Annotated in this window: 844 protein-coding genes, 7 tRNA genes, 1 other RNA gene, 9 pseudogenes and 1 other annotated feature (2 of these 862 cut by a window edge); of the genes and pseudogenes, 424 read left to right on the top strand and 437 right to left on the bottom strand. The window is 66.6% G+C overall.

Annotated elements, in window-relative coordinates; all coding sequences use genetic code 11:
- The 5 genes in view from OCUBac02_RS07285 to OCUBac02_RS07265 are tightly spaced (at most 56 nt apart) and all read left to right on the top strand, a layout consistent with a single transcriptional unit that may run on beyond the window.
- Positions 1 to 66, top strand: partial view of an ABC transporter permease gene (locus OCUBac02_RS07285; protein ID WP_173044531.1) — the 3' end only. Its footprint begins 816 nt before the window's first position; the window shows 66 of its 882 coding nt (coding positions 817-882); its start codon lies off the left edge, out of view; the stop codon is at positions 64 to 66.
- Positions 66 to 1,850: an ABC transporter ATP-binding protein gene (locus tag OCUBac02_RS07280; protein ID WP_173044529.1), complete on the top strand. Its 1,785-nt coding sequence runs from the start codon at positions 66 to 68 to the stop codon at positions 1,848 to 1,850. Before OCUBac02_RS07285 ends, OCUBac02_RS07280 begins: the two co-directional genes overlap by 1 nt.
- Before the next feature lie 25 nt (positions 1,851 to 1,875).
- Positions 1,876 to 3,228, top strand: coding sequence for an MmgE/PrpD family protein (locus OCUBac02_RS07275; RefSeq protein ID WP_173044527.1), 1,353 nt, complete (start codon positions 1,876 to 1,878; stop codon positions 3,226 to 3,228).
- Between the two features lie 2 nt (positions 3,229 to 3,230).
- Positions 3,231 to 4,796 (top strand): ABC transporter substrate-binding protein, encoded by a 1,566-nt coding sequence (locus OCUBac02_RS07270; RefSeq protein WP_173044526.1) that lies wholly within the window; start codon positions 3,231 to 3,233, stop codon positions 4,794 to 4,796.
- 56 nt (positions 4,797 to 4,852) lie between these two features.
- Positions 4,853 to 6,148, top strand: a complete 1,296-nt coding sequence (locus OCUBac02_RS07265) for an NAD(P)/FAD-dependent oxidoreductase (protein WP_173044524.1) — start codon at positions 4,853 to 4,855, stop codon at positions 6,146 to 6,148.
- 228 nt (positions 6,149 to 6,376) lie between these two features.
- On the opposite strand, the gene OCUBac02_RS07260 is transcribed toward OCUBac02_RS07265, so the two are convergent.
- The gene (locus OCUBac02_RS07260; protein WP_244639190.1) at positions 6,377 to 6,853 is read right to left on the bottom strand and encodes an Lrp/AsnC family transcriptional regulator; all 477 of its coding nucleotides are present in this window, start codon (positions 6,851 to 6,853) and stop codon (positions 6,377 to 6,379) included.
- Positions 6,854 to 7,001: 148 nt separating this feature from the next.
- On the opposite strand from OCUBac02_RS07260, the gene putA reads away from it, so the two are divergent.
- Together putA and lhpH are read left to right on the top strand one after the other, a co-directional pair.
- Entirely contained in the window at positions 7,002 to 10,703 is a 3,702-nt protein-coding gene (gene putA / locus OCUBac02_RS07255; protein ID WP_173044522.1) for a trifunctional transcriptional regulator/proline dehydrogenase/L-glutamate gamma-semialdehyde dehydrogenase, read from the top strand.
- Between the two features lie 87 nt (positions 10,704 to 10,790).
- Positions 10,791 to 11,798, top strand: coding sequence for a trans-3-hydroxy-L-proline dehydratase (lhpH, locus tag OCUBac02_RS07250; protein ID WP_173044520.1), 1,008 nt, complete (start codon positions 10,791 to 10,793; stop codon positions 11,796 to 11,798).
- 11 nt (positions 11,799 to 11,809) lie between these two features.
- On the opposite strand, the gene OCUBac02_RS07245 is transcribed toward lhpH, so the two are convergent.
- Positions 11,810 to 12,364 carry a LuxR C-terminal-related transcriptional regulator gene (locus tag OCUBac02_RS07245; protein ID WP_173044518.1) on the bottom strand — a complete coding sequence of 185 codons (555 nt, stop codon included), beginning with the start codon at positions 12,362 to 12,364 and terminating at the stop codon, positions 11,810 to 11,812.
- Positions 12,365 to 12,484: 120 nt separating this feature from the next.
- Between OCUBac02_RS07245 and OCUBac02_RS07240 the strand changes: the two genes are divergently transcribed.
- Positions 12,485 to 13,207, top strand: a complete 723-nt coding sequence (locus tag OCUBac02_RS07240; RefSeq protein WP_173044516.1) for a haloacid dehalogenase type II — start codon at positions 12,485 to 12,487, stop codon at positions 13,205 to 13,207.
- Positions 13,208 to 13,399: 192 nt separating this feature from the next.
- Here the strand turns inward: OCUBac02_RS07240 and OCUBac02_RS07235 are convergent, their stop codons facing one another.
- Positions 13,400 to 14,095, bottom strand: coding sequence for a TetR/AcrR family transcriptional regulator (locus tag OCUBac02_RS07235; RefSeq protein WP_173044514.1), 696 nt, complete (start codon positions 14,093 to 14,095; stop codon positions 13,400 to 13,402).
- A gap of 132 nt (positions 14,096 to 14,227) precedes the next feature.
- Between OCUBac02_RS07235 and OCUBac02_RS07230 the strand changes: the two genes are divergently transcribed.
- Positions 14,228 to 14,866, top strand: coding sequence for an isochorismatase family protein (locus tag OCUBac02_RS07230; protein ID WP_173044512.1), 639 nt, complete (start codon positions 14,228 to 14,230; stop codon positions 14,864 to 14,866).
- A 37-nt stretch (positions 14,867 to 14,903) separates the two neighbouring features.
- Here the strand turns inward: OCUBac02_RS07230 and OCUBac02_RS07225 are convergent, their stop codons facing one another.
- Positions 14,904 to 15,794 (bottom strand): LysR family transcriptional regulator, encoded by an 891-nt coding sequence (locus OCUBac02_RS07225; protein ID WP_173044510.1) that lies wholly within the window; start codon positions 15,792 to 15,794, stop codon positions 14,904 to 14,906.
- Positions 15,795 to 15,921: 127 nt separating this feature from the next.
- Here OCUBac02_RS07225 and OCUBac02_RS07220 point away from each other — a divergent pair, with 127 nt between their 5' ends.
- From OCUBac02_RS07220 to OCUBac02_RS07200, 5 genes are all read left to right on the top strand, one after another.
- Positions 15,922 to 16,923 carry a hydroxyacid dehydrogenase gene (locus tag OCUBac02_RS07220; protein WP_173044508.1) on the top strand — a complete coding sequence of 334 codons (1,002 nt, stop codon included), beginning with the start codon at positions 15,922 to 15,924 and terminating at the stop codon, positions 16,921 to 16,923.
- A 48-nt stretch (positions 16,924 to 16,971) separates the two neighbouring features.
- On the top strand, positions 16,972 to 17,940 hold the full coding sequence (locus OCUBac02_RS07215; RefSeq protein WP_173044506.1) for a Bug family tripartite tricarboxylate transporter substrate binding protein: 969 nt from the start codon (positions 16,972 to 16,974) through the stop codon (positions 17,938 to 17,940).
- 128 nt (positions 17,941 to 18,068) lie between these two features.
- The gene (locus OCUBac02_RS07210; protein WP_173044504.1) at positions 18,069 to 18,524 is read left to right on the top strand and encodes a tripartite tricarboxylate transporter TctB family protein; all 456 of its coding nucleotides are present in this window, start codon (positions 18,069 to 18,071) and stop codon (positions 18,522 to 18,524) included.
- 3 nt (positions 18,525 to 18,527) lie between these two features.
- A complete protein-coding gene (locus tag OCUBac02_RS07205; RefSeq protein ID WP_173044502.1) occupies positions 18,528 to 20,045 on the top strand; it encodes a tripartite tricarboxylate transporter permease in 1,518 nt (505 codons plus the stop codon).
- Between the two features lie 89 nt (positions 20,046 to 20,134).
- The gene (locus tag OCUBac02_RS07200) at positions 20,135 to 20,809 is read left to right on the top strand and encodes an RraA family protein (RefSeq protein ID WP_173044500.1); all 675 of its coding nucleotides are present in this window, start codon (positions 20,135 to 20,137) and stop codon (positions 20,807 to 20,809) included.
- Between the two features lie 526 nt (positions 20,810 to 21,335).
- On the opposite strand, the gene pgm is transcribed toward OCUBac02_RS07200, so the two are convergent.
- The 5 genes from pgm to OCUBac02_RS07175 all read right to left on the bottom strand — a co-directional run bounded on the left by pgm (position 21,336) and on the right by OCUBac02_RS07175 (position 26,912).
- Positions 21,336 to 22,994: a phosphoglucomutase (alpha-D-glucose-1,6-bisphosphate-dependent) gene (gene pgm / locus OCUBac02_RS07195; protein ID WP_173044498.1), complete on the bottom strand. Its 1,659-nt coding sequence runs from the start codon at positions 22,992 to 22,994 to the stop codon at positions 21,336 to 21,338.
- Positions 22,995 to 23,123: 129 nt separating this feature from the next.
- Positions 23,124 to 24,395 carry an RNA polymerase sigma factor gene (locus tag OCUBac02_RS07190; RefSeq protein ID WP_173044496.1) on the bottom strand — a complete coding sequence of 424 codons (1,272 nt, stop codon included), beginning with the start codon at positions 24,393 to 24,395 and terminating at the stop codon, positions 23,124 to 23,126.
- Between the two features lie 62 nt (positions 24,396 to 24,457).
- Complete coding sequence (locus OCUBac02_RS07185) at positions 24,458 to 24,883, bottom strand: YciI family protein (RefSeq protein ID WP_047573075.1); 426 nt, start codon at positions 24,881 to 24,883, stop codon at positions 24,458 to 24,460.
- Between the two features lie 83 nt (positions 24,884 to 24,966).
- Positions 24,967 to 25,389: a YciI family protein gene (locus tag OCUBac02_RS07180; protein ID WP_047573072.1), complete on the bottom strand. Its 423-nt coding sequence runs from the start codon at positions 25,387 to 25,389 to the stop codon at positions 24,967 to 24,969.
- 182 nt (positions 25,390 to 25,571) lie between these two features.
- Positions 25,572 to 26,912: a dihydroorotase gene (locus OCUBac02_RS07175; protein WP_173044494.1), complete on the bottom strand. Its 1,341-nt coding sequence runs from the start codon at positions 26,910 to 26,912 to the stop codon at positions 25,572 to 25,574.
- Positions 26,913 to 27,062: 150 nt separating this feature from the next.
- On the opposite strand from OCUBac02_RS07175, the gene ygfZ reads away from it, so the two are divergent.
- The 3 genes from ygfZ (at position 27,063) to OCUBac02_RS07160 (ending at position 29,402) form a co-directional block, all read left to right on the top strand.
- Complete coding sequence (ygfZ, locus tag OCUBac02_RS07170) at positions 27,063 to 27,962, top strand: CAF17-like 4Fe-4S cluster assembly/insertion protein YgfZ (protein ID WP_173044492.1); 900 nt, start codon at positions 27,063 to 27,065, stop codon at positions 27,960 to 27,962.
- Positions 27,959 to 28,600 carry a DNA-3-methyladenine glycosylase I gene (locus OCUBac02_RS07165; RefSeq protein ID WP_173044490.1) on the top strand — a complete coding sequence of 214 codons (642 nt, stop codon included), beginning with the start codon at positions 27,959 to 27,961 and terminating at the stop codon, positions 28,598 to 28,600. The genes ygfZ and OCUBac02_RS07165 overlap by 4 nt, the downstream gene beginning before the upstream one ends.
- 211 nt (positions 28,601 to 28,811) lie before the next feature.
- Positions 28,812 to 29,402: a YfbR-like 5'-deoxynucleotidase gene (locus OCUBac02_RS07160; protein ID WP_173049397.1), complete on the top strand. Its 591-nt coding sequence runs from the start codon at positions 28,812 to 28,814 to the stop codon at positions 29,400 to 29,402.
- Here the strand turns inward: OCUBac02_RS07160 and OCUBac02_RS07155 are convergent.
- Entirely contained in the window at positions 29,377 to 30,651 is a 1,275-nt protein-coding gene (locus OCUBac02_RS07155; protein ID WP_173044488.1) for a TadE/TadG family type IV pilus assembly protein, read from the bottom strand. The genes OCUBac02_RS07160 and OCUBac02_RS07155 overlap by 26 nt on opposite strands.
- 300 nt (positions 30,652 to 30,951) lie before the next feature.
- On the opposite strand from OCUBac02_RS07155, the gene aceB reads away from it, so the two are divergent.
- From aceB to OCUBac02_RS07110, 9 genes are all read left to right on the top strand, one after another.
- Positions 30,952 to 32,559 (top strand): malate synthase A, encoded by a 1,608-nt coding sequence (gene aceB / locus OCUBac02_RS07150; protein WP_173044486.1) that lies wholly within the window; start codon positions 30,952 to 30,954, stop codon positions 32,557 to 32,559.
- 128 nt (positions 32,560 to 32,687) lie between these two features.
- Positions 32,688 to 33,731, top strand: coding sequence for a DUF3616 domain-containing protein (locus OCUBac02_RS07145; protein WP_173044484.1), 1,044 nt, complete (start codon positions 32,688 to 32,690; stop codon positions 33,729 to 33,731).
- A gap of 4 nt (positions 33,732 to 33,735) precedes the next feature.
- Positions 33,736 to 34,296, top strand: a complete 561-nt coding sequence (locus tag OCUBac02_RS07140; protein WP_173044482.1) for an NUDIX hydrolase — start codon at positions 33,736 to 33,738, stop codon at positions 34,294 to 34,296.
- A 159-nt stretch (positions 34,297 to 34,455) separates the two neighbouring features.
- On the top strand, positions 34,456 to 35,358 hold the full coding sequence (locus tag OCUBac02_RS07135) for a hypothetical protein (protein ID WP_173044480.1): 903 nt from the start codon (positions 34,456 to 34,458) through the stop codon (positions 35,356 to 35,358).
- A gap of 130 nt (positions 35,359 to 35,488) precedes the next feature.
- Complete coding sequence (locus tag OCUBac02_RS07130) at positions 35,489 to 35,773, top strand: metal/formaldehyde-sensitive transcriptional repressor (RefSeq protein ID WP_173044478.1); 285 nt, start codon at positions 35,489 to 35,491, stop codon at positions 35,771 to 35,773.
- 25 nt (positions 35,774 to 35,798) lie between these two features.
- On the top strand, positions 35,799 to 36,923 hold the full coding sequence (locus tag OCUBac02_RS07125; RefSeq protein WP_173044476.1) for an S-(hydroxymethyl)glutathione dehydrogenase/class III alcohol dehydrogenase: 1,125 nt from the start codon (positions 35,799 to 35,801) through the stop codon (positions 36,921 to 36,923).
- 210 nt (positions 36,924 to 37,133) lie between these two features.
- Entirely contained in the window at positions 37,134 to 37,970 is an 837-nt protein-coding gene (gene fghA, locus OCUBac02_RS07120; RefSeq protein ID WP_173044474.1) for an S-formylglutathione hydrolase, read from the top strand.
- A gap of 79 nt (positions 37,971 to 38,049) precedes the next feature.
- Entirely contained in the window at positions 38,050 to 38,472 is a 423-nt protein-coding gene (locus OCUBac02_RS07115; RefSeq protein ID WP_047573555.1) for a low affinity iron permease family protein, read from the top strand.
- Positions 38,473 to 38,657: 185 nt separating this feature from the next.
- Entirely contained in the window at positions 38,658 to 39,527 is an 870-nt protein-coding gene (locus tag OCUBac02_RS07110; protein ID WP_047573552.1) for an outer membrane protein, read from the top strand.
- Between the two features lie 62 nt (positions 39,528 to 39,589).
- On the opposite strand, the gene gpmI is transcribed toward OCUBac02_RS07110, so the two are convergent.
- Positions 39,590 to 41,104, bottom strand: coding sequence for a 2,3-bisphosphoglycerate-independent phosphoglycerate mutase (gpmI, locus tag OCUBac02_RS07105; protein ID WP_173044472.1), 1,515 nt, complete (start codon positions 41,102 to 41,104; stop codon positions 39,590 to 39,592).
- A 116-nt stretch (positions 41,105 to 41,220) separates the two neighbouring features.
- Between gpmI and OCUBac02_RS07100 the strand changes: the two genes are divergently transcribed.
- The 4 genes from OCUBac02_RS07100 (at position 41,221) to OCUBac02_RS07085 (ending at position 46,481) form a co-directional block, all read left to right on the top strand.
- Positions 41,221 to 41,970: a haloacid dehalogenase type II gene (locus OCUBac02_RS07100; protein WP_173044470.1), complete on the top strand. Its 750-nt coding sequence runs from the start codon at positions 41,221 to 41,223 to the stop codon at positions 41,968 to 41,970.
- Between the two features lie 22 nt (positions 41,971 to 41,992).
- On the top strand, positions 41,993 to 42,679 hold the full coding sequence (locus tag OCUBac02_RS07095) for a glutathione S-transferase family protein (RefSeq protein ID WP_173044468.1): 687 nt from the start codon (positions 41,993 to 41,995) through the stop codon (positions 42,677 to 42,679).
- A gap of 134 nt (positions 42,680 to 42,813) precedes the next feature.
- Positions 42,814 to 44,487, top strand: a complete 1,674-nt coding sequence (locus OCUBac02_RS07090) for a formate--tetrahydrofolate ligase (RefSeq protein WP_173044466.1) — start codon at positions 42,814 to 42,816, stop codon at positions 44,485 to 44,487.
- 233 nt (positions 44,488 to 44,720) lie between these two features.
- On the top strand, positions 44,721 to 46,481 hold the full coding sequence (locus OCUBac02_RS07085; protein WP_173044463.1) for a sensor domain-containing diguanylate cyclase: 1,761 nt from the start codon (positions 44,721 to 44,723) through the stop codon (positions 46,479 to 46,481).
- 143 nt (positions 46,482 to 46,624) lie between these two features.
- Here OCUBac02_RS07085 and OCUBac02_RS07080 read toward each other — a convergent pair whose 3' ends face one another.
- Positions 46,625 to 47,662 carry an L-idonate 5-dehydrogenase gene (locus OCUBac02_RS07080; protein ID WP_173044461.1) on the bottom strand — a complete coding sequence of 346 codons (1,038 nt, stop codon included), beginning with the start codon at positions 47,660 to 47,662 and terminating at the stop codon, positions 46,625 to 46,627.
- A gap of 262 nt (positions 47,663 to 47,924) precedes the next feature.
- On the opposite strand from OCUBac02_RS07080, the gene OCUBac02_RS07075 reads away from it, so the two are divergent.
- The gene (locus tag OCUBac02_RS07075; protein ID WP_173044459.1) at positions 47,925 to 48,692 is read left to right on the top strand and encodes an SDR family oxidoreductase; all 768 of its coding nucleotides are present in this window, start codon (positions 47,925 to 47,927) and stop codon (positions 48,690 to 48,692) included.
- Positions 48,693 to 48,843: 151 nt separating this feature from the next.
- Here OCUBac02_RS07075 and glmM read toward each other — a convergent pair whose 3' ends face one another.
- The 4 genes from glmM to ybgF all read right to left on the bottom strand — a co-directional run bounded on the left by glmM (position 48,844) and on the right by ybgF (position 54,538).
- Entirely contained in the window at positions 48,844 to 50,187 is a 1,344-nt protein-coding gene (gene glmM / locus OCUBac02_RS07070; RefSeq protein WP_047582309.1) for a phosphoglucosamine mutase, read from the bottom strand.
- Between the two features lie 321 nt (positions 50,188 to 50,508).
- The gene (ftsH, locus tag OCUBac02_RS07065; RefSeq protein ID WP_047582843.1) at positions 50,509 to 52,434 is read right to left on the bottom strand and encodes an ATP-dependent zinc metalloprotease FtsH; all 1,926 of its coding nucleotides are present in this window, start codon (positions 52,432 to 52,434) and stop codon (positions 50,509 to 50,511) included.
- Between the two features lie 110 nt (positions 52,435 to 52,544).
- Positions 52,545 to 53,600 (bottom strand): tRNA lysidine(34) synthetase TilS, encoded by a 1,056-nt coding sequence (tilS, locus tag OCUBac02_RS07060; protein ID WP_173044457.1) that lies wholly within the window; start codon positions 53,598 to 53,600, stop codon positions 52,545 to 52,547.
- Complete coding sequence (ybgF, locus tag OCUBac02_RS07055; RefSeq protein WP_173044455.1) at positions 53,597 to 54,538, bottom strand: tol-pal system protein YbgF; 942 nt, start codon at positions 54,536 to 54,538, stop codon at positions 53,597 to 53,599. Before ybgF ends, tilS begins: the two co-directional genes overlap by 4 nt.
- 335 nt (positions 54,539 to 54,873) lie before the next feature.
- Here ybgF and ssrS point away from each other — a divergent pair.
- The 3 genes from ssrS (at position 54,874) to OCUBac02_RS07040 (ending at position 56,576) form a co-directional block, all read left to right on the top strand.
- Positions 54,874 to 55,031: non-coding RNA, 6S RNA (gene ssrS / locus OCUBac02_RS07050), on the top strand.
- 12 nt (positions 55,032 to 55,043) lie between these two features.
- Positions 55,044 to 55,625, top strand: coding sequence for a 5-formyltetrahydrofolate cyclo-ligase (locus tag OCUBac02_RS07045; protein WP_173044453.1), 582 nt, complete (start codon positions 55,044 to 55,046; stop codon positions 55,623 to 55,625).
- A gap of 132 nt (positions 55,626 to 55,757) precedes the next feature.
- Positions 55,758 to 56,576 (top strand): TIGR00282 family metallophosphoesterase, encoded by an 819-nt coding sequence (locus tag OCUBac02_RS07040; protein ID WP_173044451.1) that lies wholly within the window; start codon positions 55,758 to 55,760, stop codon positions 56,574 to 56,576.
- 23 nt (positions 56,577 to 56,599) lie between these two features.
- On the opposite strand, the gene OCUBac02_RS07035 is transcribed toward OCUBac02_RS07040, so the two are convergent.
- Positions 56,600 to 57,955 carry a globin-coupled sensor protein gene (locus OCUBac02_RS07035; protein WP_173044450.1) on the bottom strand — a complete coding sequence of 452 codons (1,356 nt, stop codon included), beginning with the start codon at positions 57,953 to 57,955 and terminating at the stop codon, positions 56,600 to 56,602.
- 222 nt (positions 57,956 to 58,177) lie between these two features.
- Between OCUBac02_RS07035 and OCUBac02_RS07030 the strand changes: the two genes are divergently transcribed.
- Positions 58,178 to 58,924 carry a YebC/PmpR family DNA-binding transcriptional regulator gene (locus OCUBac02_RS07030; protein ID WP_052232134.1) on the top strand — a complete coding sequence of 249 codons (747 nt, stop codon included), beginning with the start codon at positions 58,178 to 58,180 and terminating at the stop codon, positions 58,922 to 58,924.
- A gap of 115 nt (positions 58,925 to 59,039) precedes the next feature.
- On the opposite strand, the gene OCUBac02_RS07025 is transcribed toward OCUBac02_RS07030, so the two are convergent.
- The gene (locus tag OCUBac02_RS07025) at positions 59,040 to 59,819 is read right to left on the bottom strand and encodes a sulfite exporter TauE/SafE family protein (RefSeq protein WP_173044448.1); all 780 of its coding nucleotides are present in this window, start codon (positions 59,817 to 59,819) and stop codon (positions 59,040 to 59,042) included.
- A gap of 162 nt (positions 59,820 to 59,981) precedes the next feature.
- Here OCUBac02_RS07025 and ruvC point away from each other — a divergent pair, with 162 nt between their 5' ends.
- The 5 genes from ruvC (at position 59,982) to OCUBac02_RS07000 (ending at position 63,296) form a co-directional block, all read left to right on the top strand.
- Positions 59,982 to 60,497, top strand: coding sequence for a crossover junction endodeoxyribonuclease RuvC (gene ruvC, locus OCUBac02_RS07020; RefSeq protein ID WP_173044446.1), 516 nt, complete (start codon positions 59,982 to 59,984; stop codon positions 60,495 to 60,497).
- 25 nt (positions 60,498 to 60,522) lie between these two features.
- A complete protein-coding gene (ruvA, locus tag OCUBac02_RS07015) occupies positions 60,523 to 61,140 on the top strand; it encodes a Holliday junction branch migration protein RuvA (RefSeq protein WP_173044444.1) in 618 nt (205 codons plus the stop codon).
- Entirely contained in the window at positions 61,137 to 61,628 is a 492-nt protein-coding gene (locus OCUBac02_RS07010; protein WP_052231906.1) for an N-acetyltransferase, read from the top strand. Before ruvA ends, OCUBac02_RS07010 begins: the two co-directional genes overlap by 4 nt.
- 23 nt (positions 61,629 to 61,651) lie before the next feature.
- On the top strand, positions 61,652 to 62,677 hold the full coding sequence (gene ruvB, locus OCUBac02_RS07005; protein ID WP_173049395.1) for a Holliday junction branch migration DNA helicase RuvB: 1,026 nt from the start codon (positions 61,652 to 61,654) through the stop codon (positions 62,675 to 62,677).
- A gap of 88 nt (positions 62,678 to 62,765) precedes the next feature.
- Positions 62,766 to 63,296 carry a DUF3828 domain-containing protein gene (locus OCUBac02_RS07000; protein ID WP_173044442.1) on the top strand — a complete coding sequence of 177 codons (531 nt, stop codon included), beginning with the start codon at positions 62,766 to 62,768 and terminating at the stop codon, positions 63,294 to 63,296.
- A 23-nt stretch (positions 63,297 to 63,319) separates the two neighbouring features.
- On the opposite strand, the gene OCUBac02_RS06995 is transcribed toward OCUBac02_RS07000, so the two are convergent.
- The gene (locus OCUBac02_RS06995; protein WP_173044440.1) at positions 63,320 to 63,832 is read right to left on the bottom strand and encodes a hypothetical protein; all 513 of its coding nucleotides are present in this window, start codon (positions 63,830 to 63,832) and stop codon (positions 63,320 to 63,322) included.
- 127 nt (positions 63,833 to 63,959) lie between these two features.
- Between OCUBac02_RS06995 and ybgC the strand changes: the two genes are divergently transcribed.
- The 3 genes from ybgC (at position 63,960) to OCUBac02_RS06980 (ending at position 65,763) form a co-directional block, all read left to right on the top strand.
- On the top strand, positions 63,960 to 64,364 hold the full coding sequence (ybgC, locus tag OCUBac02_RS06990; protein ID WP_280528849.1) for a tol-pal system-associated acyl-CoA thioesterase: 405 nt from the start codon (positions 63,960 to 63,962) through the stop codon (positions 64,362 to 64,364).
- Between the two features lie 187 nt (positions 64,365 to 64,551).
- Positions 64,552 to 65,208 (top strand): TetR/AcrR family transcriptional regulator, encoded by a 657-nt coding sequence (locus OCUBac02_RS06985; RefSeq protein ID WP_173044438.1) that lies wholly within the window; start codon positions 64,552 to 64,554, stop codon positions 65,206 to 65,208.
- Between the two features lie 93 nt (positions 65,209 to 65,301).
- Complete coding sequence (locus OCUBac02_RS06980; RefSeq protein ID WP_047573615.1) at positions 65,302 to 65,763, top strand: DUF2852 domain-containing protein; 462 nt, start codon at positions 65,302 to 65,304, stop codon at positions 65,761 to 65,763.
- Between the two features lie 70 nt (positions 65,764 to 65,833).
- Here the strand turns inward: OCUBac02_RS06980 and OCUBac02_RS06975 are convergent, their stop codons facing one another.
- Positions 65,834 to 66,769: a hypothetical protein gene (locus OCUBac02_RS06975; RefSeq protein WP_173044436.1), complete on the bottom strand. Its 936-nt coding sequence runs from the start codon at positions 66,767 to 66,769 to the stop codon at positions 65,834 to 65,836.
- A 421-nt stretch (positions 66,770 to 67,190) separates the two neighbouring features.
- Here OCUBac02_RS06975 and tolQ point away from each other — a divergent pair, with 421 nt between their 5' ends.
- Genes tolQ through tolB form a run of 4 tightly spaced genes read left to right on the top strand, consistent with a single transcriptional unit; the run spans position 67,191 to position 70,945 of the window.
- Entirely contained in the window at positions 67,191 to 67,901 is a 711-nt protein-coding gene (gene tolQ / locus OCUBac02_RS06970) for a protein TolQ (protein WP_173044434.1), read from the top strand.
- Between the two features lie 16 nt (positions 67,902 to 67,917).
- Complete coding sequence (locus OCUBac02_RS06965) at positions 67,918 to 68,364, top strand: ExbD/TolR family protein (RefSeq protein ID WP_465247778.1); 447 nt, start codon at positions 67,918 to 67,920, stop codon at positions 68,362 to 68,364.
- 29 nt (positions 68,365 to 68,393) lie between these two features.
- A complete protein-coding gene (gene tolA / locus OCUBac02_RS06960) occupies positions 68,394 to 69,602 on the top strand; it encodes a cell envelope integrity protein TolA (protein WP_197933320.1) in 1,209 nt (402 codons plus the stop codon).
- Between the two features lie 5 nt (positions 69,603 to 69,607).
- Positions 69,608 to 70,945, top strand: coding sequence for a Tol-Pal system beta propeller repeat protein TolB (gene tolB, locus OCUBac02_RS06955; RefSeq protein WP_173044432.1), 1,338 nt, complete (start codon positions 69,608 to 69,610; stop codon positions 70,943 to 70,945).
- A gap of 172 nt (positions 70,946 to 71,117) precedes the next feature.
- Here tolB and OCUBac02_RS06950 read toward each other — a convergent pair whose 3' ends face one another.
- A complete protein-coding gene (locus OCUBac02_RS06950) occupies positions 71,118 to 71,918 on the bottom strand; it encodes an aldolase (protein WP_173044430.1) in 801 nt (266 codons plus the stop codon).
- Between the two features lie 327 nt (positions 71,919 to 72,245).
- Between OCUBac02_RS06950 and pal the strand changes: the two genes are divergently transcribed.
- Entirely contained in the window at positions 72,246 to 72,767 is a 522-nt protein-coding gene (pal, locus tag OCUBac02_RS06945) for a peptidoglycan-associated lipoprotein Pal (RefSeq protein ID WP_047580411.1), read from the top strand.
- Positions 72,768 to 72,973: 206 nt separating this feature from the next.
- Here pal and OCUBac02_RS06940 read toward each other — a convergent pair whose 3' ends face one another.
- Both OCUBac02_RS06940 and OCUBac02_RS06935 read right to left on the bottom strand, forming a co-directional pair.
- Positions 72,974 to 73,342, bottom strand: a complete 369-nt coding sequence (locus OCUBac02_RS06940) for a cell division protein ZapA (protein WP_173044428.1) — start codon at positions 73,340 to 73,342, stop codon at positions 72,974 to 72,976.
- A gap of 19 nt (positions 73,343 to 73,361) precedes the next feature.
- Positions 73,362 to 73,673, bottom strand: a complete 312-nt coding sequence (locus tag OCUBac02_RS06935; RefSeq protein ID WP_348521648.1) for a DUF4164 domain-containing protein — start codon at positions 73,671 to 73,673, stop codon at positions 73,362 to 73,364.
- A gap of 343 nt (positions 73,674 to 74,016) precedes the next feature.
- Between OCUBac02_RS06935 and tkt the strand changes: the two genes are divergently transcribed.
- From tkt to fba, 6 genes are all read left to right on the top strand, one after another.
- On the top strand, positions 74,017 to 76,014 hold the full coding sequence (gene tkt / locus OCUBac02_RS06930) for a transketolase (protein WP_173044426.1): 1,998 nt from the start codon (positions 74,017 to 74,019) through the stop codon (positions 76,012 to 76,014).
- A 126-nt stretch (positions 76,015 to 76,140) separates the two neighbouring features.
- The gene (gene gap, locus OCUBac02_RS06925) at positions 76,141 to 77,151 is read left to right on the top strand and encodes a type I glyceraldehyde-3-phosphate dehydrogenase (RefSeq protein WP_047577146.1); all 1,011 of its coding nucleotides are present in this window, start codon (positions 76,141 to 76,143) and stop codon (positions 77,149 to 77,151) included.
- 101 nt (positions 77,152 to 77,252) lie between these two features.
- Positions 77,253 to 77,711, top strand: coding sequence for a hypothetical protein (locus OCUBac02_RS06920; RefSeq protein WP_173044424.1), 459 nt, complete (start codon positions 77,253 to 77,255; stop codon positions 77,709 to 77,711).
- Positions 77,708 to 78,280 carry a putative glycolipid-binding domain-containing protein gene (locus OCUBac02_RS06915; RefSeq protein ID WP_173044422.1) on the top strand — a complete coding sequence of 191 codons (573 nt, stop codon included), beginning with the start codon at positions 77,708 to 77,710 and terminating at the stop codon, positions 78,278 to 78,280. The genes OCUBac02_RS06920 and OCUBac02_RS06915 overlap by 4 nt, the downstream gene beginning before the upstream one ends.
- A 9-nt stretch (positions 78,281 to 78,289) precedes the next feature.
- Positions 78,290 to 79,483 carry a phosphoglycerate kinase gene (locus OCUBac02_RS06910; protein ID WP_173044420.1) on the top strand — a complete coding sequence of 398 codons (1,194 nt, stop codon included), beginning with the start codon at positions 78,290 to 78,292 and terminating at the stop codon, positions 79,481 to 79,483.
- A 143-nt stretch (positions 79,484 to 79,626) separates the two neighbouring features.
- Entirely contained in the window at positions 79,627 to 80,709 is a 1,083-nt protein-coding gene (gene fba, locus OCUBac02_RS06905) for a class II fructose-bisphosphate aldolase (RefSeq protein WP_047577136.1), read from the top strand.
- 216 nt (positions 80,710 to 80,925) lie between these two features.
- Here fba and OCUBac02_RS06900 read toward each other — a convergent pair whose 3' ends face one another.
- Positions 80,926 to 82,926 carry a PhoX family protein gene (locus tag OCUBac02_RS06900; RefSeq protein WP_173044418.1) on the bottom strand — a complete coding sequence of 667 codons (2,001 nt, stop codon included), beginning with the start codon at positions 82,924 to 82,926 and terminating at the stop codon, positions 80,926 to 80,928.
- 205 nt (positions 82,927 to 83,131) lie between these two features.
- On the opposite strand from OCUBac02_RS06900, the gene OCUBac02_RS06895 reads away from it, so the two are divergent.
- From OCUBac02_RS06895 to OCUBac02_RS06865, 7 genes are all read left to right on the top strand, one after another.
- The gene (locus tag OCUBac02_RS06895) at positions 83,132 to 84,286 is read left to right on the top strand and encodes a benzoate/H(+) symporter BenE family transporter (protein WP_047581991.1); all 1,155 of its coding nucleotides are present in this window, start codon (positions 83,132 to 83,134) and stop codon (positions 84,284 to 84,286) included.
- On the top strand, positions 84,283 to 84,936 hold the full coding sequence (locus OCUBac02_RS06890) for a thiamine phosphate synthase (protein WP_173044416.1): 654 nt from the start codon (positions 84,283 to 84,285) through the stop codon (positions 84,934 to 84,936). The genes OCUBac02_RS06895 and OCUBac02_RS06890 overlap by 4 nt, the downstream gene beginning before the upstream one ends.
- Positions 84,933 to 85,850: a tetratricopeptide repeat protein gene (locus tag OCUBac02_RS06885; RefSeq protein WP_173044415.1), complete on the top strand. Its 918-nt coding sequence runs from the start codon at positions 84,933 to 84,935 to the stop codon at positions 85,848 to 85,850. The genes OCUBac02_RS06890 and OCUBac02_RS06885 overlap by 4 nt, the downstream gene beginning before the upstream one ends.
- A gap of 92 nt (positions 85,851 to 85,942) precedes the next feature.
- On the top strand, positions 85,943 to 86,734 hold the full coding sequence (locus tag OCUBac02_RS06880; RefSeq protein WP_173044413.1) for an inositol monophosphatase family protein: 792 nt from the start codon (positions 85,943 to 85,945) through the stop codon (positions 86,732 to 86,734).
- Between the two features lie 99 nt (positions 86,735 to 86,833).
- Entirely contained in the window at positions 86,834 to 87,844 is a 1,011-nt protein-coding gene (locus OCUBac02_RS06875) for a flagellar motor protein MotA (protein ID WP_244639122.1), read from the top strand.
- Between the two features lie 29 nt (positions 87,845 to 87,873).
- Positions 87,874 to 88,893: a peptidoglycan -binding protein gene (locus OCUBac02_RS06870; protein WP_173044411.1), complete on the top strand. Its 1,020-nt coding sequence runs from the start codon at positions 87,874 to 87,876 to the stop codon at positions 88,891 to 88,893.
- Between the two features lie 4 nt (positions 88,894 to 88,897).
- Positions 88,898 to 89,209 carry a c-type cytochrome gene (locus OCUBac02_RS06865; protein ID WP_244639121.1) on the top strand — a complete coding sequence of 104 codons (312 nt, stop codon included), beginning with the start codon at positions 88,898 to 88,900 and terminating at the stop codon, positions 89,207 to 89,209.
- A 7-nt stretch (positions 89,210 to 89,216) separates the two neighbouring features.
- Here OCUBac02_RS06865 and OCUBac02_RS06860 read toward each other — a convergent pair whose 3' ends face one another.
- Positions 89,217 to 90,995, bottom strand: a complete 1,779-nt coding sequence (locus tag OCUBac02_RS06860) for an ABC transporter transmembrane domain-containing protein (RefSeq protein WP_173044409.1) — start codon at positions 90,993 to 90,995, stop codon at positions 89,217 to 89,219.
- Positions 90,996 to 91,263: 268 nt separating this feature from the next.
- Between OCUBac02_RS06860 and rpmE the strand changes: the two genes are divergently transcribed.
- Positions 91,264 to 91,500: a 50S ribosomal protein L31 gene (rpmE, locus tag OCUBac02_RS06855; protein WP_047576134.1), complete on the top strand. Its 237-nt coding sequence runs from the start codon at positions 91,264 to 91,266 to the stop codon at positions 91,498 to 91,500.
- Positions 91,501 to 91,721: 221 nt separating this feature from the next.
- Here rpmE and rcdA read toward each other — a convergent pair whose 3' ends face one another.
- Together rcdA and OCUBac02_RS06845 are read right to left on the bottom strand one after the other, a co-directional pair.
- Entirely contained in the window at positions 91,722 to 92,252 is a 531-nt protein-coding gene (gene rcdA, locus OCUBac02_RS06850; protein WP_173044407.1) for a protease adaptor protein RcdA, read from the bottom strand.
- A 358-nt stretch (positions 92,253 to 92,610) separates the two neighbouring features.
- On the bottom strand, positions 92,611 to 92,811 hold the full coding sequence (locus tag OCUBac02_RS06845; RefSeq protein ID WP_173044405.1) for a DUF1192 domain-containing protein: 201 nt from the start codon (positions 92,809 to 92,811) through the stop codon (positions 92,611 to 92,613).
- A gap of 91 nt (positions 92,812 to 92,902) precedes the next feature.
- Here OCUBac02_RS06845 and OCUBac02_RS06840 point away from each other — a divergent pair, with 91 nt between their 5' ends.
- Both OCUBac02_RS06840 and OCUBac02_RS06835 read left to right on the top strand, forming a co-directional pair.
- A complete protein-coding gene (locus tag OCUBac02_RS06840; protein WP_173044403.1) occupies positions 92,903 to 93,901 on the top strand; it encodes an NAD(P)H-quinone oxidoreductase in 999 nt (332 codons plus the stop codon).
- A 374-nt stretch (positions 93,902 to 94,275) separates the two neighbouring features.
- The gene (locus tag OCUBac02_RS06835; protein WP_173044401.1) at positions 94,276 to 95,007 is read left to right on the top strand and encodes a DUF1013 domain-containing protein; all 732 of its coding nucleotides are present in this window, start codon (positions 94,276 to 94,278) and stop codon (positions 95,005 to 95,007) included.
- A gap of 157 nt (positions 95,008 to 95,164) precedes the next feature.
- Here OCUBac02_RS06835 and OCUBac02_RS06830 read toward each other — a convergent pair whose 3' ends face one another.
- The gene (locus OCUBac02_RS06830) at positions 95,165 to 97,096 is read right to left on the bottom strand and encodes a propionyl-CoA synthetase (RefSeq protein ID WP_173044399.1); all 1,932 of its coding nucleotides are present in this window, start codon (positions 97,094 to 97,096) and stop codon (positions 95,165 to 95,167) included.
- Positions 97,097 to 97,268: 172 nt separating this feature from the next.
- Between OCUBac02_RS06830 and OCUBac02_RS06825 the strand changes: the two genes are divergently transcribed.
- The 3 genes from OCUBac02_RS06825 (at position 97,269) to OCUBac02_RS06815 (ending at position 100,466) form a co-directional block, all read left to right on the top strand.
- Positions 97,269 to 98,033, top strand: coding sequence for a sulfite exporter TauE/SafE family protein (locus OCUBac02_RS06825; RefSeq protein WP_047580729.1), 765 nt, complete (start codon positions 97,269 to 97,271; stop codon positions 98,031 to 98,033).
- A gap of 273 nt (positions 98,034 to 98,306) precedes the next feature.
- A complete protein-coding gene (locus OCUBac02_RS06820; RefSeq protein ID WP_173044397.1) occupies positions 98,307 to 99,935 on the top strand; it encodes an acyl-CoA synthetase in 1,629 nt (542 codons plus the stop codon).
- A gap of 177 nt (positions 99,936 to 100,112) precedes the next feature.
- On the top strand, positions 100,113 to 100,466 hold the full coding sequence (locus OCUBac02_RS06815) for a hypothetical protein (protein WP_173044395.1): 354 nt from the start codon (positions 100,113 to 100,115) through the stop codon (positions 100,464 to 100,466).
- 60 nt (positions 100,467 to 100,526) lie between these two features.
- On the opposite strand, the gene OCUBac02_RS06810 is transcribed toward OCUBac02_RS06815, so the two are convergent.
- From OCUBac02_RS06810 to OCUBac02_RS06800, 3 genes are all read right to left on the bottom strand, one after another.
- Positions 100,527 to 101,033, bottom strand: a complete 507-nt coding sequence (locus OCUBac02_RS06810; RefSeq protein ID WP_244639120.1) for a YidB family protein — start codon at positions 101,031 to 101,033, stop codon at positions 100,527 to 100,529.
- Between the two features lie 34 nt (positions 101,034 to 101,067).
- Complete coding sequence (locus OCUBac02_RS06805; protein WP_047580732.1) at positions 101,068 to 101,328, bottom strand: GlsB/YeaQ/YmgE family stress response membrane protein; 261 nt, start codon at positions 101,326 to 101,328, stop codon at positions 101,068 to 101,070.
- 181 nt (positions 101,329 to 101,509) lie between these two features.
- A complete protein-coding gene (locus OCUBac02_RS06800; RefSeq protein WP_047580742.1) occupies positions 101,510 to 101,698 on the bottom strand; it encodes a YdcH family protein in 189 nt (62 codons plus the stop codon).
- A 229-nt stretch (positions 101,699 to 101,927) separates the two neighbouring features.
- Here OCUBac02_RS06800 and OCUBac02_RS06795 point away from each other — a divergent pair, with 229 nt between their 5' ends.
- From OCUBac02_RS06795 to OCUBac02_RS06775, 5 genes are all read left to right on the top strand, one after another.
- A complete protein-coding gene (locus OCUBac02_RS06795) occupies positions 101,928 to 102,146 on the top strand; it encodes a YdcH family protein (protein WP_047580734.1) in 219 nt (72 codons plus the stop codon).
- A gap of 244 nt (positions 102,147 to 102,390) precedes the next feature.
- A complete protein-coding gene (gene purE, locus OCUBac02_RS06790; protein WP_173044393.1) occupies positions 102,391 to 102,891 on the top strand; it encodes a 5-(carboxyamino)imidazole ribonucleotide mutase in 501 nt (166 codons plus the stop codon).
- Positions 102,888 to 103,994: a 5-(carboxyamino)imidazole ribonucleotide synthase gene (locus tag OCUBac02_RS06785; protein ID WP_173044392.1), complete on the top strand. Its 1,107-nt coding sequence runs from the start codon at positions 102,888 to 102,890 to the stop codon at positions 103,992 to 103,994. Before purE ends, OCUBac02_RS06785 begins: the two co-directional genes overlap by 4 nt.
- A 169-nt stretch (positions 103,995 to 104,163) precedes the next feature.
- On the top strand, positions 104,164 to 104,397 hold the full coding sequence (gene rpsU / locus OCUBac02_RS06780; protein ID WP_047579559.1) for a 30S ribosomal protein S21: 234 nt from the start codon (positions 104,164 to 104,166) through the stop codon (positions 104,395 to 104,397).
- A 245-nt stretch (positions 104,398 to 104,642) separates the two neighbouring features.
- Positions 104,643 to 105,491, top strand: a complete 849-nt coding sequence (locus OCUBac02_RS06775; protein ID WP_173044390.1) for a tetratricopeptide repeat protein — start codon at positions 104,643 to 104,645, stop codon at positions 105,489 to 105,491.
- A gap of 20 nt (positions 105,492 to 105,511) precedes the next feature.
- On the opposite strand, the gene OCUBac02_RS06770 is transcribed toward OCUBac02_RS06775, so the two are convergent.
- Entirely contained in the window at positions 105,512 to 106,381 is an 870-nt protein-coding gene (locus tag OCUBac02_RS06770; protein ID WP_173044388.1) for an alpha/beta hydrolase, read from the bottom strand.
- A gap of 155 nt (positions 106,382 to 106,536) precedes the next feature.
- Between OCUBac02_RS06770 and OCUBac02_RS06765 the strand changes: the two genes are divergently transcribed.
- Positions 106,537 to 106,800 (top strand): PilZ domain-containing protein, encoded by a 264-nt coding sequence (locus OCUBac02_RS06765; protein ID WP_173044386.1) that lies wholly within the window; start codon positions 106,537 to 106,539, stop codon positions 106,798 to 106,800.
- Between the two features lie 144 nt (positions 106,801 to 106,944).
- Here the strand turns inward: OCUBac02_RS06765 and OCUBac02_RS06760 are convergent, their stop codons facing one another.
- The 6 genes from OCUBac02_RS06760 to OCUBac02_RS06735 all read right to left on the bottom strand — a co-directional run bounded on the left by OCUBac02_RS06760 (position 106,945) and on the right by OCUBac02_RS06735 (position 111,714).
- On the bottom strand, positions 106,945 to 107,229 hold the full coding sequence (locus tag OCUBac02_RS06760) for an aa3-type cytochrome c oxidase subunit IV (RefSeq protein WP_047576116.1): 285 nt from the start codon (positions 107,227 to 107,229) through the stop codon (positions 106,945 to 106,947).
- Positions 107,230 to 107,347: 118 nt separating this feature from the next.
- The gene (locus OCUBac02_RS06755) at positions 107,348 to 108,715 is read right to left on the bottom strand and encodes an ABC1 kinase family protein (RefSeq protein ID WP_173044384.1); all 1,368 of its coding nucleotides are present in this window, start codon (positions 108,713 to 108,715) and stop codon (positions 107,348 to 107,350) included.
- Between the two features lie 227 nt (positions 108,716 to 108,942).
- On the bottom strand, positions 108,943 to 110,172 hold the full coding sequence (gene pepT / locus OCUBac02_RS06750) for a peptidase T (RefSeq protein WP_173044382.1): 1,230 nt from the start codon (positions 110,170 to 110,172) through the stop codon (positions 108,943 to 108,945).
- Complete coding sequence (locus OCUBac02_RS06745; RefSeq protein WP_173044380.1) at positions 110,169 to 111,065, bottom strand: beta-keto acid cleavage family enzyme; 897 nt, start codon at positions 111,063 to 111,065, stop codon at positions 110,169 to 110,171. Before OCUBac02_RS06745 ends, pepT begins: the two co-directional genes overlap by 4 nt.
- The gene (locus OCUBac02_RS06740) at positions 111,062 to 111,457 is read right to left on the bottom strand and encodes a type II toxin-antitoxin system death-on-curing family toxin (protein WP_173044378.1); all 396 of its coding nucleotides are present in this window, start codon (positions 111,455 to 111,457) and stop codon (positions 111,062 to 111,064) included. Before OCUBac02_RS06740 ends, OCUBac02_RS06745 begins: the two co-directional genes overlap by 4 nt.
- Positions 111,454 to 111,714: an AbrB/MazE/SpoVT family DNA-binding domain-containing protein gene (locus tag OCUBac02_RS06735; protein ID WP_052232068.1), complete on the bottom strand. Its 261-nt coding sequence runs from the start codon at positions 111,712 to 111,714 to the stop codon at positions 111,454 to 111,456. Before OCUBac02_RS06735 ends, OCUBac02_RS06740 begins: the two co-directional genes overlap by 4 nt.
- Before the next feature lie 172 nt (positions 111,715 to 111,886).
- On the opposite strand from OCUBac02_RS06735, the gene OCUBac02_RS06730 reads away from it, so the two are divergent.
- On the top strand, positions 111,887 to 113,512 hold the full coding sequence (locus OCUBac02_RS06730) for an acyl-CoA synthetase (protein ID WP_173044376.1): 1,626 nt from the start codon (positions 111,887 to 111,889) through the stop codon (positions 113,510 to 113,512).
- 156 nt (positions 113,513 to 113,668) lie between these two features.
- Here OCUBac02_RS06730 and OCUBac02_RS06725 read toward each other — a convergent pair whose 3' ends face one another.
- From OCUBac02_RS06725 to OCUBac02_RS06715, 3 genes are all read right to left on the bottom strand, one after another.
- Positions 113,669 to 114,520, bottom strand: a complete 852-nt coding sequence (locus OCUBac02_RS06725) for a PCC domain-containing protein (RefSeq protein ID WP_173044374.1) — start codon at positions 114,518 to 114,520, stop codon at positions 113,669 to 113,671.
- A 156-nt stretch (positions 114,521 to 114,676) separates the two neighbouring features.
- The gene (locus tag OCUBac02_RS06720) at positions 114,677 to 116,311 is read right to left on the bottom strand and encodes an acyl-CoA synthetase (RefSeq protein ID WP_173044372.1); all 1,635 of its coding nucleotides are present in this window, start codon (positions 116,309 to 116,311) and stop codon (positions 114,677 to 114,679) included.
- On the bottom strand, positions 116,308 to 117,195 hold the full coding sequence (locus OCUBac02_RS06715) for an IclR family transcriptional regulator (protein WP_173044370.1): 888 nt from the start codon (positions 117,193 to 117,195) through the stop codon (positions 116,308 to 116,310). The genes OCUBac02_RS06720 and OCUBac02_RS06715 overlap by 4 nt, the downstream gene beginning before the upstream one ends.
- Positions 117,196 to 117,429: 234 nt before the next feature.
- Here OCUBac02_RS06715 and OCUBac02_RS06710 point away from each other — a divergent pair, with 234 nt between their 5' ends.
- The 8 genes from OCUBac02_RS06710 (at position 117,430) to iolB (ending at position 128,511) form a co-directional block, all read left to right on the top strand.
- Positions 117,430 to 119,298 (top strand): TRAP transporter large permease, encoded by a 1,869-nt coding sequence (locus tag OCUBac02_RS06710; protein WP_173044368.1) that lies wholly within the window; start codon positions 117,430 to 117,432, stop codon positions 119,296 to 119,298.
- A gap of 42 nt (positions 119,299 to 119,340) precedes the next feature.
- Complete coding sequence (locus OCUBac02_RS06705; RefSeq protein ID WP_173044366.1) at positions 119,341 to 120,360, top strand: TRAP transporter substrate-binding protein; 1,020 nt, start codon at positions 119,341 to 119,343, stop codon at positions 120,358 to 120,360.
- Positions 120,361 to 120,514: 154 nt separating this feature from the next.
- Positions 120,515 to 121,318: an SDR family NAD(P)-dependent oxidoreductase gene (locus OCUBac02_RS06700; RefSeq protein ID WP_173049382.1), complete on the top strand. Its 804-nt coding sequence runs from the start codon at positions 120,515 to 120,517 to the stop codon at positions 121,316 to 121,318.
- A gap of 269 nt (positions 121,319 to 121,587) precedes the next feature.
- On the top strand, positions 121,588 to 122,457 hold the full coding sequence (locus OCUBac02_RS06695) for a MurR/RpiR family transcriptional regulator (RefSeq protein ID WP_047576768.1): 870 nt from the start codon (positions 121,588 to 121,590) through the stop codon (positions 122,455 to 122,457).
- Between the two features lie 106 nt (positions 122,458 to 122,563).
- Positions 122,564 to 124,498 (top strand): bifunctional 5-dehydro-2-deoxygluconokinase/5-dehydro-2-deoxyphosphogluconate aldolase, encoded by a 1,935-nt coding sequence (locus OCUBac02_RS06690; RefSeq protein WP_173044364.1) that lies wholly within the window; start codon positions 122,564 to 122,566, stop codon positions 124,496 to 124,498.
- A gap of 125 nt (positions 124,499 to 124,623) precedes the next feature.
- Positions 124,624 to 126,474, top strand: a complete 1,851-nt coding sequence (gene iolD / locus OCUBac02_RS06685) for a 3D-(3,5/4)-trihydroxycyclohexane-1,2-dione acylhydrolase (decyclizing) (RefSeq protein WP_173044362.1) — start codon at positions 124,624 to 124,626, stop codon at positions 126,472 to 126,474.
- 159 nt (positions 126,475 to 126,633) lie between these two features.
- Positions 126,634 to 127,518: a myo-inosose-2 dehydratase gene (gene iolE / locus OCUBac02_RS06680; protein ID WP_173044360.1), complete on the top strand. Its 885-nt coding sequence runs from the start codon at positions 126,634 to 126,636 to the stop codon at positions 127,516 to 127,518.
- Between the two features lie 195 nt (positions 127,519 to 127,713).
- Positions 127,714 to 128,511: a 5-deoxy-glucuronate isomerase gene (gene iolB / locus OCUBac02_RS06675; RefSeq protein ID WP_173044358.1), complete on the top strand. Its 798-nt coding sequence runs from the start codon at positions 127,714 to 127,716 to the stop codon at positions 128,509 to 128,511.
- Positions 128,512 to 128,544: 33 nt separating this feature from the next.
- On the opposite strand, the gene OCUBac02_RS06670 is transcribed toward iolB, so the two are convergent.
- A complete protein-coding gene (locus OCUBac02_RS06670) occupies positions 128,545 to 128,853 on the bottom strand; it encodes a DUF4156 domain-containing protein (protein ID WP_047578820.1) in 309 nt (102 codons plus the stop codon).
- A 256-nt stretch (positions 128,854 to 129,109) separates the two neighbouring features.
- Here OCUBac02_RS06670 and OCUBac02_RS06665 point away from each other — a divergent pair, with 256 nt between their 5' ends.
- Positions 129,110 to 129,406: a hypothetical protein gene (locus OCUBac02_RS06665; protein ID WP_047578818.1), complete on the top strand. Its 297-nt coding sequence runs from the start codon at positions 129,110 to 129,112 to the stop codon at positions 129,404 to 129,406.
- Positions 129,407 to 129,511: 105 nt separating this feature from the next.
- Here the strand turns inward: OCUBac02_RS06665 and OCUBac02_RS06660 are convergent, their stop codons facing one another.
- A complete protein-coding gene (locus tag OCUBac02_RS06660) occupies positions 129,512 to 130,177 on the bottom strand; it encodes a hypothetical protein (RefSeq protein ID WP_173044356.1) in 666 nt (221 codons plus the stop codon).
- A 184-nt stretch (positions 130,178 to 130,361) separates the two neighbouring features.
- On the opposite strand from OCUBac02_RS06660, the gene OCUBac02_RS06655 reads away from it, so the two are divergent.
- The 3 genes from OCUBac02_RS06655 to ybaL all read left to right on the top strand — a co-directional run bounded on the left by OCUBac02_RS06655 (position 130,362) and on the right by ybaL (position 133,056).
- On the top strand, positions 130,362 to 130,571 hold the full coding sequence (locus tag OCUBac02_RS06655) for a hypothetical protein (RefSeq protein ID WP_047578813.1): 210 nt from the start codon (positions 130,362 to 130,364) through the stop codon (positions 130,569 to 130,571).
- A 138-nt stretch (positions 130,572 to 130,709) separates the two neighbouring features.
- Positions 130,710 to 131,030 (top strand): polyhydroxyalkanoic acid system family protein, encoded by a 321-nt coding sequence (locus OCUBac02_RS06650; RefSeq protein ID WP_047578811.1) that lies wholly within the window; start codon positions 130,710 to 130,712, stop codon positions 131,028 to 131,030.
- Positions 131,031 to 131,181: 151 nt separating this feature from the next.
- Entirely contained in the window at positions 131,182 to 133,056 is a 1,875-nt protein-coding gene (gene ybaL, locus OCUBac02_RS06645) for a YbaL family putative K(+) efflux transporter (RefSeq protein ID WP_173044354.1), read from the top strand.
- 55 nt (positions 133,057 to 133,111) lie between these two features.
- Here the strand turns inward: ybaL and OCUBac02_RS06640 are convergent, their stop codons facing one another.
- The 3 genes from OCUBac02_RS06640 to OCUBac02_RS06630 all read right to left on the bottom strand — a co-directional run bounded on the left by OCUBac02_RS06640 (position 133,112) and on the right by OCUBac02_RS06630 (position 135,607).
- Positions 133,112 to 133,528 (bottom strand): DUF3830 family protein, encoded by a 417-nt coding sequence (locus OCUBac02_RS06640; protein ID WP_047578809.1) that lies wholly within the window; start codon positions 133,526 to 133,528, stop codon positions 133,112 to 133,114.
- Positions 133,529 to 133,751: 223 nt separating this feature from the next.
- Entirely contained in the window at positions 133,752 to 134,825 is a 1,074-nt protein-coding gene (locus OCUBac02_RS06635) for a patatin-like phospholipase family protein (RefSeq protein ID WP_173044352.1), read from the bottom strand.
- Positions 134,822 to 135,607 (bottom strand): 3-hydroxybutyrate dehydrogenase, encoded by a 786-nt coding sequence (locus OCUBac02_RS06630; RefSeq protein WP_173044349.1) that lies wholly within the window; start codon positions 135,605 to 135,607, stop codon positions 134,822 to 134,824. The genes OCUBac02_RS06635 and OCUBac02_RS06630 overlap by 4 nt, the downstream gene beginning before the upstream one ends.
- Positions 135,608 to 135,719: 112 nt before the next feature.
- Between OCUBac02_RS06630 and OCUBac02_RS06625 the strand changes: the two genes are divergently transcribed.
- The 3 genes from OCUBac02_RS06625 (at position 135,720) to OCUBac02_RS06615 (ending at position 139,631) form a co-directional block, all read left to right on the top strand.
- Positions 135,720 to 136,262, top strand: a complete 543-nt coding sequence (locus OCUBac02_RS06625) for a Fur family transcriptional regulator (protein WP_244639119.1) — start codon at positions 135,720 to 135,722, stop codon at positions 136,260 to 136,262.
- A gap of 12 nt (positions 136,263 to 136,274) precedes the next feature.
- The gene (ispG, locus tag OCUBac02_RS06620) at positions 136,275 to 137,549 is read left to right on the top strand and encodes a flavodoxin-dependent (E)-4-hydroxy-3-methylbut-2-enyl-diphosphate synthase (protein WP_173044347.1); all 1,275 of its coding nucleotides are present in this window, start codon (positions 136,275 to 136,277) and stop codon (positions 137,547 to 137,549) included.
- Between the two features lie 78 nt (positions 137,550 to 137,627).
- The gene (locus OCUBac02_RS06615; protein WP_047578795.1) at positions 137,628 to 139,631 is read left to right on the top strand and encodes a potassium transporter Kup; all 2,004 of its coding nucleotides are present in this window, start codon (positions 137,628 to 137,630) and stop codon (positions 139,629 to 139,631) included.
- Positions 139,632 to 139,797: 166 nt separating this feature from the next.
- Here OCUBac02_RS06615 and OCUBac02_RS06610 read toward each other — a convergent pair whose 3' ends face one another.
- The 5 genes from OCUBac02_RS06610 to OCUBac02_RS06590 form a co-directional block, all read right to left on the bottom strand.
- On the bottom strand, positions 139,798 to 140,721 hold the full coding sequence (locus OCUBac02_RS06610; protein ID WP_244639118.1) for a DMT family transporter: 924 nt from the start codon (positions 140,719 to 140,721) through the stop codon (positions 139,798 to 139,800).
- Between the two features lie 94 nt (positions 140,722 to 140,815).
- A complete protein-coding gene (locus tag OCUBac02_RS06605) occupies positions 140,816 to 141,298 on the bottom strand; it encodes a MarR family winged helix-turn-helix transcriptional regulator (RefSeq protein WP_173044345.1) in 483 nt (160 codons plus the stop codon).
- Between the two features lie 103 nt (positions 141,299 to 141,401).
- Positions 141,402 to 141,983, bottom strand: a complete 582-nt coding sequence (locus OCUBac02_RS06600; protein WP_173044343.1) for an NAD(P)H-dependent oxidoreductase — start codon at positions 141,981 to 141,983, stop codon at positions 141,402 to 141,404.
- 170 nt (positions 141,984 to 142,153) lie between these two features.
- Positions 142,154 to 143,578, bottom strand: a complete 1,425-nt coding sequence (locus OCUBac02_RS06595; RefSeq protein WP_173044341.1) for an FAD-binding oxidoreductase — start codon at positions 143,576 to 143,578, stop codon at positions 142,154 to 142,156.
- 135 nt (positions 143,579 to 143,713) lie between these two features.
- Positions 143,714 to 145,039, bottom strand: coding sequence for a cytosine deaminase (locus tag OCUBac02_RS06590; protein ID WP_173044339.1), 1,326 nt, complete (start codon positions 145,037 to 145,039; stop codon positions 143,714 to 143,716).
- Positions 145,040 to 145,229: 190 nt separating this feature from the next.
- Here OCUBac02_RS06590 and folD point away from each other — a divergent pair, with 190 nt between their 5' ends.
- Positions 145,230 to 146,090 (top strand): bifunctional methylenetetrahydrofolate dehydrogenase/methenyltetrahydrofolate cyclohydrolase FolD, encoded by an 861-nt coding sequence (gene folD, locus OCUBac02_RS06585; protein WP_173044337.1) that lies wholly within the window; start codon positions 145,230 to 145,232, stop codon positions 146,088 to 146,090.
- A gap of 174 nt (positions 146,091 to 146,264) precedes the next feature.
- Here folD and lpdA read toward each other — a convergent pair whose 3' ends face one another.
- The 10 genes from lpdA to OCUBac02_RS06535 form a co-directional block, all read right to left on the bottom strand.
- Positions 146,265 to 147,668: a dihydrolipoyl dehydrogenase gene (lpdA, locus tag OCUBac02_RS06580; protein ID WP_173044335.1), complete on the bottom strand. Its 1,404-nt coding sequence runs from the start codon at positions 147,666 to 147,668 to the stop codon at positions 146,265 to 146,267.
- A 37-nt stretch (positions 147,669 to 147,705) separates the two neighbouring features.
- A complete protein-coding gene (locus OCUBac02_RS06575) occupies positions 147,706 to 148,449 on the bottom strand; it encodes an SDR family oxidoreductase (protein ID WP_173044333.1) in 744 nt (247 codons plus the stop codon).
- A 16-nt stretch (positions 148,450 to 148,465) separates the two neighbouring features.
- A complete protein-coding gene (odhB, locus tag OCUBac02_RS06570) occupies positions 148,466 to 149,689 on the bottom strand; it encodes a 2-oxoglutarate dehydrogenase complex dihydrolipoyllysine-residue succinyltransferase (RefSeq protein WP_173044331.1) in 1,224 nt (407 codons plus the stop codon).
- A gap of 106 nt (positions 149,690 to 149,795) precedes the next feature.
- Positions 149,796 to 152,753: a 2-oxoglutarate dehydrogenase E1 component gene (locus OCUBac02_RS06565; RefSeq protein ID WP_173044329.1), complete on the bottom strand. Its 2,958-nt coding sequence runs from the start codon at positions 152,751 to 152,753 to the stop codon at positions 149,796 to 149,798.
- A 178-nt stretch (positions 152,754 to 152,931) separates the two neighbouring features.
- A complete protein-coding gene (sucD, locus tag OCUBac02_RS06560; RefSeq protein WP_173044327.1) occupies positions 152,932 to 153,816 on the bottom strand; it encodes a succinate--CoA ligase subunit alpha in 885 nt (294 codons plus the stop codon).
- Positions 153,817 to 153,825: 9 nt separating this feature from the next.
- Positions 153,826 to 155,022: an ADP-forming succinate--CoA ligase subunit beta gene (sucC, locus tag OCUBac02_RS06555; RefSeq protein ID WP_173044325.1), complete on the bottom strand. Its 1,197-nt coding sequence runs from the start codon at positions 155,020 to 155,022 to the stop codon at positions 153,826 to 153,828.
- 78 nt (positions 155,023 to 155,100) lie between these two features.
- The gene (mdh, locus tag OCUBac02_RS06550) at positions 155,101 to 156,063 is read right to left on the bottom strand and encodes a malate dehydrogenase (protein WP_173044323.1); all 963 of its coding nucleotides are present in this window, start codon (positions 156,061 to 156,063) and stop codon (positions 155,101 to 155,103) included.
- Between the two features lie 322 nt (positions 156,064 to 156,385).
- On the bottom strand, positions 156,386 to 156,985 hold the full coding sequence (locus tag OCUBac02_RS06545) for a TetR/AcrR family transcriptional regulator (protein WP_047577026.1): 600 nt from the start codon (positions 156,983 to 156,985) through the stop codon (positions 156,386 to 156,388).
- 208 nt (positions 156,986 to 157,193) lie between these two features.
- Positions 157,194 to 158,372, bottom strand: coding sequence for a cell division protein ZapE (gene zapE, locus OCUBac02_RS06540; RefSeq protein ID WP_173044321.1), 1,179 nt, complete (start codon positions 158,370 to 158,372; stop codon positions 157,194 to 157,196).
- Between the two features lie 94 nt (positions 158,373 to 158,466).
- Positions 158,467 to 159,216, bottom strand: coding sequence for an amino acid ABC transporter ATP-binding protein (locus OCUBac02_RS06535; RefSeq protein ID WP_465247762.1), 750 nt, complete (start codon positions 159,214 to 159,216; stop codon positions 158,467 to 158,469).
- Positions 159,217 to 159,326: 110 nt separating this feature from the next.
- Between OCUBac02_RS06535 and OCUBac02_RS06530 the strand changes: the two genes are divergently transcribed.
- Positions 159,327 to 159,713 carry a SpoIIAA family protein gene (locus tag OCUBac02_RS06530; protein ID WP_173044317.1) on the top strand — a complete coding sequence of 129 codons (387 nt, stop codon included), beginning with the start codon at positions 159,327 to 159,329 and terminating at the stop codon, positions 159,711 to 159,713.
- A 3-nt stretch (positions 159,714 to 159,716) separates the two neighbouring features.
- On the opposite strand, the gene phoB is transcribed toward OCUBac02_RS06530, so the two are convergent.
- The 7 genes from phoB to OCUBac02_RS06495 form a co-directional block, all read right to left on the bottom strand.
- Positions 159,717 to 160,424, bottom strand: coding sequence for a phosphate regulon transcriptional regulator PhoB (phoB, locus tag OCUBac02_RS06525; protein ID WP_047576054.1), 708 nt, complete (start codon positions 160,422 to 160,424; stop codon positions 159,717 to 159,719).
- 149 nt (positions 160,425 to 160,573) lie between these two features.
- Positions 160,574 to 161,293, bottom strand: coding sequence for a phosphate signaling complex protein PhoU (gene phoU, locus OCUBac02_RS06520; protein WP_173044315.1), 720 nt, complete (start codon positions 161,291 to 161,293; stop codon positions 160,574 to 160,576).
- Between the two features lie 77 nt (positions 161,294 to 161,370).
- The gene (gene pstB / locus OCUBac02_RS06515) at positions 161,371 to 162,171 is read right to left on the bottom strand and encodes a phosphate ABC transporter ATP-binding protein PstB (protein ID WP_047576047.1); all 801 of its coding nucleotides are present in this window, start codon (positions 162,169 to 162,171) and stop codon (positions 161,371 to 161,373) included.
- Positions 162,172 to 162,216: 45 nt separating this feature from the next.
- Positions 162,217 to 163,101 carry a phosphate ABC transporter permease PstA gene (gene pstA / locus OCUBac02_RS06510; protein ID WP_082009620.1) on the bottom strand — a complete coding sequence of 295 codons (885 nt, stop codon included), beginning with the start codon at positions 163,099 to 163,101 and terminating at the stop codon, positions 162,217 to 162,219.
- A gap of 11 nt (positions 163,102 to 163,112) precedes the next feature.
- Positions 163,113 to 164,087: a phosphate ABC transporter permease subunit PstC gene (gene pstC, locus OCUBac02_RS06505; protein ID WP_047576044.1), complete on the bottom strand. Its 975-nt coding sequence runs from the start codon at positions 164,085 to 164,087 to the stop codon at positions 163,113 to 163,115.
- Positions 164,088 to 164,310: 223 nt separating this feature from the next.
- On the bottom strand, positions 164,311 to 165,336 hold the full coding sequence (gene pstS / locus OCUBac02_RS06500) for a phosphate ABC transporter substrate-binding protein PstS (RefSeq protein WP_173044313.1): 1,026 nt from the start codon (positions 165,334 to 165,336) through the stop codon (positions 164,311 to 164,313).
- A 314-nt stretch (positions 165,337 to 165,650) separates the two neighbouring features.
- The gene (locus OCUBac02_RS06495) at positions 165,651 to 166,709 is read right to left on the bottom strand and encodes an ATP-binding protein (RefSeq protein WP_173044311.1); all 1,059 of its coding nucleotides are present in this window, start codon (positions 166,707 to 166,709) and stop codon (positions 165,651 to 165,653) included.
- 121 nt (positions 166,710 to 166,830) lie between these two features.
- On the opposite strand from OCUBac02_RS06495, the gene ppk2 reads away from it, so the two are divergent.
- A complete protein-coding gene (ppk2, locus tag OCUBac02_RS06490; protein ID WP_173044309.1) occupies positions 166,831 to 167,784 on the top strand; it encodes a polyphosphate kinase 2 in 954 nt (317 codons plus the stop codon).
- 30 nt (positions 167,785 to 167,814) lie between these two features.
- Here the strand turns inward: ppk2 and OCUBac02_RS06485 are convergent, their stop codons facing one another.
- The 8 genes from OCUBac02_RS06485 to OCUBac02_RS06450 form a co-directional block, all read right to left on the bottom strand.
- Positions 167,815 to 169,101 carry a TRAP transporter large permease gene (locus tag OCUBac02_RS06485; protein ID WP_173044307.1) on the bottom strand — a complete coding sequence of 429 codons (1,287 nt, stop codon included), beginning with the start codon at positions 169,099 to 169,101 and terminating at the stop codon, positions 167,815 to 167,817.
- Entirely contained in the window at positions 169,098 to 169,595 is a 498-nt protein-coding gene (locus OCUBac02_RS06480) for a TRAP transporter small permease (RefSeq protein WP_173044305.1), read from the bottom strand. The genes OCUBac02_RS06485 and OCUBac02_RS06480 overlap by 4 nt, the downstream gene beginning before the upstream one ends.
- Positions 169,596 to 169,775: 180 nt before the next feature.
- The gene (locus OCUBac02_RS06475; RefSeq protein WP_047578073.1) at positions 169,776 to 170,768 is read right to left on the bottom strand and encodes a sialic acid TRAP transporter substrate-binding protein SiaP; all 993 of its coding nucleotides are present in this window, start codon (positions 170,766 to 170,768) and stop codon (positions 169,776 to 169,778) included.
- Between the two features lie 68 nt (positions 170,769 to 170,836).
- Positions 170,837 to 171,514, bottom strand: a complete 678-nt coding sequence (locus OCUBac02_RS06470) for a GntR family transcriptional regulator (RefSeq protein ID WP_173044303.1) — start codon at positions 171,512 to 171,514, stop codon at positions 170,837 to 170,839.
- A 23-nt stretch (positions 171,515 to 171,537) separates the two neighbouring features.
- Entirely contained in the window at positions 171,538 to 172,434 is an 897-nt protein-coding gene (locus tag OCUBac02_RS06465) for a dihydrodipicolinate synthase family protein (RefSeq protein ID WP_173044302.1), read from the bottom strand.
- 82 nt (positions 172,435 to 172,516) lie between these two features.
- Positions 172,517 to 173,335, bottom strand: coding sequence for a carbohydrate ABC transporter permease (locus OCUBac02_RS06460; RefSeq protein ID WP_156134694.1), 819 nt, complete (start codon positions 173,333 to 173,335; stop codon positions 172,517 to 172,519).
- Entirely contained in the window at positions 173,335 to 174,264 is a 930-nt protein-coding gene (locus tag OCUBac02_RS06455; protein WP_173044300.1) for a carbohydrate ABC transporter permease, read from the bottom strand. Before OCUBac02_RS06455 ends, OCUBac02_RS06460 begins: the two co-directional genes overlap by 1 nt.
- A 137-nt stretch (positions 174,265 to 174,401) precedes the next feature.
- Positions 174,402 to 175,739: an ABC transporter substrate-binding protein gene (locus OCUBac02_RS06450; RefSeq protein WP_173044298.1), complete on the bottom strand. Its 1,338-nt coding sequence runs from the start codon at positions 175,737 to 175,739 to the stop codon at positions 174,402 to 174,404.
- Between the two features lie 203 nt (positions 175,740 to 175,942).
- Here OCUBac02_RS06450 and OCUBac02_RS06445 point away from each other — a divergent pair, with 203 nt between their 5' ends.
- On the top strand, positions 175,943 to 176,803 hold the full coding sequence (locus OCUBac02_RS06445; protein ID WP_173044296.1) for an amidohydrolase family protein: 861 nt from the start codon (positions 175,943 to 175,945) through the stop codon (positions 176,801 to 176,803).
- Positions 176,797 to 177,252: an RbsD/FucU family protein gene (locus tag OCUBac02_RS06440; RefSeq protein ID WP_173044294.1), complete on the top strand. Its 456-nt coding sequence runs from the start codon at positions 176,797 to 176,799 to the stop codon at positions 177,250 to 177,252. Before OCUBac02_RS06445 ends, OCUBac02_RS06440 begins: the two co-directional genes overlap by 7 nt.
- 4 nt (positions 177,253 to 177,256) lie before the next feature.
- Here the strand turns inward: OCUBac02_RS06440 and OCUBac02_RS06435 are convergent, their stop codons facing one another.
- Positions 177,257 to 177,517, bottom strand: coding sequence for a hypothetical protein (locus OCUBac02_RS06435; RefSeq protein WP_047582199.1), 261 nt, complete (start codon positions 177,515 to 177,517; stop codon positions 177,257 to 177,259).
- 170 nt (positions 177,518 to 177,687) lie between these two features.
- On the opposite strand from OCUBac02_RS06435, the gene OCUBac02_RS06430 reads away from it, so the two are divergent.
- Entirely contained in the window at positions 177,688 to 177,909 is a 222-nt protein-coding gene (locus tag OCUBac02_RS06430; protein WP_173044292.1) for a hypothetical protein, read from the top strand.
- A 798-nt stretch (positions 177,910 to 178,707) separates the two neighbouring features.
- Here the strand turns inward: OCUBac02_RS06430 and OCUBac02_RS06425 are convergent.
- Positions 178,708 to 179,046, bottom strand: coding sequence for an endonuclease domain-containing protein (locus tag OCUBac02_RS06425; protein WP_173044290.1), 339 nt, complete (start codon positions 179,044 to 179,046; stop codon positions 178,708 to 178,710).
- 209 nt (positions 179,047 to 179,255) lie between these two features.
- Between OCUBac02_RS06425 and OCUBac02_RS06420 the strand changes: the two genes are divergently transcribed.
- The 6 genes from OCUBac02_RS06420 to OCUBac02_RS06395 all read left to right on the top strand — a co-directional run bounded on the left by OCUBac02_RS06420 (position 179,256) and on the right by OCUBac02_RS06395 (position 185,272).
- Entirely contained in the window at positions 179,256 to 179,852 is a 597-nt protein-coding gene (locus tag OCUBac02_RS06420; RefSeq protein ID WP_173044288.1) for a hypothetical protein, read from the top strand.
- 459 nt (positions 179,853 to 180,311) lie between these two features.
- Positions 180,312 to 181,490: a phosphoserine transaminase gene (locus tag OCUBac02_RS06415; protein ID WP_173044287.1), complete on the top strand. Its 1,179-nt coding sequence runs from the start codon at positions 180,312 to 180,314 to the stop codon at positions 181,488 to 181,490.
- Between the two features lie 167 nt (positions 181,491 to 181,657).
- Entirely contained in the window at positions 181,658 to 183,247 is a 1,590-nt protein-coding gene (serA, locus tag OCUBac02_RS06410; protein WP_173044285.1) for a phosphoglycerate dehydrogenase, read from the top strand.
- Positions 183,248 to 183,249: 2 nt separating this feature from the next.
- Positions 183,250 to 183,504 carry a DUF1902 domain-containing protein gene (locus OCUBac02_RS06405; protein ID WP_047575341.1) on the top strand — a complete coding sequence of 85 codons (255 nt, stop codon included), beginning with the start codon at positions 183,250 to 183,252 and terminating at the stop codon, positions 183,502 to 183,504.
- Between the two features lie 64 nt (positions 183,505 to 183,568).
- Complete coding sequence (gene bla / locus OCUBac02_RS06400; protein WP_173044283.1) at positions 183,569 to 184,570, top strand: class A beta-lactamase; 1,002 nt, start codon at positions 183,569 to 183,571, stop codon at positions 184,568 to 184,570.
- A 177-nt stretch (positions 184,571 to 184,747) separates the two neighbouring features.
- Positions 184,748 to 185,272, top strand: coding sequence for a PAS domain-containing protein (locus OCUBac02_RS06395; RefSeq protein ID WP_173044281.1), 525 nt, complete (start codon positions 184,748 to 184,750; stop codon positions 185,270 to 185,272).
- Here the strand turns inward: OCUBac02_RS06395 and OCUBac02_RS06390 are convergent, their stop codons facing one another.
- Positions 185,273 to 186,181, bottom strand: a complete 909-nt coding sequence (locus tag OCUBac02_RS06390; RefSeq protein WP_244639117.1) for a DMT family transporter — start codon at positions 186,179 to 186,181, stop codon at positions 185,273 to 185,275. It lies immediately after the preceding gene.
- Positions 186,182 to 186,294: 113 nt separating this feature from the next.
- Here OCUBac02_RS06390 and OCUBac02_RS06385 point away from each other — a divergent pair, with 113 nt between their 5' ends.
- The 3 genes from OCUBac02_RS06385 to OCUBac02_RS06375 all read left to right on the top strand — a co-directional run bounded on the left by OCUBac02_RS06385 (position 186,295) and on the right by OCUBac02_RS06375 (position 189,648).
- Complete coding sequence (locus OCUBac02_RS06385; RefSeq protein ID WP_047575336.1) at positions 186,295 to 187,176, top strand: type 1 glutamine amidotransferase; 882 nt, start codon at positions 186,295 to 186,297, stop codon at positions 187,174 to 187,176.
- Positions 187,177 to 187,490: 314 nt separating this feature from the next.
- Positions 187,491 to 187,808 carry a DMT family transporter gene (locus tag OCUBac02_RS06380; protein ID WP_173044277.1) on the top strand — a complete coding sequence of 106 codons (318 nt, stop codon included), beginning with the start codon at positions 187,491 to 187,493 and terminating at the stop codon, positions 187,806 to 187,808.
- A gap of 151 nt (positions 187,809 to 187,959) precedes the next feature.
- Entirely contained in the window at positions 187,960 to 189,648 is a 1,689-nt protein-coding gene (locus OCUBac02_RS06375) for a mucoidy inhibitor MuiA family protein (protein ID WP_173044276.1), read from the top strand.
- Between the two features lie 136 nt (positions 189,649 to 189,784).
- On the opposite strand, the gene OCUBac02_RS06370 is transcribed toward OCUBac02_RS06375, so the two are convergent.
- Together OCUBac02_RS06370 and OCUBac02_RS06365 are read right to left on the bottom strand one after the other, a co-directional pair.
- A complete protein-coding gene (locus OCUBac02_RS06370) occupies positions 189,785 to 190,369 on the bottom strand; it encodes a tyrosine phosphatase family protein (protein WP_047577543.1) in 585 nt (194 codons plus the stop codon).
- Between the two features lie 133 nt (positions 190,370 to 190,502).
- Positions 190,503 to 191,702, bottom strand: coding sequence for a M20 aminoacylase family protein (locus OCUBac02_RS06365; RefSeq protein ID WP_047577541.1), 1,200 nt, complete (start codon positions 191,700 to 191,702; stop codon positions 190,503 to 190,505).
- A gap of 305 nt (positions 191,703 to 192,007) precedes the next feature.
- Between OCUBac02_RS06365 and OCUBac02_RS06360 the strand changes: the two genes are divergently transcribed.
- From OCUBac02_RS06360 to catB, 3 genes and pseudogenes are all read left to right on the top strand, one after another.
- A complete protein-coding gene (locus OCUBac02_RS06360; protein ID WP_173044274.1) occupies positions 192,008 to 193,300 on the top strand; it encodes an adenylosuccinate synthase in 1,293 nt (430 codons plus the stop codon).
- A 31-nt stretch (positions 193,301 to 193,331) separates the two neighbouring features.
- A complete protein-coding gene (locus OCUBac02_RS06355) occupies positions 193,332 to 194,573 on the top strand; it encodes a chromosomal replication initiator protein DnaA (protein WP_173044272.1) in 1,242 nt (413 codons plus the stop codon).
- 143 nt (positions 194,574 to 194,716) lie between these two features.
- Positions 194,717 to 195,371 (top strand): annotated as a pseudogene (catB, locus tag OCUBac02_RS06350) (type B chloramphenicol O-acetyltransferase).
- On the opposite strand, the gene OCUBac02_RS06345 reads toward catB, so the two are convergent.
- Positions 195,368 to 196,315 (bottom strand): polyprenyl synthetase family protein, encoded by a 948-nt coding sequence (locus tag OCUBac02_RS06345; RefSeq protein ID WP_173044270.1) that lies wholly within the window; start codon positions 196,313 to 196,315, stop codon positions 195,368 to 195,370. The pseudogene catB and the gene OCUBac02_RS06345 overlap by 4 nt on opposite strands.
- Before the next feature lie 128 nt (positions 196,316 to 196,443).
- On the opposite strand from OCUBac02_RS06345, the gene mtgA reads away from it, so the two are divergent.
- Positions 196,444 to 197,112: a monofunctional biosynthetic peptidoglycan transglycosylase gene (gene mtgA, locus OCUBac02_RS06340; RefSeq protein ID WP_173044268.1), complete on the top strand. Its 669-nt coding sequence runs from the start codon at positions 196,444 to 196,446 to the stop codon at positions 197,110 to 197,112.
- A gap of 170 nt (positions 197,113 to 197,282) precedes the next feature.
- Complete coding sequence (rpmF, locus tag OCUBac02_RS06335) at positions 197,283 to 197,468, top strand: 50S ribosomal protein L32 (protein ID WP_047582212.1); 186 nt, start codon at positions 197,283 to 197,285, stop codon at positions 197,466 to 197,468.
- Between the two features lie 220 nt (positions 197,469 to 197,688).
- Here rpmF and OCUBac02_RS06330 read toward each other — a convergent pair whose 3' ends face one another.
- Positions 197,689 to 197,901, bottom strand: coding sequence for a hypothetical protein (locus tag OCUBac02_RS06330; protein ID WP_047582800.1), 213 nt, complete (start codon positions 197,899 to 197,901; stop codon positions 197,689 to 197,691).
- A gap of 172 nt (positions 197,902 to 198,073) precedes the next feature.
- On the opposite strand from OCUBac02_RS06330, the gene OCUBac02_RS06325 reads away from it, so the two are divergent.
- Complete coding sequence (locus OCUBac02_RS06325) at positions 198,074 to 199,765, top strand: EAL domain-containing protein (RefSeq protein WP_173044266.1); 1,692 nt, start codon at positions 198,074 to 198,076, stop codon at positions 199,763 to 199,765.
- Between the two features lie 347 nt (positions 199,766 to 200,112).
- Here OCUBac02_RS06325 and OCUBac02_RS06320 read toward each other — a convergent pair whose 3' ends face one another.
- The 3 genes from OCUBac02_RS06320 to phaR all read right to left on the bottom strand — a co-directional run bounded on the left by OCUBac02_RS06320 (position 200,113) and on the right by phaR (position 202,609).
- A complete protein-coding gene (locus OCUBac02_RS06320) occupies positions 200,113 to 200,511 on the bottom strand; it encodes a hypothetical protein (protein WP_173044264.1) in 399 nt (132 codons plus the stop codon).
- Between the two features lie 103 nt (positions 200,512 to 200,614).
- Entirely contained in the window at positions 200,615 to 201,676 is a 1,062-nt protein-coding gene (locus OCUBac02_RS06315; protein ID WP_173044262.1) for a helix-turn-helix transcriptional regulator, read from the bottom strand.
- Positions 201,677 to 202,006: 330 nt separating this feature from the next.
- The gene (gene phaR, locus OCUBac02_RS06310; protein WP_173044259.1) at positions 202,007 to 202,609 is read right to left on the bottom strand and encodes a polyhydroxyalkanoate synthesis repressor PhaR; all 603 of its coding nucleotides are present in this window, start codon (positions 202,607 to 202,609) and stop codon (positions 202,007 to 202,009) included.
- A gap of 308 nt (positions 202,610 to 202,917) precedes the next feature.
- Here phaR and OCUBac02_RS06305 point away from each other — a divergent pair, with 308 nt between their 5' ends.
- Genes OCUBac02_RS06305 through phbB form a run of 3 tightly spaced genes read left to right on the top strand, consistent with a single transcriptional unit; the run spans position 202,918 to position 205,097 of the window.
- A complete protein-coding gene (locus tag OCUBac02_RS06305; protein ID WP_173044257.1) occupies positions 202,918 to 204,096 on the top strand; it encodes an acetyl-CoA C-acetyltransferase in 1,179 nt (392 codons plus the stop codon).
- A 17-nt stretch (positions 204,097 to 204,113) separates the two neighbouring features.
- The gene (locus OCUBac02_RS06300) at positions 204,114 to 204,329 is read left to right on the top strand and encodes a DUF1737 domain-containing protein (protein ID WP_173044255.1); all 216 of its coding nucleotides are present in this window, start codon (positions 204,114 to 204,116) and stop codon (positions 204,327 to 204,329) included.
- 42 nt (positions 204,330 to 204,371) lie between these two features.
- On the top strand, positions 204,372 to 205,097 hold the full coding sequence (phbB, locus tag OCUBac02_RS06295) for an acetoacetyl-CoA reductase (RefSeq protein WP_173044253.1): 726 nt from the start codon (positions 204,372 to 204,374) through the stop codon (positions 205,095 to 205,097).
- 269 nt (positions 205,098 to 205,366) lie between these two features.
- Here phbB and OCUBac02_RS06290 read toward each other — a convergent pair whose 3' ends face one another.
- Entirely contained in the window at positions 205,367 to 206,569 is a 1,203-nt protein-coding gene (locus OCUBac02_RS06290; protein WP_047574377.1) for an MFS transporter, read from the bottom strand.
- Positions 206,570 to 206,834: 265 nt separating this feature from the next.
- On the opposite strand from OCUBac02_RS06290, the gene yddG reads away from it, so the two are divergent.
- Positions 206,835 to 207,695, top strand: a complete 861-nt coding sequence (gene yddG / locus OCUBac02_RS06285; RefSeq protein WP_173044251.1) for an aromatic amino acid exporter YddG — start codon at positions 206,835 to 206,837, stop codon at positions 207,693 to 207,695.
- Positions 207,696 to 207,839: 144 nt separating this feature from the next.
- Here yddG and OCUBac02_RS06280 read toward each other — a convergent pair whose 3' ends face one another.
- The 4 genes from OCUBac02_RS06280 to argH (OCUBac02_RS06265) all read right to left on the bottom strand — a co-directional run bounded on the left by OCUBac02_RS06280 (position 207,840) and on the right by argH (OCUBac02_RS06265) (position 214,163).
- Positions 207,840 to 210,563 carry a TIGR02302 family protein gene (locus OCUBac02_RS06280; RefSeq protein ID WP_173044249.1) on the bottom strand — a complete coding sequence of 908 codons (2,724 nt, stop codon included), beginning with the start codon at positions 210,561 to 210,563 and terminating at the stop codon, positions 207,840 to 207,842.
- A 353-nt stretch (positions 210,564 to 210,916) separates the two neighbouring features.
- Positions 210,917 to 212,206: a diaminopimelate decarboxylase gene (gene lysA, locus OCUBac02_RS06275; protein WP_173044247.1), complete on the bottom strand. Its 1,290-nt coding sequence runs from the start codon at positions 212,204 to 212,206 to the stop codon at positions 210,917 to 210,919.
- Positions 212,207 to 212,364: 158 nt separating this feature from the next.
- Positions 212,365 to 212,628 carry an LPS translocon maturation chaperone LptM gene (gene lptM / locus OCUBac02_RS06270; protein ID WP_047580497.1) on the bottom strand — a complete coding sequence of 88 codons (264 nt, stop codon included), beginning with the start codon at positions 212,626 to 212,628 and terminating at the stop codon, positions 212,365 to 212,367.
- A 152-nt stretch (positions 212,629 to 212,780) separates the two neighbouring features.
- Positions 212,781 to 214,163 (bottom strand): argininosuccinate lyase, encoded by a 1,383-nt coding sequence (gene argH / locus OCUBac02_RS06265; protein WP_173044245.1) that lies wholly within the window; start codon positions 214,161 to 214,163, stop codon positions 212,781 to 212,783.
- Positions 214,164 to 214,193: 30 nt separating this feature from the next.
- Here argH (OCUBac02_RS06265) and tlpA point away from each other — a divergent pair, with 30 nt between their 5' ends.
- Positions 214,194 to 214,820, top strand: coding sequence for a thiol:disulfide interchange protein TlpA (gene tlpA / locus OCUBac02_RS06260; RefSeq protein WP_173044243.1), 627 nt, complete (start codon positions 214,194 to 214,196; stop codon positions 214,818 to 214,820).
- 31 nt (positions 214,821 to 214,851) lie between these two features.
- Here the strand turns inward: tlpA and OCUBac02_RS06255 are convergent, their stop codons facing one another.
- The gene (locus OCUBac02_RS06255; protein ID WP_173044241.1) at positions 214,852 to 217,089 is read right to left on the bottom strand and encodes a mechanosensitive ion channel domain-containing protein; all 2,238 of its coding nucleotides are present in this window, start codon (positions 217,087 to 217,089) and stop codon (positions 214,852 to 214,854) included.
- 202 nt (positions 217,090 to 217,291) lie between these two features.
- Between OCUBac02_RS06255 and OCUBac02_RS06250 the strand changes: the two genes are divergently transcribed.
- The 3 genes from OCUBac02_RS06250 (at position 217,292) to OCUBac02_RS06240 (ending at position 220,038) form a co-directional block, all read left to right on the top strand.
- Positions 217,292 to 219,022 (top strand): carbamoyltransferase family protein, encoded by a 1,731-nt coding sequence (locus OCUBac02_RS06250; RefSeq protein ID WP_173044239.1) that lies wholly within the window; start codon positions 217,292 to 217,294, stop codon positions 219,020 to 219,022.
- Positions 219,023 to 219,127: 105 nt separating this feature from the next.
- Entirely contained in the window at positions 219,128 to 219,376 is a 249-nt protein-coding gene (locus OCUBac02_RS06245; RefSeq protein ID WP_173044237.1) for a DUF1272 domain-containing protein, read from the top strand.
- A 53-nt stretch (positions 219,377 to 219,429) separates the two neighbouring features.
- Positions 219,430 to 220,038, top strand: coding sequence for an ATPase (locus OCUBac02_RS06240; RefSeq protein WP_173044235.1), 609 nt, complete (start codon positions 219,430 to 219,432; stop codon positions 220,036 to 220,038).
- A 4-nt stretch (positions 220,039 to 220,042) separates the two neighbouring features.
- Here OCUBac02_RS06240 and grxD read toward each other — a convergent pair whose 3' ends face one another.
- The 6 genes from grxD to galU all read right to left on the bottom strand — a co-directional run bounded on the left by grxD (position 220,043) and on the right by galU (position 225,525).
- Complete coding sequence (gene grxD, locus OCUBac02_RS06235; RefSeq protein WP_173044233.1) at positions 220,043 to 220,378, bottom strand: Grx4 family monothiol glutaredoxin; 336 nt, start codon at positions 220,376 to 220,378, stop codon at positions 220,043 to 220,045.
- 47 nt (positions 220,379 to 220,425) lie between these two features.
- Complete coding sequence (locus OCUBac02_RS06230; RefSeq protein WP_061970071.1) at positions 220,426 to 220,662, bottom strand: BolA family protein; 237 nt, start codon at positions 220,660 to 220,662, stop codon at positions 220,426 to 220,428.
- 12 nt (positions 220,663 to 220,674) lie between these two features.
- Positions 220,675 to 222,885 (bottom strand): phosphoribosylformylglycinamidine synthase subunit PurL, encoded by a 2,211-nt coding sequence (gene purL / locus OCUBac02_RS06225; RefSeq protein ID WP_173044231.1) that lies wholly within the window; start codon positions 222,883 to 222,885, stop codon positions 220,675 to 220,677.
- Positions 222,886 to 222,980: 95 nt separating this feature from the next.
- Positions 222,981 to 223,418, bottom strand: a complete 438-nt coding sequence (locus tag OCUBac02_RS06220; protein ID WP_173044229.1) for an acyl-CoA thioesterase — start codon at positions 223,416 to 223,418, stop codon at positions 222,981 to 222,983.
- Positions 223,419 to 223,548: 130 nt separating this feature from the next.
- On the bottom strand, positions 223,549 to 224,433 hold the full coding sequence (locus OCUBac02_RS06215; protein WP_173044227.1) for a class I SAM-dependent methyltransferase: 885 nt from the start codon (positions 224,431 to 224,433) through the stop codon (positions 223,549 to 223,551).
- A 213-nt stretch (positions 224,434 to 224,646) separates the two neighbouring features.
- The gene (galU, locus tag OCUBac02_RS06210) at positions 224,647 to 225,525 is read right to left on the bottom strand and encodes a UTP--glucose-1-phosphate uridylyltransferase GalU (protein WP_173044225.1); all 879 of its coding nucleotides are present in this window, start codon (positions 225,523 to 225,525) and stop codon (positions 224,647 to 224,649) included.
- 169 nt (positions 225,526 to 225,694) lie between these two features.
- Here galU and galE point away from each other — a divergent pair, with 169 nt between their 5' ends.
- Positions 225,695 to 226,687, top strand: coding sequence for a UDP-glucose 4-epimerase GalE (gene galE, locus OCUBac02_RS06205; RefSeq protein ID WP_047580276.1), 993 nt, complete (start codon positions 225,695 to 225,697; stop codon positions 226,685 to 226,687).
- Between the two features lie 144 nt (positions 226,688 to 226,831).
- Here galE and rnk read toward each other — a convergent pair whose 3' ends face one another.
- Entirely contained in the window at positions 226,832 to 227,242 is a 411-nt protein-coding gene (gene rnk, locus OCUBac02_RS06200; RefSeq protein ID WP_173044223.1) for a nucleoside diphosphate kinase regulator, read from the bottom strand.
- Positions 227,243 to 227,706: 464 nt separating this feature from the next.
- Here rnk and OCUBac02_RS06195 point away from each other — a divergent pair, with 464 nt between their 5' ends.
- Both OCUBac02_RS06195 and OCUBac02_RS06190 read left to right on the top strand, forming a co-directional pair.
- The gene (locus tag OCUBac02_RS06195; protein ID WP_173044221.1) at positions 227,707 to 228,942 is read left to right on the top strand and encodes a lytic murein transglycosylase; all 1,236 of its coding nucleotides are present in this window, start codon (positions 227,707 to 227,709) and stop codon (positions 228,940 to 228,942) included.
- A gap of 56 nt (positions 228,943 to 228,998) precedes the next feature.
- Complete coding sequence (locus OCUBac02_RS06190) at positions 228,999 to 230,201, top strand: SGNH/GDSL hydrolase family protein (protein WP_173044219.1); 1,203 nt, start codon at positions 228,999 to 229,001, stop codon at positions 230,199 to 230,201.
- Between the two features lie 9 nt (positions 230,202 to 230,210).
- Here OCUBac02_RS06190 and OCUBac02_RS06185 read toward each other — a convergent pair whose 3' ends face one another.
- A complete protein-coding gene (locus OCUBac02_RS06185) occupies positions 230,211 to 231,725 on the bottom strand; it encodes an ABC-F family ATP-binding cassette domain-containing protein (RefSeq protein ID WP_173044217.1) in 1,515 nt (504 codons plus the stop codon).
- A 497-nt stretch (positions 231,726 to 232,222) separates the two neighbouring features.
- Here OCUBac02_RS06185 and OCUBac02_RS06180 point away from each other — a divergent pair, with 497 nt between their 5' ends.
- A complete protein-coding gene (locus OCUBac02_RS06180) occupies positions 232,223 to 232,531 on the top strand; it encodes a DUF6958 family protein (RefSeq protein ID WP_047579430.1) in 309 nt (102 codons plus the stop codon).
- A gap of 31 nt (positions 232,532 to 232,562) precedes the next feature.
- Here the strand turns inward: OCUBac02_RS06180 and OCUBac02_RS06175 are convergent, their stop codons facing one another.
- Both OCUBac02_RS06175 and gltB read right to left on the bottom strand, forming a co-directional pair.
- Complete coding sequence (locus OCUBac02_RS06175; protein WP_047579431.1) at positions 232,563 to 233,987, bottom strand: glutamate synthase subunit beta; 1,425 nt, start codon at positions 233,985 to 233,987, stop codon at positions 232,563 to 232,565.
- 99 nt (positions 233,988 to 234,086) lie between these two features.
- On the bottom strand, positions 234,087 to 238,775 hold the full coding sequence (gene gltB / locus OCUBac02_RS06170) for a glutamate synthase large subunit (protein ID WP_173044216.1): 4,689 nt from the start codon (positions 238,773 to 238,775) through the stop codon (positions 234,087 to 234,089).
- Between the two features lie 702 nt (positions 238,776 to 239,477).
- Between gltB and OCUBac02_RS06165 the strand changes: the two genes are divergently transcribed.
- Positions 239,478 to 240,533 (top strand): threonine aldolase family protein, encoded by a 1,056-nt coding sequence (locus tag OCUBac02_RS06165; protein ID WP_173044214.1) that lies wholly within the window; start codon positions 239,478 to 239,480, stop codon positions 240,531 to 240,533.
- 93 nt (positions 240,534 to 240,626) lie between these two features.
- Entirely contained in the window at positions 240,627 to 241,589 is a 963-nt protein-coding gene (locus OCUBac02_RS06160; RefSeq protein WP_173044212.1) for a hypothetical protein, read from the top strand.
- A gap of 157 nt (positions 241,590 to 241,746) precedes the next feature.
- On the opposite strand, the gene OCUBac02_RS06155 is transcribed toward OCUBac02_RS06160, so the two are convergent.
- The gene (locus tag OCUBac02_RS06155) at positions 241,747 to 242,214 is read right to left on the bottom strand and encodes an Hsp20 family protein (protein WP_047572930.1); all 468 of its coding nucleotides are present in this window, start codon (positions 242,212 to 242,214) and stop codon (positions 241,747 to 241,749) included.
- 425 nt (positions 242,215 to 242,639) lie between these two features.
- On the opposite strand from OCUBac02_RS06155, the gene OCUBac02_RS06150 reads away from it, so the two are divergent.
- Positions 242,640 to 243,695, top strand: a complete 1,056-nt coding sequence (locus OCUBac02_RS06150) for an alpha/beta hydrolase (protein WP_173044210.1) — start codon at positions 242,640 to 242,642, stop codon at positions 243,693 to 243,695.
- Here the strand turns inward: OCUBac02_RS06150 and hisN are convergent.
- Both hisN and OCUBac02_RS06140 read right to left on the bottom strand, forming a co-directional pair.
- Positions 243,600 to 244,382: a histidinol-phosphatase gene (gene hisN / locus OCUBac02_RS06145; RefSeq protein ID WP_173044208.1), complete on the bottom strand. Its 783-nt coding sequence runs from the start codon at positions 244,380 to 244,382 to the stop codon at positions 243,600 to 243,602. The two genes, OCUBac02_RS06150 and hisN, sit on opposite strands and share 96 nt — an antisense overlap.
- 306 nt (positions 244,383 to 244,688) lie before the next feature.
- Positions 244,689 to 245,609 carry an N-formylglutamate amidohydrolase gene (locus OCUBac02_RS06140; protein WP_173044206.1) on the bottom strand — a complete coding sequence of 307 codons (921 nt, stop codon included), beginning with the start codon at positions 245,607 to 245,609 and terminating at the stop codon, positions 244,689 to 244,691.
- 223 nt (positions 245,610 to 245,832) lie between these two features.
- Between OCUBac02_RS06140 and cpdR the strand changes: the two genes are divergently transcribed.
- Both cpdR and OCUBac02_RS06130 read left to right on the top strand, forming a co-directional pair.
- Complete coding sequence (cpdR, locus tag OCUBac02_RS06135; protein WP_038363805.1) at positions 245,833 to 246,192, top strand: cell cycle two-component system response regulator CpdR; 360 nt, start codon at positions 245,833 to 245,835, stop codon at positions 246,190 to 246,192.
- Between the two features lie 167 nt (positions 246,193 to 246,359).
- Positions 246,360 to 246,434 (top strand) — tRNA-Val (locus OCUBac02_RS06130).
- A gap of 68 nt (positions 246,435 to 246,502) precedes the next feature.
- Here OCUBac02_RS06130 and OCUBac02_RS06125 read toward each other — a convergent pair.
- Entirely contained in the window at positions 246,503 to 247,411 is a 909-nt protein-coding gene (locus OCUBac02_RS06125; RefSeq protein WP_047572925.1) for a LysR family transcriptional regulator, read from the bottom strand.
- Positions 247,412 to 247,631: 220 nt separating this feature from the next.
- On the opposite strand from OCUBac02_RS06125, the gene OCUBac02_RS06120 reads away from it, so the two are divergent.
- The 13 genes from OCUBac02_RS06120 (at position 247,632) to OCUBac02_RS06060 (ending at position 262,571) form a co-directional block, all read left to right on the top strand.
- Positions 247,632 to 248,606 (top strand): dihydrodipicolinate synthase family protein, encoded by a 975-nt coding sequence (locus OCUBac02_RS06120; RefSeq protein WP_173044204.1) that lies wholly within the window; start codon positions 247,632 to 247,634, stop codon positions 248,604 to 248,606.
- A gap of 33 nt (positions 248,607 to 248,639) precedes the next feature.
- Complete coding sequence (locus OCUBac02_RS06115) at positions 248,640 to 249,191, top strand: 3-hydroxyanthranilate 3,4-dioxygenase (RefSeq protein ID WP_173044202.1); 552 nt, start codon at positions 248,640 to 248,642, stop codon at positions 249,189 to 249,191.
- 182 nt (positions 249,192 to 249,373) lie between these two features.
- Positions 249,374 to 250,540, top strand: coding sequence for an ABC transporter substrate-binding protein (locus OCUBac02_RS06110; protein WP_173044200.1), 1,167 nt, complete (start codon positions 249,374 to 249,376; stop codon positions 250,538 to 250,540).
- Between the two features lie 190 nt (positions 250,541 to 250,730).
- The gene (locus OCUBac02_RS06105; protein ID WP_173044198.1) at positions 250,731 to 251,645 is read left to right on the top strand and encodes a branched-chain amino acid ABC transporter permease; all 915 of its coding nucleotides are present in this window, start codon (positions 250,731 to 250,733) and stop codon (positions 251,643 to 251,645) included.
- Positions 251,638 to 252,660, top strand: a complete 1,023-nt coding sequence (locus OCUBac02_RS06100) for a branched-chain amino acid ABC transporter permease (RefSeq protein ID WP_173044196.1) — start codon at positions 251,638 to 251,640, stop codon at positions 252,658 to 252,660. Before OCUBac02_RS06105 ends, OCUBac02_RS06100 begins: the two co-directional genes overlap by 8 nt.
- Positions 252,657 to 253,409 carry an ABC transporter ATP-binding protein gene (locus OCUBac02_RS06095; protein ID WP_173044194.1) on the top strand — a complete coding sequence of 251 codons (753 nt, stop codon included), beginning with the start codon at positions 252,657 to 252,659 and terminating at the stop codon, positions 253,407 to 253,409. The genes OCUBac02_RS06100 and OCUBac02_RS06095 overlap by 4 nt, the downstream gene beginning before the upstream one ends.
- The gene (locus OCUBac02_RS06090) at positions 253,409 to 254,110 is read left to right on the top strand and encodes an ABC transporter ATP-binding protein (RefSeq protein ID WP_173044192.1); all 702 of its coding nucleotides are present in this window, start codon (positions 253,409 to 253,411) and stop codon (positions 254,108 to 254,110) included. Before OCUBac02_RS06095 ends, OCUBac02_RS06090 begins: the two co-directional genes overlap by 1 nt.
- Positions 254,097 to 255,224, top strand: a complete 1,128-nt coding sequence (locus tag OCUBac02_RS06085; RefSeq protein WP_173044190.1) for an alpha/beta hydrolase — start codon at positions 254,097 to 254,099, stop codon at positions 255,222 to 255,224. Before OCUBac02_RS06090 ends, OCUBac02_RS06085 begins: the two co-directional genes overlap by 14 nt.
- Positions 255,221 to 256,036 (top strand): aspartate dehydrogenase, encoded by an 816-nt coding sequence (locus OCUBac02_RS06080; RefSeq protein WP_173044188.1) that lies wholly within the window; start codon positions 255,221 to 255,223, stop codon positions 256,034 to 256,036. Before OCUBac02_RS06085 ends, OCUBac02_RS06080 begins: the two co-directional genes overlap by 4 nt.
- 264 nt (positions 256,037 to 256,300) lie before the next feature.
- Positions 256,301 to 257,734, top strand: a complete 1,434-nt coding sequence (locus OCUBac02_RS06075) for an NAD-dependent succinate-semialdehyde dehydrogenase (protein WP_173044186.1) — start codon at positions 256,301 to 256,303, stop codon at positions 257,732 to 257,734.
- A gap of 223 nt (positions 257,735 to 257,957) precedes the next feature.
- Positions 257,958 to 259,406 carry an efflux transporter outer membrane subunit gene (locus OCUBac02_RS06070; RefSeq protein WP_173044184.1) on the top strand — a complete coding sequence of 483 codons (1,449 nt, stop codon included), beginning with the start codon at positions 257,958 to 257,960 and terminating at the stop codon, positions 259,404 to 259,406.
- Positions 259,403 to 260,608, top strand: coding sequence for an efflux RND transporter periplasmic adaptor subunit (locus OCUBac02_RS06065; RefSeq protein WP_173044182.1), 1,206 nt, complete (start codon positions 259,403 to 259,405; stop codon positions 260,606 to 260,608). The genes OCUBac02_RS06070 and OCUBac02_RS06065 overlap by 4 nt, the downstream gene beginning before the upstream one ends.
- A gap of 10 nt (positions 260,609 to 260,618) precedes the next feature.
- Entirely contained in the window at positions 260,619 to 262,571 is a 1,953-nt protein-coding gene (locus OCUBac02_RS06060; protein WP_173044180.1) for a MacB family efflux pump subunit, read from the top strand.
- Here the strand turns inward: OCUBac02_RS06060 and OCUBac02_RS06055 are convergent.
- Positions 262,568 to 263,470, bottom strand: a complete 903-nt coding sequence (locus OCUBac02_RS06055) for a LysR family transcriptional regulator (protein ID WP_173044178.1) — start codon at positions 263,468 to 263,470, stop codon at positions 262,568 to 262,570. The genes OCUBac02_RS06060 and OCUBac02_RS06055 overlap by 4 nt on opposite strands.
- Positions 263,471 to 263,561: 91 nt before the next feature.
- Between OCUBac02_RS06055 and OCUBac02_RS06050 the strand changes: the two genes are divergently transcribed.
- The gene (locus OCUBac02_RS06050) at positions 263,562 to 264,584 is read left to right on the top strand and encodes a bile acid:sodium symporter family protein (protein WP_173044176.1); all 1,023 of its coding nucleotides are present in this window, start codon (positions 263,562 to 263,564) and stop codon (positions 264,582 to 264,584) included.
- Between the two features lie 149 nt (positions 264,585 to 264,733).
- On the top strand, positions 264,734 to 264,943 hold the full coding sequence (locus OCUBac02_RS06045) for a DUF2934 domain-containing protein (RefSeq protein ID WP_173044174.1): 210 nt from the start codon (positions 264,734 to 264,736) through the stop codon (positions 264,941 to 264,943).
- A 43-nt stretch (positions 264,944 to 264,986) separates the two neighbouring features.
- Here the strand turns inward: OCUBac02_RS06045 and OCUBac02_RS06040 are convergent, their stop codons facing one another.
- From OCUBac02_RS06040 to OCUBac02_RS06005, 8 genes are all read right to left on the bottom strand, one after another.
- Complete coding sequence (locus OCUBac02_RS06040) at positions 264,987 to 265,268, bottom strand: hypothetical protein (RefSeq protein ID WP_173044171.1); 282 nt, start codon at positions 265,266 to 265,268, stop codon at positions 264,987 to 264,989.
- A 59-nt stretch (positions 265,269 to 265,327) separates the two neighbouring features.
- Positions 265,328 to 265,537, bottom strand: a complete 210-nt coding sequence (locus tag OCUBac02_RS06035; RefSeq protein WP_173044169.1) for a hypothetical protein — start codon at positions 265,535 to 265,537, stop codon at positions 265,328 to 265,330.
- Between the two features lie 286 nt (positions 265,538 to 265,823).
- Positions 265,824 to 266,456: a hypothetical protein gene (locus OCUBac02_RS06030; RefSeq protein WP_173044167.1), complete on the bottom strand. Its 633-nt coding sequence runs from the start codon at positions 266,454 to 266,456 to the stop codon at positions 265,824 to 265,826.
- A gap of 6 nt (positions 266,457 to 266,462) precedes the next feature.
- Positions 266,463 to 266,858 carry a hypothetical protein gene (locus tag OCUBac02_RS06025; protein ID WP_173044165.1) on the bottom strand — a complete coding sequence of 132 codons (396 nt, stop codon included), beginning with the start codon at positions 266,856 to 266,858 and terminating at the stop codon, positions 266,463 to 266,465.
- A gap of 53 nt (positions 266,859 to 266,911) precedes the next feature.
- A complete protein-coding gene (locus OCUBac02_RS06020) occupies positions 266,912 to 267,676 on the bottom strand; it encodes a hypothetical protein (RefSeq protein ID WP_173044163.1) in 765 nt (254 codons plus the stop codon).
- A gap of 224 nt (positions 267,677 to 267,900) precedes the next feature.
- Positions 267,901 to 268,629, bottom strand: coding sequence for an IS21-like element helper ATPase IstB (gene istB / locus OCUBac02_RS06015; RefSeq protein ID WP_173043572.1), 729 nt, complete (start codon positions 268,627 to 268,629; stop codon positions 267,901 to 267,903).
- Positions 268,611 to 270,137, bottom strand: a complete 1,527-nt coding sequence (istA, locus tag OCUBac02_RS06010; RefSeq protein WP_173043570.1) for an IS21 family transposase — start codon at positions 270,135 to 270,137, stop codon at positions 268,611 to 268,613. Before istA (OCUBac02_RS06010) ends, istB (OCUBac02_RS06015) begins: the two co-directional genes overlap by 19 nt.
- An 80-nt stretch (positions 270,138 to 270,217) precedes the next feature.
- Positions 270,218 to 270,886 (bottom strand): PGN_0703 family putative restriction endonuclease, encoded by a 669-nt coding sequence (locus OCUBac02_RS06005; RefSeq protein WP_173044161.1) that lies wholly within the window; start codon positions 270,884 to 270,886, stop codon positions 270,218 to 270,220.
- A gap of 399 nt (positions 270,887 to 271,285) precedes the next feature.
- Here OCUBac02_RS06005 and OCUBac02_RS06000 point away from each other — a divergent pair, with 399 nt between their 5' ends.
- Positions 271,286 to 271,603, top strand: a complete 318-nt coding sequence (locus tag OCUBac02_RS06000; protein ID WP_173044159.1) for a hypothetical protein — start codon at positions 271,286 to 271,288, stop codon at positions 271,601 to 271,603.
- A 78-nt stretch (positions 271,604 to 271,681) separates the two neighbouring features.
- The gene (locus OCUBac02_RS05995) at positions 271,682 to 272,704 is read left to right on the top strand and encodes a hypothetical protein (RefSeq protein WP_173044157.1); all 1,023 of its coding nucleotides are present in this window, start codon (positions 271,682 to 271,684) and stop codon (positions 272,702 to 272,704) included.
- A 656-nt stretch (positions 272,705 to 273,360) separates the two neighbouring features.
- On the opposite strand, the gene OCUBac02_RS05990 is transcribed toward OCUBac02_RS05995, so the two are convergent.
- The 3 genes from OCUBac02_RS05990 to OCUBac02_RS05980 all read right to left on the bottom strand — a co-directional run bounded on the left by OCUBac02_RS05990 (position 273,361) and on the right by OCUBac02_RS05980 (position 275,948).
- Complete coding sequence (locus OCUBac02_RS05990; RefSeq protein ID WP_173044155.1) at positions 273,361 to 274,080, bottom strand: hypothetical protein; 720 nt, start codon at positions 274,078 to 274,080, stop codon at positions 273,361 to 273,363.
- 188 nt (positions 274,081 to 274,268) lie between these two features.
- Positions 274,269 to 275,759 (bottom strand): site-specific integrase, encoded by a 1,491-nt coding sequence (locus OCUBac02_RS05985; protein WP_173044153.1) that lies wholly within the window; start codon positions 275,757 to 275,759, stop codon positions 274,269 to 274,271.
- A 99-nt stretch (positions 275,760 to 275,858) separates the two neighbouring features.
- Positions 275,859 to 275,948: transfer RNA gene (locus OCUBac02_RS05980), tRNA-Ser, on the bottom strand.
- 293 nt (positions 275,949 to 276,241) lie between these two features.
- Between OCUBac02_RS05980 and rplU the strand changes: the two genes are divergently transcribed.
- From rplU to OCUBac02_RS05960, 4 genes are all read left to right on the top strand, one after another.
- Positions 276,242 to 276,730 carry a 50S ribosomal protein L21 gene (rplU, locus tag OCUBac02_RS05975; protein ID WP_047573999.1) on the top strand — a complete coding sequence of 163 codons (489 nt, stop codon included), beginning with the start codon at positions 276,242 to 276,244 and terminating at the stop codon, positions 276,728 to 276,730.
- Between the two features lie 171 nt (positions 276,731 to 276,901).
- Positions 276,902 to 277,168: a 50S ribosomal protein L27 gene (gene rpmA, locus OCUBac02_RS05970; protein ID WP_038363769.1), complete on the top strand. Its 267-nt coding sequence runs from the start codon at positions 276,902 to 276,904 to the stop codon at positions 277,166 to 277,168.
- Between the two features lie 156 nt (positions 277,169 to 277,324).
- Entirely contained in the window at positions 277,325 to 278,020 is a 696-nt protein-coding gene (locus OCUBac02_RS05965; RefSeq protein ID WP_082009534.1) for a GNAT family N-acetyltransferase, read from the top strand.
- Between the two features lie 212 nt (positions 278,021 to 278,232).
- Positions 278,233 to 279,111 (top strand): GGDEF domain-containing protein, encoded by an 879-nt coding sequence (locus tag OCUBac02_RS05960; RefSeq protein WP_173044151.1) that lies wholly within the window; start codon positions 278,233 to 278,235, stop codon positions 279,109 to 279,111.
- 59 nt (positions 279,112 to 279,170) lie between these two features.
- Here OCUBac02_RS05960 and denD (OCUBac02_RS05955) read toward each other — a convergent pair whose 3' ends face one another.
- The 8 genes and pseudogenes from denD (OCUBac02_RS05955) to OCUBac02_RS05925 form a co-directional block, all read right to left on the bottom strand.
- The gene (gene denD / locus OCUBac02_RS05955) at positions 279,171 to 280,151 is read right to left on the bottom strand and encodes a D-erythronate dehydrogenase (protein ID WP_173044149.1); all 981 of its coding nucleotides are present in this window, start codon (positions 280,149 to 280,151) and stop codon (positions 279,171 to 279,173) included.
- Positions 280,152 to 280,185: 34 nt separating this feature from the next.
- Entirely contained in the window at positions 280,186 to 281,172 is a 987-nt protein-coding gene (gene denD / locus OCUBac02_RS05950) for a D-erythronate dehydrogenase (RefSeq protein ID WP_173044147.1), read from the bottom strand.
- 97 nt (positions 281,173 to 281,269) lie between these two features.
- Positions 281,270 to 282,016: an SDR family oxidoreductase gene (locus OCUBac02_RS05945; protein WP_047573970.1), complete on the bottom strand. Its 747-nt coding sequence runs from the start codon at positions 282,014 to 282,016 to the stop codon at positions 281,270 to 281,272.
- 12 nt (positions 282,017 to 282,028) lie between these two features.
- On the bottom strand, positions 282,029 to 282,400 hold the full coding sequence (locus tag OCUBac02_RS27610) for a GNAT family N-acetyltransferase (RefSeq protein ID WP_465247777.1): 372 nt from the start codon (positions 282,398 to 282,400) through the stop codon (positions 282,029 to 282,031).
- 105 nt (positions 282,401 to 282,505) lie between these two features.
- Positions 282,506 to 283,192 (bottom strand): annotated as a pseudogene (locus OCUBac02_RS27605) (GNAT family N-acetyltransferase); the annotation flags it as partial.
- A 5-nt stretch (positions 283,193 to 283,197) separates the two neighbouring features.
- The gene (locus OCUBac02_RS05935; protein WP_173044143.1) at positions 283,198 to 283,524 is read right to left on the bottom strand and encodes a hypothetical protein; all 327 of its coding nucleotides are present in this window, start codon (positions 283,522 to 283,524) and stop codon (positions 283,198 to 283,200) included.
- Complete coding sequence (locus OCUBac02_RS05930) at positions 283,521 to 284,360, bottom strand: isocitrate lyase/PEP mutase family protein (protein ID WP_173044141.1); 840 nt, start codon at positions 284,358 to 284,360, stop codon at positions 283,521 to 283,523. The genes OCUBac02_RS05935 and OCUBac02_RS05930 overlap by 4 nt, the downstream gene beginning before the upstream one ends.
- A 336-nt stretch (positions 284,361 to 284,696) precedes the next feature.
- Positions 284,697 to 286,529, bottom strand: coding sequence for an IlvD/Edd family dehydratase (locus tag OCUBac02_RS05925; protein WP_173044139.1), 1,833 nt, complete (start codon positions 286,527 to 286,529; stop codon positions 284,697 to 284,699).
- 515 nt (positions 286,530 to 287,044) lie between these two features.
- On the opposite strand from OCUBac02_RS05925, the gene OCUBac02_RS05920 reads away from it, so the two are divergent.
- A complete protein-coding gene (locus OCUBac02_RS05920; protein ID WP_173044137.1) occupies positions 287,045 to 288,229 on the top strand; it encodes a pyridoxal phosphate-dependent aminotransferase in 1,185 nt (394 codons plus the stop codon).
- A 2-nt stretch (positions 288,230 to 288,231) separates the two neighbouring features.
- Positions 288,232 to 288,564 carry an NIPSNAP family protein gene (locus OCUBac02_RS05915; protein WP_047573978.1) on the top strand — a complete coding sequence of 111 codons (333 nt, stop codon included), beginning with the start codon at positions 288,232 to 288,234 and terminating at the stop codon, positions 288,562 to 288,564.
- 9 nt (positions 288,565 to 288,573) lie between these two features.
- Here OCUBac02_RS05915 and OCUBac02_RS05910 read toward each other — a convergent pair whose 3' ends face one another.
- Positions 288,574 to 289,383: a DUF3108 domain-containing protein gene (locus tag OCUBac02_RS05910; RefSeq protein WP_173044135.1), complete on the bottom strand. Its 810-nt coding sequence runs from the start codon at positions 289,381 to 289,383 to the stop codon at positions 288,574 to 288,576.
- Positions 289,384 to 289,671: 288 nt separating this feature from the next.
- Between OCUBac02_RS05910 and rpmB the strand changes: the two genes are divergently transcribed.
- A complete protein-coding gene (gene rpmB, locus OCUBac02_RS05905) occupies positions 289,672 to 289,959 on the top strand; it encodes a 50S ribosomal protein L28 (RefSeq protein WP_047573983.1) in 288 nt (95 codons plus the stop codon).
- 168 nt (positions 289,960 to 290,127) lie between these two features.
- Here rpmB and OCUBac02_RS05900 read toward each other — a convergent pair whose 3' ends face one another.
- The 10 genes from OCUBac02_RS05900 to OCUBac02_RS05855 form a co-directional block, all read right to left on the bottom strand.
- The gene (locus OCUBac02_RS05900; RefSeq protein WP_173044133.1) at positions 290,128 to 291,126 is read right to left on the bottom strand and encodes an esterase-like activity of phytase family protein; all 999 of its coding nucleotides are present in this window, start codon (positions 291,124 to 291,126) and stop codon (positions 290,128 to 290,130) included.
- Positions 291,127 to 291,336: 210 nt separating this feature from the next.
- Positions 291,337 to 293,229, bottom strand: a complete 1,893-nt coding sequence (gene cobT, locus OCUBac02_RS05895; protein WP_173044132.1) for a cobaltochelatase subunit CobT — start codon at positions 293,227 to 293,229, stop codon at positions 291,337 to 291,339.
- 28 nt (positions 293,230 to 293,257) lie between these two features.
- Positions 293,258 to 293,608: a GFA family protein gene (locus OCUBac02_RS05890; protein WP_047579423.1), complete on the bottom strand. Its 351-nt coding sequence runs from the start codon at positions 293,606 to 293,608 to the stop codon at positions 293,258 to 293,260.
- A 16-nt stretch (positions 293,609 to 293,624) separates the two neighbouring features.
- Entirely contained in the window at positions 293,625 to 294,611 is a 987-nt protein-coding gene (cobS, locus tag OCUBac02_RS05885; RefSeq protein ID WP_047579425.1) for a cobaltochelatase subunit CobS, read from the bottom strand.
- Positions 294,612 to 294,760: 149 nt separating this feature from the next.
- Positions 294,761 to 296,044, bottom strand: coding sequence for a glycosyltransferase family protein (locus OCUBac02_RS05880; protein WP_173044128.1), 1,284 nt, complete (start codon positions 296,042 to 296,044; stop codon positions 294,761 to 294,763).
- Entirely contained in the window at positions 296,041 to 297,291 is a 1,251-nt protein-coding gene (locus tag OCUBac02_RS05875) for a glycosyltransferase (protein ID WP_173044126.1), read from the bottom strand. Before OCUBac02_RS05875 ends, OCUBac02_RS05880 begins: the two co-directional genes overlap by 4 nt.
- A complete protein-coding gene (locus tag OCUBac02_RS05870; RefSeq protein WP_173044124.1) occupies positions 297,288 to 297,950 on the bottom strand; it encodes a class I SAM-dependent methyltransferase in 663 nt (220 codons plus the stop codon). Before OCUBac02_RS05870 ends, OCUBac02_RS05875 begins: the two co-directional genes overlap by 4 nt.
- Before the next feature lie 179 nt (positions 297,951 to 298,129).
- Entirely contained in the window at positions 298,130 to 299,941 is a 1,812-nt protein-coding gene (locus OCUBac02_RS05865) for an adenylate/guanylate cyclase domain-containing protein (protein WP_173044122.1), read from the bottom strand.
- 16 nt (positions 299,942 to 299,957) lie between these two features.
- Positions 299,958 to 300,407 (bottom strand): Crp/Fnr family transcriptional regulator, encoded by a 450-nt coding sequence (locus OCUBac02_RS05860; RefSeq protein ID WP_173044120.1) that lies wholly within the window; start codon positions 300,405 to 300,407, stop codon positions 299,958 to 299,960.
- A complete protein-coding gene (locus tag OCUBac02_RS05855; RefSeq protein WP_173044118.1) occupies positions 300,404 to 303,145 on the bottom strand; it encodes an ABC transporter ATP-binding protein/permease in 2,742 nt (913 codons plus the stop codon). Before OCUBac02_RS05855 ends, OCUBac02_RS05860 begins: the two co-directional genes overlap by 4 nt.
- 183 nt (positions 303,146 to 303,328) lie before the next feature.
- Between OCUBac02_RS05855 and OCUBac02_RS05850 the strand changes: the two genes are divergently transcribed.
- The 16 genes from OCUBac02_RS05850 (at position 303,329) to OCUBac02_RS05775 (ending at position 319,763) form a co-directional block, all read left to right on the top strand.
- Entirely contained in the window at positions 303,329 to 304,357 is a 1,029-nt protein-coding gene (locus tag OCUBac02_RS05850) for a heparin lyase I family protein (protein ID WP_244639116.1), read from the top strand.
- A gap of 27 nt (positions 304,358 to 304,384) precedes the next feature.
- Positions 304,385 to 306,262: an ABC transporter ATP-binding protein gene (locus tag OCUBac02_RS05845; protein ID WP_465247761.1), complete on the top strand. Its 1,878-nt coding sequence runs from the start codon at positions 304,385 to 304,387 to the stop codon at positions 306,260 to 306,262.
- The gene (locus tag OCUBac02_RS05840) at positions 306,259 to 308,214 is read left to right on the top strand and encodes an ABC transporter substrate-binding protein (RefSeq protein ID WP_173044116.1); all 1,956 of its coding nucleotides are present in this window, start codon (positions 306,259 to 306,261) and stop codon (positions 308,212 to 308,214) included. The genes OCUBac02_RS05845 and OCUBac02_RS05840 overlap by 4 nt, the downstream gene beginning before the upstream one ends.
- A gap of 6 nt (positions 308,215 to 308,220) precedes the next feature.
- Positions 308,221 to 309,219, top strand: coding sequence for an ABC transporter permease (locus OCUBac02_RS05835; RefSeq protein WP_173049372.1), 999 nt, complete (start codon positions 308,221 to 308,223; stop codon positions 309,217 to 309,219).
- Positions 309,216 to 310,403 (top strand): ABC transporter permease, encoded by a 1,188-nt coding sequence (locus OCUBac02_RS05830; protein WP_244639115.1) that lies wholly within the window; start codon positions 309,216 to 309,218, stop codon positions 310,401 to 310,403. Before OCUBac02_RS05835 ends, OCUBac02_RS05830 begins: the two co-directional genes overlap by 4 nt.
- Positions 310,404 to 310,440: 37 nt before the next feature.
- Positions 310,441 to 311,580: a glycosyltransferase family 4 protein gene (locus OCUBac02_RS05825; RefSeq protein ID WP_244639114.1), complete on the top strand. Its 1,140-nt coding sequence runs from the start codon at positions 310,441 to 310,443 to the stop codon at positions 311,578 to 311,580.
- On the top strand, positions 311,577 to 312,374 hold the full coding sequence (locus OCUBac02_RS05820; protein ID WP_173044114.1) for a polysaccharide deacetylase family protein: 798 nt from the start codon (positions 311,577 to 311,579) through the stop codon (positions 312,372 to 312,374). The genes OCUBac02_RS05825 and OCUBac02_RS05820 overlap by 4 nt, the downstream gene beginning before the upstream one ends.
- A gap of 148 nt (positions 312,375 to 312,522) precedes the next feature.
- Positions 312,523 to 313,803, top strand: a complete 1,281-nt coding sequence (locus tag OCUBac02_RS05815; RefSeq protein ID WP_173044112.1) for a glycosyltransferase family protein — start codon at positions 312,523 to 312,525, stop codon at positions 313,801 to 313,803.
- A gap of 72 nt (positions 313,804 to 313,875) precedes the next feature.
- Entirely contained in the window at positions 313,876 to 314,064 is a 189-nt protein-coding gene (locus tag OCUBac02_RS05810) for a twin transmembrane helix small protein (protein ID WP_047578113.1), read from the top strand.
- Positions 314,065 to 314,217: 153 nt separating this feature from the next.
- Complete coding sequence (locus OCUBac02_RS05805) at positions 314,218 to 314,814, top strand: acyloxyacyl hydrolase (RefSeq protein WP_173044110.1); 597 nt, start codon at positions 314,218 to 314,220, stop codon at positions 314,812 to 314,814.
- A gap of 58 nt (positions 314,815 to 314,872) precedes the next feature.
- Positions 314,873 to 315,454 (top strand): cob(I)yrinic acid a,c-diamide adenosyltransferase, encoded by a 582-nt coding sequence (locus OCUBac02_RS05800; protein WP_173044108.1) that lies wholly within the window; start codon positions 314,873 to 314,875, stop codon positions 315,452 to 315,454.
- 9 nt (positions 315,455 to 315,463) lie between these two features.
- Positions 315,464 to 316,162, top strand: a complete 699-nt coding sequence (locus OCUBac02_RS05795) for a rhomboid family intramembrane serine protease (protein ID WP_173044106.1) — start codon at positions 315,464 to 315,466, stop codon at positions 316,160 to 316,162.
- A gap of 164 nt (positions 316,163 to 316,326) precedes the next feature.
- Positions 316,327 to 317,073: an electron transfer flavoprotein subunit beta/FixA family protein gene (locus OCUBac02_RS05790; protein WP_173044104.1), complete on the top strand. Its 747-nt coding sequence runs from the start codon at positions 316,327 to 316,329 to the stop codon at positions 317,071 to 317,073.
- Positions 317,073 to 318,017, top strand: a complete 945-nt coding sequence (locus tag OCUBac02_RS05785) for an electron transfer flavoprotein subunit alpha/FixB family protein (protein ID WP_173044102.1) — start codon at positions 317,073 to 317,075, stop codon at positions 318,015 to 318,017. The genes OCUBac02_RS05790 and OCUBac02_RS05785 overlap by 1 nt, the downstream gene beginning before the upstream one ends.
- 82 nt (positions 318,018 to 318,099) lie before the next feature.
- Entirely contained in the window at positions 318,100 to 318,984 is an 885-nt protein-coding gene (locus OCUBac02_RS05780) for a 3-hydroxybutyryl-CoA dehydrogenase (protein WP_047580462.1), read from the top strand.
- 221 nt (positions 318,985 to 319,205) lie between these two features.
- Positions 319,206 to 319,763: an HNH endonuclease gene (locus tag OCUBac02_RS05775; RefSeq protein ID WP_173044100.1), complete on the top strand. Its 558-nt coding sequence runs from the start codon at positions 319,206 to 319,208 to the stop codon at positions 319,761 to 319,763.
- Positions 319,764 to 319,766: 3 nt separating this feature from the next.
- On the opposite strand, the gene OCUBac02_RS05770 is transcribed toward OCUBac02_RS05775, so the two are convergent.
- Together OCUBac02_RS05770 and OCUBac02_RS05765 are read right to left on the bottom strand one after the other, a co-directional pair.
- A complete protein-coding gene (locus OCUBac02_RS05770) occupies positions 319,767 to 320,294 on the bottom strand; it encodes a disulfide bond formation protein B (RefSeq protein WP_173044098.1) in 528 nt (175 codons plus the stop codon).
- A gap of 7 nt (positions 320,295 to 320,301) precedes the next feature.
- The gene (locus OCUBac02_RS05765; protein WP_173044096.1) at positions 320,302 to 320,913 is read right to left on the bottom strand and encodes a YqaA family protein; all 612 of its coding nucleotides are present in this window, start codon (positions 320,911 to 320,913) and stop codon (positions 320,302 to 320,304) included.
- Between the two features lie 197 nt (positions 320,914 to 321,110).
- Here OCUBac02_RS05765 and OCUBac02_RS05760 point away from each other — a divergent pair.
- Positions 321,111 to 321,195, top strand: a tRNA-Leu gene (locus tag OCUBac02_RS05760).
- Positions 321,196 to 321,365: 170 nt separating this feature from the next.
- Here OCUBac02_RS05760 and OCUBac02_RS05755 read toward each other — a convergent pair.
- The 3 genes from OCUBac02_RS05755 to OCUBac02_RS05745 all read right to left on the bottom strand — a co-directional run bounded on the left by OCUBac02_RS05755 (position 321,366) and on the right by OCUBac02_RS05745 (position 323,613).
- A complete protein-coding gene (locus OCUBac02_RS05755) occupies positions 321,366 to 321,869 on the bottom strand; it encodes a hypothetical protein (protein WP_173044094.1) in 504 nt (167 codons plus the stop codon).
- 28 nt (positions 321,870 to 321,897) lie between these two features.
- Positions 321,898 to 322,677 (bottom strand): SDR family NAD(P)-dependent oxidoreductase, encoded by a 780-nt coding sequence (locus OCUBac02_RS05750; RefSeq protein ID WP_173044092.1) that lies wholly within the window; start codon positions 322,675 to 322,677, stop codon positions 321,898 to 321,900.
- Positions 322,678 to 322,785: 108 nt separating this feature from the next.
- Positions 322,786 to 323,613, bottom strand: a complete 828-nt coding sequence (locus OCUBac02_RS05745) for an alpha/beta fold hydrolase (RefSeq protein WP_173044090.1) — start codon at positions 323,611 to 323,613, stop codon at positions 322,786 to 322,788.
- A gap of 142 nt (positions 323,614 to 323,755) precedes the next feature.
- Here OCUBac02_RS05745 and OCUBac02_RS05740 point away from each other — a divergent pair, with 142 nt between their 5' ends.
- Complete coding sequence (locus OCUBac02_RS05740) at positions 323,756 to 324,745, top strand: GlxA family transcriptional regulator (protein WP_173044088.1); 990 nt, start codon at positions 323,756 to 323,758, stop codon at positions 324,743 to 324,745.
- Positions 324,746 to 324,971: 226 nt separating this feature from the next.
- The gene (locus OCUBac02_RS05735; RefSeq protein WP_047576907.1) at positions 324,972 to 326,384 is read left to right on the top strand and encodes a M20 family metallopeptidase; all 1,413 of its coding nucleotides are present in this window, start codon (positions 324,972 to 324,974) and stop codon (positions 326,382 to 326,384) included.
- Between the two features lie 148 nt (positions 326,385 to 326,532).
- On the opposite strand, the gene OCUBac02_RS05730 is transcribed toward OCUBac02_RS05735, so the two are convergent.
- The gene (locus OCUBac02_RS05730; RefSeq protein ID WP_244639113.1) at positions 326,533 to 327,408 is read right to left on the bottom strand and encodes an alpha/beta hydrolase; all 876 of its coding nucleotides are present in this window, start codon (positions 327,406 to 327,408) and stop codon (positions 326,533 to 326,535) included.
- 114 nt (positions 327,409 to 327,522) lie between these two features.
- Here OCUBac02_RS05730 and OCUBac02_RS05725 point away from each other — a divergent pair, with 114 nt between their 5' ends.
- Positions 327,523 to 327,936 carry a DUF2177 family protein gene (locus OCUBac02_RS05725; protein WP_047576910.1) on the top strand — a complete coding sequence of 138 codons (414 nt, stop codon included), beginning with the start codon at positions 327,523 to 327,525 and terminating at the stop codon, positions 327,934 to 327,936.
- A gap of 20 nt (positions 327,937 to 327,956) precedes the next feature.
- Here the strand turns inward: OCUBac02_RS05725 and OCUBac02_RS05720 are convergent, their stop codons facing one another.
- The 6 genes from OCUBac02_RS05720 to OCUBac02_RS05695 are packed head-to-tail and all read right to left on the bottom strand — an operon-like array spanning position 327,957 to position 332,067.
- On the bottom strand, positions 327,957 to 328,979 hold the full coding sequence (locus OCUBac02_RS05720; protein ID WP_173044087.1) for an SAM-dependent methyltransferase: 1,023 nt from the start codon (positions 328,977 to 328,979) through the stop codon (positions 327,957 to 327,959).
- Positions 328,979 to 329,731: a DUF1295 domain-containing protein gene (locus tag OCUBac02_RS05715; protein ID WP_244639112.1), complete on the bottom strand. Its 753-nt coding sequence runs from the start codon at positions 329,729 to 329,731 to the stop codon at positions 328,979 to 328,981. Before OCUBac02_RS05715 ends, OCUBac02_RS05720 begins: the two co-directional genes overlap by 1 nt.
- 44 nt (positions 329,732 to 329,775) lie before the next feature.
- Positions 329,776 to 330,402 carry a ChrR family anti-sigma-E factor gene (locus tag OCUBac02_RS05710; protein ID WP_173044085.1) on the bottom strand — a complete coding sequence of 209 codons (627 nt, stop codon included), beginning with the start codon at positions 330,400 to 330,402 and terminating at the stop codon, positions 329,776 to 329,778.
- Positions 330,399 to 331,019 (bottom strand): sigma-70 family RNA polymerase sigma factor, encoded by a 621-nt coding sequence (locus OCUBac02_RS05705; protein WP_244639111.1) that lies wholly within the window; start codon positions 331,017 to 331,019, stop codon positions 330,399 to 330,401. Before OCUBac02_RS05705 ends, OCUBac02_RS05710 begins: the two co-directional genes overlap by 4 nt.
- A 55-nt stretch (positions 331,020 to 331,074) precedes the next feature.
- Positions 331,075 to 331,443 carry a DUF2147 domain-containing protein gene (locus tag OCUBac02_RS05700; RefSeq protein WP_173044083.1) on the bottom strand — a complete coding sequence of 123 codons (369 nt, stop codon included), beginning with the start codon at positions 331,441 to 331,443 and terminating at the stop codon, positions 331,075 to 331,077.
- A 30-nt stretch (positions 331,444 to 331,473) separates the two neighbouring features.
- Positions 331,474 to 332,067, bottom strand: a complete 594-nt coding sequence (locus tag OCUBac02_RS05695) for a hypothetical protein (protein ID WP_197933319.1) — start codon at positions 332,065 to 332,067, stop codon at positions 331,474 to 331,476.
- A 158-nt stretch (positions 332,068 to 332,225) separates the two neighbouring features.
- Here OCUBac02_RS05695 and OCUBac02_RS05690 point away from each other — a divergent pair, with 158 nt between their 5' ends.
- Genes OCUBac02_RS05690 through OCUBac02_RS05680 form a run of 3 tightly spaced genes read left to right on the top strand, consistent with a single transcriptional unit; the run spans position 332,226 to position 335,595 of the window.
- The gene (locus OCUBac02_RS05690) at positions 332,226 to 333,563 is read left to right on the top strand and encodes an NAD(P)/FAD-dependent oxidoreductase (RefSeq protein WP_173044081.1); all 1,338 of its coding nucleotides are present in this window, start codon (positions 332,226 to 332,228) and stop codon (positions 333,561 to 333,563) included.
- The gene (locus tag OCUBac02_RS05685) at positions 333,560 to 334,363 is read left to right on the top strand and encodes a DUF1365 domain-containing protein (RefSeq protein WP_173044079.1); all 804 of its coding nucleotides are present in this window, start codon (positions 333,560 to 333,562) and stop codon (positions 334,361 to 334,363) included. Before OCUBac02_RS05690 ends, OCUBac02_RS05685 begins: the two co-directional genes overlap by 4 nt.
- Positions 334,360 to 335,595: an SAM-dependent methyltransferase gene (locus tag OCUBac02_RS05680; protein ID WP_173044077.1), complete on the top strand. Its 1,236-nt coding sequence runs from the start codon at positions 334,360 to 334,362 to the stop codon at positions 335,593 to 335,595. Before OCUBac02_RS05685 ends, OCUBac02_RS05680 begins: the two co-directional genes overlap by 4 nt.
- A 43-nt stretch (positions 335,596 to 335,638) precedes the next feature.
- Here the strand turns inward: OCUBac02_RS05680 and OCUBac02_RS05675 are convergent, their stop codons facing one another.
- Together OCUBac02_RS05675 and OCUBac02_RS05670 are read right to left on the bottom strand one after the other, a co-directional pair.
- On the bottom strand, positions 335,639 to 336,361 hold the full coding sequence (locus OCUBac02_RS05675; RefSeq protein ID WP_173044075.1) for an anti-sigma factor: 723 nt from the start codon (positions 336,359 to 336,361) through the stop codon (positions 335,639 to 335,641).
- Positions 336,358 to 336,918: a sigma-70 family RNA polymerase sigma factor gene (locus OCUBac02_RS05670; RefSeq protein ID WP_173044073.1), complete on the bottom strand. Its 561-nt coding sequence runs from the start codon at positions 336,916 to 336,918 to the stop codon at positions 336,358 to 336,360. The genes OCUBac02_RS05675 and OCUBac02_RS05670 overlap by 4 nt, the downstream gene beginning before the upstream one ends.
- 182 nt (positions 336,919 to 337,100) lie before the next feature.
- Between OCUBac02_RS05670 and OCUBac02_RS05665 the strand changes: the two genes are divergently transcribed.
- The 10 genes from OCUBac02_RS05665 (at position 337,101) to OCUBac02_RS05620 (ending at position 348,660) form a co-directional block, all read left to right on the top strand.
- Positions 337,101 to 337,883 carry a DUF4394 domain-containing protein gene (locus OCUBac02_RS05665; protein ID WP_173044070.1) on the top strand — a complete coding sequence of 261 codons (783 nt, stop codon included), beginning with the start codon at positions 337,101 to 337,103 and terminating at the stop codon, positions 337,881 to 337,883.
- Positions 337,884 to 338,086: 203 nt separating this feature from the next.
- Positions 338,087 to 339,730, top strand: a complete 1,644-nt coding sequence (locus OCUBac02_RS05660; RefSeq protein WP_173044068.1) for an MFS transporter — start codon at positions 338,087 to 338,089, stop codon at positions 339,728 to 339,730.
- Positions 339,731 to 340,018: 288 nt separating this feature from the next.
- The gene (locus tag OCUBac02_RS05655; protein ID WP_173044066.1) at positions 340,019 to 340,108 is read left to right on the top strand and encodes a K(+)-transporting ATPase subunit F; all 90 of its coding nucleotides are present in this window, start codon (positions 340,019 to 340,021) and stop codon (positions 340,106 to 340,108) included.
- 31 nt (positions 340,109 to 340,139) lie between these two features.
- Positions 340,140 to 341,843: a potassium-transporting ATPase subunit KdpA gene (gene kdpA, locus OCUBac02_RS05650; RefSeq protein ID WP_173044064.1), complete on the top strand. Its 1,704-nt coding sequence runs from the start codon at positions 340,140 to 340,142 to the stop codon at positions 341,841 to 341,843.
- 10 nt (positions 341,844 to 341,853) lie between these two features.
- Positions 341,854 to 342,027 (top strand): hypothetical protein, encoded by a 174-nt coding sequence (locus OCUBac02_RS05645; RefSeq protein ID WP_173044062.1) that lies wholly within the window; start codon positions 341,854 to 341,856, stop codon positions 342,025 to 342,027.
- A gap of 33 nt (positions 342,028 to 342,060) precedes the next feature.
- Complete coding sequence (kdpB, locus tag OCUBac02_RS05640) at positions 342,061 to 344,118, top strand: potassium-transporting ATPase subunit KdpB (RefSeq protein ID WP_173044060.1); 2,058 nt, start codon at positions 342,061 to 342,063, stop codon at positions 344,116 to 344,118.
- 11 nt (positions 344,119 to 344,129) lie between these two features.
- On the top strand, positions 344,130 to 344,735 hold the full coding sequence (locus OCUBac02_RS05635) for a K(+)-transporting ATPase subunit C (protein WP_173044058.1): 606 nt from the start codon (positions 344,130 to 344,132) through the stop codon (positions 344,733 to 344,735).
- Between the two features lie 52 nt (positions 344,736 to 344,787).
- Entirely contained in the window at positions 344,788 to 347,496 is a 2,709-nt protein-coding gene (locus OCUBac02_RS05630; RefSeq protein WP_173044056.1) for a sensor histidine kinase, read from the top strand.
- On the top strand, positions 347,493 to 348,185 hold the full coding sequence (locus OCUBac02_RS05625) for a response regulator transcription factor (RefSeq protein WP_173044054.1): 693 nt from the start codon (positions 347,493 to 347,495) through the stop codon (positions 348,183 to 348,185). Before OCUBac02_RS05630 ends, OCUBac02_RS05625 begins: the two co-directional genes overlap by 4 nt.
- A 28-nt stretch (positions 348,186 to 348,213) precedes the next feature.
- Positions 348,214 to 348,660 (top strand): PTS sugar transporter subunit IIA, encoded by a 447-nt coding sequence (locus tag OCUBac02_RS05620; protein WP_173044052.1) that lies wholly within the window; start codon positions 348,214 to 348,216, stop codon positions 348,658 to 348,660.
- Here OCUBac02_RS05620 and OCUBac02_RS05615 read toward each other — a convergent pair.
- Positions 348,633 to 349,634 (bottom strand): LysR family transcriptional regulator, encoded by a 1,002-nt coding sequence (locus OCUBac02_RS05615; protein ID WP_173044050.1) that lies wholly within the window; start codon positions 349,632 to 349,634, stop codon positions 348,633 to 348,635. The genes OCUBac02_RS05620 and OCUBac02_RS05615 overlap by 28 nt on opposite strands.
- A 108-nt stretch (positions 349,635 to 349,742) precedes the next feature.
- Here OCUBac02_RS05615 and OCUBac02_RS05610 point away from each other — a divergent pair, with 108 nt between their 5' ends.
- From OCUBac02_RS05610 to OCUBac02_RS05600, 3 genes are all read left to right on the top strand, one after another.
- Complete coding sequence (locus OCUBac02_RS05610; RefSeq protein ID WP_173044048.1) at positions 349,743 to 350,579, top strand: alpha/beta hydrolase fold domain-containing protein; 837 nt, start codon at positions 349,743 to 349,745, stop codon at positions 350,577 to 350,579.
- Between the two features lie 50 nt (positions 350,580 to 350,629).
- Entirely contained in the window at positions 350,630 to 351,844 is a 1,215-nt protein-coding gene (locus tag OCUBac02_RS05605; RefSeq protein WP_173044045.1) for an efflux RND transporter periplasmic adaptor subunit, read from the top strand.
- Positions 351,845 to 352,046: 202 nt separating this feature from the next.
- Positions 352,047 to 355,226: an efflux RND transporter permease subunit gene (locus OCUBac02_RS05600; protein ID WP_173044043.1), complete on the top strand. Its 3,180-nt coding sequence runs from the start codon at positions 352,047 to 352,049 to the stop codon at positions 355,224 to 355,226.
- Positions 355,227 to 355,444: 218 nt separating this feature from the next.
- Here OCUBac02_RS05600 and OCUBac02_RS05595 read toward each other — a convergent pair whose 3' ends face one another.
- The 5 genes from OCUBac02_RS05595 to OCUBac02_RS05575 form a co-directional block, all read right to left on the bottom strand.
- Entirely contained in the window at positions 355,445 to 356,317 is an 873-nt protein-coding gene (locus tag OCUBac02_RS05595; RefSeq protein WP_047574571.1) for an ABC transporter permease, read from the bottom strand.
- Between the two features lie 151 nt (positions 356,318 to 356,468).
- Positions 356,469 to 357,515 carry an ABC transporter substrate-binding protein gene (locus OCUBac02_RS05590; protein ID WP_173044041.1) on the bottom strand — a complete coding sequence of 349 codons (1,047 nt, stop codon included), beginning with the start codon at positions 357,513 to 357,515 and terminating at the stop codon, positions 356,469 to 356,471.
- 36 nt (positions 357,516 to 357,551) lie between these two features.
- On the bottom strand, positions 357,552 to 358,610 hold the full coding sequence (locus OCUBac02_RS05585) for an ABC transporter ATP-binding protein (protein WP_173044039.1): 1,059 nt from the start codon (positions 358,608 to 358,610) through the stop codon (positions 357,552 to 357,554).
- A 4-nt stretch (positions 358,611 to 358,614) separates the two neighbouring features.
- A complete protein-coding gene (locus OCUBac02_RS05580) occupies positions 358,615 to 359,430 on the bottom strand; it encodes an ABC transporter permease (protein WP_052232415.1) in 816 nt (271 codons plus the stop codon).
- A gap of 153 nt (positions 359,431 to 359,583) precedes the next feature.
- On the bottom strand, positions 359,584 to 360,819 hold the full coding sequence (locus OCUBac02_RS05575) for a metal-dependent hydrolase family protein (protein WP_173044037.1): 1,236 nt from the start codon (positions 360,817 to 360,819) through the stop codon (positions 359,584 to 359,586).
- 503 nt (positions 360,820 to 361,322) lie between these two features.
- Here OCUBac02_RS05575 and OCUBac02_RS05570 point away from each other — a divergent pair.
- From OCUBac02_RS05570 to OCUBac02_RS05560, 3 genes are all read left to right on the top strand, one after another.
- A complete protein-coding gene (locus OCUBac02_RS05570; protein ID WP_173044035.1) occupies positions 361,323 to 361,970 on the top strand; it encodes a hypothetical protein in 648 nt (215 codons plus the stop codon).
- Between the two features lie 75 nt (positions 361,971 to 362,045).
- On the top strand, positions 362,046 to 363,158 hold the full coding sequence (locus OCUBac02_RS05565; RefSeq protein ID WP_173044033.1) for a CaiB/BaiF CoA transferase family protein: 1,113 nt from the start codon (positions 362,046 to 362,048) through the stop codon (positions 363,156 to 363,158).
- A gap of 246 nt (positions 363,159 to 363,404) precedes the next feature.
- Positions 363,405 to 364,148, top strand: coding sequence for an aspartate/glutamate racemase family protein (locus tag OCUBac02_RS05560; RefSeq protein WP_047580227.1), 744 nt, complete (start codon positions 363,405 to 363,407; stop codon positions 364,146 to 364,148).
- Positions 364,149 to 364,158: 10 nt separating this feature from the next.
- Here OCUBac02_RS05560 and OCUBac02_RS05555 read toward each other — a convergent pair whose 3' ends face one another.
- On the bottom strand, positions 364,159 to 365,070 hold the full coding sequence (locus OCUBac02_RS05555; protein WP_047580228.1) for an NAD(P)-dependent oxidoreductase: 912 nt from the start codon (positions 365,068 to 365,070) through the stop codon (positions 364,159 to 364,161).
- Positions 365,071 to 365,171: 101 nt separating this feature from the next.
- On the opposite strand from OCUBac02_RS05555, the gene OCUBac02_RS05550 reads away from it, so the two are divergent.
- The gene (locus OCUBac02_RS05550; RefSeq protein ID WP_173044031.1) at positions 365,172 to 366,245 is read left to right on the top strand and encodes a LacI family DNA-binding transcriptional regulator; all 1,074 of its coding nucleotides are present in this window, start codon (positions 365,172 to 365,174) and stop codon (positions 366,243 to 366,245) included.
- Positions 366,246 to 366,406: 161 nt separating this feature from the next.
- Here OCUBac02_RS05550 and OCUBac02_RS05545 read toward each other — a convergent pair whose 3' ends face one another.
- The 5 genes from OCUBac02_RS05545 to OCUBac02_RS05525 form a co-directional block, all read right to left on the bottom strand.
- Complete coding sequence (locus OCUBac02_RS05545; protein ID WP_173044029.1) at positions 366,407 to 367,300, bottom strand: NAD(P)-dependent oxidoreductase; 894 nt, start codon at positions 367,298 to 367,300, stop codon at positions 366,407 to 366,409.
- A 183-nt stretch (positions 367,301 to 367,483) separates the two neighbouring features.
- Complete coding sequence (locus OCUBac02_RS05540) at positions 367,484 to 368,386, bottom strand: carbohydrate ABC transporter permease (protein ID WP_047578375.1); 903 nt, start codon at positions 368,384 to 368,386, stop codon at positions 367,484 to 367,486.
- Positions 368,379 to 369,335 (bottom strand): carbohydrate ABC transporter permease, encoded by a 957-nt coding sequence (locus tag OCUBac02_RS05535; RefSeq protein WP_047578377.1) that lies wholly within the window; start codon positions 369,333 to 369,335, stop codon positions 368,379 to 368,381. The genes OCUBac02_RS05540 and OCUBac02_RS05535 overlap by 8 nt, the downstream gene beginning before the upstream one ends.
- A 138-nt stretch (positions 369,336 to 369,473) precedes the next feature.
- Positions 369,474 to 370,778 (bottom strand): ABC transporter substrate-binding protein, encoded by a 1,305-nt coding sequence (locus OCUBac02_RS05530; protein WP_173044027.1) that lies wholly within the window; start codon positions 370,776 to 370,778, stop codon positions 369,474 to 369,476.
- A gap of 224 nt (positions 370,779 to 371,002) precedes the next feature.
- Entirely contained in the window at positions 371,003 to 372,055 is a 1,053-nt protein-coding gene (locus tag OCUBac02_RS05525; protein ID WP_173044025.1) for an ABC transporter ATP-binding protein, read from the bottom strand.
- Between the two features lie 239 nt (positions 372,056 to 372,294).
- Between OCUBac02_RS05525 and OCUBac02_RS05520 the strand changes: the two genes are divergently transcribed.
- From OCUBac02_RS05520 to OCUBac02_RS05510, 3 genes are all read left to right on the top strand, one after another.
- The gene (locus tag OCUBac02_RS05520; RefSeq protein ID WP_173044023.1) at positions 372,295 to 373,071 is read left to right on the top strand and encodes a FadR/GntR family transcriptional regulator; all 777 of its coding nucleotides are present in this window, start codon (positions 372,295 to 372,297) and stop codon (positions 373,069 to 373,071) included.
- A gap of 147 nt (positions 373,072 to 373,218) precedes the next feature.
- Entirely contained in the window at positions 373,219 to 374,193 is a 975-nt protein-coding gene (locus OCUBac02_RS05515; protein WP_173044021.1) for a 2-hydroxyacid dehydrogenase, read from the top strand.
- A complete protein-coding gene (locus OCUBac02_RS05510) occupies positions 374,178 to 374,972 on the top strand; it encodes an AprI/Inh family metalloprotease inhibitor (RefSeq protein ID WP_173044019.1) in 795 nt (264 codons plus the stop codon). The genes OCUBac02_RS05515 and OCUBac02_RS05510 overlap by 16 nt, the downstream gene beginning before the upstream one ends.
- A 39-nt stretch (positions 374,973 to 375,011) precedes the next feature.
- Here OCUBac02_RS05510 and hppD read toward each other — a convergent pair whose 3' ends face one another.
- Entirely contained in the window at positions 375,012 to 376,148 is a 1,137-nt protein-coding gene (gene hppD, locus OCUBac02_RS05505; protein WP_173044017.1) for a 4-hydroxyphenylpyruvate dioxygenase, read from the bottom strand.
- A gap of 133 nt (positions 376,149 to 376,281) precedes the next feature.
- On the opposite strand from hppD, the gene OCUBac02_RS05500 reads away from it, so the two are divergent.
- From OCUBac02_RS05500 to OCUBac02_RS05475, 6 genes are all read left to right on the top strand, one after another.
- Positions 376,282 to 376,752 carry an Lrp/AsnC family transcriptional regulator gene (locus OCUBac02_RS05500; RefSeq protein WP_173044015.1) on the top strand — a complete coding sequence of 157 codons (471 nt, stop codon included), beginning with the start codon at positions 376,282 to 376,284 and terminating at the stop codon, positions 376,750 to 376,752.
- 100 nt (positions 376,753 to 376,852) lie between these two features.
- The gene (locus OCUBac02_RS05495; RefSeq protein ID WP_173044013.1) at positions 376,853 to 377,737 is read left to right on the top strand and encodes a tellurite resistance TerB family protein; all 885 of its coding nucleotides are present in this window, start codon (positions 376,853 to 376,855) and stop codon (positions 377,735 to 377,737) included.
- A gap of 203 nt (positions 377,738 to 377,940) precedes the next feature.
- Positions 377,941 to 378,831, top strand: coding sequence for a UbiA family prenyltransferase (locus OCUBac02_RS05490; protein WP_052232357.1), 891 nt, complete (start codon positions 377,941 to 377,943; stop codon positions 378,829 to 378,831).
- Complete coding sequence (locus OCUBac02_RS05485; RefSeq protein ID WP_173044011.1) at positions 378,828 to 380,141, top strand: FAD-binding oxidoreductase; 1,314 nt, start codon at positions 378,828 to 378,830, stop codon at positions 380,139 to 380,141. Before OCUBac02_RS05490 ends, OCUBac02_RS05485 begins: the two co-directional genes overlap by 4 nt.
- A 238-nt stretch (positions 380,142 to 380,379) precedes the next feature.
- Positions 380,380 to 380,847, top strand: a complete 468-nt coding sequence (locus OCUBac02_RS05480) for a TlpA family protein disulfide reductase (RefSeq protein ID WP_197933318.1) — start codon at positions 380,380 to 380,382, stop codon at positions 380,845 to 380,847.
- A gap of 133 nt (positions 380,848 to 380,980) precedes the next feature.
- On the top strand, positions 380,981 to 381,271 hold the full coding sequence (locus OCUBac02_RS05475; RefSeq protein WP_047579496.1) for a hypothetical protein: 291 nt from the start codon (positions 380,981 to 380,983) through the stop codon (positions 381,269 to 381,271).
- 87 nt (positions 381,272 to 381,358) lie between these two features.
- Here OCUBac02_RS05475 and OCUBac02_RS05470 read toward each other — a convergent pair whose 3' ends face one another.
- From OCUBac02_RS05470 to OCUBac02_RS05460, 4 genes are read right to left on the bottom strand one after another with little or no spacing between them, the layout of a single operon-like run.
- A complete protein-coding gene (locus OCUBac02_RS05470) occupies positions 381,359 to 382,807 on the bottom strand; it encodes an aspartate aminotransferase family protein (RefSeq protein ID WP_173044007.1) in 1,449 nt (482 codons plus the stop codon).
- Positions 382,804 to 383,808: an NAD-dependent epimerase/dehydratase family protein gene (locus OCUBac02_RS05465; protein WP_173044005.1), complete on the bottom strand. Its 1,005-nt coding sequence runs from the start codon at positions 383,806 to 383,808 to the stop codon at positions 382,804 to 382,806. Before OCUBac02_RS05465 ends, OCUBac02_RS05470 begins: the two co-directional genes overlap by 4 nt.
- A 4-nt stretch (positions 383,809 to 383,812) precedes the next feature.
- Positions 383,813 to 383,935 carry a hypothetical protein gene (locus OCUBac02_RS27465; protein WP_257732638.1) on the bottom strand — a complete coding sequence of 41 codons (123 nt, stop codon included), beginning with the start codon at positions 383,933 to 383,935 and terminating at the stop codon, positions 383,813 to 383,815.
- An 8-nt stretch (positions 383,936 to 383,943) separates the two neighbouring features.
- Complete coding sequence (locus OCUBac02_RS05460) at positions 383,944 to 384,312, bottom strand: DMT family transporter (RefSeq protein ID WP_173044003.1); 369 nt, start codon at positions 384,310 to 384,312, stop codon at positions 383,944 to 383,946.
- Between the two features lie 203 nt (positions 384,313 to 384,515).
- Between OCUBac02_RS05460 and OCUBac02_RS05455 the strand changes: the two genes are divergently transcribed.
- From OCUBac02_RS05455 to OCUBac02_RS05440, 4 genes are all read left to right on the top strand, one after another.
- The gene (locus OCUBac02_RS05455; RefSeq protein ID WP_173044001.1) at positions 384,516 to 385,151 is read left to right on the top strand and encodes a hypothetical protein; all 636 of its coding nucleotides are present in this window, start codon (positions 384,516 to 384,518) and stop codon (positions 385,149 to 385,151) included.
- A 297-nt stretch (positions 385,152 to 385,448) separates the two neighbouring features.
- A complete protein-coding gene (locus OCUBac02_RS05450) occupies positions 385,449 to 386,387 on the top strand; it encodes an ABC transporter ATP-binding protein (protein ID WP_173043999.1) in 939 nt (312 codons plus the stop codon).
- An 8-nt stretch (positions 386,388 to 386,395) separates the two neighbouring features.
- Complete coding sequence (locus OCUBac02_RS05445; protein WP_047579519.1) at positions 386,396 to 387,157, top strand: ABC transporter permease; 762 nt, start codon at positions 386,396 to 386,398, stop codon at positions 387,155 to 387,157.
- 176 nt (positions 387,158 to 387,333) lie between these two features.
- Positions 387,334 to 388,956, top strand: coding sequence for a peptide chain release factor 3 (locus OCUBac02_RS05440; protein WP_173049360.1), 1,623 nt, complete (start codon positions 387,334 to 387,336; stop codon positions 388,954 to 388,956).
- A 139-nt stretch (positions 388,957 to 389,095) separates the two neighbouring features.
- Here OCUBac02_RS05440 and OCUBac02_RS05435 read toward each other — a convergent pair whose 3' ends face one another.
- Positions 389,096 to 389,572: an Lrp/AsnC family transcriptional regulator gene (locus OCUBac02_RS05435; RefSeq protein ID WP_047579507.1), complete on the bottom strand. Its 477-nt coding sequence runs from the start codon at positions 389,570 to 389,572 to the stop codon at positions 389,096 to 389,098.
- 178 nt (positions 389,573 to 389,750) lie between these two features.
- Here OCUBac02_RS05435 and OCUBac02_RS05430 point away from each other — a divergent pair, with 178 nt between their 5' ends.
- The 3 genes from OCUBac02_RS05430 (at position 389,751) to OCUBac02_RS05420 (ending at position 391,596) form a co-directional block, all read left to right on the top strand.
- On the top strand, positions 389,751 to 390,272 hold the full coding sequence (locus tag OCUBac02_RS05430; protein WP_173043997.1) for a cysteine dioxygenase: 522 nt from the start codon (positions 389,751 to 389,753) through the stop codon (positions 390,270 to 390,272).
- Between the two features lie 75 nt (positions 390,273 to 390,347).
- Positions 390,348 to 390,938: a glycoside hydrolase family 19 protein gene (locus OCUBac02_RS05425; protein WP_197933317.1), complete on the top strand. Its 591-nt coding sequence runs from the start codon at positions 390,348 to 390,350 to the stop codon at positions 390,936 to 390,938.
- 148 nt (positions 390,939 to 391,086) lie between these two features.
- On the top strand, positions 391,087 to 391,596 hold the full coding sequence (locus OCUBac02_RS05420; protein WP_173043995.1) for a TspO/MBR family protein: 510 nt from the start codon (positions 391,087 to 391,089) through the stop codon (positions 391,594 to 391,596).
- Here OCUBac02_RS05420 and OCUBac02_RS05415 read toward each other — a convergent pair.
- From OCUBac02_RS05415 to OCUBac02_RS05405, 3 genes are all read right to left on the bottom strand, one after another.
- The gene (locus tag OCUBac02_RS05415) at positions 391,593 to 391,967 is read right to left on the bottom strand and encodes a response regulator (protein WP_047579511.1); all 375 of its coding nucleotides are present in this window, start codon (positions 391,965 to 391,967) and stop codon (positions 391,593 to 391,595) included. The two genes, OCUBac02_RS05420 and OCUBac02_RS05415, sit on opposite strands and share 4 nt — an antisense overlap.
- Before the next feature lie 9 nt (positions 391,968 to 391,976).
- Positions 391,977 to 392,534, bottom strand: coding sequence for a hypoxanthine phosphoribosyltransferase (gene hpt / locus OCUBac02_RS05410; RefSeq protein ID WP_173043992.1), 558 nt, complete (start codon positions 392,532 to 392,534; stop codon positions 391,977 to 391,979).
- 134 nt (positions 392,535 to 392,668) lie between these two features.
- A complete protein-coding gene (locus tag OCUBac02_RS05405) occupies positions 392,669 to 393,493 on the bottom strand; it encodes a zinc-ribbon domain-containing protein (protein ID WP_173043990.1) in 825 nt (274 codons plus the stop codon).
- 256 nt (positions 393,494 to 393,749) lie between these two features.
- Here OCUBac02_RS05405 and ftsE point away from each other — a divergent pair, with 256 nt between their 5' ends.
- From ftsE to OCUBac02_RS05380, 5 genes are all read left to right on the top strand, one after another.
- A complete protein-coding gene (gene ftsE / locus OCUBac02_RS05400; protein WP_244639185.1) occupies positions 393,750 to 394,373 on the top strand; it encodes a cell division ATP-binding protein FtsE in 624 nt (207 codons plus the stop codon).
- The gene (locus OCUBac02_RS05395) at positions 394,360 to 395,322 is read left to right on the top strand and encodes a cell division protein FtsX (RefSeq protein WP_244639110.1); all 963 of its coding nucleotides are present in this window, start codon (positions 394,360 to 394,362) and stop codon (positions 395,320 to 395,322) included. Before ftsE ends, OCUBac02_RS05395 begins: the two co-directional genes overlap by 14 nt.
- A gap of 106 nt (positions 395,323 to 395,428) precedes the next feature.
- A complete protein-coding gene (locus OCUBac02_RS05390) occupies positions 395,429 to 396,235 on the top strand; it encodes a YdcF family protein (protein WP_244639109.1) in 807 nt (268 codons plus the stop codon).
- A gap of 57 nt (positions 396,236 to 396,292) precedes the next feature.
- Positions 396,293 to 397,054: a lysophospholipid acyltransferase family protein gene (locus OCUBac02_RS05385; protein WP_173043986.1), complete on the top strand. Its 762-nt coding sequence runs from the start codon at positions 396,293 to 396,295 to the stop codon at positions 397,052 to 397,054.
- Positions 397,055 to 397,159: 105 nt separating this feature from the next.
- Positions 397,160 to 397,558 carry a hypothetical protein gene (locus OCUBac02_RS05380; protein ID WP_173043984.1) on the top strand — a complete coding sequence of 133 codons (399 nt, stop codon included), beginning with the start codon at positions 397,160 to 397,162 and terminating at the stop codon, positions 397,556 to 397,558.
- Here the strand turns inward: OCUBac02_RS05380 and OCUBac02_RS05375 are convergent, their stop codons facing one another.
- On the bottom strand, positions 397,559 to 398,128 hold the full coding sequence (locus OCUBac02_RS05375) for a gamma-glutamylcyclotransferase (RefSeq protein WP_047580034.1): 570 nt from the start codon (positions 398,126 to 398,128) through the stop codon (positions 397,559 to 397,561).
- A 169-nt stretch (positions 398,129 to 398,297) separates the two neighbouring features.
- Between OCUBac02_RS05375 and OCUBac02_RS05370 the strand changes: the two genes are divergently transcribed.
- The gene (locus tag OCUBac02_RS05370) at positions 398,298 to 399,338 is read left to right on the top strand and encodes a DUF2125 domain-containing protein (protein WP_173043982.1); all 1,041 of its coding nucleotides are present in this window, start codon (positions 398,298 to 398,300) and stop codon (positions 399,336 to 399,338) included.
- Positions 399,339 to 399,611: 273 nt separating this feature from the next.
- Here OCUBac02_RS05370 and rpoH read toward each other — a convergent pair whose 3' ends face one another.
- The 4 genes from rpoH to OCUBac02_RS05350 all read right to left on the bottom strand — a co-directional run bounded on the left by rpoH (position 399,612) and on the right by OCUBac02_RS05350 (position 405,544).
- On the bottom strand, positions 399,612 to 400,508 hold the full coding sequence (rpoH, locus tag OCUBac02_RS05365; RefSeq protein WP_047580030.1) for an RNA polymerase sigma factor RpoH: 897 nt from the start codon (positions 400,506 to 400,508) through the stop codon (positions 399,612 to 399,614).
- A gap of 218 nt (positions 400,509 to 400,726) precedes the next feature.
- Entirely contained in the window at positions 400,727 to 401,755 is a 1,029-nt protein-coding gene (locus OCUBac02_RS05360; RefSeq protein ID WP_047580043.1) for an RluA family pseudouridine synthase, read from the bottom strand.
- Between the two features lie 204 nt (positions 401,756 to 401,959).
- On the bottom strand, positions 401,960 to 403,678 hold the full coding sequence (locus OCUBac02_RS05355) for a heme biosynthesis protein HemY (protein WP_173043980.1): 1,719 nt from the start codon (positions 403,676 to 403,678) through the stop codon (positions 401,960 to 401,962).
- A gap of 18 nt (positions 403,679 to 403,696) precedes the next feature.
- Complete coding sequence (locus OCUBac02_RS05350; protein WP_173043978.1) at positions 403,697 to 405,544, bottom strand: uroporphyrinogen-III synthase; 1,848 nt, start codon at positions 405,542 to 405,544, stop codon at positions 403,697 to 403,699.
- 269 nt (positions 405,545 to 405,813) lie between these two features.
- Between OCUBac02_RS05350 and tsaD the strand changes: the two genes are divergently transcribed.
- Genes tsaD through OCUBac02_RS05330 form a run of 4 tightly spaced genes read left to right on the top strand, consistent with a single transcriptional unit; the run spans position 405,814 to position 408,606 of the window.
- Positions 405,814 to 406,869: a tRNA (adenosine(37)-N6)-threonylcarbamoyltransferase complex transferase subunit TsaD gene (gene tsaD, locus OCUBac02_RS05345; RefSeq protein ID WP_173043976.1), complete on the top strand. Its 1,056-nt coding sequence runs from the start codon at positions 405,814 to 405,816 to the stop codon at positions 406,867 to 406,869.
- On the top strand, positions 406,866 to 407,861 hold the full coding sequence (locus tag OCUBac02_RS05340) for an NAD(P)H-dependent glycerol-3-phosphate dehydrogenase (protein WP_173043974.1): 996 nt from the start codon (positions 406,866 to 406,868) through the stop codon (positions 407,859 to 407,861). Before tsaD ends, OCUBac02_RS05340 begins: the two co-directional genes overlap by 4 nt.
- Positions 407,862 to 407,872: 11 nt before the next feature.
- Entirely contained in the window at positions 407,873 to 408,199 is a 327-nt protein-coding gene (locus OCUBac02_RS05335; RefSeq protein ID WP_173043972.1) for a hypothetical protein, read from the top strand.
- Positions 408,199 to 408,606 carry an EVE domain-containing protein gene (locus OCUBac02_RS05330; protein ID WP_047578752.1) on the top strand — a complete coding sequence of 136 codons (408 nt, stop codon included), beginning with the start codon at positions 408,199 to 408,201 and terminating at the stop codon, positions 408,604 to 408,606. Before OCUBac02_RS05335 ends, OCUBac02_RS05330 begins: the two co-directional genes overlap by 1 nt.
- A 127-nt stretch (positions 408,607 to 408,733) precedes the next feature.
- On the opposite strand, the gene OCUBac02_RS05325 is transcribed toward OCUBac02_RS05330, so the two are convergent.
- Positions 408,734 to 409,867, bottom strand: coding sequence for a DUF2235 domain-containing protein (locus OCUBac02_RS05325; protein WP_173043970.1), 1,134 nt, complete (start codon positions 409,865 to 409,867; stop codon positions 408,734 to 408,736).
- A 229-nt stretch (positions 409,868 to 410,096) separates the two neighbouring features.
- On the opposite strand from OCUBac02_RS05325, the gene acs reads away from it, so the two are divergent.
- Together acs and OCUBac02_RS05315 are read left to right on the top strand one after the other, a co-directional pair.
- Positions 410,097 to 412,049, top strand: a complete 1,953-nt coding sequence (gene acs / locus OCUBac02_RS05320) for an acetate--CoA ligase (protein WP_173043968.1) — start codon at positions 410,097 to 410,099, stop codon at positions 412,047 to 412,049.
- Positions 412,050 to 412,259: 210 nt separating this feature from the next.
- Positions 412,260 to 412,982: an AprI/Inh family metalloprotease inhibitor gene (locus OCUBac02_RS05315; RefSeq protein WP_465247760.1), complete on the top strand. Its 723-nt coding sequence runs from the start codon at positions 412,260 to 412,262 to the stop codon at positions 412,980 to 412,982.
- A 264-nt stretch (positions 412,983 to 413,246) separates the two neighbouring features.
- On the opposite strand, the gene OCUBac02_RS05310 is transcribed toward OCUBac02_RS05315, so the two are convergent.
- Positions 413,247 to 413,861, bottom strand: a complete 615-nt coding sequence (locus OCUBac02_RS05310) for a GNAT family N-acetyltransferase (RefSeq protein WP_052232279.1) — start codon at positions 413,859 to 413,861, stop codon at positions 413,247 to 413,249.
- A 333-nt stretch (positions 413,862 to 414,194) separates the two neighbouring features.
- Between OCUBac02_RS05310 and OCUBac02_RS27460 the strand changes: the two genes are divergently transcribed.
- A complete protein-coding gene (locus tag OCUBac02_RS27460; protein ID WP_173043966.1) occupies positions 414,195 to 414,863 on the top strand; it encodes a cold-shock protein in 669 nt (222 codons plus the stop codon).
- A 266-nt stretch (positions 414,864 to 415,129) separates the two neighbouring features.
- Here the strand turns inward: OCUBac02_RS27460 and bfr are convergent, their stop codons facing one another.
- The 5 genes from bfr to OCUBac02_RS05280 form a co-directional block, all read right to left on the bottom strand.
- Complete coding sequence (gene bfr / locus OCUBac02_RS05300; protein WP_173043964.1) at positions 415,130 to 415,624, bottom strand: bacterioferritin; 495 nt, start codon at positions 415,622 to 415,624, stop codon at positions 415,130 to 415,132.
- Between the two features lie 119 nt (positions 415,625 to 415,743).
- Entirely contained in the window at positions 415,744 to 416,031 is a 288-nt protein-coding gene (locus OCUBac02_RS05295; protein WP_173043962.1) for a (2Fe-2S)-binding protein, read from the bottom strand.
- Positions 416,028 to 416,561, bottom strand: a complete 534-nt coding sequence (irrA, locus tag OCUBac02_RS05290; protein WP_052232277.1) for an iron response transcriptional regulator IrrA — start codon at positions 416,559 to 416,561, stop codon at positions 416,028 to 416,030. Before irrA ends, OCUBac02_RS05295 begins: the two co-directional genes overlap by 4 nt.
- Positions 416,562 to 416,777: 216 nt before the next feature.
- Entirely contained in the window at positions 416,778 to 418,367 is a 1,590-nt protein-coding gene (locus OCUBac02_RS05285; RefSeq protein ID WP_173043960.1) for a DHA2 family efflux MFS transporter permease subunit, read from the bottom strand.
- A 217-nt stretch (positions 418,368 to 418,584) separates the two neighbouring features.
- A complete protein-coding gene (locus OCUBac02_RS05280) occupies positions 418,585 to 419,787 on the bottom strand; it encodes an HlyD family secretion protein (protein WP_173043958.1) in 1,203 nt (400 codons plus the stop codon).
- A 143-nt stretch (positions 419,788 to 419,930) separates the two neighbouring features.
- Here OCUBac02_RS05280 and OCUBac02_RS05275 point away from each other — a divergent pair, with 143 nt between their 5' ends.
- Positions 419,931 to 420,599, top strand: coding sequence for a TetR/AcrR family transcriptional regulator (locus OCUBac02_RS05275; protein WP_244639108.1), 669 nt, complete (start codon positions 419,931 to 419,933; stop codon positions 420,597 to 420,599).
- A 12-nt stretch (positions 420,600 to 420,611) separates the two neighbouring features.
- Here the strand turns inward: OCUBac02_RS05275 and OCUBac02_RS05270 are convergent, their stop codons facing one another.
- Both OCUBac02_RS05270 and OCUBac02_RS05265 read right to left on the bottom strand, forming a co-directional pair.
- Positions 420,612 to 421,544 carry a DMT family transporter gene (locus OCUBac02_RS05270; RefSeq protein WP_244639107.1) on the bottom strand — a complete coding sequence of 311 codons (933 nt, stop codon included), beginning with the start codon at positions 421,542 to 421,544 and terminating at the stop codon, positions 420,612 to 420,614.
- Positions 421,545 to 421,689: 145 nt separating this feature from the next.
- Complete coding sequence (locus OCUBac02_RS05265; RefSeq protein WP_173043954.1) at positions 421,690 to 422,724, bottom strand: aspartate-semialdehyde dehydrogenase; 1,035 nt, start codon at positions 422,722 to 422,724, stop codon at positions 421,690 to 421,692.
- Between the two features lie 415 nt (positions 422,725 to 423,139).
- Here OCUBac02_RS05265 and OCUBac02_RS05260 point away from each other — a divergent pair, with 415 nt between their 5' ends.
- Together OCUBac02_RS05260 and OCUBac02_RS05255 are read left to right on the top strand one after the other, a co-directional pair.
- Complete coding sequence (locus OCUBac02_RS05260) at positions 423,140 to 424,285, top strand: hypothetical protein (RefSeq protein ID WP_173043952.1); 1,146 nt, start codon at positions 423,140 to 423,142, stop codon at positions 424,283 to 424,285.
- Positions 424,286 to 424,374: 89 nt separating this feature from the next.
- Positions 424,375 to 424,680: a hypothetical protein gene (locus OCUBac02_RS05255; RefSeq protein ID WP_047582728.1), complete on the top strand. Its 306-nt coding sequence runs from the start codon at positions 424,375 to 424,377 to the stop codon at positions 424,678 to 424,680.
- Between the two features lie 195 nt (positions 424,681 to 424,875).
- On the opposite strand, the gene OCUBac02_RS05250 is transcribed toward OCUBac02_RS05255, so the two are convergent.
- Positions 424,876 to 427,275 carry a transketolase-like TK C-terminal-containing protein gene (locus tag OCUBac02_RS05250; RefSeq protein WP_173043950.1) on the bottom strand — a complete coding sequence of 800 codons (2,400 nt, stop codon included), beginning with the start codon at positions 427,273 to 427,275 and terminating at the stop codon, positions 424,876 to 424,878.
- 392 nt (positions 427,276 to 427,667) lie between these two features.
- Between OCUBac02_RS05250 and OCUBac02_RS05245 the strand changes: the two genes are divergently transcribed.
- On the top strand, positions 427,668 to 429,089 hold the full coding sequence (locus OCUBac02_RS05245; protein WP_173043948.1) for an amidohydrolase: 1,422 nt from the start codon (positions 427,668 to 427,670) through the stop codon (positions 429,087 to 429,089).
- 150 nt (positions 429,090 to 429,239) lie between these two features.
- On the opposite strand, the gene OCUBac02_RS05240 is transcribed toward OCUBac02_RS05245, so the two are convergent.
- Positions 429,240 to 429,518, bottom strand: coding sequence for a hypothetical protein (locus tag OCUBac02_RS05240; RefSeq protein WP_173043946.1), 279 nt, complete (start codon positions 429,516 to 429,518; stop codon positions 429,240 to 429,242).
- Positions 429,519 to 429,797: 279 nt separating this feature from the next.
- On the opposite strand from OCUBac02_RS05240, the gene OCUBac02_RS05235 reads away from it, so the two are divergent.
- Positions 429,798 to 430,907 (top strand): aminotransferase class I/II-fold pyridoxal phosphate-dependent enzyme, encoded by a 1,110-nt coding sequence (locus tag OCUBac02_RS05235; RefSeq protein WP_173043944.1) that lies wholly within the window; start codon positions 429,798 to 429,800, stop codon positions 430,905 to 430,907.
- 152 nt (positions 430,908 to 431,059) lie between these two features.
- Here the strand turns inward: OCUBac02_RS05235 and OCUBac02_RS05230 are convergent, their stop codons facing one another.
- The 3 genes from OCUBac02_RS05230 to OCUBac02_RS05220 are packed head-to-tail and all read right to left on the bottom strand — an operon-like array spanning position 431,060 to position 433,749.
- Positions 431,060 to 432,013, bottom strand: coding sequence for an ornithine cyclodeaminase family protein (locus OCUBac02_RS05230; protein WP_173043942.1), 954 nt, complete (start codon positions 432,011 to 432,013; stop codon positions 431,060 to 431,062).
- Positions 432,006 to 432,623: a helix-turn-helix transcriptional regulator gene (locus OCUBac02_RS05225; RefSeq protein ID WP_173043940.1), complete on the bottom strand. Its 618-nt coding sequence runs from the start codon at positions 432,621 to 432,623 to the stop codon at positions 432,006 to 432,008. The genes OCUBac02_RS05230 and OCUBac02_RS05225 overlap by 8 nt, the downstream gene beginning before the upstream one ends.
- 10 nt (positions 432,624 to 432,633) lie before the next feature.
- The gene (locus OCUBac02_RS05220; RefSeq protein ID WP_173043938.1) at positions 432,634 to 433,749 is read right to left on the bottom strand and encodes an aminotransferase class I/II-fold pyridoxal phosphate-dependent enzyme; all 1,116 of its coding nucleotides are present in this window, start codon (positions 433,747 to 433,749) and stop codon (positions 432,634 to 432,636) included.
- Between the two features lie 151 nt (positions 433,750 to 433,900).
- Here OCUBac02_RS05220 and argH (OCUBac02_RS05215) point away from each other — a divergent pair, with 151 nt between their 5' ends.
- The 3 genes from argH (OCUBac02_RS05215) (at position 433,901) to OCUBac02_RS05205 (ending at position 439,568) form a co-directional block, all read left to right on the top strand.
- A complete protein-coding gene (argH, locus tag OCUBac02_RS05215) occupies positions 433,901 to 435,319 on the top strand; it encodes an argininosuccinate lyase (RefSeq protein WP_244639106.1) in 1,419 nt (472 codons plus the stop codon).
- Between the two features lie 202 nt (positions 435,320 to 435,521).
- Positions 435,522 to 438,530: an aminotransferase class III-fold pyridoxal phosphate-dependent enzyme gene (locus OCUBac02_RS05210; RefSeq protein ID WP_173043936.1), complete on the top strand. Its 3,009-nt coding sequence runs from the start codon at positions 435,522 to 435,524 to the stop codon at positions 438,528 to 438,530.
- A gap of 87 nt (positions 438,531 to 438,617) precedes the next feature.
- Positions 438,618 to 439,568: a LysR family transcriptional regulator gene (locus tag OCUBac02_RS05205; protein ID WP_173043934.1), complete on the top strand. Its 951-nt coding sequence runs from the start codon at positions 438,618 to 438,620 to the stop codon at positions 439,566 to 439,568.
- Positions 439,569 to 439,575: 7 nt separating this feature from the next.
- On the opposite strand, the gene OCUBac02_RS05200 is transcribed toward OCUBac02_RS05205, so the two are convergent.
- The 9 genes from OCUBac02_RS05200 to pip all read right to left on the bottom strand — a co-directional run bounded on the left by OCUBac02_RS05200 (position 439,576) and on the right by pip (position 450,272).
- Entirely contained in the window at positions 439,576 to 440,604 is a 1,029-nt protein-coding gene (locus tag OCUBac02_RS05200; protein ID WP_244639105.1) for a serine hydrolase domain-containing protein, read from the bottom strand.
- 23 nt (positions 440,605 to 440,627) lie between these two features.
- Positions 440,628 to 441,422, bottom strand: coding sequence for an ABC transporter ATP-binding protein (locus tag OCUBac02_RS05195; protein WP_173043932.1), 795 nt, complete (start codon positions 441,420 to 441,422; stop codon positions 440,628 to 440,630).
- A complete protein-coding gene (locus tag OCUBac02_RS05190) occupies positions 441,419 to 442,285 on the bottom strand; it encodes an ABC transporter ATP-binding protein (protein WP_173043930.1) in 867 nt (288 codons plus the stop codon). Before OCUBac02_RS05190 ends, OCUBac02_RS05195 begins: the two co-directional genes overlap by 4 nt.
- Positions 442,278 to 443,210: an ABC transporter permease gene (locus OCUBac02_RS05185; RefSeq protein ID WP_173043928.1), complete on the bottom strand. Its 933-nt coding sequence runs from the start codon at positions 443,208 to 443,210 to the stop codon at positions 442,278 to 442,280. Before OCUBac02_RS05185 ends, OCUBac02_RS05190 begins: the two co-directional genes overlap by 8 nt.
- Positions 443,211 to 443,213: 3 nt before the next feature.
- Positions 443,214 to 444,284 (bottom strand): ABC transporter permease, encoded by a 1,071-nt coding sequence (locus tag OCUBac02_RS05180; RefSeq protein ID WP_173043926.1) that lies wholly within the window; start codon positions 444,282 to 444,284, stop codon positions 443,214 to 443,216.
- Between the two features lie 10 nt (positions 444,285 to 444,294).
- Positions 444,295 to 445,923 carry an ABC transporter substrate-binding protein gene (locus tag OCUBac02_RS05175; protein ID WP_173043924.1) on the bottom strand — a complete coding sequence of 543 codons (1,629 nt, stop codon included), beginning with the start codon at positions 445,921 to 445,923 and terminating at the stop codon, positions 444,295 to 444,297.
- A gap of 88 nt (positions 445,924 to 446,011) precedes the next feature.
- Complete coding sequence (locus tag OCUBac02_RS05170) at positions 446,012 to 447,439, bottom strand: M20 family metallopeptidase (RefSeq protein ID WP_047579472.1); 1,428 nt, start codon at positions 447,437 to 447,439, stop codon at positions 446,012 to 446,014.
- 30 nt (positions 447,440 to 447,469) lie between these two features.
- Complete coding sequence (locus OCUBac02_RS05165) at positions 447,470 to 449,284, bottom strand: S9 family peptidase (protein ID WP_173043922.1); 1,815 nt, start codon at positions 449,282 to 449,284, stop codon at positions 447,470 to 447,472.
- Positions 449,285 to 449,294: 10 nt separating this feature from the next.
- A complete protein-coding gene (pip, locus tag OCUBac02_RS05160) occupies positions 449,295 to 450,272 on the bottom strand; it encodes a prolyl aminopeptidase (RefSeq protein WP_173043920.1) in 978 nt (325 codons plus the stop codon).
- Positions 450,273 to 450,542: 270 nt separating this feature from the next.
- Here pip and OCUBac02_RS05155 point away from each other — a divergent pair, with 270 nt between their 5' ends.
- The 3 genes from OCUBac02_RS05155 (at position 450,543) to OCUBac02_RS05145 (ending at position 452,836) form a co-directional block, all read left to right on the top strand.
- A complete protein-coding gene (locus tag OCUBac02_RS05155; RefSeq protein WP_173043918.1) occupies positions 450,543 to 451,079 on the top strand; it encodes a phosphatase domain-containing protein in 537 nt (178 codons plus the stop codon).
- A gap of 177 nt (positions 451,080 to 451,256) precedes the next feature.
- Positions 451,257 to 452,435 carry an amidase gene (locus OCUBac02_RS05150; RefSeq protein ID WP_173043916.1) on the top strand — a complete coding sequence of 393 codons (1,179 nt, stop codon included), beginning with the start codon at positions 451,257 to 451,259 and terminating at the stop codon, positions 452,433 to 452,435.
- On the top strand, positions 452,432 to 452,836 hold the full coding sequence (locus OCUBac02_RS05145) for an AtzH-like domain-containing protein (protein ID WP_047579479.1): 405 nt from the start codon (positions 452,432 to 452,434) through the stop codon (positions 452,834 to 452,836). Before OCUBac02_RS05150 ends, OCUBac02_RS05145 begins: the two co-directional genes overlap by 4 nt.
- Before the next feature lie 12 nt (positions 452,837 to 452,848).
- Here the strand turns inward: OCUBac02_RS05145 and OCUBac02_RS05140 are convergent, their stop codons facing one another.
- The gene (locus OCUBac02_RS05140) at positions 452,849 to 453,148 is read right to left on the bottom strand and encodes an alkylphosphonate utilization protein (protein ID WP_173043914.1); all 300 of its coding nucleotides are present in this window, start codon (positions 453,146 to 453,148) and stop codon (positions 452,849 to 452,851) included.
- Positions 453,149 to 453,351: 203 nt separating this feature from the next.
- On the opposite strand from OCUBac02_RS05140, the gene OCUBac02_RS05135 reads away from it, so the two are divergent.
- Entirely contained in the window at positions 453,352 to 454,545 is a 1,194-nt protein-coding gene (locus OCUBac02_RS05135; RefSeq protein ID WP_244639104.1) for an amidohydrolase family protein, read from the top strand.
- Between the two features lie 141 nt (positions 454,546 to 454,686).
- Entirely contained in the window at positions 454,687 to 455,154 is a 468-nt protein-coding gene (locus OCUBac02_RS05130) for a hypothetical protein (RefSeq protein WP_173043910.1), read from the top strand.
- 118 nt (positions 455,155 to 455,272) lie between these two features.
- Here OCUBac02_RS05130 and OCUBac02_RS05125 read toward each other — a convergent pair whose 3' ends face one another.
- The 7 genes from OCUBac02_RS05125 to OCUBac02_RS05095 all read right to left on the bottom strand — a co-directional run bounded on the left by OCUBac02_RS05125 (position 455,273) and on the right by OCUBac02_RS05095 (position 463,422).
- Complete coding sequence (locus OCUBac02_RS05125; RefSeq protein WP_173043908.1) at positions 455,273 to 457,168, bottom strand: caspase family protein; 1,896 nt, start codon at positions 457,166 to 457,168, stop codon at positions 455,273 to 455,275.
- 554 nt (positions 457,169 to 457,722) lie between these two features.
- Positions 457,723 to 458,040, bottom strand: a complete 318-nt coding sequence (locus OCUBac02_RS05120; protein WP_173043906.1) for a hypothetical protein — start codon at positions 458,038 to 458,040, stop codon at positions 457,723 to 457,725.
- Positions 458,041 to 458,373: 333 nt separating this feature from the next.
- Entirely contained in the window at positions 458,374 to 459,318 is a 945-nt protein-coding gene (locus OCUBac02_RS05115) for a carbohydrate kinase family protein (RefSeq protein WP_173043904.1), read from the bottom strand.
- Positions 459,319 to 459,516: 198 nt separating this feature from the next.
- Positions 459,517 to 460,644, bottom strand: a complete 1,128-nt coding sequence (gene nagA, locus OCUBac02_RS05110; RefSeq protein WP_173043902.1) for an N-acetylglucosamine-6-phosphate deacetylase — start codon at positions 460,642 to 460,644, stop codon at positions 459,517 to 459,519.
- Complete coding sequence (locus tag OCUBac02_RS05105; RefSeq protein WP_244639103.1) at positions 460,644 to 461,675, bottom strand: SIS domain-containing protein; 1,032 nt, start codon at positions 461,673 to 461,675, stop codon at positions 460,644 to 460,646. The genes nagA and OCUBac02_RS05105 overlap by 1 nt, the downstream gene beginning before the upstream one ends.
- Positions 461,672 to 462,505 (bottom strand): GntR family transcriptional regulator, encoded by an 834-nt coding sequence (locus tag OCUBac02_RS05100; RefSeq protein WP_244639102.1) that lies wholly within the window; start codon positions 462,503 to 462,505, stop codon positions 461,672 to 461,674. The genes OCUBac02_RS05105 and OCUBac02_RS05100 overlap by 4 nt, the downstream gene beginning before the upstream one ends.
- Complete coding sequence (locus OCUBac02_RS05095) at positions 462,502 to 463,422, bottom strand: N-acetylmuramic acid 6-phosphate etherase (protein WP_052232497.1); 921 nt, start codon at positions 463,420 to 463,422, stop codon at positions 462,502 to 462,504. The genes OCUBac02_RS05100 and OCUBac02_RS05095 overlap by 4 nt, the downstream gene beginning before the upstream one ends.
- Before the next feature lie 74 nt (positions 463,423 to 463,496).
- Here OCUBac02_RS05095 and OCUBac02_RS05090 point away from each other — a divergent pair, with 74 nt between their 5' ends.
- Positions 463,497 to 464,396 carry a DMT family transporter gene (locus OCUBac02_RS05090; protein WP_173043900.1) on the top strand — a complete coding sequence of 300 codons (900 nt, stop codon included), beginning with the start codon at positions 463,497 to 463,499 and terminating at the stop codon, positions 464,394 to 464,396.
- A 269-nt stretch (positions 464,397 to 464,665) separates the two neighbouring features.
- Here OCUBac02_RS05090 and OCUBac02_RS05085 read toward each other — a convergent pair whose 3' ends face one another.
- A complete protein-coding gene (locus OCUBac02_RS05085) occupies positions 464,666 to 465,769 on the bottom strand; it encodes an anhydro-N-acetylmuramic acid kinase (RefSeq protein WP_173043898.1) in 1,104 nt (367 codons plus the stop codon).
- Positions 465,770 to 465,933: 164 nt separating this feature from the next.
- On the opposite strand from OCUBac02_RS05085, the gene OCUBac02_RS05080 reads away from it, so the two are divergent.
- The 6 genes from OCUBac02_RS05080 to OCUBac02_RS05055 are packed head-to-tail and all read left to right on the top strand — an operon-like array spanning position 465,934 to position 471,845.
- Entirely contained in the window at positions 465,934 to 467,463 is a 1,530-nt protein-coding gene (locus OCUBac02_RS05080; protein WP_173043896.1) for an ABC transporter substrate-binding protein, read from the top strand.
- A gap of 18 nt (positions 467,464 to 467,481) precedes the next feature.
- Entirely contained in the window at positions 467,482 to 468,432 is a 951-nt protein-coding gene (locus tag OCUBac02_RS05075) for an ABC transporter permease (RefSeq protein WP_173043894.1), read from the top strand.
- A complete protein-coding gene (locus OCUBac02_RS05070; protein ID WP_173043892.1) occupies positions 468,432 to 469,250 on the top strand; it encodes an ABC transporter permease in 819 nt (272 codons plus the stop codon). Before OCUBac02_RS05075 ends, OCUBac02_RS05070 begins: the two co-directional genes overlap by 1 nt.
- On the top strand, positions 469,247 to 469,717 hold the full coding sequence (locus OCUBac02_RS05065; protein WP_173043890.1) for a GNAT family N-acetyltransferase: 471 nt from the start codon (positions 469,247 to 469,249) through the stop codon (positions 469,715 to 469,717). The genes OCUBac02_RS05070 and OCUBac02_RS05065 overlap by 4 nt, the downstream gene beginning before the upstream one ends.
- Positions 469,717 to 470,976, top strand: a complete 1,260-nt coding sequence (gene murA, locus OCUBac02_RS05060; RefSeq protein ID WP_173043888.1) for a UDP-N-acetylglucosamine 1-carboxyvinyltransferase — start codon at positions 469,717 to 469,719, stop codon at positions 470,974 to 470,976. Before OCUBac02_RS05065 ends, murA begins: the two co-directional genes overlap by 1 nt.
- Positions 470,973 to 471,845: a glucosamine kinase nucleotide-binding domain-containing protein gene (locus tag OCUBac02_RS05055; RefSeq protein WP_173043886.1), complete on the top strand. Its 873-nt coding sequence runs from the start codon at positions 470,973 to 470,975 to the stop codon at positions 471,843 to 471,845. The genes murA and OCUBac02_RS05055 overlap by 4 nt, the downstream gene beginning before the upstream one ends.
- Here OCUBac02_RS05055 and OCUBac02_RS05050 read toward each other — a convergent pair.
- The 12 genes and pseudogenes from OCUBac02_RS05050 to OCUBac02_RS04995 form a co-directional block, all read right to left on the bottom strand.
- On the bottom strand, positions 471,842 to 472,441 hold the full coding sequence (locus OCUBac02_RS05050) for a histidine phosphatase family protein (RefSeq protein WP_173043884.1): 600 nt from the start codon (positions 472,439 to 472,441) through the stop codon (positions 471,842 to 471,844). The genes OCUBac02_RS05055 and OCUBac02_RS05050 overlap by 4 nt on opposite strands.
- 7 nt (positions 472,442 to 472,448) lie before the next feature.
- Complete coding sequence (locus OCUBac02_RS05045; protein WP_173043882.1) at positions 472,449 to 473,387, bottom strand: BadF/BadG/BcrA/BcrD ATPase family protein; 939 nt, start codon at positions 473,385 to 473,387, stop codon at positions 472,449 to 472,451.
- Positions 473,374 to 474,057, bottom strand: a complete 684-nt coding sequence (locus OCUBac02_RS05040) for an N-acetylmannosamine-6-phosphate 2-epimerase (RefSeq protein WP_244639101.1) — start codon at positions 474,055 to 474,057, stop codon at positions 473,374 to 473,376. Before OCUBac02_RS05040 ends, OCUBac02_RS05045 begins: the two co-directional genes overlap by 14 nt.
- A complete protein-coding gene (locus OCUBac02_RS05035; RefSeq protein ID WP_173043880.1) occupies positions 474,054 to 474,908 on the bottom strand; it encodes a carbohydrate ABC transporter permease in 855 nt (284 codons plus the stop codon). Before OCUBac02_RS05035 ends, OCUBac02_RS05040 begins: the two co-directional genes overlap by 4 nt.
- Positions 474,908 to 475,840 (bottom strand): carbohydrate ABC transporter permease, encoded by a 933-nt coding sequence (locus OCUBac02_RS05030; RefSeq protein WP_173043878.1) that lies wholly within the window; start codon positions 475,838 to 475,840, stop codon positions 474,908 to 474,910. The genes OCUBac02_RS05035 and OCUBac02_RS05030 overlap by 1 nt, the downstream gene beginning before the upstream one ends.
- 109 nt (positions 475,841 to 475,949) lie before the next feature.
- The gene (locus OCUBac02_RS05025) at positions 475,950 to 477,227 is read right to left on the bottom strand and encodes an extracellular solute-binding protein (RefSeq protein ID WP_082009779.1); all 1,278 of its coding nucleotides are present in this window, start codon (positions 477,225 to 477,227) and stop codon (positions 475,950 to 475,952) included.
- A gap of 2 nt (positions 477,228 to 477,229) precedes the next feature.
- On the bottom strand, positions 477,230 to 478,237 hold the full coding sequence (locus OCUBac02_RS05020) for a hypothetical protein (RefSeq protein ID WP_173043876.1): 1,008 nt from the start codon (positions 478,235 to 478,237) through the stop codon (positions 477,230 to 477,232).
- A 158-nt stretch (positions 478,238 to 478,395) separates the two neighbouring features.
- Entirely contained in the window at positions 478,396 to 479,835 is a 1,440-nt protein-coding gene (locus OCUBac02_RS05015; protein ID WP_173043874.1) for a lipopolysaccharide biosynthesis protein, read from the bottom strand.
- A 26-nt stretch (positions 479,836 to 479,861) separates the two neighbouring features.
- Positions 479,862 to 480,773, bottom strand: coding sequence for a hypothetical protein (locus OCUBac02_RS05010; RefSeq protein WP_173043872.1), 912 nt, complete (start codon positions 480,771 to 480,773; stop codon positions 479,862 to 479,864).
- A complete protein-coding gene (locus tag OCUBac02_RS05005) occupies positions 480,773 to 481,021 on the bottom strand; it encodes a phosphopantetheine-binding protein (protein WP_173043870.1) in 249 nt (82 codons plus the stop codon). Before OCUBac02_RS05005 ends, OCUBac02_RS05010 begins: the two co-directional genes overlap by 1 nt.
- 14 nt (positions 481,022 to 481,035) lie before the next feature.
- Positions 481,036 to 482,646: an AMP-binding protein gene (locus OCUBac02_RS05000; RefSeq protein WP_280528848.1), complete on the bottom strand. Its 1,611-nt coding sequence runs from the start codon at positions 482,644 to 482,646 to the stop codon at positions 481,036 to 481,038.
- Positions 482,647 to 483,053: 407 nt separating this feature from the next.
- Positions 483,054 to 483,501, bottom strand: a pseudogene (locus OCUBac02_RS04995) (integrase core domain-containing protein); the annotation flags it as partial.
- Between the two features lie 315 nt (positions 483,502 to 483,816).
- Here OCUBac02_RS04995 and ku (OCUBac02_RS04990) point away from each other — a divergent pair.
- Complete coding sequence (gene ku / locus OCUBac02_RS04990; RefSeq protein ID WP_173043866.1) at positions 483,817 to 484,686, top strand: non-homologous end joining protein Ku; 870 nt, start codon at positions 483,817 to 483,819, stop codon at positions 484,684 to 484,686.
- Here the strand turns inward: ku (OCUBac02_RS04990) and ku (OCUBac02_RS04985) are convergent, their stop codons facing one another.
- From ku (OCUBac02_RS04985) to OCUBac02_RS04965, 5 genes and pseudogenes are all read right to left on the bottom strand, one after another.
- On the bottom strand, positions 484,687 to 485,472 hold the full coding sequence (gene ku, locus OCUBac02_RS04985; RefSeq protein WP_173043864.1) for a non-homologous end joining protein Ku: 786 nt from the start codon (positions 485,470 to 485,472) through the stop codon (positions 484,687 to 484,689).
- A 67-nt stretch (positions 485,473 to 485,539) separates the two neighbouring features.
- A complete protein-coding gene (gene ligD, locus OCUBac02_RS04980; RefSeq protein ID WP_173043862.1) occupies positions 485,540 to 488,161 on the bottom strand; it encodes a DNA ligase D in 2,622 nt (873 codons plus the stop codon).
- Between the two features lie 28 nt (positions 488,162 to 488,189).
- Positions 488,190 to 488,408 (bottom strand): annotated as a pseudogene (locus OCUBac02_RS04975) (SDR family oxidoreductase); the annotation flags it as partial.
- A 26-nt stretch (positions 488,409 to 488,434) separates the two neighbouring features.
- Entirely contained in the window at positions 488,435 to 488,749 is a 315-nt protein-coding gene (locus OCUBac02_RS27600; RefSeq protein WP_047578576.1) for an acyl carrier protein, read from the bottom strand.
- A gap of 11 nt (positions 488,750 to 488,760) precedes the next feature.
- The gene (locus OCUBac02_RS04965) at positions 488,761 to 488,970 is read right to left on the bottom strand and encodes a hypothetical protein (RefSeq protein ID WP_173043858.1); all 210 of its coding nucleotides are present in this window, start codon (positions 488,968 to 488,970) and stop codon (positions 488,761 to 488,763) included.
- 410 nt (positions 488,971 to 489,380) lie between these two features.
- On the opposite strand from OCUBac02_RS04965, the gene OCUBac02_RS04960 reads away from it, so the two are divergent.
- Both OCUBac02_RS04960 and glgX (OCUBac02_RS04955) read left to right on the top strand, forming a co-directional pair.
- Positions 489,381 to 491,873, top strand: a complete 2,493-nt coding sequence (locus tag OCUBac02_RS04960) for a glycogen/starch/alpha-glucan phosphorylase (protein ID WP_173043856.1) — start codon at positions 489,381 to 489,383, stop codon at positions 491,871 to 491,873.
- Positions 491,874 to 491,886: 13 nt separating this feature from the next.
- Positions 491,887 to 493,842 (top strand): glycogen debranching protein GlgX, encoded by a 1,956-nt coding sequence (glgX, locus tag OCUBac02_RS04955; protein ID WP_173043854.1) that lies wholly within the window; start codon positions 491,887 to 491,889, stop codon positions 493,840 to 493,842.
- On the opposite strand, the gene glgX (OCUBac02_RS04950) is transcribed toward glgX (OCUBac02_RS04955), so the two are convergent.
- Positions 493,843 to 495,915 (bottom strand): glycogen debranching protein GlgX, encoded by a 2,073-nt coding sequence (glgX, locus tag OCUBac02_RS04950; RefSeq protein ID WP_173043852.1) that lies wholly within the window; start codon positions 495,913 to 495,915, stop codon positions 493,843 to 493,845.
- On the opposite strand from glgX (OCUBac02_RS04950), the gene glgA reads away from it, so the two are divergent.
- On the top strand, positions 495,896 to 497,668 hold the full coding sequence (gene glgA / locus OCUBac02_RS04945; protein ID WP_244639100.1) for a glycogen synthase GlgA: 1,773 nt from the start codon (positions 495,896 to 495,898) through the stop codon (positions 497,666 to 497,668). The two genes, glgX (OCUBac02_RS04950) and glgA, sit on opposite strands and share 20 nt — an antisense overlap.
- A 65-nt stretch (positions 497,669 to 497,733) precedes the next feature.
- Here glgA and OCUBac02_RS04940 read toward each other — a convergent pair whose 3' ends face one another.
- The gene (locus tag OCUBac02_RS04940) at positions 497,734 to 497,997 is read right to left on the bottom strand and encodes a DUF2934 domain-containing protein (protein WP_173043850.1); all 264 of its coding nucleotides are present in this window, start codon (positions 497,995 to 497,997) and stop codon (positions 497,734 to 497,736) included.
- Between the two features lie 187 nt (positions 497,998 to 498,184).
- Between OCUBac02_RS04940 and glgB the strand changes: the two genes are divergently transcribed.
- The 3 genes from glgB to treY all read left to right on the top strand — a co-directional run bounded on the left by glgB (position 498,185) and on the right by treY (position 505,386).
- Positions 498,185 to 500,395 carry a 1,4-alpha-glucan branching protein GlgB gene (glgB, locus tag OCUBac02_RS04935; RefSeq protein ID WP_173043848.1) on the top strand — a complete coding sequence of 737 codons (2,211 nt, stop codon included), beginning with the start codon at positions 498,185 to 498,187 and terminating at the stop codon, positions 500,393 to 500,395.
- Positions 500,392 to 502,434, top strand: coding sequence for a 4-alpha-glucanotransferase (gene malQ, locus OCUBac02_RS04930; RefSeq protein WP_173043846.1), 2,043 nt, complete (start codon positions 500,392 to 500,394; stop codon positions 502,432 to 502,434). The genes glgB and malQ overlap by 4 nt, the downstream gene beginning before the upstream one ends.
- Before the next feature lie 339 nt (positions 502,435 to 502,773).
- Entirely contained in the window at positions 502,774 to 505,386 is a 2,613-nt protein-coding gene (gene treY / locus OCUBac02_RS04925; RefSeq protein ID WP_173043843.1) for a malto-oligosyltrehalose synthase, read from the top strand.
- Between the two features lie 11 nt (positions 505,387 to 505,397).
- Here treY and treZ read toward each other — a convergent pair whose 3' ends face one another.
- Entirely contained in the window at positions 505,398 to 507,350 is a 1,953-nt protein-coding gene (gene treZ / locus OCUBac02_RS04920; protein WP_197933315.1) for a malto-oligosyltrehalose trehalohydrolase, read from the bottom strand.
- Between treZ and OCUBac02_RS04915 the strand changes: the two genes are divergently transcribed.
- The 4 genes from OCUBac02_RS04915 to OCUBac02_RS04900 all read left to right on the top strand — a co-directional run bounded on the left by OCUBac02_RS04915 (position 507,335) and on the right by OCUBac02_RS04900 (position 509,096).
- Complete coding sequence (locus tag OCUBac02_RS04915; RefSeq protein WP_173049345.1) at positions 507,335 to 507,838, top strand: YciE/YciF ferroxidase family protein; 504 nt, start codon at positions 507,335 to 507,337, stop codon at positions 507,836 to 507,838. The two genes, treZ and OCUBac02_RS04915, sit on opposite strands and share 16 nt — an antisense overlap.
- Positions 507,839 to 507,928: 90 nt before the next feature.
- Positions 507,929 to 508,216 carry a cyclic nucleotide-binding domain-containing protein gene (locus tag OCUBac02_RS04910; protein ID WP_173043841.1) on the top strand — a complete coding sequence of 96 codons (288 nt, stop codon included), beginning with the start codon at positions 507,929 to 507,931 and terminating at the stop codon, positions 508,214 to 508,216.
- Complete coding sequence (locus OCUBac02_RS04905; RefSeq protein WP_173043839.1) at positions 508,192 to 508,662, top strand: Crp/Fnr family transcriptional regulator; 471 nt, start codon at positions 508,192 to 508,194, stop codon at positions 508,660 to 508,662. The genes OCUBac02_RS04910 and OCUBac02_RS04905 overlap by 25 nt, the downstream gene beginning before the upstream one ends.
- A 5-nt stretch (positions 508,663 to 508,667) precedes the next feature.
- A complete protein-coding gene (locus OCUBac02_RS04900; protein WP_173043837.1) occupies positions 508,668 to 509,096 on the top strand; it encodes a sensor histidine kinase in 429 nt (142 codons plus the stop codon).
- Here the strand turns inward: OCUBac02_RS04900 and OCUBac02_RS27595 are convergent.
- From OCUBac02_RS27595 to OCUBac02_RS04890, 3 genes are all read right to left on the bottom strand, one after another.
- Positions 509,003 to 509,398: a DUF6894 family protein gene (locus OCUBac02_RS27595; RefSeq protein ID WP_465247759.1), complete on the bottom strand. Its 396-nt coding sequence runs from the start codon at positions 509,396 to 509,398 to the stop codon at positions 509,003 to 509,005. The two genes, OCUBac02_RS04900 and OCUBac02_RS27595, sit on opposite strands and share 94 nt — an antisense overlap.
- A 382-nt stretch (positions 509,399 to 509,780) precedes the next feature.
- Positions 509,781 to 510,056, bottom strand: a complete 276-nt coding sequence (locus OCUBac02_RS04895) for a hypothetical protein (RefSeq protein ID WP_173043835.1) — start codon at positions 510,054 to 510,056, stop codon at positions 509,781 to 509,783.
- Positions 510,057 to 510,110: 54 nt separating this feature from the next.
- Complete coding sequence (locus tag OCUBac02_RS04890) at positions 510,111 to 510,272, bottom strand: hypothetical protein (RefSeq protein WP_173043833.1); 162 nt, start codon at positions 510,270 to 510,272, stop codon at positions 510,111 to 510,113.
- A 338-nt stretch (positions 510,273 to 510,610) separates the two neighbouring features.
- Here OCUBac02_RS04890 and OCUBac02_RS04885 point away from each other — a divergent pair, with 338 nt between their 5' ends.
- The 5 genes from OCUBac02_RS04885 (at position 510,611) to OCUBac02_RS04865 (ending at position 515,035) form a co-directional block, all read left to right on the top strand.
- Positions 510,611 to 512,134, top strand: a complete 1,524-nt coding sequence (locus OCUBac02_RS04885; protein WP_244639099.1) for an OpgD/OpgG family glucan biosynthesis protein — start codon at positions 510,611 to 510,613, stop codon at positions 512,132 to 512,134.
- A gap of 28 nt (positions 512,135 to 512,162) precedes the next feature.
- Positions 512,163 to 513,443: a phospholipase D-like domain-containing protein gene (locus tag OCUBac02_RS04880; protein WP_173043831.1), complete on the top strand. Its 1,281-nt coding sequence runs from the start codon at positions 512,163 to 512,165 to the stop codon at positions 513,441 to 513,443.
- 216 nt (positions 513,444 to 513,659) lie between these two features.
- Entirely contained in the window at positions 513,660 to 514,409 is a 750-nt protein-coding gene (locus tag OCUBac02_RS04875) for a Crp/Fnr family transcriptional regulator (protein WP_173043829.1), read from the top strand.
- Between the two features lie 33 nt (positions 514,410 to 514,442).
- Positions 514,443 to 514,616, top strand: coding sequence for a DUF6894 family protein (locus tag OCUBac02_RS04870; RefSeq protein WP_173043827.1), 174 nt, complete (start codon positions 514,443 to 514,445; stop codon positions 514,614 to 514,616).
- Between the two features lie 242 nt (positions 514,617 to 514,858).
- On the top strand, positions 514,859 to 515,035 hold the full coding sequence (locus OCUBac02_RS04865; RefSeq protein ID WP_173043825.1) for a hypothetical protein: 177 nt from the start codon (positions 514,859 to 514,861) through the stop codon (positions 515,033 to 515,035).
- A 266-nt stretch (positions 515,036 to 515,301) separates the two neighbouring features.
- Here OCUBac02_RS04865 and OCUBac02_RS04860 read toward each other — a convergent pair whose 3' ends face one another.
- Positions 515,302 to 515,490: a hypothetical protein gene (locus OCUBac02_RS04860; RefSeq protein ID WP_173043823.1), complete on the bottom strand. Its 189-nt coding sequence runs from the start codon at positions 515,488 to 515,490 to the stop codon at positions 515,302 to 515,304.
- 259 nt (positions 515,491 to 515,749) lie between these two features.
- Here OCUBac02_RS04860 and OCUBac02_RS04855 point away from each other — a divergent pair, with 259 nt between their 5' ends.
- Positions 515,750 to 516,274 carry a cupin domain-containing protein gene (locus OCUBac02_RS04855; RefSeq protein WP_047578551.1) on the top strand — a complete coding sequence of 175 codons (525 nt, stop codon included), beginning with the start codon at positions 515,750 to 515,752 and terminating at the stop codon, positions 516,272 to 516,274.
- Positions 516,275 to 516,296: 22 nt separating this feature from the next.
- A complete protein-coding gene (locus tag OCUBac02_RS04850) occupies positions 516,297 to 516,776 on the top strand; it encodes a tyrosine-type recombinase/integrase (protein WP_280528846.1) in 480 nt (159 codons plus the stop codon).
- Between the two features lie 309 nt (positions 516,777 to 517,085).
- On the opposite strand, the gene OCUBac02_RS04845 is transcribed toward OCUBac02_RS04850, so the two are convergent.
- Positions 517,086 to 517,814, bottom strand: coding sequence for an SOS response-associated peptidase (locus OCUBac02_RS04845; RefSeq protein WP_173043821.1), 729 nt, complete (start codon positions 517,812 to 517,814; stop codon positions 517,086 to 517,088).
- 203 nt (positions 517,815 to 518,017) lie between these two features.
- On the opposite strand from OCUBac02_RS04845, the gene OCUBac02_RS04840 reads away from it, so the two are divergent.
- Positions 518,018 to 518,647 (top strand): DarT ssDNA thymidine ADP-ribosyltransferase family protein, encoded by a 630-nt coding sequence (locus OCUBac02_RS04840; RefSeq protein ID WP_173043819.1) that lies wholly within the window; start codon positions 518,018 to 518,020, stop codon positions 518,645 to 518,647.
- An 8-nt stretch (positions 518,648 to 518,655) separates the two neighbouring features.
- A complete protein-coding gene (locus tag OCUBac02_RS04835; protein ID WP_173043817.1) occupies positions 518,656 to 519,363 on the top strand; it encodes a DarT1-associated NADAR antitoxin family protein in 708 nt (235 codons plus the stop codon).
- An 18-nt stretch (positions 519,364 to 519,381) separates the two neighbouring features.
- Here the strand turns inward: OCUBac02_RS04835 and OCUBac02_RS04830 are convergent, their stop codons facing one another.
- Positions 519,382 to 519,777 carry a hypothetical protein gene (locus OCUBac02_RS04830; protein WP_173043815.1) on the bottom strand — a complete coding sequence of 132 codons (396 nt, stop codon included), beginning with the start codon at positions 519,775 to 519,777 and terminating at the stop codon, positions 519,382 to 519,384.
- Between the two features lie 57 nt (positions 519,778 to 519,834).
- On the opposite strand from OCUBac02_RS04830, the gene OCUBac02_RS04825 reads away from it, so the two are divergent.
- A complete protein-coding gene (locus OCUBac02_RS04825; protein WP_173043813.1) occupies positions 519,835 to 520,089 on the top strand; it encodes a hypothetical protein in 255 nt (84 codons plus the stop codon).
- 75 nt (positions 520,090 to 520,164) lie between these two features.
- Here OCUBac02_RS04825 and OCUBac02_RS04820 read toward each other — a convergent pair whose 3' ends face one another.
- From OCUBac02_RS04820 to OCUBac02_RS04780, 9 genes are all read right to left on the bottom strand, one after another.
- Positions 520,165 to 520,617, bottom strand: coding sequence for a nucleoside/nucleotide kinase family protein (locus tag OCUBac02_RS04820; RefSeq protein WP_173043811.1), 453 nt, complete (start codon positions 520,615 to 520,617; stop codon positions 520,165 to 520,167).
- A gap of 242 nt (positions 520,618 to 520,859) precedes the next feature.
- Entirely contained in the window at positions 520,860 to 522,221 is a 1,362-nt protein-coding gene (locus OCUBac02_RS04815; protein WP_173043809.1) for a metallophosphoesterase family protein, read from the bottom strand.
- Positions 522,222 to 522,223: 2 nt separating this feature from the next.
- The gene (locus OCUBac02_RS04810) at positions 522,224 to 522,538 is read right to left on the bottom strand and encodes a hypothetical protein (protein ID WP_173043807.1); all 315 of its coding nucleotides are present in this window, start codon (positions 522,536 to 522,538) and stop codon (positions 522,224 to 522,226) included.
- Positions 522,535 to 523,095: a hypothetical protein gene (locus OCUBac02_RS04805; RefSeq protein ID WP_173043805.1), complete on the bottom strand. Its 561-nt coding sequence runs from the start codon at positions 523,093 to 523,095 to the stop codon at positions 522,535 to 522,537. The genes OCUBac02_RS04810 and OCUBac02_RS04805 overlap by 4 nt, the downstream gene beginning before the upstream one ends.
- A 2-nt stretch (positions 523,096 to 523,097) precedes the next feature.
- Positions 523,098 to 523,772, bottom strand: a complete 675-nt coding sequence (locus OCUBac02_RS04800; RefSeq protein WP_173043803.1) for a lysozyme — start codon at positions 523,770 to 523,772, stop codon at positions 523,098 to 523,100.
- Positions 523,773 to 523,937: 165 nt separating this feature from the next.
- Complete coding sequence (locus OCUBac02_RS04795) at positions 523,938 to 524,399, bottom strand: hypothetical protein (RefSeq protein ID WP_173043801.1); 462 nt, start codon at positions 524,397 to 524,399, stop codon at positions 523,938 to 523,940.
- Positions 524,400 to 524,468: 69 nt separating this feature from the next.
- On the bottom strand, positions 524,469 to 525,620 hold the full coding sequence (locus OCUBac02_RS04790; RefSeq protein WP_173043799.1) for a phage late control D family protein: 1,152 nt from the start codon (positions 525,618 to 525,620) through the stop codon (positions 524,469 to 524,471).
- Positions 525,621 to 525,623: 3 nt separating this feature from the next.
- Positions 525,624 to 525,836 (bottom strand): tail protein X, encoded by a 213-nt coding sequence (locus tag OCUBac02_RS04785; RefSeq protein ID WP_173043797.1) that lies wholly within the window; start codon positions 525,834 to 525,836, stop codon positions 525,624 to 525,626.
- A 4-nt stretch (positions 525,837 to 525,840) separates the two neighbouring features.
- The gene (locus tag OCUBac02_RS04780; protein ID WP_173043795.1) at positions 525,841 to 526,287 is read right to left on the bottom strand and encodes a phage tail protein; all 447 of its coding nucleotides are present in this window, start codon (positions 526,285 to 526,287) and stop codon (positions 525,841 to 525,843) included.
- On the opposite strand from OCUBac02_RS04780, the gene OCUBac02_RS04775 reads away from it, so the two are divergent.
- The gene (locus OCUBac02_RS04775; RefSeq protein ID WP_173043793.1) at positions 526,286 to 526,729 is read left to right on the top strand and encodes a hypothetical protein; all 444 of its coding nucleotides are present in this window, start codon (positions 526,286 to 526,288) and stop codon (positions 526,727 to 526,729) included. The two genes, OCUBac02_RS04780 and OCUBac02_RS04775, sit on opposite strands and share 2 nt — an antisense overlap.
- Here OCUBac02_RS04775 and OCUBac02_RS04770 read toward each other — a convergent pair.
- The 32 genes from OCUBac02_RS04770 to OCUBac02_RS04620 form a co-directional block, all read right to left on the bottom strand.
- Complete coding sequence (locus OCUBac02_RS04770; RefSeq protein WP_173043791.1) at positions 526,726 to 528,951, bottom strand: phage tail tape measure protein; 2,226 nt, start codon at positions 528,949 to 528,951, stop codon at positions 526,726 to 526,728. The genes OCUBac02_RS04775 and OCUBac02_RS04770 overlap by 4 nt on opposite strands.
- A gap of 216 nt (positions 528,952 to 529,167) precedes the next feature.
- Positions 529,168 to 529,452, bottom strand: a complete 285-nt coding sequence (locus OCUBac02_RS04765) for a phage tail assembly protein (RefSeq protein ID WP_173043789.1) — start codon at positions 529,450 to 529,452, stop codon at positions 529,168 to 529,170.
- A 33-nt stretch (positions 529,453 to 529,485) separates the two neighbouring features.
- On the bottom strand, positions 529,486 to 529,992 hold the full coding sequence (locus OCUBac02_RS04760; protein ID WP_173043787.1) for a phage major tail tube protein: 507 nt from the start codon (positions 529,990 to 529,992) through the stop codon (positions 529,486 to 529,488).
- Between the two features lie 71 nt (positions 529,993 to 530,063).
- Complete coding sequence (locus OCUBac02_RS04755) at positions 530,064 to 531,533, bottom strand: phage tail sheath protein (protein ID WP_173043785.1); 1,470 nt, start codon at positions 531,531 to 531,533, stop codon at positions 530,064 to 530,066.
- A 103-nt stretch (positions 531,534 to 531,636) separates the two neighbouring features.
- Entirely contained in the window at positions 531,637 to 532,239 is a 603-nt protein-coding gene (locus tag OCUBac02_RS04750) for a DUF4376 domain-containing protein (protein ID WP_173043783.1), read from the bottom strand.
- A 9-nt stretch (positions 532,240 to 532,248) separates the two neighbouring features.
- Positions 532,249 to 534,066 carry a phage tail-collar fiber domain-containing protein gene (locus OCUBac02_RS04745; protein WP_173043781.1) on the bottom strand — a complete coding sequence of 606 codons (1,818 nt, stop codon included), beginning with the start codon at positions 534,064 to 534,066 and terminating at the stop codon, positions 532,249 to 532,251.
- Positions 534,063 to 534,677 carry a phage tail protein I gene (locus tag OCUBac02_RS04740; RefSeq protein ID WP_173043779.1) on the bottom strand — a complete coding sequence of 205 codons (615 nt, stop codon included), beginning with the start codon at positions 534,675 to 534,677 and terminating at the stop codon, positions 534,063 to 534,065. Before OCUBac02_RS04740 ends, OCUBac02_RS04745 begins: the two co-directional genes overlap by 4 nt.
- Positions 534,674 to 535,744 carry a baseplate assembly protein gene (locus tag OCUBac02_RS04735; protein ID WP_173043777.1) on the bottom strand — a complete coding sequence of 357 codons (1,071 nt, stop codon included), beginning with the start codon at positions 535,742 to 535,744 and terminating at the stop codon, positions 534,674 to 534,676. Before OCUBac02_RS04735 ends, OCUBac02_RS04740 begins: the two co-directional genes overlap by 4 nt.
- Positions 535,741 to 536,121, bottom strand: a complete 381-nt coding sequence (locus OCUBac02_RS04730) for a GPW/gp25 family protein (protein WP_173043775.1) — start codon at positions 536,119 to 536,121, stop codon at positions 535,741 to 535,743. The genes OCUBac02_RS04735 and OCUBac02_RS04730 overlap by 4 nt, the downstream gene beginning before the upstream one ends.
- The gene (locus OCUBac02_RS04725; protein WP_173043773.1) at positions 536,121 to 536,381 is read right to left on the bottom strand and encodes a PAAR domain-containing protein; all 261 of its coding nucleotides are present in this window, start codon (positions 536,379 to 536,381) and stop codon (positions 536,121 to 536,123) included. The genes OCUBac02_RS04730 and OCUBac02_RS04725 overlap by 1 nt, the downstream gene beginning before the upstream one ends.
- Positions 536,378 to 536,848, bottom strand: coding sequence for a phage baseplate assembly protein V (locus OCUBac02_RS04720; protein WP_173043771.1), 471 nt, complete (start codon positions 536,846 to 536,848; stop codon positions 536,378 to 536,380). The genes OCUBac02_RS04725 and OCUBac02_RS04720 overlap by 4 nt, the downstream gene beginning before the upstream one ends.
- Positions 536,848 to 537,618 carry a hypothetical protein gene (locus tag OCUBac02_RS04715; protein WP_173043769.1) on the bottom strand — a complete coding sequence of 257 codons (771 nt, stop codon included), beginning with the start codon at positions 537,616 to 537,618 and terminating at the stop codon, positions 536,848 to 536,850. The genes OCUBac02_RS04720 and OCUBac02_RS04715 overlap by 1 nt, the downstream gene beginning before the upstream one ends.
- Positions 537,615 to 538,004, bottom strand: a complete 390-nt coding sequence (locus tag OCUBac02_RS04710) for a hypothetical protein (protein ID WP_173043767.1) — start codon at positions 538,002 to 538,004, stop codon at positions 537,615 to 537,617. Before OCUBac02_RS04710 ends, OCUBac02_RS04715 begins: the two co-directional genes overlap by 4 nt.
- A 2-nt stretch (positions 538,005 to 538,006) precedes the next feature.
- Complete coding sequence (locus OCUBac02_RS04705; protein ID WP_173043765.1) at positions 538,007 to 539,014, bottom strand: major capsid protein; 1,008 nt, start codon at positions 539,012 to 539,014, stop codon at positions 538,007 to 538,009.
- 10 nt (positions 539,015 to 539,024) lie between these two features.
- Positions 539,025 to 539,408, bottom strand: coding sequence for a head decoration protein (locus tag OCUBac02_RS04700; protein WP_173043763.1), 384 nt, complete (start codon positions 539,406 to 539,408; stop codon positions 539,025 to 539,027).
- A 3-nt stretch (positions 539,409 to 539,411) separates the two neighbouring features.
- A complete protein-coding gene (locus OCUBac02_RS04695; RefSeq protein WP_173043761.1) occupies positions 539,412 to 540,452 on the bottom strand; it encodes a head maturation protease, ClpP-related in 1,041 nt (346 codons plus the stop codon).
- Positions 540,453 to 540,461: 9 nt separating this feature from the next.
- Positions 540,462 to 540,704, bottom strand: coding sequence for a hypothetical protein (locus OCUBac02_RS04690; protein WP_173043759.1), 243 nt, complete (start codon positions 540,702 to 540,704; stop codon positions 540,462 to 540,464).
- The gene (locus tag OCUBac02_RS04685; RefSeq protein WP_173043757.1) at positions 540,701 to 542,299 is read right to left on the bottom strand and encodes a phage portal protein; all 1,599 of its coding nucleotides are present in this window, start codon (positions 542,297 to 542,299) and stop codon (positions 540,701 to 540,703) included. Before OCUBac02_RS04685 ends, OCUBac02_RS04690 begins: the two co-directional genes overlap by 4 nt.
- Positions 542,296 to 544,395 carry a terminase gpA endonuclease subunit gene (locus OCUBac02_RS04680; protein WP_173043755.1) on the bottom strand — a complete coding sequence of 700 codons (2,100 nt, stop codon included), beginning with the start codon at positions 544,393 to 544,395 and terminating at the stop codon, positions 542,296 to 542,298. Before OCUBac02_RS04680 ends, OCUBac02_RS04685 begins: the two co-directional genes overlap by 4 nt.
- The gene (locus OCUBac02_RS04675) at positions 544,392 to 545,018 is read right to left on the bottom strand and encodes a hypothetical protein (protein ID WP_197933314.1); all 627 of its coding nucleotides are present in this window, start codon (positions 545,016 to 545,018) and stop codon (positions 544,392 to 544,394) included. The genes OCUBac02_RS04680 and OCUBac02_RS04675 overlap by 4 nt, the downstream gene beginning before the upstream one ends.
- Before the next feature lie 183 nt (positions 545,019 to 545,201).
- Positions 545,202 to 545,786, bottom strand: coding sequence for a hypothetical protein (locus tag OCUBac02_RS04670; protein WP_173043753.1), 585 nt, complete (start codon positions 545,784 to 545,786; stop codon positions 545,202 to 545,204).
- Positions 545,787 to 545,887: 101 nt separating this feature from the next.
- On the bottom strand, positions 545,888 to 546,685 hold the full coding sequence (locus OCUBac02_RS04665; protein ID WP_173043751.1) for a hypothetical protein: 798 nt from the start codon (positions 546,683 to 546,685) through the stop codon (positions 545,888 to 545,890).
- A gap of 328 nt (positions 546,686 to 547,013) precedes the next feature.
- The gene (locus OCUBac02_RS04660) at positions 547,014 to 548,750 is read right to left on the bottom strand and encodes a DNA primase family protein (RefSeq protein WP_173043749.1); all 1,737 of its coding nucleotides are present in this window, start codon (positions 548,748 to 548,750) and stop codon (positions 547,014 to 547,016) included.
- Positions 548,747 to 549,805: a bifunctional DNA primase/polymerase gene (locus OCUBac02_RS04655; protein WP_173043747.1), complete on the bottom strand. Its 1,059-nt coding sequence runs from the start codon at positions 549,803 to 549,805 to the stop codon at positions 548,747 to 548,749. The genes OCUBac02_RS04660 and OCUBac02_RS04655 overlap by 4 nt, the downstream gene beginning before the upstream one ends.
- Positions 549,806 to 550,021: 216 nt before the next feature.
- Positions 550,022 to 552,070, bottom strand: coding sequence for a DNA cytosine methyltransferase (locus OCUBac02_RS04650; protein WP_173043745.1), 2,049 nt, complete (start codon positions 552,068 to 552,070; stop codon positions 550,022 to 550,024).
- 5 nt (positions 552,071 to 552,075) lie between these two features.
- Positions 552,076 to 554,778, bottom strand: a complete 2,703-nt coding sequence (locus OCUBac02_RS04645) for a DNA methyltransferase (protein ID WP_173043743.1) — start codon at positions 554,776 to 554,778, stop codon at positions 552,076 to 552,078.
- The gene (locus OCUBac02_RS04640; protein WP_173043741.1) at positions 554,775 to 555,017 is read right to left on the bottom strand and encodes a hypothetical protein; all 243 of its coding nucleotides are present in this window, start codon (positions 555,015 to 555,017) and stop codon (positions 554,775 to 554,777) included. The genes OCUBac02_RS04645 and OCUBac02_RS04640 overlap by 4 nt, the downstream gene beginning before the upstream one ends.
- Positions 554,986 to 555,225 carry a hypothetical protein gene (locus OCUBac02_RS04635; RefSeq protein WP_173043739.1) on the bottom strand — a complete coding sequence of 80 codons (240 nt, stop codon included), beginning with the start codon at positions 555,223 to 555,225 and terminating at the stop codon, positions 554,986 to 554,988. The genes OCUBac02_RS04640 and OCUBac02_RS04635 overlap by 32 nt, the downstream gene beginning before the upstream one ends.
- Positions 555,225 to 555,461, bottom strand: coding sequence for a hypothetical protein (locus tag OCUBac02_RS04630; RefSeq protein WP_173043737.1), 237 nt, complete (start codon positions 555,459 to 555,461; stop codon positions 555,225 to 555,227). Before OCUBac02_RS04630 ends, OCUBac02_RS04635 begins: the two co-directional genes overlap by 1 nt.
- A gap of 3 nt (positions 555,462 to 555,464) precedes the next feature.
- A complete protein-coding gene (locus OCUBac02_RS04625) occupies positions 555,465 to 555,965 on the bottom strand; it encodes a hypothetical protein (protein ID WP_173043735.1) in 501 nt (166 codons plus the stop codon).
- Positions 555,966 to 556,031: 66 nt separating this feature from the next.
- Positions 556,032 to 556,154, bottom strand: a complete 123-nt coding sequence (locus OCUBac02_RS27455; RefSeq protein WP_280528845.1) for a hypothetical protein — start codon at positions 556,152 to 556,154, stop codon at positions 556,032 to 556,034.
- Positions 556,151 to 556,450, bottom strand: coding sequence for a hypothetical protein (locus tag OCUBac02_RS04620; RefSeq protein ID WP_173043733.1), 300 nt, complete (start codon positions 556,448 to 556,450; stop codon positions 556,151 to 556,153). The genes OCUBac02_RS27455 and OCUBac02_RS04620 overlap by 4 nt, the downstream gene beginning before the upstream one ends.
- On the opposite strand from OCUBac02_RS04620, the gene OCUBac02_RS04615 reads away from it, so the two are divergent.
- Complete coding sequence (locus OCUBac02_RS04615; RefSeq protein ID WP_173043731.1) at positions 556,434 to 557,201, top strand: LexA family transcriptional regulator; 768 nt, start codon at positions 556,434 to 556,436, stop codon at positions 557,199 to 557,201. The two genes, OCUBac02_RS04620 and OCUBac02_RS04615, sit on opposite strands and share 17 nt — an antisense overlap.
- On the opposite strand, the gene OCUBac02_RS04610 is transcribed toward OCUBac02_RS04615, so the two are convergent.
- Together OCUBac02_RS04610 and OCUBac02_RS04605 are read right to left on the bottom strand one after the other, a co-directional pair.
- Complete coding sequence (locus tag OCUBac02_RS04610; protein ID WP_173043729.1) at positions 557,198 to 557,563, bottom strand: DUF3572 domain-containing protein; 366 nt, start codon at positions 557,561 to 557,563, stop codon at positions 557,198 to 557,200. The two genes, OCUBac02_RS04615 and OCUBac02_RS04610, sit on opposite strands and share 4 nt — an antisense overlap.
- Positions 557,564 to 557,568: 5 nt before the next feature.
- Complete coding sequence (locus OCUBac02_RS04605; protein ID WP_173043727.1) at positions 557,569 to 557,787, bottom strand: hypothetical protein; 219 nt, start codon at positions 557,785 to 557,787, stop codon at positions 557,569 to 557,571.
- 185 nt (positions 557,788 to 557,972) lie between these two features.
- On the opposite strand from OCUBac02_RS04605, the gene OCUBac02_RS04600 reads away from it, so the two are divergent.
- The 17 genes from OCUBac02_RS04600 to OCUBac02_RS04530 all read left to right on the top strand — a co-directional run bounded on the left by OCUBac02_RS04600 (position 557,973) and on the right by OCUBac02_RS04530 (position 567,210).
- Positions 557,973 to 558,326, top strand: a complete 354-nt coding sequence (locus OCUBac02_RS04600; protein WP_173043725.1) for a hypothetical protein — start codon at positions 557,973 to 557,975, stop codon at positions 558,324 to 558,326.
- Between the two features lie 73 nt (positions 558,327 to 558,399).
- Positions 558,400 to 558,636: a hypothetical protein gene (locus OCUBac02_RS04595; RefSeq protein WP_173043723.1), complete on the top strand. Its 237-nt coding sequence runs from the start codon at positions 558,400 to 558,402 to the stop codon at positions 558,634 to 558,636.
- The gene (locus OCUBac02_RS27450) at positions 558,633 to 558,764 is read left to right on the top strand and encodes a hypothetical protein (protein WP_280528844.1); all 132 of its coding nucleotides are present in this window, start codon (positions 558,633 to 558,635) and stop codon (positions 558,762 to 558,764) included. Before OCUBac02_RS04595 ends, OCUBac02_RS27450 begins: the two co-directional genes overlap by 4 nt.
- Positions 558,758 to 559,018 carry a hypothetical protein gene (locus OCUBac02_RS04590; protein WP_173043721.1) on the top strand — a complete coding sequence of 87 codons (261 nt, stop codon included), beginning with the start codon at positions 558,758 to 558,760 and terminating at the stop codon, positions 559,016 to 559,018. The genes OCUBac02_RS27450 and OCUBac02_RS04590 overlap by 7 nt, the downstream gene beginning before the upstream one ends.
- Positions 559,015 to 559,719 (top strand): hypothetical protein, encoded by a 705-nt coding sequence (locus OCUBac02_RS04585; RefSeq protein WP_173043719.1) that lies wholly within the window; start codon positions 559,015 to 559,017, stop codon positions 559,717 to 559,719. Before OCUBac02_RS04590 ends, OCUBac02_RS04585 begins: the two co-directional genes overlap by 4 nt.
- Positions 559,720 to 559,724: 5 nt before the next feature.
- Positions 559,725 to 560,063 carry a hypothetical protein gene (locus tag OCUBac02_RS04580; RefSeq protein ID WP_173043717.1) on the top strand — a complete coding sequence of 113 codons (339 nt, stop codon included), beginning with the start codon at positions 559,725 to 559,727 and terminating at the stop codon, positions 560,061 to 560,063.
- 30 nt (positions 560,064 to 560,093) lie between these two features.
- Entirely contained in the window at positions 560,094 to 561,062 is a 969-nt protein-coding gene (locus tag OCUBac02_RS04575; RefSeq protein WP_173043715.1) for a DUF2303 family protein, read from the top strand.
- A gap of 61 nt (positions 561,063 to 561,123) precedes the next feature.
- Entirely contained in the window at positions 561,124 to 562,236 is a 1,113-nt protein-coding gene (gene dnaN / locus OCUBac02_RS04570; protein ID WP_173043713.1) for a DNA polymerase III subunit beta, read from the top strand.
- Positions 562,237 to 562,278: 42 nt separating this feature from the next.
- Entirely contained in the window at positions 562,279 to 563,196 is a 918-nt protein-coding gene (locus OCUBac02_RS27275; RefSeq protein ID WP_465247758.1) for a dATP/dGTP pyrophosphohydrolase domain-containing protein, read from the top strand.
- 2 nt (positions 563,197 to 563,198) lie between these two features.
- Complete coding sequence (locus OCUBac02_RS04560) at positions 563,199 to 564,284, top strand: phage Gp37/Gp68 family protein (protein WP_173043711.1); 1,086 nt, start codon at positions 563,199 to 563,201, stop codon at positions 564,282 to 564,284.
- On the top strand, positions 564,284 to 564,511 hold the full coding sequence (locus OCUBac02_RS04555) for a hypothetical protein (RefSeq protein WP_173043709.1): 228 nt from the start codon (positions 564,284 to 564,286) through the stop codon (positions 564,509 to 564,511). The genes OCUBac02_RS04560 and OCUBac02_RS04555 overlap by 1 nt, the downstream gene beginning before the upstream one ends.
- A 1-nt stretch (position 564,512) precedes the next feature.
- Positions 564,513 to 564,809 (top strand): hypothetical protein, encoded by a 297-nt coding sequence (locus OCUBac02_RS04550; RefSeq protein WP_197933313.1) that lies wholly within the window; start codon positions 564,513 to 564,515, stop codon positions 564,807 to 564,809.
- Between the two features lie 3 nt (positions 564,810 to 564,812).
- Positions 564,813 to 565,310: a single-stranded DNA-binding protein gene (ssb, locus tag OCUBac02_RS04545; protein ID WP_173043707.1), complete on the top strand. Its 498-nt coding sequence runs from the start codon at positions 564,813 to 564,815 to the stop codon at positions 565,308 to 565,310.
- Between the two features lie 9 nt (positions 565,311 to 565,319).
- Positions 565,320 to 565,541, top strand: a complete 222-nt coding sequence (locus tag OCUBac02_RS04540; protein WP_173043705.1) for a hypothetical protein — start codon at positions 565,320 to 565,322, stop codon at positions 565,539 to 565,541.
- A gap of 2 nt (positions 565,542 to 565,543) precedes the next feature.
- The gene (locus OCUBac02_RS27270; protein ID WP_244639098.1) at positions 565,544 to 565,804 is read left to right on the top strand and encodes a hypothetical protein; all 261 of its coding nucleotides are present in this window, start codon (positions 565,544 to 565,546) and stop codon (positions 565,802 to 565,804) included.
- Positions 565,805 to 565,814: 10 nt separating this feature from the next.
- Positions 565,815 to 566,897 carry a tyrosine-type recombinase/integrase gene (locus tag OCUBac02_RS04535; protein WP_173043703.1) on the top strand — a complete coding sequence of 361 codons (1,083 nt, stop codon included), beginning with the start codon at positions 565,815 to 565,817 and terminating at the stop codon, positions 566,895 to 566,897.
- Between the two features lie 82 nt (positions 566,898 to 566,979).
- Positions 566,980 to 567,210 carry a hypothetical protein gene (locus OCUBac02_RS04530; RefSeq protein ID WP_173043701.1) on the top strand — a complete coding sequence of 77 codons (231 nt, stop codon included), beginning with the start codon at positions 566,980 to 566,982 and terminating at the stop codon, positions 567,208 to 567,210.
- Between the two features lie 81 nt (positions 567,211 to 567,291).
- On the opposite strand, the gene OCUBac02_RS04525 is transcribed toward OCUBac02_RS04530, so the two are convergent.
- Positions 567,292 to 567,367 (bottom strand) — tRNA-Glu (locus OCUBac02_RS04525).
- A gap of 444 nt (positions 567,368 to 567,811) precedes the next feature.
- Here OCUBac02_RS04525 and OCUBac02_RS04520 point away from each other — a divergent pair.
- The 5 genes from OCUBac02_RS04520 to OCUBac02_RS04500 all read left to right on the top strand — a co-directional run bounded on the left by OCUBac02_RS04520 (position 567,812) and on the right by OCUBac02_RS04500 (position 572,892).
- The gene (locus OCUBac02_RS04520) at positions 567,812 to 568,609 is read left to right on the top strand and encodes a ComF family protein (RefSeq protein ID WP_173049339.1); all 798 of its coding nucleotides are present in this window, start codon (positions 567,812 to 567,814) and stop codon (positions 568,607 to 568,609) included.
- Between the two features lie 28 nt (positions 568,610 to 568,637).
- Entirely contained in the window at positions 568,638 to 568,895 is a 258-nt protein-coding gene (grxC, locus tag OCUBac02_RS04515) for a glutaredoxin 3 (protein WP_047578012.1), read from the top strand.
- A gap of 55 nt (positions 568,896 to 568,950) precedes the next feature.
- Complete coding sequence (locus OCUBac02_RS04510) at positions 568,951 to 569,427, top strand: DUF1178 family protein (protein ID WP_173043699.1); 477 nt, start codon at positions 568,951 to 568,953, stop codon at positions 569,425 to 569,427.
- Positions 569,428 to 569,740: 313 nt separating this feature from the next.
- The gene (locus tag OCUBac02_RS04505) at positions 569,741 to 570,658 is read left to right on the top strand and encodes a cell wall hydrolase (RefSeq protein WP_173043697.1); all 918 of its coding nucleotides are present in this window, start codon (positions 569,741 to 569,743) and stop codon (positions 570,656 to 570,658) included.
- 248 nt (positions 570,659 to 570,906) lie between these two features.
- A complete protein-coding gene (locus OCUBac02_RS04500) occupies positions 570,907 to 572,892 on the top strand; it encodes a protein meaA (RefSeq protein WP_173043695.1) in 1,986 nt (661 codons plus the stop codon).
- Positions 572,893 to 573,032: 140 nt separating this feature from the next.
- Here OCUBac02_RS04500 and OCUBac02_RS04495 read toward each other — a convergent pair whose 3' ends face one another.
- Complete coding sequence (locus tag OCUBac02_RS04495) at positions 573,033 to 573,650, bottom strand: J domain-containing protein (RefSeq protein ID WP_173043693.1); 618 nt, start codon at positions 573,648 to 573,650, stop codon at positions 573,033 to 573,035.
- Positions 573,651 to 573,745: 95 nt separating this feature from the next.
- Between OCUBac02_RS04495 and OCUBac02_RS04490 the strand changes: the two genes are divergently transcribed.
- Positions 573,746 to 574,018 carry a BolA family protein gene (locus OCUBac02_RS04490; protein WP_173049337.1) on the top strand — a complete coding sequence of 91 codons (273 nt, stop codon included), beginning with the start codon at positions 573,746 to 573,748 and terminating at the stop codon, positions 574,016 to 574,018.
- Position 574,019: 1 nt separating this feature from the next.
- Here OCUBac02_RS04490 and OCUBac02_RS04485 read toward each other — a convergent pair whose 3' ends face one another.
- From OCUBac02_RS04485 to OCUBac02_RS04475, 3 genes are all read right to left on the bottom strand, one after another.
- Positions 574,020 to 575,228, bottom strand: coding sequence for an MFS transporter (locus OCUBac02_RS04485; RefSeq protein ID WP_173043691.1), 1,209 nt, complete (start codon positions 575,226 to 575,228; stop codon positions 574,020 to 574,022).
- 73 nt (positions 575,229 to 575,301) lie between these two features.
- Positions 575,302 to 576,471 carry an acetyl-CoA acetyltransferase gene (locus tag OCUBac02_RS04480; RefSeq protein WP_173043689.1) on the bottom strand — a complete coding sequence of 390 codons (1,170 nt, stop codon included), beginning with the start codon at positions 576,469 to 576,471 and terminating at the stop codon, positions 575,302 to 575,304.
- A gap of 134 nt (positions 576,472 to 576,605) precedes the next feature.
- A complete protein-coding gene (locus OCUBac02_RS04475; protein WP_244639095.1) occupies positions 576,606 to 577,511 on the bottom strand; it encodes a DMT family transporter in 906 nt (301 codons plus the stop codon).
- A 209-nt stretch (positions 577,512 to 577,720) separates the two neighbouring features.
- On the opposite strand from OCUBac02_RS04475, the gene OCUBac02_RS04470 reads away from it, so the two are divergent.
- From OCUBac02_RS04470 to OCUBac02_RS04455, 4 genes are all read left to right on the top strand, one after another.
- Positions 577,721 to 579,310: a D-alanyl-D-alanine carboxypeptidase family protein gene (locus OCUBac02_RS04470; protein WP_173043685.1), complete on the top strand. Its 1,590-nt coding sequence runs from the start codon at positions 577,721 to 577,723 to the stop codon at positions 579,308 to 579,310.
- 58 nt (positions 579,311 to 579,368) lie between these two features.
- Positions 579,369 to 580,229, top strand: a complete 861-nt coding sequence (locus OCUBac02_RS04465; protein ID WP_173043684.1) for a DMT family transporter — start codon at positions 579,369 to 579,371, stop codon at positions 580,227 to 580,229.
- Positions 580,230 to 580,319: 90 nt separating this feature from the next.
- Entirely contained in the window at positions 580,320 to 581,420 is a 1,101-nt protein-coding gene (locus OCUBac02_RS04460; protein WP_173043681.1) for a CobW family GTP-binding protein, read from the top strand.
- 268 nt (positions 581,421 to 581,688) lie between these two features.
- Positions 581,689 to 582,840, top strand: a complete 1,152-nt coding sequence (locus tag OCUBac02_RS04455; protein ID WP_173043679.1) for a GNAT family N-acetyltransferase — start codon at positions 581,689 to 581,691, stop codon at positions 582,838 to 582,840.
- Here OCUBac02_RS04455 and OCUBac02_RS04450 read toward each other — a convergent pair.
- From OCUBac02_RS04450 to OCUBac02_RS04440, 3 genes are all read right to left on the bottom strand, one after another.
- Positions 582,809 to 584,425: an AMP-binding protein gene (locus OCUBac02_RS04450; protein WP_173049335.1), complete on the bottom strand. Its 1,617-nt coding sequence runs from the start codon at positions 584,423 to 584,425 to the stop codon at positions 582,809 to 582,811. The genes OCUBac02_RS04455 and OCUBac02_RS04450 overlap by 32 nt on opposite strands.
- A gap of 96 nt (positions 584,426 to 584,521) precedes the next feature.
- Positions 584,522 to 585,586 (bottom strand): ABC transporter substrate-binding protein, encoded by a 1,065-nt coding sequence (locus tag OCUBac02_RS04445; protein ID WP_173043677.1) that lies wholly within the window; start codon positions 585,584 to 585,586, stop codon positions 584,522 to 584,524.
- Between the two features lie 256 nt (positions 585,587 to 585,842).
- Entirely contained in the window at positions 585,843 to 586,943 is a 1,101-nt protein-coding gene (locus OCUBac02_RS04440) for an NADH:flavin oxidoreductase/NADH oxidase (protein ID WP_173043675.1), read from the bottom strand.
- 92 nt (positions 586,944 to 587,035) lie between these two features.
- Here OCUBac02_RS04440 and OCUBac02_RS04435 point away from each other — a divergent pair, with 92 nt between their 5' ends.
- Genes OCUBac02_RS04435 through OCUBac02_RS04425 form a run of 3 tightly spaced genes read left to right on the top strand, consistent with a single transcriptional unit; the run spans position 587,036 to position 588,283 of the window.
- Positions 587,036 to 587,341, top strand: coding sequence for an ArsR/SmtB family transcription factor (locus tag OCUBac02_RS04435; protein ID WP_047581166.1), 306 nt, complete (start codon positions 587,036 to 587,038; stop codon positions 587,339 to 587,341).
- Between the two features lie 46 nt (positions 587,342 to 587,387).
- Positions 587,388 to 587,906 (top strand): RNA pyrophosphohydrolase, encoded by a 519-nt coding sequence (locus OCUBac02_RS04430; RefSeq protein WP_173043673.1) that lies wholly within the window; start codon positions 587,388 to 587,390, stop codon positions 587,904 to 587,906.
- Positions 587,903 to 588,283, top strand: coding sequence for a VOC family protein (locus tag OCUBac02_RS04425; protein ID WP_173043671.1), 381 nt, complete (start codon positions 587,903 to 587,905; stop codon positions 588,281 to 588,283). Before OCUBac02_RS04430 ends, OCUBac02_RS04425 begins: the two co-directional genes overlap by 4 nt.
- 49 nt (positions 588,284 to 588,332) lie before the next feature.
- On the opposite strand, the gene OCUBac02_RS04420 is transcribed toward OCUBac02_RS04425, so the two are convergent.
- From OCUBac02_RS04420 to OCUBac02_RS04395, 6 genes are all read right to left on the bottom strand, one after another.
- Entirely contained in the window at positions 588,333 to 588,746 is a 414-nt protein-coding gene (locus OCUBac02_RS04420; RefSeq protein ID WP_047581169.1) for a F0F1 ATP synthase subunit epsilon, read from the bottom strand.
- Positions 588,747 to 588,858: 112 nt separating this feature from the next.
- Positions 588,859 to 590,346: a F0F1 ATP synthase subunit beta gene (gene atpD / locus OCUBac02_RS04415; protein WP_082009939.1), complete on the bottom strand. Its 1,488-nt coding sequence runs from the start codon at positions 590,344 to 590,346 to the stop codon at positions 588,859 to 588,861.
- A gap of 74 nt (positions 590,347 to 590,420) precedes the next feature.
- A complete protein-coding gene (locus OCUBac02_RS04410) occupies positions 590,421 to 591,290 on the bottom strand; it encodes a F0F1 ATP synthase subunit gamma (protein ID WP_173043670.1) in 870 nt (289 codons plus the stop codon).
- A gap of 136 nt (positions 591,291 to 591,426) precedes the next feature.
- Positions 591,427 to 592,959 carry a F0F1 ATP synthase subunit alpha gene (gene atpA, locus OCUBac02_RS04405; protein WP_047581173.1) on the bottom strand — a complete coding sequence of 511 codons (1,533 nt, stop codon included), beginning with the start codon at positions 592,957 to 592,959 and terminating at the stop codon, positions 591,427 to 591,429.
- Positions 592,959 to 593,528: a F0F1 ATP synthase subunit delta gene (locus tag OCUBac02_RS04400; RefSeq protein WP_047581174.1), complete on the bottom strand. Its 570-nt coding sequence runs from the start codon at positions 593,526 to 593,528 to the stop codon at positions 592,959 to 592,961. Before OCUBac02_RS04400 ends, atpA begins: the two co-directional genes overlap by 1 nt.
- A 209-nt stretch (positions 593,529 to 593,737) precedes the next feature.
- Positions 593,738 to 595,939 (bottom strand): primosomal protein N', encoded by a 2,202-nt coding sequence (locus tag OCUBac02_RS04395; protein WP_173043668.1) that lies wholly within the window; start codon positions 595,937 to 595,939, stop codon positions 593,738 to 593,740.
- Positions 595,940 to 596,141: 202 nt separating this feature from the next.
- On the opposite strand from OCUBac02_RS04395, the gene OCUBac02_RS04390 reads away from it, so the two are divergent.
- Positions 596,142 to 597,092, top strand: coding sequence for a tyrosine recombinase XerC (locus OCUBac02_RS04390; RefSeq protein ID WP_244639094.1), 951 nt, complete (start codon positions 596,142 to 596,144; stop codon positions 597,090 to 597,092).
- Between the two features lie 17 nt (positions 597,093 to 597,109).
- Here the strand turns inward: OCUBac02_RS04390 and OCUBac02_RS04385 are convergent, their stop codons facing one another.
- The 3 genes from OCUBac02_RS04385 to OCUBac02_RS04375 all read right to left on the bottom strand — a co-directional run bounded on the left by OCUBac02_RS04385 (position 597,110) and on the right by OCUBac02_RS04375 (position 600,556).
- Positions 597,110 to 597,970, bottom strand: coding sequence for an ABC transporter permease (locus tag OCUBac02_RS04385; protein ID WP_173043664.1), 861 nt, complete (start codon positions 597,968 to 597,970; stop codon positions 597,110 to 597,112).
- The gene (locus OCUBac02_RS04380; RefSeq protein ID WP_173043662.1) at positions 597,967 to 598,911 is read right to left on the bottom strand and encodes an ABC transporter permease; all 945 of its coding nucleotides are present in this window, start codon (positions 598,909 to 598,911) and stop codon (positions 597,967 to 597,969) included. The genes OCUBac02_RS04385 and OCUBac02_RS04380 overlap by 4 nt, the downstream gene beginning before the upstream one ends.
- A gap of 154 nt (positions 598,912 to 599,065) precedes the next feature.
- Entirely contained in the window at positions 599,066 to 600,556 is a 1,491-nt protein-coding gene (locus OCUBac02_RS04375; protein WP_173043660.1) for an ABC transporter substrate-binding protein, read from the bottom strand.
- Positions 600,557 to 600,733: 177 nt separating this feature from the next.
- On the opposite strand from OCUBac02_RS04375, the gene uxaC reads away from it, so the two are divergent.
- The 3 genes from uxaC (at position 600,734) to OCUBac02_RS04360 (ending at position 604,601) form a co-directional block, all read left to right on the top strand.
- Positions 600,734 to 602,137 carry a glucuronate isomerase gene (uxaC, locus tag OCUBac02_RS04370; protein ID WP_173043658.1) on the top strand — a complete coding sequence of 468 codons (1,404 nt, stop codon included), beginning with the start codon at positions 600,734 to 600,736 and terminating at the stop codon, positions 602,135 to 602,137.
- The gene (locus tag OCUBac02_RS04365) at positions 602,134 to 603,603 is read left to right on the top strand and encodes a mannitol dehydrogenase family protein (protein ID WP_173043656.1); all 1,470 of its coding nucleotides are present in this window, start codon (positions 602,134 to 602,136) and stop codon (positions 603,601 to 603,603) included. The genes uxaC and OCUBac02_RS04365 overlap by 4 nt, the downstream gene beginning before the upstream one ends.
- A gap of 170 nt (positions 603,604 to 603,773) precedes the next feature.
- Positions 603,774 to 604,601: a transporter substrate-binding domain-containing protein gene (locus tag OCUBac02_RS04360; protein WP_244639093.1), complete on the top strand. Its 828-nt coding sequence runs from the start codon at positions 603,774 to 603,776 to the stop codon at positions 604,599 to 604,601.
- A 19-nt stretch (positions 604,602 to 604,620) separates the two neighbouring features.
- Here the strand turns inward: OCUBac02_RS04360 and OCUBac02_RS04355 are convergent, their stop codons facing one another.
- A complete protein-coding gene (locus OCUBac02_RS04355) occupies positions 604,621 to 605,772 on the bottom strand; it encodes an amidohydrolase (RefSeq protein WP_173043654.1) in 1,152 nt (383 codons plus the stop codon).
- 333 nt (positions 605,773 to 606,105) lie between these two features.
- Here OCUBac02_RS04355 and OCUBac02_RS04350 point away from each other — a divergent pair, with 333 nt between their 5' ends.
- From OCUBac02_RS04350 to OCUBac02_RS04340, 3 genes are all read left to right on the top strand, one after another.
- A complete protein-coding gene (locus OCUBac02_RS04350) occupies positions 606,106 to 607,815 on the top strand; it encodes a lysine--tRNA ligase (RefSeq protein ID WP_173043652.1) in 1,710 nt (569 codons plus the stop codon).
- 19 nt (positions 607,816 to 607,834) lie between these two features.
- Complete coding sequence (locus tag OCUBac02_RS04345; RefSeq protein ID WP_173043650.1) at positions 607,835 to 609,220, top strand: FAD-binding oxidoreductase; 1,386 nt, start codon at positions 607,835 to 607,837, stop codon at positions 609,218 to 609,220.
- A 66-nt stretch (positions 609,221 to 609,286) separates the two neighbouring features.
- The gene (locus OCUBac02_RS04340; protein ID WP_197933312.1) at positions 609,287 to 609,979 is read left to right on the top strand and encodes a nitroreductase; all 693 of its coding nucleotides are present in this window, start codon (positions 609,287 to 609,289) and stop codon (positions 609,977 to 609,979) included.
- 100 nt (positions 609,980 to 610,079) lie between these two features.
- Here the strand turns inward: OCUBac02_RS04340 and OCUBac02_RS04335 are convergent, their stop codons facing one another.
- Together OCUBac02_RS04335 and OCUBac02_RS04330 are read right to left on the bottom strand one after the other, a co-directional pair.
- Positions 610,080 to 611,150 carry a DUF808 domain-containing protein gene (locus tag OCUBac02_RS04335; RefSeq protein ID WP_173043648.1) on the bottom strand — a complete coding sequence of 357 codons (1,071 nt, stop codon included), beginning with the start codon at positions 611,148 to 611,150 and terminating at the stop codon, positions 610,080 to 610,082.
- Between the two features lie 172 nt (positions 611,151 to 611,322).
- Positions 611,323 to 613,395, bottom strand: coding sequence for a 3-hydroxyacyl-CoA dehydrogenase NAD-binding domain-containing protein (locus OCUBac02_RS04330; RefSeq protein ID WP_173043646.1), 2,073 nt, complete (start codon positions 613,393 to 613,395; stop codon positions 611,323 to 611,325).
- A 191-nt stretch (positions 613,396 to 613,586) separates the two neighbouring features.
- On the opposite strand from OCUBac02_RS04330, the gene OCUBac02_RS04325 reads away from it, so the two are divergent.
- Positions 613,587 to 614,333, top strand: a complete 747-nt coding sequence (locus OCUBac02_RS04325; RefSeq protein WP_173043644.1) for an enoyl-CoA hydratase-related protein — start codon at positions 613,587 to 613,589, stop codon at positions 614,331 to 614,333.
- Positions 614,334 to 614,349: 16 nt separating this feature from the next.
- On the opposite strand, the gene OCUBac02_RS04320 is transcribed toward OCUBac02_RS04325, so the two are convergent.
- The 4 genes from OCUBac02_RS04320 to OCUBac02_RS04305 all read right to left on the bottom strand — a co-directional run bounded on the left by OCUBac02_RS04320 (position 614,350) and on the right by OCUBac02_RS04305 (position 619,004).
- Complete coding sequence (locus tag OCUBac02_RS04320; protein WP_047581511.1) at positions 614,350 to 615,867, bottom strand: tripartite tricarboxylate transporter permease; 1,518 nt, start codon at positions 615,865 to 615,867, stop codon at positions 614,350 to 614,352.
- A 10-nt stretch (positions 615,868 to 615,877) separates the two neighbouring features.
- Positions 615,878 to 616,348: a tripartite tricarboxylate transporter TctB family protein gene (locus OCUBac02_RS04315; protein ID WP_047581513.1), complete on the bottom strand. Its 471-nt coding sequence runs from the start codon at positions 616,346 to 616,348 to the stop codon at positions 615,878 to 615,880.
- 102 nt (positions 616,349 to 616,450) lie between these two features.
- Positions 616,451 to 617,452 (bottom strand): tripartite tricarboxylate transporter substrate binding protein, encoded by a 1,002-nt coding sequence (locus OCUBac02_RS04310; RefSeq protein WP_052232580.1) that lies wholly within the window; start codon positions 617,450 to 617,452, stop codon positions 616,451 to 616,453.
- Between the two features lie 130 nt (positions 617,453 to 617,582).
- Complete coding sequence (locus tag OCUBac02_RS04305; protein ID WP_173043642.1) at positions 617,583 to 619,004, bottom strand: serine protease family protein; 1,422 nt, start codon at positions 619,002 to 619,004, stop codon at positions 617,583 to 617,585.
- Between the two features lie 299 nt (positions 619,005 to 619,303).
- On the opposite strand from OCUBac02_RS04305, the gene OCUBac02_RS04300 reads away from it, so the two are divergent.
- Positions 619,304 to 624,562, top strand: a complete 5,259-nt coding sequence (locus OCUBac02_RS04300; RefSeq protein WP_173043640.1) for an alpha-2-macroglobulin family protein — start codon at positions 619,304 to 619,306, stop codon at positions 624,560 to 624,562.
- Positions 624,563 to 624,712: 150 nt separating this feature from the next.
- Entirely contained in the window at positions 624,713 to 626,959 is a 2,247-nt protein-coding gene (gene pbpC / locus OCUBac02_RS04295; RefSeq protein WP_465247776.1) for a penicillin-binding protein 1C, read from the top strand.
- Between the two features lie 157 nt (positions 626,960 to 627,116).
- Here pbpC and OCUBac02_RS04290 read toward each other — a convergent pair whose 3' ends face one another.
- Positions 627,117 to 630,203 carry an efflux RND transporter permease subunit gene (locus tag OCUBac02_RS04290; protein WP_173043636.1) on the bottom strand — a complete coding sequence of 1,029 codons (3,087 nt, stop codon included), beginning with the start codon at positions 630,201 to 630,203 and terminating at the stop codon, positions 627,117 to 627,119.
- A gap of 9 nt (positions 630,204 to 630,212) precedes the next feature.
- A complete protein-coding gene (locus OCUBac02_RS04285; protein WP_173043634.1) occupies positions 630,213 to 631,292 on the bottom strand; it encodes an efflux RND transporter periplasmic adaptor subunit in 1,080 nt (359 codons plus the stop codon).
- A 415-nt stretch (positions 631,293 to 631,707) separates the two neighbouring features.
- On the opposite strand from OCUBac02_RS04285, the gene phnC (OCUBac02_RS04280) reads away from it, so the two are divergent.
- From phnC (OCUBac02_RS04280) to phnE (OCUBac02_RS04265), 4 genes are all read left to right on the top strand, one after another.
- Entirely contained in the window at positions 631,708 to 632,526 is an 819-nt protein-coding gene (phnC, locus tag OCUBac02_RS04280; RefSeq protein ID WP_047575945.1) for a phosphonate ABC transporter ATP-binding protein, read from the top strand.
- Positions 632,527 to 632,610: 84 nt separating this feature from the next.
- On the top strand, positions 632,611 to 633,525 hold the full coding sequence (gene phnD, locus OCUBac02_RS04275) for a phosphonate ABC transporter substrate-binding protein (RefSeq protein ID WP_173043632.1): 915 nt from the start codon (positions 632,611 to 632,613) through the stop codon (positions 633,523 to 633,525).
- A 161-nt stretch (positions 633,526 to 633,686) separates the two neighbouring features.
- A complete protein-coding gene (phnE, locus tag OCUBac02_RS04270) occupies positions 633,687 to 634,568 on the top strand; it encodes a phosphonate ABC transporter, permease protein PhnE (protein WP_173043630.1) in 882 nt (293 codons plus the stop codon).
- Positions 634,565 to 635,419: a phosphonate ABC transporter, permease protein PhnE gene (gene phnE, locus OCUBac02_RS04265; RefSeq protein WP_173043628.1), complete on the top strand. Its 855-nt coding sequence runs from the start codon at positions 634,565 to 634,567 to the stop codon at positions 635,417 to 635,419. Before phnE (OCUBac02_RS04270) ends, phnE (OCUBac02_RS04265) begins: the two co-directional genes overlap by 4 nt.
- 151 nt (positions 635,420 to 635,570) lie before the next feature.
- Here the strand turns inward: phnE (OCUBac02_RS04265) and phnF are convergent, their stop codons facing one another.
- The gene (gene phnF / locus OCUBac02_RS04260) at positions 635,571 to 636,314 is read right to left on the bottom strand and encodes a phosphonate metabolism transcriptional regulator PhnF (protein ID WP_173043626.1); all 744 of its coding nucleotides are present in this window, start codon (positions 636,312 to 636,314) and stop codon (positions 635,571 to 635,573) included.
- 88 nt (positions 636,315 to 636,402) lie between these two features.
- Here phnF and phnG point away from each other — a divergent pair, with 88 nt between their 5' ends.
- The 8 genes from phnG to OCUBac02_RS04220 all read left to right on the top strand — a co-directional run bounded on the left by phnG (position 636,403) and on the right by OCUBac02_RS04220 (position 643,187).
- Positions 636,403 to 636,834, top strand: a complete 432-nt coding sequence (phnG, locus tag OCUBac02_RS04255) for a phosphonate C-P lyase system protein PhnG (protein WP_047578422.1) — start codon at positions 636,403 to 636,405, stop codon at positions 636,832 to 636,834.
- Complete coding sequence (phnH, locus tag OCUBac02_RS04250) at positions 636,834 to 637,436, top strand: phosphonate C-P lyase system protein PhnH (RefSeq protein ID WP_082009745.1); 603 nt, start codon at positions 636,834 to 636,836, stop codon at positions 637,434 to 637,436. The genes phnG and phnH overlap by 1 nt, the downstream gene beginning before the upstream one ends.
- Positions 637,436 to 638,623 (top strand): carbon-phosphorus lyase complex subunit, encoded by a 1,188-nt coding sequence (locus OCUBac02_RS04245; RefSeq protein WP_173043624.1) that lies wholly within the window; start codon positions 637,436 to 637,438, stop codon positions 638,621 to 638,623. The genes phnH and OCUBac02_RS04245 overlap by 1 nt, the downstream gene beginning before the upstream one ends.
- Positions 638,620 to 639,540 (top strand): alpha-D-ribose 1-methylphosphonate 5-phosphate C-P-lyase PhnJ, encoded by a 921-nt coding sequence (locus OCUBac02_RS04240; protein ID WP_244639092.1) that lies wholly within the window; start codon positions 638,620 to 638,622, stop codon positions 639,538 to 639,540. Before OCUBac02_RS04245 ends, OCUBac02_RS04240 begins: the two co-directional genes overlap by 4 nt.
- A 148-nt stretch (positions 639,541 to 639,688) precedes the next feature.
- Entirely contained in the window at positions 639,689 to 640,495 is an 807-nt protein-coding gene (phnK, locus tag OCUBac02_RS04235; RefSeq protein ID WP_173043622.1) for a phosphonate C-P lyase system protein PhnK, read from the top strand.
- Positions 640,496 to 640,657: 162 nt separating this feature from the next.
- Positions 640,658 to 641,353, top strand: coding sequence for a phosphonate C-P lyase system protein PhnL (gene phnL / locus OCUBac02_RS04230; RefSeq protein WP_173043620.1), 696 nt, complete (start codon positions 640,658 to 640,660; stop codon positions 641,351 to 641,353).
- A 2-nt stretch (positions 641,354 to 641,355) separates the two neighbouring features.
- On the top strand, positions 641,356 to 642,495 hold the full coding sequence (locus OCUBac02_RS04225; protein WP_173043618.1) for an alpha-D-ribose 1-methylphosphonate 5-triphosphate diphosphatase: 1,140 nt from the start codon (positions 641,356 to 641,358) through the stop codon (positions 642,493 to 642,495).
- Positions 642,492 to 643,187, top strand: a complete 696-nt coding sequence (locus tag OCUBac02_RS04220; protein WP_244639091.1) for a DUF1045 domain-containing protein — start codon at positions 642,492 to 642,494, stop codon at positions 643,185 to 643,187. The genes OCUBac02_RS04225 and OCUBac02_RS04220 overlap by 4 nt, the downstream gene beginning before the upstream one ends.
- 200 nt (positions 643,188 to 643,387) lie before the next feature.
- On the opposite strand, the gene phnN is transcribed toward OCUBac02_RS04220, so the two are convergent.
- A complete protein-coding gene (phnN, locus tag OCUBac02_RS04215) occupies positions 643,388 to 643,978 on the bottom strand; it encodes a phosphonate metabolism protein/1,5-bisphosphokinase (PRPP-forming) PhnN (RefSeq protein WP_173043616.1) in 591 nt (196 codons plus the stop codon).
- Between phnN and OCUBac02_RS04210 the strand changes: the two genes are divergently transcribed.
- Complete coding sequence (locus OCUBac02_RS04210; protein WP_173043614.1) at positions 643,977 to 644,600, top strand: LbetaH domain-containing protein; 624 nt, start codon at positions 643,977 to 643,979, stop codon at positions 644,598 to 644,600. The genes phnN and OCUBac02_RS04210 overlap by 2 nt on opposite strands.
- 194 nt (positions 644,601 to 644,794) lie before the next feature.
- Entirely contained in the window at positions 644,795 to 646,312 is a 1,518-nt protein-coding gene (locus tag OCUBac02_RS04205; RefSeq protein ID WP_173043612.1) for a globin-coupled sensor protein, read from the top strand.
- A 161-nt stretch (positions 646,313 to 646,473) separates the two neighbouring features.
- On the opposite strand, the gene OCUBac02_RS04200 is transcribed toward OCUBac02_RS04205, so the two are convergent.
- The 6 genes from OCUBac02_RS04200 to OCUBac02_RS04175 form a co-directional block, all read right to left on the bottom strand.
- Entirely contained in the window at positions 646,474 to 647,133 is a 660-nt protein-coding gene (locus OCUBac02_RS04200; protein ID WP_173043610.1) for a class I SAM-dependent methyltransferase, read from the bottom strand.
- Entirely contained in the window at positions 647,130 to 648,284 is a 1,155-nt protein-coding gene (locus OCUBac02_RS04195; RefSeq protein ID WP_173043608.1) for a glycosyltransferase family 4 protein, read from the bottom strand. Before OCUBac02_RS04195 ends, OCUBac02_RS04200 begins: the two co-directional genes overlap by 4 nt.
- 47 nt (positions 648,285 to 648,331) lie before the next feature.
- Positions 648,332 to 649,807 carry a S8 family serine peptidase gene (locus tag OCUBac02_RS04190; RefSeq protein WP_173043606.1) on the bottom strand — a complete coding sequence of 492 codons (1,476 nt, stop codon included), beginning with the start codon at positions 649,805 to 649,807 and terminating at the stop codon, positions 648,332 to 648,334.
- A gap of 61 nt (positions 649,808 to 649,868) precedes the next feature.
- Positions 649,869 to 650,561 carry an anti-sigma factor family protein gene (locus OCUBac02_RS04185; protein ID WP_173043604.1) on the bottom strand — a complete coding sequence of 231 codons (693 nt, stop codon included), beginning with the start codon at positions 650,559 to 650,561 and terminating at the stop codon, positions 649,869 to 649,871.
- Positions 650,562 to 650,672: 111 nt separating this feature from the next.
- On the bottom strand, positions 650,673 to 651,233 hold the full coding sequence (locus tag OCUBac02_RS04180; RefSeq protein WP_173043602.1) for a sigma-70 family RNA polymerase sigma factor: 561 nt from the start codon (positions 651,231 to 651,233) through the stop codon (positions 650,673 to 650,675).
- Positions 651,234 to 651,484: 251 nt separating this feature from the next.
- Positions 651,485 to 651,859, bottom strand: a complete 375-nt coding sequence (locus OCUBac02_RS04175; protein WP_052232206.1) for a DUF6481 family protein — start codon at positions 651,857 to 651,859, stop codon at positions 651,485 to 651,487.
- Positions 651,860 to 652,202: 343 nt separating this feature from the next.
- On the opposite strand from OCUBac02_RS04175, the gene proB reads away from it, so the two are divergent.
- The 9 genes from proB (at position 652,203) to OCUBac02_RS04130 (ending at position 661,195) form a co-directional block, all read left to right on the top strand.
- Positions 652,203 to 653,327, top strand: a complete 1,125-nt coding sequence (proB, locus tag OCUBac02_RS04170; protein WP_173043600.1) for a glutamate 5-kinase — start codon at positions 652,203 to 652,205, stop codon at positions 653,325 to 653,327.
- A 251-nt stretch (positions 653,328 to 653,578) separates the two neighbouring features.
- Complete coding sequence (locus tag OCUBac02_RS04165) at positions 653,579 to 654,820, top strand: glutamate-5-semialdehyde dehydrogenase (RefSeq protein ID WP_465247775.1); 1,242 nt, start codon at positions 653,579 to 653,581, stop codon at positions 654,818 to 654,820.
- Between the two features lie 227 nt (positions 654,821 to 655,047).
- A complete protein-coding gene (locus OCUBac02_RS04160; protein ID WP_173043597.1) occupies positions 655,048 to 655,671 on the top strand; it encodes a nicotinate-nucleotide adenylyltransferase in 624 nt (207 codons plus the stop codon).
- A 70-nt stretch (positions 655,672 to 655,741) separates the two neighbouring features.
- Positions 655,742 to 656,152, top strand: coding sequence for a ribosome silencing factor (gene rsfS / locus OCUBac02_RS04155; RefSeq protein ID WP_052232531.1), 411 nt, complete (start codon positions 655,742 to 655,744; stop codon positions 656,150 to 656,152).
- A gap of 12 nt (positions 656,153 to 656,164) precedes the next feature.
- Entirely contained in the window at positions 656,165 to 656,644 is a 480-nt protein-coding gene (gene rlmH / locus OCUBac02_RS04150; protein WP_173043595.1) for a 23S rRNA (pseudouridine(1915)-N(3))-methyltransferase RlmH, read from the top strand.
- Entirely contained in the window at positions 656,641 to 657,987 is a 1,347-nt protein-coding gene (locus OCUBac02_RS04145) for a murein hydrolase activator EnvC family protein (RefSeq protein ID WP_173043593.1), read from the top strand. Before rlmH ends, OCUBac02_RS04145 begins: the two co-directional genes overlap by 4 nt.
- Positions 657,987 to 659,339 carry a S41 family peptidase gene (locus OCUBac02_RS04140; RefSeq protein ID WP_047580962.1) on the top strand — a complete coding sequence of 451 codons (1,353 nt, stop codon included), beginning with the start codon at positions 657,987 to 657,989 and terminating at the stop codon, positions 659,337 to 659,339. Before OCUBac02_RS04145 ends, OCUBac02_RS04140 begins: the two co-directional genes overlap by 1 nt.
- Before the next feature lie 207 nt (positions 659,340 to 659,546).
- Positions 659,547 to 660,674 carry a divergent polysaccharide deacetylase family protein gene (locus tag OCUBac02_RS04135; RefSeq protein ID WP_244639090.1) on the top strand — a complete coding sequence of 376 codons (1,128 nt, stop codon included), beginning with the start codon at positions 659,547 to 659,549 and terminating at the stop codon, positions 660,672 to 660,674.
- Positions 660,671 to 661,195 carry an RNA pyrophosphohydrolase gene (locus tag OCUBac02_RS04130; RefSeq protein WP_173043591.1) on the top strand — a complete coding sequence of 175 codons (525 nt, stop codon included), beginning with the start codon at positions 660,671 to 660,673 and terminating at the stop codon, positions 661,193 to 661,195. Before OCUBac02_RS04135 ends, OCUBac02_RS04130 begins: the two co-directional genes overlap by 4 nt.
- A 17-nt stretch (positions 661,196 to 661,212) precedes the next feature.
- Here the strand turns inward: OCUBac02_RS04130 and OCUBac02_RS04125 are convergent, their stop codons facing one another.
- Positions 661,213 to 661,800: a hypothetical protein gene (locus OCUBac02_RS04125; protein WP_047579671.1), complete on the bottom strand. Its 588-nt coding sequence runs from the start codon at positions 661,798 to 661,800 to the stop codon at positions 661,213 to 661,215.
- 238 nt (positions 661,801 to 662,038) lie between these two features.
- On the opposite strand from OCUBac02_RS04125, the gene OCUBac02_RS04120 reads away from it, so the two are divergent.
- The 5 genes from OCUBac02_RS04120 to OCUBac02_RS04100 all read left to right on the top strand — a co-directional run bounded on the left by OCUBac02_RS04120 (position 662,039) and on the right by OCUBac02_RS04100 (position 665,710).
- Positions 662,039 to 663,184, top strand: coding sequence for an MFS transporter (locus OCUBac02_RS04120; protein ID WP_052232372.1), 1,146 nt, complete (start codon positions 662,039 to 662,041; stop codon positions 663,182 to 663,184).
- Between the two features lie 655 nt (positions 663,185 to 663,839).
- Complete coding sequence (locus tag OCUBac02_RS04115; protein ID WP_173043589.1) at positions 663,840 to 664,034, top strand: ribbon-helix-helix domain-containing protein; 195 nt, start codon at positions 663,840 to 663,842, stop codon at positions 664,032 to 664,034.
- A complete protein-coding gene (locus OCUBac02_RS04110) occupies positions 664,034 to 664,531 on the top strand; it encodes a hypothetical protein (protein ID WP_173043588.1) in 498 nt (165 codons plus the stop codon). Before OCUBac02_RS04115 ends, OCUBac02_RS04110 begins: the two co-directional genes overlap by 1 nt.
- A gap of 127 nt (positions 664,532 to 664,658) precedes the next feature.
- Positions 664,659 to 664,982 (top strand): hypothetical protein, encoded by a 324-nt coding sequence (locus OCUBac02_RS04105; RefSeq protein WP_173043586.1) that lies wholly within the window; start codon positions 664,659 to 664,661, stop codon positions 664,980 to 664,982.
- Positions 664,931 to 665,710, top strand: coding sequence for a helix-turn-helix domain-containing protein (locus OCUBac02_RS04100; protein WP_348521646.1), 780 nt, complete (start codon positions 664,931 to 664,933; stop codon positions 665,708 to 665,710). Before OCUBac02_RS04105 ends, OCUBac02_RS04100 begins: the two co-directional genes overlap by 52 nt.
- Before the next feature lie 112 nt (positions 665,711 to 665,822).
- Here OCUBac02_RS04100 and OCUBac02_RS04095 read toward each other — a convergent pair whose 3' ends face one another.
- Positions 665,823 to 666,437, bottom strand: a complete 615-nt coding sequence (locus tag OCUBac02_RS04095; protein ID WP_173043582.1) for a recombinase family protein — start codon at positions 666,435 to 666,437, stop codon at positions 665,823 to 665,825.
- Positions 666,438 to 666,758: 321 nt separating this feature from the next.
- Between OCUBac02_RS04095 and OCUBac02_RS04090 the strand changes: the two genes are divergently transcribed.
- Entirely contained in the window at positions 666,759 to 667,637 is an 879-nt protein-coding gene (locus OCUBac02_RS04090) for a tetratricopeptide repeat protein (RefSeq protein WP_173043580.1), read from the top strand.
- Between the two features lie 195 nt (positions 667,638 to 667,832).
- On the opposite strand, the gene OCUBac02_RS04085 is transcribed toward OCUBac02_RS04090, so the two are convergent.
- Positions 667,833 to 669,080: an McrC family protein gene (locus OCUBac02_RS04085; protein WP_244639089.1), complete on the bottom strand. Its 1,248-nt coding sequence runs from the start codon at positions 669,078 to 669,080 to the stop codon at positions 667,833 to 667,835.
- Between the two features lie 29 nt (positions 669,081 to 669,109).
- The gene (locus OCUBac02_RS04080; protein ID WP_173043576.1) at positions 669,110 to 671,281 is read right to left on the bottom strand and encodes an AAA family ATPase; all 2,172 of its coding nucleotides are present in this window, start codon (positions 671,279 to 671,281) and stop codon (positions 669,110 to 669,112) included.
- A 368-nt stretch (positions 671,282 to 671,649) separates the two neighbouring features.
- Here OCUBac02_RS04080 and OCUBac02_RS04075 point away from each other — a divergent pair, with 368 nt between their 5' ends.
- The 3 genes from OCUBac02_RS04075 to OCUBac02_RS27205 all read left to right on the top strand — a co-directional run bounded on the left by OCUBac02_RS04075 (position 671,650) and on the right by OCUBac02_RS27205 (position 676,316).
- Positions 671,650 to 674,685 carry a type I restriction endonuclease subunit R gene (locus OCUBac02_RS04075; protein ID WP_197933311.1) on the top strand — a complete coding sequence of 1,012 codons (3,036 nt, stop codon included), beginning with the start codon at positions 671,650 to 671,652 and terminating at the stop codon, positions 674,683 to 674,685.
- A 252-nt stretch (positions 674,686 to 674,937) separates the two neighbouring features.
- On the top strand, positions 674,938 to 675,942 hold the full coding sequence (locus OCUBac02_RS04070; protein WP_173043574.1) for a restriction endonuclease subunit S: 1,005 nt from the start codon (positions 674,938 to 674,940) through the stop codon (positions 675,940 to 675,942).
- Complete coding sequence (locus tag OCUBac02_RS27205) at positions 675,939 to 676,316, top strand: hypothetical protein (RefSeq protein ID WP_197933310.1); 378 nt, start codon at positions 675,939 to 675,941, stop codon at positions 676,314 to 676,316. The genes OCUBac02_RS04070 and OCUBac02_RS27205 overlap by 4 nt, the downstream gene beginning before the upstream one ends.
- Here the strand turns inward: OCUBac02_RS27205 and istB (OCUBac02_RS04060) are convergent.
- Together istB (OCUBac02_RS04060) and istA (OCUBac02_RS04055) are read right to left on the bottom strand one after the other, a co-directional pair.
- Complete coding sequence (gene istB, locus OCUBac02_RS04060; RefSeq protein ID WP_173043572.1) at positions 676,259 to 676,987, bottom strand: IS21-like element helper ATPase IstB; 729 nt, start codon at positions 676,985 to 676,987, stop codon at positions 676,259 to 676,261. The two genes, OCUBac02_RS27205 and istB (OCUBac02_RS04060), sit on opposite strands and share 58 nt — an antisense overlap.
- The gene (gene istA / locus OCUBac02_RS04055) at positions 676,969 to 678,495 is read right to left on the bottom strand and encodes an IS21 family transposase (RefSeq protein ID WP_173043570.1); all 1,527 of its coding nucleotides are present in this window, start codon (positions 678,493 to 678,495) and stop codon (positions 676,969 to 676,971) included. Before istA (OCUBac02_RS04055) ends, istB (OCUBac02_RS04060) begins: the two co-directional genes overlap by 19 nt.
- Here istA (OCUBac02_RS04055) and OCUBac02_RS04050 point away from each other — a divergent pair.
- From OCUBac02_RS04050 to OCUBac02_RS04025, 6 genes are all read left to right on the top strand, one after another.
- The gene (locus OCUBac02_RS04050) at positions 678,454 to 679,659 is read left to right on the top strand and encodes a DUF3987 domain-containing protein (RefSeq protein ID WP_173043568.1); all 1,206 of its coding nucleotides are present in this window, start codon (positions 678,454 to 678,456) and stop codon (positions 679,657 to 679,659) included. The genes istA (OCUBac02_RS04055) and OCUBac02_RS04050 overlap by 42 nt on opposite strands.
- Positions 679,660 to 680,038: 379 nt before the next feature.
- Entirely contained in the window at positions 680,039 to 680,716 is a 678-nt protein-coding gene (locus tag OCUBac02_RS04045) for a hypothetical protein (protein ID WP_173043566.1), read from the top strand.
- 9 nt (positions 680,717 to 680,725) lie between these two features.
- Positions 680,726 to 681,310 (top strand): thermonuclease family protein, encoded by a 585-nt coding sequence (locus OCUBac02_RS04040; protein ID WP_173043564.1) that lies wholly within the window; start codon positions 680,726 to 680,728, stop codon positions 681,308 to 681,310.
- Between the two features lie 59 nt (positions 681,311 to 681,369).
- Positions 681,370 to 681,648, top strand: a complete 279-nt coding sequence (locus OCUBac02_RS04035; protein ID WP_173043562.1) for a type II toxin-antitoxin system RelE/ParE family toxin — start codon at positions 681,370 to 681,372, stop codon at positions 681,646 to 681,648.
- Between the two features lie 54 nt (positions 681,649 to 681,702).
- On the top strand, positions 681,703 to 682,053 hold the full coding sequence (locus OCUBac02_RS04030) for a HigA family addiction module antitoxin (protein ID WP_173043560.1): 351 nt from the start codon (positions 681,703 to 681,705) through the stop codon (positions 682,051 to 682,053).
- A 57-nt stretch (positions 682,054 to 682,110) separates the two neighbouring features.
- Positions 682,111 to 682,575 (top strand): hypothetical protein, encoded by a 465-nt coding sequence (locus OCUBac02_RS04025; protein ID WP_173043558.1) that lies wholly within the window; start codon positions 682,111 to 682,113, stop codon positions 682,573 to 682,575.
- Positions 682,576 to 682,756: 181 nt separating this feature from the next.
- On the opposite strand, the gene OCUBac02_RS27445 is transcribed toward OCUBac02_RS04025, so the two are convergent.
- Together OCUBac02_RS27445 and OCUBac02_RS04020 are read right to left on the bottom strand one after the other, a co-directional pair.
- On the bottom strand, positions 682,757 to 682,945 hold the full coding sequence (locus tag OCUBac02_RS27445; RefSeq protein ID WP_280528843.1) for a hypothetical protein: 189 nt from the start codon (positions 682,943 to 682,945) through the stop codon (positions 682,757 to 682,759).
- On the bottom strand, positions 682,866 to 683,600 hold the full coding sequence (locus OCUBac02_RS04020; protein WP_173043556.1) for a hypothetical protein: 735 nt from the start codon (positions 683,598 to 683,600) through the stop codon (positions 682,866 to 682,868). Before OCUBac02_RS04020 ends, OCUBac02_RS27445 begins: the two co-directional genes overlap by 80 nt.
- Positions 683,601 to 683,717: 117 nt before the next feature.
- Here OCUBac02_RS04020 and OCUBac02_RS04015 point away from each other — a divergent pair, with 117 nt between their 5' ends.
- Entirely contained in the window at positions 683,718 to 683,942 is a 225-nt protein-coding gene (locus tag OCUBac02_RS04015; RefSeq protein WP_173043554.1) for a hypothetical protein, read from the top strand.
- A gap of 62 nt (positions 683,943 to 684,004) precedes the next feature.
- On the opposite strand, the gene OCUBac02_RS04010 is transcribed toward OCUBac02_RS04015, so the two are convergent.
- The 5 genes from OCUBac02_RS04010 to OCUBac02_RS03990 all read right to left on the bottom strand — a co-directional run bounded on the left by OCUBac02_RS04010 (position 684,005) and on the right by OCUBac02_RS03990 (position 689,682).
- A complete protein-coding gene (locus tag OCUBac02_RS04010; protein WP_173043553.1) occupies positions 684,005 to 685,408 on the bottom strand; it encodes a hypothetical protein in 1,404 nt (467 codons plus the stop codon).
- An 834-nt stretch (positions 685,409 to 686,242) separates the two neighbouring features.
- Positions 686,243 to 688,033 (bottom strand): hypothetical protein, encoded by a 1,791-nt coding sequence (locus tag OCUBac02_RS04005; protein WP_173043551.1) that lies wholly within the window; start codon positions 688,031 to 688,033, stop codon positions 686,243 to 686,245.
- Positions 688,030 to 688,692 (bottom strand): hypothetical protein, encoded by a 663-nt coding sequence (locus tag OCUBac02_RS04000; RefSeq protein WP_173043549.1) that lies wholly within the window; start codon positions 688,690 to 688,692, stop codon positions 688,030 to 688,032. Before OCUBac02_RS04000 ends, OCUBac02_RS04005 begins: the two co-directional genes overlap by 4 nt.
- A 35-nt stretch (positions 688,693 to 688,727) precedes the next feature.
- Positions 688,728 to 689,006, bottom strand: coding sequence for a hypothetical protein (locus OCUBac02_RS03995; protein WP_173043548.1), 279 nt, complete (start codon positions 689,004 to 689,006; stop codon positions 688,728 to 688,730).
- A gap of 373 nt (positions 689,007 to 689,379) precedes the next feature.
- A complete protein-coding gene (locus OCUBac02_RS03990; RefSeq protein ID WP_348521645.1) occupies positions 689,380 to 689,682 on the bottom strand; it encodes a helix-turn-helix domain-containing protein in 303 nt (100 codons plus the stop codon).
- Between the two features lie 43 nt (positions 689,683 to 689,725).
- Here OCUBac02_RS03990 and OCUBac02_RS03985 point away from each other — a divergent pair, with 43 nt between their 5' ends.
- The 9 genes from OCUBac02_RS03985 to OCUBac02_RS03945 all read left to right on the top strand — a co-directional run bounded on the left by OCUBac02_RS03985 (position 689,726) and on the right by OCUBac02_RS03945 (position 694,930).
- Positions 689,726 to 690,106, top strand: coding sequence for a hypothetical protein (locus OCUBac02_RS03985; protein WP_173043547.1), 381 nt, complete (start codon positions 689,726 to 689,728; stop codon positions 690,104 to 690,106).
- Between the two features lie 3 nt (positions 690,107 to 690,109).
- The gene (locus OCUBac02_RS03980) at positions 690,110 to 690,499 is read left to right on the top strand and encodes a hypothetical protein (RefSeq protein WP_173043546.1); all 390 of its coding nucleotides are present in this window, start codon (positions 690,110 to 690,112) and stop codon (positions 690,497 to 690,499) included.
- Positions 690,500 to 690,534: 35 nt separating this feature from the next.
- Positions 690,535 to 691,317, top strand: a complete 783-nt coding sequence (locus tag OCUBac02_RS03975; protein ID WP_173043545.1) for a hypothetical protein — start codon at positions 690,535 to 690,537, stop codon at positions 691,315 to 691,317.
- Between the two features lie 36 nt (positions 691,318 to 691,353).
- Positions 691,354 to 691,902 carry a hypothetical protein gene (locus tag OCUBac02_RS03970; RefSeq protein WP_173043544.1) on the top strand — a complete coding sequence of 183 codons (549 nt, stop codon included), beginning with the start codon at positions 691,354 to 691,356 and terminating at the stop codon, positions 691,900 to 691,902.
- Positions 691,899 to 692,075: a hypothetical protein gene (locus OCUBac02_RS03965; RefSeq protein ID WP_173043543.1), complete on the top strand. Its 177-nt coding sequence runs from the start codon at positions 691,899 to 691,901 to the stop codon at positions 692,073 to 692,075. The genes OCUBac02_RS03970 and OCUBac02_RS03965 overlap by 4 nt, the downstream gene beginning before the upstream one ends.
- Complete coding sequence (locus OCUBac02_RS03960; RefSeq protein ID WP_173043542.1) at positions 692,072 to 692,482, top strand: hypothetical protein; 411 nt, start codon at positions 692,072 to 692,074, stop codon at positions 692,480 to 692,482. The genes OCUBac02_RS03965 and OCUBac02_RS03960 overlap by 4 nt, the downstream gene beginning before the upstream one ends.
- A complete protein-coding gene (locus OCUBac02_RS03955; RefSeq protein ID WP_173043541.1) occupies positions 692,479 to 692,769 on the top strand; it encodes a hypothetical protein in 291 nt (96 codons plus the stop codon). Before OCUBac02_RS03960 ends, OCUBac02_RS03955 begins: the two co-directional genes overlap by 4 nt.
- Before the next feature lie 178 nt (positions 692,770 to 692,947).
- Complete coding sequence (locus OCUBac02_RS03950; protein WP_173043540.1) at positions 692,948 to 694,312, top strand: hypothetical protein; 1,365 nt, start codon at positions 692,948 to 692,950, stop codon at positions 694,310 to 694,312.
- A 267-nt stretch (positions 694,313 to 694,579) separates the two neighbouring features.
- Positions 694,580 to 694,930: a hypothetical protein gene (locus OCUBac02_RS03945; protein WP_173043539.1), complete on the top strand. Its 351-nt coding sequence runs from the start codon at positions 694,580 to 694,582 to the stop codon at positions 694,928 to 694,930.
- A gap of 1,337 nt (positions 694,931 to 696,267) precedes the next feature.
- Here the strand turns inward: OCUBac02_RS03945 and OCUBac02_RS03940 are convergent.
- The gene (locus tag OCUBac02_RS03940; protein ID WP_173043538.1) at positions 696,268 to 696,405 is read right to left on the bottom strand and encodes a hypothetical protein; all 138 of its coding nucleotides are present in this window, start codon (positions 696,403 to 696,405) and stop codon (positions 696,268 to 696,270) included.
- A 104-nt stretch (positions 696,406 to 696,509) separates the two neighbouring features.
- Between OCUBac02_RS03940 and OCUBac02_RS03935 the strand changes: the two genes are divergently transcribed.
- Together OCUBac02_RS03935 and OCUBac02_RS03930 are read left to right on the top strand one after the other, a co-directional pair.
- Positions 696,510 to 697,196 (top strand): SOS response-associated peptidase, encoded by a 687-nt coding sequence (locus OCUBac02_RS03935; protein WP_173043537.1) that lies wholly within the window; start codon positions 696,510 to 696,512, stop codon positions 697,194 to 697,196.
- Between the two features lie 42 nt (positions 697,197 to 697,238).
- Entirely contained in the window at positions 697,239 to 697,460 is a 222-nt protein-coding gene (locus tag OCUBac02_RS03930) for a hypothetical protein (protein ID WP_173043536.1), read from the top strand.
- Here OCUBac02_RS03930 and OCUBac02_RS03925 read toward each other — a convergent pair.
- From OCUBac02_RS03925 to OCUBac02_RS03910, 4 genes are read right to left on the bottom strand one after another with little or no spacing between them, the layout of a single operon-like run.
- Entirely contained in the window at positions 697,457 to 697,705 is a 249-nt protein-coding gene (locus OCUBac02_RS03925) for a DUF7696 family protein (protein ID WP_173043535.1), read from the bottom strand. The genes OCUBac02_RS03930 and OCUBac02_RS03925 overlap by 4 nt on opposite strands.
- Positions 697,706 to 697,746: 41 nt before the next feature.
- Positions 697,747 to 697,935, bottom strand: coding sequence for a hypothetical protein (locus OCUBac02_RS03920; protein WP_173043534.1), 189 nt, complete (start codon positions 697,933 to 697,935; stop codon positions 697,747 to 697,749).
- The gene (locus tag OCUBac02_RS03915) at positions 697,932 to 698,132 is read right to left on the bottom strand and encodes a DUF3606 domain-containing protein (RefSeq protein WP_173043533.1); all 201 of its coding nucleotides are present in this window, start codon (positions 698,130 to 698,132) and stop codon (positions 697,932 to 697,934) included. Before OCUBac02_RS03915 ends, OCUBac02_RS03920 begins: the two co-directional genes overlap by 4 nt.
- A 50-nt stretch (positions 698,133 to 698,182) precedes the next feature.
- Positions 698,183 to 698,494, bottom strand: coding sequence for a phosphopantetheine-binding protein (locus tag OCUBac02_RS03910; RefSeq protein WP_173043532.1), 312 nt, complete (start codon positions 698,492 to 698,494; stop codon positions 698,183 to 698,185).
- Positions 698,495 to 698,638: 144 nt separating this feature from the next.
- Here OCUBac02_RS03910 and OCUBac02_RS03905 point away from each other — a divergent pair, with 144 nt between their 5' ends.
- Positions 698,639 to 698,938, top strand: a complete 300-nt coding sequence (locus tag OCUBac02_RS03905) for a PepSY domain-containing protein (RefSeq protein ID WP_173043531.1) — start codon at positions 698,639 to 698,641, stop codon at positions 698,936 to 698,938.
- A 36-nt stretch (positions 698,939 to 698,974) separates the two neighbouring features.
- A complete protein-coding gene (locus tag OCUBac02_RS03900; RefSeq protein WP_173043530.1) occupies positions 698,975 to 699,508 on the top strand; it encodes a general stress protein in 534 nt (177 codons plus the stop codon).
- Between the two features lie 67 nt (positions 699,509 to 699,575).
- On the opposite strand, the gene OCUBac02_RS03895 is transcribed toward OCUBac02_RS03900, so the two are convergent.
- The 5 genes from OCUBac02_RS03895 to OCUBac02_RS03875 form a co-directional block, all read right to left on the bottom strand.
- Positions 699,576 to 699,728, bottom strand: coding sequence for a hypothetical protein (locus OCUBac02_RS03895; RefSeq protein ID WP_173043529.1), 153 nt, complete (start codon positions 699,726 to 699,728; stop codon positions 699,576 to 699,578).
- A gap of 25 nt (positions 699,729 to 699,753) precedes the next feature.
- On the bottom strand, positions 699,754 to 700,068 hold the full coding sequence (locus OCUBac02_RS03890; protein ID WP_173043528.1) for a hypothetical protein: 315 nt from the start codon (positions 700,066 to 700,068) through the stop codon (positions 699,754 to 699,756).
- 4 nt (positions 700,069 to 700,072) lie between these two features.
- Positions 700,073 to 700,198, bottom strand: a complete 126-nt coding sequence (locus tag OCUBac02_RS27440) for a hypothetical protein (RefSeq protein WP_280528842.1) — start codon at positions 700,196 to 700,198, stop codon at positions 700,073 to 700,075.
- A gap of 75 nt (positions 700,199 to 700,273) precedes the next feature.
- Complete coding sequence (locus OCUBac02_RS03880) at positions 700,274 to 700,519, bottom strand: hypothetical protein (protein WP_173043526.1); 246 nt, start codon at positions 700,517 to 700,519, stop codon at positions 700,274 to 700,276.
- Positions 700,520 to 700,582: 63 nt separating this feature from the next.
- The gene (locus OCUBac02_RS03875) at positions 700,583 to 700,933 is read right to left on the bottom strand and encodes a hypothetical protein (protein WP_173043525.1); all 351 of its coding nucleotides are present in this window, start codon (positions 700,931 to 700,933) and stop codon (positions 700,583 to 700,585) included.
- A 492-nt stretch (positions 700,934 to 701,425) separates the two neighbouring features.
- Here OCUBac02_RS03875 and ligD (OCUBac02_RS03870) point away from each other — a divergent pair, with 492 nt between their 5' ends.
- Positions 701,426 to 702,457 carry a non-homologous end-joining DNA ligase gene (gene ligD, locus OCUBac02_RS03870; protein ID WP_173043524.1) on the top strand — a complete coding sequence of 344 codons (1,032 nt, stop codon included), beginning with the start codon at positions 701,426 to 701,428 and terminating at the stop codon, positions 702,455 to 702,457.
- Between the two features lie 135 nt (positions 702,458 to 702,592).
- Here the strand turns inward: ligD (OCUBac02_RS03870) and OCUBac02_RS03865 are convergent.
- Positions 702,593 to 702,669, bottom strand: a tRNA-Arg gene (locus OCUBac02_RS03865).
- A gap of 34 nt (positions 702,670 to 702,703) precedes the next feature.
- Between OCUBac02_RS03865 and OCUBac02_RS03860 the strand changes: the two genes are divergently transcribed.
- The 3 genes from OCUBac02_RS03860 (at position 702,704) to OCUBac02_RS03850 (ending at position 706,079) form a co-directional block, all read left to right on the top strand.
- The gene (locus tag OCUBac02_RS03860) at positions 702,704 to 703,471 is read left to right on the top strand and encodes a hypothetical protein (RefSeq protein WP_173043523.1); all 768 of its coding nucleotides are present in this window, start codon (positions 702,704 to 702,706) and stop codon (positions 703,469 to 703,471) included.
- Positions 703,472 to 703,475: 4 nt separating this feature from the next.
- Complete coding sequence (locus OCUBac02_RS03855; RefSeq protein WP_173043522.1) at positions 703,476 to 704,960, top strand: M48 family metalloprotease; 1,485 nt, start codon at positions 703,476 to 703,478, stop codon at positions 704,958 to 704,960.
- Positions 704,961 to 705,209: 249 nt separating this feature from the next.
- Positions 705,210 to 706,079 carry a dienelactone hydrolase family protein gene (locus OCUBac02_RS03850; protein ID WP_173043521.1) on the top strand — a complete coding sequence of 290 codons (870 nt, stop codon included), beginning with the start codon at positions 705,210 to 705,212 and terminating at the stop codon, positions 706,077 to 706,079.
- Between the two features lie 158 nt (positions 706,080 to 706,237).
- On the opposite strand, the gene OCUBac02_RS03845 is transcribed toward OCUBac02_RS03850, so the two are convergent.
- The 6 genes from OCUBac02_RS03845 to OCUBac02_RS03820 form a co-directional block, all read right to left on the bottom strand.
- Positions 706,238 to 706,834, bottom strand: a complete 597-nt coding sequence (locus OCUBac02_RS03845) for a CarD family transcriptional regulator (protein ID WP_047576271.1) — start codon at positions 706,832 to 706,834, stop codon at positions 706,238 to 706,240.
- Between the two features lie 378 nt (positions 706,835 to 707,212).
- Positions 707,213 to 707,548, bottom strand: a complete 336-nt coding sequence (gene fdxA / locus OCUBac02_RS03840; RefSeq protein WP_047576269.1) for a ferredoxin FdxA — start codon at positions 707,546 to 707,548, stop codon at positions 707,213 to 707,215.
- A gap of 168 nt (positions 707,549 to 707,716) precedes the next feature.
- Complete coding sequence (locus OCUBac02_RS03835) at positions 707,717 to 708,025, bottom strand: RNA-binding S4 domain-containing protein (protein ID WP_173043520.1); 309 nt, start codon at positions 708,023 to 708,025, stop codon at positions 707,717 to 707,719.
- Between the two features lie 21 nt (positions 708,026 to 708,046).
- A complete protein-coding gene (locus tag OCUBac02_RS03830; protein WP_244639087.1) occupies positions 708,047 to 711,367 on the bottom strand; it encodes a helicase-related protein in 3,321 nt (1,106 codons plus the stop codon).
- Positions 711,368 to 711,673: 306 nt separating this feature from the next.
- Positions 711,674 to 712,093: a MerR family transcriptional regulator gene (locus OCUBac02_RS03825; protein WP_173049320.1), complete on the bottom strand. Its 420-nt coding sequence runs from the start codon at positions 712,091 to 712,093 to the stop codon at positions 711,674 to 711,676.
- 219 nt (positions 712,094 to 712,312) lie between these two features.
- Complete coding sequence (locus tag OCUBac02_RS03820; RefSeq protein ID WP_173043518.1) at positions 712,313 to 713,287, bottom strand: KpsF/GutQ family sugar-phosphate isomerase; 975 nt, start codon at positions 713,285 to 713,287, stop codon at positions 712,313 to 712,315.
- Positions 713,288 to 713,437: 150 nt separating this feature from the next.
- Here OCUBac02_RS03820 and OCUBac02_RS03815 point away from each other — a divergent pair, with 150 nt between their 5' ends.
- Positions 713,438 to 714,970, top strand: a complete 1,533-nt coding sequence (locus OCUBac02_RS03815) for an outer membrane beta-barrel protein (RefSeq protein WP_173043517.1) — start codon at positions 713,438 to 713,440, stop codon at positions 714,968 to 714,970.
- 99 nt (positions 714,971 to 715,069) lie between these two features.
- Here OCUBac02_RS03815 and OCUBac02_RS03810 read toward each other — a convergent pair whose 3' ends face one another.
- Positions 715,070 to 716,911, bottom strand: coding sequence for a M3 family oligoendopeptidase (locus OCUBac02_RS03810; protein ID WP_173043516.1), 1,842 nt, complete (start codon positions 716,909 to 716,911; stop codon positions 715,070 to 715,072).
- A gap of 203 nt (positions 716,912 to 717,114) precedes the next feature.
- On the opposite strand from OCUBac02_RS03810, the gene OCUBac02_RS03805 reads away from it, so the two are divergent.
- The 4 genes and pseudogenes from OCUBac02_RS03805 (at position 717,115) to OCUBac02_RS27200 (ending at position 723,665) form a co-directional block, all read left to right on the top strand.
- Complete coding sequence (locus OCUBac02_RS03805) at positions 717,115 to 718,611, top strand: sigma-54-dependent transcriptional regulator (protein WP_047582116.1); 1,497 nt, start codon at positions 717,115 to 717,117, stop codon at positions 718,609 to 718,611.
- Positions 718,612 to 718,716: 105 nt separating this feature from the next.
- Positions 718,717 to 720,633: a L,D-transpeptidase family protein gene (locus tag OCUBac02_RS03800; protein ID WP_173043515.1), complete on the top strand. Its 1,917-nt coding sequence runs from the start codon at positions 718,717 to 718,719 to the stop codon at positions 720,631 to 720,633.
- Positions 720,634 to 720,810: 177 nt separating this feature from the next.
- Positions 720,811 to 721,580: pseudogene (locus tag OCUBac02_RS03795) on the top strand (IS5 family transposase).
- Between the two features lie 285 nt (positions 721,581 to 721,865).
- Positions 721,866 to 723,665 carry a peptidoglycan L,D-endopeptidase MepK gene (locus OCUBac02_RS27200; protein ID WP_465247757.1) on the top strand — a complete coding sequence of 600 codons (1,800 nt, stop codon included), beginning with the start codon at positions 721,866 to 721,868 and terminating at the stop codon, positions 723,663 to 723,665.
- A 114-nt stretch (positions 723,666 to 723,779) separates the two neighbouring features.
- On the opposite strand, the gene OCUBac02_RS03785 is transcribed toward OCUBac02_RS27200, so the two are convergent.
- Positions 723,780 to 724,388 carry a glutathione S-transferase family protein gene (locus tag OCUBac02_RS03785; protein ID WP_047574433.1) on the bottom strand — a complete coding sequence of 203 codons (609 nt, stop codon included), beginning with the start codon at positions 724,386 to 724,388 and terminating at the stop codon, positions 723,780 to 723,782.
- Positions 724,389 to 724,466: 78 nt separating this feature from the next.
- Positions 724,467 to 725,459 (bottom strand): LysR family transcriptional regulator, encoded by a 993-nt coding sequence (locus tag OCUBac02_RS03780; RefSeq protein WP_173043514.1) that lies wholly within the window; start codon positions 725,457 to 725,459, stop codon positions 724,467 to 724,469.
- 111 nt (positions 725,460 to 725,570) lie between these two features.
- On the opposite strand from OCUBac02_RS03780, the gene OCUBac02_RS03775 reads away from it, so the two are divergent.
- The 3 genes from OCUBac02_RS03775 (at position 725,571) to OCUBac02_RS03765 (ending at position 729,352) form a co-directional block, all read left to right on the top strand.
- Positions 725,571 to 726,176 carry an FMN-dependent NADH-azoreductase gene (locus OCUBac02_RS03775; RefSeq protein ID WP_173043513.1) on the top strand — a complete coding sequence of 202 codons (606 nt, stop codon included), beginning with the start codon at positions 725,571 to 725,573 and terminating at the stop codon, positions 726,174 to 726,176.
- 217 nt (positions 726,177 to 726,393) lie between these two features.
- Positions 726,394 to 727,344: a TAXI family TRAP transporter solute-binding subunit gene (locus tag OCUBac02_RS03770; RefSeq protein ID WP_156134462.1), complete on the top strand. Its 951-nt coding sequence runs from the start codon at positions 726,394 to 726,396 to the stop codon at positions 727,342 to 727,344.
- A gap of 115 nt (positions 727,345 to 727,459) precedes the next feature.
- On the top strand, positions 727,460 to 729,352 hold the full coding sequence (locus OCUBac02_RS03765) for a TRAP transporter permease (protein WP_244639086.1): 1,893 nt from the start codon (positions 727,460 to 727,462) through the stop codon (positions 729,350 to 729,352).
- Between the two features lie 93 nt (positions 729,353 to 729,445).
- Here the strand turns inward: OCUBac02_RS03765 and OCUBac02_RS03760 are convergent, their stop codons facing one another.
- On the bottom strand, positions 729,446 to 729,688 hold the full coding sequence (locus OCUBac02_RS03760; RefSeq protein ID WP_047574439.1) for a DUF2312 domain-containing protein: 243 nt from the start codon (positions 729,686 to 729,688) through the stop codon (positions 729,446 to 729,448).
- A 292-nt stretch (positions 729,689 to 729,980) separates the two neighbouring features.
- On the opposite strand from OCUBac02_RS03760, the gene OCUBac02_RS03755 reads away from it, so the two are divergent.
- From OCUBac02_RS03755 to pyk, 3 genes are all read left to right on the top strand, one after another.
- On the top strand, positions 729,981 to 731,255 hold the full coding sequence (locus tag OCUBac02_RS03755) for a glycerate kinase type-2 family protein (protein WP_173049316.1): 1,275 nt from the start codon (positions 729,981 to 729,983) through the stop codon (positions 731,253 to 731,255).
- Positions 731,256 to 731,257: 2 nt separating this feature from the next.
- Positions 731,258 to 731,695 (top strand): DUF1036 domain-containing protein, encoded by a 438-nt coding sequence (locus tag OCUBac02_RS03750; RefSeq protein ID WP_047582569.1) that lies wholly within the window; start codon positions 731,258 to 731,260, stop codon positions 731,693 to 731,695.
- A 173-nt stretch (positions 731,696 to 731,868) separates the two neighbouring features.
- Positions 731,869 to 733,308: a pyruvate kinase gene (pyk, locus tag OCUBac02_RS03745; RefSeq protein ID WP_047582567.1), complete on the top strand. Its 1,440-nt coding sequence runs from the start codon at positions 731,869 to 731,871 to the stop codon at positions 733,306 to 733,308.
- Between the two features lie 134 nt (positions 733,309 to 733,442).
- On the opposite strand, the gene OCUBac02_RS03740 is transcribed toward pyk, so the two are convergent.
- Together OCUBac02_RS03740 and ykgO are read right to left on the bottom strand one after the other, a co-directional pair.
- Positions 733,443 to 734,096 carry a tetratricopeptide repeat protein gene (locus OCUBac02_RS03740; protein WP_173043512.1) on the bottom strand — a complete coding sequence of 218 codons (654 nt, stop codon included), beginning with the start codon at positions 734,094 to 734,096 and terminating at the stop codon, positions 733,443 to 733,445.
- A gap of 139 nt (positions 734,097 to 734,235) precedes the next feature.
- The gene (gene ykgO, locus OCUBac02_RS03735; RefSeq protein ID WP_038363015.1) at positions 734,236 to 734,361 is read right to left on the bottom strand and encodes a type B 50S ribosomal protein L36; all 126 of its coding nucleotides are present in this window, start codon (positions 734,359 to 734,361) and stop codon (positions 734,236 to 734,238) included.
- A gap of 243 nt (positions 734,362 to 734,604) precedes the next feature.
- On the opposite strand from ykgO, the gene OCUBac02_RS03730 reads away from it, so the two are divergent.
- Positions 734,605 to 734,814: a hypothetical protein gene (locus OCUBac02_RS03730; protein ID WP_173043511.1), complete on the top strand. Its 210-nt coding sequence runs from the start codon at positions 734,605 to 734,607 to the stop codon at positions 734,812 to 734,814.
- Positions 734,815 to 735,073: 259 nt separating this feature from the next.
- Positions 735,074 to 735,150: transfer RNA gene (locus tag OCUBac02_RS03725), tRNA-Arg, on the top strand.
- On the opposite strand, the gene OCUBac02_RS03720 is transcribed toward OCUBac02_RS03725, so the two are convergent.
- Together OCUBac02_RS03720 and OCUBac02_RS03715 are read right to left on the bottom strand one after the other, a co-directional pair.
- On the bottom strand, positions 735,121 to 735,273 hold the full coding sequence (locus OCUBac02_RS03720; RefSeq protein WP_173043510.1) for a hypothetical protein: 153 nt from the start codon (positions 735,271 to 735,273) through the stop codon (positions 735,121 to 735,123). The genes OCUBac02_RS03725 and OCUBac02_RS03720 overlap by 30 nt on opposite strands.
- Positions 735,274 to 735,276: 3 nt before the next feature.
- Positions 735,277 to 735,612: a hypothetical protein gene (locus OCUBac02_RS03715; RefSeq protein WP_173043509.1), complete on the bottom strand. Its 336-nt coding sequence runs from the start codon at positions 735,610 to 735,612 to the stop codon at positions 735,277 to 735,279.
- 158 nt (positions 735,613 to 735,770) lie between these two features.
- Here OCUBac02_RS03715 and OCUBac02_RS03710 point away from each other — a divergent pair.
- Positions 735,771 to 736,917 (top strand): annotated as a pseudogene (locus OCUBac02_RS03710) (IS3 family transposase).
- 262 nt (positions 736,918 to 737,179) lie between these two features.
- Complete coding sequence (locus OCUBac02_RS03705; protein ID WP_197933308.1) at positions 737,180 to 737,764, top strand: lipocalin family protein; 585 nt, start codon at positions 737,180 to 737,182, stop codon at positions 737,762 to 737,764.
- A 15-nt stretch (positions 737,765 to 737,779) separates the two neighbouring features.
- On the opposite strand, the gene OCUBac02_RS03700 is transcribed toward OCUBac02_RS03705, so the two are convergent.
- Complete coding sequence (locus tag OCUBac02_RS03700) at positions 737,780 to 738,025, bottom strand: hypothetical protein (RefSeq protein WP_173043508.1); 246 nt, start codon at positions 738,023 to 738,025, stop codon at positions 737,780 to 737,782.
- A gap of 609 nt (positions 738,026 to 738,634) precedes the next feature.
- On the opposite strand from OCUBac02_RS03700, the pseudogene OCUBac02_RS03695 reads away from it, so the two are divergent.
- Positions 738,635 to 739,404, top strand: a pseudogene (locus OCUBac02_RS03695) (IS5 family transposase).
- Between the two features lie 13 nt (positions 739,405 to 739,417).
- Here OCUBac02_RS03695 and OCUBac02_RS03690 read toward each other — a convergent pair.
- From OCUBac02_RS03690 to OCUBac02_RS03680, 3 genes are all read right to left on the bottom strand, one after another.
- Positions 739,418 to 741,127: a hydantoinase B/oxoprolinase family protein gene (locus OCUBac02_RS03690; protein WP_173043507.1), complete on the bottom strand. Its 1,710-nt coding sequence runs from the start codon at positions 741,125 to 741,127 to the stop codon at positions 739,418 to 739,420.
- Positions 741,120 to 743,246 carry a hydantoinase/oxoprolinase family protein gene (locus tag OCUBac02_RS03685; RefSeq protein WP_173043506.1) on the bottom strand — a complete coding sequence of 709 codons (2,127 nt, stop codon included), beginning with the start codon at positions 743,244 to 743,246 and terminating at the stop codon, positions 741,120 to 741,122. The genes OCUBac02_RS03690 and OCUBac02_RS03685 overlap by 8 nt, the downstream gene beginning before the upstream one ends.
- A gap of 94 nt (positions 743,247 to 743,340) precedes the next feature.
- Complete coding sequence (locus tag OCUBac02_RS03680) at positions 743,341 to 744,267, bottom strand: LysR family transcriptional regulator (RefSeq protein WP_173043505.1); 927 nt, start codon at positions 744,265 to 744,267, stop codon at positions 743,341 to 743,343.
- Positions 744,268 to 744,470: 203 nt separating this feature from the next.
- On the opposite strand from OCUBac02_RS03680, the gene OCUBac02_RS03675 reads away from it, so the two are divergent.
- From OCUBac02_RS03675 to OCUBac02_RS03665, 3 genes are read left to right on the top strand one after another with little or no spacing between them, the layout of a single operon-like run.
- The gene (locus tag OCUBac02_RS03675; protein ID WP_173043504.1) at positions 744,471 to 745,457 is read left to right on the top strand and encodes a TRAP transporter substrate-binding protein; all 987 of its coding nucleotides are present in this window, start codon (positions 744,471 to 744,473) and stop codon (positions 745,455 to 745,457) included.
- A gap of 47 nt (positions 745,458 to 745,504) precedes the next feature.
- The gene (locus tag OCUBac02_RS03670; RefSeq protein WP_052231990.1) at positions 745,505 to 746,026 is read left to right on the top strand and encodes a TRAP transporter small permease; all 522 of its coding nucleotides are present in this window, start codon (positions 745,505 to 745,507) and stop codon (positions 746,024 to 746,026) included.
- A gap of 9 nt (positions 746,027 to 746,035) precedes the next feature.
- Complete coding sequence (locus OCUBac02_RS03665) at positions 746,036 to 747,340, top strand: TRAP transporter large permease (protein WP_173043503.1); 1,305 nt, start codon at positions 746,036 to 746,038, stop codon at positions 747,338 to 747,340.
- A 50-nt stretch (positions 747,341 to 747,390) separates the two neighbouring features.
- On the opposite strand, the gene OCUBac02_RS03660 is transcribed toward OCUBac02_RS03665, so the two are convergent.
- The 8 genes from OCUBac02_RS03660 to OCUBac02_RS03625 form a co-directional block, all read right to left on the bottom strand.
- Positions 747,391 to 747,879: a DUF411 domain-containing protein gene (locus OCUBac02_RS03660; RefSeq protein ID WP_173043502.1), complete on the bottom strand. Its 489-nt coding sequence runs from the start codon at positions 747,877 to 747,879 to the stop codon at positions 747,391 to 747,393.
- An 85-nt stretch (positions 747,880 to 747,964) separates the two neighbouring features.
- Complete coding sequence (locus OCUBac02_RS03655; RefSeq protein ID WP_244639085.1) at positions 747,965 to 748,201, bottom strand: heavy-metal-associated domain-containing protein; 237 nt, start codon at positions 748,199 to 748,201, stop codon at positions 747,965 to 747,967.
- A gap of 102 nt (positions 748,202 to 748,303) precedes the next feature.
- Entirely contained in the window at positions 748,304 to 748,546 is a 243-nt protein-coding gene (locus OCUBac02_RS03650; protein WP_173043501.1) for a hypothetical protein, read from the bottom strand.
- Between the two features lie 50 nt (positions 748,547 to 748,596).
- Positions 748,597 to 748,875: a copper-binding protein gene (locus OCUBac02_RS03645; protein WP_173043500.1), complete on the bottom strand. Its 279-nt coding sequence runs from the start codon at positions 748,873 to 748,875 to the stop codon at positions 748,597 to 748,599.
- A gap of 25 nt (positions 748,876 to 748,900) precedes the next feature.
- Positions 748,901 to 749,383, bottom strand: a complete 483-nt coding sequence (locus OCUBac02_RS03640; protein ID WP_173043499.1) for a cupredoxin domain-containing protein — start codon at positions 749,381 to 749,383, stop codon at positions 748,901 to 748,903.
- 27 nt (positions 749,384 to 749,410) lie between these two features.
- Entirely contained in the window at positions 749,411 to 750,847 is a 1,437-nt protein-coding gene (locus OCUBac02_RS03635; RefSeq protein ID WP_173043498.1) for a multicopper oxidase family protein, read from the bottom strand.
- Between the two features lie 14 nt (positions 750,848 to 750,861).
- Positions 750,862 to 752,385, bottom strand: coding sequence for a TolC family protein (locus OCUBac02_RS03630; protein ID WP_173043497.1), 1,524 nt, complete (start codon positions 752,383 to 752,385; stop codon positions 750,862 to 750,864).
- Entirely contained in the window at positions 752,382 to 752,600 is a 219-nt protein-coding gene (locus tag OCUBac02_RS03625; RefSeq protein WP_156134448.1) for a hypothetical protein, read from the bottom strand. Before OCUBac02_RS03625 ends, OCUBac02_RS03630 begins: the two co-directional genes overlap by 4 nt.
- Before the next feature lie 109 nt (positions 752,601 to 752,709).
- Here OCUBac02_RS03625 and OCUBac02_RS03620 point away from each other — a divergent pair, with 109 nt between their 5' ends.
- The 7 genes from OCUBac02_RS03620 (at position 752,710) to ltaE (ending at position 762,256) form a co-directional block, all read left to right on the top strand.
- On the top strand, positions 752,710 to 753,546 hold the full coding sequence (locus OCUBac02_RS03620; RefSeq protein WP_244639084.1) for a response regulator: 837 nt from the start codon (positions 752,710 to 752,712) through the stop codon (positions 753,544 to 753,546).
- Positions 753,543 to 754,910, top strand: a complete 1,368-nt coding sequence (locus tag OCUBac02_RS03615; protein ID WP_173043496.1) for an ATP-binding protein — start codon at positions 753,543 to 753,545, stop codon at positions 754,908 to 754,910. The genes OCUBac02_RS03620 and OCUBac02_RS03615 overlap by 4 nt, the downstream gene beginning before the upstream one ends.
- Positions 754,911 to 755,050: 140 nt before the next feature.
- The gene (locus OCUBac02_RS03610) at positions 755,051 to 756,550 is read left to right on the top strand and encodes a M81 family metallopeptidase (RefSeq protein WP_173043495.1); all 1,500 of its coding nucleotides are present in this window, start codon (positions 755,051 to 755,053) and stop codon (positions 756,548 to 756,550) included.
- 23 nt (positions 756,551 to 756,573) lie between these two features.
- A complete protein-coding gene (locus tag OCUBac02_RS03605; RefSeq protein ID WP_173043494.1) occupies positions 756,574 to 757,734 on the top strand; it encodes a M20 aminoacylase family protein in 1,161 nt (386 codons plus the stop codon).
- 264 nt (positions 757,735 to 757,998) lie between these two features.
- Positions 757,999 to 759,603 (top strand): gamma-glutamyltransferase, encoded by a 1,605-nt coding sequence (ggt, locus tag OCUBac02_RS03600; protein ID WP_173049310.1) that lies wholly within the window; start codon positions 757,999 to 758,001, stop codon positions 759,601 to 759,603.
- Between the two features lie 144 nt (positions 759,604 to 759,747).
- Positions 759,748 to 761,130, top strand: a complete 1,383-nt coding sequence (locus tag OCUBac02_RS03595; protein WP_173043493.1) for an L-serine ammonia-lyase — start codon at positions 759,748 to 759,750, stop codon at positions 761,128 to 761,130.
- Positions 761,131 to 761,209: 79 nt separating this feature from the next.
- Positions 761,210 to 762,256 (top strand): low-specificity L-threonine aldolase, encoded by a 1,047-nt coding sequence (gene ltaE, locus OCUBac02_RS03590; protein ID WP_210256119.1) that lies wholly within the window; start codon positions 761,210 to 761,212, stop codon positions 762,254 to 762,256.
- Positions 762,257 to 762,272: 16 nt separating this feature from the next.
- On the opposite strand, the gene OCUBac02_RS03585 is transcribed toward ltaE, so the two are convergent.
- The 12 genes from OCUBac02_RS03585 to OCUBac02_RS03530 form a co-directional block, all read right to left on the bottom strand.
- Positions 762,273 to 763,106: a metal ABC transporter permease gene (locus OCUBac02_RS03585; protein ID WP_173043492.1), complete on the bottom strand. Its 834-nt coding sequence runs from the start codon at positions 763,104 to 763,106 to the stop codon at positions 762,273 to 762,275.
- Entirely contained in the window at positions 763,106 to 763,963 is an 858-nt protein-coding gene (gene sitC, locus OCUBac02_RS03580; RefSeq protein WP_173043491.1) for an iron/manganese ABC transporter permease subunit SitC, read from the bottom strand. The genes OCUBac02_RS03585 and sitC overlap by 1 nt, the downstream gene beginning before the upstream one ends.
- Positions 763,960 to 764,865, bottom strand: coding sequence for a manganese/iron ABC transporter ATP-binding protein (locus tag OCUBac02_RS03575; protein ID WP_047577454.1), 906 nt, complete (start codon positions 764,863 to 764,865; stop codon positions 763,960 to 763,962). Before OCUBac02_RS03575 ends, sitC begins: the two co-directional genes overlap by 4 nt.
- On the bottom strand, positions 764,862 to 765,770 hold the full coding sequence (locus OCUBac02_RS03570; RefSeq protein ID WP_465247756.1) for a metal ABC transporter substrate-binding protein: 909 nt from the start codon (positions 765,768 to 765,770) through the stop codon (positions 764,862 to 764,864). The genes OCUBac02_RS03575 and OCUBac02_RS03570 overlap by 4 nt, the downstream gene beginning before the upstream one ends.
- Positions 765,771 to 766,206: 436 nt before the next feature.
- Positions 766,207 to 766,749, bottom strand: coding sequence for a carboxymuconolactone decarboxylase family protein (locus tag OCUBac02_RS03565; protein WP_173043490.1), 543 nt, complete (start codon positions 766,747 to 766,749; stop codon positions 766,207 to 766,209).
- An 8-nt stretch (positions 766,750 to 766,757) separates the two neighbouring features.
- Positions 766,758 to 767,630: a carbon-nitrogen hydrolase family protein gene (locus OCUBac02_RS03560; RefSeq protein WP_173043489.1), complete on the bottom strand. Its 873-nt coding sequence runs from the start codon at positions 767,628 to 767,630 to the stop codon at positions 766,758 to 766,760.
- Entirely contained in the window at positions 767,627 to 769,294 is a 1,668-nt protein-coding gene (locus tag OCUBac02_RS03555; protein WP_173049304.1) for an ABC transporter ATP-binding protein, read from the bottom strand. The genes OCUBac02_RS03560 and OCUBac02_RS03555 overlap by 4 nt, the downstream gene beginning before the upstream one ends.
- Positions 769,294 to 770,166: an ABC transporter permease gene (locus OCUBac02_RS03550; RefSeq protein WP_173043488.1), complete on the bottom strand. Its 873-nt coding sequence runs from the start codon at positions 770,164 to 770,166 to the stop codon at positions 769,294 to 769,296. The genes OCUBac02_RS03555 and OCUBac02_RS03550 overlap by 1 nt, the downstream gene beginning before the upstream one ends.
- The gene (locus OCUBac02_RS03545; RefSeq protein ID WP_173043487.1) at positions 770,163 to 771,107 is read right to left on the bottom strand and encodes an ABC transporter permease; all 945 of its coding nucleotides are present in this window, start codon (positions 771,105 to 771,107) and stop codon (positions 770,163 to 770,165) included. Before OCUBac02_RS03545 ends, OCUBac02_RS03550 begins: the two co-directional genes overlap by 4 nt.
- Before the next feature lie 96 nt (positions 771,108 to 771,203).
- On the bottom strand, positions 771,204 to 772,784 hold the full coding sequence (locus OCUBac02_RS03540; protein ID WP_173043486.1) for an ABC transporter substrate-binding protein: 1,581 nt from the start codon (positions 772,782 to 772,784) through the stop codon (positions 771,204 to 771,206).
- A 43-nt stretch (positions 772,785 to 772,827) separates the two neighbouring features.
- Entirely contained in the window at positions 772,828 to 774,297 is a 1,470-nt protein-coding gene (locus OCUBac02_RS03535) for a M81 family metallopeptidase (RefSeq protein ID WP_173043485.1), read from the bottom strand.
- A 7-nt stretch (positions 774,298 to 774,304) separates the two neighbouring features.
- Entirely contained in the window at positions 774,305 to 775,630 is a 1,326-nt protein-coding gene (locus OCUBac02_RS03530) for an aspartate aminotransferase family protein (RefSeq protein WP_173043484.1), read from the bottom strand.
- Positions 775,631 to 775,868: 238 nt separating this feature from the next.
- Between OCUBac02_RS03530 and OCUBac02_RS03525 the strand changes: the two genes are divergently transcribed.
- Positions 775,869 to 776,759, top strand: coding sequence for a MurR/RpiR family transcriptional regulator (locus tag OCUBac02_RS03525; RefSeq protein WP_173043483.1), 891 nt, complete (start codon positions 775,869 to 775,871; stop codon positions 776,757 to 776,759).
- 182 nt (positions 776,760 to 776,941) lie between these two features.
- On the opposite strand, the pseudogene hydA reads toward OCUBac02_RS03525, so the two are convergent.
- Together hydA and OCUBac02_RS03515 are read right to left on the bottom strand one after the other, a co-directional pair.
- Positions 776,942 to 778,344, bottom strand: a pseudogene (hydA, locus tag OCUBac02_RS03520) (dihydropyrimidinase).
- Positions 778,341 to 778,634: an FCD domain-containing protein gene (locus tag OCUBac02_RS03515; protein ID WP_244639083.1), complete on the bottom strand. Its 294-nt coding sequence runs from the start codon at positions 778,632 to 778,634 to the stop codon at positions 778,341 to 778,343. Before OCUBac02_RS03515 ends, hydA begins: the two are co-directional and overlap by 4 nt.
- Here OCUBac02_RS03515 and OCUBac02_RS03510 point away from each other — a divergent pair.
- Positions 778,623 to 779,423, top strand: a complete 801-nt coding sequence (locus OCUBac02_RS03510) for an amidohydrolase family protein (RefSeq protein WP_173043482.1) — start codon at positions 778,623 to 778,625, stop codon at positions 779,421 to 779,423. The genes OCUBac02_RS03515 and OCUBac02_RS03510 overlap by 12 nt on opposite strands.
- 235 nt (positions 779,424 to 779,658) lie before the next feature.
- A pseudogene (locus OCUBac02_RS03505) lies at positions 779,659 to 780,928 on the top strand (IS3 family transposase).
- Positions 779,943 to 780,097: a sequence feature (AL1L pseudoknot), on the top strand. (Overlaps the previous pseudogene by 155 nt.)
- Before the next feature lie 203 nt (positions 780,929 to 781,131).
- Here the strand turns inward: OCUBac02_RS03505 and OCUBac02_RS03500 are convergent.
- From OCUBac02_RS03500 to OCUBac02_RS03430, 15 genes are all read right to left on the bottom strand, one after another.
- The gene (locus OCUBac02_RS03500; RefSeq protein WP_173043481.1) at positions 781,132 to 782,694 is read right to left on the bottom strand and encodes an ABC transporter substrate-binding protein; all 1,563 of its coding nucleotides are present in this window, start codon (positions 782,692 to 782,694) and stop codon (positions 781,132 to 781,134) included.
- Positions 782,694 to 784,178 (bottom strand): M81 family metallopeptidase, encoded by a 1,485-nt coding sequence (locus OCUBac02_RS03495; RefSeq protein WP_173043480.1) that lies wholly within the window; start codon positions 784,176 to 784,178, stop codon positions 782,694 to 782,696. The genes OCUBac02_RS03500 and OCUBac02_RS03495 overlap by 1 nt, the downstream gene beginning before the upstream one ends.
- Before the next feature lie 12 nt (positions 784,179 to 784,190).
- The gene (locus OCUBac02_RS03490) at positions 784,191 to 785,516 is read right to left on the bottom strand and encodes an aspartate aminotransferase family protein (protein ID WP_173043479.1); all 1,326 of its coding nucleotides are present in this window, start codon (positions 785,514 to 785,516) and stop codon (positions 784,191 to 784,193) included.
- The gene (locus OCUBac02_RS03485; protein WP_173043478.1) at positions 785,513 to 786,382 is read right to left on the bottom strand and encodes a MurR/RpiR family transcriptional regulator; all 870 of its coding nucleotides are present in this window, start codon (positions 786,380 to 786,382) and stop codon (positions 785,513 to 785,515) included. The genes OCUBac02_RS03490 and OCUBac02_RS03485 overlap by 4 nt, the downstream gene beginning before the upstream one ends.
- 259 nt (positions 786,383 to 786,641) lie before the next feature.
- The gene (locus OCUBac02_RS03480; RefSeq protein WP_173043477.1) at positions 786,642 to 787,808 is read right to left on the bottom strand and encodes a mandelate racemase/muconate lactonizing enzyme family protein; all 1,167 of its coding nucleotides are present in this window, start codon (positions 787,806 to 787,808) and stop codon (positions 786,642 to 786,644) included.
- Between the two features lie 87 nt (positions 787,809 to 787,895).
- On the bottom strand, positions 787,896 to 788,660 hold the full coding sequence (locus OCUBac02_RS03475) for an amino acid ABC transporter ATP-binding protein (protein ID WP_173043476.1): 765 nt from the start codon (positions 788,658 to 788,660) through the stop codon (positions 787,896 to 787,898).
- Entirely contained in the window at positions 788,650 to 789,312 is a 663-nt protein-coding gene (locus tag OCUBac02_RS03470) for a GntR family transcriptional regulator (RefSeq protein ID WP_173043475.1), read from the bottom strand. The genes OCUBac02_RS03475 and OCUBac02_RS03470 overlap by 11 nt, the downstream gene beginning before the upstream one ends.
- 35 nt (positions 789,313 to 789,347) lie before the next feature.
- Positions 789,348 to 790,046 (bottom strand): amino acid ABC transporter permease, encoded by a 699-nt coding sequence (locus OCUBac02_RS03465; RefSeq protein ID WP_173043474.1) that lies wholly within the window; start codon positions 790,044 to 790,046, stop codon positions 789,348 to 789,350.
- Between the two features lie 31 nt (positions 790,047 to 790,077).
- Positions 790,078 to 790,917, bottom strand: a complete 840-nt coding sequence (locus OCUBac02_RS03460) for a transporter substrate-binding domain-containing protein (protein ID WP_173043473.1) — start codon at positions 790,915 to 790,917, stop codon at positions 790,078 to 790,080.
- Between the two features lie 500 nt (positions 790,918 to 791,417).
- The gene (locus OCUBac02_RS03455) at positions 791,418 to 792,632 is read right to left on the bottom strand and encodes an IS91 family transposase (protein WP_173043472.1); all 1,215 of its coding nucleotides are present in this window, start codon (positions 792,630 to 792,632) and stop codon (positions 791,418 to 791,420) included.
- A gap of 15 nt (positions 792,633 to 792,647) precedes the next feature.
- On the bottom strand, positions 792,648 to 793,511 hold the full coding sequence (locus tag OCUBac02_RS03450) for a tyrosine-type recombinase/integrase (protein WP_173043471.1): 864 nt from the start codon (positions 793,509 to 793,511) through the stop codon (positions 792,648 to 792,650).
- Between the two features lie 155 nt (positions 793,512 to 793,666).
- On the bottom strand, positions 793,667 to 795,946 hold the full coding sequence (locus tag OCUBac02_RS03445) for a xanthine dehydrogenase family protein molybdopterin-binding subunit (RefSeq protein WP_244639180.1): 2,280 nt from the start codon (positions 795,944 to 795,946) through the stop codon (positions 793,667 to 793,669).
- A 50-nt stretch (positions 795,947 to 795,996) separates the two neighbouring features.
- Positions 795,997 to 796,983, bottom strand: a complete 987-nt coding sequence (locus OCUBac02_RS03440; protein ID WP_173043469.1) for an FAD binding domain-containing protein — start codon at positions 796,981 to 796,983, stop codon at positions 795,997 to 795,999.
- Complete coding sequence (locus OCUBac02_RS03435) at positions 796,980 to 797,486, bottom strand: 2Fe-2S iron-sulfur cluster-binding protein (RefSeq protein ID WP_173043468.1); 507 nt, start codon at positions 797,484 to 797,486, stop codon at positions 796,980 to 796,982. Before OCUBac02_RS03435 ends, OCUBac02_RS03440 begins: the two co-directional genes overlap by 4 nt.
- A 390-nt stretch (positions 797,487 to 797,876) precedes the next feature.
- Positions 797,877 to 797,953 (bottom strand) — tRNA-Arg (locus tag OCUBac02_RS03430).
- Between the two features lie 51 nt (positions 797,954 to 798,004).
- Between OCUBac02_RS03430 and OCUBac02_RS03425 the strand changes: the two genes are divergently transcribed.
- Positions 798,005 to 798,325 (top strand): hypothetical protein, encoded by a 321-nt coding sequence (locus tag OCUBac02_RS03425; protein WP_173043467.1) that lies wholly within the window; start codon positions 798,005 to 798,007, stop codon positions 798,323 to 798,325.
- Positions 798,326 to 798,396: 71 nt separating this feature from the next.
- Here the strand turns inward: OCUBac02_RS03425 and OCUBac02_RS03420 are convergent, their stop codons facing one another.
- The gene (locus OCUBac02_RS03420) at positions 798,397 to 800,967 is read right to left on the bottom strand and encodes a bifunctional acetate--CoA ligase family protein/GNAT family N-acetyltransferase (protein ID WP_173043466.1); all 2,571 of its coding nucleotides are present in this window, start codon (positions 800,965 to 800,967) and stop codon (positions 798,397 to 798,399) included.
- A gap of 150 nt (positions 800,968 to 801,117) precedes the next feature.
- On the opposite strand from OCUBac02_RS03420, the gene OCUBac02_RS03415 reads away from it, so the two are divergent.
- The 3 genes from OCUBac02_RS03415 to OCUBac02_RS03405 all read left to right on the top strand — a co-directional run bounded on the left by OCUBac02_RS03415 (position 801,118) and on the right by OCUBac02_RS03405 (position 804,160).
- Positions 801,118 to 801,714, top strand: a complete 597-nt coding sequence (locus OCUBac02_RS03415; protein ID WP_173043465.1) for an IMPACT family protein — start codon at positions 801,118 to 801,120, stop codon at positions 801,712 to 801,714.
- Positions 801,715 to 801,785: 71 nt separating this feature from the next.
- Entirely contained in the window at positions 801,786 to 802,643 is an 858-nt protein-coding gene (locus OCUBac02_RS03410; RefSeq protein ID WP_173043464.1) for a LysR family transcriptional regulator, read from the top strand.
- Positions 802,644 to 802,750: 107 nt separating this feature from the next.
- Positions 802,751 to 804,160 (top strand): amidohydrolase family protein, encoded by a 1,410-nt coding sequence (locus OCUBac02_RS03405; RefSeq protein ID WP_173043463.1) that lies wholly within the window; start codon positions 802,751 to 802,753, stop codon positions 804,158 to 804,160.
- 424 nt (positions 804,161 to 804,584) lie between these two features.
- Here OCUBac02_RS03405 and OCUBac02_RS03400 read toward each other — a convergent pair whose 3' ends face one another.
- A complete protein-coding gene (locus OCUBac02_RS03400) occupies positions 804,585 to 807,503 on the bottom strand; it encodes an FAD-binding and (Fe-S)-binding domain-containing protein (protein WP_173043462.1) in 2,919 nt (972 codons plus the stop codon).
- 234 nt (positions 807,504 to 807,737) lie between these two features.
- Between OCUBac02_RS03400 and OCUBac02_RS03395 the strand changes: the two genes are divergently transcribed.
- Positions 807,738 to 808,931 carry a pyridoxal-phosphate-dependent aminotransferase family protein gene (locus OCUBac02_RS03395; RefSeq protein WP_173043461.1) on the top strand — a complete coding sequence of 398 codons (1,194 nt, stop codon included), beginning with the start codon at positions 807,738 to 807,740 and terminating at the stop codon, positions 808,929 to 808,931.
- Between the two features lie 36 nt (positions 808,932 to 808,967).
- Here the strand turns inward: OCUBac02_RS03395 and OCUBac02_RS03390 are convergent, their stop codons facing one another.
- The 4 genes from OCUBac02_RS03390 to OCUBac02_RS03375 form a co-directional block, all read right to left on the bottom strand.
- Positions 808,968 to 809,717, bottom strand: coding sequence for an SDR family NAD(P)-dependent oxidoreductase (locus OCUBac02_RS03390; protein WP_173043460.1), 750 nt, complete (start codon positions 809,715 to 809,717; stop codon positions 808,968 to 808,970).
- A gap of 112 nt (positions 809,718 to 809,829) precedes the next feature.
- Positions 809,830 to 811,515, bottom strand: coding sequence for an SUMF1/EgtB/PvdO family nonheme iron enzyme (locus OCUBac02_RS03385; RefSeq protein ID WP_173043459.1), 1,686 nt, complete (start codon positions 811,513 to 811,515; stop codon positions 809,830 to 809,832).
- A gap of 22 nt (positions 811,516 to 811,537) precedes the next feature.
- On the bottom strand, positions 811,538 to 811,981 hold the full coding sequence (locus OCUBac02_RS03380; protein ID WP_197933307.1) for a DUF4399 domain-containing protein: 444 nt from the start codon (positions 811,979 to 811,981) through the stop codon (positions 811,538 to 811,540).
- Positions 811,978 to 813,237, bottom strand: a complete 1,260-nt coding sequence (locus tag OCUBac02_RS03375; protein WP_197933306.1) for a DUF4399 domain-containing protein — start codon at positions 813,235 to 813,237, stop codon at positions 811,978 to 811,980. Before OCUBac02_RS03375 ends, OCUBac02_RS03380 begins: the two co-directional genes overlap by 4 nt.
- A gap of 168 nt (positions 813,238 to 813,405) precedes the next feature.
- Between OCUBac02_RS03375 and OCUBac02_RS03370 the strand changes: the two genes are divergently transcribed.
- The 6 genes from OCUBac02_RS03370 to OCUBac02_RS03345 all read left to right on the top strand — a co-directional run bounded on the left by OCUBac02_RS03370 (position 813,406) and on the right by OCUBac02_RS03345 (position 820,411).
- A complete protein-coding gene (locus OCUBac02_RS03370) occupies positions 813,406 to 814,851 on the top strand; it encodes a caspase family protein (RefSeq protein WP_173043458.1) in 1,446 nt (481 codons plus the stop codon).
- Between the two features lie 47 nt (positions 814,852 to 814,898).
- The gene (locus tag OCUBac02_RS03365; RefSeq protein ID WP_244639082.1) at positions 814,899 to 816,077 is read left to right on the top strand and encodes an OmpA family protein; all 1,179 of its coding nucleotides are present in this window, start codon (positions 814,899 to 814,901) and stop codon (positions 816,075 to 816,077) included.
- Positions 816,078 to 816,205: 128 nt separating this feature from the next.
- Positions 816,206 to 816,916 (top strand): GntR family transcriptional regulator, encoded by a 711-nt coding sequence (locus OCUBac02_RS03360; protein WP_173043457.1) that lies wholly within the window; start codon positions 816,206 to 816,208, stop codon positions 816,914 to 816,916.
- Between the two features lie 160 nt (positions 816,917 to 817,076).
- Positions 817,077 to 818,036 (top strand): dihydrodipicolinate synthase family protein, encoded by a 960-nt coding sequence (locus tag OCUBac02_RS03355; protein ID WP_173043456.1) that lies wholly within the window; start codon positions 817,077 to 817,079, stop codon positions 818,034 to 818,036.
- A gap of 121 nt (positions 818,037 to 818,157) precedes the next feature.
- The gene (locus OCUBac02_RS03350) at positions 818,158 to 819,399 is read left to right on the top strand and encodes an NAD(P)/FAD-dependent oxidoreductase (protein ID WP_173043455.1); all 1,242 of its coding nucleotides are present in this window, start codon (positions 818,158 to 818,160) and stop codon (positions 819,397 to 819,399) included.
- 10 nt (positions 819,400 to 819,409) lie between these two features.
- Complete coding sequence (locus OCUBac02_RS03345) at positions 819,410 to 820,411, top strand: 4-hydroxyproline epimerase (RefSeq protein ID WP_173043454.1); 1,002 nt, start codon at positions 819,410 to 819,412, stop codon at positions 820,409 to 820,411.
- 18 nt (positions 820,412 to 820,429) lie between these two features.
- On the opposite strand, the gene OCUBac02_RS03340 is transcribed toward OCUBac02_RS03345, so the two are convergent.
- From OCUBac02_RS03340 to cyoA, 5 genes are read right to left on the bottom strand one after another with little or no spacing between them, the layout of a single operon-like run.
- Positions 820,430 to 821,176 (bottom strand): SURF1 family protein, encoded by a 747-nt coding sequence (locus OCUBac02_RS03340; protein WP_173043453.1) that lies wholly within the window; start codon positions 821,174 to 821,176, stop codon positions 820,430 to 820,432.
- An 8-nt stretch (positions 821,177 to 821,184) separates the two neighbouring features.
- Positions 821,185 to 821,553 (bottom strand): cytochrome o ubiquinol oxidase subunit IV, encoded by a 369-nt coding sequence (cyoD, locus tag OCUBac02_RS03335; protein WP_173043452.1) that lies wholly within the window; start codon positions 821,551 to 821,553, stop codon positions 821,185 to 821,187.
- Entirely contained in the window at positions 821,550 to 822,182 is a 633-nt protein-coding gene (gene cyoC / locus OCUBac02_RS03330) for a cytochrome o ubiquinol oxidase subunit III (RefSeq protein WP_047573705.1), read from the bottom strand. Before cyoC ends, cyoD begins: the two co-directional genes overlap by 4 nt.
- A gap of 9 nt (positions 822,183 to 822,191) precedes the next feature.
- Entirely contained in the window at positions 822,192 to 824,189 is a 1,998-nt protein-coding gene (gene cyoB / locus OCUBac02_RS03325) for a cytochrome o ubiquinol oxidase subunit I (protein ID WP_173043451.1), read from the bottom strand.
- Between the two features lie 12 nt (positions 824,190 to 824,201).
- Complete coding sequence (gene cyoA, locus OCUBac02_RS03320; protein ID WP_173043450.1) at positions 824,202 to 825,284, bottom strand: ubiquinol oxidase subunit II; 1,083 nt, start codon at positions 825,282 to 825,284, stop codon at positions 824,202 to 824,204.
- 197 nt (positions 825,285 to 825,481) lie between these two features.
- Between cyoA and OCUBac02_RS03315 the strand changes: the two genes are divergently transcribed.
- Complete coding sequence (locus OCUBac02_RS03315) at positions 825,482 to 826,807, top strand: MFS transporter (RefSeq protein ID WP_173043449.1); 1,326 nt, start codon at positions 825,482 to 825,484, stop codon at positions 826,805 to 826,807.
- A gap of 8 nt (positions 826,808 to 826,815) precedes the next feature.
- Here the strand turns inward: OCUBac02_RS03315 and OCUBac02_RS03310 are convergent, their stop codons facing one another.
- The 6 genes from OCUBac02_RS03310 to OCUBac02_RS03285 are packed head-to-tail and all read right to left on the bottom strand — an operon-like array spanning position 826,816 to position 833,122.
- Positions 826,816 to 827,613 (bottom strand): enoyl-CoA hydratase/isomerase family protein, encoded by a 798-nt coding sequence (locus OCUBac02_RS03310; protein WP_173043448.1) that lies wholly within the window; start codon positions 827,611 to 827,613, stop codon positions 826,816 to 826,818.
- A gap of 41 nt (positions 827,614 to 827,654) precedes the next feature.
- The gene (locus OCUBac02_RS03305) at positions 827,655 to 829,271 is read right to left on the bottom strand and encodes a class I adenylate-forming enzyme family protein (protein WP_173043447.1); all 1,617 of its coding nucleotides are present in this window, start codon (positions 829,269 to 829,271) and stop codon (positions 827,655 to 827,657) included.
- Positions 829,264 to 830,073 carry an ABC transporter permease gene (locus OCUBac02_RS03300; RefSeq protein ID WP_173043446.1) on the bottom strand — a complete coding sequence of 270 codons (810 nt, stop codon included), beginning with the start codon at positions 830,071 to 830,073 and terminating at the stop codon, positions 829,264 to 829,266. Before OCUBac02_RS03300 ends, OCUBac02_RS03305 begins: the two co-directional genes overlap by 8 nt.
- Positions 830,070 to 830,906: an ABC transporter permease gene (locus OCUBac02_RS03295; protein ID WP_173043445.1), complete on the bottom strand. Its 837-nt coding sequence runs from the start codon at positions 830,904 to 830,906 to the stop codon at positions 830,070 to 830,072. The genes OCUBac02_RS03300 and OCUBac02_RS03295 overlap by 4 nt, the downstream gene beginning before the upstream one ends.
- Positions 830,907 to 830,934: 28 nt before the next feature.
- Positions 830,935 to 831,972, bottom strand: a complete 1,038-nt coding sequence (locus OCUBac02_RS03290) for an ABC transporter substrate-binding protein (RefSeq protein WP_173043444.1) — start codon at positions 831,970 to 831,972, stop codon at positions 830,935 to 830,937.
- A gap of 49 nt (positions 831,973 to 832,021) precedes the next feature.
- Complete coding sequence (locus OCUBac02_RS03285) at positions 832,022 to 833,122, bottom strand: ABC transporter ATP-binding protein (protein ID WP_173043443.1); 1,101 nt, start codon at positions 833,120 to 833,122, stop codon at positions 832,022 to 832,024.
- Positions 833,123 to 833,235: 113 nt separating this feature from the next.
- Between OCUBac02_RS03285 and OCUBac02_RS03280 the strand changes: the two genes are divergently transcribed.
- Complete coding sequence (locus OCUBac02_RS03280) at positions 833,236 to 833,922, top strand: TetR/AcrR family transcriptional regulator (protein WP_173043442.1); 687 nt, start codon at positions 833,236 to 833,238, stop codon at positions 833,920 to 833,922.
- A gap of 7 nt (positions 833,923 to 833,929) precedes the next feature.
- Here the strand turns inward: OCUBac02_RS03280 and OCUBac02_RS03275 are convergent, their stop codons facing one another.
- From OCUBac02_RS03275 to OCUBac02_RS03210, 14 genes are all read right to left on the bottom strand, one after another.
- Entirely contained in the window at positions 833,930 to 834,277 is a 348-nt protein-coding gene (locus tag OCUBac02_RS03275; protein ID WP_173043441.1) for a hypothetical protein, read from the bottom strand.
- A 72-nt stretch (positions 834,278 to 834,349) separates the two neighbouring features.
- Positions 834,350 to 835,384, bottom strand: a complete 1,035-nt coding sequence (locus OCUBac02_RS03270; RefSeq protein WP_173043440.1) for a GSCFA domain-containing protein — start codon at positions 835,382 to 835,384, stop codon at positions 834,350 to 834,352.
- Between the two features lie 82 nt (positions 835,385 to 835,466).
- Positions 835,467 to 836,924, bottom strand: coding sequence for a polysaccharide pyruvyl transferase family protein (locus OCUBac02_RS03265; RefSeq protein WP_173043439.1), 1,458 nt, complete (start codon positions 836,922 to 836,924; stop codon positions 835,467 to 835,469).
- Complete coding sequence (locus tag OCUBac02_RS03260) at positions 836,921 to 838,093, bottom strand: hypothetical protein (protein WP_173043438.1); 1,173 nt, start codon at positions 838,091 to 838,093, stop codon at positions 836,921 to 836,923. Before OCUBac02_RS03260 ends, OCUBac02_RS03265 begins: the two co-directional genes overlap by 4 nt.
- Complete coding sequence (locus OCUBac02_RS03255) at positions 838,090 to 839,286, bottom strand: polysaccharide pyruvyl transferase family protein (RefSeq protein WP_173043437.1); 1,197 nt, start codon at positions 839,284 to 839,286, stop codon at positions 838,090 to 838,092. The genes OCUBac02_RS03260 and OCUBac02_RS03255 overlap by 4 nt, the downstream gene beginning before the upstream one ends.
- Positions 839,287 to 839,318: 32 nt before the next feature.
- A complete protein-coding gene (locus OCUBac02_RS03250; protein ID WP_173043436.1) occupies positions 839,319 to 840,623 on the bottom strand; it encodes a glycosyltransferase family 4 protein in 1,305 nt (434 codons plus the stop codon).
- A gap of 2 nt (positions 840,624 to 840,625) precedes the next feature.
- On the bottom strand, positions 840,626 to 842,827 hold the full coding sequence (locus OCUBac02_RS03245) for a glycosyltransferase family 2 protein (protein ID WP_173043435.1): 2,202 nt from the start codon (positions 842,825 to 842,827) through the stop codon (positions 840,626 to 840,628).
- 4 nt (positions 842,828 to 842,831) lie between these two features.
- Complete coding sequence (locus OCUBac02_RS03240) at positions 842,832 to 843,584, bottom strand: hypothetical protein (RefSeq protein WP_173043434.1); 753 nt, start codon at positions 843,582 to 843,584, stop codon at positions 842,832 to 842,834.
- Positions 843,581 to 844,828 carry a glycosyltransferase family 4 protein gene (locus OCUBac02_RS03235; protein ID WP_173043433.1) on the bottom strand — a complete coding sequence of 416 codons (1,248 nt, stop codon included), beginning with the start codon at positions 844,826 to 844,828 and terminating at the stop codon, positions 843,581 to 843,583. The genes OCUBac02_RS03240 and OCUBac02_RS03235 overlap by 4 nt, the downstream gene beginning before the upstream one ends.
- A complete protein-coding gene (locus OCUBac02_RS03230) occupies positions 844,825 to 845,664 on the bottom strand; it encodes a class I SAM-dependent methyltransferase (protein ID WP_173043432.1) in 840 nt (279 codons plus the stop codon). The genes OCUBac02_RS03235 and OCUBac02_RS03230 overlap by 4 nt, the downstream gene beginning before the upstream one ends.
- Positions 845,661 to 847,952, bottom strand: a complete 2,292-nt coding sequence (locus OCUBac02_RS03225) for a glycosyltransferase family 2 protein (RefSeq protein ID WP_173043431.1) — start codon at positions 847,950 to 847,952, stop codon at positions 845,661 to 845,663. The genes OCUBac02_RS03230 and OCUBac02_RS03225 overlap by 4 nt, the downstream gene beginning before the upstream one ends.
- Positions 847,953 to 848,086: 134 nt before the next feature.
- On the bottom strand, positions 848,087 to 848,881 hold the full coding sequence (locus OCUBac02_RS03220; RefSeq protein ID WP_173043429.1) for a calcium-binding protein: 795 nt from the start codon (positions 848,879 to 848,881) through the stop codon (positions 848,087 to 848,089).
- 312 nt (positions 848,882 to 849,193) lie between these two features.
- Positions 849,194 to 850,549: an HlyD family type I secretion periplasmic adaptor subunit gene (locus tag OCUBac02_RS03215; RefSeq protein WP_173043428.1), complete on the bottom strand. Its 1,356-nt coding sequence runs from the start codon at positions 850,547 to 850,549 to the stop codon at positions 849,194 to 849,196.
- The gene (locus OCUBac02_RS03210; RefSeq protein ID WP_082009723.1) at positions 850,546 to 852,300 is read right to left on the bottom strand and encodes a type I secretion system permease/ATPase; all 1,755 of its coding nucleotides are present in this window, start codon (positions 852,298 to 852,300) and stop codon (positions 850,546 to 850,548) included. Before OCUBac02_RS03210 ends, OCUBac02_RS03215 begins: the two co-directional genes overlap by 4 nt.
- Positions 852,301 to 852,625: 325 nt before the next feature.
- Here OCUBac02_RS03210 and OCUBac02_RS03205 point away from each other — a divergent pair, with 325 nt between their 5' ends.
- Together OCUBac02_RS03205 and OCUBac02_RS03200 are read left to right on the top strand one after the other, a co-directional pair.
- Complete coding sequence (locus tag OCUBac02_RS03205; RefSeq protein ID WP_244639081.1) at positions 852,626 to 853,228, top strand: MarR family transcriptional regulator; 603 nt, start codon at positions 852,626 to 852,628, stop codon at positions 853,226 to 853,228.
- Positions 853,225 to 854,370, top strand: coding sequence for a glycosyltransferase (locus OCUBac02_RS03200; RefSeq protein WP_244639080.1), 1,146 nt, complete (start codon positions 853,225 to 853,227; stop codon positions 854,368 to 854,370). The genes OCUBac02_RS03205 and OCUBac02_RS03200 overlap by 4 nt, the downstream gene beginning before the upstream one ends.
- Here the strand turns inward: OCUBac02_RS03200 and OCUBac02_RS03195 are convergent.
- Complete coding sequence (locus OCUBac02_RS03195; protein ID WP_173043423.1) at positions 854,355 to 855,308, bottom strand: LysR substrate-binding domain-containing protein; 954 nt, start codon at positions 855,306 to 855,308, stop codon at positions 854,355 to 854,357. The genes OCUBac02_RS03200 and OCUBac02_RS03195 overlap by 16 nt on opposite strands.
- 118 nt (positions 855,309 to 855,426) lie before the next feature.
- On the opposite strand from OCUBac02_RS03195, the gene OCUBac02_RS03190 reads away from it, so the two are divergent.
- From OCUBac02_RS03190 to OCUBac02_RS03145, 10 genes are all read left to right on the top strand, one after another.
- Positions 855,427 to 856,461 (top strand): ABC transporter substrate-binding protein, encoded by a 1,035-nt coding sequence (locus OCUBac02_RS03190; RefSeq protein WP_465247755.1) that lies wholly within the window; start codon positions 855,427 to 855,429, stop codon positions 856,459 to 856,461.
- 162 nt (positions 856,462 to 856,623) lie between these two features.
- Positions 856,624 to 857,667, top strand: a complete 1,044-nt coding sequence (locus OCUBac02_RS03185) for an ABC transporter ATP-binding protein (RefSeq protein ID WP_173043421.1) — start codon at positions 856,624 to 856,626, stop codon at positions 857,665 to 857,667.
- Positions 857,664 to 858,530, top strand: coding sequence for an ABC transporter permease (locus OCUBac02_RS03180; RefSeq protein WP_173043420.1), 867 nt, complete (start codon positions 857,664 to 857,666; stop codon positions 858,528 to 858,530). Before OCUBac02_RS03185 ends, OCUBac02_RS03180 begins: the two co-directional genes overlap by 4 nt.
- A gap of 172 nt (positions 858,531 to 858,702) precedes the next feature.
- Positions 858,703 to 859,503, top strand: a complete 801-nt coding sequence (locus tag OCUBac02_RS03175; protein ID WP_047581127.1) for an ABC transporter permease — start codon at positions 858,703 to 858,705, stop codon at positions 859,501 to 859,503.
- Between the two features lie 14 nt (positions 859,504 to 859,517).
- On the top strand, positions 859,518 to 860,636 hold the full coding sequence (locus OCUBac02_RS03170) for an NAD(P)/FAD-dependent oxidoreductase (protein WP_197933338.1): 1,119 nt from the start codon (positions 859,518 to 859,520) through the stop codon (positions 860,634 to 860,636).
- Positions 860,617 to 860,925: a (2Fe-2S)-binding protein gene (locus OCUBac02_RS03165; RefSeq protein WP_173043418.1), complete on the top strand. Its 309-nt coding sequence runs from the start codon at positions 860,617 to 860,619 to the stop codon at positions 860,923 to 860,925. Before OCUBac02_RS03170 ends, OCUBac02_RS03165 begins: the two co-directional genes overlap by 20 nt.
- Entirely contained in the window at positions 860,922 to 862,376 is a 1,455-nt protein-coding gene (locus tag OCUBac02_RS03160; protein WP_173043417.1) for an NAD(P)/FAD-dependent oxidoreductase, read from the top strand. Before OCUBac02_RS03165 ends, OCUBac02_RS03160 begins: the two co-directional genes overlap by 4 nt.
- 65 nt (positions 862,377 to 862,441) lie before the next feature.
- Positions 862,442 to 863,500, top strand: a complete 1,059-nt coding sequence (locus OCUBac02_RS03155; protein ID WP_197933337.1) for an NAD(P)/FAD-dependent oxidoreductase — start codon at positions 862,442 to 862,444, stop codon at positions 863,498 to 863,500.
- Between the two features lie 22 nt (positions 863,501 to 863,522).
- Complete coding sequence (locus OCUBac02_RS03150; RefSeq protein WP_047574586.1) at positions 863,523 to 863,867, top strand: RidA family protein; 345 nt, start codon at positions 863,523 to 863,525, stop codon at positions 863,865 to 863,867.
- Between the two features lie 131 nt (positions 863,868 to 863,998).
- Positions 863,999 to 865,156, top strand: a complete 1,158-nt coding sequence (locus OCUBac02_RS03145; RefSeq protein ID WP_173043415.1) for an acyl-CoA dehydrogenase family protein — start codon at positions 863,999 to 864,001, stop codon at positions 865,154 to 865,156.
- 20 nt (positions 865,157 to 865,176) lie between these two features.
- Here the strand turns inward: OCUBac02_RS03145 and hemN are convergent, their stop codons facing one another.
- Positions 865,177 to 866,520 (bottom strand): oxygen-independent coproporphyrinogen III oxidase, encoded by a 1,344-nt coding sequence (hemN, locus tag OCUBac02_RS03140; protein ID WP_173043414.1) that lies wholly within the window; start codon positions 866,518 to 866,520, stop codon positions 865,177 to 865,179.
- A 235-nt stretch (positions 866,521 to 866,755) separates the two neighbouring features.
- Between hemN and OCUBac02_RS03135 the strand changes: the two genes are divergently transcribed.
- Positions 866,756 to 867,142 carry a RidA family protein gene (locus OCUBac02_RS03135; RefSeq protein ID WP_173043413.1) on the top strand — a complete coding sequence of 129 codons (387 nt, stop codon included), beginning with the start codon at positions 866,756 to 866,758 and terminating at the stop codon, positions 867,140 to 867,142.
- Positions 867,143 to 867,254: 112 nt separating this feature from the next.
- Here OCUBac02_RS03135 and OCUBac02_RS03130 read toward each other — a convergent pair whose 3' ends face one another.
- The 7 genes from OCUBac02_RS03130 to OCUBac02_RS03100 all read right to left on the bottom strand — a co-directional run bounded on the left by OCUBac02_RS03130 (position 867,255) and on the right by OCUBac02_RS03100 (position 872,818).
- Entirely contained in the window at positions 867,255 to 868,145 is an 891-nt protein-coding gene (locus OCUBac02_RS03130; RefSeq protein WP_173043412.1) for a TIGR01459 family HAD-type hydrolase, read from the bottom strand.
- Positions 868,138 to 868,968, bottom strand: a complete 831-nt coding sequence (gene phnE, locus OCUBac02_RS03125; RefSeq protein WP_244639079.1) for a phosphonate ABC transporter, permease protein PhnE — start codon at positions 868,966 to 868,968, stop codon at positions 868,138 to 868,140. Before phnE (OCUBac02_RS03125) ends, OCUBac02_RS03130 begins: the two co-directional genes overlap by 8 nt.
- Positions 868,965 to 869,771 (bottom strand): phosphonate ABC transporter, permease protein PhnE, encoded by an 807-nt coding sequence (gene phnE / locus OCUBac02_RS03120; RefSeq protein ID WP_047574596.1) that lies wholly within the window; start codon positions 869,769 to 869,771, stop codon positions 868,965 to 868,967. Before phnE (OCUBac02_RS03120) ends, phnE (OCUBac02_RS03125) begins: the two co-directional genes overlap by 4 nt.
- A complete protein-coding gene (phnC, locus tag OCUBac02_RS03115; protein WP_173049294.1) occupies positions 869,768 to 870,583 on the bottom strand; it encodes a phosphonate ABC transporter ATP-binding protein in 816 nt (271 codons plus the stop codon). The genes phnE (OCUBac02_RS03120) and phnC (OCUBac02_RS03115) overlap by 4 nt, the downstream gene beginning before the upstream one ends.
- Before the next feature lie 38 nt (positions 870,584 to 870,621).
- The gene (phnD, locus tag OCUBac02_RS03110) at positions 870,622 to 871,611 is read right to left on the bottom strand and encodes a phosphate/phosphite/phosphonate ABC transporter substrate-binding protein (RefSeq protein ID WP_173043411.1); all 990 of its coding nucleotides are present in this window, start codon (positions 871,609 to 871,611) and stop codon (positions 870,622 to 870,624) included.
- 121 nt (positions 871,612 to 871,732) lie between these two features.
- Positions 871,733 to 872,515, bottom strand: a complete 783-nt coding sequence (locus OCUBac02_RS03105) for a DeoR/GlpR family DNA-binding transcription regulator (RefSeq protein WP_173043410.1) — start codon at positions 872,513 to 872,515, stop codon at positions 871,733 to 871,735.
- 27 nt (positions 872,516 to 872,542) lie between these two features.
- Entirely contained in the window at positions 872,543 to 872,818 is a 276-nt protein-coding gene (locus OCUBac02_RS03100) for a hypothetical protein (RefSeq protein ID WP_156134814.1), read from the bottom strand.
- Positions 872,819 to 873,180: 362 nt separating this feature from the next.
- On the opposite strand from OCUBac02_RS03100, the gene OCUBac02_RS03095 reads away from it, so the two are divergent.
- From OCUBac02_RS03095 to pcaDC, 4 genes are read left to right on the top strand one after another with little or no spacing between them, the layout of a single operon-like run.
- Complete coding sequence (locus OCUBac02_RS03095) at positions 873,181 to 873,891, top strand: CoA transferase subunit A (RefSeq protein ID WP_173043409.1); 711 nt, start codon at positions 873,181 to 873,183, stop codon at positions 873,889 to 873,891.
- Complete coding sequence (locus OCUBac02_RS03090) at positions 873,891 to 874,553, top strand: 3-oxoacid CoA-transferase subunit B (protein ID WP_173043408.1); 663 nt, start codon at positions 873,891 to 873,893, stop codon at positions 874,551 to 874,553. Before OCUBac02_RS03095 ends, OCUBac02_RS03090 begins: the two co-directional genes overlap by 1 nt.
- Positions 874,550 to 875,689, top strand: a complete 1,140-nt coding sequence (locus OCUBac02_RS03085) for a lyase family protein (RefSeq protein ID WP_173043407.1) — start codon at positions 874,550 to 874,552, stop codon at positions 875,687 to 875,689. The genes OCUBac02_RS03090 and OCUBac02_RS03085 overlap by 4 nt, the downstream gene beginning before the upstream one ends.
- A 10-nt stretch (positions 875,690 to 875,699) precedes the next feature.
- On the top strand, positions 875,700 to 876,881 hold the full coding sequence (gene pcaDC, locus OCUBac02_RS27565; RefSeq protein ID WP_173043406.1) for a bifunctional 3-oxoadipate enol-lactonase/4-carboxymuconolactone decarboxylase PcaDC: 1,182 nt from the start codon (positions 875,700 to 875,702) through the stop codon (positions 876,879 to 876,881).
- A gap of 6 nt (positions 876,882 to 876,887) precedes the next feature.
- Here the strand turns inward: pcaDC and OCUBac02_RS03075 are convergent, their stop codons facing one another.
- Positions 876,888 to 877,763 carry a helix-turn-helix domain-containing protein gene (locus OCUBac02_RS03075; RefSeq protein ID WP_173043405.1) on the bottom strand — a complete coding sequence of 292 codons (876 nt, stop codon included), beginning with the start codon at positions 877,761 to 877,763 and terminating at the stop codon, positions 876,888 to 876,890.
- A 131-nt stretch (positions 877,764 to 877,894) separates the two neighbouring features.
- On the opposite strand from OCUBac02_RS03075, the gene pobA reads away from it, so the two are divergent.
- From pobA to OCUBac02_RS03045, 6 genes are all read left to right on the top strand, one after another.
- Positions 877,895 to 879,067, top strand: a complete 1,173-nt coding sequence (gene pobA, locus OCUBac02_RS03070; protein WP_173043404.1) for a 4-hydroxybenzoate 3-monooxygenase — start codon at positions 877,895 to 877,897, stop codon at positions 879,065 to 879,067.
- 118 nt (positions 879,068 to 879,185) lie between these two features.
- Positions 879,186 to 880,379 carry an ABC transporter substrate-binding protein gene (locus OCUBac02_RS03065; protein WP_173043403.1) on the top strand — a complete coding sequence of 398 codons (1,194 nt, stop codon included), beginning with the start codon at positions 879,186 to 879,188 and terminating at the stop codon, positions 880,377 to 880,379.
- 225 nt (positions 880,380 to 880,604) lie between these two features.
- Positions 880,605 to 881,468: a branched-chain amino acid ABC transporter permease gene (locus OCUBac02_RS03060; protein ID WP_173043402.1), complete on the top strand. Its 864-nt coding sequence runs from the start codon at positions 880,605 to 880,607 to the stop codon at positions 881,466 to 881,468.
- Positions 881,469 to 882,470 carry a branched-chain amino acid ABC transporter permease gene (locus tag OCUBac02_RS03055; protein ID WP_173043401.1) on the top strand — a complete coding sequence of 334 codons (1,002 nt, stop codon included), beginning with the start codon at positions 881,469 to 881,471 and terminating at the stop codon, positions 882,468 to 882,470.
- Complete coding sequence (locus tag OCUBac02_RS03050) at positions 882,467 to 883,225, top strand: ABC transporter ATP-binding protein (protein ID WP_173043400.1); 759 nt, start codon at positions 882,467 to 882,469, stop codon at positions 883,223 to 883,225. The genes OCUBac02_RS03055 and OCUBac02_RS03050 overlap by 4 nt, the downstream gene beginning before the upstream one ends.
- Positions 883,212 to 883,928, top strand: coding sequence for an ABC transporter ATP-binding protein (locus OCUBac02_RS03045; protein WP_173043399.1), 717 nt, complete (start codon positions 883,212 to 883,214; stop codon positions 883,926 to 883,928). The genes OCUBac02_RS03050 and OCUBac02_RS03045 overlap by 14 nt, the downstream gene beginning before the upstream one ends.
- 156 nt (positions 883,929 to 884,084) lie before the next feature.
- On the opposite strand, the gene OCUBac02_RS03040 is transcribed toward OCUBac02_RS03045, so the two are convergent.
- The 5 genes in view from OCUBac02_RS03040 to OCUBac02_RS03020 are tightly spaced (at most 25 nt apart) and all read right to left on the bottom strand, a layout consistent with a single transcriptional unit that may run on beyond the window.
- Positions 884,085 to 885,050: a 2-hydroxyacid dehydrogenase gene (locus OCUBac02_RS03040; RefSeq protein WP_173043398.1), complete on the bottom strand. Its 966-nt coding sequence runs from the start codon at positions 885,048 to 885,050 to the stop codon at positions 884,085 to 884,087.
- Positions 885,051 to 885,075: 25 nt separating this feature from the next.
- The gene (locus tag OCUBac02_RS03035; RefSeq protein WP_173043397.1) at positions 885,076 to 886,752 is read right to left on the bottom strand and encodes a cephalosporin acylase I; all 1,677 of its coding nucleotides are present in this window, start codon (positions 886,750 to 886,752) and stop codon (positions 885,076 to 885,078) included.
- A gap of 11 nt (positions 886,753 to 886,763) precedes the next feature.
- On the bottom strand, positions 886,764 to 887,444 hold the full coding sequence (locus tag OCUBac02_RS03030; protein WP_173043396.1) for an RraA family protein: 681 nt from the start codon (positions 887,442 to 887,444) through the stop codon (positions 886,764 to 886,766).
- A gap of 9 nt (positions 887,445 to 887,453) precedes the next feature.
- On the bottom strand, positions 887,454 to 888,242 hold the full coding sequence (locus tag OCUBac02_RS03025) for an ABC transporter permease (RefSeq protein WP_173043395.1): 789 nt from the start codon (positions 888,240 to 888,242) through the stop codon (positions 887,454 to 887,456).
- Positions 888,239 to 888,597, bottom strand: partial view of an ABC transporter permease gene (locus tag OCUBac02_RS03020; protein ID WP_173043394.1) — the 3' portion only. The gene runs 484 nt beyond the window's last position; the window shows 359 of its 843 coding nt (coding positions 485-843); the start codon falls outside the window, past its right edge; the stop codon is at positions 888,239 to 888,241. Before OCUBac02_RS03020 ends, OCUBac02_RS03025 begins: the two co-directional genes overlap by 4 nt.

The raw sequence follows: 888,597 nt of genomic DNA, 5'->3' as shown, positions 1-888,597 counted from the left end.
GCCTTCAACCTGATCGGCGACGGCCTGCGCGACGCGATCGATCCCCGCCTGAAGGACGCCTCGTGATGGTCGGCAAGAAATCGGAAAAGCCGGTCCTGTCGGTCGGCGGCCTGACGATCGCCTTCGGCTCCACCACGGTCGTGCACGATCTGGGCTTCGAGATCGCCGCCGGCGAGACGCTCGCTGTGGTCGGCGAATCCGGTTCGGGCAAGAGCGTCACCTCGCTCGCCATCATGGGCCTGCTCCCGGAGCGCATCGGACGTGCCAGCGGATCGGTCAGGCTCGGCGACCGCGAATTGCTGACCCTCAGTGAAGCCGAGATGCGTGGCGTGCGCGGCGGCCAGGTCAGCATGATCTTCCAGGAGCCGATGACCTCGCTCAACCCGGTCCAGCGCATCGGCGACCAGATCGGCGAGGCGATCCGCATCCATCGCGGCCTCAAGGGCGCGGAATTGCGCGAGGCGGTGCTGGAGATGCTGCGCAAGGTGCGCATCCCCGATCCCGAGGAGCGCATTGACAACTACCCGCACACCTTCTCCGGCGGCATGCGCCAGCGGGTGATGATCGCGATGGCACTGGCCTGCAACCCTTCCCTCATCATCGCCGACGAGCCGACCACCGCGCTCGACGTCACCGTACAGGCGCAGACGCTGGCGCTGCTCAAGGAACTGCAACGCGAGACCGGTACCGCTATCCTGTTCATCACTCATGACATGGGCGTGGTCGCGGAGATCGCCGACCATGTCCTCGTCATGCGCCGCGGCCGCGTGATCGAGCAGGGCACGGTCCACGAGGTCTTCTCCAACCCGCGCGACGCTTATACGCGCAGCCTGATCGCGGCGGCGCCGAGCCTCGTCGGCAAGCTCGCGAACGGCACTGTTCCCGCACGCGGCGTCGAGGGCGTCCCGCTCTCCTTCCGTGGCGATGCGCCGGTGCTGGAGGTGCGCGACCTCTCGGTGCGCTTCCCCTCGCGCGGCGGCCTGTTCGGGCGGCTCAAGGGCGAGGTCCATGCGGTCGAGCAGGTCTCCTTCGCCATCGGGAAGGCCGAGACGCTCGGCCTCGTCGGCGAATCCGGTTCGGGCAAATCGACCATCGGCAAGGCGATCATCGATCTCGCGCCGCGCCATTCCGGCGAGATCACCGTCGCCGGCCGCCGGATCGACTATGCCGATCCCCGCAGCCTCGCCGCCCTGCGCCGCGACGTACAGATGATCTTCCAGGACCCGTTCGGCTCGCTCGACACCCGCCAGAGCATCGGCTCGGCGATCATCGAGCCGATGCAGGTCCATGGCATCGCCTCCGGCAAGGAGGCGCGCGCCAGGATGGAATGGCTCCTGGAGCGCGTCGGGCTCGACCCGGCCCGCGCCGCGAGCCTGCCGCACGAATTCTCCGGCGGACAGCGCCAGCGCATCTGCATCGCCCGCGCGCTGGCGATGTCGCCCAAGCTGATCATCGCCGACGAGGCCGTTTCGGCGCTCGACGTCGCGATCAAGGCGCAGATCATCGACCTGATGATCGACCTCCAGAAGGAGTTCGAGGTCTCCTATCTCTTCATCAGCCACGACATGGCGGCCGTCGAGCGCATCTGCGACCGCGTGGCCGTGATGTATTTCGGCGAGATCGTCGAGATCGGCGCGCGCGACGACGTGATCGGCCGCCCCGGCCACGGCTATACACAGCGCCTCCTCTCCGCGATCCCGATCACCCATCCCGACCAGCGCAGCGGAAGGCCGCCGCAGCGCGTTGACGCCACGCCGCCGCGCAGCCCGATGAAGCCCGTCGGCTACCGCCCGCCGCCGCCGAGCTGGGAGATGATGGCCGAGGGCCATTTCATCCGCCGGGCGAGCTAGTCACCGAGAAGCCGGAACGCGAACCATGCACGCCATCGAGGAACTCGCCGCCTTCGTCGCCGATCACCCTGAGGGCACCCTGCCGGAAGCCGCCCGGGAAAGCGCCTCGCTTCTGGTCGCGGACCTGATCGGGGCCACAGCCGCCGGGTTGGATTCGCGGCTGGCCACGGCAGCCCGCATCGCGGCCGAACAGCTCTACGGCTCAGGCCCCGCCGGCATCTGGTTGACCGGCACCAAGCTGAGCGTCGCCGGCGCCGCCATGGCGAATGCAGCGGCGGCGAGCGCGCTCGATATCGATGACGGCCATCGCGGCGCAGCCGGCCATGCCGGGGCCGGCGTCATCCCGGCCGCCTTCGCCGTGGGCCAGGCACTCGACGCCTCCGACGAGCGCATCTTCGACGCCATCGCGCTCGGCTACGACGTCGCGCTCAGGGTCGCGACGTCGCGGCCGACGCCGACTATCGAGACCTATAGCAGCGGTCGCTGGGTCAATTACGGCGTCGCCGCTGCGGCCGGACGGCTGCTCGGACTCGACGCCCCGGCGCTCGCCCATGCCATGGCGATCGCCGGCGCCGAAGGCCCGATCAGCTATCCGATGGGCACCTCGAAATACCAGGGCAGCACGGTGAAGGAGGTCATTCCGCCGGCCGTCGTCGCCGGCCTGACCGGCGCCTACCGGGCGCGGGCCGGCGCCACCGGCCCGCGCGACCTGCTCGACCGCGACGACCGCTTCACCCGCGGCGTGCTGACCGGCGGGCTCGGAGCGCGCTGGTGGCTGCAGGATTGCTACCTCAAGCCTTATGCCTGCTGCCGCTACATGCATGCGGCGGTCGATGCGATCCTGGCGCTGCGCGAGCTCGGCAGGCCGATCCTGTCGCTGCGCATCGAGACCTTCCCGCGCGGTCTCGGACTCGCCAACGAGCGCGCGCCGCAGACGCTCGAAGGCGGGCAATACAGCTATTATTTCAGTTGCGCGCTCGCGGCGATCCATGGCGCCGCCGCCTTGCAGCCGGTCGACCCCGCCCATCTCCACGACCCGCAGGTGCTCGAACTCGCAGGCCGGATCGAGCTCTCCGCCCATGACGATTTCGCTGCCGCTTTTCCGAAGAGCACGCCCTGCCGCGTCGTCATCGACCAGGGCGACGGCCCGCGCAGCCTGACGGTGCCCTACCCGCTCGGCGACGTCGCCAACCCGATGAACCGCGCACAGGTTACCGAGAAATTCCGGCGCATCGGCTCCGCGACGGTACAGCCCGACTGGCAGGATGCGATCCTGGTTGCGCTCGACGGGCTCACGACGGCCGGCTTCCGGCCTCTTTTCGCCGCGCTCGGCACCCAGCCGGCGCGGCTGCGACTGGTTTCAACAGGGGAAGGCTAACAATGAAAAGCACAGCTTCGACCAGGGCCGGACTTCTCGCCGGCATCCTCGGCTTCGGCCTCATGACATCGCTCCCGGCCTTGGCCGCGAAGACCGAGCTCACCTTGGGCGCCGCGGCCGTCGATGTCGGCACGCTCGATCCGCACTACGCCAGCAGTACCTCGGACCGCATCCTCTCCGCCTGGATCTTCGGCGGGCTCGTCCGCTTCGCCCCCGGCTCGACCGATCCGGCCACGATCGAGGCCGATCTCGCCGAAAGCTGGCAGGCGAGCGACGACCGCCTCGTCTGGACCTTCAAGCTGCGCCCCGGCGTGAAATGGCAGCACGGCTATGGCGACGTCACGGCCGACGACGTCGTCTTCAGCCTCGACAAGGCGCGCGATCCCAAGCGCTCGGCCTTCGCCAGCGACTATGCCGCCTTCCAGAAGGTCGAGGCGGTGGATCCGCAGACGGTGCGCATCACGCTGTCGAACCGCGTGCCGAGCCTGCTCGGCCTGCTCACCAACTATGCCGGCGGCTTCATCATCTCGAAGAAGGCCTTCGAGGAGCGCGGCGAGAACTTCCGGCGCAGTCCGGTCGGCTTCGGCCCGTTCGAACTGGATGTGATCACCCCCGGCCAGGCCGTGACCTTCAAGGCCAATGACGCCTATTTCCGCGGCAAGCCCAAGCTCACCAAGATCACCTATCGCTTTCTCAACAACAGCGCCGCGCGGGACCTCGCCTTCGTCGCAGGCGAGGTCGATGCCGCGACCGGCCTCGCCGACCAGCGCTGGCTGCAGCGCACCATGTCCAATCCAGGCGTGGTCGTCGACAGCTTCGACCCGGCCGAGCTGACGGTCCTCCACGTCAACGTCACCAAGCCGCCCTTCGACAACATCAAGGTCCGCCAGGCGCTCGCCCATGCGATCGACGCGGGCAAGATCGCCCAGTATCGCGGCCCGCGCTTCACCCGCGCCGGCAAATCGGCGATCCCTTCGAACAATCTCGGCTTCAACGAGAACGCCGGCGTGCTGCCGCCGGACCCGGCCATGGCCAAGAAGCTGCTGGCCGAGGCCGGCTTCCCCAACGGCCTGACCGTGACCATGCTCGCCAGCCAGTTGCCGAGCCTGGAATCGACCGCCCAGATCATCCAGGGCCAGGTCGCGGATGGCGGCATCACGCTCAATCTTCAGCCGGTCGAGCACGCCACCTGGCACCAGATGATCCGCAAGGATCTGAGCCCGCTCGTCATGTACGGCGCCGCGCGCTTTCCGATCGCGGATAATTACCTGACGCAGTTCTACCACTCGAAGAGCGCGATCGGGCAGCCCGGCCAAGTGACCAACTTCAGCCATTGCGATATCGCCGACAAGCAGATCGAGGCGGCCCGCGGCGAGACCGACGCCAAGAAGCAGATCGCTCTCTGGCAGGAAGCGCAGAAGCTGATCATCACCAATATCTGCGCGATCCCGATCACCGAGACCGGGCAGGTCTGGGCGCGCCGCGAAAAGCTCAATTGGGGCTTCGACCTCAAGGGTTCGATGTCGCTCGGCCCGCTCGTGACAGAGCAGACGCATTTCGTCGACTGACACCGCTCATCGGCCGCGCCCCCGGGGCGCGGCCTTCCTCCATACCCGACAAAGCCATGTCCAAGCTGACCTATCCGAAATACGCCAATACCTGCGGCTGGAACACGATGCTTCCCCCGCGCACGCCACGCGCCCCGCTGGGCGAAGACATCACCGTCGACTATGCCGTCGTCGGCGCCGGCTATACCGGCGTCGCGGCAGCCCGGCGCCTGCAGGAGCTCGACCCGCAGGCGCGTATCGCCCTGATCGAGGCGACGACGGTCGGCGAAGGCTCCTCCGCGCGTAATTCCGGGTTCACCACGCCCGACGTGCTGCCGCGCACCGCCTCGATGGAAATGGCGGACAAGGCCCGCAACCAGAGCCGCCTCTTCACCGAGGCCTTCGACTGGCTGCTTGGCATCATCCGCGACAACGATATCGCCTGCGACATGCAGAAGGTCGGCTCGATCCGCGCCGCCGCGACCGAGGAAGGCGAAGCCTCCTTGCGCAAGGTGGCGGAAGTGGCCCGCGCCAACAATCTGCAGCACACGATCCTCGACCGCGCCGGGATCCGCGAGCGCATCGGCGCGGACTATTACCGCTACGGCCTCCATATGCACGACACCTGGCTGCTGCAGCCGGCCGCGCTGATCCGAGGTCTCGCCGACGCACTGCCCGCGACCGTCACGCTCTACGAACAGAGCCCGGTCCGCGAGATGCGTCGGGAAAGTCCCGGCTGGCGGCTCGCCACCGAAGGCGGCAGCATCCGCTGCCGGACGGTGGTGCTGGCCAATAACGGCTTCATCCCCCGCCTCGGCTATCTGAAGTCGCGCATGGCGACGATCTTCACCTATGCCGCCGTCACCGAGGCCGTGAAGGAGAACGATATCGGGCATCTCGGCCAGTCCCCGGCCTGGGGCCTGCTGCCCTCGCACCGGCTCGGCACGACCTTGCGCCGCATCGGCCGCGACCGGCTCATGGTCCGCTCGCTCTATGCCCATGACCAGGAGATCGTGCAGGCCACCGCCGAGCGGCAGTTGCGCGACCGCTTCCATCGCCGCTGGCCGGAGCTGCGGCATGTCGATTTCGAGTTTATCTGGGGCGGAGCGACCGCCTTCACGATGAACGGCGCGCCCTGGTGGGGCAAGCTCGAGGAGGGGCTCTATGCCTCCGGCGGCTGCAACGGCAGTGGCCTCGCCAAGGGCACCATGCTCGGCCGCCGGCTCGCCGAGCTGATCCGCGGCGTCGGCGACGCCGGGGAGGTCGAGACGATCATGGGCGAGGCAAGCTGGATCGCGCCCGAACCCTTCCGCTCGATCGGCTTCCGCGTCATCTCGGCGCTGGAAAGCCGCAAGGCGGGACTGGAAGCCTAGAAGGTCTGGATAGTTGCAGGGGCTTGCGTCGTCATTCCGGGGCAGGCCTTGAGGCCTGAACCCGGAATCCAGAACCGATGCCCTTCCTCAGATAACAGGTGGCCCAACCGCGCCTTTCATAGAGACGACATGGGTTCTGGATTCCGGGCTCTTCGCTCACGCGAAGCCCCGGAATGACGGCCTGTGTCCGTGAAAGTGCCGGCATAGAAGCGACCCGCCCCCGGCGCCTCACCAGGTTTCCTTGACCGTCTCCATCGCAACATTGGTCGAGGTGTTCGCGACATGGGGCAGGTTCGAGATTTTCTCGCCCAGCACGGCCCGGTAGCGCCGGATATCCGGCGTCCTGATCTTCAGCAGGTAGTCGAAACGCCCGGCGATCATGTGGCATTCCTCGACCTCCCTGATCTTCTTGACCTCCTCGTTGAACTTCGTCAGCGCCTTTTCCGTGGTGTCGGACAGCTTCACCTCGGCAAACGCGATGTGATCGAGCTTGAGCTTCGCCGGATTGAGCGTCGCCCGGAAGCCTTCGATATAGCCGTCATCGACCAGCCGGCGGAACCGGATCTGGCAGGGCGTCTTGGACAGGCCGATCCGCGCGCCGAGCTCGGCGATCGAAATCCGGCCGTCCTCCCTGAGAACGTCGAGAATTTTACGATCCAGCGCGTCCAGATCGCCTTCGATCAGCGTTTCCTTAGGCTTCTTCACTTGCGATCTCCAAATCAGAAGTCCGAACGGACCACAGGATAGCGAAGATTGGACCGCGCGAGAATCGCGCTCGTGATAAGCTCCCGCGCAAAGAACGGGAGAGGGTTCCGCCCCCGGCCCGTCGCGTTCGAACCCGCCGGGACCCGCCATGAGCCAAGCCACCGCCGCCGCCGCCAACACCGCCACCAGCCCGGCGCCTTTCACGGGCTTCGCCCCGCCGATCCGCGAGCAGTCGGCGCTGCGCCAGGCGATCACCGCCGCCTATCGCCGGCCCGAGACGGAATGCCTTCCGCCCCTGCTGGCAGCGGCGAAGCTGGCCCCGGCGAGCAAGCAGGAAATCGCCGCGACGGGACGCAAGCTGATCGAGGCGCTGCGGGCCAAGCACAAGGGCACCGGCGTCGAGGGGCTGGTTCAGGAATATTCGCTCTCCAGCCAGGAGGGCGTGGCGCTGATGTGTCTCGCCGAGGCGCTGCTGCGCATCCCGGACACGGCGACGCGCGATGCGCTGATCCGCGACAAGATCGCCGACGGCGACTGGAAGTCCCATGTCGGCGGCGGCAAGTCGCTCTTCGTCAATGCCGCGACCTGGGGCCTCGTCGTCACCGGCAAGCTGACCTCCACCGTCAATGATCGTAGCCTCGCCGCCGCCCTGACGCGCCTCATCGCCCGTGCCGGCGAGCCGGTGATCCGCCGCGGCGTCGACATGGCGATGCGGATGATGGGCGAGCAGTTCGTCACCGGCGAGACCATCGACGAGGCGCTGAAGCGTGCCCGCCCGCTGGAGGCGCGCGGCTTCCGCTATTCCTACGACATGCTTGGCGAGGCCGCGACCACCGCCGCCGATGCCGCCCGCTACTATCGCGACTATGAGAACGCGATCCATGCGATCGGCAGGGCCGCCAACGGGCGCGGCGTCTATGAAGGCCCGGGCATCTCGATCAAGCTCTCGGCGCTGCACCCGCGCTATAGCCGCGCGCAGGCCGGCCGCGTCATGAGCGAATTGCTGCCGCTCGTGCGCGAGCTCGCGCTGATCGCCAAGTCCTACGATATCGGCCTCAACATCGATGCCGAGGAGGCCGATCGGCTGGAGCTCTCGCTCGACCTGCTGGAGGCGCTGAGCTTCGATAACGCGCTCCAGGGCTGGAACGGGCTCGGTTTCGTGGTGCAGGCTTATGGCAAGCGCTGCCCCTTCGTGCTCGACTGGATCATCGATCTCGCCCGCCGCTCCAGCCGGCGCATGATGGTGCGCCTGGTCAAGGGCGCTTATTGGGATGCCGAGATCAAGCGCGCTCAGGTCGACGGGCTCGCCGATTTCCCGGTCTATACCCGCAAAGTCCATACCGACGTCGCCTATGTCGCCTGCGCCCGCAAGCTCCTGGGCGCGCCGGACGCGATCTTTCCGCAATTCGCCACGCATAACGCCCAGACGCTGGCGACGATCCATCATCTCGCCGGCCCCGACTTCGCCGTCGGGAAGTACGAGTTCCAGTGCCTGCACGGCATGGGCGAGCCGCTCTATGACGAGGTCGTCGGCCAGGACAATCTCGACCGGCCCTGCCGCATCTACGCGCCGGTCGGCACGCATGAGACGCTGCTCGCTTATCTCGTGCGGCGCCTGCTCGAGAACGGCGCGAACTCCTCCTTCGTCAACCGCATCTCCGATCCGAAGGTGACGATCGACTCGCTCGTCGCCGACCCCGTCGATGTCGTCGAGGCGATGCCGGTCATCGGCATGCTGCACGACCAGATCGCGCTGCCGGAAAACCTCTACGGCGCCGACCGCGCCAATTCTAGGGGTATCGACCTCTCCAACGAGGCCTCCCTGGCCGAGCTCGCCGGCAATCTCGCAGCGACGGTGGGCCAGAACTGGCACGCCGTGCCGCTGCTGGCGGACAACTCCACCGCAGGCACGACGCGGCCGATCCTGAACCCGGCCGATCATTCCGACGTCGTCGGGCAGGTCACCGAGCTTGCGGTCGAGGACGCCGCCAGGATCGCTGGCCTCGCTGCCGAGGGCGGCAAGGCCTGGGCCGCCGTGCCCCCGGCCGAGCGCGCCGCCTGCCTCGACCGCGCCGCCGACATCATGCAGGCGCGCATCGAGACGCTGATGGGCATCGCCATGCGCGAGGCCGGCAAGTCGGCCGCCAATGCGATCAGCGAGGTGCGCGAGGCCATCGACTTCCTGCGCTACTATGCCGACCAGGCGCGCAAGACGCTCGGTCCGGCCCATGCGCCGCTGGGGCCGATCGTCTGCATCAGCCCATGGAACTTCCCGCTGGCGATCTTCACCGGCCAGGTCGCGGCGGCGCTCGTCGCCGGCAATGCGGTGATGGCCAAGCCCGCCGGCGTCACGCCGATCATCGCGCATGAGAGCGTCAGGATCCTGCACGAGGCCGGCGTCCCGCGCGGCGCGCTGCAGTTCACGCCCGGCAGCGGACGTTTCGGTGCGGCGATGATCGCGGCACCGGAGACGGCGGGCGTGATGTTCACCGGCTCGACCGAGGTCGCGCGCGGCATCCAGGCCCAGCTTGCCGAGCGTCTCTCGGCCGAGGGCAAGCCGATCCCGCTGATCGCCGAGACCGGCGGCCAGAATGGCATGATCGTCGATTCCTCGGCTCTGGCCGAGCAGGTCGTCGCCGACGTCATCGCCTCGGCCTTCGACAGCGCCGGCCAGCGCTGCTCAGCGCTCCGCGTGCTCTGCCTGCAGCAGGACATCGCCGACCGCACGCTGCACATGCTGCAGGGCGCGCTCAAGGAACTCACCATCGGCCGCACCGACAGGCTCAGCGTCGACATCGGCCCGGTGATCAGCGAGGGCGCTAGAGCCGAGATCGACGAGCATGTCGCACGCATGCGCAGCCTCGGCCGCAAGGTCGAGCAGCTCCCGCTGCCGGATGCCGCGGCGAAGGGCACTTTCGTGCCGCCGACCATCGTCGAGCTGAAGAGCCTCTCCGACCTGAAGCGTGAGGTCTTCGGCCCCGTGCTCCATGTCATCCGCTATCAGCGCGACGATCTCGACAAGCTGATCGACGAGGTCAATGGCTCCGGCTACGGCCTGACCTTCGGCCTGCATACGCGGCTCGACGAGACGATCGCCCATGTCACCAGCCGCATCAAGGCGGGCAATCTCTACGTGAACCGCAACATCATCGGCGCGGTGGTCGGCGTGCAGCCGTTCGGCGGGCGCGGGCTGTCGGGCACCGGGCCGAAGGCGGGCGGGCCGCTCTATATCGGCCGGCTCGTGCGCAAGGCGCCGATCCCGCCGCAGCACAGCTCGATCCATACCGATCCGGCCGTGCTCGAATATGCCGCCTGGCTCGCGGGCAAGGGGCTGAACGCCGAAGCGAGCACCGCGCGCGAGATCGGCGGCCATTCGGCGCTCGGGCTCGCCGTCGAGCTGGCCGGCCCGGTCGGCGAGCGCAATCTCTACGCGCTGCATCCGCGCGGTCGCATCCTGCTCGTGCCGCAGACCGAAGCCGGCCTCTACCGGCAGGTCGCGGCAGCGCTGGCGACGGGCAACCAGCTCGTCATCGACGCAGCTTCCGGGCTGAAGGGTGCACTGTCGGGCCTGCCGGCTGCGGTCGAAGCCCGCGTGAGCTGGACCTCGGACTGGGAGGCCGACGGCCCGTTCTCGGGTGCGCTGGTCGAGGGCGACACCCGGCGGATCGCCGAGGTCAACCGCCGCATCGCCCGGCTCTCCGGCCCGCTCGTGCTGGTCCAGGCGGCGAGCACGGAGGAGCTGACGCGCGATCCCGACGCCTATTGCCTGAACTGGCTGCTGGAGGAGGTCTCGACCTCGATCAACACCACGGCGGCCGGCGGCAATGCCAGCCTGATGACCATCGGCTAAAGCGCCGATGCCTGGTCGGGCGCTGTCTTGCGGATGGCGCCCGAACCTGCTCAAGGCTGTGCCGCAACATGGGCATCAGGGGGAACGATGCAGGCCGATCGCGTCATCCAGACCGTCGAGGTTCATACCGGCGGCGAGCCGTTCCGCATCGTGACCAGTGGTTTGCCGCGCCTGCCCGGCCGGACCATCGTTCAGCGGCGCGACTGGGTGAAGCACAATATCGACGAGATCCGGCAGGCACTGATCTTCGAGCCGCGCGGCCATGCCGACATGTACGCGGGATACCTGACCGAGCCCGTCTCGTCCGAGGCCGATTTCGGGGTCATCTTCGTCCATAACGAAGGCTACAGCGACCATTGCGGCCATGGCGTCATCGCGCTCGCAACCGCGGCCGTCGAGCTCGGCTGGGTCAGGCGCACGGAGCTTGAGACGCGCGTCGGCATCGACGCGCCCTGCGGCTTCATCGAAGCCTTCGTCACCTGGGACGGGAAGCGCGCCGCCAGCGTGCGCTTCGTCAACGTGCCGTCCTATCTCGTCCATCGCGATGTCGGCGTCGAGACGCCGAGCTTCGGCAAGGTCACCGGCGACATCGCCTTCGGCGGCGCCTTCTATTTCTACACGGATGGCCGGCCCTTCGGCCTCGCGATCCGCCGGGAGAATGCCGAGGCGCTGATCCGCTTCGGCGCCGAGGTGAAGATCGCCGCCAACCAGGCCTTCCCGGTCGTGCATCCGGAGATCCCGGAACTGAACCATATCTACGGCACGATCATCGACGGCGATCCGCTCGACCCCAAGGCGACGCAGGCCAATTGCTGCATCTTCGCCGACCGGCAGCTCGACCGCTCTCCGACCGGCTCCGGCACGGCCGGACGCACCGCCCTGCTCCACGCCAAGGGGCTGCTGAAGCCCGGCGATCTCCTGGTCAACGAATCCATCGTCGGCTCGATCATGACCGGGCGGGTGCTGCAGGAGACCAAGCTCGGGGAGATCGACGCGATCATCCCGGAAGTCTCGGGCAGCGCGCATCTCTGCGGCCAGGCGACCTGGTTCATTGACCGCGACGACCCGCTGCGGCACGGCTTCCTGCTGCGCTAGAACGTGCTGGATCAGCCGCTTAACAGCAATTCGATCAGCCGCTTCGTGCTGCTGACGTTATATTTCCTGAGCAGCCGGGCGCGGTAGATGTCGACGGTGCGCGGGCTGATGCTCAGGGCCTTGGCGACCTCCTTGCCCGTCTTGCCGTCGATCAGCAGCGCGGCCACGTCGCGCTCGCGCGCGGTCAGGGATGTCCGCAGCGACTGCCCGGCTGGCCGGGCCTGCCCGAGCTCGGAGAACACCCATAGCGCCTGGCCATGGGCATCCTCCGGCGTCTGGGTGGAACCGCTGACCCGGACCCAGAACAGGCTGCCATCGAGCCGCCGCATCACGCGGTCGTCGGCATAGCTGGGCTCGCTGGACAGGCGCGCGCCGACGCGCTTGCCGGCCTCCTCGTAATCGGCCTGTGTCGGGTAAAGCCGCTCGAAGCTCTGGCCCACCAGGTCCTCCAGCGTGCCGCCGAACATCCGCGCGAAGGCGTGGTTGCAGGCCAGGATGACGCGGTTGCGGCCGATGGCAAGACCGACCGGGGCATTCTCGAAGGCCAGCCGGAAATCGACATCCATCGCCGATCGCTCCCTCCGCCGCTTGCACGCCGGCGAACCGGCCGGACACTTAAGTGTCCGATACCTATAGGATTAGGCGTTGAGCTCACCTAGCTTTCCTTGAAAGACAGGAACGGACCGATGAAGCTGACCGATTTCAAAGCCCTGACCTTCGATTGCTACGGCACGCTGATCGATTGGGAGACCGGCATGTTCGAGGGGCTGAAGCCGCTCACCGGCCGGCTCGCCACGCCGCCCACGCGTGATCAGGTACTGGAGGCGCATGCGCGTCATGAATCGTCGCAGCAATTGCAGACGCCGGCGCGGCTCTACCGGGACCTGCTGGCGATCGTCTACAAGCGCCTCGCCGAGGAGTGGGGCCTCACCATCTCCTGGGACGAGTGCGTCGCCTATGGGCAATCGGTCAAGAACTGGCCGGCCTTCCCGGATTCCGCCGAGGCGCTCCAGTATCTCAAACAGCACTACAAGCTGGTGATCCTGTCTAACGTTGACAACGAGAGCTTCGCCGCCAGCAATGCGAAGCTCCAGGTCGCCTTCGACGCGATCTACACGGCCGAGGATATCGGCTCCTACAAACCTTCGGAGCGCAATTTCGACTACATGCTCCGCAACCTGGAGACACTCGGCATCCGCAAGGACGAGGTCCTGCACACCGCCGAGAGCATGTTCCACGACCATAGCCCGGCGAACCGACACGGCCTGGCCTCCTGCTGGATCTACCGCCGCCACGACAAGGACGGCTTCGGCGCGACCATGCATCCGGGCGACATGCCGAGATACGATTTCCGCTTCAACAGCATGGCCGATCTGGCGAGAGCCCATCGGGAAGCGCTCGGCGGCTGACCAGCCCCGTCAGCCGGCACGCAAGCTGCACAGAGCCTGTTCAACAACTCCCTGAGCCCTCATCCTGAGGAGCCATTCCCCTGGGAATGGCATCTCGAAGGATGTTTCAGGAGGCTCGGAAGCCCGCTGGAACATCCTTCGAGACGCCGCTGTCGCGGCTCCTCAGGATGAGGGCTATTTCCAAACGGGCTCTCAGCGCTCCTGCCCGGCGGCAGCATCGCCCCGCGCACGAAACCGGGGGCCGCAGAACATCGCGTCCCCGGCGCCACCCGCGACGATCTGCGGCAGCAGCGCCTTCCAGACCTCGATCATATCCGTGAAATAGCCGGGGTCCTGCCGCAGCACCGTCTGCACGCCCATGCCGCGCACCAGGCAGACCGTCAGGTTCAGGATGATGCGCGCCTCGCGGGGCGTGCGCTTCTCCGGATTGCAGAACTCCACCCAGGTCGCATCGAGCGCCTCGTGGAAGCGCTTCACGACCGGGATCATCCGATCGCGCAGTTCGGCATCGTTGCGCGCCTCGGTGATCATCTCCAGCGAGAGGTAGAAGAAGCGCCCGGAGAACAGCTCCCATAGGAAGTCGACGAAGCCTTCGAGGGAGAGTTCGCCCTTCTGTACGCGCCGGGCGACGGCGCGGATGTCGGCGGTGCCGTCGTCGAGCAGGCGCTCCATCGCCGCCAGGATGATGTCCGCCCGGGCCGGGAAATGGTAGAGCAGCGCCCCGCGCGATACCTGCGCACGCTCGGCGATCTCCTGCGTCGTCGCCGCGTGGTAGCCGACGGCGTGGATGACATCGAGCGTCGCACCGATCAGCCGCTCATAGGTCGCGACGCTGCGCGCCTGCTGCCGGCGCTCGGAGCGCGAGGCCTGCGTCGTCTCGGCCTCCATCGACCCACACCCCTTCCCCACGGCCTCATACCGGCTAAAGGCCTCAGCCAAATAAAAACAATCTTGCCTGATTTTTTCAAGAGAATACCGTGCCTGGATCGCGACGCGAACGCGCGTAAGGAGGGAAAAGCCATGGCGGATGACGACTACAAGAACAGGAGCTACGGCGAGATTCCGGTCGGCTTCGGCATGAAGCCGGGCATCGTCGTCGTCGATTTCCAGACCGGCTTCACCGACGCGCGATACCCGCTCGGCGGGGCGCCGCTCGTCATGCGCGCCGTCGAGAACACCGCGAAGCTGCTCGAAGTCGCGCGCCGCTACAACGTGCCGGTCGCGAATTGCAACACGGCCTATATGAGCGAGCGCGAGATGCCGTACTGGAAGATCACCGCCGTGCGGGACACCTTTCGCCACGACCATCCCAGCTCGGCTTTCGACCCGCGCATCTACGATCCCGACTACGACCTGACGATCTGCAAGAAGGCGCCGTCGATCTTCTTCAACACCGGCGTCAGCGACTATTTCAACAAGGAGCGCGTCGACACGGTGATCGTCACCGGCTGCAACACCTCGGGCTGCATCCGCGCCACTTCGATCGACAGCTTCAGCTATCGCTACCGCACCATCGTGCCCGAGGACTGCGTCGGCGATATCGAGGAGCAGCCGCATCGCGACAATCTCCGCGATCTCGGCCGCCGCTATGTCGACGTCTCCGATCTCAAGACCGTCCTTGCCTATCTGGAGGACTGGCACCGGCAGAACGCCGCCTGATCCCGCATCTGGGCCGCACTTGCTTCGCCCTGCGGGGCTAGAGCGGCCCGAGATCGCGCACGATCAGGTTGTAGAGCGCCTGCGCGGCCGGGGTCAGGGTTTCGCCGCGCCGCCGGATCAGCGAGACCGGCCGGTCGACGATCGGGTCGACCAGCGGGATCTGTGCGAGATCGGGCCGCAGGTTCTCGACGAGCGATTCCACCAGGATAGCGATGCCCAGCCCTTCCGAGGCCAGCCCGATCGCGCTGGAGAAATACTCGACCACGAACTTGGTCTTCACCTCGATGCCCGAGCGCGAGAGCTGCGCCTCCATCAACAGCCGGTTGCCGCTGCTGCCGCCGAGCGTGATCAGGTCATGGCCGGCGAGGTCCGCCCAGGCGATGGTCTCGCGCCCCGCCAGCGGATGGTCGTTGCGGCAATAGACGACGAAGGGATCGCGGACCAGGATCTCGTTGTGCAGGTCCTGCTGGGTCGGCGGCTGAACATGCAGGCCGAACTCGGCCTGGCGCCGGCGCACCGCCTCGATGACGAGCGTGCTGGTCCGGTCGAGGATCTCGACGCGGTTGTTCGGGTGCCGCGTCGCATAGCTGCGCAGGATGCGCGGCAGGCGCCCATACATCAGCGAGGGGACCGAGGCGATCGTGATGTCGCCGGTCGAGAAGCGCGACATCGTCTTCAGCCGCTCGAACGAGCGGTCGACGGCATCGACCATGCGCTGGGCTTCCGGCAGAAACTCGCGGCCGATGCTGGTCAGCGCGACGGTGCGGGTCGTCCGGTCGATCAGCTTGAGACCGACATGAGTTTCGAGCCGCTGGATACGCCGCGTCAGGCCGGTCTGCGTGACATGCAGCTTCTCGGCCGCCTTGTTGAAGCTGCCGAGCTCCGCGATCTGGATGAAGGCCTCGATGCCGTCGATCGGATGTTTCATGATAAAATATCATTGATATATGTCATTATTTCAGCATACGAGCATGGCTCCGCTGGTCAATAGTGTTCCCGAAAGGCGCCCAACCGCTGCGAAGCGGGATGCGAGGCGGCGATGAGGAAACGCAGAGATGACCGATACCAGTGCCCGCACCCGCGGCAGGCGCGTGCTCGTCACGCATGACCGCTTGGCCGACAACGCCATCGAGCTTCTCAACGCGCATGACGTCGACGTCTTCTTCTCGCCCGCCTATGCGCCGAGCGAGCAGGTGGCCGCGCGTGCCGCCGATCTCCAGGTCGATGCGCTGATCGTCCGCCAGGGCCGTGTCGACGAGGCGATCATCGCCGCCTCGCCCCGCCTCAAGGTCATCGCCAAGCACGGCGTCGGCGTCGACAACATCGACCTGCAGGCAGCCGCCGCGCGCGATATCCCGGTCATCCGCGCCATGGGCTCGAACTCGCGCGCCGTCGCCGAGCATACCATCGCGCTCGCCCTCACTCTGCTGAAGGACATCCCGCGCCTCGACGCCGCCGTGAAGGCCGGCACCTGGCCGAAGCCGAGCTTCATCGGGCGCGACATCGCCGGCACCGTGATCGGCCTCGTCGGCTTCGGTTCGATCGGCCAGCACGTCGCGCGGATGGCGCAGGGGCTCGGCATGACCGTCCTGCTGCACGACCCCCATGCCCGCGTGGCGATCGCGCAGTTCGGTGGGGATTGCGAACGCGATCTCGACAGCCTCGTCGCGGAAGCCGACATCGTCAGCCTGCATTGCCCATTGACCAACGCCACGCGCGATCTGCTGGACGCGCGCCGCTTCGGCCTGATGAAGCCCAATGCTCTCGTCGTGAACACGGCGCGCGGCGCCCTGATCGACGAGGCGGCCCTGGCCGCCGCGCTACTCGAAGGCCGCATCGCCGGCGCGGGCCTTGACAGCTTCGCGGTCGAGCCGCCGGCTCCGGACAGCCCGCTCTGGGCGCTGCCAAACCTGATCGCCACCCCGCATATCGCCGGCGTGACCGCGGGATCGGCCAAGACCATGGCCGAGATCGCCGCCCGGCACGTCATCGCCGTGCTCGACGGCGAGGAGCCGGATGCGGCCAGCCTCGCGAGGTTGACCGAACTCGCAGCCTAAGATCCGGACCAGATACCGGACGACCATAAGCAAACGGGAGGAAAGACCATGAAGATCGTCTACAAGGCGTTCGCCGCACTGGCTCTGTCGGCGCTCGCGACGGCCGCGTCGGCACAGCAATATCCGGAGAAGCCGATCCGCCTCGTCATTCCGTTTCCGCCGGGCGGCGGCACGGATGTCGTGGCGCGCGTCATCGCCCAGAAGCTCGGCGAGAGCACGGGCTGGACGCTGGTGGCCGACAACAAGCCGGGCAGCGGCGGCAGCGTCGGCCTGAGCCTTGCCGGCAAGGCGGCGCCGGACGGCTATACCGTGGTGCTCGCGCAGAACGCCAACCTCGTCATCAACCCGATCCTCGGCAAGGCCAATTACGACCCGATCAAGGATTTCGCGCCGATCGGCCTCGTCGCCTCCGCACCGCAGGTTCTGGTCGTCGCCAAGGACTCGCCGCTGAAGACGGTCGAGGATCTGCTCGCCGCCGCCAAGGCCAAGGACGGCAAGCTCACCTTCGCCTCGCCGGGCGTCGGGACCAGCTCGCATCTGGCCGGCGAGCTCATTCAGCAGATCGCCGGGGTCAAGTTCCGCCACGTTCCCTACAAGGGCGCCGCCCAGGCCCTGCCGGACCTGCTCGGCGGGCGCGTCGAGATCTACATCTCGTCGGTGCCCTCCGCGATGGTGCAGATCAGGGAAGGCACGCTGCGCCCGATCGCGGTGTTCGCGAAGAAGCGCGATGCCGATCTGCCGGATGTGCCGACCTTCGAGGAAAAGGGGCTGAAGAATTCCGAGGCCGTGACCTGGTGGGGCCTGGCGGCGCCGGCGGGCGTGCCCGCGCCGATCGTCGCGCGCATCAACACCGAGCTCAACAAGGTACTGCAGCAGTCCGACACCAAGGCCAAGCTGCGCTCGGCCGGCGCCGAGGCGCTCGGCGGCAGCAGCGAGGAGTTCGCTGCGCTGATCAAGTCCGACGTGCCGAAATGGACCGCGGTCATCAAGGCGGCCGACGTGAAGGTCGCCGACTGAGCCGATGACGCTGGCCGGGAGACCGCGCCTGAAGGCGGCGGACTTCCGGCACAGCGGATGCCCATCCTGAAAGCCTGTGTCCCGGCGGTGCCACGTCGCGCCGCCCGGCATCACGTCGGATATCGGCCATGAAAACCAGCATCTTCAAGAACCAGGACGCGCTTGCCGGTCTGCTGTTCATGGGGCTCGGCGCACTCGGCTTCGCGATCGCGCTCGGCTACAAGTTCGGCACCACGATCGACATGGGCCCGGGCTATTTCCCGCGCATCCTCAGCCTCGTCCTGATCGGCTTCGGCATCGTCACCTTCCTCAAGGGGTTACGCACCTGCATGCCGGTCGAAGGCGGCTGGGCCTGGCTGCCGCTCCTGCTGCTCAGCGCCTCGCTCCTGGTCTTCGGCTTCCTGCTCGAGCGTGTCGGCCTCGTGCCGGCGCTCTTCGCCCTGTTCTTCGTCGCGGCCCGTGCCGGCCATGAGTTCAAGGCGCTGGAGGTGCTCGTCCTGACCGCGGTGATGTCGCTTTTCGCCGCCGCCGTCTTCGTGTGGGGGCTGAAGCTGCCCTACCCCCTCTTCGCCTGGAACCTCTGAGCCATGGAGATCATCGATCACTTCGTGCTCGGCTTCGGCGTCGCCCTGTCGCTGCAGAATCTGGCCTATTGCTTCCTCGGCGTGCTGCTCGGCACCCTGATCGGCGTGCTGCCGGGCGTCGGCCCGCTGGTGACGATCTCGATGCTGCTGCCGATCACCTTCGGCCTGCCGCCGGTTTCCGCCGTCATCATGCTCGCCGGGATCTATTACGGCGCGCAATATGGCGGCTCGACCACGGCGATCCTGGTCAACCTGCCCGGCGAGACCTCGTCGGCCGTGACCTGCCTCGACGGCTACCAGATGGCGCGCAAGGGCCGGGCCGGTGCCGCGCTGGCCATCGCCGCCCTGTCTTCCTTCGTCGCCGGCTGCATCGGCACGCTCCTGATCGTCGCGCTCGGCGTGCCGCTCGCCTCCTGGGCGCTGCGCTTCGGTGCCGAGGATTATTTCGCCCTGATGGTGCTCGGTCTCATCGCCGCCTCGGTGCTGAGCCATGGCGACATGGTCAAGGCGCTCGCCATGGTCGTGGTCGGCCTGCTGATCGGCCTCGTCGGCACGGATGTGAACTCCGGCGTCGAGCGCTACACTTTCGGCCTGCCGGAACTGGCCGACGGCATCGGCTTCACCGTGCTCGCGGTCGGTATGTTCGCGATCTCCGAGGTCGTGCTCAACCTGGAGCAGAAGGAAGCGCGCGAGGTCTTCACGAAAAACGTCGGCGGCCTGATGCCGAGCTTGAGCGATCTCAAGGCCTCGTTCCTGCCGACCGTGCGCGGCACCGCCATCGGCGCGTTCTTCGGCATCCTGCCCGGCACCGGCCCCTCGATCTCCTCCTTCTCCTCCTACATGCTGGAGAAGAAGCTGGCGAAGGACCCGTCCCGCTTCGGCCAGGGCGCGATCGAGGGCGTCGCCGCGCCGGAAGCCGCCAACAATGCGGCCGCGCAGACCGCCTTCATCCCGACGCTCACGCTCGGCATCCCCGGCAGCGCCACCATGGCGCTGATCCTCGGCGCGCTGATCATGAACGGCGTCCAGCCCGGCCCCTCCGTGATGACGCGCAATCCCGAACTGTTCTGGGGCGTCATCGCCAGCATGTTCGTCGGCAATGCCCTGCTCGTCGCATTGAACCTGCCGCTGGTCGGTCTCTGGGTGCGTCTTCTCAGCATCCCCTATCGCTGGCTGTTCCCGGCGATCGTGATGTTCTGCGCGCTCGGCAATTACAGCCTGAACAACAGCGCGATCGACGTCTATCTCTGCGCGGCGATCGGCGTGCTCGGCTATGTGCTGGCCAAGCTGAAATGCCCGCCGGCCCCGCTGGTGCTGGGCTACGTGCTCGGCCCGATGATGGAAGAAAACATCCGCCGGGCCTTGCTCCTCTCGGAAGGCGATCTCTCGATCTTCGTCAGGAGCCCGATCAGCCTGACCTTCCTCATCCTCTCGCTGCTGCTGCTCGTCAGCATGGCCCTGCCTGCCATCCGCCGCGGCAAGGCCCGTGTCGACAAGGAGGAGGAAGCCGGCGCGACCTGAGCGCGCCGGCCCGCTTCAGCCCCTTCGCAGACCAGTCACTCCTCCAGCCGCTGCGCCGCCCGGTTTGCCGCGATAACCAAGGACGTCCCATGATCGGATTTCGCATCCTCAAGCGCCGCCGCCAGGTCGCCCCAGACCTCGTCGAGCGTTTCCGTACGGTCCCAGTCGCCAATGTCAGCGATTCGATGTCGCGCATGACCGCCGGCGGCGCGTCGTTGCGGCCGATGCATCGCGGCGGCGTCATGGCCGGCCCGGCGCTCACCGTGAAGACGCGCCCGGGCGACAACCTCATGATCCACAAGGCGCTCGACCTCGCTGCGCCCGGCGACGTCGTCGTCGTCGATGGCGGCGGCGAGCTCACCAATGCCCTGATCGGCGAATTGATGATCGCCCATGCCCGCACGCGCGGCCTCGCCGGCATCGTGCTCCACGGTGCCGTGCGCGACTCCGCCTGGATCCGCGAGAACGACCTGCCGATCTATGCCGCCGGCATCAGCCATCGCGGCCCCTACAAGGATGGTCCCGGCGAGATCAACGTCCCGATCGCGATCGAGGGCATGGTGATCGAGCCCGGCGATCTCGTCATCGGCGACGATGACGGCATTCTCTGCGTGCCCTTCGATCATGCCGAGGCGATCCATGCCGCCGCCCACAAGAAGCATGCGATGGAAGAGAAGAAGATGCAGGCGATCGAGCAGGGCAAGGACGATCGGAGCTGGATCGACGCCACGCTGACCCGCCTGGGCTGCGCCATCGAGGGCTGACGCGGCATGGGCCGGCCGCGACGGGGATTGCCGGCCGGCCTCCTTCCCGCGGGGGGCAACGCGTCGGGACAACGGGCTCGTCTCGCAAGCCGACGGCCCGTCACGACGCAGGGCGAATCAGTTCGGCACCTCGGCCCAGGGGCTGCCGGGCTCCCGCCCCCGCCCCTCAACATATTGGCATCACAAGGAAATATCCCTGCGCTTGCCGCACGAAAAAGCTCAGTTATGCTGCCGAAAAATAAGATTTCGGGAGGGACGATGCTGATCTGGTCGATGATCGTCTGGCTGGCCTGCGCCGCTATCTTTCTTGAACTTGTCGAACGCGCTCCGGCCATCGACGGCTAGAGCATTTTCGAGCGAAGTGGACCCCGGTTCGCGCGAAGACAATGCATTGAAACAAACGCCTGGAGCAATTTCGCAGTTCGGGGGAACTGCGGAATTGCTCCAGGCGTCGCTTCTGCTCGTTCGGCAAGGCGCCGGCGGACAGGCCGGCGGTATGTCTGTTCCGCACCGGCCTCGTTGACATTCAGGACGCTCCGGCCGCCGCGAAGGCCAGCCCGACGATCTTGCGCGCGTCCTCCTGGATCGCGGCGAGATGGGCATCGTCCCGGAAGCTCTCCGCGTAGATCTTGTAGACCTCCTCAGTGCCCGACGGGCGCGCCGCGAACCAGCCATCGGCTGCCGTGACCTTGACGCCGCCGATCGGCGCGCCATTCCCAGGTGCCTTGCTCAGGATCGCCGTGATCGGCTGGCCGGCAAGTTCCTTCGTCGCGATCTGCTCGGCCGACAGGTTCTTGAGCACGGCCTTCTGGCTGGCACTTGCCGGTGCGTCGACGCGCGCATAACGCGGCTCGCCCAGCTCGGCCGTGAGCTTTCCATAGAGCACGCCAGGGTCGCTGCCGGTCTTAGCGGTGATCTCGGCGGCAAGCAGGCCGAGGATGATGCCGTCCTTGTCGGTGGTCCAGGCCGTGCCGTCCATGCGCAGGAAGGAGGCTCCGGCGCTTTCCTCGCCGGCGAAGCCGAAGCCGCCCGAGATCAGCCCGTCGACGAACCATTTGAAGCCGACCGGCACCTCGACGAGCTTCCGCCCGAGCTTCGCCGCGACGCGATCGATGATCGCGCTCGACACCGCCGTCTTGCCGATCGCCGCATCCGCGCGCCAGCCCGGCCGGTTGGCGAAGAGATAGGCGCTTGCCGCCGCGAGATAATGGTTAGGGTTCATCAGCCCGCTGCTGCGCGTCACGATGCCGTGCCGGTCGGCGTCGGTATCGTTGGCGAAGGCGACGTCGAAACGGTCGCGCATGCCGATCAGGCTCGCCATGGCATAGGGCGAAGAGCAATCCATCCGGATCTTGCCGTCCCAGTCCGCGGTCATGAAGCCGAAGGCCGGATCGACCTCCTTGCTGACGATCGTCGCGCTCAGGCCATAACGGTCGATGATCGGCTGGTAATAGTCGAGCCCGGCCCCGCCGAGCGGGTCGATCCCGATCACGACGCCCGCCTGGCGGATCGCCTCCATGTCGACGACGCTGGCGAGATCCGAGACATAGCCGGTGATGTAGTCGTGCCGATGGACATGCTCGCTCTTCAGCGCCTTGTCGTAGGGCATGCGCAAGACCCCGGCGAGCTTGTCGGCGAGGAAGGCGTTGGCGCGCTTCTCGATCCAGCCGGTCGCGTCGGTATCGGCCGGCCCGCCATGCGGGGGATTGTATTTCAGGCCACCATCGGCCGGCGGGTTATGAGAGGGCGAAATGACGACGCCATCGGCGAGCCCAGCCGTCCGGCCGCGATTATGCGCGATGATGGCATGCGAGATCACCGGGGTCGGCGTGAAGCCGAGCTTCTCGTCGATGATCGTGGCGACGCCGTTGGCCGCGAAGACCTCCAGCACCGTCTCGAAGGCATTCCGCGAGAGCGCATGCGTGTCGATGCCCAGGAAGAGCGGCCCGTCGATCCCCTGCTCGCGGCGATAGAGGCAGAGCGCCTGCGCGATCGCGAGGATATGCGCCTCGTTGAACGAGCGCAGCAGCGCCGAGCCGCGATGGCCGGAGGTGCCGAAGGCGACCTGCTGCGAACGCTGCGAGGGGTCGGGCTGCTCGTAATAGGCTTTGGTGAGGGCCGCCACATCGACGAGTTGGCCGGGCTCGAGCCGCTTGCCGGCCAGGGGACTCACGGTATCGCTCATGTAGGCTCTCATTCCAGGCAAGTCGGGATGCGACGTCCCTTATAGACGCCGGCATGAACAGAGTTGCAACGGAATGCGACAGGTTCGCGGCACCGGGACCCCAAGGCGAACGGGCTGGCGGACGTCAGGTCAGGCGCAGGCAGAGCGTTCCGCGGCGGCCCTGTCCTCCATCAACCGCCTTTCCTTGACGTTCTGTGTCAACGCAACCGCAGCTTCGAATGCCTCTGCCGCCTCCCGATGGCGGCCGAGCTTGGCGAGCAGGTCGCCGCGCACGCCCGGCAGCAGGTGGTAGCGCTTGAGCGCCGGCTCGCCGGCCAGCGCCTCGACAAGGGCGAGCCCGGCTTCCGGCCCGTCCGCCATGCTGACGGCCACCGCGCGGTTGAGCGCCACGACCGGAGACGGCGTCAGGTGCCCGAGCAGTGTGTAGAGCGCGACGATCCGCTTCCAGTCGGTCTCCTCGGCGGTCCGGGCGCGCGCATGACAGGCCGCCAGGGCCGCCTGCAGCAGATAGGGACCGGGCGCCACACCGGCGAGCCTTTGCGCGTGCTCCAATGCCGCAAGCCCGCGCCCGATCAGCAGGCGATCCCAGCGGGCCCGGTTCTGGTCGAGCAGCAGGATCGGCTCGCCATCGGCGCCGACGCGCGCCCGAAGCCGCGAGGCCTGCAATTCCATCAGCGCGACGAGGCCATGGACCTCCGGCTCCTGCGGTGCCCGCGCCGCCAGGATGCGCCCGAGCCGCAGCGCCTCCTCGCAAAGCGACGGCCTGACCCAGTCCTCGCCGGCCGTGGCGGAATAGCCTTCGTTGAAGATCAGGTAGACGACCTCCAGCACCGAGGCGAGACGCGCGCCGAGCTCGGCACCGGCCGGTACCTCATAGGGCACCTTGGCCTCGCTCAGCGTCTTCTTCGCGCGCACGATGCGCTGCGCCATGGTCGGCTCCGGCACGAGGAAGGCGCGCGCGATCTCGTCGGTCGTCAGGCCGCCGAGCAGGCGCAGCGTCAGCGCGATCCGCGCCTCCTTCGGCAGGACCGGATGGCAGGCCGTGAAGATCAGGCGCAGCAGGTCATCGCCGACCTCGTCGTCGAGCGCCTCGTCGATATCCGGCATCGCCGGCCCTTCATTGTCGATATCGCGCCCGATCTCGTCCTGCTTGCGCCGGGCCATGATTTCGTGACGGGCGGTGTCGAGCGCGCGGTGCTTGGCGACCTGCATCAGCCAGGCGGCCGGATTGCGCGGAACGCCCTCCGCGGGCCACTGCTTCAGCGCCGCGACCAGCGCGTCCTGCGCCAGCTCCTCGGCCCGGCCGACATCGCGGGTCAGCCGCGCGAGCCCGGCGATCAGCCGGGGCGCCTCCATGCGCCAAACCGTCTCGATGGTGCGGTGTGCATCGCTGCCCGACATGGGAAGCGATACACACCATCAGCCCATCGGCTGGCAAGGGGCGCGGGTGAGGCGACGACCGCTCAGCCCTGGCCTTCGGACTCGGCCTTGAGCCGGTCCCACTGCGCCGCGGTCTCCGGCGTGACGATCTCGCCGAAATCCGCCAGCTCGAACAGCGGCCGGATCTCGATCTCGGACGGGCCGGGCATCGGGTTGGGGCAGCGCTTGACCCAGGCGATCGCCTCATCGAGCGAAGCGCATTCCCACAGCCAGTAGCCGGCGACCAGTTCCTTGGTCTCGGCGAAGGGCCCGTCGACGACCGAGCGCTTGGCCCCGTCGAACTGGACGCGCGCGCCCTTCGAGCTGGGCTGCAGGCCGTCACCGCCCTTCATGATCCCGGCTTTCACCAGCTCCTCGTTATAGGCCATCATCGCCTCGAGCAGCTCCTGGGTCGGCGGCGCGCCGGCTTCGCTGTCCTGGGTCGCCTTGACCATCACCATGAAACGCATCGGTCTTCTCCTTTGAGAGATTGAGAGGGACGGGCGCATCCTCTGCACCGTCCGTTGAACGGGATTTGAGGTATCGGGCCGGCTCAGCCGGGGCGCTTCTCGAATTCGGCGCGCAGGTTTTCCTTCCGCTCGCGCCGTTCCGGCGTCACCATCTCGCCGAAATCCTCCATCTCGAAGACGGGCCGCAGCTCGATCTCGGTGTTGCCGTCGAAAGGCGCGCGCTTCAGCCACTCGACCGCTTCGTCGAAGGACTTCACCTGCCAGAGCCAGAAGCCGGCGAGCAGCTCCTTGGTCTCGGCGAAGGGGCCGTCCGTGATAGCCCGCTCGCTGCCCGAGAAGCGCATGCGGATGCCCTTCGACGTTGGATGCAGGCCTTCCGCAGCGAGCAGGATGCCGGCCTTGATCAGCTCCTCGTTATAGACACCCATCTTCGCGAAAACGTCAGGATCCGGCATCACGCCGGCTTCGCTATCCTTGCTGGCCTTGACCAGAACCATCACGCGCATCGGTCTTCTCCTTGGGTTTGGGAGAACCGGGCGGCTCCGGCGCTGACCGCCGAAACCCGTTCTCTGACTGCACGTCGAACGGGCGCGGCCGGAATCGACAACGCCGGGAATCTTTTTTCGATTTTTTTGCGGAGCCGCCCGCGCGCTCATCTCAAGCCGAACGCGGGCGGCGCCGATCCGTTTCAGGCACTGCGCGACAGCGCCTCCAGGAAGCGCGCCGGCTCGCCCTGCGACGGGGTCGTCAGTTCGCCCTCCCACATCACCTTGAGGCCGCGCACGAAGGTGCCGACCGGCCAGCCGGTGACGGTGACGCCGTCATAGGGCGTCCAGCCGCATTTCGATGCGCTCCACTCCTTGGTGATCGTCTCGCGGCGCTTGAGGTCGACGATCGTGAAGTCGGCATCGTAGCCGACCGCGATCCGGCCCTTGCCCTCCAGCCCGAAGATGCGCTGCGGGCCGGCGCTGCTGAGATCGACGAAGCGCTCCAGCGAAAGCCTGCCGGCATTCACATGGTCGAGCATGATCGGCACCAGCGTCTGCACGCCCGGCATGCCGGAATGGCTCGCCGGATAGGCGTGATGCTTCTCCTCATGGGTATGCGGCGCATGGTCGGAGCCGAGCACGTCGACGATGCCCTGCTCGACACCCCACCAGATGCGCTGGCGATGGCTGTCGTCGCGGATCGGCGGGTTCATCTGGGCGTAGGTGCCGAGCCGCTCGTAGCAGTCGGGCGCGACCAGCGTCAGATGGTTCGGCAGCACCTCGACGGTCGCGACATCCTTATGGTCCTTCAGGAAAACCATCTCCTCGCCCGTAGAGATGTGCAGGATATGGACGCGCGCGCCGGTCTCGCGCGCGATCCGCACCAGCCGCTTCGTGCAGGTCAGCGCCACCTCGGGCGAGCGCCAGACCGGATGGCTCGACGGATCGCCCTCGACCCGCAGCGGCATGCGCTCGCGCAGCATCATCTCGTCTTCCGAATGGAAGGCGGCGCGCCGGCGCGTGCGCTTCAGAATCTCGGCGACGCCCCTGTCGTCCTCGACCAGCAGGTCGCCGGTCGACGAGCCCATGAATACCTTGATGCCGGCGGCACCGGGAAGCCGCTCCAGCTCCGGAACGTCGCTGGCGTTCTCATGGGTGCCGCCGACCCAGAAGGCGAAATCGCAATGCATGCGGTGCCGGCCGCGCTTGATCTTGTCGGCCAGAGCCTCCGGCGTCGTCGTCTGCGGGATCGTGTTCGGCATCTCGAAGACGCAGGTCACGCCGCCAAGCGCCGCCGAGCGCGAGCCGCTCTCCAGGTCTTCCTTGTGGTCGAGCCCCGGCTCGCGGAAATGCACCTGCGAGTCGATCACGCCCGGCAGGATATGCAGGCCGGTGCAGTCCACGACCTCGCCGGCCGAAGCCTGCGAGAGATCGCCCAGCGCCATGATCTTGCCGCCGGTGACACCGACATCGCGCGCAACGCGGCCATCCTGGTTCACCACCGTGCCGCCCTTGAGGATGACGTCGTAGGTCTGGGGCATGGCGTGTCTCCGGGAGGTTGAGCAAAGACGGGATGCAGCCTACCTATCGACCAACGCGCCGTCCCGGAAGCCTAAACAGGTTTCGGGTGGCGCCCTCATCCCCATTCGGCTGACGAGCCTCGGCCCGATACAGCACTGGAACGGCTGCCTATGTCCGTCACAAGATTGATCGATCGCGGTGTCATCCGCGTCAGCGGCGACGACGCGCGCGACTTCCTGCAGAACCTCGTGACCAACGATCTCGATCCGGTCGTGCCCGGACAGGCCGGCTACGGCGCGCTGCTGACGCCGCAAGGCAAGATGATCTGCGATTTCTTCATCCTCGCGCTGGCGCCGGAGGATGGCGGCGGCTTCCTGCTCGACGCACCCCTGCTCCAGACCGCCGACCTGATGAAACGCCTGAAGCTCTACAAGCTGCGCGCCAAGGTGGCGCTCGAAGACCTCACCGAGCGGAGCGCGGTCATCGCCTCCGCGGATGGCGCCCCGCTGCCCGCCGACGCCGCCCTCGTCTATGACGACCCGCGCCTGCCGGCGCTCGGCCAGCGCGCCATCACCGATGCCGAAGGCGTCGAGGCGCTCGTCACCGCCGAACCGGAGGCCTATCACGCCCGTCGCATCGCGCTCGGCGTGCCCGCAGGCGGCCGCGACTTCTCCTATGGCGACACCTTCCCGCATGAGGCGCTGCTCGACCAGCTCGGCGGCGTCTCCTTCAGGAAGGGCTGCTATATCGGGCAGGAGGTCGTCTCCCGCATGCAGCATCGCGGCACCGCCCGCACCCGCGTCGTCCCGATCGTCTTCGATCAGGGCATCGCGGCCGAGACCGGCGCCGAGGCGACAGCCGGCGGCAAGCCGCTCGGCATGGTCGGCTCTGGCGCGAACGGCCGGGCGCTCGCGATGCTCCGGCTCGACCGGCTGGACGATGCGCTCGCCGCGGGCACGGCGCCGCTTGGCGGCGGGCTCGCATTCCATCTCGCGGAGAAGCCCGGCTTCATCCGCTTCCCCTTCCCAGGCGAGGTTGGCTTCGGAGCCGCCGCAGGAGCTGCCCCATGAGCGATGCCGTCACCGTCAGCGAGGAACGCGTCGCGATCCAGGGCGCGGACGGCAGGTTCCGCTGCCGCTGGCCGGGCACCGAGCCGCTCTACCTCGCCTATCACGACACCGAATGGGGCGTGCCGGAATACGATTCCCGCGCGCTCTGGGAAAAGCTGATTCTCGACGGCTTCCAGGCCGGGCTTTCCTGGATCACGATTCTGCGGAAGCGCGACGCGTTCCGCGCCGGCTTCGCCGGGTTCGAGCCGGAGACGGTCGCCCGCTTCACCGAGGCCGATGTCCAGCGTCTGCTCGCCGACCCCGGCATCATCCGCCATCGCGGCAAGATCGAGGGCACGATCAGGAGCGCGCAGGCCTATCTCAGGATCAGCGAGCGCGAGCCCTTCGCCGATTTCCTCTGGAAGCATCTCGACGGCCGTGTGCTCCAGAACAGCTATCGCGCGCAGGGCGAGGTGCCGACCCAGACCAAGCTCTCCGAGACGATCTCGAAGGAGCTGAAGAAGGCCGGCTTCACCTTCTGCGGCCCGACGATCGTCTACGCCTTCATGGAGGCCTGCGGGCTGGTCAACGACCACCTGACCGGCTGCTTCCGCTGGAGCGAATGCGCGGCTCTGGCGCGCGACAGCCGCGCGGCATGATGACGGATCGTCCCCTCTCGGCCCTCATCCTGAGAAGCGGACGCAAGTCCGCGTCTCGAAGGATGCTTCAGGAGGCTCCGGAACCATCTGGAGCATCCTTCGAGACGCGCCTGACGGCGCTCCTCAGGATGAGGGCTCGCGTGGCAGTCCTGCCGGCTGCGGGGGGCTGACCGTGGCCCGCAAACCGGAACCGCCACGCGCCTGGCAACGCATGCTCTCGGGCCGCAGGCTCGACCTGCTCGATCCCTCGCCGCTCGACATCGAGATCGAGGACATCGCCCATGGCCTCGCCCGCGTCGCCCGCTGGAACGGGCAGACGCATGGCGCCCATTCCTTCTCGGTCGCGCAACACTCCCTGCTGGTCGAGGCGATCGCCTCCCATCTCAACCCGGACTGGGGTGACGGCTGGCGCCTGATGACGCTGCTGCACGACGCGCCGGAATACGTCATCGGCGACATGATCTCGCCGTTCAAGGTGGTGATGGGCGACGCCTATAAGAGCGTGGAACTGCGCCTGCTGGCGGCGGTCCATCTGCGCTTCGGCCTGCCCGCCGCGACGCCGGCTGCCTTGAAGAAGAAGATCAAGGAGGCCGATACCATCGCCGCCTTCTTCGAGGCGACGCGGCTGGCCGGCTTCGGCCGCGAGGAGGCCCTGAAATTCTTCGGCCGGCCGCAGGCGCTGCCGACCGAAGTCCTGAGCTGGCTCGATCCGCTCGACACCGAGGCGGCGCAGGGGCGCTTCCTGGCGCGCTTCAACGCCCTCGGCGGTGTCGGGCTTACTGGGTCAGGCGCACCGCGCTGATCTCGCTGGCGATGGCCTTGAAGATCGGGCTGAGCTGCGAGGCGTTCTGCACGTCGTAATACATGCTCGGGCTGCTGGCGCAGTTCTTCAGCAGAGTCGCGTCGCCGTTGATGACTCGGATCGTGTAGAGGCTGATACCGGCCGCTTTCACATTGGTGCAGGCGAGCGTCGTGCGGGCATCGATCTGGTTGCCGTTCGTGGTGAAGCGATTCTCGGTATTATCGCCGTCTGTCAGCAGGATCATGTATTTCTTCAGCATCGGCTCGGTCGAAGGCTTCGCCTGCGTGAAGGGCGCTGCAGTAGACAGCGTCGCCCAGCCCCAGACCGCGCCGATGGTCACGTTGGTGTTGCCGACAGGCGTCATCGTGTCGACGCGCTCGTTGAGCGCCGTCCAGTCGGCGGTCAACGGCAAAACCTCGGCAAGCGAGCTTTGGCTGCACCAGGTCGCTGGATATTGCTGGTTGCTCGACCCGTAGGAGCCGGCATCGGTGACATCGTAGTTTTGGTCGCGGTCGGCGATGCAGCCATGGCTTTGAGCCCAGACGTTCTTGGTCAGCGTTTCCGTTGTGCAATTGCCCCACCAGTCGCAGTTGACCTTGCGCGTCATGCCGTAGCGGATCCATTCCTCGTTCTTGAGGCCGCGATCGATCCTGACCTGCGTGTTGAACGGCACGATCGAGATCTTGATCTGCTCGGGATCGATCGAGGCGTCCTTCATGATCTGGATGAGGTCCTTGGAGGCCTGCTTCAAGGCCGTCATCTTCCCGGAGGAGGACATCGATCCGGTATTGTCGAGCACCAGCGCGAGTTCGATCTTGTTGGTGCCCCAAGTCGACTGGCTGTTCGTGCCCACGGGAAGCTGGCTCACCCCGATCACGTTGGAGATCGTCGTCGGCACGGTGGCATTGGCCGCGATCTTGATGGTCCGCGCCGTGCGATCGATTGTGATTGTGGCGCCGGTATATTCGCTTTTCACGTCGTCGGGCAGATTGTCGCGGATCCAAGCCTCGATACGGGCCCTGAGCTGTCCGTCCGACAGCTTCTGTGCATCGCGTGCCGCCATGAGCGCCGCGGAGTCGATCGCCGAATTGAGTGCCTGCCGCGCATTGCTGGCACGGGAATAGTCGATTGCGACACCCACGACGCCCATCAGGGGAATGAGGGTGAGCCCGAACAGCATCAGGAAGTTGCCGCCTTCATCCCGGCGGAAGCGCCTGATCATCGCAAGCAAGGAGCCGATCTTCATCATGTCACTCGTCCAGGGCCGGATTGCCGCATTCGGCCCTGGAAGCGTTGGCGGCCGGAACTTACGAATTGCTGAAGCCGATTTGCTGAAGTCGAGCCTATCGGCACATTTTGAATCAAAAGGCCCTATCGTTACGTCAGTATGCGTTCATCACCGACCATATGCAACTTATAGGAGATCAAATCCCGCTCTTCCCGAAAACGAATTTATTTCCTCCTTGGAACAAGTGATCGTCACTTTTTCCAGATTTTGCAGGACGCACTTTCGCGGAATGATGGCTTCAACCTGATCGGAGGACCATTCATGTTGGACACCCCCACTCTCACCCTGCCGGCCGGCGTCGTGGTCAAGGGCGCGCTGCAACCCGGCTTCGAGCAGATCCTCACCGCCGAGGCGCTCGCCTTCGTCGCCGACCTGCACCGACGCTTCAACGAGACCCGCAAGCGCCTGCTCGCACTGCGCGCCGAGCGCCAGAAGCGCTTCGACGCCGGCGAGACCCCGGACTTCCTGGCCGAGACCAAGCATATCCGCGAAGGCGACTGGACCGTCGCGCCGATCCCGGCCGATTTGCTCGACCGCCGCGTCGAGATCACCGGCCCGGTCGACCGCAAGATGATCGTCAATGCGCTGAATTCCGGCGCCAAGGTCTTCATGGCCGATTTCGAGGACGCCTCCTCGCCGGTCTGGGCCAACATGATCGAGGGCCAGATCAATCTCCGCGACCGCTGGGCAGGCAAGATCGATTTCACCGATCCGACGAACGGCAAGGACTACAAGCTCAAGGCCAAGCCGGCCGTCCTGATCATCCGCCCGCGCGGCTGGCATCTGCCGGAGCGCCATATCGAGATCGACGGCGAGGAAGCCTCGGGCTCGCTGGTCGATTTCGGCCTTTATGTCTTCCACAACGCCAAGGCCGCGCTGGCCGCCGGCTCCGGCCCGTATTTCTATCTGCCGAAGCTGGAGAGCCATCTCGAGGCCCGGCTCTGGAACGACGTCTTCGTCGCCGCCCAGTCGGCGCTCGGCCTGAAGAACGGCACGATCAAGGCCACCGTCCTGATCGAGACCCTGCCCGCCGCCTTCGAGATGGACGAGATTCTCTACGAGCTGCGCGAGCACATGGCCGGCCTGAACTGCGGCCGCTGGGACTACATCTTCTCCTTCATCAAAAAGCTCGCCCGCAACAAGGCCTATGTCCTGCCCGATCGATCGCAGGTCGTGATGTCGAAGGCCTTCCTGCGCGCCTATTCGCTGCTGCTGATCAAGACCTGCCACAGGCGCGGCGCCTTCGCGATGGGCGGCATGGCGGCGCAGATCCCGGTCAAGAACAACCCGGAGGCCAATGCCGCCGCCTTCGCCAAGGTCAAGGCCGATAAGGAACGCGAGGCCGGCGACGGCCATGACGGCACCTGGGTCGCCCATCCCGACCTCGTCCCGGTCGCGATGGAGGTCTTCGACCGGCTGATGCCGCAGGCCAACCAGCTCGACAAAAAGCGCGACGACGTCTCGATCGGCGCCAGGGACCTGCTGGAGGTCCACCAGGGCACGCGCACCGAGGAAGGCTTCCGCGAGAACATCCGCGTCGGCGTCCAGTATATCGAGGCTTGGCTGCGCGGCCGCGGCGCGGTGCCGATCTACAACATGATGGAGGATGCCGCGACCGCCGAGATCAGCCGCGCCCAGATCTGGCAGTTCTGCCAGTACGGCGTAGCTCTCGAAGGCGGGATCAAGGCCGATGCCGCGCTGTTCAAGCGCTGCCTGCCGGAAGAGATGGAGCGCGTGAAGGGCGAGCTCGGCGCGGAGAACTATGCCAAGGGCCGTTTCCCCGAGGCGATCGCGCTGTTCGAGACGCTCTCGCTGGCGCCCAACTTCGAGGACTTCCTCACCGTCCCGGCCTACGCCAAGCTGAGCTGACCTCAGCGCGGATGAACGAACGCGAGGGGCGCCGCGGCAACGCGGCGCCCTTTCGTTTGACGGCACGGCGCTTTGACATCCGCCGGCCGCGCGCGCTCAATCCGCGCCCCTTCCTTCGGATTCGCCCGATGCGCCGCCGCCTGTTCGTTTCCCTTCTCGCCGCAAGCCTTCTCGGCGCCTCGTTCGCGCAGGCTACGACGTTGACGCCGGAACAGCGCTTCAGAACACTTGGAGACTTTTCCGCCAGGAAGGCGGGCAAGCCGGCGCGCGATGTCAGCGGCCTCGCGTGCATGCCGGCCGCTAACGGCACGCAGCGCTGCCTGCTGATCAATGACGAGGGCTCCTTCGCCCAGTTCGCCCGCATCGCCGAGAACCGCATCACCCCGGACGCAACCCTGCCCATCATCGGAACCGAGGCCGCACCCGACACGCTCGGCCAGCCGCCGCAAGGCATCTGCAAGATGCCCGGCCGCTTCGCCGAGCTCGACGGCGAAGCCGTCGCCTATGCCGATGGCGCCTTCTATGTCGCGGGCTCGCATGGCTGCTCGCGCAGGAAGGGCGAGTTCCGCCTCTCCGCCTTCCATCTCGCCCGGATCAGGGTCGATGCCGAAGGCACCGCCACCGGCAAGGTCGAGTTGACCTATCGCCTGAGCGACATGCTGCGTGCCGCCGGCCCGGCCGCCGCCTTTTTCGGCCGAAGCCTGAGGTATGGCAACGGCCTGAACATCGAAGGCATCGCGGTCACCGGCGACACGCTTTGGGCGGGCCTGCGCGCGCCCTCGCTCGGCAATCGCGGCTTCCTCGTCGGCGCCTCGCTGAACGCCCTGTTCGCGCCGGGCCACGCCCCCGCAAAGGAGGCGCCACGGGTCTTCGAGCTGCCGGCAGGCAGCAACCGCGGCATCCGCGACCTCGCGCCCCTGCCAGACGGTCGCCTGCTCGCCCTGATCGGACCCGCGCAGGAACAGAGCCTGGCCTATTCGCTGATGCTGGTCGATCCCGCCAGGCCCGATGCCGCCATGACGTTCGGCGATCTGCCGGGGCGTGGCGGCGACAAGGCGGAATCCCTCACCATCCTGGCACAGGATGCGAAGGGCCTCGCCGTCCTCATCGGCTATGACGGCCCGAAGAACGGCAGTTTCGAATCCTACCGACTGCCGCTCGAACCGCGCTGACTCCATGGATTTCCGCAACGCTCTCACCCGCGCCGTCGAGCGCTACCGCGCCAAGGTCGCCGGCCCTCACGAACATCTTGCCCTGCTGCGCTGGCAGATGGCGCAGGGCCACGCCCTCGACCGGCGCGACACCTATCCCGGCCATCTCACCACCAGCGCCTTCGTGCTCTCGCCCGATCATGCGCAGGTGCTATTGATCGACCATGTCGTGATCGGCCGCTGGCTCCAGCCCGGCGGCCATTGGGAGCAAGCAGAGCATTTCCACCTCTCGGCCGCCCGCGAGGCGATCGAGGAAACCGGCGTGCAGGGCCTTCTCCTCCACCCCTGGCATCAGGGCGGCGATCTGCCCTTCACGATCGACAGCCATGACGTGCCCGGCAAGTCCTCCCGCGGCGAGCCGGCCCATATCCATCACGACCTGCAATACCTCTTCCTCGCCGATCCGGCCCTGCCGCTCGTCGCGCAGGTCGAGGAGGTCCATGCCGCCGCCTGGAAGCCGGTCGATGCGCTCGCTCGAATCGCGCCGCGCGCGCTGGAACGGCTCTCGATTCTGCCCAAGCCCTGACTGTTGCTGCGCAACAACATCGCGGCGGATTACGGGAACCACTATGGCTCTTTTATCGCGGCGGCATCAGGCTCCCGACATGGTTTGGTCGAGGATGAAATGTCTATTGCAATTGATTTGCATTAGCGTATCAATCCGAGATCTCCCCGGAGCTCATCCATGTCTTCGAAAGCCATCGCCCTTGCCCTGATCGCCGTGGCCCTCTCGGCCCCCGCCATCGCCGCCGACCTCTCGTCCCGCAAGGGAGTACCCGTCGCCCCGCCACCCGTCGTCTCCGCCTGCACGGAGAGCGAGGGCATCCCGACAGACGCCTTCGGCTTCACCACGGGCACGGATGTCGCCGATCCCGGCTCCTTCGGGCCGAGCCTGACCTATGGCAGCGGCTTCGGCACCCGCACCGGCAGCGCGAACAGTCATGGCCTGGCCCTGCAGGGCTCCTACGGCCTCTTCCCTTGCTTCGAGGTCGGTCCCTACACGCTGGGCAACATCACCAGCGGCTCGGTGGGCGGCGTCAGCGCCGATTCGCGCGCCTTCGGCGCCGGCGTCGAGATGAAGTACAAGGTGCTCGGCCGCGATAGGCACGGGCTCGGCCTCACGCTGGTCATCGATCCCAGCCTGAACCGCACCGATCCGGACGGCGCCGGCCGCTTCACGACCTACAATACCGGCATCCGCCTCTTCGCCGACAAGACGCTGATCCCGAACACGCTCTATGCCGGACTCAATATCTCGCATGACCTGACCTGGACCGGCCCCTCGCCCTACCAGCGCTCCTCCACCTTCATGCTCAGCGGCTCGCTCGCCTGGCAGGTTTCGGATGGGCTCTATCTCAGCGGCGAGGTCCGCCATATGCGCGCCCATAACGAACTCGGCTTCGGCAACGAGGCGGGCTACGCCACCTTCGTCGGCCCCGGCATGTTCTGGCAGGCGACGAAGCAGCTCGCTTTGTCCGCCGCCTATAACGTCCAGGTCTCCGGCAAGGCCAAGGGCGAGCCGGGCAATCTCGACCTGACCAATTTCAGCCAGCACCTCGTCAAGGTAAAGCTCGGGTACAGCTTCTAAACCATCGAGCAACATATCGATGAAGAGCGGCAGCGGCGACGCTGCCGCTCTTTTCGTTTCGGCTCGCCTTATGCGTTGACATACTCCCCCTCAGTACCATAGCGTCGCGGTAACCGGAGCCTCGGTGCCGATGCCTCACACGCCCGAAGAGAAGAAGCGCGCCGTCACGCGGCTGCGCCGGATCAGGGGCCAGACCGATGCCCTGATCGCCGCCGTCGAACGCGGCGAGGAATGCGGTGCCCTGCTCCAGCAGCTCGCGGCGCTCCGCGGCGCGGCGACCGGGCTGATGGCCGAGGTGCTGGAGAGCCATCTGCGCGAGACCATGGCCCGCCCGGCCGAGGCGGCGCAGGCAGAAGCCGAGGACAATGACGAGATCGCCGCGATCATGCGGGTCATCCGCCCCTATCTGAAATGAACATCCGCAAGGAAGGAAACACCCGATGAAGACCCGCGCCGCCGTCGCCTGGGAAGCCGGCAAGCCCCTCACCATCGAGACGATCGAGATCGGCGGCCCCAAGGCCGGCGAGGTTCTGGTCGAGGTCATGGCGACCGGCATCTGCCATACCGACGCTTACACGCTCTCGGGGCTGGATTCGGAGGGCAAGTTCCCGGCGATCCTCGGCCATGAAGGTGCGGGCATCGTGCGCGAGGTCGGCGCCGGCGTGACCACGCTGAAGCCCGGCGACCATGTCATCCCGCTCTACACGCCGGAATGCCGCAGCTGTAAGTCCTGCCTGTCGCGCCGCACCAATCTCTGCACCTCGATCCGTGCGACGCAGGGCCAGGGCGTCATGCCGGACGGCACCTCGCGCTTCTCCTGCGACGGCGGCCAAGGAGACGGAACGATCTTCCACTACATGGGCTGCTCGACCTTCGCGAACTTCACGGTGCTGCCCGAAATCGCGCTCGCCAAGGTCCGCGAGGACGCCCCCTTCGACAAGATCTGCTATATCGGCTGCGGCGTGACCACCGGCATCGGCGCGGTGATCTACACGGCCAAGGTCTGGCCGGGCGCCAATGTCGTGGTCTTCGGACTGGGTGGCATCGGGCTCAACGTCATCCAGGGCGCCCGCATGGTCGGTGCCGACAAGATCATCGGCGTCGACATCAACCCGGCGAAACAGGAGATGGCGAGGAAGTTCGGCATGACCGACTTCATCAACCCGAGCGAGATTGGCAACGACAAGGTCGTGCAGGCGATCGTCGACCTGACCGGCGGGGGTGCCGATTTCTCCTTCGACGCGACCGGCAACACGAACGTCATGCGCCAGGCGCTGGAATGCTGCCATCGCGGCTGGGGCGAGTCGATCATTATCGGCGTCGCCGAGGCCGGCAAGGAGATCGCGACGCGTCCGTTCCAGCTCGTCACCGGCCGCGTCTGGAAGGGCACCGCTTTCGGCGGCGCGCGCGGGCGCACTGACGTGCCGAAAATCGTCGACTGGTATATGGAGGGCAAGATCAACATCGACGACCTGATCACGCACAAGCTCAGTCTCGACGAGATCAATACCGGCTTCGACCTGATGCATGAGGGCAAGTCGATCCGCAGCGTGGTGGTCTACTGAGCGGTCGTCCCACCGCCTCATTCGGCAGGCACTGAAGCACCACCTTTATCATTCCGGGGCAGCGCAACGCGCTGAACCCGGAACCCACGACTGGGTACGACGCTTGAAGAAGCCGGCCGGGAAAGGCTCGCCTGGTCGTGGATTCCGGGTTCGGCCACCAGCCGCCCCGGAATGACAAACGTTGCGCCGAGACTTTGAAGGAATTGCCCCATGGAACTCCTCTCCGCCTCGAAGGCCTTTGGCGGCTCGCAGCGCGTCTACCGGCATGACAGCACGGCCTGCGCCTGCCCGATGACCTTCGCGATCTACCTGCCGCATCAGATCGAGGACGGACCGGTTCCGCTGCTCTGGTATCTCTCGGGCCTGACCTGCACGCACCAGAACGTCATGGATAAGGGCGAGTACCGCGCCGCAGCCGCCGCCAACGGCATCGCCATCATCTGCCCGGATACGAGCCCGCGCGGCGAAGGCGTGCCGGACGAACCGGAGAACTGGCAGTTCGGCTCCGGCGCCGGCTTCTACCTCGACGCCACGCAGGAGCCTTATGCCAAGAACTACCGCATGGAGACCTATATCCGCGACGAACTGCCGGAGCTGGTCAGCCGGCATTTTCCGGTCGACATGAACCGGCAGGGCATCTTCGGCCATTCCATGGGCGGCCATGGCGCCATTACGCTCGCCCTCAAGAACCCGGAGCGCTACCGCTCCGTATCCGCCTTCGCGCCGATCACCCAGCCCTCGACGGCCGGCTGGTCGCGCCCTGCCTTCGAGAAATATCTGGGGCCGGACGAGACCAGATGGCGCGCCTATGACTCGACCCTGCTGATCGCCGACGGCCACCGCGTCCGCGACCTCCTGGTCGACCAGGGCACGGCCGACGGCTTTCTCGAGGAGGGCCTGCGCCCGCAGCTCCTGGAGATCGCCTGCGCCGCCGCCGGCATCCCGCTCCAGCTCACGAGGCGCGACGGCTACGACCACTCCTACACCTTCATCTCGACCTTCATGGCCCAGCACGTCGCCTGGCATGCGGAGCGCCTGACGGTCTGACGTCTCTCTCGTCGGAACGGCAGCAGCCCCGGCCGCGTTGAGAGCAGCACAGCCTCAACCGGCCTCGGGGGATCGTTCCATGGCCAAGCATCGCATGCCGCAGAGCGACCGCTCGCTCTTCACCCGCCTGTCCCAGGCCGTCGCGCATTGGGCCGGGCGCCCGCAGACCTTCATCGGCGCCGCGGCCATAATCGTACTCTGGGCGCTCTCCGGCCCGTTATTCGGCTATAACGACACCTGGCAGCTGGTGGTGAACACCTCGACCACGATCGTCACCTTCCTGATGGTCTTCATCATCCAGAACAGCCAGAACCGCGACACGGCGGCGATGCAGATCAAGCTCGACGAACTGATCTGCCGGCTGGAAGGCGCGCGCGAGGAACTCCTCGATCTCGAAGAGCTCGACGAGGACAAGCTCGAGGCGATCCGCCGGGAATTCGAGGCGCTGGCGGCCAAGGCCCGCAAGCGTGCGGCCCCAGGCGGGGAACGATCGCCAGCCTGACGCGATGCCATCGCCCCGATCCGGCATCCCGCATGAGGAAAGTTCCGACGGCAGCCGCCGTTCAGTCCCCAGTAAGGTTAGCTGTTAGGGTTAAGTCTCGTTTAAGAAATCGCTGGCATGGTCCTGTCGTGGGTAACAAGCGCGGGCTGCGTTCCTTGCGCCGCGCAAATGCGAAGGACACTGCCATGGGCAGCCTGAAAACTCTCGCGCTGGCGGGCGGCCTGGCCCTCGGCGTTTCCGCCGCAGCGCAAGCCGCCGATCTCGCTTACGCTCCGCCGCCTCCGCCGCCGGAGCCGCTCGGCCTCAAGGGCACGATCTCGAGCGGCATCTATCTGCGCGGCGATATCGGCGTCGGTCTCCAGAGCGTCGGCAAATATCACCAGGACGACGTCGCGCAGTTCGGCGGCGCCTTCTTCGGCAAGAGCGACAACGCCGCCTTCTTCGGCGGTCTCGGCGTCGGCTATCGCTTCAACAACTGGCTGCGCTTCGACGTCACCGGCGAATACCGCGGCGCCGGCCAGATCGGCGTGAACGACATCGTCTTCAACCCGTTCAACAACGGCAACCAGACCAACACCTACAAGGGCAACCTGACCTCGCTGGTCACGCTGTTCAACGGCTATTTCGATCTCGGCACCTGGAACTGCCTGACGCCCTATATCGGCGCCGGTATCGGCTTCGCGCAGAACCGCATCAGCGGCCTGACCGACCAGGGCGCCCTGACCGGCAACTTCAACGGCGCGACGCTGGGCTATGCCAATTCCGGCAGCAAGACCAATGTCGCCTGGGCGCTGATGGCCGGCGTCGGCTACGAGGTGAACAAGAACCTGACCCTCGAAGCCGGCTACCGCTACCTCAATCTCGGCGATGCCCAGTCGGGCCGCCTGATCAACGCCTTCACCGGCCAGGTTCAGGCCCCGCTCAAGGCCAAGGACATCGAGAGCCACGACTTCCGCATCGGCATGCGCTGGAACTTCGGCGATCCGAACTGCTGCGGCCCGGTCGAGCGCGAGCCGGTTGCCTTCGCGCCGCCGCCGGTGGTGCGCAAGTACTGATCCGGAACACCGGACAAGAGTTGCGAAACGGCGCGGGTCCTCCCCGCGCCGTTTTGCTTTCGTCAGCGCAGCAGGGACACACCCGTCATCTCGGCCGGCTGCGCCAGCCCCATCAGCGCGAGCAGCGTTGGCGAAATATCGGCGAGGCGCCCGTCGGCAAGCCCCCTGCCCTGCCCGCCGACCAGCATCAGCGGCACCGGATTGGTGGTGTGTGCCGTATGCGGCTTGCCCGTCGCGGGATCGACCATCAGTTCGGCATTGCCGTGATCGGCCGTGACCAGCAGCGCCCCGCCCTGCCGCGCGATCGCGTCGGCAATGGCGCCCAGGCCCGCGTCGACCGTCTCGACCGCCTTGATCGCGGCTGCCAGCACACCGGTATGACCGACCATGTCGGGATTGGCGAAATTGAGCACGACGAGATCGTAGCGCCCTGAATCGATCGCCTCGACCGCCTTGGCGGTCAGTTCCGGCGCCGACATCTCGGGTTGCAGATCATAGGTCGCGACCTTGGGCGACGGCACCATGACCCGGTCTTCGCCCGGATAGGGCGTCTCCTCGCCGCCGTTGAAGAAATAGGTGACGTGCGGATATTTCTCGGTCTCGGCCATCCGCACCTGCTTGCGCCCGGCCTTGGCCACCGTCTCGCCGAGCCCATTGGCCAGCGTCTGGGCTGCGAACAGCATCGGCATGACCTTGTCGAGCTCGGCGCTGTAGGAGGTCATGCTGACCGCCTTGGCGAGGACCGGCCGGCGCGGCCGGGCGAAACCGGCGAAATCCGGCTCCAGCACGGCGGCGAGGATCTCGCGGATGCGGTCCGAGCGGAAATTGAAGCTGAGCAGACCGTCGCCGTCCTTCATCCCGGCATAGCCGCCGATCGCGGCCGGCAGGATGAACTCGTCGGTGACATCCTCGGCATAGGCCGCGGCGATCGCAGCCTGCGCATCCGGGAAGCGCTCGCCCTCCCCCAGCACCATCGCGCGCCAGGCCTTCTCGACCCGCTCCCAGCGATTGTCGCGGTCCATCGCGTAATAGCGGCCGGAGACGCTGGCGATGGAGGCGCCTGCCGGCAGCGCGGCGGCGAAGGCCCGCACATACTCGGCCGCCGATTGCGGCGGCGTATCGCGCCCATCGGTGAAGACATGGACATGCACGGCGACGCCCTGCGCGGTCAGGATGCGGGCGAGCGCGACCGCATGGTCCTGATGGGCATGAACGCCGCCCGGCGAGACGAGGCCGAGCAGGTGACAGGCGCCGCCGCTCGCCTTCAGCCCGGCCACGAGGCCGGTCGCTTCAAGCGCTGCGGCGATCGAGCCGTCGGCGATCGCCTGGTTGATGCGCGGCAGGTCCTGCATCACCACCCGGCCGGCGCCGAGATTGAGATGGCCGACCTCGGAATTGCCCATCTGGCCCGGCGGCAGGCCGACATCCAGGCCCGACGTGTGCAGGAAGGCATGCGGGTTCGCCGCCCAGAGCCGGTCGAAATGGCGTGTGCTTGCCAGCCTGACGGCGTTGTTCTCGGCCTCCTCGCGCCAGCCCCAGCCATCGAGGATCATCAGCATCACGGGGCGGGGTGGCATCGGCTTGACCTGTCGGCATTTGTGAAAACTGCTTGTGCGGATACCACGCGCCACGCCGCCGATGCGAGTGCTAAGAGAGATGGCAGGCCGCGACGCAACCGCAACGGAGGATCCCGATGTCGATCAAGGCGCTGGTTTTCGATGCCTATGGCACGCTTTTCGACGTCCAGTCGGTCGCCGCCGTCACCGATACCGCCTTCCCCGGCCATGGCGCGACAATCACCCAGATCTGGCGGCTGAAGCAGCTCGAATACACCTGGCTGCGCGCCCTGATGGATCGCTACGAGGACTTCTGGACCGTCACCCGCGATTCGCTCGACTTCACGCTGCGGACGCTCGGCCTCGCCTCCTCGCCCGAACTGGTGGCCAGGGTCGCCGCGGCCTATGACGCGCTCTCGCTCTATCCGGAAGCCCGCTCCGCGCTCGAAGGCCTGGCCTCGTATCGCCTCGCCATCTTCTCGAACGGCAGCCCTGACATGCTGAAGCGGCTCGTCGCCCATGCCGGGATTTCCGACCTGCTGGAAACCGTGATCAGCGTCGACGAGATCGGCATCTACAAGCCCGATCCACGCGGCTACGCCCATGTCGAAAAGCGGCTCGGCCTCGCCCGCGACGAAATTCTCTTCGTCTCCTCGAACGGCTTCGACATCGCCGGCGCCAAGACGCATGGCTTCCATGTCGCCCGTATCGAACGCGTGCCGGCCGGCAGGTTGCGCGACGAGCTCGCGGCAGCCGCGACGATCGATCCGGCATTGATGTTCAAGGCGCTTCGGATGCAGCCCGAGCAGCTCGGCTTCCAGGCCGACGCGACCATTGCGGCCCTGACCGATCTCGTCTCCTATGTCGCCGGACCGAGGCAGGCGTAACGCACCTTGCGAGGAGACCCTGATGATCAAGCTCTACTATCACCCCTCGCCGAACCCGGCGAAGATCGCGCTCTTCCTGGAGGAAGCCGGCCTGCCCTACGAGATGGTGCCGGTCGACACCCGCAAGGGCGATCAGTTCAAGCCGGAATTCCTGGCGATCAACCCCAATGCCAAGACGCCGGCCCTGACCGATGGCGACGTCACCGTCTTCGATTCCAATGCGATCCTGCTCTATCTCGCCGAGAAGACCGGCCAGTTCCTGCCGGAAGACACGCCGAAGGCGCGCGGCGAGATGCTGTCCTGGCTGATGTTCGTCGCGACCGGCATCGGCCCTTATTGCGGACAGGCCGTGCATTTCAGCCGCTTCGCCCCGGAGAAGCTGCCCTATGCCATCAACCGCTATGCCCGCGAGGCGGAGCGCCACTGGGGCATCATCAACGACCTGCTCGCCGACCGCCGCTATATGCTCGGCGAGCGCTACACGCTGGTCGACATGTCGGTCTGGGGCTGGGCGACGCGGCTCTCATTCGCAGTCGGCGAAAACTGGCCGGAGATGTTCCCGCATGTGAAGCGCCATCTCGACGAGATTTCGGCACGCCCTGCCGCGCAACGCGCCGTCTCGCTGAAGGACCAGTTCGCCTTCAAGACCGATGTCGACGCGGAAGCGCGAAAATTCCTGTTCCCGCAGAACGCCCATCTCGCGAGCTGATCCCGGTTTCGCGCCGCCTGTGCATCATGCCAGCCCCGCCGGCAATAGCGCTGGCGGCGGCGAGGTTTTCAGGCCAGTGTCCGCGCGGCCCCGCGCCGGGGAGGCGCGGGCGGGAATAGCCGCCGAGAGGACGAATGCCGACCGATATCGAGATCGCGCGCGTAGCCACGCTGCAGCCCATCGCCACGATCGCCGAAAAGGCGGGCATCCCCTCGGAGGCTCTCAACCCCTACGGCAAGTATATCGCCAAGATCGACACGCAGGCGATCCCCGGCTTCCAGGCGAAGCCGGACGGCAAGCTGATCCTCGTCACTGCGATCAGCCCGACGCCCGCCGGCGAGGGCAAGACCACGACGACCGTCGGCCTCGGCGACGGGCTCTCCCGCATCGGCAAGCGCGCGATGATCGCGCTGCGCGAGCCATCTCTTGGGCCGAGCTTCGGCATGAAGGGCGGCGCCGCCGGCGGCGGCTATGCCCAGGTCGTGCCGATGGAGCAGATCAACCTGCATTTCACCGGCGATTTCCACGCGATCACCAGCGCCCATAACCTGCTGGCGGCGATGATCGACAACCATGTCTACTGGGGCAACGGCCTCGGGCTCGACACCCGCCACATCGCCTGGCGCCGCGTCATGGACATGAACGACCGGGCCCTGCGTTCCATCGTCTCCTCGCTCGGCGGCCCCAGCAACGGCTTCCCGCGCGAGGATGGCTTCGACATCACCGTCGCCTCCGAGATCATGGCGATCTTCTGCCTGGCGCGCGACGCCGCCGATCTGGAGGCGCGCCTCGGCCGCATCGTCATCGGCCGCACCCGCGACAAGCGCCTCGTCACTGCCGCCGACATCAAGGCGACCGGCGCGATGAGCGTCCTGCTCAAGGACGCGCTGATGCCGAACCTCGTGCAGACGCTGGAGGGCACGCCCGCCTTCGTCCATGGCGGCCCTTTCGCCAATATCGCCCATGGCTGCAATTCGGTGATCGCGACCAGGGCCGCGCTGAAGCTCGCCGACTATGTCGTCACCGAGGCCGGTTTCGGGGCCGATCTCGGCGCCGAGAAATTCTTCGACATCAAGTGCCGCAAGGCAGGCCTGAAGCCCGCCGCCGCCGTCGTCGTCGCGACCGTCCGTGCCCTCAAGATGCATGGCGGGGTGGCCAAGGATGCGCTCGGCCGCGAGGACTTGAAGGCGCTGGAAGCGGGGCTCGCCAACCTCACCTGCCATGTCAACAATATCAGGAAATTCGGCGTGCCGCCGGTCGTCGCGATCAACCATTTCACGACCGACACCGCTGCCGAGCATGAGTTGATCCGCAACTATTGCCGCAACCATCTCGGCGTCGAGGCGGTGATCTGCCGGCATTGGGCCGATGGCGGCGCCGGTGCGGAGGAGCTCGCCCGCAAGGTCGCCGCGCTCGCCGACGAGGGCGAGGCCGATTTCGCCCCGCTCTATCCCGAGGCGATGCCGCTGCGGCAGAAGTTGGAGACGATCGCGCGCGAAATCTACGGCGCCGAGAGCGTCGGCGTCGATGCCAAGCTCAAGACCCGTTTCACGGAGCTGGAGGAGGCCGGCTTCGGCGACCTGCCGGTCTGCGTCGCCAAGACCCAGTATTCCTTCTCGGCCGATCCGACCCTGCGCGGCGCGCCGTCCGGCCATATCGTGCCTTTGCGCGAACTCCGGCTTTCGGCCGGCGCCGGCTTCGTGGTGGCGATCTGCGGGGACATCATGACCATGCCAGGCCTGCCGCGCGAGCCGGCGGCCGAGCGCATCCATATCGACGCGCAGGGGCGGATCGAAGGACTATTTTAAACGCTGTCATCCCGTGCGCGCTGCAGCGTGAAACGCTGCGGCGCAGACACGGGACCGTGCGACGAGAAGGTGCCTCTTTCTGAAAACGGTCCCGTGTCTACGTAGCGGCACTTCGCGCCGCAACGCGCACGGGATGACAGCCCGTGCAAATGCCGCTGATCCGTTAGCCGTTCTTAAAGCTTACGCAACGGATCGCTCTCTACCTTGCGCTACCCCGCAAGGAAGCCGATCCGATGAGCCAGGCCGAAACCGGTCTGCCCCGCACGCATAGCCTGAAGGCCCGGGTCATGGGCTGGACGCTCGCCATCCTGGTGGCGATCGCCATTCCGGCCGGCGCGGCCTTCCTCTGGATCGTCGACGCGACCGTGGTGAAGCTCGGCACGCTGGTCGCCGAGAAGCAGATCCTGTTCGATCGCTATCGCGGCCTGGAAGCGCTGATGCGCGAGGTGTCGCTGGCCGAGACCGTCGCCCGCGCGCCCGCGATCGTCGACTGGGCCGAGGACGAGAGCGATCCGGACAAGGCGGAACGCGGCCTCGCCGAGCTGGAGCATTACCGCCAGTCCTTCCGGGACCGCAGCTATTTCACGGTCCTCGCCGGCTCGGGCAACTACTACTTCAACGACAGGGACAACAGCTACGAGCACGCGCGCAAGCGCTACACGCTCTCGGCCAGCAATCCGCGCGACGGCTGGTACTACAAGACCGCCGCGCTCGGCTCCGGCTGCCATCTGAATGTCGACCATGACGACAATCTCCGCGTCACCAAGGTCTGGATCAACTGCATCATCCGCAAGGACAATCGGGTCCTCGGCATCATCGGCACAGGGCTCGACCTGACGCAGTTCATCCGCGAGGTCGTCGACATCCCGCAAACCGGCGTCCAGAGCATGTTCGTCGACCGCAGCGGCGCGGTGCAGGCCCATCGCGACGCGAGCCTCGTCGACTTCCACAGCCTGACCAAGGACATCTCCTCCAAGAAGACGATCTACCAGCTCGTCGACAACGACACGGACCGCTCCCTGCTCGGCCAGATGATCGCCCGCGTCGGCGCCGGCGACGACCTGGTGCAGTCGCGCTTCATGACGGTCGACGGCAAGCGCGTGCTCGTCGGTGTCGGCTATCTCGACCGCCTCGGCTGGTTCAACGTCACGGTGATGGATATCGATCGCATCATCGATCGCAGCCTGTTCCTGCCGCTCGGCCTGCTCTTCGGCGCCGTGCTGCTGGCGGCCGCCGCCCTGATGACCCTGCTGTTCAAGCGCGCCGTGCTGGATCGGCTCGCCCGCGTCGAGCATGCCGCCAGCCATGTCCGCGCCCGCGAGTTCCGCGCCGTCGCGATCGATGCCGGGCGCGACGAGATCGGCCGGCTGTCGCAGGCCTTCGGCACGATGGCGCGGAGCATCGAGGAGAACACCGCCCGGCTCGAGGAGGCCGTGCGCGAGCGGACCGAACAGCTCGAGCGCCTTGCCCATGCCGATCCGCTGACCGGGGTCTTCAACCGCCGCGGCTTCGAGCGTGCCTTCGCGAAAAGCCGCGGCCGTGCCGGGCGCACCGGACATCAGGCTGGCCTGCTTCTCGTCGATCTCGACAATCTCAAGCCGCTCAACGATCGCCACGGCCATCAGAGCGGCGACGCGGTCATCGCCGAGCTCGCACACCGCATGACGACGCTGCTGCGAGACCGCGACATCTGTGCCCGCTGGGGCGGCGACGAGTTCATCCTGCTGCTCGACCATGTCGATCGCGACGACTTGTCGGCCATCGCGGCGGGAATCGTGGCAGCCGCTGCGGAACGCCCCGTCACCCTAGACAGCGGCCTGCCCGTCTCCGTCAGCACCAGCATCGGCGCGACCCTGCTGGAACCCGAAGACACGCTCAACGAAGCCGCCAGCCGGGCCGACGAGGCGCTCTATGTCGCCAAACGCAACGGCCGCAACGGCTTCGCCGTCAGCCCCCCGGAGGAGCTGCCCCTGCGTCGGCGCAGCAGCGGCTGAAGCCTGTCATCCCGTGCGCGCTGCGGCGTAGAATGCCGCTGCGCAGACACGGGACCGTCATCAGGAAAGGCGCCTCCTTCGGAACACGGTCCCGTGTCTGCACCGCGGCACTTCGCGCCGCAGTGCGCACGGGATGACAGGCTTCAGGCGAAGTCGAGCTGGACCTTGATCGCCCTCGACTTGTCGGCGGCGAGATCGAAGGCCTCCACCGCCCGGTCGACCGGTATCGACGCCGTCAGCAGCGGCGAAAGATCGATCGAACCCGACCCGATCATCGCCACAGCCCAATCGAACTCCTCATGGAAGCGGAAGGAGCCGCGCAGGTCGAATTCCTTGGCGACGACGACGTTCATCGGCAGGGTGAACTGACCGCCGACGCCGATCTGGACGATGACGCCGCCCGGCCGCACCACGTCGAAGGCGCCGGTCAGCGCATGCTGGTTGCCGGAAGCCTCGAACATCACGTCGAAGGCGCCCTTCTCCGCGCCGTATTCGGCCTTGAGCCGCTCCGGATCGGCCGCGACATTGACCGTCGCCGTCGCGCCCATCTTGCGCGCAATCGGCAATGGCCCGTCGACCACATCGGTCGCGACGATCTCGGAGGCGCCCGCAGCCTTGGCGGCAAGGACGGTGAGCGCGCCGATCGGCCCCGCCCCCGTCACCAGCACGCGCTTGCCGAGCAGCGGCCCGGCCCGCTTGGCGGCATGAAGGCAGACCGAGAGCGGCTCGGCAAAGGCGGCCTCGGCCGCCGTGACGCGCGGCGCCACCTTCACCGCCTGCCGCTCCTCGACCACGAGCACGTCGCGGAAGCCCCCCTGCACATGCGGGAAGCGCATCGCCGAGCCGTAAAACAGCATGTCGGTGCAGTGCTGCTGCAGCCCCATCTGGCAATAGCGGCAATGGCCGCAGGCGCGGCTCGGATTGACCGCGACGCGATCCCCCGGCTTCACCCGCGAGACCTCGCCTCCGATCGCCTCGACCCGGCCGGCGATCTCATGGCCGAGGATCATCGGTTCCCGCACGCGAATCGTGCCGAACCCGCCATGCAGATAGTAATGCAGGTCCGAACCACAGATGCCCCCGGCCTCGATCCGCACGCGCACGTCGCGCGACCCGAGCTCGGGCGCGGTGGTCGGCTCGACCCGCAGATCCTTCTCGGCATGGATGACGACGGCCCGCATGGTGGTTCTCCCTGGTCGGCGCGGCCGGTTTTCCCGAGCCCTCATCCTGAGGAGCCGCGGAACGCGGCGTCTCGAAGGATGCTCCAGAGTGCACTGGAACATCCTTCGAGACGCGGGTTCAAGCCCGCTCCTCAGGATGAGGGCCGAGAACGTGAAGCGCCTTTCCGTGGTTGTCTAATCGATTGAAAACTGCTTACCGAGAGAGGCAGGCTTTGCGCAAACCAAATTTGCCCAATCACCAGCCACTCTGCGAGGATACGCCATGTCGCTGTCACTGTTCAGTCTCGAAGGCAAGATCGCGCTTGTCACCGGCTCGGGCCAGGGCATCGGCCTCGCGCTCGCGGAGGGCCTGTCCGATGCGGGCGCCCATGTCGTGCTGAACGGCCGCGACAAGGCGAAGCTGGACAGGGCGCAGCAGGCGCTCGCGGCTGCCGGCCGCAAGGCCTCCATCGCTCCTTTCGACGTCACCGACCAGAACGCGGTCGAGGCCGGTATCGCCATGATCGAGGCCGAGATCGGCCCGATCGATATCCTGATCAACAACGCCGGCATGCAGAAGCGCGCGCCGATCACGGAATTCCCGGTCGAAGGCTGGCACGAGGTGATCAACACCAACCTGCATTCGGTGTTCTACGTCACCCAGGCCGTGACGAAGCGCATGGTGCCGCGCAGGCGCGGCAAGATCATCAGCATCGGCTCGGTGATGAGCGAGCTCGGTCGCGCCACCATCATCCCCTACACGGCCTCCAAGGGCGCGGTGAAGATGATGACGCGGGGCCTCGCCGCCGAACTCGGCAAGCACAATATCCAGGCCAACGCCATCGGCCCCGGCTATTTCGCGACCGAGATCAACGCCGCGCTGATCGCCGACGAGGCTTTCTCGAGCTGGGTCTGCAGCCGTACGCCGGCCGGGCGCTGGGGCGAGACGAAGGAACTGGCGGGAGCCGCGATCTTCCTGTCCTCGGCGGCCTCGGACTACGTCAACGGCCACCTGCTGATGGTCGATGGCGGGCTCACCACGGTGGTGTGAATCCGTTTGGCCCCAATTATCATCCCGGGCGCAGCGAAGCGAAGACCCGGAATCCATTCCGGAACGGTTCAGGCATGGTTTCCGGATCGGCGCGGCTTTGCCGCTTGTCCGGGATGACCAGCGTTTTCGTTAAACCGGAAACCCGTGCCTATCAGGCCGCGGCCTTGGTCACAGCCTCGACGACATCGTCGACCGCGCGTTCGACCAGATCGCGGTCGTCGCCCTCGGCCATGACGCGGATCACCGGCTCGGTGCCGGAGGGGCGGATGACCAGGCGGCCGCCCTCGCCCAGAAGCTGCTTCGCCGCCTCGATCGCGCTGACCACCGGCTTCTCCTCCAGCGGACGCCCCTTCTTGTAGCGCACGTTCTTGAGGATCTGCGGCAGCGGCTCGAAGCAGTGGCAGACTTCGGAGACCGGCTTGTCCATCCGCTTGACCACGGCGAGCAACTGCAGCGCCGCCACGAGCCCGTCACCGGTCGTGCCGAAATCCGACAGGATGATGTGGCCGGACTGCTCGCCGCCGAGATTGAAGCCGTGATTGCGCATGTGCTCCAGCACATAGCGGTCGCCGACGGCCGTGCGCGCCAGCGAGAGACCGAGCCCGGCCAGGTAGCGTTCCAGCCCGAGATTGGACATGATCGTCGCGACGATGCCGGGCGCCGAGAGCCGGCCATCCTCAAGCCAGGAGCGCGCGATCACCGCCATCAACTGGTCGCCGTCGACGATCTGGCCCTGCTCGTCGACGATCAGCACGCGGTCGGCGTCGCCGTCGAGCGCGATTCCGACATCGGCGCGCAACTCCCTGACCTTCGCCACGAGCGTCGCCGGATGGGTCGAGCCGACATCGCGGTTGATGTTGAACCCGTCGGGCTCGTCGCCGATGGTGATGACCTCGGCGCCGAGCTCCCAGAGGGCTTCCGGCGCCACCTTGTAACCGGCGCCGTTGGCGCAATCGAGCACGATGCGCAGGCCTTCCAAGCTCATGTTGCGCGGCATGGTACGCTTGGCAAACTCGACATAGCGCGCATCGGCGCTGTCGATGCGCTTGGCCCGGCCGAGCTTCGGCGAGGCCGACAGACGCGGGGTCAGGTCGCCGTCGATCAGTCCCTCGATCTCGCGCTCGACCTCGTCGTTGAGCTTGTAGCCGTCAGGGCCGAACAGCTTGATGCCGTTATCCTCATAGGCGTTGTGCGAGGCCGAGATCATGACGCCGAGATCGGCGCGCATCGAGCGCGTCAGCATCGCCACCGCCGGCGTCGGCATCGGGCCGAGCAGCATCACGTCCATGCCGACCGAGGTGAAGCCCGCAACCATGGCATATTCGATCATGTAGCCGGAAAGGCGGGTATCCTTGCCGATCACCACCCGGTGGCGATGCTCGCCGCGGCGGAAGGCGAGTCCGGTGGCCTGGCCGACCTTCAGGGCGAGGTCCGGCGTGATGACGCCGTTCGCCCGCCCGCGAATGCCGTCCGTACCAAAATATTTGCGCGTCATCGTCTTCGGTTCCGAGGGGCGGATCGCGCCCGTTTCGGGCGTTCTATAGCCAAAAAACCTTTCCGCCTTCTCACAAATTATGACGGAGCGTGACAGGGGGTTCGGCAGCCTCCACGGTCCCGACAGAGGCGGTGTCATCCCGGGCGACCGAAAGGCGACCCGGGATCCATTCCGGAGCGTTGCCGAACGAGGTTCAGGCATGGATCCCGGATCGGCGCCGCTTCGCGGCTTGTCCGGGATGACGGCGGGAGGTGAATAGCGACAGACCAGAAAAAGGGCGGCCTCTCGACCGCCCTTCATGTCTTCCTGCCAAAGGCGACCTCAGGCCTGCGGCTGCGGCTCCATGCCGGCATCCGGCTCGCCGCGCTTGCGGCCCTTGCCGGCGCTCGGCACGGCCGAACCGCGCGGGGCATGCGGCGTGTCGTCGAGATCGCGCGAAGGACGCTTGCCGGCGATCAGGTCGCGGATTTCCTCGCCGGTCAGCGTCTCGAACTCGAGCAGCGCCTCGGCCACCTGGACGAACTCCTCGTGATGCTTCGTCAGGATTTCCTTGGCGTCGCGATAGCCTTCGTCGACGAGGCGCTTAACCTCGGCGTCGATCTTCTGCGCGGTCGCCTCGGAGAGCGACTGACTGCGACCCATCGACATGCCCAGGAACACCTCTTCCTGATTGTCGCCATAGGCGACCATGCCGAGCTCGTCCGAATAGCCCATCTGCGTGACCATGGCCTTGGCCATCTTGGTCGCCTGCTGGATGTCGCCCGTCGCGCCGGAGGTGATGTTCTCCTTGCCGAAGGTGATCTCCTCCGCCACGCGCCCGCCCATGGCGACCGCGAGCTGCGAGGTGAACTCCTTGTACTTCATCGAGTAGCGATCGCCCTCCGGCAGGAACTTGACCATGCCGAGCGCGCGACCGCGCGGGATGATGGTTGCCTTGTGGACGGGAACGCCGGCCGGCACGTAGAGGCCGACGATGGCGTGGCCGGCCTCGTGATAGGCGGTCAGCTTCTTCTCCTCCTCGGACATGGCCATCGACTTGCGCTCCGCGCCCATCATGACCTTGTCCTTGGCATCTTCGAACTCCGCATGGGTGACCATGCGCTTGCCGCGGCGGGCGGCGAGCAGCGCCGCCTCGTTGACGAGGTTCATCAGATCCGCGCCGGAGAAGCCGGGCGTGCCGCGGGCGAGCACCTTTAGGTCGACATCCGGCGCCATCGGCACCTTGCGGACATGGACGCGCAGGATCTTCTCGCGGCCGGCGACATCCGGGTTCGGCACGACGATCTGGCGGTCGAAGCGGCCCGGACGCAGCAGCGCGGGGTCAAGCACGTCGGGACGGTTGGTCGCGGCGATGATGATCACGCCCTCGTTCGGCTCGAAGCCGTCCATCTCGACGAGGAGCTGGTTCAGCGTCTGCTCGCGCTCGTCATTGCCGCCGCCGAGGCCGGCGCCGCGATGACGGCCGACCGCGTCGATCTCGTCGATGAAGATGATGCAGGGCGCGTTCTTCTTGGCCTGCTCGAACATGTCGCGCACGCGGCTGGCGCCGACGCCGACGAACATCTCGACGAAGTCGGAGCCCGAGATGGTGAAGAACGGCACGTTGGCCTCGCCCGCGACGGCGCGCGCCGTCAGGGTCTTACCCGTACCGGGAGGACCGACGAGCAGCACGCCGCGCGGGATGCGCCCGCCCAGCCGCTGGAACTTCTGGGGATCGCGCAGAAACTCGACGATCTCCTGCAGGTCCTCCTTGGCCTCGTCGATGCCGGCGACATCCTCGAAGGTGACGCGGCCATGCGCCTCGGTCAGGAGCTTGGCCTTCGACTTGCCGAAGCCCATAGCCCGGCCGGCGCCGTTCTGCATCTGGCGGGACATGAAGATCCACAGGCCGATGAAGATGACGAAGGGCAGCGAATTGACCAGCAGCGCCATGAACCAGGGCGTGCCTTCCGACGGCGCCTTGGCCGAGACCTGCACACCCTTCTGGGCCATCGTCTTCAACAGGTTCGGATCGCCATAGGGCGCATAGGTCACGAAGGCGCGACCATCCGAGAACGAGCCGGAAATCTCCTGGCCGGCAACGACGACGTTCGACACGCGTCCGGCCTCGGCCTCGTTGATCAGCTGGCTGTAGGGGATTTCGTTGGTGCTGGCACGCTGGCTCGGGCTCTGGAACAGAGTGACGAGTGCCAGAACCAGCAGGAAGATCACCACCCAGAGGGCGAAATTGCGAAAATTCGGGTTCATTCCCTATCCGATCGGGCCTGCCGGACCAACCGGATGAGGCCATAGTTTCCCGATGATCAATTTAGGTGTCGCGCAGGCCGTTGCCAAGGGAAAGCAATGACGCGGCAACACTATGACGCCGAAGAGTGAATGCCGCGTCTGCGCGGCGGCTCCGTCTGCAGCGTGAGAACGCCGTCGCGGCCGAGCGAGAGAATGCAACCCGCCAGCGTCCGCCGCAGGGTCGAGCCGGTGCGCGCCGCCGCGATCAGAACCCCGCCACAGGCCTCCAATCGTTCCAGCCGGCCATATCCCTCGCTGCCCGGCACGACCGCATCGAGCGCCTGCGACAGCACCCGCAGTACGATCTCTTCGGGCTCCGAGAGGAGTGCGGACAAACGCAGGCGCAGGCCGCTATCCACTGTCCCATGCGGCAACAGCACCTCTGCGAGCACTATGCCGGCACGATGCGCGGCGGCCTCGTTCAGGCGCGCCATTCGCTCGGCCAGATGGCCAAGCCGCTCCGCCGTCAGGCCCTGCTCCGCCAGAACCGGCATCGCCTCGCGCCAGCGCACGCGTTCGAAGCGGCGATCGCCGTTGCTGGGGTCGTGGATGAACGGCAGTCCCCGCGCTTCGGCCGTCGCGACGAGCCGCGCCTTCGAAAGGCCGAGCAGCGGCCTGACCAGCGTAATGCCGTTGACCTCGCTGCGCGCCCGCATGCCCGCAAGCCCCGACGGGCCCGAGCCATGGGCAAGCCGCATCAGGAGCGTCTCGGCCTGATCGTCGAGCGTATGGGCCGTGACCAGCGTCGCGCCGCCGAGCCGTCTCGCTTCGTTGGCCAGCAGGGCGTAGCGGGCACGCCGTGCCTCGGCTTGCACGCGGCTCGCGGGCTTCAAGCCCTCCCAGCGCAAGGTCGCATGGCCGACGCCGAGTTTCGCACAGATCGCAGCCACGGCGGCGGCCTCCTCGGCCGATTCCGGGCGCAGGCCATGATCGACGGTCGCGGCATGGAGGGACGGCCTGTTGGGCATCCGGGCCCAATCAGCCAGAAGCGCCAGCAGCGCCACGGAATCCGGCCCGCCGGAGACGGCCACGAGCAGGGCCGCCTCCCGCGACAGCCCCGCAAGCACAACGCCGGCCTCGACGGACGAGACCGGCGCGATATCGTCCTCGATCGGGGCCGCGCTCAAGCGCAGCCGGAACGGCGGCGTTCGCGCGCGACGCCCTGGCGCACGGAATTGGGGGCGGAGGGATAGTCGATGCCGACCTTGGCATAGGTCGCGCAGGCCTGTTCCTTGGCGCCGAGCCCGTTGAGCGACATGCCGAGCTTGAGCAGGCTTTCAGGCGCCTTGGACGCTTTCGGCGCCCCCTGTGAGATCTTCAGGAACTGCTCGGCCGCCTCGCGATAGCGCTGGCGCTGGAGATAGCTCTCGCCGAGCCAATACGTCGCGTCGACGGCCAGCCGGTCACGCGGATAGCTTTGCAGGAACTGGCGGAAACCCATCTCGGCCTGCTCGTATTCCTTGCGCTGAAGCGAGGCGAAGGCGAGGTCATAGGCCTCCCTGGCGCTCTGTGGACCGCTCGCCGCGGCGACGCTCGCGCCGCGCGGCCGGTCCTGTGGCAGCGCCCCTTGCGGCACCTGGCGCCCGACGCCCTGCAGGTCGAGCGGCTGGCCCGTCGCCGGGCCGCCGACATAATCATCCTCGATGATCCCGGCGATCGCGCCGCCGCCACCGAGCGGCTGCGGCGCGCCGGCCGCGCCCTGCTGCGTCGTCGGATCGAAGGCGTCGCCGCGGCGATGGCGCTGCGGCGTTCCCCCGGCAGGCGGCGCGCCCGCCGGGCCGGGCGCAGCCGTATTCGGACGCCCGCCGCCTTTCTCGTTCAGGCGGAAATCGACGTCTTCCTGGAACTTGCGAAGCTGCTCGGAGAGCCGCCGGTTCTCGAACTGGAGCTGCTCGATCTGGCCGGACATCTGGCGGAGCTGGTTTTCCAGCCGCGTCGTGCGGACCAGCAGGTCGGCCGCATCCTGCGCCGCGGCTGGCACCACGCCGCCGGCCAGCGCGGCGGAGAGTGCCAAAGCGGCAAGCCCCGGGCGGGAGAGATGGCGGGCTAGGAGTGAACGAAGCATCGTTGAAACCGGTTTCCTTGCATGTCGCGCGCGTCTTTATAACATCAGCGCACCACGGCCAAAATATGAACGTTTTCATGGCTGGCCCGATCGCCGGGCACGTCGCCGGTCAGGGGGCTCGTCTGGGGCTTTTCAGCCTTCATCCTGAGGAGCGGGCCGAAGGTCCGCGTCTCGAAGGATGCTCCAGATGTCTCTGGAACCTGCTGGAGCATCCTTCGAGACGCCATTTCTATCGAAATGGCTCCTCAGGATGAGGGCTCGAACTGCTGAGGATTTCGCGCCGTCCTTCGCAAACACCACTGGCGCTTTGCCGGCGACCTCCCTACATTGGCGAAGCGGGGCTGCCTGGTGCGTGAGAGACAGCATTCCCCGGGCCCATACGACTCCCTAGGGAGCTGTCCCTGACCGGATCCATCGGAACCGGACACACGGCGCCCACCTACTTTAGTAGGTGTCCCGGGATTCAAAACTCCACGGCCGAGGTGGCTCCGCAGCCCTTATGACGATGACGTCCGCCACGCAGGTGATACCTTCCCCGCGCAAAGCGGTGCTCCGCGCGGAGGCCCTCGCCCGTCGCGACGCTCTCGATCTCGACAACCGGCTCGAGTGGGATGCCGAGATTGCCGCGCGTGCCCTCGCCCTCCCCGCCTGGAAGGACGGCCCCGGCCCGGTCTCGGCCTATTGGCCGATGCGATCGGAGGCCGATCCCCGCCCGATCCTCGAAGGGCTGCATGAGCGCGGATTGCCGCTTTGCCTGCCCGCGATCGTCGAGAGGCGTATGATTTTCCGGCACTGGGCGCCCTATGAGCCGATCGTGCCCGGCGGCTTCGGCACGCTCGTCCCCGCCCCCGACCAGCCGGAGGTCAGGCCCGCGATCCTGCTCGTCCCGCTCGCAGCCTTCGACCGGCGCGGCTACCGCATCGGCTACGGCAAGGGCTACTACGACCGCGCCCTCTCGGAGCTCGGTCCGACGGTCAGCATCGGCATCGGCTATGCCGCGCAGGAGATCGACGCCGTCCCCCACGAGCCGCATGACAGGCGTCTCGACTGGATCGTGACCGAGCGCGAAACTCTTCGTTGCGGTTGATTCCGCTGGGCATTCGAGCAAGGGAAGACGGAAAGCTGTCTTTACACAGCCCTCATCCTGAGGAGCGGACTTAAAGTCCGCTCCTCAGGATGAGGGCTCTCGTAGCGATAGCGCTATGCGTTCGGAGTCTTCATGCGTCTTCTCTTCCTCGGTGACATCGTCGGCCGCCCCGGCCGGATTGCGGTTCAGGAGCGGCTGCCCGCCCTGCGCGAGGCCTGGAAGCTCGACTGTGTGGTCATCAACGGCGAGAACTCCGCCGGCGGCTTCGGCATCACCGAGGCGATCTGCGACGAAATCCTCGCCGCCGGCGCCGATGCCGTGACTCTCGGCAACCATTCCTGGGACCAGCGCGAGGCGCTCGTCTTCATCGCCCGGCAGGACCGGCTGATCCGCCCGGCCAATTATCCGCCCGGCACGCCCGGCCGCGGCGCCACCGTGATCGAGGCCCGCAACGGCGCCCGCGTGCTCGTCGTCAACGTCATGGGCCGGCTGTTCATGGACCCGCTCGACGATCCCTTCGCCGCGGTCGAGCGCGAGCTCTCGGCCTGCCCGCTCGGCGAGGTCGCCGACGCCGTCATCGTCGACGTCCATGCCGAGGCGACCAGCGAGAAACAGGCCATGGGATATTTCCTCGACGGCCGCGCCAGCCTCGTCGTCGGCACGCATACCCATGCGCCGACCTCGGACACGCGCATCCTGCCCGGCGGCACGGCCTACCAGTCCGATGCCGGCATGTGCGGCGATTACGATTCCGTGCTCGGCATGCAGAAGGACGAGCCGGTGCGCCGCTTCCTGCAGAAGGTGCCGGGCGCGCGCCTCGAGCCGGCGACCGGCGAGGGCACGCTCTCCGGCATCGCCGTCGATGTCGACGATGCGACGGGTTTGGCGAAGGCGGCCTGGGCCGTGCGCGTCGGCCCGCATCTCAGCGAGGCGCTGCCGGGCTGGGGCTAATCACCCGGAGCCGCCGGACATCTTCAGATGGCGCGCTGCTGGCGGACCAGGTCGTCGAATGCACTGTTCAGGCTCGCCGCTTGCCGCGACAGGGCTCCTGCGACGTCGAGCACGTCGTGCACCGCCTTGCCGGCCTGCTGGGCACTGTCGCTCAGCGCCAGGATGGTTTCGGCATTGGCCTGCGTGCCCATCGCCGCCTGATCCGCACTGCGGGCGATCTCCTGCGTGGCGGCACGCTGTTCGTCGATACTGGCCGCGACCGTGCTCGCGATGCCGTTCACCTGGCTGGCGAAGGTGACGATGCTCTCGATCGCCGCGACCGCCTCCCGCGTCGCCGCCTGCATGGCGGGAACCTGGGCCGCGATCTCATCCGTGGCTTTCGCGGTCCGGGACGATAGCTGTTTCACCTCCGTCGCGACGACCGCGAAGCCCCGCCCGGACTCGCCGGCGCGCGCCGCCTCGATCGTCGCGTTGAGCGCGAGAAGATTGGTCTGGCTGGCGATGGTCTGGATCATCTCGACGACGGAGCCGATGGTTTCCGCCGAATGCGCCAGGCTTTTGACGATCGCGTCGGTCTTCTGGGCGGCGGCATGCGCCTCATGCGCCATGGTCGAGGCCCGCACCACCTCCACCGCGACATGGTCGAGCGAGATCGACAATTCGTTCGTCGCCGTCGCGACATTGCTGACATTGTCCGAAGCATCGCCGGCCGCACCGACCGCGCGCTCGGCCTGCGCGCTGGTCTCGCCCACCACGTTCTCCACCGAGGCGGCAAGACGCTCCACCTTGCCGGCGCTGGCATTCACAGCACCGACCACTTCCCGGACCGTGACCTCGAAAGTCTCGATCTGGTGGCGCGTGCGGTCACGGCTCTCCTGCTGGACGACGGAATAGGTCTCCAGCAGCAATTCGAGATCGAGCTGCGTCGCCTTCGACAGTGCCGTGCGCGTCGCCATCCGGCGATCGAGCTCGCGCCTCCGCCAAAGCCGGGACAATCCCATCATGCTCTGACGGTCCAGGCCGAGTTCGACGATGATGGCGTTCGAGACGATCGCATGGCAGATCACCACGGCATGGACCGGTACGCCGTGCTCGTGGAACACGCTCGCCAGACTATGGGCCGATTCGGTGTAGCCTTCGCGAAGGTCGCCGGATGCGAGCCTGATCCAGTGCGACAGCCGCCGCTCATGCACATCGGGCTGCCGAAGGGCCTGCGCGATCTCCGGCCAGGGGGCGAACTGGTCGTGCAGGTTTTCCAGCAGATGCGGCAGACGGCCGCGAGCGAAGTCCGAGAGCGAACCGAGAAGAACGATGTCCTCGTCGAATATCCGGAATGCGCGGAATCGATGTTCCTGCGCGGCGATGGAATTGGATGTCACGGCTTCGCAGGCTTTGAGGAGGACGGCGTGGCGGGTGAAGCCATCATGCCGCGCCGTGGCAAAGAATGACTTAACGTCCTGTTCACTCCGATTCGGGCCGTGACCGACGACAGGCGCTTGCCTGCCGCGGAAACCGGCGCCTATAAGGCCGACCGATCGCCTGTGGTGCGCACCGCAGGCAATATTCCATGGTTCCATCTCATCAAAGGGCAGCGAGTTCCCATGGCCGGCCATTCACAGTTCAAGAACATCATGCACCGCAAGGGCAAGCAGGATGCCGTGCGCTCCAAGCTGTTCTCGAAACTGGCCCGCGAGATCACCGTCGCCGCCAAGATGGGCATGCCCGACCCGAACATGAACCCGCGCCTGCGCATGGCCGTGCTTGCCGCGCGCGCCGAGAACATGCCGAAGGACAATATCCAGCGCGCCATCAACAAGGCCGCCGGCGGCGAAGGCGACAATTATGACGAGGTCCGCTACGAGGGCTACGGCCCGGGCGGCGCCGCCGTCATCGTCGAGGCGCTGACCGACAACCGCAACCGCACCGCCTCCGCCGTGCGCTCCTATTTCACCAAGTCGGGCGGCGCGCTCGGCGAAAGCAATTCCGTGTCCTTCATGTTCAACCGCGTCGGCGAGATCAGCTATCCGCCGGAGGCGGGCGATGCCGACAAGCTGATGGAAGCCGCGATCGAGGCCGGCGCAGACGACGTGATCTCGGACGAGAACGGCCACACCATCCTATGCGCCTTCGACGCGCTGAACGAGGTTTCCAAGGCACTGGAAGCTTCGCTCGGCGCTCCCGCCTCGGCCAAGCCCGTCTGGCGCCCGACCACGACCGCCCCGCTCGATGAGGAGAAGGCCGGCTCGATGATGCGTCTGATGGAAGCCCTCGACAACGACGACGACGTCCAGAACGTCTTCGCCAATTTCGAGATTGCCGACGACATCATGGCCAAGCTCAGCGCCTGATCTTGAAACACGTCATTCTCGGGCGAAGCGAAGCGCAGACCCGGGAATCTCTCACAGGAAGAGGCGCCCTTTCGTCCTGAGATGCCCGGGTCAAGCCCGGGCATGACGATCTCCGTCACCGCCCGATCACGACATCCCACAGCGGCAGGCTGATCAACGCGCTGAGGAAGATCACCAGATAGGCCCCGCGCCGGAACGTCTCCTCCGAGGCCAGCCGGAAGCCATGCGTGCCGGCCCAGAGCCCGGCGCCGTAGACCGCGAAGAGCGGAACCGCCATCGTCAGCGCGCCGAGCGTCAGAATCCCCTTCGACCACAGGACCGCGCCGCTGATCAGCGTCGAGACGCCGAAGAAGGTCTGCAGATTGGCCCGCGTCTTGTGCCGGTCGTTGCGTTGCGCACCGAGCCAGAACACCGCGAGCGGCATGCCGCCGATCGAGGCCATGCCGTTGAACAGCCCCGACAGGGCCCCGACGCCGAGCGAGAGCGTGATCGTCGGTCGCCCGTGATAGCGCCAGCCCGACGCCATCAGCCCGACCGCGATCAGCACGAGCGAGGCCAGCACCCAGCGCATCGTCTCGCGATCGAGCCAGATCAGCAGCCAGATGCCGGCCGGCAGTGCCAAAGTCGCCGTCAGCAGCAGCGGCAGGATCTCGCGCCATTCGGCCGTCCTGGCGCTGCGCGCCGCGATCGGCAGCGCGAAAGGCAGGTCGATGAACCAGATCAGGCCGAGCGCCGCGACCGGTCCGAGCACGACCGAGGCCAGCGGCATGAACACCATGGCGAAACCGAAGCCCGTGAAGCCGCGGACCAGCCCGCCGAGCAGCGTCGCGGCCAGCAGAACGGCGATGCCGTCGGCGCTGACGCCCGGCATGAAGGAAGACAGGATCGAGGACATGGAGCCGGCCGGAGACGAAAGATGCTGCGAACCATGCCCGCAGGCCGGCGGCAAGAACAACTTTCCTTTTTGATGTCATCGATCAGGGGAATTCATCCAGCCCGAACCTGCCCGCGTCTCGACGCGGGACAAATCCGAAACATCCGCTAGTTTGCAGGCATCATGGCTCCTCCGATTCGCATCCTCGGCATCGATCCCGGCCTCCGCAAAACCGGCTGGGGCATCGTGATTTCGGAAGGCAGCAAGCTCTCCTTCGTCGCCTGCGGCTGCATCGAGAGCGACGGCACCCTCTCGCTCGGCGAGCGCCTGCGGCAATTGCACGAAGGCCTGAACAAGGTCCTCGCCGCGCATCGCCCGCATGAGGCCGCCGTGGAAGAGACCTTCATCAACCGCGACCCGCAATCGGCGCTGAAGCTTGGCCAGGCCCGCGGCATCGCGCTGGTCGTGCCGGCGCTCGCCGGGCTCGATGTCGCGGAATACGCCGCCAATCTCGTCAAGAAGACCGTGGTCGGCGTCGGCCATGCCGACAAGAAGCAGGTCCAGGCGATGATCCGCGTGCTGCTGCCCAAGGCCGAGACCTCCTCGGCCGATGCCGCGGACGCGCTCGCCGTCGCGATCTGCCATGCCCAGCATCGCGGCATGAAGGCGCTGGTCGCACAGATGCGCGTGGCGGGTTGATGAAGACGGCCGAGGGAACGAGACGATGATCGGCAAGCTCAAGGGCCTGATCGATTCCTATGGCGAGGACCACGTCATCATCGACGTCCAGGGCGTCGGCTATGTCGTGCAGTGCTCGGCGCGCACGCTCCAGCGCCTGCCCCAGCCGGGCGAGGCGGCCGCGCTCTCGATCGAGACCCATGTCCGCGAGGACGCGATCCGCCTCTACGGCTTCATGTCCGATGTCGAGCGCGACTGGTTCCGCCTGATGCAGGTCGTGCAGGGCGTCGGCGCCAAGGTCGCGCTCGCGATCCTCTCGACGCTCGATCCCGGCGCGCTCGCCACCGCCATCACCACCAACGACAAGGCCGCGATCGCCCGCGCACCCGGCGTCGGCCCGAAGCTCGCGCAGCGCCTCTGCGCCGAACTCAAGGACAAGGCCCCGGCCTTCGGCCATATCGATCCGGGCGTCGTGCAGCTCTCCGGCGCGCTAGAGGACCGGAAGCTGCCGCAGCCGATCGCCGACGCCGTGTCGGCGCTCGCCAATCTCGGCTATCCTCAGGCGCAGGCGGTCGCCGCCGTGGCTGCTGCCGCCAAGACCGCCGGCGATGGTGCCGGCACGGCCCAGTTGATCAAGCTGGGCCTGAAGGAACTGGCGAAGTGAGCGAGGAGCCAGACGAGCTTCAATTGCGCGTCGTCACCGACAAGACCGAGCTCTGCCGCATCATGCTGGCGAGCTGGGGCTCGCAGAGCATGATGATCGACCTGCACGTCTATGACGTCGCCGAGATCGACGCGCTCGGCCTCTACGAACCTTCCGGCCGCACGGCCGCGCTGGCGAGCTGGACGCTCCGGGGCGAAAATGCCTATCTCTGCGCGCTCCACTCGCTCAGGCCCGGCGAAGGCGTCGCGATCCGGATGCTCGACGCCGTCATCTTCGCGGCGCGCAAGGCCGGTGCCAGGACGCTCAAGGCGATGCTGACCAATGACAACATGCCGGGCATGACCTTCTACCAGCGCCGTGGCTTTCGCCTCTCGGGGCTTTATCTCGAAGCGATCGACGCCTATCGCTCGGTCGTGCCTGATATCATCAAGACGGGGTACAAGGACATTCCGATCCACGACGCCATCGAGCTGGAGATCGCGCTGTGAGCGAACCCAAGCGCTCCAGCCTGATGACGGCCGAACGCCGCGACGACGACAGCGAGACCTCGCTGCGTCCGTTGTCGCTCGCCGATTTCACCGGCCAGGCGGCGGCGCGCGCGAATCTGCAAGTTTTCATCAATGCTGCCAGAACCCGCGGCGACGCGCTCGACCATGTGCTCTTCGTCGGCCCGCCCGGCCTCGGCAAGACGACGCTGGCGCAGATCGTGTCGCGCGAGCTCGGCGTCAATTTCCGCTCGACCTCCGGCCCGGTCATCGCCAAGGCCGGGGACCTCGCCGCCCAGCTCACCAATCTCGAAGAGCGCGACGTGCTCTTCATCGACGAGATCCACCGCCTGAACCCGGCGGTCGAGGAAATCCTCTATCCAGCGATGGAGGACTACCAGCTCGACCTGATCATCGGCGAAGGCCCGGCGGCGCGCTCGGTCAAGATCGACCTGCCCAAGTTCACGCTCGTCGGCGCCACCACCCGCGCCGGCCTCCTGACCACGCCGCTGCGCGATCGCTTCGGCATCCCGATCCGCCTGCAATTCTACACGGTCGAGGAATTGCAGGGCATCGTCGCGCGCGGCGCCCGCGTGCTCGGCGTGCCAATGTCGGACGACGGCGCCAATGAGATCGCCAAGCGCTCCCGCGGCACGCCGCGCATCGCCGGGCGCCTGCTCCGCCGCGTGCGCGACTTCGCCATCGTCGACGGCGACCCGATCGTCACCCGCAAGGTCGCCGACAAGGCGCTCTCGCTGCTCGATGTCGACGCCATCGGCCTCGACCAGATGGACCGGCGCTATCTCACTACGGTGGCGGTCAATTTCGGCGGTGGCCCGGTCGGGATCGAGACCATCGCCGCCTCCCTCTCCGAGCCGCGCGACGCGATCGAGGAGATCATCGAGCCCTTCCTGCTGCAGCAGGGCTTCATCCAGCGCACCCCGCGCGGGCGCCTGCTCACGCCGCACGCCTTCCGCCATCTCGGCATGCCCGAGCCCTCGCGCGAGACCGCGCAGTTCGGCCTGTTCGGCAGCGACGAGGATGGCGAATAGGCCGGATCATCGTCCCGCATATGAAGGATGCAAGCCTCGCATCCTTCCCGCTTGATCGCATCGGATCGTTCGCTTTCGGAGCCCACGCATGTCAGCCTCCCGCTTCGCCGCATCGGCTTTGCTCGCGATCGGCCTGCTCGGCGCCGGCGCCGCATCCGCTGCCGATACCACGCCGGACGGACCGGTGAAGGATGCCTATGCGATCACGGTGAAGACGCTGGCCGCCTCGGGCGAACCGCCCTGGCGCCCGCCACATCGCGACAGGCTGATGAGCAGGAGCCTCGCAGCGCTCTTTGCCCGCGACGACCTCTATCAGGACGAGGCCGGCGAGATCGGCCATATCGGCGCCGATCCCTTCATCAACGGCCAGGACGGCGAGGTGAAGAACCTCAAGGTCGCCATCGTCGAGAAGCCCACAAACGGCCGTGCCCTGGTCAGTGCCGCCTTCCGCAGCTTCAAGCAGCCGGTCACGGTGCGCTTCCGCATGGTCGAGGAAGGCGGCGGCTGGCGCATCGACGACATCGTCAACCGCTTCGAGGGCAAGGATTACTCCGTCCGCGCCGAGCTGTCGAAGCCCTATGACTGCGGTTCCTTCATGGGCAAGCCCTGCAAGCGCTGAGTGCCTGCAGGGCTGGATTGCCGCTACGACTGCCGGGCGATCTTCGATCGCATCATCGCCGGCCGGGCCCCGGCATCCTTCAGCGCGCCGGATTTGCCCGCTTTCGGATTCTCGACCGGGCGCATGCCCTTGCTCGCGGTCCGACTGGCGGGCCGCTCGGCCGCAAGCTGCCGCTGCTTGAGAGCGAGCGCCTTGCGCGCGAGGCTGCGCTGGCTTGGCAGCTTTGCCTTCTCCTCGCGGCGCGTCCGCTCGGCACCGACACGCTTCAGCGCCGCCGTCAGCGCATCGGCCTTCGCCTTGGTGCCAGTGTTGTCGGTCGCCGCCTTGGCGCCCTTCGGCTCGGCCTTGCCGCGCATCTCGCGCTTCTGGCGCCGCGCTCCCTCGCGCGCCTTGTCGCGGCGCTCGCGCAGCTTGCCGGCGAGGTCGCGCAACGCATCGTCCGGGAGCGCACCGATCGCCCCGCGCTGAGTGCTGGCGACGAGATCGGCCTCGGCCTTGTCGAGCAGCCTCGCGGTCGCCTTGCTGGATTGCGCCATGACAGGTCCTCCCTTGTTGAGATCACGCCATCGGGAACGCTGTTCCGGCAGAGCAGTTCCAGCCTTTCCGAAGCCGCATCTCCTGGTTTATGGCAGCTTCAGCCGTTCGAAACCGCTCCGGAGCGCCATGAGCAAGGTCCATCGCATCGAGGTCCGCGTCTATTACGAGGACACTGATTTCTCCGGCGTTGTCTATCACGCCTCCTATCTTCGCTTCATGGAACGCGGTCGCACCGAGCTGATCCGCGCGCTCGGCGTCGAGCAGCGGGAGCTCTTCGACGGCGAGACGGCGCTCGGCTTCGCGGTGCGCAGGATGACGATCGATTTCCTGCGGCCGGCCATGATGGATGACCTGCTGACGGTCGAGACCCGCTCGATCGCGGCCCGTGGCGCCACGATGGACCTCGAACAGCGCGTGCTGCGGGGCGAGGATGTGCTGATCACGGCGCAGGTCATGGTCGCCTGCGTCGGCGGCGGACGCGCCCGGCGCATTCCCGACGGCCTGCGCAAGCGCCTGATGCTCGACGCGTGAGAAGATCGGTCACCCGAAGCCCTCATCCTGAGGAAGCCCGAAGGGCTGTCTCGAAGGATGTTCCCGGTGGCTTCGGAACCATCTGGAGCATCCTTCGAGACGCAAGCTTTGCTTGCTCCTCAGGATGAGGGCTTGTTGTTGCGCCTGACAGTCGACGCAAGCCCACCCGCATGTTAGCGCTCCTTACATGAGCTGGAAGCGCGACCGCCCCGAGACACCCCGCGGCTATCACCACGGCAACCTCAAGGAGGAGCTGGTGAAGGCCGCGCTCGGGCTGATCGGCGAGAAGGGCCCGAACGGCTTCACCTTCGCCGAGGCGGCGCGCATGGCCGGCGTCAGTCCTGCTGCGCCGTACCGCCATTTCCGCGACCGCGACGAGCTCCTGGCCGATGTCGCCGCGCGTGGCTTCCAGGCTTTCGAGGCGGCCCTGTCGCGCGCCTGGGACCAGGGCAGGCCCGATCCCGAGACCGCCTTCCACCGGCTCGGCCGCGCCTATCTGACCTTCGCCCATGACGAGCCCGCCTATTATTCGGCAATGTTCGAGGCCGGCGTGCCGCTCGATGCCAGCCCGGAACTGCGCGCCGCGGCAGACCGCGCCTTCGCCGGCCTGCGCCAGGCCTCCGAGGCGCTGATCGCACAATTGCCGCAGGGCAAGCGCCCGCCCGCCCTGATGATGGCCCTGCATGTCTGGGCGATGTCGCATGGCGTCGCCGCCCTGTTCGGCCGCGCCGATGGCGGGCGGCGCCCCCTGCCGATGTCGGCCGCCGAGCTGCTGGAAGCCGGCATGCTGATCTATCTCCAGGGCCTCGGCATCGGCCGCAACGGCCCCTCTACGCCCGGCTGATTCATTTCCGCAGACCGGCTTCTTGACAAGCGGCAGGGTCGGGAGCATCTATGTAAATGTGATTTACATTCACGTTGGTTCAGTGAGGGAGCAATGCCGATCGTCGAGAAGCTGGATGAATATGGGAGGGGTGCCTGGATCGCCTTCGCGGTTCTCGGCTTCATCCTGTTCTGGCCGTTGGGTCTTGCGACCCTGGCCTTTCTTTTCTGGAGTGGACGCATGGGTTGTGGATATGCCGGAGACCGGTACGAGCACCGGATGAACCGCCTGCAGGGCAAGATGGACCGCCTGCGCGAGCGCATGACCGGCCGCGAGGGTCGTTTCGGCGGCGGCTTCGGTGGTTGGGGTGGCCGCGGCGGCCCGACAAGCGGCAACCGCGCCTTCGACGAGTATCGCGAAGAGACGCTGCGCCGGCTCGAGGACGAGCAGCGCGAGTTTCACGACTTCCTGGGCCGCCTGCGCATGGCCCGCGACAAGGCCGAGTTCGATCAATTCATGAACGAGCGCCGCAACAACCCGCCGGCCAACAGCCCGGCCCAGCCCGACGCGGCCTGACCCGTCGGTTCGATCAGGACAGGCCCGCCCCTCACTGGGGCGGGCTTTTTCTTGGCTGGCGATCGCCTCGCTATGAAACGGCGGCAGGCTCCAGCACCGCGAGCAATTCGCGATAGGTCGGCGCCAGCGCTCTCAGGTGAGCGGCGGCGGCCGCGTCCTCCCGAGTAACCAGCGGGTATTGCAGGGCGCCGATCGATCGTGCCTGACGTCCCATGATCCCGGCAGCTTCGTCGAGCCCGATCCGGGCCAGGCAACGCGCGGCATCGGCAGCGCGCCGTGCGCCGACGCGCACCGCGAAATGGATGAAATGGCCCCTGAGCTCGTCGTCGCAGCCGGCCGTGACCCGCTCCGCCAAGGCGAGCGCCGCCGCCTCGTTGCCGAGCGTTCCCGCCGGCGGCTGCAGGTTCCGGTCCATGGCGAGCCAGCGAATACCGGCGGGAAGCGCTCGCCGGATCGCGTCCTCCTCCGCCACGGCCTCGATGCGCCGGAAGCCCGTCCGCATCGTGAAGGGCTCGCCGTAATCCACCGTCTCGCCGCGCCACGCTGCCATGAAATCGGCGAGCGGCAAGGTCGCATGCGGATAGCCTTGCGGATCGTGCATTTCGACCATGCCGTCGCACAACGCGAGCACGACGACATAATGATCGGCGCCGATTGCGCCGTGCATGCCCGGCTGATGCCGCAGATGGCCCATTTCGAGCGGACCGACCCAGACCGGCCCCTCGGCAAGAGCTTCCGTCAGCCGGGCAAGCGCCTCGTCCTCGCTGCCGCCGCGCGTCACGACAGAGGTCCAGCCCATGGCGGCGAGCGCGTCCTCGAAACCCGCTTCCGGCGTCCAGCCATAGGGATCGAAGAATGGCATCGCTCCGCCATGCAATTGCATGCCGAAAGGACTTCCCGTCGCGAATTCAATGACGGCAGGAGACAAAGACGCCTCTCCGAACATCATCGAAAATGAATTGGCGTAGCAATAGGGACCGGAGCCCACATACGGAAAATAAGTCATGATCTTTATTGGCCTTCCTGTCGCGAAGGCCCGTACAGATCTGCAAATTGAAATTTTCTGTCAAGCGCTCTGTTTTCGCGGCCTGGTTCCAGCGCGCCGCCTTCGGGCTCGCGGCGTTTCGGGGAGCAAGGCAATGACTCGCCAGCCTCCCGAAACCGCGTGCCTCCCGACCCCGACGTATACCCGACATTAACCTTGCCGGGAGCTTAACTCGGTCCGGAGCATGCGTTCCGTGGGAAACCCCGTTTCGGCCCATCTTTCGCCGGATTCACGCGCGATTGGAGGGATACGGCATTTCCCCGGATCGCGGATCGGGCGGCGGCGTGGGTCTCCCGCGACGCGAGCGGCGGGGTTTGGGCCGGGGCTGGCGCCTTGAGATGTCCAGCGTCGGCCGTACCGCCTGGGTGAGAAGGATGACAGGATGAACCCCGCCGACGTCGCGCAGGCCGCGCCGCAGATCGACATGTCGTTCTGGACGCTGTTCTGGCACGCCCATATCGTCGTCAAGCTGGTCATGATGGGCCTGATCGGCGCCTCGGTCTGGTGCTGGTCGATCATCGTCGACAAGACCCTGCTCTACCGGCGCACGCGCCGCGACATGGACGCGTTCGAGGAGGTGTTCTGGTCCGGACGCTCGCTCGAGGAGCTGTATCGCGACCTCGCCAGCAAGCCGGTCAACGACATGGCCGCCGTCTTCGTCGCGGCGATGCGCGAATGGAAGCGCTCCTTCGAGAATGGCGGCCGCTCCGTCGCCAGCCTCTCGCAGCGCATCGACAAGGTGCTCGACGTCACCATCCAGCGCGAGACGGAACGCCTCGAATCGAAGCTTCTCGTGCTCTCGACAATTGCCTCGGCCGCTCCCTTCATCGGCCTGTTCGGCACGGTTTGGGGCATCATGACCTCATTCACCGCCATCGCGGTCTCCAAGAATTCCTCGCTGGCGGTCGTCGCGCCCGGCATCGCCGAGGCGCTCTTCGCCACGGCGATCGGCCTCTTCGCCGCGATCCCCGCGCTGATGGCCTACAACAAGCTCCAGGCCGAGGTCGCCAAGGCGCAGGGGCGGCTCGAAGCCTTTGCCGACGAGTTCTCCGCGATCCTGTCGCGGCAGATCGACGAGCGCATGGCGGCGTGAGGGCCTGACGATGGGTATGTCAGCCGCTTCGGGCGCAAAGGGCGGTTCCGGCCGCCGGGGCCGGCGCGGGCGCCGCCACGGCGCCATCGCCGAGATCAACATGACGCCGTTCATCGACGTCATGCTGGTGTTGCTCATCATCTTCATGGTCGCCGCGCCGCTGATCGCGACCGGCGTCCCGCTCGACCTGCCGCAGACCGGCGCCAAGCCGATCAATGTCGATCAGAAGCCTCTGACGATCGCCATCGACAGCAAGGGCCAGATCTTCCTGCAGGACGAGCCGACGCTGGAGCCCGACCTGGTCGCCAAGCTCCAGGGCCTGGCCAGGCAGGGCTTCGACGAGCGCATCTATGTTCGCGGCGACAGGCAGGTCGATTACGGCCGCGTCGCCTCGGTGATGTCGACCATCACCGCCGCCGGCTTCAAGCGGGTCGCGCTCGTCACCGAGCCGGCGGGCCGCTGAAGGTTATTGAGAGTAAGGACGTTCAGGGCGTGAAGCTTTCGACCTCCGAACCTGGCATGCTGGTGTCGGCGCTCGGCCACGTGACGTTCCTCGTCGCAGGGCTGCTGGCGTTCTCGTCGCCCGCGCCGCTGCCGGAGCACGAGGAGGCGATCGCCGTCGAGCTGGTCGATCCCAATGCGCTGAACCAGGTGACGCGCGGCGAGCGCAGCGCCGAGAAGGTCCAGGCCCAGCCGACCCCGCGCGCCGAGCGCCAGTCCGAGATGGTCGAGCGCAAGGAAGCCGGCGAGGCCAAGGCCGATGCCCCGGCCCCGCCCTCTCGCCCGCTCGAACTGAAGACCGCCGAGAACAACGCCACGACGCCCCCGCCGCCGGCCCGCCCGGCCGAGCCGCCGAAGCCCGAGGCCAAGCCGCCCGAGCCCGCCAAGCAGCCGCCGCAGAAGAGCGAGGCCGCCGCCGCGCGCGAGGCCGAGCAGAAGCGCGAGGAACAGGCCAGGCTCGCCGAAGAGGCCGAACTCGCCTCCAAGGCGAAGAAGGCCGATGAGGAGGCGAAGGCCGCCGCCAAGGCCAAGGCGGAAGCCGACGCCCAGGCCGCCAAGCGCGCTGCCGATGCCAAGGCCAAGGCCGAGGCGCTCGCCAAGGCGGAAGCCGAGAAGGCCGCTAAGGAAAAGGCCGAGGCCGCCGCCAGGGCGAAGGCCGAGGCCGTCGAGAAGGCCAAGCTCGCCGCCGAGGCGAAGGCGAAGCAGGAGGCCGAGGCCAAGGCGAAGAAGGAGGCGGAGATCGCCAAGAACTTCAACGCCAACGACATCGCCAAGCTGCTCCAGTCGAAGGAGAAGGCGCAATCTTCGGGGTCATCGGCGCCGCAGGTCAACCGCACCGCCTCGCTCGGCACCGAACGCGGCACGTCGCAGAAGCTCAGCCCCTCGCTCAGGTCCCAGCTCATCGGGATCATCCAAGATCAGCTCCTGAAATGCTGGAACGTGCCGATCGCGCTGGCCAATGCCCATGGCAACAGCAATGTCGTGCCGTCCGTGCGGATGAAGCTCAACACCGACGGCTCGCTGATCGGCCAGCCCGGGGTGATCAACTCATCCTCCGACCCGCTTTTCCGCGTCGCCGCCGCTTCGGCGCTGACCGCCACCCGCCGCTGCGCACCGCTGCGCATCCCGGCTCAATTCGCCTCCTATTACGACGACTGGCGTGATGTCGTCGTCAATTTCGACGCCAGGGACGTTATGTGACCCCGATGATCGACCACACTCCCCTTCCCCTCCTCGCGGCCGCGCCCACGCGCCGCCGCCTTCTCGCCACCGCCGGCGCGGCGCTGCTCGTGCCGGCCGCCGCCAGGGCCGAGCTCGTCATCGACCTGCGCGGCGGTGCCTTCCAGCCGATGCCGATCGCCATCGCCGATTTCGGCGGCGAAGGCGGCGTGCTGGTCTCCGGCGTCATCACCAACAACCTGAAGCGCTGCGGCTATTTCACGCCCATCGACAAGGGCCGCTTCCCGGAAGCGAACCCGCCCTTCGATGCCGCGCCCCGCTTCGACGCCTGGAAGGCGGCGGGCGTGCAGGCCCTCGTCACCGGCCGCGTCGCGCGCGAGGCCGGCCGCATCCGCGCCGAGTTCCGGCTCTGGGACGTCGCGACCGGCACCCAGACCGACGGCCAGCAATATTTCACCGACCCGAGCAACACCCGCCGCGTCGGCCACATCATCTCGGATGCGATCTTCTCGAAGGTCACCGGCCTCGGCGGCTTCTTCGATACCCGCGTCGTCTTCGTCGACGAATCCGGCCCGAAGGAAACGCGCCGCAAGCGCCTCGCCATCATGGACCAGGACGGCGCCAATGTGCGCTACCTCACCAATGGCGACGTCTCGGTGGTGACGCCGCGCTATTCGCCGGTCTCGCAGGACGTGACCTTCATGACCCAGCGCCAGGGCGAGCAGCCCCGCGTGCAGGTCCTGAACATCGAGACCGGACAGCGCCAGATCGTCGGCAACTTCCCCGACATGAGCTCGAGCCCGCGCTTTGCGCCCAACGGCCAGCGCGTCGTGCTCTCGCTGCAGCAGGGCGGCAACGCCAATCTCTACGCCATCGATATCGGCTCCCGCACCACGATGCGCCTGACCTCGACGGCGGCGATCGACACCTCGCCTTCCTATGCTCCGGACGGCTCGCGCATCGTCTTCGAGAGCGACCGCGGCGGCCAGCAGCAGCTCTATGTGATGTCGGCCGGCGGCGGCGAGGCTCAGCGCATTTCCTTCGGGCAGGGCCGCTACTCGCAGCCATCCTGGTCACCGCGCGGCGACCTCATCGCCTTCACGCGCCAGGGCGGCGGCGGCTTCGCCATCGGCGTGATGCGGCCGGACGGCTCGGGCGAGCGCATCCTGACCGAGGGCTTCCACAACGAAGCCCCGAACTGGGCCCCGAACGGCCAGTACCTGATGTTCTTCCGCGATCCGGGCGGCCAGTCCGGCGGCAAGCTGTACATGGTGGACATCACCGGCCGCGTCGAGGTGCCCGTGCCGACCCCGGCCTTCGCCTCCGACCCGACCTGGTCGCCTTTGCTCAGCGGCCAGCGCTGAGCAAGCGAATCTTCCTCGGAACCGCTTCGTCATCCCGGGCTTGCCCCGGGATCCATCGTAAAGCGCCGAGCCTCATGAGGACTCCCGGATCTACGCTTCGCTCCGTCCGGGATGACGCGAAACGCCGTACAGCAAATCCGGGCGGCCTTTGCTTGCTGGCGACCCGACCCGCTCAATCGCGATAGACCGGTTCCTCCGCGTCGAGCTGCCGGCGGATCGAGGCGAGGTGCAGCCGCGCCGATTCCGGATCGCCCTCGCGCATCTGGCGATAGGCGGCTTCCGCGATCTCGGGCTTCACCGGCTTGACCTCGCGTCGCGTCGCGAGCGCCAGCGCCTGCACCTCGCAGGCCCGCTCCAGGTAATAGAGGTCGTCCCAGGCCTCGGCGATGTTCGGCCCGAGCACCATGACGCCATGATGCTTCATGAAGACGATATCGGCATCGCCGACCGCAGCCGCGATCCGGTCGCCCTCGCGCTCGTCCAGAGCCAGCCCGTTATAATCGCGGTCAATCGCCGTGCGGCCGTAGAACTTCAGCGCCGTCTGGCCGGCGAAGATCAGCGGATCGCCCTCGGTCATCGACAGCGCCGTCGCATAGGGCATGTGGGTATGGAACGCGACCTTGGCGCGCGGGACGTTCTTATGGATGCGGGCGTGAATGTAGAAGGCGGTCGCCTCCGGCTGCCCCTCGCCCGAGACGACATTGCCGTGGAAGTCGCAGATCAGCAGCTTCGACGCCGTCAGCTCGCGAAACGCCCAGCCATAGGGATTGACGATGAACAGGTCGTCATGCCCCGGCACGAGCGCCGAGAAATGGTTGCAGATCCCCTCCTCGAAGCCGTAGCGCGCCGCCATCCGGAAAGTCGCGGCGAGGTCCCGGCGCGCCTCCCAGACGATCTCGGATTCGAGATCGGGCTGGTTGGGACCACGAAACGGCGTCACGCTCGCAGCGCCGGACTTGAGGGAATGGGCCATCGCGGTCTCCGGTCGAATGAATGGAGGGATGCCAAGCAAGGATCGAGCCGGCACCGGCACGAAGATAGAACTGGCAGCACGAAACAGGCGCTGCAATTGCCGAAGCGAATCGCAAGCTTTTTTCACGCGCCCGGCGCCGATGTGGCAACCGCATCACAGCTCCGCCAGGAAATGCCTTTTGCCATAATTGGTTAACCATAAGCCGCAATGCCGCCACTTCGCCCTGATTTGGCAAGGTCTCGTTTAGGTTGACGCTTCATTGATGAGGCATCGCGAAGCCCTCCTCGAAGTGCGCCGCCACAAAATTCGTTTGCCCGGAGTCCAGCCATGTTGACCACTCTCGTTCCCCGCGGCCGTGCCGTCCGTTTCGCCGCCGCCATCGCCGCCACGCTCGCGCTCGGTGCCTGCGCCAAGGATCAGAATGCCGACGCGAACGGTTCGGGCTTCGGTGCCGGCGGCGCCGCCACGCCCGGCAGCGCGCAGGATTTCGTCGTGAATGTCGGCGACCGCGTCTTCTTCGAAACCGACTCGACCGACCTGACCTCGACGGCCGTCTCGACCCTCGACAAGCAGGCCCAGTGGCTGCAGCGCTATCCGCGCTACACCTTCACCGTCGAGGGGCACGCCGACGAGCGCGGCACCCGCGAGTACAACTATTCGCTCGGCGCCCGCCGCGCCCAGACCGTGCGCGACTACCTCGCCTCGCGTGGCATCCCGGCTCAGCGCATGCGCACCATCTCCTACGGCAAGGAGCGCCCGGTCGCCGTCTGCAACGACATCTCCTGCTGGTCGCAGAACCGCCGCTCCGTCACGGTGCTGGATGGTGCCGGCGGCGCGCCCGGCGTCTGATCCGATCGTAAAGAAAAAAATGAAGGCCCCGGATGGCTACATCCGGGGCCTTCTTCATTGTCCGCAGCCGTCATTCTCGGGCAGAGCGAAGCGCAGACCCGAGAATCTCATCGCGGGGTCGCACCGGAACCTTCACCGTCATTGCGATGAGCGTCTTCCGGCAAGAGATGCTCGGGTCAGGCCCGAGCATGACGCCTGTTTCTTCCTCACCCCACCGCGGTCGGGATCAAACTCCGTGCCACGCCCTCGATCCGTTCGGCCGCCGCGACCAGCGCTTCCGCCGCCCGGTCCTCGATCTCGCCAAGTCGTTGGTCGGCGGCTCCGGCATTGCCCTGCGTCGCCGCGAGATCGGCTTCCAGCTTCGCCAATCGCTGCTTCAGTTCGTGAACTTCGTCGGCCACCATCAGCGCCGCCATGACATGCAGCCGCATGTCGCCGATCTCGCCGAAGGCCTGCCGCATCTCGCCGATCTTCTCGTCATAGAACCGGGCGAGCCCTTCGAGATGGGCTTCCTCGCCCTCCCCGCAGGCCATGCGATAGGCCTTCCCGGAAATCATGACGTTGACTTGCGGCATCCGAACTCCAGTCCTCGTTCTAGCTTTGATTGGCCTCGGGTTCCGGCGGCTGCTGCCCCTCGACACGCGCGATCACCGCGCCGACGACGTTCATCGCCCGCTCCAGCCGCTGGTCGACATCGGCAGCCGCCGTCTCGACCTGGCCGAGACGCGCCATCGCGCCGTCGAGCTCGGCCGCCAGCCGCGCCCGGTCGTCCTGCATCAGGGCGAGTTCGGTTTCGAGGTTGCCACGTCCACGCTCAGCCTCGACCCGCCGCCGCGCCGCCGCCTCCAATTGCCCGAGCGCGGTATCGAGACGCGCCAAGGCATTGTCCAGCATCAGGCTCGCCACCGTCGCTCTCCTTTCAGACCGAAGCCGGCTCACACGATTCGTGCCTTAATTTACAGCACAACGCCGGAAAACAGGAATCGCTCTCGCAGCCTGTAAACATGTTCTTGCAACGGCTTGCCGGGCGGGGCTGACGCGCCATCTGCGGAAAACCGCGCGAAAGCGGTGCCTGCGACCCTGAAAGCAGGGTTTCGCGAATTGACTCGCAGGGAGGGCCGGGCCTAATCCACCCGTCCTTTCCAAGCCCGCCGAAAGCGGCTGCAACATTGCCCTCCCCTCGCCGGCCCGCTGTCGCGCAGGCCGGCCCGGTCCTTCCGCCCGTCCGACGGAGCCCTGTGAGATCATCATGACCACCATCGACCGCGCCCAGCACGACAAGCTCGCCAATGCCATCCGCGGCCTGGCGATGGATGGCGTCGAGAAAGCCAAATCCGGCCATCCCGGCCTGCCGATGGGCGCCGCCGACATCGCCGCCGTGCTGTTCACCCGCGTGATGAAGTATGACGCCGCCGATCCGCGCTGGCCGGATCGCGACCGCTTCGTGCTCTCCGCCGGCCATGGCTCGATGCTGCTCTACGCCCTGCTCTATCTCACCGGCGCGCCCGGCATGCAGCTCGACGACCTCAAGGCCTTCCGCCAGCTCGAGTCGAAGACCCCCGGCCACCCCGAGAACTTCATGACCGCCGGCGTCGAGACCACCACCGGCCCGCTCGGCCAGGGCCTGGCCACCGCCGTCGGCATGGCGATGGCCGAGCGCATGCTCGCCGCCGAGTTCGGCAGGAAGGTCGTCGATCACCACACCTATGTATTGGCGTCCGACGGCGACCTGATGGAGGGCATCAGCCAGGAGGCGATCGCGCTTGCCGGCCACCAGAAGCTCAGCAAGCTGATCGTGCTCTGGGACGATAACGGCATCTCGATCGACGGCCCGCTCTCGATCACCGACAATGTCGACCAGGTCGCGCGCTTCAAGGCTTGCGGCTGGCGCTCCGAGCGCGTCGACGGCCATGATCCCGAGGCGATCGAAGCCGCGATCAACCGGGCCCGGAAGTCGAACAAGCCGACCATGATCGCCTGCAAGACGGTGATCGGCTTCGGCGCCCCGAAGAAGGCCGGCACCTCCAAGGCCCATGGCGAGCCGCTCGGCGCCGAGGAACTCGCCGCCGCCAAGCAGAAGCTCGGCATCACCGGTGGCGCCTTCGAGGTCGCGGCCGATGTGCTCAAGGCCTGGCGCGCCGCCGGCGCCGCCGGCGCCGCCGCCCATAAGGACTGGAGCGAGCGCTTCGCCGCCCTCTCCGAGCGCAAGCGCGGCGAGTTCGACCGCCGCCTCGCCCACACCGTCCCGGCCAAGCTCGACAAGGCGATCCTCGCCCACAAGAAGGCGCTGATCGCCGCGCCGCAGGCCGTCGCCACCCGCAAAGCCTCGGAACTGGCGCTCGAAGCCATCACCCCGATCATGCCGGAACTGGTGATGGGCTCGGCCGACCTGACCCCGTCCAACAACACCCGCACCAAGGCCGCCGAGGACTTCACCCCGAAGACCCCGAAGGGCCGCTATGTCCGCTACGGCATCCGCGAGCACGGCATGGCCGCCGCGATGAACGGCATCACGCTGCATGGCGGCTTCCGCACCGGCGGCGGCACCTTCCTGGTCTTCGCCGACTATGCCCGCCCCTCGATGCGCCTGGCCGCGCTGATGAGCCTGCCGGTCGTCTACGTCATGACCCACGACTCGATCGGCCTCGGCGAGGACGGCCCGACCCACCAGCCGGTCGAGCAGGTCGCCTCGCTCCGCGCCATGCCGAACATGCGTGTCTTCCGCCCGGCCGACACGATCGAGACCGCAGAAGCCTGGCAGGCGGCGCTGGAGCGCACCGACGGCCCGACCGTCCTCGCGCTCTCGCGCCAGAACCTGCCGCAGCTCCGCACAGACGCCACCGCGAAGAACCGCTCGGCCACCGGCGCCTACGAGCTGCTGGCGGCCGAGGGCGGCAAGGCCCAGGTCTCGCTCTTCGCTTCGGGCTCCGAGGTCGAACTCGCCGTCGCCGCGCGCAAGCTCTTGGCCGAGAAGGGCGTCCCCGCCCGCGTCGTGTCCGTGCCCTCGCTCGAGCTCTTCCTCGAGCAGGACGAGGCTACGCAGGCTCAGGTCATCGGCTCCGCCCCGGTCAAGATCGCCATCGAGGCCGGCGTGCGCTTCGGCTGGGATGCCGTGATCGGCCATGACGGCACCTTCATCGGCATGAACTCCTTCGGCGCCAGCGGCCCCTACAAGGAGGTCTACAAGCATTTCGGCATCACGGCGGAGGCGATCGCCGACGCCGCGATGAAGCAGCACAACGCCTGAGGGCCTGCTTGACGCAGGCAGGGCTGATATTCCCGAAAGACATCTTGCGTTCGGCCATGCTTTGGCCGAATTGCCCGCGTGGATAGCGACGGCTTAGGCCGTTTGCTCGGCGAAGGAGAGGAAGACATGACGGTCAAGGTGGCGATCAACGGCTTCGGCCGCATCGGGCGCAACGTTCTGCGCGCGATCATCGAGTCGAAGCGCAAGGACATCGAGGTCGTGGCGATCAACGATCTCGGCCCGGTCGAGACCAACGCCCATCTCTTCCGCTTCGACTCCGTCCATGGTCGTTTCCCCGGCACGGTGACCGTCTCCGGCGACACGATCGATGTCGGCCGCGGCCCGATCAAGGTCACCGCGATCCGCGATCCCAAGGACCTGCCGCACAAGGCGCTCGGCGTCGACATCGCCTTCGAGTGCACCGGCATCTTCACCACCCGCGACAAGGCCGCCGCACATCTCGCGGCCGGCGCCAAGCGCGTGCTGGTCTCGGCCCCCTGCGACGGCGCCGACTTCACGGTCGTCTATGGCGTCAACCATCACGAGCTGACCAAGGACCACGTCGTCGTCTCGAACGCCTCCTGCACCACGAACTGCCTCGCGCCTGTCGTGCGCGTGCTGCACGACACCGTGGGCATCGACAAGGGCTTCATGACCACGATCCATGCCTATACCGGCGACCAGCCGACGCTCGACACGATGCACAAGGATCTCTACCGCGGCCGCGCCGCGGCGATGTCGATGATCCCGACCTCGACCGGCGCCGCCAAGGCGATCGGCCTCGTCATCCCGGACCTGAAGGGCCGTCTCGACGGCACCTCGATCCGCGTTCCCACCCCGAACGTCTCGGTCGTCGACTTCAAGTTCATCTCGAAGCGCAAGACCACGGTCGAGAAGGTCAACGAGGCCATCATCAAGGCGTCGAAGCGCGGCCCGCTCAAGGGCATCCTCGCCGTCACCGACCAGCCGAACGTCTCGATCGACTTCAACCACGACCCGGCCTCCTCGACCTTCGCCCTCGATCAGACCAAGGTCATGGACGACAAGCTGGTGCGCGTGATGTCCTGGTACGACAACGAGTGGGGCTTCTCGAACCGCATGAGCGACACCGCCGTCGCCATGGGCGCCCTGCTCTGATCGATCACCTTTCTGCCCTTGTCTGAGGGCATGACACATCAATGCGAGGCCGCGCTGCCAAGGCCCGACCTCGCCCGACATCTCCCAGCTACGGAGCGCCTATGGCCAAGATCGAGCCGACCGTCGTGACCCCGGCGAACAACGAGCCGCCCGTCGCGTCGCCGCCCCCCGCATCCGGCCCCACGCTCGTGGCGACCGCACCTGCCGCGGCTGAGACTGCCGCGCCCGTCGCCGAGCCGCGCAAGCTCGACCAGCTCTCCCGCATCGAGGAGAAGGCGGCGCGCATCGAGGAGAAATTCGCCCGCTACGAGGCCGTGCTGACCCGCGCCGAAGCCTCGCTGGAGCGCAGCGCCCACAAGGTCGACGCCGCAGCCGGCACCATGGATTTCGCGGCGATCCGCGGCGAGATCACCGCGCTCCGCAACCGCGTCGATGCGACGCCGCGCGCCGGCACGCTGTTCATGACCGCGATCGTCACCGCCGTGCTGACCGTGATCCTCACCATCCTCGTGCTGAAATTCGGCGTGCCCGGCCTGTTCGGAGGCCTGCTCGCCCGATGAGCTTTCGGGACGCCGCCCTTCTGGCCGTGCCGCGCAGCCTGCGCTGGCGGCCGGTCGAGGGCGTCGGACTGGAGCATCTGACGCTGGTCACGACGCAATCGGGCGTCCGCGCCGAGGCCGTGGTCATCGGCGAGCGCGGAGATTCGCCCTATGGCGTCTCCTACCGCATCGACTGCACGGCGGATTTCGCGGTCGCCGGCTTCGCCATCGCGACGACCGATGGCCGCCGCCTCGCCATGGAGCGCCGTGCCGGCCGCTGGCATGATGCCGCCGGCACAGCCCTGCCCGCCTTCGATGACTGCATCGACATCGACCTGCAGGGCTCGCCCTTCACCAACACCCTGCCGATCCGGCGGGAGCGCTGGGAGATCGGCCAGAGCCGCAGCTTCACGATGCTCTACATCCCCTTCGACGATTTCGTGCCGACCATCGACCGGCAGACCTATACCTGCCTGGCCCCGCGCCTGTTCCGCTATCAGGCGGCCGATGGCAGCTTCGAGGCCGAATTGCCCGTCGACGAGGACGGCCTCGTCGTCGATTATCCAAGCCTGTTCGAACGCATTCGATAAGAGAGCCCGATGACTGCCTTCCGCACCCTCGATGACGCCGATCTCGCGGCGAAGCGCGTGCTTGTCCGCGTCGACCTCAACGTTCCCATGGAAGACGGCAAGGTCAGCGACACCACCCGCATCGACCGCATCCTGCCGACGATCCGCGAGATCGCCGACAAGGGCGGCAAGGTCGTACTGCTCGCGCATTTCGGCCGCCCGAAGGGCCGCGACGACAAGAACAGCCTGCGCCAGGTAGTGCCGGCGCTCACCGAGGCTCTCGGCCGCCCCGTCACCTTCGTCGACGACTGCATCGGCGACGATGTCGCCAGGGCGCTGACGGCCGCGAAGAACGGCGACGTGCTGCTGCTGGAGAACACCCGCTTCCACGCCGGCGACGAGAAGAACGACCCGGAGTTCGTGAAGGCGCTGGCCGCGAATGGCGATCTCTATGTCAACGACGCCTTCTCGGCCGCCCACAGGGCGCATGCCTCGACCGAGGGCCTCGCCCATGTCCTGCCGGCCTATGCCGGGCGCACCATGCAGGCGGAGCTCGAAGCCCTCTCGGCAGGCCTCGACAATCCCGCCCGTCCGGTCATGGCGATCGTCGGCGGCGCCAAGGTCTCGACCAAGCTCGACCTGCTCGGCAACCTCGTGAAGAAGGTCGACATCCTCGCCATCGGCGGCGGCATGGCCAACACCTTCCTCGCGGCGCGCGGCGTCGATGTCGGCAAGTCGCTCTGCGAGCATGACCTCGTCGGCACCGCCCGCGAGATCGAGGAGAAGGCCAAGGCCGCCGGCTGCGAGATCCTGCTGCCGGTCGATGCGCTGGTCGCGCGCGAATTCAAGGCTCATCCCGGCCATCGCGTCGTGCCGGTCGGCGAGGTCGGCGCCGACGAGATGATCCTCGATGCCGGCCCGCTCAGCGCCGCCGATGTCGTGCTGCGCCTCGACAAGGTCAGGACGCTGGTCTGGAACGGCCCCTTCGGCGCCTTCGAACTGCCGCCCTTCGACACCGCGACGGTCGCCGTCGCCAAGGCCGCGGCCAGGCGCGTCAAGGCGGGTGAGTTGGTCGCGGTCGCCGGCGGTGGCGATACCGTCGCGGCGATGAACCATGCCGGCGTCGCCGACGACCTCTCCTATGTCTCGACCGCCGGCGGCGCCTTCCTCGAATGGATGGAGGGCAAGGCCCTGCCCGGCGTCGAGGCGCTCCGGAAGGCGTGACCGCCGGATAGGCAACCTAGCTGGCCGCTTCGGCAACGGAGCGGCGGCTCGAGCTTTAAGATTTTTGCCAGTTTCGCTTTGCGCGGCCGACGCTGACACACTAAATCCACCCTCAGACCGATGAACCAAAGGGGAGTGCCATCGTGGCCCGCATCACGCTTCGCCAGTTGCTCGATCATGCCGCCGAGAACGACTACGGTGTGCCCGCCTTCAACATCAACAACATGGAGCAGGCGCTGGCGATCATGGCGGCGGCCGACGCGACCGACGCGCCGGTGATCATCCAGGCCTCGCGCGGCGCCCGCTCCTACGCCAACGACATCATGCTCAAGCACATGATGGACGCCGTCACCGAGATTTATCCGCACATCCCGGTCTGCGTGCATCTCGACCACGGCAACGAGCCGGCGACCTGCATGACCGCGATCCAGGCCGGCTTCACCTCCGTCATGATGGACGGCTCACTCAAGGCCGACGGCAAGACGCCGGGCGACTGGGACTACAATGTCGGCGTCACCAAAACCGTCACCGACATGGCTCATCTCGGCGGCATCTCGGTCGAGGGCGAGCTCGGCGTTCTCGGCTCGCTGGAATCCGGCGAGGGCGAGAAGGAGGACGGCCACGGCTTCGAGGGCAAGCTCAGCCACGACCAGCTGCTGACCAACCCGGACGAAGCGGTGAAGTTCGTCGCCGAGACCAAGGTCGACGCGCTCGCCATCGCCATGGGCACTTCGCACGGCGCCTACAAGTTCACCCGCAAGCCCGACGGCGCGATCCTCGCGATGCATGTCATCGAGGCGATCCACAAGCTGCTGCCGAACACGCATCTCGTCATGCACGGCTCGTCCTCGGTCCCGCAGGACCTCCAGGACGTCATCAACCAGTATGGCGGCAAGATGCCCCAGACCTGGGGCGTGCCGGTCGAGGAGATCCAGCGCGGCATTAAGCACGGCGTGCGCAAGATCAACATCGACACCGACAACCGCATGGCGATGACCGGCCAGATCCGCAAGATCCTGTCGGAGAACCCCGGCGAGTTCGATCCGCGCAAGTATCTGAAGCCCGCCATGGAGGCGATGACCAAGCTCTGCAAGCAGCGCCTTGAGGAGTTCAACACCGCCGGCCAGGCCTCGAAGATCAAGCGCGTCATTACGCTGGCCGAGATGGCCAAGCGCTACGCCAAGGGCGAGCTCGACCCGACCTTCGGCGCCAAGAAGGCGGCGTAAAGCCAGTCGCAACAGCGATCCGTCATGGTCGGGCTTGTCCCGACCATCCACGTCTTCGTTCCGCAAGCATCGTGTTCAAGACGTGGATGCTCGCCACAAGGGCGAGCATGACGGCACGAACGGCTCGGCTCCCGATAAGCCAAAAGGCCCGGCAGCGATGCCGGGCCTTTCTCGTTCAAGAGATGGTCGGGTCAAGCCCGGCCATGTCGGCTTCGTTCACACCCCGATCTTCCCCCCGCCCTTTCGAGTGATCGCCACCACGGAGGGTCGCACCGGCATGTCCGGCTTGAAATCCGGCCAGCGGGTCGAGAGGTCCTCGTAATAAGAGCGGCGGCCGAATTCCGGCCAGTCCGGGCCGTCATCGCCGGGATGCTGCACGGCGACGAAGGCCGTGGTGTCGTCCGGCGTGAAGCAGGGCCCGCAAAGCTCCGCGCCATGCGGCACGCGGTAGAACAGCTTCGAGGTCCGGCGCGCCCCGCCCTCGGTATCGACGGCCCAGAGCCCGTCGGTGCGTCCGGTCACGTCGATGCCGTTACCATCGGTCGCGACCCAGAGCCGCCCGGCGGAATCGACCACGGCATTGTCGGGCATGCCGAACCAGCCGTTCTTCGTCGTCTCTGTCGAAAAGCTCGCGCCGACCGCCGCGACGGAAGGGTCGCCGCATGTCAGCAGGATCTCCCAGCGCCCCTTGGTCGCGGTGTGGTCGCCATCGGCCTCGGCGATCTCGATGATGTGGCCGAAGGCGTTCTTGGCACGCGGATTGGCGGCGTCGACTTGCTCGTCCTTGCGGCTGGTATTGTTGGTCAGCATCACATAGACGCGCCCCGTTACCGGGTTCGGCGTGATGTCCTCCGGCCGGTCCATCTTGGTCGCGCCGAGCAGGTCGCCGGCACGCCGCGCTTCGATCAGCACGTCCGCCTGGTTCTGGAAGCCGTTGGCCGCCGTCAGAGGCCCCTGCCCGAAGATCAGCGGCAGCCATTCATGCGTGCCGTCGGCCGCGAATTTCGCGACATACAACGTGCCGGCATCGAGCAGGTCGAGATTGCTGGCGCGATTAGTCGGGTCGAAACGACCGTCCGTGACGAATTTGTAGACATAGTCGAAGCGCTCGTCGTCGCCGAGATAGACGGCCACGCGCCCGTCCCTGGCGACGATCATGTCGGCGCCCTCATGCTTGAAGCGGCCGAGCGCGGTGCGCTTCTTCGGCACCGAGTTCGGATCGAACGGGTCGACCTCGACCACCCAGCCGAAGCGGTTGGCTTCGTTCGGTTCCTTGGCAAGGTCAAAGCGCTCCTCGAAGCGGCCCCAGGCATAGGGTGAGGACGGCACGGCGAGGCGCTTGTAGTTCGCCTCTTCGCGATGGCCCTCGGGCAGCTTGCCGGAGAAATAGCCGTGGAAGTTCTCCTCGCCCGAGACGAAGGTGCCCCAGGGCGTCAGCGCGCCCGAGCAGTTGTTGAGCGTGCCCAGCACCTTGCGGCCCGTGGCATCGGCCCTGGTCCGCACGCGCTCATGGCCCGCGACCGGTCCCGAGAGCTGCATCTGCGTCGCCACGGTGATGCGGCGATTATATTTGGAATCCTTGACCAGCGCCCATTGATTGCCGGTCCTGCGGATTTCCGCGACCGTCGCGCCATGCGCCATCGCCTCGATCGCGAAGCGCTCCGGCGTCGCGTTCTTCATGACGGGCTTGCCGTCCTTCATCTCGACGACGCCAGGAAACATCAGATGCGGGTTGGTGTATTCGTGATTGACGAAGAGCAAACCATGCGCGGAGGGATCGGCGACGCCCGTCATCGGCACATAGCCGACGAAGTCGTTGTTGTAGCCGAACTGCTTGCTTTGAGCGTCCGCGCTCTGCTTCGCCGGATCGAAGGCCGGCGCATCCGCCGTCAGCGGATCGCCCCAGCGCAGCAGCACCTGCGCCTCGTAGCCATCGGCGACATGGTGATCGGCATCGACACCGACCTCGACCTCCTTGAAGGAGAAGGCGGATTTCGCGCCCTGCGCCTGCGCCTCGGCAGCGCTTTCCAGCGCCAGCGTGCCGACCGTCGCCGAGATCGCAGAGACGGCGAGCGCGCCTTTGAGCAGTCCGCGCCGCGAGAAGCGCTGCGAGATCAGCTCGCCCATGGTCGGGTTGTCGGTCGGGTTTCGCGGCTCGGCATCCTCATGCTCCAGCATGCTGGCGCCGAAGGTGGATTCGTATTCGTCGTCGCGCATGGTCTGCCCCGATCGCTTCGGATTGGAATAATGCGCAGCTAGACTTAGGCTTTGACAGCCGCATGACATCACCGTCCCCGACGGGCCGTTCCGGGGCAGGCTCCGCGCATCAGGTTGGGCCGGCCCTGCACCCGCCACCCTTTTCGTGCGCCGCGATTTCTGGTTCAACGCAGGCTTGCTCCCGTCCCAGCCGGCTTCCCGCACCATGTCGATCGTCTTCTCCGCCCTGGTCGCGGTCTTCGTCGGCTTCGCCGCTTCCGTCGCCGTCATACTGCAGGCCGCGCAGGCGCTGGGCGCCACGCACGGCCAGACCATTTCCTGGATCGCCGCGCTCTGCCTCGCCACCGGCGCTTCCAGCCTCTTCCTGTCATGGCGCTACCGCATGCCGATGATCTGCGCCTGGTCGACGCCGGGCGCAGCCCTGATCGCGGCCGTTACAGGCTTCGACATGGCCTCCGCCGTCGGCGCCTTCCTCGTCGCCGCGGTGCTGATGATGCTGACCGCCGCCTTCCGCCCGCTCGGCAGGCTGATCGAGCGCATCCCGATGCCAGTTGCTGCCGCCATGCTCGCCGGCGTCATCTTCCGCTTCGTCGTCGCGGTCTTCGACGAGATGCGGCTCTCGCCCGGCCTCGTCCTGCCGCTGCTCGCCGTCTTCCTGGTGGCGCGATTGATCAACCCTTTCCTCGGGGTCATCGCGGCGCTGGTCGCCGGAATCGCGATCAGCTTTCTTGGCGGGCTTGCGCACTGGCCTGCCGGAGCCATGACGCTGAGCGGCCTCGAATTCGTCACGCCGCGCTTCGATATTCCCGCCATGCTCGGCATCGGCGTCCCGCTCTATCTCGTCACCATGGCCGCCCAGAACCTGCCGGGCTTCGCCGTGCTGCGCGCCGCCGGCTACAATCCGCCGACCGCCCCCTCGCTGTTCGTGACGGGCCTGACCTCGCTGCTCACCGCCCCGTTCGGCGCGCATATGACCAACATGGCCGCGATTTCGGCCTCGATCTGCACCGGCGGCGACACCCATCCCGATCCGGCCCAGCGCTGGAAGGCCGGCGTGCTCTATGGATTCGCCTATTTCGTCGTCGCCGCCTGCACCGGCCTGCTGATCGCGCTGCTGCTGGCTCTGCCCAAGGCCCTCATCGTCGCGGTCGCGGGCCTGGGCCTCGTCGGCTCGCTGACAGGCGCGCTCGGGCAGGCCATGGCCTCGGACAGGGAGCGCTTCGCCGCCGTCGTCACCTTCGCCGTCGCCGCCTCCAGCCTTTCGCTTTTCGGCATCGGCTCGGCCTTCTGGAGCCTCGTTGCCGGTCTTGCGGTCTTGACATTGGACTTCGCTGCGGGCCGTTTGCGCAGCCGATCATGACCACACAACCTTTCTCCACCCGCCTGATGCTCGTCACCCCTCCCGTCGCGGACGCGGAGGCCATGGCCTTTCGCCTGATGCAGGCCATGGCCGGCGGCGATGTCGCCGCCGTGCTGCTGCGCCTGACGCCCGGCGACGACCGTAGCCGGATCGAGCGCGTCAAGCGCCTCGCCGGCCCGGTCCAGGCCAACAACGTCGCGCTCGTCGTCGAGGACAACGCCCTCGTCGCCGCGCGCGGCGGCGCCGACGGCGTCCACCTGACGGGCGGCCCGGCCGCGATCGCCGAGGCCCGCTCCAGCCTGAAGAGCGAGCGCATCATCGGCATCGGCGGCCTGCGCGCCCGCCATGACGCGATGGATGCCGGCGAGGCCGGCGTCGATTACGTGATGTTCGGCGAGCCGCGCCCGGACGGCTCGCTGCCGCCGCTGGCGGCCGTGGTCGAGCGCGCGGGCTGGTGGGCCGAGATCTTCGAGACCCCTTGCGTCGCCTATGCGCCCGACGCGGAATCCATCCCGGCTCTGGTCGAGACCGGCGCGGAATTCGTCGCGCTGGGCGCCTGGGCCTTCGAGGATGGCCAGGATATTCGCGCTTTGGTCGAGCAGGCCAATGCCGCAACCGCCGCCTGCGCCGCGCGGAAGGCGGCGCGATGAAGCGCCTGGCCGGGCTCATGCTGCTCGCCGGCGCCCTGCTCGCCGGCCCGGCCGTTGCGGCGCCTGTGCCGGACATGGCCTATGGCGCCTATCAGGCCGGCCATTATCGTCGCGCCTTGGCCGAGGCCCTCAAGCGCATCGAGGCGGACAGCAGCGACGCCGCCGCCATGACGCTGGTCGGCGAGCTCTATCGCCAGGGCCTCGGCGTGCCGCCCGACCAGAAGGTCGCGACGGAATGGTACGAGCGGGCCGAGGCGCGCGGCGACATCAACGCCGCCTTCGCGCTCGCGACCCAGTTGCTCGACGACAAGAGCGGCAAGCGCGATCCGGCCCGCGGCGGCGCCTTGCTGGAAAAGGCCGCCGCCGCCGGCCACCCGGCCGCCAACTACAATCTCGCCATCGCCCTGCTCGCGGCGAACCGCGAGGAAGACGACAAGCGCGCCGTCGCCTGCCTCGAGATCGCGGCGAAGGCGCAGGTCGGCGACGCGATGTATGCGCTCGGCGTGCTCGCCAAGCAGGGACGCGGCATGCCGGCGAGCGAGGAAGTCGCAGCCCGCTGGATGAAGCAGGCATCAGTGGCGGGCAATGTGCCGGGCGAAGTCGAATACGCCATCATGCTGTTCAACGGCACCGGTGTGGAGAAGAACGAGGCCGCCGCCGCCAGCCTGTTCCGGCGCGCCGCCTGGCAGGGCAACCCGATCGCCCAGAACCGTCTGGCCAAGCTCTACCAGTTCGGGCTCGGGATCGCGCCCGATACCATCGAGGCCGCCGCCTGGCATCTCGCAGCTCGCTCGCAGGGTCTCAAGGACGCCGCGCTGGACGACCTGTTCGAGCGCCTCAAGCCCGAGCAGCAGGCCCGCGCCGCCCGCATGGCTGCCGGCCGGATCAACAGCGCCGTCTTGACGGCGCCCTAAGACCCGCGCAAGTGACGGCTCACTAAATTTCGCCGGGCGCAAGGCTTGCGCCGCTGGCTCATCGCGTCGTCCCGGCGCGCAAGAGGTTTTCGATGATCCGCTCCCCCCTGATGACCGTGATGACCGACGCCGTGATGAAGGCGTCCCGTTCGTTGAAGCGCGACTTCGGCGAGGTCGAGAACCTGCAGGTCCTCGCCAAGGGCCCCGGCGACTTCGTCTCCAAGGCCGATCACAAGGCGGAGCAGATTCTGCGGGAGGCCCTGGAGAAGGCCCGTCCCGGCTATGGCTTCGTCATGGAGGAAAGCGGCGTCGTCCACGGCACCGACGAGAGCAATCGCTGGCATATCGACCCGCTAGACGGCACCCACAACTTCCTGCGCGGCATCCCGCACTGGAACATCTCGGTCGCGCTGGAGCGCGACAATCAGTTCATCGCCGGTGTGGTCTACGACGCCGCCAAGGACGAGATGTTCATGGCCGAGAAGGGCAAGGGCGCCTATGTCAACAACCGCCGCCTGCGCGTCTCCGGCCGCAACGAGCCGGCCGACATGCTGATCGGCACCGGCATCCCGCATATCGGCAAGGGCGGCCATGGCCAGTTCCTGCGCGAGCTCGCCGCCGTGATGCCGCGCTTCGCCAATGTCCGCCGCATGGGCTCGGCCGCGCTCGACATCGCCTATGTCGCCGCCGGCCGCATGGACGCCTATTGGGAGCGCGGCCTCAACACCTGGGATTTCGCGGCCGGTGCCGTGCTGATCCGCGAGGCCGGCGGCACGTTCGGCACGCTCGACGGCAAGCCGATGACCAGCGCGAAGGACATCATCTGCGGCAACGAGGCCGGCGAGCGCGCGCTCGGCGCCGCACTGAAAACGGCAGCCGCCTGAAACCCGATAGCGACGAAACTGTTGCTCTTTCGTGCTTGATCCCGGCGGCGCGGGAGGCGACAGTCCTCCCCGCACTCCGAGGCGAACGGAAGACGACGCATGGCGATTGAGGATTTCGCGGCCGAGCCGGAAACGGCCGCAACCGCGCGGACGCAGGTCCGCTTCTCCAGGCCGCTCCGTTTCGTCATCCGCGCGGTCCTCTTCCTCGCCCTGATCGGTTTCCTCGGCTACATCCTGCAGGCCGGGCTGATCCAGGCCTTCATGACCAATCCGGGGCTGAACGGCCTCATCCTCGGCGCTCTGCTCGTCGGCTGCCTGATCGCCCTGCGCGAGCTCTGGCGCCTCCACAGCGAGGCGCGCGCCGCGACGAACCTCGCCGCCGATCCCGCCGCAGCGGAGCTCCGCCGCGGACAGGTCATCGCCCCGATGGGCTCGGTCCTGCCCGCTCTGGAGCGCGGCACGCTCGCCCCCGCCCAGGCCGTTTCCGTCCTCGAATCCATCGCCGTCAGGCTCGACGACGGGCGCGAGGTCTTGCGCTATCTCAGCGGCCTGCTCGTCTTCCTCGGCCTGCTCGGCACTTTCTGGGGCCTGCTCGACACGGTCGGCTCGGTCGGCACCGTCATCAAGTCGCTGCGCACCGGCGCGGAGGCCGGCGTGCTTTTCGACGAATTGAAGGCCGGCCTCTCCGCCCCGCTCGCCGGCATGGGTCTGTCCTTCTCGTCCTCGCTCTTCGGCATCGCCGGCTCGCTGATCCTCGGCTTCCTCGACCTCCAGGTCGGCCAGGCGCAGCGCCGCTTTCGCAACGAGGTCGAGAGCTGGCTCGGCAGCCGCACCGGCACGGCCGAGGCACCCGCCACCTTGCTTGGCCCCGGGAATCCGCTGGCCGACCGTTTCGAGCAGCTCAGCGCGGCGATGGCCGATGGCGCCTCCAACAATCGCGCCGCGACCCAGGCCCTCTCCAACCTGGCCGAGGGCATCCAGGGCCTCGTCCAGCACATGCGCTCCGAGCAGCAGATGATCCGCGACTGGGTCGAGGCGCAGGCCGCCCGCGAGAAGGACCTGAAGCGCCTGATCGACCGCCTTACCGCCGACCAGATCACCGAGCCATGATGGCGCCGGACAGAGCAGGAACCTGACCGATGGCCCTCTCCCGCGCCCATCGCCGCGAGGAACAGAATTTCTGGCCCGGCTTCGTCGACGCGCTCTCGACGATGCTGATCGGCATCGTCTTCCTGCTCACCGTCTTCGTGCTCGGCCAGTTCTTCCTCTCGCAGGAATTGACAGGCAAGGACACCGCGCTGGAGCGCCTCAACAAGCAGATTTCCGAACTGACCGACCTGCTCGCTCTCGAGCGCTCCTCCAACCGGCAGGCGCAGGAGAGCCTCCAGCTCATGCAATCGACGCTCGCGCAGGCACAGGGCGAGCGCAGCCGCCTGCAGGGCCTGATCGACATCCAGCAGGGCAGCAATGCCAATGCGCGGCTCGCCGAATCGCAGAGGGCGCTCGACGCCGAGAAGCAGCTCTCCGCCCGCGCCCAAGCGACGGTCGATCTCGTCAACCAGCAGATCCAGGCCATGCGCCGCCAGCTCGCGGCGCTGGAGGAGGCGCTCGCCGCCTCCGAGGCCAAGGACAAGGATTCGCAGGCCCGCATCGCCGAGCTCGGCTCGCGCCTCAACGTCGCGCTGGCCCAGCGCGTGCAGGAGCTGGCGCGCTATCGCTCCGACTTCTTCGGCCGCCTGCGGCAGGTGCTCGGCACGCGACCCGATATCCGCGTCGTCGGTGACCGCTTCGTTTTCCAGTCCGAGGTCTTCTTCGATGCCGGCCAGGCCGTGCTGAAGCCGGAAGGCAAGAGCGAGCTCGACAAGCTCGCGACCATCCTGCTCGATCTCGGCAACGAGATGCCGCCTGACCTGCCATGGATCCTGCGCGTCGACGGCCATACCGACAACCGCCCTATCCGGTCGGCACAGTTCCCTTCGAACTGGTATCTCTCCTCGGCCCGCGCGATCGCCGTGGTCGAATATCTGATCTCGCGCGGCCTCCCGACGGACCGCGTCGCCGCGACCGGCTTCGGCGAATACCAGCCGCTCGACGTCGCCAATACCGACGAGGCCCACCGCCGCAACCGCCGCATCGAGTTCAAGATCACGGAGCGGTGAGGCGATGCCACGGCCCGATCGGATGCGCATGCCGCTTGCGATGGCTTTTCTGGTGATGCACGCCCTGTCGCCGCAAGCCGAACCGCGGCGATCCACGGTCGAGGAATGCGCCGCCTGCCATGGCATGGACGGCATTGCACGCGATACCGAAGTGCCGCATCTGGCAGGCCAGAACGAGCGGTATCTCTACAATCAGATGATGGCTTTCCGTTCCGGCAAGCGCGTCCACAAGGAGATGCGCTACATGGCGCGCGCGATGTCGGTCGCCGAAATCGCCGCGGTTTCGGCCTATTACGCAGCGCTGCCGCCGCGCTGAAGGGACCTCACGCCGTCTCCAGCCCGAACTGCAGCGCCGCCAGCCGCGCATAGAGCCCGCCGCGCGCCTTGAGCTCGGCATGGCTGCCGTCCTCGACGATGCGCCCGTCCTCCATGACGAGGATGCGATCGGCCGAGAGGATGGTCGCCAGCCGATGCGCCACCACCAGCGTGGTCCGGCCCTGCATCAGGCGATCGAGCGCATCCTGCACCGCCCGTTCGCTTTCGGAATCGAGCGCCGAGGTCGCCTCGTCGAGCAGCAGGATCGGCGCGTCCTTCAGGATCGCCCGCGCGATGGCGAGGCGCTGGCGCTGCCCGCCCGAGAGCGTCACGCCGCGTTCGCCGACCACCGTCTCGTAGCCTTCGGGAAGAGCGCGGATGAACTCGTCGGCCGCCGCGAGCCTCGCCGCAGCCTCGACCTCACCCTGCGAGGCGCCTGGCCGGCCATAGGCGATATTGTCGCGCACCGAGACGCCGAACACCGTCGGCTCCTGCGGCACCAATGCGAAACGCTCGCGCCAGACCTCCGGATCGGCCTCGGGCCCCGCGACGCCGTCGACGACGACGCGCCCGTCCTGCGGATCGTAGAAGCGCAGCGCCAGTTGCAGCACCGTGCTCTTGCCGGCGCCCGACGGGCCGACCAGCGCGATGCGCTCGCCCGGCCGCACCGCGAAGTTCAGGTTCGACAGCGCCGGCCCGACGCGGCCGGGGTAGCTGAACGAGACGTTCTCGAAGGCCAGTTCGCCGAGCGAAGGCTTCGGCATCGGCTTGGGATGCGGCGGAGCGGCGATGGCCGGCTTCAGCGCCAGAATCTCGCCGAGCCGGCTGGAGGCGCCGGCAGCGGCGCTGATATCGCCATAGACCTCGGAAAGCTGGCCGAGCGAGCTGGCAGCCAGCACCGCATAGAGGATGAACTGCGACAGCCGCCCGCCGCTCATCCGCCCGTCGAACACCTCGGTCGCGCCGACCCAGAGCACGCAGACCACGCTGGCGCTGACCAGGAAGATCGCCACCCCCGAGAGCAGCGCGCGCGAGGCCGTCGCCTCCCGCGAGGCCCCGTAGGCATCGTCGGAGGCCGTCTCGAACCGCGCCGAGGTCTGGCGCCCGGCGCCGAAGGACTGCATCGTCCGGATGGCGCCGACCGCCTCGGCCGCGAAGGCCGAGGCGTCCGCCAGCCGGTCCTGCGCCGCCCGCGAGCGCCGCCGGACCGAGCGCCCGGACAGGACCAGCGGTATCACGATCAGCGGGATCACGCCGATGACGATCGCCGAGAGCCTCGGGCTCGTCGCCACCATCATCGCCAGTGCGCCCAGCGCCATGATGGCGTTGCGCAGCGCGATCGAGGCGGTCGAGGCGAAGGTCGACTTGATCTGCGTGGTGTCGGCGGTGAGTCGCGAGACGAGGTCGCCCGCCCGGCTCGAATCGAAGAAGGCCGGCTCCAACCGCGTCAGGTGGCGGAAGACATCGGCGCGCAGCGAGGCGACGATGCGCTCGCCCACCGTCATGACGAGATAGAATCGCGCCGAGCTCGCCAGCGCGAGCACGCCGACCACGCCGATCAACAGGATGAAATAGCTGTCGGCGAGTTGCCGCTCGCCGCCGGCGAAGCCGACATCGATGACGCGGCGGACTGCCAGCGGCAGCGCAAGTGTCGCCAGCGAGGCGACGATCAGGGCGACCAGTGCCAGAGCGATCCGCCGCTTCTGCGCCCGCGCATAGGGCCAGAAGGTCGCGAGCGAGCGGAAATCGGGTCTGGCCTTCTTGTCGTTCTTCTCAGCTTCGGCCACGCACCGGCACTCCCGCTTCCCGCGCGCGCACCGCAGGCGCGCTTTCGAACAATCTCAATCTCGCCCTCGTGAAGCCCATCGGACCCGGCTTGGCAAACGACGCAACGCCGCAGGGCGAGGCCCGGAAGGCGCGTTGTGCTTGCGCTGAGGCGCCGGCTGCGATATGTGCACGCGACTTCACGACAGGCTCATCCGAATTCTTTCGACGGGCCGGGCAGGCTCGCCTGCTTGTCGATGCGCCCGTTTTTGTAGCTCCGAGGACTTCGTCATGGCCAAGGCCGGCATCCACCCCGATTATCACACCATCAAGGTCGTCATGACCGATGGCTCCGAATATGCCACCCGCTCGACCTACGGCAAGGAAGGCGACACGCTGAACCTTGACATCGACCCCAAGACCCACCCGGCCTGGACCGGCGGCTCCCAGCAGTTGATGGACCGCGGCGGCCGCGTCTCGCGCTTCACCTCGCGCTTCAGCGGCATCGGCGCCATCGGCAAGAAGTGATGCTGCGGCGCTCCGGCGCCGCCGTCATCGATCTCGAACAAGAAAACCCGGCCTTGCGGCCGGGTTTTTCGTTTTGGGCTTCCTTGCTGGTCAGACATTCTTGCCGTCATGCCCGGGGCCTGACCCGGGCATGACGGAAACCAGCGCCTTTTCGCCATGAGATTCCCGGGTCTGCGCTGCGCCTCGCCCGAGAATGACGGCTGTCTCTTCGAGAAGACCGCTTACCGCCCGAAGCCCAGCCGGGCCTCGAGGCTGGCAAGCTGGTTCAGGACGGGATTCACGTTCGTTCGAACCGGCGCCGCGCCCGACATCTGGCCTTCGAGGTGGCGGATGCGTTCCTGCAGGCGGAAGGAATGGGCCATCAGGTCGCGCAAACGCTCCGGCAGTTGCGCCACGACATGCTCGGCCGGCGGCGCCATCGGGTCGCCGATCTTGACCTTGTTGTGCTCGGTGCGGGCCTGCTCGGCGGTGAGCTCGCCTTCCGCCACGGCGCGCTGCACCAGCAGCCAGGAGGCGATCTGCATCAGGCGCGTCGTCAGACGCATGCTCTCGGTGGCATAGCTGAGCGAGGCATCGCGCGGCAGGGCGGCAGCGTCCTTGCGCCCGTCCCCGTCGAGATAGCCGGCCGTTTCCTCGACCAGTCCCATTCCCTCGCGAAACAGCAGCATGAAGGCCTCGGAGCGCACGAAACCCCGTGCAAAGGAAATCGCGCCCTCTTCCGTCTGCGGATCGAGCAACTGGGCGTCGTTCATTGGTGTCTCCCATCGGCACAAACCCGTGCGCCTCTGGAACGCGTCACGGATATGCCCGCCGATGTCGCAAGGATAGCGCCGATCATGGTTTCCAGCGCCGGTAAGGTGCCGTTAACCTTAACGAGGCTAAACCGCTGTGGCGACAACAAGGCAGGCGGCTCCACAAGATTGAGCCGACCAGCCTACGCAAGGGAACGTGCGGACAAAAAAAGAGCCGCCAAAGGCGGCTCGAAGGTCAACAGGGAGGCGTCAAACAGAGTGGGCAGGAGCCACTCGACATCCAGACAAACTGGATGATGCGATTCATACTTTGGAATCATTAACGCCCGGTAAACGGGCGTTTCTTTTTGACGCTTTTTCAGGCGGGCTTGCGGAAGAACGCGTCCGCCGCCGAGCGCGAGGCGTCCTTGCGCGCCCGCGTCTCGATCAGCCGCTCGATCTCGGTCTTGAGCGCCGCGATGCGCTCGTCGATCTCGGCCAGCGACAGCACCGACAGGTCCTGCCCGATCTCATGCACACTCTTCGGCTTGGGGCGGTCGTCCTCCGGGAATATCGACATGGCGGCCTCGCATCTGCTCAAACTGCGCGCGGCACGCTACCCAAGTTTCGACCGCAGTCACGCTGCGACGCACCAATCGAGGACGAGACGCATGACGACCATTCCCGAGACGATGACGGCGATCGGCATGGCGGCGCCCGGCGGTCCCGAAGTCCTCAGGCCGGAAACGCGCCCGGTGCCGAAGCCCGGCCCCGGCCAGATCCTCGTCGCCATCGCTGCCGCCGGCGTCAACCGCCCCGACGTCCTGCAGCGCCAGGGTGGCTACAATCCTCCGCCCGGAGCCTCGGACATTCCCGGCCTCGAATTCGCCGGCACGGCGGTGGCCCAGGGCGAAGGCGCCAATCGCTTCGCGATCGGCTCCACGGTCTGCGCGCTCGTCGCCGGTGGCGGCTATGCCGAATATGCCGTGGTCGACGAGAGTAACGCCCTGCCCGCCCCCCAGGGCCTGACGCTCACCGAAGCCGGCGCGATCCCGGAGACCTTCTTCACGGTCTGGACCAATGTCTTCCAGCGCGGCCGCCTGCAGGCCGGCGAGAGCTTCCTCGTCCATGGCGGTTCGTCCGGCATCGGCACCACGGCGATCCAGCTCGCCAAAGCCTTCGGCGCGACCGTGATTGCGACCGCCGGCTCGGACGACAAATGCGCCGCCTGCCTTGAGCTCGGCGCCGACCACGCCATCAACTACCGCAGCGAGGATTTCGTCGCGGCCGCGAAGGCCATGACCGGCGGTCGCGGCACCGACCTGATCCTCGACATGGTCGGCGGCGACTATATCGACCGCAATTACGAGCTCGCCGCCGATCAGGGCCGCATCGTCCAGATCGCCTTCCTCAATGGGCCCAAGGCCACGGTCAATTTCAGCCGCCTGATGCTGAAGCGCCTGACCCATACCGGCTCGACGCTTCGCCCGCGCACCGTGCCCGAGAAGGCCGCCATCGCCGCCGAGCTGCATGCCAAGGTCTGGCCGCTGCTGGAGTCCGGCCGCTGCAAGCCGCTGATCCACGCGACCTTCCCGCTGGCGCAGGCGGCCGAGGCCCATCGCCTGATGGAGTCGAGCGCCCATATCGGCAAGATCGTGCTGACGGTGTGAAGGCCCCACGCCGTCATGGTCGGGCTTGTCCCGACCATCCACGTCTTCGCCGATCGAACGTCGTGTTCACGACGTGGATGCTCGCCACAAGGGCGAGCATGACGAGCTGGAACGGAGTCGCGTTCATGGGTCCCGGGTTGGGGCCTGCGGTCAGTCCCGGCATGACGAAAACGTTCGCGAGCACGCCACCGCAATCACACGCTTTTCATGGACACCTGCCCCGCCCTCGCCTATAAGGCGCGCCATCCTGCTCATCGTCGATGATTTGGATGGCCGGCCGGGGAGGCCGGTCGGCGCATGAGAGCTATTGTCCGCGACCCTGCCTTTTGGAGCCCCTGCGAGCGGCGGCGCGAAGGCGAAGAGGAGACCGTCCCGTGTCACAAACCCCGCTGATGCCCAAGGCCACCGCGGTCTGGCTGGTCGAGAACACCTCGTTGACCTTCGAGCAGATCGCCGAGTTCTGCAAGCTGCACCCGCTCGAAGTGCGCGGCATCGCGGACGGCGAAGTCGCCGCCGGCATCAAGGGCCTCGACCCGATCACCTCTGGCCAGCTCACCCGCGAGGAGCTTGAGCGCGCCGCCAAGAACCCGAACCATCACCTCAAGCTCGCCGAGCGCAAGGTGAAGGTGCCGGAGATCAAGCGCACCAAGGGCCCGCGCTACACTCCGGTCTCGAAGCGCCAGGACCGTCCGAACGCCATCCTCTGGCTGCTGCGCAACCATCCCGAGCTCAAGGACGCGCAGATCATCCGCCTGATCGGCACGACAAAGTCGACCATCGCGCAGATCCGTGACCGCACCCACTGGAACGCCCAGCAGCTCACCCCGATCGACCCGGTCAGCCTCGGCCTGTGCTCGCAGATCGATCTCGATTTCGAGGTCGGCCGCGCCGCCAAGGACCGCCCGGCCGCGCTCGCCGAGGCCGGTTCGACCCTGCTGACCGTCGAGGAAGCGACCGCGCCGGAGCCGAAGCCCAGCGAGAGCCAGCCCTTCGCCGACATGAGCCGGCCGAAGCGCGAGGAGGAGGCCGCGATCGACGTCGATTCCGTCTTCGCCAAGCTGAAGCAGCTCAAGCGCCCGGCCGAGGACGAGGACGACGAGGGCTGAGGCTCTCTAGCCTCTACCCCACAACACCGTCATCCCGGACAAGCCGCGTCAGCGGCGCCGATCCGGGATCCATGCCTGAACCGTTCCGGAATGGATCCCGGGTCTGCGCTGCGCTCCGCCCGGGATGACCTTGCGGGGTGGCGGTAGGGGGTAGAGCCTACCCGATCCCCCTGCCCTTCAGCGCCGTGTCGATCTCGCCGAGCACCGCGACGTCCTCGATCGTCGCCGGCACGGCGTAATCCTCGCCATCGGCGATCTTCTTCATCGTCGCCCTGAGAATCTTGCCCGAGCGCGTCTTCGGCAATCGCGCGACCGTCAGCGCCAGCTTGAAGGCCGCCACTGGCCCGATCCGCTCGCGCACCAGCGCGACGAGCTCCTTCTCGACCTGCTCGGGCGTCATGGTCGCGCCGGCCTTCAGCACCACGAAGCCACAGGGCTGTTCGCCCTTGAGCGCGTCGCGGATGCCGACGACCGCGCATTCCGCCACGGCCGGATGCGCCGCCAGCACCTCCTCCATGCCGCCGGTCGAGAGCCGGTGTCCGGCGACGTTGATGATGTCGTCGGTGCGGCCCATGATGAAGACATAGCCGTCCGCATCGATGAACCCGGCATCCGAGGTGTTGTAAAAGCCCGGATAGGTCGCGAGATACGCTTCCCTGAAGCGCGCATCGTCTTTCCAGAGCGTCGGGAGAGCACCCGGCGGCAGCGGCAGCTTCAGCACGATCGCGCCCATCTTGCCGGCCTCGACCGGCCGCCCGCCCTCGTCGAGGCACTGCACGTCCCAGCCCGGCAGCGGCACGGTCGGCGAGCCATGCTTCACCGGCAGCAGGCCCAACCCCAAGGGGTCGCCGACGATCGGCGAGCCGCTCTCGGTCTGCCACCAATGGTCGATCACGGGCACCTTGAGCATTTCCTCGGCCCATTTCAGCGTCTCGGGATCGGCCCGCTCGCCGGCGAGGAACAGCGCCCGGAAGCGCGAGAGGTCGTGACCGGCGAGATATTTGCCCTCCGGGTCCTCCTTGCGGATGGCGCGGAAAGCGGTCGGGGCCGTGAACAGCACCTTGGCGCCATGCTCGGCGATCACCCGCCAGAACGCGCCGGGGTCGGGCGTGCCGACCGGCTTGCCCTCGTAGAGCACGCTGGTCGCGCCCTGGATCAACGGCGCGTAGACGATATAGCCGTGGCCGACGACCCAGCCGACATCGGAGGCGCAGAAGATCACCTCGCCCGGCCCGACATCGAAGAGCTGGTCCATCGTCGCCTTGAGCACGACCATGTGCCCGCCATTGTCGCGCACCACGCCCTTGGGCTTACCCGTCGTGCCGGAGGTGTAGAGGATGTAAAGCGGGTCCGTCGCGGCGACCTCGACGCACTCCGCCTTGCGCCCGGCGGCCTTGGCGGCGGCGACCAGCGTGCGCCAGTTCCTGTCGCGGGTGACATGCATCGAGGCATCGGCCTGGGGCCGCTGCAGCACGACGCAGGTCTGCGGCTTGTGCCGGGCCATCTCGATCGCGCCGTCGAGCAGCGGCTTGTATTCGACCACGCGCGTCGGCTCGATGCCGCAGGTCGCGGTCAGGATGACCTTGGGCTCGGCATCGTCGATGCGCGTCGCCAGTTCCTTGGCCGCGAATCCGCCGAACACCACCGAATGCACCGCGCCGATCCGCGCGCAGGCGAGCATGGCGAAGGCCGCCTCCGGCACCATCGGCATGTAGATCAGGACACGGTCGCCCTTGCCGACGCCGAGATCATGCAGGACGGCGGCGAGCGTCGCGACCTCCTCCAGCATCTCAGCATAGGTGTAGCGCGTCTTCGTGCCGGTGACCGGGCTGTCATGGATCAGGGCGACCTGCTCGCCACGCCCGTCGCGGACATGCCGGTCGAGCGCGTTGAAGCAGGTGTTGCAGGTCGCATCCGGAAACCAGCGGCCATAGATGCCCGCAGTCGGATCGAAGGCCTTCTCGGGCGGCTTGATCCAGTCGATCGCCCTGGCCATGTCGAGCCAATAGGCGTCCGGATCGGCCTGCCAACGGGCATAGGTCTCGCGATAGCCTTCGGAGCGGGCGGACGCCGCATGGGAGCCATTCATCGGAAGCGTTCCTCTGCGCCGGGTTTCATCCTAAAGCCCCGTAGCGAGCCGGCGATGGCGGGGCTGGTTTTGCGCGAACCCTGCGCTCTTCCCCGCGCCCAGCGCAAGCGCGCCGCCTTAAGACTTTCGCCGATCCCGCCCTGCATTTCCCGGCCCTGCGACGCAGTACCACATGCCCTTCGACCCGCTCTTCTTCGCCGCCATGGTGCCGGCCGTCGTCCTGACCGGGCTGGCCAAGGGCGGCTTTTCCGGGATCGGCCTGCTCTCGCTGCCCCTGATGGCGCTGGTCGTCTCGCCGGTGACGGCCGCAGCGATCATGCTGCCGCTGCTGATCGCGCAGGATGTCGTCTCGGTCTGGTCGTACCGGCGCGATTTCGATCGCCGCAATCTCGCAACGCTGGCGCCGGGCGCCCTGCTCGGCATCCTCATGGGCTATCTGCTGGCGGCGAAGGTTTCGGATGCGGCCGTCGTGCTCGCCGTCGGCCTGATCTCGGTCGGCTTCGCTTTGCGCCGCATGCTGAGCGACGGCAAAAAGCCCACGGTCGCCACACAGGCGAACTGGAGCGCCGGCAGCCTCTGGGGCTTCTTCTGCGGCTTCACCAGCATGGTCGCCCATGCCGGCGGCCCCCCCTTCCAGATCTATGTCATGCCACAGAAGCTGAAGCCCGCCGTCTTCGTCGGCACCGGCGCGGTCTTCTTCGCCGCGATGAATCTGGTCAAGCTCGTGCCCTATCTCGCCCTCGGCCAGCTCAACGGCCAGAACCTGCTGGCCTCCGCCGCGCTGCTGCCCTTCGCGGTCGCCGCGACCTTCGCCGGGGTCTGGCTGGTCCGGCGCGTGCCGCCCGAGCGCTTCTACGGAATCATCTACTGGCTCCTGCTGCTGGTCGGCGCCAAGCTCGTCTATGACGGCCTGCGCGGCCTGCATCTTCTCGGCTGAAGAATCACACCGTCATTCCGGGGCGTCGCGCAGCGATGAGCCCGGAATCCAGAGCCGATGCCCTCTGAGAAAAGCTATCGGCCGATCCGCTGCTCATGAAAAGCCGCATCGGCTCTGGATTCCGGGCTCAGGCCTGCGGCCTGCCCCGGAATGACGTGGCGGTTTCGGAGAAACCCGGTGGCCCGCCCGATTGCGCCGCATCGGAAAAAGGGATGGATTACGCAGGCAGGCGCCAGCCGCTAAGGCTTTCTGCGCTTGCGAGGAAGGCTCCCGATGACCCGTTCGGCCTATGATACCGATCTCGACCGCAACCCGGCGAATTACCAGCCGCTGACGCCGCTCGCCTTCCTGGAGCGCGCGGCCTCGGTTTTCCCGGACCGCACCGCGATCATCCACGGGTCTTTGCGCCGCTCCTATGCCGAGTTCTATGCCCGCTCGCGCCGCCTCGCCTCGGCACTGGCGAAGCACGGCGTCAGCAAGAACGACACCGTCGCGGCCATGCTGCCGAACACGCCGGCCATGCTCGAATGCCATTACGGGGTGCCGATGGCCGGCGCCGTGCTCAATACGCTGAACACACGGCTCGACGCGGCGATCATCGCCTTCTCGCTCGACCATGGCGGTGCGAAGGTGCTGATCACGGATCGGGAGTTCTCGAAGACGATCAGGGAGGCACTCGCGCTCTGCAAGGCGAAACCGATCGTCATCGACTATGACGATCCCGTCTATGACGGCCCGGGCGAACGACTGGGCCAGATCGAATACGAGGAACTCGTCGCCTCCGGCGATCCCGATTTCGACTGGCTGATGCCGGGAGACGAGTGGGACGCTATCGCGCTGAACTACACCTCCGGCACCACCGGCGATCCCAAGGGCGTGGTCTACCATCATCGCGGCGCCAACCTGCTGGCGACCTCGAACGTCATCACCGGCAATATGGGCCGGCACCCGGTCTATCTCTGGACGCTGCCCATGTTCCACTGCAACGGCTGGTGCTTCCCCTGGACCATCTCGATCGTCGCCGGCACCCATGTCTGCCTGCGCCAGGTTCGCGCCAGGGCGATGTACGACGCGCTCGCCGACCATGGCGTCACCCATCTCTGCGGCGCGCCGATCGTGATGTCGACGCTGCTCAACGCGCCGCCCGAGGAGCGGCGCGACTTCCCGCAGACGGTCTCCTTCTTCACCGCCGCCGCCCCGCCGCCCGAGGCCGTGCTCGCCGGCATGAAGCAGGCCGGCTTCGAGGTGACGCATCTCTACGGGCTGACCGAGTGCTACGGCCCCTCCGTCGTCAACGACTGGAACGACGACTGGAACGCCCTCTCGCCGGCCGAGCAGGCCGCCAAGAAGGCCCGCCAGGGCGTGCGCTATCCGGCGCTCGAAGGGCTCGACGTGCTCGATCCCGAGACGATGCAGCCCGTCCCGCGCGACGGCCAGACGCTCGGCGAGGTGATGATGCGCGGCAATGTCGTGATGAAAGGCTATCTCGGCAACCGCAAGTCGACGGAAGCCGCCTTCGCCGGCGGCTGGTTCCATACCGGCGATCTCGGCGTGCGTTACCCCGACGGCTATATCCAGCTCAAGGACCGCTCGAAGGACATCATCATCTCAGGCGGCGAGAACATTTCCTCGATCGAGGTCGAGGACGCGCTTTACAAGCACCCGGCCGTGCAGGCCGCCGCCGTGGTCGCCCGCCCCGACGAGAAATGGGGCGAGACGCCCTGCGCCTTCATCGAACTGAAGCCGGGCAAGACCGCGACCGAAGCCGAGATCTTCGCCTGGTGCCGCGAGCATCTTGCCGCGTTCAAATGCCCGCGCACCATCGTCTTCGCCGAGGTGCCGAAAACCTCGACCGGCAAGATCCAGAAATTCCGCCTGCGCGAGATGGCGCGGGCACTGTGAAGCTGTCGGTGGCCGCGACAGCGGGCGCCGAACGGTTTCTTTGACATCGATCGAAGACGGGAAAAGAGTAAGGGGCAGCCGATACGCGCTGGCATCGATCGAGCGATCGATCAGCGCCGCGTGAAACGCGGCTGACAACGCATCGACCACCAGAGTCGTCTCATTGGGGAGGCCAGCATGAAAGTTCTGTTGATTGCAGCCTTGACGTCGCCTTTGCTCGCCGGCTGCGTTCAAACGGCGGCGCCGCCACCGCCACCCGCCGCTTCGGCCCCGGCGATGCCGGCCGCATCGAGCGCGCCGCTGACGCCTGGAAACATGGCTGCCTATTGCCGCGGCGAGGCGTCCGGCCAGTACGGCGTGCGCCCGCTCTACATCAAGACCGGCGCGACCAAGACCGCTGCCGACGGCAGCTTCAGCATCGACGGCACCGCTGACAAGGGCACGGAAGGCAAGAAGCCGTTCCGCTGCCGCTTTACCGCAAAGCGGGAATTCATCGATGTCATGTCGCTGGTCGACGAGGGCAAGCTCTGATCCATAGTTCGGAAATGAGCCCGCGCAGCTTAAGCGACCCGCCGGCCCGTTAGGCGCTCGTCAGGCCCCGGCGCGGTCGATCCGCCCGTTCGGCGTGAAGCGATCGACGGCTTCCGGCAGCACCTGCGACAGCCGGTCGAGCAGTTCGTCCCGCGACAGGCCGGTGCGGCGCGCGATCGTGTCGATCACCTGCGGGCCAAGCGCCTGTTCCAGATCGTCGGGCGCGACATTCTGGTTCGGCCCGTGCTGCACCCAGGAATCGACCTTGTCGCCCTGCCCGGCCTGCCTGAACCGGTCGGAGAGTTCGCCGAGCCCGCCATTGAGCACGCTGCCGATGCCACCGGCGCCGAAAAGGCCGCCGAGGCCACCGAGAAGCCCGCCCCCGTCGCCCTGCGGCGTGGCACCGGCCTGGCCCGGCTGCGGAGCGGGAATCTGACCCGGTTCCGACTGGCCGCGCCCGCCCAGCCATTCCGCGATCTTGTCGCGGTTCTGGTAGCCGGCGACGGCGAGGAGCCCGAGCAGGGCGGTCAGGGACGGAAAGCCGCTGCTGCTGTTGTCGTCACTCACGGCGGTCACTCCATATGGGAAGGGAAGGTCACCTTCAGGCCGCGCGGTTGCGGCCGCTGATCGCACCCCAGACGACCAGAACGATGATCGCGCCGACGACGGCGCCGATCAGCCCGGCACCCTCGCCCGGTGCGTACCAGCCGAGCGACTGCCCGAGCCAGGTCGCGACGAAGGCGCCGATGATGCCGAGGATCGTCGTCAGGATGAAGCCGGACGGCTCGTTCGAACCTGGTGTGATGAACTTGGCGACGACGCCGGCGATGAAACCGATGATGATGGTCCAGACGATGCCCATGGCTGCCTCCCCTCGCAATGCGCGCCCGGCCTGAACCGGTCATCGCGGCAGAAGTTCCCGCCGCTTTGTGTCAATCCGTTGACGGTCGTGCTGTTCGGCATGCCGCCAACGAAAAACCGGCCCTTTCGGGCCGGTTAATCCGCATCGGCATAGCATTCGACGGGCCGATAGGCCCGCAGGCTCAATGCAAGGTTCGCTCCGGCATGGTCATCCGGACGCGCTCGATCTCATCCTTCAGTTGCAACTTCTTCCGCTTCAGCTCGGCGAGGCTGAGGTCGCTCGAAGACGGACTGGCCACAGCCTGGGCGATGGCATCTTCGAGCTGACGGTGCTTGCGCTCGAGTTCCGCAAGACGGGTCTGCAACGACATCTGGATCCTCCTGATGAGCGGTTGACACAACCAATCTGACATAGAGCCGGCTTCACGTCTTCCCCGCGCCGTCACACGGCATTCATGAGATTCTGTGATCGTGACCGGTCCGTTTCCGGAAAGCCGTGAATAGATGGCTTCCCCATGTCGGAGCCGCCTCGCCTGCACTTGCAGGGCGCCGGGCGGCACGCGCATAGTCGCCCCCGATCAAGGCGATGATGAGATGCCCATGGGATTCGAGCTCAGCCCGGAAGAGGTCGAGACCTTCACGTCCGAACTCGCACGCCTGCGCGAGGAGCATCGCGACCTCGACAGCGCCATCGACGCGCTGGAGCGCGTCGGCTCGATCAATCAGGTCCAGGTCCAGCGCCTGAAGAAGCGCAAGCTCTACCTCAAGGACCGCATCTCCCAGATCGAGGACGCGCTGACGCCCGACATCATCGCCTGAGGCAGGTCCATTTGTCCTCCGAGCCCTCGTCCCGAGGGGCCGCACAGCGGCGTCTCGAAGGATGCCCCAGGAGGCTCGCGAGACATATGGAACATCCTTCGAGACGCCGACCTGTGGTCCGCGCCTCAGGATGAGGACTCGAAAACCGGATGCGATTACCTTGCCTGACGCCGATTCGCCCTTGCTTACCCGGCATCGACCGGTCTAGATCGCGCGCTTCCGGAGCCGAGCCCGAGCGCATTCCATGGCAGCCAGCAGCCCCCCCGTCGCCATCATCATGGGCAGCCAGTCCGACTGGGCGACGATGCGTCATGCGGCCGAGGCGCTCGAAGCGCTCGCCATCCCCTATGATGCCCGCATCGTCTCGGCCCATCGCACGCCGGAGCGGCTCTTCGACTTCGCCAGGGGCGCGAAGGCCGAGGGCTTCAAGGTCATCATCGCCGGAGCCGGCGGCGCGGCGCATCTTCCGGGCATGACGGCCTCGCTGACGCCGCTGCCGGTCTTCGGCGTCCCCGTCGAATCCAAGGCTCTATCGGGCCAGGACAGCCTGCTCTCGATCGTGCAGATGCCCGCCGGCATTCCCGTCGGCACGCTCGCCATCGGCCGGGCCGGCGCGGTCAACGCCGCACTGCTGGCCGCCGCGGTGCTCGCACTCTCCGACAGCGCGCTCGCCGAACGGCTCGACGCCTATCGCGCCCGCCAGAGCGCCGGCATCGCCGAGCGCCCCAGCCGGGACGACGCATGAACCCGCCCGTTCCGACCGGCCTCGCGCCCGGCGCCATGCTCGGCATCCTCGGCGGCGGGCAGCTCGCCCGGATGATGGCGCTCGCCGCCGCCGATCTCGGCATCCGCTGCCATATCTTCGCGCCCGAGGTCGATAGCCCGGCCTTCGACGTCGCGGCGCGTCACACCGTCGCGGAATACGAGGATCAGGAGGCGCTCGCCCGCTTCGCCGACGCCGTCGATGTCGTGACCTACGAGTTCGAGAATGTCCCGGCCGCCACCGCCGCCTTCCTCGCGGCGCGCGTGCCGCTCCATCCCGGCGCCCGTGCCCTGGCGGTGACGCAGGACCGGCTCAGCGAGAAGCGCTTCGTCTCCGAGCTCGGGCTCGCCGTCGCGCCGTTCCGCGCCGTCGATACCCTCGCCGATCTCGAATCGGCCGCCGCCGAACTCGGCCGCCCCTCGGTCCTGAAGACCCGCCGCTTCGGCTATGACGGCAAGGGCCAGGTGAAGATCGCGCCGGGCAGCGACCTCGCCGAGGCGCATGAGGCGATCGGCCGCTTTCCGGCGATCCTCGAAGGTTTCGTCTCCTTCGTGCGCGAGGTCTCGGTCGTGGCGGCACGCGGGCTCGACGGCTCCTTCGCCGCCTTCGACGTCTGCGAGAACGAGCATCGCGACCACATCCTCGCCTATACGCGCATCCCCGCGCAGCTCTCGGAAGGCGCCGCTCTGCAGGCGATCGACGCCGCCCGCCGCATCGGCGAGGCACTCGGCTATGTCGGCGTCTTCGCCGTCGAGATGTTCGTGCTGGAAGCGGAGGACGGCCTCGCCGAACGCGTCGTCGTCAACGAGATCGCCCCGCGCGTCCATAATTCCGGGCACTGGACCAGCGAAGGTGCTGAGACCTCGCAGTTCCACCAGCATGTCCGCGCCGTCTGCGGCTTCCCGCTCGGCTCGACCGCGCGGCGCGGCCGTGTCGAGATGGAGAATCTGATCGGCGCGAGCGCGCTGCGCTGGCGCGAATTGCTGGCCGAGCCCGGCGCGCATCTGCATCTCTACGGCAAGCGCGACGCCCGTCCGGGCCGCAAGATGGGCCATGTCACCCGCGTCACCGACGAGCGCGCGTGAGAGCCCGGCCCCTCCTATGTCCGAACTGCATGCGGCCCCGCATTTTCAAGGGATCGCGGCGTGGACAGGCGAAATGAATTCTGCTATCCGCACCCATCTTCGCGCGGTGGGCTCTGCCTTACCGCCGGCCCTCATTTCTGGATCAACCGCTTAAGGACGGACGTTTCACGTGCAGGTTCTCGTTCGCGACAACAATGTCGATCAGGCGCTCCGCGCCCTCAAGAAGAAGATGCAGCGCGAGGGCATCTTCCGTGAGATGAAGCTTCGTGGTCATTACGAGAAGCCTTCCGAGAAGCGCGCCCGCGAGTCGGCCGAGGCCGTCCGCCGCGCCCGCAAGCTCCAGCGCAAGAAGCTCCAGCGCGAAGGCCTCCTGCCTGCGCCGGTGAAGCCCAAGCGCCCCTGATTCCCTCTCGGGCGGCCCCGTGAAGGGCCGCCAACAGGGCCGATAGCGTTTCGCGCCTGGAGCCCGCTCCGGGCGCGTCGTCTTTTCAGCGGCGTTAACCAAGTTTTGGCGGGTTTCGGGCGTTTTCTCTCCGGCAGGCGCTGTCGGTTGGGGAGCGCGATCAGTCCGCGGCGACCGAAAGGTCCGTCATCTCCGGGCGCCGGGGGCATCGCGGCAGGCGAAGCACGGAACCGATGAGGCAGAGCATGATCCGAGGCAGTAACTGGTTGGCCGCAGCCGGCATCGCGCTGGCGCTCGCGGGTTGCGACACCGTCTCCAATCTCGGCTCCCAGCCCGCGGTCGCCGAGCTCGACACGCGTGACGCCGCCGATGCCAGCGTCAATATCAGCTCGCTGAGCGACGTCATCGCCCGCAACCCGAGCGACCCGGGCGCCTATAACACCCGCGGCGCGGCCTATGCCCGCGTCGGCCGCTTCTCGGATGCGATCGGGGATTTCACCAAAGCTGTCCAGCTCGATCCGAATCTCGCCTCCGCGTACACGAATCGCGGCCTGGCGCTGCGCCAGAGCGGCCGCGCCGATTCGGCGCTCGCCGATTTCAATCGCGCCACCACCGCCAATCCGAACTACGCGCCGGCCTATATCGCCCGCGCCAACCTGCTGCGCCAGCAGGGCAACAGCCAGCAGGCGCTGGCCGATCTCAACACCGCGATCCGGCTCAACCCCGAATCGGCGGAAGCCTTCCATGCCCGCGGCCTCGTCTACCAGAAGGAAGGCCAGCATCAGCACGCCGTCACCGATTTCGATTCGGTGATCGACCGCAATCCCTACACCGCCCCGCCCTATATCGCACGCGGCCAGAGCCTGAACGCGCTCGGCAAATACGAATCCGCGCAGGAAGATTTCACCGCGGCGCTGAATGTCGACAACCGCAATGCCGATGCCTGGGCCGGCCGCGGCTTCGCCTTCGAGAAGCTCGGCAAGAAGGCGGAAGCCTCCGAAGCCTATCAGAGGGCGCTGGCGCTCGACGGCAACAACGCCACCGCCCGTGCCGGCTCCTCGCGCCTCGGCGGCGGCGGCTTCTTCCGGAGCTGACCGGGCTTCGGGAGCCCCCATCAGGGGCGCGAAGCCGCGCCCTCCCCGATCGTCCGGCTTTCCGCCGCGACGACGCCCCCTGAAGCGATCTCCGCGAGGAAACGCCGGACCTCGCCGAGCGATCCGTGGCGCGGCAGGTCCGAATGCCGCCCGGACGGGAAGCGCAGGAAGCGCTTGGGCTCGTTCGCGAGGTCGTAGAGCTGCTGTCCCTGCGCGAAGGGGATGACCTGGTCGCGCTCGCCATGCAGGAAGAGCAGCGGCGCCCGGACCCGGCCGATCAGCGCGTCCGAACGGAACTGGTCCAGCATCACCAGACTGAGCGGCAGATAGGGATATATGCCCTGCGCCACGGAGAGCGTCGAGCGATAGGGCGCTTCCAGCACCACAGCCTGGAGCGGCACCTCGGCCGCCAGCTTCAGCACCACGCCGGTACCCAGCGACTCGCCATAGCCGATCAGCTTTCCCGCGCCGAAACGCGCCGCCGCCGCGCCATAGGCCGCCCGCGCATCCTGCAGCAGCCCTTCCTCGCTGGGCAGGCCCGTGGAGCCGCCATAGCCGCGATAGCTGATCGCGAAGAGCCCGGTGCCATCCTCGGTCAGCGCCCGGAAGCGCTCGATCCGTCCGGCCCGCCCGAGATTGCCGGCATTGCCGTGGAAATAGAGCACGACCGGCTTGCCGGCGCGCGGCGGCACCACCCAGGCGACGAGCCGTTCGCCATCGGCGGTGGTCACGCCGGCCTCCTCGGCGGCGGCCAGCCCGGCCGAGCCGATCTCGGCCCGCGCCGGATCACGCGGATACATCATCTCGCGCTGCCTGAGATAGAGCGTCGCCAGCACGCCGAGATAGGCCAGGGCGCAGCCCAGGACGAGAACCTTGAAGATGCGATACATGCCCGCCGTTTCGTCCCGAGATCACCCTGCGGCGCCAGAAAGAACCGATTTCCGGGCCTGAAACATCAGGTCCGGACAACTCTCATGCCGCCTTTAAGCCGACCGAAAGCTCTTGCGCCAATCTTGGCCGCACAATGGCAAGGGGGCATGCACTGATGATGGCAGCGACAGAGCACAAGCACGTCGACCGTCCGGCGCGCTGGGAGTGCACGGCCGACATCACCGTGGTCGACCATGCCGGGCGCGAGCTTTTCGCCCGGCTCGGCAATATCTCGGATGCGGGCTTCATGGCCGAGGCGGAGGAGACCGTCCTCGTCGGCTCGATCGTCACCGTCGAACTGCCCGAGCGCGGCGAGGTGCGCGCCGAGGTCCGCTGGTCGAACGGCTGGCGCTTCGGCTGCCTGATCCTGCCGGCCTGACCCCGGCTGGCAGACTGTAAAATCGTACGCCGACCGGCAACGGCGACCGCCGCCATGTCACCAGACGCGATTTCGCCCCGCGCCTTTCGGCCGGGGCGACAACGCGCGGGTGGGCAGGGCTTGCGGGCCGCTACCGAAAAACGGTCAGAGCAGCAGCAGCGCGAGCAGCATCAGCACGAGCGAGACGAGCGGCGCGCGCCAGCCGATCGAAGGAGCGGCGATGCCGACGCCGGTGCCGAGAACGGCGAGCAGCGTGCCGATCAGCGCCGTACCCCAGGCATGCTTGGTGCCGCCGACGGCGAGCGCCGCGACGATGGCGAGGCAGGCGACCGTTCCGACCTCGGCGAAATGAATGAAGCCGGTATAGGTCCGCTCATGCTCGGGATAGTCCATCGCGGGGGCGTCGGCATGATGGGCGTGGTCGGCCATGGTCTCGATCCTGAAAAAGACGAAGTCTCTGCAAGCCCTGTAGCGCACCCGCGACGCACGGGCAACGCGGCAGCTTGCAGCAACCGTGGAGCGGGACGCCGGAGCCTCGCCTCGCGCGTCAGCCTGCCGGCTTCAGTCCTGCCGCGACCAGCGCGGCGCCTTGCCTTTCGGCGACGCGCTCCACCGAAAATCCCTCGATCTCCGCCTCGAACAAACGGTGAAAGTTCAATTCGGCGTCGAGATGGAGGAAGACGCCGCCGAGCCCGATCGCGGCGCGGTCCATGAAGACGAACTCGCGCGGCACCGTCACCGGCCCGCGCGCCTTCAGCGCCTGATGCACCTGGAAAGCCTGCTTGCGGCCGTATTCGGCCGGGCTGACATCCTCGGCGATGCGCCTGACCCGATCCTCCAGCAAGGGCCCGTAGATGAAGCGCGCCCAGATGTTCAGGGTATCGACGAGGTCCTTGGTCAGCCCCTTGAAGCCCCAGGTCTCGTAGGCATGGACGACGCGGGCCTCCTCGCCGTCGCGCAGGCCCTTGTAGAGATCGACCACGCCGCCGACGAAGCTCTCCGGGAAGATGCGGATGCAGCCATAGTCGAGCAGGTTGATGCCCTCCGGCTCGCCGCCCTCCGAGAACACGGTGTAATTTCCGAGATGCGGATCGCCATGGATGACGCCGTGATGGCTGAACGGGCGCCACCACGCCTTGAACATCGCGGTCGAGATCCGGTCGCGCACCACCTGCCCGTCCTGCTTGTGCGAGAGGATCGGGCTGCCCTCCAGCCAGTGCATGGTCAGGAGCCGGCGCGTCGACAAAGCCGGCTCCAGCGCCGGCACGCGCACCTCCGGCGTGTCCGACAGCATAGCCTGGTAGAGCGCGGCATGCTTGGCCTCGCGCCGGTAGTCCAGCTCCTCGCGAACGCGCGCGCCGATCTCCTTGGCGATCTCGGTCGTGTCGATCACCGCGCCCATGCGCCGGTGCAGCGAGAACAGCACTTCGAGCTGCGCGATATCGGCCTCCACCGCCGATTCCATGTCAGGATATTGCAGCTTGCAGGCGAGCGCCGCGCCATCCAGCGTCGTCGCACGATGCACCTGCCCCAATGAGGCGGCCGCTGCCGGCTTCAGGTCGAAGGCGCCGAAGCGCTCGCGCCAGTTGGCGCCGAGTTCCGCCATCATCCGCCGCTTGACGAAGGCGGCGCCCATCGGCGGCGCCTGCGATTGCAGCTTCTGCAGTTCGGCGGCGTATTCCGGCGGCACGACGTCGGGGATGGTGGCGACGAGCTGCGCCACCTTCATGATCGGGCCTTTCAGCCCACCCAGCGCCTTGGCCAGCGCCTCGGCATTGGTGGCGTCGCGCCCCTCGACGCCGAAGAGCCGGGCGCCCGCGATCCGGGCCGCGACCCCGCCGACATTGGCGCCGACACGGGCATAGCGTGCAGCGCGGGCGGAGAATCGGTTGGCTTCGGCGTCGCGTTCGGACATGCGGATCGTGCTTTCGCTGTTCCTGCCCACCTCATGTAGGCGCCGGTAAGCCGCACGCCAATGCGACAAGCCGCGCTACGTGCTTCCTTGTCATTCGGGGGCTTCGCACAGCGAAGAACCCGGAAACCACGACTGGCGGGACGTTCGATGCCTCGTTGCAGGCCGCTCATCCGGTCGTGGGTTCCGGGTTCGCCCTTCGGGCGCCCCGGAATGACAGCCGTACGGCGCTAGGCGCCCTGCCCCGCCAGCAGGCAGATGCGCCGCGCCACCTCATAGGAGGTCTCGAAGGCCGGCAGCGGCAGGAACTCGAAGCGCGAGTGGAAATTATGCGCGCCGGTGAAGAAATTCGGCGTCGGCAGACCGCGTGCCGAGAGGGCCGCGCCGTCCGTGCCGCCCCGCATCGGGATCAGCTTCGGCGCGATCTGCAACTCGGCAAGCGTCGCCATCAGCAGATCGACCGAGCGCCGGTCTTCGCCAAGACTGTCGGCGATATTGCCGTAGACATCCGTCACCTCCGAGGTGACGCGCCCGGTCGGATAGCGCTTGGCGATCTCGGCCGCGACCTCGCCGATCCGACGCTTGCGCGCTTCGAAGGACGCCTTGTCGAAATCGCGGATATTGGCCCTGAGCACCGCCTCGGCCGCATTGGCGACGAGTTCGACGAACCAGGTATAGCCCTCGCGGCCGGCCGTGTTCTCCGGCGTCTGCGCTCGGTCGAAGGCGGCCATGTAGTCCTGCGCCATCAGGATCGGGTTCACCAGAACGCCCTTGGCCGACATCGGATGGGCGGTGACGCCCGTGAAGACGATTTCGGCCATGGCGGCGTTGAAATTCTCCCAGACGACCTCGCCGACCTCGCAACTGTCGATCGTATAGGCGAAATCGCAGTCGAACCGGGCGAGGTCGAGCGCCTTGGCGCCGCGCAGGCCGATCTCCTCGTCCGGCACGAAGGCGACCAGGATGTCGCCATGCTCGTCCACGGGACGCAGTTCCGCCAGCAGCGTCATCACGATCGCGACCGCCGCCTTGTTGTCGGCGCCGAGCACGCTGGTGCCGTCGCTGAAGACGATCTCGTTGCCCTTGTAGGGGGCGATCTCCGGGTGCTCGGCGACGCGCAGCCAGATGTCCTTCTCGGCATTGAGGCAAAGATCGTCGCCCGTGAAGCGCAGCACCTGCGCCTTGACCACCGGCGACAGGCCGACATCGACCGTATCGACATGGGCGATGAAGCCGATGCGCGGCGCGCCGGGCTTGGTGCCGCGCTTCAGCGCCGTCACCGTGGCATGGTCGTCGATGACGATGTTCTCCAGCCCGAGTGCGCGCAGCTCCTCCGCGAGCAGCTCCGCCAGAACCTGCTGGCCCGGTGTGCTCGGCAGGCGCGTCGCCTTCATGTCGCTCTGGCTCTCGATCGCGACATAGCGCAGGAACCGTTCGAGCAGTTTGTCACGCACGCTCACCGCGCCTCTCCCTTCCCTAGCCGCGACAGCCAGTCCCGCACCTCGGCCGCGCTGGCAGGCTTTCCGCCGGCAGCCTCGACCCGGCGGACGGTATCCGCGATCAATTCACGATTGGTCTTGTCGCAGCCGAAAGGCGCATCCTCCAGCCCGCCACGGACATGGACGCCCCGCGCCACGGCCGGGCCGATGAGATCGGAGAGATCGACGCCGAGCCCGGCTATCATCACCGGTGCCTCCGGCGCATCCTCGGCCAGCAGCCTGAGATGCGCCTCCAGCGCCCATTCGCGCGGCGGAAAGCCCCAGGCGAAAGCATCCGAGAACATCAGCCGGTAGATCGGCATCGGCATGCCCGGATAGGCCTTGGCCAGCGCCGCTCCGAGCCGCGTGAAGCCGGGCTCGTAGATCGCGTAGCTCGGATGGACCTTGTGTCGCTGCGCCACCTCCATCCCCTCGCGGATATGCTCGCCGGGATTCTGGTAGATGAAGCCGGCCTCGCCCTGCGGAATGCCGGCGAAGGTCGTCCAGTTGCAGGAACCAGGATCGAGCACGCCCCATTCGGCAAGCCCGCGCTTCGCCAGTTCCTCCAGATGGGTGTAGCGGCCCGACCCGATCATGTCGCCGGCATAGCCGGAACCGAGGATCGGGATGGTCGGATAGACGATGGCATCGACCCTGGCCCGGATGCCCTCGATCGCCTGCGCATAAAGTTCCCAGTCGTCGCGCTGCCGCCCCGTCGCCATGTCGTAGACATGCAGATGCACGATCGCCGCGCCCGCCTCCACGGCGGCGATGCCATCGGCGACGATATCCGGAATACTGATCGGAATGCCGGGCTGGCGCTCCTTGCCCCAGGGGCCGTTGATCGCGGCTTCGACCCAGATCGGCTTGGTCATGCAGGCATATCCTTCGGCCAGTTGTCGCGGATCCAGCGCGTCAGCCCGTCCTCCTCGACCTCGCCAGCAGCAAGCGCGAGGATTGCGGCGGCGGCCATCGCGGGCTCGACATCGAAATCGATGCCGTTCAAACCAAGGAAAACGAACATGCAAGCGAAGGCCGCCCGCTTGTTGCCGTCGATGAACGGTTGATTCCGGGCGACATCGAACGCATAGGCCGCAGCCAATGCCGCGAGGCTGGTTTCGCCATAGGAGAACTTGTTCGGAGCGCGAGCCAAGGCAGATTCGAGCAGGCCGCGATCGCGAACACCTTCCGGCCCTCCGAATAGAGCGAGCTGCTCCGCATGGATGTCCAGGGCAAGCTCGACGCTTACCCAAAGCGGCTCGCTCATTTGGCGAGCTCGCGATAGGTGGCAGCGTATTTCTTGAAGGACTTGCGGGCGATCGCCATGCCGCGGGCATGCAGATCGTCATGGCGCTGGAGCTTGAGGCCACCCTCCGGCTGCCGCACGATATCGAGCTTGTCGCCTTCGCTGAAGCCGAGCTGTGCCAGCAGCTCCTTCGGCAGGATCAGCCCGAGCGAATTGCCGATCTTGCGGATCTGCAGCACGGTTGCTTCGGTCTCCTCGACCTTCTTCAGTTCGCTCATCGCCTCGATCCTCCATGTTCTACAAAATGTATAACATGAGACGACGGCCGCGGCGACCCCTTCCATTGCGGCAGGATGCCCTTCTTCCCACACCAGATGCGTTTGCCCGCAGCTTGCCAGTTCCGGTCATCGCACGCCTAATCGGGCCTCTGCGAACAGGCCGAGGCCGGACATGCTCGAACGCGGCACCACCTATGACGACACGCTGCGCCGCTTCGCCTGGCGCATCCCGGAGCGCTTCAATATCGGCACGGCGTGCTCGGATGCCCATGCGGATGGCTCGGGCAAGCCGGCGCTGATCTTCGAGGAGGACGGAGGCAAGGTCGCGACGCTTTCCTTCAATGAATTGTCCCGCGCGTCGAACCGCTTCGCCAACCTGCTCGCCGCTCACGGCATCGGCCCGGGCGAGCGCGTCGGCATCCTGCTGCCGCAATCGCCGCAGACCGCGATCGCCCATCTCGGCGCCTACAAGCTGGGCGCCATCGCGCTGCCGCTCTTCATCCTGTTCGGACCGGAGGCGCTGGAGCATCGGCTCGGCCATAGCGGCGCCAGCGTGCTCGTCACCGATGCGGAGAATATCGGCAAGGTCGAGGCGATCCGCGACGCCCTGCCGAACCTGCGCAAGATCTTCGTCGTCGGCGGCGCCGGTCATCTCGATTTCGAGGCGGAGATGGCCAAGGCCTCCGACCGCTTCAACGCCGCCGATACGCGCGCCGACGACCCGGCCGTGATCATCTACACCTCCGGCACGACGGGGAAACCGAAGGGCGCGTTGCATGCCCATCGCGTCCTGCTTGGCCATCTGCCCGGCGTGCAGATGCCGCAGGAGTTCTTCCCGCAAGCCCACGACCTGTTCTGGACACCGGCCGACTGGGCCTGGATCGGCGGCCTGCTCGACGTGCTCCTGCCCAGCCTCTATTGCGGCGTGCCGGTGCTGGCTTCCCGCGCCCGCAAATTCGATCCCGATGCCGCCTTCGCACTGATGGCACGGCACAAGGTGCGCAACGCCTTCCTGCCGCCGACGGCGCTCAAGCTGATGCGGCAGGTCGGCAATCCCAGGCGCTTCGGCTATGCGATGCGCTCGATCGGCACCGGCGGCGAGACGCTCGGCGCCGACATGCTCGACTGGAGCTGCGAGACCTTCGGCTTCCCGGTCAACGAGTTCTACGGCCAGACCGAGGCGAACCTCCTCGTCGCCAACTGCGCCGGCCTCTACCCGGTGAAGCCCGGCTCGATGGGCCGCGCCGTGCCCGGCCACCGCGTCGCGGTAATCTCTCCGGAAGGCCGCGAACTGCCCGATGGCGAGCAGGGGCTGATCGCGGTCGCTCGACCCGACCCGGTGATGATGCTGGAATACTGGAACCAGCCCGAGGCCACCGCAGCCAAGTTCATCGGCGACTGGCTCGTTACCGGCGACAGCGGCACGCGCGACGAGGAGGGCTATTTCTGGTTCCAGGGCCGCGACGACGACATCATCTCGTCGGGCTCCTACCGCATCGGACCGGGCGATATCGAGGACTGCATCATTCGCCACCCGGCGGTACTGATGGTCGCGGTCGTCGGCGTGCCCGATCCCGTCCGCACCGAGATCGTCAAGGCCTTCGTCCTGCCGAAGCCGGGCGTGACGCCGACGGCGGAGCTGGCGACCGAAATCCAGGCCTTCGTGCGCGACCGGCTGGCGGCCTACCAATACCCGCGCGAGGTCGAGTTCGTGACGGAGCTGCCGCTGACGGCCACCGGCAAGATCATGCGCAAGGACCTACGCAATCGGGAGATCGCGAAGCAGCGGGGCGGTTAAACTCAACCTCCCTGTCATCCCGGGCGGAGCGAAGCGTAGACCCGGGATCCATGCCTGAACCTACTCCGGATGCGCTCCGGCATGGGTCCCGGATCTGCGCGGCTGAAGCCGCTTGTCCGGGATGACTGCGCCCCTTTGAATTGATGCGGCGCCGCGTCAGCGCGCTTCCAGCACCAACTCGAAGGTCATCAGCACGGGATTGTCGCCACGCTTCAGCCTCCCGCTCGCCAACGCGCCGCTATAGTCGACCAGCGCGACATTGATCGTCGCTTCGAAGCCGCCTGCGCCGACCAAGACCCGCCCATCCGTAATCGCAACCTCCGTCGCGAAATTCTCGACTACGCAGCCATCGACGAACCGCGCGCCGATGATCGAACCGACACCGCCGTGGATGACCGCCTCGCGGATGCCGCGCTCAGCACAGAACGCTTCCAGCGCCCCGCAGAAATCGACGTTCGGCTTCACACGTAGCGCATAGAAGCACCCCTCGCCGGCTCCACCAGATGCCCCTGCCACCGGCCCGAACAGCTTGAAATGCGTCTCACTGTCCGGCTCGGCCGTGAACACCGCACCATCGAGTCCGACCGCTTGCAGCGTGATCGTCTCGGCAACCACCGTCTCGTCCGGCAGGATATGCCCGCCGCTGCGCTTGCCATCGCCCTCGACCCACAGCGCATGGGCATGAAAGAACGGCGCCCCGTCGCGCTGGCCGAAGGTCATCGCGCCGACCTCGATGCGCGCTCCGTCTTTGGGCCGGAAGGTCTCGCTGTAGAAGGCGGCATGTTCGGGCGTCTTCGACAAGGCCGGCATCACATAGGCGAAGGGCGCGAGCGAGAGCCCGTCGAGATTCATCACGCCGGAGACGAAACCCTCGGCCGCGAAACCGCTCCTCACCGCCTCCAGCAGCGGCATGCCGGCCGGCAGCGTCAGAGAGAAGGCCCGCCCGCCGCATGCCACCCACTGGATGCGCTCGGGCGTGCCGGTGCCGGGCTGCTGGATGCGCCTCATAGATGCACTCATCATCTCAGCCCTCATCCTGAGGAGCCGCGAAGCGGCGTCTCGAAGGATGCTTCAGATATCTCCGGAGCCGGCTGGAACATCCTTCGAGACGCGGACTACGTCCGCTCCTCAGGATGAGGGCTGCGGTTCGATGAAGAAGAAATGTCACGACGCCTTCCCCTTCAGGAAGTCGAGTTCGCCGCGCTTTTCCAGCTCGTCCTTGACGAGGCGCTTGGGCACCTTGCCATAGCCCGATTTCGGCAGGGCCTCCCAGAACAGGAAACGCTTCGGCATCTTGTAGCGCGCGATCTTCGGCCCGAGGAAATCCGCGATCTCGGCTTCGGTCGCATGCTGGCCGGGCCGGTTGACGCAGACCGCGATGCCGATCTCGCCCCAGACCGGATCGGGCACGCCGAGCACCGCGACCTCCGCGATCGCGGGATGCGTCAGGATCTTCTCCTCGATCTCGCGCGGATAGATGTTCGAGCCGCCGGAGATGTACATGTCCGAGGCGCGGCCGGTGATGTAGACGAAGCCCTGCTCGTCCATATGGCCGAGATCGCCGGTGCGGAACCAGCCGTCGCGGAAGGATTTCGCATTGGCTTCCGGATTGTCGTAATAGCCGGCGAAGACGGCCGGCCCGATCACGCAGATCTCGCCCTGGACGCCGGGCGCGACCTCCTTCCCGTCATCGTCCTGGATCTGCACCTGCATGCCGGTGCGCTCGAAGCCGCAGGTGCCGATGCGGGCGTTCGGGCCATCCTCGGCCTCGTGGAGGGCCGGCGGCAGCACTGTGATGTTGCCGGTCACCTCGCCCAGCCCGAAATACTGCACGATCACCTTGCCGAGCTTTTTCAGCGCCGCCTTCTGGTCCTCGCGATACATCGGCGCGCCCGCGTAGATGATGTAGCGCAGGCTTGAATGATCATGGCTGTCTACGGCGGGATGCTCGACCAGCATCTTCAGGATCGTCGGTACGGTGAAGATGTTGCTGATCCGGTGCTTCGCGATCAGGCGATAGGCCTCGTCGATGTCGAAGCGCTCGGTCGGCAGCAGGATCGAGGTCGCGCCGCGCGCCGAGATCATCAACTGATGAACGCCCGCGCCGTGCGAGAGCGGCGCCACCACCAGCGAGGCGTCCTTCTCGGTCGAGCCGGGCACGAGGTCGCAGAGATGGTTGGTGATGACGAAGCCCATCTGGCCATGGGTCAGCACCGCCGCCTTGGAACGCCCGGTCGTGCCGGAGGTGAAGAAGAACCAGCAGGGATCGTCATGCTCGACGGCTGCGTTCTCTATCCTTTCGCCGCGATGGCGCGCGATCACCGCGCCGACCTCGTCCTCGCCGAAAGCATCCCCGCCGATCCGCCAGATGAAGTCCGGCGCCGGGTTGGCGGCAGCGACCGCCGCCGCATGTTCCGGAAAATCGCCATGGCAGAGGAAACCCTTGGCGCCGGAAGCCGTCGCGAGATAGGCGACCTCGTCCGGCAGCAGGCGGAAATTCGTCGGCACCCAGACGGCGCCGAGCCGGAAGGTCGCGAACATCGAGACGAACATCGCGTCGCAGTTCTTGGAATGGACGAGCACGCGGTCGCCCTTGCCGATGCCGCGCGCCTTCAACCCCGCCGCCAGCGCGGAGGCCTGCGCATCGATCTCGGCCCAGTCGAGCGTCTTCTCGCCCCAGATGAAGGCCGGATGAGCGGGCAGGCGCCGCGCATTCTGCGTTGCGATATGGGCGAGGTTCATCACGCGCCGCGTCATCGGCACGACGCCCCCGGTCGGAGCGGCCTTTGCAGAGCTCATCTTGCGGCTCTCCCTGTCTCGATGGGTCGCGGGCCAGCAGCCAGGATCGGCCGCGCGCTCCGCTTGGATACGAACATCTGCTTGAGCAGCGCTTCCAGCCGCTCGGCCTCGCGGGCCAGCGGCAGTTCAAGCTCCGCCTGACGAGCCGGCGCCATCCGGCTGTCGATGGCGGCGATGGAGAGGGCACCTGCGACCCGCCCGTCCGGATAGCGGAAGGCACGCCCGATCCCCCATGAACTGGCGACGAGCCGGCCGGGATTGAGCGAGAAACCGCGCGCGCGCGTCGCGGCGACATCGGCCCGCAAGGCCTCCGGCGCGAAGCCGGGATAGCGCGCCAGCAGCGCGGCCTCGTTGGCCATGATCACCCGGTCCACATCGTCGTCCGGCAGCGCCGCCAGCATGGCGAGCGAGCCGGCACCGACTCCGAGCGGATGCTGGTCCCCTGCCTGCAGGGCATGGGTGCGCACAGGATAGGTGCCCTCCTCGCGATGCAGGCAGATCGCATAATTCTCGCGCCGGACCGTCAGGAAACTCGTATCCTTCGTCTCGGCCGAGAGCCGGCGCAGACCGTCCATCGCAATCTCGAGCAGACCGTGGCGGCGCGCCGCCAGCACGCCGAGCACGAAAGCCTCCTCGCCCAGGCAATAGCGCCGCGTCAGCGGCTCCTGCTCGACGAGACCCGCGCGCATCAAGGCCAGCAGCAGTCGCCGCGTCGTCGGCTTGTTGAGGCCGCTGCCCGACACGATCTCGCCGAGCGGCAGGCCTTCGGCCGGCTCCCGCCCGATCAGCGAGAGCAGCCCCAGAGCGCGGTCGACGCTCTGCGAGCCGGACAAGCCGGTTTCCGGCGCGGAATTCTGCGGCAAGCGCTCCTCCAGATAGTCCATGATATGGACCTTATTCTTATCTCCCAACCGTAGATGGGCGCTTTGCGGATTGCAATGCCGCTTCCCTCGTGTAATCTGCGGCCCGTCCCGCTGCCCGGCTATTCACAGTGTGGACCGCAATCGACGCCGACAACTCGACAAGATCGGCGCGAAGGGAGGAACGGAACGATGGCCCTCGACCTATTCTGCGCAGCGGGCGTATTGCGCCTGGCGACCGGCATCTGAGGCCGCCGCATGGTCGATGTCGTCGATACGCTCACGCTGCCCGAGAACCTCAGCGAGAACGCGGATGCCCGTCCCGGTTCGGCGATCATGCGCCCGGTCGAGTTCGTCGCCGCCGCGCTCGTCGCCTTCATCGTCTGCGTGCTGCTGCTCGGCGTGACCTCGCGCTATGTCTTCTCGCTGCCTTTCGTCTGGGTCGACGAGGTCGCCTCGATCTCCTTCATCTGGCTCGCGATGCTCGGCGCGGCCATCGCCATCGATCGCAACGAGCACCTGCGGCTCACGCTCTTCGTCAACATGATGCCGCAATGGCTGCGCGGCTTCGTCGAGACCTTCGCCCTGCTGGCCGCCGCCGCCTTCCTCGCCGCCATGGTCTATCCGGCGATCGATTACGCGGTCGAGGAGAGCTACGTCACCTCCGCGGCGCTCAACATTCCCAATAGCTGGCGCGTCTCCGCCATCGCCACGGGCATCGTCCTGATGCTGCTGCTGGCATTGCGCTATGCGGTCAAGACCGCCCGCCCGCGCGACCTGGTGCTGGCGACCCTCCTGATTGCCGGGCTCGGCCTCCTGTTCTGGCTGGGTACGCCGACCTTCAGGACGCTCGGCTATCTCAACATCCTGATCTTCCTGATCGGCGTCGTCGTGCTCTGCCTCGTCTGCGGCGTGCCGATCACCTTCTGCTTCGGGCTGGGAACCCTCTGCTTCCTGATGTTCTCGACCAGCATGCCGACGGTCGTGATGATCGGGCGCATGGACGAGGGCATGTCGAGCCTCATCCTGCTCTCGGTGCCGATCTTCGTTCTGCTCGGCTGCATCCTCGACGCCACCGGCATGGGCAAGGCGATCGTCGATTTCCTCGCCTCGATGCTGGGCCATGTCCGCGCCGGCATGTCCTATGTCCTGCTCGGCTCGCTCTTCCTGGTCTCGGGCATCTCGGGCTCGAAGGTCTCGGACATGGCGACGGTCGCCCCCGCGCTGTTTCCCGAGATGAAGCGGCGCGGCTACAAGCCCAAGGACCTGATCGCGCTGCTCTCCACCGGCGCGGCGATGGCCGACACCGTGCCGCCCTCGATCGTGCTGATCGTGCTCGGCTCGGTTGCCGGCGTCTCGATCGCCGGCCTGTTCAATGCCGGTTTCGTCATCGCCGGCGTGCTGCTCGTCGCGCTCGCCGGCCTCGCACGCTGGAAGGCGATGGCCGAGGACATGAAGGACGTGCGCCGCGCGCCCTTCTCCGTCATCGGCAAGGCGGCCCTGATCGCCGGCCCCGCCCTCGTCCTGCCCTTCATCATCCGCGCCGCGGTCGGCGGAGGCGTCGCCACCGCGACGGAGGTCTCGACCATCGCGGTGCTCTATGCGCTGATCATCGGCATCGTGCTCTATGGCGGCATCGGCTGGGGCAAGTTCTACCAGATGCTGGTCGAGACGGCGGCGCTCTCCGGCGCCATCCTGATGATCCTCGGCACGGCGCTCGCGATGGCCTGGGCGCTGACCCAGACCGGCTTCGCCCGCGATCTCGCCACCTTCATGGCCGGGCTGCCCGGCGGCTGGCTCACCTTCATGGGGGTGACCATCGTCGTCTTCATGATTCTCGGCTGCGTTCTCGAGGGCCTGCCCGCGATCGTGCTGATGGCGCCGCTGATGTTCCCGATCGCCAAGAATCTCGGCATCAACGACATCCATTATTCGATGGTCGTCGTCACCGCGATGAATATCGGCCTGATGACGCCGCCGATCGGCATCGGCTTCTACATCGCCTGCAAGATCGGCAACGTCTCTCCGGACGAGGCGATGGGCGCGATCTGGCCCTATCTCGTCGCCCTGCTGATCGGCCTTCTCGTCATCGCCCTCGTGCCCGGTCTCTCGACCTGGGTGCTGTAAGTTCACGACAAGAAACCAAAAAATCCCTCAGGAGAAACGCCCATGACCATTTCGCGCCGCACCCTGCTCCAGGCGACAGCCGCCGCCTCCGCGATCGGCACCTTCCATATCGGCCGGGCGAATGCCCAGAGCGCCGAGTTCACCTATAAATACGCCAACAACCTGCCGGTCGCGCACCCGATGAACACCCGCGCCAGCGAGGCCATGGCGAAGATCAAGGAAGAGACCAAGGGCCGCGTCGACATCCAGATCTTCCCGAACAACCAGCTCGGCTCCGACACCGATATGCTGAGCCAGGTGCGCTCCGGCGGCGTCGAGTTCTTCACGCTCTCGCCGCTGATCCTGTCGACGCTCGTCGCCAACGCCTCGATCTCCGGCATCGGCTTCGCATTCCCGAACTACGACGCGGTCTGGAAGGCGATGGACGGCGAGCTCGGGACTTACGTCCGCGGCCAGATCGGCAAGGCCAATCTCGTCGTCATGGACAAGATCTGGGACAACGGCTTCCGCCAGATCACCTCGTCCAAGGGTCCGGTCAACACGCCCGACGACCTCAAGGGCTTCAAGATCCGCGTGCCGGTCTCGCCGCTCTGGACCTCGATGTTCACCGCCTTCCAGTCGGCCCCCGCCTCGATCAACTTCGCCGAGGTCTATACCGCGCTGCAGACCAAGATCGTCGACGGCCAGGAGAACCCGCTCGCAATCATCTCGACGGCCAAGCTCTTCGAGGTGCAGAAATACCTCTCGCTGACCAACCACATGTGGGACGGCTTCTGGTTCCTGGCCAACCGCCGCGCCTGGGAGCGTCTGCCGGAGGACCTGCGCGCCATCGTCGCCAAGAACATCAACGCCGCCGCGTTGCTGGAGCGCACCGACGTCGCCAAGCTCAATGCCGGCCTGCAGGGCGAGCTGCAATCCAAGGGCATGGTGATCAACGAGACCAAGGCCGACGCCTTCCGCGACGCGCTGCGCAAGGCCGGCTTCTACGCCGAGTGGAAGAAGAAATACGGCGACGAAGCCTGGGCGATCCTGGAGAAGGCCGTCGGCAGCTCGCTGAGCTGATCCACTCCGACCACACGCGCGGGTCATCCCGGGCGATCGGAGGGAGACCCGGGATCCATGCCGGAACGGTTCAGGCATGGATCCCGGATCGGCGCCGCTCGCGCGGCTTGTCCGGGATGACCTGCGTATATTTCTGATCGAGAGGCTGACGACCATGGCCGACCGGCTGAAGGGCAAGATCGCCATCGTCTTCGGCGCCGGCTCCTCCGGCCCCGGCTGGGGCAATGGCAAGGCCGCCGCTGTCGCCTATGCCCGCGAGGGCGCCGGCGTCGCCTGCATCGACCTCAACCGCGAGGCTGCCGAAGAGACCGCCACGATCATCGCCGGCGAAGGCGGCAAGGCTCTCGCGCTCGCAGCCGATGTCACCGATCTCGCCTCGGTCGACACCTGCGTCGCCGCGGCGGCCCGGCATTTCGGCCGGCTCGACATCCTCCACAACAATGTCGGCGTCACCCATATGGGCGGCCCGGTCGAATTGTCCGAGGAGCAGTTCAACGCCTCGCTCCAGCTCAATCTCGGCTCGGTCTATCGCTGCGCCAAGGCGGTCATCCCGGAGATGCTGAAGGGCGGCGGCGGCGCCATCGTCAACATCTCCTCGCTCGCCGCCATCCGCTGGACCGGCTATCCGTACTTCGCCTATTACGCCACCAAGGCGGCGGTGAACCAGGCGACGGTCGCGCTGGCGATGCAGTACGCGAGGCAGGGCATCCGCGCGAACTGCATCATGCCCGGCCTGATCGACACGCCGCTGATCTACAGGCAGATCTCCTCGCAATATGCCTCCGTCGAGGAGATGGTCGCCGCCCGCGACGCACAGGTGCCGATGGGCAGGATGGGCACCGCCTGGGACATTGCCAACGCCGCCGTCTTCCTGGCCTCGGACGAGGCGAAGTTCATCACGGGCGTCTGCCTGCCGGTGGATGGGGGCCAGAGCTGCACCGCCGGCCTGCCGGGATAACCGCGCCGCCCCTCGTCATTCCGGGGCATCGCGCAGCGATGAGCCCGGAATCCAGAACTGATACCGTCTCCGAACGGAATGGACCGTCTAAGCTTCCTGTTCGAACGACATCGGTTCTGGATTCCGGGCTCGGGCCTACGGCCCGCCCCGGAATGACAGAGAGGCGGTATCGCTATCATCGACCGTCCATTCCTCCTCTGGAACGCTTGCTCCATTTCCGCTTCGCTGCCAGAACAGTCGGCAACAGGGACGGCAACGGGAAACCTTCAATGAGCGAAACCGCCGTTGCGGAGCTGCCGCGCGACTTCGACGAATTGCGCGCATCGATCCTCGGCCAGCGTGACAGCCTGCCCAAGCGCATCGCCCAGATCGCGGCCTATGCCCTCGACAATCCCGACGAGATCGCCTTCGGCACCGCCGCCAGCATCGCGGTCTCGGCCGGCGTCCAGCCCTCGACGCTGATCCGCTTCGCCCAGCATCTCGGCTTCGACGGTTTCACCAGCCTGCAGGGCGTCTTCCGCGCAAGGCTGCGCGAGCGCAATTCCAGCTATGAGGAACGTCTCAACACGTTGCGCGGCGGCGATGGCACCGCGGCCGGCAACCACCGCATCCTCGACGGCTTCCTCACCGCCTCGCGCAAATCGCTGGACGTGATGAGCCGCACCCTCGACGAGGCCACGCTCGACCGTGCGATCGATGTGCTCGCCAGCGCCGAAACGATCTTCATCCTCGCCCGGCGCCGCTCCTATCCGGTCGCGAGCTATCTGGCCTATGCCTTCGGCAAGCTCGAAGTCCGCAACCAGATGATCGAATCCGCCGCCGGGCTCGACCCCGAGATGATCTCCTTCGCCACGCCAAGGGACGCCGTCCTCGTCGTCAGCTTCTCGCCCTACGCACCCGCCACCATCGAGGATGCGCGCGGCCTCGCCGAGCGCGGCGTACCGCTGGTCGCCATCACCGACAGCGCCTTTTCGCCGCTCGCGAGCTTCGCGAAGCTCTGGTTCGAGGTCGCCGAAGCGGATTTCGGCGGGTTCCGCACGCTGGCCTCGACCATGGCGCTCTCGATGGCGCTCGCCGTCGGCGTCGGCGAGGCGCGCCGGATCGGGCGCGGCAAGGGCCGGCGTGGCGGCGCCATCTAAAACTTTAGGAACAGACATTCCGCATTGACGAAATACTGGAATTATTATTTCATTCTGGAGCCCGGAGCCGTTCGGCTCCGATGATCCTCGCTGCCGGGAGCATGACATGACGGGACCGCTCGGCGGATCGGCGCAGGCGCTCGACGTCATCACCATCGGCCGCGCCTCGGTCGATCTTTACGGCCAGCAGATCGGCTCGCGGCTGGAGGATGTCGCCTCCTTCGCCAAGTCGGTCGGCGGCTGCCCGGCCAATATCGCGATCGGCACCGCCCGGCTCGGCCTGCGCTCGGCCCTGCTCACCCGCGTCGGCGACGAGCAGTTCGGCCGCTTCCTGCGCGAGCAACTTGCGCGCGAGGGCGTGAACCTCGACGGGCTCAAGACCGACCCGGAGCGGCTGACCGCGCTCGCCATCCTCTCAGTCGAAAGCGACAAGTCCTTCCCGCTGCTGTTCTACCGCGAGAACTGCGCCGACATGGCGCTGGAGGAAGGCGATATCGACCCCGCCTTCATCGCGAAGGCCCGCGCCGTCGTCGTCACCGGCACGCATTTCGCTCAGGCCAAGCCCGAGGCCGCCCAGCGCAAGGCGATGAAGCTGATGCGCGAGAACGGCGGCAAGGTCGTGCTCGACATCGACTATCGCCCGAACCTCTGGGGCCTCGCCGGCCACGATGCCGGCGACAACCGCTATATCGCCTCGCAGGCGGTCTCCGAGCGGATGAAGACGGTCCTGCCCGGCTGCGACCTGATCATCGGCACCGAGGAAGAGGTCTTGATCGCCTCGGGCGAGAACGAGTTGCTGCCGGCGCTGAAGACGATCCGTGCGCTGGCGTCGGCGACCATCGTTCTCAAGCGCGGCCCGATGGGCTGCATCGTCTATGATGGCGCGATCCCCGACGATCTCGAAGACGGTATTGTAGGCCGAGGCTTCCCGATCGAGGTCTACAACGTGCTGGGCGCCGGCGACGCCTTCATGTCAGGCTTCCTGCGCGGCTGGCTCGGCGGCGAAAGCCTCGCCACGGCTGCTACCTGGGCCAATGCCTGCGGCGCCTTCGCCGTCTCGCGCCTGCTCTGCTCGCCGGAAAGCCCGACCTTCGAGGAACTGCAATACTTCCTCAGGAACGGCAGCCCGCACCGCGCGCTGCGCAAGGACGCCGACATCAACCACATCCACTGGGCGACGACGCGCCGCCGAGACATCCCCTCGCTGATGGCGCTGGCCTGCGACCATCGCTCCCAGCTCGAAGACCTCGCCGTCAGGCTCGGCGCCGATCCGGCCCGCATCCGCGACTTCAAGGTGCTGGCAGTCAAGGCTGCCGCCCGCGTCGCCGATGGCCGCCCCGGCTACGGCATGCTGCTCGACGAGAAGCACGGCCGCGAGGCGATGTTCGAATTCGCCCGCCATCCCTTCGCCTGGCTCGGCCGTCCGGTCGAATTGCCGGGCTCGCGCCCGCTGCGCTTCGAGGTAAGCCAGGATATCGGTTCGCTGCTGCCGGAATGGCCGGTCGATCACTGCATCAAGGCGCTCTGCTTCTACCATCCGGACGATCCGGAAGAACTGAAGCGCGAGCAGCAGGAGAAGCTGCGCGGCCTGTTCGAGGCGGCGCGCAAGGTCGGACGCGAATTGCTGATCGAGATCATCGCCGGCAAGAACGGACCGCTCGGCCCCGACACGATTTCGCGGGCGCTCGAAGAGATCTACGCGCTCGGCATCAAGCCGGACTGGTGGAAGCTGGAGCCGCAATCCTCGCCTGCCGCCTGGGCCGCGATCGAGAAGACCATTGCCAAACACGACCCCTGGTGCCGCGGCGTGCTGCTGCTCGGGCTCGATGCGCCCGCCGAAGAGCTTGAAGCCGGCTTCGCTGCCACGGCCTCGGCACCCATCGTCAAGGGCTTCGCCGTCGGCCGCACCATCTTCATGAGCGCGGCTGAAGGCTGGCTTGCCGGCAAGCTCGACGACGAGGCCGCGATCGCCGACATCGCCAGGCGATTCGAGGCTCTGACCGACCTCTGGCTTGCCACGCGCGGCCGCAAGGCGGCATAGGAGTGTTCGGCCGGGCACCTCTGTCATTCCGGGGCGCGCCGCAGGCGCGAACCCGGAATGACAAGCGCCTCCCTGCGGTCGCCCGGAATGACGCCCCGTTATGTGAACGAGATACGGAAGCTGCGATGACTGCCACCGTCCGCCTTACGATGGCGCAGGCGCTGACGCGCTTCCTTAGCCGCCAGATCACCGAGATCGACGGGCAGCGCCTGCCGATCCTCAGTGGCGTCTGGGCGATTTTCGGCCATGGCAATGTCGCAGGCCTCGGCGAGGCGCTCTGGCACGAGCGCGAGCGCCTGCCGACTTTCCGCGCCCATAACGAGCAGGCCATGGCCCATGCGGCGATCGCCTATGCCAAGGCGAACATGCGCCGCCGCTTCATGGCCGCGACCACCTCGATCGGCCCCGGCGCGACCAATCTCGTCACCGCCGCTGCGCTCGCCCATGTCAACCGCCTGCCGGTGCTGCTGCTGCCCGGCGACGTCTTCGCCAACCGAATCCCTGACCCGGTCCTCCAGCAGGTCGAAGCCTTCGGCGACGGCACCGTCTCGGCCAATGACTGCTTCCGTCCGGTCTCGCGCTATTTCGACCGCATCACCCGCCCCGAACAGATCATCCCGGCGCTGACCCGCGCCATGCAGGTGCTGACCGACCCGGCCGAGTGCGGCCCGGTCACGCTCGCGCTCTGCCAGGACGTACAGGCCGAGGCCTATGACTACCCAGAGAGCTTCTTCGCCGAGCGACTCTGGACGCCGCGCCGTCCCCGCGCCGATCGCAACGAACTCAAGGCTGCCACCGAGGCGCTGAAGGCGGCGAAGAAGCCGCTGATCGTCGCCGGCGGCGGCGTGCTCTATTCCGGGGCCAGCGAAGAGCTCGCCCGCTTCTCGGCCGCGACCGGCATCCCCGTCTGCGAGACGCAGGGCGGCAAATCCGCCCTGCCTGACGACGACGCGCTCAACATGGCTGCCGTCGGCGTCACCGGCACGGAAGCCGCCAACCGCCTCGCCGCCGAAGCCGACCTCGTGCTCGCCATCGGCACCCGCCTGCAGGATTTCACCACCGGCTCCTGGGCGCTGTTCGGCGCCGAGCAGAAGACGATCATCGGCCTCAACGTCCAGCCCTTCGACGCCGGCAAGCACCGCGCCCTGCCCCTCGTCGCCGACGCCCGCGAGGGCCTGCTGGAACTCGGCGGAGCCATCGGCAAATGGAAGGCGCCGGAAAGCTGGACCGCCAGCGCCAAGGCCGGCAAGGCCGAATGGCAGAAGGAGGCGGGCAAGGCGACCGCCGCCACGAACACCGCCCTGCCCTCGGATGCGCAGGTCATCGGCGCGGTCCAGCGCACGCTGGGCTCCGAAATCATCCTGCTCCATGCGGCCGGCGGCCTGCCCGGCGAATTGCACAAGCTCTGGCAGGCGGGCGGGCCCGGCTCCTACCATGCCGAATACGGCTTCTCCTGCATGGGCTACGAGATCGCCGGCGGGCTCGGCGCCAAGATGGCCCGGCCCGACAAGGAGGTCGTCGTCATGGTCGGCGACGGCTCCTATCTCATGCTGAATTCCGAGATCGCGACCTCGGTGATGCTCGACCTCAAGCTCACCATCGTCCTGCTCGACAATCGCGGCTTCGGCTGCATCAATCGGCTCCAGAATGCGACCGGCGGCCAGAGCTTCAACAACCTGCTCAAGGACAGCAGGCACGAGACGCTGCCGGAGATCGATTTCGTCCAGCACGCCGCCAGCATGGGCGCGCTCGCCGTCAAGGCCGCCTCGATCGCCGAGCTGGAAACCGCGCTGGCGCAGGCCAGGGCCAACACCCGCACCACCGTCGTCGTCATCGACACCGACCCGCTGATCTCGACCGGAGCCGGCGGCGCCTGGTGGGATGTCGCGGTACCCGAGGTCAGCGAGCGCGCCGAGGTGCGCACGGCGCGGGTGAATTACGACGAACGCCGCAAGCAGCAGCGCGTTGGTGAGTGAACCGAGATTTGTTTTCGAGCCCTCATCCTGAAGAGCTGCCGAAGGCAGCGTCTCGAAGGATGCTCCAGTCAGCTCCGATGCCGCTGGAACATCCTTCGAGACGCGCTTCTGCGAAGCGCTCCTCAGGATGAGGCTGAGGTTGATTGAAGGAACTGACACATGATCCGCATCGGCGCGAACCCCATCGGCTGGTCGAATGACGACATGCTGGAGATCGGCGGCGACATCCCGCTCGAAACCTGCCTGACCGAAGCTCGCACCGCCGGCTTCACCGGCATGGAACTCGGCAACAAGTTTCCGCGCGAGGCGGCGAAGCTGAAGCCGATCCTCGACGCCCATGGCCACGCGCTGGTTTCCGGCTGGTATTCGACCGAGCTGCTCGTCCGCGACGTCGCTGCCGAAATGGCCGCTGTGAAGGCCCATGCGACGCTGCTGCGCGACATGGGCTGCTCGGTCCTGATCGCGGCCGAGACCTCGAACGCGATCCATTCCGACATCACCAGGCCGCTCTCGGCAAGGCCCGTCCTGCCCAAGAACCGCTGGGACGCTTTCGGCACGCGCTACACCAATTTCGCCGAAGCCGTGAAGGCCGAATACGGCCTCCAGCTCGTCTATCACCATCATATGGGCACGGTGGTGCAGACCGAGGCCGAGATCGACCGGTTCATGGGCGTGACCAGCCCGGCCGTCGGCCTCCTGCTCGATACCGGCCACGCCACCTGGGGCGGCGGCGACCCCGCCCGCATCGCCCGCCACTGGAAGGCCCGCATCCACCATGTCCATTGCAAGGATATCCGCGAGGCCGTGATGTGGCGCTCCAACCGCGAGGACTGGTCGTTCCTCGAATCCGTGCTCGCCGGCGTCTACACCGTGCCGGGCGACGGCCTGATCGACTATGTCCGCGTACTGCGCGAGCTGCAGGGCTATTCCGGCTGGATCGTGGTGGAGGCCGAGCAGGATCCGAGGAAGGCGGAGCCCGCGACCTATGCCAGGCTCGGCCATGCCAACCTGACCCGCTTCATCAGGGAAGCCGGACTGGCGTAGAACTCTCCCCGTCATTCCGGGGCGCCCGCAGGGCGGCCCCGGGATCCATAACCGCAGGTGCTGAAGACGTTTCGGAAACGGCGCCGTATTGTTCGGCATCGACAGCGGTTATGGATTCCGGGCTCTTCGCTGCGCGAAGCCCCGGAATGACGGTGTTATTCTCTGGCCAATGCATCAATCGCCAAGGAACACCCGATGTCCCATCTCAAGGTCAAGCCGCAGGGCACGAGCGGCCGCGTCATCCATGTCACACCGGAAAGCGCCGGCTGGACCTATGTCGGCTTCGACCTGCACCGCCTGAAACCGGGCGAGACCGTCTCGTCGCAGACGGGCGCCCGCGAGGCCTGTCTCGTCTTCGTCACCGGCAAGGGCCAGGTCACGGCCGGAGGCAATGCGCTGGGCGAGCTTGGTAGCCGCATGAGCCCGTTCGAAGGCAAGCCCTGGTCGGTCTATCTCCCGGAAGGATCGGACTGGTCGGTCACCGCGAGCACGGACCTCGAACTCGCCGTCTGCACGGCGCCGGGGCTTAGAGGCGGGCTGCCCGTCCGCGTCATCAGCCCGGACGATCTCGGCCAGGAGATCCGCGGCAAGGGCTCCAACACCCGCCACGTCACCAATATCCTGCCGGAGAACGAGCCGGCGGATTCACTGCTCGTGGTCGAAGTCATCACGCCGGCCGGCAACACATCGAGCTATCCCCCGCACAAGCACGACCGGGACGACCTGCCGCGCGAATCCCATCTGGAGGAGACCTACTACCACCGCCTCAACCCGCCGCAGGGTTTCGGCTTTCAGCGCGTCTATACCGACGACCGCAGCCTGGACGAAGCCATGGCGATCGAGGACGGCGACGTCGTGCTGGTGCCGAAGGGCTATCACCCCTGCGCCACCTGCCACGGCTACGATCTCTATTATCTCAACGTGATGGCCGGCCCGAAACGGACCTGGAAATTCCACAACGCCGCCGAGCACGAGTGGCTCTTGAAGGGCTGACCGGGATCAGCCGACGAAAGCCCGGCAGGCCCGTCAGGAATTGCACTTGTAGACGGTGCCGCTGGTATCCGGCCCCTTCCATTTGATATCGGCAGCGGCGGCGAAGACATGGGTTCCCCCCAGTTCCGCCCCGGCGATCTTCAGGCGCGCGATCACCGAATCGCGCGTCTTGTCGAGCGTCATGATGGCCTGGGAGCCATGCTGCCCGTCGATCTCGCCAAGCTTCGTGCAATTCTCCACAACGCTCTTCGCGTCGGTCACCACGACGATGCTGCTGCGCGCGTTATGATAGGTGCAGGCGCCGAGCAGCAAGGCCGGCAGAAGGATGAAAAAGCGGGGCATCGTCGCGTCCAGACTGGGCTGATCGGGTCTTCCGCGCATGTTCCGCCGCTTCGCTGCAAATGCAAGCCCGCGCCGGCGCGAAACCGTTCCGCCGATTGCTGCGTCCCGGGCCGTTCGGTCGAACCGTCACGATTGCAGCGGAATTGTCGCGATTTGACGCTGCGAACTTTAACGCAAAGCCCGTGTCATTCTTGACCTGCCGACGCGGCTGCTCTTAAGTCGCTTCAGGCCAATGGGAGGCTGAAAAGGATAAAATATGCGTAGCATTCTGATCGTTGGCGCGATGGCCGCTCTTCTTGCCGGTTGCCAGACCGCGCAGGAGTCGATGGCCGACGCCGAAGTGACTTGCGAGTCCCAGGGCTTCCGCCCCGGCACCCGCGCCTATCAGCAGTGCCGCTCGGCCAACTATGTCGAGAACCGCCGCGCTTCCAACGAGGCCGGCTCGGCTGTCGCGGCCGGCGTGGCCGCCGGTGTCATCGGCGGCGCCATCGCCGCTAGCGCTGATCGCCACTACTATCGTGGCTATTACGGCCCGCGCCGCTACTGGTGGTGAGAGAGCAGGGTCCTTTCCACCGGAAGGGCCTATGAAACACCAAGCCCTGCGGCGCTCGGCGCCGCAGGGCTTTTTCATGCGCCGAAAGGGAGGCGGCTGGAGCCGTCAGCGCCGCGCGGCGCGCTTGCGGGCCGGCGCGGACGCTGGCATACCGGCAGAGGCCGAGCTCAGCAGCGAGCCGATGACATAGGCCGCCAGGCCTAGCCCGACCACCACCGCCATGGGCTCACGCTCGGCGCGCTTCGCCAGCATGCGCCCGCCCCTGTCGGCATAGTCGCGGGCCAGCGCTGCATAGTCGCCGGCACGGCCGGCATAATCGTCGGCGGCGTCGCGGTGCGAGCGCAGCCAGCCGCTTCCAGACTTCACCGCCCGGTCGCCGGCATCCGCGACCTCGGATCCGTAGTCCCGCAGCCAGCCGCTCCAGCGTCCGTAATCAGGCTGATAGCGCTCCCAGCCTGAAGTGGTCTGGTTGCGAAGCAACGCCCAGGCGACGAGCCCGATTCCAGCAACGCCCAGGCCCAGCGCCGCGAGCGGATGACGCTCCACGCTCTGCACGACAGCCTGCCCGCCGCCTCGAACGGCCTCCAGCGGCTCGGCTTCGTCCCAGGCTTCCTTGGCCCGCTCGTAATGGTCCTTGACGGTCTCGCTGGCCTTGTCCGCGAATTCGGCCGCCTTGCCGCGCAGGTTGCTCACGCTGGCGCCCACGGTCTCGCGGGCCTCATCGGCGGTCTTCGGAACGTCGGGCGGGAAGCTACTGCTGCTGATCGCCATGGCGGTCTCTCCGTTTCTGAAAGGGGTCATGGCGAAGGAACGAAGCGGGCGCGGCCGGGTTCCAGCCAGCGACAAAACAGACAAAATCGCTGGGTCACGATTCTTCACCTGTTCGGCCATGACCGCGTCATGATTGGATGCGACTGATCGCGGAACAGGGGCATTCAACGAGAAGGAGACGCGCATGCATGTTCAGCACCTCCAGATCGCTCACCCGTTCGTTCTCTCCGATCCCGAATGGATCGCACTGGAGAGCATCGAGGAGGAGACCCGCCACTTCATCTTCGACGAGACGATGCTGCATTCCCTGCAGGATCGCGGTCTCGTCGAGTCGGACGGTACCGTCTGGCGGGTCACGCAGACCGGTCAGAAGCGCCTGAACGACCGCGACTGAGGCGGGCGAAAGCCGGCTGTTCCGGCGAAAGCGATGGATCATCAGGCCCGCCCGTTCGGCGGGCTTTTCCATGTGGCGCTGGCAAAGCGCCGGACCCGAGGCCATATACGGGCCTTCCTCCCTTTCCGATGAGCTGACATGGGCAAGCCCGTTTCCATTACCATCTCGCATGATCTCGGCCGGGACGCCGCGATCGCCCGGCTGCGCGGCGGCGTCGACACCATCCGCGACCGGCTCGGCATGGTCCGGATGCAACTGGTCGAAGAGCGCTGGGAGGGCGACGCCCTGCATTTCGGCGTCGGCGCGCTCGGACACACCGTCCATGGCCGCGTCGAGGTCGAGGAGCGGCTGATCCGCGTCGAGGTGACCTTGCCCTGGATGCTCGCAGTCTTCGCCGAGAAGCTCAAGATCGGCGTCGAGAAGCAGGGCCAAATTTTGCTGGAGAAGCCGAAGGCCTGACCGCATCGCCCGCCAATCCCGGCGGGCGGAATTTTCGGCAGCGAAAGCCTGCAAAGTCGTACGCCCTTCGGTTGAAATCGCCGGCTCGAAACCCCATGCTCGGAAAGTTCAAACAATCTTGATTTCTTGACCTTTCGGATTCGGGAGACCCATGCATCACGGCCCGCTGATCGCCATCATCGTCGCGGGCCTCGGCCTTGCTTTCGTCTTCGGGGCGCTGGCCCAAAAGCTTCGGATCTCTCCTCTCGTCGGCTATCTTCTCGCCGGTGTCGCGGTCGGCCCCTTCACCCCGGGCTTCGTCGCCGACCAGAATCTCGCCAACGAACTGGCCGAGATCGGCGTCATCCTGCTGATGTTCGGCGTCGGCCTGCATTTCTCCCTCAAGGACCTGCTCTCGGTGAAGGCGATCGCCGTGCCCGGCGCCGTCGTCCAGATCGGCATCGCGACGCTGCTCGGCCTCGGGCTCGGCACGCTGCTCGGCTGGAACCTGTTCTCCGGCGCCGTCTTCGGCCTCGCCCTCTCGACCGCCTCGACCGTCGTGCTGCTGCGCGCCCTGCAGGAGCGCCGTCTCGTCCAGACCGAGCGAGGACGCATCGCGGTCGGCTGGCTCATCGTCGAGGATATCGCGATGGTGCTGGCGCTGGTGCTGCTGCCCGTGTTGGCCGAGATCGTCAACGGCACGCCATCGGGCGGCAGCGGCCCGCTCGCCACCCGCTTCGATCTCGGCGTCTGGGGCGTGCTCGGCCTGACCTTCGCAAAGCTGATCGGCTTCCTCGCCTTCATGCTCGTCATCGGCCGGCGCGTCATCCCCTGGGTGCTGCACTGGGTCGCCCATACCGGCTCACGCGAGCTGTTTCGGCTGGCGGTGCTCGCCGTCGCGCTGGGCGTCGCCTATGCGGCGGCAACGCTGTTCGGCGTCTCCTTCGCGCTCGGCGCCTTCTTCGCCGGCATGATCCTGTCGGAATCGCCACTCTCGCAGCGGGCGGCCGAGGAGACGCTGCCACTGCGCGACGCTTTCGCGGTGCTGTTCTTCGTCTCGGTCGGCATGCTGTTCGACCCTGGCATCATCCTGCGCGCGCCCGGTCCCCTCCTCGCGACGCTCGCCATCATCCTGATCGGCAAATCCGTCGCGGCCTGGATGATCGTGCGGGCTTTCGGCCGCTCGCAGGCAGTCGCACTCACCATCTCGGCCTCGCTCGCCCAGATCGGCGAATTCTCCTTCATCCTCGCCGGGCTCGGCACCGCGCTCGGCATCCTGCCGGCACAAGGCCGCGACCTGATTCTCGCCGGCGCGATCCTGTCGATCCTGCTCAATCCGGTCGTCTTCGCCTTGGTCGAGCGCCTGGCACCGGAAGCACCGGCCGCGAAGCCGAAGCCCGCAGCCGCTCCCGAAGCCGGCGAGCCTGAAGTCGCCGTATCCGAGCCCCAGCCGGAAGCGCCGCCGGAGCGCGACATCACCCCGACCAACCTCACCGATCACATCGTCGTCGTCGGCTATGGCCGCGTCGGCAGCCTGCTCGGCGCCGGCCTGCTCTCGCAGGGTGCCAGGCTCCTGGTCATCGAGGACAATCCCGATGCGGTCGAAACGGCCAGGCGCGACGGCGCCGAGCTGCTCGTCGGCAATGCCGCCGATCCCGAGGTCCTCTCCGCCGCGGGCATCGGCCGGGCCATGCGTCTCTTCGTCGCCATTCCCGGCAGCTTCGAGGCGGGCCAGGTCTGCGAGCAGGCGCGCGCCGAGAACCCGGCCCTGCCGATCGTCGCCCGTGCCCATTCCGATGCCGAGGTCGCGCATCTCACCAAATGCGGGGCGACGCTGACGATCATGGGCGAGGCTGAGATCGCCCGCGCCATGCTCTCGCTCTGTCAGAATCTCGGGGATACCGCGAAACCAGCGTCGGGAACGGCGCCCGAAGCAGCAGAGCCCGATACGATAGCCGGATTGCCCGCTTCCAAACCGCCTGCTCCCAAACCGCCTGCGGCCAAGCCAGCGGAAGACCCGCCGGCCGATCCCCCGGCCGCGGCATAGGAAAGGGCGAGGCGTCGGTCGCCCCGCCCTTCTCATATCCGATCGCCGGCCGCGCTCAGTCGACGAGGTCGAAGCGCACGTCCTGCACGCCTTCGTACAGCGTCTTGCGGCCGAGCGTGTAGAGGTTCTCCAGCCCCGAGGTCAGGGTGATGAAATGGTTGCCCGAGAGCACGCCGGCCTTGCTGGCGAACTGCACGCCGCCATAGGCGAGCAGGATCTCGGTCTCGCTGACGCCGCCCGGATACAGGATGATGTGGCCGGGGGCCGGATAGGCGGTGTTGTTCTCGTAGCCGACGCCGAAATCGAGATCGCCGAGCGGCATCCAGACGCCCTCGCCGCTCCAGCGCACATGCACCATCTTGCTGATGAACGGCATCTGCTTCTTGAAGGCGGCGCAGGTCTTCGGCGCGGCTTCCAGCTCGAACTTGGCGTCGAACTTGAACGGCCCGGCGGTGACGATCAGCTTGCTCATGAAATCCCCGTCATCTTGGAAGCGTTTCGAACCCGCTGAATGACATTCTGCCCGTGGGCCACGCAAGAGCGCTCCCGGAACAACTGCGACGCCGGAACGTGAAGGATGCCGCCGCGGCTCGATCGGCTTTCGTCACGCGTTTTCCAAGGAACACGGGTCATCCCGGGCAACCAAAGGGAGACCCGGATGACCCGCTTGGTTCAACGCAGGATCAACACACCGCTCAGCCGATCGCGTCCCGCAGGTCTAGCGTACCGGTCTCGCCGATCGCCTGGTAGTTGCGCTTCAGCCAGCGCTTGCCGGCTGTGCGGCCCATGTCGCGCAGCTTCAGCAGGAAAGCCCATTCCGCGTTCATCCGCGAGGACGAGGTCAGCTCCGCCAGCGGCGGGCCGCCGTCGATCCGATGCATCAGCACGCGCTTGTACTCCTCACGCGGCAGCTTTCCGGCATCGACCAGCCGGTTGACGAAATCGATCGCCCTGAGTTCGCGCAACATCGAAGCGTTGAAGGTGATCTCGTTCAGCCGGTCCTGGATTTCGCGCGCCTTGGTCGGCAATTCGCGCCGCTGGATCGGGTTGATCTGGACGAGCAGGATATCGTCGCAATGCGCTTGGTAGAACAGGGGGAACAGGGCTGGATTGCCCATATAGCCGCCGTCCCAATAGGCCTCGCCATCGATCTCCACCGCCTGGAACACCATCGGCAGGCAGGCCGAGGCCATCAGGTGGTCGGGCGTCAGGTCCCTGCCCTCGAAGACGGCGATCTTGCCGGTGCGGACATTGGTCGCGGCGATGAACAGCTTGACCGCGTCGCAGGCCCTGACCTTCTCGAAGTCGATGAGATCGGCGACGACCCCGCGCAGCGGGTTGATGTTCAGCGGATTGACGTCATAAGGGCTCGCCACTTTCGAGAACATCTCGAAGAACAGCATGCCCGGCGGCGTGCCGTTGTTGTTGCCCCAGGCGCCCAGCATGGTGTCGATGAGCGAACGTTCCGAGCCGCCATATTTCCCGTCGACGCTGATCGCCCGCCAGAAAGCCTCGAGCTTGGCCCGCGCGCCGTCGATGCCGCCATCGATCCAGCCCTCGGCCAGCACGACGGCGTTCATCGCCCCCGCGCTGGTGCCGGTCAGCGCCTCGATGCCGAGGCGCCCGTCTTCGAGCACCGCGTCGAGCACGCCCCAAGTGAAGGCGCCATGCGCGCCTCCGCCCTGCAGCGCCAGCGAAACCGTCTTCTCCGCCTTCGGCCCGACCAGTCCCTTGACCGGTTCGGCCCTGCGGGAGGGGCGCCCGCTCACGCGGCGGTCCAGCCGCCATCCATCGGCAGCGTCGTCCCGGTGATCGACTTGGCCGAATCCGTGCACAGGAACACGGCCAGCGCCGCGACCTGCTCCACCGTGACGAATTCCTTGGTCGGCTGCGCCGCGAGCAGCACGTCGTTCATGACCTGCTCCTTGGTCATGTTGCGCGCCTTCATCGTGTCGGGGATCTGCTTCTCGACAAGCGGCGTCCAGACATAGCCGGGCGCGATCGCGTTGACGGTGATGCCCTTGGTCGCGACTTCGAGCGCCACGGTCTTGGTCAGGCCGGCGATGCCGTGCTTGGCCGCGACATAGGCTGATTTGAACGGCGAGGCGACGAAGGCATGCGCCGAGGCCGTGTTGATGATGCGGCCCCAGCCCTTCTCCTTCATCTTTGGCAGCGCGGCGCGGATGGTGTGGAAGGCCGAGGACAGGTTGATCGCGATGATCTGGTCCCATTTCTCGATCGGGAACTCGTCGATCGGCGAAACGAACTGGATGCCGGCATTGTTGATGAGGATGTCGATCGCGCCGAAGACCTTCTCGCCCTCGGCGATAAAGCCGGCGATCTCGGCCGGCTTGGTCATGTCCGCGCCCGAGAACACCGCCTTGATCCCGAATTCCTGCTCGAGATCGGTGCGCAGCTTTTCCGCATCGGCCGGCGGCATGATGCCGTTGATGACGAGATTGGCCCCCTCGGCGGCGAGCGCGCGGGCATAGGCGAGGCCGATGCCGGAGGTCGAGCCGGTGATCGCGGCGGTACGGTCTTTGAGGAACATGAGCGTCAAGGCTCCTGACAATCGGGGAGAAAATGCTTAGGTTCGGGCCGGACAGGGCAATGGAACGGCTGGATATCGCCGCACGTTGCCTGAGGACCTTTCGCAACGCAACATGACGAAAATGCAGCCAGACGCGCATATGCATGACGACCATGTGCACCACACACATGACGGGCACGATTGCCGCCACGCCGAGGATCACCGCCGCCATGCGGCCGATGCTCTCGCCCGGGCCGAGCGGCTCTGCCGCGAGCGGGGCCTGCGCCTGACGCCGATCCGGAGGCAGGCGCTGGAAGCGCTCCATGCCGACCATCGCCCGATCGGCGCCTATGACCTGGCCGATCGCATCTCGCCGGCCGGCGGGCGCCGGCTCGCGCCGATCTCGATCTATCGCGCGCTCGATTTCCTGGTCGAGCAGGGCTTCGTCCACAGGCTCTCCTCGAAGAACGCCTATATCGCCTGCCTGCACGGCCATGGCGCGAACGAGGTGGTCGCCTTCCTGATCTGCGAATCCTGCGGCGGCGTCGACGAGGATTCCTCGCCCGCGATGAAGAAAGCGGTGGCGGCGATCGCCGAAAACCGGCAATTCTCCCCCTCGCACCAGATGGTCGAGATCGTCGGGCGCTGCGAGCATTGCCGGAATGCCGGATCATGATAGAGAGCCCGCATGAATGAGCGCGCCTTTTCCTATCTGACGCCGGAACGCGCCGGCCCGCTGGGCCGCCAGCTCACCGTCCCCGTCAAGGTCGGCCATGTCACCGTCGGCGGCGGCGCGCCCATCGTCGTGCAGTCGATGACCAATACCGACACCGCCGATATCGCGGCGACGGTCGCCCAGGTCGCGGCGCTCGCCCGCCAGGGCTCGGAGCTCGTCCGCATCACCGTCGATCGCGACGAGGCGGCGGCGGCCGTCCCGAAGATCAGGGAAAGGCTCGACCGCATCGGCGTCGACGTGCCGCTGGTCGGAGACTTCCACTATATCGGCCACAAACTCCTGACCGACCATCCGGCCTGCGCCGAGGCGCTGGCGAAATACCGGATCAACCCCGGCAATGTCGGCTTCAAGGACAAGAAGGACAAGCAGTTCGGCCAGATCATCGAGCTCGCGATCAAGCACGGCAAGCCGGTGCGCATCGGCGCCAACTGGGGCTCGCTCGACCAGGAATTGCTGACGGCGCTGATGGACGAGAACGCGCGCGCCGTGCGCCCGCTCGATGCCCGCGCCATCATGCGCGAGGCCATGGTCCAGTCCGCCCTGCTCTCGGCCGAGCGCGCCGAGGAGCTCGGCCTCGCCCGCGAATACATCATCCTTTCCGCCAAGGTCTCCGGTGTGCAGGACCTGATCACGGTCTACCGCATGCTGGCAAGCCGGGCGAACTACGCCATCCATCTCGGCCTGACAGAGGCCGGCATGGGCTCCAAGGGCATCGTCGCTTCTTCGGCCGCGCTCGGCATCCTCCTGCAGGAAGGCATCGGCGACACCATCCGCTATTCGCTGACGCCCGAGCCCGGCGGCGACCGCACGCTCGAGGTCAAGACGGCGCAGGAACTGCTCCAGACCATGGGCTTCCGCGCCTTCGTGCCGCTGGTCGCCGCCTGCCCCGGCTGCGGCCGCACCACCTCGACCGTGTTCCAGGAACTGGCGCAGGACATCCAGGGCTGGATTTCCACCTCTATGCCGGAATGGAAGACGCGCTATCCCGGCGTCGAGAGCCTCAACGTCGCCGTCATGGGCTGCATCGTCAACGGCCCCGGCGAGTCCAAGCATGCCGATATCGGCATTTCGCTGCCCGGCACCGGCGAGGCGCCGACCGCCCCCGTCTTCGTCGACGGCAAGAAGGTCGCGACATTGCGCGGCGCCGGCATCGCCGCCGAATTCAAGACCATGGTCGCGACCTATGTCGAGCGGCGCTTCGGCACCGGTCTCGGCTCTGCCGGCTGATCCCGCCTTTGCGCGCCGCCCGCAACATGCTAGAGGCCCCGGCCTTTCGCTGCACCGCAGCATGCGCGGAGATCCCTGATGGGGCATGAGAACCCGAATCCTGCGACCGTCCGGCCGGAGGATTCCCGCTTCGGCCTCGATGCCGTCGACGCCAGCAATGGCAGCCATGGCAATGGCGGCCACGGCACGGCGAGCTTCGCCGCGCTGGCGCTGGGGGCGCTCGGCGTCGTCTATGGCGATATCGGCACCAGCCCGCTCTACGCGCTGCGCGAGACGATCCTGGCCGCGAGCGGTGCCGCTTCCGGCGGCCATGGCGCCGCCGTCGCGGTCGACATCACGCATGTGCCCCGCAGCCTCGTCATCGGCGTGCTTTCGCTGATCCTCTGGTCGCTCGTCTTCGTCGTGACGCTCAAATATGTCGCGCTGCTGCTGCGGGCCGACAATAACGGCGAAGGCGGCACGCTGACGCTGGTGGCCCTCGCCCAGCGGGCATTGGGCGGCGCGCGCGGCGGCATCGTCCTCATCCTCGGCATGGCCGGCGCCGCGCTGTTCTACGGCGATGCGGTCATCACGCCGGCGATCTCCGTGCTCTCGGCGGTCGAGGGCCTGAAGCTGGTGACGCCGGTCCTCGACGACTATGTCGTCTCGATCGCCTCCGCGATCCTGATCGCCCTGTTCCTGGTCCAGAGCCGCGGCACGGCCAAGGTCGCGAATTTCTTCGGGCCGGTCATGATGGTCTGGTTCCTGACCCTCGCCGGGCTCGGCCTCTACCACATCGCCGATGATCTCAGCGTCTTCACGTCGATCAATCCCTATTGGGGCATCCGCTTCTTCATCGACCATCCCGGCGTCTCGCTCGCGGTGCTCGGCTCGGTCTGCCTCGCCGTCACCGGCGCCGAGGCACTCTATGCGGATATGGGCCATTTCGGACGCGGCCCCATCCGCAGCGCGTGGCTTTTCCTGGTGTTTCCGTCGCTCTGGCTCAACTATCTCGGCCAGGCCGCGCTCATCCTCTCGGACCCCAGCGCCGTCGACAACCCGTTCTACCGGCTGGCGCCGAAGGGCTTCGTCCTGCCGCTCGTGATCATGGCGACTGTCGCCACGATCATCGCGAGCCAGGCGGTCATCACCGGCGCCTTCTCGCTGACCCGCCAGGCGATCCAGCTCGGCCTGCTGCCGCGCATGACGATCCGTCACACCTCCGAGCATACTTCGGGCCAGATCTTCATTCCCCGCATCAACATGATGCTGCTCGTGGTCGTCCTGGTGCTGGTCTGGAGCTTCCGCACCTCCTCCGACCTGTCCCACGCCTATGGCATCTCGGTCTTCGGCGCGATGGTGGTCGATTCGCTGCTCGCCTTCATCGTCATCTGGAAAGGCTGGCGCTGGAGCCTGACCGCCACCATCGCGATCCTGACGCCGTTCTTCATCATCGACATCGCCTTCTTCGGCGCCAACATGCTGAAGCTGTTCAGCGGCGGCTACGTGCCGGTCGCGATGGCTCTGGTACTGATGCTGCTGATGTGGACCTGGGTCCGCGGCACCAAGATCCTGTTCGACAAGACCCGCAAGACCGACGTGCCGCTGCTCGAGCTGGTCAGCATGCTGTCGAAGAGCCCGCCCTACCGGGTCAAGGGCATGGCCGTCTTCCTGACCAGCGACCCGGAGACCGCGCCGGCCTCGCTGCTGCACAACCTCAAGCACAACAAGGTGCTGCACGAGCGTAACGTCATCCTGACCGTGCGCTCGGCCGACACGCCGCGCGTCGCCGAGGAGGAGCGCGTGCGCCTCTCGCGCATCACCGATGATTTCTGGCGGGTCGACATGGTCTACGGCTACATGGAAAGCCCGAACGTGCCGAAGGGCCTGGCGCTGCTGCGCAAGCAGGGCTTCAAGTTCGACATCATGTCGACCTCGTTCTTCCTGTCGCGCCGCTCCATCAAGGCATCCCCGCAATCGGGCATGCCGGTCTGGCAGGACAATCTCTTCATCGGCCTGACCAAGAGCGCGACCGACGCGACGAACTTCTTCCAGATACCGACCGGCCGCGTCGTCGAGGTCGGCACCCAGGTCACGGTCTGAACACTGTCCCCCAAAAGCGCGTCATGCTCGGGCTCGACCCGAGCATCTCGTGAGGAGAGCGCACCGGACCCGCGGGTAGCCCCTCTCTTTGTAAGGAGAGGGGTCCCCGCGCTTTTCCGTCTGGAGATGCTCGGGCTCGACCCGAGCATGACGGCCTCGCGGTGCCTCAGTCCAGCCGTGCCGAAGCCGCTTCCTTCGGCACATGCCGCACCCGCTCGCGATAGAGCAGGTAGAGCCCGGACGAGATCACGATGCCGGCGCCGACGAAGGTCCAGCGGTCCGGCAACTGGTCGAAGACGAGCCAGCCGAGCAGCAGCATCCAGATGATCTGCGAATAGATGAAGGGCGCCAGCACCGTCGCCGGCGCCAATCGATGCGCCAGGATCAGGAGCCAGTGGCCGAAGCCGCCAAGCGCGCCGACCGCGATCATCAGGAGCCAGGGCAGCAGCGTCTGCGGCGTCTCCCAGACCCAGGGCAGAAGCGGGATCGTCGCCAGCGTCCCGGCCGCGCCCGAGTAGATCATCGTGGTTTCCGATGAATCATGGCCGGAGAGCATGCGGGTCGAGAGCGAATAGAAAGCGTAGCACAGGCAGCCGAGCACGATCAGCAATGCCGCCGGATGCATGCCGCCGACACCGGGCCGCGTCACCACCAGCACGCCGATGAATCCGACGCCGATCGCCGCGAGACGTCGCGGCCCCGGCCATTCCCCGAGCAGCGGCCCCGACGCCAGCGCCACGACGAGCGGCGTCGCGAACATGATCGAGATCGTCTCGGCGAGCTGGAGATAGCGCAGCGCCACGAAGTTGAGCGCCGTCGAGCCGAGCAGCAACAGGGAGCGCCCCCATTGCAGCCAGGGGCGATTGCTGCGCAGTACACCCGGCCGCGACCACGGATTGATGACCGCCAGAACCAGGATCATGCTGCCGGCATAGCGCGCGAACACCACCTGCAGCGGGTTCATCGACTGCCCCAGCCATTTGGCGCTGGTATCGAGCAGCGAGAACAGCAGGACGGCCGCACACATCAGGCCGATCGCGGCCATGCGCGCGCGGCCCGTCTCGGAAGGCGCCACTGAAGGGGAGGACACGGAGTCTCGCCATGCTCTGGAGGAATGACGAGAGCAGATTGAACCGATTTAACCGGCGTGGCCACTCCTCTGGAACATGCGCTCCATGCGGAAATCAGGCGTCGCTATCGGCTTCGTCGAGATCGGCATCCTGATCGTCATGCTCGGCGCCGGCCTTGGAGAGGCCCTTGGCCGCCTTGCGCAGCAGCTTGCGCAATTGCTTGCGCTCCTTGCCGTCGAGCTTGTCGAGCAACTCTTCCTCGACCTCGTTCCAGACCGCGTCGAGCTCGGCCGCGGTGTTCTGGCCGGCTTCGGTCAGTGCCACCTGCACGAGACGGCCGTCGCGGTTGCCGCCCTCGCGCGTAACGAGCCCCTGCAGCGAAAGCCGCCCGATCGTCTTCGACACGGTCGGCGGCTTGACGCGCAGCAGCGCCGCAAGCTCGCCCATCGTCATCGCGGCCGGTTGTAGCGCTTTCAGCGCCTGCTCCTGCCCCGGGAACAGGCCGAGCCCGTTCAGCCTCTCGCCCATCCGCGAGCGATGCAGCCGCGCGGTGACGAGCAGGGCACGGCCGACACTCTTCTCGATTGCCTTGGTCATGGGGTCGATCCTTCGGGCCGATCCTTGGACGGGTAAGCAGACGCTTCGCCGGCTGCGTACTCGCGCGCGAACATGACAGGCAGATGACAATCGGATGTCGGAGCTACGAGAGCGTGAGTTTGGTCGCGACTTTTTTCAGGAAAGCGGCCCGGCTGGCCGGAGTCGAAAGGTTCATCTCGTAATGGGCGAGATAGGTCGTGCGCGCCAGCGGGTGGCAGACGGCCCGCAGCGCCCGGCAGACCATTTTGCGCGGCGGGTCGCCCATCAGGAAGGCGCGCCAGCGCGAGCCGCCATAGCTGGTGACGGCGACCAGCCGGCGAATATTGTGCAGAGCCGGCTGCGCCTTGCCCTCGACCATCCTGAAGGACACGCCGGGCAGGAAGACGCGATCGAGGAAGCCCTTGAGGATCGCGGGATAGCCGAAATTCCAGACCGGGAAGCACAGCACCAGCGCCTCGGACCGCTTCACCCGCTCGACATAGCCGGCGACCGGCAGCGTGTTGCGGTCCGTGTCGTGATAGCCGCGCCGCTCCTCCCGGCTCAGCACAGGGTCGAAGCCCTCGGCATAGAGATCGCAATCGTCGACCTCGTGCCCCGCCGCCTTCAGGCTGGCGACGACCGTCTCATGGATGGCCGCGCCGAAACTTTCCGGCACCGGATGGGCATAGAGAACGAGGACTCGCATGGCGGGTGCCTGTACTTGAGCATTCCTTGAGCTCTCGTCCTGAGGAGCCATTCCCGAGGGAATGGCGTCTCGAAGGATAATTCAGGAGGCTCTGGAACCATCTGGAGCATCCTTCGAGACGCGCCTGGCGGCGCTCCTCAGGATGAGGGCTGGACTTGTCTATCGGACTCTTAGCCGACGCCGGCTTCGGCGAGGCTGCGGAACAGGAAGGTCTTGCCCGAGCGATAATCGTAGCTCGGGTCCTCCCAGGCGATCATCTTGCCGGGGTTGAGCAGGCCCTGCGGATCGGCTTCGCGCTTGAAGGCGAGCTGCGTCTCGTCGGTCTGCTTCATGCCGCCCTCCTCCAGCGTGTAGCGATGCGGATTGAAGATCGGCGCGCCCATCTCCTCGTGGATCGCCATGATCTCCTCCAGGCGCTCCTCCGTGGTGAAGCGCACCAGCGGCAGGCCGAAGCAGGTGATCTTGCCGTCGAAACGCACGAATTCGAGATGGCAGGTCACCTCGTCGCCGAAGCGGGCATGAATCCTGTCGACGAGATCGACCTGGTTCGGGAAGGGGTAGAGCACCTGCAGGTAGGTGATCGCCGGATCGACACGCAAAGCCCGGAGCGTCGTGTGGTTCCAGCCGAGCTCATAGGCCGGCGGCAGGCCCTTCGCGTCCTCCGGCGCGAGCCTGTCGGTGCGCAGCAGCAGCTCCGCGCCCTTGAAGCGCCGCGCATAGGCGCAGAGCGCATCGACGGCAAAATCGGCAGCCATGACGATGACGAGATGGCTGTCGCGCGGCAGGAATTTGCGGTGGCGCAGGAAGTAGTCATGCGGTGCCGGCGCGGCGACGACGCAGAGATTCTTCAGGGCGAGCCCGTCCTGCTCGCCGACGGCATTGGCGAATTCGGTCGCGGCCCGCAGGTCCTCGAAACCGATGATGACGTCGACCCAGTTATAGGCCGGGCCGAGCGGCATCTCGACCTCGGTGATGATGCCGTTGGTGCCATAGGCATGGGCGACCTTGTGCAGGTCCTCGCCGAAGAATTCGAGGATGCGCGGGCTTTTCTCCATCGTCGCGACCTTGAGCCGGATGATGTTGCCCCAGTCACGCAGGCCGCCCCACTTGATCGAACCGACGCCGCCCGAGCCGCCGGCGATGAAGCCGCCGATCGAGGCCGTCTGATAGGTCGAGGGATGCAGGCGCAGCTCCTGCCGCGAATGGGCGCGGGTCTCGTCGTCGACCCGGGCCATGATCGCGCCGGGCTCGGCGACATAACGGCCGGCGGCGATCTCCTTGACCTTGTTGAAGCCCGAGAGATCGAGCAGCACACCTCCGGAGAGCGGCATGGCCTGCCCGTAATTCCCGGTGCCTGTGCCGCGCGGCGTCACGGGAATGCCGAGTTCGTGGCAGGCGGCGAGCACCTGCACCACCTCCGCTTCGCTCGTCGGCGAAACCACGATATCGCCGACGACATGGTCGAGCTGGCGCTTCAGGATCGGCGAATACCAGAAGAAGTCGCGGCTCTTCTGCTTCACCAGCGCCGGGTTCTCCTCGGTGCGGACGCCGCCGAGGCGCGTCTTCAGCGTGGCGATGTCGTAGCGTGCACTCATGCGAAGCGTTCCTGTGGCGTCATGCTCGCCCTTGTAGCGAGCATCCACGAGTTGAACACCGCCCGCGAAGGAAGGAGACGTGGATGGCCGGCGCAAGGCCGACCATGACGGGAAAGGCCATGGTGGAAAAGGGCGTCATCCGGCGCTCGCCATCAGATGGTCGAGCTCGCGGTAGTCCGGCAAGGTCCGGTCGATCGCTTGGCCGGCAACCAGCACGGTGCGATCGGCCTGCGGCCGGGAAAAGAGTTCGGTCCAGTCGCGCGCCCGCGTCAGGACGAGATCGGCCGGCGCTCCGATCGCGATGACGCCGGCTTCGATACCCATCGCCTGCGCGGGCGTGCGCGCCACGGCATTGGCCCAGTCCGGCCCGGAATGATCGAGCTGGAGGATGCGCGTGCCCTCTCGCAGCACCTCGACGAGATCGAGATCGCCATAGGCGTAGAAGGGATCACGGGTGTTGTCGGAGGCGATCATCACCGGCACGCCCGCCGCCTTCAGTTCGTGCAGAGCCGTGACGCCACGCCAGCGCGGCGTGCGGCCGAGCTGACGGTCCTGCAGATACATGTTGCAGAGCGGCAGCGAGACCACGGCGATACCGGCCTCACGGACCTTGGCGATGATCCGCGCCTCATCCTCCGGCGCCTGCAACGCAAGCGAGCAGCAATGCCCGCAGAGGATCCTGCCCGCGAAGCGATGGCGCAAAGCCGCGTCCGCGATCTGCTCCAGCGAGCGCGCCGCCGGATCGTTGGTCTCGTCGACATGGAAATCGAGATCGAAGCCGTTCTCGATCGCCGCCCGGAACAGGGTATCGAGTGCCCGGTCGAGTTCCGGGATCATATAGGTGACGCAGCCGAGCAGCCTGTCGCCATGCGCCTTCACGGCGGCGATCACCGCTCGCATATGCGCGGGGTCCAGCGCGGCATCGGCGCCGAAGAGCGGTGTGGCCTGAAGCGCGATCCGTCCGGCCCACTCTGCCCGTAATTCCGCATAAACCGGCCAGGAAATCCCGATCTGCTTGCCCAGCGAATCGAGATGCGTCCGCATCGCCGCCGTGCCGTGCGCGAAGGCGGTCCGCAGCGAGAAATCCATCCGCGCCCGCACGTCCTGCGCCGACCAGTTCGCCTCCCGATCGGCCCCGACGGTGTTCAATGCTCCCGGAAAGGTGCCATCCGGATTGGGACTGCGCGGCCAGATATGGCCCTTGTCGAGATGGACATGTGCATCGACGAGCCGCGGCAGCGCGATACCACCGTCGAGGCTCACGACAGCCCCCGCCCCTGCGGCTGACGCCCCGGCAGGCTCGATCGCGGCCACGCGGCCATCCACAATCGCAAGATCGACATACGCCAGCCCATTGCGATCGGCAGTAATATCGGCGCCGTCGATCAGGCAGGCGGGAACACGCAGATCGGTCAGGCGGAAAGCGGGCGCATCGGGCAGGCGGGCGAAACCGGTCGTCACGTTGTCTCGCCTCTCCTGCCTCTCAAGCTCCGGTTCGGAGATACCGGCCCGATGGAACAGCCGCAAGCCGCGCCGGCCCCTCCTCCCCCGCCGATGACGCCGCAGCCGGGATAGCCACGCATTCAGGCTTGTTCATGCGGGCCGGATCGCGCATGAGGGCGGCGTCATCAGCCAACACGAGGTCGGATTCATGACCGGCGAAGCCCGCATCATCGACGGCAAGGCCACGGCCGCTGCGCTCAGGGCCGAGATCGGCCGCGAGGTCGCCGCGATCGAGGCTAACAGGGGCATCGTGCCCGGCCTGCATGTCGTCCTCGTCGGCGAGGACCCGGCCAGCAAGGTCTATGTCGCTTCGAAGGAGAAGCTCGCGGTCGAGGTCGGCATGAACTCGGTCGCCCACCGGCTGCCGGCCGAGACGACGGAAGCGCAGCTTCTCGCCAAACTGGCCGAGCTCAACGCCGACGACAGCGTCGACGGCATCCTCGTCCAGCTTCCGCTGCCGAAGCACATCGATACCGGCCGCATCATCGACGCGATCGACCCGGCCAAGGATGTCGACGGTCTGCACCCGATCAATGCCGGCCTGCTCGCCGGCGGCAAGAACGGACTCGTGCCCTGCACCCCGCTCGGCTGCATGCTGCTGCTGAAACAGGCGCTGCCCTCGCTGTCCGGCCTCGACGCCGTGGTGATCGGTCGCTCCGAGCTGGTCGGCCGCCCGGTCGCGCAGCTCCTGCTCCAGGCCGACTGCACGGTCACCATCGCCCATTCGCGCACGCGCGACCTGGCCGCGGTGGTGAAGCGCGCCGATATCGTCATTGCTGCGGTGGGCCGCCCGCGCATGGTCAAGGGCGACTGGATCAAGCCCGGCGCGACCGTGATCGATGTCGGCATCAACCGCCTGCCCGACGGCAAGCTGACCGGCGACGTCGATTTTGCCGAGGCCGTGAAGGTCGCAGGTACGATCACCCCGGTTCCCGGCGGCGTCGGCCCGATGACCATCGCCTGCCTGCTCAAGAACACGCTGACGGCCTTCCACGCCCGCCGGGGATAGCCCAAGGCTTCCAAAAAGAACGAGCCCTCATCCTGAGGAGCCGCGAAAGCGGCGTCTCGAAGGATGGTCCAGCACGCTCTGGAGCATCCTTCGAGACGCAAGCCTTTCGGCTCGCTCCTCAGGATGAGGGCTCGCATGCGAAGAGCGCGCAAATGCGCACTCTTCCAAGGCCGATCACATATGGATCTGGCGCTTCTCGACGGCCATTGCGGCTTCCTTCACCGCCTCGGCCAGCGTCGGATGCGCGTGGCAGGTGCGGGCAAGGTCTTCCGAGGAGCCACCGAACTCCATCAGCACCGTCACCTCGGCGATCAGGTCGCCGGCATGCGGGCCGATGATGTGGCAGCCAAGCACGCGGTCGGTCGCCGCATCGGCCAGCACCTTCACGAAGCCCTCGGTATGGCGCATGGCACGGGCGCGGCCGTTCGCCGTGAACGGGAACTTGCCGACCTTGTAGGCAACGCCGGCCGCCTTCAGCTCCTCCTCGGTCTTGCCGATCGCTGCGACTTCCGGCGCTGTGTAGACGATGCCGGGAATGGCGTCGTAGTTCACATGGCCGTGCTTGCCGGCGATGATTTCGGCCACCGCGACGCCCTCGTCCTCGGCCTTGTGCGCCAGCATCGGCCCGCGCACCACGTCGCCGATGGCGTAGATGCCGGCGACATTGGTCTTGAAATGATCGTCGATGACGACGCGGCCGCGCTCGGTCGCGACGCCGGCCTTGTCGAGGCCGAGGCCATCCGTGTTCGGACGGCGGCCGATCGCGACCAGCACGATATCGGCGTTGAGCGTCTTGGCCTCGCCGCCGGCCGCCGGCTCGACGGTGACGGTCGCGCCCTTCTTTCCGGTCTCGACCTTGGTGACCTTGGAGCCGAGCTGGAAGGTGAAGCCCTGCTTCTCCAGGATGCGCTGGAACTGCTTGGCGACCTCGCCGTCCATGCCGGGCAGGATGCGGTCGAGATACTCGACGACGGTGACCTTGGCGCCGAGACGGCCCCAGACCGAGCCGATCTCGAGGCCGATCACGCCGGCACCGACCACGACGAGCTCCTTCGGCACGGTGCCGATCTCGAGCGCGCCGGTCGAGGTCACCACCGTCTTCTCTTCGATGGTCACGCCCGGCAGCGGCGCCGATTCCGACCCCGTCGCGATGACGATGTTCCTGGTCTCGATCTCCTGCGCCTTGCCGTCCTCGGCGGTGACGACGACCTTGCCGGCGGCGGGAATCGAGGCGGTGCCGTGGAAGGCGTCGATCTTGTTCTTCTTCAGCAGGAAGCCGACGCCGGTGACGTTGGCGTCGATCGTCTCCTGCTTGTGGGCCATCATCGCCTTGAGGTCGAGCTTCGGCTTGCCGACGACGATGCCGAGCTTTTCGAAGGTGTGGCCGGCCTCCTCGAACATCTCGGACGCGTGCAGCAGCGCCTTGGAGGGGATGCAGCCGACATTGAGGCAGGTGCCGCCATGGGTCTTGCGCTTCTCGACCACCGCGACCTTGAGGCCGAGCTGGGCGGCGCGGATGGCGCAGACATAACCGCCCGGGCCGGTTCCGATGACGACGAGATCGTAGGCCGCAGCCATGGTGACTTCCTTTCCTGTGTTCGAATGCGGCGGCGCCTCAGCGCCCGCCGGTCACGTTCAAGACGGTTCCGTTGGTGTAGGAGGCTTCGTCCGAGAGCAGCCAGGCGATCGCCTGCGCCACCTCGCGCGCCGTGCCCTCGCGCTTCATCGGAAGCTGGTCGCGCAGTAGCGCGACGCGATCGGGCATGCCGCCGCTGGCATGGATCTCCGTATCGATGATGCCGGGCCTCACCGCATTGACCCGGATGCCCTCGGCCGCGACCTCGCGGGCGAGGCCGAGCGTGAAGATGTCGATGCCGGCCTTGGCTGCCGCATAGTCGAGATACTGCCCGGCGCCGGCCAGAACCGCCGCGGCGGAGGACAGGTTGACGATGCCGCCGCCCTGCCCACCATGGCGCGTCGACATCCGCTTCACCGCCTCGCGGGCGCAGAGGAAGCTGCCGGTCAGGTTGATCCGGAACATCCGGTCCAGCCGCGCAAGGTCCATCTCGTCGAGGCGCTGCGGGGCATCGATGACGCCGGCATTGTTGACCAGCGCCGTCAGGCGCCCGATCTTGTCGGCCGCCGCGAAGATCGCGGCGACATCGGCCTCGTCGCCGACATCGCCCTTGACCGCCACGGCCTGCCGGCCTTGGCCGTGCACGGCCGCGACCGTCTCGGCCGCGGCTTCGGCGTTGAACTGGTAATTGACGACGAGATCGTAGCCGCGCTCCGCGAGCAGGATCGCGGTCGCCCGGCCGATTCCCCGGCTGCCGCCGGTGACGATCGCAACGCCCGACATATCCCGTCCCGCGCGATCAGAGATCGAGCACGAGGCGCGCCGGATCCTCCAGGCCTTCCTTGATGCGGACGAGGAAGGTCACGGCCTCCTTGCCGTCGATGATGCGGTGGTCGTAGCTGACCGCGAGATACATCATCGGGCGGATCTCGATCTTGCCGTTCACGACGACCGGGCGCTCCTGGATCTTGTGCATGCCCAGGATCGCCGATTGCGGCGCGTTCAGGATCGGGGTCGACATCAGCGAGCCGTAGACGCCGCCGTTCGAGATGGTGAAGGTGCCGCCCTGCATCTCCTCGATCGAGAGCTTGCCGTCGCGGGCCTTGCGGCCGAACTCGCCGATCTTCTTCTCGACGCCGGCGATCGACAGCTCGTCGGCATCGCGCACGACCGGAACCACCAGACCCTTCTCGGTGCCGACGGCGACGCCGATATGGTAGTAGTTCTTGTAGATGATGTCGGTGCCGTCGATCTCGGCATTGACCGCCGGGATCTCCTTCAGCGCCTGCACGCAGGCCTTCACGAAGAAGCCCATGAAGCCGAGCTTCACGCCGTGCTTCTTCTCGAACACGTCCTTGTACTGGTTGCGCAGCGCCATCACGCCGGACATGTCAACCTCGTTGAAGGTCGTCAGCATCGCCGCGTTGGACTGGGCCTCCTTCAGGCGGCGCGCGATGGTCTGGCGCAGCTTGGTCATCTTGACGCGCTCTTCGCGCGCGCCGTCATCCGGCGCCGACGGCGCGCGTACGGCAACCGGCGCGGCGGCCGGGGCAGCGGCACCGCCGGTCGCGATCGCGGCGAGCATGTCGCCCTTGGTCACGCGGCCATCCTTGCCGGACGCTGCCACCTTGGACGGATCGACACCGCTCTCGGCGGCGAGGCGCGAGACGGCCGGGCCGGAATCGGCGGCCTTGGTCGCGGCAGCCTTGGGAGCATCGGCGGCGGGAGCCGGAGCGGCGGCAGGCTTGGCCTCGGCCTTCGGAGCAGGCGCGGCGGCAGCGGCGCCGCCTTCGGCGATCGTGCCGAGCAGCGCGCTGACGCCGACCGTGTCACCTTCCTTGGCGACGATCTCGCCGAGCACGCCGGCCGCCGGCGCGTTCACTTCCAGCGTCACCTTGTCGGTCTCGAGCTCGACCAGGGGCTCGTCGGCCTTCACCGCCTCGCCCGGCTTCTTGAACCACTTGCCGATGGTGGCCTCGGAAACGGATTCGCCGAGGGTGGGTACGCGGATTTCGGTCGCCATGTCAGGCCTCTGTTGTCTCGTTCTCTGGCGGCAGGTTCGGCACCGGCTGGGGCGCCGATGCAGCAATGAAGTCCGGCAGCGCGCAACGGCGCCACCGGGAAGGATGTCAGGCCGCGAAGGCCTCGTCGAGGAAGGCGTTGAGCTGGGCGAGATGCTTGGACATCAGGCCGGTCGCGGTCGCGGCCGAGGCCGGGCGGCCGACATAGCGCGGACGCTTCGACTTCGAGCCGGCATGACCCAGCACCCACTCCAGATAGGGCTCGACGAAGGTCCAGGAGCCCATGTTCTTCGGCTCCTCCTGGCACCAGACCACGTCGGCGCCCTTGAAGCGCGCCAGTTCCTGCGCCAGCGTCTTCAGCGGGAACGGATAGAGCTGCTCGACGCGCATCAGGTAGACATCGTCGATGCCGCGCTTCTCGCGCTCCTCCAGCAGGTCGAAATAGACCTTGCCCGAGCATAGCACGACGCGGCGGATCTTGGAGTCCTTGACCAGCTTGGTGGTCGACTTGCCCCGCTCGGCATCGTCGGCCAGCACGCGGTGGAAGGTCGAGCCCTCGGCGAGGTCGGCGAGGTCGGAGACGCAGCGCTTGTGACGCAGCAGCGACTTCGGCGTCATCAGGATCAGCGGCTTGCGGAAGTCGCGCTTGAGCTGGCGGCGCAGGATGTGGAAGTAGCTCGCCGGCGTCGAGCAGTTCGCCACCTGCATGTTGTCCTCGGCGCACATCTGCAGGAAGCGCTCCAGGCGGGCGGAGGAATGCTCCGGTCCCTGGCCCTCATAGCCGTGCGGCAGCAGGCAGACGAGGCCGGACATGCGCAGCCACTTGCGCTCGCCCGACGAGATGAACTGGTCGAACACGACCTGCGCGCCGTTGGCGAAGTCGCCGAACTGCGCCTCCCACATCGTCAGGGCGTTCGGCTCCGACAGGGTGTAGCCGTATTCGAAGCCGAGCACGGCTTCTTCCGAGAGCATCGAGTTGATGACCTCGTAGCGGGCCTGGTCCTCGCGGATATGGTTCAGCGAGGTGTGGCGGGCTTCGGTCTCCTGGTCGATCAGCACCGAATGGCGCTGCGAGAAGGTGCCGCGCTCGCAATCCTGGCCGGAGAGGCGAACCGGGTTGCCGTCGAGCAGCAGCGAGCCGAAGGCCAGCGCCTCGGCGGTCGCCCAATCGATGCCCTCGCCGCTCTCGACCGCCTTCTTGCGGTTGTCGAGGAAGCGCTGGATCGTCTTGTGGACGTTGAAGCCGGCCGGAACCGCCGTGATCTTCTCGGTGATCTCCTTCAGCGTCTCCGCCGGTACGCCGGTGGCGCCGCGACGCGGATCGTCCTCGTCGGCACGGATCGCCTTCATGCCGGCCCAGCGGCCGTCGAGCCAGTCGGCCTTGTTCGGCTTGAAGGCCTGGCCGGCGTCGAACTCGACCTCCAGCTTGGCCTTCCAGGCGGCGCGCATCGCGTCGAGCTCGCCGGCGTCGATCACGCCCTCGGCGGCAAGCTTCTCGCCGTAGAGCTCCAGCGTCGACTTGTGGCCACGGATCTTGCGGTACATCAACGGCTGGGTGAAGCCCGGCTCGTCGCCCTCGTTATGGCCGAAGCGGCGATAGCAGAACATGTCGATGACGACCGGCTTGTGGAACTTCTGCCGGAACTCGATCGCGACCTTGGCGGCGAAGACCACCGCCTCCGGATCGTCGCCGTTCACATGGAACACCGGGGCCTCGACCATCTTCGCCACGTCGGACGGATAGGGCGAGGAGCGCGAATAGCGCGGATAGGTGGTGAAGCCGATCTGATTGTTGATGATGAAATGCAGCGAGCCGCCGGTGCGGTGGCCCTTCAGGCCCGACAGGCCGAGGCATTCCGCCACGACGCCCTGGCCGGCGAAGGCCGCGTCGCCATGGATCAGCAGCGGCAGCACCTTGGAGCGCTCGACGATGTCGCCGAACTGGTCCTGCTTGGCGCGCACCTTGCCGAGCACGACGGGGTCGACGATCTCGAGATGCGACGGGTTCGCGGTCAGCGAGATATGGACGGTGTTGCCGTCGAACTCGCGGTCCGACGACGCACCGAGATGGTACTTCACGTCGCCCGAGCCCTCGACGTCGTCGGGCGCGAAGGAGCCACCCTTGAACTCGTGGAACAGCGCGCGGTGCGGCTTGCCCAGAACCTGGGTCAGCACGTTGAGGCGGCCGCGATGGGCCATGCCGAAGACGATGTCGCGCACGCCGAGCGCGCCGCCGCGCTTGATGATCTGCTCCAGCGCCGGGACCAGCGCCTCGCCGCCATCCAGGCCGAAGCGCTTGGTGCCGGTGAACTTGAGATCGAGGAACTTCTCGAAGCCTTCGGCCTCGATCAGCTTGTTCAGGATCGCCTTCTTGCCTTCCTTGGTGAAGGCGATCTCCTTGTCCGGCCCCTCGATGCGCTCCTGCAGCCAGGCCTTCTGCTCGGGGTCGGAGATATGCATGAACTCGATGCCGACCGTGCCGCAATAGGTCCGCTGCAGCACCGCCACCATCTCGCGGATGGTGGCGAATTCCATGCCGAGCACGTTGTCGATGAAGATCTTGCGGTCGAGATCGGCGTCGGTGAAGCCGAAGGCGGCCGGCGAGAGCTCTTCATGGTCGTTGCGGCTCTCGATGCCGAGCGGATCGAGCTTGGCATGGAGATGGCCGCGCATCCGGTAGGCGCGGATCAGCATGATCGCGCGCACGGAATCGCGGGTCGCCTGCTGCACGTCGGCGGCGGAGAGAGCGGTGCCGGCGGCCTTGGCCTTGGCGCCGAGCTTGTCGGAGATCACCTTCTCGACGACGGCCCAGTTGCCGTCCAGTGCCGAGACCAGTTCGCCGCTGGCGGCGACCGGCCAGTTCGGCTTCTTCCAGGACGCGCCCTTGGCGTTCTGCAGGACGGCTTCCTTGTCGTCCTTCAGCGCGCCGAAGAAGCTCTGCCACTGCTCGTCGACCGACTTCGGGTCGGCCTCGTAGCGGGCATAGAGATCCTCGATATAGGCGGCGTTGCCGCCATAGAGGAAGCCGGTCTGCGCGAGAGCCTCGTTGATGTCCTGGCGAGCCATGATGCTCCTGCCTTCCTTCGCCGCTTAAGCCATGTCCGGACCCTTGCCCGGACATCCTTTCAACCTGTCGTCATGCTCGGGCTTGACCCGAGCATCTCTCGCCATTTTGCCGCCTCTTCCGGGGCGAGATGGTCGGGTCAAGCCCGACCATGACGCGCCCTGAAGAGGCGTCCGGGCCTCAGCCCTTCAACACTTCCACCAAGGTCTTTCCAAGGCGCGCCGGCGAGGGCGAGACCCGGATCCCGGCCGCTTCCATCGCCGCGATCTTGTCCTCGGCGCCGCCCTTGCCGCCCGAGATGATCGCGCCGGCATGGCCCATGCGGCGGCCCGGAGGCGCCGTGCGGCCGGCGATGAAGCCGACCATCGGCTTCTTGCGGCCGCGCTTGGCTTCGTCCTTGATGAACTGCGCCGCGTCCTCTTCGGCCGAGCCGCCGATCTCGCCGATCATGACGATCGACTCGGTCTTCGGGTCCGCCAGGAACATCTCCAGCATGTCGATGAACTCGGTGCCCTTGACCGGGTCGCCGCCGATGCCGACGGCCGTAGTCTGGCCGAGGCCCTCGTTCGTGGTCTGGAACACCGCCTCATAGGTCAGCGTGCCCGAGCGCGAGACGATGCCGACATTGCCGGGCTTGAAGATGTTGGCCGGCATGATGCCGATCTTCGATTCGCCGGCCGTGACGACGCCGGGGCAGTTAGGCCCGATCAGGCGGGTCTTCGAACCGACCAGCGAGCGCTTGACGCGGACCATGTCGAGCACCGGAATGCCCTCGGTGATGCAGATCACGAGCGGGATCTCGGCATCGATCGCCTCGCAGATCGCGTCCGCGGCGCCCGGAGGCGGCACATAGACGACCGAAGCGTCGGCGCCGGTCTTGGCCTTGGCCTCGTGCACGCTGTCGAAGACGGGCAGGCCAAGATGGAGCGAGCCGCCCTTGCCCGGCGAGGTGCCGCCGACCATCTGCGTGCCATAGGCGATCGCCTGCTCGGAATGGAAAGTCCCGTTCTTGCCGGTGAAGCCCTGGCAGATGACCTTGGTGTTCTTGTCGATCAGGATGGACATGTCTGCTCCTCAGGCCTTCTTGATCGCGGCGACGATCTTCTGCGCGGCGTCGTCGAGGTCGTCGGCGGGAATGACGTTGAGGCCGGACTCGCGGATGATCTGCTTGCCTTCCTCGACATTGGTGCCTTCGAGGCGCACCACCAGCGGAACCTGCAGGCCGACGGCCTTCACCGCGGCGATGACGCCGCGCGCGATGACGTCGCACTTCATGATGCCGCCGAAGATGTTGACGAGGATGCCCTTCACCTTCGGGTCGGCGGTGATGATCTTGAACGCCGCCGTCACCTTCTCTTCGCTGGCGCCGCCGCCGACATCGAGGAAGTTCGCCGGGCTTTCACCGTAGAGCTGGATGATGTCGAGCGTCGCCATGGCGAGGCCGGCGCCGTTGACCATGCAGCCGATCGTGCCGTCGAGCGCGATATAGGCGAGGTCGTACTTGGAGGCCTCGATCTCCTTCTCGTCCTCTTCCGTGGTGTCGCGCAGCGCGACGACCTCGGGGTGACGATAGAGCGCGTTCGAGTCGAACGAGACCTTGGCGTCCAGGCACTTGAGCTGACCCTGGGTGGTCACGATCAGCGGGTTGATCTCCAGCATGTCCATGTCCTTGGCCACGAACGCGTTGTAGATCTGGGTCAGCACGGTGCCGGCCTGCTTGGCGAGGTCGCCCTGCAAGCCGAGGATGCGCGCCATGGCGCGGCCGTGATGCGGCATGATGCCGGTGGCCGGATCGACCGAAAAGGTCTCGATCTTCTCGGGCGTGTCATGGGCGACGGCCTCGATGTCCATGCCGCCCTCGGTCGAGACGACGAAGGCGATGCGTGAGGTCTCGCGGTCGACCAGCGCCGAGAGGTAGAACTCCTTCTCGATGTCCGAGCCGTCCTCGATATAGAGGCGGTTGACCTGCTTGCCGGTCTCGCCGGTCTGGATCGTGACCAGCGTATTGCCGAGCATCTCCTTGGCGTGGGCCTCGACCTCGGCCACCGACTTGGCGAGACGGACGCCGCCCTTGGCGTCGGCCGGCAGTTCCTTGAACTTGCCCTTGCCGCGCCCACCGGCGTGGATCTGCGACTTCACGACGTAAAGCGGCCCCGGCAGCTTCTTGGCGGCCTCGACCGCCTCCGCCACCGTCAGTGCCGGGAAACCGGCCGAAACGGGCGCGCCGAATTCCTTGAGGATGGCTTTGCCCTGGTATTCGTGGATGTTCATGTGCTCGGTTTCCCTGACAGCGACAAAAATTGACGAAAGGGCGGCCGCGCGTCTCCGCGCCGCCGCCCTTGCTCTAGATCACGCGAGTGACGGATCGATGGTCTTGCAGGCGTCGATCAGGCCCTGCACCGAAGCCACCGACTTCGCCAGCATCTCCTTCTCGGCGCCGTTGAGGCGGATCTTGACGACGCGCTCGACGCCCTTGGCGCCGATCACGACGGGAACGCCGACGAACATGTCCTTGACGCCGTACTGGCCCTTCAGCGCAGCCGCAGCCGGCAGGACGCGCTTCTGGTCCTTGAGATAGCTCTCGGCCATCGCGATCGCGGAAGCCGCCGGGGCGTAGAAGGCCGAGCCGGTCTTGAGCAGGTTGACGATCTCGCCGCCGCCCTTGCGGGTGCGCTCGACGATGGCGTCCAGCTTCTCCTGCGTGGTCCACTTCATCTTGACGAGGTCCGGCAGCGGAATGCCGGCGACGCCCGAATAGCGGACCAGCGGCACCATGTCGTCGCCATGGCCGCCGAGCACGAAGGCCGAGACGTCCTTGACCGAAACCTGGAACTCCTCGGCGAGGAAGTGGCGGAAGCGGGCCGAGTCGAGCACGCCGGCCATGCCGCAGATCATGTTGGGCTTCAGGCCCGAGAACTTCTGCAGAGCCCAGACCATCGCGTCGAGCGGGTTGGTGATGCAGATCACGAAGGCCTTCGGGGCATACTGCTTGATGCCCTCGCCGACCGACTTCATCACCTTGAGGTTGATCCCGATCAGGTCGTCGCGGCTCATGCCCGGCTTGCGCGGCACGCCGGCGGTGACGATGATGACGTCGGCGCCCTTGATGTCCTCGTAGGAGTTCGTGCCCTTGTAGCCGGCATCGAAGCCGTCGACCGGGGCTGACTCGGCGATGTCCAGGCCCTTGCCCTGCGGAATGCCTTCGGCGATGTCGAACAGGACGACGTCGCCCAGCTCCTTGAGGCCGGCGAGGTGGGCGAGCGTGCCGCCGATCTGGCCGGAGCCGATGAGGGCGATCTTCTTACGGGCCATTGCCTAGTCCTTTTGTTCCTGGCGCTACCATCGATCCGGCTGCTGCCGGCTTCGACATTCAAAATGCCTTGGCGCTGCGACAGGCCAGCCTCCGGTGGAAGCGAGCCAAACCGTGGGTTCCTTTGGCCCAAACCGGGCTTTTGCCGCAACCCTCGCCGCAAAAGCGGCTTTTCTCGGGCATCCCGGCGCCTCGCGCGATATCGCGCGAGAGCGATCTTTATTTTTCAATGACTTAGAAAAAAGCTTCACGCGCACTCGGTTCCACGGGGAACGAAATCCACCAATTACAATTTACAGAAACTGTAATTGGTCACCAGATTATTCACACGATCCCGCTGCCGAGCACCCGCAGGATCACCCGGATCAGGGTCGAGAGCCGCGTATCGACCGAGGCCTGCGGTACGTCCGCCTCAAGCGCCAGCGAGGCCGGATGGATGAAGCGGTTGGTGGCGTCGATGACGAAGGCGATCGCCCGGTCGCGGTCGCGCGGCTCGAACACGCCGGTGGCGATGCCCTCGTCGACGACGCGCTCGAACAGGGCGCGCACGCGGGTGCGATTGCGCCGGCTGATCGCGTGCCGCTTGGCGACCGCGAGCGACAAGGCCGCGAAGAGATGCGGCTCCTCGGTCAGCAAGTCGCGATTGGCCTTGGCCAGCGCCAGGATCAGGCGCTCCAGCTTGTCGTCGGCCGGGTCGGGCCCGTCCGCGACATCCGCGAGCCGACGCTCGGTCGCCTTCAGCCAGACATCGACGACCGCGTCGATCAGCGCGCCCTTGGAGGGGAAGTAGCGATAGACATTGGCATGGGTCATGCCCGCCTCTTCCGCCACGGCGACGACGGTGAAGCGCTTCAGCCCGAACTTGCGCAGATGCTCCCCGGCGACCGTGAGGATGCGGGTCTCGCTCGGCTCGCGCTGCGGCATGGTCAGAAGCCCATCCGTTCGAACGCCACCGCCGTCATTCCGGGGCATCGCGCAGGGAGGAGCCCGGAATCCAGAACCGATGCGGCTCCCGTGCCGTCATGCTCGCCCTTGTGGCGAGCATCCACGTCTTGAACACGACATTCGATGAAGGAAGACGTGGATGGTCGGGACAAGCCCGACCATGACGGGAAAAGGGGCGCTCGTCGGCTCACGTCTCCACCAACCCGGTCGTATCCCCGCTCGCCGTCGAATCGGGCCGGCCATGCGGCATGGCCAGGTATTCCTCCGAGCGCATCTCGATCAGGCGAGAGACCGTGCGGTCGAATTCGAAGGCCTCGCGCCCCTTGCTCGCCCGGTAGAGCTCATGCGGCTCGGCCGCCGCCGAGGCGACGAGCTTCACATGATGCTCGTAGAGCGTATCGATCAGGATGATGAAGCGCTTGGCCTCGTTGCGCCGCTCGAAATCGAGGATCGGGATGTCGTCCAGCACCAGCGTATGGAAGCGCTGCGCCAGCGCGATATAGTCGGAGGCGCCATAGGCCTGCGCGCAGAGATCTGCGAAGCTCGCCCTTGCCACGCTGCCGGCCGCCTGCGGCAGGATGAAATCGTGCCCCTGCACGGTGAGCACCGTGCGCTGCCCCTGCGCCTTTCCTGACAAGGCCTTGAAGGCGGCATCGAGCGCGACCTTGGCCTTCTCGTCGGCCGGGACATGATAGACCGGTGCGCCGCCCAGCTTCTCCAGCCGGAAATCGGCGCGCGCATCGAGCTTCAGCACCTCGACCCTGGTCTGCAGCAATTCGATGAAGGGCAGGAACAGCGCCCGGTTGAGCCCGCCATCGTAGAGCCGCGACGGCTCGACATTCGAGGTCGCGACCACCACCACGCCGGCCGCGAACAGCGCCGTGAACAGCCGGCCGAGGATCATCGCATCGGCGATGTCGGTGACGGTGAATTCATCGAAGCAGAGCAGATAGGCTTCTTCCGCCAGCTCGGCGGCCACCGGTGCGATCGGATCGGCATCCTTGACCTCGCCGCTCTTGATCTTCTGGCGATAGGCGTTGATGCGGCCATGCACGTCGGCGAGGAACTCGTGGAAATGCACGCGGCGCTTGCGCTTCACCGGCGCGGCTTCGAAGAACATGTCCATCAGCATGGTCTTGCCGCGGCCGACCGAGCCCCAGACATAGAGCCCCTTCGGCGCCGCCGCCGCGTCCGGTTTCTTGCCGAAGAGCCAGCCCAGCGCGCTGCCCTTGCGGGCGAGCCGGCGGGCGGCGAGCGTCTCGGTCAGTCCTTGGAGCTTCCTGACCACGGCGACCTGCGCGGGATCGCGCTCGATGGCGCCCGCCTCGACGAGGGCGGCGTAACGGTCGGTGATCGAGGCTGACATAAGGGCGGGCGCTGGCGATCCGAGAGAGACCTGACCGGGTTACGGCAGCCCTGCCCGCATCGCAAGCCCACAGGTCGTTTCGGGCGAAGCCGCGTCATCCCCCGAGTGTGGCGAGGAAGTCGCGCGTGCGCGCCTGCTTCGGCGCGGCGATGAGCTCCTCCGGCCGCCCCCGTTCGACGATCTCACCCGTGTCCATGAAGGCGACATCATCGGCGACCTCCCGCACGAAGCCGATGTCATGTGTCGCCACGATCAGGGTCAGTCCCGAACCGACAAAATTCCGCATCATGGCGAGAACCTCGCCCGCCTCCTCCGGATCGAGCCCCGCCGTCGGCTCGTCAAGCAGCATCAATCGCGGCTTCGCCGCCAGCGCCCGCGCGATGGCAAGGCGCTGCCGCGCTCCGCCCGAAAGCTCGCTCGGATAGGAATCGCGCCTGTCGGCCAGCCCGACCCGCTCCAGAGCCGCCATCGCCTCCACGACGGTGTCCCGGCGCGACCGTCTCAGCAGCGCGAGCGGCCCCTCGAGGATGTGCTGCAAGGCGGTCATGTGATCGAACAGCTCGGGGGGCTGCGGGACCGTGCCGATGACATGGCGCGTACCCGCGCCCTCCCGTCCGATCAGCTCCCCATCGATCGTGATCGTCCCCTCGTCGACGGCCTCGCTCCCGCCGATGCAGCGCAGCAGCGTCGACTTGCCGGCGCCAGCCGGCCCGATGAAGCACTGGACCATGCCCGGCCCGATCGCGAGCGAGACGTCGCGCAGCGCCTGCACAGCGCGGAAGCGCTTGCTGGCATGGGCGATGGCGACGGCCGCGCCTGCCTTCGTGATCTGCGCCGCACCCAAGCCGCGTCCTCCGTGAATATCATCGGAGGCCATATCGCCCGATCCGCGGCAAGACCAGCCCGGCGAAACCTCCCCCTAGCCCACGCGTTTGCGCTTTAGGAGGACCAGCCATGCTCACTATTCTGCCCGCGCCTGACCATGTCGCCGCCTATCGCCTGTCGCAAACGCTGACCGGCGAGGATCTCGACGCGATCATGGCCGATATCGATGCCCGGCTCGCCCGCCACGAGAAGCTCGGCATCCTCGCCGACATGACCGACTTCACCGACATGACGCTGGCCGCCGCCTGGAAGGATGCGCGCTACAGCCTCGGCAAGCTCTGGGAACTCAAACGCTTTCCGAAGGAAGCGGTGATCACAGACAGGGGCTGGCTCGCCGGCTTCGTCGATCTGCTCGACCCGGCGATCCCCTTCGTCAAGGTTCGCGCCTTCAAGCCGGAGGACTACGAGAAGGCGCTGAGCTGGGTCGGCGATATTGAGGGCGGGCCCGACGCTTGAGGCTTACGCGGCACCGCCCCGCGCGAAGGTCTCGTCGAAGGCATAGCCAGCGCCGCGCACCGTCCGCAGCGGATCCTTGGCGTCGCCCGGCGTGATCGCCTTGCGCAGGCGCCCGACATGGACGTCGACGGTCCGCTCGTCGATATAGACGTCGCGGCCCCAGACCGCGTCGAGGAGCTGGGCGCGCGAATAGACCCGGCCCGGCGCCTGCATGAGGAACTCCAGCAACCGGAACTCGGTCGGCCCAAGATGGAGTTCGCTGCCCGCGCGGCGAACACGTCGCGTCGTGCGGTCGAGTTCGAGGTCGCCGGCCGCGAGCAGCCCGGCGACATGGCCGGGCTTGGCCCGGCGCAACAGCGCCTGGATACGCGCGATCAATTCCGGCAGCGAGAACGGCTTCACGACATAGTCGTCGGCGCCGGTGGCGAGCCCGCGCACACGCTCGGTCTCCTCGCCGCGCGCCGTCAGCATGATGATCGGCACGCGCTCGGTATCGCGCCGCGAGCGCAAGCGCCGGCAAAGCTCGATGCCGGACAGGCCCGGCAGCATCCAGTCGAGCAGGACGAGATCGGGGGTGTGATCGCGCAGGTGCAATTCCGCATCGTCCCCGCGCGCGACGCTGTCCACCTCGAAGCCCTCGGCCTCGAGATTGTAGCGCAGCAGCAGGGTGAGCGGCTCCTCGTCCTCGACGATCAAGATGCGTGCGGCCATGCTTCTTTTTCCGTCCGTCATTCGAGCCTGCCGTCATGCTCGCCCCTGTGGCGAGCATCCACGTCTTGAACGGCACCTGCCGGGACGAAGACGTTGATGGTCGGGACAAGCCCGACAATGACGGAAAGGCTACGGCACTTCGTGTTCGTTCAGTTCCCCGTCACCGTTTCGACCTCGATATTGGTCGTGTCGAGTTTCGGCCGATTCACGTCGAGGGAATCGCCGGTGACGAGGTAATGGATGGTCTCGGCGATATTGGTGGTGTGGTCGCCGATGCGCTCGATATTCTTGGCGCAGAACAGCAGATGCGTGCAGAAGGTGATGTTGCGCGGATCTTCCATCATATAGGTCAGGAGTTCGCGGAACAGCGAGGTGTAGAGCGCGTCGATCTCGTCGTCGCGGCGCCAGACCTCGAGCGCCTTCTGCTCGTTGGTCGCGGCATAGGCGTCGAGCACGTCCTTGAGCTGGGCCTGCACGAGGCGGCTGATATGCTCGAGCCCGACGACCGCGCGATGCGGCGGCTGGAACTGCCCGGCGATGGCGACGGCGCGCTTGGCGATGTTCTTGGCGAGATCGCCGACGCGCTCGATATCGGAGGCGAGGCGGATCGCCGAGATCAATTCGCGCAGGTCCTGCGCCAGCGGCTGGCGCCGGGCGATGGTGAGCACGGCCTTCTCCTCGACCTCGCGCTGGAGATTGTCGAGGCGCTGGTCGGCCGAGATGATCTTCTGGGCGAGCGCGGTGTCGCGGCGGACGAGCGCGACCGTGGAATCGCCCAGCATGCGTTCGGCCATGCCGCCCATTTCGGCGAGGCTGCGGCGAATGCCTTCGAGATCGGCGTCGTAGGAGCGGACGATGTGGTCGGTCATAGGGGTGTCCTCCGGCGCATCGGCCCGAAAAGTGGAAACCAGTTTTCGGGTAAGCCGATGCGAAACAAAATTGCCGCTTAGCCGAAACGGCCGGTGACGTAGTCCTGGGTCTGCTTCTTGGCGGGGTTCATGAAGATCGTGTTGGTCGGCGCAAACTCGATGACCTCGCCGAGATACATGAAGGCCGTGTACTGCGAGATGCGCGCCGCCTGCTGCATGTTGTGCGTGACGATGGCGATGGTGAAGTCGCTCTTGAGCTGCTCCAGCAGGTCCTCGATCTTGCCGGTCGAGATCGGGTCGAGCGCCGAGGTCGGCTCGTCGAACAGGATCACCTCCGGCTTCTGCGCGATGGTGCGCGCGATGCACAGGCGCTGCTGCTGGCCGCCGGAGAGGCCCATGCCGGAGCTCTTCAGCTTGTCCTTGACCTCGTCCCAGAGCGCGGCGCGGCGCAGCGCGCCCTCGACGCGGTCGTCGAGCTCGGATTTCGGCGGCTTCTCGTAGAGGCGGATACCGAAGGCGACGTTGTCGTAGATCGACATCGGGAACGGCGTCGGCTTCTGGAAGACCATGCCGACGCGCGAGCGCAGCTCGTTCACGTCGACATCCTTGCCGATGATGTTGCGGCCGTCGAGCATGATCTCGCCTTCGGCGCGCTGCTCCGGATAGAGCGAGTAGATGCGGTTGAAGATGCGCAGCAGGGTGGACTTGCCGCAGCCCGACGGGCCGATCAGCGCCGTGACATGCCGGTCGCGGAAGTCGAGATTGATGTTCTTCAGCGCCTTGTGCTCGCCGTAGTAGAAATCGAGGTTCTTCACCGCGATCCGGACGGGCGCCTCGGCATCGAGCGACTGGGGGGAGAGTTCAAGGGTCGAAAGCATCGACTTAGGTCCTCAAGGTCGGTCGCGACCGGGTTGGTTTCAGGCTCACTTGCTGCCGGCGACGATACGCCGGGCAACGATCGAGAGCACGAGGATCGAAACGGTGATGATCAGCGAGCCGGCCCAGGCGAGCTGCTGCCAGTTCTCGTAGGGGGCGGAGGCGAACTGGTAGATCGTCACCGGCAGGTTGGAGACGCCGCCGACCAGCGTCGGCGAGAACCAGAAATTATTGTTGAGCGCGGTGAAGAGCAGAGGCGCGGTCTCGCCGGCGATGCGGGCGAGAGCCAGCAGGATGCCGGTGACCATGCCGGCCTTGGCGGCGCGCCAGGTCACGCCAGTGATCACGACGGAGGGCGGTGCGCCCAGCGCCGCACCCGCCTCGCGCAGATGGCCGGGGACGAGGTTCAGCATGTCCTCGGTGGTGCGCACGATGACCGGGATCGCGATGATGCCGAGCGCGACGCCGCCAGCCCAGCCGGAATAGCCGCGGAACGGCTCGACCAGGATGACGTAGACGAACAGGCCGATCAGGATCGAGGGCGCCGAGAGCAGGATGTCGTTGATGAAGCGGATCAGGTTGGCGAGCTGCGAGCCGCGGCCGTATTCCGCCAGCCAGGTGCCGGCCAGCACGCCGATCGGCGTAGCGATCGCGATGCCGAGGAAGGTCAGTACGAAGGAGCCGACGATGGCGTTGGCGATACCGCCGCCTTCGGAGCCGGGGCCGGGCGTGACCGCCGTGAAGGTCGCGACGGAGAGCCCGCCGATGCCCTTCACCACGAGCATGCCGAGGATCCAGAACAGCACGAAGATGGCGATGAAGGTGAAGCCGGTGGCGACGATCTTCATCAGCCGGTCGGCGGTGCGGCGCGACTGGCGCACGCGCCCCCAGGGCTGGTGCGGCAACTCGCGGGGAGAGGTCGTCATGGTCATGGGGTTGAGCCTCAGTAGCGCTTGACGCGGGCGACCAGCAGTCGCGCGATGACGAGGACGACGAAGGTGACGAAGAACAGGATGCAGCCGAGCGCGATCAGCGCGTTGAGCTGCAGTCCCAGCGCCTCGTTGAACTCGTTGGCGATACGCGAGGCGATGGTCGAGCCGGGATCGAGGATCGAGGCCGAGAGCCGGTTGGCGTTGCCGACCACGAAGGTGACGGCCATCGTCTCGCCGAGCGCGCGGCCCAGGCCCAGCATGATCGCACCGATGATCGAGACGCCGGCCTGCGGCACCAGCACATGGCGCACGACCTCCCAGGTCGTGGCGCCGATGCCGTAGGCGCTCTCGCGCAGCACCGATGGGATCTGCTCCAGCATGTCGCGCGTGATCGAGGCGATGAAGGGCACGATCATGAAGGCGAGGATGATGCCGGCGGTGAAGATGCCGAGACCCGAGGGCGAGCGCGAGTAGAGCACCGTGCCGACGATCGGCATGCCCTCGACGATGTTCGAGAGCGGGATCTGCACATAGGCCGCGAAGAGCGGCACGAAGACGAACAGGCCCCACATGCCGTAGATGATCGAGGGCACGGCCGCGAGCAGCTCGATCGCGGTCGCGACCGGCTTCTTGAACCAGGCCGGCGCGAGCTGGGTCAGGTAGACCGCGATGCCCAGCGAGAGCGGCACGCCGATCACCAGGGCGATCAGCGCCGTCGAGAGCGTGCCGACGATCGCCGGCCAGGCGCCGTACTGCTCGTTCTGGGTATCCCAGACGCTGGAGGTGATGAAACCGAGACCGAACTCGCGAAAGGCCGGCCAGCCACCGATGACCATCGAGGCCATGATGCCGGCGAGCAGCACCAGCACCAGCAGGGCAGCGCCGAAACTGGCATTGCGGAAGACGGCGTCGAAACCCGCCTTCGGCGTCTTGCGGACGACCGGCGTCGCGCCGGGAATGCTCGTCATGTCGGTTGCTGCGGTCATCCGCGAAGGCTCCGGTGGGGTAGCTGAGGTCGTCTGCTGCCGGAGGCCCGGCCTCGTCAACCTCAGCCCTCATCCTGAGGAGCGCTCTGCAGGAGCGCGTCTCGAAGGAGGCTCCAGTGCGCTCTGGATCATCCTTCGAGATGCCGCTTCACGGCTCCTCAGGATGAGGGCTGAATGTTTTGGCGAGGCGGGAAATCCCGCCTCGCCCCGTCATTGGCAGCAATCAGAAGATCGGCTTGCCGGCCGGATCGGTCACGCCCTTCCAGGCGTTGCGGACCTGATCCTTCACGTTGGCCGGCAGGGCGACGTAATCGAGCTCGCTCGCCAGCTTGTCGCCGCTCTTGTAGGCCCAGTCGAAGAACTTCAGCGCGGCCTGCACCTCTTCCGGCTTCTCCGGCTTGGCATGGACCAGGATGAAGGTCGCCGAGGTGATCGGCCAGGCTTCCGCGCCCTTCTGGTTGTTGAGCGAGATGCCGAAGCCCGGCTGCTCGTTCCAGTTGGCGTTGGCCGCGGCGGCCTGGAAGGACTTGTCGTCCGGCGCCGGGAAGTTGCCGTCGGCATTCTTCACCAGGGTATGCGAGAGCTTGTTCTGCTTGGCATAGGCATATTCGACATAGCCGATCGAGTTGGCGACCTGCTTGACCGAGGCCGAAACGCCCTCGTTGCCCTTGCCGCCGATGCCGACCGGCCACTGAACGGCGGTGTTGTTGCCGATCTTCGACTTCCAGTCGGACGAGACCTTCGAGAGGTAGTCGGTGAACTGGAAAGTCGTGCCCGAGCCGTCCGAACGATAGACCGGGTTGATGTTCGCGTCAGGCAGGGTGACGCCGGCATTGAGCGAGGCGATCTTAGGGTCGTTCCACTTCTTGATGTCGCCCATGTAGATCTGGGCGATGACGTCGCCCGAGAGCTTGAGCTTGCCCGGCTCGACGCCGGCGATGTTCACGACCGGGACGATGCCGCCCATCACGGACGGGAACTGGATCAGGCCGTCCTTGGTCAGGTCCGCGCCCTTGAGCGGGGCGTCGGTGGCGCCGAAGGCCACGGTCTTGGCCTTGATCTGGCGGATGCCGCCACCCGAGCCGATCGACTGGTAGTTCAGGCCGGTGCCGGTCTCCTTCTTGTAGGCCTCGGCCCATTTCGAATAGATCGGGAAGGGGAAGGTCGCGCCGGCGCCGGTGATGTCGGCGGCCTGGGCGGAACCGGCGATCCCGGCGGCAAGGGCCGCGAGAACGAGAATCTTGCGCATGTGAGATGTCCTCATCTGGTCGCTCTGTGTAGCGGCCCTGTCAGAACACCCTCTGTATGACAGCCAAATGACAATCCGTCATGAAAGCCGCCGTGAATGCCCGGCATGCACGGATTGGCGGGCGAGGGTGACTCGCATCGTCCCCTGTCATTCCGAGGCTTCGCGGAGCGAAGAACCCGAAACCCACGACCGGGTGAGCCCTTAGCAACCGCATGATCGCGAACGCGAACCCAGTCGTGGGTTCCGGGTTCGCGCCTGCGGCGCGCCCCGGAATGACAAGCGTGGCGCTCGAAGCCGCCCGGTCTCAACTACGCTTAGCCGTGCGTGCGCTCCGCTTCGAAACGCGGCAGGATCGCCTTGAAGGTCGCGCCCTCCCCCGGCTTGCTCTCGATCGTCAGGCGGCCGCGATGGCGCAGCACGATATGCTTCACGATGGCCAGGCCCAGGCCCGTGCCGCCGGCCTCGCGGCTGGCGGCGGTGTCGACCCGGTAGAAGCGCTCGGTCAGGCGCGGCAGATGCTCCGGCGCGATGCCCGGCCCGTCGTCGAGCACGCTGAAACTCGCCTCGCTCTCGCCGGTCTCGACGGCGATCGCGACCTCGCCGCCCGGCTTGCCGTATTTGATCGCGTTCTCGACGAGGTTTTCCATCAGGCGCAGCAATTCGTCGCGGTCGCCCGGCACCTGCAAGGCCTCGCGCGGCGTCTTCAGCACCAGCGTGACGTCGCGCTCCCTGGCCATCAAAGCCAGTGAATCCACGATCTCGCGGGCGATGCCGGCGAGATCGACCGGCGTGTCCGGCGCGACATGGGCGCGCTGCTCGATCCGCGACAAAGAGAGCAGGTCGTCGACCAGACGCGCCATGCGCAGGCCCTGCTCCCGCATGATGCCGAGGAAGCGCTCACGCGCCCGCTCGTCGTTGCGCGCCGGCCCCTGCAGGGTCTCGACGAAGCCGAGGAGCGAGGCCAGCGGCGTGCGCAGTTCATGGCTGGCATTGGCGACGAAATCGACCCGCATGCGCTCGATCACGCGCTGCTCGCTGAGGTCCTGGAACGTCAGCAGCGTGGCATGGCGCAGGCCGCCGTCGCGCAGCGCCGCGATATGGATGCGGAAGGTCCGCTCGACGGGCACGCGCTCGACGAGCTCGACCGTCTTGCGCCCGCCTTCGAGCGCCACCTGCTCGATCGCATCGTTGAGATCGGGATCGCGCAGCACCAGCGCCAGCAGCTTGCCGACCGCTACACCGGGGATCAGCGCCTGCATGGCCGGGCTCATCGCCTGCGCCACGCCCTGCCCGTCGAGCAGCACGGAAGGCGCCCCGGACGCCTCGATCACGTCTCGCACCAGCGCGGCATTGGAAGCGGAAAGATCGACCATGGAACGCCCGTATACAGACGGCGGATGCCGACGGGGCCCCTTCCTGAGCGGAAGCGCGGCAGGCGTCAATTCCCTTCGGTCCGCTAGCCAGCTAGGCTGTCCCTAAAGCGGAGGCGTATCGATGGCGAAGAGATTCTCAAGCTCTGACTCGAAGGAACCGATCGCCGTGCCGTCGGAAGACCGCGCCAGGCCGGCCAAGACCCGCGCCAGACCCGGCAAGGCGAAGGGTTTCGACATCGAGGCCGACAGCCTGCCGGAAGCCATCATCGACGCCGCCTATCACAGCGGCGACTACCCCTATGGCAAGCGGATGAAGCGCAAGCGCTACAACCGCGAGATGGAGCCGCTGCAGATCGAGCTGCAGAAGCTGATGCGCTGGGCTGCCAAGCATGGCGAGCGCATCGTCATCGTCTTCGAGGGCCGCGACGGCGCCGGGAAGGGCGGCACCATCGCCCGCTTCACCCAGCATCTCAATCCGCGCCAGGCCCGCATCGTCGCCCTGTCCAAGCCTTCCGATACCGAGAAGGGCCAATGGTATTTCCAGCGCTACGCCGCGCAGATGCCCACAGCCGGCGAGATCGTCTTCTTCGACCGCTCCTGGTACAACCGTGCCGGCGTCGAGCGCGTCATGAACTTCTGCACGCCGGAGGAGACCGAGCACTTCCTGCGGGAGGCGCCGGCCTTCGAGGGCATGCTCGCCCGCGACGGCGTCCGTCTGATCAAGCTCTTTCTGACCATCGGGCGCGAGATGCAGATGACGCGGTTGCATGCGCGCTGGCACGATCCGCTCAAGCGCTGGAAGCTTTCGCCGATCGATTTCGAGTCGATCCCGCGCTTCGACGACTATTCCCGCGCCTTCGACGCGATGCTCTCGCGCACCTCCACCGAGGCCGCGCCCTGGCATGTCGTGCGCAGCAACGACAAGCTCCGCGCTCGACTCAACGCCATCCGTCACGTCCTGCGCACGATCCCTTACAAGGACAAGGACGAGGCAGCGATCGGTACGCTCGACCATGAGATCGTCATCCCGGTCGAGCGCTATCTCGATCATGGCGGCGAGCCCGAAGGAGGTTGAGCCTCCGGCTGCCCGGCCGCACGGCCTGTCTCAGCGTCCCATGATCATCTGTGGCAGCCAGGTCGTCAGCGGCGGCCAGAGCGTGGCGGCAATGAGGACGGCGACCAGTGGGGCCAGCCAGGGCAGGATCGCACGCGACATCGCCTCGAAGGAGATGTTCGCCACCTTCGAGGTCACGAACAGCACCACCCCGACAGGCGGCGTGATCGTGCCGATCATCAGGTTGAGCACGAAGATCAGCCCGAACTGGATCGGATCGATGCCGAACTGCGCCGCAGCCGGCGTCAGAATCGGGATCAGGATCAGCATCGCCGCCAGCGCCTCCATGAAGCAGCCGACGAAGAGCAGCAGCAGGTTGACGATCAGGAGGTAGACGATCGGGCTGCCCGCGAGATCGACCAGTGCCGGCCCGACCACCTGCGGAATGCGCGAGATCGACAGGCACCAGCCGAGCGCGGCCGCCGCCATCACCAGCGCCAGCACGACGCCGGTCGTCTCGACCGTCTTGACCGCGAGCTCAGGCAGGTCCTTCAGCGCGAAGCTGCGATAGACGAAGAGCCCGAGCACGATCGCGTAGGCGGTCGCGACGGCCGCCGCCTCGGTCGGCGTGAAGATGCCGGCCATCATGCCGCCGAACAGGATGACCGGCGTCATCAGGGCCCAGTGCGCATCCTTGTAGGCGAGCCAAAGCTGGCGCGCGCCCGGAAACGGATGGCGCGGCAGATCACGCTTCCTGGCGACATAGACGACCATCGCCATCAGCGCGCCCGCCATCAGCAGGCCGGGAATGATGCCGGCGATGAACAACCCGCCGATCGAGACATCGGCGGTGACGCCGTAGATCACCATCGGCAGCGAGGGCGGGATGATCGGCCCGATCGTCGCGGAAGCGGCCGTGATGGCGGCGGCCGTCTCGGCATCGTAGCCCTCGTCCTGCATCGCCTTGATCTCGAGCGTGCCGACACCGCCGGCATCCGCCACGGCCGAGCCCGACATGCCCGCGAAGATCACGCTGGCGAGGATGTTGGCATGGCAGAGCCCGCCGCGCATGAAGCCAACGCAGGCGGTAGCGAAGCCGAAGATCCGGTCGGTGATCCCCGCCGAGTTCATGATGTTGCCCATCAGGATGAACAGCGGCGCCGCGAGCAGCGGAAAGGAGTTGGCGGATTGCGCGATCTTCTGCGGCACGATGCCGAGCGGGAAGCCGCCGAGGAAGGCGAAGGCGACGGCCGCCAGCCCCATCGAGACGAAGAGCGGCACCCCCATCATCAGCGCCAGGAACCAGACCGGCAGGATCTGCAGCATCAGCGTCGTCATAGCGCCTGCGCTCCCGGCTCGACGACCGCGACCCTGCGCCCGGCCAGCACGTCGCCGATCTCGGCCAGCGCCTGCAGGATCAGCGCCAGCGCCGCGAAGGGCATGACGATGTAGAGCGCGGCCGACGAGATCGGCAGCGCGATCGATTCGACGTCCCAGTTCCGCTCGACCAGCGCCCAGGAGTAGCGCAGCAGAACCCCGGCGAAGACGATCACCGCAACTTGCGTCGCGATCTCCAGCACCGCCTGCGCCGCACGTGGAAGGCGCTGGGCGAAGACCATGATGCGGATATGCGCGCGCCGCCGCGCCGCGATGATCCAGCCGACGAAGCCGGTCCAGACCAGGAGGTACTGCGCCAGTTCGTCCGACCAGGCGAGCGGCTGGTTGATCTGGCGGAAGAGCACGCCGAGCACCACGACGGCGAGCAGCGTGAGCAGCAGGGCGACCGCCGCCCAGTAGACCAGCCGGTCGGCCAATGCGGCGAGGGATTTCATCGGATGACCAGTCCTGTCGTGAAGCTCGGGTGAAACGGAAGCCATATGTGTTGAGCGCGTACTGTCGTGCTCGCCCTTGTGGCGAGCATCCACGTCTTGAACGCAACCCATCGGGAATGAAGACGTGGATGGTCGGGACGAGCCCGACCATGACGAAGAGGTTCCGCCGCTGACAGCGCCCTAAAGCGCCGCGAGCGCGTCCCAGGTGCCCTTGCCCCATTTGCTCTCGAACTGCTTCGGCAGGCTCGCCAGCACGGGCTTGGAGAAGCTCTCCAGATCGGGCTCGGTCACGCTCATGCCCGCCGTCTTCAGCGTGGCGACGAGGCTGCTTTCCTGGCTCGCCAGCTCCGCATCCTGCCAGGCGACGCCGTCGGCGATGGCGGCTTCGAGCACGGCGCGATCGGCATCCTTCAGCCCCTTCCAGAAATCGCTGTTCACGATGACGAGCCGCGGCGTGATGATGTGGCCGGTCAGGATCAGGTGCTTCTGCACCTCCTGCAGCTTGGCGCTGTGGATCGTCGGCAGCGGGTTCTCCTGCCCGTCGACCGCGCCCTGGCTGAGCGCGAGATAGAGCTCGTTGAAATTGACCGGCGTCGCCTTGGCGCCCCAGGCCTCGACCATGGCGCGGAAGGTGTCGACCGGCGGCACGCGCAGCTTGAGCCCGGCGACATCGGCCGCACTCTTCACCGGCTTGGAGCCGGTGGTGAGATGGCGCTTGCCGTAATAGGTCACGGCCGCCATGCGCATGCCACGCTTCTTCTCGAGCTCGGCGTTCATCTGCGTGAAGACCGGCGCCTTGGCGACCTTCGCCATATGGGCCGCGTCGCGCCAGAGATAGGGCGCCTCCACCACCGAAAGCTGCGGCAGGAAGGAGCCCAGCGCCGCCGCGCCGTCCGTCGTCATGGTCAGCGCGCCCGACGCGACCGATTCCATCATGTCCTTGCCCGAGCCGAGCTGACCGGCCGGGAAGGACTGGATATCGACGCGGCCTGAGGTCTTCTCCTTCACCTGCTTGGCGATACGCTCGACCATCTGCACCTGCGGATGCGTCGCCGGCAGCATCTCTCCCCAGCGCAGCACCGTCGCCTGTGCCCGTGCGATCGCCGGCATGAAAACCGCAGCACCGGCCGCGGTGGAACCCCGGAGAAAGCTGCGTTTCGTCAGTTTGATCATTGTCGTTATCCTCCCTTGCGGCCGGTCTTCCGGCTCGTCGTCATGATTGTCCTATGCGGTCCTCGGCGTCAGTACTGCATCGCCCGGGTGCGGGCATTGCCGATATGGGCCGCCATCGCCTCGGCCGCGCGCTCCGGGTCGCGCGTTTCGATCGCCGCGATGATGGCGAGATGGTCCTGCATCACGGGAATGATGATGCTGTTGTGGATGCGCGTCTCGTATTGCCGGATCAGCCTGATCTTCAGCCAGGTCACGCGAAAGGCCTGGCTGACGATCTCGTTGTCGAGATGGTCGATGATCGCCTCGTGCATCAGCCGGTCGATATCCTCGGCATCCTCGATCAGGCGCTTGTCGCCACCGGCCTCCGCCCGCCGGACGATCGCCTCATGCCGCGCGCGCTGCTCTGCGATCTCGTCGTCGGTGGCGTTCTGCGCATAGAGCGCCGTCGCCTCCTTCTCCAGGAAGAGCCGGAATTGGAAGGCGTTACGGATCAGGTTGAGGTCGACATGGGCGACCTGCATGCCGCGCTGCGGCACGGTCTTGATCAGCCCCTCCGCCTCCAGGCGCGGCACCAGCTCGCGGATGGCGCCGAGCGGAAATCCCGTCATCGCGACGAGTTCGCGCTGGGTCACGAACTGGCCGGGCTTGATCTCGCGCGCCAGCAATCGCTCGGTGAAGGAGGCATAGGCGCGCTCCCTCAGCTTCAGCGGCTCGCCTTCGCGCGGTTCCTGCTCCGGCTGGTTCACGGCCTCTCCTTCCGTTGCCCTTCTCAGGCGGCCTTGGCCTGCCTGATCGAATCGAAGGCGGCGAAGAGCCGCTTGCGGGTCGCCGCATCCAGCGCCTCCAGCGGCGGACGCATCGCGCCATAGCCGTCATCGCCGTGGAGGTGGCCGACCAGCGCCTTCACCGCCGCCAGCACCGGATGCGAGCAGATCTCCTCGACCAGCGCATTCACCACCGGGCTGTCCTTGCCCTCGTAGACCATCGGGCGCAACAGGCCAGGCACCAGGTTGGCGAGGCCGCAGATCGTGCCCTCCGCGCCGTTACGGACCGCCTTGGCGAGCTGGCGCTCGTCGCCGACGAGAATGGCGAGCTCGCCATGCGCCTTCAGCAGCGCTTCGGTATTGGCATAGCTCCCCGAAGAATCCTTCACGCCGATGACGAGGCCGGGGAACGCGGTCTTGAGCCGCTGCACCAGGCCGACGCTGATATCGACCGCCGTCACCGAGGGGATGTGATAGAGCACGACATTGCGGGCGGAGGCGCCGAGCTTCTCGAAGAACTGCGAGAACCACACGTAAAGCCCCTCGTCGCTGACGCCCTTGAAGTAGAAGGGCGGCGCGACCAGCAATCCCTTCGCCCCGGCATCGAGCGCGATACGCGCCTGCTCGACCGCCTCATGCATCGAGGCCGCGGCAATGCCGGCATAGATCTGCCGGGTCGGGTCGACACCCGCCCCGATCAGCGCGCCCATCATCGCGGTGCGCGCCGGCAGGCCCAGCGCCGCGCCCTCGCCCGTCGTGCCGAACAGCGTTACGGAATCGCAGCCCGCGGCCAGCACATGGCGCGCGTGATGGACGAGGCGCGGCAGGTCGACGCCGCCGCCCTCCCGCATCGGGGTGGTGATCGCGCAGGAAAGGCCGAAGCGGGTCTTGTCGGAGGCCATGGGATGAGCTTTCAGGGCTGAACGTTGACTGACATGTTAGTATGAGGACGGAACCGCCCGCAAGCGGTCCGTGATGCTTTGGTTAGCCGTCCTTGAGCCCTCCGGCGGAGAGTCCGGCGACGATCTGGCGCTGGGCGATGACGGTGACGAGGAGCACGGGCAGCGTCACCAGCAGAGCTGCCGCCGCGAGCGGCCCCCAGGAAATCTGCTCGAAGGTCAGCGAGTTGTAGACGGCCGAGGGCAGCGTCCGGCTCGCCTTGCCGCCGAGCACCACCGAGAAGATGAAGTTGTTCCAGGAGAAGATGAAGGCGAGGATGCCACCGACCACGATGCCGGGCTTCGCCAGCGGCAGCGCGACGTGTCGGAAGGCCTGCCAGGTCGTGGCGCCGTCGATCCGCGAAGCGTCTTCCAGCTCCATCGGCACGTTCTCGAAATATCCGATCATGATCCAGACGATGATCGGGATTGTAATGACGAGATGGGTGATGACCAGCGCCGTGATGGAGCCGACCAATCCTGTGATCTGGAAGAGCAGGAAGAGCGGTATCAGGTAGGAGAGCGCCGGCGTCATCCGCGCCACCAGGATCAGCACCGCGAATTTATGCGCCTTGCCCCGCGCGATGCCGTAGCCGGCTGGCACGCCGACCAGCAGCCCGAGCAGGACCGCGCCGCCGGTGACCAGGATCGAGTTCCAGAGATAGAGCGCGAAATTGTTCTGCGCGAAGACGTCGACATAGTTCTTCAGCGTCGGCGGGTTCGGAATGAAGACCGGCGGGAAGGCGGTGTTGTCGAGCTCGTTCTTGAGCGACAGCGAGATCATCCAGAGGAAGATCAGCACGGCCGGCGAGACCAGCACGAAGACCGAGGCCCAGAAGCCGACTTTCTTGAGCGTGCGGTTCATCACGCGTTCCACTTCGACTTCTGCCGGGCATAGAGCAGCAGCAGCGAGAGCATGATGATGATGACGAAGAAGATCACCACGACGGCCGAAGCATAGCCGATCTTGTAGAACTGGAAGGCCTGCAGATAGAGGAAGATGTTCAGCGTCTCCGACGCCGTGCCCGGCCCGCCCTGCGTGATCACGAAGATCGTGTCGAAGGCCTTCAGCGCATCGATGGTGCGGATCACGATCGCGACCATGATGAAGGGCCAGACCAGCGGCAGCGTGATGTGCCGGAACATGTGCCAGTCATTGGCGCCGTCGATCAGCGCGGATTCGTAAGGTTCCCGCGGCAGCCCGGCGAGGCCGCCGAGCACGATCAGCATGACCAGCGGCGTCCAGTGCCAGACCTCGACGAGAACCAGCGTCGGGATCACCGTCGATGGCTCGTAGACCCAGCCGGACGGGCCGATGCCGAACAGCGAGAGCAGGTAGTTCAGCACGCCGAGCTGCGGATGAAACATCATCGTCCAGACCAGCGCGACCGCGACCGGCGTCGCCATCATCGGCATCACGAAGATCGTACGCAGCAGGCCCCGGAAGGGGAATTCGCGATGGAAGACCAGCGCCGCCGCCGTCCCGAACACGATCGGCAGCACCACCGCCAGAATGGTGAAATAGGCGGTGTGTCCCATCGACTCGATGAAGCGCTGGTCCTTCATCAGTGAAGCGAAATTGCCGAGCCCGACGAATTCCGAGCCGCCGCCGATCTTCCAGTCCTGGCCGGACATGTAGAGCGTGAACAGCCAGGGGAAGACGATCACGGCCGCGATCACCAGCACCGCCGGCAGCGAAAACAGCCAGTAGCGCGGCGTGAAATCCGCCGAGGCCGAGGCGGGACTGGCGGGCGCCGCACTGGCAAGATCGGCTGGCAGGGACGTACTGGTCATGCGGTCTGCTTCACGGGGCACCCATCGTCATGCTCGCCCTCGTGGCGAGCATCCACGTCTTGAAAACGGCCTTAGTCAGTGAAGACGTGGATGGTCGGGACAAGCCCGACCATGACGCCCCCCGCGCCGAGCCGGGATCAGCCCTGCTCGCTCTTGGCGAGCACCGGCGCGAAGGTCTCGGTCGCTTTCTTCAACTCGGCCGCGACATCCGCCCCGCCGATCGCATTGGTCAGCGCCACGCCGAACACGTCGCGGAACTCGGTCACCGGCACGATCTGCGGCAGGCCGGCCCGCGCGATCTTGGCCGAGGCCAGCAGGCAGTCGAAATACTGCTTGCCGAATTTCGACTGCGCGATCGTCTCGGTGTCGAGATAGGCCGAGGAGCGGCCCGGCGCGCCCGCGCCAGCCTTCAGCATCGCGATCTGGTTCTTCTTGTTGGTCATGAACTGGACATAGAGCCAGGCCGCCTCCTTCTTGGAGGAGCCGCGCGAGATGCCCATGCCGTCTGCGAACATGCCGGCGTGATGCGCCTTCGGCCCCGGCGGCGTCACGCCATAGCCGACCTTGCCGACGATGCGCGACTTGGTCGGGTCCTCCAGCGGCGTGGCGAAGCCGATGCCGTCCAGCCACATCGCGGCCCGCCCCTGCATGAAGGTGGTCTGACACTCGTTCCAGTTGAAGCCGACCTGCCCGACCGGGCCGGTCTCCTTGTTGAGCTTGCGATAGAGATCGGCGGCCCAGATCGCTTCCGGCGTATCGGTCTGCAGCTTGCCGTCTGTCGAAACCGTCTCCATGCCCTGCCCGAGCATCAGCGAAGTCCAGACCGGAACGTTCGCGTTCTTCAGGCCGCGCGAGACGAAGCCGGCGACGCCTTTCGCGGGATCGTGCAGCTTCTGCGCGACGGTGAACATCTCGTCCATCGTCTTGGGAAAGGCCACGCCCTTCGCGTCGAAGAGCTCCTTGTTATAATAGATCATCCAGTAATCGACGAAGAAGGGGATCGTATCGAGCGCCCCGTCGGCCTGCCGCGCATAGGCGACCGAGCCGGCGCCGAAATCGGCGAAGTCGAAATCCGGCGACGTCAGCGACGGGTTCTTGATGAAGGGCTCGAGATTCTCGAACCACTTGCCCTTGGCCGCCATGCGCTTCTGCACATGCAGCGAGATGCCGCTGACGTCGAAGCTCGGCTTGCCCGAGGCGAACTCGATCACCGCCTTCTGGCGCTGCTGCTGCTCCGGCACCTGCTCGGCCGAGACCTTGATGCCGGTGAGCTCGGTGAACTCCTTCTCCGCCGCCTGCATCAGGTCGGAACGCGGATTCTTGACCAGCAGCACGTCGATCGTCTGGCCGGAGAATTTCTTCCAGTCGAACGCCCCTTGCGCCTGCGCCTTGCGCAGCACGAAGGGCGAGGCGATCGCGGCGGCGCCGCCGGCCAGCAGGATACGGCGGGTCGGCTTGAGAATGCTGTCGGTCATCGGCGTCCTCCCCAGGACTTGAAGACGGCCCGTTCCGGGCCTGCGATGTCGCCGGAGCGACGGGCGGCGATCGCCCTGTCGCATCCGTGATCGGGGCTGGACGCTATTCTCCTTTCGGCCCGGTTGCAAGCTAACATGTTGGCGTGCACATAGTGTCGCCACGCCATGCCTCCCCGCCGCCGGATCCCCTGCGAGAGCCGCCTGTGACGAGCCCGCCCCGCATCGATTCCCACCAGCATTTCTGGCGGCTCTCCCGCGGCGATTATGGCTGGCTGACGCCCGCGCTGAAGCCGATCCATCGCGATTTCGAACCCGCCGACCTCGCCCCGCATCTGGCGCAGCACCACATCGCCTCGACCATCCTCGTCCAGGCCGCCCCGACCGAGGCCGAGACGCATCACCTGCTCGCCATCGCGGCCGCCACGCCCTTCGTCGCCGGCGTCGTCGGCTGGGCGGATTTCCAGGCGCCCGACGCCCCCGCCCGGATCGCAGCCCTCGCCGCCGACCCGCTGCTCGTCGGCTTGAGGCCGATGGTTCAGGACATCCCGGACCCCGACTGGCTCGCGAAGCCGACGCTTGCCCCCGCCTTCGCCGCCCTGAAAGAGCACGGCCTGGTCTTCGACGCGCTGGTGAAGCCGCCGCAGATCCCCGCTCTCCTGAAGCTGGTGGAGCGCGAGACCGAACTCCCCGTCGTCATCGACCATGGCGCCAAGCCGGACCTGACCGGCGCCGACCTCTCCGCCTGGCGCGGCGGCATCGCGGCCTTGGCCGCGCGGCCGAACACATCCTGCAAGCTCTCCGGCCTCGTCACCGAAGCCGGGCCCGGCTGGCGCGAGGCGGTGCTGGCGCCGGCCGTCGCCCAGCTCATCGCCTGTTTCGGGCCGGAGCGTCTGCTCTGGGGCAGCGACTGGCCGGTCGTCACGCTCGCCGCTGCCTACGACCAGTGGCTCGCCGCCGCCGAGCGCCTGACGGCCACCCTCACAGAACCTTATCGAGCCGCGATCTTCGGCGGCAACGCCGCCCGCATCTACCTGACCAAGAGGGGCCGCCGCCCGTCATGCTGAGAAACCTCGACCCCGTCCTCTCCGCCGACCTGCTCTGGGTGCTCGCCGCGATGGGCCATGGCGACGACCTCGCGCTGGTCGACGCCAATCACCCTGCCGAAACCATCGCCAGCGCCACCACCAGCGGCCGCCTGATCCGCCTGCCGGGTCTCACGATGGAGCGCGCCGCCCGCGCCATCCTCTCGGTGCTGCCGATCGACGATTTCGAGCCCGAGCCGCTCAGGCGCATGGAAGTGGTCGGCGATGCCAACGCGATCCCCGAGGTCCAGCGCGCCGTGCAGGCCGAAATCGATAGGGCGCTGGGCCGCCCCGCACCGCTCGCTCGCCTCGAGCGCTTCGCCTTCTATGAAGCGGCGCGGCGGGCTTTCGCGGTCGTACAGGTCGGCGATCCCCGACCCTATGGCTGCTTCCTGCTGCGCAAGGGCGTCATCGCCGGCGAGCCGGGCTGAGGCCTCACGAACCCTTGGCGATGGCCTGCTTCAGGCGCGCGACCGCCTCCGCCGCGCCGGACCGGACCGTGACCTCCAGCGTCGGCGCCTCGCGCTCGATCATCGCGATCAGCGTCTCCGGCGTGATCTCGGCCCGCTGCTGGGTCAGCTTCAGCACGGCATTGGCGATGATGTTCGGCCAGAACGCCGCCCCGCCCTTGGCCAGCCCCTTGGCCTTGCGGCCCTCGAATTCCTGGGCGAGCTGTTCGGGGGTCTTCTTGGCCATGGTCTGGAACCTGTCTGCGGGAAAAGGCGGTTGCCTATCACGAAATGCCGGGCTTGCCTGCCCCATCGCCTTCTCCCGAAAAAGGGAATTCCCCTTCTCCATCCGATGCACTAGCAGGAGCGGCGCCCGAGGCTTGAGCCGTGATGCGGCCGCCCGTTCAGGACCAGACCATGCCCCGCCTCGCCTTGCTCGCCGCGCTCGCCGGCCTCCTTGCCGCGCCCGCCGCCGCCCGGATCACCGACCGGGAGCTGAGCTGCGCCGACTGGCTGAAATCCGGCGCCCACCGCAAGAGTGAATACCCGGCCGCCGTCATGGCGAAGATCCGGGCCTTCTGCGCCGCCAATCCGAAGATGAAGGCGATCGACGCCGAAATGACGATGACGGGGGATTGAGCGGCGCGTGATCCGCAACGCGCATCCCCTCTTCAGTTGCGCCCGCCCGCCAAGCGTCATGCTCGGGCTTGACCCGAGCATCTCCGGCCGAAGGAGGCTCTGGCGCCTCTCCTGCCCGAGATTCTCGGGTCTGCGCTTCGCTCCGCCCGAGAATGACGCATGGGTTTGCCCCGCCCGCACCGAGGCGCGGCGGGTTCGAAATGAGGGGCAGCGGAGCGCCGCGAGGCGCGGGGGTATCGGGCCGCTTCCATTGAGCCAGGATGCGGCGCGGATGGATTGAGCCACCATCCGCACGCCCCGTGGCGCTCCGCTCGACGGCGTTCTTCAGTCTCCGGGCCGCGCTTATGCGGCAGGGCGTTTCGCTGACCTGTGGGCCTCGACGCCAGTTCGGCAGAGACGCTTGCGCGATCTCCTTTGTCTCGTGCAGCGGATGATCCCGAAAAGGGCTTGAGCCGCTTTTTCGGTCCGCTGCCGGCCCTGTCGCGTCCTGGCCCCGCAGGAGCGGCGCCGCCATGCCTTCCAGCGAGCTCCTCGCACAGGGGCCGTAGTACCCCCAGGGCGGTGCCCCGAAGCCTCCCGGGAGTGGGTCGTAACCCCACCCGCAGGCGCCGCCCCCGCCTCGCCAACGGCATACCTCCGGATGGCTGCCCCTCGGGGGCGAGGTGGAAGGGAGGATAGGTGCGAGATGGGAGGGCGGGGATAAGTTATCGCGACTGCAACGGTTGAGCGCGGGGAACCCCTCTCCCGGATGGGAGAGGGGCAGGGGTGAGGGCTTGCCGTTGCGGATAAGGATGCTGCCTATCCGCCTGCTGCTCTTCGAACGGCCATGATGACGGCATCCCTGTCGTCCAAGACGGCGCCATTACTGAAGCGAACGACCTTGAAGCCATGCCGTTCGATCTCTTCCGTCCGCGCGGCATCGTAATCGGCGTCCCAACCATGCTGGCGGCCGTCGATCTCAACAATCAGCTTTCGATCGATGCAGATCAAATCGACTGTGTATCCGAGCAAAGGGACCTGCCGACGGAACTTCAGCCCGTCGAGCTGGCGGTTTCGCAGCAGCGACCACAGCACGTCTTCCGGCTCGGTCGCGCGCTGCCGAAGTTGTCGGGCGAATTGGCGCCGTTCGCTTGTCATCGGGGGATGTTGTACGCGCTCGCTTTTGCGATCAACGGCGGTCCCTCACCCCTGCCCCTCTCCCATCCGGGAGAGGGGTTCCCCGAACTCTTCTGGCTTCAGCACAGCGTAATCCCATTGTGGACAGAGTTTAGCAGGCGGCATCAGCACCGCACTTAATGGTGTTTTAAGTTATTGATTCGTATATATTTTCTTGAAAGAGGTGATTCGTGACTGATAGCACTTACAATCTCAATGGTGGCTTCAAGCCAACCACCAAACGATTTGCCGACCTAAACGGACCAGACTTCTTTCCGACACCCGCTTGGGCCACCCACGCGCTGATCGACAATGAATCTTTCAGCGGGGAAATTTGGGAGAGCGCTTGCGGAAATGGTGCAATGTCCCGAGTCCTTGAACACGCATCTCGGTCTGTGATCAGTTCCGATCTATACGATCGAGGCTACGGCGACTCAGGGATTGACTTCCTTCAAGCGAAGCGTCGCGCCGACAACATCGTGACCAACCCGCCATATAACGCGGCTGAGGGCTTCGTTCGGTCTGGCGTTAGCCAGGCAAAACACAAGTTCGCACTCTTGTTACGGCTTGCTTTCCTTGAGGGCGCTAACCGCGCAAACACTATTTTCTCTCAATGCCCGCCAAGCCGGGTCTGGGTATTTAGCGAGAGGATCACTTTCTATCCCGCAGGCGCTGTTCAACAAGGCAGCGGCACCACCGCTTACGCATGGTTCGTTTGGGACAAAGACGCACCTAGCGGGACTGAATTGAAATGGTTCAAGCCCGGCTATAAGCACCGTTTCAACTAACGGCGCATCACTTCATACGCGATAACCAACGCCCGGAACGTGGGTTAGATGGCCATCGTGAACAAAGTTTCCGGGGGTTTGGTAGTGCGACCTAATATTCCGCACTAGCTGATGCCACATCGGTTCGCCGGGGCGTGAAGCTGAAGGGGCAAGGTTAGCTGCGCTCAGTTGCACGTAGTTTGGAATTTCGCGATAGGCGCGCTTGTAGGTGCAAAGACCGCCATTTGCATTCGCGATCTGAACGACTCCGCGTGCGATGTCATTTTCGTCGGCCATCATATCCCCCAAAAGCTATCACGAGTAAGATTTTCTCATGCAACTAAAATGGGCAAGGCAAACTTCAACCTAAGGCTCTGCTACCTTAGCGTCACTTGACTCCCCCCGCCCTCCCATCCTACCCCCATCGACGGGACACGCCCCCCCAACGGGGCGCGCCCATCTGTAAGGATGGAGACATCGATGGCGAATACCGTTCCGACCACGCGCCCGCGCGTGCCTAATTTCTCGTCCGGCCCCTGCGCCAAGCGCCCCGGCTGGGCCCTCAAGAACCTCTCAGACGCTCCGCTCGGCCGCTCGCACCGCGCCAAGATCGGCAAGGACAAGCTGAAAGCGGCGATCGACCTGACGCGCGAGGTGCTGCAGGTTCCGGCCGATTACCGCATCGGCATCGTGCCGGCCTCCGATACCGGCGCCGTCGAGATGGCGCTCTGGTCCCTGCTCGGCGCCCGCGGCGTCGACATGGTGAGCTGGGAAAGTTTTGGCGCCGGCTGGGTCACCGATGTCGTCAAGCAGCTCAAGCTCGCCGATGTCCGCACTTTTGAGGCGCCCTATGGCGAATTGCCGAACCTCAAGAAGGTCGACACCAAGAACCGCGACGTCGTCTTCACCTGGAACGGCACCACGTCCGGCGTGCGCGTCGTCGACGCCAGCTGGATCGCCGATGATCGCGAGGGGCTGACCATCTGCGACGCCACCTCCGCCGCCTTCGCCCAGCGCCTCGACTGGCCGAAGCTCGATGTCGTCACCTTCTCCTGGCAGAAGGTGCTCGGCGGCGAGGCCGCGCATGGCATGATCGTGCTCTCGCCCCGCGCCGTCGCCCGGCTCGAAAGCTACAAGCCCGCCTGGCCGCTGCCGAAGATCTTCCGCATGACCTCGGGCGGCAAGCTGATCGAGGGCATCTTCACCGGCGAGACCATCAACACCCCCTCCATGCTCGCGGTCGAGGACTATATCGACGCGCTGGAATGGGCCCGGAAGGTCGGCGGGCTCGACGGCCTGGTGAAGCGCGCCGACGGCAATGCCCGCGTCATCGCCAGGTTCGTGCGCGAGAACGACTGGATCGACTTCCTGGCCGTGAAGCCGAAGACGCGCTCCAACACGAGCGTGTGCCTGAAGTTCACCGACCCGGCCGTGACGGCCTTGCCGGCGGACGCGCAGGCGGCCTTCGCCAAGCAGGTCGTCTCGATCATCGAGAAGGCCGGCGCCGGCTACGATCTCGGCCATTACCGCGACGCCCCTCCCGGCCTGCGCATCTGGTGCGGCGCGACCGTCCAGTCACGCGACCTCAAGGCGCTGCTGCCGTGGATCGCCTATGCCTTCGCCGAGGCGAAGGCGGGGTTGGGCAAGAAGGCGGCCTGAATAGGCCGTCATGGTCGGGCTTGACCCGACCATCTCTTTCCAGAAGAGGCGCCATCCCGCGCCTTCGCGTCCCGAGATGGCCGGGTCAAGCCCGGCCATGACGCTCTTTCCCTCTTCAAGCGCCAGACCGCTCCTCTTAGCTAGCGCGGCGCCAGCCGGAGCCTCCCATGTCCGCACCGAAAGTCCTGATTTCCGACGCCCTCTCCCCCGCCGCCGTCCAGATCTTCAAGGACCGCGGCATCGACGTGACCTTCGATCCGAACCTCGGCAAGGACAAGGATAAGCTGGCCGCGATCATCGGCGATTATGACGGCCTCGCCATCCGCTCGGCCACCAAGGCGACTGCCAAGCTGCTGGAGCAGGCGACCAACCTCAAGGTCATCGGCCGCGCCGGCATCGGCGTCGACAATGTCGAGATCCCCGCTGCCACCGCGCGCGGCGTGATCGTGATGAACACGCCCTTCGGCAACTCGATCACCACCGCCGAGCACGCCATCGCCATGATGTTCGCGCTCGCCCGCCAGATCCCTGCCGCCGATACCTCGACCCAGGCCGGGAAGTGGGAGAAGAACCGCTTCATGGGCGTCGAGATCACGGCGAAGACGCTGGGTCTCATCGGCGCCGGCAATATCGGCTCGATCGTCGCCGAGCGCGCCATCGGCCTGAAGATGCGCGTCATCGCCTATGACCCCTATCTCTCGCCGGAACGCGCGCTTCAGCTCGGCGTCGAGAAGGTCGAGCTCGACGACCTCTTGAAGCGCGCCGACTTCATCACGCTGCACGTGCCGATGACCGAGAAGACCAGGAACATCCTCTCGGCCGAGAACCTCGCCAAGACGAAGAAGGGCGTGCGCATCATCAACTGCGCCCGCGGCGGCCTTGTCGACGAGCAGGCGCTGGCCGATCTGATCAAGTCCGGCCATGTCGCGGGCGCGGCCTTCGACGTGTTCTCGGCCGAGCCGGCGGAATCGAACCCGCTCTTCGGGCTGGACAACGTGGTCTGCACGCCGCATCTCGGCGCCTCCACCAACGAGGCGCAAGAGAATGTCGCGCTGCAGGTCGCCGAGCAGATGAGCGACTACCTGCTCAAGGGCGCGATCACCAACGCGGTCAACTTCCCCTCGATCACCGCCGAGGAAGCGCCGCGGGTGAAGCCCTTCGTCGATCTCGCCGAGAAGCTCGGCTCCTTCCTCGGCCAGCTCACCGAGGCTCCGGTCAAGGGCATCCGCATCGAGTACGAGGGCGCGGTCGCCGGCCTCAACCTCAAGGCGATCTCGGCCGCCGCGATCACCGGCGTGCTCAGGCCCTTCCTGCCGGAGATCAACATGGTCAACTCGGCCATGGTGGCGAAGGAGAAGGGCATCGTCGTCGAGGAACTGACCCGCGAGGTCGCCGGCAATCTCGAAAGCGTCATCCGCATCGTCGTCGATGCCGAGGACATGCCGCGCCATGCCTCGGGCACGGTCTTCCACGATGGCAAGCCGCGCATCGTCGATATCCGCGACATCGCCGTCGATGCCGAGTTCGCGCCGCACATGCTCTATGTCCGCAATGCCGACAAGCCGGGCTTCATCGGACAGTTCGGCTCGCTGCTCGGCGGCGCCGGCGTCAATGTCGCGACCTTCGCGCTCGGCCGCGACAAGCCGGGCGGCGACGCGATCTGCTATGTCGCGGTCGACGAGCCGATCTCGGACGAACTGCTCGACAAGATCCACGCGATCCCGATGGTCAAGCGGGCCCGGCGGCTGAAGTTCTGACCGTGCTGGGTCCGCTGAAGGCTCTCGTCGCCGCGCCTGCCGCGGCGGCGGAGCCGATCCGCTTCGAGGTCCGCCGCGACGAAGCGGCAGGCCTCTGGTACGCCATGGATACCGGCGAGCTCGGCATCGTCACCGAGGCCGAGACCCTGGAGGCGCTGCGCGAGCGGCTGACCCGGCTCCTGCCGGAATGCTTCGGCATAGAGGGCTGCCCGGTCGAATTGTCGCTCTGCGATGCGCGGAATGGCGAGCCGCTCTGAGCCGCCGCCGCAACCTCGCCGCAATATCGCGGCCCTGTGACCGCCCCGTCGCAGAGGATCGTCCATGCCTGCCCTTGCCCGCCTCGCCGCCATTGCCCTCGCCGGCCTGACGGCTGCCCCGGCCTTCGCCGACTGGGACCGCGACAAGCTCGACAAGGCGATCGAGGGCATCGAGCAGGCGTCGAAAGGCCGGCTCGGCGTCGCGCTGATGGACCTGCGCGACCGCAAGCTCTGGTCGCATCGCGGCTCCGAGACCTTCCCGATGCAGAGCATCTTCAAGCTGCCGCTGGCGGTCGCGGTACTGCAGCAGGTCGAGGCCGGTAAGTTCAGGCTGGACCAGCCGATCACGGTGACCCGCAAGGATTTCTCGCTGTTCCACAGCCCGCTCGCCAAGTCCTTCAAGGGCGAGCGCAACGACTATCCGCTGCGCGAACTGATCCGCCTCGCGGCCGGCGAGAGCGACAACACCGCCGCCGACCTCTTGATGCGCGAGATCGGCGGGCCGCAGGTGGTGACCAGGATGCTGCGCGACGGCGGCATCCAGGGCATGTCCATCGACCGCTACGAGCGCCAGTTCCAGCCCGAGATCTACGGGCTCAAGGGTTTCGGCTGGGACGAGGCAGTCGACGAGAAGGCCTTCCGCGCCGAGCTCAAGGTGATGCGGCCGCGCCTGCGCATCGGTGCCCTCTCGAACGCGCTCAAGGACAAGCGCGATGCGTCGACGCCGGAAGCGAGCGCGCAATTCCTCGAAGCCTTCGCCAGGGGCAACTGGTTGCGCGAGCCCGCCCACACCGCTTTCATCGAGAAGATCGTCGCGGAATCGAAGGTCGGTACCGACCGGCTCAAGGCCGGCCTGCCGGCAGGCACCCGCTTCGCCCACCGTACCGGGCTCGGCCTCACCACCGACGGCATCAACCACGCCACCAACGATATCGGCATCGCGACCCTGCCGGATGGCCGCCGCTTCGTCATCGTGACCTATCTTGCGGGGTCCCGTGCCGATGCCGACGAACGCGCGACGGCGCTGGCGGATGTGGCACGGCTCGCGGTCTCGGCGCTGCGCTGACAAGCATCGCGGACTTCGAGCCTCCGACACAATCCGAAGGGGCCTCGATGGGCTTTGTCGGAGGCTCTTATACTTTATCTCGTCTTGCGGCCGATCTCGCTCTCTTCCAGTCTGATCTTTGGGGGGAAGCACATGGTCAGCTCGGTTTTCAGAGGGGGGCTCTGGCAACCGCCCCCCTTGTTCGCGGATGACAACCTCAACGACAATGCCATCGTCGGCATGTGGTATTGGGATGTGCTGAACGATCGGCTCTATGCCGATGCACGCATGGCAGCGCTTTTCAATGTCGACCCGCTGGAGGCCATGCGTGGGACGCGATGCGACGCCTATGTCGATGGCATCCATCCCGACGACCGGGAAGACGTGGCGCGAGAGATCGAACGCTGCGTCACTGCGGCGATCGACTTCCATCGCGAGTATCGTATCGCCAGCATTGCCGGGGAGCGATTGATTTCCGCCTTTGCCCGCTGCCACCGCACCGAGGGGGGCAGCGCCGGGCACTATGTCGGAATGGCCTTCGACATCACGAAGCAGCGCAGTGCGGAGTCGACGACGCCGACATCGCGCGTCGCCGACCATGTCCTCCAGGCCTACAGCATCGCCCGGCAGATCACCGACGAGGAGCTCCAGCAAAAGCTCAAGGACGTGCTGGTGCGGCTCGGCATGAATCTCGCCGCGGAGACCAGGGAAAGGCCGACCTGATCACCGCCCCAATCGCTCGGCGATGAAGATGCCGCCCAACACCAGCGCCAGCGCCAGCGCGTGATAGAGGCCGAAGGGCTCGCCGATGATCAGCACGGCCAGGATCGGCGCGAAGACCGGCACGAGATTGACGAAGACGCCGGCCCGCCCCGGACCGATCAATTCGATCGACCGCATGAAGGAGAGCTGCGAGACGATCGACGGGAAGACCACCGTGAAGGCGAGGATCAGCCAGCCCTGCGGCGTCGGAATATAGGAGCGGCCGAGCGCGATCTCGGCTGCGAGCAAGGGCAGCGACGCCAAGCAGGCGAAGCAGGCCATCGCCGTGAAGAAGACGAGCCCCGGCACGGCCGGCCGTTTGCGCACGCCGACGGTGAAGCCGGCATAGAGCACGCAGGCCATGATCATCAGCAGATCGCCCGGCACGAAGCGGAAGGCCATGAGGACATGGATGTCGCCCCGGCTCGCCGTGACCGCGACGCCGAGCAGCGTCACCGCGACGCCGAGCGCCTGCATCGGCGTGATCGGGGTGCGGAACACCAGGAAGGCGCCCATCAGCACGAAGACCGGGATCGAGCCCTGGAGAATGCCGATATTGATCGCGCTGGTCGAATAGGCGGCGAGATACATCAGCGTATTGAAGGTGGTGAAGCCGAGCGTCCCGAGCACGGCGATCAGCCGCCAATGCCCCCGAAGCACCGGCCAGTGCTCGCGGAGCTGCTCGCGCAGCAGCAGGGGCATGACCGCGCAGACCCCCACCCAGCGCAGCGAGGTCAGCATCATCGGCGAGATGTTGCCGACGGCAAGCCGGCTCGCCACTGCGTTGCAGCCCCACATCAAGGTGGTCAACACCATCAGCAGATAGGCATTGCCCCAGGCGCGTTGCAGCCAGGTCTGGGTAGGGTGCACGTTTCCGCCCTGTTGCGAGAAAGGGCTCATGCAATACCCTTGCGTGTACCCGGCTCATATGAGATCGGGCGCACACCTGCCCGTCGCCCTGCGCATCCCTGCGGAACGTCCCGATGATCGAAACCAGCGCCCGCCCGCTTCGCCTGCTCTTCGTCGACGGCAACATGCACGACACGCGCGAAGGGCTGCGCCGGTCCTATGGCATGGCCTATGGCGAGGCCTATGCCGCCGAGATCGCGGCGTTCGAGCCCGGCATCGTCTCCGATATCTGCCTGCCGGCCGACGAAGGTGCCAACCTGCCCGACGGCGAAGGCCTCGAATCCTATGACGGCATCTTCCTGACCGGCTCGGCCCTGCACATCTACGACACGGCGCCGCCCGTGACGCGCCAGATCGACCTGATGCGCGCGATCTATGCGAGCGGCACGCCCTGCTTCGGCTCCTGCTGGGGCATTCAGGTCGGCTCCGTCGCGGCCGGCGGCACCGTCACTCCCAATCCCAAGGGCCGCGAGACCGGCTTTGCCCGCAGAATCGCGCCGACCGAAGCCGGCCGCGGCCACGCATTGCTCGCCAGCCGCCCGGCCGCCTTCGACGCCCCGGCGATCCATCTCGACACCATCGCGCTGCCGGCCCATGGCACGACCATCCTCGCCTCCAACGCCTACAGCCAGGTCCAGGCTGCCGAGATCAAGCATAATGGCGGCACCTTCTGGGGCGTGCAGTACCATCCCGAGTTCTCGCTGAAGCAGATCGCGGCGATCCTTCGCCCCAGGACGCAACTGCTGATCCAGGAGGGCTTCCGCAAGGACGAGGCTTCCGCGCAGGCCTGGCTCGATGACATGCTGACGCTCGATGCCGAGCCGGACCGGCAGGACCTCGCCTGGGCGCATGGCCTCGACCGCGAGGTGCTCGATACCGAACGCCGTGTCACAGAACTGCGCAATTTCATGGAGCATCGCGTCAAGCCGCATGCCAGCGCCCGCGGGCGGGCCTGAGCGGTCGGCGGCGAGCCTCTCAACCCCTTTCATGGGTTGTTTGACCGGGAACACCAGCCCTCATCCTGAGGAGCAAGCCGAAGGCTTGCGTCTCGAAGGATGCTCCAGTTGGTTCCGGAGCCTCCTGGAGCATCCTTCGAGACGCCGCTGACGCGGCTCCTCAGGATGAGGGCTGAGAATGGCACTCGGCGGGCCAACCGCTCTCACCCTTGCCACGACCATAAGCGATCGCTAGATCAGCACCCGCGAGGCCACGACCTCCCCCAACCTGGGACATGTGCCGGGACGACCCGGCGAACCTTGGGGGACCCGCTATGGCGTGGCTCAATCTCTTTTCCGCCGGCATTCTCGAGATCGTCTGGGCTTTCGGCATGAAGCAATCGGACGGCTTCACGCGCCCGATGCCGACAGCCATCACTATCGTCGCGATGATCGGCAGCTTCGCCCTGCTCTCGCTGGCGATGCGCTCGCTGCCGCTCGGCACGGCCTATACGATCTGGACCGGCATCGGCGCGGTCGGCGCCTTCCTCGTCGGCGTGACCGTGCTCGGCGAAGCGCTGACGCCGATGCGCATCGCCGCCGCGACGCTGATCGTCTCCGGCCTCGTCATGATGAAGCTCTCGGCGAGCTGACGATCGCAATCGGCCAGCGCTCCTGCAAACGCAGGACGCGGCCGGCGCCCGCCCCGCCTATCCGCATTCCGGCCCAATTCCGCCTTGGGCACGCCGAATTCGGCAGCGCCAATCACGGCGACGTGATTGCGATCCGGAGGGGATGATTTCGATGCGAAGCCATATTGCCGCCGCCCTGTTTCTCGCGCCCGGCCTCGCCAGCGCCGCCGAGACCGAGCTGACGAGCCGGATCGACCGCGTCACGGTGTTTCCGGACGGCGCGGTGGTGACGCGGCTCGGCAAGGCGGAGCTGCTGCAGGGCGTCTCGCAGATCGTGCTGCGCGGCCTGCCGGCGACGATCGATCCCGCCTCGATCCGCGTCGAGGGGAACGGCGATGGCAGCTTCTCGGTCGGCGCCGTCGATGTCCGCGTCACGCCGGGCGATGCCAAACCCGTGCTCGACACGGTGCTGGAGGAGAAGCTCAAGACGCTGCGCGACGAGAAGGAGAAGCTCTCCGGCCAGATCGGAGCGATCGAATCGAAGCGCGCCACGATCGAGCGTTTCGCGCAGGTCGGCCCCGACAAGCTCGGCCCGGACGGCAAGGCCCTACCCGTCGGCGACTGGCCGGCGGTGTTCGAGGCGATCGGCACCGCGCTGGTCAAGGTCCAGGACGAGTTGCGCGGCACCCGCAGCCGCCTCGCCGATGTCGAGGCCGAGATCGCCGCGCTGGAGCGCGCCCGTCCGCAGGCCGGCCGCCCCGGCGCGCCGAAGCGCGACATCGCGATTGCCGTCGAGGCGCCGCAGCCGGTCGCGGCCGAGTTCACCGTGACCTATCGCGTCACCGGCGCCAACTGGACGCCAACCTACGAGGCCCGCCTGACCACGACCGGCGAGAAGCCGGAAATCGCCCTGACGCGCCGCGCCGAAATCCGCCAGCGCAGCGGCGAGGCCTGGGACGATGTCGCGCTGTCGCTTTCGACCACGCGCTCGGCCGGCGGCACCCGCGCGCCGGATCTGACGCCGATGCAGGTGGCCTTCTTCGAGCCGCCTGTCGTCTATGAAAGCCGCCCACGTGTCAGCGCCGCGCCGGCTCCGATGGCAGGCAGAGCCAAGGCCGAAGCCGAGGCTGTTGCAGATGCATTGGCCAGGCAATCGCAACGCGCCGTCGCGCCGAAACCCGCCGAGGTTCAGGTCGCCACCATCGAGGCCGGCGCCTATCAGGCGAGTTTCCAGGTGCCCGGCCGCGCCACGGTCCCGCAGGACGGCAGCTCCAGGACGGTGACGCTGACCCGGCGCGAGGCCGAGGCGACGCTGTCCGCCCGCACCGTGCCGGAGCTCGAGCAGAAGGCTTATCTCGAAGCCGGCTTCGTCCATGACGAGGAGGCGCCGCTGCTGGCCGGCCGCGTCGCGCTGCATCGCGACGGCAGCTATGTCGGCATGGGCCGGTTCGACCTCGTCGCGCCCGGCGACAAGGTCGAGCTCGGCTTCGGCGCCGACGACCGGATCAAGGTCTCCTTCGCGCCGGTGAAGCGCCGCGAGAACGATCCGGGCTGGCTCGGCCAGACCCGCACCGACCTGCGCGAGTTCCGGACCGTCGTAAAGAGCCTGCACGCCAAGCCGGTCAAGGTCACCGTGCTGGAGCGCATCCCGTTCTCGGAGAGCAGCGGGATCACGGTCAAGACCATCGCCGCCCAGACCACGCCGCCGACCGAGAAGCAGGTCGGCGACCGGCGCGGCGTCGCCGCCTGGACCTTCGATCTCGCTCCCGGCACGGAGAAGGAGATCAAGCTCGCCTACCGCATCAAATGGCCGGGCGAGCGCGAGCTCTCGTTCGAGGAACAGCCGCTGCCGGGGAAGTGAGGCGGCATTGCCGCGACCAAGCCCCGGCACCCTGCCTCCGTCATGCTCGCCCTTGAGGCGAGCATCCACGTCTTGAACACGGACTTCGACCAGCGAAGACGTGGATGGTCGGGACAAGCCCGACCATGACGAAACATCAGAGCCCCATTCCCATCTCGATCTCGCGCTTGCGGCCGAGATCGTTCATCCAGGTCCGGAATTTCGGCTGCGCCTCGATCTGGTGAGCGTAGTGCCGCCGCAGCGCCTGCGTCAGCCGGCCGCCGCGGCCGAGCTGCGCGTCGGCGAAGCCGATCATCACCGAATTCGGCCAGGCCTGCGGCCGGATCTCGCGCAGGCGCGCGAACAGCGCATCCTCGTCCTCGGCCGCATCGGCCTGCGCCATCAGCGTCATCATCGCCGCCGTCGAGCGCGAGATGCCCATATGGCAATGCACGAGGAGATGCCCCTTCACGCGGCCGGTCGCCGTCTCGCGCAGGCCCTCGCCGAAGCTCAGGATCTCGCCGACATGCTCCGGCGTCGGCATGATCTGGCCGGGCTTCGGATCGATGATGTCGTGGAAGCGCAGCGTGACGCGGTGATGCTCGCCATAGGTCCCGAAGGCCTCGATATCGGCCCGGTCGGGATCGAGCACGGAGAGCACATGCGTCACCTCGCGGGCGCTGTTGCCCGGCAGTTCGTCGATACCGCAGATCGTCAGGGTCGAGATGGATAGGGTCTTCATGGCAAGCCTCCGCTGACAATGGGCCGTCATGCTCGGGCTTGACCCGAGCATCTCTTGCAGACGGAGGCTCCCGGGCCCCATTCGGCCTGAGATTCCCGGGCCCGGGAATGACAGCTGGTTTACCGACGACCTTTTACGCAGCCGCCCTGGCCTGCCCGAGTTCCTGATCGACGACGCCGACCCAGTAGCGCACGCCGTCCGGGATGATCGCGTCGTTGAAATCGTAGAGCGGCGTATGCAGGCCGACGAAGGAGCCGTCCGGATTGACGCCGTTGCCGATGCGCATGAAGGCGCCCGGACGCACCAGCATCATCTCGGCGAAATCCTCGCCGCCCGTGCCGGGCCGAAGCTGGCCGTTGACCTTCTCGGCACCGACCGCCGCCGTCGCCGCGGCGACGCCGATCCGCACCTGCTCGGCCTCGTTCACCAGCGGGCTGGTACCGCGATGGTAATGGGCCTCCGCCTTGCAGCCCCAGGCCTGTGCCGTCGCCGCCGCGAGTTCGGCGATGCGGCGCTCGACGAGGTCGCGCACCTCCTGCGAATAGGTGCGCGCCGTGCCGCCGATGACGAGTTCGGAGGGAATGACGTTCGAGGCGTTGACGTCGCCGCCATGGATGTAGCCGACGCTGATCACAGCCGTGTCGAGCGGGGCAACGTTGCGGCCGATGATGCCCTGCAGGCCGAGCACGAAATGCGCCTGGGCATAGGTGATGTCGGTCGAGCGATGCGGCTGCGAACCGCCATGGCCGCCGACGCCGTGGAAGGTGACCTTCCAGCTATCGGCCGCCGCGAGGAACGGGCCGACGGCGATGCCGAAGCTGCCGGGCGTCATGCCGGGCGTGTTGTGCAGGCCGTAGATCGCATCGCAGGGGAAGCGCTCGAACAGCTTGTCGGCGAGCATCGCGTTGGCACCGCCGCGGCCTTCCTCGGCCGGCTGGAAGATCAGGTTGACCGTGCCCTCGAAGTCGCGGTTCTCGGCGAGATAGCGCCCGGCCGCGAGCAGCATCGTGGTGTGCCCGTCATGGCCGCAGGCATGCATCCGCCCCGGGTTCTTCGAGGAATAGGGCAGGTTCGTCGTCTCATCGAGCGCCAGGCAATCCATGTCGGCGCGCAGGCCCACGGCACGGCCGGGCTTGTTGCCGCGGATCACGCCGACGACGCCGGTCTTCCCGACATTCTCGGTGACCTCGACGCCCCATTCGCGCAGCTTGTCGGCGACGAGCTTGGCCGTGCGAACCTCTTCGAGGCCGAGCTCGGGATGGGCATGGATGTCGCGGCGGATCGCGGTGAAGGCGGCGTGATGCTGGTCGAGCCAGGCGTCGAGCTTCGTCATGGTCGGTGAAATCCCCTCTCCTGTGGCTGGCGCGGGGCATGGCCCCTCCGATGCTGCGCGCCGGCTCATAGCCCTTACGCCCGATTGTGGCAGCATCACTGCGCAGATGCTGCAGGGCGGCCATGCTCAGGCAGTTTATCCAGTCAAATCGGGTGCTGCCGCGCCGGAAAACTTGACCTGCGGGCCGTGTTGGCCCATGAGGGCTTGCAAGGACCTGCCCCGAAACCCCGGCCTTGCGCCGGGGTTTTGCATGTGCGTGGGCCGCTTGCACAAGGCAACGCGGTAACAGCAGGGACACCTCGCTCATGGCGAATGTTGTGGTGGTCGGCGCCCAGTGGGGCGACGAGGGCAAGGGCAAGATCGTCGACTGGCTCTCCAGCCAGGCCGATGTCGTCGTCAGGTTCCAGGGCGGCCACAACGCCGGCCACACCCTGGTCATCGACGGCGTCGTCTACAAGCTCTCGCTGCTGCCCTCCGGCATCGTCCGCCCCGGCAAGCTCTCGGTCATCGGCAACGGCGTCGTCGTCGACCCCTGGCATCTCGTCGAGGAGATCGGCAAGCTGCGCGCGCAAGGCGTCGCGATCACCCCGGACAACCTGCGCATCGCCGACAATGCGACGCTGATCCTGCCGCTGCACCGCGAGCTCGACCATTTCCGCGAGACCTCGAACGCGGGCATGAAGATCGGCACGACCAAGCGCGGCATCGGCCCCGCCTACGAGGACAAGGTCGGCCGCCGCGCCATCCGCGTCATCGACCTCAAGGACGAGGCGCTGCTCGAAGCCAAGATCGAGCGCCTGCTCGCCCATCACAACGCTTTGCGCCGCGGCCTCGGCATCGGCGAGGTCGACGGCAAGGAGCTGCTCGGCCAGCTCAAGGCGATCGCGTCCGAGGTGCTGCCCTATGCCACCTCGGTCTGGGCGCTGCTCGACGCCGAGCGCCGCGCCGGCAAGCGCATCCTATTCGAGGGCGCGCAGGGCGCGCTGCTCGATGTCGACCACGGCACCTATCCCTTCGTCACCTCCTCGAACATCGTTGCCGGCCAGGCCGCGACCGGCTCGGGCATGGGCCCCTCGGCGGTCGGCTATGTGCTGGGCATCGCCAAGGCCTACACCACCCGTGTCGGCGAAGGCCCCTTCCCGACCGAGCTTTTCGACGAGATCGGCGAGTTGATCGGCACCAAGGGCAAGGAATTCGGCGTCGTCACCGGGCGCAAGCGCCGCTGCGGCTGGTTCGATGCCTGCCTCGTGCGCCAGACGGTCAAGACCTCCGGCATCGACGGCATCGCGCTGACCAAGCTCGACATCCTCGACGGCTTCGAGGAGATCAAGGTCTGCGTCGGCTACAGGCTCGACGGCCAGATCCTGGAGCATCTGCCGGCCGGCCAGAACGATCAGGCCCGTGTCGAGCCCGTCTACGAGACGATCGAGGGCTGGGAAGGCTCCACCGCCAATGCCCGCTCCTGGGCCGATCTCCCGGCGCAGGCGATCAAGTATGTCCGCCGCATCGAGGAGCTGATCGGCGCCACCGTCGCCGTGCTCTCCACCAGCCCCGAGCGCGACGATACGATCCTCGTCCATAATCCTTTCGAGGGTTGACGCGACCCGCCATCAGCGACAAGTGAGGCCAATGGCCGACTTCTATCCGATCCTGGCGCGTGCGGTCGCCGGGCTGCCCGAAACCTCCCCCGAGGCCCGGCGCGCCATCTACGACCGGGCGCGGGCCGCGCTCGTCGCGCAGTTGCGCGGGCTCGACCCGCCACTGAGCGAGGCCGAGATCATGCGCGAGCGCCTGGCGCTCGACGAGGCGGTCGCCCGGATCGAGGCGGATTACGACGATGCGCCGGCCCCGCCGCCGGCATCGGACGGTCCGGTCATCCGCACCGTCGAGAGCCCGCCGTCGCCGATCCGTCCGCCGACGCCGAGGAAGGCGCCGGAATTCGCGCCGCTCCCCGCCGCCGCCGGACAGGAGGATGGCGAGCCGCTGCCGGAACCGGCCGAGCCGCAGGTGGCGCGCCCGCGCGTGCAGCCGCCGCGCGAACCGCGGGTCAAGCCCGGCCATATCCGCTCCGCCGTCGTCGGCGGTGTCGTCGCGGTCGCCGTCGCCGCCATCGCGGCCACCGCCATCTATGTCCACAAGCTGCGGCCTCAGGACACGCCGCGCCCGAGCAGCGAAACCGCGCAGAGGTCGCCGGCCCCGCAGCCCGACAATGCCGGCAAGATCGCCGAGCGTGTCGGCGAACCCGGCGCGCCCCAGCAGAATCGGGCCGCCGGCAGCCAGCCGAGCGCCACGCCCGGCATTCCCGTGCCGCAGCCCAGCGGCGAGATCGCGGTTGCCCAGCGCGCCGTCCTCTTCGTCGAGGTGCCCGAGACCCCGCAGCAGCCGCAGACCACGACCGGACGCGTGTTCTGGCGCCTCGACAGCGAAAGCGCCGGCCAGGGCCGGCCGATCGAGACCATCGTGCGCGCGACGGTCGAGATTCCCGATGTCGGCCTGACCCTCGACTTCACCATCCGCCGCAACACCGATTCGGCCTTCCCGGCCTCGCATATCATCGGGCTGCGCTTCACCAGCACCGGCGACCCGGCGTCCCAGACCGTCAAGGAAGTCGGCGTACCCCAGTTCAAGACCGCGGAAGGCGAGCGCGGCGCGCCGCTCTCTGCGATCAACTCGGCGCTCGGCGACAATCTCTTCGTCGCGGCCCTGTCGAACGTACCGGTGGAGGTCGAGCGCAATGTCGAGCTCATCCTCAACCGCAGCTGGATCGACGTGCCCGTGCGCTTCGCCTCCGGCCGGCGCGGCATCATCACCTTCGAGAAGGGCGTCTCCGGCAGCCAGACGCTCGCCGACGCCTTCGGCCGCTGGCGCTGACATGAGCGCCACCGGCAACACCATCCTCGCCCGAAGATCCCGGCGGAAGCCCTGAAACGCTGCGCGCGCCCTCCGGCGCCCGCGTGGCATTCCTATCAGCTTTCAATGGAAGCCGGCTGTATCGCGGCCGGCAGGACGAGATCATGACCAATGCCTTCGAAAGCCCGTTCAAGGGCCGCTTGCTCTCCGAGCAGGTCACTAACCCCAATATCAGCGTCGGGCCGCTACAGCTATTATTCCGGCTACTATCACCGCCACGCCTTCGACGACTGCGCTCGCTATCTCTGGCCGGAACTCGCCGATGTCGACAAGCTCGTGATCGGCAGCTTCTGCTCGATCGGTACCGGCGCCTCGTTCATGATGGCCGGCAACCAGGGACACCGGAACGACTGGGTTTCCAGCTTCCCCTTCTTCTACATGAAGGAGGAGCCTGCCTTCGCCGGAGCGCAGGATGCCTTCCGCAAGGCCGGAGACACCGTCATCGGCAGCGATGTCTGGATCGGCGCCGAAGCGATGATCATGCCGGGAATCCGGATCGGCCATGGCGCCGTCATCGGCAGCCGCGCCCTGGTGACGAAGGATGTCGAGCCCTACACCATTGTCGGCGGTAACCCGGCAAGGCCGCTGCGCAAGCGCTTCGGCGACGAGGACATCGCCCTGCTGCTCGAGATGGCGTGGTGGGACTGGCCGCTGAACGACATCGAGGCCGCCATGGGCCTGCTCTGCTCGGGCGACATCCGCGGGCTGCATGCCCGCTGGCGCATGGGGCAGGCCGGGGCCGGAGGAGAAGCGTCCTAGCTCTTCCGCTGCGCCGCAAACCGCGCCGCGGCCCGGAGCATATCCGCATCCGGGCCGAAGCTCGCCAAGGCCTCCACCGCCTCGGCGCTCAGCCGGTCGCGCTCGCGCTTGGCGCCGTCGAGGCCGAGCGCGTCGACCAGCGTGCCCTTGCCCTTGTCGGCGTCCTTGGCCGTCGCCTTGCCCATCTGCGCGGCATCCGATTCGACATCGAGGATGTCGTCGGCGATCTGGAAGGTCGCCCCCAGCGCCCGGCCATAGCGGCCTAGCGCGACAAGCGCCGCCGCATCGGCGCCGCCGAGCCGCGCGCCGATCTCGACGCTCGCCGCCAGCAGGGCCCCGGTCTTCATCGCCTGGAGCCGGCGGATCTCGGCTTCCGGAAGCGCGCCGCGCACGGCCTCGAAGCGCCCTTCGGCAGCAAGGTCGAGCATCTGGCCGCCGACCATCCCGCCGAGTCCCGAGGCCCGCGCGAGGCATGTCACCAGCGCTGCCCGCACCGCACCGTCGCGATGCGTCGCCTCGTCGGCCAGCACCTCGAAGGCGAGCGTCAGCAGGGCGTCGCCAGCCAGGATCGCGGTCGCCTCGTCGAAGGCCTTGTGCACGGTCGGTCGGCCGCGGCGCAGGTCGTCGTCGTCCATCGCCGGAAGGTCGTCATGCACCAGCGAATAGCAGTGCAGCAATTCGACCGCGGCACCGGCGCGCCGGGCCTGCTCGGCGGAAACCCCGAGGAAGCGGGCCGTCTCGACCGTCAGGAAGGGCCGCAGCCGCTTGCCGCCGGCCAGCGCGCCATGCCGCATCGCGGCGACGAGGCGCGGAGGGCGCGCAATCTCGCCGGGAGCCGCGACATCGGACAGCAGCCTCTCCAGCAGCGTCTCGATGGCGGCAGCATTCTGCGCCAGCCGGGCGTCGAGATCCCCGGAGCTTGCCGAAGGAGTGACGGAACTCATGCGCTGGTCTCGCGTTCGCTGCCGGAAGGGGGGCCTTGCCGGACGTTCGTCGCATCGTCAAGCTGCACCGCCTCGGGTCCCGCCCATGATGGTCGGACCGATGGAACGGCAGCAGGGGGTGAAGCAAGGTGCTGGGTAGGATTCTCGGCCTGTGCTTCCGGTTCGCCATCTGGCTGCTCCTCGCCCTCACGGCCTTGATCCTGCTTTACCGATTCGTCCCCGTTCCTTCGACGCTGATGCTCGGCCGCTGGCTGGTGCTCAAGCCCGTCGAACGCGACTGGGTGCCGCTCGACCGGATTTCGCCGCACCTGATCAAAGCCGTCGTCGCCTCGGAGGATCAGCGCTTCTGCAGCCATGGCGGTATCGATTGGGTCGAGCTCAACAAGGTACTGGAGAACGATGACGGGCCGAGCCGCGGCGCTTCGACGCTGACCATGCAGACCGCCAAGAACGTCTTCCTCTGGCCCGGCCGCTCCTACATCCGCAAGGGGCTGGAGATTCCGCTCGCCATGGCGATCGACCTCGCCTGGGGCAAGCCGCGCGTGATGGAGGTCTATCTCAACGTCGCCGAATGGGGCGAAGGCCTCTTCGGGGCGGAGGCCGCGGCCCAGCGTTATTTCCGCAAACCGGCGGCGCGGTTGACCCCTGCCGAGGCGACCAGGCTTGCCGGGGCGCTGCCCAATCCGCTGCTGCGCAATCCGGCCAAGCCGAATCGCGCCCTGCAATCAGCCGCCGGCCGCAGCCTGCGCCGGCTCGGCCAGCTCGGAGCGCTCGGGGATTGCGCCCTGCCCGGCTGACCGGCAGGATCGCCGGGCGTTCTCGGCCAGCCGGCGAAGAAATCCGGATTCGGCACTAGCAATCCGCGCCCCGACCGTGTATGGCCAACGCCTCACGAGATTGATCCGTCGCCGTGGCGGATGCTTGGCCTTGGGGCCAGCGTCCGGGCGGTGGCACGATGGAGAGTACAATGGCCGTTCCGAAGAGAAAGACGTCGCCGTCGAAGCGTGGCATGCGCCGCTCGGCCGACGCCCTGAAGCAGCCCACCTATATCGAGGACAAGAACTCGGGCGAGCTGCGCCGTCCGCACCATGTCGACCTGAAGAGCGGCATGTATCGCGGCCGTCAGGTGCTGAAGGTCAAGACCGACGCCTGAGGCGGCCGGTTATCGGTGCCGGCAGCGATGCCGGCTTGCCGATGGAAGCTTGAAACCGGCCGCAAGGCCGGTTTTTCTTTGCCTTCCACGCACTGCCTGTTGCGGGCCTCCGCCGTCATGGTCGGGCTTGTCCCGACCATCCACGTCGTCCGTCATCGAGCGTCGTGTTCAAGACGTGGATGCTCGCCACGAGGGCGAGCATGACGTGGCGGATTGCCCTTCAGCTCCGAGCCCATTGCAGACGGGTACCGGCTGCCGGGGCGGCAAGCCGCGCCGTCGCCTGATAGCTGCCCGCCGCCGCCTGCGGACTCGCCCGCCCGCGCCGGGCAAAGGGGCCGATCTCAGCCCGCGCCGCTGCCGCCTGCAGGAGCACCAGCGCCGATGAGCTGGCATCGGCGGCGTTCCATTCGGTCGAGCTTCCGGCTTCCGCCATGTATCACTCCGGCACACGCAACTTGTGACGGAGTCGTTAGTGCAAGGCGTTGGCCAGCCTTAACGCGGCGTTAATCCAAAAGACCGCATCGTTTCGAAGCACTTCCCATCTCATGGACAGGGCGACGAGGCTCCAGAACGGAGTTCCGCGGCCGCCCTATCGAGGCCGACCGATGCCCTCCCCGTCGATCTTCAGCTTCCAGAACGGCAGCCCGGTTGATCCCCGCAGCATCCTCTCCTCGATCGGCGAAGTGGTCTATGGCTGGGACATCCAGAGTGACGCCCTGAGCTGGGGCCCCAATGCCCGCGAGGTTCTCGGCGTGATTCCCGAACCCGCGATGCAGCGCGGCCTCGCCTTCGCCGGCCTGGTCGAGCCCGGCAGCGGACCGAGCCGCTACGACGCGATCTTCTGCTCCAGCGAGCACGACACCGGCGACGGCGTCATCTATCGCACCCGCTACGCCATCGATCTCGCCGGCCGCAAGATGTGGGCCGAGGATACCGGCCGCTGGTTCGCGGGCAGCGACGGCTATCCGGCGAGCGCCCGCGGCGTGCTCAGGCTCGAACGCGCCGCCCGCGCCGACGAGCTGGAACAGTTCGGCAGCGAGCTCTGCGACCGCCCTGCCCTGGTCGAGCGAATCGGCATGGCCCTGCAGGAACACCTACCGGCGGAACGGCCGGTCGTGGTTCTCGTCGCCGCGATCGACGAGCTCGCCCGGCTCAACGACGATTTCGGTCATGAGGCCACCGACGAGATCATCGGCACCGTGCATGAGCGCCTGCGCTCGGTGACGCGCCGGCGCGACCATCTCGTCCGCTATGCCGGCAACAGCTTCGCGATCCTCCTGGTCGGCTGCCCGCCGGAACAGGTCGAGCCCGCCGCCCGCCGCTTCATCAAGGTCGTCGCCCAATCGGCGATCGAGACCAGCCGCGGCATCGCGCTGGTGCGCCTGCGCGTCGGCGCCGCCAGCGCCCCCGAGCTCGGCTCCCATGGCGGCGCGCTGCTCGCCGCGGCGGAAGGCGCCCTCGCCAGCGCCCGCGCGGGGGCGATCGATACCGCCGTCATGGCCAGGCCGCAGCCGCGCCGCAGCCCCGGCAGCGAGCAGACCGGCTTCGACGTCCAGGCCATCGCCGCGCTGAACGACCGCCGCGTGCGCCTCGCCCTGCAGCCGGTCGTCCGGACGCATTCGCGCGAGGTCGCCTTCCACGAGGCGTTGCTGCGCGTCGGCCAAAGCGAGACCGGGCTCTACTTCGCCTCGGCCGAATTGATACCGATGCTGGAGCGGCGCGGACTCGTCCGGCTGTTCGACCAGCGCGTGCTCGAACTCGCCATCGAGATGCTCGGCGCCGACCCGAATCTCACCCTCTCGGTCAATGTCTCGCCACGCTCGCTGCACGACCCCGAATGGTTCGACGCCTTCGTCGCCTGCACGGCCGCGGCGCGCGGCAAGGCTTCGCGCCTGATCGTCGAGATCACCGAGACCGCGACGATCGAGAATCCCGGCCGCATCGCCAGATTGCTGGGCCGGATCAAGGAACAGGGTGCGCGCATCGCCATCGACGATTTCGGCGCCGGCCACACCTCGCTCCGGCACCTGCGCGCCTTCCCGATCGACATCCTCAAGATCGACGGCGCCTTCACCCAGAACCTGCGCCGCTCGACCGACGACCGCTTCTACGTCCGCACGCTGGTCGAACTCGCCGGCCATCTCGGCGTCGAGACGGTGGCCGAATGGGTCGATGACGAGATGCAGGCGAGCATGCTGCGCGACTGGGGCGTCACTTATCTGCAGGGGCATCTCGTGGGGCGGGCGGAGACGGTCGAGCCGTTGCAGGCTGCGCCGCGCCGGCTGGCGACGGGCTGAGGCGGGCGTCGGTTCAGGCACACCTCCAAGCGCTTGGTCCGTTGCCGGCTTTCAGCGCTTTACGGATGCTGAGAGACTCTGCCTCTAGAACAGTTCCGCAATTCTGCGAATCGCGAAACTGCTCCAAGCTCTTGTTCTAACGCATTTTCTGCACGCGAACCGGCGTCCGCTTCGCTCAAAAATGCTCTAAACAGATCAACTTGCCAGTGCTCTTGGCCGACGAAGGTCGCCTTGATCTGCAAGCGAACAAACGGCACGCCTGCAGTACGGCCAAAAAAACTCCAAGCCGGAAATCACCGTTCGTTATGCCGGCATCGGAATTGATGAGATTGCAAACCCTTCCAATGTCAAAGCGGCGCGTTCCAGTTCGGTGAGCGGCCAGCGCAGACCCAGTCCTTACCCCCCTGAAGCGAACCGATATATCGAAAGCGCGCGATCATGCGGCGGTCGGCGTTGCTCGTGGACCAGACCTTGGTCCGGCCAGGCGGCAGGCCGTCGGCGCCGCAATCCCGCGTGCCGTTGGCACGGTGGATGCAGAACTTGATGTAGACCCGAGAGCCGCAATTATTGGTCATGCGAGCCGAGAGAAGACGACCGTTCTCCAGCCACTGAACCTGCCCCCGCACGCATTGGCGAGGTGCACTGTAGCAGCCGTCCTTGTCCGAACGTTGAGCCGATGCATGCCCCTGAAAGACGATCGTCGCAAGTGCTGCGACGAGGAGCGTCCTACCTACCGATAGCGTCATGGAAGCGTTCCTTTATCCCGCTCTGAGTTCGGCAACAGCTAGCCGTTGCGGCAGACCAGGGTCTTCCCCCGTTCGGGTGAAGGAAGAGCGGGGCAGGTAAGCTTCAGAAACGAGCCGAAGTCGCGAGCCTGACAAGGCCGGCCTGGCTATTGACACCGGTCTTCGCGTAGACCGCCTTGAGTTGGCTGCGGACGGTTTCCCTTGTCAGCCCTGCTTCATCTGCAATCTGCAAAATTGATTTTCCATTGGCGATCCCGATGAAAACCCGCCTTTCCGCGTTGGAGAGTTTAAGGGCGCGAGCGAGGATTGCCAGATCGTCGGGCTGCAGAGCCTTCGGGAAGGCCTCGACGAGCAGGATGACGGAGATGCCGGCCAAGTACTCCGACATCTCATCCTGCAAGACGCGGGCGAACGAAAGCTTGGCTCCCGGAAGATAGACGGTCCAAGTCCTTGGACCGGCACCGCCCCGCGCCAGCATCGTCGCGAGGATCTCCTGTCCTGCCGGGTCGACGACGCGCAGCGTGCCAAGTGCGGAGGCACGAACGTGTTCGCCTTCCTCAAGCCAGTTCCGGCCAGTCGAGGACGCAGTCCTGATCTTCATGCCTTCGCCGACAACGATGACGCCGACATCGAGCGCCTCGAACAGCGAAGCCGAGATTCCGGCCTCCGGGCTATGAAACCGGTTGCTGCGATAATGCCGAAAGGCCCGGCGCAGATGTGGCGCGAGCGCCGTCAATTGCTGGGCAGCGGCGTAATTCCTGTCCGGATCCGAACTGCTGGTCAGCGTACTGATGAGGAACGAGCAACCGGCATCGTGGAACAGGGTCGCACCGATGCCAGTCTCAAAGCCAAAATCATTGATGAAATTGTAGTATTCGTGCCGAAGAAAGCTGCCGCGATCGATAAGCTGTTCTCCGATGATACCTATCCCGACGGGGGTTTCGGCCAGCTTCTTCATCCAGGGATTGATACTTGAGTAGTGCGCGGAATAATCGCGCAAAGCGACTGGATCGAACCCCGAGGCGAGCGCGGCGGCACCGTGACCTGGGCGATGCTGATGGAAGAACAAAGTAGAGGCCGCACCGGGAAGCGCCTCGTTCAGCTTGTTCAGGAATTGCTGCCACGTCGCTTCGCCGACCAGAGAAGCGTAGATCAGGTCGATCAAGTCCGATGTCGTTTCGGGAGCGTCGAACATCGTTTCAGGCGGGTACAATTCTTATCGCAATAATAATCATGAACATACCGCAAGTGCATCCCGCAGCTACGTGGCTTCCAGCAGAAATGGCCCGTATCGGCTTCGCTCCCGCTCTGCTCTCAGGGGCAGCCTCAACGCCGCCGGCCGCAAAATTCTAGCCGTCGGCAATGTCTCACTCCGGTCCACCGTGCGATCGCCACAATAGACTCAAACCCAGACATCCACGACATCGACCATCCGCCTGACAAAAAGCCGCGCCCCCGTTCCCCGAGAGCGCGGCCCCAATTCGTCAGTCCAACCTCACCGCGAACGCGACAGCTTGTCCAGCCGCTCGCGCATCTCGTTGAGCTCGCGCTTGAGATCGCCGATATCGCCGCTGGCCGCGTCCGCCGCGGGCTTCGCCCCGGCGGCCGCTTCCTGCTTGGCCTGCGCCGCCGCGGTGAACGGGTTGAACAGCCGGAACGCGTCCTGGAAGATCTGCATGTTCGCCCGCGTCTGCGCCTGGATGGCGTCGAGCGCGTTGCCGCCGAAGGCCGAGCCGCCGAAGGCCTTGGCCATCTGCTCGCGGAACTTGTTCTGCTCCTGCGTGAGGTTCTCCATCGAGAACTCCAGGTAGCGCGGCACCAGCGCCTGCATGCTGTCGCCGTAGAAGCGAATGAGCTGGCGCAGGAAAGCGATCGGCAGCAGGTTCTGCCCGTCCTTGGCCTCCTCGTCGAAGATGATCTGCGCCAGCACCGAGCGGGTGATGTCCTCGCCCGACTTCGCGTCGTAGACCACGAAATCCTCGCCCGAGCGCACGAGCCCGGCGAGGTCCTCCAGGGTGACGTAGGAGCTGGTGCCCGTGTGGTAGAGACGCCGGTTGGCGTATTTCTTGATGACGGTCGGTTCTTTGTCGCTGGCCATCAGGTCCTGCTTGACGTTGATCCGCGGCCGCCGGTGGCTCCGGCGTGCTCGGCGAAACGATCTCCCATGGCCAGACGATAGCCTGTCGGTGCTGCACCGCAAGCTCTTTGAGCGGGCGCTGCAAAAATCAGCCGAAGCCCCTGCAACCGCAGGCATACGCCCTCCGTTACGTCACTCGATTGGCGACGCCCCGGACGATTTCGCCTCTTGCCCGTCTTGACGGCGCCGCGGCGGGCTTCGAAGGTGGCGGTGAGCGGTTGAGCCGGCGGGAGCGGTGCAACCGTAACAACAAAGCGAGGAACCCTCTCATGGCAGATTCGGATATCGTGATCGTCGGTGCGGCCCGCACGGCGGTCGGCGCCTTCAACGGCGCTTTTGCCAACACTCCCGCCCATGATCTCGCCGCCGTCGCGATCAAGGAAGCGCTGAAGCGGGCCAAGGTCGAGGCCGCCGAGGTCGACGAGCTGGTGATGGGCCAGGTGCTTGCCGCCGGCCAGGGCCAGAACCCGGCCCGCCAGGCCGCCATGGCCGCCGGCATCCCGCAGGAGAAGACCGCCTGGGGCCTCAACCAGCTCTGCGGCTCCGGCCTCCGCACCGTCGCGATCGGCCTGCAGCAGATCGCCAATGGCGATGCCAATGTCATCGTCGCCGGCGGCATGGAATCGATGTCGCTCGCCCCGCACGCCTCCTATATGCGCGCCGGCACCAAGATGGGCGACGTCAAGTTCGTCGACACGATGATCAAGGACGGCCTCTGGGACGCCTTCCACGGCTACCACATGGGCACGACCGCCGAGAACGTCGCGACCAAGTATCAGATCAGCCGCGAGGAGCAGGACCGCTTCGCCGTCGCCTCGCAGAACAAGGCCGAGGCCGCCCAGAAGGCCGGCAGGTTCAAGGACGAGATCGCCCCGGTCACCATCTCGACCCGCAAGGGCGACATCGTCGTCGACAGCGACGAGTATCCGCGCCACGGCGCCACGATCGAAGCCATGGCCAAGCTGCGCCCAGCCTTCTCGAAGGACGGCACGGTGACCGCCGGCAACGCGTCGGGCCTCAATGACGGCGCCGCCGCGCTCGTCATCATGACCGCCAAGGAAGCGGCCCGCCGCGGCCTGACCCCGCTCGCCCGCATCGCCTCCTGGGCGACGGCCGGCGTCGATCCGCAGATCATGGGCACGGGCCCGATCCCCTCGACCCGCAAGGCGCTCGAGAAGGCCGGCTGGAAGGTCGGCGATCTCGATCTTGTCGAGGCCAACGAGGCCTTCGCGGCGCAGGCGCTCGCGGTCAACAAGGACCTCGGCTGGAATCCGGACATCGTCAACGTCAATGGCGGCGCGATCGCGATCGGCCATCCGATCGGCGCGTCCGGCGCCCGCGTGCTGGTGACGCTGCTGCACGAGATGGCCAAGCGTGACGCCAGGAAGGGCCTCGCCACGCTCTGCATCGGCGGCGGCATGGGCGTCGCCATGGCCGTGGAGCGCTGAGACAAAGCGCCCCGCCCATGGCGAAGCGCACGACGCTCTACCGCTATCTCACCGGCCCCGATGACGCCTCCTTCTGTCATCGGGTTTCCGAGGCTTTGAGCCTCGGCTGGTCGCTCTACGGCCAGCCCACCCTGACCTTCGATACGGTCCAGGGCCGGGTCATCTGTGGCCAGGCCATCGTCAAGGACGTGGACGCGGATTACGCGCCCACGCTCGAACTGTCTGAACAATAACGGCGAAATGCCGCAGGAATCATCTGAAAGGGAGACTGGCCTATGGCGAAGGTGGCATTGGTTACGGGGGGCTCGCGCGGCATCGGCGAGGCGATCTCGAAAGGTCTGAAGGCGGCCGGCTACAGCGTCGCCGCGAGCTATGCCGGCAATGACGAGGCTGCGGCCAGGTTCACCGCCGAGACCGGCATCAAGACCTATAAATGGGACGTCTCGGACTATGATTCCTGCGTCGCCGGCATCGCCAAGGTCGAGGCCGATCTCGGCCCGGTCGACATCCTGGTCAACAATGCCGGCATCACCCGCGACGGCATGTTCCACAAGATGACCAAGGATCAGTGGAACGCCGTGATCGGCACCAACCTGAACTCGCTGTTCAACATGACCCGTCCGGTCTGGGAAGGCATGCGCGCCCGCAAGTTCGGCCGCGTCATCTGCATCTCCTCGATCAACGGCCAGAAGGGCCAGATGGGTCAGGTGAACTATTCCGCCGCCAAGGCCGGCGATATCGGCTTCGTCAAGGCGCTGGCCCAGGAAGGCGCGCGCGCCGGCATCACCGTGAACGCGATCTGCCCCGGCTATATCGCGACCGAGATGGTGCGGGCGATCGACCCGGCCGTGATCGAGAAGTCGATCCTGCCGCATATCCCGGTCGGCCGCCTCGGCGAGCCCGAGGAGATCGCGCGCGCCGTGGTCTTCCTCGCCAGCGACGATGCCGGCTTCATCACCGGCTCGACCCTCTCCGCCAATGGCGGCCAGTACATGGCCTGATCGGTCCCGCAGCCTGCCATGCGCGGGTGGCTGAAATCAAAGACCCCGGAATAGCTTGACGGCGATTCCGGGGTCTTTTGCTTTTGAAGCGATCACGCCATAGCGAGGTTCCAGGCTTCGTGCTCGTCTAAAATGCGTGGGTCATCCCGGACGCCGCGAAGCGGAGATCCGGGATCCATGCCTGAACCTTCAACGAAAGCGTTCCGGAATGGATCCCGGGTCAAGCCCGGGATGACCCACATGTTTCCCGCCGGAGATTGGCAGCCGCCTCAGCTCTGCCGCCCGCCCTTCGGCAGCAGGAAGGTCAGCAGGCCGAAGGCCGGCAGCCAGGCGCAGATCCTGAACACCTCGATGATACCGATCTTGTCGGCGAGCAGGCCGATGCCCGCCGCAGCGACCCCGCCGAGCCCGAAGGACAGGCCGTAGAACAGCCCGCCGACGAGGCCGACCCGATGCGGCACGAGGTCGATCGCGTAGATCAGGATCGCCGAGAAGGCGCTCGACATGATGAAGGAGACGATGATGCTGAGCACGCCGGTCCAGAACAGGTCGGCATGGGGCAAGAGCAGCGCGAAGGGCAGCGAGCCCAGGATCGAGAGCCAGATCACCCGGTCGCGGCCGATCCGGTCGCCGATCATGCCGCCGACGATCACGCCGATCGCGCCGACGACGAGATAGAGGAACAGCATGATCTGCGAGAGCTGGATCTCGATGCCGAAGCGCTCGATCAGGTAGAAGGTGTAATAGGAGGTGAAGGCGGCCGTGTAGCCGTTCTTCGAGATCAGCAACATCACCAGCACGGCCATCGCCAGCAGCACGCGCCCGCGCGGCAGGCCGTGGCTCGCGCTTTCATCGGCATGGCTCGACGACGATTTCTGTTCGCGCCGCATCGCCGAATAGCGCGAGCCGAGCCAGCCCATCACCAGCATCGCGACCAGTACGACGCCGGAGAACCAGGACAGGCTCTCCTGCCCGCGCGGCATCACCACGGCCGCAGCCAGCAGCGGGCCGACCGAATAGCCGATATGGCCGCCGACCTGGAACACGCCCTGCGCCAACCCCTGCCGGCCGGCCGCGGCATGGCGCGCCATCCGCGTCGCCTCCGGGTGGAACACGGCCGAGCCCAGCCCGATCAGCCCCGCCGCGAGCAGGACCATGGCGTAGCTATGGGCGAAGGAGAGCATCAAGAGGCCCGCCAGCGTCGAGCACATCCCGGCGACCATCGCATAGGGCCAGGGCTTGCGGTCGGTGACGAAGCCGAGGATCGGCTGCAGCAGCGACGAGGTCACCTGGAAGGCGAGTGTGATCAGGCCGATCTGCACGAAATCGAGCTGATAGTTCTCCTTGAACAACGGATATAGCGCCGGAATCATCGACTGCACGAGATCGTTCAGCAGATGCGCGAGGCTGAGCGCCGCCAGAACCGGCATCAGCGGACGGCGAGCGACGGATTGCAGCGGGATCGTGGTCATGATGCAGGCAATGAGCCTGCTTTTGTTCATGGTCAACGGGGTCGGGAGCATGACGCCCATGGCTGCAAGGCTGGGTTGCGGCGCAGCATTCATGCCTCATGCTCGGGCTTGATCCGGGCATCTCTTGCCGGAGGAGGCTGCCGCGCCTCCCTATCCTGAGATTCTCAGGTCAAGCCCGAGAATGACGCCAAGCTGAAAAGAAGTCCCCATCGGCAAGCCCGGCGAAACCTGCTATCGCCGCGCGGTCTTCATACCCGGCCCGCTCATGACCTCCCGCACCGCGACCATCATCGGCTTCTGCGCCATCCTGCTCTGGTCGACGCTGGCGCTGTTCACGGCGATGTCGGGCCGTGTCCCGCCCTTTCAGCTCGTCGCCATGACCTTCGTCATCGGCGGGCTGCTGATCCTCGCGATCACGGCGCTGCGCGGGCAGCTCTCGCGCATCCGTCCGACGCCGGCCTCCTTCGCGCTCGGGCTCTACGGCCCGTTCGGCGACACCGCGCTCTATTATGCCGCCGTGAAGACCGCGCCGCCGGCCGAGGCGAACCTGATTCATTATCTCTGGCCGCTGCTGATCGTGCTCTTCGCCGCGCTGCTGCCGGGCGGCAGGCTCAAGCCCCGCCATCTCGTCGGCGCGCTGATCGGGCTGGTGGCGACCGGTCTGCTGGTCTCCGGCGGTCTCGGCAGCGGCGGCGGACTGGCGCTCGGGCATGTATTGGCCGCACTCGGCGCCTTGGTCTGGGCGAGCTATTCGGTGGCCTCGCGCCGCTTCGCCAACGTGCCCTCGGAGAGCCTCTGCGTGACCATGCTGGGCTGCGCGGTGCCGGCCCTCGCTTGCCATCTCGCCTTCGAGAGCACGCTCTGGCCGCTGACATCCGTGGAATGGGGCGGCGTGCTCGGCCTCGGCCTCGGTTCGATCGGACTCGCCTTCGTCGTCTGGGATATCGGCATGAAGCAGGGCGACATCGCCCTGCTCGGCGTCGCCTCCTATGCCGCCCCCGTGCTCTCGACGCTGATCCTCGTGCTGTTCGGCTATGCACCTTCAAGCTGGCTGCTCGCAGCGTCCTGCGCGCTCATCGTGGTCGGGGCGCTGGTGGCGAGCGGCGACGGCGGGCGGAAGGCCTGAGGCATCCATCAGACGTCATCGTCAGGGTCGGGCCTGTCCCAACCATCCACGACTTCCGTCAGGCAACGCGGGTGGTCAAGACGTGGATGCTCGCCACAAGGGCGAGCATGACGGTTCACCCTGGCCGCCAGTGCACAGCCCGGCTCAATTCCGGCGCAGAAGCCGCTCCAGATAGTCCAGCTCTTCGGCCGGACGCAGCGGATCGCCGAGCCGCTTGCGCAACTCCTCCAGGATGCGCCGCGCCCGCTGGGTCGCGCTCTCGTCGGCGCCGGGCACCTTGACCCGGCCATCGGCCCAGTCGCGCTGGCGCTGCGGCCGGCCGAGCGGATCCTCGCTGCCGCGCTGCTGCGCCGAGGGCCGGCCGGAGGGACGCCCGTCCGGCTCGCCATAAGCCTGCCCCTCGCCTTCGCCCTCGCCGGGCTGGCCCTGCATTTGCTGGGCGAGATTCTGCCCGCCCTTGCGCAGGGCTTCGAGCGCACGCCCCTGCGCATCGAGCGCGCCCTCGCCCTGGCCCTGGCCGAGCTGGCTTTCCGCCTCGCGCATCGCGTCCTCGGCCTCGTCGAGCTCGCCATTCTGCGGCGCACCCATGCCGCGCATCCGGCGCTGCAGATCCTGCAGGCGCTCGCGCAAGGCCTGCTGGCGCTGCGACAGGCCCTGGCCGTTCTGGCCCTGCATGCCCTCGCCGCCTTCGCCGTCCTCGCCCTGTTCGCCGGGCTGCTGCCCCGGCTGCTGGCCACGCTGGCCCTGTTGGCCGCGCTGGCCTTGTTGACCCTGCTGGCCGCGCTGGCCGGGCCGTGCCTGTTGCTGGCCGGGGCGCTGGCCGCGCTGGGCCTGGCCCTGCTGGCGGCGCTGCTCTTTCTGATAGGTCTCGTCGCGCAGATTCTGCTGGTCGCGTGTCATCCGGTCGAGATCGCCGAGCGCCTGGTTCATCTCGCGCTGGCGCGGATCCTGCTGGCCGGGGCGCGCCATCTGGAGATTGTTGAGCATCCGGTTGAGCTCTTCCATCAGGCGCTGCGCCTCGGCCATGTCGCCGCGCTTCGACAATTCCTCGATGCGGTCGAGCATGTTCTGCAGGTCGCGCGGCGTCACCGTGCGGAAATTCTCGGGCAGGCGGGCCTGATCGCGATCGCCGTTCTGCTGCTGTTGGCGCATCATCTGCTCGGCGAGCTGGCGCATGAAATTATCCATGGCCCGGCGCATCTCGTCGGTGAGCTTCTTGATCTCCTCCTCGGAAGCCCCCCGCTCCAATGCCTGCTGCAGGTTCTCCTGCGCCTGGCGGAGCGCCCGCTCGGCATCGGACATGTCGCCGTCCTCGAGCTGGAGCGCCATCGCCCACATCAGCTCGGCGACCTCGCGCAGGGCATCGTCGCCGGCGGCGCGGCGCAGGCGCTCGGTCAGCATCCGCATGCCCAGATAGACGCCCGGTTCCTTCATGAAGAGCGAGGGCTCGATCATCAGCGCATCCATGGCGAGCTGCACCCTGGAGCGGTCCTCGACATCCATGACGAGCTTGCGGCGCTGCTCGACCAGCGCCTTGGCCAATGGCTTGGTGAAGGTGCGCTGCGGCAGCACGACCTCGAGCGGCTCGCTGCGGCCTTCCTGCCCGGCTTCGTCCCGGGCGATCAGCACCATCCTGACCCTGGCGCCGGCCCAGGGATGGGCGGAGAAATCGACCGTGCTCCTGTTCTCCTCCTCGCCCGAGGCGGAGGACGGCACGGCGAGGTTCTGCTTCGGCGGCTCGACCAGCGAACGCCCGCCCCTGGCGGTATCCGGGCGCGAGACATTCACCTCGATCGAGGCGATGCCGTAATCGTCCTTGGCCTTATAGGTGATGCCCAGGCCACCGGACTGCGCCCCGGTCACCGGCTTCGGTGGATCGGTGAAGGCGATGATCGGCGGCTGGTCAGGGATCGAGGTGATGGTGAGCGTGGTTCCGGGTGCTCCGCTGCCGGTGAGCTTCAGCGTGCCGTTGCCGGCGAGCGTGAAGCGCTTCTCCAGCACGGCCTGCTGCGGGCCAACCGGCTGGGCGGGCTTCGCGGTCGCATCCTTCGCCTCGGCTCCCTTGCCTCCACCCTCCTTCGCCTCTGGCTTGATCAGGTCGAGACGGCCGGTCGTGGCGACGTCCATGTTCGTCTTGCCGGCGATGCGCACGACGATGACCGATTTCTCGGGCGCGCTCAGGTTCGGGCTCGCGAGCTTGGCGAAATCGATCAGGATCGGCGGCAGGCGCGTATAGGCCGGCGGATCGATCCAGGCGTCGATCCGGGTCGAGGCGGCGATGGCGGGCGGCCCCTTCCAGTCGAAGGCGGCGGAGAGGCGCTGCGTGACCTCGGGTCCCGCGACGAAGAAGCCGGTGACGGCGGCAAGCAGCGGCACGGCGCGCAGCGCCCGCCGGTCGTGTCCGGCCATGTGCGGCTGCGGCGGCTGGACGCGCAGGGAGGCGACCTGCCGGCTCTGTCGCTCGACATGCAGCTTCCACAAGGCCTGCGAGACCGGATCGGCCGAGCCGATCGCGAGACTGTCCTCCAGCGACGAGGCCGGGCGGTGGCCGTCGGCGACGGAGCGGTCGAGCCGCGTCAGCGCATCGCGATGCGTCGGCAGGACGAGGCGGGCGACGTGCCAGAGGCTTGCGGCAAAGGCTGCGGCAAAGGCGGACACGCCGGTGATCCGCCCATACCAGGGCAGAAACGTCCACAATCCGAACCAGGACACGGCGAGGAAGGCGAGGACGACACCGAGCGGCAGCCACAGCCGTGGCCATAGCCGCTCCCAGCCGTGCGAAAGGCGCGACGCGGCGGCGAGACGGCTGAGCCGCTGCCGGATGCCGTCGATCGTGTCGGGCGCCTTGCGGCGCTCTGCCTCGCTCATGCCATCGCTCCGGGCAGCCCCCATTTCCGTCTGAACTCGCCTGACCAAATCAGGCTAGCACGGGAATGTGGCATTGCCAGCGCGAAGACCCACCAACGCACAGCGCTCCGCCTTTCGTGAACGAACGCACACGCCATGCCCGGACAGGAAGAACGCGGACAGCGCGGGGAGCCCTCTCCTGGAGGGAGAGGGCAGGGTGAGGGGTAGGCCCCTCACCGAGTGAGCTGTGAGGTAGTCGCTGCGCAGCGGTGAGGCCGCAAATTAACTGGTCCAGCGGCCGACACCTCACCCCTGCCCCTCTCCTTACAGGAGAGGGGTTCCCCGCGCCTTCTCTGGAAAAAAGACGAGAACGTTCAGGCGAACCAGCCCGGCAGCCTGTCCGTGCCGATGAGCTCCTCGTAGCTCTGGCGCGGCCGCGTCACGGCGTATTGGTCGCCCTTGACCATGACCTCGGCGACGAGCAGGCGCTGGTTATAGGTCGAGGACATCGAGGCGCCATAGGCACCGGCCGTCATGAAGGCGATCAGGTCGTTCTGCCGGAGCTGCGGCAGCGTGCGCCCGGTCGTGAAGGTGTCGCCCGATTCGCAGATCGGCCCGACCACGTCATAGGCCAGCTCCGGCCCGCCGACCGCCGGCTCCGACACCGGCCAGATCTCGTGATAGGCCTCGTACATCGCCGGGCGGACGAGGTCGTTCATCGCCGCGTCGACGACGAGGAACTGCTTGGTCGGGCGCGGATTGAGGTGCAGCACCCGCGTCAGCAGCACGCCGGCATTGCCGACGATCAGGCGGCCGGGCTCGAAGCCGAGCTCGACATCGAGCCCCTTCGTTACCTTGGCCACCATCGCAGCATAGGCCTCGATCAGTCCCGGCCCGTAATCGAAGGTCTTCGGAATGTCGTAGGGGATGCCGAGCCCGCCGCCGAGATCAAGCCGGTCGACACGGTGCCCCTCGCCCTTCAAGTCGCCGACCAGCGCGACCATCTTGGTATAGGCCGCCTCGAAGGCGTCGATCTCGCGGATCTGGCTGCCGATATGGACGGCCAGGCCCATGATCCGAACGCCCGGCATATTGGATGCGCGGGAATAGAGCCGGCCGACCTCCTCAAAGGAGACGCCGAACTTGTTCTCGGAGGAGCCGGTCGTGATCTTGGCATGGCCGCCGGCGCCGATATCCGGATTGACCCGGAACACCGCCTCTTGGCGCTTGCCGAGCGAGGCGGCGACCTTCGAGAGCAGGTCGAGCTCGCTCTCGCTCTCGATATTGACCTGGTAGATGCCGGCCTCGACCGCAAAGCGCAGCTCCTGCTCGCTCTTGCCGACGCCGGAGAACACGATCTTCTCCGGCGGGATGCCGGCGGCCAGCGCCTTGCGCACTTCGCCTTCCGAGACGGTGTCGATGCCGGCGCCGAGCGCGCCCAGCGTCTTCAGCACGCCGAGATTGCCGTTCGCCTTCATGGCGTAGAAGACATGGGTCTTGCCGGCAGGCGCGGTCGTCTTCATCGCGGCCTCGAACAGCTTGTAATGCCGCTCGATCGTCGCGCTCGAATAGATATAGACCGGCGTGCCGATTTCGGCCGCGATGCGCTGGAGATCGACGCCCTCGGCATGGAGCGAGCCGTCGCGATAGGCGAAATGATGCATGGGATTAACCTTGGAAAGGCCTGCTGAAACTCACGCGGTCATCCCGGCCGGAGTGAAGCGTAGAGCCGGGATCCATGCCTGAACCTTTTTCGGAAGCGCTCCGGCATGGATCCCGGATCTCCCTTCGGTCGCCCGGGATGACGGCGAGCGAACCGAAATCACATCAGCGGATCGAGGACGAAGGGCTTGTCCGGCACGGTGATCGCCCTGTTGGCCTTGGGCGGCTTGGCCAATACGGAGGCCGAACCCAGCGAAGCCGGATCGTTCTCCTTCGCGCCGATCTGGTCGTCCGGCAGGTCGATGGCACCGGTCGCGTTGGGTGGGGCCTCAAGCGGCCCCTTGCGCCCGCAGGCGGCCAGCGCAACAGCCAGAAGGCCGACGACCAGCAAGGTGCGGCCGAGTTTCAGGCGGGAATCAAGCACGAAGACGAACCCTCGGGGCGAAACGTGGCGGGACCTTAGCGGAGGATGCGGCGGAGCGCGAGACTCTCCGCATGCGTCATTCTCGGGCAAGCGCAGCGCCGACCCGAGAATCTCGTGAAGGAGATGCTCGGGTCAAGCCCGAGCATGACGCCCTACTGGGAGAGCTGCTTCAGCCAGCGCCTGGCCTGCCTGCGGACATTGGCCGGGGCCGTGCCGCCATAGCTGACGCGGCTCTTCACCGACTGGTCGACGCCGAGCACGGCGAAGACGGCCTCGGTGATCTGGGGCTCGACGGCCTGCATCTCGGCGAGCGAGAGCTTCTCCAGCCCGACCTTCTTCTCCGAGGCGATGCCGACGAGGCGGCCGGTGACGTGATGCGCGTCGCGGAACGGCATCTTCAGCACGCGCACCAGCCAGTCGGCCAGATCGGTCGCGGTGGCATAGCCGAGGCCGGCGGCCTTCTTCATCACCTTGAGGTCGGGCTGCATGTCGCGGACCATGCCGGCGGTTGCGGCGAGACAGAGCGACAGCGTCTGCAGCGCGTCGAACGTGCCTTCCTTGTCCTCCTGCATGTCCTTCGAATAGGTCAGCGGCAGCCCCTTCATCATGGTCAGCAGGCCCTGCAGCGCACCGAAGACGCGCCCCGCCTTGCCCCGCACCAGCTCGGCCGCATCGGGATTGCGCTTCTGCGGCATGATCGAGGAGCCCGTGGAGAAGGCGTCCGAGAGCCGGACGAAGCCGAATTGCGGCGTCGACCACAGCACGATCTCCTCGGCGAAGCGCGAAAGATGCATCGCGCAGATGCTAGCCGCCGAGAGCGTTTCCAGCACGAAATCGCGATCCGAGACCGAATCGAGCGAATTCGCCGTCGGCCGGTCGAAGCCCAGCGCCTTCGCGGTCATGTGCCGATCGATCGGGAAGGAGGTGCCGGCGAGCGCAGCCGCACCGAGCGGGCATTCGTTGAGCCGGGCGCGGGCGTCGCGGATGCGGCTGCGGTCGCGGCCGAGCATCTCGACATAGGCGAGCAGGTGATGGCCGAAGGTGACCGGCTGCGCCGATTGCAGATGGGTGAAGCCCGGCATCACCGCGCCGGCGTAGGTATCGGCCTTCTCGGCCAGCGCGAGCTGGAGATCGGCCATCTGGCCGTCGAGCTCGTCGAGCGTATCGCGCACCCACAGCCGCATGTCGGTCGCAACCTGATCGTTGCGCGAGCGCGCGGTATGCAGGCGGCCGGCGGCGAGGCCGATCTTGTCCTTGAGGTTCGACTCGACGTTCATATGGACGTCTTCCAGCGCCCGCGAGAACGTGAAGGCGCCGCTCTCGATCTCGCCCTCGACCTTTTTCAGGCCGGCGGTGATCGTCGCGACATCCTCCCTGGTCAGGATGCCGGTCTCGGCCAGCATGGCCGCATGGGCCAGCGAGCCGCGGATATCCTGGCGCCAAAGCTTCTTGTCGAAATCGATGGAGGCATTGATCTCCTCCATGATGGCGTCGGGACCTGTGGCGAAACGCCCACCCCACATGCGATTGCTCACGACGGTCTTTCCTGCTTTTGAGGACGCATAATGACGTCTGGAAAAAAGATCGGACTGGCCCTCGGGGTCGTGGCGGCGCTCGGCCTCGCTGGCGTAGCTGCCTTCTACTCCGGCAGCGGCGATGCCGGCAACGGATCATGCAGCGCTGCGAGCTCGGCAGCCGCGCGCATGAAGCCGCTGGTCAAGGGCGAGGTGGCGGCAGTCGAACTGCGCACGCGCCCGCAGCCGGCCCCCGCGCTCGCCTTCACCGGGCCGGACGGCCAGCCGACGACGCTCGCCGCACTCAAGGGCAAGACCCTGCTGGTCAATCTATGGGCGACCTGGTGCGCGCCCTGTCTCAAGGAGATGCCCGCGCTCGACGCGCTGCAGAAGAACATGGGCGGGCCGGATTTCGCGGTCGTCGCAATCAATATCGACACGCGCAATCTCGACAAGCCGAAGACCTGGCTTGCCGACAACCGGATCACCGCCCTACCCTATTACGGCGATCCGCAGGCCGTGACCTTCCAGGTCCTGCGCGCCGCCCACAAGGTCGAGGGCATGCCGGTCAGCCTGATCGTCGACAAGGCCGGCTGCGAGCTCGGCATCATCCAGGGCCCCGCCGACTGGGCCAGCGCGGATGCCAAGGCACTGATGCAGGCCGCCATCGGGCGTTAGCGCGTTCTGATTTCACGCGGAATTTCATTGATCACTCCGGCGGACCCTTCGCAGCCGGAGCGGTAGGCCGGGCGGGGTTGTCGAGACGCCCTTGCACATGGAGCGGAGGCGCCTTCCCCTGCTTGTCCTCGCCCATATAGAGCGTGACATGCGGGAACGGGATCTCGATGCCGCGCCGGTCGAAAATCTCCTTGATGAACTCGTTATAGGCCCTGCCGGCGCCCCATTGCGCGCCCGGCAGCGTCTTGATGCGCGCCCTCACCGTGATCGCGGAATCGCCGAAGGCGGTGATGCCCTGCATGTCGAGCGGCCCGATGATCTTCTCGCCGTGCTCGGTGTCCTTGAGCCGCTCGAAAGCCTCCTCCATCGCTTCCTTCACCTCGGGGATGTTCTCGCGATAGGCCACGCCGATCTCGGCGACATGGAAGGAGAAGCCCCGCATCATGTTCGAGACATGGTCGACGGAGGAGAACGGGATGAGATGCACCGTGCCGTCGAGCGAGCGGATCGAGACCGAGCGGATCGTCAGGCGCTCGACCACGCCCGACTTGCCGCCGACCTGGACCACGTCGCCCTCGTTCATCACGTTCTCGAACTGGATGAAGACCCCGGTGATGATGTCCTGCACCAGTTTCTGCGCGCCGAAGCCGATGGCCAGGCCGAGCACGCCGGCGCCGGCAAGCAGCGGAGCGATGTTCAGCCCGAGCTGCGCCAGCGCCAGCATCAGCACCAGGACCGCGAGCGCCACGGTGAAGGCGTTGCGGAACAGCGCGAGCAGGGTCTTCTCCCGCGCCGTCGGCACCGTGCCGAAATCCGGATTGAGACGGTATTCCACCCAGGACAGCATCGCGACATAGACGCCGAGCCCGATCAGCACGATGAGAGCCGCCGAGACCAGCGCACCCGCCAGCCGCTGGCCCGAAGCGCTCGCCAGCCAGGCGAAGATGTCGAGCACGTGCCAGGCCTGCACGATCAGCAGCAGCACCGCCGCAAGGACCAGCAGGCGCACGATCTGCATCACGCGCGGCGCGAAGGCCTGCAGCCGCGGCTCCAGCAGCGGCAGGCGCAGCCGCACGTCCTCCGGCAGGCGCACGCTGACATTCACTAGCCGCGAGACGAAGGCGAGGACGACGCCCCCGAGTATCGCGATGACGACGGATTGCACCGTGGCGCCGAGCACGAAGGGCAGCGCCTGCAGCGGATTGACCAGCCAGACGAGGAAGACGCCGATGAGATAGGTCACCACGACGACATGCCAGAACTGCCCGGCGACATGGCTCGCCTGCGCCAGAAGGTCATGCCGCCCGGCCTCCCGCGCTGCGAACAGCCTGCGCCTGACCTGCAGGCGGTTCTGCAGGATGATGACGATCGCGATCACCAGCGCCGTCAGCATCACGAGCACCTTCAGGGCCTGCACGGCGGCAGCCGGCAGATAGAGAGCGAGCGCCGGCGCGACGAAGAGGAAGGTATAGCCCAGGAGCGAGATCAGCCGCGCCAGCCAGAAATACCAGTAGGCGGCGGTGGTGTCGTCGATCGGCATGAGCCGCAGCGCCGGATGCCGCGGCTCCAGCACGGCCCGCATCGCGACCTTGACGATCTCGACGGCCAGGAAGGCATTGAGCAGCAATGTCTGCTCCAGGGTGATGCGTCCGGCCGTGCCGACCAGGTTCAGGACGAGCAGGTAGCCGGCTCCCCAGGCGAGCGCGACGCCGGCGAGATCCACCATCACCGCGACGACGAGCCCGGCCGAACGGGCCGGCCAGGATGATCCGGCGACGCGGCGGGCGAGCCCCGCCTGAACCCGCTCCGCGAGCAACCGAGCGATCAGGAAGCTGCCGAACAGGGCAAGGGCGACGAAGCCGAGCGCGACTCCGACATCGCGCAGCCGCAGCATGTCGACCTGCGACTCGCCGGAGACGATGCTCCCGAGCTGCCGGAAGGTCTGGATCGTCGCCGAAAGCGCCCCGGCGCTCTGCTCGGCGATCGCCTTGGTATACTCGGCCACGCTCCGGGCGAAGCCGGGCTCGGCCTCGGCCTGAGGCGCAGCGGCGGCCGGAGCCTGCTGGCCCGGCTGCCGCTGCTTCAGCCGCTGCAGGAGATCGGCGCGCAGCTTGTCGTCCTCGAGGATGCGGACGAGATCGTCGACCGACGCCGCGCCGGCCTGCCCCGGCGCGGCAGATGCGGCGGCCGGTGGCGGATGACTTTCCTGAGCCGAAACAAGATTTCCGGCTAAAATCAAAAAGGCCGCGACCAACACCCACAATCTCATGACCACCTTCGCCGCTGTCGGGAGAAAAATCTCCTTCATACTAGGCATGGGGGCCTGTAGGTCAAACCGTACGCACCCTTGAACGATTGATCCGAAACAGGCCTTCCCGGGCGAATACTCGAAGTTGCTTTCAACCCGAGGGATGGCCGAAACGACCATGACGGTTGGCGCCCGGCGCCGAAGCGGGCTATTGCCTTGGGCCATGACCTATACGATCGGCCTCGCCACCACCTTCCACGACCCCGCCATCGCGATCATCGGTCCCGATGGCGAGGTTCTCTTCGCGGAAGCGACCGAGCGCTACCTGCAATATAAGCGCGCGCCGAACTGCGAGCCGGATTCGGCCCCGCGCATGGAAGGCCTGCTGAAGCGCTATATCCCGGTGGATGCAGAGGTTCGCATCGCCACGAGCTGGGGCGAGGATTTCACCGGCTTCCTCGACCAGATGGCTCGCGCCGGCTCCTTCACGCTGGACGCGTTGCTCAAGCTCTCGCCCGAGCTCAACCGCTCGCTGGTGCCGGAGCGCACCGAGCGCGCCCTGATCGCCTCATTGCACCTCGGCCAGCAGCGCGCCGGCATGGGCGTGCTGCTCGGGCTCGACCGCGCCTACGGCAAGGCCAATGTCACCGGCCTCACGCGCTACGGCCACCATCTCAGCCACGCCGCCTATGCCTGCTGGTCCTCCCCCTTCGACAACGCCGCCTGCCTCGTCGTCGACGGCATGGGCGAAACCGGGGCCTCCGCCATCTTCGCGCTGGAGAACGGCAGGCTGCACGAGGTGAAGCGCCATCGCGGCCGGGAATCGATCGGCTTCTATTTCGGCCTCGTGACCGACCTCGCCGGCTTCGACCAGGCCAAGGGCGAGGAATGGAAGATCATGGGGCTCTCCCCCTATGGCAAGAGCGACCCGGAATTGATGGCGCTGCTGCGCAAGCTCTACGCGATCGAGGGCCACAGGCTCTCCTTCGCCAAGGCCGACGTGGTACAGGCGGTCGCCGCCGAGATCCTCGCGAAGCGTCCGGCCGATGCCCTCGACCAGGGCTGGGCCGATCTCGCCCGCTGCGGGCAGGACGTCTTCGCCGAGATGATGGAGGCCCTGCTGGCCGAGGCTGCGGCGCTGGTGCCGAGCGAAAACCTCGTCATGGCCGGCGGCTGCGCACTGAACTCCTCCTTCAACGGCCGGATCGCCGGCCGCCACGGCTTCAGGACGGTCTTCGTGCCCTCTGCGCCGGCCGATGACGGCAACGCCATCGGCGCGGCATGGCTCGCGCATGCGGAGGCCAAGCCGGACTGGCGCGCGCCGAAGGGACCGCTCACGCCCTATCTCGGCTCGACCGTCTCGACCGAGCCCTTCGAGCGCATGCAGCTCTGGGAGAAGCGCCTGCGCAAGCTCAGCCCCGACGAGATTGCGCCGGTCACGGCAAAACTCCTGACCGAGGGCAAGCTGATCGGCTGGGTGCAGGGCCGCGCCGAGTTCGGCCCGCGCGCGCTGGGCAACCGCTCGATCATCGCCGATCCGCGTCCCGCCGACGCCAAGGACATCCTCAATGCCAAGGTGAAATACCGCGAGGCCTTCCGGCCCTTCGCGCCCTCGATCCTGGCCGAGCACGCCGCCGACTGGTTCGAGAACTACCAGGACGCGCCCTATATGGAGCGCACGCTAACCTGGAAGGAGGCGGTGCGCGATCGCGTCCCGGCGGTGGTCCATGAGGATGCGACCGGCAGGCTCCAGAGCGTCACGCCGGAGCGCAACCCGCGCTATCACGCACTGATTTCCGCCTTCCATGCGCTGACGGGCGTGCCGGTGATCCTCAACACCTCCTTCAACATCATGGGCAAGCCAATCCTGCACACGGCGGAGGACGCGATCCTGATGTTCTATACCAGCGGGCTCGACGCGCTGGTGATCGACGACTGGCTGCTGGTGAAGTAGCGGGCAGCCGATCGATCCGCGCCGTTGATCGGTCGGATCACGCGAAATCGCTGGTTTCGGTCCGGTTTCCGGTCATTCTTCCGGCCAGCGGAAGGAGACCATGCCATGCTGCAATTGCGCCCGAACTGCGAATGCTGCGACCGCGACCTGCCGCCGCAATCGCGCGACGCCCTGATCTGCACCTTCGAATGCACGTTCTGCAGCGACTGCGCGGAGACGCGCTTCGCCGGCACCTGCCCGAATTGCGGCGGCGATCTCGTGCGCCGGCCGATCAGGCCGGAGCGGATGCTGGAGAAATACCCGGCTTCGACAGAGCGCGTCCGCAAGCCGCACCCGCAATGCGCGGCGGCTTGAGGCTATCCGCATCGGATTGGCGCAACTACCAGGCGCGTGCTAGCCACTCAGGGATGACGACCCCGCAGCCTCAATTCTGGATCGTTGCCGGCCCCAACGGCGTCGGCAAGACGACCTACGCTTTCCGCCATATCAAGGCCGTCTCGGGCAGCACGCGTTTCGTCAATCTCGACGAGATTGCGCGTGGCCTCTCCCCGCTCGACCCCTCGATGGAGCAGCAGCGCGCCGGCCGCGTCGCGCTGGAGCTGACCCGCTCGCTGATCGCCGAGAGACGCTCGTTCTCAATCGAGACGACGCTTTCGGGCAAGACGCATCTGCGCACGATCACAGCGGCGCGGGAGGCCGGCTTCGTCGTCAACCTGTTGTATTTCCTGGTCGCAAGCCCGGAGATTTCGCTGGCTCGCATCGCACGGCGCGTCAGCGAGGGCGGCCACAATGTCGCGGAAGCCGACGTTCGCCGCCGCTTCAGCCGTTCGATCGAAAACCTGCCAGCCTATATCGATGCGGTCGATCGGTGGCGTGTCTTCGACAACGCCACCCTGCGCCCCAAAGCAGTAGCGGAGGGGCGGCGCGGCTGCATCTCGCTAATTGAGGACGAGGGCGATCTGCCGCAGGCTCTATGGACGGCGCTTGAGACGCTGCCGCCCTGCGCGGAAGGCTGAGCGCTCAGCTCGCCTGCTTCACCGCGATGCCCTTCTCCTCGAAGAGCTGCTGCAGTTCGCCGGCCTGGAACATCTCGCGGGTGATGTCGCAGCCGCCGATGAACTCACCCTTGACGTAGAGCTGCGGGATCGTCGGCCAGTTCGAGAAAGCCTTGATGCCCTCGCGGATTTCCTGGTCCTCAAGCACGTTCACGCCCTTATAGGGCACGCCGATATAGCCGAGGATCTGCGCGACCTGGCCGGAGAAACCGCACATCGGGAATTGCGGCGTGCCCTTCATGAAGAGCACCACGTCGTTATTCTTCACTTCCGCTTCGATGCGGGCATTGACGTCGGACATCGTGTCGTCTCCTGAAGCGGGTTCAAGGCCCGCCGGATGGTCTCGTTCTAATCTTGGGGAACGCTGGTCGTCAGCGCAAGGGCGTGCAGCACGCCGCCCATATTCCCCTGGAGCGCGGCATAGACCATCTGGTGCTGCTGCACCCGGGTCTTGCCCTTGAAGGCGGCCGAGACGACGGTCGCGGCATAGTGGTCGCCGTCGCCGGCCAGATCCTTGATCTCGATCGCCGCATCCGGCAGCGCCGCCTTGATCATGCGCTCGATCTCGTGGGCGTCCATCGCCATGGGTCGAACTCCTCAGGCCGCCTTGCCGGCCATATAGGACGGCAGCCAGTCTTCATGGATCTTGCGGAGATCGGCGATAGCCAAGGCAGGCTCGCCCGGCAGGCTGAGCGAAGCGCCGCCCGTCTTGCCGATGGCGAGCGCCGGCACGTCGGCAGCCTTCGCCGCCGCGATCACCGCATCGGCCTCTGCCGCCGGGACGGTCAGGACATAGCGCGCCTGATCCTCGCCGAAGAGCGCGGCATGGGCGGGGCCCGCCGGCAGCGTCTCGATGGCGGCACCGATGCCCCTGGCCATCGCCATCTCGGCGAGCGCCACGGCGAGGCCACCGTCCGACAGGTCGTGGCAGGTCGAGACCTGGCCCGACGCGATCAGCCCGCGCACGAAATCGCCGTTGCGGCGCTCGATCGTAAGATCGACCGGCGGCGGCGCGCCCTCCTCACGGCCGCAAACGGTCGCGAGATAGGCGCTCTGGCCTAGCCAGCCGGCGGTCTCGCCGATCAGGATCACCGCCTCACCCTCTGCCTTGAAGGCGACAGTCGCGTGCTTCGTGACATCGGCCATGACGCCGACGCCGCCGATGGTCGGGGTCGGCAGGATCGAGATGCCGTTGGTCTCGTTGTAGAGCGAGACGTTGCCGGAGACGACCGGGAAGTCGAGCACCTTGCAGGCCTCGCCGATCCCACGGATGCAGCCGACGAACTGGCCCATGACTTCCGGCTTCTCTGGATTGCCGAAATTCAGGTTGTCGGTGATCGCGAGCGGCTTGGCACCCGTCGCGGTCAGGTTGCGCCAGGCTTCCGCCACCGCCTGCTTGCCGCCTTCGAAGGGATCGGCCTCGCAATAGCGCGGCGTCACGTCGGCAGTCATGGCGAGGCCCTTGGGCCCCTCCTCGATGCGGATCACGCCGGCATCGCCGCCCGGCGTCACCGCCGAGTTGCCGAGAATCAGCGTGTCGTACTGCTCCCAGATCCAGCGCTTGGAGGAAAGGTCCGGCGAGCCGATCAGCGTCTTCAGCGCCTCGGCATTGCCGCAAGGCGGCGTCACGCTTTCGGCCGCGATGCGCTGCTGCGGCACGGTCTCGATCCACGGCCGGTCGTATTCCGGAGCCTCGTCGCCGAGTTCCTTGATCGGCAGGTCGGCCATGACCTCGCCCTGATGCTTGATGACGAAGCGCAACGTGTCGGTGGTGTGGCCGATGACGGCGAAATCCAGGCCCCATTTCTTGAAGATCGCCTCGGCGGCGTCCTCATGGCCCGGCTTGATCACCATGAGCATACGCTCCTGGCTCTCCGACAGCATCATCTCATAGGCGCTCATGCCCTCTTCGCGGCAGGGCACCTTGTCGAGGTCGAGCTCGACGCCGAGATCGCCCTTGGCGCCCATCTCGACGGCCGAGCAGGTGAGGCCGGCAGCGCCCATGTCCTGGATCGCGTCGACATGGCCGGCAGCCATGATCTCGAGACAGGCCTCGAGCAGGAGCTTCTCGGCGAAGGGGTCGCCGACCTGCACGGTCGGGCGCTTCTCCTCCGACTTGTCGTCGAATTCGGCCGAGGCCATGGTCGCGCCGTGGATGCCGTCGCGGCCGGTCTTGGAGCCGAGATAGACGATCGCCTTACCGACGCCGGAGGCCTTGGCGTAGAAGATCTCATCGGCCTTGGCGATGCCGACCGCCATGGCGTTGACGAGGATGTTGCCGTCATAGCGCGTGTGGAAGCCGGTGGCGCCGCCGACATTCGGCACGCCGAAGGAATTGCCGTAGCCGCCGATGCCGGCGACGACGCCGGAGACGAGGTGGCGGGTCTTCGGATGATCCGGCGAGCCGAAGCGCAAGGCGTCGAGCACCGCGATCGGGCGGGCGCCCATGGTGAAGACGTCGCGCAGGATGCCGCCAACGCCGGTCGTCGCCCCCTGATAGGGCTCGATGAAGGACGGGTGGTTGTGGCTTTCCATCTTGAAGACGATGGCCGTGCCGTCGCCGATATCGATGACGCCGGCATTTTCACCCGGTCCCTGGATCACCCACGGCGCCTTGGTCGGCAGTGTCTTCAGATGGACCTTCGACGACTTGTAGGAGCAATGCTCGTTCCACATCGCCGAGACGATGCCAAGCTCGGTGATCGTCGGCTCGCGGCCGATCAGATGCAGGAAGCGCTGGTACTCGTCCGGCTTCAGGCCGTGCTCGGCGACGAGCTGCGGGGTGATCTTGATGTCGTTCGGAATCACGGGCTCAGGGTTCCTGACGGTCCGGCGATAGGGGTTGGCAGGGGCATAGCCTGCCTCGGCCCGCGAGACAACATTCCCCGACGCAGGCGCCGCTTTCAGCTCTGGATGGCCACCAACGCGGCTCTGAGCGGCGCCGGGATCGGCACCGGCTTCTGGCTCGCCCGCTCGACATAGACATGGGTGAAGCGGCCTTGCGCCGCCGCCTGCGCGCCACTCTGCCGAAAGATGCCGATGCTATAGGTGACGGAGCTGTTGCCAAGCCGCTCGACCGCGATCCCGACCTCCACCGTCTCCGGGAAAGCAACGCTCTCGAAATAGGTGCAACCGGTCTCGACCACGAGCCCGACGATCTCGCTCCTGGCAGGGTCCAGAAAGCCGTTCTCGATCAGCCAGGCATTCACCGCCGTATCGAACCAGCTATAATAGACGACGTTGTTGACATGGCCGAAGACGTCGTTGTCGTGCCATCGCGTCGGGATGGCGCGGAAGACGCGAAAATCGGCGCGGGTCAGGCGGGGCTGGCGCTCGCTCATGTCCTGAATGCCTCTCCACCGTCATGCTCGCCCTTGTGGCGAGCATCCACGTCTTGAACACAATCCGCGACCGGCGAAGACGTGGGTGGTCGGGACAAGCCAGACCATGACGGCGCGGCAACAGCCATTCTCAACGTCCTCCGGGCTTCTCGCCCGCCCTGATCTCCGGCACGCCCAACGCATCGGCGAGCCGCGCCTTGGCCGAGCCGGGCTTCAATGGCTTCTGCTGGCTCTCATGCGGCGCCCAGCCGGAGACCCAGACGAATTCGAAGGTCGCGGGCAGGCGCCCGTCCGGATCGGCGAAACGCTCGGCATAGAGCGCAGCCGCTCGCAGCAAGGTCTCGCGCCGCGGTGGCGTCTTGCGCCGGGCAACGAGCGCGTTGGCCCAGCCCATCGCGCGCAGGTCGCGGAAAAGCCCGAAGGCATCGCGATAGCGCACCGTCACGATCTCGCTGTCGATGACGGGCAGCGCGAAACCGGCGCGCTGCAACAGCCCGCCGAGATCGCGCAGGTCGGCGAAGGGAGCGACGCGCGGGCTGACCCCGCCGGTCGTCTCGCTCTCGGCTTCGAGGAGCGCCTGCCTGAGCTCCTGCAAGGTCCGACCGCCGAGCAGACAACCCATGAACAGCCCGTCCGGCCTGAGCGCCCGCTTGATCTGGATGAGCGCGCCCGGCAGGTCGTTCACCGCGTGCAGAGCGAGGAGCGAAACCGCGAGGTCGAGCGAGCCGGCAGCGAAGGGGAGGCTTTCGAGATCACCGAGGAGATCGGCGGGAACGCCTTCTGCCTCCGCCATGCGCAGCAAGCGCCCGGTCCGGCCGGCAAGCACGGGAGCGACGACGGGCAAGGCCGTGCCGAGATCGGCCGCGATCGCGAATTCGCGCAACACCGCGCCGAGACGCTCTGAGAGATCATCAGCCGCGCGCTGCAGCAGGAAATCCGGATAGTCGCCGGCAAGCGCGCGCCTCAGCCGCGAACGGCCGAGCTTGCGGTCGAAAACGAGGCTCTGGTCACTCAACGGGGCATCTCCTGCATTGCCCCTCATCCGGCATTTTCCAAGGAATGGCCACCCGGCAAATCGGCTTTGGAAAGCTGTTTCCTATGGCTATGAAACGCGGGTCATCCCGGACGGAGCGAAGCGGAGATCCGGGATCCATGCCTGAACCGTTCCGGCATGGATCCCGGGCCGACCTATGACCGCCCGGGATGACCCGCGCCCTTCCTTCCCGCCTCAGCGCTCCAGCAGCTTCTCGATCTCCGCGCGCAGTTGCGGGCCGAGATCACTGCGGTCGAGCGCATAGGCGACATTCGCCGCGAGGAAGCCGATCTTCGAGCCGGCATCGTAGATCTCGCCGTCGAAGCGCACCGCGTAGAACGGCTCCTGATGCGACAGCGCGATCATCGAATCGGTCAATTGAATCTCGCCGCCGGCGCCCTTTTCCTGATTGGCGAGCAGGTTGAAGATCGTCGGCTGCAGGATGTAGCGGCCACTGACATGCAAATTGGACGGAGCGGTGCCCTTCGGCGGCTTCTCGACCATGCCGGTGATCTTCGAAATCTTGGCCTTGGCGTCCTCGACCGCAACGATGCCGTATTGATGCGTCTGGTCGTCCGGCACCGGCGCGACCGCGATATGATTGCCGCCATGCCGGTCGTAGGCGTCGATCATCTCGGCGAGACAGCCCTTGCCCTGGCTGTAGTGAAGCATGTCCGGCAGCAGCAGCGCGAAGGGCTCGTCGCCGACGATCTCGCGCGCGCACCAGACGGCATGGCCGAGGCCCAGCGGCGCCTGCTGGCGGGTGAAGCTGGTCGCGCCCGCGACCGGCAGGTCGTGCGTCAGCGCCTCCAGCTCCTTTATCTTGTTGCGTTTGGCCAGCGTGTCGTCGAGCTCGTAGGCCATGTCGAAATGGTCCTCGATCACCGCCTTGTTGCGGCCGGTGACGAAGATGAAATGCTCGATGCCGGCGGCGCGCGCCTCGTCCACGACATGCTGCACGACCGGCCGGTCGACGATGGTGAGCATCTCCTTTGGCACCGCTTTGGTCGCGGGCAGGAAGCGGGTGCCGAGGCCGGCAACGGGAAGAACGGCCTTGCGGATGCGTTTCGTCATGAAAAATCCATTGGGCGCGATGGCCTTGCCGAAGCCAGGCGGAGGTGGGAACGGCCGTACAACTGTCATGGTTGCCGGCCATCAGGCGGTATTAGCTGACAGGCCTTGAGAAGCCGTCAACGGTTTTTCGATAGGTCAGGTTCCTGACGAAGATGAGGCGAGACAGACGATGGCGGTATTGGTTTCCGGCGGCGCCGGCTATATCGGCAGCCACATGGTCCTGGAATTGCTCGACCGCGGCGAGAAGGTCGTCGTGCTCGACAATCTCTCGACCGGCTTCTGGTGGGCGGTGCCTCCCGAGGCGATCTTCGTCCAGGGCGATATCGGCAACCAGGACCTCGTCGAGGGCCTGATCGGCGAATATGAGATCACCGAGATCGCGCATTTCGCCGCCAGGATCGTGGTTCCGGAATCGGTCACCGATCCCTTGGGCTATTATTTCAACAATACCGTGAAGACCCGCGCGCTGATCGAGAGCGCCGCGCGCAAGGGCGTGAAGCACGTCATCTTCTCCTCCACCGCCGCCGTCTATGGCGAGCCTGACGTCTCGCCGGTGCCGGAGGAGATCGCGCTCAACCCGATCAACCCCTATGGCCGCTCCAAGCTGATGAGCGAATGGATGCTGCAGGACGCGGCCAAGGCCCACGGCTTCTCCTACGTGGCGCTGCGCTATTTCAACGTCGCCGGCGCCGACCCGAAGCTGCGCTCCGGCCAGTCCTCGCCGAACGCCACCCATCTCATCAAGGTCGCGAGCCAGGCGGCGCTCGGCCAGCGCGACGGCCTGACCGTTTTCGGCACCGATTACGCGACGCCGGACGGCACCTGCGTGCGCGACTATATCCACGTCACCGACCTCGCCCGCGCCCATCTCGCCGCGCTCGACCATCTGCGCGGCGGCGGGGCGAGCCTCACGCTGAACTGCGGCTATGGCCGAGGCTATTCGGTCAAGGAGGTCGTCGAGGTCGTGAAGAAGGTCTCGGGCGTCGATTTCCCGGTGACGCTGGCCGAGCGCCGCCCAGGCGACCCGGCCTCGCTGATCGCCCGCGCCGACCGCATCCGCGCCGAACTCGGCTGGCAGCCCGAGCATGACGACCTCGAGGAGATCGTCGGCCAGGCGCTCGCCTGGGAGGAGAAGCTCAGGACGAAGAACGCCACGTCCTGAACGCCATGGCACTTTCGCGCAAACGCGCGCTTTTCGTCCTCCCCGTCATGGTCGGGCTTGTCCCGACCATCCACGTCTTCCTCCCGGCAAAGCGGTGTTCAAGACGTGGATGCTCGCCACGAGGGCGAGCATGACGACCTGCCCTCAGGACGCAGCCGGCTCCTCCGCCGGCTCGCGCACTTCGAGCACGGTCAGGCGCTTCACGTCGCCGGAGCGCGTCGTCCAGTCGATCGAGCGCTCGGCCGCCATGCCGATCAGCGCGACGCCGATCGGCGTCATCACCGAGATGCGGTTCTGCTCGATATCGGCATGCTCAGGCCAGACCAGCGTGACGGTGGTCTCGCGCCTGGTGGCCTCGTCGCGATAGACGATCCGGCTGCCGATCCGGGCATGATCGTGCGAGACGCGGCCCTCCGGCAGGATGCGGGCGCGGTCGAGCTCATGGGTCAGCTCGGCGGCGAGATCGGGCATGGTGTTGGCCGCGCCGGCCGCGATACGGCTCAGCATGGCATGGTCCGCGGCCGTGACGGTGATGGCGGGACGCCTGGCAGTCATGGGAACAGTCTTTCATGGAAAAGGCGAGCGCCCGCCGGCGGACGAAAACCGCGCGGCATCGAAAGGGCGAACTCGCAGGGAAGTTGGAGAGAGGAAGCGCCCCCGAACCGGCGGCGCGACGCGCGACAGGCCCGGGGCTAGAAGCCCGCGATGAGATTGCCCGAGCGGTGCAGACCGCGGCGGAAGGGGGACGCGCTATTCATCCGTCGAGAATCTGACAATCGCCTGAGCTTGTCAAATGGCCTGCTCCGGAGCCGGGGGATTATTCGGATCGAAGGCCTTCCGTCGTGGTCGCCCTTGTCCCGACCATTCACGTCTTCACTGGTCGAGGGCCGCGTTCAAGACGTGGATGTTCGCGACAAGGGCGAACATGACGAAGCGGCCCTCGCTTCCGTCTTAACCCTTGGTTAATCTTGTTCGGGCGCTGTGAAGATGGTTCCATCGAGCATACGCCGGGAGAGTTCATGCGCCTGTCCGTCATCGCAGCCTCAGCCCTGATCAGCCTGGCGCCGGCGCTTGCCCAGACCACCGGCTCGATCAACGCATCCGGCGCCCATGCCCGCAGCAAGGCGCAGGCCACCCCCGCCAGCGCCTCCTTCGACATCTTCGTGCAGCGGCTTTGGCCGCAGGCGCAGGCGCGCGGCATCTCGCGCGCGACCTTCGACCTCGCCTTCCGCGGCGTGACGCCGGATGCCTCGATCGTCGCGCTGACCAGGAAGCAGTCGGAATTCAGCGCCCCGATCTGGAACTATCTGGAGAACGCCGTCGGCGGCACCCGCATCCAGCGCGGACGCGAGGCCGCGGCCCAGAACGCCTCGGTCCTCGCCCAGGTCGAGGCGCGCTATGGCGTGCCCAAGGAGGTCGTCCTCGGCGTCTGGGGCATGGAGACCAATTACGGCTCGTTCAAGGGCGGCAAGGACGTCATCCGCTCGCTGGCGACGCTCGCCTCGATCCGCTATCGCGGCGATTTCTTCCGCGACGAACTGCTGACCGCGCTGGAGCTGATCGAAAAGGGCCATGTCGAGCGCAGCGAGCTGAAGGGTTCCTGGGCCGGCGCCATGGGCCATACCCAGTTCATGCCGTCGAGCTACATGAAATACGCGGTCGACTGGACCGGCGACGGCCATGCCGACATCTGGACCTCGTCGAGCGACGCCATCGCCTCCACCGCCAATTACCTCAAGGGCTATGGCTGGGTGCCGGGCCTGCCCTGGGGCATGGAAGTGACGCTGCCCCAAGGCTTCGACCATCGCCTGGACAAGGCGAGCTTCGCCAGCTTCGCCTCGGCCGGCGTGCGCCGCGCCGATGGCGGCCGCCTGCCCTCATCCGGCGAAGGCCGGCTGTTCTACCCCGCAGGGCATACCGGACCGGTGATGCTGCTCACCGCCAATTTCGACGTCATCAAAAAATACAACTCCTCGGATGCCTATGCCATGGCCGTCGGCCATCTCGGCGACCGCATCGCCGGGCGCGCCGCGATCCAGGCGAGTTGGCCGACCAGGGCGCCGCGCCTCGACATGGCCGCGACCCGCGACCTCCAGCACCGCCTCAAGGCGCTCGGCCTTTACCACCACGACGCCGATGGCCGCATCGGGACCGGCACGCGCGAGGCGGTCCGCCGCTACCAGATCAGCGCCGGCGAGATCGCCGACGGCTACCCGACCCCGGCCCTGCTGTCGAGGCTGCGCGGCAAGCGCTGACTCCGGCCCCGTCACGGCCTATACTGGCAGGCGAAGGGGAACCGCCGGATCGGACGATGCGTCTGCGCTCGCTTGCCATGGTTCTGGGTGCCGCCTGCCTGCTCCTCCTGACGGGCGGGCCGGTTTCGCTCGCCCAGCAGCAGCCACAGCAGCGCAGCCTGTTCCAGATGTTCTGGCAATTGCCGGCGCAGCCCCGGACGGCGGCGCCGCAGCGACGCCAGCGCGTCGCTCCGGCGGTTCGTCGCCGCGAGGCGCCCGTCGTCGTCCGCGACGATCCGGTCATCCCCAAGGTCGATGTGGCCCACCATATCGTGGTGATAGGGGATTCGCTCGCGAACCTCCTCGCGAGCGGGTTGGACGACGCCCTCAACAATCGCCCCGATGTCGAGGTGATCCACAAGGCCAAGCCGGATTCCGGGCTGGTGCGCAGCGATTTCTACGACTGGCCGAAAGCCGCGTCCGAGCTTCTCGCCGGCGACCAGAAGATCACCATCGGCGTCATCCTGCTCGGCCTCAACGATCGCCAGCCGCTCCGCGAGGGCGAGACCGTCCATGAGCCGCTGAGCCCGCGCTGGCTCGAACTCTATCGCGACCGGATCGACGCCGTCGCCAATGCCTTCGCCGGCAGGCGCGTGCCCTTGATCTGGGTCGGCGCGCCGCCGATGCAGAACGGACGGCTCTCGGCCGACATGATCACCTTCAACGACCTCTACCGCCAGCGCGTCGAGAAGGCGGGCGGGCAATATGTCGATCTCTGGGGCGGCTTCGTCGATGCCGAGAACCGCTATGTCGGGACCGGCCCGGACGTCTCCGGACAGCCGGTGCGCCTGCGCCTCGGCGACGGCATCCATTTCACCGCAGCAGGTGCCCGCAAGGCCGCGCATTTCGTCGATCTCGTCATCCGCCGCATGATCGAAGCGGCGCCGCAGAGCAGCGTCATCGCCCTGCCCGTCTCGCCCGAGACCGGCGCCCCCAGCGCTCTCGAGCTCCAGCCCGGCGGCGTCGAGCGCCTGATCGACCAGATGGTGGCAGGCCTGCCGGTGATCGGCCTGCCCGCCGCCCTGCAGGCCCGCCCGCTCGCCGGGCCGATCCAGCCGCTCACAGGCCAGGCCGCACTCTCCGAGCAGCCGCTGCTGGCCTCGATCACCGAGGCTCGCGGACGCGGCGACGCCGCGCTCCAGCTCGAGCGCGTCTTCGGCCAGGGCATCGCGCCGGACCCCGTCGCGGGCCGGCTCGACGATTACCGCTGGCCGCGCTGAGCGGGCACGTCACCCCGCCATCAGCCGGTCGAAGACCGGATCAGGATCGTCGACCTCGACCAGTTTCTTCGCCGTGATGACCCAGATCCGCGTCGCAACCGCCCGCACGAAGGCGCGGTCATGGCTGACCAGCAGGCAGGCCGTTTCCTGTTTGATCAGTTCGGTCTCCAGCATGTCCTGCCCCTCGATATCGAGATGGTTGGTCGGCTCGTCCAGCAGGTAGAAATTCGGCTCGGCCAGGCGCAGCACCAGCATGGCGAGCCGCGCGCGCTGGCCGCCGGAAAGGCGCGCCGTCGGCGCGGTCTGCGCCTCGCTCGCGATGCCCGCACCCGCGAGCACGGTGCGCGCGGTCTGGTCGCCGAGATCGCTGGAATGCTTCACGGCATCCCAGGGCGTGCGCCAGGTATCGAGCTGCGACAGGGCCTGGTCGGAATAGCCGGCCTTCAAGGTCGCCGCGCCACGGATCTCCGGGTCGGAGCCGTCCAACGCCGCCTGCAATCGCGCGACGAAGCACGTCTTGCCGCTGCCATTGGCGCCGAGCAGCGCGATCCGGTCGCCCTTCTCGATCCAGAGCGGCCCGGTGCGGAACAGCAGGCGCCCGTCCGGCGTGGCGACCGCGGTTTCCTTGATCGAGACCAGCGCCTTGGCATGGGTACCGCTGCTGGCGAGCCGGATCGTGCCGGCCGAGCGCTCCTTGTGCCCGGGCTTGGCCCGTTCCTCCAGCTTGTCGGCGCGCTCTGAGAGTTGCTTGGTCTTGACCACCAGCAGGTCCGAGCCGGAGTTGATGCCGATATTCTTGAGCTTGGCCGCCTGCTGCCGCAGCGCCTTCACCTTGCGCATCTCGTTCTCGAACTGCCGGTCCCGCGCCGCGTCGCGTTCCTCCAGCGCCTGAAGCGCCCGCGAGTAGGGCAAGGCGAAATCGGCGCTCTCCGCCGGGCGCAGGAACAGGGTGCGCGCGCTGACATCGTCGAGAAAGGCGCGGTCATGGCTCGCCGCGACCACGGCGCAATCCCGCGGCAGGTTGGCGAGAAAGCGCTCCAGCAGGCCGATCCGTTCGAGATCGAGATGGTTGGTCGGCTCGTCCAGCAGAAGCAGATCGGGCTCGATCACCGCCGCACGCGCCAGCAGCATCGTGCGCTGCCAACCGCCGGAGAGGCTGCCGACGGCACGGCCGCGCAGGCTCTCCTCCACCATGAGATCGTCGAGCAGCACGTCGACGCGCCAGCTCTCGGTCTCGGCCGTCTCGGGATCGAGTGCATCCAGCACGGCAGCGTAGAGGCTCAATCCCAGCAGCCGCTCGGGCGGGTCCTGCGGCGCGAAGGCGGTGACGAGGCCGCGCGAGCGGGTCAGCGTGCCGCCGCTCGCTCCCTCCTCGCCGGCCAGGATGCGCAGCAGCGAGGATTTGCCGCGCCCGTTGGCGGCGACGAGGCCGAGGCGGTCGCCCTTGGCAATGGCGAGGTCGAGGCCGGCGAAAAGCGGCGCGCTGCGCGCGAGCGACAGGTCTTTCAGGGTGATCAGGGACATCGGAATCTCATGAAGTCAGGCATGCGCGCATAAGCGCGCCGATCAAGGCTGACGATGAGACGACGATGCGTTCCCGGTCAGCCCCGCGAGGTGAAGCGCGGGGCGCAGACAGGTCCGCGGGTGCGGCAATGGAAGCGGCGGCGCGGAGCCTGCTTCCCCTTCTGATTCGATGCCATGATGGCGATCATAGCGACGACGCGAGCAATGAACAGAGCATCGCCGGCATGAGGGGCGCGAGCACGGCGCGGAACGCGCTCATGACATGGATTGACCTCTTTCGGATCAGATTGTGCGCGTGATTGTTCAAGCGTTGCCGGTCGGCGCCGCTCTTGTCATTCCGGGGCTTCGCGCAGCGAGGAACCCGGAAACCATGACCGGGTAAGCCGCCGGCAATGAACACGGAATGTCCTACCCAGTCGTGGGTTCCGGGTTCGCGCCTGCGGCGCGCCCCGGAATGACAGCCGTACGTTTCAAAACCGCAGGGGCGAGAGAAACCCATGGCTGACGACAAGATCGAGATCGAGAACGTCAACACGCCCGGCAAGACCGAGCGGGTCGACCGCGCCAAATATAGCGCGATGCGCGAGGCGCTGCTGGCGGTCCTGCCGCAAGCAGCGCCGGGCCTGAAGGTTCCCGATGCCAAGGAAGCCCTGCTGCCGCATCTGCCCGAGGCGCTGTTTCCACAGGGCAAGACCGCCGGATGGTGGCTGAAAGCAGTGCAGCTCGACCTCGAAGCCAAGGGCACGATCAGGCGCGCGCCCGGCTCGCCGGTCCGGCTCTACAAGACCGGACCGTCAAAGGATTGAACACTCAGCGTTCCGGGACTGACGCCACCTGTCAAACCGGCAGGATCGTCGCGCCCATCAGTTCCTTGTCGATGGCATGGGCCGCCTGACGGCCCTCGCGGATCGCCCAGACCACCAGCGACTGGCCACGTCGCATGTCGCCGGCGACGAAGACCTTGCCGACGCTGGTCTTGTAGTCGCTGTCGTTGGCGACGACGTTGGCACGCTTGTCCACGGCCGCGCCCGACTGCGCGATCATGCCCTCGATCACCGAGCCGGCGAAGCCGATGGCGAGGAAGCAGAGATCGGCCTGGAGCACGAATTCCGTGCCGGGAATGGGCTTGCGCTTCTCGTCGACGCGGGCGCATTTCACGCCGGTGAGCCGGCCGTTGCGGCCTTCGAGCCCGAGCGTCGCCGCCTGGAACTCACGCTCGGCGCCCTCGGCCTGCGAGGACGAGGTGCGGAACTTGGTCGGCCAATACGGCCAGACGGTGAGCTTGTCCTCCATCTCCGGCGCCATCGGCCGGATGTCGAGCTGCGTCACCGAGAGCGCGCCCTGCCGGAAGGCGGTGCCGACGCAGTCCGAGGCCGTATCGCCGCCGCCGACCACGACGACATGCTTGCCGGCCGCGCTGATCGGCTCAAGGCCCGAGACATCCTCGCCGCCGACGCGCTTGTTCTGCTGGGTCAGGTACGGCATCGCATAATGCACGCCCGCGAGATTGGTGTCCGGCAGGCCGGGATCGCGCGGCGCTTCCGCACCACCCGTCATCAGCACCGCGTCATGCTCGGCCATCAGCGTGGCGAAGGGCAGGTTCACGCCGATATTGGCGTTGTAGTGGAAGGTCACGCCTTCCGCCTCCATCTGCTTCACCCGGCGGTCGATATGCTTCTTCTCCATCTTGAAGTCGGGGATGCCGTAGCGCAGCAGGCCGCCGGCCTTGGCCTCGCGCTCATAGACATGGACATCGTGCCCGACGCGGGCGAGCTGCTGCGCTGCGGCCATGCCGGCAGGTCCCGAACCGACGATGGCGATGCGCTTGCCGGTGCGCCTGGCCGGGATTTCCGGCGCGATCCAGCCCTCTTGCCAGCCCTTGTCGGCGATGGCCTGCTCGATCGTCTTGATCGTCACCGGCATGTTTTCGAGGTTGAGCGTGCAGGCCTCCTCGCAAGGAGCGGGGCAGATGCGGCCGGTGAATTCCGGGAAGTTGTTGGTCGAGTGGAGGTTGCGCAAGGCATCCTCCCAGCCGCCGGAATAGACCAGCTCGTTCCAGTCTGGGATCTGGTTATGGACCGGGCAGCCGGTCGGCCCGTGGCAGAACGGGATGCCGCAGTCCATGCAGCGCGCCGCCTGCTTCTTGACGTCGCGCTCCTCCAAGGGAAGCGTGAACTCGCGGAAATGCCGGATGCGGTCGCCGGCGAGCTGATACTTCTGCTCCTGCCGGTCGAATTCGAGGAAGCCCGTGACCTTGCCCATGCCGTTTCTCTCGCCGTGTGCGCGGGGCGTCCCCGTGCGCGTGCCTTGACTTGATCGAGATGCCGGGGCGCAAGCTGGCCCCGGCAGGGTGGCGTTCGCTTATTCCGCAGCCTGCAAGGTGCGGGCCTGTTCCATCTCGCGCAGCGCGCGGCGGTACTCGACCGGCATCACCTTGACGAATTTGGTGCGGTAATCCGCCCAGTTGTCGAGGATGGTGCGGGCGCGTTCCGAGCCGGTGTAGTCGACATGGTTCGTCAGCATCTGCATCAGACGCTCTTCATCGTGGCCCGACATGTTGGTCATGTCGATCCGCCCCTTGTGCTCGAGATCGCCGCCGTGATGGTGCAGCCGCTCCATCAGGTCCTCTTCCTCCTCGACCGGTTCGAGATCGACCATCGAGAGGTTGCAGCGCGACTTGAAGGTGCCGTCCTCGTCCAGGACATAGGCGATGCCGCCGGACATGCCGGCCGCGAAATTGCGCCCGGTCTGGCCGATGACCGCGACGACGCCGCCGGTCATGTACTCGCAGCCATGGTCGCCCGTGCCTTCCACCACCGCGATGGCGCCGGAATTGCGCACCGCGAAGCGCTCTCCCGCCACACCGCGGAAATAGGCTTCACCCGCGATAGCGCCGTAGAGCACGGTGTTGCCGACGATGATCGAGCGTTCGGCCACGGCCTTGGTCGCCGGATCGGGCTTCACGATGACCTTGCCGCCGGAGAGCCCCTTGGCCACGTAGTCGTTGGCCTGACCGGTTAGCTCGACCGTGACGCCGGCCGCGAGGAAGGCTGCGAAGCTCTGGCCCGAGGTGCCGGTGAGCTTCACCGTGATCGTGTCTTCCGGCAGGCCGGCATGGCCGTACTTCTTGGCGACGGCGCCGGACAGCATCGCGCCCGTGCTGCGGTCGACATTGCCGACCGGCTTCTCGATCACGACCGGCGTGCCGGTTTCGATCGCGTTCGCCGCCTCGGCGAGGAGCTGGCGGTCGAGCACGGTGTCGATCGGGTGCTTCTGCAACTCGACATGGCGGATCGCCACGCCCGGCAGGTCGACCTTGTGGAAGAGCCTGGTGAAGTCGAGCCCGTTCGCCTTCCAGTGTTCGATCGCGTCGCGCTTGTCGAGCAGGTCCGAGCGGCCGACGATCTCCTCGATCTTCGTGAAGCCCATCTCCGCCATGAGCCGGCGGACATCCTCGGCCACGAAGAAGAAGTAGTTCACGACATGCTCGGGCAGGCCCTTGAAGCGCTTGCGCAGCACCGGATCCTGCGTCGCGACGCCGACCGGGCAGGTGTTCAGATGGCACTTGCGCATCATGATGCAGCCGGCCGCGATCAGCGGCGCGGTGGAGAACCCGAACTCGTCGGCCCCGAGCAGCGCGCCGATGATGACGTCCCGGCCCGTCCGCAACCCGCCATCGACCTGCAGCGCGACGCGACCGCGAAGCTGGTTCAGCACCAGCGTCTGCTGCGTCTCGGCTAGCCCGATCTCCCAGGGCGAACCGGCATGCTTCAGCGAGGTCAGGGGGCTCGCGCCCGTGCCGCCCTCGAAGCCGGAGATGGTGATGTGATCGGCGCGCGACTTGGCGACGCCGGCCGCAACCGTGCCGACGCCGATCTCGGAGACGAGCTTGACCGAGACATCCGCGGCAGGATTGACGTTCTTCAGGTCGAAGATGAGCTGGGCCAGATCCTCGATCGAATAGATGTCGTGATGCGGCGGCGGCGAGATCAGGCCGACGCCCGGCGTCGAATGCCGGGTCCGGGCGATCTTGGCGTCGACCTTGTGGCCGGGGAGCTGGCCGCCCTCGCCGGGCTTGGCGCCTTGCGCGACCTTGATCTGCATCACGTCCGAGTTGACGAGATATTCGGTGGTGACGCCGAAGCGGCCGGACGCGATCTGCTTGATCGCCGAGCGCTTGGAGCGGCCATCCGGCATCGGCCGGAAGCGGATCGCTTCCTCGCCGCCCTCGCCGGTGTTGGACTTGCCGCCGATCTGGTTCATCGCGATGGCGAGCGTCTCGTGAGCCTCGCGCGAGATCGAGCCGAAGGACATCGCGCCGGTGGCGAAGCGCTTCACGATCTCGGCGGCGGATTCGACGCTCTCCAGCGGCACCGGCGCGCGGCCGTCATCGATGGCCACCTTGACCTTGAACAGGCCGCGGATGGTGCTGAGCCGCTGCGCATCGTCGTTCACCTGGCGGGCGAACTCCTCGTAGCGATCCTGTGCGTTGAGGCGCACCGCATGCTGCAGGGAGGCGACGACATCCGGCTTCCAGACATGGTCCTCGCCGCGGACGCGATACATGTATTCGCCGCCGATATCGAGACTGTCGCGATAGAGCGGCGAGTCGCCGAAGGCGTCGCGATGGCGCCTGAGGCTTTCCTCGGCGATCTCGTCGAGGCCGACGCCCTCGATCGCCGTGCCCGTGCCGAAGAAGAACTTGTCGACGAAACCGCTCTTCAGGCCGACGGCGTCGAAGATCTGCGCACCGCAATAGGACTGGTAGGTCGAGATGCCCATCTTGGACATCACCTTCAGCACGCCCTTGCCGACCGACTTGATGTAGCGCTTCACCACCTCGTCGGCATCGACCTCCTCGGGGAAGGCGCCCTGCTCGTGCTGGTCGAGCAGGGTGTCGAAGGCGAGATAGGGGTTGATCGCCTCGGCGCCGTAGCCGGCGAGGCAGCAGAAGTGGTGGATCTCGCGCGGCTCGCCCGATTCGACGACGAGGCCGACCGAGGTGCGCAGTCCCTTGCGGATGAGATGATGATGCACCGCCGCCGTCGCCAGCAGCGCCGGGATCGGGATGCGATCGGCCCCGACCTGGCGGTCGGACAGGATGATGATGTTGTAGCCGCCATGGACCGCCGCCTCCGCGCGCTCGCAGAGCCGCTCCACGGCGCCCTCCATGCCGGCCGCCCCCTCGCGCGCCGGATAGGTGAAGTCGATCGTCTTGGTGTCGAAGCGATCCTCGTAATGGCCGATGCAGCGGATCTTCTCGAGATCGTCATTGGTCAGGATCGGGGTGCGGACCTCCAGGCGCTTGCGGCGCGAGGTGCCCTCCAGATCGAGGATGTTCGGACGCGGCCCGATGAAGGAGAGCAGGCTCATCACCAGCTCCTCGCGGATCGGATCGATCGGCGGGTTCGTCACCTGCGCGAAGTTCTGCTTGAAATAGGTGTAGAGCAGCTTCGACTTGAGCGAGAGCGCCGAGATCGGCGTGTCCGTGCCCATCGAGCCGACGGCCTCCTGGCCGGTCACCGCCATCGGCGCCATCAGCAGGCGCACGTCCTCGGTGGTGTAGCCGAAGGCCTGCTGGCGATCGAGCAGCGGCACGTCGGTGCGCGAGGCCCGCGCCTCGACCGGCGGCAGGTCCTCCAGCACGATCTGGGTACGCTTCAGCCAGTCCTTGTAGGGATTGGCGAGGCACAGCGAGGTCTTGATCTCGTCGTCGCCGATGATGCGGCCCTGTTCGAGATCGATCAAAAGCATCTTGCCGGGCTGGAGGCGCCACTTCTCGACGATCCTCTCCTCCGGGATCGGCAGCACGCCGAATTCCGAGGCGAGCACGACGAGCCCGTCATCGGTGACGAGATAGCGCGCGGGCCTGAGGCCGTTGCGGTCGAGCGTAGCCCCGATCTGGCGCCCGTCCGTGAACGCGATCGCAGCCGGCCCGTCCCAGGGCTCCATCAGCGCAGCGTGATACTCGTAGAAGGCGCGCCGCTCCTCGTTCATCAGCGGGTTGCCGTTCCAGGCTTCCGGCACGAGCATCATCATGGCATGGGCCAGCGAATAGCCGCCCTGCACCAGGAATTCGAGCGCGTTGTCGAAGCAGGCGGTGTCGGACTGGCCCTCGTAGGAGATCGGCCAGAGCTTGGAGATATCGGACCCGAACAGGTCTGAATCGACGCTCGCCTGCCGCGCCGCCATCCAGTTGACGTTGCCGCGCAGCGTGTTGATCTCGCCGTTATGGGCGACCATCCGGTAGGGATGGGCGAGGCGCCAGGACGGGAAGGTGTTGGTGGCGAAGCGCTGGTGAACCAGCGCCAGCGCGCTGACGAAGCGCTCGTCCTGCAGATCCTTGAAGTAGGAACCGAGCTGGTTCACCAGCACCATGCCCTTGTAGACGATGGTGCGGCAGGACATCGAGACGGGGTAATATTCCGCCGTCTTGCGCTCCTGATGCTTGTAAACCTTGTTCGAGACCGACTTGCGCAGGACATAGACCTGCCGCTCGAACTCATCCTCGTCGGTGATATCGTCGGGACGGCCGACGAAGAGCTGGCGATGCAGCGGCTCGGTCGCGAGCACGGCCTGGCCGAGATCGCTGTTGTCGACCGGCACGTCGCGCCAGCCGAGGAAGACGAGCCCCTCCTCCGCCACGGTCTGCGCGATGATCTCCTCGCACATCGCCCGCGCGGCGGGATCGCGCGGCATGAAGAACTGGCCGATGGCGTAATGGCCGGGCTCCGGCAGGGTGATGCCGAGCCGCGCGGTCTCCTCGCGGAAAAACTGGTCGGGGATCTGGACGAGAATGCCGCAGCCGTCGCCGAGCTTCGGGTCGGCACCGACCGCGCCGCGATGGTCGATATTGTGCAGGATCTGCAGACCCTGCTGCACGATCGCGTGGCTCTTGCGGTTCTTCATGTCGGCGATGAAGCCGACGCCGCACGAGTCTTTCTCGTTATTGGGATCGTACAGGCCCTGATGCACCGGCATCGCCGGATCGCGCACGGCCGGAAAGCGCTCGAAAGCCGCTGCGCCGCTCGACTTGCTGGTCCCGCTCATCGTCAAACCCCGCTTCCCAGAACCCCGCAGGCTTGCGCCGGCAGGGAGACCCGTCAATCCATGATCCCGACCGCTGCGGCCCTCGGGCCGACATCGGGTCGGCGGCAAGGATGGGGCCAGGGCGGTCCGGTCGTCGTCGTTTTGGAGGCTTGCCTGCGCTTTGTTTCCACCGCGCCCGCGTCCTCCGCAGGCGCCTCGGGCGTGGCTCGCCCGTTCGCGCCTGTCTTCAGGCCGTCGTTTTACGGACGGCGCGCGTGCGATTGGCTTTGGCGTTGGTAGCCCGGCCCTTCGTCATGCTCCGCTCCGTTGCGACGGCGCGACCTTGAGCTAGATCAGCTTTTGGTCGGCGCGGTGAAAAATGGGACAGCAACACTGTCCTATTGCGAAGAACTTGCCAGAATTCCAATCTAGGCACAAGCGCCGATTTCGCGCTGCAGCGAAATTTTATTGCAAAATCGCATCCGCACCAGACATTTCCGGAACGAAAGCCCGACTCATGCAGTCCGGTTCTTGTTTTACGGCAGCTCAGTCACTTGAAACGCTTCTTGATAAATCGCGGGGCACCCTGGACGCAGCGAAGCGGAGACCGGGATGACCCACGGATTTGTCAGCAGGTTCAGGAACTCGCCCCGCGCAACGCGCAAACCCCCTCTCCGTCGGTGTCGCTTGGCAGGACAACGCCCTCCGCATAACCCTCGAACAATGGATTTCTTCAGCGACAACACCGCAGCCGCCAGCCCCCGCGTCATGGCCGCGCTTGCCGCCGCCAACACCGGCCCCGCCTCTCCCTATGGCAAGGACGACTGGACGCGGCGCGTCGAGGAGCGCTTCGCAGCGATCTTCGAGCGCGAGGTCGCGGTCTTCCTCGTGCTGACCGGCACCGCGGCGAACGCGCTGGCGCTGGCCAGTATCGTCAAGCCCTGGGGTGCGATCCTGACCCATGAGGAAGCGCATGTCGTCGAGGACGAATGTGGCGCGCCCGAATTCTTCACCAACGGCGCCAAGCTGGTCGACCTGCCCGGCACCGGCGCCAAGTTGAAGCCGGAGACGGTGACGAAGGCGCTCTCGTATCTTCGTGCCGGCGATTTCCATCAGGTCCAGGCGCAGGCGCTGACGATCACACAGGCGACCGAGTGCGGCACGATCTACACGCCGGCTGAGGTCCACGCCCTCAAGGAAGCCGTCACGCCACGCGGCCTCAAGCTCCACATGGACGGCGCCCGCTTCGCCAATGCGCTGGTCACGCTGGGCTGCACGCCGGCCGAGATCACCTGGAAGGCCGGCGTCGACGTGCTCTCCTTCGGCGGCACCAAGAACGGCGCGCTGGCGGCCGAGGCCGTGATCTTTTTCGACCCGGCGCAGGCGGAGGAGATGAAATGGCGGCGCAAGCGGGCCGGCCAGACGCTCTCGAAGGGCCGTGTCCTCGGCGCCCAGTTCGAAGGCCTGCTCGCCGACGATCACTGGCTCGACCTCGCCCGCCACGCCAATGCCCGCGCGAAACGCCTGGCGGATTCGGTCGCACAGGGCAGCGAAGCCCGCCTGGCCTGGCCCTGTCAGGCGAACGAGGTCTTCCTCGTCCTGCCGCCTGCCGTGCAGGAGCGTCTGAAGGCTGCCGGCATCGGCTATTACGACTGGTCGGCACGCTCGCTGCCGCCGGACGCGCCGCTCAAGGACGGCGAGATCGTCGGCCGCTTCGTCATGTCCTTTGCGACCGAAGCAGACCATGTCGAGCGCCTGGTCGCCGCTATCGCGGGATGAGCGAGCGCATTTGCGCCCCGTTTCCAGCCGCATACCTGCCGCAATCCCTAACAAGACTAATTGCCGAGCAATCAGTCGTTAAGGGAATGTGGCATGGCAGATCGTTCGACCGCACCGGGGCGCATCGCGCTGATGGGCCTGGTCGTGGCCGGCGCAATGGCCGGCATGGCGGGCACCGCCAGCGCCCAGTACTATTATGATGACGACGGGTACGAGCCCTACCCGGCCTATGGCTACGGCTATGGCTATCGTCATGATTATGGCTACGCGCTGCGCCCGCCGGCCGTCGTGCCGCGTGCGCCGGCAGCCGTCTCGCCTTACGCGGTGAACGGCATCGCGGCGCGCCGCTACGGCCTCGTCCGCATCGAGCGCGCGATCCGTCGCGACGACACCTATATCGTCGACGGCGTCGCGCCCAACGGCCAACGCCAGCGCCTGATCCTCGACGCCTATGCCGGCGACCTGATCCGCCGCATTCCCTTGCGCGGTCAGCCCGCCCCCAGCATCGCCCGCGCCGACCCGCGCGAGGAGCACGCTCCGCCGCGCCAGCGCCTCGTGCCCCGGCCGCCGGAACGGCCCCCCGAATTCAAGGGCCCTGCCGAGGCCAGCGCCCCCGCGACGACATCGCCGCCTTCCCCGGCGGCACCGCCTCCGCCGGAGCCAGCCAAGCCCGTCGAGAAGCCGCCCGCCGAGGCGAGCGCGCCCGCCACGACCTCGCCGCCCTCGCCCGCTGCCCCGCCGCCCCCCGAACCTGCGAAGCCTGCCGAAGCTGCGCCAGCCGAAGCCAGCGCTCCGGCAACGACAGCCCCGTCGCAGCCCGCCAAGCCGGCGGAGCCTTCGCCCGGCCCGACCGATCCCGAAACCGGCGCCGACAAGCCGAAGCTCGTCAACCCGAGCGATGTGCGCAACACCGAGGGCACCGAGCGCAAGCCGCCGCTCTCGACCGTGGCCCCAGCAGCCGAGGCCTCGGCCATTCCCCCAGCACAGAGCATCGATGCGACGCCATCGACGCCCAGGCCCGAGACACCGATCGCCCCGGTCGTCCCGCTGAATTGATGATACCCGTCTGACGAACCAGCCGTCGTTCCGGGCAAGCCGCGTGAGCGGCACCGACCCGGAATGACGGCTCGTGGTTCTTGCTCTACGCCGGCCATCAACAAAAAAGGCTCCCGTTTCCGGGAGCCTTTCGCTTTCATGGAAAGCTTCGCCTGGGTTACGCGGCCTTGGCGACCTTGGCCTCGAGCACCTTGGCCGAACCGCCGCCGATCGGAATCTGGCGCGGCTTCTTGGCCTCGGGGATCTCGCGCACGAGGTCGATATGGAGCAGCCCGTTCTCGAGGCTGGCGCCGGTCACCTGCACGTAATCGGCAAGCTGGAAACGGCGCTCGAAGGCGCGCGCTGCGATGCCCTGATGCAGGACCTCGCGCTTCTCGGCACCCTCGACGAGCTGCTTCTCGCCCTTGACGGTCAGCGCGTTTTCCTTGGACTCGATGGAGAGGTCGCCCTCGCCGAACCCCGCGACCGCGATGGTGATGCGATAGGCGTTCTCGGCGGTCCGCTCGATATTATAGGGCGGGTAGCTCGGGGCGGTTTCGTTGCTCGTCGCCTGGTCGAGGAGATTGAACAGGCGGTCGAAGCCGACGGTCGAGCGATAGAGCGGGGAAAGGTCGAAATGACGCATGATATGTCCTCCGAAGAAGCGACAATGACAGCAGTCCGCCTCGCCTGAGCGCGGACCTGGTTGCTTTCGCGCAGCCGGTTCCGGCCTGCGCAGACCTGATCTGGGGAGGGCTTTCGGCTTTTCAAGGGCCGTTCTCGCGTGCCGGGCTGAAAGCTCAGCCCTCATCCTAAGGAGCGCCGCAGGCGCATCTCGAAGGATGCTCCAGGAGGTTCCGGAGGCATCTGGAGCATCCTTCGAGACGCCATTCTCAAGGGAATGGCTCCTCAGGATGAGGGCTCGAAGAGTTTTCGGCCGGGCTCTCGAAGCGTGAGTGAAACGCAAGTTTCTTTTTCGGCGCAGCGACATGTTTTCGCAGGATATCCTGTGCAGGATAGTCGGGATGCGGCGGCCGCGACCTCTGATGCAGCCGCGATGCGGAGCGCTTGATGGCCGAGGCCGCCTTTTTCGTCGATCCGGCTTATCCCGTTCCCGGGCACGGCAAGACCTGGCTCGCGAAGACGCGGGACGGCGCCTCCCTGCGCTTCGCGAGCTGGCGCGCGACGGTGAAGCCGGTGCGCGGCACGATCGTCCTCGTGCAGGGGCGGGCCGAGTTCATCGAGCGCTACAGCGAAACCGTCGCGGAACTGCGCCGCCGCGGCTTCCATGTCCTCGCCTTCGACTGGCGCGGCCAGGGCGGCTCGCAGCGCTTCGTCCGGCGCATCCGCAAGGGCCATGTCGGGCGGCTCAGGCATTACGAAGCCGATCTGTCGCTGGCCATGGCCGAGATGCAGGCGAAGTTCCCGCCGCCCTATTTCGTGCTCGCCCATTCGATGGGGGCCGCGCTCTGCCTCGACGCCGCCCGCTCGAACGCCCTGCCGGTCGCGCGTATGGTGGCGCTCGCGCCGATGCTCGGCATCGCGATGATCGCGCATCCCGGCCGGGCCAAGATCCTGGCGAGCCTGCTCTACTGGCTCGGCCTGGGCCGCGCCTTCGTGCCGGGCGGCGGCGATACCGCGATCGCGACGAAACCCTTCGAGGGCAATCGGCTGACCAGCGACCCCGCCCGCTATGCCCGCAACGCCGCGCTCTCGGCCGCGGCGCGCGATCTCAGCATCGGCGACCCGACGGTCGCCTGGATCAGGACGGCCTTCCGGCTGATGGCGCGCCTTGCCGCGCCTTCCGCCCCGCTCGAGGTGAAGGTGCCGACCCTGATCATCGCGGCGGGGCGCGACCCTGTCGTATCGACGCCGGCGATCGAGCGCTTCGCGTCGCGGCTCAAGACCGGCTCGGCCTTGGTCCTGCCGACGGCGCGCCACGAGATCCTGATGGAAAACGACGAGATCCGCGCCCAGTTCTGGGCCGCCTTCGATGCCTTCATCCCCGGCGAGGACCAGGCCCTGCCCGGCTCAGCCGGCGAGGAGGGCCATGGCGGCCTCATGCAACGCCTTGCTGCCGGCCGCGAGGATGCGTCCGCCCCCGGCAGCGCTGCCGCCGTCCCATGAGGTGACGATGCCGCCGGCGCCCTCGATGATCGGGATCAGCGCGACGATGTCGTAGGGCTTCAGCCCGCTCTCGATGACGAGATCGACATGGCCGGCCGCGAGCATGCAATAGGCGTAGCAGTCGCAGCCATAGCGCGAGAGCCGGACCTCCTTCTCGACGCCGGCGAAGGCCTTGGCCTCGGCACCCTTGAACAGGGCGGGCGTCGTCGTCATCAGCGTCGCGGAGGCGAGATCGGCGGTCGGGCGCGTCCGCAGCTTCTTCGGCCCGCCCGGCCCCTCATAGCGCGCCTCGCGCCCGTCGCCGGAATAGCGCTCGCCCGAGAAGGGCTGGTGCATCATGCCATAGACCGGCACGCCGTTGCGCGTCAGCCCGATCAGCGTGCCCCAGACCGGAATGCCGGAGATGAAGGCGCGCGTGCCGTCGATCGGATCGAGCACCCAGACATATTCCGCATCGGTGTTCTCGCTGCCGAATTCCTCGCCGAGCACGCCATGGGCCGGGAACTGCCGCTTGATCATGTGGCGCATCACCGATTCGCCGGCGCGGTCGCCCTCGGTCACGGGATCGAACACCCCGCCCCGCGACTTGTCCTCCGTCGCATGCAGCGCCCGGAAGAAGGGCAGGATCGCCCGGCCGGACTGCGTCGCCAGCTCCGCGACGAAAGCGCCGAAATCGACTGCGCTCATGAACAGGTACTCCAGTTTGCTGCCCTGCAGCATCGACGCCGCGGATGGATCATTAAAGCCGGGCTCGAACGCGGAAACATCCGAAAAACCCCGGCTTTTCGTTACGGCATCATGCACCTGTCGCATGACGCCATTGTTTTCGCCGATTTCAGTTGCGTTTTGCAGCGCACTCTCATATTGTGCACTGCGAAGGGGAGATCACCTCAAACCTTCATTGCCCTCCTTGGGCGTTTCCTCCCTAGACTTGGGCCGCCACGCAAGTGTGCGGCCCTTTTTTCTTGGGTAGTCCCCCTCCGACGCCTGCTGCTATTCGGCCGCTTCGCGCCATTCGTCGAGCCAGCCGCTCCAGCGCGCGAAGCAATCCGCCATCATCGCCGCCATCGCCTGCTCGACCGCACCGAAGCCCTCGTGCGGTTCCAGCGTCGACTCGTTCATGTAGAGTGCCCGGTTCACCTCGATCTGCAGCGCATGCACCCCGGCGGCGGGCGCGCCGTAATGCTCGGTGATGAAGCCGCCGGCATAGGGTCGGTTGCGGGTGACGCTGAAGCCCAGCCGCGTGAAGGCCTGCTCGGCGATGTCGATGATGTAGCCGGCCGCGCTAGTGCCGAAGCGGTCGCCCAGGATGATGTCGGATTTGGCCAGCCCGTCGCGGTCGAGCCCGGCCGATGGCATCGAATGCGCGTCGACGAGGATGCAGGTGCCGAACACGCCTTGCGTGCGCTGCACGAGGCTGCGCAGGCCGGCGTGATAGGGCCGGTAGAGCTCCTCGATGCGGGCGAGCCCTTGCTGGACCGGAATCCGCCCCAGATAGATTTCCTGCCCGTCGCCGACGATGCGCGGGATCGTGCCGAGCCCGCCGGCGACCCGCATCGAGCGCGTATTGGCGAAGGGCGGCACCCGCCCCTCGAACATGCGCGGGTCGAGCTCGTAGGGCTCGCGATTGACATCCAGATAGGCGCGCGGGAACTCGGCCACGAGCAGCGGCGCCCCGAGCGCGATACTCTGCGCGAAGAGCCGGTCGACATAGGCATCCTCGGAGCGCCGGAGGCTGCGCAAGGGCAGGCGCGCCGCCTCGACGAAGCCGCGCGGATAGCGGCGCCCGGCATGCGGCACGTCGACCACCACCGGCACGACCTGGAGGGCCGGCTGGTACAGGCTGAACGGCCGCTCGATCTCGGCGACGACGTCGTCCGGCGCAGGCGGGAAAGGGGCTGAGGAGAGGCTCATCGCGAGCGACTGAAGCACACAAACCTGAACGGTTGAAGCGATGTCGCGAAACCCGGGAAATTCTCTGCTGGATTCACGCCTTGTTTACCATGATGTTGCCTTATGGAGAGACATGGTTCCAACTGTGCGGCCGGGTGATTACCCAACCGTTCCAGGCCCGGCCTTGAGTCGGGGCGCCAGACGCTAGACAAACACAGGCCTCAGGGACGAACAGATCAGGCCCATGACGAAGATACTGCTCGCCGAAGACGACAACGATATGCGTCGCTTCCTGGTCAAGGCCCTGCAGAACGCGGGCTATGACGTCGCCTCCTTCGATAACGGCCTGTCGGCCTATAACCGCCTGCGCGAGGAGCCGTTCGAGCTTCTGCTGACCGACATCGTCATGCCGGAAATGGACGGCATCGAGCTGGCGCGCCGCGCCACCGAGCTCGATCCCGACATCAAGGTGATGTTCATCACCGGTTTCGCCGCCGTGGCGCTGAACCCCGATTCGCAGACGCCGAAGGACGCGAAGGTGCTGTCCAAGCCCTTCCACCTGCGCGAGCTCGTCAACGAGGTCGAGAAGCTGCTGGCGGCCTGAGCGCCGTTCGGCCTCTCGCGGAAAGAGATGCCAACAGGCCCATGAGAATTTATGCGGCAAACGCCTTGCCACCCGCGAGGCGAGCCGCTATAGCCCCCTCACCTCGCAGCGTGATCGCGGCCAACACGGCCCGGACACGCTTCCGGAAGCCTCCTCAGGGCGGCGACGGGCGCGTAGCTCAGCGGGAGAGCACTACGTTGACATCGTAGGGGTCACAGGTTCGATCCCTGTCGCGCCCACCATTTGATGCCCTTGCAATACAGGGACGAAAGGCCGCCTCACCGGGCGGCCTTTTTGCTTGTCCGCCCCCTCAATCCGCCTCGCTCGGCGCGAGCTGGCGCACGAAGCGGCGCAGCAGCGCCTCGAAGGCCGCAAGCGCCGGCGAGGCCGAGCGGCCGCCGGGACGAATCATCACGATATCCCGCGCGATCGACGGCTCGGTCAGCGGCCGCACCAGCACCGATTCCGGCGCCACCGCCCGCGCATAGGTCGGCAGCACGGCGATGCCGAGCCCGGCCTCGACCAGCGCCAGCGCGGTCGTGATCTGAGTCACTTCGTAGGCCGGCTTCAGCGTGATCTCGGCGGTCTCGTAGCCGACCTCGGCGAGCAGGCGGATGCCGCTGTCGCGGGTCAGCGTCACCAGCGGCTCGTCGGCGAGATCGCGCCACGCCACCGAATCCTGCGCGGCGAAGCGGCTGCCGCGCCCGCAGAACAGCATCAGGCTGTCGCGGGCCAGCGTCGTGCGCTCGATCGTGTCGTCGAGCGCCGGGAAGGTGCCGACGCCGCAATCGGCCTTGCCGAAGCGCACGGCCTCGACGACGAGGTCATTCCGCGCATCGATGATCGCGACCTGGAGGCCGGGATATTTCTGCTGCAGCGCCACGATCGTCGGCGGCATGATAACGGCCGCAAGCAAGGGCGGCACCGCCACCACGATGCGCCCGCGCCGGCGCTCGGCGAGGCCATTGGCGTTCAGCACCGCCGTGTCGAGATCCTGCACGATCTTCAGCGCAGCCCCGTGGAACTCGCGCCCGCCCTCGGTCAATTCGACCCGGCGCGTCGTGCGGTCGAGCACGCGGATGCCGAGTTCGCGCTCCAGGTCGCGCACGAGCTGGGACAAGGCCGGCTGCGCCATGCTCAGGCGCTCGGCAGCCTTGGTGAAGGTGCCCTGCTCGGTCACGGCCAGGAAGGCCTGGATCTGGCGCAAGGTGATCGCCATCGACGCCTCGATTTATAAGGATAGCTTCCGAATTCATACGAATGTTGCGAGTTGCCGTATACCCCGGCTCTCATGCCATCATCCCTCATCGCCCGGCATGTAGGCCGGGCTGCCTGGGAGAGGTTGTCGGGCAAGGCCATTTCGGATGACGGCGCTGAATGGTTGCGCCTCGCGAAAGCCGCTTGCGCCCGAACCGCTCCGGAATGCGGGAGCCGGCCAGATGAAATACGCCAAGAAGGACGCCAAGGCATATGCCCGCGCTCATATGAAGGGCATCTGGGCGGCCGCGCTCACGCCTTTCACCGATACCCTCGCGATCGACGAGGACGGCTTCCGCCAGAACATCCGCCATTGGCTCGACGACCTCGGGATCGACGGCCTGTTCATCGCCGGCAAGCAGGGCGAGTTCTTCTCGATGTCGCTGGAGGAGCGCAAGCGCAATTTCGAGCTGGCGGTCGAGGCCTCGTCCGGCCGCGGCCAGACCATCATGTCCTGCTCCGACCAGAACATGGACGTGGTCATCGACCTCGCGAAGCATGCCCAGAAAATCGGCGCCGACTACATCGTCGTGCATGCGCCGATCCTGCATTTCTTCAAGGCGCAGGACGAAACGCTCTACGAGTATTACCGGACCATCGCCGAGAAGGTCGATATCGGCATCGCGCTCTGGAGCCACCCCGATTCCGGCTATCTGATGAGCCCGCAGCTCTGCAACCGGCTCGCCGATATCGAGAACGTCGTCGCGATCAAGTACAGCGTGCCGCGCCCGATGTATGCGGAGCTCACGCGGCTGGCCGGCGACCGCATCCTGGTCAGCACGGCCTCCGAGGAGGAATGGCTCGACAACATCCTCGAGCTCGGCTGGCAGCTCTATCTCTGCTCCTCCCCGCCCTATCTGATCCAGACGGCGAACGACCGGCGCATGCGGGACTATACCGACCTCGCCTTCCGCGGCGAGGCCGAGAAGGCCCGCGCCATCCGCGACAGCCTGAACCCGGTGCGCGAGGCGCTGCGCAACACACGCCCGGCCGAGAAGCCGCATTCCCACCAGAAATACTGGCAGGAGCTGCTCGGCCAGGTCGGCGGACGCGTGCGTGCGCCGATGCTGGAACTGAGCGAAGCCGAGAAGGCCGCGACGCGCGCCGCCTTCGAGGCCTGCGGCCTGGGCAAGGCGCCGCTCGCGAAGGCCGGCTGACCAATTTCACGAACGAAGACGGGAGTGGGAATCATGGCGACCGAAGGACGGCTCAAGGCCTTCAACTTCAAGACATGGATCGCGGAGCACGAGCACCTGCTCAAGCCGCCGGTCGGCAACAAGAAGGTGTTCGACGACGGCCAGATGACCGTGATGGTCGTCGGCGGCCCGAACCAGCGCGCCGACTATCATGACGACCCGGTGGAAGAATTCTTCTACCAGCTCAAGGGCGACATGATGCTGAAGCTGGTCGACAACGGGAAGCATTACGACGTCACGATCCGCGAGGGCGACGTCTTCCTGCTGCCGCCGCATGTGCGCCATTCCCCGCAGCGCCCGCAGGAAGGCTCGATCGGGCTCGTGGTCGAGCCGGCCCGCCATGGCGACCAGGTCGACGGCTTCGAATGGTACTGCTTCGAGTGCCAGGGCCTCGTGCATCGCATCGAGCTGAAGGTGAAGGACCTCGTGAAGGACCTGCCGCCGCTCTATGAAGCCTTCTTCTCCGACGAGAAGGCCCGCACCTGCAAGCATTGCGGCGCGCTCCATCCCGGCCGCAAGCCCCCAGTCGGCTGGGTCGCGCTCTGACGCTGCCGCATCGAAAGACGGGCTCCCTCTTCCAGCGGAGGCCGTGCTTGGATAACGGGCAGCGGCGCCTTGCGTCCCGGCCGGGGCGCAGTGATGTTGCACCGAAATACGCCTAAGCGCGGCGGCGCAGAAACGCCGCGTCGAACCATCTCAGAGGCAAAACGGAACGACTGGAGTCCATGATGAAACTGCGCGGATTGCTTTTCGGCATCGCGGCCACGCTGGCGGCCTCCACGGCACTGGCCCAGCAGCCGGTCAAGATCGGCATGATCACCACGCTCTCGGGGCCCGGCGGCTATCTCGGCCAGGACATCCGCGACGCGTTCAAGCTCGCCATCGACCTGGAGGGCGGCAAGCTCGGCGGCGTGCCGGTCGAGTTGATGGTCGAGGATGACGCGCTCAAGCCCGGCCAGGGCAAGCAGATCGCCGAGAAGATGCTGAAGACCGACGGCATCAAGATCTTCACCGGCATCGTCTTCTCGAACGTCGCCGGCGCCACCGTGCCGGATATCGTCGATTCCGGCGCGCTCTATGTCAGCCCCAATGCCGCGCCCTCAAACTTTGCCGGCAAGGAGTGCAACGCCAATTATTTCGTCGTCTCCTGGCAGAACGACAGCCTGCACGAGAGCGCCGGCCAATACGCCACCAATCTCGGCTACAAGAAGGCCTTCATCCTCGCCCCGAACTACCAGGCCGGCAAGGACGCGCTGACCGGCTTCAAGCGGATGTTCAAGGGCGAGATCGCCGGCGAGGTCTATACCCGCCTCGACCAGACCGATTTCGCCCCGGAGATGGCGCAGATCCGCGCGGCCAATCCCGACGTCGTCTTCCAGTTCCATCCCGGCGGCCTCGGCATCGCCTTCCTGCGCCAGTACCAGCAGGCCGGCCTGCTCGGTAAGACGCCGATGGTGCTGGCCGAGCCCTCGCTCGACGCCACCACGCTGAAGGCGGTCGGCGAATCCGCGCTCGGCCTCAGCGTCACCGCGCACTGGAATTCGGATTTCGACAACGCCGCCAACAAGAAGTTCATGGAGGCCTGGACCAAGGCCTATAACCGCGCCCCGACCTATTATGCCAGCCAGGGCTACGACGCCGCGCTTGCCATCGCGTCTGCCCTGAAGGCAACCGGCGGCAAGACCGACGTGCCGGCGCTCCGCACGGCGCTGGCCAAGGCCGATTTCCAGTCGGTCCGTGGCGCCTTCAAGTTCGGCCCGAACCAGCACCCGGTGCAGGATTGGTACGCGCTCAAGGTCGAGAAGGGCGCCGACGGCGCGCCGGTGCTCAAGACCACCGGCACCAAGGTGCTGAGCAACCATGGCGACGTCTACGCCAAGGACTGCAAACTCTGAGGAACCACACCGGTTCACGACCAAGGCCGCTTACGTTTTCGTCATGGTCGGGCTTGTCCCGACCATCCACGTCTTCCTTCATCGAGATCGGTGTTCAAGGCGTGGATGCTCGCCACAAGGGCGAGCATGACGAAACTGGAATAACATCGGTGTTTCGACCCGAAGGCGGCGCACTCTAGCCTCAAAAACAATGACGCTCGTTCTCGAACAATTGCTCAACGGCCTGCAGTTCGGCGTGATGCTGTTCCTGCTCGCGGCCGGGCTGACGCTGATCTTCGGCATCATGGGCGTGATCAACCTCGCCCATGGCTCGCTCTACATGGTCGGCGCCTATGCCGCCGCCTTCGCCGCGGCGCAGACCGGCTCCTTCCTTCTCGCCGTTCTGGCGGGCCTCGCCGCGGCAGCCTTCATCGGCATGGTGATGGAGCTTGTCGTGCTGCGAAGGCTCTACGCGCGCGACCATCTCGACCAGGTGCTGGCGACCTTCGCGCTGATTCTGATCTTCAACCAGAGCGTGACCCTGCTCTTCGGCCGCCAGCCGCTCTTCGTCTCGGTTCCGCCGGCGCTGAACGGCTCGGTCCAGCTCCTGCCCGGCCTGACCTATCCGGTCTATCGCCTCGCGATCATCGCGGTCGGCCTCCTTGTCGCGCTCGGGCTCTATCTGCTGATCAACCGTACCCGCGTCGGCATGCTGGTGCGGGCCGGCGCCACGCATCGCGAGATGGTGCGCGCGCTCGGCGTCGATATCCGCCTGCTCTACACCGCCGTCTTCGCACTCGGCGCCCTGCTCGCCGGCCTCGCCGGGCTGATGGCCGGGCCGATCCTCGCCGTGCAGGTCGGCATGGGCGAGCAGATCCTGATCATGACCTTCGTCGTGGTGGTGATCGGCGGCGTCGGCTCGATCCGCGGCGCCTTCTTCGGCGCGCTGCTCGTCGGCCTCGTTGATACCTCCCTGCGTGCCTTCGCGCCCGGGCTCCTGCGCCATGTCATGACCGGTTCGGAGGCCGATGCGCTCGGCGCCGGCCTCGCCTCGATGGGCATCTACCTGCTGATGGCGATCGTGCTGCTGGTGCGACCCAAGGGACTCTTCCCCGCCCATGTCTGACAACGCCATCAACCGCACGGATTCGGCGGCGCCCGCACCGGGCCGCATCGCCGCGCTGCTGGCGCTCGCCGTCGCGCTGATCGCCCTACCCTTTATCGTCAAGGCGATCGGCCAGCCGGCGCTGGTGCCCCTGGCGACGCGCGTCCTGATCTACGCCATCGCCGCCGCCAGCCTGAACCTCGCGCTCGGCTTCGGCGGGATGGTCTCGTTCGGCCACGCCGCCTTCTTCGGCATCGGCGGCTATGCCGTCGGCATCCTCTACCGGACCTTCTCCGACGACGCGTTCTTCCTCGGCTTCATTCCCGGCACGGACCAGTTGCTGGTCGCGCTGCCCGCCGCGATCCTCGTCGCCGGCCTCTTCGCCTGCGTGATCGGCGCGCTCTCGCTTCGCACCAGCGGCGTGCAGTTCATCATGATCACGCTCGCCTTCGCGCAGATGCTGTTCTTCCTCTTCGTCTCGCTCAAGGCCTATGGCGGCGATGACGGCATGACGATCCGCCGCCGCAATGCGCTGTTCGACCTCAACACGCGCGATGACGTGACCTTCTATTTCATCTGCCTGGCCATCGCGGCGCTGGTCTTCCTCGCGCTCTGGCGCATCGTCGGCTCGCGCTTCGGCATGGTGCTGGCCGGCATCCGCCAGAACGAGCGGCGCATGGCCGCGATCGGCATCGCGCCCTACCGCTACAAGCTCGCCGCCTTCGTCATCTCCGGCATGGGCGCCGGCCTCGCCGGCGCGCTGATGGCGAACTACCTGCGCTTCGTCAGCCCGGACATGCTGCACTGGACCAAGTCGGGCGAGCTGATGATCATGGTCATCCTCGGCGGCGTCGGTACGCTGCTCGGCCCGCTGCTCGGCGCCGCCGCCCTCGTCATCCTCGAGACCGTGCTGACGAGCTGGACCGAGCATTGGCAGCTCGTGCTCGGGCCGATCCTGCTCCTCGTCGTGCTCTTTACCCAGGGCGGGCTCAACGACCTGCTCGCGCGCCTCGGCCTCGGCAGGAGCGCACCATGACCGCGACGCTCCTCTCCGTGCGCGGCCTGCGCAAGCGCTTCGGCGGGCTCATTGCCACAGACGGCGTCGATCTCGATGTCCGCGATGGCGAAATCCACGCGCTGATCGGCCCCAACGGCGCCGGCAAGACCACGCTGCTGACCCAGCTCTTCGGCGAACTCTCGCATGACGAAGGCGCGATCACGCTGTCGGGCGAGGATATCGGCGCCCTGCCCACCGCCCAGCGCGTGCGGCGCGGCCTTGCCCGCACCTTCCAGATCACCCAGCTCCTGCCGGACTTCACGATGCTCGACAATGTCGCGCTCGCCGTGCAGGCCCATGACGGCCACAGCTTCCGCTTCTTCGGCAATGCGCGCCGCGACGGCGCCTTACGTGCCCGCGCCCGCCAGCATCTCACCACCGCGGGCCTCAGCCACCGCGCCGAAATCAAGGTCGCCGATCTCTCCCATGGCGAACAGAAGCAGCTCGAATTCGCGATCGCGCTCGCCTGCGAGCCGCGTCTCCTCCTGCTCGACGAGCCGATGGCGGGCCTGGGCCATGCCGAGAGCGAGCAGATGGTCGCGATGCTCTCGGCATTGAAAGGCCGCGTCACCATGCTCCTCGTTGAGCACGACATGGAGGCCGTCTTCGCACTGGCCGACCGCATCTCCGTGCTGGTCTACGGCCGCGTCATCGCGACCGGCACGGCCGAGCAGATCCGCGACAATCCGGAGGTACGCACCGCCTATCTCGGCGAGGGAGACGCCTGATGCTGAGCGTGCGCAACCTGCAATCCGCCTATGGCCGAAGCCAGGTCCTGTTCGATGTCGCGCTCAATATCGCCGAGGGCGAGGTCGTGACCCTGCTCGGCCGCAACGGCATGGGCAAGACCACGACCGTCCGCTCGATCATGGGCCTCCTCGCGCCCAAGGGCGGCGATATCCGCTTCGAGAGCCAAGATGTCCGCGGCATCGCGCCCGAGAAGATCGCCCGCTGCGGCATCGGCCTCGTGCCGGAAGGCCGGCAGGTCTTCCCGACGCTTTCCGTCCGCGAAAACCTTGTCGCCACCGCCTCGAACCGCCTGAAGCGCTCCTCGCCCTGGACGCTGGAACGGGTCTACGCGCTCTTCCCGCGCCTGCAGGAGCGCGCCGGCCAGTCCGCCCGCACGCTCTCGGGCGGCGAGCAGCAGATGCTCGCAGTCGGCCGCGCCCTGATGACCAATCCCAAGCTCCTCATCCTCGACGAGGCGACCGAAGGCCTGGCTCCGGTAATCCGGGCCGAGATCTGGGGCTGCATCGAGGCGCTGAAGGCGCAGGGCCAGTCGATCTTGCTGATCGACAAGAACATCAACGTGCTGAAGCGCATCGCCGACCGGCACTACATCATCGAGAAGGGCCGCACGGTCTGGTCGGGCACGAGCGCCGACCTCGCCGGTAACGCGGAACTGGTGCATCGCTATGTCGGCGTCTGAAACGGCCCTTCACGAGATCGTCGCGCACAGCGCCGAGACCGACCCGGTCGAGGCCCTGCGCGATGCGCTGGGCGATATCCTCGCCGGGCTCGTCGCGGCAAGTTGCGGCCCGCATCATCTGCGCGAGATGGTCTGGGAGACTGACCGGCCCGAGGCCTTCCATGTCTCCCGCCATACCGTCGAACTGGCCTATCGCGAGACCTTCGCCGGCTTCCGCCCGCCAATCCGCCTTCAGCCAAGAACCGAACCCGGCCTGACCATCCGCGCCCGTCATGCCGCCGCACAGCCTTTGCCCGACGCGCTGGTCGACGGCTACACGCTGCGCGAGCTCGGCCGGCAATACAGCCCGCGCCTGCAGGCCGACATGAAGGCGCTGTTCCGGCAATGGAGCCGCGACGGCGAGGCCTTCCGCGCTCGCCATGGCGGGGTCGACCTCGCCTATGGCCCTGGCCGCTTCGAGACGCTCGACCTCTACCGCCCGGCCGGCGCGGCCCGCGCGCCGATCTTCGTCTTCATCCATGGCGGCTACTGGCAGGCCTCGGACAAGGTCCAGCATGCCCAGTTCGCGCAAGGGCTGCTCGATGCCGGCTACGCCATCGCGATGCCGAACTACGGGCTTGCGCCGGAAATGCCGCTGGAAGGCAGCATCGCCCAGTGCACCGCCGCCCTGAATTTCCTCGTCCGCGAAGCCGATGCGCTCGGGCTCGACGCCGGCAGCCTGCATGTCTCCGGCCATTCGGCCGGCGGGCATCTCGCCGCCATGACGCTCTGCGCACCGGACGCACCGCCGATCGCCTCGGCCCTGCTGCTCTCCGGCCTCTATCATCTCGACCCGCTCGGCCATCTGCCGCTCGGCCGCCTGCTCGGGCTTGACGATACCGCTCGCGCCACAAGGCTCAGCCCCATCGCCCAGCCACGCCCCACGGCCACACGGATCGCCTTCGCGGTCGGCGAAGGCGAGAGCGACGCCTTCAAGGCGCAATCGGCCGCGCTCGCCGCGACATGGCAGGCGCAGTCGCCGCTGATCTGCCCCGGCCACCATTTCAGCATGCTGGAAGGCCTGAACGGCGGCGCCCTGCTCGATCTCGCCTTGCAAACGGCGGAAGGCTCATGACGCAACCTCGCAAGCCGCTGCGCCTCGCCCTGATCGGCTGGGGCGCCATCAACCGCCGCGTCGCGGAGCTGCTGGCAGAGCGAAGCGGAGGCGACATCACCATTGCCATTGTCGCCGTCCGCAACCCTGCCGCAGCCGGCGATATCCCGGGCGGCGCGAAGCTGATCACGACGCCGGACGAACTGACAGGCCTGAACCTCGACCTCATCGTCGAGGCTGCCGGGCGCGAAGCCCTCGGCATCTGGGGCGAGGCAGCGCTTGGAGCGGCGCCGGCCTTCGCCGTCGCCTCGACCAGCGCCTTCTGCGACGACGCCCTGCTTGCCCGCTTGATCGCTGCCGCCGAGAGCAGCGGCAGCCAGCTCCTGATCCCGCCCGGCGCGCTCGCCGGCATCGACGGCATTGCGGCCGCCTCCCTGCTGCCCCTCGACGCGGTCGTTCACCGCATCGTCAAGCCGCCGGCCGCCTGGCGTGGGACCTCGGCCGAGAGCCTGATCGTGCTCGACGAGATCACCGAAGCGACGACCTTCTTCTCCGGCACCGCCCGCGAGGCCGCCTCGCGCTTTCCGCAGAACGCCAATGTCGCGGTGATTTCGGCGCTCGCCGGCATCGGGCTCGACCGCACCCGCGTCGAACTCGTCGCCGATCCCGCCGCCGGCGGGAACGGCCACCAGCTCAGCGCGCGTGGCGCCTTCGGCAAGCTCGATATCGCCATCGAGAACCGCCCGCGGGCCACGAATCCGAAATCCTCGGAAATGACGGCGCTCGGGCTGGTGAGGCTGATCGAGAACCGCGTGCGCACGCTGGTTCGCTGACCTTTTCTTGTCATTCCGGGCGCAGCGAAGCGGAGACCCGGAATCCACGACGGGCGCCGCGCCCTTGGGCGGATTCCCGATCTGCGCCGCTTTGCGGCTTGTCCGGAACGACAAGAGGGTAGCTCTATCATTCATAACGAGATCAATCTGAATTTATCTGATTTAGCCGACTGGATCACAGAATGACCCGCCACCTATGGTCCCCATGAGACCGGCGTAAACGCCGCGCAGAGACCGCTGAACGCATCGCCAGCCGAGGCTTCCATGACGACCTATCCCGATCTCAAGCTCTATATCGGCGGCGCCTGGCGGAAGACGGCGCAGGAGCAGCCCGTGCTCAATCCGGCCGACGAGAGCGTCATCGGCGCGGTGCCGCTCGCCGCCCAGTCCGACCTCGACGATGCGCTGACGGCCGCGGGCGAGGGCTTCAAGGTCTGGAGCCGCATGGCCCCGCGCGTTCGTGCCGAGATCATGCTCAAGGCGGCCGCGCTGATGCGCGAGCGCGTCGAGGAGATCGCCCATGCGATCACGCTGGAACACGGCAAGCCGCTGGCGCAGGCCCGGCTCGAAGTGGTCAGGGGCTGCGAGTTCTTCGAATGGGATGCGGCCGAGGGCCAGCGCGCCTATGGCCGCGTCATCCCGAGCGAGCCCGGCATCCGCTATGTCGTGATGCACCAGCCGGTCGGCACGGTCGCTGCCTTCTCGCCCTGGAATTTCCCGATGAGCCAGCCTTGCCGCAAGATCGCGGGCGCGCTGGCGGCCGGCTGCTCGATCATCATCAAGGCCGCCGAGGAGACCCCGGCCGGCGCCCTTCATATCGCGCGCGCCCTGCACGATGCCGGCGTTCCCCCCGGCGTGTTCAACCTCGTCTTCGGCATCCCCGCCAAGATTTCGAGCTATCTCATCCCGCAGGCGCAGACCCGCCTCGTCGCCTTCACCGGCTCGACCGCGGTCGGCAAGCACCTCTCGGAACTGGCCGCACGCCATATGACGCCGGTGCTGATGGAGCTCGGGGGCCATGCCCCGGTGATCGTCTGCGACGATGTCGATCCGGTCGCCGCCGCCCATCTCTCGGCCACCCGCAAGGTCCGCAATGCCGGCCAGGTCTGCACCTCGCCGACGCGCTTCTTCGTGCAGCAGGACATCTACGAGCGCTTCACCAGGGCCTTCGTCGCCAAGGCTCAGGCCGTGACCGTCGGCAACGGCCTCGATGCCGTAACCGAGATGGGCCCGGTCGCCAACCATCGCCGCATCGAGGCGCTGGAAGCATTGACGGCCGATGCACGGGCCCGCGGCGGGCGCGTGCTGACCGGCGGCGAGCGGCTCGGCAATCGCGGCTATTTCTTCCCGCCGACCGTCCTCACCGAACTGCCGGACGATGCCCGCGCGCTGCGCGAGGAGCCTTTCGGCCCAATGGCGATCATCAACCCCGTCCGCACGGTCGAGGAAGCGATCGAGAAGGCCAACTCCCTGCCCTTCGGCCTCGCGGCCTATGGCTTCACGCATTCTGCGGCGCGCGCCGATCAGCTCGCCGAAGGCATCGAGGCCGGCAATGTCTCGATCAACACGCTGGAGGCTTCCGTTGCCGAGGTGCCTTTCGGCGGCGTCAAGGACAGTGGTTATGGCCGCGAGGGTGGCGCCGAGGGGCTGGCGCATTACATGACCGTGAAGACCCTGTCTCACAGGATGGTCATCTGAAGCATTTTCAAGCGAAGTGGACACCGGTTCGCGTGAAGAAAATGCAGCGAACAAATCGCCTCTGTCGTTTCGCGTTTTTGTGAAACGCGAAACGACAGAGGCCGCAATGCGCCGAACAGGCTGAGCGGTTATCCTGCTGGCAGGAATGCCATAGGGACGAATTATCGCGCATGGACGGGGTGGAAAGCTGGCGACTCCGGGTTTTCCCGGCATTCTGGCGGCGATGATTCGCATCCCCCTCCTGTCTCTGCTGGCGTTGAGCCTCGGCGCCTGCGCTGTGGGGCCGGACTATGCGCAGCCAGCGCTCGACCTGCCGCAGCGCTGGAACGCGGCGGCCGCCGGCAAGACCTCGCCCAGGCCGAGCGAATGGTGGCGTGGCTTCCGCGACCCCACGCTGAACGCGCTGGTCGATCAGGCCATTGCCGGCAATCTCGACGTCGCGCAGGCCAAGGCCCGCATCCGCGAAGCCCGTGCCGCGCGCGAGCAGGCGATAGGTGCCCTTTTCCCGCAGGTCGATGGCGGCGCCTCGGCGACGCGCTCGCGCTCCTCGACGGTCACCCGCAACAGCTTCCGCGCCGGCTTCGACGCCTCCTGGGAAATCGACCTGTTCGGCGCGCGCGACCGCGCCGTCGAGGCCGCGACCTATGGCACGGATGCCGCCTTCGACGATCTCGGCACGATCATGCTCACCTTGATCGGCGACGTCGCCTCGACCTATGTCGAGGCGCGCGGCCTGCAGGCGCGGATCGTCCTTGCCCGCAGCACGGCGAAGACGCAGCGCGAGACCGAGGCGCTGACCCGCACCCGCTTCCAGGCCGGAGACATCTCCGCGATCGACACGGCCCGCGCCACGGCGCAAGCCGCCAGCACCGAAGCGCAGATTCCCGCGCTCGAAGCCTCGCTCGCCCAGAGCCAGCACCGTCTCGCCGTGCTGACCGGCCGCCCGCCGGCCGCGATGGCCGGCTATTTCAGCCGCCGTGGGACGGTGCCCGGCACGCCGGCCCCGCCGCGCGCCGGCATCCCGGCCGACGTGCTCCGCCGCCGCCCGGATGTCCGCTCGGCCGAGCGCCAGCTCGCGCAAGCCACGGCCCGGATCGGCCAGGCCGAGGCCAATCGCTATCCGTCGGTCTCGCTGACCAGCAATATCTCGACCTCGGCGCTGAAGCTCGGCGACCTCGCCAAGAACAGCGCCATCGGCTGGTCGATCGGCCCGAGCCTGAGCGTCCCCATCTTCAATGGCGGCGAGCTTGCGGCGGCGGTCGATGCCGCCCGCGCCCGGCGCGACCAGCAGGACGCGGCCTTGCGCCTCGCGGTACTGACCGCGTTGCAGGATGTCGAGGACAATCTCGTCGGCCTGCGGCAGCAGCGGCTCAGGCTCGGCAGCCTGACCGAAGCCGCCCGTGCATCCGGCGAAGCGGCGCGGTTGTCCCGCGCGCTCTATACGGCGGGCACGGCGAGCTTCCTCGATGTGCTCGAAGCCCAACGCACGCTCTACGCATCGGAGGAATCGCTGATCCAGAGCCGGGTCGCGCTCGCGACCAGCTTCATCGCGCTCAACAAGGCGCTGGGCGGCGGCTGGCTCAGGCCGGTCGTCGTCTCGACGCCGGCCGTTGTCGACGGCGAGACCGGCCTGCGCCTGCGCATTCTCCCCGTCGAGGAGCCGCAACCATGAGGCTGCGTTGCCTCCTTATCCCCGCCCTGATCCTCGCGGCCGCCGGCGGCTACTATTGGTGGCAAGCCAGCCAGCCCTCGCCGGCCGAGACCGTCAGCCTGCCGAGCGCCGAAGCTGTGATGGGCAATGTCGAGGAGGCCGTGCTCGCTTCCGGCGCGCTGGAGCCGGTCCGGCAGGTCAGCGTCGGCGCGCAGGCGACCGGCCGCATCACCTCGCTCAAGGTCAAGCTCGGCGACAATGTCGCGACGGGCGACTTGATCGCCGAGATCGACGGCATCACTCAGCAGAACGCCTTGCGCTCGGCCGAGGCGGACCTCGCCGCGCTCAAGGCCCAGCGCGCCGAGCGCAGCGCTAGCCTCGCCTATGCCCAGGCTGTGCTCGCCCGCCAGAAGCAGATGGTCGGCCAGAACGCCGTCTCGCGCGACGCCTTCGAGAATGCCGAGATGACGGTGAGCGTGACCCGCGCCCAGATCGAGTCGCTCGATGCGCAGATCGTCTCGAGCCAGGTCAAGGTCGAGGATGCCCGCGCCAAGCTCGGCTATACCCGCATCACCGCACCGAGCCCCGGCACCGTGCTCGCCATCGTCGCGCAGGAAGGCCAGACGGTGAATGCGGTGCAATCCGCGCCGACGGTCGTGGTGCTCGGCGACGTCTCGACCATGACGGTCAAAGCCAAGATCTCTGAAGCCGACGTGCTCCGCGTCAAGGCCGGGCAGGAGGTCTATTTCAGCGTGCTCGGCGCGCCGGAGCGGCGCTTCCCCGGCAAGATCTCCTATGTCGAGCCCGCGCCCGATACCCTGAAGACGCAGAACATGACCTCTTCGTCGAGCGCGAGCAGCTCGTCCTCCGCCTCCAGTACGAGCGCCGTCTATTACAACGCCCTGTTCGAGGTGCCGAACCCGGAAGGCCGGCTTTTGACCTCGATGACGGCGCAAGTCACCGTCATCGTCGGCCGCGCGCAGAACGTCGTCACCGTCCCGTCGACCGCCGTCCGGCGCCGCGGCCCCAACAGCTTCGTCGATATCCTCGGCGCCGACGGCAAACCTGAGCAACGCAAGGTTACGACCGGGCTCGACAACAAGATCGTGGTCGAGATCACCTCCGGCCTGAAGGCGGGCGAGCGCGTCGTCACCACCCGCAGCAGCGGCGGCCCGGATGCGACGCGTCCGACGCGTGCCCGGCGCTCGCCCTTTGGCTTCTGAGGCGCGCGCGATGGGCAAGCCGCTCATCCGCCTCGCCGGCGTCCGGCGCGATTTCGGGGAGGGCGAGGCCGCGGTCGCGGCGCTCGACGGTACCGATCTCGTCATCGAGGCCGGCGAGATGGTCGCGATCGTCGGCCAGTCCGGTTCGGGCAAGTCGACGCTGATGAACATCATCGGCTGCCTCGATCGCCCGACCGGCGGCAGCTACGAGATCGACGGCCGACCGACACGCGACCTCGACCCGGACGAGCTGGCCCGGCTCCGGCGCGAATATTTCGGCTTCGTCTTCCAGCGCTATCACCTGCTCTCCGAGCTGACGGCGCTCGCCAATGTCGAGGTGCCCGCGATCTATGCCGGCGTGCCGCCCGGCCCGCGCCAGAGCCGCGCCGCCAAGCTGCTGGACCGGCTCGGGCTGGCCTCGCGCGCGACGCACCGCCCCTCCGAGCTCTCCGGCGGCCAGCAGCAGCGCGTCTCGGTGGCGCGCGCCCTGATGAACGGCGCCCGCGTCCTCCTCGCCGACGAGCCGACCGGCGCGCTCGACCGCAAGAGCGGCGAGGAGATGCTGGCGCTGATCGAGGAATTGAACCGCGAGGGCCATACTGTCATCCTCGTCACCCACGACATGAATGTCGCAGGCCGCGCCCATCGCATCATCGAGCTCAGCGACGGCCGGATCATCGATGACCGGCGGACCGCACCGCGCGCGGAAGCCGTGCCGCCGCCCTCCCCCGTCCCGGCCCCGGCGGGGCGAATGCGGGCTGCCTTCAGCCGCCTCAAGGAAGCCTTCGGCATGGCGATGCGGGCGATGGCCGCCCACAAGCTGCGCACGACTCTCACGATGCTCGGCATCGTCATCGGCATCGCGGCCGTGGTCAGCGTCGTCGCGCTCGGCGAAGGCGCCAAGCAGAACGTGCTGCAGAACATCTCCAGCCTCGGCACCAACACGCTGGAGATATTTCCCGGCGCGAATTTCGGCGACACGCGCTCCGGCCGGGTCAAGACGCTGACCGTGCTCGATGCGCAGGTCCTCGCCGCGCAGCCCTATGCGGCGAGCGTGACGCCGACGGTCACGACGAGCGCAACGATCCGCCTCGGCAATGTCGAGGCGACGGCACAGGTCAACGGCGTCAGCGAGCGCTATTTCGACGTCCGTGGCAGCGTGCTGACCCGCGGCTCCTTCTTCACCGCCGAGGATGTCCGCGCGCTGGCGCAGGACGTCGTCATCGACGAGAACACGCTGGGCGTGCTCTTCCCGAACGGCACGGCCAACCCGATCGGCACGGTCTTCCTGATCGGCGCCGTGCCCTGCCGCATCGTCGGCGTGATGCGCCAGCAACAGGGCGGCTTCGGCGGCAGCCAGAACCCGCAGGTCTTCCTGCCCTATACCGCGGTGCAGGGCCGCTTCCTCGGCGATCTCTCGTTGCGCTCGATCACGCTGCGCGTCGACGACGACACGCCGATGGCCGCGGCGCAGGAGGCGGTGACCGAACTCCTGACCCATCGCCACCGCGCCAAGGACTTCTTCATCTTCAACCAGGACGAGATCCGCAACACCATCACCGCCACAACCCGGACGTTGACGCTGATGATCTCCTCGATCGCCGTCATCTCGCTGCTCGTCGGCGGCATCGGCGTGATGAACATCATGCTGGTTTCGGTGATCGAGCGCACCGGCGAGATCGGCCTGCGCATGGCGGTCGGCGCGCGGCGCAGCGACATCATGCAGCAGTTCCTGATCGAGGCCTCGCTGGTCTGCTTCATCGGCGGCGCACTCGGCATCGGGCTTGCGCTCGCCATCGGGTATGGCTTCGAGGCCTCGGGCACGCAGATGCGATTCATCTATTCGGGCGAGGCCTTCGCCGTCGCCATCGCCTGCTCGACCCTGATCGGCCTGACCTTCGGCTTCCTGCCGGCCCGCAACGCCGCGAAGCTCGATCCGGTCGCGGCGCTGGCGCGGGACTAACCGCGCCCGCTGCGGCGCGGCGCTTCTGGCATCAGCCTCCCGGCACTCGAAAGAATGCTGTCGGCGAGCGCCCGCGCCGCGGCCTGATGCGACTGGCCGCCGATGACGACGAACTCGATCGTCCCCAATGGCGGCAGCGCCTCGCGCGGCTCGACCTCGGCGAGCCCCTGCGGGATCAGCCGGGCCGAATGCGCGGTGATGCCGAGGCCCGCCACCGTGGCCGCGCGCAGGCCCGCGAGACTGCCGCTGGTGCAGGCGACGCGCCAGGCACGCCCCGCCTGCTCCAGCGTCTCGATCGCATGGACCCGCGTGATGCTCGGCGGGGGATAGAGCACGAGCGGAACGACCGGCTGCTCGGCCAGCCTTGCGCCCGGCCGGCCGGCCCATACCAGGCGCTCCTGCCAGGCGACTTCGCCGCGCGCGTCACCCTTGCGCCGCTTGGCGAAGATCAGGTCGAGATCGCCGGCGTCATATTGCTCGTAGAGCAGGCCGCTGAGTCCCACCGTCAGCTCCAGATCGACCGCATGATGCTGCATGGCGAAGGCCGCCAGGATTTCCGGCAGCGCCGTATAGGCGAAATCCTCGGAAACTCCGAGCCGGAGCCGCCCACGCAGCGTCGAGCCGGCGAGATAGCGCTCGATCCGCTGCCCCGCCTCCAGCGCCTGCCGTGCGAAGGGCAGAATCGCGTCCGCATCCGGCGTCGGGCGCACGCCATGGGTGTCGCGCTCCAGCAGCCGCCGGCCCAGCCGCTTCTCCAGCCGCGCGACATGTTGGCTGACCGAAGACTGGCGCAGGCCAAGCTGGCGCGCGGCCTCGGTGAAGCTCAGCGTCTCGCAAACCCTGAGAAAGCTCTGCAGCAGGACGGGATCGAGCGGCTTCGGATCGGAATCGAACGTCATCATGCCTCATGATAGCCGATATCGAGGCCAACATGGATCACAATGAACCGGTGAGGGATTAAAACGCGGCACCGCATCGGAAGGACTGCCCATGCTTCGCCGCACCCTCGCCCGCTTCGGCATCGACCCCTATCTGATCGCCCTGATGGCGACGGTCGCGATCGCCACACTTTTCCCCGCCCATGGTGACGGCGCCGTGGTCGCCAATGACGCCGTGTCGATCGCGGTCGCCCTGCTGTTCTTCCTTTATGGCGCGCGGCTGTCGCCGACGGCAGTCTGGGAAGGTCTGCTGCATTGGCGCCTGCAATCGCTGGTCTTCGCCAGCACCTATATCCTGTTCCCGCTGCTCGGCCTCGGGCTCGCCCGCGTCTTCTCCGGGGTTCTGCCATCGGAACTGATCGCTGGGCTGATCTTCGTCTGCATCCTGCCCTCGACCGTGCAGTCCTCGATCGCCTTCACCTCGATCGCGCGCGGCAATGTCGCGGCAGCCCTGTGCAGCGCCTCGGTCTCCAACCTCTTCGGCATGGTGCTGACACCGCTGCTGGTCGTTCTGCTGCTCGATTCGAAGGGCGGCGGTTTCAGCACGCGTGCCGTCGAGAGCATCGCCCTGCAATTGCTGCTCCCCTTCCTGGTGGGGCAATTGCTGCGCCGCTGGATCGGGCCGTTCCTGCAGCGCCACAAGGCGCCGATCTCGCTGGTCGATCGTGGCTCGATCCTGCTCGTCGTCTATGCCGCATTCAGCGAGGGCATGGTTGCCGGCATCTGGTCGCAGGTCACGCTGGCTGATCTCGGCCTCGTCATCGCCCTCGACGTCGTCCTGCTTGCCGCCGTGCTGGCAATCACCACCATCGCCAGCCGACGCCTCGGCTTTTCCAAGGAAGACGAGATCGCGATCGTCTTCTGCGGCTCGAAGAAGAGCATGGCGAGCGGCATCCCGATGGCGAACATTCTGTTCCCCGGCCAAGCGCTCGGCCTGATCGTACTGCCGCTGATGCTGTTCCATCAGGCACAGCTCTTCGCCTGCGCCGTGCTCGCTCAGCGCTATGCCCGCCGCCCTACTGCTCCTCCGGCCGAGTTGCCTGGCGAAACGGAACTGGCCACCGCAGAGGTATGAATCACCGCCCGGTCTCCCGGCGGGATGTTTGATCGCGCGCGGGAACAACCCGGCCGGTCCGCGGTTGTTCCCGAGCACGGCTCAGCCGTCACCCTCTCCGAAACCAGGATTCCCCGATGCGCATCGGGGAGCGATCATGGAGGCGAGACATGAAGCAGGACGACAAGACCCAGCACGAAATCCGCAAGATCGCCTATCAGCTCTGGATCAAGGACGGGCAGCCCGAGGGCCGCGACCGCGAGCATTGGGAAGCCGCCAAGGAGATCTGGGCGTTCCGCAGCCACAACCACGTGCTCGACGATTCGGATGACACCTCCGGAACGACGAAGAGATCACGGCAAGCGTCGAACGCAGCTTGACGAACAGGCTCGCGGGCGGCGCATCAACGCCGCCCGAATGCCGTCAGGGACAGGCGTAACCGTTCGAGCTGGGCTGGCAGCGCGCGCCCGTGGGCAAAACCAGCGCCCCGCGCTCGCGCTTCACATAATCGCCGTTCGGCAAGGTGAAGCCGCCCGTATAGTCCGGTGTGACCCGCGTGCCGTCCGGCAGGACGAGTTGCGCGCCGTCACGGACGATATGCTTGGCAGGCGTAGCCGCAGGCTGCGCGACGGGCCTGGGCCGGGATGAAACACAGCCGGCGGCCAGGACGGCAACCAGGCTGGCGACAATCGAGATCCTGATCATAGACTCATCTTTGCCGCGCCTGAGGGGCGGGTGCAACCCCGGTCGCGCCATCCCAAACGCTAGCCGGCTGCGCCGGCGCTGTCCTGCGGAACCGTGGCAGACTGCCGCTCGGCGGCACGGTCCAGGCATTCGGCCATCTGGGACGTGCCCCAGCCGAACTTCGAGCATCGTTCCGTTCCGACGGTGTAATCCGTCGCGGGATGATGGGCGTCCGGCGTGGCGTTGCAGCCGGTGAGAGCCAAGGTGATGATGGCGAGCGCCAATCTCATTGGATTCCTCCTTGCTGTGGGATCCGCTATCCAGCCGCAAAATTCGCGTGCATTTCAACCCCGCCCGGCATTGGCGCGATTGAATGGCGAATGCGCTCGCCATGCGAGATGGCGACCGAACGCTTCGGGAGCGATGCGAGAAAAATCAGAAGGGGAAGTGAATGGCGGACAGGGAGGGATTGGGCCTCCAGCGCCGAGAGATATGCAAAATCAATAGCTTAGAAGCCGCTGATTTTGATCGTGTGTACCACTCCTGTGGCCCACCGTCGAGCCCGCTGAGAGCGTCCTACCGGGCGCTTTCCCCACGGTACTTGCGGCAATCGGCGAGCATGGCCTCGGTGCTGAAGAAGCCGGTCGCGCCTGCGCTCTCGGCCAAGAGCTCGCGCATGAGCTCCTCGAACTTCGGATTGGTGTCGTAGGCAATTTGGGTTTCCCCGACGCGGAGCTGAATGCGCTTGGCGTTCAAGACCCGGTCGATCTCGTTCACGTTCGCAGGCGTCCTGTCGAAGAACAGCTCGGTGTCGATCGACTCGCCCGCGAGCGTGATGGCGCCGTTCCCGTCGATCGCGAACTGCCCCTCGATCTTGCCGTGGGCCGGCTTATAGGGCACGCCCAGCGCGATCATGTCGTCCAGATAGATGGTGAGATGCGCGTAGGTGCGCCGGTTCTTCGGGCAGATGAAGTTCATCTGGTTGAGCAGCCTGCCGGCGTCCTTGTGCAAGGCGAAGCGGCCGTAGATCTTCTTGTCGCGCAGCGCGCCAGTCTTAGTCGTCGTCCAATAGGAAGTGACCGTGGCCGCGAGCTCCTTCTGTTGCGGCGCGGCCGGCGCCTGCGCCTGACTCGGGCTGCTGCCGAGGCACGCCAGGGCTATGCCGACTATTGCCGATTGAACGAAGGCAGTTTGAATAGACAGTCGCATGGGGCCTCACTTCATGTTCTGGAAGGTGAAGGCGAGGAAGGCGCCGAGCTGCTCACCCGTGCGCGGCTTGCCCGCGAAATTGCCCTCGACGAAGACCAGCCGCTTCTCGTCGGGATAGTGCTCGACGTAAAAATCCCAGGCAGGCTTGTTCGGCGCCCGGCAACTCAGCGTCGAAGGGCCGGAGCTTGGCCCGCCAGCATTGTCGAATGCGCAGGACCAGTTCTGCATCTTGGCGAACTCATAGAAGATGCGGAACGGGCCAAGGCCGCGCTTCGCACCCTGGACGGTCGCTTCCATCGTCGTGGTCGGCGGAAAGTCCATCGGCCGCCATTTGATCCGCGGCACCTGGGCAACGGCGGCGGTGGCCACCATGCAGGCGGCGATGATGAGTGGCAGGCGCATGGTCGAGCCTCGCGTTTGGACGAAGGGATGCGGGTCGCTGGCGCGGGGCTCGCTCAGTCGTAGAGCACGGCGAAGATGTCGCTGAACGGCTTCCCCTTCCACGCATTGCTGTTCATGCTGGCCAGGCTGAAGCTGCGTCCGTCCGGATTGACGGTCCACTGGATCTCGACCGGCTCGCCCACCGGCCAATAGGCATCCTCGGCCCAGGTCTCGACAACCTCGCGCATGAGCGTGAAGGTCGCGCGGATCGCGTCGCAAGACGCCTGCGTCGCCGACTGCGCGCAGCCATGCTTGTCTGCGATTGGCTGAAGCCGGTTCCGGGCCTTCAGATGCTCGATCGCGGTCTGGTAGTAGGGCAGCAACGTGTCGTAGCTGCCGTAGCGCGTGTTGATGTCGTTGTCGGTCGCGGCCTCGTTGACCGGCCGCATGAGCTGCTCGATCGCGTTGGCGTGCAGGCTCGCATTGATCTTGCCCGTGAACTTGACCACCGTCGCGCCCTTGTCGGACGTGAACGACTGCCACTCCGCATGGTCGAAGCTGGCGGCGAGCGCCTTGCCGATGGTCGTGCTGGAATAGCCGGTCATGTAGCCGTCGCGGACCAGCGCGACCGAGCCACCGCCCCAACTGGGCAGATTGAGATGCGGCACGACCACCGCGGCGATGACGAGGGCGAACGCGACGATCGGCGCGACGAGATGGACGCCGCCAGTCTGTCTTGCCCTCGCCAGCGCTGCGGCCTGGTCCGGTTCCTGGCGTAGCGCTTCCCAACGCTTGCGGACAAAGTCGAGATACCAGGCGTTGCCGTAGAGCGCGAACACGACGCCCAATCCGAACGTGCCAAACAAGAAAGCCCGCGCGACTGAGGTCGGCACGCTGTCGGGCAGCAGTGTCAAATCGCGTTGAAGGGCAGCCCCCTTATCGCATTGAAGGCTAGCCCCCCTGCAAGCCTGGTCGGACGTGCCGGGATCGCCCCGGCTGAGCTGGTCAGGGTTGCTGGGCCGGGGCGATTTCGGCGTCCAGCTCGCGAAGGTCTCGGGAGCGTTCAGGCGCGGTTCTTGAAGCGCCAACTCTCGTTGCCGGTCTCAATGATGTCGCAGTGATGCGTGAGCCGATCCAACATCGCAGTCGTCATCTTGGCGTCGGTGAAAATCTGGGGCCAGTCGGCGAAGGCGAGATTGGTGGTGATGATGATCGAGGTGTTCTCGTAGAGCTTGCTGATCAGGTGGAAGAGCAACTGCGCGCCGGCCTGACTGAAGGGCAGATAGCCGAGCTCGTCGATGACGACGAGATCCTGGCGCAGCAGGGCTTCGACGATGCGTCCGCTCTTGCCGGCGGCCTTCTCCTGTTCGAGCTGATTGACCAGGTCGACGAGGTTGAAGAAGCGGCCGCGGGCGCGCGCCCGGATGACGGCGGCGGCGATCGCGATGGCGAGATGGGTCTTTCCCGTTCCGGTGCCGCCGATCAGGATGAGATTGCGCCTGGCGTCGATGAACTCGCCGGTGGCGAGCTCGCGGATGTGTCCCTCGTCCACCGGCGTGTCGTCGAAGATGAAGGCATCGAGATCCTTCAGAACCGGGAATCTGGCGCCGCTGATGCGATAGTTGATTGAACGCGACTGGCGATGGGTCAGCTCCGCGCGGATCAGGCTCGCCAGCAGGGGATAGATCTCCTCGCGGCGGTTCAGGCCTTTGCCGGCGATCTCGTCGAAGCTGGCGCGCATGCCGTAGAGCTTGAGGCTGGTCATCGCCTCGATCAGTTGGTGGCGTTCCATGGCGAGGCTTCCCTTCTCTTGCGCAGGTTGTCGTATCGGGCGCAGTCGGCGACCGGCTCGGTCTTGAGCCTGAGGGCGTTGGGTGTGGTGATGCTGGCTGGAACAGGCGGCTGGCGACGGCGCGCCAGGATCGCGATGACGACGTCGCCGCTGGCGATGCCGGCCGCGAGCGCCTCGGTGCAGGCCTCCGCCACAGCGGCAATGCCGTCCTCGGGGACGCGGCCGAGGATCTTCACAAACTGACGGTCACCATCGACATGACGCCGCAGCTTCTCACGCACCACGGTGAGCGGCGCCGGCAAATCCCAGTCCTTGAACGGCGCGCCATTGCGTAGAGCACCCGGCTTGCGCATCAGCACCGGCAGATAGTGCCAGGGATCATAGACGACCTGATCGCGCTTGAAGCTGCGGGGATGGTCGGCGACCGTCTCGCCATCGAGCAACACAACGATCCGGTCGGCATAGGCGCGCACTAGCACGGCGCGGCCGGCGGCTCGGGCATCGACGCTGTACTTGTTGCGATCATGCGTGATCAGGCAGGTCGTGGTCGCCCGCATCGGCTTCTCGACGAAGCCGGCGAAGGGGCCCAGATACGGCATCAGCCGCGCCTTCTCCTCCTCGAAGACCTCAATGACAGACCGATCGCGGAACTCGGGATGCTTGGCCCGCCGAGCGTAGGCGACACATTGGTCGGCGAGCCAGGCGTTCAACTCGTCGAGCGTCTTCACCTTCGGTCGCGGGCGGAACAGCAAATCGCGGATCGTGCCGACCTGGTTCTCGACCTGGCCCTTCTCCCAGCCGGCCGCCGGCGTGCAGGCCACCGGCTCGACGAGGTGATGCGAGCAGAGCTGAAGGAAGCGCCGGTTGTACTCCCGGGCGCGGCCGACGAAGACGGTCTCCACCGCGGTCTTCATGTTGTCGTAGATGCCGCGCCGACAGACCCCGCCATAGAAGGCGAAGGCCTTGTCATGCGCGTCGAAGACCATCTCCTGCGTCTCGCGGAAATAGGCGCGCACGATCGGCATCCGGCTATAGGCCAGTCGCATCTGGGCGACCTTCACCACCACGGGCAGCCCGTGGAGTTCGATCGCCTCGTGGCTCCAGTCAAACTGATAGGCCTCGCCGGGATCGAAGCGCAGCGGAATGAAGGCCTGCGCCGGCAGCCGGGCGCGATCGGCACGCCAGGCCTTCACGAACCGATGGACGCTGTCATGGGCTCCGTCGTAGCCGCGCCCGCGCAGCTCCTCGAACAGCCGGATCGTTGAGCGTCGCTCGCGCCGCGGCAGCCGGTCTTCGGCCTCGAGGATCGCCGTCAGCGTATCGACCCAGGCTCCAAGCTTCCGCCGCGGCTGGACCTCGCGCTTGTAGATGAACTCGGTCGCGCCGGAGCGGAGCACTTTGCGAACCGTGTCGCGCGCGAGGCCGAGTTCCCGCGCGATCCGCTTGATCCCCTTGCCGTTCTGGAAATGCTCGAACCGGATCCGACCGATCGTCTCCACACCCGTCATCCCCGGACCCTTCCGAAAAGACGGAAGGATCAGCCGCAGCCGATAACAGGGGGGCTAACCTTCAAAGCGATAACCGCCCCTCACGGGGCCAACATTGCAGGCGATCTCACAACGTTGGCGAGGTCGTCATAGCGCGGCCGGATCGCCGGGACTGGTTCCTGGCAAGACTCGCTGTACTTCAACTCGATCGCGACGAAGCCCTTGTGTCCGGTCGGCGTCTCGTAGCGGAGGAGCACGTCGAAGGCGGAATGGTCGCCGGTCAGCGCCGGATTGCCGCGGCCGGGCGAGTGCTCGAACAGCACGGCCCGGACCTGCGCGCCGACCAGGTCGGGGAAGAGCTCGCCGAGCACGCGGGAGGCGAAGGCGAGGTCGAGCTTGAGCAGGCCGAAAAGGTTGAAGGCCAGCGGCATCGAGCTCAGCAGATTGCCGTAGAGCCGCCCCTCGTCGATCATCGCGGCGGGCTCGCGATAGGCGACCTCGCGACGAACCAGCGCGGTGATGGCCGGGGCCATGAAGTTGGCGCCTGCACGCGCGGCGACGTGGCTGATGCGGGAACCGAGCTTCTTGCGCTTACCCTCGACGCGGTAGTGGCCGATCGGCAGCTCGCGGTCCTCGCGCCACATCGCCTGGAGCAGGCGCGCGGCCGAGCGGAAGCGGTGGTCCAGCGGTTCGTGGACATGATGCTTGCGGAGGAGCTCCTCCGGCAACAGCGGGACGAACGGGAGCGGGTCGAGGTAATCGGGCGCCAAGAAGGCCTCCTGCCGAGCGGATCGAGGGCAGAGGTTCATCGGCCGGAGTGCGGAATTTACGGGCAGCCGACCGTCTCGGAAATTTGGTCCAAGTCAGCGCGGCGCACAAAATAGACGCGCAACAAACGGGTAGCGTTACCATCGTGGCGCGCACCATTCTTGCGAATCTTAGGAAAACGGCCGGGTCTCGTGCGAGGGAAAGGCCCGAAAACACTATATGTATAGGCAGTAGGGCCGATCGGTTTCGATCCCGGAGCCTTGGTGATCCTCTGCGCCAGAGGAACCCGAGTGTCCAAATCAACTTTACCTAGCCTCTTCGTAGCCATCGATGTCGACGTCAAAACCTGTCCTGGGGCCACGCCGACGCCTCCCGTGTCAGACGGCTGCACCTCCGTTTTGATGAGCCGGGACGAGGCACTCGCCCGTCTCCGCGCATCGGTGCAATACACGCCCGCAAGCGCCTTCGCTCACCATGTCGACGAGGACGATCTCGGCCGGGCTCTCCATGCCGCCTTCGACACGCTCGACAGGTGCGATCCTGACATCAGGGCCTTGATCGACAGGGCAAGTGGCACGTTCCACGGCGCGCTGGTCGCACAACGGATCGCCCCGACCCCGATCATTGGGCGGCCGAAAGCCGTGCGGGCAAAGTTCAAGCCTCAGCGCCGGTCGCCGCTCTGGAAGCGCCCCGGCCTGTTCGACGACACGAACAACTGACGCTCTCCCGCTCTCACGAAGGTCGGCGCCGATCTGCGGCGCCGGTTTCGTCCCGCATTCCCAATCGGATTCCGAACCATGCCCTATATCGAAATGCCGCATAGCACGCCCGAGCGCGGTGCCTTCTTGTACGTTCCTCCGGACCATGAACCGACCGATGATCTCAGCCGATCGATCCGCGCCTATATCCAGCGCGTGAAGGCGAACGGCGGCGACTTCATGAACCTGCCGCCGTTGCCGCGAGCTCCGTTCACGGGGATGCCCGTGCCCGGCAACCCGTTTCACCCCGTCGTCCAGTCGATGAAGCCGCGGCATCCGATCCTGACCGGGCCGGATGTCGCCGATCTTTATGGCGCCGTCTCGTTCTGCATGAGGCATTACGGGGTGGTGATGAACGCCCATATGACCATCCTCTGGGAACGGATGGGCGTCCGCGACCATGCCGCGGCGACGCGCGTGCTGACGCTCTTCAACCATGAGGTCGGCAAGTGGCTGGACATCGGTGATGCGACGGATCGGTCGAGGATGCGCTTCACGAAGCGGTCCAGGGTCATGAGTTCGCAACACTTCTACATCTACGTGCACGAGAACGGTCGGAATCAGGGCTTTCACACCCACGAACTCGCGTTCATCCCGCCCGAGAAGGCCGAGGCGTTCAAGGTGTGGGCGCCGCGCTGCCTGGCCCGGCTGACGAAGCGGGGCTGGATCCCGCCCGAGGCTTTCGTCGTTAAGATCAACAAGAGCCGGTCGGAAAGCGATCAGGTGGCGCGTTGTTGGGCCTGGTTCCGATACGTCACGAAGAGCTTGGGCGAGGACGACCGCTTCAGGCTGGACGATGGTCGATGGATCGAGGCGCGCGCCGTCTTCAAATCCAATCCGTTCATCCTGAAATCGCCGGTGCATTGCGCCCAGCTTGCCTCTGGCTCGCGCAACATCTGGACGAAGGCCCAGAGGGCGGTAAGGTTCCGGTCTCGCTTCCTGGACGACGACGAACTGGATCGGCTCTACGACGGCTCCGAACTCGAACGGCGTCGTCGTGAGATCGAAGAGGCCGAGGATGAAGCTGCGCGACTGTCGCTGCTGAACTCACTCGACGCCTGACGATGAAGGGCGCCGGCCTGGGCACTGTCTCAGGCCGGCGCCCACACCTTGAACGCCTCGGCCTTCTCGGGCGGGATGAACGCGAGTTCGTGTGTGTGAAAGCCCTGATGATGAAGGACGTGGCGTGGCTTCCAATTGGGCTTCCATAATCGAGAATTGGAAGGCGAACGAAGGAGCTTTGGAAGGACAGGGCTGTCGACGGTTTCTGGGCTTCGTCTTTTCAAGGACTTAGCCAACAGATTGAGGTATCATATTACCGCTCATATTCTGGCCCTGCCGGAGGCTGATTGCCTCCTTGATTTTGGTAACGCTGGTGATCTCGGCGGTCATCGTGGGGCAGCCGAGAGCGAGCGGACCATCGGCAAGTGTGATTGGGTAAGGTGGGCTGTCTAGGCTGGGGAAGCGTGGGAAGGGAAGGTGTAGAGGGAGAGTGAGGTGGAGAGAGGTGGTGTGCCGGAGGGTGGAGAGCAGGCGGAAGTGTCCATCAGGTGATTGGAGGGGGTATGGAAACATATCGATGCCGACGCAGGCTTCTCACAGCACGTTTCACGTCATTCCGGCGCCAGTCCCAGAGCGTTTGCGGTCAACGTTTACCGGCACAGGCATTCGTTACCGCATTTGCAGAGCCGCAGATCGCCCTCAGGGGCGCCCCACCTTTAGATTCGCATGGCGCCAAACGTTAAGGCCTGCAAATCAACCTCTACATCACAGAAATGGGCGAGGTAGGTGTCTGCATCATAACCTCGGAACGCCATTCCTGCAGCGTGCATTCCCTTAAAAACGCGCCCAACGGCCGAAATAAAGATCGGAACGATGTCCAGATAGACTTGGGAGATCGGGTATCGCTCTCGATCTGCTTTCCGGCGAATCTTATCGAAAGAAAGCTCTGAGGCGATCAATTGAAAACGTCGCCGCGCCCTCTCGTCACGCAGAAAAGTATCAAGGTATCGCGAGCTCACAGCCGGATCCAAGCGCTGACAAAAATCGTCCAACCTGAAGTAGTGTTCCGCTGGGTTGCCGGAAACCTGATATCGCGCCAGCAAAAACTCTGCGCCTAGCCACCTCCGGGGCGCCGCATGGAGAAATATTTCGGAGAACAGGCTTCGGAATAAAGGATGATCTCGGTGGTGGATCGCGTTGCGCATGGCAATCACCAGCGTCGTGTCCGCATGGGCAAAATAATCGAACTGATTCCTCGAGACATCATAGAGTGTATGAAAGCCCTCCAGATTTGCTTCGAATGCCCTGTCAACGTTGTTGATTGCTTCCTCGCGATCAATGCGAACCAACTCCGCAAACTTGACTTGTGCCTCGGCGTAGAGCCGCAGGTTGTTGGCTAGCAGGCTAATCGCCATTTCAACGGAATTCTGGTCCATCCAATCAACGACCTCACGCGTAGAGAAGCCGACCGATACCCCAAATCGGCCGCTTGCTGGGACTAAATTGGCCTGTATCGGCTGCCGCCAGAAGTGTGGGAGAGCGCAGAGAAAGCGCTTATGCAAATAGTACCGATCACACGCGGTTCACAGCCGGTGGCGCCGCGACCCATGCCAACGCCAAAGCGTCAATCCAGCTTGAGCGTCGGAATCTTCGAAATCTCGCGATAGGCGACCTGCGCCTCGAACTCACCGTAGCCGTTCGGGACCTCACGGCCCGCATGGCCGATGAACTTGTCGACGGTGTCGGGGTCGAGGGCGTGGCGGCGTGCGAGCGTCCGCATGCGATGACGCCACGAATGGTTCGGTGCGAGACGAGGATCGTCGAGGCCGAGAGAGCGCACCCAACGGCTGAGCACTTTAGTTCCGTTTCCGCCGCGGCTGCCGAAACGGTCCGGCGTCAGGCTGGCGAACAGCGGCCCCTTCTTCACCGAATTCTTGAACTTGAGGAAGCCGGCTTCGATGAGCGCCGGGTGCAACGGGACGGAGCGTTCCGAGCCAAGGGTTTTGACCCGCCCAGCAGCCGGATCGACCTTGAAGCTCCATACGCCGCCGACTTCGAAAACGTCCTCGACGCGCAACTGACAAATTTCGGCGACGCGGGCACCCGAATAGGCGCAAAGCCAGGGAACCCAGCGCCGGACCGGGTCCGTCTCTTGCTCGGCGGCCTTCAGCACGGTCTTCGCTTCATCATCCGAATAGCCGCGGCGGGTGGCGCCGGGCTTTGCCTTGACGCCGATCGTGATGCCTTCCGCGGGATTGCTCGGCAGTCGCTTATTCTTGACGGCGACGCCGAGGATCGCGCGCACCGGAGCTAGATAGGCGTCACGGATCGTCTTCGGCTTCAGCCCCGCATCGATCAATGCCGTTTTCCAGCGCACCATTTCGTCTGGTGTCAGACGCACGGCATTGTCGTGACCGACGAACTTCTTCAACCGCTCGATCGCGCCCGTCCAGTTATATAGCGTCCTCGGGGACACGTCGTTCTCGGAGGACCAGCTCTTGATGAGATCCTTGAACGAAATCGGTTCGAGCACCGGAACTGGCTGGCCCGTTCCCGATCCGGCCGTCATCACGACATGGACCGGCCTCTCGATCCCGAAGTCGCCCTTGGCCCATTCCTTGAGCTTGAGGCTCGCCCGTCCATAGGCGCCGGCAATCGCCCTGGCCAAGGCGAGTTGCCCCTTCTCGTCGACCAGCACGCCAAGTTCCATCAGTCGCGCGTTAGCTCTCTCGATGCAACGCACCCGATGCTCTCGGACTTCCCACCAGAGATCGCCCGCGACGGCATTCGGATCGAAGGCCATGGCGCCGATCTCGATCGACCATGGCTGCTGACTGGGGAAATCGCGGTGAAGCGCGAGCCACTCGTCATATTGCGGCTGCGCCAGCTCATGCGCCTCGCGTTCGGTCAGTGTGCGCGGTCCCACCTTCAGATTGGCCCAACGCTCCTCGACCTCGGTCAGCGCGGCGAGGTGCTTGCGCTTCGCCTCCGCGGGATCGCGCGTGCCGAGGCTCTGTTTCTCCTCGCGCTTGCCGACCAGCTTCTGCAAATCGTCCGGGACGCGCTTGCGGAGCCAGTAGATGCCGGTCTTGGGATGCTTCCAGGGGCGAGACATTGCGAGAGCCATTGTGTACCACCCGTGTGTACCACTCGGGCGGCTCCAAGCTCTTGATTTGCCTAGTCTCTCTGGAAAATCAATCCCTTGGCGGGATGATGGCGGACAGGGAGGGATTTGAACCCCCGATACCCTTGCAGGTATGCCGCATTTCGAGTGCGGTGCATTCAACCACTCTGCCACCTGTCCGCGGTCGCCTTCGGTCGAAGCGAGGCGCTTGTTACACAAGCCGCGCCCGGGGGGCAAGCCTCCCGAGCAGGAGAATTCCACTCTTCACCGCCGCTTTCGCTTGACCTCTCCCGGCCTTGCGACTATCGAGCACCGTCCGGCGCGGGGAAACCCGCGCCCGATCTCTTTTGGCATGTGCGCTGCGTCGCATGCCGGCAAGAGCAAGCCAGACCACGCAACCGACTGCCAAAAAGCCGTCCCACGGGCCTCCATCCGGAAGCCGCGACAGGACGGGGCCGAACATGGAGGACAAAATGTTCGCAGTCATCAAGACCGGCGGGAAGCAGTTCCGCGTCGCCGCCAACGACAAGATCACCGTTGCCAAGATCGAGGGCAACGCCGGCGACACCGTCGCCTTCGACTCGGTGCTGATGCTCACCGAGGGCGAGAAGACCACGCTCGACGCCAAGGCCCTCTCCGAGATCACCGTCGCCGGTGAGATCGTCGAGCAGGCTCGTGGCGAGAAGGTCATCGCCTTCAAGAAGCGCCGCCGCCAGAATTCCAAGCGCAAGCGCGGCTTCCGCGCCGAGCTGACCGTCATCCGCATCACCGACATCCTCACCGGCGGCAAGAAGCCGGAGATGAAGAAGGCCGATGCCGCCGCTGCCCCGGCCGCCGCCAAGGCGAAGGCCGCACCGAAGGCCGCCAAGGCCGAGGCGGGCGAGGAGGCTGAGAAGCCGAAGAAGGCCGCGGCCAAGAAGGCACCTGCCAAGAAGGCCAAGGACGAGGCGTCCGAAGCCTGAGACCGGGTTGCCCGGCGCAGATCATCCGCGCCGGACCACCATCGCCGAGACTCAATCGTCCCGGGCTGTCGCTCCTGACAGAATGGTGCTCCGGCATTTCGTATCCGAGACGGGTGGCTTTCGCCGCCGATTCGGGTTAGAGAGACACGACAAGTTTTGAGGTAGGGCGTTATGGCTCACAAAAAGGCAGGCGGCTCGTCGCGTAACGGCCGCGATTCCGAAAGCAAGCGACTCGGCGTGAAGCGCTTCGGCGACCAGGCCGTCGTTGCCGGCAACATCATTATTCGTCAGCGCGGCACCAAGTGGCATGCCGGCGCCAATGTCGGCATGGGCAAAGACCATACCCTCTTTGCGACGACGAATGGCCGCGTCCGATTCACGACGAAACTCGGCCGAGCTTTCGTGAACGTAGTCCCGGCCCAAGAGGCCGCAGAGTAAAAGGCGGATAGGGAATTCTCTCGATCCGCCGGTTCCATCGAACCGAACGGATCAAGGGTTAAAAGGCCCGAAGAGGGTCTCCCGAAGGTCAGCGAAGGGGAGATGGGACCAAAGTCCCAGCTCCCTTTTTTCGTTTGCGCCGACGGAGAGACGAGAATGTTCCCCGAACTGACCCGCGACGATGTCTTCCGGCTCGAGACCCGCCGTCTCTGGCTGCGTTGGCCCCGCATGGCTGATGCCAATGCCATCCTGCGCCTTGCCGGTGAAAAGGCGGTGGCGGAGATGACGGCATCGATTCCCCATCCCTACCCGTCCCAGGCGGTCGAGCCCTTCATCTTCGGGGCCCGCAAGGGCAATGCCCTGGGCGAGCACCTCGTGCTGGCGGTCACGCCGCGGTCGAAGCCCAACGAGCTGATCGGCATGATCGGCGCGCACAAGCAGGCCTCGGGCCTGCCCTTCATCGGCTACTGGCTCGGTACCCCGCATTGGGGCAAGGGCTACGCGACCGAGGCGGTGCAGGGCTTGATCGACAGCCTGTTCTCGCTGATCGACCTCGCCGCGATCGAGGCGGATACCCGCGTCATCAACCCGGCCTCGCGGCGGGTGCTGGAAAAGTCCGGCTTCCGGGCCGAGGGCTCCTTCCTGAAGTCGCTGCCGGCGCGCGGCGGGCTGTTCCCCTGCGAGCAGTTCCGGCTCGACCGCTCGACCTGGGCGGCGCTGAAGAGCTGGGGCGCCAGCGGCTGGGCCCATGCGCCCGAGCTGGAGCCGGAGGAAGAACCGGTGCGCGGCCAGCCGGCACTCGGCATGCCCTCGCGTCGCCAGCAGGAACAGGCCGAGCCCTGTCCGGCCTGAACGCTCGCGCGGAGCCGAAGCCTTCCCAAGGGGGTGGCGGTCGATGGCCGCCACCCTTTTCGCTGTGGGCAGGTTTGCGTTCGTTAAAATGCGAGTGAAGCCGGTCATCTTTGCTGAAAGCACCGCTGCTAGCCGTGGCGCACTCTGGGGGAAACGGAGTGTGCCTTGTGAAAGCCAAGACGACGCAGATCCGAGAATTTTTCAGTTCTTCCTTGCTGGCCCAGGCTTTTGCCGGCTGCTTTGTTGCAACCCACGTCCCGATCATTTCCATCGCGGCCTATGTCGCCTCGGGCGCGACGATCAGCGCCCAGGCGATCCTCGTCATCATCCTCCTGGCGACGGTCGCGGGGACGGCTTTCGCCTTCGTCGTGATGCGGCATCTGCTGCAGCCGGTCGGCGAGCTCGCGCGCGGGCTGAAAAGCTATCGGATCGAGGGCCGCATCCCCCGCCTCGCCAAGCAGCGCAATGACGATGTCGGGCAGCTGACCGACGAGGTCCGCGCCCTGATCAACACGCTGGAAGAGAAGCTGAATCGCCTGAAGCGGCAGGCCTTCTCGGACACGCTGACCGGGCTCGGCAATCGCCGCTGGCTCGCCGAGGTGGTAGGCTCCGAGATTGCGCGCTCGCGCCGCGAGCAGAAGGCGCTTTCCGTCATCGTGCTCGACATCGACCACTTCAAGAGCATCAACGATGCGTTCGGCCATGACGCCGGCGACGAGGTTCTCGTCGCCATCGCCGAGGTCGCGAAGCGTGTGCTGCGCCCCTATGATCTGATCGCGCGTCTCGGCGGCGAGGAGTTTTGCGCCTTCCTGCCCGGTACCAATCTCAAGGAAGCGGCGCAGATCGCCGAGCGCCTGCGCAGTACGATCGCGGAGTTGCGGCTCGAAGCGCTCAAGGGGCGGCGCATCACCGCGAGCTTCGGCGTCCACGAGGCCAATCTCGTGCGCGAGCAGTTCAAGGACATGCTGCGCATCGCCGACGAGTATTTGTATCAGGCCAAGGGCGACGGCCGGAACCGCGTCCAGACCATCGAAATCCGCCCGGCAGTGATCCAGACAGCGCCGACCTCGGCCAGCTCTCCCGAAGTCTGAAAGTCGGGAAGCGTCCCAACCGAAAAGGGCGGCCTCACCGACCGCCCTTTTTTATCGGATCACTTCACGAAGGTGCCGTGCAACTCGTCCTCGATATGCACGCGGATGATCTCCTCGAAATTCGCTTCCGCCTTGAAGCCGAGCGCCAGTGCCCGCTGCGGATCGAAATTGCGCGGCCAGCCGGCGACGATCCTGTCGATCACAGGGTCGGTCTCGCGGCGGATGCGCTTCACCACGTTCTCCCCCGCGACCTTGCGCAGGGTCTCGATCTGCTCGGCGACGGTGCAGGAATAGCCCGGCATGGTCAGCGCCCGGCGCGGGCCGATCGCGGCCGTGTCCATCGTCGCGGCATGGACGAGGAAGCCGACGGCCGAACGCGGGCTCGCGTGCCAGTGGCGCACCTGGTCGGAGACCGGCAGCACCGCCTCCTCGCCGTTCAGCGGTTCGCGGATGATGTTGGAGAAGAAGCCCGAGGCCGCCTTGTTCGGCTTGCCCGGCCGCACGCAGATCGTCGGCAGGCGGATGCCCACGCCGTCGAAGAAACCACGCCGCGAATAGTCGCAGAGCAGCAGTTCGCCGATCGCCTTCTGCGTCCCGTAGCTGGTCAGAGGCGTGGTGAAGAACTCGTCCTCGATCTTGTCGTGGAAGGGCGCGCCGAAGACCGCGACCGAGGAGGTGAAGACGACGCGCGGCGTGTAGCCTTCCGCATGGCGGATCGCCTCGAAGAGATAGCGCGTGCCGTCGAGATTGATGCGGTAGCCCTTGTCGAAATCGGCCTCGGCCTCACCTGAGACCACCGCTGCGAGATGGATGATCACCTCCGGCCGGGTCGCGATCAGCTTCTCGGATTCACCGTGGATGGACAGATCGGAGACCACCGTCTCGAAATCGAAGGGTGCGGCCGGAGGCGGCGAAGCGGCGACGACGTCCTGCGCCGTCACCCGCGTCACCGGCTTGCCGCCGAGCTGGCCGTCGCGCGCCAGCCGCTCGATGAACTTGCGCCCGACCATGCCGGCGCCGCCGAGAACGAGAATATGCATCGGATCTGTCCTGAAGGTTTGCTCTGAAGTGTCGTCAGTTCGGAAGATGGCCGCCGAGATCGTCTTCGATATGGACTCGGATGATCTCGTCGAAATCGCGCTCGGCCGTGAAGCCGAGACCGAGCGCGCGCTTCGCGTCGAAACGGGTCGGCCAGCCGGCGACGATCGCCGCGGAGGCCGGATCGGGCGCGCGCCGGATCAGCTTCACTGCCCTGTCGCCGGCGATGCGCCGGAGCGCCTCGATCTGCTCGCCGACGGTGACGCAGACGCCGGGCATCGTCAGGTTGACGCGCGGGCCGAGCTGCCCGCGCGAGAGCCCGGCGGCATGGATCAGGAAGCCGACGGCGGAGCGCGGGCTCGCATGGGTGAAGAGCACCTCGTCGCCGACCGGCAAGAGCGCTTCCACGCCCTGCAGCGGCTCGCGGATGATCCCGGAGAAGAAGCCGCCGGCCGAGGCATTGGGCTTGCCCGGTCTGACCACGATCGAGGGGAAGCGGATGCCGACGCCCTCGACGAAGCCACGCCGCGAATAGTCGGCCAGCAGCAATTCGCCGATCGCCTTCTGCGTGCCGTAGCTCGTCAGCGGCGTGACATGGAACTCGTCGGAGATCGACGGCGGGAACGGTGCGCCGAAAATGCCGCTGGAGCTGGTGAAGACGAGCTTGGGAACGTAGCCCGCGCCGCCCTCGTGCCGGATCGCCTCCAGCACGTTCAGCATGCCGTCGAGATTGACGCGGTAGCCCTTGTCGAAATCCCGCTCCGCCTCGCCGGAGATGATCGCGGCGAGATGGAAGATCAGGTCCGGCCGCAGCGCTGCCAGTTCCTTCGCGACGGCTGCGTCGCCGGCATCCTCGACGCGGATCGTCGCACGATCGGCCAGCTCCACTGGCAGTGAGGGCGCCACCACATCGGTCAGCGTCAGCCTGTCGATCTCCCGGCCGGCGCATCGGCCTTCGCGGGCCAGACGCTCCGCCAGCCTGCGGCCGACCATGCCGGCCGCACCCGTGATCAGGACATGCATGTTCTCTCCCTGTCAGATTCGCGTCTCGGGTCGCTCTTGGCGGCAACCGCATGGGAGAATGGAGGGCGGCGGACGCCCTCCATCCGGAAGTCAGGCTTCAGAGGGCGAAGCCGCCATCCGCCAGATGGATCTGGCCGGTGGTGTAGCTCGACTCGTCGGCCGCGAGATAAACCGCGAGCCAGGCGATCTCCTCGGCCGTGCCGAGGCGGGCCATGGGCTGGCGATCGATGAAGGCCTGCCTTGCGGCGGCTTCCGTCGTCTTCGTCGCCTGGGCGAGGTCCTTGATGCGCTGGTCGAGCGAGGGCGACTGGATCGTGCCGGGGCAGATCGCGTTCGCGCGCACGCCCTTCTTGATGTAGTCGGCCGCGACAGCCTTGGTCAGGCCGATCACCGCCGCCTTGGTCGCGCCATAGGCGTAGCGGTTCGGGATGCCGCGCACAGAACCGGCGCCCGAGGCGATGTTGACGATCGAGCCCGAACCCTTCGCCAGCATGCCCGGCAGGAAGGCCTGGATCGTGCGGTGCATCGACTTGACGTTGAGGTCGAAGGAGAAGTCCCAGGCCTTGTCGTCGGTGTCGAGCACCGTGCCGTGATGGACGAAGCCGGCGGCGTTCACGAGGATGTCGACGGGCCCGACCTTCTCGGCGAAGGCATTGACCGCCTTGCTGGAGAGCACGTCGAGCTTGCGCTTCTTCGCCTTCGGAATGCCTTCGAGCAGCGCGACGTCCTTGTCGGTCGCCCAGACGGTGGCGCCCTCGGCGACGAAAGCCTCGGCGATGGCCCGGCCGATCCCCTGCCCCGCGGCGGTGACGACCGCGACCTTGCCCTTCAAACGTCCTGCCATGCTCGTTTCCTCTTAGTGCCCGGCTTTTGCTAGGGTTTTGCGCATATGGGTCAGCCGCCGGTCGGCCATGTCCTCATGATGCGTGATGGAAAAGCCCAGCCGCTCGTACCAGCCGATGCGCTGGGTCAGCTTGGCATGGGTGTAGAGATGCACGGAGGCATAGCCGAGCGCCTGTGCCCGCTCGTCGGCAAAGGCCATCAGCGCAGCGCCCAGCCTGCGGCCGCCGGCCTCGGGCGCGACGGCCACGCTCCAGACAGTGAAGTCTTCCGGCTCGATATCCAGCACCAGCGCCGCCTCAAGCTCACCGCCCTCGCCTTCCGCGAGCCAGACCTCGTGCTCGGCGACGACCTGCGTGTAATCGGCGATGCGCGGCAACGAGGGCACGCCGATGATGCTCTCGTTCGGCGTATAGGCGGCGTTCTTCAGCGCAAGGATCGCGGGGATATCGGCAAGTCCGGCGCGGCGCAGGCTGACCGCGCCAACCTGGCCGCCGGTCTGGTTGAAGGCGCCGAGGGAGAGCTTCTGCCGGCCTTGCCCATCGAAATTCGACGGCGCCAGCCAGCGCCGGAAGGCCTGCGCCCGCACCGGCCATTCGCCGTCGAGGGTCGAGAACCAGGCGGTGTCGCGATTGGCGCCCTTCACCACCATGTGCTGGCGGAACAGCCCCTCATACAGGAAGCCGAAGCGCAGGGCGGCGCGCTTTGAAGGCTCGTTCAGGTTGTTGCACTTCCACTCGTAGCGGCGATAGCCGAGCGAGAAGCCGTAATCCCCGACGAGATAGATCGCCTCGGTCGCCGCCCGCGTGCGCTGCAGGGCCGGCGAATAGGTGATCCAGCCGACCTCGAACACGCCATGCTCGGGCCTGATCTCCATGATCCAGAGATGGCCCTTGGCTTGGCCGTCGGCCTTGTCGATCACGGCGAGCGGCACGATGCCGGCCTTGGCCACCATCGAGTCGAGCAGCGCGCGATACTCGTCCTTGCTCTTCGGCGGCGCGGCCGGCAGCCAGGCCCAGACATCGTCGCGCGCAACATCGCAGGCCCAGATGTCGTCGATATGCTTGGCGACATCGAGCGGCTCCAGCCGGCAATACCGGCCTTCCAGAATCTTGGCCGGCGGGAATGGCGGCGCCTTCCAGCCTGCGGGGACCGTGGACTGCGCGGGCGGTGCGATCATCGGCATCATGGCTTCGTCCTCTCCTGCCAGCCGGCGAGATCGGCGGTCACGGTCCACCCGGCCCCCAGTTCGTCGCGGATCGCCTCGACGATGGCTGCCCCCTCCGCCTCCCAGGCCAGTTGCTCGACGGCATCGGGAAAGCGCGAGCGCGCCTCGTCATCCTCTTCATAGATCGCGTCGAACGTATCCATCCAGGCTTCCAGCCGGTCCGCGAGATCGTCGGACAAGCCGGCATCCTCGGCATCGATAGCCTTGCGCCGGCCCTTCGCGTCGATCGTCCACAGGCCGCTATTTCCGAGCCAGGCCGGCGCAATGAGCAGGGTCTGGCTCACGAGCGCTCCTTCAGATCGGCGGTGAAGAACGGGTTCAGCGGTGCCGAGGGGCCGTTGCCGGCAAAGCCCTTGAAGCTGCCCTCTTCGGCGATCAGCCGGGTCGCCTCGATGAAAGCAGCCCAGGCTGCCCGCGCCAGCGCGCCGCCGATCGAGATGCGCCGCGTTCCGGTCGCCGCGATCTCCGCAACCGACAGCCCGAAATCGCCATAGATCAGCGTGTTGACCGGTTTGCCGCCGGCCGCTTTCACGATGGCTCCGATATCGGCCGGGGTCTTCGGGCCGGGCGCATAGAGCACGTCGGCGCCGGCCGCCGCATAGGCCTCGATCCGCCGCACCGATTCCTTCAGCGGCTCGGCATGGCCGGTCAGGAAGCACTCGGCCCGCGCCGTCAGCACGACGCCGGAGCCGGTCTCGTCGATCGCCTTGCGCGCCGCCTTGATCCGCTCGACCGCGAGTTCGAACGGATAGAGCGGCTCGTCCTGGCGCCCCGTCGCATCCTCGATCGACAGGCCCGAGACGCCGGTCGCGACGCAGAGCTTGACGTTGGCCGCGACGCCGTCCGGCGTATCGGCATAGCCGTTCTCGAAATCGGCATTGACCGGCAGATCCGGCACCGCCTTCACGATATCGGCGATGTGAGCGAGCATCATGTCGCGTGGCACGTCCTGGTCGGCCCGCCCCTGCGTGAAGGCATAGCCGGCGCTCGTCGTCGCCAGCGCCTTGAAGCCCTGCCCGCGCAGCCAGCGCGCCGAGCCGAAATCCCAAGGGTTGGGCATCACGAAGCAGCCGGCCTCGTGGAGCTTGCGGAAGGCTTCGACCTGCGGGCTCTGTGCCATGCTTTAAATCGTTTCAAATGGAGGCGGAACGAAGAGCTGCCATAGTGTCGAGGGTCGTATCGTTTGTCAGCCCCGAAGGCCGCGCGTCGCGCAGCGAACGCCGATGCGCGGGCGGAATGGCGTGGGGGTGGCGTGCAGCAAGAGGCAACGAAAGCGCGCCAATGAAATGTGTCATTCCGCACGCGCCGCGGCGCGAAGTGCCGCTGCGCAGATGCGGGATCGTCTTCCGGAAGAAGCGCCTTCTCGTCGCACGGTCCCGTGTCTGCGCCGCGGCATTACATGCCGCAGCGCGCACGGGATGACACCCTTCAAAGCCCGGTCAAACGCGGTAACCCCTCAGTGGTTATCGCGCGGAATGCCGAACTTCTTGTGGATCTTCTGGTACTTGACCGCCGGCTTGAGGACCATGCCCTCGGAGAGCTCGTCGACGATCTTGCGCTGGATCTCCTGCCAGGGCGTCTGGCTCTTCGGATACTTGTAGCCGCCGGCCGCCTTGAACGCCGCCTTGCGCTCGGCGAGTTCCTCATCCGAGATCAGGATGTTGGCGGTGCGCTTCTTCAGGTCGATGCGAACCTTGTCACCGGTCTTGAGCATGGCGAGCCCGCCGCCCGTCGCCGCTTCCGGCGAGGCGTTGAGGATCGAGGGCGAGCCCGAGGTGCCGGACTGGCGGCCGTCGCCGACGCAGGCGAGCGCGGTGACCCCCTTCTTGATGAGGTAATCCGGCGGCCGCATGTTCACGACCTCGGCTGCGCCCGGGTATCCGATCGGGCCGACGCCGCGGATGAACAGGATGCAGTGCTCGTCGATGGCAAGCGCCGGGTCGTCGATTCGGTGGTGATAATCCTCCGGCCCGTCGAAGACGATGGCGCGGCCCTCGAAGGCCATCGGGTCCTTCGGGTTCTCCAGGTAACGCTTGCGGAATTCCGGCGTGATCACGCTGGTCTTCATGATCGCGGAATCGAACAGGTTGCCGGAGAGGTTGAGGAAGCCGGACTGCGCCTTCATCGGCTGGTCGTAGCTCTTGATCACCTCGCGGGCGATCGAGAACGCGCCCTTGCAGTTCTCTTCCAGCGTCCGCCCGTTGGCGGTCATCGCGGGCTTGAGCTTGCCCTTCTCGATCAGCTCGGCGATCACGGCGGGCAGGCCGCCGGCGCGGTAATAATCCTCGCCGAGATATTCGCCGGCCGGCTGCAGGTTCACCAGCAGCGGGATCTCGTAGCCGATCTTGGTCCAATCCTCGTTGTCGAGCTTGACGCCGATATGCTTGGCGATGGCGTTGACATGGACGGATGCATTGGTCGAGCCACCGATCGCCGAGTTGATGACGATGGTATTCTCGAAGGCCTCGCGCGTCAGGATCTTCGAGGGGATCAGGTTCTCCCAGACCATCTCGACGATGCGCTTGCCGGTGAGATAGGCCATCTCGTAGCGGTCGCGATACGGCGCGGGGATCGCGGCGGCGCCCGGCAGCGTCATGCCCATGGCCTCGGCCAGCGAATTCATCGTCGAGGCCGTGCCCATCGTGTTGCAGTGGCCGGCGGACGGCGCCGACGAAGCGACCAGATCGACGAAGCCTTTGTAGTCGATCTCGCCGGCCGCCATCATCTGGCGCGCCTTCCAGACGATCGTGCCGGAGCCCGTGCGCTCACCGCGGAAGGAGCCGTTCAGCATCGGCCCGCCCGGCAGCGCGATCGCCGGGATGTCGACCGTCGCGGCCGCCATGATCTGCGCCGGCGTGGTCTTGTCGCAGCCGGTCGTCAGCACGACGCCGTCGAGCGGATAGCCGTAGAGAATCTCGACCAGCGAGAGATACTGCAGGTTGCGGTCGAGCGCCGCCGTCGGCCGCTTGCAGGTTTCCTGGATCGGATGGATCGGGAACTCGAAGGGCACGCCGCCCATCTCGCGGATGCCGTCGCGGACACGCGAGGCCAGCTCGATATGATGGCGGTTGCACGGCGCGATGTCGGAGCCGGTCTGGGCGATGCCGATGATCGGCCGGCCCGATTGCAGCTCTTCCCGCGACAGGCCGAAATTCATGGTGCGCTCGATATAGAGCGCGGTCATGTCGGCATTGTCGGGATTGTCGAACCACGCCTTCGAGCGCAACTGCTCGGGCTTGATGCGCCGAACCGGCTTCTTGCCGGGGGTCTTGCCGGGTTCCTTGGCCATCCTCGTTTCCTCTCGTTCGGCGCGGCGCTGGCGGCCGCTTGCCGATCTCACATTCAAACGATTTGAGACTAGCCATCATGCCCATCGCCCGCGGCTCGGCAAGGCCCAATCTGACTGATAGTCATACTATTTAATCATGCTGTATGCAGCATGCAACAATCCTGCGATGCACCGCCCGCGCTTGCCAGCAGCGCCGGTTTGGCGGCAGAAAACACCCGAGGAGATTTTACCCACGATGATGTCGCGGCCATCCGCGCCGTCATTCCCGGGCGCCGCTTGGCGGCGAGCCCGGAACCCATGAACACGACTTTTCCATCATGGTCGGGCTCGACCCGACCATCCACGTCTTCGCCGGCCGAAACCCGTTCAAGACGTGGATGTTCGCCACAAGGGCGAGCATGACGGAAGCTGGAATCTCGTCGTGTTCATGGTTTCAGGGCTCAGGCCTTCGGCCTGCCCGGGAATGAGGGAGCGGGTCCAGCGACATCTGAGAACTGCCGCCGAGGAAACGCGCCATGACCCTCCACATCGTCCCCTCCTTCTCCCGCATCGGCGAGGAGAACGCATTCGCTGTGCTGGCCCGCGCAACCGAATTGCAGCGCCAGGGCAAGGACATCATCAATCTCGGCATCGGCCAGCCGGATTTCGCGACGCCCGACCATATCGTCGAGGCCGCGGTGAAGGCTTTGCGCGACGGCCATCACGGCTACACGCCCGCCAACGGCATCCTGCCGCTGCGCGAGGCGGTCGCCGCCGACCTCCACAAGCGCTTTTCCGTCGAGGTCTCGCCCGAGAGCGTGATGATCGTGCCCGGCGGCAAGGTCACCATGTTCATGGCGATCCTCATGTTCGGCGAGCCCGGCGCCGAAATCCTCTATCCCGATCCCGGCTTCCCGATCTACCGCTCGATGATCGAATATACCGGCGCGACGCCGATCCCGGTGCCGATCCGCGAGGAGAACGGCTTCGCCTTCTCGGCCGAGGAGACGCTGGCGCTGATCACCCCGAAGACGCGTCTCCTCATCATCAACTCGCCGGCGAACCCGACCGGCGGCGTCACGCCCAAGGCCGAGATCGACAGGCTCGTCGCCGGCCTCGCCAAGTTCCCCGATGTCGCGGTGATGTCCGACGAAATCTACGACCAGATGGCCTATGACGGCGAGAAGCATGTCTGCCTTCTCAGCTATCCGGAAATCCGTGACCGGCTGATCCTGCTCAACGGCTGGTCGAAGACCTATGCGATGACCGGCTGGCGGCTCGGCTATTCCGTCTGGCCCAAGCCGCTGCTCGACAATGCCCGCAAGCTCGCCGTGAACTCGCATTCCTGCGTCAACGCCCCCGCACAATGGGCGGGGCTGGCGGCACTCACCGGCCCGCAGGACGCGGTGCATATGATGCTGGCGGAATTCGACCGGCGCCGGAAGGCGGTCGTTAAGGGCCTGAATAGCCTGCCCGGCGTCTCCTGCATCGAGCCCCGGGGCGCGTTCTACGCCTTCCCGAATGTCTCCCAGACCGGCTGGAAGGCGAAGAATCTGGCCTCGGCCCTGCTGGAGGAAACCGGCGTCGCCACCATCGGCGGCCCCGATTTCGGCGTCCATGGCGAGGGCTATATCCGCCTCTCCTATGCCAACTCGCTGGAAAACATCGAGCGGGCGCTGGAGCGGATGAAGGCTTTCCTCAGCACAGCAAAGGCCGCCTGACCATGATCACCTGCTACCTGCGCTACGTCATCGATCCCCATAAGCTCGATGCCTTCGAGGCCTATGGCAAGCTCTGGATTCGACTGGTCGAGAAGTTCGGCGGCAAGCACCACGGCTATTTCATGCCGTCGGAAGGCGTGTCCAACGTCGCGCTGGCGATGTTCAGCTTTCCCTCGCTGGCGGCCTACGAGGATTACCGCAAGCGCTCGTTTGAAGACGCCGAATGCCGGGCGGCCATCGCCATGAACGAGAAGGAACGCTTCATCGTCAGCTATGATCGCTCGTTCTTTCGACCGGTCTTCGAGGACGATCAGGGCGTCAAGCGCGCGCCCTGAACCCGCCGGTCAGTTCCGCGCGCTGGCGGTCACGCCGGGATCGACCCTGAAGCTCGAGGCCTCGATCACGGCGGTGCCGATCATCGTCTTCACGGAGATGCGCACCGGCACCATCACGTCGGTGCCTGCGATCGGCGCGAGCCAGGTCGTGATGTCGCGGTTCTCGGCCATGAACTTGGTGCTGGGCCGCAGCGCCCGGTGGCCGGCGATCGGCACATAGCGCGCCTGGCAGATCGAGACCGGGCCGCTATAGCCCTCCAGCTTCACGTTGCGGGTACCGGCGCTGGACAGCTTGATGTCGTAGCGCGCCGCGCCGTCGAAGATCGGCAGCGTACGGTTGCAGGCGCCGTCCTTGCCCTTGCCGTTGACCGGCATCAGGAAGGCGCTGAGCGGATCGACGATATTGCGCTTGTGGCTGTCGTTCAGCGGCACGCGGTCGGGCTTCTCGTCGATCGGCGGCTCGATATCGATGCCTGCGACGGCGCCCTCGGCCAGGGCCATGCGGACGGTCCGGCTCTCGCTGGAATTGGCGGAACTCACCGCGAAAGTCTTCGGCGCGAGCCGGCCGCCGACGAGAACACCCGTCGCCGCGCCCGAACCGCGGCCGCCCGTGACCCCACCGGCGATTCCCGTCAGCTTCGCCGTCATGTCGAGCTTGTAGCCGGAATTGTCGATGCCGCCGCTGAGGCTCGCCGTGCCCAGGGTGATTCCCAGGAGCGACACATCATAGCGCGCGTCGAGCGAGGCCGCATGAGCCGCGGTGCACAGACCGGCAGCGAGGACGAGGCTTGCGAGGGATGAGGTAGCGGCGGACTTCATCCATTGTCTCCGGAACGGCGCGATCCTGCGCTGAATGCACTCTGAATCGGCCCGAATCGTGACCGTCTTCCCCGCGCTGCGAAGCGACGGCCGGTTGAAGCATCGGACCGCGATCTTTACACCCCGTTAACGCTGAAGGCCATGTGAACGGCCTGCCTGAGTTTTCCTTGACGCAAGCTCCGGCCTTGGCTATGGAACCGCGACTTCAATTTGACTTCCGGTGCTCGCCGGCACGTCGCGTGTCGGTTTTTTTGTTTGAGCGCCCCCGGGAACGTAAGGAACGATATCATGGCCCGCCGTTGCGAACTGACCGGGAAAGCCACCCAGACCGGCCACCTCGTCAGCCACTCGAACCGCAAGACGAAGACCGTCTTCCGTCCGAACCTCGTGAACGTCACGCTGCAGTCGGACGCGCTCGGCCGCTCGGTGCGCCTGCGCGTCTCGGCCAACGCCCTGCGTTCGGTCGAGCATCGCGGCGGCCTCGACGCCTTCCTGCTCAAGGCTTCGGCCGGCGACCTCTCGACCGGCGCTGCCTCGCTGAAGCGCGACCTCGAGAAGAAGCTCGCCGCCAACTGAGCGGTTTACCCCTTCCAGGTTTGAATGAAGCGGCCGCGAGGCCGCTTTTTTCGTTTGAGGCTTGGCTCTATCGTCATGCTCGCCCTCGTGGCGAGCATCCACGTCTTGAACACGACCTTCGGCCAGCGAAGACGTGGATGGTCGGGACAAGCCCGACCATGATGTCCGTTATGGAAGCAACTCGAATTCCAGCAGAACCGTCCGCTGCAGGAACGAGAAATTGTCGTCCGAGATCAGGGTGAGGATCGTGCGCCCCTCCTCCTGATGGACCGACAGCCCCTCCATATTATCGATCTCGTAGCCCATGTCGGCCTCGATCAGGCGCTGGCCGTCCACCAGTGCGCCCGGCCGGATATCCCGCCCGGCGATTCGCCTGATCCGCATGCCGACGCCACGCAGCGGCTGATACCAGCGCTCCAGCACCAGCATATCGCCGGAGGGCAGGAAGGCGAGATCGGTGATGTCGTAGCCATCATGCCGGGCGAGCCTGAACAAGCCGGGCTGCGGGCCTCCGAGGATGGCGCCCAGCGTCGGCTCGTCCGCCTTGCCCGAACGTTCCGCGATCGCGACCAGCGCCCCCTTCAGCGCTCCCGCGGGCATGACGCCGAGCGCCTCCAGCCCGCGATTGCTGGGCAGGCGCTTCAGCTCCCGCGGCAGCGGGACGGGCCGCGCCCGCGCCTCGACGCCGTCGCGAGCCCAGTCGAACCGAGCGATCTCGTGCTTGCGCTCGATTCCGACATAGGCGGCGCCGTCATGGATGCAGAGGCTTTCGGTGTCGTAGAGCCCCGAACGCGCGAGCGGCCGTCCGGAGCCGCCGAGGATCGCCGCCATCTCGACCTCGTCGAGACCGGAGAGCTTGCCGTCATGATAGGCGACCTTCGCGGTCAGCCAGTAGCCGCGATCGCTCACCGCAACGAGATCGCGCCCGCCATTCAGGCGCGCCAGTCCCGAAAAGCCGCCGAAGCGCGTGTGGCCGGACGAGAGCACCAGCCCGCCCCGGAATTGCAGCGCGCCGAACCGGCGCTGGTCCGGCCGGCGTGGCTCGAAAGCCGCGATCGGCCGTGCCGTGACCCCCACGGGAAAGCGGGTCTGCTCGATCGCCTGCGCGGCGCCCGGCAGCGCCAGCGCGCCGAGCCCTGCCAGCATTGTACGGCGGGTCAGAGGCATAAGCCGAAACCTGTGTCGAAGAGCGCGGGGAACCCCTCTCCTGTAAGGAGAGGGGCAGGGGTGAGGTGTAGGCCGTTGGACCAGCGAAGCCTCCGCCTCACCGGCGCAGCGACCACCTCACGGTAATCACGGTTAGGGGCCTACCCTCACCCTGCCCTCTCCCTATTGGAGAGGGTTCCCCGCGTGTGGTTCTGCGAGGCCTGAGCTTGGTCAATGCCCGCGGCGCTTGGAGCCCGAACCGCCCGGCCCATCCTCTTCGAACAATTCGGCGAGCTTCTCGGTCATCACGCCGCCCAGTTCCTCCGCATCGACGATGGTCACGGCGCGGCGATAATAGCGCGTCACGTCGTGGCCGATGCCGATGGCGATCAGCTCGACCGGCGAGCGCGTTTCGATCTCGGCGATGACATGGCGCAGATGCCGCTCGAGATAGTTGCCGGCATTGACCGAGAGGGTGGAATCGTCGACCGGCGCGCCGTCCGAGATCACCATCAGGATCTTGCGCTGCTCGGCCCGGCCAAGAATGCGCTTATGCGCCCAATCAAGCGCCTCGCCGTCGATATTCTCCTTGAGCAGCCCCTCGCGCATCATCAGGCCGAGATTCTTGCGGGCCCGCCGCCAGGGCGCGTCCGCCGCCTTGTAGATGATATGGCGCAGATCGTTGAGGCGGCCGGGATTGGCCGGCTTGCCCGATTGCAGCCAGGCTTCGCGCGACAGACCGCCCTTCCAGGCGCGGGTCGTGAAGCCGAGCAATTCGACCTTGACGCCGCAGCGCTCCAGCGTCCGGGCCAGGATGTCGGCGCAGGTCGCCGCGACCGTGATCGGCCGGCCACGCATCGAGCCTGAATTGTCGATCAGCAGCGTGACCACCGTGTCGCGGAAATTCGTGTCCGATTCCTGCCGGAACGAGAGCGGCTGGAACGGGTCGAGGATGATGCGCGGCAGACGGGCCGGATCGAGCGCGCCCTCCTCCAGGTCGAATTCCCAGGTGCGATTCTGCTGCGCCATCAGGCGTCGCTGCAGGCGGTTGGCGAGGCGCGCGACCACGCCCTGGAGATGGGCGAGCTGCTTGTCGAGATAGGCCCGCAGGCGCGTCAGCTCCTCTGCGTCGCAGAGCTCCTCGGCGGTGACGACCTCGTCGAACTTCTGGGTATAGGCCTTGTAGTCGGTCTGCGGCCGTTCGTTGCCGCGGCTCTCGCGCGGACGCGGCGCCTCGCCGGCCTCCTCGGATTCGGAGTTCTCGTCCTCCTCCTCCCAGTCGCCGGCCGGCGCGTCGGTCGCCTCGGAGGCGCCCTCCTGCAGTTCCTCGGTCGCGTCCTCGCTAACCTCGACCTCGGAGCGGTCGGCGCCGCTCTCCTGCTCGGATTCGCCGTCCTGCTGCTGCTGGTCCTCGGAGGACTGGTCCTGGTTGTCCTCGTCCTCGTCGGATTCGTCGCCCTGCGCCGTCTGCTCGGCCATGTCGAGCGCGGCCAGCATGTCGCGCACCGTGCGGGCAAAGCCGCGCTGGTCCTCGATCGCCTTGGTGAGTCGGTCGAGCTCCGAGCCGGCCTTGGCCTCGATCTGCTCGCGCCAGAGCTCGACGACCTTCTCGGCCGCTTTCGGCGGCTTCAAACCCGTCAGGCGCTCGCGCACCATCAGGGCGAGCGCATCCTCCAGCGGGGCATCGGCCCGGTCCGTGACCTCCTCGTAGCGCCCACCGCGATGATAGCGGTCCTCCAGCATCGCGGTGATGTTGCCGGCCATGCCGGACATCCGCCGTGCGCCAATCGATTCGACGCGCGCCTGCTCGACGGCGTCGAACACGGCGCGGGCAGCATCGCCCTCGGGTGCGGCGCGGCGGTGGATCGCGGCGTCATGGCAGGCGAGCCTGAGCGCCATCGAATCGGCATGGCCGCGCAGGATCGCCACGTCGCCGGGGCTGAGCTTGCGCGGCGGCTCGGGCAGGCGCGCCCGCTCGCCGACCAGCGACGGCTTGTCGGCCGCGAAGACGATTTCCATCTCCGGTTTGCGGGCGATCGCCTTCATGGCGCCCGAGATCGCCCGCTTCAGCGGCTCGGCCGGAGCCTCCTTCGGCGTTCCTGGCTTGCGGTTCGAGATGGACAAGACTGGGCCGTCCTCTGGCTTCGAAGGATTAGCGCGACCGCCCGTCGTACTGCGTCGGCGACAATTCGGTCGGCTCGACGCCGGCAAGGCAGCGCACATTGACCGCGACCATCGGCGTGCCATCGGGGCCGTTCGCCTTCGCGAAGGACTCGACGCCGCAGGTCTCGCAGAACAGATGCTGGATCTTCTGCGTGTGGAAGCGGTACTCGGTCAGCGCGTCCTCGCCCTTGGTCAGGGTGAAGGCGCTGGCGGGCGAGAACGCGAGGATCGAGCCGCGGCGCTGGCAGTAGGAGCAGTTGCAGGTGATCGTCTGCCCGAGATCGGCTTCGACCTCGTAGGCGACCCGCCCGCAGTGGCAGCTTCCCTGATACTGCGCCATGGCTCGTGTCCTCCCGTTAGCTGAGCACCACGTTCGCGGCGCTTTCCGGCAGTTCCTTGCCGAAGGAGCGCTGGAAGAACTCGGCCACCAGCGTGCGCTCCATCTCGTCGCACTTGTTCAGGAAGGTAACGCGGAAGGCGAAGCCGATATCACCGAAGATCGCCGCGTTCTCGGCCCAAGTGATGACCGTACGCGGGCTCATCACGGTCGAGAGATCGCCGTTCATGAAGGCGTTGCGGGTGAGATCGGCGACGCGGACCATCTTGTTGATGACGTCCTTGCCTTCCGGCGTGCTCTGGAAATGCTTCGACTTCGCGAGGACGATCGCGACCTCGTTGTCATGCGGCAGGTAGTTCAGCGTGGTGACGATCGACCAGCGGTCCATCTGGCCCTGGTTGATCTGCTGGGTTCCGTGATAGAGGCCTGAGGTGTCGCCGAGACCGACGGTGTTGGCCGTGGCGAACAGGCGGAAGGCCGCATGCGGGCGGATGACGCGCTTCTGGTCGAGCAGCGTCAGCTTGCCGGACTGCTCCAGAACGCGCTGGATCACGAACATCACGTCCGGGCGGCCGGCATCGTATTCATCGAAGACGAGCGCGATGTTGTTCTGCAGCGCCCAGGGCAGGATGCCGTCCTGGAACTCGGTGATCTGCTTGCCTTCCTTCAGCACGATCGCGTCCTTGCCGACGAGGTCGAGGCGCGAGACATGGCTGTCGAGGTTGACGCGGACGCAGGGCCAGTTGAGGCGGGCGGCGACCTGCTCGATATGGGTCGACTTGCCGGTGCCGTGATAGCCCGAGATCATGACGCGGCGGTTATGCGCGAAGCCGGCGAGGATCGCGATCGTGGTGTCGCGGTCGAAGCGGTAATCCGGGTCGAGGTCCGGCACATGCGGATCGGCTGCGGAATAGGCCGGCACCTCGAGATCCGAATCGATCCCGAAAGTCTGGCGCACCGACAGCTTCATGTCGGGCAGGCCGGGCGCAGTCGTCGTCGTCATCATCTTGTCTCCAGGCAAAGGGCCATGACCGGAATTCGCCGGGCAACCCAGAGCCGACCGAGGAGGGAGGCGGATCGTCCCTCATTAGAGCGAAAGACCGGAAGCGGCAATTCGCAAAGCTGCACCCGGGCCCTCGCAAAGGGCATGCCGGCTCAGTGTCGAGAGCGGCCGGCAGCGTCTGTGAGAAGCTCTCTCACGATCGCGGCCGAGCGGGTGGCGCCGTCGCGGTCGATCAGCAGAGCGGCCGGCCGGGAGCCGACGGCCTCGCCGACGGCATCCGCCAGCGCCACCGCATCCCCGACGAAATCGCCCGACAGCCGGAAGCAGCGCGCCAGCCCCGCCCGCTCCATCGCCTCGGCCCGAACGGTCTGCTCGGTCTCATTGCCGGCATCGAAGGGCACGACGATCGCCGGCCGCCCGGCCGCGACGAGATCGAGCACGGTGTTGTAGCCGGCCTGGCTGATCGAGACCGCGCAGCCGGCAAGCAGCGTCGGAAAATCCGGCCGCGCCCGCTCGATCACGACCTTCCCGGGAGCTTCTGCCATCAGCAGCGCCAGATCGCGATCCGCCATGCCGCGACCGGCGAGAAGCCGCCAGCGACGCCCGGAGCGGTCGAGCCGCGCGGCGGCGACCGCGCAGGCGAAGAGCGGCAGGGCCGCGGCCGAACCGCCGCCGGAGACGATGACTTCGTCCATCCCGTCCGAGCCCTCATCCTGAGGAGCCATTTCGGCAGAAATGGCGTCTCGAAGGATGCTCCCGGAGGCTCCGGCGGCATCTGGAACATCCTTCGAGACGCCGCTTTGCGGCTCCTCAGGATGAGGGCTTGAGAGATGCGAAGCCCTCTCCGCATCCAGATAGCCGGTATAGCGCAGCTTTCCCGTCAGCCCCGCGCCCACCGGCCATGACCGTTCAAGCGGCAGGAAACGAGCATCGCCGTGGACCAAAACCGCGTCGAACATCCCGGCAACCCGCTCCTCGGCTTCGGCGATCCGGTCGGCGCGCGGCGTCACCAGCACGTCCCGCACCGAGGAGAGCACAAGCGCCCCCGGCCGCACCGTCTTCACCGCGGCGATCAGAGCGAGGAACTCAGCGGCCAATTGCCGTCGCCCGAAGGGAAAATGCTCGACGATCACGGCATCGGGCCGCAACCGCGCCGCCAGCTCTTCCAGTGAGGCGATCCGGGCGGCCTTACGCTCCGGATCGATCGGCGCGCCGCCCTCGTCGAGCAGCGTGCGGAAATCGGTGCCTTCGGTCCTGATCGCAGGCAACTGCACGAAGGCGAAAGGCTCGTTCTCCATCGCACGCAACGGCATGCCGCCACTCGCCAGCGTCACCGACAAGCCGCCTTGCGCCAAAGCCCGCGCCAGGTTCGCCGCGCGGACCAGATGGCCGCTGCCGAGCAGATGCGTCACTGCGATCAGGACGGAAGCGCTCATGCACCCTCGCCAGCCGAACCGCGGAGCATGGCCGCGACGCGGTCGAGCCCGGCCTGGGCCGAGAAAGCTTCCGTCAGGCGGGCGAAAGCGGCTTCGCCCAATACGGCACGCCGGGACGGTGCAATCGCAAGCTGGTTGAGCGCGGCCGCCAGGGCCACGACGTCGCCCGGCGGCACCAGCAGTCCCTCGACACCATCGCGCACGAATTCCGGTATCCCCGCGAAATCGGTCGCGACGATCGGCAGGCCCTGACTTGCCGCCTCCATCACCACGTTGGGTAGGCCGTCGCGGTCGCCGTCTCCGGCTTCCTTCGAGGGCAACACGAAGAGGTCGGCGGCCCGCAAAGCGGCGATGACCCCGTCCTGCGCCTTTGGCCCGGCCCAGGTGATCCGGTCATCGAGCCCGAGCGCCTGCGCCTGCGCCTGGAGGGCCTTCAGCCTCTCACCCCCGCCGATATGGGTGAGGCGCCAATTCAGCGTGCAGGGCAGCTTCCCCAACGCCTCCAGCAGATCGTCGAAACCCTTCTTCGCCACCGCCCGCCCGATCGTGACGAAGTGCACGGGATCGGCCGGGTCCGTGCCGTCCCGCAGCGATCGAAGCCCCGGCGCCGGAAAACGCGCAAGATCGAGCCCGTGATAGAGCAGCCCGACCTTGTCCGGCCGGTCGGACAACCGCTCCAGCTCGCGATGTCCGTCGCGTGTGCAGGTGACGCCCCAAGCGGCGGAGGCGATCTTCTCGCGCTTCTCCCAGTCCTGCGTCGTCCAGATGTCCTTGGCATGGGCCGAGAACGACCAGGTCAGCCCGCCGAGCAGGGCGGCATAGCGGATCACGGAAGCCGGCGTGTGCAGGTAATGCACATGCAGGTGGCGGATATCCCCGGGCAATTCGCGCGCCATCACGCAGGCCTGCCCGAAGCGGCGCCAGCGGTTGCGTGTCCGGTCGCGGGCGAGATCGCGCAGGAAGACAGGCAGCAGACGCAGCAGACCCGGCCGCAGCAGCGCGGCGAGCAGGCCCCGCATCACGCGCAATGGCTCGTCATGCAGATATTCCGGAAGATAGCGCGCCGGCGCCGTTATCTGATGATGCATCAAATGCTTTGCCCCATCCGTCGGATGGCGCAGCGACCAGATCTCGAAGAACAGGCCGCGCTGCTGCAAGCCCAGTAACTCCTGCGCGATGAAGGTCTCCGACAGGCGCGGATAGCCCTTCATCGCCACCGCGATGCGCGGCGCCTTGCGCTTCGTCATCGCCGCCCGATCAGCATGAAGCGCGTATAGTTCTTCGTCGGCCGGGCGCCAGCGAACCAGACCTCCGACAGCCCCGCCTGCTCGCGGAAGGCGTCGAGCGAGGGCACGCAGCTCCGGTGATCCGGCTCCCGGAAATAGTCGTTGGATTGCAGCACCAGCGGCAGGCCCCGCGGCAGGGTCGCGATCCAGCCCGATACATCATCGAGATGTTCGCAGCTCGTGTTGACGACAAGGCCAGGCATCGGCGACTGCGTCGCGAAATCCATTGCCATCATATCTGCCGTCATCGCCCGGAAGCGCCCCGCCGCGACATGGCGGTGGTTCAGGATTTCCGCGACCGGCGCGCAGGTCGGGTCGATATCGAGGCTGACGATTTCGGGGATCGCGAGCCTGTCATCGTCGAGCAGCAGCGCACCGAGCACTCCGTACCAGGCGCCGAGCACCCAGACCGGTCCCGCAGGCTTCGGGCAGGCCTGCGCCAGCGCCTCGACCAGCCATTGCTTGGAAGCAATCTGCTTGTGGTTGCAGGCGATCGAGAGGTCGGGCGGCGCGCCCTTGCCGTAGAGCCGCGCGATATCGGCGACGATGTGGTTGCCCGAGAGCGCCGCCATGCCGCGCAGCAGGTCGTGGAAGGCCTCTTGGGGCGGTTCGGGCGTCATAGGTCGGTCGTCATCCGGGAAAGCCGGCGGACCATAGACATGCGCGCCCGCAAAAAACCAGCCGCTAGATCATCGCGCATCCGATCGGACGCGATAACGATGATCGATCTTATTGCTGTTGCATCGGATTCATCCGAAAAGTGGACTCCACTTTTCGGTCCGATGCAATAGCGCAAGGATCAGGCTTTTTCGCCTGCCTCGCCCTGCTCTTCCTGCACCGCCTCCGTCGGCGTCGTCGTCTCGCCGCCTGCCACCACGGGCACCGGCACGGCCACGTCCTCGCGCTTGCGGCGGGCGATTTCCGGCGCGCTGGCGAAGCCGTAGGCGGTCAACGGCTTTTCGCGCCCCTTGATCGCGATCTTGAGCGAGGTCGTGCCGGCATAGCTGCGCCCGCTCGCCCGGATCGTATCCTCGGAGACGACGACATCGGCCAGCACGCGCCGCGTCGCCGATTCGAGCTGGCTCGCGACCATCACGGTCTCGCCGACCGTGATCTCGCGGCGGCCGAGATTGTCGTTCTCGACCGCGCCGGTGATGGCGTCGCCGGTATGGATGCCGATGCCGATCCGGAGCGGCAAAGGCAGCGCCGCGCCATATTCGCGGTTGAGCGCATCGACCGCCCGCACGATATCGGCGGCGGCCGCGATCGCCGCCTGCGCGCCCTTCGACGGCGGGCCCTCGAGCCCGAACACCGCCATGAAGCCGTCGCCATAGAAGGCGTCGATCCGCCCTTCATGCGCGGTGATCGCCTGACTCATCTCGTCGAAGAAGCGGTTGAGCAGGCCGATGAGCTCGCGCGGCAACTGCCGCTCCGACAGGGCCGAGAACGCCCTGAGATCGGCCACCACCACGGTCAGGCCGCGCTTGCCGGCGGCATCGTCGAGATCGAGCGGGCGCCCCGCGCCGGCATTCAGCCGCGAGGCCAGCAGGATCTGGACCTGCAGATCCTCGCGCGGCCGGATCTGGCAGGCGAGCCGGACGCCTTCGGGCGCCGAGATTCGGCGCAGCAGCTTGGCCTCGTTCGGGCCGGGCTTCGGCAGCTTGTCGTTGCCGTCCATCACCAGCACGCGGCAGGTGGCGCAGCGCGCCCGCCCGCCGCAGAGCGCGGCATGCGGGATGCCGAAGCGTCGGAACATCTCCAGCACCGTCGGCCCCGGCGCCAGGCGTCGCGTGCCGTGACCGACGAAGCGTACCGTGATCTGGCGCGTTGTCCGGACCCTGATCTCGCGGATGCCGATGAACAGCAGGAAGGAGGCGACGAGGCCGTAGAAGGCACCTTTGCCCCACATCACGTCGCGGGCGAACATCGCCGCCTGCGCATCGCTGACCAGCTCAGCCGGCATCGCCATCTGCTCGGCCTCGCGCGCCCCCACGGTGAAGCCGATCAACGCCAGCAGCGGGATCAGGATCGCCGCCAGCAGGAACGGGTCGCGCCAGTGACGATAGCTGTCGCGGGCGCGCAGCATGAAATGGATGCCGATGATGCCATGCGTCCAGACCAGCAGCAGCAGCAGCGACTGCGTCAGCGCCAGGTCCGGCCAGAGCCGGCGCAGAACGGAGCGGTAGCTCTCGTCGACGCCGAAATAGATCCCCATGATCCGCGTGCTGATGATGTGGTCGACCAGCAATAGCGGAATGGCGAGGCCGAGCGCGATCTGCAGCATCTCGCGCAGCGGCATCTTGAAGGTGCGCCGCTGGACCACGCGCAGCAGCGCGAAAACGGGGTGGACGACCAGAGCTCCATAGAGCGCAATGGTTCCGCCCCGGGAATGCCAGAAGCCATAGCGCCAGTCCTGGACCTTCTCCATCGCGTCGACGCCGAGGATACCGACCGCATGGTTCAGGAAATGGGTCGTCGCGAAAACGAGCAGGATCAGTCCGGAGATCAGCCGGATATCCCGGCTCCAGGAGGAGACCTGATCCATGCTGGCACCCATGCCACCGCGGGGCATTCCGGTGCGGTTGCTGCCTGCGGCTTGCGGCCGGTTCATGCGCTGATCGACCTCGTCAAACGGTTTCGTGCTCGTGCAGCAGCACGGAGGCGAGCCGGTGGACGCGGTCGGCCAGATCCCGGCAGACCGCGAGGCTGAACTCCGGCACGGTCTGGAGCAGTTCGAAGAACAGGTCCTTCGGTATCCGCAGGGCCAGCACCCGCGACTTGGCGCTGATTGTCGTGATGAAGGGCTTGCCGCTGAGCAAGGCCACGTCGCCGGTGATGCTGCCGGTATCCTTGACGAAGCGTCGCTCCTCGCCGTTTTCGCGCGGCTGCGAAATCTCGACCTCGCCTTCCAGGATGACATACACGCCCGCAAGCTTCTCCTGCGGACTGATCAGGATGTCGCCGGGCTCGAATTGCAAGCGCTCGCCCATCAGCGCGACGAGCTTCAGCCGTGATGCCGGCATGTCCTGAAACAGCGGCAGCGTACGCAGGCAGCCGATATCGGTGTCCAGACTCATGACCGTGCCTCCATTCGCCCGGTATTCTCGCGCCCGGCGTCGTCGAAGCGCGACGCCCGATCATTGGCCGCATCGGGCGTACCCTGCGCCTCGACCGTCCCTGTCGCTCCGTGGAACATCACCCGCAGCGGCACCTCGCCCGCAAGATTAGCATCTCCGACCAGAAGAAACAGCGTCATGCCCGCGCAGTAGCCGTGCAGCCTTGCGACGATCTCCGCGGGTTCGTCAGAAATCGCGAGCAGGGCCGAAATGTCGAGCACCGCGATCTGCGGCGCCTTGACCAGCGCCTGCACCAGCGGCACGGCCTGGCGCAGCCGCGCCGGCAGATAGCGGCCGCGGATGCCGCTCTCGGTATCGAGGCCCAACCGATACAGCGCCTCGCCCAGTCCCGAGCGGGAGAGCGCTTGCAGCACGATCTCGTCGACCTTGCGCGCGGCATCGGGCAGGCCGTAGCCGATGCGCCCGAACATCAGGTTGTCGCGCACGCTGGCGCCGACCATCACCTTGTCGGGATCGTAGAAATCGACATCGTCGACCGCATCGGCCGGCAGGTGCCTGCGGAAGCTCCCTCGCGCCCGGAGGATGCGCCGCTCCAGGCGGACATCGATCAGATTGAGCCTGTGCTTGGGCTCGATATAGCCCAGCGCCAGCGCCACGAGATCGCGCTCGGTCTCCTGGTCGAGCGGATTGCGCATGTCATGCTTGGCCAGCACGTCCGCCAGCTCGTTCAGACGCTCGAACTCGAAATGGGCGCCGAAGGAATAGCGCTCGAACAGCGCGTGGCCCTGCGGCAGACCGGCGAAGATTTCGACGACGGTCGCGACGATGCGCGCGCCCATCTCGGCCAGGGGCTCGACCAGCGCCTCCGCTTTCAGGATCGACTGGGCATACGGCTCGAACAGCAGGGTCGCGCTGTCGAAGCGCGTCGTGGTGCGCGTGCCGAAGATCAGGTTCTCCACGATCGACGCGTTGCGGTTGTAGCGGTCGAGAACGAACGGCTCGATCAGGTCGCCCTGCTTGATCCGCGCGAGTTCGGCCGCGACGACGCGGCGCGCGGTGATGATGCGCTCGATCGCCTGCTCGCTGACGGGCCGCATCACCTTGCCGCCCATGCCGAGCTCGTAGACATCCTGCGTGCAGCCGAAGACGTCGAGCAATTCGTGGATCCGCGCCGCGAGCTCGGCCGCGTCGGCCACGCCGACCCCCTCGTAATCGGTCCAGTCCGCCTCGAACGGAAAGGGCGAGTTGCCGGAGCGGAGCGCTTCGACGAAGCGGCGATGCTCCGGCGCGGAAATCGCCCCGGTATCCTTCAGATCGGGGCGACGGCGCCTGAGCGGCAACAGGATGTTGTCGCGCATCGAGCCGGCGATGATCTCCGGTTCGTCTCCGGAATAGCCGATGAGATGGCTCGCCCGCTCGACCGACATGCCTGCCAGCGGCTCGCCGTCGATCAGCACGCGGCCGGTATAGCTCGTCGCCTGCCGGCCGAGAATTCGGCCGAGCACATCCTTGCCGCCACCCTGTGGACCGATCACCGCGACGATGCCCGGTCGCTTCAGGCTGAACGAGAGCGGCGTCAGCAGCGGCTGGCCGCGGTTGTCCAGCATCTGCACGGATTCGAGCCGCACCTCGCCCTTCTCCGACAGGGCCGGGACGCCGTTCTCCTCGTCGAGGACCAGCGTCTCGTCGTTGTTGAACTGGGAGATGACCTGATCGTACTTGATCGTCACGTCGTTGCGCTGCTGATCCCAGTCGATCAGCTCCTTGATCGGCGGCGGCAGGTCGCGATAAGCGGCGATCACCGCGACGAGCTGGCCGATGTCGAGCCGCCCCTGCAAGGCGAAGAAGCCGCCGATGGCGTAGAAGAAGAACGGCGTGATCTGGGCGAGCAGGTTGTTCAGGAACTTGACCGCGAATTTCCGCTTGTAGAGCGCGTAGCGGATGTCGAACAGCCGGCCGAGCCGCCCGGCGATGTCGGACTGGACATAGGCCGTCGCGCCATGGCCCTGAATCATCGGCCCGGCATCGACGATCTCGCCGATCCGGCCCGCGAGCTGGCGCGAGGCGATCTGCCGCTCGCGGCCCAGCCTGAGCTGCTCGCGCCTGAGAATCGGGATGATGATCGCCTGCGCCAGCACGATCAGCAGCGCGATCGACCCCAGCCAGACGCTCTGCGCCATGATGAAGACGAGCGCGGTGAGCGCCTGGCTGAGCAGGAAGACCGGCTGGATGAAGGCATCGCCGACGAAGCCGCCGATCGGCTCGACCTCGTCCTTGATCATGCTGGCGACCTCTGCCGGCTTGACCGAGCGGATATCCTCCGGCCGGAAGCGCATGAGCTGGCTGAACAGGTCGTAGCGCATGCGCCTCAGCATCCGCTCGCCCAGGATGCCCTTGCGCACGTTGATGAGGTATTTGAACCCGCCATTGATCAGGACCAGCAGCAGGAAATAGCCGCTCAGGCCGATCAGCAGGCCGTACTGGCCGACCTGGATGCCCTCCGAGATCGTGTAGCTGGCCCCGCCCAGCCAGGACGGCAGGTGCAGGGTGAAGTCCATCAGGGTCGCGGTGGTCTTGCCGTCCTTGAAGGCTCCGCCCTGGATCGCGTCGTTGACGATGCGCTTGGGCACGTCGAACGAGGCCCAGTTGAACGGGATCGAGACAAGGATGATCAGCAGGACGACGACCTGCTCGGCCCGGCTCTTCTGCCAGATGTAACGGAAGAGATTGGACTCCAAGGGGCAACCCTGTACCGAAGCGCTCGCGGCGCAAGCTCGACCGGGTCCGGCGGGCCCGCGCCGACCATATGGGGTGAGGTTGCGGCCAAGTGCAATGCGCGCCACGCTGCGGCCGTGCCCGCATCGCAAAAATCGAGGCATCGTGTCATCGGGGGAAGCGTGAACAGAGGCGTCGCATCGGGAATGCTGGGCTGCGCGGTCATGATCGGCCTTGCCGGACCGCTTCCGGCCCCGGCGCGCGCCGATCCCGCGCAGATCATCCTGCGCGACGGCTTCGAGCAGAACGGCTTCGCGCCCGAAGGCGGGCTCTTCTACAAGGACAATCCCGAGCAACGATCGGGGCGCGTGACGTTCGATCGGGCCGCGCCCTATAGCGGCGTCGGCGCCCTGACCCTGACCGCGACGCCATCCTGCCTCCCGCATGCGGCGGGCTGCAGCGAAAGGGCCGAGGTCTGGGAGCGCCCGGACGTGCTGGTGCCCTTCCGTCATCCGGTCTGGTACGGCTTTGCGCTGCGCCTCAACGATCCGCTCGCCCAGGACGATCGCCGATATGTGATCGCGCAATGGAAGCGCGAGATCCTGCCCGAAGCCGTCGGCGACTATTCGCCCTTCCTCGCCTTGCGCCTCTATCGCGGCCGGCTCGGCATCACCGTCGAGACCGATCTGATTCCCTCCTACCCGATCGGCGGCAGCGAACGTCCCGCAGGTTGCCTCCCAGGCGAAGGACGCGTGCTCAGCCGCCCCGACGCGCACCAGACGCGCGCGCTCGTCGCCATGGAAAGCGGCACCACTCCGGAAAACTATCCGAGCTATTTCGATTCCTGCGCGCCGGGCATCCGGGTCACGCACCATGCCGACCTGCCCTCGGCGCAGCAGGGCTGGATCGACTTCGTCGTGCGCTCCGAGCCCGGCCCCGACGGCGACGGCCATATCGAAATCCTCGCCGATGGCGTCCATATCGTGACCGTCACCGGCCATATCGGCCATGGCGGCCCCGGCCTCGACAACAACCAGTATTTCAAGATGGGCCCCTACCGCGCCCCGGCGCCCCTGCCCTGGAGCATCAGCTACGACGATTTCCGGCGCGGGCCCCGTTGCAGTGATGTCATCCGCATCGGGCAATGCCCGCCGGAACCGGCGCGAGCGTCGAAAGCGATTGGCAAGCCCGTGCTTTCGACGTCTAGTGACGTGAGGAAAGCTGAGGAACAGTAGGACTGCCTGGGGCGTATCGACGAGAGCATGGATATCCTGCGCATCAGCGACCTGCATATCGGCTTCACGATCCACGGCCTTGCCCGTGACGTCGTGAAGGGCGTGAGCCTGCGCGTCCCAGCCGGCAAGACCGTCGCGCTGGTCGGCGAATCCGGCTCCGGCAAGTCGGTGATCTCACAAGCCATCATGGGCCTTCTGCCGCGCGCCGGCGGCATCACAGGCGGCGAGATCCTGTTCCGCGACCCGCTCGCGCCCGAGACCGTCGTCGACATCGCGACGCTTCCCGCGGAAGGCGAAGGCATCCGCGCGCTGCGCGGCGGGCGCATCGGCATGATCTTCCAGGAACCGATGTCCTCGCTCTCGCCGGTCCACACGATCGGCAACCAGATCGAGGAGGCGCTGCTCCTGCACCGGCCGATGCCGAAGCGCGAAGCACGAGAATTGATCGAGGCGATGCTGAAGCGCGTCGGCTTCAAGGACCCGAAGCGCGCCTTCGATCTCTACTCCTTCGAGCTTTCCGGCGGCCTGCGCCAGCGCGCCATGCTCGCCATGGCGCTGATCTGCCAGCCGGCCCTCCTGATCGCCGACGAGCCGACGACCGCGCTCGACGTCACCATCCAGGCCCAGGTGCTAGACCTGATGCGCGATCTCCAGGCGGAGATGGGTATGGCGATCCTGCTGATCACCCATGATCTCGGCGTCGTCGCCAACATGGCCGACGAGGTCGTGGTGATCTTTCACGGCGAGATCATGGAGCGCGGCCCGGTCGAGGATATCTTCCGCCGACCGCGCCACCCCTATCTCAAGGCCCTGCTCGACGCCTCCCCGCATTTCGACATGCAGGATGGCGAGCGGCTGGTCGCGCTCCGGGAGGCGCGCCCGCGCCCGGCCGTCGCCGCGCCGCCGCCGAAGCCCCCGGCGGATGCTGCCCCGCTGCTCAGCGTGCACGGCCTGCACAAGACCTATGTCACCGGCTCGCGCAGCTTCTTCGGCAAGGGCAGCCAGACCAGCGTCAAGGCCGTGGACAATGTCAGCTTCGACATCCGGCGCGGCGAATGCCTCGGTCTCGTCGGCGAAAGCGGCTGCGGCAAGACCACCGTCAGCAAGATCGTGATGCGCGCCGTCACGCCCGATTCCGGCGAGATCGTCTTCGACGATGGGCGCGAGCGGGTCGACGTGCTCGGCCTCGACGGCGAGGACCTCCGCAGGTTTCGCCCGCGCGTCCAGATGATCTTCCAGGATCCGGTCTCGTCACTCTCGCCGCGCATGACCGTGATGAACATCCTGCGCGAGCCGCTGGTGATCCACGAACGCGGCGATCCGGCCGAGCAGGACGAGCGCGTGCGCGCGCTGATGCAGGATGTCGGGCTCGATATCCGCTTCCTCAACCGCTATCCGCATTCCTTCTCGGGCGGCCAGCGCCAGCGCATCGGCATCGCCCGCGCACTCGCGCTCGATCCCGAGCTGATCATCTGCGACGAACCGGTCTCGGCGCTCGACGTCTCCGTGCAGGCGCAGATCCTCAACCTGCTCAAGGACCTGCAGGCCGAGCGGGGCCTGACCTTCCTGTTCATCTCGCACAACCTCGCCGTGGTGAACTACATGGCGGACCGCATCGCGGTGATGGCCAACGGCCGGATCGTCGAGCTGGCGCCGCGCCACGCGCTCTTCACCCGCCCGGCCCATCCCTACACCCGCGCGCTGCTGCGCTCGGTGCCCTTCGCCGATCTCGACCGCAAGCTCGATTTCAAGCTGGCAGCGCCCGGCGGCGCCTCCGACGACAGCGATTGGGACAGGGCCTTCAAGGTCGGGCCCGACGAAGGCGCACTGGCGCATCTGCCGCTCGGCGACGGTCACTATGTGCTGGCACGGCCCAATGCCGATATCCGGGAGCTGGTGCCATGACGCAGCGCCGCCACGACCCGACCCGCCGCACCACGCTGCTGCTCGGCTCCGCCGCCGTCGCGAGCCTCGGCCTCCCGCGCCTCGCGCAGGCCGCACCGTTCTCCGGCACCGCGATCGACAGCCCGTTCTTCAAGGACCGGGTCGCGGACGGCTCCCTGCCCCCGGCAGCGGCGCGCCTTCCGGCCAATCCGCGCATCATCGATCTGGCCGCGCTCGGCCGCGAGCCCGGCCGCCATGGCGGCAATATCCGCATGCTGATGGGCGACCAGCGCGACATCCGCATGATGACGCTCTACGGCTACACCCGCCTGATGGTCTATGACGACAATCTCGACCTTGTGCCCGACGTGCTGGAGAGCTGCGACGTCGAGGACGGCCGCATCTTCACGCTCAGGCTGCGCCAGGGCCATCGCTGGTCGGACGGTTCCCCCTTCACCACCGAGGATTTCCGCTACTGGTGGGAGGATATCGCCAACAACAAGCGGCTTTCGCCCGGCGGGCCTCCGCAGGCACTGCTCTCAGCAGGCGAACCGCCTGTCTTCGAAATCCTGAGCGAGACGGAAGTCCGCTATGGCTGGAAGGCGCCGAACCCGGTCTTCCTGCCGGCACTGGCCGGCGCGCAGCCGACCTATATCTTCATGCCGTCACGCTACCTCAAGCAGTTCCACGAGAAACACGCCCCCAAGCGCGAGCTCGCCCAGCGCGTCAAGGAGCATCGCGTGCGCGACTGGGGCGCGCTGCACGAGCGGCTGTCGCGGATGTACCGGCCGGAGAACCCGAAGCTGCCGACGCTGGAGCCCTGGCGCAACACCACGCCCCTGCCGGCCGAGCAGTTCGTCTTCGAGCGCAACCCTTACTTCCACCGCATCGACGGCAACGGCCGCCAGCTCCCTTATGTCGACGAGGTGACGATGACGATCGGCACCAGCGCGCTCGTCCCGGCCAAGACCGCGGCCGGCGAGGCCGATCTCCAGGCCCGCTACATCCGCTTCGACAACTACACCTTCCTGAAGGAAGCCGCGAAGCGGATGAATTTCGACGTCAGGCTGTGGAAGCGGGCGGAGGGCGCCTATTTCGCCCTGCTCCCCAATCTGAACGCCATCGATCCGGTCTGGCGCGACCTCAACCGCGACGTCCGCTACCGCCGGGCGATCTCGGTCGCGATCAACCGCAAGGACGTCAACAAGGTCATCTTCTTCGGGCTGGCGCGTGAGAGCGGCAACACCGCCCTGCCCGAAAGCCCGCTTTACGACGCGAAGCTCGCCGCGCTCTGGACCCAGCACGATCCGGCGCTGGCGAACCGCCTGCTCGACGAGATCGGCCTGACGAAGCGGGACGATGACGGCATCCGCCTTCTGCCGGACGGTCGCCGGCTGGAATTCACCATCGAAACCGCCGGCGAGAACACCGAGGAGACCGACATCCTCGACCTGCTGAAGCAGGACTTCTTCGATGTCGGCATCAAGATCTACCCGCGCTCGACCCAGCGCGATGTCTTCCGCCGCCGCATTCTCGCCGGCCAGACCGTGATGTCGGCCTGGGCCGGCATGGACAACGCGCTGGTCACCTCCGACATGGAGCCCGATGCGCTGGCGCCGACCTCCTCGGCCCAGTTCCAGTGGCCGCGCTGGGGCCAGTTCATCGAGAGCAGCGGCCGCGAGGGTGAGCGACCGGCGATGGCGGAGGTCAACGAGCTCGTGCGGCTCTACGAGGAGTGGCGCATGAGCTCGACCCGCGACCAGCGCCGCGCCATCTGGCACAAGATGCTGGCGATCAATGCCGAGCAGCTCTTCACCATCGGCGTGATCAACAGCACCCTGCAGCCGATCGTCGTCTCGAACGACCTGCGCAACGTGCCCGAGAAGGGCCTCTACAGCTTCGAACCCGGCGCCTTCATCGGCCGCTACATGCCCGACACCTTCTGGTTCGACAGGCCGGAAACGAAGGCCTGACCCGTGCTGCTCCGCTACATCCTCAAGCGCATCCTGATCATGATCCCGACGCTGATCGTCACCAGCGCGCTGATCTTCACCGTGATCAACCTGCCCGAAGGCGATTACTTCGAGACGCTCGCCGCCGAGATGCAGGCCCAGGGCGAGAAGGCGGACATGAGCCGCATCGAGTTCCTGAAGAAGGAATACGGCTTCGACAGGCCGCCGGTGGAGCGCTACGTCCGCTGGGTCGCGGGCCTGCTCCAGGGCGACATGGGCTACTCCTTCGAATATCAGCGCCCGGTGCGCGAGATCGTCGGCGATCGCCTGCTGCTGACCATGATGGTTTCCTTCGCGACCATCATCTTCACCTGGATCGTCGCGTTCCCGATCGGCATCTACTCGGCCACGCACCAATATAGCTGGGGCGATTACGGGCTGACCTTCCTCGGCCTCGTCGGGCTCGCCGTGCCGCATTTCCTGCTGGCGCTGGTCTTCATGTATTTCGCCAATATCTGGTTCGGCACCTCGATCGGCGGGCTCGTCGACCCCGCCTATCTCAACCAGCCGATGAGCTGGGACAAGCTCAAATCGGTGCTGGAGCATCTCTGGATTCCCGTCATCATCATCGGCGCCGGCGGCACCGCCGGCATGATCCGGGCGCTGCGCGCCAACCTCCTCGACGAGCTGCAGAAGCAGTACTACGTCACCGCCCGCGCCAAGGGGCTGCCGCCCGGCAAGGCGCTGCGGAAATACCCCCTGCGCATGTCGCTCAATTTCTTCATCTCGGATATCGGCGACATCCTGCCTTCGATCGTCTCGGGCGCCGAGGTCGTCGCCATCGTGCTCTCGCTGCAGACCACGGGCCCTCTGCTGATCCGCGCCCTGCAGAGCCAGGACATGTATCTCGCCGGCTCCTTCCTGATGTTTCTGTCCTTCCTCACCGTGATCGGCGTGCTGATCTCGGATATCGCGCTCGCCATCCTGGATCCGCGCATCCGCCTTCAGGGAGCCGCGACCAAGTGAAGGCGACGACGCTCAATCATCTCCCGCCGGACGGCGCAGCCCTGCCGCACGAGGTGTCGACGGCCCCGTTCGAGCCCTATGCCACCGAGGCGATGACCCCGGAGCAGGAGCGGGTCTACCTCGCCTCGCAATGGCAATTGATGTGGTGGAAGTTCCGCAAGCACAAGCTCGCGGTCATCTCCGCCTTCGTGATCGTCGCGATCTACGCGATGGCGGCCTTTGCCGAATTCCTCGCGCCTTTTCACTATACGACGCGCAACACCGATTTCATCAGGGCACCCAGCCAGGGCGTCCATCTCTTCCACGAAGGCAGCTTCATCGGCCCCTTCGTCTATCCCTACACGATGCGCCTCAACATGGAGAACCTGAAGCGCGAGTACGAGGCGGACACCTCTCGCCCGCAGAAGCTGCGCTTCTTCTGCAAGGGCGACGACTATAATTTCTGGGGCCTGATCCCCGGCAACACGCATCTCGTCTGCGCGCCCGAAGGCGGCACCTTCTTCCTGCTCGGCTCCGACCGGCTCGGCCGCGACATGCTCTCGCGCATCCTCTATGGCGGGCGCATCTCGCTCTCGATCGGCCTGCTCGGCGTCTCCGTCTCCTTCGTGCTCGGCGTCATCATCGGCGGCATCGCCGGCTATTACGGCGGCCGCGTCGACCTCTTCATCCAGCGCATCATCGAGATCGTGCAGTCGCTGCCGCATATCCCGCTCTGGCTGGCGCTGGCCTCGATCCTGCCGCCGACCTGGAGCCCGCTGCTGGTCTATTTCGGCATCACCGTGATCCTCGGCCTGATGGACTGGACCGGGCTCGCCCGATCAGTGCGCTCGAAGCTGCTTTCGCTGCGCGAGGAGGACTACGTCGTCGCCGCCCAGCTCATGGGCGCGAAGCCGCGCCGCATCATCGCGCTGCATCTCGTGCCGGGCTTCATGAGCCATCTCATCGCCTCGGCCACCATCACCATTCCCAAGACCATCCTGGGCGAGACGGCGCTGTCCTTCCTCGGCCTGGGCTTGCGGCCGCCGATCACGAGCTGGGGCGTGATGCTCAACGAGGCCCAGAACATCAACGTGGTGGCGCTCTATCCCTGGCTGCTCTATCCGGTCGTGCCCGTGATCGTGATCATCCTCGCCTTCAACTTCCTCGGCGACGGCCTGCGCGACGCGGCCGATCCCTATCGCTGACGTGAGACGCACACCGTCGCCACTCCCGAAGACCAACTTGCGCATCGCCTTCCACACACCGCTCAACCCGCTCGGGGACGATGGCGTCTCCGGCGACCGCCGCATGGCGCGCCAGCTCATGGCCGCGCTCGAAAGCCTCGGCCATGCCGTCGAGCCGGTCGCGGCGCCGAAGACCTATTTTCGCGAGCCCGACCCCGCCCGTTTCGCCAGCGTCGCCGCCGAGGCCGACCGCCTGCGCGACGCCCTGCTCGCCGGCTACCGGGACGACAAGCCGCGGCCCGATCTCTGGTTCACCTATCACAACTACTACCGCTCGCCCGACTTCCTCGGACCCGGGATCGCAGCGGCGCTCGGCATTGCCTATGTGACGGCCGAATCGAGCGATTCCCCCCGGCGTGCGGCGGGCGAATGGGCCGCACACAGCGCCGTCGCACGGCAGGCGCTGGCGGACGGCGACGTCCATTTCCACTTCACCGAACGCGACCGGCAGGGGCTCGAACCCTGGCGGAACGCCGGCACGGCCCTGCTTCCACTGCCGCCCTTCGTCGCGCCCGGCAGCGAGCCGGCCCTGACCGCCGCCCCGGCGGGCACGCCGCGCCTGATCACTGTCGCCATGATGCGCCAAGGCGCCAAGCTGCAAAGCTATCTCGCGCTTGCCCGCATTCTCGACCGATGCCGGACCGAGGACTGGACGCTGAGCATCATCGGCGACGGCCCGTGCCATGCCGAGATCGCCGCCACCTTCGCAAGCCTGCCCGAAGGCCGGGTCAACTGGTGCGGCCGGCTCGACCGCGACGCGATCCTGTCCGAGCTTCCCCGGCATGATATCTTCCTCTGGCCCGGCATCGGCGAAGCCTATGGACTGGTCTATCTCGAGGCCCAGGCGGCAGGCCTGCCGGTCGTCGCCTTCGACAGCGGCGGCGTCGCCGAGACGGTGCGCGCCGGCGAAACCGCCCTGCTCGTCCCCGAACATGATGAAGTCGCACTGGCCGCAGCGCTGACCGGCCTGCTGCGCGACAGGAAGCGGCGCGAGAGCATGGGCGCGGCCGCCCGCCGCTTCATCCTCGCCGAGCGCTCGCCGGCGCGCGCAGCCGAAAGGCTGGCGGAAGGCCTCGCCCTTGCCCTACGCAACCGGGGCGCCAAGCTGCAATCGCCATCCGGGAAAGCGACGCCATGAAGGCCCCACACTGGCAGCCACTCGCGCTCGAACTCGATCAATGGAGCGCGGCCGGCCGCAAGATCGACCTCTGGCTGCGCGACGATGACGCCGTGGCGCCGAGCCCCGCCCTCGATCGTCTGTCGGAGCTGGCCGAGCGCCTTGCCGCGCCCATCCTGCTCGCCGTCATCCCCCTGCTGGCCGAGCCCGCGCTCGCAGCAGCACTGCGCGACATGCCGCTGTTGCGCCCCTGCCAGCACGGCGCCACCCATCGGAACCATGCGCCCGCCGGCAGCAAGAAATCCGAGTTCGGGGCCGAGCGCGAGGCAGCCGATGTCGATGCCGAGATCGCGCAGGGCCGGCGGCGCCTGCACGATCTTCTCGGCGACGCCCTCCTGCCGATCTTCGTGCCGCCCTGGAACCGCATCGCCCAAAGCCATGCGGCGCGGCTCGGCGAACTCGGCTTCGCCGGCCTCTCCTGCTTCCGCGGCTATCGTCTCGGCCCGGACGGCGGCCCGCGCCTGCTCAACACCCATGTCGACGTGATGGACTGGCGGGGCGGACGCGTCGGACGCCCTGTCACCGACATTCTCGCTGAACTCGTCGTCCTGCTCGCGCAGCAGCGACAGGACGAAGCCGGCGACATCGAACTGGGGCTGCTCCTCCACCATCGCGACCACGACGACACCGCCTGGTCCGCGCTCTCCGATATCCTGGGCGCAGCCACCGCTCATCCAGCAATCCGCTCGATCGATCCCGGACAGCTCGTGGTGCCACCCGGCGCCATATCGAACGGCGTTTCCGGCCTCCGATGACATCATCGGGAAGCCGGGATCATCATCCTGGACGGTGCTTCAACAGGCTTGGATCGTCACCTGCGACCAGTTATAATCGTTCCATCGTTTTCAACTGCGTTCGTCCTCGCCAAGAGGTCGTCTGGCCTTTTCGGGGGGCGACGTTACGATGCCTTCAAACGTCGTCGATCTCGCCGGCGCCGAGCGCGCGCCGCGTAGCCCCCATGCTCCGCGCGTCCTGATCTACAGCCACGACACCTTCGGCCTCGGCCATATCCGCCGCTGCCGCGCCATCGCCAATGCGCTGATCGCGAGCTTCCCGCATATCTCGGTGATCATCGTCTCCGGCTCGTCGGTGATCTCGAGCTTCCAGTTCGGCGACGGCGTCGATTACGTCCGCATTCCCGGCGTCGAGAAGCAGAGCGACGGCAGCTACGAGCCGCATCATCTCAATCTCGACCTCGACGACATCATCCGGCTGCGGACCGACATCATCAAGCAGACCGTGCTCTCCTTCGATCCCGACGTGGTCATCGTCGACAAGGAGCCCGTCGGCCTGCGCGGCGAATTGAAGCCCTCGCTCGACATCCTGCGCCGGCGCGGCGCCCGCATCGTGCTCGGCCTGCGCGACGTGCTCGACGAGCCCGCCGCCGTGCTGGAGGAATGGAGCCGCAACGGCGCGCTTGACGCGCTCGACACGGTCTATGACGACATCTTCGTCTACGGTCTCGACAACGTCTATCAGCCCCTGACCGGCCTGCCGAACCAGCATCGCTTCGCCGACAAGCTCCGCTACATGGGCTATCTCAAGCGCGCGGTGCCGAGCCCGATGCCGCCGAACCGCTATCCGCGCATCACCAAGCAGCCCTTCATCCTGGTTACGCCCGGCGGCGGCGGCGACGGCGCCGGCGTGATCGACTGGGTGATCTCCGCCTATGAGGCCGACCCGACGATCGAACTGCCGGCGCTCATCGTCTTCGGCCCCTTCATGTCGCGCGAGAAGCGCAAGGAATTCGCCGAGCGCATCGCCCGCAATCCCAAGCTCGAGGGACTCGGCTTCGAGCCGCGCCTGGAGCTGCTGATGAACCGGGCCCACTGCGTCGTCGCCATGGGCGGCTACAACACCTTCTGCGAGATCCTGTCCTTCGACAAGCCGGCGCTGATCGTGCCGCGGGTCCGGCCGCGCCTGGAGCAGGCGATCCGTGCCGGCCGCGCCGACGAGCTCAAGCTGGTCGATGTCCTCTACGATCCCTCCCAGACCGGCGAGGGCGAGCGCGATCCGCGCGTGATGGCCGCCGCGCTCCACGCCCTGCCGCGCCGGCCGCCTCCGTCCCAGGCCTATGTGCCGGACCTGCTCGACGGCCTCCCCGCGATCTGCCGCGCGCTTGCAGACGACCTCTCGATGCCCGTCCGCGGCCGTGCCCTCGCGCAGACGGCTGCGACGAGCTGACCCACTTCCCAACCGGCGCCGGCCCTATCTGGGCGCTGGCCAAGTCCCTCGCACCGTCCTAAGCCTGTCGCCATGACGTTTTCGAATACGCTCGTGTCCGTCGCGGTCGGCGCCGTCGCCGTCGTCCTGCTGCTCGGGCTGATCAACATGCTGCGCGGCGGCAGCGCCAACACCTCGCAGCGCCTGATGCGCCTGCGTGTGATCCTGCAGTTCGTCGCCATCGTCCTGATCGTCATCGTGCTGTGGTGGCGGAACGGCTGAGCCTGCGACATTGCGCGCAAGCTTTTGAAATCAAAGAGACACGCAACATTCCCGCTTGTGGACGGAAGCCCGGATTGCCGGGTTCTGCCACATTCCGGACACGAGTATGTGTGCTTCACTAACGCCTGCTCACACGCTTATTGCCGAAGGCTCATGGTTCGCGTCGCGTTGCTATCCCTTGCCGTTTGCCTGACCGCCTCCGCCGCTCCGGCGCAGACCCGGTCCCTCTCCGGCAGCGTCTCCAGCTACGCCCCCGCCACCGAAGCGCCGGCTCCCGCCTGGGAAGCGCGGGTCGGCGCCGGCCTCGCCAATCCCGGCGGCCGGGAGAGCGGCCTGCCCAACCTGAGCGCCGACCTGCTGTCGCCGCGCCTGGTTCCGCTGAGCGACCGGATCGCGGCGGCCTTCATCCCGCGTTTCAACATCGGCGCCAGCCTCAATCTCAACGGCACGCGCTATGCCTACGCTGGCGCGACCTGGACCTTCGACGTGACCCGCGACGTCTTCGTCGAGGCGAGCCTCGGCGCCGCGTTGAACGACGGCAAGACCGGGCTGGTCGTCCCCGAGAATCGCCTCGCCGTCGGCTGCAACACCGGCACGCGCGAGGCCGCCGCCCTCGGCTTCCGGCTCTCGGATCGCTGGAGTCTCGTAACAACGCTCGAGCATTTCAGCACCGCCGGCTGCTCAGACAAGCCGGGCGCCGGCAGCCGCGGCCCGGCCAATATCGGCGCGCGGCTCGGCTACACGTTCTAACCTGGCGGCCCGCCGCAAACGCGCTTCCGTCCGGCCGCCGCCGCGCTATAAGCATGGCATGGTCAAGCTCAACCGCATCTACACGCGCACCGGCGACAACGGCACGACCGGCCTGACGAGCGGCCCGCGCCGCCCGAAATTCGATCTGCGCGTCGCCGCCTACGGCACGGTCGACGAGACCAATGCCTGTATCGGCCTCGCCCGCCTGCATGCTGCCGCGGAAGATGCCCTGGTCGACGCCATGCTCAGCCGGATCAGCAACGATCTCTTCGATCTCGGCGCCGATCTCTCGACGCCCGAGACCGACAAGCCCCTCGCCTTCGAGCCCTTGCGCATCGTCCAGGCGCAGGTCGACCGGATCGAGAGCGAGATCGACCTGCTCAATGCCGAGCTCGCTCCCCTGCGTTCCTTCGTCCTGCCGGGCGGCACGCCGGCCGCGACCCATCTCCACCTTGCGCGCACCGTCAGCCGCCGGGCCGAACGCCTGATGACGGAACTCGCCGCGACCGAGGGCGAGATGGTTGCCGCGCCCGCGCTGAAATACATCAACCGCCTCTCGGACTTCCTGTTCGTCGCCTCCCGCCATCTCAACGCCAAGGCAGCCGGTGACGTGCTCTGGGTGCCCGGCCAGAACCGCTGAGCAAGCGCCATGTTCGTCCCCCTGCATGACGGCGTCCCGCTGCGCTTCATGCGAACGCCCTACATCACCTATGGGCTGATCGGCGCCAGTCTCGCCCTGCAGATCGTGCTGCAGCTCTCGCCCGGGCAGGACGCGGAGCTGGCGATCATGGCCGGCTTCGGCATGATTCCCTCGGTGCTGTTCGGCACGGCGCAACTGCCCGAAGGTCTCGCCCACCTACCTGCCTGGGCGACGCTGTTCAGCAACATCCTGCTGCATGCCAACATCGCCCATCTCGTCGGAAATATGCTGTTCCTCTGGGTCTTCGGCGACAATGTCGAGGACGCGATGGGCCATGCCCGCTTCCTCGCCTTCTTCTTCCTGTGCGGGCTCGGCGGCTCGCTGTTCCACGCCGGCCTATATCCGGATTCGCAGCAGCCGCTGATCGGTGCCTCGGGCGCCATCTCCGGCGTCATCGCCTCCTATCTGATGATCTATCCGCGGGTCCGGATCTGGGGCCTCGCCTTCAACTGGATACCGATCCATATCCCGGCGCTCTATGCGCTCGGCGGCTGGATCCTGCTGCAGGCCGCTTCCGCCCTGTTCGGCGCCGACGGCAATGTCGGCTGGTGGGCGCATCTCGGCGGGCTGGCGACGGGTGCCGCGCTGACCCCGCTCTTCGTGCACCGCAGCATCGCCCTGTTCGGGCGCAAGGTCGCCCATGGCTGAAGCCGCGCTGTTTTGCCCCCGAGCCGTGCCCGGACGAACGTTGACAAGCGCAAACGGGCGTCGTTACGGTCCCAACGCATTCCAGCCGAGGGCCGCGATGCCGCTGTCCTGCCGTCAGGTACGGTGCGGCGCGAGGCTCATCTCTTCTGAACGGTGATCTGGCAATGAAGATCTTGGTGCCCGTCAAGCGGGTGGTTGATTATAACGTGAAGATCCGCGTGAAGGCGGACGGTTCGGGCGTCGAGCTCGCCAATGTGAAGATGTCGATGAATCCCTTCGACGAGATCGCCGTCGAAGAAGCGCTGCGCCTGAAGGAAGCCGGCAAGGCGACCGAGGTGGTCGTGGTCTCGATCGGCCCGGCGCAGGCCGCCGAGACGATCCGCACGGGCCTCGCCATGGGCGCCGATCGCGGCATCCTCGTGAAAGTCGACGGGATCGTCGAGCCGCTCGCCGTCGCCAAGCTGCTGAAGAAGGTCGTCGAGCAGGAGGCACCCGACCTCGTCATCCTCGGCAAGCAGGCGATCGACGACGATTGCAACCAGACCGGCCAGATGCTGGCCGCTCTCCTCGGCTGGGGCCAGGGCACCTTCGCCTCGAAGGTCGAGCTTGGCGCCGACAGCGTCGACGTCACCCGCGAGGTCGATGGCGGCCTGCAGACGGTCTCGCTCAAGCTCCCGGCGATCGTCACGACGGACCTGCGCCTCAACGAGCCGCGCTATGCCTCGCTGCCGAACATCATGAAGGCGAAGAAGAAGCCGCTCGACGAGACCTCGGCCGATGCGCTTGGCGTCGATGTCGCGCCCCGCCTGAAAGTTCTGAAGACGGTGGAGCCGGCCGGCCGCTCCGCCGGCGTCAAGGTGGCCAATGCCGCCGAACTCGTCTCCAAGCTCAAGACCGCCGGGGTGATCTGATGACCACGCTGCTGATCGCCGAACACGACAACGCCTCGATCAAGGACGCCACAGCCAAGGCGCTGACCGCCGCCGCCCAACTCGGCGGTCCCGTCCACATCCTCGTCGCCGGCGAGGGCGCCAAGGGCGCGGCCGATGCCGCCGCCAAGCTCGCCGGCGTCGAGAAGGTGCTGCTCGCCGATGACGCGGCCTATGGCCATGCGCTGGCCGAGCCGCTTGCCGCGCTGATCGTCAAGCTCGCGGGCAATTACGACGCCATCGTCGCGCCCTCGACCACGACCGGCAAGAACGTGCTCCCGCGCGTCGCCGCCCTCCTCGACGTGATGCAGGTTTCCGATGTCAGCGGCATCGTCTCGCCCGACACCTTCGAGCGCCCGGTCTATGCCGGCAATGCCATCCAGACCGTGCAATCGACCGACGCCAAGAAGCTCCTGACCATCCGCACCGCCTCCTTCGCGGCGGCGGGCGAAGGCGGCTCGGCCGCGGTCGAGAGCGTCTCGGCCGCCGAGAACCCCGGCGTCGCCTCCTTTAAAGGCGAGGAGGTCGCGAAGTCCGACCGTCCGGAGCTGGCCTCGGCCAAGATCATCATCTCGGGCGGCCGCGCGCTCGCCTCGGCCGAGAATTTCGGCAAGGTAATCGAGCCCGTCGCCGACAAGCTCGGCGCCGCGATGGGCGCCTCGCGCGCCGCGGTCGATGCGGGCTACGCCCCGAACGACTGGCAGGTCGGCCAGACCGGCAAGGTCGTCGCGCCCGAGCTCTACATCGCGGTCGGCATCTCCGGCGCGATCCAGCATCTCGCCGGCATGAAGGATTCGAAGGTCATCGTCGCCATCAACAAGGACGAGGAAGCCCCGATCTTCCAGATCGCCGATTACGGCCTCGTCGGCGATCTCTTCACCATCCTGCCCGAGCTCGACGCCGAACTCGCCAAAGCCGGCAAGTAAGGCCGGCGCCACCCTTCCGGGCCGCCCCAGGGCGGCCCGCTCCGCTCCTGCGGGAGCCTGAACGTTCATCCGGGATCAAACCATGTCGGACCACGCGATCAAGACGATCGGCATTATCGGGGCAGGCCAGATGGGCAACGGCATCGCGCATGTCGCGGCCGCCGCCGGCTTCGACATCCGGCTGCACGACATCGCCGAGGAGCGGATCAAGGCCGCGCTCGCCACGATCGACGGCAACATGGCCCGCCAGGTCTCGAAGGGCGCGCTTGCCGAGGAGGAGCGCCGCGCCGCGATCGCCCGCATCCAGCCCGCCGTCGGCCTGGCCGATCTCGGCGATTGCGACCTCGTGATCGAGGCCGCGACCGAGAACGAGGAGGTCAAGCGCAAGATCTTCACGGCCGTCTGCCCGCATCTGCGTCCGGACGCGATCCTCGCCTCCAACACGTCCTCGATCTCGATCACGCGCCTTGCCGCCGCGACCGACCGCCCCGAGCATTTCATCGGCATCCATTTCATGAACCCGGTCCCGCTGATGCAGCTCGTCGAGCTGATCCGCGGCATCGCCACCGATGACGGCACCTTCGAGCGCGCCAAGCACCTCGTCGACAGCCTGCACAAGACCGTCTCGGTTTCCGAGGATTTCCCGGCCTTCATCGTCAACCGCATCCTGCTGCCGATGATCAACGAGGCCGTCTACACGCTCTACGAGGGCGTCGGCTCGGTCGAGGCGATCGACACCGCCATGCGGCTCGGTGCCAATCATCCGATGGGTCCGCTCCAGCTCGCCGATTTCATCGGCCTCGACACCTGCCTTTCGGTGATGCAGGTGCTCCACGACGGCCTGGCTGATTCGAAATACCGCCCCTGCCCGCTGCTGGTGAAATATGTCGAGGCCGGCTGGCTCGGCCGCAAGACCAAGCGCGGCTTCTACGACTATCGCGGCGAGAAGCCCGTCCCGACCCGCTGACGAACCGGGCCGGGCACGGCGGCTCCGAAATCCGGCCCGAAACCACCACAATCGACCATTTTGCCGCCGCGGATGAGGACGCCCCTCGCCCGCGCGCAGATGCTTGCCGCAACTGCAACAAGCTCCTTCACATTCCTGTCGTCTCGCGCTTACATTGATCCCCGAGCGGGATTCGTCCCGCTCGACGAAGCGGAGGTGCGACGGGTTTGACGGCGCATGTGATGCATCCGATGGCATCGCCGGACGGTTGTCCGGCTCTGGTACTGAACGCCGATTTCCGGCCGCTCAGCTACTATCCGTTGTCGCTGTGGAGCTGGCAGGACGCGATCAAGGCGGTCTTCATGGACCGCGTCAACATCGTCTCCGAATACGACACGGTGGTCCGCAGCCCGAGCTTCGACATGCGGCTGCCCTCGGTGGTCTCGCTCAAGAGCTATATCAAGCCCTCGCGCACCCCCGCCTTTACCCGCTTCAACGTCTTCCTGCGTGACCGCTTCGCCTGCCAATACTGCAACACGCGCGAGGAATTGACCTTCGACCATGTCATTCCCCGCTCCAAGGGCGGCCTGACCACCTGGGAGAACGTCGTCGCCGCCTGCTCGCCCTGCAACCTGCGCAAGGGCGACAAGATGCCGGCCGCAGTCGAGATGTTTCCGGCCCAGAAGCCCTATGCGCCGACGGTCAACGATCTCCACCGCAACGGCAAGCTCTTCCCGCCGAACTATCTGCACGAGAGCTGGCTGGACTATCTCTACTGGGATTCGGAGCTGGAGCCGTAAGGCTTACGTCGCCGCCTTTCCACGCAGCAGACCGAGCACGGCGAGCAGGAAGAGCCCGGCCGATGCCAAAGCGTTCCAGCCGGCCAGCGACAGCCCGAGGAAGCGCCAGGCCGCTTCCGAGCAGGCGACGATCCGCGTCGTCTGCAACTGCTTCATGAAATCCTGCATGCCGGCTGCGGCCGGGGCCGCCCCGCCGCAATCGTTCGGCCCGAGGAACCAGCCCCATTCGACGCCGGCATGATAGACGCCGAGCCCGGTGCTCCAGGCCATCAAGCCGGCGAGGCCGAGCAGAACCAGCCATTGCAAGCGTGGCGAGCGCGCCAGCGTCAGCCCGACCAGTGCGAGCCCGATCGCAGCATAATGCGGCGCGCGCTGCTCGAGGCAGAGTTTGCAGGGGCGCAGGTGCAGGACCAGTTCGAAGAACCAGGCTCCCGCGATCAAGGCCAGGCTGACAACGCCGATGAGGGCGGTCAATTGCCGCGCGCTGGGCAGGCGGCGCAAAGCGGGGGCGGCGGCGGCGGAAGCTGTCATGACGGGCTCAGCAGGAGAAAAGCTGGCCCGACCCTGCGACGAGCTTGAGGCCGAAATAAAGCAGGATCAGCAAGGCGGCGCCCACCACGGCGATCACTTTCAGGCGACGTTCGATGAAATGGCGGATCGTGTCGCCATAGCGCCGGAGCAGGAAGGCGAGCGCGAAGAAGCGCGCCCCGCGCGCCAGCACGCAGGAGATGACGAAGAAGGCCAGGCCGATATGGACGGCGCCGGCCAGGATCGTCACCACCTTGATCGGCGGCAGATGGGCGAGGCCCGAGGTCGTCAGCAGGATCAGCGTCGTATCCGGCCCGGCACAGGCCTTGAGCGTCTCGAAAGCGTCGAGCTTGCCGTAGAAAGCGAGGACCGGCTTCGCCAGCGCCTCGAAGGCATAATAGCCGAGCGCATAGCCCGCGATGCCGCCGAGCACGGAGAACAGCGTCGCGACGAAAGCCAGCCGATAGGCCCGCCGCGGCCGGGCCAGCGCCATCGGCACGAACAGGACGTCGGCCGGGATCAGGAAGAAGGAGCTTTCGACGAAGGCGACCACCGCCAGCCAGATTTCCGCCCGCGGCCGGGCGGCGAGCGACATCGTCCATTCGTAGAGGCGCTTGAGCATGGCGCGCTCTAGAGCACGAGCGAAGGGGTGAGGCAACGGCCTCCACGCTTCCCAGAAGCGTGTTTTTGCATTCCGTCAACGCCATGCGGTGCCGTCGGCGGGACACCATGCCGATCACCCGCATAAACCTGCCGGAATGGCGGCGCCGGCGATTGACCGACCTCCATCGATCGCTATAGTCCGCCCGCCTGCAAAGGGCCCCTGTGGCGGAATTGGTAGACGCGCTCGACTCAAAATCGAGTTCCGCAAGGAGTGCTGGTTCGATCCCGGCCAGGGGCACCATTTTTCCCATCTCAGGCCAGTTCGCTTCGCTCGCCGCTCCGATGGGGCGGCCTGACCGGCCGGCGGGCGCCCTCACGAATCCTTCGGATTCAATCTTGTCCGGTGGAGCGCGCCAGGGCCTTTCTCTGCATGCCGGTTGCTGGGGACAGGTTCCCAGCCGCTCGTTTCCGTCAGGGCAAGCTATTCAGACGGCCGAGGCGCGCTTTGAGAACTGCACCGGCACCGATGACGAGGACCACGAGCAGCAGCACGATCTGGGAGATCGCAAAGGGGAGTTCGCTCTGTGTCGGAGCCAGCGGCTGCAGCGCGGGGACCTTCCGGAAGGACTGCACGATCAGGACGAAGAGATTGAGGTAGAGCGCCAGCGTCGCCGCGACAGCATAGGCGATGCCGGCGGCCGTATGATGCGCCCGGAACGGCCAGGTCGCGGCCGTGACGGCGAGCGCCAGCATCGAGATCAAGCCGAAGAGGAAGGCCGGCGTCACGCCGCTGAACGGGAACAGGAAGCCGGTCACGCTGGTCAGCGCCGTCGTGATCAGGAAGGCGGCCTGCCAGCCGCGGAGCCAGCGGCCGGCGGCAAGGGCGGGCATGGCCACGAGGCCCGTGGCGATGCCGATCAGGCTGACCGCGACATGGACGGTCAGCAGGGTTTCGATGGAAAGTCCGGGGATCATGGCGGTGGTCCTTGGTCTGGCCGCTGATTCAGGCGCCGTAGCGCGGGGCGGGCTTGCGAAGGGAAAGGTTCGGGCGCAGCGCGCCGCGGGCGGCGATGAAACGCTCGAAATCGGCGGTGTCGGGCAGGGACGGGATGGTGATCCGTTCGCCGAGATCGAGCCCGGCGAGCGCCGCATCGACCATGTCGTCGACCGACATCACCATCTCGGCCGGGATCTGGGCGAGGCGCTCCTCCTCCCAGATCGCGGTGCGGGTGATGCCCGGCAGCACGGCCTGGACATGCACGCCCTTCGGTCCGAGCTCGGTCTGCAGCGCCTCGCTGAAGGCGAGCACGTAAGCCTTCGTCGCCGGGTAGACGGCGGTGAACGCCTCCGGCATCAGCGCCGTCACCGAGGTGATGTTGACGATGGTGCCGGCACCGCGGGCAGCAAGGCGCGGGGCGATCGCGGCGGCAAGCCGCGTCACGGCGGAGACGTTCAGCGCGATCATGCTGTCGATATGCGCGGGGTCGGCGGTCTGGATCGGGCCCTCGCCGGCGATGCCGGCATTGTTGACGAGCCCGGTGATCGCGGCGTCCTCGCGCAGCCTCTTCTCGACACGGGCGAGATCGCCGGCCTTGCCGAGATCGGCGGCGAGCACCTCGACGGCGACGCCGGTTTCCTGACGCAGGCGCCCGGCCAGCGCCTCGAGCTTGTCGGCGCTGCGGGCGACGAGGACGAGATCATGGCCGCGCCGGGCGAGGCGGTCGGCATAGACGGCGCCGATGCCGTTCGAGGCGCCGGTCACGAGGAAGGTCTGCTTGGTCATCTGGATTCTCCGGGTTGTGAGGGGGCGAGCGGACGGCTTGAACGCCGTCCGGCGCTGGGTTCGCGATGAGTGAGGGGGGGTGGCCGGATCAGTCCGGCCGGCGGGCGGTCAGCCCTTGATGAAGGCCAGCAGGTCGGTGTTGAAGCGGTCCTGATGGGTCTGGGTCAGGCCGTGATCGGCGCCCTCGTAGACCTTGAGGACGGCGTGCTTGACGATCTTCACCGTCGAGAGCGCCGCGGCGCCGATCGGCACGATCTGGTCGTCGTCGCCGTGCAGCACTAGCGTCGGCTTGTCGAAGCGCTTCAGGTCGGCGTTGAAGTCGCTCTCCGAGAAGGCACGGATCGAGTCGAGCTGACCCTTGAGCCCGCCCATCATGCCCTGCTGCCAGAAGCTCTGGCGGATACCCTCGGAGATCACGGCGCCCGGCCGGTTGTAGCCGTAGAACGGGATCGTCAGGTCGAGGAAGAACTGCGAACGGTTGTCGTATGTGCCCTTGCGGATGCCGTCGAAGACGTCGATCGGCAGGCCGCCGGGATTGGCCTCGGTCTTGAGCATCAGCGGCGGCACCGCGCCGATCAGGCCGATCTTGGCGACGCGGCCCGTGCCGTGGCGACCGATATAGCGGGTGACTTCGCCGCCGCCGGTGGAATGGCCGACCAGGACCGCGTCCTTCAGGTCGAGCTGCTCGATCAGCTCGGCGAGGTCGTCGGCATACCGGTCCATGGTGTTGTTGGCCCAGACCTGGTCGGAGCGGCCATGGCTGCGCCGGTCATGGGCGATGGTGCGGAAGCCCTGATTGGCGAAGAAGACCATCTGCGCATCCCAGGCATCCGCCGTCAGCGGCCAGCCATGGGAGAAGATGATCGGCTGCCCGTCCTTCGGGCCCCAGTCCTTGTAGAAGATGCGGGTGCCGTCCTTGGTGGTGATTGTGGTCATTGTCGTCATCCTTTCAATGCCTTGAGGATACCTGCCGGGACGTCCGCGCCCCGTGGTTGAAGGATTACGCCGCGTGAGGAATGATCGGGATTGGCGGAACCGACATTCACCGGGCCAAAACCGACAAACGTGGAGACGAGCCATGGTCGCAGCCACCCCAGCGCCGCCGAAGGCCGAGATCGGACTCGTGCTCTATCCGGGCTGCCAGACCGCGATGGTCCATGGCATGACCGACCTTCTCGACATCGCCGGGCATTTCTCCGGCAAGCGCGGCGGGCCGGGACTGCGCGTCAGCCATTGGCGGCCGGGTGAGGACGGCTGCCTCGTCCGGGTCTTCGACAGTCATCCGCAGCTCGACCGGCCGATGGAGCCCGCCGTGCTGGTCGTGCCCGGCCGGCTCGCCGGCCCGATGGAGATGGAGGAGGCGACGCCCTATGCGCGCTGGCTGCTCGATCGGCACGCCCAGGGCACGACGCTCGCGGCCAATTGCGGCGGAGTCTTCGCGCTGGCGGCGACAGGCCTGCTGTCGGGGCGCCCGGCGACGACGCACTGGCTCTTCGCCGATGCCTTCCGCGAACGCTTTCCCGATGTCCGGCTCGACACCGACAAGATGGTGATCGAGGACGGCGACATCGTCACCGCCGGCGGGTTGATGGCCTGGACCGATCTCGGCCTTCGGCTCGTCGATCGGCTTCTGGGTTCAACCGTGATGGCCGAGACGGGCAGCTTCATGCTGATCGATTCCGCCGGGCGCGAGCAGCGGCACTATTCGCGCTTCTCCCCGCGCCTGACCCATGGCGACGAGGCGATCCTGAAGGTGCAGCACTGGCTGCAGGCGCGCGAGGCCAAGGCGATCAGCGTCGGCGAGATGGCGAAGGTCGTGGCGATGGAGGAGCGCACCTTCCAGCGCCGCTTCAAGGCCGCGACCGGCCTGAAGCCGATCGAATATGCCCAGCACCTGCGCGTCGGCAAGGCGCGCGAGCTGCTGGAGTTCACCCGGCGCTCGATCGAGCAGATCTCCTGGGCGGTCGGCTACGAGGATGTCGCCGCCTTCCGCAAGCTCTTCCATCGCCTTGTCGGGCTTTCGCCGGGCGACTATCGCCATCGCTTCGTCGCGGTCGCCGCCGGGTGAGCCCCGCTTCCGAAAGACCGGTTGACGGCGGAGACGCTGAAGCGAAGACGGCTCCGGAATATGTGTCGGCCTGCAACAATCGCCGATTCTTCGACGCAAAATTCAGCCGTTCTGCCGCTGTCGTTGTAGTAGCCTCTCGCCGCCGGGGCTGCTCACGCCGTGCCATTGCGGAGGATGGCAGCCCTCGGCGGCATCTATTGGCGCGAATGCATCGCGGGAGAAGGCTGTGCAGAACACCGACAAGATTTGGACGATCGTCGATTCGAAGCAGGCGGACTATATCGAGCTGAGCGACCGCGTCTTTGAAATGCCCGAGCTGAACTACCGGGAGGTCAAGTCGGCAGCGGCCCATGCCGAGCAGCTGCGGCGCGAGGGATTTCGCGTCGCCACCGGCATCGCCGGCCTGCCGACCGCCGTCATGGGCGAAGCGGGAGAAGACGGCCCGGTGATCGCCATCCTCGGCGAGTACGATGCGCTGCCGGAGCTGTCGCAGGCTCCCGGCCTGTCCGAGCACCAGCCTTTGCCGAACCAGCCGGCCGGTCACGGCTGCGGCCATAATCTTCTCGGCGCCGGCGCGATGCTGGCGGCCGCGGCGGTCAAGGATTTCCTGGCGGAGCGAGGGCTTAAGGGCCGCGTCCGCTACTATGGCTGCCCGGCAGAGGAAGGCGGGGCCGGCAAGGCCTTCATGGTCAAGGAAGGCGCCTTCGCGGACGTCGACATCGCGATTTCCTGGCACCCGGCCGATTTCGCGGCGGTGACGGCCGCCATGTCGCTGGCGAACACGACGATCGACTTCGAGTTCACCGGCCGCGCCAGCCATGCCGCGGCTGCGCCGCATCTCGGCCGCTCGGCCCTCGATGCCGCCGAGCTGATGAATGTCGGCGTCAACTACATGCGTGAGCACATGCCGTCCGATGCCCGCATCCATTATGCCTATCTGGATGCCGGCGGCATCGCGCCGAATGTCGTGCAGGCGAAGGCCAGGCTGCGCTACGTGGTGCGCGCGACGATGGTCTCCCAGGTTCACGAGCTGCTCGCCCGTGTCCGCAACATCGCCGAAGGCGCGGCGCTAATGACCGAGACGACGGTTACGAGCGAAGTCGTCAGCGCGATGAGCAACCTGCTGGCTAACACGCCCCTGGAAGATGCGATGCAGCGCAATTTCGACCGGCTCGGCCCGCCGCCTTTCGATGCGGACGACGTCGCCTTCGCCCGGCGCATGCAGAAGACGGTGACGCCGGCGCATATCGAAAGCGCCTTCCGCCGCTCGGGATTGCCGGCAACGGATTTCCCCCTGTGCAACGCGATCGCGCCCAAGGAGGTGCCGGGTCCGCGGATGATGGGATCCACCGATGTCGGCGATGTCTCCTGGGCCGTTCCGACCGTCCAGGCGCGCGGCGCGACCTATACGATCGGCACGCCCGGGCATTCCTGGCAATTGACCGCTCACGGGCAGTCTCCGCTGGCCCACAAGGGCATGGTCCACGTCGCGAAGGTCATGGCGGGCGTCGCCGTGGACGCGCTCGTCGAACCAGGGCTCCTGGAACAGGCCAAGGCCGATTTCCGGCAACGCCTGGCCCAGACGCCCTACAAGCCGCTCCTGCCGGATGATGCCAAGCCGCCTTTCCACATGTTCTGACCGATCGAGATCGATGCCCCGGCCGACGACCGGCCGGGCCATGCAGTGCTGAGCCGCGGCACCATCGATCGCAGGGGCGCTCCCGTCCGCTTCCCGGCAACCTGACGATGTGGGCCCAAGGCGCCGGTCGATATCTGGAGCAATGACGTCAGGTTTCTTTCAGGAACGCTACGACATCGTCGAGGACGGGTGCCTGCCATTGCAGAAGCCTGGAGAGCGCCGTCGCCGTGCCGGCATGGCCGAGTCCCGGATAGATCTTGAGAGCGACCGATCGGGCGCCGGCCCTTTTGAGCGCCGCCGCCAGGCGCTCGCTGTTGCGAGGGAGGACCGTCGTGTCGTCGGAGCCCGTCGCCAGAAAGATCGGCGGCGTGTCCCGGCGCACGAAATTGATCGGTTGCGTTCCGGCCAGGTCGCGCGCAGTTCCGAACGCCGCCTTCGTCACATCGATGTCGAACGGCAGGAAATCGTAGGGGCCGGAGAGGCCGATGGTCGACCGAATGTCGCCAGTGCGCATCCCCACGGCGGCAAGATAGCGCTGGTCCAGCGTCAGCATCATGGCGTTGTATGCACCCGCCGAATGCCCCATCAGGTGGAGGTCTCGCGGCGCGCCGCCGAAGCGGGCGACAGTGTCCCGCACGAAGCGCAGCGCCAGCGCGCCGTCCTCGATGAAGACCGGGAAACGGACCTCCGGCACCAGGCGATAATCCGCGATCACCGTGACGAAGCCGCGTGCGGCAAGCGCATCCCCGACAAAGGAATAGGTTTCCTTGGCGCCGTTCGCCCATGAGCCGCCATAGACGAAGAAGACCACCGGCTTCGGCACGTCGGGGGCGCCGGGAGGAACATAGATATCCATGCGCTGACGGGGATGCGGGCCATAGGCAACGTCGCGCGCGCCCTGGGTCAGGCCGCCCGGTCGCAGGGCCGCGCAGGCGGGCAATGCGAGCCCGGCGAGCAGCGGCAGGATCGTGCGTCGAGCAATCCGGAGCGTCATGGTCACCTGTGGCGAGAACCGTATCGCCACCTATACGCTCCGCCGGCCGTAATGGATTTACGGCACGATGGGAGCAGATCGCAAGCGGCACTGAACCATCCTTGCACACCCGGCGTATCTCTTCTCGGAATTCAGGAGATCGTCATGCGCTTCACCGCCGGTTACGTCGCCTTCCTCCTCGCCTTCGGCATTTGCGACGCCATCTGGCTGAGCACGATGACCGCAAGGCTCTACCGCCCGGTCCTGGGCGACCTGATCGTCGAACCGGTGCGCTACTGGCCGGCGGCGCTGTTCTATTTCGGGTTCCCGCTCGGGGTGGTCCATTTCGCGCTGATGCCGGCTTTGCGCGACGGTAGCGCGAATGCAGCCCTGCTCAACGGCGCGCTCATCGGTTTGCTCGCCTATGCCACCTACGACCTGACCAACTATGCCACGCTGCGGCCCTGGACATTGACGATCACGCTGGCCGATCTCGTCTACGGCACGGTCGTGGTCGGCCTGTGCACATGGTTCGCCTTCGGCGTCGTCCGCCGCCTGGCCGGTTGGGGCTGGGTTTAGAGCATCGGCCGCCCGGCCGTTTACGCCGAGCGCAGTCGGTAGTGATGGACGCCCCAGGCCTCGCCGCCGGCATGGCCGAACAAGCCGCTCGTCGCGAGGAAGAACAGGCGCCAGCGGCGCCTCCAGAGCAGCGCATCCGCGCCATAGGTATCGCGCAGGATGGGGTCGATCGCCGCGAGGTTGCGATCGAAATTCGCCAGCCAGTCCTCGGCCGTCGCGCGATAATGCTCGCCGCTCCAGCGCCACTCGGCCTCAACGGTGAAGAGATCGGGGAACTGATGCGCCAGCGTCGCGCTCGGCATCAGGCCACCGGTGAAGAAGTGCTGCGCGATCCAGTCGCCCGTATCGGCGGCGTCGAAGCGGTAGCAGCCCTGCCGATGGGCGAAGACATGGATGAAGAGCCGGCCGTCCGGCTTCAGCCAGCGACGAACACGCCCGAGCAGTTCGCGCCAGTTCGCCATGTGCTCGAACATCTCGACGGAGACCACGCGATCGAAACGCTCCTCCGTCGCAAACGCGTTCATGTCAGCGGTGACGACGGTGAGATTCCCGAGATGGCGGCGCTGCGCCTGCGCTTCGATATAGGCGCGCTGTGAAGCCGAGTTGGAGACCGACACGATCCGCGCCTTCGGATAGCGCTCCGCCATCCAAAGCGACAGCGAACCCCAGCCGCAGCCGAGTTCGAGGATCCGCTGGCCCTCGGCCAGCCCGGCATGCTCAGCGGTCAGCTCCAGCGCCTTCTCCTCGGCTGCCGCCAGCGTATCGCCGGGATCGGCGTAGTAGCAGCAGGAGTATTTGCGCCGGGCGCCGAGAACCTGATCGAAGAAGGCGGCCGGCACCTCGTAATGCTGGGCGTTGGCGGCGTCGGTATGAACGGCAATCGGAAAATCCGCCATGTCGCGGGCAAAGCTTGCGGCATCGCTTGACTGCGCGGTCAGCGAACGCGCGGTGCGCCCGACCAGCGACGCAATCACCATGCGGCTGACGGCATCGGGAACCGGGAGCCCCTCGCCCCAGGTCGAAAGCTTCTGCATGATCGTCATCACGTCGCTCCTTTCGGCGGCAGCGGGATCAGGGCGCTGGTTCGGCTTTGGTACGCGCGATAGGCATCGCCATGCTTGGCGAGCATGTGCTCTTCCAGGGGCGGGATGCCGGAGATGCGCGTCAGCAACAGGGTGATGCAGGCCGGCGCGAGCAAGGCGAGCCAGCCCCATGGATAGCCGGCACCCAGAGCGATCACGGCATAGGAGCACCACAGCACGCATTCGAAGAAATAATTGGGATGGCGCGACCAGCGCCACAGGCCGTAATCACAGACGCCGCCGCGGTTCGAACGGGCAAAGGCCCGCAACTGCCCGTCGGCCACGGCCCCGCCCGCCAGCCCGGCCGCGAACACGGCGATACCCGCGAGATCGCCCCAGCCCAGCGAAGGCATGGGCTTATGGGCCGCCAGAACGATTCCCAACCCCAGTGGGATGCTCGCCAATGCCTGCATCTGCAGCATCCGGGCGAGCTGCCGGGGAGCATCGCCGCCCCAGTCGCTTTTCAATCTGGCATAGCGTGGATCTTCAGCGATGCCGCTGGTCCGCCGCGCGATGTGCAGGCCGAGCCGAAGCGCCCATGCCAGAGCGAGCGTCGCGACGAGCAGGCGCCGCGACATCGGCCCGTTCCCGAAAGGCAGCAGCGCCCCGGCGATGCCCGCGAATCCCAGGCCGAAGGTCCAGACCACGTCGATCCAGCCGGAATTGCCGGTGCGGCGTTCGACCTTCGTCGCCAAGGCCATGAAGGCGGACATGGCCAGCGCCACGAAGGCAACAGCCGCGGCAAAGGAGACGACCGTCAAAACCGCACCAGCGGCTGCAGCAGCCTGCCGAGCCATCCCTGCAGCCGCACGCTGCCCGTCATCGCGACGATACAGGTGCAGCCTTCGACCGGGTCCACGCGCGGCGTGTGGTCATGCTCGGCATCGGCCTCGTCGAAATCCCCGGCCGCATAGCGCCCGTACTCATGTTCATAGGCACCGGCGAGAATCGTGGTCCATTCGAAGCCGGTATGCTTGTGGTGCGGCAGGGCGATTCCAGGTCCGGCCCGCAACATGAAGACACGCGCATCCGCGCCGGGGACCTCGACGCGCCGCATGGCGATGCGGATGCCGATCGGCCGCCACGGACCAAGGCCGTAAGGGCGAAGCACGCCGGGCATGCCGGCTTCAACGGGCGATCGCGCCATTCCGGAATCCGCAGCAGCCGTCGCGCCGCCGCGCCTATCCCGGGGCCCAGCGGCCATCGCGACGGGTTGAACCTCCTCCAGCAGCGCGCCTTGCACGGCCTCCAGCTCCCGCAGGCGCCGCCGACTCTCCGGGTCCGCTTCGACATGGCAGGCGACGACCAGCGCCAGCCCCTCGTCGAGCTGCCCCGCGGCGAAGGCTGCGAGCGTTTCGTCGGATGGGCGATGCGCGACGCTCATCGCAGGTCCTCCAGCCGGCCGCGCAGATGCGACAATGCCAGGCGTAGGCGGGACTTCACCGTGCCCAGCGGGATGGCGAGACGGTTTGCGACATCCTGATGGCTGAAGCCTTCCAGGAACGCCAGTTCGACCACGCGATACTGGTCGGGGGAAAGCTGGGTCATCGCGGCCCTCACGCGCGCATCGCGCTCGGCGCCGGAGAGCGTCGCATCGGGTTGTTCGGGGGCTTCTTCATCCAGAATCTCGTAAACTTGCGATAGCCGCGAGCGCATTTCGCGGCGGGCGATGTCGATGCGCAGATTGCGCGCGATCGTTGCGATCCAGGTCGAGGCGCTGGCTTTCGCAGGGTCGAACAGGGCGGCCTTGCGCCAGACGGCCAAGAGCGTTTCCTGCGCGACCTCCTCGGCCAGCTCCGCCGAAGCACCGCCGCGCATCAGAAGCCCTTTCACGCGGGGCGCGAAATGGTCGAACAGCGCGGCGAAAGCCTCCCGGTCGCCCGAGCGCGCAATCGCGGCAATCAGTCTGTTGGGGTCGAACAGGACGATGAAGCGACCTCCTTGCGCGCAGGCTCCCGCCTTGCGCATGCCGTCGACGGTCAGGGCGAGTGCGGGAACCATAGGCCAGATACGCGGGTGACGCCGCACCGGATCACAGGGATGAGATCGGTCGCCGTCACTCGGCAGCCTTCCAGTTCACGTCGCGGCAGATCAGGCCCCCCACGATGCAGCCGCGGGTGACGAGCGCACCGGGCGTCGCGGTGATCGTCATCGCATAGGTCCAGTCGCGCTTGGGGTCGTAGGCGCTGCCGGAAAATGTGCCGTCGGGCTGGCGGGCCAGCGTCATGACGAGCTTGTCGCCGGCCGCCTCGCCCTTGCTGGTGTCGCCGATCCAGAGATTGGTGGCGCAGATCTTGTCGCCGCATGGCGCGATCCGCACGCGCGCATTGCCGTCGTCGCGCAGCCATGTCCCGTCGAGATCGCTGGCGGATACGCCGTCGACCACAAGGACGGCGAGCGCGAGAGCAAGCGGAAGGCGCGTCATGACGAGATCCTTTCGGCGGATGCATCCCGTCTACGCTCCGCGGGCGTCGCCGGTTTCATCGCCACGCGAAATTCTGTCGAGGCTCCTGCAGAAGAGCCATCCGATCAGCACCGTCAGGGAAGCCGCGCTGAGGAAGTTCAGGCGCTGCAAAGCCGCGTACTCGACGGGCTCGTAGAGATGCGATGGCGCGCCGAGCAGCGAGGTCGGCAGGAGGTAGGCGAGATAGGCCAGCGCGGCGGAGCCGAATGCAAAGACGCGTTCGGAACGGCGAAACAGCATCAGCGCCAGCATGAGACAGGGAAACAGGAAGACCTCGACCCCCGATCCGGGGCCGAAAGCGGCGCGGCACAGCAGGGTATTGCCGATACCCGCGGCCAGAAGCAGCGCTCGTCCCGACAGCGGGTTGCGCCGCATGGCTGCCGGCACGGCGGCGAAGAAAGGCGTCGAGAGGAACGTCAGATAGGAGGGCGCGACGACCGGCGAGACCGCCCAGTAGACGTAAAGCGGATAGAACGGCTGGTTCGAGACGATCACCAGCGCGACGGCATTGGCGACCGCGCCGCGGGGATCGGGATGTGCCGCATACCCGCCGATCATCGCAGCCATCCGCTTCATTCTGCTCATCGGCATCATCCAGATCTCTCGCGGAATTTCCCGGCCTTCCCGCGTTTACGCAGGCGCGGCGGTGTTGGGTCACACCGCCCTGAGCTTTTGCCGGCCCCGCGACAAATCCAGTTCGTCCCATGCCGCGTATACCGCTCATGATCAGCAGGGACGCGACGATGGAACGGGCGCAGGGCAAGACGATGCGGATCGCCGTGATCGGCGCCGGCATCTCCGGGCTTTCGGCCGCGTGGTTGCTGGGACAGGCCCATGACGTGGTGCTGTTCGAAGCCGCGCCCCGCCTCGGCGGTCACGCGAATACGGTCCGCATCGCCGGCGATGGCGGCGAAACGGCGGTCGATACGGGCTTCATCGTCTATAACGAGGCGACCTATCCGAATTTCGTCGCCCTGATGGCGCATCTGGGCGTCGCCACGCAGGCAACGGAGATGTCCTTCGCCGTGTCTCTCGACGGCGGGCGGCTCGAATACAGCGGCACCAGCGTGGCCGGCCTGTTCGCCCAGCGGAGCAATCTGGTGCGCCCCCGCTTCTGGGCGATGCTCCAGGACATCACCCGCTTCTATCGCAACGCCTCCAGGGATGCGCTTGCGGGTGGCGCAGGTGGCGTCTCGCTCGGCGACTATCTCGCCGCAGGCGGCTATGGCGCCGCATTCCGCGACGATCATCTCCTGCCGATGGCTGCCGCGATCTGGTCGGCGCCCTGCGCGGAAATCCTGTCCTATCCGGCCGCGGCCTTCCTGCGCTTCCACCACAATCACGGCCTGCTCCAGCTCACCGACCGGCCGGTCTGGCGCACCGTGACCGGCGGTAGCGGCACCTATGTCGAGACGCTGCGGAAAGCCTTTCGGGGCGAGGTACGGACCGGCGCGCCGGTGAGGCAGGTTCGGCGTGCCGCCGATGCCGCCGTTCTGAGCGGCGAGGGCTGGACCGAGACCTTCGACCATGTCGTCTTCGCCAGCCATGCCGACCAGACGCTGGCGATGATCACGGACGCCAGCAGCGCGGAAGCCGAGGCACTCGGCGCCTTCCGGTACAGCCGCAACCGCGCGGTGCTCCATGGCGACGAAGCGTTGATGCCGAAACGCCGTCGCGCCTGGGCGAGCTGGAACCATATCGGCGACCGCGCCCGGCCGGATGCGGCCTGCGCCGTCACCTACTGGATGAACCGCCTTCAGGGTCTCCCGGAAGCACGGCCCTTTTTCGTCACGCTCAACCCGCCGGACACGTTGCGCCACGAACGCATCCTCCACGAGGAGGTCTATGAACACCCGTTGTTCGATGCCGCCGCACTGGATGCGCAGGAACGGCTCTGGTCCTTGCAGGGCATGCGTCGGAGCTGGTTCTGCGGCGCCTATTTCGGATCGGGCTTCCACGAGGACGGCTTGCAGGCGGGGCTTGCCGTCGCCGAGGCCCTCGGCGGCGTGCGCCGGCCCTGGCAGGTGCGCGATGAATCCGGCCGCATCCCGCACGCGGCCCAGCGGAACCTGGCCGCATGACCTGGCAATCCGCCCTTTATGTCGGCCGTGTCAGGCATCATCGCTTCCGGCCCCGCCCGCATGCGCTGGCCTATCGCGTCTTCTGGATGCTGCTCGATCTCGACGAGATCGACCGGCTTTCGACGAAGCTCGCGTTCTTCTCGCGCAACCGCTTCAATCTCTACGCCTTTCGCGACGCGGATTACGGGGATCGCAGCGGCCGTCCGCTGCGCCCGCAGGTCGAGGCCGCCCTGACGGATGCCGGCATCGCCCATGACGGCGGCCCGATCCACCTCCTGACGATGCCGCGCATCCTCGGTTACGCCTTCAATCCCCTCAGCACCTATTTCTGCTACCGCCGCGACGGCAGCCTCTGCGCCACCGTCTATGAGGTGCACAACACGTTCGGCGAAGTTCACAGCTATGTCGCGCCGGCCGAAGCTGCGGAAGGCACCGTGCGGCAGGAGGCCGACAAGGTCTTTCACGTTTCACCGTTCATGAAGCTGGGCATGAGCTACGCCTTCACGGTGACCCCGCCGGGACAGCGCGTCTCCGTCGCCATCGAGGGCAGCGACGCCCAAGGGCGCCTGATCACCGCCGTGCTGAGCGGCAAGCGATCCGAACTCGGCGATGCCACCTTGCTGCGGCTGCTCGCGACCCATCCGCTTCTCACGCTGAAGGTCACCGCCGCCATCCATTGGCACGCATTGCGGCTGCTGGCGAAGCGCATTCCCTGGCAGCCGCATTCGGCCGCGCCGGAGCCGCCCTTCAGCCGGGGCCGCATGGCGACGCCGCACGCGAAAGGAGCGACGCAACCATGAGCCGGCCCGAAACCGATCATCCCCTTCGCCTGCCCGAGCAGACATTCGCGGCGCCGAACGGATTGAGCTTGTCGCGCTGGTTCCTGCGTCGCGTGCTCTCCCGCATCACGATCGGGCAGCTCACGGTCTTCACGCCGGACGGCGAGCGGGTCTGCAGCGCGCCCGGCCTGCCGGGGCCGCAGGCGACGATGATCCTGAACAACTGGCGCGCGATGCGACGCCTTCTGCTCGACGGCGATATCGGCCTGGCCGAAGCCTATCGCGACGGCGACCTTCATACGCCGGACCTTACAGCCCTGATCGAGCTCGGCGCGCGCAACGACGCGACCTTGCGCAAGCTGGTTTCGGGCGCCTGGCCGGCACGGCTGGTCAACCGCCTGCGCCACGTGCTCAACGCCAATACCCGCCGCGGCAGCCGCCGCAACATCACCGCGCATTACGATCTCGGCAACGCATTCTACGGCCATTGGCTCGACGCCAGCATGATGTATTCCTCGGCGCTCTACGAGGGGCCGGGCGAGACGCTCGAAGCCGCGCAGCAGCGCCGGCTCGACCGGATCGTCGCCATGCTCGATCTATCGGGCGGCGAGCATGTCCTGGAGATCGGCTGCGGCTGGGGTGCGCTGGCGGAGCGGCTCGCCCGCGAGGGCTGCCGGGTGACAGCGATAACCCTGTCGCCGGCCCAGCTCGAAGCGGCACGGCAGCGCATCGCCGAAGCAGGCCTGTCCGGGCGCGTCACCATCGAGCTTCGGGACTACCGGGACATTGCCGGACAGTTCGACCGCATCGTTTCCATCGAGATGATCGAGGCGGTCGGCCGGGCCTATTGGCCCTCCTATTTCGACACCCTTGGCCGCTCGCTCAAGCCTGGCGGCCGGGTCGTCCTGCAGGCGATCACGATTGACGACGCGCTGTTCGAAAGCTACCAGCAAGGCACCGATTTCATCCAGCGCTACATCTTCCCCGGCGGCAGCCTGCCCTCGGTTCCGGCCCTGAGGCGCAGCGCCGAGGCGGCCGCTCTCGCCGTGGTCGAAGAGCTCGACTTCGGCGAGAGCTACGCCCTGACCCTGAAGGAGTGGCGCCGGCGCTTCCTGGAGAGCTGGGCGGACATCGCTCCGCTGGGGTTCGACGAGCCGTTTCGCCGGCTCTGGGAGTTCTATCTCTGCTATTGCGAGGCGGGCTTCCGCGCCCGCACGATCGACGTCAACCTGATCGCGCTGCAAGGTCGCTGACGGGCGCCGGCCTTTCAGCCACGCCCATCGCGGTGCCGCTCATCTAAAGGCGTCGCGCAGTCAGGCCCTTCGCGACGATCGGGCCGGTCGGGCGCCCGGTCGGGGAACCGGCAGCCGGCTCCACCGTGATCTCGAAGAGCTGGTCGGCGCCCAGCGGCAGGTCGTCGAGCCGCAACGCCACGGCGCGAGCCCGGTCGATCAGGCCGACGGAGCGTGGCCCGGCCGCCCGGTCCCATAGCGTCCAGATTTCCAGAGCCCGCCCTTGCGGCACCGCGATATCCTGAAGCGGCAGCAATTCGACGCGCCCGTCGGCGAACGTGTTCACCACCGCCGCGGCGATATTGGCATCCGTCAGCAGGACGGCGACCATCACGGGTTGACGGCGGGCGCGGTCGAGGGTCGCGACGAGCCCGACGGAGAGCAGGATCGCCGCCGCGGCGCCGGCAAAGGCCGCGCCGCGCCAGAGCCAGAGATTGTCCCACCATCGCGCAAGCCGGGCGCCGAGCGCGGTCCTTCGCGCTGCCGCCGGGCTTGCGGCGGGAGCGCGGCCGAGTCCGCGCTCGATCCGCTGCCAGAGATCGGCCGATGGAGCGAGCGCCGGCGCAATCATGTCGATCGGCGCCAGCCGTTCCTGCCAGCGGACCACCGCGGCATCCAGCTTCGCATCGCCCGCCATCTGCCTTTCGAACGCCTCCCTTTCGGCGCCATCGAGCAGGCCAAGCACATATTCTCCGGCGCGGATTTCGCGGTTCGGCTCCTGCGTCATCCGAGGCACTCCCTGAGGGCGATCAGCGAGCGCCGGATCCAGGATTTCACCGTGCCGAGCGGCATGCCGAGCCTGCCGGCGATCTCGCCATGGCTCAGCCCCTGCGCGAAGGCGAGCAGCACCATTCCGCGCCGGGCGGCAGGCAGGGTCTCAAGGCAGCCGCGCAGGGCCTCGGCATCGGAAAGCTTCGCCATCACCGTCTCGGGATCGTCGTCGTCGCTGGCGGCTTCCGCGCCGATCGGGTTTTCATCCGTCTCCATGCGCCTCTCGTCGCGCAGGATCGACAGCGTCCGATTGCGCAGGATGGCATAGATCCAGGTCAGGCCCGAACCGCGTTGCGGATCGAACCGTCCCGCATGCCGCCAGATCAGGATGAAACTGTCCTGCACCGCTTCCTCCGCCAGGGCGCGGCGCTTCAGCATACGCTGCGCCACACCGATCATACGCGGGCATTCCTGGTCGTAGATGCGCCGGAGCGCGTTTTTATCGCCGCCGGCGCAGGCTGCGAGCGCCTGCTCGATACCTGTTCCGTGCGATTGCGCGGCGTCGACGCCCATGCGGAATCCCTTGCTCGACAGTCCCGGCTGGACTGCACGACGAGAGGATACGCTGTCGCAGCCGTAATGGATGCACGGCAGCCGTTTTATTTTTTTGAGCGCATCCAACACCTTGTCCCGGCTCTATCCGGCATGAGCGCCGCCAGAAACTCCCGCGGCGCCTGACAGAACCGGAGGACAAGATGACCAAGACGATCCGTTTCGCCCTCGTCGTTTCCACCTGCCTCGGCAGCGGGATTGCCGCGCAGGCAGCCACGCTCGCGGCCCTGACCGGCGACGACACGCTCACCATGATCGACACTGCATCTCTGAAGGCCGGCCAATCCATGAAGGTCACCGGCATCGCCGGCAAGATCGCCGGCATCGATGTCCGACCGGCCGACGGCATGCTCTATGCGCTCGGCATCGACGGCACGATCTACACGGTCGACAAGACCGGCAAGGCGACGAAGAAATCCAAGATGGATACCGTGCTGTCCGCCGGCGCGACGGCCACGGTCGATTTCAACCCCGCCGCCGACCGTTTGCGGGTGATGGGCTCGGACGGAACGAACCTTCGCGTCAATGTCGACGACGGCAAGACCACCGTCGACGGCAAGCTGAAATTCGCCGAGACCGACATGCACAAGGGCGAAGCGCCGATGATCGTGGCCGGCGCCTACACTAATTCGGTCAAGGGCACGAAGGAAACGGCGCTCTACGATATCGACGGCAAGATCGGCGGACTGATCAAGCAGGCGCCTCCGAATGACGGCGTCCTCGGCGCTGTCGGCAAGCTCGGGGTCATGCCGAAGACGGTCGCCTTCGACATCGAGACCGCGGCGGACGGCGCCAATACCGGCTGGCTGCTCGCCGACGGCGCCTTGCACAAGGTCGACCTGGCGACAGGCAAGGCGACCGCGATCGGCAAGATCACAGGCCTCACCGCCGCGGCCAGGGACATCGCGGTGCTTCCCGCGATGTAGAATCGTTTCGCCTGTCGGGACGCCCGCCGATCGGCGGGCGTCCCGATCGCAGGCATATGCCGTCAGGCCGGCCAAGGAGCGCTGCAAGGCCTCCATTCCGGAAACTCAGAGCCACCGGCTAAGGAAACGTGACATAAGATTCGGAACAGCGCTCGGAACCCCTGCCGGCGGCCCTGGAGCAGACGTCGGAAATGAGCCGAGCCATGGATGTGCAGAAGCCCGCGGCAGCCGCCGGGCCGTTTGCGCCTCTCAGGAACGTCACCTTCCGGGCAATCTGGCTCGCCGGGTTGATCTCGGGGCTCGGCTGGCTGATCCAGACCATCGCCATGAGCTGGCTGATGGCGACCATCACCCCGTCCAGCGTCATGGTCGCCCTGGTCCAGGCCGCGACCAACCTGCCCGCCTTCATCCTGTCGATCTTCGCCGGCGCCATCGTCGACAATTTCAATCGTCGCAAGGTGATGCTGGCCGCCCGGACCCTGATGACGGTGACCGCCGCGACGCTGACGATCCTCGTCGCGCTCGGCATGATCAATCCCTGGGTCATCCTGTTCTTCAGCTTTCTCGCCGGCTGCGGCATCGCCTTCAACGACCCTGCCTGGCAGGCCTCGGTCGGCGACATCGTCGATCGCAAGGACCTCGCGGCGGCCGTGACGCTGACATCGGTCGGCTTCAACACCGTGCGCAGCGTCGGCCCCGCGCTCGGCGGCATCATCCTGGCGACCTTCGGTCCCCTGACAGCCTTCTGCCTCTACACGCTCGGCCATCTCGCGCCGCTCGCTGTTGTCTGGCGCTCGCGCTGGACGGTGCCGGTCCCGCGCCTGCCGCCCGAGGCGATGCTGACGGCGATCTCCGACGGCATCCGTTTCACCTCCCTGTCCTCGGAGATCAAGACGGCGCTCGGGCGCGGCTTCCTCTTCGGTTTCGCCGGCATCGCCATCCTCGCCCTGCTGCCCTTGGTGGTGCGCGACCAGCTCAAGCAGGGCGCCATCGCCTATGGCACCCTGATGGCAGGCTTCGGCGCGGGAGCGCTGCTGGCCGGCCTCGCCTCGACCACGCTGCGGCGCAAGCTCTCGGACGAGCAGATGCTGAAACTGGCCTGCACGGCTTGCGCGACCTGCACGCTCTGCCTTTCGCTGACACATATGCCGGCCGTCGCGGCCATCGCGCTGATGCTCGGCGGCGCGGGATGGGTGCTCGGCTGGTCGGGCCTGAGCATCAGCGTGCAATGGGCGAGCCCCCGCTGGGTCGTCGGCCGGACGATCTCGCTCTACTATGCCCTCACCTCGCTCGGACTGGCTGCCGGAAGCTGGCTCTGGGGAGCGGTCACCGAGAGCTATTCCCTGAGCTTCGCCCTGCAGGCCTCGAGCGCGGCGTCCCTCGGCGTCGCCCTCCTCGGCTTTCTCCTGCCGATCCATCAGCGCAAGGATTCCGACGTCTCGACGCCCGACAATTTCGAAACGCCTGCACTCGGCCTCGACCTGAAGCCGCGCAGCGGGCCGATCGCCGTCAAGATCGAATACCGGATCGCCCCGGATCAGGTCGAAGCCTTCCTCGCCCTGATGCTGCAGCGCCGGCGTGCCCAGGGACGCAACGGCGCACGTCGCTGGATCCTGACCCGCAACCTCCACGACATCACGGTCTGGACCGAAAGCTTCCGCACGCCGACCTGGCACGACTACCTGCGCTTCAATTATCGCAGGACTGCGGTCGATCGGGCGCTGAACGATAGCCTGATCGATCTGCATCAGGGGGATGGTGCGCCGGAGGTGACCCTCTCGATCGAGCGCCCCACCGCCGTGCCGCGAAAGCCCGGCATCTTCCGCTCCGACACGCCTCACGGCTGAAGGCCGCGCGTCCGCAGACCAAGCCGAATTCCTATAAAATTCCTATTCTGCGACGCCGCCGGCCGTCTCGAACGGCTATGCCCCCGGCACGATAATCCCAGCCATGGTCGATCCGCTCGCGTCCTCGCCTTCCGTGGGAAGGCGGGTTCGCATGCGCCGGCCCATCGGTAACGCCCGGTCGAAAGGACCACGGCAATGGATATCGCCATGCTCGCGCTCGCGCTCGGCTTCTTCGCAGCCGCGCTCGCCTATGTCTCGGCCTGCAACGCGCTCTGAAGGAGCCTTCTCATGTTCGTCGACTATCTCCTCGGCGGCGCGGTGACTGCGGTCCTGCTCGTCTACCTTACTTATGCGCTGCTGCGCCCCGAGCGCTTCTGAGCGCCAGGCATAGAGCTTCGAAAGCCCTCCCATGACACTCTATGGCTGGATTCAGATCCTTCTCTTCTGCGCGCTCGTGCTCGCCTTGGTGAAGCCGCTCGGCAGCTACATGACGCGCGTCTTCAAGGGCGAGCGCACCTTCCTCTCCCCGGTGCTCGCGCCGGTCGAGCGCGGGCTCTATGCGCTCGCCGGCACGCATGAGCGCGAGGAGCAGCACTGGAGCGCCTATGCGGTCGCGCTGCTGCTGTTCAACCTCGCCGGCCTGCTGCTGCTCTATGGGCTGCAGCGCTTCCAGGGCCTGCTGCCGCTGAACCCGGACGGCATGGGCGCGGTTGCACCCGACCTCGCCTTCAACACGGCGGTCAGCTTCGTCACCAACACGAACTGGCAGAATTACGGCGGTGAGAGCACGATGTCCTACCTGACGCAGATGCTCGGCCTCACCGTGCAGAATTTCGTCTCGGCCGCGACCGGCATCGCCATCGCCGTCGCGCTGATCCGTGGCTTCGCCCGCGCTTCCGCCAAGTCCGTCGGCAACTTCTGGGTCGATCTGACCCGCGCGACGCTCTACCTGCTGCTGCCGCTCTGCATCCTGCTGACGCCGGCCTATGTAGCGCTCGGCGTCCCGCAGACGTTCGACCCGTCCGTGACGGCGACGACGCTCGAAGGCGCGCAGCAGACCATCGCGCGCGGCCCGGTCGCCTCCCAGCTCGCGATCAAGATGCTCGGCACCAATGGCGGCGGCTTCTTCAACGCCAACTCGGCCCATCCCTTCGAGAATCCCGACGCCATCTCGAACCTGATCCAGATGGTCTCGATCTTCGCGATCGGAGCCGCGCTGACCAATGTCTTCGGCCGGATGGTCGGCAACGAGCGCCAGGGCTGGGCGATCCTCTCCGCCATGGGCGCCCTGTTCATCGCCGGCATCGCCGTATGCTACTGGGCGGAAGCCGCCGGCAACCCGCTGCTTCAGTCTCTCGGCCTTCAGGGCGGCAATCTCGAAGGCAAGGAGATGCGCTTCGGCATCCCGCTCTCGGCCCTCTTCGCCGTCGTCACCACGGCGGCCTCCTGCGGTGCGGTCAACGCCATGCATGGCAGCTTCACCGCGCTCGGCGGCATGATCCCGCTGATCAACATGGAGCTCGGCGAGATCATTGTCGGAGGCGTCGGTGCCGGCTTCTACGGCATCGTGCTCTTCGTCGTGCTGGCGATCTTCGTCGCCGGCCTGATGGTCGGCCGCACGCCGGAATATCTCGGCAAGAAGATCGAGGCCCGCGAGGTCAAGATGGCGATGCTCGCCATCCTCTGCCTGCCGGCCGGCATGCTGGTCTTCACCGCGATCGCCGTGGTGCTGCCCGGCGCGGTTGCCTCCGCCGGCAATAGCGGCCCGCACGGCTTCTCCGAGATTCTCTACGCCTATACCTCGGCGGCAGCGAATAACGGTTCGGCCTTCGCCAGCCTCTCGGCCAACACGCTCTGGTACAACGTGACGCTCGGCATCACGATGCTGGTCGGCCGCTTCCTGGTCATCATCCCGGCGCTCGCCATCGCCGGTTCGCTCGCCGAGAAGAAATCCGTACCCGCCTCGGCCGGCACCTTCCCGACCGACGGCCCGCTCTTCGTCGGCCTGCTCGTCGGCGTCATCCTGATCGTCGGCGGCCTGACCTTCTTCCCCGCACTCGCCGTCGGCCCGATCGTCGAGCATCTCGCGATGCTCGCGGGCCAGAGCTTCTGAGGAGGCCGCCATGGCAAGCTGCCTGCGCCAAATGCGCCGCGACGCCGTCCATCGCGACGCCGCCTCGCGCGAAACGGACAGGGCACCCTCGCGCCCTGCCGCCCTCATCCTCGGCCTGACGGTCGCTTTGTTCCTCGTCCTGCTGCTCGTCCGGGCGCTCGCCGGCCTCGTCGCCGCTGCCTGAGCCGGACCCGACACCTCTCCGCTGGAGCCTTTTATGAGCCCATCCAAATCCGCGAGCCTGATCGACGCCCGGATCCTGCTGCCGGCCCTTGCCGACGCCTTCCGCAAGCTCGACCCGCGCAGCCTCGCCCGCAACCCGGTGATGTTCGTCGTCGCCGTGGTCTCGGCCCTGACCACCATCCTCTTCGTCAAGGACCTCGCCACCGGGGGCGCCGATCTCGGCTTCTCCTTCCAGATCGTGCTCTGGCTCTGGTTCACCGTGCTCTTCGCCAATTTCGCGGAAGCGGTGGCCGAGGGGCGCGGCAAGGCCCAGGCCGACTCGCTGCGCAAGACCCGCTCCGAGACCGAGGCCAAGTTGCTCTCGGGCGATGACCGCAGCCAGTTCCGGCTCGTGCCCGGCACCTCGCTGAAGGTCGGCGATGTCGTGCTGGTCGAGGCCGGCGACATCATCCCCTCCGATGGCGAAGTCATCGAAGGCGTCGCTTCGGTCAACGAAGCCGCGATCACCGGCGAATCAGCCCCCGTCATCCGCGAATCCGGCGGCGACCGCTCGGCCGTGACCGGGGGCACGCAGGTGCTCTCCGACTGGATCCGCGTGCGCATCACCGCCGCGGCCGGCTCCACCTTCATCGACCGCATGATCGCGCTGGTCGAGGGCGCCGAGCGCCAGAAGACGCCGAACGAGATCGCGCTCAACATCCTGCTCGCCGGCATGACGCTGATCTTCGTGCTCGCCACCGTGACGATCCCGAGCTTCGCCACCTATGCCGGCGGCTATATCCCGGTCGTCGTGCTGGTCGCGCTCTTCGTGACGCTGATCCCGACCACGATCGGCGCGCTTCTCTCGGCCATCGGCATCGCCGGCATGGATCGTCTCGTGCGCTTCAACGTGCTCGCCATGTCGGGCCGCGCCGTCGAGGCCGCCGGCGATGTCGATACGCTCCTCCTCGACAAGACCGGCACGATCACGCTCGGCAACCGGCAGGCGACCGAGTTCCGCCCCGTGCGCGGCGTCGGCGAGCAGGAACTGGCGGATGCCGCCCAGATCGCCTCGCTCGCCGACGAGACGCCGGAAGGCCGCTCGATCGTCGTGCTCGCCAAGGAGAAATACGCCATCCGCGCCCGCGATATGGGCGCCCTGCACGCGACCTTCGCCCCCTTCACCGCGCAGAGTCGGATGAGCGGCGTCGATCTCGAGGGCTCGCAGATCCGCAAGGGCGCGGTCGATGCCGTGCTGAAATATGTCGATGGCGCCGATGCCCGCTCCACGCCCGAGACGATCAGGGAGATCCAGGCTATCGCCGCCGAGGTGTCGAAGGCCGGCGGCACGCCGCTCGCGGTCGCGCGCGACGGCCGCCTGCTCGGCATCGTCCATCTCAAGGACATCGTGAAGGGCGGCATCCGCGAGCGCTTCACGGAACTGCGCCGCATGGGCATCCGCACGGTGATGATCACCGGCGACAACCCGATGACCGCCGCCGCCATCGCGGCCGAGGCCGGTGTCGACGATTTCCTTGCCCAGGCCACGCCCGAGAACAAGCTCGCGCTGATCCGCGAGGAACAGGCCAAGGGTAAGCTCGTCGCCATGTGCGGCGACGGCACCAACGATGCGCCGGCGCTCGCGCAGGCCGATGTCGGCGTCGCCATGAACACCGGCACGGTCGCGGCCCGCGAAGCCGGCAACATGGTCGATCTCGATAGCGACCCGACCAAGCTGATCGAGATCGTCGAGATCGGCAAGCAGCTGCTGATGACGCGCGGCGCGCTGACGACCTTTTCGATCGCCAACGACGTTGCCAAGTATTTTGCCATTATCCCGGCGATGTTCCTCGCCTTCTACCCGCAGCTCGGCGCGCTCAACGTCATGGGCTTGCAGACGCCGCAGAGCGCCATCCTCTCGGCGATCATCTTCAACGCGCTGATCATCGTCGCGCTGATCCCGCTCGCGCTGAAGGGCGTGAAGTACCGTGCCGTCGGCGCCGGCGCCCTGCTCAGCCGCAACCTCACCGTCTACGGGCTCGGCGGTCTCGTCGTCCCCTTCATCGGCATCAAGGCCATCGACATGGCCATCACCGCCATCGGCCTCGTCTGAGGAACTCGACCATGCTCAAGCAGATCCGCCCCGCCCTCGCGATGATCGTCGCGCTCGCGGCGATCACCGGCCTTGCCTACCCGCTCGCCATGACCGGCATCGCCCAGGCCGTCTTCCCGCGCCAGGCCAATGGCAGCCTGATCGAGAAGGACGGCAGGATCATCGGCTCCAGCCTGATCGGCCAGAACTTCACCAGCGAGCGCTATTTCCACGGGCGCCCCTCGGCGACGGTCGGCACCGACCCGAGCGACAGCACCAAGACCGTGGACGCGCCTTATAACGCCGCCAGTTCCGGCGGCTCCAATCTCGGCCCGACCAGCCGGAAGTTGGTCGATCGGATCAAGGCCGAGACCGAAAAGCTCAAGGCCGAGAACCCGGATGCGCCGGTGCCGATGGAGCTGGTGACGACCTCCGGTAGCGGGCTCGACCCGCATATCTCGCCCGAGGCCGCCTATTTCCAGATCGCGCGCGTCGCCAGGGCTCGCAACGCCGACCCGGCGACGCTCAAGGCGCTGGTCGATACCCTCGTCGAGAACCGCAAGCTCGGTTTCATCGGCGAGCCCGTCGTCAACGTGCTCGCGCTGAACCTTGCTCTCGACGGCGCCGCCCGGCGCTGACACAAAGGCCCCGGCGGCGCGCAAGGCGCCGCCGCTTTCCCCTGCGGACCGCATGACCATCGCCGACAGCCATCGCGAGACGAGAGGCAGGCCCTCGCCCGAGGCGCTGCTGGCGAGTGCCCAGCGCGAAGGCCGTGGGCGCCTGAAGATCTTCCTCGGCGCGGCGCCCGGCGTCGGCAAGACCTACGAGATGCTGACCGCCGGACGAGCGCGCCGGGCCGAGGGGGTCGATGTCGTGATCGGCGTCGTCGAGACCCATGGCCGCAGCGAAACGCAGGCGCTGGTCGACGGCTTCGAGATCGTCCCGCGCCGGCTCGCCGACTACAAGGGCCGCGCGCTCGACGAGATGGACCTCGACGCGATCCTGGCGCGCCGCCCGGCGCTCGTCCTCGTCGACGAGTTCGCCCATACCAATGCGCCCGGCAGCCGCCATCCCAAGCGCTATCTCGATGTCGAGGAACTGCTCGCGCGCGGCATCGACGTCTACACCACGCTCAACATCCAGCATGTCGAGAGCCTGAACGACGTCGTCGCCCAGATCACCCGGATCCGCGTGCGCGAGACCGTGCCGGATTCGATCGTCGACCGCGCCGACGATATCGAGATCATCGACCTGACCCCGGCCGACCTGATCAAGCGGCTCGAAGAGGGCAAGGTCTATCTCGGCAAGACCGCCAAGCGCGCCGTCGCCAATTATTTCTCGCCGGGCAACCTGACGGCCCTGCGCGAGCTGGCGCTGCGCCGCACCGCTCAGCGGGTCGATGAGCAGCTTCTCAGCCATATGCAGGAACACGCGATCTCCGGCCCCTGGGCGGCGGGCGAGCGCATCCTGGTCTGCATCGACGACAGCGCCGGGGCGTCGGCCCTGATCCGCCATGCCAAGCGGCAGGCCGACCGCCTGCGCGCACCCTGGAGCGCGCTCCATGTCGAGACACCACAGGAAGCCGCCCTGCCCGAAGCGGCCAAGACCCGCATCGCCAATGCGCTCCGGCTCGCGGCACAGCTCGGCGCGGAGGCGATCACGCTGCCCGGTCAAGACGTGGCGGGCGAAATCTTGCGCCATGCAGCCAGCGGCAACGTCACCCAGATCATCGTCGGCAAGCCGGCCAAGCCGCGCTGGCGCGAGTGGCTCAAGGCCTCCGTCTCGCATGAACTGATCAGTCGCGCCGGCGATATCGGCATCCATGTCGTCGCCTTGCGCGAGCAGCCGCCGGAGACGGACGCCGGCGTCTCGGCCATCGGCAAGTCCGGCCTCTCGGCCAGGCCCTATCTCGCGGCGGCGGCCTATGCCGCAATGGCGCTCGGCGCGGCCAAGCTGCTCAGCGAGATCATGGACCTGCGCAATATCGCGCTGGTCTTCCTGACCGCCGTGCTCGCCTCGGCCGTAACGGCAGGGCTCTGGCCGGCCCTCTTCGCCTCGCTGCTGAGCGCGCTCGCGCTGAACTTCTTCTTCATCGCGCCGCTCTATACGCTCACGATCGCCGATCCCGAGAACGTCGTAGCGCTCGGCTTCTTCCTGCTCGTCGCGCTGATCGCCTCGAACCTCACCGCCCGCGTCCAGCGCCAGGCCAATGCCGCCCGCCAGCGCGCCCGCACCACCGAGGACCTCTATCTCTTCTCGAAAAAGCTCGCCGGCACCGGCACGCTCGACGACGTGCTGTGGGCCAGCGCCTTCCAGATCGCCTCGATGCTGCGCCTGCGCGTCGTCATCCTGATGCCGGATGAGGGAACGCTCGATGTCCGTGCCGGCTATCCGCCCGACGACACATTGGTCGATGCCGATATCGCCGCCGCGCGCTGGGCCTGGGAGCATGACCGCCCGGCCGGGCGCGGCGCCGACACCTTGCCCGGCGCGAAGCGGCTCTATCTGCCCCTGCGCACCGGCCGCACCGCCATCGGCGTGATCGGCCTCGACGACGACAAGGAGGGTCCGCTGCTGACGCCGGAGCAGCAGCGCCTGCTCGATGCGCTGGCCGACCAGGCTGCGGTGGCCATCGAGCGTATCCAGCTCGTCGCCGATGTCGACCGCGCCAGGCTCGCGGCCGAGGCCGACCGCCTGCGCTCGGCCCTGCTGACCTCGATCTCGCATGACCTCAAGACGCCGCTGGCCTCGATCATGGGCGCGGCTGGCACCTTGCGCGACTATCGCCAGGCCCTGCCGGAAGAGGATCGCACCGCGCTGCTCGCGACCGTGATCGACGAATCCGAGCGGCTCAACCGCTTCATCGCCAATCTCCTCGACATGACCCGGATCGAATCTGGCGCGATGGAGCCGAACGCCGCGCTCGTCGATGTCGCCGACGTGGTCGGCAGCGCCTTGCGCCGCGCCAGCAAGATCACCTCCGGCCACCCCATCGAGACCGCCCTGCCCGGCGACCTGCCGATGCTCAGGCTCGACCCCGTCCTGTTCGAGCAGGTGCTGTTCAACCTGCTCGACAACGCCGCGAAATATGCCCCCACCGGCAGCGCCATCGCCATCCGCGCCCGGCAGGACGGCCGCGAAGTGCTGGTGACGGTGACCGACGAGGGACCGGGCCTGCCGCCCGCCGATCTCGAACGCGTCTTCGACAGCTTCTACCGCGTCCGGAAGGGCGATCAGGTCCGCGCCGGAACCGGGCTCGGCCTCGCCATCTGCCGCGGCTTCGTCGAGGCCATGGGCGGCACGATCACGGCGGCCAACCGGACGGATCGCAGCGGCGCGGTCTTCACCATCCGCATGCCGGCTGACAGTCAGCCTAAGACATTGGAATCACAATCATGACGGCAACGGATATCAAGGTGCTGGTCGTGGACGACGAGCCGGCGATCCGCCGCCTGCTCCGCGTCGGCCTCTCGACCGAGGGCTATGCCATCCGCGAGGCCGCGACGGCGCGCGAGGCGATCGAACGCATCGCCGAGGAAATCCCCGATCTCGTCATTCTCGATCTCGGCCTGCCCGACCTGTCCGGGCAGGAGCTCCTGCAGAAATGGCGCGCCGAGGCGCTCACCCTCCCAGTCGTCATCCTGTCGAGCCGCACCGATGAGGCCGGTATCGTCGAGGCGCTGGAGAACGGCGCCGACGACTATGTCACCAAGCCTTTCGGCATGAAGGAACTGGCGGCCCGCCTGCGCGTCGCCTTGCGCCACAAGCTACAGCAGCAGGGCGAGAAGCCGATCTTCCAGACCGGCGAGCTCTCCGTCGATCTGGTCAAGCGCATCGTCCGGCTTGGCGAGCAGGAGGTGAAGCTTTCGCCCAAGGAATACGACATCCTGCGCATCCTCGTGCAGCATGCCGGCAAGGTGCTGACCCATCAGTTCCTGATGAAGCAGCTCTGGGGCGCCTCGGCCGATGTGCAGTACCTGCGCGTCTATGTCCGGCAGCTCCGCCAGAAGATCGAGCGCAGCCCCGACCAGCCGCAATACATCACCACCGAGACCGGCGTCGGCTACCGCCTGCGCGAAGCCGAATGAGCCCTGCCGCAAGGCACAAGACCGAACCATGACCCCAGCAGACATCATCCGCCCGCGCTCGATCGTCAGGCTCGCCGCCGCGAACAAGCCGGCTTTGTTCCGAGCGCTTGCGAAGAAGGCGGCCGAGCAGCTCGCCTTGCCGGAAGCCGCGATCCTCGACGCGCTCAACCGCCGCGAGGCGCTGGGCTCGACCGGGGTCGGCGGCGGGCTGGCGATGCCGCATGCGCCTGTCGAAGGCCTCGCCGAACCCTTCGGACTGCTGGCGCGCCTTGAAAAGCCCGTCGCCTATGAGGCGATCGACGGCGCGCCTGTCGATCTCGTCTGCCTGGTGCTGACGCCGGTGAATGGCGGCAAGGGCCGCATCGATGCGCTGGCCTGCATCGCGAAGCGCCTGCGCCCGGCCGAGATCCGCGACCGCATCCGCAAGGCCGCGGGCGGAGAGGACATCTACGCGCTGCTGCTCGACGAAAGCTGATCGGCCTTGGCCGGGATCGGCACCGGCACGGAGGGCAGGATCGTCGGCTTGCAACTGCCGCCGCGCGACAGCACAAACTCGTCGCGCGCAAACAGCTCTGCCAGCCAGTCGACGAAGACGCGCACCTTGTTGCTGAGGTGGCGGTTCGGCGGATAGACGATGTGCAGCGGCTTCGGCGCCGTGCACCAATCCATGAGCAGGGGCACGAGCCGTCCGTCGGCGATCGGCGCGCGGGCCATGAAGGTCGGCAACTGCATGATGCCGTGGCTGGCGAGCCCGGCGGCGAGATAGCCCATGCCGTCATTCAGCGCGATTGCATAGCGCCCGGAGACCTCGATCGTCTCGTCCCGGTTCTGGTAGACCAGCGGCAGCACCCGCCCGCCGAGGGCCGGCCGATAGGCGACGATCCGGTGCCCGTCCTCGATATCGCGCGGATGCAACGGCGTGCCGTGGCGCGCGAGATAATCCGGCGTCGCGCAGGTAATGAGCTGCATCTCGCCGATCCGCCTTGCGATCAGGCTCTGATCGACGATCTCGCCCGCTCGCACGGCACAATCGAGGTTCTCCCCGATCAGGTCCGCCGGCCGGTCGCTCAGGCCGAGATCGAGCTGGATATCGGGATAGCGGGCGTGGAACTCGTGCAGCGCCGGGATGATCACCGAGACCGCGAGCGAGGAGCTGCAATCCACCCTGAGCCGCCCGCTCGGCCGCGCCTGTGCCAGCGTCAGGCTCGCATCGAGCTCGGAGAGTTCGTCGAGCAGGCGCAGCGCCCGCTCGTAATAGGCCGCGCCGTCCATGGTCACGGTCACGCGCCGCGTCGTCCGGTTCAGCAGCTTGGCACGCAGATGCGCCTCAAGCTGCTGGATCAGCTTCGTGACGGTCGGCTTCGGCATGTCCAGGAGATCGGCGGCGCGCGTAAAGGTCCCGGTCTCGACGACCCGCACGAAGGCCCGCATCGCGGCAAGCTGGTCCATATGCCCTCGGATTGTTTCTGTACGTGAACAATGAATGAGCAGATAGCGTATTTATTCCGGAATGCCGATTCACTATCTCGTGCTGCAACGCAACAGCGAGGGTTCATCATGCCCGCGATCGCCGCGCAAAGATTGCAACCGGTCCTTTCCGTCTTCTGGCGCGAGGAAACCCTGAACGCCCGTGGAGAGAGTTTCACAGGCCGGCTCTATGTCCCCGCCGAGGTTCCGGACAATGCCGGGCTCGTGCTGCACCTGCATGGCGGCCATTTCAACAGCGGTTCGCCGGCCGAGGGGCAGGCCGTCGCCACGGCTTTGACCGAGGCCGGCGCGGTCGTGTTCTCGCTTTCCTATCCGCTCGCGCCGGTACAGCGCTTTCCCGAGACGCTGGAGCGCATCTATGCAGCGCTCGAGGCTCTTGCCAGGGGGCGCAATCGCTGGGCGACGCGCGGCGCGCCGCTCTACATCGCCGGCGAGGAAGCCGGCGGCAATCTCGCCGCGGCGCTGGCCATGATGGCGCGCGATCGCGGCGGCCCGGCGCTCGCCGGCCAGATCCTGTTCTCGCCGATGCTCGACGCTTGCCTCGGCACTGCCTCGCTGCGCGGCGCGCAGGCCGGCCCGGTCGGCTGCCGCTGGGCCGATGGCTGGGCCGATTATCTCGGCACGCCCGAGCGTGCCGCCCACCCTTACGCCGCTCCGCTCCAGGCGACGCGCTTCGCCGGCCTGCCGCCGGCCTTGCTGATCAGCGGGCAGGACGACCCGATGCGCGACGAAGCGGCGCAATACGCCGATCGTCTCGGCCGGGCCGGCATCGCCGTCCGCCATGTCGAGTTCAGTGCGCCGACGCGCTGGCCGCAGGCCTATGCGGATGCTGCCGAGGAAGGCTCCTGTCTCTGCAAGAGCTGCGGCGAGATCGCCGCCTTCTATGAACGGACAGCGCCCTCCTAGCGCTCGCCTCTTTCGAACATCCCAAGCATTTCCAAGGAAGGACCGACCCCATGATTCCGGGAACGAACCGTCGCGGCCTTTTGGCCGGCCTCACCGCCTCCGTCGCCTTGACCGCCGTCACAGTCTTCGCATTGTCCGGCACCCGCGCGCAGGGCGACACAGCACCTGCGGCTCCGCCTGCCGTCCCCGTCTCCGTCGCGACCGTCGAGGCGCGCGAGGTCGTGCCCTGGGCCGAGTTCTCCGGCCGGCTGGAGGCGATCGAGCGCGTCGAACTGCGCTCGCGTGTCGCCGGCGTGGTCGAGGCCGTGCATTTCCGCGAGGGCAGTCTCGTGAAGCAGGGCGACCTGCTGGTCAGCATCGACCAGGCGCCCTATCTCGCCGATCTCCAGCGGGCCGATGCGCAGGTGCAGGGCGCGAAGGCCCGGGTCGCGCTCGCCGAAAGCGAGAACGAGCGCGGCCAGCAATTGCTGGCGACCCGCAACCTCTCCCAGCGCGACGTCGATACCCGCGTCAACAACCTGCGGGAGGCGCAGGCCAATCTCCAGGCCGCCGAGGCCGCCCGACGCACGGCGCAGCTCAACCTCGACTACACCCAGATCCGCGCCCCGATCAGCGGCCGTATCGGCCGGCTCGACGTCACCATCGGCAACCTGATCGCGGCCGGCGGGCAGGTCCTGACCTCGCTGCTCTCGGTCGATCCGATCTATGCCGCCTTCAATGCCGACGAGCGCAGCGTGCTCGATGCGCTCGCCTCGCTGCCGCAAGGAACAGGGGTACAGGGCTCGCGGGTGCTGGAGCAGATCCCGGTCAGGATCAGCACCGCGACGGCGCAGGCCGCGCAGTTCACCGGCAAGCTGCATTTCGTCGATAACGGCATCGATGGCGCCAGCGGCACGGTCCGCGTCCGCGCCCGGCTCGACAATCCCGACGGCAAGCTGATGCCCGGCCAGTTCGTCCGGGTCCAGCTCGGGCAGGCCAGGGCCGAGCAGCAGCTCGTGATCAACGAGCGCGCCGTCGGCACCGACCAGAACAAGAAGTTCGTCTTCGTCGTCGGCGACGACGCCAAGGCGGCCTGGCGTGAGGTCTCGCTCGGCGCCACCCATGACGGCCTGCGCGTCGTCAATACCGGCCTGAAGCCCGGCGAGCGCATCATCGTCAACGGCCTCCAGCGCGTCCGCCCCGGCGCGACCGTCGCGCCCGAGCCGGTGCCGATGGCGCAGAAGAGCGAACTGAAGAAACCCGCGACCGAACTCGCGCAACGCTGACAAAGCCCCGCCGTCATTCCGGGGCGCCCCGCAGGGGCGAGCCCGGAATCCAGAACCGATGCCATGCTGGAGAAAAGCACTCCGGCCGGGCCGCATCCCGATCAAGCCCAGCGGTTCTGGATTCCGGGCTCTTCGCTTCGCGAAGCCCCGGAATTACGGCGTTTTTCGTCCAATGTCCTATCCGCTCCGAAGGGGCGCACCCATGAACCTCTCGAAATTCTTCATCGATCGGCCGATCTTCGCGGCGGTCCTTTCCGTGCTGATCTTCCTGGCAGGGCTGCTCTCGATCAGGGCCCTGCCGATCTCCGAATACCCGGAAGTCGTCCCCCCGACGGTCGTCGTGCGGGCGCAATATCCGGGCGCCAGCCCGCGCGTGATCGCCGAGACGGTGGCGACGCCGATCGAGGAGCAGATTAACGGCGTCGAGGGCATGCTCTACATGTCGAGCCAGGCGACGACCGACGGCGTCATGACGCTGAACGTCACCTTCCGCCTGGGCACCGACCCGGACAAGGCCCAGCAGCTCGTGCAGAACCGCGTCAGCCAGGCCGAGCCGCGCCTGCCCGAGGAGGTGCGCCGGCTCGGCGTCACCACGGTCAAGAGCTCGCCGGACCTGACGATGGTGGTGCACATCACCTCGCCGAACGGCCGCTATGACATGACCTATCTGCGCAACTACGCGGTGCTCAACGTCAAGGACCGGCTCGCCCGCATCGACGGCGTCGGCCAGGTCCAGCTCTTCGGCTCGGGCGACTACTCGATGCGCGTCTGGCTCGACCCGCAGAAGGTCGCCGAGCACGGCCTGTCGCCCGGCGACGTCGTGCGCGAGATCCGCGCCCAGAACGTCCAGGCCGCGGCCGGCGTCATCGGCGCCTCGCCGAATGCGCCGGGCCTCGACCTGCAGCTTTCGGTGAACGCCCAGGGCCGCCTTCAGAACGAGGAGCAGTTCGGCGAGATCATCGTCAAGACCGCGGCCGACGGCGCGGTCGTCCGGCTGAAGGACGTCTCCCGCATCGAACTCGGCGCCGCCGACTATGCGCTGCGCTCGCTGCTCAACGGCAAGTCGGCCGTCGCCGTGCCGGTCTTCCAGGCCCCGGGCTCGAACGCCATCGCGATCGCCGACCGCGTCCAGGAGACGATGCGCGAGATCAAGCAGAACATGCCCGAGGGCGTGGATTATTCGATCGTCTACGACACCACCCAGTTCGTGCGCGCCTCGATCAAGGCGGTCATCACCACGCTGCTCGAAGCCGTCGCGCTCGTCGTGCTCGTCGTCATCGTCTTCCTGCAGACCTGGCGCGCCTCCATCATCCCGCTCGTCGCCGTGCCGATCTCGATCGTCGGTACCTTCGCGGTGATGTATGTCATGGGCTTCTCGATCAATGCGCTCAGCCTGTTCGGGCTGGTGCTCGCCATCGGCATCGTCGTAGACGACGCGATCGTCGTGGTCGAGAATGTCGAGCGCAATATCGAGAACGGCCTCTCCCCGCGCGAAGCCACCTATAAGGCGATGCGCGAGGTCTCCGGCCCGATCATCGCGATCGCGCTGGTGCTGGTCGCGGTCTTCGTGCCGCTCGCCTTCATCTCAGGCCTGACCGGCCAGTTCTACCGCCAGTTCGCGCTGACCATCGCGATCTCGACGGTGATCTCGGCGATCAACTCGCTGACGCTCTCGCCGGCTCTCGCCGCGCTGCTGCTGAAGGGCCATCACGCTCCCAAGGACGGGCTGACCCGCTTCATGGACAGGCTGTTCGGCTGGTTCTTCCGCGCTTTCAACCGCTTCTTCACCCGCTCGTCCGAGGCTTATGGCGGCGGGGTGCGCCGGGTGATCTCGCATCGCGCGGTGATGCTGGCGGTCTATGTCGTGCTGCTCGGTGCGACCGGCGTGCTGTTCAAGGCGGTGCCCTCGGGTTTCGTGCCGGGCCAGGACAAGCAGTATCTCGTCGGCTTCGCCCAGTTGCCGGATGCCGCGACCCTCGACCGGACGGAGGATGTCATCCGCCGCATGGACGAGATCGCGCTGAAGCATCCGGGCGTCGAGAACGCCATCTCCTTCCCCGGCCTCTCGATCAACGGTTTCACCAACTCGTCGAATTCCGGCATCGTCTTCGTCGGCCTGAAGCCCTTCGACCAGCGCAAGGACCCGTCCTTGAGCGGCAACGCCATCGCCGCCGATCTCAACAAGCAGTTCGGCGGCATCAAGGAAGCCTTCATCGCGATGTTCCCGCCGCCGCCCGTGCAGGGGCTCGGTACGATCGGCGGCTTCAAGCTGCAGATCGAGGATCGCGCCGGGCTGGGCTACGCGGCGCTCGACGAGGCGACCAAGGCCTTCATGGCCAAGGCCGCGACCGCACCCGAGATCGCCGGCATGTTCTCGAGCTTCCAGGTCAACGTTCCGCAGCTCTACGCCGATATCGACCGCACCAAGGCCCGCCAGCTCGGGGTGCCTGTGACGGAGGTGTTCGACACGCTGCAGACCTATCTCGGCTCGACCTATGTCAACGACTTCAACCGCTTCGGCCGCACCTACACCGTGCGCGTCCAGGCCGATGCGCCCTTCCGCGCCCAGCCCGAGCATATCGGCCAGCTCAGGGTGCGCTCGAACAGCGGCGAGATGATCCCGCTCAGCGCCGTGCTCAACGTGCGCAGCGATTCCGGGCCGGAACGCGCCATGCGCTATAACGGCTTCCTCTCGGCCGACATCAATGCCGGCGCGGCTCCGGGCTTCTCCTCGGGACAGGCGCAGGAGGCGGTGGAGCGCATCGCGAAGGAGACCCTGCCCAAGGGCTTCGCCTTCGAATGGACCGAGCTGACCTATCAGGAGATCCTGGCCGGCAACTCGGCGGTGATCGTGTTCCCCGTCGCGATCCTGCTGGTCTTCCTGGTGCTGGCGGCCCAGTACGAGAGCATGACCCTGCCGGTCGCCATCCTGCTGATCATCCCGATGGGCCTGCTGGCGGCGCTGACTGGTGTCTGGCTGTCGGGCGGAGACAACAACGTCTTCACCCAGATCGGCCTCGTCGTCCTGGTCGGACTATCCGCCAAGAACGCCATCCTGATCGTCGAATTCGCGCGGGAGCTCGAGTTCGAGGGCAGGACGCCGGTCCAGGCCGCGATCGAGGCCAGCCGCCTGCGCCTGCGGCCGATCCTGATGACCTCGCTCGCCTTCGTCATGGGCGTGGTGCCGCTGGTGATCTCGACCGGGGCCGGCGCCGAGATGCGGCAGGCCATGGGCATCGCGGTCTTCGCCGGCATGATCGGCGTCACCGCCTTCGGCATCTTCCTGACGCCGGTCTTCTACGTGCTGATGCGCAAGCTCGCGGGCAACCGCCCGCTCGCCCGACACGATATCGAGCCGCCGGTCCTGCAGGCTGCCGAGTAGGCCTAAGCCAACGAGAAAACCGCCTCCGGCCACCCGGCCGGGAGCGGTTTTGCTTGGGAACCTATTTGGACATTCCCTGAGCCCTCATCCTGAGGAGCCATTCTCTTGGGAATGGCGTCTCGAAGGATGTTTCAGGAGGCTCCGGAGGCATCTGGAACATCCTTCGAGACGCCGCTGACGCGGCTCCTCAGGATGAGGGCTCACATGGGCAACTCGCCTCAGCGATAGCGCCGCTGCACGGTGAGATGGGCGATCATGGTGAGCAGGATCGTCGCCGTCATCAGGATGAACGAGATCGCGCCGCCGAAGGGCCAGTTGTTCTGCTGCGCGAACTGGCCATAGACCAGCGGCCCCATCATCTGGAATTTCGGCCCGCCCAGCAGCACCGGCGTGGCATAGGCGTTCATCGCCAGGATGAAGGTCAGGATCGTGCCGGCGAGGATACCGGGCAGCGCCAGCGGCCAGAGCACGCGGCGGAACATCGCCGCGGGGCCGGCGCCGAGGCTGAAGGCGGCTTCCTCGACATTGCGCGGGATGCCCTCGATCACGCTCTGCAGCGTCAGCACCATGAAGGGCAGGTTGACCGCGATGATGCCGATCAGCACGGCATTCTCGGTATACATGATCTCCAGCGGCTGATCGATCAGGCCAAGCCCCATCAGCGAGGCGTTGAACGCCCCCTTGCTGCCGAAGAGCGTCATCCAGCCGGCGGCGCGCACGGCATTGCCGACGAAGAGCGGCAGCACGACTGCGATGACCATCAGGTTCTTGAAGCGGCTTTGCGTGCGCGCCAGCACATAGGCCAGAGGGAAGCCCATGATCAGGCAGGCCAGCGTGCAGATCACCGCGACGCGGACCGTGCGGGCGAGCACGTTGAGATAATAGGCATCGGTGAAGAACTTGACGTAGTTCTCGATCACCAGCGCATCGACCATGAACTGGCCGGGAACGAACTTGTTGAGCGAATAGCGGAACAGGATCGTCAGCGGCCCGATCAACATCAGGGCGACGAAAAGCGTCGCCGGCACGACGAGCAGGCCGGCGAGCCTGGTCCGTGCGCCGGCGACGGCTTCGGGAGCGGAAACACTCATAACCAACTCCTGTCATTCCGGGGCATGCCGAAGGCATGAACCCGGAACCCGCGACCGGGCGAGCGATCGCGGTTGCCGAAAATGCAAGTCTCGCCCAGTCGTGGGTTCCGGGTTCGCTCCAGCGGAGCGCCCCGGAATGACAAAGGGGGCATCAGGCCTTGAAGACCTTGTCCCACCACTCCTTCATCGCCGCGTCGTTCTTGGCGAGGAAGGCGTAGTCGAGGTCCTTCAGCGTCTTCTCCTCTTCCGGCGTGAAGCCGATGCGCTTGTGCAGCGCCGGATCGATCGTGAGGCCGGAGACGGTGCCGTTATAGCCCATGTCGACGGCGAAGGCCTCCTGCGGCGCCTTGGCCAGCATCGCGTCCATATAGGCGTAGGCATTGTCCTTGTTCGGCGCGTTCTTCTGGATCACGAAGCCCGAGACATAGGTCGGGATACCCTCGACCGGCGAGACCGCCTCGCAGGGGATGCCGGCGTTCTGCCATTGGACGACGCGCGCCTTCCAGATCGCGCTGATTCCGACCTCCTCGTTCTTCATCGCCTGGGCGAAGGCCTCGTTGGTCGGGTAGACGCGCGCCCCGGCCTTCTTGACCGCGAGCAGGATCTCCTTGGCCTTCTCCATGTCGTTCATGTCCTTGCCGCCGGTGGCGGCCATGGAGGCGGCGATGAAGATCGATTGGTACTGGATGTCGATGAAGCCGATCTTCGAACCCCATTTCGGATCGAGCCAGTCCTTGAAGCCCTTCGGCGCCGGCGAGATGATCTTGGGATTGTAGATGACGACGTTGCCCGAATAGATATGCCCGATGCCATAGGGATATTTCATCGTCGGCAGCAGGTTCTTGGCATTCGGGATCTTGGAGTAGTCGAGCTGCTCCAGGACACCGGCCTCGTTCATCTCGTACATGTTCGCGGCCGAGAGGCCCTGGATGTCGACGGTACCGCGCGGCAGGCGGCGCTCGGCCACCATCTTGGCCCGGCGCGGCGCGTCGCCGGCCTGGTCCTGCACCACCTCGATGCCCTTCGCCTTGAGGATCGGGTCCTCGATATTCTTGGTCAGCAGCCTGGCATAGTCGCCACCCCAGGTGCCGATGACGACGCGCCCGCCGGCCTGGGCGAGAGCCGGCATACCGGTCGCCGTCACCAGCGCTGCCGCGCCTGCACCTTTCAGAAGATCACGCCTGTCGAATGAAGCCATGGTATTCCCCTCGTTTCTGGACGCCGGATGGAGCCGTCAGGCCCCTTGCGGATAGACGAGCCCGGCGCTTTCGGCCCAGCCTATCGTGATGCTCTCGCCGACATGCGGTTCGGCGGACCCGACCTTGTTCGGGATCTGCAGAAGCATGCGGTCCTGCTCGTTGAGCGCGACCTGAACGTCGAGCAGCGCGCCGAGATAGGAGGCATGCTCGACCCGCGCCGGAAAACGGTTGGGCAACCCGTCCGCCTCGCCTCCGATCGCGATCCGCTCCGGCCGGAGCGCCAGTGTCGCGGGACCGGGCGCGGCAGCGGCGTCGCAGGCGATGTCGAGCCCGCCGCCGGTGCGGAAACGCCCCTGGCCCGTGACCTGCCCCTCGATGAAGGCGCTGCGCCCGATGAAGCCGGCGACGAAACGATCGGCCGGCTTCTCGTAGAGCTCGCGCTGGGTGCCGATCTGGCGCACCTGTCCTTTTTCCATGACGACGAGGCGGTCCGCCATGGTCAGCGCCTCCTCCTGGTCATGGGTCACCATGATCGTGGTGAGGCCTAGCTTCTGCTGCAATTCGCGGATCTCGATCCGCACCTCCAGGCGCAGCTTGGCGTCGAGATTGGAGAGCGGCTCGTCAAGCAGCAGCACCTGCGGCTCCATCGCCAGCGCGCGGGCGAGCGCGACACGCTGCTGCTGGCCGCCGGAGAGCTGGCGCGGATAGCGCTCGTCGAAGCCGCCGAGCCTGACCAGCCTGAGCGCCTCGGCGACGCGCGTGCCGCGCTCGGCTTGCGGCACCTTGTGCATTTCCAGCCCGAAAGCGACGTTCTGCGCCACCGTCATATGCGGGAACAGGGCGTAGCTCTGGAAGACCAGCCCGCAATGGCGCTTCCAGGGCGGCAGGTTGGTGACGTCCTGCTCGCCGATCTTGATCGCCCCCGATGTCGGCGCGATGAAGCCGGCGATCATGCGCAGGGTCGTGGTCTTGCCGCAGCCGGAGGGGCCGAGCAGGACGAGAAACTCCCCGTTGGCAACCGTGATGTCGACATCGTCGACGACCGTCAGCGCGCCATAGGTCTTCTTCAGGTGCGAGAGAGAAAGCCGCGCCATCCGTTCACACCACCCGGCTCAGTTTGACATAGCGATCGGTCACGATCATCGCGGCGCCGATCAGGACGATCTGGATCAGGGAGGCCGCCGCCACCGTCGGATCGATCTTCCATTCGAGATATTGAAGGATCGCGATCGGCAGCGTCGTCCGTCCCGGCCCGACCAGGAACAGGCTCATCTCGAGATTGCCGAAGGAGGTCACGAAGCTGAACAGCGCCGCCGCGACGATGCCGGGCCGGATGCTCGGCAGCGTCACCCGCCAGAAGGTGGTGACCGGGCCGGCGCCCAGATTCTGCGCGGCCTCCTCGATCGAGCGGTCGAAGCCGGCGAGGCTCGCCGTCACCAGCCGCACCACCCAGGGGATGACGACGAGCGTGTGCGCCGCGATGAGCCCGCCGAGCGAGCCCATCACCGGCAATTGCGTGGCGATCTCGACCTCGATCTGGAAGACATAGGTCGCGGTGCCCAGCACGATGCCCGGCATCACCAGAGGCAAAAGCAGCAGCGTGCTGATGCCGCCTCCCAGCGGAATGCGGTGGCGCACCAGTGCGAGGCTCGCGGGCACACCGAGAAGCAATCCGATCAGCGTCGATGCGACGGCGACCTGTAGGCTCAGCGTGAAGCCGTCGATGAAGGATTTGTTGTTCGCCGCGCCCGCGAACCATTTCAGCGAATAGCCCTCCGGCGGGAAGGACGGAATCTCCTGCCGGAAAAAGGCGAGCCAGGTCACGAAGATCAGCGGAAGCAGGATGAAGCCGAGCGACAGCCCGGCTGCACCATTCAAGGCGTAGCGCCCGAATCGCTGCGAACCGGCGCTCACCCGATCGTTCCCCTATGGCAGGCGGTTCCCTGCCGCATGTCGTCCACTCTGGAAGCCAAGACCGTCCCCTCGTTCGAACGGCAGTTTGCGACGCCACTTACAAACATTGAAGCCTGCATTTCCGTCATCTGCTGGCTGGCGGCTGGGCAGCTCTCAGTGCAGCGTATTCTTGTGGAAGGCGCCGCCCTTCATGATCGCGGCGAGATGCTTGCCCTGCTCCTGGAACAGCGCGAGATCCTTGAGCGGGTCGCCGTCGACCAGGATCAGGTCGGCGAAGGCGCCGGTCTGAACCGTGCCGAGCTTGCCTTCCATGCGCAGAATCTGGGCGCCGACCGTCGTCGCCGAGCGGATGATCTCCAGCGGCGAGAGCACCTCGCGGCGCAGCAGGAACTCGCGCGACTGCTCGCTCTGCAACTGGCCGAGCAGGTCCGAGCCATAGGCGACCGGCACGCCGGCCCGCTTGCAGATCTCGAGGGAGCGCAGGCCGCCATCGATGACGAGATCGTTCTTGGCCAGCATGTCGCCGGTCATACCGAACTCGGCCGCCCGCTCCTTCATCGCGTAATAGGCGACGAGATTGGCGGTGAGGAACATGTTGTTCTCCGCCATCAGCTTGGCCGAGGCCTCGTCGATCAGGTTGCCGTGCTCGATCGCGCGCACACCGCATTGCGCCGCCCGCGTGATCGCCTCCGGCGTATAGGCGTGCGCGCAGACATAGCGGCCGAACGCCTTCGCCTCCTCGACCGCGGCCTTCACCTCGTCGACGCTGAACTGCATCGAATCGAGCGGGTCGTAGGGGCTGGCGACGCCGCCGGACATCATGATCTTGATATGGTCGGCGCCGAGCCGCATCTGCTCGCGCACCGACTTGCGCACCGAGGAGACGCCGTCGGACACGTTCATCGTATAGGCCATGGCGTTGCAGCAATGGCAGCGCGCGCCGAAATCGGTGCGCCGGCGCGGGTCGCTATGGCCGCCGGTGGGGCCGATGGCAGCGCCCGCGATGAACAGGCGGGGACCGGCGACGTCGCCCTTCTCGACCGCTTCCTTGATGCCCCAATCGGCGCCGCCGGTATCGCGCACGCTGGTGAAGCCGCGATTGAGCATGCCCTTCATCAGCCGGACCGCGCGCGCCGTCATCAGCGTCAGCGGCATGCTCTCCATCGTACGGATATAGACCTCGGACAGGAAGACATGGACATGGCTGTCGATCAGGCCGGGCATCAGGGTGCGGCCGCCGCAATCGATCACATCGGCCTTGGCGTGCTTGAGCGGCTTGTCGGACAGCTCGCGGATTTGGTCACCCTCGACGACGAGCTCGTAGCCTTGGCGCAACTCGCCGAAACCGGGTTCGAGCAAAGCGAAATTCTTGAAATGAAGCATCGTCATTCCCGCCTCCGAATAGGCCCGTCAGCAAGCACCAGGCTCACGACCAAGGCATGATATGCACGCAACATCCAACCTGTCGACCTCTTGTCGACCTGACGCAGGTCCCTTCGATCGACCTGCGGGCATCCGAGGATGGCGACCGGCCCATCGATGCATGCCGAGCAGAACGCGATATCTCCCGCCTGGCAAGCGGCTTCCGGAGATCAATTTACTCTCGCCGCGGAGCGAATATTCTGACGCCGTGTCGCTCTGGACGGCGCCATACGCGTCGACGGGGCAGCTCCCCTGGGGAAAAAACCGGTGAACGCTCGATGATCCGCCTGAATACCTCGCAAGGCCTTCATCTACGGTTCGCGCTGCTGGCCGCCCTGCTGATTCCCGCTACCGCGGAGGCGGCGCTCCGGCCTTGCCGGGACGTCTCCTTTTCACGCCCCACCGTGCAGGAGGCCCGGCAGGAAGCTCTGACCCCGACCCCGGCCAACGGAATGGGATGCGTCAGGGGCGTGTCCGTCGCTGCGGGTGATGGCGCCCGCCTCTGGCGCTGCGCCGCCAGCTTCGACGACGGCGTCGAGATTCCCGAGAACGCGCCGGAACATGCCTTCCTGCTGGAGCGAACAGGACGGAAGCTCATCGAGATGCCGGATTCCCTGATGGCCGGCCGGCTCGGGAGCTTCGACCTGATCACGGTCGATCTCGACGGCGACGGCACGCGCGAGCGCGTGCTCGCCGCCTGGAACACCCAGGGCAACGGCATCGGCATCAATAGCTGGACCATCCGCGTCTTCGCCAGCGACTGGACGCTGCTGAAGCAGTTCGACGAGGTGCTCGACTGGGGCGACGGCCATCTCGTCGCAGCCCCACAGGGCAGGCCGGGCTGCGACATCGCGATCACGGGCTTCGTCGAGAGCCGGAATCGGCAAGGGCGCGAGGGTGTCTCCTACGAGGCCCGCTTCGTTGCGCTGCGTGCGGGAAGGCTCGTGCCGGCGGATGACCGCCCGACCCTCCAGCGCCGCTACGACCGCACCTTCGAGCGGCAGCGGACGGCCTTGTTCGAGCGTGACGAGAATCGGAATGCGCCCGAACTGAAGGGCGACCTGCAGGCATGGCTGTCTCATCGCTCGACGATCCGCAAGAAGCCGGACGCGCCATAGCGCCTCCGCGGCAGGCGGCGTTGCGCCATCCGCCGATGGCGGCTTCACTGCGCGCTGAACGGAGATTCGCGCGCCATGCCGGGCCCACTGGACGGGATCAAGATCGTCGACCTGACCACGGTCATCGCCGGCCCCTATGCGACGCAGACGCTGGGCGACATGGGCGCCGATATCCTGAAGGTCGAGCCGCCGGGCGGCGACATCATGCGCGCGCCCGGCCCGGCCCGCTCGCCCGGCATGGGCGCGGCCTTCCTCAACTGCAACCGCAACAAGCGCAGCATCGCGCTCGACATGAGATCGGCGGAGGATCTCGCTCGCCTGCAGGAGTTGATCGCGGATGCCGATGTCTTCATCCACAACATGCGGATGGGGGCGGCCCGCCGCTACGGGCTCGATCCGGAGACGCTGCTCGCCCGGCACCCGCCCCTGATCTACTGCGCCATCGTCGGCTTCGGCCAGGATGGGCCCTACCGCGACCGCCCGGCCTATGACGACGTCATCCAGGCCGCCTCGGGCTGGGCCGCGCTGGCCGGGCGCAGCGGCGATGCTCCGGCCTATGCCCCCACCATCGTCGCCGACAAGACCACCGCCCTCTTCGCCGTCGGCGCGATCAATGCCGCGCTCTATCACAGGGCGGTTTCAGGAGAAGGTCAGGCGATCGAGGTTCCGATGTTCGAGGCGATGGTCTCGTTCCTCGCCGTCGAGCATCTCGGCGGGCTGAGCTTCGAGCCCACGCGCGGCGCCAGCGGCTATTCGCGCGTGCTGTCGCGGCATCGCCGGCCCTATCGGACGGCGGACGGCTTCATCGCGGCAATGCCCTATACGGCTGCGCATTGGCAGGCCCTCTTCCGCGCCGCCGGGCGCGAGGACTGGGCGACGGACGAGGCACTCGGTGACGGCGCGACGCGCGCAGCGATGATCGACACGCTCTACGAACGGCTGGCGGAGTGCCTTCTGCACCGCACCTCCGCCGCATGGCTGGCGATCCTCGACCAGATCGACGTGCCCTGCTCCGCCATCAACACGCTCGACGACCTGCTGGACGACCCGCATCTGAAGGCGACAGGCTTCTTCGAAACCGTCGAGCATCCCACGGAAGGGCGGCTGGTCACGACGAAGCCGCCGATCCGTTTCAGCGCGACGCCCTGCACCATAACGAAACTCGCGCCGGACCCGCCCCGCTCATAGAGGTAGAACCCCGTCCAGCGCTTGCTGTAACCGCAGCGGAATGCGAGAACGCCCGGCAGTGCCGACGATGGCCGGCCGTGCCGGAATGGAAGCACTGTTTCTCCATTCATCCGCTTGCAGGCCGGACGGCAAATCTGCTGTTGATTTCAGACCGATGAGACATCGTCCGCTCCTGACAGCCACGACCTGGCCCGCTCGAACGATCAGCGAAGTCTCACGGCCGGATTTCGGATCGTGAGGACCCGCTTGCGCATTCTCCTGCTCAATCCCAACACCATGCCGGAGATGACGGCACTGGTCGCGCGCGTCGTCCAGCCCCATCTGCCGGCAGGGGCCGAACTCGTTCCGGTCACCGGACGTTTCGGTGCGCAATACATCGCCAGCCGCAGCGCCGGAGTCATCGCCGCCCATGCCGCGCTCGAGGCCTTCGCCGAGCACGGCCAGGATTGCGACGGCGTCTATCTCGCCTGCTTCGGCGATCCCGGCCTGCTCGCCCTCAAGGAGATGGCCCGGATTCCGGTGATCGGCATGGCCGAGGCCAGCAGCCGCCAGGCGGCGGAGCAGACCGGGCGCTTCGCCATCGTCACCGGCGGCGAACGCTGGGGGCCGATCCTGCACGAATTCGTCAGCTCGATCGGATTGGGCGATCGTCTCGCCGCCGTGGAGACCGTCGCGCCCACCGGCGCCGACATCGCCCGCGATCCCGAAGGCTCGATCGCCATGCTCGCGGAAGCCTGCCGCCTCGTCGCGAAACGTGACGGCGCCGGCGCTGTCATTCTCGGCGGGGCCGGGCTCGCCGGTCTTGCCTCCCGCGTCCAGCCGCATGTCGAGGTGCCGGTGATCTGCTCGGCCGAGGCCGGCATCCGCATGCTGCTGGCCGAGCTCGACCAGCCGCGTCCGAAGCCGCGGCAAGGCGATCTCGCCCTGCCTGCTCCGGTCGCCAGCACGGGGCTCTCGGCAGGTCTCTCCCGGTTGCTGGCGCAGCCCTGAGCGCGCTGCTTCAGCCCTTGCCGGCGAGCGAAATGCCGTTCAGCCCGGCGATCCAGTCGGATAGCATCGGCACGTAATCCTCGCCCTTGCCGCTGGCAACGGCCGCCGCATAGCTGTTCTTCACGGCATTGCCGATCGGATTGGCGACGCCGGCATCGTTGGCCACGCTCTCCAGATAGCGCACGTCCTTGAGCGCGTTGCTCAGCGTGAACTTGTGGGCGTCGCGGTCGCGCTCCAGCACATAGGTCATGAAGGTCTGGTAGAAGCCGCAATCCATGCGGCTGCCGCGGATGACGCTGTCGAAGGTCCGGGGCGAGATCCCGATCTTCTGGCCGAGCGTCAACGCTTCCGCATAGATCGCGGCATAGCCGAGCGACAGGAAATTGTTGATCAGCTTCATCTTGTGGCCATCGCCGACCGGACCGAGATGCACGATCTTCTGCGCCCAGGCCTCGCAGGCGGGCTTGATCCGGGCGAACACCTCCGGCGACGCGCCGACCATGGCCGAGAGCTGGCCGAGCGCGGCCTGCGCCGGCGTGCCGCCGAGCGGCGCATCCGCCAGATGCAGGCCCTTCGCTGCGAGCTCCGCCGCGAGCTTCAGCGTCACCGTCGGATCCGAGGTCGAGCAATCGACGATCACGGTGCCGGGCTTCGCCCCGGCGACGATGCCGTCCTCGCCCTTCAGCACGGCCTCGACCTGGGGCGAGCCGGTCACGCACAGGAAAATGATCCCGGACCGCGACGCAAGCTCCTTCGCCGTCTTCGCCTCGGCCGCGCCGGCAGCGACCAGCTCCTCGACCGGCTTGCGGTTGCGGTGCCCCATCACCGTCAGCGGGAAGCCCTTGTCGACGAGGTTGCGGGCCATGCCCTGCCCCATCAGGCCGACTCCGATGAAGCCGATGGACTCTTTGGTTGCAGTCATCTTCAAATTCTCCCGCTGATATGGTTGAGATGGAAGCGGACGTCGGCGGAATGGCCGGACAGGAAGCCGGCCTTCGGGCCCGCGCTCAGTGTGGACGTGTCATGACCGCCAGCGACCCGCCCGGGCCCCGCCTGCCCAACAGCCCGCCGCCCGCCGGACGCAGCCGCGTCACGCTCCAGGTCATCGCCGAACGTCTCTCGGTATCGACCGCGACGGTATCGCTGGCGCTGCGCGGCTCGCAACTCGTGGCTGAAGCCACGCGCCACCGGGTGCGCGAGATCGCCCGCGAAATGGGCTACAGCTACAATCGCAGCGCCGCGTCGTTGCGCACCGACCGCACCAACATCATCGGCGTCGGCTTCCACGACATCACCAACCCCTATTTCGCCGAGCTCCTGGCGGCGATCGACGAAACCGCCGGCCGCTACGACCGCTCCATCCTGCTCGGCACCTATGCCGAGGACCTCGACCGGCAGCAGCGCGTGCTCGGCACGCTCGCCGAATACCGGCCCGACGGCATGGTCCTGTGCTCGGCCGGCGGCAGCACGGTGGAAAGCCTCGCTCCCCTGATCGATGCCGGCGTTCCGATCGTCCAGCTCTCGCGCGAGATCCCCGCGCTCGACCTCGATTTCGTCGGCGCCGACGACCGCCACGGCACCAATCTGGCGATGGAGCATCTGATCGGGCTCGGCCATCGCCGAATCGCCTTCCTCTGCGCCAACGAGAGCATCTCGACCGGCCGCAACCGCTATGCCGGCTATCGCGATGCGCTCGCCCGTCACGGCCTGCCCTTCGACCCGGCACTGGTCCATTTCGACTACGGCACCCGCGAGAACGGGTTGAAGGGCATCCAGAAAGTGCTCGACGCCCATGACCCGCCGACCGCCGCCGCCTGCATGAACGATCTCGCCGCCTTCGGCGCGATGCTCGGCCTGCGCCATCGCGGGCTGGAAGCCGGCCGGGACTTCTCGATCGTGGGCTGCGACGACGTCAAGGAGGCGGCGCAGTGGTTTCCGGCCCTGACCACCATCTTCAATTTCCAGAACGACATGGGCGCCAAATCGGCCGAGTTCCTGCTGAACCGCATCGCCGATCCCACGGCCCCGACACAGCGCCTGCTGCTGACGCCGGCCCTCCATATCCGCGGAACGACCTGCCCGCCGCCGCGACGCTGAACCCTCACCCACCGCGCCCTCATCCTGAGGAGCGCTTCGTGGGAGCGCGTCTCGAAGGATGATCCAGGTGGCTCCCGAGCCCATTGGAGCATCCTTTGAGACGCCGCTGCGCGGCTCCTCAGGATGAGGGCTGAAGGTTGCGAGCACCGAGTCAGTCCTGTTCAGGCATCGTTCGCGGGCTTGGCGTTGAGCGCTCGATAGGCCCGGACCACCTGCGAATCGTCGCGCCCGCCATGGCCGAGGCCCGAGGCCGACAGGAACATCTGGTGCGCGGCAGCCGCCAGCGGCAGCGCCGTCTTCGCCGCGCGCCCGGCATCGAGCACGATGCCCAGATCCTTGACGAAGATATCGACGGCGCTCGCCACGACCGGATCGGGCTCGTGCATACGCGGCCCGCGATCCCGGAGCATCCAGGACGAGGCGGCAGAGCCGCCCATGATCTCGAAGAGCAGACGCCCGTCGATCCCGGCCTTCTCGGCCAGCGACAGCGCCTCGGCCGCCACCGCGATATGCACGCCGCAGAGCAATTGATTGACGGTCTTCACCGTCGCGCCCTGCCCGGCCTTCTCGCCGACATGGAAGACCTTGTCGCCGAGCGCATCCAGCACCGGCTTCGCCCGCGCGAAGCTTTCCCGGGGCGCACCGACCATGATGGTGAGCGTCGCATTGCGCGCGCCGTTCACCCCGCCCGAGACCGGCGCATCGATGAAATGCCGCCCGGTCTTCGTGACCTCAGCCGCGATCGCCTCCGCCTCGCCGGGCGGGCAGGTCGCCATCAGGACGACCGTCGCGCCCGGCGCCAGAACATCGAGCGCCCCGGCCTCGAACAGGACCGAGCGCGCCTGCGCCGCATTGACGACCATCAGCACCAGCGCCTCGGCGCCCTCGGCCGCCTCCCTCGCGCTCGCGGCAGCGTGCCCGCCCGCGGCGACGAGCGCCTCACGCGCCGCCTCGCGCATGTCGAAGCCGGTGACGCGGAACTGCTTCTTCACGAGGTTCTCGGCCATCGGCGCGCCCATGGCGCCGAGCCCGACGAAGGCGATGGAGGTCGTCATGATAGCAATCCCCTGGTGGACTCCACCGTCATGCTCGCCCTTGTGGCGAGCATCCACGTCTTGAACACCGCCCTCGACCAATGAAGACGTGGATGGTCGGGACAAGCCCGACCATGACGGACAGCGTCCGCTTGCATATCGAAATCTGCGGCCATAGCGCGGCCTCTGACGCCGCGAAGAAGCCTACTCCTTCACCGCACCCGTCATGGACGCGACGTAGTAGTCGACGAAGAAGGAATAGAGGATCGCGACCGGGATCGAGCCGAGCAGCGCACCGGCCATCAGCGAACCCCAGTGATAGACGTCTCCTTCGACGAGCTGGGTCAAGACCGCGACCGGGACCGTCTTCTTCTCCGCCGACTGGATGAAGGCGAGCGCATAGATGAACTCGTTCCAGGACAGGGTGAAGGCGAAGATGCCGGCCGAGATCAGGCCCGGCATGGCAAGCGGCAGGGTGATCCGCCACAGCGTCTGCAGCCGCGTCGCCCCGTCGATCATCGCGCATTCCTCGAGCTCGTAGGGGATCGACTTGAAATAGCCGATCAGGAGCCAGGTGCAGAACGGGATCAGGAAGGTCGGATAGGTCAGGATCAGCGCCAGCGGCGAGTCGAACAGGCCGAACTGGAAGATCAGCGTCGCCAGCGGAATGAACAAGATCGAGGGCGGCACGAGATAGGCGAGATAGATCGCGAGACCCACATATTGCGAGCCCTTGAACTTCAGGCGCTGGATCGCATAGGCCGCGAGCACGCTGGAGAACAGCGACAGCGCAGTGGCCACCGCCGCGACCATCATCGTGGTCCAGAGCCATTGCGGGTAGTCGGTCTGGAAGAGCAGCTTGTTGATGTTCTCCAGCGTCGGCGACTTCACCCAGAACGGATTGTTGTTCTTGTAGTCGAGCAACTCGCCGTTCGGTTTGATCGCCGTGATCGCCATCCAGTAGAACGGGAACAGTAGCACCAGCACGAACACCGAGAGCGGCAGGTAGAGCGTGATGAAGCGCCGCGGGCCGGACGACCAGTCGATGACGCCGTCGCGCTCCTTGTCCGTCAGCTGCGGGCGCGTTTCGAGGGTCTGGTCAGTCATTGTCTTCCCCCTGCTGCCACTTGCGCCGGGACAGGCCGTAATAGCTGAACAGCGTCGCCATCACGAGGAACGGGATCATCGCGACCGCGATCGCCGCGCCTTCGCCGAGCTGGCCGCCCGGGATGCCGCGCTGGAACGCCAGCGTCGCCATCAGATGCGTGGCGTTGACGGGCCCGCCGCGGGTGATCGCGTAGACCAGCTGGAAATCGGTGAAGGTGAACAGCACCGAGAAGGTCAGCACCACCGCCAGGATCGGCATCAGCATCGGCAGCGTGACATGCCGGAAGCGCTGCCAGGAATTGGCGCCGTCGAGCATCGCCGCCTCGTAGAGCGAGGGCGAGATCGTCTGCAGGCCGGCCAGCAGGCTGATCGCGACGAAGGGGATTCCGCGCCAGATATTGGCGGCGATCAGCGACCAGCGCGCCGGCCAGGGCTGGCCGAGGAAGTCGATATAGCTGTCGCGCCAGCCGAGCACGTCGACCAGCACATAGGAGATGATCGAGAATTGCGGGTCGTAGATCCACCAGAAGGCGATGGCCGACAGCACGGTCGGCACGATCCAGGGGATCAGGATGATCGCCCGGAGCAGCGACTTGAACGGCAGGTGGTTGTTGAGCAGCAGCGCCAGCCACAGGCCGAGCGCGAATTTTCCGATGGTCGCGGCACCCGTGTAGAGCAGCGTGTTCCAGACCGAGGTCATGAACACGCGATCGTGCCAGAGCGACACGAAATTCTCGAAGCCGATGAAGATGCCGGGCCTGCCGATGCGCGTATCGGTGAAGGCGAGCCAGATCCCCAAGCCCAGCGGATAGCTGAGGAAGATCAGCAGAAAGGCGGCCGCCGGCAGCAGGCACAGAAAGATCAGGAACGGCTTGTTGTCGAACAGTCGCACCAGCCAGCTTTGCTGCAGGTTATAGACGGTTCGCGATTCGGCGGCAGCTACGGCCATGGCGCCCTCGCGTTCGGGTCGGCAATGGCACCGGGGCGAAAGGCGGAAAGCGGCCTTTCGGGAATATCCGATGCGATCTCGCGTCGGCCGCCGGACGAGCCGGCGGCCGCGTGTCTCCGGATCAGCGCAATCAGCGCGTCAGGTCCGGTAGTAGCGCTTGGCGCGGCGCTCCGCTTCCTTGGCCGCTTCTTCCGGCGTGGCCTGGCCGGCACAGACCGAAGCGACCATCTGGACGACGACATATTCGGCATTGACCGTGCCGGCGGCTTCGTTGATCGCGCCCTTGTAGCCGCTCCACAGCGCCCGGTCCCAGGTATCGCGATAGACCACGATCTTCGGATCGGCCTGCCAGACCTTGCTCTCGGCATAGCCCTTCAACGGCTGGGCCCAGTAGCCGTAGCAGCCGGTCAGCCACTTGTCGTACTGCTCCTTCTCCATCATGAAGCGGAGATATTCCTTCGCAGCGTTCGGGTATTTGGTGTGCTTGAACGCCATGGCGTTGATGATCAGCGCCGGCTCCGACGGGCGCCCGAGCGGGCCGACCGGCATGGTGGCATGGTTCAGGTCCTTGCCGATCGCCGCGGTCTTCTCGTCCTTCGAGTTCTTGATCGAGAAATAGAGCGAGACGCCGTTCTGGGTCAGGCCGACTTCGCCGGCGGACAGCGCCTTGTTGTTGCTGATGTCGAGCCAGGACAGCGTGCCCGGAATAAAGGTCTCGTAGAGCGCCTTGGCGTATTTCAGCGCCTCGATCGTCTCCTTGGAGTTGATCGCGACCTTGTTGTTCTCGTCGACCATGTAGCCGCCATGGGTCCAGACAAGCCAGTTGCAGAAGGCATTGCCGTCGCCGACCGCGTTGCCGAGCGCGAAGCCGGCAGGATGGCCGATCTCCTTGAGCTTGCGGCAGAGCTTGAGGAAGCCGTCGAGATCCTTCGGAAAGGTATCGAAGCCCGCTTCCTTGACCCAGGATTCGCGATAGACCGCCGGCGCGCCGGAGGCGCCCATCGGGATCGAGATCCACTGGTTGGTCTTGTCCTTCTTGCCGTATTTCTCGGCGATCGGGTACCAGCCGCCGTATTTCTTGCCGAGCTCTTCGGCGATCGGCGTGAGATCGATCAGCTTGTCCGAGAAGATATGCGGGTCATCGGCCCAGCCGACGACGATATCGGGACCGGCACCGGTATTGGCCGTGACCGCGGTCTGCGGACGCAGGTCCTCCCAGCCGGCATAGTCGACCTTGACCTGAACGCCGGTCGCCTTTGTGAAGGCTTCGGTGTTCTCGTTGAAGATGGCCTGGTCGGGATCGACGAACTTGGTCGGGCGCAGCACGCGCAGGCTCGCACCCTGCTCGATCTTGGCTTGAGCGATGGACGACGTGAAGGGCAGGGTCGCGCCGGCCGCGAGCCCGGCGCCGCCGATCAGCACGTTTCTTCTGGAAATGTTCATGTAAACCGTCTCCTCCGTTGGGGCGGCGGCGGCCTGCATGGGACCACCGTCCTGCATGATGATGGGCGTTGACAGCGATCATCCGTCGCCCCGTCTGCAGGGCGGCGAATTCCTTGGAACCGGAGCCGACCGGGTGCGGACAAGGCCGGTCGGAAAAGCCGGTTCAGAGCTCTGCCGAGACCAGGCGCAGCCCGACCGGGCGTACCCAACCGGCCCGGCCTGTCTCAGATACGCTTGCCGGTCGCGGCGTCGAACAGATGCGTCACGCTGGTATCGGGCGTGATGCCGATCGTCTCGCCGGGCCTGGCCGAGATGCGCTCGCGGAAGATGCAGGTCAGGTCCTGCCCGCCGCAGCGGACGACGACCTGCGTTTCCGAGCCCATCGGCTCGACCACAGCGACCTCGGCCTTCAGGCCGGTGGGATCGAGCCGGATATGCTCCGGCCGGATGCCCAGCACGGCCGCCTGCCCGTCCGAGCCGACCGGATGCTTGCCGATCGGCCAGATCGTGCCGCCCTCGGTTTCGAAGCCCGCGCCGGTGATCTTCCCCTTGAGGAGGTTCATGGAGGGCGAGCCGATGAAGGCGGCGACGAAGAGATTGGCGGGGTTGTCGTAGAGATCGAGCGGGGCGCCCATCTGCTCGACGATGCCGTCATGCATCACCACGATCTTGTCGGCCATGGTCATGGCCTCGATCTGGTCGTGCGTGACATAGACCGTCGTGGTCTTCAGGCGCTGGTGCAGTTCCTTGATCTCGGTGCGCATCTGCACGCGCAGCTTGGCGTCGAGATTGGAGAGCGGCTCGTCGAACAGGAAGACCTGCGGATCGCGCACGATCGCCCGGCCCATCGCGACGCGCTGGCGCTGGCCGCCCGAGAGCTGGCGCGGGTAGCGGTCGAGCAGCTTGGTCAGGCCCAGGATCTGCGCCGCCTTGCTGACGCGCTCGTCGATCTCGCTCTTCGGCGCCTTCCGCAGCTTCATCGAGAAGGCCATGTTGTCGGCCACCGTCATATGCGGATAGAGTGCATAGTTCTGGAACACCATGGCGATGTCGCGCTCCTTCGGAGGCACGTCGTTCACCACCCGCGGCCCGATCCGGATCTCGCCGCCCGAGATGTTCTCGAGCCCCGCGATCATCCGCAGCAGCGTCGACTTTCCGCAGCCGGACGGCCCCACCAGGATGACGAACTCGCCGTCGTTGATGTCGATATCCACACCGTGGATGACCTGCGTCGACCCGTAGGCCTTGCGCACATCGGCAATCTGGACTGAGGCCATGCCGTCCTTCCCTGCTTTCCGTTCCCTGGTCGCTCCGCCCGTCACGCAGGCGGCTCACGACCACAATCGGCTTCTTGTGACCGAATGATGAAAACGGATATCGCCTGGTGCGGCGATTGTCTCCGTTCCAATCTGCGATAAAGTCATACGATAGAAGCGGCCCTGTCAAGCGCCGCCACAACCGCCGGGATGCCGCAATTTCAGGCTGGCCGGAGGCGCCCGAGGGAGGGGCAGCAGCGATGCGGGTACGCGATTTCTCGCGGCCGACGACGCTCAATCCGGATCGGCTTTTCGGCCAGGTCGCCCAGAAGCTCGCCGTGGCGGTCATCACCGGCCGCATCCGGGCGGGCGAGGTCCTGCCGAACGAGGACGACCTGCGCTCCGAGATCTCGGTCTCCCGCACGGCCTATCGCGAGGCCGTCAAGATCCTGACCGCCAAGGGGCTGGTCGAAGCCCGCCCGAAAAGCGGCACCCGCGCCGCGCCGCGCGAACGCTGGAACCTGCTCGACCCCGACGTTCTGTCCTGGCATTTCGAGGCCGACCCGAACGAGAAATTCATCCGCGATCTCTTCGAGTTGCGCCGATTCGTCGAGCCCAGCGCCGCCCGCCTCGCGGCGCAGCGCCGCACCTCGGCCGATATCGCTCGGATCGAGGCGGCCTATCGCGGCATGGCCGACGGTGCACCCTATGCGGAATCCACCATCCGGGCCGATCTCGCCTTCCACGAGGCGATCTTCGCCGCCGCCCAGAACGCGGCCCTGCAATGCCTCTCCAGCGCCGTCATCGCCACGCTGCAATGGTCCTTGCTCCTGAAGACCGGCGACGAGACCGCCTATATCGAATCATTGCCCGATCACGAGCATGTCCTGCTCGCCATCATCGATCGCGACGGCGATCTCGCCTCGGCACGCATGGCCGGCCTCGTCATCGACAGCCTGAATACCACGCTCGCCTCGCTCGGCACGCATGTCGCCACGGATACTGGGAAAATCGCGAGAATAAAGCATACTAAATGACCACCCTGCCTTCATCGGCAGGACGTGATCGGATAGCGTATATGCGGTTGCGGGGCTATGCCGGCCCGGCAGACCGCGCCGATCATTTTAATCGATTCAGACGAGCCGAATCAACGACCTTCGCCACCACAGACGGACAGCCCGACAATGACAGCCTCGACCAAGCCCGAAATCGTCCAGACCGGCCCGCTGATGGCCTATGCCGCCGACCAGCTCAAGGCGCGCTTCACCGTCCATGAACTGTGGAAGGCGTCCGACCGCGCCGCCCTGCTGCGCGAGGTCGCCGGCCGCGTGCGCGGCGTCGCCGCCGGCGGCGGCCACAACCGGGTCGACGGCGCGCTGTTCGACGCCCTGCCCAAGCTCGAGGTGATCTCCAGCTTCGGCGTCGGCTACGATCATGTCGATGCGGCCGAGGCCGGCCGCCGCGGGCTCGTCGTCACCAACACGCCCGACGTCCTGACCGACGAGGTCGCCGATCTCGCGCTCGGCCTGCTGATCGCCACCGTCCGCCAGCTCCCGCAGGTCGACCGCTACCTGCGCGAAGGCAAGTGGCTGCAGGGCAACTACCCGCTCACCACCTCGCTGCGCGGGCGCAAGGTCGGCATCGTCGGCCTCGGCCGCATCGGCAAGGCGGTGGCGCAGCGCGTCGAGGCCTTCGGCCTGCCGGTCGTCTATCACGGGCGCTCGCGCCAGCCTGACGTGTCCTATCCCTACTATCCCTCGCTGGTCGACATGGCCACCGATGTCGACACGCTGATCTCGGTCGCGCCGGGCGGCGCCTCGACCCATCACATCATCAATGCCGAGGTCCTGAAGGCGCTTGGCCCCAACGGCATCCTGATCAATGTCGGCCGCGGTACCGTCGTCGACGAGCAGGCGCTGATCAAGGCGCTCAACGACAGGACCATCCTTTCCGCCGGGCTCGACGTCTTCGAGGACGAGCCGCGCGTGCCGGCTGAACTGATCGCCATCGAGCATGCGGTGCTGCTGCCCCATGTCGGCTCGGCCTCCGTCCATACCCGCGAGGCGATGGGCCAGCTTCTGGTCGACAACATGCTTTCCTGGTTCGATGGCAAGGGCCCGCTGACGCCCGTGTCGGAGACCCCATGGAAAAAGGCCTGATCCGCCGGCTGCTGCCGCTGCTGATTCTCGCCGCCGGCTCCCTGCCGGCGGCGGCTCAGACGGCGCCGCTGCCGCGCGGCGCCGACACCGCGCCCGACGCGATCCGCCGCTGGCTCGGCGCCTGGGAGTTGGAACTCGCCGGGGCCTCGCGCCGTTGCACGGTCACCCTGGGTGCGGAAGCGTCCGGCAATGCCCGTCAGCTCCGCTTTCCCGCGACCTGCCGCCGCGCGCTGCCGATCCTCGGCACGGCCACGTCCTGGACGCTGGCCGCGGGCGGGCAGCCGCAATTCCTCGACTCGAACGGCAGGCAGATCGTCGGTTTCCGGAAGGGCACGGCCGAGACCGGGCTCGAAGGCACGGGCAGCGACGGCAAGGCCTACAGGCTGGCCTCGCGAAACCATCCGCGTCTCGCGGCGCAACGCTCCCAGGATCCGGCCGCGACGGCCGCCCGGCGCATCACCGTCGTCGATCCCGCGACCGCGCCCGCCGCCAATACCTTGCCGGGCCGCTATGTCCTGATGCGCCAGCAGAACCGCGAGGCCTGCCGCCTCGTGCTCGCTCCCGCTGCGGCGGATGGCCGCCAACCTGCGGCTTTCGAAGGTTCGTGCCAGGATACCGGCCTGACGATCTTCGACCCCGTCGGCTGGCGCTATGCCGGTGGGCGCCTGACCCTCGTCGCGCGCCGTGGCCATGGTACCGACCTCGTCTTCGAGGACGGCCAGTGGCGCAAGGACCCCGCGGTCGGCGCGCCGCTCCTGATGCGCAAGCTCGCGCAATAACGCGCATGGCCGACTCAGCCGGCCATGCGGTTCACCTGGTTACTCCGCCGCGTCTGCCGGCTTCAGCACGCCCCTGCGGATCTGATCCTCCTCGATCGATTCGAACAGCGCGCGGAAATTGCCCTCGCCGAAGCCGTCATCGCCCTTGCGCTGGATGAACTCGAAGAAGATCGGTCCGACCACCGTGGCCGAGAAGATCTGCAGCAGCACCTTGCTCATCCGGCCCTGTTTCTCGCCGAGCGCGACCGCACCCTCGCCATCGATCAGGATGCCGTTCTCCTTGAGCCGCGCGACCGGCTCGCCATGGTTCGGCACGCGGGCATCGACCTTCTCGTAATAGGTCGCGGGCGGCGACGGCATGAAGGGCAGGCCGTTGCCACGCAGGGCCTCGACGCTGGCATAGATGTCGCGCGAGCCCATCGCGACATGCTGGATGCCCTCGCCCTTGTACTGGCGCAGGTATTCCTCGATCTGGCTCTTGTCGTCGAGCGACTCGTTGATCGGGATACGGATCTTGCCGCAAGGCGAAGTCAGCGCCCGCGAGATCAGGCCGGTCAGCTTACCCTCGATGTTGAAGAAGCGGATTTCACGGAAATTGAAGAGCTTGCCGTACCAGTCGGCCCAATGGTCCATCCGCCCGCGGATGACGTTATGGGTGAGATGGTCGAGATAGTAGAGCCCGGCCTGCTCAGGATGCGGGTCACGCTCGCCGATCCATTCGAAATCGACATCCCAGATCGAGCCCTTCTCGCCATAGCGATCGACGAAATAGAGCAGCGAGCCGCCGATGCCGCGCACGGCGGGGATCGCAAGCTCGCCCGGCCCGATCGCGCTCTCATAGGGTTCGGCGCCGAGCGATACCGCCCGCTCGAAGGCATGCTTGGCATCGACCACACGGAAGGCCATGGCGCAGGCGCAGGGGCCATGCTCGGCGGCGAAGGCCTGGGCGAAGGAATCAGGCTCCGCGTTGACGACGAAATTGACGTCGCCCTGCCGATAGAGCGTCACCTGCTTCGAACGGTGGCGGGCGACCTTGGTGAAGCCCATGGTCTCGAACAGGGCGCCGAGCTTCTCCGGCTCGGGGTGGGCATACTCGACGAACTCGAAGCCGTCGGTCCCCATCGGGTTGGCGGCCGAGATCGCGGGCGGGGCGGCGTCGTGCGGAAACGGACCCATGGGCATTCCTCCTGTCTGCTCTTGCCGGGATGACCCATGATCGCGCAAAGATCAGGCGATTTCCGTGCAAACTTGCACCTCGTGGAAGTTTCAATGCATCATTCGTGCATAGATCCCGTTTAAGGCGCATCACATGGCCACGCTTGACGCGCTCGACTGGCGCCTGCTCGACGCTCTGCAAAGCGACGCCTCCCTCACCAATGCGGCTCTGGCAGAAACGGTCGGCCTCTCAGCCAGCCAGGTCTCGCGCCGGCGCCAGCGACTGGAGCAGGAGGGCGTGATCCGTGGCTATCGAGCGGCTCTGGAGCCGTCAGCCGTCGGGCTCGGCGTCATCGTCTTCATCCACGTCGCGCTCGACACGCATACGCGCGACAATGCCCGCCGCTTCCGCGACCTCGTGCGCCTGACGCCGGCGATCCTCGAGGCCCATGCCCTGACCGGCGAGGCGGATTATCTGCTCAAGGTCGCAGTCGGTGACCTCAAGGCGCTCGCCCGGCTCGTCAACGAAGTCCTGATGCCGCATGAGAGCGTCGCCCGCGTCCGCTCCGAGATCGCGCTGGAAACGCTGAAAGAACCGGGGTTGCTGCCGCTGCCGATGACTTGAGGGCGGAAGCTGTGCAAAATCACGCCTTGGTCACGCCGTCTTCATACGGCTGATCGATCCCGACTGAGCGGCACGATGGCCGCCAACAGGAGAAGACGACATGTTCAATGCCAAATCCCTGCTCGACGCCCTGATCAGCGCCGGCAGCCAGGCGGGCTCTCAGGCCGGCCAGCAGGGCGGAATCGGCGGCATGCTCGGCGGGCTGGCCGATCAGGTCCAACGCTCGGGCGGGCTCGGCGGACTGGCAGGCCAGATCCTCGCCCAGGCTACGCAGGGATTGGGCGATGCAGCGCGCCAGACCGGCATGCAGCAGGGCGCCGGCGACGCGCTGGGCCGGGTCACCGGAGGCCGGACGCCGGACCAGCTCATCGAGCAGGCCAAGGGCATGTTCAACAGCAATCCGGCGCTCGCCACCGCCGTGCTCGGCGGCCTCGGCGCGCTCGTCTTCGGCACCTCGACCGGCCGCTCCGTTGCCGGCTCGGCAGCCAAACTGGGCGGCCTCGCCCTGATCGGGGGCCTCGCCTACAAGGCCTACCAGAACTATCAGGCCGGCAAGCCGCTGCTCAACGCCGCCCAGCAGGAGGTGCTGCCGGCACCAGCCGGCACCGGCTTCGAACCGCAGGCCGCGAGCGAGGCCACCGCCCTCGTCTTCATCCGCGCCATGATCGCGGCGGCCGCCGCCGACGGCCATATCGATGCGGAAGAGCAGAGCGCGATCCTCGGCGGCCTGAAGGAGGCCGGTCTCGATCAGGAAGCGCATGAATGGCTGGCGAAGGAGATGGCGAAGCCGGCTTCGATCGACGCCCTGGTCGAGGCGGCCGAGAGCCCCGAGCTCGCCGCCCAGATCTACACGGCGGCGCGTATCGCCATCAATCCGGACAACGCGGCCGAGAAGGATTTCCTGGCCGGGCTTGCCGGCTCGCTCGGTCTCGATGCCGAGCTGGTCGCCAATATCGACGCCGCTGCCAGCGCCGCCAAGGTCTGAGACGCGCCGGCTGCCCTCCACCCCGGCTTTCGCGGAACGCGGAAGCCGGGCGTTAAGCATGGCGTTGGAATCGCTGCCCGTTTCGACGTCACATGCACCCCCGCTTAGGACTTTTCGACCGATAACGCCCGCGCCGGTCGAGCCGGCTGTCGGGCTCCGCGTCGCGGAGGCCGGCTCACGTCATGGGGGAGACGGGTCGAACGATGTCTGTGACCGCGATGATCAGGGCGATGCGGCCGCATCACTGGCTCAAGAACGGCCTGGTCTTCGTCCCGATCCTGCTCAATCATGACGCTTTCGATCCGCACGCGCTCTGGCTCGGCCTGATCGCCTTCGTCGCCTTCAGCCTGATCGCCTCGGCGGTCTATCTCCTCAACGACATCAAGGATGTCGAGGCGGACCGGCGCCATCCGACCAAATGCAAGCGCCCGCTCGCCGCCGGCGAGATCACCGCGACGCAGGCCTATGCGGCCGTGCCGATCCTGCTCGTCGCGGCCTTCTCGCTGGTCTTGCTCGTGCCGCAGCCGCAACCCTTCCTGCTTGCCCTGCTCGCGTATCTCTTCCTGGCGCTGGCCTATCTGCTCTTCCTCAAGCGCAAGCTTCTGGTCGACGTGCTCGGGCTCGCCGCCATGCACACGCTGCGCATCCTCGCCGGCAATGCCGCGGCTGCCATACCCATCTCCTCCTGGCTGCTCGCCTTCGCGATGTTCCTCTTCCTCAGCCTGGCGCTGGTGAAGCGCTATGCCGAACTGCGTCTCACCCAGGACCAGTCGGGCCTCAAGAAGGCGGGTCGCGGCTATCATGCCGAGGATATCGAAGCCCTGTCGCAGCTCGGCATGGCCTCGGGCTGCACCTGCGCACTGATCATGGCGCTCTATGTCGACAGCGCCAATGTGAAGCAGCTCTACAGCCAGCCCAAGCTGATCTGGCTGATCTGCCCGATCATCCTCTACCAGATGGCCCGGATCTGGTTCCTCGCCCGCCGCGGCCAGATGCCGGACGATCCGCTGGTCTTCATGATCCGCGACTGGCGCAGCCAGTTCATGGGGCTCGTCGTCGTCCTGATCATGGTCGCCGCGACCTTCCTGCCGTGACCGCGCCGCTCTCGGACTACCGGTCCTGGGGTGGGCTTGCGGCCCGCGGCAGCGCGATCGTCGACGGCCGTGACTGGCTCGATGCGCCACACCGCCCGCGCCGCCCGCTCCTCGCCTATGGCAACGGGCGCTCCTATGGCGATTCCTGCCTGAACGACGGCGGCACGCTGATCGATACGCGCGGCCTCGACGACATCCTCGCCTTCGATCGCGAGACCGGCCTGATCACCTGCGGCGCCGGCCTGATGCTAGACCGCCTGCTCGAGATCGCCGTCCCCGCCGGCTGGTTTCCGCCGGTCACGCCAGGCACGGCCTTCGTCACCATCGGTGGCGCGCTGGCCAACGACGTCCACGGCAAGAACCATCACAGTGCCGGCACCTTCGGCTGCCATATCCGCGCCTTCGAGCTCGTCCGCTCCGACGGTCAGCGCCTGCTCTGCGCGCCGGACCTGAACGGCGAACTCTTCGCCGCGACCATCGGCGGCTTCGGCCTGACCGGGCTGGTGACGCAGGTGACACTGCAGCTCATGCCGATCGCCTCGGCTGAGATGGCTCAGGAAGTGCTGCCCTTCGACAATCTCGACGGCTTCTTCGAGATCGCCACCGCCTCCGACGCCACGCATGACTATACGGTGGCCTGGATCGACTCGCTCGCCAGCGGGCGGAATCTCGGCCGTGGCGTCTTCTTTCGGGCGAACCATGCCCCTGCTTCCGACGAACCGCCGCCGCGCCAGGCACGCACCCTGCCCTTTCCGCTGAAGCCGCCCGTCCCGCTGATCAATCGCGTGACGCTTGGCGCCTTCAACTGGCTCTATCGCAACAGCCAGCCGCGGGACCGCCTCGAGCGCCGCGTGCCCTATCGTCCGTTCTTCTACCCGCTCGACCGCATCCATGACTGGAACCGCGCCTATGGCCCGCAGGGCCTGCGCCAGTTCCAATGCGCCATCCCGCCGGAGAACGCCGCCGCAACCGTCGCGGAGATGCTGCGGCAGACATTGGCTGCCGGGGAAGCCTCCTTCCTGACGGTGCTGAAGCTCTTCGGCGACAAGCCCTCGCCCGGCCTGATGTCCTTCCCGATGCCGGGCGCGACGCTGACGCTCGACTTTCCCAATCGCGGCGAGCGGACCGAACGATTGCTGGCGCGACTCGACGGGCTCGCGATCGCCGCCGGTGGGCGGGTCAATCCCTACAAGGACGCCCGCATGTCGCCCGAGACCTTCGCAGCCTCCTTCCCGCGCTGGCGCGACTTCGCGGCACATGTCGATCCCGGATTCTCATCCGGTTTCTGGCGGCGGGTCACCGCGCAATAGGGGGTTGCGACATCACAGCCCGGTGAGATGCATCCGGCAGCGGTTCCCTGGGGCGGCAGCCTGCTGCTAGCTGCGCTTCATGACTGCACCCGTGAACGATCCGCCGGCAACAGGCCGGACCATCGCCCTTTCTCCGACACGCCGCGAAGCTTTCGCGCTCACCCTGCTCTCTTCCTTGGCATCGGCACCGGCTGCCGCACGGCAACCGCCGCGCTTCGCCGGGCCAAGTTCGCAGTTCGTGCAGATCGATCCGCCGGAAGAGGCCGGCTCCCTCGTTCTCACCGATCTGGCCGGCAGGACTCGGCCGCTCTCGTCCTATCGCGGCAAGGCGGTCCTCCTGAATTTCTGGGCGAGCTGGTGCCCGCCCTGCCGGCGCGAACTGCCGATCCTGAGGCGACTCCAGGCCAGGGCGGCACGCGAGCCCTTCGTCGTCATCCCCGTCTCGCTCGACAAATCCGTGGCGACCGTCAGAGCCTATCTCGACAGGCTCGGCCTCGCCGACCTCGCGAGCTTCATCGATGCCGAGGGCGTCGTGGCCTCGGGCCCGAAATCGGTAAAGCCCACGCCTTTCCCGCTCTATGGCATGCCCATGACCTACCTGCTCGATCGCGAGACCCGCAGCGTCGGCTATCTCGTCGGCGAAGCCGATTGGACGAGCCCAGCGGGGCTGGAGCTGCTGCGCTTCTATGGGCGGGCGCCGGGCTGATAGCACCAGCGTTCCGGAGCAACGCGAACCGCCCCGAAAAATCCCGCATCGCCTTTGAACCTCTCCGCCGCTGCCCGCGACCAATGAGCATGAAGAGCGAAACCTTCGCTCTCACAGAGATTGGGAGACGAGCATGACGACGTTCCGCAAGACCGTGACCGCGACCCTCGCGGCCCTCACCCTGGCCACCACCTTCGCGGCTTCCGGCGCCGAGGCGCGGCCGCGCTGGCACCGGGGTTATGGCTGGGGCGCCGGAGCCGGTATCGTCGGTGCGCTGGCAGCGGGCGCCATCATCGCCGGCGCCACCCGCCCGGCCTATGGCTATGGCTACTACGCCGCCCCCGTCCGCTCCTGCGACCTGGTCGAGCGCTTCGACCGCTGGGGCAATGTCATCGGCTACCGCCGGGTGTGCGGCTACTACTGAGCTTTTCTGGAAGACCCCAGTTTCGAGACCCCTGACTCAAAAGGCCGGCACAAGCCGGCCTCTTTTTGTTGTCGGTGAGCGAACCGCTCAGCCCTTCGCCGCCGCGACCTTGCGCAGATAGCCGGTGACGATGCCGGTGACGCCGCCCGACAGCACAGCTTCGAAGGCCGCGATGAACTGGTCGCACTGCTCGCGGGTGACGATGAGCGGCGGCTCCAGCCGGATGACGTTGCGGTTGTACTCGGTGAAGGCGACGAGCACGTCATGCTCCTTCAGGAGCAGCGCGCCGACGAAGCCGCAGAGCGAGCCCTTCAGCTTGTCGTCGAGCAGCGCGACCATGTGCCTCAGCCCGAAGGGCATGGTCTCGCTGATATCCTGGAACTCGACGCCGATCATCAGGCCGCGTCCGCGGATTTCCTTGAGCAGGGTCGGGTACTTGGCGCGCAGACCGTTCAGCTTCTCGATCAGGTAATCGCCCTGGCGCTGGGCATTGCCCATCAGATCCTCGTCATATAGGACGTTGAGGGCCTCGATCGACGAGACGCAGGCCTCGCCCATGCCACCGAAGGTCGCCTGTGCATGGATCAGCGCGCTCTTCGGCTTGCCATAGGCCTTCATGTAGATCTCGCGCCGCGCGATCATCGCGCCCATCGCCGCCTTCGAGCCGCCGAGCGCCTTGGCGAGCGCGGTCACGTCAGGCACAACCCCGTCGCGCTCGAAGGCGAAGAACTGGCCGGTGCGGCCGAGACCGCACTGCACCTCGTCGGCGACCCAGAGCACGCCATGCTTGTCGCAGAGCGCGCGCAATTCGCGCCAGAAGCCCTCGGGCGCCTCGACGATGCCGCCGCCGCCCTGGATCGTCTCCATCACCACGATGCCGATCGACGGATCGCTCTCCAGCGCCTGCCGGACGGCGGCGATATCGCCGAACGGCACCTTGATCCGGTTCTCGACCAGCTTGAACTGCGACTGGTAGAGCGTCGAATCCGTGACCGAGAGCACGCCCTTGGTCTTGCCGTGGAAAGAGTTCGCGGCGTGCAGGATCCTGGACTTCTCCGGCCCCTGCGCCTGCTCGGCGACCTTCAGCGCCGCCTCCATCGCCTCCGAGCCGGTCGAGCCGAGGAAGACCATGTCGAGATCGCCCGGCGCGATGGTGGCGAGGTTCTTCGCCAGCGCCGAGGCATATTGCGACATGAAGGCCATGCAGATCTCATGGCGGTTCTCGTCCTGGAATTTCTGCCGGGCCGCGACGATGCGCGGATGGTTGTGGCCGAAGGCTACCGAGCAGAAGCCGCCGAAGAAATCGAGGATCCTGCGGCCGTCCCTGGTAATGTAATGCATGCCCTCCGCACGATCGACGAGGATCCTGTCGAAGCCGAGCAGCTTCAGGAAGTGAAGCTGGCCGGGGTTGATATGGGCTGCGAAGAGCTCCTTGACCTGCGCGGCGTCGAGCTGCTTGGCGGCCTCGACGCTGATGAGCTGCGGCCGGGCATTGGTCACGGCGACGTCCTCGTTCCTGAAAGCGGGCATGCTCATGCGGCGAGGCTCCTCTGCGCCTGTTTCAGGCCATCCTTGGCCTTGCGGTATTCGGTATAGGCGGCGAGCAGCATGTCCTCGTCGCGATATTGCGGCGCCCAGCCGAGCTCGCGCTTGGCCTTGGAGGTGTCGAGGATGCAGATTTCGTCGGCGATCTTGTACTGCTCGGGGTCCATGATCGGCAGGTTGATCGCGTCGAGCGTATCGAGCGTCAGCTTTACAAGAGAGGCCGGCGTCGGCAGCAGGATCGATTTCGAGCCGGCATGCTTGATCAGGTCGCCGAGCAGCTTCTTCACAGGCGGTGGATCGTCGGAGCCGAGATTGTAGGCCTCGTTCGGAAAGCCCGCCTTCCAGGCCGCGACGCAGGCGCTGGCGCAGTCGAAGACCGAGATGAACTGGTAGGGATTCTTGCCCGATCCGATCATCGGCACCGGCAGGTTCATGTCAATCAGCTTGAACAGCTTGACGAGGATGCCGAGACGGCCCGGCCCGATGATCAGGCGCGGCCGGAAGATCGGGATGCGGAAGCCCTTGGCGCGGTAATCTGCGGCAAGGCGCTCGGTCGCGAGCTTGCTCTCGCCGTATTCGCCGAGCGGATGGGCCGGATGCGTCTCGTCCTGAGGCACCGTCACCGAATGGCCGTAGATCATGTCGGTGGTGAAATGGACGAGCCGGTTGGCCCCATTCTTCTCCATCCAGGAGAGGATGTTCTGCGTGCCGTGATAGTTCACCGGCCAGAAGAATTCGTGCCGCTCGGCCCGCGTCACGATCGGCGAGAGCATCTTGGCCGAGAGATTGTAGACGAGGTCCTCGGGCGAAAGCGGGATCGAGTCCACGCTTTCGGCCTTGGTCACGTCGACCGTCAGGAACGGCACCTTGGCATAATGCGCGTGGCCGCTCTGGTGAATGTCCGCGACCAGCACCTCCTCGCCCATGGCGGAGAGATCGGCCGCCAGATGCGAGCCGACGAAGCCGTCGCCGCCGATGATGATGTGCTTCATCGCGTCACCTCCGGTCGACGGGCAAGCGGGGATGGCGATTGCGCACCGGCACGGGCACCGGCTGCGGCGCCACCGGCGGCTCGAACAGCGCGCCGAGGCGCAGAAACAGGCGTACGATCAGGTCCATGATCTCCCTCAGCTTTGTGCAATAAAGATCGTGCCCAGCACGATGAAGCCGATGCCGGCGATGCGCATCGCGCTCAGGTCTTCGTGGAAGACGAAATAGGCGTAAGCCGCGACCACGACATAGGCGAGGCTCAGGAACGGATAGGCGTAGCTGATCTGCACCTTGGACAGCACGATCAGGTGCGAGGCCATGCTGATCACGAAGGTGCACAGGCCCGCGAAGACGAAGGGATTGAACACGACGCGGAAGACGGTGGCGATCAGCCCGTCGCCGGAGACGTCGAGCGAACCGACTCCGGTCATGCCGCGCTTCAGCATCAGTTGCGCGGCAGCGTTCGTCAGCACCGTGAACAGAATCAGGGGAAGATAGGCATTCATCGTGGCGCTTGCCGGCTCCGCATGGCTTCGTAGCCACCGGGATGCAGCCGAAACTACTTCAAATGCCTTAGGGGCCGGCACCGACTTGCTTCTAGCGTTAAGCAGAACCTGCCACGATCAGTGAAAATGCCGACTGTCTTCCTGCCACGAACTGGCGTGCGAACGCCTAAACTAGGCGGCCCCTCATCGAACGGATACCGCGCATGCCCTTTCCCAATCGCGTCAGACCCGATGGCACGCTCTTCGCCGATCCGGCGCGCGGCACCTTCTACGGCAATCGCGGCGGCCGCTTTCACGACCCTGCGACGCATGAGGTCCCCACTCGTATCCAGGCGACGCGGCAATGGCTCTGCTGCGTCCTCTCCTTCAAGGGGCGCAAGCGCAAGGTCTGGGGCCGCGGCTATACCGAACTGTTCTTCTGCGACGAGGTGACGGCGCTCGCGGCCGGCCATCGCCCCTGCATGGAGTGCCGGCGCCAGGACGCGCTCGCCTACCGCGACGCGCTGGTGCGTGGCCTCGGCCTCCCGGAGACGCCGCTCTTTCCCGAGATCGACCGCATCCTCGACGCGGACCGTCGCGACGGCCGGAAGAAGCGGATGCACCGTTTGCCGGCCAAGCAATTGCCGGATGGCGCGATGCTGCTCGGCGATGACGGAAGGCGCTTTGTGGCGCTGCATGAAGCCTCCGCCCTGGTCTGGTCGCCCGGCGGCTATGTCGAGCGGCAGAGACGCCCGACGGGCACCGTGACGGTGCTTACACCGCCTGCCACCCTCGCGGCACTGGAGCACGGCTACCGTCCGCAATGGCACCCAGGCGTCGGAGCTTTCGGCGCAGCCTGAGATTCCGCGAACAGGAACCTTCTCCTGCGGACGAGCGTTGCCCTCGCATCATCGTTCCGAATTGGGGGCTGACAATGCGTTCGATCATTTTGTGGCTGGTGGGCGTTCCGATCCCGATCATCATCCTGCTGTGGTTCTTCATGAAGTAGCGTGCGGTTGCGTCGCGTGGAGAAGGCCGGGCCCTGCGCCCGGCCTTTTCGTTTCGCGACGCTTCCCGCCATGAACTGACAGGCGATCATGCTTTGACCGCATGCCCCCGCCATCGCAACCACGCAACCGCTCCCCTATATGCCGCCCATGTCAGACACGACCTCGCCGATCATCTCGGTCTACGGCCTCTCGAAGACCTACGCCTCAGGCTTCAGCGCACTGAAAACGGTCGATCTCGCGATCCGGCGCGGCGAGATCTTCGCCCTGCTCGGCCCCAACGGCGCTGGCAAGACCACGCTGATCAGCATCATCTGCGGGCTTGTCCGGCCCAGCGCCGGCACGGTCACGGCCGATGGCCACGACATCCTCACGGATTACCGCGCCGCTCGTTCGGCCATCGGCCTCGTGCCTCAGGAACTGACCACCGACGCCTTCGAGACGGTCTGGTCCACCGTGAATTTCAGCCGCGGCCTTTTCGGCAAGCCGCGTGATCCCGCCCTGATCGAACGCATCCTGAAGGATCTCTCGCTCTGGGAGAAAAAGGACAGCCAGATCCGCATGCTTTCGGGCGGCATGAAACGGCGCGTCATGATCGCCAAGGCGCTCTCGCACGAACCGCGCATCCTCTTCCTGGACGAGCCGACCGCAGGCGTCGATGTCGAGCTCCGGCAGGACATGTGGCGCATGGTGCGCCGGCTCCGCGACGAGGGCGTCACCATCATCCTGACCACCCACTATATCGAGGAAGCCGAGGAGATGGCCGACCGCGTCGGCGTCATCTCCAAGGGCGAGATCATACTGGTCGAGGAAAAGGCCGAGCTGATGCGCAAGCTCGGCAAGAAGCAGCTTTCGCTGCAGCTCCAGCAGCCGATCGCGGCCGTGCCGGAAGCGCTGGCGAGCTTCGACCTCAGGCTTTCCGCCACCGGCGACGAGATCGTCTACACTTACGACACCCAGGCCGAGCGCACCGGCATCACCACCTTGCTGCAAGGCCTCGCCGAAGCCGACATCCGCTTTCGCGACCTCAGCACTAGCCAGAGCTCGCTCGAGGACATCTTCGTCAGCCTGGTCAAGGAGCGCCGCTGATGACCGGCCTGAACCTGCACGCCATCGCCGCGATCTACCGCTTCGAGATGAACCGTACCTGGCGAACCCCGCTGCAGAGCATCGTCTCGCCCGTACTCTCGACCTCGCTCTATTTCATCGTCTTCGGCGGCGCGATCGGCTCGCGCATGCAATCGGTCGAGGGCGTGCCCTATGGCGCCTTCATCGTGCCCGGTCTGATCATGCTGTCGCTCCTGACGCAGAGCATCGCCAACGCCTCCTTCGCGATCTATTTCCCGAAATTCACCGGCACGATCTACGAACTGCTCTCCGCGCCCGTCGCCTGGTGGGAGGCGGTGATCGCCTATGTCGGCGCGGCTGCGACCAAGTCGATCCTGCTCGGCCTCATCATCCTGGCGACGGCCGCCTTCTTCGTGCCGCTGCGGATCGAGCACCCCGCGATGATGCTGCTCTTCCTCGTACTGACGGCGACGACCTTCAGCCTGTTCGGCTTCATCATCGGCATCTGGGCCGACGGCTTCGAGAAACTGCAGGTCATCCCGCTCCTGATCGTGACGCCGCTCGCCTTCCTGGGCGGCTCCTTCTACTCGATCTCGATGCTGCCGCCCTTCTGGCAGACGGTGACGCTGTTCAATCCCGTGGTCTATCTGATCAGCGGCTTCCGCTGGAGCTTCTACGGGCTCGCCGATGTCAGCCTGGGGGTGAGCCTCGGCATGACCTTGATCTTCCTCGCCGCCTGCATCGCGACCGTCGGCTGGATCTTCAAGACGGGCTACCGGCTCAAGAACTGAGCCGCGTTGCTCCATTCACCCGCCAACCGTCATGGTCGGGCTTGTCCCGACCATCCACGTCTTCCGTGCTCAAATTCGGTGTCCAAGATGTGGATGCTCGCCACAAGGGCGAGCATGACGACGCACAAGCCTTCGCGCCGATTGACTTCCGCCCCCCTTCCGTCTTCATGCGCGCCATGACCGATCTTTCGACCCTCGAAGCGTCCGCGGCCTCCGCCGCGCCGCATGCGCGCCGGCGCACTTTCGCCATCATCTCGCATCCGGACGCCGGCAAGACGACGCTGACCGAGAAGCTGCTCTATTTCGGCGGCGCCATTCAGCTCGCCGGTGAAGTGCGCGCCAAGCAGGGTCGCCGCCAGACCTCCTCTGACTGGATGAAGATCGAACGCCAGCGCGGCATCTCGGTCGTCACCTCGGTGATGACCTTCGAGTACGGCGGGCATGTCTTCAACCTGCTCGATACGCCAGGCCACGAGGACTTCTCGGAAGACACCTACCGCACGCTGACCGCGGTCGACGCCGCCGTCATGGTGATCGACGCCGCCAAGGGCATCGAGGACCGGACCAAGAAGCTGTTCGAGGTCTGCCGCCTCAGAGACATCCCGATCGTCACCTTCATCAACAAGGTCGATCGCGAGACGCGCGATCCCTTCGACCTGATCAACGAGATCGAGACGACGCTGGCGCTCGACGTCGCGCCGATGACCTGGCCGGTCGGCCGCGGCCGCGAATTCGTCGGCACCTACGACCTCAAGGCCAATACCTTCCGCCGCAACCAGAAGGGCGACGAGCGCGCCGAGGACCAGCAGGTCACCGGCTGGGACGATCCGCTCTTCGACGAGTTGCTGCCGCATGGCGCCGCCGAGACCTGGCGCGAGGAAGTCTTCCTCGCCGCCGAGGGCTTGAAGCCCTTCGATCTCCAGGCCTTCCGCGAGGGTCACCTGACCCCGCTCTATTTCGGCGCGGCCTTGCGCGACTACGGCGTGCGCGACCTGATCGATGCGCTGGGCCGCTATGCCCCGAGCCCGCGTGCCCAACTCGCCGACAAGCGTCCGATCGAGGCGGATGAGCCGAAGATGACCGGCTTCGTCTTCAAGATCCAGGCGAACATGGATCCGAACCATCGCGACCGCATCGCCTTCATGCGCATCTGTTCGGGCAAGCTGTCGCGCGGCATGAAGGCCAAGCTCGTCCGCACCGGCAAGCCGATGCCGCTCAACGCGCCGCAATTCTTCTTCGCCCGCGACCGCTCCATCGCCGAGGAGGCCTTCGCCGGCGACATCGTCGGCCTGCCCAATCACGGCACGCTGCGCATCGGCGACACGCTGACCGAGGGCGAGGACATCGTCTTCAAGGGCGTGCCGAGCTTCGCCCCGGAAATCCTGCGCCGCGTCAAGCTCAAGGATGCGATGAAGGCCAAGAAGCTGCGCGAGGCTCTGCAGCAGATGGCCGAGGAAGGCGTCGTCCAGCTCTTCCTGCCGCATGACGGCGCCCCTGCAATCGTCGGCGTCGTCGGCGCGCTCCAGCTCGACGTGCTCAAGGAGCGCATGGACGCGGAATATTCGCTGCCCGTCGATTTCGAGCCCTGCCAGTTCTCGATCGCCCGCTGGGTCTCCTCGGACGACAAGGCCGCGCTGCAGAAATTCGTCGGCCTCAAGCCCTCGGCCATGGCCGACGATCTCGACGGCGACCCGGTCTTCATGGCGTCCAGCCAGTTCACGCTGAAATACGATGCCGAGCGCGCGCCCGACATCACCTTCTCGGACGTGAAGGACTACCAGAAGGTCACGAAGACCTGAGGCCTTGGCTCAAGCGTCATGCTCGCCCTTGTGGCGAGCATCCACGCCTTGAATGCCGCGTTGCAGAAACGAAGACGTGGATGGTCGGGACAAGCCCGACCATGACGGGGCAGGAACGGCTCCTGTACAGCCACTCTGTTCACCCCTCCCCCGCAAATCCCAGCGGGATCGCCGAGGTCGATTTCAGCTCCTCCATCGCGAACATCGAGGTCACGTCGCTGAGATCGATGCGCGAGATCAGCTTCTTGTAGAGCGCGTCATAGGCGGCGATATCGGCGACATAGGCCTTGAGCAGATAGTCGATCTCGCCGCTCATCCGGTAGAAATCGACGATCTCGGGCAGGTCGTGCACCGCCTGGTGGAAGCGCTCCAGCCACTCCATCGAATGGCGCGCCGTCTTGACCGCGATGAAGACCGTGACGCCGGCCTTGAGCTTGTCGCGATCGAGCAGGGCGACGCGGCGCTTGATATAGCCGCCCTCCTCCAGCTTCTGCACCCGCCGCCAGCAGGGCGATGACGACAGCCCCACCGCCTCGGCGAGCTCGGCGAGCGGCAGGCTCGCATCCTCCTGCAGGCGCGCCAGGATGCGCAGGTCGAAAGCGTCGAGCTTGGCCATGACTCCCCATAAAAATCGGAATCAACTTCCTTCCCAGGGAATGAAGCGGAGAAAATATTCCACATATCATCCCATGGAAGGTATGAGATTCCAATCGGGGATGAAAATTCTCCAACTCCGCAAACCGCTGCCCGCGCTCGCACCCTATCATTTGCCAAGCGATCCAGAGGGGAATGGCATGCAGGGTTTTCTCAGCGAGGAGCGGCGCGGGGCGGTGCTGCGCAATCTGCGGACCGATGCCGGCACGCTGACGCGCGACTATCTGAGCGCCGCCCGCGAGGTGCTGCAGGAGCTCGTCGCCATGCCCGACCTGATCCAGCGCCTGCCGCTGGAGCGCAAGGCCGGCTGCTACAGCCGCAACCTGCTTGCCGGCGACGAGAATGTCAGCGTCTGGGCGATCGTCTGGGGCGAGGGCTCGGCGACCTCGATCCACGACCATCATTGTTCCTGCTGCTTCGGCGTCGTCTCCGGCACCGTCACCGAGACCTGGTATCGCGCCATCGACGCCAATCGCGCCGTCCAGACCGAGGAGCAGGAGCGCAAGCCGGGCTATGTCGCCTGCATGCTGCCCTCGGGTCCGAATATCCACCGCATGCGCAATTTCGGGCCGGGCGAGGCGATCTCGATCCATATCTACGGCTTCGACCACGAGGTCCACGCCTCCTCGATCGAGACCGAATACACCGCCGTCAGCGGCTGATCGCTCCACGTCGGGGAATTTATCCCCGGCCCCGCGGCAGCGGCGATGATGCCCTCCTTTGCGGAGGGCATTTTCATGTCGATGCGTGCCATCGGAACCTGGGTCGGTATCGACCACGCGGCCGAGCCGGGCCTGGCCGTCACCCGCGAGCGCCTGTTGCACCTCGCGCCCGCGGCCGATGCGGCGATCGTCGCCGGCATCGCCGGGCGCTTCGATGAATTGGCCGATGACCACGACGTCACGACGCCGCGGCGCATCTGCCATTTCCTGGCCCAGGCCGCGCACGAGACTGACGGCTTCCGCACGCTCGAGGAATATGGCGGCCCCGCCTATTTCGCCCGCTACGAGGGCCGCCGCGATCTCGGCAACACCCGGGCCGGCGACGGCGTGCGCTATCACGGGCGCGGCATCTTCCAGCTCACCGGCCGGGCGAATTACCGCCGCTTCGGCGAGCTCATCGGCATCGATCTGGAAGGCAAGCCCGAGCGGGCGAAGGAGCCCGAAACCTCGCTGCGCGTCGCCTTCGCCTATTGGACCGAGCGCACCATCAACCCGGCGGCCGATGCCGACGATGTCGAACGCGTGACGAAGCTCATCAATGGCGGCCGCAACGGGCTGGCGGAACGCAGGCGCTATCTGGAAAAGGCCAAGGCAATCTTGTTCTGAGCCGGCCTGCACTTCGCCAGGGTGAACGAAGCGGCGCCTCGTTGAAACCTGCTCCGAAAAGGTTCCATGACGAACGGGAATATTCGCTGCATGCCGCAAGCAGGCATCTCGCCTTGCGGGGCATGTCCCATCATCCCATCATCCAGGCATGACGACGCCTGCCGACATCCGCTCCGACCACCGTTCGCCGCTCTGGGCCGCGCTCGCCATCGCCATCCTGCCGGTGGTGGCCGCATCGATCGCCGGCAGCACTGTTACCGTCCCGCAGATCCCGACCTGGTATGCGGGGCTTATCAAGCCACCGTTCAATCCGCCGAACTGGATCTTCGCGCCGGTCTGGACCGCGCTCTATGCGCTGATGGCGCTCGGTGTCTTCCGCATCCTGCGCCTGCCTGTCGGGACGCCCGGCCGCCGCCGCGCACTGCTGGTCTACCACCTGCAGCTTCTGTTCAATATCGGCTGGTCCTTCGCCTTCTTCGGCGCCAACAGCCCGGTCGCCGGCCTTGCGGTCATCCTGCCGCTGATCGTCCTGATCGCGGCGACCATCGCGGCTTTCCGGCCGCTGGACCGGCTCGCGTCCAATCTGCTCTGGCCCTATCTCGCCTGGGTCGCCTTCGCGACGCTGCTCAACGCCTCGATCTGGTGGCTGAACCGCTAACCGATCGATCGCTCGATCACCTTCATCACGGTCGCCCTGAGATCGGCGATGGTGAAGGGCTTGGCCATCACCTCAGCGACGATCGATTCCAGGCTTTTCGCCCGCTCGCGCTGCTCGGCATAGCCGGTCATCAGCATGATCGTCAGGTCCGGGAACTGCTGCTTGGCTGCAAGCGCCAGCGCGATTCCGTCCATCAGGGGCATGCGGATATCGGTCAGCAGCAGGTCGAAGCGACCCTGCTCCGCCTCGAGGATATCGAGCGCCTCGGCGCCATCGGATGCGGTGAGGCAGCTATGTCCGTCGAGGCCAAGGCCGCGCGCGACCAGCACGCGCAGCGGCTCCTCGTCATCCACGACCAGAATGCGCGACATGAATGCTCCTCAGATGCCCGGCAGCCCGGCCTGATCATCGGTCTCGACCACGCCGACGAAGGGCAGCTGCCGATAGGAATGGGCGACGTCCATGCCGTAGCCGACGACGAAATAGTCCGGGCATTCGAAACCGACATAATCCGCCTGGATGTTCACGGCGCGCTTATGCGGCTTCTCCAGCAGCACGGCGGTCGAGACCGTCGCGGCTCCGCGCGCCGCCAGCAGATCCTTGGCGAAAGCAAGCGTACGGCCGGATTCGAGGATATCGTCGACCAGCAGCACGTCGCGCCCGCGCACCTCGCTCTGCACGTCGCGCAGGATCTCGACCTGGCCCGAGGAAACCGTGCCCGAGCGATAGCTCGACAGGTGGACGAATTCGACCTGGGGCGAAAGCCCGACGCGGTGCATCGCCCGGATCAGGTCGGCGACGAACATGAAAGAGCCCTTCAGGACGGCGACGACGAGCAGGTCCTTCGGATTGCTGGCCGCGACGGCCTCGGCCATTTCCTCGTTGCGCCGCGCGATCTCCGCTTCGTCATAGAGAACCCTGATGCGCCGTTCCGGCATGATGACTCCGTTTCGATCCAGGCAGCAACCGGCCTCGTGCCGCGCCGATGCGTCAGCGGGCCGATGCAGCCAATATTTGTGGACGCCGTCCGGCCCGGCACCGGATCGGTCGACAGACTCTCGTCCTAGCAGCCTCAGTGCTTGCTGGCGAGATTGGCAGCCGTCGCGACGGAGGTGAAGCGCACCCTGACCGTCTGCCCCTGCTCCGGCGGCGAGGCCAGCCGCGCCCGGAAGCGGATCAGTTCCGCCGGCTCCAGGCTCGCGCGCGGCGGCTCGGTCGTCCAGGTGTAGAGCGTCGCGCCTCCGGCATCCTTGACCGCGACCTCGATCAGCGGCACGGCGGCCTTGCTCTTGGTGATATTGGTGACGTTGCCCTCGACGACGAGGAAACGGTTCTGGCCGTCTGCGATGAGGCCGCTCTCGACCGCGCTCAGGCTGAGGCCGCGGACATTCACAGGCAGGCCGAGCTTGTCGAACAGGGCGGCCAGTTGCGGCGCCGCGCGGACCGCCGCCGCGCGCTGCCAGACGACGCCGGCCAGCAAGACGAGCCCTGCCAGGGCAATGGCCGCCGGCAGCCCGGCCCCGCCGCGGCGCAGGAATGCATGCGACGCTTTGTCCGGCCTGGCCGGGCGCTTGCCCCGGCGCTTCGGCACGGCGGCGACCGGCGCCTCGACGGGCGGCGGCTCCTCGGCGGTGCCTGGCCCAACCGATTCGGCGCCGTCCTGCCCGCCCGCTTCGGCGGCAAGCGCAGTGATCTCGGCATCGATCGCGGCGGCGCGCTCCAGCTCCTCGGCGAGCAGCGCCTGCGTCTCGGCCTCGCTCGGCGGCTCCGGGAAGGCGGCGGGCTCGACATGCCAGGACGTCTTGCAATTGGCGCATCGCACCTTGCGCCCTTCCGGCCCCAGTTTGGCCGCGTCGAGTTCATACTGGCTCGCGCAGGATGGGCAGACGATCAGCATGACTGCGAGCCAACTCCTTCGGTGCGATTGCCGCAAGCGCTTCGGCGCGTCGGCAGGCGCCCGCATCGCGGCAGCCGTTGCGGGCGGCTTCATTGGCGCAATTTATGGTTAACGCCCCGTGAAGATTCTCTGGCGCAGATTGGCCGCATCGCGATCTTTCCGCATGCCTCGGCTTGCGGTGTAAGGTCGGACGCGGATTCGGTTCAGCGAGGAAGACCGTTTGGTTCGGTTCGAGAATGTCGGCCTGCGATACGGCATGGGCCCGGAGGTGCTGAAGGATATCAACTTCAGCATCGAGCCGCGCTCGTTCCAGTATCTCACCGGCCCCTCCGGCGCCGGCAAGACGACGTTGATGCGCCTCATCCTGATGGCGCTGAAGCCGACGCGCGGGCTGGTCAACCTGTTCGGCCAGGACGTCTCGCGCCTCGATCCCGATACGCTGACCGCCTTCCGCCGCCGCATGGGCGTCGTCTTCCAGGATTTCCGCCTGCTCGACCATCTCACCGTCTACGAGAACGTCGCCCTGCCGCTGCGTGTCCTCGGCAAGGAGGAGGCGAGTTACCGTGCCGAGGTCGTCGAACTTCTGCGCTGGGTCGGGCTGGGCGAGCGCATGCATGCCGTCCCGCCCGTGCTCTCCGGCGGCGAGAAGCAGCGTGCCGCCATCGCCCGCGCGCTGATCAGCCGGCCCGAGCTTCTGCTCGCCGACGAACCCACGGGCAATGTCGATCCCGGCCTCGGCCGCCGCCTGCTGCGCCTGTTCATGGAATTGCAAGCGCTCGGCACGGCCGTCGTGATCGCGACCCACGACCTCAACCTGATGGATATCTACGACGCCCCGCGTCTCGTGCTCGCCGACGGACATCTGCATGTCGATGCCTGAGGCCGGCGACCGGGAACCCGCCCGGAAGGAGCGCGGCCTGCCCGCCAATCTCCGGCGCGACCAGCCGCTCGTGCCCGTCGACAACGTCGCCGGGCGCGCGCTGATGGCGGTGATCGCGATCCTGACCTTCCTCGCCTCGCTCAGCGCGGGCGCCGCCGTCCTCGCCGCGCGAGCCTCGGATCAATGGCGCGGCGCCATCTCCAACGAAATGACCATCCAGGTCCGCCCCGATTCGCATCGCAAGATCGACGACGACGTGGCGCGCGCCGTCATGCTGGCGAGCGGGCTGAAGGAGGTCGAGAGCGTCCGCGCCGTGCCCAAGGCCGAATCGGACAAGCTGCTCGAGCCTTGGCTCGGCACGGGGCTCGACCTCGTCGAACTGCCGGTGCCGCGCCTGATCGTGCTGAAGCTGAAGCCGGAAGCCGGCAGCGACCTTCGAAGCTTCGGTGCTGCGTTGCGCCGCGAGGTCCCGACCGCGTCGCTCGACGATCATCGGCTCTGGGTCAGGCGCCTCTCCGCCATGGCCGGCACCATCATCGCCTCGGGCTTCGCCATCGTCCTGCTCGTGCTGACGGCGGCGGCGCTCGCCGTCGCCTTCGCCACCCGCGGCGCCATGGCGGGCAGCCGCGACAGCGTCGAGGTGCTGCATTTCGTCGGGGCCGACGACGATTTCATCGCGCGCGAGTTCCAGAGCCGCTTCATCCGGCTCGGCCTCAGGGGCGGACTGTCCGGAGGCCTCGCGGCGATCGCCACGATCGCCATGCTCGGCTTCCTCGCCTCACGCTGGAGCGCGACACCCGAGGCCGAGCAGTTGCAGGCCCTGTTCGGCGCCTTCGAAATCGGCTGGACGGGCTATGGCGCCGTCATTCTCGTCGCGCTGGTCGTGGCCGTGATCGCAGGTCTCGTCTCCCGCTTCACCGTGCGCCGTCACCTGAGGATGCTGGCATGAGCCCTCTCGCGGCCGGGCGACGTCAACCAAACCTTAACGCTTGCGGCAAAGCCGGACGCCGGCCTGCCGCCGTTATGCCCGATTGGCGCGCTAGGACGGCAGCGTCATGGCCATGATCGGCAGCACAGACGACCATCTCACGATGGCGCGTTCCGATTCGGTGTCCCGGAGCGGCAAGCCCGCCCGTCCGCTTTCGTTGCGTCGCATCCTCGGGGTGGCGACCGCCGCCCTCGCCGGCATCGGGCTGCTGCTTCTGGGCACCGGCTATATCCGCTTCGTCGGCATGATCGATGCGCGCGAGCCGGCGAACACCCCGCGCACCGATGCGATCGTCGTCGTCACCGGTGGCGCTCAGCGTGTCGGCGATGCCATCGGCCTGCTCGGGGCCGAGCGTGGAGAGCGGCTCCTGATCAGCGGCGTCAACGAGAAGACCGGCCGCGAGGAACTCGCCAAGCTGAACCCCGCCGCGCGCAATCTGCTCGCCTGCTGCGTCGATCTCGACTATCGCGCCCGCAACACCATCGGCAACGCCATCGAAGCCCGGCGCTGGGTTCGCCGCCACGGCTTCCGCTCATTGCTCGTGGTGACCTCGAACTACCACATGCCGCGCACGCTCGCCGAGTTCGCCCATGCGATGCCGGGCGTCCAGCTCGTCGCCCACCCTGTCGTGACCGACCATATCGACACGGCCGGCTGGTGGAACCGCTGGTCGGTGATCAGGATCCTCGCGCCGGAATATGCGAAATATCTCGTCGCGCGCCTGCGCAGCCTCGTCGAAAGCGATCCCGAGACCTCGCGCCTCTCGGTGATCATCGGCGGCCGCAAGCCGATTTCGCCGAAACCCGCCGATTCGCTCGGCCCGGCCGCCGAGAAGCGCACGCGCCTTCTCGGCCAGCATCGCCACGAGGGTTGATGCAGAAACGACGCCACGGCGCTTGACCGGCGCGGCGTCTCGGGCTCATTGCGCAGCATGCTCGTCCTGCGCTCCCTCGCCTTCAATGTCCTGTTCTATGCCAATCTCGTCCTCTGGCTGATCTTCGCGGTCCTGCCTGCGCTCCTCCTGCCCAGGCAGGCGCTGCTGGCGGTCGCGGTCGCCTGGTCGCGCTCCTCGCTCTGGCTGATGCGCGTCGTCGCCGGCATCCGCTGCGAGATCACCGGCATCGAGAACATCCCGCAGGGCGGCCTGATGGTCGGCGCCAAGCATCAGTCCTTCCTGGAAACCTTCGCTCTGGTCACGATCTTCCGGAACCCGGTCTGCATCCTCAAGCGCGAGCTGACCTGGATCCCTGTCTTCGGCTGGGCCCTGACCAAGCTGCGGATGATTCCGGTCAATCGCGGCGCCCGCGCCCGCGCCCTCTCCGACGTGACGCGGCGCGCCAAGATCGAGCTCGGCCAGAACGGCCGCCAGCTCCTGATCTTCCCGGAGGGCACCCGCCGCGCACCCGGCACCCCGCCGGCCTACAAGTTCGGCGTCGCCCATCTCTATGCCGAGCTCGGCGTGCCCTGCGTTCCCGTCGCCCTGAACACCGGCCTCTACTGGCCGCGCCGCAAGTTCCTGCGCCGCCCCGGAACGGTCCGCATCGAGATCCTGCCGGCGATCGAGCCGGGCCTCGACAAGGTCTCGTTCCAGCACCAGCTCCAGGAGCGGATAGAGACAGCGAGCGATCGGCTCCTGGCGCAGGGCCGCGCGGAACTCGCCGCGCGTGGGATGGACCCGCTCGCCGGCTCCTGACAGGCCCTGACAGCAGCGACCGCGCGGCGCGCGATTTCACCGGTGGCAGCGCTTGACTTATCCCCATATCGTTCACATTTTGTTCCTATCACAGGAGGAACGGATATGGCCGCTCTCGCCTATCGCTATACCCCCGATCTCTTCGACGAGGCGCCGGCCGCCCGCGAAATGCCGTTGCGCAGCACGGCCCCGCTCAGCGAACGCCGCTTCACCGCCTGGCGCGGCCGTTCCGGCCGGCGCTATGTCGCCTCGGTCTTCTCGGTCGACGACACGCATGCCCTGAGCTTCACCGATGCGGTGCTGCTCGCGATCTCCGCAGACCGGCGCGTCATCGCAGCCCGCGATTCCGGCCCCTTCGGCATCGAGGCCGCGCTCGGCCGCTGGCAGCGCGCGGTCATGGCCGCCGGCGCCAGCGAGATCCATGTCCATCTCCTGGCCGAGGACGGCATGAGCCGCCGCGCCGCCCTGCTCGACCTGATGCCGGAAGCGAACCCGGAAGGCTGATCAACCGGCCAGCGGCGGATGAGGCGCCCCGAGCCCTGGCGCCAGTTGCTGCGCGAGGTTCGCCAGCACGGGATCGAAGATGCCCATCTTGCGCAGATGCTCATGCGTCTGCAGCACATAATCCGGGTTCTCGCCGGACTGCCCCCTGCCCTCGCGGACAAGCTTGAGCAACTGCTCCGCTGGCAGCTTGCCGGCATATTGCAGATGCTTGCGGTCGGCGACGTAGACGAGTCCGCGCACCTGCCGGCCGTCCTCCAGCTTCAGCGCGACATGGCGCTCGAGATAGACCGCCGTCGCCTGCTCCCGAGCCCGCAGATAATCGACCGTCTCCTGCGCCTGCCCGGCTGCGACGCGGAAGGCGAGGCCGCGGCAGACCCCGCCGCGATCGAGCCCCAGCACCAGCCCCGGCCGCTCCGGCGTGCCGCGATGCACATGCGAGAATACGCAGAGCGAGCGGTGATAGCCGTGGAGGCGAGCCTGCACGCTTTCCGCGAAGGCGAAGCCCGGCCGCCAGATCAGCGAGCCGTAGCCGAAGACCCAGAGATCCGTCGCGCCGAATTCCGTCGTCATCCTCGTCCCATAATTTGGCCGCGCCGGCCTGCTTGCTTGAGCATCAGGCCGAAAAGCGGTACCCGCTTTTCGAGCAAATCCGGTGCCACCACAACGAGATAGACCGCTCGCGAAAGCAGTCCGGGCGATCTAACGATCCGCCCGCCTCCGCGCAAGGAATGCCTGCCGCATGACCGATCCCCTTCCGACGCGCCGCCGCAGCCGCTTCTGGCTCTACGGCCCCTTCATGCTGCTGGTCGTCCTCGCAGCCGGCTGGTCCGCCTTCTGGTTCTACGCCCGTGGCCGCATCGCGACCGAAATCGATGTCGCACTGGCCCGGGAGGTCGAGCGCGGCCGCACCTGGACCTGCACCGACCGCAGCATCGGCGGCTTCCCCTTCCGCATCGAACTGCGCTGCAGCGCGCTCACCCTGACCTCGACCCGCTGGGGCGATGCGGTGCGCGTCCAGACGGGCCCGGCCGTCGTGGTCGGGCAGGTCTATTCGCCCGGTCTCGTCATTCTCGAAGCGTCGAGCCCGGCAAAGGTCACCTTGCCCGAAGGCCGCGTGCTCGACCTGACCTGGAAGAATCTCGATGCCAGCTTTGCCTGGCGCAGCCCGGAACGTTTCGCCCTCGTCGCCAGCGAGCCCCGCGGCGTGCTGACAACGCCCGGCCTCGCCACCGAGACCTGGGGCGCCGCCAGCCTCGAAACCTACCTGCGCCGCAACCCGACGCGCCCCGCCACCGATCAGGCCGTCGACATCGCCATCTCCGCCAAGGGTACGATCCTGCCTCCGATCGATGCCCTGCTCGGGAATACGGAGACCGGCGAGATCGACCTCCAGGCGACGCTCACCCAGGCCGAGAACTTCCGCAAGGGCTTCAACCCCGACGCTCTCGAAGGCTGGCGCGCCGCCAATGGCGGCTTCGAGCTGACCAGCCTCATCTCGACCAAGGGCAAGGCCCGCGTCGACGGCAGCGGCCAGTTGGCGCTCGACCCGCTGCACCGCGTCGCCGGCGATCTCCAGCTCGCCGCGGCCGGCATCGAGCAGATCGGCGGCCTGCGCATCGGTAACCTGCTCGGCGGCCTCGGCGGCTTTCTGGGCGGACGCGGCAACAATGCCAGCACGGCTCCCGGTTTGACGACGCTGCCGCCGGTCTCGCTGCGCGAGGGCCGGGTCTTCATCGGCCCCTTCCGCCTGCCGCTCCAGCCGCTGCTGCCGCTGTACTAAGGCATCGGCCCTCAGCGAAGGCGGCGGGAAATAATACGCGGGGAACCCCTCTCCTGTAAGGAGAGGGGTAGGGGTGAGGTGTAGGCCCTTGGACCAGCTCGCTATGTCCTCACCGCAGCAGCGGTCAGGTCGCGGCTATAACGTCCAACGGCCTACCCCTCACCCTGCCCTCTCCCTCCGGGAGAGGGTTGCCCGCGCCTTTTCGTCATGGCCAGCGCATGAAAAAAGGGGCGCCTCACGGCGCCCCTTGAAATGGGTCGAAATCCGAAACCGTCAGGCGGCCGGGAGCGCCGCGCGTGGCGCCTCGATGCGGGTGATCGCCTTCTTCACGGCCTCCTGCACCTTCTCGAAGGCGCGAACCTCGATCTGACGGACGCGCTCGCGCGAGACGCCGAACTCCTCAGAGAGCTGTTCCAGCGTGATCGGGTCCTCGGCCAGGCGACGCGCCTCGAAGATGCGGCGCTCGCGCGGGTTCAGCACCTCCAGCGCCTCGCGCAGCGCCGAATGGCGGTTATCCGCCTCCTCGGAATCGGCGAGGCGGCGCTCCTGGCTTTCCGAATCGTCGACCAGCCAGTCCTGCCACTCACCTTCGCCATCTTCGCGCAGCGGCGTGTTGAGCGATGCGTCACCGCCGAGGCGGCGATTCATGTCGACCACGTCCTGCTCGTTGACGCCGAGCTTGGTCGCGATCTGCTTAACCTGGTCGGGGCGAAGATCGCCCTCGCCCAGCGCCGAGATCTTGCTCTTGGCCTTGCGCAGGTTGAAGAACAGCTTCTTCTGGTTGGCCGTGGTGCCCATCTTCACCAGCGACCACGAGCGCAGGATGTATTCCTGGATCGAGGCCTTGATCCACCACATCGCATAGGTGGCGAGGCGGAAGCCCTTCTCGGGCTCGAAGCGCTTCACCGCCTGCATCAGGCCGACATTGCCTTCCGACACCACCTCGCCGATCGGCAGGCCGTAGCCGCGATAGCCCATGGCGATCTTGGCGACGAGGCGCAGATGCGAGGTGACGAGCTTATGCGCCGCATCGCGGTCGCCATGCTCCCGCCAGCGCTTGGCCAGCATGTATTCCTCGCTCGGTTCCAGCATCGGGAACTTGCGGATTTCATCGAGATAACGTGACAGCCCGCCTTCGGCGGACAGGACGGGCAGCGAAGCACTCGCCATGCTCGTTCTCCTCATCGAGGCCCCCGCTTGGCGGCAGGCCCTCCGCGCGATCAACCTTCGCGCAGGCTTCGGACTCGGCAAAGCAGTCCAACGCGGGAACCTGGCATCGGTTCGGTTGGAATGCCCGCTTGCGGCGCCCCCTTGGCCATCCGCATCCGAACAACCCCAGTATATGCGAACTCACTCTGGCGGAAAGGTGGCAAAACCGCCCGGTTCGGTCACAGCCGCGCGAGCGCTGCTTGCAGATTCGCAAAGTCCTCGGGCGGCTCGGACTCGAACAGCATCTCTTCGCCGCTGGCCGGATGCTCGAATCCGAGGATCGCCGCGTGCAGGGCCTGGCGGCCCAACGTGGCCAGCGCGGCTTGGGCATCGGCGGGCAATCGCACCGCCTTGGTGGCGAAGCCGGAACCGTAGAGCTGGTCGCCCAGCAGAGGGTGGCCGATATGGCTCATATGCACGCGGATCTGGTGCGTGCGCCCGGTCTCCAGCCGGCACTCGATCAGGCTTGCCAGAGGCTCGGTTTCGTCCAGCCCCTTCAGCAGCGGCGGATAGCGTTCGAGCAGCTCGATATGGGTGATCGCCTCGCGCCCGCGCCCTTCCTTCACCACGGTCATCTTCTCGCGGTTGCGGGTCGAGCGCTCGATCGGCGCGTCGATCGTGCCCTCGCGCAGGCGCGGCACACCCCAGGCAATGGCGAGATAGGCGCGCTGGAGCGGCCCTGTGCGGCCATGGTCGGCGAACTGCCTGGCGAGCTTCTGATGTGCCCGGTCGTTCTTGGCGACGACGAGCAGACCGCTGGTATCCTTGTCGAGCCGATGCACGATGCCGGGTCGCCGGACGCCGCCGATGCCGGACAGGCTCTCGCCGCAATGGGCGATCAATGCATTGACCAGCGTGCCGTCCTCATGCCCCCCGGCCGGATGGACGACAAGCCCCGCCGGCTTGTCGATGACGATCAGGTGCTCGTCCTCGTAGACGACGTCGAGCGGGATATCCTGCCCCACAGGATCGGCCGGCTTCGCCGCCGGCATCACGAGCGCGATCGTGTCGCCCTCCACCACCTTGCGGCTGCCGTCGCTGAAGACGGCGCCGTTCAGGCTGACCCCGCCTTCCTTGATGACCTGTTGCAGCCGCGCCCGCGAAATCTCGCCGGCGAGGAGCGTAAGCGCCTTGTCGAGGCGCTGGCCGGCCTGCTCGGGGCCGACCGTCAGGGTGACGGCGGCGTTCGGGTCGAGAATGGATGTCATCGCGCCGCTATAAGGCGCATGGCCGCCGGCCGCACGCCTTTTCCGCAGCAAAGAACCAAACCTCGCCGTCATCCCGGACAAGCCGCGAAGCGGCAACGATCCGGGATCCATTCCGGAACCTCCATTGGAAGCGCTCCGGAATGGATCCCGGGTCTCCCTACGGTCGCCCGGGATGACCTGCGGAGCAACAAATAGCGAAGGAGCTCAGCCGAACAGTCTGAAACCGCCTTTCTTCGGTTCCGGAGGCGGTTCCTCCGGCCCCGGATCGTCAGGCGCATGCGAGACCGGAAAGATCACCGGCTTGGGCGACACCGCCTCGCGTGCGGCAGGCGCGGGCTTCGACTCCGCGGGTTTCACATCGGCAGGCTTGGCCTCGGCGGGCTTCTCGGGCTCGGCTGCGGCTTCCACCGGCTTCGGCTCGGCGGCCGGCTTCGACTCTGCGTCCGGAGTCGATGGCGCAGCAGCCACAGCCGGTTCCGGCTTGGGCTCCTCCTTCGGCGCGGCTGGCGGAGGCGCCGGGGGCGGCGGCGCAACCGCCTCCGGCTCGATCGTCGTGACGCTTTCGGCCTGCACCTCGATCAGCCTGGTCGAGTCGTCGAGATCGGCCAGCACGTCGTCGATGGCCTGCGCCTTGCTGCCGAGCGTCGCCGGCGGCACGGTCCAGACGAAGGCATCGAGCCGGCCGGTGATCGGCGATACCGGCATCCAATGATCCGAGACCAGCCCGTCCGCGACCCAGGCGGCGTCGCGCGGCGCCCGTGTCGCCCGCGCAAGCCACTCGCGCACGCGGCCGGCGGCGCCGTGCTCCGCATCCTCGAGCTCGGCCATCAGCAGGCAGGCGCGCACCGAAGCGCCGCCCGCAAGCAGCGGTTTCAACGCATCGCGGGCCTTCTGGAACTCCCGGGCCTGGATCGCGGCACCGGCCAGCGCCAGCACGCTTTCCGGATCGGAGGGACGCAGCTTCGTCAGCGTGACCGCCCGGTTGAGGCGATCGAGCGCGCTGTCGCCCGGTCGCGCATCGAGATAGGCGGCAGCGATATCTGGATGCGGCGCATCCCTCCAGGCTGCTTCCAGCAGCTTCGACGCCTTGCGGACATCGCCGCGCTCGGCAAGCATCCGGCCTGCAAGAGCGGCGGCCGGCGTCAGGGCCGGCGCGAGCTTGACCGCTTCGAGCGCAGCGGCGAGCGCCTTCTCGGGCTCATGCTCGCGCGCCTGCAACGCCTCGGCCGCCAGCAGTACGGCGCGCTGGCGCCGCGCCTCTGCCTTGTCGGCGAGCCTCAGCGCCGCGCGGCGCTCCACCGCCGTCCGGGCGGCCTGCCAGTCGCCGGCCTGCGTGTGGAAATCGAGCAGGGCGTCATTGGCCCATGCCAGGGAGGGCGAACGGCGCACGGCATCATCGGCAAAGGCGCGCGCCGCGGCGGCGTCGCCGCGTCGCTTGGCCTCGACGAAGAGCCCGCGCAGGCCGAGCACGCGCGTCTCTGATTTCTCCAGCATCGCCTTGAAGGCGGCCTCCGCCTGCGCCCGGTCGCCGCTCAACTGCGCGGTCTGCGCCTCCAGCAGCAGGGTCAGCGGCTCGCCCGGCACGAAGCGGCGCGCCTCGCCGGTATAGCGCCCGGCCGCGACGGGATCGCCCGCGCCGATCGCGACCATGCCGCGCGACACGGCCTCGAAGCCCCGTGCCCGCCGCCGCGCCCGCGAGGACAGGCTGAAGGCCGAGGGCAGGCCGAAGACGAAGCGAATGATCGCCCAGACCAGCAGGATGAGAAAGGCCAGCGCGACGACGCCGATCGCGGCCAGCGCGACGCTGGTCTCGATCCGATAGCCTTGCCAGAGCACGGAGACCTCGCCGGGCCGGTCGGCAAGCCAGACGGCACCGAAGGCGAGGCAGGCGAAGACGGCGAGGTAGACGAGAACGCGAACCATGGACTCCTCAACCCTCCGTCAGCCGGCCGCGCCGAGCGCCGCGACAGCATCCTGCGCGATTTTGGCGATCGCCGCATCCGCCGCGGCACGTTTCTGCAGATCGGCACCGAACTCCGCACTCGCACGGCGCGCCGGCTCGGGCAACTGGCCCCACAGGGCCGCGGCCTTGACGATGTCGCCGGCCGCGATGGCGCTCTCGAGCCGAAGCGGCAACGTCGCGGGATCGGTCGAGCCGCTGTCGCCGACCGGGCGGACCGTGACGACGCGGCTCGTCAAGGCGAGCAGCTTGTCGGTCCAGCTGTCGGACGCCGGCATGACCTCCCGCTGGAACATCGCGCCATGCTTGCGGAAGCCCACCTGCAAAGCCTCGCGCGTCGGTGCGCTACCGGCGGCGATCGCCGTCAGCGGCGCGACATCCGCCTGCGCCACGCCACTCTTCGTCAGTGCTGCGATATCGCCGGCGAAAGGCCGCCCGCCTGCCAGCGCGCGCTGGACCCGCTCGGCCAGCACGATGCGCGCCGCCGCCATCGCCTCGGGACTCGCGCCTGCCGCAGCCTTGGCCTGCGTCTCGACGCTGCCGAGCCGTCCCGCGATCTCATCGAGACGCTGGCCGACAGCCGTCGCCGCCGCCTCGGCCTTCTGTGCCTGGGCGCTGAATGCGCTGGTATCCGGCGCCTGCGCATTGCCGAGCGCAGCGAGCTTCGCCGTCACGGCCTGAAGCTCGGAACCCGCCTTCGCGGCGGCCTCCGAGGCGGAGGACGCCTTGCGGTCCGCTGCTGCCGCTCCCGCCTGCAAGCTCTCTATCCGGCTGCGCAATTCGGCGATCGCCTCGGTGCTTCCGGACGGAGCCGGCTTGGGCAGGACATAGGATACGAGCGCGCCTCCGATCACACCCCCGACGAGGGCAGCGGCCGCCACCGCCAGCCACGGCGTGCGCGCCGGCGCGTCGCGCTCGGCGTCCGGACGCATCGGCTCGACCGGCGGCGGCGAGAATTCCTGCGGCAATGCCTCGGTCGGCGCCACCGCTTCCGGCGAAGGCTTCGCCGCATCCGTGCCTTGTGCCGTTTCCGACGATACCGCCTTCAGGTCGACGGTCGGCGGCGTGCGCTGCAGGCTGCCGCGCGGCTCCGGCCGGGCCGGATCGCCAAGGCGCTCGCGCGCAGAGACCTGCTCCAGCGCCGCCAGCATTCCGGCTTCCTCCGGATGCTCCGCCACCAGAACGGTGCTGGCGCCGGCCGAGATCAGCGGCGAGGCGACATCGGCCGAGAGCGCGACATGGGTCAGTTCGAGCGCCTCGTCGGCCACGTTCGCCGCCTGCGCCAGCGCGATGAAGGTCCGCGCCCCGCGCGCCGAATAATGCAGCGCCGCGCCGCCTTCGCCATGCCGAAGCGCGGCTTGCGTATCCTCCGGCAGGACCGAGACCGGCTCAGCCGCATAGGCTATCCACAGCGTGACCTCGTAGCCGGCCTCGCGCAGCCGGTCCGGCACATCCTCCTTGCGGTCCCGCCCGACGATCATCAGCAATTTCGCCGGCGCCGGCAGCGTACGAATGATCAGCTCGATCAGATCGTTGCGGTCGCCATCGGCGCTGCGGGTATCGTCTAGCCCGGCCTCGCGCACCTTCGCGGCCGTTCGGCTGCCGACGGTGAAGACCGGCAGGTCACGCCAGGCCGCGGGTCCGTCGGCCAGCGCCGGCACGCCGTTGCCGCTGGTCAGCACGAGCGCGTCGAACGCGCCCTCGGGCGCTGCGTCCGTCAGGCGGACCACCTCGAAGAGCGGCGCGACCACCGGCTCGAAGCCGTGCTCGGCGATGGCGCGCGCCGTGCGCTCGGCATCGGGGCGGGGTCGAAAGACGAAGACGCGCATTCACAGCTCCTGACAAAACCGGCGGCGACCGCAGGACGATCCGCGAACCGTGCAGCAATTTGCGATCATGCCGCATTGAGGCGGAACAATGATCCTGCCCATGCCGTCTCCTTTTCCCGTTCCCGCCGTCATGACCACGACGCGCCTCTTGCGACGCGCCTCTTGGCCTTGCGCCCCCTCGCGCACTATACGAAGGAATTGCCGACACGGAACCGCCGGACGCGTTCCTTGATCCTGATCCCTCATTCCGCGAGACAAGTCGACCGATCATGCGTGTACTGGGGATAGAGACGACCTGCGACGAAACGGCAGCCGCGATCGTCTCCGTCGAGCGTTCCGGCGAAAGCAGGATTCTGTCGAACGAGGTCCTGAGCCAGATCGCCGCACATGCTGCCTATGGCGGCGTCGTGCCGGAGATCGCGGCGCGCGCCCATGTCGAGGCGATCGACCGCATCATCGCCCGCGCCTTCGCCCATGCCGACCTGAAGCCGGATGACATCGACGCCGTCGCCGCCGCCGCCGGCCCCGGTCTGGTCGGCGGTGTCATGGTCGGTCTCACCGCCGGCAAGGCGATCGCGCTCGCAACGGGTAAGCCCTTCATCGCGATCAACCATCTCGAGGCGCATGCGCTGACCGCCCGCCTCACCGACGACCTCGCCTTTCCCTATCTGCTGCTGCTCGTCTCCGGCGGCCATACCCAGTTGCTCGCTGTGCGTGGCGTCGGCGATTATCTCAAGCTCGGCGGCACCATCGACGACGCGGTCGGTGAGGCTTTCGACAAGATCGCCAAGATGCTGGCCCTGCCCTATCCCGGCGGTCCCTCGGTCGAGCGCGAGGCGGCCAAGGGCGATCCCGAGCGCTTCGATTTCCCGCGCCCGATGCAGGGCAGGCCGAGCCCGGATTTTTCGCTCTCCGGCCTGAAGACCGCCGTGCGCCTCGTCGCCGAGCGGATCGCCCCGCTCTCCGACAATGACGTCGCCGATCTCTGCGCCTCCTTCCAGGCAGCCGTGGTCGATGTGATGGTCGACCGCACCCGCGCGGGCCTGCGCGCCTGCCGCGAGGCCGGCCTCACCCCCTCGACGCTGGTCGTCGCCGGCGGCGTCGCCGCCAACCAGGCGATCCGCAGCGGGCTCAACCGTTTGGCCACCGAAGCCGGCCTGCCGATGGTCGCCCCGCCGCTGGCGCTCTGCGGCGACAACGGCGCGATGATCGCCTGGGCTGGCCTGGAGCGTCTGCGGCTCGGCCTGGTCGACGACATGAGCGCCGTCGCCCGCCCGCGCTGGCCGCTGGACGAACTCTCCGTCGCACCCTCGACCGCGGCATGAGCTCGCGTAGCGCCTATCGCAGCATCGGCGTCGTCGGCGCCGGCGCCTACGGCACGGCGCTGGCTCTCGCCGCGGCCCGTGCCGGGCGCGATGTTCGGCTCTGGGCCCGCGATGCCGCGACCATCGAAGCCGTCGAACAGACGCGACAGGCTCCGCGCCTCACAGGCATCAACCTGCCGGAAAGCATCCGCCCAACGAGTTCGCTGGCTGCCCTCGCCGACTGCGACGCCCTGATCGTCGCCGTGCCGACGCAGGCCCTGCGATCGGCCTGCGAAGCACTGGCAGAGGCCCTGCCGCCGCGCGTGCCGGTGGTCTCCGCCGCCAAGGGCATCGAGCAGGCGAGCGGCCGTTTCGCGACCGAGATCATCGGCGAGGCCTGGCCGGGCGCGACCGCTGCGATCCTGTCCGGTCCGAGTTTCGCCACCGATATCGGACGCGGGCTGCCGACGGCGGTGACGCTAGCGGCAGCTGACCCCAATCTGGCTCAGGCGCTGGCCGAGGCGCTGAGCTCGCCGGCCTTCCGCATCTACCACTCCGCCGACACGCGCGGCGTCGAGATCGGCGGCGCGGCCAAGAACGTGCTCGCCATCGCGGCCGGCATCGCGATCGGCCTGGGCTATGGCGAGAGCGCCCGCGCCGCGCTTGTGGCGCGCGGCTTCGCCGAACTGCGCCGCTTCGGCGAGGCCTATGGTGGCGATCCCGAGACGCTGATGGGCCTGTCCGGTCTTGGCGATGTCGTGCTGAGCTGCGCCTCGCTGCAATCGCGCAATTTTTCCTATGGCCTGGCGTTGGGCCAAGGCCGGAGCCCGGCCGAGGCCGCCGGCGGCAAACTGGCCGAGGGCGCTTTCACGGCCTCCGTCCTCGTCGAGATGGCGCGGGCGAAACAGGTCGAGACCCCGATCGCCGCGGCCGTGGCCGCGATCATCGCCGGCCATGTCGGCGTGCGCGATGCGGTCGCGGCCCTGCTGGCGCGGCCGATCCGGGCGGAGTGAGGGAGGAAGGCATGGCGGGAGACTGGTCCGACCTGACGAAGCGCGTCGCGCGCGGCATCGCCGAGGTCAGGAAGACGACGGGTTCCGAGCTCGTCGCCGAAAGCGGCCCGGTGCCGCTCGCCGGCCGCATCGCGAGCCCTGTGATCCAGCATCGCAAGCGCCGGATCGAGGGCACGCATCGCTTCGTGCTGGTTCTGCCCTTCGGCGAGGGCGAGGTCCGCGTCGAGCTCGACCCCAAGGATTACGCCGCGCTGACCCGCGAGATGGTGCGGTTCTGGAACGAACAGGGCGAGGCGGCCTCGCAGCCGCCGGTGCCGCTCAAGGAGGATGAGGCCTGATGGCTCACTGGCTGATCAAATCCGAACCATCGGTCTGGTCATGGGACGACCAGGTCAAGGCCGGCGCCAAAGGCACGCATTGGGACGGGGTGAAGAACCACACCGCCAAGCTCAACCTGATGGCGATGAAGCAGGGCGACCAGGTCTTCTTCTACCATTCCAACGAGGGGCTCGAGGTCGTCGGCATCGTCGAGGTCATCAAGGAAGCCTACAACTGGATTCCGGGCGAGCCCTGGGTCCTCGTCGACTTCAAGGCGGTGAAGCCCTTGCCGAAGCCGGTCACGCTCGTCGCGGTGAAGGCCGAGCCGAAGCTCGCCAAGATGTCGCTCGTCACCTCCTTCCGCCTCTCGGTCCAGCCCGTGACGGACGAGGAATGGGACATCGTCTGCAAGATGGGCGGGCTCTAGGGCGTTCAGCGCCCTACCACCGCCGTCATGCTCGGGCTTGACCCGAGCGTCTCGGAAACCCGCGCCTCCTTGTCATGAGATTCTCGGGTCAAGCCCGAGAATGACGCCTTGTCCTGGAATGACAGGCTCAGCGGCCATAATATTCCTCAAAGGGCGGATAATCCGCCAGCGCGTGCGGCCGATAGGGCAGCATCTCGTCGAGGATCGGCACGCCGACCGCCTGTAGCCGCGGCTCGACGGCATCAGCCATCCGGGCCGGCTGCGGCTGGAAATCGTGCAGCGCGAAGCCCTCCCGCGTGCCTTCGCTCCAGGGCAGCCAGGAGGTCTTGCGCTCGTCATGCTGGCGGCCGAGCGCGTCGGGTCGGAGTTCAGCGATCAGCCCCGGCTCGACGATGAGCGGATGGGCGATCGCCTGCGCCTCCGCGATCATCCAGCCGAGCGAGAGGTCGGAGAGCCCCATCTTCAAACCATAGCCGCCGCCGATATCGGTGTGGACGCCGGCAAACCAGACCTGTCGGATCTGCCCTGGCGGCGCCTCCCGCTCGTCCCAGAGCTCGGGCGCGAAGACCTGCCGGTTCTCGTCGATCGCCAGCACATGGCGGCCATGGGCGACCTGCCGGTTGAGGATCGCGTCATGGAACTTGTGGCGGCCGGGCAGGCTGCCGATACCCGGCAGGCCGAGCGCCCTGACCGTATCCCAGACGCCGACGAAGAAGGGCGGCGCCGGCTGCGTGCCGTGACGCCGGCGGAATGCCGCCGCGGCCTCGGACCGCGCCGTGGCGTCCTTGATCATGTAGACGTCGTTGACCGCGCTCGCGGCCAGCGCCCTGACCTCTTCCGCCTGGATCGCCTCGCTGAACCCATCCCAGCGCGTCACCTCCGCGAAACCGCCCGGCACGCCGCACAGCGCCAGAACCCCGCCGAGACTGCGCACGGTATAGGCGCCGCGGCTGAACCCGAACAGGAAGACCCGGTCGCCCGGCCTGTAGGCGCAGAGCAGCGCCGCATAGCAGTCGATGATGTTGTCGGTGATGCCGTAGCCGGTCGCCTGGGCGAGCAGGTCCTTGAAGCGCCGGAACGGCCCGCGAATCTCGCCCTCGTCGGGATTGGAGCCGAGGCCGGGATCGTAGAAGCAGACCTGGCCGGCTCCATCAGCCTCTCGCGTCGCCATGAACAGGCGATAGACATTGGTCCAGTTGATCGGGTTGGCGCCGCCGGCCTGTCCCGTCCCGTCCGAGAAGATGCCGATATTGCGCGCCATGACGCCTCCCAAGGCCCTATCCTACCATTGGATGAGGCGAACCGGGGATGTTTTGGCACTGCACCATGCCCGAAACGCCGGCCCCTGCCACGAAAGTGCGATGCACAATGGGTTGCCGCGCCGCGCGCGCATCCTATGATGCGTCGAAATCGAAGAAGCGACGCCCGCCGTGCCTATCCATGAGGCGGGCCAGCGCAACACAGACGGCCCAAGTCTGGGGAGACGCCAAATGTCCGAGACGATCTACGACGTGCCTGCCGGCTGGGCCGACAAGGCCTGGGCGAACGACGCCCGCTATCGGGAGATGTACGCGGCCTCGGTCGCCGATCCCGCGAAGTTCTGGGGCGAGCACGGCAAGCGGATCGACTGGTTCAAGCCCTATACCAAGGTCAAGAATACCAGCTACGAGCCGGGCAAGGTCTCGATCAGATGGTTCGAGGACGGCACCACCAACGTCGCCCATAACTGTGTCGACCGCCACCTCGCCACGCGTGCCGACCAGACCGCGATCATCTGGGAAGGCGACGACCCGTCCGAATCCAGGACGATCACCTATCGCCAGCTCCATGCCGAGGTCTGCAAGTTCGCGAACGTGCTTGAGGCCAACGGCGTCAAGAAGGGCGATCGCGTCACCATCTACCTGCCGATGATCCCCGAGGCGGCCTACGCCATGCTCGCCTGCGCGCGCATCGGCGCCGTCCATTCGGTGGTCTTCGGCGGCTTCTCGCCGGATTCGCTGGCGAGCCGCATCGAGGATTCCGATTCGAAGATCGTGATCACCGCCGATGAGGGCCTGCGTGGTGGCCGCGCCGTCCCCCTCAAGAAGAACGTCGACGCCGCCGACGACAAGGTCAAGGGCGGCATCGGCAAGGTCGTCGTGGTCAAGCGCACCGGCGGCAATGTCTCGATGAAGGACGGCCGCGACGTCTGGTATCACGAGGAGGCCGCCAAGGTTCCCGCCGATTGCCCGGCAGCCGAGATGAATGCGGAAGATCCCCTCTTCCTGCTCTACACCTCGGGCTCGACCGGCAAGCCGAAGGGCGTGCTGCACACCACCGCCGGCTATCTCGTCTATGCCGCGATCACCCACCAGTACGTCTTCGACTATCATGACGGCGACATCTACTGGTGCACGGCCGACGTGGGCTGGGTGACCGGCCACAGCTACATCCTCTACGGCCCGCTCGCGAACGGCGCGACCACGCTGATGTTCGAGGGCATCCCGACCTATCCGTCGATCTCCCGCTTCTGGGAGGTCATCGACAAGCACAAGGTCAACACCTTCTACACCGCGCCGACCGCGATCCGCTCGCTGATGGGCGCCGGCGAGGAGCCGGTGAAGAAGACCAGCCGCGCCTCGCTGCGCCTGCTCGGCTCGGTCGGCGAGCCGATCAATCCGGAAGCCTGGGAGTGGTATCACCGCGTCGTCGGCGATCGCCGTTGCCCGATCGTCGACACCTGGTGGCAGACCGAGACCGGCGGCATCCTGATCACGCCGCTGCCGGGCGCGACGAAGCTCAAGCCCGGCTCGGCGACGCGCCCCTTCTTCGGGGTGAAGCCCGAGATCGTCGATGCCGAGGGCAAGGTTCTGGAAGGCGCCTGCGAGGGCAACCTCGTCATCGCCGATAGCTGGCCGGGCCAGATGCGCACGGTCTATGGCGACCATCAGCGCTTCATGGATACCTATTTCGCCACCTACGCGAACAAGTATTTCACCGGCGACGGCTGCCGGCGCGATGCCGACGGCTATTACTGGATCACCGGCCGCGTCGACGACGTCATCAACGTCTCCGGCCACCGCATGGGCACGGCCGAGGTCGAATCGGCGCTGGTCGCGCATCCATCGGTGTCCGAGGCCGCGGTCGTCGGCTACCCCCACGACATCAAGGGCCAGGGCATCTATGCCTATGTCACGCTGATGGCCGGCGAGGAGCCGAGCGACACGCTGCGCAAGGATCTCGTCGCCTATGTCCGCAAGGAGATCGGCCCGATCGCCTCGCCGGACCTGATCCAGTTCGCGCCCGGCCTGCCCAAGACCCGCTCCGGCAAGATCATGCGCCGCATCCTGCGCAAGATCGCCGAGGACGAGTACGGCGCGCTCGGCGACACCTCGACGCTGGCCGATCCCGCGGTGGTCGACGACCTCGTCGCCAACCGCCAGAACAAGCGCAAGACGGGCTGACAGGCCCATCTCCGCAATGGCGCCGAACATGGCCTGCCCGCATTCGCGCGCAGGCCATTTTCATGCAATAGAGCCTGCCGTCGGGAACCGGAGCCGATATCGAGGGTTCGCAACGCCGCCGGCCTGCGCTAGACCATGCTCATGCCGCGTTCATCGCGTTTCCTGAAAATGACGCAAAGTTCGGCTGACCGAGATCGGAACCCGCGCCTGATGACGACGACGATCAAGACCGCATCGACTGCCGCCCTCGTCCGCGCGGCCGCCGTCCTGCCGCTGCTGGCCCTGACCGCTTGCGCCGGTTCGCAGCGCTTCAGCGGGCCGGTGATGAACCAGCCCTCCTACAGCCAGCCGCTGCCCTCCGCGCCGCCGGTGAGCTCGTCGCCGATCACCTCGGAGCCTTTGCCCCCGCCTGGTGGATATCCGGCTGCCCCCCCGCAAGCCGGCGGCTATCCCGCCGCCAGTGGTCCGCAGGGCAGCGGCGCCCTGCCCCCGCCGCAGGACCCGTTCTTCGATCCCAATGCCGGCGCCGCGCCGCAAGGCCAGGGCCTGCCCCCGACCGGCCAGCCGACTCAGGACCCGGGGCTACGCGGCAGCGGTAACCAGGTCGCGGGCCTCGGCTCGGCCCCGGCGGCGACGCCGCGTCCCACGGCCAGCCGCAACAGCGTCGTCGGCGGCTGGACGGCTCGCGAGGCGACCGGCGGCACCTGCCGGGTGCAATTGTCGAGCACGCCGACGCTCGATCTCTACCGCGCCTCCTCGTCCGGCTGCGCCAACAAGGACCTGCAGAAGATTTCGGCCTGGGATTTCCGCGACGGCGAGGTCTATCTCTACCAGCAGGGCGGCACGGTGGCCGCCCGGCTGCGCAGTTCCGGCGCGGGCGCGCTCGACGGCGCGGTGACCAAGTCCGGCGCCTCTCTGTCGATGAGCCGGTAGACCGCGAAGTTCGGTTCCGCCAGGACCGCGGCGTCGCTTCGGGGGCGAACGCCAGCGGGTCGATAAGCCTCCCGCCGTCATGCTCGAGCTTGACCCGAGCATCTCTTGCCGTTGAAGGGGGCTCCCGCACCTCACTGTCCAGAGATTCTCGGGTCAAGCCCGAGAATGACGCTTTGTCACGGTCGCGGGTTCCGGGCTCAGGCCTTCGGCCTGCCCCGGAAAGGGGGAGTGGGAGATGCGATCTCCGTCGTCCGCGAAAGGTGCTCAGGCCCCGAAGGTCCGGGCCAGCAATGAGCCCGGCCAGAAGCTCCTCTGGATCGACAGCGCCATCGTCGCGAAGCCCCTCGCATTGTCGAGCGCCTCGTCGAGGATCGTGAAGGGCGTCGGCCCGCCGGTCGCGATCACGCCCTCGATATCGGCATAGCCGCCGACGAGATCGGCCTCGAACTTCGCCGCGAGCCGGCGCATCGCCGCGTTTTCCGGCAGGCAGGTCAGATAGAGCGTGCGGATACCGCGATTGCGCGCCGCCGTGATCAGGCGGCCGAACAACTGCGCGCCGACGCCGCGGCGCCGCCAGGGCGTCTCGACGCTGAAGGCCGCCTCGCCGGTCAGCGCGACGATCTCGTCCAGGCCGCGCAATTCGGCTGCGCCGCGCACTACGCCGTCCACGACATAGGCATAGACCAGCCCGCCGACGCCGAAGGTCGTCCTGGCATAGTTCTCCAGGAACGCGTCGTTCACCGCCGCGCCGAAGCGCTGGTGGCGCGTGACGGGATCGAGCCTGAGCAGATGCTCTGTGAAAAGATCGCGCTCCGTCGGCCACAGCCGCCGGATCACGCCATCGCCGGCCTTCCTGCCGGATTGTCGCGAACGGACCAAATTGTCATCTCCTGAACAGCGCGACATGTCGCGCGAAACCGACCAGGAGGCGTTGTCTTCCCTAACTCGCTCATCACATCGTATGACGCCCGCACGATTGCAAGGGCACGACCTGCGGCATTTTCGCCGGACCAGCGATGAAACAGCCAGCAAAACCGGGGACAACATGCGCAGTGCGCATGACAGAAGCATCGGATGACGTTGGGAACGGCAGGGCGAAAAAACCACTATTGCGCCGTAAAATGACGTGCAATAATTTCGCACTGACCCCGATGACGGCGCGCCCGGCATGAGCTAAGTTGCGTGCTCCCGGTCACTCATATTTGAAGCTCCATGTTCGATCGTCGCAAGCCTCCGGCTGCCCAGCCTTTCGTCACCCACGAAAACATCGAAGCCAAGGTCAAGTGGTTCGACCCCGAGAAGGGGTTCGGTTTCGCATCGCCCTCCGATGGTTCGGGCGATGTCTTCCTGCATGTCTCGGCCATCGGCCCGCTGGACCAGCAGGACCTGCTGCCCGGCGCCACGATCGTCGCCGATCTCGGCGAAGGTCGCCGCGGCCTTCAGGTCGTCGCGGTTCATGAGATCGACGCCTCGACGGCGACGCAGACCGCGCCGGCTCCCCGCGCCTTCTCGCCACGTCCTCCGCGCGATGATTTCGGCGGCGGCTATGGCGATCGGGATCGTGGCGGCTTCGGCGGCGGCTACGGCGATCGTGATCGCGGCGGCTTCGGCGGCGGCGATCGCGGCCCGCGCGGCGGCGGTGGCTTCCAGGACCGCAACAGCGGCCCGGTCGAAGGCCCCTATGATGGCGCCGTGAAGTTCTTCAACTCGGATCGCGGCTTCGGCTTCATCGCCCCCGACAAGGGCGGCCCGGACGTGTTCCTGCACGTCTCGTCGCTCGGCCGCAGCGGCCTGCAGCCGCCGATGGACGGGCAGCGCGTGCGCTTCTCGATCCGCACCGGCCGCAAGGGCCCGGAAGCCGCGGACGTCAGCTTCATCTGAAGCGAACAGCTTCGCTGGAAACAACAAAGGCCCGCCAGATGGCGGGCCTTTTCTTTTTCGGAACGCACTGAGTTTTCTCGGAACCACGGCGTCATCCCGGACAAGCTGCGCAGCAGCGCCGATCCGGGATCCATCGTAGAGTTCGGGAGCCCTTCGATGGATCCCGGGGCAGGCCCGGGATGACGCTGAGGCGTCGTCGCAGAGACAACCCGACTTGGCAGCTCCTTGGGGAAGTGCCCGCCAAGTCAGAGCACGTCCAACCCTAGTCAATGGTCGTGATCGTCGCCTTCAAGGCCGCCGATATGCTTCTGAGTGTAGAGCTCGATGCCGACGCGCCCGATCAGATCGAGCTGCGTTTCGAGGAAGTCGATATGACCTTCCTCGTCCTTCATCAGGGCCTTGAACAGGTCTTCGGACGGGTAGTCGCCGACCTCGCGGCAATACTTCGCCGCCTCCTGATAGAGCGAACGGGCCTCGATCTCGGCCTTGAGATCGCACTCGATCACTTCCTTAACCGTCTCGCCGATGCGGAGTTGGTCGAGCGTCTGCAGATTCGGGAAGCCTTCGAGGAAAAGGATGCGGTCGACGAAACGGTCGGCATGGACCATCTCCTCGATCGATTCCTTTTTCCAGGTCTTGGCCATCTCCTTCAGGCCCCAGTTGTCCAGCATGCGGTAATGCAGCCAGTACTGGTTGATGGCGGTGAGCTCGGAGCGCAGCCCCTTGTTGAGATATTCGATGACCTTCTTGTCGCCCTTCATGGCGTGCCCTCCGCAATCCACATTAGAATGATCCTAATGTAGACACGCACCTTTCTGAAGTGAAGAGGTAAAAAAGCGGCCCTGGCACTTTTGATCGAAGCGCAAACGAAGCATCGGCTTCAGGCCGCGACGCTCTCGTCGTTCAGCGCGATCCCGTCGAGCATGATGCTGACCGAAACATGCACCGCGCACTCGACCTCGCGGCTGGCGCAGCTACCGCATTGCGTCGCGCAGACCGCGCGGGCCTCCGCCAGAAGCGCCCTGACCTCACGCGCACAACGTCCACAATCCGGGCTGCAGCCCAGGCAGTCATAAACCTCACCGGCCGTCCGGGGGCCGCTGCCATCGGCAGCGATGGTGCCCTTGATCTGGCCGCAGGACAGAACGTTGCAGGAGCAGACGATCACGCGTGGTGGCCCACCACCCGCGTGGTCTCGATCTCCTCGCCATCGGCGCTGCGCAGGCGGACGATGACCTCGACCGACGAGATCACCATGCCTTCCGGCGCATCCGGCAGACCGGCGACCTGGATCATCGAGCCCGGAATGTCGGTGACGGTCTCGTCGTCCTCATTATAGAAATGATGGTGCTCCGAGACGTTGGTGTCGAAGAAAGTCTTCGGACCAGAGACCGAGACCTGGCGCAGCAGGCCGGCTTCCGAGAACTGACGCAGGGTGTTGTAGACGGTCGCCAGCGAGAGCGGCTCGCGCGCCCGCAGCGCTTCCTCATAGAGCATCTCGGCGCTGACATGCCGGTCGCCCTTGGCGAAGAGCAGCCAGCCCAGAGCCATGCGTTGACGCGTGGGCCTGAGGCCCGCCGTCCGCAATCGCGCCTTCACGGCATTGATCGGGCAGCTCGTCGGGTTTTTCTGCGGCCACGGGATATGATCGCCCGCCACGGGCTTGTGATCGTGATCCTTGCTCGCCAGAACGCTCATTGTAACGCCTTCCACACGCCGAACCTCGGCAGCGTAGTTTAGAAATCCTCTAAACTACTGATATTATTGCCATTTTTGGCAAACCCCCACGCAGATGTCAATCTTCGCGGCTGCGGCATCGGGTAGCGTCCACAGCACGACCGCGTGAGCATGGCGCCGGTATTGCGCTCCAGTCGCATGGCACCGGCTCCACCGGATGCCGAGGGTGGAGGCGCCCTAGTGACCACCACCGCCCGCGCCTGCGACCGGTTTCGGCGGCTTGCGCAGGAACAGAGACAGCACGACCAGGCTTCCGAAGATCACGGTCAGGCCGAGGAAGACATCGCCGAAGGCCATCACCAGCGCCTGCTTGTGGACGCGCTGGTTGATGAGGGCGAGCGCCATCGTCTGCGCCGCATCGCCATGGTCGATGAAGCGTTGTGCCGTGTTGGCGAGCGCCTCTTCCGCCACTTGCCGCCCGGCGACGACCATTTCGTGCAACCGGGTGATGTGCAGGTCGGTGCGGGTGTTCAGCAGCGTGTTGATGATCGCGAGCCCGACCGCGCCGCCGAGATTGCGCGTGAGATTATAAAGGCCCGACGCATTCTTGAGCTGCTGCGGCGGCAGCGAGCCCAGCGCGACATTGTTGATCGGCACCATGCACAGCATCAGCGAGCAGCCGCGCAGGATCTGCGGAACCATCAGCTCGTAGAAATCCCAGTCCGACGTGATGAAGGAGGCCCACCAGGTGCCAACCGCGAAGCCGCCGAAGCCGATCATCATCATCACGCGCGGATCGAGCTTGGCCGAGAGCCGCCCCGCAATCGGCGCTGTGAAGAACATGCACAGGCCGGTCACGAACATCGTCTCGCCGATCATCAGCGCGTCATAGCCGCGGATGCGCCCGAGATAGACCGGATAGAGATAGGTCAGCCCGTAGAGGCCTATGCCCATGGTGAAGGAGAACAGCGAGCCGAAGGCGAAGTTGCGGTTCCTGAAGGCATAGAGATCGACCAGCGGATCGTCCCGCGTCAGCGCCCGCCAGAAGAACAGCACCGCGCCGACGATCATCACGACCGAGAAGAACACGATCTCGTGGCTCTGGAACCAGTCGAGCCGCGTCCCCTCCTCCAGCACGTATTCGAGGCTGCCGAGGAAGGCCGCCATGGCGCCGAGCCCCAGCCAGTCGAAGCGCTTGATCAGGCTGTGATCGGGCTTGTCGAAATCGATCAGCGTCCAGGCCGCGATGGTGACCCCGATGCCGGGCACGACATTGACGAGGAAAAGCCAGTGCCAGGAGAAGGCATGGCTGAGATAGCCGCCGACGGTCGGGCCGATGGTCGGCGCCAGCGTCGCGACGAGCCCGATCAGCGGCGAGATCACCGGCCGCTTCGAGGGCGGGAAGATGGTGAAGGCGGCCGCGAAGACGCCGGGAATCATGCCGCCGCCGATGAAGCCCTGCACCGCCCGCCACAGGATCATCTCGTTGATCGAGGTCGCCTGGGCGCAGAGCACGCTCGAGACGGTGAAGCCCGCCGCTGCGATCGAGAAGAACACGCGCGTCGACAACGCCCGGCTGAGATAGCCGGAGAGCGGGATCATGATGACTTCGGCGATCAGATAGGCGGTCTGAACCCAGGCCACCTCGTCGGACGAGGCCGACAGGCCGGCCTGGATCTCCGCCAGCGAGGCCGAGACGATCTGGATGTCGAGGATCGCCATGAACATGCCGAAGACCATCGCCATGAAGGCGAGGATGCGGCGAAGCGGGATGGCGTCCGATGCCAGCGGCGCTCCCGCCGGCGCATTCAGGGTCGCGGTGGCCATGGCGGCCTACCTTTCCTCGGGGCTGTCTTCCCGTGCGCGCTGCGGCACGAAGTGCTGCTGCGCAGACACGGGACCGTCATCAGAAAAAGGCGCCCTCACAACGGCGGGAGCCGGCAATAACGCGTCCTGCGGTCCCGCATTTGCGCAGCAGCACTTCGTGCCGCAGCGCGTGCGGGATGACCCGCTTCATCGATGGCACTTCACTAATTCCGCTTCATCAGCGCTCGCCGGCCGGCCGCGGGTCGATCGAGACCACGACCGACATGCCCGGCCGCAGCACATGCTTCGCCGTCGCATCCTTGTCGAGCATGATCCGCACAGGCACGCGCTGCACGATCTTGGTGAAGTTGCCGGTCGCGTTGTCGGGCGGCAGCAGCGTGAAGACCGAACCCGTGCCGCCGGCAATGCCGCTGACCGTGCCGTGGAAGACCTGCCCCGGCAGCGCATCGACGGTGATGCTCGCCTTGTCGCCGGTCTTCAGCGGCCCGACCTGCGTCTCCTTGAAATTGGCGTCGACATAGACCTGGTCGAGCGGAACGATCGACATCAGGCGCTTGCCCGCACCGACGAGATCGCCGATCTGGACATTGGTATTGGCGACGACGCCGTCGATCGGCGCCGCGATCTTCATGAAGGAGAGATCGCGCTCGGCTTTTTTCTCGGCGACCTTGAGCTCGTCGATCTGGCGGGCGGCCTCGATGCGCTGGGCCTCCAGCACCTTGATATTGGCCTGCGCCTGCACGACGCCCGCCTTGGCGCTCGCAAGCGACGCGATCGCCTGGTCGCGCGCCGCGGTCGCGGCATCGAGCGTCGCCTGCGAGCCATAGGATTTGGCGGCGAGACTGCTGGCGCGGTCGAAATCGGCGGCCGTGCGCGTCACCGCGGCTTCCGCCGAATTCTGCTGCGCCTGGGCCTGGGCTTGCGCGGCACGCGCCGCCTCGACCTGGCTGTCGATGCGCGCCAGCGTCGCCTGCGCCGTCGCGGTCTTGGCGCGGGCGCTGTCGAGCGCGATCCGCCAGTCGCCGTCGTCGAGCGTGACGAGCGGCTGCCCGGCCTTGACCTCGTGGTTCTGGCGCACCGAGACGGAGGCGACATTGGCGGAGAGCTTGGCCGAAACGGTCGCCATCTCGGCGCCGACATAGGCATCGTCGGTCGAGACGATGAAGCGGCCATTGCGCCACCAGTCGACGCCGTACCAGAGCCCGGCGCCGACGACGGCCGCGCCCACGACGAGCAGCGCACCGCGCTTCAGCGGGCTCTTTCCGGATCTGGCCTTGGCCTCGGCGGCTTCGGGCGGTGCATTCTTCGCCTGCGCATCGCGGGCGGTGGCGGGCTCGGCCGCGGGTTGGGCGGTTTCGGCCCTGGCATCGACCAGCTTCAGCCGGTCGCGACGATGTTCGATGGCGGTGTCAGCAGACATTTGAGCGTCCTGCATATCAATTCGAACCAACCGGTTCGATTGCGCTTGAAATAGCGCGAGGCTTGATGCATATCAAGTCAAATCGAACCGATTGGTTCGATTCTTTTTGCAGCATGCGCGGAGCAGGCCTCCGCCAGGGAATGATGACCAAAGCCACTGAAGCCATCGTCAAGAGCGGCGCGCGCAATCACCGTATTGCCGGAACCGATCCCGACAAGCGGCGGCAGATTCTCGACGGGGCGCATCAGGTCTTCACCGCGCGCGGCTTCGATGCCGCCAGCATGAGCGACATCGCCGCCGCCGCGAATGTCTCGAAGAGCACGCTCTATGTCTATTTCGAGGACAAGGAACATCTCTTCGTCGCCCTGATCGAGCGCGAGCGCGAGGCGCAGAAGCGGGGCGCCTTCGAGGCGCTCAACGAGGATTCCGACCCGGTCCGCGCGCTCGGCAATTTCGGCCAATGCCTAGCGCGCATGATCAATGCCGAGTTCGCCGTCAGCGCCCATCGCATCGTCATCGGCGTCGCCGAGCGGATGCCGGATCTCGGCCGCGGCTTCTACGAGAACGGGCCGATGCAGGGCTCCCGGCTGATCGCGGCCTATCTCGACCGCATGGTGGCCGAAGGCAAGCTCGCGATCGGGGACACCGAACTGGCCGCCGTCCAGTTCATCGATCTCTGCCAGTCGACGCTGACGCGACCGCGCCTGTTCAACGCCGTCCGCACACCCCCGAGCGAGGACGAGATCCGCCGCGTCGTCAGCGAGGCCATTGCGATGTTCATGGCGCGCTACGGCGTGAAGTCAACCGCCTGACGCGGGCTCCCGTCAGCCAGCGACCTGCCTGGCGCGGATGCGCTCGCGATGGGCGGTATAGAGGCCAGAGGCCGCGATGATCGCCGCGCCGACATAGGTCCAGACATCCGGGATCGCCGCGAAGACAAGATAGCCGAAGATCGAGGACCAGAGGAGTTGCGAATAGGCGAAGGGCGCCAGCAGCGAGGCATCCGCATAGCGGAACGCCTGGATCAGGAAGATATGCCCGATCGTCGAGATGCCGCCGATGAAGAGGCCGATCAGGATCGCCTTGAGATCGAGCGCCTGCCAACTGAACGGCACGGCCAGCGACAGCAGGATGAAGCCGATCGTGGCGGAATAGGCCAGCGTCACCACCGGAATCTCGGTGCGGCTCATCATCCGGGTGACGATCAGCGAGAACGCCCAGAAGAACGACGAGCCGAGAACGAAGAACGACGCGCCGTGAAAGCCCTCGCCGCCCGGGCGCACCACGACCAGCACGCCGATCAGCCCGACGGTGGTGGCGAGCCAGCGCCGCCAGCCGACGATCTCGCCGAGGATGGGAATCGAAAGCGCCGTCACGAAGAGCGGCGAGACGAAGGAGGTCGCGGTCGCATCCGCCATCGGCAGGTCGTGCAGCCCGGCCACGAACAGGATCGAGGAGACGGTCACGCCCAGGGCCCGCAGCACCTGCAGGCCGGGCCGGCGCGTGCTCATCCTGCGGAAACCGCCGGTCAAGCTGATGGTGACGAGCATGATCGCGGCGAAAGTGCCGTAGCGCATCCAGGTGATCTGGAGCGCCGGCAAGGTCGTCGCGAGATATTTGGAGGCGATGTCGCCGCTGCACATGAAGATCGACGAGAGCAGCAGCAGCGCGATGCCGCGCGCGGAATTGTCGATGCGCAGCGTCCTGCCGTCCTGCGGAGGAACGACCGGTGGTTCGGGAAGGGGGGCGTGGGGCAAGGACTTGGTTCGCGCGCGGGGACTGCTCAAGCCTTAGCCTGTTTGCCCGGCATAGCCACACGCAAAGACGGTCGCCCGCCCATGCGCGTGGGCGTTGCCGGCGGCCCTGCCCGGCTTTCGGACAGGGCTGGGAGCGCAGTCTGCTTCAGGCGGCCTGCTTGCGCGGCTGGATCAGCTTGCGGTTGACCAGGACCTCGGCGATCTGCACCGCGTTCAGCGCCGCGCCCTTGCGCAGGTTGTCCGAGACGCACCAGAAGGCGAGGCCGTTCTCGACGGTCGCATCCTCGCGGATGCGCGAGATATAGGTCGCGTCCTCGCCGGCCGCCTCGTGCGGGGTGATGTAGCCGCCGGGCTCGTGCTTGTCGATCACGAGGATGCCCGGAGCGGTGCGCAGCACCTCGCGCGCCTCGTCGGCGGTGATCGGCTTCTCGCACTCGATGTTCACGCTCTCGGAATGGCCGATGAAGACCGGCACGCGCACGCAGGTCGCGGTCAGCTTGATCTTCTTGTCGAGGATCTTCTTGGTCTCGACCACCATCTTCCACTCTTCCTTGGTAAAGCCGTCCTCCATGAAGACGTCGATATGCGGGATGAGGTTGAAGGAAATGCGCTTCGGGAACTTCTTGGTGGTGACCTCGCCGGCCGAGAACACGGCGCGGGTCTGGTTGAACAATTCGTCCATCCCTTCCTTGCCGGCGCCGGAAACCGACTGATAGGTCGAGACGACGACGCGCTTGATGCCGAACTTGTCGTGCAGTGGCTTCAGCGCCACGACGAGCTGCGCGGTCGAGCAGTTCGGGTTGGCGATGATGTTCATCTTGGTGAAGCCGGCAGCGGCGGCGGCGTTCACCTCGGGCACGATCAGCGGCACGTCGGGATGCATGCGGAAGGCCGAGGAATTGTCGATGACGACGCAGCCCTGCGCGCCGATCTTCGGCGACCAGGCCTTCGAGACATCGCCGCCCGCCGACATCAGGCAGATATCGGTATCGGAGAAATCGTAATGCTCCAGAGCCTTGCACTTCAGCGTCTTGTCGCCGAAGGAGACCTCGGTGCCGACAGAACGGGAAGAGGCAAGCGCCACGACCTCGCCGACGGGGAAGGCACGCTCGGCGAGAATGTCCAGCATCTCGCGGCCTACATTGCCGGTTGCTCCGACGACTGCGACCTTGAAGCTCATGATGTGATCCTTTGCGGATAAGGCGGTTCGGGTCTCCCTTTGGGGCCGCCCCGCACCGGTTTCGGGCGGGTTCGGCGATCTCTCCCCGCCGGGGGGAGATGGACCCGGAACCGAGGCGAAGCGTCAGCGCGACAGGCCGGTTTTCCCGGTCGTCGTTTTGGTCGTGAGTTTCGTCGTCGTCGGACGGACAGTCACAGAGCCAATCCCGAAGGGCTGAAAACTTCGCAAGGCGGCGCAACCTTGCACCACGCCCTGTCAGAACACCGGGAACGACGAAAAGTCAATCTCCTCCTCATAGCCACGGCCTCGGCCACCCATTAACCGTGATCGTTGACCTCCTGTTCACGCTTCCGGTCGATCGGCCGGCGCCGGTAACCCGGCGGCGACTCTCCGCGTCCAGCCTGCCCGCCTGACGATGGGTGGCGCGGCAGGCCTTGCGCCGCGCGGGAGTGACGGGTTGCGTGTGCGTTCCGATGAAATGATCGAGCGGTTGCGGCCGCTGCTGTTACAGTTGCGGCCTTGGCTGGCCCGCGCCGGCGCGCTGTGCCGCAGCGCATGGTCACGACTGGCCACCATCGATCTCGTCCCTCTCCTCATCACAGGCGCCGACCGCATCGAAGGCGCTTTCCGATCTGCCTGCCGTCTGGGTCGTCGCCTCATGCCGCGCGGCAATCTGGGTCTGCCCGGTGCCTTGGCCTGGCGCATCGCGGCCGCGCTCGGCGGCATCAGCCTGACGGCCGCGCTCGTCACGGCACTGTCCGGAAACGGCGAAGGCAGGCCCCGGCTCGCCAGTATCGCGTCCCCCGTAGCGGCAGCCACGACCCGGACCGACGCCCCCGGCCGCAAACCGCTTCTCGCGGCAACCGAAGCGGACTGGGTCGCGATCACCCGCCCGATCGCGATCTTCAATCTGGAGGCTCCAGAACTCGGCCGCGACGCTCCCGCGATCGAAGCCCGCCGCAGCCGGGACGGCAGCCAGCGCGAGGACCTGTTGAGCTTCGGCGCCTTCGCCGGCTCCGCCCCCCATCTCTCCCTGCGCCTGCGGACGGGCGACGGCCTCGCCGCCGGCTCCAGCTCCTTCACCGTCGCGCTGGTCCATGTGGCGGCGCTTCGCAGCCTCGCCGTCGAGCGCGGCAGCATGCCGGCCATGATCGAAACCCGTTTCGGCCCGCTCGAGACCGCCGACATTGTCCTCGGCGACGGCAGCGAAAGCCGCGCCTGCCTCGCCTTCCGCACGGTCGGCGCCGACGCGCCCTTCGCGATGAGCGGCTGGTGGTGCGCCGGCGCCAGACCCAGCGACCGCAGGCAACTGACCTGCCTGATCGACCGGCTCGACCTCGCCAATGCCGGGGCCGAACCCGCGTTGCGCGCCGCCTTCGCCCGCAGCGAGCTGCGGCGCCAGCCGGGCTGCGCCACGCCGCGCCTCGCGGCAACCGGCCGCAAGGTCTCCTGGCTCGACGCGGACGGCACCGTGCCGGCCCTGCGCATGAAAACCGCGACCGGTGAGCCGATGCCCGAGCCGCGACCGCGCCGCATGAGAAAGCCGCGTCGCGAGCGCTAACAAAGTTGTTAACGACGCGGTGCTAGTCTTTGCGCCGGTTTTGGGATGCTTACATCGAGTGGATCGGTCCACTCCCGGAGATTGCCGTCATGATGTCGTTCAAGCGCATTGCCGCCATCCTCGCCGTCGCTGCGACGGCCTCGACCGTCATGGCGAGCATCGCCGAGGCGCAGAATCGCCGCGGTCCCCTGCGCGTCACCGTCCAGAAACGCAGCTACCTCGACGCCGGCAACGTCGTGCCTGTCGGCTCGATGAACCGCTATGCCAGCCAGCACATGTCGGCCTCGCCGGTCTATGTGAACACCGGCGATCTCTACGGCGAAGGCACCCTGCCCGGCCGTATCGGCGCGGGCGCGAACCCGTTCGCGAACACCTTCGCGACGCCGCGCTTCTGAGCGGCGCTTTTCTGAAGCGCTCCTGTCATCCCGTGCGCGCTGCAGCCTGAAACGCTGCTGCGCAGACACGGGACCGTCTCCCGGAAAAGGCGCCTTCTCGTCGCGCGGTCCCGCATCTGCGCAGCAGCACTACATGCCGCAGCGCGTGCGGGATGACACTCTTCACAAAGCGCGCGCTACCCTCCTGCGCCCTGCTTATTCCGGCAGCGCCCTGAGATAGCGCACCGGCCGCCCCGGCGCCGCCGCGTTCGCCGCATGCACAATCGCATTCGCGTCGATGCCGAAATGACGGTAGAGATCCGCCACCGTGCCGGTCTGGCCGAAATGCTCGACGCCGAGCGCCTTCTGCCGATGGCCATGGACGCTGCCGAGCCAGGCGAGTGTTGCCGGATGCCCGTCCAGCACCGAGACGATGCCGCAATCGCGCGAGAGCTCGCCGAGCAGCCGCTCGACATGGCTCGTCGCGGCATGGTTGCCGCGTTGGCGCGCCCGCTCAGCCGCCTGCCAGCCGGCATTGAGCCGGTCCGCCGAGGTGATCGCGAGCAGGCCGACATCGCGCCGGTCCTCCGAGAGCAACCCGACCGCCTCGATCGCCTCCGGCGCCACCGCACCGGTATAGGCGATCACGACCGAGGCGTTCGGGCCGGGCTTCCTGAGCCAATAGGCACCGTCGATGATGGCGCGCTCCAGCTCGGGCGTCATCGTCCGGCTCGGCTGCTCGACCTGCCGGGTGGAGAGGCGCAAGTAAACCGAGCCGCCGGTCTCGTCGCGCAACCAGGTGCGCTCGTCGGGATCACCCTCGCCGTCGCGCTGCATGTAGTCGAAGGACCAGCGCATCATCACCGCGAGTTCGTCGACGAAGCCCGGCTCGAAGGAGCAGAGCCCGTCCTGGCTCATGCCGATCAAGGGCGTCGCGATCGACTGATGCGCGCCACCCTCCGGCGCCAATGTCACGCCCGACGGCGTCGCCACCACCATGAAGCGCGCATCCTGGTAGCAGGCATAGTTCAGCGCATCGAGCCCGCGCGAGATGAAGGGATCGTAGAGCGTCCCGATCGGGATCAGCCGCTCGCCGAAGATCGAATGCGACAGGCCGAGCGCCGAGAGGTTGATGAACAGGTTCATCTCGGCGATGCCGAGCTCGACATGCTGGCCCTTCGGCGAGAACTCCCATTTCTGCATCGAGGGAATGCGCTCGTCCTTGAAGGTGTCGGCCATCGACGCCTTGGCGAAGAGCCCGCGCCGGTTCACCCACGGCCCGAGATTGGTCGAGACGGTGACATCCGGCGCCGTCGTGACGATGCGATCGGCCAGCGGCCCGCCCGTCTTGGCGAGATCGTCGAGCACCTTGCCGAAGCCCATCTGCGTCGACATCGAGGGCTGGATGCCGGCCTCCAGCTTCGCCGGCACCGGCAGCTTGGCCGCCGAGAAGCGCCGGCGCCCTTCCGAGAAGAACGGAACCTTGTCGAGGAAGGCCCGCATCTCGCTCTCCGGCAGACCGATACCCTCGAACAGATCCCATTCATGGCCGGGACGGACGCCATTCGCCTTGCGGAAGCTGTCGAGCTGCTCCTTGGTCATCAGCCCGGCATGGTTGTCCTTGTGCCCGGCGATCGGCAGCCCGAAGCCCTTCACCGTATAGGCTAGGAAGCAGACCGGCCGGTCATGATCGATCGCCTCGAAGGCTTCGAGGATGGACGGCAGGTCGTGGCCGCCGAGGTTGCACATCAGCTTGGAAAGCTCGGCGTCGGAGCGCTTCTCGATCAGCGTGGTCACCGGCCCCTGGTCGCCGAGATCGTCCATCAGGCGCTTGCGCCAGGCCGCGCCGCCCTGGAAGGTCAGGGCCGAATAGAGCTGGTTCGGGCAGGAATCGATCCAGGCCTTCAGCCGCTCGCCGCCCTTCTCCTTGAAGGCCGCCTGCTGCAGCGAGCCGTATTTCAGCGTGACCACGTCCCAGCCGAAATTGCGGAACATCGTCTCGAACCGGTCGTAGAGCCCCTCGCGGATCACCGCATCGAGCGACTGGCGGTTATAGTCGATGATCCACCAGGTATTGCGCAGGCCGTGCTTCCAGCCCTCCATCAGGGCTTCGAAGATATTGCCCTCGTCGAGTTCGGCATCACCGATCAGCGAGACCATGCGGCCTTCCGGCCGATCCTTCGCCCAGCCATGCGCCTTCACATAGTCCTGCGTCAGCGAGGAGAACAGGGTCTGCGCAACACCGAGGCCGACCGAGCCGGTCGAGAAATCGACATCGTCGATATCCTTGGTCCGCGAAGGATAGCTCTGCGCGCCCTTGTAGCCGCGGAAGTTTTCGAGCTTCTCGCGCGTCTGCAGGCCCATCAGATAGTTGATGGCATGAAAGATCGGCGAGGCATGCGGCTTCACCGCCACCCGGTCCTGCGGCTTCAGGGCGGCCATGTAGAGCGCGGTCATGATCGTGGCGAGCGAGGCCGAGGAGGCCTGGTGCCCGCCCACCTTCATGCCGTCGTCGTTCTGGCGGATGTGGTTGGCGTTGTGGATCGTCCACGAAGCCAGCCAGAGGATCTTCTTCTCCAGCTCGGCGAGAAACGGCAGGCGCGGATCTGTTGTCATGAATTTGGCCCGAACTCCCAGTGCCGCCGATCATGCACGGAAGTACCGGCAGAACGAGCCAAATTTCTGTGTCGACGCGCGCCGTTTTGGCGGTTTCCGCCATGGCGCCGCTGCCAGGCGACGAAATCCACCAATCATCGTTGGAAGCGCGCGTGATGGGCGTCATCCCGTGCGCGCTGCGGCATGCAATGCCGCTGCGCAGACACGGAACTGCGCGACAAGAGGGTGCCCCTTCTGAAAGCGGTCCCGTGTCTGCGCCGCAGCGTTTCACGCTGCAGTGCGCACGGGATGACAGGCGGCTCCGAGGGCCCCCCGCTTGTGAGCCACCATCGCCCCATGCCAGAAACCGGCACGGAAACGGGCCTAAAGCCCGCGCAGGAGGAGCTTTTCCGATGAGCAACAGCAAGGATGTCTGGCGTCGGATCGACGACAAGGCCCAGGCCTATTTCGGGCTCTCCGACCGCATCTGGCACATGCCCGAGCTGAACTATCAGGAGGTCCGCTCGGCCGCCGAGCACGGCGCCATGCTGGAGAGCGAGGGCTTCCGCGTCACCACGGGCGTCGCGGGCATTCCGACCACGGTGATCGGTGAAGCCGGCGAAGGCGGCCCGGTCATCGCGATCATGGGCGAGTTCGACGCCCTGCCCGGCCTGAGCCAGGAGGCCGGCGTCTCTACCGAGACCCCAGTCGAGAAGGGCGGCAACGGCCATGGTTGCGGCCATAACATGCTGGGCTCCGCCTCACTGCTCGCCGCTGCTGCGGTGAAGGACTATCTCGCAGCCAACGGATTGAAGGGCCGCGTGCGCTACTATGGCTGCCCGGCGGAAGAAGGCGGCTCGGCCAAGGGCTTCATGGTCCGCGCCGGCGCCTTCGACGATGTCGATATCGCTTTGTGCTGGCATCCGGCCTCGTTCAACGGCGTCAACCGCGCCTTCTCGCTCGCCTGCGTCGAGATCGAGTTCACCTTCTCGGGCCGTGCTTCGCATGCCGCCGCGGCACCCCATCTCGGCCGCTCGGCGCTCGATGCGGTCGAATTGATGCATATCGGCGTCAACTACATGCGCGAGCACATGCCTTCGACGGCGCGCGTGCATTACGCGGTCATCAATGCCGGCGGCATCGCTCCCAATGTCGTGCAGGCCACGGCAACGACGCGCCAGCTCATCCGCGCCGCCACACTCGGTGAGATGTGGGAACTCGTCGCTCGCGTGAAGAAGATCGCCGAGGGCGCTGCCCTAATGAGCGAGACCACCGTCGCGATCAAGCAGCTCTCGGGCGACGCGAACCTCGTCGGTAACCGCCCGCTGGAAGAGGCGATGCAGGCTAATCTACTGGCGCTGGGCGGCCCCGGCTTCGATGCCGCCGACCATGCCTTCGCCGCCAGGTTCCAGCAGACACTGAGCCCGCAGGACATCGCCGCCGCCTATGGCCGCTTCGACCTGAAGCCGAAGGAGGGCGAGGCGCTGAGCGACGAGATCTATCCGCTCGGCGCAGGCAACGACACCTCGGTCGGCTCGACCGATGTCGGCACGGTCAGCTGGGTCGTCCCGACCGTGCAGTGCCGCACCGCCTGCTATGCGATCGGCACGCCCGGCCATTCCTGGCAGCTCGTTGCGCAAGGCCTCGCCCCGGCCGCCCACAAGGGCCTCGCGCTTGCGGCCAAGGCCATGGCCGGCGTCGCCATGGACGTGCTGAACGATCCTGCCCTGCTCAAGGCGGCCAAGGACGAGTTCGCGGCCTTCCGCGCGAAGAACCCCTTCGCCAACCCGATCACGGACGATGTCGAGCCGCCGCTCGACATGGCCGCGCATTGAACGAGCTAAGCTAAGTCACACGACACGCGTCATCCCGGACGAAGCGAAGCGGAGATCCGGGATCCATGCCTGAACCGTTCCGGAATGGATTCCGGGTCTTCCTTCGGTCGCCCGGGATGACTCGCGTGTTTCGCTTGGAAACTAAAAATCCTAGCCGCCCTGCGGCCCGGACAGCTCGACACGGATCGTCGGCCGGGTCGCCTTGAACTCGGCGACGGCAGCAGAAGTCAGGTCCGAGACCGAGTCGGAGGCGCTCGACATCAGGCGCAGGATGATCCGTCCCAATCGGTCGCGGGCCTCGGACTCCAGCTCGGTATCGAGCCTTTCGTCATGCCCGATCGCAGCCCAGGCCCTGGCCTGGACGGCTTCTGCGACGAGCAATTCCTGGGAGTTCAGGACACCGGGAAAGCGGAAATTCGAGCTAGGCATCGGCGATTCAAACATGGCTGGCCAACGGATATAGGACGGCCTCGGTTCCCGGCAAGGCGAAGAGAAAATCCGCAGCCGGCTGCGCTGCCGACTCACCTTCAAAATTCCGTGCGACGAGGGTACTACGAAGCCAGGCAAACAGGCCTAGTGAACAAGAATTCCAAATTGGACTTATTGTCCAAATTTGCCTTGACCCACTCCTTCCCCGCCTGCACAGATGGCCGGCACAGCCTTGCCGCCCCCGGCGGCGAGCGACAGGCCGCAAGGCGGGAGGCTCGCGTGAAGTTCGACATTTTCCAGATGGAGCGGAACCAGACGCTCTTCGAGAACGACGTCGAGATCAACCTGACCGAGAGCGGCGTCCATCCCTGGTCGATCGAGGACATCCTCGGCGAACAGGCCGCGCGCGATCTGCTGAAGCAGCCGCTCGGCTATGGCTGGACCGATGGCCGGCCGGGCTTACGCGCCAACATCGCCTCCTGGTATCCCGGCGCCAGCGCCGCGAACGTGCTCGTGACCAACGGCTCCTCCGAAGCGACGATGATCGCGCTGATGGCACTGTTCGAGCCCGGCGACGCGTTGGTCTTCGCCCTGCCGAACTTCATGCAGATCGATGGGCTCGGCCGCGCGCTCGGCTTCGACATCCGCCGGCTGGAACTTTCCGGCGATGCCGACTGGCAGATCGGCCCGGCCCACCTAGCCAAGCTCGCGGCCGGCGCCAAGGCGATCGCCGTGACCAACCCGGCCAACCCGACCGGCAGCGTGCTCTCGGCGGCAAGCCGCGCCGCCCTCATTGAAGCAGCCAAGCGCAACGATGCCTGGCTTATGGTCGACGAGATCTATCGCGGCGGCGAGATCGACGGGGCCGAAACCGAGACGCTCTGGGGCAGCTATCCCAAGGTCGTCGTCACCTCCAGCCTGTCGAAATCCTTCGCCTGCCCCGGCCTGCGTCTCGGCTGGATCGTCGTTCCCGCCGAGGTCGTGGCGTCGGCGGCCGAGCGGCAGGATTACACCACGATCGGCAGCGGCATCCTCAGCCAGATCCTCGCGGAAGAGGTGATGCGCCCCGAAACGCGCGGCCGCCTGCTTGCGCGTGGCCGGGATCTGCTGCGCAGCAATGCCGATCTCGTCGCGCAATGGATGGCGCAACATAACGACTGGTCGTGGCGGCGGCCTCAGGCCGGCGGCATGGCCTTCCTGCGCTATCCGCTCGCCATGCCCTCGGAGGTCTTCTCGCAGAAGCTGCGCGAGGAGGAGAGCGTCTTCGTCGTCGCCGGAAGCTGGTTCGGCATCGAGAACCATATCCGCGTCGGCATCGGCGTCCCGACCGAGGTGCTCAGAGATGGGCTGGTTCGGATGGATCGCTTTCTAGCGCGGCAGAGGGGTTGAAAACGGCCCTCTGCCCCCTCCGATGTCATCCCGGGCGACCGCAGGGAGACCCGGGATTCCATGCCGGAGCCTTTATCGGACAAGCTCAGGAATGAATCCCGGGTCTTCGCTTCGCTCCGGCCGGGATGACGCCGTGTTGGACAAGAAAGCGGTCAGCGCCCCACCCCGTCCAGCACCACCCGCGCGATCGCGATATCCTGCACCGCGATCCCCGTGAGATCGGCGATGGTGATGTCCTCGTTCGAGCGCCGTGCCGGCACATCCCCGGCCAGCACCGCCCCCAGCTCGACGCAATCGCCCGCGTCGATCAACCCGACCTTGGCGGCGGCGGCGAACTCGCCATGGTCGAGGCTCTGCTCCAGCGAATCCGCGATCCTGACATCGGCGAGTGCGACCAGCGCCGTTTCCAGCTCCTGCTTGCCCGGCGCATCGGCACCGAGCGCGGTGATATGCGTACCCGGCCTGATCCAGTCGTCGCGGATGATCGGTGCGGCGGCCGGCGTCACGGTGATAAGCGCATCCGATTGCGCGCAGAGCGCCTCCAGCTCATTAACCGGCTCGACGACTATCCCCTCTCCGTCGATATCGTGCCTTAGCGCCTCCAGCTTCTCGGGCGAACGCGCCCAAACCGCAAAGCGCGGCTCGCGCTCGCGCAGCAGATGTGCGGCGGCGCGGATCTGGAACCGCGCCTGCGTGCCAGCGCCCACGATCCCGATCCGGCGCGCATCGGCCCGCATCCCGGCCCGCGTCGCAATGGCGCCGGCGAGCGCCGTCCTGAGATCGGTGAGCCAGCCCTCGTCGCGCAGGATCGCGACGACCGCGCCGGTCTCGGCCGAGAGCGCGATCATCATCCCGCTGGTCGTCGGCAGGCCCTTGGCCGGGTTGTCGTAGAAGCCCGTCGCAATCTTCACGACGAAGATGGCGTCGCCGGCGATATGGCCGAACTTGACGTGGCAATCGCCATTATGCGCGGGGAAGCCGAGATAGCCGACCGGCGGCATCTGCGCCTGCCCGGCGGCAGCGGCCTTGAACCCCTCCTCCAGCGCGACGAAGGCCCGGTCGAGATCGACGGCGGCCTCGATCTCCGCACGCGACAGGTCAAGCATCCGGGTTCTCGTTGGCCTGGTTGAGGTAGTTGTAGACGGTCGCGCGGGCGAGCCCGAGGATGCGCGAGATATAGGCGGCGGCATTGCGCCCGCCGAAGGCGCCGTTCGCGGCGAGGTCCGCCACCAGCTCGCGCTTCTCGGCGCGGCTGAGGCTGGTCACCGCGAGTCCGCGGCTCTGCGTCCATTGCTGAACGAACTCGTTGATGCGCTCGTGCCAGTCTTCCTTGAACAGGGCCTGCGGCTTCTCGACGCCGGCTGGCACAGTGGCGAAGGCCGAGAGCGTCTGCATCAGCGCATGGAACTGCGAAACGTCGACATTGATGCAGAGCACGCCGATCGCCTTGGTCCCGGTCGAGAGCACGATGCTGATCGATTTCAGCCGCCGCCCGTCCCAGTTCACCTTCTCATAAGGGCCGATGATCGTCTCGTTCGGGTCGAAGCCGATCTCGTCGAGCAGGGACGGCTCGCCCAGCACGCGCTGCGAGAAATTGCCGGCGATATGCACGACGCTCTGCGAGCCGAGGTCGTGCAGTACGACCTCGGCATGCGGCCGGAACAGCAGCGCCACCGCATCGCAGACCGGCAGGTAGGGGGCGAGTTCCGGCGTCATGCCCGCTCCGTCACCGCGGCTGCGACTTGAGATAGTCGCTCAGACGCTCCAGCCCCGCCGAGAGATGATCGCCGGGCGCGCCGATGCCGATGCGGATATAGCCGTCCATCCCGTAGACATCGCCCGGCAGCAGCATGATGCCACGCTCCTCGCGCAGACGGTGCACCAGCTCGGTCGAGTTCATCGAGTGGCTGTATTTGATAAAGGCCATGCCCCCGGCCCTGGGCGGCACGAACGAGAAGAACTCCTCGTTCGCCTTCACCCAGTTCGTCAGCAGCGTGAGGTTTTCCCGCAGGATGGTCTTGCTGCGCTGCAGGATCTCGGCGCGTTTGGCCGGCTGCACGACGATGCGGGCGATGTGCTCGCTCAGCGCGCTCGTGGTGATCGAGGTGTAGTCCTTGTTCTGCCAGGCCGTGTAGATGTCCTTGGCCGGTCCGACCAGCCAGCCGATGCGCAGGCCGGGCAGCGCCATCGCCTTGGAGAGGCCGCTGGTGATGATCGCCTTCTCGTAGAGGTCTGCGAAGCTGGGCGGCTCGTCGGTTTCGAGCTCGGCGCCCTTGTAGACCTCGTCGGCATGGAGGTAGCAGCCCTGCTTCCGGGCGATCTCCACCAGCGCGTCCATCGTCTCGCGCGAGAGCAGGCTGCCCGTCGGATTGTTCGGGTTGCAGATCGTCATCAGCTTGGTCCGCGGCGTGATCGCCCGGCGGACCTCGTCGAGATCGGGCGTCCAACCCAGCTCCTCGCGCAGCTTCACTTCCTTGACGGTCGCGCCGATCGCCCGCGCCCAGCCCCAGATCTGCAGGTAGTTCGGCACGAACACGACGATCTCGTCGCCCGGCTCGATCAACGACATCACCATCAGGAAATTGGCTTCGGCCGAGCCGTTGGTGACGATCACCTCGTCCGAGGTCCGGTTGCGGTAGAGCTTGGCGATATCCTCACGTAATTCGACCGCACCATTGGTCCAGCCATAGCCGAGCTCGACCTCCATCAGCTTCGCGCGCTCATCCGCGCTGAGCAGTTCGTTCAGCGAATAGGGATGGACGCCGCTATCCGAGAGATTGAACTCGACGGTGTTCTCGTAGAGCGACTGGATCCGCTCCAGTGTGAATTCTTCGATCTTCATGCTGCCCATCCCGCGGCGACTGATCCGCCGCATATGTCTGCGAGTATGATGGGCATGATTTGGACGTCAAGGTCGATTTTGGAATTTACAGTCCAAGTACCGATTGCTATCCCTTGGCGATCACGTCACAGCCGCTCCCGGAGAGCCCATCATGTCCGACCAGAACCCCGGTGCCAACAAGATGTGGGGCGGCCGCTTCACCACCGCGCCGGCCGATGTGATGCGCAGGATCAATCCCTCGATCGGCTTCGACTACCGGCTTTATCGGCAGGACATCGCGGCGTCCAAGACCCATGCCGCCATGCTCGCCCGCCAGGGCATCATCGCCGGCGCCGACAACGAGCGCATCCAGGCCGGACTCGATCAGATCCGCGGCGAGATCGACCGCGGCGAGCTGCAGTTCAGCATCGATCTCGAGGACATCCACATGAACGTGGAGGCGCGCCTCAAGGAGATCATCGGCGAGCCGGCCGGGCGCCTGCACACGGCCCGCAGCCGCAACGATCAGGCCGTCACCGATGTCCGCCTCTGGATGCGCGACGCGATCGACGCTCTCGACGGCACCATCCGCGACTTGCAGCAGGCCCTGATCGAGCGCGCCAGCGAGCATGCCGGGACGATCATGCCAGGCTTCACCCATATGCAGGTCGCCCAGCCCGTCACCTTCGGCCACCATCTCATGGCCTATGTCGAGATGTTCGGCCGTGATCGCGAGCGTCTCGCCGGCGCGCGCCAGCGCACCAATGTCTCGCCCCTCGGCGCTGCCGCGCTCGCCGGCACCGCCTTCCCGATCGACCGTCAGTTCACAGCGGCCGAACTCGGCTTCGCCCGGCCGACCGAGAACTCGATGGATTCGGTCGGCGCGCGCGACCATATCTGCGAACTGCTGTTCTGCTGCTCGATGCTGGCCGTGCATCTCTCGCGCCTCAACGAGGAGATCTCGCTCTGGTGCAGCGACGGCTTCCGCTTCATTGCGCTGTCGGACGCCTTCACCACAGGCTCCTCGATCATGCCGCAGAAGCGCAACCCGGACGCGGCCGAGCTGGTGCGCGGCAAGACCGGCCGCGTCGTCGGTTCGCTCACCGCCATGCTGGTAATGGTCAAGGGCCTGCCGATGACCTTCATGAAGGACATGCAGGAGGACAAGGAGCCGATGTTCGACGCGCTGGAGACGGTCGAACTCTGCGTCGCCGCCACCACCGGCATGGTCCGCGACCTCACCGTGCGGCCCGAGGGCATGCGCGCCTTCCTCGAACGTGGCTTTCCGACCGCAACCGACCTCGCCGACTGGCTGGTGCGCGAGGCCGGCATCCCCTTCCGCGACGCCCATCACATCACAGCCCGCGTCGTCGCGCTGGCCGAGGCGAAGGGCTGCACCTTGCAGGCGCTCGACCTCGACGCCATGCGCTCGGTCGATCCGCGCATCGGCGCGGCGGTCTTCGAAGTGCTGGCCCCGGAGCACTCCGTCCGCAGCCGCCGCAGCTATGGTGGCACCGCGCCCGACACGGTGCGCGAGGCGATCGAGCGGGCGAAGCAGCGTTGGCTGTCCAACGAACCGATCCAAAGCTGAATTGTAATTCCGGGGCTTCGCGTAGCGAAGAACCCGGAATGACAAGCGCCCTCGCCCCACGCAACCCGGCAGCCGCTGTCCCGCAATCTTTGCGGGGTCCAACCGGCTGCCTTTCTGGCTATGGATGACGGCGCCGGTCGATTCGACCGGGCCTGAGCAAACGAGCGCGGAGCCACCGCAGCTCCGTCGCGGGGGAGAGATAATGGAACATGTCTGGTTGCGTGGGGTTGCCGAGCAGTTCGGCATCGCTGGCGGGCTGCGCCAGCTCGGCGGCGAATACGACCTCAACTTCCGCGGCCGGACCAGCGAGGGCGACGTCATCGTCAAGGCGATGCGCCCGCAGGGCGAACCCGCCCTCGTCGACCAGCAATGTGCCGCGATCAATCACGCGCTCGCCACCGATCCGACGCTGCCGCTGCCGCGTCTTCTCCCCGCCGAAGGCGGGCGCTTCTGGCAGGACGTGCCGGACGCCCAGGGCCAGCAGCGCATGGTCTGGGTCCAGCGGGCGTTTACCGGCATTCCGATGGGCGAAGCCGGGCCGCAGCCGCCCGCCGTCCTCACCGAGCTCGGCGCCCTGACCGCGCGTCTCGATCTCGCGCTCCGCGACTTCAAGGTCACCGCTGCTCCGGACGCCGCGAAATGGGACCTGACCGAAGCCGGCTGGATCAAGCCGCATCTCGACGTGCTGGAAGGCGCGCGCCGCACGCTCGTGGCCGGCATTGTCGCCGGCTTCGAGGCGCTCAAGCCCGCGCTCGACAGGCTGCCGCGTCAGACCATCCATAACGACCTCAACGACTTCAACATCCTCGTCGAGCCACGCCTCGGCGGGCCCGCCCGCATCAGCGGCCTGATCGATTTCGGCGACATGACCCATGGCCCGCGCGTCTGCGAGATCGCCATCGCCGCGGCTTACGCCATCCTCGACCACGAGGCGCCGGAAGCGGCGCTCGCCGCCTTCGTCGCCGGCTATCACGGCGTCTCGCCGCTCGGCGCCGAGGAGATCGGCCTGATCTGGCCGCTCGTCCGCATGCGCCTCGCCGTCAGCGTCGTGAACTCGACGATCGAAGCCAAGGGTCGCCCGAACGACCCCTATGTCACCATCTCGCAGGCCCCCGCCTGGCGCCTTCTCGAAAACCCCGCCATCGACGGCGAGTTGATGGGCGCGCGCCTGCGCAATGCCTGCGGCCTGCCGGTCACCGACGCTGCCGGCCGCATCGCGAGCTGGATCGCCGCGCAGCGCGGCAGCTTCGCGCCCGTGCTCGGCCGTGCGCTCGACGGTTTGCCTGTCGGCTCGCTCGGCATCGCCGAGGCGACGATCCCGCAGAACCCGTTCGAGCTGCGCGCCGACGAGGCCCGCAATCTCGGCGCCGGGCTCGGCATCACCTCGGAATGGTGGCTCGGCCAATATGGCGAGCCGCGGCTGGTCTACACCGACAAGGCTTTTCGCAAGGGCCGTTGGCTCGCCTCGAACCGCCGCACCATCCATATGGCCGTCGATGTCTTCGCGCCGGCGGGGGAGCCAGTCCGCGCCCCCTTGGCCGGCAAGGTCGCGCTGGCGGAGAACCGCAAGGGCCATCTCGATTATGGCGGCGTCGTCATCCTCGAGCACCGCACGCCCGCCGGCGACGTCTTCCATACGCTCTACGGCCATCTCGCGGCGGACGGCGCAACAAAGCTCAAGCCCGGCCGGGAGATCGCGGCGGGCGAGGCTTTCGCGAAGCTCGGCCCGGCCGAGGAGAATGGTGGCTGGGAGCCGCATCTGCATTTCCAGCTCGCGCTGACGCTGGACGGCATGGGCCATGACTGGCCGGGCGTCGCCGATCCCGACGATTGGGCGCTCTGGCAGGCGATCTGCCCGAACCCCGCAGCCCTCCTCAACCTGCCCGACGAGGTCGTCGCCTATCAGGCGATCGACGAGGCCGCGCTGCTGGCCGAGCGCAAGGCCCGTTTCGGCGCCAATCTCAAGCTCAGCTACAAGAAGCCGGTCACCTTCCTGCGCGGCTGGCGCCACCATCTCTTCGACGCGATGGGGCGGCCCTATCTCGACGCCTACAACAACGTGCCGCATGTCGGCCACGCCCATCCGCGCATCCGCAAGGTGGCGATGGACCAGCTCGCGCGGATGAACTCCAACACGCGCTATCTGCACCCGGCGCCGATGGGTCTGGCCGAGCGCCTGACCGCCAAGCTGCCCAAGGAATTGGAGGTCTGCTTCTTCGTCAATTCCGGCTCGGAGGCGAACGAACTGGCGCTGCGCCTCGCCCGTGCGGCGAGCGGCGGCTACGACATCGTCACGCCCGATCACGGCTATCACGGCAACACCACCGGCGCGATCGACATCTCCGCCTATAAGTTCAACAAGCCGAACATGGGCGGACGCAAGCCCTGGGTGCAGCTCGTCGACGTCGCCGACGACTATCGCGGCCGCTTCCGCCGCGACGACGCCGACCGGGCGCTGCACTACGCCCAGCAGGTCGACGGCGCGCTCGCAGCCATCGCGGAACGCGGCGGCAAGGTCGCCGGCTTCATCGCCGAGACCTTCCCGAGCGTCGGCGGCCAGATCATCCCGCCGCCCGGCTATCTCGCGGCGGTCTATGAGCGCATCCGCGCCGCCGGCGGCATCTGCATCGCCGACGAGGTCCAGACCGGGCTGGGGCGCCTCGGCGACTATTATTTCGGCTTCGAGCAGCAGAATGTGCAGCCGGATATCGTCGTGCTCGGCAAGCCGCTCGGCAACGGCCACCCCATCGGCGCCGTCATCACCACCCGCGCCATCGCCGAGCGCTTCGCGGAAGGCCCGGAATATTTCTCGACCTTCGGCGGCTCGAACCTCTCCTGCCGGATCGCCTCGGAAGTGCTCGACATCGTCGAGGAGGAGGGACTTTCGTCCAATGCCAAGGCGATGGGCGACAAGCTGCTCGCCGGCATGCGCGAACTCTCGAAGGATTATCCTAGCGTCGGCGACGTGCGTGGCATCGGCCTCTTCCTCGGGTTGGAGCTGGTCACGGATCGCGAGACGCTGGAGCCTGCGACCGATGCGGCGGCCCATGTGATGAACCGCCTGCGCGACATGCGCGTCCTCGTCGGACGCGAGGGACCGGCCGACAACATCCTCAAGATCCGCCCGCCGCTGACGGTCGGCACCGACGATGTCGAGATGATCCTCGACCGGCTCAGGATCTGCCTGCGCGAGGTCGAGGCGACGCGCTAGCCTCTCGCCCCATCGCCATGCCCCTGCCCGCTTCTGGCGTGGCCGGGGCGGTCATGGCATCCTTCCCGGCACTTGGAGGATGCGGCGATGGAGCTGAAATGGCTGGAGGACGTGCTGAGCCTGTCGAGCACGCTCAGCTTCTCGCGCGCCGCTCGTGAGCGCAACATCACGCAATCGGCCTTGAGCCGCCGGGTCAAGCAGCTCGAGGATTGGCTCGGCTCGCCGCTCTTCGACCGCAGCAGCTATCCGATCCGTCTCACCGAGGCGGGCCGGACCTTCCTGCCGCGTGCTCAGGAAATCCTGCGGCAGGTGCAGGGCGCGCGGCAGGAGCTGCGCCAGATGCACGAGATCGCCACGGAAACGCTGATCTTCTCGACGCTCAACACCCTGTCGCTGACCTATTTTCCCGGCCTCATCCGCCGTATGGAGGAGAGGCTCGGCCCGCTGAAGACGCGGTTCTGCGAACAGCGTTCCTCCTTCGACGGCAATGTCGCGCTGCTCGATCGGGGCGAATGCGACTTCCTGCTGACCTATGCCCATGAGGCCGTGCTGCCGGAGCTCGACCCCGAGCGTTTCACCCATCGCCGGCTCGGCGCCGAACGGGCGATCCCGGTCTCGATCCCCGACGGCAGCGGCGAGCCGCTCCATGCCTTCCGCAGCGGCGATGCGCCGGTGCGCCTGCTGAGCTATGGCAGCTCGACCTTCTTCGCGCGGCGCCTCGCCCAGCTCTTCGCCGAGCGGCCGACGCCGCTCGTCACCGTCTACGAGAACCCGATGTCCATCGGCCTCAAGGCCATGGTTCTGGCCGGACGCGGCGTCGCCTGGGTGCCGGAGAGCCTGATCGTCGAGGAATTGCGCAGCGGCCAGCTCGTGCCGGCGGCCGACACCTCGTGGTACATCACCGCCGAAATCCGGCTCTATCGGCCACGGCAGCAGGGCCGCCTCCCCGTCGAGCAGTTCTGGACGGCCCTCGGCGAGAGCGGCCTGCCGGCCAGACCGCAAGGCGCTGCCCGCGCGCCCGTGGCGGCGATCGCCTGACGCATCCTCAGCCCGGCTTGCGCGCTTCGAGAACGAGGCGCAGCAGGCGGCCGAAAGCGAAGCGGTTCACCTCCATGCCCTTGATGTCGGTGTCGACGCGGTGGACGATCACCAGGTCGAGCGAGGGGATGACGAGGCAATACTGCCCGCCCACGCCCTGCGCGCTGTAGCTGCCGGCCGGCAGCACGACGCCGGGAAAGCCCGCACCGGAGCGCTCGGTCCACCACATATAACCGTAGCCGCCGCGCGGCCCGGCATCGGAGAGCGGCAGCACGCTGGTCGCGACCCAGTTGGCCGGCACGACCTGCTCGTTCTGCCAGCGGCCCTGCCGCAGGAACATCAGGCCGAAGCGGGCGAGATCGCGCGTCGACATCCGGAACGGATAGGCGGGATGAAACGAGCAATCGTCCGGTTGCAGCCAGCCGTCGCGGCGCTCGTCGTCGAGGCGGAAATCCTCCAGACCGAGCGGGCGGCCGATCCGCGCCAGGAAATCGTCATGGATGCCGGCCCCCGTCAGCGCCGTGAAGATCGTCCCCAGCGCGTTGAAATCCCAGTTGTTGTACAGCCAGAAGGCACCGGGCGGCTGCGAATGGCGCGGCGGCTTGATCGACTTCATCCAGAGCGATTCATAGCCCGCCGGGTGGAAGATGCCCGAGCGCGCCGTCAGCAAATCGTAGATCGTCGCCGCCTTCTCGCGCTCACTCAGGCCTTCCTTGTCGTCGATGCCGAGATCGGCGAGCGTCCGCGACAGGTCGATCCGGCCCTCCTCCTCATGGATGCCAATGAGCGCGCTGAGGAAGCTCTTGCGGACGGAATGGCACTGATAGCGATGGGCGAGATCGCCGCGGCTCGCCACCACGCGCCCGCCCTGCACGATCATCAGCGTCGCGGTCGAGATCGTATCGGCATAGCGCCAGGCGCGGTCGAGCCCCTCGCGCGACCAACCGGCCGCCTCCGGCGCGACGCTCTCCCAGCCATGCGCCGGCCAATGCTCCGCCCCCGGGGCTGCGCCCATGATCCCTGCCTCATCCATCATCTGGTTCTCCGCAGCCCGTCCGCTCACGCGATCGGGCGATAGCCCACGCTCGCCTCGAGAAATTCGCGCGTATAGGGCTCCCGCGCGCGGCCGGCCCGGACGTCCGTCGCGCTCATCTCCTCGAGGATGCGGCCCTCGCTCATCATCGCGACCCGCTCGCACAGATGCGTCACGACCGCGAGATCGTGGCTGACCATCAGATAGGTCAGGTCGCGGTCGCGCCTGAGCTGCTTCAGCAGGTTGAGGATTTCCGCCTGCACGGAGACGTCGAGCGCCGAGGTCGGCTCGTCCAGCAGCAGCAGTTCCGGCTCGATGATGAGCGCACGCGCGATCGCGACGCGCTGGCGCTGCCCGCCCGAGAGCTCGTGCGGAAAGCGGTAGCGGAAGGAGGGCCCGAGACCGACGGCGGTGAGGATCTCGTCGATGCGCTCCTGCGTCCGGTCGAAGCCGTGGATCTTCAGCGGCTCGGCCAGCACGTTCTGCACCATCTTGCGCGGGTGCAGCGAAGCATAGGGGTCCTGGAACACCATCTGCACGCGGCGGAAGAACGCCTTGTCGCGCTTGTGCGGCACCTCACGGTCATGGAAGGCGACCCTGCCACCATACTCGCTGTTCAAGCCCGCGAGCGCGCGCAGCACGGTCGACTTGCCGCAGCCGGACTCACCGATCAGGCCGAAGGCCTCGCCGTGAAGAAGCGTGAAGGATACGTCGTCCACCGCCTTCAGCGCCGAGGCTCCGCGGCCGAAGACGACAGAAAGATGGTCGACCGTGAGGGCCGCCGGACGGTTCGCGGCCATGGCCGGATCGCTCGCATTCATGCCCGGCTCCCGCTCTGCAAGGTCGGCCCGTCCAGCCAGGACGGATCGCGGCTCGGCACCTGTAGCATGTCGGCCGGCCGGTCGAGCCGCGGCAGGCTGTCGAGCAAGGCGCGGGTATAGGGATGACGCGCATTGCGCAATTCGCGCGCCGGGATGTCCTCCATGATCCGCCCGGCATACATCACCAGCACGCGGTCGCAGAAATCCGCCACGAGATTGAGGTCGTGGCTGATGAAGATCAGCCCGGCGCCGCGCCGCGTCACCAGCTCGTCCAGAATGCTCAACACCTGCCGCCGGATGGTGACGTCGAGCGCCGAGGTCGGCTCGTCCGCGATGATCAGGTCCGGCTCCGGGATCAGCATCATCGCGATCATGATGCGCTGACCCATGCCCCCGGAGACTTCGTGCGGATAGAGCCTGAAGACGCGGGCGGGGTCGCGGATCTTCACCGCCTCCAGCATGGCGAGCGCTTTCACTTCCGCCTCCTTGCCGCCGACCTTGTGGTGCAGGCGATAGGCCTCGGTGATCTGCTCGCCGACCCGCATCAGCGGATTGAGCGAGAACTTGGGGTCCTGCAGGATCATCGAGATGCGGTTGCCCCGGATGGTCCGCATCTGGCGTTCGCTGGCGGCGAGCAGGTCGATCCCGTCGAAGGACAGCTTCTTGGCTTCAATCGTCGCCGCCTTCGGTGTCAGCTTCAGGATCGTGCGCCCGGTCAGCGACTTGCCGGAGCCGGATTCGCCGACGATACCGACCTTTTCGCGGCCGACGCTGAAGGAGATGCCGCGCACCGCCTGCACCGTGCGATGCGCGCCCTTGAAGGTGACGGAGAGGTCCTCGACCTCGAGCAGCGGCTTATCCATGGCGAGGGTCCAGGATGTCGCGCAGGCCGTCGCCGAACAGGTTGAAGGCCAGGCTGGTGATCAGGATGGCGAGGCCGGGAATGCCGGCGATCCAGCCATTGGTCAGGATGAACTCGCGGCCCGACGCCAGCATCGCGCCCCATTCCGGGCTCGGCGGCTGCGCGCCGAGACCCAGGAAGCCGAGGCCGGCCGCCGTCAGGATGATCGACGCCATGCTCAGCGTGATGCGCACCACGACGGAGGGAATGCACATCGGCACGACATGGCCGAGGATGATCCTGAGCGGCGACGCGCCCTGCAGGCGGACCGCCGCGATATAGTCGGACTTGCGGATCGACAGCGTCTCGGCCCGCGCCAGCCGCGCGATCGGCGGCCAGGCGGCAAGCGCGATCGCGATGATCGCATGATCGATGCTGGGCCCCAGCGCCGCGACGAAGGCGAGCGCCAGCACCAGGCTCGGGAAGGCCAGGAAGATGTCGACGATGCGCATCAGCACGGTATCGACCCAGCCGCCGAGATAGCCGGAGGTGGTGCCGACGATCAGCCCAAGCGGCGCTGCGATCACAGCCGTCAGCATGGCGATGTAGAGCGTGATCCGCGCGCCGAAGACCAGCCGGCTGAAGATGTCGCGGCCGAGCTCGTCGGTGCCGAACCAATGCGCAGCCGAAGGCCGTTGCAGCCGGTTCGTCAGATCCTGCGCGTAGATGTCATGCGTCGCGATCAAGGGGGCGAACAGCGCCGCCACGACGATCACGACGATGATGGCGAGGCCGAGCATGGCGGCAGGGTTGCCCCTGAGCCGCCACCATTTCAGCGACAATTGCTGCATCCGCGCCTGGAAGGGCGAGGACGGAACGGGCGCCGCGAGCCAGGCCCGGAAGCCCCGCCCGCCGGCCTGGTCGATGGGTTGTGGTGCCGTGGCCATGTCTCAGCGGGTCCGTGGGTCGAAGACCCGGTAGAGCAGATCGCACAACAGGTTGAGCGTGACGAAGATGACGCCGACCAAAAGCGTGCAGCCGACGACCGCGTTCATGTCGCCGGCGAGCAGCGCATTGGTCAGGTAGCGGCCGAAGCCCGGCCAGGCGAAGACGGTCTCGGTCAACACCGCACCTTCGAGCAGGAAGGCATAGGACAGCGCGACCACGGTCAGCACCTGCACGGCGATGTTGCGGAAGGCATGGCCCCAGACGGTGCGCGCCCAGGACAGGCCCTTCACGCGCGCCGTCACCACATATTCCTGCCCGAGCTGCTCCATCATGAAGCTGCGGGTCATCCGGCTGATATAGGCGAGCGAGCTGAAGGCCAGGATCGAGGCCGGCAGGATGATGTGCGACACGGCATTGGCGAACATCTCCCAGTTGCCGGCGAGCAGGCTGTCGATCAGCAGGAAGCCGGTGACGGGTTCGAGGTCGAACTCGTAGGTGAAGTCGATGCGGCCGGGCCCGCCGACCCAGCCCAAAGTGGCGTAGAACAGCACCAGCCCCATCAGGCCGAGCCAGAAATTCGGCGCGGAATAGCCGATCAGCCCGACGATCCGCACGACCTGGTCGAGCAGGGATCCGCGATACATCGCCGAGAGCACGCCGAACGGAATGCCGAGGCTGGTGCCGATCACGATCGCCACGCTTGCGAGCTCGATCGTCGCCGGGAAGACGCGGGCGATATCCCCCATCACCGGCTTGCCGGTGGTCAGCGCCATCCCGAAATCGAGATGCAGCACGCCCCAGATATAGCGGCCGAACTGGACATAGAGCGGCTGGTCGAGACCGAGCTGCTTGTACATCGCCTGATAGGCTTCCTGGGTCACGTTGTCGCCGAGCACGGCGACGACGGGATCGAGCGGCAGCAGGCGGCCGATGAAGAAGGTCAACGCCGCCAGCCCGAGGAGGGTGACGGCGAAGGAGGCGAGGGTCCGGCCGGAGGCCTTGACCCAGGACGGGAGGATAGCCCGTCCCGGATCGCTGCTCAGGCCCGGCGCCGCGGTCGCGGTTCGGGACATCGCGGCGGCCTTACTTGGCGGCGCGCTCGTAATAGGTCCGGAAGCCGTTCCACGTCCACGACTTCAGGTCCTTGCGCACGCCGGCGACGCTGTTCATCTGGAACATGAAGGCCATCGGACCCTTGGCCATCACTTCCTTCTGGATCGTGGCATAGAGCGCGTCGCGCTTGGCGGCGTCGGGCTCCAGCAGGGCCGCATCGATCTGCTTGTTCAGCTCGAGGTCCTGAAAGGCGGCACGCCAGCTCGGATATTGCGTCTGCTTGGCTTCCAGCCGGTTGTCGGGGTTGAAGACGAGACGCGAGGCGTTGCCATGGGCGTCCGGAACGCCGGTCTGCCAGGCGAGCATCGCCGACTGGTACTCGCGCCCGCGCACCTTGCTGAAGAGCTGGGCATTGGCCATGCGCTCCAGCGAGAGCTTGACGCCGACCTTGGCGGCGTTCTGCTGGACGCTCTGGGCGATCGGGTTGGCGTGCGGCAACGTGCCGAACAGCACGCTCGCCTCGAAGCCGTTGGGATAGCCGGCCTCCGTCAGGAGCTGCTTGGCCTTGTCGAGATCGAGCTTGAAGGGCTGCCCTTCCTTCTCGTCCAGCGCCCCGACGGCACCGAGTTGGGCGAAGCTGGCGCGCGGCACGCCGAGATGGGTCATGACCGTCTTGCCCAGGCCCTCGTAGTCGATCAGGTAGCGCATCGCGAGGCGCACCTTCTCCTTGGCGAACGGACCGTCCGCGACGTTGAAGCCCCAGTAGAAGAGCTGCGGGCGCAGGACCTTCTCGATCGCGATATCCTTCGAGCTCTCGAGGTCACGCAGGTCTTCCGGGGTCAGGTCGCGCGCCACGTCGACATCACCCTGGCTGAGCAGGAGGCGCTGTGTGCCGGGCTCGGCGACATGGCGGATCAGAACGCGCTTCAGCGCCGGCGCCTTGCCCCAGTAATTGTCGTTGGCCTCCAGCACGATCGACTCGCCGGCATTCCAGCGCGTCAGCTTGTAGGGGCCGACGCAGGCCGTGCGGGTCGCGAGATACTTGTTGCCGAGATCGCCGCCCTGCTCGTTCGCCAGCAGGGTCTTCTTGTCCATCACCATGGAGACGCGGTTGGCGGCGATCGCCTGCAGCACCAGCGTCGTCGGATAGGGCTTGTCCAGCTTGAAGGTGAGCGTGTCGGGACCGGCGACGATGTTCTTCTCGACATTGTCCTTGGTGAAGCCGTACTCGGTCAGCGTCGCGGCATTGCCGAAATTGAGCTTGACGACCCGGTGCATCGACCAGGCGACATCCTCGGCCGTCACCGGGTTGCCGGAGGGGAACTTCGCGCCCTTCTGCAGGTGGAAGGTGATCTCCTTGCGATCCGGCGACACGTCCCAGCGCGAGGCGAAGCTCGGCACGACCTTGCGCTCGTCGGCCGGGTCGAAATCGACCAGCGTGTCGCAGGTGTTCTGCAGGATCTCGTTGGTGACGACCTCGCCGACCTGGGCGGGATCGAAGGTGCTGATCGCGTCGATGTTCCAGGCCATCACCAGCGCGTTCTTCGGCGTGGCCGCGATGGCGGCGCCCGCTCCCGCGCAGAGCGCGGCGGCGGCTGCCGCCGACAGGAGCTTGCGTCCCGGAATGCGTCGCTTGGTCTCTTGATTTCGGTTGGCCATGATCTCTGTCCCGCTCTTTGGTTGTTGTTTGATTGAAAACATGTCGGCCGCCCGGAGCAACCTTGCAGGTTTCTCCGGGCGAATTCGTTCAGGCAGCCTCGGGCCGCGGCTTGATCGGCGGCTTCACATCGGGCGGGATCGGGCAGACATACGGCGTCCGCGTCGTCCGCTCCTGATGGTCCTTCTTGGCGCGCGCCAGCAGCGTCTCGTCGCTGATCGCGTCCACCGCCGTCGCCGCCATGATCTTGGCGGCATGGACCATGCCCTTATGCGCGGCGGGCGCCTTGCCCTGTGCCGTGATCTGCCAGGAATGGCCGGGCGTTCCGATCGCATGGGTTGCGACCCTGGCCTGGATGGTCGGCACCTTCCAGCTCACGTCGGCGACATCGGTCGAGCCGATCATCGGCACGCCGCGCGTGCCTTGCGGCACGACGAAATCGCAGAGCGGCGTATTCTCGCGCGGCGCGATGCCGGTCTTGCGGTAGTCGTTGAGGATGTCTGCCGGGCCGAGCGTCGCCTGGATCTTGGCCGCATAGGCCTTGTCTGCCTCGTCGAACGGCACCGGGCCGAGCCGGTCGATATTCCTGAACATGGCGTCTTCCAGCGGCGTGTTGCCGAGCATGTTGGAGACCGCGCTCATGATCGAGATCGAGACCGTGGTCTCGGTCATCAAGGCCGCGCCCTCGGCGATCTTCTTCACGCGCTCGTTGAGCTCCAGCATGCCGGCGAGGTCGCGCGCCCGGATGGCGTAGCGCACCTTGGCCGAGGCCTGCACGACATTGGGAGCGATGCCGCCGGTATCGAGATAAGCATAATGGATGCGGGCGTCGGACGGCGCATGCTCGCGCATGTAGTTGACGCCGACATTCATCAATTCCACCGCATCGAGCGCCGAGCGGCCGAGATGCGGCGCAGCCGCCGCATGCGAGGCGCGGCCGGTGAACTGGAAATCCATGCGGGTATTGGCCAGCGACAGGGCGTCGTCGACCTTGGTCATCGAGGCCGGATGCCAGGAGATCGCGACATCGACATCGTCGAACGCGCCGGCCCGCACCATGAAGGCCTTGGCCGCGCCACCCTCTTCGGCCGGGCAGCCGAAATAGCGCACGCGCCCCGGCCGGCCGGTCCTGGCGAGCCAGTCCTTCACCGCGGTCGCCGCCAGCAGCGCCGCCGAGCCCAGCATGTTATGGCCGCAGCCATGGCCGTGGCCGCCGGCCTCGACCGGCTTCGGCTCGGCGATATTGGCCTCCTGGCTGAGACCCGGCAGCGCGTCGTATTCGCCGAGGATGGCGATGACCGGGCCGCCCTCGCCCGCCTCGCCCATCACGGCCGTCGGGATGCCCGCGACATTCTCGGTGATGCGGAAGCCCTGCTCCTTCAGCATCGCGATATGCTCGCCGACCGAGCGGTACTCGGTATAGGCGATCTCGGGCATGCCCCAGACGCGGTCGCTCAGCGCCTCGAAAGGCTGCCGCTTGGCATCGACCAGCTCCCAGATGATCTCGGAGTTCTGCATGGCTTGCGTCCTTTCAGATGCCGGGGGCGCTCAAAGATGCTCTCGCAGGAATCGGGCCACGCCGCCGAAGACGGTGCGCCGGTTCTCGATCCGGGCGAAGCCATGGCCCTCATGCGGGATGCGCACATACTCGACCGGGCGGCCGAGGCCGCGCAGCACCGAATAGACCATCTCGCTCTCGCCCGGCGGCACGCGAGGATCGTCGAAGCCCTGCGCGATGAAGAGCGGCACGCGGATCTGGTCGAGCTTGTGGATCGGCGAGAAGCGGATCAGGTTCTCGCGATCGGTAACGGGATCGCCATATTCCACCGCGCGCAGGTAGCGCCGCCATGGCCCGGTCGTCTCCAGCAGCGTCAGGAAATTGGCGATGCCGTAGAACTCGATCCCGACCTTCCACAGCTCGGGCTGCTCGGTCAGCGCCGCCAGCACCATGAAGCCGCCATAGGAGCGGCCATAAACCGCGACGCGCTCGTCGTTCACGTCGGATTGCTCACGCAGCCACAGCCTGACCGCCTTGAGGTCGGCGACGCTGTCCATGCGCAGATGCTTGTCGTCGAGATGGTGGTAGCTGCGGCCATAGCCGGTCGAGCCGCGCACGTTGGGCGCGATCACCATGATGCCCTGGCTCAGGAAGAACTGCAGGTCGGCCCGGAAGATCGGGGTCCACTGCGCCTCCGGCCCGCCATGTACGACGACGACGGCCGGGTGGCCGCCTTCCGGCGCCTTGCCGCGCGGCCGGTAGACGAAGAACGGCACCTCCAGCCCGTCGAAGCTCTTGGTGCTCGCGACCGTCGGCTCGACGAAGGTGGATTGATCGAGCCCGGCCTTCGAGGCATCCGTCAGGCGCTTAACCTGCTTCGTCGCGATATCGAAGCGCCAGATGTCCGGCGACGAGGTCGAGCCGTCGAGCGGGAAGACCAGCCCCGAACCGTCCGGCAGCCAGGCGACCGATCCGACCGACCCTGCCGGAAATCCCTCGACCTCGAACTCGGCCCCGCCGGCGATCTCGCGCACGAAGATGCGGTTCCAGCCACGGTCATTCGCGACATAGGCGAGGCGGCTCTGGTCCGGCGCCAGCGCCACCGCCTCGATATCCTGCCCGTCGCGCTCGACGATCCAGTTCAGCGTGCCGTCGCTGGCCGACCGGAAGGCGACGCTGAGGAATTCGCGCCCCTGGTCGGTGATGGTGAAGAAGCCGCTGCCGTCCTTCTTCATCCGGTTCTGGGCATAGCGGGCACGGCCCTCATGCGGCAGCAGCGCCTCGCGCGCCCCGCTTGCGAGATCGAGCCGGAACAGGTCCTGGTCGTTCATCGCATGGGTGGCGTCGGCGACCAGCAGCGAACGGCCGTCCGGGAAGAAGGCCACCGCCTCGCGATAGCCGCTGCCCTCGAAGACGCGCCGCGCCGCGCGCGTCGCCATGTCCATCACATAGATGTCCATATGCTCGCGGTCGCGCGCGTTCGAGGCGAAGGCGATGCGCTGCCCGTCCGGCGCCCAGCAGCCCCAGACATGCACCACGGTCGGATCGTCGGTCAGTGGCTGCGGCACGCCGGAAGCGCCCGGCACCAGCCAGAGCTGATGCCGCTCGTCGCCGCCGCAATCCATCGTGAAGAGCAGGTCGCGGCTCTTCGGGTTGAAGGCGATCGAACCGACCGGCTCCGGCATGTCGGTCAGGCGCCAGGGCGCCCCGCCGGCTAGCGGCCGCAGCCAGATCTGATGCGTGCCGCTTTCGTCGCTGAGATAGGCGAGCAGCTCGCCATCCGGCGTGACGGCCGGGCTCTTGGCGCTGCGGATTTCGAGATAGGGCTCGATGCCCAGGCGGATCTGGCTGGCGGCTTCGTACATGGTCGTTCCTTCAGGCCGCAAGGGCCGGCATCGAATCGCGCAGGCGGTCGGTCGCATCGCGCAGCGCCAGCGACAGGGCCGGCGCGCTTGGCGTCGCTGCGTGGTTGGCCTCGGTGACGATGGTGAAGCGGGCTTCGGGCCAGGCCGTCTTCAGGCGCCAGGCCGTGCACATCGGCGTCACGATATCGTAGCGCCCCTGCACGATCTCGGCCGGCAGATGCCGGATGCGCGAGACGTCGCGCAGCAACTGGCCGGGCTGGAGGAAGGCGCCGTTGACGCAGTAATGCGTGAAGATGCGGGCGAGCGCGAGCGCGGCGTCCGGCTCGGTCAGGGCCGCGACATGCTCGGCATCGGGCAGGAAGGTCTGGGTTTTCCCCGAGAAGGTGCGCAAGGCGATCGCGGCCGCCAGTTGCTGCTCACGATCGGGCCCGGTGAGGCGGCGATAATAGGCGCTGAGCAGATCGCCCCGCTCCGCTTCCGGCACGAAAGCGGCGAAGGTCTCCCAATGGTCCGGGAAGATCGTGCGCGAGCCGTGGAACCACCAGTCGATCTCGGCGCGCTCGGCCATGAAGATGCCGTGCAGGCGGAAGCCGAGGCAGCGCTCCGGATGGGCCTGCCCATAGGCGAGGCCGAGGCAGCTCCCCCAGGAACCGCCGGTGACCAGCCAGCGCTCGATGCCGAGATGCGCGCGGATGCGTTCGAGATCGGCGATCAGCGCCTGCGTGGTATTGCCTGCGAGCTCCGCCAGGGGGCTGGAGCGCCCGGCCCCGCGCTGGTCGAAGGTCACGATCCGGAAGGCGGAGGGGTCGAAGGTCTTGCGCTGGGCCGGCTTGGTGCCGCCGCCCGGCCCGCCATGCAGGAAGACGACGGGAATGCCGTGGGGATTGCCGCTGAGGTCGACATGGAGCTCATGTCCGTCGCCGACCGGCAGGCGCAGGGACTGATAGGGCTCGACCGCCTCGTAGAGGGCGCTGTCATCGTCTGCCACGCCGGACTCCGCCGCACCGGAGCGTCCTGACGCTCCCTCGATAGCGGCAGGATGGCATGCCCGAAGCGCCGCTGGCTAATGCATTCGCGGCGCATTGTTATGACGACACGGAATACATTGCCGGCGCTGGGACGCTCGCCCGTCCCAGCGCCGACGGCCCTGAAATCCGTTTGGCCGTTCCGGATACATTTCGCGCAAGGACGCTTGGGCGGTTATCATATCTGGTCCCACGCGATTCCGGAGGATTGTTTGCAGAGCCCCGCACCTTCCGTGTCCCGTCTCGCCCTGCCCGGTTTCGCCGGCGCAGTGCTGCTTGGCCCCTGCCCCGGCCGACGCGGGGAGGTGCTCGACGATAGCGCCGCGCGGGCAGCGCTGGCGGAGGATCTGGCCCGGCTCGGACGCATGGGTGCCACCGGCCTGCTCAGCCTCGTCGAGGCCAGGGAATTTCCGGAGGGCTTCGCCGCCGCCATCCACGCTGCCGGCCTGGAATGGGTCCACCTCCCCATCCCCGATTATGGCGTGCCCGATGCCGCTTTCATGGCGGGCTGGCGCAAGCTCGATCTGGCCGACCGGCTTCGGGAAGGCGAGAGCTGGGCGATTCATTGCCGCGCCGGCCTCGGCCGCACCGGCACCATCGCAGCGCTGCTGCTCGTCGAGAACGGAGCGGGCGCGGCGGAGGCCATCGCACGGATCCGGCGCGAGCATGATGCCGCGGCCGTCGAGACTGCGGCGCAAGAAGGCTTTCTGAACCAGCAGGAACAGGCGGCAAAGTCGGCCGCCGCGAAGCGCGCGCCATCCCGGGCTTGAGAGCAAAGCCGCAGCTCTTCGAGGTCGGCGAGGTGCTCCCACGCCATGCCGTTTGCTCCGGCGGCAAACCTGCTAGGCTGGTCGGCGACCGCGAGTCGAATAGCTGACAGGACCAGAAGACGTGCCGATGCCGATCCGACAGACCTCCCTGGGCGAAACGCCGTCGTCGAGGCCGTGATGGAGGATCGCGTCAACGCCTTCGTGCCCGGCCCCCGCATCCGCATTCCCGGCCGGCCGGACGGCCCGCTCTCCGACCTGACTTTTGCGGTGAAGGACCTGTTCGATATCGCGGGCGCGCCGACCGGCGGCGGCAACCATGACTGGGCCAGGGCCAACCCCATCCCGGAGCGTCATGCCTGGGCCGTGCAGACCCTGCTCGATGCCGGTGCCGAGCTCGTCGGCAAGACCATCACCGACGAGGTCTCGCTCGGCATCCTCGGCGAGAACGCCTTCGACGGCACGCCGCTGAACACCGCCGCGCCCGATCGCGTGCCCGGCGGCTCCTCCTCCGGCTCGGCCGCCGCCGTCGCAGCCGGGCTCTGCGACACCGCGCTCGGCACCGATACCGGCGGCTCGATGCGCGTGCCCGGAAGCTTCTGCGGGCTCTACAGCATTCGGCCGACCCATGGCCGGCTTGACCTGACCGGGCTGATGCCGCAGGCGCCGAGTTCGGACACGGCCGGCTGGTTCACCCGCGACGCCGCGACCTTCGCCCGCATCGGCGAGGTGATGTTCGGCGAGGCGCCCGGCCCGCTGCCGACGAAGCTGCTCGTCGCCACCGATGCCTTCGGCTTCGCCGACCCCGAAGTCGCTGCCGTCTTGCAGCCGATGGTCGAACGCCTCGCCCGCGTTCTCGGCACCACGCCGCGCGACGGGATCATGGCGCCGCAGGGCCTGTCGGTCTGGGCGCGGGCGCAGCGCAGCCTGCAGCCGGTCGAGGCCTGGCAGACCTTCCGCCCCTGGATCGAGCGGGACAACCCGCGCATGGCCTTCACCGTCGCGGCCGGCCTGATCGCCGGCTCGCAGGTTCCGGTCGCCGAGCAGAACTGGGCCGCGCTGATGCGCGAGGAAGCCCGCGCAAGACTGCGCTATCTGCTGCCTTCTGGCACCATCCTGTGCCTGCCGACGACGCCGTTCCCCGCGCCCCTGCGTGGATTGCCGACGCCGGTGTTGAGGCCGATGCGCGACCGCATCACCTGCCTCTGCGCGCAGGGCGGTCTCGCCGGCCATCCGCAAGTCAACCTGCCCGGCGCACGCGTCGACGGCGCGCCTGTCGGCCTGTCCATCATCGGCGCGCGCGGCAGCGACGCCAGCCTCATCGCCGTCGCCGAGGCCATGGAGTCCGCATCGTCATGACCGACCTGACCCCGAACCTTCCCGAGATCGTCGCCGAGATCAGCACCCTGTTCGAGGCTTACGAGCAGGCGCTCATCGACAAGGATGTCGACGTCCTCGACGCCTCGTTCTGGAACAGCCCCTACACGATCCGCTATGCCCTGCACGAGAACGGCTACGGCTTCAACGAGATCCACGGCCATCGTGTCGCCCGCCCGCCGGGACCGGGGATCAAGGAGAAGCGGATCCGGCTGGAGATCCTGACGCTGGGCCGCGACATCGCCACTGTCAATCTTGAGTTCAAGGTGCGCGGGCGCGACGTCATCGGCCGGCAGAGCCAGAGCTGGGTGCGCTTTCCGGAACTCGGCTGGAAGGTCGTCTCCGCCCATGTCTCGACGATGGAGGGGCCGCGCCTCTGGTAGACGCGGCAATGCTCAACGTTTGCGGACGAATTCGGTGCGCAGCACGAGGCCTTTGATCGTGTCGTGGCGGCAGTCGATCTCCTCGACATTCTCGGTCAGGCGGATCGAGCGGATCACCGTGCCCTGCTTGAGGGTCTGGTTGGCGCCTTTCACCTTGAGGTCCTTGACCAGCACGACGGAATCGCCATCAGCGAGCACGTTGCCGGCGGCATCGCGCACCACCGGGGCGGCGTCTGCCGCCGCCTGCTTCAGCTCCGAGGCCGGGCGCCATTCCCCGGTCGCCTCGTCATAGATGTAATCGTCGTCCGACATGTCTTTCCCGTCTTGCGGCCGGAGTTTCGCGATCGGCCCCTCCGGCGGGGTTACACGATGCCCGGCGGCTTCGACAACTCCCCGGAATGCCGGTGGATATCCGATCGCCGCTGCCGCATGCCCGGATTGGGCTTGGCTTGCGACGGATGCGATACCGAGATCGAGAAGCCGGCTCGTACCGGTCAGAAAGAAGGAGACGCCTCGTGACAGAAACCCTCTTGATCCGGAACGTCCGACCGGCCGGCGGCGCCGCAACGGACGTGCTGGTCCGCGACGGGCGCATCGCGGCGATCGGTACCGCAACCGCGGGCGCCGGGACCGTCTTCGATGCCGGTGGCCGCCTGATGATCCCCGGCCTCGTCGAGGCCCATACCCATCTCGACAAGAGCTTCTGGGGCATGGGCTGGCACCGGCACACTGCCGGTCCCGCCCTGATCGACAAGATCGAGACCGAACGCCGCAACCGCCGCGAATTCGGCATCGATGCCGACCGCCAGTCCGGCCGGCTCGTGGCGCAGATGATCAGGCTCGGCACCACCCATATCCGCAGCCATGTCGACGTCGACACGGAAGTCGGCCTCGCCGGCATCGAAGGCGTCATGGCCATGCGCGAGCGGCTCAGGGACGTGATCGATGTCGAGATCGTCGCCTTCGCGCAATCCGGCATGTTGATCCGGCCCGGCACGCTCGAACTGCTCGACCAGGCGATGGCGATGGGCGCCGACGTCGTCGGCGGGCTCGATCCCTGCACGCTCGACCGCGACCCCAAGGGCCATCTCGACGCGATCTTCGGCCTTGCCGGCAAATACGACCGCCCGCTCGACATCCACCTGCATGAGCGCGGCGAGGTCGGCGCCTTCTCGATGGAGCTCATCATCGAGCGCACCCGCACGCTCGGCATGCAGGGCAAGGTCGCGATCAGCCACGCCTTCTGCCTGGGCATGCCCGATGCCGACCATGTCCGCCGCCTGATGGAGGACCTGGCCAGGGAACGCATCGCACTGGTCACGACCGCACCCGCCGCCTCGCCCGCCCCCTCGGTCATGGCCTGCGTCAAGGCCGGCGTCGTCATCGCCGGCGGCTCGGATGGCGTGCGCGACAGCTGGAATCCCTACGGCATGGGCGACATGCTGGAGCGCGCGACGCTGATCGGACTGCGCAACAATTTCCGCCGCGACGAGGAGATGGAACTTGCGCTCGACGCCTGCACCTATCAGGGCGCCAAGGTGATGGGCATCGAGAATTACGGCCTCGATATCGGCTGCATCGCCGATCTTGTGATCCTGCCCGGCGAGACCCTCTGCGAGGCGATCGTCGAGCGCCCAGCCGACCGCACCGTCGTCAAACGCGGCAGGATCGTCGCCCGCCATGGCGAATTGACCCGGCCGATCGCCTGACGAGCCCGGCGGACACCGCCCGACGCTATCCGCTCGTTATGCGCGAGCCAGCCGGGGCCGGGCCGTCAAGGTCGGTTGACGCAGCGACAGCATCCCGGAGATCATCGCGCCACGAACGCCACCAGCCCCACAAGGAAGCCGATGCGCCGTTTTCCGGGATACCGAACCATCACCCTCTCCGCGCTCGCCCTCGTCCTGGGCGGGTCCCTGGCACTGGCCGCCGAGCCCGTGCGCCTCATCACGGCCGAAGAAGCCCGCCTGCCCTCCGCCGATCCGGGCGCGGCGCAGGAGCGCAACCTGACGCGCGGCCCCGGCATCGATGCGGTCTCGCCGCCGCCGATCGGAGTGAGCGGAACCTTCCGGCTGGCCGTCAGGTTCAAGCCGCGCAACAGCGTCGCGATCGACCCCGAGAGCGTGCGCATCACCTATCGGCGCCAGCCTGAAGTCGACCTGACCGCGCGCCTCAAGCCCTTCGTCACGGCGTCGGGCATCGAGGCTCCGGCCGTGATCGTGCCGCCCGGTAAGCATGTCATCGTCATCGAAGCGACCGACAAGGAAGGCCGCATCGGGCGCAGCCAGATGACGCTGACCGTCGCTGAGACAAAGTAGGCTAGAAACGGATTCACCGATCAGGTTGAATCAATCTGATCGGTGAATCCGTCTCTAACTTACTGATGGAGAACGCGTGGTCCGAACAGACTGCGATGCAGTCTGTTCTGCGCGTGCTCTAGCGCGCGGCCTTCTTCGGCAGCAGGGCGACCGCCGGTGCCGCGCCATAGGCCGCCGGCACCTGCCGTCCTTCGGTCTTCTCGGAGACGCGCGTCGCCGTCTCCTGTACGACCGCGTCCAGCGTCTTGCCGGGCGACGACAGCGTCTCCAGCAGGGCGCGCACGAACGGACTGTCCAGGCCGTCGCCATCGGAGGCGGTCTTGCCCGGCTGCGTCGAGTGCAGCACGACATTGTTGGGCGCCGGCTGCGGCACGGCCGCAAGCCCGCCATGAATGCGCGCCGGCAGGGCCGCTAGTTGTCGCCCGCCCGCCCCGCGCGAGGCCGCCACCGCCTGCGCCTCCGCGAAGGGATCGTCACGACAGGCATCGACGATGACGAGCGCGCCGCGCCGCGCCTTCGCAGCCGCGGCCGTCAGATCGCCGAGCGCGAGCGCGTCGCTGCGAAGAACCTTGTCGCTGTCGAGCGTCGCATCGGTCGGCACGAGATAATTGGTCCCGCCGGTCTCGACGCCATGCCCGGCATAGAACACCAGCACGACATCGGCCTGCGCCGCCTGCTCGGCGATGAGAGCCGGAATTCGGCGCAGGTCGGCCTTCGCGACGTTCTCGGCGATCTCGATCGCATCGAAGCCCATGTCGGCGAGCGCATTCGCCATCACCGCCGCGTCGCGCCGTGCATTGGGCAGGCTCGAAAGCTCGGAATAATCGCTCGATCCGATCACGAAGGCGATGCGCTTCAGCCCGTCCGGCGAGGGTTTCGCCGGAGCGACGCCGGAATCGAAACCGTTGCGGAACGGCCCCGTGCCGCGGAAGGCCGGCTGCGAGAGCTGTTTGAGGCGCCACGATGCGAGGATGCGCTCCAGCAGCCGGGGCGTCGCGCGCGTTGCCGCCAGGATGCGCTTGTAGATCGCCTCAGCCTTCGCCTTCTCGCCCTTGACCTCCGCGACCCGCGCCAGGCCGAGCGCCGCCGACCAGTTCTTCGGCGCAAGCTTTTCGGCCTCGCGATAGAGCTTCTCGGCCGTTTCGGCATCCTTCAGCTTGTCGAGGGCGAGCGCCCCAGCCTGCACGAAAAGATCGGCGCTGGCCAAGGCCGCATCCGCCTTCGGCATGTCGTCGGTCTCGTGCGAAGCCGCGACGATGTCATCATAGGCTGCGCGCAGATCGCCCGCGCGCAATTCGAGCTCGGATTTGCGCATCAGCGCCAGCCGACGGAACGGCGGCCCGAGCGCCGCCGCGCCCTCCAGATCGGTCCGCGCCCGCTGCAGATAGCCGAGGCGCCGCAGCAGGTCGCCGCGCGCCGACAAAGCCGTTCCCGCTTTCGGATCGAGCTCGAGGGCCCGGTCGAGATCGATCATCGCGGCATTCACGTCGCCATTGCGCTCGTGCTCCAGCGCGCGCTGCACGAAGGGCGTGGCATCCTCGGGCGCAGCTTGCATGGCTTCCGCGACATCCGCCCGTGCCTCCGAGCTGCGCCCGATCGTCTGGTTGATCGTCGCGCGCAGCGTCAGCGCATCGCCCTTCATCGGGCCGTCCAGGCCGATCGCCGTTTCCACATCCACGAGCGCCGGCTGGACCTGCACCAGCGTCGGCGGCGCATAGGCGACCGAACCGTCCGCCTTTCCGCTCGCCGCCATGCCCTTCTGCACGACCAGCAGGAAACGCATCAATCCGCGATAGAACGATGCCTTCTGCTGGCCCGCCGACGAGGGGGCGCCCGCCAGCACACGGCTGCAGGCCGCTTCCGCTGCTGCCAGTTGCGCGGGTGGCAGCATCGTCGTCTTCACGCGCTCGTCGGCGCAGGCCATGAGATCGGCCGGCACCTGCGGCCACACCGCGCCAGGCACGGTCGCCAGCATCAACGACAGGGCGGCGGGCACGAAACGACGTTGAGACAACGGGTATCTCCGGATTGACGCTCGGACGGAACTAACGATCAACATAGCGGCTGGATGAGAGGAGCGCCTCAGCCAGACTGATGAGGCGGCACGGCGATCACCAGAGACCGATGCAGGATCGGCCACGCGATGTCAGCCGTCGACCCCCGGCATGCGGGGGTCGAGCCCTGCGCTGCCGATCCCTTCGAGCATTGCGACGCCGGAAAGTACTCTTCACCTTCGCGAGGACAATAGCGGAAAGTTCTGCCCTGACTGCAGAGCAAGGTGGAATTCTCTGCGATCGGCGCGCGTTGGACTGTCCGGAATGCCGGCGTCATCGGGGCGACCCGCCCCGGAGTTTATCGGAGCGGCTTGCGCCATATCAACGACACGGAAGCGCCGCGGCTTATCGTGAGCTGTGAGATGGAGGCGCCCACGTGATCTATACGCTGATCATCAACAGCCTGCTGCGGCTATCCGCTTTCCTGCGCTGGACGCGGACGATCTAAAGCATCGAAGGCAAGCGCCCTACAGCAATCCGATCGATCATCGCCTCCGGTCTGACGCGCGATGGTCTAAGCGACGTCGTGGCAATGCGCGCCGGCGCGAAACTCGACATATTTCCGGCGAGTCTCCGCGGTGTTCGACAGGCCGCTCTCCTGCAGCCAGGCCAGGAATTCAGCCGGCTTGATCGTGACGATCTCCAGCGCCCGCCCGCGCGCAAGCCAGACATTCATCACGGCCACCGCATTCTGGTGCCAGACCTCGTAGTCGGACGGCATCTGATCGCGGTCGTGAGCCAGCTCCCAGAGCTGGGTGAAGTCATCGCGCTCATACCACGGCATTGCAACCGTGTACGCCTCGACCGTGGGTTTCACCTGAACGCCGATCATCCGCGCGCGGCGCGGAAACTGAGAACGCTAACCGCCCGATCGGGGGTAGTCGGCCTGCAGAAGAGTAGGCGCCGGAAAGGACCGGAAGTCAATGACGAGGGGCCGAGGGCTCGTCTCTCGTCGAGCCATCTGCATCGTCCGAAACACACCGAATCATGGGAGAATCCCGTGCGCCTGACGGAACTTCGTGACAACGCGCCGTCTCCAAACGCCCTCCGGCATGCCCCCTGTCGCGCCGTCCCCAAGACGCTCCGCGAAAATCCGCCACGGCTCGTTCTCGCGCTGAGGCTGGCTGCTTCAGGCTCGTGCACCGGAGCATCCCGCATCTCCTGCTTACTGCCGGACTGCCTCGACCTCCGCCGCGCTCGGCAGATCGGCGCCCCGGCGCGTCACCGTGATCGACGCGGCCGCCACGGCATAGGCAAGCAGGTCGGCAAGCGCCTCGCGGTCGAGCGCGGCGATCGCCTCCGGCTCGAGTCGACCGGTCCGGGCGAGGCGTGCGAGCAGCGCCGCATGGAAAGTGTCGCCGGCACCCACCGTGTCCTGCACCGCGACCTTGCGGCTCGGCACGCAAACCTGGCCGGCAGCCGCGAAGGCGATCGCGCCCTGCCCACCTTGCGTGACGACGACCAGCCGGGCTCCCAGATCGAGCCAGTGGGAAGCAGCTTCCGCGGGCGTTAGCTGGCCGTCCCAGGCGATCCGGATATCCTCGTCGCTGGCCTTGACGATGGTCGCCGCGCGATAGAACCGTTCGGCCGCCCGATGCCAGCCCGACAATTCGCCGATTGCGGTCGGGCGCAGATTGGGGTCGACGCTGATGACGCGCCGGCCACGCTCCCGCTCGGCCAGCGCCGCGAAGGCCGACCCGACGGGTTCCACCGCCATCGTGTAGGAGCCGAAGGTCAACGCCCGGATCGAGTCCGGCAGCATCGTCGGCAGGTCGGCGATAGTCAGCGAACGATCGGCCGCGCCTTCGCCATGGAAGGCGTAGCCGGGATGGCCGTCCCGGCCGGTCGTCACGACCGAGATGGTGGTGAGACGATCGGTCCGGACGAGATAGCGATCATCGACCCCCTCGCGAACCAGGAGATCGGCGAGCAGGTTGCCGAAACCGTCGCGCGAGACGCCCCCGAGGAAACCTGCCGCGACGCCAAGCCGCGCCAGGCCGATCGCGACATTGAAGGGCGAGCCGCCGGCCACGATCCGCGCCGGCATCTCGCCACCCGTACCGGCCTCGGCGAACAGATCGACCAGGGCTTCGCCGCAGACCAGGATCATCGGGATGGACCTTCGCAGGTTCGTCTTATCCGCGCACGCCTCTCCGCAGGATCGCGGGCAAGCTCCGCGAATCTATCGGACGAATGGCATCGCTCCAAATTCAAGCCGGCTAATCGATCGACGGAAGCCGCTATGGATCCGACGTCCCACTCAGCACGACCGGCAGATAGCCGATGGGATCAGCCGGAGTGCAGTCGGTTACGACAAGGACGCGGCGGGCGTGGTGCGCAACATCGAAAAAGCGGCTTTCCGGCCCGGCGCGATCCGGCCATGACTGCAGGAGAGACCAAGAAAGGCAGCCGGCGCCGCGGTCGCCATCGTCAAAGCCTGGTCCAGCGAGGCGCCGCCATGGAGATGTGCATTCAGGATCGCGGCGCTCATGTCGAGATGGGCTCCGGCCAGCCGGCCTTCGCCATTGACCAGGCGCCCTTCGCTGACATGGATCGTCTCGCCGAACAGCTCGAAGGCGTCGCGCGGCGCGCCGATCGTCGCCATGGCATCGGTGACGAGCATCATCTTCTGCGGCCCGATAGCGCGAAAGGCGGCCTGGAAGGAGGGCCAGGCGACATGATGGCCGTCGGCGATGATGCCGGCGGCGAGGCCGGGATCGGACATCGCCGCGCCAACCACGCCGGGCTCGCGCGAGCCGAGCTGCGACATGGCGTTGAACAGATGCGTGACGCCGGAGAGCCCTTCGGCGCGGGCCCGCGCCATCTCCGCGGCGGTGGCGTTGCTGTGGCCGGCGCAGACCCTGACGCCGCGATCGACCAGGGCGCGGATGAAGCCCTCCGGCACGCGCTCCGGTGCGAGCGTCACCAGCGTCACGCCGGCGGAGCCGAGCGATGCGAGCAGGTCGATATCCGAGGACTCGGGCCGCAGCAGGTTGGCGAGCGGGTGGGCGCCGTTGCGCTCGGGATTGATGAAGGGGCCTTCGAGATGCACGCCGAGCACGCCGGGCACGCCCTGCGCGATCGCCTCCCGCACCGCGGCGATCGCGCGGGCGATATCGGCGCGGCTGGCGCTGATCAGGGTCGGCAGCAGGAAGCGCGTGCCGAAGCTTGCATGGGCGGCCGCGATCGTGGCGATGCCCTCGGCCGAGAGGCTGTCGTTCAGCATGACGCCGCCGCCGCCATTGACTTGGACATCGATGAAGCCCGGTGCCAGCACGGCATCCTCGGGCAGGTCCTCGGTCGCGCAATCGGGCGTAGCATCGCCGCAAAGCACCGCAGTGACTATGTCGTCCTCGGCGACGACGATCCTGTCGTCCAGGATCCGCATGCCGTCGAACAGGCGCCGCGCGCGCCAGGCTTGCCGGGCGGCCGCCATCACAGCGTCTCCGTGACCTTGCGCAGGCCGGGCGGGCTGTCGACATCGCGGCCGAGCCGGGCGGCTTCGGCCTCGAGCGCGCGATAGACCGGCACCAGCAGCGCGATCGCGTCGAGCGCCGGATCGCCCGGGCCTAATCCCGGCAGGCTCGGCTTCGTGCCGGAGCCCGAGAAGACCGGGCTGCCCTGACGAGTCAGCGTCGCCAGAGCGTCTTCGATGCTGTCGGACACCTCGCCGCCGGCATTGAGCCCGAGGATCGGATGCTCGCTGCGGATCGCCGCCTTGGGACCGTGCAGGACCTCGGCAGCGCTATAGGCGAGCGCCGGCACGCCCAGCACCTCAGCAGCCTTGAGCGCCGCCTCGCGGGCGGAGCCCAGGCTGAGCCCGCGCCCGATCACGAAGCCGGCGGGAGCGCCGGACAGGCGACGCGCCCAGGGCGACCAGTCGAGGGCGAGCGCCTGCGCCAGCCGTTCCGGCGCGGTTTTCGCCACGGCGGCGAGCGCCTTGTCCTGCTCGAGGGCGCCGACCAGCAGCAGGCCGGCCAGCATGGTGTTGATCACCGTCTTGGTTGCGGCCACCGCGAGCTCCGGCCCGGCGGCGATCGGGATGACATGGCGGCAGGCCCGCGCTGCGGGCGAACCCGCATCGTTGACGATGGCGATGGTCTGCGCGCCGGCCGCCGTCGCCTGCTCGGCGGCGGCGACCAGATCGGGGCTGCGGCCGGATTGCGAGATCAGGATGTAGAGCGCCTCACCGAGGCGAGGGCTCGCACCGTAGCGCGTCACCACCGAGGGGGCTGCGGGCGCGGCGCTCAGGCCGAGGCGTGTTTCGATGAGATAGCGCAGATAGGTGCCGGCGTGGCCGGAGCTGCCGCGGCCGCTGACCACCGCATGGCTGACGCGGCCCATGTCGATCGCTGCCGCAACCTGCGCGATCGCGACCCGCCCCTCGTCCAGCAGGCGGGCGGCGGCTTGCGGGATTTCCGCGACCTCGCGCGACATGCGCGTGCCCGGAGCGTCTGAACGGGTCATGATTGCGGCCCCATGGCTTCACCCTTCAGGGTCGCGACGAAATCGTAGCGATCGCCGCGATAGGCGGAGACCGTGAACTCGACCGGCTTTCCGTTGGCGAGAAAGGCGCGCCGCTCGATCCGGAGCAGGGCGCTGCCGGCCGGCACGCCGAGATGCCGGGCCTCCTCGGCCGTGGCGAGGCCGGCATGGATACGCTGCACGCCATGGGCGGGCACCGCGCCACGCTGCGCGAGAGCGGCATAGAGCGACATCTCGACGAGGTCCGGAGACGGCAGGATGCTGGCGGGCACGACCGCGCACTCGATCGCCAGCGGCTCGCCATCGGCGGTCCTGACGCGGGTCAGGCGTACGACGCTGTCGCCCGGCCCGAGCCCGAGCGCCATCGATTCCTGCGGCTTCGGCCGCGCGAGCTCGCGCGAGAGCCAGATCGAACCGGGCCGGCCGCCGCGATTCTCGATATCGGTCGAGAAGCTCGCCAGCACCGAGAGCGGCTGCTCGATGCGCGAGGCGACGAAGGTGCCCGAACCATGGCGGCGCGACAGGGTGCCGCTGCGAATCAACTCGTCGATGGCGTTTCGCACGGTGACGCGGGCATAGCCGGTGAGCTGCGCCAGATCGCGTTCGGAGGGAACCGCGTCGCCCGGCTGGAAAACGTCGCTCTCGATCAATCGGGCCAGCGCGCCGGCGAGCCTGAGATAGCGCGGCGTCGGGTCGTCGCCGGCCAATGCCTGCAGGATCGCCTGCTGCTTGGTCGTCATCGCTTCGGGCGCGGTCCCGGAGGCGGCCTCGCGCGGACGCCGCGAACCACGTCCGGGCGCGGCCTCGTTCATGACGCCGCCTTGGGCGTGGCTTGCGAAGCCGGCCCGGCGCCGAGATCGACGAGCGCGAGGCGCAGATTGCCGCGATGGCGGGCAAGCAGCGTTTCGGCGAGCGCGGCATCGGCGCCGCTCGCCAGCAATGCAGCGCGCTTGACGTCGCCGCGGGCGCGGTCGAGATGCCGGGCCGCAGCCTCCATGCCGCAGCCGGTGATCATGTCGACCATCTCGGCCGCGCGATGCCGGAGCTTGGCATTGGTCGCCCGCATATGGACCATCAGCCCGCGATAGACGCGGCCCAGCCGGATCATCAGCAGCGTCGAGAACAGGTTGAGCACGATCTTCTGCGCTGTTCCCGCCTTCATCCGGGTCGAGCCGGCGACGACCTCTTCGCCGGTCTCGATGAGGATGCCGAGATCGGCGGTGCGCAGCAGCGCCGAGCCGCGGTTGTTGGCGACGCCGAGCGTCAGCGCGCCGCGCGCCTTGGCCTCGCCGATCGCCGCGAGCGTGTAGGGCGTGCGGCCGCTGGCGGCGAGGCCGATGACGACGTCGTTCGGACCGATCCCGGCCCGGCGCATCGCCTCGGTGCCGTCATCGACCGAATCCTCGGCATTCTCGACCGCATGGAGGATCGCCTCGTCGCCGCCGGCGATGGCGAAGCCGAGGCGCTCTTCCGGCCAGTCGAAGGTCGGCGTCAATTCGGCCCCGTCCTGGACGCCGATGCGTCCGGAGGTACCGGCGCCGGCATAGATCAGCCGCCCGCCGGCCTCCAGCCGCGGCACGGCGGCTGCGACGGCCTCCGCGATCGCCGGCAGTGAGGTCGCGATCGCCGCGACCGCCGCGAGCTGGCCTTCGTAGAGCGCCTTCAGGATATCGAGATCGCCCCAGGCATCAAGATCCTGAAAGCGTGCGCTGACATCTTCCGTCGCCATGAACTGCCTCTTGTGACCAGACCAAATTAAGTCCACTTTGGCCCAGTAGCAAGCCGGAAGCGGACAGGGAAGCCATGTCGCAGCCAGAACCGCAGATTTCCTTGTCCCTTCGCGCCGCCCGCCTCACGGCCGCCGTCCCGCCCTTCCTGCTCGGCCTCGTCGGCATCGCCCTGCTCACAGTGATGGACGGCGTCGTGAAGGAGCTGTCGCCGCGCTACAGCGCGCTGCACCTGACCTTCCTTCGCTTCGCGGTGACGGCGGCGATGGGCGCCCTGCTCTTCCTCGCCCTGCGCGCGCCGCTGCCGGATCGAGGCGTGATCACCGGCAACCTGCTGCGCGGCGTCCTGGTCGCGCTTTCGACACTCGGCTTCTTCTACGGGCTCGGGATCCTGCCGCTGGCCGAGGTCTTCATCATCTCCTTCATCGCGCCGCTTCTGGTCGCGCTGATCGCCATTCCGCTGCTGGGCGAACGGCCGAAGCCCATGGTCTATTTCGCCCTCGCGATCGGCTTCGCCGGCGTCATGATCACGGCGGGCGGCTTCAGTCTGGCGACGATCGCGCCGGAGCGGGCGCTCGGCATCGCCGCCGTGCTCGGCTGCGCCCTCGCCTATGCCCTCTCCATCGTGCTCCTGCGCCAGCGCGCCAAGCGCGGCGATCCGCCCCTGACGATCGCGCTGTTCCAGTCGGCGATCCCGGCCGCCATCCTCGCCCTGCCGTCGGCCTTGTTCTGGGCGCCGATCGCATCGGCCGATTGGCCGGCCTTCATCCTGATCGGTGCGCTGGGCCTTGCCGGCCATGTCGCGCTGGCGCTGGCCTTTGCGCGGGGCGAAGCGAGCCGCCTCGTCGCAGTCGAATATACCGGGCTGATCTGGGCGATCCTGATCGGCCTCGTCTTCTTCACGGAATTGCCGACGCCGCAGGCCACGATCGGCGCGGTGCTGATCATCGGCGCCTGCTGGCTGCTCAGGCGCTAAGATTTTGCCCTGGACCGGAGGAGTGCAGCGACGAAGCAATGACGCTTTTGACGGAAGGGCCGTTGCTGAAGACGAGGTCGGCAGAACCTCTGCCGTCATTCCGGGGCAGGCCGCAGGCCTGAGCCCGGAACCCAGAACCGATGCCGCTCATCGCTTGATTTGCCGCCTAACCGCGCCCTCTTCGGAAACGCCATCGGCTCTGGGTTCCGGGCTCTTCGCTGCGCGAAGCCCCGGAATGACGGCGTGGTGCCGCGAAAAATCAGCAGGCTCTATCCCGGCAGGTTCAACCGCCCGCCCGTCAACGGCTGCGGCACCCCTGTCGTGCCGGGCAGGCTGAGCGGCAGACCCTTCACCGAGCGGATCGCGAGATAGCCGAAGGTCTGAGCCTCGATGACATCGCCGGCCCAGCCCGCCGCTTCGACCGGCTCGACCGGCACGCCGAGGCGCTCATGCAGGCGGCGCATGAAATGTCCGTTGAGACGCCCGCCGCCGGTGACGAGCCAGCGCCGCGGCGCCTTCGGCACATGCCGGAGCGCATCGACCACGCTCTCGACCGTGAAGGCTGCGAGCGTCGCCGCTCCATCGGCATCGGAGAGTGCTTCGACCACCTGGGCGCGGCGGTGGAAATCGTTGCGGTCCAGCGACTTGGGCGCCGGCCGGTCGAAATAGGGATTGACCATGAAGTCGGCGACGAGGTCCTCGCGCACCTTGCCGCTCGCAGCCAGTGTGCCGTCGGCATCATAGGTCCTGCCGAGGCGGCGCAGGACGAAATCGTCGAGAATGGCGCTGGCCGGGCCGGTGTCGAAGGCGATCACCTCCTCGCCGTCGATATAGGTGACATTGCCGACGCCGCCCAGGTTGAGCACCATCAACGGCTGCTCCAGCCCCTGGGCCAGCGCCCGATGATAGAGCGGCGCGAAGGGCGCCCCCTCGCCGCCGGCCTCGACATCGGCATGGCGGAAGCCGTCGACGGTCGGGATGCCGAGCGCCTGCGCCACCGCCGGCCCGTCGATCAACTGGCGAGTGAAGCGGATTTCGGGGCGGTGATAGACGGTCTGGCCGTGGAGACCGACGAGATCGACGCTCTCCGGCTTAATGCCCTGCTCGGCCATGAAGCGCCGGACCGCGTCGAGATGGGCCGCGGTCACCGCGGCTTCGAGCTCGACCAGCGGCTCGGTCAGCGCGCGCTCGGCCTCGGCGACCAGCGCCTGCAACTGGCGGCGGGTCTCGGGCGGATAGGGATAGCCGGCGCCGGCGCCGAAGCTGAGCCGATCGCGCCCATCACTTTCGACGATCGAGACATCGATCGCGTCCATCGAGGTGCCGCTGATCACGCCGATCGCGGTCAATACGGGCTTGTCGAGGTCACGCATCGTCATTTCGCCCCTGTAACCCCGGAGTCGCTGCTTCGAGGCTTGCACCGGCTCTAGGCGATCGGTTAAGCCTTGTCCAGATTGGTCCGCAAGTGGTCCATATGCGATCGGGTTCATACGAGCGTCGGAACAGGCGCCGTCCATCAACATCAGGAGGGGTTGTCATGCTTCGTGTCGTGAAACAGGGTTCCGGGCTGCGTCGCGCCCTGCGTTGCAGCGTCGCTGCGACGGCCTTCGCGCTGCTCGCGAGCGCGGCTTCCGCCCAGACGCTGGAGGTCGCCGTCGAGGCGTCACCGGCCGGGCTCGATCCCCATATCGTCACCGCCTTCGCCTCGTCCCAGATCGTGCTCGGCCCGATCTACGAGGGCCTCACCGCGCTCGACAAGGATCTCAACATCGTCCCGGGCCTCGCCCAGTCCTGGACCGCCTCGGCCGACGGCAGGACCGTGACCTTCAAGCTGCGCCCCGGTGTCACCTTCCATGACGGCAAGCCGATGGAAGCCGAGGATGCGGCTTCGTCGCTGCGCCGCGTGCTGTCGAAGGATGTCGGCTCGCCGCTCGCCAGCCGCCTCTCCGCGATGGAGAGCGCGACTGCTGTCGATGCGACGACGCTCGAGCTGAAGCTCAAGGAGCCCTCCGCGCCGCTGCTTGCCTCGCTCACCGGCATCGCCATCGTGCCGCGCGGCCTCGAAGGCAACAAAGATGCGCTCCAGCGCGCCCCCATGGGTACTGGCCCGTTCAAGTTCGAGGAATGGCAGCCGAACGGCTTCATCCGCCTCGCCAAGCATGCCGGCTACTGGAACGTCGCCGGGGTCAAGCTCGCCGGCGTGAAGTTCAACTTCGTGCCGGAAGCGGCAACCCGTCAGGTCGGCATCGGCAACGGCCAGTTCGCGCTGCTGCCGCATATCGATGCGGCGACCGCCCTCCAGCTCAAGGGCAAGCCGAATATCGCGGTGCAGGAGACGACCGAGCTCGCCTACACGCTGATCGGCATGAACACGTCGAAGCCGCCTTTCGACAATGCGAAGGTGCGTGAGGCGCTGAACTACGCGCTGAACCGCAAGGAGATCATCGACGCCGCCTTGTTCGGCAACGGCACGCCGGCGGCTCCGCTCCCGGCCGTGTTGAAGGACTGGGCCGTCGATGTGAAGGATCTGCCCTGCTACGCCTATGACCCGGCCAAGGCCCAGGCCTTGCTCAAGGAAGCCGGTCTCGCGACCCCGGTCACGGTCAGCATGACCGTGCTGCCGCGGCAGGACATCCGCGACATCGCGCAGGTGGTGCAGCAGCAGCTCGGCAAGGCCGGCTTCAAGGTCGAGCTGAAGAACCCGGAGCTCGGCCAGTTCGTGCAGGACTGGCGCAACTCGAACTTCGACCTCTTCGCCTCGACCAATGCCGGCAGCATCGAGCCCGACGATTATTTCTACCGCGCCTTCCGCACCGGCGGCTCGACCAACGTGTTCAAGTACAGCAATCCCGCACTCGACGCGCTGCTCGACAAGGGCCGCTCGACGCTGGACAAGCCCACACGCCAGGCCGCCTATCGGGACGCGCAGAAGATCCTGGGCTGCACGGGACCGGCGGCGCATATCGCCTATCCCACGCTGTTCAGCGCGGTGCGCAGCAACCTGCAGGGCTACGACATCTACGCCAACCGCTCGCTGGTCTCGCTCGGCCGCGCCAGCCTGCGTTGACCTGACAAAGGCCGAGGCATGCTCCGTCACCTGCTGCAGCGCAGCCTCGACCTCGTGATCGTGCTGTTCGGGATCTCCGTGATCGTCTTCCTGATGATCCGGCTGATCCCGGGCGACGCGGTGGCGATCATGCTCGGCGCCAATACCGAGGTGACGCCCGAGCGCATCGCCGCGATGCGCGGCGCGCTCGGTCTCGACCGGCCCTTGCTGGAGCAATACTGGGTCTGGCTGAGCCATGCCGTCCGGGGCGATTTCGGCACCTCGATCTGGACCGGCCGACCGGTGATGCAGGAGATTGCCGCCCAGATCTGGCCGACGCTCCAGCTCACCCTGTTCTCGCTCGTGCTCGGCGCCGGGCTCGCGATCCCGCTCGGCTGCCTGATGGCGCATTGGCGCGGCGGACGCGCGGATCTCGTTCTGCGCGTCGGTGCCATCGCCGGACTCACCATCCCCTCCTTCTGGCTCGGCATCGTCATGCTGATCACGGTTGCGACGCTGGCGCCGAGCTTCGCCTCGCTCGGCTATGTGCCGTTCAGCGAGGACCCGCTCGGCAATCTCCAGCGCCTGCTGCTGCCGGCGATCGCGCTGGCGCTGCCGATCCTGGCGAACCTCTCGCGGCTGGTGCGCACGGCCATGCTCGATGCGCTCGGCCAGGACTATATCCGCACCGCCCGCGCCAAGGGGCTGGGCGAACGAGCCGTGCTCTACCGGCATGCCCTGCGCAACGCGCTGATCCCCTTCGTGACCAGCGTCGGCATCATGACCGGCTATCTGCTCGGCGGCGCCATCGTGGTCGAGCAGGTCTTCTCGATCCCCGGCCTTGGCCGCCTGATCCTCGGCGCCATCGCAGAGCGCAACTATCCGCTCGTCCAGGCCACGATCCTCGTCGTCACCGTCGGCTTCGTGCTGGTCAACGCTCTGGTCGATTTTGCCTATGCGCTGATCGACCCCCGGCTGAGGGCGGCCTGATGAGCCAGAGCCGCCGCATCGCCATTGTCGCCGGCATCTTCGTCGTCCTGCAGATCGTGCTCGCGCTCGGCGCGCCGCTGATCGCGCCCTATGACCCGCTGGCGCAGGACATCGTCGCCAGGATGAAGGGACCGAGCGTCGCGCATTGGCTCGGCACCGACCATCTCGGCCGCGATATCCTCTCCCGCATCCTCTACGGCTATCGCACGGCGCTGATCGCCTGCGGCATCGCGGTCGGGCTCGCGCTCGTGATCGGCGGCAGCCTCGGCCTGCTCGCCGCCTTCTATCGCGGCTGGTGGGACCGCATCATCATGCGGGCGATGGATATCCTCTTCGCCTTCCCGGTGATGCTGCTGGCGATCGGCATCATCGCCATGCTCGGCCCGCGCACGGAAAGCGCCGCGATCGCCATCGCCGTGGTCTATGTGCCGATCTTCGCGCGCCTGATCCGGGGGCCGGCCATGGTGCTGGTCGAGAGCGATTTCGTCGCCGGCATCCGCTCGATCGGCGCCACCGATCTCAGGATCATGCTGCGCCATATCCTGCCCAATCTCGCCTCGGTCATCCTGGTGCAGAGCTCGCTCCTGCTCTCGGCCGCGATCCTGGTCGAGGCCTCGCTCTCCTTTCTCGGGCTCGGCACCCAGCCGCCGACGCCCTCGCTAGGGCTGATGCTGGCGGAGGGGCGCAATTTCGTGCTGCTTTCGCCCTGGAACGCGATCTTCGCCGGGCTCGGCATCCTCCTGCTCTCGCTCGGCTTCAACCTGCTGGGCGACGCCCTGCGCGACGAGCTCGATCCTCGGCTCCGGGGCCAGTCGTGATCGTCCGCAAGGCGGTCGCGGCCGATATCGCACCTGCCGCGACGCTGATGGCGGAGGCTTATGCCACGCATTTCCGCCCGATCATCGGTGATGCCGCGCTCGGCTTCGACAAGGCGCATTTCGAAGCGCGCTTCGCCCGGGAGTTGGCCGACCTGACAGTTCTCGACACTGATGGCATGCGCGGCGTCCTGCTGGTCAAGAATGGGCACGTCGCCATGCTCTTCGCGGCCGAAACCGGTCAGGGCCATGGCGCCGCGCTGCTTGCCCATGCCGAGGCGAACGGCGCCCGCTCGCTCGAAGTCTTCGCCGCCAACGAAGGCGCACGGCGCTTCTATGAGCGGGCCGGCTGGCAGGTCGCGGACGACTACGAACGGGAATTCGCCGGCGCGCTGCACCGCTTCCTGCGTTATGAGAAGCCGACGATGCCCCACCAGAACACCAGCCCTCATCCTGAGGAGGCCCGCTGATGGACAAACTCCTGATCCGCGGCGGCCGGAGGCTGTCCGGCACGGTCGAGATCCGCGGCGCGAAGAACGCGGCGCTGCCGGCCTTCGCCGCGGCGCTCCTCTCGGACAAGCCATTGACGCTCCGCAACCTGCCCGACGTGGTCGACGTCAAGACGATGCAGGCCCTGCTCGAAGGCTATGGCGTCACCTTCTCCGGCCGGGCCGCCGATGCGCTGACGCTCGATGCCGCCAAGGCCGGACCGCGCGAGACGAGCTACGACACCGTCCGCAAGATGCGCGCGACCATCCTCGTGCTCGGGCCGCTGGCGGCACGCTTCGGCGAGGCGCGCGTCTCGCTGCCGGGCGGCTGTGCCATCGGTGCCCGGCCGGTCGATCTGCATATCAAGGCGCTTGAAGCGCTCGGCGCCGAGATCGACGTGGCCGGCGGTTATATCGAGGCCAGGGCGCCACGGGGCCTGACCGGCGCGCGCATCGTCTTCCCCTTCTCCTCGGTCGGCGCGACCGAAACCGCACTTCTGGCGGCCAGCCTCGCCAGGGGCGAAACCGAGATCGTCAACGCCGCCAAGGAACCGGAAGTGCTCGATCTCGCCCGCTGCCTCAACGCGATGGGCGTCAGGATCGAGGGCATCGGCAGCCACCGCCTGTTGGTGCAGGGCGCGCAGAGCCTCTCGCCCGCGACCCATGAAATCGTCGCCGACCGGATCGAGGCCGGCACCTATGCGGTCGCTGCCGCGATCACCGGCGGAGAGCTGGAGCTGGTCGGCGCGCGGCTCGAGCATCTCGCGGCGGTCGGCGAGGCCTTGGAGGCGGCCGGTGTCCGGCTGTGGCCGAGCGATCGCGGCCTGATGGTGACGCGCCCCGGCCGGCTCACCGGCATCGACATCATGACCCAGGCCTATCCCGGCTTCTCGACCGATCTGCAGGCGCAGTTCATGGCGCTGATGAGCGTGGCGGACGGCACCTCGCTGATCCGCGAGACGGTGTTCGAGAACCGCTTCATGCATGTGCCGGAACTGGTCCGGCTCGGTGCCGACATCACCTTGAAGGGCACCAGCGCGACCGTGCGCGGCGTCGCCCGCCTAAAGGCCGCGCCGGTCATGGCGACGGATCTGCGCGCCTCGGTCAGCCTCGTGCTCGCCGGCCTCGTCGCCGAGGGCGAGACCGTCGTCAGCCGCATCTATCATCTCGACCGTGGTTATGAGGCGCTCGACCGCAAGCTCACGCGCTGCGGCGCCGATATCGAGCGGGTCCCGGCATGAGCCCGCCGGCCGATCTCTATCTCGGCGTGGATGGCGGCGGCACCGGCTGCCGCTGCCGTCTCGAAACGGCTTCAGGTGAGGTGTTGGGCTCCGGCATCGCCGGGCCGGCTTCGCTTAGGCTCGGTCTCGAAACCTCGCTCGCCGCCGTGATGCAGGCGGCACGCGGCGCCATCGCCGAGGCCGGCCTCACCGAGGCCGGTTTCGCGCGCGTCCGCGCCGGCATCTGCCTCGCCGGCATCGGGCGCAAGGGCATGCAGGAGGCGCTTGCCGCCTGGGAGGCACCCTTCGCGGAAACGATCTTCGAGAGCGACGGCCTGGCCGCCTGCCTCGGCGCACATGCCGGCGAGGATGGCGGCATCGTCATCATCGGCACCGGCTCGATCGGGCTCGCCCGGGTGAACGGCGAGGAGCTGCGGATCGGCGGCTACGGCTTTCCGATCGGAGACGAAGGCAGCGGCGCCGATCTCGGCCTCGCCGCCATCCGCGTTTCGCTGCGCGCCCATGACGGGCGCGAGCCGGCGACGCGTTTCACGCAGGATGTGCTGGCGCGCTTCGAGGCCGACCCCTTCGAGGTCATCGCCTGGATGGACAAGGCCCATGCCACCGATTACGCGACGCTGGCGCCGCTGGTGCTGCGCCATGCCGATCTCGGCGATTCCCATGCCCGCATGATCATGCAGAACGCCGCAGCGATGATCGACGCGATGGTGCGCACCCTGTTCGAGCGCAGCGTGCCGCGCGTGGCCCTGATCGGCGGCCTGTCCTCGGCGATGGAAGCCTGGCTCGCGCCGGATGTTAGGCGGCGGCTGTCGCATGTGAAGAGCGACGCGATCGCCGGGGCGCTCTCGCTGGTCCGGCCGCGGGTCTAAGATCCGACGCCGGCTTGTTCGGGAACGATGTCGCGCCAACCGTGCCGCAACGCCCGGCTCGCCATATCGAAAGTGAAATAGCAGCCGCCTCCGGCGATGGGCTGGCCATGCTTGCGCGAAATCAGCTCGCCGCGGAGATCGCTGAGCAGCAGCGTGCCGACACCGCCATGCGCGAAGATCACGAGGTCGCCCGCTCCACGTCGCGCTGCGATGCAGGCTGCCACGCCTGCCTTGATCCGCGCCTGTGCATCCCGCGCCGTCTCCCAGCCGAGGATGCTGATATCCGGCTCAGCGAAGAACTGGTCGACGATCTCCCAGAAGCGTGGCGGCGCGACATAGCCTGTAGCCGAGCGATCGTTCTCACGCAGGTCATCGCGCGTCGTGAAGGGCAGGCTGCAGGCACGTTGCAGGGCCTCGGCGCAATCCATAGCCTTGCGTTCGTCGCTGGTGAAGACATCGGTCACACCGGCCAGTTCCGGTCGTTGACAGAAGGTCTCGATGCGCGCCCGGCCGACGGACGATAAACCCCAGTCCGGCACCGGGACCTGCGGATCGACGACGACTTCAGGATGGGTCACGAAAAAGACGTCCGCCATGCTGTTCCTAGAACCGCTTCTCATTTGCGTGGGCCAACTCGCAGGCCAGGCGGGCCGCGCAACCGGGCACATCGACCTGCATCTCATCCTGCGCGACCGGCGGCGCCACGAGCACCTGGAAGCGCTGCGCAATCAGCGGAGACAGCGTCGCGGCGCGGCCGCAGAGGACAACCGGTTTGGCGCCGATATGCGCCCTCAGAGCCAGAGCGAGCCGCGCCAATTCCTCGCCGGCTTGCGTGAAGATGTCGATGGCCGTCGCATCACCCGCTTCCGCACCCGCCGCTACGGCTCGCGCCAACAGCCCGAGACTGCCACGGTCACCGCCATAGACATAGGTCCGCACGGCATCCCATGATGCTCCGCCAAGCGCCTGCGCGAGCGCATGGCCGAGCGTGCTGTCCCAGCCGGAGCCGGGAGCCTCGTCCTCGCGGCGCAGCAATCGGCGCAAGGCTTCGGCCGCAATCCAGGCGGCGGAGCCGCCATCGTCGATCAGCACGCCGCGCCCGCCGGCGCGGATGATCTCACCCTCGGCGTTCAGATGGTATCCGATCGCCCCTGTACCGGAATAGACGATGATGCCCTCGCCCGGCGCGAAGCGGGCGCGGTAACCCAGCCACATGTCGTCGACGACGAGGATGCCGTCCTCGGAGCAGCCGAAGGCCGTGGCCAGGATTCCGGAAAAGACAGCCGTGACGGCGCTTTCAGGCCCGAGGCCGGTGATGCCCGCGACGATGGCCTCTGGTCTGCCGATGCCGGCAATCTCCGACGCCAATCGCGCGAAGATACCGGCGACCCGCTCATGCTCGGCCAGCGTGAAAACATGGCCGGTCATCGGCTCCATCTCGCCGCGCGCCACAATCGCGCCCGAAGAAGCCGACAGGCACCAGCTCGAGCCGGTCCCGCCCGTCTCGATGCCGAGGCCGAGACCGTCCTCAGGCGCCGGCATGGCGGGCGAAGCGGCGGGTGATCTCGCGGGGATTGGTGATCGTCGTGCCGATGACGACGGCATGCGCCCCGGCGGCGAAAGCGGTCTCCAGTTGCTCCGGCTGCTCGAAGCGCCCTTCGGCTACGACCGGCACCGAAAGAGCCCTGGCCAGGGCCTCGATCAGGGCAAGGTCGGGGCCGAGCGCTTTCCGCGCTTCCGTCTCGGGCGTGTAGCCGGAGAGCGTCGTCGCGACGTAGCTCGCGCCGAATGCGGCGGCGCGCACGCCATCCTCCAGCGTCGCGCAATCCGCGAAGACCGGCTTGCCCAGCTCGTCGCGGATGCGGGCGATCAGGCGGTCCAGCGGCTCGCCGTCGCGGGGCCTGTCGGTCGCGTCGATGGCGATGATGTCGGCGCCGGCCGCAGCGATCGCCTCGGCGCTGGCGAAGTCCGGCGTGATGTAGACCGGAAACCGGTCGTCCCAGCGCTTGAGGATGCCGATGATCGGCAAGGCGCTGACAGCGCGGATCGCGGCGATGTCGGCCGGGCCGTTGGCACGCAAGGCCAGCGCCCCACCTTGCTCCGCCGCAAGCGCCATCGCCGCCATGAAGACCGGCCCGTGCAGGGGATTGTCGGCCCGCGCCTGGCAGGAAACGGCAAGGCTGCGATGGGGGATCAGGGGCTCTGCCGTCACTTCACCGCTCCGGCGGTCATGCCGCGGATGAACTGGCGCGACATCAGGATATAGACGATGGTCAGCGGCAGGGCCGCGATGGTGAGGCCGGCGAAGAGCATGCCCCAATCGGTGGTGTATTCGCCCATGAACACCGAGAGGCCCTGCGGCAGGGTCTTGCGGGCGTCGGTCTGGATGAAGACCAGCGGGAAGAAGAAATCGTTCCAGGTCGGCACTGCATTCTGGATCGCGGCGATCACCATCGGCGGCACCGAAAGCGGCAGCATGATCGAGAGCATGATGCGAGGTTCCGAGGCGCCGTCGATGCGTGCGGCTTCCTCCAGTTCGACCGGCAAGGTGCGCAGGAATCCGGTCATGATGAAGATCGTCGAGGGCAGGCCCATCGCCGTGTAGATCAGGATCAGGCCGAGCCTTGTGTCGAGCAATCCGAAATCGCGCATCTGCAGGAAGAGCGGGATGACCGCGAGCTTCAGCGGCAGCATCAGCCCGGCCAGGAAGAACATGAAGATCGCCGAATTGCCGGGGAATGAGTAGCGCGCCAGCGCATAGGCGCCCATGGTGCCGAAGAGCAGCGTCAGCAGGATCGAGGTTCCGGTGATGACGACCGAATTGACGAAATAGCTCGGCAAGCTGGTCTCGCCCCAGATGCGCTTGAAGTTCTCGACATAGGCGAAATCCGGCACGGCGAAGGGCGCGTCGAAAATCTCCGGCGTCGTCTTGAAGGCCGAGAAGACCATGATGACGATCGGGTAGAGCATCAGCACGGAATTGCCGATCAGGAATGCGGCGGCGATCAGGCTGCCGGCGCTGCTGCGCGGAAAGAGCGGGTCATTGCTGGCGGCACGGAACATCACAGCGCGACCTCCCGCCGGCGCAGATACTGGGTGATGATCGTCGCGAACACCGCGATGAACAGGAACATCAGCACGGCCAGCGCATTGCCATGCCCGAAATCCTGGATGCCCGCCGTCTGATTGCCGAAGGCGGTGCGGTAGAAATACAGGCCGAGAACGTCGGTCGAGCCATAGGGCGAGCCGTCGAGCCCTGCCATGATGTAGGGCAGCTCGAACCAGTTGAACGCGCCGATGAAGAGCAGCGTCAGCGTGATCGTGGTCGAGGGCGTCACCAGCGGCCAGACCACGCGGGTCAGTATCTGCCAGCCAGTGCAGCCGTCGAGCTTGGCGGCTTCGAGGATCTCGCGCGGGATGCGCTGCATGCCGGCGAGATAGACCAGCGCCGGAAAGCCGATCCAGTGCCAGGCATTGGCGAGCACCAACGCCGGCAGCGCCGTCGTCTCCTGGCCGAGCCAGGGCTGGCGCAGGCCGCCGAGCCCGGCCATGTCGAGCAACTGGTTCACCAGCCCGAAATTCGGGTCGAGGAAGAGTTTCCACAGGAAGCCGACCAGCACGGTCGAAAGGATCACCGGCATGAAGATCGCGATGCGGTGGAAGCGGAAGCCGAAGGGCTCGCGATAGATGAACCAGGCGAGCAGGAAGCCGACGCTGTTCTGCACCACGAACAGCGCGAAGAAGACGAAGAGATTGTGGCGGAAGGCACGCCAGGTCAGCGCCGCGAAATGCTCGCCGAACAGGACATCGGCGAAATTCTTCAAGCCGATGAAATCGCCCTGCGCCATGCCGTCCCAGCGATAGAAGGCGGCGCTCAGGGCCGAAAGCAGCGGCCAGACCACGAAAGTCAGCATGATCGCGAGCGGGGGCAGAATCAGGAAGGCGATCCAGGCCGCTCGCCTGCGCTTCTCGCGGTTTCGGTAATCCGTCTGCATCGGCTCTGGCCCTCGGGATGCGCCGGGGAGGCAAGCGGCGGCTGCACGGGGCCAGCGTTCACGGCCGCAAATCGACCGTGAACCTCAGACTGGCGTCGCAGCGTCGCGTCTATTTCTTGAAGGGCGCGTAATAGGTTGCGATGCCCTTGGTGACCTCGGCGCCGACCTCGGCCGGCGTGGCCTTGCCGGCGAGCATCTTCTGCACGCCCGCCTGCAGCAGCACCGAGCCGGTCGGCTCCTGATAGCGGAAATTGACCAGCATGATGTAGGACATCGCGCTCTGGTTCAGCGTCGCGACCTCCTTGAGCAGCGGGTTCTCGAAGACGACGCCCTTGATCGGCGAGATGTTCTGCAACTCGTTCGAGAAGGCCGTGCCGAATTCCGGCGTGCCGAGGAAGCGCAGGAACTTCAGCGCCGCGTCCCGCTTCTTGGACGCCGCATTGATTGCATAGCCGCCGTCATAGAAGAGCGCGACCAGGCGCTCGTCGCCGGCCTTGGCGACAGGCGAAGCGAAGAGGCCGAGCTTCAGCTTGGGATTCTGGCGCAGGAAGTTCGCGATCTCGAAGGACCCTCCGGCGAACATCGCGGCCCGGCCCGCGGCGAAGAACTGCTGGGAGGCCGCATAGTCGACGCCCGAGAAATTCGGCGCGAAATATTCCTTGATCTCGTTGAGCCTGGCGAGCGCACCGACGAAGCGGGCGTCGGTGAAATCGGCCTTGCCGGCGAGCACGTCCTGCTCGAACTGCCGCCCGATCAGCGAGGAGAGCAACGCGCCGACGATCGTCTCGTTCTGCCAGGCCGTCGCCGTGCCGTTGCCGAACGGGTTGATGCCCTTTTCCTTCAACGTCTTTGAGACGGCGACGAGCTCGTCCCAGGTGTTCGGCGGCGTGACGCCCGCCTTCTCGAACAGCTCCTTGTTGTAGATGATCAGCATGGTCTGCGAGGCGAAGGGCACGGCATAGAGCTTGCCGTCGGCCCGCATCGTCTCGGCGGCGATCGCCGAATCCGGGAAATTCGCGAATTCCGGCACCATCGTCTTGTCGAGCGGAACGAGATAGTCGGGCTTGCCGACGCCCAGCGTGCCATAGGCGCGGACCTGCACGACATCCGGGCCGGTGCCGCCGGCGAGCGCCGTTGAAAGGACGGTGTTGTAGTTCGCCGCCTCGAAGGCCTCGAACTTCACGTTGATATCGGGATGGTGCTTGCGGAAGGCGGCGATCAGCTTGGCATAGGCGGCCTTGTCCTCCTGGCGCCAGCTCCACATGGTAATGTCTTCCGCCTGCGCCTGCCCCGGTGCGGCGAAAGCCGTCGCGGCGGCGAACAGCGTCAGCGCCAGCTTTCCGAGTGTCCGCCTGACGATGGATTTGGTCTGAAGCCCGGCCAGCATTGTCATTCTCCCTGGTTGTTCTCGTCGTCTTGTGACGGCTTTTCGACAGGATCGTCGCGCGAAGCCGGCGTCACCAGCAACGCGGTGGCATCGTCATGGATCTTCACGCGTCTGAAGCGCTCCGCCAGCGGGTCCGCGCTTTCGAGCCGGCGCAATTCGGCAACGGCAGCCGTGACGCCTCGGCGCTCGACCGCATCCATCAGCCCGGCCTCGTCGCAATGCGCGACCACATCGACGAGGCGCATGAAGCCGTCGGAAGCGAGCAGGACGGTCGCCTCCGGCGAGACCTCGGCCGAGAACAGGCGCAGGCCCGCCGTCCAGCTCAGGCCGGGATTGACGGCCCAATAGCCGCCCTCCCGGTTGAGCGAGCGCCGGTTGCGCAGGATCTGCGCCAGCGCCTTCGGCGAGATCACCTCGCCGGGAAGATGTCCGTCCGCAGTCGCCGCCGCGATGGTCCGGGCCTCGAACGGGCCGCTCGACGGATCGGTCCAGCGTTCGAGCCGGCCGCCGTCCCGCATCATGATCGAGACGTCGCCGATCATGGCTCCCTCGATGCGGCAGGCATCCCTTTCGCGCCGCAGGCGGATAAGGCCGAGCACGGCGGAAGGCCCCTCACCTGGCTCGCGCTCCGGATATCCGTCGCCCAGCGCCGCATAGTCCTGTTGCAATTGCCGTTCGAGCTCTTCGGCCCAGGCCGAAAAGTCCAAGGTTTCCGGCGCGTTCGCGCGCAGGATCGCGTCGATCCGCCGGACGAGCCAGGCGCCTTCCGATTCGATGGTCGTGCGGGCTGCACCGGAGAAGAACGCCGAACCGTCGATGATCCAGGCACAGGAACCGGCCGCTCCCGAGATGTCCTCGTTATAGGCGGCGCTGCCCTTTTCGCTGGCTTGCGAGATCACGCGCCAGCCCGGCCCGGCTTCACTGGCAGCCGGCGCGAAGTGGTCGACAGACGCTGATACAAGCCCCTCGCCTTGCACCGTTCCGGACGCTCCCATCTGCCGCGCTGGCATCAGACGCGGTCGTAATATAGACCAATATAGAACCAGTTTGTCCGGCACAAGCCGGAATCTGATGCGGCCGCACCCGAGGACGACCGCCGGATACCGCTGGACTGTTTGGGACGAGAACGCTGACCGGCGGCCCAGTGGCATCTTCGATGCGGGACGATCTAGCCGCCATGCTTCCGCGTGAACGAGCCGCGCGCCAGCTGCCTGAGCGCGCGGTGCTCGAACAAGGCGTAGATCGCGAGATAGACGGTCCCGCCGAGACAGCAGGTGACGGTCAATCCGACGAGCCCTTCTGGCCTCGGCAGCGCTGCGAGAACGGCAGCCATCGCCAGGCAGGCCGTCCCCGTCGCGAAGATGGCACGCGCCGTCAGCAAGGGGCCATGCTGCCGCGCGACCAGGACGACGGCCAATGCCGTCGCCAGGATGGCGGCGACCAGGCATCCGATCAGGGCGCCGGCGATGCCGTAGAGCAATGCGCCGGCGCCGCAAAGCAGCATCGTGGTCACGGCCTCGAGCCCGTCCAGCGCCGTCATCAGGCGCGACCGGTCGGTCAGCTGCAGGATTTCGTCGAGATAGTGATTGCGGAAGGCCCGCACGCCCCCTGCCAGCATCGCCACGGGCAGGATCGCCGCCGTCATCTCCTGATAGGCCGGCGCGGTCAGGAGGCGGGCGGCCGGCCCGGCGACAAAAGCGAGCCCGACCGTCGCGGGCGCCAGCACGGCGAGCAGGATCGGTCCCGCGACCAGCAACTGGCTCACGCCCGCGGCGATGCCTTCGGTCCGGGCGCGGCTGGCCGCCATCGGGAACAAAGCCGTCGTCGCCAGCACGGAGAGCTGGGTGGCGATGCGCTGGCCGATGCCCCAGCCGACATGGATCAGGCCGACCGCCGCCGCGCCGAACACCAGATCGGTGACGAAGCGCATGCTCTGCATCGAGCCCCAGGCAAGGCCGGCGCCCAGCGCCGTGAAGACGCCGTAGCGGAAGCCTCTCCGCAACGTGGCATGGTCGATACCGCCACGGACCTGGCGATAATCGAGCTTCAGCGCCATGGGCAGGGCGACGAGACAATGGCCGAGCGCCATGGCGAGGAAGGCCACCGTCAGGCCGGGCCCGAACAGGGCGAAGCCGGCCAGGCTCAAGCCGAGGCTCAGGCAGGGGGCCGCCATCTGCGCGAAGGCATGCAGCCCGATCTGCTGCTGCGCCCGAGCACGGACGCTCGCATGCACGACGGTTCCGCGCATGACGCCGGCGAGCGCCGCGCTGCCGATAAGGCCGGGCTCCGCCGGGCCATCCCCCAGCACGATGGTGAAGCCCGCGACGAGCAGTGCCTGAGCGATCCCGGCCAGGGCGATCACGCCGATCTCGGTGCGATCCTGCCGCGCCCGCAAGGCCGGATCGGTCTCGTCGAGATAGCGCAGCCCATATTGCGACCACCAGGACAGCGTCGCGATCTGCGCGAGATCCTGCAGCGCCACCACCAATGCGTAGACGCCGAGCTCGACCGGCGCCAGCCAATGGGTCAGCACCACGATGGTGGCGAGCTGGATCAGCGGGCCGAGCGTCCCGGCCGGCATGTAGAGCAGCGTCTTGCGAAGGAGCATCACCGGGTGACTGCCTGCCGTCCCGCCTAGGAGACGCCGAACAGGACGAGTTCGGAATAGGCGTAGTCGAGCCGGTCTCGGTCGACCACGCCACGCCAGAAGCGCTGCCGTCCGGGTCGGAAGAAGGCGCCCCGCGGGCAATCCTCGCGATACGCGTCGATCGACAGGAACAGGATGCCGCGGCCGGCGAGAAAGCGCATCACTGCCGGCAGGTTGCGGATCACGGCCTTGCGGCTGCCGGCGAAGATCAACTGAGCGAAGCGCACCCCCTTGCGCCGGATCGGGCGGAAGAGCAGCGGGCAGGTGCTCGTTTCCTCGCAAAGCACGCCGGCGATCAGCCCGTCCCGCTCATGCCATTCCAGCATCGCGGCCTCAGCCGGGCCGAGCACTGCGGTCGCCTGAGCGAGGCGCAGCACGCTGGAGCCGCGCCGGGCCGGCAGCGCGGCCCAGGGCAGGACGCCGGCGAGAATCATGCCATTGCTCCAGGGCGACAGGCCGACAGCGGCATTCATCCGGTAGATCGACTCGGAGGCGGTGAGATCGGTGACGAGCCCATCGCTCTCCTCGACGATGGCGCGCAGCATCGGAACGGCGCGCCAGCGATGCGCCGGCTGGATGTACCAGCTCGACAGGTTGACCACGGGATAGAGCGTCCCGTCGGGTCGGCTGCGCGTGCTGCGCAAGGCCAGCATAATGCCGACGACCTGGCCGCCCGCCTCCAGGCAATAGCCGAAATCACCGCCCTGCAGTGCGACCTGCCGCTCCAACCCCCGCTCCCAGAAGGCGCGGCTGGTCGCCGGAAAGCCCTCCATCAGCAGCGTCACGGCCTCGTCGCGCCGGGACGACCCGATCGGGCGCAGGAAGCGCGGGCGCGCAGCGGCTGTCGCTCCAGCCTCGGGCAAGACCTCCGGGAGGGCGTCGGCGCTCGTGTCCCGCATCAGGCGGGCTGCTGACGCGCCAGCGCCTCGAGCCGAGCGAGCGTGTCGATCCCGGTGATGTCGAAATTGGCATCGGCCAGATCGAGCCCGTAATCGCGTTCGAGCAGCGCCAGGATTTCGGCAGCGGCAAGGGAATCGAGCCGCCCGCTCAGGAACAGCGACTCGCTCTCGCAGATCGGGCCGGCATGTCCGGCCTCGGCGAGCAATGCGACGACGGTTCGGCGCAGGTCTTGCGGATCGACGTTCACATATCCTCCTTTCGTCAGGAAACAGGGTCGGCCGGGCGGATGACCTCGGCCTCGACGGAAACGGACCGGGCATCCTGATCGAGCCGGTGCGCCAGCGCGCCACGGTCGATCTTGCCGTTGATGTTGCGGGGCAGGTCCGGTCCGGTGACGATCCGGCCGGGGACGAGATAGCGCGGCAGCTTCCGCACGAGATCCCGCCTGATCGCCTCGACATCGCCATGGCCGCCGCTGACGAAGGCGACGAGCCCTTCGGCCGAGCCATGGGCGACCGGCCAGGCCACGGTCGCGACGAGGTCGGTGCCCGCGGCCCGGCGCAGATGCGTGTCGATCTCCTCCAGCTCGACCCGGTTGCCCTTGAGCTTCACCTGATTGTCGATCCGGCCGAGATGATGGAAGACCCCATGCGCGTCCATGCGCCCGAGATCGCCGGTCAAATACCAGCGCTCGCCGCGGATCATGCGGAAGCGATCGGCCGTCAGCTCCGGCAGGCCGAAATAGCCGATGCCGAGCTGCGGACCCGCGAGCGCGATCTCGCCGGCTTCGCCCGCCGCGACCGGCTGCTGCCGCGGATCGAGAATGGCCACCTTCATGGTGGGATAGGGCCGGCCGATCGCGAGGATATCGCGCCCTTCGGTCACGACCGGCGGCTCCGTCAAGGGCTGGCGCAGGCCGATCACCGTCGCCTCGGTCGGCCCGTAGATGTTCTCGACGACGCCGTTGGGCGTGGCCGCCGCCCAGGCCTGCGCCGCCGAGACCGGCAGCGGCTCGCCGCAGAAGATCGAGAGCCTGAGGCTCGGGAAGATGCCCGGCTTCAGCGCCCCGCTCTGCCGCATCAGCGCGATCACCGTCGGCACCGACATCCAGGCCGTAAGCTCATGGCCGCGGATGAAGCGCGCCGGAGCCAGCATTTCGAGCTGCGACATCACATGCAGCGAGGCGCAGGCCCGCAGGCAGAGAAACAGATTATGGACCGAGAGATCGAAGGTGACGTCGCAGGCCTCGCCGATCCGGTCGGCGGGGCCATAGCGCGTCCATGGCTCGCTCTGATCGAGATAATGAGCCAGCGAACCGGCCGAGATCATCACGCCCTTCGGCAGCCCGGTCGTGCCGGAGGTGAAGATGATGTAGCCGGCGTCGCCGGGCGCGACGGGCACCGGCTCGTCGAGTGGCGGAACCGTAAAGCTGCCGCGCGGAAGCACGGATTGATCGGGCCGGGCCGGCGCGAGCGTGCGCCCGGCCGGGATCACGACCAGATCGGGAGCGTTGGCGAGAACCTCCGGCGTCAGGAGGCCGGTGCCGTTCTCGTCGGCGATGAGGGCATCGAGCTGCAACTGGCCGAACAGGGCGATCAGGCGCGCGGCCGGCCATTTGAGATTGAGCGGGACATAGGCGCTGCCAGCCCAGCAGGCAGCGAGAATGCCGATATAGGCCTCGCTGCTGCGCGTGCCGAGAATGCCGATGCGCCGCGACCGACGATGCCCCGCGAGCAATCCCGCAAGCTCCGTCACCTGTCGCGCAAGCGCGCCATAGGTCAGCGCAATCCCGCCAGCCTGGAGAGCCAATGCGTCAGGACATTCCCTCGCCTGTCGCGCCAACCCACGCGCCAGATTGAAGCAATCCCCCACTCCTTCCCCTCCAGCCGAAATCGAAAGTGACTAAAAACCTCGCTATCTTGATGCCATTCAGGCGGTAGCGCAATCCAACCAAGGAATGCCTGTGGGAACAGCGTTAAGTCGCGTCGCTTTATTCTTCAAAACGGAATAATAAATCGAACTAATATAAACTTCTCGGCCGATATTCACTCGAAACCGACGACTTGCTTGCAGACGCATCGACCTGATCAATCCCGGATGTGTCGAACCTTACTCTGCGCCGTCCGGGCATTTTTCGACAGCCGGGTTCCGGGGGGCAAGCCAGGATCGTCACTGCGAGACAGCTTCACTTCGCGAGAGTGAACCCTCATTTCGGAAAAGCCGCAGAACGACACCGATCCGGGATCTGATCCGCCCCGTCGAGAGGTCCGGCTTGATTGTTAATGTACGGTTGGCCTGGGCGCCAGCGCGGGCGGCGTAGCAGGCCCGGGTTGCGCAGCCGCCCGCGCGGTCATGGAGGGATGAGAACCTCCGGCGCGGGAGGCTTGTAACCGAGCGAGCCGTGTGGGCGCACGGTGTTGAAGTGCCGCCGCCCACTTTCGACGGCGATCTTCGCCTCGGCGAGGGTGTAGAAGATCTCGCCATCGAGAAACTCGTCCCGGAGCCGGGCGTTGAACGACTCGATGAAGCCGTTCTCCCAGGGGCTGCCGGGTGCGATGTAGGCGGTCTCGCGCCAACCGCGCTGATCCAACCCTGCACGGCCTTGGCGACGAACTTGGGGCCTTTGTCTGAACGAATATGCTCCGGCACACCGCGCAGGATGAAGAGGTCCGAGAGCACGTCGATGACATCGATCGCCTTCAGCCTTCGGTCGATGCGGATCGCCAAGCCGGAGCCTGAGAAGAGCTTACCAATCTCGTCGGCCGCGAAATCGAGATAGCTTGCTGGATCGATGGCGAGGTCGGCCGCCACCCAGGACGTTGAAGGCCCGCTTTCGGACGATGCGATGACATCGGCGTCCGCCGCCTGAGCTTGGCCTTACCCGGCTCGGATACCATTGCGTTCCTGGCAATCCAATTCGCAGAGGCATAACAAGCCAAGGATCGGATGCAAATAAGCCGTTGATCGGCTCGACACGGGAACTTTCGCTTGAGACGAACGGTTTTTCATCCGCACTTCCCGCTCTGATGCGAGACTGACGACATGGCGCCGCGCGCGATTTGGAAAGGCGTCCTCAAGGTCGCCGAAGTCATCTGCCCGGTGGCACTTTACACTGCCGCCTCAACCGGCGAGCGCATCTCCTTCCACACTCTGAATCGCAAGACCGGCAACCGAGTGCATCGCCAGTTCATCGATGAGGTCACAGGGAAGCCGGTCGAGAAGGATGATCAGGTCAAGGGCTACGATCGCGGCGATGGCGACTACATCGTGATCGAGCCGGATGAAATCGCCGAGGCAACCCCAGAAAGCGACAAGGTCCTCGACGTCGCGACCTTCCTGCCCTGCGACGAGATCGACGACCTGTTCTTCGACCGACCCTATTACGTGACGCCGAGCACGCCGATCGCGACCGAGGCCTACACCCTGATTCGCGACGTCATGGCGAGCCGGGAGAGCGCGGCCCTGGCGCGCACCGTTATCTTCCGGCGGATGCGCTCGATTCTGATCCGGCCACATGATGCCGGAATGATCGCGACGACTCTCAATTTCGATTACGAGGTCCGTCCGGCGGAAAGCGCCTTCGACGACATCCCGAAGTTAAAGATCGAAGGCGAGATGCTGGAACTCGCCGAGCATATCATCCGCACCAAAGCTGGCCGCTTCGACCCCAAGGCTTTCGACGACCGCTACGAGACTGCGCTGGCGGAACTGGTCAAGGCGAAGATCGAAGGACGCAAGATCAAGCCGGTGAAGCGGCCGGAGCCGGCGAAGGTGGTCAATCTTCTCGATGCTCTCAGACAGAGCGCCAAGAGCGGTCAAGGCGATGGCAAATCGGCTGACAAACCCGCCAAGAAGCGAAAATCCGCCCGCAAGACGGCCGCAGAGACCGAGCCACAGCGCAAGGCGAGCTGATCATTTCCGCGGTTCCAGGCTGCGCTTGAGGGCATCCATGATGCTGATGACATTGCCCTCGTTGGCGGCATGTTTGGTTTTCCGGGCCGGCTTGCGGCCTTTCTGCTTGGCCTTGATGAGATCGAGCAGTTCGTCCTGGACAGGATCCTGCGCAAGCTCCGGCGACCAGTCCTTCGTGCGCGAGGTGATCAGCTTCTCCATGAGCGCGCGCATGTCGGGCTCGGGTTTCGCCTTCTTGATATCAGCGAAATAATCCTTCTCGTCGCGGACTTCGTCGCCATAGCGCAAGGTCCATAACACAATGCCCCTGTCGCGCGGCTCCAACAGGACGGCACGCTCACGCCGGTAGAGGACAACGCGAGAGATACCGACCGTCCTGGTCGCCTTCATCGCCTCGCGGATAACCGAGAAGGCTTCGTCGCCGATCTTGCCGTCCGGCACGAGGTAATGCGGCGTGTCGTACCAGATCCAGCCAACGGAGGAGCGCGGCGCGAACAGCTCGATATCGATTGTGCGCGTGCTCTCCAGCGCGACGGCGTCGAGCTCGTCATCCTCGAGCATGACGTAGTCGTCATCCCCCTTGGGATAGCCTTTGACCTCGTCGGCATCGGCGACCGGCTTGCCGGTGACGGCGTCGACGAAGCGGCTTTGGATGCGGTGCCCTGTCTTGCGGTTGAGCGTGTGAAAGCGGACTTTCTGGCTCTCGGAGCGCGCCGGCATCATCGCGACCGGACAGGTCACGAGCGACAGTTTGAGATAGCCTTTCCAAAATGTATGCTGGGCCATGGACGGTTCTCCGATCGGACGCGAAACGCATCGGCTGCCGATCCGTTCCGACACAGCGGGGCGTCAATCAGGAGCGGCCGAGCTTTTTGATCGCATCCGCCAAAGGCCGCTCGGCTTCCTCATAATCCGCCCAGGCCTTGTTTCCCCCTAGCAGCTTCGGAACCGTGCGGATGGTGTAGCGGGCGGGATCGAGCCCAGATTTCACCTGCGGCCAGGTCAGCGGCATCGAGGCGTGCGCTCCCGGTCGGGCGCGGGGCGACAAGGGCGCAACAGCCGTCGCCATGCGGTCGTTGCGGAGATAGTCGAGGAATATGCGCCCTTTGCGAAGGCGCTTGGCCATGTTGACGACATAGCGTTCCGGCTCGTCCGCGGCGATATCCGCACAGAGACGGCGCGCGAAGTCCTTAGCTGCCGGCCAGTCCGGGCCGCCGCGGCGAGGCTTCGCCAGCGGGGTCACGACATGCAGTCCCTTGCCGCCGGTGGTCTTGCAGAAGCTGACGAGGCCCAGAGCATCAAGCCGCTCCTTCATCGTCTTGGCTGCCGCGATCACGGCGTCGAAAGGAACGGCCGGTCCCGGATCGAGGTCGAAGACCAACCGCCCCGGAACCTCCGGCTCGCCCGGCCGGCAATTCCAGGGATGTAGCTCGATTCCGCCGATCTGGGCGGTTGCGATCAGCGCCTCGATCCGGTCGATCTGGAGATAGGATTTCCTGTCACCGGAAATCTTCACCAGCTCGAACAGGCTGGAAGTGCCGAGGCCGGCATGGCGCTGGAAGAAGACCTCGCCCTCGATCCCGTCGGGTGCCCGCAATAGCGAACAGGGCCGGCCCTGGATATGCGGTAGCAGCCAGGGCCCGACGGCTTCGAAATAGCGGGCGACGTCGAGCTTCGTGACGGGCTTGCCATCCTCGGCATCGGGCCAGAGCGGCTTGTCGGGCTTGGACAGGGGCACGCCCAGGATATCGATCCGTCCGCCACGTCCCGGCGCGGGCTTGGGCGGTTCTGCTTTCTCCGGTGGCGCAGGCAAATCGGTCTCGACCTCCGCCGCCGGCTTGTCCTCCCGCAAGCCTTTGAAGGCGGCCTGCCGAACCATGCCGTCGCCGGTCCAGCCCGCAAATTCGATCTCGGCGACGAGGACGGGCTCGACCCAATGCACCCCCGAAGCTCGCCGGGGCGCGCCCTTGCCGGTGAACGGGGAGGTCTTGGCCTCGCGTTCTTTCAGGTGCGGCAGCAGCTTCTCGACCGTGGCCGCGCCATAGCCCGTGCCGACCCGGCCGATATAGATGAAATGCGGACCGCGATGGACGCCGACGAGCAGCGAGCGGAATTTACCGGCCGTGGTCGCCCAGCCGCCGATGACGACCTCATGGCCGGCGCGGCATTTGGCTTTCGTCCAGCTATCGTTGCGACCCGAAGTGTAGGGCGCATCGCCTCGCTTTGAGACGATGCCCTCCAGAGACAAGCGGCACGCGGATTTCAACACGGCATCGCCGCCGGTCTCGAAATGCTCGACATAGCGCAGCGTAGCGCCATCGGCCGCGTCGTCCAGCAGTGCCTCCAGCCTTGGCTTGCGGGCGAGAAGAGGTCTCTCGCGCCAGTCCTCACCGTCGAGGAACAGCAAATCGAAGGCGAAGAAGACGAGGTTTTCGGTCTGCTCCTCGGATAGCGCCGCCTGCAAAGCGGCGAAATCCGGCGCGCCATGATCGTCGAGCGCGACGATCTCGCCGTCGATGACGCAGTCCGGCAGGCCCTTGAACGCCTTGGCCACGGCCCCGAACCTCCTCGTCCAGTCGAGCCCCTTGCGAGTCTTCAATGTGACCTTGCCGGCAGCAACACGCGCCTGGATGCGATAGCCGTCGAATTTGATCTCATGGACCCAGCCGCTGCCCGCCGGCGGCCGCTCGACGCTCCGGCAGAGCTGAGGCGCGATGAAATTCGGCAGGTCGGCAGCTGTAGCGCGGCGCGCTTTCGGGGCTCGACCTGCAGCCTTGGGTTGTGCCGGCTTACCTGCGCGCGCCTGCGCCGCCAGACCCTGCTTGCTATCCCAGACGGCATCGGCATCGACGGCTTGCCCGGCCATCAGAAAAGGCTTGGGCGATCGGCCGCGCCCGGCCGCGATCGCCTTCATCGTCCGACCCGAGGCCACCGAGGCATCGGCTTTCAGGACCGCATCGCCATCGGAATCCACCGCATGGTCGTCGCGATGCTTGATCAGGAGCCAGTTAGTGCGCTTGCCGCCGTCGCGGTCATGCTTCATGCGCACCAAGACGAAGCTGCCCTGCAACCGCTTGCCATCGAGCGTGAACTTGAGGTCGCCCTTTTCGAGTTGTCGCTGCGGACTGAGCTTGCCCTCCGCCTCCCAGTAGCCACGATCCCAGAGCTGGACGGTGCCACCGCCATATTGCCCCTTCGGGATCGTCCCCTCGAAATCGCCATAGGCCAGCGGGTGATCTTCGACCTCGACGGCGAGGCGCTTGTCGCCGGGGTCGAGCGACGGCCCCCTGGTCACGGCCCAGGATTTGAAGACGCCATCCAGCTCCAGGCGCAGGTCGTAATGCAGCCGCGTTGCGTCATGCTTCTGGATGACGAAGCGCAGCCGGTTTGAAGGAGCCACCGCGATCGCGTCGCTCGGCTCCTTGGTCTTCCTGAAATCGCGCTTGGCGCGATAGGCTTGCAGCTTTTCGGCCAAAGGCCTGCCCTCGTCTTTTCCGTGGACCTCAGATGATCGGCCGGCCGCCGGTCACGGCGACGGTCGCGCCCGAGACATAGCTAGAAAGCGGATCAGCCAGCATGACATAGGCCGTCGCGAGTTCGGCTGGCTGGCCGGGACGCTGCATCGGGACCTGCTTGCCGAATTGGCTGACGCTCTCCGGCGGCAAGGTCGACGGAATGAGCGGCGTCCAGATCGGCCCGGGGGCGACCGCATTGGCGCGGATAGCCGAACCAACATTCAGGCCACCCTCTATCCTGGAGGTTTCCCGAAGCCGCCTCCCTGCGACGGTTCCGACGCTGACTTCGCCGCAATGCGCCCCACGATCAGATCGACGAGTTGCCTGACGCTGCGGCAGGCTTCCATCTCGTCATCCGGAACCATGTCGCAATCGAACTCGCGCTCGACCGCATTCCCGATCAAGGTGAGGTCGTCCAGCGACAGCCCGAGATCAGCTTCCAGCGACGCTCCGGGATCGAGCCGTTGGGGATGAACGAGACCTTCGGTCGCAATGATCTCGACGAGGCGTTTGACGAGAACCGCTTCGTCCGCGTTGAGATCGCCCATCTCAGCCTCGGCTAGTGCAACGCGTCGGCATTGGATTGCTCCCACACCAGGATGGCTTCGACCAAAGCGGCAAGCTCCATCGCTTCGGCGGTGCCTTCCGGGTAATCGGACAACTGGCACGCCCGCGCCGCCGCCACGTATTGCTCACGATCTTCGATTGCGACTGGGCGACCGCGCCGGGCGCTCCGCTTGCCTCCTGCGATAATCGGCTCGATCGTCATGACGGGACCTCCTCAGTGCACCCCGGCGCAACCGGCTTCGAGGCGGCATGGTTCCGCCATCCTCGCGGCAAGCGTCGGCTTCGCAATATTCAGCTCGCTGGCGGCTTCCCGCCATTCCGGACCGCGCGCTCGGCCTCAGGCGTGAGTTGAACTCCGGTGCCCTCGCGCCGGGCGAGCCGCTGGGTTGCCTCCATCGTCTCACCGATGTCACTCATGGGTCGCACCGGTTAAGTCCGGAATGGCCCAATTCGTTCCCATCCGAAGGACAGGCAGCGTTTGAGCTATTTCAGAGGTTTCCGGATCCCGACAGGTGGGAACGCCGGACTATTCCGCATGTTCCCTGGTCCCCGTGCATTCCGGGCGTGTCAGGCCAAGCCTTGATGTGGCCACCGCATTACGAGATCGTGCCCATGCGGATTCCAGCCTGGGACTTTCCTTTGTCAGCTCTTTCTCGCGAGACCTCTGTTCATTACGAGCCCGACGAGCAGGTCGAGCGCATCAAGGCGGAGGTGGTGCGCAAGCTCTCCTATTCGCTCGGGAAAAGCCCGGCGGTCGCGCAGCCCCATGACTGGCTGACGGCGGCGATCCTCGCGGCTCGCGATCACGTCATCGATGTCTGGCAGAAGTCGACCCGGGAGAGCTATGCCACCGGCAGGAAGCGCGTCTATTACCTCTCCCTGGAGTTTTTGATCGGGCGCTCGCTCGCCGACACGCTGAACAATCTCGGCCTTACCGGTTCCATGGCGCAGGCACTGCGCGAGCTCGATGTCGACTTGGCCGGGATCGAGAATCTCGAGCCTGACGCCGCCCTCGGCAACGGCGGCCTGGGCCGCCTCGCCGCCTGCTACATGGAAGCCATGGCCTCGACCGGCGTGCCGGCTCTCGGCTACGGCATCCGCTACGATCACGGTCTGTTCAAGCAGCGCATCGACGGCGGCCGTCAGATCGAAGTGCCGGAGGATTGGCTGTCCTTCCGCAATCCCTGGGAGTTCGAACGACGCGAGAGCGCCTACAAGATCGGCTTTGGCGGCACCGTGGCTGCGGGCGGGAAGCCCGGGCAGGTGTTTTGGGCACCGGAGGAGACCATCTTCGCTGTCGCCTATGATACGCCCGTCGTCGGCTGGCAGGGGCGCGCCGCCAACACCTTGCGGCTCTGGCGCGCAAGGGCGATGCATCCCCTATCGCTGGATGCCTTCAATCAGGGCGATCTAGTCGGGGCTGTCGCCGAGCGCAACCGCGCCGAAGCGATATCGAAGGTGCTCTATCCCAACGACTCGACCCCGGTCGGGCAGGAATTGCGCCTGCGGCAGGAGTTCTTCTTCACCTCCGCCTCGCTTCAGGATCTTGTCCGGCGCCACCATCGCCAGTTCGGCACGCTGAACAACCTCGCCGAGAAGGCCGCGATCCAACTCAACGACACCCATCCCTCGCTTGCGGTCGCAGAGCTCATGCGGTTGCTGATCGACGAGCATGAGGTCGAATGGGAGCGAGCCTGGGAGATCACGACGGCAACGATCTCCTACACCAATCACACGCTCCTGCCGGAAGCGCTGGAAACCTGGCCGGTCGCGCTGATGGAGCGGCTCCTGCCGCGCCATATGCAGATCATCTTCGGCATCAATGCCCGCTTCCTCGACGGCGTCCGCCGCGACGCGCCCGATGCCGACCTCTCCGCGCTTTCACTGATCGACGAATATCACGGGCGACGGGTCCGGATGGCGCATCTCGCCTTCGTCGGCTCGCACAAGGTCAATGGCGTCTCCGCCCTGCATTCGAACCTGATGAAGGAGACGGTGTTCGCGCCACTGCACCATGTCTTCCCGGACCGGATCACGAACGTCACCAACGGCATCACGCCGCGCCGCTGGCTTTTCAACGCCAATCCCGGCCTGACGAACCTCCTCAAGGAAACCTGCGGGGACAAGGTCGCGGACGATATCGGGCTGATTCGCCAGTTCGGAAAACACGCCGACGACGCCGCGGTGCACGACCGGCTGGCCGCGATCCGGCGCGAGAACAAGCTCAGGCTCGCGACGATCATCCGGCAGGATTGCGGCGTCACCGTCGACCCCGCCGCGCTCTTCGACGTGCAGATCAAGCGCATCCACGAATACAAGCGCCAGCTGCTCAACATCCTTGAGACGATCGCGCTCTACGACGCCATTCGGTCCGAGCCCTATCGCGACTGGGCCCCGCGCGTGAAAATCTTCGCCGGCAAGGCCGCCTCGAATTACGCCACCGCCAAATCTGTCATCAATCTCATCAATGACGTCGCCGCGGTTGTGAACAACGACATCACGACGCGAGACCGGCTCAAGGTGGTGTTCCTGCCGAACTACAATGTCAGCCTCGCCGAGACCATCATACCGGCCGCCGACCTGTCGGAGCAGATCTCGACGGCCGGCATGGAGGCGTCCGGCACCGGCAATATGAAATTCGCGCTGAATGGAGCCATCACCATCGGCACGCTCGACGGCGCCAATATCGAGATCGGCGAGCGTGTCGGGGCAGACAACATCGCGATCTTCGGCATGACGGCAGAAGAGGTCGAGGCGGCGCGACGCGATCCTCGCCCGAGCGCCGACATCATCCATGCCTCGGCTCATCTCGAAGGCGTGCTCGATGCGGTCGCCGGCGGCGCCTACTCCCCCCGCGATCGCGACCGCTATGCCGGGCTCGTGGAAGGTATCCTCGCCAATGACTGGTTCATGGTGCTCAACGATTTCGAGAGCTACCGCCTCACCCAGCGGCGGATCGATAGCCTGTGGGCGGATCAGGCGCGGCGGTGGCGCATGTCGGTGAACAATACGGCGCATTGCGCCTGGTTCAGCGCCGACCGCGCCATCCGCGAATATGCGCAGCGTATCTGGAATCTGCCCGCCGCGGCACCGGGAGAAGGTTGAGACGTTGGCTCCGATGCAGCGGATCATTCCCTGCGCGCGCCCGCTAATCATCGGTGCGTCCCTTGTGGAGGACGGAGTCCGCTTCGCAGTCTTCTCGCGCCACGGCACCCGCGTCTTCGCCTGCATTTTCGACGAGGCCGGCGAGACGGAGCTGGCATCGCTGCCGCTGCCCTGCCGTGATGGCGACATCCATTACGGCTTGCTGGAGGGTGCCGGCGCGGGGATGCGCTACGGCCTGCGCGTCGAGGGGCCATGGCAGCCCGAGCGAGGCCATCGGTTCGACCCGACGAAGCTGCTCGTCGACCCCTATGCGACGCTGATCGATCGCCCCTTCCGCTGGGATCCAGCGCTCGCCCGCCATGGCGCGGAAACAGCAGCGCTCGTGCCGCGCTGCATCGTGCAGCCCCTCCCCGTCCCCGGCGAGGTCCGGGCTTCCGAACCGACGCCGCCGACCTTCCTCTACGAGCTCGGCGTCCGATCCTTCAGCATGCGCCACCCGGCCGTCCCGCCGCCTTTGCGGGGAACACTTGTCGCCCTGCGTGAACCATCCGTCATCGCCCATCTGCAGAAGCTCGGCGTCAGCCATGTCGAGCTGATGCCGGTCGCCGCCTGGATGGACGAGCGCCACTTGCCGCCGCTCGGGCTCGCCAATGCCTGGGGCTACAATCCCGTTAACTTCTTCGCGCTCGACCCACGGCTCGCGCCCGGCGGGCCGGTCGATCTTGCAGCACTCTGCGCCACCTATGCCAAGGCCGGCATCGGCGTGATCCTCGATATCGTGCTGAACCACACAGCCGAAAGCGATGAATTCGGCGGCACAGTCAGCCTGCGCGGCCTCGACAATGCCGTCTATTACCGCCATGCCGCCGACGATCCCGCCCGCCTCGTCAACGATACCGGCTGCGGCCACACGCTCGCGCTCGATCGCGCTCCGGTGCTGCGTCTGGCGATGGACGCGATGCGGCACTGGCTGCGCCTCGGCATCGCCGGGTTCCGCTTCGATCTCGGCACGGTGATGGGTCGGACCGAGGCGGGGTTTACGCAGGATGCACCGCTTTTCGGCACCATCCTGCAGGATCCGGAGCTCTCGCGAGCCATCCTGATCGCGGAGCCCTGGGATATCGGCCCCGGCGGATATCGCCTCGGCGAATTCCCCGCTCCTTTCGCCGAGTGGAACGGGCGTTATCGCGACGATGTCCGCCGCTTCTGGCGCGGCGATGCCGGGGGGACCGGCGCGCTGGCGACGCGGCTGGCCGGCTCGTCGGACCTCTTCGCCAACAAACATCGCAGCCCGCAAGCCAGCATCAATTTCATCGCCGCCCATGACGGCTTCACGCTGCGCGACCTCGTCTCCTACGAACGCAAGCACAACGAGGCCAATGGCGAGGGGAACCGCGACGGCGACGATGACAGCCATAGCTGGAACTGCGGCATCGAAGGCCCGACGCGCGACGCATCGATCGAAGCCGCGCGCGGTCGCGACGTCCGAGCGCTACTCGCGACGCTCTTCCTGTCACGCGGTATTCCGATGTTGACGGCGGGCGACGAGTTCGGGCGGAGCCAGCACGGCAACAACAATGCCTACGCACAGGACAATCCGACCTCTTGGCTGGACTGGGAGCGGGCAGACGATGAACTGACCGCCCTGGTCGCCGCGCTCGCCGCACTGCGCCGCCGGCACCCGCTTCTAGCCGCCGATATCTTTCTAACCGGCACGGGAGAGCCGCCGGATGCGCGCTGGCTGAAAGCCGACGCGACAGCGATCGCCGATCAGGACTGGGCCGGTCTCGATGCCTTCTGCTTGCTGCTGCACGGCGCAACCGAGAGCCTGCTGATCGCGCTCAACCGTAGTATGCATGCGGCCGCGATCACGCTTCCCGCCGGCCGATGGGAGCAGATATTCACCTCCGACGGCCGAATGGAGGGTATGCTGCCCGCCCGCAGCGTTGCGCTGTGGCGGAAGGTCTGATCACATCAGCACGATCAAGGACCGCGGCGAAAGTGAGATTTCCTGGTCCGCCTTCAGTCCCTTGCGGCCCTCGTCCGAATTCGGGCCGGTCTCCGTATCCAGCACGACCGACCACGAACCGGACTTCACCCGCGGCGGTATCTTGAACACGACCTCGCCGTCAAAGGCGTTGAACAGGATCAGGGCCTCGTCGCCGCCGGCCTCGACATCCGGCATATGCATCAGCAGGCCGATCGCGAGCACGCCGGGATCGTCCCAGTGCTCTTCCTGCTGGTCGCCTCCAGACGGGTTGACCCAGCGCAGCAGGCAGCCGTCGCGGAAGGACGCCCGCCTGAAAATCGGGTGCTCGTTGCGCAAGGCGATGACGCGCCGGACGAAGCCGGCGAGCGCCTCGTCGCGCCGCGTGATCTCGTCCCAGCGCATCCAGGCAGTCTCGTTGTCCTGGGCGTAGACATTGTTGTTGCCGCGGTTGGAATGACCGTGCTCGTCGCCGGCAAGCAGCATCGGCGTGCCATGGGACAAGAGCAGCGTCGCCAGCAGATTGCGCTTCTGACGCTGACGCACCGCAAGGATGCCTTCGTCCTCGGTCGGCCCCTCGGCGCCGTGGTTGAAGGACAGGTTATGGCCGTGGCCATCCTTGTTATCCTCGCCGTTCGCCTCGTTGTGCTTGTCGTTGTAGGAGACGAGGTCCGCCAGGGTGAAGCCGTCATGGGCGGTGATGAAGTTCACGCTGGCCCAGGGCCGACGGCCACGTTGGTCGTAGACATCCCCTGATCCGGTGATGCGCGCCGCGAGGTCGCGGATGATCCCCTCCTCACCCTTCCAATAGGCACGGATCGTATCGCGGTACTTGTCGTTCCACTCGGCCCAGCCTGGCGGGAAGCCGCCGACCTGATAGCCGCCCGGACCGATGTCCCAGGGCTCGCCCACAAGCTTGACCTTGCGCAGGACGGGGTCCTGCCCCATCGCGTCGAAGAAGCCGCCACGCGGATCGAAACCGTGCGGCTCGCGCCCGAGGATAGTACCGAGATCGAAGCGGAAGCCATCCACCTCCATCACCTCGACCCAGTAGCGCAGCGAATCCATCACCATCTGCAGCACGCGCGGATGTGATGTGTTCACGGTATTCCCGGTGCCGGTGTCGTTGATGTAATAGCGCGGCTCGCCCGACATCGTCCGGTAATAGGAGAAGTTGTCGATCCCCTTGAACGACAGTGTCGGGCCAAGCTCGTTGCCCTCGGCCGTGTGGTTGTAGACGACGTCCAGGACGACCTCGAGCCCGGCGTCATGGAAGCGGCGGACCATGTCCCGGAAGGAGGAGAGGCCCGCCCTGCCGAGATAACGTTGCATCGGCGCGAAAAAGCCGATTGTGTTGTAGCCCCAATAGTTGGAGAGGCCCTTGGCGACGAGGTGATGATCGTCGAGATAGGCATGCACTGGCAGGAGCTCGACGGTGCTGACTCCAAGGCTCTTGATGTAGTCGATCACGGCCGGCTCGGCGAGGCCGTCGAAGGTGCCGCGGCGGGCTTCGGGCACAGCTGGGTGCAGCTGCGTGAAGCCGCGCACATGCGTTTCGTAGAAGATGGCCCGGTCCCAGCCGGTACCGGGCGCGCCGGGACGTTGCGGATCGGCTTGCCAGTCCACAACAACGCATTTCGGCATATAGGAGGCGCTGTCGAGTTCGCTGAAGCTGAGATCGCGGTCTTCTCCAGCACCAATCTCATAGCCGTAATGCGCATCGTTCCAGTCGACCGCTCCTGAAAACTCCCGCGCATACGGATCCAGCAGAAGCTTGTTCGGGTTGAAGCGATGCCCCTCCTCCGGGGCGAAACGGCCATGGACGCGATAGCCGTAGCGCTGCCCCGGCCCCGCGCCCGGCAGGTAGCCGTGGAATATCTCGTCCGTGTATTCCGGCAAAGTGATGCGCGCAGTTTCGTTCGCTCCGCTCTCGTCGAACAAACACAACTCGACGCGCTCGGCATGGGCCGAGAACAGAGCGAAGTTGGTTCCCTCGCCATCGAACACGGCGCCGAGTTCGGAAGCCCGGCCGGCCTTGATCTCAAAACCCGCCATGTCTTGCTCCCGTCATGTCACAGCACCTTCGTGCCCAGCGTTTAGAAAGGGTTATCGCCGCTACGAGGCTGTCTCGCTTCCGTCGCGATGGCAGCAACGTGCTGCAGCAACAGCAGTTCCGGATCGCTGGCCCCGATCTTGCCTGAAATATTTCGCTGCGAGGCAGGAACTCGGGGATCGGCGGACCTGTTGTGCTTGGCGGGATGCCGAGGGCGTGACGATGACAGATGTTTTGAAGCTGGCCGAAATCGCAGGCGCCCCCGCTACGTCAGGCCACGCTTTGCATTATGCCCCCGCCGTCAAGGACGACATCGCCGACCAGCCATCACCGATCGCCGCGACCACAAAACTGCTGTTCGTGACGTCCGAGATGGGCGACTTCATCAAGGCCGGCGGCCTTGGCGAGGTCTCGACGGCGCTGCCCCGCCAACTCCGGAAGTTCTGCGAGGTACGCGTCCTGCTGCCCGGCTTTCGCCAGGTCCGCAAGGCCAAACCCGCCATGGACGTCGTCCGGCAGATGCCGCGCGTCGCCAGCCTGCCGCCATGGTCGCTCGGCCGTTTCACCATGAGCGACGGCCTGATCGTATACACCGTACTTTGCGACGAGCTCTATGATCGCGAGGGCTCGCCCTATGGGCCCTTCGGCGGAGGCGATTTCGGTGACAACGATATCCGCTTCGGGCGGCTCTCGCTCGCGGCCGCAGAGATCGCCGCCGGCGAGGCTGACCCTAACTGGAAGCCGGACGTCGTCCATGTCAACGACTGGCCGTCTGCTCTTGCGCCCGGCTACATGCGCTGGAAGGGGCTGGAGACGCCCTCGATCCTGACGATCCACAATCTTGCTTATCAGGGCCTGTATCATCCGCAGCGCATGCGGCTGCTGGGCATTCCCGATCAGGCTTTCAACATCAACGGCTCGGAATTCCACGGCAAGATCTCGTTCCTGAAGAGCGGCATCTTCTATGGCTCGCATGTCACCACCGTGAGCGAGACCTATGCCAACGAGATCACCACGTCCGAGCACGGCTGCGGCCTCGATGGCCTCCTCAAGACGCGGATGGGGGAAGGCAGGTTGACCGGCATCGTCAACGGCATCGACGATAGCTGGAATGCCTTGATCGAAGGCGGCCCCTCCGGAGACCAGATCATCCGGCAATGGAAGCGGCGCAACGCCGCCGACATTCGCCGGACATTTGACCTGCCGGACTCGCGCGGCCCGCTCTTCTCGATCGTATCCCGTCTGGTCCATCAGAAGGGCATCGATCTGTCGCTGGAGGCTGCCGAGACGATTGTGGAGCAGGGCGGCCAGCTCGTTGTGACGGGGCGCGGCGAGCCGCGCATCGAGGAAGCCGTAGAGAAGCTCGCGCGCCGATATCCCCGCGCCGTTGCGGCGCGGATCGGCTTCGACGACGGCGAAGCCCGCCGTCTGTTCGCGGCCAGCGATTTCCTGCTGATGCCATCGCGCTTCGAGCCATGCGGGCTCAGCCAGATGTATGCGCAACGCTCCGGCGCGCTGCCGATCGCCTACCGGACCGGCGGGCTGGTCGATACGATCGAAGACGGATTGTCGGGCTTCCTGTTCTCCAGTCTCACAGGCGCCGGCTTGACCGGGGCCGTCGCCCGCGCGCTCGAAGCCTTCCGCTCGAAGCGCGCGTTCCGGCAGATGCGGGACCATGCCATGGCCAAGCGCTTCGACTGGCGCCGGCCCAGCTTCCGCTATGCGGATGTCTATGCACGCGCGCTCGCCGCCTGATCATGGTGAACAGGCCGAACAAGACGCACGCAGCATCTTCGGCAGGACAGCACTCAGGACAGCACTCAGCTCTTGGCCTTCGGGGCGGATTTCCGCGCGCCCGCATTCCCGGTCGCCGCCTTCTTGACCGGAATCGTCGCCTTCGGCTTGTCGTCCACGGTCGCCGAAACCTCGCCCTTGGCAGGCTTCGCTGCCTTGCCGGTTTCACCGGTGCTGGCCGTGACCCGCTCCTCGGCGAGGCGCCAGTGCTCGGCATCGCGGCCCTCGGGTTTACCCTCGGCTTCCCAGATCGCATAGGCGGTATCGCGGACGATCTGTTCCCGGCTCATCATCTATCTCCTGGCAATGCGGCTGAGGCGCGCTGGATGAACTGCATGCCGGACGGTTGGTTCCGGCAGATGGTTTTGCAGGGTCGCGATCGCGCGGAAGCGGAACGCGGACCCCCTCTGTTGCGTTGCATCATGGCCGCTTCCGCAGCTCGGGCGAAACGCCTCCAGTTCCCGGAATAGCCTACTTATGCGCCAGTCTGCATCTTCTCTGCCCGCCTTGGCCCAGCATGATTTGGTGTTGCTGGAGGAAGGGCGCCATCCCGACCCCTTCGCCGTTCTCGGCCGCCATGACTTCGCCGGTGGCAGCTTCGTGCGCGCCTTCCTGCCTGGCTGCAACTATGCCGAACTCGTCACCGGAGAGGGTGAGGAGCGCAACGCGGTGCCGATGATCACGCAAGGTGACGGCGTCTTCCAGGCGCCTGCGCCGGCCGATATCCCCTACCGCCTCCGCATCTCCTGGCCGGATGGCATCGTCGAGGCGGCTGACCCCTATGCCTTCGGCCTGTCGCTGTCCGAGGACGACATCTATCTCTTCGCCGAGGGGCGGCATTTCGACCTCGCGACGCGGCTCGGCGCCAATCCGCGCAGTTTCGATGGCATTGACGGCGTGCTTTTCGCCGTCTGGGCGCCCAATGCCTCCCAGGTGGCCGTTGTCGGCGATTTCAACGGCTGGGACGTCCGCCGCCATCCTATGCGCCGCCGGCTCGGACCGGGGATCTGGGAACTGTTCATTCCCGGCATCGGCCCGGGCGCCGTTTACAAATACGCGATCACCGGGTCGAACGGCAAAAAGCTCCCTTGGAAGGCCGACCCGCTTGGCCGCCGGCAGGAGGAACCGCCGCGCACCGGCTCGATCGTCGCCGCCGCGCCCGATTTCGAATGGGACGACGCCGGATGGCTGAAGAGACGCGAGCGGGCCAATCCGATGGCGGAGCCGCTGGCCATCTACGAGGTTCATGTCGGCTCATGGCTCAGAACGGAATGGGGCAGGATGGGCAGTTGGGACGAGGCCTGCGACAGGCTGATCCCCTATCTCGAATACATGGGCTTCAGCCATGTCGAGCTCCTGCCGATCACCGAGCATCCCTTCGGCGGCTCATGGGGCTATCAGCCACTCGGCCTCTTCGCTCCGACCGCAAGGCTCGGACCGCCCGAAGCCTTCGCCCGCTTCGTCGACCGCTGCCATGCCGCCGGCATCGGCGTGATCCTGGACTGGGTGCCGGCCCATTTCCCTTCGGACGAGCACGGCCTCGCCTGCTTCGACGGAACGGCTCTCTACGAGCATGAGGACCCTCGCCAAGGCTTCCATCGCGACTGGAACACGCTGATCTACAATGTCGGCCGGCGCGAGGTCCGCGGCTTCTTGATCGCATCGGCGCTGTGGTGGCTGGAGACTTTCCATCTCGATGGCCTGCGCGTCGATGCGGTCGCTTCCATGCTTTATCGAGACTACAGCCGCGAGCCTGGAGAATGGGTGCCGAACCATCTCGGCGGTCGCGAGAACCTAGAGGCGATCTCCTTCTTCCAGGAACTCAACACTTTGGTCGGCGCACGCGGGCGCGGCGCCATCACGATCGCAGAGGAATCGACGGCCTGGCCCGGCGTCACCGCGCCGGTCCATCACGGCGGACTCGGCTTCCATTTAAAATGGAACATGGGCTGGATGCACGACACCCTGCGCTATTTCGGGCGGGACCCGATCCATCGCGGCTATCACGGCGACGACGTCACCTTCGGATTGATCTACGCCTTCTCCGAGAACTTCGTCTTGCCGATCTCGCATGACGAAGTGGTCCACGGCAAAGGCTCGCTCATCTCCCGGATGCCCGGCGACGACTGGCAGCGTTTCGCCAACCTGCGGCTGTGCCTCTCCTTGATGTGGACCCATCCGGGCAAGAAGCTGCTCTTCATGGGCTGCGAATTCGGCCAGGAGGAAGAATGGAATGTCGATGCGCCCTTTCCCTGGCCTGCCGACGACGACGTTCGCCGACGCGGCACAATGCAGCTCGTGCGCGATCTCAATGCCGTCTATCGCGGACACCCCGCGCTTCACCGCCTCGACCATCAGGCAGAAGGTTTCGGCTGGGTGATCGCGGATGACCGGGCCAACGCCGTCTTCGCCTTCACGCGCTCGGCCGGCGACGGCAGGCCCCCCCTGCTGGTGATCGCGAATATGACGCCGGTGCCGCGCCACGACTATCGCATCGGCGTCGCAGCCGCGGGGCTTTGGGCCGAACGCCTCAACAGCGATGCGGAAATCTACGGAGGTTCCGGGCTCGGCAATGGCGGGCAGGCTGCTACGACGCCCCTCGCCTCCCACGGGCAGGCGCAATCGCTCTCGCTGACCCTTCCGCCGCTCGCGCTTCTGGTCCTCGAGCACGCGGGAGCGGGCGAATGACCGATGACATCCTGCGCCAGCTCGCTGCCCGCGCCGGCATCGCACCCGAATGGACCGATCAGACCGGCGCCTTGCGACAGGTCTCGCCGGACAGCCTACGCGCGATCCTGCTCGCGCTAGGCCTGCCCACCGACACCGCCGGAGCTCTGCGCAATTCGCTCGACGCCGTCGAGGCGCTTCCGCTATCGGGCTCCGCGCGTTTCCTAACCGCCCGCGTGGGGCATCCGATTGACCTGCCCGCGACCGGCAATGACGCCGGCGAATTCGAAGCCGAACTGGAGAACGGCACTCGCCGCATTCTCAAGGCAGAACGAGCGGGCGATCGCCTTGTTCTGCCGGCCTTTGACGAGCCCGGCTATCACACCCTCCATATCGGCGAAGAGGCGATCACGCTCGCGGTTGCCCCAGCACACTGCGTCAGGTTTTCCGATCTGTCCGGAGGTCGGCCGGGCTGGGGTCTGGCTGCGCAGATTTATTCGCTGCGCAGCGCCGATGACGGCGGCATCGGCAATTTCGCCGGCGTGGCTGCATTGGGCCGCGCCGCAGCGCGGCTCGGGGCCGACATCCTGGCGATCAGCCCGGTCCACGCGCTTTATGGCGCGCGCCCCGCCCAGTTCAGCCCTTACTCGCCTTCGACCCGGCTCTTTTACAACCCGCTGCACGCCAACCCCGCCGTGGCATTTTCGGACGCGATGCTTCGGAATATTGCTGCCCAGGCTGGCCTCGCCGAGGAGATGGAGCGGCTGGGAAGGCTCAGCCAGATCGACTGGCTGGCCGCGACACCGCTCCGGCAACGCTTCCTGCGTGTGCTCTTCGATCAGCTGGCCAAGGTCGAAGAGAGCCAAGCCGCCTTCGAACGCTATGCGGCGGAAGCGTCGCCCCTGCTGCGCTCCCACGCGATCTTCGAAGTCCTGCACGCGGCCGAGCTCGCGCGCGATCCCACCTTGCGCTCCTGGCGGGAATGGCAGCCCGGCTATCGCGATCCGGACAATCCGCAGGTGGCTGCTTTCTCCGAAGCGCATGCCGAGGACGTCCGCTACCAGCTCTTCCTGCAGTGGCTGACAAGCCTGTCCTATGGTGACGCGCAGCGCGTCTGCCGGGAGGCCGGCATGACCGTCGGCCTCATCGCTGATCTCGCCATAGGCATGGATGGTGCCGGCAGCCACGCCTGGAGCCGCCAGGATGAAATCCTGCACGGGCTGAGCATCGGAGCGCCGCCGGACTACTACGCCGCCGATGGCCAGAACTGGGCGCTGACCACCTTCTCGCCGCGCGGTCTCGCGGCCAGCGGCTATGCGCCCTTCATCGAGACCTTGCGGGCAAGCCTGCGTCATGTCGGCGGGATCCGGATCGACCACGTCATGGGGATGAGCCGGCTCTGGCTGATCCCGGAAGGCGCTGGCGCGCTCGACGGCGCCTATGTCAGCTTTCCCTCCGAGATGCTGTTCCGCCTGATCGCGCTCGAATCCTGGCGCCATCGCGCCATCGTCATCGGCGAAGATCTCGGCACCCTGCCCTATGGCTTCCGCGACTACCTGCGCGAGCAGGGCGTGGCGGGACTGCGCGTCCTGCGCTTCGAACGGACCCAGCATGGCTATGTCGGGCCATGGGATTGGGATCGCGATGCGGTGGCTCTGACCAGCACCCATGACCTCGTGCCGACTGCCGGCTGGTGGTCGGGTTCCGATCTCGACGCTCCGGGCCAGTCAGGCCAAGCCGAGAATGTCAGGGCCTGGGATCGTGGCGTGCTCTGGGGCGCATTCAGGGATGCCGGGCTGGCGGAAGGCGAGCGGCCGCCGCCGGAGGATACCGCCCCTGTCGTCGATGCAGCGATCCGCTATGTCGCGGCGACGCCCTGCACACTGAAAATCGTGCCGATCGAGGACGCCCTCGGCCTGCGCGTACAGCCCAATGTCCCCGGCACGACTGTCGAGAAGCCGAACTGGCGCCACCGTCTGGAAGGCAATGCCGCCAGGGTGCTCGATGGCGAGGGTCTCCGCGACCGATTGGCGCCGCTGGGAGACAACCGCTCAAATTGATCATTCAGGCGTGAGACGGCCTGACGACACCTGGCAGCCGCCGAGACAGATCCAGCGTTTCCGTAACGCAGCGGTAATGCTCGATAGCATCGCGCAAGGCAGCGCTCTCGATCCCGTCGGCGGAGCCGGGCGTGCAAGCCCCCAGCATCTTGAGGCGGGATTGCGCGCGCAGCATGTCGATCGGAGAACGGATGGGAGCAACTTGCATGGTTCACCTCCGGCGGCTGAACGCACCTCGATATGCCGGGTTCCGCGGAGCGGCTGCGATGTTCCGACGCACCCTTTTCTGAGCGCTAGGCGTGATCGCCAGGCTGCGAAACCCAATGCCTCGAAAGCGCGTTGGACTGGCGGCGGCTGCTCGGATCGGCCGGCGGAAACGGGGGTATCGTGACGCAGGCCTGTTGTGTGCTGGCGACCTATCGGCTGCAGTTCCACAAAGACTTTCCCTTCGCGCACGGCGCGGCGCTGGCCGGATACCTGCGTAGGCTTGGGATCAGCCATGTGTATGCTTCGCCGATCCTGGCCGCCCGCGCCGGCTCGCTGCATGGCTACGACGTCATCAGCTACGACGAGATCAACCCCGAGCTCGGTGGGATGGACGGGTTCCTGGCTATGGCCGAGGCGCTTCGCGCCGAAGGGATCGGCATCGTCCTCGACATCGTGCCGAACCATGTCGCCGTCGGCGGCGACGACAATGCGATGTGGCTCGACCTGCTCAAGAACGGGCGCGGCAGCCGCTATGCAGACTGGTTCGACATCGATTTCGATGATGCCGATCCGCTGCTCGAAGGACGGATCCATGCGCCTTTCCTCGGAGAGCCCCTCGAGGAGGCACTTGCCGCTGGCAAGATCGTGCTGGTGGAGGATCCCGAGCGGAGTGGTTTCGCCCTGCGCTATGGCGAGCATCTCTTTCCGATCCGGCCGGAGGATGACGCCGAGCTGCGCGATGCCTTCCCCGAGACGCTGCGCGCCCCTGAAGCCCTACGTGCTCTGATCGAACGACAGCATTTTCATCTGGACTACTGGCGCAATGCCGGCGACCGGCTCAACTGGCGCCGCTTCTTCGATATCACCCAGCTTGCCGGCATGCGGATGGAGCGACCGGACGCGTTCGAGGCGGCCCATCGCCTTGCCTTCTCGCTTTACGAAGGGGGCTGGATCGACGGCCTGCGTATCGATCATGTCGACGGCTTGGCCGATCCTGCCGGCTATTGCACGGCTCTGCGAGCCCGTCTCTCGGCGCTGGCACCGCGACGCCCGGACTGGGCTGCACCCGGCGCAGCCTGGATCGCAGTCGAGAAAATCCTGGCATCCGGCGAGGCCCTTCCATCGGACTGGCAGACCGATGGAACGACGGGCTACGACTTCATGGATCAGGCCAGCGCGGTTCTCCATGCAGCGGATGAAGAGAACAGGCTCGGCCGGTTCTGGTCAGAGCTCAGCGGCCGGCCCGCGAACTTCGACGACGAGGAAATCGCGGCACGCCGCGAGATGCTGGACCATGCTTTCGACGGGCAGCTCGAGGCGATCACGGGCCGCCTGATGATATTCTCCCAGGCTGCAGGCCGCGAAGCTGATATCCCCCGCGGAGCGATGAAGCGGGCCGTCGCGGCCATCACCTGCCACATGCGTTGCTATCGAACCTATCTGACCGGCGGCTGCGCCCCGGAAGATCCCGGTTCCGGCTTCACCGAGGCTGTGGCCGCCGCACGCGCGCAGCCACAGGCCGAGTTGCTCGCGATCGATTTCGTCGTCGCCGTTCTGACCGGAACGGAGACGGCACAAGAACCGCATGCCCGGCGAGCGGTGATCCGACGCTTTAACCAGCTGACCTCGCCGCTTGCCGCCCGCAGCGTCGAGGATACGGCTTTCTATCGCTATGGACGCCTGCTCTCCCGCAACGATGTTGGCTTCGATGCAGCGCGTTTCACCTTACCCATCGCGGAATTCCATCGGGCGATGGCCGAGCGGGCGCGTCTCCAGCCTGACGCCATGCTCACCCTGTCGACGCATGATCACAAGCGCGGCGCCGACGTCCGCGCCCGCCTCGCGACGATCAGCCGGGACCCGCAGTCCTGGATGGAGGAGGTGCAAGGCTGGTTTGCAATCAACGCGACGGTCCGACCGGACGGCTTGGACCGGGGTGACGAATACATGCTCTACCAGATGCTCATCGGCACGTGGCCGGCGAATGGGATCGCCGATGGCTACGCCGACCGTATCAGCGGGTGGTGGCGCAAGGCATTGCGCGAGGCAAAGCTCCGCACCGGCTGGGCCGCGCCCAATCAGGCCTATGAACAGCTCGCCGAGGATTTCCTGCGTGCCCTCCTCGACGCGCGCGGCAACAGGGGCTTCCACGATGCGCTCGAGTCATATCTTGCGCAGATCGGACCGGCCGGTGCTTTCAACAGTCTGGCGCAGACTGTGCTCCAGTGCACCGCTCCCGGCATCCCGGATATCTATCAGGGCGGCGAGTTCTGGGACCTGAGCATGGTGGATCCGGACAACCGACGCCCTGTGGATTTTGCAGCGCGCGAGACAGCACTGCTGCAAGGCATCGATGAAGATCGCCTCCGCGCCGCCTGGAAAGACGGACGGATCAAGCAATTTCTTCTGCAGCGGCTCCTGACGGTGCGGCGGCGCCATCCCGCATTGTTCAAGTGCAGCGGGTATCACCCTCTTTCCGTGAGAGGGCCACGGGCCGGCGACGCGATCGCATTCTGCCGCGAAACAGAGGAAGCGGTGCTCGCGGTCGTCTTGCCGATCGGCTGCGCAGCAGCGGATGTCGATGACGCGCTGTCTCTGCGCCAAGAGATGTGGGGCGATACTGGCGTCACATTGCCGGCAATGGCCTCGGACTGGGAGCCGCTACTCGGGCCACCGGCTTCGGAGAGACAGGTGAAGCTCGCAGATCGGGGGCTCGGCTGCCGCGTGCTGCTGGGCCACCGCTGATCAGGAACGCCCTACGAGAGGAAGGCGCGGAACGACCTGGGTCCGAGGCGCAGCACGCCCGCTTCATTTTCCACCTCGCCCAGGGAGAAGATCGCCGCGCCGTCGGCCGCACCGCACGGCACGGCACATGAGCAAAAATTCGCTAGAACCGTCAAAATTCCTTCGCCAAGGGCCCAGGACGCCCGAACGGCGGCCGGGCCTAGTACTGCTGCGCCCAGGCTGCGGCAGTCGTCGAGATGAGGGGCGATCCGGTCGCGCCTGAGCATGATGAGCTGCCGGTAAAAGGCGTTCCATTCGACGCTATCATCGTCGGCGATGGGCTTGCTGGCAGCGAAGGTTGCCGCGGAATTGGGATCGAAAAGCGGTCGCTCCCCTTCTGGATCGAGATGAGCGAATTCGCGCCTGCGACCTTCCCTGACAGCTTGGGCGAGCTCGTCGTGATGATCGGTGAAATACAGGAAGGGAGCGCGGCTGCCCTCCTCCTCGCCCATAAAGATCAGCGGAATCTGTGGGGTCAGCAGCAGCAGCGCGACGGCGACCCTGACCGCGGCCGGATCGGCCAAGGTCAGCAGGCGTTCGCCGAAGAGGCGGTTGCCGATCTGGTCATGGTTCTGCAGGCAGATGACGAAGCGCGTGGGCGTCAGATGTGCGCTCGGTCGCCCGCGCGGCTCGCCGCTGAAGGACGGGACCTCGCCCTGGAACGCGAAGCCCTCCGCCAGCACGCGCGCGAGATGCCGGGCCGGCTCGGCGGCGAAGCTGCCGTAGTAGGTGGTGGCCTCGCCCGTCAGCAGGACATGGACAGCGTGATGGAAATCGTCGTTCCACTGCGCGTCGAAATGCGAAAGCAGCCGGGAGTCGTTGGCGTCGTTCTCGACAATGAGCTGGATATCGCGCTCCGCCGGAATGGCATTGCGGACCTCCCGTTCGAACTCCATGAGGAAATCGAGCGAGGGAATGGCATGGACGGCGTCTAGCCGCAGCCCATCGAACCGGTACTCGTCCAGCCATTGAATCGCGCAGGCGATGAAATAAGCGCGGACCTCCGGGCGATCGAAGTCGATCGCCGCACCCCAGGGCGTATGGCTGCCGGGGCGGAAGAATTGCGGCGCATAAGCGTGCAGATAGCAGCCATCCGGGCCGAAATGATTGAAAACCACGTCGAGATGAACAGCGAGGCCGAGTTCATGCGCCTGATCGACCAGTCGCTTCAATTCACTGGGAGATCCGTACGCGGCGGCCGGCGCGAAAGGCAGAACGCCGTCATAACCCCATGAGCGCTCGCCTGGGAAATCGGCGATGGGCATCAGCTCGACGGCCGTGACGCCCAATTCGGCGAGACGCGGCAATTCCGCGGCTATCCCTGCGAAGCCGCCGGCAAGGCCGGGATGGATTTCGTATAGTACAGTCTCACGCCAAGGCCTGCCGCACCAGCCGCCGCAGCGCCAGGAATAAGCCGAGTCAGTAAGGACGCTCCAGCCATGCACCCCGCCCTCCTGCCGGCGCGAGGCGGGGTCCGGGAAGGTCAGCCCGTCCGGAGAGCGATAGCGGTAACGGGTTCCGAACGGCAGATCGGCGCGGTACTCGAACCAGCCACCGCCGGTCTCAGCCATCGGAAAGCTATCCAGTACTCCGTCAATGTCGATCGAAACCGCCGCGAGCGCAGGCGCCCATAATCTGAACGTCGCAGCCGAGCCAGTCCTCCAGGCGCCGAAGCGAAAGGTCCGTGTCATCGACACGCATCGCGTCGGGGACGCTGGTATCTGCACGCCATGCCTATTTCCTGCCGTCGCCATCTGTTGTGCCGGATCGCAAACCGGCAACGCACCTCCGAAGTTCCGGCTTTTTCTCGTAATTTGTACGCATTGGAACAATCGGCGCTGCACAAGGGGAACGCCCGCGGCGCCTTTCCGTTTTGTGGGAATACGCAACCCCAAAACGGGAGATGACTGTGGGTTGGTTTTCAAAGGACATCGCAACGATGGACGACCTATTCGTCCACACGCTTCAGGACATCTATTATGCGGAGAACCAGATCAGGAAGTCGCTTCCCGACATGATCACGAAGGCGACAAACTCCGAGCTGAAAAGCGGGTTTGAAACGCATCTTCGTCAGACCGAGGGGCATATCGACCGGCTGAAACAGGTCTTTCGCCTGCACGGCGCGGAGGAAAAGGGGGTCACCTGCCCCGCGATCGACGGCATTCTCGAAGAAGCCAGCGATATTGCCGGAGACGTGGCCGACAAGCAGGTGCTGGATGCCGCACTGATCGCCGCCGCACAGGCCGTCGAGCATTATGAGATCACGCGCTACGGCACCCTCGTCGCCTGGGCCAAGCAACTCGGCCGCGAGGATTGCGCCTCCCTTCTCCAGCAGACGCTCGACGAGGAGGACGCCACCGACAAGAAGCTGTCGAAGCTCGCCCTCAGCGGCGTCAATCGAAAAGCGGCCTGAACGAGCCGAGAACAACCCGCCACTGTACGGCTCCGTACAGTGGCGGAACGCTCATGCCATTCGATCGTTTTGCGCTGATGGTGGAGCATCATGACTTTTTTTCTAAGAAAGCTCAGTTTCGGCATCGAGCTCTCGCCGGAAGAGCGTGCCGTGCTGGTGGGGCTTTGCACGCCCGCTCGGCGGGTCGAGCTGCGGACTGATCTCGAAGACGAGGGGAGCCCACGCGGCGGCCTTATTCTGGTTCTGAGCGGCTGGGCCTGCCGCTATCGCGTTCTGGCAAATGGCAATCGCCAAATTACGGCCCTCCTGCTTCCGGGCGATTTTTCCCAGCCTTTTGGCATTACGCCGCAGAGATGGTCCTGCTCGCTGAGGCTCTGACGCCAGCTACGGTCTGCGAGCTTTCGCCGCGAGCGCTGCGCTCTCTTGCCCTGACTTACCCAGCCATCGAGGATGCCCTTTGGCTCGACCTTTATCTTGAGCGTGACCTCGCCAGCGAACTTATCGTCAGTCTCGGCCGGCGCAGTGCAAGCGAACGCCTCGCCTGCATGCTGTGCGAGATTTACTCCAGATTGAAAGCCGTCGGGTTGGTCGATGAACGGAGTTTCGACCTGCCGGCCACACAAGCCGATCGGGCGGACCTGCTGGGATTATCGGCTGTCCACATCAATAGATCGCTCATGGATTTACGCCGGCGCCGGCTCATCGCTTGGCATGGCCGTCGCTTCGAAATCCTGCGCCTGCGCGAACTGCTCGATCTTACCCAGTTCGAACCGGTACATTCTGCTTCCTTGTTGTCCGGGACACCGGAGCTGGCTCATGGATAATCGGGGTGCTACAAGAAGAAATTCAGCGGTTGCGTGTCGACAAAGGACGTCTCCGTCGCCTTCTGGATGCTGCGAATGCGCCGGCTGAGCTACGCCAGAGCATCGCTCTTGCGGTTCATGAACTCGCGCTCAATGCCATCGAACACGGCCTCCTGGGGCTGGATGATGGGAGGCTTCGCGTCCAATGGCATTTCGAAGACAAATTGCAGCACCATGTGCTTGTGCTGGAATGGCAGGAAAGCGGCGCTGAATCATGTCTATCGTCGGAAGCAGGTTTCGGAACACAGACTTTTACAGCAATGCTGTTTCACGAAGTCGGGGCGCAGACCTTGCTATTCCGTCATGAGCGCGGCACATCCTGCACGATTCGAATTCGATGGAACGAGGGACTGGGCTCGGTTCTCGACGAACAGATCGTGCCGTTGTTCCGTTGATCGCCGCAGCCGGCGATGCGGCGCGTAACGCTCCGCTCATCCAAAGCGTATTTCGGCCTCCTAACGGCATTGTGCCAATGGCCTTCAAGCACCAGCCTGGCGCTGTAGATCGCCTTGCCGCTGGCATTGCGCACGGACACAGCGAAAGTCCTGTGATCTCCATTCGGCAGCTCGTCCCTCGCCATGTCTGGCAGGGCATCAAGCGCGGCCCTTCGGGCTGTCTCTGCGTCGGGAAACTCCTGACCATCGTTGTCGATGAGCGGTCGCTGCCCGTCGGATGTGTCGATGAAGTAGCGTGGCATGATGCGGGTCCTGATCCGGCAAGCCCCCTCAAAACGGCCACGCTTGCAGCCAGTTCCATCACGCCGCTACAGTCTGGGTAACATGGCCTTTTGCATCACAGGTCAATGACATCGCCAACATCCCGCGAAAATTCGCACTGCTCTAACCTGGGTAAAGGCGGATGTCGTCAGCGGCTGGTACAACAAGCTTCAGTCCGCGATCGCGAATGTAACTCCGGCCAGCGTCCTGGCTGAGCAGCACCGCAAGATGGCCACACGCCAGCGAAGATACAACGGACGAGGCAAAGACGCCGGGAAGCGGCGCGCTGTCACCTCCCCGGCCGCATCATGATATCGAGATGGGCACGGGCTGAGGCACACATTCTTAGATTAAACAGTTTCCTTAGCCCTGCTTGTCGAGGTCGACAATCGTGATCGTTCCGCTCGGCTTGCGTTCTTGCGCCGCCGTCTGCTGTCCTCCCCCGACTTCCGGATGATGCTTTTCGGCCGCGAAGCCTTCGGGGTCATCCGCTTCATAGGGCGCATGAGGTCCCGTCGGGTGCGTCGAGCGTGGGCTAGGACCTGCGCGATTCTTGTCTTCTTCACCCGGCTGCCCAGGCCTGCGCGCGGTATTGTAGGCGGCCGGCGCATCCGTAGCTTTGTTGGGAACCTTGTTCATTGATTTATCCTCCTGTGAGGTAAATGTTCTGCATCGGGAAGCTCGAGCCGCGCACTACTGGCGAGGGGCAGGCAGCTTTTGAAGATCAGTCGGGCTTTTCGGCGCGTCCTGCGGATCGACATGCCCGGACCGCTGCTCGCGCAGTGTTTCTGCATGGTAGAGATTGAAGCCTACGAAGATCACGACGATTATCGCGGCAATGACGGCAACGATCATCAAAGCGGCTCTTCCGGGCTTGCGTGGCGGCGGCGGTACACGATTTGCGGTCATGAGGGTCCGACTTCGGCATAATCGGTGATATTGATCGAACGCGAGCCGGCCCGGCACGTTCCCTCGATCGAGAATCCGCTGATCTCGAAGAAGGCCGTTTCCCTCTTTGATCGTCCGGCCAAGCGCGGGAACCGGGCTCGTCTTGGTGGTGTTCTAGAAGCGGCCGCCTGTGGAGGCCGGCCGCTAATCCGGGGGATTCCACCTTGCCCGCACCGTCTCGTCGCGCAATGCTCGCCCTGCTGTCCGGCGCCTGCATGTTCGGGAACAGTTCGGTACGGGCCCAGGTGCCCGCTGGATCCAAGAAAGGCTTCGGCTACGACGACGTCGTCCAGCGTGCGACGGCGCTGGCGAAGCAACCCTTCGATGCCGAAAGCGCGAAAATCCCGGCCGAGCTCTCGAGCCTGACCTATGACAGCTATCGTGAAATCCGGTTTCGTCGCGACAAGGCCTTCTGGCGCGAGGGCGGCTCGGATTTCCGCCTGCTGCCCTTCCATCTCGGCTTTCTGCACAACAAGCCGGTTCAGGTTTACATCATCAACCACGGCAATGCGATCCCGATCCCGTTCACGACCGGCCTGTTCGAATACGGCAAGGTGCCCGTCCCCAAGGGTCTGTCGCCGGCGCTGGGCTTCGCGGGTTTCGCTGTGACCACCAACCTGAACGATCCGAAGGTGCAGGACGAGGTCATCTCCTTCCTCGGCGCGAGCTATTTCCGGTTGATCGGCCGCGAGCACCGCTACGGGCTTTCGGCGCGCTCGCTGGCGCTCGATGTCGGCGGCCAGGGGGCGGAGGAATTCCCGTTCATGCGGGCGCTCTGGGTGGAAGAGCCATCGCGCGACACGACCGAGCTCGTCATCTACGCCCTGCTCGACTCTCCCTCGGTCGCCGGAGCCTTCCGCTATGTCGTCCGCCCGGGCCGGGACACGCATATGGATGTCACGGCGACCATCATCCCGCGCCGGGAGATTAAGCGGATCGGCATCGCGCCACTGACCTCGATGTTCCAGGCTGGCGAGGGTGATCTCGGACAGCGGACTGATTTCCGCCCCGAGATCCACGATTCGGACGGGCTGATCCTGCAATCCGGCAGCGGAGAATGGATCTGGCGCCCCATTCGCAATCCCAAGGCACTGCGCATATCGAGCTTCGGCGACAAGAACCCGCGCGGCTTCGGACTGATGCAGCGCGACCGCGACTTCGGCAGCTATCAGGACCTGGAAGCGCGCTACGATGCGCGGCCCGGCTACTGGGTCCAGCCTCAGGGCGACTGGGGCGAAGGCCGGGTCGACCTCATCGAAATCCCGACGAATAACGAAGCCTTCGACAACATCGTCGCCTGCTGGACGCCCGGCAAGCCGCTGCCCGTTGGAGAAGCCGCCGCATTCAGCTACCGCATCTCGGCACTGTCAACGACCTGGCACCTGCACCCCTATGCGCAGGTGCAGCAGAGCTTCAACGGCTCCGATATCGAGGACGGCGTCTCCCAAGGGCAAGGCACGAAACGCTTCATCGTCGATTTCGCCGGCGGCGACCTCGCTTATTACCAGAGCGAGCCCGACCGCCTGGAGCTCGTCGCGACGACGACGGCCGGCACGATCACCACGAAAATCCTGACGTTCAATGCGCCATTGAAAGGCGTGCGTGCCATCGTCGACGCGACGCTGCCGGACGGACAGTCGGCGGAGCTTCGCTTGTTCCTGAGGACGCGCAATCGCACCCTGAGCGAGACCTGGACGGCGACCTGGTCGGTTCCGGCCGGCGACTCCGCCAAGCCACAGCCTGCGAAGACCGAACCGGCACGCAACTGATGCCTCTGCCTTTCGAACCGACATGCTCATGACGCTCCGACGGCATCCTCTCGTCATCGCGATCATCTCGGCCATTCTGGGTGTCGTGGGCTGTCTCGTCGTCGGCAACCTGCTGCCGGAGCCGCAGGAGCTGAAGCAGCCGCTTCCACATCACCTCGCCTCGTCGGATCGTCAGCTCAGGACGTCGATGGGCGCCCTCTTCGGCTCGAACTATGTGCCCGGCAACAAGGTCGAGACGCTGGTCAACGGGATCAGAATCTTCCCCGCGATGCTGACAGCCATTCGCGAGGCGCGGCAGACGATCAGCTTCGAGACCTATATCTACTGGCGCGGCGCCATTGCCGAGGAGTTTGCCGATGCCCTCTCGGCAAAGGCACGGGATGGATTGAGCGTGAAGGTGCTGCTCGACTGGGTCGGCAGCCTGCCGATGGACGAGCAGCTCATCCAGCGGATGCAAGACGCCGGCGTCGAGGTCGTCCGGTTTCGCCCCGTCACCTGGTATACGCTCGACCGCGTCAACAACCGCACCCATCGGAAGCTGCTGGTCGTCGATGGGCGCGTGGGTTTCACCGGCGGCGTCGGCATCGCCGATGAATGGAACGGCGATGCGCGCACGCCGAACGAATGGCGCGACACTCACTACCGCATCGAAGGGCCGGCCGTGGCGGAATTCCAGGCCGCCTTTGCCGAGCACTGGATCGAGGCGACCGGGGAGCTGCTCCTGGGCGACCGCTTCTTTCCGGAGATCGCCCCGGCAGGCGACCAGGCCGCGCAGGTCGTCGTCAGCTCGACCCACCAGCGCAACACCATGCATCTCATGCTGATGACGGCGCTTGCCGCCGCGCAGAAGAGCATCCGCATCGCGACGCCCTATTTCGTTCCCGACGACCTGACGCGCCAGCAGCTTCTCGAAGCCCGCAAGCGCGGCGTCGAGATCGAGATCATAGTGCCGGGGCCCCGCACGGATGCACGCGTCGTCAGGAAGGCGTCGCGACATCTTTGGGGCGACCTGCTCCGGGCCGGCGTGAAGATCAGCGAGTATCAGCCGACCTTCTTTCACTGCAAGCTCGTCATCGTCGACGATGTCTGGGCCTCCGTCGGCTCGACGAATATCGACGACCGCGCCCTCAGGCTGAACGACGAAGCCAACATCAACCTGTTCGACCGCGAATTCGCCCGAACCCAGACGGCATGGTTCGACAAGGATGCCGCAGCATCCCGCCCCTATACCTTATCGGACTGGCAAAGCCGTTCACCCAGCGAGAAATTCTCGGACTGGCTCTCCAGCCTCGCTCGATCGCAGATCTGACGTCGCGTCCAAGCCCCTTCGTTGAATGGTGCTCGCAAGGCACAACCAGGCAATCGAACACATCGCCGTGCCAGTGGCGGGCAGCTCGACCGACCGATCCATGCCGAAATCAGAATCGGGAGCTTTCATAACGCTGCGGCTCATATAGCATTTGATGCAGCGCGAGCCGGCACGATCTCATATCTGCGAGACGTCATCCGACGTGGCAGGAAACGAATGGACAAGCAGCACTATCTTGAACGGCTCGTTCTCAAGCTGGAAACCCATGTCCCCCTGCCCCCGGCCGAGCGGGAAAAGCTGCTGCAACTGCCGCTCACCTTAAAGCGTCTGGAAGCCAATCACGACATTGTCCGCGAAGGAGAACTTACGCAGCAGTGTTGCCTCGTCGCCGAAGGGCTGGTCTGTCGCTACAAGATCGTTGGCGATGGTGCGCGGCAGATATTGTCGCTCCACCTTCCCGGCGACATTCCGGATATACACTCTCTCCTGATCGAGCGCATGGATCATTGCCTGGGAACGCTGACGCCGGCGGTTGTCGGTCTCGTCTCGCACGAAGCGGTTAGGTCGCTTACGCGGGCTTCCTACCGCATATCGGAAGCGTTCTGGCGCGAAACGCTTATCGAAGCCGCGATCTATCGTGAGTGGATGGTCGGTATCGGGCGCCGCGCGGCGCCGAGCCGGATCGCCCATCTGCTCTGCGAGTTCATTACCAAGATGACGGCGATCGGCTTGTCCGACGGCGTGATCTGCAATTTGCCTTTGACGCAACCTGAGATCGCCGATGCGCTTGGCCTTTCAACGGTTCACATGAACAAGAAGCTCCGGGAAATCCGAGAGGCCAGACTTGTTCGGATCAGGGCCAATCGACTGACGGTTCTGGACTGGAAAGGCCTTTGCAGTTTGGCTGAGTTCGATCCGGATTATTTGCATCTCCAACCCGGCGCCACCCAAATCAATGACGGTTGAGGAACAGGTTTGCCTTGGCTGCATTAGGCAGGCATGCCCAGCTATTTCTTTCACACGCGCGATGGACAGAAGCTCGAAATCGACGAGGAGGGTACGGATTTACCCGACGACAAAAGCGCGCGAAATGCCGCGAAGGAACTGCTGGCGGCCCTGAATCGCGACAAGCTTCCCAATGGTGACCATATGGCCCTTTCGGTCACCGTGTAGAATGCCCAGGGCGTGAATAGCTACATTGCGAACTTGCGCCTCGATGGCGCCTCCACCGACATTCTGCCCGATCCAAAGATCAGCAAGCAGGAGGGCGGATAAAGCGAGCAAACATCGGCTTCCGTGCTGAGGAAATCGATCGCACTACAGACTGCGGCCATGCACAGGGACGGACGGTGCGCAATATCATTGCTATTGCTCCAAGAGCAGCAGGCAGATTCTTTAAGAACACATAACGAGCAATGACCTACCGTGGCTTTTTCGCCGACCATCCTCGCGGCCTTTCGTTGCGCGGCCGCACCACCCTTCGTGAATTCTACCCCGCGCAGCCACACAACGTGCTGCGCCTCGAATGCAAGCATGACATCTCGAAAAACAGCTTAAACATCCGCAACCTCTTTTTCGGCAGGCTTGCGTGACGTTCTGCGATTTCGACCCGGCCGAGAGGTCGAGCTGCGCGCAGCCCCTTCTGAGTCAGCCTTCGGCGAAATATCCCTTGCGCGCGAAGCCCGCGCTTCCAGATTGAGCCGATACAAGCTGTATCCGACCGCCCCAGCGAGGATCACCGGCATGGGCAGTCTGATTGCCAGTAGCGTCAATGGAACGGCAAATCTCTCGGGGATTTCGCCTCGCTCGACGTTTCGAGCGATCCAGGCCCCAGCCAAACTGGAGAATGCAGCCCGGATCATTTCGTTTCCTCTGTCGCACCCGGCGTGATCGGAACCTGCTCGGCAACAGGATCGCTTGCCGGAAAGGTATCCTTCAGCGCCCTCTCCAGCTTCTGATCAGGGGTCAGTTCTCGCTCCTCCCTGCGCTGAGTTTTCTGTTCCTGGCGCAGACTCTCAACTGCAGGGTTGCGCTCATTATTCTCCATGGCTGCCTCCTCGGCCGTTTGACGGGGTGGAGACTGAACGCTGCGACCCCGCCCTCGTTCCGTGGCAGCTCGCCGATCGCCAAATCACCTTTCCGAAACCGATGCCCACAACCTCATCTCCCGATCGACAAGCAGCCAGGTGTCGTCATGGCACCCGCTGCTTTCCGCGATCGGCCCATAGCCACGGGCCAGCTGACGAGGGAACGCCCCTTGGCACATCGGAGTTCAGGAGGCTTCTTGCTTCTTTGGAGGTGCTGCCATGTCCCGGGTGACGGTGACCGCCTTGCATTTCGAACCGCGGGGCTTCGTTCCGAATAATCTCAGGTTGCCGGTCCTAATCTACGAAAAGGCGTTCGATCCTGCGGCGATCGGTGACCTCGCCACGTTCATGGAAAAGCGCTTTCAAGACAACGGATGGCCGCCACAGTGGCGAGATGGGATTTACGATTTCGAACACTATCACGCGGAGGGTCATGAGGTTCTCGGTGTAGCAACCGGATCGGCCGAACTGGTTCTTGGCGGAGACGGCGGCCGTGAGATCAGGGTGGAAGCTGGCGACATCCTGGTGCTGCCCGCGGGGACGGGGCATCGGCGGCTCAAGCAGAGCGAAGATTTCCTCGTGGTCGGCGCATACCCGCCTGGCCAGGCTGGAGATATCGTTCGTGAGGAGGCGTCGACTGCGATGAAACAGAGGATCGCCCTCTTGAGCTATCCACCCAAGGATCCGGTTCTGGGGGATGAGGGTCCGATGCTCCGCCTCTGGGCGAACACCAGCATCACTTGATGTGCGCAAATGACGGTCTGACGTGCATCGCATGACCTGGCGGGACGTGACTGATCGAGGCATCTCGATCAAGCAGCAGAAGACCGGTGCCGAGCTACTCGTCCCGGTTCATTCGGAACTGCAAAGCGTCCTCGACAAGGCTCGCGAGGCCCGAACCGACCTGGTGCTGCTCACGACATACTTCGGCGAGATGTTCACCGTGGACGGTTTCTCGCAGCGAATGCGCGACGCAATCACCGATGCGAGCTTGCCGACCTCCTGCCAGCCACACGGCCTACGAAAAGCCGCCGGCCGGCGCCTGGCAGAGGCAGGGTGCAGCGCGCACGAGATCATGTCGATCCTCGGCCACCGCTCTTTGGCGGAGGCTGAACGCTACACGAAAGAGGCCGATCAGAAGCGCCTCGCAGCGGCTGCCATCAGCCGCCTTGAAGGGCAGACGGGGACAAAGGCCCCCAACCCAAACGAGCGAATTTCCCCAAACCGGCGAAGACGCCGAAAATAAGGGATAAAAAACAATGGCTTATGGAAAGAGCCTCGGCGGCGTGGCGCTCCCTAGGGGACTGCGAATAGTGGCCAAAATCAGTGTCTTACAAAAAGGTTCGCCACTCGATAGGCCCCGTTTGTTCTCAAGGGTCGCCAAGCCGTCAGAGCACGCCAACGATCCTCAGAAGGATCACGATGGTGACGATCCATGCTGCGGCTAATATCGCCGCTCGCCACTGCTCAGCCATCACGCGACGCCAGAGCGGCAAATCCGCTCGCCGCGCTCGCTCCTCAGCATTATCGCGCCCGATCTGCTCCCAATGCCCCATCAGAACAAATCGCCTTGCGTTGGAGATTCCTTATTCGGCTCCGGCTTCTGCTCTCCCGACTCGACCGGATCGGCCAGGGTCGGATCATCATCCGGAGCGCGGTTGCTATTCACCCGCGTCGAGACGATCCACTCCCGCAGCTCCGGCGGCGGATGCTCGAGCAATTCCCGCCCGCCGCTACCATCCAGCCATGCATCAAAGTTCTTCGGGTTGAGCATCGCCGGCATGCGATCATGCAGCTTCGACATCCAGCGATCGGCGGCGCGGGTGATGATCGTGCAGGAGATGACCTCTTCGCCGGTCGCCGGATTGGTCCAGCGCTCCCATAGGCCTGCGAAGGCGAGCAGCCCGCCATCGGCGGCGCTAATCCGGTGAGGGGTGCGCTCGCCCTTCGGACCGGTCCATTCATAGAAGGAGCTGGCCGGGATGATGCAGCGCCGCTTCACATAGGCCGAGCGGAACATCCGACTATCGGCCACGCCCTCGACCCGGGCGTTGAAGGTCGAGCCGACCTTGTTCGCCGCATCCTTCCACCAGGCCGGAATAAAACCCCATCGGGCCTTGCGCAGCTCACGGCCGGTCTCGGTCAGGACGATGATGTCCACTTCGGTCGTCGGGGTGATGTTGTAGCGAGCCCGCAGATTCGGGCGATCGGCCGGAACCGTCAAAGGCTGGCTGAAGGCGACGATCTCATCCCAGCTATAGGCCTGCGAAAAACGACCACACATGATGCCAAAGCCTCGCCTTCGACGCGCCTGCGCTGCTGCGCTGGCAAGCGCTCGCCCAGGAGCATGTCCGCCTTGTCGCCCTCGATCAAGCTTGGGCCAACCCGCTCTCGCCAGTTCGCCCTATTGCTACTGCCCTAGCGCCTTGCACACGGCGAGGTTGAAACAGTAGACGTTGGAGGAGCAAGAAAACTGACGGGGGGATAATGACCAAGCACGCCATTCAAGACTTTGCGAGACAAAGAAGCATTCCATACTTGGTGCATTTCACCCGCACTGCAAATCTGGCGTCCATTATTAGGAATGGCATCTACCCGGTCAGCAGAGTCGGTGAAATCGGGGTCAAGCCAGTGATTAATGACGAGTGGCGCCTTGATGGTCACTTGGGCGGCATTTCGGTTTCTATCGGACACCCTAACTATCGGATGTTTTTCAAGCTCCGCAAAGATAACCCTGACATCGACTGGGTGGTGTTATGCATCAAGCCTTCTGTTCTTTGGACCAAGGATTGCGCATTCTGCCGCCATAACGCGGCTGACGCCCGGATCAGCAGCCAACCTCTCTGCGATCTGAAAACACCGGCCGCATTTGCGGGAATCTATGACGAGGTCGAAGGTCTCGAGACCAGAGCTGATCAACGGCTCAAGTCACATGACCCGACTGACGCCCAAGCCGAGATCCTAGTATTCGACGCGATCGAACCAAATCTGATCGTGGGAGCCGCGTTCGAGACGGCCGCCGTGCTGGAACCCTTCAAGGGCATTCTTGGTGATCGACAGGTTATCGTGCCAGGCACGGGCCGAGGGCCATTCTCCAGTCGGAAGTTTGTGCGCTAGAGTGGAGCATGGCTGAAAGACCCGTCTTCATACCCTCGTTCGAAGGACCCTGGCTGGTGCGGACCAAGTCCGTACCTTTCCATTGGTTTCCGGGCATGGCTGTGTCGCAGAAACAGAAATCTGTAGACGCTCTGCACGCAGCAGCGCAGCGCATGCTGCACGTCGAGCGCATTCTTGAAGTGTCTACGAAGTCACGGACCGAACTCGGCACATGCCTTAGCGCATTCAATCTGACATTTACGACGCAAAAACATCAGATAACCTATTCGGTAGAGTCAGCTTTCCAAGCTAGCAAGGTCTTTGAATTCGGCGGGCCTTATAAGGACATCTTGGAAATGGACTCAAGATCTGCGAAGCGCGATGATCGCCTTCGCTCGTCTGGTCGGCTCATCAGATTTAAGCTCTTTAAGACCGAATGGGATTTAGAACCGAAAACAGCCTTCTACGATTGGATCTATTTAAATGCTCTCGCAAAGCATAAAGATTTGCAGGATGAGATCGTCAATTACTCGGCGTTCACCGATATCGAATTTAACCCTGAACGTTCGATAAACTGTCAGGCCTATTCCGCTGCCCTTTTTGTCGCGCTCTACAAGCGAGGGATGCTGCAAGACGCTCTAAGCTCGAAGGAGCGTTATTTGTCGATACTGAAGAACAGGCAAACCAGCGACGCCCACGCGGAAGCTGACGATCAAAAGTCTCTCAAAATTGACTAGCAGCTCTGCGGCATGCAGCTAATCATCGCTACCAACCCGCTTCCGCCGTTCGAACTCGGCCGGCGCAGCAGGCAGCTTCTCGCTCAGACCGCCTTCGATTAGCTGCAACCCTTGCATGCCTGGCGGCAGATCCGGTGGGTCGGGTCGACGCAGGTCCATGCAGTAGCCGCCGCACTTCATCCCGTATTTCTGCGGCCGCCTCGTCGGGTTCCACGGCGCCCAGGCGCACTCCTTCATGAATTCGACGACAAGCCGCCCCATGGTGACGTAAGGCCCGTGCTTTGCCGCGAGCACCGCAAGCCGCGCGTCACCGCCACGCCGGCAGAAGTGGCAGCGCATCCTCACCACCACCCACGGAAAATCGCGAAGCATCGTGGCCTCGGTCGGCAGCCCCGGGAGCTCCTGACGTGACATGACTTTAGTCCTCAGCTATGAGAACAAAATCAGAACATCAACGGTGAGTGTCAAGCCATGGCGCAGATCGAGACCTATGTGATCCAACCCTTTCACATCCACCGGAAGCGGCTCGCTCCAAGCCAGGGCGTGCCTGCGAAGACGCAGCAGCAGGCGGTCATAGACGGCCGGCGCATCGCCAGCAGCAAGGCCGGCGCAGCCGTGCTGAAGATCCTTGCCGACGACGAGACGGGCGAGCCGTCCTCGATCGAGGTGATCGAACGCTATGGCGATATCCCCGATGAATTCGAGGAAAGCATCCGGGCGCTCTGACGCCCTGAGAACGCAAAAAGCCCGGCCCCACCGAAGCGGGGCCGGGCGTCTCGAGCCAAGGCTCTCATCGAAAGGTCAGCGCTCGCGGAGCGAGACGGCCACTGCATCGATTTCCCGATGCAGTGCAGGCAGATCTCCGATGTTGAGGATGGTCCGATCCGGCTCGACGTCGAGCCGCTCGGAGGCATGCGCACCGCCACTCGAGGATCCGGCACCTGGCCGTTCGATCCTGACGATAATGCCGCCACGATCACGAATTGCCTTGGCCTCATTGGCGAAGCGGACATCGTCAGCGACGATCAGGCGGATCGGGTCGAAGCCGCCATGATAGCTGAAGGTCGGCTGCACACGCTCAACCGCTGCCCGCCAGGCCTCGATCCAGAACTCCGGACCGACAAGATCCCGGCCCCATTCCGTGCCGAGCCATTGCATGGCCTGACGAGGAGTGCGCCCGCACAGCAGCGGCGTCGGCTCTTCCTTCAAGGAGCCATCGAGCTGCTCGGCCGACAGGCCCAGGGCCGCCATCATCGCCTTCAACGGTCCGGCGAAGCGAACCCGGTTGAAGCGCCAGCGCTTGATCAGCCGCTCGGCAGCAGTCGACTTGCCCGCCCCGGCCGGGCCGCAGAAACCGATCGTCCTGATCCTGAAGCCGGTCAAGCAGCCGCCGGTGCAGTTATACTCATGGTTCTCATAGCCGTGCTGGCAATGCGGACAGTCACGATCAGGGATCAGACCCCGTCGCGGCAGTGCGGCCGGCCACTCAGCAACCGTCATGCCGCCCTCCTGAAGCTGACCCATTCCTCCCCCTGCCCCGCACCCGGTTCGTCGACGCGGATCTCCCAGCGCGAGGTAATGCCGCGGCGCGGATGCACGAACCACAGCGGCTGGCTCGGCGGCGTAGGCGGGGCGCGCAGGGCCGAGCGGGCATATTCGTCCCAGCCCTTCAGGGTGTTCGAGACGATGACGCGCGGCAGCCAGATCATCTGATGCCAGTGGCCGATGACCAGGACGTCATAGTCCTGCCCCAGTGCGGCAGCCTGCTTACCCACTTTGGTTTCACCGCGGGCGATGGGACCGAGCGATCCGATGATGCCGTCGCCACCCTTCACGCCCAGCATGTCGCCATGCATGGCAAGGTATCGCTGACCGAAGACGCGATAATGCACCTCGTTGGTGTCAGGGATGTCGAAGACGAGCCGCCGGTCGCCCTCGAAGGCGCGCGCCACCAGCTGATAGATCAGCCAGTCGTAGTTCTTGAAGATGTAGCGCTTGAACTCCGGCTTCTGCGTCGCCCTGCCGTGATTGCCCGAGGTACAGGGCACATAAACCTGACCGAAGGCATCGGCGATCTGGCGCAGACCCCAGATGAGCAGGTCGACGCAGCGCAGAACGCTCGGCAGCACCTCCTCCGCGTCCGTTTTGGCGAGCTCGGGATGCAGCCCGCCCGAAACGAAATCGCCGAGCAGGTTGACGACGATCCCAGGATATTCGCCGGGGCCGTGTCTCCTCGCGAGCGAGATGGTCGATGCCACCAGCCGGCGCACCCGCGCCTCGGCGATATCCGGGTTATATTCGTTCTTGCCTGCCGTTTCGGACAGGGACACGACCTCGGGAATATGCCAGTCAGACCAGACGGTGACCGGCACCTCCGGCGTACCGCTTCCCCGCTTCATGCCCGGCTCGATCGTCCAGCGTGGCGGTGCGGATTGAGCGGCCGCGATGCGGCCGAGCAGCAGCCGAACGGCCTCTGTGTCGAGGTCCTCGCGCTGCTGCGCCTTCAGCTGCTTGCGCAGGCTCGTCACCTCGTCCTGCAGTCCGGTCAGCTTCCGCTGGAGGGCGTTGTCGGGCTCCGACGCCTTGCCCTTGTGCCCATTGCGGCTGCCGACCTGACGGTCCGGCGGCGCGATGCCGTTCGGAGCCAGCCCGTAGAGTCGGAAGGCCTGCTCCAGCCGGTTCCGCACTGTCGTCGCGGCGAGATCGAGCGCCTTCGCGGCCTCCACGAGGGCCGAGCGGCCGTCCTGGCCGCGCGACAGTGGATAGAGGGCGCCGGCAGCCACGGCCGCTTCGATCGCGCTGACCGCAGCGCGAGCCTCCGCCCGGCCGAGCGGCTTGTTCAGATGCTTCGATGCCATGATCAACCCGCCCTGCCGCGGCCGCTGGCCCGCGCGTCCAGTACTTTGTCGAGACGATCGGCCAGGCGATTGATCGCCTCGGAGATCCGCGTCTCGACCTTCGCCAGCATCTCGTCACTGACGAAGCGCTGCACGGCCTCGATCTTGAAGGCGGCGAGCTCTCGGCCGAACGCCTCGCAACGCTCGTCGAGACGAGCAATACGCTTGTCGTGCTGGGCCGCTTGGAAGCGGACCACGGCATAGCTAGATACGATCGCGCAGATAGCCGTGGCCACCGAGATCGCAACCGGCACAGTCAATCCGTCGGAGAAGTTCACGCGCGCCTCCTCCCGAAGCCGATGGAGGGGGCAATCTCCTTCAGCGTATGACCGCCGTTGAAGACCGCGAGCCAAGCCAGGGTGACTGATCCCCAGTTGCCGATCAGGTCGGCAAGCGGGATCAGCGGCTTCAGCCCGATCAAGGCACCAAACAAGGCCGAGAGCAGGATCACGGCCCAGCCGCCGATGATGAGGGCTTGCCACGCGCCGCGCCAGAATTGCCAGGCGCCGAAGCCCTTCTCGATCTCGGCGCGCTGCGCCTCGGTCGCGCGATCGGCCTCGCTCTGCCAGAGCTTGATCAGATCCGGCGCGGCGGCCTCGATCTGCGCGACGATCGCGGGCGCCTCGGGCTTCTCGGCCACGGCCTGCTCGACGGCATCCGGCGTGGCCGGCGTGCCGAGCTTACCGGCAAGCTCCTCGATGACCTTGCCGGCGACACCGCCGACGACGGTTCCGGCCGGACCACCGATAGCGGTTCCAATGATGCCGCCAAGCTGCGGCGCGCCCAGCTTGAACAACTGGCCCGCGAGCGAGCCGAGAGTGGTCGCGATATCCATGGTCAGCCTCCGAACGAACTCTTGAGCCCGGCCCAGAAGCGGGCGAGCCATCCGGCCCCCGCAGCCGGGACGGCCGTCGGGGGCGGCGGGACGGTGATAGGAGCCTGCGCGGACGTGACGGGCTGCGCGGCATTAAGCGCGACGGCGAGCGCGGCACGGACATCGATCCGCTTCGCGCTCGCCCAATCCGGCGTCATCTTGGCGGTGACGCGCGTATATTCAGTGATACGCCCGTCATTCGACCACTTACCGACGAAGAAGAGGTCGCATTCCTTCTGACGACGTTCGACGATCTCCGCGGGCTTGTTCCAGGACATGAAGGCCTTCTTGGCGGCTGCGATATCTCCGGCGAGCCAGAGCTTCGGCCAGGTGGCCGACTTGATGGCCCCGGTGTTCCAGTGGAACGACAGGGCCGCGGCGAACTGCGCCTCGGTCAGCGGCTTCCTGGCGAAAACCTCGCGCACGTCCGGCGCGTACCGTGTCTCCAGAAGCCACGCATAGATTGCGAGGCAGCGCTCCATCGGCTGCGGGTTGCCGATATAGCGATCGACGTTGTGGCCGCTGGCGTTGGTGACGCCGATCGACCACGTCAGCACGTTCTTCGAATCTCGATACGTCTGGCGCACGAGCCCTTCATGCGACGCTGTTTCCAGCGCCACCTTGGCGGTGACTTCCATGGATAGGCTCCGAAATCAGGAGGTCGGGAGGTCGGCGCAGCTCACTGGCAGCGGCGATTGATGTCGTGCTGCACCAGGGCGCAGCGCACGAGCGCGACCTCCCCGGCGCAGCCGCCGAGGAGCGCGACCAGAACGGCCGCGAGCATGATGCGGATCATGGGAACCTCAGATCGCGAGGATAAGGGCGCCCCAGAGCGCGCCGGTCCCGAGCTCGGCAAGCCAGATCGGATTGTCGGGCTTCAAGCGCCAGGCCAGTTCGTAGGCCAACACGGAAAGCCCCGCGAAGGTCAGCCCGAGCAACGCACCCCAGATCCCGAAGACCAGAAGGACGGGCACGGCCAGCAGCATCCTCGCGAAGAAACGCAGATGGTCCGATCGCCCGCCGGGCAAGCGCCCAAGGTCGTAGATCGCGCCCCACGCGGGCACGCCCCAGACCAGATAGGCCAGGGCGACGGCGCCGGCCGCGAGCGGAGGCTGGATGAGCAGCGCGACCAGACCGAGCAGGGGCGCGACGTACCAGAGCGGCCGGCCGGGAAGCCAGGGAGGCATCCAGCGATCATCGCCGCGTGCCCGGTTGAGACCGGCACAGAAGACAAGCGTCATCGCCGCCGCGAAAGCGTCGTTCATGGAGAAGCTCCTGAAATGAGAAAGCCCGCACAAAGGCGAGCTGGATGTGGATCAGCGAGGGTAAAGGGGTTAGCGCTGGTCGAGCCTGAGCCCGCCGGCGCTCCATCCGGCTGGGGCGCCGGTTTTGACGTTGTCCGGGGCGTTCGCCGGAGGCGGCGATGCGGGAGCATCGTCCGAGGAAGAAGCTCCGGATCCGGAGCTCTTGCTCTTGCCCTTGCCTGACTTTCCGTCCCACAGCTTGGCCGAGGGCTTCGAGCGGAAGCCCTGAGCCTTGCTGAAGCTATGCGTCACGCCATCGATCAGCCACGGAACGCCGTCGAGGCCTGGCCGGATGTCGCGGCAGATGAGCGGGGCGCCGGCGACGACACCTGTATCGCCGGGCATCTCGACCGAGAACGAGCCCTCACCGCGCTTCAGCTGCTTTGCCTTCGCCTGCGCCGCCTTGTCGGCCTCGGCCGCATCGGCATAGGGCTCGGGCAGGCGATAGACGCTGTCGCTGGCGCCTCCGGCTTCAACTTCCACCTCGATGCGCTTGGCCTTGTCGCGATCCTGATAATAGGCCGTGACCTTTCCATAGGCCTGGCGATCGTTGAACTCGTATTCCAGCGTGCCCTCGATGACGCGGTCGGGCGTCACCACGATTTCGCCCATGCTGGCGCCTGACAGCGAAAGGCCGGATCCGCGCTCGGCGAAGATCACGATACCGTTCTTGACGGCGAACAGGGCATTGTGCCGCTTTGCCAGGCGCTCAAGGAAGTGGAGAGGCGTCTCGTCCTGCTGCGCAACCCACTTATAACGGTGCTGACCGATCGTTTCGGAAATCCGCGCCGCCAAACCGGCATCGCCGGCAACTTCTTCGACGATCTCGCGGAGCTGCTTGTCGTCCCAGTGCTTCTCGCCTCGTGTCTTCAGCTTGCCCTTGCGCAGGTCGGCCGCCTTGCCACCGATCGAAACAGAATAGGGTAGGCACGCCCCCTTGACCGTATCGACGATATAGCGCCCGACCTCCCGAGCGCCGGTCTCGCGATAGCCAAGCTTGGCGACGACGACCGCGCCCTTGCGCGGTAACTCAAGGAAATCAGGCGGGCCGTCCAGCAGCTTGGCGTCGAAACGATCGCTGTCGATCCCTTCCTTATCCTCGCAGCTGAATTCCATCAGCCGCTCGTAAAAGGCGCCGGCGACGGGTTTGCCGTCGACCGTCAGCTCGATGATCGGATGCATGGTTCAGTCCCAGAGGCTGACGAGCTTGCGCGCGGTGCGCTGCGCCACCGGCATGTCGGGCAGCCTGATGCGGGTGCCGAGCGGCAGGATCGGCCCGAGGGCGGACAGGCCGGGATTGGCAGCCAGCACCATTTCGGTCACCTCCGCCGTGCGGCGATAGAAATCCCAGCAGACGAGGTCGACCGTCTGCCCCTGGCGGGTGAGATATGTCGTCATGGCATCACCCCAGCAGCGAGAGAAGGCTGCCGACGACGCCAGAGGCTTCGACCTCGCCCTCGTATCGCTTGAGCTTGATCTGATAGGCGTTGCGGCGCGCGACCCCGGCCCGGTCGATGAAAGACCGATCCTCCTCGACGCCCTGGATCGTGTGATAGCCGTAGACCATGCCGGCCGCGGCATCGCCCCCGACGAACATCAGCGGCTCGCCCGCTTCCGCCGCCGAGATCACGCCGTCCAGGCTGTCCTGCCCGCCAAACTCGAAGGGGAACAGCACACCCTTGATCGTCACCTCGTCGCTGGTCGGCCCGAGCCATTGCTGGGCGTTCAGCCGTTGTGCGACCTCGATATCGCTCCAGCTCGTATTCACGGACCGGGAAAGCCCGTCATAATGGAAGCCGATTGCCTCGAAGGCGAACGGCCCTAGCGCCATGGAGACGGGATTGGTCATGAAGCTTGCACTCTCTATCGGCTGTCTGATGACGTTCGCCACGTCGGTGGTCGCCGCCACTCCGGGCGAACGCCAGGCTGCCAGAGCCCTTTACGATCTCACCGCGAGTTCGGCCCGGGCGCTGGAGAACGCCCCGTTCGACCGCCCGGCCAGTCAGAAGTTGAAAGCCGCGCTGGAGCAGAAGGTCGAGGCATTCAGCTTCGACATGGACGGCAATGACAAGGACGCGCTGTTCAACTGCGAGTATGCCGCCAAGCAGCTCGTGGTGATCCTTGCCGACGCCATCCTGGCACAGAGGCCGGCCGCTCCCGCTCGGGCGAAGCTGATGCAGGAGCGAGCCACGGACTGGGCGACCGAGATGCAGGGCTGCCGACGCTTTCTGAAGGCGCCGGCGGTCAAGGTCGACATGCAAGCCCTCACCCGACGGATTGCTGGCAACTAGTTCGCTGCATCCGAGAAGGCGCCCTCCAGAGCCCGCTTCGTCTGTGCGCCAACCTGCTTGCCGACTGCTGCCCCGATATCGGCGGCGCTCGCATTCGTCGTCGCATGGACAGTCACGCTGACCGAAACGGGCACGTTCGGCGCAGGTGGCGGATTGGTGATCCGCACATCCTGCGTTCCCTTCGGTTGCAGGATACCCTGAAGATCGCTGGTCTTCAGCTGGCCGGTCTGAGCGGGTGCCGCCTCCGGCTTTTTGTCGCCGGAGCCGAACCATCTCTCGAAATGCCCGATCAGACGCTGCACTGTCGGGACCATGCCGGGGTCGGGCCTGTTCGACGTATCGAGGCCGAGACGCTTGTCGACCTGGTCGAAACCGGCATCCATCGCGGTGCGGCCGATATACTCGACCGCTCCGGCGAAGAGACCGTTCTTTAAGACACCGCCCAGACGCGTCATCAGGCTCGCCTGCGGCGCTTCCGACAACATCGCGGAAACGCGCTTCTGCAGATCCTGAATGCCCCACGGTCCGATCGGCCGCGGCGTCTTCACGCTCTCGATGCCGCCAAGCTTCGAGCCGCCGACCGCCGGCACCGAGCCATTGCCGCCGCCGGGACGCGGCGCCGATGAGGCTGGCGAAGCAGCCGGAGAGGCCGGGCGAGGCGCTGGGGCCGAAGCGCCTTCCGCTGCCCCGCCGGGCCGCAGTGCGTTGATCAGCGAACCCGTCTTCTTGCCGAGCGACCAGAGCATCTTCATCCCGGTCAAGGCTAGGATCGCCGAAGATAGCCCTCGGATTGCCTTGGCGAAAAGGCCGATGCCAACTGCCGCGGCGCCGAGCTTCAGTGCCCAGACCGTGAGCGACGAGAGGTCGAGACCTGTCAGCTGCTGGAAACCGGAGACGAAGCCGCCGATCGCCGCCGCGAACTCGCGCAGGGCTGAGCCCATCTGGCGGAACTTCTCGAAACTCTGGCCCATGGCGTCGACATCGGCCGAGAAGGTCTCGGTTTTCCCGAAGATCAGATCTCCCAGCTTGCCGAAGGCTTGCGCCATACCGCCTTCGCTGCCCGGCCCCATGATACCCGTGACGAGGCCGCGGATGGAGGCGCTGAGCTTGTCGAGGATCGAGACCCGGCCATCCATCGAGTTGAGGATGCTGGAGAGCTGCTCCATCCCCGCCGTGAGCGGACCGAGGAGCCGCCGTCCGGAAGCGATCCGGAGATCCTCGAAGGCGCCGGACAGGCGCTGAACCTGCGCCTCATAGGTCTTCATCCGGCGGCCGAAGTCCTGATCAACCACACCGTTGGCCTTGAAGGCCCCATCGCGGATGCGCTTGTACTCCTCCAGGTTCTGGATCAGCGGGCGCAGGAACTTCTGGACCTGCTCATCCTGGTAGAGGTCGCCAAGCTTGGCGAGGTCGCCTTTCAGGACCTTGTTGGCCTTCTCCGCCAGCATCACGAAGATGTCGCCGCCGGCCTTCTGGGTCTTCTTGACCTCACCGCGGATGTCGACGTTGAAGGCCTTCCACTTCTTCACCGCGTCCTGAGCCTGGATCTTCTGCATCAAGTTGGCGGTGTTGGTTGCAGCCTCCGATCCGGTTGATGCGCCCTTCCGAGCGATCTGCAGCGCCGCTGTCAGCTTCGCGACCGCGTCGACGCCAGCCATGCCCAATGCCTGGGCCGAAGCGGTCAGCGCAGGAAACTCGGCCGCCATATCCTTGATCTCGAAGGCACCTTCCTTGCCGGAATAGGCCATCGAATCGAGGATCTTGGGAACGTCTTTCGCCGCAACCTTCAGGTTGTCGATCGAGGAGAACACCGCCTTGGCGAGATCGGTCACCTCGGCATTGTAGGCCGTCGCCGTCCGGCCGATGCCCGGAAGCGCTTCCATGGTCTTGTCGACGTCGAGGCCGAAGCCGAGCAACGTGTCGACGCCCTTGGCCATGTCGTTGGCGCCGCGGCCGACGTCCTTCGCCAGCTTTCGCACGCGCTCGCCGAGGCCGGCCATGCTGGTGTCGGAGAGATCGGCCTTCTGCGCGATATCGAGCAGGCTGGTCTCGAAGTTGGCGGCCGGCGTCACCATGCCGGAAACCGTCCGCTGCAGAGCGTAGGCAGCCGCCGTCGCGGCGAGCAGCTTGACATGCAGTGCCGAGAAGCTGCGGGTCGCGCGGTCGCCGACAGAAGCAAGCCCGCCGCCAGCCCCCGCCCCAACGGAGCGGAGCCGGTTCATCAGGCCGAGAATGCCCCGGGCCGGCCCAGAGGCGCGGTCCGTAAGCCGGATCAACAGATCGGAGCGGAGCTGCGCCATCGGGTCAGGCCACCATGACTACGGGACGGGGCAGGCGCAGCAGCTCGACATACCGGCCGAACCAATGCAGCGCCTCGCGAGGCTTCATCCGCAGAACCTGCGGCAGGGGCGTGCTACCGACATGCGAGATGACGGCGGCTATGTTGCTCCAGTCGTCGGCTTCTTCTCGTTTCCCATGAGATGCCCGACCTTGTCGGTGATCACGGCAAGATCGCGCGCCTTGAGCTTGCGGATGGCCTGGATCGGCACGCCCGCCATCCCGGCGAGAATGGCCGCGGTCTTCTGCATCTCGCCGGAGACGGCATCCGCGGCGCAGAGATCGCCCAGCTCGGCCTCGCGGAAGGTGAGCTCGGGATAGGAATTGCCGCCATGCTCGATCGGCACGATGAGCGGCACGGTGATGGGGTCGAATTCGTTCGACATGGTCTGTCTCCAATTGGGAAGTATCGCTGCTCGTCAGAGCAGCATGGACGCGCGCATGCCGGCGTATTGCGAGACGCCGCCGACCTTGATGTCGAAGTCGTCGACCTCGAGCAGGTTCTCGCCGTCGATCTCGAGCTTGTAATAGTGGACGGCCACCGCGTAGTCGTTCTCCGAACGCTCGCCAGGTTGCCAAGTGCCGCCATTCGCCGTCTTGATGAAGCCGCGGATGGTCATGACGGCGGAATGATCGACACCGTCCTCGTCGACCAGGGCGCCGGTCACCATAAAGGGCGTCTCCACGCCCGGGCGGAGGCCGAAGAGCTTGATCACCTGCGGATCGAGCCCCGGCATCTTGAAGGAGAACTCGGTCTTCTCCAGACCCATCTTGACTTCGCGCGGCTTGATCATGCCGCTGTTGCGCATCTCCTCCAGCTTGTCGGTCGGAACCGGCACGGTGATGTCACCGATCTGGCCGAGCTTGCTTTCGCGATCGGCCCAGAGCGTGCAGTTGCGCAGGATGAACTTCGGAAGATTGGACATTCAGAACTCCGAATGGATGCAGGCCCGCCGGCGCGGGCCGGCGGGGGCGCGTCTGAGCGCGAAGGGAGGGGTCAGGCGGCGAGGCTGAGCGGGCCGTTGTCGATCGCCCCGCGCACGCTATCCAGCAGCAGCTGGTAGTAGACGATGTTGCGATGGGTCGTGATGTGGATCTGTTCCATCAGACCGACCGGCTCGAACTCGACGTTCAGGAAGACCTTTCCCTGCGCATTGAGCGAGGGAACGTTCAGATCGGAGAGCCAGACGCGGCCGCCGAGGATGTCCTCGTTGATGGTGAAGACCCGCAGCGCAGCGTTGCCATCCTCGATCATCATCTTAAGGTTGCCGCGCGTGAACTTGCGGTCCACGTAGAGGAAATAGAGATCCTCCAGCCCCTCGTTGATCATGTCGGCCGTGGCGCGGACGCTGTCGAACTGCCAGAGAATGTTCTCGGCCGCGAGGCGCGAGCCCCAGGTCCGCAAGCCGCCGCGCTCGTTGATGATCGTGTTGACCTGATTTTCGTTCAGGTAGTTCGAATCGAGCGGGTAATTGATCGTCCGCGCAACGCCATCGAGCGTGCGGATCATCTTGTTCGAGACCGAGCCCGAGACGCCCTCTGCGGAGGCCACGACCCGGGAGCGAACGCCGGCGAAGACCGGCGCGGAGGGGACGATCACAGGCACGTCGTCGACGTTCTTGATCCCCTTCGGATCGATGATGAGGATGCGATCCGAGTTGATCGTCTTGCGGAAGCGCACCGCATCGGAGTTCGTGGTGTTCGGCCCATGGATATAGGCCCGCGCCCGGGCACCGTCGGCGTGGCAGATCGAGCGCAGCGCCGAGACATAAGCATTCCCGACATCGCCGAGATTGGCGATAGCGGTCGGAAGCACCTTGTCCACTTCGGCGCCGCCGCCGGTGAAAGCGATGGCCGGAGCAACCGTCATGCCCTTGCCGGCCGACACCACGCGCACGCTGACGACCGTGCCCGCCTGCGCACCGGTCCCCATCACGGCCTCGAGGACCGGCAGGATCTTGCCGGCAGCCGCCCCGCCACCCGACGCGGTCACGACAGGCGCCTCGGTCAGGTTCGAGCCGCCGCCCGTGACGGACACCGAAACGACGCCATCGGCGATCCATGTGCCGGTTTCGCCATCAGTCACGATGACGCGCGGCTGGTAGCCGATGAGACCCTTGACCCGGTGGAAGGCATAGAGGCCGGTCCGCTCGACCGGATCGCCGATCAGGTTCGCCATCAACGTCGCCGGCGTGTCGGAATATTCGACACGGTTGACGACGACATAGGAGCCGCCCTCCTCGAGGATCGTGCGCAGGTCGCGCAGGAGCGATCCCTCTTTGCCTAGCCCCACACCCTGGCTGAGCGACGTCACCAGCGTCGGCGTATTGAGCGGAAATGCCGCAGGATCGGCCGCGTCAGCGTGACCGTTCAGAAAGGTGACGCCGTTGTTCTTGAGCCGCAGGACGCTCGGCGTATCCGGGCTCTCCTCGAGCTTGACGCCGTGGAAATAGGACAGATCAGCCATTCGGGTGTTCTCCAAAGAAAAACCCCGCCACAAAGGACGGGGCGGGGTTCGGCTTGTCGGGACGAAAGGAAGCTAAAGGTCGAGGAGGCCTGAAAGAGGCTGCCTAGGCGAAGGCCTCGTCGATCTGGTCACGGGTCGTGACCGCACCGGAGCCGATTGCGCTGACCACCTGACCGTAGGTCGCGAAGCAGGCATCGACATGGGCGAGCACGGCGTCCGAGATCGCGATAATGAGCGCGGCGGTCAGAACCGTGCCGGTGTCCTCGGGATCTGGTCCGAACCAGGTCGTTTCGAAGTCTGGATCGGTTGCGGCTTTCTGGCGCGCGCCCGACAACATGAGCTTGCTGCGATCGTCGGTCGCGACCGCAACGCCGTTGAACAGAATGCCGGCTGTTTCCATTTGCCAGCGCAAGTCGCGCGCATGCTGGATCAGCTCGGCCTGCGTCGGCGCGATCGGCGCCGGCGCGATAAAGCCGCCGGCCTCCGTCCAGCTCCAGCCCGGCTCCGCCTCGGACGACACGGCGAGGAGCGCCCCAACCGGCGCCTCGTAGACGCCCTCGTATTCGAGCTCCTCGACCTCTTCGTCGCCGCTCACGACGCAGATCGCTATGCCACGCGCCGACGCTCGGTCGAGATCGATCGTGTAGCTGTCGGGGAGATCGACGATCTTCGTGACGATGCCGCCGGTGATTTCGCAGACACGCATGACCGCTCCTCAGTACAGGATCCAGAGTTCGCCGCGGGCGCCCGCGCCCGCCACATTGCCGCTGGCTCCGCCGCCGCCGCCGCCACCAGGGATGACGCCGCCGTTGCCTGCGCCGGTGCCGGCATTGCCGCCGACGCCGCCGTTGGGCGCAACGCCGCCCTTGCCGGCGTAAAAGAGTGTGCCGGAACCGGAGTAACCTTGTAGACCGCCGGCGGAAGGCGAACCGTTGCGCGAGACATCGACGGCACCGCCGGAGACCGCTCCTCCCAAGGCCGAGTTGGTAACGGCGCCGCCGCCAGCGTTGACGCCACCAGCGCCGCCGCCGGCCGTGCGCGTCTGACCATTCGCCGTGACCGTGGTGCCAGCGCCGGATGCGCCATTGTTGCCTGCGAAACCGGCAGCACCGCCGCCGCCGATGGTTCCGGTGATGGTGTTTCCGGGCACAACATCGACAGTCCACTCAAACTGGGCGCCGCCGCCGCCGCCGGCCGGGCCTGACGGATTGTTGCCGAAGCCACCACCACCCCCGTCGCCCCAGCCGATCAGCTGCACGGTGGTGATGCCCGCCGGCACCGTCCAGGAGAACGCACCAGGGGTGGAAATCACGACGCGCGTCTTCTTCAAGCGGGCCTTCTGCAGGCCAGCCGCCGTGATCGCCTTCGTCGTGTTAAGACCTGCCACGGCCTCGGCGGCGGAGGCTAGCGCGAGCACGCCCGTCTGCGTTTCCGAACCGTCGCGGATCAGGGGCCGCCACGCTCCCCAGGCGCCCCCGGTACGAATGCGCATCAGCCACCCATAGGTGCTGGTAGCCGCCTCGGAGTACGGGATGGCAACCTGGGTCAGGGTGCCCACCGCGTTGTAACGGATCGTCCAGCAGTGGAAGTAGTACGCACCCCCAGGGCCGCCGGCTTCGGTTCCGAGAAGAAGGCAGGGATGGATACCCCAGGTCTCGCCGGCCTCATCCCAGCCGCCGGCTGGGATCGAGGCGGTACTGGCTGCACCGCGCAGCCGGCGCGCCAGCGAATAGGCCGAGACAGTCCGGCTGAGATCGCCGGTGGTGACCTCGGCCTCGCTGGCTATCTTTGCCGGGCCGACCGCGGTTTCGGTCGCGATCGCGCTGGCCCAGCCAGCCGCGGTCCGCTTCAGGTAGCGATTGGCGCTGTCCTCGGCAACGGAGTTGTCGCAGACCTGATGCCCGGTCGGCACGGCGGTAACGACCCAGACCCCGACCCACTGGGCGAGCTTGTAAGCCTGCCCGACCCAGGCGCCGGTCGGCGCCCCGTTGATGACATAGGTGGCGCCAGTCGCCGGCGCCGCCGGCGGATCGTTCAGCACTCCATCGACCGTCACCCAGAACGGTCGCACCTGGCGGCCGATGTTCACCTGCGCCTGCGGGTCGATCACCACGGTGATCGCGCTCGGATTGGCGACGGCGAGCTTCAGCCGATAGGTCACGGCCGAGGCCTGGCCGGAGGATGGCGGCGGCTTATAACCGTTGCCGCAACGGGCAAGGCCGATCAGCGTTCCGGCGGCGCTGAACAGGCCGACCTCGGCGACGTTGAAGCCATGCGACGGGCGGCCCGTGCCGTCATTGGTATCGGCAGGAATCGTCGCGTCGACGACGATGGCGCCATCCACCACTGCGACGCTGGCAATCGCCGCCCGGTACTTCTCGCGAACCAGCGCGACCTGCGCTTCGTTCGGATTGTAGGGCACGCCGTTGGCGTCACCCCAGGCGACCTGGGTGAGGACGAGATCGGCACCGCCGCCGAGATCGGCGATGATGGCGGCCCGGCCGGCGGTGGTGGTGAGCAGTCCGGTGGTCATGGCAGGGCCTCGACGGTGATCAGTTCTTCCAGGAACAGGCCGGCGGCGAGCACCGGCGTGAATTCGAAGGTCTCGCCGCTGAGGGCGTAGGGCTCGACGGTCACGAGCTCCTCGGTCAGCAGCCCCGCTCCCATGACGACGCTGCCGATCGCGAGCTCGCCAGCGCCGAACACGATCGGTCGCGATTTCGGTTTGGCGGACATCACCAGCGGGCGAACGGCCTTCAGGATCCGCGGCACATCGTCGATCGTGGTCTCAACGAAGACGCGCGACGTGCCGCGGCGGCCGAGCGGCAGCTGGTCGCCCCACTCGGTGAGTTCGAAGGGCCTATCGGCGAGCGACAATGCCGAGGTCACCGCATGCACCGTGCCCTTGATCCGGTGATAGTCGGGGCTATCGGCGATCGCCTGGCGTTTCACCGGCTCGGCCCAGCCATCATCCCAAGCATCGACGCTGACTGCCCAGGCGAGCCAGGGCAGCAACGCGGCCGGGCAGCGCCAGGCGTCCCATAGTGTCTCGATGACGGCGGGGTCGATCGCGTCGAGTTCGGCCGAGAGTGCTGCGATCTCGCGCTCGAATACATCCGCATTGCTCGGGAGCAGATCAATCATGACCAGCTCTCCGCCACGACCTCATGGGTGACAGTGACGGTGCCGAGCCTCGGCGCCTTGAACAGATGGGCCGTAACAGCATCCGCCAGGGGCACGAAGCCTGGCGCGCCGACGTCGGCGAGCGCTGCTTCTGTATAGCCGGCAGGGGGCGGATTGACGTCGCCCACCGGGGCGGTGAGCGAGACCTCGACGACATTGGCATCCGTACCGAGCGCCGCAGCCGCAATGGTGCCTTGCCGCAACCGGCGCCCGATCAGCCAGACTGGCCCCTCGATATCGTCACCGATCCAGCGAAGCCGACCGGAGCAATATTGACGGATCCGCCTCTCGGCCTGGGCCTTGACGATATCAGCCGAGGCGCCCTGGCGGATCTTCAGGTTGGCGACGACGTTGAAAGGCAAGTCCGTCGCGAGCTCGACCGTGACCAGGTCGCCGAGCGGCCGCAACCGGACGCGGCTCAAGGCTTCCTTAACAGTCGCGACCAGCGCGGTCTTCTCCGGCCCCGACAACCCGTCCCGCGGCAGTATGACGACACGAATGCGGGGCGCCAGGCAAACGCCCTCGTCCTCGGAGTAGGCCGCAACGTCGAGCACGTCTCCGGAAGCGGAGAGCGCCCAGAACAGATAGGCGCCGACCGGCCCGGCCGTAGACCATGACTCAGGCGCCAAGGCCAGACGCTGACGGTAGGTCTCGTCATCCTCCATCACGGCCGGCGTCGCGCCAACCGCCGGCACGATCTCGCGGCGCGGCGTCCTGTAATAGGTCACGCCGATATGATCGAGCGCGCGGCCAAGTGCGCCGGCGAGCGTGAGCGCCCGAATGCGGTCGTTGATCCGTCCGCGCAGCAGGGTTTCACGATAGGAGCCGACCTCCAGGACGACGGAAGACGGATCCGATTCGAGCAGCAGCGTATCGACCGGCGGGAGGGAGGGATCGGCCAGCCGGCGCAGCTCCCAGCGTTCGGTGAACGTCGCACGGTCGCGGGCGAGGTAGCTCTCGAAATCGAGAGCCTCGACGACATCCGAGATCGGATAGAGCGACAGATCGACCGGGGTGAAGCGCGTCATGTCGACCTCGGGATGACAACCCGCGTCGAGGCATCCTCGGCGATCGAATAATCGCCGAGATGCCCGCGTGGGTAATAGGTTCCATGGAGCGCGAGCCCGACTCTGCCGTCAGGCCCCGCCTCGACGATCGCGCAGCGGGTCAGCCGGAACCTCGGCTCCCAACGTACGATCGAGATGGCCACGGCGGCATAGAGCGCCAGGACGCGCCGCGGGGTCATCTTCGCATCGATCAGATCGAACAGCGGTGAGCCGAAATCCCGCCGCATGACGCGCGACCCCAGCGGCGTCGACAGGATGACGCCGATCGACTGCTGAACATGCGCCCAGCCCGAGAGCGGCTTCATCGTGCGGCGCTCAAGACCGTTCCCGTCAGGCATCAGGCGCAAGTCCACTTCGATTGGCTGGCGACGAGCGAGGCGCCGCAGGTGGTTGTGTCGCCCTCGCGTGCGATCGGCGCCCCCTCGCAGACGTGCTTGCCCGAGCCCGTCGCGATCGACTGGGGGCCATGGATCGGGCAGACGAAGGCATCACCGCGCCGCGCGATCCGGATGCCGACGCATTTCCATCGCGACGCTGCCGAAACGACGGCGCCACCGTGGCTCGACGTATCGCCGAGCCTGATGATCGGCGGGCTCATGCGAGCTCGCCGCTATCGGCCTCGTAAGTGATCGACTGCGCCTTGTAGACGATCGTCGGAGCGTCGAGCGTCACCTTGTCCCCCGCGATGAACAGCCGGACCTGGCCACGCGTGATGACCATCTCCGGACCGTCATGCGGCCGCGGATTGGCATTGGAGGGTACGGACATGTCGATCTCCGCATCGGTCAGGTCCCCCGTCTCCGAAACGACCTTGACCTGCTGCCCGACGGAAGGAGCGATATGCGTCTTCGTCTCGCCGGCCGCGATCTCGCCCCAAGGGATCCAGGGGCTGAGGTACTTCCTGCCGTCCCGCTCCGAGATCTCGACGCGGGCCAGGCCCTTGGCGTTGTCAATTTCGGCGACGGTGCCGGTCCGCTTGCGATTGCGGTCGCGGCGCTTCTGATCAGCGAGCTGATCGGCAATCCAGCGGATCTGCCCAGGCAGATCGTCCGGAATGTTGCTCATCAGCCGCCTCCCCCTTCAGCGAGCACGACGCCGGCGAGCGCAACATCATCGTCACCCAGACCTTCGGCCGGCGTGATCAGCATCGCAGTCGCCTCATCGCCCGACAGGGCCATCTGCGACTGGTCGATGCGCCAGGACGGCTCCGGAGGGTCGCCGACAATGGCTCGCCGGATCGGCACCGCGAGCTTCCTGAAGTCGGGATCGGCATCCTGCTCGATCTTTGCCAGCAGGTCCGCCCAAACCCCTGCCGGCGCCTTTCCGAACGGCGGATCGGCGAGCGGATGCACCTCGATCTCCATCTGCCTGCCAGCGAAGCGAAGCAGCTTGTCGGCAGACGCTCCACGACGCTTCCGGACGCGCCCGACCTTTGTCACGAACCGGCGCCAGAGGTCGGACCATTCATTGGTCGGATCGGCGAGCGCGATGGCGATCTGCCGCGCGATCAGGTTGAGCGTCATCTCCATCAGCGCATCGGTCGGAACAAGCGCGTCGACCAGCTCATCCTCGCCGCTGTCGAGGCGATAACGCATCTTGCTGGTCACGCCGATCTCGATCGCCAGCGAGAAGGACCCGTTCCCGGTCAGGATATCGCGACCGACGCCCTGGCTCTCGCCGTCATCAGTATAGACGGCGATGAAAGGGCGCTTGTGCTCGGCCGCCGCGACGTCGATGGCGGAGACCTCGCTATCGCTGACAGCGCCACCGGCCAGTGTCCGGCCGGACAGCGCCTTCACCGTGACGAGACGGATGGCAATCTCGGACAAGCTCATTGGACCGCGAGCCTCAACACGATGCGATTGCGCCGGGGCGGATCGACGCGGGCGATCTCATAGACCTGCCCGCCGCGCTGCATGGCGACCAGCAGGTCACCCTTGCGCAGGTTGCGCGCCGCGGGATGAGCGTCGGGGTCGATCTGCAGTTCGGCTTCGCCGATCGGAATGCGAGCGAGCCACATGCCGGTGTTGCCGCCGGCGAGATCGGACTGGCCGCCCTCACCGATGAGGAGCACACCCTGAAGGTCGAACGCCGCGCGATCAGGATCGGGCGACGCTCCACCATATTGCGACACGCGCTGCGGGCGCGCGGTGATCAGGTCCGCCAGCTCTCGATCGACGCTGGCGCGGACCCGCGCCAGGCGATCGGGCCAGAGCGCCATGATCAGGTCAGCGTCAGCTTGCGGAGCACGCCCGGGCGGGTGCAGAGCGAGATGGCGTTCATCTGCACCTGCAGATGTCGCCCCTTTCCGTCCTGCCGCGCCCACTGCTTGGCGTAGAACGGCAGGCCGACGGTGTTGACCGTCTCCTCGTAGTCCGCCGGCGCGAAGCGGGTGATGAAGAGGTCGGGAACGCCCTTGACCACAACGCGCGCCTCGGCATGGCCGATATAGGGCGAGCCGAGATCGGTGGTCGCCTTGGCGCCGGTGCGGTAGCGCTCCCAGGTCGCGCCGCCGAACTCGAAGACGTCCGGCACATCCTGCCGCAGCACCTGCGCACCTTGGAACACGAAGGTGTCGCGCACGCTCTTGTGCTGCCAGAGCGACTTGTGAAAGTCACGGCCGGTGAAGACGTGGATGCCGTCGTAGGGCTCGTCGAGGTCGTCCTCGATGCCATAGATGACGTCCTGCCAGAGCGATCCGACCAGGGTGGCGTCGACGTCGAGATCCAGCGACTTCGGCGCCGGCTCGGCGATGCCGAAGCGGGTATAGAGGTTGTGCAGCACGGTGCCGGACTTCGCCGTAACGATGCCCTTGATCGCGCCGACGCGCTGATGCTCGAGCGTCATGGTCAGGTCGGCGGCATGGCGCTGGGCCTTGCTCTCGACACGCTCCACGACCGTCTCCAGCCGGTCCTCGCTGCCGAAGGCGCGCACATTCTGCACCTCGTCGGCCTTCACGCTGTCGTCGCGCTGGTAATGGTCCACCTCGAAGGGCAGGCGCGAGCGGCTTTCATCGCCTGTGGTCTCGCCGGCACCGCCGCGCGGCGAGGGCTCGACCAGGGCGAGCTTGCCATCGCGCTCCTCGATCGAGACGACGGTCGTGGTGACGCCGTCCTCGCTGAAGATGCCGCTGGCAGAGACCTGCCCCGGGCGGTACGGCTCGCGGTTGACGGCGGCCGTCAGGCTTTCGAGGGAGAAGCCCTCGTTGTCCCAGATATTGATCGCGGGCATGAGGCTCTCCTTAGCGAGCGAGGATGTTGACGGCGGCGAGCTCGGCGATCGCGGCCTTTTTCTTGGCGTCGTTGTCGAAGTCGGCGCCCCAGACCAGCATCGAGCTCTTCACCTCGGCGAGGCGAGCAACGACCACGGCCTTCGCGTCGGCCGCGGTGGCATCGACCCCGTAGGCGAGGACAGCAAGCGCGAGATCGGCGCCGGTCGCGGGATCTTCCGCCGCAGCAGTGACGGGCTTGAACTTGCCGGAGGCCGTCACCTTGCCGAGCACAGCACCGGGCTTCAGCACGCCCGCCCCTGAGAGGATCGTCACGGTGTCACGGGAGATCGAGCCGACCTCCGACAGGACGAAGGAAAGGTCGCGTGGACCCATCGTCTTGGTATCGAACGCCATCGGTCAGGCTCCCTTCTGAGCGGTGCGGCGCGCCGCGTAGATCGAATTGGCGGAGACGCCGGCTCGCGCCTTCGGCTGGGCCGCACCGGGCTGGGCGAGACCGGAAGCCCGGGCGCGCTCGGCGTCATAGTTGTCGACGGTCTCCGCGGCCGAGGCCTTGGGCGCCGCGGCGAGGGTCGCCTTGGCGGCTTCGACGGTCGATCCGGTCAGGTAGAGATGCTCGGCGAGCGTCTCGCGGTCCTTCGTCTCGTCGAGCGCCAGGATGGCCGCGCGACGGTCGCGATCCGCCCGCACCGCCTCGGCGGCGGCATCGGCGCGGATCTTGTCGAGATCGGCGGGCTTGTCGTCCGCCTTGGGGGTGGCGCTCATGGGTTTCTCCCTCGTCTGAGCGGTGGGGGCGGCGGACGCCGCCAGGAGCTTGTTAACGGTCCAGCCATGGGCATCGGCCAGGGCGAGAACCGGAACGGGGGCGTTGGCGTAGCTGCGATAGGCGAAGGCGGAGGGCTCCGACCGCTCCGCAGCAGCCGCGCTGCCGACCTCATCGGCGAACCCCGCTTCGACGGCCTCCTCCGCCGTGAACCAGGTCTCGGCCTTCATCAGGGCGCGCATGTCGGCGGCAGGCTTGCCGGTACGATCAGCGTAGATCGAGGCCATGGAGCCGCTGATCGCGTCGAGCTCGCCCAGGCGCTTCTGGAGTTCTCCGGCATCGCCGAACGCGATGGTCGAGGCATCGTGGATCATCATGACCGCGCCGAGCGCCATGCTGACGCTGTCGCCGGCCATCGCAATGATCGAGGCCGCAGAGGCCGCAATGCCCTCGACGACGATATCGACCTTGCCCTTATGCGCGGCGAAGGCCGCGTGGATCGCCGTCCCCTCGGTGGCGATGCCGCCGCCGGAGTTCAGCCGCACCGTAATGTCGCTATCCCGCCCGAGCCGGGCGAGCGCACCGGAAACGTCCGACGCCGAAAAGCCGTCTTCGAACCAATAGGCTCCGACCGTGCCCGTCAGGACGAGCTCGTTGCCATCGACCAGAACTGCCATGGGTGAACCTCAATAGGGGCGGAAGCCCGCCCGTTTTGCGAAGCGGCGCCGCGCCGGAGCGCGGCCCTCTTGGAGATCGCAAGCGGTTTCGAGCCGCGTGATCTCGCGGTCGAGCGCCGCAAGGTCAGCCCGGTGGTACCGGACCTCCTCGACGTCGAAGCGGATCTGGCTCTCGCTGCGGCCGGTGATTATGAGCGTGCGCAGCTCGCGAAGCCTCGCAGCCTCCGCGCACGGATCGACGGGCTGGCTCATGCAGCAGTGACCTCGCCTGGCCGAGCGGCAGCAGACTGGCCGCCGCCGCGCACACGTTCGAAGGGATCGGGCAGATCTGCCGCTATCAGCGCTTTGCGCTCTTCGGAGCGCTTGGCGATGACGTCGTTAGAATCGAGCCCGAGCTCGCCGCACTCGAACTCGAGCGTGGTCGTGCCGTTCTGCAGGCGCTCGCTGGCAGCACGAGCCGACTTCTCGTCGTCGGCCGTCGGCTTGGCCGGCCCCTGCCATTCCGCCCAGCAGATCGCGTCGCGATGTCGCTGGAACGCGGCATAGCCTCCGCGAAGCGGAATGCGGCCGGTCGCGATCTCCTCGTCGAGCCAACTCTCGTAGCCCGACTGCGCCAGAGGGGCGGCGATGCGCTCGCGACGGCGCAGGTTGAGCGGCCAGATCGAGGCTGTGCCCATGCGCGTGCTTGAATAGGTCGCACCGGTATAGTCGAGCGAATAGCTCTCCGCCGTGATGCCGAGGCTACGCGCCATCTCTCGCCGGAGATCGGCAGAGAATGGCAGATAGACACCACCCGGGGTCGAAGCCGTGTGCAGTTCCAGCTTCTCACCGGGAGCGAGGTGGCTGACCTGCCCCGTCCCGTCGAGCGCGATCCGGCTCTTCTTGGCCTGATCGAGAGCGTTCTCGAAATACCCGATGAAGTCAGCTTTTAGGCCCTTTTCATCGTCGTCGAGGGCCTCGATTGCGCTGAACGCCTCGTTGCTCGGCTCCGGCGAAGTTAGCGTCGCGGCGAATACCGTCTGCAGGATCGCCGTCGCGAGCGTCACGTCCTGCAGCTGCTCGCTATGCGCATGGGTGCGCATTGCAGCAGCGATCGGCGAGATGCCGCGGACATCGCTGCCATCCCATGGGTCGAAGCAATGGACGATCAGCTGCCGACCCTGCGCATCACGAACACGATGATCTCGCTTCACGTTGATGCCGGCATCGCGATGTTGAAGACGATAGGACAGAGGCCGACCGTTCTCATCATGGCGAACGCCTTGGAAGAGACCTTCGACCTCGTTCGTGTCGGATACCAGGCGGGTCGGCGTGACGAGGAGCAGCTTGGTGCCCGTGCCGATGCCATAGCGCCGCCGCTCGGCACGGCCCATGAACTCGATAAGGCCGATCGCCTCGCCATAGGCGACATGGTGCCGGAGGGCGATATCGAGCAGCTGCGGCAGGACGAACTTGCCGCGGAAATCGACCTCGGCAGGGTTCCAGGCGTAGCGGCGCCACCGAGACTCGGCCATGCGGGCGAAGGCATTCGTCTCCTCCGCGCTATAGCCCAGCGCCGAGAGATCCGGCTTCGCGCGCAGCTTCAGTTCGTTGCCGACCGTGTCGGCGATGATCTGATCGACGGCGCCCTTCAGCCGGCCCGAATTCTGGATGAAATCGACGGCGAGCGCGGCGATACGATGCCATGCCCGCCGGGTTTCATCCCGGCTCTCGACCAGCGAGGCCTGGCGCATCGAGAGCACACCCGAGGAACCGTCCCGCAGCCAGCGGGCCGTCGCACGCTCGCGCGCCGGGGCGGATGACGCCGGGGCGCTCCCCGCTTTGACCCTGACGCGCGGCTTGTTCATGTGCGATTGGCCCATTTCTGCTTGCGCGCCTCCCGCTCGGTTGCGGGCAAGCGCGTGCGTTTCAGTGCGAGCGGGCCGGTATCGGCCGCGCCGAAGAGATCGACCTCGTCCGGATCGCCGCCATGCAGCTCGAGGATAAGATCGTTCCAGCGGTCGGCGTTTAGCCGGCGCTTGTGCTCAAGGTGCCAGGCCAGCGCGAAGGCATAGACCGTTGCGTCGAACCAGTCGTTCTTGCGATTGACCAGCTTGCGCCACTCCCGGCCGGCGCGCGGCGAGACGAGGCGCTTCTTCTTGGCATTGCCCCCAACCGGCTCGTCGGGATCGACCAGACGCTCCGCTGTCAGCTCCTGGGCGAACTCCGCATCGCAGAGATCGGCCGTCAGATGCAGCGTGTTACGCGGCCAGACGCCGGAGGCGTCCGGGCCTTGCAGTAGGTTGGCGAGCCCGGCGACGACTTCCGTCTTCACGTCATAGAGGCCAACCGGATAGAGCATTACCTTCGCGACGACGCGTTTGTGCGCGTCCTTGATGTCGCGCTTAACCGGCGTTCCGAGCCAGGGGCGACCTTGCTCATGGCGGCCGTCAAGCGCGAAGCAGTTCGGCCGCCCGGAGCAGAAGCGGTAGACCCGATCGGTGGCGAAGCCGGAATCGACCCCCGATAGGTCGATGCCCTTCATCCTACCTGACGGCGTTGGATATTGCCGGCCGAGAGCATCGGCGAGCGCGATCCACGGCTCGTCGCTCTGATCCGGAGCACCCTCGAAGATCTGTCGATCGACAAGCCAGCGCTGCCCCCGCGGGCCGACCGCGTACACGGTCCATTTGATGCCATAGCCCTGAACGTCGGCCGCCGAGACCAGCAGCGCAGTGCCGAGCGGAACGCTGCCGCGCGGATAGGTCGAGAGCTGAACCGCTTCCGTCAGCTTCTCCCATTCGACCGCGACGCCGCCGGGGTCGTAGGGAACGGCAAGATCCTGCTGGCAATAGACGCGCATCTTGGTCGCGTCGCCTTCAGCCTCCTCGCCGCGCTTCCAGATCGCGCCGAACTTCTCGCGCGGCGCATAGGCCGCCCAGAGGTGATAGCTCGGCTGCCACTCCCGGCAGCGGCCCTCGCACGGATCACACCGCCAGCGCGGCATATCCTCCGCCCGGATCGCGGTCGGGACGGGATCCTCTCCCTCCCGAACGCGGGTGGCGATCCACTCGCCACTGGAGAGCATCTCGGCCTTGTGGCCATCGACGATCGGACCATCGCAGGACTGGCAACGCAGATGCGCCGGCAGCCGCTGTTCTTCGTCCGGCCCCCGCATCATCTCGGGCGTGAGTACCTGGCGAACGCGGCAGTGCGGGCACGGCACATAGAAATAGCGCCGGTCGCCGTCTTCGAAGTCCTCGGAGATGGCGCAATCGCCGGCAATGCCCGGGGTCGAGCCCTGCCATTCCTTGGCAAGGTCGCCATACATCTTCTGCCGAGCACGAGCTTGGTCACGCGGCGAGCCGCGGCCATCGACATCGGCCAGGTATCCCGTCACCTCGTCCATGGCGAGGTACTTGATCGAGACCATCTGCAGGCCCTTGGAGGAGCCTGCGTTGACGATCTGGCAGAAGCCGCCCGGGAAGCGCTTGAAGGCCGTGGTCGACCCCTGCTCGTCGCGGCTCGAAACCGGCGCCACCCGATGCTTGATCCGCTTGGTGGCGTCGATCGTCGGCTGCAGCTTCACCCGGTTGAACTTCGTCGCCTCCTCGAGGGTCGGCAGAACGATCATCATCGAGCCAGGCGACTGGTCGACGATGTAGCAGAACCAGTTCTCGATCGCGGTCGATTTGCCGAGCTGCGCCGCCCAGCGCGCTGTCACGCGACGGGCGGGATGATCGGGATGCAGACAATCCTGCGGCTCGCGCAGGTACGGAACGCGCTCGGTCTTGAACTCTCCCGGCCAGGGAGACCCGGACTCTGGTGACACGATGCGATGACGATCTGCCCATTCCGAGATGCTCAGATTGTCGACGGGCTTGCTCGCCGCCGCGAGGCCAGCGAACAGCACGGCCTCGCCGTCCAGCAAGGACGGGAAGGCCGACCGGAGATCCTCGGTCACGGCTCGCCGACAGCACTCGGCTCGGCGATCTCTTCCTCGGCGATCAAGCCCGCCTTCGGCCGCTTCATCGCATCGATCCGCTTCATGATCTCGCGGTTAAAGATGTCCGTACCGACGCGGGCGAACGACTTGAGCGCCACGCGAACCATGCGTTCATCCCAGCCATACTTAAGCGACAGGCTGGCCGCCTCGCCCTCGTAGGCGCGGTCGAAAGCGGCCTGCATCAGGGCGATGGCATCCCGGCCGGCTCGATCGACCTCGGACACAAGCGTCGTTTTCGACAGACGCTCAGCGAGATCCATCTCGCGGATTGCAGCATCGGCCTGAGCCTTGCGGGCCGCGCCATCCGACTGCGATCCGGCGAAGCGGGTCGCGGCCGGAGCAGCAAGTCGCCCAGGGGCGGCGGGGCGAACCTCCGCCGGCATCGCCCGGATGCGAATATTCTCGGAGCGATGCGCCGCCAGCGCTTCGAACTCGACGAGATTGGCCTTGCCGTCCGGCCGCTTCGGAAGCGCTTCCGCGTGCTGCTTCAAATATCGGGACAAGGTCGACCGGTCGACCCGGTCACCGGAGCCGGTCAGCCGAGCAGCTGCCTCCGTGATCGAGATCCAGTCGCCATCCATCGTGCATGTCCCGTGCTGCACGCGTGCATGAACGTGCATCGCGTGTACCGGTTGCGGACCGGCCTACTGCTCAAAAGCCGGGGGCATTCTCCCCGTCCGCAGGGGCAGAGGTAGAATACGGTCCCTTGACCAGGGGGGTGTGGCGGCGGCGCCACAGGGGTGGCCCGGCGCCATCCGGCCCCGTCAGGTCACCACCCCGCGGGTGATGACGCGGATCTCGTGCTCGACCCGAGCCCCAAGCCCTTCGGTCGCAGCTTCGAACGCAGCCTTCGACCTACCCTTCAACAATTGCTCGGGCAGGATGACACCGGACTGCGCCATGGTGAAAGGACGGCCCCACACCGACGTGCCGGTGTCCGGCTCGAAGACGTTGCCGTTCATCCCAAGCGCAACGCGGTTCGGGAACAGTCCGCCTTTGATAAAATGATGGGCGAAGATGCGCCGCTGGTTGAGCGGGGCGGCGGAGACACCCCGCCTCGTTTCCCTCGCCTTGAAATACTTCAGCGCGATGTCGCCACCACGAACGCGCTTGAAGAACTCCAGCGTGGCCGGCGTCGCCTTCATCGGGTTCGCGAGAGCCTTGCGCGTCACACGCACCGGCAAGCCGGTCTGCTGCGCCAGCGCTCGGCCCGTCTGCGTGATGGCAGTGGAGCCGGTCCGGTTGATGGCGCGAGCATAGGCCTTGCGCGCCCTGCCCTCACCGATGGCCGCCATGGCTTCCGCCAGCGAACGGACACCGGATCCCTGGAGAGAAACGACGATGCTCATCGCGCCACCCTCCCGAAAAGCGAAACGCCGCCCGGATGAACCAAGCGGCGTTTTCGAACCTGATAATGCATGACCAAGCTACGTCAACAGGCTGCCGCACGTCAAGCGGTCAGCGGAACGATTTCTTCCTCCCATGGCCGAGCAGGCGCCGCGGGCGGCAGCACCCGATGCGCAGTCAGCGTCCCCGGCTCGGACAGCACCTCCGCGAGATAGGCCAGAGAAGCGTGCCAGACCTCGTATTCAGCACGATCTATCGCCGCCTGCGCCGGATCAGGCTCCAGCACGGTCTTGCGATAGGCGCCGGCATAGGGCCGGCCGGAGCGCTTGTTATAGCCATCGACCTCGATCCAGTGGACCTTGCCGCGGATCGTCTGCGACACCTTGCGGAACCATGCCGGCTTACCCTGGACCGTGACGAAGCGCGCCTTCGGCGCCTCGGCTTCCCAGTGCGGAGCACCGCCGAGGATCGCGTGGCGACGCAGCAGCTCGGCAGGTTTTCCGCGCAGGCGCCAGATGCCGGCATCGTTCTGAGATGCAAGGCGAGGCATGGCGCGGCGCAGCGCCTCGTCCTGCTCCTCCTCCGAAAGTTCGAGGCCTGCCAGCGGCGCCCAGCCCTCGGGAACATCGAGATCGAGCGAGGCAAGCTCACCAACGGCGCGATGCACCGCGAAGGCGTCCTCGTGCGGCTCCCGCCCGTACCAGGCAAGGACGGGCACCACGCCATAGCTGTTCACCCGGCCATCGCTGACAGTCTCGCAGAGCAAAACGCCTTGCTGCGCGACAGCGTCCCAGCTGCTGCCCATCACGGCCGTCCCGATCTCCACGGTTGCCGTTTCCGCTTTCGGCAGCTCCTCGCAATAAGCCCACCGCAACAGAGCCTCGATCGTGATCGTCTTCATGGCCGCAGCCTCGAAACAGCGTGAAATGGAGAGTTGTGGACGGTTGATGGATAGTTCTGAGCAACTATCCATAGGAAATAGCTGATATAAATCAGCATCTTGATCATGATGATGGACAGTCTGGAGGGTTTCAGCGGCCTAGACACATATGAAAATGCCTCGCCCCCCGAACCTCTTTGGCATTGCCTATACGCGCGCATAACCCTCCAGACTGTCCACGGCGCATGCCATGTCATTGAAGCGAAAGCGAAAATCGAGATGGAGAGTTGCCGCTGACTGTTCATGGACCGTCCACAACCCTCCACGAAAATGGACGGTTGCAGGGTCATCACCGGTCGGAACCGGCGTCATCGGGGTTGCGGGGCACCGCCGATCGAGGTGGGATATCATGCAACTCGATGCCGAGATAGATGATGCCTGCCGCGTCGTCCTTTTTCTGGAAGCGCTGCCCCATCACGCGGCCGAAGGCCGTCATCGTCTTCGGCTTGCGATTGTTCGCGTCGGACCAGGCCGCATAGCACTCATAGGCGTGCTTCGCCCGCACCGGCTCGGCGTCGTCCTTCGCCCGTACGCATTTCTCGATGAACACCGAGATCGGGTCCATCTCGTCGCGATAATCCTTGGTGGCGTCGACCATCGCGGCGGGAAGCTTGAGCCCCTCCCGGTCATACGCCTCCATGCCTTCGATCAGCCAGTTGAGGATGCCGGGGCCTTCCTCGCAGAGCTCGCAGACGATCTCCTCGAAGTCGCGCCGCTTTTCCTCCGGCACCGTTACCTTCCACGGCACCACGGCCATGCGCCGCCAGATGCCGTTGTCCGAGCCAAGAATGGTTGGATAGCCGTTGCCGGACATGTGTGCCTTGAACTGCGGCTGGAAGGCGAAATACCCTTTGAACAGCGAGCGCACGTCCATCTTCTCGCCGCCTGTCAGCCGCTTCACCAGCGCCTCCCGCAGCGGCTCGCCCTGCGGCAACTCGGTGATCCGAAGGAAGCGGACGCCCGGCAGGCGCGCCAGATCGGGCGAGGCCGAGCCGGCGGCTCCCTGCTGCTGGCCGGTGATCGATTCTGCCGGCAAGCCTTCTCCAAGCGCGCCGAAAATGCGGGCCAGCACCTCGAGGAACACCGATTTGCCGTTGGCGCCGAGGCCGTAATGAAACGCCATCAGCTGGATCGGCAGACCGGTCAGGCCGAGCCCTGAATATTTCTGCACGGCCCAGGCGACGCCGGGAACGAGCGCCTCCGGCAGCATCTCGGCAACGAAGGCACGCCATTTCTCCGCCTTCGCCTTCGGATCGTAATTGACCGGCATCATGCGGGTGACACGATCCTCGCGCCGCCAGCCTTCGGGCGTGAAGACGTGGCGGCCACGGAAGCGCGGCTCCTCGCTCTGCCAGGCGTCCGGAGCCGGTGGCGTATCGTCGACCTCGCGGATGAAGCGCAGCGTGCCGTTCGCGACGTATGACAGCCGCTGGTCGGCGTTCCACTCGTCCGTCTTGACGGCGCAGTGTGGCGCCGCGCAGCTCAGCATGGCGGCCAGCCGCGCCGAGTTTTTTGACGTGACGCCGAAGGCGCGCCGCTTTGCCTGGCGCTTCTCCAGCGCGGCGTTGGCGGCATCCTTGGCTTTGACGTTCTCCTCGGTCGGATTGTCCAGCGCCTTGCGGATCGCGGCATTTTCCTGCGGCGTGTGACGCAGGAACTCGGCCTCGAGGCCGATCAGGCCGCCGATGGATTGAGCCTTGGCCAGCGCCTGGAATGCCCCATCCTGCGCGTCCCAGTATCGTTCGCTCCACACGGCCCACGTCGCCTTTTCGGAACCGACCTCCAACATCCGCGCGAGGTCCTGGCCGCGATGGCGCAACAGGCGCTTGCCATTGTCCGTGTCGGAATGGTCCAGCGTCGCGCACCACTCCACATCCGCTAGCGAGGCGTCGAGCGGCATGTCGGACGGGCCGTCGCCATCCTCAATTTCCTCCGGCGCCGGCGGGGTTGCGGGGCGTTCGGCCTGCTGCATCAGCGCGCGAAGACGCTCGGCCGAGCGGTTGTCGTCTTCTCCCGGCCCCGTCATGCCGCCCTCCCCGGGCCGAGTTCTGCTGGCGAGAAAGCCGGCACGGGCGCATCGAGCCCGTTACTGATGGTGTGCTTGATCTTTGGCTCGGTCGGCGGCACCCCAGCCGGCAAATTGGCGAAAAGCATGCTTTCCGCCTCGGCGCGGCCGAGGAACCCGCCGCGCACGATCCGGCCGAGCCAGACCGCGGCGTCATAGACACCGCGATTGCGACTGCCCGGCGCCGCCGTACGCGCCATGTCAAGCGCTCGGCCGATGGCCGCATCGACAGCGGCCTTGACGCGTCGATCCGCAATCTCGGTGCTGCTTCCGCGCCGCTGCTGCGACCTCGCCGCCGCCCGCCGCGACTGTCGCTCAGCCTCGGTCAGGAATTCGCCGGTGATGACGCCGCGAAGGCGTCGGGGCAACGGCGGCAGGATCTCGCCGCGCGGGATCGCCCAGGAATAGGCCTTGCCGTCGACCATGACCGAGGGCGGGGCGATGACATAGCCGCCCTCGCCGCGCACATCGATATGCGCCAGTTCGGGGCCTACCTCTCCAGCCTTCAGGAAACGGCGGAAGACGTCTGTCGGGCTGCCGATCGTCGGCTTGAAGATGCCGCCGACACGCTGGAGGTTGCGCTCCATCTCGGCGAATTCCGCCTCGGTCGGCCAGGCGAAATAGAGATGCAGCCCGCCCGATTGCGTGAAGGCGAAGGCCGGCTCGACGATTTCTCCCGTCTCGGGATCCTCATAGCGCAGCCGGCCGCAGAACCTCGTCAGCGCGGCGAGCATCGCCTCGACGGGAACATCTTTCGGATCGAGGTCGATGACGACGCATTGCGTCCGCAGCCCGGTCGGAAAGCCGATCAGTGCGCGCGGCCAACGCCGCCACCAGCCGCGGATAACACCAGGGTCGGCCGAGGCGAGCCAGTGCCCGCCGTCCTTCTCCCCCGGCGCGCTTGCCTTGGGTAGGTGCGGCGCCTTGGAAAAAGGATCCGGCTTCTGCGCGGGGTTCGCGGGGAAAACTGGCCAGCCGCGTAAAGCGAGATCCAGCGCGTGATCGAGCACAGTCATTCGGGCCGCCAATGGCTGGGGCCGAGCCCGTTCTTATCGCACCAGGTGAAAGAGCCGTCGGGAGCTTCCCAGATGCCGGGTTCAGTCGACACCATCGGGTTCGATGCGGCAGCGTTCCATCGCATTAGGAAGCTGCCGACGTCCTCGTGCATGACCCAAACGAGGCTGCCGTCGCGCGGAACGCTGACGATGTCGCGGTAATCATTCGCCATCGGACTATTCCGCCGCGATGAGGAATTCTTGCTGGCGAGCCGCCGCCGGCAGCCCGGGCCAGGTCGGAACCGGGGCGCGTCGGCGATGCCTCACATCCGGCATCAGCAGCGCCTCGACGCAGTTCGCATGGGCGAGGGCTTCGGCGGGAGGCGGCGAGACGCTGTTGCCGATCTTGTGGCGCTGCGCCGTCTCAGTCAGGCGACCGGCGGCGGTGATGTCATAGGAATCGGGCATGCCCTGCGCCCGCGCCAGTTCGCGCGGCACCAGCATGCGCATGCCGATGTCCCAGACGATGAAGTCGCCGATGGTGACAAATTCGCCGGGTCCATCCCAAACGCCATGATCGCGTAGGAAGGCAGCGACCATACGGGCACGTTCCGCCATCTCGGGCGAGAGCGGCGGCAGGGCGATATAGCCCTCAACATGGGCGAAGCGATCGCGCGTGGTCACTGTGGCGAGCGGAACGTCGCTGGGCCGCTCGTTCTCGCCGAGGCTGTAATAGCCACTAACGAAAGGCGTGATCAGCCCATGCGTGGCCTGTCGCGTGGCAGTCGAGAGCGGCTCGTCAGGAGAACGCGCGTCGGAGCGGCCGCGCATCTCGCTGAGATAGGGAGTGACGACGGCATGATGGTTGCCGCTGGCCAAGATCGTCTTCAGCGGCTTTTCCGGATCGCCTTCACCGCCGGCGGTATTCGAGCTGTAGTGATGCGAGAGATATGCCAACTTGCCCATCACCGGCGCCTGAGTGCAGGCCTTTCCGACGATCGTCGACATCGGCTTTTCGGGATCGTGCCCGATCATGTCGGTGTTGTGCTGCGCCAGATAGCAGGCGGCGAGGCTGCCGCCGTTTCCCTTGGGCACCACGACGGGCGCCGGCACCTCGACGCTACGCGAGCGCGGCTCCTGCCCCGGTCGCTCGCCATAGCGCGGGACCAGGAAGCCGGTCACCACCTGGTTCTGATCCTTGGCGTTGGCGCAGATCGTATGGTGCGGCCCATCAGCCGGGCGGTTTCCGCCGCCCTGCTGGGCGTAAGACAGGAAGGGCGTCACGACAACCGTGCCCGCCTTCGTGGTATTGGTGTGATAGGGCTTATCGACCGGCCGCTCGCCGGATTGCCCCATGCGTCCACCGACGCCGGCGAGATAGGGCACCGTTACGGCGAAGCGGTTTTCCGTCGTGACAGTCCGCAATGGCTCGGCTGTCTCGTTGCTGCGGTTCAGGCCGCCAGCGCCCTCCCCGTAATACGAGACGACGAACGGTTCCGGTCGATCGAGAACGTGGCGCTTGAAGCCGCGCGCGATGCGAGCCATCGTCTTGTCGGCAAGCGGTCGCACCACCTGGATCTTCTTCGCCTTCGCTTCAGCGCGGGTCAGGAAAATCGAGGGGCACGGCAAGGACCAGTCGATGATCTCGGCCGCGGTGCGATAGGGCTTCAGTTCTCCGGCAAGGACGCGCGGATCGGTCGGCTTCGCATGCGTCGGCTTCGGCCACAGAATCGGCTTGCGATCGCGACGCGCGACCAGGAAGAGGCGCTTGCGGATCGTCGGGGCGCCATAGTCGCAGGCGCGCAGCTCTCGCCATTCCACGGCATAGCCGAGGCGCTCCAGGTGCCGCACCCAGCGGGCGAACTCGGCCCCCTTGTGATAGGGGCAGGGCTTGCCGTCCTCGCCGAGCGGCCCCCACTGCGCGAATTCCTCGACATTCTCCAGCAGGATGATCTGCGGCGCGACGGTTTCGGCCCAGACGAGCACGACGTCAGCGAGACCGCGCACGGACTTCGAGACTGGCGCGCCGCCCTTGGCCTTCGAATGGTGCCGGCAGTCCGGCGAGGCCCAGAGCACGAAGACGGGCTGGCCCTTCGTCACGGCATAGGGATCGACCTTCCAGATATTCTCCTTCAGGTGCACGGTCTGCGGATGGTTTGCCGCGTGCATCAGCAGAGCATCGTCATCGTGGTTGATAGCGAAGTCCGGCGAGCGGCCGAGCGACCATTCCAGCCCGAGCGAGGCCCCGCCGCCGCCGGCGAAGCTGTCGATGATCAGTCCGCCCATGAAGGTCACTCCGCCGCTTCGAGCGCCGGAGCGTCAGATCGCTCGGCGTCCATGAGGTCGAACAGGGAGGGGATCGCGACGCGCTCCTCCGCGGCGGCGCAGTGGAAGGCGCCGTCCATGAAATAGCCGGGGTTGAGCTCGACGCCGACGCCGAAGCGGCCTTGCAGGATCGCGCGATAGGGCACCGTCATCAGCCCGCCGAACGGGTCGAAGACGGTCTCTCCCGGCATCGACATCTGCGCGATGACGCGGTCGACGATGTCGAACTGCAGCGGGCAGAGATGCATCTCCTTGCCCTTGGCCTGCTGCACGCCGTTCAGCGTGCGCATCCGCGTCACATCGCTCCAGACAGCCTGGTCCGGCGAATGCGGCGGCAGCAGCATGAAGGTCGGCGGAAGGCGCCCGCGCGTCTCCAGCGCCTCGGCGATGGCGACGTGGTACTCGAAATCGTAGACGCTGGAGAGGTTGAACCGCTTCCACATCTTGTAGATCGTTGAGGCCGGGACGTTGTGCAGGTCCTCGGCCTTGAGCGCACGATCCCCGGCCGAGCGCAGATAGCCATGCGCGTCGATCTGCCAGCGGGCGCGGCTGTAGCCGTCGGGATTGATCCAGGTCTTGGAGGCGTCCGCGAGGTCGACCTCGTCCTCCTCCGAAAAGTCATCCGGAACAGCCTCGCCGTCTTGCCCGAACCATTTCTTCGATTTCACCACCCGCAGATCGGCATAGGAGACCGAGCGATCGGTCTGCGGCTTGCGGAAGATCAGCAGATATTCCGGCAGGCCGGCGCCCATCTTCGAGCCGTCCTTGCACTGTTCCGACCAGCCCAGCCGATAGGTCTGGTTGTTCTCGCGCACCACGTCGGTGGTGATCGTCTTCATGCCGAGGAAGGCGAAGCCGTGCCGGCGGAAGTGCTGGATCGCGTCGCAATGGAAGGTCGAGACGGTCTGGAAGCCCAGCCCGGTGAGGCCGCCCGGAATGATCCGGTCCTTGACGTGGATGACGCAGTTGCGACCGGGCTGGAGCGCGCGCAGCAGCGAGGGCGTCAGGAAGTCCATCTGCGCCCAGAAATGCGGGTCGCTGTCGGTATGGCCGAAGTCGTTATAGCTCGGCGTGTACTCGTACTGCGTCGAGAACGGAATCGACGTGACGATCAGCCCGACCGAGTTTTCCGCCAGGGCCGCGCTTTCCAGCACCGTGTCGTTGTTGACGATGCGGTGGTTGGCGCCGCGGATCTCGACGCGCTCGACGCCGATCGAGCGGGAGAGCGAGGTGGCGAGCGCCTGCTCGTTCAATCCGTATTCGCGGATGATCTGGCTCATCTGATCGACCATGTGCTTGTGCTGCTCCCACTTGGTCAGAAGCGTGCGCAGCACCGCCTGCTCGCCTTCGGACGCGATGATGTGGATTTCGACCGGCCGCTCCTGCTGGAAGCGCTGGATGCGGTGAATGGCCTGGATGAAATCGTTGAACTTGAAGCCGATGCCGAGGAACACGGCCCGGTGGCAGTGCCTCTGGAAGTTGCAACCGGAGCCGGCAATGACGGGCTTGGCGGCGAGATACTGGAAAGCGCCATCGGAGAAGCCGATGATCGTCTGCTCGCGCTGGTCGAGGTCCTGGGTTCCGTAGACCGAGAGCACGCCCGGCACGGCGGCCTCAATCGCCCGCCGCTCGTCCTCCAGGTCATGCCAGATCAGGAAGCGTTCCGCCGGCGCCGCCGAGAGGATTTCGGAGAGCTTGGCGATGCGCCGCGGCAGGCTTGCCCGCTTCTCGCGGCTGGCGCCGACGACGCCGAGGGCGTCCTTCGCGATCAGGATGCCCTGGCCGTCACGCTCGGTCTCGCGGGTCGCGAGGTCGCTCGCAACGCTATGCTGATGGACCGTCAGCGGTGGCAGGTCATAGCCGGCATCGTCGCAGCCGAGATCGCTCGGCCGCTGCACGAACAGCGCCCAGCTCGATACCCACAGCCAGAACTCGCGCTCCTTGTGCGGATGGATGGTGAGGCTGTCCGCCTTTTCCGAGTTGCGCTTGAAGAACCGGGTCTTCGCCTCGCCGACATCCATCACCTCGAGGAATGCGGAATAGGCCAGCAGCTCGATGTATTCGTTCGGGCTCGGCGTCGCCGTCGCCACCAGCTTGAAGCGGATGCCGTCGAACAGGCGCATGAACTCGCGGAAGGTCTTCGAGCCGCCGAAGCCGCGTAGACACGAGGCCTCGTCGAGCGACGCGGCACCGAACGCGCGAGGGTCGAGCTTACCGTCGCGCACGGTCTCGTAATTGGTCAGGTAGATGCCGCGCTCGCCGGCCTCCGTCACGCTGCGGATGAAGCTGAGCGAGGGCACGCGGTCGGGGCGGCCCTTGATCCAGAGCGCGTGCGCCGCCTTCGTCTCGGCCGAGATCTTCTCGTGCTCCGCCGTCGCCAGCGTCCGGGCATCGCGCATGAACTCCTGCCGCACCCCAAGCGGGATCACGATCAGCGCGCTTTCGCCCAGCTTCTCGACAAGAAGCCGGCAGAACTCGATTTGCATGAAGGTCTTGCCGAGCCCGAAGGCGGCGAACAGACCGGCTCGGCCGAGGCGCAGCGCCCAACGCACCATGATGCGCTGATGCGGCAGCAGGATCGGGTTGATCTCGTGATCGGCGACCTCGATGCCGCCAGCGACGGCGATGCAGGCCTTGGCTTTGAGGAAGGCGAGATAAGCTTCGCTCATGCCGGCACCGTCTGGTTCGGACGGCGCGGATCGGCGGAGGCAAAGTCCCCCTGAAGCAGCACGCGCAGGCGCTTCGCCGCCTGGGTCAGCGCCTCGGCGCGACGGCGCGAGGCATCAAGGCAAGAGACCGCGACGGCGCCGAGCTCGGGCTCAAAGCGCGTCGTCTCCAGCACATGAATGCCGGCAGCTTCTTGCTGCGCCGCGCCTTCAAGCTCCGCGATGATGGCGGCGAGATGCATCAACTTCTCCCTTCGCGAAAAGCGCCTGCTCGGCGGCGGACCAGAGGGCGGCAGGCGCCAATCGCCCCTCGACGATCGCCTGCGCAGTCGAGCGCTTGATCCGCAGGACGCTGGCGATGACGGATGCCGGAAAGCCCAGGCGGGCCACGCCGCGAGCTGCGGCCTTGCGGTGGCGCCCGACGCGCTCGATGCGGAAGGGGCGCTTCATCAGACGACGCCGAGGCTGACCGGATTGTCCGGATGGGCGTGGAAAAGGTCGGCGAGGGCGTGCATGCCCTGCCGCACATGGGGCGGCAGCACGCGCTTCTCCGCAGCACGCCGCAGCAAGGTCTCGGCTCGGTCATGCCGGCCGCGGCTGCGCAGACGATGCGCCTGCTCGGTGATGGCCGCGAGCAGGCCGCGAAGTTCCGGCGATACGGGCTGCAGGTCTCCGATCGGCAGCATCGCTCAGACCCCGGCCTTGAGCGCGAGAAGCTTGGCGATCTCCGCCATGTCCTGCTGATGCTTGAGGATCTTGGAAAGCAGCTCTTTCGCTTCGCCCGGCGTGATCTTGTCGTCTTCCATCGCCTCGGCGGCCTTGGCGACGAAGCGAGCATGACTGCCGGTCGAGCGCAGCACGCCGGCCATCAGGTCCGTCACCTGCGTGCCGTCGCGATCCTCGACGGGCCGAACCTCGTGGCCGGTCAGCGACGCCAGCATGCGCGAGACGATCGGTTTGCCGATGCGGCTCTCTAGCTGAAACACGACATCGAGCGGCGGCAGGTCGCGATAATTGTCGCCGCACCACCGGCTGATCGCGCCGCGAGAGAAGCCCGTCATGCGCTCGACACGCTCGGGACCGGTCTCGCCAGGGGCGGCGCAGGCGAGCACGAGCGCCCTGACCGCAGTTTTCATCATGGTGACGAGGCCGTCGGAGTGGCCTTCTTCGGGCAAAGCGGGAGCGCTCACGAAAAATGCTCCTATGCATTTTCGTAGGGAAAACGGGAGAGATGAGGGACAGTCCGACGGGTCAGGTCACGGCGGAGGAACACCATGGACGAGCAGGAAGAACAGGCGCGGCGAGCACGGCAGGACGCGGCGAAGAGCCGCCTGCGGCACGCGCTGCTGAACCTGTCGAATGCGATGAAGGGCCGTCATGGAGAGACGCCCTCGGACGTAACGAGGAAATCTGCGGCAGAGAGAGCGACGCCCAAGCGTTCGGCCGCCGCCAGAAGCTTCACATGATGCGATTGGGGCACGCGGCCGCCGGTGCCGCCCGCTGATTTCGGGCGCTTCCAGTTGCTGACGCGAACGCGGTGGACGCCGACGATCTCGGCGACCCGAGCGACGCCACCCAGGCGATCGATAATGGAGGAGGCAGGTTCCATGATCTGCAATGTACCGATAAACGATACAATTGCAAGCGCGGATGTACCGATGGCAGATCGCGACATCGCGACGCTGGGAATCTATCGTCCCGACATGCTGAAGGATCGCCTGAAGGACTGGCTTGTCGCCTCGCTTGAGCTCCGCAAGATGAGCCAGGCAGAGCTCGCGCGCAGGCTGACCGAAGCGCTCTCGCGCTCGATCCCACGCTCAGCCGTCAACAAGATGGTCCTCGGCAGCCGCGAGATCAGCGGCCAGGAAATGCTCGCCATCGCGGACATCCTCGACGTGCCGTCCCCGCTCCCGGGACCAGCGAACGACGAGCCCGAACTCACGCGCACGAAGGAAGGCCTGACAGCGATCGCCAACGCCGGCATCGTCGAGGCGGGCGCCTTTCGCGCCGCGCCGGACTTCACCGATATCGAGGAGGATCCGACCTTCGACCTGCCCGACCCCAAGTTCCCCTGGGCGCGGCAGGTCTCATTCACTGTCGCCGGCGACAGCATGAACAAGCTGCAGCCGCGACCGATCCTTCCTGGCGACAAGGTCATTTGCGTCGACTTCGGCGACCTGAATGGTCGAGTGCCGCTGCGCGATGGCATGACGGTCGTGGTCGAACGCACCAGGGACGGCGGGCATCTGCGCGAATGGTCGATCAAGCAGCTTGAGTTGTATGAAGACCGGATGGAGTTCCATCCGCGATCCAGCAATCCGAAGCACAAGCCCATCATCGTCCCGGTCGACTACCAGGCCGATGACGGCGAAACCTTCCAGATCCTGGCACTCGTCAGGCGGATTTCGAACGAAATCCCGCTCTAGGAGAAGCCGCGCCGCGGCAGGATCTTCGGCACCAGGTTCTCCGCGCTTCCGTGCTTGATGCGATATGGCGATGCGAGAACATCCCGCGCCTCGCAGACCTCGCGCGGCGAAGCCTTGCTAACGGCACAAAATGGCATCAGGAGCCACTCTTCGTCTGACATGACATGCTCGAGCACACCGAGCAGGAAGTCGCGCGAACCGGCAGCCTGACGGATCCGGTCCGCCCTGATACCCGTCCGATCGATGAACCCACCGATCCTGTCGATATCGGCGCTGATCCAGCCGAGCGCTGTGATGGCGAGCCGCTCAGCAGCGTCGACCTGGCCGGCGGAAACGACACGAACCACTACCCTCTCAGTCATCGACGCTACTCCACACGATTGATGCCAATGATGGTCCCGATCGCGCTCTCGCAGATCTCGCAGGTGAACACCTGACGCTGCAGGAAGGCGCTATCGACCAGCTCTTCGACGTCGCAAGGCGCATCGTCGACATCCGGAACATCGAGCCTCACGCTGCTCGGGCGGCGGCAGTTCTCGCATTTCAGGAAAATCTTGAAGCTTGCTGCCAGGCTCATTGCGGTCATGACGATCCTCTCCTCGGACCGCGACAATCTGACTCACGAATGAGAACAGAGCAAGAACGATTTGTTAGTATCTGATTCGGTTCCGGAGACATCGCAATTTGTTCTGTCCCGATTTTAAATCCGAACCCTGTTGACAGTGTAGCGTTTATCGGTACGATGCCGCCATTCAACCGATGGAGGCAACCATGCATTCGCCGACGGTCGACCACCGCACCCCGACCCATGACGGGTTCATCTGGCCCCAGCCCCGCAACCGCATGGTCGATGCCGGCGCGGTGCGCCAGCGCATGGCCGAGGATATCAGCCGCCTGGTCAAGGACCGGGGCGAAGATGCCGTCATCGATACGGACGATCTGATCCGGCTCGGCTGGCGTCCTGAACATGTCCGCGCCTATGCGGCTGCTGCCTTTTCCACCCTGCCGAGCTCGAAGCGGCCCCGCAGGCGCGGTCGCGCGGTCAGCCCTCGCGAGATGGCCGCTTCCATCGCCTGTCTCGCCGTCCCCATCGCGCTGATCGCGCGCCAGATGCTGGGCCTCTGACCATGGCCGGCGTCTGGCTCCTCGCAACCTATCTGGCGGTATCCGCCCTCAGCCGAACCGAAAGGAGGCGCGGATGATCCCGACCGTCGCACATCTCCGCAACGACGCAGAAGCGGCCGTAAAGGGCGCCGCTTGGCTCGCACGCCGGGCCGAGCTGCTGCTCGCCAACATCCGCGATGGCCGCAACGTGACGGTAGGGGCGGACGCTCTCGCCGCCGCGGTCGAGGCCAAGCAGCTCAGCCGAGCATTCGAGGAGCTCGCCACCGAGGCAGGCATCGGATGCGTCGCCATCGCGGAGGCGCTGAAATGAAGGCCGAAGCTGCGCCGCATCTCGGCATGATCCTGCTGGTCTGGCTGATCATGCTCGGCTTGATCACTCTTGCCTGCGCGCCCGTGATCTACGCGCTGGCGGCGATCTGGAGCGCCTCGCCATGGTGAGCATCTCCCCCGTCATCCTCGCGAATGATCCGCTCCCGGCAGAGACGATCCACGAGGCAGACACGCTCTGCCACCGTGCCGGCGACATGCTGATGCGGGCCAGCGCCCTGTCGGGTGCCATGCGCCGCAACATGCCGCTCGACGGCCTGGAAGCCACCATCATGCAGATCGCGGACGAGGCGCGCTGCACCCTAGAAGCAACGGTTCGGCTCGGCGAAACCCTTGCCAGGCTCAAGGCGAGGGCCGCGCGATGATCTGGTCCCAGACTGCCTCCGGCCGCCCCCTCGACCTGCTGGCTCCCATCCCGCCGGATGGCCTCGACCTGCGGCGCGACATCGCGACGCCGTTGGGCATGACCGGCCGCTACGCGAACCAGATGCCGAGCGGCATCATCTATCCGGTCGCGCAGCACTGCTGCATCGGCGCCGATACGATCTACGCTGCGAGCCATGATCCGGCGGCAGCGCTCGCCTTCCTGTTGCATGACGGCCACGAAGCCATCATCGGCGACTGGGCTACGCCGATCATGGTGGCCATGCAGGCAGCCGCTGATCGGCTCGCGCCGGGATCGGGCGTCTCAATCAAGGCGATCAAGCGTGAGCTCTGCGCGCCGATCGACGCTTGGCTGCATCGGCTCGCGGGGCTGCCTTGGCCGTTGCCGGTGGAGATCGCCCGTACGGTCGCGCTGACCGATGTTCGGCTGATGCTGGCGGAGCGCGACCACCTCCTCGCTCGGCCGCCCCGGCCGTGGGGCGTCGAAAGCTACGGGACGCTGAAGCTCAAGCATCGCATCGTCCCGCTCTCCCCGGCACGCGCCACCGAGCAATGGCTCACCCGCTTCGACCGCTGGAGCGAGGCCGTTCTCGCCCGCCCCGCGCCGAAGCCGAAGTCCGACCTGCCCCCGAGCACGCGCCGCGCCGGCGGGCGGCTCCCTCGCCAGCCTATGGAGGCCTGAGCCAAATGAAGAAGATCCGCGACGCGCAGACCATTGTCGGCGTGCTGGAAGGTGGCGAGTTCGCCGCCGATCTCGGCAACGCCATCACGGACTCTCTGGCCAAGCTCAAGGAGATGGCCGGCAACCGCCCGAAGGCCAAGGTCAAGGGCAAGGTCAAGGTCGCGTTCCACCTCACCGTCGAGCAGGGCACCGTCACGATCGAAACGGACATCGTGCCCGAGCTGCCGAAGAAGCCGCGCGGCTCGTCCTTCTACTGGGTCACCGACGACGGCTCTCTCTCGCCCGAGCATCCCCAGCAGACCGACATGTTCGCCGGCCCGCGCGGCGTTTCCGCCAGCGCCTGATCCCCTCCCGCAAGCAAAGGAAAGCCAGCCATGGCCAAGGTTACCGAACTCGAACCCGCCACCCTCGAAGCCTATCACGAGGGCGCCCTGCCCAATTCCGACAAGGGCATCGCCGCCGTTGTCGAACTCACCAAGAAGAGCCAGCGGCCCGAGATTGTGGAAGTCTCGCTGCCTGATCTCGGCCCCGGCGTCCCGAAGGCGGTTCCGGTCATCATCGATCCGCAGAACCGCTCAGTGTCGGCCGCGACGCAGATCGTAGAAGCCTTCCGGACCAAGCCGGCAGCCAAGCGCGGCATCGCGACGGCCCTGACACTGCAGTCCTTCATCGACCTAACCGACCGTCACAAGACGGATCACACGGCGGTTTTCGCCAATACGGACTGGAAAGGCCCGGCCTTCACCGCGGTCGTTGACTACCACGATAAGGCGAGCGGCGGCGCCGCTGATAATCTCAAGCACCGCATCCATTATGCCTTTCCCCTGTCGGAGGAATGGAAGGTCTGGATCAAGGGCAATGGCGAGGAGATGGAACAGCGCGAATTCGCGGCGTTCCTCGAGGATCGAATCGCCGATCTGACGGCGCCGAACGATCATGAGCGCATCAATCTCGAGCGCGACTTCGCCACGACGATCGCGACCCCGGCCCAACTGATCCAGCTCTCGCGCGGCCTTCAGGTCAACGTCGAAAGCATCGTCAAGAATGTCGTCAACCTGGCGACGGGCGAGGCTTCGATCCAGTTCGATGAGCAGCATATCGACGGCAACGGCCAGCCACTCAAGGTCCAGGGCCTTTTCATGCTGTCGATCGCGCCCTTCTTCATGGGGGAGAAGATCACGATCCCAGCGCGCCTGCGCTACCGCAAATCGGGCCAAAAGATCCTCTGGCGTTATCAGCTCTATCGGCCGGACCTGCACGTCACCGAGCGCGTGCGCGACGACCTGATCACGGTCGCCGCTCAGACCGCCCTCCCAACCTTCGAAGGTTCTCCCGAGGCCTGATCTCCCGGCCTCACCTGGCGGGGCTTCGGCCCCGCCTCTTTCCTCACCGCGAGAGCGACCTATGAAGATCACCATCCCGCGCGATGTGCTCGCGCCCGCCTTGGCTTCGCTCTCCCGCGTCGTCGAGCGCCGCAACACCATCCCCGTCCTGTCAAACATCCTGCTGCGTGCCGACGGCGGCAAGCTCGCGCTCTGCGCCACGGATCTCGACATCAAGGTCGAGACCAGCGTGCCGTGCGAGGTTGCGGAGGCCGGCGCCATCACCCTGCCGGCGCACACGCTCAGCGATATCGTGCGCAAGCTCCCGGCCGAAGCCGCAATCACGCTCGACGGTGGCGAAAAAGGCATGGCCCTGAAATCCGGCCCGTCGCGCTTTACGCTGCAGACCCTGCCGGAATCGGACTTCCCCGATATCGCCGATGGCGAATTCACCTGCAGCTTCGCCCTGCCGGCGAAGACGCTGGCCCAGATCGTCGAGGTGACCAGCTTCGCCATCTCGACGGAGGAGACCCGCTATTACCTGAACGGTATCCACATGCACGCGATGGCGGTCGAGGGCGCCACCGTGCTGCGCGCCGTCGCCACCGATGGCCACAAGCTTTCGCGCCTGCAACTCCCTGCCCCCGCCGGTGCCGAGGCCATGCCCGCCGTCATCGTGCCGCGCAAGACCGTGGCCGAGCTGGCGAAGATCGCGAAGGAGGCCGAGGGCGATCTGACGATCGAGCTGTCGCCGACCAAGATCCGCGTCACCGCCGGCGCCACCACCCTGACCTCGAAGCTGATCGACGGGACCTTCCCGGACTATCAGCGCGTCATCCCGTCCGGCAACGACAAGGTCGCGACGCTGGCGGCCGAGGCCTTCAAGCAGGCGATCGACCGCGTCGCCACCATCTCCAGCGAGCGCGGCCGCGCCGTGAAGCTGGGGCTGACGCCGGGCAGCCTGACGCTCTCGGTCACCAACCCCGACAGCGGCTCGGCCACCGAGGAGCTGACGCCGGACTATGACGGCACGGCGATCGAGATCGGCTTCAACGCCCGCTACCTGCTCGACATCCTTGGAGTGTTGGGCGGCGACAGCCTCCAGCTCAAGCTCTCCGAGCCCGGCGCCCCCGCCATCCTCCAGCGGCGCGAAGGCGACAGCCTCCTCGTCGTGCTCATGCCGATGCGCGTCTAGCGCGCTGCTCGCTCACGCTCACAGCGGAAAGAAGAGGTTCACATGGCCCTGCCGAAGCCAATCTCAATCGCGACAGCCGAGCGCATCTGTAAGGCGCATGCGGCCGACCAGGTCATCATCTATGCACGAACCGTCGGCGAAGGCTGCGGCGAGCACGTCACCACTTATGGCAAGGACAAGGTGCATTGTGCCGCTGCCGCAAGGATCGGCGACGCGATCGGTCGGCAGGTCGTCAAGCCGGTCGAGGAACTGCTCTCGCGCGCTGTGAAAGCCGAACAGGAGCTTTCCGCTCACAAGGCCGTCCACAATATCGGACTGCCGCAGGAAGGTTACCGCGAACTCGTTTGGCGCGAGGCGCATGAGTTCTACGAAGCCGGCGGCTTTGACCTAGTCGCGCACTTGGAGCGTCAGCGCGCTTTCAGCCACAAGACCTTCGGTCCGGGGGCGCGCACCAAGGGCGTGATCGACCACATCCGTAAGGAACTGGCCGAGATCGAGGCCCAGCCCGACGATATCGAGGAATGGGTCGACGTGATCATCTTGGCCTTCGACGGCGCTTGGCGCGCCGGTTGGGAGCCCGCGAAGATCGTCGAGGCCATCACCACCAAGCAGAAGAAAAACGAGGCCCGGAAGTGGCCCGACTGGCGCACCGCTGATCCCGAGAAGGCGATCGAGCATTTGCGCCACCCGATCGATCAGCCGGACAGAAACGAGGGCCGCTCTGACGTGGTGGTGCCAGACGACATCGCCCGCATCCTCGTCGACGCGCTGGGCGTCGACCGTGAGAAGGTTACCGCCGACGCTCGCCTCTCGGACGATCTCGGCGCGGACAGCCTCGACGCGATCGAGATCCTCACCAACATCGAGATGGAACGCGACATCTCCATCAGCGACACCGAGGCCGAAGCGATCGTGACCGTCGGCGACCTCGCCAGCATCGTTCAGATGAAGGCAGCATAGCCATGGCTGACGCGACTAAGATCGAATGGACGGACGCGACCTGGAACCCGATCACGGGCTGCAGCGTCGTCTCGCCCGGCTGCACCAACTGCTATGCGATGAAGCTGGCGGGCACGCGCCTACAGCATCATCCCAGCCGCGCAGGCCTGACGCGCGAGACGAAGGCCGGTCCGGTGTGGAACGGCACGGTCCGCTTCAACGAGGAATGGCTGACCCAGCCGCTGCGCTGGAAGCGCCCGCGCATGGTCTTCGTCTGCGCCCATGGCGATCTCTTCCATGAGGACGTGCCGGACGCATGGATCGACCGCGTCTTCGCCGTCATGGCGCTGGCGCCGCAGCACACCTTCCAGGTCCTGACGAAGCGCGCCGAGCGGATGCGCCGCTACTGCTCCGATCGCAACACACCGCAGCGGGTCCATGAGATCGTCTGCGATATGGCGCTGATGATGCGCCTCGACGTGACCCTGATTGCACCCGGCATGCTCGAGACTCTCGCGCCTTCTGGGCCGCACGTTCATCTCGGCCGTTGGCCGCTGACGAATGTCTGGAAGGGCGTCTCAGCCGAGGATCAGGATCGCGCAATCGACCGCGTGCCGCACTTGCTGCTGATGCCCGCCGCGGTCCGCTTCGTCTCGGCCGAGCCACTCCTCGACCTGATCGACTTTCACCACCTGCCCTATGGCGATGGCGAGATGAACGCGCTGAAGCCCGCACCATGGATCGATGAGATCGAGCGCTGGCGCGGCACGTCGGCGGACTGGGAAGCCGAATTTCTCGACTGGTTCGATCTGTACGAGATGCCGACGGGCGGCCACATGCATCCCGTGCTCGACTGGGTCATCGTCGGGGGCGAAAATGGCCCCCGCGAGATGCTGGCCGGATGGGCGCAGCAGATCCGCGACCAGTGCGCCGCTGCCGGAACGGCATTCTTCTTCAAGCAGTGGGGCAGCCATATCCCGGCCGGCCAGACGATGGCGAACGGCAAGGTCTGGGCGCCAGGCTGCGGCACGCGCCTGCGCGCCACCAAAGCGATCGCCGGCCGCCTGCTCGACGGTGTCGAGCACAACGCCATGCCGAGGGCGGCGTGATGGCGAAACTCAAGACATTACGCCGGCGCCAAGCAGAGGCTCGACTGTCACTCGACAAGAAGGCGCGCCGCCATCGCGGCGGCGTGGCCGAGGCCCGCGCCGACTTCGTCAAGGCAACCGCAGCGCTGCTGCGCGCCGAACTGAACCGCCGCATCGCCGCCCCGCTCCTGCGCGCCCAGGCGGTGCAGCGCGAGACCGGCGACCTCTTCAGCCAGATTCGAGCCTGACATGGGCAGCAGCATGGATTTCGAACGGCCATGGGAGCGCGCAGAGCGCGACCAGATCGCCAACAAGGCAGGCATCAAGAGGCTGAAGGAGGCGATGAAGGCGAAGCTTGCAGCCGCCCGACTGAAAGGCCGAGGCGGCTGGCAGGATAAAGACGATTGCTCGCAGGAGCATCTCAGCAAGTTGCTTCGTGAGCACGTCGAGAAGGGCGACCCGGTCGACGTGGCCAACTTCTGCATGATGCTACATGCGCGGGGCGAGACAATCCTCCCCGTCGCCCGCACCGATGGCGAGGCTTGAGCCATGGCCGGCAGCGTCAACAAGGTCATTCTCGTCGGCAATCTCGGGCGCGATCCCGAGATCCGCCGCCTCGGCAGCGGCGAGCCCGTCGCCAGCCTGCGCCTCGCCACCTCGGAGACCTGGCGCGACAAGCAATCGGGCGAGCGCAAGGAACGCACCGAGTGGCACAGCATCGTCATCTTCAATGAGGCGCTGGCCAAGGTCGCGGAGCAGTTTCTGAAGAAAGGCTCGAAGGTATACCTCGAGGGCCAGCTTCAGACACGGAAGTGGACTGACCAGCAGGGCGTCGAGAAATACACCACCGAGGTCGTGCTCCAGCGCTTTCGCGGCGAGCTCACGCTCCTCGACAAGGCGGAGCGCGATCCACCGAGCCCAGACGACTACGGTACGATGCGCAATCGCGACAGCGGCCAGGGCTACGGATCGGCCAGGTCCGGCGATTCCTCGAGCAAGTCAGCGCAGGGCGGCAGCAGCCACCTGGATGATGATATTCCGTTCTAGGAGGAAACCATGGCGAAGCCCGCTGCCGCACCGAACACGTCACCGCGCTGCAAGCCGGACCCGAAGCCGACCCTCGATGATTATCGTACCTGGTACCATCAGGAGAGGCAGCGCGCAGCCGACCTTCGGATCGAACTCGACAAGGCCAAGGCCACGATCGACGCACAGGCCACCGTGCTCAGCCACAAGCTCAAATATCCCTACGTCACCCACGCCGACATTCCTTTCTGACCATGCCGAGAGCAACCGGAAAAACCGACGGAATTGCTTGGGCTCCTCGCGGCCTTTGCCGCGAGGAGGCGGCCTACTACATCGGCGTCGGCCCGACGAAGTTCGACCAGCTCGTCGCCGACCGGCGCATGCCACAACCGAAGCGGATCGACGGGCGTGTCCTTTGGGACCGCGTCATGCTCGACATGGCCTTCAGTGAGCTCGGCGAAGTGAGGGAAAACAAGATCGATGCCGTCTTGCGGAGAGCGGCCTCCGCCCGCTAGCGTCATCGCCATGCGCGACGAATATCCGAATGCGGGTCGATATAAGGACCGCCATGGCCGCTGGCGATGGCGGTTTCGCCGCGCTGGCAAAACGATCTCCCTGCCGCACGAGCCGGGGCATCCCGAATTCGAGGAAGCCTATGACGCCGCCATCGAGGGGCGCGAGCCGCGCTCGGCCGAGGTGGTCATGCTTCCGCATGCCTCTGTTCCGCGGTCGTTGAAAGCAGCGTGGCGCATGGTCCCGACATCCCTCCCCGAATGGGGAAGGCTCGATCCGGAAACCCGCGCCCGCCAATCCAAGATCGCCGACAAGTTCCTCAACGCGGAAATCGTCGAGGGAGAGGGCGTCTGCTGGGCCGACATGCCCGTCGAGGATCTGCGGCGCCGACACGTGAAGATGATCATCGCCGGCATGAGCGACACGCCGCACGCGGCCCGCCATCTGCTGACGGTGCTGCGTCGCATGATCCTGGTTGCACTCGACGAGGAATGGATCGAGAGCGACCCGACCTACAAGATCAAGCATCGGCCCGGATATGTCGGCTGGAAGGCATGGCCCGAATCGATGCGGGCGAAATTTGAGAAACGCTGGCCGATCGGGACCACGCCGCGGCTGGCGTATGCGCTCGCGCTCTGGCTCGGTAATCGGCGGGGCGACATTGCCGACCTGACGCCCGATACGATTGACGGTGAGAAGGTTCGCCTGACACAGGGGAAGACCGGCCGAGACCTGGTGCTTGAGATCACGCCTATGCTGCGCGAAGTGCTCGACGGCGCAGACTTATCTGGCCCGACCATCCTCAAAACCGCCTATGGCGAACCGTTTTCGAAGAAGTCCCTGACAGGCCGCATGCGAGACTGGACCAAATCAGCCGGCATGCCCGCTGGATACACGCTTCACGGCCTGCGCAAGACGCTCGGGAAAATGCTGGCAGAGAGCGGCGCGACCACGCGGCAGATTATGGACACGCTCGGTCACACAGACATCAAGCACGCCGAGCTATATTCGAAAGAGGCCGAACAGGAGCGGCTGGCCCAAGCTGGCATGCGGAAGGTTACGCGGATGGTGACGCCACGAAACAAGGCGCGGTGACCTCGAAAAGACGCAAAACAAATCGTCTTCTTGCGCTGCATTTGCTACAACAAAGCCTCAACCAATCAAGGTAAAGCCTGAAATGACTACTCCAAACGCAAAGATTTCAATTCCATCGATTTACGATATCGGCAATGGAACCTATAAGGCCGAAGTCGAGATCAAAATCGACGGGCTTGACGATATTCTCATCGACATCGAGGTGCAGGCTAAGGGCTATGGCCAAGTTGAGAAGGCCGTCCACAACAGGCTCGGCGCTATCGGAAACGCCATCGCCATCGCTGGTCAGAACTTCTCGGCAGGTCCTGTCTGATGGCTCAATTCGCCGCCTGGCTAACCGGGTGGCGAACCACCTTGGCGAACCGCCTAATAAGTTATTGAAATCATTAGGCTTTGGCGCTCCCTAGGGGACTCGAACCCCTGTTTTCGCCGTGAGAGGGCGACGTCCTAGACCGCTAGACGAAGGGAGCAGCGCTGGCCGAGGGCGCCTATGTAGTCGGACAACCGCTGGCCTGCAACAGCTTTTTGCAGCGCCGCGACATAAAGATATCCGGTCGGCGCAAATGCCTGCGGAAGAACATGCGATCATTCGACAAATCCCCTAAGGTGCCCATTCGGCACACCCCGCGGGTTGTTGAAAACGTCCTCGATATCCGGTGAGCCGCGCCGCGTGAGCGGCACGTGTGGGTCGCATCCGCAGATGAACGCTCTTGGAAAGCGCGGATTTCCCGGCAGCCAGCCCCGCACTTGCTCTCCGCGGCATGAAGCCCGATGCTGCTGCGATCCCGGCCGGCTCGCACCCGGCCGCTTGCGCGATCGGATAGCGGCGCACCATGGCGGAGTGGCGTATCGACAGGCCGGACGACGATGCGCCCGGTTCGAGGCACGTCTCGCCGATGGCCGGCACGACGGGAATGCCGCGATGGGCAACGGCCTTCCTGCACGGCACTGCGACACGCACCCGCTCGTCCCTTCGAACCGGCCTGCGCGGCTTGATCGGCATCGTCTACCCGCCGACCTGCATTGCCTGCCAGGCTGCGACAGGCGAGGCGCAGGCGCTGTGCCCGGCCTGCTGGCGCGGCATCGGCTTCATCGAGCGCCCGTATTGCGAGCGCCTCGGGACACCCTTTGCCGTCGATCTCGGCGCCGGTCTGCTCTCGCCAGCGGCGATCGCCGATCCGCCGGTCTTCGCCCGGGCGCGCGCCGTCTGCCGCTTCGACGGCACGGCGCGGGACCTGGTCCATCGTCTGAAATACGGCGACCGCGTCGAGCTTTCGCTGACGCTCGGCCGGATGATGGTGCAGGCCGGGCGCGAGCTCGCAGCCGATGCCGACCTCGTCATGCCGGTCCCCTTGCATCGAACCCGGCTCTGGCGCCGGCGCTTCAACCAGGCTGCGGCATTGGCCCGCATCGTCTCCCGCGAGACCGGGCTGCCGCTCGCCACCAAAGCTCTGACCCGGATCAGGCGGACGCGCCAGCAGGTCGGGCTGACGCGCGCCCAGCGCGCCGAGAACCTGCAAGGCGCGTTTCACGTATCCGCGGCGATGCGCAGCCTGGTCGAGGGCCGGCGCATCCTGCTGGTCGACGACGTGCTGACCACGGGTGCCACGGTCAATGCCGCCTCGCGCGCCCTGCTGCGGGCGGGCGCGAGCGCCGTCGACGTGCTGACCTTCGCCCGGGTCGTGACGGATGGCCGGGAAGTCACTACATGAGGGCCATCGCAACAAGAGACACGTCCTCATGCCACCGGTCACGATCTACACCACTCCCTGGTGCCCCTACTGCAACGCCGCCAAGGCGCTGCTGACGCGCAAGGGCGTCGCCTTCACCGAGATCGATGTCGACGGCAAGCCGGAGCTGCGTCAGGCGATGACCGCACGCGCCGGCGGGCGCACCTCGGTTCCGCAGATCTTCATCGGCGAGCGGCATGTCGGCGGCTCCGACGATATCCATGCGCTCGACGCCCGCGGCGAGCTCGACAAGCTCCTGGCCGCCTGACGCCCCTCGGCAGATCCGTTTGCCTTGGCGACCTTGCGCCACCATTGATGACGTCATGATCCGTTACGCCCTCACCTGCGACAGCGCGCATGAATTCGAAAGCTGGTTCGCCTCCTCGGCCGGCTTCGAGGATCAGGCGAAACGCGGCTTCGTCACCTGTCCCGTCTGCAACAGCGCGAAGGTCGAGCGCGCGGTCATGGCGCCCAATGTCGCCCGCACCGATCTCGGCCCGAAGGCGCCGCAGCCGGTGGTGAAAGCTTCCGCCCCGGCGGCCCCCGCCCCTGCGCCGGTCGCCCTGATGAGCGAGAAGGAAAAGGCCTTCCGCGAGATGGTGACTGCGCTGCACCGTCAGGTCAGCGAGAATGCCGAGCATGTCGGCAAGCGCTTCGCCGACGAGGCGCTGAAGATCCATCACGGCGAGGCGGAAGAGCGCGCGATCTATGGCGAGGCGACGCCGGACGATGCCAGGATGCTGCATGAAGAAGGCGTCGACTTCCTGCCGCTGCCGCGCCTGCCGGGCTCCGGGAACTGACACCCGCTTTCGTCCGTTGTGATCACGGAACCGCGCTCGCATCGACTTTCGCCAGAGCCGGGATGACGGTTTTGATAGCTTGCGTGAGGCTGCTCGGGCGAAAATTTTCGGCGCGGCTCCTTGGCGGTTTCCGTGTTGAAACAAGGCGCTATCAGCCGGACGCCTTCCTGGGGGAGGCACGGCGAGGCCGTTTGCGCCGTTTACCCCCTTCCGCCTCGAACGAACTTCCTGTTAAGGAATTCGCGGTTCCTTGCCGGCAATCCCGGTTTGCCGCCGTCGGCGATCACGGATCCGGAACTCTGGAGGTTGCCGCATGAAGCGGACCGCGATCGCTGCGCATGGTCTTCGTTCCGGTGAGTCATCCCGGCATGGCAGCAAGGCGATCCCGCTTCTGATCGCGCTCGCGGCGCCGGCCCTCGGCGCCTGCAGCCTGTCCCCGGTCGAGACGGCCGCGACCTCCGCTGCTGCCGCTCCCGCCGTGAAGGAACCCGCCAAGGCCCGCAGGCATGCGGTCGCCCTGGCCAAGGCCGATCCGCGCGAGAAGGAATGCCTCGTCCGCGCGATGTATTTCGAATCGAACCGCTCGAGCGAATCCGGCCTGCTCGGCGTGGGCACGGTCGTGATGAACCGGGTCGAATCGGCGAAATATCCCGAGACGATCTGCGGCGTGGTCGGAGCGCCACGCCAGTTCGCCGCCGGCGTGCTGACCCGCCCGATGACGGACCATGTCCTGCCGAAGGTCGAAGCCATCGCCGAGGACATCCTCAACGGCCGCCGCAACGAGTCTGTCGGCGCGGCCAAGCATTTCCACATGGCCGGCCTGCGCTTCGGCTACAAGAACATGCATTACGTGACCGTGGCCGGCGGCAACGCCTTCTACGTCAAGGGCGAACGTCCCGAGCGCCGCCGTATCGAGGAGCCGACGATCCAGCTCGCCTCGGCCTCCACCACCGCCATCCCGCTCACGACGGCGTCCTCGTCGGCAACTACGGCGACCTCCTTCGCCTCGGCCCCGCTCGCCTTCGCACCCGAGGCGCCCGCGCCGAAGCTGCCCGCGCTCGAAAGCCCGATCGTGACAATGGTCAAGAACGCGCCGCTGCCGCCGGGCCGCCCTCTCGATCTCGACCTGCCCAGGGCGCCCTTGCGTGCCTTCGTCGCCCCGCCCAGGGACGACCGACGCGTGGCATTGCTGCGGACGTCCGATATCCGCGGCAGCCTGTCCTCGCGATAATCGCGGGTTCCCGACAACACAACCTCCGCAGCCCTCATCCTGAGGAGCAGCCGCAAGCTGCGTCTCGGAGGATGGTTCGGGAGGCTCCGGAGATATCTGGACTATCCTTCGAGACGCCGTTTCGCCGCTCCTCAGGATGAGGGCTGAAAAACGCGTCAGCCTAACGTCGCAGGGGACAGCGCCAAAGCTCTGGCGTTATCTTCGCCGCAGTGCAACATTCAGATTGCTCTGCAAGACGGGGGGACGCCATGACCGCGACGGAACGAGGCGGCCGGGAAACGGCCCAGCGCGACAAGCCGTGGATCTTCCGGACCTATGCCGGCCATTCCGACGCGGCCGAATCCAACAGGCTCTATCGGACCAATCTCGCCAAGGGCCAGACCGGACTCTCCGTCGCCTTCGACCTGCCGACCCAGACCGGCTACGACCCGGATCATGTGCTGGCCCGCGGCGAGGTCGGCAAGGTCGGCGTGCCGATCTCCCATCTCGGCGACATGCGGGCATTGTTCGACCAGATCCCGCTGGCGCAGATGAACACTTCGATGACGATCAACGCGACGGCGGCCTGGCTGCTCTCGCTCTACATCGCCGTCGCCGACGAGCAGGGCGCCGACCGCAAGCTGCTGCAGGGCACGACGCAGAACGACCTCGTCAAGGAATACCTGTCGCGCGGCACCTATGTCTTCCCGCCGCGCCCCTCGATGCAGCTCACCACCGACATCGTCGTGTTCACGGCCAGCGAACTGCCGAAATGGAACCCGACCAACGTCTGCTCCTACCATCTGCAGGAGGCGGGCGCCTCGCCGGTGCAGGAACTCTCCTTCGCGCTGGCGACGGCCATCGCCCTGCTCGATTCGATCCGCGCTCGCCCTGAGGTCTCGGCGGAAGAGTTCCCCGGCACGGTCGGGCGCATCTCCTTCTTCGTGAATGCCGGCATGCGCTTCGTCACCGAGCTCTGCAAGATGCGGGCTTTCGTCGAGCTCTGGGACGAGATCACCTTAGGCAGGTATGGCATTGCCGACGAACAAATGCGGCGGTTCCGCTATGGCGTGCAGGTCAATTCGCTGGGGCTGACCGAGCCGCAGCCGGAGAACAACGTCTATCGCATCCTGATCGAGATGCTGGCGGTGACGCTGTCGAAGAAGGCCCGCGCGCGGGCCGTGCAGCTCCCGGCCTGGAACGAGGCGCTGGGACTTCCCCGCCCCTTCGACCAGCAATGGTCGCTGCGCATGCAGCAGGTGCTGGCCTATGAGACCGACCTGCTCGAATTCGGCGACATCTTCGACGGCTCGACCGTGGTCGACGCCAAGGTGCACGAGCTCAAGGCTGCCGCGCTGGAGGAACTCGCCAAGATCGACGACATGGGCGGCGCGCTCGCCGCCGTCGAAAGCGGCTATATGAAACAGGCGCTGGTCGAGAACGGCGCGCGCCGCATCGAGGCGATCGAGCGCGGCGAGCAGGTCGTCGTCGGCGTCAACAAATTCACCAATAGCGAGCCCTCCCCGCTCTCGGCCGGCGACGGCGCTGTCGTCACCGTGCCGGATTCGGTCGAGACCGAGGCCATCGCCCGGCTCAAGGCCTGGCGCTCGGCCCGCGACGGAAAGGCGGCCGAGGCGGCGCTGGCCGAGCTTGCCGCCAGCGCCCGCGAGAACCGCAACGTCATGCCGGCTTCGATCGCCTGCGCCAAAGCCGGCGTCACGACCGGCGAATGGGCGCAGACCCTGCGCGAGATCTTCGGCGAGTACCGTGCGCCCACCGGCGTCGACACGACCAGGCTCGGCGATGCCACCGGTCTCGCCACGGCGAAGGCCGCCGTCGAGAAGGCCACCGAGCGTCTCGGCCGCGCCCCGCGCTTCCTCGTCGGCAAGCCGGGCCTCGACGGCCATTCCAACGGCGCCGAGCAGATCGCCGTGCGCGCCCGCGATGCCGGAATGAGCGTCAGCTACGGTGGCATCCGCCAGACGCCGGAGGAAATCGTCAGCGAGGCCCGGGAGCAGCAGGCCGATATCATCGGGCTCTCGATCCTGTCGGGCTCGCATCTGCCGCTGGTGCGCGACGTCACCGCGCGCCTGCGCGTCGCCGGCATGGACGTGCCCGTGGTGGTCGGCGGCATCATCCCGCCCGACGACGAGAACGCCTTGCGCAACATGGGCGTGGCACGGGTCTATACGCCGAAGGATTTCGCGCTGGACGGCATCATCGCCGATGTCGCGGGGCTGGCGGCGAAGGGGTAACTGTCTTCCCGCACGCGCTGCGGCACGTTAGTGCCGCTGCGCAGATGCGGGACCGTCACCCGGAAAAGGCGCCTTCTCGTCGCACGGTCCCGTGCCTGCGTCACAGCACTGCGTGCCGCAACGCACACGGGATGACAGCGCTACACCATCCCCACGCTCTTCAACTGTTGATAGGCCTTCAGGATCTCCTGGAGCGTGCCCTCGCGCGAGCGGTCGCCGCCATTGGCGTCGGGGTGGAAGCGCTTCACCAGTTCCTTGTAACGCGCCTTGATCGCGGCGGAATCAGCCGTATCGTCCAGGCCGAGCGTGTCCAGCGCCTTGCGCGCCACGATGCCGACGCGTGATTCCGGCTGGGCCGCCTGCTGCTTGTTGCGGGCGCCGAACAGGTTGAAGGCGTCGTGCATGTCGGCGCCTGATTCGCCGTTCGCCTTGCGCCCGCGCTGCGACATCCGCGCCGCCTTGGAATTGACGCCGAGCTTCCAGGTCGGCCGATGGCCGATCTCTTCCTGCTTCTGGTAGGCGGCGAGCGCCTCGTCATCCATGCCGGCGAAATAGTTGTAGGTCGCGTTATAGGCCTTCACATGCTCCATGCAGAACAGGAAGAACTGGCCCTCGCGGCCGCGCCCCTTCGGCGCGCGGAACTCGCCCGCGCGGGCGCAGCCCGGATGGTCGCAGCGCGGCGCATCGCTCTCCAGCGGCGCCTCCGCTTCGGACGCTCCGATCCTGATGCTGTCGAAAAGGCGTGAGTTGATGTTCATCGTCGACGGGTTATGAGACGCAGGAGCTAGGGCCGGCAAGTGCGATGCAGCACATCGCCGGACCGACGAACAATCATGGCAACGGTGGCGCGATCATGACCTCGATCAGTGAAAGAATCACGCAAAAGCTGACAGCGGCCTTTGCGCCACAGGCGCTGAAGGTCATCGATGAATCGCACCAGCATCAGGGCCATGGCGGCTGGCGCGAGGGCGGCGAGACTCACTTCCGCGTCAATATCGTGTCGGAAGCCTTTTCCGGCAAGTCCCGGCTCGAGCGCCACCGCCTCGTCAACACCGCGCTGGCGCAGGAGCTGGCGGACCGGGTGCATGCCCTGGCGATCGCGGCGAAGGCTCCGGGCGAGGGTTGAGTTAAGCTGCTGCGGAGGCGATGGGTTTCGGTTCCGACGGCGCGGCGATGTAGATGGCCAGCGCCGCGGCAAGCATGGCGCCCATGAAGACGAACAGCCAGCCGAAGGTCGCCGGCGCATCGGAGCCCTGCCCGCCTAGAGCATTCACCAGGCGCCCCGACAGCCACTGCATCACCCCTGCGCCGCCCATGAAGACGAAGTTCATGAAGGTGACGCCGCGACCGATCTCCTGAGCGGACATGAAGGCGCGCGCATGCGCCATCACCACGGCATAGGTGACGCCGAACAGGCCGATGACGAGGAGCAGCCCCACCGCGAGACGGGATGACGCCTCCCCCCACAGCGCCAACGCGAAGCAGGCCAGGATCACGGCCAGGGCACAGGCGATGACCGTCGGCTTGGCACCGATCCGCCGATAGAGCGGCAGCACCAGCAGCGCTCCTGCAGCAATGATGCCTCCCATGGCCATCGCCGCGTAGCTCGTCGCGGCAAGGTCGAAACCGTGCACGCTCTGAAGATAGGGCGCGATCCACAGGCCGCGAATAGAAATCGTGACGCCATAGCTTACGAAGGTGAACGGGAAGATCAGCCAGAGCGGCCGCTTCGATACGATCTGCCGGATTCCGCCCAGGAGCGAGACATGCTGTTGGGTCGCGCCGGGCAGCGGCGGAGGGTCCTTCAGCAGCAGCAGCACCAGCAGTGCCGTCAGAGCCACGATACCGGACAGGCCGAACACGGTCGCGCGCCAGCCATAGGCCGCCAGGAAATAGGCGAGCGGCGCACCGCTGAGCGGATCGCCGATGGAGCCGAGCCCGATCAGAAAGGACGACATCGTGGCGAAGTGCTGGGGTGAATAGAGCCGCGCAGCCAAGTAGAAACCGGACATCAGGATCGGCGCGCAACCGATGCCAATCAGTGCGAGTGCGGTCAGGGCGGAGAGATAGCCTCGCGACAGGCCGAAGATGATCGTCCCGGCGAGAGCGATCAAAAGGAAACCGGCCAGCGTCCGCCGTGGCCCGATCCGATCGAGCGCATAACCCACCGGGAATTGCGAGAGTGCGAATGCGATCAGCCAGGCCGCCTGCAAACTGCCGAGCTGCCCCTGGTCGAGACCGAGATCCCGGGTGAGATCACCCGAGATCACGGCCAGAAAGGCGCGGAAGAACTGGCTCAGGATATAGGCCAGCAGCAGAACGAAGAAGCTCGTCAAGACAACCCGCCTTCACCTGGCAGGCTGGACGACGCGCCGGTCTCCCACAACCGCTCCGCCCGAAGAGCCCGTTTCACTTGATCCGTTCGAGCACGGAAACGTAGTTGGCGACGGCCGCCCCGCCCATGTTGAAGATACCGCCGAGGCGCGGGCTCTCGAGCTGCATGCCCTCCGGCGCCTCGCCGGCGAGCTGCATGGCCGAGAGCACATGCATGGACACGCCGGTGGCGCCGATCGGATGGCCCTTGGCCTTGAGGCCGCCGGAGACATTCACCGGCAGCTTGCCGTCCTTCAGCGTCCAGCCTTCCTTGATGGCGCGGGCGCCGTCGCCTTCCTTGGTCAGGCCCATCGCCTCGTATTCGATCAGTTCGGCGACGGTGAAGCAGTCATGCGTCTCGACGAAGGAGAGGTCGTCGAGCGTCACGCCGGCCTTGGCCAGCGCCTGCTTCCAGGCGAGCGCGCCGCCCTCGAACTTCAGGATGTCGCGCTTCGACATCGGCAGGAAATCCTGGACATGGGCCATTCCGCGGAAACCGACGGCGCGGCGCATCCTGAGCGCGGTCTCCTCGTCGGCCAGCACCAGCGCGGCGGCGCCGTCGGAGACCAGCGAGCAGTCGGTGCGCTTCAGCGGCCCGGCGACATAGGGGTTCTTCTCGCTCTCCTCGCGGCAGAACGCATAGCCGAGATCCTTGCGCATCTGCGCATAGGGATTGTCGACGCCGTTCTTGTGGTTCTTGGCCGCGATCATCGCGAGCGCGTCGGACTGGTCGCCATGGCGCTGGAAATAGGCGGCCGCGATCTTGCCGAAGACACCGGCGAAGCCGCCCTGCACCTCGCTGTCCTCCGGAAGGTAGGAAGCCTTGAGCAGGTTCTTGCCGATCTCGGGGCCGGGCGTCTTGGTCATCTGCTCGACGCCGACGATGAGCACGACCTTGGCATCGCCGGCCTTGATCGCGCGCACGCCCTGATGGACGGCAGCCGAGCCGGTGGCGCAGGCGTTCTCGACGCGTGTCGTCGGCTTGAAGCGCAGCGCCGGATCGGCCTGGAGCACCAGCGAGGCCGTGAAGTCCTGCGCCGAGAAGCCGGCGTTGTAGTGGCCGAGCACGATCTCGTCGACCTCGTCGGCGGTGATCCCGGCATCGACGAGGGCTTCGACCGCGACCCGCACGATCAGGCTTTCGACGGTCTCGGCATCCTGCTTGCCGAACGGTGTATGGGCCCAGCCGACGATCGCAGCGCTCATGGCGAAATCTCCCTTACTGTGCAGCTACACGTTATCTTGGCAGCCTTGCGCCGCCCGGCAAGCCGGTATCCGCGCATGATGGCCGTGCACGGATCGGCTGGCAGGCCTTTCCCAGCACTAGCCGGCCGGCCCGGTCACTGCAACGCCAGCGAGAGCAGCAACCCGACCCCGCCGACGATCATCGCCATGCCCAGCATCTCGCGCCGGCTCGTGCCCTCGGCGAACAGTTTGCGCGAGGCGATCTGCGCCAGAGGCACCTCGATCAGCGCCAGCGTGCGGACATTCGCCGCCGTCGTCAGCGAGAAGCCGATGAACCAGAATTGCGAGGCCGCCGCGCCGAGAAAGCCGGCCGAGAGCGAACGGCGCCAGCTCTTCAGGCTGAGCACCAGCGCCCCCCGGTCGGCGACGAGCATGTAGACGACCAGCACCAGCGTCTGGAGCCCGAGGCCGAGCACCAGGATGGTCGAGGCACGGATCAGGAACTCGCCCTCCGGCAGCGCCTGGATGCCGCCGCGGAAACCGATCGCCGAGAGCGCGAAGAAGGCGCCGGAGACGATGCCGAGCACGGCCGGCCGCAGGCCCGCGCGGGTCAGTTTCTCGCCGGGCTTCCACGACACCACGATGACGCCGGCCGTCGCGATCGCGATCGCCAGGAACTTCATCGGCGTCAGCGCGTCGCCGAGCAGGAGGGCGCCGAACAGCGCGACCTGTACCGGCTCGGTCTTGGTATAGGCGGTGGTCACCGCGAAGGAGCGCTCACGCATCGCCGCCAGCATCAGCGCGGTCGCGGCGATCTGCGTCAGCGCGCCCCAGAGCGTGTAGCCGAGCGAGGCCATGCCGATCGCAGGCGGCAGGCGCTGAAGGCCGAGGCAGGCGAGCGCCAGGAACAGCATCGCAAAGGGCAGGCCGAACAGGAAACGCACCTGCGTCGCGCCGACCACGCCGATGATGTCGGTGAGCGAGCGTTGCGCCAGGTTGCGCGCGGTCTGCAGCAGCGAGGCGGCGATGGTCGCCGGTATCCAGAGAAGGCCGAAAGCCACGCGACAAGCCTTGGAAAAGCGAGGGAACCCCTCGCTTGTGGACCTTACGCCGCAGCTAGGCAAATCGCTCCGCAAGGGGTAGGTATGCATCCACGGACGGGCGAATGTGGCGGCCGTCTCGAAATTGCCGCATGCGTCGCGTTGAACCCCTGCGCCATCCGCAAGATGCTACCCGCCCGCTTCGAGCAAGACAGGTTCAGACCCGCCCGATGATCGCTTCCCGCCTCGCAGCCGCCGCTTTCGTCCTTGGCGCCGTTCTGACCGGATCGGCCTCGGCTGGGACGAGCCTCGTCGTCGACGCCTCCAGCGGAGCCGTGCTGTCGAGCGAGAACGGAAGCCAGGCCTGGCGCCCGGCCTCCACCACCAAGATGATGACGCTCTATCTCGCGCTGAAAGCGGTGCGGGAAGGGCGCCTCGGGCTGGAGACGGCGATCCCGGTCTCGAAGCTCGCCGCGAGCCAGCCGCGCGTGAAGGTCTATGCCAAGCCGGGCTCCGAGATCACGCTCGACAACGCCTTGCGCATCATGATGGTGAAATCGGCCAACGACATCGCCTATGTCGTGGCCGAGGGTGTCGGCGGCGACGTCCCGACCTTCGTCGCCATGATGAATGCGGAGGCGCAGCGCCTCGGCATGCGCGACACCCGCTTCGTCAATCCCAATGGCTGGGACCACCCGGACCAGCAGACCAGCGCCCGCGATCTCGCTGTGCTTGCCATGGCGCTGATGCACGACTTCTCGCGCTATTCCGATTACTGGGGCACCTCGGCCGTGCAGCTCGGCAAGCAGGTGATGCACAACACAAACGGGCTGGTCGGCCGCTATTCCGGCATCGGCGGCATGAAGACCGGCTTCACCTGCGCCTCCGGCTTCAACGTCGTCGCGACCGCCAGCCGCGGCGGACGCACGCTCATCGCCATCGTCCTCGGCTCGCTTTCCGGCACCGACCGCACGGTCAGGGCTGCCCAGCTCCTCGACGAAGGCTTCGCCGCCTGGGGCGGCACCGGCTACAGCGTCGCCTCGATGCCGCCGAGCGGCGCCCGCGCGCCCAATATCTGCGACGATGTTCGCAATCGTGGCGGCGGCACCGCCCTTGCCGACGATGCCGACGTTTCCGGCCCGATCGCGGCAGGCGTCTCCACCGGGGACGCCAACGCTCCCGATGGCGGGCGCTTCGCGATCTTCAATGCCCAGTCGGCCCCGCAATCGTCCGGCTCGGTCGCGACCCGCTCGCCGCGCGGCCGTATCGTGCTCGGCCCCCGCGCCGAAACCGTCCCGGTTCAGGTCTCCTTCGGCCGCAGCCCCGGCTCGGCTTCCGCTCCGCTGGCGGCCAACGTCACTGCGCAGCCCAGTTCGCGCATTGCCCGCGGCACGCCGACCATCGAGCCGGAAGCACCCGTCGCTGCCGGCCTCGTCGTGCCGCCGACCCGCCGCACGGCCTCCAGCAATGGCGCGATTCCGCGCGGCACCACCGCCTTCGCGCCGGCGAGCACCCCGCTCCAGCCCGCGACGGATGCCTTCGAGGGAGGCCCCCTGCGCCTCCAGGGCTCGGTGCAGCCCGGCGCGGCCAATGCCGCGAGCCTGCGCCCCGGCGCAGCCGCAGGCATCAAGCCGGCGGCGCGCAATGCCCGCCCCGGCAAGGCGCAGGCCGCCAAGAGCCAGCCCGCGAAGGCCCAGCCGCTCAAGATTCCGCCGGCCCGCGCCAAGCCGGCCAAGGCCAAGCCCTCTCAGGCTGCCGTGAAGCCCCAGGCGGCGAAACCCGCAGCGGGCGCCAAGGCCAAGCCCGCCAACGACGCCTGAGACCTGATTGGACCTGGGCAGCCCTGACCGGGACCGAAGCAGCGAACGCCAGGGGCTCATGCTGGCGCTCATTTCGGCCGCTGCTTTCGGCACCAACATCGTCAGCGCCCAGATCGCCGGCCAGGCGGGCCTCAGCGGCCCGCTCCTCGTCTTCTACCGCGTCCTGCTGATGCTGGCCCTTGCCGGCGGCGCCGCTTTCGTTTGGCGCGCCTCGCTCGCCCTGAAGCGCAGCGAGCGGCAGCCCGTGCTGCTCTTCGGCCTGGCGACGGCGCTGGTCGGCATCGCCTATCTCTCCTCGGTCGCCTTCGTCCCGGTCTCGGTCGCGGCGGTGGTCTTCTATACCTTCCCCGTCCTGATCGTGCTGGCCGAGCCGATCTTCACACCGGCCCCCTTCCGGGCCGACAGGCTGGCGGTCGCACTCGCCGCCTTTCTCGGCATCGCGCTCGTCGTCGGGCCGGACCGGCACGGGCTCGACCCACGCGGGCTCGCGCTCGCCATGCTGGCGAGCGTCAGTGCCGCCGCGCAGTTCTTCGCCGCCGCGCGCTGCAAGGAAACGCCGACCCTGCCCAAGCTGTTCTGGTCACATGTCGTCATCCTGCCGGTGGCGACGCTGGTGCTGCTCGTCACCGGCGGCTTCCTGCCGCCACAGACCTTCCTGCTTGCGCCGATCGCGGTCGCCATCACCTATGGCGGCTATATCGTCGGCTTCCTCTTCCAGATTCTCGCTCTCGCCCGCGTCTCGCCCGGCCCTGCCGGCCTCGCCTTCTGCGCCGAGCCCGTCTTCGCCGTGCTGATCGCCGCCTTCGTCCTCGCCGAGCGACTGGGCTCCCTGCAATATGCCGGCTGCGCCCTTGTCATCGCCGCCATCGCCACTAATGTAATATTAGAACAAACGAGGCGGAGCGTGATGCCTGCCTAGGTCATCCCGTGCCCTTCGGGCACGGAGAAGATGACCGATCCCATTGATAGGACATCGGATTGATCCGATGTCCTAGAGGCTCAACGACCCATGACCGGCGACCCTGCCCGCCCCCTCCCCGTCCCGCTCACGCTGCTCACCGGCTTCCTCGGCGCCGGCAAGACCACCTTGCTGAACCGCCTGCTGAAGGACCCGGCGCTCACCGGCACGCTCGTACTCGTCAACGAGTTCGGCGAGATCGGCCTCGACCACCTGATGATCGAGGGGGTCGAGGAGAACATGATCCTCCTCGAATCCGGCTGCCTCTGCTGCACCATCCGCGACGACCTCATCGTCACGCTGGAGGATCTGCTGCGTGGCCGCGACAATGGCCGCATCGCGCCCTTTTCGCGCCTGGTGATCGAAACCACCGGCCTCGCCGATCCCGCCCCGATCCTCAACGTCCTGATCAACCACCCCTATCTCGCCATGCGCTTCCGGCTCGACGGCGTCGTCACGCTGGTCGACGCCGTCAACGGCATGGCGACGCTCGACGCCCATGAGGAGGCCCGCCGGCAGGTCGTCGCCGCCGACCGGCTCGTCCTGACCAAGGCCGAGCTGGCCACACCGGACGCCGTCGCCTCCCTGCGGCAGCGCCTCGACGGCCTCAATCCCGGCATCGCCATCCTGCCGCCGGACGCGCCCGCCAACGACCTGATCGGCGCCGGCCTTTACGATCTCGCGAAGCAGCCCCACGCCCTGCGGCACTGGCTGGCCGAGGACGCGCTGCCCGGGCACCACCACCATGATCACGACCATCACCACCACCATCACGGGCACGACCACGCCCATGGTCATGACCCGCATGACGTCAACCGCCATGACGCCTCGATCCGCGCCTTCGTCCTGACCGCCGACCAGCCGGTCGCCCGCACCACCTTCGACCTGTTCTGGACCCTGCTGCGCTCGATCCACGGCCCGCGCCTGCTGCGCCTGAAGGGGCTGGTGGACATCGCCGGAGAGCCCGGCCGGCCGCTCCTCGTCCACGCCGTCCAGCAGATCCTGCATCCGCCGCTCCAGCTCGACGCCTGGCCGGATGCGGACCATCGCTCCCGCCTCGTCCTGATCGTCAGGGATATCGAGGAGGACACGGTCCGCAAGCTCTGGTCGGCCTTCCTCGGACAGGCCGCCGCGCAGCCGCAGACCGCCTGAGAGCCTGCCTGAGATATCCCGCGAGCCCTCATCCTGAGGAGCGATCCGCAAGGATCGCGTCTCGAAGGATGCTTCAAGAGGCTCCCGGGGTATCTGGAACATCCTTCGAGACGCCGCTTGCGCGGCTCCTGAGGATGAGGGCTCAACTTCCGGATGCGTCCCCCGGCCCGTTTCTTGAACCCGATCCTGCAAGCCGCAAGGCGCGCCCGCGCGCCTTGCCATTCCGGCACAGCCATGCGCCGGAACGATCCAGGAAGGGTACGGGCAGATGGGCACGATCAGAGCTCTGGCGGCGACCGACGGCAGCACGGCGACGGCCCTGCCGAACCTGCCTCCGCCCCATCCCGACGCGGCGATCTACAGCGAATTGCGGGCGCTCGGCGCCTGCGAGGCCATCCGGGACGAATGGGCCGATCTCGCCGGCCGCGCGCTCGAAGCCAATCCCTGCCTCGAGCCGGGCTTCGCGCTCGCCGCCGCGCAGCATCTCGTCTCCTTCCGCGATACTGAGGTCATGCTGCTCTGGCAGGGCAATCCGGGCTCGGAACGCCGCCGCCTCGTCGGTCTCGTCCCCTGCCGGACGCGCCGGCATCTCCTGGCAGCCGATACGCTCGAAGGCTTCGCCGATCCGCGCCTGCTCAACGGTACGCCGCTGATCGACGGTACCTTCGCCGCCCCTGCCCTCGCCGCCTTCCTGCGCGGCTGGCGCGGTCGCAGCCATGCCGTCGCAACGTTCGCCCTGCCTGGCATCGACCCCGCCGGCGCCTTCGCCGCGACGCTCGCGCGCGTCGCGGAGCGCCATGGCGTGGCGATCGGCTGGCAGCCCCTCGTCGGGCGCAGGCTCGAACTGCCGCCCACCACCCGCATCGCCTCCTCCGACGAAACCCTGCGGGACAGGGGCCGCCTCATCCTCGCCGAGGCCACGAACCAGGCCGACCGGCGCGACGCCGTCGAGATCCTGCTCGCGATCGAGGCCTCCGGCTCGCGCGGCCGAGCCGGCAGGGCGACACTGCAGAACACCCGCGAGGTCGGCTTCCTGCGCAGCATGAGCCGCGAGCTCGGCCGGCAGAGACTCTGCCGCATCGCCGTGCTGGTGCTGGACGAGAGGCCGATCGCCGCCGCGCTCACGCTCGGCAAGGGCGCGTCCTGCTGGCTTTATCACGGCGTCGGCGACGAGACCTATGCCGAGCTGGAGCCCTTGCCGATGCTGCTTGCGATGATGCGCAAGGCGCAGCCCGCGCGGCAGATCCTCCTGCCCGGTGGCCTGCCGCTCTTCGGCGCCCGCGACGAGGCCTTCGGCACGATCGCCCTGACCCGGCATCCACGACAACGCCCGCGCCGGCCGGCCGACCTCGCCATCCGAATGCGCGAGCGCATGGCCCGCGCGCTGTTCAGGCCTCGGCCCGCAGCAGTCGACGGATGATCTTGCCGGTCGTCGTCAGCGGCAGCTCATCGCGGAAGGCGATCTCGCGCGGATATTCATGGGCGGAGAGCCGCGCCCGCACGAAGCTCTGCAGCTCCGAGACCAGGGCCTTCGAGCCGCCATGACCCGGTTTCAGCACCACGAAGGCCTTGACGATCTCGGTGCGCAGCGGGTCGGGCTTGCCGACGGCAGCCGCCAGCGCCACGGCCGGATGGCGCAGCAGGCAATCCTCGATCTCGCCGGGTCCGATGCGATAACCCGAGGAGGTGATGACGTCGTCGTCGCGGCCGATGAAGCGGACATAGCCCTCCTCGTCCGCGACGCCTTCGTCGCCGGTCGTCATCCAGTCGCCCACGAACTTGGCCGCCGTCGCCTCCGGATTGCGCCAGTATTCCAGGAACATCACCGGGTCGGGCCGACGCACCGCGATCTGCCCCTCCTCGCCGGTCGCGCAGGCCGTGCCGTCCGGCCGGATGATCGCGACCTCATGGCCGGGCACCGCCTTGCCGATGGTGCCGGGGCGGCTGACGCCGATCGCCGCGCTCGATGCCAGCACAAGATTGCATTCGGTCTGGCCATAGGCCTCGTTGATCGTGAGGCCGAGCGCCTCGCGCCCCCATTCCAAGGTCTCGGCGCCGAGCGCCTCGCCGGCCGCAGCGACCGTGCGTAGGTTGAGATTCCAGCGCCCCTGCGGGCTGCCGGCGCCGCGCATCATCCTGAGCGCCGTCGGCGGCACGAAGGCGTTGCGGATGCCGAGATCCTGGATCAGCCGATAGGCCTCCTCAGGCTCGAAGCGCGTCACCGGCCGCGCCACCACCGCGACGCCGAAATGCAGCGCCGGCAGCAGCATGTTGAGCAGCCCGCCGGCCCAGGCCCAGTCGGCCGGCGTCCAGGCGAGATCGCCCGGCCGCGGCATGAATTCATGCGGCATCTGCACGCCCGGCAGATGGCCAGGCAGGACGCGATGGCCATGCAGTGCGCCCTTCGGATTGCCCGTCGTCCCCGAGGTGTAGATCATCAGCGCGGGATCGTCGGGCGTGGTCTCGACCGGGGTGAAATCGGGGCTGCCTTCGGCCAGCAGCGCATCCCAGCCTTCGACCGTGCCATCGGCACCGTCGGTCGAGATGCGCAAGGCAAGCTCCGGCAGCGGTTGCGTGATCTGGCCAAGCTTCGCCAGCCCGCCGGCATTGGTCACCACGACCTTCGCGCCTGAGTCGGTCAGCCGATAGGCCAGCGCATCGACGCCGAACAGGGCGGCCAATGGCACGGCGATGGCGCCGAGCTTGTAGGCGGCGAGATGCGCGGTCAGCACCGCCCGCCCCTGCGGCAGCAGGATCGCAATACGGTCGCCCCGGCCGACACCGCGTGCGCGCAGGGCGTTCGCGAGGCGGTTGGAATGCTCGCGCAGCCAGCCGAAGCTGACCGGGCTCACCTGCCAGTCCGTGGAGACCTCGATGATCGCCGGACGGTCGGGCGCGGTAGCAGCCCAGCGGTCGCAGACGTCTACGGCGATGTTGTAGCGATCGGGAATACGCCAGCGGAAGCTCTCGCGCAGCGCGGCGTAATCGGGCAGGTCTGGCAGGATCAAAATGGATGTCCGGTGGGAGGCGCGGCACGATAGGCAGGCCGTTCCCCCCTGTCACCCACGTCTTGCGTATCATCTCCCAGCGTAACGATGCGCTCAGAACATGCGTTCGGATGCCGGCGGCAGATAAGCGTCGGTAAAGGCGTCGCCCGCCCGCCCCTTGTCGCGGAACGCGCTCGCCTGGGCGAGCTGGCCCAGCGCCTGCGCCCAGCGCTCGCGGTCGATACCACCCAGCCCGTGAGCCCGGACATAGGGCGTCAGCACATTGCGCTCGATCACGGCAGCAAGCTTGTCGCGCTCAACCTCGATCTGGGCGCTTTCGTTGCGGCGCAGCACGAACTGCGCCCCGGCGCCCGGATTGACGGCGACATCGCGGATGCCGCGCATCACGGCGCGCACGAGCCCGCGCACCGCATCCGGCTTGCTCGCGATCAGCTTGCCGGAGACGATCACCGCGCTGCCGTAGAGCAGGAGGCCATGCTCGGCCATGTCCATCAGCACGATATCGTCGGCCGGCACGCCGCGCGCCCGCAAGGAGACGGCGGTCGAAGCGCCGAAGGCGAAGAGCGCATCGATCTCGCCCGAGGCCAGCATCGGCTCGCGCACCGGCAGGCCGATGGTCTCGATCCGGATCTTGCTGTCGTCGATCTTGTTGAGGCTCTTGAAGAGCGGCCATTGCGCGAAGCTGGCATCGATGCTGGCCGTGCCGAGCTTGCGGCCTTCGAGGCTCGTCGGCGCGGTGGTGATCCCCCGGCTCTTGCGGCCGATCAGGGCATAGCCCGGCCGGTCATGGACGATCATCACCGCCTTGAGATCGGCATTCGGGTTCTCGTCGCGGAACCGGATCAGCGCATTGATATCGCCGAAGCCGGCATCCTGCGCACCCGATGCCAGCCGCTGGAGCATGGCGCGCGCGCCATTGCCCGGCTCGATCACGACATCGAGCCCCTCGGCGCCGAAATAACCCTTGTCCTGTGCCGCCAGGAACGGCGCCGCCAGCGCATCGAAGCGCCGATCCAGCGCGAAGCGGATCGCCGTGCTGCCCTGAGCGCGAGCGGCATGGATCCCCGTGAAGCCGGCAACCGCCATCCCCATCATCGCGAGCTGACCGAACCGGCGCCGGCTCAGCATCGAGGAACGGGAGGGCGAAGCGATCGGCATGACGGGCCTCCGGGTGTCTGGACGGCTGGAGCACGGCATATCCGTGCCTCCGCTCTTCCTGACATCATAAGATGTTGAAATGCCGTCAACATGACGGAAGTTCCATTGCGATTTCCGACCGCGGCCGATCCTTGCCTCTTCGGATCAGGCAAAGGCCGGCATCATTCTGGCAACGGAGCGGCTCAACTCCCTCCTGCAAACGAAGGAGGGGCCCAAAGGCCCCTCCTCACATGGTATCTGCCTCGGACAGAGCGCCTCAGGCAGCGCGATACCGGGCCAGCCAATGCGCATAGGGCGGCGGCAGGGTCGCCCAGGCCGGATTCGCGACGCCGAGCGCCTGCGCCGCCGCATAGGGCCAGTGCGGCTCGGCGAGCAGCGGCCGGCCCAGCGTAACCAGGTCGACCTTGCCCTCGCGCACCAACGCATCGGCCTGCTCGGGCTTGCTGATATACCAGCTCGTCGAGGCTGGCAGTCCGGTCTCGCGGCGCACGCGCTCGGCGACCGGCGCCAGGAAGGCCGGCCCCCACGGAATCTTCGCTTCATTGGTCGAGAAGCCGACGCTGACATCGATGAAATCGAGCCCCTCGTCCTTCAACCGCTTCACCAGTTCGATCGCCTCGGCGAGCGTCTCCTCGTCGCGCCCGTCATATTCGATCACGCCGAGCCGGGCCGAGAGCGGGCGGTTCTCTGGCCAGACCTTGCGCACGGCGGCCAGGGTCTCGATCAGGAAGCGGCTGCGGTTCTCGAAGCTGCCGCCATAGGCGTCGTCGCGCTTGTTGGCATGCGGTGAGAGGAAGTTCTGCGCGAGATAGCCATGGGCGAAATGCAGCTTCAGCCACTCGATCCCGATATCGCGGGCACGCTCCGCCGCGGCGACGAAATCGTTGCGCACGCGCTCGATATCGGCCGTGGTCATCGCGCGCGGCACGCGCGGCAGCCCGCCGCCATGCGCGACCGCAGACGGCGCGATCGTCTCCCAGCCGCGCGCGTCATTGGCCGGAATATGGTCGTCGCCTTCCCAGGGCAGGTTGGCACTGGCCTTGCGCCCGGCATGGCCGATCTGGATGCCGGTGACCGCGCCGGCCTTGCGCATCTCGGCGATGATCGGCGCCAGCGCCTCAGCCTGCCCGTCATTCCAGAGCCCGAGGCAACCGGGCGTGATCCGGCCTTCCGGCGAGACGCCGGTCGCCTCGATCACCACGAGGCCGGTGCCGCCGCGCGCCAGCCCGGCGAGATGCGCCCGGTGCCATTCATTGGCGACGCCGTCCTGCGCCATGTACTGGCACATCGGCGAGGCGACGATGCGGTTGCGAAGGGTGACGTCCTTCAGGCTGAAGGGATCGAACAGGCCAGGCATGATGCGGCTCCGCGCAGTGAGTTTCTATGTTTCGATAGTTCGATATTTTTCGAATTTTGGCAAGTTCAAAACCCTGTGATAGAGTCCTGATCATGCGTCATGCCCGCCTGCCCGCCTCCGAAGACATCGCACTTGAAGACGTCTTCCATGCCTTGAGCGACCCTTTCCGGCTGGAGGTCGTCCGTCGGCTTGCGGTCGAGGGCGAGCAGAGCTGCCAGGCGCTGGAAGGCGACCGGCCGAAATCGAGCGTCTCGCATCATTTCCGCGTGCTGCGCGAAGCCGGCCTGATCCGCACCCGCAACGAGGGCGTGACCCGGATGAACGCGCTGCGCCGCGACGATATCGAGCAGCGCTTCCCCGGGCTGCTCGCCTGCGTCGTGCCCAAGCCGAACGACTGAACCGCTACCCGTTCCGCTTCGCGCAACGTCGCCCTATGCTCGCGCCATGAGCCTCCCCTACCGTCCCAATGTCGGCATCGCCCTGTTCAATGCGCAGGGCTTCGTCTTTGCTGGCCGCTCGCATAGCGCCGGTCCCGAGATCGTCCTGCCCGGCTTCGAATGGCAGATGCCGCAAGGCGGCATCGACCCGGACGAGGACATCGTCGTCGCCGCCCGCCGCGAGCTGGAAGAGGAGACCGGCGTCACGCAGGCCGCATTGCTCGCCGTGACCGAGGAATGGTGGAGCTACGATTTCCCGCCGTATGACGGCCCCTGGCACAAGCTCGCCGCCTTCCGCGGCCAGCGCCAGCGTTGGGTCGCCTTCCGCTTCAGTGGCGACGAACGCGCGATGGATATCGGCAAGCCCAATGGCGACGAGCCGCCGGAGTTCAGCGAATGGCGCTGGCGCCCCCTTGCGGACATGCCGGGCCTGATCGTGCCGTTCAAGCGCCCGGTCTACGAGAAGGTGGTGCAGGCCTTCGCCGCTTTCGCTTCCCCCATCATCGGAGAAGGACGATCGAGATGAGCCTCGTCGAGCTCGACCATTGCGTGATCCATGTCTCGGACTGGGAACGCTCCAACGCCTTCTACCACGACGTCATCGGCGCCGAGATTATCGCGATCGGCAACGGCTTCGCCTATCGCATCGGGCGAGCGCAACTGAACTGCCACGGGCCGGGCGTCGACGGGACGCCGGTCGCGCGCCTACCGGTCCCGCCGGGCGGCAGCGATCTCTGCTTCGTCTGGCCGGGGCCGATCGCCGAAGCGATCAGCCATCTCGAACGGCGAAAGGTGGCGATCGAGCTAGGGCCGGTGCAGCGCTTCGGCCGGGGTGGCCACGGCACCAGCCTTTATTTCCGCGATCCCGACGGATCGCTGCTGGAATTCATCAGCTACGCATGAAAAAGGGCCGCTCGCGCGGCCCTTTCGCATTCCAAAGCTGAACGGCTGATCACGCCGCCTTGCGCTGCTCGAAGACGTGCTTGAATTCGCGCAACTGCACCAGCGTGTCGTGCAGGCGCTTCTTCTCGTCGTCATTATGCGAGCCGGCGAGACGGGTCTCGGCGGTCAGGATTTCGGCGTCGAGCACGGCGGTGTCGACATCCTCGATGAAGCGGCCCTGCTCGGCCAGGATCGTCGTCGATGCCTGGTTGACCTCGACGAGGCCGCCATTGACGAAGAATTCCTTGCCGTTCTGATCCGTCGTCTGGACGAAGACGATGCCGGCCTTCAGCGTCGCGACGAGCGGCGCATGGCCCGCGAGCACGGTCATCTCGCCCTCGACCGAGGGGACGATGACGCTGATGACGTCGCCCGAGAACAGGATGCGCTCCGGCGAGACGAGTTCGAACTTGAAGGTGGCCATCGTTTCATTCTCCCCGGCTCGTCATGGCCGGGCTTGACCCGGCCATCTCGGAAACCAGCGGTTTCTGGTCATGAGATCCCCGGGCAAGCCCGGGGATGACGCGTTCGGTCGCTTACGCGGCCTCGGCGGCCAGGCGCTGCGCCTTCTCGACGGCTTCCTCGATCGAGCCGACCATGTAGAAGGCCGCTTCCGGCAGGTGGTCGTACTTGCCCTCGACCAAACCCTTGAAGCCCTTGATCGTGTCTTCGAGCGAGACGAGCTTGCCGGGCGAGCCGGTGAAGACTTCCGCGACGTGGAACGGCTGCGACAGGAAGCGCTCGATCTTGCGGGCGCGGGCGACCGTCATCTTGTCGTCTTCCGAGAGCTCGTCCATGCCCAGGATCGCGATGATGTCCTGCAGCGCCTTGTAGCGCTGGAGGACCTGCTGGACCTGGCGGGCGACGCCGTAGTGCTCCTCGCCGACGATGTCGGCCGAGAGCATGCGCGAGGTCGAGTCGAGCGGGTCGACAGCCGGGTAGATGCCCTTTTCCGCGATCGAGCGCGAGAGCACGGTCGTGGCGTCAAGGTGAGCGAACGAGGTCGCCGGCGCCGGGTCAGTCAGGTCGTCCGCCGGCACGTAGATCGCCTGCACCGAGGTGATCGAGCCCTTGGTCGTGGTGGTGATGCGCTCCTGCAGGTTGCCCATGTCGGTGGCGAGCGTCGGCTGATAGCCCACCGCCGAGGGAATGCGGCCGAGCAGCGCCGACACTTCCGAGCCCGCCTGCGTGAAGCGGAAGATGTTGTCGACGAAGAACAGCACGTCCTGGCCCTGGTCGCGGAAGTTCTCGGCGACGGTCAGGCCCGAGAGGGCGACGCGCATGCGGGCGCCCGGGGGCTCGTTCATCTGGCCGTAGACGAGGGCGCACTTGGAACCGGCGGTCGAACCGTTGTTCTCCTTCGGGTCCTTGTTGACGTTCGACTCGATCATCTCGTGATAGAGGTCGTTGCCTTCACGGGTACGCTCGCCGACGCCGGCGAACACCGAGTAGCCGCCATGGGCCTTCGCGACGTTGTTGATCAGTTCCATGATCAGCACGGTCTTGCCGACGCCGGCGCCGCCGAACAGGCCGATCTTGCCGCCCTTGGCGTAAGGAGCCAGCAGGTCGACGACCTTGATGCCGGTGACGAGGATCTGCGCCTCGGTCGACTGTTCCGAATAGGCCGGGGCCGGCTGGTGGATGCCGCGGGTGGCGGTGGTCAGGATCGGACCGGCTTCGTCGACCGGCTCGCCGATGACGTTCATGATGCGGCCGAGGCATTCCTCGCCGACCGGAACGGCGATCGGGGCGCCCGTGTCGGTGACCGACTGGCCGCGGACCAGACCTTCGGTCGAGTCCATCGCGATGGTGCGGACGGTGTTCTCGCCGAGATGCTGGGCGACCTCGAGGACGAGGCGGTTGCCGAGATTGTCGGTCTCGAGCGCGTTCAGGATCTCCGGCAGGGCGCCGTCGAACTGCACGTCGACGACGGCGCCGATGACCTGGGCAACGCGGCCGGTGCCGGTGTTGGCGGGCTTCTCGGCGGTCTTCGCCTTGGTGGTCTTGGTAGCGGCTTTGGCCATGGTGGAACCTCGGGACTAGCGCATTCGGATATGACGGCTGCCGGCGGCTCGCGCCACCGACGAAGTATAGGCGGTTAGAGCGCTTCCGCGCCGGAGATGATCTCGATCAGTTCCTTCGTGATCATCGCCTGGCGCGAGCGGTTGTAGAGCTGCGTCTGCTTCTTGATCATCTCGCCGGCGTTACGCGTGGCGGAATCCATCGCCGACATGCGCGCGCCCTGTTCGGACGCGGCGTTCTCCAGCAGACCGCGCAGGATCTGGACGGTCAGATTGCGCGGCAGCAGCGCTTCCAGGATCTCGCCCTCGTCCGGCTCGTAATCGTAGACGGCGTCGCTCTGCTTCGTCCCTTCCGGGATTTCGGCCGGGATGATGCGCTGCGCCGTCGGGATCTGGGCGATCACCGAGCGGAACTTCGAGAAGAACAGCGTCGCGACGTCGAACTCGCCATTGGCGAAGCGGGCCAGCACGTTCTGGGCGATCGCCTCGGCATTGACGAAGCCGACCTGCTTGAACTCGCGCAGATCGATGAACTCGATGATCTCGGCCGCGAACTGGCGGCGCAGGATGTCGTAGCCCTTCTTGCCGACGCAGATGATCTTGACCGTCTTGCCCTCGGCCTTCAGCGCATTCGCCTTGTCGCGGGCGAGGCGCGCGATCGACGAGTTGAAGGCGCCGCACAGGCCGCGCTCGGCGGTCAGCACCAGCAGCAGATGCACCTTGTCCGAGCCCGTGCCGGCGATCAGGCGCGGCGCGCTCGAACCGGACACGCCGGAAGCGAGGTTCGACAGCACCGTCTCCATGCGCTCGGCATAGGGGCGCGCGGCCTCGGCGGCCGACTGCGCCCGGCGCAGCTTGGCAGCCGCGACCATCTGCATGGCCTTGGTGATCTTCTGCGTCGCCTTCACCGAGGCGATGCGGTTTCTAAGGTCCTTCAAAGAAGGCATGTGGCGCTCTCACCCCGTCATGGTCGACCTTGTGTCGACCATCTACGTCTTGAACCTCGGTCTCATCTCCCACGCTCGCCGCCTTCGCGGCGAAGACGTGGATGGCCGGGACAAGCCCGACCATGACGCCTGCAGATCAGGCGAAGGACTTCGCGAAGCCCGCGACGATGTCCTTGAGCTTGGCGGCGTTGGCGTCCGACAGGTCCTTGGTCGAGCCGATCTCGTTCAGCATATCGGCATGCTTCGAGCGGACCAGCGAGAGCAGACCGTCCTCGAAGGCGCGGACCTTGGTGACCGGCAGCGCGTCGAGATAGCCGTTCACGCCGGCATAGATCACGACGACCTGCTCTTCCATCTTCAGCGGCGAGAACTGCGGCTGCTTCAGGAGTTCGGTCAGGCGGGCGCCGCGGTTGAGCAGGCGCTGCGTGACCGCGTCGAGGTCCGAGCCGAACTGGGCGAAGGCGGCCATCTCGCGATACTGGGCGAGCTCGCCCTTGATCTTGCCGGCGACCTTCTTGGTGGCCTTGGTCTGCGCCGAGGAGCCGACGCGCGACACCGAGAGGCCGACGTTCACGGCCGGGCGGATGCCCTGGTAGAACAGGTCCGTCTCCAGGAAGATCTGACCGTCGGTGATCGAGATCACGTTGGTCGGGATGTAGGCGGACACGTCGTTCGCCTGGGTCTCGATGACCGGCAGCGCCGTCAGCGAACCGAGGCCGGCGGCCTCGCCCATCTTCGCCGCGCGCTCGAGCAGGCGGGAATGGAGATAGAACACGTCGCCCGGATAGGCTTCGCGGCCCGGCGGGCGGCGCAGCAGCAGCGACATCTGGCGATAGGCGACGGCCTGCTTGGACAGATCGTCATAGATGATGACGGCATGCATGCCGTTGTCGCGGAAGAACTCGCCCATGGCGCAACCGGCGAAGGGCGCCAGGAACTGCATCGGGGCTGCGTCCGAAGCGGTGGCCGCGACGACGATCGAGTACTCCAGAGCGCCGCGCTCTTCGAGGACCTTCACGAACTGGGCGACGGTCGAACGCTTCTGGCCGACGGCGACGTAGACGCAGTAGAGCTTCTGGCTCTCGGGAGCGTCGGCGCCGTTCAGCGACTTCTGGTTCAGGATCGTGTCGAGCGCGACGGCGGTCTTGCCGGTCTGACGGTCGCCGATGATGAGCTCGCGCTGGCCGCGGCCGATCGGGATCAGGGCGTCGATGGCCTTGAGGCCGGTCGCCATCGGCTCGTGCACCGACTTGCGCGGGATGATGCCGGGGGCCTTGACGTCGACGCGGGCGCGCTTGGCGGCCTTGATCGGGCCCTTGCCGTCGATCGGGTTGCCGAGAGCGTCGACGACGCGGCCGAGCAGCTCCTTGCCGACGGGGACGTCGACGATGGCGCCGGTGCGCTTGACGGTCTGGCCTTCCTTGATGTCGCGGTCGGAACCGAAGATCACGACGCCGACATTGTCGCTCTCGAGATTGAGCGCCATGCCGCGCACACCGGTCTCGAACTCGACCATCTCACCGGCCTGGACCTTGTCGAGGCCGTAGACGCGGGCGATGCCGTCACCGACGGAGAGAACCTGGCCGACTTCGGTGACCGAAGCTTCCGACCCGAAATTCGAGATCTGGGCCTTCAGGATGGCGGAGATTTCAGCGGGGCGGATGTCCATCAGCCGACCTCTTTCATGGCAAGACGAATTGAGTTGAGTTTGGTTTTCAGCGAGGCGTCGACCATGCGGGAGCCCATCTTGACGATGAGCCCGCCGATCAGGGCCGGATCGATCTTGATCGAGACGTCGACATCCTTGCCGGCGACGCCCTTCAGCGCCGCGCGGATCTCGTCGACGCGCTTGGCTGTGGGCTCTTCGGCGACCGTCACCTCGGCGGAGACGATGCCCTTGGCCTCGGCGACCAGGCGCTTGTAGCCGGCGATCATGCCCGGCAGCGCGAAGAGACGGCGCTTGCTGGCAACGAGGCCGATGAAATTGGCGGCGATACCGGTGATGCCGGCCTTGGCGAGCACGGCCTTGATTGCCGCGACCTGCTCTTCGGCAGTAAAGGCCGGGCTCTCGATCAGGCGGGTCAGGTCCTCGCTCTCGGCGAGCAGGCCGTTGAAGCTATCCAGAGCGGCCGCGACGGTGTCGATCGCACCCGCCTCCTCCGCCAGCTCGAACAGAGCGGTGGCATAGCGCTGAGCTACGCCCGACACCAATGTCCCCTGCGATCCGCCTTCAGCCACGCTTCCCGTCTCTCGTTTCAAGGAACCACACCGGCGACCTTCTGAGGCGAAGGTGGAGTGCATGGTTCCGGCGCTGCGAGTATCATAGGCGCGAAGCCGGCAAGACGACTTCGCGACCGAAATGTGGCGGTGCACTAGCATGTGGTTCCGGGCCGCGCAATCGCTGATTGCCCTTCATAAGCGGCGATTTTGCCGCGCCTTTCAGCCGTTCAAAGGAAGCTTTGCGGATCGACATCGACCGCGACCCTGACCGAGCCCTTGGGCCGGGGCGCCCGTTTCAGCCAGGCGCGCAGGTAATCCTGCAGATTGATCTCGCGTGCCGTCTTGACGATCAGGCGCATGCGATGGCGCCCGCGCAGCACCGCAAGCGGCGCCTCCGCCGGCCCCAGCACCATGATTCCGTCGCCGGCTTCCGCGCAGCGCGCCAACGCCCTGGCATGGCTCTCGGCCTCCGCCTGGCTGTTGGCCGAGACGATCAGCGCCGCGAGGCGCCCGAAGGGCGGCAGGCCCGCCGCCTCCCGCGAGGCCTCCTCTGCGGCATAAAACCGCTCCGGATCGCCCGAGATCAGGGCTTTCAGCACGGGATGCTCGGGGTCATGCGTCTGAAGCAGGGCGCGACCGGGCTTCTCGCCCCGCCCTGCACGGCCCGTGACCTGCCGCAGCGCCTGAAAAGTCCGCTCCGCCGCGCGCGGATCGCCGGATGTCAGGCCGAGATCGGCGTCGATCACGCCGACCAGCGTCATGCCCGGGAAATTATGGCCCTTGGCGACGAGCTGCGTGCCGATGACGATGTCGAATTCGCCCTCGGCCACGGCCATGAGCTCCGTCTTCAGCCTTTCCGTGCCGCCTGGAAAATCGCTGGAGAGCACGATCGAACGCGCCTGTGGAAAAAGCGTCGCGACCTCCTCGGCCAGCCGCTCGACGCCCGGCCCGCAGGCGATCAGGCTCTCCGGCTGGTGACAGGCCGGGCATTCATGCGGCCGGCGCTCGACATGGCCGCAATGATGGCAGACCAGCGCCCGCCGGAAGCGATGATCGACCAGCCAGGCCGAGCAGTTCGGGCACTGGAAGCGATGGCCGCAATCGCGGCACAGCGTCAGCGGGGCATAGCCGCGCCGGTTGAGGAAGAGCAGCGACTGCTCCCTGGCCTCCAGATTGGCCTCGACCGCCTTGATCAGCGCGCCCGAGAGCCAGCGTCCCCGCTCCGGCTTGTCGCGGCGCAGGTCGACGAGGCCGAGCTGGGGCAATTCGCGCCCGCCGAAGCGCTCGGGCAGCTTGAGATGGGCATAGCGCCCGCGCTCGGCATTGACCCTGGTCTCCAGCGAGGGGGTCGCCGATGCCAGAACCACCGGCGCGTTCTCGATCCGGCCCCGCACCACCGCCATGTCGCGGGCATGATAGGAGACGCCGTCCTCCTGCTTATAGGCGCTTTCATGCTCCTCATCGACGACGATGAGGCCGAGATCGCTATAGGGCAGGAACAAGGCCGAGCGGGCGCCCGCCACCACCTTGGCCTCGCCGGAAGCGATCGCCGCCTGCAAACGCTCGCGCCTGCGGCCGGTCACGGCCGAGTGCCAGAGGCCGGGCCTGACGCCGAAACGCGCCTCGAACCGATCGATGAACTGCGCCGTCAGCGCGATCTCCGGCATCAGGATCAGGCTCTGCCGCCCCAACCGGATCGCCTCGGCGACCGCCTCGAAATAGACCTCCGTTTTGCCCGAGCCGGTGACGCCTTCGAGCAGCGAGACGCCGAAGGCCTTCGCCTGCACGGATGCAACCAGCGCCTGCGCAACCTCGCCCTGTCCTTCCGAGAGTTCCGGCACGGCATGGTCGGGATCGGGCATAGCCGCGATCGCCTCGCGCGGTAGGGGCTCGACGATAAAGGTGCCGGCATCGACGAGAGAATCGATCACCGCCGCGCTGACCGAGGCCGCTTCCGCCAGTGCGGATTTGCCGATCAGCAAACCGCCCTCGGCTGCCGCGATGGCCCGCGCCCGTGCCGGCGTCATCCGTCCCGGCGGCGGGCCGGCCAGCCTGACGCCGAGCTTCGGCCGCTCCGGCGTATCGTCCGGCTGGCGGCGCAGGGCCAGCGCCAATACGGAGCCTTTCGGCGCGAGCGTATACCAGGCGACCCAGTCGACGAGCTTGCGCAGCGCCGGATCGAGCGGCGGCATGTCGTATTTGCCGGTCACCTTCTTGAGATTGCCGCCGCGCCCGGACCCGGCATCCCAGACGACGCCGACGGTCTCGCGCGGCCCGAGCGGCACCTGCACGACATCGCCGGGCTCGAGCACGAGCCCGGCCGGCACGGCATAGCTATAGGCCTGGTCGAGCCCGAGCGGGATCAGCACGTCGACCGTGCCGCCCTGCCCCGTCTCTTCGGTATCGTCGATCAGATCGAACTGCGCCATCGCCACAAATATTGCCGTGTCATCCCGGATCGGCGCCGCTGACGCGGCTTGTCCGGATGACGGCGTGTTTCCTGCGCCAGTGTCTAGCACCGATTCGCGACCTGTTAAGGCGGGAGCGCTACACCTGCCGTCATGGTCGGGCTTGACCCGACCATCTCAGGACGAGCTGGCGCGGGACGAGATGCTCGGGTCAAGCCCGAGCATGACGGCTGAGGCGATCCTGCGCATGACCGATTTCGACTCCTTCCGGCGCGACTGGCTCTCCCACCTCGCAGCCGAACGGCGCCTGTCCCCGAAGACGCTGGAGGCCTATGCCCGCGATCTCGGCCAGTTCCACGCCTTCCTGACCGGGCATCTCGGCGGCGCGCCCTCCCTGTCCGACATCGCCGCGCTGAAGCCCGTCGACCTGCGCGCCTTCCTCGGCCAGCGCCGCCGCGACGATGTCGGCAACCGCACCCTGATGCGCCAGCTCGCGGCGCTGCGTTCCTTCGCCCGCTTCGGCGAGCGCCAGGGCAAGCTCAGCGCCGCCGCCTTCGCCGCGACGCGTGGCCCCCGCCTCGGCAAGTCGCTGCCGCGCCCGCTCGAACCCAGCGCCGCCCGAGCCGTCACCCAAGCCGATACCCGCGCCGGCGAGGAACGCGAACAGTGGATTCTCGCTCGCGACGCCGCCGTGTTCGGCCTGCTCTATGGCAGCGGGTTGCGCATCTCGGAGGCGCTCTCGCTCGCCCGCGCCCAGGCGCCGCTTCAGGCCGGCGATACGCTGACCGTCATCGGCAAAGGGAGCAAGACGCGGATGGTGCCGGTACTGCCCGTGGTGATCGCGGCCATCGCCGAATATCTCAAGCTCTGCCCCTGGCGGCTCCAGCCGGAGGGGCCGCTCTTCGTCGGCGCCAAGGGCGGCCCGCTCTCGCCGCGCATCATCCAGCTCGCGGTCGAGGGCTTGCGCGGCGCGCTCGGACTGCCTTCCTCGGCCACGCCGCATTCCCTGCGCCATTCCTTCGCGACGCATCTGCTGGGGCGGGGCGGCGACCTGCGCGCCATCCAGGAGCTGCTCGGCCATGCCTCGCTCTCGACGACGCAAATCTATACCCGCATCGATTCGGCGCGCCTGATGGCGGCTTATGACGCCGCCCATCCCCGCGCCGGGCGCTGACCCTGTTGGAGCGCCCTTTACCGGGCCCGCCGCAAGCGCGGGTCGACCGCATCGCGCAGGCCGTCGCCGAGCAGGTTGAAGCCGAGCACAGTCAAGGCGATGGCGGCGCCCGGGAAGATCGCGAGCCAGGGCTGCGCCGCCATGAAGGTCTGCGCCTCGTTCAGCATCCGCCCCCAGGAGGGGTTCGGCGGCTGCGTGCCCAATCCGAGATAGGACAGCCCGGCCTCGGCCAGCACCGCGAGCGCGAACTGGATCGTCGCCTGCACCACGAGGATGCCGGCGATGTTCGGCAGGACATGGCGCAACGTGATCTGCCGGTTGTTGAGCCCGGCCGCCCGCGCCGCCTGGATGAAGTCCTGCGCCCAGACCTGCAGGGCCGCGCCGCGTGCCAGCCGTGCGAAATAGGGCAGGTTCAGCACGGCGATCGCGACGATCGCGTTGAGCATGCCCGGTCCCGCGATCGCGGTCATCATGATCGCGGTCAGCACGGCCGGAAAGGCATGGGTGAAATCGGCCGTGCGCATGATGATGTGATCGAGATAGCCGTCGCGCCGGACCGAAGCCGTGAGCCCCAGCGCCGTGCCCGCGACCATGCCGATGCCGACCGCGCCCAGCCCCACCGCAAGCGAATTGCGCGCACCGACCATGATCATCGAGAAGACGTCGCGACCGAACTGGTCGGTGCCGAACCAGTTCACGGCGGAGGGTCCCTTGAGCCGGTTCAGGATCATCATCTGCGTCGGCTGGTACGGCGTCCAGACATAGGAGATCAGCGCCGCCGCGACGACGAGCGCAGCCAGCACCGCGCCGATCACGAAGGACGGCGCCAGCCACCAGTGCCGCTTGCCGCCCGGCGCCTTGTCCAAAACCGCGCTCATGACTGCCTCAGGCGCGGATCGATCAGCCCGTAGAGCAGCTCGACCGCGAAATTGATCAGGATCGCGAGACCCGCGAACAGCATGACGAGGTCCTTGACCACGATCAGGTCATGCTGGGCGATGGCCTGGAAGACCAGCCGCCCCAGCCCCGGCAGGGCGAAGACGTTCTCGATGATGATGGCGCCGGCGATCAGCACCGAGAACTGAAGCCCGAGAATGGTGACCACCGGGATCAGCGCATTGCGCAGCGCATGCCGACGCATCGTCGTGCCCTCGCTCAGACCCTTGGCGCGGGCGGTACGGACGAAATCCTCCTGCAGCGTGTCGAGCATCGAGGAGCGCGTCACCCGCGCGATGATCGCCGCCTGCGGCAGGGCGAGCGCCAGCGCCGGCATCAGCAGGGCCTTCAGCGCGGTTCCGAAGCCTGACTGCCAGCCTGGAAAGCCGCCGGCCGGCAGCCAGCCGAGCCCGACCGCGAACACGAGCACGAGCAGCAGGCCGAACCAGAAATTCGGGATGGCGAGCCCGGCCTGCGCGAAGGCCATCACGCCGGCATCGGCCAGCCGGCCATGGCGCGAGGCCGCGAGCATGCCGAGCGGTATGCCGATCGCCATCGCCAGCGCGATCGCCATCAGCGCGAGCGGCAGCGTCACCGCCGTGCGCTCGGCGATGAGCTGCAGGACCGGCACGCGATAGGTGTAGCTCTGGCCGAGATCGCCGGTGACGAGCCCGCCCAGCCAGAGGAAGAAACGCAGCACCGCCGGCTTGTCGAGCCCCATCTCGGCGCGCAAGGCCGCCAGCGCCTCGGGCGCGGCGTTGAGGCCGAGCGTCACCGCCGCCGGGTCGCCAGGCAGGATTTCGAGCACGACGAAAATCACCAGCGCTGCCGCGAGCAGGGTCAGCCCCAGCGCGACGAGCCGGCGCAGTATGTAGCCGATCACGACCTGTACCTCTCCGCACGGTCATCCCGGACAAGCGGCGCAGCCGCGCCGATCCGGGATCCATGCCGGAGCATGCCCGGCAAAGGCTCAGGCATGGATCCCGGGTCTCCCTCCGGTCGCCCGGGATGACCCGGCCGGATCCATGACGATGGGATCACCGCCAGCGCAATTCCGCCAGCGGCGTCACCGGCAGCGGCCAGTCGGTCCACATGCCCTCCAGCGCCGCGTTCGCCACCGTGATCTTGGGCAGGATGAAGAGGAAGCCGTTGACCGCGTCGCGCGCCAGCTTCTCCTGCGCCTGCTTGTAGAGCGCGTTGCGCTCCGCTTCCGGCAGGGTCACCGCGATCTTGGCGATCAACTCCTTGAACGACGGGTCCTTGTACTGGAAGTAATACGTGTCGCGCGCGTAGATATCGATGTCGAGCGGCTCGGTATGGGCGATGATGCTGAGGTCGTAGTCCTTGTTGCGGAAGACGCGCTCCAGCCATTGCGGGAATTCGAGCGGTTCGATCGCCGCGTTGATGCCGACCTGCGCGAGCAGCGCCGCGACGATCTCGCCGGAGCGGCGGGCATAGGAAGGCGGCGGCAGCTTCAGCGTGCAGTTGAAGCCGTTCGGGAAGCCGGCCTCCTTGAGCAGCGCCTTCGCCTTGGCGGGATCGTAGGGATAGGTGCCGGTCAGGTCGACATAGGCCGGATGCAGCGGCGAGAAATGGCTGCCGATCAGGGTGACGTCGAAGCCGTAGACGCCGAGCGCGATGGCCTTGCGGTCGAGCGCGTACGCAATCGCCTGCCGGACCTTCAGATTGTCGAAGGGTGGCTTGGCGTTGTTGGTGGCGAGCACCGTCTCGCCCTCGGTGCCGCCGATCGTGACCTTGAGCTTCGCATCGGCCTTGAGCTGCGGCACCGCCTCCGGCGCCGAGAGATTGGTATGGGCGTCGACATCGCCGGCCCGCAGCGCCGCGACCTGTGCCTGCGGATCGGACATGAAGCGGAAGGTTGCCTTGGCCAGCGCCGGCTTCTCGCCCCAGTAGCCGTCGTTGCGGGCGAGTTCGAGCCGGTCGCCGCGGTTCCAGCGCACGAACTTGAACGGGCCGGTGCCGACCGGGTTGGTCTTGTTGTTGGCCGCCGTGGCCGGTGCCACGATCACAGCGTCGCCCCAGGCGAGGCCGAAGAGGAAATTCGCCGTCGGCTGCTTCAGCTTGATCACCACGGTCGCCGGGTCCGGCGTCGCGATCTCGGCGATCGGCGCGAAGAGCTGGCGCTGGGCGTTGGTCGAATCGGGTGCGACCGCGCGCTCGAACGAGAATTTCACCTGCTCGGAGGTGAAGGGCGTGTCGTCGTGGAACTTGGCGCCCTGCCGCAGCTTGAAGCGATAGGTCACGTTGTCGTCGGCGATCTGCCAGCTTTCGGCGAGGCAGGGCTGGATTTTGCCGGTCCGGTCGATCTTGACCAGACCCTCGAAGATGTTCTGCAGCGTCACCTCGCGAATCGCCTGCGCGGCGCCGGAGGTCGGGTCCAGCGTCGGCGGCTCCAGCGTCTGCGCGATGGTCACGCTGTCTTTCGCCTGGGCCAGCGCGACGACGGGAAGCTGCGCCGCCAGCGCTGCCAGTCCCGCCCCTGCCAGGAGTTCACGCCGCGTCGTCATGTCCATCGCTCCGGTGCCGTTGCGGCGCGAAGATGACGCGGGAAACAGGCCGAACGCAAGCCCGCTTCCAACGCAATCCGCGTTGGGCATGCAAGAGCATCTGGCGCACTAGTATACCAGACAATTGACCCCCGCCCTTGCCGGCTCTAGAGATCGGTGCGACCGATGGAGATGCCTATGTTGCTGCACGACGATCGCCTCTTCCCCGCCGATCCGGTGACCCGCGGCATCGCGCGCCGGCTCTTCGCCACGGTTCGCGACCTGCCGATCATCTCGCCGCATGGCCATACCGATCCGCGCTGGTATGCCGAGGACAACGCCTTTCCCGATCCGGCGACCCTTTTCGTCAAGCCGGACCATTATATCTTCCGCATGCTCTATTCGCAGGGCGTCCGGCTGGAGCAGCTTGGCATCGCGCGCAAGGATGGCGGTGAGGTCGAGACCGATCCGCGCAGGATCTGGAAGCTCTTCGCCGAACACTGGCACCTGTTCCGGGGCACGCCGACGCGACTCTGGTTCGAGCACGCGACCTCGAACGTCTTCGGCATCAACGAGCGCCTGACGCCTGAGAATGCCGACAGGATCTACGACAGGATCGCCGCCAAGCTGGAAGAGCCGGAGCTTCGGCCCCGCGCCCTGTTCAAGCGCTTCAACATCGAGGCGATCAGCACGACCGAGGGCGCGCTCGACGATCTGCGCTGGCACGACATGATCAGCAATTCCGGCTGGGGCGGCAAGGTCGTTACGGCCTACCGGCCCGACAGCGTCGTCGACCCGGAATTCGAGAGCTTTTCGGACAATCTCGAAAAATTCGGCGAGCTGACGGGCGAGGATATCGGAAGCTGGACCGGCTATCTCGCCGCCCACCGCAAGCGGCGCGCCTATTTCAAGGAGCGCGGCGCCACCTCCTCCGACCATGGCCATGCCACGGCCCGCACCGCCAATCTCTCGGGCGCGGAGGCCGAGAAGCTCTATGCGAAGATCCTGAAGGGCAAGGTCTCGGCCAAGGACGCCGACCTGTTCCGCGGCCAGATGCTGACCGAGATGGCCAGGATGAGCCTCGATGACGGGCTCGTGCTCCAGATCCACCCCGGCTCCTGGCGCAACCACAACCCGGTCCTGTTCGAGCATTTCGGCCGCGACATGGGCTGCGACATCCCGACCCAGACCAATTATGTCGAGGCGCTGAAGCCGCTGCTCGACGCCGTCGGCAATGAGCGCAACCTCACCGTCATCGCCTTCACGCTGGACGAGACCGTCTATTCGCGCGAGCTCGCTCCGCTCGCCGGCCATTATCCGGCGCTGCGGCTCGGGCCGGGCTGGTGGTTCCTCGATGCGCCCGAAGCGATGCTGCGCTTCCGCGAACTCACGACCGAGACGGCCGGCTTCTACAACACCGTCGGCTTCAACGACGATACCCGCGCTTATCTCTCGATCCCCGCCCGGCATGACGTCGCGCGCCGCGTCGACTGCGCCTATCTCGCCAAGCTCGTCGCCGAGCACCGGCTGGAGGAGGACGAGGCGGCCGAGGTCGCCCATGATCTCGCCTATCGCCTCGCCAAGGAGGCCTACAAGCTGTGACCCGCCTCTCCGCTTCCACCCTCGCCGGATTGCCGTCGTCGATCCGCCGCCCGGCCTATGACCGCTCGGCCCTCAAGCCCGGCATCGTTCATCTCGGCCTCGGTGCCTTCGCCCGCGGCCACCTCGCCGAATATACCGAGGACGCGCTGGAGAAGCGCTTCGGCGCCTGGGGCATTGTCGGTGCCAGCCTCCAGCGCCCCGACCAGCGCGACCGGCTGAAGCCGCAGGGCGGGCTCTACACCCTGCTCAAGCTCGCCCCGACCGGGCCGGAACTGCGCGTGATCGGGTCGGTGCTCGACGTGCTCGTCGCGCCCGAAAGCCCCTCAGCCCTGATCGCCCGGCTGGCCGCCCCCGAGACCCGCATCGTCTCGCTCACCGTCACCGAGAAGGGCTATTGCCACGATCCGGCGACCGGCAGGCTCAAGGCCGACCATCCGGACATCGTCCATGACCTCGCCAATCCCAACACGCCGCGCTCGGCCGTCGGCATCCTCGTCGCCGGCCTGAAGGCGCGCCGCGATGCGGGCCTTGGCCCCTTCACCGCGCTCTGCTGCGACAACCTCCCCTCCAACGGCCATGTCCTGCGCGGCCTCGTCCGCGACTTCGCGGCGCTGATCGACGACAAGCTCGCCGCCTGGATCGAGGCCAATAGCGCCTTCCCGGCGACGATGGTCGACCGCATCGTGCCGGCCACGACGGATGCGGATATCGCCGAAGTCGCCCGGCTGACCGGCGCAGAGGATGCCGCTCCCGTCATCGGCGAGCCCTTCCGGCAATGGGCGATCGAGGATGCGTTTGCAGATGGAAGGCCCGACTGGCACGACGTCGGTGCCCAGATGGTCTCGGAGGTCGCGCCCTTCGAGTTCATGAAGCTGCGCATGCTCAACGGCGCGCATTCATCGCTTGCCTATCTCGGCTATCTCGCCGGCCATGAGACGGTGGCCGAGGCCAGCGGCGATCCCGTCTTCGCCCGCTTGCTCGAAGGTCTCTGGGCCGAGATCATGCCGACCGTGCCGGCTCCGCAAGGCGTCGTGTTGGCGGATTACGCCAAGGCGCTGCTCGCCCGCTTCCAGAACCCGGCGATCCGCCACCGCACCTGGCAGATCGCCATGGACGGGTCGCAGAAACTGCCGCAGCGCCTGCTCGGCACGATCCGCGAGCGATTGAAGGCGGGCGCTCCGATCGACCATCTCGCGCTCGGCGTCGCAGCCTGGATGCGCTACGTCACCGGCACCGACGAGAAGGGCGCCGCCATCGACGTCCGCGATCCGCTTGTCGCCGAATTGAAGCGCCGCACGGAAGCCGCCGGACGTGATGCGAAAGCACTCGTCGAAGCCCTCACCGGCATCGAGGCAATCTTCGGGGCAGACCTCCCGGGCGACCAGCGGTTCACGAAGCCGGTGACCGCTCACCTCGCCTCGCTCCTCGACAAGGGCGCGAAGGCGACGGCGGCAAGTCTCGGCTAAGCCTCCGGCGTCATGCTCGCCCTTGTGGCGAGCATCCACGTCTTGAACTCGACCTTCGACCAGCGAAGACGTGGATGGTCGGGACAAGCCCGACCATGACGTCGAGCCTGCCAGCCTGCGGGCGCAAAGCCCCCTTGATCCACGCTCGCATCCCACGCCACATAGGCGCGATGCTTCGCGCGCTCACTCTTGCGACCTCGCTCCTCACCGCCGCCACGGTCCTGGCGCAGGAGCCGCCGCGCATCGCCATTCCCAATCTCTGGGACCCGCGCATCCGGATCGACCGGCCGGAGCCCGGCCCGCCGCGCGTCGTGCGCTTCCTTGCCGATGACGATTACCCCCCATTCCACTTCGCTGGCACGGACGGCGCGCTGACCGGCTTCTCCGTGGAGCTCGCCCGCGCCGTCTGCGAGAAACTGGCCTGGACCTGCACGATCCAGCCGCGCCGCTTCGACACGCTGGCCGATTCCCTCGCCGAAGGCCGTGGCGACGTGCTCGCCGCCGCCCTGAACCTGACACCGGCCCTGCGCGAGCGTTTCGCCGCGAGCCATCTCTATTTCCGTGCACCGGCGCGCTTCATCACCACGCGCGGCAATGCCCGCGCAGCGCTCGACGGCAACGCGCTTCAGGGACGCCGCGTCGCGGTCGTCTCCGGCACCGCGCATCAGGCCTTTCTGGAACAGCTCATGCCCTTCGCGCAGCGCCGTGAAAGCGCTGATCTCAACGCGGCGATCGCGGCGCTCCGCAGCGGCGAGGCGGAATATGTCTTCGGCGACGGCGTCGCCCTGTCGCTGGCGATCGCCGGCAGCGGCGGCGAGTTCGCCTTCTCGGGCGGCCCCTATCTGGAAAGCCGCTATTTCGGCGAGGGCGTCGCCTTCCTGCTGCGCAAGGACGACCCCGGCCTGAAGCGCGCCATCGATTACGCGCTGCAGGGCCTCTGGGACGACGGGACCTATGCCCGTCTCTACCTGCGCTTCTTCCCGATCAGCCCGTATTAGGGCGGAAACTCGCCGTCATTCAGGGCGCGTTGCTCGCCAGCGCCTGCTTCGCCACCGCCGCGAGCCAGCCGGAAGCTGCCGGCAGGATCGCGTCGTTGAAATTGTAGCGGTCGTTGTGCAGGTCGCCGCCGTTCACCGAGGGGCCGTTGCCCATCCAGATGTAACAGCCGGGGCGCTTCTCCAGGAAATAGGCGAAATCCTCGCCGGTGGTGCTAGCCTTCACGTCGCGCCGGACGGGCAGCCCCGCAGCCTCGCCGGCTGCGGCGGCCATGTCTTCTTCCGCAGGCGTATTGATCGTGGCGACGCCGCGCATCGTCTCGACCTCGGCCGTCATCTCGAAGGTCGCGGCGATGTTCTGCGCGATGCCGTCAAGTCGCGCCAGCAAACGGTCGCGTACCGCCGGAACGAAGGTGCGGAACGTGCCTTCGATGAAGACATTGGTCGGGATCTGGTTGGAAGCGAGGCCGCCATGAACCTGGCCGATCGAGACCACCGCCGATTCCATCGGGTCGACATTGCGCGAGACGATGGTCTGCAGCGCGACGATGAGATGCCCCATCGCCACGATCGGGTCGTGGGTCTGCTCGGGCAGCGCCGCATGGCCGGCCTTGCCGGTCAGCGTGATCCTGAAGCGCCCGGGCTCGGACATCACCGGCCCGCGATGCACCGCGACGGTGCCGGCTTCCAGCCCCGGCCAGTTATGCAGCGCGAAGACGCGCTCCATCGGGAAGCGTTCCAGCACACCGTCTTCGAGCATCGCCAGGGCGCCGCCCGCGCCCTCCTCCGCCGGCTGGAAGACGAACTGCACCGTGCCGCTCCAGCTTTCATCGGCCTTGAGAAGCGCCGCGGCGCCGAGCAGCGAGGTGGTGTGCCCGTCATGGCCGCAGGCATGCATCACGTTCGGCGTCTTCGACTTGTAGGGGAGATCGTTCGCCTCCTGGATCGGCAGCGCGTCCATGTCGGCGCGCAGGCCGACGGTGCGCTCGGAGGAGCCGCGCGTCAGCGTCGCGACCACGCCGTGACCGCCGACATTGGCGACGAAGGGCACGCCGAGCTCGGTCAGCTTCTCCTGCACGAAGGCGCTGGTCAGCTTCTCGTGGCGCCCGAGTTCCGGATGGGCGTGGAGATGTCGTCGCCAGGCGGTCAGCTTGTCGAGCAGGTCGCGGTCCAAGGCGGCATCCTTTCAAGGCGTGGGCAGATACGAAAGAGTCCAGACTATCCCGCAGGGCAGACACGGCAACCATCGAAAACGAATACCGGGCAAGCGCTTCAGCCAGCCGTCATTCTCGGGCGAAGCGAAGCTGAGACCCGAGAATCTCTTACAGGGCAGGGCACCATCAACGCACCTTTTCCGGCCCGAGATGCTCGAGCCGAGCCCGAGCATGACGAGCCTGCCAGCACGCGCGCATTGACGGGGCCCTTCGCAATCTGCGAAAGCCCGCAAACAACAATTTGCGCACTGCAAATTCGTCGCCCACCAGACGCGGAGAGGATACCCGCCCAAATGCCCGCCTTCGACGCAGCCCTCGTTGACGCCGCCCAGCGTTCGGCCGCCTGGCCGTTCGAGGAGGCGCGCAAGCTCGTGGCCCGCATCGAGAAAACGGCTAAGAAATCGGTGATCTTCGAAACCGGCTACGGCCCCTCGGGCCTGCCGCATATCGGCACCTTCGGCGAGGTCGCGCGCACCTCGATGGTTCGCCATGCCTTCCAGGTGCTGACCGGCAACACGATCCCGACCCGGCTCGTCGCCTTTTCCGACGACATGGACGGCCTGCGCAAGGTGCCGGACAACGTGCCGAACAAGGAGCTGCTCGCCGCCAATCTCGGCAAGCCGCTGACCGAGGTGCCGGACCCGTTCGGCACGCATGACTCGTTCGGCCGCCACAACAATGCGCGGCTCTGCGCCTTCCTCGACAGCTTCGGCTTCGATTACGAGTTCAAGTCCTCGACCGACTCGTATCGCGCCGGCGAGTTCGACGCGACGCTGCTCAAGATGCTCGCGCGCTACGACGCCATGATGAAGATCATGCTGCCGACGCTGCGCGAGGAGCGGGCCGCGACCTATTCGCCCTTCCTGCCGATCCACCCGAAGACACGCGTCGTCATGCAGGTGCCGATCGACGAGGTCGATGTCGAGGCCGGCACCATCGCCTGGACCGATCCGGACACGAAGGAGCGCTTCGTCTCGCCGGTCACCGGCGGCCATGTGAAGCTGCAGTGGAAGCCGGACTGGGCAATGCGCTGGGTCGCGCTCGGCGTCGACTACGAGATGGCCGGCAAGGACCTGATCGACTCGGTCAAGGTCTCCTCGCAGATCGCGCGCGCGCTCGACGGCACCCCGCCGGAGGGCTTCAACTACGAGCTCTTCCTTGACGAGCAGGGCCAGAAGATCTCGAAGTCGAAGGGCAACGGCCTGACGATCGAGGACTGGCTGACCTATGGCCCGCCGGAGAGCCTGGCGCTCTACATGTTCCAGCGCCCGCGCGAGGCCAAGAAACTGCATTTCGACGTAATCCCGCGCGCCATCGACGAATATCTCCAGTTCCTCGGCGGCTACGAGAAGCAGGACTGGAAGAACCGGCTCGGCAACCCGGTCTGGCATATCCATGCCGGCAATCCCCCGGCGCCGGAGGTCATCGCCTCGGGCGAGGGCGACAACGCGGTCAGGACGCAGGTCACCTTCGGCCTGCTGATGAACCTCGTCGCCGTCGCGAATTCCGAGGACAAGGCCGTGCTCTGGGGCTTCCTTCAGCGCTATGCGCCGGGCATGTCGCCGGAAACCCATCCGCGCCTCGATGCGCTGGTCGGCTACGCGATCGCCTATTTCCGCGATTTCGTGAAGCCGGCGAAGAGTTACCGCTTGGCCGACGAGGTCGAGCGCGACGCCTTCGCCAAGCTCGACGCCGCGCTCGCCGCCCTGCCGGCCGATCCGACGCCCGAGATGGTCCAGGATACGGCGCTCGACGTCGCCCGCGCCATCCCGCGCTACCAGAACCTCACCGCCAAGAACGCGACGCCGGAGCGGCCGGGCGTGTCCGGCGACTGGTGGAAGGCGATCTACCAGGTGATGTTCGGCGAGGATCAGGGCCCGCGCTTCGGCTCCTTCGCGGCGATCTATGGCCTGCCCAACACCCGCGCCCTGATCGCCAAGGCGCTCGCCGGCGATCTGGTTCGGGAACACGCCGCCTTCCTCGCGGCGCGCAAAGCCGACTGACGAGCCGACGGAGCCTGCCATGACCATTCCCGACGACGCGCTCGCGGCGCTGGCGGAGGTGGTCGGCTCCAGCGGCCTGCGCAGCGGCGAGGCGATCCCAGCCCGCAACCGCAAGGACGCTTCCAAGACCGAGGAGGGCCTGCCGGCCCTCCTCGTCATGCCCAGGACGACCCGGGAGGTCGCCGCGGTGCTGGCGATCTGCTCGCGGCATGCTCTCCCCGTCGTCGTCCAGGGCGGCATGACCGGCCTCGCCGGCGGCGCGGCGCCGCAGGCCGGCGAGATCGCGCTCTCGCTCGAGAAGATGACCGGCGTCGATGAGATCGACCCGGTGACGCGGACCATGACCGTGCTCGCCGGCACGCCGCTCGCCGTCGTGCAGGAGAAGGCTGCGGCCGCCGGCTTCCTCTATGGCGTCGACCTCGGCGCGCGCGGGACCTGCACCATCGGCGGCAATGTCGCGACCAATGCCGGCGGCGTGCAGGTGCTGCGCTACGGCATGACCCGCCGCAACGTGCTCGGCCTCGAAGCGGTGATGGCCGACGGCCGCATCGTCAGCCATCTCAGGAAGGTGGTGAAGAACAATGCCGGTTATGACTGGACACAGCTCTTCATCGGCAGCGAGGGCACGCTCGGCGTCGTCACCCGCGTGCTGCTCGCCCTGCAGCCGGCGGTGACCGGCACGCAGACCGCGCTCTGCGCCGCCGGCAGCGTCGCCCAGGCGCTCGCGGCGCTCAACCGTCTCGAAGGCAGGCTCGGCGGCGGCCTGCTCGCCTTCGAGGCGATGTGGTCGGAATACATGAAGGCCGCGACCGAACAGGGCGGCCTGCCCGCTCCCTTTGCCGAGCAACCGGAAGTCGTACTCGTCATCGAGGCCGCGATGGGGCCGGGCAGAACGGGCGAGGAAATCTTCGCCGAAGCCCTCGCCGAGCTGGCGGAGGAAGGCCTGCTGGACGATGCCCTGATCGCGCAATCCGGCCGCGACCGGCAGCGCTTCTGGGCCTATCGCGAGGCGAATTACGAGTTCTATCGCGACCTGTCGCCCGGCGTTCATTTCGATGTCAGCATTCCCCTTGGTACTATGGCGGACGCGGTCGCGCTGCTGCGCCAGCGGGTCAAGGCGCGCAGTGCCACGGCTTTCCCGATCGTCTTCGGCCATCTCGCCGACAGCAACCTGCATCTCTCGCTCCACGACGAGACGGGCGATCTCTCCGGCTTCGCCGAGATCGTCTACGAGCTGGTCCGCGAGAAGCAGGGCAGCATCTCGGCCGAGCACGGCGTCGGCGTGCTGAAGCGGCCCTATCTCGGCATGAGCCGCTCGGAAGCCGAGCTCGCGCTGATGGCGACGCTGAAGCGCACGCTCGACCCCGGCAACATCCTCAATCGCGGGCGCATCTTGCCGGCCTGAGCTATGGCGTCGTGCCGTCGGCTCTGCCAGACTCATCGGCCATGACGGAGCATGGAGGCGCGGAGCATGATCGACGAGATGACGCCTGACCAAGACATCGAACGCGCCATCCGCACGCGTCGCGCCATCCGCGCCTTCCTGCCCGATCCGGTCGAGCCCGCCCTCGTCCGCCGCTTGATCGATCTCGCCGCGCAGGCCCCTTCCGGCACCAATATGCAGCCCTGGAAGCTCCGGGTGATCGGTCCTCAGTCGCGGGCGCGGCTGGAGACGGCGCTGCTCGCTGCGCTCGATGCCGGCGGGCGCCCCGGCGTCGAGGAATACCGCTATTACCCCGCGCAGTTCCGCGAGCCTTATCTGGCGCGCCGCCGCAAGGTGGGCTGGGACCTCTACAGCCTGCTCGGCGTCGTCAGGGGCGACACCGAGGGCATGAAGCGCCAGACCGCCGCGAACCTGCGCTTCTTCGACGCACCGGTCGCGCTGATGCTGACCATCGACCGCGATCTGGAGATCGGCTCCTGGCTCGATCTCGGCATGTTCATCCAGACCCTGCTGATCGCCGCGCAAGGCCATGGGCTCGATTCCTGCCCGCAGGCGATCTTCGCGCAGTTCCACCCGATCGTGCGGCGCGAACTCGCGATCCCCGAGGACGAGGTCGTAGTCTGCGGCATCGCCATCGGCAAGGCCGATCCCGACGCCCCGGCCAACCGCCTCGTGCCCGAGCGCGAGCCCGTCGAGGGCTTCACGACCTGGCTGGCCTAGCCCGTCGTCATGGTCGGGCTTGTCCCGACCATCCACGTCTTCCCTTATCGAGAACCGAGTTCAAGACGTCGATGCTCGCCACAAGGGCGAGCATGACGCGTTATGAACCATGCCCGCCATCGGGCAGGGGCTTGCCGACACTCTTCCGGAAGAGCCTCACCGCCGGCCCGACCAGCCAGTGCATCGCGACGATGGCGAGGCCGCCGACGATCACGCCGAACACGGCTGCGAGCGCAGCCCCGGCGAGCCATTGGCCGGCACCGGCCAGCGCTGCCGGCAAGGCTCGCCCTGCCGCGACCGCGAGATCGTGGACGCCATGGCCGAGGCCGCTGAGGCCGTATTCTTCCAGTCCGTGGATGATGATGCCGCCGCCGACCCAGAGCATCGCGGCCGTGCCGACCACACCGAGCAGGCTTAGGAAATGCGGCATCGCGACGACGAGACCGCGTCCGAGGGGCTGCGTCAGCCAGGACAGGGCACGGTCCAGCGCTCCCGCCTCGCCCGCCTCCAGCCGCCGCAAGCCGAGCAGGCTCGTCGCCGGCCGCTGGTTGGCGGCGAGCGCCATGCCGGCATCGTCCGCCTTCACGATCAGCGCGACGACGCCGTAGACCGCGACGGTGATGCCGATACCGACGATCGCAAGAACCACCGCCTTCATCCAGAACGACTGGTCGGCGACGCCGGCCAGCGTGATCGCCATGATCTCGGCCGAGAGGATGAAATCGGTCTTCACCGCGCCGGCGATCTTCTGCTGTTCGAGCGCCGCCGGATCGCCGATCGCCTCGCCGGCCTTGCCCTCGCCATGAGCGCCATGCGGCACAACCAGCTCCAGGAGCTTCTCGGCACCCTCGAAACAGAGGAAGACGCCGCCTGCCATCAGGAGCGGGGTGATCGCCCAGGGCGCGACCAGCGCCAGCACGAGCGCGCCCGGCAGCAGAATGAGCAGCTTGTTGCGCAGCGAGCCCAGCGCGATCCGCCAGATGATCGGCAATTCGCGCGCCGCCGCGAAGCCCACGGCATAGCGCGGCGTCACCGCGGCATCGTCGATGACAACGCCCGCAGCCTTGGCCCCGGCCTTGCCGGCCTGCGCGACGACATCGTCGACGGAGGACGCCGCGATCTTGGCGATGCCGGCGACGTCGTCCAGCAGCGCAAACAGCCCCGAAGCCAAGCGGCTCTCCTCGGAAGGTTATCGGATCGGGCGAGGATAGAGCGGCTTTCGCCTGCCGTCATTCCCGGGCGAAGCGAAGCGCAGACCCGAGAATCTCAGGCTGAGAAAGGCGCCAGTACCACTTCCGGCAAGAGATGCTCGGGTCGAGCCCGAGCATGACGAACCTACCGCATCACCCCTTCAGGCTGACGAACCCCTTGCCCTCGGCCGCGAGGCGCCGGAGCAGCGGCGCCGGCTCCAGCGCTTTGTCACCGATCTCGGCGGCCTGTGCCTCCAGCCGCTTCACGATGACGTCGAGCCCGACGCTGTCGGCCCAGAACATCGGCCCGCCGCGCCAGGCCGGCCAGTTATAGCCGTTGATCCAGACGATATCGATGTCGCCCGGCCGCGCCGCGATGCCCTCCTCCAGGATGCGCGCGCCCTCGTTCACCATCGGGTCGAGCAGGCGGGCCAGTATCTCCTCCGGCGTGAAGGCACGCCGCGTCACGCCCTGCTCGGCCGAGATGCGAGCGATCAGCGCCTCGACCTCGGGGCAGCGCTGCCCGGCGCGCGCGCCTTGCGGATAGATGTAATAGCCGCGCCCCGTCTTCTGGCCGAACCAGCCGGCCTCGCAGATCGCATCGGCCACGGCGGCCTTGAGGCCGCGCGCCTTGCGCGAGCGCCAGCCGATATCGTTGCCGGCGAGATCGGCCATGGCGAAGGGACCCATCTTGAAGCCGAAGCCGACCAGCGCGGCATCGACCTCATGCGGCAGGGCGCCCGCGACGAGCAGGCGCTCGGCGGCGCGGGTGCGCTGCTCCAGCATGCGGTTGCCGACGAAGCCGAAGCCGTTGCCGACGACGACCGGCACCTTGCCGAGCTTGCGCCCCAGCGCGACGGCCGTCGCGATCGCATCGTCCGCCGAACCCTTCGGCCGAACGATCTCCAGCAGTTTCATGACATTGGCCGGGCTGAAGAAATGCATGCCGATCACGTCCTGCGGGCGCTTCGTCGCCGCCGCGATCGTGGGCACGTCGAGATAGGAGGTGTTGCTGGCAAGGATCGCGCCGGGCTTCGCCACCTTGTCGAGCTCGCCGAAGATCTGCTGCTTGACGCCCATCTCCTCGAAGGCGGCCTCGACGACGATATCGGCGCCGGCCGCAGCCGCGAGACCGACCGCCGGCTTGATCAGCTTCATGCGTCCGGCCTTCGCCTCCGGCGTCAGCGATCCCCGCGATACCGAGATGTCGTAGATCGCGCCGATGCGGTTGACGCCATTGTCGAGCGCAGCCTGGGCCGTCTCGATCAGCGTTACCGGGATACCGGCATTGGCGAAGCACATGGCGATGCCGCCGCCCATCGTGCCGGCGCCGATCACGGCGGCGCTGGCGATCTCGCGCGGTTTCACTTCAGGCCCGATGCCCGGCACCTTCGCGACCTCGCGCTCGGCGAAGAAGACATGGCGCAGCGCCTTCGAACGCTCGTCGACGAGCAGCGACAGGAAGAGCCTGCGCTCCACCGCTACGCCTTCTGCGAAAGGCAGGGTGAAGCTCGCGCGCACGGCCTCGACCAAGGCCGGCACGTTCGGCATGCCCTCGGCCTTCTTCACCGCATCCTTGGCCAGAGCCTCGAACGCGCCCCGGTCGGTCTCGGTCAGTTCGCCGGTGGCGGCGCTCGTCACCGGGCGGCGCCCCTCCGCCGCCAGCGCCTCGGCCAGACGGCTGGCAGCCGCGACGAGATCGCTGGAAACGACCTCGTCGAGCAGCCCGTATTCGAGCGCCTTGCCGGCCGAGATCGGCTCGCCCGAAAGCATCATCGGGAAGGCCTTGGCCGCCCCGATCAGGCGCGGCAGGCGCTGCGTGCCGCCGGCACCGGGAATGAGCCCGAGCTTGATCTCGGGCAGGCCGAGTTTCGCAGCCGGCAGCGCGACGCGGCCATGACACGCGAGCGCGACTTCCAGCCCGCCGCCCAGCGCCACGCCCTGGATTGCCGCGACGACCGGCTTCGCCGAGGCCTCGATCGCGTCGAGCACATCCGGCAGGCTCGGCGGGGCCGGCGGCTTGCCGAACTCACTGATATCGGCGCCGGCAATGAAGGCCTTGCCGGCGGAAGCGATGACGATCGCGGTGACGGCAGCATCGGCATTGGCGTGCTCGATGGCGCTCGCCAGCCCTGCGCGCACCGCGGCGCCGAGCGCATTCACCGGCGGGTTGTCGATAGTGGCGATCGCGACCTTGCCGCGAACCTCAAGCTGAACCTTCGTCATCGACGTCTCCGCAATCCCTGTCCCGCGCGCCTCGACCCGCACGCGAAGGCAGCGAAGGCGTCTCGCCGCGCAGGGGAGGATCGCGCCCGCGTGATGTCAAGCGCCGGGCGGCGACGAAAGGCGCATCCGGCCTCGCTTGACCCCCGGCAAAGGCCCATGCGATCCCGGCTCGGCAATCAGGGAGCGGACCGATGAGCGAAGTGCTGAGCGAAACCGTCGCGGCCGGCGTGGTGCAGGTCACCATGAACCGGCCCGACCGCAAGAATGCGCTCGACCGCGCGAGCTATGCCGGGCTGATCGCCGCGATCGCAGCCGCCGAGGCCGATGCCTCCGTCCGCGCGATCCTGCTGACCGGCGCCGGCGGCACCTTCACCAGCGGCAACGACATCAAGGATTTCGCCATGGCCGCCGCGGCGGGCGAAGGCCCGCGCGTCGCCATCGATTTCCTGGAGGCGATCTCGACGGCGAAGAAGCCGATCGTCGCGGCGGTCGAGGGCTTCGCCGTCGGCATCGGCACGACGATGCTGCTGCACTGCGACCTCGCCTTCGCCGCCCGCTCGGCAACCTTCCGCCTGCCCTTCGCGACGCTGGGCCTCTGCCCCGAGGGCGGATCGAGCTATCTCTTGCCGCTGGTCGCCGGCTCGAAGAAAGCGGCCGAACTGCTGATGCTGGGCGAGGCCTTCGATTCCGAGACCGCAGCCGCAGCCGGCATCGTCAACGCCGTCACCGAGGACGGCACGGCACTGGAGGCCGGGCTCGCCAAGGCCAAGGCGCTGGCCGCGCTGCCGCCGGAATCGCTCGCCCTGACCAAGATGCTGCTGAAGCGCGGCGCGGCGCAGGCCGTGGCCGAGACCATCGCGACCGAAGCCCGCCATTTCGGCGAGCGCCTGAAATCGCCGGAAGCCATGGCCGCCTTCATGGCCTTCCTGAAGAAATAAGAAGCCGGCGCGCCCTTCAGGGCGGCGCCGTTTCTCCCGCCGGGACGGCGCTGCCGCGCCGCCCGAGGGGCAGCATCCGCCAGATCATGAAGCCCCAGATCACCAGCGTGCTGACCCCGAGTACGCCGGCGATCGGCCGCTCGAAGAAGACCAGGAACGATCCGTCCGACTTGATCATCGATGTCATGAAGTTCTGCTCGAGCATCTCGCCGAGGACGAGGCCGAGGATCAGCGGCGCCACCGGCACGCCATGCTCCTCCAGCAGCCAGCCGAAAATGCCCATCACCACCATGAGCACGACGCCGTAGAGCGAATTGGTCATGGCGAAGGAGCCGACCATGCAGAAGATCAGGATGACCGGCAGCAGGATGTTGCGCGGCACCCGCAGGATCTGCTTCGCCGACTTGATCGCCACCCAGCCGAGCGGGAACATCAGGATATTGGCGAGAATGAAGATGATGAAGACGGCATAGATCAGCTCCGGCGTCTGCAGGAACACGCTGGGGCCCGGGTTCATCCCCTTCATGTAGAGCACGCCGATGACGATGGCGGTGATCGAGTCGCCGGGGATCCCGAAGACGAGCGCCGGAATCCACGCCCCGCCGAGCGCGGAATTGTTGGCGGAGGTCGAATCGACGATGCCTTCGATATGGCCCGTCCCGTATTTCTCCGGCTCCTTCGACAGCTTCTTCGACAGGGCATAGGAGACCCAGGCCGCGATATCCGCCCCGGCGCCGGGCAGGGCGCCGATCACGGTGCCGAGGATCGAGCCACGGAAGAAGTTCTTCCAGTATTTCCGCCAGACCGCGCCGACACCGGCCAGCATGTTGCCGACCTGCTGCTGAACCATCGTCGCGCTGCCCTTCATCGAGACGGCGCCGCGCAGCAGCTCGGACACGGCGAACATGCCGATCAGCGTCGGGATGAAATTGATGCCGGAGAGCAGGTCGATATTGCCGAAGGTGAAGCGCGGCTGCCCGGCGGCGGGGTCGATGCCGATACAGCCGATCGCGAGCCCGACGAAAAGCGACAGGAGCCCCTTCACAGGATCGCCCGTGCCGATGAAGACCGCGCAGGTCAGGCCCAGGCATGCCAGCCAGAAATACTCGAAGGACGAGAAATTGATCGCCACCTCGGCGAGGATCGGCGCGAGCAGGATCAGGACGATCACGCCGAAGATGCCACCGAGCACCGAGAAGACCAGGTTCACACCCATGCACAGGTCGAGCTGGCCCTTCTTGGTCATCTCGTAGCTCTCGTCCGCATAGGCGGCCGAGGCCGGCGTCCCGGGCATGCGCAGCATCGCGGCGGGGATGTCGCCGGCGAAGATCGCCATCGCCGTGGCCGTCACGATCGCGCCGAGCGCGGGCACCGGCGCCATGAAGAAGGTGACGGGAACCAGCAGCGCCGTCGCCATCGTCGCGGTCAGGCCCGGCATGGCGCCGACGAACATCCCGAACATCGCGGAGGCGACGATGACGCCCAGGACCTGGATGTCGAAGACGAGGCCGAAAGCGGTCGAAATCGCGTGCATGACCGTCTCCTCAGAGCACGCTGTCGAGGATGCCGCGCGGCAGGGGCACGAGCATCATGCTGCTGAAGAACCAGTGGACGAGCGCGGTCATCGCCACCGCGACGACGACGGCCGTCACCGGGCGGACGCCGAACCAGAGGAACAGCACGATCTGGATCAGGAAGGCGCAGGGAATGAAGCCGAGCGCGTCGGAGGCGAGAAGATAGAACAGCATCGCCGCCAGCATCAGACCGAAGGAGGCGATGTTGCGCGGCTGCCGGACCCAGTCCGCCAGGACCAGCCACGGCACGGGCGTGGCCAGGCGCCGCTCGCGCAGGATCAGCAGCAGCGAGCACAGGATGATCCCCGTGCCGAGGATGCGCGGGAACAGGCTGGGACCGTAGTTTTGCCCCGGGAAGGCCGGGAATGAGAACGTCAGAGCGATCATGATCGCGGCCAGCACGATGAACGTGGCGCCGACGATAGTGTCGTTGAAGCGCATCGGATCGACCTTGTCGGGGCGGCCTTGCCGCCAGGCGGAACACGGACCTCACGGACGCGACGACGGGCGGAGCTGCCGCCCGTCGTGCATCGGCTGTCTGCCTCAGCCCGCCTTCTTGGCGAGGCCCGCGGCGGTCATGGCCGTGCCCATGGCCTTGTCGCCATCGGCCATGAACTTGGTGAAGCCGGCCTGGTCGGCGAAGGTCATTCCGAAGCCACGCGAATTCATGAAATCCTGGAATTCCTTGGAATCGTAGGCTTTCTTGAGCTCGGCGATGAGCGTCTTCTGCACGGCGTCCGGCAGCCCCTTTGGCCCGGCGATGCCGCGCCAGGCGCCGACCGAGTAGTTCACGCCCAATGTCTCGTTCAGCGTCGGCACATCCTTGAACTGCGGATTGCGGGCCTTCGCCATGATCGCCAGCGAGCGTGCCTTGCCGGCATCGAGCATGGCGCGGGCCTCCGGGACGGAGCAGGTGACGATGTCGATGCCACCGGCGGCGAGATCCTGCATCGCCGGCGCTGCACCGTTCGACGGAGCCCAGGCGACATGGTCCGGCTTCAGCCCCATCGACATCAGCCAGCCGATCAGCGCGAGATGCCAGATGCCGCCCTGGCCGGTGCCCGAGGCCTTGAACTTGCCGGGAGGAGCCGCCTTGATCGCCTCGGCCAGCGCCTTGATGTCCTTGTAAGGGCTCGACGCGCCGACCTGGACGCCCGGCGGATCCTCGTTCATCAGGGCGAGCGGAGTGTAGCTGGTCGGCGACAATTCCGTCAGCCCCTGATGATGCATCATGGTGATCTCGACCGTGATCATGCCGATCGTGTAGCCATCGGGCGCCGCGGTCGCGATCGCCGAATGGCCGACCACGCCCGATCCGCCGGTACGGTTCACCACGTTGACGGGCTGGCCAAGGCTCTTCTCCAGCATTGCCGCGACGATTCGCGCCGTCGCATCGGTGCCGCCGCCGGCGCCCCAGGGGCAGACCAGCGTGATGGGACGGGCCGGCCACTTGGCCTGGGCAATCGCCGGAGCGGCGATGAGGCCGGCGGCGCCCGCCGCGGCCGCGCCCTTGATCAGGCCGCGCCTGTCGATCGTATTGCTCATGATTTCAAGCTCCTCCGCTAAATCGATTTAGTGTGCGGGCGCTCCTCGTTCGCGACGGGGCTCCCTTGATCCGACGGGCGTCATCTGAGCCGATCGCGCGGCCAGTGACAACCTCTCATTTCGGTCGAGGCTACAGTCCGCAGGTGATGGGCTGGACCGCACCGGAAACACGCTCGACCACCGCGCCTGTGCTGAGCTCTGCCCCAGCGGCAGCAGCCGGCAGCGTGACGCCGGCTCGGCCCAGCAATGACTGGATTGAAGCGGCGTCGGCAAAGGCGTAGCTGCGTTGCGGCGCGATGCCGGCGATCAGGATCTTGTCGGAAGGATTGTCGGTGACGATGCCGACGAGCCGCCCCTGCCGGTCGAAAGCCGGCGCACCCGCCTGGCCCGGCTGGAGCGGCGCGTTGAGCGCCGGCTTGCCGCCGGCCTGCACGCCCTGGCCGGGCAGTGCGACGGCTGTCCGCTTGCCGGCATCGTTGCCGTAGGCGACCAGCACCAGAGCTTCGGATGCGCCCGTCGCCGCGCTGCGCAGGCCCGGCGGTTTCGCCGCGCCCGTCCCGTCCAGGTCGAGCAGCACGAGCCCGCTCGCGTCGTCCTTCAGGCGCAGCTTCGCGTTGCGGTTCCCGACACGCAAGCTGCGGCAGCCATCGACTGCCGCCGAAGCGCTCAGGGACACCCGCTCGGTCAGCGCCAGCGCCACGCCGTAACGTTCGTTGCTGCGTGCGGCCGGCGCCAGAAGCGACGACAGTCCCGGAGACGTGCCTGCGACCGCCGCAGGCTGGGCCGGAACCGCCCCGGTCGGGAAGGGCTCGAAGCTCGCCGCGATCGCGATGACCAGCTTGTCCACGGTCGACGCCAGCGCCTTGTCGTAGCCGATCGAGAACCCGCGCAAGCCCTGCGGTCCGGCCGACAGCCGGCGGTAGAACCGTCCGCCCGGCGTCTCGCCCGTGACGACGAAGAAATCCGGCCGCAGCAGCTTGTAGGTGATCTTGCGCGGACTGTGCGGGTTGACCGCGATCGCCTTCTCGAACAGTGCCGCCAGATCCTCGCCGGGCGGCGACGCGGAGGTATCGAGCGTCACCTTCTCGTCGGCGCTCTGCCAGCGGCTGCCGCCGGATGAGGTCACGTCGCGCTTTGGCAGGAATTTCATGGGAATGCCGATCTGCACCCCGGTCTTGTCGTCGGCGATGACCTTGAACCCGGCCGTATCGCGCGCCGCCTGCGCCACCCTCGCGAGGGCTGCCCGTTCCGCCGGCGCAAGCAGGCCGTCCGCCGTGCCGCCCCTGCCCTTGAAGGCATTGATGGCGCGGAAGGTGAGCGGGCCATAGCTGCCGGACACCGCGCCGTTGAACTGGCCGGCCCAGATCAGGTCGTTCTGGATCGCCTTGCGCTCGGCCTCGGGCAGAGCCTCGAAGCCGGCTTGCGCCGCGGCCATCTGCGGGTTGGGGCGCTGCGCCTGTGCGGACGCGAACGCCGGCGCCAGCAGCGCGAGCGTGAATGCAACGCTGCGGAGCCAGGTGATTCGCTGGATTGGGAGAGTGGCACGCGGCATGGGTCTCGTCCTCGAAGGCGGGCGAAGCGGCTGCATTGAGCGTCAGAACGCGCCGCGCCGCAACCGGCAGATGACATTCGCGCGCGGGTCATCCCGGGCGCAGCGGCGCGAAGAGCCGGGATGACCCGCGCGTGAGGATCGGGATGGGTAGATCGGCACGAAACCCGACACGACCTGCATTCACATGACTTGAACGCGCGCGGCGCGGTGGTAGCCTGACGGCTTCCGTCTCACGCCGTCATCGGCCTGAAGCCATGCCCGCTGATACCAGGCTGGCCGATCGACGAAGAGGATCGACGATGACCCTGCTTTCCCGTCTCGCGCTCGCCCTCTCGCTCACGCTGGCGGCAGCCCCCGCCTTCGCCCAGAAAGCCTATATCCGCAATGACCTGCTGGCCGACGGGCAGCGACTGGAAGAACGCCTGAAGCGCGAGGTCGCCGTCGGCAACCGCTCGGCGGCGGACGCTATCCGGGCCGGCGAGATCGCGCTCGGCCGCGGCGATGCCCGCTCCGCCCTGCCCCAGGCCAATGCTGCGATCGTCGCCGATTCCACTAACGCCGCCGGCTGGCGCCTGATGGCGCGTGCCGCCAACGCGATCGAGCCGCGCGATTATCGCGAGCGCTGGGAACTGCGCGAGCGCGCGGTCGCCGCCGCCTATCTCGCCTATCAGCGCTCGACCAGCCGCAATGACGAGGCGGCTTCGCTCGGCGTACTCGCCCGCACCTTCGAGAAGAACGAATTGTGGCGCCCGGCGCTGACCACCTATCGGCTCAGCCTCGACCTCGCCGCCAATGCAGCCCTGCAAAGCTCCTATGAGAGCCTGCGCGAGAAGCGCGGCTTCCGCCTGCTCTCCAACAAGACCGATTCCGACGCCGCCTCCCCGCGCGCCTGCTTCGAATTCTCGGAAGCCCTGGCCCGCGGACGGGTCGATTTCGCGCCTTATGTCGCGATCTCCGGAGGAAAGGGCGATTTCGCCGTCAGCGCCGAGGATCGCCAGATATGCGTCGACGGCCTCAAGCACGGCGAGCGCTATGCCATCGTCATCCGCCAGGGCGTGCCCTCGGCCATTCCCGACGAGACCCTGCTGAAATCGGCCGATTACGAGATCTATGTCCGCGACCGCACGCCTTCGGTGCGCTTCACCGGCAAGAACTACGTGCTGCCGCGCACCGGCCAGCAGGGCATCCCGGTCGTCTCGGTCAATTCCGGCAAGCTCGATCTAGAAGTCATGCGGATCGGCGATCGCAACCTGATCAACTCCGTCCATTCCGAGGATTTCCTCAGCCAGATCGGCTCCTATTCCGCCCGGCAGATCTCCAGCGACAAGGGCCAGACCGTCTGGACCGGCACGATGGACGTGAAGTCCGAGCTGAACCAGGACGTGATCACCGCCTTCCCGGTGACAGAAGCCGTCGGCAGCCTGAAGCCCGGCGTCTATGTGATGTTCGCCAAGCCCTCGGGCGGACCCGCCGCGGCCGCGCCCAGCGACGACGGCGATTCCTATGATGACGGTTCGACGCGGGCGACGCAGTGGTTCGTCGTCTCCGATCTCGGCCTGACTTCCTTCACCGGCCCGGACGGCGTGCATGTGCTCGCCCGCTCGCTGGCCGACGCCAGGCCCATCGCCAATGCGGAGCTCCGGCTGATCGCCCGCAACAACGAAGTGCTCGGCACGGCGAAGACTGATGCCAACGGCTATGCCCGTTTCGATGCCGGATTGGGCAAGGGCCAGGGCGGCAATGCGCCCGGCCTCGTCACCGCCTCGCTCGCCGAGGATTACGGTTTCCTCGACTTGAAGCAGACCGCCTTCGACCTTTCCGATCGCGGCGTGAAGGGCCGTGTCGCCCCCGCCGGGCTCGACGCCTATCTCTATACCGAGCGCGGCGTCTATCGCTCCGGCGAGACGGTCTATCTCACCACGCTCCTGCGCGACGCCAAGGGCGCGGCCGTCACCGGCCTGCCGCTGACCATCGTCGTCAAGCGCCCCGACGGCGTCGAGTACCGCCGCCGTCAGGTCGAGGATCAGGGCGCGGGCGGCCGCGCCCATTCGATCCAGCTCGTCTCGGGCTCGGCGACCGGCACCTGGCGCGTCCTCGCCTATTCCGATCCGAAGGGCCAGGCGATCGGCGAGACCTCCTTCCTCGTCGAGGACTATGTGCCCGAGCGGCTGGAGCTGACGCTGACGCCGAAGGCGCCGCTGCTGCAGGCCGGCGAGCCGGCCGAGCTCGACGTCGCCGCCCGCTATCTCTACGGCGCGCCGGGCTCCGAGCTCGATGTCACCGGCTCGATGACGATCCGCTCCGCCGAGGCCAGCGCCATCCCCGGTTTCAAGGACTATCAGGTCGGCCTCACCGACGAGGCTTTCGAGCCGGTCCAGAGCGAGTTCGAGGAGAGCACCACGACCGACGCCTCCGGCAAGGCGACGATCTCCAACCCCGTGCAACAGCCCGACACCAACCGCCCGCTCGAAGTCGAGATGACCGTGCGCGTCGGCGAGCCCGGCGGGCGCGCCATCGCGCGCTCCGTCACCCTGCCGATCGTGCCGAAGGGTGCCGCCATCGGCGTGAAGAAGCTTTTCAGGGACGGCGATCTCGGCAACGGGCAGACCGCCAATTTCGACGTCATCATGGCGACCGGCGACGGCAAGCGCCTTGCCCGGCCGGGCGTGAAATGGGTGTTGTCGAAGGTCCGCCGCAACTATCAGTGGTTCTTCCAGGACGGCCGCTGGAACTATGAGGGCGTCAAGACCACTCGCCGCGTCGCCGATGGCGAGGTCGCGGTGGCGGAAGCAACCGGCGCGAAGATCGCCGCAGCCGTCGAATGGGGCAATTACCGCCTCGACGTGACCTCCGACGGCAACGAGGCTGCGGAGACCTCCGTCTCCTTCAGCGTCGGCTATGAGAGCGACAAGACCGCCGATACGCCTGATGTGCTCGACGTCGCACTCGACAAGGCATCCTACGCCGATGGCGAGAGCCTGCAGGTCCGCCTCTCGCCGCGCTTCGCCGGCAAGGCGACGCTCGCCATCGTCACCGACAAGGTCGCGGATATCCGCACCGTCGACATCACCGAGGGCGGCACCTCGGCCAGCATTCCCGTGAAGGCCGAATGGGGCGCCAGCGCCTATCTCGTCGTGCTCGCGCACCGGCCCATGGATGCCGCCGCCAAGCGCCTGCCCGGCCGCGCCATCGGCCTGTCCTGGTTCCAGATCGGCAAGGAGACGCGCACGCTGGCGCTCGATCTCGGCGCGCCGAAGCTCGTTCGCCCGCTCACGACGCTGTCGCTGCCGGTCAAGGTCACCGGCATAAGGGCCGGCGAGGAGGCTTATGTCACGCTCGCTGCCGTCGATATCGGCATCCTCAATCTCACCCGCTACGAGAGCCCGGACCCGAGCCAATTCTTCTTCGGCCAGCGCCAGCTCGGCCATGACCTGCGCGATCTCTATGGGCTCCTGATCGACGGCATGCAGGGCACGCGCGGCGCGATCCGCACCGGCGGCGACGCGGCACCCCAGATGGATGGCGAGAAGCCGACGCAGGAGCCGCTTGCCCGCTATTCCGGCGTGGTCAAGGTCGGGCCGGACGGCACGGCGAAGATCGATTTCGACCTGCCGGCCTTCAACGGCTCGGTCCGCGTCATGGGCGTCGCCTGGTCGGCCGGCCGCACCGGCCAGGCCAGCGCCGACGTGATCGTCCGCGACCAGATCGTCGCGCAGGCGACGCTGCCGCGCTTCCTCGCCATTGGTGATCAGTCGCGCTTCCATCTCCAGGTCGACAATGTCGAGGGCCCCGCCGGCGCCTATACCGTCGATCTCGACGTGAAGGGCCCGGTTCTGGTCGCCGCCGACGCCACCCACCGCACCATGCAGATGGGTGCCGGCGCCAAGACGCAGATGACGATCCCCGTCACCGCCGCCGGCCTCGGCCGCGCCGAATTCGACGTGCGCGTCTCAGGCCCGAACGGGCTCAGTACGGTGCAGAACCTTGCCGTGCGCGTGCAGCCCTCGGCCGCCACGATCGCGCGCCGCATCGTCCGCGCCATTCCCGGCAATGGCGGCGCGATCACCGTCTCCTCCGACCTGCTGGCCGATCTCGTGCCGAATTCCGGCCAAGTCTCGGTGACGGTATCGCCCTTCGGCTCGCTCGACGTGCCCGCTTTGCTCAAGGCGCTCGACCGCTATCCCTATGGCTGCACCGAGCAGACCGTCTCCCGCGCACTGCCGCTGCTCGCGGTCAACCAGCTCGCCTCGCTGGAGCAACTCGCGCTCGACGACAAGGCCGACGAGCGGGTCGTCAACGCGATCGAGCGCGTGCTGGCGCGTCAGGGCGGCAACGGCTCCTTCGGGCTCTGGGGCGTCGGCGGCGACGATCTCTGGCTCGACGCCTTCGTCACAGACTTCCTGACACGGGCCCGCGAGAAGCAGTTCGCCGTGCCGCAGATCGCCTTCAACCTCGCACTGGACCGCCTGCGCAATCAGGTCGTCAACACCAGCGAGATCAACAAGGAAGAGGCCGCCGGCATCGCCTATGCGCTCTATGTGCTCGCCCGCAACGGCCGGCCGGTGATGGGCGATCTGCGCTATCTCGCCGACAACAAGCTCGGCGACTTCGCGACGCCGCTCGCCCGCGCCCAGATCGGCGCGGCGCTCTCGGCGCTGGGCGATCGCGGCCGCGGCCGCGCCGCCTTCGGCAGCGCGCTGGGCCTGCTCCAGCAGGCGAGCGATGACGGCCTGTCGCGGCCCGATTACGGCTCCCGCCTGCGCGACGGGGCCGGCGTGCTCGCCCTGATCGCCGAGGCCAATGGCGAGCGCGCCGATATCGGCCGCGCCGTCTCGATCCTCGACGCCACCCGCAGCAGCGCCCGCTACAACTACACCTCGACGCAGGAGCAGATGTGGATGGTGCTGGCGGCGCAGGCCATGGCCAAGGATGCCGAGGGCATGACGCTGACGGTGGACGGCGCCCCCCGGAAGGGCGCGCTCTACCGCACGCTCTCCGCCGAGGCGCTGGAGGCCAGGCCGCTGACCATCGCCAATCCGAATGCCGGCAATGCGCAAGCCGTCATCACCGTCGCGGGCATCCCCACCGCGCCGGAGCCTGCGCTCAATCAGGGCTTCGGGCTGGAGCGCGTCATCTACACGATGAAGGGGGAGAAGGCCGATCCGGCGCGCCTGCGCCAGAACGAGCGCTATGTCGTCGCGCTGACGGTGACGGAAGCGGCGCCGCGCTATGGCCGCCTGCTGCTGGTCGATCCGGTCCCGGCCGGGCTTGAGATCGAGAACGCCAACCTGACGGAAGGCGCCTCGGTCGCGGGGCTCGACTGGCTGAAGCAGGAGGTCTACCCGGTCCACACCGAGTCGCGCGACGACCGCTATGTCGCCGCGTTCGAGCGTTCGGGCTCGAAGAACGACAAGCTCTCCTACACCGTCGCCTATATCGCTCGCGCCGTCTCGCCCGGCCGCTATGTCTCCCCCGCCGCCGTGATCGAGGACATGTACCGGCCGGACCGCTTCGGTCGCACCGGCTTCGGCGCGGTGGAGATCACCTCGGCGCGGTAAGGCATTGCCGCCATGGCGCAGGATGAAAGATCAATCACAACGGAGCCCCCTCTCCCCTTGCGGGAGAGGGTTGGGGTGAGGGGTCGCGCTGCGCTTGATCGTTGGCGGTCCTTTAAGACGCAGGTTTCGATCATCGTCGCGCGACCCCTCATCCGTCTCGGCTTCGCCGAGCCACCTTCTCCCGCAAGGGGAGAAGGGAAGCGGCGGCCACGCTTTGGCAAACTAAGAATCGCTGCCGGCGTCCTTGGCCTCTCGTTTTTTGCAGCCGGTGCCGCCCTCATCCTTTACGCCCGCTCCCTCCCCCCGCTCGACCTCGCGGCCGCCTCCGACCGCTCGACCGTGGTGCTTGACCGCGAGGGCAAGCTGCTGCGCCCCTTCCTGACCAACGATGGACGCTGGAAGCTCCCCGTCACCAGCGAGGATGTCGATCCGCGCTATCTCGCCATGCTCAAGGCCTTCGAGGACAAGCGTTTCGACCAACATCACGGCATCGACCCGCTCGGCATGATGCGTGCAGCCGGCCAGATGCTCATGAACGGCCGCGTCGTCTCCGGCGGCTCGACCCTGACCATGCAGGTTGCGCGCCTGCTCGAACCGCGCGAGGAGCGCACGCTCGCAGCCAAGCTCCGGCAGGCTGTCCGCGCCGTCGAGCTGGAGCAACGCTTCGACAAGGCCGGCATTCTCGACCTCTACCTGACGCTCGCCCCCTTCGGCGGCAATCTCGAAGGCGTGCGCGCGGCCAGTCTCGCCTATTTCGGCAAGGAGCCGAAGCGGCTCTCGACCGCAGAGGCCGCGCTGCTCGTCGCCCTCCCGCAATCGCCCGAGACGCGCCGGCCGGACCGCTTCGCCGAAGCCGCCCGCAAGGCGCGCGAGCGCGTGCTCGAACGGGTCGAGCAGGCGGGCCTGGCCACATCAGACGAGGTCGCCGCCGCCCGCAACGAGCCGGTCCCGACCGCGCGCCGCCCCTTCCCGAACCTCAGCCCTCATATCGCCGAGCAGGCGGTGGCTGAAGCCCCGGCCGAGCGCATCCAGAAGCTCTCGCTCGACGCGCGCCTGCAGGCCGCGCTCGAAGGGCTCGCCCGCGAGCGCAGCCTCGGCCTTCCTCCCCAGGTCTCGATCGCGATCCTCGCCGTCGACAACGAGACCGGCGAGATCCGAGCCTCGGTCGGCGGCGTCGATTATTTCGCGGCGGAGAGGGCCGGAGCGCTCGACCTGACGCGGGCGCTGCGCTCGCCGGGCTCGGCGCTGAAGCCCTTCATCTACGCGCTCGCCTTCGATAACGGCATCGCCCATCCCGAGACGATGCTGGAGGACCGGCCGGCGCGCTACGGCATCTATATTCCCGAGAATTTCGACATGACGTTCCAGGGCATGGTCAGCGCCCGCAAGGCGCTCCAGCTTTCGCTCAACGTGCCCGCCGTCGAACTGCTCTCGGCGCTCGGCCCGCAGCGCTTCCTCTCGCGCCTGCGCGATGTCGGCGTCGCCATCGCCCTGCCCAGGGACAGCGGCGCGCCCGGCCTCGCCGTCGGGCTCGGTGGCCTCGGCATCACCTTGCAGGACCTGACGCGGGCCTATGTCGGGCTGGCGCGTGGCGGCGAAATGCTGCCGCTGCGCTTCCGGGCGGTGATGTTCCCTTCCCTCAGCCCTCATCCTGAGGAGCCGCGAAGCGGCGTCTCGAAGGATGCTCCAGCGCACTCTGGAACATCCTTCGAGACGCGCTCTGCGAGCGCTCCTCAGGATGAGGGCTCGCGTGAGGGAGGTCGCCTCGTAGATCCCGTCGCAGCCTGGTACGTCGCCGATACCTTGCTGGGCGCGCCGCCGCCGCTCAATGCCGTGCCCGGCCGCATCGCCTACAAGACAGGCACGTCCTACGGCTATCGCGACGCCTGGGCCGTCGGCTTCGACCGCAAGCATACGATCGGCGTTTGGGTCGGTCGCGCCGACAATGGCGCGGTGCCAGGCCTCGTCGGGCGCGCGGTCGCGGCGCCGATCCTGTTCGACGCCTTCGCCCGGCTCGGCATCGATCCGCGCCCCTTCCCGCAGCCGGCGGACGCGATCGTCGCCAGCACCGGCCATCTGCCGCCGCCGCTGCGCCATCTCCGGCAGGACGTGCCCAAGACCGTGACGGCGATGACGACGCCTGCCCTCAAGCTCGCCTTCCCGCCGGACGGCGCACGCATCGACCTCGCCGCCTCGGCGCTCGGTGGCGCCGGCCGGCTCAATCTCAAGGCGGCCGGCGGCTCGCCGCCCTATACCTGGCTGGTCGACGGCACGCCGGTGACCGAGCCGCAGCGCCGCCGCGAGACGCAATGGCAGCCGCCCGGCAAAGGCTTCATGCGGATATCCGTGATCGATGCGACCGGGGCGAGCGAGAGCGTTTCGGTCAGGCTGCAATAGCGCCCCACAGCGTCATCCCGCACGCGCTGCGGCATGGAATGCCGCTGCGCAGATGCGGGACCGCGTGACGAGAAGGCGCCTTTTCCTGAGGACGGTCCCGTGTCTGCGCCGCAGCACTGACGTGCCGCAGCGCGCACGGGATGACGGCGGGTAGTCGCTATTCCGCCGGTACCGGATGCGCCCCATGCGCTTCGTCATGCGGAGCGTGGCGCGAGCCATGGACCGTGCGGGCGAGGTAGCTATACGCGACCGGCACCACGTAGAGCGTCAGCAGCGTGCCGAAGGTCATGCCGCCAACGATGACCCAGCCGATCTGCGAGCGGCTCTCCGCTCCGGCGCCATGCGCGATGGCGAGCGGCACGGCGCCGAGCACCATGGCGCCTGTCGTCATCAGGATCGGTCGCAGGCGCAGCTCAGCCGCCTCGACGAGGGCGTCGATCATCTCGCGGCCCTCGTCGCGGAGCTGGTTGGTGAATTCCAGGATCAGGATGCCGTGCTTGGTGATCAGGCCGACCAGCGTGATCAGGCCGATCTGGCTGTACACGTTCATCGTCCCGCCCGTGAAATAGAGCGCGGCGAGCGCGCCGGTCAGCGAGAGCGGCACCGAGACCATGATCACGACCGGATCGACGAAGCTCTCGAACTGCGCCGCCAGCACGAGATAGATGAAGCCCAGCGCCAGCAGGAAGACGATGAAGATGCTCGCGCCCGACTGCTTGAACTCGCGGCTCTGGCCGGAATAGTCGACCTGCACGGTATTGGGCAGCACGCGCGCCGCGCCGTCCTCCAGCACCTTGAGCGCGTCGCCGAGCGAATAGCCCGGCGCCGGAATTGCCGTGACCGTCGCCGAGCGCAACTGGTTGAAGCGTACGAGTTCCTTCGGCGCGACCGTTTCCTCGACCTTGACCAGGCTTGAAAGCTGCACAACGGCGCCGCCGCGCCCCATCAGATAGATCGACTGCAGCGCCTGCGGCGTGTTGCGCTCGGTGCCCTCGACCTGCAGCACGACGTCGTATTGCTTGCTGTTCATGTTGAAGCGCGTGACCTGACGGCCGCCGAGCAGCGTCTCCATGGTCCGGCCGATGATGTCCACGTTAACGCCGAGATCGGCGGCGCGCTGCCGGTCGATCGAGACCTTGATCTGCGGCTTGTCGAGGATGAGGTTGGTCTCGACATTGGTCAGCACAGGCGATCCGGACACCTCGGCAATGAGCTGATCGACATAGGATTTGATCTGCGTATAGGGCTCCGACGAGCGCAGCACGAACTCGACCGGCTTGCTGTTGGCGTTGCCCTGCCCAAGCGAGGGCGGGTTGGTCGCGAACAGGCGGATGCCCGGGATCTGCGACAGCCCGCGGTTGATCTCGGCCACGAGGTTCTGCTGCTTGCGCTGCCGTTCTTCCCAGGGCTTGAGCCGGGCAAAGGCGATCGCTCGCGTGACGTCGGGGAAACCGACGATGACGAGATAGGTGTCGACCTCGGGAATCTTCTTGAAATACTCCTCGACCTGCCGGGCATAGGCGGCGGTGAACGAGATCGTCGCGCCCTCCGGCGCGACACCGATGGCGTTGATGGTGCCGCGATCCTCGACCGGCGACAGCTCCGCCCGCAGATGGGTGAAGAAGTAGTAGCCGCTGCCGGCGACGCCGAGGGCGAGCAGCACGACCAGCGGACGGACCGAGAGCGCCGCACGCAGCGAGGCCTTGTAGCCGCGCGACAGCGCGTTGAACCCGCCTTCCAGCAGGTTGTAGAGCCAGTTGTGCTTCTCGTGATGCCGCAGCAGCTTGGCGCACATCATCGGCGTCAGCGTCAGCGCGACGAAGCCGGAGACCAGCACCGCGCCGGCCAGCGTCAGTGCGAACTCGATGAAGAGCTTGCCGGTGCGCCCGGTCGAGAAGGCCATAGGCGCATAGACCGCGACGAGCGTCAGCGTCATCGCCACGACCGCGAAGGCGATCTCGTTGATGCCGCGGATCGCTGCCGGGGTCGGCTGCATGCCGTCCTCGATATGACGGTGCACGTTCTCCAGCACGACGATGGCGTCGTCGACGACGAGGCCGATGGCGAGCACCATCGAGAGCAGCGTCAGCGTGTTCACGGTGAAGCCGAACGCGTACATCAGCGCGAAGGAGCCGATCAGCGAGACCGGGATCGTCACCAGCGGGATCAGGGTCGCACGCACCGAGCGCAGGAAGACGAAGATGATCAGCACGACCAGCACGATCGCCTCGAGGATCGTCTGGTAGACCGCCTTGATCGAGCGATCGATGAAGACCGAGGTGTCGTAGGACTTGGCGATCGACATGCCCTGCGGCAGATCGTCGATGATGCCGGGCAGCGCTTCCTCGATACCGGCCGAGACGTCGAGAGGGTTCGCGGTCGCCTGCTTGACGATGCCGATCGTGACCGAGGGCGTGCCCTTGAACCAGGCGGCGTTGCGCTCCTCGCGCGCGGCGAGCTCGACCTTGGCGATGTCCTTGACCTTGACCGGGAAGCCGCTGGCGTCCTTGACCACGATCTCGCGGAACTCAGCCGGCGTGGTCATGCTGGTCTGCGAAAGCACCGTGAACTCGCGGTCGTTGCTCTCGATGCGGCCCGACGGGATTTCGATGTTCTGCGCCCGGACGGCAGCCTCCACCTGCTGCACGGTGACGTCGTAGGCCGACATCCGAGCGCGATCGAGCCAGATGCGCATCGCATATTGACGTTGGCCGAGGATGCGGACCTCCGCCACGCCGGTGACGTTCTGGACGCGGTCGGAAATGAAGCGGTCGGCGAAGTCGGTCAGCTCGAGCGGTCCGTGCCGCGAACTGGTCAGCGAGAGGTAGAGGATCGGCTGCGAGTCGGCCTCGACCTTGGCGATGACCGGCTCGTCGATCTCGTCCGGCATGCGGCTGCGCACGCGGCTGACGCGGTCGCGCACGTCGGAGGCCGCAACGTCGGGATCGACGTCCGGGCGGAAGCGCACCTGGATGAAGCTGCGCTCCTGGCGGCTGGTCGAGGACAGGATCTCGATGCCCTCGATGCCGGCGATCGAGTTCTCCAGGATCTGCGTGACCTGCGTCTCGATGATCTCGGCCGAGGCGCCGCGATAATCGGTTCGGACCGAGACGATCGGCTCGTCGATATTGGGATACTCGCGGATGGTCAGGCGGCCATACGAGACGATGCCGATCAGCATTACCAGCAGACTCAGCACCGTCGAGAGAACGGGCCGGCGGACGAAGAGTTCGAAGAGGCTCATGGGGCGGTCCTAGAGCTGGCTCGTCTGGACGACCTTGTCCTTGATCGCGATGGTCGCGCCATCGCGCAGCCGCATCTGGCCGGCGGTGATGATCTGCATGTCGGGCTTCAGTCCGCTGACGATCTCGACCTTGCCGGGCAGACGTTTGCCCAGCTCGACGGTGACGCGCTTCGCCTTACCCTTGTCGACGATATAGACCATCTTGCCGACGGCGTCGGGCACCACGGCCATCTCCGGCACCAGGATCGCGTTCTCGCGCTGGTCGACGGTGATGGCGAGTCGGGCGAAGAGGCCGGGCTTCAGGGCGAGATCGGCATTGGGGATGTTGGCGCGCAGGCGGATCGCCCGGCCGTTCACGTCGACGACCGGGTCGATGGCGTAGATATGCCCCTGGAAATTGCGGTCCGGCACGGCGTCGACCCGCATCTGCACGGGTTGTCCGGTCTTGAGGCGGCTGAGATAGATTTCGGGCACGCGGAAATCGATCTTGATCGGATCGATCTTGGTCAGCGTGATCATCTGCTTGCCGACCGAGACATAGTCGCCGACGCCGACCGAGCGCAGGCCGACGACGCCGTTGAACGGCGCCAGGATGGTCGACTGCGCGAGCTTGGCCTTGGCGAGCTGGACGCGGGCCTCGCTGGAGGCGAGCTTCGCCGCCGATTCCTCGAGCGCGACCTGCGTTCCCGAGCCGCGCGAGACCAGCCCCCTGAGCCGCTCGTTGGTATCGCGGGCGAGACCAAGATCGGCCATCGCCTGCTTGAGCTCGGCATCGAGGATCGCTGTATCGAGCTTGACCAGTTCCTGCCCGGCCTTGACGCGCTCGCCTTCCTTGAAGCCGAGGAAGACGACGCGGCCCGCGATCTCGGGGGCGATCACCACCGATTCATCGGCTGCGAGCGTGCCGAGCGCCTCGACCTCCTCGCTGACGGTGCCGATCTCGATGGATGCAACTTCGACCGGCACGGCGCGCGGCCCCGAGACCGCGCTCGCCTGGGCCTGCTGAGTGCCGGCGCGCTGATTGCGGTAGGCATAATAGCCGCCGCCGGCGATGGCGGCGACGAGAACGAAAAGAACGAACCGCTTCATCAGGCTGGAGGCTCCGTTGCCGCCCATTGGTCTTAAATGGAACGAAAGGCGTTGCTAAGATGCCGGCGCGCCACAGCGGCACAAAAACAGCGGTTTCTGCGCCGATGCCGTCTCGATCCGGCCTCATAGTCATCAATGCAAGATGCTTGCCGTCGAAAGACCCGCCGCCACGGGCATCTCCGCCTCACACAAACATCCACACCTGATCCTGCCGGTAAGCCGCGGAACCGCCAAGCCCATTCTGGAGACCTCACGAAACGTTGACCGGCTGGCGGCGTGATGAATCCGGCAGCCCAGGGCCGTCATGCGGCTGTCATCCGCGCTCGTTAGGCCTCGCCGCGATCGAGACGCCAGCCCGTCCAACCTTGGCCAGGGGAGCGTGCTCATGCCCCGTATCGTGCCCGAGAAATCATTCATGCTGCGCATCGAAGGCCTGACCAAGCGCTTTGGCGACAGGAACGCGGTCGACTCCGTGACCCTGACCGTTCCGAAGGGAGAGATGGTCGGCGTCATCGGCCCCTCCGGCGCCGGCAAGTCGACGCTGCTGCGCATGCTGAATCGCCTGACCGAGCCGAGCACCGGCCGGATCGTCTGCGCGGAGCAGGACGTGACCGGGTTGAAGGGCGCTTCGCTGCGTCGCTGGCGCCGCGATACGGCGATGATCTTCCAGCAGTTCAATCTCGTCGGGCGCCTCGACGTACTGACCAATGTCCTGCTCGGCCGGCTGAACCACCGCTCGGCGGCCCTGACGCTGGTGAAGAGCTTCTCCGAGGACGACAAGATCCGCGCCATCGCTGCGCTCGAGCGCCTCGACATGGGCCATCTGCTGGCGCAGCGCGCCGAGACGCTCTCCGGCGGCCAGCAGCAGCGCGTCGCCATAGCCCGTGCTCTCGTTCAGGAACCGCGCATCATCCTCGCCGACGAGCCGATCGCCTCGCTCGACCCGCGCAATACCCAGGTCGTCATGGACGCGCTGTTCCGCATCAATCGCGAGGACGGCATCACCGTGATGTGCAACCTGCACGACCTCGATATCGCCGCGAAATACTGCGACCGCCTGATCGGCATGTCCGCCGGCAAGGTCGTGTTCGACGACGTGCCCCAGGCCCTGACCCGCGAGATCGCGGCCGAGCTCTACGGCATCGAGGCCAAGGATGCCGGCGCCGAGGCGCTGGACGCGCTCGACGCCATCGCTGCCTCCGAAGCGAAGCGCGCGCGCCAGAAGATCGCCTGATTTCCAGAGATCGCCGGACCGGCCCCTTGGGGCTGTCGCCGCGAGAAGACCGCCCCACTTACGACTGCAACCAGGAGCACATCGATGCTGACCCGTCGTCATACCCTCTCGCTCGCCGTCGCCGGCCTCGCGCTCGCCGCGGCGCCTGCTTTCGCGCAGGACTGGAAGGCGAAATATCCCGAGCTCGTCTTCGCGATCATCCCCTCCGAGAACGCTTCCGGCGTCGTCGAGCGCTACACCCCCTTCGTGAACTATCTGGCGAAGGAACTCGGCACCAAGGTGACGCTGCGCATCGCCAACGACTATGCCGCGATCATCGAGGGCCAGCGCGCCGGCAACATCCATATCGGCATGTACGGCCCGGCCTCCTTCGCCCGCGCCCGCATGACCGGCGCCAAGGTCGATGCCTTCGCCATCGAGACCAATCTCGACGGCACCAAGGGCTACCACTCGGTCTTCTACGTGAAGAAGGACTCGCCCTATAAGAAGGTCGAGGACCTCAAGGGCAGGAATCTCGGCCTCGTCGACCCGAACTCGACCTCCGGCAACAACGTTCCGCGCTTCGTGCTCAACGGCATGAAGATCGAGCCGGAAACCTTCTTCTCGAAGGTCGTCTACACAGGCAGCCACGAGAACGCGATCATCGCGCTCCAGCAAGGCACGGTGGACATGGCCGCCAACTGGTGGAACGACGAGCAGGAATCGAACCTGCAGCGCATGGCCCGCAAGGGCATGGCCAAGGCCGAGGACTTCCGGATCATCTACAAGTCCGACCAGATCGTGAACTCGCCGATGGCTTATCTCACCGACCTGCCGGAGGAACTGAAGGCCAAGATCCGTGACGCGGTGCTGAACCTCGCCACCAAGGACAAGGCCGCCTTCGACAAGATCTATGAGGGCAAGCAGGGCCCGCTCGTCGCCGTCGACAACAAGGCCTACGACCCGATCATCGAGCTGAACAAGTTCGTCGACGACCTCCGCAAGAAGAAGTCGTCGTAAGCAGCACGCCTGCTCTCGCCGTCATGGTCGGGCTTGTCCCGGCCATCCACGTCTCCGCTTTGCTGATCGAATGCGGTTTCAAGACGTGGATGCTCGCCACAAGGGCGAGCATGACGGCCGCGGCGCCACCCGCGCCTTCTCCGGCAACGGACGCAAACTCCATGACCCTCGCGATCGACAGCAACGACCCGGCCATCCGGGCCCGTGCCGAGGCCTATCGGCAGGCTTCATCCGCCAAGCGCCGGCAGGCCCTGGTCGGCATCGCCGTATTCATCGCCTGCGTGCTTTTGTCGGCGCGCGGTGCCGAGGTCGATCTCGCCAAGTTCTTCGAGAACATCCACCGTTTCCCGAAATACATCTACGAGACGCTGCCGACGCTGCGCCTCTCCAGCATCGGTGCCGACCTGTCCGAATGGTACTGGGGCCTGAAGGGCTGGCTGAAGCTGCTCTGGCAGACCGTGCTCATCGCCTATGTCGGCACGATCCTCGGTGCCGCCGGCGCCTTCCTGTTCTGCTTCGCCGCGGCCGCCAATCTCGGCCGCGCCACCTGGCTGCGCTTCGCGGTGCGCCGCTATCTCGAATTCTGCCGCACCGTGCCCGAGATCGTCTTCGCGCTGATCTTCGTCATCGCCTTCGGCCTCGGCCCACTGCCGGGCGTGCTCGCCATCGCGATCCACACCATGGGCGCGCTCGGCAAGCTCTTCTCCGAAGTGGTCGAGAATATCGACCTGAAACCGGTCGACGGCGTCACCGCCGCCGGCGGTAGCTGGTGGCAGATCGTGCGCTTCGCGGTCGTGCCTCAGGTGCTCTCCAATTTCGCGAGCTATACGCTGCTGCGTTTCGAGATCAATGTCCGCGGCGCCTCGATCATGGGCTTCGTCGGCGCCGGCGGCATCGGGCAGGACCTGATCGAGGCCATCCGCAAATTCTACTTTACCGATGTCAGCGCCATCCTGCTGCTGATCATCGTCACGGTGATGCTGATCGACTACGCCACCGAGCGGCTGCGCCACGCCCTTCTCAGCCTGGAGCATGGCCGATGAGCCTCGCCCTCTCGACGGCCGAGCGCGCCGACATCCTGCGCCGCCACGAGGCCGCGATCCGCGGCTCGCTCAGCACGAAGCTCGCGACGATCGGCAGCATCGCCGCGCTTGCCGGCTTCTTCCTCTACGGGCTGACGACGCTCGAAACCTCGCTCTGGAAGATCATTGCCGGGCTTGGCAGCCTCGGCAGCTTCATCGTGCTGATGCTGCCGCCAGATCCCGGCTCCTGGGCGCGTGCCGTCATCTTCGTGAAGGCTCTGTTCGAGACCATCGCCATCGCCTTCCTCGGCACCGTGCTCGCCGCCATCCTCGCCCTGCCGCTCGGCTTCATCGCGGCGCGCAACGTCGTCGCCAACCGCGTCGTGCATTTCCTCGCCCGCCGCTCGCTCGACACGGTGCGCGGCGTCGACGCCCTGATCTGGGCGCTGATCTGGGTCAATGTTGTGGGCCTCGGCCCCTTCGCCGGTATGCTCGCGATCATGACCAGCGATCTCGGCGCTTTCGGCAAGCTCTATTCGGAAGCAATCGAGGCGGCCGACCGCAAGCCGGTCGAGGGCGTCTCCTCGGTCGGCGGCGGCAAGGCGCATGAAATCCGCTTCGGCCTGCTGCCGCAGGTCCTGCCGGTGATCGCGAGCCAGGTGCTCTACTACATCGAGTCGAACACGCGATCCTCGACCATCATTGGCATCGTCGGCGCCGGCGGCATCGGCCTCTATCTCGCCGAGACGATCCGCACGCTGGAATGGCAGCAGGTTTCCTTCCTGATCCTGCTCATCCTCGCCGCCGTCTCGGCCATCGACTTCCTGTCGGGCAAGCTGCGCTTCGCGATCATCGGCCGGCGGGCGAGCTAAGGGCGGAGCCTGCCTCGCAAAATCAAAGCGTCTTGCAGTCCGTCATGCTCGCCCTTGTGGCGAGCATCCACATCTTGAACACGCCCCTCGATCAGTGGAGACGTGGATGGTCGGGACAAGCCCGGCCATGACGAAGAGCGGCCCCCGTCCTTCAATCCCCGAACGGCTCGATCACCATCTCCATCCGCTCGGCGGCGAAGACGCTGCTCACGAGATGCACCGGCCTCAGGTCCGGCAAGGCGTCGACCGCCGTCGAGATCATCACGGCCGAATCCGGCGCGATCTCCAGTAGTTCCGCCTCGCGCATATCGGCGAGCCGCGCCGTCAGGCGCGTCGACAGGCGCACGTAATCGGCGATGCCATAGACCTTGAAGGCGGCCGTGATCGAACCGGCGGCCTCGCGATAGGCCTTGTCGAAATCCGGGAAGCGCTCGACCGCAAGCCAATGCGTGCCGGTGCCCATCGGCACGCCGTCGGCGAGGCTCACGCCCTGCACCTGCCAGAGCGGCGTCCCGGTCTTCAGCTTGAGCGCCGTGCAGGCGAAAGCCTCGCCCACCACCACCTCGGCCGAAAGCATTCGGCTGCTCCCGGTAATGCCGAGCTTGCCCATATTGGTGCGCATGCTGACGCGCCGGCCGATCGGATAGGGCAGGCGCGGCGATGTCACCTGCGTGCCACGTCCGCGCGAGACCGTCACCAGACCCTGCTCGGCCAAGTGGCGGAAAGCCTGCCGCACGGTGTGGCGGTGCACGCCGTAGCGCTCGGCCAGCGCGACCGAGGCCGGCAGCGTGTCGCCGAGCTTGTACTCGCCGCGTCCGATCGCCTCCGCCAGTTCGTCGGCGATGCGCCGCCAGGCCGTTCCCCCGTCACGCTCCGCAAGCGCGGTGTCCGTCATCGAATTGTCGCTCAAAAAGTATAGACCTTTGCCATCAACTCCCCTAGCATAGTCTAGACATTCGGAACTGACCAGCGAGCCCGCGCCGATGACGCAGAAAACCCCGAGGCAAAGCTGGATGGCGACGCTGGCGCGCGCCTCCCGCAGCGAGATCGAAACTCTGCTCGGCGATCCGCCGGCCCACGACCTGTTGAAGGCGCCGGAGACCGGCACCGTGATGGTCGAGGGTCGCGCCGGTGGCGCCGGCCGCCGCTTCAATCTCGGCGAAGCGACTGTGACGCGCTGCGTCGTGCGCCTCTCCAACGGGCGGATGGGCTTCTCCTATGCGCTCGGCCGTGACGGCCGGAAGGCAAGGCTCGCCGCCCTGCTCGACGCCCGTCTCCAGGACGAAGCCGAAGGCAGCGGATTGCATCAGGGCGTCGCGACCCTCGCCGCGCAGCAGGTGGCTGCCCGCGACCTCGCCTCGCGCAAGGCCGCCGCGACCAAGGTCGATTTCTTCACGCTGGTCCGGGGTTCGTGATGTCGGCTGAAACCATGATCGCTCCCGGCTTCTCCGATCCGGTCTTCCAGTCGCAGGCCGCCTTCCGCGCCCTGCTCGCCGCCCTCTCCGAGCCTGGCACGCTGCAGCAGGTCGCAGGCGAGATCACGCCGCCGGAAGGTCTGGCGTCGGCAACCGCGACAGCCCTGCTGACGCTCGCCGATTACGAGACGCCGGTCTGGCTTCCGGAAGCCCTGCGCAACGGCCCGGCCGGCGCCTGGCTGCGTTTCCATTGCGCCGCCGCATTCGTCGACGATCCCGCTGAGGCCGCCTTCGCGGTCATCGATGGTGAGGCAGACGAGCCCAAGCTTTCCGCCTTCAATCTCGGCACCGACCAGTTCCCGGATCGCTCGACCACGGTGGTCGTACAGGTCGCGGCACTGGAGAACGGCCCCGCCCTCACTCTGGCCGGACCCGGCATCCTCGGCTCACGCAACATCGCGCCGCTGGGCCTGCGCCCCGGCTTCATCGATGAGTTGCGCGAGAACGGCGCGCTCTACCCGCTCGGCGTCGATGTCCTGCTCGCGCATGGCGAGGGTTTGATCGGCCTGCCGCGCTCGACGCAGGTTGAGGAGGCTCGCTGATGTATGTCGCAGTCAAAGGTGGCGAGGCCGCCATCCTCGCCACGCATGATCTCGTCGCCGAGGCACGCCGCGGCGATCCCAACGTGCCGGAAATCTCGGTCGCCCAGATCCGCGAGCAGCAGGCTTTGGCCTGTGCCCGCGTGATGAACGAGGGTTCCCTCTATGACCAGGACCTCGCCGCGCTCGCGCTGAAGCAGGCGCAGGGCGACGTGATCGAGGCCGCCTTCCTGATGCGGGCCTATCGCACGACGCTGCCGCGCTTCGGCTCCTCCGAGCCGCTCGACACCGCCGCGATGGCGATCCGCCGCCGCGTCTCGGCGACCTATAAGGATCTGCCCGGCGGGCAGGTGCTTGGCCCGACCTATGATTACACGCATCGGCTCTTCGACTTCGCCCTGATGGACTCTCCCGCCGAGATGGCTGGGCTTGATCCCGCCGTCTCGGGACGAGACGACACCGGAGCCTCCGCGTCCGGAGATGCTCGGGTCAAGCCCGAGCATGACGGCCTGAAGGCCCCGCTCGACGCCACCATGCCGCGCGTGCCCGACATCCTCGGCGCCGAAGGCCTGATGGAAGCCGAGGAGCCGCCGGAGGGTGACCCGCGCCCCTTCGACCTGACCCGCGATCCCGTCTCCTTCCCGGCCGATCGCGACGTGCGCCTGCAGTCGATGGCGCGCGGCGACGAGGGCTTCCTGCTCGGCCTCGGCTATTCCGTGCAGCGCGGCTTCGGCGGCACGCATCCCTTCGTCGGCGAGGTCCGCGTCGGCGAGGTTTCAGTCGAATTCGTGCCCGAGGAACTCGGCTTCGCGGTCGATCTCGGCTACGTCACCCTGACCGAATGCCAGATGGTCAACCAGTTCCAGGGCTCGAAGGAGGTGCCGCCGCAATTCACCCGCGGCTACGGACTCGTCTTCGGCCATAGCGAGCGCAAGGCGATGTCGATGTCGCTGGTCGACCGCGCCCTGAAGGCGCGCGATTTCGGCGAGGCCGCCAACTACCCCGCGCAGCAGGACGAATTCGTCCTCTACCACGCCGACAATGTCGAGGCGGCCGGCTTCGTCGAGCATCTCAAGCTGCCGCACTATGTCGATTTCCAGGGCGAGTTGGAGCTGATCCGTCGCATCCGTCGCGAACGCGAGGAGCGGCTGGCTCAGGAGCCGAATACGATGCCGGAGGCTGCGGAATGACCATCCATCAGATGCCGGCAGACGATACCAGGCCGGCCTATAACTACGCCTATCTCGACGAGCAGACCAAGCGCATGATCCGCCGCGCCCTGCTCAAGGCGGTGGCGGTGCCCGGCTATCAGGTGCCCTTCGGCTCGCGCGAGATGCCGTTGGCCCGAGGCTGGGGCACCGGCGGCATCCAGATCACCGCCGCGATCATCGGCCCGGCCGATACGCTCAAGGTGATCGACCAGGGCGCCGACGACACCACGAACGCCGTCTCGATCCGCAGGTTCTTCGAGCGCACGGCCGATGTCCGCACCTGCGAGGCGACCGACGAGGCGACGATCATCCAGACCCGCCACCGCATCCCGGAAGCGCCGCTCAAAAGCGGCCAGGTCATGGTCTACCAAGTGCCGATGCCGGAACCCTTACGCCGCCTGGAGCCGCGCGAGGCCGAGACGCGCAAAATGCACGCCTGGGCCGAATACGGGCTGATGCAGGTCAAGCTCTACGAGGACATCGCCCGCTATGGCGAGATCACCAAGACCTATGACTACCCGGTCATGGTCAACGACCGCTACGTGATGGCGCCCTCGCCCATCCCGAAATTCGACAATCCGAAGATGCACATGTCGCCCGCGCTCCAGTTGTTCGGCGCCGGCCGCGAGAAGCGTATCTACGCGCTGCCGCCCCATACGAGCGTGCGCAGCCTCGATTTCGAGGATCACCCCTTCCGCATCCAGAGCTGGACGCAGCCCTGCGGTTTGTGCGGCGCGGGCGACAGCTATCTCGACGAGGTCGTGATCGACGACCAGGGTGGGCGCATGTTCGTCTGTTCCGACAGCTATTATTGCGAGACCCGCCGGGCGGAAGGCCATCGCGGCACGATGCTGGGCGACGCGGCCGCGAGCGGCCTGATCGAGGCGAAGCCATGACGCATCGCCTTGCCACCCACCCTTCCCGTCATGGTCGGGCTTGTCCCGACCATCCACGTCTTCGTCGACCGAACGTCATGTTCAAGACGTGGATGCTCGCCACAAGGGCGAGCATGACGGCAGAGCCCTCCACCCCGGAGACGCGCCCATGACCCTCCACACCGCCTTCCCTGCAGTCGATCTCGAACCCGCCCCCCTGCTCTCCGTCGACGGCGTCAGCCGCTTTTATGGCGAGCGCATCGGCTGCGCCGATGTCTCCTTCGACCTCTGGCCGGGCGAGGTGCTCGGCATCGTCGGCGAATCCGGCTCCGGCAAATCGACCCTGCTGCGCTGCCTCGCCGGCATCGACAAGCCCGACGCGGGCGAGGTGCTGTTCAGGGGCGGCACGGAGCCGCTCGACATCTACTCGGTCTCCGAGCAGGAGCGCCGCCGCCTGATGCGGACCGCCTGGGGCATCGTCCACCAGAACCCGCGCGACGGGCTGCGCATGGATGTCACCGCCGGCGGCAATGTCGGCGAGCGGCTGATGGATCGCGGCGACCGGCATTACGGCCAGATCCGCGAGCGCGCGCTCGACTGGCTCCAGCGCGTCGAGATCGCCGGCACCCGCATCGACGACCGGCCGCGCCAATTCTCCGGCGGCATGCAGCAGCGCCTGCAGATCGCCCGCGTGCTGGTCTCGGAACCGCGCCTCGTCTTCATGGACGAGCCGACCGGCGGCCTCGATGTCTCCGTGCAGGCCCGCCTTCTCGACCTGCTGCGCGTGCTGGTGCGCGATCTCGGCCTGGCCGCGATCATCGTCACCCACGACCTCGCCGTGGCGCGCCTCCTGACCGACCGGCTGATGGTGATGAAGGACGGTCGCGTCGTCGAGCAGGGCCTGACCGACCAGGTCCTCGACGATCCTCACCACGCCTATACGCAGCTTCTCACCTCGGCGGTGCTGAGTGTGTGAGGGATGCAGAGCGTCATTCTCGGGCGAAGCGCAGCGCAGACCCGAGAATCTCGTGCAGGAAGAGGCGCCTCTCCTGCCTGAGATGCTCGGGTCAAGCCCGAGCATGACGAGCCCTTCAACCGTCACATCCTCGTCACCTCGCCGGCACAAGGCACTGACCCCATGACCACGATGATTCAGGTCGAGAACGTCGCCAAGACCTTCACCCTGCACAATCAGGGCGGAGCGCGTCTGCCCGTCTTCGACAACGTCAATTTCCATGTCGAGGCCGGCGAGGCGCTGGTGCTGGCAGGCGCGTCCGGCGCAGGCAAATCAAGCCTGCTGCGCATCCTCTACGGCAACTACAGGCCGACCGCCGGCGCGATTCGCATCACCCATGCCGGCCGGCCGGTCGATATCGTCGCCGCCGTACCCCGCACCGTGCTCGATATCCGCCGCCGCACGCTCGGCTTCGTCTCGCAGTTCCTGCGCGTGATCCCGCGCGTCTCGACGCTCGATATCGTCCGCGACCCGCTGCTCGCCCGCGGCGCCACGCCGGAAACCGCGACCGAAAAGGCCAAGGCGATGCTCGCCCGGCTCAATCTGCCGGAGCGGCTCTGGACCCTCGCGCCCGCCACCTTCTCCGGCGGCGAGCAGCAGCGCGTCAACATCGCCCGCTCTTTCGTCGACCCTTCCGCGATCATGCTGATCGACGAGCCGACCGCCTCGCTCGACGCCGCCAATCGAGACGTCGTCGTCGAACTCATCGCCGAGGCGCGCGCCGCCGGCTCCGCCATCGTCGGCATCTTCCACGACGAGGCGGTTCGCGAACGCGTCGCGACGCGCTATCTCGACATCACCGCTTTCCGGAAGGCCTGACGATGCAGACCGTTCTCACCAATGCCAAGCTGATCCTCGAGAACGAGGTCGTCACCGGCACCATCGCCTTCGATGGAACCGGCATCACGGCTGTCGACCAGGGCAAATCCTCCCTGCCCGGCGCCATCGATGCCGGCGGCGACTATGTCGCGCCCGGCCTCGTCGAGATGCACACCGACAACATGGAAAAGCATTTCATGCCGCGCCCGAAGGTCTTCTGGCCGAACGGGCTCGCGGCGGCGCTCGTCCACGACGCGCAGATGGCGGCAGCCGGCGTCACCACCGTCTATGACGCGGTCTGCGCCGGTACGCCCTTCTCGGCCAAGGACTATCGCAAGGACATCTTCGCCGACGTGATGAAGGCCTTGGCTCTGGGCAAGCGCGAGAACGTCTTCCGCATCGACCACCGCATCCATATGCGCTGCGAGCTGACGAGCCCGGGCCTGCTCGAAGACATCGCCCCCTATCAGGACGACGAACTTGTTCAGCTCGTCTCGCTGATGGACCACACCCCCGGCCAGCGCCAGTGGCGCGATCTCCAGCACCTCAAGACCTACGCCGTCGGCAACGGCAAGACGGTCGCGGAATTCGAGGCTGACGTCGAGGTGCGCCAGCGCGAAGGCGCTGCCAATGTCGCCAGGAACTGGCAGGCTGTGGTCGACATCTTCCGGTCGCGCGGCATTCCGCTCGCGACCCACGACGACACGATTCCCGAGCATGTCGAGGAAGGCGTCGCATCGGGTGCGGTGATCTCGGAATTCCCGACCACGGTCGAGGCCGCCGCCGCCGCCAAGCAGGCCGGCCTCGCCACGGTCGCCGGCGCACCGAACGTCGTGCGCGGCGGCTCGCATTCCGGCGGCGTTTCGGTTTCCGAGCTCGCCGAGAAGGGCCTGCTCGACGGCCTCTCGTCGGATTACGTCCCGGCGAGCCTGCTGCAGGCCGTGGTCAAGCTCAATGCCGACCATGGCATCGCGCTGCCCGAGGCGATGGGCATGGTCACCTGGAAGGTCGCCGACATCCTCGGCCTCCGGGATCGCGGCCATCTCAAGACCGGCCTGCGCGCCGATCTCGTCCGCTTCAAGGTGCTGGGCGCGACGCCGGTTCTCGCCGCTGTCTGGTCTCAGGGCGAGCGCGCATTTTGAGCAAGCCGCGCTACGCCATCTATTACGCCCCCGCCGCCGACAGCGCCCTCTGGCGCTTCGGCAGCGCGACGCTGGGCTATGATGCGTTGACGGGCGAGGACTTGGCCTTCGCGGTCCCTCCCGGATGCGATCCGGCTCTATGGCCTGCTTTCACCGAGGAGCCGCGGCGCTACGGTTTCCACGCCACGCTGAAGGCACCTTTCGAGCTCGCCGACGGCCGCAACGAGGAGCAGTTGCGCGCCTTCGCCCGCAACCACGCCGCCGGGCTCGACGCCGTCGAGCTGGCGGGCCTGAGCGTCACGGCGCTCGGTTCTTTCGTTGCGTTGACGCCATCCGAGCCGAGCGCGGCCCTTCAGCGCTTCGCCTTCGCAACGGTGCAGGCCTTTGAGCTGTTCCGCGCGCCGCTTTCCGAAGCGGACAAGGCCAGGCGCCTGAAAAGCCCACTGACGCCAGCCCAGCACGCCTATCTCGAAGCCTATGGCTATCCCTATGTCGGCGACGCCTTCCGCTTCCACATGACGCTGACCGGGTCACTGCCGGGCGAGCAGGCGGCCGCGGCGAAGCAGGCGCTTGAGGTTGCCTATGCGGCCGCTGTCCCCGCCGGACCGGTCAGGATCGATCGCTTCGCACTGTTCAGGCAGGATGATCGCGCCGGCCGCTTCCACCTGCTCGATTCCTATTCGTTCGGCTAGGCATGCGGTCTTCCGACGGAACTCCACCGTCATTCCGGGCCGGGCCAAAAGCCCGAGCCCGGAACCCAGAACCGATTCCCCGGACAAGACGAACTCCGAACCACCTGCGCCCTCTCGAGCAACCAACTCGGTTCTGGGTTCCGGGCTCAAGCGCTTTGCGCTTGCCCCGGAATGACGGCGTGGTTCGATGGCTGAATCGGCTACCGTCCCAGCCCGCGCAGGACGGCCAGAAGCTCGGCGCAAGCCTCGGCGACGCTGCGATCGTTCAGGATGGTGACGACCTCGGCGCGCTCGGCCGTCAGCGGCGCCTCGCGCTTCAGTCGAGCCGCGATATCGGCCTCGGTCTCGCGCCCGCGCGCCGCCAGCCGCCGCGCCAGCACCGCGACCGGCGCGGTGATGTTGAGCACGACGACGCGCTCCACGAGCCGCTCCGCCGCCACGATGGCGCGCCGCGAGACATTGACGATCACCACGGCGCCCGCACCGATGCCGGAAAGTTCGGCCGCCGGAATACCATAGCTCAGCCCATGCGCCTGCCAGCTCAGGGCAAGGCCCCCATTCGCCTCGATCGCGCGGAAGCCGACCTCGTCGCAGGATTCATGATCCTCGGCGCCGGCCATCGCCGGTCGTGTGATCAGGCGGCGGGCAAAACGATAGCGCGGATCGGTCCCGAGTTCGTCGCGCGCGGCCTCCATCAGCGTGTCCTTTCCCGCCCCGGAAGGACCGACCACCAGAACGAGCACACCCGCCGCAGCGGCGGGGATAGCGATATCGGAAGAGGATGAGGACATGGCCGCGAAGAAGCTTGGACTCGAACCGCTGATCGACCCGACCGCCCAGGTGAGGCAGGCGACGCTCGGCCGCTACACCGCGATCGGCGCGCGAACCAGCTTCGTCGAGTCGACGATGGGGGACTACTCCTATGTCGTGAACGACGCGAATGTCATTTACACGACAATCGGCAAGTTCTGCTCGATCGCGGCGATGACCCGGATCAACCCCGGCAACCATCCGATGCACCGGGCCAGCCAGTCTCATTTCACCTATCGCGCAGCGGCCTATTTCGATGATGCCGAGGATGACGAGGCCTTCTTCGACTGGCGCCGCGCCCATGCGGTGGCGATCGGCCACGATGTCTGGATCGGCCATGGCGCGATCGTGCTCGCCGGGCGCTCGATCGGCACGGGCGCTGTGGTCGCCGGCGGCGCTGTTGTCACCAAGGACGTTGCGCCCTATACGATCGTCGCCGGCAATCCCGCCCGGCCAGTGCGACGCCGATTCGCTGAAAATATCGCGGAAAGATTGCAGAATCTCGCCTGGTGGGACTGGGATCACACCAGGCTGCGGGCCGCGCTCGACGATTTCCGCCACCTCTCGGTCGAAGATTTTCTCGGTCGGCACGAGGGTGGGTGAAGGCGACCTACCTCTTTGTAATTACTTTATTTTAGCTAAAAAGATCATTCATGGGTAACCGCCTCCAAGGATAACACACATCACCATTGTAGAAATTGACCCAGATCAAGACACACTCTCATAGGTTGTTAACCTTGCTGGGCCATGGTCGATCTCCGGCGGGAACGGTTTCCGCCCGAGGCTGGGGACCTCCTATGTCGGCACTGGATCATCTCGCCAAACGGCTCGCCTTCATGCAGCTCGGCCCGGAGGCGCAAGGACGCATCCGCGATGTCGGCGACGCCTTGGGCGCGTCCGTTCCGGGCGCGCTCGACGCTTTCTACGCGCAGTTGCGCGCCTTCCCGGAGACGAAGGCGTTCTTCAGCAATGAGCAGCATATCGAGGGCGCCAAGCAGCGCCAGGCCAGGCACTGGGGCGGCATCGCCACCGGCCGATTCGACGAGCACTACATCGGTGCCGTCACCCAGGTGGGCAAGGTCCATGCCCGCATCGGCCTGGAGCCGCGCTGGTATATCGGCGGCTATGCGCTGATCATCGAGAAGCTGCTCGCCGGCGTGCTGGAGGCGCGCTGGCCGAAGAACGCGCTGGGCAAGCGCATGCCCGGCTGCGCCGAGCGCTCCGCCGAGGTCGCAGCCATCGTCAAGGCGGCGATGCTCGACATGGACTATGCGATCACGGTCTATCTGGAAGCCTCCGAGGACGCGCGATTGAAGGTCGAGGCCGAGGCCCGCGCCCTCGAACAGGCCAAGGCGTCCGAGCGCGAGCAGGCCATCGCCTGCGTCAGCGAGAGCATGGCGGCACTCGCCGAGGGCGACCTGACCTACCGCATGAGCGCCGAGATTCCGGCCGAATATTCCGAGATCCGCGACCATTTCAACGGCGCGATGGCACGCCTCCAGGAGATGGTCGGCACGATCAAGGCGACCTCGGCCGCGATCGCCTCCTCTTCGCAGGAGATCAGCACCGGCGCGCAGGATCTCTCGATGCGCACCGAGCAGCAGGCCTCCGCGCTGGAGGAGAGCGCGGCGACGACCGAGCAGCTTGCGGCCTCCGTCAAGACCTCGACCCAGGCCTCGCGCGAATCCGTCACGCTGGCCGACGAAGCCCGCAATGTCGCGCGCACCGGCGGCGATATCGTCCGCGAAGCCGTCGAGGCGATGGCGCGGATCGAGGGCGGCTCGAAGCGCATCTCGGAGATCACCGACGTGATCGACGGCATCGCCTTCCAGACCAACCTGCTGGCGCTCAACGCCGCCGTCGAGGCGGCGCGGGCCGGCGATGCCGGGCGCGGCTTCGCCGTCGTCGCCGCCGAGGTCCGGGCGCTGGCCCAGCGTTCGGCCGGCGCCGCCAAGGACATCACCGGCCTGATCTCGTCCTCGGACGCGGAGGTCGCCGAAGGCGTCAAGCTCGTCCGCCAGGCCGGCGAGACGCTCGACCGCATCGTCGCCGCCTCGGCCAAGGTCTCCAGCACGGTCGAAGAGATCGCCTCTGCCTCCAGCGAGCAGGCCAACGGCATCGACGAAATGAGCCAGACCGTCAGCCATATGGACGAGATCACCCAGCAGAACGCCGCGCTGGCCGAGGAGAGCGCCGCCTCGGCACGCGTCCTGCTCGACCAGATCGGCCAGCTCAACCGGCTGGTCGCGGCCTTCCGGACCGAGCAGGGCGGCGCGCTCGGCAGCGCCGGCGCGACCAGGCGGCGCGCGGCCTGAGCCTTTCCTTCTCCCCTTGCGGGAGAAGGTGGCCCGAAGGGCCGGATGAGGGGTCGCGCAGGTCTAAGAAAATTGGCGGCCGACTGACGATCAGCCTCGCGAGACCCCTCACCCCCACCCTCTCCCGCGAGGGGAGAGGGGGCAGTCCTCGGCTCACGCGCCTACCCGGCGAGTCGCCAGACCGAGCTGCGCTTGATCTCGGCATCCTCCAGCGCGCGCGTCACCGGCACCTCATAGGTCGCGACCGCCTCGAGCTTGCCGCGCGGCAGGTAGCTGCGGCCGGGATCGCCGATCAGCACCGTCGCGCCACGCGCCGACAGCCCTGACAGCCAGTCGATGACGCGCCCGGCCATATCGCGCTCATAGCAGACATCGCCGGCGCAGATGACGTCCCAACCCTCGTCGCGGCCAATCAGGTCCTCGCAGCGCGGCACCACGGTAACGCCGTTCGCTGCCGCGTTGATGCCGATCGCCGCCGCCGCGAAGGCGTCGATATCGCAGGCCTCGACCGGCCCGGCGCCGATCTTCGCCGCCGCGATGGCGACGAGCCCAGAGCCCGAGGCGAAATCCAGCACCCGCCGCCCGGCCACGATCTGCGCATGATCGAGCAGATAGCGCGCCAGCGCCTGTCCGCCGGCCCAGGCGAAAGCCCAGAACGGCGGCGGCAGGCCGATCACGGCAAGCTCATCCTCGGTCTTCTGCCAGAGCTCCGTCGCCTCCTCGGCAACATGCAGCGCGATCTCCGGCGCATACGGCACCGGCAGCAGCCTCGTATGGGCGCGGATGAAGGCTTCGCGGTCGAGCGCGGCCTCGCCGCTCATGCGGCGGTCCCCGGCTCGGTGCGGCCGAGCAGGCTGAGATAGAGCGCTTTCACGCCGTTCATCACGTCGCGCTCGGTATGCCCGTCGAGCAGGCGGGTGCGGGCATTCTCGCCCATGCGCTCGGCGAGGCGCGGAGCGCCGGCGAGGGCGACGAGCGCCCGGGCGAGCGCCGCGGCATCGTCGGCCGGTACGACCATGCCGTCCTGCCCGTCGCGGACGAAGCTGCGGCAACCCGGCACATCCGTGGTCAGGATCGCCCGGCCGCAGGACGCCGCCTCCAGGATCGTCCGCGGCAGGCCCTCGCCGCCGCGCGAGGGCAGGATGCAGAGATGATGCGCCTTCCAGACGCCCTCGATATCGCGCGTCGGCCCGGCCCAGGAGATGCCCGGCCGCGCCGCCCATTCCTTCAGCGTCGCCTCGGGGATCGCCTTGGGATTGGACGGATCGGGCGCGCCATGGATGGTGAGCGTGACCTTGGCGCCCTCGGCCCGCGCCAGCCGAACCGCCTCGACCGCGAGATCGACGCCCTTGGACCAGAGCATGCGGGCGACCAGCGCGACCCTGAGCGGCGGCGACGGCGGCATCGGCGAGGGCATCAGGATCAGCGGGTCGACGCCGGCCCCGCCGACGATCGCGACCTTGCCCGCATCCTGCGGATCGAGCCCCAGCGTCACCGGATCGTCTGGGTTCTCGAACAGGAACCGCACCTGCGGCCCGTCGATCGCGCCGCGCAGCCAGGTGATCGCCGCGAAGCGCGCCGCCGCCGCTAGCACCCCCTGTTTGGCACCGAGGAAACCAAGTCCGGTCAGCGCGTAGACCCGCCGCTCCACGCCCGCGAGCTTGCCGGCGAGCCCGGCGAGCGCGATCGGCTTCAGCGCGATGCAATGCAGGATGTCCGGCTTCTCGGCCGCGATCAGGCGCTTCAGCGCCGCGATCTGCTTGAACAGAGCCCGCGGATCGAGGCTGCGCCGCTCCGCCTCCAGCCCGATCAGCCGGGCGCCGGTCGACTCGATCACGCGCCGGTGGTTGCGCTCGCGCGCGATCACCGCGACGTCGAAGCCGAGCTCGCGCGCAGCCCGCGCCATCGGAAGGAAATGCGAGGCGAAGAACCAGTCCTCGGTGGCGACGAAAAGAAGTTTCGGGCGCGGCATCGCGCCATCAGGCCGATGCGAGGACGAAGGTCAAGCCTGCTTGCGCCTCAGGGGCGCGCTGTGGCGACCGGGAGCACGCGTGCGAGCGCCTTCGGCGGATCGATCCGGCCCGCACCATAGACCGGGTCGCGCCCCCGCGAACCCAGGTCGGTCGCGCTCTCGGCGAGCACGCGGCGGGCGCTGTCGGTATCGAGTTCCGGCTGCTTTTCGAGCAGGAGCGCGACCAGCGCCGAGACATGGGCGGCGGCGATCGAGGTACCCGACGTGAAGGCGTAGCGCCCACCCGGTTCCGCCGTCAGCACGTCGACACCCGGTGCCGCGATCGCGACATAGGAGCCGCGATTGGCGTCGCCGAAGACCTTGTCCTCGGCATCGGTCGCCGTCACCGCGATCACGCTCGGATCGGCACCCGGATAGAGCGGCGCGGACCGGGCGCCGCCATTGCCGGCAGCGGCGACCGTTATCACGCCGCGCTCCTTCGCGCCGGCCAGCGCCTTCGACAGCAGGCGGTCCTGCGGGCCGGCGAAGCTCAGATTGACCACCTTGGCGCGCTGCTGGACGATCCATTCGAGCGCGGTCAGGATCTGGAACGACTTGCCGTTGGCCGAGGTCGCCTGCGGGCCGCCGAAGGCGCGGGCGACGATGAGGCGGGCCGCCGGCGCGATCCCCTGCAATTCGCCATGGGCGACGATCGCCGTTGCCATCGAGGTGCCGTGCGCATGCGGCGTCGCCAGCCCGTCGATCGCGTCGAGATAGCCGAGGACCGAGCCCCGGATCTCGGGATGCTCCATGTCGACGCCGGAATCGATCAGGCCGACCCGGATGTTCCGCCCCAACGCGAGCTTGCGCGCCTCGCCCAGTCGCAATTTGTCGACCACGTATTGCGGCGGCAGGACGCGCCGTACTGCGGCGTTGCCGCGCGCCGCCGTCGCAGGATCGGCGAGGCGCAGGCCTGGGGTGGGGGCCGGGGTGCCCGCATCGGAAGAGGCGGTCGTCGCGCTTGCCGGCGCGTCGACACCGGACAACGAATCCTGCTGCAATTCGAACAGGAAGTTCGGCTGCGCTCCGGCGATATTGGTATCGTCGCCCATCTCGGTCAGAACGGCGCGCAGATCGCGCCCCGCCTCGAGCTTCGCCCGGATGATCGTGACGCCGGCAAGATCGAAGCGCTGACGTGCGATCAACGTCGCACCGTAGCGGCGCAGCACGGTCTCCGCCTCGACATTGGGCGCGAGCTCGAACAGCACCTCGTCGGGCACGAAACGATTCTCGTTGAGCGCAGGAACGATGCTGCGCTGCGTCCGCGGCTGCAGCCAGGAGCCCGGCGGCACACGCATCGAGCGGTTGATGCCTCCGGCCGATGGCTGTTGCGGGCTCGCAGTCGGCGCGATGCGTTTGCCGTCGCCGGTTCCGGACTGCGCGAATGCTAGTCCCGAAACGAGCGCAAGCGCGCAGGCGAGAAGGCCGGCGCGAGCGAGGCGCCGGACCGGAGCTTTCCGGCGGGCAAACCGGGACGGCAGCATGACCTGACCCTCCTGCGACGACGATATCATGCCATGGAGCCCGGCAACCGCGCCAGCCGGATCACGGCGCCGGCGCGACGAAGCTGACGATGGCGCTCTCGCCCTTCATCCGCGTCGCGATCGCATCGACCTGCGCGGAGGAGAGCGAGGCATCGCCGACGCGGACCTTGAAAAAGCCGTTGGCGCGCGGCCCGTCGACCACCGACGCGTCGAAGCGCTTGAAGAAGGAGGCGATCTCGCCGGCCCGTGCCTCCGGCGAGAAACTCAGCAGCACATAGCTTTCGGACGGCCGGGTGCCCGGCGCGGAAGCGGTCTGGAAGCCCGGGCCGCCGTCGCGCAGCGCAAGACCGGTGATCGCCACGCCCTGCAGAGCGATGAGCGCGATGGCTGCAGCGCTGGCATAGGCGAGGCGGCGCGGCGGCTGGGCGACCAGAAGCCCGCCGAGCCAGCCGAGAAAGCCGCGGCTGTTCTCCTGGGCGCGTGCTAGAAGAGGCACCGGGCGGGCTTCGGCCTCGATTCCGGCCATCAACTTGTCGAGCGCGTTATGGGAGGGAGCGCCGAGGCTCTCGTTGAGCAACACGGTCTCGGCCATGTCGTCGCGGATCAGATCGAGGCGGGCGGCAAGCTCGGCATCACCGGCGAGAGCCGCTTCGACGCGGCGCTTGTCGGCATCCGAGATCCGGCCGTTGGCGTAGAAGGGCAGCAGCTCCTCGAGCTCGCGGCGCTTCGGATCGCTGGCGATGCTGTCGTTCATCACGCCACTCCCTGGGCGGCCGAGCCGCACCTGATCAAAACGGAAGCATTTTCAAGCGAAGTGGATACCGGTTCGCGTGAAGAAAATGCGATACTAGAAAGCGTTACGATTTCACGGCCAGCCGCGGTCGATGCCGGCTGCCTTGAGCATCTCGCCCAGCTTCTTGCGGGCGTGGAAGAGCCGGGTCTTGACGGTGTTCTCGGGGATACCGACGATCCGCGCGACCTCCTCCACGGAAGTCTCGTGATAGTAGACGAGGTCGATGACCTCGCGATGCTCGGCCGAGAGTCTTCCAAGGCAGGCGCGGATGGCGAGACCCTTGTCCTGCTTCTGCAGCACGATCTCGGGACCGTCGGCATCGTCCTCGAGGCTTTCGGCATAATCCTCGTCCAGCTCGGCATCGCGGCGCTTGCGCATGAGCGACCAGGCCTTGTTCCGGGCGATGGCGAGCAGCCAGGTCGAGACCGAGGCGCGCGCCTCGAAACGATCCGCCTGTCGCCACAGATCCATGAACACGTCACTGATCACATCCTCGGCAAGCGTCTCGTCGCGGACGAGCCGCAGCACGAAACGGTAGACCCGCACCTGATGCCGCGAAAACAGCACCTTCATCGCGAGCCGGTCACCAGAGGCGATCCGTTTGACGAGATCCTCGTCCGATTCCGTATGCATTGCCCCTCGAAGGCCAGGCATCCCGGCTCGCATCCGGTTGTCGCGGCGAGCGGGGAAAAGGTTCAACCCGGCGCGCACATTAATCCGCGCATCCGGATTTGCCGATAGGCCGATGAGGGACGGATAGGAGTTTTTTGCCCGAAAAGCAGCCATCGGCCGGGGCAGGCGCTGCGAACGCGGTTAAGCGGATATGAAAAGGGGCGCTCGCGGCGCCCCAAATCGCATTCAAGGATATGCGGGAATTCCTGGCGTCAGCGGCGCTTGCCGGCCGTGCGCATCTGCATGTACTGCACGGCTTCCAGCAGAACCTTGCGCGGACGCTCGGCGTCACGCTTGGCCTGCTCGGCCTTGCGGGCGGCTTCGCGGGCGATCTCTTCCTGGCGCTTCTCTTCGGCGATGCGCTCACGCTCGATCGCTTCCAGACGCTCCTTCTCGGCCCGGATCTTCGCCTTTTCGGCTTCGCGCTCGGCGCGCGCCGCGGCGATGGCTTCCCGCTCCTCGCGTCGCTGCACCATCACCGGGTCGTCGGCCTTCGGCCGGGCCTTGAAACGCTCGAGCAGCGCCTTCTTGGCATTGGCGGAATTGGACTGGCGGTCGGTGAAGCTGCGGTCGTTCGGGTTCTTCAAGGGTGATCTTCTCTCGGGTTGTTACGGGCGTTCATCGGCCCGCGCGGGCGAGATAATCCAGATCCGGCCGGATTGGTATCGAAATCGACGCGCGGCAGCCCCGCTTCCAGCGCTTATCGGGCGGCAGATCCTGCATGCTGCACGCCAAAAACGCATGAGAATGGCAGGATCGGCACCCGATCTAGCGGGCGGGCCGGACCATGCATATGGGCGGCAGAGCCTGTCCTGTCAATGAAAAGAGCCCTTTGTGCCCGCATGGCGACCATGAAAGCCGCTCTATGCTTTACAAGTGCGGGATTTTCCCCAACAGGCAGGGCGACTGCCGCAACAACGCCGTGCTCCCGTGAAGACGCCCCAGCTCTCCGATTTCCGCCGCATCGTCGTCAAGGTCGGCTCCAGCCTGCTGGTCGACCGCAGCCGCGGCCGCCTGCGCCATGCCTGGCTCGCGGCGCTGGCCGAGGACCTGGCCGAGCTGCACCAGCGCGGGGCCGATGTCCTCGTCGTCTCCTCCGGTGCGATCGCGCTCGGGCGCACCGTGCTCGGCCTGCCCTCCGGTCCCCTGCGTCTGGAGGAAAGCCAGGCCGCTGCCGCCGTCGGCCAGATCGCGCTCGCACGCAACTGGGCCGAGGCCTTGGGCGCCCACGGCCTCACCGCCGGGCAGGTGCTGCTGACGCTGGCCGATACCGAGCAGCGCCGCCGCTATCTCAACGCGCGCGCGACGCTCGGCCGCCTGCTCGACCTGCGTGCCATCCCCGTCATCAACGAGAACGACACCGTCGCCACCACCGAAATTCGCTATGGCGACAATGACCGGCTCGCCGCCCGGGTCGCGACCATGGCCGGCGCCGATCTGCTGGTGCTGTTCTCCGATATCGACGGGCTCTACACCGCCCCGCCCGCCAGGGACCCGAGTGCTCGCCATATTCCCGTGGTCGAACGCATCACACCGGAGATCGACGCCATGGCCGGCGGCGCCGCTTCCGAGCTCTCGCGCGGCGGCATGCGCACCAAGATCGAGGCCGGCAAGATCGCGGCCGCCGGCGGCACCCATATGCTGATCGCCGATGGCCGCGCCAAGAACCCGCTCGCGAGCGTCGCTGGTGGCGGGCGCTGCACCTGGTTCCTGACGGCCTCGACGCCGGCCACCGCCCGCAAGACCTGGATCGCCGGCTCGCTGGAGCCGCGCGGCACGCTGCATCTCGATGCCGGCGCGGCCCGCGCCCTGCGCGGCGGCGCGAGCCTGCTGCCGGTCGGCGTCACCCGGATCGAGGGCGAGTTCGCGCGCGGCGACGCCGTGCTCATCCGCGATCCCGACGGCCAGCTTATTGGCCGCGGCCTCGTCTCCTATGACGCAGGCGAGGCAGCGCTGGTCCTCGGCAAGGCTTCGCGCGATATCGAGACTGTTCTGGGCCATCCCGGCCGCGCCGAGATGATCCACCGTGACGACATGGCGCTCGGGCTGGGTTAGGGTGCCATCGGTTTTCCAGAAGAACGCGCGGTCATCCCGGGCGACCGAAGGAAGACCCGGGATCCATGCCGGAACGGTTCCGGCATGGATCCCGGATCGGCGCAGCTTCGCTGCTTGTCCGGGATGACACGCGTTTGCCGGCAATCGGATAAGCTTGAATCGACGGATATGAGTTCAGGTTGGGTGACATGACCGGCGACAGCGCATTGCGCATCATCGCGAAAAACGAGGCCGCCGATATCGGCGCCGTCATGCAGGATGTCGGCAGCCGCGCCCGCGCCGCCGCACGCAAGGTCGCATTGAGCCCGGCCGAGCAGCGCAATGCCGCCCTCCTCGCGATGGCGGACGCGTTGCGCGCCCGCAGCGCCAAAATCCTTGCCGCCAATGCGCAGGATCTCACCGAGGGCAAGGCGGCAGGCCTCAGCGGCTCCTTCATCGATCGCCTCGCCCTCGACGAGACCCGCCTCGCAGCGATTGCCGACGCCGTCGCCGAGGTCGCCGAGCTGCCCGATCCGCTGGGCCGCGTGCTGGCGGAATGGACCCGTCCGAACGGCCTGCGCTTCGAACGTGTCGCGACCCCGCTCGGCGTCATCGCCGTGATCTTCGAGAGCCGCCCCAATGTCACCGCCGATGCCGGCGCCCTCTGCCTCAAGAGCGGCAATGCCGCGATCCTGCGCGCCGGCTCCGATTCCTTCCGCTCCTCGACCGAGATCGCCGCCGCCATGCGCGAGGGCCTGGAAGCAGCCGGCCTGCCCGGCGACGCGATCCAGCTCGTGCCGACCCGCGACCGCGCCGCCGTCGGCGACATCCTCTCGGGGCTCGGCGGCAATATCGACGTGGTCGTGCCGCGCGGGGGCAAGAGCCTCGTCGCCCGCGTCCAGAGCGAGGCGCGCGTGCCGGTCTTCGCCCATCTCGACGGCAACTGCCATGTCTATGTCGACGCCAGGGCCGATCTCGCCATGGCTCGCGACATCCTGCTCAACGCCAAGCTCCGCCGCACCGGCGTCTGCGGTGCCGCCGAGACGCTGCTGGTCGACGAGGCCTGTGCCGCGAGCCATCTCGCTCCGCTGGTCGGCGCCCTGCTCGACGCCGGCTGCGCCGTGCGCGGCGACGAAGCGGCCCGCGCCGTCGATGCCCGCGTCACCGCCGCCAGCGAAGAGGACTGGGCGACCGAATATCTCGACCGGATCATCGCGGTCAGGACCGTGCCCGGCCTCGATGCCGCGATCGACCATATCGAGCGCTACGGCTCGCATCACACCGATGCGATCGTCACCGCCGACGAGGCCGCCGCTGCCCGCTTCCTCGCCGAGGTCGATTCGGCCATCGTCATCCACAACGCCTCGACCCAGTTCGCCGATGGCGGCGAGTTCGGCTTCGGCGCCGAGATCGGCATCGCCACCGGCCGGATGCATGCCCGCGGGCCCGTCGGCGTCGAGCAACTCTGCTCCTTCAAATACCGCGTCCATGGCGCGGGCCAGACCCGGCCCTGAGGCTGACAGTCCTTGATGGTAGGGTTTTCAGCTTTGCACGGAACCTCTTGCGTCATTCCGGGGCAGCCCGCAGGGCTGAGCCCGGAACCCAGAACCGATGGCGGACCTAGCGTGAGCGGCACGGCATCCCTCAGCGACCTGCGGTTCTGGGTTCCGGGCTCGGCGCTGACGCGCCGCCCCGGAATGACCTTGTGGTTCCGAAGCACGCCGTTAGACCGGCCGACGCGATGACGAGCGAACTTCCGCGCCTGCCGTCCCGGCTGCCTCCCTTCGCGCCCGGCCTGCGGGTCGGCCTTTTCGGCGGCAGCTTCAACCCGGCCCATGACGGCCACCGGCTCGCGAGCCTGACCGCTTTGCGCCGGCTGCAGCTCGACCGCATCTGGTGGCTGGTCACGCCCGGCAATCCGCTCAAGGACAACGCGAAGCTGCCTTCGCTCGCCGAACGCCTCCGTCAGGCCGAAGGCGTCGCCAGTCATGCCCGCATCGACGTCACCGGCGTCGAGGCGATGCTGCGCACCCGCTACACCGCCGACACGTTGCGCGCGCTCAAGCGGCGCTGCCCGGGCGTGAATTTCGTCTGGATCATGGGCTCGGACAATCTCGCCGGCTTCCATCGCTGGGCCGAGTGGCGCGCCATCGCCCGAATGATGCCGATCGCGATCATCGACCGGCCGGGCTCGACCCATAGCGCGATGGCCTCGCCCGCCGCCAACTGGCTGTCGCGCTGGCGCCTGCCCGAAAGCCAGGCCGCGAGCCTGCCCCGCATGAAGCCTCCCGCCTGGGTCTTCCTGCACGGCAAGCGCTCGACATTATCCTCCACGATGCTGCGCAAACAGGCCGGCCGCGATTGAACTCCCGCGCCTTCCGGCTTATTTTGGACCCATCGCGCCGAACGCGCATCAGGATCGAGAGGATACGTCACTGACCCGTCAAACCCTTGGTGAAGCCGAGCCGAAGCCGCTTCCCCAGGCTGCCGTCGCGGAGAATCCCTCTGCCGACAGCATCGCCCTCGCCCAGCGTGTCCTCGAGGACATGAAGGCCGAGGACATCACGGTGATCGACCTCGTGGGCAAGACCTCGCTGGCGGATGCGATGATCATCGCGTCGGGCAACGTCAACCGCCATGTCGCCGCGATCGCCGAAGCCCTGATCGAAGCCATCAAGAATTCCGGAAAGCCTTCGCCGCAGGTCGAGGGCATGCCCGCTTGCGACTGGGTGCTGCTCGATACCGGCGACATCATCATCCATGTCTTCCGGCCGGAAGTGCGTCAGTTCTACAATCTCGAGAAGATGTGGGGCACCGACCGGCCGAACGAACGCCTCGATAGCTGACGCTCGTTTCCGATGCGGCTCGCGGTCATCGCCGTCGGCCGGCTCAAGGACGGGCCGGAACGCGAACTCTGCGAGCGCTATCGTGAGCGCGGCGTCGCACTCGGACGCAGCATCGGCCTCGGCGGCCCCGACATCGTCGAGATCGCCGAGGGCCGAGGCCGGCGCCCCGAGGAGCGCAAGCGCGAGGAGGCTCAGGCCATCCTCGCGAAGGCCCAGCCGGGCTTGCTGATCGCGCTGGACGAGCGCGGCCGCCAGCTCGGCAGCGAGGCCTTCGCCACCCGTCTCGCCACGGCCCGCGATTCCGGCACCGGCCATGCCAGCCTGATTATCGGCGGCGCCGACGGTCTGAGCGAAGAGATTCGCGACAGGGCCGATATCACGCTCGCCTTCGGTGCCCTGACCATCCCGCACCAGATCGTGCGGGCGCTCGTGCTCGAACAGCTCTATCGCGCGATGACGATCATCTCCGGCCACCCTTATCATCGCGTATGAGCTCGCTGATTCGCCCCGGACTGCGCGGCCTGTGCCTGGCCGCACTGCTGGCGACGTCGTCCGGCGTGATTGCCCAGACGGCTCAGCCCGACCCGGAAGCGCTCCAGCGCGAGGCGATGCAGAAGCTCGTCGAGAAGCAGGCGCGCGAAAGCGAACTCAAGGCGATCGAGCAGCGCCTGGCCGGAAACACCGAAGCCCGCGCCGCGCTGGAAAAGGAAATTGCTGGAATCCGAGCCGATCGCGCCGCCCTCAACAAGGCCCTGCTCGATACCACCGCGCGAACCCAGGCCGCCGAGGAGCGCCTGGGCGCGCTGGAGAACCGGCTGTCCCTGCTGCAATCCAGCGAGGCCGCGATTCGCCGCTCGCTCGACGGCCGGCGCAACCTGATCGCCGAGGTGCTGGCGGCACTGCAGCGCATCGGCCGGCGCCCGCCGCCCGCCGTGCTGGTCCGCCCGGAGGATATCCTGGAAGCGGTGCGCGCCTCGATGCTGCTCGGCGCCGTCGTGCCGGATTTGAGGCAGGAGGTCGAGATTCTCGGCACCGATCTCGCAGAGCTCGTCCGCCTGCGCCAGGGCATCGCGACCGAAAAGGAGAAGATCGGCGGAGAGATGGAGCAGATCGCGGGCGAGCGCCAGCGTCTGGCCTCCCTGATAGAGGGACGGCGCGAGCGCGAGGCCAGCGCCGCCCGGGATGTCGAACAGCAGGCTGCGCTCGGCAAGGAGCTCGCCGGCCAGGCTCGCTCGATACGGGACTTCGTCGAGAGGATCGAGAAGGAGATCTCGGTCACCAACAAGGCAGCCGATGCCGCCCGCCAGGCGATCGAGCAGGAGACCCGCGAGCAGCGCGAGCGCATGACGGCACTGGCCTTCAAGGATCCGGCGCGGCTTGCCCCCAAGCTCGCCTTCGCCGAGGCCAGGGGCCTGCTGTCGCTGCCCGTCACGGGATCACGATTGCGTGGTTTCGGCGATCCGGACGGCGCCGGCGGCACGATTCGCGGGATATCCTTGGAAACCCGCGCGAACGCCCTAGTTTCGGCACCTTCTGACGCTTGGGTTGTCTATGCGGGACCGTTCCGTTCGTTCGGGCAACTCTTGATCCTGAACGCCGGCGGGGGATACTACATCCTGCTGGCCGGCATGCAGCGGATCGATGTCGCGCTCAATCAGTTCGTGCTGGCGGGGGAACCGGTTGCGACGATGGGCGAAACATCGGAAGCTGCCGCGACGACCGTAGGGGTGGGAACCGGGCAGCCGGTTCTGTATATCGAATTCAGGAAAGACGGCGTCTCGATCGATCCGACGCCGTGGTGGACGAAATCGCAAGGCGAAAAGGTTCGCGGATGATGCGCAAGGTTTCCCTCGTTCTCGCCGGCGCCATCATGGGCGCGGGCCTGACCGGACTGGCCACCCAGACCAGGCTGCTCTCCTCGACCAGCGCGGTGGCGGCCTCGGCCGAGGTCTATCGCAGCCTGAACCTGTTCGGTGACATCTTCGAGAAGATCCGCACCGATTATGTCGACAAGCCCGACGAGCAGAAGCTGATCGAGGCCGCCATCAACGGCATGGTCTCCTCGCTCGATCCGCATTCCTCCTATCTCGATGCCAAGTCCTTCCGCGACATGGACACCGACATGCGCGGCCAGTTCGGCGGGCTCGGCATCGAGGTGACGATGGAGGACGGCGTCCTCAAGGTCGCCAAGCCGATCAGGGACACGCCCGCCTCCAAGGCCGGCATCCTCGCCAACGACATCATCCGCCAGATCGACGGCGCCGAGGTGAAGGGACTGTCCCTGACCCAGGCCGTCGAGAAGATGCGCGGGCTGATCAACACCCAGGTCACGCTCAAGATCGACCGTCCCGGCAAGACCGAGCCGCTCGAATTCACCCTGACCCGCTCGACCATCGTCGTCCCGGCCGTCGAGGAGCGGGTCGAGAACGATGTCGGCTATATCCGCATCGGCACCTTCTCCGAGCAGACCTATGACGGCCTGCGCAAGGCGATCGAGAAGACGACGAGCGAGATCGGCGCCGACAAGATCAAGGGCTACATCATCGACCTCCGCAACAACCGCGGCGGCCGCCTCGACCAGTCCGTGCTGGTTTCGGACGCCTTCCTCGACCGCGGCAAGATCGTCTCGACGCGCGGCCGCAATGCCGAGGAAACCCAGGTCTTCAACGCCAAGTCGGGCGACCTGACCAAGGGCAAGCCGGTCGTCGTGCTGATCAACGGCTCCTCGGCCTCGGCCGCCGAGATCGTCGCCGGCGCCCTGCAGGACCACAAGCGCGCCACCGTGATGGGCACGCGCTCCTTCGGCAAGGGTTCGGTGCAGACCGTGATCCCGCTCGGTTCGAATGGCGGCCTGCGCCTCACCACGGCGCGCTACTACACCCCCTCGGGTAACTCGATCCAGGCCAAGGGCATCACCCCGGATATCGAGGTCCAGCAGGACATTCCGAAGGAGATCAAGGACAAGCTCGTCGAGAACAAGGGCGAAGCCGCGCTCAAGGGCCATCTCAAGGCCGGCGAGGGCGAGGAGCAGTCCGGTTCCAGCTCCTATGTCCCCGCCGATGCGGCCAAGGACACCCAGCTCATCGCGGCGCTGAATCAGCTCCGCGGCGTCAAGACGGGTGCTGCGGCCTCCACGGAGAAGCCGGCTGCGCCCGCCACCCCCGAGGCGCCCAAGCAGCCGAACTGAGGCTGCGGGCTCGACGCCGGGCTCCTTAGGCGCCAAGACTAGCGCGCGGGCTGCTGATTCGGGCCCGCGTCGCAACCTCGAGGACGGCCTCTCCCGGCCGATAAGCCGCTGACGGAGCTCAATCGACCGCTCGGCCAGGATCGCCCCGCGGCCTCTGGCCGGCCCTGGGGTCGTTGGCTTGCGACGGCCGCGGCCGGCGGCGTCGGCTTGGCGATCCTCGCTCTTGTGCTCACGGTCGCACTGCGTCGCGATCCCGATGGCGGCGAGCCCATGGCCGTCGCAGCCATCGAGAAGCGCGCCGCGCCCGCCGCCTCCGCTGCCGCCACGCCTGATCCGGCAACCGCGCCGCCGCGCGGACCGACCAGCGCCGCCCAGCTCGAGAACAGCGCAGGCGTAACCGTGGTGCGCGCGGGCGAGGAAGCACCCGAGGCGATCGTCATCACCATTCCCGATACCGCCCGCACGATCACGCTCGCGACCGCCCCGGACAACCGGCTGGTCGAGCGCTCGCGCTACGGCCTGTTGCCGAAATCCGGTCCCGACGGCGCAACCCCGGCCAAGGTTTATGCCCGCCCGCTTGGCCCGGAGCCCATGGCGAAACCGGCCGGCCGCGTCGCGCTGCTCGTCGGCGGCCTCGGCATCAGCCAGAGCGGCACGGCCGATGCGATCGCGAAACTGCCCCCGCCGGTCTCGCTCGCCTTCGCTCCCTATGGCACCGAGCTCGAACGCACCGTTCAGCGTGCCCGTGGCGAAGGCCACGAGGTCTTCCTGCAACTGCCAATGGAGCCCTTCGACTATCCCGACAATGATCCGGGCCCGCATACGCTGCTGACCGGCCCGAAGGCTCCGGACAATATCGACAAGCTGCACTGGGCGCTCGGCCGCTTCACCGGCTATGTCGGCATCGTCAACTTTCTCGGTGGCCGCTTCACCTCGGACGAGAGTGCGCTTTCACCCGTTCTGCGCGAGCTTGCCGGCCGCGGCCTGATGGTCGTCGACGACGGCTCCTCCGCGCGCAGCCTGCTGGCCGGCTCCGCCGACCGCGCCCGCATCCCGGCGCTGAAGATCGACCGCGTCATCGACGGCGTCACCCGCGCCGACGCGATCGACAAGGAGCTGGCCGCGCTGGAGACCATCGCCCGTGAACAGGGTATCGTGGTCGCGGCCGCCAGCGCCCTGCCCGTTTCGATCGAGCGCATCAACCGCTGGGCGCAATCGCTGGAAGCCAAGAAGATCATGATCGTCCCGGTGAGCGCCGCCCGCGGCTTCCGCTCGCCCAAGAGTACCGGCTCGATCGGCGCAGGATCGATCAGATCCACCGGATCGCAGCGATGACCGACAGGCCGCCCGAAGGTTATCGCCCCTGCGTCGGCCTCGTCCTGTTCAACAGGGCGGGTCTCGTCTTCGTCGGCCGGCGCGCCGACAAGACCAAGCGCGAGCATGTTGCGCCCGGCCATGCCTGGCAGATGCCACAGGGCGGCATCGACGAGGGCGAGACGCCGCTGGAAGCCGCCCGCCGCGAGCTCGCCGAGGAAACCAACGTCACCTCGGTCGTGCTTCTGGGCGAGGCACCGGGCTGGCTCTCCTATGACCTGCCCGTCGATATCGGCAAGGAAGCCTGGAAGGGCCGCTGGCGTGGCCAGGCCCAGAAATGGTTCGCCTTCCGCTTCGTCGGCGCGGAGGACGAGATCGACATCCTGACCCCGTCCGGCGGCCACAAGGCCGAATTCGACGCCTGGCGCTGGGCGCGTCTCGACGAGACGCCGGACCTGATCATCCCCTTCAAGCAGGACGTCTACCGGCAGGTCGTCAGGCATTTCGCGCCCTTCGCGCGCGAGCCCGGCGAGACGGACTGAGCCCGACTGAGCCCGCTTCAGCCCATCGTGTAGACGACGCGGCCGATCCAGTAGCACTGGTAGAGGACGTGCACGCTAGCAAGCCCGATATGCACCCAACGTCGCGCCGAAACATAGGCGATCAGGCAGAGCGCCAGCCCGATCGGCACCTGCACGAGATAGTCGCCGCTGAGCTGCGTCCAATGCTCGCTGCCCTTGATCAGGGTATCGACCATGTCGAGCACGAAGGCCGCCGCCAGCAGGCCGAAGAACCAGCGCCGGCGCCGGATGAAGAAATCCTCGTAGCCGGCATATTCCGCGATATTGTCCGGGAACAGCAGCGCCGAGAGCAGGTAGAGCACGACGGCATAGCCGATCAGGAAGAGGTAGACGCCGAAGCTCCAGGCCGGAATGCGCGACAGCCCGAACTCCCACCACCAGAACAGCACGAGCTCCAGCAGGATCGAGCCGACCCAGAGCATGTGCAGCAGCGAGACGCGGTGGCGGCCGGGATGCTGGATGAAGCCGGCGAGGCCGGCCAGCATCCGCGTGATGCCGAGGCCGACGACCATGCCCAGCACGATGCGGATATGGGTGAAGAGTTCGTGCGGCGAAACGGTCTCCATGCTCCGTGCTTAAAACATCGACCGCGTCGCTGACCACTGATTTCAGGAGAGTTGCGCGACGGCTGCGCTTGTTCGGCGACAGGAATGGCCAGCAGGCCGCTGCCATCGCTTTCGGCGCCAAGCTTGCCAGTCGCGCATGCGAACGCTAAAGCGCAGCTCACGAGGTAACGTCCTCGATCCCGCCACGGGATACAGAATGTCCGGGAACGGCCCGGCCCTTTTCCTTTTGGGCCGGCTGATGACGACACCCTCGACCAGCACGATTACCGCAGCGCCGCTCGTTCGGTGGTTCATCTCCTCGGCGACGATGACGGTTCCACAGGCCGCAGGACCGGTCGCCTTCGCGCTGGTCGCCCTGGCGCTGACCGGCGACACCAGCGCGGGCGCGGCCATGATCCTGTCGATGACGCTCGCCCAGGTGATCGGCGCCATCCCGATCACGCGCTCGGGCCGAGGCTTCCCGCCCACGACCTTCCTGCGGTTTCTGGTGGTGTTCAGGACGATCGCGCTCGGAGCCCTCGCCCTGCTCGCACATCATGAAACGCCCATCATCTGGCTTGTCGCGACGTCGGCACTGGCAGGGTTGGTGAACGGCGCGGCGGCCGGATATCTGCGGACGATCCTCAACGAGCTTGCGCCGGCGTCGAAGCTTCCGCGCGCGCTCGGCATCGCATCGACGCTGAACGAGACCACCTTCGTTCTGGCACCGGTGGCGGCTTCCGGTCTGGGCACCATCTCGCCCGTCGTCGCTATCCTGGCCATCGCGATCCTCGGTGCGGTCCCCGCGCTCCTGCTTCCGAACATACGACCCGGAGCCGCTCCCGACGACGTCCATGCCCCGGACGCGTCGATCATCAGCCCGTCGATCCTGCTCTGGCTCATGTGCGCGGCGGCAGGCGGAGCGACGGTGGCCGCGCTGGAGATCGGCGCCGTCGCGCTGGCCCTGCATTTCGGCTACGCGCCGACGCTGGCGATCCTGTTCACCGTCCCGCTTTGCGTGGCTTCGGTCGCGGGCGGCATCTGGGTCAGCATCCGGAACCGCATGGCGAGCCGCCGGACCGTCCTGATCCAGTTGGCGGTCATGACGTCCGGGGCGATCCTGGCGGCGCTTCAGGTGTCGATGCTGGTGACCGTTCTCGGCGCCCTCCTGATCGGCGCGGTCCTCGCGCCGCTGGGCACCTATTATTCGCTCGTCCTCGACACGCTCGCGCCGCCGAAAAGGCGTGCGGAGGTCTTCGCCTTGCTGCGGACGGCGAACGCGGTCGGCGTGATCGTGGTGAGCGCGGTGATGACGGCGGTTTCCATCTCGACATCGCTGATCGTGGTCAGTTGCATGATGGCAACCGTCGTGATCGTCGTCGCCGTCCTGTCGCGCCGATCCTGAGGCAGCGATCTCGCGCCTGTGCCGAATAGGCGGCACACGGACATCGCCAGGACATTGACTGCGATCCATCGTCGTGGACATGGCGTCCCGGAAGGGAGCGGGCTCAACACCCTAAGAAATCAGTAAAATCTAGGCTTTTTGGCCACCAACACGGCGACGTGTGTAACACCTAGGTGTTGCAAGTTCACGAGCTTTTTTGCCTTGCAGGTGAGGCAGCCTAGGGCTTCCGCCAAGAGCGTCTTCTAACCGCGCGTAGCCGCACAGGGACGCGAGCGTGATCGCGTGAGCGAGCACGGGCGCGTGCATGTGCAGGCACGTGGCCGCACATGGGCGCGTGCACGGTCGCGCATGCGAACGAGCACGGGGCCAGCTGCCGGAGACTACATGGGGTCAGCTTCCCATTCCCTCGACCACTGCCTTCCATTCCGCTGCTCGGTCGCGCCTGTTCACGCCGCGCGCCACCGTTCGAGTGTTCGGCGTCGCAGGCTACTGAGGTTGGCGGTTGACGAAGACTTCGTCCAAGCCTTACTTACGGTCTACAAACTTTAGACAAGTAGACTGTCTTCGTACGGCAATATTTGCACCCGGTTGCAACGGATAGATATTGACTGCCCTCCAGTTCGACCGTAGGTTTTACTCAGATGGAAACCTTGTCATGCTCAATACCACCCGCATTTCGGTTCGCGCCCCGGTGGAGCTGGTGAAGAGCGTGGACCACCTCGTTTTCGCCCGTCGCATCCCGAAGGCGCCCGGCCGTTCCGCCACCCGGTCGGCTGTCATCGTCGATCTCCTCAAGCGCGGGCTGGCTCTCGTGAACGGCGGCGCCCCCGAACAGAAGGACACGCACTGATGATCCCCACCGGCTTCCTGAACCTCACGCCCCACGACACCGGGACGGACCGCTCCGCCCGGCGCCGCGCCGCTGCCACCACCGCGCTCTTTGGGGGCGCGGCTAGTCAGAGCGGCCAGAAGTTCGACTTCTCCAAGTCCGGCGCCCCGGCCATGCCGACCAGCGGAACCGGCTCCCTCGCAGACCTGTATCAGCCGGCCTTTCGTAGCGAGATCGCCCTGCGGGACAAGCGCGCCGCCCGGATGGATCGCCTGCCGGCCGCCGTTCGGAAGCTGGCCTCCGATCAGGGAGTGACAGACCTTCCCGTGTTGGAGGTCGTCGCGGTCATCTGCCGCGCTTGCACGACGATGGGCGGCAACCCGGCGCAGTGCTTCGCCAGCGATATCGGCAAGGCCATCGGCGTCACGACGCAGCGGGCCGAGGAAATCCTCCGTGAGGCCGCCCAGCGCGGCTTCATCGAGCCCCGCGCCGGCAATTACTGGCGTTGCAAGCTCTGACCAGATCGGCGGGGTTCCCCCTCTGTTGCCCCGCCGCTAGCCCGTCTTGACGGATCGGGCGCCCCTAGGGGGTCGAGTATCTCACGGGCTCGGCCCCCGGTCTTTCTTCCCGATAGGAGCCACTACCATGGCTATCTGTGACCCTGACCCGGAGGCACGCGCAAAGGCTATCCGCGCCGACCTTGCCCCTATCGCCGACAAGTTGCGCCAGATCGGCGCCACCATCGCATTCATGGAGCACCCCGACCCCATCACGCATGGCGTCACCATGTCGGTGACCACGCGAGGCCGGCTCTACGATGCTGTCACGGCCGAACTGGAACGGTTCGCTGCACGCAGCGGAGGCAAGGTCTATAGGGCAGACCCGGCCGACATCGCCGCTGGTGATCCCGATGGGGAATGCCTCGCGATCCTCTCGCACATCGTTGTCCGGCGCCGCGCCGCCGCCTAGCCATGTGTATTGTGTGCAGGTCGCCGCAACGGCTCGCGGCGGAAGCCCGTCTCAGGGCTGGGACCAGCCTTCGCGCTATCGAGGCCGAGTTCCCGGCGCTGAACCGGAACTCGCTTAGCCGGCATAACCGCATGCATATGACGGACGCACCGGCTGGGACACCCGCTACAACGGGTTGCGCGGCCATTTCAAAAGACCCACCCCAGAACGCCCCTGCCGTCCGGCACCGCACACGCCCCCAAACCGATGCCGAGAGCCGCTTGCGGACCGTCATGCTGATGCTTGACGATGGCTACACCTACTCCGAGATCGCCCGGCACCTGAATATCCACCCCAGCACGGCCCGTGAGGTCATAGTCCGTGCCGAACGACATGCAGTAGAGCGGGTCCGCGCCCAAACCGTGGATAAGCTGGTCGCCCAGCGCGATATCGCACGCCAAGCCCGCGCCCGGAACCTCGCCCGCCTTCAAGAGCAGGCAGAGGCACGGAACGACGTGCACACTCAGCTCGACATAGCGAAGATCAGGCTGACCGAAGAGCGCCTACAAATGGATTGGATGGACAAGCTGGGGGCCTTTGATCATTTCCGCATCAAGACCCACGAGGAACACCAGCGAAGCGAAGGTCACTCGCCCGATGACCTGATCGGCATGGCGAAGCAGCTCTTCGGGGCACTCGCTGCCGATGATCCCGTAGCAGCTCTGGAAGCTATGGCTGACGAGGCGTGACGGCCCCGCCGGTTACCGTCTCCTGATCCCGCCCAGCCCAACCTGCCCGCCGGGCCACAACGTTGCGTGACGCGCTTTCGCTGCTCAGAGTGACAGTGACACGGATGACGGATCAGGGCCTGACGATCTTCGCGATCTTCGCCACCGTCGCTCGGCTGCATCCGGTAGCCGCCTGCACCTTCGACCACGACATGCCGGCTTTGAGCATCGATGCGATGCCATCATTACGCTTGGTATCGGCCGGTCGGCCTTTATAGCGGCCCTCGGCCTTAGCCTTAGCTTGTCCCTGCGCCTGCCGGCGGCGGCGGTCCTCATAGTCCTTCCGGGCGACGGCCGCGAGCATGTCCAGCATCATCGCGTTGATGGCGTCGAACATGCGCACGGTGAACTCGACGGCCTTCGGGTCGGCCATGGCCCAGCTCGTCGGCAGGTCCAGCGCGACGACGCGAACATGGCGAGCGGCCAGCTCGGCCTTCAGCTTGGACCAGTCATCCGCGTTCAAGCGGGATAGGCGGTCCACCTGCTCGATGAGGAGGATGTCGCCGGGCCTGCTGTCGGCCAGCAAGCGGAACAGCTCCGGGCGCTTGAACGACGCGCCGCTCTCGTTCTCGACATAGGTGGCGGCGATGGCGAGGCCACGCTCTGCGGCGAAGGCTTCGACTTGTTCGCGTGCTCGGGTGGCATCCTGCTCGAAGGTGGAGGCTCGGAGATAGGCCCGGACAAACATGTCTGTCTCATTGGTTCACTTAGAATGGTATCCATATTGATGGTTTAATTTGGATTGTCAAACATATTTTATGAACCAGGCAATTGCTGGATCACGAAAGGCATACCCAAATGAAACCAAGTCTCTCCCCCTTCCCGTACTCGTCCATCTCACACAGACCGAGTAGGACAGTTGGTCTCATCGCTTGACCTCGCATCGTCGCGCCGGTGGATGGGTGCAGCACGGGCGGTGTGAAGCGGAGTAGGCGATCGCTATAAAGCCGCGACGCAACATGCGTGCTAGGATGGCGCACGGTGGGCGCGAGCACAGGAAAACCATGGCATGCGCGGCGAGCATCCTGGCAACGGGCGGGCAAGCGAAAGTAGACGGCATCAGATTTCGGAGCCATCGACTGGGACCGCAGGTTCGCGCGCAGCCCTCGCCGTTATTGTGCTGCTGTTGAGCCTTGCTACACCCGTGGCTGCTGGTCCGCTTGAGGACGCTGCCAACGCATACAAGAAGGGCGACTACGCCACTGTTGTGCGGCTTTTGCGGCCGCTCGCCGACCAAGGTCACGCTCCCGCCCAAGTCCGTCTCGGCTACGCATACAGCAAGGGCGAGGGCGTGCCGCGGAGTCACGCTGAGGCAGTGAGGTGGTATCGTCTCGCGGCCGACCAAGGCAACGCCGACGCGCAGAATAATCTCGGTGTCATGTACCGAAAGGGCGAAGGCGTGCCGCAGAGCCTCTCTGAGGCGGTGAGGTGGATTCGCCTAGCCGCTGACCAAGGCGACGCCAGCGCACAGATCAATCTCGCCCTCTCGTACCGCAACGGCGAGGGCGTGCCTCAGAGCCACGTCGAAGCGGTGAAGTGGTTTCGCCTCGCCGCTGACCAAGGCCACGCCAACGCGCAGCGCCTTCTCGGCGTAATCTATCGCAATGGAGAGGGCGTGCCGCAGAACCACAGCGAGGCGGTGAAGTGGGTTCGCCTCGCCGCTGACCAAGGTAACCCCCCCGCGCAAGGCATTCTGGGTCTCGCCTACCACAATGGTGAGGGCGTACCGCAGGATTTCGTACGCGCACATATGTGGTTCAACTTATCGGCCGCACAGGGCGATAAAGATGCTGCGAAATTCAGAGACCGCATTTCAAAGCGCATGACGCCCGCGCAAATCGCGGAAGCCCAGAAGCTGGCGGGTGAGTGGCAACCTAAGAGGCCCTGATAGCCAAAACATCAGCCACAGACTTCCCGTCGCGCGAACCAGTAGCGGCGCCCCATCACCGCGTCAGCGTGAGACAACCCCAACGAACATTTGGCCTTGTGGCAAAGCAAGCGGAATCCTGCGAGAGGTGGCTACGTGGGCGGTGCATGTTCGGACTATTTGCCAAAGGCACGACCCCTCGGTCTGTTTGGTAGCCTAAGTGCCAATGTGACAATGCGAAACCAGCGCGCGGAGCTGCTCCGGCACCGTCGAAAGTTGCCTGAGATCGAGAGTGCCGACGAGAAGCTCATCATTGCTGCCGATGATCCGATGGCGGCCGCGTAAACCCGGCGTCTCTCCGAGCCTCGCGTGGTGAGGGTAGAGTAAGAGCAGCCGCGCACATCGGTACAGCCGACCATAGGCCATCATCTGATAGACATCGGATTGGGAAACCCCTTGCTTCGGATCCTCGAAGACCGGCGCGAGGCGCTTCCACTTTGTGTCGATCACGAGAGTGGTTGAGATATCTCGTTTGACCAAGATATCGGGCTTTGTGCGAAACCTTCGGGCGCCGCTTACTGAATCCTCAAGGCAATGTAGCAGGCCGCCCTGCGCCACCACGCGCTGCCCGCTGCCTATCATCACGCGGGCCAGCAATCGTGCGACGTACTCTTCGAACAGCTCGTTCATCGGGAATAGCAGGGAGAACCCAGCCGCTGTTCCTGTCGAGGTGCGCTGGAAGCGTCCTTCGAGCAGTAGCCGCGCGAGCGCCAGAAGGTCGCGCCAGCGGGCGTTAGTGCGGTCGAGGATCACGGCATCGAAGCGCAAGGCCTCGACCGGGACCTGCGTGATGTCAGCGTATGCGAAGGCGAGCTCCCGGAGGATACGACGAGTCTCGGTGCCGCGAGCGAGTGTCAGGAGGCGAAGCACTGTTGCTCTCATAATTTGGTTCAGCGCGATATCGGCGGAAAGCGCGTCAAACCGGCACGCGAGGGTCTGGGGGCTAGCGGCAAGCCGAGTGAACTGTCGCGTAGCGTCGAGGCGGCCGCGCAAGACGGACAGGTCCTCTTCTTTGCCGACATAGCGCCTCGGCATGCCCCTGCGCACCGCCTCGGTTAACATCTGGGCGAACAGGCGGATGAGGATCTCTATGAGATCATCCCGCTGCCAGTCGAGTGAGGCCAGCGTCCCCGCGGACACTTCTAGGTCGTGGGTCACGGCGAGCATATGCACGAGCTGGCGGCGAATGCCTCCATTGTCGAGGTTGTCGATCTTCGGCAGGATCTCAAGCGCGCAGCCCTCGGCCGCAAGTATGCCGACCGCCTGGACGGCCCTTAGTTCCTTGCGGCCGAGGCTGATGATCCCGCTTCCGTCGGCGCCCCCGAGCGGCAGCGCCCGAGCGACTGCAGCCAGCCGCATTGCTGCTGCCTCGTCGATCTGCCCGTCACCGGGGCCATAGGTCATCCGGCCCCATTCGGACACTGTTCTGCGGATCACGCAGGGGCCTGATAAGCGTTAGGGGCGAACGCCGCCCGGACGGACCAGCGCGAGCGTTCCTCGGCCCCCTCCTCTGCGAGACCGGAGGGCGGCTTGAGCGCGGTTCGCTCTAGGAAGAGCTCGCCCGCCGGATCGCCAAGCGCGAGGGCCACCTTGCTCCAATCCTCGTAGAAGTATTCGGCGAGCAGAGGGATAACCCGGTGGCGCATCACCTCGTCAACGTCGGCTCGGCTCGCGCAGTGGATGAAGTAGGCATGGCCGATTTGATGCTCCCGGTCAAAGAGGTACTCGATGCGAGCGTTGATCCCATAGAGCAGCGCCACCAGGTCAATGCCACACCGCTCGCTCCCTTCAGCGAGAAGCTCTGGCTCGGGCATGAGCTCCTCGAAGCTAAAGCGGCGGCGCAGGGCCGTGTCGAGGAGCGCGATCGATCGGTCTGCGGTGTTCATGGTGCCGACGATGTGGAGGTTGTCGGGCACCCCGAAGCTATCGCCGGACGCTGGGAGGCGGACGGTGATCTCCCCCGGGCGCCCCAGCCGCTTGTCCGGCTCGATGAGAGTGATTAGCTCGCCAAAGACCTTCGAAATGTTAGCCCGATTGATCTCGTCGATCACCAGCACGAATTGGTCGGGCGGCGCCGGTGTGTCCGGGCCAGGACCGCCCGGCAGTAGACGTGCAAGGGCCTCTCGCTTCAGGTGGTCGTCGGCTAGAAGGTAGCAAGAGGCCTGCGAGAACTGCTTGCCGTAAATCTCCTCCACCGGCAGCGGCTCGCTGAGGACTAGGAGCCATCGCACGTCCCGCCGATGCGCGTAGCCGCTGACGTCTGCTGGATCGTAGCGGTAGGGACCGGTCACCTCGCCGATGGCCCGGAACCGCAAGTTTCCCTCCGAGACGATTATGAGGTCGCCCACCCGCATTGAGCGGAAGCGCCAGATTTGGGCGATGTTGCCCGCATTGCCCGAGGTGCCCGGCTCGATCTGGTTCCAGCGATCGAACACCGCTTGGTAGTTCTCGTATTTTGGATCCGACCAGTCCTCGGAACCGCCCCAACCTAGAATCGCGTAACCGCCCGAGATTGCGGCCTCGTAGATATGGTCCTCGCTTCCGGCCCGGCCGAGCGACATTTTGTAGACGCGCCGCCCGTTGAGGTCGAAGGGGGCCGAGGGCGAGCCCTTCTTGCGCGCCTGCTCCGCCAGGGTTGCGATCTCCCGAAAAATGCCGCGCCGTGGCTCCAGCCGGAAACCCGTTGCGTCTTCGCCCGCACCGGTTAGCGGCCTTAGGCCCTCCACAAAATCTTCGTAGGAGTAGGACTGGTGAAAGGTGACGAAGCGGATCTGCCCCGCCTCAGAGAGCCCACGATAGCGGGCCATTGTCGCCTCGCGCGTATCCGGGACCGCTCCGTCGCACAGCCGCACGGCCTCTGCGGCGGTCCTGTAAGTCTTTCCGGTTCCGGGAGGGCCGTAGAGGATCAGGTTGGTGGGGTCTGGCATTGAGAGCAGCACGGGAGTTTCGGACTGGGTTGCGGCCGGGCGGCTCCCGCCCTCGATTGGAAGGTCGAGCGCGTCGGCGATGTCCGGACGGAGCCGGTACGCGACAAGCCTTCCGGGAAACTTCATGTAGCTGGTCCCATTGACGCCGACCTCCCGGATCCGCACGGCGCGACCGTCGATAAGGAGCGCGCGCGCCACCTCGACGATGTCCTGCTCCTCAATCGCGTCGTCGGTCTCGTTGGAGGCGCCCTCCGGCTTGATCCGGTAGGCTTCGGTTCCTGAAGCACGGCTTTTCATCCGAACCGGCCTGAAATTCTTGCCATTCCCGTCGAAGAGAGCAACCGGATCCTCGTCGGCATCGACCAGTTCGCCCTTACTGAAGGCGGCGTACCGACGAAGCCAGTAAAGGTGGCCATGGAGTCTCGGCACTGGATTAGTCGCATCGGGCATGAGTATGCGGAACCGCTCGCCACCAGCGCGGGCGTCATCACGTACGCTTTCAAGGGCCAGACGGGCTTGCTCAAGGCCGTCGGCAGTAAACGCTGCATCAAGATCGCTGGAGGACACACCCAGCTCAGCCAAATGCCGCTCGATACGGAAAACCGTGTTGAGACCTGTGTTGACGGCATTCGGCGAATGCTTTGGCTCCAGCCAGGATCGAAACTCTTCGCGCCTCAACGTGATTCGCCCCCGAAAATTACGTTCTTACCCGTCTACTACCGAGGCTCAGGGCCATAGGCTAATTTTTCAAGCTCTTTGCTCGCTTCGCCTCTCGATCCATAGGTGCCGATTAGTATGGGCCGGCATCTTGGCTATGGGGCGTATGGGCAGCAGCCATCAGGCGGCGGCGCTCCAAGCGTATTGCGATAGCCGACTGCCCGCCTGCCGATCACGTTAATCGATCAGTTGCAATCCCGTCTCAGCTTCGCGTTGAGACTGCATTGGCAGACCAAAGCCAGGCTCCCCTTCCTGACAAATCACCGATACACGTGTCAGAAGCTGATTCACTGATGCTCTGTCAGAGGCTGTGGAGCGATGCTCTAACTATGAACATATTCGAACGCGCCTTGGAGCAGTCGCTCGTAACTAGATTGCAGGATCTGAAATATGAGTATCGCGCGGACATCCGTGACCGCACTTCGCTGGAGCAGAATTTTCGGCAGAAGTTCGAAGCGCTGAACCGCGTTCGCCTTACGGACACCGAGTTCGCCCGGCTTCTAGACGAAATTGTCACGCCCGACGTTTTCACAGCCTCACGCACGCTGCGCGAGCGCAATAGCTTCATTCGTGATGACGGTACGCCACTCAACTACACGCTCGTCAACATCAGGGATTGGTGCAAAAATTCCTTCGAGTTGGTCAATCAGCTCCGTATCAACACCGACAACAGCCACCATCGCTATGACGTCATTCTCCTGATCAATGGGGTACCGGTCGTTCAGATCGAACTGAAAACTCTCGGCATAAGCCCCCGGCGTGCCATGGAGCAGATCGTCGAATACAAAAATGATCCTGGGAATGGCTACACCAAGACCATCCTATGCTTTCTACAAATTTTCATCGTTAGCAATCGAGATCGAACATTCTATTTTGCGAACAACAACGCGCGGCATTTCGCATTCAATGCTGAAGAGCGCTTTCTGCCGGTCTACGAATTTGCCGATCTAGGCAACAAGAAGGTTGTTCACCTCGACAGTTTTGCAGAGACCTTCCTCGCCAAGTGCACTCTTGGCCAGACGATCAGCCGATACATGGTTCTAGTCGCAAGCGAGCAGAAACTTCTGATGATGCGGCCGTATCAGGTCTACGCGGTGAAGGCGATTGTCGACTCGATCGCCCAGGACTGCGGCAACGGCTACATCTGGCACACGACTGGCAGCGGCAAGACGCTTACCTCCTTCAAGGCGTCAACGCTGCTGAAGGACAATCCTGACATCGAGAAGTGCCTTTTCGTCGTGGACCGCAAGGATCTGGATCGGCAGACGCGCGAGGAGTTCAACAAATTTCAGGAAGGCTGCGTCGAGGAAAACACCAACACCGCCTCCCTAGTGCGACGCCTCCTTTCGGACGACTACGCCGACAAGGTCATTGTCTGCACGATCCAGAAGCTGGGGCTCGCGCTGGACGAAAACAGCAAGCGCAACAAGCAGCAGAAGAAAGACGGTAAGAAGAGCTTCAAGGAACAGCTGGAACCCCTGCGCGACAAGCGCATCGCCTTCATCTTCGACGAATGCCACCGGTCCCAGTTCGGCGAGAACCACAAGGCAATCAAGCAGTTCTTCCCGCGCGCCCAACTCTTCGGCTTCACCGGAACGCCCATCTTCGATCAGAACGCTGCACAGCAAAAGATCGAAGACAGCCAGGCCAGCATGAAGACGACGGAGGACCTCTTCCAGCAGCGACTTCACACCTACACGATCACCCATGCCATCGAAGACGGAAACGTCCTTCGTTTCCACGTCGATTACTTCAAGCCGCAGGGCAAGACCCTGCCCAGGCCGGGCGAGCCGCTGGCCAAGCGGGCGGTCATCGAGGCGATCCTGGCCAAGCACGACGCGGCAACTGGTCAGCGCCGGTTCAATGCCTTGCTCGCCACCTCGTCGATTAGTGACGCAATCGAGTATCACACCCTCTTCAAGACCATGCAGGCCGAGAAGCAGGTCGCCGATCCCAACTTCCTGCCGTTGAACGTCGTGTGCGTCTTCTCCCCGCCGGCCGACGGCGATCCTGACGTGAAGCAGATTCAGGAAGACTTGCCGCAGGAGAAGGAAGACAACGCCGTCGATCCGGAGAAAAAGAAAGAAGCCCTGAAGGCTATCCTCGTGGACTACAACGCCGATTATGGCACTAACCACAAGATCGGCGAATTCGACCTGTATTATCAGGACGTACAGAAACGTATCAAAGACCAGCAGTGGCCCGAAGCTGATCTACGGAAAGCCTACCCGAATGTGCCACACCACAAAATCGACATCACCATCGTCGTTGACATGCTGCTCACTGGCTTTGATTCCAAGTTCCTGAACACGCTTTACGTCGACAAGAACCTTAAGCATCACGGACTGATCCAGGCCTTCTCGCGCACCAATCGGGTGCTGAACGCCACCAAGCCCTACGGCAATATTCTTGACTTCCGGCAGCAGCAGGGCGCGGTCGATGCCGCCATCGCCCTATTCTCCGGCGAAGCCGCCGCCGAGAAGGCCCGTGAGATCTGGCTGGTGGACAAGGCCCCCGTGGTCATCCAGAAACTGGAAATTGCCGTCCAAAAGCTCGACACATTCATGAAGTCGCAGGGCCTCGACTGCGCCCCGTATGCCGTGTCGAACCTCAAGGGCGACGCGGCCCGCGCGACCTTCATCGAGCATTTCAAGGAGGTCCAGCGGCTCAAAACCCAGCTCGATCAGTACACCGATCTGACGGACGAGAACCGCACCGACATCGAACAGGTCTTGCCGCGCGATAACCTGCTTGGGTTTCGCGGCGCCTATCTGGAAACCGCCCAACGCTTGCGGGCGCAACAGGGCAAGGGCGGAGATCAGGGCGACGGAAAGCCCAGCCAGGATGCCGACCAGCTTGATTTCGAGTTCGTTCTCTTCGCATCGGCCGTCATCGACTACGACTACATCATGGGCCTGATCGCTCGCTATTCGGAAAGCGCGCCCGGCAAGCAGAAGATGAGCCGCGCAGAGCTGATCGGCCTGATCCAGTCCGATGCCAAGTTCATGGACGAGCGCGAGGACATCGCCGCCTATATCAACACCCTGAAGGCGGGCGAGGGTTTAAGCGAAAAGGCGATCCGCGATGGCTATAGCCGCTTCAAGACAGAGAAGAACGCGGCGGAATTGGCGGGCATCGCGGGCAAGCACGGGCTGGCCACCGAAGCGCTGCAAGGCTTTGTCGATACCATCCTGCAACGCATGATCTTTGACGGCGAGGCGCTTACCGACCTGATGGAACCTCTAGGCCTGAACTGGAAGACGCGGCGGGTCAAGGAACTGGACCTGATGGCCGACCTGATGCCGTTGCTGCTCAAGCGGGCCGCTGGGCGCGAAATTTCGGGGCTGAGCGCTTATGAGCAGTAAGGGGAAATCATCAGCCGAGGCGGGCGGACGGGCGGGATTGGTGCCAAAGCTGCGGTTTCCGGAGTTTCAGGCAGCTCAGGGGTGGGAATACAAGCGTTTGGCCTCATTCTTGAGAGACAGCAGTGGGCGAGCTCCATCAACCACCACACTGCCTGTCTTCAGCTCAACTAGAGAAGGGCTACGGCGCCAGGACGCATACTTCGATGGTAGGGTCCTTCAGAACAACAACGACTATGGCGTGGTGCCACCCGGTTGCTTCGTTTATCGTCACATGAGCGACGATGCACCTTCAAGTTTAACATCAATGATACAGGCGGCGAAGTTGCTGTAAGCAAAGAGTATCCTGTCTTTGAAACGGTCGGGCTCAATTCAAAATTTCTACTCGAATTATTGAACGAGGGTGACGAATTCAAGCATTTCGCTTTTTCGCAGAAGGCGGGCGGTACGCGGACCAGACTGTATTTCAGTAAGCTCTGCGAGTGGCGCACCCATCTTCCAACCCTCGCTGAGCAGCAAAAGATCGCCGAATGCCTGGATTCTGCGGACGCGCTGGCTGCCGCGCAGGGACGGAAGGTGGAGACGCTGACGGCTCAAAAGAAGGGCCTGATGCAGCAGCTTTTTCCCAAAGAGGGCGAAACCAAGCCCCGTCTCCGCTTCCCCGAGTTCGAGGGGGCGGGTGAGTGGGAGGTTCGGACGATTGGAGAGATGTTTAGCCTAATTAACGGATGCGCCTTCAAGCCTGAGGATTGGCAAACGAGCGGGACTCCAATCATCCGCATCCAGAATCTGAACGACCCGTCCGCTGAGTTCAACTACTCCCAAGAGCCAGTGCCAGAACGAAACCGCGTCGAACCAGGAGATTTACTATTTGCTTGGTCTGGAACGCTGGGTTCGTCTTTCGGTGCCCGTATTTGGAATGGCCCATCTGGCGTCTTGAATCAGCATATTTACAAGGTGCTGATGGATGAGCAGCAGGTCATATTACAGTTCGCGTTACTGGTCCTTACGAGGGTTGAAGAAGAAATCGCAAGACGGACGCATGGGTTCAAATCTTCGTTCGTCCACGTAAAAAAGTCGGATCTTGTTAAAATTGAGATGCTACTGCCATCGCCCCGCGAACAACAGCGCATCGGCGACTGCCTCAGCTCATTTGACGACCTGATCGCCGCCGAGGTCCGAAAGCTCGACACCCTCAAGACCCACAAGAAGGGCCTGATGCAGCAGCTTTTCCCCCAGGTTGGGGAAGCTGGCGCATGAGCACCTACAAGAACCTGAAAAGCCTGGTGGCCCGGCTTCGTGACGATCTGAACAATCCCACAGGACCCGCCTCTCTGCTATTGATCTACGCTTACAACCGAACCGGTAAGACCCGTCTGTCGATGGAGTTCAAGGACGCGGGGAAGCGCAAGAACAAGAGGTGTCAAATCGCGTTGAAGGGCAGCCCCCTTATCGCATTGAAGGCTAGCCCCCCTGCAAGCCTGGTCGGACGTGCCGGGATCGCCCCGGCTGAGCTGGTCAGGGTTGCTGGGCCGGGGCGATTTCGGCGTCCAGCTCGCGAAGGTCTCGGGAGCGTTCAGGCGCGGTTCTTGAAGCGCCAACTCTCGTTGCCGGTCTCAATGATGTCGCAGTGATGCGTGAGCCGATCCAACATCGCAGTCGTCATCTTGGCGTCGGTGAAAATCTGGGGCCAGTCGGCGAAGGCGAGATTGGTGGTGATGATGATCGAGGTGTTCTCGTAGAGCTTGCTGATCAGGTGGAAGAGCAACTGCGCGCCGGCCTGACTGAAGGGCAGATAGCCGAGCTCGTCGATGACGACGAGATCCTGGCGCAGCAGGGCTTCGACGATGCGTCCGCTCTTGCCGGCGGCCTTCTCCTGTTCGAGCTGATTGACCAGGTCGACGAGGTTGAAGAAGCGGCCGCGGGCGCGCGCCCGGATGACGGCGGCGGCGATCGCGATGGCGAGATGGGTCTTTCCCGTTCCGGTGCCGCCGATCAGGATGAGATTGCGCCTGGCGTCGATGAACTCGCCGGTGGCGAGCTCGCGGATGTGTCCCTCGTCCACCGGCGTGTCGTCGAAGATGAAGGCATCGAGATCCTTCAGAACCGGGAATCTGGCGCCGCTGATGCGATAGTTGATTGAACGCGACTGGCGATGGGTCAGCTCCGCGCGGATCAGGCTCGCCAGCAGGGGATAGATCTCCTCGCGGCGGTTCAGGCCTTTGCCGGCGATCTCGTCGAAGCTGGCGCGCATGCCGTAGAGCTTGAGGCTGGTCATCGCCTCGATCAGTTGGTGGCGTTCCATGGCGAGGCTTCCCTTCTCTTGCGCAGGTTGTCGTATCGGGCGCAGTCGGCGACCGGCTCGGTCTTGAGCCTGAGGGCGTTGGGTGTGGTGATGCTGGCTGGAACAGGCGGCTGGCGACGGCGCGCCAGGATCGCGATGACGACGTCGCCGCTGGCGATGCCGGCCGCGAGCGCCTCGGTGCAGGCCTCCGCCACAGCGGCAATGCCGTCCTCGGGGACGCGGCCGAGGATCTTCACAAACTGACGGTCACCATCGACATGACGCCGCAGCTTCTCACGCACCACGGTGAGCGGCGCCGGCAAATCCCAGTCCTTGAACGGCGCGCCATTGCGTAGAGCACCCGGCTTGCGCATCAGCACCGGCAGATAGTGCCAGGGATCATAGACGACCTGATCGCGCTTGAAGCTGCGGGGATGGTCGGCGACCGTCTCGCCATCGAGCAACACAACGATCCGGTCGGCATAGGCGCGCACTAGCACGGCGCGGCCGGCGGCTCGGGCATCGACGCTGTACTTGTTGCGATCATGCGTGATCAGGCAGGTCGTGGTCGCCCGCATCGGCTTCTCGACGAAGCCGGCGAAGGGGCCCAGATACGGCATCAGCCGCGCCTTCTCCTCCTCGAAGACCTCAATGACAGACCGATCGCGGAACTCGGGATGCTTGGCCCGCCGAGCGTAGGCGACACATTGGTCGGCGAGCCAGGCGTTCAACTCGTCGAGCGTCTTCACCTTCGGTCGCGGGCGGAACAGCAAATCGCGGATCGTGCCGACCTGGTTCTCGACCTGGCCCTTCTCCCAGCCGGCCGCCGGCGTGCAGGCCACCGGCTCGACGAGGTGATGCGAGCAGAGCTGAAGGAAGCGCCGGTTGTACTCCCGGGCGCGGCCGACGAAGACGGTCTCCACCGCGGTCTTCATGTTGTCGTAGATGCCGCGCCGACAGACCCCGCCATAGAAGGCGAAGGCCTTGTCATGCGCGTCGAAGACCATCTCCTGCGTCTCGCGGAAATAGGCGCGCACGATCGGCATCCGGCTATAGGCCAGTCGCATCTGGGCGACCTTCACCACCACGGGCAGCCCGTGGAGTTCGATCGCCTCGTGGCTCCAGTCAAACTGATAGGCCTCGCCGGGATCGAAGCGCAGCGGAATGAAGGCCTGCGCCGGCAGCCGGGCGCGATCGGCACGCCAGGCCTTCACGAACCGATGGACGCTGTCATGGGCTCCGTCGTAGCCGCGCCCGCGCAGCTCCTCGAACAGCCGGATCGTTGAGCGTCGCTCGCGCCGCGGCAGCCGGTCTTCGGCCTCGAGGATCGCCGTCAGCGTATCGACCCAGGCTCCAAGCTTCCGCCGCGGCTGGACCTCGCGCTTGTAGATGAACTCGGTCGCGCCGGAGCGGAGCACTTTGCGAACCGTGTCGCGCGCGAGGCCGAGTTCCCGCGCGATCCGCTTGATCCCCTTGCCGTTCTGGAAATGCTCGAACCGGATCCGACCGATCGTCTCCACACCCGTCATCCCCGGACCCTTCCGAAAAGACGGAAGGATCAGCCGCAGCCGATAACAGGGGGGCTAACCTTCAAAGCGATAACCGCCCCTCACGGGGCCAACATTGCAGGCGATCTCACACGCAAGATCGAGAACGACGCCAAGATTGACCACGACGAGCGCCGGAGCCGTCTGGAAGAGCTTGGCGACGAGCCGCGCCGGCCGCTTGCCCCGGTCCTCACCAGCGGCGACGTTACGCCTGATGGCTTGACGAAGAATTGGGGCTGGATGCACGGCGCCCTTGGCGTATTCAGCGCGGAGGGCGGGCAGTTCACGGCCGGGCACGGCATGAACGATGACAACCGACTGCGCACGGCGGCGATGCTCTCCGGCCTATGGGATGGGAACGGTGCGGTCCGCATCCGTGCCGGTGATGGCGTCACCACCCTGTCCGGCCGACGCTTGAGCGCGCACCTGATGGTGCAGCCAGACGCTGCCGCCGGCTTTCTCTCGGATCGGACCCTCCGCGATCAGGGATTGCTCTCGCGTGTGCTGCTGGCCTCTCCCGTCTCCCTCGCCGGGCAGCGGATCTATCGCAAGGCCAGCCTGGAAGACGAGCGAGCCATCGGTGACTACGGAAAGCAAGTCTTGCGGCTGCTGGAGCGTGCGCCGCGCAACCTGGGGGCGCCCAACGAACTGGATCCGATGCCGCTCTCGATGACGAGCGAGGCGGAGGCTGAGTGGGTCCAGTTTTTCAACCACGTCGAGCGAGAGTGTGGCGCACACGGCGATCTGAAGATCATTCGGGATGTCGCGGCGAAGGCGGCCGAGAATGCTGCTCGGATCGCCGGGGTTATCAGCGCCATCGAAAACCCGAACCTTCAGGAGATCAAGCTGGAGGGAATGCGCTGCGGTATCGCCCTGGCTGACTGGTATGTCAGGGAGGCTCTTCGCCTGGCGCACGCCTCAAGGCTCGACCCTAAGCTGCTGCGGGCTCAGACCTTGCTCGACTGGCTGAAGGGCCGAGAGCGGCCCGAGATCGGCTTTCGCGACATCCTCCAGTTCGGGCCTTCAGCCACCAGGACGAAGGCGGCGGCGGACGATGCGTCGGCGCTGCTTCAGGCGCACGGCTGGCTCCGAGAGATCAACGCCCGGCCCAAGCGTTTTCTGCTTCTCGATGATGGAGGAGAGTGATGGCGTATCGCCCATTCTATGATCTCGTATCCGAGGACACCCCTGCTACGTTTGCTAATCCTGCTACGGTTCAGGTTCAGGCCGCCCCAACCGTAGCAGGATTAGCAACTGTAGCAGGGGTGTCAGCGGAAACAGAGAAGCTGGAGACGCTATCAGCCGAAGACGAGCGGGCCGCCTACGAGGAACGGGCAGGCATCCTCGAATACGACTGCGGGCTTCCGAGGGCTGAGGCTGAACATCTTGCCGGCCTTCAAACGGGATATATTTTGCCCCAGCGCTGCTGGGGTGAAATGCCCGGAAATTTGGCTGATTATGCCGAGAGATTGGATGCACGCTCGTGCGAGCCTGACACGTCGTCAACTTCGCGAGCCTCACCCATATGCTTCACCGAAAAACCTACCGTCGAGAGAAGTTCTCTGCCGAGGCGCACGAGCGATTTCGCGATTTGAAGCTGCTAAGAGAGATCGATCTCTCCAGGCAGGGCGGCTTCAAAGGACGTTATCGCATCTACAAGGCGCGATGGGTGGCGGAAGCGCCCAACATGATCAGCCTGCGCAAGCTGTATTGCTGGCTGTTCGATAAGCAGAATTTGGTCGGGTCATTCAAGATTTACGAGTTTGACGCCGACCTTATGGATGACGACCAGTTTTGCTATCTGATGGATGCAGAGAGCAATTCTGTCATGGAGCTAGCCGAGAACCTGACCTTTTTCTGGCCCGAGATCTTCGACTCCATCTTTGTTCACGGCAAGCTGGTCTACGCCGACTATCTAGCCGTCGATCCGAAGCACGCACGTCATGGCGAGTGGGCAGCCATCATGCGGCGCATCATCGAGATCGAATTCCCAGACCGAGCGCTGCTGGCGCTGAAGGCATTTCCCATCGATTATGACACGATCGATCATACTCGAGGTTTAGAAATTAGGCAGCGAGCTCTGATGAGGCTTTACCGCAGGGCGATGGGCGTGCGTCCGTTCCCAGGGCAGGCCGGCGAGATGGGTTGGATGTATGCTATCGGGCCAAGATTCATCGAAGATATTCCGATTGCCACCCCATAACGAGCGTCGATGGCCAATGGGTATGGTCGTGATGACCACACCTTGCGTCCATGGCGTCGAGGTATTGCCATGATGGCAACGCCTTTACTGCAAGGGATTCGTATCATGCGAACGCCTTTGCTCGCGTCGGTGCTTGCGGCCAACCTAGTTTCCTCAGCCGCTTCGCAAACCTATGAGTTCCGAGCCGGCCAAGCCGCGGCCATCGATGGCGATACGCTTCGGATCGGTGCGCAACGCATCCGCCTCTCTGCCATGGACGCGCCCGAGCTGAGCCAGGTCTGCCGATCGGACGCAGGCAAGGCGACGCTATGCGGACGGGATTCGCGGGATGCGTTGGCGAGGCTGATCCGCCAAGGTGTCCGCTGCGCGGTCGAAACCCATGGCCGCTATGGACGCGAGGTCGCCACCTGCACGAATGCCGCCGGCCTCGATGTCGGGCGGGAGATGATCCGGCTGGGCTGGGCCGTACCGTACTGGCGATATGGGGGCGCTCGCTACTCCAAGGCCTATGACGAGGCCTTGGCGGCCGATGTCGGGATGCACGGCGGGACGTTCATCGATCCCGAACAATGGCGACGCGGGGAGCGCTGGTAGGGAACCTATCTGTCACCCGATCGTTGACAGTGTGTCACCTGATAGATTACACATAGGCCATGCTAAGGTCGTTCAAGCACAAAGGGCTCGCGGAGCTGTGGGAGACCGGCAAGACCGGCAAGGTGGATGCCAAGCTGCAATCTCGCATCCTGCGTCGCATGGACGCTCTGGACGCCGCCGCCCGACCCGAGGACGTGAACCTGCCGGGCTTTGACTTCCACGCCCTAAAGGGCTTCGACCCGACTCGCTACACGATGCACGTCAACGGGCCATGGTGCATCACCTTCGCTTTCGAGGCGGGGGACGCCGTGGCCATCGATCTGGAGAACTATCACTGACGGTCTAAGCCTACCCGCTTTGATGACTTTGACGCTTTGATGATTGGAGATGCTATGACCGACCTTGTGGCTGCCACCCGGCGCGACCGCGCTCCCACGCATCCGGGAGAGATGCTGCGCGAGGACATCATCCCCGCCACCGGCAAGGGCAAGGCCGAGATTGCCCGCCTCCTCGGCATCTCGCGCCAGCACCTCTATGCCATCATGAACGAGGTCAAGCCGATCTCGCCGGACGTGGCTGTCCGCCTGGGCAAGCTCTTCGGCAACGGCCCGGACCTATGGGTTCGGATGCAGGCAGCCTTCGACACTTGGCACGCCGCGCGATCGGTGGACGTGTCCGCCATCCCGACGCTGGAGCCGGCGAACGAGAACGGGGCGAAGGGATACCACCTAGCCCGAGCGTGAGGCGTGTTGAAATGTGTTCCTCACGCTCCGGTATCCGCCGCTAAGAACCGGACGATCTTGCCCCGGTTTCTGCATGAACGCCTCGTCGCCCCAGGCGAGAGCTATACCGTCCCTGAGTGGGGCGACCTCGGCAGCGCTCAACAGTCGCAGCTCGCATGTCGGTACTGGACCGGGCGCGGCATCTCCCTGCGCGTCTTCTGGTACTCGGCCAACGGCATCATGGCCGCGACCAATGCCCCTTTCTCGACGCCGGCCGGTAACGGCCTTGCCACTGCATTCGCTCTGTATTTGCAGAGGCGGGCGTCTGTTTCCGACCTGTATTTTCAGGCCGAGGGCGGCGTTCCCCATCTGAGGTTTTCTGAGGCCCGGCCGGGACTGAAACCGACTGTAATTTTCAACCGCAGGAGATCGTCCTCCAATGGAGGAAACGTCTCGCTCCTCGCGCGCGTGCGCGTACTGGTCGCAAAACTCGCGCGCGCGCACGCGCATACTTGCGACAAAACCCTGCTGATACCCCGCTGACCGGAGCATGCTGCCCTCGCGCGCGCACGCGCGTACTGGGCACGAAACTCCGCAGGCTCCACTAAATCGCTCTATTTTAGAGGCTCGGCCTCGCGTGCGCGCGCGTAGTGCTTACCGAACGCCCTGACATCGCTGCGCTATCGGAGTTTAACCCCCTCGCGTGCGCGCGCGTATCGTTGCGCTACTCCACCATTCCGGCAGTCTCGCGCATCTGGGAGATCAGCGCCGAGAGCATCCGCCGGTTGGCGATGGCCGCCGCAGTGTATCGACCATGCTTCAGGGCGTTCCGGTTACCCTTGGGCGCGCCGGGATTGACGCCGCCGTGCAGCCGGCATCTTCCGTTCGGCATGGCCGGCGATTGGCAGGACATTCCCGAGCGGGTCCGCGCACAGCATCGGGGGCTCAAGTGCATCGCCATCCGGCTTTCCATGGGATTGATCCTCGACTTCCGAATGCACCCCACCCCCTAGGGTGTTCTCGCCTAGAACACCCTGCTGCGTCGGCTGGGCGCCGTTGAACTGCCCGAACGCGGCCTGTCCGCCCTGGTAGACATGGACGTGCTCGACGGTGACTTTCTGCTGCGTGGCCTTGCCCCGATGCCGGCTCATCGCCTCCATGAGCGTCGCCATCGTCCGCGAGAGCTTGTTCGCCTGGTTCAGGTTCTGGTCACGAGCGACCATCGGCTGAGCCGGAATCATCGCCCGGCGGTAGCACTCCATCGCGGCGTTGTGCGCGGCGAACATCTGCGTCGCCATCATCGCCTCCAGCTCGTCCTTGAGATGCGACCGCATCAGGAAGGCATAGGCGGCGTTCAGCCGTTCTCCCGTCTTCTCGGGCGGAAGCTCGCCAGGGTTGCCGCACCACAATGACCCCACGGCCTGATCGGAGATCAGCGCGTTCCAGTCATCCGAGGTCGAGCCGCCGAGCCGGCTGTATTTCCCGCTCCAATCGGGCTGAACCACCGCGCTCCGCTTCGTCATCTTTCCCTCGGGCTTGGGCGGCGTCTTCGAGACTGACTTGGCCATGATTTGAATTCCGATGATTGTTTTTCAGAGAGACGCGGACGAACTGGTGAAGGCATGTCCCCTTGCGAGCACCGACCAGAGGGGGCAATTTATGGACACGAATCGCGGGGCGTTCGGATGGTCCAAGACATCGAGCCTGATCTGGAGGCCAAGACCGAGCGTCGCTACGAGCGCAAGAAAATCGCGCTGTTCCTTGCGACCTGTCTGATTCCGCTGGCGCTGCATGGGATCGGCTACGGCATCCTTGCTCCGTATGCCTTCGCCTTCCTGCTGGTCGTCACGTACGCGCATATCGTTGACCACGAGATCGACGCCGCCGTGAAACGGGTTCGCGGATATTGAAGCGGTCTCTTGCGGTCGCGGTCGCGGCCATCCTGTTTTCGTGCGGGCCTCAACCATGGGCGTCATTTCTGGTCGTCGCCTGCGGCTGCTGGCAGATATGGCGTCGCACCCCGCGCCCCGCCCGATATATTCAATGGCCCCGTATTTGACGCGAGGCCGCTGATTTGGCCGGCTTCGTCCGCGACACTGCCGAGGAAGCGCATCACCGTGGGGCTCTTGGTCGCCATCTTGCTCAATGTCTTGAGCTGGGCGGCATCGCCGCTCGCCAGCATCTCCCCGATCCTTTTCGACAAGCCTTCGTTGATCTTGGCGTTGCCCTTTTGGAGGGCCTGTCGCGCCGCGAGGCCAGCGAGCACGCCGATACCAAGCCCCGACATCGTACCGTGCTGATACCCGCCATAGATGCCGCCGGTTGTGCCGGCCAAGCCAAGCTCGACGAGTTGGCGGGTCGTGTTTGAGTTACCGAGCGCCATCTGAAGCTTGAGCATCGCAGTCTCGACGCTCAGCACCGCTTCAAGCTGCGTAGCCTGTGCCTTGCCCAGCGCAATCTCGACACGCTCCCGAGCTGCTGGCGAGCCGAAGATGGCCTTCACGATGTCGCGCCCGTCGCCGGTTTCCCGAATCTTGGCGATGAGGTCAGACCGGAACCCCTCTGCGAATAGCTCGCGCTCCTGCGGCTTCATCCTGCCCACCGCCTTGCGGGCCTCGTCGTTCGCCATGCGGCTGGTGACGAACTTCTGCCCGGCTTCTAGCGCGTCCTCGGCCTGGAACGCCCGGAAGGCGCCTGAGCGGGCTTCACGAAACAGAGGCGCCGAGGCGTCGAGCTGATCGAGGAGCTGGCGCCGCAGGTTGGTGTAATCCCCGGCTAGATCCTTGTTGCCGGCGCGAGCGGCTTCACCCGCCTTGCCGCGCAGTTCGCGCGAGACGTAATCCCAGAACTGGAGATTCGGCCTTGCGATCGATCCATCAGCGCGGCGCGCCAGCGTGAGGTTGCCGGCCGCGTCGGTCGTGAAGGGATTGCGGATTGGCGGCATGCCGTCCGCGACCGTCTTGTTCGCGCCCGTCTTGATGACGGAGCGGATGGCGTCCTGCACCGCAGGGGCTTGCGCCAGCGCCGCAAGGTTTTCGTCCCATAGGCCGGCGCCGCCCTGCATGTAGGCGCGGGCATAGGCTGGGCGATTTGCAGCCCGAGCTGCCGCCTGTAGCTCCTCCAGCGTCTTGCCGGCCGAGGACGGGCCGAAGCTACGGAGCAAGTCCACAATGCGGTCACCCTGTCCCGCGAAACGATCTCCCGTGGCTTCTGTCAGTGCTGCGCGACCTTCCGGCGACGTGTTCGCAGCCGATCGAGCGAGAGCCCGCGTCGTCTCCCCACCGACATCACCGAGGACGGCCGGGGCGCCAGTCCGTTGCATCTCTGCCAGTCGAGCCGCCGGGTCCGTGACGCCATCGCGCTCCATCGCGCGCATGATACGGCGCCCGGCTTCAGTCTCGGGGGTCGCTGCCGCCCGGAACGGAGCTGCTACCTTACCCACAAGCTTGCCCGTCGCGCTGGCGAAGGCCTCGGCTCCCCGAACGAAGGCAGGAGCGACGGCACCGACGCCGGCACCGAGCGCGCCTTGAAGGCCGGCCGAGGTCGCCTTGTCCTGCAAGCCCCCATCGCTCTCGACCGCGCCGCTGATCGCCCCATAGAGGCCACCCGTCGCCGCCGAATTGACAGCCGCTGCTCCTCGGGCTCCTTCCCGCATCACTGAGACGCCGGGCATCAGAGCCGCCGTCGCTCCAAATCCTGCAACTTGTCCCGCCAAGCGTGAGCCGGGGTTCAGTGCCTCGTCGGCCGCGTCCATCGCACGCTCGCGGGCGAGATTGTCCGCATAGCGCTCTCCGAAGGTCTCACCTTTGCCGGAGCCGAAGGCAGCATCGCCCGCCGCCGCCAGCTTGTTCATGCCAGGCACCCAACCTGCGGTTCCTCGCGCCCAGGCATCGAGCCGGCCCATTGGGCTCGTCTGGTCCTGCTGGAGGCGCTTGCGGACAGCATCGGCCAGATACTCGCTATCCCTAGCCTGAAGATCGTCTCCCTCGCGCTGGGCGCGGGTCGCGAACCCTGACGGAGACGCCGGGGACTGTTGGCGGTTCGGAGCCACCGTGACGACGAGCGGACCGCTGCCGGTGTCTTGGGGTAACTGTGGCCTCGGGCTATCGAACTGGTCGAAGACATTTCCCCCGGCCGGGACCGGAGGAGGAGCGCGGCCAGCGGCAGGAGCCGGGGCGTCAAACTGATCGAAGACGTTTCCAGCCATGTCTTACTGCCCCAGCACGCTAGCGGCAGCACCACGACCATATTTCGCATCGAACTGGTCGCGGGCGCCGGGATTGGCTTTCAGGAACTCAATGGCTGCCGGCGGCGCCGAAACTGCTTGGCGCTGCTGTTGCTGCGGAGCGGCTTGGCGCTGATCAGTTGGCGCAGCACCCCGGCGGGGCTCCAGACCAGCCCGACCTCGCAATTCGTCGATGCGACCTTCCGCGATACCTTTCTGGCGCAGCGCCAAGGTGAGCATGTGGTTGATCGTGCGTTCCCGAATGTCAGGCGGCGTGGACGGATCAGCGAGCAGCTTCTGGAACTCGCCCATCTCGCGATCGGTCGTCGCACCCTTCAGGAGCTTGGACATCGCCTGAATGGACTCCATGGACATGATCTGCCCGAACTCGCGGGTCGCCATCGCCTTGTCCTTGTCGAGGACATAGCCGGCGCCTGGGACGCCACCTGAGCCCGCCCAGCCAAGCGCACCCGCTCCAGCGCCTGTGTACGTCTTCCGGTTCAGCTCCAGCGCGCGCGTGAGCGTCGAGATGGTGTTGTCGATCGCCGGCAACTCGTCCTCGGCCGCGAAAATGGCCTTCTGGTCCGATGCAGACATGGCAGGCTTGCGGGTCGCGGCCTTGTCGCGCTCGTAGTCGAGGATCGAGCCCTTGTAGCCCTTGCTCTGGGCGTACTCGTATTCCTGAACGCTGGTCGGCCCCTTGTCCTTCGCCTTTTCCTTTTCGGCGGCATACTCGGCCGGCGTCTTCGCCGTGGTCCACCCCATGCCCTTGGCATACATGAACTCTTTCACGGAGTCGGGCGCCTTGGACTGCTCCAACGCTTCCTTCAGGAAAATCTCACCGAGACCCCGCGCATTGGCGGGCAGGTTCGGGTTGGCAAGCGCCTGGGCGAGAGCTCCGATTTGACGCTGCTTTCCCTCAATCTGCTTGGTCCATCGAAATTCCTGCACCTCCTGCGCATTCGTCGGGCGAGGCAGCTCGCTACTCGGCACGGGATTGGTCGCAGCATCAGTCCGCCCGTTTCCGGCAGGCTGGGCGGCAGCGCCGGCATTCGCTGGCACCCCCACCGCTGACGGGGGCATAGTGCCGATCGTCTGGGATGCCCCTGGGGCGGGGACATCGGCCTGGGGGTTAGGGGCCGTGAATCCGGCGGGGGCCGCCTGCTGCGGAGCGCTACGGAAATTGTCGAGGAAATTCGTGACCGAGGCGCCCGAGGGCAGCCCGCGCCGCGCCTCTTCGCTCGCGACAAGGCCGGAGAGAATGCCAGCGTTGTCCGTGGTTGGGTCCGCCGTGTTCGCGAGAGGATAAGCGCCCTGTGTCTGGCCAAGCCCCATAGCCTGCTGCGCTCCCGGCGCAGGCTGATCTGCGCGGAGATCGTATGGACGCGGCGGGGGCATGACCTGGGCAACTGCTGCCCGGCCGCCCATGTTCGGAGCCCTCTGCAATGCGGTCCCCATCCAAGGCTGAGACACGCCCTCGGCTTCGAAGGCGGGGCGCAGCGGCTGGTTGTCCATGCTGTCGATGATCTGCCCGAATGTGCGCCCAGACATTGCGGGCGACCCGCCCGGAATCGCGAAGCCATCGGCGCCGGTCTCATAGGATGCATTCATGGCGCCGGGCGCCGGAGCATCGGCTGCCGCCGAGCGCTGGCCACCGTGCCGGCTGAAATAATCGAACAAGCTCGTTCCGTTGGCGTCGGACGGGTTATAGCCGCCCTGCGTCTCGACGAATTTCTTCATGCCGTTGACGCCGCCGAGATGGGCGACGGCGATCAAGCCATCCTCCTGATCGGAACGCCACCGATGCGCTGACCGAAAAGCCGGTCGAAGCCGTTGGCCTTGATGTTCGCCCTGATGTCGTTGACGTGCCAAGCCTCAGCCCGCTGCTGAAGTTCGGGCGAATCCTTGAACTGCTGCGGCGTGGTTCCCTGCGGAATGGCGCCAGCGTTCGCAGCCTCCTGCAACCGAGCGACGCCGAACTGGCCGCGCCCGAAATGACCCCGAGCACCGCCAGCCCCGACCTCGTTGTTCTGAGCCTGCCAGTTGCCGCCGCTCTCGTTGCCGATGAGGGAAGGCGAGAGCGCGCTGGAGGTCGAACCGAGCGTGGCCTGGGGCGACGGCGAGGTCGGTGCGCCGAGATATCCCCGCAGGGCATCATTCAGGCCACGAGATGCTTCCTCGCCGGAGGTCCGCAGACGACGCGCCTCGCCCAGCTTGAGAAGATCCACCGCTGAATCCGGGCGGCCCAGAGCATAGAGGCTGCCGGCGGCGGAGTTGTAATCCAACGTCCCGTCTTTAAGGCCCTTTCCGATGCGGGCAAACTCTTCCCGCTCGGCCGCCTCCTTCTGCATTTTGCGGAAATCGCCGGGAATGCTCCCCAGCGTCTGACCCAGATTGGCGAACGCCTGGTTCTCCGCACTGTAGTTCGTCGTCATGTTCGGGATTTGAAGGGGCGTCGGACGAAATGGCATCAGGCTTGTCCCTTGCAGTCGAGGACGTGACGATAGTTGCGGTAGTTCTCGGCAAGGCTCGTCCACGCCAGCCAAAGGTCGTTTTCCAGGCTGTCAAACATCGCTACATTTCGTGGCGTGCAGCGAAGTGCGTAGCAGAGGCCTTCAGCCGTCCGCCGAAGTTGATCGGCAGCCAGCGCGGCTCCGACGATATGCTGTTCCACCGGAAGGACCGGAGCCGGTTGCTCCGATGACGAGGCCTCGGCTTGGGGGAATAGCTGCGTAACGTTCTCGCTCATGACGCCACCCCCATCTGGCTAGAATTGAGTGCGGCGAGCTGAGCGCGGATCAGGGCGCGTATCGTGCTCGACATGGACGTGTCGCGACGCGCGGCCTCGGCTTCGACCGCAGCGCGCAGTTCCGGCTCAACACCGCAAATAAGGGTGGCCGTTCTCTTGGCTTTGCTCCGACGCATGCTCGTGTCTCCCATTTGCGGAGAATCATGCGCCTTCGCAGAATATTAATCAATGAAATCAGATACTTAGTTTTTAAGCCTGTTACGGGGTGTCTCGGCCTGTTCCGGCTTTTTTGCCCCTGTGGATAGGTCAAAAAAAAGAGGGCCTAGTGGCCCTCTGACGGGTTTTGTCGGTTTTGTCAGTTCCCTTCCGAGGCCTAATCCGCTTTTTTCGCGAGACGCACGCCGGGCTGGCCATGGTTCAGGAACTCGACGCCGGCCGCCTCTAACGCTCCCTGGACGCGCTTAATCGTATCGAGCCCGCTGGTCAGCGTCTCGGCACCCTTTGCCTCCATCAATCGGATCGTGTTTGCGCTCACGCCGGATGACGTGGCGAGCGTCACCTGATCCAGGGCGACGAGGCTGCGAGCGGCGCGAAGCTGGTTCCCGGTTGTTAGCATATCCCGTCCATTGGTTACGATACCAAATATCTTGTTGACAGCACCATCCCAGGGTGCCATATCTCACGCACTGGTTATCACACCAAGCGAACGAGATATAAACATGAACGTCGCTTCTCTCAACCACGGTCGTGCAGCCTTCAACAAGGCCGCTGTCATGGCCTGGGCCTACCGCGAGGGCCGGTTCGCTTTCCGCATGTGCCGGACCATCAGCGAGCGCCGCGCCCAGCTTTCCCTCTGGCTCCGCAAGGCATGGGCCGCCGCCAAGCGCGAGGCGATGTTGCTGGCGGATGCCGTCCGCCGCGAGGTCGAGACCCGCGCCGCTCTCGCCCAGCGCGCTCGTGAGGCAGTCGCCCTTGCCGCACAGTTCCGCAACGACCCCGAGGCCATCCGCTTCGAGATCGAGCGCGAGCACTATCGCCAGCATTTCAACGGCGCCCGCATCGACGCTCTGCGCGGCGCACTCGACACCTTGGGAGCTTGAACGATGGACTTGGCCGCTATCCGAAGCCCTGCCGCCGCTACCGTGTTTCCAGCGGCCGAGCCTGCATTCCCTATGACGGTCTCTGAATTGGTTCAGCTCAGCCGCGCCATGCAGACCTTGGCCAGTGTCGCAGACTCGCTGACAAACCGAGGGGCGTTCACTGGCGATGATGGCCGCGCGACCGCCGCCGGCCGCAGGTTCGAAAAAATCGCCACCGCGATCTGCGACGAATATCTGGAGGTGATGTCAGAGCTTCGCGACGCCAAGCCGCGCACCGAGCGCGAGCGGGAGGACCGGAGCTGCGAACTGCTCGCCTATGACCTGAACTGCGACCAAGACCCTACAGACGTGGCCTTGTCCGCAGTCCGCCGCGCCTTCCCCGGCCGCTACTAACCCACCCCGCCGCCTTCACATCGCTGGAGATACCAATGCTCAACGCAACCGCTCGGGCAGCCGCTACCGGCTTGCCTGCTGCCATCTTCAACCGCCGCCGCATACTAGTCGGGCTGGCGGCTGCTTCGACCGCCGCCGCTGCCCCTGTTGCCGTGGCCACCAGCGCGCCCACCGAAGATGTAACCCTGCTTCGTCTCGGAGCGGAGACGAGCGCCTTGGCTGCGGCCTACCGCGAGGCCGAGGCGGCGCGAGCGGCCATCGTCGCGGAGTGGGTGCCGCAATGGCCTTCAGTCCCGGAGCAAATCCGCACCCGCGCTGATGGTGCCGAAGTCGCTTACGACCTTGAAGGCCTGTGGCCCGACGAGTTCATTAAGTACTGGACCGCCGGTCAGCTCCGGCAACGGGCAGCCGAGTACCGCATCCCCCGCCAATTCAGAAAGGGCACGAGCCCGGCCACCATCGTCAAGAATGCCGCTTGGATGGAGAAGTTCGCGAAGGAGGCCGAGGCCAATGCGGTCGTGTCCGAACTGTATTGCGCGGAGCGAGCCCGCGTCCGGGAGGCCTCCGGCATCATTGCGGCAAGGGCGAAGGAAAGCGCCGCTCGCCTAGCCTTCGTCAGCCACGTCGCCAGCATCATGGAAATCAAGCCGGGCACCATGGCCGGGGTCATCGTGCAGGCCGAGGCGCTGGAGGCTTTCAGCGCAGTTCCGCCTCTCCAGCGCAGTGGCGATTTCTCACTCAAGGCACTCGAAAACCTCCCCGCCTGGGGCGAGCGCTTGGCCGCCTCAATCCTCCGCATCGCCTCCGACGCCGCATAGCGCGCTGCCCCCCTGCATCATCACCGGAGATCAACCATGGAACGCCGAAGCCTCCTAAAATCCGCCCTCGCATCGGCAGCGCTGTCGGCGCCCGCCATGCTTCCGGGCTGCATGCTATCACCGGCAGCAGCAGCCATTCGCAAAGCGGCACCTTATATTCCCGGCGATGATGCCGAGCTGGTTACCCTTGGACGTCAATTCGACGAGGCGCACGCCGCCTGGATACCGCGTTGGCAGGAGTGGCAGCGCATCGAGACGGAATGGCGTGTCACCCTCGATAAGAAAGGCATGAGCTTCGCTGAGCATGGCGTGGACGCGGTGTGCTCGATTTTCACCGAAATGGGTGGCGATGCAGCAAGCGATGCAAACGACACTGCCCTGGCGGCGGTGGAGGCCATCGCTGATCAGATTCGCACGATGCCTGCGACAACCCTGGCCGGCTTCGCAGCAAAGGCAAAAGTCGTTAGCTTCGACGCCGTCCCGATGTCTCAATTCATAAGGCCAGACGACCGACGAGACTACGGCTATCGGGGCATCCTCGCGCTCGCCGACGCATTGGATGCCGCCGCGAGGGCTAGGTCATGAGCCCGATCCGCATCAACCACTGCGAGGGCAAGGCCAAGCCCGCCCGTCGCATCTACGGTGTCAGGCCCGTCAGTCTCCCGACGTATTCGTTCTACGGCCATCTGCCGGTCGTCTATGTGAACGGGGAACTGGTCATCGGCCGCCGCGTCATTCCCTTGGAGCCGCGTCGATGAGCTTGGTTGATCTTCGCCCAGCCGCTGAGCTGTTCGGCGTTCTTGGCCATCTGGACATCGATGACGGCCCATTCGGAGACGGCATCGCGTTGTCCGATGTCGAGCGTCATGAGGTCCGCGACATCCTCTTGGATGTCGCCCAGCGCCTAACCGACCGCGCTCTGTCGATCGACAGCATGCGCCGCCGGCTAGGCGCCATCGTGGAATCCCTCATAGGCGTTGCTGATGCGCTCGACGGTGACCCCGACCTCGAAGATGGCGCGGATCGAGAAGCCGCATGCGAAGACGAGGGGGCGCAGTGCGAGGACGAAGGCTGCCCAGATGACAATGGCATGGCCGATGCCGATGGCGCGGCCGAGCAAGGTTACCTGCACTGCGGCGGCTTTTCCGCGAGGTTGATTTCATGAAGCTACGAGACATCACCGAAGCCCTCTCCGATGGCGACAACAGCACCATGCGCCTGGGATTCCGGACCTTGGTAGACCCGCACGCGACTGTTGAGGCTTCGTCGCCTGGTATGCTGGTAGTCGCGCTGAACCGCCTATGCGTTGCCCTGAAGGACGATCAGGCAGAAATGCCGGCCGCAACCTGCGGGGCGCTCGATCTTCCGCCAGGTTCCACCTATTCGGAAGGCTCGGCAGCGGCCAAACGGGAGGCAACGAGATTGGCGCGTCATCTCATGGCGGCCACCTAGTAGGCCTCACGCACGGAGCGGTTGAGGCGGGCGTCTATTCAAGGTGCACATGCGGCCGAGATAGATGATCCGCCGGTATACTTGACGTGGCCTTCATCGACATTTCATCCTCGTTGGGGCGATGCCTGAGCCCGCCGTCTGCCGATTTTCCGTGGGATTATTCCGGAGGAGCACTGCCATGAGCGGCACCGGCGTTCTCAGGGGGTTGAAAAAACGCATCACGCCGGGCGATACGCCACGGATTGAGGGATGGATTTACAAGGACGACACAACCACTACCTGGTTTGAGGGAAGCCTTTCATTCCGGCTCGGCGAGCCGACGACGAACGCAAATCTAATCACGAAGCTAAAGGGAATCACCAAAAGAGAGCTTACGAAATTTGAGAAGGTTTTGATCAGCTATCGGACGAATGGAGGCTCGATCGGTATTAACGTCATAACCATCAAAGTCTTTGACCCTACCGCCGCCCCACAGAATAATCCACTTGCGAAGCTCATGCAGTTTAGGAATGAGATTATCGGATACCACATCGAAATTCGGCATTCGACGAAGCAGCATAATTATGGGGAGGTCTTTGGGTGGGACTACTTCGTGGATACGACCGGTAAGGTTCATGGCGATACGACCAAATATTATAAGCCGGAACCCGCGTTGGAATCTCCGACAATCGATCCCGTAGATCTCGTATCAGGTGCGCTTGCCGGTCGCGCGGTGGCAGCAGCTAAGCAGTTTTGGAGCACCGCTCGGGGCGCGATGGTGGGCGTGGAGGAGAAGCTTGTTGAGCGCGGCTTCTTAAACGAGGCGCAAAAGATTGCGACGCTGTCGGATGAGGAATTAGCGGCGGTCTGGGGCGGAAGCGCGGTGGCGCGGCCGCCGACTGCCTTTCAGGTCGAGCAAGCCATAGGCGTCGGTCGCGGCGGTGTGGCGCGTGCTGGAGCGGCTATGGACGCGGCCATCGCGCAGGATGTCGAAGTCGCGCTAGCAGAGACCGCGAAGTTTCAGGTCAGTCCCATGAACGCCTTCAAGGTTTACGGTGGCACGCCGGCTCTGACGGGCGACGCAGCCGAAGCGGCGAAGAAAATATTCGGAAGAACAATCGCCGAAGCGAGGGACGATACGGTCAGCATCCTATCGCTCTGGGAAGGGGCCGCCCCAGCGAACGCCGCCCAGAAGCTAAAATCGATTGACCTGCTGCTGTCGCTTGGGACCGATAACGGCCGCTCCGCCGCCTACAGGCTATCCGGAACGCTCTATGCCTCATGGCGCGAGAATTTCTGGAGCGCTGTGCGCGCCAACACCGACGCCGTGCGCTTCTTCGAGAAGGCAGGGCTTACCTTCGGACCGTCTAAGACGACTGCACCCTATCTCGCGGTCAACGCTCAGCGCTCACAGAACCTCGTCCTAACGCTCGACCATTGGGCGCGCAGGGTCGACAACCCTTTGAAGGCGGTCACGTCGCAAAACCTTCGCTTTGAGCTCTTCTACGAAAACAGCGTGACTGCCGAAGCGATCCGCGCGGACAATCTGACCAAGCATTGGTAAGAACGCGTCCGGCGGTCAGCCCTTCGCAAAGCCATGTCGGGCTGCCCGCCATGATGAAACTGATGGCCGATTGGGATGGCAACCATCTGCGGTTGACGGAGGAAACACGCTGCTCGCGGAGCGGAGCAGATGACGAACTAGACGATATGGAATTGGGTCTAATCGCCGTGTTCAATCACGTCGGATGCAAAGAGCACCATCGACCTTCGCCACTTCGCCATCTCGGCCGCATGCCAGAATGCTGGAATGTAGGCCATCGATTGCCATATGGCATTCTTTGGGCCTTTCGGCCCCGAGCCGTTCGACCTATCCGCTGCTGAGCGGGAGGAAGTCGGGTCGCTCCTGACGCAGGTTGCGCACAGCCTGGCCGAACGGACGCAGACGATGCCGAGCACGCGGCGCCGTCTCGCCGCTGTGGTTGAGGCCCTGATTGCCATCCTTGATGAACTGGACGGCGATTGCGACCTCGAAGACGGAGCCGATCAGGAAGCCGTTTGCGAGGACGAGGGAGCGCAATGCGATGACGAAGGCGAGCGCGACGACAACGGACTTGGCGATGCGGACGGGCGGGCCGAACAACTCAGCGGCACGCAATACTCATGGCAGGCTTGCGAATGAACCTTAGAGATATAACCGAGTCAGCGCTGCACCCCAGTGACGCTGGAGCTAATCCGACCCTTTTCACCGCTTCTCGACCGTCGGTCCCACGGAGCCGTTAGAAGGCCGGAAGACCTTCTTATCCCAAACCTTTACACTGCCCCACTGGATGCACCCACGTCGTGATCCTTTAGCTCCTAATTTTCCGACATATTCATATTTCGTGCAGTGTCGTTGCATCGTATAGCCCTGAGCGGATGCTGCGCCATTCGTTCCAATTCCGGCAAGTCCAAGCGTGCCAATTGCCAAAATCAGAGTAATCCTTGACATTACTTTCCTCCAGAGTTGAGACATCGCGGTCTTGCTGCGTCTCTTGATGGGCACGGGCCAGAGGCCACATCCAGAAACTGCGTGCTTTAAGCGCGGAGCTTAGGTCGAACGGTGGAGGCGGATCAAGCCGATCCCCGATGCCTTGCTCTCTGAACTTGCCAAGTGAGAACGTCCGTGCCTTTCACCAAATCGAGTGCCGTGGATGAAGGGGATCTGATCGAGCGTGTTTAGACGCGCAACTTGCACCGCTGAATTCAGCGTCCAATACGTTTCAATGGATGCGCTTAGTTCGCTTCATGAAGCCCGTCAGGCTCGCTAGCGTCCTTCGATATCGCCGCAAATTATCCTCCGTTGGGTTTGCTCTCCAACGTTCTCGCGCTGCAGCGCACGCAGCATTCAATGCATTAATTAGTGCGATTTCCGGCTTTGATAGAGTGCGGTCCATTTTGCCTGCAACCCGAGACAGTTTAGGTGCTTTTAAATCCAAATTGTTCGCCAATCGTTGCGTTGGCTTGCAGTTTTTGATGTTGAGCGGGTGGGACATAAGTGACAATGCGTAGACCAACTACACCAGACGGTCGCTATTTCATTGTCGCGGGCAGGCTTTGGCGGGCCACCAATCCGGCCATCCCAGAGGACAGCCGCCAACAGCTAGTCAAAGACCTGATGGATGCAAGGCGAGCGGCGAAAGACGCCAAAGCCGGCAAGGGCGATATGCGCGAAGCTAGAGCCGCCGTCGATGCTGCCAAGGTTGCGCTCGGGGAGCGCGGTCCAGTCTGGTGGGACGATGGTGCGCCCGACTACAACCGTCATATGGCGAAGAACACACCGTACGCTGAATGGGCATCGCATCTTGGACAGTTGCGCGGAGCGAATTCGTCTTAAATGAGCCACCATAGGCCGTAGCCAAGGAATCCCAGCCAAACGGCCTGAAGTACGGTGATGGAGCCGCCTAGCAAGGCAGCAACCGCGCTGTAGGGCAGGCGAAAGGCTTTGGCCTTGCTGAATATTTGCATGAGCACGGAATGCTACTTCATCACGGCAAATAAGGCGCATCCTGTGATTGCGGCGGGCAGCATGACGAGGACTCCCAGCGCCGCGCGCCAGAGCATTTTGCTCCCGCTCGACTGCGTATCGTCATAACCAATGGCGTCGTCGCTTAGCATTATCGCGTTCTCCGCCCCCCGGCGCGTTCTTAGCTTGCGGGCCGCGGGATCGAAATCAGATGATTAATCGTTGGTAAACGTTGGCAGCGGAAGGAGGCTCGGCCATGTGCGGGCGATTCAGCCAGGCCTATAGCTGGAATGAGATTGTAGCCTTCAGCCAGCCGCTGACAGTGCCGGCAGCCACGCCGAACCTGCGGGCGCGCTACAACATCGCCCCCACAACCGAAGTCGATATCATCGTGAAGACCGAGGCCGGCCGCGAGCTGAAGAAAGCTCGATGGGGCCTAATTCCCGGCTGGCACAAGGGCCGGCTCAAGGATTTCAAGCTCGCGACCTTCAACGCCCGCGTCGAGACGGTCGACACAAGCGGCACGTTCAAGCACGCCTATCGAAGCTGTCGCTGCATCATCCCGGCCAGCGGGTTCTTCGAATGGACGGGCGAAAAGAAAGACCGCGTGCCGCACTTTTTCTCGGCCGCAGATGGCGACTTGCTGGCCTTCGCTGGGCTGTGGGAGAACTGGCGCAATCCCGAGACGGGCGAAGACATCACCACCTGCACGATGATTGTCCGCGAGGCGAACGCCTGGACAGCGCAGTATCACGACCGCATGCCCTGCATGCTGCTGCGCCAGGATTTCGAGGCGTGGCTGGACGGCTCAGGCGGTATGGAGCTTCTAAAGCAACCACCCCGCGAGCTGCGCGAATGGATCGTGTCCAAGCGCGTGAACAAGGCCGGCGAAGGCGACGACGATCCGTCGACCATCGAGCCGTTCAAGGATGATCTGTTCTAGACGCGGTTGGCCTCGCGCGGCTACGAGCGCATAACACCGGCCATGCCGCTGTCATCTCTTACCGATCCGGTCGACCTAGCCCGCGCACAGGGCGCGTTGGAAATTGCATGGTCGAAGCTGGAGCCTGAAGTGCCTGAGTACGACCGGGACGACGCTCGCACTCGCCTGGCCTACATTGTCGCCAGCTACGCCATTGTCGCGGTCGATGAGGCTGATCTAGTGCGCCGCGCACTTGAACGTTTCAAGAGCAAGCCAGCGCTCTAGGACTTCGGCCGCATAAGGCTGGCGTACCGATCAATCTCGGCCCGCATGCGCGCAACCGCCGGCTCTCCGCGCTTCGCCTTCATGCCCCTAAGCGGCTCATCCAGCACTTCGTTGCGCTGCGCCAGTGTCATGTTCGCGAGCATCCGCACCTCGCATTCGTGCTTCCATTCGTCGGACCACGTCGACACTTCCCGGCCGGCGAGAACGGAAAAGACGTGCGGAGGGTTTTCGGGCGGGTACGGCATGACGGGCGCTCTGCCAGATTCGCAAAAGGCGGGAAAGCCGCTCAGTCGGCGCTGTCGTTTGGCGCCGCGCCGCGCAGTTGATCAATCTCCTGTTGATCCGTCTGGCGGTCCCACTTTTTCACTAGGCGCTCAACGATGCGGGGGCCTGGTTTCGTGAGACGGATGCGCGCGGAGCCATCTTCAATGACCCACTCGTCACCATCGCGCCGAATGTCGATTGCAGCGCTCATTCTTTGCCCCTGCTAAGCGTAGCCCGGCGAAGGTCTGCTTCAACAGCTTCAGCCGAAGACCCGACCTCGCGAACAGCTTCCTCAAGCTGCGCTTTGGATACGCCAAATTTGTCGGTCCAATAGCGCACCTCATAATCTTCGCTGAGGTTGATGCGCGAACGGTCCTGAGGGCCGCGTTTAGTCTTGTCGTCTGCCATGGTAGCCTCCTTCGCGGCGATACAATCGCCCGAAAGGCTCCAGGTTCCGACTAGCGTCCCTCGCCAGAGGCTGCACGCTGAATGCGGCGTCCCATGAGCTCAACAAGTTCGCGGACAGTCTTGCAGCGCTGCATGGCCTCGTCTGGCATCATGTCGCAATCATACTCGCGCTCGATCGCATTACCGATCAGCGTGAGGTCGTCGATCGTGAAGCCAATATCGTCGACCGTAGCGTGAGGCTCTAAAAGCTCGGGTTTGACGAGCCCCTCAGCGGCAATGATTTCGAGCAACCGGCTGACCAGTTCGGCCCCCGCGGGATCAAGGTCGCCGGATCCGATCTTGTCATCGTGCTCTGGTTTCATCGTAGCTCCGAGGGGTGAGATTCAGACAACGAGTGCAGCATTGGAAGCGTTCCGAGGTTGGTTCACGTCGGAACAGAATCGCATTCTTCAAAGTTCGACACCCACTTCGCGGCTCACGCCGCACCTATGCAGGAGTGTCAGACAATGAAAAAAACGGTTCTCGTCTCGCTGATTGCAGCTTCGATGTCCTTCGGTGCGCTCGCCCAGACGAGCACGACCTCGCCGATGCCGGCTCCCAAAGCTGACGCTGACAAGAACGCACCGCTCCCCGGCGCCAACAGCTTCACCGAAGGCCAGGCCAAGAGCCGGCTGGAAGCGAATGGCTATTCGAGCGTCAGCGCCCTGAAGAAGGACGACAACGGCGTCTGGAAAGGCAAGGCCACGCACTCGGGCAAGCAGGTCAACGTCTCCGTGGACTACCGCGGCAACATCACCCGCAACTGATCCGTGCCGCTGGAACCCCGAAAATTGGAGAACGAAATGACCCGCACTATCACCCGTTCCTACGATAGCTACACAACCGCCCGCTCCGTCGTCGAACAGCTTGAAGCGGCCGGCGTGTCTAGCAGTGACATCAGCGTTGTAGGCCGCGACGGCGTCACTGGCGAAACCAACGCTGCAGAAGGCGCCGGCATCGGAGCGGGCGTCGGCGGCGCCGCCGGTCTCCTGGCTGGCATCGGCATGCTCGCCATTCCGGGCATCGGTCCGGTCGTCGCCGCAGGCTGGCTCGCCTCGACCGCCGCGGGTGCCGTCGCTGGTGCTGCCGCCGGTGGATTGGTCGGCTCATTCGTGAAGGAGGGCCACGACGAGGACGAGGCCCACTACTATGCCGAGACCGTCCGCCGCGGCGGATCGGTGGTCTCTGTCCGCACGGCTCCCGAGCACGAGGCCGCCGTCCAGGCTATTCTTGATGGCGCTACCCCGATCGACCGCGCGACCCGCGAGGCCGATTACCGCGCAAGCGGTTGGTCGCGCTTTGATGAAAACGCCGGCCCTTATCGCCCCGTCGCGTGAGGAATAATCAGTGGCCTCGGGAAACCGAGGCCACTTCGCCATGGAATCGCAAAGAATGTGCGCCGGGTTAAAGCCGGTGCTTCGTCCGCCATATCTCGACATCGAGAACAAGCTGGATCAGCGCGCGCTCCTCGGGCGTATTTTCAGGGGCGCCGGTTAGTTGCTCGGTGCGCTCCAGCGCGGCCTCATACTCGGCCTGAGATTTGATTCTCGCTTCCATGGCCATCGAATCCGACCGAGGGCGATTAGTTCCCCGAGGCCCACGCGGCACGCTGCTGCGCCAGGGCGTTCTCTAAGCGCTCTTCGCTCCACTGCGCTCGATATTGCGGCCACAGCTCTTTGAAGCGCTCTTTCGCTTCCTCAAAGCTTTGGACATAGCCATGGAAGTCAGCGCGTCGCGGGAGATTGCCCGGCCCGACGAAGAACAGCCATCGACCCTGTGAGGTCGCAACCTCCCTGTAGATCCTGCCGATGATGTTGGCCTGCTGGTCGAGCACGAGATAGTCGTTCTCGTCTTCTCCCGGCCATGTCAGCCGCAGCCGGAATGCGCTTTCGTCCAACCGATCAGGCCTTATCGCTAGGCGGCTTGGCGGCCTTCATGAGTCTGCGAAGCTGCTCGAACAGCACGGGGCCGGTAAGCTGCTGCTGCGCATAACCCTCTGCCGCGAGGGTGCGCTGAAGCTCTTTCATGCTGGCGCATTTTCCAGAGCGCGCCAGTTCAAACGCTCGCTCTAATGTCGTCTTCATGCCGGGAGATGGAGCACATCAATCGTCGCACCGCGTTAGCATTTGACGGGTCGGCTCGATCAGGAAATAGCACTCGTCCTCGTAATGGACTGGCGTGCCGTCTTCCAACGTGTACGAGGTCAGGTTGGTGCTTGGCCAATCGCGCCAGACGATAACCGTGTAGCGATTGCCGTCTTCATCCCTGCATCGCTCACGATACAGCTCGCGCTTCACCGCGCTATGGCGACGTGGCGGCAGCTCGGCCGGCTTTCTCAGGGCAACCATGGGAACACCTCCCGCAACGCACTAACGGCGATTCAACAGCGCGAGAGATGAACTGGTTCCTTTCTATGCGGCGGTCGGTTCAGCGGTTTGATCGGTTGCCGCGCCAGCATTGGCGGGCTGGTTGATCCCTTCGCCGCGAGCCCGCTCTTCCACGTATTTCAAACGGCTGGCAGCCGTATTCTGTAGCCCGCGATCTGCCAGCCAATTCAAGAACTCGTCGGGCCTGACGGTTATGATCTGAAGCGCCCTGCCGCGCGCGAGCCATTCCGTCATCACAGTGCGGGCCGAGGCATGCCAAACCTCGTAATCGCTTGGCATATCGTCTCGATCGTGGGCGAGTTGCCACATGCGCTGAAAATCAGCGCGCTCGTACCGCGGCAGCACTGCCGTGTACGTCTCAACTGTCGGTTTCACTTGCGGGGCCGATCGTTCGCGTGCGACGCCAGAACTGAGGATGCTAACCGCCCAAGTCGGGGGTAGTCGGCTTGCGATCCATTCAGCGCCGTGCCGCCAATAAGTCAATCCGCCGCTTACTCATTTACTGCCGGTTGAGCCCGTCCGGGCGCGCAGATGAGATTCCGCCTCGCTGCTCAGGATGACCTTGCTGCCATTCCGGCGGGAAAGGCGTTGGGCCGCCTCGATCGTCTCGTTGATAAGGGGCGACCGGCCATAGTGCTCTCTGGTCGCGTCTCGTACGGCCCAATCAGGCCCGACGCGACAGACGGTAAGCGTTTGAGACATGTCGCGTTTCCTTCACGATGACGGCGGAGAACCGGCCGCCCTGCCTTTAGTTCCGGCTAATCAAAAACAAGTTCACACGGCACTGCGCCGGACGCCTGATGATCGAGCGGAACGATTCGAGTGTGCGCCCGTTGGCGACTCGTTTCGTTGCGTGGGTTGTGTCCAATGTGTGCGCGTCGGGTTCTCAGAGCCGGGCTGGGCGTCGATACCGTCAAAGGGCCGGCGCGCCGAAAGCGGCTTGAGCGGGATCTACTATCCGACCCGATGCCCGAACGGGTTGAGCCCTGCCTGGCGCAGCTCCAGGGCAAGCCGCCCGTTGGCGATGATTGGTCCTTCGAAGTGAAATGGGACGGCTATCGGCTCGCTGTCCATATTGAGCGGAGCCGGGTTCGCATCATCACACGAGGCGGACATGACTGGACGGCGCGCTTTCCGACCATCGCCTATGATGCTCGCGAACTTGGCCTGGATACCGCCATTCTCGACGGCGAAGCGGTCGTGCTCGATGAGCGCGGCGCATCCGACTTCGGGGCGCTCCAGCGTGCGCTAGGTGGCCGAGGCGGGAAGCGCTTCGCATCGGAAGCGCGGCTCTACGCGTTCGATCTGCTCTATCTCAATGGCCACGATCTGCGCTCCCTACCGCAAGCCGATCGGCGGGACATGCTGGCCGATGCCCTCTCTGCCCAGCCACATGGCTCGATCAGCATGAGCGAGGACATCGACGCGGACGGCGGCGCCTTCCTGAAGCTCGCGTGCGAAATGGGCCTAGAGGGCATTATCGCGAAGCGTCGCTCTGCTCCCTATCGATCCGGCCGGGGCGGCGAATGGCTCAAGATCAAGTGCGTGCAATCCGAGGGCTTCGCCATCATCGGCTATGAGCCATCCCGAGCTGCGCTTGGCGGCATCGGTCGGCTGCTGCTTGGCGCGATGAAGGATGGTGCGCTGGTCTATGTTGGCGGCGTCGGAACCGGCTTCACGGCATCGAGTGGCGCCGCGCTGCGCAAGCAAATGAGCAAGCTCGTCACCGACAAGCCATCCGCGACCGGGACAGGACGCCGCGAGGATGCGGTCTGGATCAAGCCTGAGCTTGTGGCGGAGGTCGCGTTTCGCGCCTGGACCGATGATGGCAAGCTGCGGCACGCTTCCTTCAAAGGGCTGCGCGAAGGCGAGGATGCAGCCGACGTGTTAGAGCTGTGAGATTGGTGCGACAAATTCGCTTGTCAGCCTGTTGCAGCCTTAACCGATTTGCGCACGCTGTTGGGGTAAATATTGGGGTAGCGCTCGGCGAAAATCTAAAAAGACCTCTGATTGCAATATCTTAGGATTTTGAAATGGCGTCCCGGAAGGGATTCGAACCCCTGACCTACGGTTTAGGAAACCGTTGCTCTATCCTGCTGAGCTACCGGGACGCACGAAACTCCGTGTAGCATAATCGGGATGCGGGTGAAGTCCCTTCTTGCCATCGTCATGTTCGCCGCCCTGTCGATCGCGCCGGCGAGGGCCGCGCCCGGCTGCGCGCCGGACGATGCCGCGACGATCGTGCAGTTGACCGGGCTCGACCCGGCCGGGGACCCGCTTCTGCAGGACGGACGCAGGCTGCGGCTGATCGGCCTCGCTCCGCGCCAGGGCCCTGAGGAAACGTCGCGCTTCGATGCCGGCCTGCGCGGTTTCACCGGACGCCCGCTGGGCTTGTCCCTCCTCGGCGAGCCCGATCGCTGGGGGCGCCTGCCCGCACGGCTCTCGGTGCCCCCGGCATCATCGGGCGAATCGGCGCAGGATCTCGCTCAGATGCTGTTGCGGCAGGGCGCAGCGCTGCCCATGCCCGAACCCGGCTCGTCTCCCTGCGAGACGCCGCAGAAGGCATCCGTTCAGAAATCGGTAACATCTCGGCCGCAAGTTTCGCCGCTGGTGGCGGTCGACGGCCATGATCTCGCCGCGGTAAAGGCGCAGGAGGGGCGTTACGTCATGCTGGAAGGCCGGATCGCCTCGGTCGGCGAGCGCTCCCAGCGAACCTATCTGAACTTTTCCCGCCGCCCGAAGGAGGCTGCCTCGATCGTTCTGTCGCGCAGTCTCTGGCGTGAACTCAAGAGCGCCGGCTGGACCGCGAGCCATCTCGGCGGTAAACGGCTGCGCGCCTATGGCGTCCTGTCCGGGCGCGACGGCCTTCTTTTGGAGGTCGCTTCGCGGGCCGCGCTGGAACTGATCGACTGAGGACATGCAGCAGACCGGTCGAGCATCGCTTTCGCGACTTTCGAAGCGGCTGGCAGCTATCGCGCTGCCCGGCTTCCTGCTCGTCGGCTGCCTTGGCGACCAAAGCCCGATCCTGTCGGCGAGCAACAGCTCCGACGGCGAGATCGCGCCGCGCATCAGCACGATCCAGCGCGCCTCCGACCAGGAGCACCAGCGTCTGCTCGCGGCCTTCGGCGGCGAATACCGTGCGCCGCGCGCCCGTGCCGCCCTCGACGAGGTCGTCCAGCGCCTCGCCAAGGCAGGCGAAGGCCAGATCGGCCATTACGACATCACCATCCTGAATTCGCCGGTGGTGAACGCCTTCGCCCTGCCCAATGGCCGGCTCTATGTCACGCGCGGCCTGTTGGCGCTCGCCAACGACACCTCCGAGATCGCCTCGGTGCTGGCCCATGAGATCGCCCATGTCACGGCGCAGCACGCCGTCGAGCGGGCGGAGAAGGAAGCGGAATCGGCGCTGGTCAGCCAAGTGGTCTCGCAGGTCCTGAAGGATCAGACGCGCAGCGAGGCGGTGCGCGCCGGCTCCAGGCTCTCGCTCGCCAGGTTCTCGCGCCAGCAGGAATTGACGGCCGACCAGATCAGCGTCCGTAATATCTCGCGGGCTGGCTACGACCCCTATGGCGCCGGTCGCTTCCTCGCCACGCTCGGCCGCAACACCGCCTTCCGCAGCAGCGGCCAGAACCAGAGCGCCGACGACAAGCGGCTCGACATCCTCTCCAGCCATCCGCAGACGCCGGAGCGCATCGCCGCCGTCACCGCCGCCGCCCGGCAGATCGGCGCGCCCGGCATCGGCGAGCGCGACGCCAATCGCTGGCTGAATGCGATCGAGGGCCTGGCCTATGGCGACGACCCGCGCGACGGCGTGGTCCGCGGCCGGCGCTATCTCAACAGCGCACTGCGCATCGGCTTCAGCGCGCCGGACGGTTTCAGCCTGGAATCCGCGCAGGACATGGTCATCGGCGTCAGCGCCAACGGCGCCCAGGCCTTGCGCTTCGATTCCGTGACGCTGAAGAGCGGCCAGACGCTGGAATCCTATGTCGCCGCCGGCTGGATCGAGGGCGTCGAGACCACCGGCATCGAGAAGACCGAGATCGCCGGCCAGCCCGCCGTCCGCGCCCATGGCCGCGGAACCGACTGGACCTTTAGGCTCGCCGCCGTGCAGATCGGCGAGCGGGTCTACCGCTTCATCCTGGCGGCACGCGGCGGCAGCGACCCGGAGCGGCAGATGCGCGCCATCGCCGACAGCTTCCGGGTGATGACGCCGGCCGAGGCCCAGGCCGTCCGCCCGATGCAGATCCGGCTGGTCGCGGCCGAAGCGGGCGACACCATCGCCAGCATGGCCGAGCGCATGCCCGAGCAGGACCGGCCTGGCGAGCTCTTCCAGCTCCTTAACGGGCTCGACCGCAATGCCGCGCTGACGCCCGGCCAGCGCTACAAGGTCGTCGCCGAGTAGCGCCCGACCATCGGCCGCAGAAAAGGACGCGGATCATCCCGGGCGACAGCAAGGAGGCAGGAATCCATTCCTGAACCTCACCGATCAGCGCTCCGGAATGGATCCCGGATCTCCGCTTCGCTCCGTCCGGGATGACAGCGTGTTTGAAGTGAAAGGCCATCACAAGGCCGCGAGTCCCTCGCACGCCTCTCCTGCATTGCCCGCGCCCGGCGCTATGATCGCGAAAAGCCATGATCAGGGGAGGCAAGGATGGCGCTCGATCGCCGGATCGTCGAACTCTACGACGAATACACGCATAAGCCGCTCGACCGCCGCGTCTTCATGAACCGGCTTCTCGCCATCGCCGGCACCACGGCTGCGGCGGAAGCGGCGCTTGCCCTGCTCGAGCCCAACTACGCGCATGCGCAGCAGGTGGCGCCGGACGATGCCCGCATCACCACGAGCCGGTTTCAGCAGACCGTCGATGGGGTGACGCTGAAAGGTTATCTCGTCACGCCCAAGGCCGAGGCGAAGCGCGGCGGGGTCCTCGTCATCCACGAGAACCGCGGCCTCAACCCCCATATCGAGGACATCACCCGCCGCATGGCGCTGGAGGGCTTCACCGCGCTCGGGCTCGATTTCCTGACTCCCCTCGGCGGCACGCCCAGCGACCCCGACGCCGCCCGCGCGCTCTTCCCGCAGCTTTCGGTCGAGACGGTCGTCGCCCAGGGCCGCGCCGCGCTCAAATACCTGGCCGCGCGCCCGGATGCGACCGGCAGGACCGGCGCGGTCGGCTTCTGCTGGGGCGGCGGCGCGGTCAACGACCTCGCCGTCTCGGTGCCCGAGCTTTCGGCTGGGGTGGTCTTCTATGGCCGCTCGCCGGAACTCGCCAAGGTGCCGCAGATCAAGGCTCGCCTGCTGATACAGCAGGCCTCGCGTGACGCTCGCCTCGTCCAGATGCTGCCGGATTACGAGAAGGCGCTGAAGGCGGCCGGTATCCAATACGAAGCGATCGTCTACCCGGATGTCGATCACGCTTTCATGAACGATACCAGCACCGAGCGCTACAACGCCGCCGCCGCCAGGCAGGCCTGGGCAAGGACGGTCGCGTTCCTGAAGGCGGGAACGGGAACGGCTTGAGGCAATAATGGCGTCATTCTCGAGCTTGACCCGAGACTCTTTCGGCAGGAGATGCTCGGGTCCAGCCCGAGCATGACGGCCTCATGGCGAGGTTCCACCCAACAAAAAACCCGGCGGTCGCCCGCCGGGTTCTTCGCATTTGACGAGGGAGAAACCGTTCAGGCGGCCTCTTCCGCGATATCGTCGTTGTCGCCTTCCAGATCGGCCTCGGCTTCCGCCTCCGCTTTGCCCGCGCGACGCGGCGACTTGGCGAGCTGCGCCTCGATCTTCTTGAGTGCCTCGGTCTCGGTGATGTCGTCGACGACCGCGATCTCGCGGGTCATGCGGTCGAGCGCGGCCTCATAGAGCTGGCGCTCGGAATAGGACTGCTCCGGCTGGGCCTCGGACCGGTAGAGATCGCGCACGACCTCGGCGATGGCGACGAGATCGCCCGAATTGATCTTCGCTTCGTATTCCTGCGCGCGGCGCGACCACATGGTGCGCTTGATGCGGGCGCGGCCGGTGAGCGTGGTCAGCGCCTTGGCGACGGCATCGCCATCGGCGAGCTTGCGCAGGCCGACGCTCGCCGCCTTCGCGGTCGGGACACGCAACGTCATCTTGTCCTTGGCAAAGCTGACGACGAACAGTTCCAGCTTGAAACCCGCGACTTCCTGCTCTTCGATCGCCGTGATCTGACCGACGCCATGGGACGGATAGACGACGTACTCGCCCGTCTTGAAACCCTGGCGCACAACAGCTTTCTTCGCAGTGGACATGCCGTTACGACTCCTGACCGGCCCGCTCGACGCGAGCACGTGATGATCTGGTCCCCGGCCGGCCGGCAGGAGACTTTCCGCCTGATGCGACGCTGTGAAAACGCACCGCCTCACGCTCCCTAGTCGACTGTTTCATTGAGCCCCGACGAGAAAGACGATCGAAGCCCCGGCGCCGAAGCCGGCTCTTGCATCGTGTTTGATCTCTGGGGGCGCCCCGATTGCTGGAATCTCGCAGGGGCATGCGGAACGACTTCGACTGGGACTAGCTTGTAGCACAAAAAACACGCCGAATCAAAGGTAAACGCCGGGCCGCGCTCCCCTGCGTCAGCATGGCGAGGTCGTAGTTAACGCAGCGCAGCCGGCCATGACCGGCTTGATTCAATCGCCTTCGCCGGGTTCCGGCGAGAGCATCTCGAGCTTGCCGGGCACCCCGTCGAAATCCTTGGCGTCGGCCGGCGGATCCTTCTTCTGGGTGATGTTGGGCCAGCTCGCCGCGAACTTGCCGTTGAGCTGCAGCCAGCTTTCGAGGCCGGGCTCGGTATCGGGCTTGATCGCCTCGGCCGGGCATTCCGGCTCGCAGACGCCGCAATCGATGCATTCGTCGGGATGGATGACGAGCATGTTCTCGCCTTCATAGAAGCAGTCGACCGGGCAAACCTCGACGCAGTCCATGTACTTGCACTTGATGCAGTTCTCGGTGACCACATAGGTCATGGGCCGGCCCTTCCAACGCTTCTAAACAGCCTCATAAACCCTCGCGCGGCGCAGGTTTCAAGGTCGTTTTCGTGATCCTTTGCAGAACGATCCGTCATTGCAGCGGCGCTGCGGGGAAGATTTCCCTCCCCGGCCCGATTTCAGCGCTGCCGCAGGCAGCCCGCGGAATTAATCCTCGTCCGCGGCCTCGGCAAGCGACGCATCGCCGCTGCCGCCGTCGAGGCGCTCATAGAGCTGCTGGGCGACCGTAAAGGAGCCGCGCCGCTCGGCGAAGGCCAGGACCCTGACCACGACCGTCGCATGCGGCAGGGCGAGCGTCAGGACCGTGCCGACCCGGATGCCCTGCGCCGGGTTGTCGCAGCGGCGCCCCTCGATGCGGACATGGCCGTCCTCCACCAGGCGCACGGCGGCCGGGCGGTTGCGGGCGAAACGCGCGAACCAGAGCCATTTGTCGAGACGCTGACGATCGTCCTGCAAGCCGCCTGCGCCTCCTTGGCTTCAGTTCTTGCTGCCTTCGAGCTGGGCCTTGAGGGCTGCGAGCTTGGCGAACGGCGAATCCGGATCCGGCTCGCGATTGGCCGGGCGCGGACGCGGCTGCTGCTGGAAGCGCTCGGCCCCGCCCCGCTCCTCGCGGCGCGGGCCGCCGGGACGGCCGTCGCGCTTGAAATCGGGACGCGGGCCGCGATTGCCCTCCGGACGATCCTGCCGCTGCGGCCGGTCATCGCGGCGCGGGCGGTCGTCCTGACGCGGGCGCGCATCCTGGCGCTGGGCCGGAGCGCCCTCGCCTGCGGCAGCGGCCGGGCGGTTGTCGGGCCGTCCGTCGCGACGCGGGCCACCGGGACGGCCGTCACGTTGCGGCCGGTCGCCGCCACGGCGCTCGCCACCTTCACGACGCTCCCCCCCTTCGCGGCGGCCCCGCGGATTGCCATGCTCCGGCCGGCGCCCGCCCTGATGGCGATGCGGCCGCCAGACCTCGATCAGTTCGGGCTCGGCCGGCGCGGCCTCGACGGCGGGAGCCTCATCGGCAGCGGCCTCAGCCGAGACGGCCTCCTCGGCGGCGACAGCCGGAAGCGCGACCATCGCATCGGCCGGCACCGGCTCGCGCGCCGCGTCCAGCTCCGTCTCGGTCAGGATCGGCGTATCCGCCGTTTCGACGGCCGGGGCTTCAACGACGACAGTCTCGCCCTCGGCCAGACCATCCGCGTTCAGCGCCGTCACGGGTTCGCTCGGGCCTTCGGCCCCGCCTGTAGTCTCGACAGCTTCGCTCTCGGCCGAGGCGGCCTCCGCCTCAGCAGCCACGACTGGCTGCGCCGGTTCGGTCGCGGCCGGGGGCGGCGCCAGCGGCACGGTGATCGCCGGTCCCGGACGCTTGAGCGAGACATAGCCGAGCGAGCGCAGGATCGAGGCGAAATCCTCGCCCGCGCAGCCGACGAGCGAGGTCATCGCGCCGGTGGCGACGAAGCCGTCCTGATCGGCGGCGCCGGCTGGCGGCGTACCTTGCGTGACGCCGGGACGATAGGCGATCGCCGGGCGGATCAGGTCTGCGAGCCGTTCGAGGATATCGACGCGCACGGCCCGCTCGCCGCAGACGCGGTAGCCGGCTGCGCGGTACAGCCCCTTCGGCACGGCCTTGTCGACCGGGAAGGAGGTCCGGCCGGACGCCGCGAGATGGGCGATGTCGTCGAGCCCGGCCGTCTCCGGTCCGCCATGCTTCAGCGCCCAGAGCTGGGCGGCGAGCGCGCGCGGCGCCGGCTTCAGCAGCGCGGGCATATAGATGTGGAAGGCACCGAAGCGGATGCCGAGCTGGCGCAGCGCCGCGCGGCCTTCCTGATCCAGCGCCTTCATCTCCTCCCCGACCTTGGAGCGTTCGAGCACGCCCAGAGCCTCGGCCGCCTGATAGGCGATGCCGCGGGCGATGCCGGCGACGTTCTCGGCCGCTTCGAGGATCTGAACGGCGCCGAGGAGCCTGGTGATGTGATTCTTCAGCCAGAGATTGAGCCTAGCCTCGACCTGCTCGCGCGCGGGGCCGCCGAGATGCTCCTCGACCAGCAGGCGCAGGCGCGGCTCCAGAACCTTCTCGCCGGCGGTCAGACGCGCCACCGGCTCGCCGGTCCAGCGCACCAGCCCGTCATGCGACAGCACGAAGGCATCGTCGCCAGCGAGCACGACGCGCGCCGCCCGGGCCTCGATCTCGGAGCCGAGCGCCTTCATCGCCGCCAGGTTCAGGGCCTTGACCTCCGAGCCTCCGGCCTTCGGGTCCGCCGTGAAGCGGAAGCCCTGCAGCATCCCCACATGCTGGCCCTCGACGAGCACGTCGCCCGTCGCGGTGACCTCAGCCTCCAACATCGCATTCTCCCGCAAGCGGCGCATCAACACGCTGGTGCGCCGATCGACAAATCTGTGGGTCAGCCGCTCGTGCAGAGCGTCCGACAGCTTGTCCTCTACAAGACGAGCCATGCCCTGCCAATGCTCTGGATCAGGCAACCAGTCGGGACGGTTCGCGACATAGGTCCAGGTCCGGACCTGCGCGATCCGCGCCGAGAGCGTGTCGATCTCGCCATCGGTGCGGTCGAGCGCGGCGAGTTGCGCCGCATACCAGTCGGCATCGAGCCGCTTATGGCGCATCAGCCTGAGATAGAGCGTGGTCGCGAGATCGGCATGCTGCATCGGCGATATCTTGCGATAATCCGGCAGACCGCAGACCTCCCAGAGCCGTTCGACCGCCACCCGCCCCTGCGCCAGCTTCGCGATGTCCGGGTCCCGCGCCAGCACTTCCAGCGTCGTCATGTCCTCGGCGATCAGCGCCCGCGTCAGGCCCTGCTCCGAGGGCTGGAGGTTCAGCGTATCGAGAAGACCGTCGATAGATCGGAGGTCGAGATCGGAATTGCGCCACTGCATCTGGCGGATCGGCTCGAAGCGGTGATTCTCGATCGCCTCGACCAGTTCCGCATCGAAGGGCGGGCAGCGTCCGCTCGTGCCGAAGGTGCCGTCGCGCAGGTGGCGCCCGGCTCGGCCCGCGATCTGGCCGAACTCGGCCGGGTTGAGCTTGCGGTAATGATGCCCGTCGAACTTCTTGTCCGCCGCGAAGGCGATGTGGTTGACGTCGAGATTGAGCCCCATGCCGATCGCGTCGGTGGCGACGAGGTAGTCGACATCGCCGGACTGGTAAATCTCGACCTGGGCGTTGCGCGTCCGCGGCGAGAGCGCGCCGAGCACCACGGCCGCCCCGCCCTTCTGCCGGCGGATCAGCTCGGCGATCGCGTAGACCTCCTCGACCGAGAAGGCGACGATGGCCGAGCGCGGCGCCAGGCGTGTGATCTTGCGGTCGCCGGCGAAGGTGAGCTGCGACAGGCGCGGACGCGTCACGACATTGACGCCCGGCATGAGCTGCTCGATCAGCGGACGCATCGTCGCGGCGCCGATCAGCATGGTCTCGGCCCGGCCGCGCCGGTTCAGCAACCGGTCGGTGAAGACATGGCCGCGGTCGAGATCGGAGGCGAGCTGGATTTCGTCGATCGCCACGAAATCGACCGCGAGATCGCGCGGCATCGCCTCGACCGTACAGACCCAGAAACGCGGCCGCTCCGGCTTGATCTTCTCCTCGCCGGTGACGAGGGCGACGGCTTGCGCACCGACCTTGTCGACGACGCGCTGATAGACCTCGCGCGCGAGCAGGCGCAGCGGCAGGCCGATCATCCCTGTGGGGTGGGCGACCATGCGCTCGATGGCGAGATGGGTCTTGCCGGTATTGGTCGGGCCCAGCACGGCCGTGACGCTATTGGCGCGGGCGGCGGGCGGCAGCGAACGGAAAGGAAGCAAGGCGAAGGAGCCAATCTTCTCGCCCGCCCATGCGGGCGGGAGCGTGGACGGGGTCGATGCAGGTCCTAGACGCCGACCATGCAAGAACGAGTCTGGAACGAAGCGGGGCCGAATCGCTGACTCCGGCAGAATCGGGTTTTGTTCCCTTTTCGGAATCCGTCCCCTGGCGGCATGGGCCATCTCGTCATCGCGCCCTCCCGGATTGGCGTGGCATGGCGGCGCTCGGCGCCGCCCGGCAGGACCCTATTTAAGCCTTTTCGCCCCGGAGACGAGAGGCAAGGCAGATTTCCGGCCTGTGACCCTGCTTCAATGATGGGCGTGGCTGCATTGTCCGTGATCGGCGAGCGCCTCGATGATCGCGCAGTCGCACGCCGCGACGCCGCCCGAACAGGTCGTCGCGATCCGCTCCAGCTCTTTTTCCAGCGAGCGCAATTTCGCGATCTTGTCGCGGACCTCGTCGAGATGGGCCACCGAAATCGCATGCGCCTCGTCGCAGGCCATGCCGGGCGTGTCGGAGAGCTTGAGCAGTGTGCGGATGTTCTCGACCGCGAAGCCGAGATCGCGCGCATGCTTGATGAAGGCGAGCCGCTCGGCATGGCGCCGGCCATAGCGGCGCTGGTTGCCCTCGGAACGCTCCGGCGGCGGCAGAAGTCCGACCTGTTCGTAATAGCGGATGGTCTCGACCTTGACCCCGGTGCGATCAGCCAGCGCACCGATCGGCATCACGCGTTCGAGTTTGGCGGTTGCGGTCATGGGGGCACCTTTAAAGCTATAGTCTCTACAGCTTTAGATAGATCCCGACAGCGATATGGCAAGAGCGACCGCCCCGCCTCACCGTCATTCTCGGGCGAAGCGAAGCGCAGACCCGAGAATCTCGGGCCGGGCCAAACTTCTTGCCTCGACGTCACGAGATGCTCGGGTCAAGCCCGAGCATGACGCGCGAAGTTACGCCACGCCCATCGCCAAGAGGTCGTGAACATGCACCAGCCCGGCCGGACGATCGTCGCCGTCGACGACGATGAGCGCCGTGATCCGGCTACGGTTGACCAGTTCCAGTGCCTCGACCGCCAGGGTATCAAGGCCGACACGGCGCGGGTTCGCCGACATGATGTCGCGCGCCCTGAGCGAGATGCCGCCGGCCATCGCCGTCTTGCGGCGCAGGTCGCCATCGGTGACGACGCCGGCGAGCTTGCCGTCCAGGTCCATGACCACGGCGCAGCCGAAACCCTTCTCCGAAATCATCGCGATCACGTCCGGCAGCAGCGTGTCGAGCCCGATCAGCGGCAGTTCGGCGCCGCGATGCATGATGCTCTCGACCGTCTTGAGCTGAGCACCGAGCTTGCCGCCGGGGTGGTAGACGAAGAAATCCTGCCGCGAGAAGCCGCGCGCCTCCAGCAGCGCCACGGCCAGGGCATCGCCAAGCGCCATCTGCATCGTCGTCGAGGTCGTCGGCGCGAGTCCGTTCGGGCAGGCTTCCGTCGCCTTGGGCAGGACGAGCGCGATATCGGCCTCCTTGCCCAGCGTGCTCTCGGCATTGGCGGTGATCGCGATCAGCCCGACGCGGAAACGGCGGGTGTAGCCGACAAGCGCCGCAAGCTCGACCGCTTCGCCCGACCAGGACAGCGCGATCACGACGTCCTCGGGCTGCACCATGCCGAGATCGCCATGGCTCGCTTCGGCCGGATGGACGAAATGCGCGGGCGTGCCGGTCGAGGCCAGCGTCGCCGTGAGCTTGCGCCCGACATGGCCGGACTTGCCCATGCCGGAGACGATCACGCGGCCGCTCGATCCACGGATCATGGCGATGGCCTCGGCGAAAGGCCCGCCCAGCCCGTTCGCCAGCGCGTCATGGAGGGCATCGAGCCCGGCACGTTCCGTGGCGATGGTGCGGAGGGCGGAGTCGCGGATATCGGCTGTCATGGCCGGCGCTGTAGCACGGCCGCACCAGCCATTTCCACTATCTGCCGACGGGCGCGGGCAGCGTTGACGGCTCCTTAACCCTGTTCGTTCTAACTCCATTAACCATGCGCGCCATCCGCGCGCCCCGCCCTCTGGAGCCCTGCGACGCCCGTGTCCGGCCGCAAGACGACCCTGCTTCTCTCCGGCACGGCCCTGGCCGCGCTGGTGCTCGCCTGCGCAGCGGCGCAGGCCCAGCAGATGCCGCCCGGCAATCTCAGGACCGGCACGCCGACTTATGTCGCCCAGCAGCCTGCAGCGCCGCAGCCCGCCCTCACGCCGGCGACCGCGGAGCCGGAAGCCGTGCGCGATCCCGCGGGCATGATCCAGCGTCAAGACTCGGCCGTCTCGGGACGGCAGCCGCCACGCGCCAGCCAGCCGATCCAGGCGCCGGCGCTCCGCGGCGTCACCCAGCGCCAGTTCCGGCCGCCGCAGCCCGCCGTCACGGTGCTGCCGCCGGCCCCGCCACCGGCTCCGCCGCCCCGGCGCCGCCCGGCGAGCGAGGAAGACCCTTACGCCGCGCTCGGTATCCGGATCGGCTCCATCACCTTGCGCCCCGCGATCACCAACTCGATCGGCTACGACACCAACCCGCAGCGCACATCGGCGCCTGGAGCGAAGGGTTCGGCCTATAGCCGGCACGAGGGCGAACTCGCGATCCAGTCCGACTGGAACGTCCATGAGCTGAAGGGCCAGTTGCGCGGCGGCTATCTCGAATTCTTCCGCGCCAAGGACGCCTCGCGCCCCGATGCCGAGGGCAATCTCGACCTGCGGCTCGATGCGACGCGCGACACCCGCATCCTCCTGGAATCGCGGCTGAGGCTCGACACGCAGCGACCGGGCTCGCCCGACCTGACTGCCAACGTGACCGGCCGCCCACAGATCTACCAGTACGGCGCCTCCGCCGGCGTCACCCACGACATCAACCGGCTGCAATTGACGCTACGTGGCTCGGTCGACCGCAGCGACTACGAGGATGCCCGCCTGTCGAACGGCGCGATGCTCTCGCAGAAGGACCGCAACCAGACGCAATATGGCCTGCGCCTGCGCGCCGCCTATGAGGTCACGCCCGGCTTCAAGCCCTTCGTCCAGGCCGAGATCGACCAGCGCGATTTCGACGAGAAGACCGATTCCAGCGGCTACATGCGCTCGTCGAACGGCGTCTCCGGGCGCGTCGGCTCGACCTTCGAGATCAGCCGCCAGCTCACCGGCGAGGTCTCCGGCGGCTACCAGGACCGCAAATACGACGATACACGCCTGAAGAACCTCCGCGGCTTCGTCGGCGATGCCGCGATCCTTTGGACACCGACGCCGCTGACCACGGTGACGCTGCGCGGCGCCGCCGAGCTCGGCGACACCACCATCGCCGGCTCCTCGGGCACGACCGTGCGGCGCGCCACGCTGGAAGTGGCGCATGCGCTCCGCCGCAATCTCACCGTCACCGGCTTCACCAATTTCAGCCGGACCGAATATGACGGCCAGGGCCTGCGCGAGGACTACACCAATGTCGGCGCGCGACTCGAATACAAGCTGACGCGCACCTTCGCCGTGCGCGCGAGCTTCACCCATGAGCGCCTGAACTCGACGGCGCAGGGCTCGGACTATACCGCGAATGTTTCGCTGGTAGGCCTGAGGGTGCAGTTCTAGCTTAAGCCGTCATGCTCGGGCTTGACCAGAGCATCTCATGACCAGAAGGCACTGGTTTCCGAGATGGCCGGGTCAAGCCCGGCCATGACGCCTTGGCCCTCATTCCATCCCTTCCAGCTCGATGATCATGCCCTCGATCATCCGCAGCCCGATCTGCCAGAAGCCTGGATCCTTCGCATCGAGGCCGAAAGGCGCCAGCAGCTCGCCATAAGGCTTGCTGCCGCCGGCCGAGAGCAGCGCGAAATAGCGCTCCTGGAAGCCCTCGGCGGCGTTCTGGTAGACGCCGTAGAGCGAGTTCACCAGACAATCCCCGAAGGCATAGGCGTAGACGTAGAAGGGCGAATGGATGAAGTGCGGGATGTAGCACCAATAGGGCTCGTATCCGCTCGACAACCGGATCGCCGGGCCGAGGCTTTCCTCCTGCACGCTCATCCAGATCTCGCAGAGCGCTTCCGGGGTCAGTTCGCCCTCGCGGCGGGCCTCATGGACCTTGCGCTCGAAGGTGTAGAAGGCGATCTGGCGCACGACCGTGTTGATCATGTCCTCGACCTTGGCCGCCAGCATCGCCTTGCGCTGCTTGGGATCTGAGGTCGAATCCAGCAGCTTGCGGAAGGTCAGCATCTCCCCGAAGACGCTCGCCGTCTCGGCCAGCGTCAGCGGCGTCGGCGCCATCAGGGCCCCGTTCGGCGCGGCCAGGACCTGATGCACGCCATGGCCGAGCTCATGCGCCAGCGTCATCACGTCGCGCGGCTTGCCCTGATAATTGAGCAGCACGTAGGGGTGCGCGGACGGCACCGTGGGATGGGCGAAGGCGCCCGGCGCCTTGCCGGGGCGCGGCGGCGCGTCGATCCAGCGCTCGTCGAAGAAGCGCTTCGCGATCGCCGCCATCTCCGGCGAGAAGGCGCCATAGGCGGAGAGCACGGTCTCGCGCGCCTCGGTCCAGGGAATCGTGCGCTGCTCGACCTGCGGCAGCGGCGCGTTGCGGTCCCAGAAATCCAGCTCCTCGCGGCCGAACCACTTGGCCTTCAGCCGGTAATAGCGATGCGACAGGCGCGGATAGGCCTCGCGCACCGCGGCAACCAGCGCGTCGACCACTTCACGTTCGACCCGGTTGGCGAGATGGCGGGAATCCGCGACATCCTCGAATTTCCGCCAGCGATCGGAGATTTCCTTGTCCTTGGCGAGCGTGTTGGTGATCAGCGCGAAGATGCGGAGCTCCTTGCGGAACACCGTGCTCAGCGCCTCGGCCGCCTTGCGACGGACCTCGCCGTCGCTGTCCTGCAGCTTGTTGAGCGTGAGCTCCAGCGTCAGCTCCTCGCCGTCCACGGTGAAGCGCAGCGAGGCGATCGTCTCGTCGAAGAGGCGGTTCCAGGCGGCCGCGCCCGTCATCGACTTCTCGTGGAACAGCGCCTCGATCCGGTCGTCGAGCTGGTGCGGCTTGTCCTTGGCCAAATCCTCGAGCCAGGGTTTCCAGTGCGAGAGCGGCGCCTGGTTCGCGACCTTCGCCAGCAGCTCCGGCTCGATCCGGTTCAGCTCCAGCTCGAAGAACAGGAGTTCGGTGATCGCGGCGTTCAGCTTGTCCTGCGTATCGCCATAGAACTTGGCGCGTTGCGGATCGGTCGTGTCGCCGGAATAGACGAGGCCCGCATAGGCGCCGATCCGGCCGAGCAGGTCGCTCAGGCCCTCATAGCTCTTCACCGCGGCGGCCAGCGTCGCGCTGCCGTCGGGCGCGGCAGCCAGCTCCGCGAGCTTGCCGCGATAGCGGCCGGCCACCGCCTGCGCCTCGGCAAGGCCCCGCTCCAGATCGCCCTTGAACTCCGGCGATTCGATGCCGGGATAGAGATGGGTCAGGTCCCATTCCGGCAATTCGCCAGTGGTCTGGACCGATTTTGCCGCCCCCGCCTTCGCGGCGGAACGCAGGACGGTGTCATGAAAACCCATTCGCTCGATACCTCTGCGCACTGAAACGAGCCCCATCCTTAGGCCGGTAGGGGCCGGGCGATCAACGGTAGCGGCCGCCCCGCCGCCATCGGCTGCCGCTTAAACCCCGCTTAACCCTTCTGGCCGACCATGCCCCAGAACGGAACAGGTGATTCCGCCTGTAGCCAAGATTTCTTTCATGTTGCACGGGCTTTCGAGATGCCATGACCGACACCGTCCTCATCGTCGACGACGATCCCGTCCAGCGCCGCCTGCTCGACGCGATGCTCAAGCGCTTCGGCTACGATGTCGCGAGCGCGGACAATGGCGAGGCCGCGCTCTCCCTGCTCGGCCTGCCCGAGGGCGAGCGTTTCAGCGCGATCGTCCTCGACCTCAACATGCCCGGTCTCGACGGCATGGGCGTGCTGGCGGCGTTGCGCGAGCGCGGGATCGAGATCCCCGTCATCGTCCAGACCGCCAACGGCTCGATCGAGACCGTCGTCTCGGCGATGCGGGCCGGCGCCGTCGATTTCGTGGTGAAGCCCGTCGGCGCCGAGCGCCTGCAGGTCTCGCTGCGTAATGCGCTGAAGCTCGGCGCGCTCGAACATGAACTGCGCCATATCAAGCGCCGCGCCTCCAACACGCTGGGCTTCCGCGATCTCGCGACCAAGAGCCCGGACATGGCCCGCGTCGTCAGGCTGGCCGAGCGCGCCGCGAAATCGAACATCCCGATCCTGATCGAAGGCGAGTCCGGCGTCGGGAAGGAGGTTCTGGCACGCGCGATCCAGGGCTCCAGCGACCGCAAGGGCAAGCCCTTCGTCACCGTGAATTGCGGCGCCATCCCGCACAATCTCGTCGAATCCATCCTCTTCGGCCATGAGAAGGGCGCCTTCACCGGCGCGACCGAGCGCCATCTGGGCAAGTTCGTCGAGGCCAATGGCGGCACGCTCTTCCTCGACGAGGTCGGCGAATTGCCGCTCGATGCGCAGGTCAAATTGCTGCGCGCCATCCAGGAAGGCGAGGTCGATCCCGTCGGCGGCAAGAAGTCTGTGCGCGTCGATATCCGCCTGATCTCGGCCACCAACAAGAGCCTGCTCGACCAGGTCAAGCGCGGCGAATTCCGCGAGGACCTCTATTACCGCCTCAACGTCTTCCCGATCACGCTGCCGCCCTTGCGCCAGCGCCGCGAGGACATCGCCGATCTCGCGCGCGGCTTCCTCGCCCGTTTCGCCGCGGAAGAAGGCCGCAAGCTCACCGGGCTCACGGCCGAGGCGGCCGCCCTGATCACCGGCTATGACTGGCCGGGCAATGTCCGCCAGTTGGAGAACGCCGTTTTTCGCGCAGTCGTGCTGGCCGACGGCCCCGAGCTCGACACCACCGAATTCCCGCAGATCGCCGCGCAGATGGACGGTTATGAGGTCCGCATTCCGCCGGCCCCCGCCCCGCTCGCCCGCTCCGAGGCTCAAGGCGAGCCGCCCCCGCGCATCATCCAGATGCCGGTGCGCGATCCCAACGCGCTCGACCTCGTCGCCGGCTCCGACATGCGCAAGCTCGACGATCTCGAACGCGAGATCATCACCTTCGCGCTCGCGCATTACCGCGGGCACATGTCCGAGGTCTCGCGCAAGCTCGGCATCGGCCGCTCGACGCTCTACCGCAAGCTCAAGGATTACGGGCTGATCGAGAGCGAAACGAACGGCGATGAAACCGACGCGGCGTGATCTGCAACTAACCGAATGAGGCGGTCTGTTGCACCGCCGCATCTTGTCTCAACCAGCCGAGTCACGCAGGAATGGCGGGGTTCGGCAGCAATCGGGATAGCGACCATGCGTCCTCGCCAGTGGGCGAAACTGACCTCGGCATCCGCCCTGGCTATCATCCTGGGATGCCTCCCGCTCCGCGCCGAGACCCCTCTCGAAACCGATGCGACGCTCGGCATTCCGTTGCCCGAGCAGCCGGAGCTGAGCCTGTCCGATATCGCTCCGCCGGCTCCCGCCGCGCAGGCTGCGACCGCGCCGGCTCATTCCCCCGATGCCGAGATCGTCACCGGCACGGTCACGCCCGGCAGCCGCCCGCAGGACCCGACGAAGCAGGATGCCGCCGCCCCGCTCGACATCACCGAGGAAGCGGTCACGCTCGATATTCCCGCGATCGAGATGCCGGAGGCCGACCCCGCCCTGACGCCCGTCGTCAAATCGCCGGAACCGGTCCAGGCTGCCCCGCAGGCCGGGCCGCTGCGCACCGTCGAGCCGCTGGTGCCCCTGCCGGAAATCCCGAAGGTCGCCGTCGAATTGCCGCCGGGCTCGGAATTCTCTGCCGCCATCGCGGCCGCCCTGCCGGAGGCGCTGACGCTGCGCCGCCTCGGCGAGCGCGAACGCAACGAGATCGCCGCCGCCTATCAGGCCAATGAGAACCGCCCCTTCTGGATCGGCGCCAAGGGCTGGAACGAGGCCGGAAAAAGCATCGCGACGCAGCTTGGCCGCGCCGGCGAGGATGGCTTGCGCCCGAACGACTACGCCTTGCCCGTCTTCGAGGCGAGCGACAGGGCCAAGCTCGCCGAAGCCGATATCCGCCTCTCGGCCATCGCCGTGCTCTATGCCCGCGACGCCCGCGGCGGCCGCCTCAACCCGCGCCAGCTCTCGAAGCTGATCACGCCGACGCTCTACCTGCCTTCCGCGACCGAAGTTCTCTCGGAGCTTGCCGGCGCCACCGACGCCGGCACCGTTCTCGCCGCCTATAATCCGCCGCATGAGGGCTACCGCCGCCTGAAGGCCAAGCTCGCGGAGATGCGCGAGCATCTCGACGACACGCCGCTGGTGCGCATCCCCGCCGGCCCGCCGCTCAAGCTCGGCATGCGCGATGAGCGCGTCCCGCTGGTGCGCGCCCGCCTCGGCCTCGGGCCCAGCGAGGAGCCGGTCTTCGACCGCTCGACCGCGCTGGCCTTGACCGACTTCCAGAAGAAGGCCGGCCTGCCGGCCAACGGCATCCTGAGCGAGCGTACGCTCGCCGCGCTCGGCAAGCCGGCCAGCGCCCAGGGCGAAGAGGACATCATCGCTCAGATGGAGCGCTGGCGCTGGCTGCCGCCCGATCTCGGCACCGACCACATCATGGCCAATATCCCCGAGATGCGCGTGCGCGTCATCCGCTCCGGCAGGGTTGTTCACGAGACCCGCGCCATCATCGGCAAGCCGGAATCGGCAACGCCGATCTTCTCGCACAAGATGGACCATGTCATCGTCAACCCGTCCTGGTATGTGCCGCCCTCGATCCTGAGGAAGGAGTTCCTGCCGGGCCTCGCCGCCGATCCGGAATATGCCGCCAAGCGCGGCTATGTCGTGACCCGCACCAAGGGTGGCGGCATTTCGGTGCGCCAGCCGCCGGGCGAGCGCAACGCGCTCGGCTGGATCAAGTTCATGTTCCCGAATGAACACGCGGTCTATCTGCACGACACGCCGAATCGCCGCCTCTTCGCCCGCGACAGGCGCGCGCTCAGCCATGGCTGCGTCCGCGTCGAGAACCCTTTCGCGCTGGCCGATCAGGTGCTCGGCCCGGAATGGACGCATGAGCGGCTGAAGCGCCTGATCGGCTCGGGCGAGCGCCGCATCAACCTGCCGCAACCCCTGCCGATCCACCTCGTCTACAACACCATCGTCGTCGGCGAGGACGGCCGGATCACCCGCTTCGACGACGTCTACGGATTCCACAGGCTGGTCCGGCAGGCGCTGGAGCAGCAGGGCGGCTGAGCCCCCCTCGGGCTCCGTTTGAAAACACAGCCCTCATCCTGAGGAGCCGCGAAGCGGCGCCTCGAAGGATGCTTCGGTGGGCCTCCGAACCTTCTAGGGCCAATCGACATTCAGGATTCAAATCGTGATTGATGCGTGATTCATGGGTTTCCGGATTCGTTGATCTGGAGGCCGATGATGCCGAAGCCGAAGCGGTACGAGCTGAGCCGTGAACAATGGATGCGGGTTGAGGATCTGTTGCCCGGCAGGGCTGGCGATCCAGGCCGGTCCGGAGCGGATAATCTCACCTTCGTCAACGGCGTGTTGTGGGTCCTGCGATCCGGTGCGCATTGGCACGACCTGCCGGAGCGCTACGGCAAGTGGAAGAGCGTTCACAAGCGCTTCACGCGATGGGCGAAGGCCGGTGTGTGGGAGCGTGTCTTCGCTCATCTCATCGCCGATCCCGACAATGACTATGTCAGCCTCGACTCCAGTCTCGTGCGGGCTCACCAGCAGGCGGCCACCGGCAAGGGGGGCGGCCAAAAAGGGGGGAGCAGGCTCTGGGGCGTTCCAGAGGAGGACTGACGACCAAGATCCATATGGCCGTCGATGCGCTAGGCCGCCCGCTCAGGTTGATCCTCACGCCGGGGCAGCGCGGCGACGCACCACTCGCCCCAGCCCTCCTCGAAGGCCTTTCCCCGCGCCGGGTCCTGGCCGACAAAGCCTATGACTCGAACAGCCTGCGCTGCCTGATCGCCAGCATGGCGGCCGAAGCCGTCATCCCCTGCAATCCGACACGTAAGCAGTCCATCCCTTACGACTTCGAGGCCTACAAAGTTCGCAATACGATCGAGCGATGCTTCAATAAGCTCAAGCACTTCCGACGCATCGCAACCCGCTTCGACCGCAGGGCAGTCCACTTCCTCGCGTTCATTCAAATCGCCGCAGCTCTCTTATGGATGCGGTGAATGTCGATTCAGCCTAGAGCATCCTTCTAGAGCATCCTTCGAGACGCCATTCCGAGGGAGTGGCTCCTCAGGATGAGGGCTCAGGGAGCTACCGAACAAATTCTTGGCGAAGATGCCCTCACGCTTGGGCACCTTTTCGCCATGATCCGACTTTAGCCACCTTCCGAAGGAAATTCTTGGCGTGGCGATTGCCGGCTCGCTAACGAGACGTTAACGCTTCTCCGCAACTGTTCGTTCACGTTTATCGCACCGCTTCGGCGGGCGCATCGAGACGAGTCAGACAGATTGGGCAGGACAACCGCCACGCTTGCAGGATGCGCGCCGTCCGGCGCGAAGCCAGTCGCGCGACAGGCGCTGGCGCTCGGCCTCGCGCTGGCCGCGATGCTGGTCGGTGTCCGCGGCACGCAGAATGCCGCCGCCAACGGTGACACCCGCACCATCACCATCCGGCACATGCACACGAAGGAAGAGACGACCGTCACCTTCAAGCGTGACGGCCGCTATGACGGGGCCGCGCTGGAGAAGCTGAACTGGGCCCTGCGCGACTGGCGCACCGACGAACAGATCCGCATGGACCCGCGGCTCTTCGACGTCATCTGGGAGGTGCAGCGCCAGCTCGGCTCCGACCAGCCTTTCCATGTCGTCTCGTCCTATCGCGCACCCGGCACCAACGCGATGCTGCGCCGCCGCTCGCGCGCCGTCGCCAAGCACAGCCAGCACATGCTCGGCAAGGCGATGGATTTCTACCTGCCGGACGTGCCGACCGCCCGCATCCGCGAGGTCGGCATGCGGCTACAGCGCGGCGGCGTCGGCTTCTATCCGAACGCCCATACCCCCTTCGTCCATCTCGATGTCGGCTCGGTACGCTCCTGGCCGCGGATGACCCGCGACCAGCTCGTGCGTCTCTTCCCCAACGAGAAGACCGTTCACCTGCCGGCCGATGGGCAGCCGCTCTCCGGCTACGAACTTGCCAAGGCGGAGATCCTGTCGGGCGGCGGCGCCGTCGCCGGCTATGCCGCAGCCGAGCTCGATGAAGGCGCCGTCATCGCATCGGGCCGCAAGAGCCTGTGGGCATCGCTCTTCGGCGGCGACGACGAGGAGGCCGATGCCCGCCCGGCCGCCCGCGGCCGCCGGCCCGCGCCGCGCCAGCAGCCGACCGTCATGGCCTATGCCAACACCAACAGCTATGGCGATGCCAACTCGCCGGATGGCGGTCGCCTCGCCGTCATCCTGGGGCAGCAGCAGCCAGCCGCGCCCGCGATGCGCACGCTGACGCGCGAGCGCTCGGAACGGCTGGCGCCGCAGGTCAATACCCCTCAGCAGCAGCCCGCTCCGACGCCGGAGCCTCCGGCGGTTGCCGTCGCGGCCGCCTCGCCGCAGCGCCCGCAGGAGATCCGGCCACAGCTGATCGACGCGCCCCTGCCGCTCGCGCGGCCGCGCGGCCTCTCGCTCCCGGCGGAGGACGGAGCGCCCGTCCAGATCGCGGCTTTGCCCGCGGCCGGTGGCGCGCTCGCCTTCGCGCCCCAGCCCGAGCAGAAGCTGGTGCTCGCCTCCCTGCCGCCGCGCCGCCCCGACGAGGTGGCCGGGCCGAGCGAGATCGTCACTGCCGGGCAGCCCACCAATGCGCCGCTGCCGCCGATGCGACCGACCGCTCTCGCCGACGCCGCGATCGCCTCGCTGCGGGGCACGGAAGCGCCGGAAGCGCCGCTGACCCAGGCCAGCGAGGGGCGCCTCGTCACGGCCTCGCTGCCGCCGGTACGGCCGCGCGAGGGCGGCGTCAGCTTCGCGACCGCGACGCAGCGTTCCATGCCGGTCCCCGACGAGCCCGAGGATGCCGCCGAAATGGATCGCGGCGGCCTGACCTCCCTGTTCGCAGCGGTCTCGCGCACCGGCCGCACGCCCGGAAAGCCGGTGACCGTCGCGACGGCCCGCGCCAGATCCACCGGCCCCTCGGGCACGCCGATCGCCGGCCCGAGCCCGGCCGCGGCACTGGGCTTCAGCCATGCCGATCCGGTCGACGCCAAGCCCGGCAGCTTCTCCGGCCCGGCCGTCCGCCCGCTGCCGACGAATTTCGTCCAGAACTGAACGCTGCAGGGCGTCATGCTCGGGCTTGACCCGAGCATCTCGGAAACCAGCGCCCCCGTCATGAGATTCTTGGGGCTCTGCGCTCCGCTTCGCCCGAGAATGACGGACAGGAGGCTATTCCCGGTCGATCGGCCAGGCCTTGAACACGTCGAGCGCCTCGCAGGCGCGCGCCTGTTCGGCGAGCGCCGGCCAGCGCTCCTCCGGTGCGAATTCCGGAATCACGAAACGGCAGAAGCCCCAGGCGATGGCGGCCGCGATATCGCTCGGCAGCAGTTCCGGCCCCGCCGTCAATTCGCCCTCCTTGGCAGCCGCGTCGAGCAGATCGAGCGCGACGTGAAGCTGGTTGAGGATGCGCTCCTGCCAGGGCGCGTAGCGCTGCGCCTCGGGGCGCTTGCGCTCGTATTCGACCGAGACGGCCTTGTCGGCCGCCACGATGCCGATGCCGGTCAGCGCGAGGTCGCGCCGGCGCGCCACGCCTTCGAGCGGGCGCAGCGAGCGCCCGGCGACATCCTCGAAATGCTGGATGATCAGCAGCGATTCGCTGATGACGATGCCGTCATCGGTGACGAGCGTGGGCGCCTTGATCAGCGGGTTGATCGCCCGGAATTCCTCCATATGCCGGAAGACCGAGACCGAGCGATGCTCGAACGGCACCTCCAGCAAGGTCCCCGTGATCGCCGCGCGGCGGACATAGGGGCTATCCAGCATTCCGACGAGCAGCATCGCGACCTCCGTTTCGACACCAGGCGAGAGTGCCGGACGCCTGCGGCAAAGCCACGCGAATTCGCGTGATGCGCAGGATCACGCCGCTTGATGCGCGGGGCTCGCAGCGGGCGTGAGCTGTTCGCTCAACGGCTCGTCGAGCCGGAGGCCGCGTTCATGAGCGGCCATCTGGCAGGGGTCCCAATAAGGGGTGCCGCCGAAGCGCTCGACCAGGAGATCGATGAGCACCCGGACCTTGCCGGGAACATAGGCGCCGGGCGGACGCACGACATAAAGCGCCCGCGTCGGCATCGGATGATCCAGCAGAATCGGCTCGACGGCGCCGGAGCGGATCGCATCAGAGGCGATGAAGGTCGGCAGCACGGCCAGTCCGAGACCCGCCACCGCCCAGGACAGCAGCGTGTCGCCGCTGTCGGACTGCATCCGGCCCGGCGGCCGGACCGTGATCCAACGCTTGCCGGCGCGGAACACCCAGTCCTGATCGTTGGTGCCGCTATAGAGCAGGCAGTCATGGTCGTTGAGGTCGGCGGGGATCTCCGGGCGCCCGCGCCGCGCGAAATAGGCCGGGCTGCCGACGACCGTGGCATGGACCGGCGCGATCTTGCGGGCGATCAGGCTGGAATCCTTGAGCGAGCCGATGCGGATCGCGGCATCGAAGCGCTCGCCGATCAGGTCGACATAGCGATCGCTCGCCTGCACGTCGATTTCGAGCCGCGGATACATCTGCGCCAACTCGCCGAGCACTGGCGCGACATGCCGGTTGCCGAAGGTCATCGGCATGGCCAGTCGCAGGCGCCCGGCGACGCCGCCGGCGCGCTGTGCCACCGCCTCGCGCGCCTCCTCCAGCTCGGCCAGGATGCGCTCGCTGCGCGCCTTGAACTCGAGCCCGGCCTCGGTCGCCGCGACGCCGCGCGTCGTGCGGCTGAGCAGGCGCGTGCCGAGCTCCTCCTCCAGGCGGCTCACGCGCCGGCTGACGATCGATTTCGCCAGGCCCAGCGTCTGCGCCGCCCGGCCGAAACCGCCCGCCTCGACCACGGCGATGAAGCTTCGGATATCGTCGAGCTCCGCCATCGGCGTTCCTCCTGCAGCAACAGTCTGGTTCCGATTATGGCGGTTCTAGTGCCATTCGTGAACCACTACCTTGCCGGTCATCGAAATCATTCCGTCATAGGAACCATCGTCATGGCCTCCGTCCTCGTCCTCAACAGCAGCGCCTCCGGCCCCGATTCGGTCTCGAAGCTCCTCGTCCAGAGCACCGTCGAGCGGCTGCGCTCGCAGAATCCCGGTCTCAACGTCGTCGAGCGCGATCTCGACGCCGCTCCCGTTCCGCATCTCAATGCCGAGACAACGGCGGCGGTCCGCGCCGGCGTCACCGAGACCCCGGCCCAGCGCGAGGCGCTCATCCTCTCCAACGCCCTGGTCGAGGAGCTGAAGGCGGCCGACACCATCGTCATCGGCGCTCCCATGTACAATTTCGGCATCCCCTCGACGCTGAAGAGCTGGTTCGACTACGTGCTCCGCGCCGGCGTCACCTTCCGTTACAGCGAGGCCGGTCCCGAAGGCCTGCTCAAGGGCAAGCGCGCCATCATCGTCGAGAGCCGCGGCGGCCTCTACAGCAGCGGCCCGGCCCAGGCCATGGACTCGCAGGAGCCGCATCTGCGCACCATGCTCGGCTTCGCGGGGATCACCGACGTCGCCTTCATCCGCGCCGAGAAGCTGGGCTATGGACCGGAGGCGCGCGAAGAGGCGATCCGCAACGCCAATGCCGAACTCGCCCTCGTCGCGTAACCACTGAGGCGCCGGCCGCAAGGCCGACGCCTGCAAGCTCTCCGGCATCTCCATCGCCCGATTTGAAGATTGCGCAAACTATCGTCTTGCCACGAAAGGTTTCGCCGATAGCTTAGGCACGTCTGGCCGCGAGGCGTCTACGAGCCTCGGGCTGCTTTTGCGAGCGCCGTGCAACCAACGACACGGCGCCGTCCCCAATCCGGAGGAGACGAGCCTGATGATGACCACGAACACGTTGCGCTATGCCCTGTTCGCCGGGGCGCTGCTGCTGCCGGCGGCCGCCGGGGCACAGGAACTGCGCCTGATGACCGGCCCCCAGGGCGGTGTCTGGGTTCCGCTCGGCGGGCAGCTCAAGGACCTCTGGGAGAAGGCGATACCCGGAGCGAAGATCCAGTCGCTGCCGGGAGCGGGCATCGCCAATGTCCGCGCCATCGACGCCGGCAAGGCCGAGATCGGCTTCGGCAACTCGATCTCGACGGTCGACGGGCTCGAGGGCAACGCGCCGTTCCCGAAGAAGCAGGCGGATATCTGCAACGTCGCCTCGCTCTACCCGCAATATTTCCAGATGCTGGTGCCGATGGATTCCGACATCAAGTCGGCCAAGGACCTCAAGGGCAAGTCGATCACCACGCAGCCGCGCGGCAATACCGGCGAGCTGATCACCGGCCAGCTGCTGAAGGTCCACGGCCTCAGCTACAACGACGTCAAGGTTTCCTTCGTCTCCTACACCGACTCGGTGCAGCAGATGCAGGACGGGCAGGCCCAGGCCTTCTCGCTCGGCACGGCGATTCCCTCGGGCGCCGTCATGGACCTCGCTTCGGCGCGGGATGTCCGGCTGCTCGATCTTTCCGCCGACCTGGCCGGGATGAAGAAGCTCAATCCCGGCTATACGCTGGTCACCGTTCCGAAGGGCACCTATCCCAAGCAGGACAAGGACGTGAAGGTGATCGGCTACGCCACCCATATCGTCGCTTCCTGCAAGCTGCCCGCCGATCAGGTCTACGCCATGACCAAGGCGATCGCGGACAATGTCCCGGCCCTGACCGCCACCAGCAAGGCGGTGGCCGGCCTGACGCCGCAGATCATGGCCGAGGATATCGGGGTGCCGTTCCACCCCGGCGCCGCTCGGTTCTACAAGGAAAAGGGCCTCACCGTCGCCAGTCGCTAGAGCCGGATCCGATCGGGTCGGGGCAACCTGATCGGCGAATCCGCCCCTGGTCTTTGATAGGGCACGCCGGAGCGATCCGGCGTGCCCAGGCTGGATGCAGAAACGGGAGGCCCGCTTGGAGCGGCTGAAATCGATGTCTATCGGCGGCTGGCTGATCGCGCTGCTCGCGATCGCCATGTCGGTCTATCACATATGGGTCATTCTGGCGGGTCCGCCGGAGGCCGTGCTGTTCCGCGGCACGCACCTCCTGTTCGCGCTGGCGCTGACATTCCTGATCTTCTGCGGCGCCAAAGGCGAAGGGGCGCAGCCCGGCTGGCTGGATTATGCCTGGGCGATCCTCGGCGCGGCGCCGATCCTCTACCTGTTCCTGAACTACGATTATCTCGTCAACCGCATCTATTATGTCGACGACCTGACGACGCCGGATATCGTCTTCGGCTGCCTCCTGATCGTCGTCGTGCTGGAAGCGACGCGTCGCGTCATCGGGCTCGCCCTGCCGATCACGGCGGCGGTGGCGCTGGTCTACGCGATCTTCGTCGCGCGCGTCGAGCCGATGCGCCTGCTCGATCAGCTCTTCATGACGACCGAAGGCATCTTCGGCATCCCGCTCTCGGTCTCGGCCGGCTATGTCATGATCTTCGTGCTGTTCGGCGCCTTCGTCGAACGCACCGGCTCGGGCCGGCTGTTTATGGATTTCGCGACCAGCGTGGCCGGCGGCAGCGCCGGAGGTCCCGGCAAGGTGGCGGTCATCTCCTCCAGCCTGTTCGGAACGATCTCGGGCAGCGCGGTCGCCAACGTGATGGTGACCGGCACGATGACCATTCCGCTGATGAAACGGACCGGCTTCCGACCGGCCTTCGCCGGCGGCGTCGAATCGGTCGCCTCGACCGGCGGGCAGATCATGCCACCGATCATGGGCGCCGCCGCCTTCGTGATGGCCGAGTTCCTCGGCGTCTCCTACGCGCAGGTGACGGTCTGGGCGCTGCTGCCGGCCCTGCTGTTCTACATCGCCTGTTTCGGCGCGGTGCATTTCGAGGCGCGCCGCCTCGGCCTGGCCGGGCTTCCGCGCTCCGAGCTGCCGCGTCTTGGGACGGTTCTGCGCGAACAGGGACATCTGTTCATCCCCGTCCTCGTCATCCTGCTCGTCATCTATAGCGGCTACAGCGCGCCGCTGGCGGCCCTGGCGGGGACCGCGGCCTGCTTCCCCGTGGCGGCGCTGCGGGCGAGTTCCCGCGCCAATGTCACCCTCGCCAATCTCGTCGGCGCCTTGATCGACGGCGCGAGGGGAACGATCGCCGTGGCCCTGGCCTGCGCCTGCGCCGGCATCGTCATCGGCGCGATCTCGCTGACCGGTGCCGGCATCGTCTTCACCCAGCTCGTGGTCAACCTCGCCGACCAGGCGCTGTTCCTCGCGCTGCTGCTGACGATGTGCGCCGGCATCCTGCTCGGCATGGGCATGCCGACGACACCCGCCTACATCATCATGACGGCGCTGCTGGTGCCGGCGCTGGTCAAGCTCGGCGTGGTGCCCCCGGCGGCGCATCTCTTCGCGCTCTACTTCGCCATCCTCTCGGCGATCACGCCGCCGGTGGCCCTGGCGGTCTATGCCGCGTCGGGCATCGCGAAATCCGATCTGTGGGAAACCGGGTGGGCCTCGGTCAAGATTGGCGCCGCCGGCTTCATCGTGCCGTTCATGTTCGCCTATGAGCCGGCGCTGCTGATGATCGGCGACTGGCCGAAGATCGTCTTGACCGCCGTCTCGGCGACCAGTGGCGCGCTGCTGCTGGCCGCCGGGCTGCACGGCTTCCTGGTCGCCCGCGCAACGATGATCGAACGGGCCATGCTCGTGGCGGCGGCGTTCAGCCTGATCAAGCCGGGGGCCCTGACCGACCTGCTCGGCCTTGCCCTGGCCCTGGGGGTGATCGCCCTGCAATGGCCGCGACGCGGCGAGGCCGCTACCGCTGCCGCTGCTCCTGCGGCGGGAGCGCCGGAGCAGGCGCCGCCATAGGGCGCGTCATGCCCCACTGAACGCGACCACGATGAAAACGGGGCGGTTCCGACCGGAACCGCCCCGCCATCTATCTGTCCGAGGCTTTGGGGCCTATGCCGTCTCGCCCACCGCCTGGAGATACAGATCGAGGATCGCTTCCTCTTCCTTGCGCTCGTCGAGATCGCGCTTGCGCAGGGCCACGACCTTGCGCAGCACCTTGACGTCATAGCCGTTGCCCTTGGCCTCGGCATAGACCTCCTTGATGTCGTCGGCGATCGTCTTCTTCTCTTCCTCGAGCCGCTCGATGCGCTCGACGATGCTCTTGAGCTGGTCGCCCTGAACCGGATCGTCCATCTGATAACCTTCTCGGGTACGAAATTGGCCGGCAGCGTTCGCCCGGATGAGGGGCGTCCGTCAAGACCGAACTGGCGCGGGCTCTGCAGCCCATCAACAGTCCTGACGTCGCACGGCGGGAAATCGGCCCGCGTGGCTCGCGCAATCCTCCGAAAAAGTATGACTATATCACCAGACGCCAGATGACGCCGCGTTCAAGCCACCCTACAATGATGACAAGGAGCGAGCCGCGAAGCGGCCGAGACCAAGGGAGCCGCGCGGCGTGTCGCAATCCACCACCGCCATCGCAACGATGCGCACGAACGCCCGCGCGATTTTCGACGCCGCCGTCGCCCGCGCCCATCCCGCGGGCTGCCTGCCACAGCATCTGCCCTCCGCCCCGCCTCATGGGCGCCTGATCCTGCTCGCCGCCGGCAAGGCCGCCGGCAGCATGGCGGCGCTGGCCGAAGCCCACTATCTCGACCAGGGCTTTCCGCCCGAACGGCTTCTCGGCCATGCGGTCGCCCGCCACGGCTATACCGCGCCGACCCGGCATATCCCGATGGTCGCGGCCGGCCACCCGGTCCCCGACCAGGGCAGCATCGACAGTGCCGGGCGAGCACTCGCGCTCGCTGCCTCCGCGACCGAAGACGACCTCGTGCTCGTCCTGCTCTCTGGCGGCGGCTCGGCCAACTGGGTCGCGCCGGCAGGCATGCTCGCGCTGGCCGAGAAGCAGGCGGTCAACAAGGCGCTTCTGCGCTCCGGCGCACCGATCGGCGAGATGAACACCGTCCGCAAGCGGCTCTCGCGGATCAAGGGCGGCAGGCTCGCGCTCGCCGCCGCTCCCGCACTACTGCTGACGCTCGCGATCTCCGACGTGCCCGGCGACGAGCCGGCCGCGATCGCCTCGGGCCCGACCGTCGCCGATCCCAGCACGACGGCCGAGGCACGCGCCATCGTCGCCCGCTACGGACTCGACCTGCCTGCGGCCGCTCGCGCCCTCCTGGACGATCCCGGCAACGAGACACCGAAACCCGGTCACCCGGCCTTCGCCAACAGCGACTATCGCATCATCGCCCGCCCGGCCGATGCCTTGGCTGCGGCACGCGCGACGGCTGAAGCCGCAGGCTATGCCGTGCATGATCTCGGCGCCGATCTCGAAGGCGAGGCGCGCGACGTCGCAGCCGCCCATGCCGAGCTCGCCCGGTGCCTGAAGCGCGAGGGCAGGCGCGCCGCGATCCTGTCAGGCGGCGAGCTCACCGTGACCCTGCGCGGCTCCGGCCGCGGCGGCCCCAATCAGGAATATGCGCTGGCGCTGGCGATCGCGCTCGCAGGCGAGCCCGGCATCGTGGCGCTGTCCGGCGACACCGACGGTACCGATGGCGGCGGCGGCGAGGCGACGGACCCTGCCGGCGCTCTGGTCGATCCCCAGACTTTGGCTCGCGCCGCCGAGATCGGCCTTGATCCCGCCCGATCCCTCGCCGACAACGATTCGACCGGCTTCTTCGAAGCGCTCGGCGATTTGCTGCAGCCGGGACCGACACTGACCAATGTCAACGACTGCCGCGTGATCCTGATCGAACCGTGAGAATGCCGGGCTTTCCTCGAACGGTCCCCCCCCTCGCCTTCTGCGCCGCCGCCTTCCTCGCGAGCGTGGCGCCGGCCAGGGCGGACCTGCGCATGTGCAACACCACTTCGAGCCGCATCGGCGTCTCGATCGGCTATCGTGACGCGCAGGGCTGGATCACCGAGGGCTGGTGGAACATCAGCCCGCGCGGCTGCGAAACGCTGCTGCGCGGCACGCTGGCGGCGCGCTTCTATTACGTCCACGCCGTCGATTACGACAAGGGCGGCGAATGGACCGGCAAATCGGTCATGTGCGTGCGCAACAAGGAATTCACGATCCGGGGCATCGAGGATTGCCTGGCCCGCGGCTATGACCGCGCCGGCTTCTTCGAGGTCGATACCGGCGAACAGAAGAGCTGGACGATCCAGCTCACCGATACCGGCGGCGCTCCGCGACCCTGACCGGCTTACGCCGGGCGAAAGTCTCGGCATAAGGTAGACGACCGACGCAAGGTCAGCCGGCCCTGCGGACAGGAACCGGAAGCGAGGCCCCGGCAACGGGCTGACCGCGCTCCAGAACGAACGAAAGGGTGCGGCCGAGGCCATAGGGGCTCATCGGTCGCAGGGGAAGAGCAATGAAGCGCGAACGCCGGATCAAGATCATCGCCACCCTCGGCCCCGCCTCGTCGACCGAGGAGATGTGCGCAAAGCTCTTCGCCGCCGGCGTTGACGTCTTCCGCATCAACATGAGCCACACCCAGCGCGAGACGCTCAGCGAGAAGGTCGCGATGCTGCGCGGGCTGGAGGGCAAGTTCCGTCGCCCGGTCGGTATCCTCGCCGACCTGCAGGGTCCTAAGCTGCGCGTCGGCCAGTTCGGCGGCGACGGCGGCGTGATGCTGGAAAAGGGCGCGCGATTTACACTCGATTCCGACCCCGCCCCCGGCGACGTCAAGCGCGTCCACCTCCCCCATCCCGAAATCCTCAGCGCGCTCGAACCCGGCCACCACCTCATCCTCGACGACGGCAAGCTGCGCCTCGTCGTCGAGAAGGCTTCACCGAAGGAAGCGCTCACCAAGGTTCTCGTCGGCGGCCGCCTGTCCTCGCGCAAGGGCGTGAGCCTGCCCGACACGACCATCGCGGTCTCTGCCATGACCGACAAGGACCGCGCCGATGCCGAGGTCGCGGCCGAGGTCGGCGTCGACTGGATCGCACTGTCCTTCGTGCAGCGGCCCGAGGACATGGCGGAATTGCGCAAGATCGTGCGCGGCCGCGCTCTGGCGCTCGCCAAGATCGAGAAGCCGCAGGCCGTCGCCCGCATGGAGGAGATCATCGACGCTTCCGATGCGATCATGGTCGCGCGCGGCGATCTCGGCGTGGAGATGCCGCTGGAGAAGGTGCCGGGCACCCAGAAGCGCCTGACCCGCATGGCCCGGCTCAAGGGCAAGCCGGTCGTGGTCGCGACCCAGATGCTGGAGAGCATGATCACGAGCCCGGTGCCGACCCGCGCCGAGGTCTCCGACGTCGCGACAGCCGTCTTCGAAGGTGCCGATGCCGTCATGCTCTCGGCCGAAAGCGCCGCCGGCCAGTACCCGGTCGAGGCGGTGACGATGATGAACAGCATCGCCGAGGAGGTCGAGGGCGATGCGGTCTATCGCTCGATCCTCGAATCGCAGCGCAACGAGCCCGAGGCGACCGGCGCCGACGCCATCGCCAAGGCTGCCCACGAGATTTCCGAGACGCTGAACCTCAAGGCGATCTGCGCCTGGACGTCCTCGGGCTCGACCGCCTTCCGCATCGCCCGCGAACGCCCGAACGCGACGGTGATCTCGCTCACCCCCAACCGCGCCACCGCCCGGCGCCTGACGCTGGTCTGGGGCGTGCACGCCATCGTCACAAAGGATGCCAGCGACGCCGACGACATGGCCTTCCGCGCCTGCAAATTCGCGGTGCGCGAGCATTACGCCAAGCTCGGCGACCGCATCATCGTCGTTGCCGGCGTGCCCTTCGGAACACCGGGCGCGACCAACATGGTCCGCATCGCCTTCATCGCACAGGAGCATGTCGAGAAGGCTTGAACCGAAACGTCATTCTCGGGCGAAGCGCAGCGCAGACCCGAGAATCTCTTTCAGGTAAGGCCACGTCGAGAAATGGCCTTCCGGCCTGAGATGCTCGGGTCAAGCCCGAGCATGACGGAGGGGATTTCGGGCGCTCAAGCGTCCCGCCCGTCGACCTCGGCCTTCAGCGAATCCACGGCCTTCTTGACCGCGTCGAACTGCGGATAGACCTCAAGCGCCCTGCGGAAGGCCGTCATCGCGGCCTTGTCGTCGCCCTGCTGGCGCAGGATCATGCCGAGCCCCATCATGGCGCCGTAATGGCGCGGCTCGCGCTTCAACGTCTCGCCGATATCCAGCATGGAGCGGATCGAATCGCCCATGAGATAGAGAGCGTTGGCGCGCTGGTTCCAGGCCTCGGCCCAGTCCGGCTGCAGGCTGATGACACGGTCGAGCAATTCGATCGCCAGCTCGTTCTGCTTGTCCTTGAGCGCCTGCTGGGCGCGGGTCATCAGCAGGTCGGCCGTGTCGGAGCCCGATCGGGCCCAACGCCGCTGGATCAATCGCGCGACGCCCTCGGCCTCCTCCTGCGTCGTCGCATCGTGCAGACGCTGGAACAGCCGTTCCAGCGTCGCCGCCGGGCTGCGCTGCGGCGCCTGGGGAGTAACGGGATTGTCGGCCTTGTCGTCGGGCGCGACGGTGCCCGGCCGCGACGGCGGCGCAGGCTGGGCCCGGGCGGCGCCGGTCGCGAACGGGCCGGCCGCAGCCAGCAGCAGCGCGAGGGCAGCGGGCACGATGCGAAGACGGATCATGCCGGAACTCTAGCCGCCCCGGCGACAGCGTCAAATCACAGCCGGGCGAGCGCGCAACGCAAAGAGCGGGCACGCCATCGGCGTCCCGCTCTGCAAAATCCCAACCGAGGCACCCGCGCGACCGCAGTCGCGCGACGTCTCAGCCCTGACGCGCCTTGAAGCGCTTCTGGACCTTGTTGATGATGTAGACGCGGCCCTTGCGGCGCACGAGCTGGTTGTCGCGGTGGCGCGCGCGAAGCGACTTCAGCGAATTACGGATCTTCATCGTCTCAACTCCATCGGCCCGCCCTTGCGAGATGGGCCGGTCAAAAACCTTCAGTCTGCGACGCGGCCTCAACGGCCCTCGCCGCCCATGCAATGGTGCGACTGATGCGATGCCGGCTGTATACGGATTTTTCCGTGGATCGCAAGTGCGATCGCAGCCCGACCCGCAGGAAATCCGCTTCCGCTTCGCGGGAACCTAAACCATGGAATGGCGTTAGGACACTCGCCCACACGGAGACCCTCCATGCGCCTGCCTCTTCTCGCCTCCCTTCTCGCCACGACGCTGATCCTCGGCGCCTGCGGCAACACCGTCGAACAGCGCATCGGCGGCGCAGCCGTCGGCGCCGGCACCGGCGCGGTGGTTGCCGGTCCCGTCGGCGCCGTGGTCGGCGGCGCGGCCGGCGCGGTCACCGGTCCCTCGGTGGCGCGCGCCACCCGCCGCGCGACGCGCTGAACCGGCACAGCCTTCTCCCGCCGGCACGCTCGCTGCGCGCCTGCGGGAGAAGCCGAGACCGCGCAGAATACGAAGACATCGACCCGCGTACCGATATGCGGCGCTCCGGAAGCCACCCTGTTCGGAGGCCGGGCGCAGCTGTTTGCAACCGATCACAACAATTCGATGACTTCCTGATTTTGAGGGTTGCCAAGACGAAATGGACCGGCTATCTCCCCCGTTATCAGGCCGGACGCAACGCGTCATGACGCTCTGAGACGCGCCCGTAGCTCAGCTGGATAGAGCATCAGACTACGAATCTGAGGGTCAGAGGTTCGAATCCTTTCGGGCGCGCCATTTCGGTACAGAACTGCGAACACCGTCAGCCGCGAGCAAAAGCTCGGCGACGGCTTGTTCCAGAGTGGATTTATCCCCGATCATGCGAACGACGCCGTCATCGACCTCGATGCGGTCGATCACGACCTAAAAATAAGCCTTCCGGAACGGCGTCTCGCCTGAGGTGATGTTTTCGCGTACGGGGCGACCGAATCGTTCGATCACGGCGGGATCAAAGGCGGTCGGCGGCGCGACCTGGGCCTTGATCCGGTCGAGCGCGGTACCGGCTCGCTCGCGGTCCAGCTTGAGGCTGGCGATGCGCTCCTTGAGGATATCGTCGAGCTCGGCGATGCCATCCTCGACCATCCTGTACAGACGCTTGAGCTTGTCCTCGGCCTCCGCGAGTTCCGCCTGGAGCGCGGCGACGCGCTTCTCGACTTCGAGTGCCTGGGCAGCACGGCGCTTACTTGGTTGCGAAGGCAATCTGGAAGGGTCCGGTGAGCACGGCTCGCCCTGGCCGTCCGCGGAAGCTACTGGAAACCCTCGAGCCACCCGCGCGCAGTCAGGAAATCACTATGTTTGGCCTGCTGCCGGTTTCGTGGACACCGAGATTGGGTGTTTCATGAACCGGGAGGTGGGGTATGCGGCGAAGACAGTTTGGGCGTGAGTTCAAGATCGAGGCGGTCCGCCTGATCAAGGAGCGCGGAGTGAGCGTGGCGCAGGCGTCTCGGGATCTGGATGTCCACGAGAACCAGTTGCGCAAATGGGTGAAGCTCTTTTCGGCCGATCCTGCGCAGGCCTTTCCCGGCCACGGTCAGATGAAGCCGGAGCAGCTTGAGATCGAGAAGCTGCGGCGGGAGGTGGCCAAGCTCAAGGCGGAGCGCGCCATCCTAAAAAAGGCCGCAGCCTACTTCGCGAAGGACGTGACATGAGGTTCACGTTCATTGCGAAGCACCGGGGGATCTGGCCGGTGGCTTGGCTTTGCGAAGCGCTGGATGTGTCGCGCTCGGGCTTCCATGCCTGGCTCAACCGATCACCGAGCCGGCGTGCACGCGACGATGAGGAGATCGGCAACAGGGTCCGGGCCAGCTTCCTTGGTTCGGATCGGACCTATGGTGCCAGGCGTGTCTGGCGGGATGTGCTGGCGGAAGGGATCGATTGCGGCCTGCATCGCATCGAGCGGCTGATGCGTGCCCAGGCTTTGCGTGCCAGGCCGCGTCGGCGCAGCCTGCCCAGGGATGAGGGCCAGCGATCGGCCATCGCGCCGAATACGCTCGGCCGGGAGTTCCATGCCGAACGGCCGAACCGGCGCTGGATCGCCGACTTTACCGACATCTGGACCACCGAAGGTTGGCTTTACGTTGCAGCCGTCATCGACCTGTTCTCGCGCCGGGTGGTGGGCTGGTCGATGAAGGCCGAAATGACCGCCGGGCTCGTGACCGAGCGCTGATGATGGCGATCTGGCGCCGGGGAAAGCCGGATGCCCTGCTGCACCATTCGGACCAGGGCAGCCAGTATGCCAGCGAGCAGTTCCAGAAGCTCATGACCGACAACGGCGTCATCTGCTCGATGAGCCGCTCGGACAACGTCTGGGACAATGCCGCGATGGAGAGCTTCTTCTCCTCGCTCAAAACCGAGCGGATCAGAGGCAGGGTATACCGGACACGCGACGATGCTCGTGCCGACGTGTTCGATTACATCGAGCGCTTCTACAATGCCGTTCGAAGGCACTCGACCATCGGCGACATCAGCCCGGTCGAGTTCGAAAAGAGGGCCGGATTAGCTTAACTGAGCGTCCACACAACCGGCAGCAGGCCAAAATGACCCCACCAAATCGCGTAGAACAATGGGCCAAGCGAGTCGGTCTAAGGCGCCGCGATCGGCCCCTGGGGCCAGCCTGCAACTTAACCCTCGACGGGCTAATGTTCTCTTTATGTTCTATCGCAAGGAACGCCGCCCCATGTATGTCCAGCCTGCCGTCATCGGGGAACCGCGGTCGCGGGCTCACGCTATCGAGCAGCCAAAAGCGAGGATGACAATAAATACCCTGATGAGTGCGCTCGTCATCGGATCGAGCTTGGCACCGCGGCCTTTAATCCACTGGGAGAACCAGCCAGTTGGCAATTCCAATGTCCCGCAGCCGGCCAAGCCCGTGGAGCTGAAGCGCTATCTCGGCATGTGGTACGAACAAGCGCGCTACGAGGCTGGGTTTCAGAAGGGCTGCGACGCGGTCACAGCGGAATATGCGCAGAAGCCGGACGGTACGGTTTCTGTCGTCAATTCCTGCCACCAGGGCGGCGTGACGGGGCCGCTGAAGACCGCAGAGGCAACGGCCCGCGTCGTTGATGACTCGAATGGCTCGAAGCTCAAGGTGACGATCTTCTGGCCGATCGAGGGGACTAATGGGTGCTGGATCGCGCGCCAAACTATCCTCGTCCATCGTAGGCGAGCCCTCAGGTCGATATCTCTGGATATTGACCCGCAGCCAGAAGCTCAGTTCGGGTCGGTATGCGGTTCTGGCGGAGCTGGCGAAGGCGCTTGGCTACGACACCGGTATGCTGAGGCGTACTCAGCAACGAGGGTTTCATCTGGGGACTCAGGCGGATGCCATCGGCTAGTAGCCCGCCGCTCGTGAGCGGTGGGCTATTACTTATGAGCGCGGATCGGTATCTCGCGTCCGATCCGGCAGATCATCGATTGCCTCGTCTGCGCCTTGATCCTTGTGGAGGACGCCCTCGCGGAGCACCTTGGTCGCAGCATCGGCCGCGTTCTTCGGGTCTGTGGGAATGGCCTCGGTTTCATCCGTCGCGTGAAGGCCAATATCCTTCGGCTTCTGCCCGTCATTGCGGGCGCTGGCCGCAAAAGTCGCGAGAGCTTCAGGCTGATCTTTTGCCATGTCGGATTCTCCTGTTTGGCTCGCAACCGTGTGGATGAGCGGTTGTTCCTCAGCCTGCCGCTAAATGCAGTGAGCCCGGCCAGATGAGTCAGCTCAGCCAATAAATCGGCTGCACCGCGACAGCCATCGAGCTGAGGCAAAGACCGATTCCCGTCCAAAGCCAGAAATCCAACGAAGCGATATATCGCATCGGATTGCCCTCCATGATGACGGAGGAATGCGGGGGCCTCGGCGGCGTTCCCCATATGCATAAAATGCCAGCGAATATGGAAAATGACGGCTTAACGACTTGGCCTCTTTAACGAATTAGCCCGCCGCTTGGGAAGCGACGGGCCTCTGACTTCTGTCAGGACTTGCGGTTCCGGCCATCGCCGGGAAACTGGCTTTGCCCTCCTGTCGACTGCGGCCGGTACATCCGCGGCGACGCATCGACTGGAGAGCAGGCAGACATCCGGAGATGCCGCTGCACAAACCAGATGAGCTACATCCATCCGCGTCTGGCTGGCCGCATTAGGAGTCGTCGCCCTAGGGCCAATCGACATTCAGGATTCAAATCGTGATTGATGCGTGATTCATGGGTTTCCGGATTCGTTGATCTGGAGGCCGATGATGCCGAAGCCGAAGCGGTACGAGCTGAGCCGTGAACAATGGATGCGGGTTGAGGATCTGTTGCCCGGCAGGGCTGGCGATCCAGGCCGGTCCGGAGCGGATAATCTCACCTTCGTCAACGGCGTGTTGTGGGTCCTGCGATCCGGTGCGCATTGGCACGACCTGCCGGAGCGCTACGGCAAGTGGAAGAGCGTTCACAAGCGCTTCACGCGATGGGCGAAGGCCGGTGTGTGGGAGCGTGTCTTCGCTCATCTCATCGCCGATCCCGACAATGACTATGTCAGCCTCGACTCCAGTCTCGTGCGGGCTCACCAGCAGGCGGCCACCGGCAAGGGGGGCGGCCAAAAAGGGGGGAGCAGGCTCTGGGGCGTTCCAGAGGAGGACTGACGACCAAGATCCATATGGCCGTCGATGCGCTAGGCCGCCCGCTCAGGTTGATCCTCACGCCGGGGCAGCGCGGCGACGCACCACTCGCCCCAGCCCTCCTCGAAGGCCTTTCCCCGCGCCGGGTCCTGGCCGACAAAGCCTATGACTCGAACAGCCTGCGCTGCCTGATCGCCAGCATGGCGGCCGAAGCCGTCATCCCCTGCAATCCGACACGTAAGCAGTCCATCCCTTACGACTTCGAGGCCTACAAAGTTCGCAATACGATCGAGCGATGCTTCAATAAGCTCAAGCACTTCCGACGCATCGCAACCCGCTTCGACCGCAGGGCAGTCCACTTCCTCGCGTTCATTCAAATCGCCGCAGCTCTCTTATGGATGCGGTGAATGTCGATTCAGCCTAGAGAGGCAGTTCACCCCGCCGGGACGTCGCGAGGACATCGGCGACGCGGTCCTTGGGGAGGGCATAGTCCTCATGGGCAGCTTCCGCAGAGATATAGCCCAGGGCAAGGTCACGCTCGACACTGCTCTGGTCGCGCTCGGTCGGCGCGCCATAGCCGGCGCCCCCCGGGAAGGCCATCATAACCTTGCGGCCATGCGGCACGAACTGCTTGCCCTTGCCCTTCATCGCCGTGCCGTCGTCGAGCGCGATCGTCGTCGGCGCGCCGCCGCCGCCGCCGCGCCGGCCGCGGGCGGGGTGATGGACACGGTCGAACATGGCCTGGATGTCGAACTCGTAGCCTTCCCAGGCGCCGACCTCCATATGCTGGCCGAGACCGCCGCGATGCCGGCCCTTGCCGCCGGAATCGGGCCGGAGCTCCTTGCGCCAGACGATCACCGGGCCGACCTGCTCGGTTGCCTCGACAGGCATCGTCATCACGCCCGAGGGGAAGGCGGTGGCGTTCATGCCGTCGAGCGCGGGCCGGGCGCCCGAGCCGCCGGAATTGAAGGTCAGCACCTCGGCACGCACGGCGTCCGTCGGCCAGGGGCCGTCACTGCGCGGACGGAGAGAGACCTGGAAATTGCAGAGGCTGCCTGCGCCCTCGGCCGGGACGAGGCCGGGCAGGAGCTTATCGAGCGCGTCGTAGATCGTGTCCGGCACCATGTGGCCGATGATGTGGCGCAGCGCGACCGGGGCCGGCCAGACCGCGTTGACGATGGTGTGCTCCGGCGCGGTGATGCGGAAAGGCTCCAGCGAGGCGGCGTTGTTCGGGATTTCCGGCGCGATCGCGCATTTCAGCGCATAGCAGGTATAGGCCTTCGTATAGACCAGCGGCACGTTGATGCCGTTCCTGTCGACGCCGGAGGTGCCGGCCCAGTCGCAGAGCACGCCGTCCGGTTCGATCGAGATCTTCACCTTGAGGTCGATCGGCCGGCTGTAGCCGTCGATCCGCATATGGCCTTCGGCCTGCCCACGCGGCAGGGCGGCGATCTTGTCGAGCGTTGCCTGGCGCGAATTGGTCAGGATGAATTCGGAGATGCCGGCGAGGTCGGCGAGTTTGAACTCGACCATCATGTCGACCAGCCGGCGATGGCCGATCTCGTTGCACGTCGCGAGCGCATAGACGTCGCCGACGAGCTGGTCGGGCTCGCGGACATTGCCGCGGATGATCGTGACAAGCGTCTCGTTGACCGTGCCGCGATCGACGAATTTCATGATCGGGATATGCAGGCCTTCCTCATAGACCGAGTTGGCGTCGGCACCGAAGCCGCGCCCGCCGATATCGACGATATGGGCGGTGCAGGCGAAGAAGCCGACATGGCGGCCGTTGTGGAAGGACGGGCTGACGACCGTGATATCGTGCAGGTGGCCGGTGCCCTCCCAGGGATTGTTGGTGATGTAGACGTCGCCCTCGGCGATGTTGTCGCGCCCGATCCGGCAGATGAAATGGGCGACGGCATCGGCCATGGCGTTGACGTGGCCGGGCGTGCCGGTCACCGCCTGCGCGAGCATCTCGCCCTTCTCGTTATATACGCCGGCCGAGAGGTCGCCGGCCTCGCGCACCGAGGTCGAGAAGGAGGTGCGGATCAGCGCCTGCGCCTGTTCCTCGACGACCGAGATCAGGCGGTTCCACATAACCTGATAGGCGACCCTGGAGATCTCAGACATGGGCGGGCTCCTTCCGCGCGGCGACGGCATCGGCGGGTGCGGCTTCTGAAAGGCGGATATCGATGCAGCCGTCGTTCAGCGTGACGGCGAAGCGGCTCGACGGCAGGACGATGGTGGTCTCGTCCTCGGTGACGATGCCGGGGCCGTCGATGCGGCTGCCGGCGGGTAGCGCGGTACGGCTATGGGCCTGGGCTTCGACGCGGCGGCCGAGGCCGGCATCGAAGACGGAGCGGCTGCCTTGAGGCGGCGCATCGCGCGTCTGCGATACCGGTGCCACCGGGACGACGGCCTCCTGCGGCGTATGCGCGTTCACCGACCAGACCGTGATCTCGGCGGCGAGGCCCTTCACCGTGCGGCCGAACAGGTTGGCGTATTCATGCTCGAAGCGCTTGAGGATGACGGCCGGATCGGCGGCGCGAGCCTCTTCCGGCGTCAGCGTGACCGGAATTTCCCAGCCCTGGCCGGCATAGCGCATATAGATCTTGTACTCGGCCTCGATCACGCCGGACCAGCCGCAGGAGCGCACCACCCGCGTCGCTTCCTCCTCCATCTCGCCGAAGAGCTTGGTGACGCGCGCCGTGTCGAACCGGGCGAGCCGCATGAAGAGGGTGCGGTTGGCCTCGAAGCTGAAGGGCGCCCTGAGGAAGCCGATGGCCGAGCCGACGCCGGCACCGGGCGGCACGAGGCAGCGGGCGATGCCAAGCTTCTCGCAGAGGCGGCCGGCATGGAGCGGGGCCGCACCGCCGAAGGCGATCATCGTGTATTCCGACAGGTCCTCGCCGTTCTCGACGGCGTGGACGCGGGCGGCATTGGCCATGTTCTCGTCGACGACCTCGGCCACGCCCCAGGCGCTTTCCTCGGCCGCCATGCCGAGCCTGCCGCCGATCTCGGCTTCCAGCCCCGCAGCCGACTGGTCGGCGAAGAGCGGGATCGTGCCGGCCGCGAAATTGTCGGGATCGATCTTACCGAGGATGACGTCGGCATCGGTCACGGCCGGGCGCGTGCCGCCCCGGCCATAGCAGGCCGGGCCGGGCTCGGAGCCGGCGCTTTCCGGCCCAACGCGGATCTGGTTCATCGAGTCGACATGGGCGAGGCTGCCGCCGCCGGCGCCGATCTCGACCATGTCGATCACGGGAATCGAGATCGGCATGCCGGAGCCCTTCTTGAAGCGATAGGTCCGGGCGACCTCGAAGACGCGGGCGGTCTTCGGCGTGTAGTTCTTGATCAGGCAGATCTTGGCGGTGGTGCCGCCCATGTCGAAGGAGAGCACCTTCTTCAGCCCGTGCCGCGCGGCGATGTCGGCGGCAAAGACCGCGCCGCCGGCCGGGCCGGATTCGACGAGGCGGACCGGGAATTCAGAAGCGCTCTCCAGCGAGATGATGCCGCCGCCCGAATGCATCAGGAAGATCGGGCAGGAAGCCCCTTCCGCCGCGAGCCGTCCTTTCAGCCGGACGAGATAGCTCTTCATCAGCGGCTTGATATAGGCGTTGGCGATCGTCGTGTTGAAGCGCTCATATTCCCGCATCTGCGGCGAGACTTCCGAGGAGAGCGAGACCATCGCGCCCGGCAGGCGCTCGGCCAGAACCTCCTGGATCAGTCGCTCATGCGCGTCGTTGACATAGGAATGCAGCAGGCCGACCGCGACGCTCTCGTAACCGGCCTCGCGCAGTTCATCGACCAGGGTTTCGACGGCGGCGCGATCCAGCGGGACCAGGACCTTGCCGCGGGCATCCATGCGTTCCTTGACGGTATAGCGCCGGTTGCGCGGCAGGAGAGGGGCGGGCAGCGTCAGGTTGAGATCGTATTGCTCGAAGCGGCTTTCGGTCCGCATCTCGATGACGTCGCGAAAGCCTTCGGTGGTGATGAGCGCGGTCTTGGCGCCGCGCCGCTCGATCAGCGCATTGGTCGCAAGCGTCGTGCCGTGGATGATCTGGCCGATCGCGGTGGCCGCGATGCCGGCCTTCTCGCAGACCCGGTGCATGCCCTCGATGATCGCATCCTCGGGGGCGGCGTAGGTGGTCAGGACCTTGGTCGAGAACCGCTGCCCGTCCTGCTCCAGCACGACGTCGGTGAAGGTTCCCCCGATATCGACGCCCAGGCGGGCCCCGAGAATGGACATGGCTTACGCGCCTCCGTTGTCTGAGAAGCGGAAGATGGAGCGGCCCACCGATGTCGTCGAATTATTATTTTCTATGTTATTAGATATGAAATCTTTATCGAGCGATCATTTCCGCGCCTCTTCGCAGATCGCCCTGGTGATGCCGCGCAGCCCTCTCGCCGGCGAGCTCTGCCGCCCGTTTCAGCAGGAAGCTGGCCGGCGTATGGGCATAGGAGGCCGTGAAGATCAGGGCGCTCGGCTTCCATTCATAGGGGAACTCCACAAGCTCGCCGGTGTCGAGGAGCTTGTCGACGAGCGTGCGCGACATCGGCGCGATGCCGAGGCCGTCGATGGTCATCTGCAGGCTGGCCGCGAGGCTGCTCGACGGCACGATCCGGACCGGCCTCTCCCAGTTGTCGCGGAAATGCGCCGAGAGCTCGACGAAATGGCGCGTGTTGCGCGCATGGGTCAGGATCGTATGCGAGGCCATCGTCGCCAGATCGGAGCCGGTGAGCCCGAGCCGCGGCGAGGCCACCCAGAGATAGGGCACGGAGCCGAGATCGACATTGGTGATGTTGAAGTTCGAGATCGGGCCGTTCAGCAGGCACAGGTCGAGCGATCGCGAAACCAGCTCCTCGCGCAGGTTGATCGTCAGGTCGACCCTGAGCTCGACATCGACATTCGGGAAGACCTCGCGCAGGTCGAGCAGATAGTCGCGCAGCCAGGTCTGGGCGATGAGCTCGGCGACGCCGAGCCGGAGGATGCCGATCTGCTGGTCGGAGCGGATCGATTGCTGGGAGAATTCCTCGGAAGCCTGCAGCACACGCTCGGCCTGGCCGAGCAATGAATGGCCGATCGGCGTTAGCGCAACCGAGCCGGAATCGCGGTGGAACAGTCTGACGCCCAGCACGGATTCGAGCTGCGAGATGCGCACCGAGATATTGGGCTGGGTCGTGTTCAGGCGCTCGGCCGTCGCCCGGAAACTGCCGAGCTTGGCGACCCAGACGAAACTTTCGAGCTGCTTCAGCGTCCAGTTCGGCATCGCTTGTTTCCGGCACGGCCGCGCGGGTGGAGAGCGGCGGCCTGTCATCGATAAAGAAAATGCATCGCGAAAACAGCAAAATTCAATTGGCTGCTATCGGCGGAACGCGGTGGACTGTCCCTTGGCCGTCGATCGGGCTTCGGCACGGCTCCGGCTCCTGAAACGCGCACGGTCTCCGCAGCGCGACAAGAACGAGGGGAACCATGAACCGCAGAGCTTTGATCGCCTCCGCCGCTTTTGCCCTGAGCCTCGGGCTCGCCGCGCCCGCCAGCGCCCAGACGAGCTGGACCATGGCTTCCGGCTATCCGGAAAGCAGCTTCTTCACCCAGAACATCCGGCAGATGATCAAGGAGATCGAGGAGAAGAGCGGCGGCAAGCTCAAGATCGACCTGCGCTCGAACGACAGCCTGATCAAGCTCGACGCGGTGAAGCGCGCCGTCCAGTCCGGCCAGATCCAGATCGGCGAGATCCGCCTCGGCGTCTACGGCAACGAAGGCGCGATGTACAATCTCGACAACATCCCCGGCGTCGCCACGACCTATGACCAGGCGACCAAGCTGACCGAGGCTCAGGCGCCGTTCTTCGATGCGCTGTTCAAGAAGAACGGCATGCGCGCCATCACCTATGTCGCCTGGCCGGGACAGGGCTTCTACACCAAGGCGCCGCTGACGGGCCTGGCTGATTTGAAGGGCCAGAAGCTTCGGATCTATTCGAAGCAGACCCAGATCATGGGTGAGAAGCTCGGCATGGAAGCGCTGATCCTGCCTTTCGCCGAGGTGCCCCAAGCCTTCTCGACCGGCATGATCCAGGCGCTCTGGACCAGCGCGCAGACCGGCACCGACGTCCAAGTCTGGGATTACGTCAAGAATTTCACCTATACCGGCACGATGCACAACAAGAACGCGATCCTCGTCAACGAGCGCGCCTTCCGCCAGCTCGACCCGGCGACGCAGAAGGTCGTGATCGAGGCCGGGGAGGCCGCGACGAAGCGCGGCTGGGAACTCTCCAGGAAGGCGGGCGAGGAGCGCGAAACCGTGCTCAAGAGCCATGGCGTGGCCATCGCGCAGTCGCCGAAGGACATCCTCGACGCCATCGAGGTTGCCGGCAAGGGCATGGTCGCCGACTGGCTGGCAAGCGCCACGCCCGAGGAGAAGGCCGTCTACGACACCTATCAGAAGAGCCTGAAGTAACCGGCCTCCGCCTGCCAATCCCACGTATATGGCCAGCGGAGTGACCGGTGATACGAGGCGTTCTCGACAGGTTCTATGAGGCGTGCGGCTATATCGCCGCCGCCTTCATGGTCGGCATCGGACTGGCCATCGTCGCCCAGATCGTCGGGCGCATGCGCGGCGTGACGGTCGATGCCACCGAGGCGGCAGGCCTGTGCCTGGCGGCATCGACCTTCTTCGGTCTCGCCCACACCTTCCGGCGCGGCGGTCATGTCCGGATCAATCTGCTCATCGACCGCCTGCCGGAGAGGTGGCGGCACCGAATCGAGATCATCAACTGCCTGCTCGGCACGGTGGTCGTGTCGTTCCTTGCCTGGCATGTCGGCGCGCTCGCGCTGCAATCGCGGGCGTTCAACGATGTCAGCCCCGGCCTGCTGGCCATGCCCTTCTGGATTCCCCAGACCGGCGTCACCATCGGCATCGCTGCCCTGGCGATCGCCTTCATCGATGAGCTCGTCTGGCTCCTGACCGGCCGCGAGCCGCGCTATGAGGCGCCCGACGAGATCGACCTCGACAGGCCGGTGGCATAGGCGGCGATGATGGATACCACCGTTCTCGCCTCGCTCATCCTCGCCGGCTCCCTGCTCCTGCTGCTCGCCGGCGGCGTCTGGGTGGCGCTCTCGCTGCTCACCGTCGGCATGGTGATGATGGGGCTCTTCACCACGGCGCCGATGGGTTCCCTCATCGCCTCGACGCTCTGGGATTCGAGCTGGGGCTGGGCGCTGACCTCGCTGCCGCTCTTCATCTGGATGGGCGAGATCCTGTTCCGCTCGAAGCTCTCGGCCGACATGTTCCAGGGGCTGGCGCCCTGGGTGTCGCGGCTGCCGGGCCGGCTGCTCCATGTCAACGTGCTGGGCTGCGGAATCATGGCGGCGGTCGCCGGCTCCTCGGCCGTGACCTGTGCCACGATTGGCCGGATCAGCGTGCCAGAGCTGGAGAAGCGCGGCTATCCGCTCAACCTGACGATCGGGACGCTCGCCGGCTCAGGCACGCTCGGGCTGCTGATCCCACCCTCGATCATCATGATCGTCTATGGCGTGACGGCGGAAGTCTCGATCGCGCGGCTGTTCATCGCCGGCATCCTGCCCGGCCTGCTGCTGATGACGCTGTTCATGGGCTATACGGCGATCTGGAGCCTGCTCAATCGGGACAGGATGCCGCCGGCCGAGCCGCCCGTGCCATTCCGGGAGAAGATCTACCGCTCGCGCCGCCTGATCCCGGTGGCGCTATTGATCGCCTCGGTGGTCGGCTCGATCTATGGCGGCATCGCCACCCCGACCGAGGCTGCGACCATCGGCGTGATCGGCGCTTTGATCCTGGCGGCGGTCGGCGGCGGGCTGACGCGCGCGAGCTTCGTGGACGGGCTGATGGCGGCGATGCGGACCTCCTGCATGATCTCCTTCATCATCGCCTGCGCCGCCTGCCTGACCATTGCCGTCGCCTTCGTCGACATTCCCCGCTCGCTGGCGAGCTGGGTCGATGCGATGCACCTCTCACCCTACGCGCTGCTGGCGGTGCTGGCCGTTTTCATATTGATCCTCGGCTGCTTCCTCGAGGGCATCTCGATCATCGTGCTGACATCGTCGGTCGTGTTGCCGATGGTGCAAGCGGCGGGCATCGATCTGCTCTGGTTCGGCATCTTCGTGGTGGTGCTGATCGAAGCTGCGCAAATCACGCCACCGGTCGGCTTCAACCTGTTCGTGCTGCAGAGCATCACCGGCAAGAACATCCTCGCGGTGACCAAGGCGGCGATCCCTTACTTCTTCGTGCTGATGCTGCTGCTGGTGCTGATGACGCTATTCCCGCAGATCGTGACAGCGCTGCCGAAGATGATGACCGGCTGAAGCATTTTCGAACGAAGTTCCGCCGACGAGTGGGGGCAGAAGGATGAACGTCAGATCTGCTCCAACCCTCGATAGCGCGCGAAAACGCTCTGCCGACCGGCCGAGAAAACGATGATCTCGTAGGTGTCGGATGGCTGGCCGGGCACCTCCATGCCGGGCGAGCCGACCGGCATGCCCGGAACGGCCAGGCCGGTTGCCCTGGGGCGCTCGGTCAACAATCGCTTGATCGCCGGGGCCGGCACATGGCCTTCCACGACATAGCCCCCGATTTCCGCCGTATGACAGGAGGCGAGGGCGTCGGGCACGCCGAGCCTTGTCTTGAGGGGCAACACCTCCGTAGTCTCGACCACCTCGACCGGGAAGCCTGCGTCTCTCACATGTGCGACCCAGTTGCCGCAGCAGCCGCAGCTGGGGTCCCGCGTAACGGTCATCTTCGGGAGGGTCTCGCCGGCGATTGCTGGACGCTGTCGTAAGACCCCCAGGGAAACCGATGCGATGCCGAGCATCCACGCGCGGCGGGAGAACGAGATATCATCCATCACAATGGTCCTTCTTGCTCCGTCGTCACCGCGACCACCGCTCCTCCGGCCGAGAGCGGCCGCACGTGACGGCCGGAATCGAGGTTCAACCGATCTGTTCCGGGCTCGGCGTATAGCCCGCAGCAGCGATGGCGGCTTTGATCGCGGCATAATCGGCGGTGCCAAGCACGCTCACGTTCTTCGAAGCAGGGTCGGCGGTCACCGTCGTACCCGGCAGGCGGGATTCGATGGCACTTTTGATACGGCCGGCGCAATGGCCGCATGTCATGTCCGCGACCTGAAACGTTACGGCACTGGCGGCTGGCGCAGCGGTTTCTGTCACGGGTTTCGCGTGGTGTTGGCAGGAGCACATCTGCATCGTCCTTTCGATGTGGCGATCCTCCGAGCCTGCGCCTTCCCATGATGGGAAGGTCAAGTGGTGTCGTCACGGGCGACCGCGATCGTCGCTTGAAGGGCTCGGGCTGCACCGGCCCTTGCCGCAGACGATGGTGATGACCTTGTGCGAAGTGCCGAGGCAATTCGCCCGGTAGGCGACGAAGCCGTGCCTTTCCAGCATCGTCTCGATTCGGGGGGCGGCGCAGCCGCTGTCGAGGAGGGCGCGCTGCAGATCGGCATCGGAGGCCAGCGCGGCGGAACCTGGCGTCACCATGACGGCCAGGATCGCCACTGCGCGCTGGAAACGGACGCGTCGAAGCCGGCCGCCTTCCTTCCGTCTCTTCACTTCGCCTTCTGAAGCCTGGTGACGGTGAGCTGGCCGTTGACCCGATCGGCGTCGAACTTGACCTTGGTCCCGGCTTTCAGACCCTTGAGCATGGTGGGGTCGCCGGCGCGGAACACCATTGTCATGCTGTCCATGTCGAGATTCTTGATCGGGCCGTGATTGATGGTGAGTTTGCCCTGGGCCTCGTCGATCTTGGTGACGGTGCCGTTGACCGACTGGGCGGCGGCCGGCAGCGCGGCGACGAGAAAGGCGAGGGTGGCGGCGGTCTTCAGCATGGCAGGCTCCTTTCGCTGAAATCGTTCACTTGACGATGATCTTGCCGGTCATGCCGGCTTCGCGGTGGCCGGGGATCAGGCAGGAGAAGTCGAACTCGCCCGCCTTGGTGAAGGCCCAGACGATCTCGCCGGTCTTCTTTGGTGCGAGCCGCCTGGCGTTCGGATCGTCATGCTCCATGTCGGGGTTCTTCTGCATCTCGACGGCGTGCTTGAGGTTCTCCGCCAGCGTCGCCAGCACGAGTTCGTGGTCGAGTTCGCCGTTGTTGCGGAGCTGGAAGCGGATCTGCTCGCCGCGGCGGATTTCGATCCGGTCCGGAATGAAGGACATCCTGCCGTCCCGTTCGGCCATCACGATCTGGACGATCCGGGCCGGCTTTTTCGGATCGCCGGCCTTGCCATAGGCGGTTTCGTCGCCATGGCCGTGTCCGGCGGAACCTGGGCCGGCGAAAGCCGCACTGCCTGAGAGGAGGACCGCGATTGCGGCGAGTTTGAAGGCTGCTGGGATCATGAGGCTCTCCTGAGCGGGAACAGCGTGTCAGTGGCTGGAATGCGGGTTCTTGGCGGCGGGGCGCGGCTTGCCGTCCGGCCCGAGGGTCGGCTTGCGCGGGTCCTTGGCGCGCCACTCCGCCGCCTTCACGCCGCTGTCGGGCGAGGTTGCACGCGGCGCCTCGCCGAGCTTTGCGCCCTTGAGTTCGTAGGCGACGGTTCCCTCGGGATGCTTGAACCAGCCGGGGTCCTTGTAGTCGTTCTTCGCCAGCCCCTCGCGAACCTTCACCACCGAGAACATGCCGCCCATCTCGACCGGGCCGAACTGGGCAAAGCCGGTCATCATCGGCAAGGTGTTGTCCGGGAGCGGCATCTCCATCGCGCCCATCTCGCCCATGCCGTTCGAGCCCATCGGCATGTAGCCCGGCGCGATCCTGGCGATGCGCTTGGCCAGGTCCTTCTTGCTGACGCCGATATAGTTCTTCACCGAATGCCCCATGGCATTCATGGTGTGGTGCGACTTGTGGCAGTGGATCGCCCAGTCGCCCGGCTCGTCGGCGACGAAATCGAAAGCGCGCATCTGGCCGACGGCGACGTCGACCGAGACCTCGTCCCAGGCAGCCGCCGGATCAACCCAGCCGCCATCGGTGCAGGAGACCTTGAACTCGTAGCCGTGCATGTGGACCGGGTGATTGGTCATGGTCAGATTGCCGAAGCGAATGCGGACCTTGTCGTTCAGGCCGACGACGAAGGGGTCGATGCCCGGGAATACGCGGCTGTTCCAGCACCACATGTTGAACTCGGTCATCTCGGCGACGCGCGGGACGTAGGAGCCGGGCTCGATGTCGAAGGCGTTGAGCAGGAAGACGAAATCGCGGTCGACGCGGCGGAAGGCGGGGTCCTTCGGATGGACGACGAAGAAACCCATCATGCCCATCGCCATCTGGACCATCTCGTCCGAATGCGGGTGGTACATAAAGGTGCCGGAGCGCCGCAGCAGGAATTCGTAGACGAAGGTCTTGCCCGAGGGGATATGCGGCTGCGTCAGCCCGCCGACGCCGTCCATGCCGTTTGGCAGACGCTGGCCGTGCCAGTGTACGGCCGTGCTCTCGGGCAGCTTGTTGGTGACATAGATGCGGACCTTGTCGCCCTCGACCGCCTCGATGGTCGGCCCCGGCGACTGGCCGTTATAGCCCCAGAGATACGCCTTCATGCCGGGCGCGAGTTCGCGCACCACCGGCTCTGCGACGAGATGGAACTCCTTCCAGTCGCCGTTCATCCGCCAGGGCAGGGACCAGCCGTTCAGCGTCGCGACCGGCTGGTAGTCCGGTCCCGTGGTCGGCACGAGCGGCGCCTGCGTCGTCGCTTCCGCCATGGTCGGAGCTTCCGGTACGGCGGCGAAGGCAGCGCGGCCCGAGACGGCGGCGGTGCCGGCCAGCACGAGCCCGGATGAGCCGATGAAGCCTCTGCGGGAAAGGGATGCCATGTCCGTCAGCTCCTTCAGTGGCCTGCACCGCCGGCCTCGCCGCCGCCAGCCGCAGCCGCGGTGGCCGAGCCGCCAGCCCCGCTGCCGCCGCCGATCAGCGCATGCTTGAAATCGGTATGGGCGATCCAGAAGTCGCGGCGGGCATTGATCGCGGCGACATTCGAGAGGATGCGGCTGCGGGCATCCGCGATCAGGTCGGTCACGTCGTTGAGCATGCCGCTGTACTGCAGCAGCGACTGCTCCTGGATGATCCTGCGCAAAGGCAGGACGTTGGTCTGGTACTGGCGCGTGATGTCGTAATGGGCACGGTAGGCGGTGTAGGCCTCGCGGGCTTCCGAGCGGATATTGACCGCCTTCTCGGCGAGCCTGTTGGCGGCCTGCATATAGGTCTGCTCGGCGAGTGCGACCTTCGATTGGCCGAAATCATAGATCGGGATCTCGATCTCGAGCTCCAGCGTCCGGCTGCGGCTGGATTCGCGCTCGACATGGCCGTGGTCGTTGATGCTGCGGCTGCGGTCATAGGTGCGCCGCCCGAGCAGGTCGCTATCGTTGACGAAGCGCGTCGCCTGGGTGAGCCCGAGCGACTTGGCGAGCGTGTCGAGTTCGGCCCGCGCGATCCGGAGATCGACGCGCTTGCGCAGGGCCTCGGCCTCGATCGCCTTGACCGATTGCAGGCGCGGCAAGGGTGGCGGGCTCCCGACCCTGAACTTCAGGTCGTCGCCCCAGAGGCCAAGCAGACGGACGAGGCGCTCGCGCTCCTGGCGCTGCTGCTGGCGGGCCTGGGCGAGTTGCACGGTGAGTTCGGCCTCGAAGGCGAATTCGCGGGCCTGGTCGATCTTGTTGACGCCACCAGTTTCCCCAAGCCGCTTGAACAGCTCGGACGCGGCATCGGCGGAGCTTTTCGCCTCCTGGTAGAAGGCGACCTGCGCGTTGGCCGCGGCCGCGCGGTAGTACTGGCGGCGGGTGTCGGCCGCGAGCTTCAGAACGGCCTCGGCCGTCCGCATCTGCGCGGTCCGGAAGCGGTCGCGGGCGATCTCGGCCCGCGCCGGCAAGGTCGCCAGCGCCAGCAGGCTGCCTACGATCTGGCGCTCGATCTCGACCTCGAAACGGCCAGAGAGCTTGGAGATGCCAAAGCGCGGATTGGGCGGCAGGCTGGCGGCGACCATCTGCACCTCGGCCATGCCGAGCTCGTTGAAGGCCGCTTGCAGGCCGCGATTGTTGAGCAGCGCGACCTGTACGGCGGTGTCAGCGGTCAGCGGCGTGCGTAGCAACCGGTCGACGCGCGCCTTGGCGGTGAGCGCGGCCTGATCGTCGCCGACCTTCGCCACGTCCTTGCCGATATCGGCATAGGTCGCACTCCGGATCGCGCTCATGCCGCCATCGGCCGAAAAGCCGGCACAGCCGCCGAGCAGCGCGACGGCACCGGCGAGTAAGGTCCAGCGCAGCAGGCGGAGGGTTTTCTGAACGGGGAATGACGTCAAGGAGAGCCCATGGAGAATGGTGCGCGGCGGCGCGGCGGAATGGTTCGGCAACGTCATGATTTCGGCCCGACCCGGCGGTTGAGCTCGCGCCAGTCCTTGGGCTCGACCGGGCGATAGGTGGCGGCGCCTGCCGTCACGCTGCCATAGGTGACAGCGGGAACGCGGGCACTCGGATCGGCCGGCCGGGCCAGATGGTCCGGAAGAGCGGCGACCGAGCAGGCACCGAGCGCCAGGCCGATCGCCCCCAGGAACGGCAGCTTCACCAAGCTCACGACTCACGGCTCCCCTGTTGCGGTGGAGCAGGGGTAGCAACGCCGATCCCCAGGCGTCCGTTACAAATTGTTTCAAAGCGACGCGGGCAGTCGGGCCGCGCACACGTTATTGTCCGTCCGTACGGAGGAGGAGAGCCGGCGCTTGCGCGGCATGGTGATGTCAGGAAACGCGGAACACGAAACGGGTCAGGCGTCTGCCGCGCCGAACGCCGACGATCACGGTCATATCCTGGTGGTGGATGACGATCCCCAGATCAGGCTGCTGGTCGCGCGCTTTCTGCAGCGGCACGGCTACCAGGTGACCGGTGCGCCGGATGGCCGTGCCATGATGGAAGCGTTGGCGCATAGCGCCATCGACCTGATCGTCCTCGACCTGATGCTGCCGGGGCGCTCGGGCGTCGAGCTGTGTCGCGACGTGCGTTCCACCTCGCAGGTCCCGATCGTGATGCTGACCGCCCGCGGCGAGGAGAGCGACCGCATCGCGGGCCTCGAAGGCGGGGCGGACGACTATGTCACCAAGCCGTTCAGCCCGCGCGAATTGCTGGCGCGCATCCGGGCCGTGCTGCGCCGCTTGCGGGCGCCGCGAAACTCCGTGCTGACGCAGCCGAGCGGAATCCTGAGCTTCGACGGCTGGATCCTGGACTTGCGGCGCCGGGAGCTGCAATCACCGGCCGGGACCTTGATCGATCTCTCGACCGGGGAGTTCGATCTGCTCGTCGCCTTCGTCGAGCATGCCAACCGGGTGTTGTCGCGTGAGGCGCTGATGCAGTTCGCCAAGGCACGGATGAGCGACGATCCGTTCGACCGGACGATCGATGTCCAGATCAGCCGCCTGCGCCGCAAGCTGGAGGCCGATACCAATGGCAGCCAGTTGATCAAGACGGTGAGGGGCGCGGGCTACCTGTTCGCCTCGACGATCGGGCACCATAAAGGACAGAGCGCTTGAGGCTGCCCGGACGTCTCTGGCCCGATACCGTGGCGAGCCGCGCGATCCTGATCCTGTTCGCGGCGCTGCTTGCCTTCCACCTGCTCGGTTACTGGGCCTTTCGCGTCGGAGTCGAAAGCTTCGCCTCGGCCGGGCGCGACGGCAGCCTCGCCGAGCGCATCGTCTCGATCAAGCGCGCGATCGCCAGTATTCCCGACGGGGCGGAGCGCGACCGCGTCGCGCATGACCTGTCGAGCGCGAGCCTCGAAGTCCACTGGAGCAAGGTCAGCCTCGTCCTCGGCAACGTGCCGGCGACCGAGAGGACGCGCCGGATGGAAGCGCGACTGAAACAGTTCGCGCCCGATCTTGCGGCCGAGTCCTTCCGCGTCGGACTGGCCGATGACGGCGGGGCCGCGACCGAGCGGCACCTGATGCTGGTGTCGATCCGGCTCGACGATGGAAGCTGGGTCAATTTCTCGTCCTCGGCGCTGGGCGCCGCGCAGCATCTCGACTGGAGCCTGACCGCGATCATGATCTGCTTCGCCGTCGGGATCGTCGTCGTCGCATTGCTGCTGCTGCGCTGGGCGACCCGGCCGCTGCGCGACCTCGCGCTGGCGGCGGAGCGCTTTAGCCTCGATCAGGTGCCGCACCCCCTGCCGGAGGCCGGCCCGGCCGAGGTCCGCCGTGCCGCGCGCGCCTTCAATACCATGCGCGAGCGCATCCAGCGCCTCGTTGCCGAGCGCATGCAGGCGATGGCTGCGGTATCGCATGACCTGCGCACGCCGATCACTCGATTGCGATTGCGCTCCGAGCTCCTCGACGACGAAGCGGCCCGGCGCCTGATCGATGCCGATCTTGGCGAGATGGAGGAGATGATCGACTCGACGCTGGAATACCTGCGCGGCGGCCTGTCCAGCGAGGCGACACGACGGATCGACCTCGCCTCGATCATCGAGACCATCGTCGACGAGCATCTCGACCTTGGGCACGACGTCAGCCTGTCCGGACTGAACGCGGCTCCGATCCTGGGCCGCGTCCTGCCGCTGAAGCGGGCCTTCACGAACATCATCGGCAACGCGGTCAAATACGGCGTTTCGGCGCGCGTCAGCATTGCCGAAGCCGATGGTCGATTTGTCGTCACGGTGGAGGATGACGGACCGGGAATCCCGCTGGCCGATATCGAGCGCGTCTTCCATCCCTTCGTGCGGCTGGAGGCATCGCGCGGCCGCGAGACCGGCGGTTCGGGCCTGGGCCTGACGATCGCCCAGGCGATAGCCCGAACGCATGAAGGGTCTGTCGCGTTGGAGAACCGGGCCGGAGGAGGCCTCCGCGTCACAGTCTCGCTGCCGAGGCTCGGTCATCCCCCCGCGCCGACCTCCCGATGAGGACTGCGTGAGCCAGGCAGCGAAAGCGGCTTGCAAGACCGATGCAGCTCCTTCATTCCGCCATGGCAGGGCCGGCGCTTTTGCGTGTTGGACTGCGCGCCCGCCTGTGATTACCTCGGCGGCAACCGGGGAGGGAACGGATGCCGCGCCGCATCGCATTTGGCGGATTTCTGCACGAAACCAACACGTTCGCGCCCAGCAAGGCCGGGATGGAGGCCTTCCTGCAAGGCGGCGGCTGGCCGCCTTTGGCGCGCGGCGAGGCGATCTTCGCGGCCGTGAAGGATGTCAATGTCAGTGCTGCCGGCTTCGTCGACGCCGCGCGCAGGCAGGATTGGGAGCTCCTGCCGACGCTCTGGTGCGCGGCGAGCCCCTCCGCTCATGTCACCGCCGAGGCCTTCGAGGCGATCGCGAGCGAGCTGGTGGAGCGCATCGCCGCCGCGCTGCCGCTGGACGGCGTCTATCTCGACCTGCACGGTGCCATGGTCGCCGAGCATCACGATGACGGCGAGGGCGAACTGCTACGGCGGGTGCGCGCCGCGATCGGGCCGGAGGTTCCACTCGTCGTCAGCCTCGACCTGCATGGCAACGTCACGCCGTTGATGATGGCGATGGCCGATGCGCTCGTGGCCTACCGCACCTATCCGCATGTCGACATGGCCCTGACCGGCAGCCGCTCGGCCGCGGTGCTGACGCAATTGATCGAGACGGGCGCACGCCCGGCCAAGGCCTTCCGTCAGGTGCCCTATCTCATTCCCATCGCCTGGCAGGCGACCGGGATGGAGCCCTGCCGCACCATCTATGCGGAACTCGCCGCACTGGAAGGCCCGGCCGTGCCGACGCTCTCCTTCCTGCCCGGCTTTCCCGCTGCGGATTTTCCCGATTGCGGCGCGACCGTGCTCGCCTATGGCGTGACGCAGGACGATGCCGACCGCGCCGCCGATACCGTCCTCGCCCGGGTGATGGCCAGCGAGGCCGCCTTCAAGGGCCGGGTCTTCTCGCCCGAGGACGGTGTCGCGGAGGCGATGCGTCTGGCTGAAACCGCGTCGAAGCCCGTCGTCATCTCCGACACGCAGGACAATCCTGGTGCAGGGGGCGATTCCGACACGATGGGCATGGCCCATGCCCTCGTGCAGGGCGGCGCCAGACGTGCCGCGATCGGCGTCATTGTCGATGCAGCGGCGGCCGCGGCCGCCCATGCCGCCGGCGAAGGCAAGACGATCTCGCTGTCGCTCGGCGCAAATTCCGGCATCCCCGGCGACAAGCCGCTCACCGGCGAATTCCTGGTCGAGAAACTGTCGGACGGCCGCTTCGTCGCGCCGGGCCCGTTCTACGGGGGCTCGCGCATGAATCTCGGGCCGAGCGCCTGCCTGCGCATCGGTGATGTCCGGATCGTCGTCGGCTCGCGCAAGGCGCAGATGGCCGATCAGGCGATGTACCGGCAGGTCGGCATCGAGCCGACCGAGCAGTCTATTCTCGTCAACAAGAGCTCGGTGCATTTCCGCGCCGATTTCGAGCCGATCGCGGAGACGATTCTCGTCTGCGCCGCGCCGGGGCCGATGCCGGTCGATCCCGCTGCTCTGCCCTGGCGCCGGTTGCGTCCGGGCCTGCGCACTTCGCCTCTCGGCCAGCCCTTCGCCTGAACCATCCGATACCTGGAGCCGTCATGCCCGCCCTGCCTGAGATCCTGTCCTTCACTGACGAGCTCGTCGCCATCCGCCGCGATCTCCACGCTCATCCCGAGATCGGCTTCGAGGAGGTCAGGACCTCCAATATCGTCGCGGAGAAGCTCGCCGCCTGGGGCATCGAGGTCCATCGTGGCATCGGCAAGACCGGCCTGGTCGGCATCCTCCACGGCACCGGCGGGCCCGGCCGGCGCATCGGCCTGCGTGCCGACATGGATGCGCTGCCGATCCAGGAAATCACCAACCTGCCCTGGCGCTCGACCGTCGCCGGCAAGATGCACGCTTGCGGTCATGACGGGCACACGACCATGCTGCTCGGTGCGGCACGCTATCTCGCCGAGAACCGCGGCTTTAAGGGCACCGCCGTGTTCGTCTTCCAGCCGGCCGAGGAAGGGCTCGGCGGCGCGCGCAGCATGATCGCCGAGAAGCTGTTCGAGCGTTTCCCCTGCGACGAGATCTACGGCCTGCACAATTCGCCCGATCTCGATCCCGGCCAGATTTCGATCTTCCCCGGCCCCGCGATGGCGGGCGCCGATTTCTTCGACATCAAGATCACCGGCCGCGGCAGCCATGGCGCCATGCCGCATATGGGGCGCGACCCCATCGTCGTCGCGATGAGCCTCGCCAATGCGCTGCAGACCATCGTCAGCCGCAATGCCGACCCGCGCGAGGCCGCCGTGCTCTCGATCACGCAGATCCATGCCGGCTCGGCCTATAACGTCATTCCCGAGGAGGCGGCGCTGGCCGGCACGATCCGCACCTTCTCGCCGGAGATCGGCGCGCTCGTGCGCGATCGCATGCGCGAGATCGCCGCCGGCACGGCGGCAAGCTTCGGCGTCACCATCGAGGTCGACATCCGCAACATCTTCAACGTGCTGGTCAATCACGAGGCGCAGACCCAAGCCGTCGTCGAGGTCGCCGCCGAGATCGTCGGGGCCGATGGCGTGCTGACCGAGGTCAAGCCGCTGATGGGCAGCGAGGATTTCGCCGACATGCTGCGCGTCGTGCCCGGCGCCTATGCCTGGGTCGGCCATGCCGGCACCGTGCCGGTTCACAACCCGGCCTATGTCCTCGACGACGGCATCCTGCCGGTGGGTGCGAGCCTGCTGGCACGGCTGGTCGAGACGCGCGCCGCCGCCTGAGCGACGACCGCGCCCCTGCCTGGCTGAACGCCTGTACCGCTTCCGCGTGCCTGGAGCCCCCAGCACAATCCGGAGGCGGCTCGGTGCTGGCTTCGCAGATCCTTGCGGGGGCACGCGGACAGGGCGTGGCGTGCCGCGCGCGGCGAGGCCCCGTCCGTTGCGTATTCACGGGATACGGATGGTGCCCTATTGACGCCCGCGGCCGACAAGCCCGGCGCGGACTGGCCACAGGGCCGAGAGACGGAGAATCTGCCGATGGTCATGATGAAGAATGCGATGGTGGTCGCGCCGCAGCCCGAAGCGGCAGAGGCCGGCGCTGAGGTTCTCGAACGCGGCGGCAACGCCATCGACGCCGCCATCGCCTGCGCCTTCATGCAGGGCGTGGTCGATCCGCTGATGTGCGGGATCGGCGGCTTCGGCTCGATGCAGGTCTATATGCCCCGCCGTGGCATCCATGAGATCGTGGAATTCTACGCCAAGGCTCCGCTCGCCGCGACGCCGGACATGTGGCTGCAGCATCTGCAGGGCCAGACGCGGGACGGCTTCGCCTTCCTGCTCAAGGGCGGCATCAACGAGTTCGGCCATCTCGCCGTCTGTACGCCGGGCAGCGTCAAGGGCTATGCCTATGCCCTTTCGCAGTTCGGCACGATGGACTGGCGCGACGTGATGGCGCCGGCGATCCGGCAGGCGCATGAGGATGTGCTCGTGCGCCCGCACATGCACTGGTTCTGGAGCCAGGACCAGAGCGGCGGCGGCGAGGTCAATACCGGCGACAAGCTGCGCTATAGCGGCACGGGGCGCGCCGTGTTCTTCCGGCCGGACGGCAGCCCGAAGCGCGTCGGCGACACACTGGCCAATCCCGATCTCGCGGCGACGCTCGAACATCTCGCGAAAAGCGGCCCGGACGATTTCTACCACGGCGCGCTGGCGGCCCGGATGGCGGCGGATTTCGTCGCGCAGGGCGGACTGATCAGCGAGCGCGACTTCGCGGCCTACGAACTCTCGGTCGCCGAACCGATCTGGGGCTCCTATCGTGGCCACCGCATCTCGACGAGCCCGCCGCCCGCCAGCGGCATGTCGATGCTGGAGATGCTGCATATCCTCGAGAATTTCGAGATCGGCGCGCTCAGGCACGGCAGCGCCGAGCACATCACGCTGCTCGCCGAGGCGATGCGGCGCATGACCATCGACAAGGACCGTTTCATGGGCGACCCGGCCTATGTCGACGTGCCCGTCGATCGCTTGATCTCGAAGGAGCATGCGGCCGAACAGGCCGAGGCGATCCGGCGCGGCGAGCGTGCAGTCATCAACCGGCTCGACAAGTCGCAGCGCGAGACCACCCATGTCACCGTCGTCGACCGCGAGGGCAACGCCGTGGCGCTGACCCATACGCTCGGCAGCCCGTCCGGCGCGATTACCGACGGGCTCGGCTTCATCTATAACGGCACGATGAGCCGCTTCGACCCGCGCCCGGGCCGGGCGGCCTCGATCGCGCCCGGCAAGCGCCGCGCCTCCTCGGCCGCGCCGACCATCGTCTTCGACGGAGACACACCGCGCATCGTCATCGGCGCGCCTGGCGGCAGCTATATCGCGCCGGCGGTCGCACAGGGCATCATGAACATGATCGATTTCGGCATGTCGCCCTTCGAGGCCGTCGCGGCGCCCCGCGTCATGGCCGTGTCGAACATGATCGACATCTCCAACCGCATCCGCCGCAGCGTCGGCGCCGAGCTCACGGCGGCAGGCTATGAGGTCAAGCGCTCCGCCCAGACATTTCCTTTCGCCGCCCTTCACGCGATCGGAATCGTCGACGGGCTGTGCTCCGGCGGGGCCGATCCGCAGCGCGACGGCATGGCGATCTCCGTTTGAGATTGCCTCCGAAACGAGCAAGAACATTGTCACGCGCGGCGGATAGCGGTTCATGCGAAGACGAGACGATAAACAACAATCCGAAGCGCTCCGCCGTTTGAGGGAAACACGGATGCGCCGTGTGCCGGTTGGGCGGGGGTAGGAATGTTCCTGAGCGTATTCGACGTCTTCAAGATCGGCATCGGACCGTCGTCCTCGCACACGATGGGGCCGATGACGGCGGCAGGGCATTTCCTCGACCTGCTCCGGCTGGCCCCCGCACGCGACCGGGCCGCGGCCGTGAAGGCGACGCTCTACGGCTCGCTCGCCTTCACCGGAAAGGGCCATGCCACCGACCGTGCCGTGGCGCTCGGCCTGCTCGGCTGGACACCGGCCGCCTTCGATTTCGACGCGGCCGAACGCCAGCTCGACGAGCTCGGCCGCAGCCATCTGCTGCGCCATGACGGTCTGCCACCGCTGGTCTTCGACCCTGCGACCGACATCGTCTTCGATTACGGGCCTCCGCTGCCCGGCCATGCCAACGGCCTCGTCTTCAGCGCCCGCGATTCAGCCGGGACCGAGCTTGTGTCCGAGACCTATTATTCGATCGGCGGCGGCTTCGTGGTGACGGCGCGGGAGCGCGAGGCGCCGACGGCGGGCGATGCCGAGGCAGCGTCATGGCCCTATCCGTTCGCCAATGCGGCGACGATGCTGCGCATGGCCCGTGATAGCGGGCTTTCCATCGCGGCGATGAAGCGCGCCAACGAAATCCATCGCCAATCGCCTGAAGAGGTCGATAGCGGCCTCGCGCGTCTCTGGTCGGTGATGAACGACTGTATCGAGCGCGGCCTGTGCCAGGAGGGTGAATTGCCCGGTGGCCTGCGCGTGCGCCGCAGGGCGGCGCGCATCCACCGGCAGCTCGCGGCCGAAAGGCTCGCCAACCGCGCGCAGCCGCATGCCTCGACGGACTGGCTCAGCGTCTATGCGATGGCGGTTAACGAGGAGAATGCGGCCGGCGGCCGGGTGGTGACCTCGCCGACCAACGGCGCCGCGGGCGTCGTGCCCGCCGTGCTGCGCTATTATCTCGACCATTGCGTCGGTGCGGAACCGGAAAAGGTCGCCGATTTCCTGCTGACGGCGGCGGCGATCGGCGGATTGATCAAGCACAATGCCTCGATCTCAGGGGCCGAGGCCGGCTGCCAGGGCGAGGTCGGCTCCGCCGCCGCTATGGCCGCGGCCGGGCTCTGCGCCGTGCTCGGCGGCACACCCGCCCAGATCGAGAATGCCGCCGAGATCGCGCTGGAGCACCATCTCGGCATGACCTGCGATCCGGCGGCGGGATTGGTCCAGGTACCCTGCATCGAGCGCAACGGCATCGGCGCGATCAAGGCTGTGGCTGCCGCGTCGCTGGCGCTGCGCGGCGACGGCTCGCATTTCATGCCGCTGGACAATTGCATCGAGGCGATGCGCCAGACCGGCGAGGCCATGAACGAACGTTTCAAGGAAACCAGCCTCGGTGGCCTTGCGGTCAACCTGCCGGAATGCTGAGCCCTCCCCTGCCAATTTTGCATGATGGGCCGGGCTCGCGCCGGGTAGGTTGAACACATTGCCTGCAAGGATCGGATCGATGATCGTGGATGATTTCCGCTCGGATACGGTGACGCGCCCCGGCGAGGGCATGCGTGCCGCCATGGCGGCGGCGGAAGTCGGCGACGCTGTCTATGACGACTGCCAGACGACCAAGCGGCTGGAGGCGATGACCGCCGAGCGTCTCGGCAAGGAAGCGGCCTTGTTCTTCCCCACCGGCACGCAGGCCAACCTCGCCGGTTTGATGGCCCATTGCGGCCGCGGCGAGGAATATATCGTCGGCCAGATGGCCCATACCTATCGCCTCGAAGGCGGCGGCGCGGCTGTGCTCGGCTCCATCCAGCCGCAGCCTCTGCCCAATGAGGCCGACGGCACGATCGCGCTCGAGGCCATCGCCAACGCGATCAAGCCGAACGACTTCCATTTCGCGATGACCCGCCTGCTGGCGCTGGAGAACACCTTCAACGGGATCGTGCTGCCCGATGCCTATCTGGAAGCTGCGACCGGGCTTGCCCGCTCGCGCGGTCTCGCCACCCATCTCGACGGCGCCCGCCTGATGAACGCCGCCGCGGCCAGCAACCGTGACGCCGCCTGGATCGCAGGGCAGTTCGACACCGTGTCGCTCTGTCTGTCCAAGGGTTTGGGCGCACCGATGGGCTCGATCCTCGTCGGCCCGAAGGATTTCATCGCGAAGGCCCGCCGCATCCGCAAGATGCTGGGCGGCGGCATGCGTCAGACCGGGGTAGTCGCGGCCGCTGCGATCTACGCGCTTGACCATAATGTCGCCAGGCTCGGCGAGGACCACCGGCGCGCCGCCGCTCTCGCCGAGGTTCTCGGGCGTTTCCCGGAACTCGGCGCAGGGCCTGCCCGCACCAATATGGTGTTCATGTCTCCCAAGGCGCTCGACACCGCCGCCTTCGCGGCCTTCCTGCGCGAGCGCGGCATCGCCGTCAGCGGGCGCTACGGCACGCTGCGCTGGGTCACCCATCTCGATGTCGGCGACGCGGCGATCGCCCGCGTGGCGGAAGCCTGCGAGCGCTTCTTCGACGGGCAGCAGGCGTCCGCCACGTCGAAGGCCCGGGCCTGATACGCGGGCTCTGCGGCTACGTCGACGCTTCGGGCACTCTCCGGCTCGAAAGTACGAGCGCGCAGACGAAGACGAGCGACAAAAGCAGCACGATCGTCGGCGCGGGCGCGCTGTCGAGGAAGAACGAGAGATAGACGCCGAGCAGCGAGCCGATCACGGCGATGGCGACCGAGGCCAGCAGCATCGTGGCAAAGCGGCGGGTCAGCAGGAAGGCGATGGCGCCGGGCGCGATCAGCATGGCGATGGCGAGGATGATGCCGACGGCCTGCAGCGCTCCGACGATGGTCAGCGAGATCAGGCCGAGCAGGCCGTAATGCAGCAGCTTCACCCGCAGGCCGATAGCCTGCGCCTGCGCCGGGTCGAAGGCATGCAGCAGGAGATCCTTCCACTTGACGGCGATCACCGCCGCCGTGAATGCCGCGATCGCGGCAGCCCCGGCAATGTCGGCCCCGGAAACACCGAGCATGTCGCCGAAGAGGATATGGTCGAGATGCACATCGGACTGGATCTTGACGTAGAGCACGAGGCCGAGCCCGAACATGCCGGAGAAGACCACGCCCATCACCGTATCCTGCTTGATCCGACTGTTCTCCTTCAGGAAGCCGGTCGCGGTGGCGCAGACCATGCCGGCGGCGAAAGCGCCGATCGCATAGGGAAAGCCGAGGATATAGGCGAGGACCACGCCGGGAAACACGGCATGGCTGATCGCATCGCCCATCAGCGACCAGCCTTTCAGCACGAGGAAACAGGACAAGAGCGCCATCGGCACGGCGACGATCGCCGAGATCACCAGCGCATTGATCATGAAGTCGAACCGGAAGGGCGACAGCAGCGTCTCGATGACGATCATCAGCCAGCCTCCAATTCGCAGGCGGCGCGGCGGCGGGCGGCCAGCAGTCCATGCTTGGGCGCCAGGAAGAAGGCAGCGAGGAAGATCGCCGTCTGCAGCACGACGATGATGCCGCCGGTCGCCCCATCCAGAAAATAGCTGATATAGGCGCCGATGAAGCTCGTCAGCGCGCCGATCGCGACCGCGATCATCAGCAAACGCGGAAAGCGGTCGGTCAGCAGGTAGGCCGTGGCACCGGGCGTGACCACCATGCAGATGACGAGGAAGGCGCCGACCGTCTGCAGCGCCGCGACGGTCGAGGCCGAGAGCAGGGTGAAGAACATCAGCTTCAGCGCCGTCGGGTTGAGACCGATCGAGCGCGCATGGCTCTCGTCGAAAAAGGCGACCATCAGGTCCTTCCATTTGACGAGCAGGATGGCGAGCGAGACGAAACCGATCGCCGCGAGCTGGATCGTATCGGCTGGCGTAATGGCGAGCACATTGCCGAGCACGATGGTCTGGATGTTCACCGAGGTCGGCGAGAGCGAGACCATGAACAGGCCGAGCCCGAAGAAACTGGAGAAGATCAGGCCGATGATGGCGTCCTCCTTCAGCCGCGTGCGCTGGTTCAGGAAGAGCATCGCGCCGGCCGCGAGTCCGCCGGAGAAGAAGGCGCCGACCGAGAAGGGCAGCCCCAGCATATAGGCGCCGGCCACGCCCGGCACGATCGCATGCGAGAGCGCATCGCCGATCAGCGACCAGCCCTTCAGCATGAGATAGCAGGACAGGAAGGCGCAGACGCCGCCGACCAGCGCCGAGATCCACATCGCATTGCGCATATAGCCATAGGCGAAGGGTTCGAGGAGGATGGCGATCATTGCCGCTCTCCGTCCGGGGCTTCGGCCTCCCGGGGCGTCGCCTTGCCCTCCCGGAGGATCAGTGGCCGCTCGTCATCGGTGAAGACGCCGACCGGCGCTCGTCCCTCGCGGCCGGCATCGCCCAGCACGAAATGCCGGAGTACGCCGCCGAAGGCACGCTGCAGGTTCTCCTGCGTGAAGGTCTCCGCCGTCGGGCCATAGGCCAGCACCGTCCCCTTGATCAGGATGGTGCGATCGCAGAACTCCGGCACGGAGCCGAGATTATGCGTGGATACCAGCATGACACGGCCCTCGGCCCTCAGTTCCCGCAGCAGCGCGATGATCTGGTCCTCGGTCTTGACGTCGACCCCGGTGAAAGGCTCGTCGAGCAGGATGACGCGGCTGTCCTGGGCGAGCGCACGGGCGAGGAAGACGCGCTTCTTCTGCCCGCCGGAGAGTTCCCCGATCTGGCGTTTGCGGAAGGCGCTCATATCGACGCGTTCGAGCGCGGCGGCGACGGCCTCGTGATCGGCCGCCCTGGCGATGCGCATCATGCCCATATGGCCGTAGCGGCCCATCATCACGACATCCTCGACCAGCACCGGGAAGGTCCAGTCGACCTCCTCGGCCTGCGGGACATAGGCGATGAGGTTGCGGCGCAGCGCCTCGCGCACCGTCATGCCGAGGATGCGGATATCGCCCCTGGCCAGGCGCACGAAGCCCATGATCGCCTTGAACAGCGTCGACTTGCCGGAGCCGTTGACGCCGACGAGCGCCGCGATCGTGCCGGTAGGGATGCGAAAGCTCGCATCCCTGAGAGCGGTATGCCCATTGCGATAGGTGACCGTAGCGTCGGTCACCGCAATCCCTGAGCCCTCCTCCACCAGGGGCGGAAGCGAGCGGCCGGGAATGGGAGCGTTCACCGCGTCAATCCTTTCGCGATCGTATCCGCCGTGACCTTGAGCAGGTCGATATAGGTCGGGACCGGACCGTCCGCTTCGCTGAGCGAATCCACGTATAGCACACCGCCATAGGCGGCTCCGGTTTCGCGAGCGACCTGCTGGGCCGGCTTCTCGGAGATCGTACTCTCGGAGAAGACCACAGTGATCCTGTTCTTTCTGACGGCGTCGATGACCTTTCGGACCTGCTGCGGCGTGCCTTGCTGGTCGGCATTGATGGGCCAGAGATAGAGTTCCTTCAACCCGAAATCGCGGGCGAGATAGGAAAACGCGCCCTCGCTGGAGACGAGCCAGCGCTTCTCAGCCGGAACGGCGGCAAGCTCCGCTTCGATCGGATCGACGGCCGCCTTGATACGGGCCTTGTAGGCCTCGGCATTGGCCTTGTAGGTCGCGGCGTTCTTGGGATCATGCTTGGCGAAGGCGTCCCGGATATTGTCGACATAGATCAGCGCCGCAGCCGGCGACATCCAGGCATGCGGGTTCGGCTTGCCCTTGTAGGGCCCCTCGCTGATCCCCATCGGCTCGACGCCCTGCGAGACGACGACACTCGGGACATTGCGGAGATTCCGGAAGAATTTCTCGAACCACAGCTCAAGATTGAGGCCATTCCAGAGGATGAGCTGCGCGCCCTGCGCGCGCTGGATATCGCCCGGGGTGGGCTGGTAGTTGTGGATCTCGGCGCCCGGCTTGGTGATCGACTCGACCACGGCGACATCGCCGGCGACATTGCGCGCGATATCGGCGATCACCGTGAAGGTCGTGACCGCCTTGAACTTCTCCTGCGCCACAGCGGGCGTGAAGCCGCATGCGGCGATGAACGCGACGCCCATCAAGCCGAAGAGAGCCGATCTGCGCGAGCTGCGGGCCATGGCGTGTCCTTATTGATAATGAATTGCAAAAGCATCTCACCGTTAACCTGAAGCAGCCATGATTTGCAAGTGCGATTGATTGGCAATCATGAGTCCTCGGCGAGGCGTCACGCGGCTCATCGTATGTTCATCGAACGGAACGAGAGCACGACCCCAGGTCGGAGTTGACCGCCTCGTCGGGCCCCGATGCCGCCCGGTGCGGATCGTGCCCTGCTTGGCGGTCGGCTCCCGACCAAGAGGCGATGCCAGGCTATCGACTTTTTCCGCGATGGCCCGAATGTTCGAACGCGACCGCAGGAGCCGCCCGTCGCCTTGGCGCTGGTTGTTTCAGCTTATCGATGAAGCGGATGCCGGCTCGGGGAACGAAGCTTACGCGGCCCGCGGTAATCCTCGCCGCGTTCAGCTTCGGCAGTCCTCCTATTGCCCGGCCGTCAGGTCACGGCTGCAAGGGCTGCTCGGTCATCTCGGCGGCGACGGCGGCGTCGATCGGCGTCTCGTAGGTCATCAGCAGATAGCCGAGCACCGAATAGAAGCCGACCGTCGCGATCAGATCGAACACCGCCGCACGCCCGATCGCGGCGGCGAGCTCGGCCTCCTGCGCAAGCGACAGGCGCTTGTCGTCGAACAGCGCATCGACCGCCCGGGCGATCAGCCCATCCTCGCCCTGCGGCTCGCCGCGCAAGGCGGCGATGCGGGCGTCGCTCATGCCGAGTACCCGCGCCCGGCTGACATGATGCGCCCATTCATAGGGCGAGCCCATGCGATGGGCGGCGCGCAGGATCACCACCTCCGAGCGCACCGGCCCGAGGGCGCTGTCCTTGACGATGTGCTGGCGCAAGGGCGCCCAGGCCTGCAGCAAGGCCGGATGATGCGCCATCGTCCGGTAGACATTGAGCGCGCCGGCAAAGCCGGTCTTCATCTCGGCGATCGCCTCGGGCCAGTCGGCATCGCCGATCGGCGGGCAGGGAGAGGTCGTCATCGGCTATCTCACGGGGCTGGAGGCGTCAGGTACTTGGCGTAGAGCGCAGGCACGCGGTCGACCCAGATGCCCGTGAAGCTGCGATAGCGCGCGACCTCGGCCAGGTCGATCTCGACCCGCAGCACGTCCTCGCGATCATGATCGAGCGCGCCGAGCACGCGGCCGTCCGGCGCGACCGCGCAGGAACGGCCGAAGAAGCGTTGCCCGCCACGGCTGCCGCTGCGGTTGCAGCTCAGGAAGAACACGCCGTTCTCGGTCGCCCGCGTATAGGCGCGGTGGATGAACAGCGCCTCGTCGGTGACCGGCGCGGTCTCGGCCCCGAAGGAGGCCCAGACCGAGGTCACGATGCTCGCGCCCTGAAGCGCGAGGATGCGGGTGATCTCGGGGAAGCGGATATCGTAGCAGACCTGCATGCCGAGCCGCGTGCCGAAGACGGGATAGGTGTCGATGCTGTCGCCGCCGCTGAAGAACAGCTTCTCGTTCTGCCACTGATGGATCTTGGTGTAGTCGCCGATCACGCCTTCCGGCCCGATCAGCAGCGAGGCATTGCGCATCACGCCGGCACGCAGGCGATCGCGCAGGCCGAGCCCGATGACGAGATGCGTGCGATGCTTCGCAGCGAGCGCGACGAGCGCTCTGATCTCCTCGCCATCCGGCGCGGCGCAGGCCTCGTAGAGCGCCGCCCCGAAATGCGGGACGTCGCTGACAATAGGGCCACCCGGTACCAGCGGCTCGACATAGCCGGTATTGGCAAGCTCCGGGAACAGGATGAGCTGCGCGCCCCCTGCCGCTTCCTCCGCCACGAAATCATGGATGCGCCGGAAATTCTCGGCCGGCGCCAGAGACTGGACGTCCATCTGGACAAGGCTGGCGGAAATCATGCGGTCGCTCCAGCGATGCGGCGCCCGGCCGCGAAATCCCAGTTCCGGCCCGGCGCCGCGGCGATCAGCGCACGGGTATAGTCGTGACTTGGCCTGCCCAGAACCTCGGCGGCCGGCCCCATCTCGACGACGCTACCGCGCTGCATCACCATCACCTCGTCGCAGATCTGGGCGGCGACGCGCAGGTCATGGGTGATGAACAGCACGGCGAGATTGCGCCGCTCCTGGATTTCGGCCAGCAGCGCCAGTACCTGCGCCTGCACGGAGACGTCGAGCGCCGAGACCGCCTCGTCGGCGACGATCACCTCCGGCTCCATCATCAGAGCGCGCGCGATCGCGATGCGCTGGCGCTGGCCGCCGGAGAACTGGTGCGGGAAACGTTCGAGGCTGGAGCTCGGCAGGCCGACCACCTCCATCAATTCGCCCGCGCGCTTCAGCGCGGTCTCGCGATCCTCGCCGAGATTCAACGGCCCCTCGATCAGGCTCTCGCCGATGCGCAGGCGCGGGTTAAGCGAGCGGTTCGGGTCCTGGAAGACCATCTGCACGCGGCGCCGCGCCGGCGCCAGGGCCTGCTGGCCCTGCAGATTGGCGATATCCTGCCCGTTGACGCGGATTTCGCCGCCGGTCGGATGCTCCAACCGCATCAGGCAGCGCGCCACCGTCGATTTGCCGGAGCCGCTCTCGCCGACGATGCCGAGCGTACGCCCGCGCGCCAGCCCGAAGCTGACATCCCTCACCGCGCGCACGCTGCGGCTCTCGCGGCCCATCAGCTTTCCGAGCAACGAGCCGAAGCTGAAGGTCTTTTCGAGATTGCGGATCTCCAGCACCGCCTCGCCCCCGGACGAAGCGCGCGGTGCGCGCGGCGTCAGCGACGGCACGGATTGCAGCAGGTCGCGCGTATAGGCCTCGCGCGGCTGGCCCAGGACCTGCTCGACCGGGCCGGTCTCGACGATCTCGCCGCGACACATCACACAGACCCGGTCGGCGATGTCGACGACCACGCCCATATCGTGGGTGATGAACAGGACGGCGGTGTTCTGCTTGTCCTGCAATTCGCGGATCAGGCTGAGGATTTGTTTTTGCGTGGTGACGTCGAGCGCCGTCGTCGGCTCGTCGGCGATCAGGAGCTTCGGCTTGAGGGCCAGCGCCATCGCGATCATCACGCGCTGGCGCTGGCCGCCCGAAAGCTGATGCGGATAGCTGTCGTAGATGCGCTGGGGATCAGGCAGATGCACGGACTCGAACGCTGCGAGCGCGGCCTCCTTGCGCTCCTTCGGCCGCATCTTCGTATGCGCCCAATAGACCTCGTCCATCTGCAGGCCGATGGTCAGCACCGGGTTCAGCGCCGTCATCGGCTCCTGGAAGATCATCGCCATCTCGGCGCCGCGCAGCGCCTTGGTCCGGGCCGGCGTCGCGGTCAGGATGTCCTCGCCGTTGAGCCGAACCGAGCCCCCCGTCGCGTGCAATTCGTCGCGCGGCAGCAGGTCCATTGCGACCAGCGAGGTCACCGACTTGCCCGAGCCGGATTCGCCGACGAGGCAGAGCGTCTCGCCGGGATGGATGTCGAAGCCGATGCCCTTCAGGATGTCGCTGGGCCGGCGTCCGCGCGTCGCGACCCTGAGGTCGCGGACGGAGAGGACGGGCTGGATCGTGGCGGTCGCCATCACGGAGCCCTTCCCTGCATTTTCGGATCGAGCCGGTCGCGCAGCGCGTCGCCGAGCAGGTTGATCGAGAGAATGCAGAGCGAGAGCACGATCGCCGGCCAGAACACCAGCCAGGGATTGATCGCGAAATAGAGCCGACCCTCGGCCATGATGTTGCCCCAGCTCGGAACCTCCGTGCCGATGCCGACGCCGAGGAAGGAGAGAGCGGCCTCGGTCAGGATGGCGGAGGCATACATATAGGTGCCCTGCACGATCAGCGGCGCGATCGTGGTCGGCAGCAGATGCTTGCGGATCAGTTTGGCCGGGCGGGTGCCGAGCAGCACGGCGGCATCGACATAGGTCTCCTCGCGCGCCGCGATCACCCGCGCCCGGACGAGGCGCACGACCTGCGGGATCGCCGGGATCATGATCGCGATGATCACGGTGACGAGCCCGCCGCGGACCAGCGCGACGATGGCGATGGCGAGCAGGATACCGGGAATGGCCATCAGCCCGTCCATCATCCGCATCAGCACGCCGTCGATGCCGCGATACCAGCCGGCGATCAGGCCGAGCGGCAGGCCGATCACGATCGCGCCGATCGCGACACCGGCACCGACAAGCAGCGAGACCCGCGCGCCATAAACGACGCGCGAATAGAGGTCGCGGCCGAAGGAATCCGTGCCCAGCCAATAGGTGTCGGAGGCCGGCTTCAGGCGCATCGCGGCGTTGAGCCTGGTCGGCTCGAAATTGGCGAGCTGCGGCGCGAACACCGCCATCACGATCACCGCGACGATGACGATGACAGCCAGCACCGTCGTCCAGTGCGGCGGGTTGTCGAGCAGGCGACGACGCGGATGCGTGCCCTGCGCGGGGTTCGACGGAGCGCTCATTGGTAGCGGATCCTCGGGTCGGTCAGGGCATAGGAGAGATCGATCAGCAGGTTGATCAGCACATAGGTGCCGGCCGTCAGCAGGATGATCGCCTGGATCAGCGGATAGTCGCGGGCGAGCACGCCATCGACCACGAGCCGCCCGAGGCCGGGGATGTTGAACACGGTCTCGGTGACGACGACGCCGGAGACCATCATGGCGAAGCCGGTGCCGACCACGGTGAGGATCGGGATCGCCGCATTGCGCAGCGCGTGGCGGAACAGCACGATCCGCTCGCCCAGCCCCTTGGCGCGGGCCGTCCTCACATAATCCTCGCGCAGCACCTCGAGTATCGAGGCCCGCGTCATCCGCGAGACCAGCGCGACGTAGAAGGAGGAGAGCGCCAGCCCCGGCAGCAGGATGCGGTGGAAGAACGGGCCGAAGCCATCGGCCAGTGCCCTGTAGCCCTGCACTGGAAACCATTTCAGGTTGACCGCGAAGACCGCGATCAGCACGTAGCCGATCACGAAGATCGGCACCGAGAAGCCGACAACCGAGAGGGCCATGACGAAGCGGTCGACCATGCCGCCATGGCGCCAGGCGGCGAGCACACCGAGCGGCAGCGAGATCGCCACCGTGAAGAGCATCGCCATGATCGCGAGCGCGAGCGTCGGGCCGATGCGCTGGCCGATCATCTCCAGCACCGGGCGCTGCGAGATCAGCGACGAGCCGAAATCGCCTTCGGCCATGCCCGCGATCCAGGTGACGAACTGGCTGGCGATCGGCTTGTCCAATCCGAGATTCTCGCGGATGGCGGCAAGCTGCGCGGGCGTCGCCTGGTCGCCGGCGATGGCCTGCGCGGGATCACCCGGCGTCAGTCGCAGCAGCAGGAAAACGAACAGCGCCACGAAGAACATGACGGGGATCGCCATCGCGAGCCTGCGCAGGAAATAGGAAGCCATGGAATTCTCCACGCGCCTGGGCATCCGCCCAGGCGGGCGACGCCGGAAACCGGGCCGGTCAGGTCGGGCAGTGGATCACCGCCCGGCGCCCCGGCATTACTTGCTGACACCCCAGAACAGGGTGATCGGGCCGGGCTGGAGGTTCTTCAGCCTGGCGTTCCAGGCGGCGACGGACTGGAACTCGCCGGCATTGAAATAGAAGCCCTCGTCGAAGGCGATCTGCTGAATCTCACGGGCGATCTTCTTCTGCTCTTCGGCCGTCGCGGCGGTGAGATAGGCGGTGCGCAGTTCCTCGACACGGGGGCTCTTCGGCCAGCCGGCCCAGGCGGAGTCCTTGCCGGAACCGTCGATCAGGGCATGGACTGTCGGGTTCCAGATGCCGGACACGCCCCAATAGGTGAAGAACATGTTCCAGCCGCCTTGCGCCACCGGCTGCCAGCCGTTCTTGCGCGATTGCAGGGTGGCCCAGTCCATCGAGGCGACGTCGACCTTGAAGCCGGCCTCGCGCAGGCGCTCGGCTGCGACGATCGGCTGGGTCGAGAGGATGGTCAGGTCGGTCGGCTGCATCATCAGCACCGGCGTCCCGTCATAGCCGGAAGCCTTGAGCAATTCCTTGGCCTTGGCCATGCGCTCCTTGGCGCTGCCCTTCAGGTATTCGGAGCCGGCATCGGAGGCGAGCGGCACGTCGCAGCCATAGATCGAGGCGCAGAGCTTGTAGTACTGGCTGTCGCCGATCGCGGTCTGCATGAGCTGGTCCTGATCCAGCGCATACATCGCCGCCCGGCGGACCTTCGCATTGTCGAAGGGTGGCAGGCGATGGTTGAAGCGGCCGGTGACCTGGCTGCCCAGCGCGTTGATGGCGCCGGTCCTGATCTCGTCATTGGCCTTGAGCAGCGGCAGGAGATCGATCGTCACCTGCTCGATCAGGTCGACATCGCCGGACTGGAGCGCGTTGATCGAGGTCTGCATGTCCGGCATCGCCTTCCACACGACCTTGTCGACATTGATCACCTTGCCGCCGGCAGTCCAGCTCATCGGCTCCGAGCGCGGCTTGTAGTCGGTGTTCTTGACATAGACGGCCTGGTCTCCCGGCCGGTACTGGTCGGCGACGAACCGGAAAGGGCCGGAACCGATCATCTCGGTCACCTGCTTGCCGGCGGGCGTCTCGGCCAGGCGCTTCGGCATCATGAAGGGCGGCACCGGGGAGGGCTTGGCCAGCAGTTCCAGCACCTGCCCGAAGGGCTTGGCCAGCTTGATGACGAGCACCTTTTCCGAGGTCGCCTCGATCGAGGCGACATGCGCCATCATGGTGCGGGCGGCGCCGTCATTCTCGCCCCAGCGCTTCAGCGATGCGACGCAGTCGGCGGCCGTGACCGGCGTGCCGTCATGCCATTTCAGGCCGTCGCGCAGCGTCAGCGTATAGGTCAGCTTGTCGGCCGAGACGGCAGAGTCCGCCATCTGCGGCTGCGGATTGTATTTGGCGTCCATGCCGAGCAGCGTGTCGAACACCATGAAGCCGTGCGTGCGCACGATCTGCGCGGTGCTCAGGATCGGGTCGAGCGAACGGAGCGGCGCCTGCATGACGACATTGAGCGTCGTCTCGGCCAAAGCCGGCATCGCGGAAAGGGAGCCCGCGACCAGCGCGGCAGCCCCGACAATTTTGAACCGAAACGTCATTGTCATCCCCTCGTTTTTGGTTGCTTGGATGGATCGAGCGTCGTCAGGCGGGAGCCTCGCTCCATGGATAGGCTCTGGCGGTATCGAGCTGGCGGTATGGGATCAGCCGCACATCGGCGGGGCCGAGATCGGGCGTGTCGACCACCAGGATGCGGTCGGCCATCGGCTCGTAATAGTCGCGGTAATGCGTCTTCGAGCGCAGCAGGATGACGTCGTAATCCTCCGGCCGCTCGCCGAAGATGAAGAACGGGTCGCCATCGACCGCGAAGGCGAAATGCGAGACAACGGAGACGCGGATCGTGCCGATCTGGAGGAGCGCGGTGAGCCCGAGATCGACGAAGGAACCGCGCTGGTAGCGTCCGGAGACGTTGAAGGATTTCGGCCCCGACCAGATGACCCGTGCCTCGACTTTCACCGGACCGCCGGTCTCCGGCGCGGTCTTGCCGGCCAGCGCGACGGCGATCACCGAGCCCTCGCCCGCTTCATGCGCCTGCGCGGCGGTTTCGGGATCGAGCAGGAAGGGCACATTGACGCGGCCGACATCCCGCTTGAGCAGCGCCCGCAGCAGATGGGTCGAGTCGTTCATCCGGTCGGCATGTTCGAGCAGCACGATCGGCCGCTCCTGCGCGGGCTTGCGCTCGATATCGGCCAACGCCTCTTCAACGCTCAGGATCGGAATGGCGCTGGCGATGGGCTCGCGCGCGGCGCGCAAAAGACCCGAGAAGGACTGCGCCTTGAGTTCAGCCGCTTCCTGCCCCGCCCAGTCCAGGCAGATCACCGACATGCCGGTATTGGCGCTGTCGGCATAGGAGAAGCCGGCCATGATCGAGATGTCGCAATCGCCGGCTTGTTCGGCCGCACGCGCTTCGGCGATGATCGAGGCCAGCGGCTGAAGCGCCGTCGCCGACATGATCGAGGGAATGACGACATCCGGCCGCGCCACCGCGAGACCGGGTCGACGCCCCTCGCGCAGCAAGCGGATCAAGGCGCGAGCCGCCCGCTCTCCGGTCTCGCCCATGTCGATATGCGGGGAGTTGCGATAGGCGACGGCGATATCGGCGCCGCGCAGCGTCTCGCGATCGATATTGCCGTGATAATCGAGCGCGACCGCGATCGGCAGCGCCGGAAAGGCCGCACGCACCGCATCGATGACATGCCGCTCTACATCCGGATATCCCGCCGCCCAGCAGGCGCCGTGCAGGAACAGGATGACGCCGTCGAGCGGACCGCTCCTGCCGAGTCCCTCGACGATCTCCCTCGTATAGTGTTCGACCGTCGCATCGGCCGCCGGGCCGAGCGCGCCGAGCAGCGTGTGGAACAGCGGCACGAATTCCGCGCCTTCCGCTTCGCAGATCTTGAGGCAGCCCCCCGGCACCGTATTGGTACCGCGGAACCTTGCCGTCAGCTCCCGCCCGCGCACGCAGACGCGCTCGAACTCCGCCAGCTCCACGATCTGCGGAACGGCCGTGACCGATTCGAGATTGAAGCCGGCGAAGGCGATGCGGAGCGTCATGCCGATATCAGCCCCTGATCGCGGCGTCGATGGCGCCGCCGATCCGCTCGACGATCTGGTCGATATCTTCGGGGCTGATGATGTAGGGCGGCGCCAGCAGCACATGGTCGCCCTGGCGCCCGTCGATGGTGCCGCCCATCGGGTAGCACAGCAGGCCGCGCGCCATCGCTTCCCGCTTGATCCGGGCATGGATCTTCAGCGCCGGGTCGAAAGGCGCCTTGGTCTCCTTGTCGGCGACGATCTCGATGCCGCGGAACAGGCCGCGTCCGCGGATATCGCCGACATGGGGATGTTGGCCGAGCCGCGCGTCGAGCCCGGCCTGCAGGCGCTCGCCCATCCGGCGGACGTTTTCCATCATCTCCGGCTGCGAGATCAGCTCGACGACCTTCAGCGCCGCCGCCGCCGCCATCGGATGGCAGATATAGGTGTGGCCGTGCTGGAACAGGCCGGAGCCTTCGGCGAAGGCGCGGTAGATCGTCTCCGAGAGCAGCACGGCGCCGATCGGCTGGTAGCCGCCGCCGAGCCCCTTGGCGATGGTGACGAGATCGGGCGCGATGCCCTCCTGCTCGCAGGCGAACACCGTGCCGGTGCGGCCCATGCCGCACATCACCTCGTCGAGGATCAGCAGGACGCCATACTTGTCGCAGATGCGGCGGATGCGGGCGAAGTAATCCGCGACCGGGCCGACCGCGCCGAGCGTGGCGCCGACCACCGGCTCGGCGATGAAGGCGATGACCTCGTCCGCGCCGAGTTCCAGAATCTTGGCTTCCAGCTCGTCGGCGAGCCGGACGGCATAAGCCTCAGGCGCCTCGCCGTCCCTCTGGTCGCGATAGGCGTAGCAGGGCGAGACATGGTGCGTCTCGGGCAGGATCGGCTGGAACTGCGCCCGCCGCCAGGCATTGCCGCCGGCCGCAAGAGCGCCGAGCGTATTGCCGTGATAGCTCTGCCGGCGCGCGATGAAATGCCGGCGCTGCGGCTGGCCGATCTCGACGAAATACTGCCGCGCCATCTTCATCGCGGCCTCGACGGCCTCGGAGCCGCCGGAGACGAGGTAGACGTAGTCGAGCCCCTCCGGCGCCAGATCGACCAGCCGCTCGGCCAGCTGCTCTGCGACATCGGTGGTGAAAAAGGAGGTGTGGGCGTAGGCGATCCGGTCCATCTGCGCCTGCATCGCGGCCATCACCTCGGGATGGCCGTGACCGAGGCAGGAGACGGCGGCGCCGCCCGAACCGTCGATATAGCTGCGCCCATCCGCGTCGGTGATGGTGACGCCGTGCCCCGAGACCGCTTGCGGCAGGCTGCCGCCGATCGAGCGATGGAGAATCCTGGTCATCTCGGCATTCCCGGATTGGCGCGGACAGACCGCCGCGGCGCGCAGCCTCATGACACACCTAGCGCGTGAATGCAACGTTTGTTTTATATGATACAAAACTGCAACGAATGACTTCTAAACTGTTGCAGCGAAACAATGCGCTCCAATGCTTTCACGCCTGAGGGAAAGCGGAAAAACCGTTTGAAATCCGTCCGCAGCGCGGGAATGGTCGCGATCGGGCAGAGAAGGTGCGATTCACATGTTGCAGGCCGATCCCTTGCGCGAGCGCATCGTCAGCCTCTTCGACGGCATGTCCCCGCAATTGCGGCAGGCGGCGCGCTACATCATCGAGCACCCGCAGGAGGTCGCGCTGGTCTCGATGCGCGAGCTCGCCCGCAATGCCGGCGTGCAGCCCTCGACGATGACGCGGCTGGCCAAGTTCCTGGGCTTGGCCGGCTATGACGACATTCGCGCCCATCATGCCGAGGCGATCCGCTTCCGCGTCGACGGCTTCGCAGCGCGTGCGATGCAGACCGAAGAAAGCGAGGAGAACATGGCGGCCGCCCAATTGTCGCGCCGCATGCTGCAGGGCCTCGCCGCCCAGATCGCACGATTGACGGAGCCGGTCTCTCTGGAGCGCCTCGCGACTGCCGCCGACCGGCTGGCGCAGGCGCGGCGCATCTTCGTGCTCGGGCTGCGCTCATGCCATTCGGTGGCCTGGCATTTCCACTATGTGATGACACTGCTCGGCGAGAAGACCACCCATCTCGATGGCCCGGCCGACACCGTCGGCGACGGGCTGATCCGGGCGGGGGCCGAGGATGTCCTGCTCGCCATCTCGATCAACCCCTATGCGCTGCACAGCCTGGAGCTGGCGCAGCTTGCCCGCGAGAAGGGGCTCGGCATCATCGCGATCACCGATAGCGAGGTCTCGCCACTGGTCGGCCTCGCCGACATCGCGATCCTCTGCTCGACCGAGAGCCAGAGCTTCTTCCACACACTGGCGCCGGCGCTCGCGATCTCCGAGGTGCTCTGCGGGTTGCTCGCCAACAAGGACCGTACCGCGGCACTTGCCGCGCTGCAGCGCGCCGACCACCATCTGCTCTCGCTCAATACCTACGCAACGGCGATTCCACGCCGGAGGATCTGACCTGGGGCAATCCGTCATTCCGCCATCCGTGGAATGATACATGCCTTTGTTTCAATGCGTTTTTCTGACGCAAGCGGGGGCCGCTGCGCACGCAAAGCACCCTGGTTGACTCAGGAGCGGATCATCCCGAACGCATTTCAGCGGAGTCGGCGAACTGGAAGCTCCGCTGCCCGGCAGGTGCCTTATGCAAACCGGCTGATGTCGCGCTTCAGATAGGTCCCGTAACCCTTCCGGGCCTCGATCCTGCCGTCGCGCGCGACGACTTCTCCGCGCACCAGCGTCGTCACGGGCCAGCCGGTGATCCGTATGCCTTCATAGGGCGTGTAGTCGGAGCCGTCGTTGACCATCGCGTGGGTCAGCGTCTGCTCGATCTGCGGGTCCCAGATGGCGATGTCGGCGTCGGCTCCGACCGCGATCGTCCCCTTGCGCGGATAGAGGCCGTACATCTTGGCATGGTTGGTCGAGGTCACCGCGACGAAGCGGGTGATGTCGATCCGGCCCTTGACGACGCCCTCCGAGAACAGGATCGGCAGGCGCGCGCCCACCCCCGGAATGCCGTTCGGCACCCAGCGGAAGCTGGTCCGGCCTTTCGGCGCGAGCTTGCCCTGCGGATCGTCATAGCGAAACGGGCAATGATCCGACGAGAAGACCGAGAACACGCCCTGCTGCAGGCCTTCCCAGCAGGCCTCCTGGCTGCGGACGTCGCGCGGGGGCGGCGAGCAGACATATTTGGCCCCCTCCATGTTGAGCCCGTCGAGATCCTGCGCGGTCAGCGTCAGATACTGCGTGCAGGTCTCGGCGAATATCTTGATACCCTTCTGCTGGGCACGGCGGATCTCCTCCATCGCCTCGCGATTGGAGACATGCTCGATCATCAGCGGGACATCCGACAGTTCGGCCAGCGAAATCGCGCGATAGGTCGCCTCCCGTTCGGCGATGATCGGGCGCGAGGCGGCATGGAAGCGCGGTGCGGTCCGTCCGGCTTGTTCTAGCTGGTCGGTCAGGTAGCGGATGACGTCGTCGTTCTCGGCATGGACCATGACGAGGGCACGCGTATCGCGAGCCACGGCCATGACCTTCAGCATCTCGAGATCGCTGAGCGCCAGCCCCTCATAGGTCATGAAGACCTTGAAGGAGGTGTAGCCGTCGCGCACGAGCGCCGGCAGCTCCTGACCCAGCAGGGTCTCGTTGGGATCGGAAATGATCAGGTGGAAGGCGACATCCGTGTAGCAGGCGCCCTCGGCCTTCGTGTGATAGGCCTGCACGCTTTCGCGCAGGGGAACGCCGCTCTCCTGCATGCAGAAGGGCAGCACGGTGGTGTTGCCGCCGAGCGCCGCCGAGCGGGTCGCGCTCTCGAAATCGTCGGCCATGACGATGCCCTCGCCGGAAGGCTGCGAGATATGCACATGGCTGTCGATCCCACCCGGCAGAACCCATTTGCCCGCGGCGTCGAGACGCTATCGGCGCTGCCGAGCGCCTCGCCCAGCGCGACGATACGCCCGTCCCTGATGCCGATATCGCAATGGAAGGTGTCCGATGCCGTCGAAATGCGTCCGCCGCGGATGATCGTGTCGAACTGGGTCATGCCGGCCGGCTCCGTCTGCGTTTCTTCGGCGCGGGGGTGAACCGGCCGCTGGTGGCGAGGGCCTGCGCCATCGCCTCGCCGGTCAGGCGGTTGTGCTCTTCCAGGCGCTCGGCGAGATCGAGCCGGGCCCGGGCGCGAAGGGCGACCATGATGCCCTCATGCTCGGCATAGGAGGCGGCAAGACGGCCGGAGAGCTCGTTGATGGTGAAGCGATAGCGCCAGATCTTCTGCTGCACGGCTTCGTAGCTCTGCGCGAGCACCGGGTTCCGCGTCGCCTGGTGACGACGCATCGGGTCAGCGACGAGGCCTGGCGGGCACTGGCCGCCGACGCCAGGGAGCATGGGCTGGGCCTGCATTTCCACCTGCTGGAATCGCCGGCGCAGGCTGGCAGCGCACGCGCGCTCTATCCCGAAGGCACGCTCTCGCGGCTCGAAAGCCTCGGCGTCTTCGAGACCCGCGCGAGTGCGGCGCATTTCGTGCAAGCGACGGCACGAGACATGGCCGATGCGGCGCGCCTCGGTCTGAGGGTCGTCATGAATCCCGGTTCCAATATGCGCCTCGGCAACGGCGCACCGCCGGTCGCCGCCATGATGGATGCCGGAATCCGTTTCGGCCTCGGGACCGACAATTGTGCGCTCGACGACAACGAGGACTATCTGTCGGAGCTGCGGCTGGGGCGTCTGCTCGGACGCAGCGCGTCCGCCGCCCCGGCGGGCCAGCTTCGCTCGTTCCTCGCCGTCGCTACGGAATGGGGCGCGGAAGCGGCCTTTCTCGGCGGGACCGGCCTCATCCGGGATGGGTTCAAGGCCGATCTGGTGGCGATCGACCTTGCAGCCGCCGAAGGCGTCTATATGGACCCGCAGACGCGGGCGCTCGAAGCGGTGCTGGCGCGGGCCGGCGGGCAGGATGTCGCCATGACAATGGTTGGCGGAAGCATCCTGCATGATCGCAAGGCTCCGGCTAGGCAGGCGGCAGAGCGCATTCGCGCCGCTGCGGGACGGACGGCGGCCGAGACGCGGCTCGATGCGGGGACGTGGAGCCTGGCGAGCCGACTCTCCGAAGCCTTGAGGTCGAGGTGACCCGGCTTCGCGTACGCCCTTGACGGTTGGGGCTCAGCAAATCAAGGGGGCGGAACGGCAAATCCGCCCTTGCCGTTCAAGGTCGCAATTAAATGAGCGACGCAGGAAAAGGAAACGCGGCGCGGCCCAACTGCAACATCCCGATCCCCGATGCGATGTTAGTGAGGAACGCGGCGCGGCCCAACTGAACCGCCCCGGGTTTGTCGGAGGCCCCAACTCCTGAGAGGATGGGGCTATGACGAGCAAGACGACGAACACGTTCTCGCCTGAGGTGCGTGCCCGCGCGGTGCGGATGGTGCTGGATCACGAAGCCGAGCATCCGTCGCGCTGGGCAGCGATCACGTCGATTTCGGGCAAGATCGGCTGCACGGCGCAGACGCTGAGCGAGTGGGTGAAGAAGGGCGAGATCGACAGCGGTCGCAAGCCCGGGCTGACGGCGGAGATGGCGGCCAAGCTGAAGGCTCTCGAACGCGAGAACCGCGAGCTTCGGCAGGCGAACGAGATTCTGCGCAAGGCATCGGCGTATTTTGCCCAGGCCCTTTCGGCGAATGCATGCATTCGCCTGTCGGGTGAGAGGAGCTCGACCGCCGACACCGGTCATGATCGCCTTCATCGATGACAACCGCGGGGCGTATGGGGTCGAGCCGATCTGCAAGGTGTTGCCGATCGCCCCGTCAACCTACCATGAGCATGTCGCCAAGCGGACCGATCCCCGGAAGCTGTCGGCTCGGGCGAGGCGGGACCAGGAGCTTAAGCCGCAGATCGAGCGCGTGTTCAGCGAGAACTTCGAGGTCTATGGCGCACGCAAGATCTGGCGGCAGATGTTGCGCGAGGGGTTCGACGTTGCGCGATGCACGGTCGAACCCCTGATGGCCGACCTCGGCCTGCAAGGTGTCATTCGCGGCAAGCCCCTCCGCACGACCGTTCAGGACAAGGCTGCGCCGTGTCCACTGGACCATGTCAACCGGGTGTTCCATGCGCCGGCGCCGAACATGCTGTGGGTCTCGGACTTTACCTACGTCTCGACCTGGTCGGGCTTCGTCTACGTCGCCTTCGTCATCGACGCCTATGCGCGGCGGATCATCGGGTGGCGGGTGAGCCGGACGGCTCATGCCAGCTTCGTGCTCGATGCGCTGGAGCAAGCTCTTCACGAGCGTCGTCCCGTTCATCGAGGCGGCCTAGTGCATCACAGCGACCGTGGCTCCCAGTACGTGAGCATCCGCTATACCGAGCGTCTGGCCGAAGCGGGCGTCGAGCCCTCCGTCGGCAGTGTTGGCGATAGCTATGACAACGCCCTCGCCGAGACGATCAACGGGCTCTACAAAGCCGAGCTGATCCATCGGCGCGGGCCGTGGCGATCCTTCGAAGCCGTGGAGTTCGCGACGCTGACCTGGGCCGACTGGTTCAACAATCGACGGCTGCTGGAGCCCATAGGCAACATTCCGCCGACCGAAGCCGAGGAACGCTATTACGCGATGCTGGACGAGCCAGCCATCGCCGCATGACTCAAACCAAACGGCCTCCGGCGAACCCGGGGCGGTTCAGGGTGGGCTGCCGCTCGGGTGCAGCAGCTCATCTGGATAAGGGTATATGGCGAGATTGGAATTGATCACCCAATGTCCGCTTCCCGGCGATGTCTTAATGTCTGCATTTGGCGCCTCACTGATATGGACAGCTTAGAGCTTTACCTGCATCGGATTGCTCGCGCTCAGCCGCTGCGGCGGACGTTCCAGAAGATCGGTGTGGGCCACGGAACGAAGCCCGTAAGGTCGGCACGCGCCGCCGTCGCGAAATAATATTGGCCGAGCGGAATGAAAGGCACGTTTTCGAAGGCGAGAGCCTGCATCCTGCGGGCGATCTGCCTCTGAGTGGCGAGGTCCGGTGCATCGATCCAGGCGTCACGTAGCTTTTCCATGTCGGGATCGGTCGGCCATCCGAACCAGCCGGCCTTGCCGGTGCCGCGCAGTGGCAGGTGCACGGCCGGGTTCATCACCGAAAGCCCGGTATAGGAGGTGCAGAACATCGACCAACCGCCCTTCTCAACCGGTTCCTGGCTGGAACGCCGCTGCACCAGCGTGCCCCAGTCCATGGTGACATGGTCGACATTGATGCCGATACGCTCCAGCGTCGCCGCCATCACCGGCGCAAACGTGCCAAGCACCGCCTGATCGCCCGGCGCCATCAGCACTGCTCGCTCGCCCTTGTAGCCACTCTCTGCGACCATCTTCTTCGCCAACGCGATGTCGGCCTTGAAGGCGCCGATGGCTTCGTCATTGTCCATTGGCAGACCCTTGGTGAAAACACCGACGCCGGTTGTGAATAACTCGGGCTCATTATTGAAGGCAGCCTGCATGAATTCCTTCTGGTCGACCGCCGTCAGGACCGCCTGTAGCAGCTTGCGGTTGTTGAAAGGCGGGTGCAGGTGGTTGATCGCTGCCATGCCGATGGCGCCAATGCGGTCGTTGCGTAGCACGCGGGTCGCGGGGTTGTTGCGAAGGATCGGCAGCAGGTCCGGCAACGGACTCTCCAGCCAATCAGCCTCGCCAGTCTGCAAGGCGGCGGCGGCAGAGGCTGGGTCGGGCATCACGATCCATTCGATCCTGTCGAAATGGGCAATGCGTCCCCCGGCGAGCAGGCTCGTCTCCTCCTGGCGCGGCACATAGCGATCGAAACGGGCATAGGCAGCGCCAGCGCCGGGCTTCCATTCGTCGCGCAGGAAGCGATAGGGGCCGGATCCGACATATTCCGAGATCTGCTTGAACGGGTCGGTCTTCGCGATGCGCTCCGGCATGATGAAGCAGTAATCGGCGAGCGCGTTCAGCATCAGCCCGAAGGGCTTTTTCAGCCGGACCGTGAAGACCTTGTCGCTCTCGATGGTGAACTCCGCACCATAGCTCATCATCAGCTGGCCGAGCGGCCGGCGTTTCGCCCAGCGATGGATGGAGGTGACGAGGTCGATCGATCGCACCGGTTCACCATCATGGAAGATCAGGCCGTCGCGCAGAGTGAAGCGCCATGTCAGCCTGTCATCCGACAGTTCATGACCGGCGACCATTTGCGGCCTGGGCCGGTAGTTCGCATCGAGCGCATAGGGCGTATCCCAGACCATGAAGCCATGGTTGTAGGCGACGGTCGCAGTGGTCCAGATCGGATCGGGATTGGCGAGGTCGGCCTGTGGGATGAACTTCAGGACGCGCTGGCGGCTCTGCGAGAGTGCAGGGCGGGCGATGGCGGTCGCCGCGGCGGCGGCGAGGAAGTCACGGCGTCTCATCACGAAGCCTCCCTGATATGGAGTGGGTAAAGGGTGGATGGAGCGAGGCGGAACGGAAAGCGGTTGATATCGAGCGCCGCCGGCCCAGGCGCGTCGATGTCGATCATGGCCGGGCAGATCGCAGAGAAGGCGGCGCGGAAATGGTTCTTCGCCTTGACGCAGAGCAGCGCGACCTCGATGAAATCAACCCCATGGAGCGCGTAGAACGCCGGGTCGTGCGCCGAACCGCAGGCGGTGGTGACGATCACCCTGACCTGTCCGATTCCGATCACGGCCGTCGGCCCGAGCGTCATCGGCAGGCCGCGCATCATCGGGCCACTATTGACATAATGGCCGTCCGTCAGCCTGAGGACGGTCCCGGAGAATGGCACCGGCGGGCCGAATTCGGCGCTGATCCGGCCGCCGAGCGTGCCGCTGATCGCGGCGCCCTCGCCCGCTGCGATGCAGCGCTCGACCAGCGCGGGATCGGCGAAGAAGGCCAAGACGGTCGATACTTGAGGGGCGGCTTCCAACAGCGCCCGCAGCATTTCCGGCGTATCGCCGATACCGCCGGAGAGCGGGTTGTCGCCTGAATCGATCACCGCGACAGGCTGCGATTCCCGCCCGAGTTTGAGAGCCTGCGCGATGCCCGTGGCTGCATCGGGGAGCGAGATGTAGAATCGGCCGAGCCGCCGGCGGGTCTCCTCGACGATGCGCTCGGCGGCACGCTTCGCCAGCTCCTTGTCGCCATCGGCGTAAACCAGCGCACCGGCGCCCGCGACGATCGTGTCGCCATAGGAGAAGCCTCCGAACGGCGAGGCATCGAGGATGCGCGGATCGAATTCGAGACCGCGCGCGAAAGCCTCCAGCTCCGCCATAGGCCCCTCCGCAGTCCGCATATTGATGCTGGGCAGGATCGCGTCGAGCTTGGCGATGTGACCGACGGGGTGGACCTCGCCTTTCACAGTGCGGTCGAGCACGTCGAGCACTAGCTCGGCGGTCTCCTTCATGTCGACATGAGGATGTTCCTTGAAACCGGCCGCGAAGGTCACGAGATCGGCGATGCGCGGGTCAAGATTGGCGTGCAGGTCGAAGCTGACGCCGAAAGGTATCTCGGGCCCTATTGCCTCTCGGACGCGCCGGACGATCTCATAATCGGCGAGATCCATGCCTTCGACCACCATCGCGCCGTGCAGCGAGAGAAACACCGCGTCCCATTCGCCTTGGATCAGATCGGCGACGATCTCGTCGAGGATCGCATCGTAGGCCTCGCGGGTGACCGGGCCGGCTGGCGTCGCGCCCGCCATGCGAAGGAAAGTGCCACGCCATTCGGGATGGGCGTCGAGAAACGCTACGGCGCCGCCGCCCTCGGTCGTGGTGCCGCGGTAGACAGCCTCGGCCTCCTGGCCCTGATACCATTCACGCCGGAACTCGTTGAGCCCGGTTATCACCGGCGAGAAGGAATTGCCTTCATGCGAGAACCGGGCAACGGCGAGACGCGGCATCGGTAATGACCTTCAGGAAGCGAGAGCCAGATCGACCGCCTCGCCGAGAATTTCGACGATCCGGTCGATCTCTTCGGCCGTGACGATATAGGGCGGGGCGAGCAGTACATGGTCGCCGCGGACCCCGTCGGCCGTGCCGCCGGAGGGGTAGCAGGCGAGGCCGAGATCGAAGGCAGCTTGCTTGACCCGCTCGTTGAGCCGGAGCGCCGGGTCGAAAGGCTCCTTTGCCGAGCGATCGGAGACGAGCTCGATCGCCTGGATCAGGCCACGGCCGCGGATGTCCCCGACATGGGGATGGTTGCCGAAGCGGGCGTTGAGCCGCTGCGAGAGCCGCTCGCCCATCGTTTGAACCCGACTGAGCAGACCCTCGGATGCGATGGTCCGCTGCACGGCGAGGGCTGCGGCACATGCGACTGGGTGGTTCATATAGGTATGGCCGTGCCAAAGCCGGCCGCTGCCCGCGCGGATCGCGGCAAAGATCGGCTTCCGCATCAGCACGGCGGCAATCGGCTGGTAGCCGCCGCCCAGCCCCTTGGCGACGGTCTGTAGATCGGGGCTGGCGCCATCCTGCTCCCACGCATGCATGGTCCCGGTCCGGCCCATGCCGCACATCACTTCGTCGAGGATGAGCAGCGCGCCGTGGCGATCGCAAAGGCGGCGGACCATGGCGTGATAGCCGGCCGGCGCCGGCATGGCGCCGGCCGTCGCGCCGATCACCGTCTCGGCGACGAAACCGGCGACGCTGCCGGGCCCGAGGCGCTGGAACTCGGCCTCCAGCTCGGCTTCGAGACTATCGACGAAATCTGCCTCGCTCGTGCCGGCCGGCCTGCGATAGGCATTCGGCGCCGAGACATGGCTGAAGCTCTCGGGCAGGAGCGGCGTATAGGGAGCGCGGCGGCTCGCATTGCCGCCCGCCGCCAGCGCTCCGAGCGTGTTCCCGTGATAGCTCTGGCGCCGCGCGATGAAATGTGTCCGGCCCGGCTGGTCGATCTCGAGGAAATACTGCCGTGCCAGCTTGAAGGCGCCTTCGCAGGCCTCGGAACCCGAAGAGACGAAATAGGCATGACTCAACCCGCCTGGTTCGTGACCGACGAGGCAGTCCGCGAGTTCCTCCGCCGGCGCACTGCTGAAGGCGCCAGTATGGGCATAGGCGAGCTTGCCGACCTGTTCCCGGATCGCTGCGACGACCGCAGGATGGCCATGACCGAGGCAGGAGACCGCGGCGCCGCCAGCCGCGTCGATGATCGCGCGCCTGTCGGCGGTCTGGAGCAGGATGCCGCTGCCTTCGGCGGCGATCGGCGGCGGCGAGGCCGGCGAGCGGTGCAGCAATCGTGTCATCGCCGGCGCGAGCCGGTTTCGAGATAGGGCGTATGTGCGGCGATGCGCGCCTCGGTGCGGCGCAGTTGCTCGCGTCCGGCGTCGCCAGCGCGCGAGTAGAGCGTCGCGGCGAGCGCCTGCACCAGCGCGATGCAACCGGTAAGCGAGGGGAAGAAGCCGCTCGAATCCGTACCGAAGGTGAGCACCACCGCCGCGCCCTCGGCGACAGGGGCGTCGGGGCGGTCGACCACCGCGACGACCTTGGCGCCAGCATCGGCCGCAGCCTCCGCGCAGAGCAGGCCGTCGCGCGAATAGGGATCAAAGCCGAAGAGCAACAGTGCATCGCCGGCCTTGAGCGCACCGAGTTCGACATCGAGCACGCCTCCAACGCCCCCCATCAGCGCGATGTCCGGGCGGAACAGCCGATACTGGTAGTGAAACAACAGCGCCGGGGCATGGCAGCTCCGAAAGCCGGCGACGAGAACGCGCGGCGCCGCCTCCAGCAGCGCCGCTGCCTGCTCGATCCGCTCGGCATCGAGATGATCAAGAATAGCCCGATCGGCCGCGATCATGGCGCCTGCGAGCGGCTCCGTGCCTCGCTCCGGCAGGGGCCTAACTGAGAAGGGCCGCCGCGCGCCGAGGTTCTCGCGCGTGTCGGCGATCAGGCCGGCGCGTAACTCATCCCAACCTGGAAGGCCAAGCGACTGGGCAAGCCGCGTGAACGTCGCTGGCGGCAGTCCTGCGGCCCGGGCCAACCCGCGCATCGGCATTGTTGCCGCCTCGAAGCTGCGCCCGATGACGAAGCGCGCCGCGTCCGCCTGCTGTGGCGGCAGGCGGCGCAGAGCGGCGGTAAGGAGGGCCACAGTATCAGCGGTTGCGGTACGCATGTTCTCTCGTTCTTGAAGTTGCGAAACGAATGTTTCGTCATGGGGCATCACAAGTCAATGGGGTCCGTCTGCCTCTTACGAGGTATGCCGAACCCTACCACCGACCTGCAGATTGAGGCGCTGAGAGCTAAGCTGCTGACCTATGCAGACTGACACACGCTCAGCGTCCGCTTCCTGCGGACCGCTCCATGTCCGGAAGTGGCGCGACGCCGACGGCACGCACGCTTGAAACAGCGTGCGGCCAATTTTTTGGGTCGTTTCAGGCGTCCGCTTTGAAATCGAAGCAGCGGAACGGATTGACCGCCTCGAGATTGATTTCGGCGCCGATACCCGGGTCTGTCGGGACCGCGAGACGGCCCTTGACCACCGCCTTCTCGGGTGGATTGGCGAGGACCTGGACATAATCGTTTGCATCCGAGAAATACGGATATGTCTCCAGCGGCATGCCCATGCCGGACGCTGCCCAGACCTGCACCGTCGCAGCCGTGCAGAGGGAACTGGCGCAATTGTGGGGAGAGACGCGGGCGTTGTAGCTCTCGGCCATCGCGGCAATCTGAACCGCCTCAAAGATGCCGCCGCAGTTGCCCACGTCAGGCATGACGATGTCGATCCCTCCCGTCTCCAGCAAATTCCTGAAGCCCTGCCGCGTATAGACCCGTTCGCCAGCGGCGATCGGGATCGGCCACCGCCCTGCAAAATTCCGCAGGCCCTGAATGTTGAAGGGGTCAACGGGCTCCTCGACCCAGGTCACGTCGAGTTCCGTGCAGACGTCCATGAACCGGATCAGCTGATCGTTATTTAGACCGCCGCTGAGGTCGAACATCAGGCTGATATCCGGGCCGACCACTTTCCGGAGCGCCCGAACGCGATTGATCGCTCGCTTGAACTCCTCGGTGCTTAGCGAACGACGTTGGACGTGCCGCAAGGTCCCACCCTCCTGGCGGGTCGCCAAGGGATAGCACTTCAAGATGGTGTAACCGTCTTTCAATGGGCGCTCGGCGGCCTTAGCCCACTCCATCGCGTCGTCGTGATCCGTGTTCCAGCCATTGGCGTAGACCTCCAGCGAGCTCTCAAACTTGGCGCCAAAGAGCTCATAGACCGGGACCCCGAGCGATTTTGCCTTGATGTCCCACAATGCCTGGTCGATAGCGCTCAACGCTGCGAACACGATCGCGCCACCGCCCTTGGTCCAGAAAGAGTTATCGTAGATCTCGTGCCAAATGTTGCGCGGGTAGGTGGCGTCCTGACCTACGACCTTGTGTGCCAGGTCGCTAAGCATGCCGGCTGCGGCGTTCGCGCCAATGCCATAGGCGACGGCGGCCTCGCCATAACCCTTGATGCCATCCCTGGTCGAAAGCTCGACGAGAACGGGATGGAGACCGCCACCTCGGATGTTGAAGACCCGCAGGTTGTCGATTGTGAGCACGAGAATGTCCTTTCCGCCTAAGGCACAGGGATCCCGCCGACGCCACTGCACATGGCGCCTTGGATCTTCTGCCGAGCTGTGAAGCTTTCAGTGAGTGAGGATGCGTTTCAGAAACAGCGCGAGCCGTTCCGAAGACGGAGATTGAAAGAGCTGTTTTGGCGGCCCCACTTCCGCAATGGCGCCTTGGTCCATGAAAACGACCCGATCCGCGACCTTCTGAGCAAATCCCATCTCATGCGTAACGCAGACCATGGTCATGCCGGATGCAGCCAGTTCCATCATCGTATCGAGCACCTCGGAGATCATCTCGGGATCGAGAGCGGAGGTAGGTTCATCGAACAGCATGATACGCGGCTGCATGCAGAGCGCCCGAGCGATCGCCGCGCGTTGCTGCTGCCCGCCCGAAAGCTGTGAAGGGTACTTGTGTGCGTGCTCAGCGATATGGACACGGCGAAGGTAGTCCATGCTGCGCTCCTCGGCTTCCTTTTTGGACAGGCCTCGCGCCTCCATCGGCGCGAGCATGCAATTTTCCTTGATGGTCAGATGAGGGAAGAGGTTGAAGGACTGGAAGACCATCCCGACCTCACGTCGCACCTGGGCGAGGGTCTTCGGTCCCAGCTCGACACCCTCGACGCTGATCTGCCCACCTTGGTGCTGCTCGAGGCCGTTTATGCAGCGTATGAGGGTCGATTTGCCCGATCCGGATGGTCCGCAGATCACGACTTTCTCGCCCTTGTCTATGGACAGTGACACGTCCTTGAGGACGTGCATCGCACCGAACCACTTGTTCAGTCCCTCAAGAGCGATGACCGCCTCGCGACCGGCTTCGGCTGCTGTGGCTTCAATCGGCATCCTTCACCATCGCGAGCACGCGCTCGCCCTCGCTGAGAATGTGGTGTTCGCTATGTCCGGCCGCGGCAGCGCCATCACCGGCGAGAACAGCGTCGATAATCGGAGAGTGGTGGTCGATCGCCACCGACAGGTTCGGGGCGGACGCGTAGGTCGAGTTGATGAAGAGGCGGATCTGCTGCTCGACCATGAGGTACTGATCGAGAAGGCGTTTATTGCCCGACAGCTCGACGATCGTGCGGTGGAGCGAAAAGTCGTGGTCGACCGCGACTTCAACATCCGATCGTTCGCAAGCAGCGAAGAATGCATCCCGGACCGTGATTAGGCGAGCTCGCCCCTTATCGTCGATCCGCTCGGCTGCCAACCGCGCGGCAAGGCGCTCCAGGCTGCTGCGCAGCGTATAGATTTCCCAGAGATCCTGGCGATCGATAGTGGCTACGGCCCAGCCCGTATAAGGCGTCAGGACCACCAGGCGATCGCGGCTGAGCTGGTGAAGCGCAGTGCGAACCGTGCCCCGCGAGACGGCGAACTGGTCCGCCAGCGCCGCTTCGGTCAGCCGCTCACCGGGTTTCAGATCTCCTGCGAGAATGGACTCCTTCAGCGCCTCTGTAGCCAGCTGTTCGGCGGGCTGTCGCTTCAATGCGGTCAGGCTCATGGCGTGGGTGCTTTCCTCAAATCCAGGCGACCAGATCACGCCGCAGCAAGATCATAAAGGTCGCGCCTGCCCTTGGCGAAGCGACGTTCCACGGCCCGCTGGATAAAGCCGTACGCAATCGCCAGCAGCAGGTACCAGATGGCGACCACAGCGATGACCTCGAAGTACTTGAAATTCGCGCTGAACAGGTTCGTGCCCGTCGCAAAGATCTCAGGAATGGCGATCGTGAAAAGGAGCGACGTGTTCTTGAGCAGGTTGACAACCTGGTTGCCCGTCGGCGGGATCGCGATCCGTATCGCCTGCGGCAGGATCACCTTCATCATCATGGAGCGGTAGCTCAGGCTGAGAACCTGTGAGGCTTCGCGCTGGCCACGGTCGACCGATTGGATGCCCGATCGGACGATCTCCGTCATATACGCGCCCTCATTGACCCCCAGTGCGATGATGCCGGCCGCATAGGCCGAGAGGTTGATCGCACCGCCGGTGAGAGCCGGCAGCCCGTTGTACCAGAAGACGATCTGAACGAGCACCGGCACACCGCGGATGGTTGTGACGTATAGCTTCACCAGCCTCTGTAGCAGCGGGACCGGCGAGTTGAGGACGATGCCGCCCACCGTGCCGATGAGCACGCCGATCACCATGGCCGTAGCGGCCACGATGATCACGATCGCGACGGGCTCGAAGAAGCGCGTCGAGAACAGCAGGCTCAGGAAATAGTCGAGATCGAAGCGCATTGCTGCCTTCCTCGGTTCCGTGAGTTTTTGCTCAGTTGGCCTTGCGAACGTCCCCGTCGGCGAGATTCCACTTCTTCAGGATTCCTTCGTAGGCGCCCGCGCTCATAGCCGCCTTCACCGCCGCTGCGACGGCGTCCTGCGTTGCCGTTTCACCTTTCCGAATGACGATGCCATTGCGATTGCGCTCGGTGTTCGGCCCCTTGCCGCTCAGAACCGGGCTCGCTTCGACGAAGTCCTGTGGGCGCTGCTGGATCAGGTAAGCCGCGACCGGCCAGTCGACATAAGCAACGTTGACCGTGCCCTTGGCGACTTCGTTCAGCGCCTCGCTCTGGTTGGTGAAGACCTTGAGCGTCATCGGTTTGCCGGCAGGGCAGTCGCCTTTGACGCGCTCAAGCGCCGCCATCTGGGTGGATCCAGCCACGATGCTGGCTGCATGTCCGCAAACGTCGCTTTCCGTCTGGAACTTCAAGCCGCTGTTCTTCTGCGTCACCAGGCGAAGGCCGCCGACGAACACGGGGACGAAATCGAACATCTCCTTGCGGGGCTCGGTGATGCCGATCTGCGAGGCGATCACGTCGAATTTTTTGGCGATGAGACCCGGAAACAATCCTTGGAAGGTGACATTCACGATCTTGGTCTTGAGGCACATCTTCTCGGCCACGGCCGTGATGAACTCGGGATCGAAGCCTGACGGCGTGTCGTCCTTCATGAAACCCATCGGAGGGGCTGTCAGTGAAGTACCCACGGTCAGGTGGCCAGCCTCGACCAAGCTAGGAGGCGCGGGCAGGCATTGGGCCATCGAAGGGGCAACAGCCATCCCCAGGGTGGCGCCCAAGAATGCAAGGGTCGAATTCAGAGTCTTCGAGTTCATAGCAGTTCGTCCCCATTTCTTGTCATGGTCGATTGTCAGCAATCAACCATGACATAATGCGCTGGTGCTCTATGTTGTCAACCGGGCATCTGCTGGGGGCAGGTTGATGGAACCCGACTACACGCCTCGAAGACGCGAAAGTCCGCTTTAAGGAAGAGTGCTGAGGTCAGCTATTGTGAAGGGTCTCAGATGCGGGCCCTTGCGCAGCATTGATGGCGCGGCTCTTGGGCCCGCGTCTGAGAACCTCCAGTGGAGGAAGCCGCGGCCCGAGGCCGTGGGCTATGGGGATTTCGCTGAGCGGCGTGGTCTGCGGGAGCGCGCGAGGCGCGTAACGGCGGCGCGATGCTCCGACCTTGATGCCCGGGAGCCCGCGCTTGGCTGCCCATCGGACGTATCCGGGCCCACCGCGATCTCCATTTCCGCGACTGGGGCGAACAGGATCGCCCGCTCTCTGGCCGAGATCGGCGGCGCTTCCTCGGGGTGTCGTCCCGGCGCCATCGTCATGAGGTGTCGATTCTGACGGCGAGGATGGTGCGCGGCGCTGTGCCCGGTGCGAAGCGCTCGACGAGGATCATGCGGCCACCGCAGCACGGGCAAGGAGGCCTCCGCTCATCGACCGGATCGGATTGTTCGGCCGAGATCTCTGCTCCACGATCTGCCGTCATGGCGTCCGGTGTTGGCGCCGCGATGATCTGCCTGATGCGGGCGATGGTGCCGGCGCGCCGGCTCGAGGCGAGCAATCCATAATGCCGGATGCGGTGGAATCCGTCGGGCAGGACGTGGAGCAGGAAGCGGCGGATGAACTCGAAGGCCGTCAGCGTCATGGTCTTGCGCCAGGTCTCGCCGGCGGAGCGGGCGCGATAATCCTTCCAGCGGAACGTGACCCCGTGCCGATCCATGGCAATGATGCGGCTGTTGGCGATGGCGACGCGGTGGGTGTAGCGGGCGAGATAGGCCAGCACGGCCTCAGGTCCGCCGAAGGGGCGCTTGGCATAGACGACCCAGTCGGCTCGTCGCAGCGGCGCCAGCACGGTGGCGAAGGCCTCGGCTTCGGCCAGATGGGCGAGATCGCCATGGAAGGCGAGCCGCCCGGAAGCATTGAGAGCGGTGAGCCCTTCGAGGAAGAGCCTGCGGAACAGCCGCGAGAGCACGCGCACGGGCAGGAAGAAGCCAGGCCGGCACGGGATCCAGCGAGCGCTGTCAGGCGACAATCCGCCTCCGGGTGCGATGATGTGGAGATGGGGATGATGGGTCATCGCCGATCCCCAGGTGTGCAGCACCGAGGTGAAGCCGATGCGGGTACCGAGATGCCGGGGATCGCTCGCGATGGTGGCGAGCGTCTCGGCTGCTGCCTTGAACAGAAGGCCGTAGACGGCGGCCTTGTTTTGGAAGGCGATGGCCGCGACCGGTGCCGGCAGGGTGAAGACGAGATGATAGTAGGGCACGGGCAGCAGGTCGGCCTGCCGGTCCGCGAGCCAGTCCTTCGCCGCCGCGCCCTGGCATCGTGGGCAGTGCCGGTTGCGGCAGGAGTTATAGGCGATCGTCGCGTGATCGCAGTCGCCGCAGGCCATGACATGGCCGCCGAGCGCAGCCGTCCGGCAGGCCCGGATTGCACCGATCACCTTGAGCTGGCCACGGCTGAGCCGATGGCGCGCGAGGAAGGCGTCGCCATGTCGGTTCAGGATGTCCGCGACCTCCAGCGAAGGCCGCGCCATGATCGGCGCGGAGCGTTACGGCGGCGGCGGCGGCGCCAGCAGCGCGAGCGGGCTGGTCACCTCGCGCAGCGTCTTCAGCGCGACGCGGGTGTAGACGGCGGTGGTGTCGAGCTTCCTGTGGCCGAGCAGGACCTGGATCACCCGGATATCGGTCTTCCGCTCCAGCAGATGCGTGGCGAAGCTGTGCCGCAGCGTGTGCATGGACACCCGCTTGTCGAGCTTGGCCGCAACGGCTGCGGCATGACAGGCCCGGTTGAGCTGGCGCGTCGTGATCGGCTGGCCCGGCTGCTGGCCGGGGAAGAGCCAGCCACGCGGGCGCTTCACCCGCCACCATTGCCGCAGGAGGTCGAGCAGGTCGGGCGCGAGCATGACATAGCGGTCCTTGCGGCCCTTGCCCTGCTCGACCCGGATCAGCATGCGCGCGCTGTCGACGTCGGCGACCTTGAGGTTGGCGATCTCCGACACGCGCAGGCCGCAGCCATAGGCGATACTCAGCGCGGCCCGGTCCTTCAGGCTCCGCGCATGGGCCAGCAGCAACGCCACCTCTTGCGTGTCCAGCACGACTGGCAACCGCTCCGGCGTCGGGATCCGCGCCATGCGGTCACCGAAGCCGGTCCGTCCCAGCGTGACATGGAAGAAGAAGCGCAGTGCGGTGCAGGCCAGGTTCATCCGCGCGTAGCTGGCACCGAGCGAGGCCAGGTGGAGCTGGTAGCGCCGCAGATCCTCAGGCTCGGCCCGGTCCGGCGGCAGGCCGAGGAAGGCGGTGAACTCACGGACCTGCCGCACATAATCGCGCTGCGTATGCTCGCCAAACCGGCGGATGGTCATGTCCTCGATCATCCGCTGACGCAGCGGACTGACGGTGACGGCATCGGTCATGGAGGCCTCCAGGGATCAGGGGAAACGACCCCGAAATCCTCGGATGCAGCGCCTCACAGGCGAAATCTCAGCAATGACCGCGCCGCAGCGCCCTGCCGCGAGAGCGGCTTAGTCCTATGGCGCAATGTCCACGGAACGGCAAAACGCCCTATTTGTCACATCAGCTTGTCGAGGGTGATTGGCAGATCGCGGACGCGCTTGCCAGTGGCGTTGAAGATGGCGTTCGCGACCGCCGCACCCGTGCCGGTGATGCCGATCTCGCCCACGCCGCGTGCGCCCATCGGCGTGTGCGGGTCGGGAATATCGGTCCAGATCACATCGATCTCCGGCACGTCGAGATGCACCGGCACGTGATATTCGGCGAGGCTCGGATTCATTATGCGCCCGCTGCGCTCGTCGAATTGGGTCTCTTCCATCAGCGCCAGGCCCAGGCCCATGATGATGCCGCCGCGGAACTGGCTGGCTGCGGTCTTGGGATTGAGGATGCGGCCGCAGTCGAAGGAGCCGAGGAAGCGCGAGACGCGCGGCTCGCCGGTGACGACGTTGACGCGCACCTCGCAGAACATCGCGCCATGGCTGTGCATCGACCAATGCATCATCTCAAGTGGCTGCGGCGGCTCGGCCACGACGCTGACCTCGTCCCGCCGGGCACGGCTGAGGATCGAGGCATAGCTCTCGTAGCGTTCCGGCTCATCGCGCTTGCACAGGCCAGCATCGCGGCTGGCGACCTCTTCCGGCTTGAGCCCGGCAAGCGTCGAATCGTTGCCGGCGAGCGTCAAAAGCTCGCCGACGAGCTTGTTGTAGGCGGCGATCACCGAGGCGCCGGTCGCGGCGGTCTGCTGTGAGCCGCCGGCCATGATGACACCGGGCAGGGTCGAGTCGCCGTAATTGAAGCGGATCGCCTCCATCGGCAGGCCGAGCCGCTCGGCCGTGACCTGCGTCTGCACCGTCGCCGTGCCCATGCCCATCTCATGGACTGCGACGTCGACCGTGGCGCGTCCCTCCCGGGTGATTGTGAGGCGCGCGGCGCCGCCGGGCATGCGGTAATAAGGATAGGTCGCGGTGGCGCAGCCCATCCCCACGAGCCATTCGCCCTCCCGTACGACGCCGGGCTGCGGGTTCCGACGACTCCAACCGAAGCGTTCGACCCCCGCTCGCCACGCCTCGACGATATGGCGCGCGGAGAAGGGCAGGCCCGACGTCGGATCTTCCTTCGGCTCGTTGCGGATGCGCAACTCAACCGGGTCGATGCCTAGCTCATGGGCAAGCTCGTCCAGCGCGCATTCCAGCGCGAAGGTGCCGACCGCCTCGCCCGGCGCGCGCATGAAGGTGTTGCTCACCATGTCGAGCTCGACCTGCTGCACGTCGAGTAGGATCGTCTCGGCGGTGTAGGCGCTGCGCGTCGGCAGGATGAAGGGCTCGGGCATGGCGTTGTGCGCCGTCTTGACTGTCGTGCCGCTATGAATCAGCGCCGTCAGCCGGCCGTCGGGGTTCGCGCCCAGCGCCACGCGCTGCTGCGTCGGCGAACGGCCGCCGACGACGCGGTAGACGCCCTCGCGTGACAGCACGAGCCTCACGGGCCGGCCCGCCAGCTTCGCCGCAGCGGCCGCGAGGATATGGTGCTGCCATAGGGTCTTGCTGCCGAAGCCACCGCCGACGAAGGGCGAGGTCACGACGACCTGATCCTCGGCGATGTCGAAGACCTTGGCCAGCGTCCAGGCGCAGTGAGCGACCATCTGCTGGCTGTCGTGCACGCGCAGCGTCTCGCCCTGCCAAGCCAAAGTCACGGCGTGGAGCTCGATCGGATTGTGGTTGTGCCGCGGCGTCGTATAGAGCGCGTCGACCTTTACAGGCGCTTTTGCAAGCGCCGCCTCGGCGTCGCCCTTAGCGTCGTGCAAGGGCTGGCCCATGAACTGGGCCGTGCGTGTGCCGCGCTGCTGCGCCTGCGCAAAGTCGGTTACGGCCTCCTCGGTTTCGTAGCCGATGCGGATCAGGGACTTGGCGTGATCGGCCTGCTCCTGCGTATCCGCGAGCACCACGGCGAGCGGCTGTCCGTTCCAGTGGATCTGGCCGTCCTGCATCACTGGAAGCGCATCGCCGCCCGAGGCCTTCTGCGCCGACAGGAAGACTGGCGTCGGCTTCAGCCGCGGCGTGTTGCGATGGGTCATGACCAGGACGACGCCCGGCGCGGCCTCGGCCGCGGCGGTATCGAGTTCCGCGATCCGACCCTTGGCGACGGTGCTGTAGGCGACCGCCGCATAGACCATGCCCTCCATCGGGAACTCGGCGGCGAAGGATGCGCCACCTGTGACCTTCAGCGGGCCATCCAGCCGCGAGACCGGCTTGCCAACATGGCCGTGCCGCTGCTCGATCAGTGGATCGGGCTCTCCGCCGGGGATCCAGCTATCCGGCGCCAGCGCGACCGCCTTCGCCATCGCGGCTTGGGCGATGCCCTGGGCGAGCTGCTTGGCGTCATCGAGGATGCTCATGCGCGATCTCCCGCCAATTTTTCCAGCACCGCGACCGTCGTCCGGCGCAGCAGGTCGAGCTTGAAGGCGTTTCCCTTCAGCGGTTCAGCCGCGGCGAGCTCCGCTTCGGCCGCAGCGGCGAAGGCTTTCGCCTCGGGTCGCGAGCCGCGCAGCGCCGCCTCGGCCTTCCAGGCTCGCCAGGGCTTGTGCGCGACGCCGCCGAAAGCAAGGCGCACAGCCGCGACGCGCCCGTCCTCCACGGAGAGCGCGGCGGCGACGGAGACGAGCGCGAAGGCGTAGCTCGCCCGGTCTCGAACCTTGCGGTAGTCGGACCGTGCGGCGAGCGGCCCGGCCGGGAGGGTGATCCGGGTCACGAGCTCGCCGGGCCCCAGCACGGTCTCGATGTCGGGCCGATCACCGGGCGGCCGGTAGAGCTCGGCCAGCGCCAGGCTGCGCTCCCCGCCTGCGCTGCGCAGGTGAACCATAGCATCCAGAGCCACCAGCGCGACGGCCATGTCGGAGGGATGCGTGGCGATGCAGGACGGTGAGGCGCCGAGGATGGCGTGGTTGCGGTTGAAGCCGCCGATGGCGTCGCAGCCCTCGCCGGGCTCGCGCTTGTTACAGCGGGAGCCTTCGTCGTCGTAGAAATAGATGCAGCGGGTGCGTTGGAGGATGTTGCCGCCGACGGTCGCCATGTTGCGGATCTGGGCGCTGGCGCCGGCCAGGATAGCGCGCGCGAGCATGGGGTAGCGCCGGCGCACGAGCCGATGCTCGGCGACGGCCGTGTTGCGGGCAGCCGCGCCGATGACCAGGCCGCCATCTGCGTTCTTCGCGATCTCGGTCGAGAGCCCCGTCACGTCTACCAGCCGCCGCGGCCGCTCGATCGTCTCGCGCATCAGGTCGACGAGATTGGTGCCGCCCCCGAGATATTTGGCGGCCGGCCCGGCGGCACGCCGCACCGCATCAGCGGCGTCGGCGGCGCGCTCGTAGCTGAAGGGCGTCATCGCGCAGCCTCCCCGTAGACGGATGCGATAGCGTCGATGATGCCGTTATGGGCGCCGCAGCGGCAGAGATTGCCGCTCATGCGCTCGCGCAGCTCGTCTCGATCGGGTACGATCGCGTCGGCATCGAGATCCGGCGTGACATGGCTGGGCAGGCCGCGCTTCAGCTCGTCCCCCATCGCCACCGCCGAGCAGATCTGGCCCGGCGTGCAATAGCCGCACTGGAAGCCGTCACGCTCGATGAAGGCCTCCTGCAGCGGAGCGAGCGCTTCGAGCGCCCCCAGCCCCTCGACGGTCGTGACCTCGCGCTCCTGGTACTGAACCGCCAGAGCGAGGCAGGAATTGATGCGCTGGCCATCGACCAGCACGGTGCAGGCTCCGCAGGCGCCCTGGTTGCAGCCCTTCTTCGAGCCCGTCAGGCCGAGATGGTCGCGCAGGAGATCGAGCAGGGACGTTCGCGAATCGACGTCGATCTCGACGGACGCCCCGTTGATGGAGAACCGCATGTCACGCTCCCGGACTGGACTTTCACTTCATTCCAGTTCGCAACGCGGGGATTGGCGATCGGTTCGCTTCCGCATGGCGGGAGACTGTGCCCGCGCTCTTCCAGCGTCTGCATGACGATATTCGTCGAAGTCAGCACGAAGCTGGACCCGTCGTCGTTCAAACTGGCCGAGCACCTAAAGGACAGTGTCCACTTCTGGGCAATGAGCCAGAGGCTGTTAATGGCGCGGACCCGACGAGGTCACCGAGTCAACCAGCACACCGGATCTGGCTTCGTACAGGACGCTGCCACTGACATCGTGCCGTGGCTACCAGGTGGCTATTGGAAAAACGGCTCAGGATCGGCGTGATGCAGACCGCAGACAAGAAGTCAATAATTCTAGGTAGTTAAGTGGCGCGCCCGACACGATTCGAACGTGTGACCTTTGCCTTCGGAGGGCAACGCTCTATCCAGCTGAGCTACGGGCGCTAACCGTGCAGGCTGGATAGCCGATCCCAATTGCTTCGGCAATGCGGGATTTTGGACCGCGCGCAGTTCTCCGAAGGCAAAGGGGCCGGCGAGCGCTCACGGCGCAACTACGCTGCCGGTCCTCAAGGCGAAAGGGGCCTCTGCAATGGTCGGACCCGGACGATCGCCGATCCGACTGTGATGGGCCGGATCGCCACGTCGCATCTGGAATATTCCTTCGTCGAAGGCCAGGTACTGCAATATTGCCCCAACCGCGAACGCGATGTCGCGAGAGACTCTCACCTCGCCGCCGTCCTCGACAACTTCAGCCGAAGCCTCCTGGCATGGGACTACAGAGCTCAACCGGCTTCGAATAGCGGCAGCGCCTTTTGATGGCGACGCAGACCGCCTTCTGCAGCGAGGCCGTCAAGAATCACGCGCCCGCTTCGCCAAGCCGACGATGCTCAATACGGACCAGGGCTCGTCCTCCCCTTGCTGCTCGCCAGTGTCAGGTCGAGCGTGACGCGCCTGACCGAGATATCGTCGGGATCGAGCGCGATCTCGAAGCCCAGGTCGCGGCAGAGCGCGAGCATCGGCCCATTCTCGGCCAGGACCTGGCTATGGATGCGCTGCAGCCTCTCTGCCTTGGCCCAGTCTATGATCAGTTCCATCAGCGCGCGGCCGAGCCCGATGCCCTTGAGGTCTGAGCGCAGCAGGATCGCATACTCGGCCTCGACATGGCCGGGATCGGCATGGAGGCGCACGACGCCGGCTGCATCGCCACTGCCCTCCTCGATCGCGACGAAAGCCATCTCCCGCGCATAGTCGAGCTGGGTCAGGCGCGCGAGAAAGGCGTGGCTGAACGATTTCAGCGGCGCGAAGAAGCGCAAGCGCAAGTCCTCAGGCGTGACCCGCCCCAGCATCGCACCGATCAGCAACTCGTCCTCCGGCTTCATCGGGCGGACGAAGAAGCGCCGCTCGCCGAGCACCAGTTGCAGGGTCCAGATGCCGGGATAGGACCGGATCGCCGGCCGGCGCCGCCGCGTCGGGTCCGGCTCCAGCACGATGCGCGCATCGACCGCGACGACGCCGTTGGCATCGGCCAGGATCGGGTTGAGATCCATCGCGCGAATCTGCGGCAGCGCCGTGGCGATAGTGCCGAGCGCTACCAGCACGGCCGCGATCGCGCGCCGGTCGGCGGCCGGGACGTCGCGATAGGCGGCGAGGATGCGGGAGACCCGCGTGCGGGCGATCAGGCTCTCGGCCGAGGCGAGGTCGAGCGGTGGCAGCGCCACATGCGTATCGGCGATGAGCTCCGCCGCCGTGCCGCCGCGCCCGAAGACGATGACCGGGCCGAAGCAGGGATCGACGGAAAAGCCGGCGATCAGTTCGCGCGCCTTGGCCCGATGCGCCATCGGCTGCACCATGAAACCGGCCAGCCGCGCCTCGGGACGCTGCTGCCGCAGGCGCTCCGCCATGCGGCCGGCGGCCTCCAGCACCGCCTCCTCATTGGCGAGATCGAGCTCGACGCCGCCGACATCCGACTTATGCGCGATATCGGGTGAGACGATCTTGAGGGCGACGGTGCGGCCAGCCGCGAACTGAGCCCTCGCGGCTTCAGCGGCGGCCGTGGCATCCGCCACGATGACGAGGCTGAGCGCCGGAATCCGGAACAGGGCGAGCAGCTCCGCGACCTCGTCCGGTTCGAGCCAGGCGCGTCCCTGCGCGATCGCACGCTCGACGAGCGCAGCGGCGGCCTCGATATCCGGCTGATCGTTTTCATCGAGCACAGGCGGCGTCGCCATCAGCTCCTTGAGCAGGCGGGCATGCCGCGTCAGATGCTGGAAGCCGAGGATCGCATCCTGCTCCGTGGCGAAGGAGGGAATGCCGGCCGTCGCGAAAATTCCCGCCATCTCCTCGCCGCCACCGACCCAGACAGCCAGAACCGGCTTGGATGCCGGTCCAGCCGAGCGAGCCCCGGCCAGGGCGCGCGCGCAATCGGCGGAATCGTCCGGCGCGAGCGGGGCGTTGAGCGCCAGCACGGCGTCGACATCGCTCTCGGCCAGCAGAGACGCGGCCGCTTGATGATAATCCTGCGCCGTGCGGACGATCACGGGCTCGCGCAGCCGCCCGTCCATGCTTCCCGCCAGCCGCAACCGCGCGGCTGCGAGCGCTGCCAGCCCATCGCCATTGCTGACGATCGCGAGCCGGCCGGCATCGGCGGCACGCGCCCGTCCCAGCGTCTCGGCCGCCGCGAAGAGCTCGTCGAGATCGCTGACACGCAGCAACCCGGCCCGGTGGAAGGCGGCATCATGCGCCGCGTCGCTGGTCACGATCAGGGCCGAATGCGTCAGGGCCGGCCAGGGCGGCTCATGGCGCGGCGGCCTCAGCACCAGGACCGGCTTGAGCCGCGCGGCGGCGCGCGCGGAGGAGAGAAAGCGCGCTGCATCGGTGACATCGTCGATCGCCAGCAGGATCGTCCGGGTCGATGGATCGGCGGCGAAATGATCGAGGCAATCGGCGATGTCGACATCGGCGCCCTCCCCCAGGACCACGGCGCCGGCAAAGCCGATCCCGCGCCGGCCGGCCCAGGCCAGGATTCCGGCCGCCACGGATTTCGACTGCGCGACGAGGGCAAGCGAACCGGGGGCCAGATGCACCGGCACCGCCGTCGCATTGAGGCCGAGGCGCGGCGCGGCGAGGCCGAGCGAGGACGGGCCGATCAAGCGCAGCCCCGCGGCCCGCGCCGCTTTCCGCAGGCGCCCGGCATCGGCAGCATCCCCGTCGGGCACGAGAAGCCCGGCACAACCGCGTCCAGCCACAGCCAATGATACCTGCTCCGCAACCGCCGCCGGCGCGATGAGAAGATCACAGGGAGGCAGCGCTGCGAGACCGCCCGCATCGGCCAGCACCGTGAGCGTGCCGCGATAGGTCTCGGCGCGGATTTGCGCCACAAGCACATCCGTCTCAGTCGTGCCGGCGATGGCCGTCACCGTCATGGGTTCGAGCGCGCGTCTGAGCAGGGCGAGCGTCATTGATCGGCCGTTTCGGGTTTGGGTCAGGCCAACAGACGCGATTCTCGGCCATCAGGCCAGAGGCCTTCGCCGGATGCCCGGCCTCGACAGCGCCGATCCCGGATGCCGCGAACCGGGTTCCTCTTCGCGCGGAGCGTGTTACAGGGCGCCATGGTCACGCGCCTTACCCTCGTCGGGGTTACATCGATCCGGCAGGAGATCAAGAAGAGCCGCTTCCTGGCGGTTGCCGGTCCCGTTGCCGATGAGGCCGCGGCGAGGGACTTCATCGCGGCGCAATCCGATCCGGCCGCCACTCACAATTGCTGGGCCTGGCGCTTCGGCCAGAACTATCGCTTCAACGACGATGGCGAGCCGAGCGGCACCGCCGGCAAGCCGATCCTCGCCGCCATCGACGGCCAAGGGCTCGACGGCGTCGTGGTGGTCGTCACGCGCTGGTTCGGCGGCGTCCTGCTGGGCAGCGGCGGCTTGATCCGGGCCTATGGCGGCAGCGCCGCCCAGTGCCTGCGCGAGGCGGCGAAGCTGCCGCTGATCGAGACGGTCCCGGCCGCGATCACCTGCGGCTTCGGCGATCTGGCCCTTGTCGGAGCCCGGCTCGGCGCGCTGCCCGGCATGACGATCAGCGGCCAGGCCTTCACGGATGCCGGCGCCGTGCTGTCGGTCTCCGTCCCGAAGGACCAGGCCGACGCTATGGCCCGGCTGATCACCGATCTCACCAGCGGGCGCGCCCTGATCGATTGGAATATCTAGCGGGTTCATTGCAGGGGCACCGTCTGTCGCGATAATCACGGGGTTCGCGGGGATCCCGGAGCGACAAACGCATGAATCGCTATCCGATGTTCAATCCGCAGGTGCTGATCAGCTTCGTCGCCGTCTGCGAGACGCTGAGCTTCACGCGCGGAGCGGATCGGGTCTCGCTCTCGCAATCCACCGTCAGCCTGCAGGTCAAGCGCCTCGAGGATTTGCTGGGCTGCCCGCTGCTGGAGCGCTCGTCGCATCAGGTCCAGCTCACAGAGGAGGGCGAGCGGCTGCTGAGCTATGCGCGGCGCATCATCGCCCTCAACGAGGAGGCGCATGATGCGCTGACCGGCGTCTGGCGGGACGGCGTGCTGCGCTTGGGCATGCCCGAGGATTTCGCCGTGCCGACCATCGACCTGCTCGCCGTGTTCAGCCGGGAGCATCCGCATCTGCGGCTCGATGTCAGCAGCGGCCTGAGTGCCGACCTGCGCAGCGCCTATGAGCGCGAGGAGCTCGACCTGGTGCTGGTGAAGCAGCGGCGCGGCCAGCCGCCGCGCGCCGCCCGGCGCGAGCGGCTGCTCTGGCTCGACAGCCTGGCGCATCCTGCGATCGAGCGCGCGCCGGTCTCGCTGGCGATGTTCCCGCTCGGCGGGCTCTATCGCGACGAATTGTGTGGGGCGCTCGATGCGCTCGGCATGCGCTGGCGCATCGGTTATTGCAGCGGCAGCCTCGCCGCGCTCGCCGCCGCCTCGGCGGCCGGGCTCGGCATGACCCTGCTGCCCGCAAGCTGCCGCCTGCCCGGCCATCGGGTCCTCGGCGCGGCGGACGGCCTCGCCGAGATCACCGATTTCGAGCTCGCGCTGTACCATCGCGACGAGGCCCCGGCCTCGACCGCGATTCTGGCGCAGCGGCTGATCGCCTATTGCCATCTCGAAGCGTAAATGGCCGCAGCATTGACGGCCGCAATCGCCAGCATTGCCAAATATCGCTGCCAGAATGTCGGTTTCGGGCCTATGGCACCGGCAACGATCACAAGGAGGCGGCGACCATGGAACTGGCACATCATCAGAGCAGGCGTTCGTTCATCGGCCGCACGGGTGGCCTCGCCACGGCCTGCGCCGTCATGGCGGGATTTTCGGGCGGGGCCGCGCAGGCGCAGCAGGCCAATGCAAAGCCTGCCTCCGCCAAACCAGCATCCGAGGCCGGCAAGCGCATCCCGACAGAACAGCATTATCTCCTGACCGATGTCCGCCTCGAAGAAGGCTTCGTCTACGATGGCGACATCGTGACGGGCACGCACTCCGGCCTTCACACGCTGGAGATCAAAGCCGGCAGGATCGCCGCGATCCATGCCGCCGGCGCCGCGCTGCCGGCAGGCGTGCCGAGCTACCAGGCCCATGGCCATCTCGCCCTGCCCGCGATGCGCGACATGCATATCCATCTCGACAAGACTTTCTATGGCCGCGCCTGGCAAGCACCGCTGCCGCGGCAGGGCAAGACCGTCCTCGACATGATCGCGCGCGAGGAGAAGCTGATCCCGCAATTGCTGCCGGACTCGCAGAAGCATGCCGAGCAGCTCATCGCCCTGCTCCAGTCCAAGGGCACCACGGTCGCCCGCAGCCATTGCAATATCGACCCGGTCAGCGGGTTGAAGAGCCTTGAAAACCTCAAGCGCGCGCTGGAGAAGCATCGCGACGACTTCTCTTGCGAGATCGTCGCCTTTCCGCAGCACGGCCTGCTGCTCTCGAAGGTCGACACGCTGATGCGCGAGGCGATGAGCATGGGCGTCGACTTCGTCGGCGGCCTCGACCCGACCAATGTCGACGGCGCCATGGAGAAGTCGCTCGACGCGATGTTCCAGATCGCGCTCGACACCGGCAAGGGCGTCGACATCCATCTGCACGAGTCGAGCCCGGCCGGCGTCGCAGCGATCCTGTACATGATCGCGACCGTCGAGAAGAACCCGGCCTTGCGCGGTAAGGTCACGATCAGCCACGGCTTCGCGCTGGCTACGATGTCGCCGGGCGCGCTCGACGAAGCCGCGACGCGCATGGCCACACAGGGCATGAGCGTCGCCTCCACGGTGCCGCTCGGCGCCTCGACGATGCCGCTGCCGCAGCTCAGCGCCAAGGGCGTGTTCGTGATGACCGGCACCGACAGCGTTACCGACCACTGGTCGCCCTTCGGCCGCGCCGACATGCTCGAAAAGGCCAATCTCTACGCGCAGCTCTATCGCGGCAGTGACGAGTTCCGCCTGTCCCGTGCGCTGGCGATCGCCACCGGCGGCGTGCTGCCGCTCACCGACAAGGGCGAGCGGGCCTGGCCCAAGGCCGGCGAATCCGCCGATTTCACGCTGGTCCCGGCGAGCTGCTCGGCCGAGGCGGTGGCGCGTCTGCCGGAGCGCAGCGCGACCTTCCATCGCGGCCGCATGGTCTTCAGCGGCGTCAGCGCGGCCTGACGAGCCTTCGGAGCTCGGCCTGCCGGCCGGCTTGCAGACCTGTTCGATTTGGGCAATCCAGGCGCGATCGGGGAGGTCTCATGGAATCGAGTATCGTTCTTGTCGTCGCGGGCCTGGCTGCCGGCGCGCTGAACTCCGTCGCCGGCCCAGCGCTGGTGCGCCGCGTGCTGCGCGAGGGAGGCGGCCTGACCGATCTGCATGAGATGAACGGGCTGAAGAGCCTGATGTCGACGATCCTCTCGGCGGTTTCGGTCGCGACTATTCCGTCGCGGGGCTGGTCGACTGGCGCTTGGCGCTGGTGCTCAGCGTTTCCTGCGCGCTCGGCGGCTTCGTCGGAGCGCATCTCTGGCGCGGCGCATCACCAACATGCTGGCCCTGCGTGTCTTCATCACGCTGATCGGGCTCGGCATGGCGGCCGCCTTCTTCATGGCCTGAGCGCCGAATCCAGCACCCGCACGACATGCACGGCCTCGCGCCGCGCGCCGTCGTGGATCTGGTGGCGGCAGCTCGTACCATCGGCGACCACGAGGTCGTCGGCGCCCGCCTTGCGCACGGCCGGCAACAACGAAAGTTCGCCCATCGCCAGCGAGACGTCGATCGTCTTGGCGCCATAGCCGAATGCGCCGGACATACCGCAGCAGCTCGACTCGATCGGCTTGATCTCCAGCCCCGGCACCGCCCGCAGCGTTTTCTCGACCGCTCCCATCGCGTCGAACGCCTTCTGGTGGCAATGCCCGTGAAGATGTGCGACGCGCCCGCCCTGATCGGTGAGCGGGAGCGTCGTCTGGCCCACCGCCATATCGGCCGCCAGCAACTCCTCGATCAGCAGGGCAGCCTTCGCCAGAGGCTCGACCTCGGCCTTGGGCAGCAACGCCGCGAACTCGTCGCGAAAACTCAACAGGCAGGAGGGTTCGAGCCCGACGATGCGCGCCCCCTTCGCCACGAAAGGCGCCAGCGCATCGAGGGTCCGCCGTGCCTCGGCCCGCGCCTCCTCGACCAGCCCGGCCGAGAGGAAGGTGCGCCCGCAGCATAGCGGCCGGGCTCCGCCCTTTGCAGCGACGCGGTGAAGGCGATAGCCGCCGGCTGCCAGCACGCGCTCGGCCGCCTCCAGATTCTCACGCTCGAAATAGCGGTTGAAGGTGTCACCGAAGAGCACGATGTCCCGCCCATCGCCCCGAACCGCCGAGGCATCGGAGGATGCGGTGGCCTCGCGCCACGGCTCGCGCCAGACCGGCAGCGAGCGCCGCGCCGAGAAGCCGAGCCAGCTTTCGCTCAGCTTCGCCAGGAACGGGATGCGATCCCGCAGGTTCATCAGCGGCGCGAGCCTGGCCGCAAGCGGCGCATAGCGAGGCAGGAAGGCGATCAGGCGCTCCTTCAGCGGCAAGCCGTGCTTCGCATGATAGTGATGCAGGAACTCGACCTTCATCCGGGCCATGTCGACGCCGGTCGGGCAGTCGCGCTTGCAGCCCTTGCAGGAGACGCAGAGATCGAGCGTCTCCTTCATCTCCGGAGAGGTGAAGGCATCGGGGCCGAGCTGACCGGAGATCGCGAGCCGGAGCGTATTGGCCCGGCCGCGCGTGACATGCTGCTCGTCCTGCGTCGCGCGCCAGGACGGGCACATCGTCCCACCCGCCATCTTCCGGCAGGTGCCGTTATTGTTGCACATCTCGACGGCGCCGCCGAAGCCGCCCCAATCGGACCAGTCGAGCGCCGTTTGGGCGGGGACCGGCGTGTCATAGCCCGGTGCGAAGCGCATCAGGCTACGGTCATCCATATGGTAGGAGCGGACGATCTTGCCGGGGTTCAACTTGTTGTCGGGATCGAACCCGTCCTTGACCGCTTCGAAGGCGCGGGTCAGTGGGGTCCCGAACATTGGCTCGACGAAATCCGAGCGCGAGATGCCGTCGCCATGCTCGCCCGAGAACGAGCCCTTGAAGCGGCGGACGAGCTCGCAGGCCTCCTCGGCGATGCCGCGCATCGCCCTCACGCCCGCTTCCGTCTTCATGTTCAGGATCGGGCGCACATGCAGGCAGCCGACCGAGGCATGGGCATACCATGTGCCGCGCGTGCCGTGCTTCTCGAACACCGCCATCACCGCATCGGTGTAATCGGCGAGATGCTCCAGCGGCACCGCGCAATCCTCGATGAAGGAGACCGGCTTCCCGTCCCCCTTCATCGACATCATGATGTTGAGGCAGGCTTCGCGCACGTCCCAGACCGGCTTCTGCCGGGCGGGCTCGATCACCTCCACCACCGCGTCTGGGAAGCCGAAATCGGCCATGCACTGGTCGAGCCGCTTCAGGTCGCGCTTGAGACCGGCGAGGTCGTCGCCGGCGAACTCGACCAGCAGCAGGCAGTTCGGCTGGCCCCTGGTGATATCGGCGAGCGTGCGCACGAAGAGCGGGATGTCGGCGCCGAGCACCAGCACGTTGTTGTCGACGAGCTCGACTGCGACCGGGCCGAGCCCGACGATATGCTGCGTCGTCTCCATTGCCGCGCGGAAATTGGGGAAGTGGCAGACACCCATGACGCGATGCTGCGGCAGCGGCGAGAGCTTCAGCACCGCTTCCGTGGTGATCGCGAGCGTGCCTTCCGAGCCGACGAGCAGATGCGACAGGTTCGGCCGCGGCACGATCAACTCGTCCAGATTATAGCCGCCGACGCGCCGCTGCACCTTCGGGAAGATCGCCTCGATCGCCTCGCGATGCTCATCCGCCAGCGCCATCATCTTGGTCATCAGGTCGCGGGCACGCGGCGAGCCATTGTCGCTGACGGCGCCTTCCCCCAGCGCGAAGGGCTCGCCATCATGGAACAGCGCCTTCAGCGCGATGACATTGTCGACCATCTTCCCGTAGCGCAGCGAGCGGGCGCCTGAGGAGTTGTTGCCGGCCATGCCGCCGATCGTGCAGCGGCTCGCCGTCGAGGGCTCGACCGGGAAGAACAGCCCGTCCTTGCGCAGCCGCGTGTTCAGCGCTTCCAGCACGAGGCCGGGCGCGACCGAAACCGTGCGCGCCTGCGGATCGTAATCGCGTATCGCGTTGAAATGCCGGCTCATGTCGAGCACCAGCCCGTCGCCGATCGGCTGGCCGTTCTGCGAGGTTCCGCCGCCGCGCGCGATCACCGGCACGCCATGCTCGGCCGCGATCGTGAATGCCGCCGCGATATCGGCCTCGCTCTTCGGGAAGGCCACGCCCTGCGGCAGGATCTGGTAGATCGAGGCGTCGGTGGCGTAGCGGCCGCGGGTGAAGGCATCGAAGCGGACCTCACCTTCCAGCGCCCCGGCAAGCCGGCGCTCGAAGCCGAGATTGCGGCTATGCGAACGGGAAAGCGCCGTCTGGTTCATTCCGCAGCCTCTGCCATTGTGAATGACGCGCCGCGATCAGGGCGCTCACCGCTCCCAGAAGAGCAGGAGGAAGGCCAGCTCGACAAGGGTCCGGGCGTGGCCGTTCGCGCATGGCACCCCGGCACGGTCGGGGAGGCTTCCGGGGTTTGATCTTCGAAAAAGCGAAGGCAAGATGAAGCCGGCAACAGCGCATCGCTTGCCGCATGCCGGATGCCGAACGAGGGTAACAACACCATGCAGGGTCGTCACTTTCTGCACATTCCCGGCCCGAGCCCGATCCCGGACCGCATCCTCCGCGCGATCGCGATGCCGATCATCGACCACCGCAGCGCCGAATTCGCCGCGCTCGGCAGGCATGTCCTGGAAGGCAGCAAGACGGTCTTCCGGACCAAGCAGCCGGTCGTGATCTACCCTTCCTCCGGCACCGGTGCCTGGGAAGCGGCGATCGTCAACACGCTCTCCCCCGGCGATACCGTGCTGATGGCCGAAACCGGCCATTTCGCCACGCTCTGGAAGCAGATCGCCACGCGCTTCGGCATCGATGTCGAATTCATCCCCGGCGAATGGCGCCATGGCGCCGATCCCGCCGCGATCGAGGCGAGGCTCGCCGAGGACAAGGGGCGCAAAATCAAGGCCGTCATGGTCGTCCATAACGAGACCTCGACCGGCGCGACCAGCCGCATCGCCGAAATCCGCAAGGCGATCGATGCCGCCGGCCACCCGGCCCTGTTCATGGTCGACACCATCTCCTCGCTCGCCTCGGTCGACTACCGCCACGACGAATGGCAGGTCGACGTCACCGTCTCCGGCTCGCAGAAGGGGCTGATGCTGCCGCCCGGGCTCGGCTTCAACGCCATCTCGGAGAAGGCGCTGGCGGCGTCGAAGACCAACACGCTCCCGCGCTCCTATTGGGACTGGCAGGAGATGGTGAAGATCAACGCCAACGGCTTCTTCCCCTACACCCCCGCGACGAACCTGCTCTACGGGCTCAAGGAAGCGCTCGCGATGCTGCAGGAGGAAGGCCTCGACAACGTCTTCGCCCGCCACAGGCGTCTCGCTGCAGCCTGCCGCGCCGCGGTCAGGGCCTGGGGGCTCGAGGTGCTCTGCCAGGACCCTGCCGAGCAGTCGCCGGTCCTGACCGCCGTGCTGATGCCGCCGAGCCATGATGCCGACCGCTTCCGCAAGGTCGCGCTGGAGACCTACAACATCTCGCTCGGCTCGGGGCTTGGCAAGGTCGCCGGCAAGGTCTTCCGCATCGGCCATCTCGGCGAATGCAACGAGCTCGCCCTGCTCGGCGCGCTCTCCGGCGTCGAGCTCGGCCTGTCGGCGGCCGGCGTGCCGCATCGCAGCGGTGGTGTCGCCGCCGCGATGGCGAGTTTCGAGGGGAGAGATCAGGCTAACGAGACGGTGGCCGCCGCCGGCGCCTGAGCGCTCGCAGCCGAGACCCGGCAGCTCCAAGCGCGGTTACGGCCCGACGAGCTGCCCGCCATCGACGACGATGCTCTGGCCCGTGACCCAGCTCGCCCGCTCCGAGGCGAGGAAGAGCACGACCTCGGCGATCTCCTCCGGCTTGCCCATCCGCCCGAACGGGATGGTCGCCAGCGTCGCGTTGTAGAGCTCGGGATTGGAGGTCCTGCGGTTCTCCCAGGAGCCGCCGGGGAATTCGATCGAGCCCGGCGCGACGCAGTTCACGCGGATGCCCTTGCGCGCCAGCATCTTCGCCTGGCTGCCGGTGTAGTGCATAACGGCCGCCTTGATCGCGCCATAGGGCGCGGACCGCGCCGAAGCCCGCAGAGCCGAGATCGACGATATGTTCACGATGGACGAACCCGGCTGGAGATGCGGGATCGCCGCATGGCTGCCGCGCACCACCGCCATCATGTCGACGCTGAGCGAGGCCGCCCAGCCGTCCTCGTCATCGCTCTGGCCGAAGCCCGAGGCATTGTTGACGAGGATGTCGAGCCCGCCGAGCGCCTTCACGGCTTCAGGCACATAGGCCGCGATCTGGCCGGCATCGGCGAGATCGACACTTCCCGCATGGGCGGTGACGCCGAGCGCCTCGATCTCCTTGCGCGTCGCCTCCAGCGGCCCGGCGCTGCGTGCGCAGATCGAGACGGCCGCCCCGCCCGCCGCGAAGCCGAGCGCGATCGACCGACCGATGCCACGGCTGCCGCCCATCACGATGACGCGCTTGCCGGCGAATTCCCTGGCCATGCGGGCCTCCCCTTCCTGATTGCTTCCCGGTCCTTATTGCCGGGGGCAAGGGGCAGGCTTCAAGGCCGGCGGAACGCATGCCGGCCTTGCGGTTTCCGGAGGAACCGGCATTTCAGCGGTCGCGCGCGACGCGGAATCCGTTGGTGTAGAAGCGCACATCGGCCTCGTATTTGAAGCGCGCGGCCGAGCGCAGATAGCGCGGATCATTGTTGAACGAGCCGCCGCGCAACACGCGCTCGCGGCAGCCGCCGACGATAAAGGCGCTGCCGTCGCGCGGCGCGCTGCGATAATTCTCGCTCCAGCAATCGGCGACCCATTCGGCGGCATTGCCGGCCATGTCGTAGAGACCGAAGGCATTGGCCGGGAACTGACCGGCAGCGACGGCGCTGCCGCGCTTCTGGTCGTTGCAGCCGAGGCAATTGGCCCGCTCCTTCACCAGGGTCTGGCCCCAGGGGTAGGTCGTCACCGTGCCGGCGCGCGCCGCGTATTCCCATTCGCTCTCGGTCGGCAGGCGGTAGCGCTTTCCGGTGCGGGCCGAGAGCCATGCGAGATAGGCATTGGCGTCGTTCCAGTGAATATCGGTGACCGGTCGCTTGCCGCGACCAAGTCCGCGATCATCCGGCCGGAAATTGCAGCCGCCCTGGTCGATGCACAGGTCCCATTCCTCGAACGTCACTTCCCGCGCGCCGAGATGGAAGCCACGGATGGTCACCGGATGCACCGGCTTCTCGAATTCGTAGAGATCGTTCGAGCCCATCTGGAAATTGCCGGCAGGGATCGCGACCAGCTCCGGACAGCCCGCGCAATCGCGCTGCGGCGCGCCGGCTGCCGGCGAACTCGCCGCCGCGGCGGCGGTAGAAACCGGCGTAGCCGGGCCCGCGCGGTATTCCTGTTCGCGCGTGCGCGCCAGCGAGGCGAAGCGCCCATTCGGATAGGCATCGAGATAGGCGCGATATTCGGCGGCTTTGCGGCTGTTGCGGATCGATTCCCAGAAGGCGAGGTCATAGGCGGCGTCCTGGGTCGCGCCCGACGTCTGCGGCGGTGGAATGACGGCGCGGCTGCTCTGCGCCACGGCGACCGGCTGGGCGACCGGGGTGACGACGAGCCCTTGCGGCGGCTCCGCCGAGAACCAGACCTGTTGCCTGCGGCGGGTTTCGCGCGAGACCGTGTCGCGCATCTGTTTCAGCGCCTGCGCCATCTCCAGCCCGGGCGTCCTGATCGCCTTCAGCCAGGCGTCGGCTGCGCGGTCGGAACCGCTCGGCACCGCCTTGCCCGGAGCCGCCGGAAACAGCACGGCGATCCCCTCCATCGGCTCCAACGGCAGAAGCCCCTTCGCCTTGCCCTGCCAGGGATTGTCGCGACCGGCATCGAGGAAGATCAAAGCGCTCGCCGGCCGCGCGACGATCAGCGGATCGACGATCTCGTCGAGATCGACGGCACCGTCCGCGCCGTTCTGCACCGGCAGCAGGAAATTGCGGCTCCGCTGCTGGATCGCATGGCCGCTGTAGAACACCACGACCTGCGCACCCCGCGTGAGCTTGCCGGCAAACCCGGCGATCGCCTGCCGCAGCGCATTGCGGTCCGCGTTCTCGACCGCGACGACATCGAAGCCGCCGGCGCTCAGGGTCTGAGCAACGGCACGGCCCTGCGCCACGGCGCCAGCGATCCGCGCCTGCGGATAGGCCTCGTTGGCGATGACGAGGGCGACGCGCGCGGCCTCGCCCGACTGCTGGGCGAAGGCGGAGGAGGCCAGCACCGGCAGCAGGACAATCGCAAGCAGGATGCGCAACCAGGCCATCGGCAGACGTTTTCCCTTATGGCTAGCGGACATTGACCGTGATCTTCGGCGACATCACCGGCGGATTATGCGGGATATGGTTGTGATCGCCGAGCAGCAATTGCAGGGTATGCCGGCCCTTGGGCAGCGTCACCACCACCTCGGTCTGGCCGTTGCCGAGATGGATGTTGTTGTAGTCGGAGGGTATCGGCTGGTCCGGCGGGCCGGGATCGGTGTCGATCAGCAGATGGTGGTGCCCGGTCCGGGCATGATTGATGCCGGCTGGCGCCACGCCCATCCCGCGCAGGCCGATCCGCACCGTGAAGCGTTCGGGAACGCTGAGGCCGTCGATCGGATAGTGGAAATAGACCTGCGCGCCCCGCGGAGCGGGCTGGCGCGTCGACGATTGCGCGAGCGCTTCCGGAACGGCGCCCTGCCAGACGATCAACGCCAGAAGGCCTGCAGCGATGCGGGCTTGCGAGATCACCGGCGCCTCCTCCCTCTCGGCCCGCCCGGCACCACGGTCACCGTGATGCGCTCCGAGATCACCGGCGGATCATGCGGTACATGGTTCTCGTCGGCGAGCAGGAGCTGCAGCGTATGCCTGCCGTTCGGCAAGGTCAGCTTGTATTCGGTCTGGCCGCCGCCGAGATGGATATGGTTGAGATCGGCGGGGATCGGCTCGCCGAAGGCCGGCGGCTCGGTATCGACCAGGAGATGGTGATGGCCGGTATTCGGCTTGGCGACGCCGGCCGGTGCCACGCCCATGTTGCGCAGGCCGAAGCGGATCGTCGAGGTCGGGTAGATAAGGTCTCCGTCGCGCGGATAGACGAAATAGACGACGGCATCGTTGGGCGAGGCTGTGCGGGCGCGGCCGGCGCCGTGCGCATGCGGCGCCGGTGGCGCTGCCGCCGAGGCCTGCGCATCGCCGACGACACGCACGCGGATGCGCGGCGACACCACCGGCGGATCATGCGGCACATGCTCGTGGTCGCCCAGCAGCAATTGCAGCGTGTGCTCGCCGGGCGGCAGCGAGAGCTCGACCTCGGTCTGCCCGCGCCCGAAATGCAGATGGTTGAAGTCGCTGGGAATCTCGCGGTCGAGCGGCGGCAGCTCGGTATCGACGAGGAGATGGTGGTGGCCGCCGTTCGGGTTGATGGTCCCGGCCGGCGTCACCGCGATGCCCTCCGTGCCGAAGCGGATCTTGGCGCGGCTCGGGATCGTCGCGCCATCCTGCAGGTCGACGAAGAAGACGCGGGCGCCGGGTGCCGCGGCCGAACGCGGCTTCTCGGGCTCCGTCGCCGGAACCTCGACCGTGATCCTTTCGGACATGATCGGCGGGTCGTGCGGCACATGGTTGTGGTCGGCGAAGAGCAGTTGCAGCGTGTGCTTGCCCGGCGTCAGCGCGATCTCGGCCTCGGTCTGGCCGCCGCCGAAATGGATATGATTGAAATCGCTCGGGATCGGCTGGTCGAGCGGCGGTAGCTCCGTATCGATCAGCAGGTGATGGTGCCCGGCATGGCGTGCTGCGTGCCCGGCCGGTACGACCTCCATGCCGGAAATCGCGAAGCGTACCGTGAGCTTGGCGGGAACCTGGGCCTTGTCGGCAAGGCCGACGAAGGTAAGACGCGCGGTCGCCGGCGCCGGGCTGCGCTGGCGTGCGCGCTCCTGCGCGAATGAGCCTGCCAGCGGCATCGCCACGGCCAGACCCAACAGCAGAAGCGCGGGTGCAAGGCGAAGCATCGGCGTCTTCCTTCCGCGAGAAGATGAGGCGAAGGCTATCAGCGCCGACCGGCACCTTCAAGCAAAACGCCGCCCCGTTTCGACGAGGACTATGCTTTGTTCTGGAGATGGCGGGGATCATGCATTAGCATGACGTAGAGGCTGCCGGCAGCCGCTAGGAACGTCCTCATGACCCTCGTCGCGCGACTCTGCGGCCTGTTCCTTCTGGTGTTGTCCGGCCTTGCCCTGGCCGAGACGCCGCCGGAGCGCCGCGTCGCGCTGGTCATCGGCAATTCCAGCTATCGCAACGCCCCGGTGCTCCCCAATACCGTGAACGATGCGCGTGACATGGTCACCGCGCTGCGCAAGGTCGGGTTCGAAGTGGTCGACGGCATCGATCTCGACAAGCGCGGCATGGACGCGGCGCTGACGCGCTTCGCCAGGCTGGCGCAGGATGCCGATGCCGCGATGTTCTACTTTGCCGGCCACGGCTTCCAATTCAACGGCGAGAACTACCTCGTTCCTGTCGAGGCCAAGGTCGAGGACGAGGTCGGCGTCCAGTACGAGACCACGCGGCTCAACGATGTCGTCACCGCCCTGAACTATGCCAAGGGCGTCAAGATCATGGTGCTCGACGCCTGCCGCAACAACCCGTTCGTCGGGCTGCTCGCCAAGCGGCAGGCGACGCGCGGCTTCTCGGTCGGCTCCGGCCTCGCCCCGGTCCAGCGCGCGCAAGGCATGGTCATCGCCTATGCCACGCAGGCCAACGACGTCGCCGCCGACGGCGCCGGCCGCAACAGCCCGTTCACCGCGGCGCTGGTGCGCGAGATCGATCAGCCCGGCCTGGAAGTCGCGGCCCTGTTCCGCCGCGTGCAGAAAAGCGTCTACGACACCACCGCCGGCCGCCAGACGCCGGAACTCTCGCTCTCCCTCCTCGGCGACTTCTATCTCAACCGCGAGGAGACGGATGCCGATGTCTGGCGCCGCATCCGCGCCGGCGACGATCCCGCCGCTTTGCAGGCCTTCATCCAGCGCTATCCGCAGAGCTTCTTCGTCATCGACGCGCGCACGCGGCTCGACCTGCTCGAGCGCCGCTCCTCGGTCTCAGGCGAGCGCGACAGGCTCGTGCGTGAATTTGCCGAACGCGAACGTGCCCTGCTCCAGCGCCTCGAGCGGGCGGAACAGGGACGGCGACAAGCGGCTGACGACCTCGCCCGCAAGGATATCGGCGACGCGGTCGGCGTCCCGCCGCCTGTGCCGGCTCCGGGCTCCGCGCCTGTCGCGGTTGCCCCTGTCCCATCTCCACCGCGTGTCCAGGACAAGGCCGAGCGCGCACGGCTTGCCGACGAACTCGCGCGCCGGGAATCCGAACTGGCCGCGATCGAGGCCGAGAAGCAGCGCCTCGCGGAAGAGCGCCAGTCGGTCGAGCAGGCCATGGCCGCCCGTCTCGGCGCGTCCGGCCCGCTGTCGCCGAGCCGATCGGCGCAGCCAGCCGCCTTGCCGGGCCCGTCACCGCGCCCGCCCGAAGCCGCGTCACGCGGGCGGTCTTCCGGCGAATGCGCCGAGCTCCTGATGCGCGCACAGCTCGGCGACCTGACGCCGGGCGGACGCGAACAATTGCGGCAATGCCGCTGATGCAGAGGCCGCGGCGGCAAGCCCGGCGAAAGGCGGAGAGGTGGAGCATGAGGGGCATCGGCCGCTTCAGGATCGCCATGGTCGGCCTTGCCGTGCTGGCGGGCGTGACTGCAACCAGCGCCCAGACCGCGCCGCCCCCGACTCCCACGCCCTTCGCCGAAGCCCTGCGCAAGGCCGCCGACGACCTGTTCAGCAAGGCGGCCGTATCGGGCGAAAAGGTCGAGCTGGTCATCGATCCGCTGATCGACGCGGCCTCGGGCGCGCAATCGACCGCGACGCGCTCGATGCAGGCGACCTTGATGGAGATCGTCCGCACGAGCTATCCGCGCTTCAGCGTGCTGCCCTTCGACAGCGAGGCGCTCGCCGGCAAGCCGGTGGTGCTGGTCGGCACCTTCACGGCCGTGAACAACCAGGGCGCCGCGGACGGCCCGCGCGACGCCTACCGGATCTGCCTGACGCTGGCCGATCTCAAGTCGAACAGCGTCGTCTCCAAGGGCGTCTCGCGCGCCCGCACGGAAGGCGTCGACACGACGCCGACGCAATATTACCGGGACTCGCCGCTCTGGGCGAAGGATCAGGCGACCGACGCCTATATCAAGACCTGCCAGGGCACGAAGCTCGGCGACGCCATCGATCCCGGCTATGTCGAGCGGCTGACGGCGAATGCGCTGATCAATGACGGCATCCTCGCCTATGAGACGCAGCATTTCCGCGAGGCGCTCGCCTTCTACCGGGCGGCGCGCAAGCTGCCCGGCGGCGAGCAGCACCGCGTCAGGATCGGGACTTATCTCGCCGCCAGCAAGCTCGCGCGGCGCGAGGACATGGTCGATGCCTTCGGCGACCTGATCGATTACGGCCTGAGCACCGACCGATTGATGGTGAAGCTCCTGTTCAAGCCCGGCACGACGCAGTTTATCGACGACCGACAGATCACCGAACCCTATCCGATGTGGCTGAGCCAGATCGCGACCCGCTCCCGCCAGAAGGGCGCCTGCCTGGAGATCGTCGGCCATACATCGCATACCGGGCTGCCGCAGGTGAACGACCGGCTCTCCGCGTTGCGCGCACAATTCGTCATGGACCTGCTCCTGACCGGCGCGCCCGACAATCGCGGCCGCATGATCGCGACCGGCCGCGGCTTCCGCGAGAACCTCGTCGGCACGGGCAAGGACGACGCCAGCGACGCGCTCGACCGCCGTGTCGAGTTCAAGGTGATCGGCTGCTGAGCGGCCCGCCGAGCGATATCCGCTTGCCCATCCGGGAGCGGACATAAGACCATCGTCGGCGTCGGGCGGTAATCGATTGATCAAGTGTCGCGCCGCCCGTATTCCTCTTGTCGACAAGAGGATTCCCCATGAAAGCCACCAAGACCAAGGCCGTCGCCGTTCCGGAGCGAAAGCGCGGCTCGGGCGTGAAGTTCGTCTATGACCTGCTGCGCGACGAAATCCTCGATCTCGTCCTGCCGCCCGGCAGCCCGATCGACGAGGTCCAGCTCGCAGATCGCTTCAGCATGTCGCGCACGCCGATCCGCGAGGCGCTGGTGCGGCTGGCCGGCGAGGGGCTGATCGACACGCTGCCCAACCGCTCGACCATGGTGGCGAATCTCGACTTCCTCAACATGTCGCCCTTCTTCGACGCGTTGACCCTGATGTATCGGGTGACGACCCAGCTCGCCGCCCAGAACCGCCGGCCGGAAGACCTGGAGGCGATCCGCGCCCGGCAGGCGGAGTTCGCCGCCGCGGTGAAGGCCCAGGATGCCCTGGCGATGATCGCGACCAATGCCTCCTTCCATGCCGCGATCGCCGACGCCGGTCGAAACCCCTATTTCAACAGCCTGTTCAGCCGCCTGCTCGACGAGGGCCGGCGCTTCCTGCGGCTCTACTACCAGTCCTATGACGACCGGCTGCCGCAGCAATTCGTCGACGAGCACGAGGCGATGATCGCCGCGATCGTCGCCCGTGACACCGCCCTGGCGGACCGCCTCGGCAAGGCGCACGCCGAACAGATCGTCCAGCAGATTCAAAAGCTTATGATCGGCGAAGAGCGGCTCGACGTCACGCTATGACATCTCTTGTGTAATTCTTGTCGACAAATATTATGCAAGAGACTATATGAAGCTCGGAGGGGGTGCGCCGCTGGAGCACGCACCGATCGGATCGCGATCCGGTCGGACACGGCTCCGGCGGCGAAGCCTCTGCAAGAATGACAGCCAGAAGGAGAGCGAGATGAAGGCCCAGATTTTCTCCGGCGTGATCCCCGCGCTGATGACCCCTTGCAACGCCGACCGCACGCCCGACTTCGACGGGCTGGTGCGCAAGGGCAAGGAGCTGATCGCCGCCGGCATGTCCGCCGTCGTGTATTGCGGCTCGATGGGTGACTGGCCGCTCCTGACCGATGCCCAGCGCATGGAAGGCGTCGAGCGCCTGGTGAAGGCCGGCGTCCCGGTCATCGTCGGCACCGGCGCGGTCAATACCGCCTCCGCCGTCGCGCACGCCGCCCATGCGCAAAAAGTCGGCGCCAAGGGCCTGATGGTGATCCCGCGCGTCCTGTCGCGCGGCTCGGTCATCGCCGCCCAGAAGGCTCATTTCAAGGCGATCCTGACCGCCGCGCCCGGCCTCCCGGCCGTGATCTACAACAGCCCCTACTACGGCTTCGCCACCCGCGCCGACCTGTTCTTCGCGCTGCGGGCCGAGCATCCGAACCTCGTCGGCTTCAAGGAATTCGGCGGAGCCGACGACATGCGCTATGCGGCCGAGAACATCACCAGCCGCGACGACGACGTCTCGCTGATGATCGGCATCGACACCACCGTCGTCCATGGCTACGTCAATTGCGGCGCGACCGGCGCGATCACCGGCATCGGCAACGTCCTGCCGAAGGAAGTGCTGCATCTCTGCCAGCTCTCGGTGGCCGCGGCCGCCGGCGATGCCATGGCCCGCCGCCAGGCGCAGGAACTGGAGCAGGCGCTGGCGGTGCTCTCCTCCTTCGATGCGGGCCCGGACCTCGTCCTGTTCTTCAAGCACATGATGGTGCTGAAGGGCGACAAGGAATACGCGCTGCATTTCAACGAGACCGATGCGCTGAGCGACAGCCAGCGCGGCTACTGCGAAGCGCAGCTCAAGCTGTTCGACGCCTGGTATGCCGACTGGTCGAAGGTGAACGTCGCCCGCAGGCAGGCGGCCTGATCATGCGCCCCGCGCGGCGCAAGCCTTGTCGCCGCGCGGACGCCAACCCCATGCTGACATCTCGGGCCGATCGCCGGCCTGGAGCAGAATCGCAGCCCATAGTCGCAAAACGCATCCGTTGATGGCCAATCCCGATGTCATCGTCATAGGCGCCGGCGTGGTCGGCCTCTCCGCCGCCATCGCGGCGCAGGGGCGTGGCCTGTCGGTCACCGTGCTGGACAGGACCGGGCCGGCCGCCGGCGCCTCCGCCGGCAATGCCGGCGCCTTCGCCTTCACCGACATCCTGCCGCTCGCCTCGCCCGGAATCCTGCGCAAGGCGCCGAAATGGCTGCTCGATCCGCTCGGCCCGCTTTCGGTTCCCCCTGCCTATGCGCTCCGGATCGCACCTTGGATGTTCCGGTTCTGGCGCGCCTGCTCGCCCGCCCGCGTCGCGCATTCCACCACGGCGCAGACAGCGCTGATGGACCTGTCCAAAGCGGAGCTGGAGCCCTTCCTGCGGGAGACCGGCACTTTCGCCATGCTGCGCAAGGACGGCAATCTCCAGGTTTATGAGAGCGAGGCCGAGCTGAAGGCTTCCCTGCCCGGCTGGCAGGCCCGCGCGGAACACGGCATCGAATTCCGGCATCTCGACGCCGCCGGCATGGCCGAGATTCAGCCCGGCCTCGCGCCGCGCTTCACCCACGGCACCTTCACCCCCGGCTGGTATTCGATCGCCGACCCGCAGGGCTATACGATCGCGCTGGCCGAGCATTTCCGCGCCCGCGGTGGCACGATCGAGCGGCTGGAGGTCGAGAGCCTCGCGCCGGTTGACGGCGGTGTCACGATCCATGCCCGTGGCGGCCACACGCGGCAGGCGACGCGGGTCGTGCTCGCGGCCGGCGCCTTCTCCCATCGCATCGCCAGGAGCCTGGGCGAGCGCATCCCGCTCGAAACCGAGCGCGGCTACAACACCACCTTGCCGCCGGACGCCTTCGACCTGCGCACGCAGGTCACCTTCGGCGGCCATGGCTTCGTCGTCAGCCGCCTCTCGATCGGCATCCGCGTCGGCGGTGCCGTCGAGCTCGGCGGCCTCGACTTAGCCCCGAATTTCCGCCGCTCCGAGGCGATGCTGGCCAAGGCCCGCGCCTTCCTGCCCGGCCTCAAGCCCGATGACGGCGTGCAATGGATGGGTTTTCGCCCCTCGCTGCCCGACAGCCTGCCGGCGATCGGCCGGGCGCGGGCGACGCCACGCGTGGTCTACGCCTTCGGCCATGGTCATCTCGGCCTGACGCAATCCGCCGGCACCGCCCGGCTGGTCGCCGACCTCTTGACGGATCGGCCGCCCGCGATCGACATCGCTTCCTTCTCACCGCAGCGCTTCTGAGAGTCGGACCATGGCCAGCCACACCTTCTCCTGCATCGACGGCCATACCTGCGGCAATCCGGTGCGCCTCGTTTCCGGCGGCGGACCGCGGCTAGAAGGCGCCAACATGCTGGAGAAGCGCGCCCATTTCCTGCGCGAGTTCGACTGGATCCGCACCGGCCTGATGTTCGAGCCGCGTGGCCACGACATGATGTCGGGCTCGATCCTCTACCCGCCGACCCGCCCCGATTGCGACGTCGCCGTGCTCTTCATCGAGACCTCCGGCTGCCTGCCGATGTGCGGCCACGGCACCATCGGCACCATCACCATGGGCATCGAGAACGGGCTGATCACCCCGCGCGAGCCGGGCAGGCTCTCGATCGACGCCCCCGCCGGCAAGGTCGATATCAGCTATCGCCAGGAGGGCCGTTTCGTCGAGGAGGTCCGCCTGACCAATGTCCCGGGCTTCCTCTATGCCGAGGGCCTGACGGCCGAGGTCGAGGGCCTCGGCGAGATCGTCGTCGATGTCGCCTATGGCGGCAATTTCTACGCCATCGTCGAGCCGCAGAAGAATTTTCGCGACATGGCCGACCATACGGCCGGCGAATTGATCGGCTGGTCGCCGAAGCTGCGCGCAGCGCTCAACGCCAAATACGAATTCGTCCATCCCGAGCACCCCGAGATCAAGGGGCTCAGCCATATCCAGTGGACCGGCAGGGCGACGAAGCCGGAAGCCCAGGCACGCAACGCCGTGTTCTACGGCGACAAGGCGATCGACCGCTCGCCCTGCGGCACCGGCACCTCGGCCCGCATGGCGCAGCTTGCCGCCAAGGGGAAGCTCGCTGTCGGCGACGAGTTCGTCCATGAATCGATCATCGGCTCGCTGTTCAAGGGCCGCGTCGAGGCGGCCGCGACCGTCGCCAATCGCGCGGCGATCATCCCTTCTGTTGCCGGCTGGGCCCGGATGACCGGCTACAACACGATCTTCATCGACGACCGCGACCCCTTCGCCCACGGCTTCGTCGTCGCCTGAGCTCGTAGACGGATCGCTTCAGTCCGCGGTCGGCGCGTCCTCTCCTCGACGGATGAGAAAAGCCGCAGCCCCGGCGCTCATCAGCGCAAGGCAGAACCAGGTCAGCGCATAGACCAGATGCGTGTTGCGGAAGCTGACCTGGGTCATGCCGCCCTGAGGCAAAGGGCCGGGCTCGGTCGCCGCGTCGGCGTCGATGAAATAGGGCGCGACCTCGGCAAGCCCCCGCGCGACAGCGATCGCGGCGACGTCGCGCGAATACCAGCGGCCGGCAGCGGGATCGTTGCCGCGCAGGAAGCCGCCACCGGGCTCGCTCAACCGCAACAGCCCGACCACCTTCGTATCTCCGGTCCCCGTCGCGCGCCGTGCGCTCGGATCGCGCTGAGCCTCCGGCACGAAGCCGCGATTGACCAGCACGGTGAAGCCGGCATCGCTGCGGAACGGCGCCATCGCCCAGAAGCCGGGCCCGCGCTCGGTCACTGCCATGGTCAGCGTCTCCGGCGCATCGAGATAGCGGCCCTGAAGGGCGACGCGGCGATATTCGTCGGTGGCGGCGCTGACCCTCGACCACTCCGCTAGTCCGGGGGCCGCGACGGGGGCAGCATGTATTCTCGTGCTGACGCGGGCGATCAGATCGAGCTTCCAGCTGCGGCGCTCGACCTGCCAGAGGCCGAGCCCGGCGAAGACGAGCGTGCAGAGGCAAAGCGCGACGGCGAAGGCAAGGCGGGCAAAGCAGCTGCGCGTCCGCTCAAACGTGTCGACCGGCATCGCCTCGCCTACATGCGATGCATGTCCGGCATCATGTTCGTATTGAGGTGGTACATCACCCAGAGCGAGCCGGAGAGCACGATCGCCACGATAACGATGGTGAAGATCAGCCCCATCATGTTCCAGCCGCCTTCCGAGCGGCCGTTCATGTGCAGGAAATAGACCATGTGGACGACGATCTGCACGGCCGCGAAAGCCATGATCACGATCGCCGTCAGCGTCGCATTGCCCAGCACGTCGTTCATGACGAGCCAGAACGGGATCGCGGTCAGGATGACCGAGAGCAGGAAGCCGGTGACGTAGCCGCGCAGGCTGCCATGCGGGGCATGGTCGTCATGTGCGCCATGGGTTTCAGCGTGGTTCTGGCTACCGCTCATTTCAGCACGCCCATCAGATAGACGAAGGTGAAGACGCCGATCCAGATGACGTCGAGGAAGTGCCAGAACATCGAGAGGCACAGCAGCCGACGGCGATTGGCCTCGATCAGCCCGTGCTTCGAGACCTGCACCATCAGCACCGTCAGCCAGATCAGGCCGAAGGTGACGTGCAGGCCGTGCGTGCCGACCAGCGTGAAGAAGGAGGACAGGAAGGCGCTGCGCATCGGCGTCGCGCCCTCGCGGATGAGATGCGCGAATTCGTAGAGCTCGATCGCCAGGAAGGCGAGGCCGAACAGCCCGGTGACGACGAGCCAGCGCTGCATCAGCGCCTGCTTGCCCTTGTCCATCGCCAGCATGGCGAAGCCATAGGTGATCGAGGAGAACAGCAGCATGGCCGTGTTGACCGCGACCAGCCTGAGGTCGAACAGGTCCGCGCCGGATGGCCCGGCAGCGTAATTGCGCCCGAGCACGCCATAGGTCGCGAAGAGGACTGCGAAGATCAGGCAGTCGCTCATCAGGTAGAGCCAGAAGCCGAGCATGGTCGAGCCACCGGAATGGGCGTGCTCGTCTTCCGTCACATAGAAGGCCGGGACGCCCGCCGCCTGTGCCTTTGCTTTCGCCTTGGCCATCGCCGCCCCTCAGGCCTTGCCGAGCAGCCGGCTGCGCGAATCCTCTTCGCGCAGGACTGCTTCCGCCGGAATGTGGAAATCCCGGTCGTAGTTGAAGCTGTGAAGGATCGCGGTGGCGATCACGCCGACGAAGGTCAGCGCCGCCAGCCACCAGATGTACCAGATCAACGCGAAGCCGCAGACCGTCGCGAGCCCGGCGATGATCACGCCGGCGCCGGTGTTCCGCGGCATGTGGATTGGCTTGAAGCCGCCGAGCGGGCGCCGGTAGCCGCGCTTCTTCATGTCGGCATAGGCATCGAGATCATGGATGATCGGCGTGAACGCGAAATTATAGGCCGGCGGCGGCGAGGAGGTCGACCATTCCAGCGTGCGCCCATCCCAGGGATCGCCCGTCGTGTCGCGCAACTGCTCGCGCCTGACGATGCTGACGGCGATCTGGATGATGAAGCAGAGGATGCCGAAGGCGATCAGCACCGCGCCGAACGCCGCGATCACGAACCAGATCTGCAGCGACGGGTCCTCGAAGCGGCTGAGCCGCCGCGTCACGCCCATCAGGCCGAGCACATAGAGCGGCATGAAGGCGACGTAGAAGCCGATCACCCAGAACCAGAAGGAGAGCAGGCCCCAAAACTTGTCGAGCTTGAAGCCGAAGGCCTTGGGGAACCAGTAGGCGATGCCGGCGAAGACGCCGAAGACCACGCCGCCGATGATGACGTTGTGGAAATGGGCGATCAGGAACAGGCTGTTATGCAGCACGAAATCGGCGGGCGGCACCGCCAGCATCACGCCGGTCATGCCGCCGATGACGAAGGTCAGCATGAAGGCGACGAGCCACATCATCGGCAGTTCGAAGCGGATGCGGCCGCGATACATCGTGAACAGCCAGTTGAAGATCTTCGCGCCCGTCGGGATCGAGATGATCATCGTCGTGATGCCGAAGAAGGAGTTCACGCTGGCGCCCGAGCCCATCGTGAAGAAATGGTGCAGCCAGACGAGATAGGACAGGATGGTGATGACCACCGTCGCATAGACCATCGAGGCATAGCCGAAGAGGCGCTTGCCGCAGAAGGTCGAGGCCACCTCCGAATACACACCGAAGATCGGCAGGATTAGGATGTAGACCTCCGGGTGGCCCCAGATCCAGATCAGGTTCACGTACATCATCGGGTTGCCGCCGAGATCGTTCGTGAAGAAGTTGGTGCCGACATAACGGTCGAGCGTCAGCAGCGCCAGCGTCGCCGCCAGGATCGGGAAGGTCGCGACGATCAGCACGTTCGTGCAGAGCGAGGTCCAGGTGAAGACCGGCATCTTCATCATGTCCATGCCGGGCGCGCGCATCTTCACGATGGTCGCGATCAGGTTGACGCCTGACAGCGTCGTGCCCACGCCCGCGATCTGCAAGGCCCACAGGTAATAATCCATGCCCACCCCGGGCGAGTAGGCGGCCCCCGAGAGCGGCGGATAGGCAAGCCAGCCGACCTTGGCGAATTCGCCGACGAAGAGCGAGGTCATCACCAGCACGGCGCCGCCGACCGTCATCCAGAACGAGAAATTGTTGAGGAAGGGGAAGGCGACGTCGCGCGCGCCGATCTGCAGCGGCACGACATAGTTCATCAGCCCGGTGACGAAGGGCATCGCCACGAAGAAGATCATGATCACGCCATGGGCCGTGAAGATCTGGTCGTAATGATGCGGCGGCAGATAGCCATCGTTGCCGGCAAAGGCGATCGCCTGCTGTCCGCGCATCATCAGCGCATCGGCGAAACCGCGCAGCAGCATGATCACGCCGAGGATCATGTACATGATCCCGATCTTCTTGTGGTCCACGCTGGTGAACCACTCATGCCAGAGATAGCCCCAGAGCTTGTAGCGGGTCACGAGAGCGACGAGGGCGAGGCCGCCGAGGAGGACTGCCGCGAAGGTGCCGATCAGGATCGGCTCATGATAGGGGATCGCCTCGAGGGTGAAGCGCCCGAAGATCAGCTTCCACCAGTCGGGATAGGTCATCGCTCGCTCGCCTCAGTTGGCGACGCGGGCGGTGACGCCCGCGGTGCCGTAGACATCGGTCGGCGTGCAGATCGCCGTCACGAAGGGGCGCGGCGGCATCGGCTGCCCACCGCGGCGCACGCTCTTGTCGTATTCGAGCTGCGCGACGATATGGATGCCTTCCCTGCCGCCGCCGCCCTTGGCGTCCAGCGCCATCATGTCGCGCGTGCACATCTTGGCCCGATCGACGCACATGTTGAGCACGGCGCTGAAGAGATCGGACGGGATGTCGCGGAAGTAGCGGACCGGCTCGCGTTCGCTCGGCCGCTCCAGCACGAGATACTCCCCGCGTCCGAGCGTACTGCCGTCGCGGAGCGCGCCCTGCACCCAGTCGCCGAAGGCCTTGTCGTCGACCCCGCGGAAGCGGAAGCGCATGTCGGAGAAGCCCGCCCCGCTGTAGTTGGCCGAGAAGCCCTCGAACTCGCCGGCATGGTTGATGACGGCATTGAGCCTGGTCTGCATGCCGGGCATCGCATAGATCTGGCCGGCGAGCGCGGGAATGAAGAGCGAATTCATCACCGAGGAGGAGGTGATGCGGAACTCGATCGGCTGGTCGACGGGGGCCACCACTTCGTTCAGCGAGGCGATGCCCTGCGCCGGGTAGAGGAACAGCCATTTCCAGTCGAGCGCGACGACCTGGATGACGAGCGGCTCCTTGCGGGCGCCGTTGCCGCCGGCCTTGGCCTCGACCACCGGCTTGCCGGCGCTGATGCGGTCGAGCGGGCGGTAGGGGTCGAGCAGATGCGTGCCCATCCAGGTCATGGCGCCGATCACGACGATGATCAGCAGCGGCACCGACCAGATCACCACCTCCAGCGGCAGCGAATGGTTCCAGTCCGGATCGTAGCTCGCCTTGGCGGAGGCGCGGTAGCGCCAGGCGAAGAAGATCGTCAGCGCCATCACCGGCACGATGACGAGCAGCATCAGCGCGGTGGAGGCGAGCAGCAGGTTGCGCTGCTGCAGGGCGACATCGCCGGAGGGGCCGAGCAGCACCATCTGGCAGCCGCCGAGCAGCGCGAATAACGGCAGAAGCGGTAGAATTCGAAAGATTCTCAAGAGACTCGAGACCTCCCTGATCCGGGAACAGCCGTTCTCTATTCCCATTCCTTCGCAGCGCACATCGGACAATCTGTCCCATTGCGATGGTTTGACGGGTAGCTTCTATCCACCGTATCCATTTGCATGAGGTGCGGGCAAGTCCGGTCCTGCCGGCCTGCCTCCCCAACCTGTCTGCCAGCGAGGAATTCGCGGTCATGAGCGCTGACGCGGCGAGCCATTCATCGAGGCATCCGACGGACGATCATGGCCGCGACCACGTCTCGCCGGCCGATATCGCGCTCGGCGTCATCATCGGCCGAACCTCGGAGTATTTCGATTTCTTCGTCTTCGGCCTCGGCTGCGTCCTGGTCTTTCCCGAACTCGTCTTTCCCTTCGCGGACCGCCTGACGGGCACTCTCTACGCCTTCGGCATCTTCGCGCTAGCCTTCATTACCCGCCCGATCGGCTCGGTGCTGTTCTTCGCCATCGATCGTCAGTACGGCCGCGCGACCAAGCTCACAGTCGCTCTCTTCCTGCTCGGCGGATCGACCGCGGGCGTCGCCTTCCTGCCCGGCCATGCCACCATCGGGATCTGGTCGATCGTCATCCTCGCCGGCTTCCGCCTGCTGCAGGGCATCGCGCTCGGCGGCGCCTGGGACGGGCTGTCATCCCTGCTCGCGCTCAACGCCCCTCCGAACCGCCGCGGCTGGTATGCGATGCTGCCGCAGCTCGGCGCGCCCTTCGGCTTCATTCTCGCCGCCGGCCTCTTCGCCTATTTCGAGGGCGCGCTCTCCAAGCAGGATTTCCTGGGCTGGGGCTGGCGCTATCCGTTCTTCGTCGCGCTGACGATCAATGTCGTCGCGCTCTTCGCGCGGCTGCGCATGGTCGCGACCCATGAATTCGCCGAGTTGCTGCAAACCCGCGAATTGATGCCGGTCCCGGTCTTCGAGCTCGTCCGCGTCCATGGCCGGACCCTTGTCCTCGGCGCCTTCGTGCCATTGGCGAGCTTCGCGCTCTTCCACCTCGTCACCATCTTCCCGGTGAGCTGGATCAACCTCTTCACCGACCGCTCGGTCTCGGAATTCCTGCTGGTGCAGGCCGCCGGCGGCGTGGTCGGCGCCGGCGCGATCGTCACCTCCGGCCTGATCGCCGACCAGATCGGCCGCCGCAACACGCTGCTGCTCTCGGGCGGGATGATCGCGCTGTTCAGCCTGTCGAGCATCGTCGCGCCGCTCCTCTTCGGCGACAGCCTGGCGGGCCAGACGATCTACGTGATCATCGGCTTCGGCCTGCTGGGCCTCGCCTACGGCCAGGCCGCCGGCGCGGTCGCCTCCAGCTTCAAAGCGCCATATCGCTATACCGGTGCGGCGCTGACTTCGGACTTCGCCTGGCTGATCGGCGCCGGCTTCGCCCCGCTGGTCGCGCTGACGCTGTCGAGCGGCTTCGGTCTCGCCTGGGTCGGGCTCTACCTGCTCTCCGGCGCGCTCTGCACGCTCGCGGCCCTGTGGTTCGACCGCCGGCTGGAAGCGCGCTACGAGTAGCGTGCGCCTCAGCCTTGCCGGTAGAGAAAGTTCTCCGGCTGGACCGGCTCCTCGCGCAGGCCCATGCGCTGCACCCGGTAGAGATGCTTGGTGAAGGCGAGCGCATCGGCGCGCGACAATTCGCGCCCGCGGTAATAGGCCTCCATCTCGACGCGGATGGCCTCCGCCGGATGGCGCGCGATCTTGCCGGCGATCTCGCGCGCCGTCGCCATTAGGGCATCCGGCGCCACGACCTTGTTGACGAGGCGGTGCGACAGCGCCTCCTCGGCCTCCATCGGCTCGCCCGTCAGTAGCATCCACATCGCGACCGTATGCGGGAGCTGCAGGCCGAGCCGAGAGGTGCCGCCGGCGCCCCCCATGCCATAGGCCACCTCAGGGAAGCCGAATTTCGCGTTGGTCGAGGCGATCCGGATATCGGTCAGCGAGAGCAGGTAGATCATGCCCTGTCCCAGGCACCAACCGTTGACCGCACCGATGATCGGCTTGAAGCGCTCCAGCGCGAGCACGTCGCGCGACCAGGAGAAGTCATGCGGCGTCTCGCCCTCGCCATTATGCGGCCAGAGATGGTCGGCGAGCTCGTCGCGCGAGGTCGTGCCGCGCTTGTAAGGGGTCTTGATGTCGTCCCCGGCGCAGAAGCCGCGCTCGCCCGCCCCGGTCAGGATGCCGCAGCGGATTGAGGTATCCGCCAGAAAATCCTTCAGCGCGAGGAAAAGCTCTTTGTGGATAAGCGGATTGGTCGGGTTCACCGACCCGTTCTCGATGGTGAAAACGGCGATATCGCCGTCCTTTTCGTAGCGAAGCGGCAAGGCGGTTCTCCTTCGGCGCGGAAACGCGAAACGGAAGCGGGTCAGGCGGCGAGCCAGCCGCGGTACAGGCGGTCATAAGCGCCAGCGCGCAAATCCTCGCGCTCGGCGACGATGAGGTGCTTGGCGACCTTCTCGGACGGAGTTTTCGGCAAGCTCGCGCGGAACTCGAGGAAACGCGGCACCTTGAACGGCGCGAGATGCGCGCTGCAATGCGCGAAGAAGCCATCGACATCGAAGGCATCGGCCGCGACGCCCGGCTTCAGCACGATACAGGCCTTCACCTCCTGTCCGCGATCGATATCGGGAACCGGAATGGCGGCGGCTTCGAGGATATCCTGCCAGCCGAGCATCACCGCCTCGACCTCGCGCGCCGCGATGTTCTCACCCGAGCGGCGGATCATGTCCTTGATCCGCCCGACGATATAGTGGAAGCCGCGCGCGTCGCGCCGGAACAGGTCGCCGGTGCGGAACCAGCCGCCCTCGCGAAAACTGTCGGCATTGGCTTCGGGCTTGTTCCAGTAGCCCTGCAGGATGCCGGGGCCGCGGATCCACAATTCACCGATCTCGCCGGCAGGGACTTCGTTGCCCCCCTCGTCGCGAACGCTCGCTTCGCGGAAGGGCGAGGCGATGCCGCAGGTGCCGGAACCGACCATCGAGGTCGCGCCATAGGGCGTGAACAGGGCCGAGCCGACCTCGGTCATACCGAAGCTCTCGCGCGCCACCACGTCGAAGCGCGCTTCCAGTTCGGCATGCATGTTCTTCCGCAGACCGAAGACCGAGACCATCTTCAGCGGGATATCGCGGTCATCCGGTCGTGGCACCTGCTTCAGGACGATCTGCGGGAAGATGCAGTATTCGATGCCGTAGCGCCGGACCCAGTCGAGGAAATTGGTCCCCGAGGCCTTGGCCGCGACGAAGAGCGTGCCCTTCAGGCGCATCGCCATCAGCAGCAGCCATTGCGGGTCCATGTAGTAGAAGGGCTGGGCCGCGATGACATGCTTGACGATGCCGTTGGCCCGCATCGCCGCGACCCGGCCGAGCGTCAGCCAGTAGCGGTGGCTGAGCATGCAGCCCTTGGGAAAGCCGGTCGTGCCCGAAGTGTACTGGATATTGATGAGATCATCGAGCTCGGGCTCCCGTTCCGGCACGAAATCCGTCGCCGAGGTCGCCGCCAGCTTTTCCCAGTCGCCCGCGCCGCCGACGACGATCGGCCTGGCGAAAGCCGCGAGATTCCTGACCTCGGGCGCCTCCGCGATCTCGGCGAGCACGCCGGCCTCGATCACGATCGTCCCGGCGCCGCTATCGGTCAGCACATAGGCGACCTCGCGCGGGGTATAACGGACATTGACCGGCACCATGATCGCGCCGATCCGCGCCAGCGCCAGCCAGGTCAGCGGAAAGGCCGGGATATTCGGCAGCATCACGCCGACGCGGTCGCCGAAGCCGATGCCGCGCGCCGCAAGTCCCGCTGCGAGCGCGCGCGTCTTCTCGGCAAGCTCGCGATAGCTGATGGTGATGCCGGCCTCGAAGAAATTCGCCGCCGGGGCATCACCCATCTCCGCCGCGCAAGCCTCGATGAAGGCCGCGAGATTGCGCGGGAACGGCTCGGCCTCGATCAGCGCGCGCAAATCCGCGGCTTCCTGCAATTCCCTATCCATCGGTCTGTTCCGTCCTGAGCCGGCGCAATCCGGCGCTGCGTGCAATTTCCGCGATGCCGAGCCCGACCATCGACATCGCCACCATCACGCAGGCAGCGGCGGCGACGGTCGGGTCGAGCCTGAGATTGAGGTCGTTCCAGATCCGGAGCGGCAGGGTCTCGATCGCCCCGGAAACGAAGAGCGTGATGATCAGGTCGTCGAAGGAAGCGAAGAAGGCGAACATCGCTCCGGCGAGGATCGCGGGCCTCAGCGCCGGCAACGTGACCAGCAGGAAGCTCCGCCACGGACCGGCGCCGAGCACGCGCGCCGCACGCTCGATCGTCTCGTCGAGATTGCGCAGGGCAGCGCTGACCACGACGATGACATAGGGCACCGCCACGACCGTATGGGCGAGGACCAGCGTGGTCAGGCTCTCCAGCCATTTCAACCGCGCGAACAGCATGAACATGCCGAGCGCGATGACGATGCCCGGCACGATCAACGGCGCGATCGCCAGCCCGTAGAGCAGCCCGGCGCCCGGCAGGCGATGGCGCACGATCGCCAGCGCGCTCGCGGTGCCGATAGCGACCGAGAGGATCGTCACCAGCACACCGATCTTGACGCTGAGCCAGAGCGCCCCGCTCCAGGACGCATCGGTGAAGAGCACGCGATACCAGCGCAGGGACCAGGCGCTCGGCGGAAAGCTCAGGATCTCCGACTCGTTGAAGGAGAGCGGGATCAGGAAGACCAGCGGAAACAGCAGGAAGAACACGACCGCGCAGAACCAGAGGCCGAGCGCGATGCGGACGATACGGGGGCTCATCGCGCGCCTCCGTAGAGATTGCGCTCCGGCACCAGCCAGCGCAGCAGCGCGACCGCGGCGATCGTGGTCGCCAGCAGCACGAGCGCCATGGCCGAGGCCGCCGTCCAGTCGTTCATCTGGTGGACCTGGAGGTCGATCAGGTTGGCGATGGTGCGGTGGCGCGGTCCGCCGAGCAGCGCCGGCGTGATGTAGAAGCCGAGCGAGAGGATGAAGAGCAGCATCGCCGCGGCGACGATGCCGGGCTTCGTCATCGGCAGGTAGACATGCCAGAAGGCGCGCCAGGGCGAGGCACCGAGCACGCGCGCCGCCCGGACCAGCCCCGCATCGAGCTCGGTCATCACGCCGACCAGGGTCAGGATCGCGACCGGCAGCAGGATCTGCACCATGCCGAGATGCACGGCGAGCGGCGTGAATAGGAAGCGCTGGGGCTCGGAGGTGATCCCGAGCCAGATCAGCGAGGCATTCAGCAGCCCCTCGCGCCCGAGCACCAGCGACCATGTGTAGGTGCGCACGAGCACGCTGGTCCAGAACGGCAGCAGCACCAGCGCGAGATAGATGCCGCGCCGCGAGGCCGGCTGGCCCGCGATGAAGCAGGCGGCGGGATAGCCGAGGACGAGGCAGATCAGCGTCACGCTCAGCGCGAGCTTCAGCGTGTTCATGAAAACCACAGCGAAGACCGGCGATGACATCAGCCAGCTGACGCCGGCCCATGCCCCGCTCTTGCCCGCAAACGAGACCCGCATGATCTCGATGAATGGGACCACGAAGAAGATCGCGAAGAGCAGCAGGAGCGGCGCGGCCAGAAGCGGCGCCACCATCGATTTCCTGAGCACGTTCCCTGTCCCCGGCCAGTCGCTCGCTTCAGCTCAGCAGCCAGGCGGCCCAGCGCTCGGTCAGTTTCGGCCGGTGCTCGCTCCAGTATTCCGGGTTGAAGGAGTACTGCACCGCCACATTGTCAGGGTGTATCGGCAGGATTTTAGCGAGATCGGGCGAGACCTTCTCGATCAGGCCGGGCGCGAAGCCGGGATAGGGCGAATCCTGCAGGAGCTGGACGCCCTTGTCGGGATCGAGCCGCGATTTCATGTAACGCATCGCCTCCTTCGGGTGCTTGGCCCCTTTCGGCACCGCCCAGTAGGAGAGCTGCAGCGCCCCGCCGTTCCAGATGATGTCGACCGGCTTGCCCTCCTTCTTGAGCGGCGGCACGCGCCCGTTCCAGACCGTGCCCATCACTGCCTCGCCATCGACGAGGAGCTGGACCTGCTGGGCACCGGTCGTCCACCAGGCCGCGACATGGCGCTTGATCTGGTCGAGCTTCTTGAAGGCGCGCTCGACATCGAGCGGGTAGAGCTTGTCGGCCGGCACGCCGTCGGCCAGCAGCGCGAATTCGAGGTTCTGCACCGGGGAATCCTGCAGGGCGCGCGGCCCCGGGAAGCTCTTCACATCCCAGAAATCGGCCCAGGATTTCGGCGCCTTGCCGCCGAACTTGTCGGTTCGGTAGGCGATCACCGTCGAGAAGGTCGAGGTGACCATGCCGTATTTCTGGCGGGCGATCGGCGGCAGCTTGTTGTCGGGATCGACGATCGACCAATCGATTTCGGTCAACCAGCCATTCTTCACGGCCTCGATCATATCGGCCCCGCCCATCTCGGTCAGGTCCCATTCCATGTTGCCGGTCTCGACCATCGCCTTGAGCTTGGCGAGCGAGACGGGCGCGGTGGCGCGAACCCCGATGCCGGTCTCGGCCGTGAAGGGCTTCTCGTAGATACGCTCCAGCGACTTGGCGAGGCTGCCGCCCGAACCGTTGACGGTGATCGTCACGGCCTGCGCGCGAGCGCTGGTGCCCATAGCGGTGAGCGCCGCGCCACCCAGCGCCAGGCGACCCATGTCACGTCTCGTCATTGCGGTCATCGTTCGTTCCCTTCCCCTTGTTGTGTCGTGGAATCGATCGTCAGCCGTCGAGGAACGCGGCCCTTTCCAGGCTGAACCCGAGCGTCACGGGAGCGCCGACGACCGGGCCGTCGCTGCCATGGCGGCGCTGCTCCTGCACGATCACGCGCCCGGCCTTCTCCGTCTCGACAACATAGCGATAGCTGCCGCCATGGAAGGCGACGTCGCCGATCCGCCCGGCAAGCGCAAGCGTAGCCCCGGTCTCCGAAACCCTTGTGAAATGCTCCGGCCGCAAGGCCACCCGCCCGCGCCAGCCTTCCGGCAGGCGCGCCGGCGCCGGGGCTTCTGCTCCCGCGAAGGCGAGCCGCCCACCGCTCAGCTCGGCCGGCAGGAAATTGGTCTCGCCGACGAATTGCGCGACGAAGGCGTTGCTCGGGCTGTCATAGACGGCGGCCGGCGTGCCGATCTGCTCGATCCGCCCCTCGCTCATCACCACGATCCGGTCGGACATGGCGAGCGCCTCGCCCTGGTCATGCGTGACATAGATCACCGTGCAGCCAATCCGGCGCTGCACCTCCTTGATCTCATCCTGCATCGCTTCGCGAAGCTTGAGGTCGAGCGCGCCAAGCGGCTCGTCCATCAGCAGCACGCGCGGCTCGAAGACGATGGCGCGGGCACAGGCGACGCGCTGGCGCTGCCCGCCGGAGAGTTCATGCGGCTTGCGCCCGCCGAAGCCTGCGAGCCGAACCATCGCCAAGGCCTGCTCGGCCCGCGCATGACGCTCCGCCCTCGGCACGCCGCGCATCCGCAGCGGGAAGGCTACATTGTCTCGAACATCCATATGCGGGAACAGCGAATAGCTCTGGAAGACCATGCCGACATTGCGTTTCTCGGTCGCCAGTCGGGTGATCGAGACGCCGTCGATCAGCACGTCGCCGGCACTGGGCTCGATGAAGCCGGCGAGAATGTTGAGCGCCGTCGTCTTGCCGGAGCCGGACGGGCCGAGAAAGGTGACGAACTCCCCGCCCGCGATATCCAGCGAGAACTCCCGGAGCGCCTCGACCGGGCCGTAGCGTTTCGTGATCCCCGCAAACGAGATCGGCGCCCCGCCTGCGGCAGCCTGCAGCCCTTTCGCGCCGCGATGTGCTAGAGATGGGTGCATCACGATCCTGAAACTGATATCAATGTCAGTATGTGAATCGGAGACGAGACGTGTCAAGCGGCCATCCATCCGCAAAGAAGACCAGAGAAGCTGTCGAAGCGGCCAAAACGGCAGTGAGCGCAACCGCCGGTTCAGGCGCGACAGGAGACGCGACCTCCGGCTTCAGCCTGCCAGAGGCCATGCGCGCCGAACTGGAAACCGCGCCGAAACTGTCGCGTTCGGAGATGACCCGGCGGCGGCTGATGATTGCGGCAGCGGAGCTGATCCAGGATTCAGGCTTCGGCGGGCTCAAGGTAGCCGATATCTGCAAGCGCGCCGATTTCGCCCACGGCACCTTCTACTTGCATTGGAAGGACAAGCGCGGCGTGGCGCATGACGTGCTGACCGCCTTCATGGAGGCGATCCGCGCCCACAGGCCGCAGCGCCAGCCTGGCCAGAGCTTTTACGAGCGCCTCGTCATCGGCCATCTCTACTATATCGACCTCTACCGCCGGAATATCGGCCTGATGCGCTGCCAGGGGCAGCTTGCCGACGAACTCGACGAGTTCGCGGCGATCGGCCTCAATGCAAATCTCGCCTTCGCTCGTCGGGTCTTGCGCGCAGCCGAGCATGCGGAACCTGCGCTTGCGGCGCAACCGGTTGTGCAACGCCTCGCGACAGCGTTGGCGTGCGTCGCGATGGTCGACAAGCTGCTGCACGAGATATTCGCCCGCGGCCTTGCCATCGGCCTCGGCGATGACGAACTCGCCCGCACGCTTTCGCTGAGCTGGCACCGTTCGCTGCTCGGCCGCGACCCGTGACCGCCGTCTAGGGACGTTTTCGACAAAGAGCAGCTTCAGCCTTCGTCGCGTCGCGGACGATGCGCGTCGCGGTTACCGGCGGCCTGCGGCTCTCGTCGATCTCGCCGGCGAAGACGATCGTGCCGTAATAGCTGCCGCTGACATCCGCCACCCGCTTGCGCTCGGCGACCGTCAGCCGCTCGAGCGAGGCCTCCCGATTCGGCAGGCGGCGGTTGGACGGCAGCAGCAGGACGTCGCGGGCCGGACACGGCGCCCGGAAGCAGCGGATGCCGTTATCGCAGGTCACGAATAGGTCTTCGGCCTGAACGGGTTGCCCGAGCAGGCAAAGCAGGACTGGTGCCGGGACGATCTTCATGGGCCCGCATCATCCCATCCAACGCGGCGCCCGGCATCGTCCATACGAATGACGCCGGGTCTGCCGTCGCGCTCAGGCCGCCTGCGGCTGCTCCTGCGGCGCGAGATAGGCGCTCTGGAAGGTCTCCATCACATGCCCGACCATGTCGCGCGCGACATGGAGCTGATCGTCCTGGAAGGCGAGCCTGCGCGGCGAATTGAGCACGATCTCGTAGCTCGGGAAGTAGTCGACGAAGTCGAAGCGGCGGAACAATTCCTCCGCCACCGCCCGCAACACCGATTTCGAGGCGCTGTTGGCGACGATGACATCGGCATCCTTGAAGGTCGCGCCGAACGGCACCGGCGACACCGTGACGACGAAGCGCATCTCCGGATGGCAGTGCTCGCGGATCAGCCCGATGATGTCGAGCATGTCGGCCAGCGTCGCGTCGTAACCGTAATCGACGAAGCGGAAGCGCTCCGGCATGCGTTGCAGCCAGACCGGGCCGGGATGGGCATTCATCGCGATGCCGGTCTCGGCATCGAGCCAGGTCTCGGTCAGGCCGAGCGTGAAGAAGCAGACGCGCGCCTGCCTGATCTGCGCCGTCGCGGCGGAGAGGCGCTGGCGGTTGGCGAGCGCCGTCTCGCGATCGAGCAGCCTGAGGCCGCTGGCCTGCGGATCGAACCATTGCCCGGGCGCGAGCTCGATCAACCCCTCGTCCGGGTAGCTTTCGCCGAGCAGGACGCGCTTGATCTCATGCGTCATCGAGCGCACCGAGTACTTGTTCAGCGCGCCCCGGCTGAGCTGGCCGCGATCGGCCCCGCCGCCGCGCCCGCTCTCCTCGTCCCAGCTCTCGAAATGCTCGGCCGGCACGCCATGGCCTTCGAGAAGCAGCGGCAGTCCGCGCGTCATCAGGATGTTCTCGACCTCGCGCGCGAAGCAGGAGCCCATGGTGAAGATCGGCTCCGACGGATCGAGCCGGAACTTCGACTTGTGCTCCACCGCCACATAGTCGCCGGTGGTCAGGCGCTCCTTGGCCATCTTCTCGGGCTTGCCCGAGGTCCAGCCGCGCACGGGATTGCCGCGCATGATCGAAAGGGCCGTACCCGCATCATACTCGATCTTCATGATCGTCTCCTGGTTCGTGGAAGCCGATAGCCGGAGCGCCTTCGCGTCCCTGCGAGGGCCGTTCATGGGTCCGGGCCAGCCCTCACATCCGGTGGGGAATGCCGTTCCGGTCGAGGAAGCCGCGCATCCGGTCGTAGGAGCCGGCATAGCTCTTCGCGAGGCTGTTCAGCGCCGCCTCCTGATAGACCGCACGCCAGCCGCCCTCGGCGAGCGCCGCCTCCGGCACGACCGGGATCTTCAACGTCTCGGCCAGTTCCTGGCTGCGCGTGTCATAGGCGACCAGCACGCCCGGCACGCCATGCGCCACGGCCGGCAGCACACCATGGACCCGGTAGCCGACCGCGAGGTCCTGCGAACGGGCGAAGGCGTCGTAATGCTCCACGTCGAAGAAGGAAAAGAGCTGCTTCTCGTAGATCCGGCGCATCGCGGCATCGTCCGCACCGCTCCACCAGCCGGTGCGGGTGAATTCGGCGACGGCCTTCTCCTTGGCCGTGGGATCGCGCAGGAAGAACGCCTTCTCCTCCTGCTCGCCATGCGAGGACATCACCATCTCGCTTTGGGCATCGACCTTGAGCAAGGCGGCCTTCTGGTTGCGCAGATAGGCCTCGGGATCGGCGGTATAGCTCTTGTCGGCCTCGCGGCGCAGGCTGAACGCGACCTTGCGGATCTCGCGCTGATCGGGGACGCGGATCTGGAGGTCGCGGTTGCGGGTGCGGAAGATCGAGGGGCAGCCGACCACCTCGACATTGCGGATGCCGTTCTGCCGGAGCGTCTCGGCGCTGAAGGCGCCGCGCACCCCGATGGCGGCCGAACGCTCGGCTACGATCGACCAGAAGCGCTTCGAAGCGTCCGGGAGTTCGATCTTGCGGTTCTGGCTCGCCTGCGCGCCGACGCCGATGGCGTAGACCGGCAGCTTCACCTTCTCCAGAACCTCGACCGCGCGGAACCACTCCATGCTCTCGTGGATGAAGTTGGAGCCTCGCACGAAGACGAAATCGAATTCGGAGGCATAGCGCGCGATGTCGGCATCCGTCGGCGACATGATCTTCATCGGCTCCAGATGCGCATAATCCAGGAGCTTCAGCGTCGAGTCGTAGACGATCATGTCGCCGATATTGAAATAATCGCTGAGCAGCTTCTCCATCGGCGCGCGATACCAGCGCACCTTGTCGTGGTCGTAGACCTCGCCCGCCGGATAGATCACCAGCGCCCGCAGCGCCTTGGTCTTCGAGACCGGGCGCAGTTCCGAGCCAGGCGCCAGCGCGCCGGTGCGCGCATCCGCGACCGCGATGGAGCGCAGACGGGTCTCCGGCAGGGCCGGCAGAGGGATGGCGATCTCGGCCACGGTCGCATCGCCGGTAACGAGCGCGCCCGGATGGATCGTGGCATAGTCCTGCCCGTCGAGGATGAGGCGCAGCGACGGCCAGCTCCCGCCGGGTTCGCGGGCGACGAGGACGACGACCTCCTGCGTGGTCGCGCGCAGGATCTTCATGGTCTGCAAGGCCTGGCTGGCCGGGAGCGGATGGGCGGGCGCATTCATGGGTTGTCCTTCACGATGCGAAGCTTGATGCGGACGAGATCGCGCTGCGGGCCGATCTTGCAGTCGGCGACATGCATCTTGGTCATGAACAGAAAGGGCTCGTCGCCCGTGGTCTCGAAATTGCGCGAGGGCGAGGCCGGGTCCGCGATGGCGCCGTAGCCATAGCGGTCGCGGTCGGCGCAATCCTTGCTCCATATCGTCGGATGCGTGACGAGCGTCTCCAGCGGCGACCAGCTCACAAGGTCCTTCGACCAGCTATAGGCGACGCGCCCGCCGGTGATGCCCTGCTTCGGATCGGGGCCGAGATGGAAGATCGCGAGCCATTGCCCGCTCGCCTCATGCCGCGTGACCGAACCGACCGTCGTCGGCAAGTGTCGGAGCGGCTGGCACGGCCGCGCCTTGTTCAGGTCGTCGCGATAGGGATCGACGGCGGGAATCGTGAAATCCTGCCCGTCGAAGGCGCGCCACGCCGTCGCGTCCTTGATATCCGTCGAGCGGAACAGGCAGACGCCGCTCTTCTGGCCCTCTCCGCCCGTCGTCGCGATCAGCGCGTACCAGGCACCGTCCTTCTCGACGATGTTCGAGGGATTGAAGAAGCCGCGATGCCGGCCCTGCCCGACATCCTGTCTGTAGGGCGGCGCTGCAACGAGCGGACGTGGCTCATCGGTCCTGAAGCTGCGCCCGCCATCATTCGAGCGGGCGGCGGTCACGACATTGTACCAGCAGCTCATCGCCTCCTTGAAGCGGCAGGCGCCGGGATGCTTGTCGGCATGGTATTCGGCATGGATCAGCGCCTCGACATGGCGCCCGTCACCGGTCCAGGTCGCGGCGATCCAGCTTTTGTCGCTGAAGGCGCTGGGATCGGCGCTGTTCTTCGCCTCGAACGAGACCGCGCAGCTTTTGCGAATCGAGGCGAGGTCGCGGCCAATCAGCGGGCGGTTGCGGTAATGGCTGGCGAAGGCGACGACCTCGCCCTTGTCGTCGCGGAAGGCGCGCAGCGGCGCATCCGGCAGATCCCATTGCTCGCAGCGCTCGCGCGCCCACGAAACCACCGTCTCTTCCTGCGCACCGGGCGCGAGCTCGAGCCGATAGTCCTGCGCCATCGCGGGCACTGCCAGCAGCAGGCAGGCCGCCGAAAGCGCCCTGCGCAGGGTGCGGGCGCCCTTCATGCCACCTTCCGTTCCGGCGCGGGCGCCTCCTGGGCAGCCGCAGCCGGCTTGACCATCTTGTGGTCGACCCTGTTCTCGCTGAGGAAGGCACTCATCGCGCGATAGACCTGCCCGTAGGCCGCGTTGAAGCGGTCGAAGCGCGCCTGCTCCCAGTAGTCTTCCAGCCGGAAGTCCTGCCCGGCGAAGACGTCGACGCTCGGGATCTTGAAGGTCTCGGCGAACTCGACGGTGCGGCTGTCATAGGTGAAGTAGATCGAGGGCGTGCCGTTCGCGAGCGCCATCAGGTTGCCGTGCAGGCGGTAGCCGAGCACGAGGTCGAGCCCGCGCACCAGCCGTTCATATTCCGCCACCACGTCGGAATAGAACATCCGGGTCTGGTAGAGGCGCTCGACCTGCTCGTCGAGATACCAGCTATTGGCCCACTCATTGGCGCGCAGCGCCGTCATCGCCTGTGCCTGCTGGTCGATGGTGCCGAGCGCGAGCTTCTTCTCCTCGACCTCGCCCTGCGACATCAGCGTGACCTCGAACCGATCGGCCATCGCCTTCACCAGCGAGCGGTGGAAGGTGAGGTAGCGCTTGATGTCCTGGGCATAGGTCTTCGAGACCTCGCGCCGCAGCGTGACGCCGGCTGTCTTGACCTGATCCAGCGGCGGCAGCCGGATGGCGAGATCGGGGTCGTTGTTCCGGAACGCCGTCGGGCAGCCGATGATGCGGACATTCCTGATGCCGAGGTCATTCAGCACCTCCGCGGAGTAAGTGCCGCGCACCCCGAGCGAGGCGGTCGAATCCGCGATGAGCTTGAGAACGGTCTTCGTGTCCTCGCTCAATTCAAGTTTGCCGCTGACCGGCGCCTGCGCGCCGATGCCGAACGCGATCACCGGAATCTTCAGCCGGCGCAGCACCTCGGCCGCCTTGGCCCAGTTCATCTGCGCATGGACATAGTTGGAGCCGCGCAGGAAGACGTAATCGTATTCGGCATTGAGCCGGTCGATCATCGCGGGATCGACACGGTCGATCGGCAACTCGTCGATCGCTTCGAAGTTGAGCAGCTTCAGCGAGGAGTCGAAGACGAAGGCGTCGCCGATATTGTGATAGTGCTCGATATGGCTCTGCAGATCGGCATGGCGATACCAGCGGACATTGTCGTGGTCATAGACCTCCCCGGAGGGGCTGATGACGAGGATGCGGGCCATGGTTGGGTCTCCCCTGTTGTCTCGTTATGGTTTCAGGCGATCATCGCGGCAGGGTCCTGCCGGGCGGGTGCAGGCTTGCGACGTTCCGCCAGCAAGCGGCGGTAGAGGTCCAGATGCGTGCCCGCACATTCGCGATGGCTCAGCGGCCGCCTGATGCCGCCGCGCAGGCGGTCCCAAAGGCCGGGCTCGGTCAGCGCGCGCGTCATGCAGTCGACGAGGTCTTCCGGGCTGCCGGGCCGGAAATGCAGGCCGTCGACCTCGTCGGTGATCTTCTCGGCCATGCCGCCGAGATTGCTCGCCAGGATCGGGCGGCCGTGGAAGAACGCCTCCTGGATCACGATCGGCGAGTTCTCCCACCAGACCGATGGCATCACCATCCAGTCGACCGAGCGCATCAGGTTCGGCATCTCGCGGTTCTGGAAGGCGCCGCAGAAGCGCACGCGGCGGCCGGCAGCCTCGACGAGCCTCGCGAACTTGTCCTGATAGGCCTGTGGCTGGCGCTCCAGATTGCCGCCATAGACCAGCAGGATCGAATCCTCGCCCCAGACCTTTTCGGGAATACGCGTCACCGCATCGATCAGCACGTCCGCTCCCTTGTAGGGCGTGAGCTGTCCGAAATAGGCGAAGCGCGAGCGCCGCCCCTTGCCTTCCGGCAATGGCCGCGGCGGCGCGGCGCCGGCGACGTCGATACCGTTCTCGATCACCGAGAAACGCTCCTCGGCGAGGCCCCAGTCGACATAGCGGTCGACGAGGAAGCGGCTCGGCGAGACGAAATGGTCGGCGAGCCCCAGCATGCCCTTGATGAAGGTCTCGCGCGCCAGGAAGCGGGCCGGCGAAATATCCGGGAAGCAGGCATTGCAATCGGTCGGAGAGGACCGGTAGCAGAGCTTGAAGGCTCCGGTCTTCACCATCTGGCCGTGATGGTGGCAGATCGAGAGATACTCGTGGAAGGTCACCACGATCAGCGCGTCCGGTAGCGCATCGCGCACCGCGAACAGGCATTCGAGACCGAGCCCAATGAAATGGTGGAAATGCACCACGTCCGGCTTCAGGTCGTGCAGCACGCGCACGAAATCGCGCTCGATCTCCTCCGTCGCCCGGTTCGAGATCAGGAAGTGGTCGTAATCCTCGGCGTAGTAGAGCAACTCGCCGCCGCGCTGGCGCAGGCTCATCAAGGCCGTGCCGGCATGGCGCGGTGTCGGCGCGCCGACACGGGCGAGGAAATGGGAATCGACGCCCTCGCCGGCCTGCAAGCCCTTGTGCAGGTTGTAGGAGGCCACTTCCGCCCCGCCGAGCGAGAGCGAAGGGTGGCCGTGCGATATCACGAGAACCCGCATCCTCAGCCTTTCATGTTGGAGATGGCGAGCGCCCAGCGCCGGTCGAAGCTGGTGCGGTCGGCGAGCTGGGCGAGCGCGCCGGCATGCGGCGCCGCGGTCTCAGCATCGTCGACGGCATAGACCTCGACATCCGGCACCCAGAGCGAGGGCGAACCCGCCATCCGGAGCTTGAGGCACAGATCGAGCCCCTTCTCCGCCGTGGTGAAATAATTGCGGGCGAAGCCGCCGACCTCGATGAAGGCGGCGCGCGACAGCACGCAGCATTCGCTGGCCCCTGCCGCGACCTCCATCGGGCCGAGATTGCCGACCGCCTCCAGGGGATAGCCGACGAAACGGTTGGCGATGCGCCGGCTCGCGCCCTCCCCTTCCAGCCAGGCGCCGGCCCAGCGGATGGAATCGTCCTCGAAGAGCAGGGTCGGGCTCGCGACGCATTGGCCGCCGCGCGCGCGATAGGCCCGCTCCAGCCGGCCGAGCCAGCCGGGCATGCGGATCTGCGCGGCACCCGACAGCAAAGCGACCGTGTTGAAGCGGCAGGCGCGCACGCCCGCCTCCAGCGCATCACAGGCATCCTCGACGCCTTCCACCGCCACGAGACGCATGGAGAGCCTGTAGAAGCGGGCAAGCCGTCGCGCTTCGGCACCGACGCGGTCGAAGCTCTCGGAGGGCGCGGCGAGCACGATCGGCAGGGGCCGCGCTTCCGGGTCCATCGCGAGCAATGCGAACAGTGCCGACAACTCGCGATGCCGGTGATCGAGCCCGATGACGAGGCCGAGCGGTGCTTCGGGATCGAAGCTCCCGACATCGAGCGTCTCCGCCGCGCGCGGCGGAGCGATCTCGGCCGCCTGCAAGGCCGGCGCGATCTGGCGTTCGACCACCGCGCTCGCGGTCGAGGACCGCGCGTCGAGCAGGCCGAGCACCCGCTCCAGAGCGCGGCGAGCGGGGGCGCGATTGGGTTCGAGCGGCAGGAAGGCGGGGCCCGTGCCCTGCACCTCGAAGGCGAGATGCAGCGGCTGGCCGGCCTCGGGCAGAAGCTTCGGCGCGAAGACGATGAAGCCGTGATTGTTGCGGCGCGAGGCCAAGGCCGGGCCGAAGCGCGGATCCTCCATGAAGGCCGCCGTAACGTCGGCGCGCTGCACCCGCGTCCACACGCGGTCGACGGCGCACGATTGGCCGCCGCTGCGCAGCGAGACCCCCCCGACCCGACGCTCGGGATCGAACAGCCAGCCGATGATCAGGACGCCGGTGCCCTCGACCACCGTGACCGAGTCGATGCCGGCCCGCACCGGCTCCTCCAGCAGGCAGACCGTGTCGCGCCCGTCGAAGCGCTGCGAGGCGCGCTTCAGCTTGTCGGCCGTCACCTGCGGGGCGGTGCCGCGCTGCAGGCCGTCGCGCAGATGGCCGGGCACGGTGATCGGCTCGAGCAGGACATGGCGCTCATAGACTTCGAGCGCGCGCCAGCCGTCATTGCCGCGGAAATAGAGCCGCTCGATCTCGCCGGGATGCTGGGCGTGGCAATCCTCAAGCAGGCCGAAGAAGCCGCGAGCGCCCTCGCCGAGATCGTCACGCTCGAAGGTCCCGGTTTCGAGATGGGCCGGAGACAGGCCGCCATGCGAGATCAGCAGCTTCATCCGCCCGGCGGCGAAATGAGAGGTCCAACCCTGCAGGAAGATGCCACCGCCCGAGCCCGCGACATCGTCGAGCCTGCCCATCACCTCGACGAAGCCGCCCGGCCGCGCGACCGTCTGCAACAGCATCGCCACGGCCCGCAGACGACGCGGATTCGGCGCGCCGGTCAGCAGCACTTCGAGCAGGCCATCGACCACGCTCGGGAAGGCCTGACCAGCATCGTCCGCGAGCTCGGAGAGAAAGGCCTGCAGCGATTGCGGCTTCGGCGCCAGGATCAGGCGCAGCGGCCGACCGGGCCGGCCGATCAGCAATGCACCGGTGCCGCTATCGTCGACGCTGGGCGCCGGCGCGAGGCAGAGGAAGCCGGTGGCCACCGAAGGCTCGACACCGGGCCGGCGCCAGCTCAGCACCATCGTCTGGGCGCGGTTGCGCGGGTTGCCGTCGACTGCGACCGGCACCTTCGCCGGAATGGCGTCGCAATGGCTGCGGACGAGGATCGCGTTCTCGCCGAGCGGCGTCCAGGAGACGGTCGGCGCCTGCGCGATCGCGGTCCTCTCGGGAACGATGACCTCGCTCATCGCTTCATCCTCCCCACAAGGTCACCGCGAGCGTGACGAAGGACATCACCGCCGCGAGCGCCGAAAGGAAGCCGAGGATGACGGTGACCTGCCTGAGCGGTGCCCGCGCCTCCTTGCGGATCGCGTCGAGCCGCTCGTCGAAGCCGCGCAGGGTGCCATCAAAGCGCAATTGAAAGACGTCGAGCTCGCCGAGCCGGCGTACGATCTCGCTCTGGCTCTCGGTCTCCGCCTTGGTCGCCTCGGCGAGAGCATGGTTCTCTTCGAGCCTGGCCGCGATGCGGTCGAGCTTCTCGTTGAGCTCCTTCTGGGCGAGCTGGCCGCGCCGGTTGAGCGCAATCAGCAGCTCGACCTTGTTGAAGAAGCGCGCCAGCGGCACGGCGATCGCCGCCTCCGCAGCAAGCTCGTCCGCAGCCGGCAGGCGCAGCTCCAGCTCCGCGCCGGTCGCCGCGGAGACGCCGACGACTGTCAGCCGGGTGCGTGCAGCGACCAGCGTCTCGTCGAGATCGATCGAGAAGGCATGTTTGCCGTCGCCGATGCCGTTTCGGCGCAGGTCGATTCGGCTCTGGTCCGCCTTCGTTTCCGCGATGACCCTGCCGTCCAGGGAGATCCTGACGGTGACCGCCTCGTCGGGACGGGCCTCGTCCCAGATCCAGCCATGCAGGCGGCTGCCGTCGAGGGCATCGACCCGTCCGTTCAGGCGGGCGGGGTTGACGTTAGGCAGGCGGACTTCATTGTCCTGATGCTGAGCCGTGGTCATGCGGCCTCCGCGAGCTTGAGGTCATCGAAGAGGGCGAGGTGGCGGTCGGCGCAGTCGGCGAGCGTCGGCTGCTCGGCAATGCCGTGGACGAGGCGCTGCCAGAGGCCGGCCTCCTCCATCGCCCGGCGAAGGATGCGGGCCAGCGCGGCCGGATCGCCCGGCCGGACATGCAGCCCGTCGATCTCGTCGCGCACCATCTCGGCCATGCCGCCGATGGCGCTGACGATCGGCGGCCGGCGGTGCTGGAAGGCTTCCTGGATGACGAGCGGCGCGTTCTCCCACCAGATCGAGGGCATGACCACCCAGTCGACCTCGGCCATCAGACCGGGCACCTCGTCACGGGAATAGGGCCCGCAGTGGGTGACGACGCCCTCCGCTCCCGCGAGCGCTGTATCGAGCGCGGTCGTGAAGGCCTCGCTCTGGAACGGGGCGCCGCCATGGATGCGCAAGGAGAATTCGGTCTCGCCGGAGGCGCGCAGCAATTGCGCCGCCTGCAGCAGCGGCAGCACGCCCTTCCACTGATTGAGATTGCCGAAATAGCCGAAGCTGGCGCGGCGGCCGCTCGCCTGCCGATGTGGCGCGGCCTCCTGGACCGGGCGGGCATTGGCGATGACCGCGATCCGCTCACCGGGCAGGCCCCAGTCGACATAGCGCTGGCGCAGGAAGCGGCTCGGGGCGACGAAACGGTCCACCGCCGCCAGATGCGTCTTGATGAAGCGCTCGCGCAGCAGGAAGCGGTCGGAGCCGATCTCGGGAAAGCAGCCATGGCAGGCCGAGGGCGAGGAGCCCTTGCAGCGCTGGCGGTCGCCTGGCCGCACCATCAGCCCGTCATGGTGGCAGATCGGGTAATAGTCGTGCAGCGTCATTACGATCGCCGCCTGCGGCAGCAGCCGTCGCGCCAGCGTCAGGAACTCCGCGCCGATCAGCACGAGATGGTGAACATGGATCACGTCCGGCCGGAACTCCTCCAGCAGCGTCGCCAGATCCTGCAAAGTGCCGTAATGGTCGATCTGGCTCATGTGGAAGCGGTCGTAATGCGCGCTCCACAGCACCACGTCCTCGCCGATCGCCTGCAGCGCGGTGCCCGGATGCGGGCCGCGATGCATCGCATTGGTCGCGCCGAGGAACAGAACTTCGCAGCCCTGCTCGCGATAGGCTTGCGTCAGATCATGAGCGAAGATCTCGGTGCCGCCCGGATGCAGCGACGGATGGTTATGCGCGACGACGAGGATACGCCGGCTCATGCCACGCCTCCCGGTGCCTTGCTCCCCGGTTTCGTCGCGATCAGCAGGTCCTGGTAATGCGCCGCGCTGATGCCGCGCCAATGCCCCGGCCTGATCGCCTCGACGGTGAGCCCGGCCTCAGCCGCCTGCTCCAGCAGGAAGCGGCTGTCGATCCCGGCGGCCGCGAGCGGCGCCTCGTCGATGGCGTACCAGCCCGGCCCGTCCTGCCAGCGCTTGAACGAGAGGCGCTCCTGACCCGTCGAGGTGCCGTCGATCGCGAAGGCGGTGAGGAAGAGCCGCCCGCCCGGCGCCAGCAGGCGCGCCGCCTCCTGCAGGTAGACCACCAGTTCCTCGGGTGGCAGATGCGTCGCGACGGAGGTCATCGTCACGAAATCGAAGCTGCCATTGGCGAAGCCGAAGCGGACCTCGATGCCCGGAAGCGACCCTTGCGGATTATAGAGCGGGTGGGCGATGTCGAGCCGCTGGAAGCGGAAGCGCGGATAGGCCGGCGTGATCGTCCGGGCGCACCACAGGATGCCCTCCATCACCGGGTCGACGCCGTCATAGCTGCCGCGCTCGGGATCGAGATATTGCGTCAATGGCACCGCCATGCGGCCGATACCGCAGCCGATATCGAAGACGCGCTCATGCGGCTTGAGCCGACCGATGCGGATGAAATGGCCGAGGAACTCGGCGCCGATCGCGCGATAGTCGCCATCGCCGACGAAGATCGAATCTTCCGGCGGATGCGGCATGAAGCGGTTGCTCTGCAGCGAGGCCAGGAGCCAGTCGAGCTCGGGCCCGGCGGAAGCCTCCGCGGGAGCCGGCTCGGGTGCGATCTGTCTCAGGGCGGTCATGCGGCGGTCGCTCTCCTGAAGGTGAAGCGGGGAACAAGATCGGGTTCGGCGGGTGCCGGCGCCGGCAGGGCAAGCTCGGGCGCGGAGGTCGCGAAGGCCTGCATCAGCGCCTCGACCTGGGCGCCCCAGCGCTGCGACTGCAGCCAGGCATTGTGCTGGGAGGCGACGCCGCGCGTGTAGTCGACGCTGCGCGCGATCGATTGCCGCTCGAGATGGTAGAGCGCGACATCCGGGACGTAGAGGATGCCGAAGCCGGCGCGCCTGATCTTGAGGCACAGATCGCTGTCCTCGTAGTCGCCGATCACATAGCTCTCGTCGAAACCGCCGAGCTCCTCGTAGAGATCGCGCGCCATCACGATGCAGGCGCCGGTGACGCCGGGCACGGGCCGCTCGATATTGGCCGGGGCATAGCTGCCGGGCATGCCCTTGAAGTAATGATGGTTGAGCCAGGTGCCTTTGCTGTCGCGCTTGAAGAACAAGCCGGCATGTTGCAGCGAGTTGTCGTCATAGAGCAGCTTGGGACCGACGGCGCCGACCCGCGCGCGGCGATCGAGCCTGGCGATCAGCCCTTCCAGCCAGCCATTGCCGGTCGGGATCACATCGGAATTGACGAGCGCGAGCACCTCGCCGCGTGCCGCGGCGGCGCCGGCATTGCAGGCCGCCGAGAAGCCGCCATTGCGTCGCATCGCGACGAACTGCATCGGCAGGCCATAGGCGAGATGCAGGCCGCCGAGGAGATGCGCGATCTCGCCCTCATGCTCGGGTGAATCGAGCACATAGATCAGCTCGGCATTCTCCGTGAACCACGGGTCGCCGGCGAAGGCCGCGACCTGCACGCGCAGGAAGTCATAGACGCGGTAGAGCGGAATCACGACCGAGGCTTTGGGCCGCGCAAGCGGCTGCCCGAATGTCTTGACCGCAGGCTCCGGCCGGCTGTCGCGCAGATCTTCCTGGCAGGCGGCGAGGATCGGTGCGAGCGTCGTCTCGATCATCTCCGCGGTCAGGTATTGCGGCGGGATCGCCGCCAGCGCCCGCGCCCGGATCGTCACGGCATCGGCCGGCTGCACCGGCGGGCGCAATGTCAGCGTCGTCCCGGATCTGAGCTTGATCTCGCAGCGCGGCTGCAGCACCGGCGCGCCACCGGCGTAATCCGGAGCGAAGCCGGCGAAGCCCGTCGCGAGGCGCGTCTCGCCATCGGCCCCGGCCGGCAGGCGCACGGGAAAACGCTGCAAACGCGAGAGCATCGCGATCGGCTCGCCATGGCCGCGATGGAGCAGCACCTCGTCCAGCAGATCATCGGGATCGCGCAGCCAGCCGCCGATCAGCAGCCCGGCGCGGTTGCAGACCGCGAGGTCGAGTTCGGCGGCAGGTAGCTCGTCGCTGCGGCGAACATGCTGCACGGCGAGCGGTACGCGCCGCTGCATCTCGATCGCGAGCAGACGGCCCTGCTCGGACAATCCGGCAAGCTGCTCGACCACCCAGTTGCGCAACCCGTCGCGGCTGGCCGCCTTTCCGGCCCACCACCGGCCGAGCGAAGGGGCGGACAACCGACCGGGCAGCGTGCGCAAGACCAGCGAGCGCTCGCCTTGCAGGATGAGAAGCCCACCGCCACGGCTCGGCGGCGCGTCCAGTACGAGATGCGCTTCGCGCTTGCCGCTGCGATCGGCCGCGCTGAGGCGGGCCTTGAGGGCCAGACGCGTCAGCCCCGCGCCATCGAGACGGACGACGCCTTGCAAGGCGCCGAATTCGGCGGGCACCGCCGTCTCGAACAGCCATTGCCCCTCGACCAGCGCCGCGGTCGGCTGCATCGCGACCGGCTTGGGGAAGAGCGCCAGCAGCAACTGGCGCAGGAAGGACAGGTAATTCGGAATCGCGGCGAGGCCGAACAGCGGGGGCCAGGCGCGGACCAGCGCGTTGGCCAGAGTCAGGCGCGCTTGCGGTGCAAGGTCCTTGAGGATTTCGGCTGGATCGGCAAGGCCGTGGACGAGCGTCGGATCGAAGCCGGCTGTCACCTCGCCCTGCGGGCCGTGATCGCTGAGTGTCGCGACGACATGATCATGGCCCGACGAGCGGAAGGCGACGGCGAGCCGCTCGCGTCCGTCACGCAAGCCGAGCGAGATCGAAGCTGCAGGCAGGCGCCGGCCGCCGCCCGCGAGTGCGATCGCAGGCCTGCCGAAGGGCGACGCCTCGAGCGTCCAGCAGAGCAGGAAGACCGAACCGCCGAGGCGGTGGAGTTCGAGCTGGGCCGGCGGTGTCGTCGCCATCGCGACGGGCGCGAGAGAAAGCATTGGGGTGCTCCTGCGGCACGGAGAATCCCGGAGCGCTTGCGGAAAGCGAGGGGAGCTTTCCGGGGGCGTGCGCGCTCCGGGAGCTGCAAGCCTCTCGTTCGGCCGCAGCGGCCGAACGAGAGGCAGCAGCAGGATCAGGCGACCGTGAAGTAGGAGTTCGGATCGGCCTGAACGTCATCGGCGGAAACGCCGACAAGGGTGAGCGTGTCGCCATTGCCGAGATCGACGACGGTGTTGCCGCCGACGGTGGTGGCCCGCGCCGCGACATCCTCCGCCGAGCCGATGCCGGTGCCGTTGATGTCGGACGCGATCTGCAGCATGTCCGAGCCGGCATGGAAATCGAGCACGACATCGTTGCCGCCACCGCCGGCGAAGACGAAGGTGTCGCTGCCGGCGCCGCCGTGCAGGATGTCGTTGCCGGCACCGCCGAACAGCATGTCGTCGCCAGCGCCACCCTGGAGAATGTCGTCGCCGGCGCCGCCGGAGAGGATATCGGTGCCCTCGCCGCCCTGGAGGACGTCGTTGCCGGCGCCACCCTGGAGGATGTCATCGCCCGGCCCGCCCTGCAGGATGTCGTTGCCCTCGCCGCCGATCAGGACATCGTCGCCGGCATTGCCGCGCAGGATGTCATCGCCGACGCCACCGGAAAGGATGTCGTTGCCCTCGCCGCCGAACAGGGCGTCGTTGCCCTCGTCACCGGACAGGACGTCGTCATCGAGCCCGCCGAAGAGGGTATCGTTACCCTCGCCGCCGAACAGGGCGTCATTGCCCTTCTCGCCGAACAGCGTGTCGTCGCCCTCTTCGCCGAACAGGGAATCGACCTGATCTCCACCCTTGACGATATCGTCGCCAGCTCCGGCGAGAATCACGTCACTGAAACGACTCCCAATCAAAAAGTCGTCGAATGCACTTCCTTCGATCGTCGCCATACGGCACCTCCTGGGCGATCTGGTGAACCTGGACCATTCAGCGGCCGCACCGCGGAACGGGAAGACCAGGAACGTTTCCGACAGCCGTCGATAGTTCAGGCCATCGCTCGACCGATTGAAGATTGCTCAATGGATGCGATGCAGCAAGAGATTTATTGTGATCATTTTGCGACGCAACATATTTTAGTCTTTATTTTACGATCAAATACTTTTCAGAATCGAAGCGGTATCCTTCCAATTTCGAAATATAATTCCGCGTGACCGACCCTGAAGCGGCGGACCCGATCGCCACAGCTCGATCGTCGCGTAAGCTCAATCCTCGCGGAACGCCCGGTTGAAGCTGTCGGTGATCGGCGAGAGCAGGTAATCGACCGCGCGGCGGGCACCGTTCACGATCATGACCTCGGCGGTCATGCCGGCATGCAGCGAGACCTTGTAGTCGCGCAGGCTGTCCGGATCGATCTCCGCCCGCACCACAAAATAGGGCGCGCCGGTCTTCTCGTCGATCAGCTGGTCCGGCGCGACATAGCTCACCTTGGCCTGCAAGGGCGGCAGCAGGCGCGAGTTGAACGCGGTCAGGCGCACGCGGGTCGCTGAACCGACCTTGACCGCGTCGATGTCGCGCGGATCGACCTTGGCCTCGACGATCAGCGGCTCGTGCTCCGGCACGATGTCGAGGATCGCTTCGCCGGCCGCGATCACGCTGCCGGCGGTGCGCATCCGGATATTGGCGACGACGCCTTCCTGCGGCGCGGTCACCACCAGCCGGCGCAGCACGTCCTCGGCCTGGACGATGCGCTCGGTCACCTCCGAGAGCGCGAGCTGGGCCTCCTGGATCTCGCCGCCGATATCGTTCTGCCGTTCGAGGCCGATCGAGAGGATCTCCAGATTGGCGCCGGCAACCGCCTGCTCGGCCTTGGCCTTGCGCGCTGTCAGCTCCCCGGCCTTGCCGGACAATTCGCTCTGCTTGGTCTGCAATTCGACGAGCTGGCTGCGCTTGGCGTAGCGCTTCTCGTAGAGATCGGCCATGATCCTGGCCTCCTCGTCGATCAGCGAACGCTGCTGCGTGGTGGCGTCGATCTGCGCCTTCAGCGCATCCGACTCGGCCTGATGCTGCTCGATGACGCGCTGCTGGATATGGACCTTGCCGTCATGAACCTGGGCGCGGGACTTGAACAGGCCCTGCTCGGCCCGCAGCACCTCGCGCGCGATCGGCGAATCCATACGCGCGATATCGGCGGGAAAGGTGATCTCGCCCGCCCCGGTCTGCTCGGCCCGCAGGCGCGCGAGCTTGGCTTCGAGCCCGATGCGCTTGGCCTGCAATTGCTGCAGTTCGGCGCGCTGGCGCGCATCCTCCAGGCGCAGCAGCGGCTCATCCCGCGCGACACGCTCGCCCTCCGCCTTGAGCAGGGTCTTGAGGATGCCGCCTTCGAGATGGCTGACTGTCTTGCGCTTGCTGTCGACGGCGACGAGGCCGGGCGCGACGGCGGCATTGTCGAGCCGCGCCGTCACCGCCCAGGCGCCGAATCCGCCGAAGCCGACGCCGATCGCGGCGACGCCGGCCAGTACGAGGTTGCGCAGGCTCGGCATGCGCTCCTCGGGCATGTCCGGTTCAACCTGCACGGTGAGCGAATGCTCGGGGCGCTTGATCAGGGAACGTCCGGTCATGCCTTCACCTCGCGAACCGGGGCCGCTGCGGCGGGGGCCTTGGCGGCGGGCTCCAGCTCGACCCGCCCGCCGGGCGTGATCATGCCGGCGATCTCGCCGCGCGGGCCGAATTGCTGGACGCGGCCCTCGCGCAGCACCAGCAGCTTGTCGACGACCTGCATCACAGAAGGGCGATGCGCGATCAGCACGACGATGGCCCCGCTCTCGCGCGCCGCCGCGATCGCGCGGATCAGGCTCTGCTCGCCCTCGGCGTCGAGATTGGCATTGGGCTCGTCGAGCACGATCAGCCGCGGCATGCCGTAGAGCGCCCGGGCCAGGCCGATACGCTGCCGCTGGCCGCCGGAGAGGTTGAAATCGCTGTCGGCGACATTGGTGTCGTAGCCGAGCGGCAGGCGGCCGATCAGTTCGTGGACGCCGGCGATGCGCGCCGCCTCCAGGATCGCATGCGGATCGGGCTCGCGCATGCGGGCGATGTTCTCGGCGATCGTCCCGTTCAGCAGCGAGACCGATTGCGGGAGATAACCCGCCATGGCGCCGAAGGAGCCGCGCTCCCACAGATAGGTGCTGTGCCCGTCGAGATAGACGCCGCCGACATTCGGCCGGAGTACCCCGACGAGCAGGCGCGCCAGCGTCGATTTGCCGGCGCCGGAGGGGCCGACCACGCCGAGAACCTCGCCGGGCTGCAGCGAAAACGACACGCTTTTGATGACGGTCTGCTCCTGCCCGGCCGGGGCGTAGATCACGCGGTCGACCACGAGATCGCCCTGGCAGGGCGGGGTCGGCACGGTCTGGCGCTGCGAGCTGCGGCTCAGCACCAGATCGCGGACGCGCTGCCAGGCGGCGGCGGCGAGAACCCATTGCCGCCAGTCGGTGATCATCGAATCGAACGGCGCGAGCAGCCGCCCGAGCAGGATGCTCGCCGCCATCAGCGTGCCGGCCGTGACCTCGTTGCGGATGATCAGGATGGCACCGGTCGCGTAGACCGCGAGCTGCATGGTCATCCGCGACGCGCGCGTCACGGCGGCGATGAACTTGCCGCGCCGCGTGCCCATGTCGAGCTGCTCGATCATCGCCAGTTGCTGGCCGCGCCAGCGCCGGGCGAGCGCCGGCAGCATGCCCATGGCCTCGATCGTCTCGGCATGGCGCAGGCTCGCGCCGACCTCATTGATGCTGGCGACGCCGGCCTCGTTCGCCTCCTTGAGGACGCGCCGGGTCAGCATGTCCGAAAGCACGCCGAGCAGCAGCAGGATGACCAGCGAGGCGAGCCCGACCAGCCCATAGACCGGGTGCAGCGCGAAGAGCACGGCGAGGAAGATCGGCGACCAGGCCGCCTCCAGCGGCGTCGCGATGGCCGAGCTCGCGATGAAGAAGCGGATATCGTTGAGATCGCGGATCGCCTGTGTCGCCTGACCCGAGCCCTTCTCGAGCGAGGAGCTCACGGCCGCCTGCAGAGCCGGCAAATTGAGCTTGCGCGCGAAGATGCTCGCCATCGCCTGGAAGGTCAGCGAGCGGATGAACTCGATCGTGCCGTACAGCACGAGCGCACCGACCGCGATCACCAGGAGCATCGTCAGCGTGTCATAGCTGCGGCTCACGATCACCCGGTCCTGCACCTGCATCATGAAGAGCGGCACGGTCAGCAGCAGCAGGTTCACGCACAGACTGAGGAAGCCCGCATAACTCAGGCCGCCGACGAACGAGCGCTGGAGATTCCGGATCAGGGCGTCGGGCGCCGGCTTCACCGCCTGCATGCAAGGCTCCGAGACTGAGATGCGTTGTCCGAAAAAGCTGCGGGGAAAACCCGTCATCGGCCCTGCAACGAGACATGGAGGGAGTGTCAAGATTATGACAGATTAGAAGCGTAGCTCACCGACTCAGACGGAAGCAAATGAGGCTGAATTATGAGAAATTTTGAAATTCGAAACAGTTTCTACACATCATACGAATACTACAATCTTATCTATTAGCTAACGCAGATGGCATGTGCTTTGCCTATAGGCTCCAAATCATAAATCGGAGGCAGAAGAGATGGATTGTTTAATTTTCGATCAGATGGGGTAAGGAATGCACTTTAAATTGCACGGCGGCGAGCAATTCACAGGCAGTTCCCTGAACGGCCACCATCCGGCGAATGGTTCCGGTGCCCTCGAAGAGGTCCCCGATCGTCGAATTTCCCCTTTTGATCTGGCGCGGGTGATCGAGAGGGTCAGCCGGCGCTTCCTCGACTATCTCCGGCTTGAACTGACCAAGCTCGGCATCGACGACATCTCTCCCTCGCAAGTGATGGTGCTGATGACGATCGGGCAAGGCGAGATCGCGGTGCGCGATCTGCTCGACCGCGGCCATTACGGCGGCTCGAACGCCTCCTATAATCTCAAGCAGCTTGTCGAGAACGGCTATCTCGACCGCGGCGCCTCGCCGCGCGACCGCAGGCAGGCGCGCATCTCGCTTTCGCTCAAGGGCCAGATGCTGTGCGAGCGGCTGCGCCTGCTCGACGAGGCCAGCCAGTTCGGCCAGCGGCTGGAGAGCAACCGCGACACCGACCTGAACACGACCCACGAAACCCTGCGCCAACTCGAACAGTGGTGGAACGACGCGCTCCGCTACGGCGGAGTGCTGCTCGCATCATGCATGTCCTATTCGTTCATCGCTCAGGATCTGGTCAATTCGCTGCTTTGATCGACAGCCTCGTCGCGGAAGGCGTCGAGGTCACGCTGATCACCGAACGTCCGGCGCAGGAGGCGCCGGGCGTTCGCCAGATCGTCTACACGGTCGACGAGAGCACCACGCAGCATCCCGCGCTCGCGGCGACCGAATATCACCTGCGCACCGGCGAGGCGGTCACGCGCCTGATGGAGCGCCTGAAGCGCAGCGACCCGCCCGATGTCGTCCTCGGCCATATCGGCTGGGGCGGGATGCTCTTCGCCCGTGATGCGCTGCCCGATGCAGGCCTGATCGGCTATTGCGAGTACTACTACCGCAGCACGGATTCCGACCTCGATTTCGGCATCGACGAGCCCGTTCCGGCGGCCGACCGCCAGCGCGTGCGCATGCGCAATGCCGCCCAGCTTCTCGCGCTCGACACGCTCGATGCGGCCTATGCGCCGACGCAGTGGCAGCGACGGCAGTATCCGGCGGCCTATCGCCAGCGCATCGCGATCTGCCATGACGGCATCGATACCCGCTTCTGCCGCCCCGATGCCAAGGCCGCCTTCGTCCTGCCCGATGGGCGGGCGCTCGCGCCGGGCATGCCGGTCGTGACCTTCGTCGCGCGCGATCTCGACCCCTATCGCGGCTATCCCGAATTCATGCGCGCCGCCGCCCGCCTCGCGGCCCGCCGGCCCGATGCGCTTTTCGTCGTGGTCGGCGGCGACGGCTCCGGCTATGGCCGGCCCCGCTCCGACGGCAATAGCTGGCGCGAGGCGATGCTGACTGAGACCGGGCTGGGCGATCGCATCGTCCATATCCCCTGGCTGCCGCATGAGCAGTTGATCAGGCTGTTCCAGATCTCGGCCGTGCATGTCTATCTCAGCGTTCCCTTCGTCCTGTCCTGGTCGCTGCTGGAGGCGATGGCCTGCGGCTGCCTCGTCGTCGGCTCCGCGACCGAGCCAGTCACGGAAGTGATCCGGGACGGCGGCAACGGTCTGCTTACCCCCTTCCACGACGAAACAGCACTGGCGGATCGCGTCCAGGAAGCGCTGTCGAACCAAGCAGCGATGCGGCCCTTGCGCCGCGCCGCGCGGGAGACCGTGATCGCCGGCTACGAGCGCGAGCGCTGCATCGCCCGCCAGACCGGCTGGATCCATCAGTTCGGCGATTGAACTTCGATCGCCATCCGGTCGCTGGCCGGACCCTCAGTCAGCGACGGCCCGGCGAAGTCGCGAACGGCGGCGCGAACCGTCTCGGCGAAATCGAGCGCGACGGCCGATCGGAAGCGGCCCGCTCCCCAGATGATCGCCATGTCGAAAACGACGCATGGATTGAGCGGACGGATTTCGATTCCGCGCCCGCGATATTCCTCTGCCGTGAAGGGATCGACCACCGCCACCCCGGCGCCCGCGGCGACGAGCCCGCAGGCGATCATCGACAGGGGCGTCTCGATTCGCGTCGAGCGCATTACGCCATGGGCGGAGAACAGCGCATCGATGCGATAGCGCAGCTGTGTCGATTGCTCCAGCGAGACGAACGGCTCCCCGGCGAAATCCTCGGGCGCGAGCTCGGCCTTCTCGGTCAGCCTGTGCCCCGTCGGCAAGACCGCGACCTGCGGGATCGATGGCAGCATCTCGATGTCGATCCCAGGGAAATCGAGCGGCATCTGGGCGAAGCCGAGCTCGCAGAAGCCCGAGGTGACCCAGTCCACGACCTGCGAGGAGATGCTGCCGTAGAGCGCGATATCCAGCCCCGGCTTCTGCCTGAGATAGTTGCCGACGATCCGCGGCAGGAAACCGACATTGAAGGCCGGCAGAGCCGCAACGCGCAGCGACCCGGCACGCCCCTCGCGCAGGTTGCGGGCGGCGTTCTCGATGCGCTCCAGCCCGACGAACTGGCGCTCGACCTCGCGATAGAGCGACAAGGCCTCATTGGTCGGGACCAGCCGCGCCCCGCGCTTCACGAAAAGCGGCAGGCCGAGCGCATATTGCAGGTCCTGGATCAGGCGCGTCACCGCTGGCTGCGTGACGTTCAGCGCCTGCGCGGCCGCCGTGATGCCGCCGGTGACGATCACCGTGCGGAACGCCTCGATCTGACGCGGATTCAGCATGGCCGGGCCTCACATCAGACATAACATTTCAGCATGGCTCGCACGAAACATTCGATTTGACCAGTTACAGATCAGCCCCGAACCTAACGACATCACTCGAAAACGAGGAGGGGATACCGTGAAGCTCGCCATTACATTCGCTCTTGTCACCGGAACCGCACTCGCCGGCTCCGCCGCCTTCGCCCAGCAGAAGACGCTTTATGTCGCCGGCTATGGCGGCTCCTACGAGCAGACCATGCGCAAGGAGGTCATCCCGGCCTTCGAGAAGCAGGCCAATGTCAAGATCGAGTATGTCGCCGGCAACTCGACCGATACGCTCGCCAAGCTGCAGGCGCAGAAGGGCAACCAGCAGATCGACGTCGCGATCGTCGATGACGGCCCGGCCTACCAGGCCGTGGCGCTGGGCTTCTGCGGCACCCTGACCGACGGCGCCGTCTACAAGGACGTCGCGCCGGTGATGAAGTTCAAGTCCAACAAGGGCGTGGGGCTCGGCCTGGTCGCGACGGGCCTGTTCTACAACACCAAGGTCTTCGCCGAGAACAAATGGCCGGCGCCGACCTCCTGGAGCGACCTCAAGTCGAAGGCTTACGGCAAGAAGATCGTCGTCCCGCCGATCAACAACACCTATGGCCTGCATGCCCTGATCGCGGAAGCGCAGCTCGCCGGCGGCGGCGAGAGCAACATCGAGCCCGGTTTCAAGGCCTTCAAGGACGAGATCAACCCGAACATCGTCGCCTACGAACCCTCGCCGGCGAAGATGACCGAACTCTTCCAGAGCGGCCAGGCCGCGCTCGGCGTCTGGGGCTCGGGCCGCGTCAAGGCCTTCGCCGATACCGGCTTCCCCGTCGCCTTCGTCTACCCGAAGGAAGGCAGCTTCGCCCTCGGCGTCGCCGCCTGCCCCGTAGAGGGCTCCAAGAACGCGGCCGAGGCGAACGCCTTCATCCAGTACATGCTCTCCCCCGCCGTGCAGAAGGTCATGGCGACCGGCGCGGGCTTCGGCCCGGCGAACATGACGGTCACGCTGACGGCGGACGAGCAGAAGGGCCTGCCTTATGGCGAGGAGGTCAAGAAGCTCAAGGCGGTCGACTGGGACATCGTCAACGCCAAGCGCGAGGAATGGACCAAGCGCTGGAACCGCGAGGTCGAGCGGTAACATAGTCCGCCTTCGAAACTCACCGTCATCCCGGACGCAGCGAAGCGAAGATCCGGGATCCATGCCTGACCCTTCTTCGGAAGCGCTCCGGAATGGATCCCGGGTCAAGCTCGGGATGACGGCGGTGTTTCGGCGGCCTCCCTTACGAAGCGCGCGGAACCCATGTCCCATCTCGTTCTCGAAGGCCTCGGCAAGTCCTACGGCAGCGCGGTCGCCGTCGAGGGGCTCGACCTCTCGGTCGCGCGCGGCGAGTTCATCTCGCTGCTCGGCCCTTCCGGCTGCGGCAAGACCACGACGCTGCAGATGATCGCCGGCTTCGTGCCGGTCGATCGCGGCCGCATCCTGCTTGACGGTGGCGATCTCGGCGGCGTCGCGCCCAACAAGCGCGGCCTCGGCATCGTCTTCCAGAGCTACGCGCTCTTCCCGCATATGACGGTCGCGCAGAACATCGCCTTCGGCCTGGAGATGCGCGGCGTCGAGAAGGCGGAGCGCGAGAAGCGCACGCTGGAAGCCATGGCGCTGGTCGGGCTCAAAGGTTTCGAGGATCGCTATCCCCGCCGCATGTCGGGCGGCCAGCAACAGCGCGTCGCATTGGCCCGCGCCCTGGTCATACGGCCGTCGCTGCTCCTCCTCGACGAGCCCCTCTCCAATCTCGACGCCAAGCTGCGCGAGGAGATGCAAGGGGAGCTGCGCCAGATCCAGCGCTCGATCGGCACCACCACGATCCTCGTCACCCATGACCAGCATGAGGCGATGGCGCTCTCGGACCGGATCGTGGTGATGAACAAGGGCCGCGTCGAGCAGATCGGCGCACCGGATGCCGTCTATGGCAATCCCGATACGGCATTCGTCGCGAACTTTCTCGGCAAGACCAATGTCCTGAACGCGACCGGCGACGGAAGCGGCCATGTTGCGATCGAGACCCTTTCCGTGCCGCTCGCCGGCGCCCGCTCGGGCGCGCTGCGCATCGCCGTCCGCCCCGAGCGCCTCGGCTTCGCGGCGGAGGGCGCACCGGGCTTTACCGCCCGCATCACCTCGCGCGTCTTCCAGGGCGCGCATTGGCTGCTGACGGCAGAGAGCGCCGCCGGCCCGGTCACCCTGATCCGCCACAATGACGGCACGCACGTTCCCGGCGAGGGCGAGAGCGTGACGCTGAGCTTCGGCGCGGGCGATGCCGCGCTGCTGGCAGAAGGTTCAGGCTCATGAGCCCGGACGCCTCCGCCCGCGCAACGCCCTACTGGCTGACGGGTCCCGCGCTCGCCGTCTTCCTCGGCCTCGTCATCATCCCGCTCGGCATGACCGTGCTGCTCGCCTTCTACGACTGGGGCCAGTACAAGGGCATCGTTGCCGAGCTCACGCTGAAGAATTTTCGCGAGATCTTCAGCGACAGCTATTTCCTCGAAGTCTTCCTGCGCACCTTGCGCATCGCCGTGCTGGTGACGCTGTTCGCCATCCTGGTCGGCGTGCCCGAGGCCTATATCCTGAACCGCATGTCGCCGGCCTGGCGCGGCATCTGCCTGCTCGCGATCCTCGGGCCGCTGCTGGTCTCGGTCGTGGCGCGCACGCTCGGCTGGGCGCTGCTGCTCGGCTCGAACGGGCTGGTCAACCGCGGGCTGATGGCGCTCGGCCTGATCGGCCAGCCGCTCGAATTCATGTTCACCGAGACCGGCGTGGTGATCGCGCTCGTCCATGTGCTGATCCCCTTCATGATCCTCGCGGTCTGGGCCTCGCTGCAGCGGCTCGATCCGCAGATCGAGAACGCCGCGCTCTCGCTCGGCGCCTCCCGCCTGACGATCTGGCGGCGCGTGATCCTACCGCAGATCGTGCCGGGCATCCTCTCGGGCTCGATCATCGTCTTCGCACTGGCGGCCAGCGCCTTCGCCTCGCCCGCGATCATCGGCGGCAGGCGGCTCAAGGTCGCGGCGACGCTCGCCTATGACGAGTTCCTGAACACGCTGAACTGGCCGCTCGGCGCCGCCGTAGCCGTGCTCCTGCTCGCAGCCCTGGTGATCCTCACCGTCGGCGCCAACCGGCTGGTCGAGCGTCGCTATTCACAGGTGTTCGAATGAGCGGCCTCTTCACTCCGCTCACCCCTCCCGCAGCCCTCATCCTGAGGAGCTCCGCAGGCGCGTCTCGAAGGATGGTCCAGAAGGCTGGCGGAAACTGGAGCATCCTTCGAGACGCCGCTACGCGGCTCCTCAGGATGAGGGCTGAGGCAACCCAAGCGAAAGGAACACGCGCATGAGCCGCAACGGTCCCTTCGCCATCCTGTTTCACACGCTCTTCGTCGTCTTCATGCTGGCGCCGCTGGTCGTGGTCTGCCTCGTCGCCTTCACGCCGGAGGGCTATCTCTCGCTGCCCGGCCGGGTCTGGAGCCTGCGCTGGTTCAGGGCGATCCTCGATTATCCCGAGTTCCTGCGCGCCTTCCGCGACTCGCTCTGGCTCGCGGCCCTCTCCTCCACCGTTGCGATCGGCCTCGCGGTCCCCGCCGCGCTCGCCATCGTCCGCTACCGCTTCCCCGGCCGCGAGGCGATGACGGCCCTGTTCATGTCGCCATTGATGGTCCCCCATGTCGTGCTGGGCATCGCCTTCCTGCGCTTCTTCACGCAGATCGGCCTCTCCGGGACCTTCCTCGGGCTGGTGCTGAGCCATATCATCGTGATCCTGCCTTTCGCCCTGCGCCTCGTGCTCGCCGCCTCCTACGGCATCGATCGCCGCATCGAGCACGCCGCGATCTCGCTCGGCGCGAGCCCTGCCGTCGTCTTCCGCCGGGTGACGCTGCCGCTGATCCTGCCGGGCGTCGTCTCGGGCTGGCTGCTCGCCGCGATCAACTCCTTCGACGAGGTGACGATGACCGTCTTCATCGCCTCGCCCGCCACCACCACGCTCCCCGTCCGGATGTTCCTCTACATCCAGGACAATATCGACCCGCTCATCGCAGCCGTCTCCGCCTGCCTGATCGCCCTGACCGCCATCCTGCTGCTGGCGCTGGACAGGCTGTTCGGGCTCGACCGGCTGTTCGTCGGAACCGGAAAAGGCTGACGCCAGTGTCCACCATCACCAAAGAACCCGATGTCGCCGTGATCGGCGGCGGCGTGGTCGGCGGCGCCATCGCACTCGGCCTCGCCCGCAACGGCGCCAGGGTCGCGATCCTCGACGAGGGCGACACCGCCTTCCGGGCCTCGCGCGGCAATTTCGCGCTGGTCTGGGTCCAGTCCAAGGGCTTCGGCATGCCCGACTATGCGCTCTGGTCGCGCCGCTCCGCCGACAGCTGGCACGAGTTGGCCGCTTCGCTGGCCGGCGAGACCGGGATCGACGTCGCCCATAGCCAGCCCGGCGGCTTCATGCTCTGCCTATCGCAGGACGAACTCGACAAGCGCGTCGACGCGATGCGCCGCCTCCACAACAGCCGGCCGCTGTCCGATTTCCCCTATGAGGTGCTCGACCATGCCGAGACGAAGCGCCGCCTGCCCGCGATCGGGAAGGATGTGGTCGGGTCGCTCTATTCCCCGCTCGACGGCCATGTGAATTCGCTGAAGCTGTTCCGGGCTTTGCGCGAGGCGACGGTCCGGCGCGGCGTCGACTACCGCCCGAACAGCCCGGTCGAAAACATCGTCCCGAAGGACGGTGGCTTCGCCATCACCGGCCCCTGGGGCGAGATGCGCGCCGGCAAGGTCGTGCTCTGCGCCGGGCTCGGCAATGCGCGGCTCGCCCCGATGGTCGGGCTCGATGCGCCGGTGAAGCCGAGCAAGGGCCAGATCATCGTCACCGAGAAGACCGAACCCTTCCTGCACAACCCGATGGTCACGGTCCGCCAGACCGACGAGGGCGGCGTGATGATCGGCGACAGCCAGGAGGATCGCGGCTTCGACACCGTCGTCGGCCAGCCGATCCTGTCGACCATGGCGGAACGCGCCGTGAAGATGTTCCCGCGCCTCGCCGGCCTCAACGTGGTCCGCACCTGGTCGGCCTTGCGCGTGATGAGCCCCGACGGCTTCCCGATCTACGACCAGTCCGAAAGCCACCCCGGCGCTTTCGTCGTCACCTGCCATTCCGGCGTGACGCTCGCCGCCAACCATGTCCTGACGCTCGCTCCCGCGATCCTCGCCGGTACCCTGCCGGAGAGCGTCGCGAGCTTCACCGCACGGAGGTTCCATGTTCCGGCCCATAGCTGACCTTGCCGCGGGCGGTGAGCTGAGCTTCACCTTCGATGGCCGGCCCATGAGGGCGCGCGCGGGCGACACCGTCGCCGCCGCCCTGCTCGTCAACGGCATCACCGCTTGCCGCGAAACACCGGTCTCGGATACGCCGCGCGCGCCCTATTGCCTGATGGGCGTCTGCTTCGACTGTCTCGTCGTGATTGACGGCATCGGCAACAGGCAGGGTTGCCTCGTGCCCCTCGCCGAGGGCATGCGCATCGAAACCCAGCATGGCCGCCGCCATCTCGCGGAGGTCGCGGAATGACTCCGATCGCCAGCATCGAACAGCTCGCCGAGAGCTATGACCTCGTCGTGGTCGGCGCAGGCCCGGCCGGCCTCTCGGCCGCCGCACGCGCTGCCGAACTCGGCCTCTCCGTGCTGCTGGCCGACGAAAACCCGGCACCGGGCGGCCAGATCTACCGCGCCGTCACCACGACGCCGGTCAGGAACCGCGCCATCCTCGGCGAGGACTACTGGCGTGGCGCCGACATCGTCGCGCGGTTCGAGCGCTCGCAGGCAGCTTACGCCCCGCGCTGCACCGTCTGGTCTATCGGCCCGGACGAGGCCGCGCCCGGCAGTTTCGAACTCGGCCTCTCGCTCGACGGCAAGGCCCGCATCATCGGAGCGCGACAGGTCATCCTGGCTACTGGCGCGCAGGAGCGCCCCTTCCCGATTCCCGGCTGGACCCTGCCCGGCGTGATGACGGCGGGCGCCGCCCAGATCGCGCTCAAATCCGCTGGCGCCATTCCGTCCGGACGCACGGTCATCGCCGGCTGCGGCCCTTTGCTCTACTTGCTGGCGAGCCAGCTCGCAGCCGCAGGCTGCCAGATCGCCGCCGTGCTCGACACGACGCCATCGGGCAACTGGTCGAAGGCACTCGGAGCCATCCCGGATTTCCTGCGCTCGCCCTATCTCGCCAAGGGCCTCAAGCTGATGCTGACGGCGCGGCGCAAACTGCGCTTCGTCTCGGGCGTCACCAGCCTGACCGCAACCGGCAGCGGAAAGCTCGCGACCGTGCAGTTCGAGCAGGGCGGCCGCACCGGCACCATCGCCTGCGATACGCTCCTGCTGCATCAGGGCGTGATCCCGAGCGTCAATTTCTCCAACGCGGCCGGCTGCGCCCATGACTTCGATGTCGAGCAGCACGCCTGGGTGCCGCGCGTCGATGCCTGGTTCGCCTCGACCGTGCCCGGCATCGCCATCGCCGGCGACGGCGCCGGCATCGGCGGCGCGGAAAGCGCGGCCCTGCGCGGCGAGATCGCGGCCTTCGGCGCCGCGTCCCGACTCGGCAAGCTCAGTGAAGCCGAGCGTGACCGGCAGGCAGCCCCGATCCGCACCGAACTGGACAAGAAGCTGCGCGGCCGGCGCTTCCTCGACCTGCTCTACAAGCCGGCGCCGCAATTCCTGGCGCCGCCGAGGGACGAGACCATCATCTGCCGCTGCGAGGAGGTCACGGCCGGTCAGGTCCGCGATGCCGCCAGGCGCCTCGGCGTCACCGGCCCCAACCAGATGAAAGCCTTCCTGCGCTGCGGCATGGGCCCCTGCCAGGGCCGCCTCTGCGGCCCGACGGTGGTCGAATTGATCGCCGAAACGCGCGGCAGCACCCCGGCCGAGACCGGCTATTACCGCCTGCGCCCGCCGATCAAGCCGGTGACGCTGGCCGAACTCGCAGCCCTGCCGCAGACAGAGGCCTCGGTGAAGGCGGTCGTCCGGTGAGTGCGGAGCGTCGCAGCGCCGATGTCATCGTCATCGGCGGCGGCATCCATGGCTGCTCGACCGCGATGCACTGCGCGATGCGCGGGCTCTCGGTCATCCTGATCGAGAAGGACCATGCCGGCCGCCACGCCTCCGGCGTCAATGCCGGCGGCGTGCGTCAGCTCGCCCGCCATGTCGCGGAGATCCCGCTTTCCAATACGTCGATGGCAATCTGGCACAACATCGCCGAGCTGGTCGACGACGATTGCGGCTTTACCAGTGACGGGCAGGTGCTGGTCGCCGAGGATGAGGCCGATCTGGAGGGCTGCCGCGCCCGCGTCGCCGACCTGACGCTCCGTGGCTTCCACCACGAGGAAATGATCGACGCCAAGGAATTGCGCGAGATCGTCCCCGCGGTTTCCGAGAGCTGTCCCGGCGGCGTAATCTCGCGCCGCGACGGCGCCGCGATTCCCTTGCGCGCGACACAGGCCTTCAAGCGCAAGGCCGAAAGCCTAGGCGCCACCATTCGCGAAGGCGTCCGCGTGACCAGGGTGGAGCAGGACGGGCCGAACTGGCGCGTCGTCACCGATGCCGGCGATTTCCTCGCACCCCGCATCGTCAACGCAGCCGGCGCCTGGGCCGACCGCATCGCCGCCGATCTCGGCGAACCCGTGCCGCTCGAGGTCATCGCGCCGATGCTGATGATCACCGCGCCATTGCCGGCTTTCATCAAGCCGGTGGTGATCCTGCGGGGGCGCAAACTCTCCTTCAAGCAGTTCGGCAACGGCACGGTGCTGATCGGCGGCGGCCATCTCGGAACGCCTTTGCGCGACCAGAACGTCACGCTGCTCGACTGGCGCAAGCTCGCGATCAGCGCCGGCACGGTCTGGGATCTCTTCCCGATCATGCGCGGCGCGCCAATCGTCCGCGCCTGGGCCGGCATCGAGGCGCGCATGCCGGATGACCTGCCGGTCTTCGGCAGGAGCGCCAAGCATGACAGCGTCTATCACCAGTTCGGCTTCTCGGCCCATGGCTTCCAGCTCGGACCGGGCGCCGGTGCCGTCATGGCCGAGATCATCGCAACCGGCCGCTCGAACGTGCCGATCGACGGGCTCGACATCGCCCGCTTCACCACCACCCACTGAGTTTCACCACAGGAGACCACCCATGGCCATCAAGCGCTCCATCCGCACGCCCATTCAGAACCGTATCGTCGAGACCGGCAACCTCGTCTTCGTCGGCGGCGTCATCGCCGATGACACCACGCAATCGATGGGGCCCCAGACCCAGAACATCCTCGGCAAGATCGAGGGCTATCTCGGCGAGGTCGGGCTAGACCGCAAGGCGATCGTCGCCGCACAGATCTTCGTCACCGACCTCTCCCAGAAGAAGGAGATGGACGCCGCCTGGACCGGCTTCTTCGGCGAGGACATGCCGACCCGCGCGACCGTCGGCGTCGCCGATCTCGGCGGCGGCGCGATCATCGAGATCGTCGTCACGGCCGCGCGCTGATCCGGCTCGGCCTATGACAAGGCGGCAGGCACGCCATTGCGCCTGCTGCCGACCTGATAAACAGAGCAAGGGCTGCCCAACCCCTTTGAGCTGGCATAGGGTCGCCGCCTGACGCCAGCTCCGAGACCAGCATGCAGCACGCTCCCGATCATGCCGACATCCGCGACGCCGTCGCCAGGCTCTGCGCGGATTATCCGGGCGAATACTGGCGCAGGCTCGACCGCGAGATGGCCTATCCGACGGAGTTCGTGGCGGCGCTGACCGAAAGCGGCTTCCTCTCGGCGTTGATACCCGAAGAGTATGGCGGGGCCGGGCTCACGCTCTCTGCGGCGGCTGTCATCATGGAGGAGATTCAGAGGCAGGGCTGCAACGGCGCCGCCTGTCACGCCCAGATGTATGTGATGGGCACGGTACTCAGGCACGGCACCGAGGATCAGAAGCAGCGCTACCTCCCGAAGATCGCCTCGGGCGAACTGCGCCTCCAGGCTTTCGGCGTCACCGAGCCGACCAGCGGCACCGACACCACGGCGCTGCGCACCACCGCCCGCCGCGAGGGCGATCACTACGTCGTCAATGGCCAGAAGATCTGGACCAGCCGCGCCGCGCAGTCCGACCTGATGCTGCTGCTCGCCCGCACCACGCCGCGCGATCAGGTCGCGAAGCGCACCGACGGGCTCTCGGTCTTCATTCTCGACATGCGCGAGGCGCTGAAGGATGGGCTGACCATCCGGCCGATCCGCACGATGATGAACCATGCCACCACCGAGGTCTTCTTCGACAATGTGAAGGTCCCGGTCGCGAACCTCGTCGGCGAGGAGGGCAAGGGCTTCCGCTACATCCTCTCCGGCATGAATGCCGAGCGCATCCTGATTGCGTCGGAATGCGTCGGCGACGCCAAATGGTTCATCGACAAGGCCTCGAACTACGCGAAGGAACGCCATGTCTTCGGCCGGCCGATCGGCCAGAACCAGGGCATCCAGTTCCCGATCGCCAAGGCTTACGCCAACATGCGCGCTGCTGAATTGATGGTGCGCGAGGCAATCCGGCTCTATGAGGCAGGCGCCAATCCGGGCGCGGAAGCCAACATGGCCAAGATGCTGGCGGCGGACGCCTCATTCGAAGCGGCCAATGCCTGTGTCCAGACCCATGGCGGCTTCGGCTTCGCGGAGGAATACGATGTCGAGCGCAAGTTCAGGGAGACGCGGCTCTATCAGGTCGCGCCGATCTCCACGAACCTGATCCTCTCCTTCATCGCCGAGCACGTCCTCGGCATGCCGCGTTCCTACTGACGCCGCAGCCGGTCTCTGGGTCAGACCGCCCGGCTGTATTGCCGCGGCGTCTGATCGATATGGGCGTCGAAGGCCGAGGCGACCTTGCGCACCAGAAGGCGCGCTTCGTCGGGTAGCGAGACCCGATGACCGTCGAGACGCACCACGCCTTCCTCGGAGAGCCGGCCGAGCCGCCGCAGGGAGCTTTCGAGGATGTTCGGGTCGGCGCGATGCCGGAGGCAGACGGCGTCGATATCGACCGCGAGGTCGCACATCACCCGCTCGATCAGTTCGGCGCGCAGGCGATCCTCGGCGGTGAGGCGATAGCCCCGCCCCGTCGGCAAGGCGCTGTCGGCGATACGCTCGGCATAACGGCCGATCACGACCTCGTTCTGGACATAGCCCTGGGGCAGCCGCCCGATCGCCGAGGCGCCGAACCCGATCAGGGCCTCGCAGCGATCGGTGGTATAGCCCTGGAAATTGCGGTGAAGCCCGCCCTGCTTCAGCGCCCGCGCCATCGGGTCTTCGGGCAGAGCGAAATGGTCGAGCCCGATGCGGACATAGCCGGCTTCGACCAGCCGCTGCGCCATGGCCTCCGCCTGCTCGTGTCGCGCCTCGCCATCCGGCAGTTCAGCGGCGGCGATGCGGCGCTGATGCTTCTTGAAGGCGGGCACATGCGCATAACCGAAGATCGAGAGCCGGTCCGGCCGCATGGCCAGGCAATGCTCGACGGTGTCGAAGCAGGACTGAAGCGTCTGCAGCGGCAAACCATAGATCAGGTCGAAACTGACGGCCGCAATGCCGGCGCCGCGCAGGCCGGCGACGACCGCCGCCGTCTGCTCGACGCTCTGGATGCGGTTGATCGCCTTCTGCACGGCGGGATCGAAGCTCTGCACCCCGAGGCTCGCGCGGTTGACGCCCGCCTCTGCAAGCGCTGCGATCATGCCGGCCCCGAGCCGGCGCGGATCGATCTCGACCGCGATCTCGGCTGACCGGCGCAGCCCGAAATGCTGCCGCAGCAGCGCAACCAGCGCGGCAAAATCCCGAGGCTCCAGGATCGTCGGCGTACCCCCGCCGAAATGGACATGGCGGACGTCGAGCGGCGCGACGAGTTTTTCCGCGACCAGCGCGATCTCCCCGCGCAAGGCCGCCAGATAATCGACGATCGGCCCGTTGCGCAGCGCCACGGTGGTGTGGCAACCGCAATACCAGCACATCGAGCGGCAGAACGGCACATGCAGGTAGAGCGAGGCGGTGGTCCCCGCCGCCAGCTCCTTCAGCCAGCCGGCATAGGTTTCCGCGTCGACTGCGCCGCTGAAATGCGGAGCGGTCGGATAGCTCGTATAGCGTGGAAGCCGTTCGTCTCGGTATGGCGCGGCCTGCATCGGTCAGCTCCGGGCGGTTGTCCTGGAGCCGAGCTAGCGGGTTTTGCCGATGGCTTCCTTGATCGAAGGCAAACTTCATCCGAAACCGCGCCGACCGCTCACCGACGATGAACCCCCTGCCGCCAGGACAGGCATCCCGCCTTCGCCGTGGGACCGAGAGTTTCCAGCCCGCCTCGCTCGATATCGGCCGGCATGATAGTAAGCCGGCCCGATACGCCTTCCGGATCAACTGCTCATGAAACAGCCGCTTGTACCCGCTTCGCTCTATCCGCCCTTCGGGCAATATTCCCATGGCCTGAAGGCAGTTGCACAGGGCGTGCTCGTCACCTCCGGCCAGCTCGGCGTCGCACCGGACGGGAGCATCCCGGAGGATGCCGTCGAACAGGCCCGCATCTGCTTCGGGAATATCGCCGCGATCCTGCGCGAGGGCGGCCTGTCCATGGCGAATGTCGTGCGCCTCAACGCCTTCGTCACCGACCGCAGGCACATGCCCGCCTATATGCAGGCGCGCGACGCGGCGCTGGCCGATTGCCCGGTCAAGCCGGCCTCGACCCTGGTGATCGTGTCCGGCTTCAGCCGGCCGGAGCTCGTCGTCGAGGTCGAGGCGACCGCCGTCTACTGAGCGGCCGGGCTGGCGCTACTTGTTTCAACGCCTTGTCTTCACGCAAACCGGCATCCGCTTCGCTCGGCAATCCTCCAGCGAGCGGAACGTCCCGGAAAGTATCCGCTCGGGATCAGCTCCAGGCGAACCCGGACAGGCCGTAGCGCGGCCGCAGGCCCTCGCGCGCGAACAATCGGCGGCAGCTTTCGGGGTCGACCTTGCCGTCCCCGTCCCAGTCGAGATCGCCGCGATGGATGCCGCCCGCGATGAAGGCGACGTCGATCCCGGCCCGGTTGGCGCCGGCAACGTCGTGCTCCAACGAATCCCCGATGGCGAGCAGGCGCCCGGCAGGGCGATCCAGATAGTCCAGGCAGCTCCGGTAGATCCGCGGATGCGGCTTGCCATGGTAATGCACCGTCCCGCCCATCTCCTCGTAGATCAGAGCGGCGAGCCCCGGTGCTTCGTGGAGCGTGCCGTCGGCATGGACACGATAGCGGTCGGGATTGCCGCAGATCATCGGCAGGTCGCGTAACAAGGCCTGCTCCAGCACAGGCTTCCAGCCCGCGACCGACTGGCTGTCGGGATCCATGCTCATCACGAACAGGAAATCGGCCGCCTCCGGCGTCTCCACCAGCGTCAGGCCGAGCCCGCTCGCCAGACGATCCTCGCCCGGTCGCGCCAGCAGCAGGCAGCGCGAGCCGAGATCGCGATAGGCCGGCTCGGACCGCGTCAGCAGGGCGTCGCGCGCGTCGTCCCCTGCCGAGGCCACGCGGTCATAGAGATGGCGGGGGAAGCCCATGCCGGCGAGCACACCCTCGTTGTCGCGCCCGCTCCGGCCGGAATTGGAGAGGATGATCACCGCCTTGCCGGCGGCCCGCAGGCGTTCGAGGCAGTCGACGGCATCGGGATAGGGCCGCGTGCCGTCATGCAGCACGCCCCATTGGTCGAGGAGGAAGCCGTCATAGCGGTTGACGAGGGCGGAGAGGCCGACGGGAAAGGCGGTCCCCCCCGCTGGCTCAGACAATGCGGGAGCGGACATAAGCCGAAAGCGCCTCGCTGATGATGACGATGCCGAGGATGGCGATCAGGATCACGATCGCCTGCGACCAGGCGAACTGGTTGATCGAGGCGTAGAGCAGGAGCCCGATGCCGCCCGCGCCGACGAAGCCGAGCACGCTCGACTCGCGCACATTGATGTCCCAGCGATAGATCGAGGTGCCGATCAGCACGGGCAGGATCTGCGGCAGGATCGCGACGCCATAGACCTGCAAGGTGCTGGCGCCGGTTGATTCCACCGCCTCGATCTGGCCGGCATCGACTTCCTCGATCGCCTCGGCGACGAGCTTGGCGATGAAGCCGACCGAGCGCGCCGCCACCGCGCAGATGCCGGCGACCGGCCCCGGCCCGAAGATCGCGACGAAGACGAGGCCCCAGATCACCGTGTTGATCGAGCGCGACAGGACCAGCATGGCCCGGCCGAGCAGCCAGGTCGCCTGGTTGTAGGTAGTGTTGCGCGCCGCGAGGAAGGCGACCGGCAGGGCGAAGACGATGGCGATCATCGTGCCGAGCGTCGCAATATGCAGCGTCTCGATCAGCGGCTGGACGATACGCGGCAGATAGGACCAGCGCGGCGGCCACATCCGCGCGATCAGGTCGGCCGCCTGCTCATGCGCATCGGCGAAGAAAGCCCATTCGATATCGAGCGCCGAGACCGACCACGCAGCGGCGATCGCGATGCCGCCGAGCCAGATCCACTGCACGATGCGCTCACGCAGCGAATAGCGTTCCCAATGGTCGGGATAGCCTCGCATCGGCGCGCGGTCCTGCGGAAGCGGATGCGCGGTCATCTCAGCCTCCGCCGGGCCCAGTCGCTGAACCATTCGCCGAAGGCGACCATGGCGGCGATCGTCAGCAGGATCGCGCTGGCGAAGTCGAAGTCATAGCGCGAGAAAGAGGCCGAGAGCGTCTGCCCGATGCCGCCGGCCCCGACGATGCCGATCACGGTCGAATGCCGGAGATTGGAATCGAGCCGGTAGATCAGCACGCCCAGCGTCTTGACCAGCACCTGCGGCACGACCGCGTAGAAGAAGGTCTGGCCGAAGCTCGCTCCCGTGGCGCGGATCGCCTCGACGGGGCCGGGCTTCATGTTCTCGATATCCTCGGCGAGCATCTTGCCGAGGAAGATCGCCGAGGAGAAGGCGAGGGTCAGCAAGCCGGCCACCGGCCCGAAGCCGAACAGCTTCACGAAGAAGATCGCGATGATGACCTCGTGAAAGGTCCGGCCCGTGACGATGAAGGCGCGCGCGGCGAGGTAGAGCGGGCGCGGCGAGAGATTGGCCGCTGCCGCGATGCCGATCGGGATCGACAGCACCGCGCCGATGATCGTCGCGGCGATGGCGATCTGCACGCTCTCGACCATCCCGGTGAGCAGAAGCTCCCAGCGGCCGAAATCGGGCGGGACCATCCGCGCCAGGATCGTCCAGGCGCGCGGAAGGCCGGCAAGGATGCGGGCCGTGTCGACATTGAGCGTCGAGAGCGACCAGACCAGATAGGCGCAGACCAGCGCCCAGAAGGCGAGTCGCCGGCCGGGGCTGCCGAAGATGCTCGGCGCGCGCCAGCGGCTGGGATAGGAGGCGGCCGCCGTGGTCATGACAGCGCGCCGACAGGCGCCATCGTTGCCGCCGGAACGGGAGCCTCGTCATCCTCGTCCTGCGGCGTCGACCAGTCCTCCTCGCCATAGATCCGGGTCAGCGCCGCATCGGTCAGGGCCGAGGCCTCGGCGTCGAACACGATCAGACCGTCCTTCATGCCGATGATGCGGTCGGCATGGGCGCGGGCAAGCGCGACGTCGTGGATATTGATGATCGCGGGAGTCTGGCGCTCGGCCACGAGCTCGCGCACGAGGCGCATGATCTGGCGCGAGGTCTTGGGGTCGAGGCTCGCGGTCGGCTCGTCCAGCAGCAGCAGGTCCGGCCGCTGCATCAGGGCGCGCGCGATGCCGACGCGCTGGCGCTGGCCGCCGGAAAGCGCGTCGGCCCGCTGGTTGTGGTAGCCGTCGAGCCCGACGCGATCGAGCAATGCGAAGGCCGCCTGGATATCCTCGGGCGGGAAGCGATAGCGCAGCGAAGCGAAGAGGCCGGTATAGCCGAGCCGCCCCGAGAGCACGTTCTGCATCACGCTGAGCCGCTCGACCAGGTTGTATTCCTGGAAGATCATGCCGATCCGGCGCCGCGCCGCGCGCAGGCCCTTGCGGTCGAGCGCGACGATATCCTCGCCGTTGAGCCTGACGCTGCCGGCGGTCGGCTCGACCAGCCGGTTGATGCAGCGGATGAAGGTGCTCTTGCCGGCGCCGGACGAGCCGATCACCGCGACGAGCTGCGGCCGGTCGATCACGACGTCGACGCCGCCCAGCGCCTTCTTGCCGGTCGGATAGACCTTGGCCAGCCCCGCGACGGCCAGCAGCGGAGCGCCGCCGGCCGAAGCCCCCGAAACAACGGACATCAATCGCCCTTCAGCTTCGAGAGGCCGTCCTGGGTATAGGTGATCCCGCTATCGCGCTGGATCAGGATGATGTCGCCCCAGGCATCCTTGTAGCTCAGCTCCTTGAAGCCCTTGGTGTCCTTGAACTCCTTGGCGAGGCCGGAATTCAGGAAGTCGAAGGTCAGGAAGGCCTGCTTGATCTTGGCCTGAAGCTCGGGCTTGAGATCATGCGCGAGGCCGAAGGCCGTGCGCGGGAACGGGCTCGATTCATAGACGATGCGGATGTCGTCGCGCTTGAACATGCCGCGATCGGCCATGCGCTCGACCACGCTGGAGGCGACCGGCGCCGCGTCGTAGTCCTTGTTGACCACGCCCATGATCGAGTTGTCATGCTTGCCGGAATAGAGGATCTCGTAGTCTTTCCCGGGCACGACGCCCTTCTCCTTGAACAGGATGCGCGGCGCCGTGTCGCCGGAGTTCGAGGAAGGCGCGACATGGGCGACGCGCTTGCCCTTGAGATCGGCGATGCCCTTGATCGGGGAATCCTTCGGCACGATCAGTTGCAGCGTGTAGCCGATCGAGTTGTCCTTCTTGGCCATCGCGACGATCGGCACGAAGCCGGCGAGATTGACTGCGAACGGCGTGGGGCCGCTGGCGACGCCGGCGATATGGAGGCGGCCGGAGCGCATCGCCTCGACCTGCGCGGCATAGGATTCGGCGCCGAACCATTTGATCTTCTTGCCGGTGACCTTGCTGAGATGGGCGAGGAAATCGGCGAAGACATTCTCGTAGACCGACGGGTCTTCGACCGGCGTATAGGAGAAGATCAGCGTGTCCGGGTCCTTCTGCTTCGCCACATCGGTCGGCGTATCGGCCAGCAGGTCGCGATTGGCGTCGCAATAGCGGGCATCGAGCGTCCCGCGATTGGCGCAATCCTGCGCCTGGGCGGGGCCGGCGAGCCCGATCCCGAAAGCGAGCAGGCAAAGGGACGCGATCTTGGCGCGCAGCATGGCAACCTCCCTGGAGCGGCGGCGCCCTGACGGCGCTCGTGTAAGATTTCTTCCATCCTGATCAAAAGCGATCACGGGCGCAAGAGCGCCGGCTAAAGAATTGACGGGAGGAAAGCTCGGGTCAGGCCACCAGCCATCGCGAGCCGCTGCGCTCCCAGCTCGTTCGCAGGCGCGGGGTGGGCTCGGCATCGACGACGACGAGGCTCAGCGCCTCTGGCGGCGCGACGCGGGCCGTGCCGGTCTGCTCGAACTTGGTATGGTCGGCCAGCGCCAGGCTCTGCCGGGCACGGCTCATCGCGGCCTGGCGCACGGCGATCTTCTCGAGGTCGAAATCCATCGGCGCGCCGTCATCGTCGAAGCCGCCAAGCCCGATGATCGCATAGTCGAAGCGGAAGCCCATGATGCTGGCGATCGCGGCCTGCCCGACGAGCGAACCGTTGGCGCCACGCGTCGTACCGCCGGTCACGACCACGTCGAAGACGCCGTGGCTGCAGAAGATCTGGGCGACGGAGACGCTCGCCGTCACCACCCTGAGGCCGGGCTTGTTGATCAGCGCCCGCGCCGCCGCCTCGACCGTGGTGCCGACATCGAGGAAGACCGAGGCGCCGGGCGGCACGATCCGCGCCACCGCGACGCCGATCCGCTCCTTGCCGCGCGGCGAGACGGTGAGCTTCTGGGCATAGGCCGAGCGGATGCCGCCGGAGGCCAAGCCTGCGCCGCCATGGAAGCGCTGCAGGAAATTGCCGGCCTGCAGGCGGATGATCTCGCGGCGCACCGTCTGCGCCGAGACGCCGAAGCGCTCGGCCAGTGTCTCGATCGTCGTGAAGCCGAGTTCCTGCACGAGGTCGAGGATCTGCCGCTGGCGCGGGGTCAGGGTCTCGGTATCGGGAGCGGATGGGCTCATCGCGTGTCCGTGCCAGGCTTGCCGGGCTCAGGGGAGACCGGCCGCGCGCGTATGATAGAAGCGCTGCAGCGCCTCGACCACCGCCCGGAAGCTCGCTGATTCGGCATTCGAGCGGGCAAGCACCGCAGCCAGACTGGTGAGATGCGCGTCATGTTGCTCGACGCGCTGGGAGACGATGCGATGCAGCGTCGTCCCCTCGCGCTGGAGCAAATCGCTCGCGCGCATGAACTCCAAAGCGGCACCGAGCCCGGCCAGCGCCAGCGGAATCCACAACAGCTGAAACAGGACAAGACGTGACTTCAAGGGTGGCATCCGGTTCCCGATCGAGCCTATCGCACCGCGCAGACGCCGTCACCGCGGTACGGCAGGCGAAAGGGGAGTCACGACGATCTGCCCGCCCGGCCGCGGCGGGCCGGCGCCGGAGAATGCGTGGCCCGATCCCGCCCCGGATCAGCGCGCGGGCTACCGGACGCGGGCACGCCGATCCAGCTCACCGGTGCTGCATCGGATCTGCCCGAAAAGCGGACCCGTCCTTTCGGCCTGGTGCGATAGCCATGGACATTCGCGGGCGATCGTATTCTGATCGCGTCGAAATCTCGGGGGGCGGCCTGCTGCGACCCGGTGGGAATGTGCATTGCGGCGGCAGCCTGTGCCTTGGAGGAGCGATGACAGGGAAGATCTACGACGGCCCGGCGGCTGCGCTGGAGGGCCTGCTCTTCGACGGGATGACGATCATGTCGGGCGGCTTCGGTCTGTCGGGCAATCCCGAGAGCCTGATCCCGGAGATCCGCGATTCCGGCGTGAAGAACCTCACGGTGATCTCGAACAATGCCGGCGCCGACGGCTTCGGCCTGTGGATGCTGCTGCAAAGCCGCCAGATCAAAAAGATGATCGCGTCCTATGTCGGTGAGAACAAGCTGTTCGAGCAGCAATATCTCGCCGGCGAGCTGGAGCTGGAGCTGAACCCGCAGGGCACGCTGGCCGAGCGCATCCGCGCCGGCGGCGCCGGCATCCCGGCCTTCTACACCAGGACCGGCGTCGGCACCGTCGTCGCCGAGGGCAAGCCGGTCGAGGAATTCGAGGGCCAGCTCTATGTCCGCGAGACCTGGCTGCGTGCCGATCTTGCCATCGTCAAGGCCTGGAAGGCCGATACCGCCGGCAATCTCGTCTATCGGAAGACCGCGCGGAACTTCAATCCGAACATGGCGACCGCCGGCAAGGTGACCGTGGCCGAGGTCGAGGAGATCGTCCCGGTCGGCTCGCTCGATCCCGAGGCGATCCACACGCCCGGCATCTATGTCGACCGCGTCATCAAGAGCACGATCAACGAGAAGCGCATCGAGAAGCTGACCGAGCGCAAGAGGGAGGCAGCCTGATGGCCTGGACCCGCGAAGAGGTCGCTGCCCGCGCGGCCAGGGAGCTCAAGGACGGCTTCTACGTCAATCTCGGCATCGGCATCCCGACGCTGGTGGCGAACTACATCCCCGAGGGCGTCGACGTCACCTTGCAGTCCGAGAACGGCCTGCTCGGCATCGGCCCCTTCCCCTATGAGGGCGAGGCCGATCCCGACCTGATCAATGCCGGCAAGCAGACGATCACGGTGCTGCCGAGCTCGAGCTTCTTCTCCTCGGCCGATAGCTTCGCGATGATCCGCGGCGGCCATATCGACCTGACCATCCTTGGCGCCATGGAAGTGGCGGCGAACGGCGACATCGCCAACTGGACGATTCCCGGCAAGATGGTGAAGGGCATGGGCGGCGCGATGGACCTCGTCGCCGGCGTCAAGAAGGTCATCGTCGTCATGGACCACGCCAACAAGGCCGGCGAATCCAAGGTGCTGGAGCGCTGCTCGCTGCCGCTGACCGGCGCGGGCGTGGTCGACATGATCATCACCGATCTCTGCGTGATGACCTGCGACAAGGCCAATGGTGGCGGCTTGACCCTGATCGAGCTCGCACCGGGCGTCACGCTCGACGAGGTCAAGGCCAAGACGCAGGCTGCCTTCGCCGTCGCGCCAAGTCTCGCAAAGGCCGCGTGAGCGGTCTTCTCCGCGCAAGGCCGGCGACGACCCCGGCGATGCTGGCCGCGTTCTCGGACGCGGCCACGTTGCGTCATGCCCTCGCCTTCGAGGCCGAGCTGGCCCGCGCCGAGGCGGCCGAGGGCCTGATCGGCACGGAAGCGGCGGAAGCGATCGCGACGCTCTGTAGCTCGATCGCGATCGACCCCGCCGAATTGGCGGAGGAAGCCGCGCTCGCCGGCACGCTGGCGATCCCGCTGGTGACGCGCCTGCGCGCTGCCCTGAGCGGCGAGGCCGCGAAAGCCCTGCACAGGGGCGCAACCAGCCAGGACGTCGCCGACACGGTGCTGGCCTGCCAGATTCGCGCCGCGAACGGACTGCTCGGCCGTGAGCTTAGCCGCATCACGACGGCGCTCGCCGCCCTCGCCCAACGCCACGCCGCGACGCCGGCCATCGGCCGGACCCTGCTGCAGGGCGCGCTGCCCATCGGTTTCGGCCTGCGCATCGCCCATTGGCAGGCCGGCATCGCGGAAGCCGCAGCCCGCCTGCGCCATGAAGTCGAGGCGGGTGCCGTCCTGCAATTCGGCGGCGCCGCCGGTTCGCGCGCCGGCCTCAATGGTAAGGCCGCAGCCGTCTCCGCTCGCCTTGCCGCCGCGCTTGACCTCCCCGACGCACCGCCCTGGCATGCCCGCCGTGGCGGCATCGCCGGCGTCGCGGCAGCGCTAGCCATTGTCATCGGCGCGCTCGGCAAGATGGCGCGCGATGTCTCGCTTTTGGCCCAGAACGGCATCGCCGAGGCCCGCGAGCCCGCGATCCCCGGGCGCGGCGGCTCCTCCGCCATGGCCCATAAGCGCAACCCGACCGGCTGTCAGGTCGCCCTCTCCGCCAGCCTGCGTGCGCCCGGCCTCGTCGCCGGCATCCTCGCCGGGCTCCCCGCAGAGCAGGAACGCGGCCTCGGCGGCTGGCAGGCGGAAGGCCCGGCGCTGGCCGATCTCTTCCTGCTCGCGGCCGGCGCGGCTGAGGCCATGGCGACGGTCGCGGAAGGACTGGAGGTCGACGAAGCCGCCATCGCCCGCAATCTCGCGGCAGCCGGGCTCGGCAACGATATCGGCGAAAGCGCGGCCCTTGTCGCCGCATTGCTTGCACAGGACGATTGAGGAACCCACGATGCCCTTCGCAGCGAATAGCGGCGCCCGCATCTACTGGAAGCTGGAAGGCAGCGAGGACAAGCCGGCGCTCGTCCTGCTGAATTCGATCGGCACCGACATGTCGCTCTGGGACGCGGCGATGCCGGCCCTGCTCGCCGCCTTCCGAACCTTGCGGATCGATACGCGCGGCCACGGCGCCTCCGATGCCCCTGACGGCGACTACACCTTGTCCATGCTCGCAAGCGACGTCGCCGCCGCCATGGACGCAGCCGGCATCGCGCGGGCAGCGGTGGCCGGCGTCTCGCTCGGCGGCATGATCGCGATGGAGCTGGCGCTCGGCCACCCCGACCGCGTTTCGGCGGTCGCCCTGATCTGCACATCCGCCACGATGGATGCGGGCGTCTGGCGCGATCGCATCGCGCAGGTTCGCGCGGGGGGCACCGCCTCCATCGCCGATGCGGCACTGCAGCGTTTCCTGTCACCCGCCTTCGCCACCGGCCAGCCCGCGATCGCCGCGAGCCTCAAGCGTAATCTCGTCGCCCAGGCGAGCCAGGGCTATGCCGGAGCGGGCGCCGCGATCCGCGACATGGAGTTGATCGGGCGGATAGGCACGATTGCCTGCCCGGTCCTCGTCGTCACCGGCGGGCGCGACGTCTCGACGCCTCTCGCCGGCCATGGCGAGAACCTGCTTGCCGCCATGCCGTCCGCGAAGCACGCGCATCTCGATTGCGCTCATCTAGCTCCCATCGAGGCCCCCGCCGCATTGGCCGGAGCGCTGCGCGCCTTCCTCGAGCCGGGAGCCGACACGGCCGACGCGGCCGATGCCCTGTTCGAAGCCGGCCTCGGGAACCGCCGCCGCGTCCTCGGCGATGCCTGGGTGGATCGGTCGCTCGCGAACCGCACGCCGTTCAATGCCGAATTCCAGGCGATGATCACCCGCATCGCCTGGCAGGAAATCTGGAGCCGGCCGGGCCTCGACGACCGCACGCGCCGGCTGCTCGTGCTGGCGATCACGGCGAGCCTCGGCCGCTGGGAGGAGTTCCGCCTGCATGTCCGCGCCGGTCTGACGCGCGGCGGCTTCACGCAGGACGACCTCAAGGAAGTGCTGATGCAGACGGCGATCTATGCCGGCGTCCCCGCCGGGAACACCGCCTTCGCCGAGGCCGCCGCCGTGATGAAGGAGATCGAGGCGGCAGGCTAAGCCGCCTCAGGCCTTGGCCCGGTAATCCGAGGGCGAGACGCCCGCCCGCTTGGCGAAGAAGCGCGAGAAATAGGCGGGATCGGAAAAGCCCAGCCGGAACGAGATCTGCGAGATCGACATCGCGGTATAGACGAGGTCGCGCCGCGCCTCGATCATCAGCCGGTCTTGGATGACCCGCGCGGCGGAGCGGCCGAGCAATTCCCGGCACGAGCGCGAGAGATGCGGCACGGAAACGCCCATCTCCCGCGCGTGGTCATCGAGCGAATCGTGATGCTGGAAGCGCGCCTCGACCCTTTCGACGAAGCGGCGCACGAGCCCGGCCCGCGGATCCTTCACCGGTTCGCCCTGCGCCCTCGCACCACGCATCGCCCGCACGAACCAGGTGGCGATGAGGTCGGCATAGGCCGCGAGTGAAAATTCGCGCGCCGGCAGGTTCGCTGAGAATTCGCGCATCGCGAGCCGCATCAGGCCGTCCAGCGTCGCCACCTCCACACTCGCCGCCGCCATCGCCAGCACGGCCGGCGCTCCCAGCAGCGCGCGTGCCTCCGGCTCGCTGTCGAACAGGCGCTTCAGCGAGGTCGCGGCCGCGCTGGCGACGAAGCCGTCCGTGTCGTCGAGAAAGGCGAATTCATGGATGGTCGAGGGCGGCAGCAGTAGCGCCGCCCCCGGCGCGAGGCGATGATCGCGCCCGTCGACGCGCGTCCGGCCGCCGCCTTGCGTGACCAGGAAGAACTGGAACAGGTCGTGATGCATATGCGGCTGGATCGTCCAGCCATGCAGCGAGCTGCGCGCCACGATCGGCTCGATATGGAGCGCATCGGGAAAGCGTTCCGCCAGGCGCTCGCCATAGAGCCAATAGGCGGGGACGATGGTTGCGGGCATGTCGGCCTCAGGATCGATCTGTCCAAGATACTGCGCGTTTCCTCCATTCCGTCAAACACGTTTCAGGGTTTAGCCTCTTCATGCGGATCGAACGGTGCAAGCCGTCGCTTCGCGGGAGGTCAAGAAGAACAATGCGGACGCAGGTCGCCATCATCGGCGCCGGGCCCGCGGGATTGCTGCTCGGGCAGCTCTTGTCGCGCGCCGGCATCGACAACGTCATCCTCGAACGGCGCAGCGCCGACTATGTGCTCTCGCGCATCCGTGCCGGCGTTCTCGAACAGGGCATGGTCGATCTCCTGCACGAGGCCGGCGTCGGCGAGCGGCTCGATCACGAAGGCCTCGTCCATGACGGCTTCTCGCTCGCCTTCGGCGGCGCGCTCCATCGCCTCGATCTGAAGGACCTGAGCGGCGGCAGGACGGTCACCGTCTACGGCCAGACCGAAGTCACGCGAGACCTGATCGAGGCCCGCCAGGCCCTCGGTCGCCCCACGGTCTACGACGCCGATGATGTCGCGCTGCATGATTTCGACAGCGCGAAACCGCGCGTGACATTTCGGGCGAACGGGCAGGACCAGGAGCTGCATTGCGATTTCATCGCCGGCTGCGACGGCTATCACGGCGTCTCCCGCGCCTCCGTCCCGGCGAAATCACTGCAGACCTTCGAGCGCGTCTATCCCTTCGGCTGGCTCGGCCTGCTGGTCGACAAGCCGCCGGCCGCGCATGAGCTGGTCTATGCCAATCACGAGCGCGGCTTCGCGCTCTGCTCGATGCGCTCGGCCGAGCGCAGCCGCTACTATGTCCAGGTCCCGCTGGAGGAGAGGGCCGGGAACTGGTCCGACGACGCCTTCTTCGACGAATTGCGCCGCCGCCTGCCGGCGAAGATCGCCGGTGCCGTGCAGACCGGCCCCTCGCTGGAGAAGAGCATCGCGCCGCTGCGCTCTTTCGTGGCCGAGCCGATGCGCTTCGGCCGGCTCTTCCTCGCCGGCGACGCCGCCCATATCGTGCCGCCGACCGGCGCCAAGGGCCTGAATCTCGCCGCCAGCGACATCCGCTATCTCTTCGATGCCTTCCGCGATCACTATCGCGACGGCTCGAAAGCTGGCCTCGACGACTACTCGGCCCGCGCGCTCGCCCGCGTCTGGAAGGCCGAGCGCTTCTCCTGGTGGATGACGAACCTGCTGCATCGCTTTCCGGAGCGGGACGGCTTCGACCAGCGCATCCAGCAGGCGGAGTTCGACTATCTCGTCCATTCCCGCGCGGCGGCCACCGCCGTCGCCGAGAACTATGTCGGCCTGCCTTATTGAGGGCATTGCCTCGCGGCAGAAAATTGCGTTGGTGAGAACGAGAGGCGCGGCGCCGTGGCGGCGACCGGCCCGAACGGCTAAAGCACTGCCGAGTCAGGCAGGATCGGGAGGAGATGGAATGACAAAGGGTTTCCTGAACAGATTGCTGCCCGCCAGCGCACTGGCACTGGCCGGAGCGCTCGCGCTCGGCGCGTCCGCCATGGCCGACACGATCAAGGTCGGCATCATCGGGCCGTTCTCCGGCCCCTTCGCCCTGCAGGGCAAGAACTTCCAGGCCGGTGCCGAGGCCTGGCTGGCGCAGAACGGCAAGACCGTCGCCGGCCACGATATCGAGCTGGTCTATCGCGACCTGCCGACCGCTAATCCGCAGCAGGCCCGCGCGCTGGCGCAGGAGCTGATCGTGCGCGACAAGGTGCAATATCTCGGCGGCGTCTATTTCACGCCGGACGCGATGGCGATCACCCCGCTGCTGAAGCAGGGCAATGTTCCGCTGGTGATCTTCAACGCCGCGACCTCGGCGATCATGACCTCGTCGCCGCTGGTGGTGCGCACTTCCTTCACGCTGTCCCAGACCACGACGCCGCTCGGCAAGGCGGCGGTGGAGCGTGGCGTCAAGACATTCGTCTCGATCGTCAGCGATTACGGCCCGGGCGTCGATGCCGAGGGCGCCTTCAAAAAGGCGATCGCGGCGGCCGGCGGCGATGTCAAGGAAGCGATCCGCATTCCCCTGAACACCACCGAGTTCAGCCCGATCATGCAGCGCATCCGCGATGCGGGGGCCCAAGGCGTCTTCGCCTTCCTGCCTTCCGGCCCGCCAACGCTGGGCTTCGTCAAGGCCTTCAGCGATACCGGCCTGAAGAAGGCGGGCGTCAAGCTCTTCGCGCCCGGCGACCTGACCCAGGAATCCGACCTGCCGGCTCTTGGCGAGGCGGCCGCCGGCCTGATCACCTCGTTCCACTATGCGGTCTCGCATGAATCCGAGATCAACAAGCGCTTCGTTGCCGCCGCCGAAAAGGCGATCGGCGCGCCCGATCTCGTCTCCTTCCCGGCGGTCGGTGCCTATGACGGGATGTTCGTGATCTCCAAGATGATCGCGGCCACCGCCGGCAAGCAGGATGCCGAGAAGGCGGTCGAGGCCGTGAAGGGTCTCGGCTGGGAAAGCCCGCGCGGCCCGGTCAAGATCGACCCCGAGACCCGCCATATCACCCAGACGATCTATCTGCGCGAAGTCGCCAAGGACGCGCAGGGCCGCTGGATCAACAAGGAGATCGCCAGCGTGCCGGAGCAGAAGGATTCCGGCCTGACGAAGTAACGGCGCCGTTTCCCGCTGGAAACACGCCGTCATTCCGGGGCATCGCGTCAGCGATGAGCCCGGAACCCAGAACCGATACCCTTGACCACAAGAGGCCTGGCAACGGCTCGGCTTCATGATGGATGGCAGCGTTTCTGGATTCCGGGCTCGGCCTTGCAGGCCACCCCGGAATGACGGTTGTACGCTTATCCACGCGCTTCACTCGAACGCGACGAGGCCCGCAGCATGCAGACCGCGCTGAGCATCGCCATGGATGCGCTGGCCTATGGCATGGCGCTGTTCATCATCTGCATCGGCCTGTCGCTGACCATTTGCCTGATGCGGGTGGTGAACCTCGCCCATGGCGCCTTCGCCATGATCGGCGGGTATATCGCCTCCTATGCCGTCCGCGATCTCGGCCTCGGTTATGGCTTCGGCATCATCCTCGCCATGATCGGCACGGTGATCATCGCGGTGCCAGTCGAACGCCTGCTCTATCGCCGCATCTATGACCGCAGCGAGCTCTCGCAGGTGCTGATGACGATCGGAATCACCTTCTGCGTCATCGGCATCACCAACTACTTTTTCGGGCCGACGCTGAAGACCATACCGCTGCCGGCCGAGCTCGCCCGCTCGGTCGATCTCGGCTTCCGCAGCATCGCCGGGCACCGGCTCTTCGTCATCGCCAGCGGCCTCGTCGTCGCCGGGGGGCTGTGGTTCCTGATCGAGCGTACCGGCTTCGGCATCAACTTGCGCGCCGCTGTCGAGAACGCGCCGATGGCGCGCACGCTCGGCATCCGCACCGAGATCATCTACGGGCTGAGCTTCGCGCTGGCGATCGGGCTTGCGGCCTTCGGCGGCGTGGTCGGCGCCGAGTTCCTGCCGATCGAACCCTATTACGCGCTGCGCTACATGGTGACCTTCCTCGTCGTCGTCTCGGTCGGCGGGGCCGGCTCCATTCCCGGCGCGCTGGCCGCCTGCCTGCTGCTCGGCGCCATCGACGTCACCGCGCGCTACCTGGTGCCGGATTTCGGCAATTTCTTCTTCTATCTCGCGGTGATCCTGGTGGTCTGCGCCTTCCCGCGCGGCCTGATGGGACGGGCGCAGTAAATGGCGAGCGCAACCTCCACGCCCGCTGCCGTAGGCCGCACGCTCGGCCGCGATTTCCTCGGCCTCGCGCTGATCGCGCTCGCAGGCCTCGCCGGCTACTGGCTCTTTCCCGACAATCTCGCCTTCCTGACCCGCGTGCTCTCGGTCGCGCTGCTCGTCCTCTCGCTCGACCTGATCGTCGGCTATTGCGGCGTCGCCTCGCTCGGGCAGGGCGCGCTCTACGGCGCCGGCGCCTATGCCGCCGGCATCGCCTGCGTGCATGGCATCACCGACCCCGTCCTGCTGATCCTGATCGGTGCGACGGCCGGCGCGATCATGGGGCTCCTGATGGGCGCGATCATGCTGCGCGCCCATGGCCTGCCGCAGCTCGTACTCTCGATCGCTATCGTCCAGCTCCTGCACGAAGCCGCCAACAAGGCCTCCTCGATCACCGGCGGCAGCGACGGCCTCTCCGGCATGAGCCCGGCCCCGCTCTTCGGCCTCTTCGAGTTCGATCTCTGGGGTCGCAGCGCCTATCTCTTCGGCCTCGGTCTGCTCATCATCGTCTTCGCTATTCTGCGTTTCGTCACGCGCTCGCCCTTCGGCATGGTCTGCCGCGGCCTGAAGGAGGACCCGCTCAGGATCAGCGCCCTCGGCATCTATGCCTTCCCGGTCCTGCTCAAGATGTTCGTCATCTCCGGCGCGGTCGCCGGCACGGGCGGCGCGCTCGCAGCCATCGCGACCCAGGTCGTCGGGCTCGACAGCGTCAGCTTCGAGATTTCGGCCAATGCGCTCGTCATGCTTGTGCTCGGCGGCATCGGCCACCTCTACGGCGCGCTGATCGGCACCGTGATCTTCATGGCGCTCGAGCACATCGTCGCGGCGATCAACCCGTTCCACTGGATGACGCTGGTCGGCGCCGTGCTGATCGCCATCGTGCTCTTCGCCCCGCGCGGGCTCTCCGGCACGCTCGACGAGCTTGCCCGCCTGCTGATGCGCGAGCGCTGGAGGGCCGGCCGATGAGCGCGGTCTTCGAGGTCTCGCATCTGTCCAAGGCGTTCGGCGGGCTGAAGGTCAACAGCGACATTTCGCTCGCGATGACCGAGGGTGAGCGCCTCGCCCTGATCGGCCCGAACGGCGCCGGCAAGACCACCTTCGTCAACCTCGTCACCGGCCGCATCCCGCCGAGCGCGGGCAGCGTCCATCTCGCCGGCGAGAACATCACGCATCTCGGTGCGGTCAAGCGTGTCAGGCGCGGTCTCGTCCGCACCTTCCAGGTGACTCGACTCTTCCCGGACATGACGCCGGAAGAGCATGTCGTCATGACCATCCTGCAGCGTCTCGGCCGGGCGACGCGCATCCTCGCCCGCTTCCACGGCGATTCCGCAGCGACCGACGAAGCGGCAGACATCCTCGCCACGCTCGGCCTGACCGAGATTGCCCGCCGCAAGGTCGGAGCAATCGCCTATGGCCAGCAGCGCCTTCTGGAAATCGCAATCGCACTGGCCCAGCGCCCCAAGGTGCTGCTGCTCGACGAGCCCGCCGCCGGCGTGCCCTCCAGCGACACGCCGCGCATCGAGGAAGCATTGGCGAGATTGCCCGCCTCGCTCGCCGTGCTGATGATCGAGCACGACATGGACCTCGTCTTCCGCTTCGCCAAGCGGGTCGTGGTCCTGGCCGCTGGCGAGCTGATCTTCCAGGGTCTGCCGGCCGAAGTCGCCAGGGATGCGAAGGTCCGCGAAGCCTATCTCGGGAGCTATGCCCATGCCGGCGGCTGATCTCGACATCCGCAACCTGAGCGCCGGCTACGGCCAGATCCATGTGCTGGAGGATGTCTCGTTTTCCGTGCCGGCGGGCGGACGCCTGTCCATCCTCGGCCGCAACGGCATGGGCAAGACCACGCTGATGGCGAGCCTGATGGGGCTGACCCGCCGCTATGCCGGCAGCATCAGCCTCGGCGGGCAGGACGTCACCGCGCTCGGCACGGCCGCCCGCGCCCATGGTGGCATCGGCCTCGTCCCGCAGACCCGCGAGATCTTCAAGGGCCTGACGGTGGAGGAGAACCTCTTCGCCGGGCTCAAGGGCCGCCCGCGCAGCGCGATCGAGGAAGCCTATGCGCTCTTTCCCCGCCTCGGCGAGCGCCGCCGCAATCTCGGCTCCCAGCTCTCCGGCGGCGAGCAGCAGATGCTGGCGACGGCGCGCACCATCCTCGGCCAGCCCGCCGTCCTGCTGCTCGATGAGCCGTTGGAAGGCTTGGCACCGGTCATCTGCGACATGCTGATGGAGGCTTTCGGCCGTCTCGCCGCCAGCGGCGCGATGACCATCCTCTTCGTCGAGCAAAGGCTGGAAAGCGCGCTCGCCTTCGCCGAAGACGTCATCATCCTCGAACGCGGCCGGATCGTCTGGTCCGGCAAGCCCGACGCCCTGCGCGCCGATGCCGACGTACTCGAACGCTATATCGGCGTCGGCGGGCTGCACTGAGCTTCGCCACATTTGAGAACGCGTGGTCATCCCGGCCGGAGCGAAGCGTAGAGCCGGGATCCATGCCTGAACCTTGACCGGCAGCGCTCCGGCATGGATCCCGGGTCAAGCCCGGGATGACGGTGTGCTTCCTTGCAAAATGACGACGCGTGGACCTCACACCACCAGATCGAGCGGCGGCACCGGCTCGCCGCGCGAGACATGCTGCATGTTCGCGAACATGCGCTTCACCACCGGCGCGAAATTGTCGGCCGCCATCGCGGCGAGATGCGGCGTCGTCACGAGATTGTCGAGCGTGAGGAGCTGGCTGTCCGCCGGCAGCGGCTCGATCTCGTAGACATCCATCGCCGCGCCCGCGATCTCCTTCGCCCGGAGCGCCGTGACGAGATCGGTCTCGTTGACGACGCCGCCGCGCGCGCAATTGATCAGCACCGCGGTCTTCTTCATCGTCTTGAGCGCCGCGAGGTCGATCAGGTCCTTGGTCTCGGGCGTCAGCGGGCAGTGCAGCGAGACGACGTCGGCCTGGGTCAGGATCTCGTCGATCGAGGCATGCCTGACACCGAGCGCCGCTTCCTCCGCCGTATCGAGCGGGGTGCGCTTGCTGTAGAGGATGGTACAGCCGAAGCCCTTCAGCAGCTTGGCGAAATTCTTGCCGATCGCGCCTAAGCCGACGACGCCGACGGTCTTGCCGGAGAGCGTATAGGTGTCGGACGGCAACTGACCCGTGCGCCAGTTGCCCTTCTTCAGCTCGGCATTGCCATAGGCGATCAGGCGCAGCGTTGAGATCGTCAGGCCGAGCGCGAACTCCGAAACGGCGACCGCATTCGAGCCGGTCGTACGCGCGACCTTGATGCCGAGCTCCCTGGCCGTCTCGATGTCGATATTGTCGTAGCCGACGCCCCATTTATGCAGGAGCTTCAGCTTCTTGGCGGCGCGCAGCACGTCGCCGGAGACGCCGACCTGGCCGGAGATCGCATAATCGGCCTCGGCGATGATCTGCTTCATATGCTCGTCGCCGCGGGCGGTGCCATGAGTAAGCACGAAGCCTTCGGGCAGGAATTCGCGCAGGCGGTCGGCCCGCTCGGGCGTGGTCATGTCGAGGAGGCAGATGGTCTCGGGCATGGGATGGTCCAGTCGAAAGGTCGGGTCAGATGGTGAAGCGGGCACCGGCACGGGCGAGCCCGCCGGAAATGGCGACGGGTGTGCCGTCGGCGCGCCAGCAGGCGGCGCCGGTCAAGGTGCCGTCCGGATTGAAAGCGATGGCGTTCATGCCGCCGGCGACGCGGGGCGAGCGCACCACCTTGTGGCCACGCGCGATCAGCGCCTGCGCCACGGTCTCGGGGATCGCTTCCTCGAGTTCCAGCACGCCGCCCTCGGTCCAGACGCGCGGCGCCTCGACCGCTTCCTGCAGGCTCATGCGGTGGTCGATCAGGTTGACGATCGCCTGCAGGGCCGAAGGGAATATCCGCAAGGCGCCGGGCAGCCCCAGCGCGAATGCGAGCCGGCCGTCCTTCACCGCCATCATCGGCGCCATCGAGGTGAAGACCCGCTTGCCCGGCGCGATCGAGAGCGCCCGGCCGGGATGCGGATCGAAATTATACATGTAGTTGTTGGCGATCATGCCGGTGGCCGGAATCTGCACGCAGGCGCCGAACAGCCCGTTGATCGTCTGCGTCGCGCTGACGACATTGCCCATCGCATCCGCGACGGTGACATGGGTCGTGTCGGCGGATTCGCCGCCGGAGAGCCCGGCCGTCCAGCTCTTTGCCTGCCCCATCGCGATCAGGGCGCGGCGCTCGTCGGCATAGGCCTTGTCGATCAGCCTGTTGACCGGAACCTTGACGAAGGCCGGATCGGCGGTCGCCACGGCGCGGTCGGCGAAGGCGATCTTCAGGGCCTCGGCCAGCAGATGCACGGCATCCGTCGAGCCGAAGCCGAGCGAGCCGATATCGTAGCCTTCGAGGATGTTGAGCATCTGCGCGATATGCACGCCGGATGACGAGGGCGGCGGCGGACCGATGATCTCGTAGCCGCGATAGGAGCCGCGGATCGGCTCGCGCAGTTCGATGCGGTAATTGGCGAGATCGGCCTGATCGATCAGCCCGCCATTTTTCGCCATGTAGTCGGTCAGCGCCCGCCCGAGCTTGCCACCATAGAGCGCCTCAGGCCCTTCCGCCGCGATCAGCCTCAGGCTCGCCGCATAGTCGGGCTGGACGAGCCGCATGCCCGGCTGGAGCGACTTGCCGTCCGGCAGCAGCATCGCCGCGAGACCGGGGTCACGCGCGAGATCGGCTGCATTGTCGGTGATGCAGTTCGAGAGATAGGGCGTGACGACGAAGCCACGCTCGGCCAGCCCGATCGCCGGCTGGAGAACATCGGCCAGCGGCAGTGTGCCGAAGCGGGCGAGCGCCTCGCACCAGCCCTTGAGCGCGCCTGGAACCGCGACCGCCTTCGCCCCGACCACGTTCTCGCGGTCGCGCGTGTCGCGCTGCTTGCCGATCTCGTCGGACAGGCACTCGTACATGTCCGCCGCCGCCTTGCCCGGCGCGGTCGAGAGATTGTCGATCACGACATGGCGCCCGTCGGCGAGCCGGATATGGCTCAGGCCACCGCCGAGGATGCCGACCATCATCGGCTCGGCCACCGTCAGCGCGAAGAGCGAGGCGACGGCTGCGTCGATGGCATTGCCGCCGGCGAGCAGGATTTGCGCGCCGGCCGCCGAGGCGAGCGGATGGTTGGTGACGACCATGCCGCGCGAGCCGGTCGCCGGCTTCTTCTCGCAGGTGAAGTCGGCGACGCGCGGAACGGAAACGGGAGCGTTCATGGCCGGCCTCGTCAGCCTTTCGCTGCGGCGATGGCGTCGAGCACCATCTTGGTCGCGCCGGAGATGTCGCCGAGCTTCTCGCCGGCCTTCACCCGCGCCTGGCTGCGCTCGCCCCGCTCCTGCCGGGCGATGGCGGCGTCGGCGATCGCCTCGGCCTCCGCGCGCGGCAGCACCAGCACGCCGGATTCGTCGGCGAGGATCACATCGCCGGCCTTGACCGGGACATTGCCGCAGGAGATCGGCAGGTTGAGCGTGCCGCCGAGATTGTAGAGCCGCGTGGTGATCGGCGACATGCCGCGGCACCACATCGGGAAATCGGAATCCTCGATCTCGGCAAGATCGGTGCAGGGTCCATCGACGATGCCGCCGACTGCGCCGGCCGCCTTCGCCGCGACGGTGACTCCGCCGCCCCAGCAGGCATGCTTGTCGTCGCCGAGCCGGTCGACGACGAGGATGTCGCCGGGGCGCAGCAGGCCGAGCGTATGATGCAGCAGGGTGGAATCCTGCCCGGGGATCGCCAGCGTCACGGCCGCCGCGGCGATGCGCTTGCCGCGCAGCAGCGGCTGGATGCGACGATCCATGAAGCCCCAGTGCTGGGAATGGCCGATGGTCGCGGTCTCGACCTTCTGCAGCTTCTCGACCAGAGCGGCCGGGAGCTGCTCGGGCATGGCTTCAATACGATAATCGGGCATGGGCCTCTCCTACTTTCCGACAGCACGGGCGACGCCGACCAGGCGTTCGACCACGAGAACGACGGCAAGCGTCGCGACGATGAGCACCACGGACAGAGCCGCGATGAGCGGATCGGTGCGGCCCTCGACATAGCGCACCATCTCGACCGGCAGGGTCGAGGCGCGCGGACCGGCGATGAAGAGCGAGATCACCGTCTCGTCGAAGGAAAGCAGGAAGGACAGGCAGGCGCAGGCGATCAGGCCGGGCGTCGCGAGCGGCAGCGTCACCCGTCGCACCACCCGCCAGGGCGTGGCGCCGAGGGTGGCGGCGGCGGCCTCGATATCGTCGGGCAGGTTGCTGAGCGCCGTCGCCATCATCCGGATCACGAAGGGCACGGTCACCGTCATATGGCCGAGCACGAGGCCGGGCAGCGTGGCCGTCAGCTTCAACGGCGAGAAGAACAGCAGCAGCGCCAGTCCAGTGATCAATGTCGGCAGCAGGAGCGGCGCGACGAAGAAGCCGGTGAGCGCGTCCCTACCCGGAAAGCGTCCCTTCGCCAGGGCGAGCGCAGCGGGCACGCCGATGGCGAGCGAGAGCAATGTCACCACCGCCGCAATCCGCACGCTGAGCCAGAGAGCTGCCTGCAACGGCGCATGGCCCGCAAGCTGCTGGAACCAGCGCAGCGAATAACCGGAAGGCGGAAACAGGATGAAGTTGTCAGCCGAGAAGGCCAGCATGACCACGACGACGATCGGCGCCAGGATCAGCACATAGACCAGCGCCGCGAAGCTGGAGAGAACGCGCCCCGCCCCGGTCATCGCTGCAGCCTCCGTGCCACCACATTGGAGACGACGAGCAGGGCGAGCAGCAGCACGAGCGTGTAGATCGCCAGCACGGCCGCGACCGGCCAGTTCGTGTTGGTCGTCGCCTGCTCGAATATCTCCGTCGCCAGCACGAAGACGCGTCCGCCGCCGAGCAGCTTCGGCGTGATATAGGCCGACATCGAGAGGACGAAGCCCAAGCCGGCAGCCAGCGCGATCGCCGGCAGGCTGAGCGGCAGGGTAACGCGCCTGAACGTGCGGAACGGCGAGGCGCCGAGCGAGCGCGCCGCTTCCTCCAGCGTGCGGTCGAGCCGGCCGAAGCCGGCGAGCAGCGCCAGGATCATATAGGGCA

This window comes from Bosea sp. ANAM02 (genome assembly GCF_011764485.1).
Classification (GTDB): domain Bacteria; phylum Pseudomonadota; class Alphaproteobacteria; order Rhizobiales; family Beijerinckiaceae; genus Allobosea.
The sequence above is the reverse complement of the archived record's forward strand: the minus strand, read 5'-3'. Positions and strand labels throughout refer to the sequence as shown.

What these genes read in the sequence shown, in the direction of transcription:
- OCUBac02_RS06110 (WP_173044200.1), top strand. Translation starts at nt 249,374, where the DNA reads ATGAAACTGCGCGGATTGCTTTTCGGCATCGCGGCCACGCTGGCGGCC.
- OCUBac02_RS04710 (WP_173043767.1), bottom strand. Translation starts at nt 538,004, where the DNA reads ATGGCGCTCTGGCCCGATCGCCTGGCGCGGGTCCGCGCCAGCGTCGAT.
- OCUBac02_RS03040 (WP_173043398.1), bottom strand. Translation starts at nt 885,050, where the DNA reads ATGCCCGAGACCATCTGCCTCCTCGACATGACCACGCCCGAGCGGGCC.
- OCUBac02_RS03560 (WP_173043489.1), bottom strand. Translation starts at nt 767,630, where the DNA reads ATGATTTCCGCCAGCCTTGTCCAGATGGACGTCCAGTCTCTGGCGCCG.
- OCUBac02_RS04315 (WP_047581513.1), bottom strand. Translation starts at nt 616,348, where the DNA reads ATGCGCTTCAACGACACTATCGTCGGCGCCACGTTCATCGTGCTGGCC.
- OCUBac02_RS04770 (WP_173043791.1), bottom strand. Translation starts at nt 528,951, where the DNA reads ATGAACCGGCTCCGCTCCGTTGGGGCGGGGGCTGGCGGCGGGCTTGCT.
- galE (WP_047580276.1), top strand. Translation starts at nt 225,695, where the DNA reads ATGGCGGTATTGGTTTCCGGCGGCGCCGGCTATATCGGCAGCCACATG.
- OCUBac02_RS05340 (WP_173043974.1), top strand. Translation starts at nt 406,866, where the DNA reads ATGAGCTCGCGTAGCGCCTATCGCAGCATCGGCGTCGTCGGCGCCGGC.
- OCUBac02_RS27595 (WP_465247759.1), bottom strand. Translation starts at nt 509,398, where the DNA reads ATGCCACGCTACTTCATCGACACATCCGACGGGCAGCGACCGCTCATC.
- OCUBac02_RS05610 (WP_173044048.1), top strand. Translation starts at nt 349,743, where the DNA reads ATGCCCGCGATCGCCGCGCAAAGATTGCAACCGGTCCTTTCCGTCTTC.
- OCUBac02_RS03640 (WP_173043499.1), bottom strand. Translation starts at nt 749,383, where the DNA reads ATGATCCCAGCAGCCTTCAAACTCGCCGCAATCGCGGTCCTCCTCTCA.
- OCUBac02_RS04095 (WP_173043582.1), bottom strand. Translation starts at nt 666,437, where the DNA reads ATGTTTGTCCGGGCCTATCTCCGAGCCTCCACCTTCGAGCAGGATGCC.
- OCUBac02_RS03760 (WP_047574439.1), bottom strand. Translation starts at nt 729,688, where the DNA reads ATGGACGATCCGGTTCAGGGCGACCAGCTCAAGAGCATCGTCGAGCGC.
- OCUBac02_RS06965 (WP_465247778.1), top strand. Translation starts at nt 67,918, where the DNA reads ATGTCAGCCGCTTCGGGCGCAAAGGGCGGTTCCGGCCGCCGGGGCCGG.
- hpt (WP_173043992.1), bottom strand. Translation starts at nt 392,534, where the DNA reads ATGCCGGAACGGCGCATCAGGGTTCTCTATGACGAAGCGGAGATCGCG.
- OCUBac02_RS07240 (WP_173044516.1), top strand. Translation starts at nt 12,485, where the DNA reads ATGAAGCTGACCGATTTCAAAGCCCTGACCTTCGATTGCTACGGCACG.
- ggt (WP_173049310.1), top strand. Translation starts at nt 757,999, where the DNA reads ATGAAGAATGCGATGGTGGTCGCGCCGCAGCCCGAAGCGGCAGAGGCC.
- OCUBac02_RS06060 (WP_173044180.1), top strand. Translation starts at nt 260,619, where the DNA reads ATGGGCAAGCCGCTCATCCGCCTCGCCGGCGTCCGGCGCGATTTCGGG.
- OCUBac02_RS06055 (WP_173044178.1), bottom strand. Translation starts at nt 263,470, where the DNA reads ATGACGTTCGATTCCGATCCGAAGCCGCTCGATCCCGTCCTGCTGCAG.
- grxC (WP_047578012.1), top strand. Translation starts at nt 568,638, where the DNA reads ATGCCACCGGTCACGATCTACACCACTCCCTGGTGCCCCTACTGCAAC.
- OCUBac02_RS05090 (WP_173043900.1), top strand. Translation starts at nt 463,497, where the DNA reads ATGTCGCAGCCAGAACCGCAGATTTCCTTGTCCCTTCGCGCCGCCCGC.
- OCUBac02_RS04495 (WP_173043693.1), bottom strand. Translation starts at nt 573,650, where the DNA reads ATGAACATCAACTCACGCCTTTTCGACAGCATCAGGATCGGAGCGTCC.
- OCUBac02_RS04840 (WP_173043819.1), top strand. Translation starts at nt 518,018, where the DNA reads ATGACCAAGCACGCCATTCAAGACTTTGCGAGACAAAGAAGCATTCCA.
- OCUBac02_RS04040 (WP_173043564.1), top strand. Translation starts at nt 680,726, where the DNA reads ATGGCCAATGGGTATGGTCGTGATGACCACACCTTGCGTCCATGGCGT.
- OCUBac02_RS05595 (WP_047574571.1), bottom strand. Translation starts at nt 356,317, where the DNA reads ATGAGTGTTTCCGCTCCCGAAGCCGTCGCCGGCGCACGGACCAGGCTC.
- OCUBac02_RS05995 (WP_173044157.1), top strand. Translation starts at nt 271,682, where the DNA reads ATGCCCTATATCGAAATGCCGCATAGCACGCCCGAGCGCGGTGCCTTC.
- OCUBac02_RS05205 (WP_173043934.1), top strand. Translation starts at nt 438,618, where the DNA reads ATGGAGCTGAAATGGCTGGAGGACGTGCTGAGCCTGTCGAGCACGCTC.
- OCUBac02_RS03645 (WP_173043500.1), bottom strand. Translation starts at nt 748,875, where the DNA reads ATGCTGAAGACCGCCGCCACCCTCGCCTTTCTCGTCGCCGCGCTGCCG.
- OCUBac02_RS04580 (WP_173043717.1), top strand. Translation starts at nt 559,725, where the DNA reads ATGAAGAAGATCCGCGACGCGCAGACCATTGTCGGCGTGCTGGAAGGT.
- OCUBac02_RS05660 (WP_173044068.1), top strand. Translation starts at nt 338,087, where the DNA reads ATGGATGTGCAGAAGCCCGCGGCAGCCGCCGGGCCGTTTGCGCCTCTC.
- OCUBac02_RS04905 (WP_173043839.1), top strand. Translation starts at nt 508,192, where the DNA reads ATGGTCCTGCTCGCTGAGGCTCTGACGCCAGCTACGGTCTGCGAGCTT.
- OCUBac02_RS04870 (WP_173043827.1), top strand. Translation starts at nt 514,443, where the DNA reads ATGCCCAGCTATTTCTTTCACACGCGCGATGGACAGAAGCTCGAAATC.
- OCUBac02_RS03950 (WP_173043540.1), top strand. Translation starts at nt 692,948, where the DNA reads ATGAGCGGCACCGGCGTTCTCAGGGGGTTGAAAAAACGCATCACGCCG.
- OCUBac02_RS06290 (WP_047574377.1), bottom strand. Translation starts at nt 206,569, where the DNA reads ATGACCACGATCCCGCTGCAATCCGTCGCTCGCCGTCCGCTGATGCCG.
- OCUBac02_RS04395 (WP_173043668.1), bottom strand. Translation starts at nt 595,939, where the DNA reads ATGGCGCAGTTCGATCTGATCGACGATACCGAAGAGACGGGGCAGGGC.
- OCUBac02_RS06240 (WP_173044235.1), top strand. Translation starts at nt 219,430, where the DNA reads ATGACGACCCCGCAGCCTCAATTCTGGATCGTTGCCGGCCCCAACGGC.
- OCUBac02_RS05015 (WP_173043874.1), bottom strand. Translation starts at nt 479,835, where the DNA reads ATGCTCCTTCGCAAGACGCTGCTCTACATGCCGGCCGGGACGCTCGGC.
- OCUBac02_RS03270 (WP_173043440.1), bottom strand. Translation starts at nt 835,384, where the DNA reads ATGAAGATCGAGTATGATGCGGGTACGGCCCTTTCGATCATGCGCGGC.
- OCUBac02_RS06090 (WP_173044192.1), top strand. Translation starts at nt 253,409, where the DNA reads ATGCTGAGCGTGCGCAACCTGCAATCCGCCTATGGCCGAAGCCAGGTC.
- OCUBac02_RS06115 (WP_173044202.1), top strand. Translation starts at nt 248,640, where the DNA reads ATGGCGACCGAAGGACGGCTCAAGGCCTTCAACTTCAAGACATGGATC.
- OCUBac02_RS04860 (WP_173043823.1), bottom strand. Translation starts at nt 515,490, where the DNA reads ATGGAGAATAATGAGCGCAACCCTGCAGTTGAGAGTCTGCGCCAGGAA.
- OCUBac02_RS05280 (WP_173043958.1), bottom strand. Translation starts at nt 419,787, where the DNA reads ATGTCTGCTGACACCGCCATCGAACATCGTCGCGACCGGCTGAAGCTG.
- OCUBac02_RS06450 (WP_173044298.1), bottom strand. Translation starts at nt 175,739, where the DNA reads ATGACCGACAGCATTCTCAAGCCGACCCGCCGTATCCTGCTGGCCGGC.
- lhpH (WP_173044520.1), top strand. Translation starts at nt 10,791, where the DNA reads ATGCAGGCCGATCGCGTCATCCAGACCGTCGAGGTTCATACCGGCGGC.
- OCUBac02_RS04775 (WP_173043793.1), top strand. Translation starts at nt 526,286, where the DNA reads ATGAAGCTTGCACTCTCTATCGGCTGTCTGATGACGTTCGCCACGTCG.
- OCUBac02_RS06795 (WP_047580734.1), top strand. Translation starts at nt 101,928, where the DNA reads ATGGGATTCGAGCTCAGCCCGGAAGAGGTCGAGACCTTCACGTCCGAA.
- OCUBac02_RS04640 (WP_173043741.1), bottom strand. Translation starts at nt 555,017, where the DNA reads ATGCATCTCGCCGCCATCATCGCGGAGCTTGAAGGCGCGGCGCAGCAA.
- OCUBac02_RS05230 (WP_173043942.1), bottom strand. Translation starts at nt 432,013, where the DNA reads ATGCTTGACCTGTCGCGTGCGGAGATCGAGGCCGCCGTCGATCTCGAC.
- OCUBac02_RS07245 (WP_173044518.1), bottom strand. Translation starts at nt 12,364, where the DNA reads ATGGATGTCGATTTCCGGCTGGCCTTCGAGAATGCCCCGGTCGGTCTT.
- OCUBac02_RS03305 (WP_173043447.1), bottom strand. Translation starts at nt 829,271, where the DNA reads ATGGATAGGGAATTGCAGGAAGCCGCGGATTTGCGCGCGCTGATCGAG.
- OCUBac02_RS06740 (WP_173044378.1), bottom strand. Translation starts at nt 111,457, where the DNA reads ATGAGCGAGCCGCTTTGGGTAAGCGTCGAGCTTGCCCTGGACATCCAT.
- OCUBac02_RS04090 (WP_173043580.1), top strand. Translation starts at nt 666,759, where the DNA reads ATGCGCGGCGAGCATCCTGGCAACGGGCGGGCAAGCGAAAGTAGACGG.
- OCUBac02_RS06880 (WP_173044413.1), top strand. Translation starts at nt 85,943, where the DNA reads ATGATCCGCTCCCCCCTGATGACCGTGATGACCGACGCCGTGATGAAG.
- OCUBac02_RS05615 (WP_173044050.1), bottom strand. Translation starts at nt 349,634, where the DNA reads ATGGACCAGCTTGCCGCGATGCGGGCCTTCGTGCGGGTCGTCGAGACC.
- OCUBac02_RS06845 (WP_173044405.1), bottom strand. Translation starts at nt 92,811, where the DNA reads ATGTCGATATTCCCGGAGGACGACCGCCCCAAGCCGAAGAGTGTGCAT.
- OCUBac02_RS03595 (WP_173043493.1), top strand. Translation starts at nt 759,748, where the DNA reads ATGTTCCTGAGCGTATTCGACGTCTTCAAGATCGGCATCGGACCGTCG.
- OCUBac02_RS07075 (WP_173044459.1), top strand. Translation starts at nt 47,925, where the DNA reads ATGTCGCTGTCACTGTTCAGTCTCGAAGGCAAGATCGCGCTTGTCACC.
- ygfZ (WP_173044492.1), top strand. Translation starts at nt 27,063, where the DNA reads ATGTCCGTCACAAGATTGATCGATCGCGGTGTCATCCGCGTCAGCGGC.
- OCUBac02_RS06660 (WP_173044356.1), bottom strand. Translation starts at nt 130,177, where the DNA reads ATGGCGATCAGCAGCAGTAGCTTCCCGCCCGACGTTCCGAAGACCGCC.
- OCUBac02_RS05100 (WP_244639102.1), bottom strand. Translation starts at nt 462,505, where the DNA reads ATGAACGAGGCCGCGCCCGGACGTGGTTCGCGGCGTCCGCGCGAGGCC.
- OCUBac02_RS03700 (WP_173043508.1), bottom strand. Translation starts at nt 738,025, where the DNA reads ATGGCAAAAGATCAGCCTGAAGCTCTCGCGACTTTTGCGGCCAGCGCC.
- OCUBac02_RS03435 (WP_173043468.1), bottom strand. Translation starts at nt 797,486, where the DNA reads ATGCGGTTCTCCATCAACGGGGCGTCCGTCGAGATCGACGTCGATTCG.
- ruvC (WP_173044446.1), top strand. Translation starts at nt 59,982, where the DNA reads ATGGCTCCTCCGATTCGCATCCTCGGCATCGATCCCGGCCTCCGCAAA.
- irrA (WP_052232277.1), bottom strand. Translation starts at nt 416,561, where the DNA reads ATGAGCGTTCTGGCGAGCAAGGATCACGATCACAAGCCCGTGGCGGGC.
- OCUBac02_RS05725 (WP_047576910.1), top strand. Translation starts at nt 327,523, where the DNA reads ATGCGCTTCACCGCCGGTTACGTCGCCTTCCTCCTCGCCTTCGGCATT.
- OCUBac02_RS05690 (WP_173044081.1), top strand. Translation starts at nt 332,226, where the DNA reads ATGGAACGGGCGCAGGGCAAGACGATGCGGATCGCCGTGATCGGCGCC.
- phnH (WP_082009745.1), top strand. Translation starts at nt 636,834, where the DNA reads ATGTCGGCTGAAACCATGATCGCTCCCGGCTTCTCCGATCCGGTCTTC.
- OCUBac02_RS03955 (WP_173043541.1), top strand. Translation starts at nt 692,479, where the DNA reads ATGAAGCTACGAGACATCACCGAAGCCCTCTCCGATGGCGACAACAGC.
- OCUBac02_RS05805 (WP_173044110.1), top strand. Translation starts at nt 314,218, where the DNA reads ATGGTTCGCGTCGCGTTGCTATCCCTTGCCGTTTGCCTGACCGCCTCC.
- OCUBac02_RS04960 (WP_173043856.1), top strand. Translation starts at nt 489,381, where the DNA reads ATGCGGATTCCAGCCTGGGACTTTCCTTTGTCAGCTCTTTCTCGCGAG.
- OCUBac02_RS05915 (WP_047573978.1), top strand. Translation starts at nt 288,232, where the DNA reads ATGATCACCTGCTACCTGCGCTACGTCATCGATCCCCATAAGCTCGAT.
- OCUBac02_RS05150 (WP_173043916.1), top strand. Translation starts at nt 451,257, where the DNA reads ATGGAGGATCGCGTCAACGCCTTCGTGCCCGGCCCCCGCATCCGCATT.
- OCUBac02_RS05375 (WP_047580034.1), bottom strand. Translation starts at nt 398,128, where the DNA reads ATGACGACGGAATTCGGCGCGACGGATCTCTGGGTCTTCGGCTACGGC.
- OCUBac02_RS05670 (WP_173044073.1), bottom strand. Translation starts at nt 336,918, where the DNA reads ATGGGCGTCGACGCCGCGCAATCGCACGGAACAGGTATCGAGCAGGCG.
- iolE (WP_173044360.1), top strand. Translation starts at nt 126,634, where the DNA reads ATGATCCGCATCGGCGCGAACCCCATCGGCTGGTCGAATGACGACATG.
- OCUBac02_RS04550 (WP_197933313.1), top strand. Translation starts at nt 564,513, where the DNA reads ATGGGCAGCAGCATGGATTTCGAACGGCCATGGGAGCGCGCAGAGCGC.
- uxaC (WP_173043658.1), top strand. Translation starts at nt 600,734, where the DNA reads ATGTTGCTGCACGACGATCGCCTCTTCCCCGCCGATCCGGTGACCCGC.
- OCUBac02_RS03175 (WP_047581127.1), top strand. Translation starts at nt 858,703, where the DNA reads ATGAGCCGCAACGGTCCCTTCGCCATCCTGTTTCACACGCTCTTCGTC.
- OCUBac02_RS06625 (WP_244639119.1), top strand. Translation starts at nt 135,720, where the DNA reads ATGACGAAAATGCAGCCAGACGCGCATATGCATGACGACCATGTGCAC.
- OCUBac02_RS05240 (WP_173043946.1), bottom strand. Translation starts at nt 429,518, where the DNA reads ATGCCTAGCTCGAATTTCCGCTTTCCCGGTGTCCTGAACTCCCAGGAA.
- OCUBac02_RS03905 (WP_173043531.1), top strand. Translation starts at nt 698,639, where the DNA reads ATGAAAAAAACGGTTCTCGTCTCGCTGATTGCAGCTTCGATGTCCTTC.
- OCUBac02_RS05575 (WP_173044037.1), bottom strand. Translation starts at nt 360,819, where the DNA reads ATGACGATGCTTCATTTCAAGAATTTCGCTTTGCTCGAACCCGGTTTC.
- OCUBac02_RS05070 (WP_173043892.1), top strand. Translation starts at nt 468,432, where the DNA reads ATGAGCCAGAGCCGCCGCATCGCCATTGTCGCCGGCATCTTCGTCGTC.
- OCUBac02_RS05075 (WP_173043894.1), top strand. Translation starts at nt 467,482, where the DNA reads ATGCTCCGTCACCTGCTGCAGCGCAGCCTCGACCTCGTGATCGTGCTG.
- OCUBac02_RS06045 (WP_173044174.1), top strand. Translation starts at nt 264,734, where the DNA reads ATGAAGCAGGACGACAAGACCCAGCACGAAATCCGCAAGATCGCCTAT.
- OCUBac02_RS04105 (WP_173043586.1), top strand. Translation starts at nt 664,659, where the DNA reads ATGGCTATCTGTGACCCTGACCCGGAGGCACGCGCAAAGGCTATCCGC.
- OCUBac02_RS07145 (WP_173044484.1), top strand. Translation starts at nt 32,688, where the DNA reads ATGCGCCGCCGCCTGTTCGTTTCCCTTCTCGCCGCAAGCCTTCTCGGC.
- OCUBac02_RS06480 (WP_173044305.1), bottom strand. Translation starts at nt 169,595, where the DNA reads ATGAAATCCCTCGCCGCATTGGCCGACCGGCTGGTCTACTGGGCGGCG.
- phnD (WP_173043411.1), bottom strand. Translation starts at nt 871,611, where the DNA reads ATGCTGCGCGCCAAGATCGCGTCCCTTTGCCTGCTCGCTTTCGGGATC.
- atpA (WP_047581173.1), bottom strand. Translation starts at nt 592,959, where the DNA reads ATGGACATCCGCCCCGCTGAAATCTCCGCCATCCTGAAGGCCCAGATC.
- pyk (WP_047582567.1), top strand. Translation starts at nt 731,869, where the DNA reads ATGAAGCGCGAACGCCGGATCAAGATCATCGCCACCCTCGGCCCCGCC.
- OCUBac02_RS04815 (WP_173043809.1), bottom strand. Translation starts at nt 522,221, where the DNA reads ATGGCATCGAAGCATCTGAACAAGCCGCTCGGCCGGGCGGAGGCTCGC.
- phoU (WP_173044315.1), bottom strand. Translation starts at nt 161,293, where the DNA reads ATGACCGACCACATCGTCCGCTCCTACGACGCCGATCTCGAAGGCATT.
- ruvA (WP_173044444.1), top strand. Translation starts at nt 60,523, where the DNA reads ATGATCGGCAAGCTCAAGGGCCTGATCGATTCCTATGGCGAGGACCAC.
- OCUBac02_RS03970 (WP_173043544.1), top strand. Translation starts at nt 691,354, where the DNA reads ATGGAACGCCGAAGCCTCCTAAAATCCGCCCTCGCATCGGCAGCGCTG.
- cyoD (WP_173043452.1), bottom strand. Translation starts at nt 821,553, where the DNA reads ATGAGCGGTAGCCAGAACCACGCTGAAACCCATGGCGCACATGACGAC.
- phnE (WP_047574596.1), bottom strand. Translation starts at nt 869,771, where the DNA reads ATGACCACGGCGGCCGCCTCCTATCCCAGCCGCTGGCGCGCGCCGAGC.
- OCUBac02_RS06565 (WP_173044329.1), bottom strand. Translation starts at nt 152,753, where the DNA reads ATGGCTCGCCAGGACATCAACGAGGCTCTCGCGCAGACCGGCTTCCTC.
- OCUBac02_RS27465 (WP_257732638.1), bottom strand. Translation starts at nt 383,935, where the DNA reads ATGGACCTGATCGTACGCCTGTTTCTGCGCCTCGGCGCGCTGTTCGAG.
- OCUBac02_RS06465 (WP_173044302.1), bottom strand. Translation starts at nt 172,434, where the DNA reads ATGGCCTCCGACAAGACCCGCTTCGGCCTTTCCTGCGCGATCACCACC.
- OCUBac02_RS03355 (WP_173043456.1), top strand. Translation starts at nt 817,077, where the DNA reads ATGAAGGCCCAGATTTTCTCCGGCGTGATCCCCGCGCTGATGACCCCT.
- OCUBac02_RS03230 (WP_173043432.1), bottom strand. Translation starts at nt 845,664, where the DNA reads ATGACCGCCCTGAGACAGATCGCACCCGAGCCGGCTCCCGCGGAGGCT.
- OCUBac02_RS06815 (WP_173044395.1), top strand. Translation starts at nt 100,113, where the DNA reads ATGAAAGTTCTGTTGATTGCAGCCTTGACGTCGCCTTTGCTCGCCGGC.
- OCUBac02_RS06070 (WP_173044184.1), top strand. Translation starts at nt 257,958, where the DNA reads ATGATTCGCATCCCCCTCCTGTCTCTGCTGGCGTTGAGCCTCGGCGCC.
- galU (WP_173044225.1), bottom strand. Translation starts at nt 225,525, where the DNA reads ATGACGAAACGCATCCGCAAGGCCGTTCTTCCCGTTGCCGGCCTCGGC.
- glgX (WP_173043852.1), bottom strand. Translation starts at nt 495,915, where the DNA reads ATGGCGGGTTTTGAGATCAAGGCCGGCCGGGCTTCCGAACTCGGCGCC.
- OCUBac02_RS03675 (WP_173043504.1), top strand. Translation starts at nt 744,471, where the DNA reads ATGAACCGCAGAGCTTTGATCGCCTCCGCCGCTTTTGCCCTGAGCCTC.
- OCUBac02_RS06105 (WP_173044198.1), top strand. Translation starts at nt 250,731, where the DNA reads ATGACGCTCGTTCTCGAACAATTGCTCAACGGCCTGCAGTTCGGCGTG.
- OCUBac02_RS04470 (WP_173043685.1), top strand. Translation starts at nt 577,721, where the DNA reads ATGATCGCTTCCCGCCTCGCAGCCGCCGCTTTCGTCCTTGGCGCCGTT.
- OCUBac02_RS06475 (WP_047578073.1), bottom strand. Translation starts at nt 170,768, where the DNA reads ATGATCAAACTGACGAAACGCAGCTTTCTCCGGGGTTCCACCGCGGCC.
- sucC (WP_173044325.1), bottom strand. Translation starts at nt 155,022, where the DNA reads ATGAACATCCACGAATACCAGGGCAAAGCCATCCTCAAGGAATTCGGC.
- OCUBac02_RS03780 (WP_173043514.1), bottom strand. Translation starts at nt 725,459, where the DNA reads ATGGCGGAGCTCGACGATATCCGAAGCTTCATCGCCGTGGTCGAGGCG.
- OCUBac02_RS03340 (WP_173043453.1), bottom strand. Translation starts at nt 821,176, where the DNA reads ATGCCGGTCGACACGTTTGAGCGGACGCGCAGCTGCTTTGCCCGCCTT.
- OCUBac02_RS05740 (WP_173044088.1), top strand. Translation starts at nt 323,756, where the DNA reads ATGGTCGCAGCCACCCCAGCGCCGCCGAAGGCCGAGATCGGACTCGTG.
- OCUBac02_RS03940 (WP_173043538.1), bottom strand. Translation starts at nt 696,405, where the DNA reads ATGCTAAGCGACGACGCCATTGGTTATGACGATACGCAGTCGAGCGGG.
- OCUBac02_RS03180 (WP_173043420.1), top strand. Translation starts at nt 857,664, where the DNA reads ATGAGCCCGGACGCCTCCGCCCGCGCAACGCCCTACTGGCTGACGGGT.
- OCUBac02_RS03265 (WP_173043439.1), bottom strand. Translation starts at nt 836,924, where the DNA reads ATGAATGCGCCCGCCCATCCGCTCCCGGCCAGCCAGGCCTTGCAGACC.
- OCUBac02_RS04730 (WP_173043775.1), bottom strand. Translation starts at nt 536,121, where the DNA reads ATGCCTGACGGGAACGGTCTTGAGCGCCGCACGATGAAGCCGCTCTCG.
- OCUBac02_RS03445 (WP_244639180.1), bottom strand. Translation starts at nt 795,946, where the DNA reads ATGGCGAAGGCGGTCGCGCTGGCGCCGGATAGCTGGATCCCCGGCGGA.
- OCUBac02_RS03500 (WP_173043481.1), bottom strand. Translation starts at nt 782,694, where the DNA reads ATGAGACGCCGTGACTTCCTCGCCGCCGCCGCGGCGACCGCCATCGCC.
- hisN (WP_173044208.1), bottom strand. Translation starts at nt 244,382, where the DNA reads ATGAGCGCAGTCGATTTCGGCGCTTTCGTCGCGGAGCTGGCGACGCAG.
- OCUBac02_RS04820 (WP_173043811.1), bottom strand. Translation starts at nt 520,617, where the DNA reads ATGATGGCGGCCCTGGGCCTGTCGGCCGAGCAGCTCGATGGCTCCTTG.
- OCUBac02_RS03225 (WP_173043431.1), bottom strand. Translation starts at nt 847,952, where the DNA reads ATGCTTTCTCTCGCGCCCGTCGCGATGGCGACGACACCGCCGGCCCAG.
- OCUBac02_RS04700 (WP_173043763.1), bottom strand. Translation starts at nt 539,408, where the DNA reads ATGGCGTTCGATACCAAGACGATGGGTCCACGCGACCTTTCCTTCGTC.
- OCUBac02_RS05625 (WP_173044054.1), top strand. Translation starts at nt 347,493, where the DNA reads ATGACGGCAACGGATATCAAGGTGCTGGTCGTGGACGACGAGCCGGCG.
- OCUBac02_RS05170 (WP_047579472.1), bottom strand. Translation starts at nt 447,439, where the DNA reads ATGCAGAACTCCGAGATCATCTGGGAGCTGGTCGATGCCAAGCGGCAG.
- phbB (WP_173044253.1), top strand. Translation starts at nt 204,372, where the DNA reads ATGGCGAAGGTGGCATTGGTTACGGGGGGCTCGCGCGGCATCGGCGAG.
- OCUBac02_RS07180 (WP_047573072.1), bottom strand. Translation starts at nt 25,389, where the DNA reads ATGCGCGTGATGGTTCTGGTCAAGGCCAGCAAGGATAGCGAAGCCGGC.
- OCUBac02_RS07220 (WP_173044508.1), top strand. Translation starts at nt 15,922, where the DNA reads ATGACCGATACCAGTGCCCGCACCCGCGGCAGGCGCGTGCTCGTCACG.
- OCUBac02_RS06650 (WP_047578811.1), top strand. Translation starts at nt 130,710, where the DNA reads ATGGGCAAGCCCGTTTCCATTACCATCTCGCATGATCTCGGCCGGGAC.
- OCUBac02_RS05695 (WP_197933319.1), bottom strand. Translation starts at nt 332,067, where the DNA reads ATGAGCAGAATGAAGCGGATGGCTGCGATGATCGGCGGGTATGCGGCA.
- OCUBac02_RS05195 (WP_173043932.1), bottom strand. Translation starts at nt 441,422, where the DNA reads ATGAATGCGAGCGATCCGGCCATGGCCGCGAACCGTCCGGCGGCCCTC.
- OCUBac02_RS06575 (WP_173044333.1), bottom strand. Translation starts at nt 148,449, where the DNA reads ATGTCGGGCGTTGCGATCGTCACCGGCGGCAGCCGGGGAATCGGCCGG.
- glmM (WP_047582309.1), bottom strand. Translation starts at nt 50,187, where the DNA reads ATGACGCGCAAATATTTTGGTACGGACGGCATTCGCGGGCGGGCGAAC.
- OCUBac02_RS06910 (WP_173044420.1), top strand. Translation starts at nt 78,290, where the DNA reads ATGACTGCCTTCCGCACCCTCGATGACGCCGATCTCGCGGCGAAGCGC.
- OCUBac02_RS04145 (WP_173043593.1), top strand. Translation starts at nt 656,641, where the DNA reads ATGAGCTCGCTGATTCGCCCCGGACTGCGCGGCCTGTGCCTGGCCGCA.
- OCUBac02_RS06615 (WP_047578795.1), top strand. Translation starts at nt 137,628, where the DNA reads ATGGGGCATGAGAACCCGAATCCTGCGACCGTCCGGCCGGAGGATTCC.
- OCUBac02_RS05095 (WP_052232497.1), bottom strand. Translation starts at nt 463,422, where the DNA reads ATGGCGACGGAAGATGTCAGCGCACGCTTTCAGGATCTTGATGCCTGG.
- ybgF (WP_173044455.1), bottom strand. Translation starts at nt 54,538, where the DNA reads ATGCTTCGTTCACTCCTAGCCCGCCATCTCTCCCGCCCGGGGCTTGCC.
- OCUBac02_RS04490 (WP_173049337.1), top strand. Translation starts at nt 573,746, where the DNA reads ATGACCTCGATCAGTGAAAGAATCACGCAAAAGCTGACAGCGGCCTTT.
- OCUBac02_RS06430 (WP_173044292.1), top strand. Translation starts at nt 177,688, where the DNA reads ATGCCCCGCCTCGCCTTGCTCGCCGCGCTCGCCGGCCTCCTTGCCGCG.
- OCUBac02_RS03150 (WP_047574586.1), top strand. Translation starts at nt 863,523, where the DNA reads ATGGCCATCAAGCGCTCCATCCGCACGCCCATTCAGAACCGTATCGTC.
- OCUBac02_RS05010 (WP_173043872.1), bottom strand. Translation starts at nt 480,773, where the DNA reads ATGCGGGACACGAGCGCCGACGCCCTCCCGGAGGTCTTGCCCGAGGCT.
- istA (WP_173043570.1), bottom strand. Translation starts at nt 270,137, where the DNA reads ATGACGGGTGTGGAGACGATCGGTCGGATCCGGTTCGAGCATTTCCAG.
- OCUBac02_RS04420 (WP_047581169.1), bottom strand. Translation starts at nt 588,746, where the DNA reads ATGGCCACCTTCAAGTTCGAACTCGTCTCGCCGGAGCGCATCCTGTTC.
- OCUBac02_RS06455 (WP_173044300.1), bottom strand. Translation starts at nt 174,264, where the DNA reads ATGACCAGTACGTCCCTGCCAGCCGATCTTGCCAGTGCGGCGCCCGCC.
- OCUBac02_RS27275 (WP_465247758.1), top strand. Translation starts at nt 562,279, where the DNA reads ATGGCCCTGCCGAAGCCAATCTCAATCGCGACAGCCGAGCGCATCTGT.
- OCUBac02_RS06870 (WP_173044411.1), top strand. Translation starts at nt 87,874, where the DNA reads ATGGCCCTCTCCCGCGCCCATCGCCGCGAGGAACAGAATTTCTGGCCC.
- OCUBac02_RS06985 (WP_173044438.1), top strand. Translation starts at nt 64,552, where the DNA reads ATGAGCTGGAAGCGCGACCGCCCCGAGACACCCCGCGGCTATCACCAC.
- OCUBac02_RS04650 (WP_173043745.1), bottom strand. Translation starts at nt 552,070, where the DNA reads ATGGGCGGACTGATCATCGACAGCTTCGCCGGCGGCGGCGGGGCCTCG.
- OCUBac02_RS03315 (WP_173043449.1), top strand. Translation starts at nt 825,482, where the DNA reads ATGAGCGCTGACGCGGCGAGCCATTCATCGAGGCATCCGACGGACGAT.
- OCUBac02_RS05880 (WP_173044128.1), bottom strand. Translation starts at nt 296,044, where the DNA reads ATGAGCGCTTCCGTCCTGATCGCAGTGACGCATCTGCTCGGCAGCGGC.
- phnN (WP_173043616.1), bottom strand. Translation starts at nt 643,978, where the DNA reads ATGTCCTCATCCTCTTCCGATATCGCTATCCCCGCCGCTGCGGCGGGT.
- OCUBac02_RS07045 (WP_173044453.1), top strand. Translation starts at nt 55,044, where the DNA reads ATGACGTCCGCCACGCAGGTGATACCTTCCCCGCGCAAAGCGGTGCTC.
- rpmE (WP_047576134.1), top strand. Translation starts at nt 91,264, where the DNA reads ATGGCCAAGGCCGGCATCCACCCCGATTATCACACCATCAAGGTCGTC.
- OCUBac02_RS04755 (WP_173043785.1), bottom strand. Translation starts at nt 531,533, where the DNA reads ATGGCTGATCTGTCCTATTTCCACGGCGTCAAGCTCGAGGAGAGCCCG.
- rcdA (WP_173044407.1), bottom strand. Translation starts at nt 92,252, where the DNA reads ATGAACGACGCCCAGTTGCTCGATCCGCAGACGGAAGAGGGCGCGATT.
- OCUBac02_RS05245 (WP_173043948.1), top strand. Translation starts at nt 427,668, where the DNA reads ATGAGCAACAGCAAGGATGTCTGGCGTCGGATCGACGACAAGGCCCAG.
- OCUBac02_RS04690 (WP_173043759.1), bottom strand. Translation starts at nt 540,704, where the DNA reads ATGAGCCAGCCCGTCGATCCGTGCGCGGAGGCTGCGAGGCTTCGCGAG.
- OCUBac02_RS03045 (WP_173043399.1), top strand. Translation starts at nt 883,212, where the DNA reads ATGCCGGCGGCTGATCTCGACATCCGCAACCTGAGCGCCGGCTACGGC.
- ftsE (WP_244639185.1), top strand. Translation starts at nt 393,750, where the DNA reads ATGGGCCCGGAGGTGCTGAAGGATATCAACTTCAGCATCGAGCCGCGC.
- OCUBac02_RS04045 (WP_173043566.1), top strand. Translation starts at nt 680,039, where the DNA reads ATGCTTCACCGAAAAACCTACCGTCGAGAGAAGTTCTCTGCCGAGGCG.
- OCUBac02_RS03185 (WP_173043421.1), top strand. Translation starts at nt 856,624, where the DNA reads ATGTCCCATCTCGTTCTCGAAGGCCTCGGCAAGTCCTACGGCAGCGCG.
- OCUBac02_RS04350 (WP_173043652.1), top strand. Translation starts at nt 606,106, where the DNA reads ATGCCCGCCTTCGACGCAGCCCTCGTTGACGCCGCCCAGCGTTCGGCC.
- pstA (WP_082009620.1), bottom strand. Translation starts at nt 163,101, where the DNA reads ATGACCATGACGACCTCTCCCCGCGAGTTGCCGCACCAGCCCTGGGGG.
- OCUBac02_RS07210 (WP_173044504.1), top strand. Translation starts at nt 18,069, where the DNA reads ATGAAAACCAGCATCTTCAAGAACCAGGACGCGCTTGCCGGTCTGCTG.
- OCUBac02_RS05130 (WP_173043910.1), top strand. Translation starts at nt 454,687, where the DNA reads ATGCGCCGTTTTCCGGGATACCGAACCATCACCCTCTCCGCGCTCGCC.
- OCUBac02_RS06705 (WP_173044366.1), top strand. Translation starts at nt 119,341, where the DNA reads ATGACCATTTCGCGCCGCACCCTGCTCCAGGCGACAGCCGCCGCCTCC.
- istB (WP_173043572.1), bottom strand. Translation starts at nt 676,987, where the DNA reads ATGGAACGCCACCAACTGATCGAGGCGATGACCAGCCTCAAGCTCTAC.
- OCUBac02_RS06865 (WP_244639121.1), top strand. Translation starts at nt 88,898, where the DNA reads ATGCCACGGCCCGATCGGATGCGCATGCCGCTTGCGATGGCTTTTCTG.
- OCUBac02_RS06380 (WP_173044277.1), top strand. Translation starts at nt 187,491, where the DNA reads ATGGCGTGGCTCAATCTCTTTTCCGCCGGCATTCTCGAGATCGTCTGG.
- OCUBac02_RS04760 (WP_173043787.1), bottom strand. Translation starts at nt 529,992, where the DNA reads ATGTCCAATCTTCCGAAGTTCATCCTGCGCAACTGCACGCTCTGGGCC.
- OCUBac02_RS04665 (WP_173043751.1), bottom strand. Translation starts at nt 546,685, where the DNA reads ATGAAGACGATCACGATCGAGGCTCTGTTGCGGTGGGCTTATTGCGAG.
- OCUBac02_RS07135 (WP_173044480.1), top strand. Translation starts at nt 34,456, where the DNA reads ATGTCTTCGAAAGCCATCGCCCTTGCCCTGATCGCCGTGGCCCTCTCG.
- OCUBac02_RS04320 (WP_047581511.1), bottom strand. Translation starts at nt 615,867, where the DNA reads ATGCACGCGATTTCGACCGCTTTCGGCCTCGTCTTCGACATCCAGGTC.
- OCUBac02_RS06000 (WP_173044159.1), top strand. Translation starts at nt 271,286, where the DNA reads ATGAGCCGGGACGAGGCACTCGCCCGTCTCCGCGCATCGGTGCAATAC.
- OCUBac02_RS04630 (WP_173043737.1), bottom strand. Translation starts at nt 555,461, where the DNA reads ATGCTGCCGATCGGAGACCTGCAGCCCGTATCGCCGGAACTTCGCGGC.
- rpmB (WP_047573983.1), top strand. Translation starts at nt 289,672, where the DNA reads ATGGCCCGCCGTTGCGAACTGACCGGGAAAGCCACCCAGACCGGCCAC.
- OCUBac02_RS27460 (WP_173043966.1), top strand. Translation starts at nt 414,195, where the DNA reads ATGTTCGATCGTCGCAAGCCTCCGGCTGCCCAGCCTTTCGTCACCCAC.
- OCUBac02_RS03350 (WP_173043455.1), top strand. Translation starts at nt 818,158, where the DNA reads ATGGCCAATCCCGATGTCATCGTCATAGGCGCCGGCGTGGTCGGCCTC.
- OCUBac02_RS04765 (WP_173043789.1), bottom strand. Translation starts at nt 529,452, where the DNA reads ATGTCGAACGAATTCGACCCCATCACCGTGCCGCTCATCGTGCCGATC.
- OCUBac02_RS06600 (WP_173044343.1), bottom strand. Translation starts at nt 141,983, where the DNA reads ATGCGAGTCCTCGTTCTCTATGCCCATCCGGTGCCGGAAAGTTTCGGC.
- atpD (WP_082009939.1), bottom strand. Translation starts at nt 590,346, where the DNA reads ATGGCCAAAGCCGCTACCAAGACCACCAAGGCGAAGACCGCCGAGAAG.
- OCUBac02_RS05550 (WP_173044031.1), top strand. Translation starts at nt 365,172, where the DNA reads ATGACCGCCAGCGACCCGCCCGGGCCCCGCCTGCCCAACAGCCCGCCG.
- OCUBac02_RS04745 (WP_173043781.1), bottom strand. Translation starts at nt 534,066, where the DNA reads ATGACCACCGGACTGCTCACCACCACCGCCGGCCGGGCCGCCATCATC.
- OCUBac02_RS06040 (WP_173044171.1), bottom strand. Translation starts at nt 265,268, where the DNA reads ATGATCAGGATCTCGATTGTCGCCAGCCTGGTTGCCGTCCTGGCCGCC.
- OCUBac02_RS04695 (WP_173043761.1), bottom strand. Translation starts at nt 540,452, where the DNA reads ATGGCAGTTCTGGTCGATGGCAACGAGCTCGTCCTGACGGGCACGGTC.
- OCUBac02_RS03415 (WP_173043465.1), top strand. Translation starts at nt 801,118, where the DNA reads ATGGTCACGCGCCTTACCCTCGTCGGGGTTACATCGATCCGGCAGGAG.
- ltaE (WP_210256119.1), top strand. Translation starts at nt 761,210, where the DNA reads ATGATCGTGGATGATTTCCGCTCGGATACGGTGACGCGCCCCGGCGAG.
- OCUBac02_RS05520 (WP_173044023.1), top strand. Translation starts at nt 372,295, where the DNA reads ATGCGGGTACGCGATTTCTCGCGGCCGACGACGCTCAATCCGGATCGG.
- OCUBac02_RS05085 (WP_173043898.1), bottom strand. Translation starts at nt 465,769, where the DNA reads ATGCGTGACCTCGACAAGCCCGTATTGACCGCGATCGGCGTGATCAGC.
- OCUBac02_RS03555 (WP_173049304.1), bottom strand. Translation starts at nt 769,294, where the DNA reads ATGGCGACCGCCACGATCCAGCCCGTCCTCTCCGTCCGCGACCTCAGG.
- dnaN (WP_173043713.1), top strand. Translation starts at nt 561,124, where the DNA reads ATGAAGATCACCATCCCGCGCGATGTGCTCGCGCCCGCCTTGGCTTCG.
- cyoC (WP_047573705.1), bottom strand. Translation starts at nt 822,182, where the DNA reads ATGGCCAAGGCGAAAGCAAAGGCACAGGCGGCGGGCGTCCCGGCCTTC.
- hppD (WP_173044017.1), bottom strand. Translation starts at nt 376,148, where the DNA reads ATGGGTCCGTTTCCGCACGACGCCGCCCCGCCCGCGATCTCGGCCGCC.
- OCUBac02_RS05055 (WP_173043886.1), top strand. Translation starts at nt 470,973, where the DNA reads ATGAGCCCGCCGGCCGATCTCTATCTCGGCGTGGATGGCGGCGGCACC.
- OCUBac02_RS05030 (WP_173043878.1), bottom strand. Translation starts at nt 475,840, where the DNA reads ATGCAGACGGATTACCGAAACCGCGAGAAGCGCAGGCGAGCGGCCTGG.
- OCUBac02_RS06180 (WP_047579430.1), top strand. Translation starts at nt 232,223, where the DNA reads ATGGCTGACGACAAGATCGAGATCGAGAACGTCAACACGCCCGGCAAG.
- OCUBac02_RS07115 (WP_047573555.1), top strand. Translation starts at nt 38,050, where the DNA reads ATGGCCAAGCATCGCATGCCGCAGAGCGACCGCTCGCTCTTCACCCGC.
- OCUBac02_RS05785 (WP_173044102.1), top strand. Translation starts at nt 317,073, where the DNA reads ATGACCACGCTGCTGATCGCCGAACACGACAACGCCTCGATCAAGGAC.
- OCUBac02_RS04115 (WP_173043589.1), top strand. Translation starts at nt 663,840, where the DNA reads ATGCTCAATACCACCCGCATTTCGGTTCGCGCCCCGGTGGAGCTGGTG.
- OCUBac02_RS04835 (WP_173043817.1), top strand. Translation starts at nt 518,656, where the DNA reads ATGGCTGAAAGACCCGTCTTCATACCCTCGTTCGAAGGACCCTGGCTG.
- OCUBac02_RS03910 (WP_173043532.1), bottom strand. Translation starts at nt 698,494, where the DNA reads ATGAAACCAGAGCACGATGACAAGATCGGATCCGGCGACCTTGATCCC.
- malQ (WP_173043846.1), top strand. Translation starts at nt 500,392, where the DNA reads ATGACCGATGACATCCTGCGCCAGCTCGCTGCCCGCGCCGGCATCGCA.
- OCUBac02_RS07125 (WP_173044476.1), top strand. Translation starts at nt 35,799, where the DNA reads ATGAAGACCCGCGCCGCCGTCGCCTGGGAAGCCGGCAAGCCCCTCACC.
- OCUBac02_RS06150 (WP_173044210.1), top strand. Translation starts at nt 242,640, where the DNA reads ATGGCCGAGGCCGCCTTTTTCGTCGATCCGGCTTATCCCGTTCCCGGG.
- OCUBac02_RS03530 (WP_173043484.1), bottom strand. Translation starts at nt 775,630, where the DNA reads ATGACCAGGATTCTCCATCGCTCGATCGGCGGCAGCCTGCCGCAAGCG.
- OCUBac02_RS04440 (WP_173043675.1), bottom strand. Translation starts at nt 586,943, where the DNA reads ATGCCTGGCCTGTTCGATCCCTTCAGCCTGAAGGACGTCACCCTTCGC.
- OCUBac02_RS05820 (WP_173044114.1), top strand. Translation starts at nt 311,577, where the DNA reads ATGAAGGCCCCACACTGGCAGCCACTCGCGCTCGAACTCGATCAATGG.
- OCUBac02_RS03215 (WP_173043428.1), bottom strand. Translation starts at nt 850,549, where the DNA reads ATGACCGGACGTTCCCTGATCAAGCGCCCCGAGCATTCGCTCACCGTG.
- OCUBac02_RS03460 (WP_173043473.1), bottom strand. Translation starts at nt 790,917, where the DNA reads ATGAACTCGAAGACTCTGAATTCGACCCTTGCATTCTTGGGCGCCACC.
- yddG (WP_173044251.1), top strand. Translation starts at nt 206,835, where the DNA reads ATGACCTCCCGCACCGCGACCATCATCGGCTTCTGCGCCATCCTGCTC.
- OCUBac02_RS05440 (WP_173049360.1), top strand. Translation starts at nt 387,334, where the DNA reads ATGACCGATCTTTCGACCCTCGAAGCGTCCGCGGCCTCCGCCGCGCCG.
- OCUBac02_RS04310 (WP_052232580.1), bottom strand. Translation starts at nt 617,452, where the DNA reads ATGAGCAATACGATCGACAGGCGCGGCCTGATCAAGGGCGCGGCCGCG.
- OCUBac02_RS04465 (WP_173043684.1), top strand. Translation starts at nt 579,369, where the DNA reads ATGCTGGCGCTCATTTCGGCCGCTGCTTTCGGCACCAACATCGTCAGC.
- OCUBac02_RS05250 (WP_173043950.1), bottom strand. Translation starts at nt 427,275, where the DNA reads ATGACAACAGATCCGCGCCTGCCGTTTCTCGCCGAGCTGGAGAAGAAG.
- rpmF (WP_047582212.1), top strand. Translation starts at nt 197,283, where the DNA reads ATGGCCGTTCCGAAGAGAAAGACGTCGCCGTCGAAGCGTGGCATGCGC.
- OCUBac02_RS06710 (WP_173044368.1), top strand. Translation starts at nt 117,430, where the DNA reads ATGGTCGATGTCGTCGATACGCTCACGCTGCCCGAGAACCTCAGCGAG.
- rpoH (WP_047580030.1), bottom strand. Translation starts at nt 400,508, where the DNA reads ATGGCGAGTGCTTCGCTGCCCGTCCTGTCCGCCGAAGGCGGGCTGTCA.
- ybaL (WP_173044354.1), top strand. Translation starts at nt 131,182, where the DNA reads ATGCATCACGGCCCGCTGATCGCCATCATCGTCGCGGGCCTCGGCCTT.
- OCUBac02_RS05925 (WP_173044139.1), bottom strand. Translation starts at nt 286,529, where the DNA reads ATGGCCAAGGAACCCGGCAAGACCCCCGGCAAGAAGCCGGTTCGGCGC.
- OCUBac02_RS04675 (WP_197933314.1), bottom strand. Translation starts at nt 545,018, where the DNA reads ATGGATGGCGACTGGATCTCGATCACGGAGGCAGCTGCTCGGCTGACC.
- OCUBac02_RS04165 (WP_465247775.1), top strand. Translation starts at nt 653,579, where the DNA reads ATGCAGGATGTCGGCAGCCGCGCCCGCGCCGCCGCACGCAAGGTCGCA.
- OCUBac02_RS06485 (WP_173044307.1), bottom strand. Translation starts at nt 169,101, where the DNA reads ATGACGACGCTGATGCTGCAGATCCTGCCGGTCTGGTTCCTGGCGCTG.
- ku (WP_173043864.1), bottom strand. Translation starts at nt 485,472, where the DNA reads ATGGCCCAGCATACATTTTGGAAAGGCTATCTCAAACTGTCGCTCGTG.
- phaR (WP_173044259.1), bottom strand. Translation starts at nt 202,609, where the DNA reads ATGGCCAGCGACAAAGAACCGACCGTCATCAAGAAATACGCCAACCGG.
- OCUBac02_RS06760 (WP_047576116.1), bottom strand. Translation starts at nt 107,229, where the DNA reads ATGGCCGACCACGCCCATCATGCCGACGCCCCCGCGATGGACTATCCC.
- OCUBac02_RS03930 (WP_173043536.1), top strand. Translation starts at nt 697,239, where the DNA reads ATGCCGCTGTCATCTCTTACCGATCCGGTCGACCTAGCCCGCGCACAG.
- OCUBac02_RS04050 (WP_173043568.1), top strand. Translation starts at nt 678,454, where the DNA reads ATGCTCGAACCGGATCCGACCGATCGTCTCCACACCCGTCATCCCCGG.
- OCUBac02_RS06230 (WP_061970071.1), bottom strand. Translation starts at nt 220,662, where the DNA reads ATGGCGATGGACGCCCACGAGATCGAGCGCATGATCAAGGCGGCGCTG.
- OCUBac02_RS03410 (WP_173043464.1), top strand. Translation starts at nt 801,786, where the DNA reads ATGAATCGCTATCCGATGTTCAATCCGCAGGTGCTGATCAGCTTCGTC.
- OCUBac02_RS03050 (WP_173043400.1), top strand. Translation starts at nt 882,467, where the DNA reads ATGAGCGCGGTCTTCGAGGTCTCGCATCTGTCCAAGGCGTTCGGCGGG.
- OCUBac02_RS04500 (WP_173043695.1), top strand. Translation starts at nt 570,907, where the DNA reads ATGACCGCGACGGAACGAGGCGGCCGGGAAACGGCCCAGCGCGACAAG.
- OCUBac02_RS03960 (WP_173043542.1), top strand. Translation starts at nt 692,072, where the DNA reads ATGAGCTTGGTTGATCTTCGCCCAGCCGCTGAGCTGTTCGGCGTTCTT.
- OCUBac02_RS05380 (WP_173043984.1), top strand. Translation starts at nt 397,160, where the DNA reads ATGGCCGCTCTCGCCTATCGCTATACCCCCGATCTCTTCGACGAGGCG.
- OCUBac02_RS05590 (WP_173044041.1), bottom strand. Translation starts at nt 357,515, where the DNA reads ATGGCTTCATTCGACAGGCGTGATCTTCTGAAAGGTGCAGGCGCGGCA.
- OCUBac02_RS06770 (WP_173044388.1), bottom strand. Translation starts at nt 106,381, where the DNA reads ATGTATCGCATCTTCAAGGTTCTCGTCCTGGGCTGCGCCCTGGCCTAT.
- OCUBac02_RS04190 (WP_173043606.1), bottom strand. Translation starts at nt 649,807, where the DNA reads ATGCTGCCGTCCCGGTTTGCCCGCCGGAAAGCTCCGGTCCGGCGCCTC.
- OCUBac02_RS27455 (WP_280528845.1), bottom strand. Translation starts at nt 556,154, where the DNA reads ATGACGGCCCTTCATCGCATTCGACAGGTTCAGCAGCGCGTGCCGCAG.
- zapE (WP_173044321.1), bottom strand. Translation starts at nt 158,372, where the DNA reads ATGTCAGCCTCGATCACCGACCGTTACGCCGCCCTCGTCGAGGCGGGC.
- OCUBac02_RS07175 (WP_173044494.1), bottom strand. Translation starts at nt 26,912, where the DNA reads ATGCCCCAGACCTACGACGTCATCCTCAAGGGCGGCACGGTGGTGAAC.
- acs (WP_173043968.1), top strand. Translation starts at nt 410,097, where the DNA reads ATGTCCGAGACGATCTACGACGTGCCTGCCGGCTGGGCCGACAAGGCC.
- OCUBac02_RS04635 (WP_173043739.1), bottom strand. Translation starts at nt 555,225, where the DNA reads ATGAAGCGCCCCTTCCGCATCGAGCGCGTCGGGCGCCACCGCAAGGCC.
- glgX (WP_173043854.1), top strand. Translation starts at nt 491,887, where the DNA reads ATGCAGCGGATCATTCCCTGCGCGCGCCCGCTAATCATCGGTGCGTCC.
- OCUBac02_RS05965 (WP_082009534.1), top strand. Translation starts at nt 277,325, where the DNA reads ATGTTCCCCGAACTGACCCGCGACGATGTCTTCCGGCTCGAGACCCGC.
- pal (WP_047580411.1), top strand. Translation starts at nt 72,246, where the DNA reads ATGTTGACCACTCTCGTTCCCCGCGGCCGTGCCGTCCGTTTCGCCGCC.
- iolB (WP_173044358.1), top strand. Translation starts at nt 127,714, where the DNA reads ATGTCCCATCTCAAGGTCAAGCCGCAGGGCACGAGCGGCCGCGTCATC.
- OCUBac02_RS05605 (WP_173044045.1), top strand. Translation starts at nt 350,630, where the DNA reads ATGATTCCGGGAACGAACCGTCGCGGCCTTTTGGCCGGCCTCACCGCC.
- OCUBac02_RS04705 (WP_173043765.1), bottom strand. Translation starts at nt 539,014, where the DNA reads ATGCCCGCGATCAATATCTGGGACAACGAGGGCTTCTCCCTCGAAAGC.
- OCUBac02_RS07165 (WP_173044490.1), top strand. Translation starts at nt 27,959, where the DNA reads ATGAGCGATGCCGTCACCGTCAGCGAGGAACGCGTCGCGATCCAGGGC.
- phnC (WP_047575945.1), top strand. Translation starts at nt 631,708, where the DNA reads ATGCTGCGCATCGAAGGCCTGACCAAGCGCTTTGGCGACAGGAACGCG.
- OCUBac02_RS04330 (WP_173043646.1), bottom strand. Translation starts at nt 613,395, where the DNA reads ATGACGAAGGTTCAGCTTGAGGTTCGCGGCAAGGTCGCGATCGCCACT.
- OCUBac02_RS03935 (WP_173043537.1), top strand. Translation starts at nt 696,510, where the DNA reads ATGTGCGGGCGATTCAGCCAGGCCTATAGCTGGAATGAGATTGTAGCC.
- OCUBac02_RS04340 (WP_197933312.1), top strand. Translation starts at nt 609,287, where the DNA reads ATGATCGACGAGATGACGCCTGACCAAGACATCGAACGCGCCATCCGC.
- pstB (WP_047576047.1), bottom strand. Translation starts at nt 162,171, where the DNA reads ATGCTTTCGACCCTTGAACTCTCCCCCCAGTCGCTCGATGCCGAGGCG.
- OCUBac02_RS06895 (WP_047581991.1), top strand. Translation starts at nt 83,132, where the DNA reads ATGTCGATCGTCTTCTCCGCCCTGGTCGCGGTCTTCGTCGGCTTCGCC.
- denD (WP_173044149.1), bottom strand. Translation starts at nt 280,151, where the DNA reads ATGCATATTCTCGTTCTCGGCGGCGCCGGCATGGTCGGGCGCAAGTTC.
- OCUBac02_RS06975 (WP_173044436.1), bottom strand. Translation starts at nt 66,769, where the DNA reads ATGACTTATTTTCCGTATGTGGGCTCCGGTCCCTATTGCTACGCCAAT.
- OCUBac02_RS05495 (WP_173044013.1), top strand. Translation starts at nt 376,853, where the DNA reads ATGTTCAATGCCAAATCCCTGCTCGACGCCCTGATCAGCGCCGGCAGC.
- OCUBac02_RS04875 (WP_173043829.1), top strand. Translation starts at nt 513,660, where the DNA reads ATGGACAAGCAGCACTATCTTGAACGGCTCGTTCTCAAGCTGGAAACC.
- OCUBac02_RS06840 (WP_173044403.1), top strand. Translation starts at nt 92,903, where the DNA reads ATGACGACCATTCCCGAGACGATGACGGCGATCGGCATGGCGGCGCCC.
- OCUBac02_RS05020 (WP_173043876.1), bottom strand. Translation starts at nt 478,237, where the DNA reads ATGCCAGCGCGGCAGATGGGAGCGTCCGGAACGGTGCAAGGCGAGGGG.
- OCUBac02_RS04000 (WP_173043549.1), bottom strand. Translation starts at nt 688,692, where the DNA reads ATGACGACGAACTACAGTGCGGAGAACCAGGCGTTCGCCAATCTGGGT.
- OCUBac02_RS06155 (WP_047572930.1), bottom strand. Translation starts at nt 242,214, where the DNA reads ATGCGTCATTTCGACCTTTCCCCGCTCTATCGCTCGACCGTCGGCTTC.
- OCUBac02_RS03800 (WP_173043515.1), top strand. Translation starts at nt 718,717, where the DNA reads ATGCGTCCTCGCCAGTGGGCGAAACTGACCTCGGCATCCGCCCTGGCT.
- OCUBac02_RS05715 (WP_244639112.1), bottom strand. Translation starts at nt 329,731, where the DNA reads ATGTCCGCCTTCATGGCCTTGGCGACGAAGGTCGAACGCCGCACCGGC.
- OCUBac02_RS05600 (WP_173044043.1), top strand. Translation starts at nt 352,047, where the DNA reads ATGAACCTCTCGAAATTCTTCATCGATCGGCCGATCTTCGCGGCGGTC.
- OCUBac02_RS05800 (WP_173044108.1), top strand. Translation starts at nt 314,873, where the DNA reads ATGGTCAAGCTCAACCGCATCTACACGCGCACCGGCGACAACGGCACG.
- OCUBac02_RS04585 (WP_173043719.1), top strand. Translation starts at nt 559,015, where the DNA reads ATGATCTGGTCCCAGACTGCCTCCGGCCGCCCCCTCGACCTGCTGGCT.
- OCUBac02_RS05780 (WP_047580462.1), top strand. Translation starts at nt 318,100, where the DNA reads ATGTCGGACCACGCGATCAAGACGATCGGCATTATCGGGGCAGGCCAG.
- OCUBac02_RS04100 (WP_348521646.1), top strand. Translation starts at nt 664,931, where the DNA reads ATGCCTCGCGATCCTCTCGCACATCGTTGTCCGGCGCCGCGCCGCCGC.
- OCUBac02_RS05900 (WP_173044133.1), bottom strand. Translation starts at nt 291,126, where the DNA reads ATGCCTCTGACCCGCCGTACAATGCTGGCAGGGCTCGGCGCGCTGGCG.
- OCUBac02_RS03195 (WP_173043423.1), bottom strand. Translation starts at nt 855,308, where the DNA reads ATGCTGAATCCGCGTCAGATCGAGGCGTTCCGCACGGTGATCGTCACC.
- OCUBac02_RS04750 (WP_173043783.1), bottom strand. Translation starts at nt 532,239, where the DNA reads ATGCGTGTCTGCGAAATCACCGGCGGCATCGTCACGAAGATCGTCGAT.
- OCUBac02_RS05710 (WP_173044085.1), bottom strand. Translation starts at nt 330,402, where the DNA reads ATGAGCGTCGCGCATCGCCCATCCGACGAAACGCTCGCAGCCTTCGCC.
- OCUBac02_RS05330 (WP_047578752.1), top strand. Translation starts at nt 408,199, where the DNA reads ATGGCTCACTGGCTGATCAAATCCGAACCATCGGTCTGGTCATGGGAC.
- OCUBac02_RS06630 (WP_173044349.1), bottom strand. Translation starts at nt 135,607, where the DNA reads ATGTTCCTCAAAGACCGTACCGCCGCGATCACCGGCTCGACCTCCGGC.
- OCUBac02_RS05990 (WP_173044155.1), bottom strand. Translation starts at nt 274,080, where the DNA reads ATGGACCAGAATTCCGTTGAAATGGCGATTAGCCTGCTAGCCAACAAC.
- ppk2 (WP_173044309.1), top strand. Translation starts at nt 166,831, where the DNA reads ATGGCGAAGAGATTCTCAAGCTCTGACTCGAAGGAACCGATCGCCGTG.
- OCUBac02_RS03730 (WP_173043511.1), top strand. Translation starts at nt 734,605, where the DNA reads ATGCGCCTGCCTCTTCTCGCCTCCCTTCTCGCCACGACGCTGATCCTC.
- iolD (WP_173044362.1), top strand. Translation starts at nt 124,624, where the DNA reads ATGACTGCCACCGTCCGCCTTACGATGGCGCAGGCGCTGACGCGCTTC.
- OCUBac02_RS05545 (WP_173044029.1), bottom strand. Translation starts at nt 367,300, where the DNA reads ATGACGACCTCCATCGCCTTCGTCGGGCTCGGCGCCATGGGCGCGCCG.
- OCUBac02_RS04160 (WP_173043597.1), top strand. Translation starts at nt 655,048, where the DNA reads ATGACGAGCGAACTTCCGCGCCTGCCGTCCCGGCTGCCTCCCTTCGCG.
- kdpA (WP_173044064.1), top strand. Translation starts at nt 340,140, where the DNA reads ATGACACTCTATGGCTGGATTCAGATCCTTCTCTTCTGCGCGCTCGTG.
- gpmI (WP_173044472.1), bottom strand. Translation starts at nt 41,104, where the DNA reads ATGCCACCCCGCCCCGTGATGCTGATGATCCTCGATGGCTGGGGCTGG.
- ybgC (WP_280528849.1), top strand. Translation starts at nt 63,960, where the DNA reads ATGAGCAAGGTCCATCGCATCGAGGTCCGCGTCTATTACGAGGACACT.
- OCUBac02_RS06035 (WP_173044169.1), bottom strand. Translation starts at nt 265,537, where the DNA reads ATGAGATTGGCGCTCGCCATCATCACCTTGGCTCTCACCGGCTGCAAC.
- OCUBac02_RS06345 (WP_173044270.1), bottom strand. Translation starts at nt 196,315, where the DNA reads ATGAGTTCCGTCACTCCTTCGGCAAGCTCCGGGGATCTCGACGCCCGG.
- sucD (WP_173044327.1), bottom strand. Translation starts at nt 153,816, where the DNA reads ATGTCCATCCTGATCGACAAGAACACCAAGGTCATCTGCCAGGGCTTC.
- OCUBac02_RS05535 (WP_047578377.1), bottom strand. Translation starts at nt 369,335, where the DNA reads ATGGCCGTAGCTGCCGCCGAATCGCGAACCGTCTATAACCTGCAGCAA.
- OCUBac02_RS27440 (WP_280528842.1), bottom strand. Translation starts at nt 700,198, where the DNA reads ATGAAAGAGCTTCAGCGCACCCTCGCGGCAGAGGGTTATGCGCAGCAG.
- OCUBac02_RS07130 (WP_173044478.1), top strand. Translation starts at nt 35,489, where the DNA reads ATGCCTCACACGCCCGAAGAGAAGAAGCGCGCCGTCACGCGGCTGCGC.
- OCUBac02_RS03855 (WP_173043522.1), top strand. Translation starts at nt 703,476, where the DNA reads ATGCAGCAGACCGGTCGAGCATCGCTTTCGCGACTTTCGAAGCGGCTG.
- OCUBac02_RS06690 (WP_173044364.1), top strand. Translation starts at nt 122,564, where the DNA reads ATGACGGGACCGCTCGGCGGATCGGCGCAGGCGCTCGACGTCATCACC.
- OCUBac02_RS04790 (WP_173043799.1), bottom strand. Translation starts at nt 525,620, where the DNA reads ATGCATCCGATCATCGAGCTGACGGTCGACGGCAAACCCGTCGCCGGC.
- OCUBac02_RS27270 (WP_244639098.1), top strand. Translation starts at nt 565,544, where the DNA reads ATGCCGAGAGCAACCGGAAAAACCGACGGAATTGCTTGGGCTCCTCGC.
- OCUBac02_RS06120 (WP_173044204.1), top strand. Translation starts at nt 247,632, where the DNA reads ATGAAATACGCCAAGAAGGACGCCAAGGCATATGCCCGCGCTCATATG.
- OCUBac02_RS05920 (WP_173044137.1), top strand. Translation starts at nt 287,045, where the DNA reads ATGACCCTCCACATCGTCCCCTCCTTCTCCCGCATCGGCGAGGAGAAC.
- OCUBac02_RS07215 (WP_173044506.1), top strand. Translation starts at nt 16,972, where the DNA reads ATGAAGATCGTCTACAAGGCGTTCGCCGCACTGGCTCTGTCGGCGCTC.
- OCUBac02_RS03820 (WP_173043518.1), bottom strand. Translation starts at nt 713,287, where the DNA reads ATGACAGCCGATATCCGCGACTCCGCCCTCCGCACCATCGCCACGGAA.
- OCUBac02_RS07275 (WP_173044527.1), top strand. Translation starts at nt 1,876, where the DNA reads ATGCACGCCATCGAGGAACTCGCCGCCTTCGTCGCCGATCACCCTGAG.
- denD (WP_173044147.1), bottom strand. Translation starts at nt 281,172, where the DNA reads ATGCATGTCCTGATCACGGGTGCGGCCGGCATGGTCGGCCGCAGGCTG.
- OCUBac02_RS05510 (WP_173044019.1), top strand. Translation starts at nt 374,178, where the DNA reads ATGGAAAAAGGCCTGATCCGCCGGCTGCTGCCGCTGCTGATTCTCGCC.
- OCUBac02_RS06100 (WP_173044196.1), top strand. Translation starts at nt 251,638, where the DNA reads ATGTCTGACAACGCCATCAACCGCACGGATTCGGCGGCGCCCGCACCG.
- OCUBac02_RS07200 (WP_173044500.1), top strand. Translation starts at nt 20,135, where the DNA reads ATGATCGGATTTCGCATCCTCAAGCGCCGCCGCCAGGTCGCCCCAGAC.
- OCUBac02_RS07265 (WP_173044524.1), top strand. Translation starts at nt 4,853, where the DNA reads ATGTCCAAGCTGACCTATCCGAAATACGCCAATACCTGCGGCTGGAAC.
- OCUBac02_RS05275 (WP_244639108.1), top strand. Translation starts at nt 419,931, where the DNA reads ATGACCAAAGCCACTGAAGCCATCGTCAAGAGCGGCGCGCGCAATCAC.
- OCUBac02_RS04140 (WP_047580962.1), top strand. Translation starts at nt 657,987, where the DNA reads ATGCGCAAGGTTTCCCTCGTTCTCGCCGGCGCCATCATGGGCGCGGGC.
- OCUBac02_RS07190 (WP_173044496.1), bottom strand. Translation starts at nt 24,395, where the DNA reads ATGTCGGGCAGCGATGCACACCGCACCATCGAGACGGTTTGGCGCATG.
- OCUBac02_RS03635 (WP_173043498.1), bottom strand. Translation starts at nt 750,847, where the DNA reads ATGGCATCCCTTTCCCGCAGAGGCTTCATCGGCTCATCCGGGCTCGTG.
- OCUBac02_RS03250 (WP_173043436.1), bottom strand. Translation starts at nt 840,623, where the DNA reads ATGCGGGTTCTCGTGATATCGCACGGCCACCCTTCGCTCTCGCTCGGC.
- phnE (WP_173043628.1), top strand. Translation starts at nt 634,565, where the DNA reads ATGAGCCTCGCCCTCTCGACGGCCGAGCGCGCCGACATCCTGCGCCGC.
- OCUBac02_RS05745 (WP_173044090.1), bottom strand. Translation starts at nt 323,613, where the DNA reads ATGACCACAATCACCACCAAGGACGGCACCCGCATCTTCTACAAGGAC.
- putA (WP_173044522.1), top strand. Translation starts at nt 7,002, where the DNA reads ATGAGCCAAGCCACCGCCGCCGCCGCCAACACCGCCACCAGCCCGGCG.
- OCUBac02_RS05815 (WP_173044112.1), top strand. Translation starts at nt 312,523, where the DNA reads ATGCCTTCAAACGTCGTCGATCTCGCCGGCGCCGAGCGCGCGCCGCGT.
- OCUBac02_RS05705 (WP_244639111.1), bottom strand. Translation starts at nt 331,019, where the DNA reads ATGGTTCCCGCACTCGCCCTGACCGTCGACGGCATGCGCAAGGCGGGA.
- phnG (WP_047578422.1), top strand. Translation starts at nt 636,403, where the DNA reads ATGACGCAGAAAACCCCGAGGCAAAGCTGGATGGCGACGCTGGCGCGC.
- OCUBac02_RS05795 (WP_173044106.1), top strand. Translation starts at nt 315,464, where the DNA reads ATGTTCGTCCCCCTGCATGACGGCGTCCCGCTGCGCTTCATGCGAACG.
- OCUBac02_RS04225 (WP_173043618.1), top strand. Translation starts at nt 641,356, where the DNA reads ATGCAGACCGTTCTCACCAATGCCAAGCTGATCCTCGAGAACGAGGTC.
- OCUBac02_RS05540 (WP_047578375.1), bottom strand. Translation starts at nt 368,386, where the DNA reads ATGACTGACCAGACCCTCGAAACGCGCCCGCAGCTGACGGACAAGGAG.
- OCUBac02_RS03135 (WP_173043413.1), top strand. Translation starts at nt 866,756, where the DNA reads ATGAAACAGCCGCTTGTACCCGCTTCGCTCTATCCGCCCTTCGGGCAA.
- phnL (WP_173043620.1), top strand. Translation starts at nt 640,658, where the DNA reads ATGACCACGATGATTCAGGTCGAGAACGTCGCCAAGACCTTCACCCTG.
- OCUBac02_RS03535 (WP_173043485.1), bottom strand. Translation starts at nt 774,297, where the DNA reads ATGACGCTCCGCATCGCCTTCGCCGGCTTCAATCTCGAATCGGTCACG.
- OCUBac02_RS05105 (WP_244639103.1), bottom strand. Translation starts at nt 461,675, where the DNA reads ATGACCCGTTCAGACGCTCCGGGCACGCGCATGTCGCGCGAGGTCGCG.
- OCUBac02_RS03300 (WP_173043446.1), bottom strand. Translation starts at nt 830,073, where the DNA reads ATGAGCCCCCGTATCGTCCGCATCGCGCTCGGCCTCTGGTTCTGCGCG.
- OCUBac02_RS06025 (WP_173044165.1), bottom strand. Translation starts at nt 266,858, where the DNA reads ATGCGCCTGCCACTCATCATCGCCGCCTGCATGGTGGCCACCGCCGCC.
- OCUBac02_RS04505 (WP_173043697.1), top strand. Translation starts at nt 569,741, where the DNA reads ATGAAGCGGACCGCGATCGCTGCGCATGGTCTTCGTTCCGGTGAGTCA.
- OCUBac02_RS27600 (WP_047578576.1), bottom strand. Translation starts at nt 488,749, where the DNA reads ATGGGCGATCTCAACGCGGACGAAGCGGTTCTCGTCAAACGCCTCGTC.
- OCUBac02_RS07205 (WP_173044502.1), top strand. Translation starts at nt 18,528, where the DNA reads ATGGAGATCATCGATCACTTCGTGCTCGGCTTCGGCGTCGCCCTGTCG.
- OCUBac02_RS06545 (WP_047577026.1), bottom strand. Translation starts at nt 156,985, where the DNA reads ATGCCGCAGCGCGAGCCGAGCGAGACCCGCATCCTCACGGTCGCCGGG.
- OCUBac02_RS03775 (WP_173043513.1), top strand. Translation starts at nt 725,571, where the DNA reads ATGGCCTCCGTCCTCGTCCTCAACAGCAGCGCCTCCGGCCCCGATTCG.
- OCUBac02_RS04185 (WP_173043604.1), bottom strand. Translation starts at nt 650,561, where the DNA reads ATGAACGACAGCATCGCCAGCGATCCGAAGCGCCGCGAGCTCGAGGAG.
- OCUBac02_RS04385 (WP_173043664.1), bottom strand. Translation starts at nt 597,970, where the DNA reads ATGAGCGCGGTTTTGGACAAGGCGCCGGGCGGCAAGCGGCACTGGTGG.
- OCUBac02_RS06640 (WP_047578809.1), bottom strand. Translation starts at nt 133,528, where the DNA reads ATGAGCAAGCTGATCGTCACCGCCGGGCCGTTCAAGTTCGACGCCAAG.
- OCUBac02_RS05555 (WP_047580228.1), bottom strand. Translation starts at nt 365,070, where the DNA reads ATGACTGCAACCAAAGAGTCCATCGGCTTCATCGGAGTCGGCCTGATG.
- OCUBac02_RS06980 (WP_047573615.1), top strand. Translation starts at nt 65,302, where the DNA reads ATGCCGATCGTCGAGAAGCTGGATGAATATGGGAGGGGTGCCTGGATC.
- OCUBac02_RS05175 (WP_173043924.1), bottom strand. Translation starts at nt 445,923, where the DNA reads ATGGCCAACCGAAATCAAGAGACCAAGCGACGCATTCCGGGACGCAAG.
- fghA (WP_173044474.1), top strand. Translation starts at nt 37,134, where the DNA reads ATGGAACTCCTCTCCGCCTCGAAGGCCTTTGGCGGCTCGCAGCGCGTC.
- OCUBac02_RS04435 (WP_047581166.1), top strand. Translation starts at nt 587,036, where the DNA reads ATGCGTCATGCCCGCCTGCCCGCCTCCGAAGACATCGCACTTGAAGAC.
- gap (WP_047577146.1), top strand. Translation starts at nt 76,141, where the DNA reads ATGACGGTCAAGGTGGCGATCAACGGCTTCGGCCGCATCGGGCGCAAC.
- OCUBac02_RS06915 (WP_173044422.1), top strand. Translation starts at nt 77,708, where the DNA reads ATGAGCTTTCGGGACGCCGCCCTTCTGGCCGTGCCGCGCAGCCTGCGC.
- OCUBac02_RS06365 (WP_047577541.1), bottom strand. Translation starts at nt 191,702, where the DNA reads ATGACGAAGCTCGACGCCTGGCTCGACCAGCATCACGCCGCCTTCACC.
- bla (WP_173044283.1), top strand. Translation starts at nt 183,569, where the DNA reads ATGCCTGCCCTTGCCCGCCTCGCCGCCATTGCCCTCGCCGGCCTGACG.
- OCUBac02_RS06605 (WP_173044345.1), bottom strand. Translation starts at nt 141,298, where the DNA reads ATGACCAAGGCAATCGAGAAGAGTGTCGGCCGTGCCCTGCTCGTCACC.
- OCUBac02_RS04195 (WP_173043608.1), bottom strand. Translation starts at nt 648,284, where the DNA reads ATGCCGCGCCCGAAACTTCTTTTCGTCGCCACCGAGGACTGGTTCTTC.
- nagA (WP_173043902.1), bottom strand. Translation starts at nt 460,644, where the DNA reads ATGGCGGCCGCCCGGCAAGCCTGGCGCGCGCGGCGCCTGTTCGACGGC.
- tsaD (WP_173043976.1), top strand. Translation starts at nt 405,814, where the DNA reads ATGCGTGTACTGGGGATAGAGACGACCTGCGACGAAACGGCAGCCGCG.
- OCUBac02_RS03845 (WP_047576271.1), bottom strand. Translation starts at nt 706,834, where the DNA reads ATGTCCACTGCGAAGAAAGCTGTTGTGCGCCAGGGTTTCAAGACGGGC.
- OCUBac02_RS03570 (WP_465247756.1), bottom strand. Translation starts at nt 765,770, where the DNA reads ATGGCCCGCAGCTCGCGCAGATCGGCTCTCTTCGGCTTGATGGGCGTC.
- bfr (WP_173043964.1), bottom strand. Translation starts at nt 415,624, where the DNA reads ATGAAGGGCGACAAGAAGGTCATCGAATATCTCAACAAGGGGCTGCGC.
- OCUBac02_RS03495 (WP_173043480.1), bottom strand. Translation starts at nt 784,178, where the DNA reads ATGCCGCGTCTCGCCGTTGCCCGGTTCTCGCATGAAGGCAATTCCTTC.
- OCUBac02_RS07280 (WP_173044529.1), top strand. Translation starts at nt 66, where the DNA reads ATGGTCGGCAAGAAATCGGAAAAGCCGGTCCTGTCGGTCGGCGGCCTG.
- OCUBac02_RS03465 (WP_173043474.1), bottom strand. Translation starts at nt 790,046, where the DNA reads ATGCGCTTCGATCTCGACTATTTCCTGAGCCTGCTGTTCTCGACGCGC.
- OCUBac02_RS06245 (WP_173044237.1), top strand. Translation starts at nt 219,128, where the DNA reads ATGCTGCAATTGCGCCCGAACTGCGAATGCTGCGACCGCGACCTGCCG.
- OCUBac02_RS06805 (WP_047580732.1), bottom strand. Translation starts at nt 101,328, where the DNA reads ATGGGCATCGTCTGGACCATCATCATCGGTTTCATCGCCGGCGTCGTC.
- ku (WP_173043866.1), top strand. Translation starts at nt 483,817, where the DNA reads ATGGCGCCGCGCGCGATTTGGAAAGGCGTCCTCAAGGTCGCCGAAGTC.
- OCUBac02_RS03060 (WP_173043402.1), top strand. Translation starts at nt 880,605, where the DNA reads ATGCAGACCGCGCTGAGCATCGCCATGGATGCGCTGGCCTATGGCATG.
- OCUBac02_RS05630 (WP_173044056.1), top strand. Translation starts at nt 344,788, where the DNA reads ATGACCATCGCCGACAGCCATCGCGAGACGAGAGGCAGGCCCTCGCCC.
- phnF (WP_173043626.1), bottom strand. Translation starts at nt 636,314, where the DNA reads ATGACGGACACCGCGCTTGCGGAGCGTGACGGGGGAACGGCCTGGCGG.
- OCUBac02_RS05255 (WP_047582728.1), top strand. Translation starts at nt 424,375, where the DNA reads ATGATGTCGTTCAAGCGCATTGCCGCCATCCTCGCCGTCGCTGCGACG.
- OCUBac02_RS06050 (WP_173044176.1), top strand. Translation starts at nt 263,562, where the DNA reads ATGCTTCGCCGCACCCTCGCCCGCTTCGGCATCGACCCCTATCTGATC.
- OCUBac02_RS03375 (WP_197933306.1), bottom strand. Translation starts at nt 813,237, where the DNA reads ATGCTTCGCCTTGCACCCGCGCTTCTGCTGTTGGGTCTGGCCGTGGCG.
- OCUBac02_RS05870 (WP_173044124.1), bottom strand. Translation starts at nt 297,950, where the DNA reads ATGACGCCCGAACCGCCCCAAGAGGCCTTCCACGACCTGCTGCGCGGC.
- OCUBac02_RS05790 (WP_173044104.1), top strand. Translation starts at nt 316,327, where the DNA reads ATGAAGATCTTGGTGCCCGTCAAGCGGGTGGTTGATTATAACGTGAAG.
- OCUBac02_RS05455 (WP_173044001.1), top strand. Translation starts at nt 384,516, where the DNA reads ATGCCCTTTCCCAATCGCGTCAGACCCGATGGCACGCTCTTCGCCGAT.
- OCUBac02_RS03550 (WP_173043488.1), bottom strand. Translation starts at nt 770,166, where the DNA reads ATGAGCGCTCCGTCGAACCCCGCGCAGGGCACGCATCCGCGTCGTCGC.
- OCUBac02_RS03705 (WP_197933308.1), top strand. Translation starts at nt 737,180, where the DNA reads ATGAGTGCGCTCGTCATCGGATCGAGCTTGGCACCGCGGCCTTTAATC.
- OCUBac02_RS04245 (WP_173043624.1), top strand. Translation starts at nt 637,436, where the DNA reads ATGTATGTCGCAGTCAAAGGTGGCGAGGCCGCCATCCTCGCCACGCAT.
- OCUBac02_RS05465 (WP_173044005.1), bottom strand. Translation starts at nt 383,808, where the DNA reads ATGAAGCACATCATCATCGGCGGCGACGGCTTCGTCGGCTCGCATCTG.
- OCUBac02_RS07155 (WP_173044488.1), bottom strand. Translation starts at nt 30,651, where the DNA reads ATGATGAAGATCGGCTCCTTGCTTGCGATGATCAGGCGCTTCCGCCGG.
- tolB (WP_173044432.1), top strand. Translation starts at nt 69,608, where the DNA reads ATGATCGACCACACTCCCCTTCCCCTCCTCGCGGCCGCGCCCACGCGC.
- ligD (WP_173043524.1), top strand. Translation starts at nt 701,426, where the DNA reads ATGTGTGCGCGTCGGGTTCTCAGAGCCGGGCTGGGCGTCGATACCGTC.
- pstS (WP_173044313.1), bottom strand. Translation starts at nt 165,336, where the DNA reads ATGCGCAAGATTCTCGTTCTCGCGGCCCTTGCCGCCGGGATCGCCGGT.
- OCUBac02_RS06325 (WP_173044266.1), top strand. Translation starts at nt 198,074, where the DNA reads ATGCCCTCCCCGTCGATCTTCAGCTTCCAGAACGGCAGCCCGGTTGAT.
- OCUBac02_RS07230 (WP_173044512.1), top strand. Translation starts at nt 14,228, where the DNA reads ATGGCGGATGACGACTACAAGAACAGGAGCTACGGCGAGATTCCGGTC.
- OCUBac02_RS05585 (WP_173044039.1), bottom strand. Translation starts at nt 358,610, where the DNA reads ATGGCGCGGCTTTCTCTCTCGCACCTGAAGAAGACCTATGGCGCGCTG.
- OCUBac02_RS04595 (WP_173043723.1), top strand. Translation starts at nt 558,400, where the DNA reads ATGATCCCGACCGTCGCACATCTCCGCAACGACGCAGAAGCGGCCGTA.
- OCUBac02_RS05460 (WP_173044003.1), bottom strand. Translation starts at nt 384,312, where the DNA reads ATGAATGCCTATCTTCCCCTGATTCTGTTCACGGTGCTGACGAACGCT.
- OCUBac02_RS03145 (WP_173043415.1), top strand. Translation starts at nt 863,999, where the DNA reads ATGCAGCACGCTCCCGATCATGCCGACATCCGCGACGCCGTCGCCAGG.
- OCUBac02_RS06885 (WP_173044415.1), top strand. Translation starts at nt 84,933, where the DNA reads ATGAAGCGCCTGGCCGGGCTCATGCTGCTCGCCGGCGCCCTGCTCGCC.
- OCUBac02_RS05225 (WP_173043940.1), bottom strand. Translation starts at nt 432,623, where the DNA reads ATGACGCCGGAACTCGCCCCCTACCTGCCGGTCTGCGATGCGGTGGCG.
- OCUBac02_RS04655 (WP_173043747.1), bottom strand. Translation starts at nt 549,805, where the DNA reads ATGACTGTGCTCGATCACGCGCTGGATCTCGCTTTACGCGGCTGGCCA.
- argH (WP_244639106.1), top strand. Translation starts at nt 433,901, where the DNA reads ATGTCCGACCAGAACCCCGGTGCCAACAAGATGTGGGGCGGCCGCTTC.
- phoB (WP_047576054.1), bottom strand. Translation starts at nt 160,424, where the DNA reads ATGGCCGCACGCATCTTGATCGTCGAGGACGAGGAGCCGCTCACCCTG.
- OCUBac02_RS04015 (WP_173043554.1), top strand. Translation starts at nt 683,718, where the DNA reads ATGGTCCAAGACATCGAGCCTGATCTGGAGGCCAAGACCGAGCGTCGC.
- OCUBac02_RS04645 (WP_173043743.1), bottom strand. Translation starts at nt 554,778, where the DNA reads ATGAGCGAAGCTTATCTCGCCTTCCTCAAAGCCAAGGCCTGCATCGCC.
- OCUBac02_RS07090 (WP_173044466.1), top strand. Translation starts at nt 42,814, where the DNA reads ATGCCGACCGATATCGAGATCGCGCGCGTAGCCACGCTGCAGCCCATC.
- OCUBac02_RS07160 (WP_173049397.1), top strand. Translation starts at nt 28,812, where the DNA reads ATGCTCTCGGGCCGCAGGCTCGACCTGCTCGATCCCTCGCCGCTCGAC.
- OCUBac02_RS05190 (WP_173043930.1), bottom strand. Translation starts at nt 442,285, where the DNA reads ATGGATAAGCCGCTGCTCGAGGTCGAGGACCTCTCCGTCACCTTCAAG.
- OCUBac02_RS04845 (WP_173043821.1), bottom strand. Translation starts at nt 517,814, where the DNA reads ATGTGTGGTCGTTTTTCGCAGGCCTATAGCTGGGATGAGATCGTCGCC.
- OCUBac02_RS06920 (WP_173044424.1), top strand. Translation starts at nt 77,253, where the DNA reads ATGGCCAAGATCGAGCCGACCGTCGTGACCCCGGCGAACAACGAGCCG.
- istA (WP_173043570.1), bottom strand. Translation starts at nt 678,495, where the DNA reads ATGACGGGTGTGGAGACGATCGGTCGGATCCGGTTCGAGCATTTCCAG.
- OCUBac02_RS03160 (WP_173043417.1), top strand. Translation starts at nt 860,922, where the DNA reads ATGACTCCGATCGCCAGCATCGAACAGCTCGCCGAGAGCTATGACCTC.
- OCUBac02_RS06820 (WP_173044397.1), top strand. Translation starts at nt 98,307, where the DNA reads ATGACCCGTTCGGCCTATGATACCGATCTCGACCGCAACCCGGCGAAT.
- OCUBac02_RS06305 (WP_173044257.1), top strand. Translation starts at nt 202,918, where the DNA reads ATGGCAGATTCGGATATCGTGATCGTCGGTGCGGCCCGCACGGCGGTC.
- sitC (WP_173043491.1), bottom strand. Translation starts at nt 763,963, where the DNA reads ATGATCGCCATCCTCCTCGAACCCTTCGCCTATGGCTATATGCGCAAT.
- OCUBac02_RS05860 (WP_173044120.1), bottom strand. Translation starts at nt 300,407, where the DNA reads ATGAGTCTGGACACCGATATCGGCTGCCTGCGTACGCTGCCGCTGTTT.
- OCUBac02_RS04780 (WP_173043795.1), bottom strand. Translation starts at nt 526,287, where the DNA reads ATGACCAATCCCGTCTCCATGGCGCTAGGGCCGTTCGCCTTCGAGGCA.
- OCUBac02_RS04855 (WP_047578551.1), top strand. Translation starts at nt 515,750, where the DNA reads ATGTCCCGGGTGACGGTGACCGCCTTGCATTTCGAACCGCGGGGCTTC.
- OCUBac02_RS03255 (WP_173043437.1), bottom strand. Translation starts at nt 839,286, where the DNA reads ATGGCCCGCATCCTCGTCATCAGCCCCTCCGGGGAGGTCTATGACCAC.
- OCUBac02_RS04125 (WP_047579671.1), bottom strand. Translation starts at nt 661,800, where the DNA reads ATGGAGACCGTTTCGCCGCACGAACTCTTCACCCATATCCGCATCGTG.
- OCUBac02_RS05210 (WP_173043936.1), top strand. Translation starts at nt 435,522, where the DNA reads ATGGAACATGTCTGGTTGCGTGGGGTTGCCGAGCAGTTCGGCATCGCT.
- OCUBac02_RS05285 (WP_173043960.1), bottom strand. Translation starts at nt 418,367, where the DNA reads ATGGCCACCGCGACCCTGAATGCGCCGGCGGGAGCGCCGCTGGCATCG.
- OCUBac02_RS06330 (WP_047582800.1), bottom strand. Translation starts at nt 197,901, where the DNA reads ATGGCGGAAGCCGGAAGCTCGACCGAATGGAACGCCGCCGATGCCAGC.
- OCUBac02_RS27450 (WP_280528844.1), top strand. Translation starts at nt 558,633, where the DNA reads ATGAAGGCCGAAGCTGCGCCGCATCTCGGCATGATCCTGCTGGTCTGG.
- OCUBac02_RS03630 (WP_173043497.1), bottom strand. Translation starts at nt 752,385, where the DNA reads ATGACGTTGCCGAACCATTCCGCCGCGCCGCCGCGCACCATTCTCCAT.
- OCUBac02_RS04075 (WP_197933311.1), top strand. Translation starts at nt 671,650, where the DNA reads ATGAACATATTCGAACGCGCCTTGGAGCAGTCGCTCGTAACTAGATTG.
- OCUBac02_RS06785 (WP_173044392.1), top strand. Translation starts at nt 102,888, where the DNA reads ATGAACCCGCCCGTTCCGACCGGCCTCGCGCCCGGCGCCATGCTCGGC.
- OCUBac02_RS03090 (WP_173043408.1), top strand. Translation starts at nt 873,891, where the DNA reads ATGGCCTGGACCCGCGAAGAGGTCGCTGCCCGCGCGGCCAGGGAGCTC.
- OCUBac02_RS05045 (WP_173043882.1), bottom strand. Translation starts at nt 473,387, where the DNA reads ATGCCGGCGCCTGAGGACGGTCTCGGCCTCGGCATCGAGACGGGCGGG.
- OCUBac02_RS05115 (WP_173043904.1), bottom strand. Translation starts at nt 459,318, where the DNA reads ATGATCCTGGTCTGCGGCGAAGCCCTGGTCGATCTGTTCGCCGAGGCC.
- OCUBac02_RS04910 (WP_173043841.1), top strand. Translation starts at nt 507,929, where the DNA reads ATGACTTTTTTTCTAAGAAAGCTCAGTTTCGGCATCGAGCTCTCGCCG.
- phnE (WP_173043630.1), top strand. Translation starts at nt 633,687, where the DNA reads ATGACCCTCGCGATCGACAGCAACGACCCGGCCATCCGGGCCCGTGCC.
- OCUBac02_RS03035 (WP_173043397.1), bottom strand. Translation starts at nt 886,752, where the DNA reads ATGAACGCTCCCGTTTCCGTTCCGCGCGTCGCCGACTTCACCTGCGAG.
- OCUBac02_RS06695 (WP_047576768.1), top strand. Translation starts at nt 121,588, where the DNA reads ATGAGCGAAACCGCCGTTGCGGAGCTGCCGCGCGACTTCGACGAATTG.
- OCUBac02_RS04375 (WP_173043660.1), bottom strand. Translation starts at nt 600,556, where the DNA reads ATGACGACGCGGCGTGAACTCCTGGCAGGGGCGGGACTGGCAGCGCTG.
- OCUBac02_RS05145 (WP_047579479.1), top strand. Translation starts at nt 452,432, where the DNA reads ATGACCGACCTGACCCCGAACCTTCCCGAGATCGTCGCCGAGATCAGC.
- OCUBac02_RS03390 (WP_173043460.1), bottom strand. Translation starts at nt 809,717, where the DNA reads ATGGCCAGGGAATTCGCCGGCAAGCGCGTCATCGTGATGGGCGGCAGC.
- OCUBac02_RS04805 (WP_173043805.1), bottom strand. Translation starts at nt 523,095, where the DNA reads ATGGATATCGCGACCACTCTCGGCTCGCTCGCGGGCCAGTTGTTCAAG.
- OCUBac02_RS05755 (WP_173044094.1), bottom strand. Translation starts at nt 321,869, where the DNA reads ATGATCCCCGGACTTTCCATCGAAACCCTGCTGACCGTCCATGTCGCG.
- OCUBac02_RS05770 (WP_173044098.1), bottom strand. Translation starts at nt 320,294, where the DNA reads ATGACAGCTTCCGCCGCCGCCGCCCCCGCTTTGCGCCGCCTGCCCAGC.
- rpmA (WP_038363769.1), top strand. Translation starts at nt 276,902, where the DNA reads ATGGCTCACAAAAAGGCAGGCGGCTCGTCGCGTAACGGCCGCGATTCC.
- phnD (WP_173043632.1), top strand. Translation starts at nt 632,611, where the DNA reads ATGCTGACCCGTCGTCATACCCTCTCGCTCGCCGTCGCCGGCCTCGCG.
- OCUBac02_RS07100 (WP_173044470.1), top strand. Translation starts at nt 41,221, where the DNA reads ATGTCGATCAAGGCGCTGGTTTTCGATGCCTATGGCACGCTTTTCGAC.
- OCUBac02_RS04590 (WP_173043721.1), top strand. Translation starts at nt 558,758, where the DNA reads ATGGTGAGCATCTCCCCCGTCATCCTCGCGAATGATCCGCTCCCGGCA.
- OCUBac02_RS04460 (WP_173043681.1), top strand. Translation starts at nt 580,320, where the DNA reads ATGACCGGCGACCCTGCCCGCCCCCTCCCCGTCCCGCTCACGCTGCTC.
- fdxA (WP_047576269.1), bottom strand. Translation starts at nt 707,548, where the DNA reads ATGACCTATGTGGTCACCGAGAACTGCATCAAGTGCAAGTACATGGAC.
- ssb (WP_173043707.1), top strand. Translation starts at nt 564,813, where the DNA reads ATGGCCGGCAGCGTCAACAAGGTCATTCTCGTCGGCAATCTCGGGCGC.
- OCUBac02_RS05850 (WP_244639116.1), top strand. Translation starts at nt 303,329, where the DNA reads ATGCTGGGCTGCGCGGTCATGATCGGCCTTGCCGGACCGCTTCCGGCC.
- OCUBac02_RS07085 (WP_173044463.1), top strand. Translation starts at nt 44,721, where the DNA reads ATGAGCCAGGCCGAAACCGGTCTGCCCCGCACGCATAGCCTGAAGGCC.
- OCUBac02_RS05675 (WP_173044075.1), bottom strand. Translation starts at nt 336,361, where the DNA reads ATGACGCAGGAGCCGAACCGCGAAATCCGCGCCGGAGAATATGTGCTT.
- OCUBac02_RS04445 (WP_173043677.1), bottom strand. Translation starts at nt 585,586, where the DNA reads ATGCCGATCGCTTCGCCCTCCCGTTCCTCGATGCTGAGCCGGCGCCGG.
- OCUBac02_RS05350 (WP_173043978.1), bottom strand. Translation starts at nt 405,544, where the DNA reads ATGCGCGTCTTCGTCTTTCGACCCCGCCCCGATGCCGAGCGCACGGCG.
- istB (WP_173043572.1), bottom strand. Translation starts at nt 268,629, where the DNA reads ATGGAACGCCACCAACTGATCGAGGCGATGACCAGCCTCAAGCTCTAC.
- OCUBac02_RS06195 (WP_173044221.1), top strand. Translation starts at nt 227,707, where the DNA reads ATGCGCCTGTCCGTCATCGCAGCCTCAGCCCTGATCAGCCTGGCGCCG.
- OCUBac02_RS05220 (WP_173043938.1), bottom strand. Translation starts at nt 433,749, where the DNA reads ATGAAGATCGAAGAATTCACACTGGAGCGGATCCAGTCGCTCTACGAG.
- OCUBac02_RS05435 (WP_047579507.1), bottom strand. Translation starts at nt 389,572, where the DNA reads ATGGCCAAGCTCGACGCTTTCGACCTGCGCATCCTGGCGCGCCTGCAG.
- OCUBac02_RS06355 (WP_173044272.1), top strand. Translation starts at nt 193,332, where the DNA reads ATGGCCGACTTCTATCCGATCCTGGCGCGTGCGGTCGCCGGGCTGCCC.
- OCUBac02_RS03285 (WP_173043443.1), bottom strand. Translation starts at nt 833,122, where the DNA reads ATGCACCCATCTCTAGCACATCGCGGCGCGAAAGGGCTGCAGGCTGCC.
- OCUBac02_RS06220 (WP_173044229.1), bottom strand. Translation starts at nt 223,418, where the DNA reads ATGAGCGAGCGCCAGCCCCGCCTGACCCGCGCCGATTTTCGCGTCTTC.
- OCUBac02_RS04390 (WP_244639094.1), top strand. Translation starts at nt 596,142, where the DNA reads ATGACGGCTGAGGCGATCCTGCGCATGACCGATTTCGACTCCTTCCGG.
- OCUBac02_RS06495 (WP_173044311.1), bottom strand. Translation starts at nt 166,709, where the DNA reads ATGGTCGATCTTTCCGCTTCCAATGCCGCGCTGGTGCGAGACGTGATC.
- ispG (WP_173044347.1), top strand. Translation starts at nt 136,275, where the DNA reads ATGAATGAGCGCGCCTTTTCCTATCTGACGCCGGAACGCGCCGGCCCG.
- OCUBac02_RS03605 (WP_173043494.1), top strand. Translation starts at nt 756,574, where the DNA reads ATGCCCGCCCTGCCTGAGATCCTGTCCTTCACTGACGAGCTCGTCGCC.
- OCUBac02_RS06255 (WP_173044241.1), bottom strand. Translation starts at nt 217,089, where the DNA reads ATGAGATTGTGGGTGTTGGTCGCGGCCTTTTTGATTTTAGCCGGAAAT.
- OCUBac02_RS05620 (WP_173044052.1), top strand. Translation starts at nt 348,214, where the DNA reads ATGACCCCAGCAGACATCATCCGCCCGCGCTCGATCGTCAGGCTCGCC.
- OCUBac02_RS04020 (WP_173043556.1), bottom strand. Translation starts at nt 683,600, where the DNA reads ATGGCCAAGTCAGTCTCGAAGACGCCGCCCAAGCCCGAGGGAAAGATG.
- OCUBac02_RS03095 (WP_173043409.1), top strand. Translation starts at nt 873,181, where the DNA reads ATGACAGGGAAGATCTACGACGGCCCGGCGGCTGCGCTGGAGGGCCTG.
- OCUBac02_RS04535 (WP_173043703.1), top strand. Translation starts at nt 565,815, where the DNA reads ATGCGCGACGAATATCCGAATGCGGGTCGATATAAGGACCGCCATGGC.
- OCUBac02_RS05325 (WP_173043970.1), bottom strand. Translation starts at nt 409,867, where the DNA reads ATGGCGCGCAATATCGGCATCTTCTCGGACGGGACGGGACAGGCCGGC.
- OCUBac02_RS05260 (WP_173043952.1), top strand. Translation starts at nt 423,140, where the DNA reads ATGGGTGGCGCGGCAGGCCTTGCGCCGCGCGGGAGTGACGGGTTGCGT.
- OCUBac02_RS04285 (WP_173043634.1), bottom strand. Translation starts at nt 631,292, where the DNA reads ATGAAGCGGTTCGTTCTTTTCGTTCTCGTCGCCGCCATCGCCGGCGGC.
- OCUBac02_RS06440 (WP_173044294.1), top strand. Translation starts at nt 176,797, where the DNA reads ATGCTGAGAAACCTCGACCCCGTCCTCTCCGCCGACCTGCTCTGGGTG.
- OCUBac02_RS06190 (WP_173044219.1), top strand. Translation starts at nt 228,999, where the DNA reads ATGCGTCTGCGCTCGCTTGCCATGGTTCTGGGTGCCGCCTGCCTGCTC.
- OCUBac02_RS03965 (WP_173043543.1), top strand. Translation starts at nt 691,899, where the DNA reads ATGAGCCCGATCCGCATCAACCACTGCGAGGGCAAGGCCAAGCCCGCC.
- OCUBac02_RS05700 (WP_173044083.1), bottom strand. Translation starts at nt 331,443, where the DNA reads ATGACGCGCCTTCCGCTTGCTCTCGCGCTCGCCGTCCTTGTGGTCGAC.
- OCUBac02_RS03220 (WP_173043429.1), bottom strand. Translation starts at nt 848,881, where the DNA reads ATGGCGACGATCGAAGGAAGTGCATTCGACGACTTTTTGATTGGGAGT.
- OCUBac02_RS06250 (WP_173044239.1), top strand. Translation starts at nt 217,292, where the DNA reads ATGACCTATACGATCGGCCTCGCCACCACCTTCCACGACCCCGCCATC.
- OCUBac02_RS05470 (WP_173044007.1), bottom strand. Translation starts at nt 382,807, where the DNA reads ATGAGCATGCCCGCTTTCAGGAACGAGGACGTCGCCGTGACCAATGCC.
- OCUBac02_RS03515 (WP_244639083.1), bottom strand. Translation starts at nt 778,634, where the DNA reads ATGCGTCGTCACCAGGCGACGCGGAACCCGGTGCTCGCGCAGAGCTAC.
- OCUBac02_RS03290 (WP_173043444.1), bottom strand. Translation starts at nt 831,972, where the DNA reads ATGACGAGACGTGACATGGGTCGCCTGGCGCTGGGTGGCGCGGCGCTC.
- OCUBac02_RS03755 (WP_173049316.1), top strand. Translation starts at nt 729,981, where the DNA reads ATGCGCACGAACGCCCGCGCGATTTTCGACGCCGCCGTCGCCCGCGCC.
- OCUBac02_RS05910 (WP_173044135.1), bottom strand. Translation starts at nt 289,383, where the DNA reads ATGAAGTCCGCCGCTACCTCATCCCTCGCAAGCCTCGTCCTCGCTGCC.
- OCUBac02_RS06655 (WP_047578813.1), top strand. Translation starts at nt 130,362, where the DNA reads ATGCATGTTCAGCACCTCCAGATCGCTCACCCGTTCGTTCTCTCCGAT.
- OCUBac02_RS06595 (WP_173044341.1), bottom strand. Translation starts at nt 143,578, where the DNA reads ATGAGTGCACGCTACGACATCGCCACGCTGAAGACGCGCCTCGGCGGC.
- OCUBac02_RS05025 (WP_082009779.1), bottom strand. Translation starts at nt 477,227, where the DNA reads ATGCTGGCCGGGCTTCAGACCAAATCCATCGTCAGGCGGACACTCGGA.
- OCUBac02_RS06715 (WP_173044370.1), bottom strand. Translation starts at nt 117,195, where the DNA reads ATGGACTATCTGGAGGAGCGCTTGCCGCAGAATTCCGCGCCGGAAACC.
- OCUBac02_RS03660 (WP_173043502.1), bottom strand. Translation starts at nt 747,879, where the DNA reads ATGGATGATATCTCGTTCTCCCGCCGCGCGTGGATGCTCGGCATCGCA.
- ykgO (WP_038363015.1), bottom strand. Translation starts at nt 734,361, where the DNA reads ATGAAGATCCGTAATTCGCTGAAGTCGCTTCGCGCGCGCCACCGCGAC.
- OCUBac02_RS05050 (WP_173043884.1), bottom strand. Translation starts at nt 472,441, where the DNA reads ATGGCGGACGTCTTTTTCGTGACCCATCCTGAAGTCGTCGTCGATCCG.
- OCUBac02_RS03370 (WP_173043458.1), top strand. Translation starts at nt 813,406, where the DNA reads ATGACCCTCGTCGCGCGACTCTGCGGCCTGTTCCTTCTGGTGTTGTCC.
- serA (WP_173044285.1), top strand. Translation starts at nt 181,658, where the DNA reads ATGTCCGCACCGAAAGTCCTGATTTCCGACGCCCTCTCCCCCGCCGCC.
- OCUBac02_RS05200 (WP_244639105.1), bottom strand. Translation starts at nt 440,604, where the DNA reads ATGATGGATGAGGCAGGGATCATGGGCGCAGCCCCGGGGGCGGAGCAT.
- OCUBac02_RS06735 (WP_052232068.1), bottom strand. Translation starts at nt 111,714, where the DNA reads ATGAGCGAACTGAAGAAGGTCGAGGAGACCGAAGCAACCGTGCTGCAG.
- OCUBac02_RS03585 (WP_173043492.1), bottom strand. Translation starts at nt 763,106, where the DNA reads ATGATCGTCATCGAGACGCTGCTGTCGCCCTTCCGGTTCGACTTCATG.
- OCUBac02_RS03545 (WP_173043487.1), bottom strand. Translation starts at nt 771,107, where the DNA reads ATGGCTTCCTATTTCCTGCGCAGGCTCGCGATGGCGATCCCCGTCATG.
- OCUBac02_RS03470 (WP_173043475.1), bottom strand. Translation starts at nt 789,312, where the DNA reads ATGAGCCTGACCGCATTGAAGCGACAGCCCGCCGAACAGCTGGCTACA.
- OCUBac02_RS04620 (WP_173043733.1), bottom strand. Translation starts at nt 556,450, where the DNA reads ATGTCGCGATCTGCCATCGGTACATCCGCGCTTGCAATTGTATCGTTT.
- OCUBac02_RS05430 (WP_173043997.1), top strand. Translation starts at nt 389,751, where the DNA reads ATGCAGGGTTTTCTCAGCGAGGAGCGGCGCGGGGCGGTGCTGCGCAAT.
- OCUBac02_RS04205 (WP_173043612.1), top strand. Translation starts at nt 644,795, where the DNA reads ATGTCGGCACTGGATCATCTCGCCAAACGGCTCGCCTTCATGCAGCTC.
- OCUBac02_RS07025 (WP_173044448.1), bottom strand. Translation starts at nt 59,819, where the DNA reads ATGTCCTCGATCCTGTCTTCCTTCATGCCGGGCGTCAGCGCCGACGGC.
- OCUBac02_RS04120 (WP_052232372.1), top strand. Translation starts at nt 662,039, where the DNA reads ATGACGACACCCTCGACCAGCACGATTACCGCAGCGCCGCTCGTTCGG.
- OCUBac02_RS05035 (WP_173043880.1), bottom strand. Translation starts at nt 474,908, where the DNA reads ATGTTCCGTGCCGCCAGCAATGACCCGCTCTTTCCGCGCAGCAGCGCC.
- OCUBac02_RS03945 (WP_173043539.1), top strand. Translation starts at nt 694,580, where the DNA reads ATGGCATTCTTTGGGCCTTTCGGCCCCGAGCCGTTCGACCTATCCGCT.
- rplU (WP_047573999.1), top strand. Translation starts at nt 276,242, where the DNA reads ATGTTCGCAGTCATCAAGACCGGCGGGAAGCAGTTCCGCGTCGCCGCC.
- OCUBac02_RS06995 (WP_173044440.1), bottom strand. Translation starts at nt 63,832, where the DNA reads ATGGCGCAATCCAGCAAGGCGACCGCGAGGCTGCTCGACAAGGCCGAG.
- pstC (WP_047576044.1), bottom strand. Translation starts at nt 164,087, where the DNA reads ATGACCGCAGCAACCGACATGACGAGCATTCCCGGCGCGACGCCGGTC.
- OCUBac02_RS05655 (WP_173044066.1), top strand. Translation starts at nt 340,019, where the DNA reads ATGTTCGTCGACTATCTCCTCGGCGGCGCGGTGACTGCGGTCCTGCTC.
- OCUBac02_RS04200 (WP_173043610.1), bottom strand. Translation starts at nt 647,133, where the DNA reads ATGAGCGGCGAGGCCGCGCTCGACCGCGAAGCCTTCATCCGCGCCCAT.
- OCUBac02_RS03685 (WP_173043506.1), bottom strand. Translation starts at nt 743,246, where the DNA reads ATGTCCATTCTCGGGGCCCGCCTGGGCGTCGATATCGGGGGAACCTTC.
- OCUBac02_RS06720 (WP_173044372.1), bottom strand. Translation starts at nt 116,311, where the DNA reads ATGAGCTCTGCAAAGGCCGCTCCGACCGGGGGCGTCGTGCCGATGACG.
- OCUBac02_RS05565 (WP_173044033.1), top strand. Translation starts at nt 362,046, where the DNA reads ATGCCGGGCCCACTGGACGGGATCAAGATCGTCGACCTGACCACGGTC.
- OCUBac02_RS04410 (WP_173043670.1), bottom strand. Translation starts at nt 591,290, where the DNA reads ATGCCTTCTTTGAAGGACCTTAGAAACCGCATCGCCTCGGTGAAGGCG.
- OCUBac02_RS03690 (WP_173043507.1), bottom strand. Translation starts at nt 741,127, where the DNA reads ATGTCTGAGATCTCCAGGGTCGCCTATCAGGTTATGTGGAACCGCCTG.
- OCUBac02_RS03485 (WP_173043478.1), bottom strand. Translation starts at nt 786,382, where the DNA reads ATGCGTACCGCAACCGCTGATACTGTGGCCCTCCTTACCGCCGCTCTG.
- OCUBac02_RS06830 (WP_173044399.1), bottom strand. Translation starts at nt 97,096, where the DNA reads ATGAATGGCTCCCATGCGGCGTCCGCCCGCTCCGAAGGCTATCGCGAG.
- OCUBac02_RS03995 (WP_173043548.1), bottom strand. Translation starts at nt 689,006, where the DNA reads ATGAGCGAGAACGTTACGCAGCTATTCCCCCAAGCCGAGGCCTCGTCA.
- OCUBac02_RS03985 (WP_173043547.1), top strand. Translation starts at nt 689,726, where the DNA reads ATGAACGTCGCTTCTCTCAACCACGGTCGTGCAGCCTTCAACAAGGCC.
- folD (WP_173044337.1), top strand. Translation starts at nt 145,230, where the DNA reads ATGACCGGCGAAGCCCGCATCATCGACGGCAAGGCCACGGCCGCTGCG.
- OCUBac02_RS06700 (WP_173049382.1), top strand. Translation starts at nt 120,515, where the DNA reads ATGGCCGACCGGCTGAAGGGCAAGATCGCCATCGTCTTCGGCGCCGGC.
- OCUBac02_RS06175 (WP_047579431.1), bottom strand. Translation starts at nt 233,987, where the DNA reads ATGGGCAAGGTCACGGGCTTCCTCGAATTCGACCGGCAGGAGCAGAAG.
- OCUBac02_RS05360 (WP_047580043.1), bottom strand. Translation starts at nt 401,755, where the DNA reads ATGACATCCATTCTCGACCCGAACGCCGCCGTCACCCTGACGGTCGGC.
- OCUBac02_RS05985 (WP_173044153.1), bottom strand. Translation starts at nt 275,759, where the DNA reads ATGTCTCGCCCCTGGAAGCATCCCAAGACCGGCATCTACTGGCTCCGC.
- OCUBac02_RS03345 (WP_173043454.1), top strand. Translation starts at nt 819,410, where the DNA reads ATGGCCAGCCACACCTTCTCCTGCATCGACGGCCATACCTGCGGCAAT.
- OCUBac02_RS05875 (WP_173044126.1), bottom strand. Translation starts at nt 297,291, where the DNA reads ATGACGAAGCGCAAGGCGCCGCGCATCGCGGTGGCGATGAAGGGCTAT.
- OCUBac02_RS03990 (WP_348521645.1), bottom strand. Translation starts at nt 689,682, where the DNA reads ATGGCACCCTGGGATGGTGCTGTCAACAAGATATTTGGTATCGTAACC.
- OCUBac02_RS04735 (WP_173043777.1), bottom strand. Translation starts at nt 535,744, where the DNA reads ATGACGCGCTTCACCCCGGTCGATCTGTCGCTCTATCCGATCTCGGAT.
- OCUBac02_RS04480 (WP_173043689.1), bottom strand. Translation starts at nt 576,471, where the DNA reads ATGAGCGCTGCGATCGTCGGCTGGGCCCATACACCGTTCGGCAAGCAG.
- pgm (WP_173044498.1), bottom strand. Translation starts at nt 22,994, where the DNA reads ATGAGCGATACCGTGAGTCCCCTGGCCGGCAAGCGGCTCGAGCCCGGC.
- OCUBac02_RS04825 (WP_173043813.1), top strand. Translation starts at nt 519,835, where the DNA reads ATGGCGCAGATCGAGACCTATGTGATCCAACCCTTTCACATCCACCGG.
- OCUBac02_RS05450 (WP_173043999.1), top strand. Translation starts at nt 385,449, where the DNA reads ATGTCAGACACGACCTCGCCGATCATCTCGGTCTACGGCCTCTCGAAG.
- OCUBac02_RS04725 (WP_173043773.1), bottom strand. Translation starts at nt 536,381, where the DNA reads ATGAGCCCGCCGATCATCAGGCTCGGCGATACGTCGAGCCACGGTGGC.
- OCUBac02_RS03785 (WP_047574433.1), bottom strand. Translation starts at nt 724,388, where the DNA reads ATGCTGCTCGTCGGAATGCTGGATAGCCCCTATGTCCGCCGCGCGGCG.
- OCUBac02_RS04555 (WP_173043709.1), top strand. Translation starts at nt 564,284, where the DNA reads ATGGCGAAACTCAAGACATTACGCCGGCGCCAAGCAGAGGCTCGACTG.
- OCUBac02_RS03565 (WP_173043490.1), bottom strand. Translation starts at nt 766,749, where the DNA reads ATGACGACCTCTCCCTGCCCGCCGATCGGCGATGCCGACTGGCCCGAG.
- OCUBac02_RS03245 (WP_173043435.1), bottom strand. Translation starts at nt 842,827, where the DNA reads ATGAGCGAGGTCATCGTTCCCGAGAGGACCGCGATCGCGCAGGCGCCG.
- cyoB (WP_173043451.1), bottom strand. Translation starts at nt 824,189, where the DNA reads ATGACCTATCCCGACTGGTGGAAGCTGATCTTCGGGCGCTTCACCCTC.
- OCUBac02_RS06670 (WP_047578820.1), bottom strand. Translation starts at nt 128,853, where the DNA reads ATGCCCCGCTTTTTCATCCTTCTGCCGGCCTTGCTGCTCGGCGCCTGC.
- OCUBac02_RS05665 (WP_173044070.1), top strand. Translation starts at nt 337,101, where the DNA reads ATGACCAAGACGATCCGTTTCGCCCTCGTCGTTTCCACCTGCCTCGGC.
- pobA (WP_173043404.1), top strand. Translation starts at nt 877,895, where the DNA reads ATGCGGACGCAGGTCGCCATCATCGGCGCCGGGCCCGCGGGATTGCTG.
- OCUBac02_RS05890 (WP_047579423.1), bottom strand. Translation starts at nt 293,608, where the DNA reads ATGGCGCAGTATCAGGGAAGCTGCCACTGCGGGCGGGTCGCCTACGAG.
- OCUBac02_RS06185 (WP_173044217.1), bottom strand. Translation starts at nt 231,725, where the DNA reads ATGTCCCTGATCACCCTGAAAGACCTGTCGCTCGCGCGCAGCGCGCCG.
- OCUBac02_RS05945 (WP_047573970.1), bottom strand. Translation starts at nt 282,016, where the DNA reads ATGGCAGGACGTTTGAAGGGCAAGGTCGCGGTCGTCACCGCCGCGGGG.
- OCUBac02_RS03975 (WP_173043545.1), top strand. Translation starts at nt 690,535, where the DNA reads ATGCTCAACGCAACCGCTCGGGCAGCCGCTACCGGCTTGCCTGCTGCC.
- OCUBac02_RS03915 (WP_173043533.1), bottom strand. Translation starts at nt 698,132, where the DNA reads ATGGCAGACGACAAGACTAAACGCGGCCCTCAGGACCGTTCGCGCATC.
- OCUBac02_RS06030 (WP_173044167.1), bottom strand. Translation starts at nt 266,456, where the DNA reads ATGCGACTGTCTATTCAAACTGCCTTCGTTCAATCGGCAATAGTCGGC.
- OCUBac02_RS06280 (WP_173044249.1), bottom strand. Translation starts at nt 210,563, where the DNA reads ATGAGCGAGGCAGAGCGCCGCAAGGCGCCCGACACGATCGACGGCATC.
- OCUBac02_RS05080 (WP_173043896.1), top strand. Translation starts at nt 465,934, where the DNA reads ATGCTTCGTGTCGTGAAACAGGGTTCCGGGCTGCGTCGCGCCCTGCGT.
- OCUBac02_RS03770 (WP_156134462.1), top strand. Translation starts at nt 726,394, where the DNA reads ATGATGACCACGAACACGTTGCGCTATGCCCTGTTCGCCGGGGCGCTG.
- OCUBac02_RS04035 (WP_173043562.1), top strand. Translation starts at nt 681,370, where the DNA reads ATGCTAAGGTCGTTCAAGCACAAAGGGCTCGCGGAGCTGTGGGAGACC.
- OCUBac02_RS03075 (WP_173043405.1), bottom strand. Translation starts at nt 877,763, where the DNA reads ATGCCCGCAACCATCGTCCCCGCCTATTGGCTCTATGGCGAGCGCCTG.
- OCUBac02_RS06460 (WP_156134694.1), bottom strand. Translation starts at nt 173,335, where the DNA reads ATGAACCGCACGCTCAAGAAAGTCGGCTTCTGGGCCTCGGTCTTCGTG.
- OCUBac02_RS05840 (WP_173044116.1), top strand. Translation starts at nt 306,259, where the DNA reads ATGACGCAGCGCCGCCACGACCCGACCCGCCGCACCACGCTGCTGCTC.
- pcaDC (WP_173043406.1), top strand. Translation starts at nt 875,700, where the DNA reads ATGCCCTTCGCAGCGAATAGCGGCGCCCGCATCTACTGGAAGCTGGAA.
- OCUBac02_RS03155 (WP_197933337.1), top strand. Translation starts at nt 862,442, where the DNA reads ATGCACTGCGCGATGCGCGGGCTCTCGGTCATCCTGATCGAGAAGGAC.
- OCUBac02_RS07080 (WP_173044461.1), bottom strand. Translation starts at nt 47,662, where the DNA reads ATGCGGGCCGTCGTCATCCATGCCGAGAAGGATCTGCGGGTCGAGCCG.
- OCUBac02_RS04030 (WP_173043560.1), top strand. Translation starts at nt 681,703, where the DNA reads ATGACCGACCTTGTGGCTGCCACCCGGCGCGACCGCGCTCCCACGCAT.
- lpdA (WP_173044335.1), bottom strand. Translation starts at nt 147,668, where the DNA reads ATGGCTGCGGCCTACGATCTCGTCGTCATCGGAACCGGCCCGGGCGGT.
- murA (WP_173043888.1), top strand. Translation starts at nt 469,717, where the DNA reads ATGGACAAACTCCTGATCCGCGGCGGCCGGAGGCTGTCCGGCACGGTC.
- OCUBac02_RS04800 (WP_173043803.1), bottom strand. Translation starts at nt 523,772, where the DNA reads ATGGAAGTCACCGCCAAGGTGGCGCTGGAAACAGCGTCGCATGAAGGG.
- OCUBac02_RS03490 (WP_173043479.1), bottom strand. Translation starts at nt 785,516, where the DNA reads ATGACACGATTGCTGCACCGCTCGCCGGCCTCGCCGCCGCCGATCGCC.
- tkt (WP_173044426.1), top strand. Translation starts at nt 74,017, where the DNA reads ATGACCACCATCGACCGCGCCCAGCACGACAAGCTCGCCAATGCCATC.
- OCUBac02_RS07000 (WP_173044442.1), top strand. Translation starts at nt 62,766, where the DNA reads ATGTCAGCCTCCCGCTTCGCCGCATCGGCTTTGCTCGCGATCGGCCTG.
- OCUBac02_RS06940 (WP_173044428.1), bottom strand. Translation starts at nt 73,342, where the DNA reads ATGCCGCAAGTCAACGTCATGATTTCCGGGAAGGCCTATCGCATGGCC.
- OCUBac02_RS03275 (WP_173043441.1), bottom strand. Translation starts at nt 834,277, where the DNA reads ATGAAGATCGTCCCGGCACCAGTCCTGCTTTGCCTGCTCGGGCAACCC.
- OCUBac02_RS04795 (WP_173043801.1), bottom strand. Translation starts at nt 524,399, where the DNA reads ATGAACGACGCTTTCGCGGCGGCGATGACGCTTGTCTTCTGTGCCGGT.
- OCUBac02_RS03395 (WP_173043461.1), top strand. Translation starts at nt 807,738, where the DNA reads ATGCAGGGTCGTCACTTTCTGCACATTCCCGGCCCGAGCCCGATCCCG.
- OCUBac02_RS03065 (WP_173043403.1), top strand. Translation starts at nt 879,186, where the DNA reads ATGACAAAGGGTTTCCTGAACAGATTGCTGCCCGCCAGCGCACTGGCA.
- OCUBac02_RS05420 (WP_173043995.1), top strand. Translation starts at nt 391,087, where the DNA reads ATGACGACGCCTGCCGACATCCGCTCCGACCACCGTTCGCCGCTCTGG.
- OCUBac02_RS05315 (WP_465247760.1), top strand. Translation starts at nt 412,260, where the DNA reads ATGACGACGACGATCAAGACCGCATCGACTGCCGCCCTCGTCCGCGCG.
- OCUBac02_RS05405 (WP_173043990.1), bottom strand. Translation starts at nt 393,493, where the DNA reads ATGCTGATCGTCTGCCCATCCTGCGCGAGCCAGTATGAACTCGACGCG.
- OCUBac02_RS04455 (WP_173043679.1), top strand. Translation starts at nt 581,689, where the DNA reads ATGGGCACGATCAGAGCTCTGGCGGCGACCGACGGCAGCACGGCGACG.
- OCUBac02_RS04210 (WP_173043614.1), top strand. Translation starts at nt 643,977, where the DNA reads ATGGCCGCGAAGAAGCTTGGACTCGAACCGCTGATCGACCCGACCGCC.
- OCUBac02_RS04425 (WP_173043671.1), top strand. Translation starts at nt 587,903, where the DNA reads ATGAGCCTCGTCGAGCTCGACCATTGCGTGATCCATGTCTCGGACTGG.
- OCUBac02_RS05370 (WP_173043982.1), top strand. Translation starts at nt 398,298, where the DNA reads ATGACCGATCCCCTTCCGACGCGCCGCCGCAGCCGCTTCTGGCTCTAC.
- OCUBac02_RS06085 (WP_173044190.1), top strand. Translation starts at nt 254,097, where the DNA reads ATGTCGGCGTCTGAAACGGCCCTTCACGAGATCGTCGCGCACAGCGCC.
- OCUBac02_RS03260 (WP_173043438.1), bottom strand. Translation starts at nt 838,093, where the DNA reads ATGAAGGGCGCCCGCACCCTGCGCAGGGCGCTTTCGGCGGCCTGCCTG.
- OCUBac02_RS03610 (WP_173043495.1), top strand. Translation starts at nt 755,051, where the DNA reads ATGCCGCGCCGCATCGCATTTGGCGGATTTCTGCACGAAACCAACACG.
- OCUBac02_RS04685 (WP_173043757.1), bottom strand. Translation starts at nt 542,299, where the DNA reads ATGAACAAGCCGCGCGTCAGGGTCAAAGCGGGGAGCGCCCCGGCGTCA.
- OCUBac02_RS05530 (WP_173044027.1), bottom strand. Translation starts at nt 370,778, where the DNA reads ATGAACATTTCCAGAAGAAACGTGCTGATCGGCGGCGCCGGGCTCGCG.
- OCUBac02_RS05335 (WP_173043972.1), top strand. Translation starts at nt 407,873, where the DNA reads ATGGCGGGAGACTGGTCCGACCTGACGAAGCGCGTCGCGCGCGGCATC.
- OCUBac02_RS06425 (WP_173044290.1), bottom strand. Translation starts at nt 179,046, where the DNA reads ATGACAAGCGAACGGCGCCAATTCGCCCGACAACTTCGGCAGCGCGCG.
- OCUBac02_RS05500 (WP_173044015.1), top strand. Translation starts at nt 376,282, where the DNA reads ATGGCCACGCTTGACGCGCTCGACTGGCGCCTGCTCGACGCTCTGCAA.
- OCUBac02_RS06900 (WP_173044418.1), bottom strand. Translation starts at nt 82,926, where the DNA reads ATGCGCGACGACGAATACGAATCCACCTTCGGCGCCAGCATGCTGGAG.
- OCUBac02_RS06165 (WP_173044214.1), top strand. Translation starts at nt 239,478, where the DNA reads ATGGATTTCTTCAGCGACAACACCGCAGCCGCCAGCCCCCGCGTCATG.
- tlpA (WP_173044243.1), top strand. Translation starts at nt 214,194, where the DNA reads ATGACGTCTGGAAAAAAGATCGGACTGGCCCTCGGGGTCGTGGCGGCG.
- OCUBac02_RS05180 (WP_173043926.1), bottom strand. Translation starts at nt 444,284, where the DNA reads ATGTCCCGAACCGCGACCGCGGCGCCGGGCCTGAGCAGCGATCCGGGA.
- OCUBac02_RS04540 (WP_173043705.1), top strand. Translation starts at nt 565,320, where the DNA reads ATGGCGAAGCCCGCTGCCGCACCGAACACGTCACCGCGCTGCAAGCCG.
- OCUBac02_RS06950 (WP_173044430.1), bottom strand. Translation starts at nt 71,918, where the DNA reads ATGGCCCATTCCCTCAAGTCCGGCGCTGCGAGCGTGACGCCGTTTCGT.
- OCUBac02_RS03165 (WP_173043418.1), top strand. Translation starts at nt 860,617, where the DNA reads ATGTTCCGGCCCATAGCTGACCTTGCCGCGGGCGGTGAGCTGAGCTTC.
- OCUBac02_RS05810 (WP_047578113.1), top strand. Translation starts at nt 313,876, where the DNA reads ATGACGTTTTCGAATACGCTCGTGTCCGTCGCGGTCGGCGCCGTCGCC.
- OCUBac02_RS06890 (WP_173044416.1), top strand. Translation starts at nt 84,283, where the DNA reads ATGACCACACAACCTTTCTCCACCCGCCTGATGCTCGTCACCCCTCCC.
- OCUBac02_RS07030 (WP_052232134.1), top strand. Translation starts at nt 58,178, where the DNA reads ATGGCCGGCCATTCACAGTTCAAGAACATCATGCACCGCAAGGGCAAG.
- OCUBac02_RS04670 (WP_173043753.1), bottom strand. Translation starts at nt 545,786, where the DNA reads ATGAGCATCGTCGTTTCTCTCCAGGGATCCGGTGTCCGTTCGCTGGCG.
- OCUBac02_RS06765 (WP_173044386.1), top strand. Translation starts at nt 106,537, where the DNA reads ATGATGGCAGCGACAGAGCACAAGCACGTCGACCGTCCGGCGCGCTGG.
- OCUBac02_RS07270 (WP_173044526.1), top strand. Translation starts at nt 3,231, where the DNA reads ATGAAAAGCACAGCTTCGACCAGGGCCGGACTTCTCGCCGGCATCCTC.
- OCUBac02_RS03740 (WP_173043512.1), bottom strand. Translation starts at nt 734,096, where the DNA reads ATGATCCGTCTTCGCATCGTGCCCGCTGCCCTCGCGCTGCTGCTGGCT.
- glgB (WP_173043848.1), top strand. Translation starts at nt 498,185, where the DNA reads ATGCGCCAGTCTGCATCTTCTCTGCCCGCCTTGGCCCAGCATGATTTG.
- OCUBac02_RS07185 (WP_047573075.1), bottom strand. Translation starts at nt 24,883, where the DNA reads ATGCGTTTCATGGTGATGGTCAAGGCGACCCAGGACAGCGAAGCCGGC.
- OCUBac02_RS03365 (WP_244639082.1), top strand. Translation starts at nt 814,899, where the DNA reads ATGAGGGGCATCGGCCGCTTCAGGATCGCCATGGTCGGCCTTGCCGTG.
- OCUBac02_RS06530 (WP_173044317.1), top strand. Translation starts at nt 159,327, where the DNA reads ATGCTCACTATTCTGCCCGCGCCTGACCATGTCGCCGCCTATCGCCTG.
- OCUBac02_RS06080 (WP_173044188.1), top strand. Translation starts at nt 255,221, where the DNA reads ATGACGCAACCTCGCAAGCCGCTGCGCCTCGCCCTGATCGGCTGGGGC.
- OCUBac02_RS06665 (WP_047578818.1), top strand. Translation starts at nt 129,110, where the DNA reads ATGCGTAGCATTCTGATCGTTGGCGCGATGGCCGCTCTTCTTGCCGGT.
- OCUBac02_RS05120 (WP_173043906.1), bottom strand. Translation starts at nt 458,040, where the DNA reads ATGATCGGCGTTCAGGTGAAACCCACGGTCGAGGCGTACACGGTTGCA.
- OCUBac02_RS03895 (WP_173043529.1), bottom strand. Translation starts at nt 699,728, where the DNA reads ATGGAAGCGAGAATCAAATCTCAGGCCGAGTATGAGGCCGCGCTGGAG.
- aceB (WP_173044486.1), top strand. Translation starts at nt 30,952, where the DNA reads ATGTTGGACACCCCCACTCTCACCCTGCCGGCCGGCGTCGTGGTCAAG.
- OCUBac02_RS03400 (WP_173043462.1), bottom strand. Translation starts at nt 807,503, where the DNA reads ATGAACCAGACGGCGCTTTCCCGTTCGCATAGCCGCAATCTCGGCTTC.
- OCUBac02_RS05355 (WP_173043980.1), bottom strand. Translation starts at nt 403,678, where the DNA reads ATGGTTCGCGTTCTCGTCTACCTCGCCGTCTTCGCCTGCCTCGCCTTC.
- OCUBac02_RS04575 (WP_173043715.1), top strand. Translation starts at nt 560,094, where the DNA reads ATGGCCAAGGTTACCGAACTCGAACCCGCCACCCTCGAAGCCTATCAC.
- phnE (WP_244639079.1), bottom strand. Translation starts at nt 868,968, where the DNA reads ATGACCGCGCATCCGCTTCCGCAGGACCGCGCGCCGATGCGAGGCTAT.
- OCUBac02_RS03920 (WP_173043534.1), bottom strand. Translation starts at nt 697,935, where the DNA reads ATGAGCGCTGCAATCGACATTCGGCGCGATGGTGACGAGTGGGTCATT.
- OCUBac02_RS03440 (WP_173043469.1), bottom strand. Translation starts at nt 796,983, where the DNA reads ATGACGCCCTTCAGCTACGAGCGCGCCGCCGACGCCGCTGATGCGGTG.
- lysA (WP_173044247.1), bottom strand. Translation starts at nt 212,206, where the DNA reads ATGCATCATTTCGCCTATCGCGACGGCTCGCTCCATGCCGAGGGCGTC.
- OCUBac02_RS05635 (WP_173044058.1), top strand. Translation starts at nt 344,130, where the DNA reads ATGCTCAAGCAGATCCGCCCCGCCCTCGCGATGATCGTCGCGCTCGCG.
- OCUBac02_RS05415 (WP_047579511.1), bottom strand. Translation starts at nt 391,967, where the DNA reads ATGTCGCGCATTCTGGTCGTGGATGACGAGGAGCCGCTGCGCGTGCTG.
- hemN (WP_173043414.1), bottom strand. Translation starts at nt 866,520, where the DNA reads ATGCAGGCCGCGCCATACCGAGACGAACGGCTTCCACGCTATACGAGC.
- OCUBac02_RS05525 (WP_173044025.1), bottom strand. Translation starts at nt 372,055, where the DNA reads ATGGCCTCAGTCCAGATTGCCGATGTGCGCAAGGCCTACGGGTCGACG.
- OCUBac02_RS04605 (WP_173043727.1), bottom strand. Translation starts at nt 557,787, where the DNA reads ATGACCGCAATGAGCCTGGCAGCAAGCTTCAAGATTTTCCTGAAATGC.
- OCUBac02_RS03540 (WP_173043486.1), bottom strand. Translation starts at nt 772,784, where the DNA reads ATGACGTTTCGGTTCAAAATTGTCGGGGCTGCCGCGCTGGTCGCGGGC.
- OCUBac02_RS04130 (WP_173043591.1), top strand. Translation starts at nt 660,671, where the DNA reads ATGACCGACAGGCCGCCCGAAGGTTATCGCCCCTGCGTCGGCCTCGTC.
- OCUBac02_RS03680 (WP_173043505.1), bottom strand. Translation starts at nt 744,267, where the DNA reads ATGCCGAACTGGACGCTGAAGCAGCTCGAAAGTTTCGTCTGGGTCGCC.
- OCUBac02_RS04895 (WP_173043835.1), bottom strand. Translation starts at nt 510,056, where the DNA reads ATGAACAAGGTTCCCAACAAAGCTACGGATGCGCCGGCCGCCTACAAT.
- OCUBac02_RS03810 (WP_173043516.1), bottom strand. Translation starts at nt 716,911, where the DNA reads ATGGGTTTTCATGACACCGTCCTGCGTTCCGCCGCGAAGGCGGGGGCG.
- OCUBac02_RS03385 (WP_173043459.1), bottom strand. Translation starts at nt 811,515, where the DNA reads ATGGCCTGGTTGCGCATCCTGCTTGCGATTGTCCTGCTGCCGGTGCTG.
- OCUBac02_RS03240 (WP_173043434.1), bottom strand. Translation starts at nt 843,584, where the DNA reads ATGACCACGGCTCAGCATCAGGACAATGAAGTCCGCCTGCCTAACGTC.
- OCUBac02_RS05865 (WP_173044122.1), bottom strand. Translation starts at nt 299,941, where the DNA reads ATGAACCGGCCGCAAGCCGCAGGCAGCAACCGCACCGGAATGCCCCGC.
- cobS (WP_047579425.1), bottom strand. Translation starts at nt 294,611, where the DNA reads ATGATGACGACGACGACTGCGCCCGGCCTGCCCGACATGAAGCTGTCG.
- ftsH (WP_047582843.1), bottom strand. Translation starts at nt 52,434, where the DNA reads ATGAACCCGAATTTTCGCAATTTCGCCCTCTGGGTGGTGATCTTCCTG.
- OCUBac02_RS05185 (WP_173043928.1), bottom strand. Translation starts at nt 443,210, where the DNA reads ATGGCCACGGCACCACAACCCATCGACCAGGCCGGCGGGCGGGGCTTC.
- OCUBac02_RS07095 (WP_173044468.1), top strand. Translation starts at nt 41,993, where the DNA reads ATGATCAAGCTCTACTATCACCCCTCGCCGAACCCGGCGAAGATCGCG.
- OCUBac02_RS03055 (WP_173043401.1), top strand. Translation starts at nt 881,469, where the DNA reads ATGGCGAGCGCAACCTCCACGCCCGCTGCCGTAGGCCGCACGCTCGGC.
- OCUBac02_RS03025 (WP_173043395.1), bottom strand. Translation starts at nt 888,242, where the DNA reads ATGACCGGGGCGGGGCGCGTTCTCTCCAGCTTCGCGGCGCTGGTCTAT.
- OCUBac02_RS03420 (WP_173043466.1), bottom strand. Translation starts at nt 800,967, where the DNA reads ATGACGCTCGCCCTGCTCAGACGCGCGCTCGAACCCATGACGGTGACG.
- ruvB (WP_173049395.1), top strand. Translation starts at nt 61,652, where the DNA reads ATGACGGCCGAACGCCGCGACGACGACAGCGAGACCTCGCTGCGTCCG.
- OCUBac02_RS04300 (WP_173043640.1), top strand. Translation starts at nt 619,304, where the DNA reads ATGACCCTGCTTTCCCGTCTCGCGCTCGCCCTCTCGCTCACGCTGGCG.
- OCUBac02_RS04660 (WP_173043749.1), bottom strand. Translation starts at nt 548,750, where the DNA reads ATGACGGGGCCGGGAGAAGACGACAACCGCTCGGCCGAGCGTCTTCGC.
- OCUBac02_RS03235 (WP_173043433.1), bottom strand. Translation starts at nt 844,828, where the DNA reads ATGAGCCGGCGTATCCTCGTCGTCGCGCATAACCATCCGTCGCTGCAT.
- OCUBac02_RS06755 (WP_173044384.1), bottom strand. Translation starts at nt 108,715, where the DNA reads ATGTCCGAACGCGACGCCGAAGCCAACCGATTCTCCGCCCGCGCTGCA.
- OCUBac02_RS06160 (WP_173044212.1), top strand. Translation starts at nt 240,627, where the DNA reads ATGGCAGATCGTTCGACCGCACCGGGGCGCATCGCGCTGATGGGCCTG.
- OCUBac02_RS05775 (WP_173044100.1), top strand. Translation starts at nt 319,206, where the DNA reads ATGCATCCGATGGCATCGCCGGACGGTTGTCCGGCTCTGGTACTGAAC.
- OCUBac02_RS04085 (WP_244639089.1), bottom strand. Translation starts at nt 669,080, where the DNA reads ATGACCTATGGCCCCGGTGACGGGCAGATCGACGAGGCAGCAGCAATG.
- OCUBac02_RS06435 (WP_047582199.1), bottom strand. Translation starts at nt 177,517, where the DNA reads ATGGCCAAGAAGACCCCCGAACAGCTCGCCCAGGAATTCGAGGGCCGC.
- tolQ (WP_173044434.1), top strand. Translation starts at nt 67,191, where the DNA reads ATGAACCCCGCCGACGTCGCGCAGGCCGCGCCGCAGATCGACATGTCG.
- kdpB (WP_173044060.1), top strand. Translation starts at nt 342,061, where the DNA reads ATGAGCCCATCCAAATCCGCGAGCCTGATCGACGCCCGGATCCTGCTG.
- OCUBac02_RS04290 (WP_173043636.1), bottom strand. Translation starts at nt 630,203, where the DNA reads ATGAGCCTCTTCGAACTCTTCGTCCGCCGGCCCGTTCTCTCGACGGTG.
- OCUBac02_RS05395 (WP_244639110.1), top strand. Translation starts at nt 394,360, where the DNA reads ATGTCGATGCCTGAGGCCGGCGACCGGGAACCCGCCCGGAAGGAGCGC.
- OCUBac02_RS05720 (WP_173044087.1), bottom strand. Translation starts at nt 328,979, where the DNA reads ATGACGATCATGCAGAAGCTTTCGACCTGGGGCGAGGGGCTCCCGGTT.
- OCUBac02_RS04530 (WP_173043701.1), top strand. Translation starts at nt 566,980, where the DNA reads ATGACTACTCCAAACGCAAAGATTTCAATTCCATCGATTTACGATATC.
- OCUBac02_RS04940 (WP_173043850.1), bottom strand. Translation starts at nt 497,997, where the DNA reads ATGAGCCGGGAACAGATCGTCCGCGATACCGCCTATGCGATCTGGGAA.
- OCUBac02_RS06385 (WP_047575336.1), top strand. Translation starts at nt 186,295, where the DNA reads ATGATCGAAACCAGCGCCCGCCCGCTTCGCCTGCTCTTCGTCGACGGC.
- OCUBac02_RS06800 (WP_047580742.1), bottom strand. Translation starts at nt 101,698, where the DNA reads ATGTCGTTGCAGACCCGTCTTGCGGAACTCGAGCGCAAGCACCGTCAG.
- OCUBac02_RS06360 (WP_173044274.1), top strand. Translation starts at nt 192,008, where the DNA reads ATGGCGAATGTTGTGGTGGTCGGCGCCCAGTGGGGCGACGAGGGCAAG.
- OCUBac02_RS05140 (WP_173043914.1), bottom strand. Translation starts at nt 453,148, where the DNA reads ATGTCGGACGACGATTACATCTATGACGAGGCGACCGGGGAATGGCGC.
- OCUBac02_RS06065 (WP_173044182.1), top strand. Translation starts at nt 259,403, where the DNA reads ATGAGGCTGCGTTGCCTCCTTATCCCCGCCCTGATCCTCGCGGCCGCC.
- OCUBac02_RS03525 (WP_173043483.1), top strand. Translation starts at nt 775,869, where the DNA reads ATGTTGCAGGCCGATCCCTTGCGCGAGCGCATCGTCAGCCTCTTCGAC.
- OCUBac02_RS06375 (WP_173044276.1), top strand. Translation starts at nt 187,960, where the DNA reads ATGCGAAGCCATATTGCCGCCGCCCTGTTTCTCGCGCCCGGCCTCGCC.
- OCUBac02_RS07225 (WP_173044510.1), bottom strand. Translation starts at nt 15,794, where the DNA reads ATGAAACATCCGATCGACGGCATCGAGGCCTTCATCCAGATCGCGGAG.
- OCUBac02_RS04890 (WP_173043833.1), bottom strand. Translation starts at nt 510,272, where the DNA reads ATGATCGTTGCCGTCATTGCCGCGATAATCGTCGTGATCTTCGTAGGC.
- OCUBac02_RS04360 (WP_244639093.1), top strand. Translation starts at nt 603,774, where the DNA reads ATGCTTCGCGCGCTCACTCTTGCGACCTCGCTCCTCACCGCCGCCACG.
- OCUBac02_RS05385 (WP_173043986.1), top strand. Translation starts at nt 396,293, where the DNA reads ATGCTCGTCCTGCGCTCCCTCGCCTTCAATGTCCTGTTCTATGCCAAT.
- OCUBac02_RS04520 (WP_173049339.1), top strand. Translation starts at nt 567,812, where the DNA reads ATGCCGCGATGGGCAACGGCCTTCCTGCACGGCACTGCGACACGCACC.
- OCUBac02_RS07040 (WP_173044451.1), top strand. Translation starts at nt 55,758, where the DNA reads ATGCGTCTTCTCTTCCTCGGTGACATCGTCGGCCGCCCCGGCCGGATT.
- OCUBac02_RS05425 (WP_197933317.1), top strand. Translation starts at nt 390,348, where the DNA reads ATGTCGATGCGTGCCATCGGAACCTGGGTCGGTATCGACCACGCGGCC.
- OCUBac02_RS06300 (WP_173044255.1), top strand. Translation starts at nt 204,114, where the DNA reads ATGGCGAAGCGCACGACGCTCTACCGCTATCTCACCGGCCCCGATGAC.
- OCUBac02_RS06140 (WP_173044206.1), bottom strand. Translation starts at nt 245,609, where the DNA reads ATGAGCCTCTCCTCAGCCCCTTTCCCGCCTGCGCCGGACGACGTCGTC.
- mdh (WP_173044323.1), bottom strand. Translation starts at nt 156,063, where the DNA reads ATGGCCCGTAAGAAGATCGCCCTCATCGGCTCCGGCCAGATCGGCGGC.
- OCUBac02_RS27445 (WP_280528843.1), bottom strand. Translation starts at nt 682,945, where the DNA reads ATGTCCTGCCAATCGCCGGCCATGCCGAACGGAAGATGCCGGCTGCAC.
- OCUBac02_RS04785 (WP_173043797.1), bottom strand. Translation starts at nt 525,836, where the DNA reads ATGACGACATATCTCACCCGCCAGGGGCAGACGGTCGACCTCGTCTGC.
- OCUBac02_RS04965 (WP_173043858.1), bottom strand. Translation starts at nt 488,970, where the DNA reads ATGACGATCGAGCCGATTATCGCAGGAGGCAAGCGGAGCGCCCGGCGC.
- OCUBac02_RS04345 (WP_173043650.1), top strand. Translation starts at nt 607,835, where the DNA reads ATGACCATTCCCGACGACGCGCTCGCGGCGCTGGCGGAGGTGGTCGGC.
- OCUBac02_RS04615 (WP_173043731.1), top strand. Translation starts at nt 556,434, where the DNA reads ATGGCAGATCGCGACATCGCGACGCTGGGAATCTATCGTCCCGACATG.
- OCUBac02_RS04560 (WP_173043711.1), top strand. Translation starts at nt 563,199, where the DNA reads ATGGCTGACGCGACTAAGATCGAATGGACGGACGCGACCTGGAACCCG.
- OCUBac02_RS03450 (WP_173043471.1), bottom strand. Translation starts at nt 793,511, where the DNA reads ATGACCGATGCCGTCACCGTCAGTCCGCTGCGTCAGCGGATGATCGAG.
- OCUBac02_RS03475 (WP_173043476.1), bottom strand. Translation starts at nt 788,660, where the DNA reads ATGCCGATTGAAGCCACAGCAGCCGAAGCCGGTCGCGAGGCGGTCATC.
- OCUBac02_RS04830 (WP_173043815.1), bottom strand. Translation starts at nt 519,777, where the DNA reads ATGTCACGTCAGGAGCTCCCGGGGCTGCCGACCGAGGCCACGATGCTT.
- OCUBac02_RS03980 (WP_173043546.1), top strand. Translation starts at nt 690,110, where the DNA reads ATGGACTTGGCCGCTATCCGAAGCCCTGCCGCCGCTACCGTGTTTCCA.
- OCUBac02_RS06825 (WP_047580729.1), top strand. Translation starts at nt 97,269, where the DNA reads ATGCCCTTCGACCCGCTCTTCTTCGCCGCCATGGTGCCGGCCGTCGTC.
- OCUBac02_RS07140 (WP_173044482.1), top strand. Translation starts at nt 33,736, where the DNA reads ATGGATTTCCGCAACGCTCTCACCCGCGCCGTCGAGCGCTACCGCGCC.
- rnk (WP_173044223.1), bottom strand. Translation starts at nt 227,242, where the DNA reads ATGACTGCCAGGCGTCCCGCCATCACCGTCACGGCCGCGGACCATGCC.
- OCUBac02_RS04325 (WP_173043644.1), top strand. Translation starts at nt 613,587, where the DNA reads ATGAGCGAAGTGCTGAGCGAAACCGTCGCGGCCGGCGTGGTGCAGGTC.
- OCUBac02_RS05680 (WP_173044077.1), top strand. Translation starts at nt 334,360, where the DNA reads ATGAGCCGGCCCGAAACCGATCATCCCCTTCGCCTGCCCGAGCAGACA.
- OCUBac02_RS04430 (WP_173043673.1), top strand. Translation starts at nt 587,388, where the DNA reads ATGAGCCTCCCCTACCGTCCCAATGTCGGCATCGCCCTGTTCAATGCG.
- OCUBac02_RS04180 (WP_173043602.1), bottom strand. Translation starts at nt 651,233, where the DNA reads ATGCATACGGAATCGGACGAGGATCTCGTCAAACGGATCGCCTCTGGT.
- OCUBac02_RS05490 (WP_052232357.1), top strand. Translation starts at nt 377,941, where the DNA reads ATGTCTGTGACCGCGATGATCAGGGCGATGCGGCCGCATCACTGGCTC.
- OCUBac02_RS05515 (WP_173044021.1), top strand. Translation starts at nt 373,219, where the DNA reads ATGACAGCCTCGACCAAGCCCGAAATCGTCCAGACCGGCCCGCTGATG.
- OCUBac02_RS06125 (WP_047572925.1), bottom strand. Translation starts at nt 247,411, where the DNA reads ATGGCGATCACCTTGCGCCAGATCCAGGCCTTCCTGGCCGTGACCGAG.
- OCUBac02_RS06745 (WP_173044380.1), bottom strand. Translation starts at nt 111,065, where the DNA reads ATGACCAAGCCGATCTGGGTCGAAGCCGCGATCAACGGCCCCTGGGGC.
- OCUBac02_RS03360 (WP_173043457.1), top strand. Translation starts at nt 816,206, where the DNA reads ATGAAAGCCACCAAGACCAAGGCCGTCGCCGTTCCGGAGCGAAAGCGC.
- OCUBac02_RS04740 (WP_173043779.1), bottom strand. Translation starts at nt 534,677, where the DNA reads ATGATTGATCTGCTCCCGAGCAATGCGGATGTATTCGAGCGCGAGATC.
- odhB (WP_173044331.1), bottom strand. Translation starts at nt 149,689, where the DNA reads ATGGCGACCGAAATCCGCGTACCCACCCTCGGCGAATCCGTTTCCGAG.
- OCUBac02_RS05645 (WP_173044062.1), top strand. Translation starts at nt 341,854, where the DNA reads ATGGCAAGCTGCCTGCGCCAAATGCGCCGCGACGCCGTCCATCGCGAC.
- cpdR (WP_038363805.1), top strand. Translation starts at nt 245,833, where the DNA reads ATGACGAAGATACTGCTCGCCGAAGACGACAACGATATGCGTCGCTTC.
- gltB (WP_173044216.1), bottom strand. Translation starts at nt 238,775, where the DNA reads ATGAGCGGGACCAGCAAGTCGAGCGGCGCAGCGGCTTTCGAGCGCTTT.
- OCUBac02_RS04110 (WP_173043588.1), top strand. Translation starts at nt 664,034, where the DNA reads ATGATCCCCACCGGCTTCCTGAACCTCACGCCCCACGACACCGGGACG.
- OCUBac02_RS06095 (WP_173044194.1), top strand. Translation starts at nt 252,657, where the DNA reads ATGACCGCGACGCTCCTCTCCGTGCGCGGCCTGCGCAAGCGCTTCGGC.
- OCUBac02_RS06875 (WP_244639122.1), top strand. Translation starts at nt 86,834, where the DNA reads ATGGCGATTGAGGATTTCGCGGCCGAGCCGGAAACGGCCGCAACCGCG.
- OCUBac02_RS03925 (WP_173043535.1), bottom strand. Translation starts at nt 697,705, where the DNA reads ATGCCGTACCCGCCCGAAAACCCTCCGCACGTCTTTTCCGTTCTCGCC.
- OCUBac02_RS03750 (WP_047582569.1), top strand. Translation starts at nt 731,258, where the DNA reads ATGCCGGGCTTTCCTCGAACGGTCCCCCCCCTCGCCTTCTGCGCCGCC.
- phnK (WP_173043622.1), top strand. Translation starts at nt 639,689, where the DNA reads ATGACCCTCCACACCGCCTTCCCTGCAGTCGATCTCGAACCCGCCCCC.
- OCUBac02_RS04865 (WP_173043825.1), top strand. Translation starts at nt 514,859, where the DNA reads ATGACCTACCGTGGCTTTTTCGCCGACCATCCTCGCGGCCTTTCGTTG.
- OCUBac02_RS06415 (WP_173044287.1), top strand. Translation starts at nt 180,312, where the DNA reads ATGGCGAATACCGTTCCGACCACGCGCCCGCGCGTGCCTAATTTCTCG.
- OCUBac02_RS04510 (WP_173043699.1), top strand. Translation starts at nt 568,951, where the DNA reads ATGATCCGTTACGCCCTCACCTGCGACAGCGCGCATGAATTCGAAAGC.
- OCUBac02_RS04720 (WP_173043771.1), bottom strand. Translation starts at nt 536,848, where the DNA reads ATGAGCAACATTCCGGACGATCTGCCTGGGCAGATCCGCTGGATTGCC.
- OCUBac02_RS05265 (WP_173043954.1), bottom strand. Translation starts at nt 422,724, where the DNA reads ATGAGCTTCAAGGTCGCAGTCGTCGGAGCAACCGGCAATGTAGGCCGC.
- OCUBac02_RS06075 (WP_173044186.1), top strand. Translation starts at nt 256,301, where the DNA reads ATGACGACCTATCCCGATCTCAAGCTCTATATCGGCGGCGCCTGGCGG.
- OCUBac02_RS06725 (WP_173044374.1), bottom strand. Translation starts at nt 114,520, where the DNA reads ATGAGGCGCATCCAGCAGCCCGGCACCGGCACGCCCGAGCGCATCCAG.
- OCUBac02_RS06775 (WP_173044390.1), top strand. Translation starts at nt 104,643, where the DNA reads ATGATCCGAGGCAGTAACTGGTTGGCCGCAGCCGGCATCGCGCTGGCG.
- OCUBac02_RS05165 (WP_173043922.1), bottom strand. Translation starts at nt 449,284, where the DNA reads ATGTACGAAGCCGCCAGCCAGATCCGCCTGGGCATCGAGCCCTATCTC.
- grxD (WP_173044233.1), bottom strand. Translation starts at nt 220,378, where the DNA reads ATGTCCGACGTCAATGCCCGCATCGAAGCGGAAGTGAAGAATAACGAC.
- purE (WP_173044393.1), top strand. Translation starts at nt 102,391, where the DNA reads ATGGCAGCCAGCAGCCCCCCCGTCGCCATCATCATGGGCAGCCAGTCC.
- OCUBac02_RS05930 (WP_173044141.1), bottom strand. Translation starts at nt 284,360, where the DNA reads ATGGCACAGAGCCCGCAGGTCGAAGCCTTCCGCAAGCTCCACGAGGCC.
- OCUBac02_RS04610 (WP_173043729.1), bottom strand. Translation starts at nt 557,563, where the DNA reads ATGACTGAGAGGGTAGTGGTTCGTGTCGTTTCCGCCGGCCAGGTCGAC.
- OCUBac02_RS05390 (WP_244639109.1), top strand. Translation starts at nt 395,429, where the DNA reads ATGGCCATGATCGGCAGCACAGACGACCATCTCACGATGGCGCGTTCC.
- OCUBac02_RS07235 (WP_173044514.1), bottom strand. Translation starts at nt 14,095, where the DNA reads ATGGAGGCCGAGACGACGCAGGCCTCGCGCTCCGAGCGCCGGCAGCAG.
- OCUBac02_RS04880 (WP_173043831.1), top strand. Translation starts at nt 512,163, where the DNA reads ATGACGCTCCGACGGCATCCTCTCGTCATCGCGATCATCTCGGCCATT.
- OCUBac02_RS06320 (WP_173044264.1), bottom strand. Translation starts at nt 200,511, where the DNA reads ATGACGCTATCGGTAGGTAGGACGCTCCTCGTCGCAGCACTTGCGACG.
- OCUBac02_RS27205 (WP_197933310.1), top strand. Translation starts at nt 675,939, where the DNA reads ATGAGCACCTACAAGAACCTGAAAAGCCTGGTGGCCCGGCTTCGTGAC.
- OCUBac02_RS04240 (WP_244639092.1), top strand. Translation starts at nt 638,620, where the DNA reads ATGACCATCCATCAGATGCCGGCAGACGATACCAGGCCGGCCTATAAC.
- OCUBac02_RS03105 (WP_173043410.1), bottom strand. Translation starts at nt 872,515, where the DNA reads ATGAGCCCATCCGCTCCCGATACCGAGACCCTGACCCCGCGCCAGCGG.
- OCUBac02_RS04600 (WP_173043725.1), top strand. Translation starts at nt 557,973, where the DNA reads ATGCATTCGCCGACGGTCGACCACCGCACCCCGACCCATGACGGGTTC.
- OCUBac02_RS06370 (WP_047577543.1), bottom strand. Translation starts at nt 190,369, where the DNA reads ATGAAGACCCTATCCATCTCGACCCTGACGATCTGCGGTATCGACGAA.
- OCUBac02_RS05845 (WP_465247761.1), top strand. Translation starts at nt 304,385, where the DNA reads ATGGATATCCTGCGCATCAGCGACCTGCATATCGGCTTCACGATCCAC.
- OCUBac02_RS04715 (WP_173043769.1), bottom strand. Translation starts at nt 537,618, where the DNA reads ATGAGCTTGTCCGAGATTGCCATCCGTCTCGTCACGGTGAAGGCGCTG.
- OCUBac02_RS03030 (WP_173043396.1), bottom strand. Translation starts at nt 887,444, where the DNA reads ATGCCCGATTATCGTATTGAAGCCATGCCCGAGCAGCTCCCGGCCGCT.
- OCUBac02_RS03665 (WP_173043503.1), top strand. Translation starts at nt 746,036, where the DNA reads ATGGATACCACCGTTCTCGCCTCGCTCATCCTCGCCGGCTCCCTGCTC.
- OCUBac02_RS05750 (WP_173044092.1), bottom strand. Translation starts at nt 322,677, where the DNA reads ATGACCAAGCAGACCTTCCTCGTGACCGGCGCCTCGAACGGCATCGGC.
- OCUBac02_RS07110 (WP_047573552.1), top strand. Translation starts at nt 38,658, where the DNA reads ATGGGCAGCCTGAAAACTCTCGCGCTGGCGGGCGGCCTGGCCCTCGGC.
- OCUBac02_RS03850 (WP_173043521.1), top strand. Translation starts at nt 705,210, where the DNA reads ATGGCGCTCGATCGCCGGATCGTCGAACTCTACGACGAATACACGCAT.
- OCUBac02_RS03455 (WP_173043472.1), bottom strand. Translation starts at nt 792,632, where the DNA reads ATGGCGCGGCCTTCGCTGGAGGTCGCGGACATCCTGAACCGACATGGC.
- OCUBac02_RS05685 (WP_173044079.1), top strand. Translation starts at nt 333,560, where the DNA reads ATGACCTGGCAATCCGCCCTTTATGTCGGCCGTGTCAGGCATCATCGC.
- OCUBac02_RS05765 (WP_173044096.1), bottom strand. Translation starts at nt 320,913, where the DNA reads ATGCTCAAGCGCCTCTACGAATGGACGATGTCGCTCGCCGCCCGGCCG.
- rlmH (WP_173043595.1), top strand. Translation starts at nt 656,165, where the DNA reads ATGCGGCTCGCGGTCATCGCCGTCGGCCGGCTCAAGGACGGGCCGGAA.
- OCUBac02_RS03210 (WP_082009723.1), bottom strand. Translation starts at nt 852,300, where the DNA reads ATGCAGGCGGTGAAGCCGGCGCCCGACGCCCTGATCCGGAATCTCCAG.
- OCUBac02_RS06730 (WP_173044376.1), top strand. Translation starts at nt 111,887, where the DNA reads ATGCTCGAACGCGGCACCACCTATGACGACACGCTGCGCCGCTTCGCC.
- OCUBac02_RS03880 (WP_173043526.1), bottom strand. Translation starts at nt 700,519, where the DNA reads ATGGTTGCCCTGAGAAAGCCGGCCGAGCTGCCGCCACGTCGCCATAGC.
- OCUBac02_RS03405 (WP_173043463.1), top strand. Translation starts at nt 802,751, where the DNA reads ATGGAACTGGCACATCATCAGAGCAGGCGTTCGTTCATCGGCCGCACG.
- OCUBac02_RS05475 (WP_047579496.1), top strand. Translation starts at nt 380,981, where the DNA reads ATGACGACGTTCCGCAAGACCGTGACCGCGACCCTCGCGGCCCTCACC.
- OCUBac02_RS03805 (WP_047582116.1), top strand. Translation starts at nt 717,115, where the DNA reads ATGACCGACACCGTCCTCATCGTCGACGACGATCCCGTCCAGCGCCGC.
- OCUBac02_RS04010 (WP_173043553.1), bottom strand. Translation starts at nt 685,408, where the DNA reads ATGCGCGCGATGGAGCGCGATGGCGTCACGGACCCGGCGGCTCGACTG.
- OCUBac02_RS03900 (WP_173043530.1), top strand. Translation starts at nt 698,975, where the DNA reads ATGACCCGCACTATCACCCGTTCCTACGATAGCTACACAACCGCCCGC.
- OCUBac02_RS04305 (WP_173043642.1), bottom strand. Translation starts at nt 619,004, where the DNA reads ATGCCGCGTGCCACTCTCCCAATCCAGCGAATCACCTGGCTCCGCAGC.